The organism is Aeromicrobium sp. Sec7.5, assembly GCF_036867135.1.
Classification (GTDB): Bacteria; Actinomycetota; Actinomycetes; order Propionibacteriales; family Nocardioidaceae; genus Aeromicrobium.
On the sequence record NZ_JBAJIJ010000001.1, the window covers coordinates 55,280 to 954,832 of the forward strand.

Consider the following 899,553-nt stretch of genomic DNA (forward strand, 5'->3'; position numbering starts at 1 on the left):
GTCGAGCGTGCCGTAGGAGGCGCCGCCGGAGTCGCCGGCGTTCTTCACCGATCCGCCGCCGATCTTGTACGGGGTGTTGCCGTTGAGCTTGGTCTTGAGGCTGTAGCCGTCCTCGAGCGCCGCGATCACCGCGAACATCTTGAACGTGGACCCGGGCTGGGTCTTGGCCGTGGCCCAGTTGAACTGGTCGATCAGGAAGTCGGGGCCTCCGTACAGCGCCTTGACCGCACCCGTTCCCGGCTCGACCGAGGCCAGCCCGGCGTGGAGGCCCTCCGGGGTGTCCAGGGGATCGGGCGAGACCTCGTTGACCGCGTCGACGGCCGCCTGCTGCAGCCGCGCGTCGAACGTCGTGACGATCCTCAGGCCGCCGCCCTGCACCTGCGAGTCGTTGAACTCCTGCTTGGCCATGTCGTTCTCGACCATCTTCAGCAGGTACCCGTTGGGGCCGGCGTAGCGGTTGTTGACGGTGAGCGGGGAGAACGCCGGCAGGACGCCCGTGAACTGGTCGGCCTCCTCGGCGGTGATCGCCCCGGACTTCTCCATGCCGTCGATGACGTAGTCGTAGCGGGGCAGGAGGCGCTCGTCGCGCGCTTCGGTCTCGGCCTGGCACTCGGCGCTGGCGCCGTCGGCCAGACAGGCCGGCGTGTACGGGTCGTAGAACGTGGGGCTGTTGATGACCGTGGCCAGGTAGGCCGACTCCGGGACCGTCAGCTCGCTGACGTCCTTGCCGAAGTAGGTCTTCGCGGCGACCTGCACGCCGTACGCGCCGTTGCCGTAGTAGACGGTGTTCAGGTAGCCCTCGAGGATCTCGGACTTGCTGAGCTGGTTGTGGATCTTGAGCGACAGGACCGCTTCCTTGAGCTTGCGCGTGTAGGTGCGCTCCTGCGTCAAGTAGAGGATCTTGACGTACTGCTGGGTGATCGTGGAGGCGCCACCCTCGATGCGACCGCTCGTGGTGTTGTCGCGCAGCGCCCGGATGATGCCCTTGAAGTCGATGCCCCGGTTGCTGTAGAACGACCGGTCCTCGGCGGCGATGACGGCCGCCTGCATTGAGGCGGGGACCTGGTCGAGGTCGACGTTCTCGCGGTCCTGCTCGGCGAACTCCCCGAGCTCGGTCGTGCCGTCCGAGAAGTAGACCTTGGTGGTCTGCGTCTGGAACTCGGCGTTCGGATCGGGGATGTCGATCGAGCGGTAGATGATGAAGAACGCAAGGGCGCCCGTGGCGAATCCCGCCACCGCGAGGAACGCGAACCACCGGAGGGTCTTGACCCACCAGGCGCGACCCTCGCCGCCGATCGAGCGGGAGACCGCGAAGAGTCCGCCACGCTTCTCGGTCCGCTTGGCGGACCGCCGTGCACCGCTGCCCTTGTCGCTACTCGCCACGAGCGGGCACCTCCATCCTTCGTCAGGCCACCGCCCGAAAGCCCGGTTGGTCGCGATGATCCGCTCAAGTGTGCCTGTTGGGACCACGCTCACCAAACCTGTGGGTGACGGCGGGGCGACTGGGGGGCGGCGGTGACATGGACGTCACACGGCGTCGGTGGTGTGACTAATCGTCGTTTCGATGTATCGTTCCGATATATCCATCCCACGTATCGAAGGTTGACATGGCACGGCGCGGCGCGGCACTCGAGCTGGCGGTCCTCGGACTGCTGCACGACTCGCCCATGCACGGGTACGAGCTGCGCAAGCAGCTCATCGCCCTGCTCGGGTGGGGTCGAGTCCTGTCCTACGGCACGCTGTACCCCTGCCTGAAGACGCTGGTGCGCCAGGGCCTCATCATCGCCGACGACGATCCGGAGGCCGCCATCCGTGGCCGCCGCAACCGCATCGCGTACCGGCTGACGGCGGAGGGCAAGGAGTACTTCGCCCACGTCATGGAGGAGTCCGGCCCAGCCACGTGGGACGACGAGAACTTCGGTGTCCGGTTCGCGTTCTTCGCGCGCACCGACGCACCGACGCGGGTCCGCATCCTCGAGGGTCGACGCAGTCGGCTCCAGGAGCGGCTCGAGAACGTCCGTGACGCTTCCCTTCGGGGTCGGCGTAGCTCGGACAACTACACGCGAGAGCTCCAGCGCCACGGCCTGGAGTCGGTCGAACGCGAGGTCGAGTGGTTGAGCGAGCTCATCGATCGCGAGCGTGCAGGCGGATACTCGGCCTCCGGCGACGACACCGGCGACCCCGACCCGACCAGCCAGACAGCATGACCCCGAGCACAGGCAACACGAGAGATACGGCAGAAGGAGAACCCATGGGTTCGGTACGCGTGGCAATTGTGGGCGTGGGCAACTGCGCCACGTCCTTGATCGAGGGCGTCGAGTACTACAAGGACGCTGATCCGGCGGGCACCGTGCCCGGCCTGATGCACGTCCAGTTCGGTGAGTACCACGTCAAGGACGTCGAGTTCGTCGCCGCGTTCGACGTCGACGCGAAGAAGGTCGGCTTCGACCTCGCCGACGCGATCCGCAGCAGCGAGAACAACACGATCAAGATCACCGACGTCCCGCCGACCGGCATCACGGTCCAGCGTGGGCCGACGCTCGACGGTCTCGGCAAGTACTACCGCGAGACGATCGAGGAGTCCGACGCCTCGCCGGTCGACGTCGTCCAGGTCCTCAAGGACACGCAGGCCGACGTCATCGTGTCCTACCTCCCGGTGGGCTCCGAGGACGCCGACAAGTTCTACGCGCAGTGCGCGATCGACGCGGGCGTCGCCTTCGTCAACGCGCTGCCCGTCTTCATCGCCTCCGACCCCGAGTGGGCCAAGAAGTTCGAGGACGCCGGCGTCCCGATCATCGGCGACGACATCAAGAGCCAGGTCGGCGCCACGATCACGCACCGCGTCATGGCGAAGCTGTTCGAGGACCGCGGCGTCGCGCTGGACCGCACGTACCAGCTCAACGTCGGCGGCAACATGGACTTCAAGAACATGCTCGAGCGTGAGCGTCTGGAGTCGAAGAAGGTCTCCAAGACCCAGGCCGTCACGTCGAACCTCACCGGTTCGCTCTCGGGCAAGGTGCACGACAAGAACGTGCACATCGGCCCGTCGGACTACGTGGCCTGGCTCGACGACCGCAAGTGGGCGTACGTCCGCCTCGAGGGTCGCGCCTTCGGCGACGCCCCCATCAACCTGGAGTACAAGCTCGAGGTCTGGGACTCGCCCAACTCGGCCGGCATCATCATCGACGCCATCCGTGCGGCGAAGATCGCCAAGGACCGCGGCATCGGCGGCGCTCTGCTGAGCGCCTCGTCGTACCTGATGAAGAGCCCGCCGGAGCAGCGTCCGGACGACCTCGGTCGTCTGAAGCTGGAGGCGTTCATCGCGGGCACCGAGGAGCGCTGAGCCTGCGCTCACCGCTCTGACCGACGAGGGCCGGATCCCCACCTGGGGGTCCGGCCCTCGCGTCATGCTCCGCTGGTTGAGGTGCGAGTGCCCGCAAGGGCGCGAGCCTCGAAACCACCGCGAGATGACGGCACCCATGCCCAAGCGCGGTTTCGAGGCTCGTCGCCGAGGGCTCCTCGCACCTCAACCACCGGTGGCGTGATTCGCCGGGGCCACCTAGTGCTGGCGCGGCTCCAGGCCGAGCGCGGCGCAGGCACGGTCGTGGAGTGCGACGACCTCGCGCCGGATCTGTGGGCGCTCGGTGATCGGCTCGCTCCAGGGCACGCGCACCTCGGTCGCGACGCCGCCCACCACCGCCGCGAACGTGCCGGCGTCGCCGTCGAGGCCCGTCATGGTGGCCGACTCGGCGTCGGGCTGCCCGAACGCGCGGACGATCACCAGGGCGTCGTCAGTGTGGTCGTCATTCATGTGCGCGAGCACCGCCTCGATCACGGCGGGCTCGAAGGTGTGGGGCACGGCCGGCAGCCTAGTGGTCCGCCGCCGGATCGCCCTGCGCGACGACGGGCCCGAGGGCGAGGAACGTCTCCGCCAGCGTCACCACCAGCACCGGACGCTCGACCTCGAGGTGTCCGTCCAGCCAGGCACTGATGACCTGGGCGACGCCTCCGACGAGCAGCTCCGCCGCGACGTGGACGGGAGCGGACTCCCGCAGCTCCACACGGCCGCTCGTCTCCGCACCGACCAGGCTCACGAACATCCGGGTCGACCTGAGACGACGCTCCGCGATCTCCGGCACGGCGGCGAGCGCCGGCGAGAACAGGAGGCGCCCGCGGGACGGGTCGGCCGCGATGAGGTCGACCAGGGCCGTCATTCCGCGGTGGACCGCAGCCCGGTTGTCGGTGCCGAGGTCGCCGAGCGCAGTGGTGGTGTCGACCGTGATCGCCGCGATGCACTCGTCGTACACCGCGCGTGCCAGGTCGCCGGCGTCGGCGAAGCTCTCGTAGAAGTAGCGCGGCGTGAGACCGGCGGCGCGGCAGACGCCGCGCACCGAGAAGCCCCCCGGGCCCTCGGGCGCGGTCAACAGGTGGCGACCGACGCTCAGCAGGCGTGCCCGGCGCTCGTCGCGGCGGTCGGCCCCCGGCCGTCCGCCGTAGGTACGCAGCTGGTCCACCTTCGCATCCTGACACGGATGTCGCGGTGGCGAGGGCGAGCCGGAATCACCGGCTTTTCACCGACCACCCCCAGGCGTAGCCTCCCTGTTCGTGGAGACCTACCTGACGTTCCTGCTGTTCGCGACCGTGATCGCCGCGGCACCTGGACCCGACACCTTCCTCACCCTGCGTGCGAGCGTCGTGGGCGGTCGACGCCGCGGCCTGGTCACGATGGGCGGGATCACGATCGCCGGCGCCCTGCAGGGCGTCCTCGCGGCCACGGGTCTCGGCGCCGTGCTCGCGGCGTCCGAGCCGGTGTTCCTGACGATCCGGTGGGCCGGCGTCGCCTACCTGACCTGGCTCGGCGTCACGGCGCTGCGCGACGCGCTCCGGCGCGACGGATCGGTCTGGGCCGTGGCCGGTGACGCACCTCGCGTGCGGGCCCGGGCCGCCTTCCGGCAGGGCTTCATCTGCAACATCACGAACCCGAAGGTCCTGGCGTTCAACATCGCGGTGCTGCCGCAGTTCGTCAGCGACGGCCAAGGACTCCCGGCGCTGCTCGCCTACGCCATGACTCTCGTCGTCGTGGGAGCCGTCGTACTCCTGACCGTCGTCCAGCTCGGCTCGATCGCGGCCCGCCACCTCACCCGGCCCCGGGTGCGCCGCAGCGTCGACGGCGCGACGGGCGTCGTCATGCTGGGCTTCGCGACGGCGCTCGCCGTCGAGGCCTGAAACCCCACGGGGAACACCCCGCCCCTTGAGGTGCGAGGAACGAGCCTCGAAAGGGGTACCTCAGCCCAGCACCTGACCGAGGTTTCGAGGCTCGCGCCGCAGGCGGCACTCACACCTCAACCACCGGGAGTGCGGACCCACCGGTGGTTGAGGTGCGAACGCCCTCTGGGGCGTAAGCCTCGAAGCCTCGGTCACCTCGACCCGAACCTGACCGCGGAAGCGGGCAGCACAACGTCAGTCCCGGGCGGCGGACCAGGCCCGGAGGGCCTCAGTGGCGTGCTCCTCGGACATCGGGCCGCGGTCCATCCGCAGGTCCAGCAGGAAGCGGTACGCCTCGCCCACCTCGCGGCCGGGCCCGATCCCGAGGATCGCCATGATCTGCGTGCCGTCGAGGTCGGGCCGGATCGCGTCGAGCTCCTCCTGCCCGCGGAGCACCTCGATCCGCTGCTCGAGCTCGTCGTACGTGCGCTGCAGACGCGCTGCCTTGCGGGCGTTGCGGGTCGTGCAGTCGGCCCGCGTGAGGACGTGCAGGCGGTCGAGCTGGTCCCCGGCGTCGCGGACGTACCGGCGCACCGCCGCGTCGGTCCACTCGCCCGAGCCGTAGCCGTGGAAGCGCAGGTGCAGCTCGACGAGGTCGGCGACCTGGTCGATCACGTCGTTGCTGTACCGCAGCTCCTTGAGGCGCTTGCGCGTCATCTTGGCGCCGACCACGTCGTGGTGGTGGAACGTCACGGTGCCGCCGCTGTGGAACTTGCGGGTGCGGGGCTTGCCGATGTCGTGGAGCAGCGCGGCCAGACGGATCACCAGGTCGGGCTGCGCGTCGAGGCGCTGCTCGAGCGCGATCGCCTGCTCCAGCACCGTCAGGGAGTGCTCGTAGACGTCCTTGTGCCGGTGGTGCTCGTCATCGGTCAGGCGCAGCGCCGGCAGCTCGGGGAGCACGCGATCGGCCAACCCCGTGTCGACCAGGAGCCGCAGGCCCTCGACGGGGTCCGCCGCGCACAGCGTCTTGTCGAGCTCGTCGCGCACGCGCTCCGCGGAGACGATCTCGATCCGGTCGGCCTGTCGGGTCATCGCCGCCACGACGTCGGGATCGGCGTCGAAGCCGAGCTGGGCGACGAAGCGGGCCGCGCGCATCATGCGAAGCGGGTCGTCGTCGAAGGACTGCTCCGCGGTGACGGGCGTCGTGAGTCGGCGCTCGGCCAGCGCGGTGCGCCCGTCGTAGGGGTCGACGAGCTCGGCCGTGGCGAGCACGACCGCCATCGCGTTGACCGTGAAGTCACGGCGTGAGAGGTCGCCGACCAAGGTGTCGCCGAAGGCCACGACCGGCTTGCGCGAGCCGGGCTCGTACGCGTCGCTGCGGTACGTCGTGATCTCGATCTGGTCGTCGCCCTTGCGCAGACCGATCGTGCCGAACTCGCGGCCGACGTCCCAGACCGCGTCGGCCCAGCCCTTGACGACCTGCTCGATCTGCTCGGGGCGGGCCGACGTGGCGAGGTCGAGGTCGTTGACCGGTCGGCCCAGCAGCGCGTCGCGCACGGGGCCGCCGACCAGGGCGATCTCGTGGCCGTGCTCCGCGAACAGCTCACCGAGCCGCGTCAGCACCGGGTGCTGGTGCAGCAGCTCCGTCGAGCGGGCGGAAGGCCCGGCCGGGGTGCCGGGCTCAGGGCGGCCGGAAGGCACTGCAGGGGTGGGCGACACGGTGCCAGAGTCTACGTCGCGGCCTCCCGTCGACCGTCACCCCTAACATGGTCCGGTGAGCCGCCCCCGATCAGCGCGTCCGACGCCGCGCGTGATCGCCGTCGCGGCGGCCTGGCTGGTCGCCCTCCTGCTGGTTCCCGTCGCGCCGGTGAACGCCGCCACGGACCCGGACGTCGCCGTCACGATCGACACCCTCACCCCCGGCGTGCTCGTGCCGGGCGAGCCCCTGACCATCAGCGGCACGGTCCGCAACGACGACGCCGTGACGTGGACCTCCACCCAGGCCTACGCCTCGATCGCGCGCCAGCCGGACCGGACCCGGGCCGACCTGCTCGACACGATCGCGAGAGGCACCGGGTTCTCGGGCTCCCGCATCGTGGATCTCGAGACGATCGCCGATCTGGGTGAGCTGGAGCCCGGCGAGTCCGTCGGGTTCTCCATCACGGTCCCCTGGGCCGACCTCGACATCTCCTCGAACGCCGGGGTGCGCACGCTGGGGGTGCAGGTGCTCGGCACCGCGCCCGACGGCAGCCGGTCGACGACCCCCATCGGCCGTGCCGCCACGGTGGTCACCGTCGGCACAGCGGGAGCGCCGACGGCCGTGCCCGGCGGGCTCGCCGTGACCCTCGCCTCGCCGGTCGGCCGCGACGCCTCAGGTGGCCCGACCGGCCTCGACGACCTCGCCGCCCAGGTGGGTCCGTCAGGATCGCTGCGCCGGTCGCTGGACCTGGCGCGGAGCCTTCCGGCCGGTACTGCGACCCTCGTGCTCGACCCCCAGCTGGCGGAGGTCGTCGCGCGGCTCACCGACGAGGACACCGCGCCCGGCGCCGACGACCTCGCCTCCCTCGGCCTCGAGGAGCTGGACCTCGAGCGGCTCACGTCGTTCGGCGCCGATCTCGACGCGGCCACGGCGGCGCTCCCCACGGTGCTGCTCGGCTACGGGGGGCCCGACGTGACGGCCTTGACCACGGCCGCCGGGGGTGCCCCGCTCGGCGATGTCGTGAGCGCGGTGACGGACCGGGTCGTCGAGGGCCTCGAGCTGCCCGGCTCCCGGGCCACCTGGGTGCCCACGGGCGGACTCGACGCCGAGGTCGTGCGCCGGATCGGTGCCGAGCAGCCGCTGCTCGTCGACGTCACCGACCTCGCGGACTGGGAGGAACAGGACGGTTCGGTCGTGAGCCTGGAGTCGATGGACGTCGACGCCGCCGCACTCGTGCGACGCGACCTGTCGGGTTCCCTGCCGGGCGAGTCCACGGCCGCGACGGTCCGCCAGCAGCTGCTCGCGGAGCGCGACTTCGCGCTGCGCGACCGCGATGGCGACCCCGCGTCGCGCGCCGATGCCGTCGTCGTGACTCCCGCCGGCTGGGACCCGGGGCCGGCCTGGCGGATGGCCGACGTGGCCGGTCTGTGGAACTCGGGGCTCCTGTCGCTCCCGACGTCCGACCTGGCCACCCCACCGGCAGACCTCGCCGAGCTCGGCGTGCCGGCCCAGGCGATGGCCGACACCTCCGTCGTCGACGCGGTCCGGGAGATGCAGGTCGTGTCGGAACGCGTCGCCTCCATCTCGACCGACGAGTCGGGCGCGCGGTCCGACGAGCTCCTGATGGCCGACCTGCTCGGCATCACCTGGCGCTCCGACCCCACCACCGCGATCGCCATCGCGGACGAGCGCCGGGCGGCCCTGGAGTCCGACCTCGCACGGCCGGCGATCGAGGGGCCGCCCAGCTTCCTGCTCGCCGGTCGGGAGGGTCAGGTACCGGTCACGATCGACAACCCCACGAACAACCCGATCCGTGTGGGCATCCGGGTCACCTCGACGAACCCGCAGCTGCAGGTCGACGACGTCGCCCCGGTCGATGTCCCGGCCGCCTCGCGCTCGACTGTCACGATCCCGCTCGACGTCGGACAGCAGAGCACGACGTCGCTCACCGCTCAGCTGGTCACTCCGGACGGCGACCTGATCGGCGCGGTCGCCCGGTTCAACGTTCGGTCGAGCAACACCAGCACGATCATCTGGATCGGCATGGGGGTGGCGAGCGCCCTGCTGGTGCTGGCGGTGGCCCGGCGGCTGTGGAAGCGCTCGCGTGGCAAGGGCGGACCCGGGTTAGCCGCCGCGCCAGCACCCTCGCCCGACGACCCGCCCGACGACCCGCCGGTCGACCTCCCGCCCGCGGACGCACCCCCGGCGGACCCCCCGAACGACGAGGCGCCGATCCCCGAGACCTCGGACGGCTCGGTCGCGCCGACAGCCGAGTCGCGGGTCGAGACGCCCGCCCCAGCCCCAGCCTCCGATCCGGAGGCCCAGCCCGAGCGTGCCCGGGTCGACCAGGCCTCGAGCACCGACGTCACGCGCGCGAGCGCCTGGATGGCCCTGGGCACGCTGGTCTCCCGCATCACCGGGTTCCTCCGAGCCCTGCTGCTCATCTGGGCGATCGGCACCCAGCTCAACGGCGACATCTTCAACAGCGCGAACACCGTCCCGAACGCGCTCTACATCCTGGTGGCCGGCGGCGTCTTCAACGTCGTGCTGGTGCCGCAGCTCGTCCGCACGATGCGCACCGACTCCGACGGGGGCGAGGCGTACGCCAACCGGGTGATCACGCTCGGGCTGCTGGTGCTCGGCGCCGCCACCGTGGTGCTGATGCTCGCGGCACCGCTGCTCGTGCGGCTGGTGTTCGACTCCCTGCTGTTCACCGAGCAGTTCGACGACCAGCGCGCCTCGGCCCTGTGGCTCATGTACCTGTGCCTGCCGCAGGTCTTCTTCTACGGCGCCTTCGTGCTCGTGGGCCAGGTGCTCAACGCCCGTGGCCGGTTCGGCCCCATGATGTGGGCGCCGATCATCAACAACGTCGTCGCGTGCGTGGCCCTGGTCGGGTACATGGTGATGTTCGGCCGCGAGGGCGGCGACGACGGGTTCACGGTCGGCGAGTCCCTCGTGCTCGGCATCGGCTCCACGCTCGGCATCGTCGCGCAGGCCGCGGTGCTGATCCCCTACCTCCGGGCCGCCGGCTTCCACTACCGGCCCCGGTTCGACTTCCGCGGTGTCGGTCTGAGCCACACGTTGAAGCTCGGCGCCTGGACGCTCGCCACGATCGTGGTCAACCAGGTCGCGTTCATCGTGGTCAACCGACTCGGCACGGCCGGCAACCTGCAAGGCGCCTCGAACGACGAGACGAGCTCCGGATCCGCGGTCTACAGCCTCGGCTACATCGTCAGCCAGGTGCCGCACGGCGTCATCACGGTCTCGCTCGCCACCGCGATCATGCCGACCCTCGCCTCACTCGCGCTGGCCCGTGACTACTCCCGCTTCCTCGAGACGCTCGCCGAGACGATGCGCACGGCCCTGGTCCTGCTGGTGCCCGTCGCGGTCGCGATCGCCTGCCTCGGGCACGACCTGGCGCGCAGCATCTCGCTCGGTGCCGCCAGCAACGGGGCGGGAGCGATCGGCAACACGATCGTCGCGCTGGCCCCCGCCGTCGTGGTCTACAGCCTGATGTTCCTGCTGATCAGGGCGTTCTACGCCGACGAGGACACCCGCGTGCCCTTCGTCGTGCAGAGCATCGTGGCGGTCACCAACGTGGCGCTGGCGATCACCTTGACGCGCGCGGTGACGCCCGAGCACGTGGCTCCGGCCCTGGGTGCCGCGTTGAGCTCGGCGTACCTCGTCGGCGCGCTGATCGCTCTCGTGTGGGTGCGCCGCCGCTTCGGCCCCGTCGTCGACGCCTCGTTGCTGGCCTTCCTCCTGCGCCTCACCCTGGCGTGTGCCGGCAGCGCAGCCGCGATGCTGCTGGCTCGCGAGGCCCTGCTCGGGATCGGCATCGACTCCAGGGGTCCGGCGGACAGCGTCGTCCGGCTCCTCGTGTCCGGTGCCCTCGGGGCCGGGGTGTACCTGCTCGCGGCGCGACTCGCCCGAATGGAGGAGCTGCAACGCCTGGGCTCCGTGATCAGGTCGCGCCGCTAGACTCGGGCCCGAAAGGGGTGGCGGGATGGTGGGTCGACGCACACTGGTCTCCGGTGACGTTATCGCCGAGCGCTACCACCTGCAGGACCTCGTGCAGGAACGGCTGGGCGCGACCACCTGGCGGGCGCACGACTCCGTGCTGTCGCGCAATGTCGGCCTCGAGCTGCTGCCCAGCGACGACGCGCGGGCCGACCGCTTCCTCGACGCCGCCCGCGGGTCCACGATCGTCTCCGACCCCCGGTTCCTGCGCGTGCTCGACCTGATCCAGGACGACCACGGCCACCACATGATCGTGCGCGAGTGGGCCCGAGCCTTCCCGCTCGACGCCGTCCTCGCCCAGGCGCCGCTGCCGAGCTGGCGCGCAGCAGCGATCGTGATCGAGGTCGCCGAGGCCTTGATGAACGCCCACGACCACGGGCAGTACCACCGGCGCCTCACCCCCCACCAGATCCTGCTCAAGGAGTCCGGCGCGGTGCGTGTGGTGGGCCTCGGTGTGGCCACGGCCCTCGCCCCCGTCGGCAGCTCCGAGCAGCCCGACACGGCCCAGCTCGAGCGGCTCGACGTCCAGGGTCTTGGCAAGCTCCTCTACGCGTGCCTGGTGTCCCGATGGCCCGGTGGTCACGTCGACGGCCTGCGTGCCGCGCCCACCGAGCACGGTCGCGTCCTGCGACCTCGACAGGTCCGCGCCGGGGTCGACCGCGAGATCGATGCGATCTGTGACCGCATCCTCGGCTCGCCGCCGGTGCAGCACCGCCGACCCATCACGACGGTCGCCGAGGTGGCGCACGAGCTGCGTGGCGTCCTGGCGCGGCTGGACCCGCACGACACCGCCGGTGGTGCCACCACCTCGCCCGACCTCGTGCGATACGACCCCGTGGTCGAGCCGCTCGGTCCGCCGCCGGGCCTCGAGCCGCCTCGGCCACGACCCAAGGCCTGGACGCCGGCCCCGCCCACCACGCTGGAGCGACGCAAGGCGCAGGCGCGCAGCCTCACCAAGGGCGAGCGCGGCATGGTGCTGCTCGGATCGGTCGGGGTGCTGGCCATCCTGCTCGTCATCGCGTTCCTCGTCGGCCGCCAGGGCCCGGTGCCCGAAGCCGGCTCCGAGCCCAGCGCCTCGGCCACCGGCAACGTGGGCGTGCTGCCCCTCGAGCGGGTCATCGACTTCGACCCGCAGGGCGACGGCAGCGAGTCGGCCGATGCCGTGGGTCTGGCGATCGACGGCGATCCCGCCACCAGCTGGACGACTCAGACCTACCGCGGGCGCGCCGACGTCGGTGGTCTCAAGGACGGGGTCGGGCTCGTGCTCGACCTCGGTTCCACCCGGCAGGTCGACTCCGTGCGCCTGAACCTGGTGGGTGCCCCGACCAGCCTCCAGATCTTCACGACGGCCACCGGCGTCGACGAGGCGCCCCGGGCCCTCAGTGACCTGTCGCCCGTGGCCTCGGTGCAGGACGGCGGCACGGACGTCACCGTCAGCCTGCCGCAGGCCACCATCACGCGGTACGTCGTCGTCTGGCTGACCTCCCTGCCCCAGGTGGGCGATGGCGAGTTCCGCGGCGAGGTCGCCGAGGTGCGGGTCGACGGTCGCTCCTGACGCCGGTGCCGGGAATGTCCGGCGACTAGGCTGCGTTGGGACAAGCGTCACCAGCAGAGAGCAGACCATGAGCACTGAGCAGTCCCCCAGCAGCGTGCGAAACCTGATCATCGTCGGGTCCGGCCCGTCGGGCTACACCGCGGCCATCTACGCCGCGCGAGCGAACCTGGAACCGTTGGTCTTCGAGGGGTCGGTCACCGCCGGCGGCGCCCTCATGAACACCACCGATGTCGAGAACTTCCCCGGGTTCCCCGACGGCATCATGGGCCCGGAACTGATGGACCACCTCCGCGCCCAGGCCGAGCGCTTCGGCGCCGAGCTCGTGGCCGACGACGTCACCGAGGTCGACCTCACCGGCGAGATCAAGACCGTCACGCTCGCCGACGGGTCCACGTACTCCGCCCACGCCGTCGTGCTCGCCACCGGCTCGGGCTACCGCAAGCTCGGCATCCCGCGCGAGGACGAGCTGTCCGGCCACGGCGTCAGCTGGTGTGCCACGTGCGACGGCTTCTTCTTCCGCGAGCAGAACATCGTCGTGGTCGGTGGCGGCGACTCCGCGCTCGAGGAGGCCACCTTCCTCACGCGGTTCGCCAGCAAGGTCACGCTGGTGCACCGTCGTGGCGAGCTGCGCGCGTCCAAGATCATGCAGGACCGCGCCCTCGGCAACGACAAGATCGAGTTCGCTTGGAACTCCGAGGTCGCCGAGCTGCACGGTGAGGGCCAGCTCACGTCCATCACCCTGCGCGACACCGAGACCGGTGAGACCCGTGAGCTCGATGCGACCGGCCTGTTCATCGCGATCGGCCACGACCCGCGCTCGGAGCTCCTGCGCGGCCAGGTCAAGCTCGATGACGAGGGTTACGTGCTCGTGCAGCCCGGGTCCACCGCCACCAACCTGCCCGGTGTGTTCGCGGCCGGCGACCTCGTCGACCACACCTACCGGCAGGCCATCACCGCTGCCGGTACCGGCTGTGCCGCCTCGCTCGACGCCGAGCGCTACCTGGCCGCGCTCGAGCAGGACACCGTCCCGTCCGTCGACGCCGCCCTCATCAGCTGACCCACCCCAACTCAGCACCCCGCAACCGAGTCCCGAGCACCCAGTCCCGAGCACAAGGAGAACCATGGCCACCATCAACGCCGTCACCGACGCCGACTTCGACGAGATCGTCCTGAACGCGCCGGGCCCCGTGCTCGTCGACTTCTGGGCCGACTGGTGCGGTCCGTGCCGTCAGCTCGCGCCGATCCTGCAGGAGATCGCCGACGAGAAGGGCGAGGAGCTCACGATCGTCAAGATCGACGCCGACGCCAACCCCGTCACGCCCGCCAAGTACCGCGTCACGGGTCTGCCCACGATCAACCTGTACAACGGCGGTGAGGTCGTGGCCTCGATTGTCGGCGTGCGCCCGAAGTCGGCGCTCCTCAAGGAGCTCGACAAGCACCTCTGATCACCCCTGCTAGATATACAAATCCCCTTGTCGACAAATCGACAAGGGGATTTGTATATCTATTGCTGATCAGTCGGGCCGCTGCGGATCCATCAGTCCCACGATCCGCTCGAGGTCGTCGATCGTGGCGAACTCGACCGTGACACGTCCCTTGGTACGTCCGAGGTTGATCTTGACGCGGGTGTCGAAGCGCTCCGACAGACGGCGTGAGACCTCCTCGAGGCGGGGGGCCGACACGGTCGGGGAGGGGCGCTTGGTCCGCTGGGTCTCGGGATCGTCGCCCGTGAGGGTCACGATCTCCTCCAGCGCTCGGACCGACAGGCCCTCGGCCACCACACGGGTCGCCAGGCGCTCCTGGATCTCGGTGTTGCCCACGGTGACCAGCGCTCGCGCGTGTCCGGCCGAGAGCACACCGGCCGCCACGCGACGCTGCACCGCGGGGCTCAGGCGCAGCAGACGCAGCGTGTTGCTGATCTGCGGACGGGACCGGCCGATCCGGCTGGCCAGCTCTTCGTGCGTGCAGCCGAAGTCGTCGAGCAGCTGCTGGTAGGCGGCCGCCTCCTCGAGCGGGTTGAGCTCGGACCGGTGCAGGTTCTCCAGGAGCGCGTCGCGCAGGAGATCCTCGTCCTGTGTGTCGCGCACGACCGCCGCGATGGTCTCGAGTCCCGCCTCGCGATGGGCCCGCCACCGGCGCTCGCCCATGATGAGCTCGAACTTCTCGGGGCCGACCTCACGCACCACGATCGGCTGCAGCAGGCCGATCTCCCGGATGGAGTGGACCAGCTCGGCCATCGCGTCCTCGTCGAAGACGGTGCGCGGCTGCCGGGGGTTGGGCTCGATCGAGGTGACCGGCAGCTCGGCGAAGCGAGCACCCTCGATCTGCTTGAGGCCCGAGCTCTCCGCCTCGCCCGCGTTCTGCGGGATCAGTGCTTCGAGGCCCCGGCCCAGACCCCGACTACGACGATTGCTCATGCCTCTGCCTTCCGGGTGGCGGCCTCGGCGATCTCGCGTGCGGCCTCGATGTAGGACAGCGCACCCGACGACGTGGGGTCGTAGGACACGACCGACTGCTGATAGCTCGGAGCCTCCGAGATCCGCACGGAGCGGGGAATGGGCGCCTGCAGCACCAGGGGACCGAAGTGCTGACGGACCTCGGCCGCGACACCCGACGACAGGTTGGTGCGGCCGTCGTACATCGTGAGCAGGATCGTGGTGACGTCGAGCTTCGGGTTCAGGTGGGCCTTGACCAGCTCGATGTTGCGCAGCAGCTGACCCAGGCCCTCCAGCGCGTAGTACTCGCACTGGATTGGGATCAGGACCTCACGCCCCGCCACCATGGCGTTGACCGTGAGCAGTCCGAGCGAGGGTGGGCAGTCGATGTAGACGTAGTCGTAACGATCGCCGGCATCCTCGGACTCGGCGAGATAGCTCTGCAGCGCCTTGTCGAGGCGCGTCTCGCGCGCCACCAGCGACACGAGCTCGATCTCCGCGCCGGCCAGGTCGATCGAGGCCGGCAGGACCGAGATCGTCGGATGGGCCACGCAGGGCTGCACCAGGGCGTCGATCGACTCGCCCTCGACCAGCGCCTCGTACACGCCGGGAGTTCCCTCGGTGTGGGCGATGTCGAGCGCCGTGGAGGTGTTGCCCTGGGGGTCGAGATCGATCACCAGCACGCGGAGACCCTTGACGGCCATCGCCGCCGCGAGGTTGACCGTCGTGGTGGTCTTGCCGACGCCACCCTTCTGGTTCGCGACGACGAAGACGCGAGTGCGCTCGGGGCGCGGCAGTGTCACGATCGCGTCGACCCTGCGAGCCAGCGCGACATGCTCCTCGGCTGCCCGGGCGAGGGGCGTCGAGTCATCGGGGTGCACCGTGGTCATCTCCTCCACCTCGTGGTTTCACGTGAAACGAAGCGCTCAACCATCCGCGCGGTCACCGCGTGAGCTCCACGACGGTCGTCGGCACTGCCAGATCACCATAGGACTCGATGCGGACATCCGTGACACCGAGCCGCTTCAGCAACGGACGCGCCGACTCGACCTCCTCGGGTGCGGAGCGACCCTTCATCGCGAGCAGCACGCCGCCGGGGGCCACGAGCGGCCAGCACCAGGTCGTCAGCTTGTCCAGCGCCGCCACGGCGCGCGCCGTCACCACCTCGTAGGTCGCTCGATGTTCCTCGGCCCGGGAACGCACGACCTCGACGTTCGTCAGCCCGAGGTCAGCGACGACCTCCTCCAGGAACGAGACCCGGCGGAGCAACGGCTCGACCAGCGTCATGCGCAGATCGGGTCGGGCGATCGCCCAGACCAGACCGGGCAGGCCCGCGCCCGTGCCGACGTCGGCCACCGAGGCGCCCTGGGGGAGTCGGGGTGCCACGACGACACAGTTGAGCAGGTGACGGTCCCACAGGCGGGGGACCTCCCTCGGGCCGATCATCCCGCGGTCGACACCCCAGGTGCTCAGCAGCTCGGCATAGCGCTGGGCCTGCGCCCATCCCTCGCCGAAAAGCTCCTCGGAACCGGCCGGGGGTTCTGTTTCACGTGAAACAGACATCAGGCTCCGGCGGGGAGAACCACCACGTAGCGACGGGGCTCATCGCCCTCGGACTCGCTTCGCAGACCAGCCTCGGCCACGACATCGTGCACGATCTTGCGCTCGAAGGCGGTCATGGGATCGAGCTCGATGCGCTCGGCACCCGCACCGATCGCGGCGACCGCTCCGGCCGCCTCCTCACGCAGGGCCACCCGGCGACCGTCGCGGTACCCCGCGATGTCGAGCATCAGGCGGCTGCGCTCGCCGGTCTGGCGGTAGACCGCCAGGCGCGTGAGCTCCTGCAGGGCGTCGAGCACCTGGCCCTCGGATCCCACGAGGTGATCGAGACGACCTCCGACGATCGAGACCGCGGCGCGGTCGCCGTCGACATCCATGTCGATGTCGCCGTCGAGGTCGGCGATGTCCAGCAGGCCCTCCAGGAAGTCCGCGGCGATGTCGCCCTCGACCTCCAGCTTGGTCGCGTCGCTGCTCATCGAGAGCCACCCTTCTTGCGTTGGTTGCGTGTCTGCTTCTTCGGCTGCGCGCGCGGCTTCGGCTTGACGATCTCGTCGACCACCGTGGCCGGGTCGTCGGCGACGTCCTTGCCCTTGGCGGCGTCACGCTGCTGCTTGGCCTTGAAGGCCGGGGTGCCCGGGGCCGGGTTGCGCCGGATCACGTAGAACTGCTGGCCCATGGTCCAGAAGTTCGAGGTGACCCAGTAGAACAGCACGCCGAGCGGGAAGAAGATGCCGCCGATCGCGAAGACCGGGGGGAGCACGTAGAGCAGCATCTTCTGCTGCTGCGCGTACGGACCGTTCAGCGCGTCGGCCGGCATGTTCTTGGCCATCAGCTGGCGCTGCGTCAGGAACTGCGTCGCACACATCACGATCACGAGGAAGATCGCCAGCACCTGCGTCGGCAGGTGGGCGGCGTTGATGAAGGTCTCGGCAATGCGTCCGCCCAGGAACTCGGCGTCGCTCAACGACTGCGCATCGTCGCGGGTCAGGAATCCCTTGGCGCCGTCGCCGCCCTTCTTGGCCGCCTGGTCGATCGTGCGGAACAGGGCGAAGAAGATCGGCATCTGGGCCAGCAGCGGCAGGCACGACGCGAACGGGTTGGTGCCCGTGTCCTTCCAGAGCTTCATCTGCTCCTGCGTGAGCCGCTCACGGTCGTGCGCGTACTTCTTCTGCAGCTCCTTGATCTTGGGCTGCAGGAGCTGCATGTTGCGGCTGCTCTTGATCTGCTTCACGAACAGGGGGATCAGCATCGCGCGGATCGTGATCGTCAGGCCGATGATCGACAGCACCCAGACCCAGCCGTCGCTCATGCCGGGGATCTGGTCGAACGCCCAGTGCCACGCCTTCAAGACGGCGGACACCGCGTAGTACAGCGGTGTCATGATCGCCGAACCGATCGCGCTGAAGATCTCCACGTTTTCTCCTCAGTGGGACACCGGGCGGTGTCCATGTTGGGGGGCCGGAGCCGGGGGGACGGGGTCGTACCCGCCGGGACTCCAGGGGTGGCACCGCAGCAGGCGCCGGAGGGCGAGCCACGAACCGCGCAGGGCACCGTGGGTCTCCACGGCTCCGAGCGCATAGGCCGAACACGTCGGATGGTACCGACACACCTGTCCGTACAACGGACTGATCGCGAACCGGTAGGCCTTCAGCAGGCCGATCAGCAGCAGGCGCAGCACGTCGTCACACCCGCTTCGCGGTCGAACGACGCACGGCCCGGCGCAGGCAGTCGACCGCGTCGGCCGCGAGGTCGTGGCGCACCGCGGCCGGGGCCAGAGCGCGGAACACGACGCGTGACCCGTCAGGCAGAGCCGCCAGCTCGGGCGACACCGCATGCCGGATCCGCCGCTTGACCCGATTGCGGACCACGGCGTTGCCGACCTTCTTGCCCACGACCAGGCCGACGCGCACGCCGGACCCGTCGGTCAGGGCGACGTGCGAGACGAGCGCGTCGGTCGACGCCGAGGCGCCACGACGGATCGTGCGGCGGAACTCGTCGCCGTCACGCATGCGGTACGCCTGGGGGAGCACCGCTCAGACCCGTCGCGACCGGGTCAAGATCAGGCGGAGAGCTTCGCGCGGCCCTTGGTGCGACGCGACGCCAGGATGGCGCGGCCGGCACGCGTGCGCATGCGGAGGCGGAAGCCGTGCTTCTTGGAGCGACGACGGTTGTTCGGCTGGAAAGTGCGCTTGCTCACGGGTCAGTCCTTCTTGAGGGGGAAATCGGTGATCGTCGACGATCACCGCTCACCCACGACATCATCGGAGCAGGCTCCGGGTCGCAGGCACGCGGCCGACGGTCGCGCGACTGTGCAACGGTACGGGGGCCGTCAGACCATGGTCAAACTGACCCTTCTACTCCTGTGCGTCGCGTCGCGTCCATGCGACACGCCGTGCAGGACCCGAGGTTTGTGCAGAACTCGCTTGTGTGTGCTCCCGCACCGCTGCTAGCGTCACCGCGGTACCGAGTTGTCCACAGTTCGACGTGGTCCGGACCATCCACATACACACCCTGTGGATAACCGTGTGGACCCAATGGAGGCCACATGTCCGACGGTTCTGCGTCGTCCGCGGAGGCCGATCTGGCGGTCGCGTGGCAGGCGGCTGTCGACCGTCTCTCGCCCGGGGCGCGCGTGTGGGTCTTTCCCGCCGTCCCGCTGAGTCTCCACAACGACATCGTGATCGCCGCGGTGCAGAACGACCTCGCCCGCGCGCAGCTCGAGTCGCGCGTGCGGCCCGTCCTCGAGCAGGCCCTGAGCCGTGAGCTCGGGACCGAGGTCCGGCTGGTCGTCACGATCGACGCCAGCATCACGCCCCCGGACACCCCCCTCATGGAGGACCCCGCTCCGGTCGCCTCGCCGCTCGACGAGCTCGACGAGGACGACGACGAGGACCAGTTCGTCCCGCGCTGGGGACCCGCGGCCACGCCCGTCACCGGCCGGCCTGCCAACATCGCCGAGGCCCGGCTCAATCCGCGCTACCTGTTCGAGAACTTCGTGACGGGCTCGTCCAACCGCTTCGCGCACGCCGCGGCCGTCGCCACGGCGGAAGCCCCCGGCAAGGCCTACAACCCCCTGGTCATCTACGGCGACTCCGGGCTCGGCAAGACGCACCTGCTCCACGCGATCGGCCACTACGTGCTCGGTCTCTACCCGTCCTCCCGTGTGCGCTACGTCAACACCGAGGAGTTCACGAACGACGTCATCAACGCGATCGGCGAGCGGCGCACGGGTGACCTGAAGCGCAAGTACCGCGAGATCGACGTCCTGCTGGTCGACGACATCCAGTTCATCGAGGGCAAGGAGGCGACGCAGGAGGAGTTCTTCCACACGTTCAACGCCCTGCACAACGAGAACAAGCAGATCGTCATGACCTCGGACCGCCCGCCGAAGAACCTCAAGACGCTCGAGGAGCGGCTGCGCAACCGGTTCGAGTGGGGACTCACGACCGACGTCACGCCGCCCGAGCTGGAGACGCGCATCGCGATCCTGCGCAAGAAGGCCGCCAACGACGGCCTCACGGTGCCCGCCGACGTGCTGGAGTTCATCGCCACCAAGGTGCAGACCAACATCCGCGAGCTCGAGGGCGCCCTCATCCGGGTCACGGCGTTCGCCAACCTCAACAAGACTCCGGTCGACATGAACCTGTCGCAGATCGTCCTGAAGGACCTGGTCAGCGCCGGGGGCGACCCCGTCGTCACGAGCGCGCTCATCATCGCCCAGACGGCGGCGTACTCGGAGTTCGCGATCGACGAGATCTGCGGCACCAACCGCCAGCGTGACCTCGTGCTCGCGCGGCAGATCGCGATGTACCTGTGCCGCGAGCTCACCGATCTCTCGCTGCCCAAGATCGGCCAGGAGTTCGGCGGACGCGACCACACCACGGTCATGCACGCGGTCAAGAAGATCGGGCTGCTCATGACCGAGCGCCACGCGGTCTTCAACCAGGTCACCGAGCTGACCAACCGCATCAAGCAGCAGGCACGTCAGTCCTGATTTCTTGTCCTTCCCCAGTTGGGGACGACCCTGTGGGTAAGTCTCCACCTGAGGTGGACATCAGATGACGTCGTGTGAATGGCGTGTGAACGCCCTCGCTCCGTGCACACCCCCACGGGGCGGATGCACCGCTTCGTCCCCACACCGTCCACCGGCAAAATCCCGGGAACCGGAGCAGCATCACCGGTTCTCCACAGAATCCACAGGTGCTACGACTACTACTACCGAGATAGACACAGGAAAACTCGTTGAAGGGGTCCAGCACCGATGTGTGTGGACAAGTCCCCGACGAATCACACGAACGCACCACATGTCCGACGGCTGGCCTAGGATCGAGTCCGGTCCCGTGGCAGGATTCAGCCACCGACACCCGTCGACGCCAGTCTGAGAGGCCCCCTACGTGAAGTTCCGGATCGAACGCGACACCCTCGCCGATGCCGTGGCGTGGACTGCCCGCAGTCTTCCGGTGCGTCCGAGCGTCCCCGTCCTGGCCGGGCTCCTGATCGAGGCCGGCACCGACGGACTCACGCTGTCGGGGTTCGACTACGAGACGTCCACGCGCGCCACGCTCCCGGCCGAGGTCAGTGCCGACGGCCGGGCCCTGGTCAGCGGGCGTCTGCTCAGCGAGATCGTCAAGTCGCTGCCGGGCAAGCCGGTCGACGTCGCCCTCGACGGCACCAAGGTCCGGGTCGAGTGCGGCAGCGCCCGCTTCAGCCTGCAGACCATGCCGGTCGAGGAGTACCCGCGCCTGCCGCAGATGCCCACCGCCACCGGCACGGTCAAGGCCGACACGTTCGTCACCGCGGTGCAGCAGGCGGGCGCCGCCGCGGGCCGAGACGAGATGCTCCCGCTGCTCACCGGGGTGCGCCTCGAGCTCGAGGGATCCACGATCTCGCTCATGGCCACCGACCGGTTCCGCGCCAGCCTGCGCGACCTCGAGTGGTTCCCCGAGGCCAGCGACCTCTCCGCCCGTGCCCTGGTCCCGGCCCGTGTCCTGGGCGAGACGGCGCGCTCGTTCGCCGGGGGCAGCGACATCACGATCGCGGTCTCGTCCGGCGAGAGCGGTGACGGCCTGATCGGTTTCGAGGGCACGGTCGGCAACGGCAGCCGTCGCACCACGACCCGGCTGCTCGAGGGCGACTTCCCCCGCGTGCGCCAGCTCTTCTCGGCCACGCCCGAGACCGTCGCCTACGTCGCCACGCAGGACCTCGTCGACGCTGTCAAGCGCGTGGCGCTCGTGGCCGAGCGCAACACGCCCGTGCGCCTGTCGTTCTCGGAGGGCACGCTGCTGCTCGAGGCCGGCACCGGCGACGAGGCCCAGGCCAGCGAGTCGATCGAGGCCACCGTCAACGGTGGCGACATCTCGATCGGCTTCAACCCCTCGTACCTGCTCGAGGGTCTGGGGGTCATGTCCGACCCCGTCGTGCACCTGGCCTTCACGCAACACACCAAGCCCGCCGCAATCAGCGGTGTCGGCGAGATCGGCGCGGAGCCCGACGGAGCGTTCCGCTACCTGATCATGCCGGTTCGTCTCCAGACCTGATTTCCCCCTTGGAGGGCACGATGCATCTCGGACTCATCGGCTTGGGCAAGATGGGTGGCAACATGCGCGAGCGCCTGCGCGAGCACGATGTCACCGTCACCGGTTACGACCGCGATGCCTCGGTCAGCGACGTCGGCTCGGTCGCCGAGCTGGTCGAGGCCCTGCCCAGCCCCAAGGTCGTGTGGGTCATGGTGCCCGCCGGCGAGCCCACCCGCGCCACGGTCACCGAGCTCGGCGAGCTGCTGGGCGAGGGCGACATCGTCATCGACGGCGGCAACTCGCGCTGGACCGACGACATCGAGCACGGCGAGCTGCTCGCGGCCAAGGGCATCGGCTACCTCGACTGCGGCGTCAGCGGCGGCGTCTGGGGTCGCAAGAACGGCTACGCCCTGATGGTCGGCGGCGACGCTGCCGACGTCGCCACGGTGCAGCCGGTCTTCGACGCGCTGCGTCCGGACGCGGCCGAGGGCACCGACAAGACCGGCGGCTTCGTGCACGCCGGCAAGGTCGGCTCGGGGCACTTCGCCAAGATGGTCCACAACGGTGTCGAGTACGCCATGATGCAGGCCTACGCCGAGGGCTTCGAGCTGCTCGAGAAGACCGAGCTCGTCGACGACGTCCCGGCCGTGCTCGACTCCTGGCGTGAGGGCACGGTCGTGCGTTCCTGGCTGCTCGACCTGCTCGTGCAGGCACTCGAGGACGATCCGGGTCTGTCCAAGATCCGCGGCTACGCCGACGACTCCGGCGAAGGACGCTGGACCGTCGAGGCGGCCATCGAGCACGCGGTGCCGATGCACACCATCGCGGCCTCGTTGTTCGCCCGGTTCCAGTCCCGCCAGGACGAGTCACCGGCGATGCAGGCCGTCGCAGCGATGCGTCAGCAGTTCGGCGGCCACGCCGTGCGTGCCGCGGCCGAGCCCGGCACGGGTGAGCCGCCGTCGGCCGACTGACGTGCACGTCGCTCGACTCGCCCTGCACGACTTCCGTTCCTACACGGAGGTCGACGTCGAGATGGGCGCCGGCCCCATCGCCTTCGTCGGGGCGAACGGTCAGGGCAAGACCAACCTTGTCGAGGCGGTCGACTACCTCGCCCGCCTCGACTCCCACCGGGTCTCGAGCGACACCCCGCTCGTGCGGGCCGGCACCGAGCGCGCGATCGTCCGCGCCGAGGTCGTGCGCCAGGACCGCTCGGCCCTGATCGAGGTCGAGATCAATCCGGGCCGCAGCAACCGAGCCCGGGTCAACCGCTCCGAGCTCCCGCGCGTCCGTGAGCTGCTCGGCACGGTGCGCACGGTCCTGTTCTCGCCCGAGGACCTCGCGCTCGTGAAAGGCGATCCGTCCGATCGTCGGCGCTTTCTCGACGACCACCTCCTGATGCAGTCGGTGCGGCAGGCCGGCGTCAAGGCCGACTACGAGCGCACCCTCCGGCAGCGGAACACCTTGCTGAAGTCAGCCAGAGGTCGACAAGTAGATTTGTCGACATTGGAGATCTGGGACGAGCGACTCGCGACGCTCGGCGGTGAGATCACGGCCCGGCGCCTGGTGGTGCTCGACGAGATCGCCCCGCACCTCGAGAAGCGGCACGCCGGCGTGGCCGCGTCAGCGGCCGAGACCCGGCGACAGGTCACCGCGTCCTACGTCGCCAAGACCGGGGTGCTGCACGCCGACCATCCTCGCGACCTCGAGGGATGCCGCGACCTCCTGCTGCGATCGATCCAGGAGCGGCGCCGCGACGAGCTCGACCGCGGGGTCAGCCTCGTCGGCCCGCACCGCGACGACGTCGAGCTGCGCATCGGCGAGCTCCCGGCCAAGGGATACGCGAGCCACGGCGAGTCGTGGTCGCTCGCCCTGGCGCTGCGGCTCGCGTCCTTCGACCACCTGCGCGCGCCCGACCAGGGAGCCGACGACCCGATCCTGATCCTCGACGACGTCTTCGCCGAGCTCGACACGGGGCGTCGTGATCATCTGGCATCCATGGCCGAGCACGTCGAGCAGGTGCTCGTCACGGCGGCGGTCGCCGGTGACGTGCCCCCGGGTCTGCGCGGGCGGCGCTTCCGCGTCGCCGACGGCGCGGTGCTCGATGACTGACGACGCCGTGCCACCCGAGAGCGAGCCCGAGAGCGAGCCAGATCCGGCGCCGGGCCGGAAGCCGGACGACCCCATGCGCCTGGCTCGTGAGCTGGCCGACGGCTACCGGTCGGCGAACCCCGGCTCCGTCCCCCGGCGCCGACGTCGGGGCCAGCGTCCCGTCGCCCGGCGCGGCGACCGCGACGACGCGATGCCGCTGGCGGCCGCACTCGGTGACCTCGTCGACCAGCAGGGGTGGACCGACCAGCTGGCCGCCTCGAGGGTCTTCACCGACTGGTCCTCGATCGTCGGGCCCGACATCGCCCAGCACTCGCTCGTCGAGGGGTTCGCCGACCAGGTCGTCTCGGTGCGCGCCGACTCCAGCGCCTGGCGCAAGGAGCTCCAGCTACTCGCGCCGCGCATCGTGGCCCGGCTCAACGAGGAGCTCGGGCACGGATCGGTCCTGCGCATCGACGTCCGTGGCCCGGAGGCGCCGTCGTGGAAGCACGGCAAGCGCACGGTCCGCGGCGGCCGCGGCCCCCGCGACACCTACGGATGAACCGCGCCGGCGAAGCCGGCCATCGTGTCCGACCGCGCTGACCGGCTTCGCCGGTGGAGACCATGAGGCTCGGCCGCGGGCGGCCTCGCCTCATTCCTGGGGGGAGACGCGGTCCATGAGCGCGGTGCTCACCGCGGTGAGGAGGGCGACGCTGCCGAGGACCACGCTGGAGGTCAGGAAGCCGTCCCACCCGTCGGTCGGCCGCACGCCGATCACGATCAGGAAGACGAGGGCGGCGGCCGATCCGAGCACCGCGAAGGTCAGTCCGCCGGTGCAGCGCCGAATCCCACCGCCGACCACGAAAGCCGCCGCCGCGGTCCAGACGAGGCACACCAGCACCGCGGCCAGGACGTCGGCGGGCCGGTGCCAGCCCGCCACGACCGTCGAGGCACCCGTGAGCGTCACGGCGAAGGAGCCCGCCGTGAGCACCACCGGACGCAGCCACGCGGGGCTGACGAGGCACAGGGCACCGAGCGTCGCGGCGATCACGGTCGTGTGGCCGCTGGGCAGGCTGTTGTGCGCGACGATGCCGCCGACGAACTCGGTGCGGTCGAGCACCGCATGCTTCAGGATCTGCGTCGTCAGGTTGGCGCCACCGATCACGGCCAGCGCCGCCAGTGCCAGGCGCACCTGGCCCCGCAAAAGTGCCAGGGCGACCGCTCCGGCCGCGGCGATCGCGACAGCGGCGATCGAGACGTAGCCCAGCACGCTGAGCACCGTGAGCTGCGTGTCGCGCCCGGCGGTGACGGTGGTCATGGCGGACTGGTCCAGGTCCTGGCCGCTCGCGGTCCACAGGGCCAGGGCGGTGACGCCGAGCAGGCCCCCGACGCCGAGCAGGATCGCGAGAAACGCCCGCAGGCGCACGCTGCGCACCGGGCTGGCCTGCGGCTCCTGGATCGTGCCGGCGTCCGTCATCGACATGGGTTCTACTGTGCCGCATCGAGGCAATACCGGCCGATCGACCTGGCGGCACCGAGGCGACCCGGTGACCCCCGGGAGCGATCCCGGGTGCGGAGCCGGGTCCGCGAACCCCTCCCAGCCCCCTTCTACGGCCTCTCAGCCCCCAGCCTCGTCGCAGACTCAAGGCCCGACACTGTGGAGGGAACGCTCAGACGCTCTCTACGGCCCCTTATACTGAACAGGTGACCCAAACTCCAGATCCTGCGGCGCACGTGCCCACCGGCTATGACGCCAGCAACATCCAGGTCCTCGAGGGTCTGGAGGCGGTCCGCAAGCGTCCCGGCATGTACATCGGGTCCACCGGTGAGCGCGGACTGCACCACCTCGTCTACGAGGTCGTCGACAACTCGGTCGACGAGGCGCTCGCCGGTCACGCCACGCGCATCGAGGTCACGCTGCTGGCCGACGGTGGCGTCCGGGTGGTCGACGACGGCCGCGGCATCCCGGTCGACGAGCACCCGATCGAGAAGATCCCGGCGGTCACGCTGGTGCTCACGTCGCTCCACGCGGGCGGCAAGTTCGGCGGCGGCGGCTACAAGGTCTCCGGCGGTCTGCACGGCGTCGGCATCTCCGTGGTCAACGCCTTGAGCACCACGATGCACACCACGGTGTACCGCGACGGCTACACGTGGCGCCAGACCTTCCACGACGGCGTGCCCGAGAAGGTGCTCGAGCGCGGCGAGCCCACTGCCGCCACGGGGACGACGCAGGTCTTCTACGCCAACGAGGAGATCTTCGAGAGCACCGAGTTCTCCTACGAGACGCTCAAGACCCGGTTCCGGGAGATGGCGTTCCTCAACAAGGGTCTCGAGATCGGCCTGACCGACGAGCGCGACCACGACGGCGACGATCCCGAGGGCGGAACCGCCGACGGCGACTCGATCGAGCGCAGCGTCGAGTTCCGCTACGACCAGGGCCTGGTCGACTACGTGCAGCACATCAACGTCGGCGCCAAGACCGCGATCCACCGCGACATCATCGGCATCGAGCGCGAGGACGAGGGCGCGGGCCTGTCGCTCGAGGTCGCGATGCAGTGGAACGCGAGCTTCTCGGAGTCGGTGCACACGTTCGCCAACACGATCAACACCCACGAGGGCGGCACGCACGAGGAGGGCTTCCGCGCGGCGCTGACCACCACGGTCAACCGCTTCGCCGAGTCCAACAACCTCATCAAGAAGAAGGAGGACCGGCTCACGGGCGACGACATCCGTGAGGGCCTCACCGCGATCCTCTCGATCAAGCTCGAGGAGCCCCAGTTCGAGGGGCAGACCAAGACCAAGCTCGGCAACACCGAGGCCAAGGGCTTCGTGCAGCAGGTCCTCAACGAGGAGCTCGGCGCGTGGTTCGAGCAGAACCCCGCCGAGGGCAAGACCATCGTGCGCAAGTCGATCGACGCCGCGAGCGCCCGCATGGCCGCCCGCAAGGCGCGCGACCTCGCCCGCAACCGCAAGGGCTTCCTCGGCGGCGGTGGCCTGCCCGGCAAGCTCGCCGACTGCTCCAGCCGCAACCCGGAGGAGTGCGAGGTCTTCATCGTCGAGGGCAACTCGGCCGGTGGTTCGGCCAAGGGCGGGCGCGATCCGCGCACGCAGGCGATCCTCCCGCTGCGCGGCAAGATCCTCAACGTCGAGAAGGCGCGGATCGACAAGATCCTGCAGAACGCCGAGGTCCAGGCCATCATCAGCGCGCTCGGCACGGGCGTGCACGAGGACTTCGACATCGCCAAGCTGCGCTATCACAAGATCGTGCTGATGGCCGACGCCGACGTCGACGGCCAGCACATCACCACGCTGCTTCTCACGCTGCTGTTCCGCTTCATGAAGCAGCTCATCGACGCGGGCCACGTGTACCTCGCGCAGCCGCCGCTGTACAAGATCAAGTGGACCAACGCGCCGCACGAGCTCGCCTACTCCGACCGCGAGCGCGACGTGCTGCTGGTCGCCGGCGAGGAGGCGGGTCGCCGTCTGCCCAAGGAGGCCCCGGTGCAGCGCTACAAGGGTCTCGGCGAGATGAACGACTCCGAGCTCTGGGACACCACGATGGATCCCGACGGCCGCGTCCTGCGTCAGGTCACCCTCGACGACGCCGCGGTGGCCGACGAGATGTTCACGATCCTCATGGGCGAGGACGTCGAGCAGCGCCGCAACTTCATCCAGCGCAACGCCAAGGACGTCAGGTTCCTCGACATCTAACCGAACCCGGTGGTTGAGGTGCGAGTGCCGCCTGCGGCACGAGCCTCGAAGCCACCTCCACACGATGACCAGGTTTCGAGGCTCCTCGTTCCTCGTCGCACCTCAACCAGCGGAATCTCCCAAAGGACTGACCCGTGACTGACACCCCGATCGAGCGCGACCGGATCGAGCCCGTCGAGCTGCAGGAGGAGATGCAGCGCTCGTACATCGACTACGCCATGAGCGTCATCGTGTCGCGCGCGCTGCCCGACGTGCGCGACGGCCTCAAGCCGGTGCACCGCCGTGTGCTCTACGCGATGTACGACGGTGGCTACCGCCCCGACCGCGGCTTCAGCAAGTGCAGCCGCATCGTCGGTGACGTCATGGGTCAGTACCACCCGCACGGCGACACCGCGATCTACGACACCCTCGTCCGTCTGGCGCAGCCGTGGGTCATGCGCGCGCCGATGATCCTCGGCCAGGGCAACTTCGGCTCGCCGGGCGACGACCCGGCCGCCGCGATGCGGTACACCGAGTGCAAGCTCGCGCCGATCGCGATGGAGATGGTCCGCGACATCGACGAGGAGACCGTCGACTTCAAGCCCAACTACGACGGCCGGTCGGCCGAGCCCACGGTGCTGCCGTCGCGCATCCCCAACCTGCTCGTCAACGGCTCGGCCGGCATCGCGGTCGGCATGGCCACCAACATCCCGCCGCACAACCTCCGCGAGGTCGCCGAGGGTGCGCAGTGGGCGCTGGCCCACCCGGGCGCGTCGCGTGAGGAGCTGCTCGAGGCCCTCATGGGTCACATCAAGGGCCCCGACTTCCCCTCGCACGGACTCATCGTCGGCACCAGCGGCATCGAGGACATGTACCGCACGGGTCGTGGCTCGGTCACGATGCGCGCGATCGTGGGCATCGAGGAGGACACCAAGGGCCGCATCCAGCTCGTCGTCACGGAGCTGCCCTACCAGGTCAACCCCGATGCGCTGATGCGCAAGATCGCCGAGCTGGTCAACTCCGGACGCCTCCAGGGCATCTCCGACCTGCGCGACGAGTCGAGCTCGCGCGTCGGTCGCCGCATCGTGGTGGAGGTCCGCCGCGACGCCGTGGCCCGGGTCGTGCTCAACAACCTCTACAAGTTCACCGACCTGCAGAGCAACTTCAGCGCCAACATGCTCGCGATCGTCGACGACGTCCCGCGCACCCTGAGCCTCGACGGCTTCATCTCGAACTGGATCACGCACCAGATCAGCGTGATCCGCCGGCGCACCGAGTTCCGCCTCCGCAAGGCTGAGGAGCGCGCGCACATCTTCCGCGGCCTGGCCAAGGCGCTCGACGCGCTCGACGACGTCATCGCCCTGATCCGCCGCAGCCCCACGGTCGACGAGGCACGCACGGGTCTGATCGGTCTGCTCGACATTGACGAGCTGCAGGCCAACGCGATCCTCGAGATGCAGCTGCGTCGCCTCGCCGCCCTCGAGCGCCAGAAGATCATGGACGACCTGGCCGAGCTCGAGCGCGTCATCGCCGACCTCAAGGACATCCTCGCCTCGGACGAGCGCCAGCGCACCATCGTCTCGACCGAGCTGGCTGAGATCGTCGACAAGTACGGCGACGACCGCCGCACCCGCATCATCCCGGCCGACGGCGACCTGTCCGACGAGGACCTCATCCCCGATGAGGAGGTCGTGGTCACGATCACCGCCGGCGGATACGCCAAGCGCACCAAGACCGAGCTGTACCGGGTGCAGAACCGCGGCGGCAAGGGCGTGCGAGGGGCGCAACTGCGCGACGGCGACTACGTCGAGCACCTGTTCCCGACCACGGCGCACCACTGGATCCTGTTCTTCACCACCGCCGGTCGCGTCTACCGCGCCAAGGCGTACCACCTGCCGGAGGCCGGCCGCGACGCGAAGGGTGGCCACGTCGCCGGGCTGCTGTCGTTCCAGCCCGACGAGCAGATCGCCCAGGTGCTGGCGGTCCGCGACTACGAGCAGTCGCCGTACCTCGTGCTGGCCACCCGCAAGGGCCTGGTCAAGAAGACGCGTCTGGCCGACTACAACAGCCCGCGCCAGGCCGGCGTCATCGCGATCAACTTCCGCGACGAGGACGACGAGCTCATCGGTGCCGAGCTGGTCGGGCCCGAGGACGACCTGCTGCTGATCTCCAAGCGGGCGCAGGCCATCCGGTTCCGCGCCGACGACGAGCAGCTGCGCCCGATGGGCCGCGCCACGTCGGGCGTCACGGGCATGAAGTTCCGCGGCGACGACGAGCTGCTCTCGATGGCCGTGATCCGTCAGGAGCACGCGGCCCTCGAGGAGGCCGAGGTCGACGCCGACGACAAGCTCTACGTCTTCACCGTCACCGACGGCGGCTTCGCCAAGAAGACCTTCGTGGGCGAGTACCGGCTGCAGGGTCGTGGCGGCATCGGCATCAAGGCGATGCAGATCAGCGAGAGTCGCGGTGAGCTGGTCGGCGGCCTCGTGCTGCGTGACACCGATGACGTCATCAGCGTCACCTCGAAGGGCCAGGTCACCCGCAGCCTCGTGTCGGGTGTCAATCCCACCGGGCGTGGCACGATGGGGGTCAGCTTCGTGAAGTTCAAGGGTGACGACCGTGTCGTCACGATCGCGCGCAACACAGAGCTCGTGGTGGCTACCGAGGGGGACGACGATGCCCCTGAGTCGACGGAGGGTGAGGCAGACGCGTGAGCAAGCGCAACGCTGACAGGGGCGCCTCGGGCGCGGATGACGCGACCGATGCGGGGTCGCTGAAGCGCCCCACCGGTGCGGCCTCCGGCGAGAACCCTCCGGCCGACGATCCGCCGCTGTCCGACGATCCGCCGTCGGACGCATCCAGCGAGGGTGCCAAGGCCAGCGGGCCGAAGCGTCCCACCAAGCGTCCGGCGAACAAGTCGGCCGCCCAGCGCGGGGCGGCGAAGAAGTCGACGCCGACCCGCCCCACCCCGAAGAAGTCGGCGGCGAGCTCCACGAGCTCGAGCCGCCCGATGACGGCGGCGGACTACGCTCGCACCACGTCGACCGACCCGTCCTCCACGTCGGTCTTCCCGGCCGTCTCCGACGACGACGAGCCCGCGCACACCCAGCCGCAGGCGGCGGTCGCCGCCGATCCGGCGCCGGAGTCGGCCGTCACCCGGCAGGCGCGGCTGAGCCTGGTGCACGTCGACCCGTGGTCGGTCACGCAGCTCGCGTTCGTCGTGTCCACGGCGCTCATGATCGTGGCGGTCGTGGCGGTCACGGTGTTCTGGGTCGTCCTGAACGTCACGGGCGTCTGGGACAACCTCAACGACACGATCAACTCGGTGCTCAGCAGCGAGGACGGCACGTTCGACGTCGAGAACTACCTCGGTTTCGGTCGGGTCGTCGGTCTGACGCTCGTGCTGTCGGCGATCAACGTCGTGCTGATGACCGCACTCGCGGCCATCGGCGCACGTCTCTACAACGCGGCGACCCACCTCGTGGGCGGCATCCAGGTCACGTTCCGCGATCGGGGCTGACCCGATTCGTGCCGCACCGCAGTGGTGGAGTAGAGTTCATCGCTGTTGCGGGCCCATAGCTCAGCTCGGTTAGAGCGCTTCCCTGATAAGGAAGAGGTCGCTGGTTCAAGTCCAGCTGGGCCCACTGTCACTCTCCAGGTCGGAGGCGTCATGAAGAAGATCGTGGCCGTCGGGATCACCGCCGCCGGCATCGTCTGGGCGCTCGCGCGCGGCCGTCGTCCCGCGGAGAACTCCTGGGCGCAGAACACCGATCGCGTCTGACGCGCTGTAGCGTGGCGAGTCCGACCACCGTTCCACCCACCGGGGGCCTTGGCGCAATTGGTAGCGCACCTGCTTTGCAAGCAGGGGGTTAGGGGTTCGAGTCCCCTAGGCTCCACCACCAGTTTCATCCCGCAGGGGTGCGGCTCGTTACATCGGGCTTCTCAGTGAATCGCGAAGACCCGGGCCGGGAAGCCTGATCCGCCCTTGGGCTTGCCCCATGACGCGACGACGAGCGCGCCAGCCTCCGGCACCTGGTCCAGGTTGGCCATCAGCTCGATCTGCCACTTGTCGTGCTGCAGGAGCAGCAGCTCGAGCCCGTAGTCGCCGGCGGAGGTCGACGAACCGGCGTCGGTGTCGGTGGTCTCGTGACCGATGGCCGTGACCCCGACCCGCTCGACGAGGTCGACGACCACCTCGCGCGACCAGCCCGGGACATGGCTGACGCCGTCGTCGTCGTGGTTCGCCATCGCGTCCGTGTCCGGCCACCGCTGGTGCCAGTCGGTGCGCAACGCGACGAAGCAGCCCGCGGGCATCGGGCCGTTGCGGCCTTCCCACGCGGCCACGTCGTCGAGCGTCGGGACCGCATCCGGGTCGGCACGCACGCGGTCGGAGATGTCGAGGACGACCAGCGGCAGGATCATCTGCTGCACCGGGATGTCGTCGACCGTGCGGGCGCCGTCGACGAAGTGCGACGGCGGGTCGCAGTGCGTGCCCCACTGGCCCACCAGCTCGTAGCGGTGCACCGCGAAGCCGTCGGGATCGACCTGGAAGGTCTGGGTGCGGACCTCGTCGGGAAAGGCCGGGAAGTGCGGCATCCCTGGGAAGAAGGCGTGGGTCAGATCGGTGAAGGTGCGGGACTGTAGCTGCGCGTGGAGCTGCCACAGCGGTCGGTCGCTCGATGCGGTCACGTCGTGCCCCCTCCGGGTCGCGACCAGAATTGCACAGTGTCGGATCGAGAGCACGACCACGCCGGGCTGCTCGCGTCACGTCGATGAACGCCGTTGGGAGTCCTGGACGGTCCCTGCCGACACTCGACCGCTTCCGCGCTCACCCCGATTGGATCGCACGCCAGCCTCCACCGTCGAGCGCCTGCGAGATCGAAGTGCCATCGTCGGGAGGGAAGTCGAGGAAGCGGAAGGTGACCTCGGTGACCAACCACGCGTCGTCGTCGCGCACGAGGTCGATCCGGTGCGTGACCCAGCTTCCGAGGTCGGACTGGTCGAGACTCAGCGTGAAGGCGACCTCCACCGAGACGGAGTCCGGTTGGTTCGCGTCGCCAGCGACCTGCGTCCTGATCCATGACTCCTCGTCGGTGCGCCAGACCTGCTGGATCTCGGAGCCCACCTTGCGGGCCAGGTTCGTCTCGAAGAAGGCGACGGTGTTCGGGTCGGCGTCCTCGGCCACGAGCTCGTCGACCATTTCATCGACATCCGTCTCCTCGCGCGTGTCGACGATCAGGTGGAGGAACTCCACCGCGAAGGCCTCGGCGTCGGGACGACTGCCGCCCGCCGTGGACAGGTCCTTCGTCTGCTCGAGATCGGGGACACCCGTCGGTGTGGCCGGCGCATCGGCGAAGTCGCCCGGCTCGGAGATCGGCTCCCCCTCCAGCAGGTCAGCGAGCTCCCCGCCGTTGACCGGGAACGAGCCCGGGCGGCCGCCGCCGCTGGATCCGGAGCAGCCTGTCACGACCGTCGCGGCCACCAGCCAGGCCACGAGCAGTGCTGCGGCGCGATGCGTTCGAGACCCCCAGAGCATGGTCAAGGGTGACATCTCGACGGATCAGTCGGCATCGACCCTTGGCCCGGATGCCGGAGCACCTCACGCCGGGGGTCGACCGAGAGTTCTCCCCAGCTGTGCACACACCTGTGGAGAACTACATCGATGTCATTCAGTGCCTTGGGCGGCCTGAACGGACATCAGGCCAGGTACTGCTGCAGGGCCTCGTCGGCGTCACGGGGCTCGAAGCCCGTGGCGCGGATCTTCGCGAGATCGAGGGCGCTGTGGGTCGGTCGGGGCGCGATCGGACCCTCGGCCGAGGCGTAGTACGTCGCGGTCGAGACCGGGGTGACCCGGGCGGGGTCGTGGCCGGTCAGCTCGTAGACGCGCTTGGCGATGGCGGCCCACGAGACCACGTCACCACTGTTCGTGACGTTGTACGTGCCGTACGCGGGGCGCTCGGCCAGGAGGTGGGAGACAGCGGCCGCGAGGTCCTCGGTGAACGTGAGCCGGCCGTGCTGGTCGTCGACCACGGTGGGGTCGATGCCCCGCTCGGCCAAGGACGCCATGGTGCGGACGAAGTTGTTGCCCTCGCCGATGACCCAGCTCGTGCGCAGGACGTAGTGCCGCGGCACCGTGGACGCGACGACGTCGCCGGCGGCCTTCGTCTGGCCGTAGACGCCCAGCGGCGAGAGCGGCTCGTCCTCGGTATGCAGCTCCTGGCTGCCGTCGAAGACGTAGTCGGTGGAGACGTGCACGAGCGTGAGGCGGTACCGGGTCGCCACCCGGGCCAGGTTGGCGACGGCCTCGACGTTGACCTTCCACGCCGCGGCACGGCCCTCGGGCGTCTCGGCCCGGTCGACCGCGGTGTAGGCGGCGGCGTTGATGATCGTGTCGTACTGGGTCCACGGCCGTGCGGTCGACAGGTCCTGCGTCAGGTCGAGGGTGTCGGCGTCGGTGAACTCGACCTGGTCCTGTCCGGCGAGCTCGCGCTGCAGCGCCGTGCCGAGCTGGCCGTGTGCGCCGACCACGAGGGTGCGGCGCGGGGCGAACGGCACGACGTCGGCCAGGCGCGGGTGGGTGCGGTCCTTGTCGGACAGCTCGCACTCGGCCAGGGGGATCGGCCAGTCGATCGCGACGGTCTCGTCGGCGAGATTGAGGAACGTGTAGGACGCGTCGGGCGACCAGTGGTCGTTGACCAGGTACGTGTACGACGTGTCGGCCTCGAGCGACTGGTAGGAGTTGCCGATGCCGCGCGAGACGTAGATCGCGACGTCCGGAGTGATCTCGGTCGTGAAGACCGTGCCGAACGTGTCGCCCTCGCGCAGGTCGACCCAGGCGCCGAACACGCGACCCGTGGCGACCGAGATGAACTTGTCCCACGGCTCAGCATGGATACCGCGCGTCGTGCCGATCTCGTCGTTGAACGAGATGTTGTTCTGCACCGGACCGAGGTCGGGCACCCCCAGTGCGGTCAGCTTCTCGCGCTGCCAGTTCTCCTTGAACCAGCCGCGGCTGTCGCCGTGCACGGGCAGGTCGATGACCAGCAGACCGGGGATCGGGGTCGCTCGGACGGACAGCTCACGACCGAAGGTCGTCACTACTGACCCTTGGACGCGTAGAACGCCTCGGTGGCGTCCTTGGCCGGCGCCCACCAGGCCTCGTTCTCGCGGTACCAGTCGATCGTGGCCGAGAGGCCGGCCTCGAAGTCCTGGTACTGCGGCGCCCAGCCGAGCTCGGTGCGCAGACGGGTCGAGTCGATCGCGTAGCGCATGTCGTGGCCCGCGCGGTCGGTGACGTGGTCGTAGGCGTCGGCGGGCTGGCCCATCGTGGACAGGATCTGCTCGACGACGTCCTTGTTGTTCTTCTCGCCGTCGGCGCCGATCAGGTACGTCTCACCGATCTCACCGCGGTCGAGGATCGTCAGCACGGCGGACGAGTGGTCGTCGGCGTGGATCCAGTCGCGCACGTTCTCGCCGGCGCCGTAGAGCTTGGGCCGGATGCCGCGGATGACGTTCGTGATCTGGCGCGGGATGAACTTCTCGACGTGCTGGTAGGGCCCGTAGTTGTTCGAGCAGTTGCTGATCGTGGCCTGCACGCCGAACGAGCGCACCCAGGCGCGCACGAGCAGGTCGCTGCCGGCCTTGGTCGAGGAGTACGGCGACGACGGGTTGTACGGCGTCGACTCGCTGAACCGCTCGGGGTCGTCGAGCTCCAGGTCGCCGTAGACCTCGTCGGTCGAGATGTGGTGGAACCGGGTCTCGTGCTTCCGGGCGGCCTCGAGCAGCGTGTACGTGCCGACGATGTTCGTGTCGAGGAACGGGCGCGGGTTGTCGAGCGAGTTGTCATTGTGGGACTCGGCGGCGTAGTGCACGACCGCGTCGGCCTCGCCCGTGAGCCGGTCGACGAGCTCGGCGTCGGTGATGTCACCGTGCACGAACGCGAAGCGGTCCTCGGGCAGACCCTCCAGCGAGGAGCGGTTGCCGGCATAGGTCAGGGCGTCGAGCACCGTGACGCGGTGGTCGGTGTGCGACAGCACGTGGTGCACGAAGTTGGAGCCGATGAAGCCGGCACCGCCCGTGACGAGAAGGTGGGCCATGAGTCACTTCCCCCGTTCGAGGATGGTCAGCAGGTAGGAGCCGTACCCGGACTTGCGGAGCTTCTCACCGCGCACGCGCAGCTCGTCGTCGGACAGGAAGCCGCGTCGCCACGCGACCTCCTCGGGGACACCGATGCGCAGACCGGTGCGCCGCTCCATCGTGCGGACGTACTCGGCCGCGTCGGTCATCTGGTCGAACGTGCCGGTGTCGAGCCACGCCGTGCCCCGCGGCAGAACCTCGACCTGCAGGCGACCCTGCTCCAGGTAGGCCCGGTTCACGTCGGTGATCTCGTACTCGCCGCGCGCCGAGGGCTCGAGGTTGCGGGCGATCTCGACGACGTGGTTGTCGTAGAAGTACAGGCCCGGCACCGCGTAGTTGCTCTTGGGCTGCACCGGCTTCTCCTCCAGCGAGACCGCCGTGCCGGCGTCGTCGAACTCCACCACGCCGTAGGAGCTGGGCTCGCTGACCCAGTACGCGAACACCGCACCGCCCTCGATGTCGGCGTAGCGCTGCAGCTGGCCGCCGAGGCCGGGGCCGTAGAGCAGGTTGTCGCCCAGGGCCAGGGCCACGGTGTCGTCGCCGATGAAGTCAGCCCCGATCGTGAAGGCCTGCGCGAGCCCGTCGGGCGAGGCCTGCTCGGCGTACGTGATCGAGATGCCGAACTGCGATCCGTCGCCCAGGAGCCGGTGGAATCCGGGGGCGTCGTGGGGGGTCGTGATGACCAGGATCTCGTCGATCCCGGCGAGCATCAGCGTCGACAGTGGGTAGTAGACCATCGGCTTGTCGTAGACCGGCACGAGCTGCTTGGACACGCCCAGGGTGATCGGGTGCAGACGCGTCCCCGAGCCACCAGCGAGAATAATGCCTTTCACGGAACCTCATCCTGCCATGCCGCACTGTGCCGGCCGGACGTCGACGACGGGCCGGGACCGCAAAAGCCCCCGCCGAGGCGGGGGCTTGGCGGGCGATGGTGCGGGAGGACACCGTTGCCCGGCCCGGGCTCGACGCGGGAGGATGTCGATGGCCCGGATTTTCGCTGCAGCGGCACCGCACGGTGCCGAGTCACCATCGTCTCACCGCGGACGCCCCCTCCGCTGCGGCCAGAGGTCGTGACTTCATGTGACCAAGGTCCTTTTCGAGTGACCGCCTCCGGCCCTGCGCAATGACCCAGGTATCCGTCACCATGGGGGGATGGACACGGCACCAGTGCGGGTTTTCCTGCTCGACGACCACGAGGTCGTGCGACACGGGCTGCGCGGCCTGCTCGAGGGCGCCGGTCTCGACGTCGTCGGCGACGTGGGCACCGCAGCCGAGGCCGTCCCCGAGATCCTGCGGCTCAAGCCCGACGTCGCGGTGCTCGACGGGCGCCTGCCCGACGGCTCGGGCATCGACGTCTGCCGCGACGTCCGTTCCGCCGACCCGTCGATCAAGGTCCTGATCCTGACCTCGTACGACGACGACGACGCGCTCTTCGCCGCGATCATTGCCGGTGCCGCGGGCTACGTGCTCAAGCAGGTGCGCGGCAACGACCTCATCGACGCGGTGCGCCGCGTCTCGGCGGGGCAGTCGCTGCTCGACCCGGCCATCACGATGCAGGTGCTCGAGCGAATCCGCAACGGGCACGGCGACGACCCGATCTCCCGGCTCACGGCGCAGGAGCGGCGCATCCTCGACCTGATCGGCGAGGGCATGACGAACCGGCAGATCGCCGAGGCGATGAGCCTCGCGGAGAAGACCGTCAAGAACTACGTGTCCCAGCTCCTGGCCAAGCTCGGTCTCGAGCGACGCACCCAGGCGGCGGTCCTCGCCGCCACGCACAAGCGCCCCTGAGGCTGCTCCCGACACGGGCGCCGACGGCCCGGAGCGGGGCTTGTTGCCGGGCCGATATCCTTCTGTCATGGACCACAACGCCCGTCTCGCCGACGCCGACCCCCAGATCGCCGCACTGCTCGACGCCGAGCTCCGTCGCCAGCAGACGACGCTCGAGATGATCGCCTCGGAGAACTTCGCGCCGGTCGCCGCGATGGAGGCCCAGGGCAGCGTCCTGACCAACAAGTACGCCGAGGGTTACCCCGGCGCTCGCTACTACGGCGGGTGCGAGGTCGTCGACGAGGTCGAGCAGATCGCGATCGACCGCCTGAAGCAGATCTTCGACGCCGAGTACGCGAACGTCCAGCCGCACTCCGGCGCTACCGCCAACGCCGCGGTGCTGCACGCGATCGCCCGTCACGGCGACACGATCCTCGGCCTCGACCTGGCCAATGGCGGGCACCTCACGCACGGCATGAAGATCAACTTCTCCGGCCGCCTCTACGACGTCGCGGCCTACCACGTCGACGAGAACGGCCTGGTCGACATGGAGGAGGTGCGCCGGCTCGCGCACGAGCGTCGTCCGAAGGTCGTCATCGCTGGCTGGTCGGCCTACCCGCGTCAGCTCGACTTCGCGAAGTTCCGCGAGATCGCCGACGAGGTCGACGCCTACCTGTGGGTCGACATGGCGCACTTCGCCGGCCTCGTGGCCGCTGGTCTGCACCCCAGCCCGCTGCCGCACGCGCACGTCGTCTCGACCACGACGCACAAGACCCTCGGCGGTCCGCGCGGCGGCGTGATCATGTCGAACGACCTCGACGTGGCCAAGAAGCTGCAGTCGGCCGTGTTCCCCGGTCAGCAGGGTGGTCCGCTGGAGCACGTCATCGCCGCCAAGGCCGTGGCGTTCAAGATGGCGCTGGAGCCGGGATTCAAGGAGCGTCAGGAGCGCACGATCGAGGGTGCGCAGCTCATCGCCGCCCGCCTGAACGAGTCCGACGTCAGCGACGCCGGCGTGGCGGTGCTGTCCGGCGGCACCGACGTCCACCTCGTGCTGGTCGATCTTCGCCACTCCGAGCTCGACGGCCAGCAGGCCGAGGACCTCCTCCACGAGGTCGGCATCACGGTCAACCGCAACGCGGTGCCCAACGATCCGCGCCCGCCCAAGATCACCTCGGGCCTGCGCATCGGCACGCCGGCGCTCGCCACCCGCGGTTTCGCCGCCGAGGAGTTCACCGAGGTCGGTGACGTCATCGCCGAGGCCCTCAAGCCCGGTGCCGACGTCGACTCGCTGCGCAAGCGCACGGCCGCCCTGGCCGAGCGCTTCCCGCTGTACCCCGACGTCGCGCCCTACGCCTGACCGTGGGTCGCGACGGCACGCTGCGCCTGTGGCTGCGGCCCCCCATGTGGGGGCTGCACGTCCTGGCCGTCGTCGCCGCGACAATCTGCTTCATCGGTGGCACCTGGCAGCTCGGCACGTACGACCAGCGCCAGGAGAACGAGCGCGCCGACCGCCAGGAGGTGCCCACGGTCCCCCTGGCCGAGGTCTGGTCGCCCACCGACCCGTTCCTCGACACCATGAACCACCGTCCCGTCACGGTGGAGGGCACCTTCGGCCCGGCCGAGGAACAGCACTGGGTCTCGGGCCGCACCCAAGGTGGCACCGACGGCTACTGGCTGCTGACGCCCCTGGAGCTGGCCGACGACCCGGGCACCGCGATGCTCGTGGTCCGAGGATTCAGTCCTGACGCCGGCACGTTGCCGGCCCCGCCCGAGGGCGATCAGGAGCTGCGCGTCGTCCTGGAGCCGGGCGAGCCCGTCGACCCGAACGACGCCACCGCCGGCGACGAGTCGGAGGTCATCGCCTCGATCCGCGTGCCCGCGCTCGTCAACGAGCTGTCGTACGCGTTGTTCCCCGGATTCGGCATCAGCACCACGACCGACGTCGGCGCCGGGCTGCAGCTCGCCGAGGTCCCGGAGCCCGAGGTCTCCTGGACGGTCGGGATGCGCAATCTCGCGTACTCGCTGCAGTGGTGGGTCTTCGGGGTGTTCGCGCTGTTCATGTGGTGGCGCATGGGTCTGGACCTGGTCGCCACCGAGCGCGCCCGCCGGGAGGCTCCGGAGCCGGAGCACTCGGAGCGTGTCGCTAGCCTGACGCCGTGAGCGACTCCTCCCCCGATCCGGCGGCGCAGCCCCCGGCGGACCAGACCCCCGGCGTCCTGCGTGCCTACCAGGTCGTCGCGACGGTGGTCGGGCTCAACCTGATCTTCGTCATCACGGCGGCCGTGGCGCAGCGCGCCACCGATCCCACGTCCTGGTGGAACCTCAACGAGGACCTGATCTTCACGATCGACCAGGTCCACGGGCTCCTGTTCATGGGACTGCTCGTCCTCATCGCGATCATGGCCAGCCGCTTCCGCTGGCAGCCGAAGATGACGATCACCACGATGCTGCTCGCCACCATCCCGGTCGTCAGCTTCTGGGCCGAGCGCCGCACGACTCGCGTCGTGCAGGCGCAGGCCACGACTGCCTGAAGCCACCCGCTGGTTGAGGTGCGAACGTCACCACCCGTTGGTTGAGGTGCGAAGGCGCTCTGGCGCCTGAGCCTCGAAACCGCCCGCCACCCGACCGCCCACGGTGGTATCGGACCAGCGGCCACGGACCAAGCGGCGTCGTGGACGGGCGGTGAGTCAGCAACCTTTTGACACGCGGGTGAGGTTGCCACCTCACCGCTACTGACCCGGAGCGGTGACCCAGCATCGTGACGCCGCCGTGAAGGGTTGGCTACTCACCGCCAGCCGTCCCGCCGTGGTCCGTGTGCGCTTGCCAGCAACCACCGACGACGGTCAGGAGGTGGCGGTCAGCGACCGCTCCCTCAGCGACCGTGGAAGGTCGCCTTGCCGGGGCCCTCGGTGAGGAACGAGGCCATGCCGTCCTGCAGGTCCTGGGTGTCGAACAGGTCCGAGGCGATCGCGGTCGTGTGGGCGTTGGCCTCGGCCACCCCGCCGGACTCGAAGTGACGCAGGATCTGCTTCCCGGCGGCGAACGCCTTCGTGGGGCCCACGGCCAGCTGCTCGGCGAACCGCAGCACCTCGGCGTCGAAGTCGGCCTGCGTGCCGCCCTCGGTGTCGATGACGCGGTTGACGACGTTCCACCGCTCCAGCGTCGCCGCCTCGTAGAGGTCGCCGGTGAAGACGAACTCCTTGGCGCGGGCCACTCCCGCGCGCGAGGCGAACCGCTGCGTGCCGCCCATCGTGGGCGTCAGGCCGACGACCCGCTCGACGAGCCCGAACTTCGCCTTCGGCGTGGCCAGCAGGATGTCGCAGGCGAGCGCCACCTCGATGGCCCAGGTGAGTGTCAGGGCGTGGGCGGCGAAGACCGTCGGCACCTCGAGCGCAGCGAAGCGGTCGGGGAGCTCGATCATGCGGTCGTACAGCGCCTTGGTGTCGGCCTTGGTCTTGCGCGCGTAGAACTGGGCGACGTCGACGCCACCGGAGACCAGCTTGCCCTCGGCCCGCACCACGACCGCCCGGGGCAGGTCGGCCTCGATCGCGTCGAGCGCGACGTCGAACTCGTCGTGCAGGTCGAGCGAGTAGAGGTTGACGCCACCGTCGGTGAACGTCAGCACCGCCACGTCACCCTGCCGGGTGACCTCCACGCTCATGACGCAACCGCCGGGTCGTAGACGCCGCCGGAGTCGGCGGTGGCCAGGCGGAGAACAGCAGCGATGAGCGCGGCGCTGAGCAGGAGCACCACGGCTCGGCACGGAAGGGATGACCTCATGGAGTCAACCTATCCGTCATCGGCCCGGCGACACGTCAGTGATTGGAGTGACGTGGGAGAATAGCGGCGTACTTCCCCCCCGAAAGGACTCACGTGCCCGCCCAGCTGATCGCGACCCTCCACACCAACCTTGGCGACGTCCCCGTCGAGCTCTTCGCGAACCACGCCCCGGCCACGGTCGAGAACTTCGTGGGTCTCGCCGAGGGCACCAAGGAGTGGGTCGATCCCAAGTCCGGCTCGGTCAGCACCGAGCCCTTCTACGACGGACTCGCCTTCCACCGCATCATCTCGGGATTCATGATCCAGGGCGGATGCCCGCTCGGCACCGGCACCGGTGGTCCGGGCTACACCTTCGGTGACGAGTTCCACCCGGAGAAGCAGTTCGACCGCCCGTACCTGCTCGCGATGGCGAACGCGGGGCCCGGCACCAACGGCTCGCAGTTCTTCATCACGGTCGGCGCGGCTCCGTGGCTGAACCGCAAGCACACGATCTTCGGCGAGGTCACCGATCCGGAGGCCCGCAAGATCGTCGACCAGATCGCCGCGGTCCGCACCGACGGCTTCGACCGTCCGCTCGAGGCCGTCGTGATCGACAAGGTCAGCATCACCCGCGCGTGATCGAGATCGACCGTGAGCACTGAGTCGGTCTGCTACCGGCACTCCGGCAAGGACGCCTACATCTCGTGCCAGCGTTGCGAGCGGCCGATCTGCCCGGAGTGCATGCGCGATGCCTCCGTCGGCTTCCAGTGCCCGGAGTGCATCACGAAGGGCGCCAAGTCGGTGCGCCAGCCGCGCACCGCCGCCGGCGGGGCCATCCCCCGCAGCGCGGGTGCGGCGACCTGGGTCCTGATCGGCATCAACGCAGCCGTGTTCGTCGTGTCGGTCCTGCTCCAGGAGCTCGGGCGCACGGGTCTGGACGTCTGGGGAGCGATCGTCGGGCACGCCGTGATCTACGACGGACAGCTCGTGGAGGGCGTCGCGGGTGGTGAGTACTGGCGACTCCTGACCTCGGCGTTCCTGCACGCCGGCGCGATGCACCTGCTGTTCAACATGTTCGGGCTCTACATCTTCGGCCAGTTCCTGGAGGAGCGGCTGGGCACGGCACGCTTCGTCGCCTTCTACCTGGCGTCCGCGGTGTTCTCCGGCGCCGTGGTGTTCCTGCTGACCGGGCCCAGCGTCCCCACGGTGGGCGCGTCCGGTGCGGTCTTCGCGATGTTCGGCCTCGCGCTCGTGCTGCTGCTGAAGTCCGGCGAGGACGTCCGCACCCTGGTGGTGCTGCTGGGCATCAACGCGTTGCTCAGCCTGCGTGACGGCATCAGCTGGCAGGGCCACCTGGGCGGCTTCGTGGCCGGTGTGCTGTTCGGCGTGGCCGTCATCGTGGCCCCGCGCGGGCGTGGCGCCCTGGCGCAGACGATCGGCGTCACGGTGCTGGTGGCGCTGACCGTGCTCATCACGGTCCTGCGGTCCCTCGCCCTGAACGGATAGTTGTCCACAGGCTTGTCCCCACCCTGTGCAGAATTACACCCATGTAAGTCCCACACCGCAGGCGGATCGGTTCATGCAGCGCCAACCACCCGCAGCAACCACGGGCCGAGGCGAAGCCGAGGCAGGCGCACGGGCGGAGCCCGTCATCGGCGAGGTACGAGCCGATGGAGCGGCGAAGCCGCGCGCCCTACTCCCACTTGGTCGCGAACCCGAAGGCCGCGACGATGAAGCCCATGCCGATCACGAGGTTCCAGTTGCCGAGGTCGGTGATGACCGGCAGCTCCACCTCGGTGTTGGAGATCGTGTAGAACGTCACGATCCACACCAGGCCGAGCAGCGCGCTGCCGATCATGAGCTGGGGGGCGTAGCGCCAGCCGAGCGATGCTCCGGGCTCCGGCTCGGGAGCGGTGCTCGAGGCGACCAGGGACGCGGCGAGCAGGAGCACGCCGGCGATGGCCCAGTTCCAGTTGCCGAGGTCGGAGACGACCGTGGGGATCTCGGGGCCGGGCAGGTTCGTGTCGAGCTTGTAGAACAACCACGCCACGAACCAGCCGAGGCCGAGAACCCCCAGGACGATCGCGGCAGGATGCCACCAGCCGCCACGGATGCGGGACTTCGACGGGGACTTGCTCACGGGACACCTCGGTCTTGGTGGACGTTCGACGGGTGGCGGCCGGACTCCGGTGCCTCCGCTAGCGTAGTCATGACGGTGCACACCCTGCTGCAGGGGCACGCGAGGAAGGCGACATCATGACCGGAGCGACGCGCTCACGTGCCTGGAGCGTCGGTGCCCTGTGCGTCAGCGTCGTGGCGGGGTACGCCTTCGTGTCGAGCGCGGTGACGTCCCGCGGGTCCGACCTGCGCCCGGCGGGCGGTGACATCGCGACGTTGCTGCAGGACCGTGCGCGTGAGGTCGAGCTCAAGCGGTCCTCCGCGAGCACCCTCGAGGACGAGATCGCCGGACTCTCGGCGGCCGTCGGTGCCCCCGGTCTCGACGAGCTCCTCGATGCCGGCGATGTCGCCGCGGCCGACGCCGGTGTCGTCGAGGTGGCGGGCGCGGGCCTGCGCATCACGCTCACCGACGCCCCGCGCTCGGCCGACGACGCCGCCACCGATCCCAACCAGCTCGTGGTGCACCAGCAGGACATCCAGGGGTTCGTCAACGCGATGTGGACCGGCGGTGCCCGCGCCGTGACGCTGCAGGGCCAGCGGCTCGTCTCGACGTCCGGCATCAAGTGCGTCGGCAGCACCGTCGTGATCGACGGCGTGCCGTACTCGCCGCCCTACGTGATCGAGGCGATCGGTATGTCGTCGCGCCTGCAGAACGCGCTCGACGAGTCGTCGCAGGTCGAGGTCTACCGCGAGTACGTCCGCAAGTTCAGCCTCGGCCTGCAGACCGAGGTCGACAGCACCATCACGGCCCCCGCCTACACCGGTCGGGTCGACCTGAGGCATGCCGAGGTGCCCGCGGAGGGCTGACGGCTCGCGCCGCCAGCCCTCGCGGATCAGGGTGCTTCGGGGTCGGGGCCCGGCACGCCCGGGGCTGCCGCCACGGTCAGGGCGATGTTGGAGTCCGGGGAGACCCGGGTGCCGGCGTCGAGCGACTGCTCGAGCACGGTGCCCGGTGTGGCGGTCGGGTCGGTCCGAGCCTGCTGCGCGATCTTGTTGGGGTCGAACCCGGCCTGGGTCAACGCCGCGATCGCGGCGTTGACGTCCATGTTGGTGACGTCGGGCACCTGGATCTGGCCCTTGGAGACGATCAGGGTGACGCTCTGCCCGGGGTCGACCATGGTGCCGGCCACCGGGTTGGACTGGATCACCGTGCCGGCGTCGCGCGTGTCGTTGCGGTCCTCGCGCGTGACCTGCAGACCGAGTGCCTGGAGGTTCGCCGCGGCTTGGTCGAACGAGAGGTCTCGCACGTCCGGGATCTCGACGGGTTCGGGCCCGGTGCTGACGATCAGGGTGACCTCGGTGCCCTCGTCGACCTCGGTGCCCACGTCGGGGTCGGTGCCGACGACACTGCCCGCGGGGACGTCGGCATCGGCACGTTCCTCCGTGGTGGTGGACACGGTGAGACCCGCCTCGGTGAGACGTCCGGTGGCCGCCTCGACGGTCTGGCCTGCCACGTCCGGGACCTCGACGGTGGGCGTGGGCGGGGGTGCCGGCTCGGTGAGCTTCCAGATGCCGAACCCGGCACCGATCAGCAGCAGCACGACGAGGGCGCCGATGGCCCACCACTTGCCGGTGCCCTCGGAGTCGTCCTCGGCGACGGCGCGTCGGGCGCCCGGCTCACGAGGAGGCACGGCGACCGCGGGCGCGACCTGGGTCGCCGCGGCGGCGGGCACGGTGGTGGTCGGGGCATCGACGCGCTGACCGGCCACGGCACGCTCGATGTCGCGGCGCATGTCGCCGGCGGACTGGTAGCGGTCGTCGACGCGCTTCGCGAGGGACTTGGCCACGATGTGGTCGATCGACATCGAGACGTCCGGGTTGAGCTGCGACGGGGGCTTGGCCTCCTCGCGCACGTGCTGGTAGGCGACCGAGACCGGGCTGTCGCCCACGAACGGCGGACGCCCCGTGAGCAGCTCGTACAGCAGGCAGCCGGTCGAGTAGATGTCGCTGCGCGCGTCGACGGTCTCGCCGCGGGCCTGCTCGGGTGAGAGGTACTGCGCGGTGCCGATGACGGCGGCGGTCTGCGTCATGGCCGAGGACGCGTCGGCGATGGCCCGGGCGATGCCGAAGTCCATGACCTTGACCTGGCCGGCGGGCGTGAGCATGACGTTGGCCGGCTTGATGTCGCGGTGGATGATGCCGGACCGGTGGCTGTAGTCGAGGCCGCTGAGGATGTCGGCGGTGATCGTCAGGGCGCGCTCGGGCAGGATCTTGCGCCCGTCGCGCAGGACCTCGCGGAGCGTCTGGCCCTCCACGAGCTCCATCACGATGTAGGGGATCGAGGTGCCCTGCTCGTTCGGCGCCTCGCCGGTGTCGTAGACCGCGACGATCGACGGGTGGTTGAGCGCGGCGGACGACTGGGCCTCGCGGCGGAACCGCTCCTGGAACGTGGGGTCCGAGGCGAGGTCCGGACGGAGCTGCTTGATGGCGACCGTGCGGCCGAGACGGCGGTCGCTGCCGAGGCGGACGTCCGCCATGCCGCCGCGCCCGAGGATCTCGCCGAGCTCGTAGCGGCCACCGAGGAGGGCGGAGCTGTCGGATTCGGTCATGAGGACACTCTCCCAAAGTCGGGGGCGATCCCGGCTGAACCGGGGCAGGGAAGTCGTGGGTCGGTCATGAGGAGACGAGCGCCTCCATGACGGCCTTGGCGATGGGGCCGGCGAGACGACCGCCGGAGATGTCGTCGGTGGCGGTGGCCGACTCGACCACGACCGCGACCGCGACCTGCTGGTCGCCGGAGCCGGCGAAGGAGGCGAACCACGCGAGGTTGGGCAGGTCGCCACCGCGCTGTGCGGTTCCGGTCTTGCCGCCCACGGTCTGGCCGGGGATGCGGGCGGAGCTGGCCGTGCCGCCCTCGACGGTGCTGATCATCATCTGCTGCATCATCGCGGCATGCTCGGTGGACAGCGCCCTGCTGTACTCCTCGGCATCGGCCTCGTCGAGCACGCGCAGGCTCGGATCGCGCACCGTGTCGACGAGGTACGGCTTCATGACGACGCCGTCGTTGGCGATGCCCGCGGCGACCATGGCCATCTGGAGGGGCGTCGCGGCCACCTCGAACTGACCGATGCCCGACTGGGCCAGCTGCGGCAGCTCCAGCTCGCTGCCGTCGGTCGCGAAGCGGCTGGCGTTGGAGGCGAGGCCCTCGATGAGCTTGTCGCCGAAGCCGAACTTGGCGGCCTGCTCCTCGAGCGCGCCCTGGCCGACCTGGGTCGCCAGGGAGCCGAACGAGACGTTGCAGGAGACGTTGAGGGCCTGCTCGAGCGTGATCTGGTCGCCACCGCAGTTGCCGCCACCGGAGTTCGGCAGCGTGTAGGTGATCCCGGGGAAGCTGAGCTCGGTACCACCCTGGACGACCGAGGCGGGATTGAGGTTGAGCTGGTCCAGCGCCGCGGCGGCGGTCACGAGCTTGAAGGTGGAGCCGGGCGGCAGGATCTCCTGCGTGGAGCGGTTGAGCAGCGGCTTGGCAGGGTCACCGTTGAGCGCGGTCCACGCCTCCGACACGGCCCCGAAGTCGTGCGAGGCGAGCGCGTTCGGGTCGTACGAGGGCTGCGACACCATCGTGAGGATCGCGCCGGTCTGGGGGTCGAGCGCCACGACGGAGCCCTTGGTGCCGGCGGGGAGCGCCGCGAGGGCCGCGGCGGCCGTGGTCTGGGCGTTCGAGTCGATCGTGAGCTCGACGCTGCCGCCCTTGGGCTGCTTGTTCGCCACGAGGTCGACGACCCGGTTGACGAACAAACGGTCGTCACTGCCGGACAGGATCGGGTTCTCGGTGTTCTCGACCGCCGAGCGACCGTAGGTGTAGGAGAAGTAGCCGGTCAGGTGGGCGTACAGCCCGGCCCCGGGGTACGTGCGCAGGAACTCGAACTGGTCGTCGGACGGGACGCTCTCGGCGACGGGCTCGCCGTCGACCAGGATCGCTCCACGCTCGCGTGAGTACTCGTCGTCGATGACGCGCTTGTTGTTCGCCTCGCTGTTGAGGTTGTCGGCGTCGACGTACTGGACGTACGTGGCGTTGCCCATCAGTGCCAGGAACAGCACGAGGCAGGCCACCGACAACCGTCGGATGGGGGTGTTCACAGCTTCACCACCTGGGTCGCCTCGTCCTCGGTGACCGCCTCGACCGGCGGCGCCGGTCGTCGGGTCTGGTCGCTGATGCGCAGCAGGATCGCGATGATCGCCCAGTTCATGACGATCGACGAGCCGCCTTGGGACAGGAAGGGTGTCGTGAGTCCGGTCAGCGGGATCAGGTGCGTGACACCACCCACGACGACGAAGACCTGGATGGCCATCGAGATCGCGAGCCCGGCGGCCAGGAGCTTGCCGAAGGCGTCACGGCAGGTGAGCGCGATGCGCAGGCCGCGTTCGACGATGAGTCCGTAGATGACCAGGATCGCCATGAGGCCCGTGAGGCCCAGCTCCTCGCCGAGCGAGGTGGCGATGAAGTCCGAGTAGCCGATCGGCGTGAGCTCCGGGCTGCCCTGGCCCCAGCCGCGACCCAGCAGTCCGCCGTGGGCCAGGCCGTACAGCGCGTTGATGATCTGACCGTTCTGGTCAGGATCGCCGAAGGGGTCCTGCCACGCCTCGAAGCGTCGCTGGACGTGGCTGAACTGCAGGTACCCGAACCACGTGCCGAGTCCGAAGAGCGCACCGCCGACGACGATCCAGCCGGCGCGCTCGGTGGCGATGAAGAGCAGCACGACGAACAGGCCGAAGAACAGCAGCGACGACCCCAGGTCGCGCTGCAGCACGAGGATGCCGATGCTGACGAGCCAGCCGATCATGATCGGTCCCAGGTCGCGGGCGCGAGGCAGGTCGACGCCCAGCACGCGGCGCCCGGCGAGCGCCAGCGCCTCACGCTTCTCGGCGAGGTAGCCGGCGAAGAAGATCGCCAGGCAGATCTTGGCGGCCTCGCCCGGCTGGAAGCTGAAGGGGCCCAGGTTGATCCAGATGCGTGCGCCGCGGATGTTCTGTCCGATGCCCGGCAGCAGCGGCAGGACCAGCAGGATCACGGCCGCGAGCCCGAACGAGTAGGTCAGGGTCTGCAGGCGCCGGTGGTCGCGGACGACCACCAGGACCACGGCGAACGCCACGACGCCGAGGCCGGTCCAGATCAGCTGGCTCGGAGCGAGCGCCGTCCAGTTGTCGCGACGTTCCGACAGGCCGAGGTCGATGCGGTAGATCATGGCCAGCCCGAGCCCGTTCAGGCACAGGACGAGCGGCAGCAGCACGGGGTCGGCGTACGGGGCGAAGCGTCGGATGAGCACGTTCGCGGCGATCGCGACGACGACCAGCGTGACGGCCAGGCCCACGGCACCCGCAGGGACGCGTCCCTCCGCGCCCAGTCCGACGGCGCAGTAGGCGAAGACTCCGAGGCTCACGGCCATGACGGTCAGGACGAGCTCGGCGCCCCGCCGCTTGCGGGGGACCCAGGTGGTCTCGGTCATGCCGCCACCTCCGAGCCGGGGCAACGGTGGGTCGGCGTGGGCATGGCACGGTTCATGGTGCGCTCGCTGCGCTCACTGAGGGTGCTCACGGGGCCACCGTCGCCGGCGCTGGAATGGTCGGGGCGACGGGCACGGTCGGGCTCGGCGTGGGCGACGGCGCCGGGGCCGCGTCGTCGCGCAGCTCGCGCACGATCTGCTCGGCGTCGGCGAGGTCGGTCGCCTCGATGCCGTTGCGCACCTGGCTCTGCTGGAAGGACGACAGGTCGTCGACCTCGATGTCGGTCTCGGACTCGAGGTGGCGCAGCGTGACGAAGGGCAGGTCGGCGTCGACGCCGCGGTAGATGGCGACGGTGCCGTCGGACTCGCTCACGAAGTACTGGTCCTGCGTCCACTGGTAGGCGTACCAGGCGCCGACGCCGATCAGGGCGAACAGCACGACGATCGCCATGAGCCAGCGGGCGAGCCTCCAGCGGGAGGGCTCGCGCGGTGCGTAGCGCAGCTCCTCGGGGTCGACCGCGAACCGGGCGGTGGAGTCGTGCACGTCGACCGCTGCGCCGCGGCGCGGCTGGGGCGCCTCTGCGGCCGCGCCGACCAGCTGCGGCATGCCGTCGGCGCACGCGAGCTCGGACTCCTCGTCGGCCGTGGAGGCGTCGACCATCTCGCCGATCACGACCGTGACGTTGTCGGCGCCGCCGCCCTCGAGCGCGAGCCGGACGAGGTCGGTGGCGGCGACGTCGATCGACTCCGCACCCAGGGCGCGGGCGATCGCCTCGTCCTCGACCATGTCGGAGAGCCCGTCGCTGCAGAGCAGGTAGCGGTCGCCGAGCTGCGGCTGGAGCCAGGAGTAGTCGGCCTCGAAGTCGTCGCGGCCGAGCATCGCGCGCAGCAGCAACGAGCGGTGCGGGTGGTGGCGGGCCTCCTCGGACGTGATGCGTCCCTCGTCGACGAGGCTCTGCACGAAGGTGTGGTCGGCGCTGAGCTGGGTGAGCTTGTGCCCGCGCAGGCGGTAGGCCCGGGAGTCGCCGAGGTGGGCCACGGCGAACTTCTCGCCGTCCCACAGCATCGCCTCGACCGTGGTGCCCATGCCCTCCACGGCGGGGTCGGCCTCGATCAGGGCGCCGAGCCGCTGGTTGGCCGCGTTGACGACCTGCGTGAGGTGGTCGAGCGCGTCGACGTCGCCTCGGCCGTCGGGGGTGTCGTCGTCGACGGACCGGATGATCGTGACCGCCTCGGACGACGCCAGGTCGCCCGCGGCAGCCCCGCCCATGCCGTCGGCGAGCAGCAGCAGGTGCGGGCTGGCGTAGCCGGAGTCCTGGTTGTTGGACCGCCGCAGGCCGACGTCGGTGAGCGCGGTGTAGCGCAGCGCGAGCGGGGAGCCGGACACGGGCGGCGTCACTTCCGCAGCTCGACGATGGTCTTGCCCAGGCGGACCTGGACCCCGAGGGCGATCGGCACGGGCGTGGTGACGCGTTGGCTGCCGATGAACGTGCCGTTGGTGGAGCCGACGTCCTCGACGAACCACTCGGCGCCGTTGCTGGCGAAGCGGGCGTGTCGGGTCGAGACGTAGTCGTCGTCGAGCCTGATGGCGGCATCGGTGCCGCGGCCCAGCAGGATCGGCTGGTCGCCGAGGGGCACGCTCTGGCCGGCGTTGGGTCCGTCGGTGACGTACAGCATCTTGGGCGTTCCCCGCTGGGGGCGGCGCGGCCTCGTGACCTTGGGCTTGGGCGCCGGCTTGGGCGTGCGCGCTGCCGCGCCCGGTCCGGCCGGTGTCTCGGTGACCTTGGTGCCGAAGATGTCGGTGCGGATGACCGAGACCGCTGACAGGACGAAGATCCAGAGCACGGCCAGGAAGCCGAGCTTGATGAGCGTCAGGGTGAGCTCGGACATCAAGCCTTCCGTTCCGTGAGTCGGACGACGACGGTGGTGTTGCCCAGGCGCATCTCGGACCCGTCGGGCACGGAGGCCGAGGAGACGCGGTGGCCGTTGAGCACGACGCCGTTGGTGGAGCCCAGGTCGGTGACCGTGATCTGGACGGTCTCGCCCGTGTCGTGGATGTTGAGCTCGCAGTGGCGCCGCGAGATGCCCGGGTCGTCGATGCGCAGGTCGGACTCGGAGCCTCGACCGATGACCAGGCCGGGCGGGGTCAGGGGGTGGCGCTGGCTGCCGATCTCCAGGTAGGCCTCGGCGCGTCGGGCGGCCGAGTCGCTCATGCTGGCCCCGGCGGCCGGTCGCACCGACGCGTTGGTGCGGCTGCGGACCCGGAAGCGTCCGGTGCCCAGCTCGGGGGCCTCGACGAACTCGATCGCCAGACCGCCGGCCAGCGTGTACCGCTGCTCGTGGACGTGCTCGCGGACGAGGGTGCTGAGCTCGCCGGTGAGCGTCTCACCGAACGGGACGAGTCGGGCGTGGTCCTCGGGGGATAGCTCGACGGTGAAGTCGTTCGGCACGAGTCGGCGGTCGCGCGAGAGGATCTGCGCCGAGTTGTCGATCTCGCGTTGCAGGGCCGCCGCGATCTCGACCGGCTGCACCGCGCTGCGGAAAGCCCGGGCAAAAGCGCTCGTGACCACGCCCTCGAGCCGTTGCTCGAACCGCTGGAGTACCCCAGCCATGACGCCCCCTTCCCACGCATCGGTCGTGCTCCTTCGTCGATCGTATCGACACCAGGTCTGGAGCGCGCCCCTCCGGTGCTAGACTCGGTGGTCGTTCGGTTCGCGCCGGACGATTGTCGCGCGAGTGGCGGAATGGTAGACGCGCTGGCTTCAGGTGCCAGTGTCCGCAAGGGCGTGGGGGTTCAAATCCCCCCTCGCGCACAATGAGAAAGCCGGGTCCCGTTCTTTGGGGCCCGGCTTTCTCATTGATCAGGCACAGTGATTTGAGGAGGAGCGACGAAGGAGCGACGGGGTCCCCCCCGCGCATGCCGACACGTCCGCCGCGCGGATCCCCCCACCACCTGCCTGCGGTGCAACCGCGGCGTAGCCGCGGAACCCAGCACCCCCACCTCCCTCAACGCGCTCCCCGCACCCCGTCCACCAGCGCCAGCGCGAGCACCAGCGACGCCGCCGCGACGGGCAGTGCCGCCCACCGCACGGAGATCTCGTCGGCACCGACCAGGCCGATCACGACGCAGGCGACGCCGGTGGGGACGGCCACGAGGACGGGTGCGCTGAGCCAGCGCCGGGCGACGCCGAGCAGGACGCTGAGGCCGAGGAGCCCTGCACCCCAGATGAGCATCCCGACGGGGTCCATGGTCCGAGACTAGCCTCGGCGGCCTCCTCGTGGACGGCCCCCGGCGTGCGGATCGCGGGTCACGGCCTACGCTCGACCTCGAATCATGGCGCAGCACGAGAGCCCGAGCCTGGAGCCCACCGGGTCGGCAGATCCTGAGGGCAGCGCACTGGCGTGGAGCGTCGGTGCGGTGGCCCAACGCCTGCACGTCTCCCCGTCGACCCTGCGGACGTGGGAGCGCCGCTACGGTCTGGGTCCCACCGAGCGCACCAAGGGCGGTCACCGCCGCTACTCCGAGGCCGACATCTCGCGGGTCGAGCTGCTCCACGGCCTGATCGGTCGCGGGGTCGCGCCCCGCACCGCGGCCCGGTTGGCCGCCTCCCAGGGAGTGACACCGCTGGCCCACCCGGCCTCCACGGCCGACGTCGCCGATGCCCTCGAGGCACCCGAGCTCTTCGCCGCCGACGTCCTCACGGCCGCGGCCCGGTTCGACGGAGGTCGGCTCAGCCGGCTCCTCGCCGTCGTGGTGGTCGAGCACGGGGTGATCGACGCCTGGGACACCTACCTCCAGCCCGCACTGCGTCACGTGCGCGACTCGGTGGCCGACGGCATCATCGGCGTCGACGCGGGCCACCTGGTGAGCGACACCCTCGCCACCGAGCTGCGGGCCTACGTGCGGGCGTGGCCCGACCTCGACCGGCGGCACGCCGGGGTCCTGCTCGCGACCGTCGAGGACGATCCCCACTCGCTGCCGGTCGTCGCGCTGCAGGCGGCGCTCGCGGGTCGGGGCGTCGCCAGCCACTCCTTCGGTGCCCGCCTGCCCGCCGGAGCCCTCGCGAACGTGATCGCCACGGTGCACCCCGCGGTGGTGTTCCTGTGGTCGACCACCGAGATGTCGCCCGACGACCACGTGTGGCAGGTGTCGTCCGCGGCACGGGCCGACGCGCTCGTGGTGCTGGCCGGCCCCGGTTGGCCGGCCCGGATGCATCACGAGGAGCCCAAGCGGGTCGCGCGGCCCACGAGCCTGGCAGTCACGGTCGACGTCGTGCTGAAGCGCCTGGCCGATCTGTCGGAGGAGCCGGCCCGTACCGACGCGTAGCATCGCGGCATGAGCGAACCACGGGTGATCACCGAGATCGAGGGGCCGTTGGCCCACGTGCGCCTGAATCGGCCCGACAAGCTCAACGCGGTCGACCTCGGCCTGCTCGACGGCCTGCTGGAGAGCGCTGCCCAGATCGCCGCCGACCGCGACGTGCGGGCCGTGCTCCTCTCGGGCGAGGGCAAGTCCTTCTGCGCAGGCCTCGACTTCGCGTCGGTCAACAAGACGCCGCGCAAGGTCCTGGCCAGCTTCATCCCCAACCCGCTGCGGGGCACCAACCGCTTTCAGCAGTCGCTGTGGGCCTGGCGGCGGCTGCCCGTGCCCGTCATCGCCGTCACGCGAGGTCACGTGTTCGGCGCCGGCTTCCAGCTCGCGCTGGCGGCCGACTTCCGCTTCACGACCCCCGACGCCAAGTGGTCGATCCTCGAGGCCAAGTGGGGCCTCGTGCCCGACATGAGCGGCACGATCCCGCTCGTCGAGCAGGTCCCGCTCGACCTGGCCAAGCGACTCACGATGACCGGCGAGATCTTCTCGGGCGAGCAGGCCGCCACGTGGGGCCTGGCGACCGGCAGCGATGTCGATCCCGACAAGCTCGCTCGCGAGCTCGCCGATCAGCTGATCGAGCGGTCGCCCGACTCGGTCAGCGCCAGCAAGTCGCTCCTCAACGAGGCGGCGCGCCGAGGTCTGCGCGCCCAGCTGCGGCTCGAGCGCAAGCTCCAGCTGTCGATGTTCCGTTCACCCAACACGAAGATCGCGCGGTCGGCGGGCACGAAGGGCGAGGCTCCGGTCTTCGGTCCGCGCACGTTCCGCTGAGGCGATCGCGAGATCGGGCTGGTCGGCGAACACCCCGTCGACGCCGGCCGCGATGAGGGCCTCGAGCTCGCCGTGCACGTCGACGTTGCTGGGCAGGAACCGGGGCTCGGCCCGCACGGTGTAGACCACGACCTTGAGGCCGGCCGCGTGCGCGTCGCCGACGAGGCCGCTGGGTGCGCCGATCGCGTTCGACGCGTCCCGCGGGAGCACCTGGCTCTTCTCGGGGCCCAGCCACGTCGCGTACGTGGAGACCTCGCGCAGGCCCGCGGGGGTCAGCATCCGCGCGTACGCCGTCGACGCCGAGGTCAGCTGCACCAGGGGGACGGCGACGAGTCGCCGCAGCTCGCGCAGGTTGCCCGACTCGAACGACTGCACGACGACGGGGGCGTCCGCCCCGGTCCAGCCCACGCGCTCCAGGCTCGCGAGCAGGGGCGGCGTGAGGTCGAGTCCGAGCGAGGCGAAGTAGCTGGGGTGCTTGGTCTCGGGAGCCACCGCGATGACGCGCCCTCGACGGACTGCCTCGATCCGGGCGAGGTCGAGGATCTCGTCGAACGTGGGCACCGGGTAGAGCCCGTCGTAGAGCGTGTTGCCCGGACGCACCGCGGGGAGTCGCTCCCGCGCGTGCAGGGTGCGCAGCTCGGCGAGGGTCAGGTCCTCGGTAAACCAGCCGGTCACGCTGACGCCGTCGACGACCTTCGTGGTGCGGCGGTCGGCCAGCTCAGGATGATCGGCGACGTCGGTCGTGCCGCTGATCTCGTTCTCGTGCCGGGCGACGAGGACGCCGTCGCGGGTGCTGACGAGATCGGGCTCGATGACGTCGGCGCCCATCTCGATCGCGAGGCGGTAGGACTCGATCGTGTGCTCCGGGCGGTACCCGGAGGCTCCTCGGTGGGCGAAGACCGTCACCGTGCGGTTGGCCATGTCTCAACTGCACGCCCCGGACGTGTCCAGCGGGTGAAGTCGTGGTGCTGGGCGGACGAACGTCAGAGCACGTCGAGGCGCCCCAGCACCGCGCGGACGTGCGCCAGGGCGTCCGGGTCGCGCAGCCCGGTGGAGTCGTCGAAGTAGAGGCCGTCGCCGATCAGCTGGATCGTGCGGGCCAGGGCCTCGTCGCCGAGGTGCTCGGCGAGGACCTGGAACCAGGCGTCGCGCACGCGGGCCATGGCCTCGGCGGCCCGGGAGTCGTTCTCCTGCGCGATGCGGGTCGCCGCGATCAGGGCGCGGTCGAAGTCGCTGCCGGAGTCGACCGAGGTCTCGAGGTAGAAGTCGACCGGCCCGGCCGGGGCCTCGCGCATCTTCGCGACGTCGGCGTCGGCCTGCTCGTAGAGGCGTTCGAGCATGCCTTCGACGAGCTCGTCCTTGCTGTGGAAGTGGTACAGCAGCCCGCCCTTGGAGACACCGGCGGCTGCGGCCACGGCGTCGAGCGTCGCGGCGCGGCTGCCGCCCTCGACGAGCTGGTGCTCGAACGCGTCGAGCAGGCGGTCGCGGGTGCTGCGGTCGTCGCTCGAGGCCATGCCGGGAGTGTAGGACGAGTCACGCCGACCTGAGTTGGAACTGTACCGTCTGGACGGTACAGTTCACCGCATGACCCACGACGTTCTCTCCGCGCGCGCCACGCGCCGCGAGTGGGCCGCCCTCGCCGCCCTGATGCTCCCCGTCCTCCTCGTCTCGGTGGACAACACCGTGCTGAGCTTCGCCCTGCCCAGCCTCAGCACGGCGCTGGCGCCGACCGGCAACCAGCTGCTGTGGATCGTCGACATCTACGCGCTGATGCTCGCCGGCCTGCTCATCGCGATGGGCAGCCTCGGCGACCGCCTGGGCCGCCGACGTCTGCTCGTGACCGGCTCGATCGGCTTCGGCGTCGTGTCGCTCGCGGCCGCCTTCAGCCCCAGCCCCGAGGCGCTCATCGTGATGCGCGCGGCGCAGGGCTTCTTCGGCGCGATGCTGATGCCGTCGACGCTCTCGCTGATCCGGAACGTCTTCACCGACGCCCGCGACCGTCGCATCGCGATCGCGACGTGGGCCGCGATGTTCTCCGGTGGTGCGGCCCTCGGTCCGATCCTCGGTGGTTGGCTCCTGCAGCACTACTGGTGGGGCTCGGTCTTCCTGATCAACGCCCCGGTCGTGGCCATCCTGGTGCCGTTGGCGCTCTGGCTGGTGCCGGAGTCACGTGACCCCCGGCCCGGTCCGGTCGACCCGATCTCGATCGGTCTGTCGATGCTGGCCATGCTCCCGGCTGTCTACGCGATCAAGCACGCGGTGCACGCCGGCGTCGACGACGTCACGGTCGCGTGCCTGGCTCTCGCCGTCGCCTCGGGCATCGCGTTCGTGCGCCGTCAGCGGCGCAGCGTCACGCCGATGCTGGACGTCGACCTGTTCCGCAACCGCGTCTTCGCCGGCTCGGTCGTCGCGAACCTGCTGAGCCTCATGGCCCTGACCGGGTTCCTGTTCTTCGCGGCGCAGCTGCTGCAGCTCGTGCTCGGGCTCGAGCCGATGGTCGCGGCCCTCGTGCTGCTGCCCGGCCTGGTCGTGACGGTGGCCGCGGGATTCGTCGCCGTCGCGCTCGTCCGGGTCGTGCCGGCGCGCGTGCTGGTGGCCGGCAGCTTCGTGGCCTCGGCCGGCGGCTACGCGATCGCGGCCTTCACGGGTCACCCCAGCGTCGGAAGCGTCATGCTGGCGTTCACGGTCATGGGGATCGGCATCGGCATGGCCGAGACGCTCACCAACGACATGGTGCTCAGCCATGCCCCGCCGCACCGGGCCGGCGCGGCCTCGGCGATCTCGGAGACGGCCTACGAGGTCGGTGCGGTGCTCGGAACCGCCGTGCTGGGCAGCGTGGTCACGGCGACCTACGCGGCGCACCTCGCGGTGCCGGCGGACGCCGTGGGCGGTGGCTCGCACGAGACGCTCGGTGCGACCCTCGAGCACGCGTCGACCCTGCCGAACGGCATCGGCACGGCCCTGTCGGACTCCGCCGTCGCGGCCTTCGACCTCGGGGTGCAGTACGCCTCCGGCGTCGCGATCGGCGTCGCCCTGCTGGCTGCCCTGATCAGCTGGCGGACGCTGCCGAGGTGATTCCGAGGAGCCTCGAAACCACGGCCATCTGGTGGGTCACCCAGATGTGTGGACTTTCGGCCCGTTTTGAGGCTCGGAATGGGCCCAAAGTCACCAAATCGGGGCGGGACCCACGCCTCTGGTCCGTGGCCGCCTGGCAGGTGGTGACGCCGGGCTTCAACCGGCGGTGCCCCTCAGGCCGCTGCTGCGGTGCGGGTCTGCTCGGCGCGGGCGACGGTCGTGTCGATGACCCGGGTGACCAGCTCGGGGTCGTCGATCATCGGCACGTGGCCGCAGCCGGGCAGGTCGACGTGCTCGGCGTGGGTCAGGCGCGCGCGGGCGGTGCGTGACTGCGAGTAGGGCAGGATCAGGTCCTTCGTGCCCCAGGCGACGGTCGTGGTGACGGGGACCTGGTGGTCGAAGAAGTAGCCCAGCGCCTGGATCGCGGTGCGCTCGAACGCGGTGCAGTACTTCAGGCCACGCGCGTCGCGCAGGGCCGCGTCCTGGGGGATGCGCTCCGGGTGCGCGTAGAGCAGCTGGCCCGACAGGCGCAGGCCGATCTCGGTGCGGGTGAGTCGCTTGACGACGAACTCCGGCGAGAGCACCGCGACGATGCGCAGCACGAACAGTGCGGCGAGGGCCTGGAACTTGCTGATCGGGCCGAAGAACCCGGCGGGGCTCAGCGCGGTGACTGACGAGACGAGTCCGCGCGCGCCGAGCTCGAGCGAGATGGCGCCGCCGAGGGAGTTGCCCACGACGTGCGGCTTGGTGACGCCCCAGCGCTCGAACTGCGACGCGAGGTGGTCGACCGCGTTCGGCATCGAGTAGGGAACGCCGCCGGCGAATGCGGGTGACTCGCCGAAGCCCGAGAGGTCGGGAGCGATGACGTCGTAGCGCGTGGCGAGGTCGTCGATGATCGGGTCCCACGCGCCCTTGTTGTGGCCGATGCCGTGCAGCAGGACCAGCGTGGGCCCGGAGCCCTTGCGGACGTAGGTGAGGTCGGGGAGCAGCATCGGGGACTCTTCTCTCTTCCGGGCCGGCGGCGGACTGCGACATCGATGATGGCACGACCGGAACGGCAGCGTACCGCGAGTATGTTGAAATCGTGACACCACTACTGTCACAATGGTGCTGTGACTGTAGACAATCCCGCCCGAGGCCCGCTGGCCGGAGTCCGTGTCGTCGAGCTGGCCGGCATCGGCCCCGGCCCGTTCGCCGCGATGATGCTGGCCGACCTCGGCGCCGACGTGATCCGCGTCGACCGCCCGGGCGGCGGAGGCCTCACCCTGGGCCCGGCCGAGCGCGACATCCTCGGCCGCGGTCGCCCCAGCGTCGCGATCGACCTGAAGGCCGACGGCGGGATCGACCTCGTCCTCGACCTGGTCGAGAAGGCCGACATCCTCCTCGAGGGGTATCGCCCCGGCGTCACCGAGCGCCTCGGCCTCGGGCCCGCCGAGTGCCACGCCCGCAACCCGCGCCTCGTCTACGGTCGCATGACCGGATGGGGCCAGGACGGCCCGCTCGCGCAGAGCGCGGGCCACGACATCAACTACATCTCGGTCGCCGGTGGACTCGATCCGCTCGGTCGCCGCGGCGGTCCGCCCGCCTTTCCGCAGAACCTGCTCGGCGACTTCGGCGGTGGCTCGCTCTACCTCGTCGCCGGGGTGCTCGCGGCGCTCACGCACGCGCGCGCCACGGGTGAGGGCCAGGTCGTCGACGCCGCCATCACCGACGGCGTCGCCCACCTGATGTCGATGGCCGTGACGATGCAGCAGAACCAGGTCTGGGACGGCAGTCGGGGCACGAGCCTGCTCGGCGGCGGGTCACCCTTCTACGACGTCTACGAGACCTCGGACGGCCGCTGGATGTCGGTCGGCGGACTCGAGCCGCAGTTCTGGGCCGCCACCGAGAAGCTGCTGGCCGAGGCCGGCTTCGCCGATCTCCCGGACCGCAACGACCCGCGGAACTGGCGCGACCTCCGCGCCCGGCTGACGGAGGCCTTCGCCTCGCGCACCCAGGCCGAGTGGGCCGAGGTGTTCGAGGGCACGGACGCCTGCATCGCCCCCGTCGTGCCGCTGACGGAGGCGTACGAGCACCCGCACAACGTCGCCCGCGGCACGTACGTCGAGCGCGACGGACTCGTGCAGCCGGCCCCCGCGCCGCGCTTCTCGGCCACCCCGGCCACCCTCGGCACCCCGCCCTCCCGCACCGGTGCCGACACCCGAACCGCGCTGACGGCGTGGGGCGTCGACGACGTCGACACCCTCATCGCCCGCGGCGTAGCCGTCCAGAACGACTGACCTCCACCCCCAGCTCGATCCAACCCGAGGAGCACCCATGAAGCGCACCATCTTCGACGCCGACCACGACGCGTTCCGCGACACCGTCCGATCCTTCTGCGAGAAGGAGATCTCGCCGCACCACGAGGAGTGGGAGAAGGCCAGCATCGTGCCGCGCGACCTGTGGCTGAAGGCCGGCGAGATGGGCCTGCTCGGCTTCATGATGCCGGAGTCGCACGGCGGCGGCGGAGTCGACGACTTCCGCTACAACGCGATCCTCAACGAGGAGATCACCCGCATCGGCGCCTCCGGCGTCGGCTTCGTGATCCAGACCGACCTGGTCTCGGGCTACCTGCTGTCGCACGCCACCGAGGAGCAGAAGGACCGGTGGTTCCCCGGCTTCTGCTCGGGCGAGATCATCACGGCGATCGCCATGACCGAGCCGGGCACCGGCTCGGACCTGCAGGGCATCAAGACCACCGCGGTCCGCGACGGCGACGAGTACGTCATCAACGGCTCGAAGACCTTCATCACGAACGGCATCAACGCCGACCTCGTGCTCGTGGTCTGCCAGACCGACCCGTCGGCCGGCGCGATGGGCTTCTCGCTGATCGCCGTCGAGCGCGGCGCGAAGGGCTTCGAGCGTGGCCGCAACCTCGACAAGATCGGCCTCAAGGCGCAGGACACCGCCGAGCTGTTCTTCGACGACGTCCGCGTGCCGGTGACCAACCTCATCGGTGAAGAGGGCAAGGGCTTCATCTACCTGATGGAGAAGCTGCCCCAGGAGCGTCTCTCGATCTCGGTCGTCGCCGCCGCGGCCACGCGCCGCATCGTCGACATGACCCTCGAGTACGTCAAGGACCGCAAGGCCTTCGGTCGCGCGATCGGCAACTTCCAGAACACGCGCTTCAAGATGGCGGAGCTCCACACCGAGGCCACGATCGCGCAGGTCTTCGTCGACGAGTCGATCGTGCGCCACAACTCAAAGGAGCTCACCGTCGAGGGCGCCGCGATGGGCAAGTGGTGGACGACCGAGCTGCAGAAGCGTGCGGCCGACGAGTGCCTCCAGCTGCACGGTGGCTACGGCTACATGAGCGAGTACCCGATCTCGAAGGCGTACCTCGACACCCGCATCCAGACGATCTACGGCGGCACGACCGAGATCATGAAGGAGATCGTCGGTCGCGGCATGGGCATCTGAGCCTGCGCACCTGAACCGGGGCGCCGGGGTCGACTACCGTCGCGACCATGACCGGTCGCGATGACCTCGAGGCTCTGCTCGGCCCCGGTGCCCACGGCTACTTCGCCGGGGGCGCCGGGGACGAGCTCACGCTGCGCGACAACCACGAGGCGTGGCGGCGCATCGCGCTCCACCCACGGGTGCTGGTCGACGTCGCGGAGCGCGATCTCGGCACGACGCTGCTCGGCCGGCACCGGCCGCACCCGATCGTGGTGGCGCCGATGGCGTACCAGAAGCACGCGCACGAGGTGGGTGAGCTCGGCACGGCCGCGGCGGCCGCGGCGACCGACTCGCTCTACGTGCTCTCGTCGCAGACCACGACCAGCCCGTCCGACGTGGCCGCCGCGCTGGGACCGTCGGACCGCTGGTTCCAGCTCTACGTCTTCAGAGACCGCGCGGTGTCGCACGACCTCGTGGCCGAGGCGCGCGAGAGCGGGTACGAGGCCCTCGTCATCACGGTCGACTTCCCCGTCGCCGGGTGGCGCGAGCGCGACAAGCGCACCGGGTTCCGGGTCGAGCACCCGATCGCGCTCAACCCGTCCGGGCCGCCGCTGACCACCGAGCAGCTGTTCGCGATGCACGACGCGAGCCTGACGTGGGACGACATCGGTGAGTTCGCCGACGCCGCAGGCATGCCCGTCGTGCTCAAGGGCGTGCTCCGACCTGACGACGCCGAGCGCGCGGTCGACGCCGGGGCGTCCGGGATCATCGTCTCGAACCACGGAGGACGACAGCTCGACACGACCCTCGCCGGGATCGACGCGCTGCCGCCGATCGTCGACGCCGTCGGTGGCACCGTCGACCTGCTCGTCGACGGTGGGGTCACCCGCGGCTGGGACGTCGCCAAGGCACTGGCGCTCGGGGCCGACGCGGTGCTGGTCGGCCGGCACGTCCTGTGGGGCCTGGCCCGGGGAGGCGCAGAAGGAGCCGAGGCCGTGCTCCAACAGCTGGTCGCCGAGCTCGACTCGACCCTCGCCCTCCTCGGCTGCCCCCGGGCTGCCGACCTCGACGGCAGCTACGTCGGCCGGCGGCCCGCTGGTTTCCCACCCGCTGGTTGAGGTGTGAGTGCGCCCTGGCGCGCGAGCCTCGAAGCCACTGGTCGGGTGACGGGCAGCGTGCAGGGTCTTGGCTCAGACCCGGCGGCGGACGGTCTCGCGCTTGAGCTCGTCGACGGCGTCCTCGTAGGCCGAGACCAGGGCCTGCACCGTGAGGGGCTTGAAGCGCTCGACCATCGCGGTGATGGCCTCGGGCGGCTGGCCCGAGGCCTTCAGGTGCGGCCAGACCTCTTGGCGGAACAGCTCGGTCAGCTGCTCGGCGAGCTGGGTGCCGTGCTCGACGACGATGTGCCGGGAGGCGCGGGCGGCTGCGACCGGGAGGCCGGCGTCGAGAAAACCGATGCCGATGGCCAGATGGGCCGGGGCGACGCGGAAGACGTCCTCGGCCGGGGTGGGTTCGGCGATGCCGATCGCGACGAGGACGTCGAGGTCGTCGTCGCTCAGTGAGCGGCCGGACCGCACCTCGAGCGTCGCGCGGTCCATCTGCTCGGGCAGGTCGGGGCTCCAGGGCGCCAACAGCGTGCGGTGGAGCGCGACCTCCTCGGGCGTGGCGTCGGACGGGATCCGCTCGAGGTAGCCCTCGATCGCCGACAGGGTCAGGCCGTGCGCCTGCAGCTCACGCACGAGCTCGAGCCGGGCGAGGTGGTCGGACCCGTAGAAGCCGTTGCGGCCCGCGCGCCGCGGCGGCGGGATGAGCCCTCGGCCGGCGTAGAAGCGGACGGTCCGCACCGTCATGCCGACGCGGGACGCCAGCTGCTCGACGCTCAGCGACTCGGAGTCGGGCGATCCCTCGGTGGCACTCACACGCCGAGGATAGTGGCAGTTCCGGTGTCACGATCCGTACCGAACCCGGAAGGGCGTACAGTCTGCGCTGACTGTTCATCGCCCGGCCCTACCGCCGGACCGGTGACCGGAGTACCCTGACAGTAGTAGTGTCACAATGGTTCGGCTCGGTGGAGACACCGGGCCACCCCTTCGTGCTGGCTCCGCGTCGGCACAGTGCTGGCACCACGTCAGCCGACCTGCCCCACCCGTCTGCGAGGACCCACTCATGACCGAAGCTTTCGTCTACGACGCCATCCGCACCCCGCGTGGTCGCGGCAAGAAGACCGGCTCCCTCCACGAGGTCAAGCCGATCGACCTGGTGACGGGTCTGATCAGCGAGATCCAGAACCGCAACCCCTCCCTCGACCCGAACGCGATCGACGACCTCGTGCTCGGCGTCGTCTCGCCCGTGGGTGACCAGGGCGGCGACATCGCCAAGACCGCGGCCATCGCCGCCGGCCTGCCCGACACCGTCGCCGGTGTCCAGCTCAACCGCTTCTGCGCGTCGGGCCTCGAGGCCGTCAACCAGGCCTCCGGTCGCGTCCGCTCCGGCTGGGAGGACTTCATCCTCGCCGGTGGCGTCGAGTCCATGAGCCGCGTGCCCATGGGCAGCGACGGTGGCGCCTGGGCCATGGACCCGCGCACCAACCTCGACACCTCCTTCGTCCCCCAGGGCATCGGTGCCGACCTCATCGCCACGATCGAGGGCTACAGCCGCGAGGACGTCGACACGTTCGCCGCCGAGTCGCAGGCCCGTGCCGCCAAGGCCATCGCCAACGGCTACTTCAGCAAGTCGGTCATCCCCGTCGTCGACAAGAACGGCCTGACGATCCTCGACCACGACGAGTTCGTGCGCGAGGGCACCACGGTCGAGTCGCTCGGCAGCCTGAAGCCGTCGTTCGCCGACATCGGTGAGCTCGGTGGCTTCGACGCGGTCGCGCTCGAGAAGTACACGCAGCTCGAGAAGATCAACCACGTCCACCACGCCGGCAACAGCTCCGGCATCGTCGACGGCGCGGCCCTCGTGCTCATCGGCAGCGACGAGGCCGGCAAGAAGGCGGGCCTCACGCCCACCGCGCGCATCCTCTCGACCGCCGTCTCCGGCGCCGACCCGACGATCATGCTGACGGGCCCCGGCCCGGCCAGCAAGAAGGCGCTCGCCAAGGCGGGCCTGTCGATCGACGACATCGACCTGATCGAGATCAACGAGGCCTTCGCGGCCGTCGCGATGCGCCTGATGAAGGACCTCGGCGACTTCCCGCACGATCGCACCAACGTCAACGGTGGCGCGATCGCGATGGGTCACCCGCTCGGCGCGACCGGCGCGATGATCCTCGGCACCCTGATCGACGAGCTCCACCGCCGTGAGAAGCGCTACGGCCTCGCCACGCTCTGCGTCGGCGGCGGCATGGGCATCGCCACGGTCATCGAAGCCCTCTGACCCGCACGAGACCTGAGAGAAGAGAGACACATTTCATGACTGCAGCCGTGCGCTACGAGGTCAAGGACGCGATCGCTCACATCGTCCTGGACGACCCGAACCAGAGCGCCAACACGATGAACGAGGCCTACCGCGACGGCATGGCCGCCGCGGTGGACTCCTACGTCGCCGACGTCCAGGCCGGCACCGTCAAGGGTGCCGTCGTCTCCTCGGCGAAGAAGACCTTCTTCGCCGGTGGTGACCTGAAGCTGATGCTGAAGGCCACCCAGGAGGACGCCCCCCGCTTCTTCGAGGAGGTCGAGAGCGTCAAGTCCGCGCTCCGCCGCCTGGAGACCGCGGGCAAGCCCGTCGCCTCCGCGATCAACGGCGCCGCCCTCGGTGGTGGCCTCGAGATCGCTCTCGCGACGCACCACCGCGTCGCGGCGGAGGGTCGCTACGACATCGGTCTGCCGGAGGCGAGCCTCGGCCTGCTGCCCGGTGGCGGTGGCGTCACCCGCACCGTCCGCATGCTCGGCATCGCCGACGCCCTGATGAAGGTGCTTCTCCAGGGCCCGCGCTTCAAGCCGGCCAAGGCCGTCGAGATCGGTCTGGTCCACGAGGTCGTGGCTCCCGAGGACCTGCTGTCGACCGCAGTCGCGTGGGTCGAGGCTCACGCCGACGACGCCGAGGCCGCGACCCAGCCGTGGGACCGCAAGGGCTACCGCATTCCCGGCGGCTCGCCGTCGACCCCGTCGTTCGCCGCGAACCTGCCGGCCTTCCCGTCCAACCTGCGCAAGCAGGTCAAGGGTGCCGACTACCGCGCGCAGAAGAACATCATGAGCGCCGCGGTCGAGGGCGCCCAGGTCGACTTCGACACCGCGTCGCGCATCGAGAGCCGCTACCTCGTCGAGCTCATCGTCGGTCAGCAGTTCAAGAACATGACGCAGGCGTTCTTCTTCGACCTCTCCGCCATCAACGCGGGCAAGTCGCGTCCCGAGGGCGTGGAGAAGAAGCTGCCCGAGAAGGTCGCCGTCATCGGCGCCGGCATGATGGGCGCCGGCATCGCGTACGTCACCGCGCAGGCCGGCATCGAGGTCGTGCTGAAGGACATCTCGCTCGAGGCCGCCGAGAAGGGCAAGTCGTACAGCGAGAAGATCCTCGACAAGGCCGTCTCGCGCGGCAAGATCACCGAGGAGAAGAAGGCCGAGGTGCTGGGCCGGATCACGGCCACCGCCGACTACGCCGACCTCGAGGGCACCGACTTCGTCGTCGAGGCCGTGTTCGAGAACGTCAAGCTTAAGCACGACGTGTTCGCCGAGCTCGAGAAGGTCGTCAAGCCCGACGCGCTGCTCGGCTCCAACACGTCGACGCTGCCGATCACGGGCCTGGCCGAGGGCGTCTCGCGTCCGAAGGACTTCATCGGGATCCACTTCTTCTCGCCCGTCGACAAGATGCCGCTGGTCGAGATCATCGCCGGCGAGGAGACCTCCGACGAGGCCATCGCCCGGGTCTTCGACTACACCCTGGCGATCAAGAAGACCCCGATCGTCGTGGGCGACAGCCGTGGCTTCTTCACCAGCCGGGTCATCGGCACGTTCGTCAACGAGGGCATCGGCATGCTCGCCGAGGGCGTCGCGCCGGCCACGATCGAGAAGGCCACCACGCAGGCCGGCTTCCCGGCCCCCGTGCTCCAGCTGACCGACGAGCTCAACATGGAGCTCATGGTCAAGATCCGCAACGAGTCCAAGGCTGCGGCCGAGGCCGAGGGCGGCACCTGGACCCCGGCGGCCGCCGAGGACGTCATCGACCAGATGATCGACGCGGGCCGCCCGAGCCGCCTCAAGGGCGCGGGCTTCTACGAGTACGTCGACGGCAAGCGCACCGGCCTCTGGTCGGGCCTGGCGGAGAAGTTCCCGACGTCCGCCGAGCAGCCGCCGCTGCAGGACCTGCGTGAGCGTCTGACGTTCATCATGAGCCTCGAGTCGGTCAAGTGCCTCGACGAGGGCGTCCTGCGCTCGGTGCCCGACGCCAACATCGGTTCGATCTTCGGCATCGGCTTCCCGCCCAACCAGGGCGGCGTGCTGCAGTACATCAACGGCTACGAGGCCGCCGACGGCCGCTTGGGCATCCAGGCCTTCGTCGAGCGCGCCAACGAGCTGGCCGAGCAGTACGGCGAGCGCTTCCTGCCGCCGGCCTCGCTCGTCGAGAAGGCGAAGAACGGCGAGAACTACGCCTGACGCCGCCTGACCACGAACGCCCCTGTCCCCACGTGGGACGGGGGCGTTCGTCGTGTCCCGCCCCCGCCCTCCCCTCCGCTGGTTGAGGTGCGAACGCCGCCTGCGGTCCTCCCCTCCGGTGGTTGAGGTGCGAACGCCGCCTGCGGTCCTCCCCTCCGGTGGTTGAGGTGCGAACGCCGCCTGCGGCGTGAGCCTCGAAACCTCGTGCACCCGAATACCGGAGCCCGACGTGACGGACCTCCCGACGCTCTAGCGGCTCTCTCTGAAGTCCCCCGTGAGGCGCGTCGTCTCGCGGTGCTGGGTGAAGGTTTCCGACACCAAGGCGTCCCGGACCAGGGCGACAGCCTCGGGGCTTGGGGTCCGCTCGCGCCGGCTGCCCGAGCTCGGGCCGATGTTCCCGAGCAGGTGCCACACGTCGTTGATGCGCCAGTGGAGGTCGTCAGCCTGGACGGGGAAGCCTCCCTCGCGCGCCCAGCCGAGCTGGCCGAGCGTCGCGGCGATGCCATAGGGGTCGACCCGACGCCCCGGCTCGGCAGCGAAGTGAATGGCAATGAGTACCGCGGCATCGGTGTCGAAGTCATGACCCTCGGGGATCAGGCTGTCGACGATGTGGTCCCACAGCGCGCCCGGATGGTTCAGGGATCGTCCGAGGCGGGTGGTCAGGAGCGCTCCCTTCCGCTTGCGCAGCAGGCCCATCCGCTGCACGCGATCGCGGAACCCCAGGACGGGCTGGGTGTTGACCTCCCGAGTCACGGGGAAGATCCAGTCCGTCATCGTCGGCAGCAGCGCCGCGACCTGCTTCACGTCGGCCGGCTTGAGATAGCCGGCCTGGGTCAACGGCAGACCCTCGCCGTCACCGCGCTCGAGGAACCAACGGAACGGAGCCAGAGTGCGTTCGAGCGCATCGCCGGTCGGTGTCGGAGCCGCCGCGGCCACGAGCTGCGGCAGCTTGTCCATCAGCTGCTGACCTGACTCCGGAAACTTCGAGGTGCTGAGCCGGCCGAGGACCGACGAAAGCCTCGGATCGAGCCGGTACCGGGTGTACTCCACGGCACCATCTTGCCTGCGCCTCGCAGTCCGTGACGGAGGGAGGTTTCGAGGCTCGCGCGCCAGAGCGCGTTCGCACCTCAACCACCGGTGGTGCGGGCGACAGCCTTGCCTTCGGCAACCGCCTCGCTGGTTGAGGTGCGAACGCCGCCTGCGGCGTGAGCCTCGAAACCCCGTGCACCCGACTCCGGTAGCCGTCCGAGGTTTCGAGGCTCGCGCGCCAGGGCGCACTCGCACCTCAACCACCGGTGGCCAGACGGAACCGGCGTCGATCTGGTCACTCGATCTGTCAGGTGAGGCTGGCCTCAGTTAGGCTCGTCTACTGTGACCGCCACCCTGAGCGCGCCGGCCCCCGCCCGGGTCGCCGCCCCGAAGCCCGAGCACCGCTCGAGCGCGGGTCTCGCCGCGGGTCTGCTGGTCCTGCTGGGCGTGCTCGCCGTGGTCGCCTTCGTCAGCGTGGTCCTGGGTTCGCGAGGCGTGGGCCTGTCGACCGTGTGGGACGCGATCGTCGACCACGACCCCACCAACACCGACCAGACCGTGATCCGCGAGCTACGGCTGCCGCGCACGATCCTGGGCCTGCTGGCGGGAGCGGCACTCGGCCTGGCGGGGGCGATCCTGCAGGGCGTCACCCGCAACGCGCTCGCCGACCCGGGGATCATGGGCATCAACTCCGGCGCCGCGGCGGCCGTCGTGCTCTCGATCATGCTGACGGGCCAGAGCGACGTCACGACCTACATCTGGTGGGCGTTCGCCGGGGCCGCAGGCGCCACGATCCTGGTCTACGGCGTCGCCTCGTTCGGGCGGGAGGGTGCGACGCCCATCAAGCTGGCGCTGGCCGGCGCCGCGGTCAGCGCGGGCTGCTACTCCATCACCACGGGCGTCACGATGCTCGACTCCAGCGCCCTGGACCAGCTGCGCTTCTGGCAGGTGGGCTCGCTCGCGGGGCGGTACTGGCCGATCGTCGAGCAGACCGCGCCCTTCCTCGCTGTCGGACTGGTGTTCGCGCTCTTCACGGGCCGCTGGCTCAACGGCCTCGCGCTCGGCGACGACGTCGCCACCGCCCTCGGCCAGCGCGTCGGGCTGACCCGCGCGGGCCTGTTCGTGATCGTCGTCCTGCTCGCCGGCGGGGCCACGGCGGCCTGCGGCCCCATCGTCTTCATCGGTCTGGTCGTCCCGCACATGGCGCGGGCCATCTGCGGCCCCGACTACCGATGGATCACGGCCTACTGCCTGCTGCTCAGCCCGATCGTGCTGCTCTCGGCCGACGTGCTCGGCCGGGTCATGAAGCTCTCCGGCGAGGTGCAGGTCGGTGTGGTCCTGGGACTGCTCGGCGCGCCCGTGTTCGCGTTCCTCGTCCGTCGCCGGAACCTGTCGGAGCTCTGATGGCCGTCATCGAGCGCGAGCCCGCGCCCAGCACCCCGGACTCCACCGACGGCCGTTCGGTCATCACCCGGGTCCGCCTCCTGCGCCGGGGACGCACGATCTCGGTCACGCTGGTGCTGGCGGCGGTGGCGTTCGCGCTGTTCGTCGGCACGATGATGTTCGGCAGCTTCTCGGTGTCGCCGTGGCAGGTCGTGCTGGCCACGTTCGGCTTCGACACCGATCCCGGGGTGGAGTACGTCGTGCGCCAGGTGCGGCTCTCGACCGCCTCGACCGCGCTGGGCACAGGCCTGGCGATGGGGCTGGCCGGCATCATCTTCCAGCGCCTGCTCGCCAACCCCCTGGCCTCGCCCGACTTCGTCGGCGTCTCCGCCGGTGCGAGCTTCTTCGCCGTCAGCTCCATCGTGGTGCTCAACCTGCAGGGCGAGATGGTCTCCCTGGCCGCGCTCGTCGGCGCGCTGCTGGCGGCACTGCTGGTCTACCTCCTGGCGTGGCGCGACGGGATCACGGGGTACCGGTTCATCCTGATCGGCATCGGCGTGAGCCAGTTCTTCCTCGCCGGCTCGGGCTACGTCCTGTCGCGCGCCAACCAGTACAACGCTCGGGAGGCGATGACCTGGCTCGTGGGCGCCGTCGGCCAGGCGGGCGATACCGAGCTGCGGGTGCTGTTCCTCAGCCTGGCCGTCGTGCTGCCCGCGGTGTTCGTCATGACCCGCCAGCTGGCCGCGCTCGAGCTCGGCGACGACACGGCCACGGCGCTCGGCGTCCGCGTCGAGACCATGCGACTCGCGCTGATGCTGACCGCGGTCGTGCTGATCGCGCTCGCCACGGCCGTCGCCGGTCCCATGGCGTTCGTCGCCCTGATCGCCGGCCCGATCGCATCGCGCCTGGTAGGTGCCGGCAGCTCGGCCCTGCTGGCGGCCGCCTTCGTCGGCGCCAGCATCGTGCTCGCCGCCGACCTCGTGGCCCAGCACGCGCTGCCCGCGCAGCTGCCGACCGGCGTCGTGACCGGCGCGATCGGCGCCCCCTATCTCATCTGGTTGCTCGTCTCGGTCAACCGGGAAGGACGTGGAGGATGACCGATCTCGACCCGCAGGCCCCGGCAGGGCCGCTGCCCGATCCGACCTCGCGGCACCACGACCTCCGGGCCCGCGGCCTGACGCTCGGCTACTCCGGCGTCGACATCGTGCACGCGCTCGACCTCGTCGTGCCGGACGGTCTCGTGACGGTCATCGTCGGCGCCAACGGCTGCGGCAAGTCGACCCTGCTGCGCGGCCTGGCCCGGCTCCTCAAGCCGCGCGCGGGCGCCGTGGAGCTCGACGGCCGCCCGCTGAAGGAGTGGGCCAGCGCCGACGTCGCCCGGGTCATGGGCCTGCTCCCGCAGAATCCGGTGGCCCCCGACGGCATCACCGTCGCCGACCTCGTGGGGCGCGGCCGGTACCCGCACCAGGGCTGGTTCCGCCGGTGGAGCGCCGAGGACGACGCCGCGGTCGCGGGGGCCCTGGCGGCCACGCACACGACCGAGCTCGCCGACCGCACGCTCGCCGAGCTGTCCGGGGGCCAGCGCCAGCGCGTGTGGGTCGCGATGGTGCTCGCCCAGGACACCGACCTGGTGCTGCTCGACGAGCCGACGACGTTCCTCGACATCAGCCACCAGGTCGACCTGCTCGACCTGCTGGACGATCTCAACCGTGTGCACGGCAAGACCGTCGTGATGGTCCTGCACGACCTCAACCTGGCGTGCCGCTACGCCCACCACATCGTCGCGATGAAGTCGGGCACCGTCGTCGCGCAGGGAGCGCCGCAGGACGTCATCACGCCCGAGGTCGTCGACGACGTGTTCGGCCTGCCGTGCCGGGTCGTGCCCGATCCGGTCACGGGAACCCCGCTCGTGGTGCCCCTCGGCCGCCAGCGGGCAGTGAAGCACGCCGGCGACTGAGGGGACCGACGTCAGTGCAGGCTGAGCTCGGGGTTGTGGGGGCCCTTGGGCTCGACCCAGAAGTCGAGCGCGAGCTCCTCCTCCTTGCCGCCGTTGAGGTAGATGCTGAAGTCGGTGACCCCCGCCTCCTCGAGCACGTCGTCGTCGATGAAGAAGTTGCCCGTGCACTCGCGGCTCGGGCGCGTGAGGATCTCGTAGGCCGCGTCGGCCATGATCGCCGGCGTGCGCGAGCTGGCGCCGAGACCGGGGCCCACGACGTTGCGCACCGCGGCGGTGTCGATCGCGGTGCGCGGCCAGAGCGAGTTGGCGGCCACGCCGTCCTCGCGCAGCTCACCGGCCAGGCCCATCGTCACGAGGCTCATGCCGAACTTCGCGATCGTGTAGGCCGTGAACGTCGTGTGCCACTTCGGGTCGAGGCTGATCGGCGGGCTGAGCGTCAGGATGTGCGGGTTCGCCGACTGCTTGAGCCACGGGATCGACGTCTTGCTCAGCAGGAACGACCCGCGGCAGTTGATGTCGTTCATGAGGTCGTACTTCTTCATCGCGATGTCCTCGGAGCGGGACAGGTCGATCGCGCTCGCGTTGTTGACCACGGCGTCGATGCCGCCGAACGTCTCGGCGGTCTGCGCGACCGCATCGGCCACGAAGGCGTCGTCGCGGACGTCGCCGACCAGCGGCAGGGCCTTTCCACCCGCCGCCTCGATCGCGGCCGCCGCGGTGTGGATCGTGCCGGGCAGGTTCGGGTGGGGCTCGGTCGTCTTGGCGAGCAGGGCGACGTTGGCGCCGTCGCGAGCGGCGCGCACGGCGATCGCCTCGCCGATGCCGCGGCTCCCGCCGGACATGATGATCGTGACTCCGGACAAAGACATGGGTCCTCCAGGTGGATCGCGTGTGGCAGTCTGGTCATCATGACAGTGGTGGTGGCACGATGACCATGGCGGCCGAGACCGAAAAGGGAACACCGTCGGCGACGCCGTCGAGCACCGTCGAGCAGGTGCTGCGCGACCGGTGGAGCTGCCGCGGCTATCTCCCCGAGCCCGTGCCGCGCGCGACGGTCGAGCAGATCCTCGAGGCCGCGCAGCGCACGCCGTCGTGGTGCAACACGCAGCCGTGGCAGGCCGCGATCTTCTCCGGCGACGCGATCGACGAGCTGCGCGCCTCGTTCGCGACCGACACTCGCCTCACCCCCGACATTCCGTTCCCGCCCGGTTACGACGGCGTCCACGCCGAGCGTCGCCGCGAGGTCGGCCTGCAGCTGTACGACGCGGTCGGTGTCGAGCGCGGCGACCGTCAGGCCTCGGCGATGCAGATGCTGCGCAACTTCGACTTCTTCGACGCCCCGCACGTGGCGATCGTGTCGGCCCCCGCGAGCCTCGGCCCGTACGGGTACGTCGACTGCGGTCTCTACGTGCAGTCGTTCCTCCTGGCCGCGCACGCGCAGGGCGTCGCCACGATTGCCCAGGCGGCGGTCGCGATGAAGTCGGAGCTGCTCCACGAGCGCCTCGGCTGGGGCGAGGACCGGCACATCGTGTGCGGCATCTCGTTCGGCTGGCCCGATCCGGAGCACCCGAGCAACGCGTTCCGTGCGCACCGCGCCCCGGTGAGCGACTCCGTCACGTTCCTCGACTGACCCCCACACGCCCCTTGAGGTGCGACGAGGAACGAGGAGCCTCGAAAGGGGTACCTCAGCCCCTCAGCTGACCGAGGTTTCGAGGCTCGTCGCCAGGGCTCCTCGCACCTCAACCACCGGAAGTAGGCGCGCCAGGGTCGCGGGCGATCGGGCAGGACATGCAGCGGGGACCGCCCCGGCCGGAGCCGAGCTCACTCCCGCTGATCGTGATGACCTCGATGCCCTGCTCCGAGAGCCGTGCGTTGGTGTGCTCGTTGCGCTCGTACGCCACCGCGAGCCGCGGCGCGATCGCGAGGGTGTTGTTGCCGTCGTCCCACTGCTCGCGCTCCGCGGTGACCGGGTCCAGACCGGTCTCGATGCGGCGCAGCTCGTCGATGCCCATGGCGCGCGCCGCCACCGGGAAGAACGGCTCGCGCGGGCCGATCTCGAGGCCGTCGTCGTTGAGCGTGAGGGTCGTGGCCGTGAGGTCGTCGGCCATGGTCGGAAAGATCACGACGGCGTCGACGTCGACCATCGTGACGATCGTGTCGAGGTGCATCGTGGCGCGCTCCTGCGCGATCGGCACCGCGAGCACGGTGTGCGCCAGGCCCTCGCCCAGGACCTGTCGTGCGAAGCGCTCGGCTCCGGCGGGCGTCGTTCGCTCGCCGACCCCGATGGCCATGACGCCCGGTGCCAGCAGGAGGACGTCGCCACCCTCGACGTGCTCCAGGTGTGGACCGTGCACCTGCTCCACGCCGGCGAACCGCGGGTGATGCCCGTAGACGAGTCCGGTCAGCTGGGTCTCCCGCACGCGGGCCGGCATCGCGAGGCTCGTGACGGCGACCCGATCGGGGAGCCAGACCGACGAGTCGCGCGTGAAGAGCAGGTTCGGGAGCGGGTCGATCACGAAGTCGTCGTGGGCGAGCAGGCTCGTGACCAGCGTGCGCACCGGCACCTCGTCGTTGCGCAGTCCTGCCGTCAGGACGGTCGCGAGCTCGGTCGGGTGCAGGTCGCCCAGCCACTCGCGCAGGTACTCGCGCAGGCCGTCGCCGAGGTGCAGCGCCTCGGTCGTCGCGACGACGACGGCGTCGCGCGCGGCGGTCGACTCGAGAGTCTCCCGCAGGAGCGCGGTGAGATAGAGGACCTCGACGTCGTGGTCGCGCAGCGCCTGGGCGAAGGCGTCGTGCTCCTCCTGCGCCCGGCCGAGCCACGGCACGCCGTCGAACAGCAGGGCGTCGTTGTTGCGGGGGGTGAGCCGGGCGATCTCGGCACCGGGGCGGTGCAGCATCACGGTGCGCAGCCGTCCGACCTCGCTGTCGACCCCGAGCCCTCGCTGCGCTGTCATGCGCCGAGCCTAGGGGTCCGGGCGGTCCGGGCGGTCCGGGCGGTCCGGTGCTCCTGTCGACATCCTTCCGTTCGGACCCGCGTGAGCCCCTGATGACCGACGATGGGGGGCATGATGTCGATTCGCCCCTTCCGATCCGCCGGCCGCCTCGCGGTCGCGGCCCTCGCAGTGGCGGGTCTGTCGGCCTCCACCCTCGTCCCGGGTTCCGGCGACACCGGCGACGCCACGACGGTGACCACGGCGTCGGCCGCGCCGGCACCGGTCGCCGCGCCGTCGGTTCCGGTTCCGGTTCCGCAGGAGTCGTCGTCGCCCGCCGGTGATGAGGCCGGACCGGACGAGACGGTGCTGGGACCCGCGGCGGTCGAGGCGATCGGCGACGACCTCGGCGAGGTCGCCGCTCTCAACGAGCTGACCGACGAGGAGCTGACCGAGAGACTGCAGGACCCCACCTACGGCGTCGGACCCGACGGCCGGCTGTTCGTGGCCGAGTTCCTCGACGAGGAGCACACGGCCGACCAGGCCGAGGTCGGTGGCGCCGGTGGCGACGAGCCGGTCGCGCTCGCCGCCGTGGTGCCCCTCGACCAGACCTTCGGACTCAGCAGCCTGCCCGGCTCACGCCGCACGATCTACCTGGACTTCGACGGCCACACGTTGACCAACACGATCTGGAACCAGGTGCAGGGCATCCCGAACGGTCGCACGGTGCCGCCGTTCAGCCTGGACGGCTCCGACGCCTTCTCGGCCGCCGAGCTCGAGTACATCCAGAACGTGTGGCTCGCCGTGTCGGAGGACTACGCGCCGTTCGACGTCAACGTGACGACCCGAGCCCCGTCCACCGACCAGCTCCGGCGTTCCACGTCGGACGACCAGACCTACGGCGCTCGCGCGATCATCACGACTCCGCGGGTGCAGGCCGACTTCCCCTCCAGCTGTCCCATCACCTCGACGTGCGCCGGGCTCGCCTACGTCGACGTGTTCGACACCGCCGGTCCATCGCACGCGCGCTACGAGGGCGCGTTCGTCAACGCGGCCGCGGTCGGCAGCCCGCTGGCGCTCACCACGATCGTGAGTCACGAGGTCGGCCACAACGGTGGGCTGAACCACGCCGGCTTCACCGACGGCGTCGTGACGCGCGACTACTACTCCGGAACCGGCAACTGGGGTCCGATCATGGGCACGCCCTACTCGCGGCCGCTCAGCCAGTGGACGAACCACAGCTACCCGGGACACACCAATGAGGCGGCCGCCGACCTGACGGTGCTGGCCTCCCACGGCATCGCGCCGCGACCCGACGACGCAGGTTCGACGATCGGGTCGTCCACACCGTCCGGCTGGACGACGAGCCGTCGTGGACTCATCTCGACCCCGACCGACCAGGACGTGTGGAACATCGGTCGGTGCGATGGCACGATCACGGTCTCCGCCACTCCCTCGGCCTACTCCACCAACCTCGACCTCGCGCTGACCCTCGTGACGGGGACCAGTGCCGCCCCGGTCGAGGGCGCGCGCGTCGATCCGCCCTCGGGACAGTCGGGCTCGGGATCGTCGATGCGGGCGACGGGCGTCGCGGCCACCGTGCAGCGGTCGGCCGGCGACACGCAGTACTACGTCCGGGTGGCGGGCAGCCCGACCGGACCTGACACGGGGTACGGCAACCTCGGCCCGTACACGCTCTCCGCGACCTGCGCGGGCTTCTCCCAGCAGCCGGCAGGTCTTCCGCGCTTCACCGACGTCCCGCCGGGGCAGAGCTTCTTCGGCCAGATCGAGTGGCTCGCCGGTAGCGGGGTCTCGACCGGCTACGACCAGGGCAACGGGACCACGACCTTCCAGCCGTCGGCCGCAGTGCTGCGCGAGCAGATGGCGGCGTTCCTGTACCGGTTCGCGGGTGCGACGGCGTCGTCGACGTCGTGCGGGCTGCTGGACGTGCCGTCGTCGAGCACGTTCGCCAAGGAGATCTGCTGGCTGAAGGGCACGAGCATCACGACGGGGTACGCGGTGCCGGGGGGCACGCAGTTCCGTGGCGCGCAGCCGGTGCTGCGGGAGCAGATGGCGGCGTTCCTGTACCGGTTCGCGGGCGAGCCCCCGTCGTCGACGTCGTGCGAGCTGCTGGACGTGCCGCCGTCGAGCACGTTCGCCAAGGAGATCTGCTGGCTCAAGAGCACCGGCATCACGACGGGGTACGCGGTGCCGGGTGGCACCCAGTTCCGCGGCTCGCAGCCCGTGCTGCGTGAGCAGATGGCCGCGTTCCTGTCCCGCTACGACGACCAGGGCCTGCCCGTGGCCCCCGCGCCGTGACCTGCTGACGGCGCCGGCGGTCAGGAGCGGAAGAGGCGGTCCCAGTTGTCGCGACTCGTCAGCTCCGGCATGGCGGCCCGCCAGGCCGCCTGCGCGGCCGGGCCCCGGCGCTTGAGCTGGCGGAGCGCACGGCGGATCTCGCGGTAGGACTCCAACGACTTGCGTCGCGAGATGCGACGCACCCGGAACGTCGACTGGGTGCGGTCCGTGGCGACGACGGTGCTGAACGAGCCGGCGTGCCACCAGCTCGTGATCGAGTCGATCGCGGCGGCTCCGGACACCTTCAGCCGGAGCTGCCGGCGGAGGAGCTGGCGCAGGAAGCGGTCCGGGTCGTCGGGCATCGGGAGCTCGAGCGCGAGGCGGACGTCGCCCAGACCGATCTCGGCGAGCTCTTCCGGCGTCAGGCGCTTCGTCTCGGGATGGTCGGCACGGAGGGCGTGCACCGCGGCGAGCGCGGTACGGCCCCCGTCGGCGATCTGATCGGGTCCGTCGAGGAAGGCGTCGATCGCTGCGACCACCGTGGCGATCAGGCCGTAGCGGTACTCGACCAGGAAGTGGCGGAGCTGACGCCCGAGCGACTCCAGGCCGCTGCCGGGGAAGTCGCCGAGGTAGAGCGACGAGACGATCAGCGCGTTGCGCGTGCGGAAGAAGAGGGGCCAGTCGTCCCAGTCCTTCATCGCGAAGTCGGCGTGCCAGACCCCGCTGCCGGGAAGCGTGACGGTGGCGTGTCCCCGGCTTCGTGCCCGGATGCCGAACTCGATGTCGTCCCACTGGAAGAACAGGGGGATGGGCAGGCCGACCTCGTCGATGACCTCGGCGGGCACGAGGCACGCCCACCACGCGGCGTAGTCGGCGTCGACCCGCTTGCCGGGCAGCTCGGCGAGCAGGTCGGCGTTCGAGAAGCGGTCGCTCGGCACCCCGGCGACGAACCGGTCGAGCGCGGTGTTCTCCCCCTGGGCCACGAGCTGCGAGGGGTGGTGGAGGTTGAGCATCTGGCCGCCGACGAGCGTGGGCCGCAGCGTGAGCGACCCGAACGCGCTCATGCGCAGCACGGTCTCGGGGTCGAGGCGGATGTCGTCGTCCATCAGCAGGACGTCGCCCGGGCGGCCCGCGAACCGGTCACGGGTCTCGAGCATGCCGCGGGTGAACCCACCGGCGCCGCCGAGGTTGGGCTGGCGGACGACGAGGAGGCGCTCGCCGAGCCCCTCGGCGACGGCGTCGAAACCGGGCTCGTCGGCGATGAGTCGATCACCTTGGTCGACCACCACGACCGAGTCCACCACCGTGCGCATCGCGGGATCGGCGACCAGCGCGCCGAGGGTCGCGACGCAGTCGGTCGGCCGGTTGTACGTGCAGATCACGAGGCCCGTCAGTCGATCGGCCGCCTCCGTCGGGGTCGTCACGGTGACGTCGCTGACGGTCAGGCTGCCGGTCGTGGTGGAGATCTCGAGCCACAGGTGGCCCTCGTCGAGGTAGTGGTCCAGCGGGGCTCGCAGCGTCAGGGCCTGGGCCGAATCGACCGCGTCGACGTCGGCCCGCTCGACGATGCTGGTCGTCGGGGAGAAGTCGTCCGAGACCAGTAGGACGGTGCCATGGCCGCGCACCGTCATGTGGACCTCGACGTCGCGCACGCGGGTCCAGCGCTGCCAGTGCGAGGCCTCGACCCGGCCGAAGTAGGTGCGGGTGGTGGCCAGGCTCGACGGGTGGACCGTGACGGAGCTGCGCGTGCGGTCGATCGTGCCGGCCTCGGCCCGCACGTACAGGTCGTCGGGCGCGGGAACCGTCGCTGCGAGGTGGATGCGCTGCAGCAGCGTGCCAGGTGTCGTCATGTCGTCGGCATCCTAGTGCGAGCCTCGGCCGCCATGGGCGGAGTCAGGCGTGGATCCGCGCGGCGAGGCGAGCGAGTCCCGCCGCGTGCTCACCGGCCCGTCCGGGAAGGTCCCCCGCGTCGCCCGCGTCCACGGGCGCGTCGCCGATGCCGATGACGGGCCACCCGGAGCCGGCCGCGGTGACGGCCCGGTGCTTGACGTCGTAATAGCCGTCGGACACCGAGATCGCGACCCCGCTCGCGCCGACCGCCGCGGCCAGGAGGTGCGGGTGGTAGCGCGTCGTGATCCAGCGCTGTCCGCGACGGGCCGGCAGGCCGTGCGTCACGACCTCGCCGAAGGAGTGGAACCGATGGTCGCCGAACCGCTCCTCGAGCGCGGCGCGCACGTGCCCGTCGACCGGGGGATTCGCCTCGACCACGGCGAAGTCGTCCGCGCCGACACCCCACGCGTCGAGGAGATCGCCGACGGTGCTCGCGAGCTCGTCCAGGCGGTCGTGACCGTCGCCCTGGGCGATCACCATGACGTCTGCGGTGCCCGCCCGCTGGTCGAGGTGCTGCTCGACGCCGCCGAGCCACACGTCGTCCGCGCCGACCTCGGCCGTGGGCAGGAGCAGCGCGGACTCGGGGTCGCGGACCGTCGCCACCTCGAGGCGGGGTCCGAGGGTGGCGTAGAGCTCGGGCAGCTCGGTGAAGCCGGGGGTCAGGCCCGCGCCACTGATCGCGAGGCGTGCCGGGGTGTGCTCGCCCATCCAGCTCATCGCCGCGAGGACCGAGGCGGGGTGCGGGCGCTGGGCGTTCACGAAGCCGCCGCCGACGAGGTGGACGACGTCGGCGGAGCGGAGAGCCTCGATCCCGGCCAGCCAGCGCGGCGCGCGCCACGGCTCGGTCAGGACCTGGTCGACGTGGGCGACGACCGAGCCGGCACTGGTCGGGTCGGCGTCGAGACCGAGGCGGTGCACCGTGTCGACGACCACCAGGTGCGGGTGCTCGCCGTGCAGCAGCGCGGCGGCGCCGGCGGGGTTGGGCACGTCGAGCCAGACCTCGTCGCGCGGGCGATGCTTCGCGAGCCAGCGCAACCAGCCGCGGGTGATCGCCTCGTCGCCGAAGTTGGGGTGCCCGGCCACGCCGATCAGATAGGTACGGCGACCTCGTCGCCCGCGCGCGCGGAGCATGGACGGAGCGTATCGGTCAGTTTTGCCATGGTCGGGTCATCCCTCAACCTCGGAAGATCTCCGGACGCCGCGCTCCCCCAGTGATTCGATCGGGTCATGTCCGTCCTCCGCGCCGTTCTGGCCCCCGCAGTGCTCGCCATGGTCGCCACGGTCGCGATCCCCACGGCGGCCCGTGCCGACTTCACCGACGTCCCGCCTCAGCACGTGTTCGCGGCGGAGATCGAGTGGTTGGCCGAGCAGGGCATCACCACGGGCTACCCGAACGGCAACGGCACCACGCGGTTCGAGCCCGGCGCACCGGTGCTGCGCGAACAGATGGCGGCCTTCCTCTACCGGTACGCGAATGCGACGGCGACCGAGACCTCCTGCGGCTTGGTGGACGTACCGGCGAACCACGCATTCGCGAAGCAGATCTGCTGGCTCATCGGCACCGGAGTCTCCACGGGATACGCGACCCAGGTCGGGACCGAGTTCCGTGGCTCGCAGCCGGTGCTGCGGGAGCAGATGGCGGCGTTCCTCGACCGGCTGGCCGAGGTCGAGTCGTCATTGTCGACCCCGGGCACGGCCCCCTTCCTGGACGTGCCGACCGGCCACACCTTCGCCAAGCAGATCGCGTGGCTCGCCACGACTGGCGTCACGACGGGATACGCGACCCCGGGAGGCACCGAGTTCCGTGGCTCGCAGCCGGTGCTGCGGGAGCAGATGGCAGCGTTCCTGCACCGGTACGACGGTTTCGTCGGCTGGACGGTCGACGCCGCGCTCGACCTCGTGTCGATCTCGGCCGCCTCGACCTCCGGCGGCAACCAGGCGTCGCTCGGCCCGGCCACGTCGGCCGACGGCCGCTACGTGGTGTTCTCGACGCTTTCGAGCAACCTCGTCGACAGTGACAACAACGGCACCTTGGACGTCTTCTGGCGGGACACGGTGACAGGCCAGATGAAGCTGGTCTCCCGAGCGGCCTCCGAGACGGGCGTCCTGGGCAACGGGGCTTCGACCGTCCCGGACGTCTCCGACGACGGCCGCTACGTGACCTTCGAGTCCTTGGCGAACAACCTGGTGCCGGGTGACACCAACTCCACCGGCGACATCTTCCGACGCGACATGACCACGGGGGCCATCACGATCGAGTCGCGCAGCTCGGCCGCCGTCCTGGCGAACGGCGCGTCGCAGCAGGCGAGCATGTCGGCGGACGGTCGGTACGTCACCTTCATCAGCTACTCCGACAACCTGGCCGCCGGGGACACCACCGCGGCGCCCGACGTCTTCGTGCGTGACATTGCCAACGGTCAGACGATCCGGGTCGGGCTCGGGCCTGGTGGCGCGAACCCGAACAGCTCGGCCCTGTCGCCGACGATCTCGGCCGACGGTCGTCTTGTGGCGTTCCAGTCGAGTGCGACCAATCTCGTGGTCGGAGACGACAACGGCCAGTTCGACGTGTTCCGCTGGAACCGCGACACCGGGATCACGACGCTGATCTCCGACGACCCGTTCGACAACGGCAGACACAGCGTGTCGTCGCGACCGCGCATCTCCGACGACGGCGAGTTCATCGCGTACCACGCGTTCGACCTCGACACGGCGTCCGAAGGTGTGGACCCGCACGGCGATGTGTTCCTCTGGGGCCGTGCCGGCGCGTCGACGACCCTGGTCTCGGCATCTCCGACCGGCGCCCCGGCGAACGGCACCTCCCTCGGCGGTTCCGTCTCGGCCGACGGCAGGTACGTGTCGTTCAGCTCGGATGCGTCGAACCTGGTCGTGGGCGACATCGGTGGCCAGGCGGACGTCTTCCTGTACGACCGGTTGACCCGGGTCACGACCCTCGTGTCGGCTAACGGCTCGAAGGTCGGCGGCAACGCCGAGTCGGTCACCGGGGTCGTGAGCCCGGACGGCGACCGGGTCGTGTTCCAGAGCGCGTCCACCAACTTCGTGCTGCTCGGCACCTTCGCGACCTATCAGATCTACCAGTGGCGTCGCGAGGGCGACGGCTGACCAGGAGCCTGCCTGCCTGCGGGCCGACACCCGAGCCCCCGGTGGGGCACGAATGGCGCAGGACTCGGCCACCGGTTCACGTCCGTGACACACCGGGCGCCTACGCTCGTCGGGTGGACTGGAACGAGTACGACGCTGCCCTCTTCGACCTCGACGGCGTGATCACGCCGACCGCCGAGGTGCACATGCGTGCGTGGTCGAAGATGTTCAACGACTTCCTGGTCGCCCAGCGGGTCGACGAGCGCTACACCGACGCCGACTACCACCGTTACGTCGACGGCAAGCCCCGCTACGACGGCGTGCGCTCGTTCCTGGAGTCGCGCGGCATCACGTTGCCCGAGGGCACGCGCGACGACCCGTCCGACGCCGAGACGGTCAGCGGGCTCGGCAACCGCAAGAACGACGTCTTCATGCAGGTGCTGCACGACGAGGGCGTCCAGGCCTACCCCGGTTCGCTGCGCCTGGTGGAGGCGCTCACCGCCGCGGGGGTCCGCCGCGCGATCGTGTCGAGCTCCCGCAACGCTCCGGCCGTGCTCGAGGCGGCCGGCATCACCGACCGCTTCGAGCTGATCGTCCACGGCGGTGTCGCCGCCGAGGTGGGTCTCGCGGGCAAGCCGGCTCCCGACACCTACGAGTACGCCGCCGACCAGCTCGGCGTGGCGCACGGCAAGGCCGTCGTGCTCGAGGACGCCCTGTCGGGCGTCGAGGCGGGTGCGGCCGGTGATTTCGGTCTCGTCGTGGGCGTGAACCGTGGCGCCGGCGCCGACGCACTGCGCGAGCATGGAGCCGACATCGTCGTCGACGACCTGGAAGAGCTGCTCTGATGAGCCCATCGCACGAGGCACCGCCGGTGCACGAGTACCTCGACCGCACCCGTTTCCCCGTCGACGAGTGGCGGCTCGTCGAGCAGCGCTACGACGCCAGTGACCTGGGCGTCACCGAGACCCTCTTCGCGGTCGGCAACGGCTACCTCGGCCTGCGCGGCAACGTCGAGGAGGGACGCGACTCGCACGCCCACGGCACCTTCCTGAACGGCTTCCACGAGACGTGGCCCATCCGCCACGCGGAGGAGGCTTTCGGCTTCGCCCGGGTCGGGCAGACCATCGTGAACGCCCCCGACGCCAAGGTCATCCGCCTGTACGTCGACGACGAGCCGCTGCTCCTGCCGATCGCCGACATCCTCGAGTACGAGCGGGCCATCGACTTCCGCGAAGGCGTCCTGCGTCGCGAGATCGTGTGGCGCAGCCCGTCGGGCAAGCGGGTGCGCATCCGCTCGACCCGCATGGTCTCGTTCCACCAGCGCCACCTGGCCGTCATGACCTTCGAGGTCACGATGCTCGACGCCGCGGCCCCGGTCGCGATCAGCTCGCAGATCCTCAACCGCCAGGACGGCGAGGACGAGTACCACGTCCGTTCCAAGTCGATGGGCGAAGGCGTCGACCCGCGCAAGGCCGAGGCGCTCGAGCGCCGCGTGCTCGATCCCCAGCACAGCCGCGGCAGCATCGAGGACGGACGCGTCGAGCTCGGCTTCCGCACCCACGACAGCGGCATGACGCTCGGCGTCGCGGCCGACCACCGCCTCGAGACCGCCAACCCGTCCACGACCCAGATCACGGTCGAGGACGACCTCGCCAAGATGACGTTCCGGGTCGACGCGCAGCCCGGCGAGCCCATCACCCTCACCAAGGTCGTGGCGTACCACACCTCGCGCGGGGTCCCCGTGCGCGAGCTGATCGACCGCTGCCGGCGCACGCTCGACCGGGTCCGACAGGACGGTCTGGAGCAGCAGCACCTCGACCAGCGCACGTGGCTCGACGACTTCTGGGCACGGTCCGACGTCGAGGTGCCGGGCCAGCCCGAGGTCCAGCAGGCCGTGCGCTGGAACCTGTTCCAGGTGCTCCAGGCCTCGGCCCGCGCCGAGGGCAACGGCATCCCCGCGAAGGGCGTGACGGGCTCGGGCTACAGCGGTCACTACTTCTGGGACACCGAGATCTACGCGCTCCCGTTCCTCACGTACACGACTCCGCAGATCGCCCGATCCGCGCTCCGCTTCCGCTACACGCTGCTCGACTCCGCCCGCAAGCGGGCCCACGAGCTGGCCCAGCAGGGCGCGCTCTACGCCTGGCGCACGATCAACGGCGAGGAGGCCTCGGCCTACTACGCGGCCGGCACGGCGCAGTACCACATCGACGCCGACATCTCGTTCGCCCTGAACAAGTACGTGCGGGCCACGGGCGACACCGACTTCCTGATCCGCGAGGGCATCGACATCCTCGTCGAGACGGCCCGGATGTTCGTCGACCTCGGTTTCTGGCGCTCCGAGGAGGACGGCTCGTTCCACATCCACGGCGTCACGGGCCCCGACGAGTACACGACCGTCGTCAACGACAACCTGTTCACCAACGTCATGGCGCGCTTCAACCTCGCGAGCGCGGCGGCCTCGGTCCGCGAGCTCGCCGAGCGCGACGGACTCGAGTACGAGCAGGTCGTCCGCCGGCTCGACCTCACCGACGACGAGGTCGCGTCGTGGGAGCAGGCCGCCATCGACATGGCGATCCCGTTCGACGAGCACCTCGGCATCCACCCGCAGGACTTCCACTTCCTCGACCGGGAGGTGTGGGACCTCGACAACACCCCGCTCGACAAGCGGCCCCTGCTGCTGAACTACCACCCGCTCGTGATCTACCGCTTCCAGGTGCTCAAGCAGGCCGATGTCGTGCTCGCGCTGTTCCTGCAGGGCGACCAGTTCACGCCCGAGCAGAAGCGCGCCGACTTCGAGTACTACGACCCGATCACCACCGGCGACTCCACGCTGTCGGCCGTCGTGCAGTCGATCATCGCGGCCGAGGTGGGGTACGCCGACCTCGCGTACCGCTACTTCCTGTCGGCGCTCTACGTCGACCTCGCCGATCGTCACGCCAACACCTCCGACGGCGTACACGTCGCGTCCACGGGTGGCGTGTGGAGCGCCCTGGCCTCCGGGTTCGGTGGCTTCCGCGACCACGGTGGCGAGTTCACGATCGATCCTCGCCTGCCCGAGAGCTGGCACGAGCTCACCTACCGCGTCACCCTGCGGGGCACGCGGGTCCGGGTCACGGTGCGGGACACCGAGGTCGAGCTCACGGTCGAGGACGGCGACTCCGCCGCCCTGTCGGTGCGCGGCGAGGCGGTCACGGTCCAGAAGGGTTCGCCCGTCACGGTCCCCCTCGCCGACCAGGGTCCGCGTCTCGCGGGTCAGCCCCGGCCGGTGCCGGGGCGTCAGCGCGGCGACGGCTCGGTCATCACGGCCACGGTGCCCGGCATCTGACGCTTCCGCGATTCGCCGGAATCTCAGGCGAAACGTCGGACAGGCCGCGCCACGTCGGACACAATCGGGGCATGTTCACGGTGGCCTGGCGCTTGGCCGACGGGACAGCCGGTGACGTCGAGATGCGCGGCCGCGACCGCTTCAGCTTCGGCCGCCACGGCTGCACCGTCGAGCTCGACCGGCCCGGACTCAGCCGGGAGGCGCTGATCGTCCGCGACACCGCCCCGGGACCGGTGGTCTTCCGCGGCCAGCGCGACAACGGCGCGTTCGTCGCTCTCGTGACGCTGCTGGGCCAGCGTCGGTGGCTCGCGGAGGGCACTGCCGCCAACCTCACGGCCGAGGCGAACCGCGTCGAGCTGCACCTCGGCGGCGAGGTCGTGTTCACCGCTGACGTCAGCTTCGGCATCCGGCCGCGCACCTTCGATCGGCTCCTGCCCGACGTCACGCCGAGCGCCTGACATCGCACTGCGGACCTCGGGCGGTGAGTGTTCCACCACCTGAGGGGGTGGGCGGTGGAAGACTCACCGCCCCCACCAGGGAGGGCTGAGACGGCTCAGGAGCCGGAGGACGGCACGACCGGCACCCGCACCAGCACGACGCCGGGACGGACCTCGGCGGTGATCTCGGTGCCCTCGCCGACCGGGTCGCCGTCGAGCTGCATCGGCGTCGACGACCCCGCGATGATGTGCACCGTGCGCCCGGTGAAGCGGGCGAAGCGGTCGGTGTTGCGCTTGCGCCGGGTGACGACCTTCCAGGCGATGCCCAGCCAGCCGAGGAACCGCCGGGGCGCGAGCACGACGACGTCGAGCTCGCCGTCGTCGATCAGCGCCTCCGGCAGCAGCGGGATGCCCGCCTGCAGGAAGCCGACGTTGCCGATCACGACGGTCCGGGCACGCATCTTGACCGGCTCGGCGTCGTCGACCGTGATGGTGACCTTCATGCCCGGGAAGCGCAGCGCCTTGATGCCGGACACGAAGTACGCGAGGTAGCCCACGCGCTTCTTCAGGTCGTCGTCGACACCCGTCATGATCATGGCGTCCATGCCGAGCCCGGCCATGACGAGGAACGACGTGTCGACGCCGGAGTCGGTGCGGTAGCGCGCGAGGTCGATCGCCTTGTCCTGACCGCCGAACGCGACGTCGAGCGCGTCGCGCCAGTTGAGCGGGATGCCGAGGTTGCGCGCGAGCAGGTTGCCGGTGCCGTGCGGGATGACGCCGATCGCGACGCCCGTGCGGGCCGCCTCCTCGCACACCGCGCGAACGGTGCCGTCGCCGCCGGCGGCGATGATGAGGTCGACGCCCGAGGACAGCGCCAGCAAGGTCTGGCCATAGCCAGGGTCCTCCACGGTAGTCTCGAACCAGAGCGGCTCGCTCCACCCGTGCGTCGTGGCCACCGCGCGCACACGCGCCTTGAACGCCTCGATCTCGCCGACCTTGGACGGGTTGAGGATCACGGCCGCCTGGCGCGCTCCGGTGCCGGTGATCATCGCGAGCTCCGACGGCAGGCGGGTCGCGTCGGTCGCGATCAGGAGCCACAGGGCCAACGTGGCGCCGGCGCCGAACGCCAGACCGGCGACGACGTCGGTCGGGTAGTGGACGCCGAGGAAGACGCGGCTGGCGGCCACGGCGACGGCGAGGACCGACCAGGTCGTGATCAGGAGACGGCGCTTCAGTCCGCGGCCGGTGGTGACGATGGTCAGCAGGGTCGCGATGACGAGCAGCAGACCGGCGCCGGCAGCGTGACCCGAGGGGAACGACCACCCGCCGATGTCGTGCAGCATGCCGAGGGAGCGGGGACGCGGACGCTCGACCAGCGCCTTGAGGGCGTGGTTGCCCAGCAGCACCACGAGGCCGCTCGTGGCGATCCAGGTGGTGATGCGCCACTCGCGCCGCCACACGGCCCAGGCGACGAACGCGATGACGAGGCCGATGACCGGGGCCAGGGCGAACGCCTCGGCGAGGGCCTCGCAGACGCGCAGGAGCCAGGTCGTGTCGGCCGTCAGGGCGACCGCGTCGTCGGACACCGAGCGGTCGAAGTCACCGAAGGGATCCCAGCCGGATCCGACCTCGACGGTCAGCAGCACCAGGAGCAGGCCCAGGCATCCGAGCACGATCGAGAGGACCCCTCGCCGGCTCGGCTCGGCTCGACGCAGGTCGACCGACACGTGTCCCCTTCCCGTGGCGCGCCCGGTGCGTGCCCGGGCAAGCGTACGTGGCGTGGCTCCTGCCTCGCCACATCAGCGGTTCGCCCCTCACCGCTGCGGGGCCGCGCCCGGTCGCTCGAGCCTCGCTGGGGCCGGCCCGTGGTGGCGGCCGGTGGTGACCGAAGTCCTTGCCCGTTCGCCCGATACCCTGACGGAGTGATCGATCCCCGCCTCCTCCGTGACGATCCCGAGGCCGTGCGCACGTCGCTGCGCCGCCGCGGCGAGTCGCCCGACAAGGTCGACGCCCTCGTGGCCGCCGACGCCGCTCGCCGCTCCTCGATCGCCGAGTTCGAAGCGCTGCGCGCCGAGCAGAAGCAGATCGGTCGCCAGGTGGCCCAGGCCTCGGGCGAGGAGAAGACGGCCCTGCTCGAACGCACCAAGGCGCTCAGCACGCAGGTCAAGGAGGCCGACGCCCAGCAGGGCCGGGCCGCCGAGGAGTTCGACGGACTCCTGCGGTCGCTGCCCAACCTCGTCGCGCCCGAGGCGCCCGAGGGTGGTGAGGAGGACTTCACGGTCCTCGACGTCGTCGGCACGCCGCGCGACTTCGTGGCCGAGGGATTCGAGCCACGCGACCACCTGGAGATCGGCCAGCTGCTCGGAGCGATCGACATCGAGCGCGGCGCCAAGGTCTCCGGCTCGCGCTTCTACTACCTCACGGGCGTCGGCGCGATGCTCGAGCTGGCACTCGTGCAGCTCGCGATGACGACGGCCCAGACGTGGGGCTTCACGCCGATGATCCCGCCGGCCCTGGTCCGGTCGCGCGCCATGGAGGGCACGGGCTTCCTCGGCCAGGCCGCCGACGACGTCTACCACCTCGAGAAGGACGACCTCTACCTCGTGGGCACCTCGGAGGTGCCGCTCGCGGCGTACCACTCCGACGAGATCCTCGACGGGGCGTCGCTGCCGCGCCGGTACGCGGCCTTCAGTCCCTGCTACCGCCGCGAGGCGGGGTCGCACGGCAAGGACACGCGCGGCATCTTCCGCGTGCACTGGTTCGACAAGGTCGAGATGTTCACGTACACGACGCTCGAGGAGTCGTACGCCGAGCACGAGCGGCTCCTGGGCTGGGAGCGCGAGTGGCTCGACGCCCTGGAGCTGCCGTACCGGGTGATCGACGTCGCCACGGGTGACCTCGGGTCCTCGGCCATCCGCAAGTTCGACTGCGAGGCGTGGATCCCCACGCAGGAGCGCTACCGCGAGGTCAGCTCCACCTCGAACTGCACCGAGTACCAGGCCCGGCGCCTCGACATCCGCGTGCGCGGCGCCGCGGCCGACGGCGGGAGCACCACCGGTCCGGCCGCCACGCTCAACGGCACGCTCTGCGCCATGACCCGCACGATCGTCGCCCTGTTCGAGAACGGTCAGCAGGCCGACGGCTCGGTCGTCCTGCCGAAGGCCCTGCACCCGTTCCTCGGCCCGGTCCTGAAGCCGATCGGGGCGTCAGCGTGAGCGACTGGAGGCCCCGGCTCGTCGCCCTGGACGTCGACGGCACGCTCGTCACCGGCCGCAACGAGATGAGCCCGGCGGTGCGCGAGACCGTGCGCGGGCTCCGCGACCAGGACATCGAGGTCGTCATCGCGACCGGTCGGTCGGTTCCCGGCGTGATGGACGCCGCCGACAAGCTCGGCTTCGAGCGCGGTCACGCGATCGGCAGCAACGGCTCGCTCGTCTTCACCTACCGTCCGACCGAGTTGCTGCGTGCCGTCACGTTCGACGCCTCGGAAGCCGTGCAGTCGATCCTCGACCGCATGCCCGACGTGCTCGTCGCGGTCGAGGAGGTCGGCGTCGGCTACCGCGTCAACCGCGCCTTCCCGTCCGACGAGCTGGGCGGCTCCATCACGGTGCAGAGCGTCGAGGAGCTGATCGGTGAGCCGGTCACGCGCGTCATCATCCGCTCGCCCGAGCACAGCACGGAGGAGTTCCGGGAGGTCGTGGCCGATCTCGGCCTGACCGACACGAACTACTACATCGGCTACACCGCCTGGCTCGACATCGCGCCGGTGGGCACGTCGAAGGCGTCCGGGCTCGACTTCCTGTGCCAGCACCTGGGCATCGCGCAGTCCGACGTGCTCGCGATCGGCGACGGCAACAACGACATCGAGATGTTGTCCTGGGCCGGACGCGGGGTCGCGATGGGCCAGGCGCTCGACGAGGTCATCGCCGCCGCCGACGACGTCACCGGGTCGATCGACGACGACGGCGTCGTCGACGTGCTGCGCCCCTACCTCTGACGCCACCCCATCCGCTCCTTGAGGTGCGAAGGCGCTCTGGCGCCTGAGCCTCGAAAGGTCTGAGGTCCGGCAGGCTCAGCCGACCTGCATCAGGCGGCGACCGGACTCCATGTCGTCGAACGCGTCGAGCACCTCGTCGACACTCGGCGACAGGACGACGAGGTCCGTGACCTCAGGCGTGACCTGCTGCCGCGCGCGGCGCAGGTGACGCTTGATCGTCGACGTGGAGCAGCCCAGGCGCTCGGCCAGCTGCTGACACGTGTCGTCGGGGTGCGACTGCCGGGTCGCGAGCACCGCGGCGTGGTCGACCGGCCCTCCGCCGAGTCGTGCCGCGCCGAAGCTCGCGATCTCCGCGTCCGCGACCGAGACGCCGAGCCTGCGACGCAGGTCCTGGCGGTCGGACTCGGTGGTGCACGCCACGAAACCGGAGACGTTGACCTCCACGACCGCCCGGTACAGGCAGTCGGTGAAGATCGGGCAGGCCGCACATCGACGGTGCGCCTCGGCGCGCTTGCGCGCGACGTCGCGCCGCATCGCTGCGGTCAAGCCGTGTCTCCCGAGTGGCGTCTCCAGCGCGTCGTCGAGAAATGTGGTCGGGTCTTCTGCGCATGCGAGCACGACAGAATTATCGACGATGGTCATGGGCTCCCTCTTCCCTGAACCGATCGAACATCGCCGATGCTACAGGTACATCCCCCCGCTGGGGCCGTTTTCGCCGTTTTGCTCACCCTGAGCACCGGACGGGTCGTTTGACGCCGGAAGCGCGAGCCGCATCGTCTGGAGCTGCGACTGGGCCTGCACCTGCTGGGCGTACAGCGCGGCCTGGATGCCGTGGAACAGCCCCTCGAGCCAGCCGACCAGCTGGGCCTGGGCGATGCGGAGCTCGCCCTCCGACGGCGAGGCGGCCTCGAAGGGCCGGCTCAGCCGCGACAGCTCGTCGACGAGCTCGGGCGCCAGGCCCTCCTTCAGCTCGGCGATCGACTGCTCGTGGATCTCGCGGAGACGGGCGCGGCTGGCGTCGTCGAGAGGAGCGGCCTTGACCTCTTCGAGGAGCTGGCGAATCATGCCGCCGATGCGCATGACCTTGGCCGGCTGCTCGACGAGGTCGGTCAGCGGTGTGGAGGTGGGCTCGTCGCCCTCGGTGACCGCGACGGGGCTGCCGTCGGGCCCGATCGTCATGGGTGTCTCGCTCATGCCTCCACCCTAGGAGGGTCCGCCCGCCGCTTCGCCGCCTGCCCGCCGGTGGTTGAGGTGTGAGGAGCTCCAGCGACGAGCCTCGAAACCTCGGTCACGATGCGGGCTGAGGTGCCCCTTTCGAGGCTCGTCCCTCGCACCTCAAGGGGCGGGGCTTCGCCCGCATCTCGGCGACGAGCCTCGAAACCTTGGTCCGGTCAGGGCAGGAGGACGAGCTTGCCGATGTGGGAGGAGGCCTCCATCACGCGATGGGCGTCAGCGACCTCGTCGAGGCCGAACGTCTGGTGCACCACCGGGCGCAGCGCGCCGCTCGCGACCCACGGCCAGGCATGCTCGACGAGGTCGGCCATGATCGCGGCCTTCTCCTCGCTCGGGCGGGCTCGCAGCGAGGTGGCGCTCACCGAGGCCCGCTTGGTGAGCAGGAGCCCCAGGTTCAGCTCGGCCTTGACGCCGCCCTGCATGCCGATGACCACGAGCCGGCCACCGGTGGCGAGCGCACGGACGTTGCGGTCGAGGTACTTCGCTCCCATGTTGTCGAGGATGACGTCGGGCCGGACGTCCTGCTCCTTCAACGCCTCGACGAAGTCCTGCTCGCGGTAGTTGATCGTGACGTCCGCCCCGAGCTCGCGACAGAACTCGGCCTTCTCCGGCGAGCCCACCGTGACCGCGACCCGTGCGCCGTGGGCGACGGCCATCTGGATCGCGGTGGTACCGATGCCGCTGCCGCCGCCGTGGACCAGCAGCGTCTCGTCGGGTCGGAGCCCGGCGTGCATGAAGACGTTCGACCAGACCGTGGCGGCGGTCTCGACGAGCCCACCGGCGGCGGCGTCGTCGAGACCCGCAGGACGGATGACGACCTGGCCGGCGGGTACCGCGACGTGCTCGGCGTAGCCGCCGCCGGCCAGCAGGGCCACGACGTCCTCGCCGACCCGTGCGGCGTCGACGCCCGGACCCACGGCGACGATCGTGCCGGCGGCCTCGAGGCCGAGCACCTCGGTGGATCCCGGCGGCGGGTTGTAGAAGCCCTGTCGCTGGAGGACGTCGGCGCGATTGACCCCGGCGGCGACGACGCGCACGAGGACCTCGCCCTCGGCGGGGGTCGGCACGGGGTGCTCGCCCACGACCAGGGCGTCGGCCTCACCGGGCTCGGGGACGGTCACGGCACGCATCAGCTCGGGAGTCGCCATGCTGGGGACGATAACGCGAGGCCCGATAACGTGGTCCCCATGGACGTCCGCCTGGTGCAGCTCGCGTCCGGAACCGACCCGGTGGCGAATCGCGAGCTGGTCGACGCGCGACTCGCAGCCATCACGCCGGGGCCGTCGCTCGTCGTGCTCCCCGAGGCCACCATGACCGACTTCGGGCCCGCCGACTTCGACCTCGCGCCGTTCGCCGAGCCGCTCGACGGCCCGTTCGTGGAGCTGCTCGCCGGTCACGCACGTCGGATCGGCAGCACGGTCATCGCCGGCACCTTCGAGCCGAGCACCTCCGAGCTGGGCGCCGGCGCTCCGCCGTTCAACACCCTCGTGGTCGTCTCGCCCGACGGCACGCTGTCGGCGTCGTACCGCAAGATCCACCTCTACGACTCCTTCGGCTACCGCGAGTCCGACCGGCTCTCCCCCGGCGTGCTCGAGCCCGTCGTCGTCGACGTCGGCGACCGGCGTCTCGGGCTCATGACCTGCTACGACCTGCGGTTCCCCGAGCTCGCACGACTCCTCGTCGACGACGGTGCCGACACCCTCGTGGTCCCGGCGGCCTGGGTCGCAGGCGAGGGGAAGCTGCACCACTGGCGCACGTTGCTCGCGGCACGCGCGATCGAGAACACGGTGCACGTCGTCGCCGCAGCCCAGGGCGGTGCCCGCTACACGGGACACTCCCTCGTCGCCGACCCGCAGGGTTCTATCGTGGTCGAGGCCGCCGATGGCGACGAGACGTTGTCGGCGCTGCTCGACCCGGAGGAACCGGGACGCACGCGATCGACCAATCCGTCGTTGGCGAACCGGCGCATCGACCGACCGCGAGGAGACGCATGAGCGAGGCCACCACGGGTCGTCGACGCCTGGACGACTCCGTCGAGGCCGGCTACGACCAGCCCGTGCGCGCGCCGCGGCTGGAGTCGCGCCGGTCGGCCGCCAGGATCGGCGCCGTCGTCGCGCTCGCGGCGCTCGTCGGTCTGGTCGGCAGCGTCCTGTCGGTGCTGGCGATCGACGTGCCGGTGGCCGTCTACCGACCGTCGGCCGCGCTGCTCACGATCGCCCTCACGATCGCCCTGGTCCACCGGGCCGGTGGACACATGCGCATCTGGGTCAGCCTCGTCGCGGTCCTGTGCGTCGCCGCCGCTGTCACCGAGATGGCCGGCGTGATCGCCGCCGCCGCAGCAGCGACCGGCGTCGTGGGTGCCGTCCTCGCGGTCGTGATGACCCGCCCGAGCGAAGGCGTCGTCTCGACGCTGCGGGAGTTCGCCCTGAGCGTCGGCATCGCGCTCAGTGGTGCCGCGGGTGTGGCCGCGTGGAACGCGCAGGTCAACGCCGTGACGTTCAGCGTCGCCGTCATCGGGATCTCGCTCGGCGTCGTCCTCGGCCTCGTGTGGTCGCTCGGCGAGGGCCTGCACGGTCTGGGCCGGAACCACCTCGCGATCCTCGCGGTCGTGGCCGCCGTCCTCCTGCTGCTCGTCGTCTACACCTACGCGGTCCGCAGCTACGGATCGACGTCGGTCATCAACGCGATCGACGATGCGATCTTCCAGGCGCGCACGCGGATCGGCGGCATCCCCCGCCCGGTGCAGGCGTTCGCCGGGTTCCCCGCCCTGGTCGTCGGACTCAGGCTTCGTTCGCAGCGACGTGAGGGGTGGTGGGTCCTGGTCTTCGCGGTGCTCGCCACCAGCTCGGTCACGACCTCGCTGGTCTCGCCCCTGGCGTACCCCTCGTACATCGGCCTCTCGGTGCTCTACTCGGCCGTCATCGGCTTCGCGCTCGGCTGGGTCGTCTCGCACTACGTGCTCGCGCCCAGCACCGTGCGCGCGGCGCGCCGGGTCGAGTCGACCCGCCGGTTCGAGCCGTCCCGCTGGGCGGGCCTGCGCTGACGCTCGCGCTTCCCGACCCGCCGGCTGAGGTGCGAGTGCGCTCTGGCGCACGAGCCTCGAAGGCGAAGCCACCATGCTGGTTCGACGTTGCCGAGGGGCCGGTGGTTGAGGTGCGAGTGCGCTCTGGCGCACGAGCCTCGAAGCCACCCGCACCGCGTCCGTTGGTCCTCTGAGAGACTGGATCCCGTCCGGACGCCTCGGTGACCGGACGAGGAGGGGTGCCGGAGTGGCCGATCGGAACCGCCTTGAAAGCGGTCGCTGGCTTCATAGGTCAGCCGCGGGTTCGAATCCCGCCCCCTCTGCCAGGTTCCGCGGAGCGGTGTGTGCAGAGGGCGCCGGTTCGGGGAGGAGCCTGCGACGGAGTCCCGCCCCCTCTGCCAGGTTCCGTCTGTCAGGTTCCGTCCCCGTCGAAGTGAGTCCTGCATGAGTCTGCCCGAGAGCTCGGTCTACCGGCTGGGGCGTGGCCCCGCGCTGGTGGCCACCGGCGTCCTCACGATCGTGACCGGCGTGCTGGTGTTCGCCGCGTTCCTCGTCGCCGACGACGCCACCGCGCGGGTCGTCGTAGCCGTCGTCCTGGGGGTCCTCGCCGCCGTGGCGGTGTTCCTCGCCGTCCGCTTCGCGCTGCGGCCGCCGGCGGTCGTCCGCCTGGACCCGACCGGGTTCACCGTGGCCCGGCCCCGCGTCCGCGCGACGTGGAAGCAGGTCGACGACGTGGCGCTGAACTCCGGCTACCTCGTGCTGTCGGGCGAGGGCACCGCCAGAGTGGAGCTCAGGCTGCTGGACCCGGATGCGCGGCAGCTGTTCGTGCGCGAGGTCTACGACCGCCTGAACGCGGCGCACGGCTACACGCGCTTCGGCTGAGCGGTCCACCGAGGAGGCCGATTGGCCGTGGCGGCTCGGAGACCGGTATCGTGGCGGAGTTGCCGCCCACGGGTGGCAGCGAGGAGATGTCGCATAGTGGCCTAGTGCGCCCGCCTGCTAAGCGGGTTGAGGTTTAAACCTCTCGCGAGTTCAAATCTCGCCATCTCCGCCACTCCCTCGGGGAGCATGTGAGCACCAGCATCCGTCGCCGGGTGCTGGTGCTCCGTGCTTCAGCCGTGGCGGAGCTTGCTCCGCCACCAGCCTTCCGGGACGCCTCGGCCAACCGCCTGGTCAGGTTCGCCGGGACGTGACCAGGGCTTCGAGGCTCGCGCGCCAGAGCGCACTCGCACCTCAACCGACGGGTCGCGGGTGCCCGCACCTCCGACGGGCCTGGGCCTCAGCCGTCGGCCCGGTGGCTGCGCTCCCGGAACCCCTGAGCGAGGTCGACGACGCCGAAGATCGCGAGCACGGCGCCGAAGGGTCGGCCGGTGAACCAGGCGAACTCGGCGTCCGGGAAGAAGATCGCCAGCACGGCGCCGACGAGGACCAGCACGGACCCGGTGAACAGGTGCATCGAGGCGCTCATGGGCCCAGCCTAGGAGCCGGGCACGACCCACACATCCGCCGAAGGTCGCCTGGGCATCGGCCGGAAGTGGGGGAGGGAGCCCGACCCCCGTCCGGCTCGGCTAGCCTGCCCAGAGGGAGAGAAAGACCGACGAGGACCCGATGACGACGCAGCGCACGTGGCGGTGGCTGGTCCTGTTCCTGCTCGTCGACCTGGTGCTCGTGGTCGTGATGTTCCGCCACGTCTCCGGTGACGCCGACGATGCAACGGCGAACCCGACGGCGCCCGGGCCGGTCGACTCCTCCGAACCGGTGGCGCCCGCGACCCCGACCGCCGCCGGCCTGGTCGAGGCCACCGACGACGTCGTCGTCTGGGGCGAGCGGGGAACCTGTTCGGCTGGGACTCCCGTCGTCCTGGCGCGAGACGTCGACGGCGTCCGCGACGAGCTGGACCCGGGCATGACCGAGCTCCTGCGGATCGACGTCAACGACGCCGGAGACGTCTACGTCATCGGCGCCGACGCGCAGTGCCAGCCCGTGGAGCTGCTCCTGTCCGAGGGGGCGACGGACTGGGTCGACCCGCCCGGCCCGATCCGTCGATGGCACCTCACCTCGGGTGCGGGAGCCACCGTGACGACCCCCGTCGGCGACGTCGACCCCGGGTGCGCGCCGGTCTCCTTCGTCTCGGACGGCACCGAGGGTCTCGTGGCCTGCGGCAACGGCGCGATCCGCACGTCGGACGACGACGGAGCGACGTGGGAGGGCGAGGTGGTCCTCGAAGGTCTGCGCAGCGCCGTCCGGAGCGACGACGGTGCGTGGGCGCTGGCGCCGGCCGACGACTGCGCCGTGGCGTCCTACCGGGTCGACGCGGCCGAGGCCGGCGTGACCGGATGCGTCACCACGGAGGCGGGCGACGGGCTCGTGCTGCTCGCGGCGAGCGGCGACGGATACGTGGCGGTGGTCGCCGACCGGCTGCTCCGTTCCTCCGACGGGAGCAGCTGGGAGCCACTTCCCGCCCCGTGAGGTGCGACGCCCTTCGAGGCTCGCTCGTTCCTCGCTCGCACCTCAGGGCCCGGAACGAGGAGCCTCGAACGGGTGCCTCGAGCGGACGAGGGTTTCGAGGCTCGCGCGCCAGAGCGCGCTCACACCTCAACCAACGGGTGGTGAGGCGAGCAGACCGCCTTCGCACCTCAACCAACGGGTGGTGAGGCGAGCAGACCGCCTTCGCACCTCAACCAACGGGTGGTGAGGCGAGCAGACCGCCTTCGCACCTCAACCGGCGGGTGGTGGCGGGCCAAAGGTCCAGAAACGACGACACCCGCCGGTCGTCAGGAATGATCGGCGGGTGCGCGGTGGTGCTGGGTCAGCTGGCCTGCTCGGCGGCGAGGTCGATGACGGGGGCGTCGGCACGCTGCTCGGTCATCAGGACGGTCTGCGAGCGCACGCGGCTGCGGCGGTTGATCATGGCCTCGACCTCGAGGTAGCTCATGGGCTTCTTCAGGTGGAGCACGATGAACACGGTCGAGAACAGGATCGACAGGTCGAGGCGGAACGAGTAGCCGCGCAGGGCCGCCCGGCAGTACGCCGTCTCGATCGTGAGCCGCTCGTCGTCGGTGAGCGCCTGGCGGCCGACCAGCTGCGCCGGGCCCGTGAGGCCGGACGGGGTCAGGAAGCGATCGTCGGCGTGGGGGTACTCCTCGCGGAGCAGGTTCTGCACGTTGTCGGGGAGCGGACGGTTGCCGATCAGCGACATGCGGCCGCTCATGACGTGGACCAGCTGCGGGATCTCGGTGAGGCCGACGCGCTCCAGGAGGCTGCCGATCCGGGTGTAGAGCGGGGAGTCCGGCGGGATGTTGAGGAAGCGGACCTGGCCCTCGACCGGGACGGTGTCGCGGTTGACGAGCTTGTCGGCGTTGCGCACCATCGTGCGGAACTTGACGACCTTCATGACGCGATCGACCGAGACGCGGCGGTTGGACCGGTAGTAGACGGGACGGCCCTCGCTGATGAGCACCGCCAGGCTGGCGACGAGCAGCACGGGGATCCACACGACCGCCGCCAGGGCGATCAGTGTCAGGTCGAGTAGACGCTTGCGCTTCATGGTCTTGCCTCTTGTCGATCGATGGTCGAGGTGAGGTCTGACGAGTTCGTCAGGGCCGGCGTCCCTGAGGGCCGCACGACATGCACAACGAGCGACATCGCTCGAAGTGCCGACCAAACTTTTGCGTCGAGGCCGACGACGGCCCGCCGAGGCTTCCGCGAGGCCTCGGCCAGAAGCCGGCGGGCGAGCTTCTCGAACGTGGACGACAGCCGGTCTGACAGGCCGGATCGGTCGGCGCGGGCGATGATGCGGCCGGGGTAGACCACCGAGACGCTCACGCGCGCGCCGTGGTGCACAGCGATCCGGTCGAGGTGCTCCTCGGCGAGATTCTTCCACCCGCCGTAGAGGCGTCGGTCGGGCGTGGGCGCCAGCGCGATGACCGAGGAGACGAACACGATCCGGACCGAACCGGTCGTCGCGGCCACCAGGGCCTCGATGGTCGCCAGCTCCGACGCGAACTGCTCCGCGTCGTCCGGGCGGGGGTCCTCGGGGTGGATCGGCCCGAGCGCGCACACGTGCAGCACGAGATCGGCGTCAGGGGCGACGACACCGGCGGCGTCGGCCGCCAGGACCACGCGGGCGCCCGCGAGGTCGGACAGCGCCGTCGCGTCGCGTTCGTGCCGGGCGACGGCCACGACGTCCTGGCCCTCGAGCCGCTTCAGCAGGGCCGAGCCCAGCTGCGTGCGAGGGCCGATGAGGATGTGCGCCGGGGTGCTCATCGAGCACCCTCGATGCCGGTGAGCAGGGTCTCGAAGCGGTCGATGCAGCGTTCGGCGGTGAACTCGTCCTCCGCCAGCGCGCGGCTCGCGACACCCACACGTTCGCGTCGCTCGGTGTCGCCGAGGATCTCGGCGACCCAGGCGCCAGCGGCCGGGATGGAGCCCGACTGCGGGACGAACACCGCGCCGCCGGCGCGCTCGACGAGCGTCGACGCCGCGTTCTCGAGTGGCATGAGGCCCAGTATCGGCCGGCCGGCGCAGAGGTAGGACAGGGTCTTCGACGGCACCGAGAAGGCGCCGGCACGCTGGTCGAGCAGCACGAGCAGGACGTCGCCCGAGCCGAGGACCTCGGGCAGGCGGTCGTAGGGCTGGTACGGCAGCAGCGTGACGGGTACCTCGAGGCGCGCCGCCTCGTCACGGATGACCTCGGCCGCCGGTCCCTCGTTGACGACGACGAGCTCGGCGTCGACGCCGGTGTCGCGCACCTGCTTGGTCAACGCCACCAGCAGGGACGGATCGTGCTTGAGGCCGAGCGTGCCCGAGTACAGGAGCGTGAGGGTGTCGTCGACGCCCTGCTCGACGGCCCAGTCGTTCTTGCGCTCGACCGGCACGATCTCGTCGAGCGGCGCCCAGTTCGGGATGACCGTGACCTTGTCGGCGGTGCCCCACTTCTCGTGCACCGGCACGAAGGCGTCGGAGATCGCCACGACCGCGACGGCGCGGCGCGAGCACCACTTCTCGGCGACCTCGAAGACGGCCGACACGACCGTGAAGCCGCGCGACAGCTTGTCGCCGGCGAAGGACTTCACGGCGATGGCGTAGACGTCCTGGTGCCACAGGACCCAGGGGATGCGGACGAACAGCATCGCGAAGGCGAAGATCACGAGCGTCGGGATCTGCACGTTCGACAGCACCGCGACGTCCGGTCGGTGCGAGCGCACGTGGCGCACGAGCTGGAACCCGAGTCGGATTTCGACCACCAGCCGCTTGGCGAACCGCAGCTTGTCGAAGACGAGGCCGTCACCGATCGTCTCGAACACGATCGTCTCGCCGGGCTCGGCCACGAGGGCGCCCTTGCCGGAGACGTAGGCGTCGCAGCTGGAGTGCACGACGTCGTGACCACGACGGGCGAGCTCCCGGCTCAGCTGCACCTGGAAGGGGTGCCCACTGAAGTCGTGCACGAGCAGTCGCACAGGAGTGCCTCTTTCATCGTGTCCGGACAGATCAACAGTACGAGCAACGACTCGGAACAGCCATCGTTATGAGCGTCACGTGGGGGAACCACCGTGGAGTTCGTCGTCCCGTCGCCCGATGGTGGCCCCGGCGTGGTGGTCGCGGGGCCTGGGTGGGGGCGGCGACGGACCTGATTCGAGGAATCCGCGACCTCTGGGCTAAACTCTCCGAGTCCTCGCGCCTCGTGCGCGGGACGGGCGCCCGTAGCTCAACGGATAGAGCATCTGACTACGGATCAGAAGGTTAGGGGTTCGAATCCCTTCGGGCGCACCACACGTCATCGCAGGCCCCGGAGTCACGACTCCGGGGCCTGCGTCGTCCGCGGACCCAGGTCCGCGCCGAGCGGACGGTCAGTCGTCGTCGCGGCCGGGCTCGGCCTGCGGGGGCAGGCGGTCGCGGAACCACGTCGTCGTGCCGTCGGGGAGGTACTTGAGCTTGGGTCGCTCGGTCAGCGGTGTCACGAGCAGCGCGGCGTCGTCCGGCAGGGACCACTTGATCTCGTGGTAGACCCGCGACAGCGACTCGGTGCCCTCGACCACGACGAGGTCGTCGGCCAGCACCCGCAGCTCGGTCCACGGGCCGACCAGGTCGGCGGGGATGGGCTCGGACGACCAGGCCAGGTAGATCGTCGTCTCCACGTTCGCTCCTCCTCTGTCGGTGTCTGGTGCCATCGTGGTGGCATGGGCGACGACACGCACTGGGAGACGCATCCGGTCACCCCCCGACCGCTTCGACGACCTCGCCGCCGTCATCAACCCGAACCGTCGCGCGACCCACTGCTGGTGCCTGTCGCACCGCATCGGCGCGAAGCAGATCGAGGAGCTCGGCGGCGGCAGTCGCGAGCAGGCCATGCGCAGCCTCTGCGCCCGCGACGTGCCGCCCGGCGTCGTCACGTACCGCGACGGCACGCCGGTCGGGTGGTGCAACATCGGGGCGCGGTCCGACATCCCCCGCCTGGTGCAGAGCAAGCTCATCCGTCCGGTCGACGACGTCCCGGTCTGGAGCATCGTCTGCACCGTCGTGCGCAGCGGCCACCGCAAGCAGGGCGTCACGCAGCAGCTCATCGAGGGCGCGGTGCAGTGGGCGAGGGCGCAGGGGGCGCCCGCGGTCGAGGCGCACCCCGTCGACCCTGATGGCCGCATGGACCTCACGATGGCCTTCGTCGGCGCCCGCGCGATGTACGAACGGGCTGGCTTCGAGGTCATCGGCCAGACCGACGCGGTGGCCTCGAAGATGCCCCGCCTGGTCATGCGCCGCACGCTCTGAGCGCCGGTGGCTCCGCGGCTCAGCCCGGCAGGAGGCCCGCCACCAGGTCCTCCACGACCTGGTCGAGGTCGGCCTCGGGGTCGATCGAGACGGTCAGGCGGTCGAGCACCAGTCCGTCGACCGCGTAGTGGAACAACGCGATCTCGCGTGCGCCGCCGGGGAGGCCGGCCGCCTCGTTGTAGGCGACGTCGCCCCGGAAGCCCGCGAGCAGCACCTCGCGCATCAAGGCGGCGACCTCGGGTCGGCGGGCGGCCTCGAGCCGCATCTCGAACCACGCGAGCGTGACGTCACGGTCGGCCAGCATCCGGCGCACGATGTCGCGCAGGTGTCGGGTGAAGGAGTCGCGGCCGGCGGGGAGCGAGGCCAGCTCCTCGAGGGTCGCTGGGTCCGGCATCAACCGGTTGACGATGCGCTGGACCAGACCCTCCACGAGCTCGCCGCGTGACCGGAAGTAGTTCGACGCAGTGCCGGTCGGCAGGCCGCTCTCGCGATCGACCGCGCGGTGGGTGAGGCCCCGTGAGCCCTCGCGGGCGAGCACGGCGATCCCGGCGTCGGCGAGCCGGTCGCGGCGGGAGTCGTTGCGGGCCATGTCCTCACCCTAGCGTGGACCACGACAGGTGTTGTAGTCTTCCAAGCACAACATCTGTCGTGATTGGAGTTCCCATGCGCGAGCTGACCTACTACGTCGCCGTCTCCCTCGACGGCTTCATCGCCGGACCGGACCGCGACGTCAGCCAGTACCTGTACGAGGGCGACCACATCGAGATGATCGTCCGCGAGTACCGCGACACGCTGCCCAAGGTCGGCCTCGACGCCCTCGGCCTGACGGCCACGGGGGACCGTTTCGACACGTCGCTGATGGGCTGGACCACCTACGCGTCGGGCTTCACGCACACCCGCGACCCGTACCCGCACACCCGGCAGATCGTGTTCTCCCGTTCGCACGGGCAGGACGAGGCGCCGGCGAACCTCACCGTCACGGACGCCAGTCCGGTCGAGGTGGTCCGCGAGCTGAAGGCCGAGGAGGGCGCCGGCATCTGGTTGTGCGGGGGCGGTGACCTCGCCGGACAGCTGGTCGACGAGGTCGACCGGCTCGTGCTCAAGGTGAATCCGGTCGTCCTGGGCGCCGGCACGCCACTCTTCGGCGGCGTCACCGGTGCGCGGCCCTGGAGCCTCGAGGTCAGCACGCCCTACGAGAGTGGTGTCGTCGTCAACGAGTACGTGCCCGGCGGTTGAGGGACCCCTTTCGAGGCTTCTCGTTCCTCGTCGCACCTCAAGGGGCGGGTCTTCGACCGCACTCCCGGTGGTTGAGGTGTGAGTGCCGCCTGCGGCGCGAGCCTCGAAACCTCGGTCGCGTGGTGGGCTGAGGCACCCCTTTCGAGGCTCCTCGTTCCTCGTCGCACCTCAAGGGGCGGGTCAGCCGTCAGGCCGGGGCCTCGACGGCGGCGCGGATGTTGTCGCAGGCGGCCCAGGCGACCGTCACGTCGTCGAAGCCCCAGAAGTGGCACCGCAGCGCGCCGTCGGCGGTGAGCAGCGTGAGCCAGTGCGACTTGAGGATGCCGATGATCGGCACCGTGCTGGTCATGCCGTACGACCAGCCGTGCTCGCCGGGCCGGAAGTCGCCGGGCGGGAACGGCTCGCCACCCGTGGCATCGGTCCACTCGGTCTGCGCGTAGGCCAGCACGCCGGCCTCCGACGTGTCGGCGTCCTCCAGCACGGTCACCTTCGCCCGCAGTCCGACGTCGGGGTCAGGCGGGCTCCACGCGCAGCCGCGGGTCGACCCGATCGAGGCGTCGCTCGGGGGCTGGTTCGGGTCCTGGCCACCGAACGCGTCGAAGACCGGCCCGATGTCGAGGGAGCTGCAGGCCGGCACGGGGTCGAGGGCGGCGGCCGCGGCCGGCGACTCGCTGGAGCCGCCGCCGGAGGACTCCCCCTCGGCGCCGAGGCTGCAGCCGGTGACCACCAGCAGCGCGGCACTGCAGACGAGAGCCAGAACCTGCCGTGAGCGCATCCGTGCTCCCTTTCGCGATCGCCCGGGCGGGTGCCGCGGACACCCGCACAGCGTAGGTCGCGACACCCCCGTGCGCCGCCGAATCGTGGCACGTCACGCGATGTCGTACACTCGTCGCGGTGCTCGGCCCGTCGGGGGCTCCGCACCAGTCACGGCGCTCATCTGGATGATCGCAGCCGGCTCTCGGCCCCGATCGATCCAGTGGCGTATGTCGGCACCGGCCCCACGGTCTGGTGCCCGACCTGGCTCCGTGGCGTCCGATCGAACCCGATGCGGAGCGCGACCCTCGCGCGCCGCATCCTCCGAGGAGGAGTCCGTGGCCAATCGAGGTCAGGGTCGTTCCGGTGGAACCCGTTCCGCCGGTGGACAGCGTCGACGCGAGGTCGACAACCAAGGCATCCTGCCCGTGCTCGCGCGCGGCGTCCGTGAGGTCGAGTCCGCGGTGCAGCGCGGTCGCGGCACGTCGATCCGTTCGCGGTACCAGGCCATCGCGCTGCTCGTGCGCGAGGAGCGCCAGCGGGTCAAGGCCGACACCGAGGTCAGCGAGGGCCAGCGCGGCGAGCTGCTGAAGCGGCTCGACGGCGTGGCCACGATCCTCGCCAAGACCGCGGCCCGTGAGCCGCACCTGTTCGACCTGCTGGCCGAGGACGCCGTGCCGTCCGACGAGGTCCGCATGCTCAAGCGTGAGATGACCCAGGCCGCTGGCCTCGAGGTCGCGCCCGAGCCGGAGCCCGCCACCCCCGAGGTCTCCACCCGCGCCGAGCGTCGCGTCCTGCCGCAGTCGGTCGTCGCCCGCCAGCTCGCCAACCCCTTCATGGCGCCCGACTTCTCGGCAGCGCCGCCGCCCACCCCGCAGACGCAGCGACTCTCCACCTGGGAGCTCATCGGCCCGCTGCTCTCGGCCTTCGAGCGCGCCAGCGCCGGCACCCCGGCGTGCATGGAGCTGCCCGAACCCAAGTCCGCGATGACCCCCGGTGGCGTGCCGCTGATGCACCACCAGGCCGAGGTCGTCCAGGCCGCGATGGAGGGCCATCGCTCGTTCCTGCTCGCCGACGAGCCCGGACTCGGCAAGACCGCCCAGTCGCTGCTGGCGGCGCACGCGGCCGACGCCTACCCCATGCTCGCCGTCGTCCCGAACGTCGTGAAGGCGAACTGGGCCCGCGAGGCCGAGATCTGGACCCCGCGCCGCACGGCCACCGTGATCCACGGCAACGGCGCCGACATCGACGGCTTCGCCGACATCGTCATCGTCAACTACGAGGTGCTCGACCGGCACGTGGGCTGGCTCGGCGACCTCGGTTTCCGCAGCATGGTCCTCGACGAGGCCCACTTCATCAAGAACAAGTCGTCGCAGCGCTCGCAGCACGTGCTGCAGGTCGCCGACCGCATCCGCCAGCGCGTCGCGCGCCCCCTGATGCTCGCGCTGACCGGCACGCCGTTGATCAACGAGATCGAGGACTTCCGGGCCATCTGGGAGTTCCTCGGCTGGATCGACGAGAAGCAGCCGCGCGCCCAGCTCATGGCGGCGCTCGAGGACACCGGTCTGACCCCCCTCGACCCCGGGTTCTACCCGGCGGCCCGCAAGAGCGTGATCGACCTGGGCATCGTGCGTCGACGCAAGATCGACGTCGCCTCCGACATCCCCGACCGTCGCATCGCCGACATCCCCGTCGAGCTCGAGGGCGAGGCGGCGCGGTCGATCCGCGACACCCAGCGCGAGCTCGTGCGGCGTCTCGTGTCGCGGTACGACCATGCGGTCGCCGCCCGCACCGAGAAGCCGGAGGGCATCGACGCGCAGATCGTGGAGCACGTCGCGATGCTGATCCGCGACGAGACGCCGGCCGACGACGCCGAGAACGTCTTCACGATGATGCGTCGCATCGGGCAGGCCAAGTCCGCCCTCGCGGCCGACTACGCCGTTCAGCTCGCGCGTCAGGCCGGCAAGGTCGTGTTCTTCGCCAAGCACATCGATGTCATGGACACGGCCCAGGAGGTCTTCGAGCAGCGCGGCCTGCGGTACTCGACGGTCCGCGGCAACCAGACCTCGGCGGCGCGCCAGGCGAGCATCGACGCCTTCGTCGAGGATCCCGACGTCAAGGTCATCGTGTGCTCGCTGTCGGCGGCCGGCGTCGGCCTGAACCTCCAGGTCGCGTCGAACCTCGTGCTCGCCGAGCTCTCCTGGACCTACGCGGAGCAGACGCAGGCGATCGACCGGGTGCACCGCATCGGCCAGGACGAGCCCGTCACGGCGTGGCGCATCATCGGCGCCCAGACGATCGACACGAGCATCGCCCGCCTGATCGACCGCAAGGCCGGTCTCGCGGCGCGGGCGCTCGACGGCGCCGACGAGGACACCACCTCGGCCGACCTGCAGCTCGAGACCCTCACCGCCCTCCTCGTGCAGGCCCTCGAAGCGCGCGGCTGAGGTATCCCTTTCGAGGCTCCTCGCACCTCAACCACCGGTGGTTGAGGTGCGAGTGCGCTCTGGCGCGCGAGCCTCGAAACCTCGGTCAGACTGGCGGCGGGTCTCAGCTCGGCAGCTTGAAGAACTCCGGGTCGGTGCGGTTCGTCACGAGCTGCTCGGCGAGCGCCCGGAGCTTGACGTTGCGGTGCTGCGAGAGCCGGCTGAGCACGGCGAACGCACGATCGGCGTCGATCTCGAAGCGCTCCATCAGGATGCCCTGCGCCTGTCCGATCACGTTGCGGGTCGCTGCGGCCACCTTGAGGCCGGCCTCGTGGTGCGCCGAGGCGACCGCGACGGAGGCGTGGCGGGCGAAGACCGTGGCGACCTCCACGTCGCCGTCCTCCCAGGCGTTGTGCTCCGGCGAGTACAGGTTGAGGGAGCCGTAGCGGCGGTTCTGGCTCGCGAGCCGCACGCTGATGACGCTGCGCAGACCCAGGGGTGCGACCTCCGCGCCCCAGCGGGGCCAGCGCTCGTCGGCGTCGACGTCGCCGGACACGTAGAAGGGCTCACCCTCGATCGCGTCGAGGCACGGGCCCTCGTCGAGCTTGTGCTGCAGCTCGTGGGACCGCTCGACCGCGTCGTTCGTTGCCAGCATCGTCTCGAGGTGCGTGCGGCTGTGCACCAGCAGGATGCCCGCCTGGTCGCAGGCCAGCGCCTGCTGGGCGAACTCGACGATGCGCGTCAGCGTGTCGGCGAGGGTCTCCTCGGCGTGGAGCTCCAGGGCCATCTCCGCGAAGAAGGACGAATCCGGCACGACATACCTCCCGACGTTGTTCTGCGCAGAGGATACGACCTGCTGGGCGCACGGGAGACCGGACCTCACAAACTCGACTGCGTGATTGGATGACGACGTGACTGAAGACAACCCCGCGTCGGCACCTGACGCACCCCCCGCGCCCGCCTCGGTCGTCGTCGTGGGGGCGGGTGTGGCCGGGTGGCGCGTCGCCCGCGACCTGCGTGGCGCCGGTTTCACGGGCACCGTCACGGTGCTCGGCGACGAGGCCCCGTACGACCGTCCGCCGCTGTCGAAGCAGTACCTGGCGGGGGAGTTCGACGACGCCCGTATCTCGCTGTTCCGCGGCGAGGAGCCCGGCTCCATCGACGTGACCGTGCGCGAGGTGCGGGTCGCGTCGGTCCGACCGGGAGTCGTCACGCTCGACGACGGCGAGCAGGTCGAGGCCGAGGCGATCGTCGTCGCGACCGGCTCGACGGCCCGTCGGCCCGCGCTCCTGGACGGGCACGACGTGCACACCCTGCGCACCCGCGGTGACGCCCAGGCCCTGCGGGCCGCGTTCGCCGACGCGTCCTCGCTGCTGGTCCTGGGCGGCGGGTTCATCGGCGCCGAGGTCGCCGCGACGGCCCGCGCGGCGGGCCTCGACGTCACGATCGTCGAGCTGCAACCGAACCTGCTCGGCGCCGCGCTCGGGCCGGATTGCGGCACGCGGCTCGAGGAGGTCCACACGGCCCACGGGGTCGAGCTCGTCACCGGCACGGGCGTCGAACGGCTCGAGACCACGGACGGCCGCACGGTCGCGGTGCTGGCCGACGGGCGCGAGCTGACCGCGGACGTCGTCGTGGCCGGCTTCGGTGCGTCCTTGAACCTCGACGTGCTGGACGGTGCCGGTCTCGACCTCGCGGACGGCGTCGTCTGTGACGCGACCGGGCGCGTCGCCGGCCTCGACGGCGTGTGGGCCGTGGGCGACATCGCCGCGTGGCACGACCCGCTCCTCGACCGTCCGGTGCGCCGCGAGCACTGGCAGGTCGCGGGCGAGCAGGCCTCGCTCGTGGCGCGGGCGATCGCCGGCACCCTCGAGCCCACGACCAAGCGGAACCCGCCCTACTTCTGGTCCGACCAGTTCGACCTCAAGGTGCAGGTGTTCGGCCGTCCCGAGCTCGCCGACCGCTCCGGCTGGCTCGAGGCCGACGACCTCGAGCCGCGCAGCGTCTGGGCGCACCACCGGGGCGAGCACCTCGTCGGCGTCGTGACGTTCGGCGTGCCGCGTCTGCTCGGTCGCTTCCGGCCACTCGTCACCGAGGGCCTCGCGGCCGTCGCCGCCTCGTAGACTGGGCCCTTCGGCGAAGACGAGGAGCTGACATGTGCCAGAAGGTCACGTGCACGGACTGCGGCAAGGCCACCTGGGTCGGTTGCGGTGAGCACATCGAGGAGGCGCTCGCGGGCGTCCCCACCGAGCAGCGCTGCGCGGGTCACGCGGCCTGAACCTAGCCCCGTCGCTGGTCGATGACCCGGTCAGGTCGGGGATCCTGGTCGGGCGGTCGGTGGCGTGGTGGTCTCGTCGTGCGACCGTGTCTTGGGATGTTCGCTCGCTGATCTCGCGAGCACGACGAAGGGCCGCACCCGGTGGGTGCGGCCCTTCGCCGTAGTCAGCAGTGGTGTCGACGCGTCACTTGACGTCGTCGGCAGCGTCCTTGGCCTGGTTGGCGGCGTCGTGGGTCGCGCCCTGGGCGTCTTCGGCGAGGCTCTTGGTCTTGTCGGCCGCGTCGTCGGCGACGTCCTTGGCCTTGTCGGCAGCCCTGTTGACGAGATCGGCCGGCTTCGACAGGTCGACGCCCGAGCCCTGGCCGGGCGGGGTGTACGTGGGGCCGGAGCTCTGCGCCTTCAGCTTGGAGAACACGAAGCCTCCGGCGGCGGCGATGAGGCCGATGACGGCGACCTTCTTGAGCTTCGACTTCTTCTTCTTGGGCTTGGCGCCCTCGGGAAGGCGGTCGGTGACGTCGTCGGGCAGACGCTCGAACAGCGACGCGTGCAGCTCCGGCAGGCGGGTCTTGAGCTCGTCGCGACCCTCGCCCAGCTTCGTCGCGACCTGGTCGCGGACGATCGGCGCCTTGGTGGTGACCTGGTCGACGACCTGGTCCCGCAGGATGGGGGCCTTCGCGGCGACCTGCGCGCGGAGGTCGTCGTAGGTGTGCTCGATCGTGTCGCGCACGGTGGGCTTCTTCTTGCGCAGGGGCATGTTTCCTCCTCGTGGTCCTGCCTCGACCATAACGGTCAGCCCGGCATCCGCACCCCGACCCCGGGCCGGGCGACGCCGTGACGACGGAGCGCTGCGAGGGCCGGCGAGCCCCGGCGCAGGTAGCCTCGCCGGAGGGGAGGTGTCCGGATGGTGGATCGACCGCAGCACGTCGTGGTGGTGGGCGCGGGCATGGTCGGGCTCGCCACGGCCTGGTTCCTCCAGGAACGTGGGGCGCAGGTCACGGTCGTGGACCGCACGGGGGTCCTCGCCGGCTCCTCGCGCGGCAACGCGGGCTGGTTGGCACCGGCACTGACGCTGCCCCTGCCGGACCCGGCGATCCTGGCGACCGGCGCGCTCGCGGCACTCAAGCCGTCCTCGCCCGTCTACGTGCCGCCGACCGCCAACCCCCGCCTGCTGAAGTGGCTCGTGTCGTTCACCCGGCACTGCACGCCCGGCAGGTGGCGTTCGGCCATGGAGGTGTTCACGGCCGCGAATCGGCAGGCGCTCGCCGCGTTCGACGAGCTCGGCATCGACGAGCCCACCAAGCCGGCCGATCCGTTCCTCGCGGCCTTCCGCACCGAGAAGGACCGGGAGGTGCTCGTCGAGGAGTTCGAGAACGTCGCGTCGCTCGGCGGCGTGACCGACGTCGAGCTGCTCGACGGCGGTGCCGTGCACGGCCTCGAGCCGGCGCTCGGCGAGGAGGTCTCGTGCGGCCTGCAGCTGCGCGGGCAGCGCTTCATCGACCCGGGCCGCTACGTCACGTCGCTGGCCGAGGCGGTGCAGGCGCGCGGCGGCGAGATCGTCCTGGCGTCGGTCGACGGCGTCGCCTCCGAGGGCCGAGGCGTCGTGGTCCGCACGTCGACCGGTCCGGTGACGGCCGACGCGGTGGTTCTCGCAGCGGGGGCCTGGCTGTCGGCACTCGCCCGGCCCCACGGCGTGCGCTCCTTCGTGCAGGCGGGCCGCGGCTACTCGTTCACGGTGCGACCCGAGAGCCAGCCGCGCGGGCCCCTCTACTTCCCGACCCAGCGAGTGGCCTGCACGCCGCTCGGGGCGGCAGGATCGGAGGACGCGTTCCGCGTGGCCGGGATGATGGAGTTCCGCCGGCCCGACGCCCCGCTCGACCCGCGGCGCATCGCGGCGATCATCGACGCTGCCCGGCCGATGCTCCGCGGTGTCGACTGGGAGGCGCGCACCGACGAGTGGGTCGGATCACGACCGTGCACGGCCGACGGCCTGCCGCTCGTGGGCGCCACGCGCACGCCCGGCGTGCACGTCGCGGGTGGTCACGGGATGTGGGGCATCGCCCTGGGTCCGTTGACGGGTCGGCTCGTGGCCGACCAGGTCATGCAGGGCCGGACGGACCCGCTGCTGCGGTCGTTCGATCCGCTGCGCTGACCCCGAGCAGGCCCTGGCGGTCGACGCGACGCTCGAACCAGATCGTGGCGAACGGGGGGATCGCGGAGGCGAGCGCGAGGGCGAGGGTGCCGAGGCGCCAGCTGAACACGCGCCACGCGACGAGGCTCGCGATCACGAACAGCACGAACACCCCGCCGTGGATCGGGCCCATGATCGGCACTCCACCCTCGGCGCCGGCGTGCGGATCCTCGGCCACGACCCACTTGAAGAACATCGCGACCAGGAGGCCGGCCCAGCTGATGGCCTCGGCGACGGCGACGGTGCGGAAGACGGTGCGGGTGGCGGCCTGGAGCTGAGTCACTCCCTCACGCTACCGGCGTCACACACGCGTAACGGCGATGGGTGAGAATGCGCACATGGCATTCCTGCTGCGGGTCGAGCTGCCCGACGTCCCGGGCTCGCTGGGCGCGCTCGCGACGGCACTCGGTTCCGCCGGGGCCGACATCGAGGCGATCGAGATCGTCGAGCACCGGGCCGACGGGGTCGCGGTCGACGACGTGCTCCTCGAGCTGCCCCCCACCGTCATGCCGGACTCGCTCGTCACGGCGTGCCACGAGCTCGAGGGCGTGCGGGTGCACTGGATCTCGCGCTACAACGCCGGGGTCAACCTGAGCATGGACCTCGAGGCCGTCGAGGAGTTCACCGAGAACCCGGCGCACGCCCTGACGAAGCTCGTCGAGGTCACGCCCACGACGTTCCGCGTCGACTGGGCCATCGCGATCCGCGCGGGTTCCGGCGGCGTCGAGGTCTTGGCGGCATCGTCGGCCGCGCCCCGGCTCGACAACGGTGACGTGCCGCAGGCCGCCGAGTGGGTCGAGCTCGACGACTCGACCACGCTGCCCGAGGTCGGCGCCTGGGACTCGACGGTGCTCGCCGCGGCCCCCGGCCGCCCGCGCGACGGCCGCCGGGTCACGATCGTGGTGGGCCGCCACGGCGGCCCCGAGTTCCTCACGTCCGAGCTCGCCCGCCTCGGCCACATGGTCTCCCTCGCCGCCAGCGTCCAAACCCCCTGACGTTCCGCTCGCGAGAGAGTTTGTTGGTGGTCAGGAGAGACTTTGTTGGTGGCGACGAGCGACTTTGTTGCGCTCAGTCGGCGGGCTTGGCCTCGGTGAGCGGCACGTGGGCGTGCTGGAACCGGCCGAGCTTCGCGACGTCGGACTCCAAGGAGGGCACGTGCTTCTTCGCGATGCGCAGCACGACCTTGGCGCCGAGCGGGGAGTTGACGAGCGACTTGGTCCAGTTGGCCACGATGACGCCGCGCGGGACGTAGACGCGGGTCTTGCGCTTGGCGAATCCGCGCATGATGCCGGCGACGCATGCGTCGAGGTCGGTCGTGGAGTTGGCCGGATAGGGCAGCTTCTTGCGGATCTCCTTGAACGTCGGGAGATCGTCCTCGGCACCCCGCACGATGTCGGTGTCGATCCAGCCCGGGTGCACCACGCCGACGCGGACGCCCAGGTGGGCGACCTCCTGGTTGGTGACCAGCGCGAGCGACTCGGCGCCGGCCTTCGACGCGTTGTACGACGCGAGGCCCGCGAGGTTGGCGAACGACGCGAGCGAGGCGACGACCAGGGCGTGCCCCTTCGTCTTGACGAGGTGGGGGATCGCGGGGTGCAGGGTGCGGTAGACGCCGGTGATGTTGATGTCGATGACGCGCTCGAACGAGGCCTCGTCGATCTGGCGCACCGTGCCGTAGGACGCGATGCCGGCGTTGGCCAGCACGTGGTCGATGCGGCCGAAGTGGGCGGCAGCGGCGTCGATCGCGGCGGTCATCGCCGCGCCGTTGCGGGCGTCGGCCTCCCACCAGGCAGCGGCGTCGCCGATCTCTTCGGCGACGGCGGCGAGCAGCTCCGGCTCGAGGCCGAGCAGCGCGACCTTGCCACCCTCGGCGGCGTAGGCCCGGGCGACGCCGGCGCCGATGCCGCGTGCCGCGCCGGTGACGACCAGGACCTTGCCCGCATATCGATTGCTCATCCCGTCAAGATACCGACGGTATGTGAATGTGTCACTGCGGGTGTCACATGTCGCTCGTCACGCCGCTGGGCTCATGGTGCGGGGTCGACCCGCTGCCGGACTCCGGGGTCGAGCGTCTCGGCGAGAGCGAGGTAGTGCTCGCGCTGGGCGGGGTAGTAGTCGTCCCAGTCGACGTCCGTCGCGACGCCGCCGTCCTCGGCGACCACGAGCCGGTCGAGGTAGTAGTCCCAGCCCGGTCCGGTGTTCTCGATCGTCGCCACGTCGTCGATGACCTGGCTCATGGTCAGCGTCGTGACGCCGTCGTCTTCGGTGAGCTCGAGCGTGAGGTACCAGGAGCCGAAGTCGTCGACGGCCTCCACGCGCAGCAGCCGCGGCCGGTCGCACTCCGGCACGTCGAACCGCGCCTCCGGTACGTCCTCGCCCTCGGCGGTCATCGTGAACATCACGAACCCGTCGGCGGGGTCGCCGGTCCAGGTACCGATCCAGCGGGCCAGGCGGTCGGACTCGGTGACTGCGGCCCAGACGTCATCGATCGGGGCACGGAAGGTCCGCTGCCAGGTGACGCAGTCGCGGTCGGCGCGGCGGGTCAGGAATCCGGTGGGGGTGGCGCTCATGCGATCTCCTCGTGCTGGGTGGTCGGGGCGGTTCGACGTCGCTCGCGGGACGTGCGGCGCACCTCGGTCTCGAGGGCGTCGAGGGCGGACTCGGGAATCGGGGGACGTCGCTCGAGCGACGCCACGAAGGTGCGCACCTCGGTGAGGGCCTGCGGCCGGAGGCGGTAGTGGCGCTCGCGACCGAGGTCGTCGGCCTCGACGAGTCCTGCCTCGGTCAGCACCTTGAGGTGGCGACTGATCGCGGGGCGCGAGACGGGGTGCTCGGCGGCGAGGTCGATCACGCGCACGGGACCGGCAGCGAGCCGGGTCAGCAGCTCGCGACGCAGCGGGTCCGCTAGCGCGGCGAAGACGTCCATCACTGAAAGGTAACTCTTTCGTTACCAATCAGGCAAGCACTAGTTTGAGGGGATGAGCGCACTGCCCTTCGTCTCCGACACCTTCGACCCCGACGCCTGGGACGAGGTGCCGGGCTTCGACGGCCTCACCGACCTGACCTACCACCGGGCGAAGGCCCATGGCACCGTCCGCGTGGCGTTCGACCGCCCCGACGTGCTCAACGCCTTCCGCCCGAACACGGTCGACGAGCTGCTGCGGGTCATGGAGCACGCGCGCACGTCCGCCGACGTCGGGTGCGTGCTGCTCACGGGCAACGGGCCGAGCGAGAAGAACGGCAAGCACTCGTTCTGCACCGGCGGCGACCAGCGCATCCGCGGCCGCGCCGGCTACCAGTACGAGGACGTCACCGCCACGAGCGGTGACACCGGCGCCGAGGAGCCGAGCCCCATCGACAAGGCGAAGCTGGCGCGGCTGCACATCCTGGAGGTGCAGCGCCTGATCCGCTTCATGCCGAAGGTCGTCATCTGCGTCGTGCCCGGCTGGGCGGCCGGCGGCGGTCACAGCCTCCACGTCGTCGCCGACCTCACGCTGGCGAGCGCCGAGCACGCCCGCTTCAAGCAGACCGACGCCGACGTCGGCAGCTTCGACGGCGGGTTCGGCTCGGCCTACCTCGCCCGACAGGCGGGCCAGAAGTTCGCCCGCGAGATCTTCTTCCTCGGCCAGGAGTACTCCGCGGCCGACGGAGTCGCGATGGGCGCCGTCAACCGCGCGATCCCGCACGCCGAGCTCGAGGCCACGGCGCTGGAGTGGGGCCGCCTGATCAACGGCAAGAGCCCGACCGCGCAGCGCATGCTCAAGTACTCGTTCAACATGATCGACGACGGCCTCGTGGGCCAGCAGGTGCTGATGGGCGAGACCACTCGCCTGGCCTACATGACCGACGAGGCGCAGGAGGGCCGCGACCAGTTCCTGGAGAAGCGCGACCCGGACTGGTCGCCCTTCCCCTGGTACTACTGAGCCTGGCCGAGGCCCCTGCTGATCACCCAGCGTCCGTTTGGACTCCCGCTGCGGGGGTACGACACCCGATCATGACCCCACGGGTCGTTCGCAGGGGACAGGAGCACGAGATGGCCAAGCACGTCGATCCCACGCCGGATCACGACGAGGTACCCCCGACCGACGGGCGGGACCACGACCGCGACGGCCGGCGCGACATCGCCCATGACCGCGGGCTGGTCGCCGGCGAGGCCCGGGCCCGCGACAAGTTCGGCGGCCTCAACCTCGGCTCGGCGTTCTTCGGCTGGATCGTCGCGATCGGCGTGGCGGTGCTGCTCGCCGGCATCGTCGGCGCGGTGCTCACCGCCCTCGACTCGACCGTCGAGGTGACGCAGAACGAGGCCGAGCGCAACGCCGGCACGATCGGTCTGTCGACCGCTGCGGTGCTGCTCGTCGTCCTGGCGATCGCCTACTACGCGGGCGGATACGTCGCCGGTCGGATGTCGCGCTTCGACGGCATGCGTCAGGGCATCGGCGTGTGGCTCATCGGACTGGTCGTCACGCTGATCGCCGGCGCTCTCGGGGCCGTCTTCGGCACGCGCTACAACGTGCTGGAGCGGGTCGACCTGCCCCGGATCCCGATCTCCAGCGAGGAGCTGACGTGGGGGGCGGTCATCGCCGGCATCGCCGTGGTTCTCGTGACCCTGGTGTTCGCCGCACTGGGCGGCGCCGTGGGTCAGCGCTACCACCACCGCGTCGACAAGGCCGCTCGCCGCTGACCCGAAGCGGCGTCAGCAGACGCCGCTGATCTGCTCGGCCGCGGCGTCGTACTCGTCCTGAGCTGCCTGGAGGACCTGGTCGTCGACGGTGACCCCGTCGGCGGCCGCCTCGGCCTGCGCCCGCAGGTCCTCCAGGGCCGCGCCGGCGCGATCCACGAGGTCGCGCGCCTCGCCGCTGAGGGCCGGCTCCGCGAGGCCCAGCGCCTCCGCGGCCGCGCCGAGCTCGCGCTGCGCGGCGGCGGGATCGGCGTCGATCTTCGCGGTGACGTCGTCGACCAGCGAGCGTCCGGCATCCAGGGCGGGCTGGGCGAGCTCGCACCCGGCGCGGCTGCCGGCGTCTGACGCTGTGTCGCTCACGGCGTCCTCGACCTCGGAGCACGCACCGAGCGCGAGGAGGGGGAGCAGCATCGCCAGGGACAGTCGTCGGTTCATGTCCCGATCGTCTCAGCCAGTCGCCGGTGGTGCCCGCCCGCGGCGAGATGACCCGTGGCGTGGCTAGTGTCGCGCCATGGTCGCAGCTGGCTCCCACGTCGCGGTCTACATCGACTTCGACAACGTCGTCATCTCGCGCGCCAATCAGGCGAAGGCCCGCGGCGAGGACCTGACCGTGGCGATCGATGTCCTGCTTGATTTTGCGACGCGCTACGGACGGCTGACGATCTCGCGCGCCTACGCGGACTGGTCCGTGACGAAGAACGCCGACTATCGCGATCAGCTCGTGTCCCGCGCGGTCGAGCTGGTCCAGCTGTTCCCGGCGACCAAGACGAAGAACGGGGCGGACATCCGACTCGCCGTCGACGCGATCGAGGATCTCTACCTGCACGAGGACCTCACCCACGTCGTCATCGCGGCTGGAGACTCCGACTTCGTACCGCTGGCCCAGCGCGCTCGGCGGCTCGGCCGGATCGTGCTGGGAGTGGGAGTCGCGGGCAGCATCAGCAGGGCGCTCGCCAGCGCCTGCGACGTGTACGTCGACTACGACGAGCTGTTGCGCGATCGACGAGACCTCGACGTGGCGGCAGAGCGGGAGGAACCTCAGCAGGTCCCTGATCCATCGCGTCCGCAAGGTGCTGGGCCTCCTCCGAGGCGTGCGTACTCCTTGCTCAAGGAGGCGCTGAGCGGTCTGCAGGAGCAGCACCCGGAGCGCCAGTGGCACCCACTCAGCGCGCTCAAGACGCAGGTGCTGCGTATCGAGCCCACCTTCACCGAGCGCGTCTATGGCGCCGGGAGCTTCAGCGAGCTGCTCGGGCGGTACTCGAGCCAGATCGAGGTCAGGGAGAACCGCGCCCGAGCCCGCTGAGCCTCGCCGCCATGGAACCCGCGATCCCTCGACATGAGTTCCTCATGACGTTTAGTGTGGCGTGACCGATCGATCGATCGCTTCCACTGAACGCCGAGGGAGAACTCGTCATGACTGCAACAGGCCGCCGGTTCGAGACCGTGGGGTACGACGTCACGGCGGGGATCGCCACGATCACCCTCGACCGGCCGACGCGCCGCAACGCCTTCACGCTCGGCATGGGCATCGACCTGCTGGACGCGCTCGACGAGGTCGACCGCGACGACGACGTGCGCGCCGTGGTGGTGGCCGGATCGGGTCGTGACTTCTGCGTGGGCGCCGACCTCGACGAGGGGTTCGTGGCAGATCCGGCGATCAGCCCGATCCATCGCGAGTTCATCGAGCGCACCGGCACGGTCGAGGGTCTGCCGCGGGACGGCGGCGGCGTCCTGGCCCTGCGGATCGCGGGCTGCACCAAGCCGGTCGTCGCGGCCGTGCGCGGTGCGGCAGTCGGGGTCGGCGCGACCATGACGCTGCCGATGGATGTACGCGTGGCCGGTGAGAGCACGCGGTTCGGCTTCGTGTTCGCCCGTCGCGGCATCGTGCCCGACGCGACGGCCTCCTGGTACCTGCCGCGGATCGTCGGCATCGCCACCGCGCTCGAGTGGTTCGTGACGGGCCGACTCGTCGACTCCGCGGAGGCGCTGGCGGCCCGACTCGTGACGCACCGGGTGCCGGACGACGAGGTCGAGGACCGCGCCCGCAGCATCGCGGAGGAGATCGTCGCGAACACCTCGCCCGTCGCGGTGGCCGCGGGCCGGCGCATGCTCTGGGAGGCGATGAGCATGCCGCACCCGTGGGCCGCGCACGTGCTGGAGACCGTGACGATCGCCGAGCTCGTGGAGGGCCCGGACGTGCAGGAGGGGGTGGCCGCCTTCCGCGAGCGCCGACCCGCCCGGTTCGGCTCGACGTCCGCCGACGTGCCGGCGGTCGTGCCCGCCTGGTCGGAGCGCCCGACCGATGCCTCGCACGGCGCCTCGGACGGGTCGGCGTGACCGAGGGCATCGCCGGCGTCGACCACGCGGTGCTCGAGCAGTGGCTGTCGCGACACGCGTCGGTCACGGTGCCCGTGCGGGCGCGACTGCTCACGGGCGCCCGCTCCAACCTGACCTACCTGCTCGAGGCCGCCGACGGCCAGCGGTACGCCCTACGTCGTCCGCCGACCGGTGCCGTGCTGGCGTCGGCGCACGACATGGCGCGGGAGTGGCGGTTCATCTCGGCGCTGGCCGACACCCCGGTGCCCGTCGCCCGGCCCGTGGCGTGGTGCGACGACCGGGAGGTCAGCGACGCCGACCTCTACGTCATGTCCTTCGTCGAGGGGGTCGTGCTCGACTCCGAGTCGAGTGCCGGTGCGATGGCCGGTCCGGTGCGCCGTCGCGCGAGCGAGGACCTCGTCCGTGTCCTGGCCGAGCTGCACGCCGTGGACGCCGAGGCGCTGGGCCTGGGGGATCGTCAGCGGGCCGAGGGCTACGTCGCCCGACAGCTCAAGCGTTGGTCGGCGCAGATCGAGCTCCTCGATCCGCCGGAACGGGCCACGCTGCTGGAGGGCGCGGCGCTCCTCGGAGATCGCATCCCGCCGCAGCGCACGGGCGTCGTGCACGGTGACTTCCGGCCGGGGAACCTGGCGCTCGGCCCCGACGGCGCGGTGCGGGCGGTGTTCGACTGGGAGCTGGCTACGGTCGGCGACGTCCACGCCGACCTGGGTTGGCTCGTGGCGACCTGGGCCGAGCCGGGGAAGGACCTCCCGCGGCTCATCGTGGGGCCGACCGGCGACGGCGGGTTCCTGACGCGCGCCGAGCTCGTGGCGGCGTACGAGAAAGCCGCTGGTGCCACGGTGCCCGACCTGGACTTCTACGTCGCCTTCGCGCACTGGCGGTTGTGCTGCATCACGGTCGGGGTGCGCCACCGCTACCAGGAGGGGGCGATGGCCGACGACGGCTTCGACGGCGAGAGCCTCACCGAGGGCATCGGGTGGTGGTCGCAGCGCGTCGTCGAGATGATGGCGCGCTGAGCGGCGCACCACGTCGGACCGCCGGCCGACTCATCGACCCGGGTCGACCTGCCGCGGGTCGTCGTCGTCGATCTGCTCGGCGAGGAACCGTGGGTTGCTCGTGCGGAGCCGGTCGGCCGTGGTGGCCCGCAGGAGCGCCAGGAGGTCCGGGTCCGGATCGACCTCGCGGCGGCGCAGCTGCAGCGCGAGCTCACGCTCGTCGGCCACGCCGCGTTCGGTGAGCGCCTGCTCGAATCGCTCCTCGGCGTCGGACGCCTGCGTGAGCTCGCGTTCGAGCATCGACAGCAGGTTCGCCGCGACGCGGGCGCGAAACGCGAGCTCGGCGTCGGGGTTCGTCACGACCTCCTCGCGGAGCCAGTCGCGGACGGCGACGACGATCTCGGGGGCGTTCGGGAAGGTATGCAGCATCAGCTCTCCTCGTCGATCATCCGGAGCAGGTCGTGCTCCTGCTCCACGACGCGGCGGCCCACGGCGGCCAGCTCCACCGATCGTGTCGTGCCGCGGAAGTGACGACTGGCCTGGAAGATCGCGTTGACGCCCCACGACAGCGTGCCGGCGATCTGCCACCAACGGACTCGATCGGGGTCGACGTACCCGCCCCCGGCGGCCTCGTAGGCCTCGAACAGCTCGGCGAACGACCCCACCCCGGCCACCGGGTGCGGTCCACCGAAACGCCAGGCACGGATGCCGAGGTAGCCGAGGTCCTCCAGCGGGTCACCGGAGTGGACCAGCTCCCAGTCGAGCACCGCCGTGAGCCCGGCCGGGCCGACGAGCACGTTGCCCAGCCGGAAGTCGCCGTGCACGAGTCGCGCCGGCACGGGGGAGGGTCGCCGGTCGGCGAGCCAGCGGAAGGCGAGGTCGATGACCGGACGCGGCACGTCGGTCTCGACGTACCGCTGCCACAGGACCTCCATGCCGTCGGGCGCGAGGTCGTCGGCGACCTCACCGGGATCGATCGAGTGGATCGCGGCAGCCGCGCGGCCGAGGTCTCGGGCCAGGACTCCGCGGGCCGCCGCGAAGGTGTCGTCGCGCAGGATCCGTCGCGCGAGCGCCTCCCCCTCGACGTGCTCCATCAGCAGGTACGGGGCGCCGACGACGTCCGAGCCCGAGCCGTGGTCGCGCAGCCGAGGGACGGGGACGCCGTGGCGGGCCGCGGCCTCGAGCGCCGCGGCCTCCTGCCGCATCTCGTCGGGTCGTGGCTCGGACGGCGGGTCGCGCCGCAGGACCAACGCCTCCCGCACGCCGTCGGGCTGCACCGCGGTGAGGCCCCACGTCTCACGACTGGCACCACCGGCCATCGGGTGCAGGTCCTCGACCCGGTGCCCGGCACCGGCGAGGTCGTCGAGGCGTCGCTCGAGCGCGCGAGCGAGCTCGGCCGTCGCGTCCCCGAGCCTCGCCGATCCGCTCATGCCGGTGGCGCGACCTTGCGTGGCCCGGCGAAGCCGAAGAGGTACCCGGCGACCTTGCGCATCTGGATCTCCTCGGACCCCTCGGTGATGCGGTAGCGGCGGTGGTGGCGGTAGATGTGCTCGAAGGGCTGGTTGCGCGAGTACCCCTCACCGCCGAAGACCTGGATCGCGCGGTCGGCGGCCTCGCACACCAGGCGGTTCGCCCGGTAGTTGGCCATCGCGACGATGTCGCTCACCTCGATCGGGTCGTCGACGCGGTCGAGCATCCAGGCGGCCTTGCGCACGAGTCCGCGCACCATCTCGGCCTCGGTCTGCAGCTCCACGAGCGGCCACTGCACCGCCTGGCGGCGCGACAGCGGCTGGCCGAAGGTGATGCGCTCGTTCGCCCGGGCGACGCTGCGGTCGATGCAGTACTGCGCGGCTCCCAGGCTGGAGGCCGCCTGGCGGATGCGGTTCTCGTGCACGAAGGCCTGCGCGATCGTGAGTCCCTGACCCTCGCCCCCCAGGATCGCGGCGTCCGGGACCCGCACGGCGTCGAGGCGCACGTTGGCGTGGTCGGTCGGCATGTTGAAGGTCCAGTCGTAGCTCGTGATCTCGAGCCCGGGCGTGGTCATCGGCACGACGAACGCCGTGATCCCGAGGGCATCACCGTCGGAGCCGCTCGTGCGGGCGAAGACGACGTCGTGCGTGGCGCGGTTGACGCCCGAGTTCCACCGCTTGGCGCCGTCGATGACCCAGTCGTCACCATCGCGGACGGCCCGGGTCTCCATCCACGTCGCGTCACTGCCGTGGTCGGGCTCGGTCAGCGCGAAGCCCACGAACGCCCCTCCGCTGATCATCGGCTCGAGCAGCTCGGCGACCTGGTCCGGGGTGCCGAACCGGTGCACGATGTGCGCGAACGGCAGGTTCGCCACGACCGACGACTCGTTCTGGAGGTCGTTGTGCAGACCAAGGCCCTTGGCGGCCAGGTGCTCGCGGACGATCGCGAGCTCCAGGTTGCCCGCGCCGGATCCGCCGACGTCCTCGGGCAGGGCGTAGCGGTAGAACCCGGCGGCATCGGCGAGGTCGCGCATCTGGTCGAGCAGGTCCTCCCAGGCGGCGGAGGGGATGCCGCCGGCCTCCCAGTCGGTGCGCGCCCACTCGCGGCGGTGGTCGAAGAACTGCTGGTGCTGCGCCTGCAGCGGCTCGATCTTCGCCGCGATGAACTCGTCGACCTCCTCGAGGAAGGTCGTCACGCCGGCGGGGAGGGTGAAGTCCATGGTGTCCCGATCGTTTAGGCAATACCGAATGATCGCTAGGGTAAACACTAAACGCTACAGTTGTCGAGGATCTGGCGAAGGCGAGGTGGAGACATGGCGGCAGGCGACACGGTCGAGGAACCGACGTCAGGTGCGGTGCTGCGCGCCGCGCGCACGGCGCGGGGCCTGAGCCTGCGGGCGGTCGCCGAGCAGACCAAGGTCAGCCCGGCGGCACTGAGCCAGTTCGAGACCGGCAAGTCCTCGCTCGCGGCCGAGCGCCTGGCCCAGGTCGCGGCCTTCCTGGGCGTCGAGATCGCGCTGCCGGCGGCAGCTCCGCACACGGAGGTCCCGGCCTTCCAGCACTGGCGCGCGTTCGATCCGCCGGCGTTCGATCCGGTGCTGCGGGCCGCGCTCGAGGTCTTCGTCGAGAAGGGCTACCACGGCGCCTCGATCCGGGAGATCGCCGAGCAGGCCCACCTCTCGGTGGCGGGGATCTACCACCACCACCCGAGCAAGCAGGCGTTGCTCGTGGCGCTCATGGAGTCCGGCATGCACGAGCTGCTCGACCGCAGCGAGGCGGCCCGCGCCGAGGGACACGATCCGCTCGACCGCGTGTGCCTCCTGGTCGAGGCGATCGTGCTCTGCCAGCTGCACCGCCAGCAGCAGGCCTTCCTGGGCGCCTCGGAGCTGCGGTCGCTCACCCCGCCCAACCTCGCCCGCCAGGTCGCGCTCCGCGATCGCCAGCAGGCCATGGTCGAGGGCGAGCTCGTGGCAGCCGTGGAGGCGGGTCAGGTCGAGGTCGCGCGTCCCGACGCCGCGGCCCGGGCCCTCGTCACGATGTGCACCGCCGTCGCCAGCTGGTACCGCCCCGGTGGCGGGATGGACCCGGACGAGGTCGCCGCGCAGTACGTCGAGTACGCCCTGCGCCTGCTGGGTCCCCCGCTCACCCGCTGACCGCGTCCACCCTTCGTGCCCCGATCACGCATGCCCGACCCCCTGAAGGAGAACCCATGAGCCCGAGCCTGAGACTCGCGAACCTCGACTACGACGTGGTCGACCACGTCGCGACGGTGCGGTTCAACCGGCCCGAGAAGCGCAATACGTTCACCAAGCAGATGGCGCTCGACATCGCCGAGGCGTTCGCCGCCTCGGACGCCGACGACGACGTGCGCGTCGTCGTGGTGACTGGCAGCGGGGGGCACTTCTGCGCCGGTGCCGACCTCGAGGCGGCGCTGAGCGGAACGCTGGGCGACAGCGACGAGTTCGCGACGACCGCGGGCGACATCACGGGGGTCGAGCGCGACTCCGGGGGATTCGCGGCGCTGGCGATCGCGCAGTCGCTCAAGCCCGTCGTCGCGGCCGTGTCCGGCTCGGCCGTCGGCATCGGCGCGACGCTGACCCTGCCGATGGACGTGCGGGTCGTCGGTGAGTCGACGCGGTACGGCTTCGTGTTCAACCGGCGGGCGCTCGTGCCGGAGGCCGCCTCGACGTGGTTCCTGCCGCGCGTGGTGTCGCCCGGCAAGGCGATGGAGTGGGTGCTGACGGGTCGCCTGGTCGGCGCCGACGAGGCGCTCACGTCAGGCCTGGCGAACCACGCGGTCGCCGACGACCAGGTCGAGGCGAAGGCGTTCGAGATCGCCCGGGAGATCGCCGACCACACCTCCGCGGTGTCGGTCTCGATGTCGCGCCAGATGCTGTGGCGCGGACTCGAGGTCGACTCGCCCTGGTACGCCCACGCGGCCGAGTCGCGAGCGCTCGCTGAACGGTTCGCGAGCGCCGACCTCGCCGAGGGCATCGGGTCCTTCTTCGAGAAGCGCACCCCGGCGTTCCCGATGACGGTCCCGTCCCAGCTCCCCGACGCTGTCGAGCGCCCCGCGCAGCGTCCGCAGGACGTCTGACCCCGACGCCAGGGGCTGTTCAACCGCAATTCCTCATGATATTAAGACGTGAGGCCGTCAGCGCGACCGGCGGTTTCGCCTCCGGACCGGACGGTGACGTCTGGCCAAGTGTGACGCGCGTCGCACCAGCAGACTGCGCGGATTACGAAAGGGTAACGTTCACCGAATGAACGATGAGATCGAGTCGCAGGCGACCGCGCCTGCCGCCGTCATCGGGGTGGTCCGGGAGACTGCTCCGGGCGAGACCCGGGTCGCCGGAACTCCTGCCACCGTGGTCCAGCTGATCAAGCTCGGCTACCGCGTGGCCGTCGAGACCGGGGCCGGCGCCAAGTCCAGCTTCACCGACGAGGCGTACGCCGAGGCCGGGGCCGACGTCACCGACACGGCCGCCGCCTGGGGCGCCGACGTCGTGCTCAAGGTCAACGCGCCGAGCACGGGCGAGATCGCGCAGCTCAAGGACGATGCGATCGTCGCGAGCTTCATCGCCCCCGCGCTGAACCCGGACCTCCTCGCAGCCCTGTCGCAGCGCTCCATCACCGCCTTCGCGATGGACGCCGTGCCGCGCATCTCGCGCGCGCAGTCGATGGACGTCCTGAGCTCGATGGCCAACATCGCCGGCTACCGCGCCGTCGTCGAGGCCGCCCACGAGTTCGGCCGCTTCTTCACCGGCCAGGTCACCGCCGCCGGCAAGGTCCCGCCCGCCAAGGTCCTCGTGGCCGGCGCCGGCGTGGCCGGCCTCGCCGCGATCGGTGCGGCGTCGAGCCTCGGCGCCATCGTGCGGGCCACCGACCCGCGCCCGGAGGTCGCCGACCAGGTCAAGTCGATCGGCGGCGAGTACCTCAAGGTCGACGTCGACGTCGAGGAGTCGACCGACGGCTACGCCAAGGCCACCAGCGAGGACTACGACCGCCGCGCGGCCGAGATCTACTCCGAGCAGGCCGCTGACGTCGACATCATCATCACCACGGCGCTGATCCCGGGCCGGGCAGCACCGGTCCTGATCACCGAGGCCGACGTCGCGAGCATGAAGGCCGGCAGCGTGCTGGTCGACATGGCGGCGGCGAATGGCGGCAACATCGCCGGCTCGGTCGCGGGCGAGAAGGTCGTCACCGCCAACGGCGTCACGATCATCGGCTACACCGACCTCGCCGGTCGCCTCCCCACGCAGGCCTCGCAGCTGTACGGCACGAACCTCGTCAACCTGCTGAAGCTGCTCACGCCCGGCAAGGACGGCCAGCTCGTCCTCGACTTCGACGACGTCGTGCAGCGCGGCGTCACGGTCGTGCGCGACGGCCAGACCACGTGGCCCCCGCCCGAGGTCAAGGTCTCGGCGGCCCCGGCCGCCGCTCCCGTCAAGGCTCCTGAGCCGGCTCCCGAGAAGCCCAAGGCCACGCCGTTGGCCAAGGGGCTGCTGATCGGCGCCGGCATCCTCGCGCTGTTCCTCGTGAACGCCTTCGCGCCGCAGCCGCTCCCGCAGCACTTCACCGTGCTCGTGCTCTCGATCGTCATCGGCTACTACGTGATCGGCAAGGTGCACCACGCGCTGCACACCCCACTCATGAGCGTGACCAACGCGATCAGCGGCATCATCGTGGTCGGCGCCCTGGTGCAGATCACCAGCGATGACCTCGCGATCCAGCTGCTCGCCTTCATCGCCGTCCTGCTCGCCAGCATCAACGTCTTCGGCGGCTTCGCCGTGACCCGACGCATGCTCAGCATGTTCTCGAAGGGCTGATCCATGACTGTCGAATCCGCCGCAACAGCGGCCTACATCGTCGCGGCGCTGCTCTTCATCCTGAGCCTCGCCGGACTGAGCAAGCACGAGACCGCCCGGTCGGGCGTCGTCTTCGGCATCGCGGGCATGACGATCGCCCTGGGCGCCACGATCATCGCCGCGATCGACGGCGCCGAGGCCCTCGGCATCGTCCTGCTGCTGGTCGCCGTCGCGATCGGTGGTGCGATCGGCCTGTGGCGGGCCCGCATCGTCGAGATGACCGGCATGCCCGAGCTCATCGCGCTGCTGCACAGCTTCGTCGGCCTCGCCGCGGTGCTGGTCGGCTGGAACGGCTACCTCGAGCACGGCTCGTTCCCCTCGCAGTCGCTCGAGGACATCCACAACGCCGAGGTCTTCATCGGCGTCTTCATCGGTGGCGTCACGTTCACCGGGTCGATCGTGGCCAACCTCAAGCTCAGCGCGAAGATCAGCTCCTCGCCGCTGGTGCTGCCGGGCAAGAACCTGCTCAACGTCGGCGCGCTGGTGCTCTTCCTGGCGCTCACGGTCTGGTTCGTCATCTCGCCGGCACTGTGGCTGCTGATCCTGGTCACGATCGTGGCGCTCGCCCTCGGCTGGCACCTCGTGGCCTCGATCGGCGGCGGCGACATGCCCGTCGTCGTGTCGATGCTCAACAGCTACTCCGGTTGGGCCGCGGCGGCCGCGGGCTTCCTGCTCAACAACGACCTGCTGATCGTCACGGGTGCGCTCGTCGGCTCCTCGGGTGCCTACCTGAGCTACATCATGTGCAAGGCGATGAACCGCTCGTTCATCTCCGTCATCGCCGGCGGCTTCGGCATCGAGGCCAAGGGTGGCGACGACACCGAGTACGGCGAGCACCGGGAGATCACCGCGCAGGAGACCGCCGAGATGCTGACGAACGCCACCAGCGTCGTCATCACGCCGGGCTACGGCATGGCCGTCGCGCAGGCGCAGTACCCCGTCGCCGACCTCACCAAGAAGCTGCGCGAGCGCGGCGTCGAGGTGCGCTTCGGCATCCACCCCGTCGCGGGTCGCCTGCCGGGCCACATGAACGTGCTCCTGGCCGAGGCGAAGGTGCCGTACGACATCGTCCTCGAGATGGACGAGATCAACGACGACCTCGCGTCGACGTCGGTCGTGCTCGTGATCGGTGCCAACGACACCGTCAACCCGGCGGCCGCCGACGACCCGAGCAGCCCCATCGCGGGCATGCCCGTGCTGCACGTCTGGGAGTCCGAGAACGTCATCGTGTTCAAGCGCTCGATGGCCGCGGGCTACGCGGGCGTCCAGAACCCGCTGTTCTTCCGCGAGAACACGCAGATGCTGTTCGGTGACGCGAAGGACCGGGTCGAGGACATCATCCGCGCGCTGTGACGCTGGCAACCGCTGGTTGAGGTGTGAGTGCGCTCTGGCGCGCGAGCCTCGAAACCTCCGAGGTTTCGAGGCTCCTCGCTAGAGCTCGTCGCGCCTCAACCAGCGGGTTGTCCGATGCGGGGTGGGTCAGTCGACCTGCATCTCGCCGAGCTCGGACCAGCCGTCGATGTCGAGCACGCCGTTGATGACCTTCGGCGTCTGCTCCAGATAGGGCGGCAGGTCGGTCTGCGCCTGCGTGAAGTGGTCGGAGTTCACGTGCGCGCCCGCGGCGTCGTCGTCGAACGCCTCCAGGAGCACGTACTTCTGCGGGTCGTCGACGCTGCGCGACCACTCGAACCAGTGGTTGCCGGCCTCGGCGCGCGTGGCCTCGGTGAAGGCGCGGGTGATCTCGGGCCAGTTGTCGGCGTGCTCTGGCTTCACGCGGAACGTGGCGGTGATGACGATCATGGGGCCTCCTGAAGCGGTGGGGACGGGGTCGCGCTCAGCCTGTCAGGGGTGGACCAAGCCTGCCCGTCAAGCTGTGGTCGAGCGGAAATCGAGGCCCTTGAGCCGCAGACCGTGGCATGCTGCGACACGTGACACCAGATCGACCCGCATCCGCGACGACGGAGCGATCCTTCTGGATCGGGGACCGTCCGACCTCGCCGTGGCTGTACGGCGTGTGGCTGGCGTGGTGCGTCTGGCAGATCAACCTGGGTCTGGTCGACCAGAGCACGTTCCGGACTTTGGTCCCGGTGGGTTTTCTCGCGTTCGTCGTTCTGATGTGGTGGCTTGAACGAAGGTGGTGGCGTCGCCACGGGGCCATCGAGAGCGATGAGCCTCAGTCGACGACTCCATAAAGTCGGTCGCCCGCGTCGCCGAGGCCGGGGACGATGTAGCCGTTCTCGTCGAGCCGGTCGTCGACGCCCGCCAGCACGAGGTTGACGGGCACGCCGATGCTCTCCAGCTCGCGCTCGATCCGGGCGATGCCCTCCGGCGCGGCCAGCAGGCACACGGCCGTGATGTGGTCGGCACCGCGCTTGACGAGGAACCCGATCGCTGCGGCCAGCGAGCCGCCCGTCGCGAGCATCGGGTCGAGCACGTAGCACTGGCGACCGGACAGGTCGTCCGGCAGGCGCTCGGCGTACGTGTCGGCCTCGAGGGTCTCCTCGTTGCGGATCATGCCGAGGAAGCCGACCTCGGCCGTGGGCAGCAGACGCTGCATGCCCTCGAGCATGCCGAGCCCGGCGCGCAGGATCGGCACGACGAGCGGTCGCGGCTCCGACAGGCGGACGCCCGTGGCTGCGGCGACGGGGGTGTGCACCTCGACGGTCTCGACGCGGACGTCGCGCGTGGCCTCGTAGGCGAGGAGGGTCACGAGCTCCTCGGTGAGCCGACGGAAGGTCGGTGAGTCGGTGCGCTCGTCGCGCAGCACGGTGAGCTTGTGCGAGATGAGCGGATGGTCGGCGACGTGGACCTGCATGGTGCTGAGCGTAGTGCCGGGCGTGGCCCACGTGGGCGCGCGTCGTCTGGGACGATCGGCACATGGATGCCGCCGGTGCGTGGGAGCCCGCGATGCGGCTCGCCCTCGACGAGGCCCGCGGTGCGCTCACGTCCGGTGACGTGCCGGTCGGCGCCGTCGTGCTCGACCCGGCCGGCGAGGTCATCGGCCGCGGTCGCAACACCCGGGAGCGTGACGCCGACCCCACGGGTCATGCGGAGGTCGTCGCGATCCGCGATGCTGCGGCCGCTCGCGGGGAGTGGCGCCTCGAGCACTGCACCCTGGTCGTGACGCTCGAGCCGTGCACGATGTGTGCTGGAGCCGTGGTCGCGTCCCGGGTCGGCACGCTCGTGTTCGGCGCCTGGGACGACAAGGCCGGAGCGGTCGGTTCGCTCTGGGACGTCGTGCGCGACCGGCGACTGAACCACCGCCCGGAGGTCGTCTCCGGCGTGCTGGCCGAGGAGTCGTCGGCTCTCCTGACCGGATTCTTCGCCCAGCACCGCTGACCCGGATCGTCAGGGAACAGGGTCGCGGCGCGGGCGGTTGACGATGGTGTGAGGCTCTCCCTGCTCGACCGCTCGCGCACCCGCGCCGGCCGACCCGAGGCCGAGGGCCTGACCGGCTCGGTCGACCGGGCCGTGCACGCCGAGCAGGCCGGGTACGAGCGATTCTGGGTCGCCGAGCACCACGCCGTGCCCGGCATCGCGAGCGGCGCCCCCGCGGTGCTCCTCGCCGCGATCGGTGCGGCGACTCAGGCGATCCGGATCGGGTCCGGTGGCGTCATGCTGCCCAATCACCAGCCGCTCGTCGTGGCCGAGCAGTTCGCGATGCTGCAGGCGCTCAACCCCGGTCGAGTCGACCTCGGCATCGGCCGCTCGCTCGGCTTCACCGCCCCGGTGCGCGAGGCGCTGCGGCAGGTCGAGGCCGACACCTACGAGGACGACCTTCACGAGCTGCTCGCACTGCTGACCGGTACAGGGGCAGTCACCGTGCACCCCGTCGTCGACCCGGTCGTGCCGGTCTCGCTCCTCGCGACGGGCCGTGGCACCCAGGTCGCGGCGCAGCTGGGGCTGCCGGTCGTGATCGGTGGCCCCGTGCTGTGGGGCGACGACATCGGGCGGGTGCTCGCCGAGTACCGGCGCGACTTCCGGCCGAGCGACCACGCGCGCGAGCCGCACGTGACGGTGTCGCTCGACGTCACCGTGGCCGCCGACGACGCCGCGGCTCGGGACCTGGCGCTGCCCGAGGTCTGGGCGATGGCGCGATCACGCCAGACCGGTGAGTTCCCGCCGCTGGAGTCGGTCGAGGCCATCCGGGCGCAGCCGTGGAACGACCAGCTGCGGCGCCGGGTCGAGAAGGGTCTCGGCCAGGCCGTGGCTGGATCGCCGGCGACCGTGCGGGCAGCGCTCGCGGAGCTCGAGACCCGCACGGGTGCCGACGAGCTCATGGCGTCGACCTCGACCCACGACCGCGACGCGCTCCTGGAGTCGGATCGATTGCTGCGCGACCTCGTGGCGTGAACCGCGAGGACGGTCAGGACGCGGCTGGCGGTGAGGCGGCCGCCGGTACGCGCGTGGCGAGGTCGTAGAGCCGCGACTCGAGGGTCGTGAAGCGGCTCTCCATGGCCACGAAGCGGGTGTCGATCGACGCAAAACCGGCGCGCATCTCGTCGCGGAGGCTGGCCTCGACTCGGTCGATCTTGCTGTCGAGGCCGTCGATGCGGGCGTCGAGCTTGTCGATGCGGACCTCGAGCCGGTCGATGCGGACCTCGAGCCGGTCGATGCGCTCCCCGAGCGTCGCGAGACCGAGGGTCAGGCTGCGGCTCAGATAGGCCACCACGCCCAAGGACGTGGCGAGAAACGTCACGAGAGTGACGAGCTGCTCGGCGTCCACGGTCACCATTCCTTCAGTCTGCAACAGCAGTGGGGCGTTGACCAGCACGCTACGACGGGCCTCGGACGTGCGCCCGCAGTGTCGGCCAGGCCTGTGGACATACGCCGCGTGTGCACCACCGCGGGGGAATACCGCAGGCGATTGAGTAGTTGAAACATGAACTACTACGTGAGAGGCTTGTGCCATGACCAGCATGCAGTTCGGCATCTTCACCGTCGGTGACATCACGCGTGACCCGGTCGCGGGCACGACGATCTCCGAGCACCAGCGCATCAAGAACACCGTCGAGATCGCGAAGAAGGCCGAGGAGGTGGGCCTGGACGTGTTCGCCACGGGGGAGCACCACAACCCGCCGTTCATGTCCTCGAGCCCCACGACGACGCTCGCGCACATCGGCGCGCAGACCGAGAAGTTGCTGCTGACGACGTCGACGACGCTCATCACGACCAACGACCCGGTGCGCCTCGCCGAGGACTACGCGACCCTGCAGCACCTCGTCGACGGTCGCATGGACCTCATGCTCGGCCGGGGCAACACCGCGCCCGTCTACCCGTGGTTCGGCTACGACGGCAGCAAGGCCGTCGAGCTCACGATCGAGCACTACCAGCTGCTGCGCCGCCTCTGGGACGAGGACGTCGTGAGCTGGGAGGGCAAGTTCCGCACCGCGCTGCAGAGCTTCACGGCCACCCCGCGCCCGCTCGACGGCGTCGCGCCGTTCGTGTGGCACGGCTCGATCCGCACCCCCGAGGTCGCCGAGCTCGCCGCGTACTACGGCGACGGCTACTTCGCGAACAACATCTTCTGGCCGAAGGAGCACTACATCCGGCTGATCAACTTCTACCGCCAGCGCTACGCGCACTACGGCCACGGCCAGCCGCACCAGGCGATCGTGGGCCTCGGCGGTCAGTTCTTCATGCGCAAGAACAGCCAGGACGCGGTCAACGAGTTCCGCCCCTACTTCGACAACGCCCCGGTCTACGGCCACGGCCCGTCGATGGAGGACTTCACGGAGCAGACGCCGCTCACGGTCGGCAGCCCGCAGCAGTTCATCGAGAAGACCCTGACGTTCGCCGACTTCTTCGGCGACTACCAGCGCCAGCTCTTCCTCGTCGACCACGCGGGCCTGCCGCAGAAGATCGTGCTGGAGCAGCTCGACATGCTCGGCGAGGTCCTGCCCACCCTGCGCGCGGAGTTCGACGCGCGCCGTCCGACCGACGTGCCGGACGCGCCCACCCACGCCGCCCGCGTGGCCGCGCGCGACGCGGCCCTCGCGGCGCCGGTCGGGGAGCAGGTCACGGCATGACGACGCGACGGATCGTCGTCGTCTCGGCGGGCGTCAGCGACGCCTCGAGCAGCACGCTGCTCGCCGGGCAGATCGCCTCGGCGATCACCCGGGCCGACGCGGCGGTCTCGATCGAGACCGTCGAGCTGCGCCCCTTGGCGCACGACGTGATCGACGCGTCGATCACCGGGTTCGCGTCGCCGCGGCTGCAGCACGTGCACGACCTGGTCTCGCAGGCCGATGGGCTCGTCGTGGTGTCGCCGGTCTACAAGGCGTCGTACACGGGTCTGTTCAAGGCGTTCTTCGACGCGATCGACCAGGACGTCCTGGTGGGCAAGACCGTGCTGCTCGGCGCCACGGGTGGCACGGCGCGCCACTCGCTCGCGCTCGACTTCGCGATGCGACCGCTGTTCGCCTACCTGCAGGCCGTCGTCGTGCCCACCGGTGTCTTCGCCTCCCCGCACGACTGGGGCAGCGCGGGCGCCGGCGCACTCGAGTCGCGGGTCGAGCGTGCGGTGGGCGAGATGGTGTCGCTGCTCGGCGGGTCCGGCTCGGGCCGGTCCGCGAGCGACGACATCGACCTGTTCAGCGAGACGATGCTGAGCATCTCCGACCCGCGTCGCGACTAGCCCGTTCCGGCCGGAAGCATCTTCGGCTCGGGTGCGTTGAACACCGGCGTACCCGAACCACAGGAGCTTGCATGAACCAGCCGACCGCGTCCGCCGCAGGAACCTTCGCCCTGGGAGGCGACCTCCCCGTCAACCGTCTCGGGTACGGCGCCATGCAGATCACGGGCGACGGGGTGTGGGGATGGCCGAAGGACCGTGACGGCGCGATCGCCGTGCTGCGCCGAGCGGTCGAGCTCGGCGTCACGCTGTTCGACACCGCCGACTCGTACGGCCCCACGGTCTCCGAGGAGCTGATCAAGGAGGCCCTGCACCCGTACGCCGACGACGTCGTGATCGCGACGAAGGCCGGCCTGACGCGCACGGGCCCCGCCGAGTGGATCCCCGTCGGCCGCCCCGCCTACCTCAAGCAGCAGGTCGAGCTGAGCCTGCGCCGGCTCGGGCTGGAGCGGATCGACCTGATCCAGCTGCACCGCATCGACCCGGAGGTGCCTGTCGCCGACCAGGTGGGCGCGTTCAAGGAGCTGCAGGACGAGGGCAAGGTGCGCCACATCGGTCTGAGCGAGGTCGACGTCGCGCAGCTCAAGGAGGCGCAGAAGACGGCCGAGATCGTGTCGGTGCAGAACCTCTACAACTTGGCGCACCGTGACGCGCAGGAGCTGCTGGACCACTGCACGGCCGAGAACATCGCGTTCATCCCGTGGTTCCCGCTCGCGACCGGCGAGCTCGCGGCGACCGACGGTCCGCTCACCGAGCTCGCGAGCGACCACGGCACGAGCCCGTCGCAGCTCGCACTGGCCTGGCTGCTGCACCGCTCGCCCGTCGTGCTGCCGATCCCCGGCACCAAGAGCGTCGACCACCTCGAGGACAACGTGGCCGCCGCGGCGCTGGAGCTGAGCCAGGACGAGGTCGACGCGCTCACCGCCGCCGTCTGATCACCACCGCGAAGCGCCCGCTGACCATGGGTCGGGGGGCGCTTCACGTTCAGCCCCGGTGGTTGAGGTGTGAGGAGCTCTCGGCGACGAGCCTCGAAGCCACCCCCACACCCCCCCACCGGGGCCTCGACTCAGCCCACCGGGCCGGTGCCGAGCGTGACCGTCACGGTCTGCTCGGCACCGTTCGCGTCGACCCACGTCACGGTCACGTCGTCGCCCGGGGCGTGCTCGGCGATGAGGTCGGACAGCTCGTCGGCCGTGGCCACCGGCGTGCCGTCGAAGGCCGTGATGGTGCTCCCGGCCGGGATCCGCGCCTGTGCCGCCGCGGAGTCCTCGAGCGTTCCCGCCACGAGCGGCAGCTGCGACTGCGGGTCGAGCTGCACCCCGAGGAAGGCGCTGTCGCCGATGTGGATCGTGTCGGACGCCTCGCCCGCGACGATCTGGCGGACGATCCGGACGGCGTCGTCGATCGGCACGGCGTAGCCGACGATGTCGGCCTGGCCCTGCGAGGCGGCGGTGGTCATGCCGATGACCTCGCCGTCGGCGTCGAGCAGCACACCGCCGGAGTCCCCCGACACGACGTCGGCGTCGACCTCGATCAGTCCGGTGAGCTCCTCGGACCCGGTGGCGGACCGCGCAGTGATCGTCAGGTCGAGGTCGGTGACGACCCCGGCGGCGGCGCTGGCCGCGCCGCCGTCGCCGTTCGCGTTGCCGACGGCCACGATCTCGTCGCCGACCGCGACCTGTTCGTTCCGGTCCAGGTCGACCGGCGTCAGGTCGGAGGCACCCTGGAGCTGCAGGACCGCGACGTCGGCGGAGTCGTCGTGGCCGACGACGTCGGCCTCGAAGGTCTCGCCCGTGCTGACGACCTCGACCTCGATGCTCGTGGCGCCCTCGATCACGTGGTGGTTGGTGAGGATCGTGCCGTTCGAGGTGAGGATCATGCCGGTGCCCGCACCGCCACCGTCGCCGTAGCCGACGACGGTGTTGATGTACACGAGGCCCTCTTCCTGCGCCGCCGTCGCGTCGGTGGCGAGGGAGCTGGCGTTCTGGGTCTGGCTGTCGTCGCCCGGCTGCAGCTCGACGAGGCCGGGCATCGCGATGGTGCTGCTGTCGTCGCGCGCCTCGGTGATCGCGAGGGCGACACCGGTGACGCCCAGGACCATCGCGGCCCCGAGACCCACGATCGCGGCGGCCAGGCCGGCGTGGGTCGAGGTGCTGGTCGGGCGCCGATCGAACGGCGGGGGCGGCGTCGGTGCGGCCGCGGCAGGGGGCGCCGGCGGCGGGGTGAGGGGGGCGGCGCCTTGGTCGCCGTGCGTCTCGGGCCGGGGTGTCGTCTCGTCGCTCACGGGGCTGCTCCTGTTGATCGGTAGCTCCAGCGAACCGCGCGCGACTGTGCTCACCCTGTGACGATCCGCAAGATTTACGAGGAATTGACGGCGCTTGCTGTTGCCGGATCGGGCCCCGTGGGGTGAGGTGGTGTGATGGACGTCTCTGACATCGAGTCTGGAATTGACCGCGTGTTCGCCCCGGTCGCCGAGGCGGTGTCGTCCGTGGTGTTCGCCGAGGTCAGCATCGGCGGCACGAGCTTCCCGCTGATCGTGGGCTGGCTGGTGCTCGGAGCGCTGATCTTCACGATCACGTTCAAGGGGGTGCAGGGCTGGGGCGTCGGCCACGCGATCGCGCTCGTGCGGGGCAAGTACGGCAGCAAGGACGACCCCGGCGAGGTGTCGCACTTCCAGGCCCTTACCTCGGCGGTCTCCGGCACGGTCGGACTGGGCAACATCGCCGGTGTCGCGGTCGCGGTGTCGCTCGGTGGACCGGGTGCGACGTTCTGGATGATCCTGGCCGGACTGCTCGGCATGTGCACCAAGTTCGTGGAGTGCACGCTCGGCGTGAAGTACCGGGTGGAGCACGAGGACGGCACGGTCAGTGGCGGTCCGTTCCGCTACCTGCCGGTCGCGTTCGCCCGGTTCGGGAAGGCGCCGTCGGCGATCCTGACCGGTGTCTTCGCGATCTCGATCTTCTTCTTCGGTGCCGTCGGCGGCAACATGTTCCAGGCCAACCAGACGTACGCCCAGGCCAAGAACGTGACGGGCGGCGACGACGGCTTCCTCGGCAGCGACACGGCCGCGCTGATCTTCGGCATCGTGCTCGCCGTGCTCGTCGGTCTGGTGATCATCGGCGGCATGAAGTCGATCGGTGCGACGACCGGTCGCCTGGTGCCGGCGATGGCCGCGGTCTACGTCATCGCCTGCCTGACGGTCATCATCGTCAACGTCGACAAGGTGCCCGGCGCGTTCGGTGACATCGTGACCGGTGCGTTCAATCCCGAGGGTGTCACCGGCGGTGTGCTCGGCGTGCTGATCATCGGCTTCCAGCGGGCGGCGTTCTCCAACGAGGCGGGCGTCGGATCGGCCCCGATCGCGCACTCGGCGGCCAAGACGCGCCGGCCCGTGACCGAGGGCCTGGTGTCGATGATGGAGCCGTTCATCGACACGGTGATCATCTGCACCATGACGGCGCTCGCGATCGTGATCGCGCAGCCCCAGTCGTTCCTCGACGCCCGCGCCTCCGCCGCTGTCGGCGAGACGCCCAACCCCGACGGCGTGGTGCTCACCTCCGACGCGTTCGCCACCGTCGTGCCGTGGTTCCCAGAGGTGCTCGCGGTCGCGGTCGCGCTGTTCGCGTTCTCGACGCTGATCACGTGGTCGTACTACACGCAGAAGGCCTGGACCTACCTGTTCGGCCGGTCATTGGCCAAGGAGCGGACTTTCCAGGTCGTCTTCCTGCTCTTCACCGTCGCTGGCAGCGTCGTGACGCTCAGCGACGTCCTCTCGCTGGCCGACTCGATGTTGTTCATCTGCGCCTTCGTCAACATCCTCGGCCTGTACCTGCTGCTGCCGATCGTGCGCCGCGAGCTGAAGGAGTACTGGACGGACCGCTCGGAGGGTCGCCTCGTCCGCGCCGACAGCGTCGACTGACCCCGTTCGCGGCCGGGAGCCTTGCTGACGTAAGATCCTCGGCGGTGGCGTGTCCGAGCGGCCGAAGGTGCATCACTCGAAATGATGTGTGGGGTCAAACCCACCGTGGGTTCAAATCCCACCGCCACCGCGTGACGAAGACCCCCGGAAATGCCTGCAATTGCAGTGTTTCCGGGGGTCTTTTCGTTTGTGGTTGTGGGCTGAAATACCACCGCCATTAGCGGGTTCTGATCAGTAGAATCGCCTGAAATCGCAGGGCACATGAGCCGCCGGGCCCAAACGGGAGACCGATTCTGTGCCCACATTTTGCCCACATTCCTAGCAGCATCGCGTCGAATCCGAGCCAGTCGATGTATGTCGGTTGTCGCTCTGGGGACCGTTCCTCGCGAGGTGATCTCGAGGCATCGATTGTGCCGAAGGCGCTGGCCGAGGTCCGAAGGCAGTCCCGTAGCCGCGGACGCGGCCGGTACGGGGACGGGTGTTGGAGTACGGGTTGGTTTGGCCTTGAAGTGGGCTTGAATGTTTAGGCTCTAGGGGTGACCCAGATGCGGATCTCCCAGGTGGCCGAGCGGTCCGGCGTGGCGGCGACGACGCTGCGGTTCTACGAGAGCGAGGGGTTGCTGGTCTCGGAGCGTTTGCCGAACAACTACCGGGTCTATGACGAGTCGGTGCTGGAGACGTTGTCGTTCATCTCGATGGCCAAGCGACTCAGTTTGTCGCTGGAGGAGATCCGCGCGGTGCTTCGTGTGTGGTCCGACGACAGCTGCGCCAACGTGCGTCGACACCTGCGGCCGGTGCTTTCGGCGAGGATCGCCGACGTCGACCAGGCATTCGCCGATCTCGAGCTGGTCCGCCAGAAGATGCAGACCGCCCTGGTCCGGCTCGACGAGCTCCCCGACCGCCATGAGCGGTGCGACCCGTCGTGCGCGTTCCTCTCGATCGAGCCGGCGCCGGTCGCGGCAGCTCAGCCCGAGGCGGTCCCAGTGGCGTGTTCGCTCGGCTCCGACATGGGTGAACGTCTGGCCGAGTGGCGCGAGGTCCTCGCCGGCGCTACTCCGGTCGTCACCGTTGGTCAGGCTTCGGTCGAGCTGCCGGTGTCGCTCCTGGCGCAGGTCGCTGCCCTCGCCGCGGCCGAGCAGGAGTGCTGCCCGTTCTTCGACTTCACCCTCCGCCTACACGGCACGTCGGTCGAGCTGGACATCAAGGTCCCTGCACACGCCCACGACATGCTTCTGGCGCACCTGCCGAAGACGGCCGCGTGACCTCCACCCCGGCAGCGGTCGGATGGGCCGAACGTCACCAGGTCGCCTTGTACGTTGCGGCGATCACCGGCGCCGTGGTGGTCGGTCTCCTAGCGCCTGCTGCCGAGCATGCGGGGTCGCTCATCAACCCGGCGATCGCGGCCCTGCTGTTCGTGACGTTCCTCGGAGTGCCGTTCGCCGCGATCGGCCGGGCCGCGAAGGACGCTCGCTTCCTCGGTTCGCTACTGGTGCTGAACTTCCTCGTCGTCCCGGTGGTCGTGTTCGGGCTGTCGCGATTCGTCGCCGCCGACGAGGCACTGCTGGTCGGTGTGCTGCTGGTGCTGCTGACGCCGTGCATCGACTACGTCATCGTGTTCACGGACCTCGCCGGTGGCGCACACGAACGACTGCTCGCGGCTGCACCGATCCTGATGCTGCTGCAGATGCTCCTGCTCCCGGCCTACCTCTGGGCCTTTGCCGGCCGCGACGTCGTGGACGTCGTGGATCCGGAACCTTTCGTCGAGGCGCTCGTCGTCCTGATCGTGATTCCCCTTGCTGCAGCGGCTGCTGTTCAGGCTTTGGTCCGCAGGTCGCCACCGGTCGAACGCGCCCAGAATGTCGCGGCGTGGACGATGGTGCCGCTCATGATGATCGTGCTCGCCACGGTCATCGCCTCCCAGGTCGCGACGCTCGAGCACGGAGACCTCTCGACCGTGCTGAAGGTCCTCCCGATCTACGTCGCCTTCCTCGTCGTCATGGCGCCCCTCGGGCGACTGGTCGCCATCCGGAGTGGGCTCGACGTCCCGGCTGCCCGGGCCTTGACCTTCAGCGGCGCCACCCGCAACTCCCTCGTCGTCCTGCCCCTGGCCCTCGCACTTCCGGCCGAGCTTGCGTTGGTTCCGCTCGTGGTCGTCACCCAGACACTCGTCGAGCTCGTCGGCATGGTCGTCTACACCCGTGTGATTCCCCGGATCCTGCCGGATCCTGTCGAGGCTGCCCGTTCTGCGTGACAATCAGACATGGGACTCTCTTCAGCCATACCGGCGCTACCGGTCCAGGACATCGACGCGGCCACGGCCTCGTACTCGGCCAAGTTTGGTTTCAGCGTGGTTCATGCCGACGACGGGTTCGCCAAGCTAGTCCGCGACGACGCGGAGATCCACCTCTGGGCCAGCAGCGACGACAGTTGGCGGGACCGCACGGACTTCGTCAGTAAACCGGTCTGCTCGGGCGCTGAGTCGTTCATCGCCGGCACGGCCAGCTGCCGCATCCAGGTTGACAACGTCGATGCGCTCTATGCCGAGCTGAGCCAGGCCGGAGTGCTGCATCCGACCGATCACGGCTCCGCCGTCGACACCGATTGGGGTACTCGCGAATTCGCCACCCTCGACCTCGAGGGCAACCTGCTGACCTTCTTCGCCCGCCGCACCTCCTGAGGGGAGGCCGGTCGGCTTCAAGACGCACCGCGGGTGGTCAGGATCGGTTGCCCTGTTCACGACCGTCGATGTTGAGCACGATGACACCGAACGCGAGGGCGACGAGCGACACTGCCGCGAGCGCTCCGCTGCCGAAGACCGTGTCATCGCCTCCAGAGGTGACTGCCGACGCGAGACTGGCGCCGCCGATCAGCGACGTGATCATGGCGGCGAGCGGCCGCGGCGCCTGCGGCAAGCCGGTGCTCCACGTGTGGAAGGCGATGCCGGCGACCACGACGGCGGCGAGGAGCAGAACGAGGCGTAGCGGCCAGACCGCGTCACCGGGCCACTCGAGCGTGAGCAGTTGGTCGAGTGCGTAGACCACCGTCAGCACCGCGAGTGCCGAAGAGACGATCCAGCGCCGCGTTCTCAAGTTCTTCATTCGGTTCTTCTCCTTCGATGCGCCTGAGGCACTTGCGGATTCGATGCTGCGGATGGTGCTGGTCAACGGTCGTGCGGCCGGTACGAAGCAAGACCGACGTTCGCGCGGCGCCGCCGAAAACTTCTCGCGGCGCACCACAGGAGCCCGCCGATCGCGAGGCCGCCCAGCAGGAGCGTCAGCCGGGTCTGGAAGCGAACGGCCGGGGTGATGGCATCGACGATCGGCACGTCGGTGATCGCGACGGCCCCGGAACCCTCGGCTGACCGAACGAGCACCCGGCCGCTCGGGTCGATGATGGCGGAGATGCCGTTGGTCGACGCCACTGCGACGCTGCGGCCGAGCTCCACCGCGCGGGCCCGCGTGATCTCGAACTGCTGCTCGGGCTGGTAGGTCTCGTAGAACGTCGCGTTGCTGGTCTGCACGGTGACCAGCTGCGCACCGCGGCGGACCTGGTCGGGTAACACGTCGTCGTACGCGACGTCGAAACAGATGGCATCGGCGACCTTGACGCCAGCGACGTCGAGGGGTCCTTCACCGGAGCCGGGGAGGAAGTCCCGTGGAATCAGCTGGAACCGCGACGACCAGCCGCCGATGACAGAGCGCCACGGAATGTACTCGCCGAAGGGGACGGGGTGGGTCTTCGTGTACGCAGGTCCGGTCTCGCCGTCGGGGAGCCAGACGATGCCACGGTTGTATGCCGTGGCGTCGTCTGGTCCCTCGAAGATGCCGCCGATCAGTGTGGGGATGCCCACCGCGGATACGGCCTCATCGATCACGGCGCGGGTCGCTCGATCCCGCACGGGGTCCACCGCCGTGGAGTTCTCCGGCCACACGATGAGATCGGGTGCCCGTGTTCTGCCTGCCGCGATGCGTTGCGCCAGCTCCTCGGTCTGCTGGACGTGGTTGGCCGTCACCTGTCGGTGACTACCCGCCACGTCGCGGCCATCGCCCGGTACGCCGCCCTGGACCACCGCGATTCGGAACGTGCCTTCGTGTGGCGCCACGAAGGGCGCGACCGTGGCCGCGAACGACGCCACGACGGCTGCGACCACGACAAAATCTGAGCCTCTGTGGCGGGTCGCCAGTCCTCCAAGAGCAAACCCGGCCGAAGCTACCACGAACCCGGTGCCGGGGATTCCCACGTACGGCAGCAGGGTCACCCATGGCATGTCGATCGCGGTGATGCCCAATCGCCCCCAGGGCAGTCCGCCGAGAGGCCAGGCGCTTCTCGTCGACTCGACGAGGACCCACACCGCGCCCGCCCACACCGGTCCCGCAGGAAGGCGACTGACTGCGTGAATACCCGCGGCTGCTGCGACGACCGCCACCGACTGCGTCCCGACGAGCAGCGCCCACGCCCCGGCACCGATCGAGTCCACGAGCCACCACAGGAGTACTCCCATGAAGGTGAAACCGAAGCAGGCGCCATGGAGCAGGGCTGCGCGCCAGTGGGACCTTGTCGCGCCGATCCAGAGCATGGCCATCGCGAGAGGCGCGAGCCAGCCATGGCCGACGGGCTCGAACGCGAGGGCGGCGACCACGCCTCCGGCGAGAGCAATCGGCAGCGTACGTAGCCCACCGGACTTCAGGTTCGTAGGAGCTCGGCGACGTTCAGTCGTCGTGAGCGCTCCCGTCCCCCCTCGGCGGGCCCCATCGGATGACTCGGTCACGGCGTTCGTCCTGCCGGGCTGTCTAGTGCGCTGGCGAGGCGATCGATGAAGCCCGTGAGGTCTTCGGGGAGGCCGTCGCGTGGGACGCGATCAAGCGCGCCGACCTCGACGACGGTGGTCGTGCCGTCCGACGTCGCACGCACCCAGGTGCGCCGCGGTCGGATGAACAGGGACAGCATGAGCCCACCGAGCCCAACGGATACGCCGGCGAGGGGGACCAGCGCGAGTGGTGCGGAGGCGATCTGAAAGCGGGCGAACTGCTTCAGCTCGGAGAACGCGACGGTGGTGCCGTCCGGGAGGGTCGTGGACTGCCCCGGCTGCAGCTCGATGCGGAAGGGCGCGCCGTTCGCGTCGAGGACTTGGGTCATCCTGCTCTTGTCGAGCACGTATACCGATTGCGGTACCCCGTCGTCGAGGCCGAGATCGCCGGTCCACACCTGAAGGGCGATGTAAGGGTTGGCTGCGGCAGGGAAGACCGACACGGAGGGGTCGTCCTCTCCGGTGCGTGCTGCAGTAGGGAGGAAGAAGCCTTGCATGCCGATCTGCTCGGGTTGGGCGTCGGCGACCTTGACCACTCCACCCGAGGTGTAAGTGGGTCCCTCGGGCAGGAACGGGACCGCCTCGTCGAACACGACGACCCCCTGGGGATCGGTCACGGTGATGACGGGCGAGTAGCCCTGCCCGACGAGGAAGACGTTCGTCGACCCGATCGCGAGTGGGTTGTTGACGCGGACGGAGAAGTCCTCGGTCGGCCCGTCGAGCGAAGACCGATACGTCCCGGTGGCTTCGAACAGTCGCGGCGCACCCCGTTGCGGTCCGTCGCTCACATCGAACTCGGCGATCATGTCGTCGAGCTCGAGCGAGAAGGGCGGTAGCTCCTCGGGATCGAACCAGGTGCCTGAATCGAACTCGTCGAACTGGGTGAGCGCATTGGCGTAGGTCTGGCCCTCGGTGACGATCACCGCGCCCCGGTAGCCCAGGAGGGAACCGATCGCGACGCCGACGAGGACTACCACGACACTCACGTGGAACACCAGGTTGCCGAGCTCGCGCAAGTAGCCTCGCTCGGCTCGCAGCTCTCCTGTCGCGCCGCCAGGGGCGACCGAGGTCACGATGTCGATCCGTCCGCGCCGAACGGTCTGGCGGGCCGCGGCGAGGACCGCATCGACGTCGGCGGTCGTGGAGAACGACCCGGAAGCCGGCAGTCGGGAGAACCGCTTCGGTGCCTTCGGTGGACGTGCTCGCAGGGCCCGCAGGTACACCCGAGTACGCGGGATGATGCAGCCGATGAGCGAGACCATCAGCAGCAGGTAGATGGCGCTGAACCACGGTGAGCTGTAGACGTCGAACAGGCCGAGTCGATCGAGCCACGGCGACAGCTCGGGGTTGCGGGACTCGAAGGCCAGTGTCGCTCGGGAGTCCACCCGGCGCTGGGGGATGAATGAGCCGGGGAGCGAGGCCACCGCGAGGAGCAGCAGCAGGAGCAGAGCCGTCCGCATCGAGGTCAGCTGGCCCCAGATCCACCGGAGGAACTCGCGTGGTGAGAGTGCGCGAGCCATGTCTCTGGGTCGATCCGTCATCGACTGCTCTGGAGGTCGTGCAGCTCGTCCGATGTGGTCCCGGAGCCCGCCACCGGCCGTAGTGACTTGGTGAGACGCTTGCGTCGGTCCTGGCGTTCGGCGTGCGCGAACCAGACGAAGCCGGTGAGGGCGAGTGCGCCGAAGAACCACCACTGCAGGCCGTAGGCGAAATGGGTCCCCGGGCCGAGCTCTGGACGTGGCTCCGGGTCGAGCACCCCGGCGCCGGAGCTCTGGGCCTGCAGATTGAGGTACCCGTCGCGGAGCTCGTACGGGACGTGATCGGCGAGCCCGTCGCTGGAGATGGCGCGGACCTGGGTGTCGTTCACGCGAATTGCGTCGCCTGTCGCGCCGCTGTTGGGACGCAACCATCCGGTGATCTCGACAGTCGCCGACGTTGCCACAGGGAGTTCCTTCGGAGCTGTCGAGGATCGGAGCGTCTCGACGAAGCCCCGGTTGACGAGCAGCGCGGTGCCGTCGTCTAGCACGAAGGGCGTGAGCACGTCCACGCCGGGGCGGCGGTCGCGGCTGACGTACTTGACCGTCACCTGTCGGTCCAGGTCGTAGCGTCCGGTCGCGGTCACGACCGTCCATTCCTGATCGGGATCGAGGCGCTGGCCGGCAGGGACCACGGAGTTCAGCTCCACTGGGTCGATCGCGAGGTGCTCGGCGACCAAGGCGTTGCGGTCCTCACGCGCGGCGAGCTTGTCGAACTGCCAGGCCCCGAGCTGTACGCACACGCCGGCCAGGACGATCACGAAGATGCCGAACCCGATCCAGCGACGACTCACGAGGAACCGCAGCTCGCCGAGCCCTCGGCGATAGCGACTCATCCGGCGGCGGCGACGGCTCGCTCGAGTGCGTCCTCGAAGTCGCCCAGCGTGCGGGGCTGGATCACCTCGCCGTCGAGGAACAGGCTCGGGGTGCCGCTCAGGCCGAGGGACTGGGCGTCCTGGAAGTCGGCCTCGACCCGGGCCGCGACGTCCTCGCTGACGACGTCGGCATCGAACTGGGCCAGGTCGAGGCCGATCTCCTCGGCGTAGGTGCGGAACAGAGGGGATTGATCGTCCTGGCTCTCTCCCCACGAGGTCTGGGTCTCGAACAGGAGCCGGTACATCGCCTCGAACTCACCCTGCCGTGCTGCTGCTTCGGCTGCGTGCGCGGCATTGCGCGAGTTGAGGTGGCTGGGCAGCGGGAAGTAGCGGACCACGAACTTCACCTCGTCGTCGAAGTCCTCACGGAGCTGCTCGATCGCCGGGTACAGGGCTCCACAGGCCTCGCACTCGAAGTCGAGGAACTCCACAAGGACGGGCGAGCCCTCGGGGGCCTCCTGAAGGACGTGGCTGTCGGCGCGCACGATGCGCGGGTCCTCGGCTCCGGAGCTCTCGGAGACCTCCGGTGCGCTCCTGACCTCGAGCACCACGAAGAGTCCGAGCACGGCGACGCAGACGGCCACGATGGATGCGGTGATGACGGGCCGGCGAGAGGGGCGATTCACAGGGTCTCCAGAGTGGGTGTGGGGGAGATGTTGGACGGTCACGCGCCGAGCGCGAGGTACAGGGCCGGCAAGCCGATCGTCGCCGGGGGGATGACAGCAGCGACCACTGCCAGGACGACCAGCACTGAGGTGAGACGGCGGTCGTGCTGAGGCGTGAGCAGCATGCGGTGGATCCGCTCGCCCGTTGCGGACGCTCCCATGGCGAGGCTGCCGGAGGGGTGCTGAGGACTAGCCATGGCCAGGAGTGCTCGCGCCAGTGACATCCGCCCGGCGTCGTGCCAGGCATCGTCGTCGGCCTCGAGCTCGACGAGCCGTCGCACCTCGGCGCCGTAGCTCGGAAGGATTCGCAGCGGTCCAGCGGTTCGGGTGAACACTTCCGCAGCGGCGATTGACCGGTGGTGGCGGCGGCGCAGATGGCTGCGCTCGTGCGCGATGACAGCCGCGAGCTCCCCGGTGCTCAAGACCTGAAGCGCAGCAGTCGAGATCACGACTCGCGAACGGCGCCGCGCGTTCCCCGGGATGCAGTAGGCGTAGAGCCGCTCGCTCGGTACGACGTCGCACCCGTCGGCTGCCGTCGTCACGTTCTGCTCGAGCGCCTCGTGAAGGCGGCGGCGACTGCGGCTGGTGGTGACCGTCGCTACGGCCGCGTGGAAGACCAGCACGCCCATCCCGGCCAGGACTATCGCGGCCGTTGCGTTCCAGAGAGGGCTCAGCTCGACGCCGCCGGCGTAGACCCGATGAAGCTCGTCCTCCGAGACGCCAGTGGCTCGGAACATGACGTGCTCGAGGACGTCGTGGGTCAGCAAGGCGCCCGCGGCGATCACGCCGCCGCCCAGGGAGATCGCCGCGAGGTGCCAGACCATCAACGCGCGGCCGGGGGCGGCCTCGACCCACCGAGCTCCACGCAGCGATCTGTCGATGGTCCAGGCACTCGTGACAGCGACCACCAGCAGGACGAGCGCGACGATCAGCGACATCAGCCTTCCTCGGATCCGAGTCGACCGAGAGCCTCGCGGAGCTTGCGAGCCTCATCGGGGTTGAGCCGGTCGGCGAAGCTCAGAAGCGCTCCGGTGCGATCGTCAACCTCGTCGAGGGCCTCGCTCATGAGGGAAGCCGCGTACTGAGACTCGCTGCGGGTGGCGACGTACCGGAAGGCCCGACCCTCCTTCTCCCGGGCCAGCCATCCCTTGGCCCGAAGGCGTTCGATCACAGTGATGGCTGTCGTGTAGGCCACGGGCGTCTCGAGGCGGTCAATGACCTCGTGCACGGTCAGGCCGTCGCGTGACGACCACAGTGTCTGCATGAGGCGCGATTCGAGATCGCCGAAGCTGCGCATGCCGTCCTCCTCGAATTTCTACAGTACGTAGTAACGTAGATTACATCGGGTCGGAGCGACGGGACCCACCTCACCTGCTCGCCGCTCCGGCCCGACCGAAACCACTACCCGCGCGATGTCACGGCAGGGGTCGTAGCCAGCGGGGTACGCGGGCCGTGTAGTGCTCGTACTCGTTTCCGAATCGCTGCTGCAGGTGATGTTCCTCGGCTGGGATTTGGACGCGGTCGATCCAAGCCACGAAGGCGACGACTGGCAGCAGTGCCGGCATGCTGCGTCGTGCGATGGCTCGAGCGGTCAGTAGCCCGGCCATGCCGACGTACATCGGGTTGCGGCTGATGGCGTTGGCGCCGGTCGTGACGAGTGTGTCGCTGGCGGCTTGCTCGCGAGGGTCGACGGTAGTTCCTGCCTGTCGGAAGGCCACGATGGGCCTGACCAGGAGGGCAGCGGCGCCGACGGCGACGGCGGCCGCGGCGATCCTCGACGACCTGGTCGGGCGCCGGGCCGGTCCGATCATGTACTGCGCGACAACGGCGCCGGCCGCCACGGCGAGCGGTGGCGGTCGGCGCGTCATCGAGTCACCTCGTCTCTCGAGGCGGAAGCGATGGTGAGGAGCGGCGTGGGTGTGCCCGTCGTGCAACAGCCGTCGGTGCACACCGAGTTGGCGGTGGCCGGGAGCGGTGAGGCCTCCTCGCGGCGAAGACCGCGCAGACGCGCGGCCCGCAGCCCGTTGCCGATCACGACGACCTCGGCCACCTCATGGACGAGCACGACTCCGGCAAGCCCGAGCACGCCGAACAGTGCGAGCGGGAACAGGACGACGATGATGGCCAGCGCGAGGAGGATGTTGCCGGTCATGATGCGGCGGCCTCGTCGGGCGTGTGCGATTGCCGCGGGAATTTGACGAAGATCGTGTCCGGTGAAGGCGATGTCGGCCGATTCGACGGCAGCGGCGGAACCGGTCGCACCCATGGCGATGCCGACGGTCGCGGCCGCGAGGGCTGGCGCGTCGTTGATGCCGTCGCCCACCATTGCGGTTGGCGTTTGGCGACGCATCGTCTCGACGACGTCGGCCTTGTCCTGGGGGAACTGCTCGGCGTGGACGGTCTCGATGCCGGCGTCGCGTGCGATTGCGCGCGCGGTGCGGGAGTTGTCGCCGGAGATCATCACCGCGGTGATGCCCGCGGACGCGAGGTCGGCGATGGCTTCGGCGGCTTCGGGCTTCAGCTCGTCACGCACGCCGATCACTCCCTGTACCTGTCCGTCACGGTGGACGACGACGACGCTCATGCCGTCATCGGTCAGTGCGTCGGTGGCGAACGAGAGCGCGCCGGGGGAGAGCCAGCGGTGGTGGCCGATGGCGTGGGCGATGCCGTCGATGGTCCCGGTGATGCCGTGTCCCGGGAGTTCCTCGACGTCGGTGGCGGTGAGGGTGCGCCCGCCCGCGTCGACGATCGCACTGGCGAGTGGGTGCGTACTGGTCCGCTCCAGGGCCGCCGCGACGCGGAGAACCTCGGCATCGGTGGTGTCGTCGGTCGTCAGCACGGTCACGACCTGAGGTCGGTTGCGCGTTAGGGTCCCGGTCTTGTCGAAGGCGACCTGCCGGATCGTGCCGAATTGCTCGAAGGCTTCGCCCGACTTGATGATCACGCCCAGCTTGCTCGCAGAGCCGATCGCGGAGATCACCGTGACGGGCACCGCGATGGCCATCGCGCACGGCGAGGCCGCCACGAGGACGACGAGGGCGCGCTCGATCCACACCGAGGACTCTCCGAGCCAGGAGCCGACCACCGCGACGAGTGCGGCGGTGACGAGCACGACTGGGACGAGGGGGCGGGCGATGCGGTCGGCGAGGCGAGCGCGGTCGCCCTTGCGCTGGTGGGCCTCCTGGACGAGCCTGACGATCGTCGTCAGGGAGTTGTCGGTGCCGGCCGCCGTCGCCTGCAGGGTCAGGCTGCCGCTTCCGTTGACGCTCCCGGCCAGCACCTCGGCACCGGGGCCGACCTCCAGGGGGATCGACTCCCCGGTGATGGCAGAGGCGTCGACCGTCGAGCGGCCCGTCGTGACCACCCCGTCGGTCGCGATCCGTTCACCGGCTCCGATGAGCAGGACGTCGCCGATCTGCACTTCTGTGGCTTCGATCGCGACGTCCTGCCCGTCGCGCACGACGCGGGTCGTGCTCGGGATCAGTGACAGCAGAGCGCCGAGGCCGTGCTTGGCCTTGTCCATCGCGCGGTCCTCGAGTGCTTCTGCGATCGAGAACAGGAACGCCAGTGCCGCGGCCTCACCGATGTGGCCCAGGGTCACGGCACCCATCGCGGCAATCGTCATCAGCAGGCCGACGCCGAGGAATCCACGCGCGAGATGACGAAGCGCTCCGGGGACGAAGGTCCAGGCCCCGACCAGCAGTGCCCCCCACAGGAGGGCGGGTGCGGCTTGGTCGGCGCCGTTCCATTGCAGGAGGCTGCCGGCAGCGATCATCGTGCCGGATGCTGCGGGCAGGGCCATTGAGCGGTCGCGCCACCACGGCGTCATCGCCTCGTGGCGGTCGGCGAGGTGACCCGCGGACTCGAGCTCGCCCTCGACGGCTGGCGGCCCGCAGCACTCCTTGCTCACCGGCTCGCCTGCTCGGCCGGACCACAGCACAGCGGCACGCCGCAGGCGTCGTCGACACAGGCCACGCCATCGTCAACAGCCAGGACGGCCGTCATGAGCTGTTGGAGAGCGCGAGCGAGGTGCGGGTCGGCGATCTCGTACCGGGTGCGGCGGCCCTCGGGCACCGCCACCACGATGCCGCAGCCCCGCAGGCAGGCAAGGTGGTTCGAGACGTTGGTGCGAGTCAGTCCCAGGGTCTCGGCCAGGACAGCGGGATATCCGGGCTGCTCGAGCAGGTCGAGCAGGATCCTCGACCGCGTGTGATCGGCCATCGCCCGACCGAGACGATTCATGACGTCGACGCGAGTTGCAATGGTCAGCATGCGGTGACCATACATCAGATGCTGACCAATGGTCATGCCAGGCGCGAGTCCTACGAATTGTAGGAGTGGTCACTGCCGGATGACGCGATGTCGACCTCGTTCGGTATTGTCGCGGTATGTCACGTCCCGGACCCCTCGCGCTGCTGCGTGTGCAGAGGCTTCGGACGGCTACCGTCGTAACCGCACTTTTCCTGGCGTTGGCCTTGGCCGTCGGCTCCGGTTCCTCGCCGCAACAGGAGCCGGTCGCCGCTGACGTCCCGTCCTCCGCGACGTCCACGGTCGCCGACCAGGAGCCTGCCTCGGATCGAGGTGCGGTCGGCGGTCATGACGTCGGTGTGCTGTGCCTGGCCATCACCTGCCTGCTCGTCGTTCTCGCGCTCGTGGTTGCGTCCGCTCGGCGGTCGGACGGGTACCTGGGGCTCGCGGCACGACAGGTCCGAACGATCCTTTCGGTCCCGACCGGACTCCGTCCGCACCTCGGCCCGCTCGAGACTCCGACGCGGTGCTGAGCACAGGGCACAGCCCTGTCCTCAGCCACCTCCGGAGTTCCTATGCGCTTGGCAACAGCCTGTTCTGCTCGTCTGCGTCTCGTCGTCCGGCGCTCCATCGTCGCGACTCTCGTCGTCACTGCCGTCGCCAGCCTGAACGCGTGCTCGAGCGCGACGTCGACCGACGCCACCGAGGGCGGGTACGTCTCGGGTGACGGGTCCATCACCGTCGTCGCGCCATCGGAGCGTGAAGAAGCACCCGTCCTTGAGGGGACCGACCTCGACGGCGCCCCGCTCAGCACCGCGCAGTTCGAGGGCGACGTGTTGGTGGTCAACATCTGGGGGTCGTGGTGTCCGCCGTGCCGCAAGGAGACCCCTGAGCTGATTGCGTTGGCCGACGAGTTCTCCGGGAAGGGCGTGCAGTTCGTGGGCATCGCCATCCGGGAGGGCCGCACTGCCTCGAAGGCGTTCGCGACCAACTTCGGGATGAACTATCCCAGCTTCAGTGACTCTGGCGGCGAGATGCTGATCGGCTTCTCCTCCTCGCTGCCGGCTGTGGCCGTGCCGACGACCTACGTCATCGACGCGCAGGGGCGCGTCGCGGTGAGGTACATGGACCAGGTTGACGCGGGCATGCTGCGCGAGCTGATCCTCGACGTGCAGGAAGGACGCTGATGGACTGGTTCGGCACTCAGGTCTTCAGCGGTGGACTCGTTCTGGCCATTCCCATCGCGGTCCTCGCGGGGCTGGTCTCGTTCTTCTCGCCATGCATCCTGCCTCTGCTTCCCGGCTACCTGTCCTACGTCAGCGGACAGGCGGTCCAGGAGCTCGAAGGAAGTCCTCGACCGCGGGTCGCGCTTGGCGCTGCGCTCTTCGTTGCCGGCTTCACGGTCACCTTCATGTCGTACGGGCTGGCGTTCGGGGCCATCGGGTACCGACTGATTGAGCACCAGCGCATCGTGAACATCGTGCTCGGGCTGGTGATGATCGTCATGGGCCTGGTGTTCGCCGGCCGGTTCACCGTGCTGCAGCGTTCTCTCGGTCCCCGCCTCGTGCCCCGCCTCGGTCTGGCCGGTGCCCCGATCCTCGGCCTGTTCTTCGGGGTGGGGTGGACCCCGTGCCTCGGTCCGACATTGACCGCCGTGCTCTCGCTCTCGCTGACCGAGGGGAGTGCGGCGCGCGGAAGCCTGCTGACCGCGTTCTACTGCGTCGGGCTCGGGGTGCCCTTCATCATCGCGGCCGTCGCATACCGCCGGACGATGCGCGCCGCGCAATGGGCCAAGCGACATCACCGCTCGATCGCCCTGGTGTCGGGTGGGTCGATGGTGCTGGTGGGCGTACTCCTGATCAGCGGGCTCTGGCAGGAGCTCGTGAATCATCTGCAAGGTCTGATCTCCGGCTACGCGGTGGCGGTGTGAATCGATGACCGGTACTTCTCCTGCGCACGCTCCATCCGACACGTCGTCCCCGTCGTCGACAGGACTGTCAGTCGCCGTGCTGGCGACGGCGACCTTCGTTGCCCTGGTGCTGTCGATGATCTGGGCTGGTTCAGCGCCTCGCGAACCGGTACCAGGGCTTCCCGATCCTGGAGTCCTGGTCGGCTGGCTCGTCCCCGTGGCCTCGGCCGCGGCTGACCTGGCCGGCATCGCCACGATCGGGTTCCTGATCCTGGCGGCGGTGCTGCTTCCGTCGAGCGGTCGTGACGTCCAGGGTCTCGCGGTCGACGCCGTCCGTATCGCACGTCGAAGTGCCTGGGCGTGGGTGGTGGCGACCGTCGTGACGTTCGTCGTCACCGCGGCCGATGTCTTCGCCGTGACACTCGGCGGACTGCGCATGGACCTGCTCGTGGCCCTGCTGCGAGACAGTGAGGTGGGTCGAGGTATCGCACTTCAGGCAATGGGTGCGCTGGTGCTGGCGGTGACGCTGCGATGGGTCGTCGGGGTCCGGGCGCTGGCCGGATGGAGCCTCTTCGCCGTGGCCACTCTGCTGCCGTCGGCACTGACGGGACACGCTGCATCGGGCGGATCTCACTCCTTGGCGTCCGTCAGTCTCTACCTGCACCTGGCCGCCGTCGCAGTCTGGGTGGGGGCGCTCGCCGGGCTCGCCTGGATGGCATCGCGTGGAAGCAAACGGCTTGAGCCTGCGGTGCGCCGGTACTCGCGCGTGGCCATGGCCTGCTTCGTGGTGGTGGGCATCAGTGGCGTCATCAGCGCGATGGTGCGGGCCACGGACCTCGACCAGCTCATCTCCTCCGACTACGGCCAACTCGTCCTGCTGAAGGTGATCGCCCTGGTGGTTCTGGGTGCTTTCGGTTGGTGGCAGCGCCGTCGGATCCTGCGGTCCGGGGGTGGCTTCGCCCGGATGGCCGGCGCCGAGGTACTGGTCATGATGGCTACGGTCGGGGTGGCCGTCGCGCTCTCACGTACGCCCCCACCGGCGGGCAACGTGCTCCTGACCCCGTCCGAGGACCTCCTGGGCGGCCCGATGCCTCCGGCGCCGACGTTCGCGAACGTGGCGTTCGGCGTGTACCCGAGCGGGGTCGGACTAGCGGTGGTCGGCTTCGGGTCAGTCCTCTACCTGGTCGGTGTGCTGGCGATGCGACGCCGCGGGGAAGCCTGGCCGCTTCGCCGTAGCGCCGCCTGGACCGCCGGAATGCTAGTGGTCGCCTGGGCGACCGGCGGCGGGCTGGGCACCTACACCCACGTCCTGTTCAGCGCCCACCTGACCAGTCAGGCCCTGCTGGTCATGTTCGCGGCACCTCTACTGGTGCTCGGAGCCCCCGGTGCGCTCGCTGCGAGCGCACTGCCCGGACCGCGACAAGCCGGTGAGATCTCTCCGCGCGACCTGCTGCTGGCGGCTTGCTCGTCTCGAGCAGCGCGGCGCCTCGGACATCCCTTGTGCGGTCTAGTGCTCCTGTCGGCGACCGCTCTGATCCTTTACGGCAGCCCGCTGTTTGCCGCGCTGATGTCCAGCCTCCTGGGGCACCTTGGGATGGAGCTCTGGATCCTGACTGTCGGCCTCGTGCTGCACACGGGCCTATTCGGATCGAGCCTCTTGCCGGAGCTCGACCTGCGGCTCCGATCCCTCACGGCGCGCGTGGCCATGCTGCTGACCGCCGGGTTCGGCCTTGCCCTCCTCGCATCCGACACATCCGTCGGGCAGGACTACTGGGTCGCTTTGGCTCGTCCGTACGCAATGGACCTCGCCGCGGACCAGGAGCGCGGCGCGGTGATCTACCTCGCGATCGTCGTCCCGGTGCTCACCGTCATCTCGATCGCCCTGCTCCGCCGCTTCCGGAAGCGGCACCTTCAGTCAGCCGTCCCCCACATGAAAGAAGACCGATGATGTTCCCAGCCGCCCGGTGGTTCAGCCGCATGGTCGCCTTCCTCCTCCCCGTCGTGCTGCTCCTCCCCGTCCCCGCGAATGCGCATGACGCCCTGATCGAGTCCACTCCGGTAGAGGGTGCCCAGGTCGATTGGCACGAGGAGGCCGCCGTCTCCTTCCGCTTCAACAACGAGATTCTCGAGACCGCCGCATTCATCGCGGTGCTCGACCCGGCAGGAATCGAGGTGAGCACGGCGGATGCGGTCATCGCCGGTGACACGGTCTCGCGGGCGTACATGCCGACCACCGCCGGGACCTACACAGCGTCCTACCGGGTGACGTCTTCTGACGGTCACCCGATCGACGGTTCGATCACGTTCGTCCACGAGGGGCGACCCAACGCCGACTCCTCGACCTCCGAGGCTGATGACCGCGGCGAGGAAGCAGACAGTGCCGCAGGCTCTGGCGGTGCCGCCGGAGTGGAGGACGGCGACGGCGCGAGCAGCTCGGCCGTGATGCTCCGAGTGGTGGCGGCGCTGGTCCTGGCAGTGCTGCTCGCGTGGGCCTTCAGGACCATCAGGCACCGCCGGGGCGCTTCATGACGTCCCCGGCGCCCAAGCGTCGCCTGGACACCGGCCGTCGACGCACCACCGCCAGACGTGGGCGCCGGCGGGACGCCGGGCCCAGCTTCGGTCCGGCCTTGGCGGTGTTCGGGACCCTTGCCCTGCTGATCGCCGCCTGGGGGTCGGCGGCCTCGCCCGACCCGCCCGTGCCGGGCGCGCCGCCCGGCGACCGTCGGGCTTTGTCGGACACCGGCGGCACTGGCCAGGACGTCAGCCGCGACTTCGATCGAGAGCTTCTCGAGGAGCAAACACAGGCGCAGGCTGAGCAGCTCCTCCAGGCCCAGCAGGACCTCCTGGCGTCCTCGCAGGTCAAGGCCGACAAGCTCAAGGCCGATCAGTGGGTTCTGCCGGTCACGGGTTACCGGATCACCGGCCAGTTCGGCACCAGCAACGCCATCTGGGGGAACGGGCACAGCGGCCTGGACCTCGCAGGCCCCAGCGGATCGACCATCGTGTCCGTGGCGTCGGGGACCGTCGTCTCCGCGGGGTACGCCGGCAACTGCGGAAACATGACCCAGATCCAGCTCGACACCGACGACGTGGTGGTCAAGTTCTGCCACCAGAGCCGCATCATCGTGCAGGAAGGCCAACGGGTCCAGGCGGGCGAGACCGTCGGGTACACCGGCTCGACAGGTCGATCCACCGGACCGCACCTCCATATGGAGGTCAAGCCAGGCGATGGGCCGTCGGGTGACCCCGAGGCATACTTCCGCGAGCACAATGTCTTCCCCTGACGAGCCGACCGCAGGCATCACAGCCCGCGTGTCTGATTCGGGGTTGTCGGGAGACACGGACCGTGCAATCATCGTCGTATGGCGATGATAACTCCCGGGATCGATACTGAGCGTGAGACCGCGTTGACGGCGGCAGCGTGCCTGTTCCATGGGTTCAGTGACCGGTCGCGTCTGGTGATCCTCCAGCACCTCCTGCTCGGCGAGCACCGAGTGGTCGAGCTGACCGAGCACCTCGGCCTTGCGCAGTCGACGGTCTCCAAGCACCTGGCGTGCCTCAAGGACTGTGGGCTCGTCACGTCGAGGCCGGATGGACGTGCCTCGGTGTTCAGCGTGACGCACCCCGAGGCGACCACGGACCTGCTGTCTGCTGCGGAGAGGCTGCTCGACGTGACGGGATTTGCCGTCACTCTGTGCCCAACCCACGGGACCAGCGCGCACGACTGAACGGCTCGCCCACGCGGGCGAGCCGTGAAGCACGACACCGAACGAGTGAACGCTCGTCGGACAGCACGAACAAGGAGACCCTGATGGGCGCAGGACACAGCCACCCGCCGGCGCCGGCGGGTCATGCGGGGGGTCGGTACCGCCGCAAGCTCGCGATCGCGTTCGCGTTGATCTTCACCTTCTTCTTCGTCGAGCTCGTCTACGGGTTGCTGTCCGGATCCCTGGCGCTGATCTCCGATGCCGGTCACATGGCGGCCGATGTCGTGGCGCTCGGTGCGGCACTCGCCGCGACGAAGATCGCCACCCGCAAGGACACCACCGGGAGGCGCACGTTCGGCTCGTATCGGGCCGAGGTGTTCGCGTCAGGTCTGACAGTTCTGATCATGTTGGGCGTCTCGGTGTACGTCGTGATCGAGGCGATCAGCCGCATTGGCAACGACCCTGAGGTCTCCTCGACGCCGATGATCGTGGTCGGCGGCCTGGGCCTGCTGGTCAATCTCATCGTGATGCTGATGCTCCGAAGTGGCGCTGCGGAGAGTCTCAACGTCAAGGGCGCCTACTTCGAGGTCGTCGCCGACACGGCCGGATCCGTGGGAGTGATCGCCGCAGGCATCCTCATCGCCAGCACCGGTCAGCTGTGGTGGGACACGGTCGTCGCCCTCGCGATCGGCGTGTTCGTGGCGGTCAGAGCCGTCGTCCTCGGACGGCAGGTTCTAGCAGTGCTCGGACAGCACGTGCCTGAGGGGTTGCCGATCGATGAGGTCGCTGAGCGGCTCGGGGCGATCCCCGGCGTCACCGACGTCCACGACCTGCACGTCTGGGTTTTGACCTCTGGCATGAACGTGGCCACCGCTCATCTCGTCGGCGACAACACTGACGACCTGCCGCGGATCCTCGAATCGGCCAGGGCCATCCTCAAGGACGACTACCAGATCGAGCACGCCACGCTCCAGGTCGAGCAGGCGGCAGCCCGCGAGTGCCACGAGGTCGACTGGTAGCCGCCACGGGGCGCGTTCGGAGAGAGCACTGCGCGTCGCGGCGCAGTGACTGGCAACGTTGCTCCGACCAACCGCCACGGATTGCGTCCGGAATCGGACGCAATCCGTCAATGGGAGGCAGATCGCGGATTGGCGCATTCGATGCTCGAGCGAATCCCCTATCCTCCGCCAGAACTGCAGGGAAAAATCGGGCCTCGCACCTCCTCGGTGCGGGGCCCGATTTCGCGTTTGGTCTCAGTTGCTCGCGACTTTCACGTTTGCTTCACACTTTTACTTCCGCAGCTCCGACCGTGGGTTATCGCGGTCAGGTGGCGTGCAGGTTGAGGCGGCGAGGGTGGTCGCATGCCCTGTTCCTCGCCAGGAGGCTCCCATGCCTGAGACCGTGTTCGGACTCCCGCTCCACCCGCTCATCGTCCACGGCACGGTCGTGATCGTTCCCCTCGCGGCGATCACGGTGCTCCTGGCCGTGTTCTGGCCGAGGTTCAGGGACTGGGCGGGTCCCCTACCTGCGGGACTTGCGGTGGTGGGGCTGATCCTCGTGCCGCTGTCGACGTCCTCGGGGGAGAACCTCGAACGCAGCGTCGAGGAGACGAGGCTGGTCGAGAGGCACGCCGAGCTGGGCGACCAGCTCCTGCCCTTCGTCGCGGTGCTCGCGGTGGCGGCGATCGGACTGTGGCTCGCCCGTCGTCGCGAGCGCGCGGGCTCGTCGTGGCCGAAGGTCGTCGTGGCGGTGCTGGTGGTCCTGGCCGTGCTGGCGGCGGTCGGGACCGCGGTCCAGGTTGTGCGCATCGGCCACAGCGGTGCCGAGGCCGCGTGGAGCGACGTCTCGCAGCCCTGACTTCCGAGGTCGTCGGTCGTGCATGGAAGGCCCGTGGTCGTCCACAGGCAACGCCTGATTCGCAGTCAGGTTGTGTACAGGTCCGTCGACACACGATGGGTGTGGGAGAACGGCCATCGGTCGTTCGGAACACCAGCCCGATCCAGGGCAGAGAGTGCGGACACCATGAACACCTCACCCACGGCGCCACGAGCGGCACTCGCCGCTCGGGCGAGGAAGCACTTCGCGGCGATCGCTGCCTCCAGCCTTCTCCTGACCGGTGGTCTGGCAGCCGTCACGGCCGCGCAAGCGGCGACGGCCGAGCCGAGCTCGAGCACCCCGGGCGGATCTGGTCAGTCGTCAACGGGATCGAACGGATCGTCCTCCGATTCGTCCGGTCTGACCTCGCCGCAGCGCGGGTCGTCGCCCGACGCCGGGACCAACGCCTCATGAGCGCCTCGGCGGTCTGGCAGGACTGGACCTGCACCGTGCGACTGACCGTCACGGACGCGGCGGCCCTCGAACCCGCCCGGCGGTTCCTGGTCGACCTGATGGGAGAGGTCGAGCACGCGGTGAGCCGTTTCCTGCCAACGTCCGACCTCAGCTGCGTCAACGCGAGGACCGGCACCTTCGTGCCCGTCGGAGGTCGCACCCTCGCGCTCGTCGACGTCGCGCTCGACGCCGCCGCGGAGACCGAGGGACTCGTCGACCCGACTGTCGGCCTCCAACTGCTGACGGCCGGGTACGACCGTGACATCACGCTGGTGCGAGGCGGGATGCTCGAGAACAGCAGCTCCGATCGCCTGCCGGCGCGTGCTGACTGGCGCCAGGTCCGCGTCGACCACGAGCTGTCCCGCGTCGGCGTGCCCCGCGGCATGATGCTTGACCTCGGTGCGACCGCGAAGCCGTGGACGGCCGACATCGCCGCGCATACGATCGCCGCAGTCCACGGCACGGGCGTGCTGGTCGAGATCGGCGGTGACGTCGCCGTGGCGGGCCGGAAGAACGTGCCGTGGCAGGTCCACGTCAGCGAGGTCGCCGGCGGCGTCGGGGAGCAGATCGGGCTCGCCCACGGAGGGCTGGCGACCTCGTCGACCGTGGCCCGCACCTGGAACACGCCGGCCGGCACCGCACACCACATCATCGATCCGCGCACCGGCCGCCCCGCCGACGGACCGTGGCGCACCGCCACCGTCTGGGCCCGCAGTGCCGTGGACGCGAACACTGCGAGCACTGCGGCGATCATCCTCGGGAGTGACGCGGAGGCCTACCTGACCGAGCTCGACCTTCCGGCCCGCCTGGTCGACCACGAGGGTCGCGTCCGCACCGTCGGCGCGTGGCCGGCGAACGTCGAGGCGGCGTGATGACCGTCTGGTACCTGGCCCGCGCGCTCGGCATGGTCGCCCTCGTCGCCTTCACCGCCTCCACGGTGCTAGGGCGTGTCTGCTAAATATTCGCGGTGGGGTGGCCGAGGCTGGTCTCATGGTGCGTATGGGCGTGATCAGTGACGACCTCTGGGCTGTGATCGAGGCGGCGATCCCGGCTGATGCTGGGCGGCGTGGACGGCCGTGGAACGATCACCGGCTGACGCTGGAAGGGATCTGCTGGCGGTTCCGGACGGGGTCGCCGTGGCGTGATCTGCCGGAGGTCTTCGGGGCCTGGCAGTCGGTCTGGGAGCGGCATCGCCGCTGGTCAGCGGACGGAACCTATGAGCAGATGTTCGTCGCGGTCAAGGACGCATCCGGTGTCAGCATCGCTGATCTGGATGCGCTGGTGCTGTCGGTCGATTCGACCAGCGCGAAGGTTCATCAGCACGCTGCTGGCGCGCCTCGAGGGGTAAAAAAGGGATGGATCGAACTACAAGAATCTGCCCGCCGAGCCAGCTGACCACGCGATCGGTCGATCCAGGGGTGGTCTGACGACCAAGGTCCACGCCCTGTCCGACACGGCATGCGCGCCGGTCACGGTCCTGCTGACGGCCGGTCAGGCTGGCGACAACCCGATGCTCTGGCCGCTCCTCGAAGCCCACCGAACGACCAGCCGGGCCCCGATCCGGGTCCTGGCCGACAAGGCCTACTCGCACAACTCGACCCGCACGCGGTTGCGGCAGATGCGGATCCGCCACACGATCCCGGAGAAATCCGACCAGATCGCGTGGCGCAAAGCGAAGGGATCAGCTGGCGGCAGGCCGCCAGCGTTCGACGCCGACCTCTACCGCCAGCGCAACACCGTCGAGCGCGGCTTCAACCGGCTCAAGCAGTGGCGCGGCATCGCCACCCGCTACGACAAGTACGCCACGACCTACCTCGGCGGCATCACCCTCGCCAGCCTGATCACCTATCACCACACCCATTTACCAGACACGCCCTAGGCGCCCTCGCCTCGGCACGCTCGCGTCCGACGAGCTGGGCGGCGATCGACCGCCACTTCCTGATGCAGATGGCCCACCGCTCGGCCGCCATCACCGGGCTCCTCGCCCTGACGGCGCACGTCGTCGTCCTGGTGGTCGACAGCCACCTCGACGTCAGCGTGACCGGCGCCCTCGTGCCGTTCGCCGCCGGGTTCGAACCGCTCGCACTGGGCCTCGGCACCCTCGCGACCTACGCGATCGTCCTGGTCGCCGTCACTGGCGCCGCCCGCGGACGCCTCGCCGCCTCGGCCCGCGCCGCTCGCAGGTGGCGGTCGGCGCACGTCGCCGCGTACGCCGGCTGGGCGTTGTCGATGGGGCACGGCCTGCTCGCCGGAACCGACACCGGAACGATCTGGTCGACCGTCATCTACGTCGCCTGCGCAGTGGCTGTGATCGTCGCCATCGGGGTCCGCCTGTTCGGCCTCGATCGGACGGCGAACCAGCCGCTCGCCACCGCCCGCCGTCTCGCGAGGAGCGCCTGATGACCGTGACCGACAGCCCCACGACCGCCCCGTTCCGACCTCTCGGTTCACCCCGGGTCCTCGCGGGGATCTCGGCAGGCCGGGCCCTCACCTGGGCCGAGCACCGCGCCATCCACGGAACGCCGGCACTTCGGGCTCGTGCCTGGCTCACCGACGCGGCACGCGCCGTGAACCTCCTCGGCCGTGGCGGAGCGTCCTTCCCGGTCGTCGTCAAGATCGAGGCCATGCCGCTCGGCGGCCCGATGACCGTGCTCGTCAACGGAAGCGAGGGGGAGCCGGCCAGCTACAAGGACCGCGCCCTCATGACCGTCGCCCCGCACCTGGTGATCGACGGTGCCCTTGTCATGGCTCACGCGCTGTGTGCGAGCGGCGTGACGATCGCGGTCCACGACCACCTCGCTCACGCTGCACTGACCAGGGCGCTCGCTGAGCGACCGGACGCGGGCACCGTCGTGCTGGCCCACACCCGCACCGGGTTCGTCGCGGGAGAGATTCGCGCCGTCGTCACCGGCCTCAACACGGGGCTCGCTCGACCGGGCGGTCGTCGGGAGCTCCCGCACGACCACGGCCTTGCGGGGCGCCCGAGCTTCGCCTCGAACGTCGAGACCTTCGCCCAGATTGCCGTGCTCGCACGGCTCGGCCCGGCCGGGTACGCCAGCACCGGGAGCCGCGACGAGCCGGGCACCAGCCTGGTCACCCTCGTGGGCGACGTGGTCCAGCCGGGCGTCCTCGAGGTCGCCAATGGCACGCCGCTCGCGGACCTGCTGCCCGGTCGACCGGACGCCCCCGTCCTCGTCGGCGGGTTCCACGGCACGTGGGTCCGCTCGACTGCCGGACTGACGATCGACCGAGCCGCACTGCGCGCCTCCGGTTCGCCGCTCGGCGCCGGTGTCATCGCGCGCCCACTCGCTGGTACCTGCGTGCTTGCCGAGGTCGCCGCCGTGAGCCACTGGCTGGCCGACCAGTCGGCCGGCCAATGTGGCCCCTGTTTCTTCGGCCTGCCCGCACTGGCCGACGACGTCCGCGCGTTCGCCGCCGGGCGAGGCTCCGATGCCCAGCTGCTCCGCCGCGCGGGACAGGTTCGAGGACGGGGGGCCTGCGCCCACCCGGACGGCGCGGCGCAGTTCATGACCTCCGCCATCGGTGCGCTGGCCGACGACATCGCCGTCCACCGGGCCCACGGCTCGTGCGGCCGTCCGCCGTCGAGCATCTTTCCGCTCCCGAGGAGGACTTCATGACCGCGATCGCCGTGGACTGGACCCGCTGCGACGGGCACGGGATCTGCGCCCGCCTCCTCCACGAGAAGATCACCCTCGACGAGTGGGGGTTCCCGCTCATCACCGACCCGGAGATCGAGCCGTACCTGGTCGGGGCCGCCCGGCAGGCGGTCGCCGCGTGCCCCGCGCTCGCCCTCCGCGTCGAGTGAGTGAGCCAACCGGCACCGGGAGTACCGTCGCCTCACCGACCGCGAGGACATGCCATGCCTGACGACTCCGAGCTCCGACCCGTACCCCGTTCCGGAGCCCACGAGGGTGAGCCGCACGACGCCGCGATGGGGGCTCGGCTGAACTGGTTGCGGGCCGGGGTTCTCGGGGCCAACGATGGCATCGTGTCCACCGCTGGCCTCGTCGTGGGAGTCGCGGGGGCGTCTGCCGCGCGGGGCACGATCTTCACCGCAGGGCTGGCGGGTCTGGTGGTCGGCGCGGTGTCGATGGCGCTCGGGGAGTACATCTCCGTCAGCAGCCAACGCGACAGCGAGCGATCGCAGCTGGAGCTGGAGACCCGCGAGCTCCAGGAATCCCCGGAGGACGAGATGGCCGAGCTCGCCGGTCTCTATGAACGCAAGGGACTCTCGGCCGACACAGCGCGCCGCGTGGCCGAGGAGCTCACCGCGCACGACGCGCTCGCGGCCCATGCCGACATCGAGCTGGGCATCGATCCGGACGAGCTCACGAGCCCGATCCAGGCAGCGGTGGCCTCGGCGATCTCATTCACCGTCGGTGCCACGCTGCCGCTCGCAGCGATCATGCTCGCGCCCGCGTCGACCAGGGTGGTGTGGACCGTGCTGATCGTCCTGTTCGCCCTTGCCGTCGCTGGCCTTGTGAGCGCGCGGATCGGGCACAGCAGCGTGCGTCTCGCCGTGACTCGGGTCGTCGTGGGCGGCGCAGTCGGACTGGCCGTGACCTATGCGATCGGCAGGCTCTTCGGCACTGCGGTCGCCTAGCGGACCTGGCACGTTCACCACACACGGCCTTCGAAGGAGTGCACGATGGGCGACGTGACCCGTATCGGCATCTGTGAGGACGACGGCGCCGTCCGCCGTGTGCTCACCGACGCTGTCCGGATGCACGGCCACGAGGTGGTCATCGCGCGCAACGGCCAGGAGGCCGTCGCCAACCTCGGCGTCGAGTCCGGGGTCGACGTCCTCGTGATCGACATCGGTCTGCCGGACGCCGACGGCCGCGACGTCTGCCAGGCGCTTCGCGCTTCCGGCCAGCACGCGCCGGTGCTGTTCCTCACGGCGCTCGATGCTGTCCACGACCGGGTCTCGGGCTTCAACGCCGGCGGCGACGACTACGTCGCCAAGCCGTTCGCCGTCGCCGAGGTCCTCGTGCGGCTCGACGCCCTGACCCGCCGATCCCGTGCAGTCCCGGACGTGGCCACGGGACTTCGCCTCGACCCCGGCCGCTTCTCGGTGCGGCACGGCGACCTCGAAGAGCGGTTGACCCCCACCGAGTACCGCTTCCTCGCGGCGCTCGCCGCCCAGCCCGGCACTGTCATCCGCCGCCGCGCCGCGGTCGTCGCGGCCTGGCCCGACGGGACGCTCGTCAGTGAGAACACGATCGACTCCTACGTCCGTCGTCTCCGCGTGAAGCTCGCCGCCGTCGAGTCACCGGTGAACCTGGAGACCGTGCGCGGCGTCGGGTTCGTGCTCCAGTGAACCTACGAAGGACGGGTCTACGCGGTCGGATCGTCCGGTCCACGGCGCTGGTGACCGCCGTCGCGATGGCGGCTGTGATCGGCACGGTCCTGCTGGTCCTGGCGGCGCTGACGCGCAACAGCGTCGACGCGGCCCTCGACGACCGCCTGGAGCTGGTGACCTCGGCGGTCGAGACGGGTGACGACGGCACGATCCGCGAGCTCCAGGCACCCGATGACGCGATCGATGACGCGATCTGGATCTTCGACTCCTCCGGACAGCAGGTCCAGGGGCCCGACGCGGGCCGCAACGTGCAGCAGACGGCCGAGTCGCTGGCCCAGGTGACCGAGCGCACGACGCTCGAACGCCGGGAGCGGCTCTACCTGGCTGCACCGATCACGGCACCGGGCGCCAGCTCGCCGAACGGGGTCGTGGTCGTGGCGGAGTCGCTCGAGCCGTACGAACGCACGCGCAACCAGGTCGTGGTGGGCCTGGGCGTGCTGGGGCTGATCGTCACCGCCGGCTCGAGCGCGATCGCCGCCTGGACGGTCCGTCGCGCCCTGGCCCCGGTCGAGTCCATGGCGACACGCGCGGAGGAGTGGAGCGAGCACGACCTCGACTCCCGGTTCACCTCCACGACCGACGGCGGCGACGAGATCGCGGCACTGGGCGGCACCCTCAACCACCTCCTCGACCGCGTCGCGGGCGCTCTGCGCAGCGAGCAACGGCTGACGGCCGAGCTCGCCCACGAGCTGCGCACCCCGCTGACCGCCATCAGGGGCGAGGCGGAGATCGCGCTCATGTTGTCTCCCGACGATGCGGTCGCGCAGCGGCTCCGGGAGGTCGTGGACCTCGTCGAGCGGATGAGCGGCACGATCACGGCGTTGTTGGACGTCGCCCGCGGCGAGTCCGACCGCGACTCCAGCAGCGACGCCCGGCAGGTCATCGCCGCGGTGCTGGACGGCCACCCTCGGCGGGGCTCCGTCAGCGTCGCCACCGAGATCGCCGACGGCATCGGCGACGCGGCGGCCCCGGCGGCCCTGGTGACCAGGGCGTTGGCGCCTCTGGTCGACAACGCCTTCGCCCATGCCGCCACGAGCGTCACCGTCACCGCGGGGGTGAACGACCGGTTCGTCGAGATCAGCGTCCGCGACGACGGACCCGGGGTCGCGGTCAGCGACGGCACTGATCTCTTCGCCCCCGGCTCCCGGGGACCCGAGAGCACGGGAGCGGGGCTCGGCCTCGCCCTCGCACGACGGGTGGCTCGCTCGCTCGGCGGCGACGTCGTGCTGACGTCCGACCGTGACCCCACCGTGTTCACGCTGACCCTGCCTCGCGGCTGAGCGCAGTCAGGTGGCGTGCAGGTTCGCGCGGCCACGGTGGCTCTATGACCCACAGCTCACCTGATCCATACCGGACCACCGTCGTCACCGGCGACGCAGCTCCCGCCCACCGCACCGACCGTGGTGCCTGGACCACGACCTTGGCCACCAAGGTGCCGGAGGTCGTCCTGCTGTTCTGGGTCGTCAAGATCCTCTCGACGACCGTCGGCGAGACCGCGGCCGACTTCCTCTCCGGCAACCTCGGACTCGGGTTGCCGGCCACGACCGCGATCATGAGCGTCCTGCTCGCCGCCGCTCTCATCGCCCAGTTCTCGGTCCGCCGCTACATCCCGTGGGTCTACTGGCTCACCGTCGTGCTGGTCAGCGTCGTCGGCACGCTGTTCTCCGACAACCTCGTCGACAACCTTGGTGTGAGCCTGTGGACCACCACGGCGATCTTCAGCGCAGGACTCGTGGCGGCCTTCGGTGCCTGGTACCGCAGCGAGCACACCCTCTCGATCCACACGATCGTCACGCGGCGCCGGGAGGCGTACTACTGGGCCGTCATCCTCTTCACGTTCGCCCTCGGCACCTCCGCCGGCGACCTGATCGCCGAGCGTCTCGCCTTCGGCTACGTCCCATCGGCGCTGATGTTCGGCGCAGTCATCGCCCTGATCCTGGTGGCCCACCTCAAGCTCGGCCTCAACGCCGTCGTCGCCTTCTGGGCCGCGTACATCCTGACCCGCCCGTTCGGTGCGTCGATGGGGGACTTCCTCACCGCCGCGCCGAAGGACGGCGGGCTCGGCCTCGGCACCAATGCGACCAGCGCGATCTTCCTGGCCGTGATCGTCGCGGCCGTCGCCTGGTTCACGGTGCAGGAGCGGCGCGAGAACCGTGAGGTCGCCGCATGATCGCCCTCGTGACACCAGCCCTGGTGGTGCTCGGGCCCCTGGCTCTGTTGCTGGTGATGGCGATCGTCTTCGCGGAGACCGGCCTGCTCGTGGGCTTCTTCCTTCCCGGTGACTCCCTCCTGTTCATCACCGGCGCACTCGTCGCCTCGCACGTCATCCACCTCCCGCTCGGGCTCGTGGCCCTGGCCGTCGTCGTCGCGGCGGCAGCAGGAGACCAGGTCGGCTACCTGATCGGTCACCGGTGGGGTCCGAGGGTCTTCGCGCGACCCGACTCGCGACTGTTCCGACAGGAGCACGTGGCCGTGGCCGAGGAGTTCTTCCTCAAGCACGGTCCGGTCGCCGTGATCTCGGCTCGGTTCGTGCCGGTCGTGCGCACCTTCACGCCCGTTGTCGCCGGGGTCGCGATGATGCCGCGCCGGCGCTTCACGACCTACAACATCATCGGCGCTCTGGCGTGGGGGATCGGCATCGTCGTCACCGGCTTCTTCTTCGGCGGCATCCCGTTCGTCGCCCACCACATCGAGCTCATCGCGATCGGGCTCGCTCTGCTCTCGCTCGCGCCCGCGTCCATCGCGTTCCTGCGTCGCCGTCGTCCGGACCCGATGCTCGCAACGAGCGAGGTCGGCCACGTCGTATGAGCTGAACGCGGTTCGTGAAGGAGGATGACGAACTCTCGGTCAGTCACAACAGGTTCTGTCCGGTAGCGGACGCAATCTGTCATGGGAAGGCAGGTCTGGAGTGGCCACCGACGATGCTGCTCGAGCCGCATCCTTCTTCGATCGCCTTCGAACTTCGCGCGGGGGGGGGGGGGGGGGGGGGGGGGGGGGGGGGGGGGGGGCGGCGGGGGGGGGGGCGGGGGGGGGGGGGGCTGCCCCCCCCCCCCCCCCCCCCCCCCCCCCCCCCCCCCCCCCCCCCCCCCCCCCCCCCCCCCCCCCCCCCCGCCCCCCCCCCCCCCCCCCCCCCCCCCCCCCCCCCGCCTTCTTGCGATCCTGAGCGGACTCGGCGCTCGACAGTTAGAAGTCAGCCGACGATCGGCCGCAGGATCTCGTCGACCTCGTTCATCCCGTAGCGGGCGACGAGGATGTCGAGGATCCCTGCAGGGGTGTGTGGGGTCCGGGTGTGGCGGGCGGACAGCTGGTCGAGGGCGCGGACGGCGCTTGCGGGGTTCACGTCAACAGCGTCGGCGGCGAAGTCCCGGGCGCTGATGATCTGGATAGTGGACGGCACCGCCGCGGACGGGAAATCCTTGAGGTTCTCGGTGACAATCGCTCCGGCGCCTCCGATGACGGCTGCGGCGAGGACATGCTCGTCGTCGATGTCGGGCAGACCGAACGTCCCTTCGAGAGCCTCCCAGTCTTGAACGATCGCGTCGCCAAAGGCGTAGCGCATCTGATCGAGCAGGAAGTCGGCTGTAGCTGCTGCGTCCGTCTCGTTCGCGCCGCGATCGATCAACTTCAGCTGCTCGTGACGATGCAGTTCCGCAAGGATCGCTTCGCTCCACAGCGGCCGATAGAGACCTTCGATCGCCAGAGAGAGTAGGAAGTCGCGTTGCAGGCTCGGCCAGAGGACGCAGGTGTCGAGGACGGCCCCGAACATGCGCCCATCCTGACATCGGCAATGCTCAGTCTGCGGTTGTGGTCTGAGCGTTTGCCCGGCGAGTGGCGCCAAGTTCGGAGCGAACCTTCTTCAAGCGTGACGCAATCACTTCGGACGATTCGGTGTCGTCGTAATCCGCTGCGGTGTCCATGAGCGCTTGGTACTGCGCCTCTCGACGAACGGCGCGGTATGCGAGCACATCGTCGAGCTTGACCAGCCGACGACGCTTGCCGGGAGTCTCGTATGGGATCTGTCCGGCATCGAGGAGCTTCACGACCGTGGGCCGGCTGACGCCGAGTAGATCCGCGGCCTGCTGCGTGGTCAGGACCGTGTTTTGCGGGGCGACCGTTACCGCCTTCCCGCGCTGCATCGCCTGAAGGACCTGGTGAAGGACCTGGTAGGCGTGCTCAGGGATCTCAACTTGCTCGTGCTCGCCGGGGCCGATCATCAGGTAGCGGGGCGCCTGCTTACTCCCAGTCTTGGCTTCGAGGCGACTGATGAAGCTCAGGACCTCGGCGACCTCGTTGGCGTCGTCGGGCAGGTAGGTCTGCTGCTCCAGCGGCTGTACCGTCATGTTGGCTCCTTGTAACGAAACTATCGTAACTGGTTTCGTTACTTTCGCAACTCTGCCTCGGAGCGACTGGAGCAATGCTCCCCGTGAGATTCTTTCGAGCATCTCCGCTCGAAAGCCCGTACGGGCGCCGTGGTGAGCTAATTCCCTGGGCGCTTGTAGAAGTAGAACTGAGGCATCTGTGCGTCGCGCTTCATCCACGACTTTCCGAGCAACGGCGGCAGGGGCTGGAAGTCCGGAACGATCTCGAATCCGTGGCGGCGGTAGAACTCTCGAAGGCGGTCAGTTTCCAGATTCACAGTGACGTTGCCGAACCAAGCTCTGACGCCTCGATGTTCAAGTTCGGAATCGAGCCACTGAATCAAGCGTGACCCGTATCCGCGGCCGCGAGCACTCGGCTGAACCGCGACTAGGTCGAGTTCGCTGTGCTTGTCCAGCAGGCCGATTACGCCGAACGGATCTCCGCGTCCAATGCGGCTGGCCATGATCGCCGCTGAGGCGAGTTCTGTCCTGCAGGACATTGCCGCTGCAAGCAGTGAGCCCTCTGCGTCTCGAATCAACGGCAAGAGGGGGGCGTAGAGATCGTCGTGCTCGACTCGGGGCACGGCGTCGTCTGAAATGCCCTCGAAGACGTGACTGAACAGCGCCTGCAGTTCGGCCCGTTCGCTGTTTGTCTCCGCCAGTTCGATAGTCACAGCCCGAGACTATCTACGCGGTAGGACATATCGCGGTGGCAAAAAACAGTGCCGCACCAGCCGCAACCCCGGTGATGCACGCCCTTGCCTTCTGGGGTTGGGCACGTCGCACCTCGGTGGGCGCTCGCGTGCGACGGTCGATCGAGGCCACGGCGAGGGTGGATGTTGAGTGACCGGTGAAACGCGGTCTCCGAACATGTCGGTGGCGGCCTCGATGCTCTGGGGATGGTCAGCCTCGACAGTCTTCTCCAGGGCGCGTTCGCGTCTGTCATTGCATTACTTGGTGCCGTCTTCTCGGCGTACCTACTGATTCGCCATGAGCGGCAGGTGCGACAGCAGGACCGCCAGTTCGAGATCGAGCAGGCTGCTCACAATGAGCGGATCGCGGCTGCCGTCGCCTTAGCTACGGCAGCTCAGCACTTCGTTGCGGAGGTCACTACCCCGAGGCTGTTCGTCGGCGCGGCTCGAGTTGCGCTCATCGCCGACGGCGCTCGATTCAGCGCTGCCGTGGCGACCACAAATCCGAAGGTCGCGACGTGGGCGATGGACCTAGTCGCTGAGACCCTGCGTGCCCACAAGTCCTACGCAAGGTTCGCGCTCTTGCCCGGTAGCAAGCGACGCAGAAAGGCTGCACTGGCGCCAGCTAGCCACTTCATTGGGTGGCTTCGTACGTGGATCGCTGCAGGCGGAACCAGCGATGACCCGCCGCGGTGAGATGGGTCTGTTCTGTTGAGTGCTGATCAGCCTTCGAGTTTGGCGAGACGCTCAGCAATTTTGCTTCCATGGACCCGTTGTGGCGGACAGGCACTGATCCATCTGCGCAGAACGGCCAATTCTGCCTCGCGGTTGCCGAGCTTGCGGTGAATGATGGCGGCTTGTTCGGTGTACCAAGGTGCGGGCTCTCGGCCCTGTCGGTCCTTCTCGGCGCCCCTGATCGCGATCTCGCACAATTCGAGGGCGTCCAGTAGGCGCCCTTCTCGTTTCAACTGCTTGATGGGCTCGATCAACTGCAGGTAGTGGACGCCGTTGACCCGCGCCGCCTTGAATTGTTTCGCCCGTTCGCCATCCCCGGCAAGAGCCTCGTTGACCATGTGGTCGATCGCCGCTCGCTCCGACGAGCGCTTCTCGCCGGTGGTCAATGGTGGTGGAGATGCTTCGGAAAATCGCCACTGGGGATCACCGTCGCTGACCCATGCCCATGCCTCAACGCGAGTGCCCGTGCCAGTGTTTGCGCAGAAGATCTGAAGCGCGCACGGCAGGGCAGCACCTGCGTCGAGACGCAGACTCTTTGCGATGTGTGAGGGCAGGTAGCCAATACGTTCGCCTTCAACGTGCACGGCCACCGCGAGCTTGTCGACCGGGTTACTTGGCTCTCGTTGAAGTTGTCCGTCGATGTGCAGGGGGATGTGATCGGCTAGCTGCTTGCGTGCAACCAGCCGGCCCGCCGCCCCTTTGCCGTGAGTGGTGGTGCCAGTCACCTTGACCAACGGATCGACAACGACTCCGGCCGTCAGGTTGACGACGAATTCCCGAGGGCGCTCGGTGTCTGGCTTTCGCCCAGTGAGCCAGTCTCGAAACCCCATGGCGAGATGCTGCCATCGAACCGTTCACCGTTTCTGTGGATCTGCTGGCTGAACCTCGATGGCGACCACCAGACCATCGCCCGGCGGGAACTCCGATGGTCACGAGATTCTGCACGTGAGGTGAGCCATCACCCGTCGCTCGGCCGCCAGAATCTGCGGCTCGGTGCCGTCCGATCTGGGACCGCTCCCACGTGTGCTGATGGCGACGATGTCCTCACCGGCGTCCATCCGCTTCGCGATCTTGGCGGCGTTCTGCTTATTGACGTAGCCGACCTTTCGCCCGTGGCTGCCATAGACGGCCACTGCGTTGAGGTCGTGCTCGTTCTCAGGCTCCCGAGTGAGAGTCAGAAGAGCACCTGGTCTGAAATCGGCTGCCTTCGCGGCGCCCTCGTAGTAGCTGGAGCCTCGAACCTGGAAGGAGTAGAGACCCACCCGGCCCAGACTCCGCGACTTCGGATTCACCCATCCGGCCTTGGTCGCGATCAGCAACCGGTCGCGAACTTTCTCGAGCGCGGCCGTCGGCAGCCCGGACCTGTCGAGAGTCAGGGTCGCGAGCTCGGCTTCGGACTCGAGGTACTCGCTGCGGTGGACGACTCCGAGACTCTGTGCGCGAGCTCGTCTCTCGGCATCGGTCGGCTTCTTCGCACCGGTCGACGGCGACTCGCGGGGCGGTGTCTTCCAGAACGCGGCTACGAGCAGGCAGACGCCTAGAACAGCGATGAACGCGACGGCAATCTCCATCACTCGAGGCTAGTTGGACGAAGACGACAGGTTCGGTGCTTTCCCCATTCGCGAGTCAGCAAAGCAAGAGAGGGTCACAGCAAAAGCACATGAAGTGACCGGTGCCTGACCTAGGGTGTGCTCCACATGATCGAGCGGAGGACATTGTGAGCGAGGAGACCTGGCACGCGGCTCGCCTGATCCCGACGTCGGGCATCAACGGCGCCACCGAGCAGGAGCGCAGAGCCACGTCCGCGCTGCTCGCAGTCCTTGGTGTAGTCCCCGATTTCGCGAAGGCGCTCTTGAGCAGCCTTGGTGCTCCCGCAGGGAACGTCACCACCTTCATCGAGGTGCCCTTCATGCTCGGCGAGAGCCGCATCTACCCCGACGGACTCATCCGGGTCCGCCGCGGAGCGCGAGAGTGGACCGCCCTGGTCGAGGTCAAGACCGGCAAGAACCAGCTTGAGGCGCAGCAGCTCGAGAACTACCTCGACATCGCTCGCACCGAGGGATTCGATGCGCTGATCACCATCAGCAACGAGATCCCGCCGACCCCCGGACAGCACCCGACGGCCGTCGACCGACGGAAGCTCCGGAAGGTCATGCTTGTCCATTGGTCGTGGTCTGAAGTGCTGGCAACAGCGATCGTCCAGAAGGAGCACCGGGGTGTCTCCGACCCTGAGCAGGCGTGGATCCTTGGCGAGCTCATCCGCTACCTGGAGCACGAGCGATCCGGCGCCCTCGAACTCGACGACATGGGACAGCACTGGGTCGCCGTGCGTGAGGCAGTCGCTGCCGGCACGCTCCGCGCCAACGACCCCCACGCCCCCGAAGTCGTCTCTCGCTTCGACGCGCTCCTCAGATACGCGTCCCTGCGCCTTGGGCAACGCCTTGGTACCGATGTCGTCCAGAACCTGTCGCGCAAGGACGTTGCTGATCCCAAGCTCCGCGGGGCCGAGCTGGTGAAGTCGCTCGCCGAATCGGGCGTGCTCACCGGCTCCATCAAAATCCCAGGCGCCGTGGGTCCGATCACCGTCACCGCTGACCTTCGCGCGTCGCAGGTCTCCTGCCATGTGGACGTCCCGGCACCCCAGACGGGACGGTCAACGACGCGAGTCAACTGGTTGGTGCGGCAGCTGAAGGACGCCCCGGACGACGTGCGGATCGAAGCGTTTGCCGCCCGAGTGCGTGGCGGGGGAGCGGCGGAACTTCTCCGAGCTGTACGAGAAGAGCCAAAGGTGCTGATCGAGGACCCCGCGCGCGAATTGAAGTCGTTCCGCGTCGCGCGCGTGGCAGCGATGGGAAGCAAGCGAGGCCGAGGCCGAGGTGCGTTCATCGACACTGTGCTCGACACCCTGGACGGTTTCTACGGAGACGTGGTTCAGAACGTGAAGCCTTGGGCGCCTGCCCCGCCGAAGCTTCGAGATCCAGTGGCGCCAGATCCCGAAGCGGACAGCCTGAGCTCGACGGACCTGTCGTCCCAGGACGAAGGCGTCTCTCTCGCTCCGAGGTAGTCGCGCCGAACGATGCGAGTCTCCGCGAGTCCGATCGTGGCCCTGCGGGAGGGTCGAGGCGCTCGAGCCTCGGCAGACACTTGTGTAGCGGTAACGCTAGATTAAAGCCATGCTCTCTGTCCCGGAGTTTGCGGCCGAGGTGGGTATCTCCGTCGCCAGGGCCCGCCAGCTTGCCGTAGCCGGCCGAGTGCGAGCCGAGAAAGTCGGGTCGCAGTGGGCGATCGCCGAGGCCGAGGTCAACCGGTGGACCGCCATGCCGTCACGCCCGATGGCCGAGCGAGTCTCGTGGGCGGCTGCGGCGATGGCAGACGGGGATCCCGCCGATTGGCTGGAGTCGAGTGAACGGTCTCGGCTCCGTAGGCGCTTGACCTCCCTGACCGACTCGAGCGACCCGGTCGCTCGCGTCCAGGCGTGGATGCGGTCACGGGCTGTCGTTGGGTGGTGGCACGCGGGCGCCGAGTCACTGCCCGAGCTGGCGAAGCGTGTGCGGCTCTCCGGGGTCTCGAGTCTGGACTCGCGGATTTCCTCGGGAGGGTTGGTGGAGGGATATGTCCGACCGGGAGAGCTGGAAGCTCTCGTCGATGAGTTCTGGTTGGTGCCCGCTGACCCTGGTCAAGGCGAGGTTCTATTGAGGGTGAGCGACTTCGGTCGCGATCGTGTGCCACGGCTCATGGTTGCTGCTGACCTCGCCGACCATCGTCGAGCGCGCGAGGTCGATGCCGCGGAACGAGTGATCCGCGAGGTGCTCAAGGATGGACTCTGGTGACCGGCGTTCATGTCACGTCGACGAGGTCAGCCGGCCGGTCACTTCGAGCCGTTCGCTGGTCCACGCCAACCGATCCGTGCCCACATTTTGCCCACATTTGTCCGTGATCTGGCGTGAAGCCGACCGGTATGACGTGAGGCAGAATGACTGCAATTCCAGACCTTACTGGACATCGCCGCAGGTCAGAGAATTGCCAAGAACGAGTTCAAATCCCACCGCCACCGCGTGACGAAGACCCCCGATCAACACTGGGATTCCAGTGTTGTCGGGGGTCTTCTCTTTGTCTCAGAAGTCGCTTTGGGCACATTTTGGGCACACTTTTCTCAGGACCCGAATGATGCCGAGCAGAAAAGCCGATGCAGGTTCGGGACGTCCACGGACTTGCGGCCCGTGAACCGGCGCGACGGTTCGCTGTGCCTGGCGATTTGGGACTGCCCCCGGTTTGGTTGACACCTGACGTGTGAGGATTCGTTCCTCGCAGGAGAGGATGTCGCCATGCCAGCGCCCTATCCCAAGGAGTTCCGCGACGATGTCGTGGCTGTGGCCCGTCAGGGCCAGGCTCCGTTGTCGCAGATCGCCAAGGACTTCGGGATCTCTGAAGGGACCCTGTCGAACTGGTTGAAGAAGGCCGACATCGAGGACGGTCACCGGCCCGGGCTGACCGAGGCCGACCGTGCCGAGCTGCGTGAGGCCAAGAAGCGGATCCGGCTGCTCGAGCAGGAAAACGAGGTCCTGCGGCGGGCTGCGGCGTATCTGTCGCAGGCTAATCTGCCGGGAAAATAGCCTTCCCGCTCGTCCGCGAGATGGCCGCGGCCGGCGCCCCTGTTCGGGTGCCGGTCGCGGTGGCGAGCAGGGTCCTGGGGCTCTCGACCCAGGGGTACTACAAGTGGCTCAAGGACCCCGTCAGCCAGCGTGACTTCGACGACGCGCACCTCATCGACGTGCTCTACGACCTCCACGAGGACGACGCCACGTTGGGCTACCGGTTCCTGACCGACGAGCTCGCCGATGAGCACGGCATCACTGTCGGTGAGAACCGCGTCCACCGGCTCTGTCAGGTCGCTGGCATCACCGCCTCGCACCACAAGAAGCGGTCCAAGGCCGGCAGCACCGGGCCGCCGCCGCACGACGACCTTCTGGCCGTGGTCGACGAGCACGGTGTCGTCCGGCACGAGTTCGTCGCCGACGCCCCGAACAAGGTCTGGCTCTGGGACATCTCCGAACACCCCACCCGCGAAGGCAAGCTCTACATCTGCGCAATCAAGGACGTCTTCTCCAACAGGATCGTCGGCTACTCCATCGACACCCGGATGAAGGCATCGTTGGCGCAGTCGGCGATGCGCAACGCGATCGCGCTGCGCGCACCAGAGGCCACGGTGTGTCATTCGGACAGGGGCGGTCAATTCAGGGCCAAACGCACCCAGGCCCTCTTGGCCAACCATGGGCTGGTCGGCTCGATGGGCCGCTCCTACGGCGCCGGGGACAACGCGAGCATGGAGAGCTTCTTCGCCCTCCTGCAGAAGAACGTCCTCAACACCCGCCGCTGGGACACCCGCGACGAACTCCGCCTTGCGATGGTCCGCTGGATCGAGACCAAGTACAACCGACGACGCCGACAACGCGCCCTCGGCAAGCTCACCCCGACCGAGTTTGAGATGATCTACACGACCGCAACCGCGGCCTAATCAGCACAAACCCCGAGTGTCAACCAAACTCGGGGCAGTCCCTTCTGTTGTGAGCTCTGCGAGAGCTGAGTCCGGCTGGGATGTGAGCGGATTGGTCGGCAGTGCGGCACTAGTGCGACGGAATCGCTATATTAGTGTCATGTTGAGCGTGTCCGAGTTTGCCGGTGCCGTGGGGCTCTCCGTGGCGCGCGCTCGCCAGCTTGCGGCGGGTGGGCAGGTTCGGGCAGAAAAGGTCGGGTCGCAGTGGGTTATCGCTGACGGTGAGGTCAACCGTTGGAGGGCCCTGCCGTCGCGTCCGATGTCCGAGCGGGTTGCGTGGGCTGCGGTGGCGATGGCTGATGGGCTATCAGTCGACGGCCTGGAGTCGAGCGAACGGTCGCGACTGCGTCGGCGTTTGAGCTCACTCGCCGAGTCAAGCGACCCGGTCGCGCAGGCACAGGCGTGGATGCGGTCGCGGGGTGACGTCTCGTGGTGGCACGCGGATGCGGAGTCGCTGCCGGGCCTAGCCGAGCGGGTTCGTCTCTCCGGAGTGGCCAACCCGAGTGCAGGGTTGTCTTCGGGCGGGTTGGTCGAGGGTTACCTCCTGCCCGGCGAGTTGAAGTCGCTCGTGGACGAGTTCTGGTTGGTACCAGCCGACCCTGGATCCGGGGAAGTGGTGGTGAGGGTGAGCAGCTTCGTGCGGGACCGCGCGCCTCGCCTCATGGTCGTTGCTGACCTCGCGGACCACCGCCGGCCCCGAGAGATTGCCGCTGCGGAGCGAATCATCCGCGAGGTGCTCGAGGAGCGTCTCTGGTGACCGACGTTCCCGTCACCTCGGCAGGTCAGGAAGCGTCGTGGCACGCACTGCTCGACCTGCATGATGCGGTCCCCGAGGCATGGGTCCTGGTCGGCGGGCAGATGGTGCAACTCCACGCGGCCGAGCGCGGCTACCGGTTCGTGCGACCAACCGATGACGCGGATGCCGTCCTGGACGTGAAGTTGAATCCGTCGATCCTTCATGACGTGACCGCGGCGCTGGTGATGATGGGGTTCGAGTCGGCGGGGGTGTCCGCGTCCGGAGTGGAGCACCGGTGGCAGCGTGGCGAGGCGCAGATCGATGTCCTCATCCCGCAAGGACTCGGTGAGCGACTCCGTGCACAAGTCGTGGGCATCTCCGGGTCGCCGACCGTTGAGACGCCGGCGGGACAGATCGCGGTCGACCTCTCCGAAGTCGTCGACGTGCAGGTCGGCGACCGGGTGGGACACGTACGCCGACCAACTCTCCTCGGCGCCTTGATCGCGAAGGCGGCTGCAGACACGACGGTCAGCGTCTCCAGCGCTGCTGCCGGTCGTCACCTCGAGGACTTCGTGACGCTGTCCGCAATGCTCAAGGTCTCCGACCTCGCCGGGACGACCTCGACCAAGAGCCAGCGACGATACGTGGCCAAGGCACTCAAGAAGGTGGCGCCGCGGTTCGACCTGCAGGAGCAGCATCCGGACTCACGGGTCGGCCTAGCCCGGCTGTCGAGATGGGTCGGGCAAGAGGATTCCGAGTAGCTCGCCGTTCGGCGCGCCGGGCGATCCGTGCCCACATTTTGCCCACATTTGTCCGTGATCTGACGTGAAGTCGACATCCTCGACGCGATGCAGAATCACTGCAATTTCAAGTACTTCGGACATCGCTGCAGGTCCGAGAATCGCCAAGAACGAGTCCGAATCCCACCGCCACGGCTGAGTCTTACCTCTATCTCACAGGAGCCGGCGGGGTCACGCCTTGCTCGGTAGGCGGATGACGCCCAGCTGCGAGCCGAAGCCCGCTGGCGCCACCGCGCGACGACGGATCGGAGCTCGCAGCGCGAGAGCACTCCGTGTGAATGATCGAGGTCGCGATGTAAATAGAATGTTTCCACTCTTGATGTTTGATCAAATATCAGCAAGATTGATCTGGCACACAACCCCCGAAGGAGTGCCACTCATGTTCCCCAGCCGCCGCCGCCTTGCTGCCTTCGCAGTGCCGTTGCTGCTCGTCCCCGCCGCCTGCGGGGGCGGGTCCGAGGATGACGCCGATCTCCAGCAGGTCGACTACCTCACCTCGTTCAACACCTTCGGGCGCGACGCCTACGTGTATGTCGCGATCGAGAAGGGCTACTTCGAGGACGAGGGCCTCGAAGTCGACGTCAAGCCCGGAACCGGCAGCGTCGACGTCATGAAGCTGGTCGCGAGCGGTCAGGCCGACTTCGGCGCCGCGGACTTCTCGACGGTCGCCGCGACGGTCGCGAACGAGGACATCCCCGTCAAGGCGGTCGGCATGGTCCACCAGCAGTCGCTCGCCGCGATCGTGACTCTGGCCGACACCGGCATCGAGGACCCCGCCGAGCTCGAGGGGGCCTCGATCGCCGACCAGGCCGGCTCCACCAACCAGGTGCTGTTCCCGGCCTACGCCGAGGCCGCAGGCTTCGACGGGTCGTCGGTCACCTTCGTCCCCTCGGCGCCGCCGTCCCTGCCGCAGCTCCTGGCCTCGGGCCAGGTCGACGCCATCGGCCAGTTCGTCGTGGGCAAGGGACTCATCGAGGCCGCGGCGCAGGGCCGTGAGGCGAAGTTCTTCCCCTACAGCGAGTTCCTCCCCGACCTCTACGGCAACGCTGTCGTCGCCTCGGACACCTTGATCGCCGACGACCCCGAGCTCGTCGAGAAGTTCACCCGCGCGCTCCTGCGTGGCCTGGAGTACTCGATCGAGAACCCGGAGGAGACCGGGGACATCCTCGCCCAGTACCAGCCCACGCAGGACCCGGCCGTCGCTGCCGGCGAGGTGGAGCTCATGGCTGACTACGTGACGGGTGACGACGACGCCCTGCTCGGTTCAATCGACGAGGAGCGGGTGGCATCGATCATTGAAGAGCTCACGCAGGGTGGTGCGGTCACCAAGCCGGTCGAGGCCGGCGATCTCGTCGCCTTGGACCTGACGCCGAAGGACTGATCCATGATCACGATCGAGAACGTCGACCACCGTTTCGCGACGCGCAACGGGCCGGTCCACGCCCTGACCGACATCGACCTGACGGTGGGTGACAACGAGTTCGTCACCCTCGTGGGTCGGTCCGGTTGCGGCAAGTCGACCCTCCTGCGGATCGTCGCGGGCCTCATCCAGCCGACGTCAGGGTCGGTCACGATCCACGGCACACCGGTCACTCGCCCTCGCAAAGAGGTGAGCGTGATGTTCCAGAAGCCGGCGCTCCTGCCCTGGCGCAACGTCCTCAGCAACGTGCTCCTGCCGGCCGAGACCCTCGGGCTCGACAAGACGGCCGCTCGTCGTCGGGCGCACGAGCTACTCGAGCTGACCAACCTCACGCCCTTCGCGAAGGCACTGCCGAAGGAGCTGTCCGGCGGGATGCAGCAGCGCGTCGCCCTGTGCCGCGCGCTGCTGAGCGAGCCGGACGTGCTGCTGATGGACGAGCCCTTCTCCGCGCTCGACGCACTGACTCGCGAGGAGCTCTCGATCGAGCTGCAGCGGATCAGGCTGGAGCAGGACACGAGCTTCGTGTTCGTGACGCACTCGATCGAGGAGGCCGTCCTGCTCGCAGACCGCGTCGTCGTCATGAATCAGAGACCCGGAAGCATCCGTCGCATCGTCGACATCGACGTCCCTCGCCCGCGCAGCCTGGGCCACAACAGCCACACCGAACGCGTGACCGAGCTGAGTGCCGAGCTGCACGAGCTGCTGATTCCGGTGGAGGCCGCATGACCTCCCTCGCCGCCGCGACGCCGAAGGACTCGACCGGCGCCGAAGGGCTCCGATCCCGCAAGGCCCGCAGAAAGATGCCGAGCGTCTCGAGTTGGACGCTTCCGTTGCTCGGTGTCGCCCTGAGCATCGCCGCGTGGTGGCTCGCCGTCATCGTCTTCGACATCCAGTCCTACCTCGTCCCCACGCCCGACGCCGTTCTCACGACGTTGGTCGATCGATGGGACATCCTGCTCGATCAGACCTGGGTCACGGCGTGGGAGACCATTCAGGGCTTCGCGCTGGCGATCGCTCTGGGGATTCCGTTCGCGATCCTGCTCGCGAGCTCCCGGATCTTCGAGCAGATGGTCTACCCGTTGCTCATCACGGTCAACTCGCTGCCGAAGGTCGCGATCGCGCCGATCCTGGTCGTCTGGATGGGCTTTGGCCAGGGTCCGAAGATCGTCATGGTGCTGCTTCTCTGCTTCTTCCCGATCGTGCTCTCGACCGCCTCCGGCCTGAAGTCGACACCCTCGGAGATCGTGGAGCTCGCGAAGTCCCTGAACGCCGGCCGGCTTCGCACGTTCTGGAAGTTCCGACTTCCCCAGGCGCTGCCGCAGATCTTCGTGGGTCTGAAGACGGCGATCTCCCTGGCCGTGATCGGTGCCGTGATCGCCGAGTTCGTCGGGGCGGACGCCGGCCTCGGATTCATCATCGTCCAGTCGGGCGCCAGCGCGAACACGGCGCTCGCGTTCGCGGCGATGGTGCTGCTCAGCCTTCTGAGCATCGTCCTGTTCTACGTGATCGAGTTCGCAGAGAAGATCCTGGTTCCCTGGGCGGAGGAGAGCCGATGAGCGCCGAAGCAGGCAAGCGCCTGGTCCGTCGCGAGCGCCAGACGCTGGGCGAGCTCGCAGCCACCGAGATCCTGAACCTCATCATGCGCGGAGAGATCCCTCCGGGTGCCCCACTGCGGCTGGCCGAGCTGGCCGAGCAGCTCGACATGAGCCACATGCCGGTCCGAGAAGGACTGCAGCGGCTCGGAACGCTGGGCATCGTCGAGATGATCCCGCACCGTGGCGCCCGGGTGCGCGAACTGTCCCTCGAGGACCTCGACGACACCCAGCGCACGCGCCTCAGCCTGGAGTCGATCGCGATCGAGATGGCGGCGAGCCGGTTCACCGCGGAGGACGCCGACATCGCCCGCCGCGCGCTCGACGCGACCCTCGCGTTCGCCCAGGACCACAACGCGCTGGAAGCGCGGAGCGCGCACGCGGACTTCCACTTCGCGCTTTATCGCGCCAGTGGCTCGCGCTGGCTCATCAAGGCCATCGAGCCCGTGTGGGGCAACAGCGAGCGCTACCGGTTCGCCGGGTCCACCAGCACCGAGCGCGTGGTGCAGAGCCACCGCGAGCACGAGGCACTGCTCGAGGCGTGCATCGCGCGCGACAGCACGGCGGCCGTCTCCGCCCTGCACCACCACCTCACGAGCGCGGCAGGTCGCATCCGGGCCACGGTCGAGGCCCGCATCGAGGCGATGGGGCAGCAGTGAGGAGCACGGACGTCCACACGCACCTCGCGCCGCTGCTGTCAGAGGCGGTCGAGGGAGTGCGCCACGGCGACGACGACCGCCTCGTGGTGGACGGCCACGCCGTGGGTGCGCCCGGCCTCTACGACGCCGGTCGGCTCGTTGCGCAGATGCATCGCCATGGCGTGGACCAGGCGTGGGTGTCGGCGCCACCTCCGTTCTTCCGCCCCGGCCTGGAGCCGGAGCAGGCGCACCGCTGGGTGCGGGCGCTGGACGCCGGCCTCCAGGATCGTGTCGCCGGCCACGCGCAGCTTCGTCGGCTGACCTACCTGCCCCTCGACCATCCGGGCGTCGCGCTCGAGATGGTCGAGGACGCCGAGGGCAACGTGGGATGGGCGGGCTCCGCTGGCGGTGGGTCACTGGAGCTGGACGCTCCTGGGCTCGCTCCGGTCTGGGACGCGATCGAACGGCGCGGGCTCCCGCTCCTCCTGCACCCGGGGGAGTCCCCGGACCCGCGGCTGGGTCGTCACTACCTCGCCAACCTGCTCGGCAATCCCGTCGAGACGGGGCTGGCCGTGGCCGAGCTCGTCCTGGGGGGAGTGCTGACCAGGCGCCCCGACCTGCGCGTCGTGCTCGTGCACTGCGGCGGCGTCGTCCCCTCCCTCGTGGGGCGTTGGGCGCGCGGCGTCGCGACCGATCGCCCGGGGATCGCCCCGGGCACCGAGGACCCGGCGGTCGTCGTGCGGCGACTGTGGACCGACTGCCTGGCCCACGCGCCCGAGGTCGTCGACCTCGCCCGGGTCACCTTCGGCGACGACCACCTGCTGCTCGGCAGCGACTACCCCTTCCCGATGGGCGTCGACGACCCGTTCGAGACCGTCGCCCACCTCTCCCCCTCGCTGCGTCAGCGGATCGCTGGCAACGCCGAGGCCCTCCTCCTGACCGCGAAGGACCCCGCATGAGCACGCACGACCTCACGACGCTTCGATCGGCCGCAGCCGAGATCTTCACGGCTGCGGGCGTCGAGCCGACGGCCGCCGTGAACGTCGCGGACGCACTGGTCGAGGCCGACGCCCGGGGGATCGCCTCCCACGGACTGATGCTGGTGCCGATGTACGTCGACCGCCTCCTCGCGGGTTCGGTCAGCACGAGCACTCACCCCGTCGTCCTGGTGGACCGAGGTGCCATGGCGCTGCTCGATGCTGAGCACGCGCTCGGCATCGTCACCTCTGACGTGGCGATGGCGTTGGCCGTCGACAAGGCCCGTCAGTTCGGCATCGGCATCGTCAACGTGCGGCACGCCTTCCACTTCGGCGGTGCCTTCCGCTACGTACAGGCCGCGATGGACGCGGGGATGATCGGCATCGCAGCCTCGAACACCCGCCCCCTCATGCCCGCTCCCGGCGGGGCGACCCCGGTCGTCGGCAACAACCCCATCGCGGTCGGAGTGCCCGGCCCGGATCCGGTCCTGGTCGACATGGCCCTGTCGGAAGCCGCGCTCGGCAAGATCCGCTTGGCTGACTCGGAGGGCCGAGAGATCCCGAACACCTGGGCGACCGACAGCTCCGGCCAGCCCACGACCGACCCCGCGGCGGCCATCGCCGGACTCCTCCTCCCGGCAGGCGGCCCGAAGGGCTACGGGTTGGCACTGGTGGTCGACGTGCTGACCGGAGTGCTCGGTGGTGGGGGCTTCGGGTCGGCAGTTCGTGGCCTCTACGCCGACACCACGGTCCCCAATGACTGCGCCCACCTCTTCATCGCGATCGACCCGGAGTTCTGGGACACCCCGGACGCCTTCGCGGCTCGGGTGGATGCCCTGGGGGCCGAGGTGCACGCCTCCGAGGTCGCCCCCGGCGTCGACGCCGTCCTGCTGCCGGGCCAGCGTGAACGCGAGTCCTCGCGCCGCGCCCATGCGCAGGGCATCACGATTCCAGCCTCGGTCGTCGAGGCCCTCGTCCAGACCGCGCAGCGGGTGGGCGCGAGCCTTCCGGCCGAGCTGATGCCGGCCGGGAGCCGGGCGTGAAGGCCACCTACGACGCGGCGGGTGACGTCGTCGTCGTGACGGGAGGAGCCCGCGGAATCGGAGCAGGGCTCTCCCGAGCCGTCGCAGCGGCCGGCGGCACGGCCGTCGTGCTCGACGTCGTGGAGCCCGAGGCCGCAGGACCGGGGATCGAGCACGTCGCCGTCGACGTCTCGGACCGGTCTGCCGTCCTCGCCGCCGTGGCCGCCGTGGCCGAACGGCACGGCAGGATCGACGGGCTGGTGGCCGGCGCCGCGGTTCAACCTCGAGTCGACCTCGTCGAGACGTCCGAGGAGACCTGGCGCCGAGCCATCGACGTCAACCTCAACGGCGTCGTCTGGTCGTGTCAGGCCGTGCTGCCCGCGATGACCCAGGCGAAGCGGGGGTCGATCGTCCTGTTCTCGTCAGGTCTGGCCAACTTCGGCCGGGCGCAGGCCGCTGCCTATGCCGCGACCAAGGGCGCCATGGTGCCCTTCGCGAAGTCCCTCGCCGCCGAGGTGGCCGACCGGCGGGTCCGGGTCAACGTGATCTTCCCGGGCGTCATCGACACCCCGCAGTTCCAGGCGGCGAACCCGACCGGTCCCGAGCGGGCCCACTGGGCCGCCACCACCGGCATCGGTCAACCCGACGACGTCACGGGATCACTCATGTTCCTGCTGTCCGACGCCTGCACCATGACGGGCTCCATCCTCACGCGAGACCGCGCCTACTCCCAGGAGGACCTGTGAGCACCTCTCCCGATCCCGTCGTCATCGTCGGCGGCGGGCCCATCGGACTGATCACCGCACTGGGACTGGTGTCGTACGGGGTCCCGGTCGTGGTCCTCGAGGCCGACGCGAAGCTGTCGACCGACACCAAGGCCGGCACGGTCCTGACCCGCACCCTCGAGGTGCTCGACCGCTACGACGCCCTGGGTCCTGTGCTCGAGGCGAGCCTGCGGATCGACGAGATCGGCGAGCTCGACCGTGCCACGGGTCAGTCGACCGGCAGCGTCCTGACCTCCGCGCTGGCCGACGAGACGCGCTTCCCGTTCGTGATCAACATCCCCCAGCACGAGCTCGAGCCCGTGCTGGCGGCCGAGCTCGAGCGCCGGGCGCCAGGAACGCTCCGGATGCGGCACCGGGTCGAGCGGTTCGCCGACCACGGTGACCACGTCACGGTCGAGGTCTCGACCCCGGACGGTCCTGCCACGATCCGCGGCAGCCGACTCCTGGCCTGCGACGGTGGACGTTCCACGATCCGCGAACAGCTCGGGATCCCGGTCAGCGGACACACCCTCGAGCAGCGCTACATGCTGGTCGACCTCGTGTGCGACCTCGACGTGGCCAGTCCGCGCGACTACCCCTACCTGGCGTACTTCGGCGACGCCACGGAGTGGATGATCCTCGTGCGCCAGCCGCACTGCTGGCGCTTTCTCTTCCCGCTCGGTGCCGACCAGCCCGAGCCCACGAGCGACGAGCTGCGCGACAAGGCCCACCGCTTCATCGGCGACGTGGACGACCTGGAGGTCATCGGCACGAACGTGTACTCCGTGCACCACCGGGTCGCCTCCACGTGGCACGTGGGACGGACGTTCCTGATGGGCGACGCCGCCCACCTGATCACTCCCATGTGGGCCCTCGGGCTCAACACCGGCGTCCTGGACGCCTCGAACCTCCCTTGGCGCCTCGCCTGGGTGCACCGCGGCTGGGCCGACGAGTCGATCCTCGAGGGATACGAGACCGAGCAGGCGCCGGTCGCGGTCAGCGGCTCGGGCGAGATGGCCGAGTCGGCCCGCGCAGTCATGGACCGTCGGATCGACGCGACCGCGGCGATGGGGGCCGGCGGGTGGGGTGACGCCATGACGCGGACCCTCCTCGGCGTCCGCCTCGACCACGACGGCACGGGGGACTGGTCCATGGTGCGGTCGACCGTCGAGCCGTCCGCGCTGCGCACGGGCGAGCGGGTGCCCGACCTGCGGGTGTTCGGCACGCGTGGCGCCGTCACGCTGCACGAGCTGTGCCGGGACTCCTTCGTGGCCCTGCACCTGACCGACACGCGCCGGCGACCGCACGTGCCGCAGACGGGTCCGCCCGGTCTGCGGCAGGTCGTCGTGAGCCGGTGGGACGCCCCCCACGACTCCGGTCTCCGCGGGCGCTCCTACTTCGACCCCGGCGACACGGTCCGCGCCCGACTGGGTCTGGACGGCGATGTCGTGGTCCTCCTGCGCCCCGACGGCCATGTCGCGCACATCGTCCCGTGGACCGCGACCGTGTCCGCTGACGTCGAGGCGCTCTACCTGGAGATCGTCGGCCTGGGTTCCTCGCGTCGGAGCGAGGTGTTGGCATGAGGGGCGACGTCGTGACCCTGCACACGGGCGAGGACGTGGAGCTGGTCGACATCGGACTCGTGCAGCTCCACGACGACGAGGCGATCCGGGTCTGGGACGTCTCGCTCGACGTCGGCGCGACGCATCCGTGGCACCTGCACCACAATCCGTACGTCGTACTGAGCCTCTCGGGGTCCGATGGCCGGATGGACTGGATCGACGGCCGCGAGCCGCGGTTCATCTCGGAGTATCGAGGTGGGGCGGTCTACCGACCCGTGTCGCCGGTCCACCGGCTCACGAACATCGGGACGTCGTTCTACCGCAACCGCCTCATCGAGCTCAAGGACCTCGGCGAGCACCTCGACTCACCGCTCGACATCGGTCCCGGTGGGCGCAGCGTCCAGGACGCCTCTGCCGGGGCCCCGCTCGCCGACGGGCGCGTGCCGGTCCTGGTGCACGACCACGTGTCGATCTGGACGATCGACATCGCCGCCGGGACCGAAGTCGCCCTCGACCTGGCCCCCTCGCGCCACGTCGTCGCCGACCTCGATCCGGTCGACCTCGCGGTCGACGCGGCGGGTGGGGTCACGACGCACGACGGCGGCCGGCTCGTCCTGACCGCCGCGGAGTCAGGACCCCGCAGCTGCTTCGTGGTCGAGCTCACCTATCTGGACCATCTCGACGCCGTACGAGGAGCGAACCGATGACTGACGTCTACGACGCCGACGCCCCCCTGAACCCCCCGCCGCCGCGGCCCGCGGCGGTCGACGAGACGGAGTGGGACGAGAACCTGTCCGAGGCGGCGCGGTACGGCGGCGAGTCCGCCGACCGCGCCCGCGAGCAGAAGGTGAGCGACGAGCAGGGGGAGTGGGCCCACCGCTTCCGCGAGGTGCTGGTGCAGACGAGCGATCTGGAGTGGGTCGACAAGACCCTCGAGGGGCTCACGCACAAGGCTCTCTGGCGCAACGAGGACACCGGCGCCTCGATCTCCCTGGTGAAGTTCGAGAAGGGGTCCGGCATCCCGTCGCGGCACTCCCACGCCTCCAACCAGTTCATGTTCTGCCTGGCCGGCCGCTACACGTACGTGCCGACCGGCATCACGCTGACCGAGGGCTCCTTCTACTGGAACCCGAAGGGCAGCCTGCACGGCCCCACCCTCGCCGAGGAGACCTCGATCCTGCTCGAGGTCTACGACGGCCCCCACTATCCGACCCAGCCCGACTGGTACAGCTCGCCCGACGACGCGCGCTGACCATCACACCCACCAGGAGAAGACCCATGTCTGTCGAGACCATCGTCGCGCCCGAGCTCGCGACCCCCAACGGGCACTTCGCCCACGCATCGTCCATCGAGGTGCCCGGCACTTCGCGGCTCGTCTTCATCTCCGGAATGACGGCCCGCAACGCCGAGGGCGGTATCACCGGCGTCGGCGACGTCGCCGCGCAGACCCATCAGGTCTGCCAGAACCTGCAGGCTGCCGTCGAGGCCGCCGGCGGCACGCTCGCCGACATCGCCCGGGTCGACGTCTATGTCCGCAACATGGAGGACTTCGACGCCATCCACGAGGTGCGCAGGCAGTACTTCACCGAGCACCCGCCCGCGTCGACGATGGTCGAGGTGTCGAAGTTCGTGAAGAAGGACTACCTGATCGAGATCAACGCGATCGCCGCGATCGGGAGTACCGCGTGAGGCTCGCCGCCATCTCGACACCCGACGGTTGGGCCATCGGCGCCGTCGAACCCGACCTGGCCTCCGTGCGTGTCGCGGCACCGAGCCTGGGCACGGTCGACGACGTCGTCCGCGGACGTGTGACCGTCCAGGAGGTGGTTGACCACCTCCGTGACGTGCCCGCGTCTGCGCTGTCCGGTGTCACGCTGGGTTCGCCGGTGCAGCAGTTCAACCGTGACGTGCTCTGCACCGGTTGGAACTACCTCGACCACTTCTTCGAGTCGGAGGGCAAGCGGGAAGGTCAGGATCCGGAGAAGCTCCCGGAGCATCCGACCTTCTTCACGAAGGGACCCGACACGGTCGTCGGTCCGTCCGATCCGATCGCGTTCGACGAGCGCATCTCGGCGAAATGGGACTACGAGGCCGAGATCGCCCTGGTCATCGGGCGCGACGGGCGGTCGATCCGTGAGGAAGACGCGTGGTCCTACGTGTTCGGCTACATGGTGGCGAACGACGTCTCCCAGCGGGACCTCCAGCGAGCTCACGGCGGCCAGTGGCTCAAGGGAAAGAGCATCGATGACACGATGCCGTTGGGGCCCTGGCTCACCACTGCCGATGAGGTCGAGAACTTCGGCACGCTGCAGATCACGTGCGAGCTCAATGGTGAGCTCCTGCAGAACGCGAGTGCCTCGGACATGGCGTTCTCCGTGCCCCGCATCATTGCTGAGCTGAGTCGCGGCATGACGCTGCGCGCCGGTGACGTGATCCTCACGGGCACGCCAAGCGGCATCGGCAACGCCCGTGAACCCGCAATCTTCCTGGCGCAGGGCGATGTGGTGGTGACCCGTGTCGATGGTCTCGGTGAAATGCGGAACGTGATGACCGCGACTGCACTGGTCGAATCGAGCTGACTGAAGAGGCGATGTGGCCGGAGCGGCCAAGTCCTTGCCTGACGAAACTCGCCGTGCCCAGCGGGATCGGTGGTGGTGCTGATCGCCGAACTGCGGTGCCGGCGTGACGCTGCGAGGATCGTCCCGGAAGGGATCGACATGGGGTCAACGGCTGAGCACGCAGGACACCAGGCACGTCACAGCGAGGCACTGAAGCGAGGCGCGCGGGTCGGTCTGGCCGCGTACGGACTCGTCCACCTGCTGATCGCGTGGATCGCGCTGCAGGTGGCGTGGTCCGGCGGGGGCGACGCCAGCAGCGACGGAGCGCTCAGGAAGCTCGCGGGGCAGCCATTCGGCCAGACCGTGCTGTGGGTCACCGCGGTCAGCCTCGTCGCACTCGTGCTGTGGCAGGTCGCGACCGCGGTGTCGGGCTACCAGTCGGAGGACGGCTTCAAGCGCACGCGGAAGAGACTCGCCGCCGCGGGTCGTGTCGTCGTCTACTCCGTGCTGGCCCTCTCCGCGTTCAAGTTCGCTGCCGGGTCCGGCGGGAGCTCGGGCAGCGACAGCAAGGAGGAGGGGTTGACCGCCGACCTGCTCTCCGCACCAGCCGGGCGCGTGCTCGTCATCATCGTCGCCATCGCGATCCTCGCGGTCGCCGCGCGGCAGGTGCATCGCGGCTGGACCGACTCGTTCGTCCACGACCTCGACGCAGGTGCGTCGACGGGCCAGGCGGGATCGCTCGTGCTGGTGGTCGGCCGGACCGGCTACGTCGCCAAGGGCGTGGCGATCGGAGTCGTCGGGGTGCTCTTCGGCTGGGCTGCCACCTCGTACGACCCCGACAAGGCCGGCGGCCTCGACGATGCGCTCAAGACCGTCCGGGACCAACCGTTCGGGCCCTACCTCCTGACCGGCGTGGCCCTGGGCCTGGCGGCGTTCGGCCTCTACTGCTTCGCGTGGGCGCGCTACGCACGCACGCGCTGAGGCGCCGCGCTCACGGCGGCGACCACGATGGAGTTCAACGTCGCGTCCAGGCTTCACCAGACCGGGACGTGACCGTGTCCGAGGGCTGCCGAGGTTCGATCCGCAGCGTGGTTCGGTGCAGCGCGCTGAGCCCCCGTTCTCGCTGGGATCCCAGCGAGAACGGGGCGCGAGCTCCGATCGACGCGCCCGAGCGACCTGCTAGACGACCCAGCGGCCCGCTCCGTCGCCGGCCCCGGCTCAGCGAGCAAGTGCCACGGACGCGATCGCCTCGGCGTGCAGCCGGGTCGTCGGGAACGCGGGAACGCGCGTCGAGGCGGGATCGACCAGCAGCTCGATCTCGGTGCAGCCGAGCACGACCCCGTCGGCTCCCGCCGCGACGAGCCGGTCGATGACACCGGCGTAGGCCAGGCGCGAGCTCTCCCGCACGATCCCGTGCACGAGCTCGTCGTAGATCACGTCGTGCACGAGTGCACGGTCCTCGGCCGCCGGCACGATGACGCGGAGCCCGCGGGCCGACAGGTGGTCGACCAGGAAGGGCTGCTCCATCGTGAACCGGGTGCCCAGCAGGCCGATGGTGGTGATGCCGCTGGCTTCGACGGCGTCGGCCGCGACGTCCCCGATGTGGACGAACGGGACCGAGATCCGGGCGGTGATCGCGTCAGCGACGAGGTGCATCGTGTTCGTAGCGAGCGCGACGACCTCTGCGCCCGCTTGTTCGAGCCTGGCCGCGTGATCGCCCAGGAGGCGACCGGCGGCCTCCCAGTCGCCTGCCGACTGCAGCGCGGCCACCTCGGCGAAGTCGAGGGAGTCGACGATGACGGGGGCCGAGTGCAGGCCGCCGAGCTGGTCGCGAACGGTCTCGTTGAGGATCCGGTAGTACACGGCCGTGGACTCCCAGCTCATCCCACCGAGGAGTCCGATGGTGCGCATCTGCACATCGTGGCACGTCGGCCCGACCCCTCACGCCCGCTACGTTCCGTCGGTCGGCGACTGCTCCAGCCACGGGTCGGGGCGCTCGATACGGCGACCGTCACCCGAAGGTGACACCGGTCAGCTGCTCGGAGAGGTCCCAGAGCCTCGCCGCGTCCTCGGCGCTGCGAAACGGCTTCCACAGATCCGTCTCGCCGGGCTTGCCGCCGGTGCCGCCGATGCCCTGTGGCCCGTAGAACGCGCCGCCCTTCGCCTTGGGTGCGGTGGTGGCCATCAGGGCGGGCAGCATGGCGCTCTCCACCGTGCCGACCAGGAGTCCGCGCGCCGACAACCAGCGAATCACCTTGACCGCGGTGGTGTCCGAGGACCTGCCCATCTCGGGGCGGGCCGCAAGCAGGCTGGTCGGCGCCACCCCGGGGTGGGAGACCGTGCTGCTGATGCCCCAGCCGGAGGCCTGGCTGCGGCGGGAGAGCTCGAGGCCGAACAGTCCGTTGGCCAGCTTCGACTGCTGGTAGGCCTTGCCGCCGTCGTAGCTCCTCTCCCAGTTGAGGTCGTCCCAGTTGATGCTGGCGTTCCTGGCGGCGACGCTCGACTGCGAGGTGACGCGGGCCGAGCCGGCCCGGAGGAGGGGCAGGAGGTGACCCACGAGGGCGAAGTGGCCGAGGTGGTTGGTGCCGAGCTGGAGCTCGAAGCCGTCCTGGGTGGTCTGGTGGTCGGGCGGCGACATGACCCCGGCGTTGTTGATCATGAGGTGGATCGGAGCGCCCCCGGCGTTCAGCGTCGTGCCGAGCGCCTCGACCGAGGCCAGGGAGGACAGGTCGAGATCTTCCACGACGATGTTCGCGCCGGGGTGCTCGGCGCGGATGAGTGCCGCGGCGGCCTCGCCCTTGTCGCGGTTGCGCACCGGCATGACGACCTCGGCACCGGCGGCGGCCAGCCGGCTGACCATGCCGACCCCCATGCCGTCGCTTCCGCCGGTCACGAGTGCCCGGCGTCCGGTGAGGTCGGGGATGGTGATGTCGATCTTCGTGCGAGCCATGATTCTCCTGGGACGTGGTGGTGCACCCGCGGAGGGCACGGCTCGAGCCTGCAGCAGCGTCCGAGCGTTATCCACGGCCTGACGATCCGTGGATAACGGGCGGGCGGTGGGCGACGATGGACCCATGATCGATCGCGCCGGCCTGGCGGAGTTCCTGCGGAAGCGGCGGGAGGCCATGCAGCCGGAGGACGTCGGCGTGCCCCGTGGGCCACGGCGGCGCACCGATGGCCTGCGCCGCGAGGAGGTGGCGGCGCTGTGCCACATGTCCGTCGACTACTACTCGCGCCTGGAGCGGCAGCGGGGCCCGCAGCCGTCGGAGCAGATGATCGCCTCGATCGCCCAGGGCCTCCACCTGTCGCTCGGCGAGCGCGACCACCTCTTCCGGCTGGCGGGCCACCAGCCCCCACCGCGGGGAGCCAGCGGCGATCACGTGGCTCCCGGGATGTTGAGGATCTTCGATCGCCTCGGGGACACACCCGCGGAGATCGTCACCGAGCTCGGCGAGACCTTGCGCCAGACCCCGCTGAGCCTGGCGCTCGTGGGGGACCGGAGCCACCACACGGGAGCGGCGCGCAGCCTCGGCTACCGATGGTTCACCGATCCCGCGGCCCGCGAGCTGCATCCGCCCGAGGACCACGGCTTCTACTCGCGCCTGTACGCGGCGGGACTCCGCGAGATCGTCTCGCGTCGTGGGCCGGCGTCGAAGGCGGCGCGGCTGGCATCGACCCTGGTGTCGCAGAGCGCCGAGTTCGGGACGCTGTGGGACCAGCACGAGGTGGGGCTCGTGCCGCGCCAGGTCAAGCGGTACGTCCATCGTGAGGTGGGTCTGCTCGAGGTCAGCTGTCAGACCCTGCACGATCCCGAGCAGTCCCACCTGCTGCTCGTCTACACGGCGAGCCCTGGCAGCGAGACGTACGAGAAGCTCCAGCTGCTGTCGGTCATCGGCGCGACGACCTCGCCGTCCTAGGGGGTGCGATCGACGACCTCGAGCGTGCCGGACGGGCAGCGACGGATGACCTGCCGCAGCGTCGCGGACTCGTCGTCAGCGTGACAGGCGAGCGGGCAACGTGGCGTAACCGCGCAGGATGCGGGTCGTCCGTCGCCGCGCCCCTGGTGCGAGCGTGAGGCCCGGGTAACGCTCGAAGATCGTGCGCAGGCCGACCTCGCCCTCCATGCGAGCCAGTGCCGCGCCGAGGCAGTAGTGGCGGCCCGAGGAGAACGACACGTGCTGGTCGGCGTTCTCGCGCGTCACGTCGAAGCGGTCGGGATCCGCGAACACCTCGGGGTCGCGGTTGGCGGCGGCCAGCAGGGTGGTCACCACGGATCCCTGCGGCACGTCGCGTCCGCCGAGGACCGTGTCGGCGACGACCGTGCGGCCGGTGAGCAGGACGGGCGGGTCGTAGCGCAGCACCTCGTCGACCGCTCGTGACCACAGGTCCGGCTGCTCGCGCAGGGCGGCGAGCTGCTCGGGATGTCGCTGCAGGAGGGCGATGCCGTTGCCCAGGAGGTTCACCGTGGTCTCGAAGCCGGCCGCGAGCACGAGGCCCGCGGTCGCCTTCAGCTCGACCTCGTCCAGCTGCACGCCGTCGTCGTCCTGCGCCAGCACGAGCTGACTGAGGAGGTCGTCACCCGGGTTGCGTCGCACCGCGGCGATGTGGTCGTCGAGCCAGCGCTCGAACGAGCGCAGCGACCGTTCCACCGCACGGAACCGTCCCAGCGGGAGGCCGATGTCCAGGCTCGGCGCGGCCCCCTCCCCGAACTCGAGCACCTTCAACCGGTCCTCGTGCGGGACGCCGAGGATCTCGGCGATGACGGTCACCGGCAGCAGCGCGCAGTAGCGATCCACGAGGTCGACCGTGTCGCCCGCGTCCGCTGCAAGGTCGTCGAGGAGCTGGTCGGCGATGTCCTGGGTGCGCTCCTGCAGGCCTCGCACCGCCTTGACGGAGAACACCCGCGTGACGAGCTTGCGGTAGCGGGTGTGCTCCGGCGGCTCGACCGCGAGCAGTGATGGCGGTGTCAAAGGTCCGATGGGGGTGCTGCGATCGGCCCAGCGCTGGACGGGGCCCAGCAGTCCGCCGGCGCCGAAGTCGACCCCGGCGTGCACGCCGGGACTCCCGAGCACCTCCTTCACGGTGGCGTGCGTGGCCGTGACGTAGGAGAACGCGCCCTTGTGCAGTGGGCCCCTCGAGCGGACCTCCTCGAACAGCTCGAGCGGCAGCTCGGCGTCCTCCGGCGCACCGCCGTCACCAGCGGTCGACATGATGAGGCGCGCCTGGAGATCACCGCGACGCGCTCCTGCCTGGATGCCGACACGGGGCAGCGCGTGGGTGAGGCCCCAGCGCGTCAGTGACGCCGCCTCGTCGAGGATCTGCACAACAACCTCCATCGCTCGTTGCGGCCCAGTGTGACCCACGTGACGCCGCACGTCCCACAGGAGATCGGTAACGCACTCAGATTCTGGACGAGCGCGAGGGTGGGTGGCCGTGGCCTCGGCGCTCGGTGGCTCCCGGAGGTGACCCGTGTCCACGTGGTCGCCGCGTGATGGTCACCGGACCTTCCGCCGCGGGTCGCCGCGGCGGCGTCGAGCGGGCGCAGCATCACGGCCATGAACCTCGACAGCAGCCGCCGGCGGCCGGTCCAGCTCGCCACGTTGATCGTCACCACGCTGCTGGTGGTGCTGCTGCAGCCGGTCGCACCCGCTCACGCGGCGACCACCACGGCACGTGACCTGCTCAACGCGGTGCCGACGGCGACCGAGGTCCGCACCGGCTACGACCGCGACCTGTTCAACCACTGGATCGACGCGAACGGCAACGGCTGCAACACCCGGGCCGAGGTGCTGATCGCCGAGTCCCAGGTCGCCGTCACGCGCACCGGCACCTGCACGGTCACCACCGGCCGCTGGTACTCGCCCTACGACCAGGCCACGTGGACGGCAGCGAGCGACGTCGACATCGACCACATGGTGCCCCTCGCGGAGGCGTGGGACTCCGGCGCGCGCAGCTGGACCTCGTCCCGGCGAACCTCGTTCGCCAACGACCTCGGGCTCGCGGACTCGCTGATCGCGGTGACCGACTCGGTCAACCAGTCCAAGGGCGACCAGGACCCCGCCCAGTGGATGCCCTCGAACACCTCCTACGCGTGCGCCTACGTCACGGCCTGGATTCGCGTGAAGTACCGGTGGAACCTGTCGGTCGACACGAGTGAGCGCGCCGCCCTGACGAGTCGGCTCAACAGCGGTGGGTGCGGTGACCGCACGATCGAGACGCCCCCGCGGGCCTGATCGGAGCGCCGAGCAGTGCGGCCGCGGCGTCAAGGCCTTCGCACGTGCGCGCGAAGTACCCCGACGCCACCTCACCTCGGTCGCGTCAGTGCTCGACGACCTCGAGCGCGCCGGACGGGCAACGACCGATGACCTGCCGCAGGGCCTCGGCGGAGCTCTCGGTGTCGGCCTGGCCGGGATCGATCCACGGACGCCGGTCCACGTCGAAGACCGCCGGCATGCCACGGACGCACTCGGCAGCGTGCTGGCACACGTCGCCGTCGAACGAGACCCCGACGACCGGTCCGGAATACGTCTTGCGCGCCATGTCAGTCGGTCACGGTCGACTCGGGCACGCCGTACACGATCGGCACGTACTCACGGTGCCGCCCGATCCATCCCTTGTAGAAGGGGCACAGCGGGAGGACCTTCCGCTTCCCCTCGCTGCGGACCTCGTCGAGCGAGGCCCGGACGAGGGCCGACCCGACGCCGAGGCCCTCGAACTTCCGATCGACCTCGGTGTGGGTGAAGACGATCAGGTCGTCGGTGAGGATGTACTCGGCGAATCCGGCATCGGCACCGTCGACGCTGGCTCGGTAGCGCTTGTGGCTGGGGTCGTTGACGACCTGGATGTCGGTCATGTCTGCTCCTGGGGATCGAGGGGAGTGGTGGGCGAGGGGATCGTCACGGTGCGTCGATGACGACGTAGAGGCTGGCCACCTGGTCGTCGCGGACCAGGAGCACGTCGCGGCCGGTGGCCAGGGCCGGCCCGCCTGCCGGGCCGAGCGACCACGCGTAGGTGACCAGGTCCTGGGCGACCTGGATCGGTCCGCTGCGGCTGATCGCGGTGTCGGGGAGCTGGGACTGGAGGGCGTCGATCGCCTGCGCCACGCCCTCGTGTCCGCGCAGCGCCGCGCCGGGCTCGCCCACGAAGACGTCGCCGGCGTACACGGCCGCCACGGCCTCGGCCCGCTGTGGGCCCGCCGCCATGTTCCAGGCGTCGAGGTGGGCGGTGACGATGCTCTCGATCTGGTCCATCGTTGGTCCCTTCGTGGTGGGTGGCTCGGTGAGACGCGAGGAGCAAGTGTTTGCTCCGTCAAGCAGTGGGCGACTAGCGTGACCGTCCATGGTCGATCCGCACACGCCCTCGGATCCCGAGCCGTTGTCCGCGCAGGAGGAAGCGGCGTGGCGGGCCCTGGCACGGGCCGTGCTCGTCATCCCGCGCGTGCTCGACGCCGACCTGACGCGCTCCCACGGCATCAACCGCACGGAGTACGCGGTCCTGATGAACCTGTCCGAGGCCCCTGGTGGGTCGTTGCGGATGAGCGACCTGGCGAACTACGTCGCCATCTCGGTCAGCGGCCTCACCCGGGTGGTCATGCGGCTGGAGCGCGAGGGCCGTGTGGAGCGGACGCGGTCGACCGACGACGGCCGGGGGCAGGTCGCGACCATCACGCCGGCGGGCCTGGAGTGCTTGCGGGGAGCATGGCCGGCGCACCTCGAGGGCGTCCGCCGACACGTCATGGATCATCTGCAGGTCCTGGATCTCGAGGCCTTCGCCGAGGCGATGTCCGCGATCGCGTGGCCGGAGATCGGCCCGCCGCCGCGGGCCGCGGGCCCCGCGGATGCGTCGTAGCTCTCCCAGATCGGTCACTGGTCGCTCCTGACGCATCGCGGTGATCGGCAGGCCCGGCGCTCTGTCGGGACCTGTTGGCTGGCCGACCCGGCCCATGACCCGGCCCATGCACATGCTTGCGCAAACAAGTATTGCTCGGGCCCGATGGACTGTCAACGGCCGCGCCGCTGGACAGATCCGTGAGGATGCCCGGGCCTTCGCAGTACCGTCGAGGCAACATGAACGTGGAGACGGTCAACGCGAGGGCCAGGATCGATGCGTCCGCCGCCCAGGTCTTCGCCGTCCTGACCGACCCGGGCCACCATGAGGCGATCGACGGGACCGGCTGGGTGTGCGAGGCGATCGACCCCGAACCCATCGTGGCGCCCGGCCAGGTGTTCAGGATGACCATGTTCCACCCGAGGCATCCGGACGGGAACTACGAGATCCACAACCTGGTGTGCGTGTTCGACCAGGACCGCGCCATCGCCTGGCGGCCTGGGTACGTCGAGGACGCGAGCACGGGCGAGCTCGCCTTCGGCGGGTGGACGTGGCGGTACGACCTTCGACCCCTCGGGCCTGATGCGTGCGAGGTCACCCACACCTACGACTGGTCGGCCGTGGGCCCCGGCCCTCGTGAGTACCTGCAGTTCCCGCCGTTCCCCAGCGACCACCTGGCGAACTCGCTCGACCATCTGGCCGAGCTGGCGACGGGGCCTGAGCCGTCCTCCCCGTCGACGTAGGGTGCGGCTGCAGGGCAGCCGCACCCCTCAGGTCAGAAGATGATCTGGCCGCCGGTGGTGGCTGCGGTGAAGCGTTCCTGGGCGTCGGCCCAGTTGACGATGTTCCAGAACGCCTTGACGTAGTCGCCCTTGACGTTGAGGTAGTCGAGGTAGAACGCGTGCTCCCACATGTCGAGCTGGGTGATGGGGATCAGCGTGGCCGGGATGTTGGCCTGCTGGTCGTAGAGCTGCACGACGAGCAGCTTCTGGCCGAGGGAGTCCCACGCGAGGATGGCCCAGCCGGACCCCTGGATCGTGAGCGCGGTCTGCTCGAAGTGCGCGCGGAACTTGTCGAAGGAACCGAAGTTCTCGTCGAGCGCGGCCGCGAGGTCGCCGGTGGGCTTGTCGCCGCCCTCGGGGGACAGGTTCTTCCAGAAGATCGAGTGGTTGATGTGACCACCCAGGTTGAACGCCAGGTTCTTCTCGATGCCGGCGATCGCTCCGAAGTTGTCGGAGTCGCGCGCCTCCTCGAGCTTCTCGAGGGCCGTGTTCAGGCCCTTCACGTAGGTGGCGTGGTGCTTGGAGTGGTGCAGCTCCATGATCTTGCCGGAGATGTGCGGATCCAGGGCACCGTAGTCGTACGACAGATCGGGCAAGCTGTACGAGCTCATCAGGGTGGTTCCTCTCGTCGAGCGGGTGTCATCCGACCGTAGGACCTCAACAGCGGTTGAGGTCAAAGTCGGCCGGACGAGGCGACCGTCGCCCGCCCGGTCGCCGCTCGATCTCCTGCTTCAGGGCCGCGGAGCCCGGGTCGCCTCGCCGGCTCGACCGCCCGGCCGTGCGAGCTCGTGCAACGCCAGCGGCGCGATGTCGGTGATCGTCGCCGGTCCCACCGAGATCCGGCCGTCGTCGAGGGGCTCGCACCGGATGCCGGCGCGTCCGCGCAGCGCCTGGTGCGCGCCGGGGGTGTAGACCTCGTTCATCCAGGCACACGGACTGGCGGGGGTGAGCGACCGGAACCGGATCGGGCCGTGGACAGCGTCCAAAGTGAAGCTGCACCGCACGAGCGCGTCCACGTCGAAGCCCCGCACCACGAGGTTGCGCCGCGCGAGCACGGGATCGAACGAGGTGGGGCCGAACAGCGTGTCGCCCAGGTCGCGCTCGAGGTCCTCGATGTTCTCGGCCGCGATCATCGTGACGGACGCCCGAGCCGAGCGGGTGCCGAAGTACCGGTCGCCGACGATCCCGAGGTGAGCGCGGACCTGCGCGGTGGTGGGGTGCTCGGGGCCGACAGCCGGTGCCAGGCCGTCCCGCGGCCGGCCGGCCATCCGGTGACGGGGCGCCACGACGAGCGCCTCGATCTGCACGTCCACCGTGGCAGGTTATCCGGCACGTCGTCGCCGCTCGAGCGGGTCCTCGAGACCCTCGGACTGGCCCGGTTCAGCCCTTCCGCGGTGGCCGAGGCAGGAAGAACGCGACCCGGCGCTGGTAGTCGCGGTAGCCGGGCCGCTCCTGCATGCGCTTCTCGGTGCGCTTCGCGCCGGTGGCGAAGATCAGGAAGTACGACATCGCGATCGGGGCGGGGAAGGTCCACGCGGCTGGCGGGGAGGCGGCTGCAGCGATGAACGCGCCGTCCCAGACGACGGAGTCGCCGAAGTAGTTGGGATGGCGGGACCAGCCCCACAGGCCCGAGTCGAGGATCTCGAGCTCCTCGGGTACGTCGTCGTCAGGGCCGTCCTGCTTGGCCTGCTTCTTGCGCGCCATGAAGGCCGCCTTCTGCCGGTCGGCGACGGCCTCGACGATCCCGCCCGCCACCATGACGGCCAGGCCGGCGGGGAACAGCCACTTCCGTGCACCCCGTGGGAGCTCGCTGGCGGCGGCGACCTGCAGCGGCGCCGACACCGCGAGCTGGGCGAGCGCCTGGGTGCCGAAGACCTTCGCGAGCACGACCGGGGTCGAGTCACCCTCGAGGAACTCGGTGTACCGCTCGTCCTCCTCGTCGGTGCTCGCCAGGCGGTCGGCCATGAGGCGCTCCAGCCGGACGGCCCACGCGGTGGTGACCCCCGCCAACGCCCAGCGCCGCACCGGGTTTCCCCGCCCGACCACGGCGCTGGTCACCGCGACCGCGGCGAGTCCCGGACCCCAGACGCCGTCGGCGTAGTCGCGGCGCCCCGCCCTCAGCGCGAGCACGGCAGTGCCGGCCTGCAGGGCCGTCACGACCGCGGCGGAGGCGCCGGTGACGCGGGCGAGGTTCTTCGTGTCGAGGCTCATGCCATCCACGGTCGTCCCCACCCGGCGCCTCCGCACGTCGACTGCGCCGGGAGCGGGGACCCCGATCTCGGCCGCGGTGCGGGAGCGGCTTGAGGGCGGGGAGGGGCCGAGCAGCATCGGGATGACCGTTCCTGCCTGTGGCGCCGCTCCAAACCGTGGGGCGAGGTCGCCCGGCGGTCCCCGGGGGCGGATGGAAGAATGTCCGGGCGAGCTCGAGCGCACGGGTCGTGGACATACCGACGTGGCTGGAGCGGTGGGCGTGACGGAGACGGTGGAGAACGGGACCGAGGCGATGGGCCTCGCCCGTGCCGGACTGCGGACCGTGCTGGGCGATGCCCCGCTGGCCGTCCTGGTGGTCGACCTCGGATCTGGCGAGGTCGTGCACGCCAACGACGTCGCGACCCAGCTCGCCCCGGCGGCGCAGCTGCCGGCGCGCCTCGACGACTGGGGGCGCTCCGCCGGCCTGCGCGACCCCTCGGGAGTCGAGCTCGAGGACACCGCCCACCCGCTCAGCCGGCTGCTGCGTGCCGAGGGTGTGCCCGGGCAGCCGGTCACCGCCCACCGGCGCAGCGAGATGGGCGAGTCGCGCGACCCCCTGTGGCTGATCGGCATCCCCATGGCGGGCGCTCCGGTCTTGGAGTCGCACGCGCTGGTGGTCCTGCTCTCGGTCGAGGAGACGGGGCATGTCGAGGGAGGGGTCGTCGCGGACGGGGTCGTCGCGGCCGAGGCGATCGCCCACCAGGAGGCCCAGCTACGCCAGCGGGCCGTGCTGGCGACCGGCCTGTCGTTCACGGTGGCCGACGCCCGCGAGCCCGACTGCCCGCTGGTGTGGGTCAACCCGGCCTTCACCGCGGCGACCGGCTACGAGTTCGACGAGGCCGTGGGCCGCAACTGCCGCTTCCTCCAGGGCGAGGCCACCGACCGCGACGAGATCGCGCGTGTCCGCGCCGCGATCCAGGCCCGCGAGGCCGTCGTGGCGACGGTGCTGAACTACCGCAAGGACGGGCTGGCGTTCTGGAACCAGGTCACGATCACGCCGATCAGCGACGCCGACGGAGTCGTGACGCACTTCGTCGGCGTGCAGACCGACGTGAGTGGGCGGGTATTCGCCGACCTGGAGCGCGACCGCGCCCTGGCGGCCGAGCGCGCGGCCCGGGCCGACGCGGAGGTGGCGCAGGCTCGCCTGGCCCTGCTGGCCGAGGCCACCGAGGCGGTGGCCGACGAGCTCGAGGAGTCCGACGCGCGCGGGCGCCTGCTCGACCTCATCGTGCCCGACCTCGCGGACTCCGCCGCGCTGTTCCACCTCGACCAGCGGGGCAACGTCACCGACCACCTGAGCCGCCACCGCGACGAGGCGATGGCGGAGGCGACCGACCGGCTGGCGGGCGAGATCCGCTCGCTGACGCCGCCCGGCGGGCTCGTGCGCGCGCTGCTCGGCGCCGAGACGATCCGGCTCATCGGCGACGTCGGGTCGCCGGAGGGTCGCGACGTGGCCCGCGGCTTCGTCACCGACCGTCGCTACCTGCAGCGCTTCGAGACGACCCTTGGGGTCGACTCCGCGATCATCGTCGGTCTGACCGGCCGCGACTCGATCCGTGACGTGCTCGTCCTGAACCGCACCGCCGACCGGCCCGCGTTCACCCAGGACGACGCCACCCTCGCCCGCGAGCTCGGGCGCCGGACCGGGCTGATCCTGGAGAACCTGCGGCTCTACGTGACCCAGTCACGCATCGCGCGGACCCTGCAGCGCAGCCTGCTGCCGGTCCTGCCCGAGCTCGACTGGCTCGACGTCGACGCGCGCTACCTGGCGAGCTCCGACGACGCCGAGATCGGCGGCGACTTCTACGACCTGTTCGAGTACCCGGACGGCGGCGTCGGCGTGGCCGTGGGCGACGTCGAGGGGCACGACATCTACGCCGCCGCAGCGATGGGTCAGCTCAAGGGCCTCCTGCGCGCCACGGCCCTGACGCAGCGCGCCATGCCCGCCGCGATCCTCGAGCAGGTCGACCGCCTGGTCTCGCACACGACCACGCTGGCTTCGCGACCCCCCGGCGCCCCGGGGACCGGGCCCGCCCTCGACGACGGCGACGAGCCCGAGGACTTCTCGCGTCTCGCGACCCTCTCGTTCGCCCACCTGGAGCCGCCGCGTGCGTCGGCGATCCGGTTCCCGTCCGCCTCGGCGGGCTCGTCCACGGCCGACTCGTTCCTCGTCGGGGCCGGCGACGGGTTGGACCCGGTCGCGACCGACCATCCGGGGTCGACGGGTCGCCTCTCGCGGATCGGGCTGGGCGACGCCGCGCAGGAGGTCGGCCGGAGCACCGACCGCGGACCCACCTGGACGCTGACGCTCTCATCGGCGGGCCACCCGCCACCGCTGACCCGGCTCCCCACGGGCGAGGTCGTCTTCCTCGACCCGCCGTTCGCCCAGGGGCCCCTGCTGGGTCTCGGGCTCACCCGCCGTCGGCACGACGCCACGTTCCTGCTGCCGGCCGGTTCGGTCGTCCTCTTCTACACCGACGGACTCATCGAGCGCGCCAGCGACCGCGGTGACGAGGCCGAGCAGCGGCTCATCCGAGCGGCCGCAGGCGCCCCAGACGGCCTGGGCGAGTTCGTCGACCACGTCCTGGCCGAGCTCGTCGGCGAGCGATCCACCCCCGGTGGCAACACCGACGACGTCGTCGTGCTCGCCCTCTGCCTGCACGAGGAGCCGGACGACTCCTGAGGGCCGCCGGCGGTCAGCGGGTCAGGCCTTGCGGTCGGCCCGGATCGCCGCGACGTTGAGGGCGGCCCAGGTGAGCGTGGCGGCGAGGACCTTGGCCTTGCCGGCCGTGTGCGTCGCCTCGCGGCTGAGCAGCGCAGCATCGGTGAGGTCGAGCGCGACCCGGGCGACCATGGCCTGCTCGCGCACCCGAGCCGACGGGGCGAACAGTGCCATCGAGCTGATCGCGAGGTCGCGAGGCCCGAACAGGCGGGCGACGACGTCGTAGTCGGGCTGCTTGAGCGGGCTGGTGGTGAGCGCGGCGCCGAGGTGGCGCGGCTTGGCGAGCGCGAACACGGCATAACCGGCGGTCGCTGCGGACATCAGGGCGCTGTAGCTCGGCTTCTTCATGCCCCGACGCTACGGACCCGGGCCTGGGCGCGCACGTCCACTCCGACCGGACCCGCCGGGGTCGAGGCGCCGCTAGTCTCGCGCCATGGGCACGGGCACCGAGGCAGGAGCAGGTCTGCCGCCTGCGGTGGTCGCGTCGATGCGCGCCGTGGCGGCCGATCTCTCCGTGCACGTCACGGTGCACGCCGACGCGATGCTCGCCTTCATCGTCGAGCGGATCCCGGAGGCGGGGGCCGACGACGAGCTGCGCGGACTGACCCTGGGCTCGTGCTCGTCGAACCTCGAGGCGGCGCTGTCGATGATCCGGCACGGGATCGACGTCGGCGCCGCGACCGCACCCGTGACCGCGCTCGAGCACGCCCGCGCCATGGCGACCCGCGGCTACAGCGTCGACGTGATGCTGCGCTTCTACCGCATCGGCCACGCCTACTTCAGCGAACGCGTCCTGCCGCAGATCGTCGGCCTCGTGCCCGACCCGGCCCTGGCGCTGCCGGTGGTTGCCGACCTCCAGCGCTACGCGTTCGCCTACGTCGACCGGGTCTCCAGCGAGGTCGCGGCCGAGTACGTGGCCGAGCTGGAGCGGATCCAGAACCGCGCTCGTGCGGCCCGGACCGATGCCGTGCGCGCGCTGGTCGAGGGGGACGACGTCGACCTCCGTCGCGCGGAGCAGACGCTGTCGCACCGGCTCACGCCATGGCAGACGGCCTTCGTGTGCTGGACCGGGCGTGAGGACGTCGATCTCCTGCGCCTCGGCGGTGCCGTGGGCGCCGTCCTGGGGTCGCGGCACCCGCTGCTCGTGCCCGACGGGGTGCAGGCCCTGTGGGGCTGGGTCGCCACGCCGGTCGCGCCGGACCTCGCCGATCTCCTGGGGGGCCTCGGTGACGTGGTCCCGGGGTCGATCCAGGTCTCGATCGGGACGCCGGCATCGGGCGCCAGCGGTTTCCGGGCCTCGCACCAGCAGGCGCAGCGGGCGCGTCGCGTGGTCGAGCTCTCCGGTCGGGGAGCGGCCGTGACGACCTACGCGGAGATCGCGCTGGCCGACGCGATGAGCGTCGACCTGGACCTCGCGCGCTCCTTCGTCGCCGCGGAGCTCGGCGCGCTGGCGGTCGACGGGAGGCGCGAGGAGCAGGAGCGGCAGGTCCTCCTGGCGGTGCTCGACGCACAGGGTGGTCTCGCCGCGGCCGCCGAGGCGCTGGGGGTGCACCGGAACACGGTCCTGCAGCGGCTCCGGCGCGCCGAGGAGCGCCGATCCCGCCCGGCGACGGAGCGGGTGGCCGAGCTCCACGCGGCCCTGCGGCTGGTGCAGGCGCTGGGGCCGGCGGTCCTCGCGCCGGACCCCGATCACTCCTGACCGGATGTGCGGAGCGCACACCTCGATGGGCGTGACAGCACTGGAGGCGACGGCGCGCGGTTCGTAGGTTGCGGGACATGTCAGCGATCACCGGCCCGACGGTCCCCACCACGGCACGCCAGGCGCTGCCCGACCCGGGAGAGCGGATCCCGACGATCTCCTGGCCGATCGTCGGCATCTTCACCGGGGCGATCGCCCTCTTCTCCGCGTCCACGTGGGCGGCCGCGACCGACCGGCTCCCGGCCCCGGCCACGATCGCGCTGAGCGCCGCCGCGATCTTCGTCCTGTTCACGGTGCTGCACGACGCCGCGCACTACTCGGTGAGCACCCACCGGTGGGTCAACGTCGCATTCGGGCGGGTCGCGATGTTCTTCGTCTCGCCGCTGATCTCCTTCACGTCCTTCGCCTTCATCCACATCGAGCACCACCGCAACACCAACGACGGCGAGAACGACCCGGACCACTTCGTCACGGGAGGACCGCGGTGGCAGCTGCCGGTGCGCTTCGCCCTGATGGACCTGCCGTACATCGGGTTCCTCATCCGCCACGTCCGCAGCCGGCCGCGGGCCGAGGTCCTGGAGACGGTGTCGCTGGTCGCGGTGACCACGAGCGTGGTCGTCGCCGCCGCGCTGACCGGGCACTTCTGGACCCTCGCGGTCCTGTACCTGATCCCGGAGCGGGTGGCGGTGTTCGTCCTGGCCTGGTGGTTCGACTGGCTGCCCCACCACGACCTCGAGGACACCCAGCAGGAGAACCGGTACCGGGCCACGCGCAACCGCGTCGGCGCCGAGTGGGTGCTCACGCCGCTGCTGCTCTCGCAGAACTACCACCTGGTGCACCACCTGCACCCGTCCATCCCGTTCCACCGGTACGTCGCGACGTGGCGCCGCAACGAGGAGGCCTACCTCGAGCGCGACGCCGCGATCGGCACGGTCTTCGGCCAGGAGCTCGACGCCGAGGAGTACCGCGACTGGAAGGCGTTGAACGGCCGGCTCGCCCGGCTGTTGCCCGTGCGGATGCCGCAGCGCTCGTCGGCCCGTGCCGCGGAGCTCCACGAGCTCTCCGTGGCCAGCGTCGACCGCCTGACGCCTGACAGCGTGCTGATCACCTTCGACGTCCCCGAGGAGCTGCGCGAGGAGTTCTCGTTCGAGGCCGGCCAGCACGTCAGCATCCGCACCGACCTCGGTGGGGAGGACGTCCGGCGCAGCTACTCGATCTGCTCCCCGGCCACCTCGGACGTGCTCTCGATCGCCGTCAAGCACCTCCCGGGTGGTGCGTTCTCGACCTTCGCGAGCGAACAGCTCCGGCCGGGCGACCGCCTCGAGGTCATGACGCCCAGCGGTTCCTTCGGCACCCCGGTCGAACCCCTGGCGACCAAGGACTACGTCGCCGTGGTGGCCGGCAGTGGGATCACCCCCGTGCTCTCGATCGTGCAGACGACCCTGGCCGTCGAGACCGAGAGCTGCTTCACGGTGATCTACGGCAACCGCGACGCCGACAGCACGATGTTCCGGGCCGAGCTCGAGGACCTCGAGGCGCGCTACGCCGACCGGCTGCGCATCGTCCACGTCCGTTCCCGCGACCCGCGACACCCGGCCAACCTGCGTGGCCGCATCGACCGTGCCCGGCTCGCCACGTTCCTCCAGGCCAAGCTGGCCGCGGCCGGGGTCGACGAGTGGTTCCTGTGCGGACCGGTCGACATGGTGGCCGAGCTGCGCGACCTCCTCCTGGAGGAGGGCGTCGAGACCGACCGGGTCCACGTCGAGCTGTTCCACGGGTTCTCGAGGACCGGGTCCGCCGACGGCTTCGCCCCGGCGACGGTCGATGTCTCCCTGCGGGGCGAGCAGCACCGGGTCGCGCTGGACGCCGGCGACACGGTCCTGGAGTCCGCGCTGAAGGCGGGGCTCAAGGCTCCGTACGCGTGCCTCGGTGGCGCCTGTGGAACCTGCCGGGCCAAGGTCGAAACGGGGGCCGTCGTGATGGACCAGAACTTCGCGCTCGGCTCGGCCGAGATCGAGGCCGGCTACGTGCTGACGTGCCAGTCGCACCCCACGACGGACGAGGTCGGCGTCGACTACGACGCATGAGCACGGGCGCGGGACCCGCCGCCGGGGTCGGCGTCAGCGGCCGGGCTCGACGAAGGCGCGGATGAGGCCCTGGGCCTCGTCGGTGCCGACCCGTTCGGCGATGGTCCGCCCCTCCTCGTCGCCCGCCTCGCTCCGCGAGATCGACCAGGCGGTCCTGACCAGGCGGCGCGCCTCGCCGAGCGCCTCGGAAGGGCCGGCGGCGATCGTGGCGGCGATCTCCCGGGCGCGCGCGAGCGGGTCGTCGTCGACGAGCTCGGTGACCAGGCCCCAGTCGAGGGCCGTGGGCCCGTCGAGGACACGGCCGGTGAGCAGCAGCTCCAGGGCGCGCACCTGACCGATGGCGCGGGGCAGCAACCAGGACAGGCCGATGTCAGGGGTCAGCCCGATGCCGGCGTACGCGGTGACGAACTTGGTCGACCGGCTCGCCACGATGACGTCGGCGCCCAGCATGACGCCGAGGCCGGCGCCGGCGGCCGCGCCCTGGACGGCAACGACCGTCGCCACCGGCAGCGCCGCGAAGCGCTGCATGGCCCCGTCGAGCACGTCGGCCAGCTCGCGGATGTAGGCCTGGGGGTCGTCGGCGGCGTGGAAGCTCGCGACGTCGCCGCCGGCGCAGAAGCGTCGTCCGGCCCCGCTCAGCACCACGGCGCCGACGTCGGTCGACCGACCGATCTGGTCGACGGCGGCGGCGAACGCGGTGGCCGTCGGCAGGTCGAACGCGTTCGCCGACTCGGGGCGCGTCAAGGTCAGGTGGGCGACGCCGTCGCTGATCGCGAGGTCGACGGTCTCGGTCATGGGATCTCCTGGAGGCGATTTCGGGTGCGGGTGCTCGCGGCGAGCCTAGGCAGGACGAGCGGCGGAGCCGCAGGCGGACCGGGATCGCGACGTGGTCATGACGTTAATAGATCATGAGGAATATTCATGCGGAGGATTGACTTTGGCGCAGCGGACCGATGTAATCGAAGTCACGTTCTTGTGACCGGCGTCTCACGTCCGCCGTTGGCGGTCGGGGCGCCGGTTCGGTGACTCGGTACGAGGAAAGGGATCCCCAGATGAGCGACGCGACGTCCGACCAGGTGGTGCGTGAGGCGGTCCAGGCCCAACGGGCCCGCGAGGTCTTCGGCCGGTACGCCGTGGCCTGCGACGGAGGGGACCAGACCGCGCTGGCGGCGCTGTTCCACCCCGAGGCGACCGCCGTGTACGTCGAGGACTCCGAGCTGACCGGCGGCGCCGAGATCGCGGCCTGGGTCATCGGTGCGATGGCCCACCTCGTCTGGCAGCAGCACGGTCTGACCGTCATGACGGCCGACGTCGACGGCGACCGCGCTACGGCCGTCGCCTACCTGACGGCGACCCAGGTCGCGGCCGACACCCCGGACACCGCGATGGTCATGAACTGCCGCTACGACGCCGAGCTCGAGCTCGTCGCCGACGACTGGCTCATCCGCCGGCTCCACTTCGGGGTGGGCACGATCGAGCAGCGTCCCGTCCAGCTCGGCTCCCTCGCGGCCACGGCCAGGACGGCGGGCCAGCATGTCTGAGACGCCCCTGATCGAGGTCCTCGAGGGCCAGCAGAAGGGCGGCTGCCCGGTCGTCAACTTCGACTTCAACCAGCCGTTGCCGATCCACTCGTACCACGAGGAGCTCGACCGGATCCGTGCTCTCTCGCCCATCGTGTGGAACACCTACGGCGGTGGCTTCTGGATGCTGCTCAACGACGAGACGGTCCGCGACGCCTTCCACGACCACGAGGTCTTCAGCAGCGAGGCGACGATCCCCACGGTCCCGGATCCCGACTGGCACTGGATCCCCACGATGGAGAACCCGCCCAAGCACAAGCTCTACCGCCGCGTGCTCAACGCACCCTTCTCGCCGCGGGCGATCCGCGAGCGTGAGGACCGCATCCGCGAGCACGCGATCGACTTCATCGACTCCTTCGTGAACGACGGCCGCGTCAACTTCGTCAACGCGTTCGCCAAGGAGTACCCCACCAAGGTCTTCCTGGAGATCCTCGGCCTTCCCCACGAGGACTCGGCCAAGTTCGTGCCGTGGGTCGAGACGGTCTTCGGCGGACTCGGTGCCGAGGACGGCGACGCCACCACGGCCATGGCCGACGCACAGGCCGGGATCCGGAACTACTTCGTGGACCTGCTGGCCGACCGCAAGGCCACCCCGCGCGAGGAGGACTTCTTCACCGATCTCTCGCGGGCGAGCATCGGCGACGTCCCGATCAGCGACGAGGAGTTCCTCAACATCTGCGGCGTGCTGGTGCTCGCGGGCCTCGACACCGTCAAGAGCCAGCTCGGCTACATGATGCTGCACCTGGCGGAGAACCCCGACGACCGTCAGCGCATCGTCGACGAGCCCGAGCTGATCCCGGTGGCCGTGGAGGAGATGGTGCGCGTCTACTCGATCGTCATGGACGGTCGCAAGATCGTGCAGGACACCGAGTTCCACGGCTGCCCCATGAAGGCCGGCGACATGGCGATGCTGACGGTGCCGTCGGCGACCCGCGACGAGACGAAGTACGCCGACCCGGGCAAGGTCGACTTCACCCGCACCGACGCCACGGGCCACCTCGCCTTCGCGGCCGGGCCGCACAAGTGCCTCGGCACGCACCTGGCCCGTCGGGAGATGAACATCGCGCTCGAGGAGTGGCACAAGCGCATCCCGCACTACCGCGCCGTCGACGTCGACGACCTGCGCGAGACCGGCCCTCAGCTCGGCCTGGAGGACCTCTGGCTCGAGTGGGACGTCACCGGCTGACGTCGGTCGGGGCCACCGGGCGGGGCGACGTCAGCGCCACTCGATCAGCTCGTCCATGAGCTCGGGCCGGGCCTCGCGGGACCAGCCGATGACCTCGCGGATGTGGGCCTCCGTCAGGCGGCGTGCCTTTGTCGCGTGACCGTCGACGAGGGCCCGGGCGATCTCGTGGTGCGAGTGGGCCATCGTCGTGCCGTGCTCGGTGGGGTCGACCCGCTGGAGCACCTGGTGGACCACGATGTGGTTGACCGACTGCGTGAGGAGAGTCAGGACACGGTTGCCACCCATCGTCGCCACGACCGCGTGGAAGTCGGTGAGATCGGTGATCATCTCGCCGCGGGAGTGCTGCAGCGGGTCGTAGTCGAGGAACGGACTGAGCCGGGTGAGCTTCCAGCGCCGGTCTGGGAGCGAGGCGACCTTTGCCGCCATGAGGGGCTCGATCGATGCCCACGACTCGAACAGCTCGTCGTACGTGGCGCCGGCGAGGTGGAAGTAGAGGGCTGACGTCCGCGCGAGGTAGCCGGCGTTGAGGGCGTTGACGAAGGGTCCGCCGCCCGGACCGCGCCGTATGTCGAGAATGCCCTGCGCCTCGAGGATCTGCAGCGCTCCGCGGAGCGTCTCCCGGCTGCCGCCGACGTCCTGGAGCATGTCCGACTCGGCCGGCAGTCGGTCGCCGACGCGGTAGCCGTTGCTGACGATGTCCACGATGATGCGCTCGGCCAAGGTCTCCGAGGCCTTCGGGGTCCGGCCGTGGGACGAACCAGGTCCGTCGCTCGCCAGCGGGTCGCCGGACCGGTACTCGATCGGGAGCCCGGGGCGGGTCTCATCGGCATCGTCTTTCATGCGACCTCCTGGAGTGCTGTCGGCCCAGTATCGGGCACCCCGGCGCCCCTCACCGCCGGCATGCCGGTTGACGGAGTTCATCATGAGAATTACGGTGCCTGTGTCGCAGGTCACCCCGTCGGGTGCCAGCGCCGGACGCCCGAGGACGGTACCCGGGCAGCACCCCCGCAGAGACAGGAAAGCCCCATGAGGCGACACCCCACGACCGAACCGGCGGACCAGGCATGAGCACGCCCCGGGAAGCTCCGATCCTGCAGCTCGGACTGTCCGCCTACGACCTGTCGATGGCGAACTTCCTGGCGCTCGCCAGGGCCGCTGACGCCGCAGGGGTCGACAGCCTGTGGCTCGGCGAGCACGTGTTCCATCCGCGGGAGTACACGAGCGTGCACCCAGGCTCCGCGAAGAAGCAGCACCACTCCGGGCCGGTCGTGCAGGAGCGGACCCATCTGCTGGACCCGCTGACGGCACTCTCGGCCGCTGCGGTCGTGACGGAGCGGATCAGGCTCGCGACCGGCATCTTGGTGCTGCCGCTGCGTGATCCGCTCCTCGTGAGCCGGGCCTTGGCCACCTTGGACGAGATCTCCGGCGGACGGATCGTCCTCGGCGTCGGTGCGGGGTGGCTCGAGGAAGAGTTCCAGGCGCTCGGCATCGAGTTCGGCGACCGGGGTCGCCGTCTGCGCGAGGCCGTGACGGTGATCCGGAGCTGCCTCGGAGGTGGCTTCGTCGAGCACCACGGCAAGGTCTTCGACTTCGACGCGCTCCAGGTCGTGGAGGAACCGGTCCACGTCCCGCTGATCATGGGGGGCAACAGCGACGTCGCACTCAAGCGTGCGGCGTCCGTGGGTGACGGCTGGTTCTCCTCCGGCTCGCTGTCGCAGGACGAGGCCGTTGCCCTGCGGCGGCGCGTGCTCGACCTGCTGGACGAGCGCGGTCGCGACGAAACCTCCTTCGAGATGGTCGTGCGTCCGGACCGGTCGGACGCCGACGGAGTCGTGTCGTGCGTCGAGGCCGGCTACCGCCACGTCGTGGTGTGGGCCGACCAGGTGTGGTCGGCGAGTGACCCCGCCGAGGTGCAGGTCGAACGGTTGAGGGACGCCCTGGGAACGATGCGGGAGCGGGCCCGCTAGAGACGAGAAAAATACCTATTCCTCCGGAGGTATTTCTTTATTCATCCGGAGAAATAGGTTGCGTGGGGCGGTTGGTTATGACTAGGGTCACACCCATTCACTGTGGCGCCACTCACACCGGTGGGCTTGGCGGTGCTTCCGAGATCGAGGAGTCCGAATGAAGAAGAACCTGCTGACGCGGATCGCTCTGGCGACCACGACGGCCGTGGCCATGGTTGGTCTGGCGGCCTGCGGGTCCGACGAGCCCAGCAGCACGCTGTCCGAGGGCGACTGGGACTCGGTCGTCGCAGCGGCCGAGGACGAGGGCACCGTCACGATCTACTCCAGCCAAGGTGTCGCGCAGCTGGAGGACTTCGCTGCGGGCTTCAAGGAGAAGTACGGGATCACGGTCGAGATCGTCCGTGACCTCGACTCGAACCTGCTCCCGAAGCTCGACGCCGAGGTCCGGACGGGCCAGCCGTCGGTCGACGTCGTCGTGACCTCGACCGAGTCGGTCATGCAGCAGTACTCCGAGGACGGCACCTTCGCCGAGCCCGTCGCGCCCGTCTTCGACGAGGTCGACGTCATGCGCGGCGAGAACTACTTCGACGTCGACGCCACCGTCATCACCTTCGCGTGGAACACCGACCAGTACGGCTCGACGGTCGAGAACTACGAGGACCTGCTCGATCCGGAGCTGAAGGGCAAGATCGGCGTCCCCGAGCCCACCGTCCCGGCCTTCGTGGACTTCTACCTGTACCTCGAGGACCTCTACGGCGAGGACTTCTCCGAGAAGCTCGCGGCCCAGGAGCCGAAGATCTACCCCGGCGCACTGCCGGCCGCGCAGGCCCTGTCCTCCGGTGAGATCGCTGCGGCGGTCTACGTCGAACCGCAGGTCGACGCGAAGGAAGCCGGAGCGCCGGTCGACTGGGGCTTCGAGGACAAGCAGTGGTCGGCCGTGTTCTACGGCGGTGTCGTCGCCGAGGCTCCCCACCCGAACGCGGGACAGCTCCTGGTCGACTACATGCTGAGCGTCGAGGGACAGTCCAAGATCGCCCGCAACGCGGCGGCGATCCGTCCCGACGTCCCCGGAACCGTCGCCACGACCGACACGGTCCACCGTCTGGACCTCACGGAGATCACGCCCGAGGTCATCGCGGAGTACCAGGCCAAGTGGAACGACCTGTTCCGCTGAGCGGCAGCTCACGGACCTCGACCACCTGACTGCAGAAAGCGGAAAAGCGCATGGCTAGCGTCACCATCACCTCGCTCACGAAGCGATTCGGCGGAGCCTCGAGCGACGCCGTGATCGACGACCTCCACCTCGAGATCGGCGAGGGCGAGCTGCTGGTGCTCCTCGGGGCCAGCGGTTGTGGCAAGACCACGACCCTGCGGTGTCTCGCCGGACTCGAGACACCGACGTCGGGCTCGATCGAGCTCGGAGGGCGCACGGTCTTCGACGGTGAGAAGCGGCTCGAGGTCCCGGCGGAGAAGCGCAGCGTCGGGATGGTGTTCCAGTCCTACGCACTGTGGCCCCACATGAAGGTGCGCAAGAACATCGCCTATCCCCTGAAGGTCCGCAAGATCGGCGAGGGCCTCAAAGGTGGCTGGGTCGAGGAGGTGGCCGACATGGTCGACTGCGGCCATCTCCTCGACCGGTACCCGAGCCAGCTGAGCGGCGGCCAACAGCAGCGGGTCGCCCTGGCGCGAGGACTCGTGGCGCGCCCTGACCTCGTGCTGTTCGACGAGCCGCTCAGCAACCTCGACGCGAAGCTGCGCATGCAGGTGCGTGCCGACCTGCACTCGCTCCACGCGCGCCTGGGCTTCACGTCGGTCTTCGTCACCCACGACCAGGACGAGGCACTCGCCCTGGCCGATCGGATCGCGATCATGCGCGCCGGACGCATCGAGCAGTGTGCGACGCCCCAGGAGGTCTACGACCGCCCGGACACCGACTACGTCGCGGAGTTCATGGGGATGTCGAACCGCATCGTCCTGTCTCGGACCGCGGACGGCTGGGCCGCAGCGGGCGGCGAGCCCATCCGGCTCCCGATCGACTCCGACACCGGCGACGTGATCGCCCGCGCCCGGCCCGACCAGGTCACCCTCAACACCCCGGCGTCCGCCGAGCCGACCATCGCGCTCGCGGCCACCGTCACGGGAACGGTCTACGGCGGCGCGCACGTCGACGTGACCCTCGACGCGGACGGGGTGCGACTCCAGGCGCGGGTCGACGTCAGCGCCCCGGGCGGCCGGGTGGCGACCGGCGACCGCGTCACGGTCCGACTGCAGGCCGACCGCGCGCGCTACTTCCACACCGAGACTGAGCGGGCGCTCCCGCAGGCCGAGCTGCACGAGCAGATCGCATGAGTGTCGCGCTCGAGGAGCGGCCCGAGACGACTCCGGATCGGCCGATGCCGGTGGCGCAGTCGATGGCCTGGGCCAGGGCCCGACGACGCTTCGGCGTGTGGGCCCTGCTCCTGGTCGTCGCGTACCTCGTGGGCATGCCCCTGATCCGCCTCCAGGGCCTGGCCTTCGAGGACGGGGGTGCCGGGTACGAACGCGCCCTCGACACCCCGGCGCTCGCCGAACTGCTGTGGCGGACGGTGTACCTCGCCCTGGGCTCGATGGTCGTCGCGATGGTCTTCGGCACCACGCTGGCCTATGCCGCGAGCCGTCTCCCGCAGCGCGCCGGTTTCCTGCGCACGATCCCGATCATCCCGATCGTCCTCCCGGCAATCGCGATGGTGGTCGGCTGGGCGTTCCTGCTGTCCCCGGGACCGGGCTACCTCAACGCCGCCCTGCGCAACCTCCCGTGGTGGGACCACCTCGAGTCCGGCCCCGTGGACGTGTACTCCCTGCCCTGGATCGTCATCATCACGGGCTTCGGCCTCACGTCGTTCATCTACCTGTTCGTCAGCGCCGGCATGGCCAACATCAGTGCCGACCACCTCGAGGCCGCCCACGTCGCCGGCTCGTCGGGGCTCGGCGTGTTCTTCAAGATCGTCCTTCCGCTGCTGCGACCCTCGCTCATCTACGGTGCCGGAGTCGGCCTGCTGCTGGGGCTGGGGCAGTTCACGGCGCCTCTCCTGCTCGGGACGAACCAGGGCATCCGGGTGCTCACGACGCAGATGTACTTCTCGACGTCGCAGATCCCCGTCGACTACGCGGGCGCGGCGGCCCTGGGTTCGCCCCTGCTCCTGTTCGGCGTCCTGATCGTCATCGCCCAGAAGCTCGGCATCGGCGACCAGACCCGCTTCGTGACACACGGGGGCAAGGGCACCGTCCGTCGACAGCGGCCTTCGCGCTGGGCAGCGGGCTTCATCGTCCTCTACGGACTCGTGGCCGTCGTCCTGCCCATGACCGGGCTCCTCATCGTGGCGCTGTCGCCCTTCTGGAACGCCTCGATCGACCCCGGCAGCTTCACCCTGGACAACTTCCGCACAGCCCTGCAGTCGCCGAACATCATCGAGTCGATCGTGACGAGCCTGGTGGCCTCCATCGCCGCCGTCGCGATCGTCCTCCCGCTGGGGTACGCGATCTCGGCGATCCTGCTCTACCGCCGGGGCATGCCGGTGGCACGCTCGCTCCTGGACTTCCTGGTGGCGCTGCCGCTCGGGATCCCGGCCGTGATCTTCGGCGCCGGCTTCCTGCTCACCTACTCCGAGCCGCCCTTCGTGCTGTACGGCACGACGTGGGTCATCATCCTCGTGTACGCGACCTTGATGCTGCCCTTCGCGACGCGCATGATGACGAACGGCATGCTCGCGCTCGGGTCGAGCTACCAGGAGGCCTCCTGGGTCAACGGCGCCGGGCGCTTGAAGACGCACGTCCTGATCATGCTGCCGCTGCTGCGAGGCAGCATCGGCGGTGCCGTCGCCCTCATGTTCGTGCTGCTGACCCACGAGTTCTCGGCGTCGATGCTCGTGCGATCGCCGATGACCCAGGTCATGGGCACGGTCGTGTACGACTTCTGGAGCAACGGGGCCTATCCGACCGTCGCTGCGGTCTCGATCATCATGACGGTCGTCACCGGGGCGGGAGTGGCGGTGGCGATGACCATCGGCGGCCGCGACGTCCTGAGCAAGCTGTGACGAGCACGAGCACGAGCACGAGCACGAGCACGAGCACGAGTGCACCGGCAGCGGCTCGCGAGACGACACGACCGCTGGTGGGTCAGTGGTGCGTCGTGACGGGAGGCAGCAAGGGCATTGGGCTCAGCATCGCCCGCCGCTTCGCCGAGGCCGGTGGCGACGTTCTGGTCGCTGCCCGTGAGGAGCGCGCGCTCGCGGTCGCGGTGGAGCAGCTCGAGGCCGTGCCCGGCCGGACCGGCGAGGTGGCCATGCAGCAGCTCGACGTCGCCGACCGCAGCTCGGTGGAGGCGCTGTTCGCGCGGGTCGGCGATCTGGGACGGCTCGGGGTCTTCGTCGCGAACGCCGGCAGCGGTTCGCTCGCGTCCTTCCTGGACATCACCCCCGAGGTCTGGGACCGCACGATCGGGCTCAACCTGACGGGCACCTTCGCCTGTGTCCAGGGCGCGGCACGCCGGATGGTGGCGCAAGAAGGTGAGGGTGACTGCTCAATCATCGCGGTCTCCTCGATCCGAGGTCTGGGTGCTCGGCCCGGGACGGCCCACTATGCGGCCAGCAAGGCCGGCCTCAACCAGATGGCGCGTGTGGCCGCCTACGAGCTGGCTCCTCACGGGGTCCGAGTCAATGTGCTGTCCCCGGGCATCACCGACACGCCGTTGTCCTCGGCGAACACCGACGTCCGCGACCGGATGCTCGAACACGTGCCGATGGGTCGCGTGGGCCGCACCGACGACATGGCCGAGGCGGCCCTCTACCTCGCCTCGCCCGCATCCCGGTTCGTCACCGGGACCAACCTGGTGGTCGACGGGGGCGAGTCCCTCTGGTGACGACCGGAACGCGTGGTGGTGGGTGGAGAGCCGGAGACTGGTGAGCGAGGAACGGGACGGAAGGGAGCTGGACGCGATGGGTGTGCTCGACGGTGTGGTGGTGGGAGTGCTGGGCGGCACGGGCGCGCAAGGGCGTGGTCTGGCTCTGCGCTGGGCCTCGGCCGGCATCCCGGTGGTGCTGGGCTCGCGTGACGCGGCCCGTGCCGAGGTCGCCGCGAAGGAGGTGGCCCACCTGGTCACGGCTGCGGGGTTCGACGGCGCACGGGTGTCGGGCGCGGACAACGCATCGTGCGCCGCACAGTCCACGGTGGTGCTGGCAGCGGTGCCGTGGGACGGCCACGGCGAGCTCCTCGAGTCGTTGGCGCCCGAGCTCGAGGGCAAGGTGCTGATCGACTGCGTCAATCCGATCGGGTTCGGCAAGACCGGTCCGTTCCCCCTGGAGGTGGCCGAGGGCAGTGCGGCGCAGCAGGCGCAGGCGGTCCTTCCGGGGTCGCGGGTCGTGGGCGCGTTCCACAACGTGTCCGCGGTCGTGCTGGCGGACCTGTCCCAGATGGAGGTCGACACCGACGTGCTGGTAGTGGGTGAGGAGCGCGACGACGTCGAGCTCGTGCAGGCACTGGCCGACGCCATCCCGGGGGTGCGTGGCCTCTTCGGAGGGCGTCTGGTCAATGCTGGACAGGTGGAGAAGCTGACGGCGAACCTGATCGCGATCAACCGCCGTCACCAGACTCATGCGGGGATCCGCATCACCGGCCGCGGGTTGTAGATCCGGGATGCCTACCTCCTCGCTGCCGTTCCCGGACGTCCGTGCCGGGTCGCCTGCCGCGCTCCCTGCCGAGCGTGAGGTGCGCCGCGCGGTGCTGCGGGCGGAGGCCGGCAAGAGCCTCGACGTCGCCGAGGCAACGTCGCTGCTCGGCGCCCGGGACAAGTGGCTCGACCGGCTGATGGCGGTCGCCGCCCGCGTGCGAGATGCCGGGCTGGCGGCGGTGGGTCGGCCGGGGACGGTGACGTACTCGCCGAAGGTGTTCGTGCCGGTGACCCGGCTGTGCCGCGACCGGTGCCACTACTGCACGTTCGTGGCCACGCCGGCGCAGCTCGAGCGCGACGGTCAGAGCCTGTTCCTGACGTTCGACGAGGTACTGGACATCTGCCGCGCTGGTGCCGAGCACGGATGCACCGAGGCGCTGTTCACGTTGGGTGACCGGCCGGAGGACCGGTGGCCCGAGGCCAAGCAGTGGCTCGCCGAGGCCGGCTACGACTCGACCCTGGAGTACGTGCGAGCGCTGGCGATCCGGGTGCTGGAGGAGACCGGGCTGCTGCCGCACCTGAACCCCGGCGTCATGAGCTGGGCCGAGATGAACCGCCTCAAGCCGGTCGCCCCGTCGATGGGGATGATGCTCGAGACCACCAGTACGAGGTTGTTCACCGAGAGGGGCCAGCCCCACTACGGCAGCCCCGACAAGGATCCTGCGGTGCGGTTGCGGGTCCTGGAGGACGCCGGCCGCCTCGGCATCCCGTTCACCACGGGGATCCTCGTGGGGATCGGCGAGACGCTGACCGAGCGGGCCGAGTCGCTGTTCGCGATCCGGGCAGTGCATCGCGAGCACGGGTCGATCCAGGAAGTCATCGTGCAGAACTTCCGCGCCAAGGACGCCACCGCGATGCGGTCGGTCGACGATCTGGGTCTGGACGAGTACCTCGCCGCCGTCGCGACCGCTCGGGTCGTCCTCGGCCCGTCCGTGCGCATCCAGGCGCCGCCGAACCTGGTGGACCTCAGCGAGTGCCGTGCGCTGCTGGCGGCGGGCGTGGACGACTTCGGTGGCGTCAGCCCGGTCACGCCGGACCACGTGAACCCCGAACGGCCCTGGCCCCAGATCGACGCGCTGCGCGACGTCTGCGCCGAGGAGGGTGTCTCGCTGCGTCCCCGTCTGACGACGCACCCGGAGCTGCTGGACGCCCCGTGGGTCGACCCGCGCCTGCGCGGCCACGTCGACGCCCTGCGCGGTGGTGACGGTCTGCTGGCCGCTGACGCCGCACCCGCGGGTCTGCCGTGGCAGGAACCGGACGGCGGACTCGAGACGACCGGTCGCTCCGACCTGCACGCCAGCATCGACACCACCGGCCGCACCGACGACCGCCGTGGTGACTTCGACGAGGTCTACGGCGACTGGGCCGTCCTGCGTGAAAAAGTGCAGGGCGAGAAGGTCCGCACCGCCCCGGGTCTCCTGGGTGCCGCGCTCGGTACCGACGTGACGGCAGCCCTGCGGGTGGCCGAGGCCGTGCCCTCGTCCCTGACCCACGCGCAGACCGAGACGCTCCTGCGCGCCGACGGTGCCTCACTCGAGGTCGTCTGCTCGCTCGCCGACGCGATGCGTCACGACGCGGTCGGCGACGCGGTGACGTACGTCGTGAACCGGAACATCAACTTCACCAACGTCTGTTACACCGGCTGCCGGTTCTGCGCGTTCGCCCAGCGCAAGAGCGACGCCGACGCCTACTCCCTCTCGCTGGGCGAGGTCGCCGTTCGCGCGACGGAAGCCGTCGCCCTCGGGGCGACCGAGGTGTGCGTGCAGGGCGGTATCGACCCCGAGCTCCCCGGCACCTACTACGCCGACCTCGCCCGGACGATCAAGACCGCCGAGCCCGACCTCCACCTGCACGCGTTCTCACCCATGGAGGTCATGAACGGCGTCGCCCGCACCGGCCTCTCGGTCCATGAGCTTCTCGTCAGCCTCAAAGAGGCGGGCGTCGACTCCCTGCCCGGCACGGCGGCGGAGATCCTCGACGACGACGTCCGATGGATCCTGACCAAGGGCAAGCTCCCGACGGCGCAGTGGATCGACGTCGTCACCACGGCGCACTCCGTGGGCCTGCCCACGACCTCGACGATGATGTACGGCCACGTCGACCACCCGGGCCACTGGGCCACCCACCTCGGGGTGATCGCCCGCATCCAGGAGCAGACCGGCGGCTTCACCGAGTTCGTGCCGCTGCCGTTCGTGCATCAGAGCTCCCCGATCTACCTCGCCGGCGTCGCCCGCCCCGGTCCCACCGTCCGCGACAACCGGGCCGTCCACGCGGTTGCCCGCATCCGCCTCCACGGCCTGATCGACAACATCCAGTGCTCCTGGGTCAAGCTCGGACCCGAGACCTGCACCCAGGTCCTGAACGGTGGGGTCAACGATCTCGGCGGGACGCTCATGGAGGAGACCATCAGCCGCATGGCCGGCTCCACCCACGGCTCACGCAAGGAGATCAGCGAGCTCGTCGCCATGGCGCAGCTCGCCGGCCGGCCCGCAGCCCAGCGCACGACCCTCCACGAGCACCTGCCCGAGGTGGTCGCGTCATGACGGGCTGGACGGCCATCGTCCCCGTCAAGCCGTGGCACCTCGCGAAGTCACGCCTGCAGGCCCCCCACCGGGCGTCACTCGCCCGGGCGTTCACGCTCGACGTGCTGGACGCCGCGATGGCGTCGGACCTCGTCGAACGGATCGTGGTGGTCTCCGCCGAACGAGGTCTCGTCGACGAGACCCGGCGGCGGGGGATTGCCCTGGTGGTCGACCGGCCGGCCGTGGCGACCGGCGGACTGAACACCGCGGTGAACCACGGGTGGCAGTGGGCGAGGCGCACGGCCCCGCGTGACCCGCTCGTGGTGCTGCCGGCCGACCTGCCCTGCCTCGACGCCCAGGCGCTCGACGACGCACTGGCCCGGCTGGCCGAGCACGACCTGGCCTTCGTGCCCGACGCCGACGACATCGGCACGACCCTGCTCTCGGGGTCGACCCCGGACCACCTTCGCTCCGCCTACGGGCCGGGCTCGGCCGCGCGGCACGAACGTCTGGGCCTGGCCCGGGTCCCGGGTGCGGGACTGGCCGTCCGTCGCGACGTCGACACCCTGGACGACCTGACCGCGGCCGTCGAGATCGGTGTCGGCCCGCACACTGCGGCTGTGCTGCAGGACCACGACACGCAGGCACGCACGGCCTGACCGCGCGACCGGTGGGTTGTCCCCCTACGACTTCGTCGTGGGAGGTGCCCCAGTTCGAGTGCGCTCTGGCGCGCCAGCCTCGAAACGCTGGTTGACGCTCATGGCGCTCTGACCAGGGTTTCGAGGCTCACGCCCTGGCGGGCGTTCGCACCTCAACCACCGGGGGTCGGCTGACCTTGGCGGGCGTTCGCACCTCAACCACCGGGGGTCGGCTGACCTTGGCGGGCGTTCGCACCTCAACCACGGGGGGTCGGCTGACCTTGGCGGGCGTTCGCACCTCAACCACCGGGGGTCGGCTGACCTTGGCGGGCCTTAGCACCTCAGGCTCCGGTGACGCGGACGTCGACCTTCGTCGCGCGGCCGTGGGCCGTGGCCAGGGCGAGCAGGCGCTGCACGAACATGCCGGCCTCCACGGCCCGGCGGGCCGGCGACTCCACCAGGACGACCTCGCCGATCGTCACGTCGACACCGTCGGGCACCCCGGCCAGGTGCACGAGGGCTGCGGCCTCGACGTCGGTGGCCGGGAAGCCGCGCACCACGGAGCCCGAGTCGGCCAGCGCCTCCACGACCGCGTCGCGGGCGCCGAGGCCGAAGAGGTCGCCGTTCTCCTCGCGGACGATCGCCGCTGCGCCGGGTCCGTCGTCGGCCGTGAGCAGGTGGGAGGCCAGGCCGCGCACGACCACGACCGGGCGGCCGCCGAGCTTGCCCGAGGCGAGCTCGGCGCCCCCGGCGACCTCGTCGGCGACCGCAGGCGCGGTGACGACGAGCGGCTGGCCGTGCGCGTCCTCGCGGCCGGCGAAGGACTCGACCGGCACGAGGCCGGCGCACCCGATCGCGATGTCGGTCTGGCCGTTCCGCCAGGCCCGTCCCGCCGTGTCGCTGACCACGACGCCGACCGTGCGCCCGGTGAGGTCCCGCAGACGTGAGCGGAGGCGACGGGCCTCGCCGTCGGGGTCGGCGGGCAGCGGCAGCAGGGTGCCGGGCGCGGTGTTGGAGCCGTCGATGCCGGCAGCAGCCATCGTGAGGCCGTGGTGCGTGCGGACGATCAGCGTCTGGTCGCGCCGGGCCACGACGCGGTCGGTCTGCTCGGTCAGCAGGTCGTCCTTGGCGCGGGTCGTCGCGAGTCCGAGGCTCTTGCTGACGACCTTGGACGTCACGACGACGACGTCGCCGTCGGCCAGCTCGACGCGGTCGGCGATGACCGCGGCGAGGTCGTCGCCGGGCTGCACCTCGCCGATGCCGTCGACCGGGGTGAACGTCACGGTGTCAGCCACGGACGAGCCCCCGGCCCATCGTCACGGTGTCCTCCGCGAGGCGTCGGGTGGTCGCGTCGTCGGTCATCCACAGCGGGACCGCGCTCGCGCGGATGCCAGCGTCGGCGATCCGCGGCAGCGACGCGGCGTCGGCCTCGTCGACGAGCCACCCGTCGAGCACGCCGTCGCCCGAGCGCGCGCCGTGCAGCTCGGCGACCGCGGCAGCGCTGTTCTCGAGGCCGAGGCCGGCCAGCAGCTGGTCGGCCATGCCGCGCACCGCCCCGCCGTCGATGATGGGCGAGACGCCCACCACAGGCGCGACCCCACCCCGCAGGAGATCGCGCATCCCGGGCACGGCCAGGATCGGCGCGACCGACACGATGGGGTTCGACGGCGGCAGGATCACGAGGTCGGCGAAGGCGATCGCCTCCCGGACGCCTGGCGCCGGACGGGACGTCTCGATGCCGCGCTGCGTCACACCGCGCACCGGCACCTCCGCGCGGTGTCGGATCCAGAACTCCTGGAAGTGGAGGTCGACGTCCTGGCCGTCGACCGTGGTGGAGATCCAGGTCTCGACCTCGTCCTCGGTCATCGGCAGCAGCCTGACGCGATCGAGGTCGGTGCCCGGCGCCCAGCGCCGGCAGAGCCGGTCGGTGACCTCGGTCAGCCCGGCGCCGCTGCGCAGCATCTCGGTCCGGACCAGGTGCGTCGCCAGGTCGCGGTCACCGAGCCCGAACCAGGCCTGGGGCGCGCCGTAGGCGGCCAGCTCCTCCTTGGCGTTCCAGGTCTCCTGGGTGCGGCCCCAGCCCCGCTCGACGTCGATGCCTTCACCGAGGGTGTACATCACGGTGTCGAGGTCGGGGCACACCCGCAGACCGAACAGCCAGAGATCGTCGGCCGTGTTGGCGACCACCGTGATCTCGTCGTCGGGCGAGGTCGCCGCGAGCAGCCCCCGGATGAAGCGGGAGCCACCGACCCCGCCGGACAGGACCACGATGCGCATCTGGACATCCTCCCAGAGGAGGCGCCGGGCGATCGCTCGGCGCTCGTCGTGCCCGGGTGACATGCTGGACGGGACGTGGTGCGTGTCACGCCACGTGACCGGGGAGGAACCACGATGGCGGAGCACGACGGACCCGTGTCGGACGAGCCCGTGTCGGACGAGCACGGGCCGGGAGACGAGCTCTTCGGCGTCGGTGACGAGACCGGGCTGCAGGTGCACGACCCGAAGTCGGCCGCGGCCGGCGTCACGGGCGTGCGGGTCGCGATGCAGCGCGCCGTGGGCCACATGGGCGCCGCGCGCGCGACGACGACCCTGCTCAAGCTGAACCAGGCCGACGGCTTCGACTGCATGAGCTGCGCCTGGCCCGACCCCGACCCGGAGCACCGCCACACGGCCGAGTTCTGCGAGAACGGCGCCAAGGCGGTCGCGGAGGAGGGCACCACGGCGCGGGCGACGCCGGAGTTCTTCGCCGCGCACTCGATCGCCGACCTCGACCGCCACGACGAGCACTGGCTCGGCCAGGCCGGGCGCATCACGCACCCCATGGTCAAGCGCCCCGGCGGCACGCACTACGAGCCGATCGACTGGGACGACGCGTTCGCCCTGGTCGCGCAGCACCTGAACGGGCTGGCGTCGCCCGACGAGGCCACGTTCTACACCTCGGGTCGCGCGTCCAACGAGGCCGCGTTCACGTACCAGCTGTTCGTGCGGGCCTTCGGCACCAACAACCTGCCGGACTGCTCGAACATGTGCCACGAGTCCACCAGCGTCGCGCTCGGCGAGTCGATCGGCATCGGCAAGGGCTCGGTCAGCCTGCGCGACATCTACGACGCCGAGGTCATCGTGATCGCCGGGCAGAACCCGGGCACCAACCACCCCCGCATGCTCTCGGCGCTCGAGACGGCGAAGCGTCGGGGCGCGAAGATCATCTCGATCAACCCGTTGCGGGAGGCGGGTCTGGTCAACTTCCGCAACCCGCAGAAGCCGCGGGGCGTCGTGGGTCGGGGCACGGACCTGACCGACCTGTTCCTGCCGATCCGCATCAACGGTGACCTCGCGCTGTTCCAGGCGATCGGGTCGCTGCTGGTGGAGTGGGACGCGATCGACCACGAGTTCGTCGCCACCCACACCCACGGGTACGAGGAGTGGGCCGCGCACGTCGCGGCGATCGACTGGGCCACGGTCGAGACGGCGACGGGTCTGACCCGCGCCCAGATCACCGAGGCCGCCGAGATGATCCGCGGGTCGAGCGCCACGATCTACTGCTGGGCCATGGGGCTCACGCAGCACCGCAACTCGGTCGCCACGATCAAGGAGGTCACGAACCTCGCGCTGGTGCGTGGCGACATCGGCAAGCGCGGCGCGGGCGTGTGCCCCGTGCGCGGACACTCCAACGTGCAGGGCGACCGCACGATGGGCATCTTCGAGAAGCCGGCGCCCGAGCTCCTCGACGCCCTGGAGCAGGAGTTCGGCTTCGCGCCCCCGCGTGAGCACGGGCTCGACGTCGTGGAGGCCATCCGGGCGATGCGCGACGGCACCGTGCGGGTGTTCATGGGTCTGGGCGGCAACTTCCTGCACGCGGCCCCCGACACCACGGTCACGGCGGCGGCCCTGCGGCGCACCGACCTCACGGTCCAGGTCTCCACCAAGCTCAACCGCTCGCACCTGGTCACCGGCGACACCGCGCTGATCCTGCCCACGCTGGGCCGCACCGAGGTCGACGAGCGGGCGACGGGCGAGCAGGTCGTCACGGTCGAGGACTCGATGTCGGCCGTGCACGCCTCGCGCGGGGTGAATGCCCCCGCGTCGCCCCACCTGCGGGGCGAGACCGCGATCGTCGCGGGCCTGGCGGCCGCCACGTTGCGCGCGCCCGACGGATCGGACCGCCACGGCATCGCCTGGGGGCAGATGGCCGAGGACTACGACGTCGTGCGCGGCCACATCTCCCGCGTGATCCCGGGCTGCGAGGACTACAGCCGTCGGGCCGGGCGCCCGGGCGGCTTCGTCCTGCCGCACCCGCCCCGCGACTCCCGCACGTTCGCCACGGCGAGCGGCCGGGGCGAGCTCGCGGTCTCCCCCATCGAGGTCCTGCACGTGCCGGAGGGGCACCTCCTGCTGCAGACGATGCGCAGCCACGACCAGTACAACACCACGATCTACGGCTTCTCCGACCGTTATCGCGGCATCGAGGACGGCCGTCGTGTCGTCTTCGTGCACCGCGACGACATCGCGGCGTTCGACCTGCAGGACGGGCAGGTCGTCGACCTGCGGTCGGTGTGGTCCGACGGCGACCATCGCGTGGCCCCGGCGTTCCGCATCGTCGCGTACGACACGCCCCGCGGCACGGCCGCGGCCTACTACCCCGAGACGAATCCGCTCGTGCCGCTCGACTCGACCGCGATCGACAGCAACACCCCGACGTCCAAGAGCGTCGTCGTCCGGCTCGAGCCGAGGCCGGCGTGACGGAGGCGGTCGCGAACCCGGCGGTCGTGGTCCGACCGCTGCACCGTCACGGCGCCGACGGGCTCACCGCAGCCGACGACCAGGTCGCGGTCGAGGCGCCGCTGGAGATCCGGGTCAACGGTCGCGGCTACGCCGTCACGATGCGCACGCCGGGCGACGACCTCGACCTCGCGGTCGGCTTCCTGGTGTCGGAGGGCGTCATCGGCGCCGCGAGCGACCTCGTCGGGATCGGTGCGGTCGAGGGGGAGGAGGGTGATGTCGTCGCCGCCTCGGTGGTGGGTCCCGGTGCGGTCGTCGCGATGGACCGGCAGCGCCACGTCTACACGACCAGCTCGTGCGGGGTCTGCGGGCTCGCGTCAATCGAGGCCGTCACCACGGCCTCGCGCTTCGACGTGGCCCTCGACGGGGTCGTCGTCGCGCCCGAGGTGATCGCGGCGCTGCCGACGTCGCTCCGCGAGGCGCAGGCGGGATTCGACTCCACGGGCGGGCTGCACGCCGCCGGCCTCTTCACGGCCGATGGTCGTCCCGTCGTCGTCCGCGAGGACGTCGGCCGCCACAACGCGGTCGACAAGGTCGTCGGCCACGCCACCCGCCGCGGCGCCCTGCCCCTTGGCGGGCACGTCCTGCAGGTCTCGGGCCGCGCGTCGTTCGAGCTCGTCCAGAAGGCCGCCATGGCCGGCATCCCGGTGCTGGCCGCGGTCAGCGCACCGTCGTCCCTGGCGGTCGACCTGGCCGAGTCGGCCGGCATCACGCTCGTGGGGTTCTCCCGCGGCGGCGGGTTCAACGTCTACACGCACCCGGCGCGCCTCGACCCTCGGTCGTGACGCCGCCGGTGCCGTCCTGACCTCGTCAGGACGAGTCGTGGTGATCTTCCGGAAATCTAATTCCTCATGAGGGTTGACGTAATTGAGAGACCTCTTACATACTGAGCGAACCGGGCTCGACGTGAGCCACGTCACGCCCCTCGACCAGGAGGACCCTTGATGAACCGTCCGATGATCTACGCCACGACCACCCTCCTCGTGGCGGGCCTTCTCGCCTCCTGCGGCTCCGGAGACGACGAGCGAGAGCTCACCGCCGACGGACTCGAGCCGCTCAAGGTGGCCTGCGCGCCGGCCGCGGAGCACATCCCGCGCCAGCTGGCGATCACGGAAGGCTTCAACGAGACCAACGGCGTCGAGCCCACGTGTGTCGACGTGCCCTCGGGCCCCGCTCAGGCAGCAGCCCTGTTGTCGGGCGACCTCGACATCGCGTTCCTCACGCAGGCGAACATCGCGCCGCTGCTCGACCAGAAGCAGGACCTGGTCGTGGTCGGCTCGATCCGGAACAACCTCTACTTCGACCTCATCGTGAAGGAGGGCTTCGACCTCCCGAGCGAGGACCAGGGCTGGAAGGGCGTGATGGAGGACCTGGAAGGCGCTCGCATCGGCGTGGTCGCCCGCGGTGCCGCGGCCGAGGTCATCGCGCGGGCCCTCTTCAAGGCGGCGGGCATCGATCCCGAGAAGCAGACCTACATCGCGACCGGCTTGCCGAACACCACCTTGGCGGCACTGACCGCGGACACCATCGATGCCGCCATCACCCTGGAGCCGGGCATCACGCTGGCGCTCGAGCAGGGCATCGCGAAGCAGCCCTTCTCGCTGCAGGAGGGCACGGGCCCGGACGACTTCGTCTACGACGACCAGCTCATGCTGACCAGCCGTGAGTTCGCCGAGACCAACAAGGACGTGCTCTGCAGCTACCGCCAGGCGTGGGACGAAGGCCTCGAGTTCATGCGCGACAGCGACAACTCCCAGGTCGTCGAGGACGTCGCCGCCGAGCTGCTCGGCCTGCCGGCCGAGAGCGTGACGGCCCTGCTGGAGCGCACGTCGTCCTTCTACCCGGAGACGACGGCCCTCGACGCCGACTCGGTGGAGCCCGGGTTCGCCTTCCTCGCCGAGGAGGGTGCGTCGCAGGCGGCCTACGAGCTGGACGACATCTCCGTGGAGGTGTGCTGACATGTCGAGCGTCGACACGCCCGTGTCGACGGGCCGCACGCCCGTCGCGCAGGCGCCGGCCGTCGAGCTGGACGGAGTCAGCGTCACGTTCGACGTCCCGGGCAAGGGGCAGACCTTGGTCGCTCGCGACATCAGCTTCACCGCCCAGCAGGGTGAGTTCATCGCGATCGTCGGTCCCAGCGGTTGTGGCAAGACCACGGTCCTGAACATGCTCGCCGGGCTCCTGACGCCCAGCGGGGGCACGGTGTCGCGCCACGGCAAGCCCGTCACGGGTCCGTCCCGCGACATCGGATACATGCTGGCCCGGTCGGCGCTGACCCCGTGGCGCACCACGCGGGCCAACGTCGAGCTCGGCCTCGAGATCCGCGGCGTGCCCCGGAAGGAGCGGCGCGAGCGGTCGATGCAGCTGCTGAGCCAGCTGCGCATCGACCACTTCGCCGACGCCTACCCCTCGCAGCTGTCGCACGGCATGCAGCAGCGGGTCGCGATCGCGCGCACGCTGGCGGTCGACCCGGACCTCTGGCTCATGGACGAGCCGTTCGGCGCGCTCGACGCGCAGACTCGGGTCAAGGTGCAGACCGAGTTCCTGGGCCTGTGGGAAGGAACGCCCAAGACCGTGATCTTCGTGACCCACGACCTGTCGGAGGCCGTCATGATGGCCGATCGCGTGATCGTCATGACGGCGCGTCCCGGCACGATCAAGGTCGACACGCGCGTGGACGTGCCGCGCCCCAGGCGACCAGCCGACCTGCTGTTCGACCCGCAGCTGGAACACATCGAGCAGGAAATCTGGAAGGAGCTGCGCGATGAGCTCGGCTGAGACGATGGCCCGTCCGTCCACCACGTCACCGGAGGAGGTCCAGCCTCCGAGGCAACGCCGTTCCGTCTGGCGCCGGCTGGCTGCCGCCGACTGGCGCGTCCAGCTCGGTCGACTCGTCGTCCTGGCCGCCGTGATGCTGCTCTGGCAGGTGGCGGTGGTGCAGGAATGGGTGGAGCCGCTGTACGCGGCCGGTCCCGCCGAGACCCTGACCCGTCTCTGGGAGCTCTTGGGTGAGTCGACCTTCTACACCAACCTGCGCGTGACCCTCGGCGAAGCGGTCGGCGGATGGGTGCTCGGCAGCACGCTGGGCCTGGTGCTCGGCCTCGCGCTCGGCCGCTGGACGCGAGTGGCGGCGGTCTTCGACCCCTTCTTCACGTTCGTCAACGCCACGCCGAAGATCGCTCTGGCCCCCTTCTTCATCCTGTGGTTCGGCATCGGTCAGACCTCGAAGGTCGTGCTCGCGGCCACGATCGTGCTCTTCATCGTCCAGGTCCCGACCCAGGCCGCGGTCCGCACCGTGAACCCCGACCTGAACACCGTGGTGACGTCGATGGCGGCCACCGAGATGCAGAAGTTCCGCAAGGTCGTGCTTCCCGGGATCATGGCGCCGGTCTTCGGAGCCCTCCGCCTCGCCATGGTCTACGCGTTGCTGGCCGCCGTGCTGGGCGAGTTCATCGCCGCTCAGCTCGGCCTCGGGCAGCAGCTGATCACCGCCACGAACCAGTTCGACATGCCGACGGCCTTCGCCCTGCTGATCGTGCTGGCTGCCCTGGCCGTCATCATCAACAGCGCCCTGAGTCTCGTCGAGCGCCGACTCCTGCGGTGGCAGAACGTCGACTCCGGCGGCAGAACGGTCACGATCTGATGACGGTCGGGGGGAATGAGTCGGTCACTGTCGAGGACGAGACCCCGCGCCGCAAGGGTCGGCCACGGAACTCCGACAGCGGGCAGCGTCGGGCCGACATCATGACGGCGGCGCTGCACCGATTCGCGAACCACGGGTACGCCGACACGTCCTTGAGCATCGTCGCCCGCGACGTCGGGATCACGCAGCCGGCCGTGTACCACTACTTCCCGGACAAGGAGAGCCTCTACGAGGCGGTCTTCGACGCCGCCCTGGAGCGGGCGTGGTCGGCCGTGCACGCCCGACTGGCGACGGTGCCGGAGCAGGACCGCAGTCTGCTCGACCTGGCCGAGGCCATGAACGAGGGCGGTCTCGACATCGACCAGCAGGACGCTCGCCAGACCAACCTGTTCCTGACCACGGTGCCCGTGGAGGCCACCCGCCACCACGAGCTGCACCACCTGCTCGAGCGCCGGTCGGCAGTCCAGGACCGGGAGATCCGCGCCATCGTGCTGCCCGCGATCCGCGAGGGGCGGATGTCAGGTTTCGACGACACCGACGCCGCCGTCCGCGCGATCCGGCTGCTCATGATGGGCTGGGCGCTCGAGACGTTCACCCAGCGCGAGAACACGCGGGAGAACACCGAGGTGCTCCGCAGCATCCTGGTGCGTCTCGAGTCGGGTCCTGGCGCGGCGGCCGCGACGCCGGACTCCTCGTCATGAGCGAGCTCGCCGCCGCGGCGACGGCCACGAGCCCTGGCCCTGGGCCACGCGCCGTGACCGTCGTGACCGACCTCGCGGAGATCACGGTGCCCTGGATGTCCGGTGCGCTCGGCCCGGCGCACTCCGGGCCGGACCTGATCGGGGTGTCGGTCGTGCAGATCGGACAGGACAGTGGCCACCTGGGGACATCGGCCCGGGTCAGCCTCACCTACACCGCAGGCCGCACGCCGGGTCCCGAGACCGTCGTGGTCAAGATGCCCGCCCAGTCGGCCGAGTCCCTCGAGACCGCTCGGCGGGGACGGCTCTACGAGCGCGAGGTCCGGTTCTTCACCGACCTGGCTCCCCACACCGAGGTCCGTGCCCCCGGTTGCTACGGCGCCGGCTACGACGAGGAGCACGGCACCTTCGTCCTCGTGCTGGAGGACGTCGAGGCGCGGACCGAGTGCGACCAGCTCCTCGGGTGTCCCCCCGAGCGTGCGCGACAGGTGGTGCGTGAGCTGGCCCGCCTGCACGCCTCCTGGTGGGAGCGCCCGAGCCTGCGCGAGCACCCGTGGCTCACGACGTTCCTCGACGAGGCGCGCATCCGCAACATGTCCCGCCTGCTCGAGCAGGGGTGGCCCCTGGCGTGCGCGAGGCTCGGCGACCGGCTGTCACCGCAGGCCGTGGAGATCGGGGAGCTCGTGCTCGAGCACTTCGACCAGGTCATGCGCATGCTGGACGAACCGGCCCAGACGCTGCTGCACGGTGACACCCGACTGGACAACGTGATGTTCGACGCCGGCGTGGCCCGTGCGCCGGTCGTCCTGCTCGACTGGCAGAACGTCAGCCGAGGTCCGGCGGTCGCCGAGCTGGGCTACTTCCTCGCGCAGAACCTGACCGTGCAGGACTTCGCCGAGCACCTCGACGCACTCGTCGGCGTGTACTGCGACGAGCTCGCCGCCCGCGGGGTCGTCGACGTGTCCCCCGAGACCCTCCGGGGCACGCTCTGGCAGGCGCTGCCGGTCACCTTCACCGTGGCCGCGGCGATGTTCGTCATGGCCGACCTCAGCCGCCCTCGGGCGCTGGAGCTCGCGGCCGTCATGACCGAGCGCGCCGTCGGCGCGGCCCAGGAGCTCGGTCTCGTCGCGGCACTCGCCACCCTTCCCACGACACCAGGAGACATCGGATGAGCACGTTGACGGACAAGGTCGCTGTGGTGACCGGAGGATCGGCCGGGATCGGTCGGGGGATCGTCGAGCGCTACCTCGACGAGGGCTGCCGGGTGGTCTTCGGCAGCCGCGGTGCCGAGGCGGGACACGCGATGGTGAGCGAGCTTGCCGCGGGTGACCGCCTCCACTTCGTGCAGACCGACGTGACCCAGCAGCACCAGGTCGAGCGACTGGTCGACGAGACCGTGCGGATCTTCGGACGGGTCGACATCGCCGTCCTCAACGCGGGCGGCACGGGACGGTCCAGGCCGGTCGTCGACATGCCCGACGAGGAGTGGGAGCTCGAGCTGAACCTCAACCTGAACCACACGTTCTGGGCGATGCGCCGCGTCCTGCCCCACCTCGTGGGTCAGGGATCGGGACGCGTCATCTCCATCTCCTCGGTCGAGGGCAAGCACGCCAAGGCGGGGGTGGCGGGCTACGTCGCGAACAAGCACGCGATCAACGGCCTGACCAAGGCCGTGGCCAAGGAGGTGGGCCCGTCGGGGGTCACGGTCAACGCCATCTGTCCGGGCCTGGTCCTGACCGGCCTCGCCGAGCGCGGCGCCGGCCAGGGACTGGGTGTCGGCGGCTTCGAAGCCGTGGTCGAGCTGTACAGCCGCGAGGCGGCGCTCCAGCGCCCGGTCACGGTCGACGAAGTGGTGGCGGCAGCGGTCATGCTGGCCTCCGACGCCGCCTCGGGCATCACGGGCGCGCTGATCTCCGTCGACGGTGGCACGGCGGCGTACTGATGGCGCCGTCGAAGCCGGGGCCCGGCGTGCAGGACGTGCACCGCTGGCCCGGTCGGGTGTACGACTCGGGCCACGAGCCGGACCCACGATTCACCCTCGCCAACGAGCGCACCTTCCTGGCCTGGACCCGGACGGCGCTCGCCCTGATCGCCGCCGGGGTGTCGTTGGCCGCCTTCGTCGAGGACTTCCCGCGCGGCCTGCGCGAGGCGGTCGCGATCGCCCTGATCCTGACCGGGATGGCCACGGCCCTCTCGGCGTTCGTGCGGTGGATGAAGGCCGAGGCGGCCCTGCGACACGACCGCCCGTTGCCCGGGCCGGGCCTGGCCCCCGTGCTCACCGCGGGACTGGCTGTCGTGGCCATGGTCCTCGCCGTCCTGGTCATCCTGCGCGGATGAGCGCGTCGGTGTGGGACCCCGGTCTGCAGAACGAGCGCACGACCCTGGCCTGGGGCCGTTCAGCCCTGGCGCTGCTGGTCTGCGGACTTCTCACGGCGACCCTCGCCGCTTCGCGGCACTGGTTCCCGGCCGTCGTCGTGGCGCTGGTCGCGATGGGCTCCGCCGCGGGCCTGCGTCGCGTGGCTCGGCACCGCTACCTCGACGCGTCGTCCGCGCTCGTCGCCGAGCGGCCGCTGCCCGACGGCCGGCTGGGTGCGGCGCTGGTCCTCGGGGTCGTCGGCCTCGGCGCCCTCGCGGTCACCCTCGTGGTCGTCACGTCGACGGGAGCGATCCGTGCCCGCTGACGACACGCCACCGGCACCGACGTCCGACGGACGCGGTCCCACGGCCGGACAGCCCCGCGGATCCAGCACGAGAACGGAGCACAGCATGCGGTCACCCAGTTCCTCGAGCGCCTACCGGGACTTCGACGGCAGGGTCGGGCGCGTCTTCGCGACCTCCGAGCCGTCGTGGCCCGAGCGCCCCACGGCGCCGGAAGGATCACCGAACGTCGTGGTCATCCTGGCGGACGACCTCGGCTTCTCGGACCTCGGCTGCTACGGCTCCGAGATCCCCACACCGCACATCGACGCGTGCGCGCAGGAGGGCATGCGGTACGGCAACTTCCACGTCGCCCCCATGTGCTCGCCGACCCGCGCCTCGCTCATGACCGGCCGCAACCCGCATGCGAGCGGCATGGGCTTCGTCGGTCACGTGGACCCGGGCTTCCCCGGGTACGCCTCCGAGCTCCCGGAGGACCAGCCGACGCTCGCGGAGGTCATGCGGTCCAACGGGTACACGACCTTGATGCTCGGGAAGTGGCACCTCACGAAGGAGCGCGACATGTCGGAGGCGGGGTCGCGCGCGTCGTGGCCCCTGCAGCGCGGGTTCGACGAGTTCTACGGATTCCTCGAGGCGCTGACCAACTTCCACCACCCGCACCGGATGCTCGAGGGCAACACGGTCGTGCAGACCGATCAGTACCCCGACGACTACTACCTGACCGACGACCTCACCGACCGTGCCGAACGCATGGTCCGGGAGGTCAAGGCTGCCAATCCCGAACGCCCCTTCTTCATGTACTTCTCGCACGGCGCCGTCCACGCGCCGCTGCACGCCAAGCAGGAGGACATCGCGCGTTTTCGCGGTTGGTACGACGAGGGGTGGGACGTCCTGCGCGAGCAGCGGTTCGCTCGCCAGCGAGAGCTCGGCGTCGTCCCCGACGGGACCGAGCTCCCGCCGCGCAACCACGAGGCGGGCGAGGACGTACAGGCCTGGGACTCCCTGAGCGAGACCGAGAAGAGCCTGTACCCGCGATACATGGAGGTGTACGCCGCCATGGTGGCCAGCATCGACGAGAGCGTCGGACGCCTGCGCCAGGTCCTGGACGAGCTCGGCGAGCTCGAGAACACCGTCTTCCTCATCACGAGCGACAACGGCGCCTCCCGCGAGGGCAAGGCCTCCGGCACGACGGCGTACTTCCGGGACGGTGGCAGCCAGACCCGCGACGTCACCGAGGACGTCCTCGCGGAAGCGCTCGAACGCATCGAGGACATCGGTGGACCGACGACCTGGCCCCACTACCCCCGGGGCTGGGCCATGGCGTGCAACACCCCGTTCCGCCTGTACAAGATCAGCGCGTTCGCGGGTGGCCACCAGGTGCCTCTCGTGCTCTCGTGGCCGGCTCGGCTGCCACCCGCCGGGTCGATCGTCAGGCGGCAGTACGCCCACATCAGCGACGTGCTGCCCACCCTCGTCGAGCTGCTCGGGCTCGACATGCCCGACCATCGCCACGGCCGTCCGGCCCAGCCGGTGACCGGCGTGAGCCTGCGCGAGGTCATCGGTGACCCGCATGCCCCGACGCCCCACACCGAGCAGCACTACGAGTGCCTCGGCAACCGCGCGTTCTACCGCGACGGCTGGGAGATCGTGACGGCCCATCGGGCCCTCACGCCCTTCTCCGAGGACCGGTGGCAGCTCTTCCACACCGCCGAGGACCCGGCGCAGGTCCACGACCGCGCGGCCGAGCTGCCCGAGCTCGTCGCGGAGCTCGCGGCGGCGTGGGAGGAGGCGGCCTGGGAGAACCAGGTCTTCCCGATGGACGAGGGCAACCGCCTGAAGCACCTGCTCCAGCCGCCCGGCCTGGAGGGCTTCGAGCGGCCCGTCCGCCTGACGCCCCACCAACCCACCCTGGAGCGATGGCGGTCGAGTCGCCTCACGGGCGGACGGTCCTTCCGGATCACCGTGGACTGGTCGTACCGCGCCGGTGACGCGGGGGTGCTCCTGGCCCACGGCGGACAGGAGGGCGGGTACCTCCTCTACGTCGAGGACGGTGAGCTGCACTTCCTGCAGAACCAGTTCGGCACCGAGCACCGCCTCGCCCCGGTCCCCCTGACCGACGGTTGCGCCGAGGTGGTCGTGACGGTCGACGCTCCAGGAGGGGGTCGGTGGGACGTCGGGCTGACGGTCGACGGCACGGCGTCGGGCCGGTCCGACGGCTTCGTGCAGATGGCGGGATTCCTGCCGTTCAACGGCATCGACGTCGGTGTCGACCGTCGTTCGCCGGTGTCGTGGGAGTTGTACCGACGCCACGGTTGCTTCCCCTTCACGGGTCGGCTCGGTTCGGTGACCATCGCACCGGGGCCGGTCTCGCCGGATGCCCGGGAGCGTCGGATCGCCGAGGCGGTCGCGATCGGGATCGGACTCGAATGACCGCGCCTGACGCGGCAGCGTCGATGCAGCTCATCCCGGCGGGAGCGTTCTGGATGGGTTCGGACGACGCCTACCCCGACGAGGCCCCAGCACACCGGCGTGAGGTCGAGGCGTTCTGGATCGACGTCACCGCGGTGACGAACGAGCAGTTCGCCCAGTTCGTGGAGGCGACGGGTCACGTCACCGGTGGGGAGCGGCCGCACCGCGGAACGGCGCTCCCCGGTCCGCACGGATCGGTCACCCCCGCGGGATCGGCCGTCTTCGGCGTCCCGGACGGTCCTGTCGACCTCGCATCGGGCTCCTGGTGGTCTCACGTGGCCGGCGCCTCGTGGCGCGCACCCGAGGGGCCGGGCAGCGACCTGCGTGGTCGGGCCGCCCACCCCGTCGTCCACGTGACCCACGCGGACGCCACCGCGTACGCCCAGTGGTGCGGCAAGCGCCTCCCGACCGAGGCCGAGTGGGAACGGGCCGCGCGGGGCGGTCTCGACCGTCAGGAGTTCGCCTGGGGTGACGAGCGGGAGCCGGGCGGCGTGCCGCTGGCCACGACGTGGCCGACCGACACGTTCCCCGTGCTCGAGGACGGTGGGCGCGCTGCGGGCACCACCCCGGTCGGGACCCATCCGGCCAACGGGTACGGCCTGCTCGACATGATCGGCAACGTCTGGGAGTGGACGTCGGACCGGTACGAGGCCGGGCACCGACCGGCCGGCCCGTGCTGCGGCCCGGGTCCACGGTCGGACGATCCCCTGGCTGCGGTGCGCCCCAGCCTCGTGCTCAAGGGCGGGTCCTACCTGTGCGCCCCCAACTACTGCCGTCGCTATCGACCGGCAGCACGGATCCCCCTGCTCGCGGACGACTCCGCCAGCAACGTCGGCTTCCGGTGCGTCGTCGACGAGCCTGCCGCGCCCACCCACCGACCCTCCGGGAGACGCTCGTGAACAGCCCGACCGACCCCAGCGCCACGACGGTGCCGACACCACCGCTCCCGCTGGAGCGAGCCGTGCTCCTCGGTGTCGAGGGGGTCATGACCGTGACCCTCGTCCGACATGGGCAGCAGGTTCCGCAGTCGGGCCCGACCTACGACGCGGCCGCCTCGGTGGACCCGCCGCTGTCGCAGCTCGGCCGAGCGCAGGCCGACGCCGTGGCGGCGCTCCTCGCCGACGACCCCGTCGACGCCGTGGCCTGCAGCCCGCTCTTGAGGGCCCACGACACGGCGCGGCGCATCGCTGACCGCCACGGGCTGGAGCCCTCCGTCCACCGTGACCTCCGCGAGGTCGAGACCTTCCGGTACCTGCCGGACGACGTGCCGGCGGACCAGCCGTCGGAGGTCGTGCTGGCGGGGATCCGCGAGCGGTTCCTGACCCGACCCGGATGGGACCTCTACCCGTGGTCGGAGCGCAGTGCGGAGTTCCGACATCGCGTCAGCTCGGCGATCGAAGGACTCATCGCGCTGCACCGTGGTGCCCGACACCTCGTGATCGTGAGTCACGGCGGGGTCATGAACGGCTACCTCGCCGACGTCCTGGGCATCGGTCCGGACCTGTTCTTCCTCCCCGCGCACACCTCGGTGTCCCGGGTGCGAGCTGGTGACGGGCGCCGCGCGCTCGACTCACTCAACGACACCCGGCACCTCCGTCCCGACCACGTCACCCACTGAGAGATGGCCCCCATGCGCTTCCATGATCACGTGCTGTTCGCCACAGGTGGCGGATCCGGCATCGGCGCGGCGGTGGCCCGCCGCTTCACCGACGAGGGCGGCACGGTGGTCGTCGCCGACAAGGACGCGGCTCGGGCCGAGGCCGTGGCGCAGGGGCTGCGAGGAGCAGTGGCCGTCACGGTCGACGTGTCGGACGAGGACTCCGTGCGACGAGCCGCCGAGGTGGTGCGTGAGCGCTTCGGCCGCGTCGACGGGGTGCTCAACGCCGGAGGCCATGCCGACTTCGGTCCGTTCGAGGAGTGGTCGCTCGAGCGATGGAACCTCATGATGGCGGTGCACGCGACCGGACCGTTCCTGGTGTGCAAGCACCTGATCCCGCTGATGCGTGAGCACGGCGGGGGGTCAGTCGTGAACGTCGCCTCGGTCGCCGCGCTCGTCGCGCAGCGGGGCAACGCACCGTACGGAGCCGCCAAGGCCGCGGTGATCGGCTTCACCCGTCAGATCGCCCTCGAGGTGGCGCCCGAGGTGCGGGTCAACGCCGTGGCGGCCGGACGCGTGCACACGGCGATGACCGAGCCGCTGATCGTGGCCCGGGGCGGCGGGAACGCCGCTGACGGTGCCGCTGCCTTCGGGCAGGCCAACATGCAGGGTCGCGTCGCCAGTCCCGACGAGATGGCGGCGTCGATCTGCTTCCTCCTGTCAGAGGACGCCAGCTTCATGACCGGCAGCGTGCTCGTGGTCGACGGCGGGGAGACGGCGCGGTGATGCGGGCCGTCCAGTACCGCACGGTCGGCGCAGGTCCCGCGGTCGTCGACGTCCCCCGGCCCGAGGTGGGGCCGGGGCAGGTCCTCCTGGACGTGCTGGCGGCCGGTCTGTGCCACTTCGACGTGTCGGTCATGGCCTGGCCCGCGGACGCCTTCCCGTACGCACTCCCCATGACGCTCGGCCACGAGTGCGCCGGCCGGGTCGCCGCGACCGGCGCCGGGGTCTCGGCGGTGGCGGTCGGTGATCTCGTGGCGGTCTACGGCCCGTGGGGCTGCGGGACCTGCGAGGCCTGTTCGCAGGGTCGGGAGAACTACTGCACCCGCGCCGTGTCGCTCGGGATCCGGCCGCCCGGTCTGGGTCGCGACGGAGCTCTGGCCGAGCAGATGCTGGTCGACGACGAGCGGCACCTGGTGCCGCTCGAGGGTCTCGACCCCGTGCAGGCGGTCCCTCTCACCGACGCCGGGCTGACGCCGTACCACGCCGTGAAGGCGGCGTTGCCGGTCCTGACGCCGGGGGCGACCGTGGTCGTCATCGGGGTCGGGGGCCTGGGGCACGTCGCCGTCCAGCTGCTCCGTGCGCTGACGTCCGTGCGAGTGGTGGCGATCGACGTCGACGCGAAGCGTCTGGACGGAGCCCGTACGGCTGGTGCCGAGGAGGTCCTGCTCGCGGACGACCGGACGGCCGAGCGGGTGCGTGACCTGAACGACGGCCAGGGGGTCCGGGCGGTCTTCGACTTCGTGGGCAGCCAGTCCACGCTCGATCTCGCCGCCGCCGTGGCGGGTGCGGAGGCGCACGTCTCCATCGTGGGGGTCGGCGGGGGATCGTTGCCGGTCTCGTTCCGCACGATGCCCTTCGGGGCCACCGTGCGGTGCTCCTACTGGGGGACCCGCCACGAGCTCGTCGAGGTGATGGCGCTGGCGCGCTCCGGGGCGATCGTCGTCGAGCACGAGCTGATCTCGCTCGAGGACGTGCCGGAGGCCTATGAGCGCCTGCGGGTCGGACGGGTGCACGGGCGGGCCGTGGCGGTTCCCGGCGCTGGGGACCTGGCTCGCACCGGCGGTCTCAACCGCTGACGTCGCCGGCCGCTCGGGCGGTCGCGGCGGACCAGGCCAAGGACGCCTGCATGACCGTCTGTCGCTGCTGGTCGTGGTTCGCCGCGACGGCCAGCGCCCCGACGAGACCCGTCAACGGGTCGGCCACGGCGTCGCCGTAGAAGCCGGGGAGCCCGTCCCGGTCGACGACCACGAGTCCACCGGCGACGGCGGCGTCGTCGCCGAAGCCGACCCGGTGGGGCTGCTCCGGGCCGTGGCCGGTGATCTGCAGCCACGTCCGCGCACGTCCGTCGGGCATGACCTGCCCCGGGCCGACGCCGAGTCCTTCCAGGGCCCGGGGTCGGCTGGCCTCGACCACGACGTCGGCCGACGAGACGAGCGCGTGCAGCGCGGCGCGTCCGGACGTGGTGGTGACGTCGATCGAGCGCACCTCGGCCCCCACCCGCAGCTCGTCGTAGAACGCGGGGCTTCCCCACCGGGACGCGTCGGGCCGCGTGGTCGACTCGACGTGCACGACCTCTGCCCCGAGCCGGCCGAGCAGGTGGGCGGCCAGGGGCGCGGCCCAGAGCGAGCCCAGGTTCACGACCCGGAGCGAGGTCGAGGAGGTCGAGGCCGGGGCGGAGCTCGTGCGCCAGGGCTCTGCGGGGACGGGCGTCTCGCCCAGCCGCGAGGCCGGCAGGCCGAGCATCGTGGCTCGGTCCACGACCGCCTGCGCGGGGAGCCGCGCCGACCACCCTTCGACGTCGGTCCATGCGGCGTCGACCTGGTCCTCCACGAGGGCCGGCACCAGCTCCACGTCGCTCGGGCGCGCCAGGTTGAGGGACCACCAGCCGTCGGCCGCCCGGAGGAGGCGGGCGTCGGGCCCGTGGGCTCCCTCGGGATCGATCGCGGAGAGCCGGGCCCGGCGGCCCAGCAGCTCGGCACCGTCGAGGGGCAGGGCGGTGTCGAACCGCTCGGCGGCGACCGACGTGAGCGTCGTGGCCAGCGCGCGCGCCAGCGTGGCCGGCCGGCCGTGCGCCGTCCACCCGGTAGTCGACGATCGCGTGGGGTCTCCCGCCAGACCCGTCGCGAGCCAGTCCGCCAGTGCCTGGTCGGGCCCGACGGACGCGGCGTGACGCAGGCCGCGCAGCACCTCGGTGTCCACCGCGGAGACCTCGCCTCGACCCATGTCCTCATCCTGCCCGGTCCACGGGCCTGGTGAGAGGATGAGGTCATGTCGACCGCGCCTGGCTCCTCGGGCGTCGTCGTCCTGCGGCCCGGTGAGGTCGACGAACCCGACGACACACGCATCTCGGTCCTCGTCCTCGGTCCCGAGGGCGACGTCGACGTCGATGCGGACGTCGACGTGGTGGTCGCCCCGCACGGATCGACCGCGGCCGCGCGCCGTGAGGTCGTGGGTGTGCCCGACGTCGACGCGACGGTCGCCACGATCCGGCGGCGGGTCGCCGAACGTCCGCTCGCCGCGGTCGCGCTGGCCCGGTTGCTGCCGCGCGTCGTCGGGGTCGACGTGCCGCACGGGCTCGCGCTCGAGTCGCGCACGTTCTCGGAGCTGCTCGCCGGCCCCGAGTTCGCGGCGTGGCTGGCGGCGCGCGGCGCCCCACGTCCGTCCGGTGACCCGCACCGCATGCGGCTCGATCGCGTCGGTGACGACCTCACGATCACGCTCGACCGCCCCACCCGGCGCAACGCCTACGACGCGGCGATGCGCGACGCGCTCCTCGAGGCGCTGGAGATCGCCCGGCTCGATCCCGACGTGCGCGTCACGCTGCGCGGGGCCGGGCCCGACTTCTGCGCCGGGGGTGACCTCGACGAGTTCGGCACGGCCCAGGACCTGGACGCGGCGCACGAGACCCGCGTCGCGGCCAGCCCGGGCGCCCTGGTCCACGCGCTCCGCGACCGGGTCACGGCCCACGTGCACGGCCACGCCGTCGGCTCCGGCATCGAGATCGCGGCGTTCGCGGGTCACGTCCGCGCTGACGCGGACGCCCGATTCGCCCTTCCGGAGGTCGCGATGGGCCTGGTCCCGGGTGCCGGCGGGACCGTCAGCCTGTCGAGGCGCATCGGCCGGCACCGCCTGCTGTGGTGGGGGCTGACCGGCACGGTCCTGGACGCCGCCACGGCTCACCGATGGGGGCTCGTCGATGAGCTCGTCGACTAGCGGCAGCAACCTGCTCGTCCGCGACGTCGCGCTCGACGGTGCGCGGCTCGACTGCCGGGTCGTCGCCGGGGTCGTCGCCGAGCTCGCGGCCGGCCTGACGCCGCGGCCGGGGGAGCAGGTCGTCGACGGTGCCGGCGGTGCGCTGCTGCCGGGACTGCACGACCACCACGTGCACGCCTTCGCCGCCGCGGCGGCCGCCGGGTCGCTCGACCTGCGGGGCGGTGCCCTGCCGGCTCAGGGACAGGCAGCCGCACCGGAGCGCGCCGGGGTCCGCGACTGGGTCCGCGCGGTCGGCCTGGGCGACGACGACGCGACGGCCGCCGACCTCGATCGCGTCTGGCCGTCCCGTCCCGCCCGGGTGCAGCACCGCTCGGGGGCGCTGTGGGTGCTCAACACCCGGGCGATCGAGCTGCTCGAGGGCGTCCTCGAACCCGAAGAGCGGGCCGATGGTCGGGTGTGGCGAGGCGATGCGCGGCTCGGTGAGGCGCTCGGCCGGCTCGACCCCCGGGGAGTCGAGGACGACCTCCGTCCCTGGGGCGAGCAGCTCGCCGCCAGGGGGGTGACGGGACTGACCGACGCGACCGTCGGCCTGGAGGCCTCGGGCCTGGCCGTGGTCCGGGCGCACCTGCCGCAGCGGGTCGTCTCGCTCGGTGCGGAGGACGACGGGCTGCCGGTCAAGGTCGTCGCCGGCGACCACGGGCCGGTCGACGGCTCCGACCGATGGTCCGAGCTCGTCACCGCGGTGCGCGCGGCGCGCGAGCGTGGCCGTCCGGTGGCGGTGCACGCGGTCTCGGCCGCAGCCCTGGCGATGGTGCTGGCGGTCCTGGACGAGGTCGGCGTGCTGCCGGGCGACCGGGTCGAGCACGCGGCGGTGTGCGACGACGACGCCGCCGACCGGCTGGCCGAGCTCGGCGTGACCGTCGTGACGCAGCCCTCGATCGCCGCGCGCCGGGGGCGCGCCATGGTGGACGCGTCCGAGCCGGAGGACCGCGCGTGGCTGTGGCGCATCGCCGGCCTGCGCGACCGCGGCGTGCGGGTCGTGCTGTCGAGCGACGCCCCCTACGGCGATGTCGACCCGTGGGCCACGATCCGGCTGGCGGCGGCCGGGCTCCCGGACGACCGCTCACCGTGGCTGCGGGACCAGACGATCTCGGCCCGCGAGGCGCTGGCGTCCTACCTGACCCGGCCCGAGGACCCGGCCGGAGCCGTGCGGGCGGTGCGGCCGGGTGCGGCGGCCGACCTGTGCGTGCTCGACGCGCCGCTCGACGTCGTGCTCGACCGCGTCACCGGAGGCGACACCGCCTCACCCGTGCGGCTGACCGTGATCGACGGTCAGGTCGTCAGTACACGTCCTGGCTGAAGCGACGCTGGCGCTTGAGGCCGGCGACGTAGTCCCAGGCGGCGTCCTCGGACATCGCGCCGTGGGTCGCGACGACCTCGACGAGTGCCGACTCGACCGCCTGCGACATCCGGACGCCGTCGCCGCAGATGTAGAAGTGCGCGCCGTCTTGGAGCCAGGCGTAGACGTCGGCCCCCTGCTCGCGCAGCTTGTCCTGGACGTAGACCTTGTGCTCCTGGTCGCGGGAGAAGGCGGTCGACAGCCGCGTGAGCAGACCGTCCTGCTGCCAGCCCGTGACCTCGTCGCGGTAGAGGAAGTCGCACGTCTCGTGCTGGTCGCCGAAGAAGAGCCAGTTCCGGCCCGACGCGCTGCGGGACCGGCGCTCGAGCAGGAACGAGCGGAACGGTGCCACGCCCACGCCGGGGCCGACCATGATGACGGGGGCATCGTCGGCCGGCAGCCGGAAGCTGGGGTTCGGCGCGAGGAAGACGGCGACCTGCGAGCCCGCGGGCAGCGCCGCGGTCATCGTGGCGGACCCGGCGCCGACGCGGTCACGTCCGTCGCGGTGGTACCGCACGCACGAGACCAGGAGGTCGACGGTCTTGGGCGACTCGGTGGGGCTCGAGCTGATCGAGTACGACCGGTGCTGGAGCGAGCCGAGGAGCGCGGCGACGCGGTCGGCGTCGCGCTTGTCCTGCGGGAGCATCTCGACGAGGTCGAGGGCGTCGCGCCCCCACAGCCAGGCCTCGAGGGCCTCGCGGTCGCGGGTGCCGAGCAGGTGGGCCAGCTCCTCGTCGCCGGACTGCTCCGCGACCCAGTCGACCAGGGCGCGCGACGGCAGGCGCAGCTCGAGGCGGTGGGTCAGCAGCTCGCGCCAGCTGGCGTCCTGACCGGCGGGCGTCGCGTCGGCGCTCACGCCGAGGGCGGCGACGAATCCGTCGACGAGCTCGGCCGGGTTGACCGGGACGACGCCGATCGAGTCGCCGGGCAGGTACTCGATGGCACTGTCGGCGAGGTCGACCTCGACGTGGTGGACCGCCTTGTGGGACTCGGAGCCCGACAGCTTCGCCGTGTGGCTGATCGTCGCCAGGAACGGGTCCTGCCGCGTCCAGCGTGCGGCGGAGGTCGTCGACGGCTCGACGTCCACGCTCGCGCTGCCGGACGTGTCCTCGACGTCCGCGCCGCCGAACGTCGAGGTCACGGCCTTGATCCACTGCTGCGACGGTCGCTCGTAGTCGAGGTCGCAGTCGAGCCGGTCCAGCACGCGTCGTCCGCCGAGCTCGGCGAACTTCTCGTCGAACATGCGGCCGGCCGCGCAGAAGAACTCGTAGGACGAGTCGCCCAGCGACAGCACGGCGTACTGCAGGTGGGACAGGTCGGGGGCGTCGCTCTCGAGCTCGTCCCACAGGTCCTGGGCGCTGTCGGGCATGTTGCCGTCGTCGTACGTCGACGAGACGAGGGCGACGTGCGTCATGGAGTCGAGGTCGGCGACGCCGAACTCGTCCATCGACATCAGCGTGGTCGTGTAGCCGTCGGCCTCGAGCGCGTCCGAGGTGTCCATCGCGACGACCTCGGCATTTCCGGTCTGGGAGCCGAAGAGCACATGGATGAGCGGACGGTCGTGGCTGGCTGGCATCGGGACTCCCTGGCGGTTCGCTCGTTCTGTCGGCACCCTGTGACGGGCATCACGTATAAACAGCATGAGGAATACATCACGTCGTTGTCAAGCGCAGTCGCTCTAAACCTCATGAGGAAAATTCATCACGATGATTGACTTTCGGTCGCGACGCCGGTGTAATCGGGGTCACGTTGGTGTGATGCACGTCTCGCGGCCCGCTGCTGCGTTCGAGGTGCGCCCGCCGAGGCACCTGCGACGAGAGGCGACCGAGACATGAACGACCAGATGAGCAACGCGGAGCTGCACGAGGCCGTGCACGCCCAGCGGGTGGCCGGCGTGATGACGCGCTACGGCCTGGCGTGCGACGAGCGCGACCGGGCGACCCTCGAGCAGCTGTTCCACCCCGAGGCGCGGGCCGTGTACGACGTCGACTCCGACCTCAGCGGCAACACCGCGATCGCCGAGTGGATCTCCGGCGCCACCGAGCACCTGCTCTGGCAGCAGCACGCGATGCGCGTCATGCGGGTCGACGTCGACGGCGACCGCGCGACCGCCGTGAGCTACCTGACCTCGCACCAGGTCGCCAAGGACGCGACCGACGTGACGCTCATGATGAACAGCCGCTACGACACCGAGCTCGAGCTGACGGACGGTGCCTGGCGCATCCGCCGGCTCCACCTGGTCGTCGGCACGATCGAGCACCGCCCCATCGTCCTCGGCTCGCTCGTGGCGGCCGCCAGCACCCAGGAGCAGCATGTCTGAGACACCCGTCATCGAGCTCATCGAGGGGCAGCAGAAGGGTGGCTGCCCGGTCGTGCACTTCGACGTGAACCAGCAGCTGCCGATCCACTCGTACCACGAGGAGCTGGACCAGCTCCGGGGCCAGGCGCCGATCGTGTGGAACACCTACGGCGGTGGATTCTGGATGCTGCTCAACGACGAGACGGTGCGTGCGGCGTTCCACGACCACGAGGTCTTCAGCAGCGACTCCACGGTCGTGACCGTCCCCGAGCCCAACTGGCACTGGATCCCCACGATGGAGAACCCGCCGCGGCACAAGCTGTACCGCCGCGTGCTCAACCCGCCGTTCTCGCCGCGCGCCGTCCGGGACCGCGAGGACCGCATCCGTCAGCACGCGACCGACTTCATCGACACCTTCGTGGCCGACGGGCGCGTGAACTTCGTCGAGGCCTTCGCCAAGGAGTACCCGACCAAGGTCTTCCTGGAGATCCTCGGCCTCCCGCACGAGGACTCGCCCCAGATGGTCGAGTGGGTCGAGGCCGTCTTCGGCGGTCTCGGCAGCGAGGATCCCGTCGCGGCCAAGGCCGGCGGCGACGCGCAGGTCGCGATCAACGCCTACTTCGTCGAGCTGCTGGCCGACCGCAAGGCCAACCCCCGTGAGGACGAGTTCTTCACCGACCTGACCCGCTCGAGCATCGGCGACGATCCGATCTCGGACGAGGACTTCCTCAACATCTGCAACGTCCTGATCCTGGCGGGTCTGGACACCGTCAAGAGCCAGCTCGGCTACATCATGCTGCACCTGGCGGAGAACCCCGACGACCGCCAGCGGATCCTGGACGAGCCCGATCTCATCCCGGTGGCCGTCGACGAGATGGTGCGGGTCTACTCGATCGTGATGGACGGCCGCAAGGTCGCCCAGGACACCGAGTTCCACGGCTGTCCCATGAAGGCCGGCGAGATGGTCATGCTCACCGTGCCCTCCGCCACGCGTGACGAGACGAAGTACGCCAACCCTGGGAAGGTCGACTTCGACCGCACGGACTCGACGGGGCACCTGGCCTTCGCGGCCGGCCCGCACAAGTGCCTCGGCAACCACCTCGCTCGCCGCGAGATGATCATCGCGATCGAGGAGTGGCTGCGCCGCATCCCGCACTACCAAGCCGTCGAGGTCGACGCGCTCCGCGAGACGGGGCCGCAGCTCGGCCTCGAAGAGCTGTGGCTCGAGTGGGAGGTCACGGCATGAGCACCGAGCACCCGAGCACCGAGCACCCGAGCACCGAGCACCCGAGCACCGTGCGCAGTCGTGAGGTCCACCTCGTCAACCGCCCGTCCGGTGGCGCCCCGAAGTCCGACGACGTCACGATCGTGGAGGTCGACGTCGCGGCCGGACCCGGGCAGGTCCTCGTCCGCAACACCGTGATGTCGGTCGAGCCCTACATGCGCGGACGCATGTCGGAGACGACGAGCTACGTCGCCCCGTTCGGGCTCGGCGAGCCGATGGACGGGCCCGCGACCGGTGTCGTCGCGTGGTCCGACGTGCCCGAGCTGCCCGTGGGCACGGACGTCGTCCACCAGTTCGGCTGGCGCGAGTACGTGGCGCTCGACCCGGCCGACGTCGAGGCCGTCGACGTCGACGGCCTCAAGCCGACCGATCACCTGGGCGCCCTGGGCCAGACCGGCATGACGGCGTGGATCGGCATGAACATCATCGCCAAGGTCCAGCCGGGTGACACCGTCTTCGTGTCGTCGGCCGCCGGCGGCGTGGGCGCGGTCGCGGGGCAGCTCGCGAAGGCCAAGGGCTGCACCGTGATCGGCAGCTGCGGATCGGCCGACAAGGTGGCCGCCGCCGTGAAGGACTTCGGTTTCGACACGGCCTTCGACTACCACGACGGCCGCATCCGCGACCTGCTGCGCGGCTGCATCGAGGAGGTCGGCAAGCCGGGTCTCGACGTCTACTTCGACAACGTCGGCGCCGAGCACCTCGAGGCGGCGATCCGGGAGATGAACGAGCACGGACGCATCGCGCTGTGCGGCATGATCGCGGTCTACAACGCGACCGAGCCGGTCCCCGGCCCCCGCAACCTGCTGCTGATGATCTGGCGCAGGCTGCGGATGGAGGGGTACCTGCTGGGCGACCACGAGGACGCTCGCGGCGAGTTCCTCGCCGAGATGACCGAGCTCGTGCGCCGCGGTGAGGTGACCAGCCCGGAGACCTACGTGGGTCACGGGATCGAGGAGGCCTTCGCGGGCTTCCAGACACTGCTCGAGGGACGCGCCGTGATCGGCAAGGCCCTCGTGAGCCTGGAGGGCTGAACCATGACCCCCGCTGCCACCGCCACGGCCGTCGAGTCGGTCGAGGACTTCGCGGCCCGCGCCTCGAGCTGGTACGCCGACCACGGCTTCGCCCGACGTGACCCCCAGCGGGAGGCGTCGAGCACCGGCATGGCCGTGTTCCACGACCTCGCGTTCGACGAGGAGCTGGCCCTGATCCGCCAGCTGACCGACTGGCTCCGCGCCCGGTACGACGCCGGCCTCGGGGCGGTGGGCTGGCCGGAGGCGTTCGGTGGCGCCGGCCTCGCGCACGCCCACGAGGCGGCCCTGGCCCGGGTCGAGAGCGGCTTCGACGTGCCCACCCCGCACGAGCTGGTCTCGGTGACCCTGCGCCTGATCGCCCCGACCCTGCGGGTGTACGACCGCACGCCCGAGATGCGCGAGCTGATCACGCCGATGCTGCGGGGCGACCTGCTGGCGTGCCAGCTGTTCTCCGAGCCGGGCGCCGGCAGCGACCTCGCGAGCCTCGCGACCCGCGCGCGCCGCGACGGCGACGACTGGGTCATCACGGGCCAGAAGGTCTGGACCTCGGGCGCGCAGTTCGCGCAGTGGGGCGAGCTCCTGGCCCGCACCGATCCGGACGTGCCGAAGCACCGGGGCATCACGGCCTTCATGGTGCCGCTCGACGCCGAGGGCGTCGAGGTGCGGCCGCTGCGCCAGATGTCCGGCGGATCGAGCTTCAACGAGGTGTTCCTGACCGAGGTGCGGATCCCGGACGCGTACCGCGTCGGTGAGGTCGGCGAGGGCTGGAAGGTCGCGCTGACGACCCTGGGCTTCGAGCGCGACTCCAGCGGCGAGGCCACCGCGGTCGGCGGCACGCTGGACCAGGTCGTGGAGCTCAGCCGCGCGACCGGTGCGGTCGAGGACCCGGTCCTGCGCCAGATGCTGGCCGACGTCGTGATCGCGCACCGCCTCGCCGAGATCGCGACGGCCCGCGACGCCGCCACCCCGGACACCACCGGGGTCGGTGGCTCGATGCGCAAGCTGCAGTGGACCGGGCGCCTCGCCCAGATCTCCGAGTACGTCGGCGAGGTGCTCGAGGCCGACCTGGTCGTCGACGACGGCGAGTCCGGCACCTTCGACTGGACCGAGCACGTCCTCGGTGCCCCGGGCTACCGCATCGCCGGCGGCAGCGACGAGGTGCAGCGCAATCTCATCGCCGAGCGCTGGCTCGGCCTCCCGGCCGAGCCGCGAGGCGACAAGACCACTCCCTGGCGGGACATCCCCCGCTGATCGACAACACGAAGGACATGAGCATGGGAACACTGGACGGCAAGGTGGCCCTGGTCACCGCAGGATCGCGCGGCATCGGCCGGGGGATCGTGGAGGCCTTCCTCGCGGAAGGCGCGACGGTCGTCATGACCGGGCGCTCGGCCGAGAAGGGCGAGAAGGCGCTGTCCGAGATCGGTCTGCCCGACCGGACGGCGTTCCTCGCCGGAGACGCGAAGTCCAAGAACGACGTCGCGGGCTGGGTGTCCACCACGGTGGAGCGCTTCGGCCGGATCGACGTCCTGGTCAACAACGCCGGCGGCAGCGACGGGTTCGCCCTGGTGCACGAGCTGAGCGACGAGGCGTGGGACAAGGCGTTCACGTTCATCGTCGACTCCGCGTTCTGGGCCACCCGTGCGGCGCTCGGCGTCATGGTCGAGCAGGGCAGCGGCCGGATCATCAACATCTCCTCGGTCGCCGGCAAGGTCGGCGACCAGGCGGCGGTCTCGCACTACATCTCTGCGAAGCACGCGATGAACGGCTTCACGAAGGCCGTCGCGTTCGAGTACGGGACCCAGGGGATCACGTCGAACGCGATCTGCCCCGGCGCGATCGAGACCGACCTCATGGTCGAGGTGGGCCCGTCGTTCGCCGCGGAGAACAACCAGACCTACGAGGAGTACAAGGCGGACTACGCCAAGGACGCCGCCATCGGACGGCTCAACACCGTCGAGGAGGTCGGCGCCATGGCAGTGCTGCTGGCCGGCCCGGCCGGCGGCGGCATCACGGGTGCCCTCCTCAACGTCGACGGCGGCACCGCCCCGTACTGATCCCCTGCACGACTCAGCACCTGCACGACTGACCACCTGCACGACGTCGACCCGCTCGGGTCGGGAAGGACCTGACTCATGGGGACTCTGGACGGAAAGGTCGCGCTCGTCACGGCGGCCACCGGCGGGATCGGACGCGGGATCGCGGAGGCCTTCCTCGCGGAGGGTGCGTCGGTCGTGATGACCGGGCGCTCCGCCGACAAGGGTGAGAAGGCGCTGTCCGAGATCGGTCTGCCCGACCGGACGGCGTTCCTGCCGGGCGACGCCCGGTCACAGCAGGACGTGGCCGGTTGGGTCGCGTCGACGGTCGAGCGGTTCGGCCGCGTCGACGTCCTGGTCAACAACGCCGGCGGTAGCGACGGGTTCGCCCTGGTGCACGAGCTGAGCGACGAGGCGTGGGAGAACGCGTTCACGTTCATCGTCGACTCCGCGTTCTGGGCCACCCGTGCGGCGCTGGGCGTCATGCTCGAGCACGGCGGGGGCCGGATCATCAACATCTCGTCGGTCGAGGGCAAGCTCGGCAACAAGGCCGCGGTGTCGCACTACATCTCGGCCAAGCACGCGATGAACGGCTTCACCAAGGCCGTCGCGTTCGAGTACGGCACGCGGGGGATCACGTCCAACGCGATCTGCCCCGGCGCCGTCGAGACCGAGCGCACCAAGGAGATCGGTCCGGCGTTCGCCGCGGAGAACGGGCTCACGTACGAGGAGTACCTCGCCGACTACGCCAAGGACGCCGCCACCGGGAAGCTCAACACCGTCGAGGAGGTCGGCGCGATGGCAGTGCTGCTGGCCGGCCCGGCCGGCGGCGGCATCACGGGCGCCCTCCTCAACGTCGACGGCGGCACGTCGCCCTACTGACGTCCCCCTCCTGGGGCGGTGAGTCTGACACGTAGGGCGGTGGATCTCCCACGTGCGGCACCGGTCCCGCGGCGGGCGGTGAGTGTTCCACCTGGGGCGGTGAGCCTTCCACCGCCTGACACCTCAGGGGGTGGAACACTCACCGCCCGCTCGGTGGGGGTGGAACACTCACCGCCCCCCAGGTCAGGGGGTCGTGGGCTGGCTCGGGCTCGCCTCGGCGGCGTCGCGTTGGAGCTTGCGGCTCCGCTTGGTCTGGCCGACGACGCGGCTGGCGAGCGCCACCGCGATGAGCAGTGCCGCACCTTGGAACAGCGGCTGGATCCAGAACGTGCCCGGTCCGAACGTCAGCTGCAGGCCCTTCACGCCGAACGCCAGGGCGAAGTACGCGATGAGCGTGCCCCAGACGTTGGGACGGCGGGCGAACTGCGAGGCACCGAAGAACACGGCGGCCAGGGCCGGGAACAGCAGCCCCGGCCCGGCGGTCGAGGTGTAGGTGCCGACCTTCGCCGAGAACACGATGCCCGCGAAGCCGCCGATCATGGCCGAGATCATGAGCGAGCCGTACGTCAGCCGCTCCACGTTGAGGCCGGCCAGACGGGCCGCCTCGGGGTTGCCGCCGACCGCGAACAGGCGCCGGCCGACCGGGGTGTGCTCCAGCACGAACCAGATGACGACCGAGAGCACGACGAGGTAGATCGCCACGACCGGGATGCCGAAGACCTGGCCGTTGCCGAGGTCGAGCCAGTTCGAGTCGAACGCGCCGGTCAGCTGGCGGTTGTTCGACATGAACAGCTGGAACGCCAGGAGCACCTGGCTCACGCCGAGCGTCGCGATCAGCGACTCCACCCGGAACTTCACGATGACCACCGCCGAGCAGAAGCCGATCAGAGCGCAGAACACGAGCACGCCGATCGCGACCTGCCAGAGCGGGATGTCGGGGTGGTTGATGCCGAACCAGTTCATGAGCACGAGCGCCGTGCCCATCGTGGCCCCGACGGAGAGGTCGTAGACCCCCGCCACGAGCGGCACGAGGAAGGCCAGCGCGACGATCGCGGTGACGACGCCCTCGCTGATCGTGAGCCGCCACGTCGTGGAGCTCAGGAACGTCTCCGGGCGCAGGATCCCGAACAGGATCGTGAACCCGGCGAACAGGATGATGGCGCTGTAGCGCCCGAGCGTCACGCCCAGGGGGGTCGCGACGGCGCCGGAGCTCGACTTGAGGCTCGGGGTGGACGTGGCCGACGAGTCGGTCTTCGTGGTCTCGGTCTTCATGCGGATGCTCCTGCGACTTGCGCGTGATCGATGGAGGGGGCGTCCAGGTCGACGCCGCGGTGCAGCTCGGCGACGACGTGGCCACGGGACAGGACGAGCACGCGGTCGCAGAGGCGGGCGAGCTCGTCGCTGTCGGTCGACGTGACGAGGACCGACATGGAGGCGTCGGCTCGTTCGGCGATGATGCGGTGCACCTGTTCACGGGCCCCGATGTCGATGCCGGCGGTCGGGTCGTCGAGCACCAGGAACGTCGGGTCGAGCCGCAGGGCCCGGGCCACGAGCACCTTCTGCTGGTTGCCGCCCGAGAGCGTGGTCATCGCGGCACCCGGGCCGGAGGCCACGATGTCGAGGTCGTCGATCCACGTGGCCACCTCCTGCCGTTCCCTGCGGTGGTGCAGGCGTCCGGCCGAGGTGTTCGGGGCGAGATCGCTGATGGTCAGGTTCTCGCCGACGTTCAGCGTGCTGAACACGCCGAAGCGGGCCCGCTCGCCGCAGATCCAGGCCATGCCGGCCGACATCGCGTCGATCGGGTCACCCGACTCGACCGCGGTGCCGGCGACCGACACGGTGCCGCCGCTGCGGTGCTCGCGACCGATCGTGAGGGCGGCGACCTCCTCGCGACCCGAGCCGGTCAGACCGGCGACCCCGACGATCTCGCCGGGCCGGAGGTCGGCGCTGAAGTCCATGAGCGCCGTGCCCTGCAGGCCGGCGATCCGCACGGTCGCGGGGCCGTCGGTCTGCGACGTTGTCGGCCGATCGACGTTCCGGACCAGGTCCGTGCCGATGATCAGGTTCGTGAGGCTGTCGTGGGTCACGTCGCTCGTGGCCACCGTGGCGACCTTGACGCCGTCGCGGAGCACCGTGATGGAGTCCGAGACGCCGAGGATCTCGTCGAGGTGGTGCGAGACGAGGATGACGGAGTTGCCCGCCGCGGTCAGGCTGCGGATCGTGTCGAACAGCGCCGTGACGTCCCGGGCGGGGAGCGCGGCGGTGGGCTCGTCGAGCACGATGAGGGCCGGATCGCTGTTGTCGGGCAGGGCCCGGGCGATCGCGATGCGGGTGCGCTCCGCGATGCCGAACTCGCCGACGGGTCGGTTCACGTCGATCGGAGGACCGGTGCGGGCCAGGCAGTCGCGAGCGACCTCCCGGGCCTTCTTCCAGTTGATCCTGATGCCGCCGGACCGGGGGTACGTGCGTCCGAGCATGATGTTCTCGGTGATGCTGAGGCCGTTCACCAGACCGAGGTCCTGGTGGACGAAGCGCACGTTGAGCTTGTCGGCCGCGGCGGCGTTGCCGAGATCGAGCTCGCGGTCCCGCACCGTCGCCGTCGCCCCGCGGTCGGGGGCGTGGTAACCGGCGAGGATCTTGATCAGCGTCGACTTGCCCGATCCGTTCTGGCCCACCACGGCGTGGACCTCACCCACCTTCACGGTGAGGTCCACGCCGTGGAGCACCACATGACCGGAGAACGTCTTGGAGAGTCCTCTGATGTCAAGGGCGTTCATGATCAGCTGAGACCCCAGAGGGTCTTGAACTGCTCCTTGAAGCCGTCCGGTCCGGGCCAGCCGTCGGGGAGGTCGGCGATCGCCTCGGCCTCTTCCTCGGTGTCCATGATGTACAGCGGCGTCAGGGCGGACTTGCGCTCGTCCTCGCTGCTCCACTCGCCGTTGGCGTAGCGGGCCATCTGGTCGGCGAGGGTCCACATCGTGTTCTCCTGCGGCACGACGAGCCAGGCCGCCGACTCGCCCTTGAGGAACGACTCCACCTGCGGCTGCTGCGGCTGGACGCCGACGACCTTCACGTCCTCGAGACCGGCGGTCTTGAGGGCCTGACCCAGACCCGGCTCGAAGCCGGTGAAGCCCAGGAAGAGGTAGTTGATGTCGGGGTTCGACTGCAGGTACGACACGATCGCGTTGGCGGATCCGCCGGTGGTCAGCTGGTCGAGCGAGATGTCGATCGGCTGGCTCGTGCAGGTGTCGCAGTACTCGTCGAGCGTCTTCTCGACGTTCGGCACGGCGGCAGCCACGGTCGGGAACTCGGGGATGTTGACGACGCCGATCGAGGCGTCGGCGCCGCTGTCCTCGATGACCCAGGCGGTTAGCGCACGGGTCGAGTTCGCCACGGCGGTGACGTCGCTGCAGTTGGTGATGATGTTGTTCTCATCGCCCTTGGGGTCGTCGCCCGAGTAGCAGCTGAAGTAGGGGATGCCCGCTTCCTTGGCGTTGTCGAACGCGTTCTGGAAGGTCGCCACGTCGCTGCCGGTGCCGGCGATGTAGTCGACCTTCAGGTCGACGGCCTGCTGGACCGCGGAACCGAAGTCGGTCGCGGGGGCGTTGATGCCGACGTACTCCCAGCCGAAGCTCTCGACGGCCTCCTTGAGGAAGTCGCCGAGGATCGAGCAGGTCGGGTCCGCACACACGATGAAGGCGACGGACTTCTTCTCGGGCACCTTGCTGAGCGGCTCGGTCTGGATGATCGAGGAGGGCTCCTCCTGGTAGCTCGCGACGACGTCCTTGAGCTCCTGGGTGACCTCGCCTCCACCGGAGCGACCGCTGTCGCTCGACTCGCTGCTGCAGGCAGCGAGCGCGAGCGAGCCGACGATGGCTCCCGCGATGAGCAGGCCGAGCCTGCGGTGCCGCTTGAGATTCATGGTTCCTCCATCGGGGGTGTGCCCGTCGGTCAGGACTTCGAGGTCGGGGGCCTCGCGGTCAATGTGACGTAGGACACGTGTGGATGTGTGGGACCACTCCAGCGCATGGAAGGGCTCTCGTCAAGAGAACATCATGAGAAATTCCAATAATCATGATGAGCAACACCGGACCGTCGGTATAGCGCAGCGGCCGCACGGACGGTCATGGGAACGGCCACATGGCCGGTATCGCAGGCGTTGGGCGCCGGGTCTCGGGCGTGAGGGCGGTGCGGACACTCGGGCCGACGCCCGGGCCGGCGACCGCGGATGGGCCTAGAGGCGCCAGTCGATGCGGCGAGCGCCGGCTTCCGGGTCGCGCTCGAGGTAGGTGTTGCTGACCTCGAGGATGTGCTCGGTCATGAGCTTGCGGGCCTTGCTGGGGCGCCCGTCGAGGATCGCCTGCGCGAGGTCGGCGTGCGAGTGGGTCAGCATCTCGCGATCGGTCACGGGGTCGACCGACTGCAGGACCTGCTCGGCCACGATGTGGGTCACCGACTGGGTCACCAGGGTCAGCACCCGGTTGCCCGAGAGGGCCGCGATGAGCGAGTGGAAGTTGTTGAAGTCGTCGAACAGCTCGACCTCGACGTGCGACTCGGGGTCGTACTGGATGAACGGGGCGAAGACGTCGCGCTTGGCGCTGCTCGACGGGAGCTTGGCCACGCGCTCGGCGAGCATGGGCTCGAGCGCGGCCCACGTGTCGAGCAGCTCGGCGTAGGTCGCGCCGCTCAGGTTGAAGTAGAGCGACGAGGTGCGTGCCAGGTAGCCGGAGTTGAGGGGTGCGACGAACGGACCGCCGCCGGGACCCCGCTTGATGTCGACGATGCCCTGGATCTCGAGCAGGCGCAGTGCCTCGCGCAGCGACTCGCGGCTGACCTCGTACCGCACGAGCATCTCGGGCTCGGTCAGGAGCCGGTCACCCACCCCGACGCTTCCCTCGAGGATGTCGTCGACGATGCGGGCGGCGGTCGCCTCGGCCGCCTTCGGGGCGCGGCGGCGCGCGTTCTGGGTGTCGGCCGCAGCGAAGCCGCGGGGCCGGTAGATGATCGGCAGTCCGTGCGGTGCGCCGTCGTCCGGGCCGTCGGTCGGGGCTCCGGCGACGTCCGGGCGGCGTGCGCTCATGGGAGCACACTCTGACACCTTCGCCGCGACGTTACAACGACCGATCGCCTGTGGTGCCGGGCAATCTTCCCGTCCGAGGGCCGAGTTAGTCATGAGATTTGGGGGTACGTGGCCGTCGCTGCGCCCGGGACGAGCGACCGTCGACGGGGAGCCCTTGACTAAGTTCATCATGAGGAATAATCTGCGAGAGTGACGCAGAACACCTTTTCCGGAAGCCCCGCGAACGAGGCGACCACGCCGGTCGCCGACCCGTCCCGCGGCCCCCGGCCGCGCTCCGGCCCTCTCGCAGGCGTCAAGATCGCCGACTTCTGCTGGATGGGGGTCGGCGCCGTCGCCACCCGCCTGCTGGCCGACTTCGGCGCCGACGTGATCAAGATCGAGAACCGCAAGCGCCTCGACACCCCGCGCCGCCTCCCGATCTACAAGGGCGAGGTGCGGTCCTACGGTGCCGAGGAGGCGAACCCCGACCCCAACAAGGGCGGGCTGTTCAACAACTACTCGCGCAACAAGCTCGGCGTCACGGTCGACATGGGCGATCCCCGCGGCCGTGAGCTCGTGCACGACCTCATCGAGCACTGCGGGATCGTCACCGAGAACTTCGCCCCGGGCGTCATGGAGAAGTGGAACCTCACCTACCCGGAGCTCCGCGAGATCCGCGACGACGTGATCTTCGCCCGCATGAGCGGGTACGGCCACTCCGGTCCGCAGGCGCACTACCGCAGCTACGGCCCCGTCGTGCAGGCCGTCAGCGGCCTGTCGTTCAACAGCGGCCTGCCCGGACGCGAGCCGTCGGGCTGGGGCCTGTCGTACATGGACAACCAGGCGGCCTACTACAACTCGGCCGGCCTGATGCTCGCCATCTACCAGCGCATGCTGACCGGCCAGGGAACCGAGGTCGACGTGTCGGCCGTGGAGGCCGGCATCGGCCTGCTCGGCTCGGACCTGCTCGACACCGTCGTGAACGATCGCCCCAGCCGCCGGCCCGACTACCCGCGCGGCAACCGGCTCGAGCACCCCGATGCGGCCCCGCACGGCGTCTATCCCGCGTCGGGCGAGGACCAGTGGATCGCGATCGCCGTCTTCTCCGACGACGACTGGAAGTCGCTCCAGGTCGCGATGGGCGATCCGGCGTGGGCCGGCGAGCCGCGCTTCGCGACCGCCGCCGACCGGGTCGCGCACCACGACGAGCTCGACGTCCTGCTGGCCGGCTGGACGCGCGACCAGGGCAAACACGACCTGATGGAGAAGCTGCAGCGCGCGGGCATCGCGGCCGGAGCAGTCCAGAACGCCCAGGACCTGGCCGAGCACGACCCCCAGATCGCGGCACGCGGCACGTTCTTCGAGCTGGACCACCCCGTGATCGGCCCGGCCCTCTTCGAGGGATTCCCCGGACAGCTCGGCACCTCCCGTCCTGACCACTGGCGCTCGGCGCCCCTGCTCGGCGAGGACAACGACTTCGTCTTCGGCGAGCTTCTGGGGCGCGACGCCGACACGTTGGCCCAGCTCGCGGCCGAAGGAGTGATCTGATGGCTTCCGCCCAGCTGCTCGGCGGCTCCAGCCCCGTCCAGCACCTCACCGTCGTGGAGCTCGCACAGACCCCGGCCGGCGAGCAGACCGGCAAGTTCGTCGCCGACCTCGGCGCGCGCGTCGTCAAGGTCGAGCCGCCGGGAGGCGTCGCCAGCCGTCACGTCGGGCCGTTCGTGCGCGGCCAGGAGGACGTCGACCACAGCCTGGAGTTCTGGACCTACAACTCCAGCAAGTCCAGCCAGGTCGTCGACGCGACGCAGGTCGAGGACCGTGCGGCCTTCGCGGCCCTGCTGGCCGAGGCGCAGATCCTCGTGGTCGAGGACCGCGCGTGGCTGAGCGAGCTGGGGGTCGACCTCGACGAGCTGCTCGAGCAGCGTCCCGACCTCATCGTCGTCGCCGTGACGCCGTTCGGCCTGACGGGCCCGTGGCAGGACTACCGCACGAGCGACCTGGTGGCCCTGGCCGCCGGTGGGCTGCTCAACAGCTGCGGGTACGACGATCACTCGATCCCGCCGATCCGACCCGGTGGCAACCAGGGGTTCCAGCTCGGCGCGAGCTTCAGCTGGTGCGCCCTCCTGCTGGCGCTCATCGAGCGTCAGCGCACGGGGCTGGGCCAGCTCGTCGACATCTCGCTCCACGAGTCCAACGCGGTCAGCTGTGAGCTCGCGAACCCGTACTGGTTCTACCCGAAGGCCATCGTGCAGCGGCAGACCTGCCGGCACGCCCAGCCCGAGCCGACCCAGTCGGCGCTGTTCGAGTGCGGCGACGGGAACTACGTCTACTTCGCCCTGATCCTCTCCGAGCAGAAGGCCTGGTCGACGCTGCTGGCCTGGATGGTCGACCTCGACATGGCCGCGGACCTCACCGACCCGGCCTACCAGGACATCGCCTACCGGCAGCAGGAGTTCAGCCACGTGCAGGAGCTCATCGAGGTCTTCTGCCTCGTGCAGGACGCCGACACGGTCTACCACGAGGGACAGCGCCGCGGCCTGCCGATCGGACGCCTCAACGCCTTCGAGGACCTGCCGAACGACGTGCACCTGCAGGAGCGGGGATTCTTCGTCGACCTGCCGACGCCCGAGGGCGATGCCGTGACCTACCCCGGTCTGCCGTACCGCTTCTCGTCGTTCGAGACCACGCCGGGCCGACCGCCGAGCCTGGGGGAGGGCGACCATGAGTGACGCGACCTGGAAGCCCGGCGCCTGCTCGATCGTGGGCATCGGCGCGACCGACTTCTCCAAGGCGTCCGGCCGTTCGCCCCTGACCCTCGCGGCCCAGGCGAGCCGCGCGGCCCTGGCCGACGCGGGCATCGACCCGCGCCAGGTCGACGGCATCGTGCGCTGCGACATGGACCTCGTCTCGGCGCCGGCCCTGGCCGACTCGCTCGGCGTCGCCGACCTCACGTACTGGGGCGAGGCCGGGCCCGGTGGCTCCGGTCCTGCCGCGATGGTCGGACAGGCCGTCGCGGCCGTCCAGGCCGGGCTCGCGACGACCGTCGTGGTGTTCCGCTCGCTCAACGGGCGCTCCGGCAACCGCTACGGCCTGGTCGGCGAGCGCGGCGCGACCGGCGGCGACGGCAGCTACGAGGAGTTCTTCCTCCCCTACGGCATGCAGACCGCGGGCCAGTTCTTCGCGGTCGCCGCACGGCGCTACGCGCACGAGCACGGCCTCTCGATCGACGGGCTCGCGCACGGGCTGGGCTCGATCGCGCTCGCCAGCCGCGCCCACGCCAACCGCAACCCGGACGCACAGTTCTTCCAGCGCACCATGACGCGCGACGACTACCTCGCCTCGCGCATGCTGGCCGACCCGTTGCGGCTGTTCGACTTCTGCCTCGAGTCCGACGGCGCGGCCGCCGTCGTCGTCACCACGACGGAGCGGGCCCGCGACCTGGCCGGGTCGGCCGTGCCGATCCTCTCGGTCGCCCAGGGCACGGGCCACGGCGTCCAGCCCGGGCAGATGTTCCCCGCGCTGCTGCGCCCGTCGATCACGTCGTGGCCCTCCGCGGCCGCCGCGCCCACCCTGTTCGGCCGGGCCGGCATCTCCGCGGGCGACGTCGACGTCGCCCAGGTCTACGACTGCTTCACGATCACGGTGCTGATCCAGCTCGAGGACTACGGCTTCGTGGCCCCCGGCCAGGCGGCCCACCTCGCGGAGTCCGACCTGTCGGTCGGCGGTCTCCTGCCGCTCAACACGAGTGGCGGCCATCTCTCCGAGGCGTACATCCATGGCATGAACCACGTCCTGGAGGGGGTCCGCCAGGTCCGCGGCACCTCCACGAACCAGGTCGAGGGCGCCGAGATCAGCTTCGTCACCTCGGCGCCGCCCCCCGGCGCCAGTGCCCTCGTCCTGGGAGCAGACCGATGACCGACCCGCAGGCAGCACCTCTCCTCCCCGTCACCGACGACGTCGACACCGGCGAGTTCTTCGCCGCGGCGGCGCGCGGTGAGCTGGCGATCCGCGTGTGCGGGGAGTGCCGCGTCGACCTGCACCTGCCCCGCGAGAACTGCCCGCGGTGCGGCGCGTTCACCCGCGAGTGGCGCACCGTCGGCCCCACCGGGACGCTCTACAGCTGGACCGTGGTCGAGCACCAGGTCCACCCGGCCTACCCCGTGCCCTACACCGTCGTGCTCGTCGAGCTCGACGACGCGAAGGACGTGCGCCTGCTCGGCCGCATCGACGGGCGGCCCGCCCTCGAGATCGGCCAGCCCATGCAGGCGTGGTTCGAGCAGATCGGTGACGTGACGCTGCCCCAGTGGCGCCCCACCTCGTCCCAGGAGGAGAACGCATGACCGCGACCATCACATGGGTCGATCCATCCCTCGTCATCGACCCGACCGCGAGCGACGTGCAGCTCGCCGGCGCGCGGTGCACCGCGTGCGGCACCACGATGTTCCCGTTCCTGGGCGGCTGCCCGAAGTGCGGCGGCAGCGACATGGAGCGCGTCGCCCTCCCCACCACCGGCACCCTGTGGTCGTACACCGTGCAGTACTTCGAGCCCAAGGCCCCGTACCGCGGTCTCGAGCCGTTCGAGCCCTTCGGCGTCGGCTACGTCGACCTCGGTGACGTCTGCGTCGAGACCCGGCTCACGGTCAACGACCCGGCGGCGCTCTCGCTCAACATGCCCATGCGACTCGTGACCATCACGGCGTTCCTCGACGGCGACCAGCCCGTCCAGACCTTCGCCTTCGCCCCCCAGGAGGACAAGTCATGAGCTCGGACGTCGCGATCGTCGGCATCGGGATCCACCCGTTCGGCCGCACCGAGGGCGTGAGCGGACGCGCCCAGGGCGCCTTCGCCGCCCGTCAGGCCCTGGCCGACGCCGGCGTGCAGTGGTCCGACATCCAGTTCGCCTACGGCGGCAGCGCGGCGGCCGGCGACGCCGACTCCCTCGTCTCGGAGCTCGGGCTCACCGGCATGCCGTTCATCAACGTCAGCAACGGCTGCGGCACGGGCGGCTCCGCGCTGATCTCGGCCCGCAGCGCCCTGCTGTCGGGCCAGTACGACCTCGGCATGGTCGTCGGGTTCGACAAGCACCCGCGGGGTGCGTTCGCCGCGAAGCCCTCCAGCCTCGGCATCGGCGACTGGTACGGCGAGACCGGGATGATGATCACGACGCAGTTCTTCGCCCAGAAGATCGTGCGCTACATGGAGCAGCACGACATCGGCGAGGAGACGCTCGCCGCCGTCGCGGAGAAGTCGTTCTCCCTCGGTGCCGCCAACCCGAACGCCTGGCGTCGCACGCCGATGTCGCGCCAGCAGATCCTGGACGCACCGATGGTCAACCACCCGCTGACGCAGTACATGTTCTGCTCGCCCGGCGAGGGCGGCGTCGCCCTCGTGCTGGCGCGCGGCGAGGTGGCCCACCAGTACAGCGCCAACCCGATCTACCTGCGCTCGGCGGAGTTCCGCTCGCGCCGCTTCGGCTCGTTCGAGGTCTTCAGCCCGTGGACGACGCCCGAGACGCTGTCCGGCCCGACCGCCGACTCCGCCGAGGCCGCGTTCGCGTCGGCCGGCATCGGCCCGGACGAGATCGACGTCGCCCAGATCCAGGACACCGAGTCCGGTGCCGAGATCATGCACATGGCCGAGACCGGCCTGTGCGCGCACGGCGACCAGGAGAAGCTGATCCTCGGCGGCGAGACCCGCCCCGACGGCTCGCTGCCGATCAACACCGACGGCGGCGTGATCGCCAACGGGGAGCCGATCGGGGCCACCGGGCTCCGTCAGGTCTTCGAGTCGGTGCTGCAGCTCCGGGGCGACGCGGGCGACCGCCAGGTGCCCGGCAACCCCAAGACCGGCTTCACGCACGTGTACGGCGCACCCGGCATCAGCGCCTGCACCGTGCTGAGCCGCTGACGACTTCATCGACCACTACACCCAGGAGACGACATGACGTGGGGATTCGAGACCGACGCGGAGTACCAGAAGGACCTGGACTGGGCCGAGGAGCTCGTCCGGACCGAGATCGAGCCGCTCGACCAGATCGTCGAGCACGCGTGGGACGTGAACGACCCCGTGCGCAACGCCCTGATCCGACCCCTGCAGGAGAAGGTCCGCGAGCGCAACCTCTGGGCCTGCCACCTCGGACCGGAGCTCGGCGGCCAGGGCTACGGCCAGCTCAAGCTCGCGCTGCTCAACGAGGTGCTGGGTCACACGCACGCCGGCCCCGTCGTCTTCGGCAACCACGCGCCGGACTCGGGCAACGGTGAGATCCTCGCGCACTACGGCACCCCGGAGCTCAAGGAGCGCTACCTCAAGCCGCTCATCGACAACGAGATCGCCTCCTGCTACTCGATGACCGAGCCGCAGGGCGGGTCCGACCCGACCGCGTTCGTGACCCGCGCGTTCGACGACGGGGACAGCTGGGTCCTGTCGGGCCAGAAGTGGTTCTCCTCGCACGCCCGCTTCTCGAGCTTCTTCATCGTCATGGCGGTCACCGACCCTGAGGCCGACCGCCACCGTCGGGCCTCGATGTTCGTGGTGCCGGCCGACACCCCCGGCATCGAGATCATCCGCAACGTCGGCGTCTACGGCCACGACGAGGTCGAGGGCACGCACGCCTACGTGCAGTACAACGACGTGCGCATCCCGAAGGACCACATCCTCGGCAACCGCGGCGAGGGTTTCGCCGTGGCGCAGACCCGCCTCGGCGGCGGGCGCATCCACCACGCGATGCGCACCGTCGGACTCGTGCGCGAGTCGATCGACATGATGCTCGAGCGCTCCGTGTCGCGCCGCAGCGGCGAGGGCACGCTGGCCGATCGGCAGCTCGTCAAGACGATGATCGCCGACTCGTGGATCCAGTACCAGCAGTTCCGCCTGCTCGTGCTGCAGACCGCGTGGAAGATCGATCAGTACCAGGACTACCGCAAGGTCATCGCCGACATCTCGGCCGTCAAGGCCGCGATGCCCAAGGTGCTCAGCGATGTCGTCGGCCGGGCCATCCAGCTGCATGGCTCGCTCGGCATCTCGACCGAGCTGCCCCTGGGGCAGTGGTCGGCGGAGGCCCACCACATGGCCCTCGCCGACGGTGCGACCGAGCTGCACCAGCTGCAGGTCGCCAAGCAGCTGCTCCGGGGCGCCACGCCGGCCCCGGGCCTGTTCCCGACCCGCCACAAGATCGCCCTGCGTGAGGCCGCCGAGCTCAAGTTCGGTGACCGGCTCGCCTCGCTCGACGACCTGGTCGGTGCTGAATGAGTGAGACCACGACGAGCGCCGAGGCCACGACCGAGACCGCTCCGGTCCGGGCGGGCGAGGAGCTCGACTGGCCGAAGCTCGAGGCGTACCTGCGCGAGCACGTCGACGGCCTCGAGGGTGAGTTCTCGGTGCTGCAGTTCCCGCGCGGCTCGGCCAACCTGACCTACCAGGTCACGATCGGCGACACCCGTCTCGTGGTGCGCCGTCCTCCCTTCGGGCAGGTCGCGCCGGGCGCGCACGACATGGTGCGCGAGTACCGCGTGCTGTCGAAGCTCCACGCGCAGTTCGACCGTGCCCCGAGGGCGCTGGCCCTCTGCGAGGACGTCGACGTCATCGGCGCGCCGTTCCTCGTCTCGGAGTACCGCTCCGGCGTCGTGATCTGGAACGAGATCCCGGAGACGATGGCGCACCACGCGGACGCGGGCCGGGCCGTCGGCCTCGCCGTCGCGGAGGCCCTGGCCGACCTGCACGACGTCGACCCCGAGGCCGTCGGCCTCGCCGACCTCGGGCGCCCGGAGGGCTACCTCGAGCGCCAGGTCGGCGGCTGGCTCAAGCGCTGGGCCGCCGTGGCCGAGGACGGCAAGGAGGTCGTCGCCGAGGTCGGCGAGCGCCTGCGCGAGCTGCTCCCGGACCGTGCCTCGGGCGCGATCATCCACAACGACTTCAAGATCGACAACTGCCAGTTCGCCGTCGACGATCCCGATCGGGTGGCCTCGGTCTTCGACTGGGACATGGCCACGCTCGGCGACCCGCTGGCCGATCTCGGCACGCTGCTCAACTACTGGCCCGAGGAAGGCGCGCAGGGCGCGATCGCGCTCCCGGGGATCGAGAAGCTCGGGCTGCCGTCGAAGGCCGAGCTGGTCGAGCGCTACGCCCAGCGGCGTGGTCTTGACCTGACGCGCGAGGACCTGCTCTGGTACGAGGCCCTCGGCTGCTGGAAGACGGCCATCATCATGCAACAGCTGTACATGCGATGGGTCCGTGGCGAGTCCACCGATCCCCGCATGGGGGAGCGCGGTGGACCCGTCGCCTCCCTGGCTCGACGAGCACTGGACTTGCTGGACGGCGTCCAGCCCCACGGAAGGAACGTGTCATGAAGGTCGGACAGCGACTCAGGAGCGCCGTGTGCGCGACCAACGTGGTCGTCGTGCGGGCCGCCGACGTCACCCTCGCCTGCGGCGGGGCCGAGGTCGTCGAGAAGCTCGAGGGTGATCCCTCGGGCGACGTGGCCCCCGGCCACGACGGCGGAACCCAGCTCGGCAAGCGCTACACCCACGCGGCATCCGGCCTCGAGGTCATGTGCGTCGCCGGTGGCGACGGCTCGCTCTCGGTCGACGGCGAGATCCTCGAGCTCAAGGCGGCCAAGTCGCTGCCGGCATCGGACTGACGTGCCGTGAGCATCCTGATGCTGCTGACGATGGCGGTCGAGCTCGATCACGACCGCGTCGCCGTGACCTCGGGCGACGAGCACCTCACGTACGGCGACCTGCTCGAGCGCTCGCTCGCGGTGGGCGAGCTGCTCCGCGGTGACGGCGCCGAGCACGTGGGCCTGCTCGACCTGAACACGGCGGCGTTCCCCGTGGCCCTGTTCGGTGCCGCGGCCGCGGGTGTCCCGCTCGCGCCGCTCAACTACCGCCTGGCCGACGACCGGCTGACCGAGGCGGTCGGCCGCCTGAGCCCGATCGCCCTCTTCCGCGGCGAGGGCGTCGCGAGCGTCGTCGACGTCGGCGACCGCGACGTGGTCCGCGCGACGCGCGACCTGCTGACCGCCACGCGCGCCCCGGGCGCGGACGTCGAGCCCGAGCTGGTCGACAGCGAGTCCCCGGCGGTGCTGCTGTTCACGAGCGGCACGACGGGCACCCCGAAGATCGCGGTGCTGCGGCACCGCCACCTGTTCTCGTACGTCATGTCGACCGTCGAGTTCGGTCACGCCGGACCCGAGGAGGCCATCATGGTCTCGGTCCCGAACTACCACATCGCCGGCATCAGCTCGGTCCTCGGATCGATCTTCGGCGGCCGCCGCATCGTGCAGCTGCCGAGCTTCACGCCCGAGTCCTGGGTGGCCACGGCGGCGCGCGAGCGCGTGACCCACGCGATGGTCGTGCCCACGATGCTGGGCCGGATCCTCGACGTGCTCGAGGCGACGGGCGAGACCCTCCCGGCCCTGCGCCACCTGTCGTACGGCGGTGGCCGGATGCCGGTCGAGGTCGTCGAGCGCGCCGTGCGGATGCTGCCGCACGTCGACTTCGTCAACGCCTACGGACTGACCGAGACCAGCTCGACCGTCACGATCCTCGGCCCCGACGACCACCGCGACGCGATGGCCAGCGAGGACCCCGCCGTGCGGCGGCGCCTCGGGTCGGTCGGGCGTCCCGTGCCCAGCATCGAGCTGGAGGTCCGGGCCGCCGACGGCACCGTGGTCCCGGCGGGCGAGATCGGTGAGGTGTACGTCCGCGGCGAGCAGGTCTCCGGCGAGTACACGTCGCACTCCGTCGTCGACGCCGACGGCTGGTACGCCACGCGCGACCAGGGTCACCAGGACCACGACGGCTTCCTGTACCTGCGCGGGCGGGCCGACGACGTCATCGTGCGCGGTGGCGAGAACATCTCCCCCGAGGAGGTCGAGGACGTGCTGACGGCCCACCCCCGGGTCCGGGCCGCAGCGGTCGTCGGGGTCCCCGACGTCGAGTGGGGTGAGCGCGTCGAGGCCGTGGTGGTGATCGACGGCGAGCTCGACGACCTCGAGTCCGAGCTCGTTGCGCGGGTGCGCGCCGAGCTGCGCTCGACCCGGGTGCCGGTGGCCTTCCACATCCGTGACGAGCTGCCGTTCAACGAGACGGGCAAGCTGCTGCGCCGTGCCGTGCGCGCCGAGCTGTCCGAGAAGGCTGGTGTCGCATGATCAGTGTCGAGAGCCCCGAGATCGGCGACGTCCGGTCGGTCGCGTCGGACTTCTTCGACCGCCACCGGGTGGTCCTGGACGACGACGACTCCCCCCGGTACGACCGTGCCGCGTGGGTGCGGGCGTGCCAGGACCTCGGGGTGAGCGCGATCCTCGAGCCCGAGGACGACGGCGGCCTCGACGGCGGCGCCGCGATGCTCGCCGCGGTGCTGGTGGAGGCCGGCCGCACGCTCAGCCCACTGCCCGTGCTGAGCTCGGCCGTCCGCGCCCAGACCGCACTCCGCCTGATCGCGACGACGGACGCTCGCGACGAGCTCCTGCCCCAGCTGCTGACGGGATCGGTCGTCGCGACGCTGGCTCCGTGGAGCCGGGCGATCGAGGCCAGCCCCGCCAGTGGCCCCGCCACGGAGGGGGGCGACTGGACGCTGTCGGGCTCGGCGAGCCGGGTCCTCGACGGCGTCGGCGCCGACCTGCTGCTCGTGCTGGCGCCGGTCGACGACGCGATCGGCCTGTTCGCGATCGAGGGCGACGTCGTGCGCGAGGCCCAGGAGGCGATCGACGTCACGCGCCAGTTCGCGAGGATCACGCTCGACGCCGCGCCCGCGCGGCTGCTCGGCACGGCCGACCCGGCGGTGCTGGCCACGCTCGACCACTGGACGACGCTCGCGCTGACGGCCGACCAGGTGGGCGGCGCCGCGGCGTGCCTCGCCATGACGGTCGCGTACCTGAACACCCGCGTGCAGTTCGGCCGCGTGATCGGCTCGTTCCAGTCGCTCAAGCACCAGTGCGCCGACCTGGCGCTGCGCGTCGACGAGGCACGCTCGGCCCTCGCCCACCTGGTGTGGGCGCTCGACGAGTCGCCGGACCACGTCGTCGAGGCGTCCGCCATCGCGGCCGTCGCCGCGTCGACGGCCTACACGACCTGCGCCGAGGAGACCGTGCACCTGCACGGCGGCATCGGCTTCACCTGGGAGCACGACGCGCACCGTCACGTGCGACGCGCCCTCACCGACCGGTCGGCCTTCGGCTCCGTGCGCGCCGCGCGCGAGGCCGTCCTGGCGTCCCGCGGAATCTGACCGCCCACCATCCGACGTTTCCCTCGAGAGGAATCCCCATGACCACCGAGCTGTCCCCCACCCTGTCCCACGTGTCCGCGCCGACCATGAGCTACTTCACGGACAAGTTCTTCGGCCACGTGATCGACGGGGAGGTCGTGGAGTCGATCGAGGGCGGCACGATGCCCGTCATCGATCCCTCGACCGGCATCCAGGTCGCCACGGCCGCCAGCGGCACCGCCGCCGACGTCGACCGCGTGGTCGCGAGCTCGCGCCGCGCCTTCGACGACGGCGTGTGGCGCAACCTCTCGCCGCTGGAAAAGGAGGCCCGCCTCCACAGCTTCTCGCGGACGATCGACCAGCACCGCACGATCTTCGGTGACCTCGACGCGGTCGACGCCGGCCTGCTCCGCACCTACACCTCCTTCATCGAGGACTTCGGCGTCAACGCCACGGCCTACTTCGCCGGGTGGCCGACCAAGCTGCAGGGCTCGATCCCGCCCGTGCCCGCCGGCATGAACGTGCAGCACCGTCGCCTGCCGCGTGGCGTGGTCGCCGCGATCGTGCCGTGGAACGGCCCGAGCGCCGTCGTCGCGATGGCTGCCGCCGCGCTGGCCGCCGGCAACTGCATGATCCTGAAGGCCGCCGAGAACACCCCGATGAGCGCCGTGCTGATGGCGGAGCTCGCGGTCGAGGCGGGCATCCCGCCGGGCGTCTTCAACGTCCTGCAGGGCACGGGCCAGGCCGTCGGGTCGGCGCTGGTCGAGCACCCGGGCACGGACTTCATCTCGTTCACCGGCTCGGCGGCCACGGGCCGCGCGATCCAGATCGCCGCGGCCAAGACCCTGACCCCGGTCGCGCTCGAGCTGGGCGGCAAGAGCCCCTTCATCGTGTTCGACGACGTCGACATCGCCTCGACGGCGGCGGCCGCCACGGCCGCGGTGTGGAGCGGGTCGGGCCAGATCTGCACGGCCGGGTCGCGCGTCCTGGTCCAGCGGTCCATCCACGACGAGTTCGTGGCCGCGATGGTCGACGCCAGCCGCTCGGTCAAGGTCGGCAACGTCTTCGACCCCGAGTCGACGCTCGGCCCGCTCGTCTCGCAGACCCAGCTCGACCGCGTGGCCAGCTACGTCGACCTCGGCCGGTCCGAGGGCGTCGAGGTCGCGCTCAACGGTGGTCTGACCGGTGACGGCGGCTTCTTCCACGAGCCCGTCATCTTCACCGAGGTGCGCAACGACATGCGGATCGCACAGGAGGAGATCTTCGGCCCGGTCATGTCGGTCATCCCGTTCGACGACGAGGCCGACGCGCTGCGCATCGGCAACGACATCGACTACGGCCTCGCCGCCGGCGTCTTCACCAACGACCTCGGCCGCAGCCAGCGGATGATCGAGGGCCTCGACGTCGGCACCGTGTGGGTCAACACCTACCAGGCCGGCTACCCGACCGTCTCGTACGGCGGCGTCAAGCAGTCGGGCTACGGCCGCACGCTCGGCGAGGAGATGGTGCACGAGCTGACGCACATCAAGAGCGTCTGGATCGCGTCCTGAGCCTCGGCCCGACCCCCACCACGACCACAGGAGACTGATCATGTCGAACGTCCTCGAGGGCAAGATCGCCCTCGTCACCGGCGCCACGCGCGGCCTCGGCCGGGCGATCGCCCAGGGCCTGGCCGAGGCCGGCGCGACCGTCGTCGTGTCGAGCCGGAAGGCCGACGCCTGCGAGGCCACGGCCCGCGAGATCACCGAGTCGACCGGCGTCCGCACGCTCGCCCTCCCCCTGCACGTGGGGGACTGGGACGCCATCGCGCCGGCCCTGGCCCGCGTCGAGTCCGAGCTGGGCACCCTCGACGTCCTCGTCAACAACGCGGGCATCGCCCCGCAGTCCCCCTCGCTGCTCGAGCTGGGCGAGGGGCTCTACGAGAAGACGATGGAGGTCAACCTCAAGGGGCCGTTCCGCCTCATGGCGGTCGCCGGTGAGCAGATGGTCCGCGGCGGTGGCGGCTCGATCGTCAACATCTCCAGCATCGGCTCGCAACGACCCGGCCCGAGCGAGGCCGTCTACACCGCGGCCAAGGCCGGACTCAACGCCCTGACGATGTCGTTCGCGCAGGAGTACGCCCCCACCGTGCGGGTCAACTGCATCATGCCCGGCGCCTTCGCGACCGACATGGCTGCGGGTTGGGACGAGGCGTTCATCAGTGCGGTCACCGACCGTCTGCCGGCGGAACGACTCGGGCTGCCGGCGGAGCTCGCCGGCATGGTGGTCCACCTGGCGAGCGATGCCAGCAGCTACACCACCGGGGCCGTGATCCCGATCGACGGAGGCCGCCTCGCGGTGTACTGACCACGATGAGCAGCCGTCCGGCGATCACCTCGCGCGCGGCGTGGACCGTGTGGGGCGTCGCCGTCGCCGCGTACGGGCTGGGGGCCTTCCACCGGTCCTCGCTCGCGGTCGCCGGCATCTACGCCACGGACCGTTTCGACATCTCGGCGACGCAGCTCGCGTCCTTCGTCGTGCTGCAGCTCGCGGTGTACGCGGTCCTGCAGATCCCGGTGGGGCTGCTCGTCGACCGCTTCGGCTCCGGCCGCGTGCTCCTGGCGGGCCTGCTTGCGATGAGCCTGGGCCAGGTCGCGTTCGCGCTGACCGACTCCTTTGCCCTCGCCCTGCTGGCCCGGGTGTCGGTGGGGGTCGGTGACGCGACGACCTTCGTGTGCTGCCTGCGGCTGATCAGCTCGTGGTTCCCCGCCCGCCGGATCCCGCTCGTGACCCAGCTGACCGGCCCGCTCGGCCAGATCGGCACGATCGCGGCGGCGGTGCCCATGACCTGGGCGCTGGGACGGTTCGGGTGGGAGCGGTCCTACCTGACGGTCGCGGCGGTGGGCGTGGTGGTGGCGCTGCTGGTGCTCGTGGTCGTGCGCGACGAGCCCGGACGGCGCACCCTGTCGGGCGCCACCATGAGCCTGGCGACGGTCCGGACCAGCCTGGCGCTGTCCTGGGCCGAGACCGGCACGCGGCTCGGGTTCTGGATCCACTTCTCGCAGCACTTCAGCGCGTCGTTGCTGGGTCTGCTGTGGGGCTTCCCGTTCTTCGTGCGCAGCGAGGGCACCTCGGAGGCCACGGCGGGCGTGCTGCTGACCGTCATGGTCGTGGCCGTGATCAGCATGGCCCCGGTCGTCGGCTGGTTCGTGACGCGGTTCCCGGACCGCCGCTCCGACCTCGTGCTCGGGTCGATCGGCACGGTCGCGGGCCTGTGGGCCGTCGTCCTGCTCTGGCCGGGAGCCGCGCCGGTGTGGCTGCTGACGGTCCTCGTGGTCGTGGTCGGTGCAGCCGGTCCGATGGCGATGATCGGCTTCGACTTCGCCCGCCTGGCCAACCCTCCGGACCGGCTGGCCTCCGCGGTCGGGATGGTCAACCAGGGCGGGTTCCTCGCGAGCCTGACGATCATCCTGGTGGTCGGTGCGCTGCTCGACCTCGGCTCGCGGGACGCCGACGGCACCTACACGCCGGGCGCCTTCACGCTCGCCCTCAGCGCGCAGTTCGTGCTGTGGGCCGTCGCGGCCGTGCAGATCTGGCGCCTACGGGCCCGGTTCCGCGTCACCGAGCCCGCACGCGCTGACCGCTAGAGCGCGTCGCCCGTGACCCGGCGCGGGCGACGGCGCTCGAGGCGGGCGATGGTGCGGCGGTGGACGGCGTCGGGTCCGTCGACGATGCGCAGGACCCGGGCCCAGGCGGAGAAGTACGCGAGCGGGGTGTCGTCGGAGACGCCGGCGGCGCCGAAGACCTCGATCGCGCGCTCGATCACGGCGCAGGCCATGGCGGGTGCGGCGATCTTGATCTCGGAGACCTCGGAGCGGGCGTTCTTGGCGCCGCCCTGGTCGATGAGCCACGCGCAGCGGTAGACCAGCAGGCGGGCCTGCTCGATCTCGATGCGCGACTGGGCGATCGCGTCCTGCACGTTGGACTGCTCGATCAGCGGCTTGCCGAACGCGACCCGGGTCTCGGCACGGTCGACCAGGAGCTCAAGGGCTCGCTCGGCCATGCCGATCGCCCGCATCGCGTGGTGCACGCGGCCGGGGCCGAGGCGGGCCTGGGCGATCGCGAACCCGTCGCCCTCGTTCGCCAGCAGGTTCGTGGCCGGCACGCGGACGTCGGTGAAGGTGATCTCCGAGTGGCCGTGCTGGTCCTGGTAGCCGAACAGGGGCAGGTGGCGCTCGATGACCATGCCCGGGGTGTCGCGCTCGACCAGGATCATCGACTGCTGGCGGTGCGACTCCGCGTCCGGGTTGGTCTTGCCCATCACGATGAAGATCTTGCAGCGCTCGTCGGCGGCACCCGAGATGAACCACTTGCGGCCGTTGATGACGTAGTCGGCCCCGTCGCGCTCGATGCGCATCTCGATGTTGGTGGCGTCGGAGGACGCGACAGCCGGCTCGGTCATCGCGAAGGCGGACCGGATGGTGCCGTCGAGGAGGGGCTCGAGCCACCGCTCGCGCTGCTCCGGGGTCGCGAAGAGCTCGAGGGTCTCCATGTTGCCGGTGTCGGGGGCCTGGCAGTTGATCGCCTCCGGGGCCAGGACGGGTGACCAGCCGCTGATCTCGGCGATCGCGGCGTACTCCACGTTGCTGAGGCCGGAGTACGTGTGGTGGAAGAGGTTCCACAGGCCGCGGCGACGGGCCTCGGCCTTGAGCTCCTCCATGACGGGCGGGTGCGTGTGCGGCCCGTGCTCCGCCAGGTGGGCCGCCCAGACGGGCTCGGCCGGCAGCACGTGCTCGGTCATGAAGTCCCACATCTGCTCGCTCATCTCGGCGGCGCGTGGGGACGGGGTGAAGTCCATCGGATCTCCCGGGGCTCGGTGTCGGTGGGGTGGTGGGGTCGTCTCAGAGGTGGTCGAGGCCGCGGGCCGCGAGGCCCACGATCTCGGTGTCGAGGTCGCCGAAGTCCTGGCCGGCGGCGCTGCCCGCGCGGCCCCGGGCCTGGACCCCTTGGGCGACGGCGGCGAACTTGAAGTGGGCGAACGCCTGGTAGAAGTCGATCTCGGCCAGGTCAATGTCGGTCAGCGCGGCGTACCAGCCGAGCAGGTCGTCGCGGCTGGGCATGCCGGCGAGGTGGCTGACCGGGGGGATCAGCGTCAGGGGGAGGTCGTCGGTGCCGCGCCAGTAGAGCATCAGCAGGCCGAGGTCGGTCAGCGGATCGCCCAGGGTCGACATCTCCCAGTCGAGGACCGCCGCGATGCGACCGGGCTCGGTCGGGTGGAGCACGAGGTTGTCGAGCTTGTAGTCGCCGTGGACGATCGAGGAGCGCTGCTGGGCGGGGATCCGCTCGGCGAGGCGGCGGCCGAGCTCGGTCATCTCGGGGACCTCGTGGGTCAGGGACTTCTCCCACTGGCCCGCCCAGAGCCGCACCTGGCGCTCGACGAACCCCTCGGGCCGCCCGTAGTCGGCCAGGCCGACCGCGGCCGGGTCGGTCGTGTGGATCCGCGCGAGCGTCTCGACGAACCCGTGGCCGAGGGCCTGGCGGGACTCGGCGCTCGCGTAGGTCTCGGGCAGGGTGTCGCGGACGACGTCACCCGCGACGCGCTCCATGACGTAGCAGGGCAGGCCGAGGACGTCGCCGTCGTCGCTCAGCACGATGGCCGGGACGGGCACGTCGGAGCCGGCCAGTGCCGCCTGGACGCGGGCCTCGCGACGCATGTCGTGGGCCTTGGGGAGGAGCTTGCCGCTCGGGGGGCGGCGCAGCACCAGCTCACCGGCCGACGAGCGCAGGAAGAACGTCAGGTTCGACTTGCCGCCGGTGACGAGCTCCCAGGTGAAGGTGCGCCAGCGGTCGTCGCTCGTGGCCGCCGCGAGGGCCGGGCCCAGGGCGTCGGGGCGGACCAGGTCGGCGAGATCTGCGGACACGATGACGACACCTCTCAAACTCCGAACACTGACCACACGATCGTACAGTAGGTGTTCAGTGAACATAAGGGTCTCCGGCTCGCTATTGTGTTCGGCGTGACCGAACACGAGGTCGGGCCGATGATCCGCGCGACGCGCGAGGCCCGCGGGGTCAGCCTCCGCTCCTTGGCGGCGAGCCTCGACCTGAGCCCCGCCACGCTCAGCGCCCTCGAGCGCGGCCTCGCCCCGCTGACGATCGAGCGCACCCGCCTGGTCGCCGCGGCACTCGACACGACGGTCGAGTCCCTCCTGCGCGGCGAGGTGGTCCGGCCCGCGGCGCCTGCCGTGCCCGGCACCGGCAGCTGGCGCGAGTACGGCGACCTCCGGCTCGACCCCGTGCTGGAGGCGGCCTCGCAGGTCTTCGTGCGCCACGGGTACCACGCGGCGACGATGCGTCAGGTCGCCGAGGAGGCGGGCCTGAGCACCGCCGGTGTCTACCACCACCACGGGAGCAAGCAGGAGCTCATCGTCGCGCTGCTGGACGTGACCATGGCGGAGATCCGGTGGCGCCTGCTCGCCGCGCGCGACGACGGCACCGACCCGGTCGACGGGTTCTCGCTCATGGTCGAGTCCCTCGCGCTGTTCCATGCCACGCGCGGGGACCTGGCGTTCCTGGGTGCGACCGAGATGCGGGCCCTCCACGAGCCCGACCACGCCCGGATCGTGGGCCTGCGCGACGAGGTGCAGCACCTGCTCGACGCCCAGGTCGACCGATGCATCGAGATCGGGCGCTTCACGGTCGCGAGGCCCCGCGTCGCGGCGCGGGCGATCGCCACGATGTGCACCTCCCTGCCGTCGTGGTTCCGCAGCGACGGGCCGCTCTCGGCCTCGGAGGTGGCCCGCGACTACGCCGTCCACGCCGTCGCACTGATGGCGTGACGGATCGGCGTCCTACGCTGGCGCCATGGTCACGGTCGTCCGCCCGGCGCGGGAGCAGGAGGTCCAGGCGCTGCACGAGCTCGCGGCGCTCACCTTTCCCCTCGCCTGCCCCGCCCACCTGCCGGCGGAGGCGATCGACGGCTTCGTCGCCGAGCACCTCAGCGTCGCTGCCTTTCGGGTGCACCTCGCGCACCCCGACCACACGGTCCTCGTGGCCGACGTCGACGACCGCCTCCGGGGCTACGCGCTGGCCAAGCTCGGGCCTCCCCAGGACCCCGACGTGCGCGAGGCCGTGCCCGAGGGCCCGTGGTGCGAGCTCAGCAAGCTCTACGTGCACCCCGACGGCCACGGCGCCGGAGTCGCACGAGCCCTGCTGGACGCGGTCGAGGGCGCAGCGCGAGAGGCGTCGGCCGCGACGCTGTGGCTCGGGGTGAACCAGCTCAACCAGCGTGCCAACGCCTTCTACGCCAAGCAGGGCCTCGAGGTCGTCGGCACCCGCCACTTCGTCGTGGGCGGTCAGGTCGAGGCCGACTTCGTCCGCGCGCGTCGAGCCCGAGACGTCCGCGAGGGGTCGCCGTGACCTCCCTGACCTCCGTGACCTCCGTGGGCCCCGGACTACGTTGGGGCATCCTGGGCCCGGGCGGGATCTCGCGGAAGTTCGCGGCCGACCTCCGTGTCGCGGGCCTCGAGCTCGGCGCCGTCGGGTCCCGGTCGCAGGCAACGGCCGACGCCTTCGCGTCCGACTTCGACGTGGCCCGGGCGCACGGCAGCTACGCCGCGCTGGTCGAGGACCCGGGTTGCGACGTGGTCTACGTCGGCACCCCGCACCCGTTCCACGCCGAGCACGCGCTGCTGGCGCTGCGGGCCGGCAAGCACGTGCTCGTCGAGAAGCCCTTCACGCTCAACGCCATTGAGGCCCGCGCGGTCGTGGCCGAGGCCGACGCCCGGGGGCTGGTCGTGCTCGAGGCGATGTGGACCCGGTTCCTGCCCCACATGGTGCGGCTGCGCGAGCTGATCGGGTCGGGCGCGATCGGCGACGTCCGCGCGCTGACCGCTGACCACAGCCAGCGGCTCCCGGCCGATCCGTCCCACCGGCTCCAGGACCCGGCGCTCGGTGGCGGCGCGCTGCTGGACCTCGGCATCTATCCCGTGTCGTTCGCCTGGGACGTGTTCGGGGTGCCCACGACGGTCACGGCCCGATCGACGCCGACGCGCACCGGGGTCGACGCCCAGACGACCGTCGTGCTGACGTACGGCGACGGCCAGCAGGCCGTGACGCACTCGGCGCTGGACGTCGCGGGCCGCAACGACGCGGTCGTGCTCGGCACGGAGGGGCGGGTCGAGATCGACCCCACCTGGTACCGGCCCACGACCATGCGGGTCGTGGCACCGGACGGGCGCGTGGTCGAGGCCTTCGACGGTGCCGTGCCCGGCCGCGGCATGCAGCTGCAGGCGCTCGAGCTCGAGCGACTCGTGCGGGAGGGCCGCGCGTCCGCGGACGTGCTGCCCCCGCACGAGAGCGTCGCGATCATGGAGACGCTCGACGAGGTCCGACGGCAGATCGGCCTGGGCTACCCCGGGGAGTGATCCGGAGCGGCCGGTGCACCGCTCAGCCGAGGGTCGCGAGCACCGCGTCGAGCGCGTCGAGCCCGGCGTCGAGGTCGTGCAGGCTGACCGCGAGCGAGGGGCGGAAGCGCAGGCTCCGCGTGCCGCAGCCGAGCACGAGCACCCCGCGCTCCAGCAGGGCGCTGACGACGCGGTCCCGCACGGCGGCGTCGGGCAGGTCGATCGCGCACATCAGGCCGGCGCCCCGGGGGTTGCTGGCCAGGGGATGCCGGGCCGCGATGTCGCGGAGGCGGGCCACGAGGTGGGCGCCGAGGTCCGCGGCTCGGGCGACCAGACCGTCACGCTCGATGACCTCGAGGATGCGCTGGGAGCGCACCATGTCAGTCAGGTTGCCGCCCCACGTGGAGTTGATCCGCGACCCCACGGCGAAGCAGTTGTCGGGCACCTCGTCGACGCGGCCGCCGGCCATGATCCCGCAGACCTGCGCCTTCTTGCCGAATGCGACGACGTCGGGCACGACACCCAGGTGCTCGAAGGCCCATGTCGTGCCGGTCATGCCGAGGCCGGTCTGCACCTCGTCGAGCACGAACAGGGCGTCGTTCTCGTGGCAGAGGTCGCGCATGGCCTGCAGGAACTGGGGCCGGAAGTGGCGGTCGCCGCCCTCGCCCTGGATCGGCTCCATCAGGAAGCAGGCGATGTCGTGCGGGTGGGCCGCGAAGGCGTCGCGCGCGGCCTGGAGCGTGACGGCCTCGAGCGCGGCCGCGTCGCGGACCGAGCCGTCGGGGTCGAGCCCGGTGTAGGGCGCCGGGATGCGGGGCCAGTCGAACTTCGGGAAGCGGGCGACCTTGTTCGGGTCGGTGTTGGTGAGCGAGAGCGTGTAGCCCGACCGGCCGTGGAACGCGCCCTCGAGGTGCAGCACCCGCGTGCCGAGCTCCGGGTCGATGCCGCGCGACTCGTTGAGACGGCTCTTCCAGTCGAACGCGACCTTCAGGGCGTTCTCGACCGCCAGGGCGCCACCGTCGATGAAGAACAGGTGCGGCAGCTCGGGGTGGCCCACGACCCGCGCGAACGTGTCGACGAAGTCGGCCAGGTGGGTCGTGTAGACGTCGGAGTTGCTCGGCTTGTGCACGGCGACGCGCTGCAGCCGGTCGAGGAACTCGGGGTCCTGCGTGAGGCCCGGGTGATTCGTGCCGATCGGGTTCGAGGCGAAGTACGTGAACAGGTCCAGGTAGTCGCGGCCCGTGCGCGCGTCGTGCAGGTACGAGCCCTGGGAGCGGTCGAGGTCGACGACGAGGTCGTACCCGTCGATGAGCAGGTGCCGGCTCAGCGAGGCGTGGACCTCCGCGGCCGGGATCGAGGTCGTCAGAGGGTGGTCCGTGAGCGCAGTCATGACCTCACGGTAGGTGATTCGCCGGCGAAAGTGAAGATTGGCCGGTGAATCACCTGTCAAAATACGTTTCAATCGTGTTTCTGATGGTCGGGGGCGGCTGGCCGTTCGAAGAACGTCTGCAGCGCCACGGTGGTCCTGGTCCGGACGCCCGCCGTGGAGCGGATGCGGCCGAGGAGCTCCTCGAGCGCCCGGGGCGTGGGCACGCGCACCGTGAGCATGTAGCTCGCGTCGCCCGCGATCGAGTGGCACGCGGTGATCTCGCTGATGTGCTCGAGGCGGCGGGGCGCGTCGTCGGGCTGGGCCGGGTCGAGCGGCGTGATCTCGACGAACGCCGCGATGGGCACGCCGGCGGCCTCGGGATCGATCACGGCGCGGTAGCCCGTGATGACGCCCTCGGCCTCCAGGCGGCGCACCCGGGCCTGCGTCGCGGACGTGGAGAGCCCGGTCTCCTCCGCGAGCTGGGCGAAGGTCGACCGTCCGCTGGCGGACAGGGCGCGCAGGAGCGCGTGGTCGGTGGGGTCGAGGTTCACGCGCTCACTGTACGAGCGTCAACCGGCGGGCGGGGGCGCCTGCTGGCCGACGTGGTGGATCGCGTCGAGGCACGCCCGCACGATGGGTCGCTGGGACGCCGCGTGGCGGGTCACGAGCAGCAGCCGACGTCGCAGGACCGGTGCGACCAGGCGCCGGACCTCGACGGGGGCGACGGAGTCGGCCACGGCACGCCGCGGCAGCAGAGCGATGCCCGCGCCCCGGGACACGGCGGCGACGAGCAGCAGCAGGTCGTCGGTCTCCCAGGTGGCGCGCGGCTCGAAGCCGTCGGCCCGGCAGGCATGGCGGGTGGCCGCGCCGCACGCCGTGGTCGCCGGGGGCAGCACCCAGTCGCGGTGGGCGAGCGCTCGCAGGGTGGGCCGTCGTGGCAGATCGGCCCCTGCGGCGCAGACCAGCACGAGGGGCTCGGTGAGCACCTCCTCGACCAGGAGGTGCGTCGGCAGCGCGAGCGGGACGTGGTCGTAGACGTCGATCAGGGCCAGGTCGGCGACCCCGTCGTCGATCGCGTCGAGGCTCGCCTGGGGCTCGCGCACCGTGACCGTCATGCTCACGGCCGGCGCCGCCTGCTCGAGCACCCCGGCGGCGGGCAGCACCACCGAGGCCGCTCCCGAGGCGATCGTCGAGACCCGCACACGGCCGGCCAGCTCGCCCCCCAGCTGGGCCATCGTCGTCGCCGTCTCGTCGAGGTGGCGCACGAGCTCCTCGGCCCGCTGCAGCAGCACCTCGCCCGCACCGGTGAGCACTGCGCCGCGCGGCTCGCGGTCCAGCAGGCGCACGCCGCACTCCGTCTCCAGGGCGGCCATCTGCTGGGAGACCGCCGACGTCGTGAAGCCCAGCGAGCGCGCCGCCGCCGTGAGGCTGCCGTGCCGGGCGACGCGGGCGAAGGTCACGAGCCGCGTCGCGTCCGGGAGCCGGTCCATGATTTCTCCTTCAGATGTGCTTAACACGATAGTGCTTCTGCGTTCACGACGGCGATGATCGGTACATGAACGCAGCACAGCAGGCCCGGGCCATCCTCCAGCGACTCGGCGCGGACGACCCCTTCGTCGTCGACGGCGGCGACCTGGAGGCACGCTCCCCGATCGACGGAGCCGTGATCGGTCGCCTCCGGTCGCACGGCCCGGCCGACGTGGAGCAGGCCGTGGGCCGGGCCCACGACGCGTTCCTGCAGTGGCGCACCGTGCCGGCCCCCGTGCGCGGCCGGTTGGTGCGCGAGCTCGGCGAGCTGCTCCGCGAGCACAAGGACGACCTCGGGGCCCTGGTGTCGATCGAGGCCGGCAAGATCGTGTCGGAGGGCCTCGGCGAGGTCCAGGAGATGATCGACATCTGCGACCTGGCGGTCGGCCTCTCCCGCCAGCTGCACGGCCTGACGATCGCGACGGAGCGTCCGAGCCACCGGATGATGGAGCAGTGGCACCCGCTCGGCGTCATCGGCGTGATCAGCGCCTTCAACTTCCCGGTCGCCGTGTGGTCGTGGAACGCGGCGCTCGCGTTCGTGTGCGGCGACGCGGTCGTCTGGAAGCCGTCCGAGAAGACCCTGCTCACGGCACTGGCCTGCCAGGCGCTGTTCGCCGAGGCCGCTCGCCGCGCCGGAGCGCCGGCCGACCTCTCGATCGTCGTGCTCGGCGCCCGCGAGGTCGGCGAGGCCCTCGTCGACGACCCGCGCGTGCCGCTCGTCTCGGCCACCGGCTCGACGCGCATGGGCCGCGAGGTCGCTCCCCGCGTGGCCGCCCGGTTCGGCCGCTCGCTGCTCGAGCTTGGGGGCAACAACGCCGCGATCGTCGCCCCGAGCGCCGACGTGGACCTCGCGGTCCGCGGCATCGTGTTCTCGGCCGTCGGCACGGCCGGCCAGCGGTGCACCTCGCTGCGGCGGATCATCGTGCACGAGTCGATCAAGGACGACCTCGTGGCCCGTCTCGCCGCCGCGTACGAGACGCTGCCGGTCGGGTCGCCGCTGGAGGCGTCGACCCTGGTCGGCCCGCTGATCGACGAGACCGCGGCGCAGGCCTTCGGCGCGGCGATCGAGCAGGCGCAGGCCGACGGCGGCACCCTCGTGACCGGCGGCGAGACGGTGGCGGTCGGCGAGGGCGGGCACTACGTGCGGCCCGCGATCGTCGACATGCCGCACCAGAGTGAGGTCGTCCGGGCCGAGACCTTCGCCCCGCTGCTCTACGTGCTCACCTACCGCGAGCTCGACGAGGCGCTGCGCCTGCACAACGAGGTCACCCAGGGCCTCTCCTCCTCGATCTTCACCCTCGACGTCCGCGAGGCCGAGGCCTTCGTGTCGGTGACCGGTTCGGACTGCGGCATCGCCAACGTCAACATCGGGCCTTCGGGGGCCGAGATCGGCGGAGCCTTCGGCGGCGAGAAGGAGACCGGAGGTGGCCGGGAGTCCGGCTCGGACGCGTGGCGGAACTACATGCGTCGCACGACCAACACGATCAACTACGGGACCGAGCTGCCGCTCGCGCAGGGCGTCGAGTTCCTCTGATGGTCACCCCGACCCAGCTGCGGGCCCGGTTCGCGGAGGCGCTGTCCACGCTGTACGGCACCGAGGTGCCGGCGTACACGACGCTCGTCGAGGTGTCCCAGGGCGTCAACGCCGACGTGCTCGCGGCCGGCGGCGCCGACGCCGAGCGACTCGGATCCATCCAGCGGGTCACGGCCGAGCGGCACGGGGCGATCCGGGTGGGCACCCCAGAGGAGCTGGCGCAGGTGGGCCGGGTCTTCGGCGCCTGCGGCATGTATCCCGTGGGCTTCTACGACCTGCGCGAGGCGAACCCGCCGATCCCCGTCGTCTCCACGGCGTTCCGCCCGATTGACCGCGCGGAGCTCGCGGTCAATCCCTTCCGGGTCTTCACGTCGGTGCTCGTCGTGGACGACCGACGCTTCTTCGACGGGCAGCTCGAGGCGGAGCTGCGCGAGTTCCTCGACGCGCGGACCCTCTTCTCCCCTGAGCTGCTCGAGCTCGCCGACCGCATGGAGACAGATGGCAGCCTCTCGCCCGAGGACGCCGACCGGTTCCTGGAGCTCGCCACGCAGGTCTTCGCCCTGTCGCCCGAGCCCGTCGACCGCGCCTGGTACGCCCGGCTCGAGGCGATCTCGAGCGTCGCGGCCGACATCGGCGGGGTCTCGTCGACGCACATCAACCACCTCACGCCGCGGGTCCTCGACATCGACGCGCTCTACGAGCGGATGCAGGCCCGGGGGATCGTGATGATCGACCGGATCCAGGGTCCGCCGCGCACCGCCCCGGGCGCACCCGACGTCCTGCTCCGGCAGACGTCGTTCCGCGCGCTCTCGGAGCCGCGGAGCTTCCGCGAGGTCGACGGCAGGGTCGTGCCGGGTGAGCTGCGCGTGCGCTTCGGCGAGGTCGAGCAGCGCGGCGTGGCCCTGACCCCTGCGGGCCGGGAGGTCTACGACCGCGAGGGTCTCGCGGGGCTGCCGGACACCGACGAGGCGCTCGACGCCGCCGACCTCGCGTACTACGTGCGCGACGAGGCCGGCGCCCTGCTGCCGCTCGTGTACGAGGACTTCCTGCCCAGGTCGGCCGCCGGCATCTTCGCCTCCAACCTGACCGGTGAGGGCCGCTCCGACCTCACCCGGGAGGCCTCGGGGCGCGACGCCGCCTGGATGCGCGACGTGCTGGGGCGCGAGCTCCACGACCCGTACGCGCTGTACGGGGCCGAGCGATCGGCGCACCGCGGGGCGTAGCCCGACGGGGCGCCCTCGCGCTGGCGCCGATCCTTGACGACCCACGCACAGTAGTCAAGGATAAGGTTGTTTCCTTTACTACTGACGAGCCGTAGTCAAGGATCGGCGCCATTCGTCAGGAGGCTCTCGTGGACGCTGCAGCGCTGAATCGCGGGTGGGCGCCGGTGGCCTACGAGTCGCGCCCGTGGACCGTGTCCGAAGGCGGGCACCTGTCCGGCACGGCTCGCCGGGACCACTCCGGTCCGTACCCGGCCGCGGTGCTGCCGCGGATCGCCGGAGCCGAGGTGAACCTGCCGACCAGGTTGCTGACGCAGTGCTCGGAGGCAGCCAGTGAGCTGGCCCGGTTCGACGAGCACCTGTCGGGTGTCCTCGGCGGGGCCGTGGACGGGACCGGCCCCTTGGCGTCGGTGCTGCTGCGGACCGAGTCGGCATCGTCCTCGCAGATCGAGAACATCACGGCCGGGGCACGCAAGATCGCGCTGGAGGCCATCGGGGAGCACTCCTCGGCGAATGCGAAGCTGGTCGCGGCGAACGTGGCCGCTACTCTCGCGGCCCGTGACCTGGGCGACGGCCTGTCGGTGGAGACCATTCTCGCGATGCACGCCGCCCTGCTGGGCCGAGCCGATCCCGACATCGCGGGGCGCTTGCGGGAGACGCAGGTCTGGATCGGTGGGACGGCCCATGGTCCGCACCGGGCGGTCTTCGTGCCACCGCATCACAGTCGGATCGCCGGGGACCTGGACGACCTGATCGAGTTTGCGGGCCGCGATGACCTCCCGCCCCTGGTGCTGGCCTCACTCGTGCACGCCCAGTTCGAGACGATCCACCCCTTCGTTGACGGGAACGGACGCACCGGACGGGCGATCGTGCACGCCCTGCTCGCCGGACGCGGTGTCACGACCCGGGCGGTGGTGCCCATCAGCGCGGGTCTGCTGGTCGACACACGGGCCTACTTCGACGCGCTCGGCGCCTATCGGGATGGGGACGCCGCGCCGATCGTGTCGCGCTTCGCCAAGGCCGCGATCGACGCGGCAGCGTTGGGCCGCGGCCTCGTCGACGACCTGGCACGGGTGCGCGGCGAGCAGGCGGACCAGATCCGGGCCCGTAGGGACGCGGCCGTCTGGCGGCTCAACGACCTGCTGGTGTCCCAGCCAGTCGTCAACACCGGCTACGTCGTGGAGCGGTTGGGCGTGTCCGTCCCGACCGCGTTGGCTGCGATCGGAGCGCTCGAGGAACTTGGGTCGCTGGTCGAGGCGACCCAGAAGGGCCGCAACCGGGTCTGGCACGCCCCCGCAGTCGTTGACGTGCTCGACGGCTTCGCCGCCCGCATCCGCCGGGTCCAGTCCGACGCCTGATGAGCGAGGGCCGCGCCGACTGCACCGCCGGGCCTGGCCCGTCGCCGGTGGTAGCGTCCGAGCGCCCGGGGGGAACGGTCGTGGGGCGAGGCCGGTTCGCCGCCCGCATCCACGCCTGGAGGCCTGATGGACACCTACGACGACGTCGTGAACGGGCGCCGCAGCATCCGCGGATTCACCGCCGAGCCGGTGCCGCGCGAGCTGGTCGAGGAGATCATCGCACTGGCCGTGCGCGCGCCCTCGTCGCTCAACTCGCAGCCGTGGAACTTCACCGTCGTCACTGGTGAGCCGCTCGAGCGGATCCGCGAGGGAAACACCGAGCGCATGCTGGCCGGTGTGCCCGAGTCGCGGGAGTTCCGGATGGGCGAGCCCTACGCCGGGCAGCACCGCGAGCGACAGGTCGAGATCGCCAAGCAGCTGTTCGGTGCCATGGGCATCGCCCGCGAGGACGCCGAGCGCCGACAGGACTGGGTCATGCGCGGCTTCCGCCAGTTCGACGCTCCCGTCTCGGTCGTCGTGACCTACGACCGGGAGCTGCTGGGCAACGACATCGCGGTGTTTGACTGCGGCGCGGTCACCAACGCCCTCGTCAACGCGGCCTGGTCGCGCGGCCTGGGCTGCGTCATCAACAGCCAGGGGATCATGCAGTCCCCGGTGGTGCGCGAGCACGCCGGGATCGCCGACGACCAGGTGATCCAGACGTGCGTCGCGATGGGGTGGCCGGAGGAGTCGTTCCCGGCGAACGGGGTGGTCTCGCGGCGCAGGCCCGTCGCGGAGGCCGCGCGATTCGTGGGATTCGACGACTGACGACCCGATTCCCCGAGCTGGAGCGTGTGGCCGGCGATCAGGCGGGTACCCCCTGTCGGACTCATGCCGACCGAGGAGAACCCCATGCCTGACGAAGACCAGCGCCCCGCCACGACGACCGACGCCGGCGTCCCCGTCGCCAGCGACGAGCACTCGCTGTCGGTCGGCCCCGACGGGCCCCTGCTGCTGCAGGACCACTACCTCATCGAGCAGATGGCGAACTTCAACCGGGAGCGCATCCCGGAGCGTCAGCCGCACGCCAAGGGTGGCGGCGCCTTCGGCACGTTCGAGGTCACCGAGGACGTCACGGCGTTCACCCGCGCGGCCGTGTTCGCGCCCGGCACGAAGACCGACGTGCTGTCCCGGTTCTCGACCGTCGCGGGCGAGCGCGGCAGCCCCGACACGTGGCGCGACCCGCGGGGCTTCTCGCTCAAGTTCTTCACGAGCGAGGGCAACTGGGACATGGTCGGCAACAACACGCCGGTCTTCTTCGTCCGCGACCCCATGAAGTTCCAGCACTTCATCCGCTCGCAGAAACGCCGCCTCGACAACAACCTGCGCGACCACGACATGCAGTGGGACTTCTGGACCCTCGTGCCGGAGTCGGCGCACCAGGTCGCGTGGCTCATGGGCGACCGCGGCATTCCGCGCACGTGGCGGCACATGAACGGCTACTCGAGCCACACGTACTCGTGGATCAACGAGGCCGGTGAGCAGTTCTGGGTCAAGTACCACTTCAAGACCGACCAAGGCATCGAGACGTTCACCCAGGACGAGGCCGACCAGATGGCGTCGGCCGACACCGACTACCACCAGCGCGACCTGTTCGAGCACATCGAGGCCGGGGAGCACCCGAGCTGGACGCTGCACGTGCAGATCATGCCGTTCGACGACGCGAAGACGTACCGGATCAACCCGTTCGACCTCACCAAGGTCTGGCCGCACGCCGACTACCCCCTGCAGGAGGTCGGCAAGCTGACGTTGAACCGCAACGTCAGCGACTACCACGCCGAGATCGAGCAGGCCGCGTTCGAGCCGAACAACATCGTGCCGGGCACGGGTCTCTCGCCCGACAAGATGCTGCTCGCCCGCGGGTTCAGCTACGCCGACGCGCACCGCGCGCGCCTGGGCGTCAACTACAAGCAGATCCCGGTCAACGCGCCCAAGTCGCCGGTGCACAACTACCAGAAGGACGGCGCGATGCGGGTGCAGAACGCCACCTCGCCGGTGTACGCACCGAACTCCTACGGCGGCCCCGCGGCCGACCCGAGCCGCACCGACGACGGCGGCCGGTGGCACGCCGACGGCGACATGGTGCGCTCGGCGTACACGCTGCGCGAGGACGACGACGACTGGACGCAGGCCGGCGCCCTGGTGCGCGAGGTCATGGACGAGGCCGCTCGTGGACGCCTGGTCGACAACGTGGTGGGCCACCTGCTGAACGGGGTCAGCGAGCCGGTGCTGGCGCGCGCGTTCGAGTACTGGCGCAACATCGACGCCGACCTCGGCGCCGCGATCGAGTCGGGCGTGCGCGAGAAGGCCGACGAGACCGATCCGAAGGCCGGGGAGCAGGGCAACCCCGCGCGCTCGGACATGCAGAAGAAGGCCTGACCCCTGCCCCCGGGCGGTGAGCTAGCGCCCGTTCGTCCGCTCGGCGGTGAGACAGCGTCCGTTCCGCTCCCGGAAACGGACGCTGTCTCACCGCTGGCCACGGGGCGGCTCCTCACGCTCGGCGCCACGGTCGTGCTGGCGGTGCCGCTCATGCTTCCGACGCGGACGGGTACTCGGAGGACATCATGACGACACACGACTCAGATCGATCGAACTCGGCGCAGCGCCGACTCCTGCCGATCGCGGTGCTCGTGGCCGCGATCCTCCAGGTCGTCACACCGCTCGTCACGATCAACGGACCCGGGACCTCGCCCGGCGAGGGGTCCGGCCCGGAGCTGCTCATCACCCCGGTCGGGTGGGCGTTCTCGATCTGGGGCGTCATCTACACGCTGGCCATCGTGCAGGCCGCGGCGGCGCTGGTCACCGGCGCGCACGGCTCCGAGCGACGCCAGGTCGCGCAGCTCGTGCTGTACCTCGGCGGCGCGGTGTGGATCGTGCTGGCCGGTCTCGACAGCAGCCTGGCCACGGCGGCAGCGCTCGCGGTCATGTTCGCCGCTGCCGTGGTGGCGGTGCTCGTGGTCGCGCGCGAGCAGATCGAGCCGTCCTGGATGCGCCGGCTGACGCGCGCCGCCGTCGGCCTCTACGCAGGCTGGGTCACCGCAGCGTTCTTCCTCAACGCCTCGACCGCGCTGGTCGACGCCGGCGCCTTCGACGCGGGCGACCTCCCGTGGCAGGTCGTCGTGCTGGGACTGGCCGTCGCGACGCTGCTCGTGCTGACCATCGCTGCTCGCGGTCCGATCGCCTACGCGGTCGCCGGTGTCTGGGCGATGATCGGCATCGCCGTCACGGCGCGCGACAACGGCGACGACACGATCCTCGCCACCACGTTCGTGGGCACCGTGCTCATCGTCGCCGTCACCGCGGTCATCAGCTTGCGACGTCGGAGGGCACCGCTGCCGGTGCTCTGATCGACCGCAGGCCCACGGCCGACACGAGTGCCCCAGCCGCGAGCAGCACCGCGACGACCACGACGATCCGGTGGAAGCCCTCGACGTCGAGCACGCCCCCGGTGATCACGCCGATGAAGGCGACGGCGACCAGGCCGGCCACCCGCGAGATCGCGTTGTTGACCGCCGAGGCGATGCCGGCCTCGTCGGGGTGCACCTCGGCCAGGACGGTCGAGGTCAGCGGCGTGACCGTGACCGTGATGCCGAGGCCGAACAGGACCACCCCGGGCACGACCTGCCAGGCGACGTCGACGGGTTCGCGGACCGTCAGCATCCACAGGAAGCCCGCCGCCACGATGAGCGGGCCCGCCGTCATGAACCACCGCGGCCCGAGGCGCGCCGCGAGCGAGCCGACCCGGCTCGCGAGGAGCAGGGAGATGAGCGTCGGCGGCAGCATCACGAGTCCCGAGACCGTGGCCGACAGGCCACCGACCTCCTGGACCAGCAGAGGGATCGCCAGGGTGCCGAGCCCGATCGCGGCGTAGATGCCGATCGTGGCGAGGTTGCCCACGGCGAAGGCCCGGACCCGGAAGAGGCGCAGCGGCATCATCGGGTGGCGTGCGCGCCGCTCCCAGACCACGAACGCCGTGAGGCAGACGAACCCGCCGACGAGCGCGAGGACCACGAGCGGGTTGCCGAACCCGATGCGCTGGCCCTCGATCAGCGCGAAGACCGGGCCGGCGAGGCCGAGCACCGCGAGGACCGCGCCGAGCCAGTCGACGTAGGCGTGACCGTCGGTGCCGCGGTGCGCGTCCCGCGGGAGGCGGGCGACGAGTGCCAGGGTGGCTGCCGCCGGCACGACGACGATGCCGAAGACCCAGCGCCAACCCACCGTGTCGACCAGGACGCCACCCGCCAGCGGGCCCACGAGGAACGCCGTGCCGGTCCACGCGGTCCACGTGCCGATCGCTCGACCCATGGCCGGGCCGCTGAACGTCGCCGTGATGAGGGCCAGGCTCGACGGCACGAGGAGTGCACCGGCCACACCCTGCAGCGCCCGCGCCGCGATGAGCAGCTCGCCGTTCGGCGCGAGCGCCGCCAGGAGCGAGGTCGCGGCGAAGCCGATCAGGCCGACGGTCAGGATCCGTAGGCGTCCGAACGTGTCCGAAAGGGAGCCCGCGACCAGCATCAACGACCCGAGGGTCAGCAGGTAGCCGTCGACGACCCACGCCTGCAGCGTCACGCCACCGTCGAGCTCGCGGGCGATGTCGGGCAGGGCGACGTTGACGATCGATCCGTCGAGGAACGTCACGAAGGAGGCCAGGACGGCGACCGCCAGCACGGTGCGCTCGTGTGTGCTGCGCTCGTGGACGTCCTTCACGACCCGAGCCTAGGGCCCGCCGCCCCCGGTGGTTGAGGTGCGAGTGCGCTCTGGCGCGCGAGCCTCGAAACCTCGGTCAGGTTCTGGGTTGCGGTACCCCTTTCGAGGCTCGTTCCTCGCACCTCAAGGGGCGGGGCTTCGCCCGCAACCCCAGTGGTTGAGCCGGCGCGCTCGTTCCTCGCGCTCGCTTCCGTGGCTCGCTAGAGCGAGCCACGGGCGGCTCAGCCTCGCTTCGCTCGGCACGTGGTCACCCCCGGTGGTTGAGGTGCGAGTGCGCTCTGGCGCGCGAGCCTCGAAACCGCGGTCACGTTGGGGCTGACGTACCCCTTTCGAGGATCCACGGGCCGAGCCGCAGGCGAGGCAGGCGCCCGGGCGCAGCCCGGCACCGGCGAGGAACGAGCCGGTGGGGCCGCGAGGAACGAGCGGCGCGCCCTTTCGAGGCTCGTTCCTCGCACCTCAAGGGGCGGGGCTTCGCCCGCCACGGGCGGTCAGCGCCGGACCACCTAGGGTCGGACCTCATGAGCCCCGCGGAGATCGTCGCGATCGTCCTCGCGGGGGTCGCGGCGGGCACGATCAACGCGGTCGTCGGCTCCGGCACGTTGGTCACGTTCCCGACCTTGCTGGCCGTCGGCATCCCACCGGTGACCGCGAACGTCTCGAACACGATCGGCCTGGTCCCCGGGTCGATCTCGGGAGCCATCGGCTACCGCCGCGAGCTGAAGGGTCAGGCGCGGCGCGCCCTGCGACTGATCCCGGCGTCGGCCCTCGGAGCCGCCGCCGGTGCGGTGCTGCTCCTGGTGCTTCCCGCTGGCGCGTTCTCCGCCATCGTCCCTGCGCTGATCGTGCTGGGCTGCGTCCTGGTGGTGCTGGGCCCACGGATCTCGGCGGCCGTGGCTCGGCGCAACACCGACCGGGGCGAGCTGCCCGCGCACGGCACCTGGTGGACGCCGCCGGCGGTCGGCCTGACGGGCGTCTACGGCGGCTACTTCGGCGCGGCCCAGGGCATCATCCTGCTGGCGGTCATGGGCATCGGCATCGACGACGACCTGCAGCGGCTCAACGGGCTGAAGAACATCCTCGCCGCCGTGGCCAACGGGGTGTCGGGGCTGATCTTCATCGTCGTCGCGGACGTCGACTGGCTCGTCGTGCTCCTGATCGCGGTCGGCTCGGTCGTCGGTGCGCAGATCGGTGCGGCCTACGGCCGCCGTCTGCCCGACGTGGCGCTCCGCATCTTCATCGTGCTCGTCGGTGTGGTCGCGCTCGCGGCGTTCCTACGCGGCTGACTCGCCGCTGACGACGTCGTTCGCGTCCTAGGATGAGCCGATCCTCGTCGGCCCCGGCGAGGCGAGGAGGACCATGAGCGAGACCAGCCGACGCCTGCTCGAGGCAGCCACCGCGGCGTTCGCCGCGAAGGGCTTCCACGGCACCACGACCCGTGACATCGCCACGGGAGCGGGCGTCACGCCGGGTGCGGTCTACGTCCACCACCGGTCCAAGGAAGAGCTGCTCTTCCAGATCTCCCGCCACGGCCACGAGGCGACGCTCGCGCTGCTCACCTCGACGCTCGAGCAGGCGCCCGACGACCCGGCGGAGCAGCTGCGCGCGCTGATGTTCGAGTTCGCGCGGTGGGAGGCGGTGCACCACACCACGGCGCGCATCGTGAACTACGAGCTGCCAGCCCTGAGTCCGGAGCACCTCGCCGAGGTCATGGCCCTGCGGCAGGACCTGCGCCGCTTGGTGCGCGACCTCGTGGAGCGAGGCCAGGCGGCCGGCGTGTTCACCGTGACCGATGCGGGACTGGCGGTCGTCACCCTGATCTCGTTGTGCATCGACATCGCCCGCTGGTTCAGCGACGAGGGCGAGTGGAGTGCTGAGCAGGTGGCCGCCGGGGTCAGCGAGGCGGGCCTGCGACTCGTCGGTGCCGAGCCGCCCGCGCGTTGACGCCCCGATGCTTGACCGAAGGGGTGCTCGACCGAAGGGGTGCTTGACGGAGGGGGTGCCCGTCGTCGATGCTCAACTAACTAAGCGCTTAGTTACCACTGGGAGATCGCCATGGACAGCAGGCTCGACGACGCCCCGCGTCGCATGTTCGACGCCCTTCGCGCGTTCCTCGATCGCGCGGTGCGCCCGGCCGAGGCGACCTATCGCGAGCAGCTGGCGCTCCAGGACGACCCGTGGCACTGGACGGCTCCGCCGGTCCTGGCCGAGCTGCAGGACGAGGCGAAGGAGCTGGGACTGTGGAACCTGTTCCTGCCCGGCGACGCGGGGGCCGGACTGACGCGTGAGGAGCATCAGCCGCTGGCGAGACTGGCGGCGACCAGCCCGATCGGTCCGGTCGCGATCAACGGCGCGGAACCGGACACCGGGGTCATGACGTTGCTCTCGGCCCGCGGCACACCGGCGCAGAGGCGACGCTGGCTCGAGCCGCTGCTGGACGCCCGCGTGCGGTCGTCGCTCGCGTCGGCGTCGCGCGGCACGAGCATCGTCCGCGACGGCGACGAGTACGTGGTCACCGGACTTCAGCCCGCGGTGCCCGGTGCCCTGAATCCCGACGTGCGGATCCTCGTCGTCACGGGTCAGTCGGACCCCGACGCGGCCCCGGGTCGCGGGACGAGCCAGGTCCTCGTGCCGCGCAGCGCCGACGGCGTGACGGTCCACCGCTCGACCCACGTCGTGGGCGGGCGCCAGGAGGTCCAGCCGGGCGGTCTCGCGGTGCTCGTCCTCGACGAGGTGCGCGTCCCGGTGGTCAACCTCCTCGGGGACGGGGGCCACGGCAGCGTCGACGCGCCCGTGGGTCTGGACCGGAGCTCTCGCCGGACCGGCTGAGGTCAGGCTGCGGTGTCCGCGAGGTCGGTCGCGACACCGCCGACGACCCGGGAGTGGTGCCGCGCGGAGGTCGTGACGGCGGCGTCGTCGGCCCACGCCGGCACGGCGCCACCGGCCAGGAGGCGCTCGACCAGGTCGGCGTCCTCGTGCACCGGCAGGTCGTGGAATCCCCCAGCCGCGACGTAGGCCGCGGCGTGCACACCGAGGTTGGCCCCGTGGACGTGACCGTGGCCGGTCCCCTTCCCGGGCGCACGGTGGCGGCGGTAGGTGCGCAGCCATCGCCGATGGCGCGCGGCGTCCGCACGAGGCAGGGCCACCGTCCCGAGGAAGAGCTCGGCCCCGGACGTCGCGGCGTCGAGCTGGCACAGCAACCAGCGCGGTGGCACGACGCTGTCGGCGTCGGTGCAGGCCAGCCAGGTCACGCGCTCGTCGTCCGCACGGTCCAGGGCCCAGGCGCACCCGAGGGCGCGGGCGGCTCCCACGTTCCCCTCGGTCGCGACCAGCACGTGCGCGCCGGCCGCGAGCGCGACCTCGGCCGTGCGGTCGACGCAGGCGTCGGCCACGACGACGACGTCGACCGTGAGGCCGGGCGGGAGGTTGAGGGCGGCGGTCTGGACGGCGTGGACGGCCGCCGCGACGGTGCGCTCCTCGTCGCGGGCCGGGATCACGACCGCGACGTGCTCGACGGGTGACTCATGCACGACCGAACACCTCCAGCCGGTAGTCGTCCTCGACGTGCTCCACGACGCGCGCGAGACCCGGGCTGGCGCCGAACTCGGCGTGGGCCGCGTCGCCCGTGCAGGCGGCCTCGTCGAAGGGGTGTCGCCAGTCGACCAGCACGACGTGGCCGTCGACGCCGAGGCTCCTGACCACGTGGGCCAGCACCTGGGCCCGGACGTCGGCGGAGAGGAAGTAGAGGACCTCCGAGAGCACCACGAGGTCGAGCTCGCCGTCCGGCCAGTCCGGCAGCGACGACTGCGCGAAGGTCACGTGGCTCGCGGGCACCGTCGCCCGGGCCGTGACGAGAGGTTCCGCGACGGTGTCGGTGGCGATCAGCTCGTCGCACCGCGGCGCCAGCAGGGCGGTGAGCAGGCCGATCGAGCAACCCGGTTCGAACGCGCGCCGGTACCGCTCCCGCGGCAGGCTGGCGACGGTGACGTCGTACTTGCGCTTTTCGTACGGGTTCGTGGCCAGGTGCCAGGGATCGTCGGAGGTGGTGTACATCCGCTCGAAGTAGGCGGGGTCGGTCATACGACCACGACCTCGGGCGCCTCGGTGGCGTGACGCAGGAGCGCGTCGTCGACCACGGCGGCGTCGCCCGCATCCACGCCCACGGCCCGGACCTGGGTCACGAAGGCGTCGAGCGCCCGGCGCTTCAGGTCGCGGGCAGCCGGGGCCGCCACCAGTCGTCGGGCCGACGGGAGCCACGGCTCGTCCGTGGGGGTCGTCCAGACCCACGTCCAGATCGGGAATCGCCAGAGCGCGGGTCCGTCGGCGCACAGCTCGCGGGCGACCTCGCCGAGGACGTCGTGGTCGGGGTGGCCGTCGGACTCGAACGGTGCCAGCACGAGGTCGGCGGCGCGGACCAGCGGCTCGAGCGAGTCCCGCAGGTCGTCGCGCGCCGTCGTCAGCCCTCCGTCGGGCAGTCCGAGGCGGTGGACCTCGGGATCGGTGAAGCCCAGGCGACTGAGGGCGTCGATCAGCTCGCGCGGTCGCCGCTCGCGCAGCTCCTCGGAGGTCACGGACGTGCTCTCGGGGTGCGAGGCCTCCCCGTCGGTGGCGGTGACGAACGCGATCGGGCGGGCGGTCTGGCAGGCGAGCCAGGCGCCGACGGCGAGGACCTCGTCGTCGGGGTGCGCCGAGAGCACGAGGACACGCCCGCCCGGGTCGTGGGGGCGCTCGAGCGGCAGGACCGCCAGGGCGTCCCGCCAGGTGTCAGTCATGACGGCCCCCCAGGGCCCCGAGTCGCTCGAGATCGCGCTCGGCGTGGTGCTGCCGCACGAAGACCTGCAGGTCGTGGACGTGCTCGGCATGGGCTCCGTCGAACGCCAGGGGGCCGGGTCCGAGGGCCCGACCGACGTGGCTCACGACGCTCTCCGCGACCTCGGCGGCCTGGGCGCGGAGCGCGTGCGCGAGCCGCTCGGCGCGATCGACCGACAGCGGCTCCCCGTCGGCGATCGCCGCGGCGGCGTCCATCGCGAGCGTCGAGGTGTCGAGCGCCGCGCGCACGGCGCCCAGGTGAGCAAGGGCGTGCGGGCCCAGCGTTCCGGCGGCATCCTCCAGGGTCGCGGCGACGCCGCGCGCGCCGCCGAGCCAGCAGGCCGCGATGCCGATCGCGCCGAGCCAGAAGCCGGTCCGGTCGACGTAGGCGCCCGCGCTGCCGACGGGGCGAGTGGGGACGTCGTCGAACGCGAGCGACGCGGTGTCGGCGCGGCTCATGCCGGGTCCTGACCAGGCCGGGCCGTCACTGGTGGGCGTGATGCCGCTCGAGGCGAGGTCGACCGCGAACATCCGGCTCCCGTCGTCGGTCCGGGCCGTGACGAGGGCGTGCGTCACGAGCGAGGCTCCCGAGCAGAACGCCTTCGTGCCGGTCAGGGTCCAGCTGTCGTCGCGATCCGAGGCCTGCAGCACGGCGAACGGGGGTTCGGCGGCCCACACGGCCCAGATCTCGTCGGCCCCGGGCGTCGGCCCACCGAGCTCGGCGATGATCGCGACCGCGTCGTGGTGCGGCTCCACGACCTTGACCAGGGGGAGGTCGTCGGCGGCGATGTCCGCGAGGGCGGTCCACCGGCGCGCCGTGCCTCCGCCGCCGGGCAGCGGCAGCGGATCGGCGACGTGCTGGCGGACGTCGCTGGACGTCAGCGGCGGACGCGACGGCGAGATCGACATGATTCCTCACGGACGACGGAGCGCCCGGCTGCCGGCTGAACCAGGGACCTCCACCGTCCCACGGTCCGGCGGGCCCGCAACTGCAACGACGGCGACGACCCAGACGCGGCGTGAGGCCGGATCTCGTGCGATTGGCGGGCCTCCTGGTGCAGGAGTCCGGATCAGGTCGCGTCATCGTTCATCCGGGGACCCGCCCCGGAGGTGGGCACGCTGTCGACCCACGGCTACGGTGCAGGCGAGCCCTCGAGCGAGGAGCCGCCCCACCAGCAGGAGGTCCGTCATGAGTGAGCAGGTCGAGGTCGTGGCGACGTTCGTCGCCAAGCCCGGGCAGGGCGAGCAGCTTGAGGAGATCCTCGCCGGTGCCCTCACCTCGGTCCGCGCCGAGGAGGGCTGCCTGCGCTACGACTTCTACCGGGTGCGGCGCGACGACACCGCGTTCGTGATGGTCGAGGAGTGGGCGTCGAAGGACGCGCTGCGCGCGCACGGCTCGAGCGACGCCTTCCAGGCCCTGTCGCTGCGCCTGGCCGAGGTCGTGGCCGAGGCGCCCGTGATCCGGCTGCTCGATCCGGTCGCCCCCGCCTGATCCTCAGACGGGCTCGGTGAACGCGGCCCGCGCGGCCGCGAGCAGGGCACGGCGGAAGCGACGCGTCGTCTCGGCGCCGTCGCCGAACCCGGAGTCGGCGCCGTGGAACATCCCCGGCTCGACGTGCAGCGTGCAGCGCACCCCGGCCGCGGTGAGCCGGCGTGCGTACTCCACGTCCTCGTCGTGGAACAGGTCGATGTCGCCGACCCCGATCCAGGCGGGCGGGAGGCCGGAGAGGTCGGCCCGTCGTGCGGCCGCCGCGTACTCCGGTGCCGCGTCCCGCCCGGCCGGATGCCCGAGGTAGCCGGTCCAGCCGAAGCGGTTCGACCGCGGGTTCCAGACGAGGTGGGGCCGGCGGCTGACGGGTCGCCGGACGGTGCGGTCGTCGAGCATCGGGTAGACCAGCAGCTGGAACGCGATCGGTGTGCGCCCCTCGTCCAGGGCGCGTTGCGCCAGGGCGGCGGCGAGCCCACCGCCGGCACTGGCCCCGCCCACCGCGACCCGGGCGGGGTCGACGCCCAGCTGCTCGGCATGGTCGTGCAACCAGTCCAGGGCGGCCACGGCGTCGTCGAGCGCCGCCGGGAACGGGTCCTCCGGTGCGAGCCGGTACTCGGCCGCGACGACCACGACGCCCAGCCTCGAGGCGAGCCAGCTGCACGTGTGCTGGTCGTTCTCCGGCCGCCCGGCGACGTAGCCCCCGCCGTGGAACCACAGCAGCGCGCCCGCGGCGGGCGCGCCACCGGCCGGCCGATGCACGAGGACCCGGCCGTGGTCGAGGTGGATCTCGGTCACCTCGACGCCGGGCTCGACGGTCGAGCCGGGCGTCATGGCCCGGCGCAGCACCGCCAGGTGCAGGCTGCTCCGGACCGACAGCGGGAGCGCGAGCGACGGGACCCTGAGGTCGGGCGCGACGTGGGGCAGCACCCGGCGATGGGGGCCGATGCGCAGGAGCAGTCGCGTGGCGAGGGCGGCCGTGCGTCCGAGGAACCTTCGGGCGGTGCGCACGGGTCCATCGTGGCGCACGTGGCCCGACTCCGTGGCGCTTCCCGCACCGCCGTCTCCGTCCGGGTGAGGGGCGGTCGATCTAACACTCTGGTCACAATCGTCGCCAGCGTGTAATACTGCGACGAGGGCGGAACCGGTCCGCCGGCAGGAGGCATCGTGCGCGCGACCCACACCGTGACGAACCAGGTCCCACCCCTCGTCGACTTCGACGCGGCCGACCACGCGCCGATCCTCGAGGCGCTGCACCGTGAGGGCGCGGCCCACGCGGTCGAGGGCCTCCACGAGGTGGGCCGTCTCGCCGGCAGCGCCGAGGCGCTCGGCTGGGGCGACCTCGCCGAGGCCCATCCGCCGGTGCTCCACACGCACGACCGCTACGGCCACCGCATCGACGAGGTCGTGTACGACCCCAGCTACCACCAGCTCATGGACACGGCGGTGTCCCTCGGTCTGGCCGGCTCGGTCTGGCGCGACCCGCAGCCCATGCCCCACCTGGTGCGGGCGGCGCGGTCCTCGGTCTGGGGCATCACGGACGCCGGGCACGGCTGCCCGATCTCCATGACCTACGCCGTGATCCCCGCGCTCCGGGCGAACGCCGAGATCGCGGCACAGTACGAGCCCCTGCTCTGCTCGCTCGAGTACGACCCCTCGCTGGAGGCCCCGCTCGGCAAGCGCGGGCTCATCGCCGGCATGTCGATGACCGAGAAGCAGGGCGGATCGGACGTGCGGGCCAACCGCACCGAGGCCGTGCCGCAGGCCGACGGCTCCTACCGGCTGACGGGCCACAAGTGGTTCACGTCGGCGCCGATGTCGGACGTGCTGCTGGTGCTCGCGCAGGCACCCGGTGGCCTCTCGTGCTTCTTCCTGCCGCGCATCCTGCCCGACGGCACCCGCAACTCCATGGCGATCCAGCGGCTCAAGGACAAGCTCGGCAACCACTCCAACGCCAGCGGTGAGGTCGAGTACGACGAGGCCACCGCCTGGCTCGTGGGCGACGAGGGGCGCGGCGTGCCGACCATCATCGAGATGGTCAACATGACCCGCCTCGACTGCACCCTCGGCTCGGCCACCGGCATGCGGGTGGGCGTGCAGCAGGCCGTGCACCACGCGACGCACCGCTCGGCGTTCGGCGCCGCGCTCGTCGACCAGCCGCTCATGCGCAACGTCCTGGCCGATCTCGCGGTCGAGTCCGAGGCGTCCACCACGGTCGCCCTCTGGCTCGCGGCCCTGACCGACCGCGCGGCCGCCGGGGTCGAGGGCGCCGACGCACTGCGCCGGATCAGCCTCGCGGTCAGCAAGTACTACGTCTGCAAGCGCGGCCCGCTGCACGCCGCCGAGGCCCTGGAGTGCCTGGGAGGCAATGGCTACGTCGAGGAGTCGCGCATGCCGCGGCTCTACCGCGAGGCTCCGCTGATGTCGGTGTGGGAGGGCTCGGGCAACGTGGCCGCGCTCGACACGTTGCGAGCCATGACCCGTCAGCCCGAGACGCTGCAGGCGTTCTTCGACGAGCTCGACGCCGCGGCCGGTGCCGACGCGCTCCTCGACGCCGCGGTCGTGCGACTCAAGGACACCTTCACCGACGTGGAGACGATCCAGCACCGCGCCCGCACCGTCGTGGGCGACATGGCGCTGGCGCTGCAGGGCGCGCTGCTCGTCCGCCACGGCCACCCGGCCGTGGCCGACGCCTTCACGCGCAGTCGCCTCGGTGGCCAGTGGGGCACCGTCTTCGGCACGCTGCCGACCGGGGTCGACACCGCCGCCATCATCGAGCGCGCCGCACCCAAGGTCGGCTCGTGAGCGCCGGCGAGACGCCGGCCGCCTGGCGCGACGGCCACGGGGGTGGTGACCCGCTCTACGCGGGCCGTCCGACCCCGGTCGACCGGGCCGACTACCCGACGCTGACCTACGAGGTCACGGGTCGCGTCGCTCGGCTGACCTTCAACCGCCCGGCCCAGGGCAATGCGATCACGAACGACACGCCCCACGACCTCGCCCACGCGGTGGAGCGGGCCGACCTGGATCCGCGGGTCCACGTGATCCTCGTCAGCGGGCGCGGCAAGGGGTTCTGCGGGGGCTACGACCTGTCGATCTTCGCCGAGAGCGCCGCGACCCCGCCCGGTGCGGAGGGTGCGGAGGGGACGGTGCTGGACCCCGAGGTCCAGGCCCGCAACCACGATCCCGAGGGCACGTGGGACCCCATGGTCGACTACGCCATGATGAGCCGCTTCAACCGCGGGTTCTCGGCGCTGCTGCACGCCGACAAGCCCACCGTCGTGAAGATCCACGGGTTCGCGGTGGCGGGGGGCAGCGACATCGCGCTGTTCGCCGACCAGATCATCTGCGCCGACGACGCCCGCATCGGCTACCCGCCCACCCGGGTCTGGGGCGTGCCCGCCGCTGGCATGTGGGCGCACCGCATCGGCGACGCCCGCGCCAAGCGGCTGCTGCTCACCGGCGACAGCCTCACCGGCCGGCAGGCGGCCGAGTGGGGGCTGGCGGTCGAGTCGGTGCCGCCCGACGAGCTCGACGCGGCCACCGAGGACCTCGTGGGTCGCATCGCCCAGATGCCGGTCAACCAGCTGGTCATGGTCAAGCTCGCCCTCAACAGCGCACTCCTGGCGCAGGGCGTCGCGAACTCCGGCATGGTCAGCACCGTGTTCGACGGCGTCTCCCGGCACACCCGCGAGGGCTACGCGTTCCAGCAGCGTGCCGCGACGGTGGGCTTCCGCGAGGCGGTGCGCGAGCGTGACGAGCCGTTCGGCGACGCGAAGCCCAGACCGTCCAGCACGCCGTCCAGCACGCCGTCCAGCGCGCCGTCCAGCGCGCCGCAGGGCACGCCCGAGCCGTGACGACGACACCGCAGGCGGTGCGGCCGCTGACCGCCCGTTCGGCGATCCTGAGCCTCCTGCTCGGCGCCCACCCGCCGGAGGCGCCCGGCAGCAGCATCGTCGGCTGGGGCCGCGCGCTCGGCGTGACCGAGCCGGCCGTCCGCGTCGCCCTGACCCGCATGGCCGCGGCGGGCGACCTCGACCGCACCGACTCCGTCTACCGCCTGAGCCCGCGGCTGCTGCGACGGCAGGAGCGCCAGGACGCGGCGATCGAGCAGCGCACGCTGCCGTGGAGCGGTGAGTGGCGCGCCGCCGCGATCACCGTCGTCGGGGCGAGCGCCGGCGCCCGTGCCGACCTGCGTCAGCGCCTGGGTGCCGCGCGGTTCGGCGAGCTGCGTGAGGGCTTCTGGATGCGACCGGACAATCTCGACGGTGCACCCGACCCCGCGGTGGCCGCGAGCGTGGAGGTCATGGCCGTGCGCCCCGAGCGCCCCGCAGCCGAGCTCGTACCGATGCTGTTCGACCTCGAGGGCTGGGCCGGGAGTGCGCACGAGCTCACGGCCTCGCTGGCCGCGGCCGAGCACCTGGCCGACCGCATCGCGATCGCGGCGGCCGTCGTGCGCCACCTGGTCGCCGACCCGCTGCTCCCGGAGGAGCTGCTGCCGTCGGACTGGCCCGGGCCCGGGCTGCGGAGCACGTACGCGACCTTCCGCGAGGAGCTCGTCAGCCGCTGAACGGCGTCGAGGGTCGCTTCCGGTGCCTGGCGCAGTGGGGTGGGCGCGGGGCAGACTCGGCACACCCACGGAGAGGCAGGACATGGCAGAGCAGGTGGACGTCGTGGTCGTCGGCGCGGGCGCGAGCGGGCTGGCAGCGGCAGCCGACCTGACGGCGCGCGGCCGGTCCGTCGCGGTGCTCGAGGCGCGCGACCGCATCGGCGGCAAGATCTGGACCGTGCCGCTGGCCGGCCATCCCGTCGACCTCGGTGCCCACTGGATCGGCCCCGGCCAGGACCGGATGTACGCCCTCGCCGGGCGGCTGGGCCTGACGGTCGAGCCCCAACGTCTGAAGGGACGGGCGGTCGCGCTGACGTCACGGGGCCGGCGCACGACCCGCAGCTCGCAGATCCCGCCCGTGCCGCTGCGCGCGAACCTCGAGATGCTCCGCCTCGGTATTCGCCTCGAACGGGCGGCCCGCCGCCTCGACCGGGACCAGCCGTGGGTCGGTGACGACCTGGCCGAGTCCGACGTGAACACCCTCGCCAGCCGGCCGCTGCGCCACCGGGACACGCGCGGGCTGCTGAGCATCATGACCCGCACGGTCGCGGGCGCAGAACCGGCCGAGATGTCCGAGCTCGGGGTCATGGCGCTCCGGCGCGGGTCCACGAGCCTGGCCCGACTCGTGAGCTTCAAGGGCGGGGCCCAGCAGGACCACCTGGTGGAGGGGATGGGCGCCGTCGTCGACGGTCTGGCCGAACCGGTCCGCCACCTCGTCCGCACCGGTCATCCGGTGGAGTCGGTCGACCAGCGGGGCGAGCAGGTCGTCGTCACGGCCGGCGGCGAGGAGGTCACGTGCCGGGCGGTCGTGGTGGCCACGGCTCCTCGGCAGCGCCGCGACATTCGCTGGTTCCCCGAGCTCCCGCTCGACCACCGCCACCTCACGGGGACCGGGCTCGGCGCCTACAGCAAGTTCGTGATCGCCTTCGATCGACCGTTCTGGCGCGACCGTGGGCTCTCCGGCCTCGTGCTCGGCCTCGACCACACCGTGCAGATGGTCGTCGACCTCGGCGCCGACGACGTCGGGCTGCTGGCGGCCTTCGTGACCGGTCAGCCGGCGCGCGACCTCGCCCGGCTCGACGAGCCGGCCCGCCACGCCGCCGTGGCCGCCGACCTCGTCGCGGCACTCGGCCCGGCCGCAGCCGAGGAGCACTGGCGCGGCGTCGTGAGCCACCAGTGGCGCGAGGACCCGTGGAGCCGGGGCGCCCCCGTCACGGTGTTCGGGCCGGGCGCCTACCTCGCGGGTGCGCCGGCACTCGCACGCCCCCATGGCCGGGTGCACTGGGCCGGCACCGACTCGGCCAACCGGTGGTCGGGCTACGTCGAAGGCGCGCTGCAGGCCGGCGAGCGGGCCGCCGCCGAGGTCGACGCCCTGCTGGGCTGACGACCGGGTCGCCTACCGCAGGGAGTACGTCACGACCGACACGGCCACGTACTGCGCGACGAAGGCCAGGACCGTGCAGAGGTGGAAGATCTCGTGGAACCCGAACGTCTCGGGCAGCGGGTTCGGGCGCTTCGACGCGTAGACCACGCCGCCGATCGTGTAGATCACGCCGCCGGAGGCCACCAGGGCCAGGGCCGCGACGTTGACCCACGTGGGGAACTGGTCGGCGCCGTCGATGAACGCCGGGATGAACGGCAGGGCGAGCCAGCCGAGCGCGATGTACAGGACCGTGAACACCCACCGTGGCGCCTCGATCCACAGCACGCGCAGCACCGAGCTGACCACCGCGGTCACCCACACCGTGCCCAGCAGCCACCAGCGCGCACCCCCGTCGAGGTACAGGATCGCGAACGGCGTATAGGTGCCGGCGATCAGGACGTAGATGTTGGCGTGGTCGAACCGCCGCCAGAACGCCCACAGACGGATCTCCCACGTGCCGCGGTGGTACGTGGCCGAGACCGTGAACAGCAGGATCGCGCTCACGACGTAGATCGAGGATCCCCACCGGGTCGCGGCGGTGGGGGACAACACGACGAGCACCACGGCCGCGGCGAGCAGGAACGGCAGGAAGCCGGCGTGCACCCAGCCGCGCAGACGCGGCTTCAGCTCGGCGATCTTGTCGGCCATGCCGCGGGTCCGACGGTCGACGGGTGCCGCCTCGTCGGGTTCGGCGCCACCTGCTGCGATCTCGCCCATGGCCTCGTCCTGTCGTCGTGTGCGACTGGTGCGTCGCGACGTCACGCCCAGCGTCCCACGGGTGGGAGCCAGCGGTCAGGCGTCTGGGGCCGTCGTCGTGCCGCGCCGACGCAGCCGGACGAGCGTCGTCGTGCCGACCAGGAGCTCGAAGGCCGTGACGGTGTAGACGGCCAGCCGCTCCCAGACGCCGTCGGGGAGAACGTCGACGGCGGTCGATCCGCTGTCGAGCACCAGGGCGATCGTGCCGAGGAGACCGACGACGCCCAGGGCCATGAAGGCGGCCCCCAGCCGCCGCAGGTCGGCGGAGCGGCGGGCCGCGAGCCCCGCCACGATCACGGTGAGATTGCCCCCGACGATCGCCATCGCGGCGCCGATGCCGTGCAGCGCCCCGATGCCGTTGTCGACGTTGGCCTGGCCGCTGTTGACGACGCCCACGAGGACGATGCCGATCCCGTGGGTCACGGCGAGGGCCAGGAAGGTCCGGCGGTGGGCGCTGCCGAGGACCGGGACCGCCAGCAGGGCCGCCGCGACGAAGAACACACCGCTCAGCACGAAGCCCGTGTTCATGACCAGGTGCAGGGGGGAGTCGATCGCGCGTCCGCCGGACGTCTCGACCTGGGGGATCCCGAGGTCGCTGATGTAGTTGGTGGCGTACGAATAGCCCGGGAACGCGGCGGCTGCGACGGCCTCGGACACGACGTAGACCACGCCCGCCGCGATCCAGCAGGCCGCAGCGGCGCGACCCGCGCGGGGTGGTCTCACGACGTCGGTGTCCATGTCCCGACGACGGTATCGACTCCGTGCGGTGCCGGCAGGTCAGCGGATCCTGACCTGAAGGGCGGACCCACTTTCGGTAACATCGTTGACGGTCATGCAGTCGGCCGAGATCCCTTCCGAGACGGAGGAACCATGGATCGTGCTGCCCACGAAGCAGCGCAGCGCGTCACCGACGCCATCCGCGACGTTCGCACCGACCAGGGCCTCGAGGCCACGATCGACGACATCGTCCGCCGCACGCTCGAGGTGCTGCCGGGCTGTGACGCCGTGAGCCTCGCCGTGGTGGCGAACCACACCCGCGCGATCGACGCGTACTCCGCCAGCCGGCCGGAGCTCGAGTCGCTCGACCGCCTGCAGTTCCGGCTCGGCGAGGGCCCCGCGATCGACGCCACGGCGCAGATGCAGGTCGTGGAGTCCTCCGACCTTGCCCGCGAGTCCCGGTGGGACCGGTGGCGCTCCGCCGCGGTGGCCGACGAGGGGTTCCAGGCGGTGCGCGCCCTGCCGATCCACGTCGCGGGGCGCCCGTACGGCACCCTCCTCTCGTACGGCACCGCCCACCCTCTTCCGGGCGGCGACCAGATCGTCACGCACCTCTGGGCCGCGCACGTCGCGTCGGCGGTCGCCGCGGCGCACGCCCGGGCGGGGCTCGAGGTCGCCGTCGACTCCCGCACCACGATCGGCGTCGCGATCGGGATGCTGATGGTCCAGTACGGCATCGACCGCGATCGCGCGTTCGACGTCCTGAAGCGCACCTCGCAGTCCGCCAACCGCAAGCTGACGGCCGTCGTCGAGGCGTACATCGAGACCCGCCGCCTCCCCGGCATCGAGCGCGAGCCGCTCCCGCGACTGTGACCGACGACGTGGACGTTCAGGGAGCGCGAGGTCTCGGCTCCGCCTACCCTCGAGGCATGAGTTCAGCGGGCGGGTCGGGTCGCGGCCCGGACGACCCCTGGACCGTGCTGCGCCTGCCCTTCGACACGGCGGCTCCGCGGGCGGCGCGCCGTCACCTGCTGGACGAGCTCACGCGGTCTGGTCTGCGCGACGCCGTGATCGTCGACGCGCAGGTCGTCCTGGCCGAGCTCGTCAACAACGGCGTCGAGCACGGTGAGCCGGGCCCCGGCGGCACGATCGAGATCTCCTGGCGCATCCTCGACGACCACCTGCGCCTGAGCGTCTGCGACGGCGGCAGTGCGAGCGAGCTGCGCCCGATGGAGTTCACCGACCACAGCCTCCGCGGCCGGGGCCTGGCGATCATCGACCAGCTGGCCGACCGCTGGACGTTCGATGCCACTCAAGGCACGCGCATCACGGTCGAGCTCGACTACAGCAACGAGGACACGGTCACCTCGGACTGACGGCCGCGGGCGAGGGTCAGCGTAGAGTCGGGAGATCATGTCGAGGAGGTAGGCCGTGGACGTCGCCAGGACGCTCGCCGCGATGGCGGTGGAGCTCGAGCAGGAGCGCGATCCCGAGACCGTGCTCGACCGGGTGAGCCACTACGCGCGACTCGTCCTGGACGCCGACGACGCCGGGGTGCTGCGCATCCACACGCGCTCGCGCGTCGCCACCCCGGCCGCCACGTCCGACCTGGTCAACCGTGCGCACCAGCTGCAGATCGACTTCGACGAGGGGCCGTGCCTCGACGCGATCGAGGGTCGCGCCACCTATGTGACCAACGACGTCCGCCGCGATCCCCGCTGGCCCCAGTGGGGTCCTGCGGCGGCCGAGATCGGCGTGCTCAGCGCTGTGGGCGTGCGCCTCGCGACCCGCGACCGCGGGTACGGGTCGCTCAACATCTACGCCCAGCGCGTCGACGCCTTCACCGACCGTGACGCCGAGGTCGCCGAGATGCTCGCAGCCCACGCCACGGCCGCCTTCGCCGCGGCTCACGAGCTGGAGGGGCTCCGGACGGCGTTGGAGTCGCGGTCGATCATCGGGCAGGCCCAGGGCATCCTCATGCAGAAGTTCGACATCGACTCCGATGCGGCCTTCGAGTTCCTCAAGCGCATCTCGCAGCACGAGAATCGCAAGCTCGTGACGCTCGCCGAGGCCATCGTCGTGCAGCGTGACTCGAACGCACGCCCCGCTCCGGCCGGCGACGCCGGTCAGACGACATAGCCCTCGCGGTAGGTGGGGTACGCCGGGCGCCAGCCGCTCGCACGCAACCGGGCGTTCGACAGCCGCTTGCCGTGGCCGCGCGCGGGGGCAGCGGCCTCGGGGGCGGGCAGGCCCAGCTGGTTCGCGACGTGGGCGGCGACGTCGCCGAGCAGCGACGGCTCGTCGTCCGTGCCCACGTAGAGCGCCTCGGGCGCCTCATCGCGGGTGAGCAGGTGCACGACCGCCGCCGCGGCGTCATCGCGGTGGATGCGGTTGGTCCACCGGTGGGGGTCGTCGAACGTGCCCTCGCGCACCTGGGTCACCAGGCGCCCGGTCTCACCGCGGTACAGGCCGGACAGGCGCAGCACGGTGCCGTGGGGCAGGCGTTCGGCGAAGGCCTGCTCGGCCTCGAGCAGCACGCGGGCGGGGGCGTCGGCGGGCTCGGCGGGCGACGCCTCGTCGAGCACGGGATCCGGGGCGGCGTCGCCGTAGACGCCGGTCGAGGAGACCAGCACCGCGCGTCGTGGCGTCTGACCGGCGGCCGTGAGGGCGTCGAGTGCCCGGATCAACCCGTCGACGTACGTCGCGCGGTACGACTCCTCGGTGCGCGGCCGGGCCGTGAGCGCGACCACCAGCAGGTCGACGTCGAGCCCGGTCAGGTCAGGGCCCGTCACGGTGAGATCGGCGGAGATGCCGTGCATCGGTGACGCCACGAGGTCACCGCGGCGGCGCACGGCGGTGACCTCGTGCCCGAGCGCGGCGAGCCGGATCCCGACGTCGGACCCGAGGTCACCGGCACCGATCAGCAGGGCGTGGGAGGTCATGCGCCGAGGCTAGCCGCCACCGGCACGTGGCGCCTCGGGCCGGGGCGGTGAGCCTTCCACCGTGGGAAGCTGCCTGCCTGGGCGGGCGGTGAGTGTTCCACCGCCCCAGCGTTCGGGCGGTGGAACACTCACCGCCCCCGCCGGGGGCCGCCGTCATGCGGTGGAACACTCACCGCCCCACCGGGGTCAGACGGCGCGGCGCTTGCCGGCCGCGGGGTCGACGTCGTCGGGCACGAGCCACAGCACGCCGGACGGCGGGAGCTGCACCAGGGCCGAGGCCGGCTGACCGTGCCACGGGGTGCCCTCGGCCTCCACCAGACCCATGTTGCCCACCCCGGAGCCGCCGTAGAGCCCGGCGTCGGTGTTGAGCACCTCGCGCCACGGACCCGCGAGCGGCAGACCGACGCGGTAGTCATGGTGCGGGCTGCCCGAGAAGTTGGCCAGGCACGCCAGGCGCGAGCCGTCGCGGCCGATGCGCAGGAAGGCGACGACGTTGCCCTGGGTGTCGGAGGCGTCGATCCAGGCGAAGCCCTCCGGCACGACGTCGGCCGAGTAGAGGGCGGGCGCCTCGCGGTAGATCGCGTTGAGGTCCGACACGAGCGCCTGCACCCCGCCGTGCAACGGCTCCTCGGCCTGGGCCCAGTCGAGCGAGCGGGACTCGGCCCACTCGCCCTCCTGCGCGAACTCGCCGCCCATGAAGAGCATCTTCTTGCCCGGGTGCGCCCACATGAACGCGAGCAGGGCGCGCACGCCCGCGGCCTTGTTCCAGTCGTCGCCGGGCATGCGTCCCCACAGCGATCCCTTGCCGTGCACGACCTCGTCGTGCGAGAGCGGCAGCACGAAGTTCTCCGTGAACGCGTAGTCGATCGCGAAGGTCATCTCGCCGTGGTGGAACGAGCGGTGCACGGGATCGTTGCCGAGGTAGGTCAGCGTGTCGTGCATCCACCCCATGTTCCACTTGAAGCCGAAGCCCAGGCCGCCGCCGTCGGTGGGCCGGCTGACGCCCGGCCAAGCCGTCGACTCCTCGGCCACCATGACCACCCCGGGGTGGTGCTTGCCGACCGTCGCGTTGAGCTCCTGCAGCAGCTGCACCGCCTCGAGGTTCTCGCGTCCGCCGTGCCGGTTCGGCTCCCACTCGCCGTCGTTTCGCGAGTAGTCGAGGTAGAGCATCGAGGCGACCGCGTCGACGCGCAGGCCGTCGAGGTGGAACTCCTCGAGCCAGTACAGGGCGTTGGCCACCAAGAAGTTGCGCACCTGCGGGTGGCCGAAGTCGAACACGTACGTGCCCCAGTCGGGCTGCTCGCCGCGGCGGGGGTCCGGGTGCTCGTAGAGCGCGGACCCGTCGAAGCGGGCCAGGGCCCACTCGTCCTTCGGGAAGTGGGCCGGCACCCAGTCGACGATGACGCCGAACCCGCGCTGGTGGAGGCGGTCGACGAACCAGCGGAAGTCGTCGGGGCTGCCGAAGCGCGAGGTCGGGGCGTAGTACGACGTGACCTGGTAGCCCCAGGAACCACCGAAGGGGTGCTCGGCGACGGGCATCAGCTCGACGTGCGTGAAGCCCGTGGCCTCGAGGTGGTCAGCCAGGGCGTCGGCGAGCTCGCGGTAGCCGAGCCCCTGACGCCACGAGCCGAGGTGCACCTCGTAGATGCTCATCGGCGCATCGACCCAGGCGGTCGCGTCACGGCGCTTGACCCAGGCCTCGTCGCCCCAGGAGTGGGCCGGGTCGACCACGATCGAGGCGGTCGCCGGCGGCAGCTCGGTGCCGAAGGCCAGGGGATCGGCCTTCTCGTGCCACGAGCCGTCGGCGCCCTGGATGCGGAACTTGTACGCCTCTCCGGCGCCGATGCCGGGCACGAACGTGCCCCAGACGCCGGGTCCGCCGAGCGGCTGGAGCGAGTGGCCGCCACCGTCCCAGCCGTTGAAGTTGCCGACGACCTGCACGGCCTGGGCGCGCGGCGCCCACACCGTGAACGCGGTGCCGGTAGTGCCGTCGAGATCGCGGACGTGCGCGCCGAGCACCTCCCACAGTCGCTCGTGGCGACCTTCGGCAAACAGGTGCAGGTCGAGCTCGCCGATCAGTGCCTCATCGATCGGTCCGGGTGTCGCCTCGGCCACGGTGATCAGCTCCCCTCGGTCGTGAGTCGTCGGATGGAGGCCATCGGCACGAGCAGCCAGTCGGGCCGGTTCGCGTGCTCGTAGGCGACCTCGTAGACCGCCTTGTCGAGCTCGAACGCCCGGAGCAGGACGTCCTGGTCGCGGGGGTCGTGCCCGGACTCCTTGGCGTAGCCGTCACAGAAGGCCGCGCGGTTGTGCTCGGCCCAGGCCGCGGCGCGGTCGGCCTGGCCCTCCTCGTCGGGCTGGCCGACCAGCAGCTGCTGCGCGGCGTAGTCGAACGAGCGCAGCATCCCGGCGACGTCGCGCAGGGGCGACCGGAGCGAGGCGCGCTCCACGACGCTCGCGGCCGGCTCGCCCTCGAAGTCGAGGAGCAGCCAGCCCTGCAGCGTGCGGAGGACCTGGCCCAGGTGGAGGTCGCCGTGCACCGACTGCACCGTGACGGGCGGGGGGACGTCGGCGACGGCGCGGAACGCCTCGACCAAAGGGTCGGCATGGTCGGCGAGCTCCGGCACCTCGCCCACGACCCGCTCGAGGCGCTCGAGCATCGCGTCGACGGTGTCGGCGAGCTCGGCGGTGTCGGCGTCGCGGGTGCCGAGCGCCTGGGCCAGGTCGGCGTGGACGTCCGCCACGGCCTTGCCGAGGCGGTAGGCCTCGCCGGAGAAGTCGCCGCCGAGCTCACCGGGCGGCAGCCCGGAGGTGTCGGCCATGAAGTCGCGCACGCTCGTGGTGGCCATGACCCAGCCGTCGGCGGCGTCGGGCATGAAGCGCTGCAGCATGCCGAACGTGACTGCTTCGCCGGCCAGCTCGCCCGAGATCGAGCCGAGCGGGTCGGCGATGTGGTCCGACGCGACCTCGCGCAGGGCCCGGTGCAGCACCAAGTCCTTGTTGGTGCCGGGGGTCAGCTTGCGGAACAGCTTCAGGATGTACTGGCCGCCGTACACGATCGACGTGTTGCTCTGCTCGGTGCTGATGGGGTGGCCCCGCAAGCCGGACTCCAGCTCGGCGCCGGGCTCCGGCGCGAACTCCACGCCGTCGACCGTGGCGTGGGCGGCGATCAGGTCGAGCAGGTGGCACGTCAGGTCGGCGTCGCCCGAGGCCTCGTAGACGGCTGGTCCATCGGCGAGCGGGATCGACGCGGACGCCGGGACGTCGGGGACCTGGTCGTCGCGATGGCCGATCAGCAGCTGGTAGGGCTCGGAGCGGTCGCCCTGCTCGACCTCGACCACGAGGTGCAGCAGCAGGGCGTCGTCACCGGCAGGGATCTCGGTCGCCGCGAGGGGGCGGACCGCGGTGATCTCACGGTCCTTGCCGCCGAACCAGCGCTGGGTCGGCAGCCACGCGGGCAGGGCCGCAGCGATCTGGGTGACGAGGTCGGTGGGGTCCTCGGCCGGCTCCGCCCGGTGTGATCCGACCATGGGGGATCCGGGGGTGGAATGCTCGCTCATGACATGCTCCTCCGCTCGCCGTCGTCCTCGGTGTCGGTCAGCTCGAACCAGTAGAAGCCGTGGCCCGGCAGCGTCAGCAGGTACGGCAGCTCACCGACGCGGGGGAAGCGCACGCGACCGGTCAGCTCGACCGGGGTGCGACCCTCGTGGTCGGCCAGGTTCAGCTCGACCGGTTGCGGGAAGCGCGACAGGTTGTTGACGCACAGCACGACGTCGACCTCGCCGTCCTCACCCACCATGCGGCGCTCGTACGCCAGGACGCTCGGGTTGGAGCCGCCCAGGTCGATGAACTCGCCCTCGGCGAACGCCGGGTGCTCCTTGCGCACCGCGATCATCCGGCGGGTCCAGTTCAGCAGCGACGCGGCGCTGCCCTGCTGGGACTCGACGTTGATGGCCTCGTAGCCGTACGTGGCGTCCATGATCGGCGGAAGGTACACGCGGCCCGGGTCGGAGCGCGAGAAGCCCGCGTTGCGGTCGGGCGACCACTGCATCGGCGTGCGCACCGCGTCGCGGTCGCCCAGCCAGATGTTGTCGCCCATGCCGATCTCGTCGCCGTAGTAGAGCACCGGCGAGCCGGGCAGGCTGAGCAGCATCGCGGTGAAGAGCTCGAGCTGGTTCCGGTCGTTCTCGAGCAGCGGCGCGAGGCGGCGGCGGATGCCGATGTTGGCCTTCATCCGCGGGTCCTTGGCGTACTCGCGGTACATGTAGTCGCGCTCGTCGTCGGTGACCATCTCGAGGGTCAGCTCGTCGTGGTTGCGCAGGAAGATGCCCCACTGCGTGCCGTCGGGGATCGGCGGGGTCTGCGCCAGGATCTCCGAGATCGGGAAGCGCGACTCGCGCCGCACGGCCATGAAGATGCGCGGCATGAGCGGGAAGTGGAACGCCATGTGGCACTCGTCGCCGCCGACGTCGGGATTGCCGAAGTACTCCACGACGTCGGCCGGCCACTGGTTCGCCTCGGCCAGCAGCACGCGGCCGGGGAACTCGCGGTCGATCGTGGCGCGCACCTCGCGCAGGTACTCGTGGGTGCGGGGGAGGTTCTCGCAGTTCGTGCCCTCCTCCTCGAACAGGTACGGCACGGCGTCGAGCCGGAAGCCGTCGATGCCGATGTCGAGCCAGAAGCGCAGGATGTCGAGCATCGCCTCGCGCACGGCGGGGTTCTCGAAGTTCAGGTCGGGCTGGTGGCTGAAGAACCGGTGCCAGAAGAACTGCCCGCGCACGGGGTCGTACGTCCAGTTCGACGACTCGGTGTCGACGAAGATGATGCGCGCGTCGCTGTAGGCGGAGTCGTCGTCGGACCACACGTAGAAGTCGCCGTACGGGCCGTCAGGATCCTGGCGTGAGGCCTGGAACCACGGGTGCGCGTCGGACGTGTGGTTGAGCACGAGGTCGGTGATGACGCGGATGCCCCGGCTGTGCGCCTGCTCGAGCAGGTGCACGAAGTCGTCGACCGTGCCGAACTCGGGCAGCACGGCGCGGAAGTCGCTGATGTCGTAGCCGCCGTCGCGCAGGGGGCTCGCGTAGAACGGCGGGAGCCAGAGGCAGTCGACGCCGAGCCACTCGAGGTAGTCGAGCTTGTCGGCCAGGCCGCGCAGGTCGCCCGTGCCGTCGCCGTCGGAGTCGGCGAACGCCCGCACGAGGACCTCGTAGAACACTGCGCGCTTGAACCACTCGGGGTCGCTCGGTGCCTGCTCGGCGTGGGCGAAGTCGTCGGCCTGCGGCTCGACGAACGTGCCGTCGGCCTCGACCGCCTCACCCGTGTGCGGGATGTCCTCGAGCCCCTCGAGCGCGGCGTCAGGAGCGGTGTCCAGGTCGTGCTGGTCGGACTGGTCCAGGCTCATGCAGGGGGCTCCTCGATGTCAGGGGTGGGTCGTCGGCTCAGGCTGACGACGTGCGCACAGGCGCGCGTCGGATCGAGCCGGACATAGTTCTGGGGTCCCCACGTGTAGGTCTCGCCGGTGACCTCGTCGTGGGCGGTGAGCGGCTCGTCGGGTGCGAACCCGAGGGCGGCCAGATCGAGCGACAGGGTGCCCTCGCGGGTCTCGTGCGGGTCGAGCGAGACGACCGTGACGACGGTGTTTCCCGTGGCGGGGTCCTGCTTCGAGTAGGCGATCAGTGCGTCGTGGTCGACGTCGTGGAACTGGAGCGTCCGCATCTGCTGCAGCGCCGGGTGCGCCCGGCGGATCTCGTTGAGTCGCGTGAGCCACGGCTCGAGCGAGCGGCCCTCGGCCAGCGCACCCGCGAAGTCCCGGGGACGCAGCTCGTACTTCTCGGAGTCGAGGTACTCCTCGCTGCCGGGCCGGACGGCCTCGTGCTCGAAGAGCTCGTAGCCCGCGTAGACGCCCCACGTCGGGGCGAGGGTCGCGGCGAGCGCGGCGCGCAGCGCGAACATGCCCGGGCCGCCGACCTGCAGGTGCTCGGGAAGGATGTCGGGGGTGTTCACGAAGAGGTTGCCGCGGCCCTCGTGCCAATGCTCGCGCAGGTCCTCGCCGAACTCCGTCAGCTCCTCCTTGGTGGTGCGCCAGGTGAAGTACGTGTAGCTCTGGGTGAAGCCGAGCCGGGCGAGGCCCCACAGCCGCGCGGGGCGCGTGAACGCCTCGGCGAGGAACAGCACGTCGGGATGGTCGGCCTTGACGTCGGCGATGAGGCGCGCCCAGAAGCTCGGCGGCTTGGTGTGCGGGTTGTCGACGCGGAAGATGCGGATGCCGCGCTCGACCCAGTGGAGCGTGATGCGCAGCATCTCGGCCTGGGCCGAGTCCGGGTCGTTGTCGAAGTTGATCGGGTAGATGTCCTGGTACTTCTTCGGCGGGTTCTCCGCGTACGCGATCGTGCCGTCGGGCAGCGTCGTGAACAGCTCGGGGTGGTCGGTGACCCACGGATGGTCGGGAGCCGCCTGCAGTGCGAGGTCGAGCGCGACCTCGAGGCCGAGCTCCTCGGCGTTCGCGACGAAGGCCCGGAAGTCCTCGTCGGTGCCGAGCTCGGGGTGGATCCCGTCGTGGCCACCCGCGGCGGAGCCGATCGCCCACGGGGATCCCGGGTCGGTCGGGCCCGGCGTGAGCGTGTTGTTGGGCCCCTTGCGGTTGACCTCGCCGATCGGGTGGATCGGCGGCAGGTACACGACGTCGAACTGCATCGCCGCGGCGCGCTCCAGCTCGGAGACCGCGGTGGCGAACGTGCCGTGCACCGGGGTTCCCGCGGCGTCGACGCCGCCGGTGGACCGGGGGAAGAACTCGTACCAGGAGCCGTAGGCGGCCCGCTGACGGTCGACCCAGACCTGCCGGGTCGGGCCCGTCGTGACGAGCTCGCGCACGGGGTGCTCGTGCATCAGGGCGCGGACCTCGGCGCCGAGCGCGGGGCCCACGCGGGCGCCCAGCGGCAGGTCGGCGTCGCGCAAGGCGTCGGCGGCTCCCTGCAGCGCCGGCTGGTCGGGCCGACCCTCGCGGTGCTCGGCGACGGCCTCGAGGAGGCGGGCCGCCAGCTCGAGGTCGTTGGCCAGCTCGGCGGGCCCCTGGCCGGCGCCGAGCTTGACCTCGATCGCGTGGGTCGTGGTGGCCCACGGGTCGCTCCACGCGTCGACCCGGAACGTCCACAGGCCCTCGGTGTCGGGGACGATCGTGGCGCCGAAGCGGTCGAGGCCCGAGCCGATCTCGCTCATGCGCGTGGACCGGTCGTGCGTCTCGTCGGGACCGCGCCACGCGATCGTGGCGGCGACGGCGTCGTGGCCCTCGCGCCAGACGGTGGCGACCACCGGGACGTGCTCACCGGTCACCGCCTTGGACGGATGGGTGCCGTCGCCCGCCAGTGGCCTGACGTCGTCGATCCCGATGCGTGCGGTCATGGTCGAGCCTCCCCGTTCGTCGGTGTCGTCGTTCGGTGGTGTGCGTCGTGCCGTCCCTCTCCCTCGAACGTACCGAGATACCGGGGAGGGCGCGATCCCGCAGGGCCCGTCCCCCGGGCACTGCCTCAGATCTGCAGCGGTTCCTGGGTGCTCAGGACCTGACGGACGAGCTCGGACGGCGCGAGGTCGTCGAGCAGCGCCGCGGCGGTGAAGTCGGCCGCGAGACGCTCGAACGTCCGCCCGCGGCGCAGCATCGCGTGCTTGCCGCCGTCGACGCGCACGTACGACAGCTCGGCGGTGCGCGCGACGTTGCGGGCGGCCGCCTCGGACTTCGCCGGGATCGCGATGCGGTCGTCGGTGCCGTGGGCGATCAGCACGCGTCGTCCGGAGAGGCCGAGGTCACCGTCGGTCGGGTAGACCCACGGGTTGAGCGCCACGACGCTGCGCACGTCCGCGCGGTCCCCGGCCAGCAGGGCCGCGCGTCCCCCGAGGGAGTGGCCGACCAGCCCGAGCGGCACACCACCGGTCGCCCGCTCGTGCAGCTGCGTGATCGCCCAGTCGACGTCGTCGACCGGCGTGTGGCTGGCGTCCCAGCCGCGGGTGGAGTTGAGCAGGCGGTAGACCGCGATCCGCCGTCGTCCGGCGCGCGCGACGCGCTTCGCGATCGGGATCATGCGCAGCACCGACAGCTGGGTCGGGCTCACCGCAGGGCTTCCTTCGCGGTTGGCACCCCCGTGCAGCACGAGGACGGCGGCCTCCGGGTTGCGGGGCTCGGCGACGGTGATCAGGCGAGGACTGGTGGTCACCCCTCCAGTGTTCCCGGTGGCGCGCAGTCCCACACGGTGACGTGGATCGCGTGGGTGGGCAGGCCCGGCGGACCCGGAGGACAAGCGGCACGGACCAACACGGTGGCCAGGGCTCCCCGCCACCCACCGGGCTCCGTTCCGACGGCCCGCACCAGATTTGCGCCCAAATGTGCGGTCCGCGACGGGCAGAACGGCACATTTGGGAGCAAATCTCGACGTTGCGGTCGGAAGCCGGCCCGATCGGGCTCGGCGCACCAGCCAACTGTTCACTGGCTTGGTCCATGCCGCGTGTCGGTCACCGCCGTCGGCCTGCACCCAGATGTGCGCCGAGATGTGTGATTCCACTCGCTCGGAATGCATATCTTGGCGCACATCTGGGCGTCTCAGTCCTCGCGGGGGGCCTTGAGGAGCAGGAGGGAGCGGGGTCCGAGGGTCAGCGTGCTGCCGGCCGGCAGGGGGGCCTCCCAGACGGGCTCGCCGTCGGGCGAGGAGGTGTCGAGGGTCGGGCGGAACGTGGCGCCGAACTCCGGACCGGGCAGGGCGACGTCGACGGGCTCGGCGCCGGCGTGCAGCAGCAGGAGCCACGAGTGGTCGGCGAGCAGCTCGCCCTCGCGGGTGCGGGACTGGCTGTTCGAGCCGTCGATCCACATGCCCAGCGTGCGGCGGTCCTGGTCGAGCCAGTCGGGCTCGGTCATCTCCTGGCCGTCGGGTCGGAGCCAGATCAGGTCGGGGCGACCGGTCGGCGTGGTGCGTCCGTCGAAGAACTGCGCCTGGCGCAGGGCTGGGCTCTTGGCCCGCAGGTGGATGACGCGCCGCGCGAACGCGAGCATCGACTCCGACTCCTCGGTGTCGGTCCAGTCGAGCCACGTGGTCGGGTCGTCGAGGCAGTAGGCGTTGTTGTTGCCGCCCTGCGTGCGCCACCGTTCGTCACCCGCGACGAACATCGGCGTACCGGTCGACAGCAGCAGCGTGGCGAGCATGTTGCGGGCCTGGCGCTCCCGGACGTCGCGGATCTCGGTGTCGTCGGTCTCGCCCTCGACGCCGTGGTTCCACGAGCGGTTGTCGTCGGTGCCGTCGCGGTTCTCCTCGCCGTTGGCCTCGTTGTGCTTGTGGTCGTACGACACGAGGTCGCGCAGCGTGAACCCGTCGTGCGCGTTGACGAAGTTGATCGACTGCCAGGGACGGCGCAGCGTGTGGTCGTAGAGGTCGGACGAGCCCGAGAGGCGGTACGCGAGGTCGTCGACCCCACCGGCGTGTCCGCGCCAGAAGTCGCGCACGGTGTCGCGGTAGATGCCGTTCCACTCGGCCCACTGCGAGGCGAAGTCGCCGACCTTGTAGCCCTCGCCCGTCGCGTCCCACGGTTCCGCGATGAGCTTGCAGCGCGCCAGGACCGGGTCGTTCGTGATGGCCGTGAGCAGGGCCGAGTCGCGGTCGAACGCGCCGCCGTTCGGGCGTCCCATCGTGCTGGCGAGGTCGAAGCGGAAGCCGTCGACGCCGAGCTCGGTGGCCCAGTAGCGCAGCGAGTCGGTGACGAGGCGGATCACGGTCGGTGAGGAGGCCTCGAGCGTGTTGCCGCAGCCCGTGATGTCGGCCATGTGGCCGTCCTCGTCGTGCAGGTAGTACGCCGGCGCCTCGTAACCACGGAAGCTGAGGGTCGGGCCGTCGGGGCCGCCCTCGCACGTGTGGTTGTAGACGACGTCGATCAGCACCTCGATGCCCGCGGCGTGCATCGCGGCCACCATGGTGCGGAACTCCTCGACCTCACGGCCGGGCTCGCTGGCGTACCCGGCGTGCGGCGCGAAGTAGCCGAGCGGCGAGTAGCCCCAGTAGTTCTGTCGGCCGGCGCGCACCAGCGACGGCTCGTCGCTGAAGGCGTGCACGGGGAGCAGCTCCACGGCGGTGACGCCGAGCCGCAGCAGGTGCTCGACGACGGCGGGGTGCGCGAGGCCGAGGTAGGTGCCGCGCAGCTGCTCGGGGACGTCGGGGTGCTGGGCCGTGAAGCCCTTCACGTGCAGCTCGTAGACGACGGTCTCCTCGAACGGCACCTCCGGCTTGGTGCCCGTGTCGGGGCCGCCGGGGCTCGTGACGACGCTGAGCGGGACCGACCCGAGCGAGTCGACCGTGGACATCTCGGGGCCGTCCGGTCCCTCGGGACCGTCGGCGTAGCCGAGCGCTGCGTCGAGATCGGTCAGCGAACCGCTGATGCGGCGCGCGTACGGGTCGACGAGCAGCTTGTGCGGGTTGCAGCGCAGCCCGGTCTTGGGCTCGTACGGGCCGTGCACGCGGAAGCCGTACTTCTGGCCCGGCAGCACGCCGGGCACCAGGCCGTGCCACACGCCGAAGGTGCGCTCGGTCAGCTCGATGCGCCGCTCGGAGCCGTCGTCGTCGACCAGGCAGAGCTCGACGCGCTCCGCGACGGTGCTCGCCACGGCAAACCGCACGCCGCCGGCCTCGGGGTGGGCGCCGAGCGGGAACGGCCGACCGGCGAGGACCTGGGTCTCGTGCGGTGGGGTGACCATCGCTCCAGTCTGTCAGGCGCGGGGTCCCGGTCGCGGTGCCGTCAGGTCGAGGGGGCCGTCAGGTCATGGCACCGTCAGGTCAGGCGTACGGTCCCGAGAAGGGGGCCGGGGCGTCCGGGTCGTCGACGTCGGCGTCGTGGTCCGGGTCGGTCGTCTTGTGCTTGGGGTCGTCGTCGGGGTCCTCGGAGATCCGCGGGTCCTCGCTCGGCATGTCGGTCATGCTCGTCAGTCTGACCCGCGGGGCGAGGAGCCGCTCGCCGAGAACGACCACACGACCTCGTCGCCCCGTCGCACCACGACCGACTCCGCGTCACGGTCGACCTCGACCGTGAACCGGCCGCGGTGCAACCTGACACGGGGCCCCTCGACCTCGACCCGGACGTCGGCCAGCGAGGCGTCCCGCAGCTCGGGGTGCTGGCGTCGCAGGGCGACGAGCGCGCGGTAGGCCTCGAGCACCGCCCGGTGGTCCGGGTCGTCGACCTCGTCCCAGCGCAGCGTCGAGCGCTCCAGCGTCGCGACGTCCATGGGGTCCGGCACCTCCGACTCGCCCCAGCCGTGTCGGCCGAACTCGCGGCGCCGGCCGGTGCGCACCGCGTCGGCGAGCTCGGGATCGGGGAACGAGGCGAAGAACTGCCACGGCGTGCCGGCGGCCCACTCCTCGCCCATGAAGAGCATCGGGGTGAACGGGCCGAGCAGGACGAGCGCGGCACCGCACACCTGGCGGCCGGGGGAGGCGGTGGCGGACAGTCGGTCCCCGGTGGCCCGGTTGCCGACCTGGTCGTGGTCCTGGACGTACGTCACGAACGCCGTGCCGGGCACGGCGTCGGTGTCGACGGGGCGACCGTGGGTCCGCTCCCGGAACGACGACCAGGTGCCGTCGTGGAAGAACGCGCCCCGCAGGGTCTTCTCGACCGCCTCGGGCGCGGCGAAGTCGGCGTAGTAGCCGGACGTCTCGCCCGTCAGCCACACGTGCAGGGCGTGGTGCACGTCGTCGGCCCACTGCGCGTCCATCCCGAGGCCGTGCTCGCGGCGGGGCGTCACGGTGCGCGGGTCGTTGAGGTCCGACTCCGCCACGAGCGACAGGGGCCGGCCGAGACGCTCGGAGAGCTCGGCGGTCTGCGTCGCGAGCTCCTCCAGCAGCGTGAGGGCCCGGGTGTCCCGCAGGGCGTGCACGGCGTCGAGGCGGAGCGCATCGACGTGGAAGTGCTCGAACCAGTCGCGGGCGTTGTCGAGGACGTACTGCCGCACCTGGTCCGACCGGGGCCCGTCGAGGTTGAGTCCGGCGCCCCAGTCGGTCGTGCCGGCGAAGTACGGCCCGAAGCGGTCGAGGTAGGCACCCGAGGGGCCGAGGTGGTTGTAGACGACGTCGAGCACGACACCCAGCCCGCGGGCGTGGCACGCGTCGACGAACCGCTTGAACCCGTCGGGTCCGCCGTACGGCTCGTGCACCGCCCCCCAGAGCACGCCGTCGTAGCCCCAGCCGTACGGACCGTCGAAGGCGTTGACGGGGAGCACTTCGACGAGCTCGACGCCGAGGTCGACGAGGTGGTCGAGCCGCTCGATCGCGCTGTCGAACGTGCGGCCCGACGTGAACGTGCCGACGTGCAGCTCGTAGACGACGGATCCCCGGAGCGGGCGGCCCGCCCACGCGTCGTCGGTCCAGGCGAACCGGTCGTGGTCGAACGCGCGCGAGGCTGCGTGGACCCCGTGCGGCTGCCACCGCGAGCGCGGGTCGGGCAGCGGCGTCTCGTCGGCGTCGAGCACGAAGGCGTAGTCGGTGCCGTGGTCGACGTGGAGGTCGCCGGACCACCATCCGTCGCCGTCGCGCGCGAGCTCGTGATCCACCGCTCGGACCCGGGCGCGCACGCGTTCCAGGTGCGGACCCCACACGCGAATCTCCATGGTTCGAGGCTAGGTCCGGGGGTGTTTCAGCGCGATCCGAGGGGGTACTGCGGGACGTGACGGAGGTCACGTCGATCCGATGATGCGATCCAGGTCGGGTCGGGGGATCCTGACGCAGTCGGCGGTCGGTGACCGCCGGATTTCGGGGACGAGGGGAACGATGCAGGAGACGAAGAGGATCGGCCTTGAGCTGTGGGTCGGTCTGTGGGCCATCGCCGGTCTGACGGCGCTGTGCCTGGCCATGGTGGGCGCCGGATGGCACCACCTGCTGATCGGTCTGGTGGCCTTCGCGCTGGCGTACGCGCCGGTGCGGATCGGTGCTGAGGTCGAGCGTCGCCGACCGGCGACCGCCGAGGCGCGCGCCGCCGCCGCGACCCCGCTCGCGATCGTCGCGGACGACAGCGACGGGGACAGCGACGGGGACAGCGACGAGGAGTCCTCGTCGTCGCAGCCACGCCGCGACGTCGACCAGGTGGCCTGAGTCCCACCCCGCGGGGCTAGACCACGCGCGCCTCGGGCGAGCGGGTCTTCCCGGGATCGGTCTCCGGGATGTCGCCCAGCGCCTCGTCGACGGCTCGCAGCACGTCGGCCTCGAGCCTGAGGCCCGCGGCCCGGGCGTTGGACTCGACCTGGTCGGGGCGCGAGGCGCCCACGATCGCTCCGGCGACGTTGTCGTTGGCCAGCACCCACGCGATGGCGAGCTGGGCCTGCGTGACGCCCAGGTCGTCGGCGATCGGTGCCAGGCGCTGCACCGCGGTGAGGGTCTCGTCGGTCAGGAAGCGCTTGATCATGTCGGCGCCGCCCTTCTCGTCGGTCGCGCGGCTGCCGGCGGGGGCCTCGGCGCCGGGCTGGTACTTGCCCGACAGCACGCCCTGGGCGATCGGCGACCAGACGATCTGGGAGACCCCGAGCTCGCGCGACGTGGGCACGACCTGGTCCTCGATGACCCGCCACAGCATCGAGTACTGCGGCTGGCTCGAGATGAGCTGGATGCCGAGCTCCTGCGCGAGCGCGTGGCCGGCGCGGAGCTGATCGGCGGTCCACTCGCTGACGCCGATGTAGAGCGCCTTGCCCTGGCGCACGACGTCGGCGAACGCCTGCATCGTCTCCTCGAGCGGCGTCTCCACGTCGTAGCGGTGGGCCTGGTAGAGGTCGACGTAGTCGGTGCCGAGCCGCTGCAGCGACCCGTCGATCGACTCCACGGCGAGCGGTGAGTTGGCGCCCATTCCCCCGACTGAGCGGTGACCTGGCGACCTTTCTGCGGCTCTGAAAGGTCGCTAGGCCACCGCCCGGGTGCGGGAAGGGTCGCTCACTCACCGCCCGAGCGCGGGGGGTCAGGTGCGGACGAGGAGGGCGACGGGGTAGGTCGCGAGCAGGTCGGCGACGAGCTGGATCCCGCCGGCGTGCTGCCGACCGGTCAGGACGTCGGTCCACGCGCCCGGGTCGAGGCTGAGCCCCGCCTCGTCACCGAGGTCGAGCACGGTCCCGTCCCACCCGTCCGGCCGCTGCTCGAGGCCGACGGGCAGCCGCGTCGCGACGGCGACGAGGTCGCGGTGCCGGGCGAACGCCACGGCGTGGTCGGCGGCGGAGCCGTCGGCCCGGAGCGGCCGGTAGCCCTCGAACAGCTCGGGTCGCTCCCGACGCAGTCCGAGCACCCGCTGGGTGACGAGCAGTTTGGCGGCACCGGAGGCGTCCAGGGGCGGCACCCAGCCGCCGGCGACGCGCGACAACAGCTCGCGCCGGGCCGCGTAGTCGACCTCGCGACGGTTGTCGGGGTCGACGAGCGAGAGGTCCCACAGCTCGGTGCCCTGGTAGACGTCGGGCACCCCCGGGCCGGCGAGCTGCAGCAGCTTCTGCGACAGCGCGGTGGTCCAGCCGGCGGGCTCGACGCGGCGGGCGAAGGCCTCGACCTCGTCGCCCACCGTCGCGCGGACGCGGGCGGGCCAGGCGCGCACGGCGTCCTCGAAGGCCTCGTCGGTCTCGGTCCACGTCGTGCGCAGCTTTGACTCGCGGGCGGCCTTCAGCAGGTAGTCGACGAGGCGCTCGTCGGAGACGGGCCACGCGGCGACGAGCGTCTGCCAGGCGAGCAGGTCGAGCGAGGGCTCGTCGATGCCGCACCGGGCCGACCAGCGTTCGACGGACTCGGCGAGCTCGTCGGCGACCTCGGCCAGCACGAGCGACCGGGCCCGGGTGTCCTCGGACCGCTTCGTGTCGTGGGTGGTGAGCGTCGTCATGGTGGCCGGACGGTCGCGGTCGCGGACCGTGGAGAGCTCGTGGAAGGCCTCGACGTCGACGCCCCACACGTCGGGCGACCCACCGACCTCGGTCAGCGCCGCGAACCGCGTGTACCGGTAGAACGTCGTGTCCTCGGTGCCCTTGGCGACGACCATGCCCGAGGTCTGCTGGATCCGGGTCGCGAGCTCGCCGCGCGGATCGGCACGGACCTGGTCGTCCAGGGCGCGCAGCGCGGGAGCCACGTCGGGTCGGCGGGTGAGCGCACGATCGATCGCCCGGGCCCAGTCGTCGGCACCCTCGGGCAGGTAGGAGCGGTACACGCCGAACGCGATCATGGTCTCGGCGACGGCCGTGCGGGCCGGTTCCACCGCGACGTCGGTGAGCAGCGCCGCGATGCGGTGCACCTCCGCGACGAGGATGCGGTCGGTGACCATGCGGCGCGCGTCCTCCTCGACCGCGGCGTAGTCGGTCGGCACGCCGCGGCGTTGCGCCAGTGCGGTGATCGGTGCCTCGCCGGCGGGGTCGAGCAGCACGCCGGCGACCTCGCGCAGCGCGTCGTAGCCCGTGGTGCCCTCGACGGGCCAGCTGGCCGGCAGGTCCTCGCCGGGGTGCAGGATCTTCTCGACCACGATCCAGGCGTCGGGTGCGGCCTCGCGCAGTCGGCGGGCGTAGCCGCCCGGGTCGGCCAGGCCGTCGGGGTGGTCGACGCGCAGGCCCGTGACCTCGCCAGCCTCGACCCATCGCAGCACCTCGCGGTGCGCGTCGTCGAACACGGCGGGCTCCTCGACGCGGATCGCCGCGAGCGAGGTGATGTCGAAGAAGCGGCGGTAGCCGAGCTCGGCGTTGCCGCGGCGCCAGCCCACGAGCTCGTAGTGCTGCCGGTCGTGCACCTCCTGCGGGGAGCCCCCACCGGTGCCGGGTGCGATCGGGAAGCGGTGGTCGTAGAACGCGAGCTCGTCGCCCGTGGATCCGGGCTCGACCCGCAGCTCCGCCACGTCGGCGTCGTCGCCGAGCACGGGCAGCAGCAGACGGCCACGCGACCAGTCGATGTCGAAGTGCCGGGCGTGGGGGGACGCCTCGCCCTCGCTCAGCACGGACCACCACCACGGATTGGCGGCGGGGACCTCGACCGACATGTGGTTCGGCACGATGTCGACCACGACGCCCATCCCGAGCTCACGCGCCTCCCGCGCCAGCGCGGCCCGCTGCTCCTCGCCGCCCAGCTCGGGCCGCGCGAGGGACGGGTCGGTCACGTCGTAGCCGTGGGTCGAGCCGGGGGTCGCGTCGAGCACGGGGGACAGGTAGATCGCGCCGACGCCCAGGTCGCGCAGGTACGGCAGCAGCGCCCGCGCCTCGGCGAAGCCGAAGCCGGGCCGCAGCTGCAGCCGGTAGGTCGACGACGGGACGCCGGCCGGAGTCACGAGCCCACCCGCTGCAGCACGACGAGGGAGCGACCCGGCACGTCGAAGCTGTCGCCCGCCGGACGGGGCTCGGCGCCCGCCGGCTCGACGACGCCCTCGGCCGTGTCGACCACGACCCGCCAGCGGTCGGCGTACTCGCCGTCGGGCAGCGTGAACTGGATCGTCTCGTGGTACGCGTTGAACGCGAGCAGGAACGAGTCGTCGGTGATCCGCTCGCCCCGCTCGTCGCGCTCCGCGATCGCGTCACCGTTGAGGAACACCGCGACCGAGCGACCGAAGTCGTCGCCCCAGCTCTGGTCGGTCATCTCCTCGGCCGTCGGGGTGAACCAGGCGATGTCGGGGAGCCCGCCGTCGCGCCGCACGGGCCGTCCCGAGAAGAACCGGCGCCGGCGGAACACGGGGTGCTGGCGCCGCAGCCGGGTCAGCGCGGACGTGAAGCGCAGCAGGTCCGCCTCGTCCTCGGCCAGGCTCCAGTCGAGCCACGCGACCTCGTTGTCCTGGCAGTAGACGTTGTTGTTGCCGCCCTGGGTCCGGCCGAGCTCGTCGCCGTGCAGCAGCATCGGCACGCCCTGCGACAGCAGCATCGTCGCCAGGAAGTTGCGGCGCTGCCGCTCGCGCATGGCCAGGATCTCCGGGTCGTCGGTCGGGCCCTCGACGCCGTGGTTCCACGACCGGTTGTCGTCGGCGCCGTCGCGGCCCTCCTCGCCGTTGGCCTCGTTGTGCTTCTCGTCGTACGACACCAGGTCGTTCAGCGTGAAGCCGTCGTGCGCCGTGACGAAGTTGATCGACGCGTATGGGCGGCGGCCGTCGTCCTGGTAGAGGTCGGACGAGCCGGTGATGCGGGAGGCGAACTCGCCCAGGGTCGCCGGCTCGCCGCGCCAGAACTCCCGGACGGTGTCGCGGTAGAGCCCGTTCCACTCGGTCCACAGGGGCGGAAAGTTGCCGACCTGGTAGCCGCCGGGACCGACGTCCCAGGGCTCCGCGATGAGCTTGACCTGGCTGACCACCGGGTCCTGCTGCACGAGCTCGAAGAACGTCGCGAGCTTGTCGACGTCGTAGAACTCGCGGGCCAGGGTGGCCGCGAGGTCGAAGCGGAACCCGTCGACGTGCATCTCGGTGACCCAGTACCGCAGCGAGTCCATGATGAGCTGCAGCGTGTGCGGGTGGCGCACGTTGAGCGAGTTCCCGGTGCCCGTGTAGTCCATGTAGTACTGCGGGTCGTCCTCGACCATGCGGTAGTACGCGCAGTTGTCGATCCCGCGCATCGAGAGCGTGGGGCCGAGGTGGTTGCCCTCGGCGGTGTGGTTGTAGACGACGTCGAGGATGACCTCGATGCCCGCGGTGTGCAGGGCCCGGACCATCCCCTTGAACTCCTGGACCTGCCGGCCCGGCCGTGACGCGTAGGCGTCGTGCGGCGCGAAGAAGCCAATCGTGTTGTAGCCCCAGTAGTTCGTCAGGTCCTTCTCGACGAGGTAGTGGTCGGTCAGGAACTGGTGCACCGGCAGCAGCTCGATCGCCGTGACCCCGAGCTCACGCAGGTGCTCGACGATCGACGGGTGCGCGATGCCGGCGTACGTGCCGCGCAGCTGCTCGGGCACGTCGGGGTGGGTCATCGTGAGGCCCTTGACGTGCGCCTCGTAGATCACGGTCTCGTGGTACGGCCGGCGCGGCAGCCGGTCGTTGCCCCAGTCGAAGTACGGGTTGGTCACGAGCGAGAACGGCACGTGCCCGGCCGAGTCGTCGTCGTTGCGCTCGTCGGGCGCGTCCATGTCGTACGCGAACAGGGACGGGTCCCAGTCGACCTGGCCGCTGAACGCCTTGGCGTACGGGTCGATCAGGAGCTTCTCGGGGTTGCAGCGCAGGCCCTGCTCCGGGTCCCACGGACCGTGGACGCGGTAGCCGTAGCGCTGGCCGGGCGCGATGCCGTCGAGGAAGCCGTGGTGGACGAACCCGTCGACCTCCTCCAGGCGCACGCGGGTCTCGGCGCCGTGCTCGTCGAACAGGCACAGCTCGACCTTCTCGGCGACCTCGGAGAACAGGGCGAAGTTGGTGCCGGTGCCGTCGTACGTGGCGCCGAGCGGGTAGGGCGATCCGGGCCACGCGTGAAGGCGGGGAGGGTGCACGGTCGGGGGTCTCCTCAGGGAGGTCGTTGATCAGGACGGGGCGGGGGAAGTGGGGCCCTGCGGGGCGGGTCTGGCCGCCCGCAGGGGCGCGACGGCGGCCGCGACCCGGGGGTCGGTGAAGAAGTCCTCGAGCCGCACGGGCAGCGGGACGCGCCAGTTCGGGTACTCGTCGACCGTGCCGGGCAGGTTGGGCTGGTCGAGCTGTCCGACCGCGTCGGCGGGCGAGCTGAGCACCAGGCGGGAGGCGGCCGGGGCGATCACGGCGTGGAGCGCCACGACCAGGTCGTCGTCCGGCACGCCCTCCTCGCGCAGGAGGTCGAGCAGTGCCGCCCGATCGGTGGCGGCGGAGGCGAGCGCGTCGTCGAGGGACGCGTCGAGCAGTCCCAGCCGGTGCTGCACGTGCACCCGCTCGTCGGCGATCCAACCGGCGACGGTGGGCAGGTCGTGCGTGCTGATGCTCGCCATCGTCTCCGGCTCCCACCGCGCGGGCGGCACGTGCGGCTGCCCGGGGGCGTCCCAGTCGCGCTCGAACCAGAGGACGGCCGAGCTCAGGATGCCGCGCTCGTGCATCGTCCGCGTCACGACGTCCTCGACCGTGCCGAGGTCCTCGCCCACGACGATCGCGCCCTCGCGGGTGGCCTCGAGCAGCAGAGCCGCGAGCATGACGTCGGCGTCGTAGTGGACGTAGGTGCCGCGGTGGGCGGGCTCTCCCGGCGGGATCCACCAGAGCCGCCAGAGTCCGGCGACGTGGTCGACCCGGATGCCGTCGCCGTGGCGCAGCACGCTGCGGACGACGTCGCGGAACGGCGCGTAGCCGGTCTCGGCGAGGCGGTCGGGCCGCCACGGCGGGAGGCCCCAGTCCTGGCCGAGCGGGTTGAAGGCGTCGGCGGGGCAGCCCACGCGGACGTCCGACGCGAAGACGTCCTGCTGGGCCCACGCATCGGCGCCGCCCGGGTCGACCCCGACGGGCAGGTCGTGCACCAGTCCCACCGCCATGCCGGCCTCGTGGGCGGCGGCGCGTGCGCCGTCGAGCTGCTCGCGGGCGAGGGCCTGCAGCCAGAGGTGGAAGGCCACCCGGTCGGCGATCTCCTCGCCCGCCGCAGCGACGGCCGGGGAGGCGGGGTCGCGCAGCGGATCGGGCCAGCGGCGCCAGTCGGCCCCGTGCACCTCGGCGAGGGCGGACCAGACGGCGAAGGCTCGCAGGTCGTCGTCGGCGTCCTCGGGCACCGGCCGGTCGGTCGTGTGCTCCCACAGCAGCTCGAGCGCGGTGCGCTTCGCGAGCCAGACGTCGTCGTGGTCGATCAGCTCGGTGTCGTTCGGCGGTGCGAGCCGGGCCACCGCGGCGCGGACCTCGTCGGAGGCCGACCCGAAGGCCGCCGTGTCGGTGACGCGGAGGTAGAGCGGGCTGGCGAAGCGCCGGCTCGCGGGCGAGTAGGGGGAGCGCTGGAGCGGGGTCGAGGGCACGAAGGCCTGGACGGGGTTCACCAGCAGCACGCCGGCGCCCTGCTCGCCGCCCGCACGCCGCGCGATCGCGGCGAGGTCGCCGTAGTCGCCCATGCCCCACGAGTCGTCGGACCGCAGGGAGTAGAGCTGAAGCATCCAGCCCCACGTGCGTGGCACCTCCGGCAGGCGCGCGGGTCCCACGACGACCGTGATGTCGCGGTCGCCGGTCGTGAGCCGGTGCCAGCCGAGGGGCAGGTCGGCCGGAAGCGCGCCCTGGACGTCGAGCGTGCCGCCGTCCTCGAGGTGGAGCGTCCCCGCGACGCCGTCGCCGAGGTCGCGACCGGCGCCCTGGGTCGCCGCGATCGTGCCGGGGAATCGGCTGCTCGTGCGCTCCGCGCTCGCGAGCTCGCGGGCGATCGCGTCGTCGCTCGTCGCGTCGACCCCGAGCTGGCCCAGCACGGCCGCGACGATCTCGTCGTCCACGGTCACCGGCGTCCGGTCCGAGCCCTCGTAGCTCGTGGCCACCCCGTGGGCCGCCGCGAGGCGTGCGAGTGCGTCACGGTCCGGGGAAGGGGGCATGCCTCAAGCATCGGGGCCGCGCCGATCCGGCGCACCCCCGCATGCCGTGACGCGCGTCGCCCCGGCGACCAGCTGCCCCGTCCCCGTCCTGCTCGGTGGTGCGTTCGTGGGACAGCGGTAGCGTCGAGGGGGTTCTCGCGGCCGGCCCGGCGATCGCCGGTGGCCGGCCCCGCGTCTCACGGAAGTCGGTCCCCATGTCCCTGCCCCAGCGCTCCATCGGTGACGTCCAGGTCTCGGCGATCGGGCTCGGCGGCATGCCGATGTCGGTCGACGGTCGCCCGGACGAGGACCGGTCGATCCGCACGATCCACGCCGCGCTCGACGCGGGCGTGACCCTGATCGACACCGCCGACGCCTATCACCGAGCCGCCGCGGACGTCGGGCACGACGAGTCCGGTCACAACGAGGTCCTGATCGCGAAGGCGTTGAGGAGCTGGGGCGGTGACGCGAGCTCGGTCCTGGTCGCCACCAAGGGTGGGCACACGCGCACCGAGGCCGGCGGCTGGCCGCTCGACGGCAGCCCGGAGTACCTCAAGCGCGCCGCGAAGGCGTCCGCCCAGCGACTCGGCGTCGACGCGATCGGTCTCTACCAGCACCACCGCCCCGACCCGGCCGTCCCGTACGAGGAGACGATCGGTGCGCTCCGCGACCTGCTCGACGAGGGCGTGATCCGTCAGGCCGGCATCTCGAACGCCGACCTTGACCAGATCCGTCTCGCGCAGACGCTGCTCGACGGGCGCCTCGCGTCGGTGCAGAACCAGTTCTCGCCCGCCTTCCGCTCGAGCCGCACCGAGCTCGAGCTGTGCGCCGAGCTCGGCGTCGCCTTCCTCCCGTGGAGCCCGCTCGGCGGCATCGGCAGCGCGGCGGAGCTGGGCGACCGCTACGCCGAGAACGCGGCGATCGCGCACGAGCGCGGGGTGAGTCCGCAGCAGGTCGCGCTGGCCTGGGAGCTCGCGCTCTCGCCGACCGTCATCCCGATCCCCGGTTCTTCGCGCCCCGAGAGCATCCTCGACTCGATCGGCGCGCTGGACCTCACGCTCACGCCCGAGGAGATCGCCCGCCTCGACGCCGTGGCCTGACCCCTCGCGGGCCGTCCACCAGCGCCGTCACGCCGACGGGTCCGCCGGCGCGGCAGGTGCGTGGACGAGTGCCGCCACGGCCGCGAGCGCCTCGCGGCACGCGACGACGGCCGGGTGGGCGGCCGACGCGGTGCGGGCCGCCGTGAAGATCGTGCGCCGCGGGCGACCCGGCACGTCGTGCAGCGCGACGGTGGGGACCCTGCCCAGCCACAGCAGGTCGGGCAGCAGCGCCACGGCGTTGCCCGACTCGACGAGTCGGATCTGCGCCTGCAGGTCAGCGGTCTCGAAGCGCACGTCGGGCTCGAACCCGGCGACCCGGCAGGCCTGCTCGGCGTGGTGCCGGGACGCGACTCCGGGGGGCTCCATGACCCACGAGACGTGCCGCGCCTGCGCGATCGACGTCGTGCCGGAGGCGGGGCCGTCGCCGAGCGGGGTGGCGAGCCGGATCGTGTCCGACATCAGCTCGACCCGGTCCAGGCCGGGGAGGTGAGGAGCGGCGTGACCGGGGTACTGCTCGGCGACGACCAGGTCGAAGTCGCGCGCCCAGGTCTCGGTGAGAGCGGACTCCGGCTCGCGCTGCGTGACGGTCACGCGCAGGGCGGGGTGGTCGCGTGCGACGAGACCGAGCATGTCGGGCACGAGTGCCAGCGCGGCGGACTGGAACACGGCCACGCGCACGGTGCCGGTGGCCCGCTCGAGCGAGGCGGCCAGCTCGGTCTCGGCCTGCTCGAGGTGACGCAGCAGGCCATCGGCGTGGGCCACGAGGATCTCGGCCTGCGGTGTGAGCTGGACGCCGCGCCCGACCTTGCGCAACAGCTCGACCCCAGCCTCCTTCTCGAGCAGCGCGAGCTGCTGCGACACCGCCGAGGGGCTCAGGTGCAGGGCCGCGGCGACCGCGGCCAGGGTGCCGCGGACGTGCAGCTCGCGCAGCAGGCGAAGGCGGCGGACGTCGAGCACGGGGCGGCCCCTATTCATCAGAGAAACTGATGTGTATCAGTCGGAAAACATCGCTTTACCTTAACCGAGTCGACTCCCAGACTGACGCCATGACCTCGCACCTGACCGAGCGCACCGGCTCGCCGGACGGCTCCGCCGAGCCCCTGACCCGCCCGGCCGACCTGGCCGACGAGACCATCGCGCTGGTACGCCGCTGGCTCGCGGCCGCCGCGCAGGTCGAGCCGGACAAGGCCGGGGCCCAGCTCGCGGGCGTCCTCAAGGACCCGCGCGGCCTGCCGTTCACGGTGGGCTTCATCGACGGCGTCATCCGCCCCGAGGACACCGCGGTCGCCGCCCGCAACTTCGCCGAGCTGGCCCGCGAGGTCCCGGCGTTCCTGCCCTGGCACCTGCGTGCTGCCGTGAAGGTCGGCGCCCGGGTCGGTCTCGTGGCCCCCGGCCTGGTCATCCCGGTCGTGCGCCGCGCGCTCCGGGCCATGGTCGGTCACCTCATCGTCGACGCCCGCGAGCGACGCCTCGGGCGCGCCATCGCTCGTCTTCGCCACCGCGGGGTGCGGCTCAACATCAACCTGCTCGGGGAGGCCGTGCTGGGCGAGCGCGAGGCAGCGCGCCGCCTGCAGGGCACGCGCGACCTCCTGGCCCGCGCGGACGTCGACTACGTCTCGATCAAGGTCTCCTCCACGGTCGCCCCGCACTCGGTGTGGGCCTTCGACGAGGCCGTCGCGCACGTCGTGGAGAGCCTCCAGCCGCTGTTCGAGCAGGCGGCGGCGTCGCCGACCCCGAAGTTCATCAACCTCGACATGGAGGAGTACCGCGACCTCGACCTGACCGTCGCGGTGTTCACGGCGATCCTCGACCAGCCGCACCTGCGCGGACTCGAGGCGGGGATCGTGCTGCAGGCCTACCTGCCGGACTCCCTCGCGGCGATGATCCGGTTGCAGGAGTGGTCGGCGGGCCGCCGCGCCGCGGGAGGCGCGGGCGTCAAGGTGCGCGTCGTGAAGGGTGCGAACCTGCCGATGGAGCGCGTCGAGGCCTCGCTGCACGACTGGCCGCTGGCCACGTGGGGAACCAAGCAGGACTCCGACACCCACTACAAGCGCGTCCTCGACTACGCCCTGCGCCCGGGGCGCATCGAGAACGTGCGCATCGGGGTCGCGGGACACAACCTCTTCGACCTCGCCCACACCTGGCTGCTCGCCGGCGCCCGCGGGGTCCGGCACGGCGTCGAGCTCGAGATGCTCCTCGGCATGGCCCAGGAGCAGGCCGAGGTGATCCGTCGTGAGGTCGGTGGGCTGCTGCTCTACACGCCGGTCGTGCATCCCGGCGAGTTCGACGTCGCGATCGCGTACCTGGTGCGGCGGCTCGAGGAAGGCGCGAGCCACGACAACTTCATGTCGGCCGTGTTCGACCTGTCGACCGACGAGCAGCTCTTCGCCCGCGAGCGCGACCGCTTCCTGGCGTCGCTGGCCGAGGTCGACGAGGTCGTGCCCGGCCCGAACCGCACGCAGGACCGCACCGCACCGGTCGAGCCCGTCGCAGCCGGCGACTTCCGCAACGCCCCGGACACCGACCCGGCGCTGCCGGCCAACCGGACGTGGGGCCGAGCGATCCTCGAGCGCATTCCGGGCTCGGCTCTCGGCGTCGACCTGGTGGCCGACCACACCGTGACCGAGGCCGGTGCGCTCGACGACCTCGTGGGCGTGACGGCAGCCCACGGTGCGGAGTGGGGGGAGCGGACGGGTGCCGAGCGCGCCGCCGTGCTGGACGCCGTGGCGCACCGCCTCGAGGAGCGTCGCGCCGTGCTGGCGGAGGTCATGGGCGCCGAGACGGGCAAGACCCTGGACCAGGCCGATCCCGAGATCTCCGAGGCGATCGACTTCGCGCGCTACTACGCGCAGCTGGCGCGACAGCTCGACGACGTCGACGGGGCCCGCTTCGTGCCGGCGCGACTGACCGTCGTGACGCCGCCGTGGAACTTCCCGGTCGCGATCCCGGCGGGCTCGACCCTGGCCGCGCTGGCCGCCGGATCAGCCGTCGTCATCAAGCCCGCGCCCCAGGCCGCCCGGTGTGGCTCGGTCATGGTCGAGACCCTCTGGCAGGCCGGCGTGCCCCGCGAGGTGCTGCAGCTCGTGCACGTCGGCGAGAACGACCTGGGGGCGCAGCTCGTGGGTGATCCTCGCGTCGACCGCCTGATCCTGACCGGTGGCTTCGAGACGGCCGAGCTGTTCCGTTCCTTCCGCGCGGACCTGCCGCTGCTGGCCGAGACGAGCGGCAAGAACGCTCTCGTGGTCACGCCCAGTGCCGACCTCGACCTGGCCGCCAAGGACGTGGCCGCCTCGGCCTTCGGGCACGCGGGCCAGAAGTGCTCGGCGGCCTCGCTCGTGATCCTGGTCGGCAGTGTCGCGACCTCCGACCGCTTCCGCCAGCAGCTCGTCGACGCCGTCACCTCCCTGAAGGTCGGGTACCCCGATGACCCGACGAGCCAGGTCGGTCCGCTCGTCGAGCCCGCGCAGGGCAAGCTGCTCGACGCCCTGACCCGTCTCGACGAGGGCGAGTCCTGGCTCGTCGAGCCGGAGCGCCGGGACGAGGCGGGCCGCCTGTGGTCGCCGGGTGTCCGCCAGGGCGTGCGTCCTGGTTCGGCGTTCCACCTCACGGAGTACTTCGGCCCCGTGCTGGGCCTCATGACCGCGTCGACGCTCGACGAGGCCATCGCGCTGCAGAACCAGGTCGCCTACGGCCTCACGGCGGGTCTGCACTCGCTCGATCCGGGCGAGATCGAGACCTGGCTCGCCACGGTGCAGGCCGGCAACCTCTACGTGAACCGCGGCATCACGGGCGCCATCGTGCAGCGACAGCCGTTCGGCGGCTGGAAGCGGTCGGCGATCGGCGCCGGCTTCAAGGCCGGCGGACCCAACTACCTGCTGGGGCTCGGTTCGTGGGAGTCGGCGATGTCGGCCGATCGCGACGGCGTCGCGCTGAGCCGACCGGTCGCGCAGGTCCTGGCCGCGGCGCACGAGATGCGGCTGCCGCGGACGGAGCTCGACCGGCTCGAGCGCTGCTTCCGGGCCGACGCCACGCAGTGGGCCGCCGATCTCGGTGAGGCGCGCGACGTGAGCGGGCTGATGGCCGAGCGCAACCTGTTCCGCTACCGGCCCGCGACGGTCGACGTGCGTCTGGCCGCTGACGGCACGCCGGCCGATCTCCTGCGGGTCGTCGGCGCCGGGGTGCGGGCCGGTGCCCGCTTCGACGTCTCGGTCGGGACGGCACGGCCCGCGACGCTCGGCACGGCGCTGGAAGCCCTGGGTCTCACGGTGCGGTACGAGGACGACGAGGCGTGGGCGGCCCGTGCCGCGAACGGTGGGGTGGAGCGCGTTCGTCTGATCGGCGGGACCGCCGCTGCCCTGGCTCGCGTGACGGGTGGCCGGGTCGACCTCGCGGTCTTCGACCACCCGGCGACCGAGTCGGGGCGTCTGGAGCTGCTGCCGTTCCTGCGCGAGCAGTCCGTCAACATCACGGCGCACCGCTTCGGCACCCCGAACCACCTGACCGACGGCCTGATCTGATCACGGCCCCTGCCCCGGACACGCGTCCTCGACCCGTCGATCTGCCGAACTGCGTCCCTCGCCGTCCCGTGCGACGGTGGAGGCGTCGTCCTGACGCCGGTGCGCCAGGACGTGCCTGACCACCAGACCGAACAGGGGAGCCAGCATGACCGTCAAGGTCGCGATCGTCTACTACTCCTCCTACGGCGCCACGCACGCGATGGCCGAGCGCCTGGCCGAGACCGCCGAGAAGCAGGGCGCCGAGGTCCGCCTCCGCCACGTGCGCGAGACGGCTCCGGCCGAGGCCTACGAGTCGCAGGACGCCTGGAAGGCGCACGTCGACGAGATCGCCGATCGACCGGTCGCCGCGCCCGAGGACCTCGAGTGGGCTGACGTCGTGGTGATGGGATCGCCCACGAGGTACGGCCACGTCACGAGCCAGCTGCAGGGCTTCATCGACACGCTCGGACCGCTGTGGTCGGAGGGCAAGCTCGCCGACAAGGTCTACACCGCCTTCACGTCGTCGCAGACGGCGCACGGGGGCCAGGAGACGACGTTGCTCGCGCTGCACACGACCTTCATGCACCTCGGCGGCATCATCGCCGCGCCGGGCTACACCGACCCGCTGAAGTTCGCCGACGGCAACCCGTACGGCGCGAGCAAGGTCACGGGTGCGTCGTCGGATCTCGACGACACCGACCGCGACGCGCTCGACCACCTCGTGACCCGCGCGATCGGCGTCGCGGAGAAGTTGACGGCCTGAGCCCCCTGATCGGGCCCAGGTCTGATCGAGCCCAGGTCTGATCGGGCTCGGGGCTAGTGCGACGCCCCGAGCTCGATCAGCAGGACCCCACCGATGATCAGGGCGATGCCGGCTCCCATGAGTCGGGTGAGCGGCTCGCGGAAGATCAGCCTCGAGAGGATCGCGGTGGCGGCAACTCCGGCTGCGGCCCAGATGCCGTAGGCCACGCCGAGCGCCAGCCCCTCCCGGAGTCCGAGCGAGAGCATCGCGAACGCCGCGACGTAGCCGAGCACCACGCCGGCCGCCCAGCTGCGCTGACCCTCGGCCACGACCTTGAGCGACATCGTCGCCGTCACCTCGGCCGTGATGGCGAGGGCGAGGTAGACCCACGCCATCACCGGACCTCCGTCGTCCGCCGCGCGAGCTGCGAGCCGATCTCGACCAGCAGCACGCCGGCGACGACCAAGCCCATGCCCACGACCATGAGGCCCGTGAGCGGCTCGCCGAACAGCAGTGATGACGAGACCGCGGTGCCGGCCACGCCGAGCGCGCCCCAGATGCCGTAGGCCACGCCGAGGGGCATGCCGGCCCGCAGCACGAGCCCGAGCAGGGCGAACGACGAGCCGTAGCCAGCGACCACGACGGCGTAGAGCCCGCGGTGGTCGAGGGCGCCCTTGAGGGAGAGTGACGCCGTGACCTCGACCGCGATCGCGGCGAGCAGCAGGAGCCACGTCCTCACGGCGCCCGCCGGCGGGCGACGTGAGGGCGACGATCGGACATGGACCCACTCCAGCACGGGTGCTCCGGTGGTGGCCCGGCGGCTCCTCGAGCGGTGGGGGAGACTGGCGGGCGACCATTCAGTCGCGAGCCGGGAGGCGCCATGCAGGAGATCGTCGAGATCGGGACCGGCACCAACCTCGCCGTGGAGACGGCGGGCGCGGGCGAGACCGTGCTGCTGATCCAGGGCATGTCCGGCCACGGCGGGATGTGGGGCTCTGCGCTCGTCGACGACCTCGCCCGGGACTTCGAGGTCGTGACGTACGACCACCGCGGCATCGGGGAGAGCGCGCGGGCCGACGACCCGTTCTCGATCGTCGACCTCGCCGACGACGCCGCCGGGCTCCTGTCGGCGCTGGGACGGGAGTCGGCGCACGTCATGGGCATCTCGATGGGCGGCATGGTCGCGCAGGAGCTGGCGCTCCGTGCTCCCGATCGCGTCCGCAGCGTGACGCTCGGCTGCACGACCCCCGGCGGTCCCGGCGCCTTCGACGCGCCCGGACCGGTGCGCATGGTCGAGGCGATCGGGACCCGCGATCCCGAGCACGCGACGCGCGTCGGCTTCGAGGTCAACGTCTCGGCCGAGTTCGCCGCGCGCCCCGGTGAGCTCGACCGGTTCCGCGCGACCTCCCTCGCGCGGCGCGTGCCGTTCCCGGTGGTGCGCCAGCAGTCGATCGCGTGCCTCGAGCACGACGCGTCGGGCCGGCTGGGCGGCCTGCACCTGCCGGTCGCCGTCGTGCACGGCGAGGAGGACCAGATGATCCTGTCCGCCGAGGGCGAGCGACTCGCCGAGCTGGTGCCGGGCGCCGAGCTCCACCTGTGGCCGGGTGTCGGTCACCTGTTCTGGTGGGAGCGCCCGGCCGAGGCCGCAGAGGTCGTCCGCGGCCTGGCTGCCCGAGCCACGAGCTAGGCCACCCGATCCCCGGTGGTTGAGGTGTGAAGGAGCGCTGGCGACGAGCCTCGAAACCTGGGTCACGTCGTGGGCTGAGGTACCCCTTTCGAGGCTCGTTCGTTCCTCACTCGCACCTCAAGGGGCGGACGGATCTACCGGTGGTTGAGGTGTGAGGAGCGCTAGCGACGAGCCTCGAAACCTCGGTCACGTCGAGGACTGCGGTACTCCTTTCGAGGCTGGTTCCTCGCACCTCAAGGGGCGGACGGATCTACCGGTGGTTGAGGTGTGAGGAGCGCTAGCGACGAGCCTCGAAACCTGGGTCACGTCCTGGGTTGTGGTACTCCTTTCGAGGCTCGTTCGTTCCTCACTCGCACCTCAAGGGGCGGGGCTGCGCCCGCACCGCGTGGATCCCTGGGCCGAGCCGCAGGCGCCTCACGGGGCGGTGGCCCGCGCGACCGAGGCGTCGATGAGGTCGGCGAGCAGGCGGTACGCCGCGGCGTCGTCCAGCGAGGTCGAGGCCTCCATCTCGCCGGACTGGATGGTCGACATGACGGCCGCGGCGACGGCACCGACGAACGTGGCGTCGACCGCGCCGGTCGGGCCCTTCGCGTCGGTCACGAGCTCCTGCACCCGCCGTGCGGCGATCGCGGTGTTGCGCCGGTAGACCTCGCGGGCCGGGACGAAGTCGTTGACGTCGGCGTAGAAGGCGGGGGACGCGGGGGCGAGGGCCTCGGCGATCGCGTCGAGGTAGGCCCGGATCCGGTGCCGGGGCTCCGGCTCTGCGGCGAGACGCTGCTCGACCTGCTCGGTGGAGCGGCGGAAGAACTCCCGCGTGACGGTGGTGATGAGCTGTTCCTTGCTCGGCGCCACGGCGTAGAGGGTCGACTTCGAGCAGCGGAGGCGGGCGGCGATCTCGTCGAGACCCAGGTCCAGGAAGCCGTCGGCGAGGAACATGGCCACGAGGCCGTCGAGCACCTCGACGCGGCGGGAGCGGTCGGTGGGGGCCATGGGCCAACTGTACTCACCGTGGGCCTGCAGTACAGTCAGCAGTACACCACCGTCGTGCCGAGAGGATCGCCCGATGCCCGCTGAGCGCCTGATGCCCACCGAGGAGTCCGCCGACCTGATCGACCTGACCCGGTCGATCGTCGACAAGGAGCTGCGCCCCGTCGTTGACGAGCACGACCGAGAGGCGCGGTTCCCCCGTGAGGTCTTCCGCACGCTGGGTCGTGCCGGCCTGCTCGGCCTCCCGTACCCGGAGGAGCTCGGCGGCGGTGGCCAGCCGTACGAGGTCTACCTGCAGGTCGTCGAGGAGATCGCCTCGGCGTGGGCGGCCGTCGGGGTGGGCGTCAGCGTGCACGCGCTGAGCTGCTTCGGCCTGTTCGAACGGGGCACGTCGGAGCAGAAGGAGCGGTGGCTCCCGGACATGCTCGCCGGCGACCAGCTCGGGGCGTACTGCCTGTCGGAGGCGCACGCGGGATCCGACCCCGCGGCGATGCGCACCAAGGCGGTGCGCGACGGGGACGACTACGTCATCACCGGCGCCAAGGCCTGGACGACCCACGGCGGCCAGGCCGACTTCTACAAGGTCATGGCCCGCACGTCCGACGACGGCGGGAAGGGAATCTCCTGCTTCCTCGTCCCGGCCGACGCCGAGGGCCTCACGGCCGACGTGCCCGAGCAGAAGATGGGCCTGATGAGCTCCACGACGGCGACGATGCTGTTCGACGGCGTCCGAGTCCCCGCCGAGCGTCGTCTCGGTGAGGAAGGTCAGGGCCTGCCGATCGCGCTCGCCGGGCTCGACGCCGGACGACTCGGCATCGCCGCCGTGGCCACGGGTGTCGCGCAGGGTGCGCTCGACGCCGCGATCGCCTACGCCAAGGAGCGCGAGGCGTTCGGCAAGGCGATCATCGACCACCAAGGGCTCGGCTTCCTGCTGGCCGACATGGCCGCGGCCGTCGAGTCCGCCCGGGCCACGTACCTGCACGCGGCGCGCCTCAAGGACGCGGGCCGGCCCTACGGCCGGCAGGCGTCGGTCGCCAAGCTCGTCGCGACCGACAACGCCATGAAGGTCACGACCGACGCGGTGCAGGTGCTCGGCGGCGCCGGCTACACCAAGGACTTCCCCGTCGAGCGCTACATGCGCGAGACCAAGGTCATGCAGATCTTCGAGGGCACGAACCAGATCCAGCGCATGGTCATCGCCCGGCACCTCGCTCGCTGATCTGGGCCCGCTGAGTCAGCACCCGCTGAGTCAGCGGGCGCGGGATCAGGCGGGCTCGAGCCCGACGCGGAGGATCCGGTCGTCCCCGCCCCTGGCGTCACCGCGCCCGTCGGTGTTGTTGGTGAGGAACCACAGGTCGCCGTCGGGGGCGACCACGACGTCGCGCAGCCGGCCGTGCTCGCCGGTGAAGTAGTCGGTCGACGTGGTGGGGTCGGCGACCGGCACCGACCGCAGGACGGCTCCGCGCAGGTTGGCGATGAACACGGTGCCGTCGGCGACCGCGATGCCGCTCGGGCTCGCGATGTCGGGCTCCCACTGCTGCACGGGGTCCACGAAGCGGTCGTCGCCGGCGATGCCCTCCGCCGCGGGCCAGCCGTAGTTCGACCCGGCCGTGACGATGTTGAGCTCGTCCCACCGGTCCTGCCCGAACTCCGCGGCGAACATCGTGCCGTCAGAGGCCCAGGCGATGCCCTGCGGGTTGCGGTGGCCGAGGCTGTAGACGAGCGACCCGGGGAACGGGTTGTCGTCCGGGGCGGCGCCGTCGGGCGTCAGGCGGAGGATCTTGCCGGCGAGGCTCTCGAGGTCCTGCGCGGCCGGACGGTCGTTCGCGTCACCGGTCGCGACGTAGAGCATGCCGTCCGGACCGAAGGCGATCCGGCCGCCGTCGTGGTTGCTCGCCGCGGGGACGCCCTCGAGGATCGTCTCGACCGGCCCGAGCCCGTACGAGCCGGGATCCCCGGTCAGCTCGAACCGTTGCACCCGGTTGCCGTCGTCGGCGGTGGAGTAGGCGTACAGGCGGTCCTGGTCGTCGACCGCCAGGCCCAGGAGGCCGGACTCGCCCTGGTGCACGACGCCGTCGACCGTGCCGACGAGCCGCGTCGATCCGTCGTCGGTCAGCTCCCAGACGTCCCCGTCGTCGCGGTTGCTGATGAGCGCGGTCTCGCCGACGAACGCGATCGACCACGGCGCGGCGAGGTCGGTGGTGACGTCCGCGGGTGAGCCGGCCGGAACCACGGCCGTGCCCCCGTCGGCCGGCGACTCCGGAGCGCTCGAGGTGGGCCCGGGGTCGGACTCGCCGGACGCGCACCCTGCCGCGACGAGCGCGAGCGCCGGGAGCAGCGTCAGGAGCCGGGATCCGCGGACGGTGGAGCTGGTGACCATGCCCCGACGCTACGTCGCCCCCGGTCGTGCCGCTGGCCAGCGACGTCCGGAACGGTCAGGCGTCGGGGCGACGCTCCACCAGGAGGTTCTGCGTGACCCGACCCAGCGGACCGTCCGGTCCGTGCAGCACGGCGTCGGCCATGCCCACGCCGTCCGCCCCGATCGAGGTCTCGGCCGCCATGCCGAACCAGGGACCGACGGGCTCGTCGTGCACCTGCAGGGTCAGGTCGGTGTTGAGGAACGAGAAGCGCGCGGCGTCGAGCCGCGCGCCGAGACCGTTCGCGGCGTCCGCGATCGCGATCAGCTGGCAGAGGCCCGAGGTCTCCTCGCCCGCGACGAGCGCCACGGCCAGGTTGACCCACGCGGTCGAGGCCTCGCCCGGCTCGGTCCCGAGGTGGATCGCGTCCCACGTGGCGGCCGCGACGAAGCCGCCGGGGTACCAGGTGTCCGGGATCGGGAACGCCGACAGTCCGCCGACGTCGTCGGCCCGCGGGGGCAGGGGCGCGCTCGCGTGGCGCACGACGTCGCCCGTCGGCTGGGTCGCGAGCCGCCAGGCCGTGGCGCGGGCGGCGGGGCGCCACGATCCATCGGCCGCCTTCGCCTCGAGCGTCGCGGCGAGCTGCTCGACGCGTCGGCCGGGTCGCAGGATGCGCGCGCCCACCCGCACGTCGGTGACGGGCAGCGGTCCGAGGATGTCGACGCAGACCCGCGTGATCCGGGTCCGCTCGCGCGGCTCCAGCCGCTCCATCGCCCTGACCAACAACCCCGCGATCGGACCGCCGTGCTGCAGGTCGGCACCCCACGGGCTCGCGGTGTGGTGGCTCGAGGCGAAGGTCTCGAGCACCTCCCCGTCGGCCGTGGTGGTCACGTCGGTCCGTCGGTAGAACGCGTCCGTCATGGGCCCGATCCTCCCAGCGGGCCGACGGGCGGACGGACGGGGGCTGACAGGATGCAGGGATGGACACCGCCGACGGATCGACCGCCAGCACGACCACGACGACCGGGGTCGAGGCGACCCTCGACGGATCGGTCGGACGGATCGCCCTCGACCGACCGCGGTCGCTCAACGCGCTGACGCTGCCGATGGTCGAGCAGCTGGAGCAGGTGCTGCTGGCCTGGGCCGACGAGCCGTTGCGCGCGATCACGATCGCCAGCACGAGCGAGCGCGCGTTCTGCGCGGGCGGGGACATCCGCCAGGTCCGGCAGAACACCCTCGACGGCCAGAGTGCGGCGAGCCGGCAGTTCTTCGCGACGGAGTACCGCGTCAACCACCTGCTGGCCGCCTCGGCCGCGCCGGTCGTCGCGTTCGTCGACGGGGTCTGCATGGGCGGGGGGCTCGGCCTGTCGGTGCACGGCGCCTTCCGCGTCGTCGGGGACGCCGCGGTCCTGGCGATGCCGGAGACCTCGATCGGCTTCTTCCCCGACGTCGGTGCCACGCACTTCCTGCCGCGCTTGCCCGGCGAGATCGGGACCTTCCTGGGGCTCACCGGTGCTCGCGCGTCCGCGGCCGACGCCCTGGGCGTCGGCCTGGCGACGCACCACGTCGCGTCCGCCGATCTCGGCGCGCTCGCCGAGCGCCTGGTCGCCGACGACAGTCCGGTCGAGCAGGTGCTGGCCGAGGCGGCGACTCCGGCGGGCGAGTCGACCCTCGTGGCCCGTCGCGCGGAGATCGACCGGACCTTCGACGCCGACTCGGTCGACGCGATCCTCGCGGCGCTTCAGGCCGAGGGAACCGCGTGGGCCGACGAGACGATCGGTGCGCTGGAGTCGGCCTCGCGGCAGAGTCTTGACCTGACCCTCGACCTGCTGCGCCGTGGGGCCGACCTGTCGCTGCGCGCCTGCCTCGACCTGGAGCTGCGCGCCGCCGCCGGGGTGACGCAGACGCCGGACTTTGTCGAGGGCGTGCGCGCCGTGCTGGTCGACAAGGACCGCACGCCGCACTGGGGTGCCTCGCGCTTCCGCGGGATCACGGCCGAGGGCGACGTCGAGTGGACCGCGGGAAACGGGCGGAGCCCCGCCCCTTGAGGTGCGGCGCGCCGCTCGTTCCTCGCGGCTTCACCGGTTCGTTCCTCACCGGTGCCGGGCTTCGCCCGGGCGCCTGCCTCGCCTTCGGCTCGGCCCGTGGAGCCTCGAAAGGGGTGCCTCAGCCCGGATCGTTGCTGAGGTTTCGAGGCTCGCGCCGCAGGCGGCACTCGCACCTCAACCACCGGTGGTTCCGTCCGCCCGTCGAGGTGTGAGTGAGGAACGAACGAGCCGGTGCCGGGCTGCGCCCGGGCGCCTGCCTCGCCTTCGGCTCGGCCCGTGGAACCTCGAAAGGGGTGCCTCAGCCCGGATCGTGACCGAGGTTTCGAGGCTCGCGCCGCAGGCAGCACTCGCACCTCAACCACCGGTGGTGTAGGCGAAGCCCCCGGTCTGACGGGCTCAGTCCCAGCCGCCTCCACGACCGCGCTTGAGGTCGCCCCGACGCTTCTTGGCGTCGAGGCGACGCACCTGCGATCCGCGCGAGGGCTTGGTGGCGCGCCGCGGACGGGGCGGCACGATCGCCCGCGCGACGAGCTGCTCCAGCCGGACCCGCGCCGCGTCACGGTTGCGCAGCTGCGACCGGTACTGCGACGAGACCACCGTGAGGCGCCCGTCGACGAGACGGCCCCGCAGGGCGGTCAGGGCGCGCTCGCGCTGCTCCGGGGTCAGGGCCTGCGTCGACGCGAGCGACCAGATCAGCTCGACCCGCGTGTCGCTCGTGTTGACGTGCTGGCCGCCCGGCCCTCCTGAGCGGCTGAAGCGCCACGAGATCTCCGCCTCGGGGATCGTCACCCGGGGCTCGCGGGGCGCGTGACTCACGACGGGACCTTCCGGGCAGACCTGCATACCGCGTGACGGGGGGCGTCACGGTGGGAGGTCAGCCTTGCACGTACGAGCTCAGCTGGTCACGTTCGAACTCGAGGGCGTCCATGCGCTGCTTGACCGCGTCACCGACGCTGAGCAGCCCCACGAGCTCGCCACCCTCGACGACCGGCACGTGGCGGACGCGGCGCCGCGTCATGAGCGTCATCAGGGCGTCGGCCGAGTCGTCGAGCCCGCACGTGACGACCTCGGTGACCATGATCGCGTCGACCGTGGCGCTCCCGGGGTCGTCGACACCGCGCAGCTTGCGCACGACGTCCCGCTCCGACACGATCCCGACGACGTGGGTCCCGTCGGTGCTCACGACCAACGCCCCGACGTCGTGCTCCGCGAGCCGGTCGAGGAGCACGGCGACCGTGGCACCGGGCTCGATGGTGTGGACCGCCCGAGATCCCTTGCTGGTCAGGACGTCCTTGACGCGCATCAGACATCGGCCTCCTGGGTCGTGTCCCTCGAGTGTGAGCCACATCACAGCAGAGGGCAAGGGTGCGTCGTGGACGTCGGGGCGGACCGCACGGCTGGACCGTGGCTACGATCGGCGGGTGGACGACGCTCGGCCTGACCCGCTCGCGCTGGAGGAACAGGTGTGCTTCGGGCTCGCCGTCGCCTCCCGCAGCGTCGTGGCCGCGTACGGCGCCGTCCTCGCGCCCCTCGGTCTGACCCATCCGCAGTACCTCGTGATGCTCGCGCTGTGGCAGCACGAGCGGGCGAGCGTCACCGAGCTGGCCCGTCTCCTGCACCTCGAGCCCGGCACCGTCTCGCCCTTGGTGCGCCGCCTCGAGCAGGCCGGTCTCGTCGAGCGCGCGCGCTCCGCCCACGACCAGCGGGCGCTGGAGGTGTCGCTGACGCCGCGCGGCGTGGCGCTGCGGCACGAGGCGCTGGCGGTGCCCGAGCAGATGCTCGCCCGGCTCGGGATGTCGGTCGACGAGCTCACTCGGGCCAACGACCTGCTGAGCGCGATCATCGTGGCTGCCGAGGCCGCCGCCGAGAGCTGAGCAGCACGCAGCACGCGGTGCTCCGGCGACCGGCTGGGGCCTAGCCCCAGATCCACCAGGCGGCGATGAGCGGCACCGCCACCGGGACGAGCGCCCAGAGCGGCGTCATGGGCCGGCGGCCCAGGATGAGCCGGGTCACGGCGATGGCGACCGTGGTGACGAACACCGTCACGATCAGCAGGATCACGGCGTCGCTGGTGCGGCCCTGGCCCTCGACGTGGTGCGCGACGAGCGGGAGGGCCACGACGCCGTGACCGACCACGGTCAGGAACCCCAGCGCGGCCACGCGACGACGGACCCGGTTGAGGGCCGCCAGCTCGCGCGCGTACTCGGGGGCGGACAGCGACTCGGAGGACACATGCTGAGTGTACTCAGGATTGGAAGGCTCAGCACCGAGATGCTCGTCACCAGGGTCCGGCCGGCCGCCGCACCACGCATGGACCCGATTCGGTGGGGTACGCCTGGGGTGAAGCCCACCGTCGATCCTCGAGGAGTCACCGTGACGACCACGCCCGATCCTGTCGGCAACCCCGCCCCCACCGATCCCGACGACGTGCCCGAGGTCCCCACGCCGGGCGTGCCCGCCGGTCCGCAGACCACCGATCCGGAGGCGCCCCATGAGTGACGGGTTCCCGGCCCAGCAGCAGGACCCGCCCGGCCTGACCGGACCCATGCGTCCGCAGCCCGACCACGGCGAGGAGTCCTACGTCGGCGCCGGTCGCCTCGAGGGCCGCAAGGCGCTGGTCACCGGCGGCGACTCCGGCATCGGTCGCGCGGTCGTGCTGGCGTTCGCCCGGGAGGGCGCTGACGTGGCCTTCACCTACCAGGACGGCGAGCGCGAGGACGCCGACGCGACGGTCGAGGTCGCCGCTGCCGCCGGGCGCACGGTCATCGCGCTCGAGACGGACCTGCGCCACCGCGACCAGTGCGACACCGTCGTGCGCGAGGCCGTGGACGGTCTCGGCGGGCTCGACGTCCTCGTCAACAACGCCGGCTTCCAGATGGCACGCGAGGAAGGGATCGAGGAGATCACCGACGAGTCGCTCGACTCGACCTTCAAGACCAACCTGTACGCCGCGATCTGGCTCACCCGTGCGGCGGTGCCGTCGCTGCGGGAGCGGGGCGGCACGATCATCAACAACACGTCGATCCAGGCCTACGAGCCCTCGACGTCGCTCATCGACTACGCCGCCACGAAGGCCGCGATCAACAACATGACGGTCAACCTCGCCGCCGAGCTCGGTCCGCAGGGCATCCGCGTCAACGCGGTGGCCCCGGGTCCGATCTGGACGCCGTTGCAGCCCGCGACCCAGCCGCCCGAGAAGCTCGAGCAGTTCGGCTCCGAGACCCCCATGGGCCGGGCCGGGCAGCCGGCCGAGGTCGCCCCGGCCTTCGTGTTCCTGGCCTCCGAGCAGACCGCGAGCTACGTCTCCGGCACGGTGCTCGGTGTCACGGGCGGCAAGCCCGTCTTCTGACCGTTCCGACCTCCGAGGAGGAGACATGAAGGCTGTCCTGGTCAACTGCACGCTCAAGGCGTCGCCCGAGCCGTCGAACACGGGTGACCTGGCCGGAGTCGTGCTCGACGAGCTCCGCGACCGTGGCATCTCGGTCCAGGAGTTCCGGCTCGCCGACCTCACGATCGACCACGGGGTCGTCACGCAGGGAGGCGACGGCGACGAGTGGCCCCGCGTGCACGACGCGATCGCCGACGCCGAGATCCTGGTGGTGGCCACGCCGACGTGGGTGGGCCGGCCCTCGTCGTACGCCCAGCAGATGCTCGAGCGCCTCGACGCGATGATCTCCGAGACGCGGTCCGACGGCCAGCCGCTGGCCTACGGCAAGGTGGCCGGCGTGGTCGTGACGGGCAACGAGGACGGCGCCCACCACGTCATCAGCGAGATCAGCGGAGGCCTCGTGGACATCGGGTTCACGATCCCGGGCCAGGCGTGGACCTACTGGAACCGGGGGCCCGGCCCGGGCCCGGAGTTCTCCGACACGTCGGAGGGCCACGAGTGGTCCGAGGACACCGGACGCACGATGGCCCGACACCTGTCAGAGGTAGCGGGCGCGCTGAGCGGCCTGCGAGGCTGAGCGCTCGAGGATCGACGAAGGAGGAGAGGACCGTGGCGAGCACGAATCCTGGAGCGCACGACCCGAGCGAGGTCGAGGAGATCAAGCGCCACCCCCCGGAGGGGATCCGTCCCGATGGCACGCGGGAGGACCCCCCGCCCGTCCCGCCGGCCAGGCGTCGACGGCTGGTGCGTCGCGTCACCCGGCGCTACCTCGTCGCGCTCGCCGTGGGCGCCCTCATGGTCGTCACGGCGGTCACGGGTCTGGCCATCGGCGGCGACGAGGAGGCCGGCCGCACGGTGATCTTCACCGGCATCGGCCTGATCGGCGCGGTCCTCGCCCTCGGGGCGACGGTCTGGCGCGGCAAGGTGGGCGACGACCTGGACGAGACCAAGCTCTGAGCCGGGCTGCGGCGCGGTCGCACGGTGTGCGACGGCGTGCACGGGGTACTCCCCGGACATGCAGAACGTGACGCAAGGCTCGGCGTGCTGACGCCGAAGGCCCGGGGGCCGCTGTCCGCGGCGCTGCTCGACGCGCTCCACGGGACCGCGCGTCCGTCGTGGGACGAGCTCCTGCCCGGCGACGAGGACGATGTCCAGCTGAGTCTCTGGACCCTCTACGAGCTGAGCTTCCGCGGCTTCGACGACGTCGATGCCGCCCTGGAGTGGGACCCGCACCTGCTCGACCTGCGGGGGCGCCTGGAGCGCCCCCTGGAGGCGCGGTGGCGCGAGCGCGCCGCCGACGTCGAGGTCGGCGAGCCGTTCGCCGACGGCCTGATGCGGCTGATCGAGGCCGACGACGGGGCCTCGCTGGCAGCCGTCGTGCAGCGGGGAGCGACCCGCGAGCAGGTGCTCGAGCTGCTGCGCTGGCGCAGCGTCTACCACCTGAAGGAGGCCGACCCGACCTCCTTCACCCTGCCTCGCCTGCCGGTGCGGGCTCAGGCGGCCCTGGCCGCGCTTCAGTACGACGAGTACGGCGGCGGTGATCCGGCGCGGCTCCACCGACACCTGTTCGCCCGTGGCATGTCCGACGCGGGTCTGCGTCCTGACGAGGGCGCCTACGTCGACGATGCGCCAGCCATCGTGCTCGAGCAGAACAACGCCCTGTCGATGTTCGGCCTCCACCGGCGCCTCCGCGGCGCCTCCCTCGGTCACCTCGCCGCGTTCGAGGCCACCAGCTCGCTCCCGTCACGCAAGATGGCCGCCGGGATCCGACGGGTGGGCCTGCCCGAGACCGTGGCCGACTACTACGACGAGCACGTCGAGGCCGATGCCGTCCACGAGCAGCTCGCCGTCCGGATGATCTGCGGGACGCTCGTCGAGGACGAGCCGCAGACGCGGCCCGACGTGGTCCTCGGCGCCTTCACGTGTCTGGACCTCGAGAACCGGTTCGCCGAGTGGGCCCTGGACCGGTGGGCCGCATGAGCGACGACCAGCCCGACGAGGGCCCGCAGGCGCGGCCGGACGTCGTCCTCTGCGCCGGCGGGCCGATGCTGGTGTTCGGCGACCTGGTGGTCGAGGACGCCGAGGGCGAGCGGCACCGGACGCACCGTCCCGTCAGCGCCGTGTGCCGGTGCGGGAAGTCGGCCTCCGCGCCCTGGTGCGACGGCACCCACAAGGCCCTCCCGGCCAGGCTCCGCCCATAGGCTCGCTTCGCTCCACACGGGTCACCACCGGCGGTTGAGGTGTGAGTGCCGCCTGCGGCGCGAGCCTCGAAACCTCGGTCACGATGTGGGTTGCGGTACCCCTATCGAGGCTCGCTCGTTCCTCACTCGCACCTCAAGGGGCGGACAGAGCTGCCGGCGGTTGAGGTGTGAGTGCCGCCTGCGGCGCGAGCCTCGAAACCTCGGTCAGGTGCTGGGTTGCGGTACCCCTATCGAGGCTCGCTCGTTCCTCACTCGCACCTCAAGGGGCGAGCTCAGGGGGTGAAGACGACCTTGATGGCGTCGTCGTCCTTGGCCTGGAAGGTGGCGTAGGCCTCGGGCGCCTGGGCCAGCGGCAGGCGGTGCGTCGCGAACGTCTCCAGGCCCAGCGGGTCGCCGTCCGCCAACGCCAGCGGCAGCGCGTCGTCGAGCCAGCGGCGCACGTTGGCCTGCCCGGTGCGGATCGTGAGCTGCTTGTCGAAGATCGTCTGCATCGGCAGGGTGTCGGCCGCGCCCGCGTACACGCCCGCCAGCGAGATCGTGGCGCCACGGCGAGCGGCGTCGATGGCCAGGCGCAGTGCCGACAGTCGGTCGACACTGGCGTTCTTCATGAGCGGTTGGGCGAGCGCGTCCGGCAGCATGCCGGCCACGCGCTGCGCAGCCTCGGCGAACGGTGACCCGTGCGCCTCCATCCCGACCGCGTCGATCACGGCATCGGCCCCGCGACCGGCGGTGAGGTCGCGCACCTGGTCGGAGGAGTGGGGGCCCAGCTCGATCGTCTCGACGCCGAGCAGCGCCGAGCGGCGCAACCGTGCGCCGACGAGGTCGATGCCGAGCACGCGGATGCCGCGGTGCAGGGCGATGCGGGCGGCCATCTCGCCGATCGGCCCCAGCCCGACGACGAGCAGGGTCTCGCCCAGCTGGACCCCGGTGTACTCGACCGACTGCCACGCCGTCGGGACGACGTCCGACAGGTACACGAACCGCTCGTCGGGGAGGTCGGACTCGATCTTGAGCGGGCCGAAGTCCGCGTGCGGCACGCGCAGGAACTGGGCCTGACCGCCCGGGACGGAGCCGTACAGGTCGGTGTAGCCGAAGAGCTGGGCGCCCATGCCGTGCTCGGTCACCTGCGTCGTCTCGCACTGCGTGTGCAGGCCCCGGTCGCACATGAAGCACGACCCGCAGCTGATCTGGAACGGCACGACGACGCGGTCACCGACCGCGAGATCGGGCACCGCCGGCCCCTTCTCGACGACGACCCCCATGGCCTCGTGCCCGAGGACGTCCCCGGGGTGCAGGAAGGGGCCGAGCGTCTCGTAGAGGTGCAGATCGGATCCGCAGAGGCCCGTGGTCGTGACCTCGATGATGACGTCGTTGTCCTGCTCGATCGCGGGGTCGGGGACGTCCTCCACGCGGACGTCGCGGCGTCCCTGCCAGGTGAGTGCCTTCATCGGGGTCCTCCGTGATCGGGCGACGGTGATCAGTGCGGGTGGGGTACCCGCCTCCCGGCCGGTCAAACCACGCCTCGGGGGGGGGGGGGGGGGGGGTCTCGAGGTGCGGGGTCGACCTCGCGGTCGTTCACTGGAGCCATGAACCAGGCATCGCCGGACCGACCGCCCCGCACCGACAAACCGACCGACGGGCGGGGGAAGTTCGGACTGATCGGGGTCGTCGTCGGCGTGATCGCCTTCCTGGCCGTGGTCCTCGCCGTCGTCGTCGGTCTCGCACGCTGACACCGATCCGTAACCGCGCTCGGGATGCGCTTCTCCTGAGCACCGATAACGTCGAAAGTCCGCAATCAAAGGAGTCATCACATGGATCTCATCCTGTGGATCATCGCTGTTGTCCTCGTCGTCTCGGGCGTCTTCGCGCTGCTGCGCAAGGAGATGGTCTGGGGCATCGTCCTGATCGTCGTGGGTCTGCTCGTCGGACCGGGCGGCGTCAGCCTCTTCAGTTGACAGCCGCGCGCTGACAGCTGAGGGAGGGAGCACCACACCCCGGCACCGATTTACTCGGCGCCGGGGTGTGGTGCGTCCGCGACCGGGTACGTCCCTCGAGAGAAGGAGGCAATGCCATGCCGGAGAAGGACACACCGAACAGCCTGAAGAACCCCGAGATGTACGAGTCGCTGCGCGACGACGGGGCCTCGAAGGAGAAGGCGGCGCGCATCTCGAACGCCGCCGCGCAGAAGGGCCGGTCCGAGTCGAGCGTCGGCGCCAAGGGTGGCCGGTCCGGCTCGTACGAGGACTGGACCGTCGACGAGCTGCGGGACCGGGCCAAGGAGCTCGGACTGAGCGGCTACTCCGACCTGCGCAAGGACGAGCTCGTCGAGGCCCTCCGCGACCACTGAGCGTGCCGTCCCTGGTCGAGTGGCGCGTCGACGAGCGCCCGCCACGCCTGTGGACCCGACTGTACGTCGCCGTCATGTGGGTACTGCGCGACAAGCGTGCGTTCACGGGTCAGGAGCAGACCGTCTGGATCGTTCGCCCACGGCGGAGACGTCCGGCCGCACGGGTGCTGTACCTCCACGGGGGCGGGTACGTGCACCCGCTGACCCCGGACTACTGGCGGCTCGTGCGAGCCCTGACGGCTGCCCCGGCCGAGGTCGTCGTCCCGGCCTACCCGCTCGCCCCGGTGGCGCACGTGGACGATGTCGTGCCGCGGCTCGTGGCCCTCGCCCGCTCGCTCGACGACCTGCCGCTCGTCGTCATGGGCGACTCGGCTGGCGGCGCCCTGTCCCTCGTCCTGGCCGGACACCTGCGCGGGGCGGCCCGGCGCCCGGACGCCGTCGTGCTCCTCAGCCCATGGCTCGACGCGACCCTGGACGAGGACCAGGTCTCTGACCTCGAGGCCACGGATCCCATGCTGGAGGAGACCGGCCTGCGGGCCGCCGGACGCTGGTGGTCGGGAGGTCGGACCACCACGGATCCGGACGTCAGCCCCGTGTTCGGGAACCTGGACGGACTGCCGCCGGTCGACGTGCACGTGGGCGCCCACGACATCCTTCGGCCCGCGGTCGAGCTGCTCGCGCAGCGTGCCGATCGGGCCGACGACGTCGTGCTGACCGTGCACGAACGCACCGCGATGTTCCACGTGTGGATGACCCGCTTCGTCCCCGAGGGGGCGCAGACCCGGCGCATCCTACGGGACCGGGTCCGCGCGGTGGCGCGACCCACGGAGCCGCGCCACCCCTGAAGGCGGCCGGGGTTCAGGCGGCGGTCGGCGCCGCGGTGCCCTCCGCCGCGGACCGCAGTCGAGCCAGGAGCGCCGCGATACGTCGCGACACCTGCATCTGGCTGATGCCGAGCTGGTCGGCGATCTCCTGCTGGGTCAGGTCGTCGACGAACCGCCACTGCAACAGCTGGCGGTCTGGGCGCGAGAGGTCGCGGCAGATCCGCGCGAACGTCACCCAGTCGTCGACGAGCTCGAGGCGGGTGTCGATGCCACCCATCTCGTGTCCGGCGTCGAGTGCCGCGTCGATCGAGTCGGGCGAGTAGCAGCCGCGAGCCGCGGCGGCCTCGGTCAGGTCGCCGGCCGAGACGCCGAGGCGCTGCGACAGGTCGGTGATCTGGGCCGTCGTGATGTCGGTGCCGTCGTGCTCGGCGCCGAGACGTGCCTGGAGCTCCTGCACCCGCCTCGGCGGACGCACGCCCCAGGCCCGGTCGCGGAAGTGGCGCTTGAGCTCGCCGCGAATCGTGGCGGTCGCGAATGCGGCGAAGGCGCCGCGTTCCTCGTCGAACCCCGCCGCCGCCTTCACGAGCGCGAGGCGGGCGACCTGCTCGAGGTCGTCCGCGTCGACGCCCCGACCGCGGTAGCCGCGCGCAAGTCGTGCGGCGAGCGGGAGATGGTCCAAAATGAGCAGGTGTTGATCGTGCGTGGTGGCAGCCATGGGTCGGTCCCCCTGGGTAGCTGGTGCATCGACGGCTGCTGCTCAACCATTCGCCACGTTGCCACCGGGTCAGGACACCCGCAACCGGAGACCACGGCAGCCGGCGTCCCGATCAGCACCCGTTGAACCGCAGCACAGCAGAGAGGCGCCCATGAGCCCCGACACCGTCAGCCCCGACACCATCAGCCCCGGCACGTCGTCCCCATCCCACGGGCCCGGTCTGGCCGAGATCCTCCTCGCCCTCCACGAGTCGACCGACAGCGAGCAGACCGTGCAGCGGGTCGCCGAGTTCGCGAGGTCGGCCATCCAGTGCGACGACGCCGGGGTGCTGCTGACGCACGCGCGCCACCGCGTCGAGACCGCTGCCGCCACCAGCCTCGCCGTCGGGCAGGCGCACCAGCTGCAGGTCGAGCTCGACGAGGGCCCCTGCCTCGAGGCGCTCGAGCACCGCGACACGATCTACCGCGTGGCCGACGCCGCCCGCGAGCTGCGCTGGCCGCAGTGGAGCCGCGCCGTGGTCGAGCTGGGCTACCGCAGCGTCGTCAGCGTCCCGATCGCCACGAAGGAGCGGTGCTACGGGTCGCTCAACGTCTACGCGGCGCGACCCGACGCCTTCGACGACGACGACGTCGCCGTCACCACGATCCTGGCGCGGCACGCTTCCGTGGCCCTCACCTCGAGCCGGGACGTCGAGGGCCTGCGGCGCGCGGTGGACTCCCGCAAGCTGATCGGCATGGCGATGGGCCTGGTCATGGAGCGCTACGGTGTCGAGCCCGACCAGGCGTTCGAGGTCCTGCGACGGTACTCGCAGGACCGCAACGTCAAACTGCGCGACGTCGCGCGCGGGATCGTCGAGGACCGGACGCTGCCGTCGCTGTGAGTCGGCGTTGGTCATTGTCCAGCCGATGAGCGCATGGTGCGTGCGGCACCCGGGTACTGCCGGACCAAGCGGTCCTGTTGAGCACACAGCAGGGCCGCGCCACTTCTTCCGGTGGCGTCGTCCTAGGATGTCGTCGAACCGCTGACGCAGCCGGCGGCGAGGATCTTCCGTCGAAGGATGACCCGCCGCGTGAGCGAGCTGATCAGAATCTGTCCCGAGTGTCTCGAGGACACCGCCGTCCACCTCGGCGACGTGCCGGGGTACTCCCTCTACGCGTGCGTGCGGTGCGACGCGGAGTTCCAGGTGGAGGTGGACGGGACCGACTAGTTGGCGGCCCAGGCGCGACGCGCGGCTGCCCGGTGGTGCTCCTGGAGGTCCTGGATCTGTCGCCGTCCCTGGTCGCGGAGCCGCTCCAGGTCACCGCGGTCGACACGGGGATCCTCGAGCTCGAGCAACGCCTCCCATCCGGCGACCTTGCCGGACACGGCGTCGTGCATCGACTCCAGGTCGATGACGTCGGTCAGCGCGGTGCGTCGCAGGAGGTTGCCGTTGGGCTTGAGCCGGCCGACGCGCTCGCCGACCTTCGCGACGACCTGCGTCAGCGTCGGCTCCGTCGAGCCGAGGCGCTCGACCAGGCCGCGCAGCCACGCCCGCTCCTCGAACAGCTCCTCGCGGATCCGCGCCGTCGTGGCGCGCGCTTGCGGGTCGTGGAGATCGGTGCCGCGGCCGAACAGCTCGATGCCGGCAGCCGCTCCGGTCAGGTGGATCCGGACGTAGTGCGCGAGGAGGTCCATGGATCTGTTGTACCCGGGACCGCCGTGAGCATGTGCCGTCGGGCGCATGGACCTGACGGGCGCATGGACCTGACGGGACGGGGAACTCCTGCCCCGACCTGAGGAGGCCCCGGATGACCGAGCTCGAGAAGGACGCCGCAGTCCCCGCGCGCGATCGCCTGGCCTTCGGGCCCCTGGACATCGTCTTCGACGACAGCGTCCTCGTGCCGCGGCCGTGGACGATCGCGCAGTCCACGTGGGCCCGTGAGCTGCTCGAATCCGCCCCGGCAGGTGGCGTGCTCGAGCTGTGCAGCGGCGCCGGGCACATCGGTCTGGCGTCCGTGCACGCCACGGACCGGCGCCTGGTCCAGGTCGACCGTGACCCGCACGCGTGCGATCTGGCCCGCGAGAACGCGGCCGCGGCCGGCGTGGCTGCCGAGATCCGGTGCGGGTCCCTGTCCGAGGTCCTTCGCGACGACGACCGTTTCGCCCTCGTGATCGCCGACCCGCCCTGGGTCCCGTCGGCCGGGGTCGAGGTGTTCCCCGACGATCCGGTGTGGGCGATCGATGGTGGCGACGACGGCCTCGACGTCGCGCGGGAGTGCGTCCGGGTGGCCGCCCGTCACCTCGCGCCGGACGGCGTCGTGCTCCTCCAGGTCGGGTCGCCTGAGCAGTTCGCGCAGCTCGACGACACCCTGCGAGAGTGCGGTCTCGCCGCGATCGAGGTGCGCAGCCTCGCCGGCGGCGCCCTCGCAGCGCTGCGCCCTCAGTGACGTCGGGAGCCAGGTCTCGGCCGCCCGGATGACGGGTCGTTTCACCTAAGTCATCCGACCCCTCGCCAGAAGTCCGGGACTTTGGTACTTTCGATCGCAGGAGGAGAGTCCTGACTCGCGAGCTTGGGAGGGCGACCGGGTCGGTGCGGCGAACAGCCGCATCGGTGGCTCTCCATGGAGAGGGAGATCCAATGTTCGCCACCACTCGGTGGCGTGGTTCGGCGACCGCACTTCGTGCCGTCGTCGTGGCCATCGCCGCAGCTACCTTCACCAGTCTGACCATCTCGGGCGCGTCCACCGCTGTCGCGGCCGACGTGCCGCAGACCTTCACGGCGACGGAGTCCTACACGCAGTCCCAGACCGTGACCGTCCAGGAATGGGCGACGATCGGTCAGTTCGTCGGGTACGGCACCGCGACGGCCACGGCCACCGCGACGGCGACCCGCACCCACACGGCCGGTGCCGCGTGGGAGGCGAGCTACTGGGCCACCTGGAACGCCTGGATCGCCGCCTCCGAGGAGGCGACCGCCCTGGCCGATGCCGAGGCGCGTCCGATCGCCCAGGCCGCCGCGCAGGCTGATGCCCAGGCGCAGGCCGACCAGGCCGCCCTCGGCTACGACGCCACGGCGTCGTGGACCACGACGGAGACCGTCATGGCCGAGGAGTGGGCGACCGTGGGCCAGTTCGTGGGGTACGGCGCCGCGAGCGCCACCGCCACCGCGACCGCCTCGGGCACGGCGCACGCCGCGACCCAGGGCGAGGCCGACTGGTGGGCCAGCTGGAACGCGTACGTGGCCGCCGCCACCGCGGCGCGGGCGGATGCCGACGCGCAGGCGCGTCCGATCGCCCTGGTCGCGGCGCAGGCTGATGCTCAGGCGCAGGCCGACCGCCACGCCCTCGGGTACGACGCCACCGCGTCGTGGACCACGACCGAGACCGTCACGGTCGACGAGTCGCACTGGATCGGCGACGTCGTCGGCTACGGCTCCGCGACGGAGACCGCCACCGCCACCGCCTCCGGCACGGCGCACGCCGCGACCCAGGGTGAGGCCGACTGGTGGGCGTTGTGGAACGCGTACGTGGCTGCGGCCACGCAGGCACGCGCCGACGCGGACGCGCTGGCGCGTCCGGTCGCCAAGGCCGCGGCGCAGGCCGATGCCGAGGCGAAGGTCGCCGCGGGCATCGAGGCCACCGAGTCCTGGACCGCGACGGAGACCGTCACGGCCAACGAGACCGCCGTCGTCGGCGACTTCGTGGGTCAAGGCACCGCCACCGCGACCAAGACGGTCACCTCGACCAAGACCGTCGTGTCGACCTCGCACTGGGAGGCCTACTACTGGGCCGTCGTCACGGCGCAGCTCGATGCGATCGAGCAGGCCAAGGCTCAGGCCGACGCCGAGGCCCGGGCCATCGCACTCGCGGCGGCGCAGGCTGATGCTCAGGCGCAGTACGACGCGGCGCAGGTGCCGGTCGATCCCGAGGGTCCGGGCGACGGCGGTACGACGCCGACCGGTCCGGTCTGCGGGACCACGATCCTCAAGAGCGACGGCACCCCGTGGGACTGCACGTTCGCCGACGAGTTCCGTGGCGACGCCCTCGACGAGTCCAAGTGGAGCCCGCTCGACACCTTCGAGTCGGCCTTCTCCTACGGCGACTGCTTCCTCGGGGATCGCAACATCGCGGTCAGCGGGGGCGTGCTGCAGCTGTCCACGGTGCGCGAGGACGAGCCCGTCACCTGCGAGCACCCGGACGGCCCGATCACGGCGGACTACACGTCCGCCGGGGTGTCGAGCCTCAACAAGTTCTCGCAGTCCTACGGACGCTACGAGATCCGGGCCGCGATGCCGCAGACCAACGGTCCGGGCATCCAGTCCGCGCTGTGGATGCTGCCCGACGACCCGCAGTACGGCACGTGGCCCGGGTCGGGCGAGATCGACATCGCCGAGTTCTACTCGCAGTTCCCCGACCGCCTGGTCCCGGCGCTGCACTACAACTCGCTGCTGCCGTGGGGCACGCGGACGAACAACGACTGCCTGGTCTACCGGCCGACCGACTTCCACACCTACGTGCTGGAGTGGACGACGCAGAAGCTCACGGTCTCGATCGACGGAACGACGTGCGTCGACCACACGATCAGCCCGTTGGCCCCGCTCGTGGGATCGGCGCCGTTCGACGCGCCGTTCCACCTGAACCTGACGCAGCTGCTCGGCTCGGGCGACAACGCGTTCCCGGAGGGCGAGGGCGTCGACCAGGCGACCCTCCAGGTCGACTACGTCAGGGTCTGGCAGTGACGTCCGCACGGTGATGCGGTGATCGACCGCCCGCCCTGGAGCCGTCCCCCGACGGCTCCGGGGCGGGCCCCTGTCGTGGGCATCCGCTCGCCTTGCGCGACGGCGTTGCCGTGACAGGCTCGAGGACGACCACGTTTCGACCCAGCAGGAGGCACGATGAGCAACGACGCGCAGATGCAGCCCGAGGACTCGCTGGTGGACCGAGGTGTCGACGACGTGCTCGACGAAGGATTCTCGCCGCCGGAGAAGCCGCGCGGCGTCTTCGCGAAGGGCGTCACGGCCGACGAGCAGCTCGAAGGTGAGTCGCTGGAGGACCGCCTGGCCCAGGAGGAGCCCGACGACACCGGGATCACGCCTTCGGACGCCAGCGACGACCGCGATCTCGACGACCGTGAGCTGAACGACCCGACGGAGGCCTACGCGGGTGACGAGCGGTCGGGCCGGCTGGTGGCGCCCGACGAGGGCTCCGGCCTCGACGAGGACCAGCAGCAGCTCGCGAGCGACGTCGGCATCGACGGTGCCGGCGCAAGTGCCGAGGAGGCTGCGGTGCACACCTGGAGCGAGGACCAGCTCGACGCGATCGAGCCCGACACGGACGACCTCCGTCCCGACACCCCCTGACTCCCCTCCCCGCTCCCTGAGGTGCGACGAGCCCTGGCGAGGAGCCTCGAAGGGCCGGTCAGGTGTCCTTCGGCGGTCACCACCCACGCCGCCCCTTGAGGTGCGACGAGCCCTGGCGAGGAGCCTCGAAAGGTCGGTCAGGTGACGGCGAGCGGCTCCCACCCACGCCGCTCCTTGAGGTGTGAACGCCCTCTGGGGCGTGAGCCTCGAAGGGTCCGGTCAGGTGCCCCTTGACGGTCACCGCCCACGCCGCTCCTTGAGGTGTGAATGCCCTCTGGGGCGTGAGCCTCGAAAGGTCGGTCAGGTGCCCCCTGACGGTCACCGCCCACGCCGCTCCTTGAGGTGCGACGAGCCCTGGCGAGGAGCCTCGAAAGGTGACGTCCCGCTGTGTGGTGGAGTTTCTCGACACCGTGCGGGTCAGTGGTTGCGAGTCTAGGCCGCGTCGATCGCGGCGATGCCCACCTCCTCGAGCTCGATGGATGCGGCGGTCAGGAGCTTCATGGAGTTCTCGCTGAAGTAGCGGCGGTCGGCGCTGTCCCATTCGTCGTGTTGCTCGATCAGGACGTGTCCAGCGAGCCGCAGCAGGGCCGCGGGGTTGGGGAAGACGCCGACGACGTTCGTGCGGCGCTTGATCTCCTTGTTCAACCGTTCCAGCGGGTTGGTCGACCAGATCTGCTGCCAGTGCCCTGGTGGGAACTCCGCGAACGCGAGGAGGTCTTCGCGGGCGTCGTCGAGCATGTCCGCGACCGCCGGATGGGAGCGGGTGAGCATGGTGACGACCTCGTCGAACTGGGCCCGGACCAGCTCTCGCTTGCCGCGTGGGACGAAGATCGTGCGGATGATCGCGGCGACCATCGGGCCGGCGACCTTGGGCACTCGCGCGAGGACGTTGCGCATGAAGTGGACCCGGCAACGTTGCCAGGCAGCGCCGGCGAAGCAGGTGCTGATCGCGGCCATCAGGCCGGTGTGGGCGTCGGAGACGACCAGCTGGACCCCGGACAGGCCGCGGGCCTTCAGGGAGCGGAAGAAGTCGGTCCAGAACGGTTCGGACTCGGTGTCTCCGACGTCGAATCCCAGGACCTCACGGCGGCCGTCAGCGGCGACGCCGACCGCGACCACGATCGCCTGGGACACGACCCGCCGGCCGACTCTGGCTTTGCAGTAGGTCGCATCGACGAACACATACGGATAGGCCATCTGATCGAGCGGGCGCTCTCGGAACGCGGCGACGTCCTCGTCGAGATTGACGCAGATCCGTGAGACCTCGGACTTCGAGATACCCGTGTCAGCACCGAGCGCCCGGACGAGGTCGTCGACCTTGCGGGTGCTGACGCCGTGAACGTAGGCCTCCATCACCACCGCGAAGAGCGCTTGGTCGACCCGACGGCGTCGTTCGAGCAGCGAGGGAAAGAACGAACCGGCACGCAGCTTCGGGATCCGCAGATCCAACTGACCGGCCGTCGTCGTGACCGTCTTCGGCCGGCTGCCATTACGTTGCGTCACCCGCTCGGGAGTCCGCTCAAACGGGGCCGCGCCGATCGCCGCCGCGGCCTCGGCATCAATCAATTCCTGGTAGAGCTTCTGCGTCGCGATCCGGATCCGATCGGTGACATCGGTGTCCTTGAGTTCCCCGAGCAGCTCGAGGAGGGCAGACTGGTCAAGAGCCATCGTGCGTTGTGTCTTTCTGTGAGTTCCTTGGTCGGTACTCACTGACCATCGCACGATGGCTCACCTCATCGAGGCCAACACCGGGAACTACACCACCAGCCGGGACGTCACCCCTCGAAAGGTCGGTCAGGTGCCCTGACTGTCGCCACCCACGCCGCTCCTTGAGGTGTGACGAGCCCTGGCGAGGAGCCTCGAAAGGCCGGTCAGGTGTCGGCATGCCGTTGTGACGGACAAGCGGCCACGGACCAAAAGCAGCGGGCCGGAGCCGGCCTCGATGTGACAGGCGGTTCAGTCAGAAAAGCCTGCGGTTCCAGCAGATTTCTGGCCCGGGGGTCTTGCTCTCGAACATCTGTTCGAGTACACTCGAGACATGGTCTCGGGTCCCACGGTGCAGGCGCTGCGGTCAGCTGCGCATGCCGTCACCTCGGCCGACCACCGTGCTGCTCTGGTCGCGATCCAGACCGCGCAGGACGCGCTCGACGCCGCGAAGGCCCACCACCTGGCCGAGCTCGAGAAGTCCGCGGAGTTCGAGCTCGACGGCGCTTCCACCGTCACTACCTGGGCGCGCCAGCACCTGCGCCTCGACGCCCGCCAGACCCGCAGCCTGATCGACGCCGACCACACCATGCGTGAGCTCCCCGCTGTGGGTGACGCCGCTGCTGAGGGTGCGGTGCGGCTCGATCACGTCAGGCTCTTCACGTTCGGCCTCAAGCACATCGGCCAGAAGGTCGTTTCTGATGCCGAACCGTGGCTGCTGGCCGTCGCCACCACTCACGAGCCCGTGCAGCTGCGCCGCGTGATCCGGGCCCTGCGCGACGCCGTCTACCCCGAAGAGCTCGACAAGGCGTGGATCAAGGGCATGGCGAAGGAAGACATCCAGCTCTCACCAGTTCCCGAGGGTTGGCACCTCAGCGGTTTCCTGAAGACCGAGACCGGAGCCAAGCTCAAGGCCGTCCTCGAGTCGTTGTCGATCCCCACGCAGGCCAACGACGACCGCACCAGCGCTGAGCGCCGGGTCGCCGGGTTCGACCGGCTGTTGTCGTCGGTGCTCGAATCAGGCTTGCCGTCCAGCAAGGGCATCCGCCCGCAGCTGTCGGTCATCGTCGGAGTCGAGACCCTCCACGAGGCCATGACCGCCGAACCCGGTCAGGCGAAGCCGGTCGGTGAGCCGGCCGAGCTGGCCGGCTTCGGACCCATCGGCCCCCAGCTGCTGTCCTACCTCGCCTGCACCGGCGACACCACCCCCATCCTCACGTCCGACGACGATGTCGAGCAGGCGCAGATCCTCAACGTCGGCGACACCATCCGCCTCGCCACCCCCGCCCAGCGCAAAGCCGTCATCGCCCGCCAGCACGGTGTCTGCGCCGCACCCGGCTGCACCCACACCCACCTCGAGATCCACCACACCACCTGGTGGTCCAACGGCGGCAAGACCGACCTCGACGGACTCATCGGCATCTGCACCAGCTGTCACACGCTGGTCCACCGCGGGCTCCTCGTCATCGAAGCCCTCGGACAAGGCAAGTTCGACCTCGCCACCCGCGACGGCCGACCGGTCGACCTCACCCAACGCCGCACCACCCGCGACCAGCTGCGCCGCATCCGCCACGCCGCACGACAAACACACGAAGCCCAACCAGCCGACTACCCACTCCGAGCCTGAGCCCTGCGCCGACTATCCCGCGACGTCGTCCCAGATGGCTCGCACGGTCGGGTGATCGGCGTCCAGGCCCTCGGCCTGGGCGACGAGCAGCAGACCTGTCGTCGTGAGGTGCTCGCGCATGGCCGCCTCCGCAGCGTCGGCGTGCCGCCTCACCACGGCCTCGACGATGGGGGCGTGCTCCTCGGCAATCTGCACGAGGTCGCGTGGCCCGGCCGACGTGGGTGGTCCGAGCAGCGCCGTCGTCGACCGCAGGGAGGCGACGATCTCCGCCGCGCGAGGGTTCCCGCCGCCCACCAGCAGGAGTCGGTGCAGCTCGCGGTCGTGCCGCCAGAACTCCCGCTCCACGCCCGCGGACGCCGCAGAGCGGAGCGCCACCATCGCTGACTCGATCGCAGCGATCGTGGCGTCGTCCCCGCGGGTCGCCACCCGCGCGGCTGCGTGCGGCTCCAGTGCGAGCCTGACGCCGAAGATCTCGGCGATGTCGCGCGATCGGGGCAGCACGACATGGAAGCCGCGGTTGCGCGAGAACCGCACCAGGCCGGCCTCCTCGAGCTTCAGCAGCCCCTCCCGCACGGGGCTGCGCGAGATGCCGAGCAGGTCGGCCACCTGCTGCACCGAGTACGTCTGGTCGGGCACGAAGGTGCGGTCGCGGATGCCGTCGCGCATGGCCTCCACCACACCCTCGGCGAGGGTCCGGCGCTCCAGCAGGGGTTGACTCACATGTAACATGTTACTCATGGAGCAGCACGGATGACGACCCTCGACCTCGCCGCGCCCGGCGTCCGGCTGGACGTCGTGTCCGCGCTGACCTCACGAGGGCTGGACGTGAAGTCCGACGAGGGCACGCGGGCGATGTACTCCACCGATGCCTCGCTGTACCGCATCCCCCCCACGGCGGTGGTGCGGCCGCGGTCGCGCGACGAGGTCGCCGAGGTCCTGGACGTGTGCCGGTCGCTCGAGGTGCCCGTCACGTCGCGGGGTGCCGGTACGTCGGTCGCCGGCAACGCGATCGGACGCGGTGTGGTGCTCGACTTCAGCCGTCACATGAACCGGGTGATCTCGGTCGACGGCGAGGCCGGTCTGGCGGTCGTCGAACCGGGCACGGTGCACGCGGTGCTGCAGAAGCAGGCGATGGCGCAGGGTCGCAGGTTCGGCCCCGATCCGTCGACGCACCCCCGCTGCACGATCGGCGGCATGATCGGCAACAACGCGTGCGGCTCACGCACGCTGGGCTACGGCCGCACGAACGACAATGTGGCCGCGCTGGAGGTCATGACGGCCTCGGGCGAGCTGTTCCGCACCGGCTACGGCAGTGACGGCCGACCGTTCGTCGACGGCGCGGAGACGATCCTGGCCGACCTGCGCGACGTGATGGGCCGGCACCTGGGCGTCGCCCGCACGGAGTTCGACCGGTTCGGCCGGCAGGTCTCCGGCTACGCCGTGCACCACCTGCTCCCCGAGCGCTTCGACCTGACGCAGGCGCTCGTCGGTTCGGAGGGCACGCTCGGCGTCATCACCGAGGCCACGGTCAAGCTCGTCACCGACCCGGCCCACCGCGTCGTCGTCGCGATCGGGTTCGAGGACATCGTCAAGGCCGGCGAGGCCTCGCCCGCCGTCGTGCAGCACGGGCCCACGGCGTGCGAGGGACTCGACTCGCGACTGATCGACGTGCTGGTCAGCCGTCGGGGCGCGGGCGCCGTGCCCGACCTCCCGAAGGGTCAGGCGTGGCTGTTCGTCGAGCTCGCGGGGGAGGACGCGGCCGAGGTCATGGAGCGCGCGCAGCGTCTCGCGGCCGAGGGGCTGGGTCTGGAGAGCCTCGTGGTGCCCGACCCGAAGGTGCAGGCCCGCCTGTGGCGCATCCGCGAGGACGGTGCGGGTCTCGCGGGTCGCGCCCCGTCCGGCAAGCCCGCCTGGCCGGGATGGGAGGACGCCGCCGTCCCGCCGGATCGTCTGGGGGAGTACCTCGCCCAGTTCGACGCCCTCGTGGCCGAGCACGGACTCACCTCGGCGCCGTTCGGCCACTTCGGCGACGGCTGCATGCACGTGCGCCTCGACTTCCCGTTCGACCGTCCCGACGGGCTCGCGGTGTTCCGCACGTTCCTGCAGTCGGCGGCCGAGCTCGTCGCGTCGTTCGGCGGCACGCTCTCCGGTGAGCACGGCGACGGCCGTGCCCGCAGCGACCTGCTGCCCACGATGTACTCGCCGGAGGCCCTCACGCTGTTCGGTCAGGTCAAGGCCGTCTTCGATCCGACCGACCTGCTCAACCCGGGCGTCCTCGTGGCGCCCGACGCCGCCGACGAGGAGGTGCGCGTTGCCGGCACGTTCCCGAACCGTGGGCCGCTCGCGTTCTCCTACGAAGAGGACCACGGCAGCCTCGCCGGAGCGGTGCACCGCTGCACCGGCGTGGGCAAGTGCCGGGCCGACAACACGGCGTCGGGTGGCGTGATGTGTCCCTCCTACCTCGCGACGCGCGAGGAGAAGGACTCCACCCGCGGTCGCGCCCGCGTGCTGCAGGAGCTCGTGCGGGGTGACCGCCTCGACTGGCGCTCACCCGAGGTGCACGACTCCCTCGACCTCTGCCTGGCGTGCAAGGGCTGTGCCTCCGACTGCCCGACCGGCATCGACATGGCCACCTACAAGTCCGAGGTGCTGCACCAGAGCTACCGCAAGCGCTTGCGGCCGCGCTCGCACTACACGCTGGGCTGGCTCCCGCGCTGGAGCCGCCTCGCCGGCCGGATCCCGCGCCTGGCGAACTGGGGCATGCGGTTGCCCCTCGTCGGACGACTCGCGTTGTGGGGCGCGGGCGTCGACCAGCGCCGCAGCATCCCGGCCTTCGCCACCACGCCGTTCCGCCGCTGGTGGAAGCGCCACGTGAAGGAGGGCCGAGGCGGCGCGACGCCGACCGGCCAGCCGGTCATGCTCTTCGTCGACTCCTTCAGCAACAGCTTCTCCCCGTCGGTCGCCGAGGCCATGGTGCGGGTGCTGCAGGACGCCGGCTACGAGCCGCAGCTGCCGTCGGCCGGCACGTGCTGCGGCCTGACGTGGATCACGACGGGGCAGCTCGACGCCGCGAAGCGCATCCTCGGCAGCACCGTGGCCGAGCTCGCCAAGGCCGCCCGAGCCGGCATCCCGATCGTCGGGGTCGAGCCGTCCTGCACCGCGGTGCTCCGCAGCGACGCGGTCGAGCTCCTCGGCAACGACCCGGAGCTTGGTGACGACGCCCGCCTCGTCGCAGCGTCCACCCGCACGCTCTCGGAGCTGCTGGGCGAGACCGACGGATGGGAGGCGCCCGACCTCGCCGGCACGACGGTCGTGGCGCAGCCCCACTGCCACCAGCACGCCGTGCTCGGGTGGGCCGCCGACGAGAAGCTGCTCGGCCGCACCGGCGCCCAGGTCACGACGCTGGGCGGTTGCTGCGGTCTGGCCGGCAACTTCGGTGTCGAGATCGGTCACTACGAGGTCTCGGTCGCGGTCGCGGAGCAGAACCTGCTCCCGGCGCTCGACGCGGCCCCCGACGCGATCGTCCTGGCCGACGGCTTCAGCTGCCGCACCCAGGTCACCGACCTGCGCGACCGTCCGTCGATGCACCTCGCGGAGCTCCTGGCCTCGAAGCTGGAGTGAGGCGGGTGCGACGGTCGTCGCACCCGGTGGGGCGCGGCCCTCGGCAGGAGTACGTTCGATGCATGACCAGCACCGACGGGACGAGCTCGATGCGTGAGCTGAGCGAGGCCGAGTGCTACCAGCTGCTCGGCGGCACCACGACCGTCGGGCGGGTGGCGTTCGTGGCCGACGGAGGCCAGCAGCTGTTGCCGGTCAACTTCGTGGTCGTCGACCGCGTCGTCTACCTGCGCACGGCGCCGGACTCGGTGATGGCCAGTCTGGCGAACGGCCATGACGATGTCGCGTTCGGCGTCGACTTCCACGACGACCTGCTGGGTCGCGGCTGGAGCGTGACGGCGAACGGGTCGTCCCGAGGGGTCGACGCGGTGCCGGACGCGCCACACGGCGAGGCGGCCCGGACGCCGACCCCTTGGGCCCCGGGCGAGCGTGACGTCGTGATCGCGGTGACTCCGCGGTCCGTCTCGGGTCGCCGCGTGCGTCGGGGGTAGCCGTTCAGGGACGGCTCATGCGTCCCAGTGGCGGCATCGACCGCCGGGCTGGTCCTCGCCGGCGTGCTGGCCGCCCTGCGTCTCGTGGTGATGCTGCGGGGTCGCCATCCGGTGGGGCCAGCGGGCTCCAGGGTCGCCAGCTGATTCTCCGGCGCGGCCTATGCGCTGTGACACACTGGAACACGTGAACGACGAGCAGCCGAAGAAGGTCGTGCGCCGCGTCGTGAAGCGCACCGTCGTGCGGCCCGTGAGTGACGTGGGTCGCGACGAGCGCCCCACGGTCGCCGCGCCCGGTCGGGCCGCCGCGCCCCGAACTCGCACCGTCACCAACCCGAGCACGGGTCGCACCGTCACCCTGGGCGGGCGCCCCGCTGCCCGCGAGGGCGCCGCGGCGAGCACGGCGACGCCCACCAAGAAGACCTCACCCGTCGCCAAGGCCTCGGGACGCAGCGCGCCGGCCCCGGCCCCGGCGAAGCCGAAGGTGCCGCGCCGGAGCCCGCGCGACGTCCTCGACGACTGGCGTCTGTCGGTGTCCGACCGGTCGGCCGGCGCGGGACGCGCGGTCCGCAGCGGCACCGGCGCGGTCGGCAGCGGAGTCCGCTCCGTCGGTCGACGTGTCGTGGGCGTGCGTCTGCCGCACTGGCCCGACGTCCGGGGCGTCCTGGCCACGGCCATCGTCACGGGGCTCGTGGTCGTGGGCCTCGGATCCGCGACGCTCGAGCTGTTCGACCGCGTCTTCGGGGTGAAGTCCGGGGGCGCCTGGGGCGTGCTGGCCTTCGCCCTCATCGCCGTCGCCGCCTTCGTCACGAGCCGCGTGGTGCTGGGCTGGTTCGGTCACCCGAGCGCGGTCGTCACCGCGGCCCTCGCCCAGCTCTTCGGCATCGTTCTGCTGCTGATCCTGCTGCCGACCAACGCCCAGAGCCTCTGGTCGCTGCTGATCGTGCCGGCCGTGTCCGTCGCGTCGCACCTCGCGGCCCACGGCGGGGTCCTGCTCGCCGAGGCCGAGGACGGACGCGACCCGAGCGCCGAGGCCGAGGCCCGCGACGGCGTCACCGTGCGCTGAGCCCGAGCGGTCCCCGTACCCTGTGTGCGGAGATACCACCCGGGGCTCGTCGGCGATCGGCGCCCCGATCAGCGACGAGGACGCCTGTGCGACGACTGCTCACCGTGACCGTGACCGCCTTCCTGGCTCTCGTGCTGACGGCCTGTCAGGGCGAGAGCGAGGTGCCCGAGCCGCGGCCGACGCCCACCGGCGTCGCGAGCGGACTCGTGCCCGGCGCCTGCGTCTCGGCATCGGGCCTGGCCACGGTGCTGGGCGACACGACCGTGTCGGAGGACGCGATCGTCGACTGCGACGAGGAGCACGTGTACGAGGTGCTGGCGGCGCAGGACATCCCCTCGCGCTACATCAGTGGCACCGAGGCGACCGAGGAGGACCTCACGCGCCTGCAGGCCGCGCTCGAGGGGTCCCGTGCGGACACGATCCAGGTCACCTTCGCCTCCTTCGCGCACGCGTACTGCGACATCTCGCTGCAGCGCCAGCTCGGGCTCGACGGCAGCGCCGAGCTCGCCGGCACCGACATCGCCTCCCTGCAGGTCATCCCGGTCTCCCGCACCTCGGCGACCTACGCCGTGCTGCCGACCGAGGGCTGGACCGAGCAGCCCACCCTGCTGTGCGTCAACCGGTTCGTCGCGGACTCGCCGACCCCGTCCGAGGCACCCGTGGTGCCGGTCACGGGAGCCGTCACGGCGGGCCTGCTCTCGAACGAGCGACCGCTGGCCCAGCGACTGTGCTTCTCGTTCGACGCGGCCGGCCTGCCGGCGGACGCCTCGTGCGAGGCGAAGCACGACGCCGAGTACACCGTCTCCTTCGACGCCACGCGGATGCTCGACGTCGACCAGCTCGCGGCTGCGTCGGCGGATCCTGCCGGATCCTTCCCGGACGACGTGCAGGAGCTGCTCGACCAGGCGTGTGACGAGGCGCTCGACCTCGTGATCGGTGAGGGCCACGACGAGGCCGTCGTCGGCGGTGCGCTGCGCGGCCCGGAGGGCTGGGGCACCGGTGGACTCGTCAACGCGGTCACGTGCTTCGCGACGCCGGACGAGCCGGAGCTCATGCTGCCGCCGGGCTCGGTCTTCGGCCTCGGCGACGCGTCGATCGAGCTCGTCGAACGCGACTGAGCGGTCGCGGCCGGACCGGCGTCGTCAGGAGCCGATCAGGAGCTCGGCGATCTGCACCGTGTTGAGCGCCGCACCCTTGCGGAGGTTGTCGCCGCTCACGAACAGCACCAGGCCGCGGTTGTCGGCCACGCTCTGGTCCTGGCGGATGCGGCCGACGAGACTCGGGTCGGCGCCGGCCGCCTGCAGGGGCGTGGGCACGTCGACGAGCCTCACGCCCGGGGCGCCGCCGAGGATCTCGGTGGCCTCGGCGGGCGTGATGGCCCGGTCGAACTCGGCGTGGATCGACAACGAGTGGCCCGTGAACACCGGCACTCGGACGCACGTGCCGGCCACGAGCAGGTCCGGCAGGCCCAGGATCTTGCGGCTCTCGTGCCGGAGCTTCTGCTCCTCGTCGGTCTCGAGCGTGCCGTCGTCGACGACGGAGCCGGCCATCGGGATGACGTTGAACGCGATCGGCGCGACGTACTTGACCGGGGCCGGGAAGGTCAGGGCGCTGCCGTCGTAGGCCAGCGCGTCGGCCTTCTCGACCACCGCGAGCGCCTGGCCGTGCAGCTCCTGCACGCCGGCGACGCCCGATCCCGAGACCGCCTGGTACGAGCTGACGACGAGTCGCTTCAGGCCGGCCGCGTCGTGCAGGGGCTTGAGCACCGGCATCGCGGCCATCGTGGTGCAGTTCGGGTTGGCGATGATGCCGCGCCCACCGGGCACGTCGCTCGCGGGGATGTCGTGCGGGTTGACCTCGCTCACGACGAGCGGGATCGACGGGTCCTTGCGGAACGCCGAGGAGTTGTCGACGACCGTGACGCCGGCGTCGGCGAACTTCTGGGCCAAGGCGCGCGAGGTGGTGGCGCCGGCCGAGAACAGGGCGATGTCCAGACCCGCCGGATCGGCGGTCGTGGCGTCCTCGACCGTGATGTCGCGGCCCGCGTAGGGCAGGACCGTGCCGGCGGATCGGCTGGACGCGAAGAAGCGGATCTCGTCGGCGGGGAAGTTCCGCTCCTCGAGGATCTGTCGCATGGCGACGCCGACCTGACCGGTCGCGCCGACGATGCCGATGCTGGTCATCGTCCGGTACCTCCGTAGACCACGGCCTCGACCTCGCCCGAGCCCAGCCCGAAGGCGGCGTGGGCGGCGCGAACGGCCTCGTCGACCTGGCTCTCGGCCGTGATGACCGAGATGCGGATCTCCGAGGTCGAGATCATCTCGATGTTGACGCCCGCGTCGGCGAGCGCGGTGAAGAACGTGGCGCTGATGCCCGGGGCGTTGCGCATGCCGGCACCGATGACCGAGACCTTGCCGACGCTGTCGTCGTACTGCAGGCGCTCGAAGCCGATCGCGTCCTTGGCCTTGGTCAGCGCCTCGACGGCCTTGGCGCCGTCGGAGCGGGGCAGGGTGAACGAGATGTCGGTCAGGCCCGTGGCGGCCGCCGAGATGTTCTGCACGATCATGTCGATGTTGATCGAGGCCTCGGCGAGCGTGCCGAAGAGCGACGCGGCGTAGCCCACCTTGTCGGCCACGCCGACGACGGTGATCTTGGCCTCGCTGCGGTCGTGCGCGATGCCGGTGATGATGGCGGCTTCCATGGCGGCGTCCTTCTCGACGGATTCGGCGGGGAGCACCCAGGTGCCCTCTTTCTGGGAGAAGGAGGAGCGCACGTGGATGGGAAGATTGGTGCGGCGGGCGTACTCGACGCAGCGCAGGTGCAGGATCTTGGCGCCGTTGGCCGCCATCTCGAGGCAGTCCTCGTAGGAGATCTGCGGGATGCGGCGGGCGCTCGGCACGATGCGCGGGTCGGCGGTGAACACGCCGTCGACGTCGGAGTAGATCTCGCAGACGTCGGCGTGCAGCGCGGCGGCGAGGGCAGCCGCCGTGGTGTCGGAGCCACCGCGGCCCAGGGTCGTGATGTCCTTCGTGGTCTGCGAGACGCCCTGGAACCCGGCCACGATCGCGACCGCGCCCTCGGCGAGGGCCTGCTCGATGCGGCCGGGCGTGACGTCGATGATCTTGGCGCGACCGTGGTCGGCGTCGGTGATGACGCCGGCCTGCGACCCGGTGAAGGAGCGGGCCTCCTGGCCGAGGTTGCCGATCGCCATCGCGAGCACGGCCATGCTGATCCGCTCGCCGGCGGTCAGCAGCATGTCGAGCTCGCGGGCGGGGGGAAGCGGCGAGACCTCGTTGGCGAGGTCGATGAGCTCGTCGGTCGTGTCGCCCATCGCGGAGACGACCACGACGACGTCGTGCCCCGCCTTCTTGGTCGCGACGATGCGCTGTGCGACTCGCTTGATGCTGGCGGCGTCCGCCACCGACGAGCCGCCGTACTTCTGCACGACGATGCCCATGGAGCCTTCCCTGGTCGGACCGAGCGGAACCCGTTCGGCTCCGGGGCGCCGGGAGGTCGGCGCCGCCGCCATCCTACCGGCCGGGAAGGGTGGCCTTCGGCCCCGATCTGGTCAGAGGGCGTCGAGTTGCTGCCATCGGTGCCGCGAGGCTCAGGCGCGGCGCTCCAGGCGGTAGTGGAGGGCCACCGCGCGGGCCGGTCCGAGGCGCATCTCGTGGTCGGTGCGCAGCACGCCCTCGGTGTCGACGTGGACGTGGAACACCTCGTGCAGGGGTACGCGTGCGGCCCACGTGCGGCGACCGTGGCGCACCACGACGTAGGCGCCGTCGTCACCGAACCCACCGGACCTCGATCGCAGCACGAGCCCGCCGTCCGCGGTGACCTCGGGTCGCAGGAACACCTGGACGTTGCCGTGCTCCAGCGGGAACGAGACGTGGACGCTCGGGTGATCGGCGCCGGGTCGGCGCCGGACCCCGTAGAAGCCGCTGAAGACGACGTCGCCGGTCGTGCGGAGCGTGCGGTGCCAGCCGGCGCCGCGGCGGGTGCCGGACGCGTCGGTGACGACCGTGACCCGACTGTCCATGCCGCGCGCCACGGCCAGCGGGTCGGTCGGGATGGCGAGCTGCCCGATCCGGCGGCCGAACCACCGCTCGACCAGTCCGCCGGGCAGGCGGGCCCACCACGCCCAGCCGCTCCAGACCTCGATCCGCCAGTCGCTCGTGTGCTCGTAGAAGTCGGCGATCGCGGGCACCAGGTCACCGGGCAGGAACCTCGGGGCGGCCAGGTCGGAGATCGACCCGAGCAGGCCCGCGCCCTCGTGGGTCGTCGCGCCGACCGACCGGGCGTAGTCCTCGAGCCAGTCGTCGGCGATCGAGGGGGTGTCGCTCATGGGGGCGTCGAGCCAAGCGTGCTCGCCTGCCAGGTCGACCTCGCGGCCGACCGCCCGCCACCACCAGCGGGTGGCGAGGTCGAGGAGGGAGGCCAGCGTCGTCATGGGCCCATCCTCTCCCGGACGACGACGACCCCGGACGAGTCGTCCGGGGTCGTCGTGCCAGGTCCTGGTGCGGGTCAGCCGCCGAAGGCCTGGGTGGTGCAGGTGCCGCTGGCGGTCGCCACGAGCGGCTGGTCCTCGGGATCGGTGACGACCTTGCCGTCGGCCAGCTCCTGCGCCGACTCGTCGGAGATGTCGTCGTAGATCTCGTCGACCAGGCAGGTGACGATGGTGCTGACGAGGTCCGCCGGGATCTGTCCGCCCGACTGCGTCGTGAAGGCCTCGCTGAAGCCGGCGACGACCTCCTCCTTGCTGGGCTTGTCGCCGCCCGCGTCGGCCGAGTCGTCGGAGCCCGCGTCGCTCTCGCCGGTGTCCGAGCTGGAGTCGTTGGTGGAGTCGCTGTCGCCGGAGTCGTCGGAGCTGCACGCGGCCAGGCCGAAGATCGCGAGCGTGCCGACCAGCGCGGCGCCGGTCAGTCGGTTGCGCAGCTTCATGGTGTTCCCCCTGGGTCGATGGACCGGTCGTCTCTCGGCCGGCCGTCTCGGGCACGACAGTAGCGGCGCCCCTCCCGCCCCACCATCTGGCGCGACGGGGAGGGGTCCCCCCGTGACGGAGCGGCCCGCGCCCGAGCGCGCGGGCCGCTCCGTCCTCGAGATCAGGACGTCAGGAGCGTCAGCCCGTAGACCGAGAGGATCTCGTTGACCGGCTGGAAGTACGTCGTGCCACCGGACGAGCAGTTGCCCGATCCGCCCGACGTGACGCCCTGGGCCTGGTTGCCGGAGATGGCCGATCCGCCGGAGTCTCCGGGCTCGGCGCACACCGTGGTGCGGATGAGTCCGGTGACCGAGCCCTCGGCGTAGTTCACGGTGGAGTTGCGGGCCTGGATCGTGCCGCAGTACCAGCCGGTGGTGGAGCCCGAGCGGCAGATCGTGGAGCCGATCGGCGCCTGCGTGGAACCCTTCACGGCGACCCGACCGCCGGCGTAGTCGTCGACCACGCCGACCGGTGTGTCGTTCGGGGTGCTGACCCACGCGTAGTCGTTGCCGGGGAAGCTCGAGCCCTGGAACGTGCCGGTCGGGCCGGTCGTCGAGGCGCCGCGGGTGCCGCAGTGGCCGGCGGTCACGAAGCCGCCGCGGACGGCGAAGCCGACGGAGCAGCGGGACCTGTTGTTGATGAGGTACGCCTCGCCGCCGACCACGTCGGCCAGCGGCTGCGGGTTCTCGGGGGCGTACTGCACCGTGACGAGCTCCGGAGCCGCGCCGGACCCGGCGACGAACGTCTCGGCGGCCGCGACGTCACGGGTCGTGACGACGACCTGGTTGGCGGCGGGATCGACGTGCCACCCGGCGACCGTGTCGGGGGCCGAGGCTCCCGCGGCGTCGAGCGACTCCTTCGCGCCGTCGAGCTCGCTGGCGCTGTTCGGCACGGCGACGGTCTCGGCGTCCGCGATGGCCGCCTTGGTCGTGGGTCCGGCGACCGCGACCACGAGCACGCCGCGCCCGGCGTCGTACCAGGACCCGGCGTAGGCGTCGCCCAGCTGGGCGACCGCGGCCTGCTCGGCCTGGGCGGCGGCCGCCTCCGAGGCCTCGCGGGCCTGGGCCTGGGCCGGCGTGAGTCCGAGGTCGCGCTGCAGGGCCTGCGTGCGGGAGGTGGTGTCCGTGGCGGTGCCGCCCGGAGCGGGGCCCGGGTCCTGGGCGCTCGCGGGTGCGGTGGTGGTCAGGACGGTTGCGACCGCGAGCGAGCCGAGGACGGCGGCGATGCGGGCTGGACGTGATGCCACTGGTGTCTCCTTCGTCGTGGCGGCACGACCGGGATCGCCGGTCGGGCCACCTCCTCACGCGGCAGGTGCCACGTGTTCCGAGCGACGAAGACGGCGTTGGTGCCGACTTCCCCGAAGCCCCCCGAGGGCTTGCGTCGACGCTAGTCACGCGGGGCGTCGCTGGGGAGATACCGGTCAGGTCATACCGTCGGTGTGATGGGGTGCAGGGCGGCTGCCCCGATCGGCCCGGCTGGGTCCTGGGCCGGGCCGAAGGCGGGGTGCTCGGCGAGCCACGAGGAGTAGACCTCGCTGCGACCCACGAGGTCGGCGTGGGCCCGGTCCACGCTGCGGTGGAACGTGTCGGCGAGCGCGGCGACCGACGACTCGGGTCGCCAGCCGATCATGTGGATCCATCGCAGGGGCACGTCCTTCAAGGGCACCGTGACGAGCCCCGGGAGCACCCGGGTGGCCTGGCACAGTGCGACGGCCGTGCCCGAGGCGACCATCTCGATGCAGCTCGCCGCGTCGGCGACGTAGAGGCTGCGCGGCGTGAAGCCGGCCCGCACGCAGGCCTGGGTGAAGCAGGTCTCGAAGCAGCCGTCGCCCGGGGTGGCGGCCCACTGGGCATCGGCCAGGTCGGCCAGCGTGACCTCGGTCTGCCCGGCCAGCGCGTGGTCGGCGGGCAGGAGCACGAACACGGGGTCGACCGAGAACGTGCGCCACTCCAGGCCGGGGTCGCCGGGTGGCCCGGAGCCGCCGCAGACCCCGATGACGCAGAAGTCGAGACGTCCGGCGCCGAGCTCCAGGGCGAGCTCGTCGGCCGACCACGACGCGGTGGTGCCGACCGTGAGCTCGGGCAGCGACTCGGTGAGCCGGCGGATCAGGGGCGCGAGGATCGACGACGTCGAGGACCCGATGCTGACCTGGTCGGGCACGGCGGTCCGGCCCGCGCCACGAAGGCGAGCCGCGTCGTCGAGCAGGCCCGCGACGGCCGGCATGATCAGCTGCGCCCGGGTGACGACGAGGTCGCCGAGCGGTGTGGTCCGCACGCCGCGGTGGTCGCGGTCGAAGAGCGGGCCCCCGAGGATCCGCTCGATCCGCCGCAGCTGCGCGGTGAGCGCCGGCTGCGCGATACCGAGCTCCCCGGCCGCCTTGGTGATGCTGCCGGACGCCGCGATCGTGCACACGATCCTCAGGTGCCGCAGCTCCAGATCCATCCGCCGAGTCTAGGAAATCCCGCCCCGGACCGCCGACGAGCGCGGTGTGATCGGCGACTCAGGGGGTGGTCGTGGCCTGGAGGACGGAGGTGCGGCCCTCGAAGGCCCGGCCGAGCGTGAGCTCGTCGGCGTACTCGAGGTCGCCGCCCATCGGGAGGCCGCTGGCGAGCTTGCTGACCTTGATGCCGAACGTCGTGAGCGACCGGATCAGGTACGTGGCCGTGGCCTCGCCCTCGAGGTTCGGGTCGGTGGCGATGATGACCTCGGTGATGGAGGGGTCGTTGAGCCGGGCGTAGAGCTCCTTGATGTGGAGGTTCTCCGGCCCGATGCCCTCGATGGGGCTGATCGCTCCGCCGAGCACGTGGTAGCGCCCACGGAACTCGCGGGTGCGCTCGATCGCGACGACGTCCTTGCTCTCCTCGACGACGCACAGCACCGTGCCGTCGCGGCGGGTGTCGCTGCAGATGCGGCACTCGGGATCGGTCGTGACGACGCAGCAGATCGTGCAGAAATGGACCTTGGCCTTGACGTCGACCAGGACCGCGGCGAGCCGGCGGACGTCGTCGGTGTCGGCGTCGAGGATGTGGAACGCGATGCGCTGGGCGCTCTTCGGACCGATGCCCGGCAGCCTGCCGAGCTCGTCGATGAGGTCCTGGATCACGCCGTCGTACACCCCGCCAGCCTACGGGGCGGGGCCCACCGGAATCGCCGCGCCGCGCGTCGGGAGCCGCGGGATTCAGCCGAACGCGTTGATGCCCGTCTCGGCGCGGCCGATCAGGAGCTTCTGCACCTGGCTGGTGCCCTCGTACAGCGTCATGACGCGGGCGTCGCGCAGGTACTTCTGCACGGGGTACTCGTCGATGAACCCGTACCCGCCGAAGGCCTGCACCGCGAGGTTGGCCGCACGCACGGCGGCCTCGGACGCGAAGAGCTTCGCCTTCGAGGCCGCGGTGCCGAACGGCTCGCCACGGTTCATGAGGTCAGCGGCGCGCCAGGTGAGCAGTCGTGCCGCGTCGGCGTCGACCGAGATGTCGGCGATCATGTCCTGCACGAGCTGGTAGGACGCGATGGGCTTGCCGAACTGCTCGCGCTGCGTCGTGTAGGCCACGACCTCCTCGAGGCAGCCCTGCACGATGCCGACACAGCTGGCGGCGATCGTGACCCGGCCCTTGTCGAGGGTCTTCATCGCGATCTTGAAGCCCTCGCCCCGCTCGCCGAGCAGCGCGTCGGCGGGGACGCGCACGCCCTCGAACGAGAGCGCGGCCGTGGCCTGGCCGCGCAGGCCGAGCTTGCCCTTCACCTCGGTGCGACCGAAGCCCGGCGTGTCGGTGGGCACCAGGAACGCCGAGATGCCGCGCGCGCCGGGGCCGTCGGTGCGGGCGAACACGAGCGCGACGTCGGCCCACGTGCCGTTGGTGATGAAGATCTTCTCGCCGTCGATGACCCACGCGTCGCCGTCGAGCACGGCCTTGGTCGTGAGGTTGCCGGCATCGGAGCCGTGGCCCGGCTCGGTCAGGCCGAAGCACCCGAGCAGGCGACCCGTCGCGATGCCGGGCAGCCAGCGCTGCTTCTGCTCCTCGGTGCCGTGCCGCAGCACCGACGAGCCGAACAGGCCGGCCGAGACCGAGACGATGCCGCGGATCGAGGAGTCGGCGCGTCCGAGCTCCTCCGCCGCCAGGACGTAGGTCGTGTAGTCGCCGCCGACCCCCTCGTACTCCTCGGGGATCGTCAGGCCGAAGAAGCCGAGGTCGCCCAGCTTGGGCACGATCGCGAGGTCGACCGACTCGCGCCGGTCCCACTCCGCGCGATACGGCACGACCTCGCGGTCGAGGAAGGCGCGGGCGGTGCGCTGGAAGTCGCGCTGCTCGTCGGTCAGGGTCAGGTCCATCGGGTCCTCCGGAGAGCAGGGTCGCCGGCGAGGAAGGTCGCCAGCATGTCGTGGCCGCGGTGGGTCAGGATCGACTCGGGGTGCATCTGCACGCCCTCGACGGGATGCACGCGGTGCCGCACCCCCATGATGACCCCCGACGCCGTGCGGGCGGTGACCTCGAGGGCGTCGGGCAGCGAGCCGGGGTCGATCACGAGCGAGTGGTAGCGCGCGCAGGTGAGGGGGCTGGGCAGGTCGGCGAAGACGCCCGTGCCGTCGTGGTGGACGAGCGAGGGCTTGCCGTGCACGACCTCCGGGGCGCGCACGACGCGCGCGCCGTACACCTCGCCGATCACCTGGTGGCCGAGGCACACGCCGAGCGTGGGGGTGCTCGGTCCGAGCCGGCGGACGAGCTCGGCACTGATGCCGGCCTCCGCCGGGCTGCCGGGACCGGGCGACACGACCAGGTGCGTGAACTCGCCGGCGAGGCGGCGAGCCACGAGGTCCGCGACGTCGGCCCCGTCCCGGACCGCGTCGTTGCGCACGACCTCGGCCTCGGCGCCGAGCTCCCCGACGTACTGCACGAGGTTGTAGACGAACGAGTCGTAGTTGTCGACGAACAGCACGCGGGCCGCGTCGGCACGCCGTGGCCGGGGCGGTTCGACCGCGTCGGCGCCGGACGCCAGGAGGGCCGCGACGGGTCCGGCGGCCCAGCGACCGACCCCCGGCACCTCGACGACGGGGACGGTGCCGCGCAGGGCGTTGGTGACGAAGACCTCCGACGCCGCGGCGACGTCCGACGTCGTGAGCCGGTGCTGGTGCACGGGGATGCCGGCCGACCGGAGCCGCTCGACGACCCGCGCGCGCTCGGTGCCGGGCAGGATCCGGCCGTCGAGCGGGGGCGTGTGCACGCCGTCGTCGTGCACGAGGAAGAGCGAGGCGCGGCCGGTCTCGAGCACCGAGCCGTCGGCGTCGACGAGAAGTCGGTCTCGGCCGGGGACGTGCGGACCGAGGGCGTCGCGGTCGGCCCACTTGTGCCCGCCCCAGCCGCCGGGGACGACCTGGACGTCGAGGGTCCACGGCGCCGGCTCCTCGTGGAGGGCGGAGACCGCCAGGCCCACGCGGACGTCGCCGTGGGTCGCCGGGACCGCGTCGATCCGGAGCCGGTGGCGACCCACGAGGCCGTGGGTCTTGCGCCGCACGGCGCCCTCGAGCCCGGCGCGGATCGTGCGGCCGTGGAGGGCGCGCACGCTGGCGTCGAGCCGGGCCAGGTGGGCATCGAGGTCAACCGGGTCGCCGTCGACGACCAGGACGGTGTCGAACACGGCGGCGCCGCGGGGGACGGACGTCTCTCGCGGGGGACGCACCTCCCGGTCGCGCGGGGTGCCGGACGCTCGCGCGAGGGGGACGAGGGTCGCGTCGACGGCGCGGAGCAGCGGGGCGGCCTTGGTGAAGCACTCCCGCAGCTCGGCCTCGGGGGTGGAGTCGGCCACCACCCCGCCGCCGACCCCCAACCAGGTCGCCCATCGCCCGGGGGAGGCGGCCGCGAACTCGAACGTGCGGATCGCGACGTTCATCTCGAGACCGGCGTGCGCGCTGACGTGGCCGATGGCGCCGGTGTAGGCCTCGCGCGCCGTGGCCTCGAGCTCCTCGATGATCTGCAGCGCCCGGACCTTGGGCGCGCCCGTGACCGACCCGGGCGGGAAGGTGGCGCGCAGGAGGTCGGCATCGGTGAGCCCGGTGCGCAGGTGGCCCACGACGTCGGACACGAGGTGCCAGACGCTGTGCCGCTCGGCGCGCGCGATCGCGGGCACGCGCACCGACCCCGGTTCGCAGACACGACCGAGGTCGTTGCGCATGAGGTCGACGATCATGACGTTCTCGGCGCGGTCCTTGGTCGAGGCGACCAGCTCCGCCGGGTCGGCGTCGAGCGGTGCCGTGCCCTTGATGGGGGACGTGAGCACCTCGCGCCCCGTGCGCCGCAGGAACAGCTCGGGCGACAGGCTCGCGACGGCGCCACCGGGCCAGCCGACGTACGCGGCGTACGCCGGCGCGAGTGCCTCGACCCCGGCGCAGAACACGTCGACCGGGTCGCCGTTGAGCTCGGCCTCGAGGCGCTGGCAGAGATTGGCCTGGAAGATGTCGCCGGCGGCGACGTGGTCGAGGACCCGCGCGACGGCGGCGAGGTGCGCGTCGGCGCCCGGCACCGGCGCGAACGCCGTGAAGGCGTGGCGCTGCGGCGCTGCAGCGCCGCGGAGGTCGGCGGAGAGCCCGTCGAGCCACGCGGCGAGGACGTCGGGTCCGTCGAGCGACTCGGCCCACCACACCCCGCGCGTGTGACGAAGCACGTGCCGGTAGTGGCCCAGGACGTGATCAGGCTGCGGGATCGGGCGGTGCTCGCTCGCCGCCCACGGCCCGGCACCTCCGCCGGTCCCTCCGCCGGTCTCCTCCAGGCGCCGACCGAGGCGGAAGCCCCACACGCCGATCCAGCCGCCACCGAACGTGCCGTCGGCCGGCGCCGGCGGGCCACCGAGGTCGAACGGATCGTCGTCGGGGCCCAGGACGCGGTCGGGGTCGACCGCGATCAGCGCGTCACCGTGGTGCCACGCCCCGATGAGGGCGACGGGGCGGTCGTGGTGCCGCAGCCGGCGCAGGACCTCGGTGGGGGAGGCGGTCAGGTCGAGCCGCAGGCGGCTGGCCGGGCCCGGCTCAGCGGGGTCCCGGGGCTCCGTCATCGATGATCTCCGCGCCGAGCTCGCGGCTCAGCATCTGCTCGACGTCCTCGACCGACTCCTCGACCACGGGGTCGCCGAGGTCGGCGTGGGCGTCGGGATTGGGCCGCTCGGTGGCGGCGACGGGATTGGCGAGCGCCGCGCGCACGGACTCGGGCACCGGTGCCGCGGCGGGCCGGCCTGACTCCGGGCGAGGTGACCCGGTGGCAGCGGGAGCGGCCGCCGACGGCTCGCGGGGCTGCTCCTTCGGGGCGTGATCTCGCTGGGCCACCCCGGCATCGATGATCGACTCGATGCGCCACGTCACACCGATGACCTGGTGCACGGCCTGCTGCAGGACCTCGTCGGACTTGCTGGAGTGGAACGAGTCGCGAGCGCCCTGGTTGATGAACGCGACCGTGAGGATCTCCCCCTCGAGGCCCGCGACGTGCGCGTTCTGGCCGAGCAGGATCCAGGCGAACCGGCGCAGGCCCTGCACGGCCTCGAGGACCTCGGGCCACAGGCGACGGACGTCGGCGACCCCGAGCTGACCGGGGGTGGGCGTGGCCGCCACGGGCTCGGGCTCCGGTGCGGGAGCAGGCGCGGGCTCGGGGGTCGGCTCGGGCTCCGGGTCGGGGGCCGGCTCCGGCGTGGGCGCCGGCTCGGGCTCCGGGGTGGCCGCGGGTGCGGGTGTCGGCGCGGGATCAGGTGCGGGTGTGGGCGTGGCGGTCACGGCCGGCGTGGGCGCGGAGGCCTCGACCGCGGGGCGGGCCGGGGTGGCGACGGCCGGGGTGGCGATCGCGGGCCCGCCCGACTCCAGGCGCCGCTCGATGCGGTCCAGGCGCGCGGCGTAGCCCTCGGTGGCGTGGTCGGCGCCGGGCACGAGGATGCGCGCGCACAGCAGCTCGAGCAGCAGGCGCGGGGCGGTGGCGCCGCGGAAGTCGGTGAGCGCGGCGTCGGTGAGGTCGGCGATGCGCACGAGCTCGGCCGGGCCGAAGGCCTGCGACTGCTGCGTGAGCTGGTCGGCGCGGTCGGCCGGCGCCTCCAGGAGTGCGACCTCGATCGCGTTGGGCACGGCCCGCAGGACCACCAGGTCGCGCAGGCGCTGCAGGAGGTCCTCGGCGAACCGGCGGGGGTCCTGGCCGGACTCGATGACCTTGTCGACGACCCCGAACGCGGTGGCGCCGTCGCGCGCTGCGAACGCGTCGACGGCCTCGTCGAGCAGGGAGTCGGGGGTGTAGCCGAGCAGCTGCACCGCGAGGCGGTAGGTGACGCCCTCGTCGCCGGCCCCGGCGATGAGCTGGTCGAGCACGCTGAGGGTGTCGCGCACCGATCCGCCGCCGGCCCGCACGACGAGCGGCAGGGCCGCGGCGTCGAGCGTGACGCCCTCGCTGGCGCAGAGCTGGTTGAGGTAGTCGCCCAGAGTCTTGGGCGGCACGAGCCGGAAGGGGTAGTGGTGCGTGCGCGACCGGATCGTGCCGATGACCTTCTCGGGCTCGGTCGTGGCGAAGATGAACTTCAGGTGCGGCGGCGGCTCCTCGACGAGCTTGAGCAGCGCGTTGAAGCCCTGCGGGCTCACCATGTGCGCCTCGTCGATGATGTAGACCTTGTACCGGCTGCTGACGGGCGCGAAGAAGGCCCGCTCGCGCAGGTCGCGGGCGTCGTCGACGCCGCCGTGGCTGGCCGCGTCGATCTCGATGACGTCGACGCTGCCCGGCCCGCCGCGGGCGAGGTCGCGGCAGCTCTGGCACTCGCCGCACGGATCGGAGATCGGGGCCTGCTCGCAGTTCAGGGCCCGGGCCAGGATGCGTGCGCTGGTGGTCTTGCCGCAGCCGCGCGGGCCGCTGAACAGGTAGGCGTGGTTGACGCGGTTGCCCGCCAGCGCGTGCCGCAGGGGATCGGTGACGTGCTCCTGGCCGATGACCTCGGCGAAGGTCTCGGGCCGGTAGCGGCGGTACAGGGCGAGGGGCGCGTCCACCCCGCGAGCCTAGCCCCGGCCTGGGACAGCGTCACCATCGCGGCGTGGGCCCCTCCCGTAGCCTCGACACGTGACCTGGGTCACGGTCGAGCGTTGGTCCGGGTGGGTCCTGCTGCTGGGCGGGACGATGAGAGGGGAACCGATGCGCGTCCGCGTCGTCACCGTCCTGGCCGCGCTCGCCCTGCTCGCGGGAGCCGCGTCCGGCGCGGCCGCTGCGGGTCCTCGCGAGGCGACGGCACCCGTGCCGATCGAGGTCGGCGCCGCGATCGACTACGTCGCGCTCGGCGACTCCTACACCGCCGGTCCGCTCGTGCCGGTCCCGACGCCGGGACCGCTCGGATGTGTCCGGTCCAGCTCGAACTACCCCGCCTTCCTGGCCGCCTACCTGCAGGTGCGGACCTTCGCCGACGTCAGCTGCTCGGCCGCCCGCACCGAGCACCTGTTCGCCTCGCAGCCCGGGATCCTGCCGCAGGGTCTGCCCGAGAACCAGAACGCCCCGCAGCTGCTGGCCGTGACCGCGGAGACCGACCTCGTGACGCTCGGCATCGGGGGCAACGACTTCGGCCTGTTCGGGGAGCTGATCGACTCGTGCGCCGATCTCGCGGCCGAGCACCCGGAGGCCGACGCGCCGTGCCGCGACAGCTTCACGACCGACGGCGTCGACACCAAGCTGCGCGACGCCGCCGCGATCCAGGGCCATGTCGAGCAGGCGCTCGCCGCGATCGTGGAACGGGCGCCCGACGCCACGGTCGTCGTGGTGGGCTACCTGCACATCCTCCCCGAGGAGGGCACCTGCGCCGCCGTGCCGTTCGCTCCCGGTGACTACGCCTGGGGAACGCAGGTCCACCAGGCGCTGAACGCCTCGCTCAGCCGTGCCGCCGAGGCCTACGGCGCCAGCTACGTCGACATGTACGCGGCCTCGGTCGGACGCGACGCCTGCGCCGCCGAGCCGTGGGTCAACGGCGAGCAGATCCGGGCCGACGCGTTCAGCTACCACCCGTTCCGCTCGGGCATGAAGGGCATCGCCGACGCCGTGTTCCGGCAGCTCACCGACGACGTGCCGAATCCGTTCGCCCTGCCGCTGCTGCAGCTCGTGAAGCGTCTGCCGGCCCTGGTCGACGTCGACGGGCTCCTGGGCTACGTGGCCGCCGGGGGCTCGGTGCCGCCGCAGGTGCTCGAGGACGCCGAGGCGCCGGCGGCTCCGGCCGCAGCTTCGCCGGCCTTGCTGACGAACATCGCTGCCCTGCTCGCGGGTCTCGAGTCGGCACCGCCGACGTCCCCCGCCGGCTGAGGGCCGGCGGCGACCAGGGACGGCGGGCCTAGCGCGGGACGATCCCGGTGCGGCCCTGCCAGCTGCCGTGCTCGGCGACGGGCCGGAACCGCAGGGTCGTGAACTCGTGGTGGAAGTCGCGACGCTCCCGCTCGACCATGGCGTCGGCGTGGCGGCGCGGGGCGTCGCCGGCGCTGCGGCCGAACACCATGTCGGTCATCGCCCGGGTCGTGCGCCAGATCGTGAACGTCGCGACGGTGCGCGGGGGGCGTGCCGCGGCGAGCGCCAGGGTCACGCCGGGGTGGTCGCGCACGAAACGCTCGACGGGACGACCCCAGTGCAGGAAGCGGGGCACCTCGGGGATCTTCATGCGTGCGAGCGTGAAGGCGACCGCGGGTTCCTCGGGATCGCTGCGCCCGGCCACCTCCGGCAGGTCGGCCAGCTCGGCGACACGGCCCCAGCGCCGCAGGAACTCCAGGCGCACGTGCCAGCCGTCGGCGAGACGTCGACCGAGCGGGTCGCTCGCGAGGAACGCGTCGAGCGCCGACTCGTCGTCCCACGCGCAGAACATCGCGAGCCGGCGCAGCTGCATCCGGTCGGTCGAGACGACCGGCGCCCCGAGACGCATGCTTCCCATCGGCTCGGCGAGCCGCAGCCCCGGGACCGGCCGACGAGCCCCGGGGCGGCGCGCCATGGCGCGGGCCGTCGCGCCGGCGGGGACCTCGGCGAGGTGGAAGGAGTGCAGCACGACTCGGCTCGGCTCAGTCCAGGTCGTGGAAGGCCGACCAGCGGTCGATCGCGGCGTAGGCGGCCGCTCGTGCCGCCGCCTGCGACAGGAAGACGTCGTGGCGGGCGCCGGGGATCGGCAGCGAGGTGACCGAGCCGCCGAGGCAGCCGGCCCACCGCGCGATCTGCTTGACGTCCAGCACCGCGTCGCTGGCGTCGGTGCGGGGTCCGTGCCTGCGGGCGAACCACGTCCTGTCGGACCGCAGCACGAGGGAGGGGATGCCCAGGTCGAGGCCCCGGTGCAGGGTGGCGTGGCCGCGGCGCACCGCGTTGAGCCAGCCGAAGGTCACGGGGAAGCCGGTCAGGGGCTTCCACTCGGTGTCGTAGTCCCACTCGCCGGCGCCGCTCGTGTGCAGGCTCGCGCCGTACGCGTCGCCATCGGGGAGGGGGAGCCGCTCGAATGGTCGTAGCCGCGACACGGTGCGGATGACCTGCGTGCCGACCGATCGTATCCAGGGCGAGCCCTGCAGGTCGAACCAGGGACTGTCGAGCACCAGCGCGGTCACCCCGATCTCGCGGGCGCCGCGGCGGGCCAGCCACAGCGGGAGGATCAGTCCGCCCGTGGAGTGGGCGCCGAGCACGACCTCGAAGCCACCGGTCTCCTCGCGGATGATCGCGATCGCGGCGTCGAGCTCGGCGTCGTAGAGCGTCAGGTCGGAGACGTAGTGCGGCGTGTGGCCCGGTCGGCGCGAGCGGCCGCACTTGCGCAGGTCGAGCGCGTAGAAGGCGTAGCCGCGCTCGGCGAAGAACTCGGCCAGCTCGGTCTGGAAGAAGTAGTCGCTGAACCCGTGCACCCACAGGAACGCCCGACGGGGTTCCCGCCCCAGGGGGCCCGTGGCCGGTCGGGCCCGGACGAGGGTCGCGACGACCTCGCCCTCGCCATCGGGATCGGTCCCGAGATCGATCGTCCGCTGTTCGTAGCCGGCACCCAGCACGTCCTCGACCCACGCTGACATGGGGCGAGCATAGCCACGCACAATGGGGACGACATGACTGAAGTCCACGATCGCCAACGCACCCTCGACCTCTCGCTGAGGATCGGGGAGCTGCTGCTGTCCAACGGCGCCGGCGCGGCCGACGTGACGGCCACGATGTCGTCGGTCGCGCACCACCTCGGGCTGCGCCAGACCCTGGTCGACGTCACGTTCACGACGCTGACCCTCAGCCACCAGTCGGGGGTCGACGAGCCCGTCGTGTCGCTGACGCGCCACGTGACCCACCGGGAGACCGACTTCGCCGACCTGACGGCAGTCGACTACGTCGTGGCCAGGCTCCTGGCCGACGAGATCACCCGGGACGAGGCCGCGAGCGAGGTGGCGCGGATCGCGTCGTCGGGCCACCCGCGCAAGCGGTGGGCGATCACGGCGGGGTCCGGACTCACGGGCGCCGGGGTCGCGCTGCTGCTGGGCGGTGACTGGGCCGTGCTGATCATCGCGGCCGTGGCCGGCTCGTGCATCGAGATCCTGCAGCGCCACATGGCGCGCATGCGGCTGCCGTTCTTCTACGCGCAGGTCGCCGGCGGGATGCTCGCGACGACGTTCGCCGTCGTCCTGCGGGCGCTCGAGGTGCCGGTCGACCCGTCGATCGTGGTGACGGCGAGCATCATCATGCTGCTCGCCGGCCAGGGCTTCATCGGCGCCATCCAGGACGCGCTGACGGGTTTCTACATCACGGCGAACGCGCGCCTCCTCGAGGTCATGATCGCGACGGCCGGCATCATCGTGGGCGTCGCGGCGGGCCTCAGCATCGGCGGCGGGCTCGGCGTCGACGTGCGGCTCGTGCCGGGTGCGTCAGGCCTGTCCGACCTGCCGACGGTCACGATCGGAGCGGCCGTCACGGCGGGCAGCTTCGCCTTCACGGCGTACTCGCCGAAGCGCGTCGTGGCGCCGATCGCCCTGCTCGCGGCCCTCGCGGCGGGGGCGTACTTCGCCCTGACCCAGCACAGCGTCGACCGGGCCGCAGCCGCTGGCGTCGCAGCCGTGATCATCGGCCTGGTCAGCTACTGGGTGGCCGGGTGGTTCAAGGTTCCGCCGCTCGTGGTCATCACCGCGTGCATCATCCCGCTCCTGCCCGGCCTGTCGATCTACCGTGCGCTGTCATTGCTGGCCGACGACGACGTCACCGGGGTCATCGCGCTCATCACCGCGGCTGCCGTCGCCCTGGCACTGTCGGCCGGCGCGATCCTCGGCGAGTACGTCGCGCAGCCGCTGCGCCGCGAGTCGCGCAAGCTCGAGCAGCGCCTCGCGGGCCCCCGCCTCGTCGGCCCCCTCCGCGCGCGGGCGAAGAAGAAGTAGGCGCCACCGCCGGCACCCGAACGCCGCTGGTGGTGACCGACAAGCAGCATGGACCAGAAGCGAAAGGTCCCGCCCCGATTTGCTGACTTTGGGCCCGTTCTGAGCCCCAAAACGGGCCCAAACTCCACACATCTCGGTGGTCCACATCTTGCAGGCGCCCGGCTGCAGGGCTCCCGGGATACCTCGCGCGGTCCTTGCCGCTTGTCCCGCACCATTCGCCGAGCGGCGACCGCGGGAAGCCCGCGACTCAGCTCGCCGCGTCGCCCAGCGCCGTCTCGACGGCGCGCCAGAAGGTCGGGTAGGCGTAGATGCTGTTGCGCAGCACCTCGACCGGCACCTCGGCGCGCACGGCGACGCCGAGGCCGGAGACGGACTCGCCGCCGGCCGGACCGACGAAGGTGGCCCCGATCAGCAGGCCGCGGGCCGCATCGACCACGACCTTGACGACGCCCTCGTTGCCCGGACCGTGCACGAAGCCCCGGCTGCTCTCGTTCAGCGGAGCGACACCGACCCGGACGTCGATGCCCTTCTCGCGGGCCTGCTGCTCGGTGAGGCCGACCCCGCCGACCTCGGGATCGGTGAAGGTGGAGCGGGGGAACGTCTCGTCGTAGGCCGGGAGGTCCTCGCCCAGGACGTCCGAACCGGCGCGCTGCGCCTGGTACATCGAGACGTGCGTGAAGGCGCCGCGTCCCACCACGTCGCCGATGGCCCAGAGGCCGTCGTGGCCGACGACCCGCATCGCGTCGTCGACGTCGAGGGAACGACCCGGCTCCAGGCCGATCGTGTCGAGCCCGAGGTCGTCGATGTTCGGCTTGCGTCCGGCGGCGACCAGCACCTGGGCGACCTCGAGGGTCGTGCCGTCGTGGGTCACGCGGAACGTCGTGCCGTCGTGCTCGACCCGCTCCACCGTGGCGTCGGTCAGCACCGTGACGCCCTCGTCGCGCAGGACGCCCGTGACGACCTCGGAGGCCTCCGGCTCCTCGGGGGCGAGGATGCGCGGGCCCGACTGCAGGATCGTGACCGCGCTGCCGAACCGGGCGAACGCCTGCGCCAGCTCCAGTCCGATGGGCCCGCCGCCGACGACGGCGAGCGAGGCGGGCAGGGTCTCGGTCTCGAGCGCCTCGCGGTTGGTCCAGAACGGGGTGTCGGCGAGGCCGTCGATCGGGGGCGCCGACGGGCGGGTGCCGGGGTTCAGGACGACGCCGCGACGTGCGGTGAACGTGGGCCGGGTGCCGTCTGCGGCCTCGACCTCGACGGTGCGAGCGGCCGTGAGCCGGCCGTGGCCGCGCACGAGGGTGACGCCGGCGTCGGCGAGCCGGTCGGCGGCGACGGTGTCGTCCCAGTCGTCGGTGGCCTCGTCACGGATGCGCTTCGCGACGAGGGAGAAGTCCGGCTCGACGGTGGAGGTGCCGGCGAGGCCGGGGACGCGTCGCGTCTCGGCGACGGCGTTCGCCGCGCGGATGAACATCTTCGACGGGATGCAGCCCCAGTACGGGCACTCGCCGCCGACGAGGCGCGACTCGACCGCGACGACCTCGAGACCGGCCTTCGCCAGGCGCGTCGCGAGCGACTCGCCCCCCGGGCCGGTACCGATCACGATGACGTCGCACTGCCGGGTCTCGTCGCTCATGTCACCATCATGACGCTGCCTCGGTGAGGCGCCCGCCGGGCGTCGCCGCCGCGGTCCGCGGCCCCGCCCCGACGGCATCTCCGCGCCGGGTCTGGTCACGGAACCACGCGGAGGCTACTGTCGAGTAAGCAAGCGCTTAGCCCCGGCCTGGAGGTCACATGAAGCTTCGCCTGTCCGACGAGGACGCCCGCTTCCGCGACGAGATGCGGGAGTACTTCACCACCCGGTTCCCCGAACACATTCGTGCCAAGGTCCTGGCTCGCCAGGAGCTCAGCAAGGACGACATCGTGGAGTCCCAGCAGGCGTTGAACGCCGAAGGGCTCGCGGTGCCCAACTGGCCCGTCGAGTGGGGCGGCCGCGACTGGTCGCAGCTCCAGCGCCACCTGTGGCACGAGGAGATGCAGCTCGCCGGCGTGCCGATCCCGCTCGCGTTCAACGCCAGCATGATCGGCCCGGTCATCGCGGCCTTCGGCTCCGAGGAGATGAAGGAGCGGTTCCTGCCCAAGACGGCCAACCTCGACATCTGGTGGTCGCAGGGCTTCTCCGAGCCCGACGCCGGATCCGACCTCGCGTCGCTGCGCACCACGGCGGTGCGGGACGGCGACGAGTACGTCGTCAACGGCCAGAAGACGTGGACCACGCTCGGACAGTACGGCGACTGGATCTTCACGCTCGTGCGCACCGATCCTGACGTCAAGAAGCAGGCCGGCATCTCGATGCTCCTGATCGACATGACGACGCCGGGGCTCACCGTCCGCCCGATCGAGCTGATCGACGGGGGCCACGAGGTCAACGAGGTCTTCTTCGAGGACGTGCGCGTCCCGGCCGAGAACCTCGTCGGCGAGGAGAACAAGGGCTGGAACTACGCCAAGTTCCTGCTCGGCAACGAGCGGGTCGGCGTCGCGCCGGTCGGCACCACGAAGCGCTGGCTCGCCGACGCCAAGGAGGCCGCGGGCGACCGCCTCTCCTCCGACCCGGTCCTCGCGAGCCGTGTGGCCGACCTCGAGAACGAGCTGATGGCGCTCGAGCTCACGGCGCTGCGCGTCGTGGCGCACTCGGCCGAGGGCAAGCCGCACCCGGCCTCCTCGGTGCTCAAGCTGCGCGGCACCGAGCTGCAGCAGGCCGTGACCGAGCTCTACGTCGACCTCGCGGGTCCCTGGGCCCTCGCCTCGGGCGCCGGCGACGGCTCCTCGGCCCCCGACTGGGCGCGCGTCTCGACGACGCAGTACCTGAACTACCGGAAGGCGTCGATCTACGGCGGCTCGAACGAGGTTCAGCGACAGATCATCTCCGGCACGATCCTGGGACTGTGAGGACGGAACATGGACTTCACCTATGACAGCGAGACCGTCGCCCTGCGCGACGCGGTCCGCGGACTGCTCGGCAAGGCCTACCCGTCCTCGGAGGACCGTCGCGGCGCGACCAACACCGAGCCGGGCTTCGACGAGAAGGTCTGGGGCCGGCTCGCCGAGCTCGGCGCCCTCGGGCTGCCGTTCTCGGAGGACGACGGCGGCGCCGGCGCCGGTCCGGTCGAGGTCTCGATCGTGGCCGAGGAGATCGGGCGCGTGCTCGCTCCCGAGCCGTTCGTCGAGTCGGTCGTGCTGGCCGGCGGCCTCGTGGCTGCCGCGGGCACGGCGGAGCAGCGGGCCGACGTGCTCGGCCGCCTCTCGGCCGGCGAGAACGTGCTCCTTCCCGCGCTGCTCGACTCGGGTCAGCCCGTGTCGGCGTCCGGCGAGGGCGAGTCGGTCACGCTGACCGGCGCCAAGGAGCCCGTGCTGCACGGCGCCCGTGCCGACCAGCTCGTGGTCAGCGCCGTCACCGACCGCGGCGTGGAGCTCTTCCTCGTCGCCGGTGACGCCGAGGGCCTCACCCGCACCGGCTACCGCACGTTCGACGGCGGCCGTGCGGCGCGCATCGAGCTCGACGGCACCCCCGCGGTGCGGCTCGGCGAGCAGGGTGACCGCTCGGCCGCGATCGACGAGGTGCTCGCCGCGGCGCGCATCGCGTACTCGCACGAGGCGCTCGGGGCCATGGAGGTCGCGCTCAGCCAGACGGTCGAGTACCTGAAGACGCGCAAGCAGTTCGGCGTCCCGCTCAACACGTTCCAGGCGCTCACGTTCCGCGCGGCCGACCTGTACGTGTCGATGGAGCTGGCCCGCAGCACCGTCATGTGGGCCACGCTCGTGCTCGCCGACGCGCCCGAGCGTGCCGCGGAGGCCGCCTCGCGTGCCAAGGCGATCGTGAGCCGCACGAGCCGGCACATCGGCCAGGAGGCGATCCAGCTCCACGGCGGCATCGGCATGACGGCGGAGTACTCGGTGGGTCACTACATGAGCCGTCTCACGGCGCTCGACCACTGGCTCGGCGACGGTGCCGAGCACCGGGCCGTCCTGGCCGCATCGGTCCGCGACCACGGCGTGCTGGAGCCCCTCGCCTGACCTTGCGGCACCGCACCCCTGTGGGCGGTGAGTCTGCCGTCACCGCACACGCGCGCGTGACGGCACACTCACCGCCCACAGCTGCGTCTGACGGCTCACCCACCGCTCGGCGGGGTGTCCGGGAATGCAAGGACCCCTCGCGTACCCGACAGAGCACACTGACCCTTGCTGCCTTCCGGCCCTGGGGGAGTTGGGTGAGATGTCGCCACGCGAGGGGCTGGGAACACCCTACCGGCCGCGGCCACGTGACGATCAAGCCCCCGGCGCGTCCGTCAGCCGATCAGTGGATACAGCGCTGCAGCCACGGCGAAGGCCGAGAGGCCGAGCGTGGTCTCCATGACGGTCCAGGTCTTCAGGGTCGTCTTCTCGTCCATGCCGAAGAAGCGGCTCACGAGCCAGAATCCGGAGTCGTTGACGTGCGACAGCACCGTCGATCCGGCTGCGATGGCCGTGACCAGGAGGGCGATCTGGATGTTGCTCAACGCGTCAGCCTGACTCGCGATGAGTCCGGCGGTCGTCGTGATGGCGACCGTGGCCGATCCCTGGGCGACGCGCAGGGCCGTGGCGATGACGAACGCCTGCAGCAGCAGGGGGATGCCGATGTCGCTCAGCGACGAGGTGAGTGCCTCCCCGATACCGCTGATGCGCAGCACTCCGCCGAACATGCCGCCGGCGCCGGTGACGAGGATGATCGAGCAGATCGGCCCGAGCGACTGGTCGAGCAGGCCCCTGGTCTCGTCCAGGGTGCGCCCGCGCCGGCCGAGCGTGGCGATCGCGACCAGCAGCGTGATGAGCAGGGCGATCGGCGTGTTGCCCAGCAGGATCAGAAAGTCCACGAGCTCGTTGCCCTCGGCGATGGTGCCGCCTTCGATCAGCGTCGTCAGGACGGTGTTGAAGGCGATGAGCACGAGCGGGATCGCCAGCAGGCCCAGCACCAGGCCGAAGGTCGGCGGCGCGATCGTGGTGGTCGTGCCGGAGGAGCCGGGTCCCGGTGCGGGGGAGTCGGCCGACTCGGCGCCGTCGTTCACGGGACCGAACAGCGCCTCGCTCACGGGCACGTCGATCCGCGCGCCGAGGTAGCGCGAGACCAGGTACGAGCCGACGTACCAGGCGACCAGCACGATCGGCAGGTTCACGAGCAGGATCACGCCGATGTCGCCGCCGAAGGCCGTGCCGGCCGCGACCGGACCGGGGTGAGGGGGAACCAGGGCGTGCATCGCCGCGAAGGCTCCGGCGGCCGGCAGTGCGTAGTAGAGCAGCGAGCCGCCGAACCGGCGAGCCACGGTGAGGATGATCGGCAGGAAGACGACCAGGCCCGCGTCGAAGAAGATCGGCAGGCCGAAGATGAGTGCCGCGACGCCGAGCGCCAACGGCGCCCGCTTCTCCCCGAAGCGATTGACGAGGGTGTCGGCCAGCACCTGCGCGCCCCCGGTCACCTCGAGCAGGCGACCGAGCATGACTCCGAATCCGACCAGGAGGGCGACCGAGGCCAGCGTCGAGGCGAATCCCGACGTCATGGCCGTGGACACGTCAGCCAGCGGGATCCCGGCGGCCACGGCGGTCACGGCGCTGACCAGGACGAGCGCGATGAACGCGTGCAGACGGACCTTGATGATCAGCAGGAGCAGCGCAGCGACCGCGACGAGCGCGATGATCAGCAGGACTCCGGCGCTGTGCACCGGTTCGATCGGGTCCATGGCCAGCTCCCTCGTGCGGTGGATCGGATACTGCTTCTCGAGTTTCACTCACCCGCCGTCCCGGGGCAATGCGGCAGCCCAGTTCGCCGCAGCTGCGTTCGCACCGGTAGCCTCGTCCGCGGAGGATTCGCATAGTGGCCTAGTGCGCTCGCTTGGAAAGCGGGTTGAGTGCAAGCTCTCAGGGGTTCGAATCCCCTATCCTCCGCTGCAATTGCAGGAAAAATCGGGCCTCGTACCTACTCGGTGCGGGGCCCGATTTCGCGTTTGGTCTCAGTTTTGGTCTCAGTTGGTCTCAGTTGGAGAGCGTCGATCTGAGTTTGTAATCGTCTGTCGCTCTGGCTCGACGCCTGTTCATTGCGAGAGTAGGACCAGTTCGACGACTCGCCGGTGAGCCAACCGCTTGGGAGAACGGCCTGTGGATAACCTCGAGACTTGCTCGTCTTGCGTTCCTCGGTCTGGTGGGGGGCGGCCGATAAGGTCAGAGACCGCACTCGCAGGGAGGTGACCGCATGGCCACGTGGCTGTCTTCTGCCCACGCGTGGCCGACTCATCCGGAGACGCAATGGCGAGATGTCATGAGGGAAGCTCACGCCCGCGGATGGTTCTTTCGGCCATTCTCCGATCACGCATTCGGCAAGATCTCCTGCGCTGAGAAGCCAGACTCGCTCGACTCGGCATGTGCGACGAAGATCTACTCGTCCGCGACCGGTTCGGAGACGTATGCAAAGCGGGCGCTCACACTCATCCGAACCTGTCCGCACAGCAGCGAGCAGGGTCCTGAGCCGGACGATCACGAGGCAGCTCGACTGTTGAAGGACGCGGAGCGGCTTCTCGAAGGGGCGACGTCGCTGCTATCGCGAGCGACGGCGAGCTTGGGGTCGGATGAACTCCTCGAGCAGGCGAGCCGTTGTGCCGACGATGCCGACACCCTTCTCGCGGAGGCGGAAGTGCTGGAGCTGGAGGCGAACCGGATGGCAGATCGCGCCAGCGCCGCGCTCGCGGGCACAGGGCTAGAGGAGTCGACTCCATCGCAGCTCGTTATCGCGGCGGAGGAAACCCTGAGCCGGGCGGATCAAGTAGTTGCAGCCGAGGGCTTGGCTCAGCGGATCGAGCGAGCGCAAGATCGGTGTGCTGCCCTGAAACTGAGATTGCGCTCGTGATCATGTTGGCATATGCCTACACTTCAGAGTAAAGTTGTTCGACCGGCCGTAGGGAGGGTCATGGCGATCGAAATTGCCCTCGTGATTGAGGGCGTCAACCTTCTAAGCGACGAATTCGATGAGCAGGTGCTTCCGAAGTTCCCCGATGTGCAGTGGGAATCTCGAGCGGGCGCGACACTTGCGATCCTGCACGTTGATTCGTCTCCCGTGGAGGCGGCCTGCACGTTCTCCCGAATTTTGGAGCACTCGGGGCTGGGTGCCGTTACGGCCGTGTTTGACGACTTCGTGAACACGACGGAAATCGCCCAGCGGGTTGATGTGAGTCGAGAACTGGTCAGGAACTGGGTTCTCGGGTCCCGAGGTCCAGGTGGGTTCCCCCCGCCGCATCACGAGCACGGCATCGGCGGATCGAAGGGCCCGATGAAGGTCTGGAATTGGGCGGCGGTGAATTCTTGGTTGGCCCAGATCGGTTTGGACGATGGCCTGGTGCATCTGACGCCTCCTGAGATCGCGGAGATCGACGCCCACCTGCACCGTCTGGTGCTGTCCCCCGCGCTGTCCTGGTCCGAATTCGGTGATTCGAGCGCCGGCCAGTGGATCCGCGCCGGTGTTGCGGCCGCCTCTGAACTTTGGATCGTAGGAGACTGCGAATATTCGGAGCCTCGGCAGGAGACCTACGGGTTCATCCGGGCCGTCGGTATCGAGGGAACCCCTGCTACTTCGAAAACGTCTAGGTACAGCCGGGTCTTTACGACGGGCCCGGTCCAGCAGATCGACGCAGGATGAGCTCGCGTTCCGTGCGCGAACTGCGTGACGATGCCGCCGACGTGTTGAGGGACGTAGATCTGACAGGCGTTTTCCTCATGGACGAGGAGTTCGAGTCTCGGTATCGGACCGGCGAGTTCGAGTTGGTGACCAAGTCGTCGCTTGAGACGAGAGCTGAAGTTGAAGAAGGCAATCTTCTCTGTTGGGTTCGGTACGAGGTCTGGGCTCTCATCGGCGATGCCCAGGGGCTGCCTAGCGAGCCATCAGAGATTGATCCAGAGGTCATGGGGGAACGACTTGCGTGGCGGATTGCTTGCGACTGGGCAGCCCAGTACAGCGTGCGCGACGATCGGATCTTCACAGAAGCTGACCTGCCGAAGCTTGCTGCGTTCACTCTTGTGATGGCGCCGCCCACGATCCACCCGTACGCCCGAGAACATATTCAGTCGGCCGTGGGGAAGAGCCTCTACCCGGCGTTCACACTTCCTCACATCCGACCTATCACCGAGTTGCCTGACGACGTCACATTGGACGTCGAGGATTAGTCACGGTCGGTAGGTGCTTGGTCTAAGACGCCCTGGTGCCGCTGTCCTGGGCGCGACGGAAACAGCAGCCCGCCCACTCGGTCTGCCACCTCGCGCCTGATCGGGTCGGTGACGTGCTGGTAGCGCGCGGCCATTGAGGTGCTGGACCAGCCCATGATCGACATGACGGTCCGTTCCGGAACGCCGAGGACGAGCAGAACGGTGGCGGCGGTGTGGCGGGCGTCGTGTAGTCGGACGTGGCGGACGCCTGCTGACTTCAGCAGGTCGCGCCAGGCGACGTAGTCGGAGTTGAGGTTGATCGGCCCGCCGGTGTGGGTGGCGAAGACCCAGTTCTCCTCGGTCCAGAGCGATGCGGCATGTCGCCGCTCGGCGGCCTGTGTTTCGCGGTGTTGCTCGAGGAGGTCGACGAGCGCTGTGGGTAGTCCGATGACACGTTGGCCGGCCGAGGATTTCGTTGGGCCGAGCACCCCGTTGCTGCGTCGTGCCTGTGGGCAGCGGCCGGGGGTTTTGCCGCACGTGCCGCCGCAGCCGTGTTCGTAGACGGGGCGAAGTCTCGTCGCGCGGACGCGGAGCGAGCGCGTCTCGAGGTCGATGTCGGACCACCTGAGCGCGAGCGCTTCGCCCTGTCGGAGTCCGAGAGCGAGTGCGACCGCCCACCGTGTGCCGTTGCGTACCTCTTTCGCCGCGGCGAGGATCAGTTGTACTTCCTCGAGCGTCAGCGGCTCGACCTGCTCGACGTGGACCCTCGGCGCGCGGGCGAGAGTCGCGACGTTTCGAACGACGTGGTTGCGCCGTTCTGCTTCGCCCAGTGCAGTGCGGACCGTGCGATGTGCTTGGTGTGCGGTGGCCGGTCGGGCGCCGCGTTGGATCATCCGACTGTACGCCGACTCGAGGTGTTCCGGTGTCAGGCGATCGAGTCGTTGGGCGCCGATGACGGGGATCAGGTGCTTCACCACCGCGGTGCGATACGCCTGGTAGCTGGAGTGGCGAAGGCTCGGCCGGACGATGGACTCGAGCCAGTAGAGCAACCAGGTCTCTACGGTCCATTTCGATCCGACGGCGGGCGTGCGTGCCGCGTCGCGGAGCTTCTCTAGCTTGCGGACCTTCGTTACCACGGCGGACTTGGACTTACCCGTGACGTGCCGTCGGTCCGGTGATCCGTCGCCTTTCACGCCCACGCTGACTCGTCCGTGCCAGCGGCCGTCGTTGCCGAGGTAGACCGTCGACGCTGCGTTCGGATTGCGCCCCGTCACGTCAGGTCTCCCGCTGACCGGACCCGCGGAGGCGCTCGACGAACTCCTCCAAGCAGGCCATGGGTATGCGTCGAAGCCGCCCGACCTGGACTGACTCGACCTCTCCTGTGCCGATGAGTTTAAACATCGATGTGCGTGCGATGCCCAGCATCTCTGCGGCTTGCTCGACGCTCAGGAGCAGCGGGACCAATGGCTTGCCGACGGGTGGTTCGTTCATCGTTCGCCTCGCTTCGTGACTGACCTCGGGTTCGTACTACAAGGCCCAAATGGGGCCGTCGGTGATCACGTTGGTTCACATTGGTTCGCATCGCGGCAGGTGAGTGTCGATCGGTGGATAACTTCGGAGCCGCGCAGTCTGTGGATGACGGCCTGCCAGCGCCGTGGGTCCGTCAGCGCGATGGACCCGGAGGGTGCGTGCGGTCCGGGCGATATTCAGGTCTGTCCATGGGGCGAGGCAACGGCGTGGAGGTACGGCCTGTCTGGGGCGGTGCGGCGAGCCGCGTGATCCGTGAGTGGAGTGCGGCGGTGGCGTGATCGTCGGGGAGATCACCCTCGGCGGCCGCAGTCGTGAGAAGACCACGGCTGTTGCGACCGGAGTCCGCGAGCACCGCGAGCACCGCGAGCTCGTTGGCGAGAGCGACGGTATGCCCGTCGTATCGCCCGACGATGTCGACGATCGGACCGATCCAGGCCTTGGCATCGCGGCCGGCCTCGTTCACGACAAGCCGGTCGAGGGTGCTCTGCTGGGTTCGTTCGACGAAGTCCACTCGTGGTGGGCCGGTGATTTGAGCGGGATCAGTGATGCCGTAGGCGGCACGCCAGACGTTGACATCGGCGACGGTGTGACGGTCCAGTGGTGCTCCGGTGGGAGCCCACGCTGCGGGTTCGGTCTCGTCGATCGAGGTCTGCCGGATGACGTGTCGCAGGTCCGCGACTTGTTCCCTGCGTTCGCGGAGGTACGGCCCCCAGGTCGGGTCTTGGGCGAGCTGTGAGGGGATGCGCGGGAGCCAGCGAAGAGGCCCACCGCGGATGGGCTCAATCTCGTGGAGCACTCGTCCCATGGCGTCGGCTGGGCTGTCCGCTCCGGAGACGATCGAGGGCCGGGCGAGCATCTCGAGCAGGTCTTTGCCGTTGCTGCCATCGGCTTCGCGAAGTTGGATCTCGGCGAGCAGTGACGCCCACGGCTTCTCTTCGGTGATGCCCGGGACGCAGTTCTCGGCGTGCTGAGCCAGCTCCAGAGCGCGTCCGGGTGGGGCAGCTTGCACTGATCCGGCGTGGACTGCGTCGGCGTAGCGGACGACCGCGGTGTGCAGACGGGCCTCGTCGCTGGACGCGAGCCGCGCGGTCTCGCTCGCGGTGAGGACGGAGTCGTCGCGGCGGATCATGGCCTCGAGGACCTCGGTCGCTGTGGTCGTGTCGAGGGTGTCGGCGCGCATCACCTGGTGCGGGTCGCCGTCGGGGGCGATGGCCAGATGGAGGTGGTTGGCGTGCCGGCCTCGACTCAGCATTGTGTAGAGGAGCTGACGCGATTCATCGCCGGTCGCGATGCCGTGCATGGTGTCGGCGGTGACCCCCTGGGCGGTGTGGACGGTGGTCGCGTACCCGAGGTCAACATGCTCAACGACGTACGACTTCGGTAGGTCGACGTGCAGTCCGGTGTCGGTGTGGCGCGCTCGGATGCCGGCATCGCTGATGCCGGTGATGGTCCAGCGGTCGCCGTTCTTGACCCAGTCCGACTCGCTCGTCGCGAGCCGTCGGTCGTTGCGGCGGGTCAGGATCGTGTCGCCTAGCGAGGCAGATGTCCCGTCCGCCAGCGCGACTTCGACAGGGGGCTGGTGGTCGCCGAGTCGAGCGGATCGCGCGCGTTCGTTGAGGGTGGTGACGAGGTCGCGGGTGGGGGCGATCATGATCGAATCCAGGCCCGCGGCCCGGTCTGTCGACCATGCGTGGAGTGCGTCGTCGGCGCAGGTCGTGGCGTCGCCGAGGTGGATGCGGTTGGTGTCGAGGTAGAACCCGAGCGCGGCGGGGTTGCCTTCGCGGAGCTGGATGGTGGCGGCTGCTTCGGCGGGGTCGGAGAACCGCATCACCTCGTCCAGGCGCACGGCCCCGTGGGTGGCGGCGATGTCGCGCAGGACTCCGCCAGCGCCGACGGCGGAGAGTTGTCGGTCGTCGCCGATCAGCCGGACCGATGCACCGCGGTGGAGGGCGTGGGTGATCGCGGCATCGAGACTCAGAGTGTCGGCCATGCCGGCTTCGTCGATCACCACCAACGTCCCGGGTCCGATCGAAGCCCTGAGTTCCTCGCCGGATGCATGGGTGAGCTTGGCGAGGGTGTCGGACCGCATGCCGGTCTCGGCCTGCAGGTTCGCGGCCGCCGATGCCGACGGGGCGAACCCGATGACGTCACCACCATCGGCAGCCCAGGTGTGTGCGAGGACGCGCATCGCGGTTGTCTTGCCGGTGCCGGCGGCGGCGATCCCGACCTGGAGGCGTGCGCCGCTGGTGGCCATCTGCGAGACCAGCTCGACCTGGCCGGGGTTGAGTGTGGTGCCGTTCGCGGCCGCCTCGACCACCGCCATCCGCACCGTCTCGGGTGACACTGTGCGGCCGCCGCTCATGGCGGCCGCGTCGCCGATGCGGGCTTCGGCGGCCAGGATCCCCGGGCTGGTGTAGAGGTCGTGCCCCGTGTGCCGGTAGACGCGAGTGCCGTCCGAACGTCGCAGGATTTCGGGGTCATCGATCGGGTCAAGGTCCGGCGTCAGCGCGACCGACATGTGCGCGACCACGGCCTTGACGAGGTCGTCGACGACGCGCTCGATGTGCTGGACTGGGCAGTCAGCGGCCCGAACCTGCCGCTGGGCTTCGGCCCTGACGTGGGTCGGCTTCCATGTCGCTCGACGTGATTGCAGCTCGGCGATCGTGCGGTGCGCGGCGTCGGTGAACCAGGCCTGCGTGACCCGCTCGCCGGGTGAGACCGGCGACGTCAACGCCGCGTCGACCATGGTGTCGATGGCGAGTTCGGATCCCAGAACCGTGATCGCGTCGCCTCTCCAGGTGGCTCGCTGCTCGGCGAACGAGCGAGGTTCGTGCTTGGCGGTGCGGGTCTCGAGGTTCGCCTGCTGCGCCAGCGCGATCGCCTCAGTCTGCGTCGGCGGTCGGCCGTGGCCGCGCTGGAAGGTCGCCGACAACTCGCCCTGGCGCGACACGATGTCGCGTCTGCGCTTCGACCATGCCGCGTTCAACGTCGGATCAACGCCCGCGACCTCACGAATCGGACGACCACGGCTGGTGTCGGGACGCTCTTCGAACCGCAGTCCGAGGTCTGCGACCAAATGGCGTTCGAGCGCGGTGTTGTAGGTCTCCGAGACCGCGACGACCGACTCGTAGAGCACCCGACCGTAGATCGACAACCACTTGCCGTCCTTGGTCTGGACCTTGTTCGCGACCGCCACGTGCGTGTGCAGATCAGGATCGCCAGCGCGCGAATCACGGTGGGTGAATGCCGTCGCGATGAGCCCGCGCGTCTCGACCTGGCGGGCACCTTGCTTGCCCTCGCGAGTGAACAACGCCTCCCGCTCCAACAACCTGAGCGCATCGGCGACAGCCTTGTCGTGGGCCTGCTCGATCACCTCAGCGACCTCGCGAGGCGCGATCGCCCACAAGGTCGAGACCGACTTCACCGGCGAGAACGTCAGATCGAACCCCGACACTGCCGCCCGTGACGGACGACTGAACCGCTTCAGCGCAGCATCGAGCTCGCGCTGATTCGCCGGCTTCCGACCGTGCTGCGCGACGAACAAGTCCCGCGCGACCTCGGTCATCGCCCGCGACCGAAGCGCCCTCCGATCGGCACCGTCGAGCCTCGGATCAGCGCGTAGGTGCTGCAGCTTCTCCTTGACCCGGCGGTCGAACTCGGCCCCGGTCTCGTCTGTCAGGACGGCGAAGCGACGGCCCAATGGCGCCTCGGTGATCGGGTCGCAACCGTGCCCGAAAAGCCGCAGCATCTGCTCGGAGGTGACGACGTCCCCCGCCTCGATCCCGTCGATCCCGACCATCCCCGAGCCGATCCATCGACCGGGCGCTTCGCCCTTTGCCGTGTAGTAGTCCGCGAGCTGCGAGCGCCCCAGCTCGGTCGAGTCCTGCACAGCAACCTGCCGGGTCAGGTAGTCGTACCCCGACCCGGCCGAGAGCTTGTGCAGAGAAACCGTCACACCCCCCAAGGCCCGAAAGTGGGTCTCGGTGATCACCCGAACGCTGAGTGAAAGAGGTGTGTGGATGTCTATGGCGGTCGGTGACGGTGGGGAGGGAGACTGCGAAACAATGGCACGGGCTGAGGAGTTCTCGACTACTTCGCGTTCCTGGATGCAGCCTTCGCGTCGCGTCGTGCCTGTGCAGCGACTCCGTCGAGGTCTAGTTCTATCCAGTCCTGAAGTCCTCGGAGAATCGATGCCGCATACATCAGGGCGATGATCGGCTCTTCGGGCCGTTCATCGAGGCCAGTCAGGCCGTGGGCAACCACATGGCGCGACAGGTTCTGCGGCCTCGTTCCGAATCCGGGTTTCCAGCTCTCGTAGAGCGTCGTCATCGGCAGCAGAGCGACGAATCCCCGCAGGTACAGAAACGGAGCATGCTCCAAGGGGAAGTCGACGAGTTTCCAGGCGTCGTGGGATCTGGACGGCATGACTTGGTTGATCGCCGACTCGACCACGTTGACCGCTAGAGCCATTGCGGCCGTGTCGAAGCCGCCGCGATGGGCCTCGACGGCACTGAGGGCTAGATGTGATGTCCAGGGACGTTGTTGCCGGTTGAGGTGACGGTGAAGGCCTCCTGTGGTGAGAGTGGAGCTGTCTAGGAACCGCTCACACCTGCAGGAGGCCTTCATGTCCCACGCTAACGCTGCTCTGACCCCACGCGCCCGGTTGAGGCTCGCCAAGCTCATCGTCGAAGACCAGTGGTCGCCGACTGTGGCGGCGAAGATGTTCATGGTCTCGGTCCCGACGGCCCGCAAATGGGCCGCCAGGTTCCGAGCCGAAGGGAATGCGGGGATGGTCGATCGTTCGAGTCGGCCGAAGACCTGCCCCGACCGCACGCCCGAGCAGGTCAAGCGGCAGATCGTGCGGCTGCGCTGGCGCCGGCGCATCGGTCCGGTCCAGATCGGAGGCGAGCTCGCGGGCGCGGTCGGCGAGGTTGGTGCGGGTCACCTGGCGGCCGACGAGCAGGTCGGCGGCGAGGTCGCCGACCGCACGGTCGCGGTCGACGCTGACGCGGTCCGCCGCCGCCCGGTAGCCCTCGTAGATCGCCTCGGACAGCGCGTCCATCGACGCCATCCAGAGGCGGGCCAGCGCCATCGTGTCGGCCACGGTCAGCAGGTCGGGGTCGACCCGCTCGACCGTCGCCGTGAGCTCGGCCCCGGCCAGGCGGTAGGCGCGCAGCACCGCGGGAAGCGGGCGGCCGTCGAGCGCACGGGCCGCGCCGATGCCCCTGAACCGGCGCAGGTCGTCGGCGGTGAGCCCGACGTCCTCGACCCACAGGTCGAGGATGCGCAGCGTCCCCCAGGAGGCGATGTCGGTGACCTCCGCGACCTGGTCGCGCGACAGCGTCGCATATGCCGGGATCTCCGTCTGGATCGCGGCGACGACCCGCTCAGTCACTTGGTCGAGATGCTCGAGGACGTGTGCGCGGATGCGGGAGCGCACCTCTTGCTCAGCCACGGTATCCACCTCGCTCACGTGTCTCGACATTCAGGCGTCCGGCGTAGTTCGGACGCCCAGCTACTCAAGGTCTGCCCCAGCATGGTCGAGCTGGCGTGTTGCCGCCGCGCGGCACGCTGGCCCGCGATCCGTGGACGTTCGGCCAGCCTGGCATCATCCGGAGGTCGCAGCGGGCGACGCAAGCGTCGTGTTGGCCAGCGCGCCAAGCGCACGGTGGTCATCGGTGCCAGTCGAATCGAGCTGCGGCGCTCAGTTGTCAGAGGAGCCAACTGAGCACCCGAAAGTTGTGCCGTGCACCGAGATCGCGGGCTGTGACGGCTGTCACTGTGAAGTTCGAGGCGCGACGTCGAGGTCGCACGAAACTTCAGGAGGCGCGAATGACCACGTTCAGTGATCCCCGAACGAGCTCAGAGAGCCCCGCCCCTTTGTGGCGTGACAAGAAGCGGTACCTCTGGGTCCTCGGGCTCGTGGTGCCCATGTTGCCGCTCACCGGACTGGCGTTGGAGAACGCGACGGGACTCGAGCTCTGGCTCTGGATGACGCCCGTCGTCTTCCTCGGGCTGATCCCGTTGATCGATCTCGCGGCGGGTTACGACGACACCAATCCGCCTGATGACATCATCGAGGCGCTGGAGAACGATCGGTACTACCGGTGGGTCACCTACGTGTACCTCCCGGTCCAGTACGTCGGATTCATCCTGTCCATGTGGTATCTCGCCACCGCTGACCTGTCGGTCGGCGGCAAGATCGGTCTCGCCGTGTCCATCGGCGTGGTGGGCGGAGTCGCCATCAACACCGCGCACGAGCTCGGCCACAAGCGGGAGGCCAATGAGCGTTGGCTCTCCAAGATCGCCTTGGCCCAGACCTTCTACGGACACTTCTACATCGAGCACAACCGGGGACACCACGTGCGTGTGGCCACCCCCGAGGATCCCGCCAGCGCACGTCTCGGCGAGAGCCTGTACCGCTTCTGGCCCCGCACGGTCTTCGGTTCGCTCAAGAGCGCTTGGGGGGTCGAGTCCAAGCGCTACCGCCGCAAGGACACGCACCCCTTCCACCTGCGCAACGACGTCCTCAACGCGTGGTTGATGTCGGTGGTGCTGTGGGGTGGCCTGCTGGCGGTGCTGTACGTCGCAGCCGACGTGTCGCCGCTGTCGGTTCTGCCGTACCTGCTGATCCAGGCCGTCGTCGGGTTCTCCCTGCTGGAGATCGTGAACTACATGGAGCACTACGGGATGCTGCGGCAGAAGGTCGGCAAGGGAGACAAGCACCGCTTCGAGCGCGTCACCCCGGCGCACTCGTGGAACTCCAACAACATCGCCACGAACGTCCTGCTCTACCACCTGCAGCGTCACAGCGACCACCATGCGAATCCCACGCGGCGGTACCAGGCCCTGCGTGACTTCAAGGACGCTCCCGTCCTCCCCACGGGGTACACGGGCATGATCGTCGTGGCGCTCTTCCCGCCCCTGTTCCGCAGGCTCATGGACAAGCGCGTGATCGACCACTACGACGGCGACATTCGCCTCGCGAACGTGCAGCCGGGCAAGGAAAAGAAGCTGCGTCGCAAGTTCCCGATCCCGGAGGATCTCCTCGCACGCGACGCCGCGATCCTCGAGGATGCCACGGCGCAGGACTTCGCCGATGAAGTTCTGGCCGCGAAGTGCCCGGGCTGCGGTCACACGTACCGCGTCGTCGAGGGCAACGAGCTCGAGGGCTTCGCTGCAGGCACAGCGTGGTCCGACATCCCCGACGACTGGTGCTGCCCGGACTGCGGGGTCCGCGAGAAGGTCGACTTCGTCCCGATCGATCCGCGTCAGGCGGTCGGGGGCTGATGCCGACCATCCACGTCGATCGCGACAAGTGCGAAGGCCTCGGCATGTGCGAAGCGATGGCGAACGACTACTTCGAGGTCGGCGACGACGACATTCTCGAAGTGCTCAACGACGTCGTGCCGGAGTCGGATCGCGCCCACGTCCAGTCCGCCACGCAGGCGTGCCCCGTTCTCGCTCTGCGGCTCGAGGACTGACTGTGACCGAGTTCGATGACGAACGGAACCTCGTGGTGGTCGGCGGCGGACTGGCAGGCCTCCGGGCCATCGAGGCCGTCCGCGGTACTGGATGGCGAGGATCGCTCACGCTTGTCGGTGCCGAGGACCACCCACCGTACGACCGACCGCCACTCTCGAAGTCGTTCCTAGCCGAGGGGCCGCTCGACCAGGTCACCCCGTTCCGTTCGACGGTCCAGCTGCGCGAGGAGCTCGGCACGGACGTGATTCTCGGGACGCGCGTCGAGGGCGTCGACACGGACCGTCGCTCCCTCCAGCTGAGTGACGGCCGGCGACTGGCCTACGACAGCCTGCTGGTGGCCACAGGCTCCAACGCCCGCAAGCTGGACGGGCAGGACTCCGTGTCCGGCGTCGTGGGTCTGCGGACAGATCGAGATGCCGCAGAGGTGCGACGCCACCTCGACCAAGGAGCACGAGTCGTGATCGTCGGCGCCGGCTTCGTCGGTTCGGAGGTGGCATCCGCCGCGCTCCAGCGAGGCCTTCACGTCACCATCATCGACAGTGAGCCCGTCCCACTGACCCGTTCTGTCGGGAGGCAGGTTGGCGAGATGTGTGTCGACCTTCACCGCGCGGCGGGTGTCGAGCTCCGCACGGAGGTCGGCGTCGCGAGCTTCGCTTCACGTGGTGGCCGGCTCACGGGCGTGGTCCTGACCGACGGGTCCGAGCTGCCTGCGGACCTGGCGGTCGTCGGTATCGGAGCAACTCCGGCGACGCACTGGCTCACGAACTCGGATGTGGCCCTGGAGGCAGACGGAGGGATCGTCTGCGGGGACGATCTCGCGACGAGCGTGCCGGGAATCTGGGCCGCCGGCGACGTTGCGCATGTCCCCTACGAGGTGTTCGGGGGCGATCTTCTGCGAGTCGAGCACTGGACGAACGCGGCCGAGCAGGGCGCGATCGCCGGGCGCAACGCCATCCGAGGCGAGGGCGATCCCGAGAAGATCAGTGGCATTCCCTACTTCTGGTCGAACTGGTACGGGCATCGCCTGCAGTTCGTCGGCACGTCGCTGCGGACCGAGGAAGTGGTGATCGGCCCCGGGGGGCCAGGCAGCGTGGTCCTCTACCGCCGTGGCGACCGCATCGTCGGAGCTCTGACGATCGACCGTGGCGGGGACATCATGAAGCTTCGTCGCCGGATCGTCGCCCGTGGGTCGTGGGACGAGGCCGTGGAGTTCGCGACGGCGCGCGTCGAAGACGGCTCGGGAACCAAGCAGACGCTGCCGGCATGACCGGCCCGGCTTCAAGGCCCGGGATGCGTGACGAGCTCCGGTGACCCGCCCGCATGGAAGGCGTCCAGGTGCTGGAGCGCCACCGTCATGGATGGACTCAGGCGGCTGATGTTCAGATCGAGCGCCTTCTCCGCCTGCGCGATGCGGTATCGAACCGTGTTGCGGTGCACCTGGAGGACGACCGCGGCATCGTCGACGTTTCCGCCGGCCTCCAGGTAGGCCGAGATCGTCTCCCGCCGGCGAGCGGTCGCCTCGTCGTTGGCAGCGAGCCCGCCGAGGGTACGGCTGACGAATCGATCGACCTGGGGGGTGCAACCAAGGAGCACGAGGAGCTCGACCTCGCCGTACTGGCAGATCGCCGGCACCGATCCGGACCCGGCAAGCCGCAGGGCACCCTCGGCCTCCTTGAAGCTGGCGATGAACCCTGCGGTGCCAGGCCACCCGGAGCCGATTCCCGCCCGCGTGCCGGAGCCGGCCTTGCGGTCAAACTCGGCGACCAGCGTGTCGAGCCCAGGCTCGGTGCGCGTCCCGATCCATACCCACAGGCGTCGACCACCCGGTCGGACCAGCAACGGCTGCGTCACGCCGATGCTGCGTGCGAGATCGTGGGCGAGCTGTTCGAGCCTGCTGACTCCGTCATGCTCGTCGCACGTCAGAACCAGTGCGCTGTGCACGACCGACATCGGATAGCCGCCCAGTGCCGTGGAGATGCGACGCGGGTCATCATGCTGGCCGTTGAGCACGTCGAGCACGGTCTCGTACCGTTGCGCGGCCGCACCGGCCTGTACCCGGCCGCGCTCCTCGTGGAACGTCGCGATCGAGGCCGTGATCGACTGATCGATCCACTGGCTCGCTCGATCCCAGAAATAGATCAGGACGTCGCCGTGATCGAACTCGTCGTCGGGGAGCTTCTCGACCTCGCGCGAGATGTAGGCCCAGGTCGTCTGTTGAGCCACCCGGTAGAAGCGGATGAGTGTCTCGACGGTCAACCTCGAGTTCGCGACCTCGACGGCAAGCAGCTTGGCACGGTCGACGAGGTGGAACGTGAAGCTCGGCTCCGAGAGCTGTCGGAGGAACGACGCCCAGTGCTCGGCCACCGTGTCGCGGATGCCGATCCCGATACCGTCGGCGTTCGCGATCTCCGGCACCTCTTCGAGGATGGAGTTCGTCGTGTCGTCGACCCAGCGGCTGCGTGCGTCCGGCTCCGACTCTCGGGCGATGAACACGCTCAACCATCGCGCCAGGCCGTCGGCTTTCTGATCCGTCATCGAACCGCTCCCCTCTCCCTCAAGCGTCCCGCCGAGTTTCGTCGCGCTCCGTCATCGCAGCTCCCGCTTGAGGATCTTGCCAGTGGCGGTCATCGGGAGAGTCTCGACGACCTCGACCACCCGCGGGTACTTGTAGGCGGCGAGCTGCGCCTTGCTCCACTCGACGAGCTCGTCAGGCGTGACGGTCCCTCCGGGCTCAGGGATCACGTACGCCTTGATCTCCTCACCGTGCGACTCGTGCGGCACTCCGATGACAGCCGCGAGTGACACGGAGGGGTGGGTGATCAGCAGCTCCTCGATCTCCCGGGGGTACACGTTGAATCCGCCGCGGATGATCATGTCCTTGGAACGGTCGACGATGAAGTACCACCCGTCGGCGTCCCTGTGCGCAAGATCTCCCGTTCGGAACCAACCATCGGGACTGATGGACTCACGGGTTGCCTCGGGTCGGTTGTAGTACCCCTTCATGACGTTGTGGCCGCGGATCGCGATCTCCCCGATGACGTCCTCACCTGGCTTCAGCTCCTCCCAGCTGCCCGGGTCGATGAGTGTCATCTCCACGCCGGTGATCGGTGTACCGATCGACCCGACCCGTACCTGAGATCCGAGACGCGAGAAGCTCGCGACCGGCGACGTCTCGGACAAGCCGTAGCCCTCGAGCACCGTGACCCCGAAGCGCTCCTGGAACTGGCGATGGACCTCGACCGGGAGCGCGGCCCCGCCGGCCACCGCGACGCGGAGGTTCTCGGCGAGTCGAGCGATGTCGATCGACTCGTCCAGGACGCTGAGCAGGCTCCAGTACATCGTGGGCACTCCGCCGAAGAAGGTGACGGACTCGCGAAGCATCAGACCGAGCGCAGCCGCTGGCTCGAAGCGCGGCAGCATCACGACGGTGCCGCCGAAGGCGAAGGCGCCGTTCTGCATGACCGTCTGGCCGAAGGAGTGGAACAGCGGCAAGACGCATAGGTACGTGTCGGGGTTCTCGGCGTCGGCACCGAACAGGTCCGCGCCGGCCAGGGCGTTGTCGCGCATGTTGCGGTGCCGCAGCTCGGCCCCCTTGGGCTGGCCCGTGGTGCCGGACGTGTAGAGGATGACGGCAGTGTCGTCGTCGTCCACCGCGATGGAATCGAAGGTGGGCGGCTGCCCGTTGACGCCCTGGCCCAAGGTCTGGGTACCCGCGATCGGCGGTTCCGCGCCCGGATCGGCGGTGATGACGAAGAAGTCGGTGCAGCCGGGCGTCGCCTCAAACCCCGCGAAGGCCTCGATGCCGATGGGGAGGTCGGCCGTTCCCTCGAAGGCGAAGAAGGCCTTCGCCTCGGAGTCGGCGAGGTGATAGGCGACCTCGCGGCCCTTGAGCAGCACGTTTAAGGGCACGACGACCGCACCTGCTTTGAGGATTCCGAAGTAGACGATGGAGAAGTACGGGAGGTTCGGACAGCTCAGGGCGACCTTGTCGCCGGGCTGGACGCCTCGAGAGGTCAGCAGATGAGCGACCTGGTTCGATGCCGCGTTCACCTGGCCGTAGGTCAGTCGTGTGTCCCCCAGGATGATCGCTTCGCGATCGGGGAAGGACCAGGCGCTGTCCTCGAGCAGACCAGCGAGGTTCGTCATGGGTCACCCTTCGATGTTGTCTGAATATCCAAGATCGTCACGCGGGGGAGGCGGGCGGAGGAGCACGCCAATACGTGTGACTGGCATCACTTTGACGGCTCCACGTTGATCATTCTCGTGGTGGTTGACCAGATTCGCGCCGAGTCTTAGTAGAAAATGACTAACTGCGAGCCTGTGCCGGTACTTCTGCGCACTCCGGGGCAGCCCGCTTGTCTGGAGCGACAACCACGGTCGTGGAACTTGTCCGAATCACCCAAGACGCACTCGGCCCCTGCGGGTTCAACTGATCTCTCATGCACGTGACGTCCGACACATGGCTTGGACGTCCAGAAGCTCGAGGAGTTCCGTTGACCGTCGCGACAGAGCCAGGAACCGCGCTGGACTTCGACGTGATCGTCGTCGGCTCGGGATTCGGCGGCTCGGTCGCCGCCCTCCGCCTGACCGAGAAGGGCTACCGGGTCGGCGTGATCGAGGCCGGTCGTCGCTTCGAGGACGACGAGTTCGCGAAGACTTCGTGGGACGCCCGCAGGTTTCTCTACGCTCCCCGGCTCGGGTGCTTCGGCATTCAGCGCATCCGGCTTCTGAAGGACGTCGTGGTTCTTGCCGGCGCTGGGGTCGGCGGAGGTTCTCTGGTCTACGCCAACACGCTCTACGAGCCGAAGTCCAGTGCCTTCTTCCGAGATCCCCAGTGGGCTCACATCACCGATTGGAAGGATGAGCTCACGCCTTTCTACGACCAGGCGAAGCGCATGCTCGGAGTCGTCGACAACCCCACGGTGACGCCGTCGGACGTGGTGCTCAAGCAGGTGGCCGACGAGATGGGCGTCGGCGAGACCTACCAGCAGACCCCGATCGGAGTCTGCTTCGGAGCCGACGGCAAGCGGCAGCCCGGCGAGGCCATCCCCGACCCCTACTTCGGTGGTGCGGGCCCCGAGCGTCGTGGCTGCATCGAGTGCGGCGAGTGCATGACCGGATGTCGGCACAACGCGAAGAACACCTTGGTCAAGAACTATCTGCACCTCGCCGAGCGCGCCGGCACCCAGGTCCTCGAGCGGACGACGGTGTCGGCTCTGCGTCCGCGGGCAGGAGGCGGGTACGAGGTCGTGACCCACCGCTCGGGACGGTCGACGCGCAGGTCGACGACGCTGACGGCCGAGCACGTCGTGCTGGCTGCAGGCACGTGGGGAACCCAGGAGCTCCTTCACGGCATGCGCCGCTCGGGCGACCTTCCGCGGATCTCAGACCGCCTGGGCTTCCTGACTCGCACCAACTCCGAGGCTCTGTGCGCCGCGAGCACCAAGGTCAGCAACCGCAAGAAGTACGACTTCCACCACGGCGTCGCCATCACCTCATCCATCCACCCAGATGAGAACACCCACGTCGAACCGGTCAGGTACGGCATCGGCTCCGGGATGATGGGCACCCTTCTGACGTTGATGACCGATGGTGGAGGCCGAACACCCCGATGGCTCCGGTGGATCGGCCAGGTCATTCGTCATCCCGGTCGATTCGCCTCGTCGATCTTTGGGCTCGGCAGCTGGCCCCAGCGCACCATCATCGCGTTGGTGATGCAGACTCACGACAACTCGATCACCGTGTTCCCGAAGAAGCGCGGCCGGAAGGTCCGTCTGACCTCGAAGCAGGGTCACGGGCTGCCCAACCCGACATGGATCCCTGCGGGCAACGACATCGTGCGCTCCATGGCCGACAAGATCGACGGTGGCTCGTACAGCACCATCGGCGAGGTCTTCAACATTCCGATGACGGCCCACTTCCTGGGCGGATGCCCGATCGGCGACTCACCGCAGAGCGGTGTGATCGACCCGTATCACCGTCTCTACGGCCACCCCGGGATCCATGTCGTCGATGGAGCTGCCATCTCGGCGAACCTCGGCGTCAACCCCAGCCTGACGATCACGGCGCAGGCCGAGCGGGCCATGTCGCTCTGGCCCAACAAGGGCCAGGACGATGAACGGCCGGCGCTCGGGACGTCGTACGAGCGTCTCGCCGCCGTGCGACCTGAGCACGAGGTCGTGCCCCCGTCGGCTCCTGCTGCCCTGCGGCTTCCCTTGTTCGTCGTGCAGACCCCGAAGACCGAGCCCGCAGCTGCGCCTCAGGCCACCGGATTCGGCGGGTGACGGCCGTTCAGGACTCGCCCCGACCTGAGGGCGAGACCCCGAAGGACCCAGCACCTCCCACCAGGGCCGAGATCGAGCGCGAGGCTTTGACCTTCAACCCTTTCGCCAAGGTCCTCAACGGATTCGGCCTGGTGGGCGATTTCTACAGGTTCTGCGGACGAACCTTCCGGACCATGTTCACGCGGCGGCCCGTCGTCGACGAGATCGTGCAGCAGGCCTGGTTCATCTCGTCGGTCTCGATCATGCCCGCCATCATGGTCTCGATCCCGCTGTGCATGATCATCGTCTTCCAGGTCAACCAGCTGCTGATCCAGATCGGGGCCGTCGACCTCGCCGGCGCCGGTGCCGCCGTTGCGGTGATCCGAGAGATCGGTCCGATCGTCAGCGTCCTGGTGGTCGCCGGCGCCGGTGCCACAGCGGTGTGCGCCGACCTCGGCGCACGCAAGATCCGTGAAGAGATCGACGCCATGGAGACGCTCGGCATCGATCCGATCCACCGTCTGGTGGTGCCGCGAGTCATCGCTTCCACGGTCATCGCGGTCGCACTGAACGGCATGGTGTCGATCGTCGGCCTGGCCGGCGCCTACTACTTCTCCGTGGTGCTCCAGGGGGCCACTCCGGGGCTGTTCATTGACGGTCTCACGCTGCTGGTGGGCACACCCGACTTCTGGGCCTCGAGCCTGAAGGCTGCGGTCTTCGGCCTCCTGGCCGGACTTGCAGGCTGCTACCTCGGCCTGAACGCCAAGGGTGGGCCGAAGGGAGTCGGTGAGGCCGTCAACCAGACCGTCGTCCTTGCCTTCCTGATGCTGTTCGCTGCGAACACCATCATCACGTCGATCTTCCTGCAGCTGAAGGGGGCCTGACATGTCGTCAGAGAGTGGCGCCGCGCTTCGTCGCCGAGTCGGTTCGGTCGCCACAGCGCCCGTGAGGTCGATCTCGGACCTCGGTGGTCAACTGATGTTCTATGCACGGGCGATCGCCTGGATTCCGATGGTGGTGCGCAAGTACCCCAAGGAGATCCGCCGGCTCCTCGCTGAGGTCAGCATGGGGTCGGGCGCCATGGCGGCGGTCGGAGGCACGGTGTTCGTCGTGTTCTTCCTGTCGCTCGCCATCGGCATCCAGGTCGGTCTCGAGGCCTTCACCACCTTCGGCAACATCGGTGTGGGAGCGCTCTCCGGCTTTTTCTCCGCCTACTTCAACACCCGCGAAGCCGCGCCGATCATGGCGTGCATCGCGTTGACGGCCACGGTCGGAGCGGGCTTCACGGCGCAGCTCGGCGCCATGCGCGTCAGCGAGGAGATCGATGCACTCGACGTCATGGCGGTCCCTTCGGTGCCGTACCTCGTGACGACCCGGATCGTCGCCGGCATGATCGCGGTCGTCCCGCTGTTCGCGATCGGCCTGATCACGATGTTCCTCGCGACGCAGGTCATGGTCACGGTGGCGTTCGGACAGGCCACGGGAACGTACCAGCACTACTTCGACACGTTCCTCGTGCCGGGAGACGTCGCTCTGGCCGGCCTCAAGGTGCTGCTGACGGCCGTCATCATCATGTGCGTCTGCTGCTACTACGGCTACACCGCCAGCGGGGGACCGGCTGGTGTGGGCCGATCCGTTGGCCGTGCCGTCCGGACGTCACTGATCACGGTGATGGCCATCGACCTGGTCTTCGGTATCGCCTTCTGGGGCGCGCCGACGGTCTACATCGCGGGCTGAGGGCACATGAACGAGACCAAGAGACTCCTGTCGGGCGTGGCCTTCATCGCCATGATCGTGTTGATCGCGGTTGCCACCGTGATGTCCTACCAAGGCAAGTTCACCTCGGCGCAGTCCTTCACCGTCACCAGCGACCGTGCGGGCCTGACTTTGACGGCCGGGGCGACCGTGAAGCTGCGCGGCGTGCAGGTCGGGGAAGTCTCCTCGGTCGAGCCGTCGGGTGACGGCGCCATCATCACGGTCGACGTCTACAGCGACAAGGTCGACATGATGACGTCCGACCTGACCGTCCAGATCGTTCCGCCGACGGCGTTCGGTGCCAAGTACGTCCAGCTCAGCGGAGACGTTGGCAACCCCGGTGAGCAGCTCGCCGAGGGCGACCAGCTCCAGGCCGACGCGGTCACCGTCGAGGTCAACGACGTCTTCACCGACCTGGCGGGCGTCCTGTCGGCAGCGGGTGCGGATCGAGTCAACCAAGCCGTCACCGCCACGGCCGACCTGCTCGAAGGCCAGGGCGACACGTTGAACACCCTGGTCGGCGATGTCGACACCTACCTCGGTGAGCTCAACACGACTCTCGGTGATCTGGACAGCGACCTCGAGCGAGCCCAGTCGGTCGTCGACATCTACGACCAGGCGGCTCCGGACCTGCTGACGACCCTGACCCAGCTCACCACGACGGCGGACACGTTGTCCGATCGCGAGGGGCAGATCGATCAAGTGCTGACCGACGTCTCGACGTTCACGGCAACAGCCCAACCGTTCGTGGCCGACAACAGTCCGCGCGTCGCCAGCGTGCTCGATCTCCTGAGGTCCCCCACCGACATGCTCCGCAGCTACTCGTCCAACCTCCAGTGCATCTTCGAGGGAACGGCCAGCAACGCCGAGCTCGCGACCCAGGCCGTGGGCGGGGCCAAGCCCGGCATCAGCGTCTACACGCGTCTGCAGCCGACCGACCGCGGATTCTCCGTCGAGGACAACCTCTACCGCATCGGTCCGGACCTGGGCCCGAACTGCTTCGGGCTGCCGTCCATCTCCCAGACCGACTCCGAAGCGGCCGGTTACGACTTTGGTACAGGTGACCCGCACGACGCGGGTGACGTCAAGGGTCCGGGCGGCGAGCTCGCGACGACGTTCTTCGGGACCTTCTCCGGACTGCTGGGCCTGCGATGAAGAAGCTCTTGGACATTCTGCGGATCAAGCGCAGCACCCGCGGCGACCTCGTCAAGCTCACGATCTTCCTCGTGGTCGCGAGCTTCCTGACGGCCTACCTGTACGTGGTCACGGCCAACGACCGCTCGGGCGACGCTCGCCCCTTCGCGGCCCGCTTCGAGAACATCTCGGGCCTCGAGGTAGGCAGCGACGTGCGAGTCGCCAGCGTCGTGGTCGGCAAGGTGTCGGACATCGATGTCGCCAGCGACGGGATCGTCACGGTTTCGTTCGACCTCAATCGCAAGGTCGAGCTGACGGACCGGAGCACGGCCACCGTCCGATACAAGAACCTCATCGGTGACCGGTTCCTACAGCTCGGGCAAGGCGAACCGGGCGGCACGGCCCTGAAGCAAGGGGAGGTCATCGCTGTGGAGCGGACGTCAGCCGCTCTCGATCTCGATACCCTCCTCAACGGCTTCAAGCCGCTCTTCGTGGGGTTGAACCCCCAACAGGTCAACCAACTCTCCGAGGACCTGATCCTCGTGCTGCAGGGACAGGCCTCCGAGATCACGAGCCTGCTGGCGACCGTGGGGTCCCTCACCTCCACGCTGGGCGAACGTGACGAGCTCGTGGGACAGGTCATCCAGAACCTCGACACCGCTCTCGCCTCGGTCAACGGAGGCGACGACGCTCTCGAGGGCGTCATCGTCCAGCTGAGCCAGTTCACCGACGGGCTCGACGAGGACGCCACGGCCGTGCTCGATGCCGCTGCCCAGATCAACACGCTGTCGACCGACGCTGCCGCGCTGCTGGCCGACGCACGCCCGGACTTCACCGGCGTCCTCGCGCACCTCCAGGGCGTGGCGACCACGCTGAACGAGAATCGAGAGTTTCTCGACACGACCCTCGAGACGCTTCCCAGTCACTACCAGCAGGTCAACCGAACGGGGGCGTACGGCGACTTCTTCAACTTCTTCCTCTGCGGGATCCGCGTCCGGTTGACGCCGGAGAACGACCCCAACGCCGCAATCGTGACTCCGTTCATCAACTCCGGAGTCGAGAGGTGCCAGTCATGAGCTCGAGCAGGAAGGAGCGCCGGCTGTCCTCGGCGACCGTAGGTCTCATCGGCACGGTGACCCTCGCCGTCCTGATGGTGGTCGCCTACCGGTTCGATCAGCTCCCGTTCGTCGCGAGCGACCGGGTGCTGAGCGCCGACTTCGCCGAGATCGGCACCCTGCGACCAGGTGATGACGTGCTCGTCTCCGGAGCGACCGTCGGGGAGGTCCGGGAGGTCGAGCTGGTCGACCAGCACGTCAAGGTCACGTTCCGCGTCGACGAGCTGGATGTGACGATCGGATCGGCGAGCGAGGCCCGCGTCGTCACGACGACGCTCCTCGGGCAGGCTGCCCTGGAGATCCGTCCCGCTGGCGGCGGCAACCTCATGCGAGGTGACGCCATCGCGATCGAACGCACGAGCTCGCCCTACGACATCACCCAGGCTCTGTCCCAACTCACGACGGAGATCGACGACATCGACGTCGGCCAGCTCAGCGACGCCGTGAGCACGGCGGCTGAAGTGTTCCAGGACTCACCCGAGGAATTGCGGGCCACCGTCGACGGTGTGACCCAGCTGGCCGACGTCCTCGCTGCGAATGACACCGAGCTCACCAGTCTCGTCGGCCGCGCAGAGGAGGTCTCCGGTGTCCTCGCAGACCGGGACGCCGAGATCTCCACACTGTTGCAGTCGGGCGACCAGCTCCTGGGTCAGCTCAGCGCGCGACGTGACCTCGTGGTCCAGCTGGTCGAGAACGTGGAAGCACTCGCCGCCCAGCTGTCCGGCCTCGTGGCTGACAACTCCGCCGTGCTGCAACCGACCCTCGAGCAGGTGAACGGGGTTCTGGACCTCCTGAACGAGAACCGCGAAAACCTGGAGGGCGTCCTGTCGGGTGTCGCGAGCTACGCGATGGTCTTCGGCGAGGCGCTCGCCTCGGGGCCGTTCTTCGACGCCTACGTCGCCAACCTGACCGAACCGGGGACGCTGGTCCCGGTTCTCTCCGACGTCCTGGAAGGACTTCCGCAGTGAGCATTCGTCAGTGGATCGCCTTCGGCGTCGTCGCGACCGTGGCGATCGCCATGCTCGTCGGCGTGCGTGGCAGCGACAAGGAGGTCACCGCCTACTTCTCGTCCGCGGTAGGCCTCTACCCGAAGGACGAGGTGCGTGTCCTGGGCGTCAAGGTCGGCACGGTCACGAAGGTCGAGCCCCAAGGCGAGGTCGTGAAGGTGACCCTCAAGATCGACGACGACCAGCCGATCCCCGCCGATGCGCAGGCGGCCATCATCGCGCCGAATCTCGTGAACGGTCGATTCGTCCAGCTCGCGCCGATCTACGACGGCGGCAAGAAGCTCACGGACGGTGACGAGATACCGGTGGAGCGCACTGCCGTGCCGATCTCGTTCGACGAGGTCAAGCAAGAGCTGACCGACCTATCCACGGCACTGACAGCCAACGAAGCCGGACAGGCTCCGCTCTCGGACGTCATCACGGCGCTCGACGGAAACCTGGCCGGCGGCACGGCCCAGAGCCTGGCGACCTCGCTCGCCTCACTGCGCGAAGCAGCCACCGACCTCTCCTCCGACAGTGGTGACATCTTCACCACGATCGACCAGCTGAACACCTTCACCGAGAACCTCGTGGTCAATGACGTCGCTCTGCGGAGCGCGACGCAGGATCTGGAGACCTTCGCCGGCACCTTGGACGGAAGCTCGGAACAGATCGGCGCCGCGATCAGCACGCTCCAGGTGGCTCTGGCCGACGTCGGCGCCTTCGTCCAACAGAATCGAGCGACCGTCGCGACCACCTTCGACCAGCTGGTTCCGGTGGCCGAGACGGTGGCCAACCAGTCCAATGACCTGGCACAGCTCCTCCACCTCGCACCTGCCGCTGTCGAGAACTTCTACGGCACGGTCGAGAACTCCGCCATCACCGGTCGGCTGGCCCTGGCCAACCTGAACAGCACAGGAGAGCTCCTCTGCGGACTGGTGCTTTCGATCGGTCCCAACGCCGAAGCGTGTCGACAGGCTCTCTCCCCCCTCTTCGACCTCCTCGGCCTCGAACCCTTGCCGCTCTCACCGGGGACTGCGGAACTGTCACAGCCCGAGACTGAGTCGACGCCGCAGGCCCCGGCCGCGACGAGCCCGGCGCCGACCAATCCACTCGTCCAGCTGCTCGCACCGTTCGGTCTGCTGACGACAGGAGGAGCACCGTGATGACCCGCCGCACGTCCCTGGCGATCGTCGCCGCTCTCTTCGCGAGCGGATGCATGGCTCACCCCAACGAGGTGGCCCTGCCGGGGCAGGCGGCCCTCGGCGACGACGGCTACACGGTCAAGGCGACCTTCGACTCGGTCGACAACCTCGTGCCGAACTCCGCCGTCCAGCGGGATGACGTCGTCATCGGGACCGTCACTGGCGTCGAGGTCGAGGACTGGAAGGCCGTCGTCACGATGCGACTGCTCGACGATGTCAAGCTCCCCGGGAACGCCAGCTTCACCGTCGGTCAGAAGACCCTCCTGGGCGCCCAGTTCGTGGACGTCGTCGACCCCGCAGAGCCTTCAGGCACCCTCGCCGAGGGGGCGAGCGTCGACCAGACCGTGACCGGCGTCTACCCCGCGACCGAGGACATCCTCGCCGCCGTGTCATTGCTGCTCAACAACGGCGGACTCTCGCAGCTCTCCACCATCACCACGGAGCTGAACACCACGCTTGCCGACCGGGTCCCCCAGACACGTGACGCGATCACCCAGCTCAACGACCTCACGACCACCCTCGACAATCGGCGCGGTGAGATCGTCGCGACCTTGGAGTCCCTCAACTCCCTCGCCGGCCAGGTGGCCGCGCAGAAGGAGACGGTCACGACCGCCATCAGCTCGATCTCACCGGGACTCGAGGCCCTCGAGAACCAGCGGGCCGACCTCGTCTCGACGACCACGGCCCTCGGGCAGTTCAGCGCGGTGACCAACCAGCTGATCAACACGAGCCAGGAAGCACTGCTCGCCAACCTCGGTGCACTGGAGCCGCTGCTCGCCGACCTCGAGGCCTCCGGAGACGCGCTCCCGCGCTCCCTCGACCTGCTGCTCACGGTGCCGTTCCCGGTCTCGACCACTCAGAACGCGCTGAAGGGGGACTACGCGAATCTCTTCATCACCCTGGATGCGTCCGTGCCGTCGCTCGCCTCGGCATTCCTCGGACCGACGCTGAACCCGCCGTCGAACATCGATCCGAGTGCGGCGGCGCCCGACTCCGGACTCTCACAGACCTTGGACGAAATGCTTCAACAACTCACGACGCCCGGGGCCGCGGCACCGGGGCCCACGGCGACTACGCCGGCTCCGAACACCGGAGAGGCGACCCCGCCGACACCCGCACCGTGCAACTTGCTCTCGCAACTCCTGGGGATGTGCTGATGCTGACCCGGCGCGCGCGTGCGCAGCTGATCATCTTCGCCATCCTGGGCGGCTCTGCACTGGTCTTCGCGACCTTGGTCTATGGGGACGCTCCGCGATCGACAGGCGTCACCCACACGTCGGTCACCATCGAGTTCGACGACGTGAGCGGTCTCTATCCCCGCGCCCTCGTCTCCTACCGCGGTGTCAAGGTCGGTCAGGTGGATTCGCTCGACTTCCGTGACGACGGCGTCTCGGTGAAGGTCTACCTCGAGAAGGGCGCCGACGTGCCCACGGACGTGCAGGCGCAGATCAAGAGCACCTCGGCGATCGGTGAACAGTTCATCGATCTTCTCCCGCAGAGCGCCGAGGGGCCTTACCTCGCCGGAGGAGACACCATCCCGGCTTCACAGACCTCCGGTCTGCTGCAGATCACCCCGGTCCTGGAGAGCGCCGACGCATTGGTGGAGTCGGTCCCGCTCGAGCAGACCGCGAACCTTCTCGACCAGCTCGAGGTCGCGATCGGCGGGTCCGGTCAGGACTTCTCGCAGATCGTGGACGACTCGAACGAGATCCTCGACGCGGCACAGCAACGCGTGCTGGCCACGACCGGACTCATTGAGAACCTGGACCCGGTCATCGACTCGCAGCTCGCGTTGGCGGAGTCGACCGCGGCAGCGCTGAGGTCGTTGGCGGGCCTCACCACCCAGCTGAGCCTCAGTGACCAGGACCTCGAGTCGCTCCTCGACAACGCACCGTTGGCCCTCGACGAGACAGGAGCCCTGGTGAAGGATCTGGAGTCCTCGGTCCCGGCGACGCTCCAAAGTGCCGAGTCCGTCGCCGAGGTGGTCAACGTGTACGAGGACTACCTGCGCCAGACGATCATCACCTATCCGGCGTTGCAGTCCCGGCTGCAGAGCGTTCTGCTTCCTCACGCCAATGCCGGGGAGGCCAAGCTCGACCTCAGGACGAATCTGGGCGACCCACCCCCGTGTCTCGAGGGCTACCTCCCGGTGTCGCAGCGCCGCGACCCGGCGGACCTGTCCGACGTGGAAGCCGCCCCGCTGCACTGCCAGGCTCCCGCCACCAGCGAGTCCGCAGTCCGCGGCGCCCGGAACACGCCCTGTCCCAACGACCCGACTCGTCGATCGGCCACGCCGATCGGATGTGGCTTGGTGTTCGACGGGTCGCTGCCGGCCACTGCGGCTTCGGTGCCGCTTCCCACGGGTGACGCGACACCGGGGATGCTGGAGCTGCTCGGTGCCGCGTCGACCGGTGGCGGATCGGCGTCGTGGACGACCCTGTTGACCGGGCCGGTGGCCCGGTGATCGCGGCGCTTCGGGAAGGACTCCAGAAATGGTGGGTCGCCGTCGTCGTCCTGGCCATCCTGGCGGCTGCTGCCTGGGGCTGGACGCAGTGGCGCGATCTCTCGGAGATCCGCGGTGTCGAGGACGCCGATGCCGCTGCAGTGGACGCGGCCTCGAGGACCGTGACCGCTCTGATCGACGTCGACGCGGCCAGCGCCGACGAGGCCCTGGCCGACGTCCTGGATCTGAGCACTGAGGACTTCAGGGAACAGTTCGAGTCCCAGGCGGAGACGTTCCGAAACGCGTTGACCACCTCGAGCGTGGAGGCATCGGGTGAGGTTGTCGCTGCAGGTCTCGTCTCTCGAGACGACGGCAACGCAACGGTGGCCGTGGCCGCGACGGGCACCGTCAGCCAGGGCCAACCTGGCACCTCGACGCCGCGCTACTACCGCATGACGGTCGATCTGGTGCAGACGGACGGCAGATGGCTCGTGTCCGGGATGGCGTTCGTATGAGGGGCGTCAGCGCGGCCACCGAAGCTGGGCGACGACTCATTGCCCTGGCAGCGGCATCACTCGGACGCAAGTCCGGTCAAGCCGTCGTCGTGGGCCTGCTCGTCGCCGTGCTCGCGGGAAATGTGGCGCTGCGAGTCGCCATCGATGACGCGAGGGACGGCCAGGGATCGGGGACGGCGGCTCTGGAGTCGGCCTCGACCCGGATCCCCGTCATGCTGTCGTACGACTTCCGGACCTTCGACGCCCACGTCGACCTCGCTGTCGGCAACACCACGGGCGAATTCGCAGACGAGATGCGGGCAACGCTCACCCAGCAGATCAAGCCGGACGTCGAGGCGCGCCGAGTCGTCAATCAGGTACAGGTTGCCTCCGCAGGAGTCGTGAAATCGAGCGATGACTCGGTGACGGTGCTGATGCTGATGACTCAGGTGACCCAGGCCGGTGCCGAGGCGCCCGTCACTGGCGGCGTGCGGGTGCTGGCCACGATGAAGAACACCGACGACGGCTGGTTGGTGTCTGGCCTCGAGCCCATCTGATCGGCCGAGCGGCCGCCGCTCCCGTGGTGTCCGCGCTTGAGTATCGTCCAGCAGCTAGCTGAAGGAGTTTTCCGTGGGTGTTGAGGTCAGGGTCGAGGGTCTGACGAAGAAGTTCGGGTCGCAGGTGATCTGGAACGACGTGTCGTTGACGCTTCCCGCGGGTGAGATCTCGGTCATGCTGGGCCCCTCGGGTACCGGCAAGTCGGTGTTCCTCAAGACCGTGATCGGTCTGCTGAAGCCTGACAAGGGTCATGTGTGGATCGAGGGCACTGACATTGCGAACTGTTCGGAGAAGGACCTCTACGAGATCCGCAAGCTGTTCGGGGTGCTGTTCCAGGACGGGGCGATGTTCGGCTCGATGGACCTCTACGACAACGTGGCGTTCCCGCTGCGTGAGCACACCAAGAAGTCGGAGTCGGAGATCCGTCAGGTCGTGATGGACAAGATGGAGCTGGTGGGTCTGACGGGGGCCGAGAACAAGCTCCCCGGTGAGATCTCCGGCGGCATGCGCAAGCGTGCGGGCTTGGCGCGTGCGTTGGTGCTTGATCCGGAGATCCTGTTGATCGACGAGCCGGACTCGGGGTTGGACCCGGTCCGCACGGCCTACATCAATCAGCTGTTCATCGACCTGAACGCGCAGATCGATGCGACGTTCCTGATCGTGACCCACGACATCAACACCGCCCGCACCGTCCCGGACAACATCGGTCTGCTCTACCACAAGCACCTGGCGATGTTCGGTCCCCGCGAGATGCTGCTGTCCAGCACCGAGCCGGTCGTGGCGCAGTTCCTTAACGCCCAACGGGTCGGTCCGATCGGGATGTCGGAGGAGAAGGACGCCGACGAGCTCGCCGCGGAGTCCGGCATCGACATGCCGCCCCTGCCCCCGATCCCGGTCCAGCTCGAGCCCTCCGACGGCCGTCCCCGCCGCGGCCAGCGTGAGCCCGGCAAGTGGTGCCGCGACAACGGCATCACCCCGCCCCCCGGCTCGTTCGGCGCGCACGAGTCTCTCGTCTGAGGGTCGACCTGACGAGCCCGGGTGAGGGGGTCGTCAGGGCTGATCCCCGGGATTTGAGCTATCGGGTCGTGACTGCCCAGGTCTTCTGGGCTTGACGGTGCCGGCCCACCACGAATCCTCGTGGCGGGGCGGGGTCAGCCTGCGGTGACGGGTGCCGCTGTCAGCAGGGAGAGCAGCACGGTGTCAGGATCGGCCAAGAGATCTCGGTTCGGCGACAGCCCTTGGGTGAGGGCGCGCTTGGCGAAGGCGAACTCCTGCGGCCGGTTGACACAGTCGGCGGCAATCAGTTGCCCGCCGTTGAAGTAGAAGCACGCGAAGCCACGCCCGGCCGCCGGGTCGCCCCGCAGCACGATCTCGTCGAAGCCAGTGTTGAGGCCCGCGATCTGCAGCTTCAGGTCGAACTGATCCGACCAGAACCACGGCAGTGCCGCGATCTCCTTGTCCTTCCCGCAGATCGTCGCGGCGACGGTCTTGGCGTGCTCGACCGCATTGGGGACCGACTCCAGACGTATCTGACGTCCGTAGCGACGATCGAGGAAGGTGGCGCAGTCGCCGGCCGCGAAGATGTGCGGATCATTGGTCCGCCCGTGCCCGTCGATGACGATGCCGTCGTCCACGGCCACACCAGCTTCGTCGGCGAGCTCGACGTTGGGCACGACGCCGATGCCGACAATCACCATGTCGGCAGCGATGAGGTCACCGTCGGCGAGTCGGACACCCTCCACGTGATCGTCGCCCTCGATCGCGGCTACCCCGACGCCCAGCCGCAGGTCGACGCCCGCTTCACGGTGCACGCGATCGTAGAACGCGGAGACTTCGGGAGCCGTGACCCGCTGCAGGACTCGGTCGGCCGCCTCAAGCACCGACACCGTGGCCCCCAGGTCTCGAAGGCACGCCGCCGTCTCCAGGCCGATGTATCCAGCCCCGATGATCACCACGTGGCTCGAGGGGGTGAGCCCATCGCGAATGCCGCCAATGTCGGCGGCATCACGCAGATAATGCACTCCGGCCAGGTCTGACCCCGGCAGGCTCAGACGGCGTGGCCGTGCACCCAGGCACAGCACGAGGTGGTCGTAGGTGAGGGCCCCACCGTCTGCCAGCTCCACCGTTCGCGCGGAGCGGGTGATGGCCGTGACTCGAGCCTGGCGGAAGGTGACCTCCTGCTTGCCGTAGAACTCCGGCTTCCGGATCAGCAGCTCGTCCAGGGTCGACGTGCCGGCTAGAAAAGTCTTCGACAGCGGCGGGCGCTGATAGGGCAACGAGGGCTCGTCACCGACCAGGAGGATCTCCCCGGACCAGCCCTCCTGGCGCAGGCTCGCACACAACTGGGCGCTCGCGTGGCTCGCTCCGACGATAAGTACTCGGCCGTCATCCATGGTCTGGCACTCCGCTCGCCACGATCATTGCGGCTCAGTCAGTCGCGGGGTGAGCTTGACGATCATCTTCTCGTAGCCCTTCACGAAGTTGGACTGGACGTACTCTGGCTCGCCGATGACCTCGATGTCGTCGAATCGGGCCAACAGCTCCTCCCACAGGATGCGCAGCTGCATTTCGGCGAGACGGTTGCCCATACAGCGGTGCACACCGAAGCCGAAGGACATGTGGTTGCGCGCGTTCGAGCGGTCGATGATGAACTCGTCCGGGCTGTCGAACTGGCGCTCGTCCCGGTTGCCGGACGCGTACCACATCACGACCTTGTCGCCCTTGCGGATGAACTGACCACCGAAGTGGACGTCCTTCGTGGCGATGCGCCGCATGTAGGCCAGCGGGGTCTGCCACCGGATGATCTCTGAGACCAAGTTGGGGATCAGGGACGGGTTGGCCTTGAGCTTCTCGAACTGGTCCGGGAACTGATTCAGGGCCAGCACACCGCCCGACATCGAGTTGCGCGTCGTGTCGTTGCCGCCGACGATCAGCAGGGTCAGGTTGCCCAGGAACTCCAGCGGCTTCTTGATCAGGTCCTTGGTGTCCTCCGACGTCTGCATCAACGTGACGAGATCGAAGCCGGGCTCTTCACCCTGCTCTCGCCTCGCCGCCTTGTCGTGCCACAGAGCCATGAAGCCGCGGGCCAGATCTCCGATTGCCTCGTAGAAGTCGTCCTGATGCGTCGAGCCGCCGGTGGCTTCGGCGATGCCACTGATCGTGTCGGACCAGTAGGTCAGCTTGCGCCGCTCCTCGTAGGGGAAGTCGAGCAGCGTCGCCAGCATGCGGCCCGTGATCTCTATCGAGACGCGATCGACCCAGTCGAACGGCTGGTCGGTCGGCAGGTTGTCGAGCACCTCCTGGACCCGCTCCCGGATGAGGGACTCCATCTCCTTCAAGTTCTTGGGAGCGACCACCGCTTGGACGGCCTTGCGCTGCTGGTCGTGCTTGGGCGGATCCATCGCGATGAACATGTCGATGTCGAGCGGCACGTTGCCGATGATGATGTCGGGCTCTGCCGAGAACTCGTCGGGGTTGGTGTCGACGGCCTGGATGTCCGCATAGCGGGTGATCGACCAGAACGGGCCGAACGGGCTGTCGGCGAGGAAGTGGACGGGTGCCTCGTCGCGGAGCCGCTTGAAGTAGGAGTGCCACTTGCCCTGGCGGAACAGGAAGGGGTTGCTGACGTCGATCTCGGTCAACGGGACGTCCGCGACATCAGGAATCGGGCGCTCGACGAAGACCAGCGGCCGACCCATCCCGACGAACCGCTTGGCCTTCTCGACCAAGTGGGCAGCCTTGACCTGACGGTCCACGGGAACGGTCGCCTGGAAGGTGTTCTTGACCCTGACCTTGGTCTTCGCGATGACGCTGTCGGTGGTGTTGAGGGTGTTCATGAGTTTGATCGACCGCCTGTCGTAGGAGTTGGAGGAAGAAGTGGTGGACTACATCTGGAACTCGGGAAGGCGCACCGTCAGTCCGGCCAAGGCCTCGCATGCCGTGACCTGACACGCCAACCGCGAGCTCGACTCGCATTCGGGGGACATCTCGAGCATCTGGCCCTCCTGTTCGCTGCGAGTGCCGACGGTCGAGATCCACTTGCTGTCGACGATGATGTGGCAGGTGCCGCACGCGGCCTCGCCGCCGCAGTCGCCGTCGATACCCGGAACGGCGCTCCCCAGAGCCATCTCCATGAGCGACTCTCCTTCCAGGATCGCCACTTCGTGGGCGGTGCCGTCGTGCTCGATGAAGGTGACAGGTCGCATGGTGATTTCCTCGTGGGTGAGCGGATTCATCGGTGGCCCCAGCTGGAGAGGCGGCCGCTCACGAAGGGATCGATGCGGGCCGACTGGTCCCACGACATCTGCGGTGCATTTGTGCCGCGCTGCCTGACCGTCATGGCCATGGGATCGTCCCTTCGTGAGTGGGTCTCGCGTGACTGGTGGCGTCCAAGGTCGTGCGCCTGGGACGCACTGTGTGGTGCGCCACACGTCTTAAGTCAGTGAACGGGAATCGGCGGCTGATTCTCCCGGGAAGTCTGAACAGAACTTCGCCCTCGATTTGTGCAGGACTCTCAAAATAGGTGTCCGCCGCCGAGTGGCGCCGGGGTCCCGGCGTCCCCTGCATGCCGCGCGAGCAGGGCAACGAGGTCCTGCGACGTTCTCCTGCCGCTCATCGAACGCTGAGAGGGGGCGCCCTGCGGAATCTCAAGCTGCTCCAGCACGCCAAAGTTCCGGAGCTGTGGAGCGGCGTCGCGTTTCGGTGCTTCGGTGCTTCGGTGCTTCGGTGCTTCGGTAGACCGTAGGGCAGGCCAAGATGTCACCTGTGGTGCAGCAGTCCCTATGGAGGTTTAGGGATGGCCGGGCTGGACTCGGGAGAGTGGTGTGGCTCTAACGTGCTGACGGGGTGCGGCGAGGGGGCGTGAGCCGTCGGTGTCTAATTCGCGGTCGAGGTGGGAACTGCTGGCGCGGGCGAACGCCACAGGGGACAGAAGCGAGGCTCTGTTGCTGCGTTGACAAAAATGAAGAAATGTCACAGCATGGCGAGGGCGTGGTGCTGCCCGGTCGGTTGGGTGTCGTCACCGTCAGAACTCAAGTCATGTCGGCGCTGCTCGTCCTCTCGAAGGTACGACCTTCGGGGAGCAAACGACGTCGATTGGGATTGCGGCGAAAGGACATCCGGTGACGAGCCTCTCGTCGGAGTTGAAGGTCGGCGTCGTGCCTGTTCGTCGACACGACGTAGGTGGCGACGACCTGGATCGGGTTGGGCGCTCGATGGTCCGTGCTGCCGTGTCGCAGAGCAAAGTGGAACTCGGATGATTCAGTCGCCGGAAGCTTTCCTTGGAGCCACGGAGTTTCTCGACATCGAGCACGAGGCTGTCCGCGAGTTCACGGCAGTGGCAGTTGGTAGTGCGAGCACCGATCGAGAGAGGTCGGCTCGTTTGTTCACGGCGGTCCGCGATCAGATTTGGTACGACCCCTACTCGGCGTCGGAAGACCCTGCTCACTACCGAGCGAGCTTCGTCCTAGAAGCGGGGCGTGCCTACTGCGTTCCCAAGGCGGTGCTGCTGACTGCGGTGTGCCGGGCCGCCGGGATCCCGGCTCGGCTCGGCTTCGCCGACGTCCGTAATCATCTGCAGACTGAGTCACTGCGCAGCCTCATGAGCGGGTCGGACTTGTTCGTTTACCACGGCTACAGCTCGCTCTTCATCGACGGTAAATGGGTGAAGGCGACGCCCGCGTTCAACTCCGAGCTGTGCGCTCGATTCGGCGTTCCCCCGGTCGAGTTCGATGGCGAGCGCGACGCGCTGATGCATGCCTTCACCGCCGACGGAACTCAGCATATGGAGTACGTCCGGGACCGTGGTGTCTTCGACGACTTGCCGCTGACCGAGATCCTGACGGAGCTTCGGCGTTCCTATGGGTCGCTATTGGTCACCTCCGCGGCGCCAGTCGCGGATGAGTTCACTGAAGCTCCTGCCACCAACGCATCCTCCGGTGGCAGCTCTCGTCCGCTCGACTCGCCGGCGGATCGCCGATGACCACGACCGCACCCCGAACCTGCCCCCAGCCCTTACAGGTTCCCGCTGGTCCGACAAGGCCTTGGAGGCCCCATGAGCACGACCACCGCCCACGCACTGCAGGTTCTCAACCCCATCGACGGTCAGTTGATTGCATCGCTCCCCGGGGATGATCGCGAGTCCGTGGACAAGGTTGCGGCGGGTCTTCGCGATGCTCAGGTTGCTTGGTGCGACACCGACCCGCGAGACCGGGCGAGGTGGATGCGCCTTTGGCGGGACTGGATTCTGGCGCACACCGAAGAGCTCACGGACCTGCTACAGGCGGAGACGGGCAAGGTGCGCCCCGATGCACTTGTCGAAACCACGGTGTCTTGCGAGTTCATCACCTACTACGCCGACCACGCGGAAGAGTTTCTCGCAGACGAGAAGATCAAGTCGGCAGGGCTGCTGAGCCTGCCGAAGCGCTTGTCCACGTCCTATCACCCCTACCCCGTTGTCGGACTCATCACGCCGTGGAACTTTCCGATCACTCTTTTCCTCATGGATGCAGCACCAGCTCTGGCTGCCGGGTGTGCCGTCCTCGCGAAGTCCTCGGAGGAAACCCCGTTGACGTGTGCGCGTGTCGTCGAGGGGTGGACCGAAATCGGCGCTCCTCCGGTCCTGGCTCACGTAGTTGGGAGTGGCGCCACCGGAGCTGCGGTGGTGGACGCCGTTGATTACGTGCAGTTTACCGGTTCGACAGCCACAGGTCGGGCGGTCGCCGTCCGCTGTGCTGAGCTCCTGAAGCCGGTGAGCCTCGAGCTGGGCGGCAAGGACCCGGCGATCGTGCTGGAGGACGCTGATCTTGCGCGCGCCGTGGAAGGCATCGCTTGGGGAGGACTGTTCAATGCTGGCCAGGTCTGCATCTCTGTCGAGCGCGTCTACGTAGTCGCGGACATCTACGACGAGTTCGTCGAACGGCTGATCAAGCGAGTGCAGTCTCTGACTCAGGGCGCTGCAGCCGGTGACGATGTCGGGGCGATGGTCACGACGAGGCAGGTTGACATCGCTGATCGCCACGTGACGGAGGCCGTGGCCGCTGGCGCTCGGGTTGCCGCCGGAGGTACTCGGGGTGCCTCAGGGAACTACTACGCGCCGACCGTGCTGGTCGATGTCACCCATGAGATGGCCTGCATGACCGAAGAGACGTTCGGCCCAACCATCCCTGTCATGCGTGTGGCCGACGAGGACGAGGCCGTGCGCTTGGCCAATGACTCGGTCTACGGTCTGTCCGCAACCGTCTGGACCCGTGACCATGCTCGTGCGCAGCGCATCGCGCGCCGGCTTGAGGCGGGTGCCGTCAACATCAACGATGTCTTCAGCAACCTGTTCGCCAGCGCGCTGCCGCATAGTGGCTGGAAGGTCTCAGGCATAGGAGCGCGTCTCGGCGGTGCCTACGGGATGCGAAAGTACTGCCGGGTCCAAGCGCTGACCCAGCCAAGGATCCCGGTTCTGGCACGAGAGCTCACGTGGTACCCGTACACCTCCCGACGTACGGCCATCGCCGGAACAGTGTTGCGCGCGGTCGCCGGTCGCGGACTGCGGCAACGTCTCGGCCTCAGCAAGGAGAAGTGCAAGTGACGACGAAGAGTGCAGGTGCCTCGGCGAAGACCGTGGCTATCACCGGCGGTGCCCGGGGCATCGGTTATGAAACCGCCAAGGAACTGATCCGGCGGGGCCACCGGGTCGCCATCGGCGACATCGATGAAGTCCGCGCCAAGGACACCGCCGCTGAGCTCGGTGTGGACGTCGTGACGCGGCTCGATGTGACGGACCCCGAGTCGTTCCTTGCGTTCCTCGATCTGGTTGAAGCCGAGCTCGGTCCCCTCGACGTGTTGATCAACAATGCCGGAATTATGCCCACCGGCGCCGCGCACCAGGAAGAGGACGCGGTGACCCGACGCCAGGTGGAGATCAACATCCTCGGGGTCATCTTCGGGAGCAAGCTTGCCCTTCAACGGATGCTGCCGAGGCGTGCCGGGCACATCATCAACACGGCATCGCTGGCTGGCGAGCTTGCCGTTCCCGGTCTGGCGACGTACTGCGCCACAAAGTTCGCGGTCATCGGTTTCACCGAGGCAGCCCGACAGGAGTACCGCAAGTCCGGCATCCAGCTGTCCACCGTCCGGCCGACGTTCACCAACACGGAGCTCGTCGCCGGAACTACTGGGGCAAAAGGGCTGCGAAACGCCGAGCCGGAAGAGATCGCTCGGGCCACAGCCGACTTGATCGAGAATCCCCGTCCCTTTGTGAGGGTCACCCGTTTGGCCGGCGGCGTCATCGCGGCTATGAAGTTCGTTCCGACGCGGCTCTCTACCGGTCTTGGCTCCGCTCTAGGCGCGGACTCGGTGTTCCTCGAAGATGTCGACACGGCAGCTCGGCAGGCCTATCTGAATCGCATCCGCGACAACTGACCAGCTACTCCTAAGTATTCCGACCCAGCTACCTGTAAAGGACTTCACATGCCGAACGCGAGCCTCATCCGGGAGTATCCCCATCAGATGGGCGGGCATTGCGGCTCCGGCGCCTTGCGCGACCTGCTGCACTGGAGTGGTCTTGGATGGGATGGCCCGCCTCGTGAGGGCCTTGTCTTCGCCCTCGGTGGTGCACTAGGCCTCTCGTACGTCCAATCGGATGGCTTGGCGCCCCCGATCTACCTCGTCGGTCGAGGCTCGGACTTCGAAGTCGATCTCCCGGTGCGTTTGGGGGGAGATGTGCAGGTACTCACCACTGACGATCCTGCCGAAGGGTGGTCATGGGTCCGAGACGAGGTGGACGCGGGACGTCCCAGTTTGGTGTGGGGGGACATCGCCGAACTGCCGTACCTGCGGGTCAAGTTGCAGATGAGCCGCCACGACATTGTGGTGGTCGGATACGACGAGAGCGAGGGTGTGGCCTACGTCGTGGACAACGATCGAGCCGATGTCCAAGAGGTCCCGCTCGACGCCCTGGCGCGAGCCCGGTCGTCGACATCTTTCCCGGAGCCGACACGCCATTGCACCTATCGGATCTCCTGGCCCGAATCGTTGCCGAACATCTCGGGCGTCGCGGCAGAAGCCTTCAAACAGTCCGCGACCAGGATGCGCAATCCAACAGGACCGGGGATCGTCGATCTCACGTCGGCGACCAGCGGGGCTGAAGGTCTGGAGGGCGTGAGGCTGCTTGCCTCGGACACTGAGACGTGGTCCGACCTTGCTGCGCACGAGTCTGAGGTTCTCCTCTTCAGCCTGAGCGCCTTCATCGAAAAGGCGGGCACCGGCGGTGGGTTGTTCCGTCGGCTACTCGCCGACGGTTGCGAGGACGTCGCTCGCTTGACCGGAGACGCGGCAACCGCCGATCTGGCCGAGGTCGCCCTCCGGTGCGCGCAGGCGTGGACGCAGACCGCTCGCGCCGGTGTCCAGCGCGATGTCGACGTACAGGCGCGGGCGGAGGCGGTCGCCCTGGCGGCCAGCGTCCTGCCTCAGCTGGAGTCGGACGTGGTCGACGCCCTTGAGTCCGCCGCGACCTCCCTGACGGTCGAGGGTCGCTGACCTCCCCACGTAGCGCGGGGCATGTTAATCCCAGCATTGCCGTCCACTGACCTTGAAGTACACCGAGGAGATCTGATGAAAAGCACGATGATGAATGTCCCGTTGACCACCGCGGCGATCATGAGACACGGCTCGACGGTGCACGGCTCGGCGACTGTGCGGACCTTGCAGCCCGATGGAAGCGTGAAGACCGGCACCTTCGCAGAGATCGGACGCCGGGCAGCGCAGTTGGCCAACGCCCTGAGGGGTTCGGGCGTCACGGGTGACGAGCGTGTCGCGACTTTCATGTGGAATAACCAGGAGCATGTGGAGGCCTACTGCGCGGTGCCCTCCATGGGTGCAGTCCTGCACACCTTGAATCTCCGGCTCACGCCGGAGCAGATCGTCTACATCGGCAACCACGCGGAGGACCGGGTCGTGATCGTTGACGGGAGTGTCGTCCCGTTGCTGGCACCGGTGCTGCCGCAGTTGAGCAGCGTTCACACCGTGATTGTGACCGGCGATGTCGATCTTGCGCCGCTACGTCGCGACGGTCTCGCTGTCGTCGGCTACGAGGAATTCATCGCAGATCAACCGGAGACATTCGACTGGCCGGACCTCGATGAGCAGTCTGCGGCCGCAATGTGCTACACGTCTGGGACAACGGGTAACCCCAAGGGTGTCGCCTACAGTCACCGTTCGACCTACTTGCACTCCATGGCCGCCTGCGCAGCCGACGGGCTTCGGGTCAGCAGCGACGATCGGGTCCTGGCGATCGTTCCGATGTTCCACGCCAATGCCTGGGGTCTGGTCTATGCCGCCTTCCTGGCGGGCGCAGACCTGCTGATGCCTGAGCGATTCCTCCAAGCCGAACCGTTGGTCCGGCTTATCGACGGCGAGAAGCCCACCATCGCCGGGGCAGTCCCGACCATCTGGAACGACGTCCTCCACTTCTTGGAAACACACGCGAGCTACGACGTCACCTCACTGAACCTGGTTGCCTGCGGCGGGTCCGCGGTTCCGCTCCATCTGATGAAGGCTTTCCAAGAGAAGTACGGCATCCACGTCGTCCAGGCGTGGGGTATGACCGAGACCTCGCCGCTGGCCTCCATCGCTCGCCCTTCGGCATCGCTCGACGTTGACGAGCAATGGCGCCTTCGAGCCACGCAAGGTCGACCGGTCGCCGGGGTGGAACTCAGGATCGTCGACGATGGTGGCAATGTGCTGCCGCACGACGGGGCAAGCGTCGGCGAGCTGCAGGTGCGAGGCCCATGGATCACCGGATCCTACTTCGGTGAGGATGAGGACACGGACAAGTTCGAGGACGGGTGGCTGCGCACCGGCGACGTGGGCAGGGTGGACGAACGGAGCTTCGTAACCCTGACGGACCGCACAAAGGATGTCATCAAGTCCGGTGGCGAGTGGATCTCATCTGTCGAGCTCGAGCTGTTGCTCGCGGGCCACCCGGACGTGCTCGAGGTGACGGTGATCGGGGTGCCAGACGAGAAGTGGCAGGAACGCCCTCTCGCAGTGGTCGTGGTCCGAGAGGGACGCGACCCGTCGCCTGCTGACCTGCGTGACTTCCTCGACGGCAAGGTCGCCAAGTGGTGGCTGCCCGAGCGCTGGTCGTTCGTCTCCGAGGTGCCGAAGACATCAGTCGGTAAGTTTGACAAGAAGCGTTTGCGATCCTCGCATTCGGACGGCGAGCTGACGGTCGTTGAAATCTGAGCTGATCGTCAGGTCTGCCAACTTCAGGCAGGAAGGAAATGGGAATGACGAGGATGTCGGGAGCCTGTGACGACGATGACGGCAAAGCTCACGTCGGCACGGACGAGGCGAGCGGCGATGGCGGAGTGATATCTCGATGGTCGGCGCACCTCGCTGGCCAGGATGAGGTGAGTATCGGCGACCTGTTGCCGCCTCACTCTTCAAACTGCGCAGGTTGCGGCCCGGAGAACCCAGCTGGCTTGGGCCTTCGCGTGACGCGCACGGCCACTGGGGTCGAGTCGGTCCATCAGTTCTCCCATGCGCAGGAAGGTGCTCCGGGCATCGTCCACGGCGGCGCCGTTGCGTTGGCGTTCGACGACCTGTTCGGCTTCACCCTCTATGCGGTCGGATCGCTTGCCGTGACGCGAAGCATCACGGTCGAGTACGAGGCGCCGTTCCGGCTGAACCAGCCTTATACCTTTCGTGCGCAGGTCGCTCAGCGTGAGGGCCGGCGCCTGCTGCTTCGTGCTGAGGCGTGGGATGCCTATGGTCGGCGTGCGGGCTCAGCCGATGCGACGTTCGTCGTGGTCGATCCGCGGCACTTCCGCCTTGAGCATGTACCCGCGTCCCGGTAGCGACCCGTGAGCTGGGTAGACATGGAGAAGCGGCAATGAAAACGTTGCAGGGGTCGCGTGACGATGAAGCTGCTCCAGACGGGCGCTCGCGGTGGGGCGTCGCATGGTGGCTGGCGTTCGTGGTGTGCAAGCCGGCTCTGATCGCCGTGCGTCGCCGCGACTGGCGAGGTCTCGACGGCATCCCGCGGCGTGGAGGCGCGCTGCTCGCCGTCAATCACGTCTCGGAAGTTGATCCGCTGCTCGTCGCCGAAGCCGTGCTTGCCACGGGTCGGACGCCGGCCTTCCTGGCCAAGAGCAGCTTGTTCGGCAGCGGAATTGTGGGCTGGTGGTTCCGGGCTGCCGGCCACGTCGAGGTGGACCGCGACCGTGGTCGTGGGGGATTCGATGCGGCCCTGCAAGCACTCCGCAGCGGAGCTCTTGTCGTCGTGTACCCGGAAGGATCCATCACCAAGAACAGTGACGGCCGTCTGATGGAGCTGAAGTCGGGAGCCGTGCGACTTGCGCTGGAGTCAGGTTTTCCACTCATCCCGGTGGCGCAGATCGGAGCCCAGGAAATCCTCCCGGCGTACAGCCGTCGTCCGCGGCTTCTCAAGCGTCCCGTGGTCACGATCGACGTCGGTCGACCTCTAGGGCTGGACGACCTCCGCGGGCGCGGAGCGGATCCGGATGCCGTCCAAGTCGGGACGCGTCGCTTGGCAGACATCCTGGCCACCATGATCGAGGATCTGGCAGGAGACCGGAGCCTCGTGTGAGGCCGTTCGACTGACGTCAGGACGCCGAGTCGTCCGCCCACCACTTCAGCCGACGGACTGGCCGACGAGTTCCTCCCGCAGTACGGGTGTCCGCTGGGTGATGACTCGCTTGCTGAACATGAAGTCGCGCGGCCGGTTGACGCAGTCGGCAGCAATGAGTTCGCCGTCGCGCAGATAGAAGCAGGTGAAATCTCGGTCGCGAGCTGGGTCGCCGCTCAGGATGACCTCGTCGTACCCGGTGTTGAGGCCGGCGATCTGGAGCTTGAGGTCGTACTGGTCCGACCAGAACCATGGCAGTGCGGCGATCTCCTTGGGTTTGTCGCACATCGCTGCTGCGGCGACCTTGGCCTGCTCGCCGGCGCTCGACACCGACTCGAGCCGAATTCGTCGGCCGTAGCGGGCGATGTCGTGGCTGGCGCAGTCGCCGGCAGCCACGATATTGGGGTCGCTGGTGCGTGCGTGCGAGTCGATCAGGATGCCGTTGTCCACGACGAGGCCCGCTGCTGCAGCCAGCTCGACGTTCGGTTCGACGCCGATGCCGACGATCACGATGTCGGCGGAGATGTTCTCCCCGGATGCGAGGACCACCTCGCGAACCTGGGCGTCGCCGGTGAGCGCTTGGACGAGGGCACCGGTCCGGACGACGACCCCCTCCTCCCGGTGGATCCGATCGAAGAACGCCGAGACCTCAGGTGCAGTGACGCGTTCAAGGACCCGTTCGGTCGCCTCCAGGACGGTCACGTCCAGGCCTAGCGCCCGAAGCGAGGCGGCCGTCTCGAGTCCGATGTAGCCGCCACCGACGATCACGGCGCGACGCGCGGTGGCGGCGGCTTCGCGGATGAGTTCGACGTCGGCCGCCGTGCGCAGGTAGAACACTCCGGCCAGGTCGGCTCCTGGTGCCGGAAGTCGACGGGCGCGAGCGCCCAGGCACAGCGCGAGCTTGTCGTAGCGCAGGCACTCTCCGTTGCTCAACGCGAGCTGCCCCGCCGGGCGGTCGATCGCGTCGACCGTGGCGTCCTGGAGCTGGATGTCCTGCTTGGCGTAGAACTCGGCGCTGCGGATTGCCAAGTCCTCGAGTGTGTTCTTGCCCGCGAGGTAGGCCTTCGAAAGAGGAGGCCGCTGGTAGGGCAGCGCTGACTCGTTGCCGATGAGGATGATCTCCCCGTCCCACTTCTCCTGACGCAGGCTGGCCGCGAGCTGTGCTCCAGCGTGGCTCGCTCCGACGATCACAGCTCGCGACTTGGTCATGCGTTGGTCTTCGGCGTGAGCTGCACCATCAGCTTGCTGATGCCCCGCACGAAGTTCGACTGGACGTACTCCGGTTCGCCGACGACCTCGATGTTCTCGAATCGCGGCAGCAGCTCCTCCCAGAGGATCTTCAGCTGCAGCTCGGCCAGCCGGTTACCCATGCACCGGTGGACGCCGAAACCGAACGAGATGTGGTTGCGCGCATTTGCCCGGTCGATGATCAGGTCATCGGCGCGGTCGAACAGCGCCTCGTCGCGGTTGCCGGAGGCGTACCACATGACGACCTTGTCGCCCTTGCGGATGAACTGGCCGTTGAGCACGACATCCTTCTTGGCGACACGGCGCATGTAGGCGAGCGGGGTCTGCCAGCGAATGATCTCCGAGACCATGTTGGGAATCAGGTCGGGATTGGCCTTCAGCTTCTCGAACTGGTCGGGGAAGCGGTTCAGGGCCAGCACGCCGCCGCTCATCGAATTCCGGGTCGTGTCGTTTCCGCCGACGATCAGCAGCGTCAAATTGCCGATGAACTCCATGGGCCGATCGATCAGGTCCTTGGTGTCCTCGTTGCTCTGCAGCATGGTGATCAGGTCGAAGCCGGGCGCCTCGCCGGCGGCAGTCCTTGCGGCTTTGTCGCGCCAGAGGGCGCTCAGACCGAGCGCCGCATCGCGCATGCCGCGGAACACCTTGTCATTGTCGGAGGGGCCACCGTTGGCCTGCTCCATCGAGGACGCCAGGTCCGACCACTCGACCAGCTTGTGGCGTTGCTCGTACGGAAAGTCCAGCAGCGTGGCGAGCATCCGCGCGGTGAGCTCCACCGAGACGTTGCTGACCCAGTCGAACGGCTTGTCCACGGGTAGGTCGTCGAGGACCTCTTGGACGCGTGAACGGATGAGTCCTTCCATCTCACGCAGATTCTTGGGAGCGACGACGCCTTGGACAGCGGCTCGCTGGAGGTCGTGTCGCGGCGGGTCCATCGCGATGAACATCTCGACGTCGAGGAATCGCGGCGGAGTGCCGATGATGATGAACGGCTCGGCGGAGAAGGCCTCGTGGTTCTTGTCGACGGCCACGATGTCGGCGTGGCGCGTGACGGACCAGAACGGTCCGAATGGGCTGTTCGCCTGGTAGTGGACCGGGGCTTCCCTCCGCAGACGCTCGAAGTAGGAGAGCCAGCGACCCTGGCGGTACATGAACGGGTTGCTGACGTCGATGTCGGTCAGCTCCACGTCCTCTACGGGGGGGATCGGCTCCTCGACGAACATCTTCTGACCGTTGGTTCCCGTTACCCAGCGGCGGGTCTTGTCGTAGAGGTGCGCACCCTGGATCTGCCGGTCGACCGGGATGGTCGACTGGACCTTGGTGGTGATGGCTTCTGAGATCTTCATGGCGTGGCTTCCGTCTCTCTCGTCGTCACAGCTGGAATTCGGGAAGTTCGACGGTCAAGCCGTCCCACGAGGCGCAGACCGCCATCTGGCACGCGAGCCGCGAGGTCGGCTGCCGCTCGGGGTTCATCGCGAGCATCTCTTCCTCTTCCGCTCCGGACAGGCCGACCTGCTCGGACCACTGCGGGTCGACGACCACGTGGCAAGTCCCGCAGGCAGCCTCGCCACCGCAGTCTCCGTCGATACCGGGGATCGCCTCGTTGACCGCGACCTGCATCAACGACCGTCCCTCCTCAAGGGGGGCTTCGTACTTCTCGCCGTCGTGCGACACGAAGGTGACAACTGCCATGTGGGTCTCCTGAAGAACTGTCCCGCGCGTGATGAACTTCATACGAGTGTTGCCGGGTTGGGTAGCGGTGGCTATGGTCGCCGGAGTCAATTACTTGTGATTTCGGCTCACGGAGAGGCGGTTTGGTGATCATGGTCGAGCCTTGCGTTCCGCCGCTCGCCTTTGTGCAGCTGCTCGCGAGCCAGGCGCTCGAGCCGGACGCCGTCGCGCGGTTCCGTCGTGTCATGATTCGCGAGGGAGTCAGCGAGTCGACCATGGTCGAGCGTGACGTCCAGGCACCTCTGCGCTGGTTCAGGGAGGTGTATCCGGCGTTGGACTCCGCTCAGGCGACTCATCTCGGGCGGGCGTGCGCAGCGCAGGCGCAGCTGACCACCTTCGGGCCACTGAGCCTGCCGCTGGTCAGTGCCGGCTCGGTCGCGGAGATCGTGGAGCTGCTGACTTACTTGCCGTTGATCTCGACCGCGCTCAGTCCTCAGCTGCATCACTCCGATCAGGGTCTGACGGTCGGTTTCACCGGCCACACGGGTGATCCGGACCTGGATCGGTTGGTGATCACCTACTGCGGATCGGCACTCGTGCGTCTGCTGAAGCTGCTCGTAGGTGACATGTCGACCGTCACCCTGCATCTGGCATGGTCGGCGCCCCCCGGCCTGGCCGATGATTCGGATGTGGTGAGCGGTCAGCTGGCCTTCGATGCCCCGATCTCATTCCTCCGGGTACCTGCTGAGACCCTCAGCGAGGTGTGTCGGTTCTCGGATCCGATCGCCTATCGGCACGCGATCGCCGAGCTGGAGAAGGCTCTCGAGCGCCGCAATGGGCCGCTGTCGTTCTCGCGAACCGTGAGGCTTCTGGTGGATGAAGGTGACGTCCTGAGAAGCAGCCAATCGGTCGCCGATGAGCTGTCGATGTCGGCCAGCACCCTCAAGCGACGACTCGCTGATGAGGGCACCACATTCCGTGAGCTGCGCGAGACTTCGTTGCGAGAGCGCGCGGTGCTGCGTCTGCTCGAACGAACGGCGACGGTGAGCGAGATTGCCAGCGACCTTGGATACGGCGATCTCACGAACTTCTCGCACGCGTTCAAGCGATGGACCGGACAGTCTCCGAGCCAGTTCCAACGCGAGCGGGGAGTGCGGTGACGCGAGCGCTCTCCCAGGTGCGCCGAATCAGCGGACGGTGACGGCGGGGTCGACTCCCCGGGCCCCGTCGGCGGTCTCGGATCGACGCAGTCCGAGGTACCGAAGTGCCACCTCGGAGATCTGCTGGCCGGTGGCCTCGGCATCTGCCCCCGGAAGGGCCAGGTGGCTGACGGCGAGTCGGACAAGGGCGTCCGTCGCGTTCTGGACGTCGGTGACGTCCAGTTGGGGGAACTGCTGGTGCATCCACGCCGCCAGGGCCTCGCTCGCGACGTCGAGCAGACGTCCGGAGGTCGTGATGAGAGGAAGCATGCCCTTGCGGGCGTCGAGGACGTCGGTCTTCAGCGCCGGATCGCGGTGCGAGACGAGGACTGCACGCAACAAGGGACTTCTCTCCGCCTCGGCCAAGGTGTAATGCACCGCCGCCTGAATCCCGCCCGCGGCGTCGGTTGAGTAATGGGCCAGTACGTCCTTGATGCCGGCTAAGAAGCGGTCGGCCTCGTGGAGGACCAGGGCTTCGCCAAGGGCCTGCTTGTCACCGAACTCCTTGTAGAGCATGGCGCGCGGGGCGCCGATCAGGATCGCGATGTGACCCACCCGGACCTTGTCCCAGCCCTTCTCGACCGTCTCGGCGTAAGCCGCCTCCAACACACGCCTCCGCAGGTGAGCTCTGTAGGACTCCCGGAGCGGCGTGGCCATGGACAAATTCTAGGTGATTGTCGCGACGGTGACAGTGACTTGGGCGGAGCCAGCCGTCCCTGGGCGCCGACGTCGCCCGGGCGACAGTCGCGCCCGGCCACCCCAGTGAGGCGATCGTCCAACCTTGCGAGCTCCAGGATCGCACGCTCGGTTTGGATCAGCCGTCCTGCTCGGCGTCTTCGACCATCTCCTGGAGCACCTCGAACGGCGACTCGACGTCCCCGCTCCAGGCTTCGATGCCTTCTCGGATGGCCAGGCCGGCGACGACCAGGGCGGCGACCGAGTCGGCCCAGGCCCAGCCGAAGAGGCTGTTGAGCAACAGGCCGATGAGGACGGTGCCGGAGAGGTAGATGCACAGGAGCAGCTGCTTGGCGTCGGCGATGACGCTCTTGGAGCCGAGCTCGCGACCGGTGCGGATTTCGACCCAGGCCAGCAGCGGCATGACGAGCAGGCTGACAGTGGCGATCCCGATACCCAGCGGGCTGTGGTCAACTTCCTGCGCGCCGGTCAGCGAGAGCGCAGAGTCGATGATGACGTAGGCGGCCAGCGCGAAGAACGCGATACCGATCGCCCGGACGGTCGCCTTCTCCCACCGCTCCGGATCGGATCGGGTGAACTGCCAGGCCACGGCCAGCGCGGAAAGAACTTCCACGATCGAGTCCAAGCCGAACCCGATCAGAGCGGTTGATGAAGCCAGGGTGCCGGCCCAGATGGCGACGACGGCCTCGATGACGTTGTAGGTGATCGTGAAGCCCACGATGAGGCGCACCCGACGGTGCAGCACCGAACGACGTTCGGCGGTGACAGTGTTGCTCATCGCGACACCTCCGGCGCCGGGATCGAACACGTCTCGTCGACGCACTCTGCGCCCTCATCAACTGCGAGCGTCACGTCGAGGAGTGCGACCAACGCTCGACCGAGGCGAAGGTCAGCGATCTCGTACCGCGTCTGCCGGCCCTCGGGCTCTGCGACGACAATGCCGCAGTCACGAAGGCAGGCCAAATGGTTGGAGACGTTCGAGCGGCTCAGCTCGAGCTTGCGCGACAGCACCGCGGGGTAGTTCGGTCCGTCGAGGAGGGCGAGGAGGATGCGGGACCTGGTCGGGTCCGCCATCGCGCGGCCGAGACGGTTCATCACGTCAAGACGACTCGGAATGGTCAGCATGCGATGACTATACATTGGAGACTGACCGAAGTGAAAGGTGCTGCGGTGTGCCGAATTCGGTCCTTCTCGGTGCTCGTTCGCCGCAGACGCCAGAACCTAGAGCTGGAATCGGTTCGGGTTTCGCCGCCGAGATTTTCGGCGCTGGGTCGTGATGAATCGCGGCAGGTTGTAACGCTCGTGGGTGGCATCCGCGGCACGCGCTACGCGGCGATCTGTTACGGCTGCGGGAGCGGGACCAGTCAGACCGCCAGCGGCGCTCATCGTTTCTCCGGTACCCTCGCCGAGGTTGATTGTTCACGGACCAAAGGATGAGCGTGGGATCTGCAGCGCCGAAGCGCCGTCTCGTAGCCGAGCGACGCCGGTCTGTCACGATGCGCCCGCCGATCGCGGCGGTCGGTGCGTTCGCCATGATCGTCGCAGGCTGGGGCTCGGTCGCCCTTGCTGGTCCTACGGATTCAGGCGTCCCGGCCAGCGATCAACGAGCGCTGTCTGATTCCTACGAGACTGGTCCGGACGTCAGCCGGGACTTCGACCGTGTTCTGCTCGAACAGCAGACCCAGGCGCAGGCCGAGCAGCTCATTCAAGCTCAGGCCGAAGTCCGTTCGGATTCGCAGGCGAAAGCGGACGAGCTGCAGACTGAGGCGGACGCACTCAGGGCGAACCAGTGGGTTCTTCCGGTCACCGGCTACCGCATCTCGGGTCGATTCGGCGACGTCAACTCCTTGTACGGCAAGGGGCACAGCGGTCTGGATCTCGCTGGCCCGTCCGGATCGACGGTCGTGTCGGTTGCGGCGGGCACGGTCATCGCCGCCAAGTACTCCGGGAACTGCGGGAACATGACGCAGATCAAGCTCGACGCTCAAGATCTCGTGATCATGTACTGCCACCAGAGCCGCATCACCGTCGAGGTCGGCCAGCACGTCCAGGCCGGTGAGACCGTCGGGTACACGGGCTCGACCGGTCGATCGACCGGTCCCCATCTGCACGTGGAAGCCAAGCCGGGCGGCGGCAAGTCCGTCGACGTCGAGCCGTACTTCCGCGAGCACAACGTCACCGTCTAGACACTCTCCGAAGCGTCCGGAAACCTTTCCGGTACGAGGACGCTCTTCCGGCTCAGGTTCACCGCTCCACCCTGAGGGGCGCGGGAGCCGGCATACGCGACCTCGCATCGTGAGTTCTCCGATAGCGAGGGCTGCGCTCTGCTCGCGTTTGTCTGGCGATCTCGTGACCCCGGGGCGCGCCTCGCCCACCGCAGTCGAGCCAAGGTGGCACGAGTCAGAGATGCCCGTCGCTACGGCGTTACGAGGCGGTTGCACCCGGCGTTTACATATACCCCAGGGGGGTATATGGTGGTGCTGAGATACCCACCCGGGGTATGCGTAGAGGAGTACCGATGATCACCAAGTCCTACGACGTGGCCGGCATGACGTGCGGCGGCTGCGCGGCGTCAGTCAAGAAGGAACTCACCTCGCTCGACGAGGTCACCGAAGCCAACGTCGACCACCAGGGCGGACGCCTGACCGTCACGTCAGCGTCCGAGCTCGCCGACGCCGTTGTCCTGGCCGCCCTCGAGAAGGCCGGATATCAAGCCACTGCGGTCTGAGGACCGCCCGCGATCGGCCTGAGCAGTTCATGCCGATCGCCTACCAGCACAAAGGAGGCCGTCATGAGTGATCACCACTCCGCGACGGAAACGCACCCCGCTCACCACGAGCACCCGCACGATCACACCAACCACGATCACACCGACCCCGACCAACAGGAGCACGGTGACCACGAGGGCCACGGTGCCCACGGGGGCCATGGTCACGCCGGCCATGGTGACCACGTCGGACAGTTCCGTCGACTGTTCTGGTGGATGCTCCTGTTGGCCGTTCCGGTCGTCGGACTCTCGGAGATGTTCGCGATGCTGGTGGGCTACGACCTGCCGCGAGGAGAGTGGATCACCTGGGTCTCCCCCGTCCTCGGCACGATCATGTTCGTGATCGGTGGCCGGCCGTTCCTGGCCGGTGGTGTGGCGGAGGTCCGAGGCCGGGCGCCCGGGATGATGTTGCTGATCGCGCTGGCGATCAGCGTGGCGTTCGTGTCTTCCTGGGGCGCGTCCACTGGCGTCCTGCACCACGAGCTGGACTTCTGGTGGGAGCTGGCACTGCTGATCGTGATCATGCTGCTGGGGCACTGGATCGAGATGCGATCACTGGCCCAGACGATGTCCGCTCTGGACTCGCTCGCGGCGCTCCTGCCCGACCAGGCCGAACGGGTGGCCGGTGATCGGATCGAGGTCGTCGCTCCGAGCGAGCTGCGCGTCGGAGACATCGTCGTGGTCCGACCCGGAGGGAGCATTCCCGCCGATGGCACCATCACTGACGGTCGGGCCGAGGTTGATGAGTCCATGGTCACCGGCGAGACGCGTCCGGTCTCCCGCGGCGAGGGCGATGCGGTGACCGCCGGCACCGTGGCGACCGACTCCGGCTTCCGGATCGAGGTCACCGCCACCGGCGACGAGACCGCTCTTGCGGGAATTCAACGGCTCGTCGCGCAGGCCCAGGCGTCCACGTCTCGGGCTCAGCGCATCGCCGACCAGGCGGCCGGGTACCTGTTCTGGTTCGCGCTGATCTCCGCGGTCATCACTGCCGTCGTGTGGTCGCTTGTCGGTCTGCCTGACGACGCAGTCGTGCGCACCATCACGGTGCTGGTCATCGCCTGCCCTCACGCCCTGGGCCTGGCGATCCCGCTGGTCGTCTCGATCGCGACCGAGCGCGCAGCCCGTGGCGGACTGCTGATCAAGGACCGGTTGGCGCTCGAAAGCATGCGCACCGTCGATGCGGTGCTGTTCGACAAGACCGGCACCCTGACGCGTGGCCAACCGGTCGTGGCATCGATCGAGACCATCGCCGGCTTCGAACCCGACGAGGTCCTGGCGCTGGCTGCCGCGGCCGAGCTCGACAGTGAGCACCCCTTGGCCAAGGCCATCGTCCGCGCCGCGGAGGAGCGGAACCTCACACTGGCCACAGCGACGGACTTCTCGTCGTCGCCCGCGACCGGTGTCCAGGCTCGGGTCGGCGGCACGCAGGTGCAGGTCGGAGGTCCCCACCTGCTCACGCTCGCCGAGCAGTCTGAGCTCGAGGTTGCCGACCGTTGGCGGACCAACGGGTCGATCATCCTGCACGTCCTGGTCGACGGAACCGTGGTCGGTGGGCTCGAGCTGTCCGACGAGATCCGCCCGGAGTCGCGCGAAGCTGTCGAAGCGCTGCACCGGATCGGTGTCGAGGTCGTCATGATCACCGGTGATGCTGAGGCTGTGGCGGCTTCGGTCGCCGGGGAACTGGGGATCGATCGGTACTTCGCGGGAGTGCGCCCCGAGGACAAGGCGAGCAAGGTCCAGCAGATCCAGGCCGGTCGGCGCAAGGTCGCCATGGTCGGTGACGGTGTCAACGACGCACCAGCGCTCGCGCAAGCTGACGTCGGTATCGCCATCGGCGCTGGCACTGACGTCGCGATCGCCTCGGCCGGGGTGATCCTGGCCAGCGACGACCCGAGGTCGGTGCTGTCGATCATCGAGCTCTCGCGTCGCACGTACGCGAAGATGAAGCAGAACCTGTGGTGGGCGGCCGGCTACAACCTGATCTCGGTTCCGCTGGCGGCGGGGATCCTCGCTCCGGTCGGGTTTGTGCTGCCGATGTCGGTCGGTGCGGTTCTAATGTCGCTGTCGACGATCGTGGTGGCACTTAACGCCCAGCTGCTGCGCCGCCTCGACTTGGCCCCGTCAGCCTCAGTGGCCGCGATCAGGCGATGACTTCGGGTTGGGCGTGGTGATCACCTTGACCAGTGTCGCTGCGTCAGATTCCGTACACTCGTGATGATGTCCAGCAAGGTTTCCCGCCGACTGCGAGCACGACTTCTTCAGGCCGTGCTCGTCGTCGGCGCGCCCTTGGTCGTGCTGGGTCTGATCGCGATGCACTCGCTGATGACCCTGGACGAAGGCCACGCCGCCTCCCACACCACCTCGGTCGCCCAGGCCGCAGCACCGGCGACGGGCGATGATCACGAAGGTGCGGGGGCCGGCCATGGGAGCGCCATCCACGCCATGGCCGCTGATGCGGGGGGCGATCATGGAGCACCCGCACATGACCTGGGATGCGGTCCCCTGATGGCGATGTGCATCGCGATGCTGGTTGCGGTCGCGATCGCCGTTTTCTTGATCGGTGCCCGCGGGTTGCGGCGCATCATCGGGCAGATCCCCGCGCCAACGATGTTCACGCTGGGATGGGAACGCCCCGCTTGGCAAAGTTTGACACCGCTACAACGCACCACCGTTCTCCGCTGCTGATCGGTCGTGACACCGGCGCTTCGACGCCGGTCTTCGACGAACCCAAAAGCATCAGCACTCAAGGAGAACAACCATGCGTAAACGACTCATCGCGGCCGCCATTGCTGCCACCGCTGCCCTGGCCCTGACGGCCTGCTCCGACGACGACAGCTCTGCCTCGCTGCCGGACAACGTGACCGAGTTCGACGTCACGTTCGCTCAAGAGATGATCCCTCACCATGAGCAGGCCACCGAGATGGCTGCCCTGGCGCAAGACCGCACCACCAACCCGGAGATCCTCGACATCGCCAGCCGCATCGAAGCAGCACAGGATCCCGAGATCGAGACCATGACCACCTGGCTGCAGGAGTGGGGCGTTCCCGAGGACAGCACCAACGAGCACTCCGAGATGAACCACGGACAGGGCTCGGAGTCCTCCATGCCCGGCATGATGTCCGAGGACGACATGACCGCGCTCGAGGACGCCACCGGCGTCGAGTTCGACCAGATGTTCCTGACCATGATGATCGAGCACCACGAAGGCGCCATCGTCATGGCCAAGACCGAGATCGACAGCGGCACCAACCCCGACGCGATCGCTCTGGCCGAGCAGATCGAAGCGGCTCAGACCGCCGAGATCGCCGAGATGGAAGCGCTCCTCGCGCCGTGAGCACCCTCGTGCGTCCGGCCGGCCTTGCGCCGGCCGGACGTGCCCGGCGACGCATGCCCGTCAGGCCCCGAGTTCTTGTGATGCTGGTTGCGAGCGTCCTGATCGTCGTGGGCGCCTGTTCGGCGCCCGAAGACGAGGCGGCACCACCGACCCCGCCGAGCCATGTCCACGGGCTCGGCACCAACCCGGCAGACGGTCAGCTCTACGTAGCCACCCACAACGGGCTCTTCACCCTGGTTGATGGCCAGTTCGACAAGGTCGGCGAAGCCTCGCACGACCTGATGGGTTTCGCCGTCGTCGGTGACGATCACTTCCTGGCCAGCGGCCACCCTGGAGATCTCGACGCCCCCAACCCCATGGGGCTCCTCGAGTCTCGCGACGCGGGACGAACGTGGCAGACGATCAGCCGAGAAGGCGTCTCGGACTTCCACGCCATCAAGACCCTCGGCACCACCGCATACGCCTACGACTCCACCTCCGCGCGGCTCGAGGTCTCCACTGACGGCGGACGAAGCTTCTCCACGTTCGACGACTCGACGCTGATCGACTTCAGCGTCGACGACGCCGGAAACATCCTCACCACCACCCCCGATGGCGTGGTGCGCTTGCGGGACCCTGCGGGCACCGATCTGCTCGGACCCGAGAACCCGTTCATGACATACGTCGACGCAACCAGCGCCGGGTGGGCCGGCTTGGACGATCACTCCCACATCAGGATCTACGAGGGCGGCACGTGGACCCGAGTCGGGCGCCTGCCGGGGGTCCCGGCAGCCTTTACCGCAGAAGCCGAGCGGTGGTGGGCCGCGACGTCCGAGGGCGTGTTCGTGAGTGATGACGAAGGCAAGTCATGGTCTCCCGTCCGGTGAGGCCGCCGCGGCACCGGCACAAGCGGCGGCGCCTGCGCACCCCGACGATCCTGTCCGCCGCCACGATCACCATCACGCTGGGTGTGACGGCCTGGGCCGGTGCCACGAGCCAGTCGCCAGCGCTGGCGCCGGCCGACAACAACGCCGAGTCCACGGCGATCGCCCAGAACTTCGTCGCTGAGCCGTCGCCCACGCCGGCGACGGTCCCGCCTGTCACGTCAGCGCCGGTTCCCGGCACGTACACCGTCGCGCCCGGTACCAGTGCCCCGGCGGGAACGGGCGGTGAGCTCGTGCAGTACCGCGTCGAGGTCGAGGACGTGGTCGGGACCTCGCCCGTCGAGTTCGCCGCAGCCGTCGACGCCGTCACAGCGGACCCGCGAGGTTGGACCCAGGCTGGTGCCCGTCGACTGCAGCGCACGGACACGGCGCCACTGCGGATCGTGCTCGCCAGCCCGTCGACCGCCGACCAGCTGTGCGCGCCGTTGAACACCGCGGGCAAGTACTCCTGCCGCAACGGCAACGACGTCGTCATCAACGCCGACCGGTGGACGGTCGGCGTGCCCCACTTTCAGCCGCTGGACCAGTACCGCATCTACGTGATCAACCACGAGCTCGGACACGCGCTCGGCAATCCGCACGAACCGTGCCCCGGTAACGGGCAGGTCGCACCGGTCATGCTCCAGCAGACCATCGGCCTCGACGGCTGCACTCCCAACCCCTGGCCCTAACCCCCGACGAGCGCCCAAGGACCCACCATGACCAACTACCCCTCCGGACCCAGTCCACGACAAGCTTCCACGCGGCGCAGACCTCGTCGGCGGCGGGTTCTCACGTCCCTGGGTCTGGCGCTGGTGCTGACCGGCCTGGGCTTCATCGCCTACGTCGGGTGGGAGCTCTACGGCACCAACATCATCGCCGCCCAGAAGCACGAGGAGATCAAGGAGCAGATCGCCGAAGACTGGTCCAACAACATCGATTCCAACGCGGCCGGTCTCCTACGAGTCGAGCGCTGGGGCAGCGACTACGAGATCCCCATCATCCCCGGCAGCGACCTGCTCGACTCCAAGGGCCGGTCAGCCCTCGCGAGCGGTGTCGGCTGGTACGAGAAGGGCGTCGGCCCCGGCGAAGTCGGCAACTTCATCCTCGGCGGACACCGCAGCGGGCGTGGCGCCGTCTTCAAACGAATCCTCGACCTGCGCGCCGGCGACGTCGTCGAGATCGAAACACGCACCCACCTCTACACCTATCGACTCCGCCAGAACGGAGACGAGATCAAGGTCGAATACACCACCGGCTGGCCACTGTTCCCGGTCCCCGACCCGAACTCGCGCGGCGCAACCCCCACCGAGCCACTACTGACCATGATCACCTGCGCCGAGATGTTCAGCACCGACCTGCGGCGAATCGTGGTCGGCGAGCTCGTCGATGTTCAGGAGAAGCCGCCAGCCACCCAACCAGCCTGAGCCCAAATGAGTACGTGGGTAAAACGAAGCAAGCATCGAGGAGACTGGGGAAATGAAGGTTCAGGTCCTGCACATCGACGAGTGCCCCAACACAGCCGTGGCTAGCGGTCGAGTTCGCGCAGCGTTGGACGCGCTGGGAAAGACCGATGTCCCAGTGGAACTGGTGCTCGTGAAGACGCAGACTGTGGCAGCGTCAACCGATTTTGGGGGATCGCCGACGATCCTCGTCGATGGTCAGGACCTGTTCCCCGAAGCAACGCGTGTGGACACGCTCGCCTGCCGTGTGTACTGGACGACAAGCGGGCTCGCGGGTGCCCCGACATCGGTTCAGATCGAGTCTGCGTTGCGTTCGCGGGACGTGCGAAATGTGCCGTCCGGAGGTCAGAAGTCCGAGCCTTCCGACTGAAAACTTCACGAGCAGCGAGGCCGTGGAGTCGTTTGCCTCGCAACTTCCGACCAGACGAGGTCAGTTGCACAATCTCGGCCACCAACCTCAAGGCGTAACGGAACGCCATTCGAGTACCACGGTGTCGCGCCACAAGCCGTTGAGTTGCGCTATCCGTTCGCGACGGCCAACGACCCGGAAGCCGGCCGCCTCGTGGATCCGGAGGCTGGCGCGGTTCTCGGGGTAGATCGAGGTCTGCAGGGTCCAGAATCCGGCTGTTTCGGCTGCGGTGATCTGGTGCTCGACGAGACGTTTTCCGATGCCCTGTGCTCGGGCCGCGCCGTCGACGTAGACGGACGTCTCGCCGACGCCGCGGTAGCAGTGGCGCGCGGAAGCGGGGGAGACCGACGACCAGCCCACGACGCGTCCGTCCGTCTCGGCGACGAACACCTGTCCGGCCACCCACCGCTGCTCGAGATCCTCGCGCAGAGCGACCTCGGTCTCGAAGGTCGCGTTGGCGGTGGCGATGCCGTCAGCGTAGATGCGGCGCACGTCGTCCCAGTCGTGGTCCTCGATGTGCCGAATCGCCGCCGGCGTAGCCAACACGGTCAGACGGCGACCGGCGTGCGGAGCAGGTCGGCAAGGTCGTCGAGCGCTCCGGGGACGAGTGCGTAGAACGACCAGGTGCCGCGCTTGCTGCGGGTCAGGAGCCCGGCCTCGACCAGGATCTTGAGATGGTGCGAGACGGTCGGTTGCGACAGGGCGACCGGTTCGGTCAGGTCGCAGACGCAGGCCTCGGCCCCCTCGTGCGAAGCCACGAGCGAGAGCAGACGCAACCGTGTGGGGTCACCGATGGCCTTGAACCTTGTCGCGAGGGCGGGGGCGTCCTCGGCGCTCATCGCTTCGCCGACGATCGGTGCGCAGCACGGCGCAGCATCGAGAACGGGAAGGTCGGTGGCCATGCCGTTCAGTATGCCGGACGTATTGAGATGCGTCGATGCATTGGAGAGGTCTCGGAGCTCAGGGTGCGGTCAGTCGGGCGAGCAGTGTCAGGACGCGACGCTCGATCTCGTCGCGGATCGGACGGATCTCCTCGACCGTGAGCCCCTCGGGATCGGTCAGGTCCCATTCCTCGTAGGTCTTGCCCGAGATGATCGGGCACGCGTCACCACAGCCCATGGTGACGACCGCATCGGCAGCGCGGAGCACCTCGTCGGTCCACGGCTTGGGGTACTCGGCCGAGATGTCAACGGCACGTTCGGCCATCGCCGCCACGACGGCGGGATTGATGGTCTCGGCCGGGTGCGAACCGCCGGACCACCCGACAGCCTGCGTCGACGCGTGGCGGGCGAGGAAGCCCATGGCCATCTGCGAGCGACCGCTGTTGTGGGCGCAGAGGAAGAGCACGATCGGCATGCTGTGCTCGCCCTCGATCCGTGCGAGCGCCGTGAGGCGCTGGCGGGCGAAGCGTTCGGCGAGCAGTGGAAGGTGGTGGCCGAACCGCGCGGGGGTCGAGAGCTCGTCATAGGAGTGCTGCAGGAACCGGGAGATCGTGTCCGGTTCGAGGCGGTCGGCGAACTCCGCCAGGAGGCGGTCGGTCGAGGCCGCCAGCGCGGCCCCTTGGTCGATGGCGATGGATGTGCTCATGACGGTCCTCTTTCTGAGGTGGCCTCAAGGTGAGGCAACAGGGTGGACAGGCGGTCGGTGATGCGGGCGAAGGCCTCGTCGAAGGCAGCGTCCGTGCCCTCGGGAACGGGGTCGGGTAGCGACCAATGCAAGGCGACGTCACCGTCGAGCTCCTCGTAGGCCTGGTCGCAGACGGCGATCACGAAGTCGTCGGTGCGCCGGATCGCGTCGATCGACTGGGGAACGTCCTCCAGGCTGAGCCCGTGACGACGGGCGGTCGACTGGGCGCCCGCAGCCACCGCGGAGGCCGGGACGGTGCCGGCAGAGGCGACCTCGATGAGGGTCGACCGTCGCGCCTGCGCCGCAGCCAGCTGGGAGCGGGCGGAGTTGGCCGAACACACGAAGATCACCCGCGGCGCACGGAACGGCTCCCGGACGCCCTCGGCAGCAGCGCGATCGGTCAGGGTCAGGTAGGTCCTACGGCGGTCGCCGTCGGACCGCCGACGGTCGACGATGCCGGCGTCCTGCAGCACCTTGAGGTGATGGGCCATCAGATTCGACGGCAGACCCATCGCCTTCTGCAGCTCACTCGGCGACAGGTCGGTGAACCTCAGCCGGTCGACGATGTCGATCCGCGCCACATCGGCCAGAGCCGCATGCCAAGCTGCCCGACCCTCCGGAGTCATTCGCTCAATGTTCATTGAGTCGAGTTTGACTGAGTGAATAGTTCTCGTCAAGATGTTCCCGTGACCAACTCCGAGACACCGCCCACGGCGGTGCACCCCCTCCCTCGTCGACTTCTCGCCGAAGCCCTGGGCTCCGCGCTCCTCGTGGCCATCGTCGTGGGCTCGGGCATCGCCGCCCAGCGGCTGTCGCCCGACGACGTCGGGTTGCAGTTGCTGCAGAACAGCACCGCCACCGTGCTGGGCCTCGCAGTCCTGATCCTGGTGCTCGGGCCCGTCTCGGGAGCGCATTTCAACCCCGTCGTGACGATCGCCGACTGGTGGCTCGGCCGAGGCGATGCGGATGGATTCAGTGCTCGACACATCGCGCCGTACGTCGCGGCGCAGGTCGCCGGCGCCATCGGGGGTGCCCTGCTCGCCAACGCGATGTTCGAGGCCCCGCAGGGGTTCTCCGGCAACGAGCGCGCGAGCGGGTCGCACCTGCTGGCCGAGGTCGTCGCGACCGCCGGCCTGGTGCTCGTGATTTTCGCGCTGGTCCGCACGGGCCGTGTCGCGCTCGCCGCTCCGGCGGTCGGCGCCTACATCGGGGCCGCCTACTGGTTCACCAGCTCCACGTCGTTCGCGAACCCGGCTGTCAGCGTCGGTCGCGTCTTCTCCGACACCTTCGCCGGGATCGCGCCGTCCTCGGTCGGCGCGTTCACCCTCGCGCAGCTGGCGGGGGGCATCGTCGGCATCGCCCTCTACCCGGCCCGACCCATCCCGCAGCCCCATCAAGGAGATCTCCATGTCTGAGCCCAGCACCTCCAGCACCGCCCGCCCGAGCGTCCTGTTCGTCTGCGTCCACAACGCGGGCCGCTCGCAGATGGCGGCCGGGTTCCTCACCGAGCTCGCCGGCGACAGGATCGACGTCCGCTCGGCCGGTTCGATGCCCGGTAACCAGATCAACCCCGTCGCCGTCGAGGCCATGGCCGAGGTCGGGATCGACATCACCGGCGAGCAGCCGAAGAAGCTCACCGACGAGGCCGTGATCGCGTCCGACGTCGTCATCACGATGGGCTGCGGCGACGAGTGCCCCTACTTCCCGGGCAAGCGCTACGAGGACTGGGTCCTGACCGATCCCGCCGGCCAGGGCATCGACGTCGTCCGCGAGGTGCGTGACGAGATCAAGGCGCGCATCGAGGGTCTGATCGAGTCGCTCGTCCCCGCCGGCAGCGAGGCCTGACGAGATGAGTACTCAGTCCACGAGCAGCGTGCGCAATCTCATCATCATTGGTTCGGGGCCGTCGGGCTACACCGCGGCGATCTATGCCGCGCGGGCCAACCTGGAGCCGTTGGTGTTCGAGGGTTCGGTCACCGCCGGCGGTGCGTTGATGACCACGACTGACGTCGAGAACTTCCCCGGCTTCCCGACCGGGATCATGGGGCCGGAGCTCATGGACAACCTTCGCGCCCAGGCCGACCGCTTCGGCGCTGAGCTCGTCTCCGACGACGTGGTCGAGGTCGACCTCACCGGCGAGGTCAAGACCGTCACGCTCGCCGACGGGGCCACCTACTCCGCCCACGCGGTCGTGCTCGCCACCGGTTCCGGCTACCGCAAGCTCGGCATCGACCGCGAGGACGAGCTGTCCGGCCACGGCGTCAGCTGGTGCGCCACGTGTGACGGCTTCTTCTTCCGCGAGCAGAACATCGTGGTCGTCGGCGGCGGCGACTCCGCCCTCGAGGAAGCCACCTTCCTCACGCGATTCGCCAGCAAGGTCACCCTGGTCCACCGACGCGACGAGCTGCGCGCCTCCAAGATCATGCAGGACCGCGCCCTGGCCAACCCGAAGATCGAGTTCGCCTGGAACTCCGAGGTCGCCGAGCTCCACGGCGAGCACAGCCTCGAGTCGGTCACGCTGCGCGACACCAACACGGGCGAGACCCGCGGTCTCGACGCCACGGGCCTGTTCATCGCGATCGGCCACGACCCCCGCTCGGAGCTGCTGCGCGGCCAGGTCGACCTCGACGACGAGGGCTACGTGCTGGTCAAGCCCGGATCGACTGCCACCAACATCCCGGGCGTCTTCGCGGCCGGTGACCTCGTCGACCACACCTACCGCCAGGCCATCACCGCTGCCGGCACCGGCTGCGCCGCCTCGCTCGACGCCGAGCGGTACCTCGCCGACCTCGAACACGCCGGCACCCCGGCCCGTGACGCCGCACTGATCGGCGAGGCCCACTGATGCCCGACCAGACACCCCGACTCCTGTTCATCTGCACCCAGAACGCCGGCCGCTCCGTCCTCGGGGCGGCACTGGCTCGCACCCGAGGCGGCGACGCGATCCACGTCGAGTCCGGGGGCGTCCGCCCGGCGGCCGCGGCCAACCCGGTCACGATCGCGAGCTTGGCCGAGATCGGCATCGACGACTCCGCCCACGTCCCGTCTGCCGTCACCCCTGAGAGGGTGGCGGACTCGGACGTGGTCATCGCGATGAAGCCCGGACTCGATCTCCCACAGGTCGACTCCGTGCGTTACGAGACTTGGACGCTGCCCGACCCGGACGGCTGGGACGTTGAATCCATCCGCGAGCTGCGAGATGACGTCGACAAGCGAGTGCAGGAGCTCTTGAAGTCTCTCTGACAGGTCCATTGACGTTCTTCGATGTGTGGGTAAACTCGACTTGCATCGAAGAACGTCTATGGACCAGCCGGCTGTATCCGAGGAGACCTGATGAGCACCGTGCCCACCGCTGAACTGCCCGCCGTTGTGATCGGGGCTGGCCCGTCCGGCCTGGCGGCTGCCGCTCACTTGCGCTCGCGGGACATTCCCGTGGTGGTGCTCGAGGCCGGTCCCGCGGTGGGTGCTGCAGTGCGCGAGTGGGGCCATGTGCGCTTGTTCTCGGCGTGGTCCGAGCTCGTCGACCCCGCCGCCGAGGAGCTTCTGGCCGCCAGCGGATGGGGAGCACCTCATCCGAAGCGTTATCCGACCGGCAACGACTGGGTCGGTTCTTACCTGCAGCCACTGGCCGACGTCCTGGGCGACAGCGTGCGCCTGTCCACGAAGGTGCTAGCGGTGACGCGCGCAGGTCGTGACCGCCTCGTCTCCTCGGGTCGTGAGACCTCCGCGTTCGTGGTCCACGTCGAGACCCCGGACGGTCGCGAGACCGTCAGGGCGCGGGCCGTCGTCGACGCCTCCGGCACCTGGACCCGCCCGAACCCGCTCGGGAGCGACGGGTTCCCGGCGATCGGCGAGACCGAGAACGCGAGCCGCATCAGCTACCGCATGCCCGACCTCGCCGACGAGGCGGTCGCCGCGCGGTATGCCGGCAAGCACGTCGTCGTCGCCGGCTCCGGCGCCTCGGCCAAGGGCGTTCTCATCGGTCTAGTCGCGCTTGCTAAGCAGCACCCCGAAACCCGCATCTCGTGGCTCGTCCGTCGCCCGTCGGTCAACGCCACGTTCGCCGGCAGCGGTCAGGACGAGCTGCCCGCTCGCGGCGAGCTCGGCCAGCTCGCCAAGGACGCCGTCGAGAACGGTCCTGTCACGACCGTGAACAGCTTCCGCACCGCTCGCATCGACACCGACGCGCACGGTCGCCTCACGCTGAACTCCGACAAGGGCGCTCAGGTCACCGACGTCGACGATGTCGTCGTCCTGACCGGCTTCCGGCCCGACCTCTCGTTCCTCTCCGAGCTTCGCCTCGACCTCGACCCGGTGCTGGAGTCACCGCGGACTTTGGCGCCGCTGATCGACCCGAACGAGCACTCCTGTGGCACGGTCTACCCTCACGGCGCCGCCGAGCTCGCCCAGCCCGAGCCCGGCTTCTATCCCGTGGGCATGAAGTCCTACGGTCGCGCCACGTCGTTCCTCGCCCTGACCGGGTTCGAGCAGACCCGCTCCGTGGCCGCCGCGATCGCCGGCGACCATGAAGCCGCAGCTCGCGTGGAGCTGACGCTGCCCGACACTGGGGTGTGCGGAGGAGCCGGGACGTTCGAGGACGAGGCGGGTACCGACGGCGGAGGTTGCTGCGGCGCGCCGGCAGGCCCGGCAACTGTGGACCTCGTCGGGCTCACCTCTCGGTGACGACCTGGACGCAGCCCGGCGCGCTTGACGCGACCGGGCTGCGTTGCGCTGTCTGGGTTCTCGATCACCGAGATCACCAGCTGAGGATTCCTCTACTACGCCTTCGCCGTGCTTTCGCCGGACTTCGTCGCGACACCGGTAGGACCAGAACGGTTGGTGTGTGGCTGCCTTCCTAGGGTAGGGGCATGGTTGAACTTGGGACGCTGATGGTCTTGATCGGTTCAGCACTGGCCGTGTTGCAGGCGATATGGGTGATCGCGTCGACGGGACGCCGTCGCGAAACGTTGCGTCGAGAGGGGGCGCGGTCGGATAACCGAGAGGCCGAGATCGTCAGGGTCACGAACGACCTGAGGCTGCGGTGGGGTGATGATGCAGCGGACATCGACAACTACTCCGAGCAGCCGTCGTATCGGCCCGACCCGGATTTGGATCGTCTTCTGAAGGCGAAAGCGACGCTGAAGGCTGCCCGCGGCGCAGACGACTGGGTGTTGACCTACGCGTCTGTGGCGCGGGAAAAGGCGAAGAGCGCGCGCGAGCTTGATGAGGTCGAGGCGGAGTGGCGTCGACTCTGGACGCAAGGGGTGCCAGGCTTGGTTGGCGGACTGATCGCGCTCATCGGTGGGGTCATGACCGCCGTGGGTGGGTCCTAGCGTCGGCATACGCCGTCCGGCGCGGTCTCATCGAAGGTCCCTCGTCCGTCCGTGGGCTCGGATAGATTGAATTGAATCGAAGCTGATGGGCGAAGGAGGTGGGCCGTGGACATCTACTCGACGCCCTTGCTCACGGCTCGCGACGCCGCGACGCACCTACAGATGCCAGAATCCACGCTCGACTCGTGGCTCGCGAACCCCCGGGGTGGCGAACCGTTGGTGCACTCGGTCCGACCCGAGCGGCGTGGTTGGCCGCGAGTGACCTTCGCCGGGGTGGTCGAAGCACATGTCCTGCGTTCCCTGCGCGACCTTGGGTTCCGCATGAGCGAGATTCGCAACGTAGCTGAGATCGTTCGGGAGGAGTTCAAGGATCCGTTCGCGCTCGCCACACAGCGCATCGCATCGGACGGAGCGAGTCTGTTCGTGGAGCTCATCGACCGATCGTTGGTGAACCAGCACCGCCAGGCCCCGATCCGCGAGGTCATCGACGCGCATCTGCGCTTCATCCAGTGGGACGACGAGGGCAAACCTGCCCAGCTGCGCCTGGGCCAGTACCCCGACCGCGCAGAGGTGGTCATCGACCCGCGCTTCGCCTGGGGTCGACCAGTGATGGCCGAGTCCAAGGTTCCGGTCGCAGCGGTGGTGGACCTCTGGATCGCTGGAGAGTCCATGAACACGGTGGCTGAGGAGTTCGATCTGAGCAGGGATGTCGTCGAAGACATCTGCAGGGTTGCGGCCTGACTACTTCGTCGACCGGAGCCTCGGGCGTCTGACCGCCGAGCAACTTCGGGCCGACGGATGGAGGCTTCACCTGATCGCCGATCACTACCCCGACGACGCGGAGAACATCTCTGATCCGGAGTGGATCGCCGAGGGCTGCAGGCAGGGCTGGCCGTTGCTCACCAAGGACAAGGCGATTCGGTATCGAGCCGATGAGTTGGCGGCGATCGCGCCCGGTGCCTCCCTCTTCTGCCTGTCTCGTGCCGATCTGTTGGTGGCCGACATGGTGGCAGCTCTGCAGGCCGCGCGATCTCGGATGGACCGAGCGGTCACTCACGGTGGCGGTGGCTTCTGGCACGTCTACAAGGACGGACAGATCAAGAAGATGTGGCCATGACGTGTGCCTAAACCGCCGGATCTGCGACGGTCGGTTTTGGTCTCAGTTTTGGTCTCAGTTGGACCATGATGTGCCCTGATTGGACGTGATGGGCAGTGATGGAAATCGCTGCAATTCCAGCGAAACAGACTCTGGCGAACTGGCCGAAATTGGCGCTGGCGCGGTTGGAATGCGGGTTGAGTGCAAGCTCTCAGGGGTTCGAATCCCCTATCCTCCGCCGCAATCGGGGCTCGCAGCGTTCGTCGCTGCGGGCCCCGGTGCCGTTTGAGCGCAATGATTCGGGGAGGGACGAGCGACGGAGTCCTCTACCTCCGCCATGAGGCGCTTGTTCCAACCACGTGAGGTTTCACCTCCGGGGATCGGGAGTAAGCGGCTCAAGGTCAGCGCAGCGCCTCGGGACACGGTCACATCGTGATCGCCCACCGTGGCGCTGTTTGCATGTGCGGCACGTGACATCGCGCGCCGATGCGCTTGGTCGGCTCCGAGGACCGCGTCGAACGGCGGGCGAACCTCGGCGTCGTGGATGCCGTCCTCATCGAGGAAGAGCCGTTTGAAGTTGGCGTCATTGAGGCTGCTACGCGCTGCGTCGTTCGCCTGTCGGTAGATCGCGCCGACATCTGCGAGTAGCGCCAGGCATTCCTCGAGTAGCTCAGCACCGGTAGCGAGTGCCTTGCCTGCGTGGTTGCGCTCGGCTTCGACTCGCTCCCGATCTTCACGTAGCTGGTTGATCCGCTGCCGGATCTTGTGCTGCGGGAGACCTTGCTCGGCGAGATCCAGAAGTCGTTCCTCGCGCTTGTCGAGATCGATGACTCGCTTCGTCAGCACGGTTTCGAGCTCGCGGATACTCGACTGCCTCACCGAGCTGTAGGCCGTGCATGGCCGCGATGCCACCGACGACCACGGCAATCAACGCAGCGCGAACCCAGGTGGGTGGCCCCACCCTCGTGGCCGCATCACGAGAGGACATTGCCGCAACGGTAGCCCCACGGCGCGACGACAGCTGGGCGTGGACCGGGTGCGACAGGGTCGGTGGCGGACACGAATCGAGGCCGTCTTCACGCTCTCAAACGGGCGATCTTCTGGGATCGTTCGAGAGCCACACGCAGTCGATTGAAGGCTTCTGCGCGTGCGTGGGCGTTGCGTGGTGACGGGTGCGGGACAGCCAGCACGGGAACAACCCGGGCTGTCTCATCGATCGTCATCAGCCGCATCACACCTTGAAGTGCCGGCATGCCGACGGCGACGACGACGTGGAGGTCGGGCAGAGCCGCCCACAGCTCCTTCAATGCCGGACGCGCCTCCTCAAGGTCTCGCACCAGTGGCGGCCTTCGATGGCCGGTAGCGTCGTAGGTGGGCCACGGCACCACGTTCCATCTCACGTACCCGTCACGGGCCACGCCCGCAGAAGCTCGTGCTGCACGGAGCGCGGCCGCGGTCGGGTCGTCGTTGTCCTCGGTGCTGAACCCGAGGTCACCTGCGGCAACCGTGCGAGGGCCGGGCGACTCCATCAGCACCAGGATCCTCGCGTTCACGCCAGGACCGTCCGGGTCGAACCACGGGACGAACCGCTGCTCGTCGACCGCCGCACGCCAAGCACGGACCAGCGCGTTGAGCGCGAAGACGTGCGGCTCGTCCACTCGGGACCGGCGATCGGTGCTCATCTCGTGCGGGCTTTCGTGGCGATCGCCAGCAGGTGGCGGACCGGACCGGCCGGCGGGCGGCCGCTGCCGACCCACAGCGCGGTGAGGTCGCGCGAAAGGTCCAGCCCGATGATCGGCACCTCGACGAGCCGGCCCGCCTCCACATCGCTGCGCACCGAGCGCCGGCTCATGAACGCCGGTGGGCTGCCTGCGCTGACCGCCGATCGGATGCCGGACGTGGTGGTCAGCTCGACGGCGGGCGCCGTGGCGGTCAAGCCGAGTCGTGCGAGCGCGTCGTCGACGACGCGCCGGGAGCCTGACCCTTGCTCGCGCCACGTCAGAGGCCGGGTGACGATCTCATCTGGCGCCAGCGGCGAGTCCTGTTTGGCCCACGGGTCGTGCGGTGCCGAGTACAGGCCCAGCTCGTCGCGAGCGACGACCAGTGATGCCAGGTCGCCGGGGTCGGCACCGTCCTCGACGAAACCGATGTCGGCCGACCCGTCCGCTACGGCCGTCCGCACGTTCTCGCTGTTGGTGGCGGTCAGGCTGACGACGGTGTCGTGCTGCTGGCGAAGCCGAACCAGCCACAGGGGAAGCAGGTGCTCGGCGACGGTCATGCTCGCCGCGATGCTCAGCTGGTGCGTGCGGTCGTCGCGCAAGGTCGCGATCGACTCGTCGATCTCCTGAGCGAGATCGATCAGACGTGAGGCCCAGCCGACCATCAGGACACCGGACTCAGTGAGCGTCGATCCTCCGGCAGCACGACGCAGGAGGGTCAGTCCCGTCTGGGCCTCGACGGCTCTGAGCCGTTCGGATGCCGATTGCTGGGTGATGCCGTTCGCTCGACCCGCAGCGCCGATGCTGCCATGAGTGGCCACGTCGACCAGCAGCTGAAGAGCAGCCAGGTCGGGGATGTTGCGCATCTGCCTAGACTACGTGTCCTCCACAGGTCTGCCCTGTGGAGCCACAGGGTGACGGGTTCTACCGCGATCCGCGCATCGAGACCACGGTGGAGTCATGACCACCGCACACCTGACGACGACCAGCGAGCCCGCCGCCTGCAGCACCCGCGACCGATCGGGCTGGCTCCGCGAGCTCGAGGGCGCTCCGGCTCTCGGCTTCATCGGACCCAACTGGTTTGCCTCGGTCATGGGCACCGGCATCGTCGCAGTCGCCGCTGCCTCCCTGCCCTTCTCCGTCCCGGGGATCACGGTCTTCGCCACCACCGTCTGGGTCCTCGCCCTCCTGCTTCTCGTCGTGGTGGTCGTGGCGACTGCCGGCCACTGGACGTTGCATGGCGAGGTGGCCCGCGGTCACCTGGACGATCCGGTGATGTCGCACTTCTACGGCGCGCCCGCGATGGGACTCATGACCGTTGGTGCCGGCGCAGTGCTGGTGGGACATCACCTGATCGGCATGACTGCGGCGCTGGCGCTGGACTGGGTGCTGTGGACCGTCGGGACCCTGCTCGGTCTGACCACGGCCGTGCTGGTGCCGATCCGTGCCTTCACCTCGCACGAGGTCCACGAGGACTCCGCCTTCGGCGGCTGGCTCATGCCCGTGGTCCCGCCCATGGTCAGTGCCGCCACCGGCGCTGCCCTCATCCCGCACCTACCGGCCGGCCAGGCCCAGCAGACGATGCTGCTGGCCTGCTACACGTTCTTCGGCCTCACTCTCATGTGCAGCATCGTCATGATCGCGTTCATCTGGAACCGGCTTCTGCGCCACGGCATCGGAGCCGCCGGCGCCGTGCCCACGCTCTGGATCGTCCTCGGTCCCGTCGGTCAGTCGATCACTGCGGCCCACCACCTCGGCAACGTGACCCCCGACGTGCTGGACAGCCCCTACGGCACTGCGTTCCACGCCTTCGCCCTCGTTTACGGCATTCCCATGTGGGGATTCGCGATGCTGTGGTTGGCGATCGCCGCCACCCTCACCGCCCGCACCGCCAAGGAAGGACTTCCGTTCAGCCTGACGTGGTGGTCCTTCACCTTCCCGGTCGGCACCGTGGTCACCGGCACGTCGGGGCTGGCCCAGCTGACCGGCAACCACGTGCTCCAGGTCGCGGCCGGCGCACTGTTCATCCTCCTTCTCAGCGCCTGGGCCGTCGTTGCCGTCCGCACCCTTCGCGGCGTGCACTCTGGGAAGTTGCTCAAGAAGCCCTGAACTCCGACAGACCCATACCTCCGATGAAGGGGAAGCCCTGATGAAGACGCCCCGTCAGAGCACGATCGAATGGTCCGTCGCCACCATGTTCATCTGCGGACTCATGCTCCTAGTCCTGGCGCAGAACGACACGCTCCAAGCCCTCCCGTGGACCAATTTCGGGCTCGCCCTGGCCGGCTTGAGCGCCGTCATGGGAATGGCTCTGGCCATCGCCGAAGCCGACATCTGGCCCGAGCTGGACATCACTGACTATGCCGAGCGCACCGAGCAGACCATCACCGCGTGGTCGGGCATGAACGGCCAGCAGGGCGGCGACCCGGCCAAGCTCGCCGTAGCACTCGTGACCCTGTCGGACTCCGGCGACCTGCCGCTGCGCTTCCTCGCCGGAAGCGACGTCATGGCCGGAGTCGAGCAGAACCTCGCCACCATTCAGGAGCAGATCAACGCCCACCGGGAGCTGTCGGCCTCGCTCGCCTACGACGCCTGAGCCACAGTCTTGGTGTTGCTGACCATGGCCTGGCGATGCGATCGGGTGCGCGGAGGCTCGTCGGTTTTGGTCTCAGTTTTGGTCTCAGTTGGACCATGATGTGCCCTGATTGGGCGTGATGGGCAGTGATGGAAAACCCTGCAATTCCAGCGAAACAGACTCCGACGAACTGGCCGAAATTGGCGCTGGCGCGGTTGGAAAGCGGGTTGAGTGAAAGCTCTCAGGGGTTCGAATCCCCTATCCTCCGCCGGTGCCAGGGCTCGTAGCGTTCTTTGCTGCGGGCCCTGGTGCCGTTTGGACAGGGACCTGGCGCTCCTGGTCTCGCCCGACCATCCCCACCTCTCGACGCAGGCATTTCTCGCCAGGGTTGACGCGAACCTCTCCGAGCGCCTGGAACAGGGTTCCGGGCGCAGCGGTGGTGGGCCTCTGGATCGCCGTTGAGGCCGTGTGACTCGAGCAGGAGCTCGTTCAGAACGGGGTGCGCCCGGCCGACCTGATGGGGCCGGTCGGACGCACCGCGGACCTCACGGGGCGAGGAGCGCTTCCATCTCGGCGATCTCGGTGGTCTGAGCTGCTTCGATCTGCTCGGCCAGGGCGATCGCGTCCGGGTTGGTGCCGCTGTCGATCTCGGCCTTGGCCATGATGATGGCGCCCTCGTGGTGCTCGATCATCATGGTCAGGAACATCTGGTCGAACTCAGTGCCGGTGGCGTCCTCCAGATCGGACATGTCCTCGTCGGACATCATGCCGGGCATGGCGGACTCCGAGCCCTGACCGTGGTTCATCTCGGAGTGCTCGTCGGTGCTCTCTTCTGAAACACCCCACTCCTGCAACCAGGTGGTCATGGTCTCGATCTCGGGGTCCTGCGCTGCTTCGATACGGCTGGCGATGTCGAGGATCTCGGGACTGGTGGTCCGGTCCTGCGCCAAGGCGGCCATCTCGGTGGCCTGCTCGTGGTGGGGGATCATCTCCTGGGCGAAGGTGACGTCGAACTCGGTCACGTCGTCCGGTAGCGAGGCAGAGCTGTCGTCGCCGGAGCAGGCCGTCAGGGCCAGAGTGGTGGTGGCGGCGATGACGGCCGCGATGAGTCGTGTGCGCATGGGTGTTCTCCTTGAGTGCTGATGCTTTCGGGGTCGTCGAGGACCGGCGTCGAGGCGCCGGTGTCACGACCGATCAGCAGCGGAGGACGGAAGTGCGTTGTCGCGGTGTCAGGCTCTGCCAGGCGGGCCGTTCCCACCCGAGCGTGATCATCGTCGGCACAGGGAGCTGCTCGATGACGCGCCGCAGCCCGCGTGCGCGGACGAGGACGACGCCGATCGCGATCGACACGAGCATGGCGATGCACATCGCCATCAGAGGGCCGCATCCCCGGTCGTCCGCGGGTGCTCCGTGATCGCCACCGGCATCTGCGGTCGTGGCGTGAGCGGCGCTGCCGTGTCCGTGGCCGTCGCCGGTCATCGGATCCCCGACTTGGGCGACCTGGCTGCTGTGGGAGGCGGCGTGGCCCTCGTCCAGGGTCATCAGCGAGTGCATCGCCACCAGACCCAGCACGACCAAGGGCGCGCCCACGGCGAGCGCGACTCGGAGAAGTCGTGCCCGCAGTCGTCGGTAAACCGTGCTGGACATCGTCACGATCGTACGGACCCTGCGTATGGGCACCGGCCAAGGCGGTCAGCCGCGGTCTCTCGGACCGACCCGCCACGGCCGGGACCGACGCGGCGAGGTCCCTACAGGGTGACGTTGTGCTCGCGGAAGTACGGCTCGATGTCGACCGCCTTGCCGCCGCCGGGCTTGGCCTCGACGTGCAGGTGCGGACCGGTCGATCGACCGGTCGACCCCGTGTACCCGACGGTCTCGCCGGCCTCCACGTGCTGGCCCACCTCGACGACGATGCGGCTCTGGTGGCAGAACATGATCACCAGATCCTCGGCGTCGAGCTGGATCTGCGTCATGTTCCCGCAGTTGCCGGAGTACGAGGCGGCGATGACGGTGCCCGCCGCGACCGACACGATGGTCGACCCGGAGGGTCCGGCGAGATCCAGACCGCTGTGCCCCTTGCCGTACAAGGAGTTGACGTCACCGAAGTGGCCCGAGATGCGGTACCCCGTGACCGGCAGGACCCACTGGTTCGCGCGGAGCGCCTCCGCCTCGGTCTGGAGCTCGTCCGCTCTCGCCTGCGAACCCGCGAGGACCTCGCTCTGCGCCTGGATGACCTGCTCGGCCTGCGCCTGGGTCTGCTGCTCGAGCACGACGCGGTCGAAGTCCCGGCTGACGTCCGGGCCGGTGTCGTAAGAACCTGACAGGGCTCGCTGGTCGCTGAACGGCACCCCTTGGTCCGGAGGACCGGCAAGAGCGACCGAGCCCCAACCGGCCACGATCATGGCGACGGCACCGACAGCCGCAATCGGGGGACGGAGCGTGAGGGACCGACGGCGCTCGGTGACGAGACGGCGCTTCGGCGCTGCAGATCCCACGCTCATCCTTTGGTCCGTGAACAGTCAACCTGGGCGAGGCTACCGGAGGTGCGATGGTCGCCGCTGGTCGTCGCAGCGGTCTGGCTCCACGACGTGACAACGTGATCGGGGCCGGTAGTCGTTGTCGTGTTGACATGCAAACATGCGCATATCAAGATCTCTGGATGGCGGACGATGACCTCGCGCACAGGTACCGACGGGTCTCCGATCTCTTCGGGGCCCTGTCGTCGCCGGTGCGCTCGGCTGTCGTCCACCGGTTGTCCGAGGGCGAGCAGACCGTCGGGCAGCTGGTCGAGTGGTCGGGTCTGTCCCAGCCGCTCGTCTCCCAGCACCTTCGGGTGCTGCGGGGCGCACGCCTGGTGACCTCCGAGCGTCGGGGGCGCGAGGTCGTCTATGCCTTGACCGACGAGCACGTGACGCACGTGTTCCTCGATGCCTTCCACCACACCCAGGAGCACTCTCATGACCGTGACTGACCACCCCACCGCCGAGCGCCACGCCCACACCCACGGGCCCGGCTGCGGCCACGACGCGGTCGTCCACGAGGACCACGTCGACTACCTGCACGACGGCCACGCCCACCACGAGCACGACGGTCACTACGACGAGTGCACGACCTGCTCGTGCGCCGACTGCACCGACACGTGCGCGACGTGCACCTGCACCTCGTGCACGTGCGAGACGTGCAACCACAACGTCTGCGCCTGTGACAACTGCAGCGACGACCACCAGTGCGCCAACTGCATCTGCGCCGACTGCACCTGCGCCACCTGCAAGCACGCCGCCTGAGCGACGCCTGGCCACGAGCCCGCTGACCCGCCTCGGGTCAGCGGGCTCGCGCTGTCACGCCCCGGAAGTCCAGGTCGACCACGGTCGGCCGTCCGCCGGCGCGAGCTCGTCCCCGCCCTGCCGTTACGGTCATGGGGTGACTCCTGCGAAGACCCCCGGCTCGTGACGCCCTCGGCGGCGCCGACCTCGAACCATCCGGCCGCCGTCCTGGCGCAGGCCGGCCGCCGGCGCACGTTCGCGGTCATCTCCCACCCGGATGCCGGCAAGTCCACGCTCACCGAGGCGCTGGCGCTCCACGCCCACGCGATCACCGAGGCGGGTGCCACGCACGGCAAGGCGGGACGCAAGGCCACCGTCTCGGACTGGATGGAGATGGAGCAGGCGCGCGGCATCTCGATCTCCTCGACCGCGCTGCAGTTCGAGTACGAGGGCACGGTCTTCAACCTGGTCGACACCCCGGGGCACGCCGACTTCTCCGAGGACACCTACCGCGTGCTCTCCGCCGTGGACTTCGCCGTGATGCTCCTCGACGGCGGCAAGGGCCTGGAGCCGCAGACCCTGAAGCTCTTCGACGTGTGCCGCCGCAGCGGTATCCCGGTCATCACGGTCGTCAACAAGTGGGACCGGCCGGGCCTTGACCCCCTCGAGCTCATGGACCAGATCCAGACCGAGATCACGCTGCACCCGACGCCCCTGACCTGGCCGGTCGGCATCGCCGGTGACTTCCACGGCGTGATCGACCGCCGCGACGGCACCTGCATCGAGTACCTCCGCACGGCCGGGGGCGCCACGATCGCGCCGCAGGCGACCCACTCCCCGGAGGAAGCCGCCGAGCTCTTCGGCGAGGTCTGGGAGGCCGCCCGCGAGGAGGCCGACCTGCTCGACGCGTCGGGCAGCACGTACGACCGCGAGACGTTCCTCGCCGGCCAGTCGACCCCGGTGCTGTTCGCCGCAGCCGCCCTCAACTTCGGCGTCGGCCAGCTCCTCGAGACGATGCTGACGGTGGCGCCCGCTCCGGGCCCCCGGCCGGGTGTCGACGGGGAGCCGCGCCCGGTCGATGCCGACTTCAGCGCGTTCGTGTTCAAGATCCAGGCCGGCATGAACACCGCCCACCGCGACCACGTGGCCTATGCGCGCATCTGCTCGGGCGTCTTCCGTCGCGGCGACGTGCTGACCCACGCGCAGAGCGGACGCCCCTTCGCGACCAAGTACGCCCAGAGCCTGTTCGGTCGGGATCGCGAGACCGCCGAGATCGCCTTCCCCGGTGACGTGATCGGCCTGGTCAACGCCTCCCAGCTCGCCATCGGCGACACCCTCTACGCCGAGTCGCCGGTGCAGTTCCCGCCGATCCCGAGCTTCGCGCCGGAGCACTTCGCGGTCATCAGGGCGCGCGACACCGGCCGGTACAAGCAGTTCCGTCGCGGGATCGAGCAGCTCGACCGCGAGGGCGTCGTGCAGGTCCTGCGCTCGAACCTGCGGGGCGACCAGGCGCCGGTGCTCGCCGCGGTCGGTCCCATGCAGTTCGAGGTGGTGGTCGACCGTCTCAAGCGCGAGTTCTCGACCGAGGTCGGCCTCGACCACCTCGACTACCAGCTGGCGCTCCAGGTCGATCGCGCCGGCGCCGACACCGTCAACTCGTCGGCCGGTGCCGAGGTGCTGGAACGGACCGACGGCACCCTGCTGGCGGTCTTCACCGATCGGTGGCGCATGCAGCGCATCGCCCGCGCCCATCCCGAGCTCGCGCTGACGTCGTTGGCCGCCGGCGTCGTCTGAGCTCTGCGGTGTGGGGGCGGGCACTCCGTCGTCCCGGCAAGCGCTTCGCCGGTCGTCCTGCCGGCATCGGGTCTGTCCTGAGGCGCCGGCCAGCAGGAGCACACCGCGCGCACAGTCAGGTTGCGTACAGGTGGAAGCACCCACGATGAGTCCGAGTGGTCGACCAGCGATCGCTCGGCGATCCATCAGCCCGACCTCGGGCGGAGAGTGTGGACACCATGAACACCTCACCCACAGCGCCGCGGGCGGCTCTCGCCGCCCGGGCGAGGAAGCACTTCGCGGCGATCGCCGCCTCCAGCGTGCTGCTGACCGGTGGTCTGGCCGCCGTCACGGCGGCCCAGACCGTCTCGGCCGAGCCGAGCACGACCGTCCCGGACGGGTCCGGGACGTCGGGGACCACCGGGTCGAACGGACCCACCTCCGACACCTCTGGTTCCACCGGGCTGACGTCGCCCCAGCCGGGATCGGCGCCGGATGCGGGGAGCAACGCGTCATGAGCGCCTCGGCGGTCTGGCAGGACTGGACCTGCACCGTGCGACTGACCGTGACCGATCCGGCGGCGCTCGGTCCGGCCCGGCGGTTCCTCGTCGACCTCATGGGCGAGGTCGAACAGGCAGCGAGCCGGTTCCTGGCGACGTCCGACGTCAGTCGGGTCAACGCGAGGTCGGGCACCTTCGTGCCGGTCGGCGGCCGCACCCTGGCGCTGGTCGACGTCGCCCTCGACGCCGCCGCGGAGACCGAGGGACTGGTCGACCCGACGGTCGGGCGGCAGCTCCTGCACGCCGGGTACGACCGCGACATCGAGCTGATCCGCGGACGGTTGATCGAGACGGACGCCGACCGACTGCCGTCGCCCGCCGACTGGCGGCAGGTGCGGGTCGACCACGAGCTGTCCCGCGTCGGCGTGCCCCGCGGGGTGGTGCTCGACCTCGGCGCGACCGCGAAGCCGTGGACGGCCGACGTCGCCGCCCACACGATCGCCGCGGTCCACGGCACGGGAGTCCTGGTCGAGATCGGCGGTGACCTCGCGGTGGCCGGACGGAAGGACGTCCCGTGGCAGGTGCACGTCAGCGAGGTCAGCGGCGGCCGCGGGGAGCAGATCGGACTCACACATGGCGGTGTGGCGACGTCGTCCTCGGCAGCTCGTGCCTGGTGCACGCCCTCCGGCGCGGCGCACCACATCATCGATCCGCGTACCGGCCGGCCTGCCGACGGGCCCTGGCGCACCGCCACGGTCTGGGCCCGCAGCGCGGTGGACGCCAACACTGCCAGCACCGCGGCGATCATCCTCGGCGTGGAGGCGGAGGCGTACCTGGCCGAGCTGGAGCTGCCGGCCCGACTGGTCGACCATGCGGGTCGCGTCCGCACCGTCGGTGCGTGGCCGGCGAACGCCGAGGCGGCGTGATGACGCTCTGGTACCTGGCGCGGGCCGCAGGCCTGGTCGCCCTGATCGCCTTCACGGCCTCGACCGTGCTCGGCGCTCTGGCGTCGTCGCGGTCGCGTCCGAGGAGCTGGGCCGCGATCGACCGGCGGTTCCTGACACAGATGGCGCACCGGTCGGCTGCGATCACGGGGCTCCTCGCCCTGCTGGCCCATGTCGGGATCCTCGTGATCGACAGCTACGTCGACGTCAGCGTGACCGGCGCAGTGGTGCCGTTCACCGCCGGTTTCGCGCCGTTCGCACTGGGCCTCGGCACCCTCGCGACCTACGCGATCGTCCTGGCCGCCGTCGCCGGGGCCGCCCGCGGACGCCTCGCTGCCTCGGCCCGCGCTGCTCGCACCTGGCGCACGGTGCACGTGGCCGCCTACCTGGGGTGGACCCTCTCGATGGGCCACGGCCTGCTCGCGGGGACCGACACCGGAGCGATGTGGTCGACCGCCGTCTACGCCACCTGTGGCATCGCCGTCGCCGTCGCCGTCGTCATCCGCCTGATCGGACTCGATCGGGCGGCGAACCAGCCGCTCGCCACCGCCCGCCGCCTCACGAGGAGTGCGTCATGACCGTCATCGACACCCCCACGACTGTGCCCTCCCGTCCCTTCGGTGCCCCGCGGGTGCTGGCGGGCATCTCGCCCGACCGTGCCCTCACCTGGACGGAGCACCGGGCCGTCCACGGGGTCCCGGCCCTGCGCCCGCGCGCCTGGCTCACCGATGCGATGCGAGCCGTGAACCTCCTGGGGCGCGGCGGCGCGGCCTTTCCCGTGGCGGTCAAGCTCGAGGCCATGCCGTTCGGCGGCCCGATGACCGTGCTGGTCAACGGCAGCGAGGGAGAACCGGCGAGCTACAAGGACCGCGCCCTCATGACGGTCGCCCCCCACCTCGTGATCGACGGGGCCCTCGTCGTGGCCCGCGCGCTCGGCGCGACCGCCGTGACGGTCGCCGTCCACGACAGCCGCGCCCACGCGTCGCTCGCCGCCGCGCTGGACGAGCGGCCGGACGCGGACGCCATCACGGTGGTGCACACCCGGTCGGGGTTCGTCGCGGGGGAGATCCGCGCTGTGGTCAACGGTCTCAACACCGGACAGGCGCGCCCCGGAGGTCGTCGCGATCTGCCGCACGACCACGGCCTGGCCGGACGCCCGACCTTCGCCTCGAACGTCGAGACCTTCGCCCAGGTCGCGGTGCTCGCGCGGCTCGGGGCCGCCGGATACGCTGCTGCCGGGACTCGCGACGAACCGGGCACCAGCCTCGTCACGCTCGTCGGCGACGTGATCCAGGCAGGCGTGCTCGAGGTCGCGAACGGCACGCGACTCGACGCCCTGCTGCCCGGCCGTCCCGGCGCTCTGGTCCTCGTCGGCGGGTTCCACGGCACCTGGGTCCGATCGACGGCTGGCCTGACGGTCGACCGCGCCGCACTGCGCGCCTCCGGGTCCCCGCTCGGTGCCGGCGTCATCGCCCGTCCACATGCCGACACGTGCGTGCTCGCCGAGGTCGCGGTCGTCAGCCAGTGGCTGGCCGACCAGTCCGCCGGGCAGTGCGGCCCGTGCTTCTTCGGGCTTCCAGCGCTGGCCGACGACGTGCGGGCGTTCGCTGCCGGGCGAGGTTCCGAGGCCCAGGTGGTTCGCCGCGCGGGACAGGTGCGAGGACGCGGCGCGTGTGCCCATCCGGATGGTGCCGTGCAGTTCATGTCCTCGGCGATCGTCGCCCTGGCCGACGACATCGCGGTCCACCGGGCGCACGGCACGTGTGGTCGCCCGCCGTCGACCATCTTCCCGCTCCCGAGGAGTGAGTCATGACCACGGTCCACGTCGACTGGACCCGCTGCGACGGGCACGGTGTCTGTGCACGCCTCCTCCACGAGAAGATCACCCTCGACGAGTGGGGCTTCCCGCTGGTCGCCGACCCGGAGATCGAGCCGTACCTGGTCGGGGCCGCCCGACAGGCGGCGGTCGCCTGCCCGGCTCTCGCCCTGCGCCTGCAGTGAGCCGAGCCGGGGCCACGCCGGCCTGCCGTGGTGCACGATGGGCGACGTGACCCGCATCGGCATCTGTGAGGACGACGCATCAGTGCGTCGCGTGCTCACGGACGCCTTCACGCTGCACGGCCACGAGGTCGTGATCGCCCGCAATGGCCAGGAGGCCGTGGCCAACCTCGGTTCCTCCTCGGGCGTCGACGTCCTCGTGATCGACATCGGACTGCCCGACGCCGACGGTCGCGACGTGTGCCAGGCGCTGCGTGCGTCCGGCCAGCACGCCCCGGTGCTGTTCCTGACCGCGCTCGACGCCGTCCACGACCGGGTGTCAGGGTTCAACGCCGGCGGGGACGACTACGTCGCGAAGCCGTTCGCCGTCGCCGAGGTGCTCGTGCGACTCGATGCCCTGACTCGCCGTGCGCGCGCAGCGCCCGAGACGACCACGGGTCTCCGACTCGACCCGGCACGGTTCTCGGTGCGTCACGGCGACCTCGAGGAGCGGTTGACCCCCACCGAGTACCGCTTCCTGGCGACGTTGGCCGCTCAGCCGGGCACCGTCGTCCGCCGCCGAGCTGCGGTCGTCGCGGCCTGGCCCGACGGGACGCTCGTCAGCGAGAACACGATCGACTCCTACGTGCGGCGCCTCCGCGTGAAGCTCGCCGCCGTCGAGTCGCCCGTCAACCTGGAGACCGTGCGCGGCGTCGGGTTCGTGCTCCAGTGAGACGTCACGGCACCGGCCTGCGCGGCCGCATCGTCCGGTCCACGGCCCTCGTGACCGCGGTGGCGATGGCGGCGGTGATCGGCACGGTTCTTCTGGTCCTGGCGGCCCTGACGCGTGACAGCGTCACCACGGCGCTCGAGGACCGACTCGAGCTCGTGCTCGCGACGTCCGGGGCGGGTGACGGTGACGGCGACACCGGTCCGGGACTCGCCGCCCCCGACGACGCGATCGACGAGGCCGTCTGGATCTTCGACGACTCGGGCCAGCAGGTGCGGGGCCCCGACGCCGGCCAGAACGTGCAGGACGCGGCCGAGTCGTTGGCGGACGTCGCCGAGCGGACCAGCCTCGAGCAGCGGGAGCGGCTCTACCTGGCCGCGCCGTTGCCGGCGACGAGATCCGGTGGCCCGGCCGGAGTGGTCGTCGTGTCGGAGTCGCTCGAGCCGTACGAACGCACCCGCAACCTGGTCGCGATCGGTCTGGGGGTTCTCGGCGTGATCGTCACGGTCGGGACCAGCGCGATCGCCGCCTGGACGGTGCGCCGCGCGCTCGCCCCGGTCGGGTCGATGGCGATCAGCGCCGAGGAGTGGAGCGAGCACGACCTCGACTCACGGTTCGCCACCTCCCCCGGTGGCGGTGACGAGATCGCCGCGCTGGGTGACACGCTCAACCTGCTGCTCGACCGTGTCGCCGGCGCCCTGCGCGGCGAGCAACGTCTGACGGCCGAGCTCGCCCACGAGCTCCGTACCCCGCTCACCGCGATTCGTGGCGAGGCCGAGATCGCGCTCATGATGGCTCCGGAGGACCGCGTCGCCGGACGTCTTCGGGAGGTCGTCGCCCTCGTCGAGCGGATGAGCACCACGATCACGACGCTGCTCGACGTGGCCCGCGGCGAGGGTGATCGCGGCGCGACCTGTGGTCCGCTCGAGATCGTCCGGGCCGTCCTTGCGGACCAGCACGAGCGACCGGGCGTGAACACTCACGTCGTCATCGCCGTCGGCCTCCCGGACGCGGCCGCACCTCTGGCGCTGGCGACCCGCGCTCTGGCACCCGTGGTCGACAACGCCATGACCCACGCATCCACGTCCGTCACGATCACCGCGACCACCCACGATCGGCGCGTCGAGATCAGCGTCACCGACGACGGACCGGGGGTGGGCGCAGCTGGCGTCGCGGATGTGTTCGCCCCGGGTGCGCGCGGCGGCGACAGCGCCGGCGCGGGACTCGGCCTGGCGCTCGCGCGACGCGTCGCGCGCTCCCTCGGCGGCGACGTCGTCCTGACCCGCGATCACGATCCGACGGTCTTCACCCTGTCCCTGCCGCGCCCCTGATCGCAGTCAGGTGGCTGGCAGGTTGCCGAGGCCACGTTGACTGCATGACCCACACCACACCCGACCGGACCGCCGTCGCCGCGGGCGACGGGGCCGACGTACCCCGCTCCCACCGCACTGACCGCGGTGCCTGGACCGAGACCCTGGCCACCAAGGTGCCCGAGGTCATCCTGCTGTTCTGGGTCGTCAAGATCCTCTCGACGACCGTCGGTGAGACCGCGGCCGACTTCCTCTCCGAGAACCTCGGTCTCGGACTGCCGGCCACGACCGCGATCATGAGCGTGCTGCTCGCTGCCGCCCTCGTCACGCAGCTCGCGGCGCGACGCTACGTGCCGTGGGTGTACTGGCTGACCGTCGTGCTGGTCAGCGTCGTCGGGACGTTGTTCTCCGACAACCTCGTCGACAACCTCGGCGTGAGTCTCTGGACCACGACGGCGATCTTCGGCGCAGGCCTCGTGGTCGCCTTCGTCGCCTGGTACCGCAGCGAACGCACCCTCTCGATCCACACGATCGTCACGCGCCGACGTGAGGCGTTCTACTGGACCGTCATCCTCCTCGCGTTCGCCCTCGGCACCTCGGCCGGCGACCTCGTCGCCGAGAAGCTCGCCTTCGGGTACGTGCCGTCGGCCCTGGTGTTCGGCGCCGTCATCGCCCTGATCCTGGTGGCTCACCTCAAGCTCGGCCTCAACGCCGTCGTCGCGTTCTGGGCGGCCTACATCCTGACGCGCCCGTTCGGCGCCTCGATGGGTGACTTCCTGACCGCGGCGCCGGCGGACGGCGGGCTCGGGCTCGGGACGAACGCGACCAGCGCTCTCTTCCTGGCCGTGATCATCGCGGTCGTGGCCTGGTTCACCGTGCAGAACCGCCGTCAGACCCGCGGGGTCACCGCGTGATCGCCGTCGTCACGCCGGCCCTGGTGGCGCTCGGGCCCCTGGCCCTGCTGCTCGTGATGGCGATCGTCTTCGCCGAGACCGGGCTGCTCGTGGGGTTCTTCCTGCCGGGCGACTCGCTCCTGTTCATCATCGGAGCGCTCGTCGCCTCCCACGTCGTGCACCTGCCGCTGTGGACCGTCGCCGCTGGCGTCGTCCTCGCCGCCGCGGCCGGCGACCAGGTCGGGTACCTCATCGGCCACCGATGGGGACCGCGGATCTTCGCCCGGCCCGACTCCCGACTCTTTCGCCAGGAGCACGTCGCGGTGGCCGAGGAGTTCTTCCTCAGGCACGGTCCGGTCGCCGTGATCGCGGCACGGTTCGTTCCCGTGGTGCGCACCTTCACGCCCGTCGTCGCCGGTGTCGCCATGATGCCGCGCCGGCGCTTCACGATCTACAACGTCGTCGGAGCCCTGGCCTGGGGGATCGGCATCGTCGTCGCGGGCTTCTTCTTCGGCGGGCTCGCGTTCGTCGCCCACCACATCGAGCTCATCGCGATCGCTCTCGCGCTGCTCTCCCTCGTGCCGGCCGCCACCACCGTCGTGCGAGCCCGTCGGCATCGGACGCCGGCGGCGTCGTGCGACGGGGCGCAGTCAGGTGGCGTGCAGGTTCGTGACGTCAGCGTGTCGCCATGAGAAACCTCCGTCCAACCGTCCCGCACGGGGCTACCGTGCAGCAGACGTGCCTGCGTCCCGTGCCAGGAGGCACCCATGCCTGAAACCGTCTTCGGACTCCCGCTCCACCCGCTCATCGTCCACGGCACGGTCGTGATCGTTCCCCTGGCGGCGATCACCGTGCTCCTGGCCGTGCTGTGGCCGAGGTTCCGGAACTGGGCGGGGCCCCTTCCTGCTGGGCTCGCCGTGGTGGGTCTGGTCCTCGTGCCGCTGTCGACGTCCTCGGGTGAGAACCTCGAGCGCAGTGTCGAGGAGACCCGATTGGTCGAGCGGCACGCCGAGCTCGGCGACCAGCTCCTGCCGTTCATCGCCGTCCTGGCGGTGGCGGCGGTCGGACTGTGGCTCGTCGGTCGCCGCGAGCGCTCGGGCTCGTCGTCGCCCAAGGGCCTGCTGATCGTGCTCGTCGCCCTGGCCGTGGTCGCCGCGGTCGGCACCACCGTGCAGGTCGTGCGTATCGGGCACAGTGGTGCCGAGGCGGCCTGGAGCGACGTCGCGAGATCCTGACACCGATGCCCCGTCAGAACCACCACGAGGAGACCCCATGACCGCCGCTGGAGGCCACGACGGAGAACCGCACGACCCGGCGATGGGAGCGCGCCTGAACTGGCTCCGAGCCGGCGTGCTGGGCGCCAACGACGGCATCGTCTCGACCGCGGGACTCGTGGTGGGCGTCGCCGGTGCCGACGCCTCGCGGGGAGCGATCTTCACCGCGGGACTCGCCGGTCTCGTGGCGGGTGCGGTGTCGATGGCGTTGGGCGAGTACATCTCCGTCAGCAGCCAGCGCGACAGCGAGCGCTCTCAGCTGGACCTGGAGGCCCGGGAGCTGGAGGAGTCGCCGGAGGCCGAGCTGACCGAGCTCGCGGGTCTCTACGAGCGCAAGGGCCTGACGCCCGAGACGGCGCGCCGAGTCGCCGAGGAGCTGACGGCACACGACCCGCTGGCGGCCCACGCCGACATCGAGCTGGGCATCGATCCCGACGACCTGACCAGCCCCTGGCAGGCCGCAGTCGCCTCGGCCATCGCCTTCACCCTCGGTGCGCTGCTGCCGCTGGCGGCGATCATGCTCGCGCCCGAGCCGACGCGGGTCCTGTGGACCGTGGTCGTCGTGCTGGTCGCCCTCGCGATCGCCGGCGTCGTCAGTGCCCGGCTCGGGCACAGCAGCGCGCGCCTGGCGGTGACGCGGATCGTCGTGGGCGGTGGCGCCGGGCTCGCGGTGACCTACGCGATCGGCCGGCTCTTCGGCACGGCGGTGGGGTAGCCGCGACCGGCTACCTGTCCCCTCCGCCGGAGAGAAGGCGAGGAGGCCCGCTCGACTGTGTGACACTGTGCGGGACGCCCCTCCTGTGAACCTCATGGCTCGCGCGCCAGGAGCATCATGGATGTCCGTCGCCTGCTGTCCGACATGGCGCTCGAGGTGCAGCACCTCACGCCTGCCGAGACGTTCGAGCGGATCGCCCACTACGCGCGGACGGCCGTCGACGCGCGCGACTCGGGCATCATGATGGTCCGGGCCCGGGCGAAGGTCGCACCGGTGTCCAGCACCTCCGACGACGTCGACCGAGCCCACCGGCTGCAGGTCGAGTGCGGCGAGGGTCCCTGCCTGGAAGCCATCTTCGGCACCGAGTCCAGCTACGTCACCGGCGACGCGGAGAATGACCCGCGCTGGCCGAGGTGGGGCTCGCGGGTGGCTGACCTGGGGTACCGGAGCGTCGTCAGCGTCCGGCTCGCGACCGTCGATCGGACCTACGGGTCGTTGAACGCCTACTCCCGGGACGTGGACGACTTCTCCGACCAGGACCTCGAGGTCATGAAGTACCTCGCCGTCCACGCCACCGTGGCGATCGCGGGCTCCCTGGCCGTCGTCGGCCTGCAGGCGGCGCTGGAGTCACGCAACCTGATCGGGCAGGCCCAGGGCATCTTGATGACCACGTACGACCTCGACGCCGACGGCGCCTTCCAGTACTTGCGGCGCCTCTCCATGGACGGCAACCAGCGCCTCTTCGACGTGGCCACCCAGGTCGTCGAGCAGCGCCACCAGCTGCGCTCGGACCGCGTCCGGCCGCAGCCGCAGGACGACGACTAGCGCAGGACGATGGCCGCGGTGAGCACCGCCATCACCAGGGCGGCCGCCACTCCGGTCGCCAGGGTCGCGACCGCCAGTCGACGCATGCCCGGGGTGTGGTCGACCTGGCCGGAGGTGTGGGCGATCATCCTGATCGCACCGGTCGGCAGGAACCAGGCCGTGGCGATGAAGCTCAGGGCCCACGCGATCTCTAGACCGTCCATGTCGGTGAGGTCCCCGCGCGCCGCTAGATGACCTGGATGCGACGCGCCTCGGGCGCCTCGGTGGACACGTCGACGTCGTAGACGACCCGCACACCGGGGCTGAACGCCTCGGGGACCACCGGGCTGAGGTCGGCGGCCCGGGCGAAGACCTCCGGTCCGCCGCCGTCGGGCTCGATGAACCCATGGGCGCGCTCGGCGGAGAACCACCGGATGGTGCCGGTGGGCACGTCAGCCGGCCTTCGGGACGCGCTGGAGCTGCTCGCGCTCCTCGACGGTGAGACCTCCCCAGACGCCGTACGGCTCGCGCACGGAGAGCGCGTGCTCGCGGCACTCGTGGACCACGGGGCAGCGGGCGCACACGGCCTTGGCGCCCTGCTCGCGCAGGTGCTTGGCCGCACCGCGCTCGGCGGACGGTGAGAAGAACACCGAGGAGTCCAGGCCCGTGCAGGCAGCGCTGTGCTGCCATTCGTAGACCTCGATCAACGGCATGGGAAGACGCTTCAAGTTCGGCATGTGAGGCTCCAGCTCTCAAACGATGCGCTGGCCGGTGCGGCCAAGTTCCGTGCTCTCGAAACTGAGGCTGATCGTACGCAGAACTTGTTCACATCGACAAGCCCCCTGAACAAGTTTTCTCGACGGATGTCAGGAGCCCGGCTGAAGAGACACCCCGGCGAGCACGTGTGCGCGGCTCGCAATGGGGAACGCTGCGGGCATGAGCACGACGCAGCGCGACATCGCCGCCACCCTCGTCCGGGAGCACGGCCGCACGCTCGCCGAGGATGCGGGCATCAGGCTGCGGGACAAGCCGTCGCCCCTCTGGCGTCTCCTCGTGCTGGCGCTGCTGCTCTCGGCGCGGATCGACGCGCGGCTCGCGGAGCTCCTCCAGGGGGTCACGGGCATCGGTCCGGCCGGAGCATCGATCTTCCTGCGTGAGGTCCAGGCCGTGTGGGCCGACCTCGCTCCGTACCTCGACGACCTGACGCTGGAGGGGGCGCGAACCGCTGGGCTGCCGGACGATCCGATCCGGTTGGCCGGGCTCGTCCCGGAGGCGGACCTCGTGCGCCTCGTCTCCGCCTGCGTCCGGGTCGCGCGGGACCCCGAGCTGCTGGAGGCCTGATCGTGGTGCTCGACGTGGCGGCCCGGAGCCGGGACGCCCTGGCGCGACACCCACGCGTCCCTCGCGCGGCGAAGGCGGCCGTCGCCGCGGTCCTGGCGTGGTTGGCGGTGCAACCTCTGGGTGGCGCGGCGGACGAGTACCCGTACTACGCGCCCCTGGGTGCTGTCATCGCCGTCTCGGCGACGGTCGCCGACTCGGTGCGCGCGTCAGTGCAAGGGGTCGCAGCGATCCTGCTCGGTGCCGCACTCGCGGTGGGTGCGGGCGCGGTGGTCCCGACGGTGCCCGGGCTGGCGGTCGTCGTGTTCCTCGGGACGCTCGTCGCGGGATGGTGGCGCCTGGGCGAGATGGGCAGCTGGGCGCCGGTCTCGGCGTTGTTCGTCCTCATCATCGGCAGCAGCGGGCTCGCGGAGTACGTGACCGGATACGTCCTGCTGACCGGACTCGGAGCCGCGGTCGGCGTGCTGGTCAACACGGTCTTCCCGCCGATGCCCCTCGCGCCGGGCGACCGGGAGCTGACGGAGGTCCGGGAGGCGCTCGCCGCGCAGCTCGACGACCTGGCCGGCGGCCTGCGTCACGAGCAGCTCCCGAATCGCTCCGCCTGGCTCGAGCGGCACCACGACATCCGGCCCCAGGCCCGCGCGATGGGCCTGCTCGTGGCACGGTCGGCGCAGGTGCGTCGCGTGAACTGGCGGGCCCGTCGGTGGCAGGACCATGCTGATCGACAGGCCGAGCACGCTCGCGCGCTGGAGCGGCTCTCGCTGGTCGTCGACGACCTCGCCGGGCTCCTGGTGCGGCGCGAGAACGCCGATCTCGCGACGGTCGCCCTCGGGCCCCGTCTGCGCGGGCCGGCCGCGACGGCGATGGAGGCGGTCGCCGGCATGTTGCGCGACCACGACGCCGGGGACGACCCGCCGTCGTCGAAGGCCGTCGACGAGGCGGAGCGTGCCGTGGAGAGGCTCATGGATGCGGTCACCGAGCGGATGCGCGCGGGGAGCACGGACGTGTTGGAGGCGGGCGCGATCGTGACGGCCCTGCGTCAGCTCGTCGCGACGGCGTGACGTCGGACGTGGTCGCCGCCGTGCTGGGTGGCTCGCCCACGCAGGGCCCGACTCAGGCGGATGGCACCGCGTCGCGCGTGCGCGTTCGGTCCTGGAGCGCGAGCCATCCCCATCCGGCGGCCAGCAGGACCATCGCGAGGACGCCCCACGGCCGGTAGACGTGCTCCTGCCAGAACATGACCGCACCGACCGCCACGAGCACCGCACCCGGTGCCGCCCGCACGACCCCGATCTCGCGGGCGGCGACCGCGACGGCGATCGCTGATGCGCCGAAGTACGCGTAGCTCCCGACGTCGCCGAGGTCCCCGGCGACCCGGAAGAGCGTGCCGAGTCCGACACCGCCGTCGTGCTTGACGGCGCCCGCGGCGATGCCGGCGATGACGTCGAGGCTCGTGTAGAAGCACGCGTAGACGAAGGCCAAGACCCCGACGACGACACCCGCTGCGCGGTTCGAGCGCCGTGCGACGAGCCACGGACCCAGGGCCAGCAGCGGGAACACGGGGAGCAGGACGGTGTGCATCATCTGCCAGTGGTGCGCCGACTCGAACGTGAGCCTGGGGGGATGGGTGAGCCCCACGGCCGCGATGAGGAGTGGCGGCAGCGTCGCAGCGAGGATCAGGCGAGCGCGATGGTCCATGCGTCAGCCCGCGGTGAGCTCGAGGGCGATGTTGTCGGGGTCCCGGAACTCCAGGATCGACATGCCGCCGATGTCCTTGATGTCCTCGTGCGCGACGCCGAGGCCGTCCAGCACCTCCACCGCCTGCTCGAGCGCGGCGCGATCCGGCACGGTGAAGCTGATGTGGTCGAGGCCGGCGCGGTCCTCGTCGAACATGTCCTGGCCCGGGGCGACGGGTCGCAGCCCGAGCAGGCCGCCGGCGAACGAGTAGATGACGCCCCCGAACAGGAAGGCGAGCTGCTCACGGGTCTCGGCGTCAGGATTCTCGGGAAGCTCGAAGGCCACGTCGAACCCGAAGACCGAGTCGTAGAACGCGCGCGACGCCGCGATGTCGCTCACGGTCAGGCGCACGTGGCTGTAGTCGGTCACGGTGACGGGCATGGAGTGTCCTTCGTGGCTCGGCGGGAGGTTCTCCCACCGTGACACGCCACCCCGGACCTTTCTCGGGAACCGGCTGCGCGGCCGACCCCGTGCCTCGGCGGCCGTGGCGGCGCACCGTCAGGGCATGTGCCGGAACCTCCGGGTCCTTCACCACATCGCCCCGCCCACAGGCGTCCTGCCTCACGGGGCCGGGACGAATCCTTGCGACCCCAGCAGCGGCACCGTGCGGGAGCCATCGACGTCGGCGGCTCGATGTACCCGGTCGCGCTCACCGGTCGCCAGGCAGAGCTGTCCGCCGGCGCAGGCCACGAGGTGCGACTCCTCCCGGCCGATGACGAGGCGGTAGGAGTCGGCCGCCCAGGCCGCCTCGGGGGAGAGCCCGCGCCAGTCGTGGTCCTCGAGGGCCGCGAGGATCGCGCCGGCACCCCAGAGGTCCTCGACGGCCGGGCGCAGCGATCCGTCGGGCCACGCCGCACCGGCCGCGATGACCGCAACGGTCTGGTCGTCCTCGTCGTGCTCGCGCGCCAGCCAGTCGGCGACCGCCCGCGCGTTGTGGAGCGAGCCGGCGACGACCGTGGTGACCCGGGCCGCGAGGTCGAGCGCCAACCGGCCGGCCGGGTCCGCCGGGTCGACCGGCCAGACCGGTGCGCCGGCGTCCAGCCCGTGGGTCACGTCGGTCGTCGCGTGCAGCACGTCCACGACGACGGCCACGTCGACGCCGTCCGCCACGGCGGCCGCGCCTGCTGCTCCCCACTCGAAGCGCACGGTGTGCGCGAGCTGCGCCAGGGCCGGATCCATGGGCTCCAGTCTGCCCCGGGCAGGGTCAGATACATTCCTGTACTGAAGTGCGTGACCGCGGCCACACCGGCGGCTAGGCTCGCGCTCGAACCGGAGGTCGCCCATGCGCGCTGTCGTCTGTCATCAGGAAGAGCTCACCGTCGAGGAGGTGCCGGACCTCACGCCCGGCCGCGGTCAGGTGCTGGTCAAGGTGCTGCGCGCCGGCATCTGCGGGTCGGACCTGCACGCCCGTCACCACTCGCGGCTGACCCATGACACCGTCAAGGAGGTCGGCTACGACGACTTCATGACGCCCGAGGACCGGGTCGTGATGGGGCACGAGTTCGTGGGCGAGGTCGTCGCCTACGGCCCGAAGACGCACGGACGCTGGCCGGTCGGCACGCGGGTCGTCTCCCTGCCCCTCGTGCGGACCGAGCACGGCCTGCAGATGACCGGCCTGACCCCGAAGGCCGGCGGCGGCTACGCCGAGCACGTCCTCGTGTCCGAGGCCGTCACGATGGAGGTCCCCAGCTCCGTGCCGGTCGACCACGCGGCGATGACCGAGCCGCTGGCCGTCGCATGGCACGCCGTCCGGAAGGGCCGCGTGGGACGCAAGGACACCGCCGTCGTGATCGGCTGCGGGCCGATCGGCCTCGCCGTGATCCTCATGCTCAAGGCCTCCGGCGTGAAGAACGTCGTGGCCAGCGACTTTTCCGCCGGCCGACGCGAGCTGGCCCGCCAGTGCGGTGCGGACGTCGTGGTCGACCCGTCGACCGAGTCGCCGTGGGACCGCTTCGCCGGCGACAAGCGGTACCTCACCGATGCCCCGAGCTTCATGGAGCTGGGCATGTCGACGATGGAGAAGCTGCGCCGGCTCCCCAAGGTCCCGTGGTGGCGCGCGTTCCAGGTCGCTGAGAAGCTCGGCGCCCTGCCGACCGGACCGGTCGTGTTCGAGTGCGTCGGTGTGCCGGGCATCATCGAGCAGATCAGCACCGCGGCCCCGCTGCAGAGCCGGATCGTCGTGGTCGGCGTCTGCATGGAGCCCGACACGTTCCGCCCCGTCATGGCGATCAACAAGGAGCACGAGCTGCGGTTCGCGTTCTGCTACGACCCGGCGGAGTTTCGTCAGGTGCTGGTGTGGCTGGCCGACGGCACGGTCGACCCCTCGCCGCTGCACACCGGCACGGTGGGGCTCGACGGCGTCGCGACGGCGTTCGACCAGCTCGGCGATCCGGAGCTGCACGCCAAGATCCTGGTCGACCCGACCAGCTCGGCCACGCGCGCGTGAGGCGGAGCTAGTCCGACTCGCCGGCGTCGGCGGCCGCCGAGTCGTCCGGAGGGGCCGGCATGGAGGCCGCAGCGCCGGCGCGGAGCGCCGGGGGACCGATGACGGCCTGCTTGACGAGGTCGTAGGCGTGGGCCACGCCGGACAGGGCCCGGTCGGACGCCTCGACCCAGGACAGACCCTCGCCGAGGTTGCGGTGGAGGAGTGTCAGGTAGAGCGACGGCCGGGGCATGGGGTCAACCTTACGTTCAAGCCCTGTGCATCAGACGCACCCCGGTCGACGGGCGGCCACGTGTCTCCGGTCGAGCCGGGAGTCGAGGGTCGCCCGAGACCGTGTGGTGCGTCGCCCGGTGCACGGACTCGTGGCGCTGCGGTGCTGCCGATCGGATTCGCGAGGTGAGTTCTCCTAGACTGTCGCCGTGATCTTCCGGGAGGTGTCTGAGGGGCGTCCGTACCCCGAGCACGAGCTGTCCGCCTCCCGCTGGGCCGAGATCTCGCCGAGCCAGGTGCGCCTCGACGACCTCACGACCACGAAGAGCCAGCTGGACCTGGCCCACCTGCTCGACGACGACTCGACCTACTACGGCGACCTCTTCGCCCACGTCGTGAGCTGGCAGGGTCGGCTCTACCTCGAGGACGGACTGCATCGCGCAGTCCGCGCGGCGCTGCAGCAGCGGCACATGCTGCATGCCCGGGTCTACACGATGGGAGCGCGTCGATGAAGCGCACGACGAACCTGCTGGCCACGGTCGCGACCGTGGGACTGTTCGCCGGCGGCGGACTCCTCGGCTGGAACCTGCTGACGGCCGAGTCCGACACCGTCGCCGAGCCGACCTGCACCGAGCGTCGCGTCGAGACGGGGGAGGCGCTCACGCCCAACCTCGTCCAGGTCAACGTGCTCAACGCCTCCGGGCGGAGTGGTCTGGCCAACCGGGTCAGCATCAACCTGCAGCGGTACGGCTTCCTCGAGGGCGGCATCGAGAACAGCGAGAGCCAGATCCCGGTCGACCACGTGGCGATCTTCACCGACGACCCCGAGGACCCCATGGTGCAGCTGGTGGCTCAGCAGTTCCAGGTCGTCCCGCAGGTCGTGGCGCCCGACGTCCCGATCGACCCCGAGGGCGTCACGGTCGTGGTGGGCCCGAACTACACCGACCTGAACCCGGAACCGCCCACCGAGATCGCCGCGACGCGTCCGCTCGACGTGTGCGTCCCGCTGGCCGCGCTGTAGCCCTCGGCCGTCGTCGCGGTCCTCACTCGCCCCAGCCGGCGAGCCGGCCGTGGCGTGCGACCTGGCTGAGACGGCGGTCGACCTGGTCGCGCACCTGGCGTGAGCTGACGATCAGCATCTCGTCGCCGGCCATGATGCGAGTGCTCGTGGTGGGAACGATGGTGCGCTCCGTGCGGACGATCAGCGAGACCATGGCGCCCGACGGAAGCCGCAGCTCACCGACCTCGATGCCGGACAGCCGTGAGGTCGGGCCCACGCGCACCTGCAGCAGGTCGGCCGAGACCCGCTCGAGGGGCGCCGACTCGACCTCGAGCTCGCGGACCTCGCCCAGCACGCCGCACCACCGGGCGAGCACCCCCAGCGGTCCGGCCTGGGCCAGCGTGTAGACGACGACCGCCACGAACACGATGTTGAACAGGTCGCGGGAGCCCGGGACGTCGTTCGCGAGCGGGATCGTGGCCAGGATGATCGGCACCGCTCCCCGCAGGCCGGCCCAGCCGATGAACGCCTGCTCCCGCCAGCCGATGCCGAACCACACGGCGCACGAGGCGATCGACAGGGGCCGGGCCACGAACGTGAGGATCGCGCCGACCGCCAGCCCCATCCAGACGTGCCACCACGAGAACTCGCCGGGGTTCGCCAGCAGCCCGAGCATGACGAACAGGGCGATCTGGGCGAGCCACCCCACCCCCTCGACGAACGAGCGGGTGGCCGTGCGGTGCGGCAGCTCGGTGTTGCCGAGCACCACGGCGGCGACGTAGATCGCGGCGAACCCGGACGCGTGGATGCCGGCGGCAGAGGCGTAGGCGAGGATCGCGAACGCCAGCACCACGAGCGGGTAGAGGCCCGAGGCCGGCAGGGCCACGCGGCGCAGCAGCCATCCCCCGAGCGCGCCGATCCCGACGCCGATCCCGACGCCCACCACGACCTCGTACACGATGAGTGCCGCGAAGGCCGCGATCCCGCCCTCGGCCAGCTCGCCGGTGCTGATCGCGACGACGAGCACCACGATGGGCGCGTCGTTGAGCCCGGACTCGGCCTCCAGCGTGCCGCTGACACGGTGCTTGAGCGGGACGGTGCGCAGGACGGAGAAGACCGCGGCGGCGTCCGTGGGGGTGAGCACCGCCGCGAGCAGGACGGCCAAGGTCCAGTCCAGACCGAGGAACGTGTGGACGCTGACCGCCACCACGGTCACGCTGACCACGGAGCCCAGCGTCGCGAGCAGCAGCCCGAAACCGATCGACGGGCGCACGTGCGCCCAGTTCGTGGTGATGCCGCCCTCGGCGAGGATGAGCATCAGCGCCGCGAACCCGAGTGACAGTGCGAGGTCGGCGTCGTCGAACTCGATGCCGAGCCCGCTGGTGCCGAGCAGGAGTCCGAGCCCGAGGTACATCAGCAGCGATGGCAGCCCGGCGCTGACCGACAGGCGCACGGCGAGCACGGCGACGATCAGGACGCCGGATCCGACGAGGAGGAAGCGGTCGAGGTCGTGGATGTCCACCCGCGGCCTCCCCGGTTCGGTGCTGTGAGGTCGGAGTCTATCGGTCCGCTGAGTCGCGACGGCCCGGTCCGGGTTCCAAGCGGATGCCCACCCCGAGCCGTCTAGACTCGGCTCCGGTCGTGGCGGCCACGGAGGCGAGGTGCGATGAACCAGGCAGCGTCCGACGGCGTGGCGTTCACGCCGGGCCCCCTGGACCGCGGGGCGCGGTTCTACGTCGCCGGGCACCGAGGCATGGTCGGGTCGGCGCTCGTCCGCAAGCTCGCCGCCGAGGGCTTCACCGACGTCGTCGGGCAGACCTCGGCCGAGCTCGACCTCACGGACCGCGACGCGGTCTTCGCCTACTTCGCCGAGACCACGCCGACGTACGTGGCACTCGCGGCGGCGAAGGTCGGCGGGATCCTGGCCAACAGCACGTTCCCGGTGGACTTCCTGTCGGAGAACATGCAGATCCAGGTCAACGTGCTGGACGCCGCCCTCGAGCACCGTGTCGAACGGCTGATCTTCCTGGGCTCGTCGTGCATCTACCCCAAGCTCGCTGCGCAGCCGATCACCGAGGACTCCTTGCTCACGGGTGACCTGGAGCCCACGAACGACGCGTACGCGATCGCCAAGATCGCCGGGATCCTCCACGTCCAGGCCGTCCGCCGTCAGTACGGACTGCCCTGGATCAGTGCGATGCCGACGAACCTCTACGGCCCGCACGACAACTTCAGTCCGCAGGGCTCCCACGTCCTGCCCGCGCTGCTGCGCCGGTACCACGAGGCGGCCGCGTCGGGGGCGGACAGCGTGACCAACTGGGGCACCGGCACGCCCCGCCGCGAGTTCCTCCACGTCGACGACCTCGCCGCAGCCGTGCTGCACCTGCTGGAGCACTATGACGGGCCCCAGCAGCTCAACGTCGGCACCGGCCGTGACCTGACGATCGCCGAGATCGCTGCGGCCATCGCCACCGTCACCGGCTTCGAGGGCACCACCGAGTGGGACACCGACAAGCCGGACGGCACCCCGCAGAAGCGTCTCGACGTGTCCCGACTCGCCGAGGCGGGCTGGACCGCCCAGATCGATCTGCACGACGGGATGCGCTCGACCTACGCGTGGTTCCTGGAGAACGTCGACCGGCTCCGGGACTGACCCAGCCACACGACACAAGGGCCCCCCGACTTCGTCGGTGAGCCCTTGCTGTGTGTCGGGGTGACAGTGTGCTGGTTCAGGACATCGGCAAGGCATGTCTCAAGACATAGGCAACACTCCCGGCCACGCTGCTGGGGGTGTCGAAAGCCAAGCTCGTCATCACCGCGATCACCGTCCAGGGACTGACTCAGGCCGAGGCCGCCCGCACCTACGGACTGTCGCAGGCCTGGGTCTCGCGCCTGATGGCCCGCTACCGCGACGAGGGTGAGGCCGCGTTCGAACCACGCTCCCGACGGCCCAAGACGTCCCCGAACGCGACCCCGGCCGCGACGGTCGCATTGGTGCTCCAGCTCCGCCGCGAGTTGACGACGGCCGGCCTGGACGCCGGCGCCGACACCATCGGCTGGCACCTGGAACACCATCACCAGACCCCGCTGCCCCGCGCGACGATCCACCGACTCCTGGCCCGACACGGCTTGGTCACACCCGAACCGAAGAAGAAGCCGAAAACGGCGCTGCACCGTTTCGAAGCATCCATGCCGAACGAGACCTGGCAGTCCGACTTTCCCCCAAGCACTTCGTGCAGGGAGGTGCCCCCACCCACTACCGCCTCAGGACGGGCGTCGACGTCGAAATCCTGACCTGGCTCGACGACTGCACCCGTTACGCCATCCGTGTCACCGCCCACCGAGCCGTCACCGCGATCATCGTCCGAGACTCTTTTCGTGAGGCCGTCAGAACCGCTGGAATCCCGGCCTCGACGCTCACTGACAACGGCATGGTCTTTCCCCCAAGCACTTCGTGCAGGGAGGTGCCCCCACCACCCGCTTCGCGAGTCGTCCCGGTCGCAACGCCCTCGAGAACGACCTCCGCCGCTTCCACGTCATCCAGAAGAACGGCCGTCCGGACCACCCGACCACCCAGGGCAAGGTCGAACGGTTCCAGCAGGCGATGAAGAAGTGGCTCCAAGCCCAGCCGGCTCAGCCGGGCACCTTGGCGGAGCTGCAAACGCTGCTGGACGAGTTCGCTGAGCACTACAACCACCAGCGGCCGCACCGCTCGCTGCCGCACCAAGCCACCCCCGCCAGCCGCTATGACGCGCTGCCCAAGGCCCTGCCGTCAGGCAGCCGCGACGACGAGACCCACGACCGGATCCGACACGACCGCATCGACACCAGCGGCGTCGTCACCCTGCGCATCGCCGGCCGTCTTCACCACATCGGCATCGGCCGAACCCACGCCCGAACCCACGTCATCCTGCTCATCCACGACCTCCACGTCCGAGTCGTCGACGCCGCCACCGGCGAACTCCTCCGCGAACTGGAAATCAACACAGAACGCGACTACCAGCCCCAGAAATGACGACAGCCGAACCCGCCAATGCAGGTCCGGCTGTCTCCGATCTCTTGAGAGATCACAGTGTCGGGGTGACAGGATTTGAACCTGCGGCCTCGTCGTCCCGAACGACGCGCGCTACCAAGCTGCGCCACACCCCGGCCGCCGCTCGTGAGCGACCCGGAAGAGTCTACCCAGTCAAGGTGAGCAGTGTCGCCTCGGGTCGGCACGCGAACCGGACCGGCACGGTCCGGTTCGTCCCGAGGCCCGCTGAGACGTGCAGCCACGAGGGCTCGTGACCGGTGACGCGGTGGGTGTGCAGGCCCTTGGCCCGCTTGGTGTCGAGATCGCAGTTCGTCGACAGCGCGCCGTAGAACGGGACGCAGAGCTGGCCTCCATGCGTGTGCCCGGCGAGGATCAGCGGATAGCCGAGGCTGTTCCAGCGGTCGAGCACCCGCAGGTACGGCGCGTGGGCGACCCCGATCGCGAGGTCGCTCGACCGGTCGGCCGGCACCTCGTCGAGCTCGTCGTACTCCAGGTGCGGGTCGTCGACGCCGACGAACGACAACCGGCGGCCGTCGATCGTGACCTCGTCGTGACGATTCGACAGGTCGACCCAGCCACGGCTCGTGAAGGCCGCCCGCATCTGTTCGAACGGCAGGTCGCGCTCGCGGTTCCAGTCGCCGCCGGCGGCGACCCCGGACCCCCCGTACAGGTACCGCAGCGGATTCTTCCGGACCGGGGAGAAGTAGTCGTTCGAGCCGAACACGAACACCCCGGGCACGTCGAGCAGGGGCTCGTACGCGTTCAGCACCGCAGGCAGGGCGTCGGCGTGCGAGAGGTTGTCACCGGTGTTGACGACGAGGTCCGGCTCGAGGGCCGTGAGGCTCCTCAGCCACGCCTGCTTGCGACCGTGGGACGGCAGCATGTGCGCGTCGGAGAGGTGAAGCACGCGCAGCGGCCGGGATCCCGGCGCGAGCACCGGGACGGTGAACTGGCGCAGCGCGAAGGCATGGACCTCGACGACGGCGCCCCAGGCGACGGCCCCGAGGCCGAGAGCGGTCGAGGCCAGCAGGGCGTCACGGGCTCGCATGCCTCCAGCCTCGCACACGCGGCGCGGACCGACCGGCGTGCCGAGGGTGCGCGACAATGGCGGCATGTCCGCTCTCAAGGAACGTCTGCGTGCCGATCTCACGACCGCCCTCAAGGCTCGTGAGGCCCTCACCGTCTCGACCATCCGCCTCGCCCTCGGGGCGATCAGCACCGCCGAGGTCGCCGGCACCGAGGCCCGCGAGCTGAGCGACGAGGAGGTCCTCGAGATCCTCACCAAGGAGGCCAAGAAGCGGCGCGAGTCTGCCGCGGCCTTCGAGGAGGGCGGGCGGCCCGAGATGGCCCAGAAGGAGCGCGAGGAGGCGGCGATCCTCGCCGTCTACCTGCCGGAGGCGCTGGGCCAGGAGGAGATCACGGCGATCGTCACGGCCGCGATCGAGCAGACCGGAGCCGCGGGCCAGGGCCTCAAGGCCATGGGCCGGGTCATGGGCTTGGTGCAGCCGCAGGTCAAGGGACGCGCCGACGGAGGCGTCGTCGCCGCCGAGGTCAAGCGCCAGCTCGGCGCCTGACCTCGACCAGGTCGGTCAGGGAGCCGGCGGCGCGGCGGGGTCCGCGGCAGCCGGTTCGTCAGCGGCGGGCGCTGGGGTCGACGACCTCGACGGGCGCGGGGGCGTCGACGGACGCCGCTGCGGCGGCGGGGCGAACTCGACCGGGGTCAGGTAGTCCTGGATGACCTTCATCGCGTCGGCCCACATCGGGCCCGCCACCGAGCTGCCGGCCGCGTTGCCGCCGCGCAGCGGGATCGGGATGCCGTCGGCGTCGGCGCCGGCGACCATCGCGGCCGTGGCCAGCTCCGGGGTGTAGCCGACGTACCAGACGGCCTTGGCGTCCTGCGTGGTGCCGGTCTTGGCGGCCGACGGGATCCGGAGGCCGGTGCCCTTGGAGAAGCCGAACCCACCGGGCTCCTGCAGGCCGCGGGTGATGTCGTTGATCTGCGCCGAGACCTCCTCGGAGAGGATCCGCGTGCACTCGGGCTCGTAGGCCTTGATGACCTCGCCGTCCAGACCCACGATCTCCGAGACCGGCTGCGGGGTGCAGTAGAGGCCGCCGGAGGCGGCGGTCGCGTAGGCGGAGGCCATCTGCAGGACGTTGGTGTCGGTGACGCCGAGCGTGAAGGACGGCACCTCCTGGTTCTCAGGGACCTGGATGCCCATCGACCGGGCCATCGTGACGGTCTCGCAGAGCCCCACCTTGGCCTCCAGCTGGGCGAAGTAGGTGTTCACCGAGAGCCGCAGGCCGGTGTACATGTTCATGAAGCCCGAGGAGGTGGAGTTCTTGACCGGGTACGGGTCGGTGCCACGGCCCTGGCAGTCGAAGTAGGTGCCACGCGGGATCGTGATCTGGGCGGGCGAGTTGAAGCCCGTGCTGACCGGGAGGCCCTCGTTCAGCGCGGCCGCCACCGTGAAGAACTTGAACGTCGAGCCGCCCTGGAAGCCGTTGGAGTTGCCGTACTCCTTGGGCACCGCGTAGTTGACGTAGGACTGGCCGGCGGCCTTGTCGCGCCCCATCGGTCGTGACTGCGCGATGCTCCGCACCTTGCCGCTGCCGGGCTCGACCATGGCGAGGGCGCCGATCTCGCTGTCGGTGGGATCGATGCGGTTGGCGACCGCCGCGTTGGCCGCGGCCTGCATGTTGAGGTCGATGTTGGACTTGATCGTCAGGCCGCCGCGCTCCAACCGCTCACGGCGCTCCTCCTCGGTGTCGCCGAGCAACGGCTCGTCGAGGAGGTAGTTCTGGATGTAGGCGCACGAGAACGAGGCCGCCGACGACACGCAGCCGTTGGGGAACTCGGTGACGTTCAGCCCGAGGTCGGTGGCCTGCAGCTCTTCCGCCTCGCCCGAGGCGAGCTTGCCCTGCTCGCCCATGACGGCCAGCACCGTGTTGCGACGCTGGAGCGCCTTCTCGGGGTAGATGTTCGGGTCGAAGTCGACCGGGTTCTTGACCAGCCCGGCGAGCATGGAGGCCTGCTGGGCCGTGAGCTGGTCGGGCGTGACAGAGAAGAAGTGCGTGGAGGCGGCGTAGATGCCGTAGGCGCCGTCGCCGAAGTACGCGATGTTCAGGTACTGCTCGAGGATCTCGTCCTTGGAGTACTCCTGCTCCATGTCGACCGCGAGCCGGAGCTCGCGGACCTTGCGGGAGACGGTCTGCTCGGTCGCGGCCTTCTTCTGCTCATCGGTGCGCGCCTGCTGCAGGAGCGTCATCTTGACGAGCTGCTGGGTGATCGTGGAACCGCCCTGGGTCGTGCCGGTGGCGGAGTTGGTGACGAAGGCGCGGAGCGTGCCCTCGACGTCGAGGGCGCCGTGCTCGTAGAAGCGCTTGTCCTCGATCGCCAGGATCGCGTCGCGCATGACGGGCGCGATCTGGTCGAGCGGGACGTCCTGGCGGTTCTCGTCGAAGAAGTACGCGATCAGCTGGCCGTCGGAGGCCAGGAGACGGCTCGTCTGCGGGTTGGTGGACTCCGGCAGCGTGAGCGGCAGGTCCATGATGTCGTCGGCGGCCCGCGTGAGCGTGTAGGTGCCGAGTGCGGCAGCGGGGGCCACGATGGCGGCCACGAGCAGACCACCGATCGCCGCCAGGCGGAGCACGGCGAGCACAGCCGCGCGGGGCGAGGGGGGGCGCGGCTCGTCGCGCACGCGGCGGCGCAGACGGGTCGCGGCAGTGCCGAGGTCCATGTTCCGAGGATACGGGACCTCGCCCCACGGAACCGGTCGACCGAGCGGCCGCGGCCGCCTCGGATGACCCTTTCCGGGGCTCGATGTGGGGGTTTTGACCAGATCTGGTTCGAAAGGACTACGGGAAACGCCTCATCCGGCCCTGCCGGAGGTCCTCAGGTTTTTCATACGGTCGTCTCAGACACCTTGGTCCCGTTCGGGTCGGGACCATCTCGGGAGGTTCGACATGATGTTTGAGAACAGCTGGGCCGGCCAGGCGGCCTGCCGCGGGCGCACGGACGAGCTCTTCGTCAAGGGCGCCGAGCAGAATCGCGCCAAGACGATGTGCGGCGGATGCCCCGTCACTGCCGAGTGCCTCGCCGAGGCCCTCGACAACCGCATCGAGTGGGGTGTGTGGGGCGGCATGACCGAGCGCGAGCGTCGGGCACTGCTGCGTCGGCGCCCCAACGTGACGCAGTGGCGTCGCGTGCTCCAGCCCACGGGCTGAGCCACGCACACGGGTCACCGGCCGAGCAGCTCGCCGATCCGTCGCAGGCCTTCGAGGTCGTGCACGTCGGTGGAGAGGGCCGTGACCGGGATCTGGGGCACGCCCGGGTGTGAGCGCGCGAAGCCGTCACGCTCACGCTGCTCGCGTGCCGCCGTGGCAAGGCGTTCGGCGTGGACGTCGAGCAGCTCGGCGGTCTGGGCGTCGACACCGCTGCCTCCCCGGAGGCGGCGTGCCAGCGCTCGGGCATCGTCGAGGCCGATCGCGGTCGAGACGTCGTCGTGGACCCGGTTGACCACCAGGCCGGCCAGTGGCATGGCGTCGCCGGCGAGCCGTTCGACGAAGTACGAGGCCTCGCGCATCGCCGCGGGCTCCGGCGCGGCCACCACCAGGAACGCGGTGCCGGGCGCCTGGAGCAGGGCGTAGGTCGATTCGGCCCGCTGCCGGAAGCCACCGAACAGGGTGTCGAAGGCGGCCACGAAGGTCTGCACGTCGCTCAGGACCTGGGCGCCCAGCACCTTGTTGATCGCCCCGGTCACGAGCCCGAAGCCGGCGCTCAGTAGGCGTGCGGGGCCCTTCGCGGGGGCCAGCAGGAGCTTGATGAAGCGGCCGTCGAGCATCGACGACAGGCGCTCCGGGGCGTCGAGGAAGTCCAGGGCCGACCGGGACGGCGGGGTGTCGACGATGATCAGGTCCCAGTCACCCTGGGCGTGGAGCTGACCGAGCTTCTCCATCGCCATGTACTCCTGCGTGCCGGCGAAGGAGCTGGAGAGCGCCTGGTAGAAGGGGTTCGTCAGGATCTGGTCGGCCTTCTCGGGGCTCGCGTGCGCCTCCACGACCTCGTCGAAGGTGCGCTTCATGTCGAGCATCATGGCGTCGAGCGAGCCGCCGTTCGCGCCGGCACCGTCGACCGTGCGGGGGGTGTTGTCGAGCTCGCTGAGCCCCATGGACTGGGCGAGGCGGCGCGCCGGGTCGATCGTCAGCACGCAGACCTTGCGGCCGGCGTCGGCAGCGCGCATCGCGAGCGCCGCCGAGGTCGTGGTCTTGCCGACGCCGCCCGAGCCGCAGCAGACGATGATGTGGATCGACCGGTCGGCGATGAGGGCGTCGACGTCGAGCTGACCGGCCGCGTCACGGGAGGCCACGACCCGGGGCTGCGACCGCGGCCGTCGGGCGTCGGGCGCGGTCCTCGAGGTGCGGGGGCTCATGCCGCAACCGCCTGGACGAGCGTGAACACAGCCGGTCGCGGCATGAGGCGGTCCTGTCGGTTCGCTCGGTCGCGCTCGCTCATGCGACCCCTCCGTCACGCAGGAGCTCGGCGAGCTCCATCAGGCCACCGATGCCGACGTCGTCGAGGAGCGGGAGCTCGGTGGTGGTGGCGGGCGAGTCCTCCAGCAGGGCGCGCTGGCTCTGCTGCAGCGCCTGGCGCTCGAGGTGGCCGCGACCCTCGTCGAGGAGCGCGGTGGCCGCGGACCCGTCGAGACCGGCGCCGGTGAGGACCTTGGCCACGGCCTTGGTGCGGAGGGTGTCGCCGGTGACGGCGGCCGAGGTGGTGTCGGAGAGCAGGGCGCCCCGCACGAGATTGACGACCACGTGGCCCACGGGCAGGTCGGCCGCGGCGAGGTCGGCGATGCCGTCGAGCGTCTCCTGCACGGGCATCTCCTCGAGCACGGTGACCAGGTGCACCCGGGTCGCATCGGACCGCATCATCGCCGTGATCGAGTCGGCCTGACGTCGGATGGGCCCGACCTTGGCGAGCCCGGCGACCTCGGTGCTGACGTTGAGGAACTGGCGGATGCGACCCGTCGGCGGCGCGTCGATCACGATCGCGTCGTACTGCGGTCCGGTGTCGCGCTTCTCACCGCGGCGACGGGCGATCTCGTAGACCTTGCCGGTGAGCAGGACGTCGCGGACGCCCGGAGCGATCGTCGTGGCGAAGTCGATGACGCCGAACTTGTCGAGCGCCTTGCCGGCCCGACCCAGCCGGTAGAACATCTCGAGGTACTCCAGCAGGGCGGACTCGGCGTCGATCGCGAGGGCGAAGACCTCGCCGCCACCGAGGCCGGAGGCGACCCTGCGCTCCTCGTACGGCAGCGGCGCCACGTCGAGCAGCTGGGCGATGCCCTGACGGCCCTCGACCTCGCACACCAGCACGCGCTGGCCGCGGCCGGCGAGCGCGAGCGCGAGGGCCACGGCGACGGTGGTCTTGCCCGTGCCGCCCTTGCCGGTGACGACGTGGAGCGCGGTGGACGACACGGTCGAAGCCTAGCGAGCGCCGGCAGATCCGCGCGGCGAATCGACGTGCTCCCGCTCTCGTTCTGAGGGAAAACCCCCGTCGTGCGACGCGTCCGGCTTGCCTAGGTTGGCCGAACCACTCGTCCTCACCCCGGGAGCTCCCGTGCGTCGTCTTCGTGTCGTCTCCGCCCTGCTCGTCCCCTTCGCCCTGCTCGCCGCGTGCGGTGACGACGACTCCGGCGAGACGGGAGGGTCCGACACGAGCACCTCCTCCGACTCCGGTGACGACGGCGCGGACGCGCCTGAAGAGGCGCCGAACATCTGTGAGCTGCTGCCGGCCGACGCCGCGAGCGACGTCGCCGGGTTCGCCGTCACGGCGGAGGAGGGGCCGTTCGACCTCTGTGAGTACGGCCAGGAGGACCCGCGGGCCACGTCGTTCACCCTGGGCGCCCAGCTCGAGTCCGAGCTCGGCGGCGGTGCCGAGGTGTACTTCGACGGTCTGGCCGCCGCCATCACGCTCGAGGACGAGTCCTCACCGGACGTGGGCGAGCAGGCTCGCATCGTGACCGGCGAGGTCTCGGGGTTCAGCCAGACCGCGGGTGCCGCCCTGTCCGACGGCGTGCTCTACACCGTGAACCTGTCCCCGGGCGAGGACCTCGACGCCGCGGGTGAGCTCGCGCTCGCCGAGGCGCTGCTTCAGGCCGTGGTCGACGCCGGCTGAGCCGAATAACAAGAGCGCCACGGGCCAGAAGCGGCAGGCTGCGGCCCGAAGCCAGCTGACCGCTGGTCGTGGTGGGTGGGCGGTGGATGCACCACCGAAAGCGCCTCTGCACCGGACGGGGCGGTGGATCTACCACCGTACGAGCGCTCATACGGTGGTAGATCCACCGTCCACCCCGTGGCCCCCGGTACTCGGTGGTGGACCCACCGCCCCCGGGCGAGGCAGGCGTCTGGGCGGAGCCCGGCGCCGGTGAGGGACGAACCGGTGATGCCCTGAGGAACGAGCGGCACGCCCCGTTACAGTCGGGCCATGACTCAGTGGGAGTACCTCACCGCCCCCGTGCTCGTGCACAACACCAAGGCGATCCTCGACAACTTCGGCCGCGACGGCTGGGAGCTCGTGCAGATCGTGCCGGGCCTCAACCCCGAGAACCTCGTCGCGTACTTCAAGCGGCCGGCGGCCTGACGTGTCGGCGGTCGCCGATCGTCTCGCCGCGCTGGGACTGAGCGTTCCGCCGGTGGCCAAGCCTGTCGCCTCCTACGTGCCGGCCCTGGCCCACGGAGGATTCGTCTTCACGTCCGGTCAGCTGCCGTTCGTCGACGGCGCGCTCGTCGCGACCGGCAAGGTCGGCGCCGAGATCGAGCCGGGGCAGGCCCACGAGCTCGCTCGCACCGCCGCGCTGAACGCGATCGCCGCCGTCGCGAGCGTCGTCGACCTCGACGACGTCGTGCAGGTCGTGAAGGTCGGGGTCTTCGTCGCGAGCGCGCCGGGCTTCACCGCGCAGCCCGCCGTGGCGAACGGGGCGAGCGATCTCTTCGCTGCCGCGTTCGGCTCCGCCGGACGGCACGCCCGCAGTGCGGTCGGTGTCGCCGAGCTGCCCCTCGGCTCGCCGGTCGAGGTCGAGCTCCAGGTCGCCGTGCGGCCATGAGGACGCTCCGATGAGGACGGCCCGATGAGGACGGCACTGCCCGCCGGCTGGGAGCCGGACGAGAGCCGGCCCGCCACGGTTCCGCGCGACGCCTCCACCGTCGCGCTGCTGCGCGACACCGGGCACGGCACCGAGACCTACCTCCTGCGGCGCCAGCCCACGATGGCCTTCGCCGCGGGCATGTCGGTATTCCCGGGCGGCTCGCTGCAGGCCGGCGACGACGAGCCCATCGGCTGGACCGGCCCGTCCCCCGACGCCTGGGCGGACCGCCTCCGCTGCACGCCCGAGATCGCCCGCGGACTGGTCGTCGCGGCCGTGCGCGAGACGTTCGAGGAGTCGGGCATCCTGCTCGCCGGCCCCGACGAGCACTCGACCGCGACCGATCTCGACGGTGACGAGATCACCCAGGTGCGTCTCGACCTCGACGCGGCCCGGCGCAGCCTGGCCGACGTGCTGGGCGAGCACGGGTGGGTCCTGCGCAGCGACCTGCTGGGTGCCTGGGCGCACTGGATCACCCCGTCCTTCGAGCCGCGCCGGTTCGACACGCGATTCTTCGTCGCGGCCGTGCCGGAGGGGCAGCGGGTCGGGTCGCTCCCCGGCGAGGCCGACCGGGCCGCGTGGCTCACGCCGCAGGCTGCGCTGGACGCGGCCGCGGCGAGCGGTGGTGTCGCGATGATGCCACCCACCATCGCGGTGTGCCGCGACCTCGTGGGCCTGCGGGCCACCGACGTCGTCGCCGCCTCGGCGGAGCGGGTCATCGAGACGATCGAGCCGCGCCTCGTGCGGATCGACGACGCCTGGTTCATCGAGAACTCGGTCGAAGACCCGGCATGAGCGAGCGCGAGCAAGTGACCATTCAGCGACAGGACGTGCCGGTGCCGCCGATCTTCGCTTGTCCTGAGGCGGTGCCGGCATGACGCAGGACATCACGCAGGGTCCGGTCGAGGTCGCCGTGGCGGTCAGCGACGTCGCGACCGTGGTGCGCGCCGACAACGCCGGCATGATGACGCTCGACGGCACCAACACGTGGGTCCTGCGTGCACCGGGCGCTTCGCGCAGCGTCGTCGTGGACCCGGGTCCGGACGACGCCGCCCACCTCGACGCCGTGCTGGAGGCTGCCGGCGAGGTCGCGGTCGTGCTCTACACGCACTGGCACGGCGACCACACCGACGCGATCGACACGATGCTCGCCCGCACCGGCGCACCGGCCCGCGCCCGCGACGCGGCGTGGTGCCGCGATGCCGGGACGCTGGCCGACGGTGAGGTCGTCGAGGTCGACGGCCTGCGCGTCGAGGTCGTGCACACGCCGGGTCACACCGGCGACTCGATCTGCCTGCTCGTGGAGGCCGATGGCGCGCTGCTCACCGGCGACACGATCCTGGGGCGTGGCACCACGATCATCGCCCATCCGGACGGCGCGCTCGGGCCGTACCTGACCTCGCTCGACCGCATCGGCGAGGTGGTCTCGTCCGGTCGGGCCACGCAGTTCTACCCCGCCCACGGACCGGTCCTGCCGGACGCGAACGGCGTCGTCGACTTCTACCGCACCCACCGGCTCGAGCGCCTCGACCAGGTGCGGGCCGCGGTCGCCGACGGCGCCGTCACGGCCCGGGAGGTCGTGGAGCGCGTCTACGCCGAGGTCGACGAGTCCCTCTGGCCCGCCGCCGAGCGTTCCGTCGAGGCCCAGCTCGAGTACCTGCGCGGCGAGGCCTAGCCGCACCACGCCGTCGACGAGGACGCCGCGCCCGCCGAGGCGGGGGTGAAGACGTTCGGCACGGATCCACCGCCCCCGCACGCACGAGCGGCCTCCGCCCCGAGGGGTGGAGGCCGTCTCAGGCGACTGGATCAGCGCGCGCGGCGCTGCAGGCGGTCGAGGTCGAGGATGATGACCGAGCGCGGCTCGAGCCGCAGCCACCCGCGCGAGGCGAAGTCGGCCAGCGCCTTGTTGACCGTCTCGCGGGAGGCGCCCACGAGCTGCGCAAGCTCCTCCTGGGTGAGGTCGTGGTTGACGTGGACGCCGTCGTCGGCGCCGCGACCGAAGCGGCTCGCGAGGTCGAGCAGCGCCTTGGCGACACGGCCCGGCACGTCGGAGAACACCAGGTCACCGACGACCTCGTTGGTGCGGCGCAGGCGGCCGGCCAGCTGGTGCAGCAGCGCGTTGGCGACACCCGGGTGCGACTCGAGCACGGGGCTCAGGGCCTCGTGGCCGAGGCTGCGCATGTCGACGTCGGTCACGGCCGTGGCCGTGGCGGAGCGGGGCCCGGGATCGAAGAACGACAGCTCGCCGAACATCTGACCGGGACCCAGGATCGCGAGCAGGTTCTCGCGACCGTCGGGCGACGTGCGCCCGAGCTTGATCTTGCCGTCGGTGACGATGTAGAGCTGGTCGCCGTCGTCACCCTCGTTGAAGAGGACCTCACCGCGCCGCAGGCTCACCGCCGTCATCGACGCCTCGAGCGTCGCCGCCGCTTCTTCGCCGAGACCGGCGAAGAGGGGGGCCTGGCGGAGCACTTCCTCGGACACGTGGGCCTTCTCTCAATGTCTGTTGTGTCACACGTACCTTCAAAGTCTGGCACAGTTCGGCTCCCGAACGGGAGATTGACCGGCCAACTACGCTGGCAGGGTGGCGCGACCGGAGACGACTCGAGGCTCCGGAGCACCCGTCCGGCCTCCCGCGGCGGCGCGCGACATCTCCCGCACGGCCCTGGTGCGCCGCGCCCGGCGCACGCACCGCGTGCTCGCCGAGGCGTATCCGGATGCGCGGTGCGAGCTCGACTTCCGCAGTCCGTTCGAGCTGCTCGTCGCCACGGTGCTGTCGGCGCAGACCACCGACCGCCGGGTCAACGCGGTCACGCCACTGCTCTTCGAGCGCTGGCCGGACGCCACCGCGATGGCGGGCGCCGATCGGGCCGAGGTCGAACAGATCGTCCGGCCCACGGGGTTCTTCCGGGCCAAGTCGGGCCACGTGCTGAGTCTCTCGGCGGCGATCGTGGAGCGGTTCGACGGTGAGGTCCCGGCCCGCATGGCCGACCTCGTCACGCTCCCCGGGGTGGGCCGCAAGACCGCCAACGTGGTGCTCGGCAACGCCTTCGAGGTGCCGGGTCTTCCGGTCGACACCCACGTGCTGCGACTCGTCGAACGACTCGGATGGGCCGACGCGCACACCGTCGGCGACCCGGTCCGCACCGAGCACGCCGTGGGAGCGCTGTTCCCGCGCCGTGACTGGACCATGCTGAGCCACCGCCTGATCTGGCACGGTCGCCGCCGCTGCCACGCCCGCACACCGGCCTGTGGTGCCTGCCCGGTGGCCCGCTGGTGCCCGTCCTACGGACTCGGTCCCACCGATCCCGCGCTCGCCGAGGCGCTCGTCACGACGCAGGGGCGCGCATGAGGCGCCTCACGGCCTGGGCGGTGCTCGCCGTGCTCGTGCTCGCCGCGTGCGCGCCCGACCGGGCCGCGGACCAAGCCACGGACGGCGCGCCCATCGGGGCCGACGTCGTCACGGCCGCGCAGGACGCCGGCATCGACCCGTGCCCCGGGCGGTCCTCGGGCGCCGCGACCGACTCGCCGTTCTCCGACGTCGAGCTCGTCTGCGTCTCGACGGGGAAGCCCGTCGATCTCGCGGCCTTCGACGGTCCGGTCGTCGTCAACGTCTGGGCCCACTGGTGCGAGCCGTGCCGCGAGGAGCTCCCGCTGCTGGTGCGGGCCGCGGAGGAGTACGCCGGCCGCGTCACGTTCGTCGGCATCGTGTTCGCCGACGAGGACCCGGCGTCGGCGATCGACCTGGCGCGGTCCACCGGGGTCACCTATCCCCAGGTCGCCGATCCGTCGAGCTCGCTGCGCGTGCCCCTGTCGCTGCGGGGGCTCCCCACCACGACGTTCCTGGTCGACGGGCAGGTCGTCGGCTCCCAGCTGACGCCGTACGACGACTACGGTGTGCTCGTCGCCGACATCGCGGAGCACCTGGAGGTGGAGCAGTGAACCAGCGCGCACCCCTGCCCCCGGTGCCTCCCTCGGTGCCGGAGTGGCTGCGTCCGCTGGCCGACATCGCCGGGTCGGTCCAGCCCGAGCGCCTGTCGCCCCGATTTCCCCACCCGCCGGCCGACGCGCGGCCGGCCGCGGTCCTGCTGCTGTTCTCCGACGGCGAGCGTGGGCCGGAGATCCTGCTGACCGAGCGGGCCACGACCCTGCGGCAGCACGCGGGTCAGGTCTCGTTCCCCGGTGGTCGGGTCGACCCCGGCGACGGGGTCGGCAACGAGGGCTTCATCGCCGCGGCGCTGCGTGAGGCGCAGGAGGAGGTCGGGCTCGACCCGGCGGGGGTCGACGTGTTCGGGACCCTGCCGACGCTGTGGCTCCCGCCGAGCAACTTCGCGGTGGCCCCGGTGCTGGCCTACTGGCGGGAGCCGCAGATGCTGCAGCCGGTGTCGGTCGCCGAGGTCCGCACGGTGCTCCACCAGCCCATCGACGAGCTGCTGGACCCCGACCGCCGGTTCACCGTGATCCACCCGATGGGCTGGCGCGGTCCGGCGTTCGACGTCGGCACGCCGGTGCCGCTCTGGGGCTTCACGGCCGGGATCGTGTCGCGCCTGTTCGAGGTCGTCGGGTGGGAGCGTCCGTGGGACGCCTCCGTCGAGCGCGAGCTCCCCACCCCGTCATGAAGGCCCAGCCATGAGGACCCCGCCATGAACTCCCTCGACCTCGGCATCCTGATCATCGCCCTGGCCTTCGCGATCTCCGGTGTCGTGCAGGGGTTCCTGGCCAACCTCGCCGCCACGGTCGGGCTCCTGGTCGGCGGGCTCCTGGCGGTGCTGCTGGTGCCCCTCGTCATCTCGCCGGCCGAGCCGAACCTCGCCGCGTCGCTGACAGCGCTCGGCATCGTCGTCGCCGCCGCGGCCGGGGGCCAGATCCTCGGCACCGTCGTGGGTGCCGACCTGCGACGCACCGTGCGCTCGCCGCGGGGGCGGTGGGTCGACGCGGCCGGTGGGGGCGTCCTCAGCGTCGTCTCGGTGCTCGTCGTGTCCTGGGCGCTCGGCTACGCCGTCAGCGGCACGACGGTGCCGTACCTGTCGACCGCCGCCCGGGAGTCCGCGATCCTCGGCACGGTCGACCGTGCGATGCCCTCGCAGGCCAGCGGGGTCCTGCGGGCCTTCAGCGACGTCATCGACGCCAATCTGTTCCCGCGCTACCTCGACCCGTTCGACAGCGAGGACATCGTCCGGGTCGGACCGCCCGACCCGGCCACGCTCCAGCTGCCCGGTGTCGATCAGGCGGCCGTCTCGGTCGTGAAGATCCTGGGTGAGGCCTCCTGCGACCGCGGCATCGAGGGCACGGGTTTCGTGTTCGCCGAGGACCGGGTCATGACCAACGCCCACGTCGTCGCCGGGGTCTCGCGGCCCGACGTGGTCACGACCGAGGGCTCGTTCGAGGCGACGGTCGTCGTGTTCGATCCCGAGCTCGACGTCGCGGTGCTCGCGGTCGACCTCGACCTGCCCGCGCTGGCGTTCGACACCGACGGCGAGGCCGGTCAGGACGCCGCGGTGCTCGGCTATCCTGGCAACGGTCCGTTCGACGCGCAGGCGGCACGCATCCGCGAACGCATCCGGCTCAACAGCCCCGACATCTACGACGGGGGACAGCACGTGCGCGAGTCGTTCTCGATCCGCAGCCTCGTGCGCTCGGGCAACTCGGGCGGTCCGCTCGTGTCGACCGAGGGGCAGGTGCTCGGCGTGATCTTCGCGGCGTCGATCACCGACTCGAACACCGGCTACGCGCTCACGGCCGAGCAGGTCGCCGACGCCGCTGAGACCGGCAGCTCGGCCACCGCCTCGGTCGACACCGGCGGTTGTGCGTGAGGGGTTTCGGGTCGCTTCTCGCCGGCCTCGTCGCGGTCGTCGCGTTCGCGGTCGCGCTGCCGCTCGCGTGGCTGGCCGTCGAGATCGCCGACGAGGACGGCTACGTCGAGCTCAGTCGCGGCATCCTCGACGACACCGCGACACGCACGGCCTTGGTCGAGGCAGTCGTCGACGAGCTCGACGGGCGCACCCGCGACCGCCTCGAGGAACTCAGGATCCCCGCCGACGTCATCGACCGCACGCTGGAGGAGCTGGCCGGGTTCGTGGGGGAGGGCCTCGCCAGTGACGTGGTCGTCGACGGGTGGGGTGACTCCCAGCGCCAGGCGCACCGGGAGATGTTCCGCGGCGAGGACCAGGACTACAGATTCGTCGTCGACCTCGCCCCGCTCGTCGCCGCCGTGGCGACCGAGGCCGGGGTCGAGCTCGACGTGACGAGCGTGCCGATCGAGATGCAGGACCAGCAGGCGCGGCGAGCCGTCGCCACCGCCGCGGCGAGTCCGCAGCTGGCCGTCGGTGCGGGTGTGGTGACCCTCGCCGGTGCCGTGCTGGCACAGGTCCTGGCGCGCCGTCGAGGCGTCGCCCTGGTGTGGCTCGGCGCCGGTGCGCTGGCCGTCACGGGCCTGCTCCACCTCGGGGCCCGTGTCGCGGCGTCGACCGATCCTTCAGCGGGCACGGATGCGGGCACCCGGGTGGGACTCGTCCTCGTCGACGTCGCCCGGGCGTCGTTCGACGACCTGCTCGCCAAGGCCGCGATCGGTGGCGGCGTCGTGCTCGTGGTCGGCGTGGTGCTGGCCGTCGCGGAGTCGGTCAGGCAGGGTCGAGGTCGGACCGCTGGCCCTTGAGCGCCGCCGGGATCTGCTTCGCGGTCTCGATCGTGGCCTCGGGCGCGCGGATCTTCTTGATCCGGTTGATGCCGAACACCACCAGCAGCGCCGCGAGCAGCGTGTAGGTGCCGGCCACGATCAGGAACGCCCACGCGGGGTGCAGGCCGGTCATCGTCAGGAAGTACGCGAACGCGAACGACAGCATGATGACGATCAGCACGCCGAAGAATCCGGCGACGATGAAGAGCAGCGATCCGAGCACGCCGGCCTTCACGCTGAAGCGCAGCTCGGCCTTGGCGAGGGCCACCTCGTGCTGCACCAGGGACGACAGGTCCCGGCTGGCGTCGGCGACGAGCCGGCCGATCGTGGGCTCCTCGACCTTGTCGGTCGCGGCGTCGGACGATGACTTCACGCTGATGGCCATGGGCGTGAGCCTACAAGCGACGGGCCCCGCCGCACCACGGGCCGGCGAGGGGCGGTGAGTGTTCCACCTGCAGGCGAGGGGCGGTGAGTGTTCCACCGCACCAGCGCTCGTGCGCTGGAACACTCGCCGCCGGCCCGCGCACGGGTGGAAGACTCACCGCCCGACGCCGGAGGATCAGTCGTCGCTGCTGGACGTCTTCAGGCCCTGGGTGATGAGGTCCATGACCGAGGAGTCGGCCAGGGTGCTGGAGTCGCCGACCTCGCGGTTCTCGGCGACGTCGCGGAGCAGGCGGCGCATGATCTTGCCCGAGCGGGTCTTGGGCAGCTCGGGCACGACCATGATCTGGCGCGGCTTGGCGATGGGCCCGATCTCCTTGGCCACGTGGTTGCGTAGCGCGGTGATGGCGTCGTCGGTGTCGCCGCCCTCGCCGGCCGACTCGCGCAGGATCACGAACGCCACGACGGCCTGGCCGGTGGTGTCGTCGGTGGCGCCGACGACGGCGGCCTCGGCGACCGAGGGGTGCGACACGAGGGCCGACTCGATCTCGGTCGTCGAGAGGCGGTGGCCCGAGACGTTCATGACGTCGTCGACGCGGCCCAGCAACCAGATCGCGCCGTCGTCGTCCTTCTTGGCGCCATCGCCGGCGAAGTAGTAGCCCTGCTTCGCGAAGCGCGACCAGTACGTCTCCTTGTACCGTTCCTCATCGCCCCAGATCGTGCGGAGCATCGCGGGCCACGGCTCGGTGACCACGAGGTAGCCGCCGCCGCCGTTCGGGACGGGCTCGCCGGCGTCGTCGACGACGTCGATGCTGATGCCGGGGAAGCCGATCATGGCCGATCCGGGCTTGGCGTTCGTGACGCCCGGCAGCGGGGTGATCATGTGGGCGCCGGTCTCGGTCTGCCACCACGTGTCGACGATCGGGGTGCGCCCGCCGCCGACGTTGTCGCGGTACCAGACGTAGGCCTCGGGGTTGATCGACTCACCCACCGAGCCGAGGATGCGCAGCGAGCTGAGGTCGTGCTCGGCGGGGATCTGGCGGCCCCACTTCATGAACGTGCGGACCGCAGTGGGGGCCGTGTAGAAGAGCGTGACGCCGTACTCGGCGATGATCTCCCACCACCGGCCCTTGTGCGGGGTGTCGGGCGTGCCCTCGTAGAGCACCTGCGTGGCGCCCTCAGCCGTCGGCCCGTAGACGATGTAGGAGTGGCCGGTGACCCAGCCGACGTCGGCGGTGCACCAGTAGACGTCGGTCTCGGGCTTGTGGTCGAACGTGCCGTGGAACGTCGTCGCCGCCTGGGTCAGGTAGCCACCCGAGGTGTGCAGGATGCCCTTGGGCTTGCCCGTGGTGCCGGAGGTGTACATGACGTAGAGCGGGTGCTCGGCGTCGAAGGACTGGAACCGGTGGTCGGTGGAGGCCTCGCCGACGACGTCGTCCCACCAGACGTCGAGGTCGTCGTTCCAGTCGACCTCCTGCCCCGTGCGCTTGACGACGAGCACGTTCTCGACCGGGCTCGCGTCGCCGAGCTTCGCCAGCGCCTCGTCGACGGCGGGCTTGAGGGCCGACGGGTTGCCCCGGCGGTAGCCACCGTCGGAGGTGATGACGAGCTTGGCGCCGCAGTCGTCGACCCGGGACGCGAGGGCGTCGGAGCTGAACCCGCCGAACACCACGGTGTGCGGGGCGCCGACGCGGGCGCAGGCCAGCATCGCGATGACGGCCTCGGGGATCATGGGCAGGTAGATCGCGACGCGGTCGCCGGCCTCGATGCCGAGCTCCTCGATCGCGTTCGCCGCCTGGCTGACCTCGTCCTTGAGATCGGCGTACGTGATGGTGCGCGTGTCGCCGGGCTCGCCGACGAAGTGGAACGCGACCTTCTCGCCGTGACCGTTCTCGACGTGCCGGTCGACGCAGTTGTAGGCGACGTTGAGCTTGCCGCCGACGAACCACTTCGCGAACGGCGGGTCCGACCAGTCGAGCACCTCGGTGAAGGGGGTGTCCCAGGTCAGGCGTGCGGCCTGCTCGCCCCAGAAGCCGAGCCGGTCGTTCTCGGCGGCCTCGTAGGTGGCGGCGGTGAAGTTGGCGTTCGCGGCCAGGTCGGCCGGCGGCTCGAAGATGCGGTCCTCGTGGGCGAGGTTGCTGATGGTCTCGTCGGTCACAGGTGTCTCCTGGTCGAGGGTGCGGTCGTGATTCATCGTGTCCCACGCCACAGCATGCCGCGAGGCGTGTTGCAGGTCGGTTGCGGGGCGAGCGCGGCTCGCCGCGACGACCGGGCAGCGGTGACGAGGGCACGTCCGTCGCCGAGCGGAGGCACCAGCGCGAGCACGTGCGCGAGGTACCACCACCGCAGGGTGGAGCCGGGCAGCAGGACCCCCAGCCCGAGCCCGACCAGGACGCACGCTCCCGGACCGGCGACGGCCACTGCGGCGATCTGTCGCGGACTCATCAGCCCGCACGGGTGCAACGAGATCCGCCAGCCGGTGCGCTCCAGCCAGACCTGGTCGACCGAGGCGATGCGGCGCAGCGCCAGGAGGTGGGCGAGCTCGTGCACCACGAACGAGCCCAGGAGACCGAGGATCACGACCGCCGTGAGGCGACCGAACATCTGCGCGGGCACGGGGTCGCCGGACGCGCTCCACCAGCCACCTGCGGCGGCGGTGAGCGCCCCGAGGAGGGCCAGCAGTGGCCACACCTGGATGACGACCGTGGCCGCCACCCGGGCGGCCGTGGCCGGCACGGCACGACGTGCCGGGGGCACGGCTCAGGCTCCGCCCTGCTGCTCGAGCAGCTGCTGACGGTACTGCTTGAGCGCGCGGTAGGTGAGCTGGATGACCGTGAGCATGATGGCCAGGACGACGAACAGCAGCACGAGCGGCAGGGGGTTCTCGACGCCCATCGTGACCGAGGTCGAGCCGTCGGCGGCATCGCGCGACTCGAACATCAGCGCGCCGAAGAACGTCTCGCGGCGCACGTCGCCGTCATCGCTCGAGAACATGAGGTACAGCAGGGTCAGGGTGGCGATCACGAGGGTCAGCAGCGCGGCTCCGGCCAGGCTGTTGACGAGGACGAGGACCTTCTTCATGGCGACTCCTTGAGGTGGACGCGGCGATGCCGATGACGCTGTAGACGACGAACAGGGCGACCGTGGCGACCGCGAACGAGGCAGCCGCAGCGGGAGGGAGCTGGAGGATGCCGACGCCGAGTCCGAGCAGCGCGACGAGCGCGGCGGTGAGCGAGACGCCGACGAAGACTGAGAACGGGTTGTCGTCCTCGGCGGGGAAGATGATGCCGACGCCCAGTGCCACGAGGACGCCGGCGAGGCTCGCCACGAGAGGCACGGCCAGGCCGCCGGCCGTCTCGGGGCGCACCGCGATCACCGCCACGGTGGCGGGTGCCGCGGCCGTGAGCCAGAGCAGTGCCTGAGCGCGCACGAGGTACCCGTAGACGGCCCAGGCCGAGGGCGTGCCGCCGCGCAGTCGGCGCAGCGGGTCGGTGGCGGCGAACTGGTAGAGCGCGCCCATCGAGAGGACCGAGAGTGCCCAGAGGGGATGCGCGACCGGCCGGACGCAGAGTGCCACGAGCAGCGCCACTGCGAGTACGGCGGGCAGCCAGGTCTGGAAGCTCCGGAAGGCGCACCAATCGTAGGGGCCGAACAGGCGCCCGGTCACGGGCCCGGCCCGCCACGGCAGGAAGCGCGCCTGTCGGAGGTGCCGGTCGGGGGTGAGCAGGACCGTGGCGACCGCGAGGGCGACGACGAGCGCCAGGCCGCCCGCGAGGGCGGCGGGGTGGCCGATCCGGTCGGCCAGGACGCCGACGGCAGACGTCCAGGGTCGCTCGCCCGAGCCGCTCAGGTAGGCCGAGCTCGCTTCGGCTGCCAGGCGCGGCACCGTGGACACGTGGGCCACGAGCAGGACGAACAGGAGCACGACGAGGACGACCGGTTGGGCGCGCCGCAGTCCGACCGCGGTGAGCAACCGTGACAGGACCTGGTGCGCGAGGCTCACCGTGAGGTACGTGAGCAGGGCCGGCAGCGCGACCGCCTCGACGAGCGGCACGAGTCCACCGGGACCGCGCACCACGAGGGACGCGATCGAGAGCGAGCACACGCCGGCCGTGACGACGGCGGCCGACATCGCTCCCTCGTACAGCACGAACGCGGCGGCGCGTTCGCGATTGGTGACCGGAAGGGCGAAGGTCAGCGCGAGCATGCCCTCGGCGTTGAGGAACAGGGTCTTGACCAGCACCGCGGCGGCGAGGCACCACATGACGGTCGAGACGGTCGTGACGTCGAGCAGGAGCTCCCACGCCTCGGGCTCCTCCCGGAGCGGTGCGAGGAACGTGACGGCGCCCGCCACCGCCGCGGCGAGGAGGGCGAGCAGCGCCACCCCCACCGCCAGACGGATCGGCCGCGAGGCGAGCACCCCGGCCCGCAGCACACGGCGACCGGCGTAGCGCAGCAGCAGGTGCGCGAGCACGAGGGAGCGGGAGGGGCGCACGGTCACCGGTCCTCGGCGTCGAGATGGGCGAAGACCATCGAGGCGAGCGACCCGTGGCGCTCGAGCAGGGCCGACGTGGTGTCGTCGGCCACGACGCGGCCGAGGTCGAGGAACACCACGCGGTCGGCGAGTCGTTCCAGCAGGGCGAAGTCGTGCGTGCACAGCAGCACCGCCCCGCCGTCGGCGCGCAGGCGGGACAGCTCCTTCTCGCAGAGGCGCAACGACTCGACGTCGATCCCGTTGAGGGTCTCGTCGACGACGGTGAGCGGCCGGCGCATCGTGAGCGCACTGACGAACTGGGTCTTCTTGCGCATTCCGTGCGAGTAGTCCTCGATCAGGTCGTCGAGGCGACCCCGCATCCCGAACCGGGCGAAGAGGCCCTCGGCGTCGCCCGTTCCCCGCCGGTAGAGCGCGCCGATCATGTCGAGGTACTCGCGCCCGGTGAGGAACTGGGGGAGGTGGTCGTCGCTCGGCAGGTACAGCGACCGCTCCTTCGCCGTCGCCGTCGTGTGGGCGACGCCGTCGATCGTGATCTGACCGTCCTGGGCGGCGAGGAGGTCGAAGACCGCGCGGATCAGCGTGGACTTGCCGGACCCGTTGGGCCCGACGAGTCCCACGACCTGACCGGCGTCGACGCGCAGGCTCACGTCGTGGAGCACGCGCACCCCGGCGTCGTACGCGAAGCCCAACGACCGGACGTCGAGGGCGGTCATGGCCGCACCGCCCCGCCGTCCAGGTGCGGTGGCGGGGCCGACCCGGGTCGTGCCCGGGGGGTTCGGGTCGGCCCCGCCGGTCCTGGGTCACCTAGACGCACTGGATGTTCACCTTGAGGCCGAAGTTCTTGAAGGACCACTCCCCGGTGAAGCGCTTGCCCTTCTTGACGACGCACCACACGGCCATGCCGGCCAGGAGCGTGGCACCCATCCCGAGGATGACGGCGGTGAACACGAGGAACCAGCCGTCGTAGCGGACGAGCCCCCGCTCGAGTCTGAGCTGGGCGCGGTGGACGGTGTTGGTCGTCCATGCGTGGGCGTGGGCCGACGCGGTGTTCGGCAGATCGATCACGGACATCTCATGGGTTCCTTCCCCGAAGGAGCACGGGGCCGACCACCCGATGTGACCGCGTTCCCCGATACTGATCCGTAGCATCTCCGACGGCGCGGACCGTCGTCAACGACCCGTTCCGAGGCTGTGGACAGCGCGATTCGTCCCCACCACCGCCGGGCCCCGGGCGATGCGACAGGAGCCGCGCGGGTGTCGGACCGTTCCCCTCGCCCGCTCGAGGTCCGGGGCGGGCTCGACACCGCCGACGCCGGGTGCCACGGTGGGCAGGAGTCTCGATGAGATATCTTGACGTCAAACTATTCTTGCGTGCGAAACGGAGACCCCGTGGCCGAGCCGACGATCATCTACACCCACACCGACGAGGCGCCCGCCCTGGCGACGCACTCGTTCCTTCCCTTCATCGAGGCGTACGCGTCCACCGCGGGCGTGCAGGTCGAGACCCGCGACATCTCGCTCGCCGGGCGTATCATCAGCCAGTTCCCCGACCACCTCGAGGAGGGGCAGCGCATCGACGACGCCCTCGCCGAGCTCGGTGAGCTGGCCCTGCGCCCCGAGGCCAACATCATCAAGCTCCCGAACATCTCGGCCTCCGTGCCGCAGCTCAAGGCGGCCATCGCCGAGCTGCAGAGCCAGGGCTACGCGCTGCCCGCGTACCCCGAGGACCCGCAGACCGACGAGGACAAGGAGATCCGCGCCCGCTACGGCAAGGTCATGGGCTCCGCGGTCAACCCGGTCCTGCGCGAGGGCAACTCCGACCGCCGCGCGCCCGCCTCGGTCAAGAGCTACGCCCAGAAGCACCCGCACCGCATGGGCGCCTGGTCGGCCGACTCCAAGACCACGGTCGCCACAATGGGCGTCCGCGACTTCCGCGACAACGAGAAGTCGGTCGTCATCGACGCCGACGACACCCTGAAGATCGAGCTCGTCGGCGACGACGGCTCGGTCACGGTGCTCAAGGACTCGCTGCCCGTCATCGCCGGTGAGGTCATCGACGCCACGTACCTCGACGTCGCCGCGCTGCGCGAGTTCCTGACCGCGCAGATCGCCCAGGCCAAGGCCGACGGCGTGCTGTTCTCGGTGCACCTCAAGGCCACCATGATGAAGGTCTCCGACCCGATCATCTTCGGCCACGTCGTGCGCGCGTTCTTCCCGAAGACGTTCGCCGCGTTCGCGGGTGACCTCGCGTCGGCGGGCCTCAGCCCCAACGACGGCCTCGGCGGCATCCTCGCGGGTCTCGACAAGCTGCCGAACGGCGCGGAGATCAAGGCCTCCTTCGAGGCCGAGCTGGCCGAGGGCCCCGAGCTCGCGATGGTCAACTCCGACAAGGGCATCACGAACCTGCACGTGCCGAGCGACGTCATCGTCGACGCGTCGATGCCGGCCATGATCCGCACGTCCGGCCACATGTGGGGCCCGGACGGCGACGAGGCCGACACCCTCGCGGTCATCCCCGACTCGAGCTACGCCGGCATCTACCAGGTCGTCGTCGAGGACTGCAAGGCCAACGGCGCCTACGACCCGTCGACGATGGGCACCGTCCCGAACGTCGGGCTCATGGCGCAGAAGGCCGAGGAGTACGGCAGCCACGACAAGACGTTCGAGATCCCGACCACCGGCACCGTCCGTGTCGTGAACTCGGCCGGTGACGCGATCCTCGAGCACGTCGTCGCCCAGGGTGACATCTGGCGCGCCTGCCAGACCAAGGACGTGCCGATCCGCGACTGGGTCAAGCTCGCCGTCACGCGTGCCCGCGCCTCCGGCGACCCGGCCGTGTTCTGGCTCGACGAGACGCGCGCCCATGACGCCAACCTGATCGCCAAGGTCAACGCGTACCTGCCGGAGCACGACACCGAGGGCCTCGACATCCGGATCCTCTCGCCGGAGGACGCCACGAAGCTGTCGGTCGACCGGATCCGCAAGGGCGAGAACACCATCTCGGTCACGGGCAACGTGCTGCGCGACTACAACACCGACCTGTTCCCGATCCTCGAGCTCGGCACCAGCGCCAAGATGCTGTCGGTCGTGCCGCTCATCAACGGTGGCGGCCTGTTCGAGACCGGCGCCGGTGGTTCCGCTCCCAAGCACGTGCAGCAGCTCGTGGAGGAGAACTACCTCCGCTGGGACTCGCTCGGTGAGTTCCTCGCGCTGGCGGTGAGCCTGGAGCACCTCGCCCAGACCACCGACAACCCGCGCGCCCAGGTGCTGGCCGACACGCTCGACCGCGCGACCGGCACGTTCCTCGACGAGGACCGCTCGCCCGGCCGCAAGCTCGGCACGATCGACAACCGCGGCAGCCACTTCTACCTGGGCCTGTACTGGGCGCAGGAGCTCGCGAAGCAGACCGAGGACACCGAGCTGGCCGAGGCCTTCGGCGCGCTCGCCGGCTCGTTGGCCGAGCAGGAGCAGACGATCGTCGACGAGCTCCTCGCGGTTCAGGGCTCGCCGGCCGAGATCGGCGGCTACTTCCGCCCCGACGCCGAGCTGGCCGCGCAGGTCATGCGTCCGTCCGCCACGCTGAACGAGGCCCTCGCCACGTTGGGCTGACCTCGCCAAGAATTGCGCTCAGTTGTGCGGTTTCCCTCCGGGGGTTCTGCGCAACTGGGCGCATTTCTCGTTGGCGGGGCTCAGTCGTCGAGGCCGCGGGCGGCCAGGGCGTCGCCCGTCGCGTAGGCGTGCGCCACGACCCGGATCGCGAACGGCACCAGCAAGGCCCGCGGACTCCTCTCGAGTCCGCGGGCCTTGGCCGCTGCGCGGGTCTCGTTCGCGACCTCCAGCACAGCCGGGAGCGCACGCAGCACCAGGGCGAACGCCAGGGCGATCCGTTCCGGGCGTGCGCCGACGAGCCGTACGGGCGACGCGATCCGCTCGATCGTGCCGAGCAGGTCGTCGACCGCGGTCGTGGCCGTGAAGGCCAGGCCGACGAGGAACAGTGCGAGCAGGCTGCCGACGACCGCGGCCGCGACCTCAGGTCCGCGTTGCCACGTCTGGAACGCCGCCACCAGCGCCATCAGCACCAGGAACCCGCGCATCGTGCGGAGGGTGCGGCGCAGGGCCAGGCCCGACCAGACCGCCACCGCGATCGCGACGACGGCGTACGTGGGGGAGGTGACCGGTCCGCGGGTGGCGACGACGAGGATCGACCACGCAGCGACCACGGCGAGCTTCGGCCCCACCGGCATTCGGTGCAGCGCCGTGGTGCCGGGGCGGTAGACGCCCAGCAGCTCAGACATCGCTCGGCTCAGGCATCGGTCAGCGCCACGTAGTGGTCGACGGCGTCGGTCGCCGGTCCGTCGAACACGACCCGGGCGGCGTCCACGACGAGGACCCGGTCGCACCGGCGGGCGAGGTCGAGGTCGTGGGTCACGAGCACGAGCTGCTGGCGCAGGGCGAAGAGACGGTCGGCGACGGCCCGGGTGTTGCGCAGGTCGAGCAGCGTCGTCGGCTCGTCGGCCACGACGACCTCAGGATCGGTGGCGAGCACTCCGGCCAGGGCCAGCAGCTGCTTCTGTCCGCCGGACAGCGAGTGAACCGGCACGTCGGCACGGTCCCCGAGGCCGATCTCGTCGAGCACCTCGCGCGCCCGCCTGCGGCGCGCGGCCTTGTCGGGCACGCTGCGCCGGAGCGACAGGGTGACGTCCTCGAGCGGGGTCGGCATGACGAGCTGCGCGTCCGGATGGGTGAACACGAAGCCGACCCGGCGACGTACCTCGCGCCCGTCCCGAGCGACGTCCAGGCCGTCGACGAGCACGTGCCCGGCGGCCGGGAGCGCCAGGCCGTTGAAGAGCCGGGCGAGGGTCGACTTCCCGGAGCCGTTGGCGCCGATGATCCCGATCCGGCGCTCGCCGAGCGACAGGGTCGTCGGGTGCAGCAGGGTGACCGGCCCCTCGGGGGCGTCGACGACGACCGTCGCGTCCCGCAGCTCGATCACGGTGCTCCTCGGTCTCGGTCAGGGGCTCCTCGGTCTCGGAGCGTCTCCGTCAGGGGAGAACCTACCCGCGCGTGAGGCGCGGGAAGGCGCGATGCACCGCCGCCGCCACGATCGCGGCGATCACGCCCTTGGCGACGTCGGCGAGGAAGAAGGGGGTGGCGTAGCCCCACGCGACGGCGAGCGAGACGTCGAGCGCGCGGGCCATGCCCAGGGTGCCGAGCGTGCCGACGACCGCGACCGTCACGATCGCGGCGGCGACCGCCACGGCGACCGTGAACACCGTCGCACCCCGACGGACGGCGTAGGTGGCGACCAGGCCCACCAGGAACGCGGCGATCGGGAAGGCGAGCAGGTAGCCCCCCGTCGCCCCGCCCCAGACGCCCGGGCCGGCCTGGCCCTGCGTGAAGATCGGCACGCCGGCCGTGGCCACCGCGAGGTAGAGCGCGACGGCGATGAACCCCCGCTTGGCGCCGAGCACGGCACCGGCGAGGAACACGCCGAACATCTGCAGCGTGAACGGGACGTTGGCGACGCCGTTGATCGCCGGCAGCACGGCGCACACGCCGATCACGGCGGCGAAGGTCGTGACCAGGGCGAGATCGGTCGCGGGGGAGCTGCGGCGCGCGAGGGGTGCGGCGGTGCTGGTCGTGGCGGGGGTCGTGGCAGTCATGTCATGCTCCTGAACGGTGTTCACCTGAACGGTGTTCGGTAGTGTGGCACAGCGGCGCGCTCCGGCGCCAACCTGGGCACGGTGTCGGGAGGGGACCCATGGCGAACACGCTCGACGACGTCGTCGACCGGGCGCTGAGCGTGCTCGACGAGTTCGGTCTGGAGTTCTGCTCGATGCGTCGCGTGGCGGGGGCCCTCGGCGTGCAGCCGAGCGCGCTCTACCACCATGTCGCGAACAAGCAGACCCTCCTGTCGCTCATGGCGGCGAGGATCGTCGCCGACGTCGAGGTCACGGGCGACGTCGCCGGCTCGATGACCCGGCTCCGCGCCGCGATGCTCGCGATCCGCGACGGCGCGGAGGTCGTGGCGACGGCGGCGGCCTTCCGCCTCGAGGTGTCGGCGACCGAGGAGGCCTTGGCCCAGCAGGTCGGTCTCGACGTCGCCCGCACCTTGTTGATCTATGTCGTCGGCCACACCCAGTCGACCCAGCTGCACCGGCAGGCCGCCGAGGTCGGCGCCATCGCTCTCGACCCGGACCTCGACGACTCGTTCGAGCGCGGCCTCGCGATCATCCTGGGAAGCCGGGACTGACGTCAGGCCGTGCGACGGCGGCCGATCAGGCCGAACTCGCTCGGGAGGTCCATCCGGCCGAGGGCCTTCTGGAAGAAGGGGCTCTGCGTCGACCAGTACGTGAACAGCTCCACGTCCTCGAAGTGCTGCCGCAGCTCGGTCTCGAGCGACTGCTCGTCGACCCCGTCGCGGACGACGTGGTACTCGACCAGGTCGGAGGTCTCGGTCTCGGTCCACTCGCCCTTGAGGCGTCGGATCCGTGTGGCGAGTCCCCGCCGGTAGTTGCCCTGGGCCAGGCGCCAGAGGAAGTAGGTGCCGCGCTGGGCGACGTGTGTACGCCGCTTGCGCCGCGGGTAGTAGGTCGGGTCCTGGGCCGAGTAGAAGAATCCGCCGGGCTCGACCAGCGGGACCAGGTCACCGACGAACGTCACGTAGTCGGGGATGTGGTGCAGGAGGGCGGCGCACACGATCCCGTCGAACTGCTCGTCGTGCTCGAAGATGTCGCCGCCGGTGCTGTCGAAGAAGACCTCGACGTCGTCGCGTCCGGCGAACTTCTCGGTGAGCATCGCCGCGCTGGCCCGGCTCGCCTCCGTGACCGTGACGCGGGCGCCGGCGGCCAGCAGGAAGTCGGAGAACGTGCCGTGGCCCGCACCGATCTCGGCGACGTGGCACGAGCCCTTGCGGGCGATCGTCTCGCGCACGAGGTCGGACAGGTGGTCGGCGATCATGCGGCGCAGCTCGGGGTGCCGCAGGTGCGGGGAGCCCTTGACGTAGTCGTGGCCCTCACCGTGAGCGGAGTTCTGCGTGGCGACGACATTCTGCGGTTCGTGGGTCACAGCTGCTCCTCCGGTCGGGGCGACGGTCTCGTCATGAGGCGGGCCACGTCGATCAACGATACGCAGGTCCAGAGGTTCCGTGGGCCGAGCGACCAAACCCTCGACGCAGGTCGCGCGCCCTTCACCAAGAGGCGTGGAGCGGACGGCCTTCGTCGTAGCCGGCGGAGCTCTGCAGGCCGACGACGGCGCGCTCCGCGAACTCGGCGATCGTGCGGGCCCCGGCGTAGGTGAAGCTCGAGCGCACGCCCGCCGTGATCTGGTCGACGAGGTCCTCGACGCCCGGGTTCTCGGGGTCGAGGAACATGCGCGAGGTCGAGATGCCCTCCTCGAACAGCGCCATGCGCGCCTTCTCGAAGCCGGCGGCGTCCCGGGTGCGGTTGGCGACGGCCCGCGAGGAGGCCATGCCGAACGACTCCTTGTAGGGGCGCCCGTCCGGGCCGAACTTGAGGTCGCCGGGGCTCTCGTGCGTGCCGGCGAACCACGAGCCGATCATGACGCTCGCCGCGCCGCCGGCCAGCGCCAGCGCGACATCGCGGGGGTAGCGGACGCCGCCGTCGGCCCACACGTGCGCGCCGAGCTCCCGGGCCGCGGCCGCGCACTCCAGCACCGCCGAGAACTGGGGGCGCCCGACGCCGGTCATCATGCGGGTCGTGCACATCGCGCCCGGACCGACGCCGACCTTGACGATGTCGGCGCCCGAGGCAACCAGCTCACGGGTGCCGTCGGCCGAGACCACGTTGCCCGCCGCGATCGGGACGCGACGACCGGTGCGGGACTCGAACGCGTCGCGCTCCTCCCGGACGATCGGTAGCGCGTCGGCCATCTTGATCTGGTGTCCGTGGGCGGTGTCGACCACGATGACGTCGATGCCGGTCTCGAGCAGCTCGCGGGCCTTCGCGCGGACGTCGCCGTTGATGCCGACGGCGGCGCCGATCACGAGACGACCCTCGGGGTCCGTGGCCGGTGTGTAGATGCTGGAGCGGAGCGCGCCCTTGCGGGTGACGACCCCCACGAGCGTGTCGCCGTCGAGGACCGGGGCGACCGGGCGGTGCTGGCTCGTGAGGGCGTCGAAGTAGGCGCGCGGCTCGAGGCCGGCGTCGACCGTGAAGAGGTCGGGGTCCATGACCTCGTGCACCTGGGCGAACCGGTCGACCTCGGCGCCGTCGCGCTCGGTGACGATGCCGAGCGGCTTGCCGTCGTCGACCACCACCGCGGCGCCGTGCGCCCGCTTCGGGATGAGGCTCAGCGCCTCACCGACCGTCATCGACGAGGCGACCGTGACGGGCGTCTCGTAGACCGGGTGGGCGGCCTTGACCCGGCGCACGGTCGAGCCCACGACGTCGATCGGGATGTCCTGCGGGATGATCGCGATGCCCCCGCGGCGGGCGATCGTCTCGGCCATCCGGCGGCCGGAGATCGCCGTCATGTTCGCGACGACGAGCGGCAGCGTGGTGCCCGTGCCGTCGGCGGTGGCGAGGTCGACGTCGAACCGGCTCGTGACGTCGGAGCGCCGCGGCACCATGAAGACGTCGTTGTACGTCAGGTCGTGCGAGGGCTGCAGGCCGTTGAGGAACTCCACGGCTGAAGTCTAGGTCGCGGCACCGACGTGCGGTCGCGGCCGATGGATGGTGCCGCGATCTGGGCGATCCGGGCAGGTCCCACTAGAGTTTGGGTGACCAGATCTGCCCGACTGCACCGACGGGGGACCCGATGGCCCTGAGAACCTTCGTGCTCAAGGCACGGCTCAAGCTCACGATCTTCGCGTTGGAGTCCTATCTGCGGCCCGAGCGGCCGGCCGGCATGCTCCGGTTCGGCACGTTCTACGGGGGCTGGTGGATCCCCGAGATCGACCCGTCGCGGGGCCCGGCCTTCTGCGTGGGTGCCGGCACCGACGTGACGTTCGACCTCGAGCTGAAGCGGCTCGGCTACACCGTGCACACCGCCGACCCCACCCCGGCAGCGGTCGAGTACGTCACGCGCGAGCACCCCGGTCTCAGCTTCTTCCCCGTCGGGGTCTGGTCCGACGACGGTGAGCTCGAGTTCGCCCAGGACGAGACCTGGACCGAGTCGTGGGCGATCGGCTCGAACGTGTCCGTCAGCACCGGCACGGTCTCGATGCAGTCGTTCCCGGTCGTGACGGTCAAGTCTCTCATCGCGCTCGCCGGCGAGAGCGAGGCCGGCTTGCTGAAGCTCGACATCGAGGGTGCCGAGCACGCCGTGCTGGAGCAGATGATCGCCGACGGTGTCCGCCCCGTGGTGCTCTGCATCGAGTTCGACGACCACCGCGTGCGTCGCGTGCTGGCGTCGACGCGGATGCTGCAGAAGGCCGGCTACCGGCTGCTGCAGATCGAGGGACTCAACTACATCTACGTGCGCGACTGACCGCTTAGGATCGGCGCGTGCCCACCCGCCGCCTCGTGCGCGTCTTCGGCCCGCTGCCCCCGCCGGTGCACGGCGCCTCGCGCGTCACACGCATGGTCGCCGATCTCGTCGCTGCGGAGCCCGGCGTGCTGGTCCGCGCGTACGACTCCAACGACGGGGTCGGTGTGGCGACCCGCCTCGCGCGCCTGCTGAGGGGTCTGGCGAGCCTCGCCCTGGGGCGTCGTGGATCGGTCTACGTCGGCGGCGCGGGGGGCGAGCTGCTCTGGTACCAAGCCGTCGTGGTGCTGCTGGCCCGGCTGCGGCGCCAGCCGGTCGCCTTCCACCACCACAACTTCAGCTACCTCCACGACCGGGACCGCGCGATGGCGGCGCTGTGTCGCGCCGGGGGCAGCCGGGTGCGGCACGTCGTTCTCGGACCGTCGATGGAGAGCGCGCTGCGCGACGTGTACCCGAGGGCGACCGACGTCCGGGTCTGCTCGAACGCTGGACTGCTCGGCGATGTCACGCCGGCCGAGCCCGGGGAACCGGGCCCCCTGGTGCTCGGCCACCTGAGCAACCTGTCCCGGGAGAAGGGCGTCGACCTCGTGATCGAGTCGGCACGGCAGCTGCTCGACGCCGGGGTCGAGGTGACTCTCGTGCTGGCCGGTCCGTGCGCGGACGCCGAGGCCGAGGCGGTCGTCCAGGCGGGGCGACGCGACCTCGGCCCAGCGCTGGAGGTCCTGGGCCGGGTCGCCCCCGAGCGCGTCGATGAGGTCTACAGCCGTCTCGACCTGTTCGTCTTCCCCAGTCGCTACCGCAACGAGGCCGAGCCGCTCGTCGTGCTCGACGCGATGCGGCACGGAGTCGAGAGCGTCGCTTTCGACACGGGATGCTTGCGCGAGCTGGTCACGTCCGACCACCTCGTGCCGCTCGAAGGCGACCTCCCCGCACTCGTGGCGCGGATCGGCCACGTCCGCCGTGGTCACTCGGATGCGACACGGCGCTACACGGCGCGTCGCGACCAGGCGCGGGTCGCGCTACGCGAGCTGGTCGACTACCTCGTGGGCTGAGCCCGGAGCTCCTCGAGCCGCCAGCCGATCTGCTCATGGAGGTTTCGGGCCCATCCGGCCGAGCTCGTGCGGCTGCCGAGGGCGCGGCTCAGGTCCGACATCTCCCCGAGTCGGGCGACGCCCTCGGTGGTGTCGGCCAGGGCTGCCATGTGCGTCATCGACGCCGCGAGCGCGCCCGCGTCACCGCTGGCGACGGTCCACCCGTTCTGGCCGTCCTGGACGAAGAACGGGGCCGCGCCGACCTGGTAGGTGGTGATCAGCGGCAGACCGCTGACGGCGGCCTCGTGCAGCGCCACGCCGTAGGGGTCGATGCGGGAGGGGAGCACGAAGGCCGAGACCGACCGCATCAGCTCGGCCAGCTCGGCCGGCTGCTGGAAGCCCAGCATGTGCACGCCCTCGAGGCCCGCGAAGTCGGAGGCCAGGGGGCCGAGGCCCGCGACTGCGAGGTCCCACGGGTCGGCACTGGCGGCGCGGTACCGGCGGTAGGCCTCGGCGAGCACGTCGGCACCCTTGTGGTGGACGAGGCGTTGGCACGCGAGGAACGTGCGGTGCCCCGCGATCTCCTCGCCCGTGCGCGGACCCGACCCGAACATGCTGGTGTCGGCCGTCAGGGAGCCGCGGATGACCTGGTCCTCGCCGAAGCCGAGACGACGCGCGAAGAACTCCGTGCGGTCACTCGGCACCATGACGCAGTCGAAGATCGACTGCACCCACCACGGGGCGACGACGCGGCCGGCCCACTGCTTGGCGACGTTGCGCCAGACGTTGTCCATCCAGCAGACCCGCAGCGTTCCGGCCGGGAGCGCCTTGACGGCCGCGCGGTAGGGACGGAAGTGCCACGAGTGCATCAGGACCGCATCGGGGGCGAACGCGCGGACGACCTCCGTGATCTCGCCGTCGGCGGGCGCGCCGTGCCACAGGTGCACCTGGGCGTACTCGCCGAAGCCGAGGTCGGCGTAGTTGGTGTCAGGTGCGGTGGTCGGGGTCACGACCAGCAGCTCGACGCCGCGTGCGGCGAGCTCGCGGCACGCGGCGTCGTTGAACCCGGCCCAGCCGGACGCCAGGACGGCGACACGCAGGGATCGGGCCGGTGCAGGTGTCATCGGGGCCTCGGCCTGCGGGTCAGCGGGTCGCCTCGACGACCAGCTGCACCCCGCCCTCGTCCGCGCGCATGTCGATGCCTGCCAGCTCGGGGCGGTCGCTCTCGCCGTGCTCGTAGCGCTTGATGTCGCTGAAGCCGGCCCGCGTGAGCTCGGCGGCCATCGTCTCGAAGTCCCACAGGTAGCCGTGGTGGTGGCCGAACTCGGCGATCGGGATGCGGACCCAGTCGATGGGGTGCTCGACCGTGAGACCGATCTGCTCGTAGACCTTGGCGCTCGGGTCACCCTTGGGCGCCACGCCGGCCAGGTACTTGTCGACGTGGGCCCGCAGATCGGGCGTGACCATGCGGATCGCGCCGCCGGGCTGCAGGCAGCGGAACGCCTCGGCAAACAGGACCTGCGCACCCTGGAGCGTGATGTGCTCGACGACGTTGTCGGAGTAGACGTGCGACAGCGAGGCGTCCTCGAGGGGCCACGGCGCAGTGGCGTCGAGGAAGTGGCGCGTCACCGCGCTGACGTTGGTGACGACCCAGCCCTCGCGGGGCACCAGGCCACCGATCTCCAGCTTGAACGGACGCGGGGCGCTCGCGAAGGCCGTCTTGGCGCGACGACGGGCGATCGGCGTGTTGACGGCGAGGACGGGCGGGCGCACGACGGCGCGGATGGCGGGATGCACGGGAGGAAGACTAGTCCGTGACCATGTCCGGCAGGGAGCAATCGCCATGACATCTGTGCGGGGCCCGCGTGAGCATCTTCACCCGTGACCCGACCCACGTCTGGGCGTGGCCGGGCGCGCCGAACCACCCTGGCAGGCGGGCTGCCGTTGGTAGGGTGTGCCGACCGTGGGCGAGCCGCCACGGCGACCTTCCGAGGAGACTGATGTCGAACGACCGGACGGCGACCGTGATCGTCGAGCCCGACCCCGGAGGTCACCACTTCCAGGCCGTGGGCACCGTGACCGACCTGGCCCAGCGCTTCGGGCCCGTCGTGATGCTCACGAGCCGTGCCGGCGCCGAGAGTCCCGCGCTCGGCGTCTATCTGGGCGGGCACCTCGAACGGGGTGACCTGAAGGTCGTGGAGGCCTTCGAGCTCAAGGTTCCGGCGACCCGCGACATGGCGGCGGAGGCCGCGCGGTGGTGCCGCGACGGCGTCGACGGAGCGGCGGTCTCGCGGGTCGTGCTGATGGACGGCGACCAGGCCCTCAAGCGCTGGTGGGCCGTCGCTCCGAAGCAGCTGCGCGGCCTCGCGACCCGACCGCGGGTCATCTTCATGCTGACCCGCTACCCCGCCCGCCTCGCGCTGACCGACCTGACGGGCTGGCGCCTGCGAGGTCCGAAGGCGATCCTGGCCCTCATGGCGATGGCCACCCGCACCCTGCACCGCGCCGTCGGCTTCAGCGGCCGTGAGGACACCTCGACCGGTTGGGTCGTCAAGCGCGTGCGTGATCCGCACTACAGCTCGGCGCACTCGAGGGACCGGGCCGCGCACCGCGCGGAGCTCGGGCTCCCCGCTGACCGGGTGCTGGTCGGCATCTTCGGCGCGGTCGACGCCCGCAAGAACCCGCCGCTGATCCTTGAGGCGATCGACGTCGCCGGGCTCGACGCGATGCTCGTCGTCGCGGGCGGCTTCGACGACGAGGTGCGCGCGTGGGCCGACGGCCTCGACGAGACCGACCGGGCGCGCGTCTTCCTGCGTGACGAGTTCCTCGACAACGACGTGCTCGATAGCTTCGTCGCCTCGGTCGACGTCGTCCCGCTGGCCCTGACGAACAACGGCCCCAGCGGCATCATGGGCAAGGCCCAGGCCGCCGGGGTCCCCGTCGTCACCGCCGGCTCGATGGTCCGCGCCCGCGAGGTCGAGGCCACCGGTACCGGCATCGCCTGCGACTTCAGCGCCGTGTCGATCGGTGACGCGATGCGGCGGGCCACCTCCGGTGAGCTGGTCCGCACCGATGCCCACCTGTCCGAGGTCACCGCTGAGGAGTTCGCCATGACGTTGCTCGGGATCGACGCCGACGGGCGGCCGTTCGACCGTCGCCGCGCCATGACCGCGGGAGCGGGCCGATGAGCTGGCGCAACCGGGCGGTCCACACCGTGCTCGGTGCCGTCGCGAACCGCGGCTTCGAGGTGCACCGGCACCCGGCCACCCGCCGCCAGTCGATGCTCGACCGGCACCGGATCGACCTGGTGCTCGACGTCGGTGCCGCCGACGGCGGGTACGGCACGGGTCTTCGAGCGTTCGGTTACACGGGCGAGATCGTGTCGTTCGAGCCGATCGCGGCCACGTTCGCGCAGCTCGGCGAGGTCACCGCGAGCGACCCGCGATGGTCGGCCCGGAACCTCGGGCTGGGCGCGGAGGCCGGCTCCGCCACGATCAACATCGCCTCCAACGGCTTCAGCAGCTCGCTCCTGCCGATGCTCGATGCGCACATCGACGCTGCCCCGCAGGTCCGGTACGTCGGCGAGGAGACCATCACGGTCTCGACGCTCGACATCGAGACCGCTGCTCTACTCACGGACAGGCGGCCGTTCCTCAAGATCGACACCCAGGGCTTCGAGCGCGAGGTGCTGGCCGGTGGCGCTGCCACGGTCGAGGCCGTGCTCGGCCTGCAGCTGGAGCTGTCGCTCGTGCCGTTGTACGACGGAGGCATGCTGATTGACGAGGCGGTGTCGTGGGCCTACGACCACGGCTTCCGGCTGGTCGGGATCGAGCAAGGCTACGCAGCTCCGACGGGTGAGATCCTGCAGATCGACGGGGTCTTCGTCCGGACCGATACCGAGGCCTGAGCAGGTGTCGCGGATCCGGCCTCCGGGCGGCCGGCCTGTAGTAGCGTTCGCCGCGTGACGATCGCCCCCGACCAGCCGGGATTCCGAGAGCTCGTCTTCTCCGACTTCGTGCGGTACCGACCCGGTTCCTCGCCGAGCTGGCTGAAGGTCGTGCTGCGGGTCCCGAGCGTCCCCGGCCTCCTGGCCTCCCTGATCCTGCGGGCCCAGCAGCGACTCTTCGAGAAGGGGCACGGTCGCCTCGCCGACCAGCTCCGCACTCTCGGCAACGTCGTCGTGGGTGCTGACTTCGGCGCGGGCATGAAGGTCGGCACCGGGTTCATGCTGGCCCACCCCGTCGGCGTCACGATCGGCTTCGGCCTGGTGATCGGCGACGACGTCACCTTCGCGGGCGGCGTCACCTGCGCCGCGCGCTACTACGACGACAAGCCCGGCCGCGTCCAGGAGTTCGCGACGATCGGCGACGGTGTGCTGATCGGCGCGAACGCCGTGCTCGTGGGCGGGATCACCATCGGCCGCAACGCCATGATCGGTGCGAACTCCGTCGTGCTCTCCGACGTTCCCGAGGGCGCGGTCGTGATGGGCTCGCCGGCGCGCCGCGTGGGAACCCGGGAGGACGCATGACGACCGACGCCTACGACCCGCAGTCGCACTACGACCGAGTCACCGCCGCCTGGCAGCTCCTGCTCGGTGACGAGCTGCACTACGGCGTCTTCGAGACCGGCGACGAGCCGCTCGCGGTCGCCACGGCGGCCCTGACCCGGCGCATGATCGACGGCGCCGACCTGACGGCTCCCGGGGTCGACGGGCATCCGCTGCGCGTCCTCGACGTCGGCTGCGGCTCGGGCACGCCGGCTCGGGCGATCGCCACGGAGTTCGGCGTGGAGGTCGTGGGCATCACCACGAGCGGCGTCGGCGTCGAGACGGCTCGCGCGCGCACCGCCGAGGCGGGCGTCGCCGGAGTGACCTTCGAGCAGCGCGACGGCACTGCCAACGGCTTCGCCGACGGCGAGTTCGACCGCTCGTGGGCGTTGGAGTCGGCCCACCTCATGCGCGACAAGGCGGCGCTGGTCGCCGAGTGCGCCCGGGTCCTGCGTCCGGGCGGGCGGTTCGTGCTGTGCGACCTCGTCCGATGGCGCGAGATCCCCTTCGCCGAGGTACGCGAGCGCCGCGACGACTTCGCGGTGCTGCGTGCTGCCTTTGGAGACGCGCACTTCGCGACGCTCGACGACTACGAGCAGCTCGCTGCGTCGAACGGGTTGGTGGTCGACCGGCGCGAGGACCTCACGGCCGCGACGCTGCCGACCTTCGACCGGTGGCGGGCCAACGCCGACCGGAACCACGACGCCGTGGTCGACCTGATCGGCGTCGACGGGCATTCGGCGTTCGTCCGCTCGTGCGACATCCTCGAGGCGTTCTGGCGCGACGGCACGTTCGGCTACGGCCTGGTCTCGGCGACCCGCCCCCACTGATCCGAGGAAGCACCGCCCCGTGTGACCCACGTCCGCCCCCGCGCGGGCCAAACCCTCCTGCCGGTCCCGTCCGGCATGGCAGGATGAACCGACTCGTCGCCCCCGTGGGTCCGCCGCGGACCACGACATCGCTAGGAGAACCCCCGGACCATGAGCACTGCGCCCGCTGACGTCCAGAAGACCGTCACCGAGTTCCTGACGTCGATCGACAAGCTGCCGGAGGGATTCGGCGCCGACACGCCGTTGTACGCCGACGGCGCGGAGCTCGACTCGCTCGAGACCGCGGAGCTCTCGGCCACGCTCGAGGACGTCCACGGCAGCGACCCGTACTCGATCGGTGAGATGCCGCAGACGCTCGGCGAGATCCTCGCCTTCTACGCCGGCGCCTGATCGACCCTTGGACGAGCTGCTCCGCCGGGTCGCCGCGGTCGACCCCGACCGGGTCGCCGTGGTCACCCACGACGACCGGCGCACCTACGCGCAGGTGGCCGACGATGCCCTTCGTGTCGCCGCGGCGCTGACCGAGCGCGGCATCCGTCGGTTCGCGATCGCGGAGGTCGAGGCCGCCGCCGTGCTGCCGCTGCTGGCCGGCGCGTCGCTCGTGGGGGCCGAGGCCTGCCAGTACCCGCCCGACTCGCCCGACGACCTGCGGTCCCTCGTCGAGCGCTTCGAGCACGAGGTGCTCGTGACCGATCGCGACGACCTGCAGGGCCTCGCGGCGCAGGTGCTTCCCACCCGGGCACTCCTCGACGGCGCGACGCCCGGGGCGGACGTGCAGGTCGACGCCACGCCGCCCGGCGGCGTGCGCCCCCACCTGGTCCTCACGACCGGCACCACGGGGGCCCCGCGCGGCGTCCGCCACGACTGGAACCGCCTCGTGCGGGGCACGGCCCGCGTGCGCCCGGCGCCCGACGAGCGCTGGCTGCTCGCGTTCGGCCTGCACCAGTTCGCCGGCCTGCAGGTGCTGCTCCACGTCGCCGCCGCGGGCTCGGTGCTCGTCGCCCCCGCGCCGCGCCGACCGATCGAGGGTCTCGAGGCCATGCGGGCGCTTGACGTCACCCACGCGAGCGCGACCCCCACCTACTGGCGCTTCCTCGTCGCGCAGCTGCGCTCCGACGGCGGACCGGTGCCCGGCCTGCGCCAGGTCACGCTCGGCGGCGAGGCGATCCCTGGCCCGCTGCTCGGCGAGCTGCGGGCGGCGTTTCCCGACGCCTCCGTGTCGCAGGTCTATGCGGCCTCGGAGTTCGGCTCGACCGGATCCATGCGCGACGGCCGGGCGGGCCTGTCGGTCGACGTGCTCGACCGGGGCGACGACGCCGACGTCGACATGCGCATCGTCGAAGGCGAGCTCTGGATCCGATCCCGCACCGGCATGCTCGGCTACCACGGCGAGCCCGCCGTCGAGGCCGACGGGTGGCGCGCCACCGGCGACCGCGTCGAGATCGTGGGCGACCGCGTCCACTTCCGCGGACGCACGTCCGAGATCATCAACGTCGGGGGCGTCAAGGTGCACCCGCTGCCGATCGAGGACCGGGTCGCCGCGGTCGACGGCGTCGTCATGGCACGGGTCTACGGACGTCCCAACGCCATGACGGGCGCGATCGTCGCGCTCGAGGTCGTCGCGGCCCCCGGCACCGACCAGGCCGAGCTCAAGGCGGCCCTCAAGGCCGCCTGCGCCGACCTCGCACCTGCGGCGCGACCGCGCAGCATCACCTTCGTCGACGACATCGCCACCAAGGGCAGCAAGATCCTCAGGAGAGAACCGTGACCACGCACACCGAGAACGTCCAGACCCAGGCCCGCGAGCCGCGGGTCGTCATCGTGACCGGCGGCAGCCGCGGGCTCGGTGCCGGCATCGTCGAGTCCTATCTCGCCTCCGGCGACCGCGTCGCTGCGTGCGCACGCTCGGTCACGCCCGAGGTCGAGCGGTGGCGCACCGAGCACCCCGACCACTTCTTCTTCGCGACGGCCGACCTGTCGCGCTCCGAGGACGCGAAGTCGTTCGTCGACGCCGTGATCGAGACGTGGGACCACGTCGACGTCCTGATCAACAACGCCGGCGTCGCGCGTGACGGCATCCTCGGCCTGGCCTCGGACGAGGACATCGACATCGTCGTCGACCTCAACATCAAGGGCACGCTCTACATGTCGCGCCTCGTGAGCCGTCGCATGCTGGCCCGCCGGTCCGGCTCGATCGTCAACATCTCCTCGATCGTCGGCCGGTCCGGCTACCGCGGGCTCGGCGTCTACAGCGCCACCAAGGCCGCGCTCGACGGCCTGACCCGCTCGATGGCGCGTGAGCTGGGCTCCCGCGGCATCACGGTCAACGGCATCGCCCCGGGCTACCTGCGCACCGAGATGAGCCACGGCCTCGACGAGGGCCAGATGGGCCAGATCGAGCGCCGCACACCGGCCGGTCGTCTCGGCGAGCCGGTCGACGTCGCGCGGGTGTGCCAGTTCCTGACCGACCCCGCCGGCAGCTACCTGACCGGCCAGGTCATCGTCGTCGACGGCGGCCTGACGAGCTAGTTGTACTCGGCTGACACGTTCATGACAGTCGGCTGATCGGGGGTCGTCCTCCGAGGGCTGAGTGGCGTCGTTGATTGTTGTAGTGCTCGAGCCAGGGTGCAAGGGCTTCGGTGCGGGCGGTGTTGCTGGTGAAGACCTGCCGGTAGGCCCACTCGACCTGCAGGGTGCGGTTGAAGCGCTCCACTTTCCCGTTCTGCCAGGGGCAGTGCGGTCGGATGGTGATGTGCTTGGCGCCGAGCTCCTCGATGGCGGCGGCGAAGTCGTTCGAGCGGGTGTAGTTCAGGGCGTTGTCGCTCATGACCTGACGAATCGTGATGCCGTGCGCGGCGAAGAACTCGCCGGCTCTGCGCAGGAAGTCTGCGCAGGTGGGTCCTTGTTCGTTGGGCAGGATCTCGGCATAGGCCAACCGGGAGTGGTCGTCGACGGCGGCGTGGACGTAGTCGAATCCGATGCGGGCCTTCTTGGCCGCGGAGGTCGATCCCATCTGGCGACCGTGCGCTCTCCAGCCGCCGCCGTCGGGGATCCGGCCGATCTTCTTGACGTCGATGTGGATCAGATCGCCCGGGAACTCGCGCTCATAACGCCGGGACGTGGTCTTCGAGGCGCGGATGACGTCTCCGGTCAGTGGGTCGCACTCGCGCAGCAGCGGGACCCGGTGACGGGCCAGGATCGCCCCGACCGTCCGGGCGGGGACACCCAGCTCGGGACCGAGAACGTCGGGGCCCTCACGATGAGTCCGGCGACGGGTCAACACCGCGGCCTCGATCACCGCTGGTGTTCGCCGCGGCTGGCGACGCGGACGCGACGACCGATCGCGAAGCCCGGCCTCGCCCTCGGTGCGGAACCGATTGACCCACCGGCTCGCGCACTGCCGTGAGACCCCCAGCTCTTTCGCGACATGGGCGACCGGCCGGCCGTCATCGATCACCCGCCTGGCGAGCAGACGACGACCATGAATGTTCAAACGGGCATTAGCGTGGGACACGAGGACCTCCTGGGCCTGTGGGCGACTTCGACATCTCCACTAAGCCCGGAGGTCCTCACCTTTCACAAGACCCCACCGTCACCAACGTCTCTGCTGAGTACAGCTAGTCGCTCGCCCGCGGTGCCTTGCGGATGGCGCACGGAAGACTGCTCGGCCGAGGGCCAGGCAGCTCAGCAGCCCCACGGCCGCGAGGCTCATGCCGACCCCGTCGAGACTTTCACGCAGAGCCGAGAGTGCGATGCCGACGACCAGCACCGGTAGCAGGGCCAGCTCGACCCAGGAGGCGACGCCACCGCGTCCCTGGCCCTGGAGTGCGGCGATCAGCACGCGCCGCAGAGCCAGGAGGCCGTCGGCCACGATCAGCCAACGCGCGACGCTGACGGCACCGACGAACTCCTCGCCGAACGCCAGCCGGATGACCGGCTCCACGAGGAGCTCGAGCACGGCGACGATCCCGCCCACCAGCACCAGCGAGATCGTGAACCAGCGGCGGACCACGGCGCGCTGCTGGGCGGGGTCGCCCTGGTGAGCGGCAACCCGCGGCAGGACGACGACGCTCACCGCGTTGCTGACGAGGCGGCAGAGGTTCGAGACGGCCAGGCCGGTGGCGAACAGACCGAGCGCCGTGGTCCCGAGCAGTCCACCGACAAGGATCCGCTCCAGGCCCAGACCGTCGAGGGGGCGCACGCCGCTGACGTAGTTGCCTCGGGCCTCGGACCAGAGCGATGCCTCGGGGACCCGTCGTTCGGCTCCGACGTCGTCACCACGTTCGGCAGGGAGCAGCGAGGCCATGGCCACGAGCACGCTGAGCACACCGGTCGCGATGTAGGCCAGGAGGACGTCCGTCGCGCTCCAGCCCCAGTCGAGCGCCGCGACGACCGCCAGCGCGATCGTGAACAGCCCCTGCGGGGTCAGTGCGACCCAGGCCATGCGCACGAGGCGTCCCTCGCCCTGCATCGCCCCGCCGATGATCGAGAAGAACAGTGTCTGCAGGGTCACGACGACCGCGATGACGGCAATCTCGAACCGTTGACCTGCTGCTCCGTCGTCGAGCAGCACCAGCATCAGGCCGCCGGCGACCAGGCACGGGAGGAGCAGCAGCCAGCCACGCCGGCGGAAGACGTGGCCGAGACCGTCGCGGGCGTTGGCCCCGCGTTCGGCGAGCAGCTTGGTGATGGCCGGGGGGAGGCAGCCGCCGAAGCTGAGCTGCGCGGCGAAGACGCTGACGGCCAGGACCAGGGCGATGACGCCTCGGCCCTCGACGCCCAGGAGCCGCGCCATGATGATGCCGGTCACGAGCGTGAGGAGCTGCAGGCCGAACGTGGCACTCACGATCAGCAGGAAGGTGAGGGCGTCACGGAGGGGCCGGACGGGGGAGGTCGTGTCGTTCGTCGCCTCCGTCACGCGTAGAGCATACTGGCGCCTGCCGGTCGTGACCGGTGATCGTCGTTGCCGCTCGTCGATACGGAGAGACCCGATGCCGCAGTCCCTTCCCCTGCCGATCCGGGTCCTCGTCAAGGGCGCGTCGACCGTGGGCTGGACGTCCTGGATGAACGGTCCGCGCCAGGACTTCATCGTGCCGCGCGTCATCGAGTCCGAGCTGCTGGCCGGGGGGCGACCGGTCGACCTCCGCACGTCCACGATGGCCTCGGAGAAGACCGACACGATCCTGGCCACCTGGCAGCAGGAGGTCGTCGGCTTCTCGCCCGACGCGATCGTGCTGGTCTACGGCCACTACGAGACGATCCACCTGATCCTGCCGCGGTGGCTCGAGATCCACGCCAACAGCCTGCGCGGGAAGCCGCGCCGGGCGGCGCTGCTCTACCGGCGCGCGGTGCTGCGCCCGGCCTGGAAGTTCCTCGCCCGGCTCCAGGCGGCCATCGACGCCCGCCTCGAGCCCACGCGGCTGCGTCCGAGGCGCCCCCGCAGGGTCGTCGCCGACCTGGAGACGTACATCGGCCACGTGCAGAAGGTCGCGAGCCCCATGGTGCTGCTGGTCGAGCTCCTGCCGCCGAGTCCCCGGGTGCGCTCCTGGTTCCCGGGGATGCCCCGTCGCATCGAGGTCATGAACGAGGCCGTGGCGGGCCTCGTCGACCGGCTCGACCTCCCGCACGTGCGGCACGTCGCGGTCCAGGACCTGGTCGACGAGCACTTCGACGGTGACCTCGACCGCGCCACGCCCGACGGATTCCACTACTCCCCGCAGCTGCACCGTCTCGTCGGCGAGCGCCTCGCCGGTCACATCTCGGCGTGGGCCGCGACCCAGTCCCACCTCGTGTCCGAAGACACCTCGCGGGAACGTCCGTGAGCGGCGCCGGACTTCCGTACGATGCAGCCATGTCGAGCCCCGTCCCCGTCGCCACGCCCGCCCGTCCGTCGGCGAAGCAGCGTGCCGCCCGTGTTCTTCCCTCCCCGGTCGTCGAGCGTCTGGACCGTGTCGTGTTCGGGGTCCGCAAGGGCCGCGTCCGCCTGACCCGGAAGGCTTTCGGGGCCCTGGGCTTCAACATCGTCAAGCGAGCCGACTACTACTCCACGCTCCCGGTGCTGGAGGAGATTGAGCAGACGCGCGAGCGCTGGGACAAGCCGAGCGAGCTCGTCGGCATCGACATCGACGTGCCCGCGCTGGTCGCGCGGCTCACGCAGCTCGCCGACGCCTGGGACGCCGAGTACCGCGAGACCACGGGTGACTTCCTCACGAACACGCGCCTCGGGTTCGGGCCCGGGTACCCGCACCTCGACTCGCGCACGCTCTACTTCATGCTCCGTGAGCACAAGCCGCGCCGCTACCTCGAGGTCGGCTCCGGACTGTCGACGTACTACGCCTCCCTCGCGGCGGCGCGCAACGCCGAGGAGGGGTCGCCGCTGGCCATCACGTGCATCGAGCCGTACCCCTTCGACGCGCTGCGCACGCTGCCGGACTTCTCCCTGGTCGAGGGATTCGTGCAGGACGTGCCTTTCGCGACCTTCGAGGAGCTCGAGGCCGGCGACGTGCTGTTCATCGACTCCTCGCACGCCCTCAAGATCGACAGCGATGTCGCGTACCTGTTCCTCGAGGTGCTGCCGCGGCTCAAGCCCGGCGTGCTGGTGCACATCCACGACGTGCACTTCCCGTTCAACGGCCCCTACCCGGCCGACACCTGGCTGTTCGGCGAGCGCTGGCCCGTGTACTGGAACGAGGCGATGGTCGTGCAGACCTTCCTGACGTTCAACTCGGCCTACGAGGTCCTGCTCTCGGCGCCGATGATCCGGCACACCGACGAGTCGGTCCTGACCGGCCTGTTCGACGACTACACGCCGCTGAGCGAGGACGCGAACCCGCCGTCATCGCTCTGGCTGCGCCGGGTCGACTGACTTCCGAGCCATGACAGCCTCCGAGCCGGTGGCCCGGGTCGCCCTCGTCACCGGGGTCGCCGGCCAGGACGGCATGTACGTGTCGCGCCTGCTGATCGACCGCGGGTGGCACGTCGTCGGCACGACCCGACCAGGGTCGAGGAGCGTCGACCGGATGCGGCCGTACCTGGGCGGTGTCGAGGTCGTGGAGCACGATCAGCGCGACGTCGAGGGTTTCGCCGCGCTCCTGCGCCGGTACCGGCCCGAGGCGATCTACAACCTCGCCGGCTTCAGCGCGGTCCAGGCCAGCTGGAAGGCCGCCACCGAGGTCATGCTGACCAACAGCGTCGCCGTCGTCGAGATGCTTGAGGCGGTCGTGCGCTTCCGCGACGATGCGGGGTTCGCGCCCCGCTTCATCCAGGCGTCCAGTGCCGAGATGTTCGGGCCGGAGACATCCGGGATGCTGACCGAGGTCGTCGCCCACGACCCGCGCACGCCGTATGCGGTCTCCAAGAGCGCGGCCCACTACGCCGTCAACGCGTACCGCGACCGCCACGAGGTCTTCGGGTGCGGCTTCATCCTGTTCAACCACGAGAGCCCGTTCCGCGGCCGGCAGTTCATCGCCGGGCGGATCGCGCGGCTTGCGGCCGAGGTCTCGCTGGGGCGGCCCACACGTCTGACCCTCGGGGCCCTGGACGTCGAGCGCGACTGGGGCTCGGCCAGTGACGTCGCCGCGGCCCTCGTCGCCGCGGTCGACCACGACTCCCCGGCCGACTACGTCGTGGCGACGGGGGAGAGCCACACCCTGCGCGACATGCTGCGGGTCGCCTTCGCGGCCGTCGGCCGCGACGACGCCCTCGACCACGTCGACCTCCAGCCCGCGATGTGGAGCACGATCCAGGCCTCGAGCCTGCTCGGCGACTCCTCGCGGGCCCGCGAGCGCCTCGGGTGGCAGCCGCTCGTTGACTTCGAGACGCTGGTCGAAGGCATGGTGGAGACTGATCTTCGCCGTCTAGCGACGGGTGTGGAGGAGGCGGCCGACTACCTCGGAGCCCACCCGTGACGATGGCCACGCGTTCCGCGAGTTGCGTCCGCTGGGCGTCCGGATCGATATACTCCTCGACGGCGACCGGGCCCGGTGGACGCCGACCGTGCGGCCTTGCGCCGCCCTACCTGTGAGGTGTCGAGATGGCGAGAAGCACGCAGCTGGTCGCACGACGAGTGCGGCAGACCGTGGGGGGCTTCTCCAACGGCGTCGGGGTCCTCGGCGCGATCGCCCGCCATGCCGTAACCGGCAGCCCGGCCGAGATCGAGTACCACACCAGGGACGGCGTCAAGCTCGTCATCCCGAACGAGGCCGGTGCCCGCGTGCCGGTCTACGAGATCCTCGTCGAGGACGAGTACCGCTTGGACTGGCTGACGGCCGGCATCCGTGCTGACGCCAACGTCCTGGACATCGGCGCCCACGTGGGATGCTTCTCCGTCGCCGCGGCCGCCCGTCTGCCCCGAGCGCGGGTCGACTCGTACGAGGCTTCCCCCACGACCTCGGGGTACCTGACGCGCAACATCCAGCTCAACGGCCAAGACGGTCGCGTGCACGGCAACAACCTCGCGGTGCGCGCCGAGGCCGGCACGCTCGAGATCGCCGACTACGGCGCGGCCAGCGGCCACAACGGCGTGCTCCACCTCGACGAGGTCGACGTCCCGCGCGTCACCGTGCCGGCGGTGTCGATGCGCGAGGCGCTGATGGTCAGCGGCCGGTCAGCCGACATCGTGAAGATCGATACCGAGGGGGGCGAGTACGACATGGTGCTCGGCTCCGACCCGGCCGACTGGGCCGGCGTCAGCCGCGTCGTCATGGAGTACCACAACCTGCCCGGCCACTCGTGGGATGAGCTCGAGGAATTCTTCACGCGCGCGGGCCTGAAGGTCGTCGACCGCCGTCCGTACTCCGACGGTCTCGGCCTGGCCTGGCTGTCTCGCGACGACGAGTCCGGCCCGGCGCCCCGGTCGTAGGTCGCCGTGAGCAAGCTGCCGTCGCGGCTGCAGCCGCTCTGGCCGTACGCCAAGCGAGTTCATCGTCTGTTGACGTTCGCCGTCGGTCTCGTCGCGCGCCGGCTCGGTCCGTTCCTGGGTGAGCGTGCGGCGCCGCGCGGCGCCGTGACCTCGGTCGAGGGGTGGGTGTCGCACCCCGGCGCCGGCGTCGTGGTGCACGGCTTCCGTCCCGAGACGCCGCTGGTCCGTGAGGCGCCCGCCGGTGAGCCGGCCGGACACTGGGTGTTCGCACGGTCCGACCGCGCCGTCGTGCCGCCGTCGTTCTGCCTCGAGGTGCCGGGCGGCACGGTCGTGGGCGGCACCGGTGCGGTCATCAGCCGCACGGGCCTGCTCGACGCGGAGTCGAGTCCGTACTTCGGCACCCCTACGTGGCGCGAGCACCCGCTCTTCCTGAAGGGCCGCCTGCCCGCAGTGCAGCACGTCGAGGGCGACCTCCTCGTGCTCGCCACCCGGGGCAGTGCGAACTACTACCACTTCCTGACCGACGTGCTGCCCCGCCTGGGCGTGTACGCCGACGCCGTGCCCGACCCGGCCCCGGACCCGACGGTCCTGGTGCCGCAGGCGCGCGGCTGGCAGCGCACCCTCCTGGAGATCGCGGGTTACGGCCACCTGCCCGTCGTCGAGGACGCGCCCGACCTCGCCGTCCGGGCCGACCGTCTGTTCGTGCCCTCGATCCCCAATGTGCTCGAGATCGCTCCCGCGTCCACGGTCGCCTGGGTCCGCGAGCACCTGCGGCCGCAGGCCGGATCCGATCCGCGCCCCCGTCGGCTCTACGTCACCCGGGGGACGCAGCCGAACAGTCGGCGCGTGGTGCGCGAGGACGAGCTCTGGGCGCTGCTCGAGGAGCGCGGCTTCGAGAAGGTCGAGCCGGGCGGGCTGTCACCGCAGGAGCAGATCGACGTCTTCTCGGCCGCCGAGATGGTCGTCGGCCCGCACGGCGCCGCGCTCACGAACCTGCTGTTCGCCCCCGCGGGCGTCACGGTCCTGGAGCTCTTCACGGCCGCCTACGTCAACCAGTGCTACTGGTCGATCAGTCGGTCGATCCCGGACGCGCACTACGAGTACCTCGTCGACGGCGACGTCACCCGGTACGGACCGGGTTCACCGATGAACGCGATCCTCGCCGACATCGAGATCGACCCGGCCCGCGTCGCCGCGACGGTCGACCGGCTGATCGCCGAGCGCCACGGCGCCTGACCCGGTGCCGGGGCGGTGAGTCAGCAACCATTCCCGGAGGCGTAGGGGTGCTCAGTCACCTGCGCCATGAAGGAGCGGTGAGCGGGCAACCTCATGGTCGGGTCAGAGAGTTGCTGGCCCACCGCCGGTCCAGCAGCGAGTCGTCGCTCAGCGCAGGTCGAACAGCAGGGTCTCGGCCGGCGGCGTCGTGTCGGTGGGCTCGTCGACCTTGACGACCGTGGCGCGCAGGCACCGGGTCATGTGCCGCAGTCGCAGGTGACCGGTGTGCGCCGTGACCTCGCTGAAGGCCTCGCGCACGCGGGCCAGCGCGTTCTCGCCGACCGGCTGCGTGCCGATCTCGGAGGCGAACCTCAGCAGACCGGCCAGGTCGAGCGTCTGCCACTGCGCCAGGTCGGTGGACTCGAGATCCTCGAACAGTCCCGTCGCGCCGAGGGCGTCGACGACGGGCCGGTCCGACCGGCTGCGCTGGCCCACGATGTCGCGCAGGCGTCGGACCCACGGCAGGGACTCGTCGTGCGTGCGCTCGACAGTCGAGACGACGCCGCCGGGTCGCAGGACGCGGGCGATGTCGGCCAGCGCCGTGGGCGACTCGTGCAGGTGCGGGGCCACGACGGCGTCGAAGGAGCTGGCCGCGAAGGGGAGCCGGTCGCCCGAGGCGCGGACGTACTGGACCTCGCGGTGGCGACTGCCCCGGACGTCGTCACCGGCGACGACGACCTCGTGGCCCTGGTCGGCCAGGTGGTACGCGATGGTGCTGTCGCCCAGGTGCAGGACGCACGCCAGACGGTCGCCCGCCAGCCACTTGGCCATGCGGGCCGACGCGTCGTCGTGGCCGACGGCGCTGTGACGGTTGACCGGTGCCTCACCCACCCTCCGGACGGTACAGGCCGAGCCGACGTGCAGAGGTACGCTGCGGGGCGTGTCAGGACCTGAGTCTTCGAGCGCCGACCCGTTCGGGTCCGCCGCCGCCCTCGAGGGACTGCCCTCGCTGTACGCCAGCACCCGTGACGGGATCGACACGGTCCTGCGGGACCGCGGCCTGCGACGCACCACGCCGGAGGACACCGCCGGCTCGCTCCTGCTCGGCGCCGCGGCCAGCTCGACCCTCGAGGGTGCGCCGGTCACGGCCGACGCCCTGGCGGAGGGCGAGGGCGACGCCACGGCCCGCGGTGCGCTGCGGCTGTCGGGTGAGCTGCTCTCGCTGGTCCCCACCTGGTCCCGGTCGCCCGTGCAGGCCGTGGCGCGGATGCACTCGCTGGCCACGCTGGGCGCCGGCGACGCCGGTCGACCGGTCAACCCCGCGGGCGTCGCCCGGCTCGGCAACCTCGCGCAGGTCCTGGGACGCCCCACGACGGCTCCCGGCCTGGTGATCGCGGCCCTGGTGCACGCCGAGATCGTCACGGCCGGGGCGTTCGGCACGCACAACGGCGTCGTCGCCCGGGCGGCTGAGCGACTCGTGATGGTCGTCACCGGCGTCGACCCGGCGTCGGTCACCGTGCCCGAGGCCGGCCACGCCGCCGAGCCCGACGGCTACCGCAGCGCGCTCGAGGCCTACGGCTCCGCGACCGCGGCGGGCACCCAGCAGTGGCTGCAGTACGCGGCCCAGTCGTTCACCCGGGCCGTCGAGGCCTCGCCGGTGGCCCGCGGGCGGCGCTGAGGGCGCTCGGTCGACCTCGGGACCGGCGCTGCGGCGAGTGGTCGCGTGTCGTTCACCACGGTCGGGCGGCCGGTCCGGGTCGAGGTGAGGACCGTGGAGACGGCCCGGCGCCCGCCCGGAGGTCCGGACGGGCGCCGTGGATGGTGCGGGTGCGTCAGACGCGTTCGGCGAGGATGTCGTGGATCCAGCCGTAGGTCTTCTCGAGGCCGTCGCGCAGCGTGATCGAGGGCTCCCAGCCGTAGATGCTGTGGAACATCGTGTTGTCGCTGTTGCGGCCCCGCACGCCCTGGGGCGCGTCGAGCTTGTAGGTGCGCTCGAGCTTGATGCCCGCGATGTCCTCGAGGATGTCGACCATCTGGTTGATCGTCACGAGCTCGGACGACCCCAGGTTGACCGGCTCGACGTTCTCGCCGGCGAGGATCTCCTGCGAGCCACGGACGCAGTCGTCGATGTACATGAAGCTGCGGCTCTGCTCGCCGTCGCCCCAGATGTCGATCGAGTGCTCGCCGGTGAGCTTGGCCCACGCCATCTTGCGCGACAGGGCGGCCGGCGCCTTCTCACGACCACCCTCGAACGTGCCCTCGGGGCCGTAGACGTTGTGGTAGCGCGCGACACGCGTCTCGAGCCCGAAGTCCTCGCGGAAGTGACGAGCCATGCGCTCGCTGAACAGCTTCTCCCAGCCGTAGCCGTCCTCGGGATCGCCCGGGTAGGCGTCCTCCTCCTTCAGGGCGGTGACGTTGGGGTCGGTCTGCTTGTCCCCGGCGTAGACGCAGGCGGAGCTGCTGTAGAAGAAGCGCTTGGTGCCGGCGGCGCGGGCGGCCACCAGCATGTTGGTGCTCGTGAGGACCGAGAGCATGCACTCGGCCTTGTTGTTCTCGATGAAGCCCATGCCGCCCATGTCGGCAGCGAGGTTGTAGATCTCCTCGCTCCCTTCGGCGAACGTGTGGGCCTGACGGGCGTCGGAGCAGTCGCCCACGATGCTCTCGGCGGCCTCGTGGACCTGGTACCACTCGTCCTGGGGCTTGACGTCGACGGCGCGGACGCTCTTTCCCTGGGCGAGCAGGTCGGCGACGAGGTGGCCGCCGATGAATCCACCGGCTCCGGTGACGACGATGGTCATGGGTGAAAAGGCCTTCCGGTGGGCTGCGGGGAACAGCGCGAGTGTAGTCGGGGTGTCGCCGATCGTGGAGTGGTTCGACCGAGTCGTTGGTCCGGTGCTGACACGCCGTTCGCATAGACTCGTCCGTGCCCGACCGACTCGGCGGCACGACGAAGGGTGTTCTGGTGGATCTGCGGCAGTTTCTCACCGCACTGCGGACGCGGTGGCGCTTCAGCCTGGTGACCTTCGTCGCCGGCACGATCGCCACGTTCGCGATCGTCCTGACGATGACGCCGCAGTACGGGTCCAACGTCAAGCTCTTCGTCTCGACCCCCACGGGCGGCCAGGCCGAGTACGCCGCCTCGTTCCTCGTGACCCAGCGGGTCGCCTCGTACGCCGACCTCGCCAAGGACCCCACGATCCTGCAGGACGTCATCGACGAGCTGGACCTCGACATGACCTTCGAGGAGCTCAGCGGCATGATCTCCGCCGAGGTCGTGACGTCGACCCAGACGATCGACATCAGCGTCCGGGCCGACACCCCCGAGCTCGCCCAGCAGATCGCCGAGGAGGAGGCGGCGCAGCTCGTCGACCTCGTCGAGCGCCTCGAGCAGCCCGCCTCGGGAATCGAGGCGGCCGCCATCACGGCGCGGGTCGCGACCGATCCGAGCTTCAGCGACGAGCCGGTCGCCCCCAACGTCACCCTGAGCATCGCGCTCGGCGTGCTCGTCAGCCTGTTCCTCGCGATCGCGGGGGCCCTGCTGCGCCACCTGCTGGACCGCACCGTGAAGTCGCGCGACGACATCGAGCGGATCACCGGCACCCCGGCGCTCGCCACGCTGCCGTTCGAGCCGAACGTCAAGAAGAACCCCATGGCGAGCGACTCCGACGTGTCGCTCGCGGAGGCGTTCCGCGTGCTGCGGACCAACCTGCAGTTCGCCAGCCTCGACGAGTCCGTCCGATCGATCCTGGTCTCGAGCGCCGTCCCGAACGAGGGCAAGACGCTGGTCGCCACGAACCTCGCGCTGTCCATGGTGCAGGTCGGCAAGTCGGTTCTGCTGATCGACGCCGACATGCGCAATCCCAATGTCGCCACGCGGCTCGGCTTGGAGAACTCGGTCGGTGTCGTGTCGGTCCTGCTCGGTCGCACGTCGCTCGCGGGCGCCATCCAACCGCACGCCAATGGCATCAGCTTCCTCGGCACGGGTCCGCGACCTCCGAACCCCGCCGAGCTCCTCGGCACGCACGCGATGCGTCAGCTGATCCGTGACGCCACGGCGATGTTCGACCTCGTCATCATCGACGCCCCGCCCATGCTCCCCGTCGCGGACGCGTCGATCCTCGTCACCGAGGTCGACGGAGCGCTGCTGCTCACGCGCTACGGCAGCACCTCACGCGAGCAGCTCCGGCTGGCGATCACCCGCCTGCAGGGCGTCGGCGGCCGCTTGATCGGCACTGTCCTGAACCGCACGCCGCGCCGGTCGGGCGACACGTACGGGTACGGATACGGGTACGGGTACGGGTACGGAGCGACCGAGGATGCCAAGAACGACCGGAAGGCGGCGCGAGCCATGGCGAAGGAGAACAAGCGCGAGGGCACGGGGCGCCGTGCCTCACGCTGAGGTCCTTCCATGATCGGTGCCGTCGGTGAGAGCAGGCGCGAGTCCCTGCTGCGGTGGGGCACCTGGCTCCTGCCGGTCGGGGTCATGGCCGCCTGCCTCCTGGCGCTGGTGCCCCTGGCGACCAGCTCGACCATCGGAGGCATCGCCGCTATCGGCCTGATCATCGGTGTCACCTCGATCGGCGTCGTGGGTTTCGAGGGTACGGCGATCGGTGCGCTCGTCCTCGGCATCGCGCTCTCGCCGATGGACAACTTGCGCCCCGTCGCGGCCCTGTCGTTCGTCTCCCTGTCCGACGTCTTCCTGCTCGTGGGCATCGGGTGCCTGCTTCCGGTCGTGCTCGGGCGACGCTGGAGCCTCGACCCTTGGTTCCTCGGTGCCGTGGGTGGTCTCACCGGCACGGCCCTGCTCTCCTCGGTGCTGTCCGACGACACGGGGGGCAGTCTGAACAGCGTGCTGCGGCTCGTCGTCGGAGCGATGCTCCTCCCGATTGCTTTCATGGTCTGGCGACCGGGCGAGAAGATGGCGATCATCTTCGCCTGGGCCTTCGTGCTCGGCAACGCCGCGAATTTCTTCGCCTCGTTCACTCAGGGTGTCGGGGACTTCGGCCGGCGGATCGGATTCTCGACCCACCCCAACATCATGGGGCTGTGCGCGATGCTGGCGATCGGCGTGGCCATCGTCCTGTGGGAGGTGCTGCCTCGCTTCTGGGGTGTCATGGCCCTCTTGGCGGCACTGCCGTGCCTGGGCGCAGTGTGGGTGAGTGGCAGCCGCGCGGCGCTGCTCGCCACGGCCGCGGTGATCGCCCTCTATCCCGTCATCAGCCGGTCGATCGTGTCCGCCGTGCTGCTGTTCGGGGCTTCTCTGCCGGTGATCTATGTCGCGGCGCAGGCGATCCTGGCGGGTGAGAGCTCGTCCGACAACGCATTCGGACGGCTCCTCGGTGGCGGCTCGGCACAATACTCGGACCTGGACCGGGAGATGCTGGCCGACGTGGCCACGTCCCAGTTCCAGTCTCACCCTGTCGTGGGCTCCGGATTGGCTGACATCTACGCGGCGCACAACATCTATCTTCAGATCGCCGCAGCCGTCGGAGTGGTGGGCCTGGCCTTCTTCATGGCGATGCTCGGCGCTGTCCTGCTGCGGTGCTTCACGATCGACCGCCGGTTCCTCCTGCTCGTCCTGCCGTGCTCCGGGTACGTCATGATCGGCGTGATCACGACGATCATCTGGGACCGCTACGTCTGGTGCGTGCTCGCACTCCCGTTCCTGCTGCCGCTGCGGCACGAGCTCTCGCAGGACGAGGATGAGGGCGAGGAAAGGGTTCTCGTGGAGGCCGGGGCGCGGGCAGAGAAGGACGGCGCCACCGCTCGGAAGCAGTGACGCCGTCGGGGTCCAGCTTGACTGGTTACCAAGCGTGCTGTCGCGTCAAGGTCGTCCCGGTCCACGACCGTGAGGTCCGCAGATCATCCGGGAGCGACTGCCCTGTGAGACGGGTGATCGCCGCGTGGGTACCGAGTTTTGCTGGGCCGGCTGTGAAGTTCTCGTGCCTCCACCATGCCTCATGTGACCTGAATCACACAACCCCCTCGGCGCGGTTCTTTTCGCCCGCCACCCGCTACGACGAGGTGCGCGAGCGCCGACCCGAGACGAACACAGCGGCGACCACCGCGCCGGCGACGGCACCCACGCCTGCCGCCGTGACGAGGATCTTGCCGACCGGGGTGTCGAGGCGCAGCGGGGAGGTGAGCGCCACAGGTCGACGGAACTCCAGCACGGGCCAGCCGTTCTCACCGGCGGCTCGGCGCAGGGCCTTGTCGGGGTTGACGGCGAAGGCGTGCCCGACCGCCTCCAGCATCGGCACGTCGGTGACCGAGTCGGAGTAGGCGTAGCTCGATCCCAGGTCGTAGCCACGCTCGACGGCAAGCTCACGCATCGCCACGGCCTTGTGCGGACCGTACGCGTACCGGTCGATCTCGCCGGTGTAGCGACCGTCCTCCACGACGAGCGTGGTGGCCACCACGACGTCGGCGCCGAGGAGGGCCCCGATCGGCTCGACGACCTCCGAGCCCGAGGCGGAGACGATGACGATGTCGCGACCGGCAGCACGGTGCTCGGCGATGAGCGCGACGGCCTCGTCGTACACGAGTGGCTCGATGATCGAGTGCAACGTCTCGGCCACAGCCTGACGCACCGTGGCGACCTCCCAGCCGGTCACCATCTGGGTGAGGTAGGCCCGCATCTTCTCGAGCTGGTCGTGGTCGGCGCCACTGACCGCGAACATGAACTGCGCGTAGGCGCTGCGTAGGACCACCCGGCGGCTGAGCAGACCCTCCGCGAGGAACGGACGGCTGAACGCCAGCGTGCTCGACTTCGCGATGATCGTCTTGTCGAGGTCGAAGAACGCGGCCCCTCGCCCGTCGGGCGGCTGTTCCATGACCTCAGCATAGGGGCCCGACGGACGCTCGTCCCCAGGTCGCGCGGCGATGCTGGCCGTCCACAGGCCACGAGCGGCCCGTCGCACGGGCCAGGCGGGCCGGTCAGGGTCGGAGCATGGATGCAGTCGTCGTCGTCGCGGCCACCGACGCCGCCACCCGTGAGGCCGCCGCCCGGTGGGCGGCCGCTCTGGGGGCCGTCGCCGAGCCGGCCGTGAGTGTCGCCGAGGCCCGACGTCACTGGGCCGAGGCCGCGGCCGTCGTCGTCGACGCGCCGATGGCGCGAGCGCTCGTCGAGGCCGAGGTCGCCCGCCGGCCCCATGTCGTGCTCGTCGACCCGGCGGTCGGCGACCACGACGAGGTCTGGCGCACGGCGGTCCGCCTCGGGGCGGCGCTCGTCTGCCGTCCGGATGCGGACGCCCAGCGGGAGGTGCTCGAGCTGCTCGGGGCGGCACTCGAGGGCCGTGCCGAGGCCTGCGTGCTCGCGGTCGTCGGAGCCGTCGGGGGAGCCGGTGCCTCCACGGTCGCCGCCGGTGTCGCGCTGGCGTCCGCGCAGCGCTCCTGGCGCACCGTGCTGTGCGACCTCGACCCGTGCGGCGGCCTCGACCTCGTGCTGGGCGCCGAGGCCGAGGACGGCGCCCGGTGGGACACGCTCGACCTGGGCGGCGGCCGCCTGCCGGCGGGCGCGCTCGTCGACGTCCTGCCCCACCACCGCGACGTGGCGTTCCTGACCCGCTCGCGCGACGGCGCTGCGGCGGAGCCGGAGGCGCGCACCGTCGTGTCGGCCGCACGCAGGGCGGCCGACCTCGTCGTACTCGACGTCCCCCGCCACCCGACCGCGCTCTCGGTCCTCGGGGCCGCAGAGCTGACCCTCGTCGTGGTGCCCGAGTCCGTCCACGGCATCGCAGCGGCGCGCCACCTGCTCACGGCCGTGCGCGCGAGTGCGGGCACGGTCGTCGCGGTGGGTCGTGGCCTGCCCGGCGGGTTGGGGCGCGGAGCGCTCAGCGACCACCTCCCGGTCCCGGTCGTCGCACGCACGGCTCACCGGCGCGCCGTGTCCCGGTCGATCGCGTCGGGCCGTGGCCCCGCCCGGTCGCGGTCGCTCGACGCCCTCGCCGTGACCGTGCTGGGCCTGCTCGGGATGGGGCCCCGGTGACCGCCGTGACGGAGGCCCTCGTCGAGCGGGTCCGGCGCCGGCTGGCGGCTGACGCGGTGGCGCCGTCGCCCGAGAACGTCGCGCGGGCGCTCCGGGCCGAGCCGGGGGTGCTCGGCCCCGACACCGTCCTGGCCATCGTCGACCGGGTGCGTCGCGACACCGGGGGTGCCGGGGCCCTGGAGCCGTTGCTGGCACTTCCGGGTGTCACCGATGTCCTCGTCAACGGGCCGGATGCCGTGCACGTCGACCGCGGCCACGGCCTCGAGCCCGCCGACGTGCGCTTTCTGGACGAGGCCGAGGTGCGGCGGCTCGCCCAGAGGCTCGCGGCCCTGGCGGGTCGGCGGCTCGACGACGCCAGCCCGTGGGTCGACGCGCGGCTGCCCGACGGCACCCGCCTGCACGCGGTCCTGGCCCCCATCGCGCAGCCCGGCACGGTCCTGAGCCTGCGGGTCCCGTCCCGCCTGAGCCTCGGCCTCGACGACCTCGTGGCCGCCGGCTCGCTCACGGCCGCCGGGGCCGACGTGCTCCGGGGGGTCGTGGCCTCGCGGGCGGCCTTCATGGTCTCGGGCGGCACGGGCTCGGGCAAGACGACGCTGCTGGCCGCGCTGCTCGCCGAGGTGCCGGCGCAGGAGCGACTGGTCGTGGTGGAGGACGCCGCCGAGCTCCGGCCCCGCCACCCGCACGTCGTCGCGCTGGAGGCGCGGCCGCCCAACGTCGAGGGACGTGGGGCCGTCGACCTGCGCGACCTCGTCCGACAGGCCCTGCGCATGCGTCCGGACCGGCTCGTCGTCGGCGAGGTGCGCGGCGCCGAGGTCGTCGACCTCCTGGCAGCGCTCAACACCGGGCACGAAGGCGGGTGCGGCACGATCCACGCCAACTCCGCGTCCGACGTCCCGGCACGGTTCGAGGCTCTGGCGCTCACGGCCGGTCTGCCGCGCGAGGCCCTCCACGCCCAGCTTGCCGCCGGGCTGGACCTCGTGGTCCACGTGCGGCGCGACCACGAGGGGCGTCGGTCGGTCGACCACGTCGGGGTCGTGCGGTCCGGGCCCGATCGCCTCGTCGACTGCGTCCCGGCGCTCCTGCTCGGTCCGGGCGGGCTCCGGGAGGGGCCGGGGCACGACGAGCTCAGGGCCGTGCTCGGACGAGGCGGCGTGCGGTGAGCGCCGTCCCGTTTGCCGCGTGGGCAGCGGTCGCCGCGGGGTGCGCGCTTCTCCTCGCGCGTCCTGACCCGCGCTGGGTCGCCTCGCACCGGCTGCCGGACTCGGCCCTCGCGCGATGGCCTCCACGACTCTTCCTCGTCGTGCTGGTCCCCGGGGTCGCCGGCCTCCTGCCGCTGCTCGACGGCGTCGCGGTGCTCCTCGTGCTCGTCACGGCGCTGGGCGTGGCCGTGTTCGCGAGTCGTGAGCTGCGCCGTGGCCGACACCGCCAGGAGGTGCGCGTTGCCGTGCAGGAGGTCACCGAGCTCGTCGACGCGCTGGCGGCCGAGATGCGCGCCGGAGTGCTGCCCCACCGCGCGCTCGCGACCGTCGCGGTCGACCACCCGCTCCTGGCGCCGGCGGCCCAGGTCGCCGAGCTCGGTGGCGACACCGCCGACGCGCTGCGCGTCGCGGCCGACGTCCCCGGGCGGTCCGGGCTCGACGCCCTGGCCGGTGCGTGGCACGTGAGCGAGGCCTGCGGTGCGCCCCTGGCCGAGGTCCTGGACCGGGTGGCGCGGGGGCTCCGGTTCGAGACCGAGCTGGCCGACGACGTCCGGTCCACGGTCGAGCCGGCCCGGGCGACGGGACGCCTGCTCGCGGCACTGCCGCTCCTCGGCCTCTTCCTCGGCGCGGGGCTGGGGGCCGACCCCGTGGAGGTGATCACCTCGACGCTCCCCGGAGCCGCCAGCGTGGCCGCGGGCACGGCACTGGCCTGCGCGGGCGTCCGCTGGATCGACGCCACGGCCGACCGCGCCGAGCGCGGATGAGGCGCGGCGCATGACGCTGCTCGCCGCAGTGCTCACGGGCGCGTCCGTGCTGCTGCTGGGCGGGCCCTCGCCGCACCGCCGGGCGCGGCGGGTCCTGGGCGTCGCGGCGCCTCCCCGGGAGGTCGATCGCGGGATCCTGGTGGCCGCGGCGGTCGTGCTGGCAGGCACCCTGGTCGTCGGATGGCCCTGGGGAACCCTGGCCGGCGGCGTGGCCGCCCCGTTCGTGCGCGAGCGGGTGGCTCGGGCCCGTCGTCCATCCCCGATCGTCCCCGCTGCGGTGCCGCTGACGCTCGACCTCGTGGCTGCCGCGCTCGACGCGGGCCGACCACCGGGGGCCGCGGTGGCCGCGGCCGCCCGGGCGATGCGGGGCGAGGTCGGTGCGGAGCTCGCGGACCTGGCCTCCCGACTCGTCACGGTGGCCGACCCGGCGCGGGTCTGGCGCGATGCGACCCGCCACCCGAACCTGGCCCCGCTGGCCCGTGCCCTGGTGCGCGCGGAACGGTCGGGCGCGGCGCCCGCGCTGGTGGTCACGCACGCGGCGGACGACCTGCGGCGCCGGCGCCAGGCCGAGATGACGCGGCGCACCCGGGCAGGCGGCGTCGCCACCGCGCTGCCGCTCGGGCTGTGCTTCCTGCCGGCGTTCTTCCTGGTCGGCATCGTGCCGACGATCCTGGGTCTCGTCGGCTCGGTCCTCGGATGACCGTCCCCAGGCGCCGCGGGTCCACAGGCGGTCGATCGGTCCGCAGCCGGGCCTCGCCGCCGCCCATCTTCTCGGTGTCCAACCATCGATGAAAGGACTCCTCATGAGTCGACTCCCCATCCGTGACCACGCTCGCCGGGACGAGCGCGGCATGACCACCTCGGAGTACGCGGTCGGCACCGTCGGTGCCTGCACGGTCGGCGGCGTGCTCGTGCAGATCGCCCAGAGCGACTGGTTCAACGGCATGCTCAAGGGCCTCTTCGACAAGATCCCGTCGCTCGGGCTGTTCTGACCCCCGGAGGCCGGGGCGCCGCGAGCGCCCCGGCCTTGCCCGTTCGATCGAGGAGCACCATCGATGACCCTTCACCCCTTCTCGCGGCCGACCTCACCCTGCTGCGACGACTCGGGCCGCGACGACTCGGGCGTCACCACCGCCGAGTACGCCGTCGGCACGGTGGGCGCGTCCGCCATGGCCGCCGTGCTCGTGCGCCTGGCCGGCGACGGCACGCTGCTCGAGCTCGTGCGGCCCTGGCTCGAGCTCGGCCTCCGTGATCTTCCCTGGGCCGACGGGTGGCCGTTCCTGCGTCCGTTCCGCGGGATCCTGCGGTGACCCGGCGATCGTCCGCCGACGGGGAGCGGGGCATGGCCACGGCCGAGCTCGCCGTCATCACGCCCCTGGCCGTGGTCGTGGGCGTGCTGCTGCTCTGGACGGGCTCGCTCGGCTACACGCAGGTGCGGCTCACCGACGCCGCCCGTGAGGCGGCCCGCATGGTGGCACGGGGCGATGCCGTCGCGGAGGCCGAGCAGGTCGCCCGTGACCAGGCGCCCGAGGGCTCGGAGGTCGTCATCACCGAGCGCGACGGCGTCGTCGAGGTCGTCGTCTCGGTGCGGTCGACGTTGCCCGGCACGTGGTTCGACGACCCGGTCGGCCGAGACCTCTCCTCGACGGCGGTCGCGGCCCTGGAGTCCTCGTGACGCGAGCACGGCGGCCGCGCGGGCGCGAGGTCGGCGCCGTGTCGGCCGCCGCGGTCGGCGTCGCCGTTCTCCTGCTGGTCGTCGCCGGGAGCGTGCTCGAGCTCGGGTCGGCCGTCCGCGCGAAGCACGCCGCGGCGGCAGCGGCCGACCTGTCGGCGCTCGCGGCCTCCCGCGCGGTCGAGGCCGGGCGCGACGGCTGCGCGGCGGCCCGCGACGTCGCACGCCAGAACGGTGCCGAGATCGTGACGTGCCGGCTCGACGCCGCGGTCGCCACGATCACCACCGAAGTACGGACACCTCGGTGGTGGGGGCGGGGCTGGTCGTCGCGACAGACCTCGCGCGCCGCGCCGGCCAGCTATCTCGACGGGTCGTGAGCGTCACGCAGCACGGCGTCCAGCAGGCGCACCGCCCCGGCCTTGTCCAGCGGGTCGTTGCCGTTGCCGCACTTCGGCGACTGCACGCAGGCCGGGCACCCGGTGGGGCAGGGGCAGGCGGCGATCGTGTCGCGGGTGAACCGCAGCCACGTGGCTGCGGTGTCGTAGCCACGCTCCGCGAACCCCGCGCCCCCGGGATGGCCGTCGTGCACGAACACCGTCAGCCGACCCGTGTCGGGGTGCAGGGCCGTCGAGAGTCCGCCGAGGTCCCACCGGTCGCACGTCGCGAGCAGGGGCAGCAGCCCGATCGAGGCGTGCTCGGCCGCATGTGCCGCCCCCGGCACGTCGATCGCCTCGAGGCAGGCCGCGACCTGCTCCGGCTCGAGGGTCCACCACACGGCGGAGGTGCGCAGGCTCCGTTCGGGCAGGTCCAGCAGCTCCTCGCCGAGCGTGCCACCGCCGCTCGAGGACCGACGCAGGTACGAGGTCACCTGCGTCGTCACGTCCACGGTGCCGGTCGCGATCGTGGCGTGGCCCCAGTCGGTCGTGTGCGCGGTGTCGACGACGTCGACACGGGTCGACGACCGCGCCTGCGTCGTCCAGCCGGGGTCGTCGCGCCGCACGACCGCCGCGCCGTCCTCGGGGGAGTACTCCTCCACGACGTACGTGTCGCCCTGGTGCACGTACACGGCTCCCTCGTGCACGGTCCCGTCGGCGGTGCCGGCATCGACCGTGCCCACGAGGCGCCCGGTCGCGGCGTCCACGATCTGCACGGGCCGTCCGCTCCCGCCGCGCAGGTCGGCCAGGTCGCTCGCGCGCTCGCGCCGCGTCCAGAACCACCCGGCGCTCCGGTGACGCAACCAGCCGGCGTCCGTCAGGGCGTCGACGCCTTCGCGAGCGCGCGGCCCGAAGCGGTCGAGCTCCCGCTCGCTCAGCGGCAGCTCGTGGGCCGCCGCGGCCAGGTGGGGGCCGAGCACGTGCGGGTTGTCGATGTCGAACACCGTGGCCTCGAGCGGGGCCGCGAAGATCGTCTCGGGGTGGTGGACGAGGTAGGTGTCGATCGGGTCGGGCCGCGCGATCAGCACGCCCAGCGACTCCTGGCCACCGCGACCCGCCCGCCCCCACTGCTGGAACAGCGAGGCCCGGGTGCCTGGAAAGCCGACCGTGACCACGGCGTCGAGGCCCGAGACGTCGATGCCGAGCTCGAGCGCCGACGTCGAGGTGAGGCCGAGCAGATCGCCCGACCTCAGACGCTCCTCGAGCAGCCGACGCTCCTCCGGGAGGTAGCCGCCGCGGTAGGTGGCCACGCGTTCCGGGAGTGACGGGTCGACATCGGCCAGCAGGTCGCGGGCGCGCGAGGTCACGTGCTCCGCGCCCCGGCGGGACCGCACGAAGCACACGCTCTGCACCTCGGCCGACGTGAGGTCGGCCAGGAGGTCGGCGGCCTCGTGCGACGCCGGCCGCCGGGCTCCCGAGGCGACGTCGTCGGCGTCGAGCAGCGGCGGCTCCCAGAGCGCGATGGTGCGTGCGCCGTGCGGCGACGCGTCCTCGGTCACCGCGGTCGCGTCGAGACCGGTCAGCCGCCTCGCGAACGCCTCGGGATAGGCCACGGTCGCCGACGAGCACACCACGACGGGGGTCGCCCCCGCGTGCTCGCACAGCCGCAGCAACCGGCGGAGCACGAGGGCCACGTGGGCACCGAAGACACCCCGGTAGTGGTGGCACTCGTCGACGACGATGACCCGCAGCCCGCGCAGCAACCTGGTCCAGCGCTGGTGGCCCGGCAGGATCACGTGGTGCAGCGTGTCGGGATTGGTCAGCACCCATGCCGCGTGGTCCCGGGCCCACTGGCGCTCCTCACGGCTGTTGTCGCCGTCCACCGTCGCGGCACGCACCTGCGGGTCGAGCTCGCGCAGGCGCCGCAGCTGGTCGGCGGCCAAGGCCTTGGTGGGGGCGAGGTAGAGCACGGAGGGCAAGCGTGAGCCGTGGAGCGCCTCGCCCTCCCGGCCGCCCGTGAGCGCGGTGAGCGCCGGGACCTGGAAGGTCAGTGACTTGCCCGACGCGGTGCCGGTCGTCACGACGACGTTCCGACCCGCGCGGACGTGGTCGATCGCCTCGCGCTGGTGCGCCCAGAGATGGGTCACGCCTTGGCGGGCGTAGGCCGCGCGCACCGATCCCGGCACCCACTCGGGCCAGGGCTCCACGACCGCCTCGCGCGCCGGCTGCAGCTCGACGTGCGTGACGCGCTCTCCGTGGCGCGCGACGAGATCGGCCGGTCGCACGACCCGAGTCTCCCAGACGCCCGGTCGCCCCCGACCGGCCGAGCGAGCGCCTTCGACGGTCGCTTCCGGGCGAGGCGTGCCAGAATGACGCGAACCTGGAGGGGAGATCAGATGGAGCTCACGGTGGAGACGCGTGCGGTACCGCCGTTCGAGGTGCTCGAGATCGGTGGAGAGATCGACGTGTACACGGCACCGCGGCTGCGCGAGGCCGTGGTGGAGGCGATCGAGAGCGGCAAGCTGCGGTTGATCGTCGACGTCCAGCGGGTCGACTTCCTGGACTCGACCGGACTCGGCGTCCTGGTGGGAGCCCTCAAGCGGGTCCGTGCCGACGACGGCACGCTCGACATCGTCTGCACGCACGAGCGGCTGCTCAAGATCTTCCAGATCACGGGTCTGGACAAGGTGTTCGGCCTGCACGACAGCGTCGAGGCCGCCGTCGCCGCCCACGCGTGAGCCGGCTCTCGCTCCCGCACGACGTCACCGACCGGCTCGCGGACGCGCTCCGCGGCGCCACGTTCACGGCCGACGGCGTGCACGCCCTCCTGGGCACCAGCGCCCACGCGGCACTCGGACGCAACGAGTCGACCCCGGCCGTCCGCGCGGCGTCGGACGGCTCGCCGCTCGCGGTGCTCGTGCGCCTGTTCACCCTGCAGCGCCCCGTCGAGCGTGGGGCGGCCGACCGGGCGCTCCCGGGCCTCGTCGAGCCGCTGGCCGCCGCGGGGCTCCTCGCAGTCTCCGGCGACGAGGTGCGGGCCCGGGTCGACGTGCGGCCCTACGGCGACGAGGACCACGACTGGTGGGTCGTCTGCGACCTCACGCCTGGGATCGACGCCTCACCGGTCGAGGTGGGCCCCGAGCACGTGCTGGGCATCAGTGAGGCGTCCTCCTCCCTGGCCCGACTCGTGGCGCGTCGTCCCGTCGACCGCGCGCTCGACCTCGGCACCGGCTGCGGCGTGCAGGCCCTGCACCTCGCGCAGCATGCCCGGCACGTCGTCGCCACCGACGTCAACCCGCGGGCGCTCGACATGGCGCGCCTCACCGCCCAGATCAATGCGGCACAGCTCAACGGGGTCGATCTCGACGTCCGCGACGGCAGCCTGTACGAGCCCGTCGCGGGGGAGCGCTTCGACCTGATCGCCTCGAACCCACCGTTCGTCGTGTCGCCGCCCGACGGCGACCGCCTGGTCTACCGCGAGACCGGCTTCGAGGGCGACGACGTCGTGCGTCGGCTGGTCGCCGGCGCCGCCGACCACCTCACGGACGACGGCATGTGCCACCTGCTGGCGTCCTGGGTGCATCCCGCCGACGGCTCGTGGCAGGACCGCCTCGCAGGCTGGATCGAGCACACCGGTCTCGACGCCTGGGTGCTCGAGCGCGAGGAGGTGGACCTCGAGGCCTACACCGAGATGTGGCTCGCCGACTCCGGACACCGTGGCCGCCCCGGGTACACCGCCGCCTACGACCGCTGGCTCGGCTGGTTCGCCGAGCAGGGGATCGGCGCCATGGGATTCGGCTGGATCACGCTGCGCCGCGCGGGGCGCACCACGCCCTCGGTGCGTATCGAGTCGTGGGACGGACAGGTCGCCGGCCCGGTCGGCCCCACCGTCCTGCAGTGGGCCGAGGCCCACGACGTGACGGGCGAGGTGCTCGACCACACGTGGACGACCGCCCCCGACCTCGTCCAGCACACGTGGGGCGAGCCGGGCGCGGAGGACCCCGCCGTCATCACGGTGCGCCTCCAGGAAGGCCTGCGCCGCGAGCGCCGTGTCGACACCGTGACCGCCGGACTGCTGTCCGCCAGTGACGGCGACCTCACCTCGGGGCAGGTCCTGGGGGCCATCGCGACGCTGCTCGACCTCGACCCGGAGACGCTGAAGGACGAGCGTCGCGCGGAGGTCGCTGACCTCGTGGCCGAGGGGTTCCTGGTCGCGTCTCGGGCCTAGTCACGCCACGCCCGCTCCGGGCGAGGGATGCAGACTTGTTGCGGGAGCACGCTACGGTGTGCCCGCCGGTTGCCGTCGTTCCCGGCCCTAGAGAGGATTCCCCCGTGACCAGCCTCGTGATCGTCGAGTCGCCGAACAAGGTCCGCAGCATTGCGGGCTACCTCGGCGACGGCTACGTCGTGGACGCCTCGGTGGGTCACATCCGTGACCTGCCCCAGGGCGCCGACGAGGTCCCGGCCAAGTACAAGGGGCTGCCCTGGGCACGCCTCGGGGTCGACATCGACAACGACTTCGAGCCGGTCTACGTCGTCTCGGCCGGCAAGAAGTCGCAGATCACCAAGCTCAAGAAGCTCCTCAAGGACGCCGACGAGCTCGTGCTGGCGACGGATGAGGACCGCGAGGGCGAGGCCATCGCGTGGCACCTGCTCGACGAGCTCAAGCCCAACGTCCCGGTCAAGCGCATCGTCTTCAACGAGATCACCAAGGAGGCGATCCAGCGCGCGATCGCCAACCCCCGTGACGTCGACATGGACCTGGTCGACGCGCAGGAGACCCGCCGCATCCTCGATCGTCTCTACGGCTACGAGGTCAGCCCGGTCCTGTGGAAGAAGGTCATGAGCGGCCTGTCGGCCGGTCGCGTGCAGTCCGTCGCGACCCGCCTGGTGGTCGAGCGCGAGCGCGAGCGCATCGCGTTCCGGTCCGCGTCCTACTGGGACCTCGACGCCACGTTCGACGCGAACGAGAAGCACGATCCGCAGTTCTTCCCCGCCCGACTCATGACGGTCGAGGGCAAGCGCATCGCCACCGGGTCGGCGTTCGGTGCCGACGGCCAGCTCAAGAACCCCGAGGTCGTGCAGCTCGACGAGGCCTCGGTCACGACGTTGGCCGAGGGCCTGCGCGGTCGCCCCCTCACGGTGGCCTCGGTCGAGGCCAAGCCGTACTCGCGCAAGCCGTACGCCCCGTTCCGCACCACGACGATGCAGCAGGAGGCCTCCCGCAAGTTCGGCTGGGGCGCCGCTCGCACGATGCAGGTCGCGCAGCGCCTCTACGAGGGCGGCTACATCACCTACATGCGGACCGACTCCTCGACGCTGAGCCAGACCGCCCTCAACGCGGCCCGCGCCCAGGTCGGCGAGCTGTACGGCGCGGCCTACCTGCCCGACAAGCCGCGCGTCTACGCCGGTACCTCGAAGAACGCGCAGGAGGCCCACGAGGCCATCCGCCCCGCCGGCGAGCGGTTCCGCACGCCGCAGAAGGCCGGCCTCTCCGGCGACGAGGCGAAGCTCTACGAGCTGATCTGGAAGCGCACGATCGCCTCGCAGATGAAGGACGCCCAGGGCGAGCAGCTCTCGATCAAGCTCGCCGGCGACGCCACCGACGGCCGCGCGGTCGAGTTCACCGCGTCGGGCCGGACGATCACGTTCCACGGCTTCCTCAAGGCGTACGTCGAGACGCACGAGGACCCGACGGCCCAGGGCGACGACCAGCAGACCAAGCTGCCCAACCTCGCCCAGGGCGACACGGTCCTGGCGCACGAGCTGGTGCCCAGCGGCCACGAGACGAAGCCGCCGGCGCGCTACACCGAGGCCAGCCTGATCAAGGAGCTCGAGGAGCGCGAGATCGGTCGCCCCTCCACCTACGCCTCGATCATCAACACGATCCAGAACCGCGGCTACGTCTACAAGAAGGGCACCGCGCTGGTCCCGGCGTGGATCGCCTTCAGTGTCGTGCGGCTGATGGAGCAGCACTTCAGCCGGCTGGTCGACTACTCCTTCACGGCGCAGCTCGAGGGCGTGCTCGACGAGGTCGCGCACGGTCGCGAGGACCGCCTTCGCGTGCTGCAGGGCTTCTGGTCCGGCGACAACGAGGGCGACACCGGCCTCAAGAAGCTCGTCGAGAACCTCCCCGACATCGACGCCCGTGGCCTGGCCACGTTCGACCTCGGCGAGGGCGTCGCGGTGCGCGTCGGCCGCTACGGCCCGTACGTCGAGGGCCCGCCGATGGTGCCCGGCGACGGTGGCACCGAGGTGCCCACCCGCGCCAACGTGCCCGAGGACCTCCCGCCCGACGAGCTCACGCTCGACGCGGCCCGTGAGCTGCTGCAGAACCCGGCCGGCCAGGAGAAGCACCTCGGCACCCACCCGGAGTCGGGTCTGGACGTCGTGGCCCGCAACGGCCGCTACGGTCCCTACGTCGTGGAGTCGCTGCCCGACGGCTCGCCCAAGTCGGCCAAGCCGCGCACGTCCAGCCTGTTCAAGACGATGGACCTCGACTCGCTCTCGCTCGACGACGCGGTCAAGCTGCTCACGCTGCCTCGCGTCGTCGGCACGGGCGAGGACGGCGAGGAGATCACGGCGCTGAACGGCCGCTACGGTCCGTACCTCAAGAAGGGCACCGACTCGCGGTCGATCGAGACCGAGGAGCAGCTGCTCACCCTGACCGAGGCCGAGGCCCGCGTCATCTACTCGCAGCCGAAGACGTATGGCCGGCGTGCCGCCGCGGCCCCGTTGAAGGAGCTCGGCGTCGACCCGGTCAGCGAGAAGCCGATCGTCGTCAAGGACGGCCGCTTCGGGCCCTACGTCACCGACGGCGACCACAACGCGAGCCTGCGCAAGGACGACGACGTCGACACGATCACGCCGGAGCGCGCGCACGAGCTGCTTGCGGAGCGCCGGGCCAAGGCCCCCGCGAAGAAGGGCGCCAAGAAGGCGGCCAAGAAGTCGCCGGCCAAGAAGACGGCGGCGAAGAAGACGGCCGCGAAGAAGACCGCCGCGAAGAAGACGCCGGCCAAGAAGACCGCCGCCAAGAAGACGGGCACCTCGGCGAAGAAGGCGGAGTAGGGCCTGTGCTTGGTGCCAGCGGGCGGTGAGTGTTCCACCGCCCGAGCGCCCAGGTGGTGGAACACTCACCGCCCACCCCGGGCTCCGGGCATACTCGCGGCATGACTGCCCCTCTCGCGCGCATCTCGAGCTACACGAATGACGGGCTGACGTTCGACGTCGTCGACTCCGGACCGATCGACGGCGACGTCGTGCTGCTGCTGCACGGGTTCCCGGAGCGGGCATCGTCGTGGGACGAGGTCTCGGCGCGTCTTCACGCGGAGGGCTACCGCACGCTCGCGCCTGACCAGCGCGGCTACTCGCCCGGCGCGCGCCCCCGCGGTCGTCGCAGCTACCGGGTCGACCTCCTCGTCGGTGACGTCGCGGCCCTCGTCGAGCGCGCCGGCGGCCGGGCCCACGTCGTCGGTCACGACTGGGGCGCGATGGTCGCCTGGTCGCTGGCGATCGCCCGTCCCGACCTGGTGCGCAGCCTCACGGCGCTGTCGGTGCCGCACCCGGCGGCCTTCGTGCACGCGCTCACGCGGTCGGTCCAAGGCCTGAAGTCCTGGTACATGCTCGCGTTCCAGATCCCGTTCCTGCCCGAGCTCGTGCTGAGCCGGCGCTGGCGGATCCACCGACGGATCATGCGCGGCACCGGCATGAGCGACGCCGACGTCGACCGCTTCCGGTCCGGGATCCTCGACCACGGCGCGCTGCGCGGCGGGCTCGGCTGGTACCGCGCACTACCGTTTCTGGACCGCCGGGCACCGACCCGGGTGTCCGTCCCCACGACGATGGTCTGGAGCGACCGCGACCTGTTCATCGGGCGGGCGTCGGCCGAGGCCAGTGAGCAGCACGTCGACGCGCCGTACGAGCTCGTCGTGCTCCTCGGCGTGAGCCACTGGATCCCCACGGAGGTCCCGGACGCCGCGGCCGACGCGATCCTCGCCCGCACGTCGTCGGTCGACTGACCGCTCCCGGACGCCCCTCGACGCCCGCCGGCGGCATTGCTAGCGTGACCATCGCGGTCGACGAGAGGCGCTGCGACGGGCTGGGCCCGCCACGCTCGTCAGGCCCGCAGGACGGAAGGGCGCCTCCCACCCAGGAGGTCGCCATGGCGCCCACTGACCCCGCCCTCACCGACCCCGCCCTCACCGAGCTGATCGCCGCCCTGCCGAAGGCCGAGCTGCACGTGCACCACGTCGGCTCCGCGAGCCCGGCCACGGTGGCTCGCCTGGCGGCCCGCCACGAGGGCTCGAGCCCCGTCCCGACCGATCCCGAGCTCTTGGCCGAGTACTTCACGTTCACCGACTTCGCCCACTTCATCGAGGTCTACCTGTCGGTCGTCGACCTGATCCGCACGCCAGACGACGTCGCGACCCTGACGTACGACGTCGGCGCCGACCTCGCCCGGCAGAACGTCCGGTACGCCGAGCTCACCGTGACGCCCTACACGTCCGTCGTCCGAGGCATCGCTCCCGACGCGTTCTGCGAGGCCATCGAGGACGCCCGGCAGCGGGTGGCTCGCGATCACGGGACGCAGCTGCGGTGGATCTTCGACATCCCGGGGGAGTCGGGTCTCCCGGCGGCCGACGCCACGTTGGCGATCGCCCTCGGGCAGCAGCCGGACGGCTTGGTCGGGTTCGGGCTCGGCGGGCCCGAGGTCGGCGTGCCTCGACCGCAGTTCGCCCCCCACTTCGCGGCCGCCCGTGCCGCGGGGCTGCGGAGCGTGCCGCACGCGGGTGAGACCACGGGTCCGCAGACCGTCTGGGACGCGCTGGAGCACCTCGGCGCCGAGCGCATCGGCCACGGCATCGCGGCTGCGCAGGACGAGGCGCTGATGGCGCACCTCGCCGAGCACCAGATCGCCCTGGAGGTCTGCCCGACGTCCAACGTCTGCACGGGGGCGGTCGCGAGCCTGGCCGAGCACCCGCTGCCGCAGCTCGTCGCCGCCGGCGTGCCGGTCACGATCGCGTCGGACGACCCGCCGATGTTCTCGACCACGCTCCTGCGCGAGTACGAGGTGGCGGCCGAGCTCCTGCAGCTCGACGCTGCGGGCGTCACCGAGCTGGTGCGGCAGTCGGTGCGGTTCTCGTTCCAGAGCGACGCCGAGAAGGCGGCCCTGCTCGCCGAGATCGACGCGATGGGGAGTCGTCCCCGGGGATGAGCCGCCCGACCTCGCCTAGGGTCGGGTGCATGCGGCGGACGGCGACGGGACTCATGGTGGTGCTGGTCGTCACCGTGCTCGCGGGCTGCGGCGACGTCAACAAGGGCTCGGCGTTCGCGGCCGAGTTCCAGGTGTTCCTCGACGGACGCGACGACCTCGAGGTCGCCGAGGCCGGTGGCACGAACCCGCTGCCGTGGTCCGGGACGGGCGACGTGTCGGTGGAGGTCGTGGCCGGCCTGAGTGACGACGAGGTCGTCGACGCGGTCTGGGAGATCACCGCGCACGAGGTCGAGAACCAGGTCTCTTACGACCTCGAGGTGAGGTTCCCGACGCAGACCGACACGGGCGACCCGGCACTCGCTGCGTTCCACCTGGGCGTGCCGGGGCCGGCTCCCGAGGGGGACGAGGCCGAGCTCCGCCGCGAGATCGAGCGTCGCCTCGGCATCGCCCGCACCCTGGTCGGGTTCGGCATCGGGGAGACCGAGGCCTCCGCCGGGCCCGACGACTTCCGGATGCGGTCGACGGGCGACGCCCTGGCCGTCGCCACGGCCCTGTGCGACGACACCGGTCTCGAGCGGGTCGTCGACTACTTCTTCGTCGAAGGGCCCGCGCCCGACGGCACCCTCCCCGGGGGCACGGTCGAGGACGACCTCTCGACCGGCACGCCCGGGAGCCGCGTCACGCTCGTCGACGCGGGCGACTGCTCGTGGCTCTCCGGCATGACCGAGATCCTGGCGCTCATGGCCGTTCCGGGAGCGGTCACGTCCTACTCCGCCGAGCACTCGGAGTTCGACGACCGGCCGTCGCTGCGGGTCACGCTGGCCCCCACCGTCCCGGTCGACGTGGCCCCCGCCCAGGCGCGAGCCGCCGAGCTCGGCGTGGACGTCTACTTTGCGTAGGCCTGGGGTCCACGACATGCGACGCGCGGCGATGGCGTCCGGAGTGGCGCTGGTCGTCATCGGACTTGCGGGCTGCGGCGCGGTCGACCGGGGAGCGGCCTTCGCGGACCAGTTCCGGCCGTTCCTCGACGGTCGCGACGCCGTCGAGGAGTCGTCGATCTCCGTGGGAGGTGGCGCGCTGCCGTTCACGGGGTCGGCCGACGTGACGGTGACGCTCGTGGACGACCTGAGCGACGTCGAGATCGTGCGGGAGGCGTGGGAGATCACGGCCCACGAGGTCGACGACCAGGTCGGCTACGGGCTGGAGGTCCGGTTCGCGGCGGAGAACCGTGAGGGAGAGTGCACCATCACGGCGTTCTCGCTCCAGGTGCTCGAGGCCGCTCCGGACGACGACGAGCTGCGCGACGACATCGCCGACCGCGTCGACCACGCCCGCGCATTCGCGGCCCTCGGCACCGGACCGAGCGAGGTCGAGGCCGATGGGTCGGCGAACACGCTGACGACGCGTGCCGATGCGCTCGCGGTGGCCGCCGCGGCCTGCGAGGACGAGGACCTCGTGGAGTCGCTGGAGTCACTGACCGTGGCGGGCACGCTCCCGACCGGCGCGGGCAGCGGCAGCGACACGACGAGCGAGGCGACCATCCGTGGCTTCGGCGACTGCTCCTGGGTGCCCGACGCGACGGCCGTCCTGCAGGCGATCGGCGACCTCGGCCCGGTCGGGACGTACTCGGTCGCGTTCAACGGGTACCTGGAGCGGCCGCAGCTCTCGGTGTCGCTCGTCCCCGGAACCGTCATCGACCCCGCGGCACCGCTGGCGATCGCGGCCGACCTCGGGGTGGAGCTCCTCTTCTCGTAGGCGCGAGCCACTAGGCTCCCGGCATGGCATCTGACTCCGGCGCCGGGTTCTTCCTCGTGCTCGAGGGCGGCGAGGGCGGTGGCAAGTCCACCCAGGCCGATCTCGTGGTGCAGTGGCTGCGTCAGCAGGGACGCACGGTCCTGCAGACGCGCCAGCCGGGAGGCACCCCCGTCGGGTCCCGCCTGCGCGAGATCCTGCTCGATCCCGCCACCGGCGCCCTCGACCCCCGCACGGAGTCGCTCGTGTACGCCGCCGACAAGGCCGAGCACGTCGCCACGGTCATCGCGCCCGCGCTCGCCCGCGGCGAGGTCGTGGTGTGCGACCGCTATGTCGACTCCACGCTGGCCTACCAGGGCGCGGGCCGCGCGATCGACGCCACCGAGCTCGCCCGGGTCGCGGCCTGGGCCACGGGCGACCTCCGTCCGCACCTCACGGTCGTCCTCGACGTCGACCCGGAGGTCGGCCTGGTGCGCGCCGGACGTGCCGGCGACGGCCACGACCGCATCGAGGCCGAGCCCCTGGAGTTCCACCGGCGAGTCCGACGGCACTTCCTCGACCTCGCGGCCAAGCGTCCGGACGAGTACCTCGTGGTCGACGCCGACCGCGAGCCGGGCAGCGTGCACGCCGACATCCGCGCGGCTCTCGAGTCGCGGCTGTTGACCGAGGTGCGGCCATGACGGTGTGGACCGAGCTCGTCGGGCAGGAGCCCGTCGTCGACACGCTGCAGGGCGTCGTCGCCGATCCGCGGGGGGCCACCCACGCCTGGCTCTTCACCGGACCACCCGGGTCAGGCCGCTCCACCGCCGCGCTCGCGTTCGCCGCGGCGATGCAGTGCGACACGGGCGGCTGCGGATCCTGCGAGTCCTGCCGCATGGCGGCGGCCGGCTCCCACCCCGACATCCGCACGATCCGCACCGATGGCCTCTCGATCGGCGTCGACCTCGCGCGCGACGCGGTGCGCCGCGCGGCCCTGCACCCCGCGGTCGGCCGCTGGCAGGTGCTCGTGGTCGAGGACGCCGACCGGCTCACCGACCAGGCCGCCAACGCCCTGCTGAAGTCGCTCGAGGAGCCTTCGCCGCAGACGGTGTGGATGTTGTGCGCCCCGGCGGCCGAGGACGTCATCGTCACGATCCGCTCGCGCTGCCGATCGGTCGTGCTGCGCACCCCGCCGGCCACCGCGATCGCCGAGCTCCTCGTCCGGCGCGACGGCATCGAGCCCGCTCTCGCGGCAGCCGTCGCAGCCGCCTCGCAGGGTCACATCGGTCGCGCCCGTGGCCTGGCCCGCGATCCCGAGGCGCGCGAGCGCCGCCGCCAGATCCTGTCGATCCCGCAGCGCGTCGCCCACCTCGGCGACGCACTCGTCGCGGCGCAGCAGGTCGACACCGAGGCCACGGCCCGGGCCGCCGCGTTCAGCGACGTCGCCGACGCTCGCGAGCAGGGCGACATCAAGGCCAGCTGGGGCGTCGAGGACCGCGGCAAGCGGCCGGCGGGCTACGCCGGTGCACTCTCGAGCCTCACGAAGGAGCAGGAGCGTCGGCGCAAGCGGCTCGCCCGCGATGCGATCGACGGGGTGCTGCTCGACCTGCTCGCATTCTGCCGCGACGTCGCCGCCCTGCAGCTCGGGGCGGCGTCCGCCACCCACGGCCTGGTCAACGCCGACGTCGCCGACGCCGCCGTGGGGCAGGCCGAGGTGTGGACGGTCGAGGAGACGATGGCGGCGATCGATGCCATCGTGGAGTGCCGGCTGGCGCTGGAGGCCAACGCCGCACCGCTGCTGGCGCTCGAACGCCTCATGTCGACGTTCGTGCCCAGCCGGGCCTGACCCACCGCACGACCCGCCAGAACCTGCCTCACGCCAGACCGCACGCCGCCAACCAGTCACGGGGGACCACGATGTCGAAGAAGCTCTGGATCATCGGAGGGCTGGTGCTCGCGCTGATCGTGGCGGGCTCGGTCACGGCCGTGCTGCTGCTCGCCGGCGGCGACGACGACGTGCGCACGGATCCTGATCCGAGCAAGAACGTCAGCTACCCCGAGGGGCTCGAGGAGTACTACACGCAGGACCTCGACTGGGAGGACTGCGGCACCGACCGGTGCGCCGACATCACGGTCCCGATCGACTACGCCGAGCCCGACGGCGACACCACCGAGCTGCGCATGCGGGTGGTCGGCGACGAGGACGCCGAGCAGCACCTGTTCGTCAATCCCGGCGGTCCGGGCGGTTCCGCCGTCGACTACGCCACCACGATGGCGTTCCAGCTCGGCGACGACGTGACCGACGCCTACGCGATCGTGGGGGTCGACCCGCGCGGGGTGGGGGTCAGCTCCCCGCTGGAGTGCTACGACGACGAGCAGTTCGACGCGTACGTCGACACCGACCCGACCCCCGACGACCCGGCCGAGGTGCAGGCCTCGATCGACCAGCTGACTGGCATGGCCGAGGCGTGCGAGGAGAACTCCGGCGACCTGGCCGGCCACGTCTCCACCGTCGAGGTCGCGCGCGACATGGACATCGCCCGCGCGCTCGTGGGCGACGCCAAGCTCAACTGGTTCGGCGCCTCGTACGGCACGTACCTGGGCGCCACGTACGCCTCGCTGTTCCCCGACAAGGTCGGCCGCATGGTGCTCGACGGTGCGATCAACCCCGAGCTCGGCCCGGTCGACTCCGCACTGGGCCAGGCCACGGGCTTCCAGCGCGCCCTCGAGGCCTACATCGCCGACTGCGTCACCGAGGCCGACTGCCCGCTCGGCACCGACGAGGCGGCGGCGGAGCAGCAGCTCGCGGCCCTGCTGGCCCAGCTCGACGCGCAGCCGATGCCCACCGACGACCCGGACCGCCCGCTCACCGAGGGCCAGGCGTTCTTCGGCATCGCCCTGCCGCTGTACAGCGAGACGCTGTGGGGCGAGCTCACGAAGGCCCTGACCCTGGCGATCGGCGAGGGTGACGGCGCCGGCCTGCAGTTCCTGTCGGACGCCTACTTCGAGCGCAGCGAGGACGGCTCGTACGGCTCCAACATCGGTCAGGTCATCACGGCGGTCAACTGCCTCGACGCGACCGAGCGTCCCACCTTCGGGGAGCTCGAGGCCGACGTCGCCGAGTTCGAGGCCGTCTCACCGGTCTTCGGGCGAGCGCTGGGCCTGGGCGCCGGCGGTTGCTCGGCCTGGCCGTTCGAGTCCGAGGCCGACCCGGTCGACTTCTCGGCCACGGGTGCGCCGCCGATCCTGGTGCTCGGCACGACCCGCGACCCCGCCACGCCCTACGAGCAGGCCGTCGAGCTGGCCGACATCCTCGACTCCGGCGTGCTGATCTCGCGTGACGGCGACGGCCACACCGCCTACCAGTCCGGCAACCGCTGCGTCACCGACGCGGTCGACGCCTACCTGGTCGACGGCACGGTCCCCGACGACGACCCGGAGTGCTAGTCGACCACTGACGCGCGGCCTCGTGGTGCCGGGACGCGCTCCTTCGTCGCGCTCACTCCCGACACTCGCTAGCGCGGGTCCTGAGGTGCGAGGAGCCCTGGCGACGAGCCTCGAAGGGCGCGTCGGGTCCGTCAGCCTCGCTCCGCTCGGCCCTGCCCCTGACCTAGGTCGCGCGCTGGTGCCCGTTGTTACTGGCGGGCGGCCTCGTGGTGCCTGATGACCTCGTCGATGACGAACGTCAGGAACTTCTCGGCGAAGGTCGGATCGAGATCGGCCTCGATCGCCAGACCACGGAGTCGCTCGATCTGGCGAGCCTCACGAGCCGGGTCGGACGGCGGCATGTCATGGGTCGCCTTGAGGCGTCCGACGCGCTGGGTGTGCTTGAACCGCTCGGCGAGCAGGTGCACCAACGCCGCATCGATGTTGTCGATGCTCGCGCGGATCCGGGTCAGCTCGTCGGTCACGTCGTCGTTGCTCACGTCGCGATCCTAGGCGTCGGCCGACCCGGATTCGCCTCCCCGTCCCGGGGTGGGTAAAGTCGGGCTTCGGTCCGACGGGCGATCCTCGGCGGACTCCGCCGCCTTAGCTCAGTCGGCAGAGCGTCTCACTCGTAATGAGAAGGTCGTCGGTTCGATTCCGACAGGCGGCTCCACGCCAGAACCCCAGCCACGTGCTGGGGTTCTGTCGTTGGTGGGTGCGGGAGGGCCTCAGCTCGACCCGGCAGGGCGTCTCACTCGTCATGAGAAGGTCGTCGGTTCGATTCCGACAGGCGGCTCCACGCCAGAACCCCAGCCACGTGCTGGGGTTCTGTCGTTGGTGGGTGCGGGAGGGCCTCAGCTCGACCCGGCAGGGCGTCTCACTCGTCATGAGAAGGTCGTCGGTTCGATTCCGACAGGCGGCTCCACGCCAGAACCCCAGCCACGTGCTGGGGTTCTGTCGTTGGTGGGTGCGGGAGGGCCTCAGCTCGACCCGGCAGGGCGTCTCACTCGTCATGAGAAGGTCGTCGGTTCGATTCCGACAGGCGGCTCCACGCCAGAACCCCAGCCACGTGCTGGGGTTCTGTCGTTGGTGGGTGCGGGAGGGCCTCAGCTCGACCCGGCAGGGCGTCTCACTCGTCATGAGAAGGTCGTCGGTTCGATTCCGACAGGCGGCTCCACGCCAGAACCCCAGCCACGTGCTGGGGTTCTGTCGTTGGTGGGTGCGGGAGGGCCTCAGCTCGACCCGGCAGGGCGTCTCACTCGTCATGAGAAGGTCGTCGGTTCGATTCCGACAGGCGGCTCCACGCCAGAACCCCAGCCACGTGCTGGGGTTCTGTCGTTGGTGGGTGCGGGAGGGCCTCAGCTCGACCCGGCAGGGCGTCTCACTCGTCATGAGAAGGTCGTCGGTTCGATTCCGACAGGCGGCTCCACGCCAGAACCCCAGCCACGTGCTGGGGTTCTGTCGTTGGTGGGTGCGGGAGGGCCTCAGCTCGACCCGGCAGGGCTGGGGCGCCCCGAACGCAGCAGGACCCCGGCCACCGGCCAGGGTCCTGATCGTTCGCGCGAGGTGGTTCAGCCGTGCTGGCCGGATCCGCGCTCGAACAGCACGGGGTAGATCACCACGGCGAGCAAGTAAGCCTCCAGGAGCACAAGAGTTGCCACGATGAGTCCGAGCCACTCGTCCACGATGCCTCCGGTCGTCTGGGGTCCTGCCATATTCAACGACCGTCGGCCCGTGGCGTTACTCAACGTGACGAGAGTCGCCCCAGTCGGATGATCGCCTCATCGATGACCTCCGGCTTCTTGCAGAAGGCCCACCGCACGAACGGCCGGCCGGGCTCGGGGTCGAGGTGGAGCACCTGGTGGGGCACCGCCACGACACCGGCGAGCTCGGGCAGGCGCCGGCAGAAGTCGAGACCGTCGTCGAAGCCGAGCGGCCGGATGTCGGTCGTGGCGAAGTACGTGGCAGCGGGGCGGATCACGTCGAATCCGACGGCCTCGAGTCCGTCGCACAGCAGGTCGCGCTGCGTCTGCAGGTCGCGGGCGAGCCCGGCCACGAAGTCGTCGGCGTGGTCGAGAGCCCAGGCCACGGCGCCCTGGAACGGTGTGCCGGAGGTGTAGGTCAGCCACTGCTTCGCGGCCATGACCGCATCCACGAGCCCGGCCGGACCCGTGGCCCACCCCACCTTCCAGCCCGTGACCGAGAACGACTTGCCGGCGCTCGAGATCGTCACGGTCCGATCGGCCAGGCCGGGCACGGTCGCGAGCGGGCGGTGGCGGACGCCGTCGAAGGTCAGGTGCTCATAGACCTCGTCGCTGATGACGACGAGGTCGTGCTCCTGCGCGATGGCAGCGAGCGCGACCAGCTCGTCGCCACCCAGCACGGCACCCGTCGGGTTGTGCGGGGTGTTGACGATGATGGCGCGGGTGCGGGGGCCGGCCGCCGCGCGGATCTCGTCGACCGGCAGGCGGAACTCCGGCGCGCGGAGCGTGACGGGCACGGGCACCCCGCCGGCCATCTGCACCATCGCCACGTAGGAGTCGTAGAAGGGTTCCAGCACCAGGACCTCGTCGCCGGGATCGATCAGCCCGAGGACCGCTGCGGCGATGGCCTCGGTGGCGCCCGTCGTGACGATGACCTCACGATCGGGGTCGAGGACGAGGCCGTGGTGGCGCTCCTGGTGTCGGGCGATGGCGGCGCGCAGCTCGGGGGTGCCACGGCCAGGTGCGTACTGGTTGTCACCGGCCGCGATGGCGTCTCGGGCACGGTCGAGCAGCCCGGCGGGTCCGCTCGTGTCGGGGAATCCCTGCCCGAGGTTGACGGCACCGGTGCGGGCGGCGAGGGCACTCATCTCGGCGAAGATCGTGGTGCCGAGGCTGGCGACGCGGGAGCTGGGACCGACCATGTCGGCGAGCCTAGACGCCGGTCGGGCCGCGTGGGCCACGACGGCCGTCCGGGCATGAAAGGGCCCCGCCGTTCTCGGGGGGTGAAACGGCGGGGCTGATCCCAGTGTACGCACACCGGTGGTGCAGTCGTCAATGAACGGACGCCTTCCCGACACCGGACGGTGAATGTTTCGATACCCGTGTTCGGACTGGTGTGGGAGGATTTGGACATCATGGCCGTCATCGAGGCTCCTCAGCAGCCGTCCTCACCCCCGCCGCGCCGGCGCAAGCCGCGTCGCCGCAGCCGACTCCTGACGATCCTCGGCCTGGCCCTCGTGCTGACCGGCGTCGGCTTCATCGGGTACGTCGGGTGGGAGCTCTACGGCACCAACATCGTCTCGGCGCAGAAGCAGGAAGCGGTCAAGGAGCAGATCTCCGAGGACTGGGCCAACAACATCGACTCCAACGCGATCGGCCTCCTGCGGGTCGAGCGCTGGGGCAGCGACTACGAGATGCCGATCATCCCCGGCAGCGACCTGCTCGACTCCAAGGGCCGCTCGGCCCTGGCGAGCGGCGTGGGCTGGTACGAGAAGGGTGTCGGGCCGGGAGAGGTCGGCAACTTCGTGATCGCGGGCCACCGCAGCGGCCGCGGCGCCGTCTTCAAGCGGCTGCCCGACCTCCGGGCCGGAGACATCGTCGAGATCGAGACCCGCACGCAGCTCTACACGTACCAGCTGCGCATGAACGGTGACGAGATCAAGGTCGACTACACGACCGCCTGGCCCCTCTTCCCGGTGCCCGACCCCAACGCGCGCGGCGCCACGCCGACCGACGAGCTCCTCACGATGATCACGTGCGCCGAGATGTTCAGCACCGACAACCGCCGCGTCGTGATCGGTGACCTCGTCGAGGTCGTCGACAAGCCCGCGGTGCAGGCCGCTCCCGCTGCCCAGTGAGTCGGGCACAGTGAGTCGGGCCGCGTGACCGAGATCCGCGACTACCAGCGTGAGTTCGTCGAGTTCGCGCTCGACCTGGGCGTTCTCTCCTTCGGTGAGTTCACCCTCAAGTCGGGACGCACCTCGCCCTACTTCTTCAACGCCGGGGGCTTTCGCACGGGCGCCGCGCTGGCGGGCCTGGGCCGTTTCTACGCCGACGCCATCGTGGCGGCGGGCCGCGAGTTCGACGTGCTGATGGGTCCGGCCTACAAGGGCATCCCGATCGCCGCGGCTACGGCGGTCCAGCTGTCCGAGCGGCACGGCCGTGACGTCCCCTGGTGCTTCAACCGCAAGGAGGCCAAGGACCACGGTGAGGGCGGCACGATCGTCGGCACACCGCTCGAGGGTCGGGTCCTGGTCATCGACGACGTCATCACGGCCGGCACCGCCATCCGCGAGGTCGCCGGCATCGTCGCGTCGGCAGGGGCCGAGCTCGTCGGGGTCGCCGTCGCGGTCGACCGGCAGGAGCGGGGACAGGGTGATCTCTCGGCCATCGGCGAGGTCGAGCGCGACCTCGACATCGGGGTCGACGCCATCGTCAACCTCGACCAGCTGATCGCCTACCTCGCCGAGACCGGTCGCCACGGCGAGCACCTCGACGCCGTGCGGGAGTACCGCAGCACCTACGGGGCATGACCCCGGAACCGTCACCTCCCGAGGCCGAGCCTGAGCCCGAGCCTGACCGGAGCGAGGTCGGCGTCGGGCCCTGGGACGGGCCGCTGCCGACCGGCGACCACTGGGATCCGGAGCTGCTGGCCGAGGGTGATCGCCGCAACGTCGTCGACCACTACCGCTACTGGCGCCTCGACGCGATCGTGGCCGACCTCGACACGCGGCGGCACGGGTTCCACGTCGCGATCGAGAACTGGCAGCACGACTTCAACATCGGCTCGATCGTCCGCACGGCCAACGCGTTCCTCGCGGCGGAGGTGCACGTCGTGGGGCGACGTCGGTGGAACCGGCGCGGCGCGATGGTCACCGACCGGTACCAGCACGTCCGCCACCACGAGACCGTCGCCGACCTGGTCGCGTGGGCGACCGAGCACGACCTGCCGCTGCTCGGCATCGACAACGTGGCGGGCTCGGAGGCGATCGAGTCGGCCGCGCTCCCGGTGCGGTGTGTCCTGGTCTTCGGCCAGGAGGGCCCAGGGCTGAGCGAGGAGGCGCGAGCGGCCTGCTCGGGCCTGTTGTCGATCGCGCAGTTCGGCTCGACCCGGTCGATCAACGCCGGCGCGGCTGCCGCCGTGGCGATGCACACCTGGATCCGCCAGCACGCCGGCCCGCCTGACTAGCATCGGCGCCATGGCGGACGTGGTGGTCGGGGTCGTGGAGCCGGGGTCCCCGGGAGCCCGCGCGGCGGTCACCGCGTACCTGCGCGAGCTGGACGAGATCTTCGCGACCGGGTTCGACCCTGAGCAGGCCGCGCGCGACGAGGTCGAGTTCACGGGTGATCGCGGACGGTTCCTCGTGGCCTCGGTCGACGGCGAGGTCGTCGGTTGTGGGGCACTGCGCTGGCTCGATGAGGGAACTGCCGAGGTCAAGCGGATGTGGGTGCACCCCCAGCGGCGTGGGCTCGGGGTGGCTCGGCTCCTTCTCGGGCACCTGGAGTCGACGGCGGTCGAGCACGGGCGGCCCGTCGTGCGCCTCGACACCCACGCCGACCTGACCGCGGCGATCGCGATGTACCGGCGATCCGGCTACGACGAGGTGCCGCGCTACAACGACAACCCGTACGCCCAGCACTGGTTCGAGAAGCGGATCGGCTGACCGTCGCCGCTCAGCGAGCCGCGGGGTGTGCACCTAGGCTCGGCGGCATGGCCAACGTCCTCGTGATCGGTGGTGACGCCGCCGGCATGAGTGCCGCGGCGGCGCTGCGCCGTCGTCTTCCCGATGCGTACGAGGTCGTGGTGCTCGAGCGCGACGAGTGGACCTCGTACTCCGCGTGCGGGATCCCGTACTGGATCGCCGGCGACGTCGACTCGGCCGACGACCTGGTCGCGCGCTCGCCGCAGGAGCACCGGGCCAACGGCATCGACCTGCGCACGGGAACCGAGGCCGTCGAGATCGACGTCGAGGCGCGCGAGGTCGAGGCGCGGCACCTCGAGTCGGGCTCCGTCGAGCGGATCCCCTTCGAGGTGCTGATCATCGCCACCGGAGCCGAGCCAGTGCGGCCCGACCTCCCGGGCATCGACGGTGACGGCATCCTCGGCGTGCAGTCGCTGGGCGACGGCCAAGCGGTCATCGGTGCCCTCGAGCGCGATCCCGAGCACGTCGTGGTCGTCGGCAGCGGCTACATCGGTCTGGAGATGGCGGAGGCGTTCGTCGTCCGCGGCATCCGCACGACGGTCGTCGAGCGGGCGCCCACGCCGCTGTCGATGATCGAGCCGAGCCTGGGTCAGAAGGTCGCCGCGGCGATGCGCGGTCGTGGCATCGAGCTCCGCACCGGGGCAGCGGTGGAGGGCTTCGTGCTCGACGACGACGGTCGTGTGACCGGTGTCGAGATCGACGGCGAGATGCTGCCGGCCGACCTCGTCGTGCTCGGGCTGGGTGTCACCGCCCGGTCGGGGCTGGCCGCCGACGCGGGGCTCCCCACGGGCGTCAAGGGCGGCATCGTCACCGACGCCCGCCAGCGGGTTGCCGGAGCCGATCGCATCTGGGCGGCCGGCGACTGCGTCGAGACCCGCGACCGCACGACCGACCTGCCGATCCACCTTCCGCTCGGCACGCACGCGAACAAGCAGGGCATGGTCGTGGCCGACGACGTCGCTGCGACGCTCCTCGAGGAGCCGAACCGGTTGACGTTCCCCGGCGTCGTCCAGACCGCCATCACCAAGTTCTGTGCGCTGGAGATCTCGCGGACGGGGCTCGGTGAGCAGCAGGCCAGGGATGCGGCGTTCGACCCGGTCGTGGTCTCGATCGAGACGAGCGCTCGCGCGGGCTACATGCCCGAGGCGGGGGAGATGACCGTGCTGCTCGTGGCCGACCGCGGATCGCGCAGGTTGTTGGGGGTCCAGGTCATCGGCACCGAGAACGCGGGCCTTCGGGTCGACGCCGCCGCCACCGCGCTCACGGCCGGCATGACGGTCGATGACGTCGTGATGCTCGACCTCGCCTACGCGCCGCCGTTCGCGTCGGTGTGGAGCCCCGTCCAGGTCGCGGCCCGCGCGGCGGTCAAGGCCCTGGACGCCTGAGACCGCCGAGGCTGGAATACTGGCCGTGGACGTCCTCGCGACTCCTCCCCATGAACCCGCCGTGACCCAGGAGCCTCCATGCCCGTCGCCACTCCCGAGATCTACGCCGAGATGCTCGACAAGGCCAAGCGCGAGTCGTTCGCGTACCCCGCCATCAACGTCTCGAGCTCGCAGACCCTGAACGCGGCCCTCGCCGGGTTCGCCGAGGCCGAGAGCGACGGCATCATCCAGATCTCGACCGGCGGCGCCGAGTACCTCTCCGGCCCGACCGTCAAGAACATGGTGTCGGGCTCGCTGGCCTTCGCCGCGTTCGCGCACGAGGTGGCCAAGAAGTACCCGGTCAACGTCGCGCTGCACACCGACCACTGCCCCAAGGACAAGCTCGACGGCTTCGTCCGCCCGCTGATCGCGGCCTCGCAGGAGCGCGTCGACGGTGGTGGACTGCCGTACTTCCAGTCGCACATGTGGGACGGCTCGGCCGTGCCGCTGGAGGAGAACCTCGAGATCGCGAAGGACCTCCTCGCGCGCGCGTCGGCCGCCAAGATCATCCTCGAGGTCGAGATCGGCATCGTCGGTGGCGAGGAGGACGGCGTCGAGGGTGGCATGGGCGAGCACCTCTACACGACCCCCGAGGACGCGCTCGCCACGGCGGCCGCGCTCGGGCTCGGTGAGCAGGGGCGCTACCTGACCGCGCTGACGTTCGGCAACGTGCACGGCGTCTACAAGCCGGGCAACGTCACGCTGCGTCCGGAGATCCTCAAGGCCGCGCAGGAGGCCGTCGCCGCGCAGCACGGCCCGGATGCCGATGCGCGTCCCTTCGACCTGGTCTTCCACGGCGGCTCGGGCTCGCTGCCCGAGGAGATCTCGGCCGCGGTCGACTACGGCGTCGTCAAGATGAACGTCGACACCGACACCCAGTACGCGTTCACCCGTCCGGTCGCCGGTCACATGCTGGCGAACTACGACGGCGTCCTGAAGGTCGACGGCGAGGTCGGCAACAAGAAGCAGTACGACCCGCGCGCCTGGGGCAAGGCCGCCGAGGCCGGCATGGCCGCCCGCATCGTGCAGGCCTGCACCGAGCTGCGGAGCACCGGCACCAAGCTCTGAGCGACGCCGATCGCGCGAAGCCCCTCCCGGACCTCGGTCCGGGAGGGGCTTCGTCGGTCCGGGAGGGTGCGGTGACGGTGGATGGTGGATCGGCTCGACGACAGCTGAGCGACAAGCGGCCACGGACCACCAGCCCGGCGGGCGGTGAGTGAGCGCCCATGCTCCCGCGGCAGCGGTGAGACAGCGTCCGATTCGCAGTGCGGATCGGACGCTGAGTCACCCCCAAGCGAACGGTTCGGACGCCAACTCACCGCCCGCTCGTGGTCCGTGGCTGCGTGTCCGGCATGACGGTGATCCGTCAGGTGTCGGCAGGGGTCAGGCCAGGTAGGCCCGCGCGAGCCGCTTCCAGACCTCGAGGTTGGGGTCGAGGCGGTGGTCGCGCGGCTCGAACGTGTAGGTCAGGGCCACGCCCCGCATGCTCGTGAGGAGGAGCGACGTGAGGTCGGCGAACCGCTCGTGGGCGGCGAGGTCCGGTCCGAACATGTCGGCGATCGCGGCGCGGATGACCCGGCCGAGGTCGTGCTCGGGAGGTGCGAGGGCCGCGGCGAGGGCCGGGCTGTTCTTGGCGGCCACCCACAGCTCGAGCGTCGCGGCGAACAACGGACCGTGGAGCGTCTCCCACAGCGCTTCGATCGAGGCGTCGACGTCACCCACGGTGCGCTCGGGCTGGCCGTCGAGGTCAGCGGTGCGCGCGGTGGCGAGGTGCTGCACGGCGGCGATCAGCAGGTCGTCGCGCGACGGGAACTGGTGCAGGATGCTGCCCCGCGAGACGCCGGAGCGACCCTGTACCCGGGAGATGGTGGCCGCGGCGTATCCCTCCTCCGCGAGGCACGCGACGGCCGCCTCGAGGATGAGCAGACGGGTGTCCCAGGCGCGTTGCTGCACCGGAAGGGTGGCCGTGGGCGGCTGGGTCACCTCGGCAGGATATCGCAGTCTGAGCATTCGCGACTAGTACGGCTTGACTAATTGACGGGTGGAGTGCCACGGTGTGGTCCTCACCACATCGAGGAGTCCGCCATGAGCTCGTCCGTCGTCGTTGCCGGGGTCGGCATGGTTCCGTTCACCAAGCCGAGTGCGGGCTCGCGCTACGAGCAGATGGGCGCGAGTGCCGCCCGGGCCGCGCTCGACGACGCGGGCGTCCCGTACGCCACGGTCCAGCAGGCCTACGTGGGCTGGGTCTACGGCGACTCCACCTCGGGCCAGGCCGCGCTGTACGACGTGGGCCTCTCGGGGATCCCCATCGTCAACGTCAACAACAACTGCTCGACCGGCTCCTCGGCGCTCTTCCTGGCGCGCCAGGCGGTCGAGTCCGGCGCCGTCGAGTGCGCGCTCGCGCTCGGCTTCGAGCAGATGGCCAACGGGGCGCTGACGATGGGGTTCACCGATCGGACCTCGCCCTTCGCGCGGTTCGACGACGCGATGGAGCCCCTGATCGACCGCACCGAGGCGCCGTTCGCGGCGCAGATGTTCGGTGGTGCGGGCCGGGCCCACATGGACCTGTACGGCACGAGCGCCGAGACGTTCGCGCGGATCTCGGTCAAGGCCCGCCAGCACGCCGCGAACAACCCGTACGCGGTGTTCCGCGACCAGGTCACGGTCGAGCAGGTCATGGCCGCGCCGGCGATCTCGGACCCCTTGACCCGACTGATGTGCTGCCCGCCGACCTGCGGGGCCGCGGCCGTCGTCGTCTGCACGCCGGAGTTCGCGCGCAAGCACGGCCTCGACGCCTCGGTCGTGATCCGGGCGCAGGCCATGACGACCGACGGCCCGAGCACCTTCGACTCCCGCGACATGCGCCGGATCGTCGGCTACGACATGTCGGCCGCTGCCGCGGGCCAGGTCTACGAGGACGCGGGCGTCGGCCCCGAGGACCTCGCGGTCGTCGAGCTGCACGACTGCTTCAGCACCAACGAGCTGCTGTCGTACGAGGCGCTCGGCCTGACGCCCGAGGGCACGGGTGAGAAGTTCGTGATGGACGCCGACAACACGTATGGCGGCCGGGTCGTGACGAACCCCTCGGGCGGGCTGCTCTCGAAGGGACACCCCCTCGGTGCGACGGGTCTCGCCCAAGCCACCGAGCTCGTGTGGCAGCTGCGCGGCACCGCCGGCCCGCGCCAGGTCGAGGGCGCACGGCTGGCGCTGGCCCACAACATCGGGCTCGGCGGCGCTGCCGTCGTCACCCTGTTCGAGAAGGCGGCCTGACGTGGTGCTCGACCACCGCGCGGCGCTCGACGTCGTGATCCCCGACCTCGACGTCACGCTGGAGCGCGGTCGGCTGCGCAGCTTCGCCGCTGCCGTGGGCGACGCCGACCCGATCCACCTCGACGTCGAGGCGGCCCGGGCCGCCGGCCATCCGGACGTGCTCGCGATGCCGACCTTCCTGTTCTCGCTCGAGCTCGAGCACCCGGAGCCGTTCGGGTACCTCGACGCCCTCGGCGTCGACCTGCGCGGGGTCCTGCACGGGGAGCAGTCGTTCACGTTCCACGCCGCCCTCCATGCGGGTGACACCGTGACGGTGCGCTCCCGTATCACCGAGGCGTACGCCAAGAACCCCCAGATGGACTTCGTGGTGAAGCACACCGACGTCCTCCGCGGCGACGAGCTCGTCGGCGAGTCGGACTCGCTGATCGTGGTCCGGCAGGTCGCCGCGTGAGCGCCCTGCAGGCGTCCGGCCTCGACCTGGCTCCCGGCGCCGAGCTGCCGCCGCTCGAGGTCGGGTCCATCAGCCGCACCACGCTGGCGCTGTTCGCCGGCGCCTCGGGCGACCACAACCCGATCCACGTCGACCTCGACGTCGCCCGGTCGGCCGGGCTCGACGACGTGTTCGCGCACGGGATGCTCTCGATGGCCTACCTCGGCCGTCTCCTGACCGGCTGGGTCCCGCAGCACCGCATCCGTACCTTCGGCGTGCGATTCGTCGCCATCACCCCCGTCCTGGCGCGCCCCGTCTGCCACGGCACGGTCCGCGACGTCACCGACGGCCTCGCGACGATCGACCTGGCCGTCCGGCTCGCGGACGGCACCACCACGTTGACCGGCTCCGCCGTCGTCGACCTCACCGAAGGAGCCGCATGACCACGCTGCACGGCAGGACCGCGATCGTCTCGGGATCGGGCCGCGGCATCGGACGCGAGATCGCGCTGACGCTCGCGTCGCGCGGGGCCGCCGTCGTGGTCAACGACCTCGACGCCGAGCCCGCCCGGGAGACCGTCGCCGCGATCGAGGCCGCCGGCGGGCGTGCGGTGGCGCACGTCGGCAGCGTCGTCGAGGAGGGCTTCGCCGAGGGTTTCGTCGCCGCGGCGACCGACACCTTCGGTGGGCTCGACATCGTCGTCAACAATGCCGGCTACACGTGGGACAGCGTGATCCAGAAGATGGGCGACGAGCAGTTCGACGCGATCCTCGACGTCCACCTCAAGGCGCCGTTCCGGATCCTGCGGGCGGCACAGCCGGTCATCTCTGCGGCCGTGAAGGCCGAGCGCGCCGCGGGCTCGTCGCGGGTGACCCGCAAGGTCGTCAACATCTCCTCGATCGCCGGCACCGCCGGCAACACCGGCCAGGTCAACTACTCGGCCGCGAAGGCCGGCATCATCGGCGTCACGAAGACGCTCGCCAAGGAGTGGGGGCGCTACGACGTCACGGTTAACTGCGTCGCGTTCGGGCTGATCCGCACCCGCCTGACGGAGGCGCCGGCCGGGGGTGGCTCGACGATCGACGTCGACGGGCGCGAGCTCGCGGTCGGCGTGAATCCCGAGCTGCTCGCCCAGCTGGAGCGGGGCATCCCGCTCGGGCGCGCCGGCACCCCGGCCGAGGCGGCGGGCGCCGTGGCGATGTTCTGCTCACCCGACTCCGACTACGTGAGCGGGCAGACGCTGGTCTGCGGAGGCGGGTTCGAGTGACCGTGCGTGTGGCGGCGTCGGGGCCCGTCACCACGGTGACCCTGGACCGTCCCGGCACGCTGAACGCGGTCACGCACACCCTCGTGGCCGACCTGCGCGACGCGCTCACCACGATCGGCGACGACCCCGGCTGCCGGGCCGTCGTGCTCACCGGCGCGGGTCGCGGCTTCTGCTCCGGCATGGACCTGCGGCTGGGACTCGGCGCCGACCGTGACGAGGCCACGCTGATGATGCGCACCGCCGTCGCCGCGATCGCACTGATGCGGAGCATCCCGCAGCCCGTCGTCGCGGCGGTCGGCGGACCGGCCGTCGGCGCCGGCTTCGCCCTGGCCTCGGCCTCCGACCTGCGGATCGCCGGGCCGGAGGCGGCGTTCAGCGCACCATTCGTCCGGCTCGGGATGAGCGCGGGCGACCTCAGCCTGTCGTGGTTCCTGCCCCGCCAGATCGGTGCGGCCCGGGCGAGCCAGCTGTTCCTGACCGCAGGCTCCCTCGACGCGACGGAGGCGCTCGAGCTCGGCTACGTGAGCGAGGTGACGCCCGATCCGGTCGCGCGGGCCGTGGAGCTCGCTCAGCAGATCGCCGAGCAGCCCGTCGCCGGCGTGCGCGAGACCAAGCGGCTCCTGAACCGCAGCATCACGGGTGACGGATTCGAGGAGCACCTCGAGCGCGAGCTCCAGACCCAGGTCGACCTCGCCTTCGCCGGCGACCTCGACCAGGCCCGGGCGGACTTCGTCCACGCCCGCCGTACTGCCACCACACCCCACTGACCGACCGGGAGGCCGACCACCATGCGACTCACGACTGCCCTGCACCGGGCCCTGCAGCAGGACCCCGACCGCCAGCTGACGATCTACGGCGAGCGCGTGCGCACCGTGGCCGAGAGCGCCGACCAGGTGGCCCGGCTCGCCGCGACCCTGGGTGGTCTCGGTGTCACCCCGGGCGAGCGGTTCGCGATCCTGTCGCTCAACTCCGACCGGTACCACGAGGCGCTGCTGGCGGCGGCCTGGAGCGGCACGGTCGTGGTGCCGCTCAACATCCGCTGGGCGCTGCTCGAGAACTCGTTCGCGCTGCGGGACGCGGGAGCGCGCGTCCTGCTGGTCGACGACGCCTTCGCCTCGATGGCACCGCGGCTGCGCGACGAGTGCGAGGCGTTGACCGCCGTCGTCCACATCGGCGACGGCCCCACGCCCGAGGGCTGCCTCGCGCTGGAGGATCTCCTGGCGGATCAGGAGCCGGCCCCTGATGCGGGTGCCGGTGACCAGGACCTGTTCGGCATCTTCTACACCGGTGGCACGACCGGGGCGCCGAAGGGCGTCATGCTCAGCCACGACAACGTGATGGTCAACGGCCTGGCCACGCTCACGACCCACCGGGTGATCGGGCGCGGACGCCTGCTGCACGCCGCACCGATGTTCCACCTCGCCGACGTCGCGGCGTGGAACTTCGGTCAGCTCGTGGGCGCGACCCACGTCATCGTGCCGATGTTCGAGCCCGTCTCGGTGTGCCGGGCGATCGAGCAGCACGACGTCACCGACGCCCTCCTCGTGCCCACCATGATCCAGATGCTCGCCGATCATCCCGAGACCGCCGACCACGACCTGAGCGGGGTCCGTCGCGTCATGTACGGCGCCTCGCCGATGTCGGAGGCCGTGCTCGAGCGCGCGATGAAGGTGTTCACGGGTGCCGACTTCACCCAGGCCTACGGCATGACCGAGCTGTCGCCCGTCGCCACGCTCCTGCTGCCCGAGGACCACCACGACCCCGTGCTCCGCCGCTCCGCCGGGCGCGCGATCGCCGAGCTGGAGGTCCGCATCGTCGACGCGTTCGACGTCGAGGTCCCGCGGGGCCAGGTCGGTGAGGTCGCGGTACGCGGCGACAGCGTCATGCTCGGGTACTGGAACCGCGACGACGAGACCGCGGCGGCACTGCGCGGTGGATGGATGCACACCGGCGACGGCGCCTACATGGACGAGCGTGGCTACGTGTTCATCGTCGACCGGGTCAAGGACATGATCGTGACCGGCGGGGAGAACGTGTACTCGGTCGAGGTCGAGAACGTCGTCGCGCAGCACCCGTCGGTCGCGGCCTGTGCGGTGATCGGTGTGCCCGACGACGCCTTCGGCGAGCGCGTCCACGCCGTCGTCGTGCTCCAGCCCGGTGCGTCGCTCACGGGCGAGGAGCTCACCGACTTCTGTCGCCCGCACATCGCCAATTACAAGCTGCCCCGCACGACCGAGGTCGTCGACGCGCTCCCGATGTCCGGCGCGGGCAAGATCCTCAAGCGCGAGCTGCGCAGCCAGCACTGGTCGGGGGAGCGCGGCGTGCACTGACGCCGAGCCGCAGTCGACGCCGTGTCGACACGAAACGTCACTGACACGCGAACTCACACGGTCTTGTTCCGAGTGGAACCAGTCGGCAACATCTGAGCCGTGGACTTGGTCCATGACCACGCGCCACCTGGATTCCCACCGCCATATCGGGCGGCTGCCGGAGTTCGCGTTCTACGGCGGCCCGCCGGTCCAGGCCGACGTGACCGCGAAGGCGACCGTGGCCGAGTTCCTTGCGACCCTCGACGACGAGCGTACCGAGCGGGCGCTCGTGCTGCCGAACTACGGCGTGCCGATCCCCGACGCCGCGTTCGACCTCAACCCGCTCGCGATCGAGGCCGCGCAGAAGGACGACCGCGTCGCCTGCGGCCTCTGGGTCTCGCCGAAGGCGTCCGACGCGGAGCGCAACGACGGCGCCCTCGCGCTGGCGACCGAGCACGGGGTCAAGGCGCTCAAGACCAGCTTCCTCCTGGGCGGCTCGCCCACCGATCCCGACTGCGCCGAGCAGATCGACCGCATCTTCACCACCGCCGCCGAGCACGACCTCGTGGTGCACGTGCACACCTCGCCGGGCGCCGCGAGCGACATCGACCAGGTCGGCCACCTCGTCGAGCGGTACGGCGACGACACCAAGATCCACCTCGTCCACCTGGGCGGCGGGATGAGCGGGCACATGAAGCTCATCGGCGGCCGGCTCTTCGACTGGATCGAGGCCGGCAAGCAGGTCTACACCGACACGAGCTGGACGATCGGGTTCGCCCCGCTGTGGCTCGTGAGCGAGATTGAGAAGCGCGGCATCGGCCACGACCGGATCCTGTTCGCGACCGACGCGCCCTGGGGCGACTTCGCGGGCGAGCACGCGCGCCTGGCGGCCGCCGCCGGCGACGGCGAGCTCGCCGACCACTTCTTCCACCGCAACTTCGAGGCGCTGTACGGCACCTGACCTCGACCACCAGCCCTGGCCCGCAACGGCGCGACGCCAGTACCGCACGACACCTCACCCCACCGCAGCACACAGGAGAACCCATGACCGACGTCGACGCCCAGCTCGCCGCCAACATCGAGGCCTCGCTCGCCGAGATCGCCCACCCGTCGCTGCCCAAGGGCACGAACCTCTACGGCTCCACCAAGCTGTTCCCGGACTACCAGGCCGAGGAGGGGCAGTCGTACTTCACGCTCATCCACGGCATCCCGCACGAGTCCTCGGTCAGCTTCGTCGCGATCCTGCAGGCCACCCGCGCGCTGCGGAAGGGCTTCGAGACGGCGATCTACTTCTACGGCCCCGGCACCCTGGCGTGCTCGGCCAACCGCGGGTTCCCGACGACCGGTGACGCCGGCTTCCCGGGCGAGCTCAACATGAACGCGTCGCTCGAGACCTACATCGCCGAGGGCGGCACGGTCTACTGCTGCCGCTTCGGCCTGGCGCTGCACGGCATCCGCGAGGAGGACCTGATCGAGGGCGTCATCCCGGCGCACCCGCTCGACGTGCAGGACGCGATCATCCACTACGCCCGCAAGGGCGCGATCATCAACTCCGTCTACAACCTGTGATCCCAGCGGCCCACACCACCAGGGACTGAGGAGACCACATGAACGCGCCCAGCAGCGGAGCCACGGCCACCCGCACCAGCACTCGAGTCGACGTCGCCATCCAGGGCATCCGACTGCTCGATGCGCCGGTCAGCCGGCAGTCGGGCGCGGGACCGAGCGACGACGGTCACGTGCTGCTCGGGGGGATCGGGACCGCGATCCCGATCAACCCCGACAGCCCGTTCACGATCAACCGGGGGCGCCTGCTCCTCGACGGGGCCGACACCGGTCTCGGCGTGGAGCCGGTGCGCCGCCCGCAGTTCTACGACCTCGAGACCGCCGACGGCATCTCGTACGAGAAGATCGCGCGCCTGCACTCGGCCAACGTCCTCGCGACGACCGTGGTGCAGACGTGCGTCAGGTACGACGAGGCCGAGCGGTGCCGCTTCTGCGCGATCGAGAAGTCGCTCGAGGCGGGCTCGACGATCGCGGTCAAGACCCCCGCGCAGATCGCGGAGGTCGCCAAGGCGGCCCAGGACCTCGACGGCATCACGCAGATGGTCATGACGACCGGCACGTCGAACGGTCGTGACCGCGGCGCCACCCACCTGGCACGGTGCGTGCGCGCTGTCCGCGAGGTGCTGCCCGATCTCGCGATCCAGGTGCAGTGCGAGCCGCCGGCCGACCTGCGGACCATCACCGACCTGTACGAGGCCGGCGCCCGCTCGATCGGCATCCACGTCGAGTCGATGGACGACGACGTCCGCCGGAGGTGGATGCCGGGCAAGTCCTCGGTGCCGCTCGACGAGTACCGGGCCGCGTGGCGCGAGGCCGTGCGGGTCTTCGGCCACAACCAGGTCTCGACCTACCTGCTGGTGGGGCTCGGCGAGGACCCCGATGAGATGGTCGAGGCCGCGCAGGAGCTCGTCGACATGGGCGTCTACCCGTTCGTCGTCCCGTTCCGGCCGCTGGCCGGCACGCTCGCGACCGACGTCGACCAGGTGCCGCCGCCCCCGGCGGAGATCCTGCAGGACGTCACCCGGCGCGTCGCGCACGCGCTGATGGAGGCCGGCATGCACGGCTCCGACCAGGCCGCGGGATGCGCGGCCTGTGGTGCCTGCAGCGTCCTGCAGTCCGAGGGGGCCTGAGCGCCATGACCACGACCCCGGCCCACGGACGCGTCGACCTCGACCGCGGCATCCTCACCGGTGTCCGGCCGCTGCCCGGACCGACCTTCCTGGTCGAGCAGGCACAGACCCAGGGACAGCTCGACGCCTACCGGGCCCTGCGGCGCGAGGTCTTCGTGGCGGAGCAGGAACTCTTCGCCTCCGACGACGCCGACCGCGTCGACGACGACCCGCGCGCGATCGTCCTGCTGGCGCGGACCGCCGACGGCACGCTGCTCGGCGGGGTCCGGATCGCGCCGGCGGTCGAGGGTCGTGACATCGGCTGGTGGTCGGGCAGCCGCCTGGCGGTCAGCGCGGTGGCCCGCGCCCACGCCGGGATCGGTGGGGCCCTCGTGCGCGCCGCGTGCGCCCGGGCCGAGGCCGAGGGGGCCCTGCGCTTCGACGCGACGGTGCAGGCCCAGAACGAGCCGCTCTTCGTGCGGCTCGGCTGGACCACGATCGGGTCCCTCGACGTCCACGGTCGTGCGCACGTGCACATGCTCTGGCCGATCGACCGCGTCGAGCGACTCGCCCGCGCCACCAAGGCGGCGCTCGGCACGCTGCTCGACGGACTCGGGCTGGACGGACTCGGGGCTCCGGCGGGTTTCGTCGGCGACGACGCCGCCCCGGTGCCCGGCTCCGACCTGCTCGCCGCCTGCGACGCGATCCTGCCGTCGATGGTCGAGCGTGACCCGGAGTGGGCGGGCTGGTGCGCCGTCCTGGTCAACCTCAACGACATCTCCGCGATGGGCGCCTCTCCCGTCGGCCTGCTCGACGCCGTGGGCGCTCGCGACGCCTCGTTCGCCCGACGGATCCTCCGGGGCCTGCGCGCCGCCTCCGAGGCGTGGGGCGTGCCGGTGCTCGGCGGGCACACCCAGCTCGGCGTGCCGGCCTCGCTCAGCGTCACGGCCCTCGGCCGCGCCGACCGTCCGGTCCCCGGTGGCGGGGGCCACCCGGGTGAGTCCCTGCGGCTCACGGCCGATCTCGGTGGGGAGTGGCGCCCTGGCTACACCGGCTCGCAGTGGGACTCCTCGTCGCACCGCCGGTCCGACGAGCTCCGCGCCCTCGCGGGCGTCGTCCCGGCGTTGCGGCCCACGGCCGCCAAGGACGTCAGCATGACCGGCGTGATCGGCACGACCGGGATGCTCGCCGAGGCCAGCGGCTGCAAGGCCGTGCTCGACGTCGCCGACATCCCGACGCCGGCCCGGGCGACGGCGGGCGACTGGCTCACGTGCTTCCCGGGATTCGCGATGGTCTCGGCCGAGCGCACCCCGTCACGGGAGGTGCTGTCCGGCCACGGGCTCCCTCCGCACGTCGACACCGCCGTCTGCGGACGGCTGACCGTGGGCCACGGCGTCGACCTGCGCTGGCCCGACGGGCTCGTGACCTCGGCGATCGCCGACACCGTCACAGGACTCGGAACTTCCGACTCGAGGAGAATCGCATGACGATCACCACCCTGGCCGCCGCGTCGGCCAACTTCGGACGCGACCTCGACGAGGCCTACGCCCTGATCGGCCGGCTGGTCGCCGAGGCGCGCAGCCGCGACGTCGGACTCCTGGCGCTGCCGGAGGCGGCGCTGGGCGGATACCTCTCGACGCTGCACACCGACGGTGACGGGCCCGACTCGTTGCCGCCGATCATCGACCTCGACGGCCCCGAGCTGCGCCGGGTCGCCGAGATCGCGGGCGACATGACGCTCGTCCTCGGCTTCTGCGAGGCCGACGGCGCGACGCGCTACAACTCCGCCGCGGCCCTGACGGGTGACGGCGTGATCGGCGTGCACCGCAAGGTGCACCAGCCCCTCGGTGAGAACCTCTACTACGAGGCGGGCGACGTCTACGAGACCTTCGCGACGCCGGTCGGTCGCGTCGGGATGCTGATCTGCTACGACAAGGCTTTCCCCGAGGCGGCTCGTGCGCTGGCCCTCGACGGGGCCGAGGTCGTGGCCTGCATCTCGGCCTGGCCGTCGTCACGCACGGCCGGCGCGGGCGACATCGCGGACGACCGCTGGACCAAGCGGTTCAACCTGTTCGACCAGGCGCGGGCGCTCGAGAACCAGATCGTGTGGGTCGCCGCCAACCAGGTCGGGACGTTCGGCTCGATGCGGTTCGTCGCGAACGCCAAGATCGTCGGTCCGGGCGGCGACGTGCTCGCCACCACCGGCAGCGAGGCGGGCCTGGCGATCGCCGGGGTCGACCTCGACGAGGCCCTCGGGACGGCACGCCGGTCGATGTTCCACCTGCGCGACCGCCGGCCCGACACCTACGTGACGGAGGCGCCGGTCCATGCCTGAGATGACCGTGACGGTGCGCTGGCCCGACGGCCACGTCGCCGACTGCTACTCGCCGTCGCTCGTGATGCACGACCACCTGGCGCCCGGCTCGACCTACCGGGTCGACGAGTTCGCCCGGCGTTCCGCCACCGCGCTGGCGGAGGCGAGCGAGCGGGTGCGCGCGAGGTACGGCTTCGCCTGCACCGCGTCCGCCGCCTCGCTGGAGCGGATCCAGGCCACCGCTGCGGGATTCGCTCCCGCCGACCTCGTCGAGGTCCTCGACATGCAGCCGCCCCTCCCCGAGACGTCACCGTCCACCGCCCAGGAGTCGTCATGACCATCCCCGTCGCGATCGTGGGCGCCGGCCAGGCCGGCCTCTCGATCAGCTGGTTCCTGACCCGCGAGGGGGTCGACCACGTGCTGCTCGAGGCGTCGACGCCGGCCCACGAGTGGACCGACCGCCGCTGGGACAACTTCACCCTCGTGACGCCGAACTGGCACTGCCGCCTCCCCGGCTACGCCTACGAGGGCGACGATCCCGACGGCTTCATGAACCGCGAGGAGGTGGCCGCGTGGCTCGCGGGCTACGCCGCGTCGTTCGACCCGCCGGTGCGCGAGCACACTGCGGTCACCCTGCTGACCCAGCGCGAGGGGGGCGGCTTCGTGCTCACCCTGCGCGGGCCGGACGGTGAGGAGTTGCTGGAGGCCGAGCACGTCGTGCTGGCGACCGGCGGCTACCACCTGCCGATCGTGCCGCCCTTCGCCGCGGGCATCGATCCGTCGATCACGCAGGTGCACTCGGCCGACTACCGCAACGCGGCGCAGCTGCCCGAGGGCGACGTGCTGGTCGTCGGCTCGGGCCAGTCCGGCGCGCAGATCGCGGAGGACCTCCACCTCGAGGGCCGGAAGGTCCACCTCGCCCTCGGTGACGCGCCTCGCGTCGCCCGGTTCTACCGCGGCCGCGACTGCATGACCTGGTTGTCCGACATGGGCCTCTACGACACCCCGGTGCAGCAGTACCCCGGTGGTCGCGCCGCCCGCGAGAAGACCAATCACTACGTGACCGGCCGTGAGGGCGGGCGCGACATCGACCTGCGCCAGTTCGCCGCCGAGGGCATGCGTCTCTACGGCCTGATGTCCGGCGCCGAGGGCACGAGGCTCTCGTTCGAGCCGACCATGACGGCCGCACTGGACGCGGCCGATGCCGTCTACAACTCGATCTGCCGCGACATCGACGCCCACATCGAACGGGAGGGCATCGACGCGCCTCCGGGCGGACAGTACGAGCCCGTGTGGGCGCCTGACCACGAGCCGAGGATGCTCGACCTCGCCGAGGCCGGCATCACCTCGATCGTGTGGGGCATCGGCTACCGACCCGACTACCGCTGGGTCAAGGTCGGGGTCTTCGACGGCGCCGCGGCGCCGACCCAGACCCGCGGCGTCACCTCGGTCCCGGGCCTGTACTTCCTCGGGCTGCCGTGGATGCACACGTGGGGATCGGGCCGGTTCGCCGGGATCGCGCGCGACGCCGAGCACGTCTTCCACGCCATCGTGGGGGCCCGACGTCCCGCCGTGGCCGAGCACTAGACCGTGCGCCTCGCCGCCGTCGCCGCGCACTTCGGCCGGGACGTCCCGCGCGCCCTCGACAAGATGGCCGGCATCGTGGCCGACGCCCGGGAGGCGGGGGTGGACCTCCTGGTCTTCCCCGACGCGACCCTGGGCGGCTACCTGGCCGACCTGCGCAGCCCGGACCCGAACGCGCTGCCCCCGGCGTTCGCCGAGGACTCCACCGAGGTCGGGCGGGTCGTCGCGATGGCCGGCGCCATGGTGGTCTGCTTCGGCTACACCGAGGAGACGCTGGTCGACGGCGAGCTCCGGCACCACAACGCGGCGCTGTGCGTGACCGGCGACGGGATCCTGGGGCGCCACCGCAAGGTGCACCAGCCGGCGGGGGAGTCGCTCGTGTACGCGGCCGGCGACGCGTTCGAGGCCTTCGACACCCCGGTCGGCCGGATGGGGATGCTGATCGACTACGACAAGACCTTCCCGGAGTCCGCCCGCACGCTCGCGCTCGACGGCGCCCAGGTGCTGGCGTGCCTCTCGGCGTGGCCGGCCAGCGTGACCGATCGCGCCTCGCGGCTGCCGCAGGACCGCCAGTCGCGCCTGTTCGACCTCTACGACAGCGCCCGGGCCGCCGAGAACCAGGTCGTCTGGGTCTCGTCGAACCAGACCGGTGTCATGGGTGGCCTGCGGTTCCTCGGACAGGCCAAGGTCGTCGGTCCCGGTGGGGACGTGCTCGCGCGGACGTGGTCGAAGGGGGCCCTGGCGGTCGCGGAGGTCGACGTCGCGCTCGAGATCGCGCGGTCGCGTCGGATCCTGCACCACCTCCAGGAGCTCACGCCCGGCAGCTACCGGAGCGGCGGGACGCCATGACGGCCCTGCGACTCGCGCTGCTGACGTACTCGTCGAAGCCTCGCGGCGGTGTCGTCCACACGCTCGCACTGGCCGAGGCGCTCGCGGCACTGGGCCACGACGTCCACGTGTGGACCCTGGCGCGGGGCGGTGACGCGAGCTTCTTCCGCCCGGTCGATCGTGCCGTGACGGTCCACGTCGTGCCCTTCCCGTCGGTCGACGGGGAGGAGGTCGGCGAGCGGATCCAGCGGTCCATCGCCACGCTCGGTGAGGCGTTCGCCCGGGATCGATCGGGCTACGACGTCGTGCACGCCCAGGACTGCATCACGGCCAACGCGGCCATGTCCGCGGGCGTGCCGTGCGTCAGGACGATCCACCACCTCGACACCTTCACGACCCCCGAGCTCGCGGCCTGCCACGAACGGGCGGTGGTCGACCCGGCAGCTCGCATCTGCGTGTCCGAGGCCGTGGCAGCCGAGGTGCGTCAGGGGTGGGGCCTGGCACCGACCGTGATCCCGAACGGGGTCGACGCGGCGTGGTTCGAGGCGGGCGCCGAGGACCAGGTCGGCCGCGCGCGGTGGGCCGACAAGCTCGGCCCGTACGTCCTGGCGCTGGGCGGCATCGAGCCGCGCAAGGGCAGCATCGACCTGCTGGAGGCCTACGCGATGCTGCGGCGCCGGGTGCCGGAGCTGCGCCTGGTGTTCGCCGGTGGGGAGACCCTGTTCGACTACCGCGACTACCGGCGGGAGTTCGAGCGGCGGGCCGGCCAGCTGGCGGTCGACCACGAGGTGCTCGGCGTCGTCGACCACGCCGACCTGCCGTCGCTCGTGGCGCAGGCGCAGGCGCTGGCGTTCGTGTCGACCAAGGAGGGCTTCGGGCTCGCCGCGATGGAGGCGCTGGCGGCAGGCGTGCCGGTCGTGGCGCGCGACCTGCCGGTGCTGCGCGAGGTGTTCGGCTCCGCCGTCGCCTACGCCGGCTCGCCGCTGGGGATCGCGGCGGCCCTCGCGACCGCCGTGACGTCGCCGGCCGCGCCGGAGGCCGGTCGTGAGCTCGCGCGCAGCTACACGTGGGAGCGAGCCGCGCGGTCGCACGCCGCGTTCTACGAGGCCCACCTCGCCGGACGCCTCCCGCCGCGATGACGAGCGTGCCGATCGGGCGGGCGTTCACGGTCCTGGCCGAGCGGGAGCCGGACCGTCCGGCGGTCACGGTCGGCGACCGGGTGGTCACGCGGGCCGAGCTGGAGTCGCTCGCCAACCGTCTCGCCCGCACCTGGGCCGGCGACGGGGTGGGGGTCGACGACCTGGTGACGGTGAGCCTGCCGAACGGTCTGGACTTCGTCCTCGCCTGCGTCGCGGCATGGAAGCTCGGCGCGACGCCGCAGCCGCTGTCGCCCCGGCTGCCGGAGCCCGAGCGGTCCCGGGTGCTCGAGCTCGTGGCGCCCCGGCTCGTCGTCGACGGGCCGGTGCGGCTCGGCACGACCGATGACGCGGCGCTGCCCGACGCGGTGGCCGCGTCGTGGAAGGCGCCGACCTCCAGCGGCAGCACGGGCGTGCCGAAGCTGCTGCGCGACCCGAACCCGTCGACCGTCGACCCGGACGGCGTGGTCGCGCCGTTCGTGCCTCGGGAGGTCGTGCAGCTCGTGTCGGGACCGCTGTTCCACGCAGCGCCGTTCGTCTACGCGATGCGTGGGCTCATGACGGGCCACGAGCTCGTGGTGCTGCCGCGGTTCGACGCCGGAGCGGTGCTCGCGGCGATCCAGCGGCACCGCGTGGGGTGGGCGATGCTCGTGCCGACCACGATGGCCCGTATCTGGGAGCACCCCTCCCGACCGTCGACCGACGTGTCGTCGCTGCACTCCGTGATGCACATGGCGGCGCGGTGCCCCGAACCCCTCAAGCGCGCGTTCCTCGCCTGGCTCGGCGCGGAGCGGGTCGTCGAGGTCTACGCCGGCACCGAGGCGCAGGGGCTCACGATGATCCGCGGCGACGAGTGGCTCGAGCACCCGGGCTCGGTCGGGCGGCCGATGCCCGGCTCCCGCTTCCGCGCCGTGCGGCCGGACGGTTCCCCGTGCGCTCCCGACGAGATGGGCGAGCTGCTCATGCAGCGCGACGGCGGCCTGCCCGGGTGGCACGGACTCCGGGACGCGGGGTGGATCGACGACGACGGATACGTGTTCGTGGCCGACCGGCTCGACGACGCGATCACCACGGGCGGGGTCACGGTGCACCCGGCCGACGTGGAGGCCGTCGTCGACGCCCACCCGGCGGTGCGGTCGTCGGTCGCGGTCGGGCGACCCGACCCGGCCCGGGGGGAGGCGGTCCACGTCGTCGCGGAGTCCGAGGTGGACGCGGACGTGCTGCTCGCCTGGGTGCGCGACCGTCTGGACCCCGAGAGGCGACCCCGCACCCTCGAGGTCACCTCCGAATCTCTCCGTGACGACACCGGCAAGGTCCGTCGCTCCCGCCACCGCTGACCCGGGTCGTCGAAGTCTGCCGTGCGGTTCCGGCCGTCCCGCGGGAGGGTGGAACCCCCCACGTCGAACCCTGCAGGAGGAATGACCCATGCCGACCCTCGCGATCATCGGTGCCGGATCCAATCTCGGAGCCGCCGTGGCCCGACGGTTTGCGCAGGAGGGCTTCTCGGTCGGGCTGGTCTCGCGCAACGTGTCCCGCACCCGCCAGCTGGCGGAGGCGCTGCAGGCCGAGGGCATCGAGGCCCGGGCGTACAGCGCCGACGTGCGCCGCCCCGCCTCCCTCCGCGACGCGCTCGACGCCGTCTCGGCCGACCTCGGGCCGGTCGACGTGCTGCAGTACAGCCCGCTGCCGGCCAAGGAGTACTTGCGCCCGGTGCTCGAGACCACGGTGGAGGACCTCCAGCCCGCGCTCGAGTTCTCGATCCTCGGCCCGCTCGCCGCGATCCACCACGTGACCCAGCACATGCGATTCCTCGGCCGCGGCACGGTGCTGCTGGTCAACGGCGGAAGTGCCGTGCGGCCGGTCGCCAAGTTCGCCGGCACCTCGGTCGCGTTCGCCGGTGAGTCGGCCCTCGGTCAGATGCTGCACGAGGCGCTGGCCCCGGACGACATCCACGTCGGGCAGCTCATCATCCCGGGGTCGATCGAGCCCGGCCACCCGCGCAAGGACCCCGAGGTCCTGGCCGAGCTCCTCTGGACGATGCACCGCGACCACGGCGACTTCCGCGTCTTCGCGCAGGACCTCGACGCCGAGTGACCGGGGCGGGCGGTGGCCCCCGACCCCCGGCTAGGGTCGGGGGCATGAACAACCTGCTGGGCGAACCGCCGGAGACCCTGCTGCCCGAGGACCCCGGTGCCGCTCGGATCGCGGCCGGCGAGCCCGCGCGCGACGTCGCCGCGACGGTGCCCGAGTCGACCCTGGCGTGGGCCCTGCTCGCCGCCGAGGCGCTGGCCGGAGGAGGCGACGTCGAGGGCTACGCCTTCGCCCGCACGTCGTACCACCGCTCGCTCGACCTGCTGCGTCGCAACGGCTGGAAGGGCTTCGGCCCGGTGCCGTGGGCGCACGAGCCCAACCGCGGCTTCCTGCGGGCGCTGGCGGTCCTGGCCGACGGCTCGGAGCGACTCGGCGACGCCGACGAGGCCCATCGCTGCCGCGAGTTCCTGCGGGAGTCGAGCCCGGAGGCGTACGCGATCCTGGTGGGCTGAGGCCTTACCTCAGGACCCGGCGGCGCCCAGCACCATCCATCGCTCGCTGCGGCGACGCAGCTCGAGCGTGATCCAGCGCGCGCCGATGAAGCCGGCGTACGCGATCCACACCCAGGTCAACCCGGCGCCGGCCGCGCCCACCAGCAGCACCAGCGGCGCGTACGCGATCAGCACGACCACTCCGGCGGCCGCGAGGTAGCGACCGTCGCCCGCGCCGATCAGCACGCCGTCGAGCACGAAGACCGCCCCGGACAGGGGCTGGACGAGTGCGGCGGCGACGAGTGCCGGCACGAGTGCGGCGGCGACGTCCGGGTCCGAGGTGAACGCGCCCGGGATCCAGGGCGCTGCGATCGCGAGGACCACGGCGATCGCGGCGCCGACGCCCCATCCCCAGCGCACCATCTGGTCGGTGAGGTCGCGGGTCAGCTCGGCGTCCCCGGAGCCGAGGGCCCGGCCGGTCAAGGTCTGCCCGGCGATCGCGAGCGCGTCGAGGGCGAACGCGCACAGCGTCACGACCGTCGCCGTCACCTGATGGGCGGCCAGCGAGGCGTCCCCGAACGTGGCGGCAACGGCCGTGGCCAGCAGGATCGCGATGCGCAGCGTGCCGGTCCGCACGAGCAGGGGGATGCCGGCGCGGGCCGCGTCGAGCACCGGGCCCAGACGCGGCCCACCCGCCATTCCATCGGTGCGCAGGCGACGGGTGACCGCGGCGGTGAGCCACGCGGCCGCGCCCCACTGCACGACGACCGTGCCGAGGGCCGCGCCGGCCACGCCCCAGCCCAGGCCGTAGATCAACACGGCGTTCAGCGCGACGTTGGCGCCGCCGGCCGACACCGTGACGACGAGGGGTGTCCTGAGGTCGAGCACGCCGCGGAGCGCGCCCGTGGCGGCCAGCATCAGCAGCACGGCGGGCACCCCGGCTGCGCTGATGCGCAGGTACGTCGCCGCGTGTCCCGCGACCTCCGGTGAGCTGGCGAGCGCGGTCGTGACCGGGCCTGCCGTCGTGGCCGTCAGCAGTGCGAGCACGACACCGAGCGACGCCGCGAGCCAGAGGCCACCGAAGGCCTGGGCGCCCGCCTCGGCCTCGCGGCCGGCCCCGTGGCTGCGCGCGACGGCCGAGGTCGTGCCGTAGGCGAGGAACACGCACAGCCCCACCACGGTCGTCAGGACGACTGAGGCCACCGCGAGTCCGGCGAGCTCAGGTGTGCCGAGGTGGCCGATCATCGCGGTGTCAGCCAGGAGCATGACCGGCTCGGCCACGAGCGCGGCAAACGCCGGGAGGGCGACCGCGAGGATCTGGCGCGACGTCCCGGATCGGGCCCCGGCCCGGCTCACGTGGCGGTGGGCACCAGCAGACGCCAGGCGCCGGGCTCGAGGGTCCACGAGTGGGTCGTCGTCGGGTCGGTCAGCTCGCCGTCGCTGTTGCCCGGGATCCCCTCGCGCAGGGCGGACCCCCTGACGAGGACCGACAGGCTCGTGCCCCGCAGCGGCTCGGTGTCGTCACCCTCGACGTGCCGTCCGCTGCGCAGCTTCCAGGCGTACTTCAGACGGCGCATCGGCTTGTCGGCCCAGGACACGACGACGTCGAGCTGGCCGTCGAACGGGTCGGCGTTGGGCAGCAGCGGTGTGCCGCCGCCGATGAATCCCCCGTTGCCGACCGCGACCTGCAGGAGCCGGCCGCGGACCGGCACGGCCTTGCCGTCGACGTGCACCTCGCCGCGGAAGCCCTCGGCCGAGAAGCCCGAGGAGATCGCCCCGACCGCGTAGCCGACGATGCCGAAGCGCTCCTTCCACGGCTTGGCCGCGACGGCGGCGTCGGCGCCCACGCCGACGTGCGCGGCGTTGACGACGATCGAGCCGTCCTCGGCGCGGACCAGGTCGGTGTCGCGCTCCGGCGCCCCGAGGAGGTCGCGTGCCGTCGCGACCGGATCGGTGGGGTCGAGGCCGATCGTGCGGGCGAAGTCGTTCCCGGTGCCGAGGGGCACGAGGCCCACCACCACGTCGCGCAGCCGGTCGACCCGGTCGAGCGCCGCGACCACCGCGTGGACGCTGCCGTCACCGCCGAGCACGACGACGGTCGCGCCCGAGGGCACCTGCTCGAGCGCGGCGGTGAGGTCGTCGAGGCCCGAGGTGTGGGCGACCTCGACCTCGACCTCCTCGCGGAGTGCGCCCACGACGCGGTCGACCACGTCGCCCTCGCTGCTGCCGGCCGCGGCGTTGACGACCACGGTCCAGGGGGACGACGACCGCTGGTCTGGGCTGCTCATGATGGAGACAGTAGGGGTCCAGCGGCTAGACTGCCGTCGCAAGAGCCCCTCGTGAGGGGCTTGTCTCATGTCGTGAGGGGTGGGCCCGCATGCCCGCAGTCGTGATCGTCGGCGCCCAGTGGGGCGACGAGGGCAAGGGCAAGGCGACCGATCTGCTCGGGAGTCGTGTCGACTACGTGGTCAAGTTCAACGGCGGCAACAACGCCGGCCACACGGTCGTCATCCCGCAGCCCGACGGCACCTCGGAGAAGTACGCGCTCCACCTGCTGCCCAGCGGCATCCTGACGCCCGGGTGCGTCCCGGTCATCGGCAACGGCGTCGTGGTCGACCTCGACGTCCTGTTCGAGGAGATCGACGGCCTCAACGCCCGCGGCATCGACACCAGCCGGTTGCTCGTCAGCGCCAACGCGCACGTCATCGCCGACTACAACCGCACGCTCGACAAGGTCACCGAGCGGTTCCTCGGCAGCCGCAAGATCGGCACGACGGGCCGTGGCATCGGCCCCACCTACGCCGACAAGATGAACCGGCTCGGCGTGCGCGTGCAGGACCTGTTCGACGAGAAGATCCTGCGGGCCAAGGTCGAGGGCGCCCTCGAGCTCAAGAACCAGATGCTCACGAAGGTCTACAACCGCCGGGCCGTCAGCGTCGACGAGATCGTCGAGCAGCTGCTCGTCCACGCCGATCGCCTCGCGCCCATGGTCGCCGACACCCCGCTGCTGCTGCACGACGCGCTGCGCCGCGACGAGACCGTGCTGCTCGAGGCCGGCCAGGCCACGCTGCTCGACGTCGACCACGGCACCTACCCGTTCGTCACGTCGTCGTCGGCCACCACCGGGGGCGCCTGCACCGGTTCGGGCATCGCCCCGACCGAGATCTCGCGGGTCATCGGCATCGTCAAGGCCTACGCCACCCGCGTCGGCGAGGGACCTTTCCCGACCGAGCTCACCGACGACGTCGACCCCGCGGGTGACGGCGAGAAGCTGCGCACGGCCGGAGGCGAGTTCGGCACCACGACGGGCCGGCCCCGCCGCACCGGCTGGTACGACGCGCCGATCGCCCGCTACGCGGCCCGCATCAACGGCGTCACCGACTTCGTCCTCACCAAGCTCGACGTCCTGACGGGCTGGGAGCAGATCCCCGTGTGCGTCGCGTACGACGTCGACGGCGAGCGGGTCGACGAGATGCCCATGACGCAGACCGGCTTCCACCACGCCAAGCCGATCTACGAGTTCTTCCCGGGCTGGACCGAGGACCTCTCCGCGGCCCGCGAGTTCTCCGACCTCCCGGCCAACGCGCAGTCGTACGTGCGCGAGCTCGAGGCCATCAGCGGTGCGCGCATCTCCGCCGTCGGCGTCGGCCCGGGCCGCGAGGAGACCGTCGTCCTGCACGACCTCCTCTGACCGGGTCAACTCCGTCATGTGTCGCGGGGTGGGGCGTCGCTAGGGTGTGGCGGGTGAAGACGCTCGTGATCGGGACCGGTGGCCGTGAGCACGCACTCGCCCTCGCGCTGTCGCGCGACCCCGGGGTGGCGGAGGTCCACGCGGCCCCCGGCAACCCCGGCATCGCCGACGTCGCGACGCTGCACGAGGTCGACCCGCTCGACGGCGAGGCGGTCGCCCGACTCGCCACCGAGATCGGGGCCGAGCTCGTCGTGATCGGTCCGGAGGCCCCCCTCGTCGCGGGAGTGGCCGACGCGGTCCGCGCGGCCGGCATCGACTGCTTCGGGCCCAGCGCCGCCGCGGCTCAGCTCGAGGGGTCGAAGGCGTTCGCCAAGGAGGTCATGGCGGCGGCCGAGGTGCCCACCGCGATGGCGCACGTCTGCACGACCCAGGAGGAGATCGAGGCCGCGCTCGACGCGTTCGGTGCGCCGCACGTCGTCAAGGACGACGCGCTCGCCGCCGGCAAGGGCGTCGTGGTCACCGACGACCGCCAGGAAGCCCTCGACCACGCGATGTCGTGCGACCGGGTCGTGATCGAGGAGTTCCTCGACGGTCCCGAGGTCTCGCTGTTCGCGATCACCGACGGCTCGACCGTGCTCCCGCTCCAGCCGGCCCAGGACTTCAAGCGCGCGCTCGACGGCGACGAAGGCCCCAACACCGGCGGCATGGGCGCGTACACGCCGTTGCCGTGGGCGCCCGACGACCTCGTGGCCGAGGTGACGCGCCGGGTGCTCGTGCCCACCGTCGAGGAGATGGCCCGCCGCGGCACCCCGTTCAGCGGCCTGCTCTACGCGGGCCTCGCCCTGACCGGCCGCGGTGTGCGGGTCATCGAGTTCAACGCCCGCTTCGGCGACCCCGAGACGCAGGCGTTGCTGGCGATGCTCCGCACGCCGATCTCGGCACTGCTGCGCGGAGCCGCCAACGGCACCCTCGCCCAGGTCGGCCTGCCGCAGTGGGCCGGCGGCTCGGCCGTCGCGGTCGTGATGGCCTCGGCCGGCTACCCGGCCACGAGCAGCTCCGGTGACCGCATCCTGGGGGTCGACGCGGCGAACGCGATCGAGGGCGTCGACGTGATCCACGCCGGCACGGCGCTGGACCCCGACGGGCACCTGGTGACCGCCGGCGGCCGCGTGCTGGCCGTGACGGGCGTCGGCGAGAACCTCGAGCAGGCGCGCATCCGGGCGTACTCCGGCGTCGACGCGATCATCATCGAGGGCGGCCAGCACCGCACCGACATCGCGCTCAAGGCCCAGCTCGGCGAGATCGCCCTCTGACCCACCCCGGACGGGCGGAGGTCACCAGGTCACCGCCCGGGGTGGGGCCGGAGGCCGGCCCTGCCAGAATGGCGCCGTGACCGCACCGAACGTCCTCGCCTCGCGCTATGCCTCCGCCGAGCTCGCCCGACTCTGGTCGCCCGAGCACAAGATCGTGCTGGAGCGCCAGCTCTGGATCGCGGTCCTGAAGGCGCAGCGCGACCTCGGCATCGAGACCCCCGACGGCGTCGTCGAGGCCTACGAGGCCGTCGTCGACCAGGTCGACCTCGCCTCGATCGCCGCCCGCGAGCGCATCACGCGCCACGACGTGAAGGCGCGCATCGAGGAGTTCGCCGCGCTGGCCGGCACCGAGCACATCCACAAGGGCATGACCTCGCGCGACCTCACCGAGAACGTCGAGCAGCTGCAGGTCAAGGCCTCGCTCGAGCTCGTGCGCCGGCGCATCGTCGCCACGCTCGCTCGCCTGGCCCGCCTGGCGAGCGAGAACGCCGAGCTCGTCATGGCCGGTCGCAGCCACAACGTCGCGGCACAGGCCACCACGATGGGCAAGCGCTTCGCCACGGTCGCCGACGAGCTGATGGTCTCGCTCGGCCGCATCGACTCGCTCCTGGAGCGGTACCCGCTGCGCGGCATCAAGGGCCCCGTCGGCACGGGCCAGGACATGCTCGACCTCCTGGGTGGGCCCGGCGGGGGTTCCGGGCCCGGGGCGGAGAACGGCTATGCGTTGCTCGCCGAGCTCGAGGACCGCGTCGCCGCGCACCTCGGCTTCGCGAACGTGCTCACGAGCGTCGGCCAGGTGTACCCGCGCTCGCTCGACTACGACGTCGTCACCGCGCTGGCCCAGACCGTCGCCGCGCCGAGCAACCTGGCCACGACGATCCGCCTGATGGCCGGCAACGAGCTCGTGACCGAGGGGTTCAAGCCGGGCCAGGTCGGCTCCAGCGCGATGCCGCACAAGATGAACACCCGCTCGTGCGAGCGCGTCAACGGGCTCTCGGTCGTCGTCCGCGGCTACGTCTCGATGATCGGCGAGCTCGCCGGCGACCAGTGGAACGAGGGCGACGTGTCGTGCTCGGTCGTGCGGCGCGTGGCCCTGCCGGACGCGTTCTACGCGACCGACGGCCTGTTCGAGACGTTCCTGACGGTGCTCGACGAGTTCGGTGTGTTCCCGGCCGTGGTGCACCGCGAGCTCGACCGCTACCTGCCGTTCCTCGCCACCACCAAGGTGCTGATGGCCGCCGTCCGCGCCGGCGTGGGTCGCGAGGTCGCCCACGAGGCCATCAAGGAGCACGCCGTCACGGTCGCGCTGGAGATGCGCGAGCAGGGAACGGCGGAGAACGACCTCTTCGCGCGCCTGGCCGGCGACCCCCGCCTGGGCCTGACCGAGGCCGATCTGGCGTCGCTCGTCGCCGAGCCCATCGCCTTCACGGGTGCGGCCACGCACCAGGTCGCCGGGGTCGTCGCCCGGATCGAGCAGGTCCTGCAGGACGATCCGGAGGCCGCGGCCTACGCGCCGGGCGCGATCCTCTAGCCGCGATCAGTCCTCGGCGAGCAGCGCGAGTGTGACGGGGGTGGGTTGGCCCGGCCACGTCGCGGTGAGCGTCCCCGAGGCCGCGGGCACGGGCTCGTCCGGCGCGATGGCGAGCGCGACGCGGAGCTGGCCGCTCCCGGCGCCGGAGCCGCGCACGCTGGCCGTGGACCTGCGACGGGGGACCTCGCTGCCGTCGGGGCCGACCATCGCGACCTCGCCGCGCCCGTCGCGGATCACGGCAGTCGTCTCGGCGACGTAGACCGGATCGCTCGTGGCGAGGTAGACCCAGCGGTGCCCGAGCGCCGAGTGCTCGAGCTCGCCGATCAGCTCGCCACCGTCCCACGGCGCGCTGCGGTACGTCAGCGGGACGTGCACGATGCCACCGCCGACCCGCAGCAGGAACGTCTCGATCCCCACCTCGCCCGCGGGGTCGTCGAACCTGAAGCTCGCCTCGACCTTCGGCACCTCCGCCCCGGTCGGCCACCACGGCTGCGTCGGCAGCCAGGCGGCGAGGAGCTCCTGCTTGGTGGGGGTCAGCTCGGACCCGGGATGCACGATGCCCATGACGCCATCGTGCCTGCTCGGGGAAGCGCCCACTAGCCTGAGCCCGTGACGCCTGAGATCCCCGGAGCCACCCACCTGCACTCGGGCAAGGTCCGCGACCTGTACACGCTCCCCGACGGGAACCTGCTGATGGTCGCGTCCGACCGCATCAGCGCGTTCGACCACGTCCTCGAACCGGGCATCCCCGACAAGGGCGAGATCCTCACGCGCATGTCGCTGTGGTGGTTCGACCAGCTCGCCGACCTCGTGCCCCACCACGTGATCTCGACCGACGTCCCGCCGGACGTGGCGGGCCGCGCGGTCGTCTGCGAGAACCTGGCGATGTTCCCCGTGGAGTGCGTGGCCCGCGGCTACCTCACGGGGTCGGGCCTCATCGACTACACGCAGACCGGAGCGGTGTGCGGCGTCCCGCTGCCGGACGGCCTGGTCGACGGCTCCCGGCTCCCCGAGCCGATCTTCACGCCCGCCACGAAGGCCGACATCGGCGAGCACGACGAGAACGTCGACTTCGACCACGTCGCCCGCACGGTGGGTCCCGAGGTCGCCGAGCGGCTGCGGGAGCTGACCCTCGCGGTCTACGCGCGGGCGGAGGGCATCGCCCGCGAGCGCGGCATCATCCTGGCCGACACCAAGCTGGAGTTCGGCGCCCGCGAGGACGGCACGATCGTCCTGGCCGACGAGGTGCTGACCCCGGACTCCTCGCGCTTCTGGCCGGCCGACGACCTGCGCCCGGGAGGCCCGCAACCGTCGTACGACAAGCAGATCGTGCGCAACTGGTTGCTGTCGGCCGAGTCCGGCTGGGACAAGGCCGCCGACGCGCCACCGCCGACCCTCCCGCCCGAGGTCGTCGAGCGCACCCGCGCCCGGTACATCGAGGCCTACGAGCGACTGACCGGACTGACCTTCTAGCCCGGCTCGCCCGCCCGGCGGCTCACGCGGGCGTACCAGCGACGTCCCGGTGAGCTGGAGACCCCGTGCACGACGGTGCTGGCCGCCACGACCGCGGTACCGGCCGCGAGGACGGGGGTGGTGTCGGCGGCCGGGAGCCGCTCGGCGAGCAGGGCCAGGTAGAAGACCGCGGACACGCCGATCGGTCCGAACCAGCCGAGGAACACCGCGTCGCGCCACGTGAGCCGGAGCGGGCGGCGCAGCAGGAGCACCCAGGGCAGACGGCGCAGGAGCAACGTGCCGACGACGACCACGAGCAGGGCCGGGCCGAGGTCGCGCCAGGCCTCCCACGGCAGGACGCTCCCCAGAACCACGAAGCCCGGGAGCAGTACGAACCGGTTGATGGCCTCGTCGAGCACCACGGCGTCCATCCGGTCGCTCCCCGGATCGGTCGCGTTCAGGGTCAGGCCGGCCACGAACACCGCGAGCACACCGCCGACGTCGAGCAGCACGGCGGCCCCCAGCACCCCGAGGGCCAGGACCAGGGTGAAGACCAGGACCGGCGCGGTGTCGGTCGCGCCGTGTCGCTCGCCGGAGCGGATCGCGCGCCCGGCGCCCCACCCGGCGAGGACGCCCAGCACGAGCGCGCCGACCACCTCACGCACGATCTCGACGCCGATCTCGCCGCCGGTGGCGACGCCGAACGGCACGAGCGCGACGAGGACCAGCGGGAGCGCGAGCCCGTCGTTCGCGCCGGACTCCAGCGACAGCACCTGCCGGGTGCGGGCCGGCAGGTCCCGCTCCGCCGGGGCGCCCGTGACGACGCTCGAGGCGAGTACCGGATCGGTCGGGCACAGCGCACACCCGAGGACGGTGGCAGCCGCCAGTCCGAGCCCGAGCGGCCAGGCGACCACGGCCGTCGCGAGCGCCATGAGCGGCATGACGACGAGGAGCAGCAGGGTCACCGGGCCCCGGACCCGCCAGGCGTCGCGCACGGGGTAGCGCAGCGCCACGGCCATGACCGAGATCGCCAGCAGGACCCGGGCGATCTCGTGGATCTCCTCGGAACGCTCGGTCACGGCCGGCAGGTCGACGACCCCCGTGGCCGCCGGGCCGAGGACGACGCCGACGGCCAGGGCGAGCAGGGGCTCCGAGAGCGGCAGCTCGCGCAGGCGCGCGGAGAGCGTGGCCACGAGCAGGCCCAGCAGCCCGACCGCGACCAGCACGGTGGCGGTGGTCGTCACGACAGGCTCCGTCCCTCACGAGTGCACATGCAGTTCATGCTCACGGCCACCGGACGCGCTGTCGAGCCGTGGGTAGGCTGTGACGCGCACCGCATTCCCACCCTCAAGGAGCCGTCGTGGCCAATCTCGCCGCCCTGCTGGAGAATTCCGCCCAGAGCTACGTCGATCGCACGGCGATCGTGTTCGGCGACACCAAGCTGAACTACGCCCAGGTCAACGGCGCCGCCAACCAGGTCGCGAACCTGCTGGTCGAGCGTGGCGTCAAGCCCGGCGACAAGGTGGCGCTGTCGTGCCCGAACCTGCCGTACTTCTCGATCATCTACTACGGGATCCTCAAGGCCGGCGCCACCGTCGTGCCGCTCAACGTGCTGCTGAAGGCCCGCGAGGTCGCCTACCACCTCGACGACTCCGACGCGGTCGCGTACTTCGCGTTCGAGGGCACCGCCGACCTGCCGATCGGCGAGGCGGCGTGGGACGGCTTCCAGGCCACCGACTCCTGCCAGGATTTCTTCCTGATCAAGCTCGACTCGGCCGCCCCGGCGCCGCTGGAGGGCCCCGAGTACTACGCGCCCCTCGTGGCCGTGCAGCCGCCCACGTTCGAGACCGTCGAGCGGGACGACGACGAGACCGCCGTGATCCTCTACACGTCCGGCACCACCGGTCAGCCCAAGGGTGCGGAGCTGCGTCACCGCAACATGCGTGACAACGCCCTGTCCGGCAAGGACCTCTTCGGGGCGAACGCCGACACCCCTGACACGTACCTGTGCGTCCTGCCGCTGTTCCACTCCTTCGGCCAGACCGTCATCCAGAACGGTGGTTTCGCCTTCGGCGGCACCGTCGTGATGCTGCCCCGGTTCGAGGCGGAGCCCGCGATCGGCCTGATGGTGCGCGAGAAGGTCACGTTCTTCGCGGGCGTGCCCACGATGTACTGGGGCCTGCTCGGCGCCCTGACCCCGGAGCACCCGGTGGCCGAGATCGCCGCGAACCTGCGGGTCGCGGCTGCGGGCGGCTCGGCCCTGCCGGTCGAGGTGCACAAGAACTTCCAGGAGCGCTTCGGCGTCACGATCCTCGAGGGCTACGGCCTGTCGGAGACCTCGCCGGTGGCCTCGTTCAGCGTGTTCGGCGAGCAGCCCAAGGTCGGCTCGATCGGCAAGCCGATCCCCGGCGTCGAGATGAAGCTCATCAACGACGACTGGACCGACGTGCCGGGCGGTGACCCTGACGCGATCGGCGAGATCGCGATCAAGGGCCACAACATCATGAAGGGCTACTACGACCGCCCCGAGGCCACGGCCGAGGCGATCCAGGACGGCTGGTTCCGCTCCGGTGACCTCGGGAAGAAGGACGCCGACGGCTACTACTTCATCGTCGACCGCTCCAAGGACATGATCATCCGCGGCGGCTACAACGTGTACCCGCGCGAGATCGAGGAGGTGCTGATGCAGCACCCGGCGGTCTCGCTGGTCGCGGTCATCGGCGTCCCGCACGAGTCGCACGGCGAGGAGATCAAGGCCGTCGTCGTCAAGAACAAGGACCACGACGACGTCACCGAGGAGACGCTCGTCGCCTGGGGCAAGGAGCAGTTCGCCGCGTACAAGTACCCGCGCGTGGTCGAGTTCCGTGACGAGCTCCCCATGACGTCGACCGGCAAGATCCTCAAGAGAGAGCTGAGCTGAAGACCGTGTCTGAGCGCCAGCGAGTAGTTCAGCGGAGTGTCATCGGGGCATCTCCGTACCGTTTCTTCTTCACGGAGGTGGCCCGATGAGCGCTGCAGGATGGCACCCGGACCCCGAGGGCCGGCACGAGTACCGCTACTGGGACGGCTCGGTCTGGACCGAGCACGTCAGCAACCAGGGCAACCAGTCCGTCTCCCCGCTCGGCGCGGCACCCGCTGACACGGGTGCGGCGGCCGGTGCTGCGGGCGGCTTCGCCCAGCAGCAGGGCGGTGGCGGTCTGACGCCTCAGCCTGCCGTGGGCGGCGACCCGTGGTCCGGCCTGTCCGGCGACCTGGTCGACGGCACGTTCAGCGAGGTCGAGGGCATCGGCCCGCAGAAGCAGAACAGCAGGCTGCTGCGGGTGCGCATCGCCGAGCCGTTCATGGCCAAGCAGGGCGCGATGGTGGCCTACCAGGGCAACGTCGACTTCCAGTACTCCGGTGGCGGCGCGGCCAAGTTCCTCAAGAAGGCCCTCACGGGCGAGGGTCTGTCGCTCATGGGCGTCAGTGGACAGGGCGACGTGTTCCTCGCCGACACCGGCAAGCACGTCCACATCCTCAAGATCGAGAATGGTGGCCTGTCGGTCAACGGCAACGCCGTGCTGGCGTTCAGCTCTTCGCTGGACTGGAACGTCGAGCGGGTCAAGGGCGGCAGCATGGTCGCGGGTGGCCTGTTCAACACGACCCTGCGCGGCACGGGCTGGGTCGCCATCACCACCGACGGCGAGCCGGTCGTGCTCAACCCGGCGGAGGCGGCCACGTACGCCGACGCCAACGCGCTCATCGCGTGGTCGCTGGGACTGCAGACGTCGATCAAGTCCAGCTTCACGGCCGGATCGCTCATCGGTCGCGGCTCCGGCGAGGCCTTCCAGGTCGCGTTCCAGGGCCCCGGGTTCGTCATCGTGCAGCCCTCCGAGGGCCCGCAGGTGCCCACCGCCGGCTGATCGCCTCGCCGACGCCCCCGGTCCCCGCGCGACGCGGGACCGGGGGCGTCGTCGTCGGCCTGGGGGCGCGGATAGACTTCGCCTCATGCCTCGCGTGATCGTCGACGTCATGCCCAAGCCCGAGATTCTCGACCCGCAGGGGAAGGCCGTCCACGGCGCCCTCCCGCGGCTCGGCTTCGAGGGCATCACCGATGTCCGCCAGGGCAAGCGCTTCGAGCTCGAGGTCGCCGCGACCGACGAGGCGACGCTCGCCGAGGTCGCGAAGGTCGCCGAGACGCTGCTCTCGAACCCCGTCATCGAGGACTACACCGTGCGGGTCGACGGCTGATGGCGCCGAAGGTCGGCGTCGTCACGTTCCCGGGCTCGCTCGACGACGTCGACGCGCGTCGTGCGGTGCGCCTCGCGGGCGCCGAGCCCGTCGCCCTGTGGCACGGCGACCACGACCTGCAGGGTGTCGACGCGATCGTGCTGCCGGGCGGCTTCTCGTACGGCGACTACCTGCGCTGCGGCGCGATCGCCCGGTTCGCGCCGATCATGACCGAGGTCGTGGAGGCCGCCAACGCCGGCGTGCCGGTGCTCGGCATCTGCAACGGCTTCCAGATCCTGTGCGAGTCGCACCTGCTGCCGGGTGCGCTGATCCGCAACGACCACCGCACCTTCGTGTGCCGTGACCAGCAGCTCGTGATCGAGAACGCCGCCACCGCGTGGACCTCCGACTACACGGCGAGCCAGACCATCACGGTGCCGCTCAAGAACGGCGAGGGCGGCTTCGTCGCTGACGCGGCCACGCTCGACGCGCTCGAGGGCGAGGGTCGGGTCGTCGCGCGCTACGTGGGCGGCAACCCCAACGGCTCGCTGCGCGACATCGCCGGCATCACCAACGAGCGCGGCAACGTCGTGGGCCTCATGCCACACCCCGAGCACGCGGTCGAGGAGCTCACGGGCCCCGGCACCGACGGCCTGGGCTTCTTCACGTCGGCCCTCACCGCCCTGGTGTCGCGATGACCGAGCGCAGCGAGGGAACGATGATCCGGTCGTCGCGGTGTCGCCCTACGCTCGTGATCTTCCAGGGGGCACCGCGATGACTCTGTCGACGAGCGCCGCGATCCTGCTGGTGGTCGCGGGCGCCTGGAACCTCTTCATCTGGCCGCAGTTCGCCAAGCGGATCATCGCCGATCCCCGCTCGCGCGACGAGCACGGCGGCCGGACGACGTTCTTCACGGTCCACGCCGTGCTCATCTCGGTGTCGCTCGCCCTCGGCCTCTCGGTCGGGTTCATCGGCGTCATCGCCCTGTTCTGAGAGAGCAAGGTCCCAGTCCACACCAAGCCCGAGGGGGAGCCATGGCCACCGAGGTCCGACGCAACGACGACGCGGGACGCTACGAGATCCTCGTGGACGGAGCCGTGGCCGGATTCACCGAGATCAAGCCGCGCGACGGCGTGCTGATCATGCCGCACACGCTGATCGACGACGCGTACTCGGGCCAGGGTCTCGCCAAGATCCTGGTGACGGGCGCGCTCGACGACATCCGTGCCCGAGGCGAGCGCATCAAGCCGCTCTGCTCGTACGTCCGGTCGTTCCTCGAGAAGAACCCGTCGTACGGCGACCTCGTCGCCTGATCGCGAGGTCTGATCCTGGGGCGACGTGTGCCATCGCACGTCGCTCGATGAAGGTCGGCGGTCCCATCCGCGGTACGCTGGCCGTGGTGGCCCACTGTTCAGTCCAATGCTGAACCCTGTGTTGAAGCAATTGTTGACACCGTTTCTCGGGCCCCGAAGCACCATTCGCAGCGCGACGTCTCGTCGCGCGCCGGTGCCCGAACTCGTCTGAGAGATACGTGAACTCCACACCTGTCGACACTGCGTCGACCCCGTCCACCCTGCCCACCACCACCGGCTTCTCCGCCTACGGGCTGCCCAAGCCGCTCGTGAAGGCGCTCGCCCGTCAGGGCATCGTCGAGCCCACCCCGATCCAGCAGGTCGTCGTCCCGGCGGCTCTGTCCGGCGTGAACGTGCTCGGCCGTGCCCGCACCGGCTCCGGCAAGACCCTGTCGTTCGGCATCCCCGTGCTCGACACCCTCGCGGGCGGCCAGCGCCGCTCGAAGGCGCCCCGCGGCCTGATCCTCGTGCCCACCCGCGAGCTCGCCACCCAGATCGAGCGCGACCTCGCCGGCATGGCCGAGGCCCTGCACCTGCGCACCATGACGGTGCTCGGCGGCATGCCGATCGGCCGCCAGGCCGCCCGGCTGCGTGACGGCGTCGACCTCGTCGTCGCCACGCCCGGCCGGCTCACCGACCTGATCGACCGCCGGGCCGTGACGCTCGACGACCTCGAGATCATCGTGCTCGACGAGGCCGACCACCTGTGCGACCTCGGCTTCTACAAGCCGATCGACGCCCTCCTGACGGCCACGCCGCGCAAGGCCCAGCGTCTCCTGCTCTCGGCCACGCTCGACGGCGACGTCGACAAGCTCGTCAAGCGCCACCTGCCCGAGCACGTCCTGCACGACGTGGCCGAGCCGCTCGTGGAGCAGGGCGAGATGACGCACCACGTCGTGGTCGCGGACCGCACCGAGAAGCTGCAGGTCGTGCGCGACCTGCTGGCCAACACGCCCCGCACGATCGTGTTCGCGCGCACCCGTCGCGGCGCCGCGCGCGTCGCGAAGCAGCTCACGCTCGCGGGCATCGAGGCCGTCGACCTCCACGGTGACCTCGACCAGCGCAAGCGCGAGCGCAACCTCGCTCGGTTCTCCTCGGGCGACGCCCAGGTCATCGTCGCGACCGACATCGCCGCCCGCGGCATCCACGTCGACGACGTCCCGCTCGTGCTGCACTTCGACGCCCCGGCCGAGCACAAGGCCTACACGCACCGCTCCGGCCGCACGGCGCGCGCGGGCGAGTCCGGCACGGTCGTCACGATGACGACGCCGGAGGACCTGCGCGACCTGCTCCAGCTGCAGCGCAAGGCCGGCGTCGTCGCGCGCCAGCACCGTCGCAACGAGCTCGCCTCGCCGTTCACGGTCGCCTCGATGGCCACGACCGGTCGTCCCGGCGAGTCGGCCCCGGCGGCCGGCGGTCGCGGCGGCGACCACACCCCGGGTGGTCGCAGCGGTGGGGGTCGTGGCGGCAACGGCGGAGGCAACGGTGGCTCGCGCCGCCGTCGTCCCTCGGGCGGCGGCCAGGGCGGCCGACCGCAGTCGTCGGGCCGTCCGCAGTCGTCCGGTCGCAGCCAGGGGCAGGGTGGCCAGCAGCACCGCTCCGGCGGTCGCACCGGCGGCTCCTCGCGCTGATCCAGCAGTTCCCCGGCAGGCGGTCCCGTTCACGGGGCCGCCTGTCGTGCTGCGCGGTTGTGGTGCGGCTCGGCCTGTGGTCACCAGTTCTGGGCCGTGGCCGTGTGTCGGTCACCGTCGGGCGAGGTGCAGGTGCCGCACGAGTTGACCGCACGCCATAGTGGACCCGTGCTGGTCAGGACGGGGTGGCGACGGATCGCGTTGATCGGTCCTGCCTTCATCGCGGCGGTCGCGTACGTCGACCCGGGCAACGTGGCCACCAACGTCACGGCCGGTGCCACGTTCGGCTACACGCTGGTCTGGGTCGTGGTGCTCGCCAACGTCATGGCGGTGCTCGTGCAGTACCTCTCGGCGAAGCTCGGGCTCGTGACGCGCCGCTCGCTCGCGACCCACCTGGGGGAGCGGCTGCCCCGCGGCCCGCGGCTCGCGTACTGGGTGCAGGCCGAGGCGATCGCCATCGCGACCGATCTCGCGGAGGTCGTCGGCGGGGCGATCGCCCTGTACCTGCTGTTCGACCTCCCGCTCGTGGTCGGCGCGGGGGTCACGGTCGTGGTGTCGGTGCTGATCCTGCTGATCGGCGACCGCCACGGCCAGAGCGCGCTCGAGCGCACCATCATGGGCTTCCTGGCGCTCATCGCCGTCGGCTTCGTCGCCGGCCTGTTCGTCGCGCCGCCCGAGGCGATCGACCTGATGGGCGGACTCGTGCCGCGCTTCGACGGGGCCGAGAGCGTGCTCCTGGCCTCCGGCATCATCGGCGCGACCGTGATGCCACACGTCATCTACCTGCACTCCAGCCTCACGGTGGATCGCCTTGGTCCTCGGGCGGAGGGACTCAGCGTTCCCACGCTCCTGCGGGTCACCCGGGTCGACGTCGCGGCCGCGTTGGTGCTGGCCGGGCTCCTCAACCTCTCGCTCCTCGTGCTCGCGGCCTCGGCCCTCTACGGCATCGACGGCACCGACACCCTCACCGGCGTCCACGAGGTCGTCACGTCCGAGCTGGGGGCGGGGGTCGCGCTGCTGTTCGCGGTCGCGCTCCTGGGCTCGGGACTCGCCTCGACGTCGGTCGGCAGTGCCGCCGGCGCGGAGGTCATGCAGGGCCTGCTGGGCATCCGGCTGCCCCGCCTCGTGCGCCGCGTCGTGACGGCGATCCCCGCGGTCGTCGTGCTGGCGGTCGGTATCGAGCCCAGCCGGGCGCTCGTCGTCTCCCAGGTGGTCCTGTCGCTCGGCATCCCGTTCGCCCTCGTGCCGCTGGTGCTGCTGACGTCGAGTCGGTCGGTCATGGGCGAGCACGTGAACCGGCGGGCCGTGTCACTCGCAGCGTGGGCGGTCGCCGCCGTCGTGATCACGCTCAACCTCGCCCTGCTCTGGCTCACGTTCGGCGGTTGACCGGCGCCGGGTGTGCCATGATCCCGGGGTGGCGATGTCTCCCTTGCGGATCCCGCGCGACCTCGGTGCCGCCCGCGTCAACCTGGTCGACAAGGTGCGCCGGCGTCCCCTCGCCGACCTCCGGCCCATGCCGCGCGAGGTCGTCCGCGAGAACGAGCGGTTCACGCTGTATCGCTACGACCGCGCCGACGGCGCCCGTCCGCGCGGCAAGCCGCTGTTCCTGACCCCGCCGCTCGCGGCTCCTGCCCTGGCCTTCGACCTGCGACGTGGCTGCAGCGTGGCGGAGTACTTCGTCAACCAGGGCCGCGACGTCTACCTCGTCGACTACGGCCCCGTGAACTTCGGGCACCGCGCGCTCGGGATCGAGCACTGGGTGAACCGGCTCCTGCCCGAGGCGCTCGCCGAGGCGTCGGTCGACGCCGGCGGCGAGGACCTGCACATGGCCGGATGGAGCCTCGGTGGCATCTTCACGATGTTCACGGCGGCGGCGCGCCAGGACCTGCCGATCGCGTCGGTCACCGCGGTCGCGAGCCCCTTCGACCTGCGCCAGGTGCCCCTGCTGGCGCTCGCGCGACCGGTCGACCGGGTGCTCGGAGGCCTGGTCGGCCCGACCTACCGCGCTCTCGGCGGCGTCCCGGCGCCGCTGACCAAGTGGGGTTTCCAGCTGTCGGCCGCCGACAAGTACCTGACCAAGCCGATCTCGGTGCTGACGCACGCCGACGATCGTGACTTCCTCGCCCAGCTGGAGGCCGTCGACCGGTTCATGAGCAGCATGTACGCCTATCCGGGTCGGACCTTCGGGCAGCTGTACCACGTCGTGATGCGCACCAACGAGTTCGCGACGGGCACGATGCAGCTCGGCGGTCGTCCCGTGCGGCTGGCCGACATCGACGTGCCGGTCCTCGTGGTGGCGGGCCTCAACGACACGCTGGCGCCCCTGCCGGCCGTCGAGCACCTGCTCGACCTCGTCACGGGTGCGCCGCGCAGCCAGCTCCTGCAGGCGCCGGGCGGCCACCTCGGCGTGCTCACCGGTCGCGCTGCCGTGCGCACCACCTGGCCCGGCATGCAGGGCTTCTTCACGACCGTCGACTGAGGTCCGCCCGGCGCGCGCGGTGAGTCTTCCCCCCTGGGGCGGTGAGTCTTCCACCCATCGGGGTCGGCAGGCCGGGGCGGTGAGTCTTCCACCGCACGAGGGCCCAGGAGGTGGAACACTCACCGCCCGCGCCCGGAACGGTGGAACACTCACCGCCCCGCCGTCGCGTGCCTCCGCCGCGCCCGAGGCTGGGCAGAGGTCGGTGCCGCGCGCCATGATGGGGCCATGCCGGAGATGCCCGAGGTCGACGCGCTCGTGGCCGACCTGCGCGCCCGCATGGTGGGGGCGGTCGTGGCTGGGGTCGAGCCGGCCTCCTTCGCGGTGCTGAAGACCTTCGACCCTCCGCCGGACGCCCTGCTGGGCCTCACCGTCACCGGCCTGCACCGGCACGGCAAGTTCATCGACATCGACGTCGACGGCCTGCACCTCGTGGTCCACCTCGCCAAGGCCGGATGGATCCGGTGGTCCGACGACCTCGCACCGAAGCGGGTCAAGATGGGCCCCGGTCCCATCGCCCTGCGCGTGCGCCTCGACCACGGTGACGGTCCCACGATCGGCTTCGACCTCACCGAGGCGGGCACGCGCAAGGGTTTGGCGGTCTACGTCGTGCGCGACCCGGCCGACGTGCCGGGAATCGCCGCGCTTGGCCCCGACCCGCTCGCGGACGGCTTCGAGCTGCGTCCCCTGCTGGAGCGACGCATGCAGGTCAAGCGACTGCTGCGCGACCAGAAGATCCTGGCCGGCATCGGCAACGCCTACAGCGACGAGATCCTGCACGCCGCGAAGCTGTCGCCGTTCGCGATCGCCGAGTCGCTCGACGACGGCGAGGTGACCCGGCTGGAGGCCGCGATCCACGACGTCCTGACGCAGGCCCTCGAGGAGGCGCACGGCAAGCCACCGACCGAGCTCAAGGACGACAAGCGCACCCGCATGCGCGTGCACGGTCGGGCCGGCGAGGCGTGCCCGGTGTGCGGCGACACGGTCGCGGAGGTCGTCTTCGCCGACTCCTCGCTGCAGTACTGCCCGACCTGCCAGACCGGCGGCACGCCGCTCAAGGACCGCTCCACGAGCAAGTTCGTGAAGTAGGTCAGTCCTCGAGGTCGTTGCGCGAGAGCCGGTCGGAGTCGAGCAGGCCGATGCGGTGCGAGGCGCGCCCCACCATGTGCGAGGCCACGGGTGCGGTGAGCAGCTGGAAGGCGACGATCAGCACGATCGTGGTGGTGGCGGCCACCGACTGCAGGCGCAGGCCAAGACCCACCAGGATGCAGATCAGTCCGAGGGTCTGGGGCTTGGTGGCCGCGTGCATGCGGGAGAACACGTCCGGGAACCGCACGAGGGCGATCGCTGCGGCGAGGGCGAGCAGGGCACCCAGCACGAGGAAGAAGCCGGCGACGACGTCGATCATGTCCGTCCCTCCCGATCGCGGTCCGTGCGCTCCGACGGTCCGTCGTCACGTGCGGCGAACCGGGCGATGCTGACCGACCCGAGGAAGCCGACGAGGGCCAGGGTGACGATGATCGGCAGCGTCGTGGTGTGGCGCCCGATCGCGGCCTCGATGCCGATGGCCCCCGCCGTGGCGGCCACGAAGACGTCGGTGGCCACGGTGCGATCCAGCGTGGTGGGACCGCGGATGATGCGGATGAGGCAGAGGGTGCCCGTCACGGCGAGCAGGCCGATGCAGACGAAGCCGACCGTGATCACGAGGTCACCTCCGGAGTGCTCGCGCCGGAGCCCGTGCAGTAGGCGTCGCGCTCGGCGCGTGAGCCGAGCGCGGCGATGACGCGACGCTCCTGGGCGAGCACCTCGGCCTCGACCCGGTCGAGGTCCTGCTCGCCGTCGAGGACGTGGAGCGTCAGGATGCCCTCGTCGTCATCGAGCTCGATCAGGAGCGTGCCCGGCACGAGCGAGACGAGCTCACCGGTCAGCACGAGCAGGAGGTCCGACCGGGTGTGCAGCTGGACCTGGATCACCGCGCTGCGCCCGAGGGCCTTCGGGCGCACGGCGAGCCACGCGACCTGGAGGCTGGCGACCACGAGGTCGAACGCGAAGCGCGACACCAGCACGGCGAACGGCCAGGGGCGGAACGATCCACCCCAGTCGGCCTTGGGGAACGGGAAGACCACGAGCACCACGAGCGAGACGAGGACGCCGCCCACCACCAGGATGGGCGTGATCTCGCCCCACATCAGGAGCCACAGCAGGGTCAGGCCGAGCACGGCGGTCCAGCGGATCACGGCACATCACCCAGCACCGCGTCGATGTACGGAGTGCGCTCGACGAGCTCGTCGGCGGCACGCTGGCTGACGCCGATGAGCGGTCCGGCGGCCACCGTGAGCGCGACCGAGAAGGTCACGAGGGCGAGCGTCGGCAGCGCCATGCCGCGCGGGAGTCGCAGGACCTTGTCCTCGACGGTGGTGGTGGTGTCCGGGTGGAGACCGCCGGTGGCCGGGACGTCGTCGTCGACGTGCTCGTCACGCGGCTGCCAGAAGGCGCGGTTCCACGCCTTCGCGACGGCGTAGAGAGTCAGCAGGCTCACGGCCAGGCCGGCGCCGACGCCGGTGTAGGCGAGCCAGTCGCCCGACGCGGTCCCGGCCTGGATCAGGGCCAGCTTGCCGAGGAATCCCGAGAACGGCGGGATCCCGGCCAGGTTCATGGCAGGGACGAAGAACAGGATCGCCAGGACGGGGGCCGCCCGGGCCAGCCCGCCGAGCCGGTCCAGCTGGGTGGTGCCGGTGCGGTACTCGATCAACCCCGCCACCAGGAACAGGGCCGTCTGCACCGTGATGTGGTGGACGACGTAGAAGATGGCGCCGGCGTAGCCCGCCTCGGTCGCGAGCGCGATGCCGAACAGCATGTAGCCGATGTGGCTGACGAGCGTGAACGACAGCAGACGTTTGATGTCGGACTGCGCGACCGCGCCGAGGATGCCGACGACCATCGTGAGGATCGCGGCGCACAGCAGCAGCGTGCGCAGCGGCTGGTCGGGGAACACCGTGGTCTGCACCCGGATGATGGCGTAGACGCCGACCTTCGTGAGCAGCCCGGCGAACACGGCGGTGACCGGGGCGGGGGCGGTGGGGTAGGAGTCCGGCAACCAGGCCGAGAGCGGGAAGATCGCGGCCTTGATCGAGAACGTCAGCAGCAGCATGAGCTGCAGCACGAGCTGCACCGGCTCGGGCAGCGCGGCGATGCGATCGGGCAGTGCTGCGAGGTTGACCGTGCCCGTGGCGGCGTAGACCGCGGCGATCGAGATCAGGAAGAGCACCGACGAGATCAGGCTGACGATGACGTAGATCGTGCCCGCCCGCACCCGGGCCTCCGTGCCGCCCAGGGTGATCAGCACGTAGCTCGCGGCGAGCAGGATCTCGAAGCCGACGAACAGGTTGAACAGGTCGGCCGACAGGAAGGCGGCGGAGACGCCGGCGCTCAACACGAGGAACGTGGGGTGGAACACCGACAGCGGGGTGTCGCGACCGAACTCGACGATGCCCTGACCGAACGAGTACAGCAGCACCGAGAGCGTCACGATCGTGGAGACGACGAGCAGCAGGGCGGAGAGCCGGTCGGCGACCAGGCTGATGCCGAGGTCGGCGGGCCAGCCGCCGACGTTGACGGCCTGTGGACCGAGCTGGTCGGCGCGCCACAGCAGGGCGCCCGCGGCGACGACCACGATCGACAGCGCGACGATGCTGATGATGCGCTGCGCCCGGGCCGAGCGACCGAACGCCAGGCAGAGTCCGGCGCCGAGCAGCGGCACGATGACCGGCACCAGCACGATCTGGCTCGCGAGGTGGTTCATCGGGGGTCTCCGTCGTCGGGGCTCTCGTCGTCCTCGTCGTTCTCGCGGGTGAGCTCGTCGTTGATCGAGGGGAGGTCGGCACCCTCCTCCTCGGGGAGCGACTCGTCGACCTCGTCGAAGCTGCCCGACATGTCGTCGCGCTCGGCTCGCCGCATCACGAGGGAGTCCTCGACGTCGTCCTGCACGTCGTCGTGTCCCTCGAGCTGCCACGTGCGGTAGGCCAGCGCCAGCCCGAAGGCGGTGACGCCCAGCGTGATGACGACGGCCGTGAGCGCCATGGCCTGGGGAAGGGGATCGGCCATGCGCTCGTCGGACGCGCCCACGATGGGGGCCGCGCCGGGAGGCCCGGAGGCCACGATGAAGAACAGGTTGACGCCGTTGCCGAGCAGCACGAAGCCCACGAGGACACGGGTGAGGCTGCGCTCGAGCACGAGTGTCGTGCCGCATGCCACGAGCACGCCGATCGCGAAGATCAGGGCCAGGTCCACACTCATCGCGGCACCTCCATCGGCTCGTGTGCGTCGTGAGGGGCGGTGGCTTCGAGGCTCGTCGCCAGGGCTCCTCGCACCTCAGCCGACGGGTTCAGGTGCGCGTTCACACGCCCACCGCCTGGTCCTCGTCGGCGACGTGCTGGTCGATGCCGCCGCCGAGGCTGCGGAGCACGTCGAGGGCCAGGCCGATCACGACGAGGTACACGCCGATGTCGAAGAAGACCGAGGTGACCAGGTGCAGCTCGCCGAGCGGCCCGAGTGGGATGTCGACGATGGCGCTCTGCAGCACCCCGCCCCCCAGCAACGTCGGGAGCAGGCCGGCCAGGGCGGCCACGGCGAGGCCGAGCCCGAGCACGAGACCGGCGTCGACGGGGGCGGCGGCGTCGAGCTCCTTGCGGCCGCCGACGAGGTACCGCACCATCAGCGCGAGTCCGGCGATCAGGCCACCCGCGAAGCCGCCACCCGGCTCGTAGTGACCCACGAGCATGATGTAGATCGAGTAGATGATCACGGCGTGGAAGACCAGCCGGGTCACGACCTCGAAGACCACCGACCGGCGCGCCGAGCGCACCGTCTCGACGCGCTGCAGCCACCGTTGCGATCCTGAGCCCGCCGGCACGCGCGTGATGCGCTCGGCCCGGTCGGTCAGCAGGTGGATCAGGCTCGCGACGCCGGTGGCGGCGACGACGAGGACCGACAGCTCACCGAGGGTGTCCCAGGAGCGGATGTCGACCAGCGTGATGTTGACGACGTTGTAGCCGCCGCCGAAGCTCTCGGCGGGTCCGGCGAACCGGGGCCCGATCGGCTCGGCGGTGCGGGCCGTGGCGGTCAGCAGGGCGAGCCCGGCCACGACGCCGCCCGTGACGAGACCGGCGATGACGCGGACCCAGCGGTCGGAGGTGAACGGGCGCTCGGAGAAGAACGGGGGGAGGCGCCGCAGGACCAGCACGAACGTGACGAGCAGGAAGGTCTCGACGAGGAACTGGGTCAGGGCCAGGTCGGGCGCGCCGTGCAGCACGAACAGCAGGGCGGTGCCGTAGCCGGTGACCCCCACGAGCAGGACGGCACGGAGGCGGCGTCGTGACCGCACCGCGGCGATCGCCGCGACGACCACGAGGGCCACGACGACGACCTGGGCGGGGCGGTCGGCCAGGTCGAGGCGCATCTCGCCGTCGTGGAGGACGAACGCCCGGACGAGCATTGATCCCGGCACGAGGGCCAGCACCACGATGATCGTGCCGAGGTAGAAGGGCAGCGATCCTCGCTGGACCCGGCCCGTGAGCTCGATCGACACGCGCTCGACCCCGCGGACGGCGGCGTAGTACGACTGCTCGGCGTCGGGCATCGGCAGCCGGTCGGTGAGCGCGTGCTGGACGGCGGCGACCGGGCGGCGGGCCACGAACAGCCCGACACCGAGCACGATCGTGACGAGCGAGAGCAGCAGCGGCAGGGTGACGCCGTGCCACAGGGTGAGCTCGAGCTCGTGGGCTCCTGCCGGGTACGCCTCACCGGCACGGCCGAGGATCTCGGTGAACCACGGACCCGCGAAGCCGGCGACGATCGATGCGGCCGCCAGGATGACGGGCGGGACGACGAACCACGGTGAGCGGCGCATGATGTCGCACGGCGGCACGTCGGCCTTGGTGGCGAACGCGCCCCACACGAACCGAGCGGTGTACGCGACCGTCAGGATCGTGCCGACGACGATGCCGCCGAGGGCCACGGCGCCCCAGGCCGCGCCGGTGTCCGAGCCGAGGTCCTCGACCGACGCGAGCACGGCCTCCTTGGCGACGAAGCCGAAGGTCGGGGGGATGCCGGCCATCGAGGCGCCGGCCACGACGGCAGCTGCGAACGGCCAGGGGAGCAGGCGCCACAAGCCGGAGAGGTCGCGCAGGTCGCGCGTTCCCGCGCTGCGGTCGATGATGCCGACCACGAGGAACAGGGTGGACTTGAAGAGCGCGTGGGCGACGACCATCGCCAGGCCGGCGACCGCGGCCGAGCGCGTGCCGATCGACGCTATCAGGGTCAGGAAGCCGAGCTGGCTGACCGTGCCGTAGGCCAGCAGCAGCTTGACGTCGTACTGCCGCAGCGCGCGGAGTCCGCCGATGACCATCGTGACCATGCCGAGCGTCACGAGGACCGGACGCCACCACGGGAGGTCGGCATAGGCGGGCGCCAGCACGGCCACCAGGAAGATGCCCGCCTTCACCATGGCCGCGGCGTGCAGGTAGGCGCTGACGGGCGTGGGTGCGGCCATCGCGCCCGGCAGCCAGAAGTGGAACGGGACGAGGGCGGACTTGGAGACCGCGCCGACGAGGGCCAGCGCCACGGCGACCTGGACCGTCGTGGTGGCCTCGGGAGGATTCGCGACGATCTCGCTGAGGAGGGGGGATCCCGACGTGAGGTGGAGGATCACCAGGCCGGCGAGCATCGCGAGGCCGCCGAGCGTCGTGACCAGGAGAGCGTTCATGGCCGCGCGGCGGTTGGCGCGGCGCTCGGGGTTGTGGCCCACGAGCAGGTACGACAGGACCGTCGTGAGCTCCCAGAACACGTAGAGGAGGTAGACGTTGTCGGCGAGGACCAGGCCGAGCATCGAACCCGCGAACGCCGTGAAGACCGCGCTGAAGCGCCAGATCTCGGTGTCGCCCGGCTTGAAGTACCACCCGCAGTAGAACAGCACGAGCGCGCCGACGCCCGTGACCAGCAGCGAGAACGGGCCGCTGACCTCGCCGAGGCGCAGAGAGATGTTGAGACCGAGGCCCGGGACCCACTCGACGTCCTGCGTCACGGTGCCGCCCGCGACGACCTGCGGGAGCAGCCACGCGAAGCACGCGGCCGGCACGAGGGCGAGCACCAGGAACGCTCGGCGGTCGAGGAGCCGGACCAGGGCAGGGGACGCCGCTGCGGCCACGAGGTGCGCAGTCAGCAGGGTGATCATCCGACGATCAGTGTACGGGGGCGGCCGCGCGGCCGCCCCTCGCAGCGGACCACCTCGCCATGCCTCTCACGGCCTCGTGCGGGACGATGGCGGCATGCGACCGCTGCGTGAGCTGTCCCTGCCCGAGCTTCGAGCCAGGACGAGCCTGAAGTGGTCGGCGTACGGCCCGGACGTCCTGCCGCTGTGGGTCGCGGAGATGGACGCTCCGCTCGCGCCGGCCGTCACCCGGGTGCTGGCGGACGTGGCCGCATCGGGCGACCTCGGGTACCCCACGGACGACGGCGACCTGGCCGCGGCGTTCCGCGCCTTCGCCCGGGGGCGCTGGGCCTGGGAGCCCGGCGTCGCCCTGCCGGTCGCCGACGTCATGACCGGCGTCGTCGAGGCGCTGCGCCTGACCCGCCGCGACGTCGTGATCGTGACCCCGCCGGTCTATCCACCGTTCTTCGACGCCGTAGATCTCGTCGGTGCGCGACGGGTCGACGCGCCGCTCGGCGGCGACTGGCTCCTGGATCTCGAGCGGCTCGAGGCCGCCTTCGCGGCCCACGCCGGCCGGGCGACGTTCCTGCTGTGCAACCCGCACAACCCCACCTCGATCGCCCCCGGGCGGCCCGAGCTCCTGCACGTCGCCGAGCTGGCGCGTCGGCACGAGGTCCGGGTCGTGGTCGACGAGATCCATGCCCCGCTGGCCGACCCGGTGCGTTTCGTCCCGTACCTGTCGTTGCCCGGGGCCGAGGACGCCTTCGTCGTGACCTCGGCCTCCAAGGCCTGGAACCTGGCGGGCGTGAAGGCGGCCCTGCTGCTGGCGGGCGCCGAGGCCGCCCCGCAGGTGCAGGACCTGCCGCCGTTGGTCGCCCACGGGGTGAGCCACCTGGGGTCGCAGGTCCAGGTGGCGGCGCTGACCGACGGGCTCGAGTGGCTGGAGGCCGTCCGGGCCGATCTCGCCGAGAACCGGCGCATCGTCGCGGACCTGCTCGACCAGCACCTGCCCCGGGCCAGCGTCGTCATGGGCCACGACTCCTACCTCGCCTGGCTCGACCTGTCCGCGTACGGGCTCGGAGGCGAGGCGGCCGAGGTGCTGCGCGAGCGTGCCGGCGTCGCGCTGGGTCTGGGCTCGCCGTTCCGCGGTGGTGACGGGCGAGGGGGACCCGACTTCGCGCGCCTCAACTACGCCACGACGCCGGAGGTCCTGGCCGCGGCCTTCGACCGGCTCGGTGCTGTCCTCTCCTAGCAGCCCGATCTCGGGCCTCGGGGTACTTCCGTCGCTGCGGGACCTCTGCCACGCTCCTGGAGTGCCCTCCACCACGATCGACGTCCGCAAACGATGGACCGATGCCGAAGAGATCGCCATCATCGACGCCGTGCACGCTGCACTGGTTGCGGCATTCAGGATTCCCGAGGTCGACAAGCACATTCGGCTCGTCGAGCATGCCCCGCACCGGCTCGCCCATCCGCCGAACCTCGAGCAGCCCGAGCTCATGACGCTCGTCACCGTCGACGCCTTCTCCGGCCGGTCGGTCGAGGCGAAGCGGGCGCTGTATCGCGCCATCGTCGAGAACCTGGAGACGCTCGGCATCCCTGCGGACCACGTCTCCATCACCGTCCGCGACGTCCCTCAGGAGAACTGGGGCATCCGCGGCGGGCAAGCTGCGTGCGACGTCGACCTGGGTTTCTCCGTCAAGGTGTGAGTGATGGACCGTCGCCGGTCGCCGCGCGGCGTCGCACGCGTTCTGGTGGGCGTCGCGACGGGTCAGGTCGTCGGTGCACCGCTACCGTGAACTCGTGCCCTCGCTGCTGCTGCTCAACGGTCCGAACCTGAACCTCCTCGGCACGCGCGAGCCCGAGGTGTACGGGTCCGAGACGTTGGCCGACGTCGTGGCCCTCGTCGAGGCCACCGCGGCGGAGCTGGGCTACTCCGTCGAATCACTGCAGAGCAACCACGAGGGTGTCCTGATCGACGCGATCCACGCGGCGCGATCGACCGCTGCCGGCATCGTCATCAACCCCGGGGGACTGACCCACACGTCGGTCGCGCTGCGCGACGCCCTGACCGGCGTGGCCCTGCCGTTCGCCGAGGTGCACGTGTCGGACGTCCACGCGCGCGAGAGCTTCCGCCACCACTCCTACCTGACCGACGTCGCCTCGGTCGTGGTGGTGGGCGAGGGCGTCGCGGGATACGGGCGGGCCGTGCGCGAGCTCGTCGCCGTGCTCCCGACGGGCTGAGGCGGTCTCAGGCGGCGTCGACGCCCTCGACCGGAGCGAGGTCGGTGCGCGGCTCGCTCTCGACCCGCAGCAGCATCTTGCGGACCGCGCGGTTCATGGCGTGCATGAAGACCGAGTAACCGATCGGGAAGTACCGCTGCGCGTACCAGCCGAAGCGGATGTCGGACGACGTGAACGCCGTGTGCCGGCCCTTCTCGACCCCGCGGATCATGGCCTCGGCGGCCTTCTCCGGACTCACCGCGTGCTTCTCGAAGCCGCTGACGGCCTTGACGACACGGGGGTCGGTGCGGTCGACGCCGACGATGTCGACCGTGCCGACGAGCGGGGTGGCGACGGCGCCCGGGCACACCAGCGTCACCCCGATGTCGTGCGCGGCGAGGTCGAAGCGCAGGACCTCGCTGACGCCCCGCAAACCGAACTTCGCGGCGCTGTAGGGGGCGTGCAGTGGCAGGCCGAACAGGCCGGCAGCCGAGCTCACGTTGACGACGTGGCCACCTCGACCGGCCTCGATCATGGCCGGGACGAATGCATGCATCACGTGGATGGGACCCATGAGGTCGACCTCGACGGTGCGGCGCCAGTGGGCGAGGTCGAGGTCCTGGATGCGACCCCACGTCGAGATGCCCGCGACGTTCATGACGATGTCGACCGCGCCGACCGCGGCGTGGGTGCGGCCCGCGAAGGCGACGACGGCGTCGGCGTCGGTCAGGTCGAGCGCCTCGTGGTGCGCCACGAGGTCACCGTGACCGGCGTCCGTGAGGAGGGCGATCGTGCCGGCGAGACCGTCGGCCTGGATGTCGGTGAGCACCAGGCGGCCACCGCGCTGGGCGACGAGCAGGGCCGTGGCGCGGCCGATGCCGCTGCCGGCACCCGTGACGAGCGTGAGCGCTCCGGTGAACCTGGTCCTGCGCACGTCGCCTCCCGGGCGGGTGATGGGGCTGACAATTAGTTGGACAACCGTATCAGTTTTGACGCGACCGCGGGGTGCGTGTCGCCAGGATCGTGTCGGTCCCGCGCACTAGCGTGACGCCCAGACGTGGGAGGCACGATGGAAAACGCAGGATTCACCAAGAGCGGTGACTCGACGGGCGACAGCCCGGGCCAGCTCCCGTTCTTCACCCGGGCGTTCGCCTCGGTGGCCGAGCGCCGCTGGCACGACGGTCCGCTCGCCGCGCTCGACTTCGAGACCACGGGTGTCGATCCCCTCCACGACCGCGTCGTCAGCTTCGCGCTGCTCACCGACGAGGAGGCGCACGACGGCCTCGTCGACCCGGGCGTCCCCGTGCCGCCGGCCGCCTCCTCGATCCACGGACTCGACGCCGCGGCCCTGCAGGGTGCGCCGTCGTCGGTCGTCGCGATCGCGGTCGTCGCCCGGTGGGTCGATCGCCTGGTCGACCGCGGGGTGCCGCTCGTGGTGTTCAACGCGTCCTACGACCTCACGATGCTCGCGGCCGAGTGCCGGCGCCACGGCATCGTCGAGCCCGACTGGTGGCGGCTCGTGGTCGTCGACCCGTACCTCGTCGACTGGGGCCTGGCGCCCCGCCGCCGCGGGCAGCGTCGTCTCGTCGACGTCGCCGAGCGGCTCGGGGTGCGGCTCGACGCGGCCCACGAGGCCAACGCCGACGCCCGCGCGGCGCTCGAGGTCGCCCGGGTGCAGGCGGCGCGCAACCCGCAGATCGCCGATCTCACGGGTCGTCAGCTCATGACCCAGCAGCAGCGGTGGTTCTCCGCCAAGGCTGAGAGCTGGAACCGGTGGGCCATCGACCACGGCCGGTCGTTGGACGACCCGGCCGGTTGGCCGCTCGCGTCGGCCGTCAGCGACCTGCGCACCGCCTGAGGCCCATTCGACACCGCCCGAGGCGCATTCGACACCGCCTGAGGCGCATTCGGTACCGCCCGAGGCTCACTCGAGGCTGTCGCCGATGCGGGCGACTGCCGCGATGTCGAGCGCGTGGGCCGTCTCGGGATCCGGGGCCGTCCCGCCGCGATCGTGCGGGAGCCACCACCGGTCGTCGTCGCCACGCGGGCTGTCCGGGTAGGCGTCCATCGCCGCGTCGAGCAGCGCCGCCAGGGCGTCCTGCAAGCGGGCCGTCAGCTCCTCGGCCGTTTCTCCCGCGGCCGCTGTCAGTGGCTCCCCGACGCGGATCGTCACGGGGATCCGCCGGCGCAGGCTGCGGTGGCCGTCGACCGTGAGGATCCGGTGCCCGCCCCACGTCACGACGGGCACGATCGGTACGCCGGCCTCGATCGCGAGCGCGGCCACCCCCCGCCGCAGTGGCTTCACGAGCCACGAGCGGCTGATCGTCGCCTCGGGGAAGACGCCCACGACGTCGCCGCGCTCCAGCCACCGGCGGGCGCGCCGGTAGGCCACGGCTCCCGACGTCCGGTCGACCGGGATGTGGCCCATACGTCGCATGCCCCAGCCCACGGGTCCCCGGCCGAACAGGGACCGCTTGGCCATGAACCGCACCAGGCGGGGGGGCGGCCCGGGCGGGGCGCCGGCCGCGGGGGGGGGGGGGGGGGGGGGCGCCCCCCCCCCCCCCCCCCCCCCCCCCTCAGTCTTCGCCGGGACCTTGCGGTCCCAGACCGGCCGAGCCGGTCGCCCCGCCTGCGTAGGGAGACGCCGGCGGTTCCACTTCAGATCTGAGGGAGCAGAGATGAAGAAGCAAGTCATCGCGATTCTCGTCGCGGCTGTGCTGGCCATGCTGGCCGTCGTGGCGCTCGTCGTCTACGCCAACAACGCTGATGATCGTGCCCTCGAGGGCACCGAGACCGTCGAGGTCCTGCAGGCCACGGAGGACATCGCCGTCAAGACACCGGTCTCGGAGATCGCCGACAAGGTCGAGCTCGTCAAGGTGCCCAAGTCGGTCCAGATCCCAGGCGCCCTGACGTCCCTTGACGATCTCGAGAGCCAGGTGACGACGGTCGCGCTCGTGGCCGGTGACCAGCTGTCGGAGGCCAAGTTCGACGCACCGGAGTCAGTCAAGGGGCCGGCTGCGCTGCCCGATGGCATGCAGCAGCTGACCATCCAGGTCGACGGTGCCCGTCTTGTCGGCGGCGCCGTCAAGGCCGGGGATCGCGTCGGCGTGTTCACGTCGTACCAGGCTGGACCGGTCACTTCGAATCCCCTCAATCAGATGCTTGTGCTCAAGGTCGACACCGGGGTGGCTGGATCCGAGACAGCCACAGGAGTGCTCGTGACCCTCGCCGTCACGACCGTCCAGGCCCAGCAGATCGTGCACGCATCTGAGTTCGGCACGGTCTGGTTGACCCTGCAGAACGACACGACCACCAGCGACAGCCCGGGGACGATTGACCTGACGGACGTGGCCCCATGATCGGCATCGTGCTCGTGGTCGGCAGCGACGACGAGGTCGCCGACCGCATCGGGACCGCCATCGGGTATCGGGTCGTCGCGCTGAGTGCGGCGACCGTCGCCTCCCCGAGCGTGAGCCTGCTGCGCGGCATGGACGCGTCCCAGCTGCCGGGGGTCATGGTCTTCACCGATGAGATCCCGGTCGAGCGATCGATCTCGATGGCCGCCGAGGTCCATGCGGTCCGATCGGACGTCGTCATGATCCTGGTGTCGCGCGGTGAGGCGTCGATCTTGATCGAGGCGATGCGCGCCGGCATCCGGGACATCGCGCCGTCACTCGATGACGCCACGTTCCTGGCGAACCTGCGGGCGACGCTCAGCGCGCAAGCCGGCACCGACGCCTCCGGGGTCGTGGCGACCCGTGTCGCGCAGCCCGTCGACTTCACCTCGCGGACCATCACGGTCCTCTCGCCCAAGGGCGGTGTGGGCAAGACCAATATCTCGGTCAACCTCGCGGTCGCCTTGGCCGAGCAGTCGCCCATGGACGTCGTGCTGGTGGATCTCGACCTGATGTTCGGCGATGTCTCGACCGTGCTCGATCTGCGACCGACCCACACCCTCGAGGACGCCTTCAAGGCCGGTGGGCGCGACAGTCTGTTGCTCAAGACCTTCTTGACGGTCCACGACCAGGGTTTCTACGTGCTGTGCGGCGCGGAGTCGCCCGCTGCGAACGACAATGTCTCGGGCCCGGACGTGGCCGAGCTGATTCGTCAGCTGCAGTCGCAGTTCCGGTACGTGGTCGTCGACACTGCGGCAGGACTGGACGACGCAACCTTGGCCGCTCTTGAGGTGAGCCATGACGCGATCGTCGTGACGACGATGGACATGGCCTGTCTGCGCAGCGTGCGCAAGGCCGTGGAGCTGCTCGGTGAGCTGGCGCTGCTGCCGGCCTCGAAGTACGTGGCTGTCAATTTCGCTGACAAGCAATCTGGGCTGCGCATCAAGGACGTCGAGGCGGTCATCGGCCTGCCGGCCGACATCGTGCTGCCGCGTATGCCGGAGGTGCAGGCCGCAGCCAATCGTGGAGTGCCCGCGTTGACGGTCATGAAGAATGGTCCGTTCGTGAAGTCGATCCGCCACCTCGCGAAGCGGATCTTCGACCGCGCTCGTGAGATGGAGTCCAAGCCCGGACACAAGCGGCTGGAGGTGGCCTGATGGCCCTCAGTGATCGCCTGGCCAATGCCCGCGAGATCAGCGCGGCACGTCTCGAGGCCGTGGACGTCGAGGACGCGCCGGACGTCGACGGATCGATCGCCGCGATGTCGGCTGCCAACGAGGCCTTCGCCGAGATCAAGGTGCGGACCTCGGGCATCTTGTTCGAGCGGCTGGGATCGCGAGTCAATGATTCCTCGTTGACCGAGGAACAGCTGCACGAGATCGTGCGCGACGAGCTGACCGAGATCATCGAGGAGGACCAGCAGCTGCTCTCGCCGGACGAGCGCCGCCGGCTGGTGCGCGACGTCGAGAACGACGCTCTCGGCCTCGGTCCGCTCGAGCGGTTGCTCAACGACGACAGCATCACCGAGATCATGGCCAACCGCTTCGACCAGGTCTACGTCGAGCGCAATGGCAAGCTCACGCTCTCGTCGTCGCGGTTCACCTCAGAGGACCATCTTCGTCGGGTCATCGAGCGGATCGTTTCGCGCATCGGTCGGCGTGTCGACGAGTCGTCCCCCTTGGTCGACGCGCGCCTGGCCGATGGATCACGCGTCAACGCGGTGATCCCGCCGTTGTCGGTCGACGGGTCTTCCCTGACGATCCGTAAGTTCTCGAAGACGCCCCTGCAGGTCAGCGACCTGGTGCGCTTCGGCAGCATGACCGAGCAGATGGCCAGCCTGCTCGAAGCGTGCGTGCTGGCGAAGCTCAACATCCTGGTGAGCGGCGGTACGGGCACCGGCAAGACGACGCTGCTCAACGTGTTGTCATGCTTCATCCCGCCGGGCGAGCGCATCGTGACGATCGAGGACGCGGTGGAGCTCAACCTCCAGCAGCCGCACGTGGTGCGGCTCGAGAGTCGCCCCCCGAACATCGAGGGTGCGGGTGAGGTCAAGATCCGCGATCTCGTGCGCAATTCGCTGCGGATGCGACCCGATCGCATCGTGGTGGGCGAGGTGCGCGGCGGTGAGGCCCTCGACATGCTGCAGGCCATGAACACGGGCCACGACGGCTCGCTCTCGACGCTGCACGCCAACAGCCCTCGCGACGCGATGGCGAGGCTGGAGACGCTCGTGCTGATGGCTGGGATGGACCTGCCGCTGCGGGCGATTCGCGAGCAGGGCGCCTCGGCAGTCGACCTGATCGTGCAGATCGGCCGGCTTCGCGACGGCAGCCGCCGCATCACCCACGTCACCGAGGTTCTGGGGATGGAGGGCGACACGGTGGTGCTGCAGGACATCTTCACCTTCAACTTTGCCGCCGGTGTCGACGAGCACGGAAAGTTCCTGGGGCAGGCGAAGCCCACCGGCGTCCGCCCTCGGTTCAGTGAGCGGTTCGTCGACGAGGGCATTCATTTCGATCTGGCGAATCTCGCGGACAACGGGGGGTGGTGAGCATGCTGATCTTCATGGCCTGTCTGCTGATCGTCGGGGCACTGACGTCGTTCTGGGTCGCTGTGGCCGGTGCGCCGGTCCGGCGGGTCGATCGTCAACGCGTCGCGGCCTACGCCGTGGTCGAGCAGCCCACGATGCTGAACCGGATGGCGACAGCGGTCGAGACCAAGGTCGACACCGCAGTCAAGAGAAGCAACGGACGGCTGTTCACCGCTGAGGAGCTGGCCCTGGCCGGGATCGCGATGCCGGTCTCGAACCTCGTGATCCTCATGGGCTGCGGCGCGCTGGTGACGATCGCAGCCGGCTTGGTCCTGTTGAAGAGCCTTGTGGTGGGGCTGCTGCTTGCCGTCGCCGTCCCGATTGCGACCAAGCTCGCCGTGCGGTGGCGCACGGGGCGGCTTCGGCGCCGGTTCTCCGATCAGCTGCCGGGGACGCTCCAGATGATCGCGGCCTCGCTGCGCGCCGGTCACAGCTTCCCGCGTGCACTCGACGCGGTCGCGAAGGAGGCAGACGCCCCCATGCGCCCTGAGCTGGCCCGGGTCGTCAACGAGACGCGAGTGGGGCGTGACCTGCTCGTGTCACTCGACGAGGTGGCGATGCGCATGGAGAGCGAGGACTTCCGCTGGGTCGGGGCAGCGATCGGCGCTCAGCGGGAGACCGGAGGCAACCTCAACGAGATCCTCGACCAGGTGGCGGCGACGATCCGCGACCGACAGCACATCCGGATGCAAGTCACGTCCCTGTCGGCCGAGGGACGGCTCTCCGCCATCATCCTCATGGTGCTGCCCGTCCTGATCGGCGGCTACTACGCACTGGTGGCGGGGGAGCAGATGGCGGTGTTCATCGACTCCGGTATCGGCAAGGGTCTGCTCGCAGGAAGTCTCGTGGCCTACGTCCTGGGCGGTTTCTGGATGAGGTCCATCGTCCGGATCGAATTCTGAGGAGGGAATGTCGTGATTCTGATCGCTGCAGTCCTGTTGCTCGGCTCGCTCTCGGCGCTTGCCGTGGGGCTGGGAGTCGTCGCGACCGCCGACGGCGCTGTGCAGCGCCGTGCTCGTGAGCTCGCCGTCCGCGACGAACCGAGTCCCGGCGGCAAGCGGGTCATGGCGGTCAACCGCCTGCCGCGCGGCTGGCTCGCCAGCCTGACGCCCCCAACGCTGCTCGACAAGGTCGAGCGCAACCTCGTGCTCGCGGGCCGGCCCGATTCGTGGTCCCTCGACAAGGTCGTGTTGTACAAGCCGATCGGTCTCGCGTTCGGGGTGTTCTTCCTCTTGACCATGCTGTCGAACGGAGGTCTGGCCCTTGTGCTCGTCGGTGTCGTCATGGTGCCGCTGGGGTACTTCGTGCCCGATCTGTTGGTACACAACATGGCCACCAAGCGACAGCTGCTGATTCAGAAGGAGCTTCCGGACCTCCTCGACCAGATCGTGATCTCGATCGAGGCCGGTGTGGGCTTCGAGCAGGCCCTGGCTCGGGCCGCCGAGCGGAACACGGGGCCCCTTGCTGACGAGATCCTGCGACTCACGCAGGACATGACGGTCGGGTTGGCTCGCCGAGAGGCCTACAACGCCTTGGCCGACCGCACGACGGTCGACGATCTTCGCAACTTCTGCCGGGCCGTGGTGCAGGCGGAGGAGTACGGAATCTCGATCGCGTCGGTCGTCCGGAGCCAGGCGGTCGAGCTGCGGCACGCCCGCAAGATGCGGGCCGAGGCCGCGGCCCAGAAGGTGCCCGTCAAGATCCTCATCCCACTGATGCTCTGCGTCCTGCCGGTGCTGTTCATCATCGTGCTGGGCCCAGCTATCGTCTCCGCCTACGCGCGGAGCTGAAGACCCGCTCCCTCGGGGGCACAGCCCGGGCCCATCCCGTGAGGGAGGTGGGTCCGGGTCTGTGTCGTTCAGGCGCGTTGCGGAGGGGTGGTGGCTTCGAGGCTCAGGCGCCAGAGCGCCTTCGCACCTCAACCACCGGGTGGGACGTGGTTGACAGATCACACACACTTGTCAAGTTGCTTGACATGTCATACCTTGGTGTCAAGCGAGCCGAGGAGTTCAACATGACGGTGTCAGCCGTGGTCGACGGTCAGAAGATCGAGTGGACCGACAAGAAGCGTTACCTCTGGATCATGGGGGCGGTCATCCCGCTCATCCCGATGATGATCTGGGGGCTCGTCGCCGCCACCGAGTGGCACGTCTGGTGGTACTTCGGCCCGTTCTTCGTGTTCGTGCTGATCCCGCTGTTCGACCTCGTGGCTGGCCTCGACCCGAACAACCCGCCGGACGAGCTCATCGAGGCGCTCGAGGAGGATCGCTACTACCGCTGGGTGACGTTCGCGTTCATCCCGCTGCAGATCGCCGGCTTCCTGTGGGGCTGCTTCCTGCTCGGCAACGGCACGCTCTTCGGGTGGGACCCGTTCGCGGCCTCCGTGCTGCCGGGCATCGCCGAGAACCTCACCTGGTACGACAAGGTGGGCCTGGCCACGGGCATGGGCATGGTGGCCGGCATCGGCATCAACACGGCCCACGAGCTCGGCCACAAGAAGGAGGAGCTCGAGCGCTGGTTCGCCCGCGTCGCCCTCGCGCAGACCGCCTACGGCCACTTCTACATCGAGCACAACCGCGGACACCACGTCCGCGTCGCCACCCCCGAGGACCCGGCGTCGAGCCGCATGGGCGAGACGGTCTGGGAGTTCATGCCCCGCACCGTGCTCGGCAGCCTGCGCAGCGCGTGGGGGCTCGAGAAGAAGCGGTTCGCGCGCCTGAAGAAGTCCCCCTACAGCCTCAAGAACGACCTCATCAACGCCTGGATGTTCACCGTCCTGCTCTGGGGCTTCGCGATGGCCGCGTTCGGCTGGCAGATCTTCCCCTTTCTGCTGATCCAGGCGGTGCTCGGCATCTGGCTGCTCGAGAGCGTCAACTACCTCGAGCACTACGGCATGAAGCGCGCTAAGCTCGAGTCCGGCCGCTACGAGCGGGTCAACCCGTCGCACTCGTGGAACAGCAACAACATCGGCACCAACGTGCTGCTCTACCACCTGCAGCGTCACAGCGACCACCACGCCAACCCCACACGCCGCTACCAGGCCCTGCGCGACTTCAAGGCGGCCCCGGTGCTGCCCACGGGCTACGCCGGCATGATCGTCGCCACCTGGGTCCCGCAGATCTGGCGCAAGGTCATGGACGAGCGCGTGCTCGGGCACTACGACGGCGACATCACGCAGGCCAACGTGCACCCGCGGATGAAGCAGAAGTACTACGCCCGGTTCGGCGCCACTCCGCCGCAGGAGGCTCCCGAGGAGGTGACGGTCTGACATGGCGAAGTTCATCTGCCCCAACTGCGAGTTCGTCTACGACGAGTCCATGGGCATCCCCCGCGAGGGCTGGCCCGCCGGCACCCCGTTCGTCGAGGTCGACGAGGATTGGACCTGCCCGGACTGCGGGGTGCGCGAGCAGGTCGACTTCTTGCCGATCGAGGAGTTCGTGCGCAACGACCAGGACGGCAACGTCATCAGCCAGGAGACCCGCGAGCAGGCGCTCGCCCGTCAGCGGGCCGAGCTGGAGCGGCAGAAGGAAGAGGAGCAGGCGTGAAGATCTGGGAGTGCCAGCAGTGCGGATTCGTCTACGACGAGGCCCAGGGCTGGGAGGAGGAAGGTTTCCCGCCCGGGACGAAGTGGGAGGACATCCCCGACGACTGGACGTGCCCCGACTGTGGCGCCGCGAAGGTCGACTTCGCGATGTCCCAGGTCGGCTGATGCGCGACCGGGCGCCGGGTACGGTCACGGCATGACCGTCGCGACGTTCCGGGCCTCCGTGCAGGGTCAGCTGCGGGAACGGCTGCTCGACTCCGCGCAGGCGCAGATCGACAAGCGCGGTTGGTCGTCGGTCACGATGTCGCGCATCGCCGACGAGGTGGGCGTCAGCCGGCAGACGGTCCACAACGAGCTCGGCACCAAGCGCCAGCTCGCCGAGCACCTGGCGATGCGTGAGCTCGCCCGGTTCCTCGACGTCGTGCAGGCCCGCATGGCCGGTCAGGCCGATGTCGTCGACGCCGTCGTGGCCGCGTGCCAGGGCGTGTTGGAGCTGGGGGAGCGCAGTCTCCTGGTCCGCACCATCGTCGGGTCGGTGCCGGGTGAGCACGATGCCGATCTGCTCGCGATCCTCACGGTCGAGTCCGGCGAGATCATCGAGACCGCCGGAGCTGCGGTCAAGCAGTGCATCATCGACGGTGCCTTCGACCTCCCGCTCACCGACGCGGAGGTCGACGTCGCGGTCGAGACCGTCGTCCGCCTCGTGCTCTCGGCGATCACCCGGCCCTCGAAGCCCCCGGCCGAGGCGGCCGCTGACATCGGGTGGATCCTCGGGCTCGCCCTCAAGGGTGCTCGGGGCTGAATCAGTCGGGTCTGCTCAGTGGGCGAGCTTGAGGCCCACGACGCAGGCCACGATGCCGAGCAGCAGCAGGATCTTCACGATCGACACGGTCTCGTCGCCGCTGGCCATCGCGTAGCCGGCGGTCAGGGCCGCGCCGATGCCGACCCAGACGGCGTAGGCCGTGCCGACCGGCAGCGTGCGCATGGCCCACGCCAGGCCGGCCATGCTGGCGACGAGCGCCGTGGCGAACACGACGCTGGGCGCGAGGCGGGTGAACCCCTCCGAGCGGCCGAGGGCGGTGGCCCACACGGCTTCGAGCACTCCGGAGACGATCAGGACGATCCAGGGCATGGCGACGCTCCTTCGAGCATCGTCTTGTCGCTGGCCGGGTACGACGCGCCTCGTCCGGGTGCCCGTGCGGGCTCCTGCGACGCTAGCAAACGGGGCCGGCGGCGCTCAGATCCACGAGCGGAACCACATGCGGGCCTCCCACGCGGACCGGGGCATGGTCTCGCCGGTCAGGATCGGGTGGAACCACCAGAACAGGCCCACCGTCACGACGACGTAGGCCAGCACCCCGCCCACGAGCACACGGCGGGCGAGCGGACCGGCGGTGTCCCACACGTCACGCAGCACGAGGCAGATCGCCGCGATGATGAAGGGCAGCATCGTGACGGCGTAGAACGAGAAGATCGGGCGGTCGTCGAAACGGAACCACGGCAACCACAACGCCGCGATCATCGCCAGGAGCAGGCCGTGCTTCCAGGAGCGTTCCCAGACCCACATCGCGGCACTCGCCACGACGGCCGCTGATCCGAGCCACCAGACGAGCGGGTTGCCGAGCAGCGTGATGACGCGGATGCACGAGTCGCCGCGGCCCGCGCCGCACATGGCGGCCGGCAGGTCGTTCTGCGCGTCGACCGCGACGGGGCGGCTGAGGATCGTCCATCCCCAGGCGTCCGACTGGTACGGGTGGGTCTGCTCGGACAGGTACTCGCCGGTGTGGAACTGGTAGTCGAGCAGGTGGAACTGCCACAGCTGGCTGAACCGGTTGCCGTCGCCGAGGTCGAAGCGTGCGGCGTAGACCTCGTGGTGGACCAGCCAACCGGTCCACGTGGCCACGTAGACGACGAGGGCCACGAGGACGAGCGAGACGAACGCGGGGCCGGCCACGAACAGCAGGGCCCGCCCCCACCAGGCGGCTCGGGGGGCCTCGGGGTCGCGCAGGGGCGAGCGCCACCGGAGCAGGAGCTCCCAGCCGACCACGAGGAGACCGGCCACCGCGAGCGGGAACAGGCCGCTCCACTTCGTGGCGATCGCCATCCCGCAGCACACGCCCGCCAGCAGCTGCCACGGCCGCAGGGGTCGCCAGCGCAGGCTCGTCTCGAGGTGGTGGGCGATCCGGTCGCGGTCGGCGACGAGGCAGGCGACGGCCGACACGATCCAGAAGGTCAGGAACCCGTCGAGCAGGGCCAGCCGCGACATCACGAAGTGCAGGCCGTCGACGCAGAGCAGCAGACCGGCGAGGCAACCGAGCCACGTCGAGCCGGTCAGGCGGCGGACGAGTCGGGCCAGCACGAGCACCGTGAGAGCGCCGACGACGACCGCGCTGATGCGCCAGCCGAACCCGTCGAGGCCGAAGATGTGCTCGCCGAGGGCGATCATCCACTTGCCGCCCTCGGGGTGGGCCACCTGCGTCGGGAGATCGGTGAAGAGTCGGGTCGTCTCGCCGTCCGCGATCCTGGCGTTGGCGCCGTCGGTGGCGTCGCGCGCGTACCCGACCTCGAGCATCGACCACGCGTGCTTGGCGTAGTACGTCTCGTCGAACAGCAGGCGGTTGGGCGAGCCCACGTGCCAGACGCGCGTGACGAAGGCGAGCAGCGCCACCCCGAGCGGCCCGATCCACCCCCACACGCGTTCGTCGACCCGTCGCACCCGATCACCCTAGCGACGCCCCCCGCCCAGGGGCGGTGAGTGTTCCACGCTCGGACAGGGGGGCGGTGAGTGTTCCCCCGCCCCAGGTTTGAGGTGGGGGAACACTCACCGCCCGGGCCGCGTGGGTGGAACACTCACCGCCCGAAGGCGCCATCCACAGGTTCGCGCCTTCCACCGGCTGTGGTGCAGCTCTTCGATTCCGCGGTCGACGTCACCAGCGTGTGACTCATGCATCGACCCACGCGCGTCCCCGACCACTTGACTCACCGGGCCTTCCACCGCCGGGAGGCTCGCGCAGCAGGATTGACCGACCGGATGCTCGACCACCCGAGGTTCGTCCGCGTCCACCCGTGCGTCTTCCGCCTGGCGTCGACCGAGCTCGACCGCGCGGGTCTGATCGCCGCGGCCCGGCTCGCCGTCCCCGAGGACGCGGTGCTCAGTCACACGACCCGGCTCGAGGTCGCGGGGGTCGACGTCGGGGACCCCGTGATCCACTTCACGATCGGTCGAGAGCTCCATCTCGCGTACGTCGGCGTGATGCTGCACCGCACCGTGAAGCTGCCCCCGTGCGACAAGACCGGCGTCACGCTTTCGGCGGCTTGGGTCCAGTCGGCTTCGGTGCTGCCTCCGATCTGGGCCATCGCTGCCGCCGACCAGCTGCTCGCCACGAAGCTCGTCACGGCGGCGGCCCTCACCGAGTCGGCCGCCCTCGATCCGTGGAGACCGGGGGCTGAGATGGTCGAGCACGTGCTGCCGTGGGTGGACGCCCGATCGGCCTCGTTCCCGGAAAGTCGCACGCGCGTGTTCCTCCGGGCGGCCGGTCTCGAGGCGCCAGAGGTGAACGCACCGATCACCGACGGGCCCGACCTCCTGGCCATCGGGGACCTCGTGTTTCGCCACTGGCGCCTGGTCGTGGAGTACGAGGGTCGTCAGCACGCGTTCGACGCACGGCAGTTCGAGTGGGACATCGAGCGGTACCGGCGACTCCGTGAGGCCGGATGGAGCTACCTGCGGCTCACGGCCCGTGACCTGGCCAACCCGCGGCGCTTGGCGCGCCTGGTCCACCGCGCCTTGGTGGCGCAGGGTTACGACGGCCCGGCGCCCGACTTCGGGACGGTCTGGGCGTGGACGACGAGCAGCCCGCGGCTCCGTGTGCCGGATCGGATCCGCTGAGCGACCGGCTGGTGTTTTCCTCCCCCGGGGCGGTGAGTGCTCCACCACCTGAGCGCTGGGGTGGGGGAACACTCACCGTCCCTCACGTATGGGTGGAAGACTCACCGCCCCTCCGGGCGGGAGGGACGGTGGATGGCACGATGCAGGCATGTTGATCCTCGCGGGTACCTCGATCGGTCAGGTCTCGGACGTGTCACGACGCCTCGGGCCGGCGCTGTCGAGCGCTGACGTCATCGCGGCCGAGGACACCCGCCGCCTCGCGCGGCTCACGAGCGAGCTCGGGGTCGAGACCCGCGGCCGGGTCGTGTCGTTCTTCGAGGGCAACGAGCAGTCGCGCACGTCGGAGCTCGTCGACCTGCTCCGCGTCGGCTACTCCGTGGTCCTCGTGACCGACGCGGGCATGCCGAGCATCTCCGACCCCGGCTACCGGCTCGTCTCCGAGGCGGTCGAGGCCGGCATCGAGGTCAGCGTGATCCCCGGTCCTTCCGCCGTGCTCACCGCGCTGGCGATCTCCGGCCTGCCGGTCGACCGGTTCACCTTCGAGGGGTTCCTGCCCCGCAAGCCGAGCGCCCGCGACCGCTTCCTGAAGGACGTCGCCGAGGAGCAGCGCACGCTCGTGTTCTTCGAGTCGCCGCACCGCACGGAGGCCACGCTTCGCGCGATGCGCACCGTGTTCGGCCCTGAGCGCCGAGCCGTGGTGTGTCGTGAGCTGACCAAGACGTACGAGGAGGTCGTCCGCGGCACGACCCACGACCTCGTGGTCTGGGTCGAGGGTCTCGAGCAGGGGGTGCGCGGCGAAGTCACCCTGGTCGTGGAGGGCGCCGCGCCGACCGAGGTCGAGCTGAACCCGGAGGTCCTGGCCGACCTCGTCGACCGGGCGGAGGCCACCGGCCTGAGTCGCAAGGACGCGATCGCAGCCGTGGCGCAGAGCACCGGGGCTCCCAAGAACCTCGTGTACGACGCGGCCCACGCCTGACCGGGAGCCGCTCACTAGGATTGCGGCATGGCTGATCGGACGTTCTACGTCACCACGCCCATCTTCTACGTCAACGACGCGCCCCACATCGGGCACGGCTACACGCAGACGATGGGCGACGTCCTGTCCCGGTGGCACCGGCAGCGCGGCGAGCGCGTCTGGTACCTCACGGGTGTCGACGAGCACGGGCAGAAGGTGCTCCGCAAGGCCGACGAGAACGGCGTGGCCCCGCAGGACTGGGTCGACGGCCTGGTCGAGCGCGAGTGGAAGCCCATGCTCGAGACGATCGACCTCGCCAACGACGACTTCATCCGCACCTCGGAGGAGCGCCACGAGGTCGGCGTCCAGGCGTTCTGGAACAAGCTCAACGACAACGGCGCCGTCTACCAGGGTGAGTTCTCCGGCTGGTACTCCGTGGGCTCGGAGGAGTTCGTCGGCGACGACGACGTCACCGACGGCGAGGGCGACGACGCGGGCCACAAGATCTCGAAGCTGGACGGCTCGCGGGTCGAGCACGTCACCGAGTCCAACTACTTCTTCCGGTTGAGCGACTACCAGCAGAAGCTGCTCGACTTCTTCGACGCGAATCCCGACTTCATCCAGCCGGCCTCGGCGCGCAACGAGGTCGTCTCGTTCGTAACGCGCGGTCTGACGGACCTGTCGATCTCGCGCTCGACGTTCGACTGGGGCATCCCGGTGCCGTGGGACGCCGACCACATCTTCTACGTGTGGATCGAGGCCCTCCTCAACTACGTCACGGCGGCCGGGTACGGCAGCGACGACGCGGCCGACGAGCAACGCTTCGAGGACCTCTGGCCGGCGGACGTGCACATCGTCGGCAAGGACATCGTTCGGTTCCACGCCATCATCTGGCCCGCGATGCTGATGGCCGCCGGCCTGCCCACGCCGAAGCGGGTCTTCGCGCACGGCTGGATCCTGGTCGGTGGGCAGAAGATGTCCAAGAGCAAGGCCAACGGCATCCACCCGACCCAGATCGTCGACACGTTCGGCTCGGACGCGTACCGCTACTACTTCTCGCGCGCGCTCACGTTCGGCAACGACGGCTCGATCTCGTGGGAGGACATCGGCGCGCGCTACCACGCCGAGCTGGCCAACGGCCTCGGCAACCTCGCGTCGCGCGCGGCCGCCATGGTCGGCAAGTACTTCGACGGCGAGCTGCCGGACGCCGGTGAGCACACCGACGCCGAGCGCGCGATCGTCGACCTCGTCGCCACCGCCACTGCCGAGGCCGACGCCGCGATCGAGGCGATCGCTCCCCACGACGCCGTCGCGGCGATCTGGCGGATCGTCGACGGCCTCAACGGCTACGTGACCGACCAGCAGCCTTGGCAGGTCGCGAAGGACGAGGCGCAGCGCGAGCGGCTCGGCACGATCCTCAACACGACGGTGGAGGGCCTGCGCGCGCTGGCGGTCCTGCTGCACCCCGTCATGCCGAAGGCCACCGCCGTCCTCTGGGACTCCGTCGGCGGTGCCGTCATCGGCGACCTCGCCGAGCAGCGGATCGCCGACGTGCCCCGCTGGGGCCAGGTTCCCGCGGGCACCCCGATCGTCAAGACGGCGGCCCTGTTCCCGCGCATCGACCTCACGGAGGAGTGAGCACGTGACCGTGGCCGAGCACTGGCCCGACGCGCCGGAGCCCTTGCCGGCCCCGGTCGTCGACAACCACTGCCATCTCGACGTCGGCATCCGAGGAGGTCACCGGATCGAGGTGGCCGAGGCGCTCGACCGGGCCGCTGCGGTGGGCGTCCCTCGCATCGTGCAGGTCGGGTGCGACCTCGAGGGTTCCCGGTGGGCCGTGGAGGTCGCCCGGGAGTTCGACGCCATCGTCGCCGCCGTCGCCCTGCACCCCAACGAGGCGCCTCGCCTGGCCGAGGCCGGTGAGCTGGACGCCGCGCTGGTCGAGATCGACGCCCTTGCGTCCGATCCGGTCGTCCGCGCCGTGGGGGAGACGGGGCTCGACTACTTCCGCACCGGACCGGAGGGGCGCGAGGCCCAGCACCACTCGTTCCGCGCGCACGTCCGGATCGCCAAGAAGCACGGCCGGGCGCTCGTGATCCACGACCGCGACGCGCACGACGACGTGCTCGCGATCCTCGACGACGAGGGCCTGCCGGAGCGCACGATCTTCCACTGCTTCTCGGGTGACGCGGCGTTCGCGGCGGCATGCGTCGAGCGGGGCGCGTTCCTGTCGTTCGCCGGCACCGTGACCTTCAAGAACGCCCCGGAGCTGCGCGATGCGCTCAAGGTCACACCGGCCGACCGCATCCTGGTCGAGACGGACGCGCCGTTCCTGACGCCCGAGCCGAATCGCGGCCGTCCGAACGCCTCGTTCCTGGTGCCGTTCACCCTGCGAAACATGGCAGAAACGCGGGGTGACGACCTGACGACGCTGTGCCGCCAGGTGGAGGCCAACACCGACCGCGCCTTCGGGGGTGCGTGGCCTCGCCACACGCCCATCAACCGGTGAATACCCTGAGAATCCAGGCTTCCGGGTTTGACCTGACCTGATTGGTCGTTACGGTGGCACGGCTGACCGAGCGCGTGAAGCGTTGTGCCAACAGACGAGGAAAGCAGCTTGAATTTCCCCCAGCTCCATCTCCCCCGACCTGACCTTGCGGCGAAGTTCCGCCGCACGGAGGACGGAGGAGCGAAGGCCCCCTGGGTCATCGCCCTCAACGTCTTCCTGCTCCTGGTCCTCTCCGGAGGCGCCGCCGCGTACGCCGTGATGAGCACGACCGTGGAGCTCACGGTCGACGGCAAGACCGAGACCATCCGCACCTTCGACGACACCGTCGAGGACGTCCTGGACGCCCAGGGCATCGACCTGAAGGCCTCCGACAAGGTCAACGTCGACCTCGCCTCGGCGCCGTCTTCGGACCAGCCGGTCGTGATCGAGTACGCCAAGCCCGTGACCGTCACGGTCGACGGCGCCAGCAGCGAGCAGGTCACGTACGCCCCGACCGTCGGCGACCTGCTCGACGAGACCGGTGTCGAGACCACCGACGACGCCTACCTGTCCGACGACCACGACACGCAGATCCCCCGCAAGGGCCTGGACGTCGTGGTCAGCTCGCCCAAGAACATCACGGTCGTCGCCGACGGCCAGACGCAAGCGCTCCAGACGTCGGCCCCCACGGTCGACGAGGTCCTGGACGAGGCCGACGTGACGCTCGGCGCCGACGACGAGGTCACCCTCGGCAAGGACGCCTTCGTCACGCCCGACGCCGTCCTGCAGGTCGTCCGCATCGTCAAGGAGCAGCGCACCGAGGAGGTCGCGGTTCCGTTCGAGACCCAGGTCCAGGAGGACCCGGACGCCTTCGAGGGCGAGACCACGGTCGTCACGCCGGGCACGCCCGGCGTGGCCAGCGAGAAGGTCGACCTCGTGATTGCCGACGGCCAGGTCCGCGAGCGGATCGTGCTCGAGAGCACCGTGGTCCAGGCGCCCGTCGCCCAGGTCGAGAAGCACGGCACGAAGGCCAAGCCGGTCGCCACCGGTGTCGCGCCCGACGGCGTGTGGGGCGCGCTCGCGCAGTGCGAGTCGGGTGGCAACCCGGCGACCAACACCGGCAACGGCTACTACGGCCTGTACCAGTTCTCCGCGAGCACGTGGAAGAGCGTCGGCGGCTCAGGCCTGCCGTCCGAGGCCTCGGCCGAGGAGCAGACGATGCGCGCCCAGACCCTGCAGCAGCGTTCGGGCTGGGGCCAGTGGCCGCACTGCTCGTCGAAGCTGGGGCTCCGCTGAGCGACCAACCGCCTCACACCGTGCGCCTCCTCGGCGCGTCCGACGTCCGTCGGCTCGCCGAGGGGGCGCAGGTGCGTCCCACGAAGCAGAAGGGACAGAACTTCGTCGTCGACGGCAACACCGTTCGCCGCATCGTGCGGATCGCGGGTGTCGTGCCCGACGACGTCGTGCTCGAGGTCGGGCCCGGGCTCGGGTCCCTGACCCTGGCCCTCGCCGAGGTCGCCCGCCGCGTCGTCGCGGTCGAGATCGACGAGGTCCTGGCCGCTCTCCTGCCGTCGACCCTCGCGGAGCACGCTCCCGGGCTCGACGTGGAGGTCGTGCTGGCCGACGCGCTGCACGTCCACGAGCTCCCGGGCCCCGCGCCGACCGCACTCGTGGCGAACTTGCCCTACAACGTGTCGGTGCCCGTGCTGCTGAACGTCCTGCAGCGGTTCCCGACCATCGAGCGGGCGCTCGTCATGGTGCAGGCCGAGGTCGCGCACCGGCTCGCCGCGGGCCCCGGCTCGCGCACGTACGGCGTGCCGAGCGTCAAGGCCGCCTGGTACGGCGAGACGACCGCGGCGGGGAACGTCGGCCGCAGCGTCTTCTGGCCGATGCCCAACGTCGAGTCCGAGCTCGTCGGCTGGCGGCGCCACCCCGCGCCGCTGGGCGACGAGGAGGCACGCCTGCGCACCTTCGCCGTCGTCGATGCGGCCTTCGCCCAGCGACGCAAGACGCTCCGCTCGGCCCTGTCCGGGCTCGCCGGTTCCGGCGCCATCGCCGAGGCCGCCCTGGTGGGTGCGGGCATCGATCCGCGCACCCGGGGCGAGCAGCTCGACGTCCACGGCTTCCGCGCGATCGCCGACGGGCTCGCGCTTCGGCCCTCCGCCGACCCCGCTGGTTCCGCTGGCTGAGGTGCGAGGGCGCTCTGGCGCCCGAGCCTCGAAGCCTCTGGTCAGGTGACTTCACCCGGTCGCACCGGACAAGCGGCGACGGACCAGGCGGCGGGGCGGACGAGAGAAGATGCATCTGGGCCGCTCTGGCTACCGGAAGGCCTCATCTCGGGTCCGCGGCCGACGAGCACTGATGCATCCGGGTAGCCCCAGCGACCCGAGTGCATCGTCCTCGGTCCACCCGGCAGCGTGAGGTCACCGCGGGCCCCTTCCGCCGTGGTCAGTGGCCGATTGTCGGCAACCACGGCATGCGTGCACCTGACCGGACCCTTCGAGGCTCGTCGCCAGGGCTCCTCGCACCTCAGGGAGCGGGGAGGGGCCGGGCTCCTCGCACCTCAGGGAGCGGGGAGGGGCCGGGGCTCCTCGCACCTCAGGGAGCGGGGAGGGGCCAGGGCTCCTCGCACCTCAGGGGCAGCCGCCGGCGGCCGCGCCGGGGCGTGGCGGCTAGGTTGGTGCGGTGACTTCGACCGTCGTGCGGGCCCCCGCCAAGATCAACCTCGGTCTCTCGGTCGGCCCCCTGCGTGACGACGGGTTCCACGAGCTCGCGACCGTCTACATGGCCCTCGACCTGCACGACACCGTGCGCGTCTCGTCGCGCGACGACGACCAGGTCACGGTCACGGTCCAGGCCGACGTGCAGGAGGGCGACGAGGCCGTCGCCGTGCCCCTGGGGCCCGACAACCTCGCGGTGCGTGCCGTCGAGCTGCTGCGCACCGCGGCCGGCATCACGGACGGTGTCGACCTCGCGATCCGCAAGGTCATTCCGGTCGCCGGGGGCATGGCCGGTGGCTCGTCCGACGCCGCCGCCGCGCTCGTCGGAGCGAACCACGTGTGGGGCCTGGGCTGGGACCGCGAGGCCCTGGCCGACCTCGCCGCCGAGCTGGGCAGCGACGTCCCGTTCCTGCTGCACGGCGGTGTCGGCATCGGCACGGGTCGGGGCGAGAAGATCTCGCCCGTGCTGTCGCGCGGCCGCTACGGCTTCATCGTCGCGGTGGCCAGCGAGGGCCTCTCGACGCCGTCGGTCTACGCCGAGTTCGACCGGCTGGAGCCCGAGCCGGAGCCGCCGCGGATCGCGCCGGAGCTCATGGCCGCCCTGCGCGGGCACGACACGGAGCGTCTCGGCGAGCACCTCGCCAACGACCTCGAGGCGGCAGCGTTGTCGCTGCGTCCCGAGCTCGACCGCGTGCTCCAGATCGGCGTCGACGCCGGCGCCCTGGCCGGCATCGTGTCGGGGTCCGGTCCGACGTGCGTGTTCCTGCTCGAGGACGACGGCGACGCGGCGCTGCTGACCACGGCGCTCTGGGCGGCGCCCGGCTGCGCCGACGTCATCCACACGCACGGTCCCGCCGCCGGCGCCCGGATCGTCTCGTGAACCCGCTCATCGTCGGTGAGGGCGTCGTCATCGACGTCCCCGCGAAGCGTGTCCTCGACGGCGTGACGGTCGGCATCGGCGAGGGCGACAAGATCGGCGTGGTCGGACGCAACGGCGACGGGAAGTCGACGCTGATGGGCGCTCTCGCCCGCAAGCGCGAGCTCGACGCGGGACGCATCACGTGGCGCCGCGACCTGCGGGTCGGGTTCCTCGACCAGGCCGACTCCCTGGCCGACGAGGCCACGGTCGGTGCCGTCGTCGTCGGTGACCGTCCCGACCACGAGTGGGCCGGCGACCCGCGCATCCGCGACATCGTCGAGGGACTGCTCGGCGACGTCGCCTGGGACGCCCCGATCGGCTCGCTCAGCGGCGGCCAGCGCCGGCGCACCGCGCTCGCGGCCCTGCTCGCGGGGGAGTGGGACGTGCTGTTCCTCGACGAGCCCACCAACCACCTCGACGTCGAGGGCATCGACTGGCTCGCGCGGCACCTCAACGGCTGGGCCGTGCGCGACCGGGCGCTCGTCGTGGTGACCCACGACCGGTGGTTCCTGGACGCGGTCTGCACCACCACCTGGGAGGTTTTCGACGGTGCCGTCGAGGCCTTCGAGGGCGGGTACGCCGCCTATGTGCTGCAGCGCGTGGAGCGCGACCGGCAGGCTGCGGTCATCGAGGGTCGTCGTCAGAACCTCATGCGCAAGGAGCTGGCCTGGCTGCGCCGCGGCGCGCCGGCCCGGACCTCGAAGCCGAAGTTCCGCATCGACGCCGCGACCGAGCTGATCTCGAACGAGCCGCCGCCCCGCGACACCGTCGAGCTCAAGAAGATGGCGACGTCACGCCTGGGCCGGGACGTCGTCGACATCCTCGACGTCTCGGTCTCCTACGGCGACAAGCAGGTGCTCGACCACGTCGAGTGGCGGATCGGCCCGGGTGAGCGCGCCGGCATCCTGGGGCGCAACGGTGCCGGCAAGTCGACCCTGCTCGGGCTCGTGACGGGCGAGGTGACCCCGACCGGGGGTCGGGTCAAGCGGGGCAAGACCGTCAAGATCGCCACGCTGACGCAGTCGCTGCAGGAGCTCGATGCGGTGGCGAACGACCGGGTCACCGACGTCATCTCGCGCCAGCGAACCTCGGTGCTCGCCGGCGGCAAGGAGCAGACCCCGACGCAGCTGCTCGAGCAGCTCGGCTTCCGCACGGGCCAGCTCTCGACCCCGGTCAAGGACCTCTCCGGAGGCCAGCGCCGTCGCCTGCAGCTGCTGCTCGTGCTCCTGGAGGAGCCGAACGTGTTGATCCTGGACGAGCCCACCAACGACCTCGACACCGACATGCTCGCCGCGGTCGAGGACCTGCTCGACACGTGGCCCGGCACGCTGCTGGTGGTCTCGCACGACCGGTACTTGCTCGAACGCGTCACCGATCACCAGTTCGCGGTCGTCGGTGGCCACCTGCGGCACCTGCCGGGCGGCGTCGACCAGTACCTCCAGCTGGCCGGCGGTTCCGGCGCGGGCAAGACCGAGTCGTCGACCCGGCCCGACACCGCCGGCGCCACGGCGGGGGGCGCCGCCCCAGCCCGGGACGCGCAGCAGGACCGAGAGCTGCGCAAGGAGCTGACGCGGGTCGAGCGGTGGATCCAGCAGTCCGACAAGCGCACCAAGGAGCTCGAGGGGCTGATGGCCGAGCATGCCTCGGACGGCCTGCGGCTCACCGAGCTGGCGACCGAGCACGCCGAGAACGCAGCTCGACTGACCGAGCTCGAGGACCGCTGGCTCGAGATCACCGACACCCTCGGCTGAGCGTCCTCACAGCCCGGACACAGGCTGCGTGATCGGGGGACCCGCGACCCCCGCGTATGTCAGGATGAGCCGCCCCGGCGGTCTGTCGGCGGCGTGGTTCGCACCCTCCGAAGGATCCTCACCCATGAAGCTCTCTCGCTCCCGCGCCCTGCGCGGCGTCAGCGCAGCCCTCGCGGTCGCGGCCGTCTCGGCCACCTCCGCGGCCTGGGCCGCGCCCACGCCCGAGCTCCGCACGCCCACCACGACCTGGTACGACATCGACGACGAGCGGCCTTACATCGAGGACGCGCAGGCGAGCTACCTCGACCTGGCTGGCGCCGGCGTGGACCTGACCGCCGGCTGGACGGCGGACGCCTTCGACGGGGCGCTCTACGACTGGGAGGTGGAGACCCCCACCGTGGTCGAGGACGTCACGTGGAGCGCCGGCACCCAGAGCACCGCGGGCGGGCGCTCCACCTGGACCTACACCGGCACCACGGCCACCGCCGGCGTCGAGCTGGCGGCCACGCTGGACATCGAGGGAAGCACGGCGCGCTGGACGATCACCCCCACGGTCCCGGCGCCGGCTGACACCACGATCTCGGCGTTCGCGAACTTCGGGTCCGACGGCTCCGAGACGGTCGTCGAGGTGACGCCGACCACGGCCATCGTCAGCTCCGACGACAACGACGTCGACCCGGTCATCGGGCTCGCGATCTCGGGTACGGACGCCCTCATCGACTCGGTCGACGGCGACGGCGGGGCTTTCGTCGAGTTCTCGGCGGACGGCGCCGCGACGGTCGTGGTCGCCCTGCAGGACTATGCGCCGTGCGCGGAGGCCACCGCCATCAGTGAGATGACCGCGCTCGTGCCCACGCTGATCGCGAACTTCGGTGTGACGATCGAGGGTGCGCTGGAGTGCGCCACGGTTGTCGCTCCCGCCGCTCTGACGCAAGGCACGGCGACGAGCCAGACCCTGGCGGTCGCGATCGATCCTGCCGTCGACGTGGCGACCACGGACAACGACGGCAACATCGTCCTGCTCAGCGGGGACGGCGACTACCTCGCGTTCCCCTCGGCGGTCGGCTCGGCCTTCGCTGGACTCCCCGCCGGCGTGACCGCCACGTTCGACCCGACGACCGCGACGTTGTCATTGTCGGGCACGCCGACCCAGTCGGGCACCTTTGAGGCGACGCTAGTGCTCTACCGCACGGACCTGGAGGACTACCAGGGTGACGAGCCGGTCGACGGTGCGCCGCTGACCGCTGGGTTCACGCTCACCGTCGCAGCGGCACCTGCCGGCCCCGGTACGGGCGGTCCCGGCACCGGTGACACCGGAACCGGCACCGGCGGTGCGGGTGCGGGGCTGGGCAGTGGGACCGGCACGGGCGCGAGTCGCTCGCTGCCCGACACCGGAGCGGGTGGCCTCACGGCCGGTCTGATCGGTCTCGCGATGCTCGCGGCAGGCGGGACCGCGGTGATCGCAGGACGTCGGACCCGCCGGGCCTGACCTTGAACAGTCCGGGTGTCCCGGGCGGCCTCGCGCCGCTCAGGACACCCGGAAGGATCGCACCAAGGTGCGCAAGGTCGCGGCGAGTGCGTCGGCTTCGGCCTGGTCCAGGTCGGCCAGGATGCCCGCCTCGCTGCGCATGAGCTCGGCCAGGGCTCCGTCGACCTGCTCGCGCCCGGCGGTCGTCAGTCGCACGAGCACACCGCGGCGGTCACTGGGGTCGGGCTGGCGCTCCACGAGACCGCGGGTGGCCAACCGGTCGACGCGGTTGGTCATGGTGCCGCTCGTCACGAGCGTCTCGGCCACGAGTCGACCCGGGGAGAGCACGTAGGGCTCGCCCGAGCGGCGCAGGGCCGCCAGCACGTCGAACTCCCAGGACTCCAGGCCGTGGGCCGAGAACGACTCCTTGCGGACGCGGTCGACGTGGCGGGCCAGGCGGGAGACGCGACTGAGCACCTGCATCGGTGCGACGTCGACGTCGGGGCGTTCGCGGTGCCAGGCCCCGACGATCGCGTCGACCTCGTCGGCGTCGCCGGGGGGTGTGGCCATCTGGCGACGGTACCGCTCAAGATTCTTGATGTCGAGATACTTCTTCTCGAATGTGAGGCAGCGCTCACGGTCTGGGCATACGGTGCTGCCATGTCTCTCGATGCCGTCGTCGCCGCCGGTGCGGCCCACCAGTCCGCGCTCCTCGCGTCCGGCGAGGTGAGCTCGCGCGAGCTCACCGAGGCCACGCTCGCCGCGATCGACCGAGAGAACCCCCGGATCAACGCCGTCGTCGAGGTGCTGCGCGACGAGGCGCTCACCGCCGCGGACGAGGCCGACCGCCGCCGGGCTGCGGGCGACGCGGGGCCGCTCACGGGCGTCCCGATCGCCCTCAAGAACGATCTCGACGTCGCGGGGCACGTCACGACGCTCGGGAGCCGGGCCGTCACGCGGGCGGCCACCTCCGACGGTGAGCTCGTGACGGTCCTTCGTCGTGTCGGTGCGGTCCCGGTGGCGACCACGACCTTGCCGGAGCTCATGATCGTCGGGTTCACCCAGCCCGCGATCACGGGTGTGACCCGCAATCCGATCGATCCCGGGCGTACGAGCGGCGGGTCCTCGGGCGGCTCCGCGGCACTCGTCGCCGCCGGCGCCGTCGGCATCGCGACGGCGTCCGACGGGGCCGGCTCCATCCGCATCCCGGCCGCCTCGTGCGGGCTCGTCGGGTTCAAGCCCACCAACGGCACGGTGCCGGGCTCAGGCGGGTGGTGCGGACTCTCGACGCAGGGCTGCGTCACCCCGACGGTCGCCGACACCGCGCTCTACCTCGATCAGATCGGCACGTTCGGCGGTTCGCTCGTGGAGGCTGCTGCGCTTGCCGCTCCCGGGTTCCTGCGGATCGGACTGACCCGCAGCGCCGCAGCCGCGACGCGGCCCGAGCAGCTCGACCCGGAGGTCGACGCCGCGCTGGAGCGGACGGCCGGCCTGCTGCGCGCCGCTGGCCACACCGTGGTCGAGGTCGACGTGTCGTACGGGTTGGCCGCGAAATCCGCCACCCTGCGCTACCTCGGCGGTGTCGCGGGGTCGGTCGACAGGCTCGACGACCCCTCGCTGCTGGAGCCGCGCACGCGGGGGATCGTCCGACTGGGATCGCCCGTGGGGAGACGGGCCATCGACTGGGCCGGACGCGCGGGTGAGCGCTTCGCGACCGAGGTGCACCGCGACCTCGGCGTCGACGTCATCCTGTCGCCGGTGATGTCGTCGACGGCGCTGCCCGTGGGTCGGTGGGACGAGCTCGGCGCCCTGCGCCTGATCCTGGCGATGAACGCGTTCTACCCCTACACGGTGCAGTGGAACCACGCCGGCGTCCCCGCCGTCTCCGTCCCGGCCGGGCTGGCCGCGGACGGGCTCCCGCTCGCGGTCCAGCTCATCGGGCAGCGTCACGACGACGTCCGTCTGATGGCTCTCACCGCCCAGCTCGAGGGCCTGTCCCGAGGTGGCCTCGCGTGACCCGGTGGGACCCGCAGACCTACCTGAAGCACGCCGACGAGCGAGGTCGACCCTTCGTGGAGCTGCTCGCCCGGGTGCCCGTGACCGCGCCGGCGCGGGTGCTGGACCTCGGCTGCGGCGCCGGCAACCTCTCGGCGGTCATCCGCGACCGTTGGCCCGGCGCCGAGGTGCTGGGCGTCGACTCGTCGGCCGAGATGATCGCCCACGCCCGTGAGGTCGACCCCGACGGGCAGTACGAGGTGGCGGACGTGGCCACGTGGACGCCGGACGGGCCGTACGACGTGATCGTCTCGAACGCGATGTTCCAGTGGGTCCCGGACGCCTTCGCCGTGATCGCGCGCCTCCTCGCGTCGGTGCAGGACGGCGGCGCGCTCGCGGTACAGGTGCCCGACAACCAGGACGCGCCGAGCCACGCGTTGATGCGCGAGGTCGCGGCGCGCCCTGAGTTCGCCGAGCACACGAGCGACGTCCGACGCTACTCCCGCACCGACGCGGCCTCCTACCTGGACCTCTTCGCCGGCCTCGGCTGGAGCGCCGACGTGTGGACGACCGAGTACCTGCACGTCCTGCCGGGCGACGACGCCGTCTGGGGCTGGGTCTCCGGCACGGGAGCCCGTCCGTACGTCCAGTCGCTTCCGGAGGAGCTGCGCCAGAAGTTCGTCGAGCAGTACCAGGCCGAGCTCCGCGCGGCGTACCCCCAGCGCCCCTGGGGCACGGTGCTCCCGTTCGCCCGCACGTTCGCGGTGGCGACGCGACCGGCGCGATAACCTAGGCCGCACGATCCCCGATTGGTCTGCCGGCAGGGCCCGCCTGACTTTGAATCAGGACTAGCGACGATGGTTCGACTCCATCTCGGGGAGCCAGTCAGTTCTCGTCGAGCGTGCCCACCGGGTCGAAGGTGAACGATCCGAGGTGCTCCTGCACGCCGCGGAACGTCGCCGCGATCTCCGGGTCCTCGAGGGCCTTCGCGAGTGATCGCGCGGCATCCTCCATCGCGGCGTCGTGGGTCTCTTCGATCGGGTCGTTCACGCACCCATCGTCCCCGACCAACCAGATGTGGACACTTCGACACGAGATTCGGGCCGGATCTGGTGTCAATGTGTCCACATCTGGCTGGGGGCCGGCGGTGCTGGGTCGGGCCGGAGCGGGGGCCGACGCCGTGCGTCCCTGCGCGGACGGCCGTAGATTCGAGGACGACGATGGAACCGAGGAGGGGAGTGGCGATGAGCTGGGTCCGCAGGTCGGTGTGGGACGTCGTGCCCCGGGACCAGCAGGACACTCCCGAGGGTCTTCGCCGGCGACAGGTCGTCGTCGTCGCCACGATCCTCATCGGTGGCGTGCTGCTCGGTGTCTCGCTCCGGCTCGAGCCGGGCAGCGTCGCGTTCTACGTCGCGACCCTCGCGCTGGCGGGGGTCTGGGCCACCGGAGCCTTCGTGTCGGGGCGGCTGCACGCCGGCCGGATCGCCTCCCGCCCGGTGCCGGACACGACGGTGCGACCGATCGTCGACCCGATCCTGCTCGGCCTCGCGCTCGCGCTGCTGTTCGTCGTCGGCGGCCTCGTGGTCCGGGAGATCCCCTGGCTGTTCGACCAGGTGCGCTCCGTCACCGACTTCGCCGACCAGGGTGCGCTCTGGCTGGTCGTGATCGTGACGGCCGTCAACGGCATCGCCGAGGAGCTCTTCTGGCGAGGCGCCGCGTACGCCGCGATCCCGCGCAACCCGGTCGTGTGGACGACGATCGCCTACGTGGTGGCGACCCTGGGCACCGGCAACGTGATGCTGGCCTTCGCCGCCATCCTGCTCGGAGTCGTCGTGGGCCTGCAGCGTCGCGCCTCGGGGGGCGTCCTCGCGCCGATCCTCACGCACTGCACGTGGTCGATCTCGATGTTGTTCGTGCTGCCTCTGCTGTTCGCCTGAGGTCCGGGTCAGGCGTCGTCGGACTGCTCGGCGAGCGCGACCTTGCGCTCGGCCAGCGCGCGGCGGACGGCCTCCTCGTACGTCAGCGGCTCACCCGGGACGACGTCGAGGATGCGCTGCTCGGTCACCACGACCTCGACGCCCATCGAGTCGATGAGGTTGCGACCCGTGGTGGCGTCGACGTCGGTCACCAGGGCGAGCCAGCGCGACGACAGGCCGGGGGACAACACCGGAACGGTCATCATCGGCGTGCGGCGACCCTGGATCTGCTCGCCGGCGATCTGGAGCATGTCCTTGTAGGTCATGGCCTCAGGGCCACCGATCTCGAAAGTCTCTCCCAGGGCGGCGTCGTTCCCGATCACACCAGCGAGGTAGCGGATCACGTCGTCGACCGCGATGGGCTGGGTCTTGGTGGCCGTCCACTTGGGCACGACCATGGCCGGCAGGTTCTTGACCAGCTGGCGCGTGAGCTCCCACGAGATGCCGCCGTGACCCACGACGATCGCCGCGCGCAGCACCGTGACGGGGACTCCGCCGGTGCCCAGCAGACCCTCGACCTCGCGGCGCGAGCGCAGGTGTGAGGAGAGGTCGTCGCCGTCGGCACCGAGACCACCGAGGTAGACGATCTGCTGCACGCCGGCCTCGGCGGCGACGGTGCCGAACGACGAGGCGGCTTCGGCGTCGACCCGCTCGAAGTCCTCGCGGTCCAGGGAGTGGACGAGGTAGATCGCGACGTCGACCCCCTCGAGCGCCTCGGCGAGCGAGGCGGGATCGCCGACGTCGGCGCCGACGGCCGTGCCCTCGCCGTCGTACTGCTCGGGCCGACGCGTCATGGCGCGGACGTCGTGACCACGCTCCACGAGCTCGGACACCAGGCGGCGGCCGACGAAGCCGGTGGCCCCGGTGACCAGGACGGTGAGGGGCTGGGTCATGTCGCGAGCGTAGGTCCGCGAAGGCCCGATGGCATCCCGACATCCCTAGACTGACGGGCGTGTCTTCCCATGAATCCTCCTCAGGGCCCGCGGTGACAGCGATCGTGCTGGCCGCCGGTGCCGGGACCCGGATGCGGTCCGAGCTGCCCAAGGTGCTCCACGAGATCGCCGGCCGCCCCCTCGTGGGTCACGCGCTCGCCGCGGTTGCGGGCCTCGGCGCCGCGCGCACGGTCGCCGTGATCGGTCACGGCCGCGAGGAGGTCTCCGCGGCGATCACCGCGATCGACCCGGGCGTCGTCCAGGTCGTCCAGACCGAGCAACGGGGCACGGGCCACGCGGTCAAGGTGGCGCTCGAGGCGCTCGACGCCCCTCCGGCCGGCACCGTGGTGGTCACCTACGGCGACGTCCCTCTGCTCACGGGCGCCACGCTCCACGACCTCGTCGAGACCCACCGCGGGGCGGGACGGGCCGTCACGATCCTGAGTGCCGAGCTCCGCGACCCCACGGGCTACGGGCGCATCGTCCGTGACGCCGAGGGCCGGGTGCAGGCGATCCGTGAGCACCGCGACGCCTCGGACGACGAGCTCCGGATCCGCGAGATCAACAGCGGCGTGCTCGCCGTCGACGCCGGCTTCCTGCTGCGGGCCGTCGCGTCACTGCGCGACGACAACACGCAGGGCGAGCTGTACCTCACCGACATCGTCGCCCACGCGGTCCGCGAGCAGCTGCCCGTCGGCGCCCACGTGCTGGAGGACGTGTGGCAGACCGAGGGCGTCAACGACCGGGTCCAGCTGGCCCAGCTCGGCCGCGTCCTGAACGACCGTCTCGTCGAGCACTGGATGCGCCAGGGCGTCACCGTGGTCGATCCGGCGACGACCTGGATCGACTCGGCCGTCGAGCTCGCGCCCGACGTGACGCTGCTGCCCGGCACGCAGCTGCTGGGTGCCACCGACGTCGCGACCGGCGCCACGATCGGCCCCGACACGACGCTGCGCAACGTGGAGGTGGGGACCACCGCCTCGGTCGTGCGCACCCACGGGTCCGACTCCGTCATCGGCGCCGGCGCGACGGTCGGCCCCTTCGCCTATCTGCGGCCCGGCACGTTGCTCGACGCCGGCGGCAAGATCGGCACGTTCGTCGAGACCAAGAACGCGCACATCGGGCCCGGCGCCAAGGTCCCGCACCTCAGCTACGTCGGTGACGCCGAGATCGGCGAGGGTGCCAACATCGGCGCCGGCACGATCACGGCGAACTACGACGGGGTCGCGAAGCACCGCACGACCGTCGGCAAGCACGCGCGCACGGGGTCCGACAACGTGTTCGTCGCGCCCGTCACGATCGGTGACGGCGCGTACACCGCGGCCGGTACCACGGTCCGCGACGACGTCCCGGCGGGGGCGCTCGCGATCGGTGAAGGGCGACAGAGGATGATCGACGGGTGGGTCGAGGCGAAGCGACCCGGCACCTCGTCCGCCGAGGCATCACGTCGATCACGGGAGACCCGCGAGTGAGCATCGAGCCCCCCATCACGTCCGCGCAGCCCAGCTCCTCGAGCCAGCGGACGCCGACCAAGAACCTCATGCTGTTCTCGGGGCGCACGCACCCGACGTTGGCACGCGAGGTCGCCGAGCTGCTCGGGGTCGACCTCGTGCCGACCACGGCCTACGACTTCGCCAACGGCGAGATCTACATCCGCTTCGACGAGTCGGTCCGAGGGTGTGACGCCTTCGTGATCCAGAGCCACGCGGCGCCGATCAACCAGGCGATCATGGAGCAGCTCATCATGATCGACGCGCTGAAGCGCGCGTCCGCCAAGCGCATCACGGTCGTGCTGCCGTTCTACGGGTACGCCCGACAGGACAAGAAGCACCTCGGTCGCGAGCCGATCTCGGCGCGCCTGATGGCCGATCTGTTCCTCGCCGCCGGCGCCGACCGCCTGATGACGGTCGACCTGCACACGGCCCAGATCCAGGGCTTCTTCGACGGCCCCGTCGACCACCTGCTGGCGATGCCGATCCTGACGCGCTACGTGCGCGAGAAGTACGCCGACCGCGACTTCGCCGTGGTCTCGCCCGACGCCGGTCGCATCAAGGTGGCCGAGGCGTGGGCGAACTCCCTCGGAGGCGCTCCGCTGGCCTTCATCCACAAGACCCGTGACATCACCCGGCCCAACGAGTCCAAGGCCAACCGCGTCGTCGGCGAGGTGGCCGGCCGCACCTGCATCCTGGTCGACGACCTGATCGACACCGGCGGCACGATCGTGCAGGCGGCCGATGCGCTGCTCGCCGACGGAGCGGCGGAGGTCGTGATCCTCGCGACGCACCCGGTGTTCTCCGGTCCTGCGGTCGAGCGGCTGCGTGACTCCGCCGCCACCGAGGTCATCGTCACCAACACGCTCCCGCTGCTGCCGGAGCAGATGTTCGACAAGCTCACGGTCCTGTCGATCGCGCCGCTGCTGGCCCAGGCGATCGCCGCGGTCTTCGAGGACGGCTCGGTCACGAGCCTGTTCAAGGACTGACCCACCGGTGCTGCGCGTCGGCCGCAGGTCACTCGTGGCGGGCTGCGTCGTCACGCTCGTGCTGGTGGTCGCGGTGGTGACGCTCACGCGCGGATCCCCGCAGGACGACAACCCCTTCGTGGGACGTGATCTGTTCGTCTGGACCGGTTCGGCCGCCGCCGAGGCGGCGGCCGAGGCGACGGGGGAGGACGCCGAGGCATTGCGTGGCCTGGCCGACACACCCACGGCCGTCTGGCTCACGCCGGAGGCGCACGGTCCGGGCGACGTCGGCGCCTTCGTCGAGCAGCTGGTGTCGGCGGCCGACGACCGCGCCGTCGTGCTGGTCGTCTACGGCATCACCGACCGCGACTGCGTGGGCGAGGAGTCCGCCGGTGGTCTCGAGCCAGCTCTCTACGGGGCCTGGATCCGTGCGATCGCTGGTGCGCTCTCGGGCACGGTGGCGATCGTCCTCGAGCCCGACGCCCTCGCCACCGTCGAGGAGTGCGCCGACCCGGACGAGCGCTACCTGTTGCTGCGTGACGCCGCGGCCGAGCTCCGTGACGACGCGACGGTCTACGTCGACGCCGGGCACGCGAACTGGATCGACCCGGAGGTCATGGCCGAGCGGCTCCGACGCGCCGGGGTGGAGCAGACGCGCGGCTTCAGCGTCAACGTGGCGAACTTCCAGGCCGACGCCGACGAGCTGGCGTACGCCGAGCGGATCCGCGAGGACCTGTCCGACGCGCACTACGTCGTCGACTCGGGGCGGAACGGCGCCGGGTCGACCGACGACTGGTGCAACCCACCCGGTCGGGCGCTCGGCGTGCCGCCCGCCGTGGTCGATGACGAGTCGGCGCTCGATGCCCGGCTCTGGATCAAGCCGCCGGGGGAGAGCGACGGCCGGTGCAACGGCGGACCGGAGGCCGGGGAGTTCTGGGTCGAGCGGGCCCTCGAGCTGGCGGGACGGTAAACGTGAGTGACGTCATAGATTTCGTCGAGGAACTCATCGATGAGCCCGGTGTTCGATAGCGTGAGGCCATGGAGCCCACGACCGAGCAGCGCATCGCTGTCGTGATCGAGGACGACGCCGACATCCGCAACCTCCTGCGGACGATCCTGGTGCAGAGCGGGTTCTCCCCGATCCTGACCAGCAACGGCGAGGACGGCATCGAGGCGGTCCGCGTGCACGAGCCGCTGCTGACGACGCTCGACGTGCAGATGCCGGGCATGGACGGCTTCGCGGTCGCCAAGCGCCTGCGCGAGTTCAGCAGCACCTACATCATCATGCTGACCGGGCAGATCGACGAGATCGACGTGATCCAGGGCCTGGACTCCGGCGCCGACGACTACCTGGTCAAGCCCTTCCGGCCGCGTGAGCTCCGGGCGCGCGTCGACTCACTGCTCCGGCGTCCGCGCGGCATGGGTGCCGCGTCATCGGTCCAGAGCGCTGCAACCGGACCTGCCACCGACGCGGTGGCCCCAGGGCCGGCGCCGGTCGCCCAGCCCGAGCCAGTCGCCCCGGCTGCGCAGCAGCCCGTGCAGCCGCCGCTGCAGCAGCCCGTGCAGTCCCTGCCGGTCCAGCAGCCCGCGGCAGCGCCCGAGGTCCTGGCGCAGTCATCTCCGGTCCAGCAGCCGACCCCCCAGCAGCCGTTCCCGGAGCAGCCGTCCCCGATGAGTGGTGGCGGATCTGCCGGCATCAGCCCGGCCGGCGAGGGATCGGGCCCCGAGGTGCTGGCCTGGAAGGGTCTGCGCGTCGACCGAGCGACCCGCGTGGTCACGGTCGACGGCTCGATGATCGACCTGACCCGCAGCGAGTTCGACCTGCTGGCCGCTCTGCTGGTGTCCGGGCGCCGCGTCCGGTCCAAGGCCGATCTGGTGCTCACGCTGCGCGGCGAGGGCTACGTCACGACGTACTACGTCAACGACGCCGACAAGCGCGCCGTCGAGGTGCACATGGCCAACCTGCGACGCAAGATCGGCGACTCCAGCACGACCCCGCGCTGGATCGAGACGGTCCGCGGCGTCGGCTACCGCCTCGCCGCCGACTGAACGGTCGCCTCGCCCGCGCCTCAGTCGGCGTCGGGATTCTCGACCGTCGTGGTGTCCTTGGTCGACGCGAAGATGACGATCGGGATCTCGGTCGAGATGTCCTGGCGGTTGAGCTGGGCGGACCCGGCGGAGTTCTGCGCCCACACCGTGGCGCGAAACGACAGCGTGACCTCGCGGACCTTGGCGCCGAGGGTGCCGATGACCTGGTCGCGCAGCTCGAAGGCGCCCTTCGGTGAGGTGATGACCATGCCGTAGCCGGGATCGGCCAGCGGCTCCGGGTCGAACGTGACCCGCGCGGCCTGCTCGTCGAGGCGGTAGGGCTCGGTGCCGACGGTGTTTCCCGACTCGTCGGTCGCCACCGAGCTGACCGAGACCCGGTCGAGGAAGACCACGCGCTTGCTGGCGAACGGGTCCCGCTCGGCGCGATCGGTGTCGTACGCCGTCATGGACATCGTGAACAGCTTGTCGCCCCCGGGGTACCACTGGTGCGTGAACGGGGTCACCGCCGTCGGGTAGAGCGTGAGGACGTACTCGATGCCGTCGATCGTCGTCGAGGACGTGAACGTCCCGTTGTCGGTGAACATCGACCCGGTCGGCTCGTCGGCGCCGGTGTCGGTCACGGCCTTCGTGGGCACGGGTGTGGGCTCGCCCGACGGGGATCCGCTGCTGCAGGCGGATGCCGTGAGGGCGAGCCCGACGACGAGGGCGGCGCACGCCCACCGGGATCGGGTGGGGTGGGAGCGTGGGTGGCGGAACTGGGACGACGTCATCGGCGAGCTCTTCTCGGTCGGCGAGGTACGGGAGGAATGCATCGATCGGGCGCTCATGCGCGGAACCCGCGGTGGCGGCGCAGGGCCCGGAGCAGGAGCCAGGCGGTCTGGGAGATCGTGACGATGCCGAGGGCGGTCCAGCCCACGACGAGCGCTTCGGACTTCAGGTCGACGGGGAGCTGCCACCACGCGGCGATCGTGGCGCCGATCAGCACCGCGACGATCGCGAACGGCATGAGGTAGGTCGCCCCGGCACCACCGCTCTCGGCCTTGGCCTGCAGCGCCCAGTTGTCGGTCTGGGAGCGGCTCGCGAACTTGACCCAGGAGCGTGAGAAGTGGCCCAGGCGGATCCACATGTACAGCTCCGACGGCACCAGGGCCATCGCGAAGACGTAGTCCTTGCGGTTCGCGTCGTGCATGGCCAGGGCGACGCGGGTGTTCAGCAGCGTGGCGATGACCGGGGGGATGAGCCAGATCGGGCTGAACTCGAAGGCGTCGAACGACAGGGCGCACACCAGCAGCACGATGAAGCCCAGACGGGTGAATCCGTTGACGACCATCGAGATGTTCTCGAACCAACGCAGTCGCAGGTTCGGGTGGAAGGGCTGGCCCTTCGTGTCGCCGCGCTGCCCGGGCCACATGAGGTCGATCGCACCGGTGTTCCACTTGACCTGCTGGGCGTCCAGCGAGCGCAGGTTGGGCATGCCGCCGACGTTCGCGCGGGCTCCGGCGCTGATCTTCGTGAGGTAGCCCGCGCTCTTGATCTGCAAGGAGAGCAGGGAGTCCTCGATCTCGCTGTCGCGCACCCAGGGGAAGCGCTGATGCGTCTGCTCCACGACCTTGTGCAGCGCCTCGACGGCGAAGATCGAGTACTGGCCGCCGAGCACGGCCATGTTGCGGCCGCGCAGCAGGTTCTGCAGGTTGAACGCCGCGAACTGGGCTCGCTGCCCGGCGATGAGGAACTTCGGGAACCAGCCCTCGACGTCGGTGTCGTCGATGCTGTAGATCGCCGAGATCCCACCGATCCGGTCATCGTCCTCGATCTCGCCCACGAGGAGCTCGACCGCGCGGGGGTCGGCCGTCGTGTCGCCGTCGACGCCCAGGAGGTAGTCCAACCCCTCGACCAGGGTGAAGCCGTAGTTCAGCGCGCCGACCTTCTTGTCGGGGTTCTCGCCGATGTCGTGCACGAAGATCTCGGTGCGCTGCATCGCCGCGTCCTGGCCGCGGACGTGCATCCCTGCGTAGTGGCCGGCGATCTCGGCCGTGGCGTCGGTCGTGTTGTTGACGACGACGTGCACGACGTCCGGGAGCCGGGTCTGCGAGAGCAGGGAGTCCAGGACGCCGGCGATCGCGTCCTCCTCGTTGTAGGCCGGGATGATGCAACCGATCGTCGAGCGACGCGTCGGTGTGCCGCCCATGCCCTGCAGCAGGTCGACGGCCCAGCCGGCGTCGCCGGTCGGGACGGTCATCGGGGCAGCCGCCCGGTCGCGGTTCGTGGTCGCATGGGGCGATTCCACCAGCGTGACCTCAGGCTGTGACCCCGCCGAGCGTCAGTTTCTGCTCAGGATTGCCTCAGGACGGGTCGGGTGCCGCCTGGGCCGAGGTGGTGTCGCGACGCGCTCGCCACTGGGCCTCCTCGATCATCCGATCGAGGCTCTCCGTGCTGGCCCCCTGGACGCTCGTGCCGATCGAGCACCCGGGCGTGACGGGGAGCCCGTCGGGGCGGTGCTCCAGCCCGGTCCGGACGGCGTTGGCGACCCGCTCGACCGGGCGGCGTGCGCGCGCGGTCGTGAGCACGGCGAACCTGCCGCCCCCGAAGTGGCCGATCAGGGCAAAGGGAGGCACGTGCGTCCGGATGACGCGGCCCACGTGGACGACGACACGGTCGCGGACCGCGGGTCCGAAGGCATCGGCCATGTCCTCGAGGTTCTCGATCTCGATCCAGACGAGTCCCACCGCTGCGCCGGCCGCGAACGATCTCTCGATGCGGTCCTCGGCGTCACGTCGGAACGCCGCCGACCCGGGGAGCTCGAACTCCGCGGTCGCGCCGCGGGCGTCATCGCCCCACCACGTGGTGCGGGCGTCCTCGGCACGAAGGGCGGTGACGCACATCGCGGCGAGACTGAACGCCGTCGTGGTGCCGATCGCGACCGTGACGTCGATCGCGCCGTTCCAGCTGGTCGTCCCGGCCACGATCAGGCCTGCGACCACGACGATCGACGTCGCCACGAGCAGCATGACCGCCTGGAGCACCCTGGCCGACGGCTGCTCGGAGCTGGGTCCGCGAACGGAGTCGATCACGGCTGCCGCGGCGAAGGCGGCGGAGAACACGACCGAGAGCGCGAGGGGAACGGCCCGGTCCTCGGTGACGGGGAACACGACGACGGAGGCCGCGGTGACGACCGAGGCGCCGACGGCCAGGGGGAGCTGGGATGAGCCGCCGAGCTGTTGGAGCCGCAGTCCCGATCGCAGCAGTCCGAACGAGAGGGTGATCCCGGCGGCCGCCAGGGCGCCGAGGCCCTGCTGGGTGCCGTCGCCGGGAAGCGAGGCGGTCAGGATCCCCGTACCGGTGACGGAGACGTACGCGACCGAGATGATGCGACCTGCCCTCGTGTCGTACTGCAGGACGGTCGTCAGCATGAGGTAGGTCGTGATCGCAGCGAGCAGGATCGAGCTCGTGAGCTGCGCCGTCGCGGCGTCGAAGGTCATGGGGCCTTCCCGGCGTCGCGGGGCAGGACCAGGATTGCGGTCGTGCCGCCGGCCTCGGCGCTCTCGAGTCGGATCGTGCCGCCGTGGCGCTCGACGATCTCGCGGGAGATGGCCAGACCGAGGCCCGACCCCTGGACGCTCGAGACCACGGCATCCGTCGTGCGGTGGTAGGGCTGGAAGACCTCGACGTGGTCCTGCTCGGTCATCCCGTGCCCGGTGTCGGTGATCGCGAGCGAGACCTCCGCGTCGTCGCCGGCGAGCTCGACCGTGACCGATCCGCCGTCGACGTTGTACTTGATCGCGTTGGTCACGAGGTTGTCGACGACCTGACGGAGCCGGAACGCGTCGCCCGTCACGGTCTGCGGGTCGCCGGCGTCCAGGGTCATGGCGATGACCCGGTCGGCCGCGAGGGGTCGCAGCGCCGTGACCGACTCCGTGACGACCTCGGCGAGGTCCACGAGTGCCAAGGACATGGGCACCGCGGCACGGGGCGTCCGGCCGCGCGTGGCGAGCAGGTCGTTGACCAGGGTGAGGAGCCGGGTGGTGTTCCGTTCGGCGACGGCCAGGTGGTTGACGGCCTCGTCGGGCAGGCCCGGAGTGTCGGCGGCGAGCTCGATGTACCCCAGGATCGAGCTCAGTGGGGTCCGGAACTCATGGGAGACCGAGCTCACGGCCTGGTCGCGCGCAGCCTCGGCCTCGATGGAGTCGCCCACGTCACGGAACACCGCCACCAGGCGGTCGACGGTCCCGTCGGAGTCCATCACGAGCCGCCCGCTCACCTCCACCGCGACGCGGTTGCCGTCGGGGTGGCCGATCCAGTAGGTCTCGCCGTCGATCGGAGCGCCGGTCAGGCCGCGCACGTGGGGGAGGTCGTTCGCGGCGACGGGTGTCACCCCGTCCAGGTGGTACAGCGGCAACCCGTGCGGTGTGGTGGAGAGCGGCAGGCCGATGTGGCGCATCATGGCGCGCGCGGCGCGGTTGCTGCCCCGGTACGTGCCTCGCGGGTCGAGCGACACCACGCCGAAGGGGACGGCGTCCATCACGGCGTTCAGGACGCCCTCTTCCCGGCGTGCCTGACGGTGGGCCTCGGCCGATCGACGGGCCTGCGTCGCGAGGAGGCGACGCTGGGCCGTCTCGCGCGCGCTCGACATGGCGATGACCCCGGCCACGATCAGCACCGAGACGTTCAGGCTCGCGGTGGCGGCGACGGAGGGTGTGCCCACGCTGCCGGGGTTGAAGCCCATCTCGCGCAGCAGGAGGGGGGACCACGCCACGAGCGTCGCGCTGACGACACCGATGATCGCGCCTGCCCTCCCGGCGTTGAGGGCCAGCCACGCGACGGGCAGCACGAGCAGGAACCCGAACCCGCTGGTCGGCGTCGCGGCGCGGAGCTGGTTCAACGCCACGAGGTCGACCATGGGGATCGCGACGACGACGGCCCGGGCCCAGGGGCGCTCCCACGTCGCAACACCCACGACCACGGTGACGAGCACGAGGATCGTCAGTCCCAGGGCCAGGCGCGACTGCTCCGTCGGGAGGCCGGCGCCGAACGTGAGTCCGGTGACGATGGCCGCAGCGATCAGCAGAGCGGTCTGGGTCGCGAAGAGCCGGCCCGGCGAAACCGGCACCCGGATGGCATCCGCTCCCAACGGCATGCGCACATGCTAGGCGTCGGGGGGATCACCCTCGACCGTTTTTGGCCTGACGTCCCGCTGCGCTAGGATCGTCAGGTTGCCTCGGCGAGGGTCGGCGTGTCCGACCGTGATCGACAGGGCGCTCGATCCGAGTGCTGCGTCGCGCGCCGCTGGCCCACCCGAACCCCGCATTCGTTCCAATCGAGGAGTACTTCCCGTGGCTGAGATCACGATCGCCGCCGAGGCCCGCACCGAGTTCGGCAAGGGCGCCGCCCGCCGCATCCGTCGCGACGACAAGGTCCCCGCCGTGCTGTACGGCCACGGCACCGACGCCGTCCACGTGACCCTGCCGGGCCACACGCTGATGCTGGCGCTCAAGAACTCCAACGCGCTGCTCAACATCGAGCTCGGCAAGGACAAGCACCTCGCCATCCCCAAGCAGGTCCAGCGTGATCCGCTGAAGGGCTTCCTCGAGCACGTCGACCTCCTGATCGTCAAGCGTGGCGAGAAGGTCACCGTCGACGTCCCCCTCAACATCACGGGCGAGGCCGCGCCCGACGCGCTCGTCGGCATCGACACCACCACGATCTCCGTCGAGGTCGACGCCACCGCGATCCCGACCGAGATCGAGGTCAGCGTCGAGGGCCTCGAGGTCGGTTCGCACCTGCTCGCCAAGGACCTCCAGCTCCCGCAGGGTTCGACCCTCGCGGTCGACGAGGACCTCCTGATCATCAACGTCACCGCAGCGCCCACGGCCGCCGAGGTCGACGCGGAGCTCGCCGAGGCCGAGGCCGAGGTCGGCATCGAGCACGACGAGCCCGAGTCCGAGAACGGCGACGACGCCGAGGCTGACGCCGAGGCCGGGGACGCCGAGTCGGAGTGACCTGGCTGATCGCCGGGCTCGGCAACCCGGGCCCGGCGTACGCCACCACCCGGCACAACGTCGGGTACCTCGTCACCGACGCGCTCGCCGCGCGCATGGGCGGGACGTGGTCCTCGCACCGCAAGAGCCGCACCGACGTCGTCGAGGGGCGCCTCGCCGGCGAGCGCGTCGTGCTCGGCCGGACCCGTTCGTACATGAACGAGTCCGGCGGGCCGCTCAAGGCCCTGGGCGGGTTCTTCGACATCGCTCCGGAGCAGTACGTCGTGGTCCATGACGAGCTCGACATCGACTTCGGTCGGCTGCGCGTCAAGCTCGGTGGCGGCGACAACGGCCACAACGGGCTCAAGTCCCTGCGCGGCTCGCTCGGCACGGGCGAGTTCCACCGCGTGCGGGTCGGCATCGGCCGCCCGCCGGGGCAGCAGACCGTGCACGACTTCGTGCTCAAGCCCTGGTCGAGCACCGAGCGCAAGGAGCTCGACATCAACGTCGAGGAGGCGGCCGACGCCGTCGAGTCACTGATCACCCGCGGACTCGTGGAGACGCAAAGTGCCTTCAACCGCTGAGGCGGACGGCGTCCGCTCCGGGGCGCTGCTGGGTCGCCTGGCCGACCGGGTCGCCGGGCTGCCGGGTCTCACCAACGCACTGCGCGAGAGCGCCGACGGGGTGCGCGCCCAGTCGGTGCGCGGGCCGGCTGCCCTCCGCCCGTTCGTGGCGCACGCCCTCGCCGGGCGTGCGGGGCCTGTCCTCGTGGTCACCGCCACGGCGCGGGAGGCCGACGACGCCGCCGCCGTGCTCGCCGAGACCCTCGGTCCCGACGCCGTGGCCACCTTCCCGGCCTGGGAGACGTTGCCGCACGAGCGGCTCTCCCCCCGCTCCGACACCGTCGGACGCCGCCTCGCCACCCTCCGCCGCCTCGTCCACCCCGAGTCCAGCGAGGGGGGCGCGCCGCTGCGCGCGGTCGTGGCGCCGGTGCGCTCGATCCTGCAGCCGCACGTGCGCGGTCTGGCCGACTTGAAGCCGGTCGAGCTGTCGGTCGGCGACGACTACGAGCTCGACGACCTGGTGCGCGACCTGGCCGGCGCCGCCTACGCGCGGGTCGACCTGGTGGAGCGCCGCGGCGAGTTCGCCGTCCGCGGCGGCATCGTCGACGTCTTCCCGCCCACGGCCGACCACCCCGTGCGCATCGAGTTCTGGGGCGACACCGTCGAGGAGATCCGGCAGTTCTCGGTGGCCGACCAGCGCTCGCTCGAGCCGGTCACCCGGGTCTGGGCCCCGCCGTGCCGCGAGCTCCTCCTGACCGACGACGTCCGTGCCCGCGCCAAGGCGCTGGCCGACAGCCACCCGTCGCTCGTCGAGATGCTGACCAAGATCTCCGAGGGCCACGCGGTCGAGGGCATGGAGTCGTTCACGCCCGTGCTGGTCGAGGAGATGGAGCTGCTGGTCGACCTGCTGCCGGAGCACGCCTCGGTCCTGCTGTGCGACCCCGAGCGGATCCGGGCCCGCGCCCACGATCTCGTGGCGACGAGCGAGGAGTTCCTGCAGGCCTCGTGGGCCGCCGCGGCGACGGGGGCCGAGTCGCCGATCGACCTCACGTCGGCCGCCTTCCACACGCTCGACCAGGTCAGCGAGCACACCCTGTCACTCGGTCACCTGTGGTGGGGCGTCACGCCGTTCGGGCTCGACGCCGACACGACCGGGGGAGGCGACTGGGACCTCGAGGTCGAGGAGTCGCCCGAGCTGCGCGGCGACCTCGACGGCGCCGCCACCGTGATCCGCAACTGGCGCACCGAGGGTCTGGAGGTCGTGCTCGTCGTGCCCGGCCACGGCCAGGTGCAGCGCACCCTCGAGTGGCTCGCCGAGGTCGACCTCGCGGGCGCCGAGATCAGTGCACGTCCGGGGGCCGACGACCCGGCGCCGGCCGAGGGCGTCGTGCGGGTGCTGTGCGCGGAGCTGCCGCACGGGTTCGTGGCGCGTCCGCTCGGCCTGGCGGTGCTGACCCACGACGACCTCGTCGGGCAGCGTGCCGCCGAGAAGGCCACCCGGTCGATGCCCGCGCGGCGTCGCAAGCAGGTCGACCCCTTGGAGCTCGCGGCCGGCGACCCCGTCGTGCACGAGCAGCACGGCGTCGGCCGATACGTCGAGCTCGTCAACCGCGTCGTGCAGGGCGCGGCCCGCGAGTACCTCGTGATCGAGTACGCGCCGGGCAAGCGCGGCCAACCCGGCGACCGGCTGTTCGTGCCGATGGACCAGCTCGACCAGGTCAGCCGGTACGTCGGCGGCGAGAACCCCACGCTCGACAAGATGGGCGGGGCCGACTGGACCCAGCGCAAGGCCAAGGCGCGCAAGGCGGTCCGCCAGATCGCCGGCGAGCTCATCAAGCTCTACGCCGCGCGACAGTCGACCCAGGGCTACGCCTTCGGTCCTGACACGCCTTGGCAGCGCGAGCTCGAGGACTCCTTCGCCCACGTCGAGACGCCCGACCAGCTCGTCACGATCGAGGACGTCAAGCGCGACATGGAGCGCACCGTCCCGATGGACCGGCTGGTGTGCGGCGACGTCGGCTACGGCAAGACCGAGATCGCGGTGCGGGCTGCGTTCAAGGCGGTCCAGGACGGCAAGCAGGTCATCCTGCTCGTGCCCACGACCCTGCTCGTCCAGCAGCACCACGCCACGTTCGCGGAGCGCTTCGGCCAGTTCCCCGTCACGATCCGTCCGCTCTCGCGCTTCCAGTCCGAGAAGGAGTCGAAGGAGACGATGGCGGGGCTCGCCGACGGCACGATCGACATGGTCATCGGCACCCACCGCCTGCTGCAGCCGGGCGTGCACATCAAGGACCTCGGTCTCGTGATCGTCGACGAGGAGCAGCGGTTCGGCGTCGAGCACAAGGAGGCGCTCAAGCACCTCCGCGCCGCCGTCGACGTGCTCTCCATGTCGGCGACGCCCATCCCGCGCACGCTCGAGATGGCGATCACCGGCATCCGCGAGATGTCCACGATCGCGACCCCGCCCGAGGAACGGCACCCCGTGCTCAGTTTCGTCGGCGCCTACGAGGACCGCCAGGTCGTCGCCGCGATCCGTCGCGAGCTACTGCGTGAGGGCCAGGCGTTCTACATCCACAACCGGGTGCAGAGCATCGACAAGGCCGTCGCCCGGCTCCAGGAGCTCGTGCCCGAGGTCCGCGTCGCCGGCGCCCACGGCCAGATGAGCGAGTCCGAGCTCGAGCGGGTCATGGTCGACTTCTGGGAGAAGCGCTACGACGTGCTGGTGTGCACCACGATCGTGGAGTCGGGCCTGGACGTCTCGAACGCCAACACCATGATCATCGAGCGCGCCGACGTGCTGGGCCTCTCGCAGCTGCACCAGCTGCGCGGCCGCGTCGGTCGGGGCAGCGAGCGTGCGTACGCGTACTTCCTGTACCCGCCCGACAAGCCGCTCACCGAGACCGCGCACGACCGCCTCGCCACGATCGCCCAGCACTCCGAGCTCGGCGGTGGCATGGCCGTGGCCATGAAGGATCTCGAGATCCGCGGCGCGGGCAACCTGCTCGGCGGGGAGCAGTCCGGCCACATCGCCGACGTCGGCTTCGACCTCTACGTGCGGCTGGTCGGCGAGGCCGTCGCGGAGTTCCGCGGCGAGACCGAGCCGCAGCGGCGCGACGTCAAGATCGAGCTCCCCATCGAGGCGCACCTGCCGACCGACTACGTGCCGAGCGAGCGGCTCCGGCTCGAGGTCTACAAGCGGCTCTCCGCCGTCGCGAACCTCGAGGAGATCGACGAGCTGCGCGCCGAGCTGGTCGACCGCTACGGCGAGCCCCCGGTGGAGACCGAGACGCTGCTCGAGGTCGCCCGCCTGCGCGTCGCGGTCGCCGGCGCCGGCGTCGAGGAGATCACGAGCGCCGGGCCCAACGTCCGGTTCGCGGGCCTCAAGCTGGCCGACTCCGCCCAGATGCGGATGCGCCGGATCTACCCCAAGAGCCTCTACAAGCCCACGACCGACACCCTGCTGGTGCCGCGTCCGCGCGAGGCCCAGGTCGGGGGCAAGCCCCTGGCCGGCCGCGAGCTGCTGGAGTGGACGCGCACCGTGATCGGCACCCTCGCCGCCTGAGCCCCCGCCCACCTCGGCGAGCGGTGAGATAGCGACCTCTCGTGCCCGGGGCGGTGCGGCAGCGACCTTTCGACCGAGCTGAAGCGTCGCTGACTCACCGCCCACGCGGCGGACGGGTCGCCACGTCACCGCCCGCTCGGCGGTGGAGAATGAGCGCATGACCCACGAGCCTCCCGTCGCCGGTGCAGCGCTCCTGGAGCTGGTCGAGGTCATGGACCGGCTGCGCCGGGAGTGCGCCTGGACGGCCGAGCAGACCCACGAGTCCCTCGCCCGGTACGTGCTCGAGGAGGCGCACGAGGTGCTGGAGGCCCTCGACGCCGGCGATCCCGACCAGCTGCGCGACGAGCTCGGCGACCTGCTCATGCAGGTCGTCTTCCACGCCCGAATCGGATCAGAGGCCAGCGGCGAGGCGCGATTCGACGTCGACGACGTGGCTCGCGGCATCACCGACAAGCTCCGCCGCCGCAATCCGCACGTGTTCGGTGACGGCACGGCCCGGACGCCCGCGGAGATCGATGCAGCCTGGCAGGCGGTCAAGGCGCAGGAGAAGCGCGAACGGGGAGGTCGGGCCTCCGTCCACGACGGCATCCCGGCCTCGTTGCCGGCCCTGGCGTACGCCGACAAGGTCCTCAAGCGGCTCGGCGATCCGGCGCCGGCCCGCGGGGACGACATCGGCTTGCGCCTCCTCGCCCTCGTGGCCGAGGCCCGCGCTGCCGGGGTCGACGCCGAGGAGGCGCTGCGCCGGACGGTGCGCACCCTCCCCGACGCGCCGGCGGGATGATCGTTCCGCCGAGCCTCTCCGGGCTGACGGGCCGGTGGCCCTAGGCTGGGTCCCGCACGTGACACCCCTTCTCTGAGGAGACCCATGGCCAGCATCGAAGCCGTCGGAGCACGCGAGATCCTCGACTCGCGCGGCAACCCCACCGTCGAGGTCGAGGTCGCCCTCGACGACGGCAGCATCGGCCGCGCCGCGGTGCCGTCCGGGGCGTCGACGGGTCAGTTCGAGGCCGTCGAGCTGCGCGACGGCGGCGACCGCTACGGCGGCAAGGGCGTCCTCAAGGCCGTCGAGGCCGTCAACGGTGAGCTCGGCGGCGCGATCGTCGGGTTCGACGCCGACGACCAGCGTGCGATCGACAACGCGATGAGCGACATCGACGGCACGCCGAACAAGGCCACCTACGGCGCCAACGCGATCCTCGGCATCTCCCTGGCCACGGCGCACGCCGCGGCCGAGTCGGCCGGGCTGCCGCTGTTCCGCTACGTCGGCGGCCCCAACGCCCACGTCCTGCCCGTCCCGATGATGAACATCCTCAACGGTGGCGCCCACGCCGACTCGAACGTCGACGTCCAGGAGTTCATGATCGCCCCGATCGGCGCCCCGACCTTCGCCGAGGCCTTGCGCCAAGGCACCGAGGTCTACCACGCGCTGAAGAGCGTCCTGAAGGCCGACGGCCTCTCGACGGGCCTGGGCGACGAGGGCGGTTTCGCCCCGAACCTGTCCTCCAACCGTGCCGCGCTCGACCTGATCGCCAAGGCGGTCGAGACCACGGGCCTCAACCTCGGCACCGACATCGCGCTCGCGCTCGACGTCGCCGCGTCAGAGTTCCACTCCGGCGAGGGCTACACGTTCGAGGGTGCCACCAAGACGGCCCAGGAGATGACCGACTACTACGCCGAGCTCGTCGCGGCGTATCCGATCGTCTCGATCGAGGACCCGCTCGACGAGGAGGACTGGGAGGGCTGGGTCACGATCACGTCCGAGCTCGGCCACCTGGTGCAGCTCGTGGGCGACGACCTGTTCGTCACCAACGTCGAGCGCCTGTCGCGCGGCATCGCCGAGGGTGCGGCCAACTCGATGCTCGTCAAGGTCAACCAGATCGGGTCGCTCAGCGAGACGCTCGACGCCGTGGACCTGGCGCACCGTGCCGGATTCACGAACATGATGAGCCACCGTTCCGGCGAGACCGAGGACACGACGATCGCCGACCTGGCGGTGGCCACGAACTGCGGCCAGATCAAGACCGGCGCCCCGGCCCGCTCGGACCGCGTAGCCAAGTACAACCAGCTCCTGCGCATCGAGGAGCTCCTGGGCTCGGCGGCGGTCTACGCCGGCGCCTCGGCGTTCCCGCGCCTGTCGGTCTGAGTCCGGTGGCGGGACCAGGCGGATCCACGGGGCCGGGCCGGGGCAGGACCCCCGGCCCGGCCTCGCGGGCGCGCGGTGCCGCTGGTCGCCCCACCAGGCCGTCCCGCTCGACGACCTCGTCGTCGGCGACGCGGCGACCGGGGCAGCGTGCGCCTCGGATCCCGAGCGGCGCGGGCGGCTCCCGGTTCACGACTCGCGCCGTGGTGCTGCTCGCCGTCATGGTGCTGCTGATCGCGTCGTACACGGCGTCGTTGCACACCTGGTGGCAGCAGCAGCAGGAGATCCGGGCCACCGAGGCCAAGATCGAGACGCAGAAGACCGCGATCGCCGAGCTCGAGGACGATGCGGAGCGGTGGGAGGACCCCGCCTACATCGAGCAGCAGGCCCGGGCCCGATTCGGGTGGGTCCTGCCCGGCGAGGTCGGCTACCGCGTCGTCGACGCCGACGGCGAGGTCGAGGGTGACGTGCCGCAGCTGGCCGAGCCGCCCAGTGCCAAGGCGCCGCAGTGGTACGAGAAGCTGTGGGACAGCACGAAGGTGGCCGGCCAGGAGCCGGTCGAGCCCACGGCCCCCGCGGAGGGTCCGAGCGAGCCCCTGCTGCCGGAGAGCCCGTGACCAGCCACTTCACCCGTCCGGCCGGCGCGGTGCCGCCGAGCGAGGCCGACCTGGCAGCGATCCGCGACCAGCTCGGACGCCCCGCGCGGGGCGTCGTGACGATCGCGTCGCGATGCCCGTCCGGTCACCCGAACGTCGTGATGACCGAGCCGCGGCTGCCGGACGGGACGCCCTTCCCCACGCTCTACTACCTGACGTGTCCTCGCCTGGCCGGGGCGATCGGCACGCTCGAGGCGGCCGGGGTGATGGCCGACATGAGCCAGCGGCTGCTCGAGGACGATGAGCTGGCGGCGGCGTACCGCGAGGCGCACGGCTCCTACCTGGCCGAGCGCGAGGCCATCGGCCACGTGCCGGAGATCGACGGCATCTCGGCCGGCGGCATGCCCACCCGGGTCAAGTGCCTGCACGTCCTGATCGGCCACGCGCTGGCGAAGGGGCCCGGGGTCAACCCGCTCGGCGACGAGGCGGTCGCGATGCTCGGCGACTACTGGGGCAGCTCGAGCTGCGCCCCGCAGTCACCCGCCACGTCCGCTGGGTGAGGTGCGCCCTTCGAGGCTCCCTTGTACCTCGTCGCACCTCACGCGGCGGGTGGCGCCCGCCATCCGATGGTTGAGGTGCGAGTGCGCCCTGGCGCGCGAGCCTCGAAACCATCCGTCACGTGAACGCTGCGGCCGGACCGGGCGCCCGGCCCCGACCGCCCGTCACTACTGTGGACGTCATGAGACGCGTCGCGGCGATCGATTGCGGGACCAACTCGATCAGGCTCCTGGTCACCGATCTGGGCCCGGACGGGAAGGCCCACGACCTCGTCCGCGACATGCGGATCGTGCGCCTGGGGGAGGGAGTCGACCGCACCGGACGACTCGACCCGACCGCGATCGAGCGCACTGTCACGGCGACCCGCGAGTACGCGCTGACGATCGGCGAGATGGGGGTCGACGCGGTCCGCTTCTGCGCCACCTCCGCCGCACGCGACGCCGAGAACGCCGATGACTTCCGATCCGCGATCCGGTCGGTCCTCGGCCAGGAGCCCGAGATCCTCAGCGGCGACGCCGAGGCGCGGGCCTCGTTCCTCGGTGCGACCTCCGAGCTGGGCCCGGATCCCGCTCTCGTGGTCGACATCGGAGGGGGCTCGACCGAACTCGTGCGCGGTGCCGACGGCGAGGTCCACTCGGCCGTCTCGCTCGACATCGGCTCGGTGCGCCTGACCGAACGCTTCCTCGCGAGCGACCCGCCGTCGATCACCGAGATCACTGACCTCGTCGACCACCTCGACGCGCTGCTCGCCCCGGCCGTCGCCGGGTGGGAGCCGGTCGACCGGTTCATCGGGGTCGCCGGCACCGTCACGACCGTCGCGGCGCACGCGATGCAGCTGTCGACCTACGACAGCGACCGGATCCACGGAGCTCGTCTGCCGGTCGACCAGGTGCGCGAGGCGTGCATCTCGCTGGTGCGGCTGCCCGTCGTGGATCGCCGTCACCTGCCGTTCATGCATCCGGGCCGCGCCGACGTCATCGGCGCGGGTGCGCTGATCCTCGACCGCCTGCTCGAGCTCGCCCCGCTCGCCACCGACGAGGTCGTCGTCAGTGAGCGCGACATCCTCGACGGCATCGCGCGAGGCGCAGCCGACGCGGCCGGCACGAATTGACTTTCCAACTCGGAATGTTATTGTCTTTCTGTAACGGAAAGTCAATCCGAGGAGGGTCTCCATGAGCGAGTCCACGCATGACACCGATGCCCTGGACCCCAGCGACGAGGCGTCACTGGAGGCCGTCGCGGCCGCGCGCCGTGCAGCAGCCGATCGCCTGGTCACCCCGTGGTGGTACCACCCCATGCTCGGCGCCCTGCTGACCGGCTACGCCGTCGCGATCGCCCTGGGGAACACGTGGGTCCTGCTCGCCGGGGTCGCCGCGTCCTTCGCCGGGCTCGTCCTGCTGGCCGGTTCGTACCGTCGCAAGACCGGCATCTGGCTCTGGGGCAACCAGAACGGCCCGGCCTCCCGCTGGGCCTACGTGATGGGCGCGGTCGGCGGCCTCGGCGTCCTCGCCGCGATCCTGCTCAGCTACACCGACGTGTCCGACGTCTGGGTCTGGGCTGTCGCCGTCGTGATGGGCGTCGTGATCGTGCCGATCGGCCGCAGGTACGACCAGGTTCTCCGGGCCGATCTGCGGGGCGAGCTGTGACCCAGGCCGGTCCGGCGCCGGCGTTCGACGAGGTCATCCACGCGCCACTGCGTCTGAGGGTCTGCGCCTTCCTCGACGCCGTCTCGTCGGCGGAGTTCAGCGCGCTGCGCGACGTGCTCGAGGTGGCGGACTCCGTGGTGAGCAAGCACCTCAAGGTCCTGACCGAGGCCGGGTACGTGAAGCTCGAGAAGCCCACCGGACGCGGCAGGGTCCGGACGTGGGTCCGGCTGACCGAGGAGGGACGCCGTGCCTACCGCGGACACGTCGCGGCGCTGCGGAGCATCACCGCCCCCACGTCGCCTGACTAGGCTGACGCCGCTCCCGTAGCCCAATCGGCAGAGGCAGACGGCTTAAACCCGTCCCAGTGTGGGTTCGAGCCCCACCGGGAGCACCACCGGCGCTTCGCATGGTCTTCCCTGTGGTCGCCCGGTCTGCTCCCGCACTCAGCGCGGATGTGGCAGGCTCTCACGCTGTGACCGAAGGCCCGACGCTGCGACCCCAGGGCCCGACCTCGTGGTGGTTCTTCGTGCTGATGTCGGGTACGCCCGCCTGGATGCTCGCCGCGGGCCTGGCGGAAAACTCCGACTGGCGCGTCATGTTCGGGCTGGCCTACTTCTCGTTCCTGCCGGCTCTCATCGCGCTGGACCGCCAGCAGGCTCAGCGACGCCTCGACCGATGACCTCGGTACGCTGACCGGCCGGCGTCGCGCACCGGACGTGAAGGCGTCTCACCCGAGGCGCACGGCGGTGAGGTCGTGGATCTCCCGCCCGGCGTCGATGCCCTTGGCCTCGAACCGTGTGAGGGGACGGCCGTCCCAGCGGTCGCTCCGGCCGCCCGCGAAGTCGGGGGAGCCGGCCACGACCTCGGCCATCTGCGTGGCGTACTCGGCCCAGTCGGTGGCCATGCGCCAGACCCCGCCGGGCCGCAGGACGCGGGCCGCGAGCGCGGCAAACTCCGGCGTGACGAGGCGTCGCTTGTGGTGCTTCTTCTTGTGCCAAGGGTCGGGGAAGTGCACCCACAGCTCGTCGACGGAGGCCTCCGGGATCATGGTCGTGAGCGCCTCGGCGGCATTCACGACCGCCATGCGGAGGTTGGTGAGCTCGCCGTGCCGCACCCCGATCAGCGTCTGCGCGACGCCCGGGACGTAGACCTCGAGGCCGAGGAAGTCGGTCCCGGGCGACTGCGACGCCGCGTGCACGATGACCTCGCCGCGGCCGCTGCCGATCTCGACGACGAGGGGCGCCGTGCGGCCGAACTCGGTCGCGACGTCGAACCGGTGCGCCGGGTGCACCGACGTCGAGGGCCCGTCCTGGGGGACCTCGAGCACGATCCGCTTCGCGAGCAGGTCCCACGCCTTCTGCTGACGCGGGTTCAACCGGCCGCCGCGGCGGGTGAAGGAGACGGGCTCGGTCCGGAAGGCCCGGTCGGCAGAATCTGGACGGGTGTCGGCCGAATCGGACATGGTGCGCACCTTATCCAGCGCGCCACGATGGCTCCATGAAGGCCATGGCATGACGAGCGACGTGATCGAGCCCGACGACAAGGACTGGACCTGGGTCCTGCGCGAAGCGTGCCCCGAGTGCGGATTCAACGCCGCCGACGTGGACCCGACCGGCGTCGGACCGGTCATCGGCACGCACGTCGAGCGGTGGCAGAGGATCGTCGCGCGCCCCGACGCGGGAGTGCGTCCGCAGGCCGACCGCTGGTCCGACCTCGAGTACGCCTGCCACGTCCGCGACGTGTTCACGATCTTCGCCGGGCGCCTCGACCAGATGCTGGCCGAGGACCCCGCGCACTTCGCCAACTGGGACCAGGACGCCGCAGCGCTGGAGCGCGACTACGCGCACGCGGACCCGGCGCAGGTCGGGCGGGAGCTGGCCGTCGAGGGCGCCGCGCTCGCGGCCACGCTGGCCCGCGTGGGGGAGGGGGACTGGGCACATCGGGGCCTGCGGTCCAACGGGTCCGAGTTCACGACCGCGACCCTCGTGCAGTACCTGCTGCACGACCTCGAGCACCACCTCGTCGACGTCGACCGCTGAGCCATCCGCGGGGCGCTCGACTCCCCGATCCCGTTGCGCACAGAAACCGCGCAGTCGGGAGCAAAACCCCAGTAGCGTGCGTTGTATAGGGTGAACCCATCAGGCTCGATGATGCGAGCCGACCTCCCGGAGGGAATCATGCACAGCTCGAACCCCGTCTTCTCCCGCAACGAGAGCTACAACGGTCGCTCCTCGTCGGTCCAGACCGACCCGTCGCAGTGGACCATCGACACCAACGCTCAGCCGGGTTACGCACCGCCGTCGGCCGCCACGAGCGACCGCATGACGATCGACTCGGTCGTCGAGAAGACCGCCATCACGCTCGGCACCGTCATCGCCGCGGCTGCGGTCGCCTGGGTCGTCATCGGCCAGATCCTGGTCGAGGGTCGCTTCGGGCAGGCGGTCGTCGATCAGGACGCGGTCAACACGGCCTACATGTTCGCGATCGGTGGTGCGCTCCTCGGTTTCGTGCTGGCGATGGTGAACTCCTTCAAGAAGATCATCAGCCCGGCGCTCGTCATCGGGTACGCCGTCGCCGAGGGCGTCTTCGTCGGCGCCTTCTCGAAGATCGTCGCGACCTACGTCGGCGACGTCAGCATCGTCTTCCAGGCGATCGTCGGCACCTTCGTGGCCTTCGGCGCGACGCTCGCGGCCTACAAGTTCTTCAACATCCAGGTCACCGACAAGTTCCGCAAGGTCGTCACGATCGCGATCTTCGCCTTCGCCGGCGCCACGGTCGTCAACCTGCTGCTGTCGCTCACGGGCGTCGTCGACAACGGCGGCATCCGCGGCTTCAACACGCTCGGACTGGTGGTCTCGGCCTTCGCCGTCGTGCTCGCGGTCCTGATGCTCGTGCTCGACTTCGACTACATCGAGAAGGGCGTCCAGGCCGGTCTGCCGAAGCGCGAGTCCTGGCGTGCGGCCTTCGGCCTCACGGTCACGCTCGTCTGGCTGTACATCGAGATCCTGCGCATCCTCGCCATCCTGCGGGGCAGCGACTGATCCTCGGACCCGTCCGAGACGAACGCCCCCGACCGGTTCCCCGGTCGGGGGCGTTCTCCGTCGTGGGCGAGGGCTCAGCGCAGGCGCCGCAGGACGCCCGCCCAGCGGCCGGCGCGACGCACCTCGGTCCCGGAACGCTGCGAGGCCTCCTCGGCGGCCTCCTCGACCGGCATCATCTCCTCGGTCTCGCCGGGGTGCTCCTCCAGCGGCTCGCTGCGCCGCTCGTGGATCGCGTCGGCGAGCGAGGGCAGCAGCGCCCGCGCCATCGCGGCGTAGCCCGAGGCGGAGGGATGGAACCGGTCGTCGCCGAACATCAGGTCGTGGTGCTCGCGGATCAGCGACGCCAGCAGCGAACCGAGGGAGACCGTGCGGGCCCCGGCCTCGATGGCGCCCACGGTCTGCAGGCGAGCCATCCGCCGGCTCTGCAGCCGGGCGATGCTCCGCAGGGGCTGCATGAGCGGCTTGACCGTGCCCAGGTCGGGGCACGTTCCCACGACGACCTCGGTGCCGGCGGCGACGAGCCGGCTGATCGCGACCTGCAGGTCGTCGACCGCCCCGGTCATGGACTTCAGGTGGGTGACGTCATTGGCGCCGATCACGATCACGGCGACGTCGGCCCCGAACTCGAGGCCACGGTCGACCTGGTCGGCCAGGTCACTGCTCTCGGCGCCCACGACGGCGACGCTGTGCACCTGGACGGGACCCTGCACCAGCTGAGCCAGTCCCCAGCCCATGAGCGCCGGGGGCGTCGTCATCTGGGTCTGCATGCCGTAGCCCACGGCGGCCGAGTCGCCCAGCACGAGCAGGCGCACCGTGTCGCCCGACAGGTTGTCGCCGTACAGGCCGTCGGGTGACGGCGGCCGGGCGTCCGTGACGCCGATGAGACGACGGGCCAGCACGGTCTCGCCGAACAGGAAGCCCACCGACGCACCGACGGCGCCGGCGGTCCCGAGGGCGGTGGTGGCGGCCACACGTCGACTGACACGCATGGGGCCACCCTAGTGACCGGGTCCGTCGGGGGCGCGTCGGAGCCATGGCCGATGATGGGTGACATGCCCGACACCGTCCCGAACCTGCGTGACCTCCACGGGATCGCGATCGACGGCGGGGTGGTGGCTCCCGGGCGTCTGCTCCGGAGCGCGGCGCCCGCCGTCGGCGACGCCGTCCCGGCCGGGGTGCCGTGGCCCCCCACCGCCGTCGTCGACCTGCGCTCGGCCAGCGAGATCGAGCCCGAGCACCCGCTCGCCGAGCACGCGGCGATCCATCGTGTCCCGCTCCTGGGTGCGCTCCGCCCGGGAGCGGCACGGGCCAGCGACCTGACCGGCCTCTATCGCGTGGTCGTCGACTCGGCCGGCCCCCTCCTCGTGGACGTCGTGCGGGCCGTCTCCGCCTCGCCGGGGCCCGCCCTGGTGCACTGCGCAGCCGGCAAGGACCGCACGGGCATCTCGGTCGCCCTGTCGCTGCTGCTCGCGGGCGCTGCCGTCGACGATGTCGTGGCCGACTACCTCGAGACGGCGCGGCACCGCGACGCGATCGACGCGCGACTCACCGCGTCCGCGGGCCACGACCACCGCCAGACGCTGCCCGCCTCGTTCTTCGAGACCAAGGCGGAGGCCGTGCTCTCGGTCGTGGACGTCTGGGCCGCCCACGACGGCGGGGTCCAGGGCTGGTTCGAGGCCGCCGGCGGCACGTCGGACGACGTCGCCCGCCTCCACGGTCACCTGCGCGGTGACACCATGGAGCCATGAGCGAGTTCTTCCCGGTCCCGTCATGAGCGGGCGCCTCCAGCTGGACGACTCCGGTGCCGAGACCCTCGAGGCCCGCGAGGTGCCGCTCGGCGGCATCCGGGGCATCACGGTGCACCGCACGCTCCCGCACCGTTCCCGACCCACGATCGGCGCCTGGTGCTTCGCCGACCACTTCGGACCCACCGACGCGCGCATGAACGTGCTGCCGCACCCGCACACGGGCCTGCAGACCGTCACGTGGCCCATGGCGGGGCGGATCCGGCACCGCGACAACCTCGGCTCCGACGTCATGCTGCAGCCCGGTGAGCTCAACCTCATGACCTCGGGCGACGCGGTCTCGCACTCCGAGATCAGCGACGCCGACGACCCCACGCCGATGTCCGGGGTGCAGCTGTGGGTCGCGCTGCCCGACTCGCGGCGCCTCGGACCGGCCGACTTCGAGCATGTCCCCGACCTGCCGCGGGTCCAGGGGCGCGGCTGGGACGGTGTGCTGGTGGTGGGCGACTTCGCCGGTGAGTCCTCGCGCGCCACGGTGTACACGCCGCTCGTGGGCGTGCAGATCTCCCTGCACGACCCCGACGTGGTGCTCGACCTCGACCCCTCGTTCGAGTACGGCGTCCTGGCCCTCGACGGCCCGGTCGAGGTCGACGGCACCACGGTCGGCCACCGCGCTCTTCGCTACCTCGACGGCGGCAGTCGCGTGCACCTCGACGGCCCGGGCCGCACGGTGCTGCTGCTCGGCGGTGAACCGTTCGCGGAGAAGCTCGTGATGTGGTGGAACTTCATCGCGCGCGACCACGACGAGATCGTGCAGGCCCGCGACGACTGGATGGAGCGCCCCGTGGGTGGCCGCTTCGGTCGGGTCGAGGGCCACGGCGAGGAGCTCGTCCCGGCCCCCGAGCTCCCCAACGTCCGCCTCCGCCCCCGGGTGCGCCTCAAGTACTAGCCAGATCTCCGGTGGTTGAGGTGTGAGTGCCGCCTGCGGCGCGAGCCTCGAAACCTCGGATGGTTGCGGTACCCCTTTCGAGGCTCGTTCGTTCCTCACTCGCACCTCAAGGGGCGGGGCTGTGTCCACAACTGGCTCTCGACATACGTTGCCGTATTGAGATACCGTCGGTATCGGAAGATGTGACGTGGAGCACCGAGGAGCACGCATGAGCTGGATCAACGGCAAGGTCGCGGTCGTGACGGGCGCGGGATCGGGCATCGGCCGAGCCCTGGCGCTGGAGCTGACCCGGCGCGGCGCGACCGTGGCGATCAGCGACGTCGACGTCGCCGGTCTGGAGGCCACGGCCGAGCAGGTCCGCCAGATGGGCGGAACGGTCCGGTCGGACGTGATCGACGTGTCGCAGCGCGAGATCGTCGAGCGCTACGCCGACGAGGTCGCCGCCGATCTCGGCCGCGTCAACCTGGTGATCAACAACGCGGGCATCGCCTACTTCGGCAACGTCACAGAGATGCCCTACAAGCACCTCGAGCGCGTCATGGACGTCGACTTCTGGGGCGTCGTGAACGGCACCAAGGCGTTCCTGCCGCACCTGGAGGCCTCGGGCGACGGCCACGTCGTCAACATCTCGAGCGTCTTCGGCCTCTTCGGGGTGCCGTCCCAGAGTGCCTACAACGCAGCGAAGTTCGCGGTCCGCGGCTTCACCGAGTCCCTGGCCATGGAGATGAAGATGGCCAACAAGCCCGTCTCCGTCACCTGCGTGCACCCGGGCGGCATCAAGACCAACATCGTCCGCAACGCCACATCGGTCGACGAGCGCGCCGACGAGAAGAGCGCGATGAGCGCCCAGTTCGACAAGGTCCTCGCCCGCACCACACCGGCCAAGGCGGCCAACGTCATCCTCGACGGGGTCGAGAAGAAGAAGGTGCGCGTGCTGATCGGCGCCGACGCCAAGGTCATCGACGCCTTCGTCCGCATCGCCGGCCCCCGCTACCAAGGGGTCGTGCGCTGGGCGTCGGGCAAGTCCGGACTCTGACGTGCAGAACGACTGGGGCGGGCAGTCCTTCGCACATCCTCCGGGTCGTCTCCCGATCGTGGGCGACGGCCGCTCGGTCGATCCCTCCCGCCCCCTGAAGAGCATGGTCGGTCACGCTGAGAAGCTCGGTGAGCCGATCTTCGAGATCCAGGTGTTCGACCAGAAGTTCGTGTTCGTCGCCAGCGCCGAGCTCGCGGCCGAGATGTGCGACGAGCAGCGCTTCGTCAAGGTCCTCCCGCCTGCGGTCGAGGCCCTGCGTGAGTTCGCGGGTGACGGCCTCTTCACGGCGCACTCCCACGAGCACAACTGGCGCCTGGCGCACGACCTGCTGCGTCCGGCCTTCACCCGCACCGCGATGCAGTCCTACCACCCGGTCATGGTCGAGACGCTCGACGAGCTCTTCGACTACTGGGAGCGGCTCGACGGCCCGGTCGACGTCTCGCGCGACATGACCAAGCTGACGCTCGAGACCTTGGCGCGGGCCGCGCTGAGCCGCGACTTCGCCTCGTTCGACGGGGTCGACCCGCACCCGTTCGTGGCCGCCATGATCACGGCCCTCAAGAGCGGACAGCGCATCGCTACGCTGCGCACGGCCCCCGGCGGGCGCCTGGCCGTCCGGCGCATCCGCAGGAAGGCCAAGTCGTCCCAGGACTACGTCGACGAGCTCCTCGACGACATCATCGCGACCCGCCGGGCCCAGCCGCCGTCGGAGCACGACCTGCTCGGCATCATGCTCAGTGCGCGCCATCCCGAGACGGGCGAGCAGCTCGACGACACGAACATCCGCCACCAGATCCTGACGTTCCTCGTGGCGGGCCACGAGACGACCTCGGGAGCCCTGTCGTTCGCGCTGTACTACCTCTCGCGCGACCCGGAGGTCCTCGCGAAGGCCCACGCCGAGGTCGACGCGGTGCTCGGGTCGGACCGGGACACGGTGCCCACGTTCGAGCAGGTGCCGCAGTTCCGCTACCTGCGTCGCGTGCTCGACGAGGCGTTGCGACTGTGGCCCACGGCGCCCGCCTTCGGGCGTGGTCCCCGCGAGACCACGACGCTCTCGACGGGGCACGTCATGCGGCCCGAGGACTGGGCCATCGTCCTGCTCCCCGCGGTGCACCGCGACCCGTCCGTCTGGGGCGACGACCCCGAGCGGTTCGATCCCGACCGCTTCCTGCCCCAGAACTCCCGGGGCCGACTGCCGCACAGCTACAAGCCGTGGGGCACGGGGGAGCGCTCGTGCATCGGGCGGCAGTTCGCCCAGCAGGAGGCGATCCTCGTGCTGGCCCGGCTCCTGCACCGGTACGAGATCACGGGCGATCCCGACTACGAGCTCGACATCGCCGAGCGGCTCACGATCGTGCCGAAGGGGTTCGAGCTGCGACTGACCCCGCGGACGCCGAACGCCGACTCCGAGGATCAGCCCGCTGACGACTCCGGTTCCGACGATGGATCCGACTCCGGGGATGCGCCGAGCGACGTGTGCCCGGTCTCGTCGACGGACCAGAACGGGTTGAACGCCACCTCCCAGAGGTGCCCGCCGGGATCGGTGAAGTAGCCGGAGAACCCGCCCCACTCGGTCTCGGTCGCGGCCTTCGTGACCGTCCCACTCGCCTGCTGGGCGAGGTGGAGGACCTCCTCGACCTCGTCGTGGGTGCGGGTGTTGTACGCGAGCGCGAACCCGCTGAATCCGGCGGGACCGTCGGGCAGGCCGGCGTCCGTGGCGAGCTCGGCGCGGTCCCAGATCGCCAGGACGATGCCGGGCAGCTGGTAGTGAGCCGACGCGCTCGTTCCTCGCGCTCGCTTCTGCAACTCGCCAGAGCGAGTCGCAGGCGGCTCAGCCTCGCTTCGCTCGGCCTGTGGTCACCGCACGAGACTGAGTCGTTGCTCCATGCGTCCACGTTAGGCCCCGAGGTGGCTTCGAGGCTCGGGCGCCAGAGCGCCCTCGCACTGGGGGCACCTCCCACGACGGAGTCGTAGGGGGACAGCCACCGGTGGTTGAGGTGCGAGGAGCTCTCGGCGACGAGCCTCGAAACCTTGGCCGAGTCAGGCCTGCTCGACCTCGGCGACGGCCGGGCCGTCGCTGATCGTGATCCGCGTGGGCTCGGTGCCCGCGTACACCCCGGCGACGCGGACGTGCAGGACGCCCTTGTCGTAGTGGGCGCTGACCGCGTCGGCGCCCACGTGGCCCGGGAGACCGAACGAACGGCGGAAGCTGCCGTACCGGACCTCGCGGACCGAGCGCCGCGTGGAGTCCTCGGCGCGGTCGTCCTTGCGCTCGCCGGCAATGACGAGGCGCTGGTTCGCGACCTCGACCGAGACGTCCTCGGCGACGTCGACGCCGGGCAGGTCCAGGCGGACCACGACGTCGTCACCCTCGCGGACGGTCTCGGCGGTCGGGGTGAACGCCAGCGGCTCGCCGGTCGGGACGGTCGGGCCGCCGAACGTGGAACGCACGAGGGAGTCGAACTCGGCGAAGAACGGGTCGCGGCCGCGGAAGCGGGTGATGGTGCTCATGGGGAACCTCCGGTGAGTAGTGGCCGACCACCGTGGTCGGTACCAGTCATAACTTGAGTCTGATCGACTCAATTCCCTTGAGCAAGGCGCGTTCACTACTGGCGAACGCGCGGGTCCGAGACGCACGACGCCCCGCCCTCCGGACGGAGGACGGGGCGATCTGCGGGCGGCCGGTCAGGCGTAGCTGACGCCCGTGGCGTGCAGCGGGCAGTAGCCGTGCGGGTTCCGCACGAGGTACTGCTGGTGGTAGGCCTCGGCGTAGTAGTACTCGTCGAGCGGCTTGATCTCGGTCGTGATCGTGCCGTAGCCGCTGGCGGTCATCTTCTGCTGGTAGTGGTCGCGCGACGCCTCGGCCTTGGCCTGCTGCTCCGGGGTCGTGGTGAGCAGGATCGAGCGGTACTGCGAGCCGCGGTCGTTGCCCTGGCGCATGCCCTGGGTCGGGTCGTGGTTCTCCCAGAACGTCGCGAGCAGGTCGTCGTAGGACAGGACGCTCGGGTCGAACACGATGCGCACGACCTCGGCGTGGCCGGTACGCCCGGTGCACGTCTCCTCGTACGTCGGGTTCGGCGTGTAGCCGCCGGCGTAGCCGACCGTGGTCGACCACACGCCCGGCAGCTGCCAGAACGTCTGCTCCTCGCCCCAGAAGCAGCCGAGCCCGACCACGGTGACCTCGAAGCCGTCGGGGCCGTCGGTCTCGAGGGGGTTGCCGGTGACGAGGTGGCGGTCGCCGACCAGGTGCGTGCGCGACGGGCGGCCGGGCAGGGCGTTCTCGCGGGCGGGCATCTCGCTCTTGCGGGTTCCGAAGATCATGGGGTCCATCCTTCCGTCTCGGCGCGGGGGCCACGACTCGGCCGTCGCGGCGCACACGCCTCGACACTCACAACGCGTCCAGGGGGCTGACTGTTCCGCCGGTAGTCTCGGGCGCATGAGTGCCCGCTACCAGGTCCCGATCGGGATGGAGATCGCCACGGCGTGGGCCTGGCGGCTCGTCGTCATCGCCGGCGCGGGCTTCGGACTCCTCTGGCTCCTGCAGTACTTCTCCGAGATCACGGTGCCGATCACGATCGGCCTGCTCGGCACGGCACTCACGATCGGCGTGGTCGACACGCTCGAGCGGCGTGGAGTGCCGCGCCTGCTCGCGACCCTGGTGGTCGCGATCCTGATGCTGGTGACCCTGGCCGGCCTGGTGATCCTGGTGGGCCAGCAGCTCTCGACCCAGGTCGACGAGCTGCGCTCGAGCATCGTGGCCGGGATCGGCGAGATGCGTGACTGGGCCCGCAATGGGCCGCTGGGCCTGAGCGACGACGACCTCAACCGCTACGTCACCGAGGTGCAGGACACGATCGCCGGCACCGGGCGGGAGGCCGTGATCGACCAGGCCACGGCCGTGGGCATCTCGCTGGCCCACTTCGTGACCGGCTTCTTCATCGCGCTCTTCGCCGCGGTGTTCTTCCTCTACGAGGGCGACCGCATCTGGGCCTGGGTCGTCACCCTGTTCCCGCGCGACGCCCGGGCCCGCGTCAACTCCTCGGGTCATCGAGCGTGGGAGTCGCTGACGAGCTTCGTGCGGGCCACGGTGCTCGTGGCGCTCGTCGACGCCCTCGGCATCGCGCTGGGCGCCTGGCTGCTCGGCGTGCCGCTCACCTTCGCGATCGGGGTCATCGTGTTCCTGGGCGCCTTCGTGCCCATCATCGGCGCGTTCGCCTCCGGCATGGTGGCCGTGCTCGTCGCACTCGTGGCCCAGGGCCCGTGGACGGCGCTGTTCATGTTGCTCGTCGTGATCGGCGTCCAGCAGCTCGAGTCGCACGTGCTGCAGCCGTTCCTGATGGGCCGTCTCGTCGCGGTGCACCCGCTCGCCATCATCGCCGCGATCGCGGCCGGCATCACGGTCTCGGGCGTCGTCGGTGCCCTCGTGGCGGTGCCGCTCGTCGCGTGTCTCAACGGGGTCGTGAAGCACCTAGCCGAGGAGGCGGGCAATCCGCTGCAGCCGGACGGGCTGCCCGAGGACCTGCCACCGGACGCTCAACCGTCCGATGCCGGGTCGTCCGATGCCGGGTCACCGACGGAGCAGGCGTGAGCGAGAGCGCACCGCCTCCGACCTGGGCCGGTGTCGAGGCGGCCGCCGAGCTGCTGGCGGGCGTCGCCGAGGAGACCCCGCTCGCGCACTCGCGGTGGTTGAGCGAGCTCACGGGCACCGAGGTCCTCCTGAAGTGCGAGAACCTCCAGCGCACCGGGTCCTTCAAGCTCCGCGGCGCCTACACGCGCATCTCCCGGCTCTCCGAGGCCGAACGCGCGGCGGGCGTCGTGGCGGCGTCCGCCGGGAACCACGCCCAGGGCGTCGCGCTCGCGGCGCAGATGCTCGGCATCCCGGCCCGGATCTTCATGCCCGAGGGCGCGGCACTGCCCAAGGTGCAGGCCACCCAGGGCTACGGGGCCGAGATCGAGCTGGTCGGCGTCGACGTCGGAGCCAGCATCGCCGCCGCGCAGGAGTTCTCGGCCTCCACGGGTGCCGTCATGATCCACCCGTTCAACCACAGCGACATCGTGGTCGGGCAGGGCACGGTCGGGCTGGAGATCCTGCGCCAGCTGCCCGACGTCGGCACGGTCCTCGTGCCCGTCGGCGGTGGCGGTCTCGTGGCGGGCATCGCCCTGCTGCGCGAGGTCCGACCGGACGTCCGCATCGTCGGCGTCCAGACCTCGGCCGTGAGCCCCTACGTGCCGTCGCTCAGCGCCGGCAGGCCGCTGCTCGTGCCGGGCCTGCCGACGATGGCCGACGGCATCGCCGTGGCCGAGCCCGGCGCCGTGCCCTTCGCCGTCGTGGCCGACCTCGTCGACGACGTCGTCACGGTCAGCGAGGAGTCGCTCAGCCGCGCCCTGATCGGGCTGCTCGAGCGCGCCAAGCTCCTGGTGGAGCCCGCCGGGGCGGCGGGCGTCGCGGCCCTGCTGGACCACCCCAAGGACTTCCCGGGCCCGGTCGTGCCGGTGCTGTCCGGAGGCAACATCGACGCCCTGCTGCTGCTCGAGGTGATCCGCCACGGACTCAAGGCCGCCGGACGGTTCCTGAGCTTCCGCGTGCACCTCACCGACCGGCCGGGCGAGCTCATGCGGCTGCTCACCGACCTGGCGTCGATGCAGGTCAACATCCTCAACGTGGTGCACGACCGGGCGTCGGAGTCGCTCGGCGTGGGCGAGGTGGAGGTGCGCCTGCAGGTCGCGACGCGCGGCGCGCGCCACGCCGACCGGGTTCTCGACCAGCTGGCCAGCCGGGGCTACCGCTCGGTCTGAGTGCCCGTTCGGACGGCGCCGGGTCGGCCGATCAGAACGGGATCGCCTCGACGATCTCGACCGTGATGGTCGAGCCGTTCGGGGCCTCGTAGCTGGCGGACTCGCCGGCCTTCTTGCCCAGCAGTGCGGCGCCGAGCGGGGACGTGGGGGAGTAGACGTCGAGGTCGACCGCGCTGTCGAGGCTGAGGACCTCGCGCGAGCCCAGCAGGAACGACTCGGTGTCGTCGTCGCCCTCGAAGCGGATCGTGACCTTCATGCCGGCCTCGACGACGCCGTCGTCCGCCGGCTTCTCGCCCACCTCGGCGCGGCCGAGCATGTCCTCGAGCTGTCGGATGCGGGCCTCGGTCTTGCCCTGCTCCTCGCGCGCGGCGTGGTAGCCGCCGTTCTCCTTGAGGTCTCCCTCGTCACGGGCGGCGGCGATCTTCGACGTGATGTCGGCGCGCACCTCACCCTTGAGGTGATCGAGCTCCTCGCGGAGACGGTCGAGGGACTCCTGCGTGACCCAGAGGGTCTCGGTGCCAGTCGGCTGCGTCATGGCGAACTCCTTCAGAACAAACGGAACCCCGAGCTCCCGGCTCGGGGTGAAGTTCCCAGCCTACCAGTCAGTCAGCGACTTCGCACGAGCGAACGACGGCCGTGACAGCCCTGTCCGTGGTCGTCAGGGTCAGCCCCTCGCGCACGATCTCGCGGTCCGACGGCGGGATCGTGACGGTCTTCTCGCCGACGATCGAGTGGTCGAGCGCCTGGGCGTAGACGCTGCACGTGACGGCCGTGGGCTCCGGGCGGATGACCTCGAGCTGGACGTCGATCTGGGTGTCGGAGACCGCCTCGAAGGAGTACACCTCGGTGGAGATGGGCCGGGGCTGCAGCGCGATCCAGGCGGCCCACGCGATGCCGACCGCGATCCCGGCGCCGGCCACGACCCACCACAGCCAGCGCGGTGAGGTGCGGGTGCCGTAGCGGTCGGCGAGATCGGTCATGCCTCCAGTGTCTCAGGCGCGTGCCGTCCTCGCCGCCCACGGCCCGGCACCCCTGCTCTGTCCTCGCCGCCCACGGCCCGGCACCCCTGCTCTGTCCTCGCCGCCCACGGCCCGGCACCCCTGCCCGGGGTAGTTGCCCAGGATGGGGATACTGGACTCCGTGGACGAACAGCTGCGCCTCATGCACGTGCACGCGCACCCCGACGACGAGTCGAGCAAGGGGGCCGCGTCGACGGCCCGATACGTCGCGGAGGGAGTCGACGTCCACGTCGCCACCTGCACCGGCGGCGAGCGCGGCTCGATCCTGAACCCGAGCTTCCAGCACCCCGGCATCGAGGACGACCCCGAGCTGATCACCGAGATCCGGCGCGAGGAGATGGAGCGGGCACGCGACATTCTCGGCGTCACGCAGGACTGGCTCGGCTGGGTCGATTCCGGCTGGCCGGAGGGCGACCCGAAGCCGCCGCTGCCCGAGGGCTGCTTCGCCCTGGTGCCGCTCGAGGAGGCCGCGGCACCCCTCGTGCGCCTCATCCGTTCCTTCCGGCCGCACGTGCTCACCACGTACGACGAGAAGGGTGGCTACCCGCACCCCGACCACATCAAGTGCCACGAGATCAGCGTCTTCGCCTACGAGGCGGCCGCCGATCCCGAGCTCTACCCCGAGCTGGGCGAGCCGTGGCAGGTCAGCAAGCTGTACTACCAGGGCGGCTTCACCCGCGCTCGCCTCGAGGCGATCGGCGCGGCCATGGAGGAGCGCGGGCTCGAGAACCCCTACGCGGAGTGGTTCAAGGACCGCGATCCGGACCGTCTGCGCGACGAGCGCATCACGACCCGGGTCGAGTGCGCGGAGTACTTCCACGTCCGAGACGCCGCGCTGATCGCGCACGCGACGCAGATCGACCCGGACGGGTTCTTCTTCTCCGTGCCGCGGGAGGTGCAGGCCGAGGCGTGGCCCACCGAGGACTTCGAGCTCGTCGCCAGCTTGGTGCCCACGACCCTGCCCGAGGACGACTTGTTCGCCGGCCTACGCTGATCGCATGTACGACATCGCGAGCAGCGTGCTCGAGGCCGCTGGTGCCTTCGTCACCGCCACGGGTGGCGAGCGCCGGGAGCTCGACCCCGACATCGTCAAGCCCGGATGGATCGCGCTCGCCATCTTCCTGGCCATGGCGGTCGCGCTCGCCCTGCTGATGTGGTCGTTCGCGCGGGTGTCGCGCCGCGCCCGTCAGCCCTGGGAGGGCGACGAGCCCGAGTCCGGCGACGTCCCCGCAGGCAGCAGCCAAGCCGACCGCGACATCTGAGCCGGCCCAGGCCCGGCGTCGTCAGGCACCGCACGGCATCCGGTGCCTAGGCTCGGGTCATGGAGCCGACGCCGAACGCCCGCACGGTGGAGTCGTACGAGGACATCGCCGTCGACTACGCCCGCGAGACGTCGGGCCAGGGGGTCCTGGCCGGTGCCGTGACTCACCTGGCCGAGGCGGTCCCCGCGGGCCAGGTGCTGGAGATCGGATCCGGTCCGGGCTGGGACGCCGACCGACTCGAGGACGCGGGACTCAGGGTTCGTCGCACGGACCTCACGCAGGCGTTCATCGACCTGCAGCGGGCGCGCGGCAAGGAAGTCGACCGTCTCGACGTCATCTATGACGAGCTCGGAGGTCCCTACGATGCCGTGCTCATGCTGCACGTCCTCCAGCACGTCGAGCCGAAGGATCTGGCCCCGGTGCTCGGCAAGGTCGCCGACGCTCTGCGCCCGGGCGGCCAGTACCTGGTCTCGGTACCCCGCGGCGAGGGCAGCGGTTGGGAGGTCGGGGAGTCGGGCAGGTCGTACTACCGGGCACTGCGAACCGAGGACGAGCTCCTCGACGCGCTGCGCGATGCCGGACTCGCGCCGGTGTGGACCGATCGGTCGCCCGAGGACGGCGGGTGGCTCGTGGTGATGGCTCGACGGGGCGTGGCGGGTCGCTGAGCCCTGCCGGAACCTGCAGCGCACCGGGCGCGTGCCTCGCCCTTGGACGTCGGGGGACCATGGGTGGGTGAACCGGCTCGCCGACGCGCAGTCCCCGTACCTCCAGCAGCACGCCGGCAACCCCGTCGACTGGTGGGAGTGGAGCGACGAAGCCTTCGCCGTCGCGCGCGAGCTCGATCGCCCCGTGCTGCTGAGCGTCGGCTACGCCGCGTGCCACTGGTGCCACGTCATGGCGCACGAGTCCTTCGAGGACGCTGCCACGGCGGACTTCATGAACGCCCACTTCGTCAACATCAAGGTCGACCGCGAGGAGCGGCCCGACGTGGACGCGGTGTACATGCGCGCCACGCAGGCAATGACGGGCCATGGCGGCTGGCCCATGACGTGCGTGCTGACCCCCGAGGGCGAGCCCTTCTTCGCCGGCACCTACTTCCCGCCGGAGGCCACGGCCAACGCTCCGGCGTTCACCCAGGTCCTGCAGGCCCTCGCCGAGGCGTGGAGAGAACGTCGCGACGAGGTCACCACGGTGGGGCGCGACGTCGTCGCCCACCTCCAGGACGCGCGCGACCCGGGCGGTGACCTCCTGTCGACCGACGACCTCGACGAAGCCGTCGCGACCCTGGCGCGCACGTACGACGCGGAGGCGGCCGGCTTCGGCTCGGCGCCGAAGTTCCCGCCGTCGATGGTGCTGGAGTTCCTGCTGCGCCACCACGACCGCACCGGCGCGCAGGCATCGCTCGACATGGTCGACGCGACGTGCACCGCGATGGCCCGCGGCGGCCTCTACGACCAGCTCTCCGGCGGTTTCGCGCGCTACAGCGTCGACCGGTACTGGCGCGTCCCCCACTTCGAGAAGATGCTCTACGACAACGCCCTGCTGCTGCGCGTCTACCTGCACTGGTGGCGGGCCACCGGGTCGGCGCTGGCGGAACGGGTCGCCCGGGAAACGGCAGCCTTCCTGCTGCGCGAGCTCCGCACGGACGAGGGTGGCTTCGCCGCGGCGCTCGACGCCGACAGCGCCGACGCGAGGGGCGACGTCCACGAGGGCACGTTCTACGTCTGGAACCCGAACGACCTGATGCGGCTGCTCGGCGCGAAGGACGGGGCCTGGGCGGTCAGCCTGCTGGGCGTCACGGGCGTCGGCACGTTCGAGCGCGGCTACTCCACGCTGCAGCTCCACGAGGATCCCGATGACCAGGAACGGTGGGAGCGGGTCCGTGCGGCGCTGCTCGGGGCCCGTGCCCGACGCACCCGCCCCGCGCGCGACGACAAGGTCGTGGCGTCGTGGAACGGCTGGACCATCACCGCGCTGGTCGAGGCTGGGGTCCTGCTGCAGGACCCCTCGCTCACGACGGCGGCGATCGAGGCGGCCCAGCTCCTGGTGCGGGTGCATCTGGTCGACGGGCGGCTCGTGCGCACCTCCCGCGACGGCGCGGCCAGCCGGAACGCCGGTGTCCTGGAGGACCACGCTGCGGTGGCCGAAGCCTTTCTGGCGGTGCTCGGCGTCACGGGCGACGCGGTCTGGCTCGAGCGCGCGCTGGCGCTGCTCGAGCGGGTGGTCACGGACTTCGCCGATCCCGAGGGCGGCTTCGTCGACGCGCCCGGCGACGGGCTCGTGCTGGCGCCGCGCGACGTCGCTGACAACGCCTATCCGTCGGGTGTCAGTGCGGCGGCGACCGCCTTGCTCGCTGCCGCGGCGGTCACGGGCGACGGGCGCTGGCGCGACGCCGCCGAGCGAGCGGTCGAGTCGGCCTCGCCCACAGCGCACGCAGCACCTCGCTTCGGCGGGCAGACGCTCGCCGTGGCCGAGGCGATGCACGCCGGCCCGGTTGAGGTGGCCGTGGTGGGCGCGCCCGGCGAGCGCGACGCGATGTTGCGGGCGGCCTGGTCGCTCACCTCGCCCGGCGCCGTCGTGGTCGGCGGCGAGCCCGGGCTCGACGTCCCCCTGTTCGCCTCGCGCACGACCCGCGACGACCTCCCTACCGCCTACCTCTGTCGCGGCTTCGTCTGCCAGACCCCCGTCACCGATCCCGACGCCCTCCCCACCCTCACCTGAGTGCCGCTCGCGAGAGACTTTGTTGGTGGCGAGGAGAGACTTTGTTGCCGCGCGTCAGCAACAAACTCGCTCCTGACCACCAACAAACTCTCTCGTGACCACCAACAATCTCTCTCGCGAGCGGTACGGGTTGAGGGGTCAGCGCTGGTCGTAGGCGAGCAGGCTGATGCCGATGTAGTGCACGACGAACGCGGCGATCGTGAGGGTGTGGAACACCTCGTGGAAGCCGAACCAGCGGGGCCACGGGTTGGGCCACTTGAAGCCATAGACCACCGCGCCGAGCGTGTAGAGGGCGCCGCCGACGACCATCAGCACGATCACCGCCGTGCTGGCCTCGTCGACGAACTCGCCCCAGTAGAGGACCGCGGCCCAGCCGAGCGCCACGTAGAGCGGCACGTAGATCCACCGCGGTGCGCCGACCCAGAACACCCGGAACAGCATGCCGATCACGGCGCCACCCCACACGATGCTGAGCATGACGATCGCGTGCTCGGTGCTGAGCAGCAGCAGCGAGAACGGGGTGTAGGAGCCAGCGATGAGCAGGAAGATGTTGGCGTGGTCGATGCGCTTCCAGACCATGCGGCCCTGCTCCGACCAGGTGCGCGTGTGATAGATCGCGCTGCAGCTGAAGAGCAGCAGCGCCGACACCATGAACACCGCGGCACCGGCGCGGACGACGACGTCGTCGGCGAGGACCATCATGACCAGGAACGAGATGAACGACAGTGGCGCGACGGCGGCGTGCAGCCAGCCGCGCAGCCGAGGCTTGATCTCGTCCAAGGTTTGGGGAAAACGACCAAGGACAGGCTCTTCGGTGATCGAGCTGGTCTCCGGCATGGCGTTAGATTAGCCCCCATGGGTCTGAGCTCCCTCGCGTACGGGACGTACGAGCGCCGCCTCGCGCGGCGGCTCGATCCGCAGCGGACCCCTCACCACATCGGCGCGATCGTCGACGGAAATCGCCGGTGGGCCAAGGATTCCGGGCGCGACCTCGAGAGCGGCTACCACGCGGGCGCCGCGAAGATCGACGAGTTCCTCGGGTGGTGCCACGAGCTCGGCGTGCGCATCGTCACGTTCTGGGTGCTCTCGACCGACAATCTGCAGCGGTCCGAGGCCGAGGTGCGCAGCATCCTGGGGGCCGTCGAGGAGCTCGTCGAGCGGCTCGCCGACGACGGCCGCTGGAACCTGCGCCTCATCGGCAGCCTCGACCTCCTGCCGGCCGAGTCGGCCGCTCGCCTGAAGCGCGCGATCGAGGCCAGCACCGGCACCGAGCTCCAGGTCAACATCTGCGTCGGCTACGGCGGACGCCAGGAGCTCACCGACGCGATGCGCTCCCTGCTTCTGGAGGAGTCCTCGAAGGGACGCTCGCTCGAGGACGTCGCCAGCACCCTCGTGGTCGACGACATCGCCGAGCACCTCTACACCAAGGGCCAGCCCGATCCCGACCTCGTGATCCGCACCTCGGGGGAGCAGCGACTCTCGGGCTTCCTGCTGTGGCAGAGCGTCCACTCGGAGTTCTACTTCACCGACGTGCTCTGGCCGGCGCTGCGCCGGGTCGACCTGCTGCGCGCGGTGCGCTCCTACGCCAACCGCGAGCGCCGTTTCGGGGCGTGACGCGACTCGTCCCTCGTCGCTCCGCCGGCTCGTTCCTCGCCGGCGCCGGGCTGCGCCCGGGTCACTGCCTCGCCTACGGCTCGGCCCGTGGTGCGGCCATCGCCTCGGCTCCGGTCCAGGCGTGCGCTCAGAGTTCACGCGGGTGAAATGTGCCACTCAGCGTGTCGCCGCTCCCGGGCGCGGGTGCGGGCGTAACTTGCGAGTGTGTTGATGCTCGCCCCTGAGCCAGACCGCCCCACTCGCACCGACGACTAGGGCCGGCGCAGGGCGCGCGCGGGCTCGGTAGGGAGAACAGCCATGGCTGTCCACGAGAACCTGCGACGCACGTACGTCATCGACACGAGCGTGCTCCTGGCGGATCCGGGGGCCCTGACCCGGTTCCACGAGCACGAGGTCGTCGTGCCCGTGGTCGTGATCACCGAGCTCGAGGCGAAGCGACACCACCCCGAGCTGGGGTACTTCGCCCGGTCGGCGCTGCGCTACCTCGACGACCTCCGGGTGCAGCACGGCACGCTGGATGCGGCCCTGCCGATCGGTGATGAGGGCGGCACGCTCCGGGTCGAGCTGAACCACATCGACTCGTCCTCCCTCCCGGCGGGATTCCGCCTCGGTGACAACGACACCCGCATCCTCAGCGTGGCCAAGAACCTCGCCGACGAGGGGCGGAGCGTCACGCTCGTGTCCAAGGACCTGCCGATGCGCGTCAAGGCCTCGGCGGTCGGCCTCGCGGCCGAGGAGTACCGCGCCGAGCTGGCGCTCGAGTCGGGCTGGACCGGCATGCGCGAGCTCGAGGTCGACGTCGCCGACCTCGACACGCTCTACGAGACCGGCTCGCTCGAGCTGGAGGAGGCCGCCGAGCTGCCCTGCCACACGGGCCTGGTGCTGCTCAGCGACAAGGGCAGCGGACTCGGGCGCGTCCGGGCCGACAAGAGCGTGCAGCTCGTCCGCGGTGACCGCGAGGCCTTCGGCGTCCATGGCCGGTCGGCCGAGCAGCGGGTCGCGCTCGACCTCCTGCTCGACCCGGAGATCGGCATCGTGTCCCTCGGGGGCCGGGCCGGCACCGGCAAGTCGGCGATGGCCCTGTGCGCGGGGCTCGAGGCGACGCTGGAGCGCGGCCTGCACAAGAAGGTCGTGATCTTCCGGCCGCTCTACGCCGTCGGCGGCCAGGAGCTCGGCTACCTCCCGGGCAGCGAGTCCGAGAAGATGGGCCCGTGGGGCCAGGCGGTCTACGACACGCTCGGCGCGGTGACGTCACCGGCCGTGATCGAGGAGATCCTGGATCGCGGGATGCTCGAGGTGCTGCCGCTGACCCACATCCGGGGTCGCTCGCTCCACGACTCGTTCGTCATCGTCGACGAGGCGCAGTCACTGGAGCGCAACGTGCTCCTGACCGTGCTGTCGCGCATCGGCGCCAACTCCAAGGTCGTCCTGACGCACGACGTCGCCCAGCGTGACAACCTGCGCGTCGGACGCCACGACGGTGTCGTGGCGGTCGTGGAGAAGCTCAAGGGGCACCCGCTGTTCGCCCACGTCACCCTGACGCGCTCGGAGCGGTCGCCCGTGGCCGCGCTGGTGACGGAGATGCTCGAGGACGTCACGCTCTGACGCGTCGGCACCCTCACGACACGGTCCGTCCGGTCGGTCTCGGCGGACCGTGTCGTGTGCCACAGTGGTCCACGTGACCAGCCGAGGGAGGGGGCACGTCGCCGTCGTGACGGCGGGCGCGCTCGTCATGGGGAGCCTGACGGCGTGCGCCTCCGGGGCGCGCGACGTCGACCCGGGCGAGCCCACGACCGTGCGCTGGTACGTCGACGACGCCCCCCGCTACGCGGCACTCGCCCGGACGTGCAGCGACGGCTCCGCCGGCGAGTTCCGTCTGGAGCTCGTCGAGGCGCCCTCCCACCCGACCGAGCGACGGATCGACCTGCTGCAGCGTCTCAGGACCGGCGACGAGCTCGACGTCATCGGCCTCGACACCGCCCTGGTCGCCGAGCTCGCCGCGTCCGGGTTGCTCGCCGACCTCGCCGACTCCGACGCCGACGACCTCACGGAGGGACGCACCGAGGCGTCCGTCGAGGCCGTCACCGTCGACGGCACGGTCGTCGCGGCCCCCTGGACCTACGAGCCCCAGGTGCTGTTCCACCGAGGGTCGACCGCCGAGCGAGCCGGCCTGGACATGACCGCGCCGGTCACCTGGAACCAGCTGAGCGGCGGTGCCGACCGAATCGGCGGATCCCTGCAGGTCGCGGGCACGACCACCGACTGGGTGCGGGCGCTCGTCGCCGGCGCGGCCGACGAGGAGACCGCGGATCTCGACGACCTGCTCACGGGGCTGGCGGGGGCACCGGGCGAGACCGCCGGAGGCGTCGTCCGCACCTACGCCGCGTCCGACGTCGGGCCCGGTCCCTCGCCCGACGCCGCCTCGGCGTTCGTGGCGCCGGGCGGTGCGTTCCTCGTCGGACCTGCCTCGCTCCTGCGCTTACCGGGCCTCGCGCCGGTCGTCGGGGAGCTGCAGGTCGCGCCGTACCCGCTGGCGTCGGCCTCCGCCCAGACGTCGCGCTCGCCCCTCGGCGGGACCGCGCTGGCGGTCGCCGGCACCGCCGTCGACGAGGACGTCGCCGTCGAGGCGATCACCTGCCTCACGGCGGCCCGGGCCCAGACGTCCCTGGCCACGACGACGGGGCACCTGCCCACCCTCACCGAGGCGCTCGGGTCGACCGAGGTCGCCTCGGCCTTCGGCGACGACCTCGCGGTCGTGCGGGAGGCCCTCGACGGGGGCGTCCCGGAGCCGGTCGCCGCGCAGGCCCACCTCGTGGCCGCGGCGATCGAGGCGGGATGGGCGCCCGTCACGGACGTGCGGACCACCACTCCGGCGAGCTCGGCCGGCGAGGCCCGCCGCCTGCTGGACGGTGGTCTGGCGTGAGCACGCTCGAGGTCGTCGACGCGAGCCGTCGCGCGACGCGCGGCCAGCTCGGTCGAGGGGCCCCGGGGCTCGTGCTCCTCGGCCTCGTGGTGCTGGTGCCGCTCGGCTGGCTCGCGTGGCTGTCGCTGCACGACGCCGGCCCCGGCTCGACGGGACCGTGGGTCGGTATCGACCACTACGTCGCGGTGCTCGGATCGTCGTCGTGGTGGACCGCCATCGCCACCACTGCGGTGATCACCGCAGGGCTCGTGGTCAGCCAGCTCGTGCTCGCCCTGGCGTTCGCGGTCGCTCTCTGGCACCTCTCGGTGCTGTGGTGGCCCCTGCGCTTCCTCGCCCTCGTCCCGGCCGGGATCGGGCTGGTCGTGGGCGCCGAGGCCGGTCGGGCCGCGGTCGACGGCGGATTCCTCGCGACGTGGTTCGACCTGGACGGCAGCGGCGCCTCCGCGGCCCTGGTCGGGGTCGTGCTCGGGGAGCTCTGGCGTACCACCGGGCTGGTCGTGGTGCTGGTCCACGCCGGACTGGTGCGCGTCCCGGCGCCGCTGCTCGACGCGGCCGTGGCCGACGGTGCGACCCCGTGGCAGCGGTGGCGGCGGGTGGTCTGGCCCGCGCTCACCCCCGCGCTGGTCGGCATCGTCATCTTCCGACTGCTCGACTCGTGGCGCCTGCTCGACGGTCCGTGGCTCGTGCGCGAGGAGGGCTCGTTCCGCACCACGGCCTCGGCCGTCGTCGCCGACAACGCCTTCGGCACGTTCGCGACCGGCCCGGCCGCTGCGGCCGGAGTCGTGCTGGTTGTCCTCGCCCTGCTGCTCGCCACCCTGGCGCTGGGCGTCGCGAGGCTGGTGAGGGCGCGATGACCCCCACCATCCCGTCGGTCCGCTCGAGGCTGTCGGCCGCCCTCGTCGCGTTCGTGGTCGGCTTCGGCCTGGCTAATCTTGCGATCTTCACGATCCCACCGCCGGACCAGGTCCTCTGGGTCGTGGTCGCGGGGGTCCTGATGCTCACGAGTGCCTGGGGCGTGCTGGTCGCCGACTCGCCGCGGCGGGTGTCGGTCTGGGCCGTGCTGGGCGCCGAGGCGTTCGCCGTTTTCACGCTCGTGCCGCTCCTGTGGTTGGTCGCCCTCACGACCGGTGGCGGATCGACCCCCACGTCGCTGTGGCCCGAGGTGTGGAGCGGGAGCGGGTTCCGTGAGCTGGCCGACGACGCCGTCCTGCGCGAGGCCGCGGTCCTGTCGGTCGCGGCTGCAGGTCTGGCCACGCTCCTGGCGGCGCTGCCTGCACTCGGACTCGCGCTGCTGCTGGTCCGCTCGCGCTGGCGGTTCCGCCGCTTCGTCCGCGTCGCCGCGGGCACGGCCGCACTGCTCCCCGCCGTCGCGCTCGCGGTGGGGGCGGGTGACCTCGTGCTGCGCGCCGACCTCGTCTCGTCGCCCCTGCTCCGGGTCACGATCGTCCAGCTGGCGATCGCCGTGCCGCTGGCGACCTGGGTCTTCGTGACGGCACTCCACGCGGCGCCGTGGAGCCTCGTCGAGGCCGCGCGCGTCGACGGGGCCCGGGGGCGCACCGTGCTCGTGCGCGTGCTGCTGCCCACCGTCGGCCCGGCCCTGCTCGTGGGTCTGGCGCTGACCGTCGTCGTGACCGCCCAGGACCTCGCACTCGCCACCTCCGTCACCGGGTCCCAGGCCACGACCTTGCCCGCGGCGCTGTTCGACCGGGCCCGAGATCCTGGATCCGTGGCCGTCGTCGCGGCCACGGGTCTGTGCTGGGGCGTTCCCGTCGCGGTGCTCGCCCTCGTGGCACCCCGCACCATCACCCGTCTTCTGGGAGGGTCGTACCGATGAGTTCCCTGCAGCTGCGCGGCGTCACCGTCGCCGGACCCACCGGTCCACCGCTCCTCGACGCCGTCGACCTCGACGTGGCCGACGGCGAGTCGGTCGCGGTCATCGGCCCCTCGGCGGCCGCCCGCACGGCGCTCCTGCGCACGATCGTCGGCCTGCAGGCACCCGACGAGGGCGAGATCCTGATCGACGACGTCGACGTCGCGGGTCGTGCTCCCCGCCGACGCGACGTCGCGATGGTGTTCGCCGACCATGCACTGCACCCGCGCCGCGACGTCCTGGACAACCTGACCTTCGCCGCCACGCTGCGTCGCAAGCACGACCGGGCCGAGCTGGCCGACCGCGTGGAGCAGGTCGTGGACGACCTCGCGCTGCGGGACGTGCTCGACCTGCGTCCGGACCGCCTCGGCACCGACCAGCAGCAGCGGGTGGCGATCGGGCGCAGCCTCGTGCGCGACGCCAGCGTGTGGCTCTTCGACGATCCGTTCGCGGCGCAGTCCGAGCGGGTCCGTCCGCACCTGCGGTCGGTCGTGCTGCGCTGGCAGACCGATCGCGACCGGACGTCGTTGATCACGACGTCGTCGGTCGACGAGGCGCTGAGTCTCGTCGGTCGCGTGGCGGTGCTGCACCAGGGGCGGATCCGCCAGGTCGGCTCCCCGCAGGAGCTCTACGACGACCCGGCCGACATGTTCGTCGCGGGCTACCTCGGATCGCCGCCGATGAACCTGCTGCCCGCGTTCCGCGACGGCGACCAGCTCGTCACCCCGCTCGCGACGATCCTGGTCGACGACCGGCTCGAACGCGCCATCGGCGACCGGCCGGTCGTGATCGCCGGCATCCGACCCGAGCACTGCCTCGACGCGACCCGCGGACCGGTCGACGTGGTCGGCGGGGTCGAGTTCACGACCAGGGTCGACGACGTCGAGTGGCGGGCCCGGTCGCAGTACGCGTTCCTGGGCTTCGACCTGGACCCGGCGCTCTCGGAGGTCCTCGACGAGGTCGAGGAGATGTTCGAGTTCGACCTCTTCCAGAACTTCCTCGTGGCCCAGGTGCCGACCGAGACGCCCGTGCGAGCCGGGCAGTCGTTGCACGTGGTCGTGCCGCACGCGGCCATCGCGCTGTTCGACCCGGACACGGGCGAGAACCTCACGCGGTGAGGCCGCGGCTCATCGGCGGAGCCGTGGCGGGCCTGTCGGCGCTGGCCTACGGGATGCTCGCGCTGCGCCACCACGCCCGCTTCGAGGTGCGGTCGTGGGACCTCGCGATCTTCGAACAGGCCATCGCCGGCTACGCACGGCTCGATGCGCCGATCGTCGACGTCAAGGGGCCCGGCTTCCACGTGCTGGGCGACCACTTCTCCCCGATCACGGCGCTCACCGCGCCGGTGTACCGGTTGCTCCCCGGGCCGCAGACGCTGCTGCTGGTCCAGGTGCTCCTCGTGGCCTGGGCGCTGTACGTCGTCACGGCGCTCGCGGTGCGCCGCCTCGGTGCCGTCACGGGGACGGTCCTGGGGGTGCTGTGCGCGACGTCGTTCGGGGTGCAGTCCGCGATCGACGCCGAGTTCCACGAGGTGGCCTTCGCCGCGCCGCTGCTGGCGCTGGCCGGTGCGGCCTGGGTCGAGCACCGGTACACGGCCGTCGCGGTGTGGTCCGTGCCGCTCGTGCTGGTCAAGGAGGACCTCGGCATCACGGTCATGGTCGTCGGCGCTCTCCTGTGGTGGGCCGGAGAGCGAAGGCTCGGTGGCCTGACGGCCGCCGCGGGTCTCGTGGGATTCGTCGTCGCGGTCGTCGTGGTGCTTCCGGCCTTCAACGACGCCGGGTCGTATGCCTACACCGGCAACCTCGGCGGCAACGCCGGGCTGGTCGACACAGTGCTCGCCGAGCCGGGCACCAAGCTCGGCGCGCTGCTCCTGACGCTCGCGGTCACGGGCTTCGCGGCGCTGTGGTCACGGTGGGTGCTCGTCGTCGTCCCGACGTTCCTCTGGCGGTTCGCCGGCGACGTGCCGACCTACTGGGGGATCGAGTGGCACTACTCCCTGGTGCTGATGCCGGTCGTGTTCTGCGCAGCCGTGGAGGCGGTCGAGCGGCTCCCGCGACTTCGGTGGCTCGTCCCGATCGGCGTCGGGGTCTCGGCCGTGCTCCTCGTCGGATCTCCACTGCGCGAGCTCGCCGATCCCGAGACGTATCGCGACACCCCTCGCGCCGCCGCCGCGCGGGAGGCGATCGACCTGCTCCCGGAGGGCGCCTCGGTCGAGACCGACATCGCCCTGCTCAGCCACGTCGTGACCGATCACCGGGCCTACTGGACGGGCACGATCGGCGATGTCACCCCGGAGTACGTCCTGTTCGACACGCGCGTGGGGATCGGCTCGCCCCTCGAGCCGACGACGTGGGCGCAGACCGTGCACGGCGGGCAGTGGGTCACGGTCTACGCCGACGAGGGGATCGTCCTGGCGAAGCGGGAACGCTGACCGACGTCCGTGGTGACGGACCAGCGGCCACGGACCGGGGGCCCGAGGTGCCGGTTCGGGTCAGCTGACGGTTCCCGGCCTGATGTGCGCGCAAAGTCAGCCAGAAGGGGTGTCCCGAGAGGTGTTTGCGCGCACATCTGGGGGAGGCGGTGGGCCGAGGGCCGCCTCGGCCCACCGCGTCTGGTCCATGCCGCTGGTCCGGGCACGACGGCGAGCGGTCACGTGATGGTTGGTGCGAGGTCGGCTCAGGGGTGGGTCATGCTCATGACGTCGAGAGCCGTGTCGAGCTGCTCCTCGGTGAGCTCGCCGCGCTCGACGTACCCCTCCTGGAGCACGACCTCGCGGATCGTCTTGCGCTCCTTCACGGCGATCTTGGCGACCTTGGCCGCGTTCTCGTACCCGATGTGACGGTTGAGCGGGGTGACGACCGACGGGCTCGACTCCGCGAGCTCGAGGCACCGCTCCTCGTTGGCGGTGATGCCGTCGATGCAGCGGTCGGCCAGCACGCGCGAGGCGTTGCCGATCAGGCGGATCGACTCCAGGATGTTGCGACCGATGACGGGCAGCATGACGTTGAGCTCGAACGAGCCCGACGCCCCGGCCGTGGCGATCGTGGCGTCGTTGCCGATGACCTGGGCCGCCACCATGAGCGTGGCCTCGGGCAGGACGGGATTGACCTTGCCGGGCATGATGCTCGAGCCGGGCTGCAGGTCGGGCAGGTTGATCTCGCCCAGGCCCGTGCGCGGGCCCGAGCCCATCCAGCGCAGGTCGTTGCAGATCTTGGTGAGGCTGACGGCGATGGTCCTGAGCTGGCCCGAGAGCTCGACGAGACCGTCGCGGGCGCTCTGCGCCTCGAAGTGGTCGGAGGCCTCGGTGATCGGCAGGCCGGTGCGCTCGGCGAGCAGCTCGATGACGCGCTGGGGGAAGCCGATCGGGGTGTTGATGCCCGTGCCGACCGCGGTACCGCCGAGCGGCACCTCGGCCGCGGCGGGCAGCGCGGACTCGACGCGGCCGATGCCCTTGCGGATCTGCGCCGCGTAGCCGCCGAACTCCTGGCCGAGCGTGACGGGCGTGGCGTCCATCAGGTGCGTGCGGCCGGACTTCACGACGGTCGCGAACTCGTCGGCCTTGCGCTCCAGGCTCTGCGCCAGGTGGTCGAGGGCCGGCACGAGCTCGTTCGTGGCCGAGGCGGTGGCGGCGACGTGGATCGAGGTCGGGAACACGTCGTTGCTCGACTGGGAGGCGTTGACGTGGTCGTTCGGGTGCACCTCGCGGCCCAGGGAGCGGGTGGCGAGCGTGGCCAGGACCTCGTTGGTGTTCATGTTGCTCGACGTCCCGGACCCCGTCTGGAAGACGTCGATCGGGAACTGGTCGTCGTGCGCGCCCGAGGCGACCTCGTCGGCCGCGGCGACGATGGCCTGCGCCACGTCGGTCTCGAGGATCCCGAGCTCGGCGTTCGCCGAGGCGCAGGCGGCCTTGATCTGGGCCAGGGCCTTGATCTGGGCGGACTCGATGGGCGTGCCGGAGATCGGGAAGTTCTCGACGGCGCGCTGCGTCTGGGCTCGCCAGAGGGCGTCGGCCGGGACCCGGACCTCGCCCATGGTGTCGTGCTCGATGCGGTACTCAGTCATGAGCCGCACCCTACTCACCTGTGGGGGAGTCGCCCGGAGAGGATCCAGTACGTCTCGTCGCGGCCCTGCAGGGTCACGGGCACCGCGGTGCCCGTGACGTCGTGGAGGTGCTCGGCGAACGTCCCGCGGAGCGTGCGGGAGTCGGCCATCGACCACACCGCCAGGACGCCGCCGGGGCGGAGCGCCGCGACACATCCAGCGATGAACTCGGGGCCGTAGATCGCCGCGTTGCCGGGGTGGACCAGGAAGTCCGGCCCGTTGTCGACGTCCAGGCAGATCGCGTCGAGACCGTCCGCCGGGAGCGTCCGCACGACCTCGGCGACGTCGTCCACCACGACCTCGAGCCGCGGGTCGTCGATCGGCCCGGCTCCCGCACCGTCGGCGACCGCCTGGACGACCTCGGGATGCAGCTCGGCCACGAGGACGCGGGTCGCGCCGCCGTCGATCAGGGCGCGTGCGGTGTAGCCCAGGCCCAGGCCGCCCACGAGGACCTCCCGCGCGCCCGACCGGAGCACGTGGTCGGCGAGGAGCCGCTCGGAGCTGGTCTCGACGTCGTCCATCACGAACACGCCGTTGACCCGCAGCTCGGTGGCTCCGTCGGCCCGACGGCGCACCACGACCTCGTCCATGCAGGTCACGGTAGCGAGACGGTGGCGCCTGATTGCAGGCGCGGGAGGGACACGGCCGCCAGATAGGTGCATCAGGCAACGGGTGTTTTCAGAAAGTTCGACCGAATGCGGCGATTCGCTTGCGAGTGGACTGTGGCGTGGGACACACTCTGGCACGACGTGTGACGCCGGTCACGTGCCGAGGGAGAGGTGGGATTCCGGACGTGTTGAGCGTGAAGAATCTCGAGGTCGTCTACGACGACGTCGTGCTGGCCGCCAGGGGAGTGTCCCTGGAGGTGCCCGACGGCAAGATCGTCGCCCTGCTCGGGGCCAACGGCTCCGGCAAGACCACGGTCCTGCGGGCCCTGTCCGGGATGCTCGACATCCACGAGGGCTCGATCCGCAAGGGCGGGGTCTACCTGGGCGAGGAGGACATCAGCCACCTGAGGCCCACGGCGCTCGCCAAGCGCGGCGTGCGCCACGTGCTCGAGGGCCGGCGGGTCTTCAAGGAGCTGAGCGTCGAGGAGAACCTCCGCGTCGGCGCCCACGTCGCCCGCAAGGACCTCAAGACCAACCTGGCCCGCGTCTACGACCTCTTCCCCCGCCTGCAGGAGCGTCGCTCCGGCCAGGCCGGCTACCTCTCCGGCGGCGAGCAGCAGATGCTCGCGATCGGACGCTCGATGATGTCGGACCCGCGCTTCCTGCTGCTCGACGAGCCGAGCCTGGGGCTCGCCCCGCTCGTGGTGGCGCAGATCCGCGACATCATCGTCGAGATCAACGCGCAGGGCACCGGGGTGCTGCTGGTCGAGCAGAACGCCACGATGGCCCTTCAGATCGCGCACCACGGCTACGTCGCCGAGACCGGGCGCATCGTGATGGACCGTCCTGCGGCGCAGCTGCTCGCCGACGACGACATCCGCGAGTTCTACCTCGGCCTCGGCTCCGAGGGTGACCGCACGAGCTACCGCGACCTCAAGCACTACCGACGTCGGAAGAGGTGGGCGTCATGAGCGAGCGCTCCCCCAAGCACTCCGCTGCGCTGCGTGCAGGGCGGTGCCCCCAGCGAGCGAGCAATCGGTATCCGGTCATGACGCCGACGCTTATCGTGGCGCACTTTCCCGAGGCGTGGGCGTCATGACGACCACGACGACGGCTCCCGCGGGCGGGGCGCACGCGGCGCCGCGCGAGCCGGTCCTGAAGGTCGAGGACGTCCAGCTGTCGTTCGGTCAGGTCACCGCGATCGACGGGGTGAGCTTCGAGGTCCTCCCCGACGAGCTCTTCGCGGTCATCGGCCCGAACGGTGCCGGCAAGACCTCGATCTTCAACGTCATCTCGGGCGTCTACCGACCGCAGAAGGGCCGGCTGACGCTCGACGGCAAGCGCCTGGACGGTGCCCGGCCGGCGGCGATCGCCCGTCGTGGCGTGGCCCGCACGTTCCAGAACATCGAGCTCTTCGCGAACCTCACCGTGATCGACAACCTGATGCTGGGACGGCACCAGCACATCGGCTACGGCACGCTCTCGGCACTGGCCTGGCTCGGCAAGGCCCGCCGGCAGGAGCTGATCCACCGGCGTGCGGTCGAGGAGCTCGTCGACTTCCTCGGTCTCGCCGCCTGGCGCGCGATGCCGGTCGGCCTGCTGCCCTACGGCGTGCAGAAGCGAGTCGAGCTGGGCCGGGCCCTGGCGATGGAACCGCGCCTGCTGCTGCTCGACGAGCCGGTGGCCGGCATGAACCTGGAGGAGACCGAGGACATGGCACGGTTCATCTCCGACATCCGCGGCGAGCTGGGGGTCTCGATGATCATGGTCGAGCACGACATGCCCCTGGTCATGGACCTGGCCGACCGCGTCATGGTGCTCGACTTCGGGGTTCCGGTCACCACCGGCACTCCGGCCGAGGTGCAGCGCGACCCCCGGGTCGTCGCGGCCTACCTCGGCGGCGACCTCGACCCGATCGCGGAGGCCCCGCCGGCCGGGGGCGACACCGTGACCGGCGAGGCCGAGCAGGTGCGCCCGTGACCGCCGTGCAGACGGCGCCCGACGCCGTGCACGTCGCCGACACCATCGTGACCCGGGTCCGTGACCGGGCCGTGCGCCACCCGCACGGCATCGCGATGCGCCGCAAGGAGTACGGCGTCTGGCAGGAAGTCACCTGGGCCGAGTACTGGGACCTCGTGGTCACGGTCGGGCACGGCCTGCTCGCGCTCGGCGTCGAGCCGGGCGACCGGGTCTCGATCCAGTCCGAGAACCGGCCCGAGTGGCTGATCCTCGACCTCGCCACGGTGGCCGTCCGCGGCACCACGGTTGGTCTGTACCCGACCAACCCGGCCGCCGAGGTCGGCTACCTGCTGGGCCACAGCGGCGCCAAGGTGCACCTCGCCGAGGACCAGGAGCAGCTCGACAAGGCCCTCGACATCGCGGACCAGACCCCGGACGTCCAACACCTGATCCACCTCGAGACCCGCGGGATCGTGGGCCGGTACGACGAGCCGCGGCTGCAGTCGTGGACGAGTCTCCTGGCGCTGGGGCAGCAGCACCGGGCCGCGAACCCGGGCGCCGTGGAGACGCTCATCGCCGCCGCCCAGTCCGACGACGTCATGACGCTCGTCTACACCTCGGGCACCACCGGACCGCCGAAGGGCGCCATGCTGACGCTCGCGAACTGCGCGTTCGCGATGCACTCGGTCTTCGACCAGAACAGCTTCGTCGACCCGGCGCCGGGCGAGAAGGACCTCACGCTCTCGTACCTGCCGCTGTGCCACGTCGCCGAGCGGTTCTTCAGCACGTGGTTCAACGCCGGTGCCGGCGTGCAGACGAACTTCGCCGAGTCGATCGACACGGTCCCGGCGAACCTGCGCGAGATCCAGCCGACGCTGTTCTTCGCGGTGCCGCGCATCTGGGAGAAGCTGCTCGCCACCGCGCGCATCAAGCTCGACTCGGCCACCCGGGTCAAGCGGGCCTACGCGAAGTTCTGGATGGGACAGGCCGACCGCATCGGCGCCGTGCTGGTGGAGAATGGCGGCTCCCACACGATGAGCACCCGCATCCGGTTCGCGATCGGGTGGCCGTTGTTCTTCCGGGCGCTGCAGAGCCGCCTCGGCCTGCGTCGCGTCCGCTACGCCTCGAGCGGTGCGGCGCCCATCGCGCCGGACGTGCTCCGCTTCTTCATGGGCATCGGCGTCAAGGTGCACGAGGTCTACGGCATGACCGAGAACTCGGCCGTCGCCACGGCCAACCGGCCCGGTCGGGTCAAGCTCGGCACGGTGGGCGAGCCGCTCGAGGGCGCCGAGGTGCGGCTCGACGAGGAGACCGGCGAGGTCCTGACCCGCCACCCCGCGGTGTTCGCCGGCTACTGGCGCAACCCGGAGGCCACGGCCCAGGCGGTCGACGCCGACGGCTGGCTGCACACCGGCGACGTCGGGACGTGGGTCGACGGCACGCACCTGGCCATCACCGACCGGATGAAGGACATCATCATCACCTCGGGCGGCAAGAACGTGTCGCCCTCGGAGATCGAGAACGCCCTGAAGGCCTCACCCTTCGTCAAGGAGGCCGTGGTCATCGGTGACGGCCGCAAGTTCCTGGTGGCGTTGATCGGCATCGAGCTCGACACGGTCGGCGAGTGGGCGCAGCGGCGCGGACTCGGGTTCACGACCTACGGCGACCTCACGGCCAAGCCCGAGGTGCACGCCCTCGTGAAGGGCATCGTGACCGAGGTCAACGAGCAGTTCTCGAACGTCGAGAAGATCAAGGACTTCCGGTTCCTGCCGAAGGAGCTCGATCACGAGGACGGCGAGCTCACCGCGACGCAGAAGGTCAAGCGCTCGGCGATCAACGAGCTCTTCGGCGATCTCGTCGCCGAGATGTACGGCACCAGCTCAGATGCGGGAGGACAGTCGTGACCGGGTTCCTGACAGCAGTCTCCGGGGGGCTCGGACAGGGATCGATCTACGTCCTGCTGGCCCTCGGGTTCGTCATCATCTACAAGTCGATGAAGGTCGTGAGCTTCGCCCAGCCGGCGTTCATGATGTCCGGCGCGATCCTGGTCAGCTACCTGACGCCGCGCTTCGGCTTCGCCGGGGCCGTCATCGTGGGCACGATCGCGATCGCGGTGGTCGCGCTCGCCGTCGAGCGCGTCGCGATCCGTCCGATGGTCGGCAAGGCCGTCTTCGTCATCGCGATCATCACGATCGGCGTCGACATCGTGGTGCGCGTCGTGGCCGGCGCCTTCGTCGGCACCGATCCGCTCCTGGTGGGTGACCCGTGGGGTCTGGACACCGTCTCGATCGGCGACGTGCAGGTCCAGCAGCGCCACATCGCGGCCTTCGTGGTCATGGCCGTCGTGGTGATCGCCCTGATGCTCTTCTTCCGCCTGAGCTCCACGGGCCTCGCGATGCGGGCCGCCGCGCTCGACCAGGAGGCCGCCATGGCCCAGGGCGTCAGCGTCGGCGCGGTGTTCGCCCTGTCGTGGGCGCTCGCGGGAGGCCTGGCCGCGCTGGCCGGGGTCTTCGCGGCAGCCGGGAACGCCATCGACACCAACTTCTACGTCGTGGCGCTGGCGGCGCTACCGGTGATCATCGTGGGTGGTCTGGACTCCCTGGGCGGCGCGGTCGTGGCGGGCCTGCTGGTCGGTGTCTTCGAGTCACTGGTGCGTCTGTACCACAACGACATCTTCCCGAACCTCGCCACGAACACGGGCGTCCTCGCCCCGTACGTCCTGATGGTGCTGGTCCTCCTCGTGAGGCCGCACGGACTCTTCGGCACGAAGGAGGTGGAGAGGGTATGAGCACCGTCTCCCCCGAGAAGGCCGGTGGCGCGGCCTCGCCCCGCAAGGACGACCAGGCGGCACGGCGCTCGCGCCGCGTGTGGGGTCGGCCCGACCTCTACACCTCGTACCGCCAGGACATGGCGATGCTCAACACGCGGCCGAAGCAGCTCGGCGTGCTGGCCATCGTGGTGGTGGCGGCCCTGCTCCCGTTCCTGACCTCCGACGACCTGCTCAAGATCCTCGGCACCGGCCTGGTGCTCGCGATCGGGGCGATCGGCCTGAACCTCCTGGTCGGCTACGCCGGGCAGGTCTCGCTCGGCCACGCGTTCTTCGTCGGCATCGGCGCCTACACGGCCTCGGCCATGGCCGGCGACCCGGACGGCCGGTACATCGGGTTCGGCATCGACATCGTCCCCGTGTGGATCCTCGGGGCCGGCATCGTCGCGGCCCTGGCCGGGGCCCTCATCGCCCCGATCGCCACACGGCTGCGGGGTCTGTACCTCGCGATCGTGACCCTCGGTCTCGTCGTGATCGGCGGCTACATCTTCACGGAGTGGCGTGACCTCTCCGGTGGCGCGCAGGTCGGGCGCGAGGCGCCGCAGCCGGTCATCCTCGGTTCCGACCTGACCGTCGACGGCGCCTTCACGCAGGAGCAGAAGCTCTACTGGCTGTTCCTCGTCGTCCTGGTCATCTCGGCGGTCCTGGCTCGCAACGTCGCGCGCTCGCGCGTCGGCCGGGCCCTGGCCGCGGTCCGCGACCGTGACGTCGCGGCCGGCGTGATGGGCGTCGAGCTGGGGCGCTACAAGCTCATCGCGTTCGTGCTCTCGTCGTTCTTCGCGGGTGTCTGCGGCTCGTTGCTCTTCGTCGCCAACGGTGTCTTCGGCCCGGAACGCTTCACGCTGCTGCTGTCGGTGCAGTTCATCGCGATGGTGCTGATCGGTGGGGTCGCCACCGTGTCGGGCTCGATCATGGGCGCGATGCTCATCGCGCTCCTGCCGCGCATCTCCGCCGAGCTGCCCTCGTTCCTGCCGTTCATCACGTCGGCCGCCAACGAGCACCCGAACATCTTCGAGGTCGAGATCGCGCTCTACGGGGCGCTGATCGTGATCTTCCTGCTGTTCGAGCCCCGAGGTCTCTTCGGGATCTGGGTCCGCATCCGGACCTACTGGAAAAGCTTCCCCTTCTCCTACTGAGTCGGGGCGAGTCAAAGATGGAGGAATCTGCATGAACCGAACAATCCGACGGCTCTCCGTGGCTGCCGTGGTCTCGGCCCTCGTCCTGACCGCCTGCGGGCGCGGGGACGACGACAGCGCCGGTGGTGACGGCTCGGTCGGCCCCGGCGTGACCGAGGAGCCGTGTCCCGACGCGGTCGACGAGAGCAAGGGCTGCATCTACCTGGGCACGATCAGCGACCTGACCGGTGCCTTCAAGGGCGTCGGCGTGCCGCTGACCGCAGGCGGTGCGGCGTTCTGGGACTACGTCAACGAGAACGGCGGCGTCGGCGGCTACGAGGTCAACGTGGGCGAGTTCGTCCGCGACAACGCCTACAACCCCGAGACGCACCAGCAGGTGTACTCCGAGATCAAGGACGAGGTCCTGGCCATGGCCCAGTCCCTCGGCACCGTGGCCACGGAGTCGATGCTGATGGACTCCGACGCCGAGGAGCTCGTCGTGGTCCCCGCGACGCTCGGTTCGAACTGGTACTTCGAGGACCGGGTCCTCGAGATCGGCACGAGCTACTGCGCCGAGGCCATGAACGCCGTCGACTACGGCGTCGACGAGCTCGCGGCCGACAGCATCGCCGCGGTGCACTTCCCCGGTGACTACGGCGACGACGCGATGGTCGGTGCCCGGATCGCGGCCGAGGAGCGCGGTGTGGAGTTCACCGACATCCAGACCGGTCCCGGCGCCGATCAGCAGGCGGCAGCCGTCAAGGCGGTCGTCGACTCCGGTGCCGACCTCGTCGTCATCTCGACGGGTCCGCTCGAGGTCGCCGCTGTCGTGGGTGGCGCGGTGCAGGCCGGCTTCAAGGGCAAGTTCGTGGGTTCGATCCCGACGTGGAACGCGGCGCTGCTGCAGTCCCCGGCCGGCCCGGCCCTCGAGGCGTCCTTCCTGTGGGCCACGTCGTTCCCGCTCTGGGACACCGACAGCGCCGGCTTCGAGGCCATGCGCGCCGCGAACGGCGACCAGACGCCGAACGACTACTTCGCGCTCGGCTGGACCGGTGGCTACATCATGAAGGCGGCGCTGGAGCAGGCCATCGAGAACGACGACCTGACGCGTGCAGGTCTGCTCGAGGCCGCGAAGTCGCTCGACGGGGTCGACAGTGAGGGGATGCTGCCGGAGGGCAGTGCCAACTACTCCGGCGACGCCAACGACGCCGCGGTCCGCGCCACGCAGTTCGGCGTGCCGCAGGCCGGCGCCAGCACGGGCATCGCGCCGTCGGTCGACTTCTTCACGGGTCCGACCGCCGAGGACTACGACTTCCAGGAGGCCTGCTACCTCCAGAAGTAGCTCCACCCAGTGAGCGGCGAGCCAGCCACCTTTCAGGTCTCCTGATCGGTGGCTGGCTCGCCGTCGTCCGGGGGCGATTTCGTCGGTGGGTGGCTCTAGCGTGCCGGACATGAGCACCCACCACGCGCTCGACTACGTCGAGATCCCATTCCCCGACCTCGCGGCGGCCCAGGCCTTCTACGGGTCGGCCTTCGGCTGGAGCTTCACCGAGTACGGCGGCGCCTACGTCGGCTTCTCCTCGACCGGCGGCGACGAGGACGGAGGCTTCGACCCCACCGGCACGCCGCACGCGGGTGGCCCGCTGGTCCAGGTCTACTCCGACGACCTCGAGGCCACGGCCGCCGCGGTCCGCGACGCCGGAGGCACCATCACGGCCCCGCCGTTCTCCTTCCCCGGCGGCCGCCGGTTCCACTTCCGCGATCCCGCCGGGAACGAGCTCGGCGCCTGGTCGAGGAGCTGAAGCCGGCCGACGCATCGCTGTCCTGAGCGACAAGCGACACGGACCAGGAGCCGAGCGCCGCGGTCCGCCCACAGATTGAGAGTCCACGGTTGGCCAGGGGACCGGGAACGATGCATCGGGGTAGCCCCAACTGCCGCCATGCATCGGTCGTCGTCCACCCGGGCACTCGGCTAGGAGGACGGAGCGGGGACCCAGTACTTCCGGTCCATGCCGCTTGTCAATGATGGCCCTTCGAGGCTCGGCCGCGGGCGGCCTCACACCTCAGGGAGCGGGGGTGCCCTCGTCCCGGGCCCGCTCCATGTCGGCGGCCAGCGCCGGATCCGAGTAGGGCCCCGGGGCCCGCAGGTGGTCGATCACGTTCTGCACCGAGGTCGGGTCCTTGTCCTGGCTGAGCTTCGCCTTGACGTCCAGACGCGTCACCGGGATTTGCAGCCCTACGGTGCCACGCGCCACGGGGGTGGCCCAGTCGCGGTCCAGCCACATCGGCTCGTCGACGTGCTGCTCGAAGTGGGCCACGAGGGCCACGAGCGAGTCGAGGTTCTCCTCGGGGGTCAGCACCTGCGGCACGCCCCACAAGTGCGCCACCGTGAAGTTCCAGGTGGGCGCCCTCGAGGATCCGGGGGAGTACCAGCTCGGTGAGACGTACCCGTGGGGACCCTGCACGATCACGAGCACCTCGCGCCCCGCGGCGGCGGCTGCGTCGATCTCGTGGATGCGCTCGTCAGGGCGACCCAGGTGCGTCAGCACGACGAGCCCGTCGCCGGAGTCCTCGAGCACGATCGGGTAGTGCGACGCGACGGGGCCAGCCGTCGTGGTGCTGACGATCGTGGCGAAGCCCTCACGGGCCACGAGGTCGCGTACGAAGGTCACGTCGGTGACCTGGTGCGTCGGGTTGGGTCTCACCGTCCGTGCCTCGTCGACGACGACAGGGTCATCGAGTGCGGGCGACCGTGTCGGTGATCGCCGCGATCAGCGTGTCCCAGAGCTGCGGCGGAAGGTCGTGCGCCATGCCCTCCACCATCCGCAGCTCGGCCCCGGGAATGGCGTCGGCCGTGGCCCGGCCGCCGGACGGGTTCACGAGCCGGTCGGCCGTGCCGTGCACCACGGTCGTCGGGACCGTGAGGGTGCGGAGCGCCGCTGTGCGGTCGGGCTGGGTGAGGATCGCCATCATCTGGCGCACGACCCCGCTCGCGCTGTAGCCGCGGTCGTAGGTGATCTCGGCCCTCAGCCGGGTGGCCTCCGGGTCGGTCGGGTAGGTCGGGGACCCGATCAGGGTCGACGACTCGAGAGACCGCTGGACGTAGGCGTCGCGGGTCGGCCTGGTCCGCTTCAGCAGGTGCGGGATGAGTCGGGGGTCCTGCCACCCGACCGTGCGCCGGCCGGTCGTCGACATGATCGAGGTCAGGCTGAGCACCCGGCTCGGCTGCTCGATCGCCAGCGTCTGCGCGATCATGCCGCCCATCGAGACGCCCACCACGTGCGCGGCGTCGATGCCGAGCGCGTCGAGGAGCCCGGCGGCGTCACCGGTGAGGTCGCTGATCGAGTACGGCGCGCGGACCGCCAGGTCGACCGGACCGAGCTTCAGCGGCGGCACGCCCAGGAACGCCCGCACGAGGTCGGTGCGTCCCATCGTGCGCTGGCGCACCTTGGTGGAGCGCCCGGTGTCGCGGTTGTCGTAGCGGATCACGAAGAAGCCGCGCTGGGCGAGACGCGTGCAGAGCTCGTCGTCCCACCAGCCCATCGGACCGCTGAGGCCCATGATCAGCAGGATGGCCGGGTCGCCCTCGTCGCCGAACGTCTGGTGGCAGAGGTCGATGCCGGAGGGCAGGCTGGCGAACAGCTCGTCGGAGGTCGCGACGGACGAGGCGGTCATGCGATTCGGCCCTTCGGGGTGCGGATGAGCTCTAGTGCTCGTAGTCGACGGTGGAGTACGCCTTGAGCTTCGAGAGCTTGTGCTCGCTGTGGATCTTGCGGATCGTGCCGCTGCGCGAACGCATCACGAGCGACTCGGTGATCGCGGCGCCCTTGGTGTAGCGGACCCCGGCGAGCAGGTCGCCGTCGGTGATGCCGGTCGCGACGAAGAAGCAGTCGTCGGCCGTGACGAGGTCGTCGGTGTGCAGGATGCGGTCGAGGTCGTGGCCTGCGTCGACCGCCCGCTGGCGCTCGTCGTCGTCCTTGGGCCACAGGCGTGTCTGGAGCACGCCGCCCAGCGCCTTCATGGCGCACGCCGTGATGATGCCCTCGGGGGTGCCGCCGACGCCGACCATGAGGTCGACGCCCGTGTCGGGGCGCGCGGCGCTGATGGCGCTGGCGACGTCACCGTCGGTGATGAACTTGATGCGGGCGCCCGCGGCGCGCACCTCCTCGACGAGCTGCTCGTGGCGCGGGCGCTCGAGGATGCAGACCGTGACGTCGCTGTGCGAGACGCCCTTGGTGCGGGCGATGATGTCGATGTTCTCGGCGACCGGGAGGCGGATGTCGATCAGGTCGGCGAAATCCGGACCGGCGGCGATCTTCTGCATGTAGAACACCGCGGAGGGGTCGTACATCGAGCCGCGCGGGGCGACGGCCATGACGCTGATCGCGTTGGGCATGCCCTTGGCGGTGAGCGTGGTGCCGTCGATCGGGTCGACGGCGACGTCGCACTCGGGGCCGTTGCCGTCGCCGACCTGCTCGCCGTTGAACAACATGGGCGCCTCGTCCTTCTCGCCCTCGCCGATCACCACGACACCGTTCATCTCCACGGTGTTGATGAGGGTGCGCATCGCATTGACCGCGACCCCGTCGGCGCCGTTCTTGTCGCCGCGCCCCACCCAGCGACCGGCGGCCATGGCCCCGGCCTCGGTGACGCGGACGAGATCGAGGGCGAGATTGCGGTCGGGCGCCTGATCGGCGGGCTGAAGGCTCTCCACCCCGGCATCCTAGTGGCACCACCGATCGCGGTCTGTCGTTCGCCCCAGTCGTGCGCACCATCGTGGGCCCGGTCGTGCGTGCCGTCGGGGGCGCGCGCGGGGGTCGGCGGGTCCACCGGGGCTGGGCATGTTCTGCCTAGACTCAGCGGGTGATCCGCTTCGACCACGTCACCAAGACGTACTCCGGACAGAAGCGACCTGCCCTCGACGGTCTCGACCTCGAGATCGCCAAGGGCGAGTTCGTGTTCCTCGTCGGTGCCTCAGGCTCCGGCAAGTCGACGTTCCTGCGTCTCGTGCTGCGCGAGGAGCGCCCGAGCGAGGGCCGCGTCTTCGTCGCGGGCAAGGAGATCGACAAGCTGTCGAGCTGGAAGGTGCCGAAGCTGCGCCGCCAGGTCGGCACGGTCTTCCAGGACTTTCGCCTCCTGCCGAACCGCTCCGTCAACGAGAACGTCGCCTTCGCGCTGCAGGTCATCGGCAAGCCGCGCGCGGAGATCGACAAGGTCGTCCCCGAGACGCTCGAGCTCGTCGGCCTGGAGGGCAAGGGTCACCGGCTGCCCAACGAGCTGTCCGGCGGTGAGCAGCAGCGCGTGGCGATCGCGCGGGCCTTCGTCAACCGCCCCAAGATCCTCATCGCGGACGAGCCCACCGGAAACCTCGACCCGGCCACGAGCGTCGGCATCATGAAGCTGCTCGACCGGATCAACCGCACCGAGACCACCGTCGTGATGGCCACCCACGACTCCTCCATCGTCGACCAGATGCGCAAGCGCGTCATCGAGCTCGACGACGGACGCGTCGTGCGCGACGAGGCCCGCGGCATCTACGGCTACCAGAGCTAGAGGCGCGCATGAACTTCACCCTGCGGGAGCTGGGCACCAGCCTGTCCCGGAACAAGTCGATGACGATCTCCCTGGTCGTCACGATGACGGTCTCCCTCCTCCTGGCGGGTCTCGGCCTGCTGATCCAGGCCCAGGCCGACCGCACCGAGGAGTACTTCGGCAACCAGCTGCAGCTGCAGGTCAGCCTGTGCACCGGCACCTCCAAGGCGCCCACGTGCATCGGCGGTGCCGCCACCGACGCGCAGAAGGAGGCCGTCGAGGAGGCGTTGCAGGACAATCCCGAGGTCGAGAGCTTCGAGGTGCGCACCGCCGAGCAGAACTTCGAGCGCGCCAAGGAGCGCATCGGCGACTCCGACACCGGACGCAAGCAGCTCGAGGTCGTCGGCGCGGAGGACTTCGCCGACTCCTACTTCGTCACCCTCGTGAACCCGCAGGAGTTCGACGGCGTGCTGAGCCAGGTCAGCGGCATGGACGGTGTCAACAGCGTCCTGTCGCTGGAGGACTTGCTGAAGCCGCTCTTCGTGGCGCTCGAGAAGCTGCAGTGGGCCTCGATCGGCACGGCGCTGCTCCTGATCCTCGCCGCGATCCTGCAGGTCTCCAACACGATCCGCATGACGGCCCATGCGCGCCGCCGCGAGATCAGCATCATGCGGTACGTGGGCGCGTCCAGCTGGCACATCCAGCTGCCCTTCATCCTGGAGTCGCTCGTGGCCGCGGTCATCTCGGCCGTGCTCGCCTCGGCCGGCATCGCGGCGTTCATGGGATTCGTGGTCTACGGCTTCCTGCGCGAGAACCTGCAGATCACCACGTGGGTGCGATGGCAGGAGGCGCTCGGGGTCATGGGGCTGACCTCGCTGCTCGCGGTGGCGTTGGCGCTGCTGCCGACCCTGCTGCTGACGCGCAAGTACCTCAAGGTCTGACCCGACCCGCCCGGGATGCATCGGGGGTAGCCGTGACCCTCAAGGTGAACTAGAGTCTCACCCGTCACACGAGTTCACTCACGTTGCACTCGCCTGCCCATCAGGGCACTTCCCCAGGTCGAGGTTTTTGCTATGAGATCCACCCCGCGGTCCGCTCTGCTGGCGTTCACGCTGACCTTCGCGCTGATCGCCACGCTCGCAGGTCCGTCGCTGGCCGAGTCCAAGGACGAGCTCGAGCGCAAGAAGAACGCGACGAACTCCGAGTTGTCCGGCGCCCAGCAGTCCTACGACGAGTCCAGCAAGGCCGCCGCCGATGCTGCCGCCGTACTGCAGGCCTCGCAGGCCCAGCTGGCAGAGGCGCAGTCGGCGCTCGGCTCGGTCCGGGGCCAGCTCGTGGCCGCCCAGGCGCTCGACGCCCAGATGCAGGTCAAGCTCGAGCAGAGCGAGGCCGACCTGGCCCAGGCGGAGTCCGACCTCGCGGCCGGCGAGCAGGACGTCGAGGCCTCCACGGCGGAGGTCGTCGAGTTCACCGTCGAGTCGCTGCAGGACGCCGGCGCCGGCCTGCGTGCCTTCAACGAGCTCGTGAGCGGTGCCGATCCGACGGAGTTCACCGAGCAGGTCGCGATCAACAACACGATCGCCGACTCCCAGCTCAGCAAGCTCGACACCTTGGACGCCACGCGCGTCCTGCTCGACATCAACGAGCAGAAGGTCCAGGCGCTGCGCGACCAGGTCCAGGTCGAGCGCGACGCCGCCGCCGCCAACCTCGCGAACATCACGGTGCTCGAGCAGCAGGCTGCCGCTCAGGAGGCCTCGGTCGCCCAGCTCGTGCAGGCGAACTCGACCAACAAGTCCGCGGCCGACGCGGCCGTGGCCGCCGATGCCTCTGACATCGCGGCGCTCGAGGCCGACCGCAACGCCCTGGAGGCCGAGCTGCAGCGTCTGGCCGCCGAGGAGCTCGCGCGGGCGAACGCGAACGCGAACTCCGGTGGCGGTGGCGGTGGCGGTGGAGGCGGTAGCTCCACCGGGAAGCTGTCCTATCCGCTCAGCTCGGTCCGGATCACGTCGCCGTACGGCTTCCGGATCCACCCCATCACGGGCAAGCGGCGCCTGCACGACGGCATGGACTTCGGCGCCGGCTGCGGCACGCCGATCAAGGCCGCGGCCAACGGCACGATCGTCAGCCAGTACTACAACAGCGGCTACGGCAACCGGGTCATCCTCAACAACGGCGTGATCAACGGTGCCAACATCGTCACGACGTACAACCACCTGTCACGGTTCGCCGTGAGCCCCGGCCAGCGCGTCTCGCGCGGCCAGACGATCGGCTACGTCGGGACGACCGGGTCGTCCACGGGCTGCCACCTGCACTTCATGGTGCTGGTGAACGGCTCGCACACCAACCCGGCCAACTGGATCGGCTGACGCCCGGCGCCCTCGTTCGTGGGCAGGTGAGAGAATGGTCAGATGCCCAAGGAGACCGGCCGCAAGGTCATCGCCCAGAACAAGAAGGCGCGCCACGACTACCACGTCGAGGACACCTTCGAGGCCGGGCTGGTCCTCGTCGGCACCGAGGTCAAGAGCCTGCGGATGGGTCGGGCCTCCCTCGTCGACGGCTTCGCCGAGGTCGACCGCGGTGAGGTCTGGCTGCTGCAGGTGCACATCCCGCAGTACGCCCAGGGCACGTGGACGAACCACGAGGCGCGGCGCAAGCGCAAGCTCCTGCTGAACCGGGTCGAGATCGACCGCATCGAGCGCAAGCTCATGGACAAGGGCGTCACCTTGGTGCCGTTGAGCCTGTACTTCAAGGACGGCCGCGCCAAGGTCGAGATCGCCGTGGCGAAGGGCAAGAAGGCCTACGACAAGCGGCACACGATCCGGGAGCGCGACGCCATGAACGAGGCGCGCAACGAGGTCGGGCGCAAGCTCAAGGGGTTGTGAGGGTGGCGGCGACCTCGACGACCGGTCCCGCCACGGATGACGAGCTCCCGCCGTACCTCGAGAGCCTGGGTCTGCCCGGGTTGTTCGACGTGCACGTGCACTTCATGCACCCCAAGGTCCTCGCCAAGGTCTGGGCCTACTTCGACTCGGCCGGACCCAAGCTCGGCCGGCCGTGGCCGATCGCCTACCGCACGAGCGACGAGGAGCGGGTCGCCACGCTCCGGGCCATGGGCGTGCGCCACTACTCGGCGCTGTCGTACGCCCACAAGCCGGGCGTCGCGACCTTCATGAACGCCTGGAGCACCGAGTTCGCCGCCCGGTACCCGGAGTCGCTGCACTCGGCGACGTTCTTCCCCGAGCCCGGGGCCGACGCCTACGTGGCGGAGGCCCTCGAGCGGGGCGTCGAGGTCTTCAAGGCCCACGTGCAGGTGGGCGAGTTCGCGCCGGACGACCCGCTGCTCGACCCGGTGTGGGCCCGGCTGGAACGCCACCAGGTGCCGATCGTGCTGCACGCGGGCTCGGGTCCCGCGCCAGGGCGGCACACGGGCGTCGAGCCGGTGCGTCGCGTGCTCGAGCGCTTCGGCGACCTGCGCCTCGTGATCGCCCACCTCGGCATGCCGGAGTGCGAGGGATTCGTGCAGCTGGCGGCCGAGCACCCGCACGTCATGCTCGACACCACGATGGCGTTCGTCGACTTCTGGGGCGACGACCACACGTTCGACGGAGTGGTCGACCGCCTCGTCCCGCTGCAGTCGCGGGTGCTGTTCGGCAGCGACTTCCCGAACATCCCGTACGCGTACGCCCACCAGGTGGAGGTGCTGGCCCGCCTGGGCCTCGGCGACGACTGGATGCGCGACGTGCTGTGGCACAACGGGGCGCGCCTCTTCGGGCGACCCTGATCGGGTCCACCTGACGCGCGTCAGCCATGATGGCCCCGCACGCCGTCGCCTGTGAGGAGCAGCATGAGCAAGACGAACCCGGGTCACTTCTTCGAGGACTTCGCGATCGGTCAGGTCTTCGAGCACGCGACGCCCCGCACGATCACTGACGGTGACCGCGCGGTCTACGGCGCGATCTACCCGACCCGGTTCGCCGTCCCGTCGTCCGCGCAGTTCGCGGCGTCGGTGGGTCTGGCGGCGTCGGACGGATCGGGGCATCCGGTGGAGGAGCTCATCGGCTTCCACGTCGCCTTCGGCAAGACCGTGCCGGACGTCTCCCTCAACGCGGTCGCCAACCTCGGCTACGCCGAGCTGCGCTTCCGCCAGCCCGTCGTCCCCGGCGACACGCTGCGCACGAGCTCGGAGGTCATCGGGCTCAAGCAGAACTCCAACGGCAAGAGCGGCGTCGTCTACGTGCGCTCGACGGCGGTCAACCAGCGGGGCGAGATCGCGCTCGACTGGGCGCGGTGGGTCATGGTGCACAAGCGTGACCAGACGCTCGAGGCGCCCGAGACGGTCGTGCCCGAGCTCGCGTCGGTCGTGGCTCCCGCCGACCTCGTGATTCCCTCCCGGCTCGACTTCTCCGACTACGATTTCGCCGCCGCCGGTGAGTCGCACCGCTTCGACGACTACGCGGTCGGCGAGAAGATCGACCACGTCGACGGTGTGACGCTCAGCGAGTCCGAGCACATGATGGCGACCCGCCTGTGGCAGAACACCGCCAAGGTGCACTTCAACACCGAGGCCCGACCCGATGGACGCCGTCTCGTCTACGGCGGCCACGTGATCTCGATGGCACGGGCGCTGTCGTTCAACGGTCTGGCCAACGCCCAGCTCGTGGCGGCGATCAACGGCGGCTCCCACACGGCCCCCGCGTTCGCCGACGACACGGTCTACGCCTGGTCCGAGGTGCTCGACAAGGCCGAGGTCGATGCCCCCGGCGTCGGTGCCCTGCGCCTGCGCCTGGTCGCGACCAAGGGGCGCGACGAGTCCATGACGCTCAAGGGCGACGACGGGAAGTACGCCTCCGGCGTGCTGCTCGACCTCGACCTCTGGGCCCTCGTCCCGCGCTGAGCGGGTCCAACCATGACCGCACGCCTGATCCTCGTCCGCCACGGCGAGACGGAGTGGAGCCGCGCCGGCCGCCACACGTCGACGACCGACCTGCCGCTGACCGCGGCCGGTGAGGACGAGGCGCGGGCGCTCGCGCCGGTGCTCGCCGAGCTGACCGTCGACCGGGTCCTGTGCAGCCCGCGGCTGAGGGCCCGGCGGACCGCTGAGCTCGCGGGCCTCGCGGCACCCGAGATCTGCGAGGACCTCGCGGAGTGGGACTACGGCGACTACGAGGGCGTCTCTACCCCCGACATCCGCAAGACCGTCCCTGGCTGGACCGTGTGGTCGCACCCGGTGCCGGGTGGCGAGACGGCCGAGCAGGTGGCCGAGCGCCTCGACCGCGTCGTGGAGCGCGTGCGCTCGAGCGACGGCACGACGCTCGCCGTGGCCCACGGACACTCCCTGCGGGCGCTCGTGGCCCGCTGGCTGGACCTGCCGGTGGCCGAGGGCCGTCACTTCGTCCTCGACACCGCCACCTGGAGCGAGCTCGGCGACGATCGCGGCACGCCGGCCGTCCTGACCTGGAACGTTGGCCGCCGGCGCTAGGTCCGTGGTTCAGGCGAAGAGGGTCTGCCCGCGCTGGGTGTCGAAGTACTCACGCACCTCGGCCACCTTGCTGCCGCGGACGATGAAGTTCGCGATGTAGCGATTCTCATAGGTACCTCCCTCGACCGTCTCGACTGTCGTCTCCCACTCGACGACCGCGTTGTCGTCGCCGTAGGTCAAGCTCAGGACGGTGGTCGACAGTGTCTCGAGACGCATCCGTGCAGAGGCGATGGGGAAGAATTGCTCGACGATTTCTCGGGAGCCGGCCCAGGTACCCGAGTTCGGGAGCAAGCCGGGCGCCACCCAGATCGCATCGTCGGTGAAGCAATCGCGCAGGACACTGTCGTCGTGGGTCGCGAGTGCGGCGAAGTAGGCCTGCATCGCGGCCTCGGGCTGGTTCTGTGAGGGCATGGGCACAACATAACAGTCCTTCGAACAGGTGTTCTAGTGTTCTTGACAGGTCAGGATTCGCGGCGTTCGGTGCGCGGCGTGCCGTCGCCGTAGGTGCGCAAGGTCCGCGGCCGGGCCACGAACGACGAGAACACGCTCACTGCCAGTCCGACGACGAAGCCGATCGCGACGATCGTGGTCGTCAGCTCCCCGCCGACCAGCGCCACGCCGAAGGTGAACGCGACACTGCCCACGATCGCGATCGGCAGGCACCACAGCAGCCGCAGGGACAGTGGCCGGGCGACTGACAGGGCCATGCGTCGCAGCGCCTCGTCGGACGGGCCGCGACGGTCGCGCGGGTCGGCGGGTTCGGGCTCGGTCGCGCTCATGTGGACTGACGCTAGCCTGACCGCATGCGGATCGACCTGCACACCCACTCGAACCGGTCCGACGGCACCGACACCCCGGCCGAGGTCGTGCGCAACGCGGCCCGGGTCGCGCACCTCGACGTCGTGGCGCTGACCGACCACGATGCCACGACGGGGTGGGACGAGGCGCAGGACGAGGCCGACCGGGTCGGCATCCGGATGGTGCGTGGCATCGAGATCTCGACCCGCTTCCGGGGCGAGAGCGTGCACCTGCTCGGCTACGAGTTCGACCCCGAGCACCCGGCGCTGGTCGCCGAGCTGCGGCGGGTGCTCGACGGACGCGACAACCGTCTGCCGGACGTGCTCCGCAAGCTGGCCGAGCACGGGATCGACATCACGCTCGAGGACGTCGCCGCGCAGTCGGGCGACGCCGCCGCCTCGGGGCGACCCCACATCGCCGACGCGATGGTGGCGAAGGGGTACATCGCCCATCGCGACGAGGCGTTCGACGGCTGGCTCAACACGAAGGGGCGCGCGTACGTCGACCGCTACTCGGCGCCCCTGCTGACGGCCGTCGAGCTGCTCAAGGACGCGGGGGGTCGGGCCGTCGTGGCGCACCCGTGGTCGCGGGGGAGCGATCGTGTGCTGACGGCCGAGACCTTCGAGCAGCTGAAGGCTGCGGGCCTCGACGGCATCGAGGTCGACCACAACGACCACGGTGAGGCGGCTCGCACGGCGCTCCGCGCGATCGCGACCGACCTCGACCTCGTCGTGACCGGTTCCAGCGACTACCACGGCACGGGCAAGAGCGAGGCCTTCCACCTCGGCGCCAACCTCACCGCCCCCGACCAGCTCGACCGCCTCCTGGGCTGAACGCTGCCGAGAGACTTTGTTGGTGGCGAGGAGAGACTTTGTTGGCGTGAGCGAGCAACAAAGTCTCTCCTGACCACCAACAAAGTCTCTCGTGACCACCAACAAACTCTCTCGCGAGCGGTACTCAGGTGGTGGAGGTGAGGAAGGGGAGCCAGGCGGCGGCCAGGGCCTCGGGGTCCTCGACGGCAGGGGAGTGGCCGAGTCCGGGCAGGACGACGACCTCGGTGCCGAGCCGGTGCGCCAGGTCGGCCTGCGCCCCGAGCGGCCACGCGTCGTCGAGCTCGCCGTGGCCGACCCAGACGGGCAGGCCGGTCGCGGCGACCTCCGCCACGCGGTCGGCCGCCTCGATCAGGTGGAGCGTCATGGCACGCAGTGAGTCGGGGGAGTTCGCGACGAACCGCCGCTCGAGGAACGCCGCGACGTCGGCCGGCGGCGGTACGGCGGTGGCGCGCTCACGCAGGCGGTGCAGGTCGAGGAGCGGGACGGTGCCGATCGCCTCGGCGAGGCGGCGCAGCGGCCGCGTGGGCGAGTCGCCGAGGGCGCCGGGACCCGTGCAGAGCAGGCTCAGGCTGCGCCACCGGGTCGGGTGCTCCACGGCTGCGGTCTGCGCGACGAGTCCGCCGAAGGAATGACCGATCACGTGCACGGGCCGGTCGGCGACCGCGCCGGCCACCGCGGCGGCGTCGGCGGCGAGGGCCGGCAGGGTGTAGTCGTCCTGGGGCGTGCCGGGCGTCTCGAACTGGCCGCGCTGGTCGTAGGCCGTCGCGTCGAACCCGGCCTGCGCGAGCAGAGGCAGGAGCGGCGTGAAGTCCTCCTTGCTGCCGGTCCAGCCGGGGACCAGCAGGACGTGGCCGGCGGGAGCGTCGATCCGCGCGACGTGCGCGGCGAACGAGCCGCGCGGAGTCTCGACGCGCGTCGCCTCGACCCCGTCCGGCACGGTCACGCTCTGGGGCGTGCTCATCGGATCGGCCGCCCGGGCTCGCTCATCGACCCCGCTTCGCCGCACGGGCCACGAGGGACGTCGGCGCGTGCTTGGCGAAGAACGTCAGCACCTTGTAGCGCTTCGACGGCACCGAGAGCGACTTGCCGCGCTCGAGGTCGCGCAGACCGTCCGCGACGACACGATCGGACTTCAGCCACATCCACTTCGGGACGCCGGAGATGTCCATCTCGCCGCGCTGGTGGAACTCGGTGCGCGTGAAGCCGGGAGCGAGCGCCATGACCGTGACGCCCGAGGCCCCGTGGTGCCAGCCCGCCCACAGCGAGAGGTTGGTCAGCCACGCCTTGTGCGCGGAGTAGGCGCCGCGGGGGGTGAACGCCGCGACGCTCGTGACGTTGACGATCCCGCCGTGCCCGCGCGGCGTCATGGCCTTGATCGCCGCGTCCATCAGGTGCATCGGAGCGCGCACGAGGAGGTCGAGCTGGCGGTCCTCCTCGGCGATCTCCGTCGTGCCGAACCACCCGGCCAGCGACGCGCCGGCGTTGTTCACGAGCAGGTCGACCGGCCGGTCGGGGTCCGCGAGGGCCGCGGCGACCCGGTCGACGTCGCCGGGGACGGTGAGATCGGCCGCCAGGACGTCGACCTCGACCCCGTGCGCCGCGCGCAGCTCGGCTGCGACCTCCTCCAACCGCTGCGTGTCGCGGGCGACCAGGATCAGGTCGTCGCCGCGAGCGGCGAGGGCACGGACGAACGAGTGGCCGATGCCGGCGGTGGCGCCGGTGACGAGTGCGCGAGAAGACATGTGCCCCAGCATGCCGCACGCGCGCCGACCGGGGCGTCGCCAGTGGCACAATGGCCGACGTGACGACGACGATCAGCGTGGTGAACCAGAAGGGCGGGGTCGGCAAGACGACGACCGTCGCCTCCCTCGGCGCGGCGCTGGTCGAGCTCGAGCAGCGGGTGCTGCTCGTCGACCTCGACCCGCAGGGCGGCCTGACCTTCTCGCTGGGCGTCGACCCGGAGGACCTCGACGTCACGGTCGGCGACGTGCTGCTCGGCACGCACCGCGCCGACGACGCGATCGTGGTGACCGACGACGGCGTGCACCTGCTGCCGTCGAACATCACCGTCACGCAGGCCGAGGAGGGCCTCGTGACCCGCACGGGACGCGAGCAGCGGCTGCGGGTGGCGCTCGACAAGGTCGCCGGCGACTACGACGTGATCATCATCGACTGCCCGCCGACCCTCGGAGTCCTCACGGTCGGGGCGCTCTCCGCGTCCGACAAGGTGCTGATCCCGCTGCAGGCCGAGACGCTCGCGCACCGCGGTGTCGGCCAGCTGCTCGAGACGATCAACGACGTGCAGCAGTTCATCAACTCCGGGCTCACGGTCTGGGGGGTCCTGCCCACGATGTACGACGGGCGCACCAAGCACGCCCAGGCCGTCGTCGAGGCGATCGGCACGACCTACGAGCTGCCGATCATCTCGCCCGCGATCCCGAAGTCGATCCGCTTCGCCGAGGCGCCGGCGATCGGCCGCACGATCCTCGGCACGCACCGCACGCACAAGGGCGCCGAGGCGTACCGCGCGGTGGCCGCCCAGCTGCTGGACTGACCCACACCACTCCGAGCACGACCGAGGGGCCCGACGCGATGCGTCGGGCCCCTCGGTCGTGCTCGGTCGCCTCGGTCAGGACCCGGTGGCCTCGCCGGCCGACTGACCGCTCGAGGACGCGCCGCTGCGGGTGCGGCGCCGGCGCCGGTTGCGGCTCGCGCCACCTTCGCCCTGCGAGGCGTCGGAGGACGAGGACTGGTTGCCACCCTCGCGCTGGCCGCCGGATCGCTGGCCGCCACCGTTGCCACGGCCGGAGCCGGAGCCGGAGCCCTGGTTGCCGCCACGACCGCCACGACCACCGGAGGGCTTGTCCTCCTTGGGGCGCGGCGTGGCCGGCTTGAGCCGGCCCTTGACGTCGCGCGGGATGCCGAGGTCGTGGAACAGGTGCTCGGAGTTCGAGTACGTCTCCAGCGGGTCCTCGAACGGCAGGCCCAGCGTCTTGTTGATGAGCTTCCAGCGCTGGATGTCGGCCCAGTCGACGAACGTGACCGCGCTGCCGGTGAGACCGGCGCGGCCGGTGCGGCCGATGCGGTGGACGTACGTCTTGTCGTCCTCGGGGCACGTGTAGTTGATGACGTGGCTGACGCCCGCGACGTCGATGCCGCGCGCGGCGACGTCGGTGGCGACGAGCGTCTGGACGCCACCCTCACGGAAGCGCTGCAGCGCCTTCTCGCGAGCGTTCTGCGCCATGTCGCCGTGCAGCGGCGCGGCCGGGAAGCCGCGGTCGATCAGGTCGTCGGCGAGCCGCTGGGCCTGGCGCTTGGTGCGCGTGAACACGATGACCTGCGTCGCGTCGTCGGCCTGCAGGATGCGGGCGACGATCTCGGGCTTGTCGAGGTCGTGGGCCTGGAAGACGAACTGGGCCGTGGTCGGCACCATCTGGTTGTCCTCGCCGCTCTCGGCGCGGATGTTCATCGGGTGCCGCATGTGCTTGCGGGCCAGCGTGACGATCGCTCCGGGCATCGTGGCGCTGAACAGCATCGTCTGGCGCTCGGGGGACGTCTTGGACAGGATCGACTCGACGTCGGGCAGGAAGCCCAGGTCGAGCATCTCGTCGGCCTCGTCGAGCACGACGCACTTGACGTGCGAGAGGTCGAGGGCGCGGCGGTTGGCCAGGTCGAGGATGCGGCCGGGGGTACCGACGACGATGTCGACGCCGGACTCGAGCGCCTCCAGCTGGCCCTCGTACGGCACGCCGCCGTAGATCGTGAGGTTGCGCGTGCCGCGGTTCTTCGAGGCGAGCTTGACGTCGTTGGCCACCTGGAGCGCGAGCTCACGGGTGGGGGCGACGATCAGGGCCTGGGGCTTGCCGGGTGCGGCGAGCTGGTCGTGGCCCTCGTCGGCCGGTGCGACGACGCGCTGGATGACGGGGATGGAGAACGCCAGCGTCTTGCCGGTGCCGGTGCGCGCCTGACCGATGAGGTCGGTGCCCATGAGGGCCACCTGGAGCGTCATCTCCTGGATGGGAAAGGGGGACGTGATGCCGACGTCAGTGAGGGCGTCGGCGATCTCGGGCAGGACGCCCAGATCGGTGAAGGTGGTCAGTGTCTTCTCGAATCGTGAGAGTGGTGAACGGGATGAATCGGTGCGTGTCGTGATGGGCAGACGACGTCGTCCGATGTGCTCACGACCCAGATACGGCCCGAAGGGGCAGTCCCAGCGTACCGGCCAGCCGGGCCCAGGGCCGCATCCGCAGGGCCGCGGCGAGCGCGGGCGCTACGCTGCGGACATCATGAGCGACGCTGATCCGACGTCGGCCGCGAGCCCGACGACCTCGAACCCCGCCTTCGACGACCCCGACTACCGCAACGGCATCGTCGAGCTGCTCGGACTGCTCTCCTCGGGCGAGATCATCGCCTGCGAGCGGCTCGCCGAGGACGCCAAGATGGCCCCTGACCTGCGCACCAAGGTCGAGATCGCGGCCATGGCGACCTCGGAGTTCGGCCACTTCCTGCAGCTGCGCGACCGCCTCGTCGAGCTCGGCGAGGACGCCTACGCGCGGATGACCCCGTTCGCCGCCACGTTTGAGGCGTTCCACGCCAAGACGCGCCCGGCCGACTGGCTCGAGGGCCTCGTGAAGGCCTTCGTGTTCGACGGCCTGGCGGCCGACTTCTACCGCGAGATCGCGGCGTTCCTGGACGCCGACACACGTGAGCTCGTGCTCGAGACCATGAGCGGCACGGGCTCGAGCGAGTTCGTCATCGACGCCGTGCGTGGCGCGATCGAAGTCGATCCCAAGGTCGGCGGACGCCTGGCCCTGTGGGGTCGCCGGCTGATGGGCGAGGCCCTGAGCCAGGCCCAGATGGTCGTCGCCGAGCGCGACGAGCTCAGCGCGCTGCTGGTCGGGGGCGTCGACTCCCCGGGCATGGACCTCGCGGCGATCGGCCGCATGTTCACCCGCCTGACCGAGGCGCACGCGGCCCGCATGGACCGCCTCGGCCTCGCCAGCTGACGCCACCGTGTCGCGGTGGCGCCAGCGGCGTCACATCGCGGTGACCTGGCCGAAGCCGACGGCGCGGCCGGCGTCGGCCGTGAAGTTCAGGTAGGCGATCTTGTCGGCGGGGACCGCGACCGTCGTGCCCTTCTCGTCGGTCAGCGTGAAGAGCGACTCGTCCTTGATGGACTTGGCGAGCTCCTCGAGCAGGTGCTCGGGGCTGCTCGTCGTCTCGACCGACAGCTCGCGGGCGGCGTTCTGAACACCGATCTTGACCTCCATGGAGGGGTCCTTCCGTTCGGGGTGTGCGTGGGTGGAAACCGGGGCGCCGAGGTGGATGTTCCCCGGCCGGGGTCAGACGGTGGGTGGCTCGTCCTTGGGGAAGCCGCCGATGCCGCGCCAGGCGAGGGTCGCGAGCATGCGCACGGCGTCCTCGCGCGACACGGTGGAGGCCGAGTCGAGCCAGTGCCGTGCGCTGACCTGGCCCATGCTCACGAGGGCGACGGCCAGCAGGTGCGACGCCTCGTCGGACATGCCGGCGTCCTCGCGGATGACCTCGGCGATCGCGGTGGCCGACTCGGTCGTGACCCGGTCGAGCTGGTCGCGGACCTCCGGGTCGCTCGTGAGGTCGGACTCGAACACGAGCCGCACGGGGGCGTCGTCGCGGGCGACGTAGTCGAACCACAGCTCCATCGTGGCGCGCACGCGGCGGCGGTTGTCCTGCGTCGAGGCGAGCGCCGTGCGCACGCCCTCGATGACGGTGTCGCACGCCGTGTTGATGAGCGCGAGGTACAGGTCGAGCTTGCCCGGGAAGTGCTGGTAGAGCACGGGCTTGGAGACGCCGGCACGCTCGGCGATCTCGTCCATCGAGGCCGCGTGGTAGCCCTGTTCGACGAAGACGGTGAGGGCGACCTCCAGCAGCTGGGCCTTGCGGGCGGAGCGAGGAAGTCGGCCGGAGCGGGGTCGGCCCAGCTGGCTCGGCACGGTCGGGGCGTCGGTCACTCGGCGAGCCTACCGGGCGGTCATCTCAGGACACGGACCTCGGTCAGCGTCGTTCCCGCGGGGCCGGGACAATGGAGTCAATCCGGTGGCGACGTCGTGCCCGGTCGCGGAACACATCCGCGACAGGCGATGTTGACGCCAGTGACATCGAGACCGAACGAGGAGTAGCCGTGGTCGCGCCCCTGGTGGAACCCGCCGACGAGCTGACGATCGACGAAGTGCGTCGTTACAGCCGTCACCTGATCATCCCCGACGTCGGGATGATCGGTCAGAAGCGTCTGAAGAACGCCAAGGTGCTGGTCATCGGCGCCGGTGGCCTCGGCAGCCCCGCGCTGCTGTACCTGGCCGCGGCCGGCGTCGGCACGCTCGGCATCATCGACGACGACGTCGTCGACGAGTCGAACCTGCAGCGCCAGATCATCCACGGCCAGTCCGACATCGACCGTCCGAAGGCCGTCAGCGCCGCGGAGTCGGTCGCCGAGACCAACCCGTACGTCACGACGATCGTCCACAACGAGCGCCTCGACAACGACAACGTGCTGGAGATCTTCGCCCAGTACGACCTGATCGTCGACGGCACCGACAACTTCGCGACGCGCTACCTCGTCAACGACGCGGCCGTGATCCTCGGCAAGCCCTACGTGTGGGGCTCGATCTACCGCTTCGAGGGCCAGGTCAGCGTCTTCTGGGCCCAGGAGGGTCCGCAGTACCGCGACCTCTACCCCGAGCCGCCGCCGCCGGGCATGGTGCCGTCGTGCGCCGAGGGCGGCGTGCTGGGCGTCCTGTGCGCCTCGATCGGGTCGATCATGGTCACCGAGGCGATCAAGCTCATCACCGGCATCGGCGACCCGCTGATCGGCCGGCTGATGACGTACGACGCGCTCGAGATGCGGTACGCCACGCTCAAGATCCGTCGTGACCCGAACGGCGTGCTGCCGACCGCGCTCCTCGACGACTACGAGGCGTTCTGCGGGGCGATCAGCGACGAGGCCGCCGAGGCGGCCGCTGACTCCACGATCAGCGTCGCCACGCTCGACGGCTGGCTCAAGGAGCGCCATGACGGCGGGCGCGACTTCGTGCTGGTCGACGTGCGCGAGCCGGTCGAGCGCGACATCAACCACATCCCGGGCTCGGTCCTGATCCCCAAGGGCGAGTTCCTCAACGGCAACGCGTTCTCCGAGCTGCCGCAGGACAAGCAGGTCGTCCTGCACTGCAAGTCGGGCGTGCGGTCGGCCGAGGCGCTCGCGGTGCTCAAGGGCGCCGGCTACTCCGACTCCGTGCACGTCGGGGGCGGCGTGGTGGCCTGGGTCAACCAGATCGACCCCAGCCAGCCGACGTACTGAGCCGGACTTGCTGGTCGGGGCCGGAATCACTGATTCCGGCCCCGACGTGTCGCTGGTGGAGGAGATGATGACGGCGTGGGCGGATCCGAGGCGGCCGAGGACTTCACCGAGGCGGTGCTGCGCGTCGTCGAGGCGATCCCGCCCGGCCGCGTCCTGACGTACGGGCTCATCGCCGAGCAGATCGGTCGGGGCGGTCCGCGCCAGGTCGGCGGGGTCATGGCCCGCGACGGCCACGGTGTCCCGTGGTGGCGCGTCGTGCGCGCGGACGGCTCGCTCCCGGCGCACCTCGTGCTCGACGCCCAACGCGAGTGGCAGCGCGAGGGAACGCCGGTCACGCGGGGCCGCGTCGACGTCCCGCAGGCCGTGGTGCCACCGGATGTCGGCGCCCTCTGATTGCATGATCGCGTGACCCTCCAGTACGAGCTCCGCCGACCACGTCAGGTCGAGGTCGTGCCGCCGTCGCTCGACGCGTCCCAGCAGGCCGTCGTCGACCACGGGCTGGACCAGACGGTCCCCGCGCCGCTCCTGGTCCTGGCGGGTCCGGGCACGGGCAAGACCACCACGCTCGTCGAGCTCGTGGCCCACCGCATCGCCTCGGGCGAGGTCACGCCCGACCAGGTCCTCATGCTCACGTTCAGCCGCAAGGCGGCCGAGGAGCTGCGCCACCGCGTCGCGGCCCGCCTCGGTGGCGGAGCCACCGTCGTCGCCTCCACCTTCCACGCCTGGTGCTACGCCGTGCTGCGCGCCCATGCCGATCCCGAGGTCTTCGCCTCGCCTCCCACGCTCATGACCGCGGCCGAGTCCGACGCGGTGCTGGCCGAGCTGCTCGCGGGGCACGAGGCCCTCACGTGGCCCGCCGAGCTGCGCCCCGCCCTGCGCACCCGAGGCTTCGCCACCGAGCTGGGGGCGTTCCTCGGGGCGCTCGCCGCCGGCACCCTCACGACCCACGACCTCCGCGACCTGGCCGTCAGCGCCGACCGACCGCTCTGGGCCCGCGTCGCCGACGTGCTCGACGAGTACGGCGAGGTCACCGACGCCGCCAACCTCACCGACTACGCCGAGCTGGTCGTGCGCACCTCGGCACTGCTCGACGACCCCGACCGTCTCGACGCGGTGCGCGGCCGGCTGCGCCTGGTGGTGGTCGACGAGTACCAGGACACCGACCCGGCCCAGGTCGAGGTGCTGCGCAAGCTCGTGGGTCCGGCCCAGCAGCTGGTCGCGGTCGGCGATCACGACCAGTCGATCTATGCCTTCCGGGGTGCCGATGCGGAGGGGGTCGGCCTGTTCCCCCGTCACTTCCCGGGTGCCGAGGTCATGGTGCTCGGCACCACCCGTCGTTTCGGGCAGCACATCCGCGACGCCGCGGTCACGGTGCTGCCACCGCTGCAGGCACGGGGTCTGCCGCTCGAGGTCGTGCAGCGGCACCGGCAGCTCGACTGCGTCGCAGAGTCCGGCGACGGCACGGTCGAGGTCCTCACCTTCACGAGCGAGACCGCCGAGGTCGAGCACGTCGCCGAGACGCTCCGGCGGCAGCACCTCGAGCAGGGCCGGCCGTGGTCCGACATGGCGGTCCTGGTTCGCACGTCGGCCCAGCTCTCGCGCCTGCAGCGGGCGCTCGTCGAGGCCGACGTGCCGTGCGAGGTCTCGGGCGACGAGGTGCCGCTCGTGGCCGAGCCCGCGGTCCGGGTGCTGCTCGGCGCGCTGGCCGCCGCCGACACCCTCGCAGCGGGCGACGAGCTCGATCCCGAGGTCGCCCACACGTTGCTGACGGGTCCGCTCGCCGGGGTCGACGCCCCCGATCTGCGAGCGCTGGGTCGTCGGCTCCGCGCCGACGACCGCGAGACGCCGTCCCGGGTGCTCCTGTCGCGCGCCCTGTCCGGCCTCGCGTCCGCCGACGAGACCGGTGCCACCGATCCCGTCGTGCGACGCCTGGCCCGCCTCCTCGCCGCGGCAGCCGACATGATCGCCGCGGGTGAGCCGTCCGAGCAGGTGCTCTGGGTGCTGTGGGACGGCACCGACTGGCCCAGCCGCCTGGAGCAGGCCTGGGAGTCCGGCGGCAGCGAGCGTGTCGCGGCCGACCGCGACCTCGACGCCCTGGTCGCGCTCTTCCAGCACGCCGCGCGGTCGGAGGAGCGGGTCCGCCGGCGCTCCGTCGCCGGGTTCCTGGCCGACCTGCGGGCGCAGCGGCTCCCCGCCGACCGGCTCGCCGACAGCACGGCGCGCCCGGCGGCGGTGCGACTCATGACGGCGCACCGGGCCAAGGGCCTGGAGTGGCCCGTCGTCGTGGTGGCCGGGGTCCAGGAGGACGTCTGGCCCGACCTCACGCCGCGGCCCACGCTGCTCCGTCCGGATCTGCTCGCCGGTCCAGCGCCCACCGCCCGCGATCGTCTCCACGAGGAACGTCGAGTCATGTACGTCGCGCTGACGCGGGCCCGCGAGCACCTCGTGGTCACGGCGGTCGACTCCGGGTCCGACGAGGCCGGCGGGCCGTCGCGATTCCACGCCGAGCTGCTGGCGGCCGGGTTCGGCACGGGCGAGCGGCGCGGTCGTCCGGCCCGACCGCTGTCGTTGCGCGGGCTCGTCACCGAGCTCCGGCGAGCGGCCGACGACCCTGACCCGGCAGTGCGGGCCTCTGCGGCCGGGCTGCTCGCCCGCATCGCCCGCAGCCACGCGGGTCGTGCCCGCGCGGCGCACCCCGACACGTGGTGGGGGCTGGCCGAGCCCACCGCCTCCGACGTGCCGCTGCGCGATCCCGACCAGCCGCTCGGCCTGTCCGGGTCGAGCCTCACGAGCATCACCGGCTGCTCGCTCAAGTGGTTCCTCGCCAGCGAGGCCCAGGGCTCCCGTGGATCCACCACGGCCCAAGGGTTCGGGCTGGTCGTGCACGCCGTGGCGGCCGACGTCGTGCGCCGCGGGCTGGAGCGTCCCACGGTCGCCGAGCTGCACGCCCACCTCGACGGCGTGTGGCACCGGTTGGGGCACGAGACCTCCTGGATCAGCGAGCGTGAGAAGGCCGACGCCCACCAGGCGCTGGTGCGGTTCGCCTCCTGGCACGTCGCCAACACGCGTACCCCGCTCGCGGCCGAGCACGAGTTCGTCGCCGAGCTCACGGTCGACGGCGAGCAGGTCGTCCTGCGGGGCTCGATGGACCGGGTCGAGCTCGACGCCGAGGGCCGGGTGCACGTCGTCGACCTCAAGAACAGCAAGACCGCACCACCCGCCGCCGACGTCGCCGAGCACCCGCAGCTCGGCGTCTACACGCTCGCGGTGCGCGAGGGGGCCGTCGAGGGGCACCGGGAGGTCGGGGGCAGCGAGCTCGTCCAGCTGCGGGTCGCGGAGGGCGCCAAGGCGCCGGACTCGCCCAAGGTGCAGCGCCAGCCCGCCCCCGACGACGAGGGCGAGTTCTTCGTCCACGACCTCGTGCGCCGCGCGGTCCGCACGATGCGCTCCGAGGAGCTCGCGGCCACGCCGGCCACCTGCTCGTTCTGCGAGTTCGACGCCGTCTGCCCCGCCAAGACCACCTTCACGATCGGCTCGGCCCGATGAGCGACGAGCGGCGCGCCGTGCGCGATGTCGACCACCTGTGCCAGGTGCTCGACATCCCCTTCAGCCCCGAGCAGCGCGCCGCCATCACGGCCCCGCGCGAGGGCACCTACTCGATCATCGCCGGGGCCGGGTCGGGCAAGACCGCCGTCATGGCCGCGCGGGTCGTGTGGCAGGTCGGTCACGTGGGCGTGGACCCGGAGCGGGTCCTGGGCCTCACCTTCACGGCCAAGGCGGCGGGCGAGCTGGCCGGCCGCGTGCGGGCGTCGTTGAACGCCGCGATGGTCCTCGCCGACACCGGCGAGCCCACGATCTCCACGTACCACGCGTTCGCCGGCCGCCTCATCGCCGAGCACGGCCTACGGCTCGGCCTGGAGCCCGACCTCACGGTGCTCACTGACGCGCGTCGCCACCAGCTGGTCGTCCGGGTGCTGCGGTCGGTCGACGAGCCGCTTCACCACGTCTCCACCAGTCTGCCCAACCTGGTCCGCGACGTCCTCGCGCTCGACGGCCAGCTCTCGGAGCACCTGGTGGAGCCGGACGACCTGCGCACGTTCGACCGTGACGTCGTCCTCGAGATGCAGAGCCAGCCCAAGCAGCTCAAGCTGCACGACGAGATCGCCACGGCGGCCCTGCGCCGCACGGAGCTGAGCCGGCTCGTCGAGCGGTACCGGGCCGCCAAGTCCGAGGCCGGGGTCATGGACTTCTCCGACCAGATGGCCTGGGGCACGCGGCTGGCGCAGCTGCCCGAGGTCGCGGCCGAGATCGGCGACCGCTTCGACCTCGTGCTCCTCGACGAGTACCAGGACACCTCGGTGGCCCAGCGCGACCTGCTCGCCTCGCTCTTCCAGGGGCGTGTCACGGCCGTCGGCGATCCCGCCCAGGGCATCTACGGCTGGCGCGGCGCCGCCACAGGCAACCTCGAAGGCTTCATCGAGCAGTTCACACCGCCGGGGGCCGACCCCAGCACGCCCTTCAGCCTCGCGGTCAGCCGACGCTGCGGGCATCGCATCATCGACCTCGCGGGCCACGTCGCGCGCGAGTTCTACGCCGAGTCCGACGTCGTGCGACCGCTCGAGGCGGCCCCCAGCAACCCCGAGGGCGAGGTCACGGTCGCGCTGCACCGCACGGTGGCCGATGAGGTCGAGGCCGTGGCCGACGCCGTCGTGGTCGCCGGGCTGCGCCACGACCCGCCGGTGTGGAACGAGATCGGGGTGCTGGTGCGCACCAAGAACGAGAACGCCGAGATCGTCCAGGCCCTGCGCGCCCGTGACGTCCCGGTCGAGATCGTGGGCCTGACGGGCCTCCTGGCGCAGCCCGAGGTGCTCGACGTCCTGTCGGTGCTCGAGGTGCTCGACGACATGACGGCCAATCCCTCCATGCTGCGCCTGCTCGCCGGACCGCGCTGGCGCCTCGGCGACCGCGACCTCGCGCTGCTGGGCCGTCGCGCTCGCCGGCTGAGCGAGTCGTACCGGTCGGGGGACGACCCCGACGCCGGCGACCTCGAGGCCACGCTCGCGGCCGAGCTGGACCGTGCCACCGCCGGGGTCGACCCCACGGAGGTCGTGTCGTTGGCGGAGGCCGTCGCGGACCCCGGGCCCGCGGGCTACTCGCCCGAGGCGCTCCGCCGGTTCGGGGAGATCGCCACACTGCTGGCGCGTCTGCGCCGATCGGCGCACGAGCCCCTGACCGACCTCGTCCACCGGGTCGTCCGTGAGCTGCAGCTCGACGTCGAGCTCGACGTCGCCGGCCTCGGTACCGACAACCTCGCGCTGCTGCACGAGGCCGTGGCCGGGTACGCGTCCGCCGATCCGCACGCCTCGCTGGGCGGTCTGATGGCCTACCTCTCGGCCGAGCGCGACCATGCCGACGGACTCGACGTCAGTGCGCCGTCGGAGGCCAACTCGGTCAAGGTGCTCACGGTGCACAAGGCCAAGGGCCTGGAGTACGACGAGGTGTTCGTGCCGTTCCTGGCCGACGGCGTGTTTCCCTCCCGCAAGGCCCGGAGCCGGTGGACCACGACCGCCTCGGCCCTGCCCACCGCGCTGCGGGGCGATGGCGACACCCTGTCCGACCTCGAGGACTTCACCACCGCCGGCGTGGCGGAGTACAAGAAGGCCACGGCGCGCGAGACGTACCTCGAGGAGGTCCGCCTCGCCTACGTCGCACTGACCCGGGCCAAGTCGCGCCTGCACCTCAGCGGTCACCGCTGGGGCCGCACGCAGAAGCAGCCGCGCCTCGTCTCCCCGTTCCTGGCCGACGCGGCGCTGTGGCTGGAGGGGCACGGCGGCGTGCCGGTCGTCTGGGCCCCGGAGGTCGCGACCGACGAGAGCAACCCGCTGGTCGACGACGTGGCGTACGCATGGCCCCACCCGGTCGTCGGCATGGAGTCCCGCCGGGCGTTCGCCGAGGAGGTCCGTGCCGCCCTGGACGCCGAGGCGCCGGCACCGGTCCACGCCTCGCACACCGAGCTCACCGAGGAGCTCGAGCTCGTGCTGGCCCAGGCCGAGCGGGCCGAGAGCTCGCTGGTCGAGGTCACGCTGCCCTCGACCTTGTCGGCCACGCAGACGATGGCGCTGGTGTCCGACGAGGAGGGATTCGTGCGCGACCTCGCCCGCCCGATGCCCCGTCGGCCCTCGAGCGCCGCGCGGTTCGGCACGGCCTTCCACGCCTGGGTGGAGTCGCACTACGAGGAGCAGCGGCAGGAGGCCTTCTTCGACCCCGACGACCTGCCGGGTCGCGCCGACGTCGACATCGACGACGACACCGAGCTCGCCGATCTGCGTGAGGCCTTCGCGTCCGGTGACTTCGCCCGCCGCGTGCCGTTCTCGATCGAGGAGGGGTTCTCGGTCCAGCTGGGCGCGCAGCGCCTGATCGGGCGCATCGACGCCGTCTTCCCGGTCACGCTGCCGGGTGGCACCGAGGGCTTCGAGATCGTCGACTGGAAGACCAACCGGCGGGCGAGTGCCGACCCGCTCCAGCTCGCGGTCTACCGGCTCGCCTGGGCCGAGCAGCACGGCGTCGATCCCGCTCGGGTGCTCGGCTCGTTCCATTACGTCCGGCTCGGTCAGACCGTCACCTACGACGACCTGCCCGGACGTGACGACCTCGAGCGCCTCCTCGCCGGCGGCGCCTGATGGCTGCGGGGCTAGCCTGACGGCGTGAGCAGATTCGCCTTCGACGGTGCCCGTCATGACCGCGCCGCGCTTCACCGGGCTGCCAGCCGCGATCTCGACGACGTCCGGGTCATGGTGCTCGGCGGCGAGCACGTGGCCACGGTCGACGGACCCGCGCTGGCCTGGATGCCTGCCGGCGAGGCGCCCGAGGGGGAGTGGATCTGGCTCGGGGAGCAGGGCGGACGACGCCATGCGGCGGTCGTCGTCGATGGCCGCGTGCCCGCCGAGCTGAACCCGACGAGCATCCGCGTCCTCGCACCGCAGCTGGACCCCGACGAGCTCTCCCTCGCGGTCCACGCCGTGGCGATCGCGCGCTGGCTCGCCTCGACGCCGTTCTGCCCGCGCTGCGGGTCGCGCACCGAGGTGCAGCAGGCGGGGCACCTGCGCACGTGCCCCGAGTGCGGAGCGAGCCACTTCCCCCGCACCGACCCGGCCGCCATCATGCTCATCACCGACGACCAGGACCGTGCCCTCCTGGCCCGGAACCCCGCCTGGCCCGAGGGCCGCTTCTCGACGCTCGCCGGGTTCGTCGAGCCGGGGGAGTCGCTCGAGGACGCCGTGCGGCGCGAGGTCTTCGAGGAGGTCGGCGTCACCGTCGGCGAGGTCACATACGGCGCCAGCCAGCCGTGGCCGTTCCCGGCCAGCCTCATGCTCGGCTTCTTCGGCACCGCCACCTCCACCGACATCACGGTCGACGCGAACGAGATCGCCGAGGCGGCCTGGATCACGCGCGACGAGCTCGTCGCCTACGGCGAGGCCGGCACGCTCCTGCTCCCGCCCAGCGGGATCTCGATCTCGAGCTGGCTCATCGAGACCTGGCTCGGCAAGGACCTCACAGCTGCCTGGTGAGGCGCGCGACTCGTACCTCGTCGCTTCACCGGTTCGTTCCTCACCGGTGCCGGGCTTCGCCCGGGCGCCTGCCTCGCTTCGCTCGGCCCGTGGTCACCACCGGGCCTCTCTCCGCTCGGCCCGTGGTCACCACCGGTGCTCGCGTCGCTCGGCCCGGGTTGGCGTCGTCGGTCAGCTGCCGGGCCACTCGCCGGTCCACCGCTCGAACAGGCGAGCACCGCCACGATCGATCAGTGCCTTGACGACCGAGTAGATCGCACCCTGGGCGAGGGCCGCGAGCACGATCTTGGGCAGGCGATACTCCGACTGCAGGGCCGTGGGTGGGTCGTCCGTGGCCTGCGGGTCGACCCGCTTCCAGATCTGGTGGAACACCTTGCTCGCGACGAGACCACCCAGGATGCTCGCCACGAGACCCCAGGGCCGGTACAGGATCTTGGCCGTCTTGCTCGGCGTCTTGGTCTCCCGCGGTGTGCTCATGAGCTGCCTTCCTCGTGGTCGTGGTCGACCGGGTCGGTGGTGCGGCCTGCCGTGAGTCGCAGGCGGCGGCCCCGGTCGATGTCATCCTGCTGCTTCTCGGCGGCCTTCGCGATCTGACGGGTGTCGCGCAGCGGCAGCTGGATCGCGACTTCCGCGACCATCCCGGCCTGCAGCTGCCGACCGCGCACCAGCTCGGAGTCGAGCTCGGCGCCGAACAGCAGGGCCAGGTTGGTGATCCACAGCCAGAGCAGGAACACGATGACGCCGGCCAGTGAGCCGTAGGTGGCGTCGTAGCGGGAGAAGTTCGCGACGTAGAAGCCGAACACCGCCGACGCCGCCGCCCAGACGAGGATCGCGAGGATCGCCCCCGGGCTGATCCAGCGGAACTTCGGCTGCTGCACGTTGGGCGTGGCGTAGTACAGCAACGCCACGACGAGGGCGACGGCCACGAGCATGAAGGGCCACTTGGCGATGTTCCAGACCAGCACGGCCGTCGAGCCCAGTCCCACTGCCTCCCCGACCGCCCGTGCGGCGGGGCCGGTCAGCACCAACCCGATGGCCACGACCGCGGCGAGCACGACCGTCACGAGGGTGACGACGAGCATCGCGGGTCGACGCGTCCAGATGGGCCGCCCCTCCTCGATCTCATAGATGCGGTTCAGGCCGCGGCCGAAGGCTCCGACGTAGCCGGACGCCGTCCACATCGCGGTGAGCAGACCGAGCACGACACCCACGCCGAGACCGGGGGTCTGGCTCATCTCGGCCAGGATCGGCTCGAGGGTGTCGGCCACCCCCGTCGCACCGAGGTCGCGCAGGATGTCCGTCACGGTCCGCACGGTCTCCTGCCCCTGCCCGACGACGCCCACCAGCGACAGCAGCGCGATGGCGGCCGGGAACAGGGCCAGGACGGCGTAGTAGGTCAGGGCCGCGGCGACGTCGGTGCACTGGTCGCGGGTGAACTCGCGTGCGGTCTTGCGCAGGACGAAGATCCAGGACGCGCGAGTCAGGTCGTCGGGCGAGTCCGGCTTCTCGGGCGCATCGGGGTCAGGGTCGCGACCATCGGGATCCGCGGCAGCCGGCGCCGCCTCGTCGGGCCCGCCCAGGCCGGGCCCGCGCCGGCGCCGGGCCACTGCGGCCGCGACGACTCCCACGAGGGTCAACCCCCCGATCGTCTTGATCGTGCTGGTCATGCGTCCTCCCGACGCGTTCGTTGTCCGTCAGGTACCCGCCGACGACCCCGAACATGCAGAACGGTCCTGGCGAACACGCCAGGACCGTTCACATGGGGTGGACGACGGGACTTGAACCCGCGACCACCGGCACCACAAGCCGGGGCTCTACCAACTGAGCTACGCCCACCACGCGCCCCGGGCTGGACCCGGAACGGCGAGGTAGAGCATAGCGCAGGCTCAGAGGGTGTCGGTCACCGAGCCGCCGACCTCGGCCGCGATGGCGCGAGCCGAGTCGGAGTCGATGCCGGGGTCGGGCGTGAAGACGGCACGACGGTAGTACCGCAGCTCCTCGATGCTCTCGGCGATGTCGGCGAGGGCGCGATGATGGCCGGCCTTCGACGGGGCCGCGAAGTACGCCCGCGGGAACCAGCGCCGTGCGAGCTCCTTGATGCTGGAGACGTCGATGATGCGGTAGTGCAGGTGCTGCTCGAGCTCGACCATGTCGCGGGCGAGGAACGCGCGGTCGGTGCCGACCGAGTTGCCCGCGAGCGGTGCCTTGCGGGGCTCGGGCACGAAGCCGCGGACGTAGTCGAGCACCTGCGCGTGGGCGTCGGCCAGGGACAGCCCCGCGTCGAGCTCGGTGATCAGGCCCGACGAGGTGTGCATCGTGGTGACGACCTCGTTCATCTGGTCGAGCGCCTCCTGGGGAGGCTTGATGACCAGGTCGATGCCCTCGCCCTTGACCTCGAGGTCGAAGTCGGTCACCAGGACCGCGACCTCGACCAGCGCGTCGTTCTCCAGCGACAGTCCGGTCATCTCGCAGTCGATCCACACCAAGGAGTCGTTCACGGTCGATCACCCTACGCTCAACCCGCGATCCGTACCCGGCCGAACCCGTGTCATCGGGTCCTCGGGCCGTGGGGGAACTCGTGGTGGGTGCTCGGTCGTTACGATCGACGAGAGCTGCGGATTCTCCCGCCCCAAGACTGAGCCCCAGAACTGATGCCGTGTGGCACGGAACCCGAAGAGGAAACCTCGTGAGCAAAGACCGCCAGGAGCGCGCCGCCCGCGCCGAGCAGATGCGCAAGGAGCGGGAGAAGGCCGCCAAGCGCCAGCGCAGCGTCATCACCGGTGCCATCGTCGCCGTCGTGATCGTGCTCGTCGCCGTCGCCGGCTACGGCATCAGCACGATCAACAGCGACAACGCTCCTGAGGCCTTCAGCATCGAGTACACCGCGGCGGACGCCGCCGGCAGCGACGCCGGTGCCGACACCCCGGCCGACTACGAGCCCGTCGTCGTCGAGATCTACGAGGACTTCCAGTGCCCCGCGTGCCAGGCGCTCGAGCAGGTCTACGGCCAGCAGCTGGAGACGCTCGTCGCCTCGGGCGACATCACGATGGAGTACCACCCGTTCTCGTTCCTCGACGAGCGCGGCGGCAGCCCGAACGAGTACTCGAAGCGCGCGACCAACGCCGCCATCTGCGTGTTCGAGGAGTACGACGCGGCGGCGTACAAGACGTTCCACGACTACCTCTACGCGAACCAGCCCTCGGAGGGCTCGCCCGGTCCGGAGGACGAGGAGCTCGTCGCCGCGGCGGAGACGCTCGGGTTCACCGGTATCGAGTCGTGCGTCACCGACCACACGTACTTCGATCGCATCCAGAAGGCCAAGGAGGCCGGCGGTGAGCGCGGCGTCACCGGTACCCCGACCATCTACATCGGTGACGAGAAGGTCGAGGACAACGGCACGCTGATCGAGCAGATCAACGCCGCGGTCGCCGAGAAGAAGGGGCTCCCGGCCCCGACGGCCGACCCGTCGACGGATCCCACGTCGGCGCCGACCGCCACGACGCCCGCGGGCTGACCGTCTCGCGCTGAGACGCGGCCGCCGTGGAGCTGACGACGCTCGCGGTGCTGGTGGGGTTGGCCCTGGTCGACTCCACCAGCATCGGCACCCTCGTCATCCCGCTGGTCTGGCTGCTGCGGCCCGGGCCGGTCGCCTGGCGGCCCCTGCTGGTCTTCCTCGCGACCGTCGCGGCGATGTACGCGGCCATCGGCGCCGTGCTGCTCCTGGTCGGGCAGTCGGTCGCGCCGGTGCTCAACGGCCTGGGCGACGTCGATGCCGTGCGATGGGTCCAGCTCGTGCTCGGCGCGGGGCTGTTCGCCGTGGCGTTCAGCGACACCGTGATGGGCCGCCTCGCGGGCGGCGCGCTGCGCTGGCGTGACCGGCTCCGTGGCGACGACGGCAGTGACGAGACCGGTGTCGGACGCTCGGTGGTCGCCACGGCCGCCGTGGCCGTTGCCGTCGAGGTGCCGACGATGCTGCCGTACCTCGCCGCGATCGGGATCCTCGCCGCCACCGACGTCGCCGTTGGCGTCCAGCTGGGCCTGCTCGGCGGCTACGCAGTCGTGATGGTCGGGCCCGCGCTGGCGCTCGCCGTCGTGCGTGGTGCGGCGGGCCGTCGGGTCGAGGCACCGCTGCGCCGTCTGGACGGCTGGCTGACCCGCCAGGCCGACGAGATGACCGGCTGGGTCTTCGGCATCGTCGGCTTCCTGCTGGCGGGCGACGCGGCGCAGGCGCTGGAGCTGTTCGCCACCTGAGCGCGGAATACGGTCAGCGGTGTCGTCCACTTGGCGCGCCCGGCAGGGATCGAACCTGCGACCGGGGGATGAGAAGGTCTCGTGCGCTGTTCGGTGAGGTGGTGGCGGCGGTGGGGTCTGGCGCGCCCGGCAGGGATCGAACCTGCGACCGGGGGATGAGAAGGTCTCGTGCGCTGTTCGGTGAGGTGGTGGCGGCGGTGGGGTCTGGCGCGCCCGGCAGGGATCGAACCTGCGACCGGGAGATTAGAAGGCTCCTGCTCTGTCCTCTGAGCTACGGGCGCTCCGGACCAGCGTAGTGGGAGCCTCGCCTACGATGCGTGACGTGACCCCGGACGCCGCGCTGCCACCCGTGACGGACCCGTGGCGCCAGCGTGGGCGTCTGCCGCTCATGATCGGGACGGTCCTGCTCGGTGTGGCCGCCGTCGGCCTGGTCGTCTTCTTCGGGTTCCGGGCCGAGTCGGCCCGCGCCGTCGGCGTCGGTCTGGCGCTCGGTCTCGTGCCGCTGCCCCTGCTCGGCCTCTTCTACTGGTGGATCGACCGCTACGAGCCGGAGCCGCGACGCTACGTGCTGGCGGCCTTCCTCTGGGGCACGGCAGGGGCCGTGGGGATCGCCCTGGTGGGCAACACGTTCCTGTCCGAGTCGCTCGACCTGACCGACGCTCAGACCGCCACGTTCGTCGCGCCGCTCGTGGAGGAGACCGCGAAGGGCCTGTTCCTGGTGGCCACCTTCCTGCGTGCGCGCAGGGTCATCGGTGGCGTCCTCGACGGGCTGTTCTACGCCGGTCTGGTCGGCCTCGGCTTCGCCTTCATCGAGAACATCATCTACTACTCCGCCAGCTACCTCGGGGGCCCCGAGCTCGGCGTCAGCGGCGCGCAGGGCGCCACCGCGACCTTCGTGATCCGCGGGGTCGTGAGCCCGTTCGCCCACCCGCTGTTCACGGCCAGCCTCGGCCTCGCGCTGGGTGCCGCCGTGCTGACCCGGTCCTGGTGGGCCCGGGTGCCGCTGGTCCTCGGCGGATGGGCGGGGAGCATGGTGCTCCACGGGCTCTGGAACGGATCGATCAGCTACGCCGGCATCGCCGGGTTCGCGCTCCTCTACCTCGTGCTCGTGCTCGTGTTCTTCGGCTTCGTGGCGCTGGTGATCGTCCTGCGGCAGCGTCAGTTCGTCGTCCTGCGGCGCTCCCTCTCGTACGTCGCGGACCGAGGCTGGATCCACCCCGCCGAGCTGCCGTGGCTCACGTGGTTCGGGTACCGCGCGCAGGCACGTCGCCACGCCAAGGTCCAGGGCGGGTCCGAGGCCGCGGCGGCGGTGCGCCGGTACCAGAGCCTGGCCACCCAGCTCGCCTTCGTCCACGACGCCGTCATGCTCGGTCGTCCGGGGCGTCGAGGGGTCGAGCGAACCCTGGCGATCCGGGCCCAGATGGACGAGCTGCGACCGCAGCTCCGGCTGCCTCCGGCCCTCGCCCCGCTGCCGCGGCCGGTGACGCCGGCGCCTCCCCGGTACGCCGTTCCACCGGTTCCATGGTCCTGAGGTGGTGGTCCGCAGTCCCTGGGCCCGTCGTCCACTAGGCTTTCCACGAACCGTGTGACAGGCGAGACGTGTGAGGAGTGGTTGTGGTCGGCGTAGACGCCCCGGGCGAGCTCCTCGGCGCGCTCAGCACGCTTCTCGACCGCGTCCGGCACGCTGAGCTCCCGCTCGCGACGGAGGACGTCGAGGGAGCCCGCCGCCTGCAGGCCGGGGTCGCCGACCAGCTCTCCGACTACGTCCTGCCCCGTCTCGTGCAGCTCGACGCGCCCGTCCTCGTGGTGGTCGGTGGCTCGACCGGCGCCGGCAAGTCCACCCTGGTCAACTCGATCGTGGGTGAGGTCGTCAGCGAGTCGGGCGTCCTGCGACCCACCACCCGCTCGCCGGTCCTCACGCACCACCCTGACGACGGTGCGTGGTTCCAGGCCGACCGCGTCCTCCCGGACCTCCCGCGCACCGACGTCCCGGGCAACTCGACCTACGGGCTGCGGCTCCGTGCCAGCAGCAAGGTGCCGAAGGGCCTCGCGATCCTCGACGCGCCCGACGTCGACTCGATCGACGAGGGCAACCGTGTGCTCGCGGCCCAGCTCCTCGCGGCCGCGGACCTCTGGCTGTTCGTCACCTCCGCCGCCCGCTACGCCGACCAGGTGCCGTGGGACTACCTGCGCCAGGCGTCCGAGCGCAGCACCTCGGTCGCCGTGGTGCTCGACCGCACGGCTCGCGACGGCATCGTCGAGGTCCGGAGCCACCTGGCACGCATGATGACGTCGCGCGGCCTGTCCGACTCCCCGCTGTTCACGGTTCCCGAGACATCGGTCGACACCGATGGACTCCTCCCCGCCGACGCGGTGAAGCCGATCGTCGACTGGCTGCACGACCTCGCCAGCAACGACGAGACCCGCGCCCTGATCGTCCGCTCGACCCTCGACGGCGCGGTCCGCCACAACGTCCTGCGCAGCCACGACCTGGCTGATGCATACGACTCCCAGGTGCGGGCGGCCGACAAGCTCCGGACCGCCGTCGACGACACCTTCGCCGAGTCCGAGCGCGCGGTGCGCGCCGCCCTGACCGACGGCGGCCTCGTGAGCGGCGACGTGGCGGCCCGCTGGCAGAGCTTCGTCGGCACGGGCGAGATGCTCCGATCGGTCGAGGGCAAGGTCGGACGCATCCGCGAGCGACTCGTCGACGGCGTCACCGGCAAGCGGTCCAAGGCCGACGACGTCGCCGCCGCCATCGAGCACGACCTCGCGGTGATGCTCGTCGAGCGTGCCGAGTCCTCCGCGACCGTGGTCGTCGCGCAGTGGGCCTCGGTCCCCGCGGGCGAGGCCCTCGTCGCGGCACGGCCGGGCCTGGACCGCGCGCCGCGCGACCTCCGTGCGCGAGCTGAACGGGTCGCGCGCGACTGGCAGCAGCAGGTCACGGAGCAGGTGCGCCTGGCCGTGGCCGACCGCCGACTGTCCACCGACGTTCTCGCGATCGGCGTCCCGGGGCTCGCGGTCTCGGTCATGATCACGGCGCTCGGCGCCGGCGGCACCGACGCGGGCCGCATCAGCCGCCGCGTCCTCGACGCCGTCCTGTCGAGCGACGTCGTCGACCGCCTCGCGGCGGAGGCCCTCAGCGCGCTGGAGATCCAGGTCGTGCGGCTCGCGCGCGAGGAGCGGGCGCGGTTCGCCGCGCTGTCGCCCGACCCCGACCTCGTGCGAGAGTCGCAGAAGACGTTGCGCGACGCGGCCCGCCGGGCCGAGTACGCGCGCCACCTCGACGACCTCGAGACGCGCGTCGTCCGTGGCACGCACTCGACCGGGCAAGGGGGAACTGGTTCATGAGCGAGCGCGAGCGAGCGAACGATCAAGCTTCGGTCATGCCGGTGCCGCCTACTATTGCTCTTCTCACGGCGGAGGCGGCATGACCCAGCTGAGCGACGGACCCGCGCCGGTGTACCGCGACGACGTCGGGGAGATCGGCCGCAAGGTCGACGGACTCGTGGCCGCGGCCGACGCGGCTCACGGTCGGCTGCCGCAGTCCGTGCTCGCCGCGGCCGACCAGCTCTCCGGCCGTGCGGTCGAGCGCCTGCGCCTGTCGGGCGAGCACACGATCGTGGCCCTCGCCGGCGCCACCGGCTCCGGCAAGTCGTCGCTGTTCAACGCCTTGACCGACCTCGACCTCGCCGGTGTCGGCCTGCGGCGACCCACCACCTCGTGGGCGCTGGCCTGCGCGTGGGGTCCCGACGGCGCCCAGGGCCTGCTGGAGTGGATGGGCATCCCGCCGCGTCACCAGGTCTCCCGCATGAGCATGCTCGATCGCTCGTCGGAGGACACCAAGCTCGACGGCCTCGTGCTGCTCGACCTCCCCGACCACGACTCCACCGAGGTCTCGCACCACGTCGAGATGGATCGCCTGGTCCAGTACGCCGACCTCATCGTGTGGGTGCTCGATCCGCAGAAGTACGCCGACGCCGCGATCCACGACCGGTACCTGCGGCCCATGGCGTCGTACAACGACGTCTCGCTCGTCGTGCTGAACCAGATCGACCGGATCCCCTACGAGCAGCGCGGTCGTGCCGTCGAGGACGTCCGCCGCATCGTGGCTGCCGGCGGCATGACCGACGTCCCGGTCATCGGCGTCTCGGCGACCCGCGGCGACGGGGTCGACGACCTGCGCCGTGAGCTCGCCACCCGCATCCGGGCGCGTGCCTCGGCCAAGGACCGCCTGGGTGCCGATATCCGGGCTGCCGCCGAGCAGATCGCGGCCGTGGGCGGGCGGAGCAACGTCCCGGGCGTCACGGAGGCCGATCGCGACGAGCTCGACCGCGCCCTGTTCGACGCGGTCGGCGGTGGGCAGCTGGCGTCCGCGGTGGGTGCCTCGAGCCGCCGCCGGGCCGTTCGCCTCACGGGTTGGCCCCTGACCCGGTGGATCGGCGGGCTGCGCAAGGACCCGCTCAGCGAGCTCGGCCTCGAGGTCGACGAGCGTGAGCTCGAGCGGTCGAGCCTGCCCGACTCGATCCGGCCCCAGCGGTCGGCGGTCGAGACCTCCGTCCGCGTCTTCGTCGAGAAGGCGTCCGTGGGTCTCGAGCGTCCCTGGCGCGACGCGGTGCGTGTCGCCTCCGACGCCGCGGCCGAGGGATCGCAGGTGGCCGACGCGGTCGAGGGGGCCGTGGCCTCCACCCGCATCGACCTGCGCGGAGCCGCGTGGCTGCACCTGCTCAACGCGCTGCAGTGGCTCCTGCTCGCCACGACCGCCGGCGGGCTCGGGCTGTGGCTGCTCGGGCTGCTCGGCATGGGCATCCCCGACGGGCCCGACGTGTCCGGCTTCGGTCCGGCTGACGGCCACCCGCTGTCGCTCGTGCTGGGGGTCGCGGCGCTCGTCGCCAGCGGGGTGATCGCCCTCGGCACGCGTCTGGCGTCCCGCTTCGTGGCGCGGAGCCAGGCGGCCCGCGTGGAGCGTGAGCTGCGCACCGCGATCGGCCAGGTCAGTGCGGAGCTCGTCGTCTCACCCGTCGAGGCCGAGCTCCAGGCGTACGAGCGCTACCGCGCCGGCGTCGTCGCGGCTCTGGGCTGACCGGCCTCGGGCTGACCGGCCTCGGGCTGACCCTCCGGCCGACCGGCGCGACCAGGTCCCTCGCTAGGCTGGAGGCACCATGGCTGACTACGTAATCTCGCTCCGCAACGTCCGCAAGGCCCACGGCGACAAGGTCGTCCTCGACAACGTGTCGCTCTCGTTCCTGCACGGGGCGAAGATCGGCGTCGTGGGCCCCAACGGCATGGGCAAGTCGTCGCTGCTGAAGCTGATGGCGGGCCTCGACCACCCGAACAACGGCGACCTCGTGCGCGATCCCGACGCGACCGTCGGCATGCTGCAGCAGGAGCCGCCGCTGACCGAGGGCACCACGGTGCTCGAGAACGTCGAGGAGGCCGTGGCCGAGATCAAGGCCAAGATGGCGCGCCTCGAGGCCGCGTACGCCGAGATGGCCGAGCCCGACGCCGACTACGACGCGCTCGGCACCGAGACCGGTGAGCTGCAGAACTACCTCGACGCCGTCGGTGCGTGGGACATCGACTCCAAGCTCGACCAGGCGATGGACGCCCTGCGCTGCCCGCCGCCGGAGGCGCTCGTCGACAACCTCTCCGGTGGTGAGCGCCGCCGCGTCGCGCTGTGCAAGCTCCTGCTCCAGCAGCCCGACCTCCTGCTGCTCGACGAGCCCACCAACCACCTGGACGCCGAGTCGGTGCAGTGGCTCGAGGGCCACCTCAAGAACTACCCGGGCGCCGTCCTGGCCGTGACCCACGACCGGTACTTCCTCGACAACGTCGCCGAGTGGATCGCCGAGGTCGACCGCGGCCACATCCACGGCTACGAGGGCAACTACTCGACCTATCTCGAGACCAAGAAGGACCGGCTCAAGATCGAGGGCCAGAAGGACGCCAAGCGCTCCAAGATGCTCGAGAAGGAGCTGGAGTGGGTCCGCTCCAACGCGAAGGGTCGTCAGGCCAAGAGCAAGGCGCGCCTGGCCCGCTACGAGGAGCTCGCGGCCGAGGCCGAGAAGGACCGCAAGATCGACACCTCGGACATCAACATCCCGGCCGGCCCGCGCCTGGGCGACGTCGTGCTCGACGCCCAGGACCTCACGAAGTCCTTCGACGGCCGCGTGCTGTGGGACGACATCAGCTTCACGCTGCCGCGGGCCGGCATCGTGGGCGTGGTGGGCCCCAACGGCGTCGGCAAGACCACGCTGTTCCGCATGATCACCGGCAGCGAGGAGCCCGACTCAGGGACGCTCAACGTCGGACAGACGGTCAAGATCAGCTACGCCGACCAGAACCGCGACAACATCGATCCGACCAAGAACGTGTGGGAGGTCGTGTCTGAGGGCCTGGACTTCATCAAGGTCGCCAACTTCGAGATGAACAGCCGCGCCTACGTCGCGTCGTTCGGCTTCAAGGGCCCGGACCAGCAGAAGAAGGCCGGCGTGCTCTCCGGCGGTGAGCGCAACCGCCTCAACCTGGCGCTGACGCTCAAGCAGGGCGGCAACATGCTGATGCTCGACGAGCCCACCAACGACCTGGACGTCGAGACCCTGTCGGCCCTCGAGGACGCGCTGCTCGACTTCCCCGGCTGCGCCGTGGTCACCTCGCACGATCGCTGGTTCCTCGACCGCATCGCCACGCACATCCTGGCGTGGGAGGGCACCGACGAGAACCCGGCCAACTGGTTCTGGTTCGAGGGCAACTTCGCCTCCTACGAGGAGAACAAGATCGAGCGCCTCGGCGCCGAGGCCGCCCGCCCGCACCGCGTCACCCACCGCCGCCTGACCCGCGACTGACCCCCGCCCCAGATTTGCGCCGAGTTGTGCAGTTCTGCGATCGCGGAATCTCACAACTCGGCGCATTTCTTGGTCAGTCCGAGGAGTTGAGCGCCTGACGGATCCGGGTGATCACCCGGCGAGGGTTGGCCATGTCAATGCTGGTGACGACGATGAGTCGCCATCCCGCGGCCTCGAGCTGCTCGCGCCTGATGTGGTCCCACTGCCGCTGCGCGGCGTCTCGTTCGTGCTGCCAGCCGTCGTACTCCACGAGTATCTTCTGGCGCCGGTAGACGAGATCGCCCCGGGCGAGCCACCGACCGTGATCATCGAGGATGTCGACGTTCACCTCCGGCTCGGGGAGGCCGCCCCGGTGGATCCACCAGCGCAGGTCGGACTCCCGCACCGATGCCACCCGCTCCCGCACCAGCTTCACCACGCGCCGGGCACGACGGACGCCATCGAGGTGTGAGTCGAGGCAGAACCAGTGGAGCTCGTCGAGGTCGACCAAACCCGTCCCGACCATCCAGTCGCCCACTCGCAGCAGGCGCCGGTCGTCGAGCTGGGTGCCGAGGTCGACGAAGGTCCTCGCTGGCGAAGTGACGAGGAACCCGCGCAGCACGTCAACGGCGAAGTCGCGGCGGTAACGATGCAGGACGACGTCTGGGTCTCGGTGCTGATGGGGGTGACAGGTCGCGAAGTGCAGGGGGAGTAGCGGCCCGACGGCGAGGCCACGAAGCCGAAGACTGGTGACGTGGCTGACGGCCGCATCGCCCGGAAGCGTGAGTCCGGCGGCCTGTAGCCGCAGCTCGACTGTCGGCTCGGTCTGGGCCGTGCGGTAGACGCCCTCATGAAGTCGGACGAATCGCCGGCCCCGCAGTGAGCCGTCGGTCAGGCCGAGCGACAGCGCCTCACGGCGGGTGAATGGCCGGCCGTGGAGTGTCGGGGGCACGGGATGCATCTTGCGACAATGCCGCCACGGGTGGTCTTCGTGGAGCGCCCGTCAGGCTGCTGGGGATGAAGCCGGCCTGTGGACCACGGCGTGCGCCGAGTTGTGCGTTCCGCGCCGGGAAGAATTGCGCAACTCGGCGCAAATCTGGGGCGGGGTCAGGGGGCGGGGCAGGAGTTGTTGTCGTCGAGCTGGTCGACGACGCGCTGCATGACACGGCCGAGGACGTCGAGCTCCTCCGGGGAGGCGTGCTCGACGAGGTGGGCGTGGACGCCCCGCACGTGCGTGTGCGCCGCCTGCTCGAGCACCGAGAACCCGTGGTCGGTCAGCACCGCGGACACGCCGCGTCCGTCGCCGACGGCCTGGGTGCGCTGCACGATGCCCTTGCGCTCGAGGCGGGAGATCGTGTGGGTCACACGGCTGCGGGAGTGCGAGACCTGCGCCGCGAGCGTGGCCATGCGGATGGACCGGTCGGGTGACTCCGACAGGCGGACGAGGATCTCGTACTCGGGCATCGAGAGGTCGTGCGCGGTACGCAGGTCACGGTCGAGACGGTCCATGAGCAGCGTCGTGGCGCCCAGGTACGACCGCCACACGTGCTGCTGGGGCTCGGTGAGCCACGGCGTCTCGGTGGTCGTGTCCATGTCGGGCATCCTAACGCGGGGCGGTGTTTGTTGAAGCATCAATTACATGGTACCGTCTCTCTTGTTGAACACTCAACCACAGACCAACGCAGGAGCAGTCATGACCGTCGTCACCCCGGGTACCTGGAACCTCGACCCCACCCACACCGAGATCGGCTTCTCGGTCCGTCACCTCATGAGCAAGGTCCGCGGCAAGTTCGAGGCCTTCGAGGGCTCGCTCGTCACCGCCGAGGACGTCACCGACTCCAAGGTCACCGTCGAGGTCGACCTCAGCTCGATCAGCACGGGCACCGCCGACCGCGACAACCACCTGCGCAGCAGCGACTTCTTCGACGTCGAGACGCACCCCAAGATGGTCTTCGCGACCAACGGCGTCACGCAGAAGAGCGACTCCGAGTTCGTCGTGAACGGCGACCTCACGATCAAGGGCGTCACCAAGCCGCTCGAGCTCAAGGTCGAGTTCCTCGGCGAGGGCGGCGACCCGTGGGGCGGCACCCGTGTCGGCGTCGAGGCCACCGGTGAGATCAGCCGCAAGGAGTTCGGCATCGACTTCAACATCCCCGTCGCCGGCGCCGACAAGGCCATGATCGGCGACAAGATCTCGCTGACGATCAACGCCGAGGCCGTGCTGCAGGCCTGACTCCGTCAGGGGCTGCAGACCTGACTCCGTCAGGGGCTGCAGCCCCGAAGCGCTAGGCCCCGCTGGGGCGCAGCATGCGGACCGCAAGGTCGGCGTGCAGGCGTCCCAGCTCGGCCGCGGTGTGAGCGCCTCCGGCCTCGAACCACCGCACCAGATCGACGCTCAGCGAGAGCACGGCCCGCGCCGTTCCGCGCACGTCGGTCACCTCCAGGACGCCCTCGTCGACCCCCGCGACGAGGGCGTCCCGCATGTGGTGCTCCATACGCCTGCGCAGGTCCGCGATGACCGCCCGATGATCGGGTGAGAGCGCACCGAACTCGTACTGCACGACCCGGCCGATGCGGCTGTTGCGCGCGTGCCACTCGCTGAACGCCCGCACCATCGAGGCGACCTGCTCCACGGGGGAGGCGCTGTCGGACGTGGCGTTCGCCAGGACGTCGAGCGCCTCCTGGTGGCCGCGCAGGGAGATCGCGAACAGCAGCTCCTCCTTGGTCGCGTGGTGCACGTAGACCGCGGCCGGGCTCATGTGGGCGCGGGCCGCGATGTCGCGCGTCGTCGTGCCACCGAATCCGTGCTCGGCGAACGCCTCGACGGCGGCGTCGAGCAGCCGGTCACGGGCGGTGGTGGTCACGGCAGGGTCTCCAGACGAGGGGCGGGGCGTGGTGGACAGCATGGACCAGCGGTGGCATGCTAAGCAAGCGCTTAGTGACCCAGCGGTAACCAGTGCCGACCGGGAGAGCGCCTCGCCCTGAACCCCTCCGCCCCCGAGAGGCCACCATGGACCGCACCATCTACACCGACGACCACGAGGCGTTCCGCGAGAGCTGCGCCGGCTTCCTCGCGAAGAAGGTCGCCCCGCACATCGAGCAGTACATCGAGGACAAGGCGCTCCCGCGCGACTTCTGGCTCCAGGCCGGCGAGCTGGGTCTGCTCGGCCTGGAGGTCCCCGAGGAGTTCGGCGGCGCCGGCGCCGAGGACTTCCGCTTCAACGCGGTGTTCGCCGAGGAGCTCAGCAAGGTCAGCGCGGCGCTCGCGTCGTGCGTCGGCATCCACACCGACATCACGGCGCCCTACATCGTCGCGCTCGGCACGCAGGAGCAGAAGGAGCGCTGGCTCCCGGGCATCGTGTCCGGCGAGATCCTGCTCGCGATCGGCATGACCGAGCCCGGCGGCGGCTCCGACCTCGCCGCGCTCAAGACCACGGCGGTGCGCGACGGCGACGGCTGGGTCATCAACGGCTCCAAGACCTTCATCACGAACGGCTACAGCGCCGATCTCGTGGTCACCGCGGTGCGCACCTCGCCCGAGAAGGGCGCCAAGGGCATCTCGCTGTTCGCGATCGAGGCCGGTGACGAGGGCTTCAGCCGCGGCCGCAAGCTCGACAAGGTCGGCCAGACGGAGTCCGACACCGCCGAGCTGTTCTTCGAGAACGTCCGCGTCGGCGACGACCGCATCATCGGCGAGGTCGACCGCGGCTTCATCCACATGATGCAGAAGCTGCCGCAGGAGCGTCTGAGCTGCGCGATCTCCAACGTCGCGCACGCCAAGCAGATCCTGGCCGAGACGATCCAGTACGCCCACGACCGCAAGGCGTTCGGCGAGTCGATCGGCAGCTTCCAGTGGAACAAGTTCCTGATCGCCGAGCTCGTGACGCAGGTCGAGGTGGCCGAGGCCTACATCGACCAGGCCGTGCTCGCCCACGCCGAGGGTCGCTTCACGGCGATCGACGCCGCCAAGGCCAAGTGGTACACCTCCGACCTGCAGAACAAGGTCCTCGACCACTGCGTCCAGATCCACGGCGGCTACGGCTTCATGAACGAGTACCGGGTGGCCCGCGCGTGGCGCGACGCCCGCGTGACCCGGATCTGGGCCGGCTCGAACGAGATCATGAAGGAGCTCATCGGCCGCGATCTCGGCTTCTGAGCCCTTCGAACCACGACACCCATCCCGCTGGACCTGAGGAGAACACCATGCCCGAAGCCGTCATCGTCTCGACCGCCCGCTCGCCGATCGGTCGCGCCGTCAAGGGGTCGCTCAAGGACATGCGTCCCGACGACCTGACCGTGCAGATGGTCAAGGCCGCGCTGGCCAAGGTCGAGGCGCTCGACCCCCGCGACATCACTGACCTGCACCTGGGCATCGGTCAGCCCGCGGGCGAGGGCGGTCACAACATCGCTCGCGCCGTCGCGGTGCTGTCGGGCCTGGACCACCTGCCGGGCGTCACCGTGAACCGGTACTGCTCGTCGTCGCTGCAGACCACGCGCATGGCGTTCCACGCGATCAAGTCCGGCGAGGGCGACGCGTTCATCTCCGGTGGGGTCGAGACCGTGAGCCGCTTCCAGAACGGCTTCTCGGACCTGCCCGGCTCGGAGAACCCGCTGTTCGCCGACGCGATCGCGCGCACCGCGAAGCGTGCCGAGGGTGGCGCCGACACGTGGACCGATCCGCGGGACTCCGGTGAGCTGCCCGACCTCTACATCGCGATGGGTCAGACCGCCGAGAACGTCGCCCAGCACCTCGGCATGAGCCGCGAGGAGCAGGACGAGTTCGCGGTCCGCAGCCAGAACCTCGCCGAGGCGGCCATCGCCAACGGCTTCTGGGCCAAGGACATCACCCCCGTCACGCTGCCCGACGGCACGCAGGCCACGAAGGACGACGGCCCCCGTGCCGGCACGACCCTCGAGGCCATCAGCGGCCTGAAGCCGGTCTTCCGTCCCGACGGCACCGTCACGGCCGGCAACGCCTGCCCGCTCAACGACGGCGCCGCGGCGGTCGTCATCATGAGCGACACCAAGGCCAAGGAGCTGGGCCTGACCCCGCTGGCGCGCATCGTCTCGACGGCGGTCACGGGCCTGTCGCCGGAGGTCATGGGCCTCGGTCCGGTCGAGGCCATCCCGGCCGCGCTCAAGAACGCCGGCCTCGGCATCGACGACATCGACCTCTACGAGATCAACGAGGCCTTCGCGGTCCAGGCGTGGGGCTCGGCCAAGGTCCTGGGCATCCCGCTGGACAAGCTCAACGTCAACGGCGGCGCGATCGCGGTCGGCCACCCGTTCGGCATGACGGGTGCCCGCATCACGAGCACCCTGATCAACTCGCTGCAGCACCACGACAAGCAGTTCGGCGTCGAGTCGATGTGCGTCGGCGGTGGCATGGGCATGGCCATGGTCCTGGAGCGCCTGTCGTGACGGCCGCCTCGTCAGGGACCCGTCACGCGGGAAAGGTCGCGATCGTCACCGGCGCCAGCCGGGGCATCGGGTTCGCGGTCGCCGAGCGCATCGTCGCCGAGGGTGGTCGGGTCGTCATCACGGCCCGCAAGCCGGAGGCCCTCGAGGAGGCTGCTACGTCGCTGGGTGGCCCGGAGAAGGCCCGCTGGGTCGCGGGCAATGCCGGCGACGACGACCACCAGACCGAGGTCGTCGCCATGGCGATGGAGGCGTTCGGCGGCCTGGACCACCTGGTCAACAACACCGGCATCAATCCGGCGTACGGTCGCATGATCGACGTCGACCTGGGTGCGGCCAACAAGATCTTCGCGACCAACGTCGTCGCGGCGATCGGCTGGGCGCAGAAGGCCTACCGGGCGTCGTTCGAGGCGAACGGCGGTTCGATCGTCAACATCGCGTCGGTCGCCGGGCGTCGTCCGGCGCCGAACATCGGTACGTACGGTGCCTCGAAGGCCGCGCTGATCCACGTGACCGAGGAGCTGGCCGTCGAGCTGGGTCCGAACATCCGGGTCAACGCCGTCGCGCCCGCGGTCGTCAAGACCAAGTTCGCGGAGGCCCTCTACGAGGACCGCGAGGCCGAGGTCTCGGCGCCGTACCCGCTCAAGCGCCTGGGGGAGCCGGAGGACATCGGGTCGCTGGTGTCGTTCCTGCTGTCCGACGAGGCGAGCTGGATCACGGGCCAGACCGTCTCGATCGATGGTGGTCTGCTGCTCACCGGGGGCGTCTGAGCGACGTCGTCGACACAACACGAGGGGCGCCGGCCGGATGGCTGGCGCCCCTCGTGTCGTGTCGGGTGGACCAGTGGACAGTCCACGTGACGAAAAACATGAGGAATCCCTCATGAAAAACTTGAGGAAACCCTCACGTTTTGCGAGGATGGGAGGACACCGCACCTGAGGGGTTTTTCCGTGACGACGTTCGACACGCCTGTTCTTCCCGCCCACGACCGCACGCCCGTCCACGGCACGCCCGGTTCCGTCCGCGCCCTGGTCGACGACCTGCGCGACGGGACCGACCGCTTCGGCGTCGTGTTCGGGGGCCAGGGCACGGCCTGGCTCCCGACCCTCGCGACCCTGGTGCGCGACCACGCGACCGGGGCGGAGCTCGCCGAGCTGGTGGAGCGGGTCGAGGGGCGGCTCGCGCCCGTCGCCACCGAGATCGCCCGCGTCGACGCACGGTTCACACCGCTCGCCTGGGCGGACGCCCTGGCGTCGGGAGAGTCGGTCGACACCGGCGACGACGTCGAGGCCGCACCCGCGCACCCGTCCGAGGCTGAGCTCGCCGTCCCCTCGCTCTCGGTGCCGGGCATCCTCCTGACGCAGATCGCCGCGATCCGGGCCCTGCGCGGCTGGGGCCTCGACCCCGACCAGGGCGCGACGTCCGCCGCCGGTCACTCGCAGGGCGTCCTGGCCGTCGAGGTCCTGCGCGGCCGTGACGAGGCCGACGTCCTGGTCGTCGCCCGCCTCGCGGGTGTCGCGACGCAGCTCGTGGCCCGCCGCCGCGGGCTGACCGGATCGGCCGACGCGCCGGTCATGGTCTCGGTGCGGGAGGTCGACCCGGGCGCCGTCGACGCGGTGCTCGAGTCGCTGCCGGGGACGCGCGCGGTGCGCGGCCTTCGCAACGGCCGCCGCTCGGTCGTGCTGACGGGCCCGTCGACCGACGTCGCCGCGGTGCTCGCGGCGTTCGACCGCCGCACGGCCACCGAGAAGGACGCCCGCGACCAGAAGCTGACCGGCGGTGCGGTGTTCGCGCCGGTCGTCGAGCCGCTCGGCTCGGCGATCTCCTTCCACCATCCCGACCTCGGCGAGGCCGCCGACCTGGTGGCCGGCTGGGCCGCCACCCTGGGGCTCGACCCGACGTGGGCGCGGGACCTCACGCGGACCGCCTTCATCGACCCGGTCGACTGGGTCGTCCAGCTCGACGACGTCCTCGCGACCGGTGCCGCCTGGCTGCTCGACCTCGGCCCAGCGGCCCTGGCGGCGACCGTCACGGCCGACGAGGCCGCTCCCCGGGGGGTCGGCGTCGTCACGACCACGACCCGCCGTGGTCGCCGTGAGCTCACCGTGCCCGGAGCGGCGCCCACGCGGCCGACCCCGTGGTCGAGCCACCTCCCGACCGTCGTGCACCTGCCGGACGGCACCGTGCGCCTCGAGACGGCGTTCAGCCGCCTCACGGGCAAGTCCCCGGTGCTGCTGGCGGGCATGACGCCGACGACGGTCGACGCCAAGATCGTCGCCGCCGCCGCGAACGCCGGCTTCTGGGCCGAGCTCGCCGGGGGTGGCCAGGTCACCGCGGAGATCTTCGGCGACCGCATGGCCGAGCTCGACGAGCTGCTCGAGCCCGGTCGCAGCTTCCAGTTCAACTCCCTCCTGCTCGACCCCTACCTGTGGAAGCTCCAGCTGGGCCAACAGCGGCTGGTCCAGCGCGCGCGGGCCGCGGGCTCCCCGATCGACTCCGTGATCGTCACGGCCGGCGTCCCCGAGCTCGACGAGGCGGTGGCGCTGGTCGAGGACCTGCACGCCGTCGGCATCGAGCACGTCGTGTTCAAGCCCGGCACGGTCCGCCAGATCCGTCAGGTCCTCGCGATCGCGACGGCGCTGGGCGAGACCGAGCGGGACGGCACCAGCCTGATCGTCCAGATCGAGGGCGGCCAGGCCGGAGGTCACCACTCCTGGGAGGACCTCGACGACCTGCTCGTCGCGACCTACGCCGACCTGCGGGCCACCCCCGGCGTCGTCGTGTGCGTCGGCGGCGGCATCGGCACGCCCGAGGCCGCGTCGTCCTACCTCACGGGGGAGTGGGCGCGTCGTCACGACCTGCCGCTCATGCCCGTCGACGGCGTGCTGATCGGCACCGCCGCGATGGCTGCAGCCGAGGCGACGACGTCGCCGCAGGTCAAGCAGCTCCTGGTCGACACCCCCGGCACCGCCGCCTGGATCGGGGCCGGCAAGGCCGTCCGCGGTATGTCGTCGGGGCGCAGCCAGCTCGGTGCCGACATCCACGAGATCGACAACACCGCCTCGCGGACGGGCCGCCTCCTCGACGAGGTCGCGGGTGACGCCGACGCCGTCGCCGCGCGCCGCGACGAGATCATCGTGGCCCTCGACGCCACCGCGAAGCCGTACTTCGGCGACGTGGCCCACATGTCGTACGGCGCACTCCTGCAGCGCTACGTCGACCTGACGACGGTGACCGACCACGAGGGCTCCGGCACGTGGATCGACGTCTCGTTCCGCGACCGGTTCCACGAGCTGGCGCAGCGCGCCGAGGCGCGTCTCGTGGCGGCCGACCACGGCGACGTCCCGACCCTGTTCGCGACGCCCTCCGACGTCGAGTCGGCCGTGACGGCCCTGGCCGAGCTCCGTGCCGAGCACGGCGCGCTCGACGAGGTCGTGCTGCACCCCGCCGACGTCAGCTTCTTCCTCGACGTCTGCCGGCGCCCCGGCAAGCCCGTCACGTTCGTGCCGGTCGTCGACGCCGACGTGCGTCGCTGGTGGCGCTCCGACTCCCTCTGGCAGGCCCACGACCCGCGCTACGGCGCCGACGCCGTGTGCGTCATCCCCGGCCCGACCTCGGTCCGCGGCATCACCCGGGTCGACGAGCCGGTCGCCGAGCTGCTGCAGCGCTTCGAGGACGAGACGATCGACGGCCTGCTGGCGGCCGGACGCTCGACCTGCCGCGTGTCCGGCCGCCGCCGCGACGACCGTGCGGCTGGCGCGCTCGGCCTCGTGCTGGCCGCCCACGACGTCCTGTGGGCCGGCCGCACCGTGATCAATCCCGTGCACCGACTGGGTCACGGGCTGGGTCACGATCTGGGCGACGGGTGGACCGTCACCTCGGACACCCGCGCCGACCATGCCCCCACCGGCGCCACGCTGCTGGCGTCCGACACCAGGGTGACCCTGGCGGTCCCGGTGGGCGACGGACGGGTCGTGGAGCTGCCGATCGACGTCCCGGACGGTGCCCCCCTCGGCGCCGCGCCGGTGATCGCGATCGAGACGGCTGCCGCGGCCATGACCGACCTGCTGCGCGGTGCGGCAGGCGGTTCCCTCCCACGGCCGGGCGGGGACTCCCTCCTCCACGCCTGGTCGTGGGACCTCGTCGCCGACCATGCGGGCGTCACGACCCCCGCCGTGGCCGGTACTGACGCGCTGGCCGAGGGCTTCGTGCCCGACGTCCTGGTCGGGCTCGCCTGGCCGGCGGTCTTCGCCGAGCTCACCGACGCCACGACCGCGTCGGGCCTGCCCGTCGTGGAGGGTGCGCTCGACCTGGTGCACCTCGACCACGAGATCGCCGTCAGCGAGGTGCCCGCCGAGGGTGCGGAGCTGTCGATCTCCGCCTCGCTGTCGGGCGTCGAGGACACCGAGGTGGGTCGCGTGGTCACGGTCGACGTCGTCGTCACCTCCGGCGGCGCCCCGGTGGCCACCCTGCGCGAACGACTCGCGATCCGCGGGCGTGCCGGAGCGGGAGCCTTGACCGACCCCCCGCGTGGTGGAGGCCTGCTGGTCGACCCGCGTGACACCCCGCGCCGGGCGCGGGCCAAGGTCCGCGTCTCGGCCCCGCTCGACATGCGCGCCTTCGCCGCGGTCTCGGGCGACCACAACCCCATCCACACGAGCGCCGCGGCCGCCCGCCTGGCCGGCCTCGGCGGCCCGATCGTCCACGGCATGTGGATCTCCGCGCTGGCCCAGCGTGCCGTCGGCCGCCGGGTCGAGGGCTGGACGGCCCGCTTCCTCAGCCCGGTTCACCCGGGTGCGGAGCTCGACGTCCGCGTCGAGCGGGTCGGGCTCGACCAGGGTGCGGAGGTCGTCGAGGTGACGGTCCGCGCCGGCGGCGAGCTCGCGATGGCAGCCACCGCCCGCGTCGTCGCGCCGCGCACCGCCTACGTGTTCCCCGGCCAGGGCATCCAGCACGCCGGCATGGGGATGGACGGGTACCAGCGCTCCGCCGCCGCGCGTGAGGTCTGGGACCGCGCGGACAGCCACACCCGTGAGGTGCTCGGCTTCTCGATCCTCACGGTCGTGCGCGACAACCCGACCGTCCTCGTGGCGAACGGCGTGACGCACCGCCACCCGGACGGCGTCCTCTTCCTGACGCAGTTCACGCAGGTCGCGATGGCCGTGCTGGGCTCGGCGCAGACGGCCGAGCTGCGGGAGTCCGGTGCCTTCGTCGAGGGTGCGATCCTCGCCGGGCACTCGGTCGGCGAGTACAACGCGCTCGCCGCGGTCTCGGGGGTCATCCCGCTCGAGGCCGTCGTCGAGGTCGTGTTCCAGCGCGGGTCCGTCATGCACACCCTGGTCGAGCGCGACGCGCAGGGACGCAGCGACTACCGCCTCGCCGCGATCCGCCCGTCGCAGATCGGCCTGGACGACGGAACGGTCGGCGCGTACGTCGACGAGCTCGCCGAGCGCACGGGCGAGTTCCTGCAGATCGTCAACCTGAACCTGCGCGACTCGCAGTACGCGCTCGCCGGCAGCGTCCGCGGGCTGAAGGCCCTTGAGGCCGATGTCGCCGAGCGCCGTGAGCGGTTCGGGGGCAAGGGTGCCTTCATCCTGGTGCCGGGCATCGACGTGCCGTTCCACTCGCGCGTCCTGCACGGCGGCGTCGACGACTTCCGGTCGCGCCTCGACGAGCTGCTCCCCGCGGAGATCGACCCGGACGTGCTGATCGGTCGCTACGTGCCGAACCTGGTGCCGCGCCCGTTCACCCTCGACCGGGCCTACGTGACCGAGGTCGCCGAGCTGGTCGATCCCGAGAACCGCTCGATCGGCGTCCTCCGCGGTGTCCTGGCCGACTTCGACGCCTGGAGTGCCCGCCCGGGCGCGCTGTGCCGCACGCTCCTGATCGAGCTGCTCGCGTGGCAGTTCGCGAGCCCGGTGCGCTGGATCGAGACGCAGGACCTGATGTTCGCCCCGCTCAGCGAGGGCGGACTCGGGGTCGAGCGCCTCGTGGAGATCGGGGTCGGCCAGTCGCCGACGATCGCGAACCTCGCCTCCTCGACGCTGAAGCTGCCCGTCGGCTCCCACACGCGTCGACGTGACGCGGTGCAGGTGCTCAACGTCGAGCGTGACGCCGCCGTGGTCTTCTCCACCGACGAGGAGGTGGTCGTCGACGACGACGATGCAGACCTCGACTCGGGCTCGGAGACCTCGAGCGACGCGGCACCGACCTCGGCGGCTCCGGCCCCCGCTGCTGCCGCTGGTGGCGGCCCGGCCGAGCAGACCGCCGCCGACCTGCCGTTCACCGCCTCCGCGGCCACCTCGGTGCTGATCGCCTGGTGGACCAAGCTCCGGCCCGAGCAGATCGGCGTGGCCGACACGATCGAGTCGCTGTGCGACGGCGCGTCGTCGCGCCGCAACCAGCTGCTGCTCGACCTCGGCGGCGAGCTCTCGCTCGGCGCCATCGATGGCGCGGCCGAGGCCGACGTCGTGACGCTCGGCGCCCAGGTCGACGGGCTCGCCCGTGGCTACAAGCCGCTCGGGCCCGTGCTCTCGGCCGCGATCGGCGACCACCTCAAGAAGGTGCTCGGCCCGACCGGCAAGCGTCCCGCCGCGATCACCGACCGGGTGACGCAGACCTGGGGCCTCGGCGCCGGATGGGCCCAGCACGTGCTGGTGCGCGTCGCGCTCGACACCCGCGAGGGGGCCAGCGTCCGCGGTGGGCAGCTCGGTGAGCTGACGATCGGCTCGGCCGGCGACCTCGACGCCGCGGTCGACACGGCCGTCGCCGCGGTCGCCGCCTCGAACGGCACCTCCGTGCAGATGCCGAGCACCGGCGGCGGTGGCGGCGGCACGGTCGACGTCGAGGCCCTGGGCGAGCTGACCGCGCACATCGCCGGTCCGAACGGCGCACTCGCGTCGGCCGCCCGCATCGTGCTCGATCGCCTCGGCCTGGCCGACACGGCCGACACCGTGGCCCTCGGCGAGTCCGATGCCGACGACGCCGCCGTCCTGGAGCTGGTCTCGACCGAGCTCGGTCCCGACTGGGCGCAGCGCGTGGCGCCGGCGTTCGACGCCCGTCGTGCGCTGCTGCTCGACGACCGCTGGGCCTCGGCGCGCGAGGACCTCGCGCGGATCGCCCTCGGTGACGACGTACGGGCCACCTTCACGGGTACCGGTGAGATCGTCGCCCGTCAGGCCCGCTTCTGGGCTGGTTCGGTCAGCGATCCCGAGCTGACGGCCCGACTGGAGCAGATCGCCGCGGATGCGGTCGACACCTCCACCGGACCCTGGGCCGACGAGGTCGCGGTCGTGACGGGTGCCAGCCCGGGCTCGATCGCGGCTGCGGTAGCGGGTGAGCTCCTGGCCGGTGGTGCCACGGTCGTCGCGACGACGTCGTCGCTCGGCGCCTCACGCCTCGCCGCGTTCCGCGACCTCTACCGGTCGCACGCCCGCGGTGGCGCCACCCTGTGGGTCGTCCCCGCGAACATGGCGTCCTTCACCGACGTCGACGCCTTGGCGTCGTGGGTCGTCACCGAGCAGGTCGACACGTCGGGCCCGGTCTCGACGGTCGTCAAGCCGGCCATGACGCCCACGCTCCTCCTGCCCTTCGCGGCGGGTCCGGTGCGTGGCGACCTCGCCGAGGCCGGACCCTCGAACGAGATCGACATGCGCATCCTCGTGTGGTCGGTCGAGCGGCTGATCGGGGCGTTCGCGCTCCAGGGGCGCGGGCACGACATCGCCTCCCGCCTGCACGTCGTGCTGCCGGGTTCGCCCAACCGCGGCACGTTCGGCGGCGACGGCGCGTACGGCGAGGCCAAGGCTGCGCTCGACGCGATCGTGGCGAAGTGGCGCGTCGAGAAGCGCTGGTCCCAGCGCGTCACCCTCGTGCACGCCCTGATCGGCTGGGTGCGCGGCACGGGCCTGATGGGCGGCAACGACCCGCTGGTCGAGGCCATCGAGGCCCGTGGGATCCGTACCTGGGCGCCGCAGGAGATGGCCGCCGCACTGCTCGACACGTGCACCGTCAGAGCGCGCGACGAGGCGCTCTCGGGTCCGCTCGTGCGTGACTTCACCGGAGGACTCGCCGGCGCCGACGTCGACCTGCCGGGGCTCGCTGCCTCGCTGGGCCGTCCGGTGGCCGCCGAGTCGGCGGAGGTCGCGACGATCAAGGCACTCGCCCCGGCACCGACCGCACCGCGTGAGGTCGCGGAGGCTCCCACGTGGCCCGAGATCCCGGCATCCCCCGAGGACCTCGTGGTCATCGTCGGAGCCGGCGAGCTCGGCCCGTACGGCTCGTCGCGCACGCGCTTCGAGGCCGAGGTGGAGGACCGCCTGTCCGCCGCCGGCGTGGCCGAGATCGCCTGGAGCACCGGCCTCATCCGCTGGGAGAACGGCAGCTGGGTCGACACCGAGTCCGACGAGGACGTGGACGAGGCCGACCTGGTCGAGCGCTACCACGACGCCGTCCGGGAGCGGGTCGGCGTGCGCACCTACGGCGACGACCAGACGATCAAGGACCACACGGTCCCGCTGCTCGCGAGCGTCTTCCTCGACCAGGACCTGACGTTCACGGTCGGCACGCGCGCCGAGGCGGAGGCCATGAAGGCCGCCGACGCGGAGCACACGCGCATCGTCGAAGGTGCCGACGGCGAGTGGACCGTGACCCGGCTCGCCGGCACCGAGATCCGGGTCCCGCGCCGCATGAAGCTGACCCGCACGGTGGGCGGCCAGATCCCGACGGGCTTCGACCCGACGGTGTGGGGCGTCCCGGCCGAGATGGTCGAGTCGGTCGACCGCGTGGCGCTGTGGAACCTCGTCTGCACGGTGGACGCGTTCCTCTCGAGCGGGTTCGACCCGTCCGAGCTGATGCGCTGGGTCCACCCGGCGTTCGTGGCGAACACGCAGGGCACCGGCATGGGTGGCATGTCGTCGATGCAGTCGCTCTACATCGACACGCTGCTCGGTGAGGCCAAGGCCAACGACATCCTCCAGGAGGCGCTGCCGAACGTCATCGCGGCTCACGTCGTGCAGTCGTACGTCGGCTCGTACGGGGCGATGGTGCACCCGGTCGCGGCCTGCGCCACCACGGCGATCTCGGTCGAGGAGGGCGTCGACAAGATCCGTCTCGGCAAGGCGGAGTTCGTCGTGGCCGGCGGCTTCGACGACCTGAGCGCGGAGGGCATCATCGGCTTCGCCGACATGTCCGCCACGGCCGACACCGAGGTCATGCGCGCCAAGGGCCTGCAGGACCGGTACTTCAGCCGGGCCAACGACCGCCGTCGCGGCGGGTTCGTGGAGTCGCAGGGCGGTGGCACGATCCTGCTGGCCCGCGGCGACGTGGCCCTCGCGGCCGGTCTGCCGGTCCTGGGTGTCGTGGCCTACGCCGGCTCCTTCGCCGACGGTGTCCACACCTCGATCCCGGCACCCGGCATCGGCGCCCTGGCGGCGAGCCTGGGTGGCGCACGGTCGCCGCTCGGTCGTGGTCTCGCGGCGCTCGGCCTGACGCACGACGACGTCGCCCTGGTGTCGAAGCACGACACCTCGACGAACGCGAACGACCCGAACGAGTCGGACCTGCACGAGCGGATCTCCGCCGCGCTGGGTCGCGACGAGGGGCGTCCGCTGTACGTCGTGTCGCAGAAGTCGTTGACGGGTCACGCGAAGGGCGGCGCCGCGGCGTTCCAGCTCATCGGCCTCTGCCAGGTGCTGGAGACGGGCACGATCCCGCCGAACCGGAGCCTGGACTGCGTCGACGACGTGCTGTCCGAGCACGAGCACCTGGTGTGGCTTCGGAGCCCGCTCGCGACCTCGGGCCTGCGGGCGGGGCTCGTCACGAGCCTCGGCTTCGGGCACGTCGCCGGACTCATCGCGCTGGCGCACCCGGCCGCCTTCCTGGCCACCGTGCCGGCGGAGCAGCGGACCGAGTACCTCGGGCGGGCGGAGGCCCGTCGGATGGCGGGTCGCCGTCGGCTCGCCGAGGTCATGCACGGGGGGCAGGCGGCGTACACGCGTCCGGTCGACCGCCGTCTGGGCGACTCCGGCGTCAAGGCCCGCGAGGCCGCACTCCTGCAGGACCCGGAGGCCCGCCTCGTCGGTGACGTCTACGCGGGTCCGGGCTGCTCGTGACGGTGTCGCCGTGACCGCGCCTAGGCCGATGGTGCTGGGGGTGGGGGTCGACCTCGTCCACGTGCCCTCGTTCGCCGCCCAGCTGGCGGTGCCGGGGACGCGGTTCGCGGAGGCCTTCACGCCGGGGGAGCGGGCGGACGCGGCCGATCGGGCCGATCCGTCGGCCTCCCTCGCGGCCCGCTGGGCGGCGAAGGAGGCAGTCGTCAAGGCGTGGTCGGCCGCCCTGTTCGGTTCACCCCCGGTGCTGCCCGAGGCGGTGCACCGCCGGATCGAGGTCGTGACCGACGCGTGGAACCGGCCGGCCGTGCGCCTCCTCGGCGAGGTCGCGACCGCCGCCGCCTCCTCCCTCGGCCCCGATCTGACCTGGCACCTCAGCCTCTCCCACGACGCCGACCTCGCGACCGCCTACGTCACCCTCACCCGCCCCTGACCCCCGGTCGAATTACGGAGTGGACCAGGCAACTGGTCGCCGGACACGGGAAATTTGCCGTGCTCGGCGACCAACTGCCGTGTTGGGTCAGGCGCCGAGGTCAATGATCCGTCGCCAGATCCTCCGCGACCGGCCGAGGTCGGCCTTGATGCGCGCGGCCGTCGTGGCGGATCGACGTGGCTCCAGGTCTGACCACGTCCACCGACTGACGCCGTGGTCCAGTCCGCGGATCGCGTCCTCCCGCCGCTTCTCGTCGACGAGCACGCGGCCGACGTCGGTGTCGTACGGATTGAGACGGCCGTACTTCACGAGCCCGTCGAACTCGCCGACGTGGTGGAAGAGCTCCCACCAGAAGTCTGACCGCCCGACGAGGCGACCGGTGCTGTCGCGGATCTCGTGCTGAGGTTCGGGCAGGGGGATCGCGTGGGTCGAGAAGAAGCACATCGACCGCACCTCACCGACCGACTCCATGCGAGCATCTGCGAGGCCTGCAGCCCGATGCGCGGTGACCGCCCCGGCCCAGGTCCGGACACTCTTGAGCATGTCCTCGAGCTGACCAGCGCTGACACCGAGGTCGCGCATCGCCGACGTGATGGCCACGGCGCCGGCCTCGAGTGATGCGCCGAGTGCTGTCTCGACGGCTGCTCGGACCGGCGGGACCACGAGGACCCCGCCGATCTCGACGAGCGATGCCGAGTCGATGGCGCCGCAGTGGTAGCGCACGCCGGCGTCGACCCGATCCGTGCGGCCGTCGAGGCGCCCCACCTGCACCTCGCTCAGGTCGACGTCCCAGACCTCGATGCCGAGCAGGGCCGCCGCGGAGTAGTGGGACGCGTAGACGTGGCGACCGAGCTTGCCCAGCACGGCCCGGGTCAGCACCCGATGGCGCTCCACGGGGGTGGAGTGCTGCCAGGTGGGCCCGTGCGCATAGGTGCCGAACCGGATGCGGACGATGTCCCCGTCGCGGAGCGCACGACGGATCGCGCCGTCGGTCCACCCGAGGTCGAGGAGCTCATGGCGCTCCAGCGCACCGCCGTGGGCGTGGAACAGTGGTCCGAGCTCGTTCATGACTCCAGACTGCGGCCGATCTGGCGGTCCCCGGTTGCTGAGCCTGGTTCCTGTGGATTCATCCGGTCGGTGGATGAGCCGCAGCACCACACGGGAGTTCGTCGCCGAACACGGCAAATTTCCCGTGTTCGGGAACCATCTGCCTGGTTCACTCCGTAATTCGACCTGGGGGGGGTTAGGCCTCGGCGGCGAGGAGGTAGGCGGCGAGGAGGCGCTTGAGCTCGATGACGGCCTCGGCGTGGGCCTGGCCGTCGCGGATGGAGAAGTTGAGCATCGAGTACGTGACGTGCACGAGGACCTCGGCGACGATGCGGCGGCGCTCGCGGGGGGTGCCGGGGGTCAGCGGCGCGAGCGCGTGGGCGACGGAGGCGGCGAGGTCACGCTCGGTGACGGCCGCGGTCGCCCGGGTGGCCGGCGTGGCCTGCACCGCGTGCCAGACCGCCCGGCGGGACGGGTCGGCGACCCACAGTGCCGCGATGTGATCGATCAGGCGGTCGAGGAAGCGCAGCCAGTCGAGCGACGGGATCTGGCCCGCGAACGCCTCGAGCTCGGACTTGACCGCCACGGCGTCCTGGCGATCGAGCTCGCACACGATGACGTACTTGTTCGCGAAGAACTGGTAGAGCGTGCCGATGGGCAGCTCGGCGCGCTGCGCGACCTCCTCGCAGGTGAACGACTCGAAGCCGACCTCCAGCAGGAGCTCGCGCGAGACCGCCAGGAGAAGATCGAACTTCTTCTGGCTGCGCTCCTGCGTCGGGCGCTTGCGTGGCTCGAGGATCTCGACGGTCACGCGTCACACCCTAGTGGCCTCCAGCCCGGCGGCCACGAGGACGACGACGGCGTCGCCGAGTCCGTCGAAACCACCGCCGCGGGTCTGGCCCTGGCTGTGCCGGAAGTGGATGCCCTCGAGGATCACGGCGAGCTTGAAGAACGCGAGCCCGACGTGGAACCCCATCGCACCGAGGTCGCGCCCGGAACCGGCGGCGTACCGCTGCAGGATGTCGTCCGGCGACGGGTAGCCCGGTGCCAGCGGTGCGTCGGTCACGGCCGCGCCGCCGCCCGCCATCGCCATCTGCTGGTACGCCAGCATCAGGGCGACGTCGGTGAGCGGGTCACCGAGCGTGCTCATCTCCCAGTCGAGGACGGCCGTGATGCGGTCGCCGCCCGACGGGGTGGAGTCGACGAGCGCGTTGTCGAGCCGGTAGTCACCGTGGACGATCGTGCCCTCGGAGTGGGAGGGCAGCTGGCGGTCGAGCTGCGTGGCGAGCTCGTCGATCCCCGGGATGTCGCGGCTGCGCGAGGCGTCGAGCTGCTTGCGCCAGCGGCGCAGCTGCCGCTCCAGGTACCCGTCGGGCCGGCCGAACTCCGCCAGACCCACGGACGCCGGGTCGACCGCGTGCAGGTCGACGAGGGTGTCGGTGAGTCGTTCGGCGATGGCGCGGGTGCGCTCGGCACCGAGCTCCTCGAGCTGGCTGGCGCGGGAGTAGGGCGTGCCCGGCACCGACGCCATGACGTAGAACGGGGCGCCGGTCACGTCGACGTCGTCGCAGTGCGCGTGCACGACCGGTACAGGCACGGCGGTGTCGGCGAGGGCCTTCATGACGCGGTACTCGCGACCCATGTCGTGGGCCGTGGCCAGCACGTGCCCCATGGGCGGGCGCCGGACGACGACCTCGGTGGCGCCGTCGGTGACCCGGTACGTCAGGTTCGACTTGCCACCCGTGATCAGCGAGGCCGTGAGCGGCTCGCCGAGCAGTCCGGGGACCTCCCCGGCGAGCCAGGCACCGACGGCGTCGAGGTCGAGGCCGTCGCCCCGCTCACTGTCAACCACGGGTCCGTCAGTCCTTCGGTCCGCCGGCGACGTAGATGACCTGGCCCGACACGAAGCCGGCACCCTCGCTGACCAGGAACGAGACGGTGTGGGCGATGTCCTCGGGCTGGCCGACACGCGCCACCGGGATCTGATCGGCGCTGAACTTGATGAAGTCGTCGAAGGGCACGCCGATGCGCTCGGCCGTGGCGGCCGTCATGTCGGTCTGGATGAAGCCGGGAGCCACGGCATTGGCCGTGACGCCGTACTTGCCGAGCTCGATCGCGAGGGTCTTGGTGTAGCCCTGCAGGCCGGCCTTGGCGGCGGAGTAGTTGGCCTGGCCGCGGTTGCCCTGCGCCGAGGTCGACGACAGGTTCACGACGCGGCCGAACTTGGCCTCGGTCATGTACTTCTGGGTGGCCTTGACGGTGTTGAAGGCGCCGCGCAGGTGGACCGCCATGACGGAGTCCCAGTCCTCGACGGTCATCTTGAACAGCAGGTTGTCGCGGATGATGCCCGCGTTGTTGACGACGACCGTCGGCGCGCCGAGCTCCTCGGCGACCTTCGCCACGGCCGCGTCGACGCTGGCCGGATCGGACACGTCGGCACCGACCGCGAGGGCCGTGCCGCCGGCGGCGGTGATGGCGTCGACGACGGGCTGGGCCCGGTCGGCGTCCAGGTCGAGGACGGCCACCTGCAGGCCGTCGGCGGCGAGGCGCTGGGCCGTGGCGGCCCCGATGCCCTGGGCGGCTCCGGTCACGATCGCGGTACGGGTCTCGGTCACGAGTTCTCCTGGGAGTTGCGGGAAGTCAGGGTCAGGCTGCCCGGTAAGCGCTCGCTTAGTCAGGCCCTTGCACCGTAGCGCATCGCGACGGCGCGGGGGAGGGGTGGCGTGACGCTGGACACGGCCGGGGCAGGACACCTCCAGAAACATGAGGAATGCCTCATGTTGTGCTTTACTTGAGGAAACCCTCATGTTTTGGAGGCATGGTGTCCCAGCTCGATCTCGCCGCACTCGATGCGACCACCCACCGTTCGGCACTCACGCAGCGCCGTCGCGACCGGATGGCCCGCGTCGAGCCACGCGGAGCCCGCCAGCACACCGCCCGTGAGCGGGTCGAGCTGCTCGTCGACGCCGGCTCCTTCGTCGAGATCGGTCCGTTGCGCACGGCCGGCGGCTCGGGCACCGGGGTCCTGACCGGATGGGGGCTCGTCGACGGCCGCCACGTCGTGGTGATCGCGCACGACGCCGCCGTCGCCTCGGGCGCGATCGGCGCGGTGTTCGCCGATGCCGTGGTCAAGGCCCAGCGGCTGGCGATCGACCGGGGCTTCCCGATCGTCTACCTGAACGACTCCGGCGGCGCCCGCGTGCCCGACGGCGTCTTCGCGCTCCACGGGTGCGGCGAGGTCTTCACGCACAACGTCCTGGCGCAGCGTCGCGTGCCGCAGATCTCCGTGATCCTCGGCCCGTGCGCAGGTGCCGCCGCTTACTCGCCGGCCCTGACGGACTGGACGATCATGGTCAAGGGCCACGGCCACATGTTCCTGACCGGCCCCGACATCGTGAAGGCGGCCACGGGCGAGGACGCCACGGCCGACGAGATCGGCGGGTCCCAGCTGCACACCGTCACGTCGGGCGTCGCCCACCTCGAGGTCCCCGACGAGCTCGCGGCCCTCGCCGAGACCCGCCGGTTGCTGTCGTTCCTGCCGTCGCACGCCGGCGGGCCGATGCCCTTCGCTGCGCCGGCCGAGCCCGACCAGGCCGCGGTCGACGCGCTGCCGTTCGTCGTCCCCGAGAAGGCCAGCATCGTCTTCGACATGAACCGCGTGCTCGACGGCGTCCTCGACGCCGGCGAGCGCTTCGAGCTCATGCCCGAGCACGCCCCCAGCATCCTCACGGTGCTGGCTCGCCTCGAGGGTCGTCCGGTCGGCATCATCGCCAACCAGCCCGGTGCCCGCGGCGGGATCCTCGACTCCAAGGCCTCCGTGAAGGCCGCCCGCTTCGTCGACTTCTGCGGGCGCTTCGGCCTCCCGGTGCTGACTTTCGTCGACGTCCCCGGATTCCTCCCCGGCACGGTCGAGGAGGGTCGCGGAGTCATCACCCACGGTGCGAAGCTCCTGAAGGCCTACATCGAGTCGTCCGCGCCCGTGCTGACCGTCGTGGTCCGCAAGGCGTACGGCGGCGCGTACATCGCGATGGGGGCGAAGTCGCTCGGTGCGGACTTCCAGTGGGCCTGGTCGAACGCCGAGATCGCGGTCATGGGCCCCGGCGGCGCGGTGACGCTGCTGCACCGGCGTGCGCTTGCGGCGGCCGACGACCCGGTGGCGCTGCGTGACGAGCTGGCGGCGCAGTACCGCGAGGAGGTCGCCCGCCCGTACGTCGCGGCCGAGTCGGGCATCGTCGACGACGTCATCGTTCCCGAGGAGACGCGTGGTCGCCTGTCGGACGCCCTGCGCATGCTCAGTGCGGACCCCGCGTGACGACGGCGGCGCGCGCCGACATCGTCGCGAACGTCTGGAAGATCGTCGTCCGCGAGGGCGACCCCGTCGCCGCCGGTGACGAGCTCGCGGTCCTCGAGACCATGAAGATGGAGATCCCGGTCGTGGCGCCGTCGGGCGGGCACGTCGTGCGGGTGTGCGTCCAGGAGGGGCAGATCGTCCAGGAGGGTGACGTCGTGATCGAGATCGACGGCACACCCGGAGCCTGAGGCGGCTCCCCGCCGCTGACATGATCGCCCGGTGATGCCCTACCGCCTGCCGATGCGCTGGTCCGACCTCGACCAGCTCAACCACGTCAACAACGTCGTCTACCTGTCCTACGCGGCCGAGGCGCGAGCGGCGCTCGTCGAGGACGGCGTCCTGGACGGGGACCTCGAGCCGGTCTCGATCTCGATCGACTTCGCACGACCCATGCTCCTGTCGAGTCGCACCGTCGTGGTCGAGCAGGAGCTCGACGGCGACGTGCTGACCCAGCTGATCACCCAGGAGAGCGATCCGTCAGCAGGTCCGGGACCGCGCGGCGAGCGGGTCGTCTACGCCTCGATCGCGACGCGGCTCGGTGCCCGGAGCGACCTCGGGGCGCCTCAGGTCGACGGCTCGATGGCGCCGTTCCGCGGTCGCCGCGGTGACGTCGGCCCGTCGGGCCGGGTCGATCCCGTGCGGGTGTTCGAGTACTTCCAGGAGTCGCGCATCATCTGGATGTCGCAGGGCGGGCGCACCCGGCAGCTCGGGCACGTGGTCGTGGCCAATCTCGAGGTCGAGTACGGGCTGCCGGTTCCGTGGCGTCGCGAGCCGTGGGAGATGGTGGTCGCCGTCGCGAAGTTCGGCACCAAGTCGGTCACGCTCGCCTGCGAGTGGCGCGACGGACCGACCGTGCTGGCCCGCAACTCCGCGGTGCTCGTGGCCTTCGACATCGAGACCCAGAAGGCGCGGTCACTGACCGACGCCGAGCGCATCTACCTCGAGGGACTCGGCCCCGCCTGACGGCCCTGCCTGACGGCCCTGCCTGACGGCCCTGCCTGACGCCCGCGGGGTCAGCCGGGGGTGTTCACCATGAACTGCGCGGCGTGCTGGGCGTAGGTCCAGAATCGCTCGTCCTGCTCCGCGGTCAGGTCCGCCGCGTCGAGCCCGGCCCGGAAGTGGCCGAGCCAGCGGTCGCGGGCCTCGGGGGTGACCTCGAACGGTGCGTGACGCATCCGGAGCCGCGGGTGGCCGCGCTGCTCGCTGTACGTGGTGGGCCCGCCCCAGTACTGCTCGAGGAACTGCGTGAAACGTTCCTCCGCGGGGCCGAGGTCGGCCTCGGGGTACATCGGGCGCAGCACCGGGTCAGCGGCCACTCCCGCGTAGAAGACGTGCACGATCGCGGCGATCGTGGCCCGACCGCCGATCTCGTCGTAGTAGCTGGCCTCGGGGCCTGGGGTGGTCACTCTGCCTCCGGGGCCGAGGCGAGGACGGAGGACGGGATGCGGATGCCGGCCTCGTCGAAGCTGGCCTTGATGCGCTCGCGCATCGTGCGGGCCACGGTCCACTGCTCGAGCGGAGCCGTCTTCAGCACGACGCGCACGACGGCTCCGTCCTTGTCGAAGCGCTCGACGCCCCAGACCTCGGGCTCCTCGATGATGATGCCGCGCAGGGCCGGCTCCTCGTACAACGTGTGGGCGACGTCGGCGAGCACGCGCTGCACCTGGGCCAGGTCGGCGTCATAGGTGACCGTGACGTCGAGGACCGTGCGGGCCCAGTTCTGCGACTTGTTGCCCACGCGGGCCACCTCGCCGTTGCGGGCGTACCAGACGGTTCCGTTGATGTCGCGCAGTCGCGTGACGCGCAGGCCGACCGCCTCGACCGTGCCGGTGGCCTCGCCCATGTCGATGACGTCACCGACGCCGTACTGGTCCTCCATGATCATGAAGATGCCGGCGAGGAAGTCCTTCACGAGCGTCTGGGCACCGAAGCCGAGCGCGACGCCGAGGATGCCGGCGCCGGTCAGGAGCGGCGCGATGTTGACGCCGACCTGGTCGAGGATCATGACGAAGGCGATGCCGACGATGACGATCGTGGCAATCGAGCCCAGCAGGTCGCCCATGGCCTCGGCGCGCTGGCGGCGCCGCTCGGAGGCGCCGGGCCTGAGGTCGGCGAGCATCTCGCCAGCCTTGGACTTGGCGAGCACCCCGGGCACGGCGCCGCCGCTGGCGCGTCGCACCACGCGGCCGATGAATCGCTTGACGAGCCAGCGGATGATCAGGGCGACGGTGATGATGACGAGGACGCCCGCGGGGCGTTCGACGAGGTACTCGTAGAGCTTTCCGTCGGGCAACGACAGGTCGAGGTCCGGCATGTCCTCCAGCCTACGGGCCGGTACGATGGCGTCATGTCGACCCCCGCGCGTCTGCTCGCCCTCGCCACGACCGTGGTCACGATGATCGTGATCGCCCCGGCCGCCGCCCTGGCCGATGCCCCCGCTGCCTGGGAGACCGAGGAAGGCCTGGGCTGGCTCGGCTACCTGGTCCTGCTGGCCGGCATCCCGGTCGGGCTGATCGCCGTGATCTGGGTCCTCACGGCGCTGCTGTCGCGCAAGAACTACGTGCCGCCGGCGCCGGGCAACGAGATCCACGTCTCGTCGGGCGCCGTCGACCACCACTAGACCACGGGGGCCGAGGCGTTCTCATCTCCCGGTCCCTCACGGCCTGACGCCGCCCGGAGCCTGCTCCGGGCGGCGTCGTGTCGCCCGCGACCCGGAGGCGAGCCGGGCCGCGGGCGTCGGAGCCGTCAGGCGCTGACGCCCCCGCGGGCCCGCAGCGCACGCGCGAGGTCGTCGCGGCCCTCCCTGACGTAGCGGACGGCAGCGGCGGGGGCCGACGTCGTCTGCAGCCAGCTGTCGACGCGGTCCAACGTGGCCAGCTCCGGGTTGGCGTTGGGGAACAGGTTGACCAGCGCGGTCTGCCCGATCCAGACGCCCATCTCGTCGATGACCGTCTCGGCCATCTCGAGGTACTTCTCGACGTAGGGACGGAGCACCTCGGCCTGGCCCGCGACCTGGACGCCGCCGGCGATGCTGCGCCGGGTCTCGTTGGGCGTGCTCTTGTCCTCGACGGCGCGACGCCAGGCCTCGGCCTTGGCCTCGGCCAGTGGTCGAAGCGCGAGGGCGCCGGCAGCATGCTCCCGGCCCGAGCTCGTGGCGTCGCGCTCGAGCTCGGCGGCGATCTCGTCGGCGTCGGCATGACCGATCCGGGCGAGCGCGGAGACGAGGGTCCAGCGGAGGTCGGCGTCGACCGTCAGGCCGTCGAGCTCACCGGCGAGCAGCGAGCGCAGGTACTCCGGCGAACGCGCAGCGCCGGAGTAGCCGCGCACGAGGGCGAGCTGGTGGTCGCTGCCGGGCTCGGCACGCTCGACGAGGGCGCGGACACCGGACTCCCAGCGCTCGGCGAGGGCGTCGAGATCGGCCTCCGGCGTGTAGAGGTTGACCGCCCCCAGGCCCTGACGCAGCAGGGCACCCACCGCGACAAGGTCGGTCTCGGTGCCGATGCCGGCGAGCACGAGGTCGATGAAGTCGCTCGAGGCGAGCTCGGCGTCGCGGGTCATGTCCCACGCGGCGCCCCAGCAGAGGGCGCGCGGCAGGGAGTCGGTGAACGTCGAGATGCCCCGCTTCAGGGTCGCGAACGACCGCTCGTCGAGGCGGATCTTGGCGTACGTGAGGTCGTCGTCGTTGAGCAGCACCAGATCGGGCTGGCGGACGCCGACCAGCTCGGCGACGGGGGTGCGCTCGCCCCGCACGTCGGTCTCGATCCGCTCGCGGCGCACGAGCGCCCCGTCGACGAGGTCGTAGAGGCCGATCGCGATGCGGTGGCGGCGCAGGGTGGGGTGGTCCGGGTGCGCCGTCTGCGCGACGTCGAAGGAGGTGAAGGCGCCCTCGGAGTCGGTCTCCAGCTCGGCGCGCAGCGTGTTGACGCCCGTGGTCTGCAACCACTCGGCCGACCACGACTGCAGCTCGCGGCCGGACGCCTCCTCGAGCTCGTGCAGCAGGTCGCCGAGCTCGGTGTTGCCGTAGGCGTGCTTCGCGAAGTAGGCGCGCAGGCCGGCGAGGAAGTCGTCCAGCCCGACCCAGCTCACGAGCTGCTTGAGGCTCGAGGCGCCCTTGGCGTACGTGATGCCGTCGAAGTTGGCCTCGACCGCGTGCAGGTCGTAGTTGTCGGCCGCGATCGGGTGGGTCGAGGGGAGCTGGTCCTGGCGGTAGGCCCAGTTCTTGCGGCTGTTGGTGAAGCCGGTCCACGCGTCGGTGAAGCGGGTGGCCTCGACGCTCGAGTGGTGCGCGGCCCACTCGGCGAACGACTCGTTGAGCCACAGGTCGTCCCACCACTTCATCGTCACGAGGTCGCCGAACCACATGTGGGCCATCTCGTGCAGGATCGTGTTGGCGCGGCTCTCGTAGGCGGCCTGGGTCTGACGGCTGCGGAAGATCATCTCGTCGCGGAAGGTCACGCAGCCCGCGTTCTCCATCGCGCCCATGTTGTACTCCGGCACGAAGAGCTGGTCGTACTTGCCGAACGGGTAGCCCATCTGGAAGGCGTCCTCGAAGAACCCGAAGCCCTGCTTCGTGATCAGCAGGATGTCGTCGGCGTCCAGGTGCTCCACGAGCGACTGGCGGCAGAACACGCCGAGCGGGATCTCGCCGTGCTCGCCGGTGTAGCTGTCGCGGACGACGTGGTAGTCGCCGGCCACGAGCGCCGTGATGTAGGTCGACATCGTCTTGGTCGGCGCGAAGTGCCACGTGCTGGCGCCGTCGGATCCGGCGACCGGGTCCGGCGTGGGGGAGTTGGAGACGACCTGCCAGTGCGACGGCGCGGTGACGTGGAACGTGAACTCGGCCTTCAGGTCGGGCTGCTCGAACGTCGCGAACACCCGACGGGCGTCGGGCACCTCGAACTGGGTGTAGAGGTAGACCTTGTCGTCGCTGGGGTCGACGAAGCGGTGCAGGCCCTCGCCCGAGTGCGAGTACAGGTTGCGGGACGTGACGACGAGCTCGTTGCGCTCCTGCAGTCCCTCGAGCGGGATGCGGCTGTCGGCGTAGACGGCAGGATCGATCGCGTCGCCGTTGAGCGTGATCGCGTCGACCTCGGCGTCGACGAGGTCGACGAACGTGGAGGCTCCCGCGGTGGCGGAGAACGTCAGGGTCGTGACGGAGCCGAAGCGCTCGTCGCCGACCGTCAGGTCGAGCGCGACGTCGTAGGTCGGGTCGGACACGACGGACGCGCGCGCTTGGGCTTCTTCACGGGTGAGGTTGGTGCCGGGCATGGAGACCACTCTGTCACCGGTGACCGACCGGCTCATCCCGGGGACGCGTCAGGCGCGGGTCGCGGTGACGTAGGTGAGCCCGCCGGCGGCGCGCAGGTCGAGGTCGACAAGTCCTGCCTCGGTGGCCCAGGCGCGCAGCTCTGCGCGGGAGCACCCCGGGCCCAGGACGCCGGCGGCGCGTCCGACCGGCCAGACGCCGCGATACGGCCAGGCGGCGTCGGTCACGATCGTGCTGAGCGCCAGGCGCCCGCCCGGCGCGAGGACCCGGGCGATCTCGCGGACGGCAGCCCGCGGGTCCGGGAAGCAGTGCAGGCTCGTGAAGGCGAGCACGAGCTGGACGGCTCCGTCGTCCAGGGGCAGGTGGCCGACGTCCATCTCCACGGTCTCGATGCCGGCGAGGCCGAGGCGCCGGGCCTCGGCCCGGGTGCGCTCGAGCATCGTGGGGGAGATGTCGGCCGCGAGGTACCGCAGGCCGTGTCCGTCCGTGAGGTCGCGGAGCGCGACCCCGCCGCCGCAGGGGATGTCCAGCACCGTGTCGCCCGGGTCGAGCCGTGCGAGCTCGTGCCCTGCGGCCCGGTGCAGCACGTCGATGCCGGATCCCACGCCGATCCGCCACAGGAGCGCACCGAGTCGCGGGTCGCCCGAGATGCGGTCGTACACGAACGCCCACGGGTGGTCGCGCTGCCAGCTTCGGCTCGAGCCCTCTGCCATGGGCTCACCGTAGGGCTCGCCGCTGCTGGCGACCACCTTTCCCGCGGGGCGCGTCACGCGGAGCACGCCGGGGCGGCGCCGTGCCGGTCGCTCGGGCAGGATGGTGCCCATGGCCGTTCCCTTCGCCGTCTCCGAGCGTTCCACGGTCGGCATCGAGTGGGAGCTGGCCCTCGTCGACGCCGACTCCGGCGACCTGCGTCAGGTCGCCGAGTACGTGCTCGACGCCGTCGCCCCCGTGGGGGGTGGGCAGCACCCGCACATCCGCCAGGAGCTGCTGGTCAACACCGTCGAGATCGTCTCCGGCGTGTCGCGGACCGTGGCCGAGGCGGGCCGTGACCTGGAGCAGAGCATCGAGCTCATCCGCACCGTCACCGATCGGCTCAGGGTCGAGCTCCTGTGCGCCGGCACCCACCCGTTCTCGCGCTGGGACATGCAGAAGGTCACCGACAAGGAGCGTTACGCGACGCTGATCGACCGCACCCAGTGGTGGGGCCGACAGATGTTGATCTACGGCGTGCACGTGCACGTGGGCATCGAGGACCGCGACAAGGTCCTGCCGATCAGCCGGGCCCTGCTCGGTCACTACGGCCACCTGCTCGCGCTCAGCGCCTCCTCGCCCTACTGGGGTGGCAAGGACACGGGGTACGCGTCGAACCGGGCCCTCATGTTCCAGCAGCTCCCCACCGCGGGCCTCGGCTTCCAGTTCGACACCTGGCCCGAGCTCGAGGGCTACGTCGACGACATGCTGCACACCGGCGTGATCGACTCGTTCGACGAGATCCGGTGGGACATCCGGCCGTCGCCGAAGTTCGGCACGGTCGAGGTCCGCGTCTGCGACGGCATCCCCACGCTGACCGAGGTTCTCAGCATCTCGGCGCTGATCCACTGCCTGGTCGAGCACTTCTCGCGTGAGCTCGACGCCGGCCGCGAGCTGCCCACGATGCCGCCGTGGTTCGTGCAGGAGAACAAGTGGCGCGCGGCCCGGTACGGGATGGACGCCATCTTGATCCTCGACCGCGCCGCCGACGAGCAGCTCGTCACCGACGACCTCGCCCGTTGGCTCACGATCCTGGAGCCCGTGGCGCACGACCTGGGCTGCACCCAGGAGCTGGCCGGCGTCGCCGACATCATCGCCGGGGGTGCCTCCTACCAGCGGCAGCGAGCCGTCGCTGCCGCGCACAGTGGAGAGCTCGACGCCGTGGCGGCCGCGCTGGTCGAGGAAATGCGCACGGGCCGGCCGGTGTTCTCCTAGACAGACCTGACTTCCCCCAACCTGAGGAGCTCCCGTGGCCACCGAGAACGTCGACTTCTGGTTCGACCCGCTGTGCCCGTTCGCCTGGATCACGTCGCGCTGGATGCTCCAGGTCGAGAAGGTCCGCGACGTGAAGACCACCTTCCACGTCATGAGCCTGTCGGTCCTCAACGAGGACAAGGACGTGCCCCAGGACTACAAGGACATGATCCAGCGCGGCTGGGGTCCGGTGCGCCTGGCCATCGCGATCGAGCAGCAGCACGGCACGGAGAAGCTCGCCGAGTACTACACCTCCATCGGCACCAAGCGGCACAACGAGGGTCGTGAGTTCGAGCCGGAGCTCTTCGCCGAGGTGCTCGCCGAGGTCGGCCTGCCCGCCGAGCTCGCGTCGGCCGCCGACGACGCGTCGCTCGACGACGCGGTCCGCGCCTCCCACCAGGTCGGCATCGACAAGGTCGGCGAGGAGGTCGGCACCCCGGTCATCGAGATCGCGGGCACCGCGTTCTTCGGGCCCGTGCTCCAGTCGATCCCGCGCGGCGAGACGGCCGGCACGGTCTTCGACGGCGCCCGCGCCCTGGCCGGGTTCCCCGACTTCTTCGAGCTCAAGCGCACCCGCCACGGCGAGCTCGACTTCAGCTGAGCGTGCTCCATCCCGAGGCCCGCGCCTACCTGGCGGCGATGGGGGAGCCCGAGGTCGTGACGGCCGAGGCGATCACGGCCGCTCGCGCCCAGATGCGCGAGGCAGTGCCCCCGCCCGACGAGCGGGTCGCCGTCGAGCACGTGAGCGACGTCGACGCGCACGGTGTTCCGTGCCGGCTCTACCGACCACGTCCCGGCGCCCCGGTGGCGCTGTACGTGCACGGGGGCGGCTGGGCGCTGCACGACCTGGAGACCCACGACGCGTTCTGCCGCTACCTGGCTGACGCATCGGGCTTCGCCCTGCTCGCTGTCGACTACCGGCGCACTCCGGAGCACCCGTACCCGGCGCCGCTCGACGACGTCGAGACCGCCGCCGGGTGGCTCCGCGGGGCCGCGTCCGCCATGGACGTCGACGCCACGCGGCTCCCGGCGATCGGCGACTCAGCAGGCGGCAACCTCGTGGCCGGGCTCGCGGTGCGCGCCCCGCGGGCCATCGACCTTCAGGTGCTGCTCTATCCGGCGACCGACCGTCGCGCCGTGCTGCCTGCCGAGGACAACGCGGCCCTGGACGCCAGGGCGATGGAGTGGTTCTGGGAGGCCTACGCCCCCGGAGAGGTGGGTGACCTCCCGGAGGTCTCCCCGCTGCGGGCCGAGCTGGCCGGACTCCCCCCGGCGGTGGTCGTCACCGCTGAGCACGACTCCCTGCGGGACCAGGGCGAGGCGTACGCGGCCGCGCTGGCCGAGGCCGGGGTCGCGGTCGTCGCCCACCGCGTGCTCGGCCAGGTGCACGGTTTCTGGCGCCAGCCCGACCTCTTCGGCGCGTCCCGGTCCACCGTGGCCACCGTCGCCGCACTCCTCCACCACCGGTACTGACACACTGGCCCGCATGCGCGTCCACGTCGCGGCGGACCACGCCGGATACGAGCTCAAGACCCATCTCCTGGCCTGGTTGGCCGACAGCGGCTACGAGCCCGTCGACCACGGCGCGTTCGCCTACGACGCGCTCGACGACTACCCGCCGTTCTGCGTCGCCGCCGCTGAGGCCGTCGCCGCCGAGCCGGGTTCGCTCGGCATCGTGATCGGGGGCTCGGGCAACGGCGAGCAGATCGCGGCCAACAAGGTCACCGGCATCCGTGCCGCCCTGGCCTGGAGCACCGAGATCGCCTCGCTCGCCCGCCAGCACAACAACGCGCAGGTCGTCTCGATCGGCGCGCGGATGCACTCCGTGGAGGAGGCCACGGCGATCGTCGAGACGTTCCTGACCACTCCGTGGAGCGACGAGGCGCGGCACCAGCGCCGCATCGACCTGCTGCTCGGCTACGAGACCACCGGCGCGTTTCCCGGCGGATCTGGCCCCGACGCAGGTGCCTGAGGGCCACACCCTCCACCGGCTCGCCGCCGACCTCACGGACGCGTTCGCGGGCCGTCGGGTCCGGTCGACGAGCCCGCAGGGGCGCTTCGCGGCCGGTCGGGTGGACGGTCACACCCTCGTGGGGGCGCAGGCCTGGGGCAAGCACCTGTTCGTGGCGGTGCGGGACGTCCCGTGGCAGGTGCACGTGCACCTGGGCCTCTACGGCTCCTTCCGGCTCCAGCCCGGCTCCCGACACGCCGTGGTGGGGCAGGTCCGCTGGCGCCTCACGGCCTCGGCGCGGTCCGGGTCCCCGGTGACGGCGGACCTGCGAGGACCGACGACCTGCGAGCTGCTCCTGCCGGGCGAGGTGGAGTCGGTGATCGCTCGTCTCGGACCGGACCCGCTCCGGGCCGACGCGGACCCAGACCGGGCGTGGGCGCGCCTGCACCGGTCGCGCAGGTCGGTGGCGGCGCTGCTCCTGGACCAGACCGTCCTGTCCGGGGTCGGCAACGTCTACCGGGCCGAGGTGCTGTTCCGCCACGGCATCGACCCGATGACGCCGGGATCGGCGATCGACCGCACGACCTGGCAGGGGATCTGGGACGACCTCGCGGCCCTGATGCGCACCGGTGTCGAGCGCAACCGCATCGACACGGTCCGCCCCGAGCACGAGCCCGAGGCGATGGGTCGTCCCGCTCGTGACGACGACCACGGCGGCGAGGTCTACGTGTACCGGCGCGACGGGATGCCGTGCTGGGTCTGCGGCGCACCGGTGGCGACGACCGACCTCGACCAACGTCGGCTGTTCTGGTGCCCCACGTGCCAGCCCGCGGCTAGGGTCGGGGCGTGACCAGCCCGGCTCGTCGAGCGTTCCGCGCGATGCGCGAGTACGTCAACGACACCGTCGTGCGGTGGCGCAGCGGCACGCGTGAGGGGCAGCTCAAGGTCTTGGCGGCGATCGCCGGTCTCGACGTGGCCTTCCTGGCGATCTCGCTCTACGACTACAGCCGGATGCCGATCAGCGGCTTCTACCTGCCGCTCCTGCTCGGCATGCTGCTGCTGCGTTTCTGGCCCTTGGTCTCGCTGGTCTCCCTGACCGTCGTGTTCGGCGTGATCACGGTCGTCGACCAAGGTGCCCTCACCCCGGCCCGCACCACCTCGATCCTGCTGATGGCGTGCTCCATCAGCCTGATCCTCTACCAGGCCAGCCGCCAGCGCTCCGGGCTCCCCGGTCCACTCGGCCAGGCGATGCTGGTCGACCTGCGCGACCGGTTGCAGTCGCAGAGCACGATCCCGGACCTCCCGGCGGGCTGGCGCAGCCAGTCGGCGATGAAGACCGCGAGCGGCATCAACTTCGCCGGTGACTTCCTGGTGGCCAACCTCTCCAAGGACGAGCGTCGTCTGGAGATGGTTCTGGTCGACGTGTGCGGCAAGGGTGTCGGCGCGGGGTCGCAGTCCCTGCAGTTTGCCGGTGCGCTCGGCGGTCTGATCGGGGCGCTGCCCCCCATCGGGCTGTTCGGCGCGGCCAACGACTTCCTGCTCCGGCAGCGCTGGGACGACGGCTTCGCCACCGCGGTCCACGTCCTGGTCGACCTGCGGACGGGGGAGTACTCGATCCTCAACGCCGGCCATCCGCCGGCGATGCGCTGGGACGCCGTGAACGGCGAGTGGGGCGTCGACGGTGCCCGTGGCCTGGCCCTCGGGATCGACGAGCGGCCCGAGTTCCACCAGACGACCGGTCGGCTCGACCTCGGGGACGCGCTGATGTTCTACACCGACGGCGTCGTCGAGTCGCGCACGCGCGACATCGGTGCCGGGATCGAGTGGTTGCGCGACGTGGCCCGGCCGATCGCCGCGGCCGGCCTGGACAACGCGCCCCGGCGGATCCTCGCGCTCGTGACCGAGGGTGGCGACGACCGCGCGGTCCTGGTCGTCGAACGCCGCGCCTGACAGCGCTCAGGTGACCCCGTCGCCGCCTATACCTGCTTGAGGGCGAGGGGAGGCACACTCATGGGACGCAGGTGGATCGAGGACGACCCGTTGGACGCGGGCGTCACGCTCGCGCAGCCCGCGGACGAGCTGCGTGCCCCGGGCATCGCGTCCGTGCTGGGTCTCGGCCCGGTGGTCTCGGTGCTGGTCCTGGTCGTCACCGTGATCGCGCTGGTCGACTAGGTCGAACGGACCGTGGCCGTGCGGGTGTTCTGTGGCATCATGGGGGCGCCGCGCGAGCGGCATCGCGGACGTAGCTCAATGGCTAGAGTCTCTGCCTTCCAAGCAGAATGTTGCGGGTTCGAGTCCCGTCGTCCGCTCCACGGCCCCGTCGTCTCGGTGCGCCACAGAAAAGACCGCGGGTACGCCCGTTCGGTGTGACACTGAGGGCGCAGGACTGCTGCTGCTCCGGGAGATCTTCATCTGAGCGTCGCTGCGGTCCGCGCCACCGCTGGGCTTCGGGAGGAAGCGCAGGCACGCTCGACGCGACCTTGGCCGATATCACATCCTGGCCGTCGCGGAGTGGTCCGCCAACCGCGATGCCTTTCGCTGGCGTGGACGATCAGAAGCCGCGACCCTTCTCCAGCTGGTCGTGAGAATCGAACCGCACCATGTTCTTCCCCTCGTCGTCCTCATTCGTGCCGTCCCGCCGCATGCGCCGGTCCCCACGACTCGTCCTCGGTGTGGCCCTGGCCGCCGGGGCAGCGTTGGCCGCCGCGCCCCACGCGTACGCCGCGGATCCCGCGATCGACCTGCAGTCGGCCGGTGGGTTCTCCGTGCTGGCCGGATCGGGTATCAGCAACACGGGCCTCACCCGTGTGGCGCAGAGCATCGGCTCCTTCGAGACCCCGACCATCTCGACCGACACGCCCTTCGACTACACGGCCCCGGGCGCCACGAACCATGCCGGCAACGCCGTCACGCAGCTGGCCAAGGCTCATCTCCTGGACGCGTACAACGCCGCCGTCGGTGCGGGTCCGCCCAGTTCCATCCCGCAGGAGCTGGTGCGCATCGCCCCGTACCTGCCTGGGGTCTACGCCGTCGAGAGCAGCATGCTGCTGAGCGGTCCCATCACCTTGGACGGCGGCGGCCGGTCCGACGGGGTGTTCGTGTTCCAGGCGCCCACCTCGTTGACCACAGCCTCGAACTCCGCCGTGCAGTTCGTCAACGGGGCACAGCCGTGCAACGTCTACTGGCAGGTCGGCAGCTCGGCGACCTTCGGCACCGGGACGACGTTCGTCGGCAACGTGCTGGCCTCCACGAGCATCACCGCGAACACCAACGCGACCTTCCAGGGTCGGCTCCTCGCGAGCAACGGTGCGGTGACCCTCGACACCAACACCATCACCGCGCCGGCCTGCGCCACCGACGGCGACGGCGACGGCGATGGTGACGGCGATGGAGACGGTGACGGTGACGGCGATGGTGACGGTGACGGCGACGGCGATGGTGATGGTGACGGCGGGACGACCGTCCCCGGGGGTGGCACGGGCGCCGGGCCCGGCACACCGGCTGGCCTCCCGGGTGTCGGCGGGCCGGGCTCCGGCCTCGACGGCGGGACCGGCCTGTCGACGGGCCCGCGGCCCCCATCGGGCGAACCGCGGCTGCCGGACACCGGCGGACCCGCCGGGCTGCTCCTGGCGACAGGTCTGCTCGCGGTGTCCGGCGGTGGTCTGCTCCTGCACCGACGCCGGGCTGAGCGGGGCTAGCTGTCCCCGGTCGCACTAGACTCGCGGCGACCACGGGATGTAGCGCAGCTTGGTAGCGCATCCGCTTTGGGAGCGGAGGGTCGCAGGTTCAAATCCTGTCATCCCGACCAGCCGATCCACGGGGTGGATTTGAGGAGGAGGCGCGCCAGCGCCGACGGGGTCCTGTCATCCCGACCAGCCGATCCACGGGGTGGATTTGAGGAGGAGGCGCGCCAGCGCCGACGGGGTCCTGTCATCCCGACCGTGTGATCCACCACCACATGTGTGCAGGAGCTCGGCCGCCCGGCCGGGTTTGCGCACACATCCGGTGGGCTCCGGCTGGTCGGTCGGCCGCGCCGACCTCGACTCTTGAGAGTCCGGTCGGGTGACGTTCACCTGCACGGCACCGCCGCGTCCGCCGCGGCTGGGGCAATGGGGTCGTGCAGCGGTTCGAGGCGCCGACACGTCGCCAGGTCCTGATCGGTGGCATGAGTCTCGCGGCGGTCGCGGGGGTCGTGGGTCCGGCCGCCTTCCCCTCACCCGCCACGGGGTACCGCCACCACCGGTTCCAGCACGGGGTCGCCTCGGGAGACCCGTTGTCCGACGCCGTGGTGCTGTGGACGCGGGTGACCCCGTCGATCGAAGCCGTGCCCGGCTCCGGGCTGGGCGAGCCCACCGACGTGGTCTGGGAGGTCGCGACCGACGCGGGGTTCACCGAGCTGGTCGCCTCCGGCAGCGTCACGACCGATCCGCGGAGCGACCACACCGTGAAGGTCGACGCGACGGGCCTGCTCCCGGGCCTCACGTACTACTACCGGTTCCGCAGCGGCCCGGATTCCTCGCCCGTCGGTCGTACCCGCACGACCCCCGCGAACCACGCGGTGGCCGGCACGCTCCGGTTCGGCGTCGTGTCCTGCGCCAACTGGCAGGCCGGATGGTTCAGCTCCTACCGGCACCTCGCCGAGCGCGGCGACCTCGACGCCGTGATCCATCTCGGCGACTACGTCTACGAGTACGAGCAGGGCAAGTACTCCTTCGGCTACGACTGGGTCGACGTCCGCAGCCACCAGCCACCGCACGAGACCGTCACGCTGGCCGACTACCGCACCCGGCACGCCCAGTACAAGACCGATCCCGACCTCCAGGCGCTGCACGCGCTCGTGCCCTTCGTCGTGACGTGGGACGACCACGAGGTCGCCGATGGCTGGTTCCCCGGAGGCGCCTTCGAGCACCAGCCCGACGAGGGCAGCTTCGCCGAGCGGCTGTGGGCCGCGCAGCGCGCGTACGACGAGTGGATGCCGGTGCGGCTGGGAGGCACCGCGGTCGTCGGGGACGGCAACCGGATCTACCGCCGAGTCCGGTTCGGCCACCTGGTCGACCTCCTGATGCTGGACCTGCGCGGGTACCGCGACGAGAGGAGCGACTCCGGCGACCCGGCCTTGGCCGCGCCCGGTCGCCAGCTCACGGGGGCCGAGCAGTACGACTGGCTGGTCGGCGAGCTCGAGTCCTCGCCCGCGCGCTGGAAGCTCATCGGCAACCCGGTCATGGTCGCGCCGATGCTGATGCCGCAGCGTCCTCGCGGGCAGCAGCTCGCGCTCGTCACCACGACCGACCCGATGTCGTGGGGACCCGCCGAGCCGAACACCGACACGTGGGACGGGTACCCGGCGCAGCGGCGGGCGCTCCTGCAGCGCATCGAGGACCGAGAGATCTCCGACGTGGTGTTCCTCAGCGGCGACGTGCACACCGCGTGGGCCAACGAGATCCGCGGTTCCCGGGGCGCTCCGGTCGCGGCCGAGTTCGTCTGCGCGTCGATCACGAGCAACAACGTCGACGACTACATGGGCACGGCGCCCCGATCGGTGTCCGTGGCGATGGAGGAGGCGATCGTCGACCTCAATCCGCACGTCCGCTTCGTCAATCTCGACGACCACGGGTACTGCGTCCTGGAGGTCGACGACGCGGGGGCGCGGATGGAGTGGTGGGCGATCAGCGACCGCACCGACCCGGACGCGTCCGCCCGGCGACTGGCGACGCGGACCCTGACCGCGGGATCCTCGCGGATCCAGACGGTCTGACGCGGACCCGGGGCGCCGTCGCGCCCGCGCGACCTGCGTGCGGGCCCCTGCCCCCGGACCCGTAGACTCGGTACCGGCCCGCGTGAGGTTTTGCCGCGGGCCCGGCTGTTCATGCAGCCCCGTGTCACCCACCGCACAGTCGTCCACCGCAGGAGTCATCCACGTGAAGAGCACCACCGAGAACCTGAGCCCCACCCGGGTCAAGCTCACCATCGAGGTGCCGTTCGACGAGTTCAAGCCCGCTCTCGACAAGGCCTACAAGTCCATCGGCTCGCAGATCCAGGTGCCCGGCTTCCGTCGCGGCAAGGTGCCGTCGGCCGTCGTCGACCAGCGTGTCGGTCGCGGCGTCGTCCTCGACGAGGCCATCAACGCCGCGCTGCCCGACTGGTACCGCGAGGCCCTGCAGGAGACCGACCTGCAGCCGCTCGGCCAGCCCGAGATCGACCTCACCAAGTTCTCCGACGGCGAGGACATCGAGATCACGGCCGAGCTCGACGTCCGTCCCGAGGTCGAGCTCCCCGACCTGACCTCGGTCGAGGTCGAGGTCGCCGCGATCGAGGTCGCCGACTCCGACGTCGACGAGCAGCTCGAGGCGCTCCGCGAGCGCTTCGCCACCTACACCGCGGTCGAGCGCGCTGCGGCCAAGGGCGACCAGGTCACGCTCGGCCTGGCGGCCGCGCACAAGGACGGCACCGTCATCGAGGACGCCACCGCCGAGGACCTGCCCTACCGCGTCGGCGGCGCCGAGATGCTCGACGGGCTCGACGACGCCGTCACGGGCCTCGAGCCCGGCGGCACCGCGACTTTCGCCACGACCCTCGTCGGCGGCGAGCTCAAGGACTCCGAGGTCGACGTCACGGTCACCGTGACCGAGGTCAAGCAGACCGAGCTCCCCGAGCTCGACGAGGAGTTCGTCCAGATGGCCTCGGAGTTCGACACGCTCGAGGAGCTCCGCGCCGACCTGCTCGAGCGCATCACGCGCGGCAAGCGCATGGAGCAGGCCGCCGAGGCCCGCGACCTCGTCCTCGACGAGCTGCTGAGCAAGGTCGAGGTCCCGCTGCCCGAGGCGCTCGTCGCCGAGGAGCTCGCGGCCCGTCGTCAGCAGATCGAGCAGCAGCTCGCCTACTCCGGCGTCGCGTTCGAGCAGTACCTCGACGACCAGGAGCAGACGGCCGACGAGTTCGAGGCGGAGCTCGAGAAGTCCGTCCACGACTCGATCGTGTCGCAGTTCATCCTCGACCAGATCGTCAAGACCGACGAGATCGGCCTGGACGACAACGAGCTGACGCAGCACATCATGCGGCGCGCGCAGCAGTCGGGCGAGGACCCGAACTCCTACATCCAGCACATCATGGAGCACAACCACGTGCCCGAGATGGTCAGCGAGGTGCTGCGCGGCAAGGCACTCGCGTCGCTGGTCGAGGGTGCGAAGGTCAAGGACTCCGCCGGCGCCGACGTCGACCTCGCGTCGCTCCAGGCCGACGGCTCGCTCAAGAGCGAGTCCGACGCGGCCGAGGACGAGGCGTCCGACCAGGACTGACCGGCACCTGCTTCACGCCGACGGGCGCTCGACCTCCGGGTCGGGCGCCCGTTCTGCTGGGTGGGGGGCGATGTCGGCGAGGCCCGGAGGATCGGGCAGGACAAGCGGCTGCGGACCACGAGGGTGGTGGCGGCCCGGCGTGATCGAGCGGCGAATTGCGGAGTGGACACGGCAGATGGTCGCTGAACACGGGAAATTTGCCGTGCCCAGGGACCAGTTGCCTTGCTTGGCGGTCGGATGGCCACCCCCGAGGCCTGCCGCCCTGGTCCGCGGCCGCTTGTCAGTTGCATCGCCCACCCCCGTGACCAACGACGCTCCCCGGTGGTCTTGGCAGCACGTGGTGCGACTTGTCACACTGAGTGACATGCCCACTGACCCTGCCCGGACGACCGACGTCGCAGCCCTGGCGCTCGAGTACGGCGACCGGATCGTGGTGGGCACGGTGCGCGACGTGCACCGCGCCGTGGCCGAGCGTGCCTTCCGCGCCACGCGGATCGTCGGCGGCCGGGTTCCGGAGTCCCTGCACGACGCCGTGGCCACCTCGATCTACGGCGCCATCAGTGGCGTCCTGCGCGTCTCCAGCGGCTCGGTGCGGGCCCTGTCCGCCCGAGGGGTGGGTCGCCCGGTCGAGTCCACGCGTCTCGGTCGCGGTGTCGTCGCGGCCGTGAACGGGCTGGTCGGCGACGAGCTGCGCCGACTCGACGACCCCCAGGCCATCACGATGGCCGTGCGGGTCGAGGGCGCCGACGTCCCGGCCACCGGCTGGCCGCTCGCGGAGGCCTTCCGTGACGCCTCCAGCCACGTCGTGGTCTTCCTGCACGGCCTCTGCGAGGACGACGAGTCCTGGGAGCAGGGCCGCCGGGCTCACGGCACGTCCTACGCCGATCGCGTCGCCGACGAGACCGACGGCACGCCGGTCTTCGTGCGGTACAACACCGGCCTGCACATCTCGGAGAACGGCAAGCACCTCGACGCCCTCCTGCGCCAGCTCGTGGAGTCGTGGCCCGTGCGGATCACCCGGCTGACCCTCGTCGGTCACTCGATGGGCGGGCTCGTCGCCCGCGCCGCCACCAACCACGCCACGGCCACCGGTGGCACGTGGACCGGGCTGGTCCGCGACGTCGTCTGCCTCGGCACGCCGCACGCCGGCGCCGTCCTGGAGAAGGCCGTGCACGCCGGTTCGCGCGTGCTCCGGTTCCTGCCCGAGTCGCGTCCCTTCGGGCACCTGCTCGACAGCCGGTCCGCCGGCATCGTCGACCTGAGGCACGGGTACATCAGCGCCGACGAGTGGGAGGGCCAGGACCTCACGGCACGGTGGGGCCTGGACCGCATCGCGGCGGCGCCGCTCGCCCACGCCGAGTACCACTTCGTGGTGGCCACGATGGGCGCCACGCAGCGCCACCCGCTCAGCGCGGTGCTGGGCGACCTGCTGGTCCACTTCTCCTCGGCTGCCGGCGTCGGGCGCAGCGGCCCGATCGTCGACGGTGCGAGGTTCGAGTACATCCCGAGCGCCCACCACTTCGCGCTGCTGAACCACCCCCAGGTGGGCGACTGGCTCGTCGAGTGGATCAAGGCGGCCGGCCGCGAACGCCGGGCCATCCTCGCCAGCGAGGCCTGAGCTTCGGATACCGCTGGTACGTGAGACGGGATTCGAGTAGGTTCCCCGCATGGCCAACCGTGACATCATCACTGACAGCATCGACATCGCCGCGCCCCCGTCGGCGGTGTGGGCGATCGTCTCCGACCTGAAGCGCATGGGGGAGTGGAGCCCGCAGTGCCGCCGCATGATCGTCCGTGGCGGCGAGGTCAAGCAGGGTGCCCGCACGATCAACGTGAACCGCCAGGGCTGGAAGGTGTGGCCCACGCGCTCGTACGTCAAGGTCTTCGAGCCCGAGCGCACCTTGGCCCTGAAGATCGCCGAGAACGGCACGGTCTGGACCTACGAGCTGGAGCCCACTGCTGACGGCACGCGCCTCATCGAGTCGCGCACCGCGCCGGACGGTGTGTCGAACCTGTCGAACTTCCTGAGCAAGCACGTCCTCGGCGGCACCGAGAACTTCGAGGCCGAGCTCGAGCGGGGCATCCAGGACACCCTCGCCCGCATCAAGCACGAGGCCGAGAAGTCGACCGCGGGCCGGGCCGCCTGATGGCCCGCCCGTACGTGGCGCCGCTGGTCGCCTCGATCGACGTCGACGCGAGCCCCGATCGGGTCTGGCGCCTGCTGGAGGACCAGCGTCGCATGAGCGAGTGGAGCGACGAGACCTGGAAGCAGGCCTTCATCGGGACCCCGCTGCGCGTCGGCACCGTCAGCCTGAACCTCAATAAGCGCAAGGCCGCGGTCTGGCCCACGCTGAGCCGGTACCGCGAGGTCGTGCCGGGCCGCCGGCTGGCCTTCCAGGTCATCGGTCCGGGGGCCACCTGGAGCTACGACCTCCAGCCGAACGACGACGGCGGCACGGTCGTCACCGAGACCCGGGTGCTCAAGAACAACCGCGCCACGTTCGCGTCGATCGCCACGGCGAATGCCATGCTCGGCGGGCTCGACGGCCACGAGGCCGAGATCCTCGCCGGCATGCACGCGACGCTGGAGCGCATCAAGGCCGAGGTCGAGCGCGGCTGATCGCGGCCGCCCTCGGGCCGGCCGCGCGGTACGCCCATGGCGAACAGGGCGTGTTTACGCGTGTGTCGGCCCGATCGGCCAACTAGGGTCGGAGACGTGAACCCACTCGAAGCCCCCCAGCACTTCGCGCACAGCATGTCCGCGCAGGCCGGGCCGTCCGACCTCGACGGCCACATCTACCAGCGCCTGCTCAAGGAGCGCATCGTCTTCCTCGGTTCGGAGGTGCGCAACGACAACGCCAACGCGATCTGCGCGCAGATGCTGCTGCTCAACGCCGAGAACCCCGACGCCGACATCTCGCTGTACATCAACAGCCCCGGTGGATCGGTCGACGCGGGCATGGCGCTCTACGACACGATGCAGTTCATCTCCAACGACGTCGCCACGTTCGGCATGGGCCTGGCGGCCTCGATGGGGCAGTTCCTGCTCGCCGCCGGCACCCCCGGCAAGCGCTACGCCACGCCGCACGCCCGCATCATGATGCACCAGCCCTCGGGCGGCATCGGTGGTTCGGCGTCGGACATCAAGATCCAGGCCGAGCAGTCGATCCTGCTCAAGAAGCAGCTCAACCAGCTCCAGTCGGTCCACACCGGTCAGAGCATCGAGCAGATCGAGCTCGACTCCGACCGTGATCGTTGGTTCACGGCCGAGCAGGCCAAGGAGTACGGCTTCATCGACCACGTGGTCGCCAGCGCGAGGGAGATCACCAAATGAGCTACTACATTCCCCAGTGGGAAGAGCGCACGTCGTACGGCTTCCGCCGCATCGACCCGTTCGCCAAGCTGTTCGAGGACCGCATCATCTTCCTCGGCACGCCGATCAGCGACGACGTCGCCAACGCGGTCATCGCGCAGCTCCTGAGCCTGCAGGTCATGGAGCCCGACCGTGACATCAGCATCTACATCAACAGCCCCGGTGGTTCGTTCACCGCCATGACGGCGATCTACGACACGATCCGGTACCTCAAGCCCGACGTGCAGACGTTCTGCCTGGGCCAGGCGGCCTCGGCCGCCGCGGTGCTGCTGGCGGCCGGCGCCCCGGGCAAGCGCTTCGCGCTGCCGAACGCGCGCATCCTGATCCACCAGCCCTACACCGAGGGCACCGGCGGCCAGATCTCCGACCTCGAGATCCAGGCCAACGAGATCCTGCGCATGCGCGAGCTGATGGAGCAGATGATCGCCGACGCCACCGGCAAGGACCGGGCCGACGTCAGTCGCGACGTCGACCGCGACAAGATCCTGACGGCCCAGCAGGCCCTCGAGTACGGCCTGATCGACCAGGTCCTCGACACGCTCAAGGTCCCCGCAGTCTGAGCGACACGCGGTCCGTGGCGACGTGACACACGTCGCGTTCGCCCCGGACCGCGGCTAGGCTGGACGACAGCTTGAGGAAAGGAACTCTCCGTGGCGCGCATCGGTGAAACGGCCGATCTGTTGAAGTGCTCGTTCTGTGGAAAGAGCCAGAAGCAGGTCAAGAAGCTCATCGCGGGTCCGGGTGTCTACATCTGCGACGAGTGCATCGACCTCTGCAACGAGATCATCGAGGAGGAGCTCGCCGAGAATTCCGAGCTCACGCTGGGCGAGCTGCCCAAGCCGCACGAGATCTACGAGTTCCTCAACGGTTACGTGATCGGCCAGGAGGGCGCCAAGAAGTCGCTCGCGACGGCGGTCTACAACCACTACAAGCGTGTCCAGGCGCAGCAGGCGGGCGGCCGGAGCAAGGACGAGCAGGTCGAGCTCGCCAAGTCGAACATCCTCATGGTGGGCCCCACGGGCTGTGGCAAGACCTACTTGGCCCAGACGCTGGCCCGCATGCTGAACGTGCCGTTCGCGATCGCCGACGCCACGGCCCTGACCGAGGCCGGCTACGTCGGCGAGGACGTCGAGAACATCCTCCTGAAGCTCATCCAGGCCGCTGACTACGACGTCAAGAAGGCCGAGACGGGCATCATCTACATCGACGAGATCGACAAGATCTCGCGCAAGAGCGAGAACCCCTCGATCACCCGCGACGTCTCCGGCGAGGGCGTGCAGCAGGCGCTGCTGAAGATCCTCGAGGGCACCACCGCGTCGGTGCCGCCCCAGGGTGGGCGCAAGCACCCGCACCAGGAGTTCATCCAGATCGACACCACCAACGTGCTGTTCATCGTGGGCGGAGCATTCGCCGGTCTCGAGGAGATCATCGAGTCCCGTTCGGGCAAGGTCAGCGTCGGCTTCAACTCCGAGACGGTCGAGGTCAAGGCCCAGGACCCGACCAAGGTGTACTCGCGCGTCGAGCCGACCGACCTGCTGAAGTTCGGGCTGATCCCGGAGTTCATCGGACGTCTGCCCGTCATCGCGAGCGTCGAGAAGCTCGACAAGGAGGCGCTGGTGCGCATCCTCACCGAGCCGCGCAACGCGCTCTCCAGGCAGTACGAGCGGCTGTTCGAGATCGACGGCATCGAGCTGGAGTTCACCGAAGCGGCCATCGGTGAGATGGCCGAGCTGGCGCTGCGCCGTGACACCGGTGCCCGCGGCCTGCGCTCGATCATCGAGGAGGTCCTCCAGCAGACGATGTTCGAGGTCCCCAGCAACGAGCACGCGGCACGCGTCATCGTCGACGACCGGGTCGTCCGCGGCGAAGCCAACCCCACCATCCTGACGCGCGACGAGGTGGAGAAGAAGGCCTCGTAGTCCCACCCGGGTCCCCACAAAGGCGGTTCTGCCATGGTCAGCGACATCACCCTGCTCGGAGCGACGGGCTACACCGGTGGCCTCACGGCCGACTACCTCGGCGCGCACCTGCCGGCCGGCGCCTCGTGGGCGATCGCGGGACGCACCCGAGGCAAGCTCGAGCAGGTGGCCGACCGCATCGAGACGGCCGGCGGTGCGCGTCCGGAGCTCGTCGTGGCCGACGTCACCGATGCGAGCTCGCTGGCTGCCGTCGCCGAGGCCACCCGCGTCCTGGTCACCACGGTCGGGCCGTACCTCAAGCACGGCGAGGCAGCCGTCAAGGCGGCCGCCGAGGCCGGCATCGCCTACCTCGACCTCACGGGCGAGCCGCAGTTCGTCGACGACATGTGGCTCAAGTACCACGCGACCGCGGCCGACTCCGGTGCCCGCCTGGTGCACGCGGCAGGGTTCGACTCGGTGCCGTACGACCTCGGTGTCCTCTACACCGTGCAGCAGCTCCCCGACGACGTGCCGATCTCGGTCAACGCCTACCTGCGCGCCGGCATCACGCCCTCGGGCGGCACGTTCCACTCGGCGGTCGGACAGTTCTCGAGCTTCCGGGAGTCGGCGAAGCTGGCCAAGAAGCGTCGTGCGTCCGAGGAGCGCCCCGCTGACCGGAAGGTCCGCGGTGCCGGCAAGCTCGGTCGCGCCCCCCACGACACCGGGTGGGCGGTGCCGCTGCCCACGATCGATCCTCAGGTCGTGCTGCGATCGGCGCGCGCCCTGCCCACGTACGGGCCCGAGTTCACCTACGGCCACTTCGCGCACGTGCGCACGACCCGCATGCTCGCGGCGGGCGCCGTCGGCGTCGGCGCCCTGGCCGTCACGGCGCAGGTGCCTCCGCTGCGCAAGCTGCTGCTCTCCCGCATGGATGCCGGCGACGGCCCCGAGCAGGCCAAGCGCGAGAAGGCGTGGTTCAAGCTCGACCTGCTGGCCGAGGCCGGCGGCGACACCCTGCACACGCGCGTCACGGGCAAGGACCCCGGATACGGCGGCACGGCCAAGTACCTCGGCGAAGCCGCGATGAGCCTGGCGTTCGACGACCTGCCCCAGGTCAGCGGCCAGACCACCACGGCCGTCGCGATGGGGCAGGCATTGATCGACCGGCTCAACCCGGCGGCGATGAAGTTCCAGACCTGCGAAGAGCACCACGCAGACCCCCACTAGGCCAACCGCTGGTTGAGGTGCGACGAGCTCTCGCGAGGAGCCTCGAAACCTCGGTCACCTTTCGGGTGAAGCCAAGCAGGATTTCGAGGCTCGTGCCCCAGAGGGCACTCGCACCTCAACCAGCGGTGGGTTGGTCGGCCAGGGTGGCGTCGACCGTGATCTCGGTGGCGCCGGCCGTCGGAGCGAGCGCGAGCTCACCCACCACGCGACCGGCGGCCTTGACGTCGTCGAGCGCCAGCGCGGCCTGCTCCAGCACGGTGGCCGGGCCGGTGGCGGTGGCCGCCGTGACCTCGGTGCGCTGGCTGACCTTCGCGGTCGACTTCGCGCCACGGATGCCGGCGAGCACCTGGCCCGCCGCTGCGAGCACGCCCGCCTCGGCGCCCTGCGGGAGCTCATCCACCGTCGGCCAGCCGGAGCGGTGGATCGAGCCCTCCTGCCACCACGACCAGACCTCCTCGGTCACGTAGGGCAGATACGGGGCGAGCAGGCGGAGCTGCACGGTCAGGGCCAGCACGAACGCTGCCTTGGCGGAGGCGCCCCCGGCATCGTCGCGGCGGGCGCGCTCCTTCACGAGCTCGAGGTAGTCGTCGCAGAAGTCCCAGAAGAACTTCTCGGCGACCTCGAGGGCCGAGGCGTAGTCGTAGTCCTCGAGGAACGTGGTGGCCTCGACGACGACGGCGCGCAGTCCCGCGAGCATGGCGAGGTCGAGCGGCTCGGTGACCTGGGCGGCGTCGAGGAACGAGGCGTCGGCGCCGAGGCCGTACGACTCCTCCGAGGCCAGCACGAACTTGCTGGCGTTGAGCACCTTCATCGCCAGGCGGCGGCCGACCTTCATCTGAGCCTCGTCGAAGGGGGAGTCGGCTCCCGGTCGGGCGCCGGCGGCCCGCCAGCGCACCGCGTCGGCGCCGTACTTGTCCAGGATCTCGTCCGGCACGACGACGTTGCCCTTGGACTTGCTCATCTTCTTGCGGTCAGGGTCGACCACGAAGCCCGAGAGAGCTGCATGGCTCCACGGCACCCCACCGAACTCCTGGTGGGCCCGCACGACCGAGCTGAACAGCCAGGTGCGGATGATGTCGTGGCCCTGAGGACGAAGGTCCATGGGGTACGTCGCCGCGAAGAGCTCGGGATCGCGTTCCCAGCCGGTCACGAGCTGCGGCGTCAGCGACGAGGTGGCCCACGTGTCGAGCACGTCGGGGTCGGCCATGAAGCCGCCGGCCACGCCACGCTGGGACTCGTCGAAGCCCGGGGGCGTCTGTGACGCGGGATCGACCGGGAGGCTGTCCTCCGCGGCGAAGATCGGGTCGTCGTAGTCGGGCAGGAGATCGGCGTCGAGGCGGTACCAGACCGGGAACGGGATGCCGAAAAAGCGCTGGCGGCTCACGAGCCAGTCGCCGTTGAGGCCCTCGATCCAGTTGGTGAGGCGGCTCTGCATGTAGCCGGGCTTCCAGCTGATCTCGTCGCCGCGCTTGACGAGCGAGGCGCGAAGGTCGGCGTCGCGACCGCCGTTGGCGATGTACCACTGGCGGGTCGACACGATCTCGAGCGGCTTGTCGCCCTTCTCGTAGAAGTTGGCCATGCGCTGCGTCGGCACGGGGTCGCCGTCGAGGTCACCGCTGGCCTGCAGGGCACCCACGATGACCTCGCGGGCCGAGAACGTGGTCTTGCCGGTAAGCTCGGCGAACAGCGTGCGTCCGGCCTCGCTCGCGATCCACTCCGGCACCTCGCGCAGGAACCGGCCGTCGCGGCCGATCACCGTGCGGTTGGGCAGCTGGTGCTCACGCCACCACTGCACGTCCGTGAGGTCACCGAACGTGCAGCAGTGCACGATGCCCGAGCCCTTCTCCGGATCGGCGAGGGTGCTGGCGATGACCGGCACCTCCACCCCGAAGATCGGCGACGTCGCGGTGGTGCCGAACAGGTGCGCGTAGCGCTCGTCGTCGGGGTGCGCGATGAGCGCCACGGCGGCGGGCGTGAGCTCGGGGCGCGTCGTCTCGACGTGCACGGTGGTGCCACTAGAACCGTCCGGCCCGGCCAGGTGGTAGGCGACCCGGTGGTACGCGCCGGGGTAGTCGCGCGCCTCGAGCTCGGCCTGGGCCACGGCGGTCTGGAACGTGACGTCCCACAGGGTGGGTGCGTCCTGCGTGTACGCCTCGCCGCGGGCCACGTTGCGCAGGAACGCGCGCTGGCTGGTGATCTGGGCGGAGTCGCCGATCGTCGTGTAGGTCTGGGTCCAGTCGACGCTGAGGCCGAGCGTGCGCCACAGCTTCTCGAAGACCTTCTCGTCCTCGGCCACGAGCTCGTTGCAGAGCTCGATGAAGTTGCGCCGACTGATCGGGACCTGCTTCTTCGGATCGGGCTTCGCCGGGCGCTCGAAGTCGGCGTCGTACGGGATCGTGGGATCGCACCGGACGCCGTAGAAGTTCTGGACGCGTCGCTCGGTGGGCAGGCCGTTGTCGTCCCAGCCCATCGGGTAGAACACCTCGAAGCCGCGCATGCGCTTGTAGCGCGCGATGACGTCGGTGTGGGTGTAGCTGAACACGTGGCCGACGTGCAGCGAGCCCGACACGGTGGGCGGGGGCGTGTCGATCGAGTACACCGCTGACCGCTCGGCGGGGCGCTCGAACCGGAAGGTTCCCTGGTCCTCCCATACACCGCTCCACCGCTCCTCGAGGCCTTCGAGGACGGGCTTCTCCGGGACGCGGTTCGCGGGGGTGTTCACGAGAGATGAGTCTAGGTGAGCCCGCCCCCGGGCCCTGTGATCAGGCCCTGTGATCAGGCCCAGTGATCAGGCCCTGTGATCAGGCCCGGTGCTCGGGCGCGGCCTCCGCGTGCTCGGAGTCGACCGGGTCGGCCGGGTGGCCGGGACCGGCGACGTGGTGCGAGCCGTCGGTGCGCCACAGGTGGCTCGGCCACCACATCCAGCGACCGACGTCGAGCGTGAGCGCCGTGACGAGCACCGACCGCACGATGATCGTGTCGAGGAGGACGCCGAGGGCCACGACGAACCCGAGCTGGGCGAGGAACACGATCGGCAGGGTGGCCAGGGCGGAGAACGTGCCGGCGAGCACGAGTCCGGCCGAGGTGATGACCCCACCGGTGGCCGCGAGCCCGATCAGAGCGCCGCGACGCGTGCCGATCTTGATTGACTCCTCGCGAACCCGGGTCATCAGGAAGATGTTGTAGTCGATGCCGAGCGCCACCAGGAAGACGAAGGCGAAGAGGGGGAACGACGTGTCGGTGCCGGCGAAGTCGAAGACCTGTCTGAACACCACGGCGCTGATGCCGAGCGCGGCGCCGAAAGACAGCACGACCGTGCCGAGCAGGATCAGGGGCGCCATGATCGACCGCAGGAGCACTCCCAGCACGAGCAGGACGACCAGCAGGATCAGCGGGATGATGAGCTGGTTGTCGGCCGAGGAGGCCTCGCGGATGTCGAGGCTGATCGCCGAGAAGCCGCCCACCTGCGCGTCGGCCCCGTCGATCGCGTGCACGGCGTCGCGGGCGCGCTCGACGGTCTCGTAGGCGTCCTCGGTGTCCGAGGCCGAGGCCAGGGTGCGCTCGAAGTACACGATGTCGCCGCTCACGAGTCCGCCCTGGCTCTCCGGGGAGCCCGGTGCGGTCGCGTCCGGCACGGGCCGCAGCCCGTCGGTGCCGTCGAGGGCCGCCGCGACGGCGCCGGCGTCGTCCGCGTTCGCCACGACCTGCAGGGGTGAACCCTCGCCGGCCGGGAAGTGCTCGGCGATGACCTCGTCGGCGACGATGGAGGGCTGCTCGGTCGTGAAGGTGTCGGCGTTCGCCAGGACGCCCGAGTTGAGCTGCGTCATGCCGACACAGGCGAGCCCGAGCAGCGCGGTCGTGGTGACCCACACGGTGCGGGGGCGCTTGGCGACGGTGGTTCCGACACGGCCCCAGAGCCCGCTGCCCTCGGCCTTCGTGTCACCGAAGCGCGGGACGAAGGGCCAGAAGACCCAGCGGCCGAAGAGCACGAGCAGCAGCGGCAGGACGATCAGCATCACGAGCAGGGCGACGACGATGCCGGCCGCCGTGACGGGTCCGAGCCCGGCCGTGGAGTTCATCTGGGCGAAGCTGAGGCACAGCAGACCGATGACCACGGTGAGGCCGCTCGCGACGATGGCGGGTGCTGCGCGACGCAGGGCGTGGCTCATCGCGTCGATGCGGTGCTCGAAGTTGCGCAGCTCCTCGCGGTAGCGAGCCACGAGCAGCAGGGCGTAGTCGATGCCGGCACCGAGCACGAGCACGGCCAGGATGCCGGCGCTCTGGCCGTTGACCGTGAGGTCGGCGTACCTGGCCAGCAGGTACACGACGCCCTCGGCCGCCCCGACGCTGAGCACTCCGCAGAACAGGGGGATCAGCCAGAGGAAGGGGCTGCGGTAGGTCAGCAGGAGCATCACCACGACGACGCCGAGGGCTGCGAGCAGGAGGATGCCGTCGATGCCGGCGAAGGCGGTGGCCTGGTCGGCGCCGAACGCCAACGGGCCGCCCACGTAGCCCTCGAGACCGTCGCCGGCGGACGACTCGACGATCTCGCGCATCTCGTCGATCGCGTCCGGGAGCTCCTCGAAGCCCGCGGTGTCGTCGATCGCGTAGGTGACGATCAGCTGGAGGGCCGCGCCGTCCTCGGACGTGAGCTTCCCGATCAGGTCGTCGGTGATCTGGCTCTCCGCCGCGGTGGCCAGCGTCTGCTGCTCGGCCGGGTCGAGACCCAGGGCGGCGGGGGAGATGACACTGACGACGTTCGGGTCGAACTCCTGCAGCTCGAGCAGCGCGTCACGAGCTGCGACGACGTCGGCGGCGGTGATGCCGCTGTCGCGCACGAAGGCGATGATCGCGGGCGACTCGTCGTCGCTGGCGAGCTCGGAGGCGCGCTCGATGACCTCGGTGGACTCGGCGTCGCCCGGGAGCCAGCTGGCGATGTCGTTGTCCTGCACGCCGCCGAGCTTGCTGGCCATCGAGGCGAAGGTGCCGAGCACCATGACGGCCAGGACCAGGGCGGCGACGATCGCGACCCAGGTGCCTCGGCGCGACTGCTGGGGAGCGAGCGGGGCGTGGGGCGAGCTGCTCATGACGGATCCTTCGGGGGGCGCTTCACACTCACGGTGGTGCAGGTCGCGTCCATCATGTCGTCCCGCACCGACAGTTGGCGATGGGGGAAAACCCTCATTTCTCCCTGAGGGACGCGACCCAGGTCACGGTCTGGGGACGAGGAACGGAGCCATGCCCTCCGCGGCGAGCGTCGTGGCCAGATCGGCCAGGCGGTCGACACGCTCCGGTCCAGCGCCGCGGGCGAGCGTCGCGGCGTTCCAGCCGAGCGACACCACGAGCGAGGCCACGTCCGACGCGGTCTCGTCCGGGAGCCCAGGTGTGCCCTGGCGCAGGCTGATGACGATCTCGGCGGTCAGGTCGAGCTGGAGCGCCTCGGCGAGGGCGTGCCGCCCCGGCCAGTCGGTGTTGGTCAGCACGACGAAGTCGTCGGGGTGCTCCCGCGCGAACGAGGCCAACGCGTGCATCCCTGAGTGCAGCTGGTGCCGCAGGGATCGTCCGCGCGCAGCGCGGTACGAGGCGACCAAGTGGTCCCGGATGCGTACGCGGGCCCGCTCACCCACGGCGGTGACGAGCCGCACCTTGTCGCCGTGGCGGGCGTACAGCGTCTGCTTCGTGGTGCCGCACCTCAGGGCGACCGCGTCCATCGTGAGGCGCTCGAACCCCCGGGCGACGAGCTCGGTCGACGCTGCGTCGAGCAGCGTGTCGTCGTCGTACACGCGGGGGCGGCCTCGGGTCATGCGTCGATTGTGCCCGTAACGGGTCCACCTGACGCTCGTTTAGTAGACGTGAAGTCAAGTAATCCAGGTCACAGGCTCACTCGCGGGTGTGTCGCCGTCGCACTTGCCGCCACGGTGCTGACCGCCCCGCTGCACGGCAGAGCCGCGGCCGAGGAGGTCGAGCGTGAGTGCGAGGTCCCGGCCGCGGGCGAGCCGTTCGAGACGGCGTCCCCCGAGGAGGTGGGCCTGGACGGTGCCGCCGTCCGCGACGCCGTCTCCTTCGCGGATGGACGGTTGCGCACGTCGGTGCGCGTCTTCCGCCACAACTGCCTCGTCGCCACCGGGGCCCTGAACTTCCTCTTCGACGCGGTCCCGGCCAACATCTGGAGCTCCACCAAGAGCGTCGTCAGCCTCGCTGCGGGCATTGCGGTCGACCGGGGTCTCCTCGACCTCGACGCACCGATCGGCACCTACCTGCCCGACGGGTGGGCGGACGCCGAGCACTCGGCCATCACGACCCGTCAGCTGATGCAGGAGAACAGCGGCCTGCAGGCGGGGATCGCGGGGGAGGTGGCGTCGATCCTGCTCGACACCGACGTCGTCCGCGCGGGACTGGCACTGCCGATCGTGCACGAACCCGGCACCTACTTCGAGTACGGCCAGCGCAATCCGGACATCGTGGGCTTCATCGTGGAGCGCGCGGTGGGGGAGGATCTCCAGGCTTTCGTGCAGCGCGAGGTGTTCGACCCGATCGGGATCGAGCCGGGAACCTACATCTGGCTGCGCGACCGGTCCGGTCACAGCTACGGGTACGCCAACCTGTTCATGAGGCCGCCGGACTTCGCGCGGATCGGCTTGCTGCTCCTGGGCGACGGCCGCTGGAACGGGGACCGGGTCGTCTCGTCGGCCTATCTCACGGACGCCACGAAGCCGTCGGTCACGAACCCCTGCTACGCCATGCTGTTCTGGACCAACGACACCCCGTGCATCAGCCCCGACGTGCCCGCCAGGCGCACCGTTGACGCTCCGGCCATGCCCGGATTCGGCGAGGACGCCTTCGCGACGGTCGGCTTCCTGCAGCAGAACAACTTCGTGTCCCCGAGCCGGGACGCGCTCGTCAGCTGGACCGGCTTCGGCGGTGACGTCTCGCTCGATCCTCAGACGCTGCTCACCGCGAACCCGAACTCGGAGCTGTACCACGAGTTCTTCCGTCGTCTCGCGCCCGCGTACGGAGACGGGACCGTCGTGCCGCCCTACGAGCACGGGGTGAGCCTGGAGGTGACCCCCGAGACCGTCCTCGACATCCGCATGACTCTCGGAGCGCTGGGTGTCGGACCGTTCGCGCCGCAGGACTGCCTGGTGCTCACGTGCGACGGTGAGCTGCCGGTGACGGGCCTGGTCCAGAACGGCACGGCGCTGATCGACCTGCTCGCGAACCTCGCCGGAACCACGGCCGGAGGCTGACGTTCGTCGCGTCTGGTGGCGACTGCGATACTGGGAGCGATGAGACCCACCTTCTCCGAGGTCGAGCACGCGCTGCAGGGCCGCTGGCCCGAGACGCGCCTCGAGCCCTCGCTCGACCGCATCGCGGCGCTGACCCGACTGATCGGCGACCCGCAGGCGTCGTTCCGTGTCATCCACCTGACCGGCACGAACGGCAAGACGTCCACCGCGCGCATGATCGACGCGCTGCTGCAGACCCTCGAGCTGCGGACGGGACGATTCACCAGCCCGCACCTGCAGTCGGTCACCGAACGCATCAGCCTCGACGGTGAGCAGCTGTCCGAGGAGGCGTTCGTCGACGCGTTCGCCGACGTGGCCGCCTACGCGCAGATCGTCGACGAGTCCCAGCCGCACCCCCTGTCGTTCTTCGAGATGACGGTCGCGATGGCGTATGCGGCGTTCGCCGACGCCCCGATCGACGTCGCCGTGGTCGAGGTCGGCATGGGGGGCACCTGGGACGCCACCAACGTGGCCGACGCCGACGTCGCCGTCGTCCTGCCGGTCGCGATGGACCACGCCCGCTACCTCGGCGACTCGCTGGAGGACATCGCGCACGAGAAGGTCGGCATCATCAAGCCGGGCTCGCGTGTCGTGGTGGCCGAGCAGGAGGACGAGGTCATGGACATCATCGGTCTGCGGGCGACCGACGTGGGCGCGACGCTGGTCCGCGAGGGCGTCGACTTCGGGGTCGCGGCGCGGCTCGTGGCCGTGGGTGGTCAGCAGCTCGACCTGCAGGGCATCGGTCGGGTCTACGAGGACGTCTTCCTGCCGCTGCACGGCGCGCACCAGGCGCGCAACGCCGCGCTCGCGCTCGCAGCGGTCGAGTCCTTCCTCGGCGGTCGCGAGCTCGATCCCGACCTCGTCCGCTCGGCCTTCGCGTCGGTGCACTCGCCGGGTCGTCTGGAGGTGGTCCGTCGCAGCCCCACGGTGCTGCTCGACGCCGCGCACAATCCGCACGGCATCGAGGCGTCGCTGACCGCGATCAGCGAGGAGTTCTCGTTCAGCCCGTTGATCGGCGTCGCCGCCGTCATGGCCGACAAGGACGTCGACGAGATCCTGCGGGCGCTCGACGGCGTCGTGGCCCACCTGGTCTGCACCGAGAACTCGTCCGACCGGTGCATGCCGGCCGGCGAGCTCGGCGACATCGCTCGCGACGTCTTCGGCGACGAGCGCGTCACGGTCATCCCCTCCCTCGACGACGCGATCGTGCGGGGCATCGCCCTCGCGGAGGCGCTCGAGGGCTACGAGGACGCGATCGGCAGCGGTGGCGTCCTCGTCACGGGATCGGTCGTCACGGTCGGCGAGGCCCGCACGTTGCTGGGCACCTCGGAGGATGGCGACTGATGCGGGCCCGGCTGTGTGCGGCGATGCTGTTCTTCGAGGCGATCCTGCTCGGGCTCTCCACGCCGGTCATGATCACGGTCGAGGACGTCGACCGCGGCCTCGCCCTGTGGCTCGGGCTCGGCCTCGCGGTGGCCTGCATCGTCGTGGCCGGCATGCTGCGTCGACCCGGCGGCTTCGTGCTGGGCCACGCACTGCAGGTTGCTGCCATCGGCCTCGGCTTCCTCGCCCCGGCGATGTTCTTCGTGGGGGCCCTGTTCGCCCTGCTGTGGTGGGGCGCCTACCGGCTGGGCGGCACGATCGAGGCCGACCGGGCCCGCTGGACGGCCGAGGCCGAGCAGGCTGCGGAGCGCCGCGAGAACGGTGGCGCCGCAGAGGTGTGAGGCGGTCCCGGCGGGTCTAGTCTCGACGTATGGTCCGGATCCTGGCCGTCGCCGACGAGGTCGCGCCCCGCGTGGACGACGTCGGCGTGCGCTCGATGCGACCTGACCTGGTCCTCGCGGCAGGCGACCTGCCCTGGGACTACCTGGAGTTCCTGGCCTCGTGCCTGGACGTGCCGGTCGTGTTCGTGCCCGGCAACCACGACCCCGAGATCGAGGCGCGGTCGCTGTGGGGTGGGCCCTCGCTGGAGGGCGCCCGACCGCACGGGGCGACCAACGCCGACGGACGGGTCGTGGAGGCCGCGGGACTGCGGATCGGGGGCCTCGGTGGCAGCGTGCGCTACAACCGCGGTCCGCACCAGTACACCCAGCGCGAGTACGGACGTCGGGCCCGACGACTGTCCCGTCGGGCGCGTCGTGCGGGCGGCATCGACGTCCTGCTGAGCCACGCGCCGCCGCGCGGCCTGGGCGACGAGGACGACGGCCCGCACGTCGGCGTCCAGGCGATGCACGACCTGATCTCCGACCTGGCGCCCCGGTGGCACGTGCACGGCCACATCCACCCGCACGGCTTCCCGCGCGCCGACCGGCAGGTCGGCGCGACCACCATCACCAACGTGGTGCCGTTCCGACTGCTGGAGGTCTGACGTGCCGCGCGAGAGTGGTTCACCTCGGGTCGACGCCGAGAGCGACTTCCTGCGCGCCCGCCGTCAGCAGGTCCTGTCCGGGCTGGCGGCGCGCGTCCGCGGAGCGACCGACGACGTCGTCCAGTCGATGTCGTTCGACGAGGTCGTCGCGGCGCTCGGACGGCGGGGGGAGCACTACGCCGGCACCCGGGTCATCCCGCTCGACGCCATCGTCGGATCGGTCGACAAGGTCAAGGACTTCGACCGTCGCTTCCGGCCCACCTCCACCCGGAGCCGCGAGCGCTGGGAGCGCCTCGCCCGGGCCAGCCGCAAGGGCGAGGAGATCCCACCGATCGAGGTCTACCAGGTCGGCGACTACTACTTCGTGCGCGACGGCCACCATCGTGTGTCCGTCGCGCACAGTCTCGACGTGAAGCTCATCGAGGCCAAGGTCACGGTCGTCGAGACGCTTCTGACCCCGGTCGGCGTGGGTGCCCGCGCCGAGCTGGAGCTCAAGCACTGGCGCCGCCTGATGCTGGAACGGGTGCCGTTCACGGGGGAGGCGCGCGCCGCCGTCGCGGTCGACCACCCCGTCCAGTACGGCGAGATCGCCGAGAACGTCGAGGCCTGGGCGGCGCGCCGCATGCACGCCGAGGGCGAGTACATGGACAAGGGGACCATGGCTCGGCGGTGGTACGAGGAGGAGTACTGCCCGGTCGTGGAGCTCATCGAGGAGGCCGGTGTTCGTGGCTCCACCGAGCGGCCGACCGAGGCGTACCTCCGCGTGGCGTGCGAGCGCTACACCCTGATCCGCGACCACGATTGGAGCGCCGAGATCATGGAACAGGTCGGCAAGGGCAAGGGGCGGCGACGGCCCTGACCCAGATCTGCGCCGAGTTGTGCGGAAGCCAGGCCTCGAGAGTGCACAACTGGGCGCACATCTGGGTGCGAGGTCAGAGCCCGACGGTCAGGTTCTCGCCGCTGGACGGATCGAACAGGTGCATGCGGTCGGTGTCGATGAACAGCCGCGTGTGCTCGCCGTCCTCGCCCGTGCTGGCCGCGTCGAGCGACACGACGAGCTGGGTGCGCAGCGAGTCGCCGTCGGCCTCGCGGGCCAGCTCCCGGAGCTGGTCCTGCACCTGCGGCTCGGCCTCGTACGGCACGTAGGCGTACTGCTGGTCGCCGAGCCACTCGCGGACGTCGATCGTGGCCTCGAAGGTGCGGGCCGAGTCGACGGCCTCGTCGCCGATGACCGACACGTCCTCGAAGTGCTCGGGACGGATGCCGGCCATCAGCAGGCCCTTGCCCTCGGTGGCCGAGGCCTTCTCGGCGGGCAGCGGGAACGTGCCGAACGGCAGGGTGACCTGCCCGTTCTCGACCGTGGCGGGCAGGAAGTTCATCGGGGGAGACCCGATGAAGCCCGCGACGAAGAGGTTGACGGGCTGCTCGTAGAGCTCGCGCGGTGTGGCGAGCTGCTGGAGGATGCCGCGCTTCATGACCGCGACCCGGTCGCCGAGCGTCATGGCCTCGGTCTGGTCGTGCGTGACGTACACCGTCGTGATGCCGAGCTTCTTCTGGAGCCGGGCGATCTCGGTGCGCATCTGGCCGCGCAGCTTGGCGTCGAGGTTGGACAGCGGCTCGTCGAACAGGAAGGCGTCGGCCTGGCGCACGATGGCCCGGCCCATCGCCACGCGCTGACGCTGGCCGCCCGAGAGGTTGGCCGGCTTGCGGTCGAGGTGCTCGTCGAGGTCGAGCGTCTTGCTGGCCTCACGGACCTTCTCATCGATCTCCTTCTCGGGCCGCTTCTGCAGGCGCAGGGGGAAGGCGATGTTCTCGTACACCGACAGGTGCGGGTACAGCGCGTAGTTCTGGAACACCATCGACAGGTTGCGGTCGCGCGGGGCGAGGTCGTTGACCCGCTTGCCCGCGATCACCATGTCGCCGTCGGTGATGTCCTCGAGCCCGACGATCATGCGCAGCAGGGTCGACTTCCCGCAGCCCGACGGGCCCACGAGGATCAGGAACTCCCCGTCGGCGACGTCGATGCTGACGTCGTTGACGGCCGGGAAGCCGTCGCCGTACTTCTTGACGATGTTCTTCATCTCGATGGTGGCCATGGATCAACCCTTCACTGCGCCGGCGGTCAGGCCGGCGACGATCTTGCGCTGGAAGAACAGGACGAGCACCACGATGGGCACCGTGGCGACGACGGCACCGGCCGCCAGGAGCGACGCGGGCCGGTTGAACGGATCGGCGCCGACGAAGAACGACAGGGCGGCCGGAATGGGTCTGGCGTTCTCGGTCGAGGTGAGCGAGATCCCGAAGACGAAGTCGTTCCAGGCGAAGAAGAACGTCAGGATCGCGGCTGTGAACACCCCGGGTGCCGCGAGCGGCACGATGACCTTGCGGAACGCCTGCCACGCGGTGGCGCCGTCGACCTGCGCGGCCTGCTCCATCTCCCACGGGATCTCGCGGAAGAAGGCCGACAGGGTCCAGATCGCCAGCGGCAGGGTGAAGGAGATGTACGGGATGATCAGGCCGTACCAGGTGTCGTAGAGACCCACCGTGCGCCACATGTCGAACAGCGGGCCCACGAGCGAGACCACCGGGAACATGGCGATGACCAGCGCGGTGGTGAGCACGAACTTCTTGCCCTTGAACTCCAGCCGCGCGATCGCGTAGGCGGCGAGGGTCGCGATGGCCACCGAGAGGATCGTCGCGCTCAGCGAGACGACCGCGGAGTTGCGGATCGCGAGCAGGAAGTCGCCGTCCTGCAGCACCTGGCGGTAGTTGTCGAAGCCCGCACCGCCGCCGTCGGCCGGCAGGAAGCCGGGGCTGCCGTTCGTGACCGCGGCCTGCGACTTGAACGAGAGCGACACGATCCAGACGACCGGCAGCAGGCACCACCCGAGGACGAGGGCGACGCCCAGGCCCATGCCGGCGCGCTGGGCGCGTTCCTTGTTCTTGCCCGTCAGTGCCATGTCAGCTCTCCTGCCTGGCGTCGGCGAGGTTGACCCGGAACACCTTGACGATGACGAACGCCACCACCAGCACCGAGAGGAACAGCAGCACCGACAGGGCTGAGCCGATGCCGAGCTGGAACTGCTCGACGACCTGGCGGTAGGTCAGGAACGAGATCGACTCGGTGCCGTTGGCGCCGGCGGTCATGACGAAGATGTTGTCGAAGATCCGGTAGGCGTCGAGCGCCCGGAACAGGACGGCGACCATGATCGCGCCGCGCATGTTGGGCAGGATCACCTTGAACAGCCGCTGGAACCACGTGGCGCCGTCGACCTTGGCGGCCTCGATCATGTCCTCGGAGATCTGCGCCAGGCCGGCCAGCAGCAGCAGGGACATGAAGGGCGTGGTCTTCCAGATCTCCGACGCCATGATCGCGATCATCGAGGAGTCGTACTGGGCGAACCAGTTGAAGTCGTCGCCGATGAACGGCAGCCACCCGTTGACGAAGCCGTTGTTGTTGGAGAACGCGAACTGCCACGCGAAGCCCGACACCACGGTGATGACGCCGTACGGGATCAGGATCGAGGTCCGCACGACGCCGCGGGCGAAGATCAGCCGGTGCATCACGAGCGCGAACGCGAACCCGATCACGAGCTCGAAGAAGACGGTGACGAGCATGATCAGGACGGTGTTGCCGGTGTCCTGCCAGAACAGCTTGTCGCTGAGCGCCGTGACGTAGTTCGACAGACCCACGAACTCCCGGTCGTCCGGAGCCGTCAGTGAGTAGCTGAAGAGTGAGAGGTACAGCGCCCGCAGCATCGGGAACGCCGTGACGAGCAGCATCAGGACGATGGCCGGGGCCACGAGCTTGCGGGCCAGGTTGGTCTCGGCCCTCGACCGCTGGGACTCCACGGCCTTCGGTGGCCGGGCCTTCTTGGCCGGCTTCGGGGCGGTGGGTGGCTTCGTGGCAGTACTCACAGGAGTGCCTCCCCGCTCAGGATGGCCTTGAGGAACTCGGCGGACTCCTGCGGAGTGCTGGCCGGGTCGACCGAGGTCGGCGAGTGCCAGCGTGACTGGATCGCGCTGGAGATCTGGCTGTAGTACGCGCTCTTCGGGCGCGGGCCGCCGGTGTCGACGCTGTCGCTGTACAGCTCGAGCAGGTCGGCGGGGTACGCCTCGGCGAGCTCGGGGGAGTCGTACACGGACTGACGCGACGGCATGAGTCCCTCGTTGACGGCGAGCTGGGTCTGCGCCTCGGGACTCGTGACGCAGGTGGCGGCCTCCTGGGCGAACTCGACGTTCTCGGAGAAGGCGCCGACGCCGATCGTGATGCCGCCGATCGGGGGCCTGGACTCCTCGCCCGCCACGGTCTGCGGATAGCGGACCCAGCCGAGGTCCTCCAGCGCGGCCTCGTCGGGCGGGCCGCCCGGCTCGCCCACGGCGCCCGCGTAGTTCTGGTAGACGAAGGTCCAGTTGGTCATGAACTCGCCGGGGCCGTCCTCGGGGTACATCTGCCCGAGGCTCGTGCCCTCGTTCGAGGTGGTGAAGTCGGCCTGGGCGGCACCGGAGTCGGCGAGCATCTGGATGACGGCAGCAGCGGCCTCGCCGGCGTCGGAGTCGATCGTGACCTCCGCGTCACGTCCGTCCTCGACGGTCTCGGGGTCCAGGATGTCGCCACCCGCGCCCTGGATGAGGGCGTTGATCCACACGACGTAGGCCTCGTACTTGTTGGCCTGGACGCCGACCGTGGCGTTCTGCGAGGCGGCGGCGTCGATGACCTGCTCCCACGTGACGGGCGTGGTCATGTCGAGCCCGGCGGCCTCGGCGAGCGACTTGCGGTACCAGAGCACCTGGGTGTTCGACCACTGCGGCGCCGCGACGATCTCGTCCTGCCACTGCACGGTCTGGGCCGCGCCCTCGAGCACGTCGTCGTCGAGCACCTGGTCGGCGAGCTCGCCGGTGAACGGTTCGAGCCAGCCGGCGCTCGCGAACTCCGGGACGAACACGGGGTCGAGGCTCATGAGGTCGGTGGAGCTGTCGCCCGCGGCGAGGCGGCGGGCGAGCTGCGTGCGCTGATCGGTCGCGCTGGAGGGCAGGAGCTGGATCTCGATGTCGTACTCGTCGGTGCTGCAGTCCTCGGCGAGCTGGTTCAGCGTGTCCTGGCCGTCGGGGTTGATGTACCAGTTCAACGTCGGCTTGCCACCGTCACCACCGCAGGCCGTGAGCAGGGTTCCGGCGAGCACCAGGCTCGTCGTCACCGCGAGCTGTCGGCGTCTCGTCGTCGGCCGCACCCTCATCGGACCTCCCCCAGAGTCGACGGGAACGTGCTCCCCGTCACATACCTCGCACGTTATGCCTGACGACGGATGGCCGCAAGAGCGCCGCCCGCCACCCGGTGGTTGAGGTGTGAGGAGCGCTGGCGACGAGCCTCGAAACCTTGGTCACGATGTGGCTGGCGGTACCCCATTCGAGCCTCGCTCGTTCCTCACTCGCACCTCAAGGGGCGGGGCTCGGCCCGCGTCAGGCCGGCACGAACCAGACGGTCGTGTCGGTCGGGAGGGTCGAGCTGGGCAGTGGGCCGGACGCGGCGAGCACCCGGGCACCGGGCGGGATCGGGACCGGCTCCGCGCCGAGATTCGTCAGGACCGCCGTGGCGCCGGCCTCGCTCGAGACCTCGAAGGCGAGGACGTCGGCGGGGGCCACGTCGGCCCAGGTCAGCTCACCTCGACCCAGCCCGCGCTCACGGCGCACCCGCAGGAGGGTGCGGTAGAGCTCGAGGGTCGAGCCCTCGACACCGGTCTGCCGGTCGACCGCGAGGAGTCCGTACACGTCGGGCTGCGGCAGCCACGACGCGTCGGTGGGTCCGAAGCCGAACGAGGGCCGGTCCGCCTCCCACGGCACCGGCACCCGGCAGCCGTCGCGCCCGGGCGTGGTGTGGTTCGAGCGCTCCCACGTGGGGTCCTGGCGCACGTCGTCGGGCAGGGTCGTCGCCTCGGGCAGGCCCAGCTCCTCGCCCTGGTAGAGGTAGGCCGAGCCCGGCAGGGCCAGCATCAGCGCAGTGGCGGCGCGGGCCCGGCGCAGCCCGAGCGCGGCGTCCGGCTGGGCGTCCGCCGGACCGATGCCCTCGGTGCGGTTGCGTCCGGGCTGCGGCGGGTAGCCCAGGCGGCTGGCGTGCCGGACGACGTCGTGGTTCGACAGCACCCAGGTCTGCGGAGCACCGACGGCGGCCACGCTCGTCAGGCCCTCGTCGATCGAGGCGCGCAGCTCGCCCGCGATCCAGGGCGTCATGAGGAACGAGAAGTTGAACGACTGATGCAGCTCGTCCGGCCGCACGTACTTCGCGAGCGACTCGAGCGGCAGCACCCACGCCTCGGCGCACAGGATCCGGTCGCGGTCCGCTCCCGGCACGGCGTACTCGTCGACGAGTCGTCGCCAGCTCCGGTAGATCTCGTGGACACCGGCCTGGTCGAACATCGGCTGGAGCGCGGTGGCCTGGGTGGCGCTGTCGAAGTCCTCGGGACCGTCGGGCAGGCCGTCGGCCTTGACCAGGCCGTGGGCGACGTCGATGCGGAACCCGTCGACGTCGCGGTCGAGCCAGAACCGCAGCACCGACTCCAGCTCCTCCCTGACCTCGGGATTCGTCCAGTCGAGGTCGGGCTGGGTCGAGTCGAACAGGTGCAGGTACCACTGGCCCGGGGTGCCGTCGGGGTCGGTGGTGCGCGACCACGCCGGGCCGCCGAACATGCTCTGCCAGTTGTTGGGCGGCAGCTCGCCGCCGTCGCCGCGGCCCTCGCGGAACAGGTAGCGCGCCCGGGCGGCACTGCCGGGCGAGGCCTCCAGGGCCTCGCGGAACCAGGCGTGCTCGTCCGAGGTGTGGTTCGGCACGACGTCGACGACGACCCGCAGGCCGAGCTCGTGGGCCCGGGCGACGAGGGCGTCCGCGTCCTCGAGGTCGCCGAAGATCGGGTCGACGTCACGGAAGTCTGCGACGTCGTAGCCCGCGTCGTGCTGGGGCGAGGTGTAGAACGGCGAGAGCCAGACCGCATCGACCCCGAGCGCCGCGAGGTGCTCCAGCCGGGACGTGATGCCCGGCAGGTCGCCGATGCCGTCGCCGTCTGCGTCGGCCCACGATCGCGGGTACACCTGGTAGATCACCGCATCGCGCCACCAGGCCTGGTCGTCGCGAGTCGTGCCGGACTGGTCCCTCGCCTGCGTCCCGAGCATGGGCGATACGTTACGGACATGCCTCAGCGAACGCTCGTCCTCATCAAGCCCGACGCCGTCCGCCGCGGACTCGTGGGCGAGATCCTCGGTCGGTACGAGACCAAGGGACTCACGATCGTCGCGATGGAGCACCGCGCGATCGATGCCGAGATGGCCGACGCCCACTACGCCGAGCACGTCGAGCAGCCGTGGTACCCGCCGCTGCGCGAGTTCGCGGTCTCAGGTCCGCTCGTCTCGCTCGTGCTCGAGGGCGAGGAGGCCATCGCGGTGGTCCGTCTGCTCAACGGCAAGACCGACGGCCGCGTCGCCGACCCGGGCACGATCCGGGGCGACCTGTCGCTCTCGAACCGCGAGAACCTCGTGCACGCGTCCGACTCCGAGGAGTCGGCCGCGCGCGAGATCGCGCTCTGGTTCCCCCAGCTCTGACCCTGACGTCGGGTCACGTCGACCCGCATGCCGGGTAGATGTGGACACCTCAGCACGTCACACAGCCGGAGACGGGTGCGAAGGTGACCACATCTGGTCGAGGCAGCCCTCGACCCGGCGGGCCGGTCAGTCCAGCGGTGGGGCAGCGATGGAACCGAGCACCGCGTGGTACTTGCCGCGCACGTCGTCGGGCAGCCACACGACGTCGTGGTCCTTGGCGCCCAGGACCACGTCGCCCTCCAGGCTGACCCAGTCGAGCGCCTGTCGCGGGGAGTCGCGGAGGGCCTTCTCGGTGTGCTCGGGCTCGAGCTCGACGAGCGTGACGCGCACGCGCATCTCGGCGTCGTTGGCGTTGGCGACGCCGATGCCCCAGAAGTCCTCGGCGTTCGCGGTCGCCTTCTTGTTGAGGTCGACCATCACGGTCGTGGGCTCGGTGTCGAGGCCGGCGACCTCGATCTCGGCGAGGTCGACGACCTCGGTGTCGACGAAGCGTACGGAGCGGCAGCCGGGCCCCTCGAAGCGCAGCACGTCCTTGGTGACGGAGTTCGACGGCACGACGACCTGCCCGCGCGTGAGGCCCTGCAACGAGGTCACGGTGACGAGCGGGAGCTCGCGTCCGTAGAAGTCGAGGGGGCGAAAACGCAGGACCGGGACGAGGTCGGAGTCGGTGCTGTTGGTCATCGTCAGCACCTGGTCGAGGCCCCCGTCGGCCGACTTCGCCTCGTACCGCACGGTCAGGGGTCGAGGCTTCTTCGTGAACAGGCCCATGGCACGACTCTAGACACCTGCAGCGGGCTGGTCGGACGGCGTTAGGCTGGAACCCATGTCCGTCGAGTCGTTGTTCCCGCGCCTGGAACCGGTGCTGCCGCAGGTCAGCAAGCCCATCCAGTACGTCGGCGGTGAGCTCAACGCCACCCTGAAGGACTGGGACTCCGTCACGGTCCGGTGGGCGTTGATGTATCCCGACGCCTACGAGGTCGGTCTGCCCAACCAGGGCGTCCAGATCCTCTACGAGATCCTCAACGAGCAGGACTGGGTGCTGGCCGAGCGCACCTACGCGGTCTTCCCCGACATGGAGCAGGTCATGCGGGACCACGACATCCCGCAGTTCACGGTCGACGGCCACCGTCCCGTCAAGGCCTTCGACCTGCTCGGCGTCTCGTTCTCGACCGAGCTCGGCTACACCAACCTGCTCACGGCGCTCGACCTCGCCGGCATCCCGCTGCATGCGGTCGACCGCACCGATGACGACCCGATCGTGCTGGTCGGCGGGCACGCCTCCTTCAACCCCGAGCCGGTCGCCGACTTCATCGACGCCGCGGTGCTCGGCGACGGCGAGGAGATCGTCCTCAAGATCAGCGACATCGTGCGCGAGTTCCGCGAGGAGGGCTCGCCCGGCGGACGGCACGAGCTGCTGCGCCGCCTGGCTGCCACCGGCGGCATTTACGTCCCGCAGTTCTACGAGGTCGACTACGACGCCGAGGGCTTCATCGAGGCCATCGTCGTGAACGAGCCCTCCGCTCCCGAGCGCGTCGCCAAGCACACGCTGATGGACCTCGACTCGTGGCCGTACCCCAAGACGCCCCTGGTGCCCCTCGCCGAGACGGTGCACGAGCGCTACAGCGTCGAGATCTTCCGCGGCTGCACCCGCGGCTGCCGCTTCTGCCAGGCCGGCATGATCACGCGTCCCGTGCGTGAGCGTTCGCTGCAGAGCATCGGCGAGATGGTCGACAACGGCCTCGAGAAGTCGGGCCTCGACGAGGTCGGCCTGCTGAGCCTCTCCAGCGCCGACCACTCCGAGATCGGCGAGCTCGCCACGCAGCTCGCCGACCGCTACGAGGGCACCAACACGTCGCTGTCGCTGCCGTCGACCCGGGTCGACGCGTTCAACATCTCGCTCGCCAACGAGTTCAGCCGCAACGGCCGTCGCTCCGGCCTGACGTTCGCGCCCGAGGGCGGCAGCGAGCGCCTGCGCCGCGTGATCAACAAGATGGTGTCCGAGGAGGACCTCATCCGTACGGTCTCCGCGGCGTACTCGCACGGATGGCGGCAGGTGAAGCTCTACTTCATGTGCGGATTGCCCACCGAGACCGACGAGGACGTCCTGCAGATCGGTGAGCTCGCCAAGCGGGTCATCGACACCGGCCGCGAGGCCTCGGGCCGCAAGGACATCCGCTGCACCGTCTCGATCGGCGGCTTCGTGCCCAAGCCGCACACGCCGTTCCAGTGGGCGGCGCAGCTCGACCACGAGACGACCGACGAGCGACTGCGCAAGCTCCGGGCCTCGGTCCAGTCCGACAAGAAGTACGGCAAGGCCATCGGGTTCCGCTACCACGACGGCAAGCCCGGCATCGTCGAGGGACTCCTGTCGCGCGGCGACCGGCGCGTCGGCAAGGTCATCGAGGCCGTGTGGCGCGACGGCGGCCGGTTCGACGGCTGGAGCGAGCACTTCTCCTACGACCGCTGGGCCACGATGGCCGAGCAGGCGCTGGCCGACGAGCCGGTCGACCTCGCCTGGTACACGACCCGCGAGCGGGGCGCCGACGAGATCCTGCCGTGGGACCACCTCGACTCCGGCCTCGACAAGGACTGGCTCTGGGAGGACTGGCAGGACGCCCTCGCCGACGACCCGGTCGAGGTCGAGGACTGCCGCTGGACCCCGTGCTTCGACTGCGGCGTGTGCCCCGAGCTGGATCTCTCGATCCAGATGGGACCCACGGGCCAGACCCTCCTGCCGTTGAGCGTGGTCTGACGTGAGCACCACCGGACCCGTGGCGATCGACCGCCCGGAGCCCCGGAGTCTGGGCGCCGCCGTGGCCTTCAGCGTGCTGGCCGGGCTGGCCTCCTCGGTCCCGATCGGCCGTGCCTCCCGCCGGACGAACCGTCGCGTCGCGGCCGTCTCGGCCGTGGCGGTGGGCGCCGCCGCAGCGGGGCTCACCGCCGGCGCGGCATCGGCCGAGCGTGACGCCGCGGCCGACGGGTCCGCCGCGCCGCCCACGGTCCGCCAGGCCGTCGGCCCGGCGCTGGCCGGGGTCCTGGCCGGAGGGGGCATGTTCGGCGTCGTCGTGGCTTCCGTCGCGATCGATCGACGTCTCGAGGCCGTGCTCGTGAAGCGGGGCGTCCAGCGGCCCCGTCTCGCGCTCGGGATCGCCTCGGGCGTCGTGTCGTTCGCGGCCGACCGGCTCGACAGCCGGGTCACCGCCTCGGCCCGCGAGCGCTAGGAGCGCTCGAGCTCGTCCTCGAGGAGACGGTCGCGCGCCACGAGCATGCCCACCGGTCCGAGCAGGAGTGCTGCGACCATCAGCACCGTGACGGGGACGTCCCACGATCCGGTGAGGTCGTGCAGCAAGCCGGTGCCGAACGGTCCGAGGCCGGCGACGAGGTAGCCGACCGACTGGGCGAACGCCGACAGTCCGGCGGTCCCTGCAGCCGACTCGGTGCGACGGCCCAGCATCGTGAGGACCCAGGTGAAGGCACAGCCGCCGAGCCCCAGCAGCGCGGCCCACAGGAACGGGGCGGCGGCGGGTGCCAGCAGGACGCCGAGCCAGCCGGACGCCGTGACGAGCGCGAAGACCCAGGGCAGCACGGGGCGATCGCCCGTGCGCCGGATCAGGGTCGGCAGCAGGAGCGTGATCGGGATCCCCACGGCGGGGATGAGCCCCTGGGCGAGCCCGGCCGTCCCGGAGTCCAGGCCCGCGTCGACCAGGATCGCCGGGAACCAGCCGAACTGCGCGTAGGCCTGGCCCGACTGCAGGCCGAAGAACAAGGCGCAGGACCACGCCAGGGGGCTCCGTGCCAGGCGCAGCAGGGTCGGGCCACGCGGGCGGTCGATCCGTCCGGCCCGGCCCTCGCGCAGGGCGAGGGGAAGCCAGGGCAGGAGGGCCGCCAGGGCGAGGACGGCCCAGGCGCCCAGTCCGGTGCGCCAGTCACCGAACGTGTCGGCGATCGGCACCGTGAGCACCGAGCCGAGGGTCGCGCCCCCCATGAGCGCGGCGCCGTAGAGCGAGCTGATCTGCGGCACGCGGTCGGGGAAGTGCTCCTTGGCCAGGGCCGGGAGCAGCACGTTGCCGAGGGCGCAGCCCGCCAGCGACACCACCGTGAGTGCCAGGAACGGGACGGGAGCGTCGACGAGAGGGCGGAGCGCCAGTCCGGCCCCGGTGACGACGAGCAGGGCGGCCGCCGTCCGGTCGAGACCGAGCCTGCCCACGACCCGCCCCGTCGTCGCGCCGAACACCGCGAAGCACAGCACGGGCAGCGTGGTCAGGACCCCGGCGACCGTGGCGCTCATCCCGAGATCGGCCCGCAGCGGAACGAGCACGACCCCGACGCTGCCGACGGCGACGCGCAGGTTGAGGGCGAGCAGCACGATGGCCACACCGACGAGCCACGCGGACCCCGGTCGCGTCGCCGGGGGGAGGGGCGCGCGGGTCACCGCGCCAGTCTGGGCCCGGGCCCCGCCTCGGCTAGCCTCGGGTGGGTGAGCACCACCCTGGAGGGCACGCCGAACCCCGAGGCGCCGAACCCGCAGCTGCCGATCGTGCAGAAGCTGCGGGTCCGCTACGCCAAGCGCGGCCGGCTGCGGTTCACGAGCCACCGCGACTTCGGGCGGGCTTTCGAGCGGGCGGTGCGCCGGGCCAAGGTGCCGATCGGCTACTCGTCGGGATTCAGCCCGCACCCGAAGATCTCCTATGCCAATGCCGCGCCCACCGGGGCTGCCAGCGAGGCCGAGTTCCTCGAGATCGGCCTGACGCGGGAGTGCGACCCCGAGGCGGTCCGCGCGGGTCTCGACTCCGCGCTTCCCCCCGGACTCGACATCGTGGCCGTCGTGCCGGCGACCCCCGGCACCTTCGCCGATCGGCTCGAGGCGTCGCTGTGGAGCATCGACCTGCCGGGATCCACCGGGCTCGAGGAGGCCGCAGCCGCCTTCCTGGCTGCTGCCGAGGTGGCCGTGGAGCGCATGACCAAGCGAGGCCTGCGTGACATCGACGTGCGCGGTGCCGTCGGGTCGCTGGTCGTGGACGGTGCGCGGGTCGAGGTCGTCGTGCGGAGCATGATCCCGACGGTGCGGCCGGACGACGTCGTCGGAGCCCTGCGGAAGTTCGGAGCCGAGGTGCCGGGTGCCGCGATCTCGACGCGGGTCGAGCAGGGCCCGCTCGTCGACGGGGTCGTGGTCGACCCCCTCGTCTGACCCGCTCGACCACCGATGTGTGGGTGACGTCCGGGTGACCGTGAGGTGTCTGTGCGATACTGACCACAGTCGTTCCTGCGTCACTGACGCTGTTCGACCGGACAGAACGCAGGACCACCATCGTGGTGGGACCCGCCTCGACCGCGACGCACCCACCAGGTGTCGACCGCGGCGGCGCACCCCAGCACCCTGAGGGCCCTGGCCGCCGTCCCCGACCACCCGGTCGGAACCGCCCCAGACTTCGAGCCCGCGTGTCGGGCCGTGACACTCCTCGAAACCGCCCGCGGGTGGCCGAGGTGAAGGAGAGCAGATGCTCGACGAGGACTCGACCCCCACCAGCACCCCCGAGCAGGGTGGGTCCACCACCTCGAGCTCGCGGCCGCGTCGGCGCGCCGCCGCTCGCCCCGCCGGGCCGCCGGCCCCCGTGGCAGGCGATCTCTTCGCCACACCGGGAACGACGACGCCCGAGGCTTCGGCGCCCGCCGCGGACTCCACGCCGGAGGCCGTCGAGGTCCCCAAGGCCGGCGGCACGCGCACCTCGAGCCGCGCCAAGCAGTCGGGCGGGCGACGGACCCGGAAGGTTCCGCCGCCGCCGCCCGAGGCCGCCGCGGAACCGACGCCCGACGAGGTCGACGACGAGGTCGAGCTCGATGACGACCTCACCGACGAGCTGACCGAGGCCGCCGCCACGATCGCCGACGCCGCCGACGACGAGGACGACGACGGCGAGACCAGCGACGGCAGCGATGCCGGCGAGGTCGTGGTGCCCGGTATCGGAGGTCTGCTGTTCCAGGCGCCGCAGCCGGTCAAGGCCCCGGCCCGTCGGCAGGCCCAGGCGAAGGTCCACGCCGACGACGACGAGGGCGACGACGCCGAGCCGGACACCGGTGGCAACCGTGGCCGCAGCGGACGTGACGGGCAGTCCGGCCGCGCCGAGGACACCTCGGACTCCGACGACGACACCGACTCCGACGACGACTCCGACGACGAGGACGGCGGCGCCGCCAAGCGCCGTCGCCGCAGCCGCGGCGGACGTCGCCGTCGCAAGTCGGGCGGGGGCCAGCAGAGTTCCGACGACGAGTCCTCGGACGACAACGACGCGGACAACGAGGCCGACCAGGCCGACGAGGGCGACTCCGACGACAACGGAGGCTCGGGCACGACCCGTCGCCGCCGCAGCCGTCGCCGCGCGAGCGACGGCTCGGGCGGGGGCACCTCGACCGACGATCCCGAGAACACCGTCGTCCGGGTCCGCGAGGGCCGCACCGCCGAGGACGAGATCACCGGCGTCACCGGATCGACCCGTCTGGAGGCCAAGAAGCAGCGTCGCCGCGAGGGCCGCGAGGCCGGTCGTCGTCGCGCTCCCATCGTCAGCGAGTCCGAGTTCCTCGCCCGTCGTGAGGCCGTCGACCGCCAGATGATCGTGCGCCAGCACACCGGGTCCGGTGCCGGCTCGGCCGCTTCCACCGACACCTACACGCAGATCGCGGTGCTCGAGGACAAGGTCCTCGTGGAGCACTACGTGGCCCGTGAGTCGCAGACGTCGCTGATCGGCAACGTCTACCTCGGCAAGGTGCAGAACGTCCTGCCGAGCATGGAGGCCGCCTTCGTCGACATCGGTGCCGGCCGCAACGCCGTGATCTACGCCGGTGAGGTCGACTGGTCGACCCTCGGCAACGGCAAGGCCCGCAAGATCGAGGATGCGCTGACGCCCGGCCAGACCGTGCTCGTGCAGGTCTCGAAGGACCCCGTCGGCCAGAAGGGCGCCCGGCTCACGAGCCAGATCAGCCTCCCGGGCCGGTTCCTGGTGTTCGTGCCGGGCGGTCAGAACAACGGCATCTCGCGCAAGCTGCCGGACACCGAGCGCGCCCGCCTCAAGACCCTCCTCAAGGAGGTCCTGCCGGAGGACGCGGGCGTCATCGTCCGCACCGCCGCCGAGGGCGCCACCGAGGACCAGCTGACCCGCGACGTGACCTCGCTGAAGGCCCGCTGGGACGACATCGAGCGCAAGGTCGCGGCCGGCCGGGCCCCCGAGCTGCTCTACGCCGAGCCCGACCTGGTCATCAAGGTCGTCCGCGACCTCTTCAACGAGGACTTCTCGTCGCTCGTGGTCGAGGGCCGTGAGGCCTGGGACAACATCTCGAGCTACGTCGGCCACGTCGCCCACGACCTCGCGGACCGCCTCACGCTGTGGGAGCCGTCCGACGAGACCGCGGCGGACGTCTTCGCCGAGTACCGGGTCGACGAGCAGATCCTCAAGGCGCTCGACCGCAAGGTCTGGCTGCCGTCGGGCGGATCGCTGGTCATCGACCGCACGGAGGCCATGACGGTCGTCGACGTCAACACGGGCAAGTTCACGGGCTCCGGGGGCAACCTCGAGGAGACCGTCACCAAGAACAACCTCGAGGCGGCCGAGGAGATCGTCCGCCAGCTCCGCCTCCGCGACATCGGCGGCATCATCGTGATCGACTTCATCGACATGGTGCTGGAGTCCAACCGCGACCTCGTCCTGCGCCGCCTGGTCGAGTGCCTCGGCCGCGACCGCACGCGCCACCAGGTGGCCGAGGTCACCTCACTGGGTCTGGTGCAGATGACGCGCAAGCGCATCGGCACCGGTCTCCTGGAGTCCTTCAGCACCGACTGCGATCACTGCAAGGGCCGGGGCGTGCAGCTGCACGCCGAGCCGGTGGAGCCGCGCAAGGACGACGGACGTCGTCGCGGCGGACGCGGTGGCCGTGGCGGGGCCGGCCAGAACGGTGGCGGCCAGAACAGCGGCAGCCAGAACGGTGGCGGCCAGAACGGTGGCGGCCAGCCGAAGAACGGCGGCAACGGCTCCGGCGGTCAGTCCGGTGGCGACAGCGCCACGGCTGACGACGCGAAGGACACGGCCACGCCCGACGACGCGAGCGCGGGGGGCAGCACCCGCAAGAGCGGCGGCCGAGGCGGCCGAGGTCGCCAGCAGCCCGCCCAGGACGCCGATCCGGTCGCCGACGAGGCGTCCGCCGACGCGCTCGCAGCGGTCGACGCACCGACGTCCGACGTCGCGGCCCCCGAGGCACTCGCCCCGGAGAGCGACGAGACGCCCGCCCCGCCGGCTCCTGAGCCCGCGTCGGACCCGGGTGTGACCGAGCCGGCGGCGTCCGACGACGCCCCCGTTTTGACCGAGGAGGGTCAGGCTCCGTAGACTTGACCGTCGGTGTGCACACGGATCGTTCGTGACGCGCCCCTCTGATTCGGATGCGCCGTCCGCGCGCATCAGTCCCGCAAGGCTTTCGACGAAGGAATTCCCCGTGGTGTACGCAATCGTGCGCAGTGGCGCCGGCCAGCAGAAGGTGGCCGTCGGCGACGTCATCGAGATCGACCAGGTGGCCTCGGCCGCCGGCGAGTCCCTCTCGCTCCCCGCCGTCCTCCTGGTCGACGGCGACGCCGTCACGACCGACGCTGCCAAGCTGGCCAAGGTCAGCGTGACGGCCGAGGTGCTCGGCGGCACCAAGGGCAAGAAGATCATCATCCAGAAGTACAAGAACAAGACCGGCTACAAGAAGCGCCAGGGGCACCGTCAGAAGTACACCCAGGTCAAGATCACCGGAATCAAGTAGAGGACCTGACACATGGCTCACAAGAAGGGCGCGGCGTCCACCAAGAACGGCCGCGACTCCAATGCCCAGCGACTCGGCGTCAAGCGCTTCGGTGGTCAGGAGGTGAACGCCGGCGAGATCATCGTCCGCCAGCGTGGCACCCACTTCCACCCCGGCACGAACGTCGGCCGCGGTGGCGACGACACCCTGTTCGCACTCTCGGCCGGTGCCGTGGAGTTCGGGACCAAGCGCGGCCGCAAGGTCGTCAACATCGTCCCGTCGCCGGTCTGATCCGGCGCTGACACAGAGCTTCCCGCAGACTGTGCTCCCAGCAGGGGGGCGGGCCGCCACGCGCGGACCGTCCTCCTGCTGTTCTTTTTTCCCACGTATGACACCGAGGAGGTGACATGGCGATCCCCAGCTTCATCGACCGCGTGACGCTGCAGGTCTCAGGCGGATCAGGTGGCCATGGTGTCGCCTCGGTCCACCGTGAGAAGTTCAAGCCCCTCGGGGGCCCCGACGGCGGCAACGGCGGCCACGGCGGTGACGTGATCCTCCGGGTCGCGGCCGATGTCACGACCTTGATCGACTACCACCACGAGCCCAAGCGGGCCGGTGGCAAGGGCATGCCGGGTGCGGGCTCCAACCGCAGCGGCCCCAACGGCGACGACCTGGTCCTCGCCGTGCCGGACGGCACCGTCGTGCGTGACGCCGCCACGGGCGAGCAGCTCGCCGACCTGATCGGGGTCGGCACCGAGGTCGTCATCGCGGCCGGCGGCCGCGGCGGCCTGGGCAACGCCGCCCTCGCCTCCTCCAAGCGCAAGGCCCCCGGCTTCGCGCTCAAGGGCGAGCCCGGCGACGAGCTCGTCGTCACCCTCGAGCTCAAGGTGGTGGCCGACATCGGCCTCGTGGGCTTCCCGAGTGCCGGCAAGTCCAGCCTCATCGCCGCCCTGTCGCGCGCGCGCCCGAAGATCGCCGACTACCCGTTCACGACGCTCGTGCCGAACCTGGGCGTGGTCACGGCGGGTCAGACGACCTTCACCGTGGCCGACGTGCCCGGCCTGATCGAGGGTGCCAGCGAGGGCAAGGGCCTCGGCCACGACTTCCTGCGTCACATCGAGCGCTGCGCCGCCCTGGTGCACGTCATCGACTGCGCCACGGTCGAGCCCGGCCGCGACCCGCTGACCGACCTCGACATCATCGAGAACGAGCTGGCGCGCTACGCCGAGGCCACCGAGACCGACCTCCTGGACCGTCCGCGGCTCGTCGCACTCAACAAGACCGACGTCCCGGACGCCGCGGACATCGCCGAGTTCGTCCGCGCCGACCTGGTCGCCCGCGGTCTGCGGGTCTTCGACGTCTCCGCCGCCAGCCACGCAGGCCTGCGCGAGCTGAGCTTCGCGATGGCCGACATCGTCACGTCGCGCCGCGACGCCGCGCCGGACGCGCCGCCCACCCGCATCGTGCTGCGTCCGCGGGCCGAGGCCGGCGTCGACGCCGAGTTCACGGTCGTTCGCAAGGGTCCCGAGGACGCCCCCCAGTGGGTCGTCCGCGGCGACAAGCCCAAGCGGTGGGTGCGGCAGACCGACTTCACCAACGACGAGGCCGTCGGATTCCTCGCCGACCGGCTCAACCGGCTCGGCATCGAGGACCGCCTCCTCAAGCTCGGCGCGCAGGCCGGCGACGACGTCATCATCGGCGGCACCGGCCCCGAGGACGACGGAGCGGTGGTCTTCGACTTCGATCCGCAGACCCCCGTCGGCGCCGAGGTTCTCGGGCCGCGCGGCGGAGACCTGCGGTTCGACGAGAACGACCGACGCACCAACCGGCAGCGGCGCGACGACCTGGCGGCCAAGCGGGCCGCCGAGGCCGCGGCGCGTGAGGTGCGCACCGCCCAGCCCGATCAGGACTACTTCGAGTTCTACGACCTCGACGGCGACGCCGACGCGGCCCGCCCCGAGGCGGCTGCCGACCCTGCGTCGTCCGACGAGGACGTCGTCACCGACCGGGCCGGCGAGACCGAGGAGACCGACGCTCGATGAGCCGCGTGGTCGTCAAGATCGGCTCGTCGTCCCTGACGACGCCGGGCGGTCACATCGACCCTGATCGGCTCGAGAGCCTGGTCGACGCGATCGCGGCGTCCCGGCACCGCGGCGACGACGTCGTCCTGGTCAGCTCCGGTGCGATCGCCGCCGGCCTCGGACCGCTCGGTCTGCCCGAACGGCCGCAGGACCTCGCCACCCAGCAGGCCGCGGCCAGCGTGGGGCAGGGTGCGCTGATGGCCGAGTACTCCAGCCGTTTCGCCGTGCGTGGCCTCACGGTCGGCCAGGTCCTGCTCACGGTCGACGACGTCACGCGCCGCAGCCACTACCGCAACGCGCACCAGACGTTCGCCAAGCTGCTGGAGCTCGGCATCGTGCCGGTGGTCAACGAGAACGACACCGTCGCCACCAGCGAGATCCGCTTCGGCGACAACGACCGGCTGGCGGCGCTCGTGGCCCACCTGGTGCACGCCGACCTCCTCGTGCTGCTGTCGGACGTCGACGGGCTGCACACGGCGCATCCGTCCGAGCCCGACTCCCGCCTGATCCCGGCGGTGGCGGGTGAGTCTGACCTCGCCGGGGTCGACATCGCCCGGGTCGGGTCGGCCGTCGGCACCGGCGGCATGGTCACGAAGGTCGAGGCGGCGCGCATCGCCACGGCCGCGGGCATCCCGGTCGTGCTGACGCGGGCGGATCGCGCCCGTGAGGCGCTCGAGGGCGTCGCGGTGGGCACCCGGTTCGCCTCGACCGGCAAGCGCCGGTCCTCGCGGCTGCTCTGGCTGGCCCACGCGAGCCAGACCAAGGGGTCGGTCGTGCTCGATGCCGGCGCCGTCCGTGCGCTGACCGAGCGCGGCGCCTCGCTGCTCGCCGCCGGCGTCACGGGGGTCACCGGCGAGTTCGCTGCGGGTGACCCGGTGGACCTGGTCGATGCGGGTGGCACCGTCGTGGCCCGGGGACTCGTGAACTTCGACAGTGCTGAGCTTCCGAGCCTCCTCGGCCGGTCGACCGCCGAGCTCGTGGCCGACCTCGGGACCGACTACGACCGCGAGGTCGTGCACCGTGACGACCTCATGATCCTCGGACCGTCCCGCTGACCGCGGACTACCGCGTCATTTCGCTCCCGCGGACCCGGGGGCTGTCCTAGGCTCGCGCCCATGACCCGCACCGCGGCGCGAGCGCTGCTCACGGGAGTGACCGATCCGTCCGGGGTTGCCGGCCCCGAGCGGCCCTACGTCCTGTTTCTCGCGCGTCGTTACCGCGAGGCTGTCGCACTCGTGGAGGCCTCGACGTCGACGGGCCATCCGGTCGAGAGTGCGGTGCGCGACCTCGTCGCTGCCGCGTGCCTGGCTCGTGCGCCCCAGCACCTTGACGGGCCGCTGCCGGCGAACCCTGTCGACGCTGCGTTCGTGCGGTACCTCAGGGCCGAGACCGCCATGACGGCCGGACGCGTGGCCGAGTCGGAGCGGCTGGCCGCCCTGGCCGCCGACGCGACGCCGGGCGACAGTCTCTGGCACCTCGCGTCACGGCTCGTCCGGGCGCGTTCCCTCGCGTTCCTCGGGCGGCTGGCGGAGGCGCAGCTCGAGGCGGGGGAGGTGCGCCGAGCGATGCTGCGACACGGCTGGGCGGCGCCCGCGCTCGTGGCCGAGGCGGTCGAGACGTTCGTCGCCGCGCACGCGGGTGACGTCGCTCGGGTGGAGCTGTGGACCGAGGGCCTGCGGCTCCGGGTGCCCTCGGCGCAGACGTTCGCGGAGCAGATGGCCTACGTCCTGGGCGCGCTCGCCCTGAGTGCCGCAGGTCGCCCCACGGCGGCCGCCGAGCTCCTCTTCACCTCGTGCGGGGGCCAGGGGGTGCCCGAGCTCCCCCTGTTCGCCCGCGCCTACGCGGTCGACGTCATGGTGGAGGGCGCGCTCGCGAACGCCCAGGTAGCGGTGGCCGCCGAGTACGTCGGTCTCTCCGAGACGTTCGAGGTCGCGGACCACCCGATGGCCAATGCGGCCCTGCACCGGGCGCGCGCCCGACTCGCGGTCGTGGCCGGTGACCTGGACGCCGCGCGCTCCCAGGCCGAGGTCTCGGGCGAGCGGGCCGGCGACGTGGGCGGGGCGTTGTACGTGCTCCGTGCGAGCCTGCTCCGCGCGGTGGCCGAGCAGGCGAGCGGCGATGCCGCGGCGGCGACCGAGGCGGCGCGACTCGCCAGCGAGGCGGGTCCGGACGAGGTGACGGCCTGGTTCGAGCGTGAGCTGGCGACCTGGGGCGCCTCGCCCCGGCCGGTGCCGGGGATCGGCTGGGACCAGCTCGACGGCCGTCGACAGCTCGTGGCGCGCCTGGCGGCACTGGGCCGTCGCAATCGGGAGATCGCCGAGCTCCTGCGCGTGTCGGTCAAGACGGTCGAGCGTGACGTCTCGGAGATCCTGCGACTGCTGGCGGCGCCCCGACGGGTCGACCTGGCGCGTCTGGTGCCCGTCGGGGGTGGCCCGGTCGCAGCTCCCAGGACCGCCCTGACCGCGCGCCAGACGGAGGTGGCCGCGCTGGTGGCCGCGGGCCTGACCAACGCTGAGGTCGCCGACTCCCTCGGCCTGTCGGTCAAGGCCGTCGAGAAGCACGTCTCGGCGATCTTCGACCGACTCGGCGTCGACTCGCGCACGGCCGTGGCAGCCGTTGTGCTCACCGGTCCCGCCTCGGTCCCGGAGGCCTGACCGGGTGCCGAGGGCCCACGCGAGCTCGTAGTCGGTCATGGTGACGACGAAGTCCGCCACGGCCAGGGCGGCGATTCTGGGACGTTCATCCAACGCCGGACGACGGCGGATCACGGGTTTCTCGTCGGCCGCCCGTTCGGTGGACGATCTCCGCGAGTCGACCGTGCGGGAGACCTGACAACGCCGACGGGGGGCGATCTGACGGTGGTCGAGAAGGTGGCCGGACCCACGGACGCGCTCGGGGGCGTTCCGCGGGGGTGGTCGGGGTGACGGCTGCCGGCCAGCGACAGGGTCCCAGCCTGCGCCTGTCGAGTCGCGACGCGCGGGCGGCTGAGGCATCGGCACGCCTCGACCGCGCGAGCTGCGTCGGACGTGAGGCCGAGTGGGCCGAGGTCGAGCATCGGTGGGCCGAGGCACGGTCCGTCGACGAGGCCGTGGAAGCGGCAGCCCCGCTCATCGAGATCTGTCAGGGGTGCCCGGTCCTCGCTGCGTGCGCGCAGTGGGCCGAGATCGACCGGTACACCGGTGTCGCGGGAGGTCGACCCCTCGTCCGGGGCGTCCACCGCCCGTACGCGTGGGTGCACCGACGTGTGCCGGACCGCGAGGAGCAGGACGCCCCCGCCGAACGACAGGCCCGGTAGGCGATCGAGGTCGGGATGCGTCGACATAGGATCCGCCCATGAGCCTGCGGTCCGACGACATGTCCACGACGGTTCGTGACACCGTGCACGCGACCGCCCGCCGGGCCGGCGAGGCGTCGATCGCGCTCGCCACCGCCACCCGCGCCACCAAGGACGCCGCACTCCTGGGGGCGGCCGACGCCCTGGTCGCTGCGACCGACCGGATCATCGACGCGAACGACCTCGACGTCGAGGCTGCGCGGGCGGCCGGCACGGGCGAGAACGTCGTCGATCGGCTCCGGCTGGATCCGACCCGGGTCGCCGCCTTCGCCCAGGGTGTGCGGGACGTCGCCGCACTGCCCGACCCGATCGGCGAGGTCGTGCGGGGCTCGGTCCTGCCTAACGGTCTGCGACTCACGCAGGTGCGGGTGCCGATGGGGGTGATCGGCATGATCTACGAGGGCCGGCCGAACGTCACGGCGGACGCGGCGGCGATCTGCCTGAAGGCCGGCAGCGCGGTCGTCCTGCGAGGTTCGGCATCGGCTGCCCGCTCCAACGCGGTCATCGTCGACGTCATGCGTGGGGCGATCGAGCAGGCAGGCCTGCCCGCCGACCTGATCTCGCTGCTCCCGAGCGACGACCGCGCCTCGGCCACCGAGCTCATGCGGGCCCGTGGTCTGGTCGACCTGGTGATCCCCCGGGGCGGCGCCGGTCTGATCCGGACGGTCGTGGAGGAGTCCACGGTCCCCGTGATCGAGACCGGAACCGGCAACTGCCACGTCTACGTCGACGCTGAGGCCGATCTCGCCATGGCCCTCGACATCGTGGTCAACTCCAAGACCCATCGCACGAGCGTGTGCAACGCGGCGGAGTCGTTGCTCGTGCACCGCGAGGTCGCCGACGAGTTCCTGCCGAAGGTCGTCGCGGCCCTGCGAGCGCACGACGTCGTGATCCACGGCGACGCGTCCTTCCGGGCGATCGACCCGGCGGTCGTGGCGGCCACGGACGACGACTACGCCACCGAGTACCTCGACCTCGACATCTCGGCCCGCGTGGTCGACTCGGTCGACGAGGCGGTCGCCCACGTGCGGCAGTTCTCGTCGGGGCACACCGAGGCGATCGTGACGCGGTCCGCGGCCACGGCCCGGCGGTTCACGCTCGGCGTCGACTCCGCTGCGGTCATGGTCAACGCGTCCACGCGGTTCACCGACGGCGGCGAGTTCGGCTTCGGCGCCGAGATCGGCATCTCCACCCAGAAGCTGCACGCACGCGGGCCGATGGGCCTGCCCGAGATGACCACCACGACCTATGTCGTGGAGGGTGACGGCCACGTGCGCTGACCGTGACGTGCCGGGGCGGCGGCGCTGGTAGATTGACGCCCATGCTTACCACCATCCTGGTCGCAGCGGCCGAAGAGGCCGAGCACGCCGAAGAGGCCCACCTCAACCCCTACATCTTCGGGGCGGTGGCGCTCGCCATCCTCTTCACGCTCCTGTTCGTCCTGCTGGCCTTCGGCAAGGGCCGCGAGCACACCTGAGCGCGAACCACGCCCCGCACCGACCCTCTGCCCCGCGGCGGAGGGTCGGTGTCATGGGTGGCACGTTCGACCCCATCCACCACGGTCACCTCGTGGCCGCCAGCGAGGTGCAGGCCACGTTCGGCCTGGACGAGGTCGTCTTCGTGCCCACGGGCCAGCCGTGGCAGAAGGCCGAGCGTGCGGTGTCGCCGGCTGAGCACCGCTACTTGATGACCGTCATCGCGACGGCCGCCAACCCGCGGTTCGAGGTCAGCCGGGTCGACATCGACCGTAGCGGCCCGACCTACACGGTCGACACGCTTACCGACATCGCCCGCCAGCGACCCGACGCCGACCTGTTCTTCATCACCGGCGCCGACGCCATGGCGCAGATCCTGACGTGGCGCGACCACGACGAGATCTTCGAGCTCGCCCAGTTCGTGGCCTGCACCAGGCCCGGGCACGACCTCGACGAGTCGATGCTCGCCGATCTGCCGCAGGGCCGGGTCACGGTGCTCGAGATCCCGGCCCTGGCCATCTCCTCCACCGACTGCCGCGACCGCGTCCGCAGCGGTCAACCCGTGTGGTACCTCGTGCCCGACGGCGTCGTCCAGTACGTCGCCAAGCACGGGCTCTACGCCTCCACCGACGAAGGAATCCTCACCCCATGACCGCCACCGAGCTCGCCCTCGACCTGACCCGCATCGCCGCGGCGGCCGCGACCGAGAAGTCGGCCACGAACGTGCGCGCCTTCGACGTGTCCGACCAGCTCTACATCACCGACGTCTTCCTGATCTGCTCCGTCACGAGCTCCACCCAGGCCCGCGCGGTGCAGGACGAGGTCGAGGACCAGCTCCGCGAGCGCGGCGCCAAGGCCGTGCGCCGCGAGGGCTCCCGTGAGGGCCGGTGGATCCTGCTCGACTTCGCCGACATCGTCGTGCACGTCCAGCACGTCGAGGAGCGCGAGTTCTACGCCCTCGAGCGCCTGTGGCGCGACTGCCCCGAGGTCTCGGTCACGTGACGCGGCCCGTCGAATGAGCCGGCAGGTCATCGTCTGGCGCCACGGGCGTACCGAGTGGAACGTCGCCGGTCGCGTGCAGGGGCAGACGGACACCCCGCTCGACGAGGTCGGCGTGCAGCAGGCCGAGGCCGCGGCTCTGCGTCTGGCGGCCCTGCAGCCGCACCGCATCGTGTGCAGCGACCTCCAGCGGGCCCGGCACACCGCCGAGGCGCTGGGACGGGTCGCCGGGGTCGAGGTCGAGCCCGACGAGCGGTTCCGGGAGATGAACTTCGGCGCCCGCGAGGGCCTGACCTGGCACGAGTCGTTCGAGAAGTTCCCCGTCGCGATGCGGGCCTGGATCGACGGCGACGAGACGCAGATCCCCGACACCGAGACGCACCTCGAGGCGGGGGAGCGGTTCGCCGCGGCGCTGCACGAGGAGCTCGAGAGCCTGCCGGCCGACGGCACCTTGGTCGTGGTCGCTCACGGTGCGGTCATCCGCACGGGCGTGTGCTCCTTCCTGGGCTTCCCGCAGTCGACGTGGCGCACGTTCGGCGCACTCAGCAACTGCTCGTGGTCGGTCCTCACCGAGTCCGGGCCACCGCAGCACCGCTACTGGCGCCTGACCGAGTGGAACGCCGGCACCCTTCCCGAACCGGTCATGACCGACGACGACTGACCCGGTTTGGTGCACGCGGGGGGCATCTACTAAGGTTGGTGATCGGCCTTCGGGTCAACCTCAGCGGGGCATTGGCGCAGTTGGTAGCGCGCTTCCATGGCATGGAAGAGGTCAGGAGTTCGAATCTCCTATGCTCCACCATCGCTGCGAGGCCCGCCCTGTTCTTTGGGGCGGGCCTCGCAGCGTTTCTAGGGTCTAGCGATTCGAGGAGGAGCTTGCGACGGACTCTCCTATGCTCCACTCGCAGCCCAGGGCCCCACGACACTCTCGTGGGGCCCTGGCTTTTGCGTCGGCATGGTCGTGGGGCCCTGGGCTGCGAATCAAGGCTGGCGATTCGGGGAGGAGCGAGCCCTGGCGAGCGACGGAGTCTCCTATGCTCCACAGGTCCCGTTCACTGCTGCGGGTGACCATCGCCGCCAGGCGCCCCCGAATCCCAGGAGCTCCCCATGATCGCCACCGGACTTGCTCTCACGGGCGTCGCCGCGCTCCTGCACGTCGTCATCTTCTACCTCGAGTCCGTCGTCTGGACCACCAAGGCGCGCGCCGTGTTCGGCACGACGGCTGCGGAGGCCGAGGCGACGAAGGAGATGGCCTTCAACCAGGGCTTCTACAACCTGTTCCTCGCGATCGTCACGGCCGTGGGCATCGTCCTCGTCGCGGTCGACCAGAGGGAGGCTGGAGCAGCTCTCGTGCTGGCAGGAGCCGGATCGATGGCCGCCGCCGCAGCAGTGCTGCTGCTCACCTCGCCCGACAAGCGCGGTGCTGCGCTCAAGCAGGGCGTCCTGCCGCTCGCCGGCGTGGCCGTGCTGGTCGTCGGTCTGCTCACCTGACGGCGCCAGGCCCGCGCTGGGCGTGGGCCACGGTCGCGGCCACGATTCCGGCGAGCACCAGGATCCCGAGGGCGGCCTGGAGGCTCACCAGGTCCGAGAGGCCGCCGATCGCGGGTGAGGTGACGAGGAAGCCGATCCGCATGAGCCAGCCCAGGAGGGCGATGCCGGTGCCTTCGGCCAGCCCGGGGACACGCCCGGCCGCCGCGAAGGCCGCCGGCACGAGCGTCGCGCTGCCGAACCCGGCCAGCGCGAAGCCGACGAACACGAGCAGATAGCCGGGCGCGGCGACCACGAGCACGCCACCGAGCGCGATCAGCAGGCCGCCGGCACGCGCCACGGGGGAGCGGCCCCACCGGTCGGTCATCGGGTCGCCGAGGAGGCGCCCGACGAACTGGGCACCGATGGCGACCGTGAGTCCGAGACCGGCCGCCGCGGCTGGGGCACCGGCATCGCGGCCGAGATACAGCACCGACCAGCTGTTGGCGACCTCCTCGACGCTCGTGCCGGCGACGGCCAGCGCCACCAGGGGCAGGAGCAGGCGCCAGGGTCGGTGACGCGGGGTGCCGGGCCCGGACGACGCGCGGTCCTCCTCGGCCCGGAGGTCCTGGCTCACGTCGGACGGCACCGGCGAGTCGGCAGGCGATCACCGCGGCGACGGCCCAGACGACGCTGTTCACGATCATCTGCGTCGACACCGCGACGTCGGCGGCCACGGCACCGGCACCGATGAGGCCGCCGGTGGCGGCACCGATCGACCACAGCGCGTGGAACGAGTTCACGGCGGACCGTCCTCGCCACTGCTCGACCAGCACGCCCTGAACGTTCTGGGCCGCGTCGACGACGGCATCGGTGGCTCCGGCCACGAGCATCGCCATCACGAACAGGGCCACACCGAGCCCGGCGTCGGCGCTCACGCCCGCGACCGCCATGCCCGCGGCCAGCGCGACCGACCCCACCGCGTTGGTGCGCAAGGTGCCGAACCGGCGGATGACGCGGCCGGCGAGCGCCGCCGCCAGCAGCGCCCCGGTCGGGAAGGCGACCACGACGAGCCCGAACTCGCTGTTGCTCAGCGCGAAGGCGGCCTTGATCTCGGGGTAGCGCGGCAGGAGCGCGGCGAACAGGACGCCGTTGGTGAAGAACATCAATGACACGCCCAGCCGGGCGCGGCGGGGCGTGGGGACGCGGGAGGTGCCCATCCGTGCCCTACAGGACCAGCGCGAGCACGATGACCGGCGGCAGTGACACCAGCGACGCGATGCTCGTGACCACCGTCATGGTCTTCAGGGCGCCCTGCGTCGTCAGGTTCAGCAGCGACTTGAACATCCAGAAGAAGTTGCTGTTGACCTGCAGCGCGAACATCGCGCCCGACGCGATCGCGAGACCGATCGCGATCGGGGCCACGCCGGTCGAGCCGACGACGGGGCCGATGATGCCAGCGGCCGCGATGGCGGCCACGGACACCGAGCCGATCGCGAGGTGCAGCAGCGCCGCGATGAACCAGGCCAGCAGGATCGTGATCACGACGGGCGCACCAGCATCGGCGGAGAACAGGCTCGCGAGGGTCTGGTCCATGCCCGTCGCCGTGATGACCTCACCGAGGGACCCGCCGATACCGGTGATGAGCAGGATCTCGCCGGTCGTCTTGAACCCGCCCGAGAGCGCCTCGTCGGTCGTCTCGCGGCCCGACTTCCAGCGCGAGAGCGTGTAGGCGCCCAGCAGGCCGATGAAGAGGGCGACCGCAGCGTTGCCGAGGAAGGCGATGAAGGGCGTCGAGAAGCCGGCGACGTCGGCGACCGCGCCGAAGGCGATGAGCACGAGTGGCACGAGGATCGGCAGGAGCAGGACCCCGAGCGGCAGGCCGGAATCGGCCTCCGCGGGAGCCGCCTCCTCCTCGACCTGTGCCTCCTCGCTTGCTTCTGGTTCCTCGTCGGTCGCAGGGTTCCAGTACCGGGTGCGCAGGAGGACCGCGAAGATCGCGGTCGTGAGGATCGCGGTGAGGGGCCCGAACAGCGTGCCGTAGAGGAGGTACTCACCGAGCTTGATGTCGAGCAGGCTCGCGATCGACACGGCAGCCAGGCCCGGGACGACGAAGACGTACCCGGCGAAGATCCCGGTGCCGATCGCACCGGACAGCAGCGCCAGTCCGTTTCGACCGACGTGCGGGGCCGAGGTGCGGGCGAGGGGCGCAGCGAGCACGACCTGCACGTCGACGTAGATCGAGGGGAAGATCGTCGACAGCGCCGCGGTGAGCGCGTACGGCAGACGGCGCGGACCCACGGCGCGCAGCAGCAGGTGCACGAGCTTGCGGAAGGCGCCGAGCGAGTGCAGGAGTGCCCCGATCGCCACGCCGAACCCGATCAGGAGTCCGACGTCGGCCATGATCGATCCGAACCCGGTCGTGATGGCCTCGACGGTGTCGGCGAAGCCGACGCCGGACGCGAGACCGAGGTACAGCGAGGCGATGACCAGCGAGATCACCGGATCGACCTTGACGACGATGATCAGGCCGATCGCGAGCACGATCGCGATCGCGGTGTGCAGGACCTCCATGCTGTCTTCCCCCCGGTGCAGACGTGGGCCGAGCGCCGTTGCTGCGACCCGGATCACACCCTGCCAGAGAGTCGCCGTGCGCGAGAGTCGGGCTCGAAGACGTCGCGGCCCTGTCGCCGGGAGCGGTTCCGTGAAAAAGTTCCGGTGCACGTGTCGATCCGGCGCCGGCCCGTTCGACGTCGGGGTGAAGGGCGAACCGATCGCCCACGTCGAAGGGGAACACCATGAGCAAGTACATGCTGATCATGCGGAGCTCGGCCGAGGCGCTCGAGGCCTCGAAGGACCTGGACTTCGAGGAGGTCATCAACGCGATGGGCGCGTACAACGAGTCGATGATGAACGCCGGGGTCCTGGCGGGCGGCGAGGGCCTCACGGACGCGTCCGAAGGCTTCGTGGTCGACTTCGCGGGCGAGCAGCCCGTCGTGACCGACGGCCCGTACGGCGAGGTCCACGAGCTGTTCAACGGCTTCTGGATCCTGTCGGTCGCCACGAAGGGGGAGGCCGTGGAGTGGGCCAAGCGGTGCCCCCTCGGCCCGGGATCGAAGCTCGAGGTGCGTCGCATCACCGACGAGTCGGACTTCGAGGACTTCGCCGACAACGAGTACGTCCAGAAGGAAGCCGGCTGGCGCGAGCAGCTCGGCACCGACTGAGCACGTGACGGGTCACGAGGCGGGGCCAGACGGGACGGGGCCAGACGGGACGGGGCCAGACGGGACGGGGCCAGACGGGACGGGGGCGACACCGGGGATCGCCCGGACCGTCGACGCCGTCTGGCGCATCGAGGGCGCGAAGGTCGTGGCGACGGTGGCCCGCATGACGGGCGATCTCGCCCTGGCCGAGGACCTGGCCCAGGAGGCCGTCGCCGAGGCGCTCGAGCAGTGGTCGGCGCAGGGGGTTCCACGGAACCCGGCCGCCTGGCTCACGGCCGTCGCCAAGCGACGCGCGATCGACGGCTTCCGTCGACGTGAACGGCTCGACGCCCGGCACGAGGCGATCGCCCGGGACCTGGGCGAGTCCGCCGAGGACGTCTGGGAGCCGATCGCCGACGACGGCCTCCGGCTGGTCTTCACCGCGTGTCACCCGGTCCTGTCCCGTGAGGCGCAGGTGGCGCTGACGCTGCGCGTCGTGGGCGGTCTCGGTAGCGACGAGATCGCGCGGCTCTTCCTGGTGCCGACCGCCACGATGCAGCAGCGGATCGTGCGGGCCAAGCGCACCTTGACGGAGGCGCGGGTGCCGTTCGAGGTGCCCGACCACACCGAGTGGGCCGGGCGGCTGGGTGCCGTGCTGAACGTCGTCTACCTGATCTTCACGGAGGGGTACGCCGCGACGTCGGGGGACCGGTGGGTGCGCCGCGAGCTCGCCGACGAGGCCCTGCGCCTGGGGCGTCTGGTCGGCGCGTTGGTGCCGGGGGAGCCGGAGCCCTGGGGCCTGGTCGCGTTGATGGAGATCCAGTCGTCGCGCTTCGCGTCGCGGTCGGACGCCTCCGGGGCGCCGATGCTCCTGGCCGACCAGGACCGCCGACGCTGGGACCGCAACGCCATCACCCGTGGCCGGGCCGCCCTCGCCCGGTCCGATGTCGCCGCGCGGGGCCGGGGTCCGTACGCCCTGCAGGCCGCGATCGCCGAGTGCCATGCCGTGGCTCCATCGGTCGACGACACCGACTGGGACCGCATCGTGGTGCTCTACGAGGCACTCGGTCGGGTGGCGCCCAACCCGGTCGTCGACCTCAACCGTGCCGTCGCCGTGTCGATGGCCCAGGACGCGGCGGCGGCCCTGGTCATCGTCGACGAGCTGGTGGAGGCCGGGGCGCTGACGGGATCGCACCTGCTCCCGAGCGTGCGCGGCGAGCTCCTGGCGCGGATGGAGCGCCGCGAGGAGGCGAGGGTCGAGCTGCTCACTGCCGCGTCGCTGGCGCGCAACGACCGAGAGCGCGCCGTGCTCGAGGCCAAGGCCGCCGGCCTGCGCTGAGCGGCATCACTCGTGCCGAGCCGTGGCACGCGCCACGTCGGGCCGCCGGGTCAGGCGAGGGCGGGGTAGTCCGTGTAGCCCTCGGCGCCGCCGCCGTAGAAGGTCGACGGGTTCGGCTCGTTGAGGTCGGCGCCCTGCTCCAGGCGCTCGGCGAGGTCGGGGTTGGCGATGTACGGACGTCCGAACGCGACGGCGTCGATGTGTCCGGCCGCGAGCAGGCGGTCGGCCTTCTCGGTCGTGTAGGCGCCGGCGCCCACGATCGGGCCCGGGAACGCCTCGCGCAGCGCGACGCGGAACGCGTCGTCGAGCTCGGGGCCCCCGACCCAGTCGGGCTCGGAGAGGTGCAGGAAGGCCAGCTGGCGCCGGGAGAGCTCGCGGGCCAGGTGCAGACCGGTGTCACCGCCCTCGAGGTCGTCGAGACCGTTGAAGGACCCGATCGGCGAGACCCGGACGCCGACCCGGTCGGCACTCCACGCGTCGACCACCGCGTCGACCACCTCGAGAGCCAGCCGGACCCGGTTCTCGACCGGTCCGCCGTACTCGTCGTCGCGGTGGTTGCTGACCTCGCTGATGAACTGGTGCAGGAGGTAGCCGTGGGCGGCGTGGACCTCGACCGCGTCGAATCCCGCCTCGCGGGCGTTCTCGGTCGCGCGCCGGTAGTCCTCGATCGTCTGGGCGATGCCCTCGGTCGTCAGGGCCTGCGGGGTCGGGCAGTTGACGCGGGTCGGACGGCCGTCCTCGCCGCGGACCGTGGTGCGGTTGCGGTACGGCTCGGCCGACGCCGAGACGGGCGGCTGGCCCCCGTGGAACGACTCGTGCGACACGCGGCCGACGTGCCAGAGCTGAGCGGCGATGCGCCCGCCGGCCTCGTGCACGGCGTCGGTGATGCGCCGCCAGCCGGCGACCTGCTCGGAGGAGTAGATGCCGGGGGTGTCCATGTACCCCTTGCCCCACGTCGAGACCTGCGTCGCCTCCGAGAAGATCAGGCCGGCACCCGCCCGCTGCGCGTAGTAGTCGCGCATGAGGTCGTTCGGCACGTCGCCCGGCGGGGTGGCCCGCATACGGGTCAAGGGCGCCATCAGTACGCGGTTGGGGAGCTCGACGGCTCCGAGGGTCACGGGGGAGAAGAGGCTCGGGGTCACGTCGTCATACAACCCCCCGGTCCGCCGCGGGTATTCCCGCGACCCCGGGGCCGGCCACCTCGGCCAGACCGTCCTCGGTGAGCTCGAGCCACCGATCGATGCCGAGCCTGGTCAGGAACGCGTCGTCGTGACTCACCACGACGAGTCCGGAGCGACTCGACGACAGCGCCGACACCAGGGCGTCGACGGAGTCGAGATCGAGGTTGTTGGTGGGCTCGTCGAGCACCAGCAGCTCGTGCGCCGGCTCGGCGAGCAGGAGCCGGGCCAGCGCGACCCGGAACCGTTCGCCACCCGACAGCGTGCCGACCGGGCGAGCGACCTCGGGGTCGCGCAGGAGGAATCGGGCGAGCTGCCCCCGCACCCGCCCCGGCGGCGCCTCGGGGCAGGCGACCCGCACCGTCTCGAGCACGCTGACGTCGTCGTCGAGGTCGTCGAGCCGCTGGTCGAGGTGACCGATGCGCTCGGTGAGCGCCACGGCCCGCACCGCGCCCGCGGGCTCCGCGCCGTCGACGAGCTGACGGAGCAACCGGGTCTTGCCGATCCCGTTGCGGCCGAGGAGGGCGACCCGCTCGGTGCCGCGCAGCTCGATGACGGTCTCACCGCTCGTCAGCTCGACGAGGCGTCGACGCGGCGACAGTGCGGGATCGGGCAGGTCGATCCGGATCGACCGGTCCTCCCGCACCGCACCCGCCGCCGCGTCCACGGCCCCGTGGGCCTCCTCGATCCGGGCCTGCTGCGTGCCGCGCACCTTGGCCATGGAGTTCTCGGACGTGGACTTGCGGGTGTTCAGCAGGATCTTCGGTACCCGCTTCTCGCGCGCGGCCTTGGCACCTGCCTTGCTGCGGTGCGCGAGCCGCGTCTCGACCTCCTGGCTCTGCCGCTTCTCGGCCCGCAGCTTCTGCTCCGCGGTCCGCAGGGTCTGCTCGGCCGCCTCCTGCTCCGCGGCGAGGTGCTCCCGCCACGCCGTGAACCCGCCCCCGAACGTCGTCAGCCCCCGCCCGTGGAGCTCGGTCGTGGCGTCCATGCGGTCCAGCAGGGCGACGTCGTGGCTCACGACGACCAGCGCGCCCGGCCAGTCGGACACGAGGTCGTGCACCCGGGCCCGCGTGCTGCGGTCCAGGTTGTTGGTGGGCTCGTCGAGCACGGTCACGTCGGCGGCGGCCTTCCGCAGCCCCGTGAGGGCCGCCAGGACGATCTCGCCGCCGCTCAACGTCGTGAGGGGTCGCTCGAGCGTGAGGGCGGAGAGCCCGATGCCGGCGAGATCGGCAGCGCTGCGCTCGTGGACGTCCCAGGCGTCGCCGACGGCGTCGAAGTGCGACGGGTCGGTGCTGCCGGTCTCGATCGCCGCGAGGGCCTCGACGACCGTCCGGACCCCGAGCAGGTCGGCGACGGTCGCACCGGGCCGGCGGTGGACGAACTGGTCGAGGTGCGCCACCGTGCCCTCGACCGCGATGGTCCCCCGGGCCGGCGCGAGGTCGCCCAGCACGAGTCGGAGCAGGGTGGACTTGCCGACGCCGTTGGCGCCGACGAGGCCCGTCCGGCCCCGACCGAACGTGCCGGAGACACCCTCCAGCACGGTCGTGCCGTCAGGCCAGGTGAAGGTGACGCCGTCGAGCACGACGGCAGGATGGATCGAGGACATGGGGCTCCCGGTGGGTCAGTCGAGCGCTGACCGTGGAACCCGTCCCGCGAGAGGGGTGGATCGACGACGTCAGCGCGTGGAACGCGGCAGATGACGGTCGGCGAACTTCACCTGAGACCTCTTCGATCGGGAGTGGGACGGGTCCACGATACGCGCGCGACGCGACCGTGGCCAGACCGTTCTCCGAGGGTGGCGGACGAGAACCCTCACGCGTGACCGTGACCTACGTCACGTCCGGACGTTGAGAGGACGTGGACATCTCCCGTCGTTCCGTGATCCAGAGGGGCGCCCTCGGTGCCGTCGTCGTGGTGGGCAGCCAGGTGCTGGGACCGCTCGCCGCCCGTGCCGTGTCGCCAGCGCGTGTCGCCCTGGGCCAGTCCGGCACCGTCGCGCGCAGCACGCTGCAGTCGACCTTCGTTCCCGGTGCGCCGAACGCGCGGGGCTACCGCAGCGTCGTGATCGCCGCCCCCGACCCGCACGTCGTGCGCACCGACCTCGGCGTCGCGGCCGGGGCCGGACGCGCCGCTGGTCGCGTGCACCAGGCCACGTTCGTGCAGCTCAGCGACGTGCACGTCGTGGACCACCAGTCACCGGCGCGCCTGGAGTGGTTCGACCGCTTCGACGACCCCGGCACGTCGGGTGCTCCCACGATCGGCCTGTTCAGCTCGGCCTACCGTCCGCAGGAGATCCTCTCGGCCCAGGTCGCCGACGCCATGGTGCGGGCGATCAACGCCCTGGGGTCCGGGCCGGTCCTCGGCAACTCGCTGCAGTTCGCGATCCAGACGGGCGACAACTCCGACAACAGCCAGCTCAACGAGATCCGCTGGAACATCGACGTCCTCGACGGGAGCCCGATCACGCCCGACAGCGGTGACCCCAACCGGTACGAGGGCGTCGCCGACCAGGAGGCCCTGACCTACGACACGCACTACTGGCACCCCGACGGCTCCCCGGCGGGTCGTGCGGACGACGACTACCGCGAGGACTTCGGCTACCCGACCGTCCCCGGCCTGCTCGACGCGGCGCGCGCCCCGTTCGACGCCGAGGGACTCGGGGTCCCGTGGTACTCGGTGTACGGCAACCACGACGGACTGGTCCAGGGGCTCTTCCCGGCCGGCGCCGTGCCGTTCGGCCTGATCTCGACGGGCAACCTCAAGGTCGTCTCGCCGCCGCTCGGGGTCTCGCAGGCAAACCTGCTGGATGCCGTCACACGGCTCGACCTCGGCGTCCTCCTGCAGGGTCTGAACCTCGGGGTCGGCGCTCGACTCGTGACGGCCGACCAGAGGCGCCGGCTGCTGACCCGCAAGGAGGTCGTGGCGGAGCACTTCACCACCACCGGCACGCCCGTGGGCCACGGCTTCACCGCCCAGAACCGCACGGCCGGCACGGCGTACTACACGTTCGACCGGGGGGACGTCCGCATGGTCGTGCTCGACACGGTCAACCCCAACGGCTACTCCGACGGGTCGCTCGACGACACTCAGTTCGCCTGGCTGAAGCAGGTCGTCGACGCCACGACCGACAAGGCCGTCGTGCTGTTCAGCCACCACACCTCGGACTCGATGGGCAACCCGCTCCAGGGGCTCGGTGGCGACGTCAGGACCCGGGTGCTCGGTCCGGCCGTCGTGAGCTATCTGCTCGGCAAGCCCCAGGTCATCGCCTGGGTCAACGGGCACACGCACAAGAACCGCGTGATCCAGCACCCGAGGGCCGACGGCTCGGGTGGCTTCTGGGAGATCAACACGGCCGCACACATTGACTTCCCGCAGCAGGCGCGGGTCATCGAGATCGCCGACAACGGCGACGGGACCTGGTCGATCTTCGCCACGCTCCTCGACCACGCGGCCCCCGCAGCCTTCGACGGTGACCTCGGCAACCCGGTCTCGCTCGCAGCGCTCTCGCGTGAGCTGTCGGCGAACGACCCCCAGTCCGACCTGGTGACGGCGCGGGGCGACGCGGCCTCGCGCAACGTCGAGCTCCTCGTCCAGCGTCCGCCGGGTCTCGGCGGGGCCCCGGTCGTCGTCCCGGGCACCGTCACGACCCCGACCCCGACCCCGACAACTCCAGCTCCGGCCCCGACCGGGGCGGCACCGCTCGCCGGGCTCCAGGGCGTGCTGGCGTCACTGCTCAACACCCTCACCGGCGGGCTGTTCGGCCTGCGGCGCTAGGGCTCGGCCGCCGGCCGATCTGGTGGGCCCGGAGGACAAGCGGCCACGGACGAACCACCGGGGCGGGGGCGGTGAGTCAGCAACCTTTCGGGGCAGCTGGCGGTGACGAGGCAACCTCACCGATGGCTCAGAAGGTTGCTCACTCACCGCCGTGCGGGACGAAAGGTTGCTGACTCACCGTCGGTGCTACGACTCCTCGGTCAGCAACGCCCCTCGCTCGGAACGCCGCCGACGCTGCTCGACCGGGTCGGGCACCGGGACGGCGGCGATGAGGCGGCGCGTGTAGTCCTGAGCCGGCGAGCCCAGGACGCTCTCGCGCGGACCGACCTCGACGAGCCGGCCGTGCTGGAGCACGGCGACCCGGTTGGCCAGGGAGTCGACGACCGCGAGGTCGTGGCTGATGAACAGGCAGGCGAACTGCAGGCGCTCCTGGAGCTCGCGGAACACGTCGAGCACCCGGGCCTGCACCGAGACGTCCAGCGCGGACGTCGGCTCGTCGGCGATCAGCAGATCGGGGTCGAGCGAGATGGCCCGTGCGAGGGAGACACGCTGGCGCTGGCCGCCCGACAGCTCGTGCGGGAAGCGTCCGGCGTGGTCGCCCGTCAGCTGCACGTCCTCCAGGAGGCGGCGCACGCGGGCCTCGACCTCGCCCGGCGACAGGTCGGTCTGGGTGCGCAGCGGCTCGGCGATGCAGTCACCCACCGAGAGTCGCGGGTTGAGCGAGGCTGCGGGGTCCTGGAAGACGAACCCGAACCGTCGCCGCAGAGGGCGCAGGCGCGCGTCACTGACACCCGAGACCTGGTGACCCGCGACCCTGATGCTGCCGCTGCTGGGCTGCTGCAGGCCCACGGCGGCGCGGCCGATCGTGGACTTGCCGGAGCCGGACTCGCCCACGAGAGCGAGCACCTCGCCCTTGCGGACCTGCAGGGAGACGTCGTCGACGGCGCGGAACGTCGGGCGCCCGAAGCCCCCGGGGAAGTCGACCACGAGTCGGTCGACGTCGAGCACGACGTCGCTGGGCGGGGCGTCGCCGGGTCCGGACCCGCGTCCGAGGTGCGGCACCGCGTCCAGGAGCGCCCTCGTGTACGGGTGTCCGGGCGCCGAGAAGAGCCGGTCGACCGGGGCCTGCTCGACGATCGAGCCGCGGTACATCACGACGACCCGGTCAGCGACGTCGGCGACGACGCCCATGTTGTGCGTGATGAGCACGATCGCGGTGCCAAGTCGGTCGCGCAGCGAGAGCAGCAGCTCCAGGATCGCGGCCTGCACCGTGACGTCGAGGGCGGTCGTGGGCTCGTCGGCGATGATGACATCGGGCTCGCACGCGATGGCCATCGCGATGACGACCCGTTGCTTCTGTCCGCCGGAGAGCTGGTGCGGGTAGTGGCCCACGCGCTCGGACGGATCGGGCAGTCCCACGAGCTCGAGCAGCTCGACGGCGCGTTCCTTGGCCTCGGCGACGGACACGTCTCGGTGGGCGCGGAGACACTCCACGAGCTGCCACCCGATCGTGCGGACCGGAGTCAGGGCGGTGGACGGTTCCTGGAAGACCATCGACACCTCGTCGCCGCGGATCGACCGCATCGCGTCGCCGCGCCGGCCGATGAGCTCGCGGGGCTCGTCACCCGGCGTGCGGAGCACGGCGGACCCGTCGACCGTGGCGGTGTCGGGCAGGAGCCCCAGGACCGCCCGGGAGCTCACGGACTTGCCGGAACCGGACTCGCCGACCACGGCGACGACCTCGCCCGGGTGCACGTCGAAGCCGATGCCACGCACGGCATTGACGGGTGCGCCGTCGGTGCGGAACGAGACCGAGAGATCGCGCAGCGAGAGCACGGCCAGTCGCTCTCCCGGCGGGTCGGCCCCACCAAGGTCCGCGATCGTGCCAGCGGTCGTGCCAGCGGCCGGGTCGACCGGCACGAGGTCGGCGACCTCCTCGGCGTCGTGGCCGTCGGTGCCGCCACGCGTGCGCAGGAGCGGGTTCCAGATGTCGTTGAGGCTCTCGCCCACGAGGGTCACGCCGAGCACGATCAGCACGATCGCGATGCCGGGGAACGTGCCTGTCCACCAGATGCCGGAGGCGGCGTCGGGCAGGGCCTTGTTCAGGTCGTAGCCCCACTCCGCCGCGGCGGAGGGCTCGATGCCGAAGCCGAGGAAGCCCAGGCCGGCCAGGGTCAGGATCGCCTCGGACGCGTTCAGCGTGGCGATGATCGGCAGCGACTGCGACACGTTCGAGAACACGTGGCGCCGCAGGATGCGTGGTGTGCGCACGCCGACCACGCGGGCGGCGTCGACGTAGGGCTCGGACTTCACCGCGAGCGTCGCGTTGCGCACGACGCGGAAGTACTGCGGGACGAACACCACCGTGATCGACACGGCGGCCGCCATGATGCCGCCGAACGCGCTGCTCTGTCCGCCGGTCAGCACGATGGCGACGACGATCGCGAGCAGCAGCGACGGGAAGGAGTAGAGCGCGTCCATGACGAGCACGAGGCCCCGGTCGAGCCATCCGCCGAGGTAGCCCGAGACGAGACCCAGGGGCACGCCGACCAGGCTCGACAGGACGACCGCGAGCACGATGACCTCGACCGCGGTGCGCGCACCGAAGACGACCCGGGAGAGGACGTCCTGCCCGCCCACCGTCGTGCCGAACCAGTGCGCGGCCGACGGGGCCTGCTGGGTGCCGAACCTGACGCCGTCGGCGTCGCGGACCGCGTCGAAGTCGTACGGGGCGATCCACGGTGCGAGCACTGCGACCACCAGGAAGAACGCCATGAGGCCGAAACCGAGCAGCAGCATGAACCGCTGGAGGCCGTGCGACTGGCGCACGACGTCCGGGACCGGGACCCGCAGCCGGCGCGCCATCAGAAACGCACCCGCGGGTCGACGAGCGCGACGATGACGTCGATCAGGAAGCTCGCGATGCCGACGATCAGGGCGATCAGCGTCACGATGCCCTGGACCGCGAGGAAGTCCCGGGCGATCAGGTACTCCGAGAGCTCGTAGCCGATGCCCTTCCACTCGAAGGTCGTCTCGGTGAGGATCGCGCCGGCCAGGAGCATCGCGATCTGCATGCCCATCACGGTCACGACCGGCACCAGCGCGGTGCGGAACGCGTGCTGGCGCACGACCCGCCGCTCCGAGACGCCGCGTGCCCGTGCCGCCGTGACGAAGTCCGCGCGGAGCGTCTGGAGCAGGTTGACCCGGACGAGTCGCAGGAAGACGCCGCCGGTCAGGAGTCCGAGCGCGACGGCCGGAAGCACCGCGTGCTGCAGGACGTCGAGCACCATGTCCGGGCTGCCCCACAGGATCGCGTCGAGCAGCATGATGTGGGTCTCGTGCTCGCCGCGCGAGAGCGCGAGCTCGGTCGAGGTGCTCGCGCGACCCGACGACGGCCAGCCGAACGGTGTGAACGCGAGCTTGAGCAGCAGGCCGACGAAGAAGACGGGTGCGGCGTAGACGAGGATCGCGCCCAGTCGCAGCACGACGTCGGGGAACCGGTCGCGGTGCCGTGCCGCGAGGCGCCCGAGCGGCACGCCGACGGCGAAGGCCACGACCAGGGCGTAGACCGACAGCTCGAGGGTCGCAGCACCGTTCTGGACGAGGATGTCGGAGACCTCGCGGTTGTCGGTCAGGGTCGTGCCGAAGTCGCCGCGCAGGATGCCGCCGAGGTACTCGAGGTACTGCGTGAACAGCGGCCGGTCGAGGCCGGCCTCGGCCTGGCGCTCCGCGATCTGCTCCGGACTGAGCCGGCCGCCCTGGGCCGCCTGGATGGGGTCACCGATGACGCGCATGAGCACGAACACGAGCGTGACGAGGAACCACATCATGGGCACGATCAGCGCCAGTCGCACGAGCAGGTAGCGGGCGAGCGGGCTGAGGCGGGGGCGACGGGGTGCCTCGGCGGGCGGGCGGGACGACGGCAGCTCGGCGGGACCGAGGACTTCGGCGGAGGACATGCGCGGGCGCCCCTTCGGACAGGTGTCGGACGTGCTCGGAGCAGCCGGGGGGCGGGCCCGGTGGACCCGCCCCCTCACCGCCGGCCTACTGGGACAGCGACGTGAACCGGAACTTGAAGGACGCGTCGAGGGTGTCCTCGACGCCCTTCACGCCGTCGACCGCGATCGCGACGGACGTGCCGGTCAGCAGCGGCAGGTACGGGACCTGCTCGGCGAGCCGCGTCTGGATCTGGCCCAGCGTCGCGGCCCGAGTGGTCGGGTCGCCGTCGGTGCGCTCGGACTCCAGCAGCGTCGTCATCTCCGGATCGGCGTACGGCGTGCCGTCCTCGTTGTAGTGCGAGTTGGTGAAGTTGCCTGCCTTGTCCTCGGAGTACGGGCTGAGGAACGGCGACAGGTAGTTGTCGGCATCGGGGAAGTCCGGGAACCAGCCGAGCTGGAACACGGGGTAGGCGTCCGCGGGGAACTCCTCGGAGTACGTGGTCCACTCGGTCGACTGCAGGTTGACCGTGAACAGGCCCGTGTCCTCCAGCTGACGCTTGACCGCGTTGTACTCCTGGTCGGAGCTCGAGCCGTAGTGGTCCGGGTTGTACTGCAGCTGGACCTCGACGGGTGTCGTGACGCCGGCATCGGTCAGGTACTTCGTGGCTGCGTCGAGGTCGGGCTCGGCGCCGTAGAGCTCCTTGAACGCCTCGGTGGCCCCGGTCTGTCCCTCGGGGACCATCGACCAGGCGGGCGTGTAGGTGTCCTGGTACACGCCGGTCGACAGCTCGTCCCGGTCGACCGACGACGCGACGGCCTGGCGGACCGCGAGCTTCTGCGCCGGCGTGCCGCCGGGCATCGTGTCGAGGTTGAAGACCATGTACCGCAGCTCGCCGCCGACGCCCTGGTGGACCGTGATGCCGTCCTTCGTCTCGAGGTCGGCGATGTCGGTCGGCGTGAGCGAGCGGTACGCGACGTCGATGGCCTCGTTCTCGATGTCGAGCTTGAGGTTCTCGGACTTCGCGTAGTACTTCAGCGTCACGACGTCCTCGGACGGCGTGCCGTACGTGCCGTCGTAGTCGGGGTTGGCGGTGAACTCCGCGAGCTCGTTCTTGTCGTACGACGTGATCGTGTAGGGGCCCGAGAAGCCGTCGGCCTCCACCGCCTCGTCATCGGGCAGCACCTCGTCGGCGGGGTACGTGTCCTCGTCGACGATCGGACCCGCCGAGGTCACGAGGATCTGCGGGAACGTCTGGTCGTTGGGCGAGTTCAGCGTGAACTTCACCGTGGCGTCGTCAACCGCCTCGACGCTCGCCATGTTGCCGAGCAGCGACGCGGGCCCGTTGGGGTCGTTGATGTCGACGATGCGCTGGAACGAGAAGGCCACGTCGGACGCCGTGAGGTCGTTGCCGTTGGCGAAGGTCAGCCCGGGCTTGAGCGTGCAGGTGTAGACGGTCGGCTCGGTGAAGTCGCACGACTCGGCGGCGTCGGGCGTGAGCTCGGTGGAGCCGGCCGGGAAGTTCAGCAGGTACTGGTACACCTGCGTCTGCACGGTCATCGACCCGTTGTCGTAGGAACCCGCAGGGTCGATCGACACGACCGTGTCGGTGGTGCCGACGATCAACCCCGTCGTCTCGTCGCCGGAACCACAGGCGACGAGGGTGGCGGCCGAGACGGCAGTGGTCAGCGCGATGGCGGCGCCGCGGCGCAACGACATACGAACTCCTCGTGAGAACGAGTCCGCCCGTCGGACCCGAGTCCTCGGAACCGTAGCCAGCCGGACGGGTGCCTGGGGAGTCCTCTGAGGTTGCAAATGGGTGACGTCCGCGCTGCTTCGCGTGACACCGAGTCGAGCCGAGGGCGACGCCGGCGTCAGGACGAGGCCGCGGCACGCGTGCGGGACCGGGGTCGTGGGGCGAGGACGACGGGGCCGCTCGCCCGTACAGTGGCCCGGTGTCGAAGGAGCCCGGGACCCGCAGCGTGTCGATGGTGCGTCGCGTCGTGGTGCTCGCGGTCGCCCTCGTCGCGGGCGTCCAGCTGTTCGGCGTCACGTTCATCTCCATCCCGCCGCAGTCGGCCCCGCCCGGTACCCGTGCGGCTGCCGAGGTCCTGCTCCACTCGTACTTCGAGGAGGAGTGGAAGCTCTTCGCGCCCAGCCCGGTCAACGCCGACCGCGACCTGATGGTGCAGGCGGCGTGGCGCGACGGCGACTCCGTCGAGACGGGGGAGTGGATCAACCTCACCGCGATCGACGACGGGCTGGTGGCGCACTCGCTGGGTGCTCCCCGCTCGGCCTACCTGACCTCGCGCCTGGCCGGCGGTCTCGACGCGGTGTGGTCCAACGTCACGAGCACGACCCGCGCGGCCGTGGCCGACGGGTCGTCGCAGGCCGAACCGCTCGACACTGACGACGTGAGGCAGCGCCTCGGGGCCGAGGACGTCACGGGCCTCGCCCGCGACCTGATCGTCGAGCGCGACGCAGGCGCCACGACCTATCTGACGGACGTGTTCCGGTCGCTGGAGCCCGACCGCGACCTGGTGGCGGTCCGCTACGGCACGCGCCTGTCGACGGCTCCGTCGTGGGAACGACGTCGGGAGGCCGAGAAGACGGTCGGACCGACCACCGAGGGTCCGTGGCGCGTGCCGGCGGACGACGATCCCGAGCGGCGCGCCAGCGTCGCCTCGTACCTGGAACGGAACTCGTGAGCGCGGTGGCCGAACGGGTCGGCCCCCAGGTCGACCGGTTCGTCGAGTCGCTCACGTCGTCGCGGTGGTCGACGTACGGCCTGGCCGCCACGCGGATGACCCTGGCCGTGACGATCCTGCTCCAGCTCGCCGTGGGCTTTGCCGATCGCCAGTACATCTGGGGTGTCGGGCACCGCTGGGCCGAGCCCTTCCACGAGCGTCAGGCCGTCCTGACGTGGGTGCCCTGGTTGCCTGCGGGGCCGGCCTGGGTGACGGACCTGGCGCTGCTGGCCTCGGTCATGGCCGGCGTGGCCCTCCTGCTGGGGTGGCACACGCGCACCGCGTGCATCGCCACCTTCCTGCTGTGGGCGGTCATGATCGACGCGTCGCCGATCCTGCGGTCCGGCGCGGAGGACGTGGTGCGGCTGGTGCTCTTCTACCTGTGCTTCAGCGACAGCGGGGCCGCCGCGTCGCTGGACGCGCGTCGCCGACGCCGCCGCGACTCCAGGGTGCGCGCCGAGTGGTTCACGATCCTGCTCAACAACGTGGCCGTGGTGCTCATCGCGCACCAGATCGTGATGATCTACGTGGGGTCGGCCCTCTGGAAGTTCGACGGACCGGCGTGGATCGACGGCACCGCGGTGTACTTCCCCCTCCAGGTCAACCAGTACTCGCCCTGGCTCGACGAGCTGGGCTGGCTGTACGAGTGGTCGCCCTTCGTGCACGCGGCGACCTGGAGCGCCATGGCCATCCAGCTGGCCTTCCCGCTCCTGCTGCTCGACCGGCGGACGCGCGTCCTGGGATTCGTGCTGGTGACCGGTACCCACATCGGGATCGGTGTCCTGATGGGGCTCATGTATTTCTCCTTGGCGATGATCGCTGCGGACGCCGTCCTCATCAGCGACACGACCTGGCGACGGGCCACTGAGGTCGTCCGTAGGCGGGGAACGCGTCCAGATCGGGTCGAGGTGTCCGGAGAACCCCGGAATTTCGGGCCCTGAACGTGTGACTCACGGCACGTGCTCACCTAGCGGTCGAGTGGACCGTGATCCTGAGAATGTGGTTAAACTGTCGCTCGGACACGGCCGTCCCGACGGATGGCCCTGCCTGTCGCCCGGGCGGGGAACACCCCTGCGCCCCACCCGAACGTATGGACTACGAGGAGCACTCCCGAATGAAGAACATCGGCAAGAAGGTGATCGGAGCCGGCGTCGCGACGCTGCTCGTCACCTCCGTGGCCAGCCTGAACGCAGGCGCCGCCATCGTCACTGACTACAAGTCCTACGCCGAGGCGCAGTACGTCGTCGGCACGGGTGCCCTCGGTACCCCGCTGGTCGATCCGCTGGTCGACGTGCTCGCGGAGAACGAGCAGCAGGCCGGCGACGGCGCCACGGGCGTCATCTCCCGGGTCGACACGGCCGCCGGCACCGCCGAGACGGCTCCGGAGCCCTACTACGCCGAGGGTGCGCTCAACGCGCTCGTCGCCCTCACCGGCCCGCTGGGCGACCTGCTCGGTTCGCTGGGTGTCGGCGTCATCGGCAGCTACGCCAAGGCCGACAAGAACTTCTCGCAGGCGGCCTCGGGCCTCATCACGAACGAGGGTGCCGTCAACGTCGACACCGCCGCTCCCGGTGGCCCCTCGAACGCGACGCTCAACCTGACGGGCCCGGGCCAGCCGCTCGAGGCGCTCAACCCGGTCGCCGACATCGTGCTCGACCTCGGCGCCGCCGCCTCGTCGGCCACGCTGACCGGTGCGGGACTGGCCAAGCCGGACCCGGCTGACCAGGCCGTCCTGGACTACGGCATCACCGGTGGTGGACTCGACATCGAGCTCGTCGCCCTGCAGACGCTCGACCCGCTCGGCATCATCGCGACGCTCGACGGCCTCAGCGTCGGCGTTCCCGGTGTCCTCGAGGTCGAGGTCGTCGGCATCGACGCCGTCACCGCCGCGATCGCCAACACCACGCAGAACGGCGTGTCGATCAACCTGACCGGTCCTGACGCCGGCCTGATCTCGGTCGACGTGCCCACGCTCCTGGCGTCGGCCGGCATCGACATCAACAACCTGCCGCGCGACACGCAGCTCCTGCCGCTCGTCGTCACCGAGCTGACCGAGCAGATCGACGCCTTCGTCGGTGCGCTCGTGCAGAACGTCACGGATGCCGTCCAGGAGCTCTCGGTGCAGATCAGCACCCTGGGCATCCCGGCGCCCGCCATCCCGCTCGGCGAGCTGCTCGGTGAGCTGCTCGTCCCGCTGAACGACGCCGTCCAGGCCATCATCGACCAGGCCCTGGACCCGCTCCTGTCCCAGCTCGGTGCGGCCCTGGCCGACGTGCTCGTGCAGCTCGAGGACGTCGTCAACATCCGGGTCAACCTGCAGCACGTCGGCACGTCCGCCGACGCCGACCCGGACAACTACGTCGAGCTCGCCTCGAGCGAGCGCACCGGCACGGAGGGCGTCTTCGCCATCACGGCCCTGCGCGTCGAGGTCCTGGGTGTCGCCGGCAACGGTGGTCTGCTCAGCCTGAACCTGGCCAACTCGCTGGTCGGACCGAACTCGATCAACACGTTCGACGACAACACCAACGTGAACGCGAACGCCCCGGCGAACGCGAACGCCCCGGCCAACGCGAACGCTCCGGCCAACGCGAACGCTCCGGCGAACGCCAACGCCAACCTGAACGGCAACGGCGGCCTGGCCGACAAGTCGGTCGACACCCTGCCGAGCACCGGTGCGTCGAACCTGTGGCCCTTCTGGCTGCTGGGTCTGCTCCTGGTGGCCCTCGGTGCCGCTGCGATGATCAACGAGAAGCGCCGCGAGTCGGCCCTGCTCGCCTGATCGAGAGCCCGCACGTGCTCTGACGTCACGCAGTGACTGACCGATGCCGGTGACCTTCGGGTCACCGGCATCGGTCATGTCCGGACACTTCGCGATCTCGACCTAGGATGGAGCCCATGTCCGTTCACGCCCCAGAGGTTCACGTGACCCGGTGGCAGAGCGGCATGATGCTCGCCGTCGCCGCGATCGTCATCGTGCACTCGGCCGTCGTCGGGCTGTGGCTCAGCCCGTCCAGCCCCATCCGGGAGTCGGTCGGCAGCACCACGCTCGCGTCCTACGTCAACCCGTACTTCCGGCAGTCGCCGTCCACGGTCGACCCGGGGCTGCAGCGGGCCGACGAGGCGCTGCTCGTGCGTGCCCGTGTCCTGATGCCGGACGGCGAGACCGTCGAGGGCCCGTGGGTCGACGTGACGGCCGATCTCGAGTCCGGCGGGTTCCTGCGGCCACGCATGGACCGCGCGGCGCGGTCGCTGGCCACCAACCTCAACGTCGCCATCAGCTCGTTCCCCGACTCGGCCCGCCCCCTCGTGGAGCAGGACCTCGTCGAGGAGGACCGCGCGGTCCGACAGGTTGAGATCGAGGCGGAGGGCGCCACGCCCTTCGAGGCCCAGGTGTTCTTCGCGAACTGGGCGATGGCCACGCAGTTCGGGACCCTCTACAGCACGGCCTTGGCCGACGGCACGGTGGAACAGATTCAGATCCGGGTCGGACTGAGGCGCGTGCCCGCCTACGATGACCGGGGCGACGACTCGGTGCGCGAGGAGCCGTTCACGTTCGTCACCCTCGGATGGCGTGACGCGATCGCCGGCAACGAGGAGGCCCAACGGGCCTTCGACGACTACGTGGGGGGTGATGACGGTGCGTGACACCTGGTGGGTGCTCGTCGATACCGTGATCCGAGCTCGCGAGGCCGCGGAGCGGTGGCTGTTCGGCGGACGCCACGCACTGGTGGCCCTGGGGCTGTGCCGCATCCTGCTCGGCCTCAGCGTCGTGCTGACGCTCGTGGTCAACTTCTCCGACCGCACCCTGTGGGTCGGCAACGCGTCGGTGTGGGCCGAGCCGGCCCGTGACGCGGTCGACTTCCCGGAGCTCTGGCTCGTCCGCAACGCGACCGACGCCGTCGTCACGGTCGTCTACCTGGTCACGACGCTGGCCGCCCTCGCCCTGACGGCCGGGTGGTACACCCGCGCCGCGAACGTCGTCACCCTGGTCGGGTTCATCGCCGTGGTCGGGCAGAACCCCATGGTCGGCAGCGCGAGCGACAACGCCGTGCGGCTGGCGCTCCTGTGGCTGGTGCTGACGAGCTCGGGGGACCGTTGCTCGGTGGACGCCCGCCAGCGGGCGGCGCGCCAGGAGGGAGCCGAGGTCGACCACCGCGGCTTCGACTCCGACGAGGTGCTGCCCCCGTGGCTCGGCATCAGCCTGCACAACATCGGGCTCCTGGGTCTGGGGGTGCAGACCGTGCTGCTGTACGTCACGGCGGGCCTCGACAAGATCGCCCGTGAGGCCTGGCGCTCGGGGGAGGCGCTGTACTACACGACCCAGCTGCCAGAGTTCCGACCGTTCGGCGGCCTGTCCGACCTCGTGTCGGCCAGCCCGGTCTTCCTGGCCTTCCTGACATACGTGGTGCTGCTGACCCAGCTGTTCTTCGCACCGCTGATGCTGACCCGGGTCTCGCGGATCGTCGCCGTCACCGTGGCGATCGGGGCGAACGTCTTCTTCGCCGTCGTCTTCGGTGCGGTCCCTGCTGCGCTGGCGATCATCGCGGTCACGCTGGTCGTGTTCCCCGACGACCTGCTGGAGGAGCGCGTCGACTGGCTCTCGGAGGTCACCGAGCCGCTGCGTGGACGGATCGAGGCGGTGTGGTTCCGCCTCAGCGACCCCTTCATGGACGCGGCCGACACGTTCCGCTCGCGGCGCTCGGAGCGCCGGGAGCGGCGGGCCGAGGCCAGCGCGCAGAAGGCCGAGCGCAAGGCCGCCGCGAAGACCGCGGGCCGAGGCGCTCGACGCGCAGGCGCCGACCGCGAGTCCGAGACCGTCGACGCCGACTGAGTCAGTCGCGCGTCACGTCGATCGCGGCGCGGCCCCCGGCCACGACCAGGCCGATCACGGGGATCGTCAGCAGCGCGGCGGCGGCGTTCAGCGTGCCGAAGTCGCGCCACGCCATGATGACCCCGGCCAGCAGGCCGCCGGTCGCCCCCGCGACGTTCATGGCGAGGTCGGCGACGCCCTGCACGGCAGGCCGGACCTCGGCGCTGAGGGCCGTCGTGAGCATCGCCGCGGCGGCGATGACCGACATCGACCAACCGAGACCCAGGAGCACCAGCCCGATCATGATGCGTGGCTCCGAGTGCCCGGCGGTGCCGGACACGACGGTCGAGACCACGAGCACGACCTGACCGGCCACCACCAGCACCGGTGGCCCGATCACGTCGGCCAGCCAGCCGAAGACCGGCGACAGGGCGAACATGCCGGCGATGTGAAGACTGATCGTGAGCCCGATGAGCTCCAGGTCGGACCCGTGGTCCTCCATGTGCACGGGGGTCAGTGCCATGACCGACACCATCACCGCGTGCGAGGCCGCGATGGCCACAACGGCCGTCAAGGCCCGACCGCGCACGTGCGGCCAGGGCGAGACGCGGGCGGGCCGCGGCACGGTGGCGTCGGGCGCCAACGGGTCCGGGCGCACCAGGACGAACGTCATGAGCCCGGCCACGGCGAACGCCACGGCCGAGAACACCAGGGGGCCGGCGAGGTCGGGGATGTCCAGCGACGCGGCCACGCGTGCACCCGGACCGGTCAGGTTCGGGCCGGCCACGGCGCCGATGGTGGTGGCCCAGACGACGACCGAGAGCGAACGGGCGACCTTGCGGGGCTCGGCCCGGTCGGTGGCGGCGAACCGCGACTGCAGGTTGGACGCCGTGCTGGCGCCGAACAGCACGAGGCCGAGGAGCACGAGCAGGAGCGAGTCGAGATCGGCGCCCACGATCGACACGACCGCCCCGGCCGCGCCGACCAGCCATCCCGTGGTGAGGGCCGGCCTTCGTCCGGAGCGGACGGCCCAGCGTGCCAGCGGGATCGTCGCGGCGGCGGCCCCGACCGTCAGCATCACCGTGGCGGTGCCGGCCCAGCCGGAGGAGCCGCTGACGTCCTTGACGAGAAGTGCTCCGATCGCCAGCCCGGCGCCGTTGCCGACCCCGCCCACCACCTGGACCGCCGCGAGGGACCCGACGAGGCGCCCCTGCGGAAAGGTCACGACGACCAGACGGTCACACGGTCGGCAGGATCGAGCCACAGCTGGTCGTCGGACGTCACGTCGAACGCCGTGTAGAACGCGTCGATGTTGCGCACGACCTGGTTGCACCGGAACTCCGGCGGCGAGTGGGGATCGACCGTGAGCCGGCGGACGGTCTCGGCCGGCCGCACCTTGGACTGCCACGCCTGCGCCCACGAGACGAAGAAGCGTTGGTCGGGCGTGAGCCCGTCGACGGGCTCGTCGCCCGGACCGGTCAACCGGAATGCGCGGTAGGCGATGCTGAGCCCGCCCAGGTCACCGATGTTCTCGCCGATCGTCAGCGCACCGTTGACCTTCTGACCGTCCGCGCCCTCGGGTGCGAGGTCGTCGTACTGGGCGACGAGGGCCGCCGTGAGCTTCTCGAAGGCCATGCGGTCGTCGTCGGTCCACCAGTTGCTCAGGGCTCCGGTGCCGTCGTACTGCGAGCCCTGGTCGTCGAAGCCGTGGCCGATCTCGTGACCGATCACGGCACCGATGGCGCCGTAGTTCACGGCGTCGTCGGCGTCGGCGTGGAAGAAGGGCGGCTGCAGGATCGCCGCCGGGAAGACGATCTCGTTCATCGTGGGGTTGTAGTAGGCGTTGAGGGTCTGCGGCGTCATGTACCACTCGTCGCGATCGATCGTCGCGCCGATCTTCGCCAGCTCGCGGGCGGTCTCGACCGCCATCGACCGGCGCGCGTTGCCGAGCAGGTCGGCCGGGTCGGTCTCGAGGTCGGTGTAGTCCTTGAACTGCTCGGGATGGCCGATCTTCGGGGTGAACGCCGCGAGCTTGTCGTGGGCGCGGGCCTTGGTCTCGTCGCTCATCCACGGCAGCTCGGTGATCGACTGGCGGTAGGCCTCGATCAGGTTGGCGATCAGCTCGTCCATCCGCTCACGGGCCGTGTCGGGGTACTCGGTGCGGACGTAGATGCGACCGACGGCCTCACCCATGGCGCCCTCGACGAAGGAGACGCCACGCTTCCAGCGCGGGCGCAGCTCGTCGGTGCCGGACAGCGTGCGGCCGTAGAAGTCGAAGTTCTCGTCGATCAGGTCCGACGACAGGTAGGCGGCGGCCGCGTGCACGACGTTCCACCGCAGCCAGTCGAGCCAGGCGGGCAGCAGGTCGGGCGTCAGCAGGGTCTCGAGGCCCTCGAGGAACGACGGCTGGGCCATGACGACCTCGGCCAGGACCGCCTCGGGGATCTGCCCCGCGGCCGACCAGGCAGCGAGGTCGAACGACGGCACGAGCGCCTGCAGCTGCTCGAAGGGCAGGAGGTTGTACGTCTTCTGGGCGTCGCGGCAGGCGACGCGGTCCCAGTGGTGCGCGGCGAGCCGGGTCTCGAGGTCGAGCACGCGCTCGGCCCGGGCGGCGGCCCCGTCGGAACCGGCCCCGTCGAGCCCGGCGAGGGTGAGCATGCGCTCGATGTGGCCGACGTAGGCGGCGCGGATGTCGGCCGACTCGTCCTCGCGGTAGTACGACTCGTCGGGCAGACCCGTGCCGCCCTGGAAGGCGTGCGTGACGTAGCGGTCGGGCTGACCGCGGTCAGGGCCGATGTAGATGCCGATCAGACCGTGCGTGCCCGTGCGCTCGAGGTCGCCGAGCAGCCGCGCGAACCCGGCGTAGTCGGTGAGGGCGTCGATGCGGGCGAGATCGGGCCGGAGCGGCTCGACTCCCAACGCCTCGATGCGGTCGGTGTCCATGAAGGAGGCGAACAGGTCGCCGATCTTGCGCTCGTCCGACCCCGCGGGGGCGTCGGAGGACGCGGCGTCCTCGATGATCTGGCGGACCTTGCCCTCCGCCTCGTCGACGAGCGTCACGAACGAGCCCGCCGTGGCGCGGTCGGGCGCGATGGGCGCCTCGCGCAGCCAGCGGCCGTTCACGTGGCGGAAGAGGTCGTCCTGCACGCGGATCTCGTGGTCCAGCTGCGCGATGTCGATGCCCTGAGTCACCTCGTTAGGCTACAGGCGTGTCGAGCACCTACCTGACCCGTCTGTCCGTCCTGCGGACCGAGGATCTCGGCCCGGCGATGCGCCGCCTCGTGCTCGGCGGGCCGGAGCTCGGCGACGTCGTCGCGGGATGGAAGGGTCACACCGACGCCTACGTCAAGATCGCCTTCCTGGCTCCGGGTGTCGAGTACCCGGAGCGACTCGATTTGGACGATCTCCGCGCGACCGTGCCGGCCGAGCACTGGCCGGTGCTGCGCACCTACACGGTGCGCCGGCTCGACGCCGCGGCCGGCGAGATGTGGGTCGACGTCGTCGTGCACGGTGACGAGGGACTTGCGGGGCCGTGGGCGGCTCGCGCCCAGGTGGGCGAGACGGTCCACTTCCGGGGCCCGGGAGGCGCCTACCGTCCCGATCCCGAGGCCGACCACCAGCTGCTGGTGGGTGACGAGGCCGCGCTCCCGGCGATCCTGGCGAGTCTCGAGGCCCTCGATCCAGGTCAGAAGGCCACGGCCTTCGTCGAGGTCGACGGACCGGACCACGAGCAGGAGGTCGTCACCGCGGGTGACGTCGAGGTCGTCTGGCTGCATCGCTCACCGCAGGAGGCCGGCACCACGAACCTCCTGGACGACGCCGTCCGGGCCTGGCCCTGGCCCGGCGGACGAGTCCAGGTGTTCGTGCACGGCGAGTCCGGCCTGCTCAAGACGGTGCGCCCGTACCTCGTGAAGGAGCAGGCGGTCGAGCGTCGCGACGTGTCGATCTCGGCGTACTGGCGCCGTGGAGAGACCGAGGAGGGCTTTCGCGCCTGGAAGGCGGGGGAACGGGCCCGCGGCGAGGAGCCGATGATCCGACCCGGTTCCACGTCGTCGTGACGGTCCACGCGCTGGTGCTCGCTGGAGGAACCGGCACCCGTTTCGGGGCGTCGACCCCCAAGCAGCTGCTCGACCTCGACGGCAGCACCGTCCTGGCCCACGCGGTCCGCCGACTCGCCCAGCACCGCGAGGTCGACTGGATCGTGCTCGTGACGCACGCCGAGTCGGCGCGGGAGGCGCACCGGGTGGCGGTGGCCGAGCCGAAGGTCGTCACGGTGGTCTCGGGCGGCGCCACGCGGGCCGAGAGCACGCGGCTCGGGCTGGCCGCGATCCCGGACCTCGCCGACGACGACCTCGTGCTCGTGCACGACGCGGCCCGGCCGCTCGTCACCGCCGCGGTGGTCGACGCCTGCCTCGCCGGGCTCGTCGACCACGACGCCGTGACGCCGGCGGTCGAGTCGGTCGACACCCTCGTCGAGGTCGATGCGGGTGGCACGGTCCTGCGTGGCGTTGACCGCGCCACGGTCCGGCGCGTGCAGACGCCGCAGGGGTTCCGCGCCGGGGTGCTGCGGCGCGCGCACGCCGCTGCCGCACTCGAGCCGGGAGAGCCCACCGACGACTGTGGCGTCGTCCTGGCCCACGTCCCCGGCGCGCGGGTCGCGGTGGTCCCCGGCGACGAGCGCAACCTCAAGATCACCCGGCCGGCCGACCTCGACCTCGCCCGCCGCTGGCTGCACGAGGACTGAGGTCGAGCGCGGCGGCTACTCCGCGGTGGGCAGGGCGGGCGGGACCTCGGCGGGATCCATGGGGCGCCAGGTGTCGTCGCGCCAGAGGCGCCGGCTCTCGCGGAACCCGCGGACGAGGTCGCCGACGCCGCGCAGCGTGCGCTGCACCACGACGAGTCGGAAGACCTCCTTGGCGAAGGTGAGGGCCGTGCCGAGGCCGAAGCCGACCCGGTTGAGCTTGCCGTGGAGCGCGAAGTACTGGCCGACGTAGGCCCGGTTGCGCATGACGTGGAAGCGGAAGAGCGGGCTGCCGTCATTGAGGTGGCGCAGCCCGAGATTGACCTGCCGCTGCTCGCGCTTGCGTCGCAGGACGTACGCGTCGACGTAGACGACGTCGGTGTGCTGGGCGGCCAGCCAGGCGTACGCGGCGTCGTCCCACGTGATGAAGAATCGGGGGTCCGGCAGGCCGATCGTGCGCACGACGTCGGCGTGGATCAGCATGCCCTCGAACGTGCCCGAGTTGGTGAGCGCGTAGCCCTCGTCGTTGAACGTGCGCTTGACGCCGTAGGGGAGCGGCACACCGAGGAACTCGTTGAACTTGGCCTGCCAGTAGAAGGGTGACCCGTCGAAGTCGTACCGGCGCCCGTGGATGACGCGAAAGCGCTCCATCCAGGGTGAGAAGAGGTCGAGCGCCTCGGGCAGGATCTCGACGTCGTCGTCCATGAGCCACACCCAGTCGGCCCCGAGCTCGAGCGCCAGCCGGGTGCCCTCGCAGAACCCCCCGGCGCCGCCGGTGTTCGTGGCGAGGCGCCGGGTCACCAGCACGCCCGGATCGAACCAGTCGGCGGCCTCGTCGAGGACCCGGGTCGTCGCCTCGTCGCTCGCGTTGTCGATCACGACGACGCGCCAGGCGGGCGTCGACAGCCGGGTGGCGCTCCGCAGCAGCTCGGCCAGGAACTCCGGTCGGTTGTACGTCACGACGGCGATCGCGACGCGGGAGGTCTGCTCGGGCACGGACGCCACCCTAACGACTCCCCGCCGCCGACCGGTCCGACGGCGTCGTGGCGGAAGTTCCACCGCGGCCCCGGGTGCGGTGTAACGTCGCCGTGTGCCCCGTCCGAGGATCCCGGCCGCCATCGCGCACCCTGTGCGACTGCTGCCGCTGTCGTTCCTCACGTTGATCCTGTTCGGCACGGCGCTGCTGATGCTCCCCTTCGCCAGGACCGGTGCGTACTCGCCCGAGTTCATGCCGGCGTTCTTCACGTCGACCTCCGCGGTCACGGTCACCGGCCTCGCCACGGTCGACACCTCGAGCTACTGGTCGCCCGTGGGCCAGACGATCATCCTCGTCCTGGTCGAGATCGGGGGCCTCGGGATCGTGGCCCTGGCCACGGTGCTGGGCCTGTTCATCGGCGGTCGTCTCGGTCTGCGCACCCGCCTCGTGGCGCAGACCGACATGCACGTCGTGAGCCTCGGCGAGGTCAAGCCGCTGTTCCGACGGGTCGCCGTGGTGATGCTGAGCTTCCAGCTCGTCATCGCGATCGTGCTCGCGATCCGCTACCGGGGCTCGTACTACGACACCTGGAGCACCTCGGTGTGGCACGGGGTGTTCGACGCGGTCATGGCCTTCAACAACGCGGGCTTCTCGCTCAACTCCGACAGCATCACCCGGTACGCGGGCGACTGGCTGGTCATCGTGCCCATCTGCATCGGGGTGTTCTTCGGTGCCGTGGGCTTCCCGGTGCTGGCCGAGCTCTTCAGCGGCTGGCGCAACCCGAGCAAGTGGACCATCCACACCCGGCTGACGGTGTGGGGGTCGGTCTTCCTCCTGGTGCTCGGCTCCGTCGTGTTCCTGTCCCTGGAGTGGGGCAACCCCGCGACCCTGGGCGCGCTGCCCTGGGACCACCGGCTCGTGTCCGGGCTCGAGGGCGGCATCATGCCGAGGTCCGGAGGCCTGAACAGCTTCGACTGGGGCGCGGTCCGGCCCGAGACGTTGAGCTTCGGCACCGTCCTGATGTTCATCGGCGGTGGCAGCGCCAGCACCGCCGGTGGCATCAAGGTGACGACCTTCCTGCTCCTGGCCTACGTGATCCTCGCCGAGCTGCGAGGCGACCCGCAGGTCACGATCGGCGCCCGGGCGATCAGCTCGGCGGTCGCGCGCACCGCGCTCACGATCGCACTCATCTCCGTCATGCTGGTCGCCGGTTCCACCTGGCTGCTGATGCTCGTCTCGGACTCGAGCTTCGAGAACGCGCTCTTCGAGGCCACATCGGCCTTCGCGACGGCCGGACTGAGCACGGGCCTGACGCCGAGTCTCAACACGGCGTCGCAGGTCGTCATCATCGTCTTGATGTTCATCGGCCGAGTCGGCACCATTACGGCTGCCTCGGCCTTCGTCCTGCGTCGTCGGGCACCGCGGTACACCGTGCCCGAGGAACAGCCCATCATCGGATAGGAGCCAGCATGGCCAGGAGCAAGGACACCTCGCCGACCGCGCCGGTCATCGTGCTGGGACTCGGCCGGTTCGGACTCGCTGTCGCGCGCTCGCTCGTGCAGCTGGGCCACGACGTGCTCGCGGTCGACGAGCGCGCCGAGATCGTGCAGAAGCACGCGAGCGACTTCACGCACGTCGTCGCGGCCGACACCACCGACACCGAGGCGCTGCGCCAGATCGGTGCCGAGCAGTTCGAGATCGCGGTCGTCGGCATCGGCACCGACATCGAGGCGAGCGTGCTGACGGTCCTCGGACTGCTGGACCTGGGCGTCAACGAGGTCTGGGCCAAGGCCATCAGCGGCAAGCACGCGGCGATCCTCGAGCGGGTCGGGGCGACCCACGTGATCCGTCCCGAGTCGCAGATGGGCAAGCGGGTCGCCCACCTCGTGACCGGCACGATGACCGACTTCATCGAGTTCGACGACGGCTTCGCGATCGCCCGCACACGGGCACCGCAGTGCTCCGAGGCGAAGACGCTCTCGGAGGCCAACCTCCGTCAGCGCTACGGCGTCACGATCGTCGGGGTCAAGACCCGCGGCGAGGACTTCACGTACGCCCGACCCGAGACCTACGTGACCAACGGCGACGAGCTCATCGTCTCGGGGCCGACCCCGAAGGTCGAGGCGTTCTGCGCGCTGACCTGAGCGCGGGTGCGGTCGCCGGGTGATGCGGTCCGGCGATCGGCGCGGGACAGGCGGCATGGACCGACGAGCGGGGTCGAGGCTGCCTGGACTCGAACTGGGCCCGGCAATTCGTCACCGGGCACGGCACATTCGCCGTGCCCCGCGACCACGTGCCGTGCCGACTCCGTCATTCGACTGCGTCGAGCGAGGTGCGTGGTTCGATCGAGGTGTCCGCAAGCCCGCGCCTCGTGGCCCATGCCGCTTGTCCCGCTGACACGCTGAGCCTCAGCCAACGGTGCCCGGCACCGGATAGGCTGGTCACATGTTCCTCGACCCGGGCCTGCTGGAGATCCTCGTCTGCCCCCAGTGCCGGGACCGCCTCTTCGTCGACGAGGAGGCCTCGGAGCTCGTCTGCCAGGCGTGCCAGCTGGCCTACCCCGTGTCCGACGGGATCCCCACGATGCTGGTGCACGAGGCCCGCGCCGTCTGAGCCGGCAACGTCACGCCGCCGTTACCCAAGTCCGTCACCGGGACTGGTCACGGGCAGTTACGATGGGTTCCATGGATTTCAACGTCGCTGACCTGTCGCTGGCCGAGTACGGCCGCAAGGAGATTGAACTCGCCGAGCACGAGATGCCGGGCCTCATGGCCATGCGCGAGCAGTACGGCAAGGACAAGCCCCTCGCCGGAGCCCGCATCGCCGGCTCGCTGCACATGACCATCCAGACCGCGGTGCTGATCGAGACCCTCGTGGATCTCGGCGCCGACGTCCGCTGGGCGACGTGCAACATCTTCTCGACCCAGGACCACGCCGCCGCTGCGGTCGTCGTCGGTCGTGACGGCACCGCGGAGGACCCCAAGGGCACCCCCGTCTTCGCCTGGAAGGGCGAGACGCTCGGCGAGTACTGGGACGAGGCCGAGAAGGTCTTCGACTTCGCCGAGGGCGGCCCGAACGTGCTCCTCGACGACGGTGGCGACATCACGATGCTGCTCCACCTGGGCGTCGAGTACGAGAAGACCGGTGTCGTGCCGTCGCAGGACAGCACCGACAACGAGGAGTTCAAGGAGGTCCTGCGCGTCCTGGCTCGCTCGGTCGCCGAGAAGCCCGACCACTGGACCAAGATCTCGAAGGACATCCAGGGTGTCTCCGAGGAGACGACCACCGGCGTCCTGCGTCTGTACGACCGCTTCCGCGAGGGCACGCTGCTCTTCCCGGCGATCAACGTCAACGACTCGGTCACCAAGAGCAAGTTCGACAACAAGTACGGCTGCCGCCACTCGCTGATCGACGGCCTGAACCGCGCCACCGACGTCATGATCGGCGGCAAGGTCGCCGTCGTCTGTGGCTACGGCGACGTCGGCAAGGGCTCGGCCGAGTCCCTGCGCGGCCAGGGTGCGCGCGTCATCGTCACCGAGATCGACCCGATCTGCGCCCTGCAGGCCGCGATGGACGGCTACGAGGTCAAGCGCCTCGAGTCGGTCGTCGAGACCGCCGACATCTTCATCACCACCACCGGAAACTTCGACATCATCACGGTCGAGCACTTCCAGAAGATGAAGCACCAGGCCATCGTGGGCAACATCGGTCACTTCGACAACGAGATCAACATGGCCGGTCTGGCCAAGATCCCGAACATCGTCAAGGACGAGATCAAGCCCCAGGTCCACCAGTGGATCTTCGAGGACGGCAAGAAGATCATCGTCCTGTCCGAGGGTCGTCTGCTCAACCTGGGCAACGCCACGGGTCACCCGTCGTTCGTCATGTCGAACTCGTTCACGAACCAGGTCCTGGCGCAGATCGAGCTCTACACGAAGGCCGACGACTACGAGCTGGGCGTCCACGTGCTGCCCAAGCACCTCGACGAGGAGGTCGCCCGCCTGCACCTCGACGCCCTCGGTGTCGAGCTGACCGAGCTCACCAAGGAGCAGGCCTCCTACCTCGGCGTGCCGATCGAGGGTCCGTACAAGTCCGACCTCTACCGGTACTGAGCCTGAAGCCCTGAACCGGAAGAACTGACACACCGCCGTCGGCGGTCCCACCCCCATGAGCCAGCGCCGCACTCACCACGACCGTGTCCTCATCGTCGATGACGACGCGTCGCTGGCCGAGATGCTGTCGATCGTGCTCGAGGGGGAGGGGCTGACGACGGCGGTGTGTCGTTCCGGCGACAAGGTGCTGGCGGCCCTGGGCTCGTTCCGGCCGGACGTCGTCCTGCTCGACCTGATGCTGCCGGGGGTCGACGGCATGGAGGTGTGCCGGCGGATCCGCGACAGCTCCAACGTGCCGATCGTGATGCTGACGGCGCGCTCCGACACCGACGACGTCGTGGCCGGGCTCGCGGCCGGAGCCGACGACTACATCGTCAAGCCGTTCAAGAACTCCGAGCTGGTCGCCCGCATCCGCGCCCGGCTGCGACGCACCGACCAGATCCTCGAGCCCCTGGTCTTCGGCGACATCGTGCTCGACCCGTCGGGCCACACCGTCGAGCGCGCGGGCCAGCCCCTCGATCTCACACCGCTGGAGTTCGACCTCCTGGCGTGCCTGCTGGGCACGCCGGAGCAGGTCTTCACCCGGGAGGTGCTCCTGCAGAAGGTCTGGGGCTACCACCACCCCGGTGACACCAAGCTCGTCAACGTCCACATGACACGACTGCGGTCGAAGATCGAGGACGACGCCGAGAACCCGAGCATCATCCGCACCGTGCGAGGCGTGGGGTACCAGGCGATCGCACCCGGATGAGGTGGATCCGTCGTGGGCTGCGGGCGGCGACGGGTCGAGCCCTGCGGCAGTGGCGCCGCTCGATCCGTCTTCGCGTCGTCGGGAGCACCGTCGCTCTGACGACGCTGGCGATCGGGCTCACGGGCTGGGCGCTGCTGGCCCAGGTCGCCGACGGGCTCGCGGAGGCTCGCAGCGAGAGTGCCGTCGCCGAGGCGCGTGCCGGGCTCGACCGCGTGCGGGCCCAGCTCGAGACCACCACGGCCACCGATGCCTCCGCCGCCAGCGAGGCGGTGGCGCAGATCGTCGACTCCTTGACGCAGAGCGGCCAGGGCCAGGGCCGCTACGACGTCCTCGTCGAGGGCCCGCTGGGCGGTGGGGGCGAGACGGCGCCCGTGCGCTCCTCCGGCGGGGTGTCGGTCGAGATCGTCCCGGACGACCTCGTTCGGACCGTCGCCTCGTCCGACGGGCTCTACTTCCGGTTCGCCGAGGTGTCGATCCCGGACGAGGGGGCCGTTCCGGTCGTCGTGGTCGGGAGCCGGCTCGACGTGCCCTCGACCGGCGACGACTACGGCCTGTACTACGTCTTCAGCATGGCCGACCAGCAGGAGACGCTCGATCTGGTGCGCAACGCGACGGCCCTCGCCGGGCTCGCCATGATCGTCATGGTCGGTGGCGTCGCCTACGTCATGTCGCGCCAGGTGCTCGAGCCGGTTCGCCGGGCCCGTCGCACGGCGGAGCGGTTCGCCGCGGGGCACCTCGAGCAGCGGATGCACGTGCGCGGTGAGGACGACATCGCCCGGCTGTCGGAGTCCTTCAACCAGATGGCGGCCAGCCTGCAGTCGCAGATCGCCCGGCTGGAGAACCTCTCGAAGCTCCAGCAGCGGTTCGTGTCGGACGTGTCGCACGAGCTGCGCACGCCGCTCACGACGATCTCGATGGCCGGCGACGTGCTCCACGAGGCACGATCTGGCTGGGAGCCGTCGACGGCGCGCGCGGCGGAGCTGCTGCGCCGCGAGCTCACCCGGTTCGAGGAGCTCCTGGCCGACCTCATGGACCTCTCGCGGTTCGACGCCGAGGCCGCCCAGCTGGAGCTCGAGACGATCGACCTGTCGGAGGTGGCGCGCGACCTGGCCCACGACCCGGTGCTGGCCCGCAAGGGCATCGAGGTCCGTGTCGTGGGCGCGGACGCGCCGGTGGTCACCGAGGCCGACCGGCGACGCGTCGACCGGGTGCTGCGCAATCTCGTGGCGAACGCCGCGGCCTACAGCCGCTCCGCCGACGTCGTCGTCTCGGTGGCCGAGAACGACCGGTCCGTCTCGCTGTCAGTGCGCGACCACGGCATCGGACTCACGGCCGAGGAGTCGCTGCGGGTGTTCGACCGCTTCTGGCGAGCCGACCCGGCACGCGCAGCCGGCGGCACCGGACTCGGTCTCGCGATCGCCAGGGGCGACGCCCGTCTGCACGGGGGCGAGCTGCACCTGGGCAGCATCCCCGGGCGTGGCACCGACTTCGTCCTGACCCTCCCGAAGCCGGACGGTGACGTGAGCCGTCCGGCGTTGGAGCCCATGCGAGAGGCCGGGGACGCATGAAGCGGCTGCTGGCGGCCCTGGTGCTGGTGCTGGTGCTGCCGGCGTGTGCCGGGCTGCCCACCTCGACCGATGTCGAGCGCGCCAGCGACGACGCCGCCGAGGGCGACCTGATCACGTACCAGCCGGCCCCCCCGGCGCCCGGGGCGGAGCCCGCCGAGGTCGTGGCCGGCTTCCTCGACGCGATGCTGGCCTACCCCGTCTCGAGCGGGACCGCGAGCGCCTACCTGTCGAGCGAGGCGGCGGCCGACTGGGCCGCCGGCGACGGGGTGCGCATCTACCGTGCCCCCACGATCCGCGTGCAGGAGGTGACCGAGGCATCGGCCAGGGTCGACCTCGAGGTCCAGGAGACCGGTCGCCTCGACCGGACCGGGCACTTCGTGGCGTCGAACGGCCCGTCCGACGTCACGCTCGAGCTGGTCAAGGACGCGGGGGAGTGGCGCATCTCCAACCCGCCCCCTGGCCTGGCCATCACCCGCGGGTACTTCGAGACCTACTACCGCGCGCTCGACGTCTTCCTGTTCGACGTCGCCGGTGACGCGCTCGTGGCCGATCCCGTCCACCTGCAGGTTGGTGACCGGCTCGCGACGTCGTTGACGGCCGCCCTGGTGGCCGGGTCCCCGCCGAAGGTCGCGGGCGAGACCCGCACCTACGTCCCGGAGGCGAGCGAGTGGAAGCCGGCCGTCACGGTCGCGCAGGGTCGCGCCACGGTCGAGTTCGACGCGTCCCTCACGACCCTCGACGTCGAGGTCCGCCGCCGGCTCTCGGCGCAGGTCGTCCGCACTCTCGGCCAGGTGCCGGAGGTCGACGTCGTGCGGATTGTGGGCAGTGACGGTCCGCTCGTGGCCGGCGGCACCGCGGACCAGCCGGTCACCGCCTGGGGCGGCTTCGACCCGGCCCCGGCCACGGGCCGACCCGGAGCAGTCGTCGACGACGTCGTCTCCACGTTGTCCGGGGGCGTCGCGACCCCGGTCGAGGGACTGCCCGAGGAGGTGGCCGCCTCGGCGGTCCTCGTGGCCACCCGCCCGGGTGCGTGGGCCGCGGTCGGCGGGGACGGCGTGGTCCGGGTCGTCGACGCCGACGGTCAACAGGTCGAGCAGACCGCTGGGGTCCTGTCGATCTCCTGGGACGTGCAGGGGCGCCTCTGGGTCGCCGACCGCCCGCAGGGCCAGCTGAGGGTGCGGCTGCTGACGGGTGCCGGGGTCGAGACGGTGTCGATCGCCGCCGGTCTGGACCGGGTGACGGCCTTCGCCCTCGAGCCCGGAGGCACGCGGTACGCGGTGACGCGGGGGTCCGGAGACGTTCTGGCAGGAGCCGTGACCGTCGCCACCGACGGGGCGGTGCCCCAGCTGGCCGCTCCCGTGCGGATCGCGCCGGACGTCGTGAACCCCGCCGGTGTCGTCTGGCTCGGCGCGACCCGTGTCGCGGTGGTGGGTGACGGCGAGACCGGGCGCCAGGTGTACCGGGCCTCGATCGACGGCTCACCCTCGGACGCGTCGGCCGGCACGGCTCCTCGCCTGCCCAACGTGGCCATCACGGCGCTCGCGGCCGGGACCGGCGACGATCCGGACCTGTACGTCACCGACGACCGGTCCCGGCTCTGGTACCTGCCGGCCGGTGGTGCGTGGCGCCTGCTCGGCGTGACGGCGCGAGGGCTGACGAGCGGGCGGTGAGCGTCCACAGGCCGTCGCGGTCCACGTGAGCGTCGCCACCACCTCCGAACGGCCCGTTCGAGGGGCAGGGTCGACGTGTGCACCTCGGGAACTCGTGGCGGTCGGCGGCCGCCGACCTCGCCGTCGGCGCTGACTGCGCCGGGTGCGGCACCCCGGGCCTGGGGTGGTGCCGCGCGTGCGCGGTCGCCTGTCGGCCCGTCCCGCGGCTCGTGGCCGGCGTCGCCGACGTCCCGGTCCTGGCGGTGCTGGACAACGTCGGACCGGCCGCCCGCGTCGTGGTCGCCTGGAAGGACCGGGGCCGCCTGGGACTCACGGATCCGCTGGGGCGGTTGCTCGCGGTGGGGTGCTCACTGGTGCCGCCTGCGGCACGGCCGGCACTCGTCCCCGTGCCGACCTCTCGCGCCCAGGTGCGGCGGCGCGGCGCGGACCCGATGCGACTGCTCGCGGCCCGGGCGGCCACCGAGCTGCGATCCGTCGGGATCGATGCGGTGCCGATGCCCGTGCTGCGTCGCGTGCGCGCCACGCGCGACCAGGCGGGTCTGGGAGCGCGGGCGCGCGGGGTCAACGTGGAGGGTGCCTTCGCCGCGGACCGATCGGTCGTGGCCCGCTGCGTCCGGGCAGGGATCGACGAGGTGCTCGTGGTCGACGACGTGCTCACGACCGGGGCATCCGTGCGGGAGGCGGTGCGCGCTCTCGCCGCGGCGGGGGTGCGGACCTCGGCCGTCGTGGTGGTCGCCCACACGCCCCGGCCGGGAGCCGCACCCACCTGAGAAGTACGAGAACTTCGCGCGGCACCCTTTCGCCGGAGGGCCGCGCGGTCTACGGTCATGAACATGGCATGAACGTTCGTCCACCGATACGGAGGCACTCATGGAAATCGTCGTCACGGGCCGCAACAGCGAGATCTCGGAAAGATTCCGTGAGCGGGTCCACGAGAAGCTGCAGCGCATCGACAAGTTCGACAGTCGCCAGCGGATCAGCCGGATCGACGTCGAAGTGACCCATGAGAAGAACCCCCGCCAGCACGACCGGGCGGCACGGGTCGAGCTCACCCTCCGCTCGCGGGGCCCGGTCGTCCGCGCCGAGGCGTGCTCGACCGACCAGGCCTCCGCACTCGACGCCGCGGTCGACAAGCTCCACTCGCGCCTGCGTCGGTCCGCTGACCGGCAGCGGATCCATCACGGTCAGCACGCACCCGTCTCGCTCGCCGAGGCCACGTCGACCGTGCCGGAAGGCCTCCTCGTCGACGCCGCGCCGGTCGTCGACGAGCCAGCGCCGCCCGTCCAGATCGAGGGCGACGGTCCGATGGTCGTCCGTGAGAAGACGCACCGAGCCCCGGCGATCACGCTGGACCAGGCCCTGTACGAGATGGAGCTCGTCGGGCACGACTTCTACCTCTTCGTCGAGAAGGACTCGATGCAGCCGAGCGTCGTGTACCGGCGCCGCGGCTACGACTACGGCGTGATCCACCTGGACCCGTCGCAGGACTGACGAGCCGGGTTCGAACGGGGCGTGGATCGGCTGTCGATCCGCGCCCCGTCCGTGCGGAGGGGGCGCCAGGCGCCTCGGTCGTGCTCGAAACTTGGGCGTCCGTGCCGGTCCCCGTGCGAACTCAGCGCTGCGTGGCATAGTTCACTGCGTGGCCGACGACAGACAGCGCATCCGCGTCCTCCTCGTCGACGATCAAGAGCTGTTCCGGCGTGGCGTCAGCATGGTGCTCAGCGCTGATCCCGACCTGGACCTCGTCGAGGTCAACGGGGGCGACGAGGCCCTCGCCCAGGTGGCCGAGAACCCGCCCGACGTCGTTCTGCTCGACGTCCGGATGCCCGGTCGTAGCGGCGTCGAGATCTGCGGCGCGATCAAGGCCACGTCGCCGACCACGGGCATCATCATGCTGACCGCCAGCGACGACGAGTCCGACCTCTACGAGTCGATCAGGAGCGGTGCGTCCGGCTACCTTCTCAAGGACGGCTCGACGTACGACCAGGTCGCCGAGGCGGTTCGTCTGGTCGCGTCCGGACAGTCACTCATCAGCCCCACGATGGCCACGAAGCTGCTGGAGGAGTTCGTCCAGATCTCCAAGGGCCCGGCCCCCTCGGCGAGCCTGACCGCCCGCGAGCTCCAGGTGCTGCGGCTCGTCGCCCGTGGCCTCTCCAACCGCGAGATCGCCGGCGAGCTGTTCATCAGCGAGAACACGGTCAAGAACCACATCCGCAACATCCTGGAGAAGCTGCAGATGAAGTCGCGCATGGAAGCCGCGATGTACGCGGTGCGCAGCAAGCTCGTCGACGACCTCTGAGCCGGGCCCGGTCATGACCACCGCACCGGAACGCTTCACCGTCCTGCAGGCGCGCCGTCTCGCGCTCGGCGCGCTGGGCTTCGCGCGGGGTCGGCCCACCGGAACGGTCGGGACACGTCACCTCCGCGCCACGATCGACCGCCTGGGGCTGTTCCAGATCGACTCGGTCAACGTGCTGCAACGCGCGCACTACCTGCCGCTGTACTCCCGGCTGGGGCCGTACGACGTCGAGATGCTGCACCGGGCGTCCTCGCGCGCGCCGCGCCGCCTGGTCGAGTACTGGGCCCATGAGGCCGCGTTGCTCGACGTACGCCTCTGGCCGGCCCTCGGCTTCCGCCGGAGCGACGACGCGCGGATGTGGGGCGGGCCGCGGGCCGTGGCCCGGGACAAGCCCGAGTTCGTGTCGTGGGCGCTGGAGGAGGTTCGTCGACGCGGCCCGCTCACCGCGCGGCAGATCGAGGAGGACCTGCCTCGCGACCGGTCGCACTGGGGGTGGAACTGGTCGGAGGGCAAGCAGGCCCTCGAGTACCTGTTCTACGTCGGTGCGGTCATGGCGGCCGGGCGCACCACGCAGTTCGAGCGCTCCTACGACCTGCCCGAGCGGGTGCTCCCACCTGAGGTCGCCGACCTCCCCGACCTGTCCGAGGACGCCGCGCACCGGGTCCTGGTCGAGCACGCCGCCCGGGCCCTCGGCATCGGCACCGCCGCGTGCCTGCGTGACTACTTCCGCCTCGCGCCCGCGCCCACCGTCCGGGCGATCGACGAGCTGGCGGACGCCGGGGTGCTCGTGCCCGCCACGATCGACGGCTGGGCCCGCCCTGCCTGGCGCCACCGGGACGCCACCGTGCCGCGCCGAGTTCGCGCCCGTGCCCTGGTCAGCCCGTTCGACCCGCTGGTGTTCGAGCGCGCCCGCCTGAAGCAGCTCTTCGACTTCGACTACCGCATCGAGATCTACGTGCCGGCCGAGAAGCGTGTGCACGGCTACTACGTGCTGCCCTTCCTCCTCGGCGACCGCCTGGTGGCTCGTGTCGACCTGAAGCACGACCGTGCCACCGGCCGGGTGCTGGTGCTCGGGGCGCACGCGGAACCGCATGCTCCCGGGCACACGGCCCACGAGCTGGCCGACGAGCTCGAGCTCCTGGCCGGGTGGCTGGGAGCCCGTGAGGTCACGGTCGGGGAGCGCGGTGATCTCGCCCCGGCGCTGTCCGATGCCGTCCGTGCCCGTGCCCGGGCCCGGGAGTCTGGCGATACCGCCTAGACTCGACCTGTTCAGGCCATCCTGCTCCGGCCCATCTGCGAGGAAGTGCATCCGCGTGCCCAAGATCATCGACAAGATCCTTCGCGCCGGCGAGGGGAAGATCCTTCGCCAGCTCGAGGCCATCGCCGACCAGGTCAACGACCTCGCCGACGACTACAGCGGTCTGAGCGACGACGAGCTGCGCGGCATGACCGAGGAGTTCCGCGAGCGGCTCGCCGAGGGCGAGACCCTCGACGGCCTGCTGCCGGAGGCGTTCGCCGTCGTCCGCGAGGCCGCCGACCGCGTCCTGGGTCAGCGGCACTTCGACGTGCAGATCCTCGGTGGAGCGGCGCTGCACCTCGGCAACATCGCCGAGATGAAGACCGGTGAGGGCAAGACCCTCGTCTCGACCCTGCCGGCCTACCTCAACGCGCTGGCCGGCCAGGGCGTCCACGTCGTCACGGTCAACGACTACCTCGCCCGCTACCACGCGGAGTGGATGGGTCGCGTGCACCGCTTCCTGGGCCTCACGGTCGGGGCGATCCTGCCGGGCATGCCCGCCGCCGAGCGTCGGGCGGCGTACGCGTGCGACATCACCTACGGCACCAACAACGAGATGGGCTTCGACTACCTGCGCGACAACATGGCGACCGAGCTGGCCGCCTGCGTGCAGCGGGGCCACTTCTTCGCCGTCGTCGACGAGGTCGACTCGATCCTGATCGACGAGGCGCGCACGCCGTTGATCATCTCGGGCCCCACCACCGAGCAGGTGCAGTGGTACGCCGAGTTCGCCAAGATCATCGAGAAGATGTCGCCCGACGTGCACTACGAGGTCGACGAGAAGAAGCGCACGATCAGTGTCACCGAGGAGGGCATCGACGTCGTCGAGAACTCGCTCGGCATCGACAACCTGTACGACTCGGTCAACACCCCGCTCATCAGCTTCCTGAACAACGCCGTCAAGGCGCGCGAGCTGTTCAAGCGCGACAAGGAGTACGTCGTCGTCGACGGCAACGTCATGATCGTCGACGAGCACACGGGCCGCATCCTCGACGGACGCCGCTACAACGAGGGCCTGCACCAGGCGATCGAGGCCAAGGAGGGCGTGCGCATCCGCGAGGAGTACCAGACCCTCGCCACGATCACGCTGCAGAACTACTTCCGTCTGTACGACAAGCTCTCCGGCATGACCGGCACGGCCATGACCGAGGCCAGCGAGTTCGACAAGATCTACGGCCTCGGCGTCGTCCCGATCCGCACCAACCGCCCGGTCGACCGCCAGGACATGCCCGATCTGGTGTATCGCACGGAGGACGCCAAGTTCGAGGCCGTCGCGCAGGAGATCGTCGATCGCCACGCCGCGGGCCAGCCGATCCTCGTCGGCACCACCAGCGTCGAGAAGAGCGAGCGGCTCTCGAAGATGCTGCGCAAGCGCGGGGTCGTGCACGAGGTCCTCAACGCCAAGCAGCACGAGCGGGAGGCCGCCATCGTCGCCCTCGCCGGTCACCGGGGAGCCGTCACGGTCGCGACCAACATGGCCGGCCGCGGCACCGACATCATGCTCGGCGGCAACGTCGAGTTCCTCGCGGACCAGGCGCTGCGCAAGCGTGGCCTGGACCCGGCCGACCCCGAGAGCGGCTACGAGGAGGCCTGGGCCGACGCCGTCTCCGCCGCGGAGGCGCAGGTCAAGGCCGAGCACGACGAGGTCGTCGAGCTGGGCGGACTCGCGGTGATCGGTACCGAGCGTCACGAGTCGCGACGCATCGACAACCAGCTCCGTGGTCGTTCCGGCCGTCAGGGCGACCCGGGCCTGTCGCAGTTCTACCTGTCGCTCGAGGACGACCTGATGCGCCTGTTCAAGGCCGACTGGGTCGACTGGGTCCTGACGCGCATGAACATCCCCGACGACGTGCCGATCGAGAACAAGCGCGTCACGGGCGCCATCGCCTCGGCCCAGGCCCAGGTCGAGACGCAGAACTTCGAGACCCGCAAGAACATCCTCAAGTACGACGACGTCATGAGCCGCCAGCGTGAGGTCGTCTACTCCGAGCGCCGCAAGGTGCTGGAGGGCGAGGACCTCCGTGACTGGGTGCGCGACATGATCGAGCAGGTCGTCACGGCGTACGTCGTCGGCGCCACCGACGGATTCGCGGAGGAGTGGGACCTCGACGCGCTGTGGACCGCCGTCAGCACCCTCTATCCCGTCACGCTCTCGACCGACGACGTCGCCGCCGAGGCGGGGGGGCGCGACAGGCTGACCCGTGAGTCGCTCACGGAGGTGCTCGTGGCGGACGCGCTGGCCGCCTACGACCGCCGCGAGAAGGACCTGACCGAGCCCGTGGCCCGCGAGGCCGAGCGCCTCGTCGTGCTCAGCGTGCTCGACCGGAAGTGGCGCGAGCACCTCTACGAGATGGACTACCTCCGTGAGGGCATCGGCCTGCGGGCGTACAGCCAGCGTGACCCGCTGATCGAGTACCAGCGCGAGGGCTTCGACCTGTTCTCCGCGATGATGGAGGCCACGCAGGAGGAGGCCGTCGGCTACCTGTTCAACGTGGAGGTCAACGTCCAGGTCCAGCCGGGGGAGGCCGAGTCGCCCCAGGTCTCGGCCAAGGGAGTCGAGACGCCTGCGGAGCAGAAGCTCGCCTACTCGGCGCCGAGCGAGGACGGCGAGGCCGAGGTGCACACCGAGGACGCGTCGCCCGAGGAGACCGCCGCTCGCAAGGCGCAGAACGCCAAGGGCAAGGCGCGCCAGAAGACCAAGCAGCAGCGCAAGAGCCGCAAGAACAACCGCTGAGCCCGGCTCGTGGTGGCCTCGGCCACCACGAGCCGGCCGGCTACCCCCACTCGAGCGCGGTGCACCGCCAGGCCGGCTGGTCGCGGTGGTCGGGCAGCAGCTCGAGCCGGACCGCCACGGCACGGGACCGCCGGTGGTGCACGAACCGGCCGGCGACCTCCGCCACGGTCGGGGAGATCATCGAGACGTGCACCGAGACGACGCGGGCGTTGCCACGGCGCCCAGCCGCTCGACGCGCGCCGAGGGTGACCCGCCGCTCCAGCGCCCGGTAGACGTCGGGCGCGAGCCATCCGGCGAGCTGTCGGGCCGGGCGATCCCCGACGAGGACCTCGACCACGGCCTGGAGGAAGCGGGAGGTGCGTTCGCGCAGGGGCGCCTCGGGCCGGGGTCCCCGCTCCACCGGCACCGGCAGCACGGGCTTCACGCCGGGGATCGGCAACGGGATCTGCAGATCGGACTCCGGATCGATCCCGAACGGCACCACGACGGCCAGTGCCGTCGCGGACCTCACGGTGCCACCTGACCGTCGACCGGGATCGTGAGGACCTGGCCCGGACGGAGCACGTCGGGGTCGGCCCCGATCACGGCACGGTTCGCTTCGTGCCAGACGCGCGTCAGTCGAGCGACCTCTCGATCGGAGGCGGCCGCTGGGGCGTGTCGGGTGGCCAGGTCCCACAGGCAGTCCCCGGCCCGCACCGTCACGGTGGCGGCCGGTGCCCCGGGAGGGGCAGGGCGTGAGATCTCCTCGACGGTCGGGCCGGAGGCCGCCACGGCGGGTGCTCGATCCGGCAGCGGCAGGCCGTCGAGATCGGCCGGCGTCGCGTGTGCCGCGGGCGCGAGGAGCAGGGCGCCGGTGGAGAGGGTGGTCGCGAGCCACGCCGGGGCGATGCGTCGGGCGAGCCCGAGGCCGGTCCCGGTGCGGAGCGCGAGACCGATCAGGGCAGTGGCGACCAGCAACCACAGGGACAGGCCGGCCAGGGCGAGGACCGCGACGCCGCCGAGCGCGTCGGCGAGGTCGGCACCCGCCACGGCGCGGCCGCTGCTCGCGAGATCGGGGACCGACAGGGTGAGCCCGAGGCCGGCACCGGCCGCGGTGGCGAGCAGGCGTCGTGTCCTGGAAGCAAGCATGTTTCCCCCGTTTGATGACGTTTGATGACGTTCAAGATCAGACAAGACCGTTGGGCTACTTCTGTCAACGACCCGGTGCACAGGGGAGGCCTAGCGTGTCCGTCCATGAGGTGGGACCGTCTGCTGGCCGAGATCGAGGCGTCGCAGATCGACGACGCGGCCCTGGAACGCGACGCGCTGGCGTCCGAGCTCGTCGACGAGGAGTGGGCGGAGGCTCGTGCGCGCGACCTGATCTGGGGCGAGGTGGCGCTCGAGGTGAGTGGCGTGGGCTGGATCGAGGGACGGGTGATCCGCTCGGCCGAGGACTTCGTGGTCCTCAGCGATCAGGCGCGGGAGATGGTCGTCGCCCGGAGCGCCGTCCTCGGGTGGCGCGGCGGCGGCGGCCGGGCCCCCGAGCTCCGCGGGGTCGCCGCGAGGTTGGGGTGGTCACAGGTCCTGCGGGCGCTCCGCGACGACGCCGAGGACGTGCGCCTGGTGCGGGTCGACGGCAGTCACGTGACCGGACGCGTCGAGGCCGTGGCCCGGGACGCGGTGCGACTCGGGCAGCCCGGGACAGGACCATCGGGGTTCGGACCGTCGGGGCCGTGGGTCGTGCTGCCGACGGTCGCGACGCTGCAGGTGCTCTGAGGGCGGCTCAGTCGGAACGGCGGGTCGTCTCGAGGTCCTGGTCGTCGAGGTCGGGCTCGAAGTCGGGGTCGAGCAGGCTCGACTCGACGCGCGCGTACTGGCGCTGGATGTAGTCCTCGAGCTCGACGTGCTCGACCCGCCACTGACCGCGCCCGCCGATCTGGATGCCACGCAGGTCACCCGACCGCACCAGCGCGTACACCTGTCGGACGGTGACGTTCAGGACCTCGGCGACATCGACGAGCGTGAGGAATCGCGGCGTCTCCGAACCCATGCGTCCAGTGTGGCACGCCCGAGTGTCAGCCCTGGGGGCGTCCGCGGCCTCCTGTGGACGGGCCGGGGACGGGTGGTGGACGAGTCGCGGGACGGTGCAGTAGACATCCGGGTCAGGTGCGCGACCGCGTGCCGTGACAGTCCGGGGGGACGACATGGGACGACGCGATGCAACGACGCGGCCGGCACGACGGGTCGTCGTGCGTCGATGGCGCGATCCGCGCCTGCTGACGGGTGTCGTGCTGGTCCTCGGAGCCACGGCCCTCGGCGCACGGGTGGTCGTGGAGGCCGACGACACCGTCGAGTACTGGGCGGTCTCCGACGACGTCCCCGCGGGCGACGCCGTCGGACGCGACGACCTCGTCGCGACCCAGGCCAGGCTCGACGGGGCCAGCGGCGAGGCCTACGTGCGGGTCGAGGAGCAGCTGCCGGACGACCTCGGGGGACTGCGCTGGACCGACGACCTGGGCGCGGGCTCGCTCGTGGCGCATGACGCCTGGGGCTCGGGCGCGGAGTCCCGCGGACATCTGCCCGTCAGCGTCCAGACCGGCTTCCTGCCCGCGGACCTGGGGGCCGGTGACCTGGTCGACGTCTGGGTCGGCCCGGGTCCCGGGGAGCCGGCCGACCTCGCGGCCGAGCGGTTCGCCTCGGGTCTTCGGGTCCTGGACGCCGGACAGTCGGAGACCCTGGGGGCGAGCGTGACCCGCACGATCGTGCTCGACCTCGGGTCCGAGACGCTCCGCGGCGAGCAGGTCGCCGCGATCGCGGCCGGCCACGTGACCCTGGTGCGGGTGCCGTGACGGACGTCGCGATCGCCGCCGCCGGCGCCCCGTGGGAGCCGGAGGCGCTCGCGGCGATCGATCGCGCTCCGGACCTGCGGCTGGTGCGACGCTGCGTCGACGTCAGTGAGCTGCTCGCCGTGGTCCGCACCGGAGCCGCGACGGTGGCGGTCGTCGACCCGTCGCTTCCTGGCCTCGACGTCGACGTGGTGCGCGAGCTCTCGGGCGCCGGGGCGACCGTGGCCGCGTGCGGCGACGACGGGGCCGCGGCGGCGCTCGGCGTGCTGCGCCGGCCCGCCCCGGGTGAGCTCGGTCAGGTCGACTGGAAGGCGCCGGTGCCGGTGCCCGGTCCTCCGCCGCCCGAGGGCGGAGCGGAGGCCACCGAGGCCGGCCGGGTGCTCGTGGTGTGGGGGCCGGCGGGGGCGCCAGGGCGCTCGACCCTCGCCCTCGCCCTCGCGTCCGCCCTGGCGGCCCTCGGGCGCCGCACGGTGCTCGTCGACGCCGACGTCGCCGGCGGCACGCTGGCCCAGCAGCTGGGGGTGCTCGACGACCTCAGCGGGGTCCTGGCGGCCTGTCGGGCCGCCGGCAACGGGCGCGCCCACGAGGTCGACCAGCACCTCGTGGAGGTCGAGCCCGGCCTCGATCTCCTCACCGGCATCCCGCGGGCCGACCTCTGGCCGCACCTGCGCGTCGGTGCCTTCGGCACGGTCCTCGACCGGCTTGCGCTGGACCACGCGCACGTCGTCCTCGACGTCGGGTCCGGCCTGGACCTCGATGGCGCCGTCGGTCGGTCCCGCCACGCCCTCACGCGGTACCTGCTCGACCGGGCCGACGACGTGGTGGTCATCGGGCGTGCCGACCCGATGGGTCTCTCGCGCCTGGTCCGCGGACTGGCCGAGCTCCACGACGTCGTCGCCACACCGCCCAGATCCCTCGTCGTCAGCCTGGCCGGTCTCGGCCCCGGCTGGAGCGAGCGCGAGGTCGGTGAGGCGCTGCGCCGGCTCGCCGGTCGCGCCCCCGACCTGTTCCTGCCCGCTGACCCGGCTGCCGTGCAGGCGGCGCTGATGCAGGGTCGGTCCCCGCGCGTCACCGCCCCGGCCTCGCCGTTCGTGCGGCGTGTCGACGACCTCGTCTCGTCGCTCGGCCTCGACGTCCGGTGATAACCTCGCCCCGACCGGATTGAGGAGTGCCATGCAGCGCCTGAGCCCGTTGGACGCGCTGTTCCTGCAGAGCGACAGCCCCACGGTTCCCCGCCAGATCGCGACCTTGACGATCCTCGAGGCCGGGGAGACCTCGCTCGACCACGACCGTCTCCTGCGGATCATCGACGAGCGCATCGACCTGGTGCCGCGGTACCGACAGGTGCCACGTCACGTGCCGGGCCGGATCGGACCCCCCGTGTGGGTCGATGACGAGAACTTCGACATCACGCTCCACGTCCGGCGGTCGGCCCTGCCGTCGCCAGGATCGCGGGACGCCTTGCACGAGCTCGTCGGCCGGCTCGTGGCCCGCCGGCTCGACCTCGACCGGCCCCTGTGGGAGCTGTACCTCGTGGAGGGTCTCGAGGACGGTGCCGTCGCGCTGCTGTTCAAGGCCCACCAGGCCCTGGTCGACGGCTCCGAGACGGTCGACCTCGCCCAGGTCCTGCTCGAGGAGGTTGCGCACGCCCGCGACATCCCGCACGAGGACTGGACCCCCCGTCCCGATCCCGGTCCGCTCGCCCTGACCGCCTCGACGGTCAACCGCACCGTGACCCACCCGGTCGAGGCCCTGCACACCGTCGAGCGCGTCGCGGGACGGTTCGTCCGCCACCTCCCGGGCTTCGGCTCCCCGGCCACCCCGTCCAGCGGGGTGTTGCACACGACGCTCTCGCGGCACCGCCGCTTCGCCACCGTCGCCGTCTCGTTCGGCGACCTGCGGCGGGTCCGCGAGTTCCACGGCGGCACGGTCAACGACGCGATCCTCGCCTCGATCGCCGGCGGCCTGCGGGGCTGGATGCTGACCCGGGCCGAGACGGTCACCCCGAAGACCAGCTTCCGGGCGCTCGTGCCGATGTCGGTCGTGTCCGAGGGCCTGCCGACCTCGCTGGGCTCGCGGGTCAAGGGGCACCTGCTCTCCCTGCCGGTCGGCGAGACGAATCCCGTGGTCCGCCTGCACCAGGTGTCCTACGCGCTGAAGGATCACCGCGAGACCGGTCTGGCGGTGGCGGCCAACGAGCTGGCGAACCTGCCAGGATTCGCGACGTCCACGTTCCACGCCGTGGGCGCGCGGGTCGCGATGGCCGAGGCGCGACGCGACCACCACATCACGATCACCAACGTCCCGGGCTCGTTCGACCCCGTGTACCTGGCCGGGCAGAAGGTCCAGGAGGTGTACTCGGCGATCCCGCTGCGTGGCCACCGCGCGGTCTCGATCGCCGTGACGTCGTACAACGGGCAGGTGTTCTTCGGCCTGGTCGGCGATCGTGAGGCGGTCCCCGACCTGGACGTCCTGGCCCAGTGCATCCGTGAGTCGGTCGACGAGCTCGTCGAGACGGCCGCGTCCTCGACGCGCCGTGCCCCGCGTGGCCGTCAGCGCCCCCAGCGGGACAAGTCGTGAGGGTCTACCTCGCCGCCGACGCCGACGACCTGCGCCGCCTGGCCGCGGGTGAGGCGCTCGACCAGGAGCAGCTGCTGCCCGCCTCGGACGACGAGGAGGACGAGCTCGCCGCGCTGGAGGAGGCAGTCGAGTCCGGACCCGTGGCCGTGGCCGCCGAGGTCGACGTCGAGGACGAGCCGGTCGCCCTCGCGCACGTGCAGGCGTTCCACGTCGCCCTCGACGACAGCGGCCACCTCCAGTGGTTCGGCGTCGACGAGCTGGACGCGGTGCTCGCGCTGCTCGGCTGAGACACGGCGTCAGCCGCACGCAGGAGGGCCCCGCATCCTGGTCGGATGCGGGGCCCTCGTGGTGGTCGTGATCAGATCTTGGTCTTGCCCAGCCGCACCTCGGCGTTGAGCGAGCGCACGATCTGCTTGTGGATCTCGGGCTCGATCTTGCGGCCGAGCAGCGGGATCGAGACCTTGACGTCACCCTTGACCGTAAAGACGGTGCCACCCTTGCCGTCGTCCTCGAGCGCCGCGGTGCCCAGCATCTCGGCCGGCTGGCCGACGATCGAGACCTTGACGTCGGCCACCCGGGAGCCGTCGCTCTTCTGGCTCCACTTCTCGGTCTGCTTGACCTTGACCGTGGGCCCGGTGAGCTTCTTGACGAAGTCGGGCAGGTCGGCCGGCATCGAGCGCACGATCGTGACGACGCCGTCCTCGACGTTCACGTCGTAGTCGATCGACCCCTGATCCTCAGCGGTCTCGGTGCGGAACGCCTCGGACGTGATGAGGCCGTACACCTCGTCGACGCCGGCGTCGTAAGTGAATGTCTCGGAGAGCTTCATGCGCACATCCTGTCAGGCGATCGCGGGGTTGTCAGCGAGTCCGACCGCGAGGTCAGCGGACGCTGCCCTCGCCCTCGACGGCCTGCTGGGTGCCGGTCTGCAGCGCCTTGAGCTCGGCCAGGCGCGCCTCGACCTCGAGCTGGTCGGAGTCGATCTCGAGCTCGGCGAACTGCGAGTCGAGGCTCGACGAGGCCAGCTCGGCCTTGCCCGCCACGAGCGCCTCGTCGCGACGGACCTTCTCCTCGAAGCGCGACAGCTCGCTGGTGGGGTCGAGCACGTCGATCGACTTGACCGCGTCGGCCACCTTGGCCTGGGCCTCGGCGGTCTTGGCGCGAGCCACGAGCTGGTCGCGCTTGACCTTGAGCTCGTCGAGCTTGACGCGCATCTGCACCAGGCCGACCTTGAGCTTCTCGACCGTCTCGCCCTGCGAGGCGATCATGGGCGCGGCCTGCTTGGCCTCGTTCTCGAACGAGATCTGCTTGGTCAGCGCGAGCTTGGCCAGCTGGTCGAAGCGGTCGGCCTCGCCGGCCTGGCCGCTCGTGCGCAGGGTGTCGGCCCGCTGCGACGCGGCCAGGGCCTTGCCACCCCACTCCTTGGCCGCCGCGACGTCCTCGGCGTGGTCGGACTCCGCGAGCCGCAGGTTGCCGATCGTCTGGGCGACGGCGTCCTCCGCCTCGGCGATCGAGCTCGTGTAGTCGCGCACGAGCTGGTCGAGCATCTTCTGCGGGTCCTCGGCCTTGTCGAGCAGCGAGTTGATGTTCGCGCGCGTGAGCTGGCTGATCCGACCGAGGATGGACTGCTTCTGGGCCATGGTGGGTCCTCTTCGTCCGAGCGAGTGGGGGTGTGTGCCCCGAGTCAAGCGCACAGAGGGCCTGCGCTCAACCGGGAGTGGTGGGCAGGTGCACCGTGAAGGCGGTGTCGCCGGGCCTGCTCCGCACCGTCACGCGTCCGTCGTGGGCCTCGACGATCGCCTTCACGATGGAGGTGCCGAGCCCGGCGCCGCCGGACGCACGGGTGCGCGAGGAGTCGCCGCGCGCGAACCGGTCGAAGACGTGCGGCAGGAGCGACGGGTCGATCCCGGGTCCGTCGTCGCGCACCGTGAGCGCGACGCCGAGCGGGCTGCGGCGCAGCGAGGTCGTGACGGCGCTGCCCTCCGGGGTGTGCCGGGTCGCGTTGGTCAGGAGGTTGGTCACGGCCTGGTGGAGGCGACCCGCGTCACCGGTGACCTCGACGGCGTCGTCGGGGAGCTCCAGGGTCCACCGGCGCCCCGGGTCGACGACCTGCCGGTCGGAGACCGCCTCGAGCACGATCTGGGTCAGGTCCACGCTGGCCCGGTCGAGCGGGCGTCCCGACTCGAGCCGCGCGAGCAGCAGGAGGTCGTTCACGAGCGAGGACATCCGCGTCGACTCCGTCTCGACCTTCGCCAGGGCCTGGCGCACGACCTCGGGGTCCCCGCCCGAGCGGTGCACGAGCTCGGTGTACCCCGCGATCGTGGCCAGCGGGGTCCGCAGCTCGTGAGACGCGTCCGCCACGAAGCGGCGGACCTGCTGCTCGCTCTGGTGGCGGGCCTCGAGCGACTCCTCGACGTGCTCGAGGAGCAGGTTCAGCGCGTCCCCGACCCGCCCGACCTCGGTCGCGGGGTCGGTCAGGTTCCCCGGCACCCGGGGCGTGCCCACCACCGCGCCGCTCGACAGGGGGAGTCGTGAGACCTCGTGCGCGGTGGCTGCGACGTCACGGAGCGGACGGAGCTGTCGGCGCACCAGCACCCGGGCGGCCGCAGCCGCTGCCACGGTGCCGGTCAGGGTGAGCAGACCTGCCCACAGCAGCATGATCGTCAACGTCTCGTCGACGTCGGTGGTGGGCAGGCCGACGACGACGACCGCGCCGTCGTCGCCCCGGACCGCCAGCAGGCGGTACGCGCCCAGCCGGCCGAGGTCGACGGTGCGGGCCACGTCGTCGGTCGGCTGCTCGGCGAGCACCTCGAGCACCGCGTCGGACAGCGTCTCCTGCTGGCCGTCGCCCACGAGGTCGCCGCGTCCGGCGGAGCCACGGAACACGGCCGTCAGCGTGCCTTCGCCCTGACCGACCGCGACGGGGAGGGGTCCGGTCTCCGGGGGACGAGGCCCGCCCGGCAGGCGGTCGAGCTCGCGCGTGGAGCGGTCGAGGCTGTCGTGGAGCTGGGAGTCGAGGCGGTCGGTCAGGTACGACCTCATCGTCAGCGCCGCGAACGCGGACACGCCGATCCCCACGACGGCCACGAGGGCCACCGCGGTGACGATGAGGCGTCCCGTGAGGGTCGCCGGCAGGAGGCGGGGCACGGGCGTCAGGAGGCCGGCTTGAGGACGTACCCGGCACCGCGCTTGGTGTGGATCATGGGCTCGCGGCCGACGTCGACCTTCTTGCGCAGGTACGAGATGTACAGCTCGACCACGTTGGCCTGGCCGCCGAAGTCGTAGTTCCAGACCCGGTCGAGGATCTGGGCCTTGCTGAGCACCCGCTTCGGGTTACGCATCAAGTAGCGCAGGAGCTCGAACTCGGTCGCGGTGAGGGCGATCTCGTCGGCGCCGCGGAACACGTCGTGGCTGTCCTCGTCGAGCGTCAGGTCACCGACCATGAGCACGTGGCTCTCGCGGTGCTCGAGCGCTCCGGAGCGGCGCAGCAGCCCGCGGAGGCGTGCCACGACCTCCTCGAGGCTGAACGGCTTGGTCACGTAGTCGTCACCACCGGCCGTGAGGCCTTGGACGCGGTCCTCGACGGCGTCGCGCGCCGTCAGGAACACGACCGGCACCTCCGGGGCGAACGCGCGGATGCGTCTGAGGACCTCGAGGCCGTCGAAGTCCGGCAGCATCATGTCGAGCACGATCGCGTCGGGCCGGGAGTCGCGAACGGCCTGCACGGCGCTCCGCCCGGTCGCCGCGGTCGAGACGTCCCACCCCTCGAACCGCAGGGCCATCTGGAGCAGCTCGGCGATGTTCGCCTCGTCGTCGACCACGAGGACCCGGACCGGCGAGCCGTCCGGGCGGGTGAGGGCGGGGGGCATGGCCCCAGTGTGGGGCCATGCGCCGGCGGATCGGCTGGCAATGACCTGTGGCGAACCTGTGAGTTCGCCGCCGACCGGCAATGGCGGTGGTTCCCCAGGAGATGGCTGGGCGCAGCACAGGTGGGCGACAGGACCGACGCGCACCGTGGAGCCATGACTGACACCACCACGATCGAGTCCTCCGTCCCGCCGCCTGACCCGGCGTCCGACCCCGCACCGACCGTCGACCCCGCCCCGGCGAGGGAGCGGCGCAGCACCTCGGTGCGGATCGCCGCGGTCGTCGCCGGGATCGCGCTGCTGGCCGGAGTCGGGGCCGGGACCGGGGTGGGTCTCGCGCTCGGCTCGGACGGCACACGGGGCCCCGGCCAGGGCCAGTTCCCGGCACGCGGACCCGAGCAGGGACCCGGACAGGGACCCGGACAGCCGGGTCAGGCGCCCGGTGGCGGCCCGGGTGCGGGTCAGCGCCCGGAGGGCGGGCCACCGGCTGCACCCGACCCGGCCGACGCCCCGGACTCCGACGACCTCGGCTCGGCGGATCCCACGTCCTGACCCCCACCCTTCGACCCCCGCCTCCTGACCCCCGCCTGTCGCTCAAGCGGGCGGTGGCCCGGCGGGCAGCCGTGCGGCTCAGACGGCGCCGGGGAAGCCCTGCTGGCGCCACGCCTCGTACACCGCGATCGAGGCACAGTTCGCGAGGTTCATCGAACGGCGGGACTCGAGCATGGGGATGCGGAGCCGGTCGGTGACGCGGGCGTCGTGCTGGACGTCTTCGGGCAGGCCGGTCGGCTCCGACCCGAACATCAGCACGTCGCCCGGCTCGTAGGCGACGTCGGTGTGGCTGCGGGTGGCCGACGTCGTGAACGCGAAGACCCGTGCCTCGCCCCAGGCGGTGTACGCGGCGTCGAGGGAGTCGTGCACCGTGACGACGGCGAGGTCGTGGTAGTCCAGGCCCGCGCGCCGCAGCTTGCTGTCCTCGAGGTCGAAGAGCGGGGCGACCAGATGCAGGTGGGCGCCGGTCGCTGCGGCCAGGCGGATCGCGCTCCCGGTGTTGCCGGCGATCCGCGGCTCGACGAAGCAGATCTGGAACACGGCTCGCAGACTACTCGGCGCCCCCTACACTCAACGCTCATGGCCGCCCCCACGCGTGTACGCATCTCCCACGTCTTCACCTCGAGCCCGGAGGTCGTGTTCGACGCCCTCGCCGAGCACGAGAACCTCGGACCCGTCTTCGCCGCGAAGATCACGCGCGTCAAGGACGGCGACACCGAGCGCAACGGGGTCGGGTCGACCCGGTCCCTCAAGATCGGGCCGCTCCCGGCGTTCCACGAGACCACCACGGTGGCCGACCGTCCGGCGCTGATCGAGTACAAGATCACGAAGGGCTCGCCGCTCAAGGGGCACTGGGGTCGTCAGGCGCTCACGCCGACCGCTGACGGTGGCACCCGCCTGGACTACACGATCGGCTTCGACGCCGCCGTGCCCGGACTCGCCCCGCTCGTCGGCAAGATCCTGACGGTCGCCGTCGGCAAGGGCCTCGGCAAGCTCGTCCCGTGATCTGACTCTGGTGCCGAAGGCGGGATTCGAACCCGCACACCCTGAGGTACGGCGTCCTAAGCGCCGCGTGTCTGCCTTTCCACCACTTCGGCCGTCACGAGATTCTATGGCTCACGGGCTGCCGCGCGATCGGCGAGGATGTGCACTCCGCGGCTGCGACCCGCAAAGATGGCGGTGAGCCGGTGGCAGTTCGGGCAGAGGAACCGGAGATTCTCGGCGGTGTTGTTGTGGATGTCGCCGTCGATGTGGTCCACCTCGAGCGTGAGATCCTCGCCCATCCACTGCCCAGGGTTCCCGCAGCGATCGCAGCAGTAGGGTCGCCCGGACTCGCGCAGCGCACGACGGAGCATGTGCGCATGAGCACGTCGTTGCGAAGGACCGCGCCGGACCAGGATCTGTTCCGGCGTCAAGCGCGTGTACCTCTGGCCCTTCCCGGGTCGACGGAAGTGCGAGGTGTCGAACCCATGCCTCTTGATGACGCGGCTGAGATGGGTGTGCGCGCCACCGTTGGGCCCCAGGCCGAGCTTGCGAACGACCTCGGCCACGGACGTCGACTCGATCACGAGCGGCTCCAGGAGCTCGCGGGTGTACGTGTACGGACCTCTCATGCCAGGGACGCTAGGAGCGCCTACCGACACCCGTGATGCTTGGCGGCATGGGCTGTGGACAACCTGCCGTGGTCCGGACCGACCCTCAGTCGAGGCCGAGGCCGAGGTCGCGGCGGAGCTTGGCGACGTGGCCCGTGGCCTTGACGTTGTAGGCCGCGTGGCTGATCGTCCCCTCGGGGTCGACCACGAACGTCGAGCGGATCACGCCGTTCACGACCTTGCCGTAGAGCTTCTTCTCGCCGAACGCGCCCCACGCCGTCAGGACCTCCTTCTCGGGGTCCGAGAGAAGCGTGATCGTGAGGCCGTCGTTCTCGCGGAACTTCGCGAGCTTCGCCGGCTTGTCGGGGGAGATGCCGAGGACCTCGTACCCCTCGGACTTCAGCCGATCGATCGAGTCGCTGAAGTCGCAGGCCTGCTTCGTGCAGCCCGGCGTCATCGCCGCGGGGTAGAAGTACACGATGACCGAGGAGCCCCGCAGGTCCGACAGCGTGACGTCCTCGCCGGTGTCGGAAGGCAGGGTGAAGTCGGGGGCGGGGTCGCCGGGCTGCAGTCGCGTCGTCATGACCCCTATCCTTGCCCAGACGGGCAGCCCGCCCCGACCGAGGTGGACAGGAGCGAGACGTGGCGCGTGAGACCGACCAGCTGGTGGCCGAGATCGACGAGGTGCGGGAGCACCTCGCCACCACGATCGACACGTTGATCGATCGAACGAGCCCCAAGTCCATCGCCCGCCGCACGGCCGCGTCCGTGAAGGCGAAGTTCGTCGACGAGAGCGGGTCGCCCCGCTTCGAGACGATCGTGCCGATCGTCGCCGGTGTGGCCGGCATCGTCGCCGCGGCGATCGTGGTGCGCCGCCTGAGCCGGTGACGACCCGGTCGTGATGGCGGCATGAGGCCGCACCCGCTCCTGGCCCTGCGCCGGGTGCCCCGGCCACGGGAGTCCTTCGCCGATCGCTGGGCCACGCTGCGCCGTCGCTGGCGGCTCATGCTGCGCCTCAGCATCTCCACGGCAGCGGCGTACGGCATCGCGACGCACCTGCTGGGTCACCAGCAGGCGTTCTTCGCGCCCATCGCCGCCGTCATCGTCATCATCGCCGGAGCCGGCCAGCGCGGACGCACCACGATCGAGCTGGTCGTCGGCGTCGCGATCGGCGTCTTCGTCGGCGAGCTCCTGATCCTCTCGATCGGCCGCGGCGCGTGGCAGATCGCGCTGGTGGTCGCCCTCACGGTCGCGGTCGCGACGCTCGTCGGCATCAAGGGTCTCGCCCTGACCCAGGCGGCAAACTCCGCCGTGCTGCTGGCGGCCGTCCTCCCGGCCACGGGTGCGGGCAACCCTGCCGTGACCCGCTTCCTCGACTCCCTGGTGGGCGGGGCCTGCGGTCTCGCGATGGTCCTCCTGCTTCCGCGCAACCCCGTCCGCGACATGAACGTCCAGGTGCAGCGCCTCCTCGAGGACGTCGCCGAGGTGCTCGACCGGATCGCCCAGTCGATGCGCACGGGCGACGCGGCGCTGGCCGACATCGCGCTCGGCCAGGCGAGGTCGGCCCAGACCTTGATGGACTCGGTGTCGTCCACCGGGGTCAACGTCGCCGAGATCGCCCGCATGTCGCCCGTCCGTTGGCGCCAGCGCGACGAGCTGCAGCGCTTCGTCGGCTCGGTGCGCGACCTCGACAACGCCCTGCGCGACCTGCGCGTGCTCGCCCGCCGGGTGGCGGCCATGCTCCGCCACGGCGAGGTGGCCCCGGACGACATGCAGCGGGCGATCGAGCGGATGGGCAGTGCCGTGCGGATCTACGCCGACGACCTCGCGACGCACGACAGCTTCGCGGAGGCGCGCGACGAGCTCGTGGGGTCCGCGCGCCTGGCGATCACGTGCCTCCAGGACGAGATGACGATCAACGCCGCGGCGATCGGGGCGCAGGTGCGCTCGCTCGCCGCCGACCTGCTCTCGGCCAGCGGTGTCCCGCGCGACGAGCTCGGCGACCTGCTCGCGTTCGACTGATCGACCGGTCACCCGCGCGTCGGTCTCGACAGGTGGATCCTGGCCGCGCTAGCCTGCTCCCACCAGCACGACGAAGGAGGTGAGCCCCTTGACGAACCACATCACGACGACCGACGCGCACCGCGCCTCGACGAACGACGCCTCTTGCCGCGCGTTCGACGCCGTCCGGTTCCTCGTCGGCTCGCCCTCCGGAGTCGTGCACCTGCCGTAGCCCCATCACGGCACGTCCACTCACCGCTCCGGATCGACGATCCGGAGCGGTTTTCTTTGTCCACTCATCACGAAAGGAGGCGCGCCATGACCATCAACCCCCCATCACGCACCGACGAGACCATGCCCGCACACACCCATCCGACCACCCCTCTCTCCGGCCCAGCTGCCGGCCGATCCACCCGGAAGGAGGTGTCGGACATGGCTCGATTCGGTCGCCAGGCCCGCGTCAAGCGCGCCTGGGACGAGCTCTCGGAGGCGGATCGTCAGGTCCTGCTCAACCAGGCGCGTGAGCGTCGCGCCCAGCAGGCCCAGCGTGACGCGCGGATCAGCGACGCGTACGCCGCGCGCATCAACCGCTAGGCGACGCACGGGCGGCGCCGAGACCCCTGCGGTCTCGGCGCCGTCCGCACGCCGCCTCGTGCGGTCAGGAGACGCGCGAGAGGAAGTCGCGGGTGCGCGGACTGCTGGGAGAGGCGATGACCTGACGGGCGGGACCGCTCTCGACGACCTGGCCGTCGTCCATGACGACGAGCGTGTCGGCGACCTCCCGCGCGAACGCGATCTCGTGGGTCACGACGATCATCGTCATGCCCTCGGCGGCGAGCGTCTGCATCACGGTCAGCACCTCGCCGACGAGCTCGGGGTCCAAGGCGCTGGTCGGCTCGTCGAACAACATGACCCGCGGACGCATCGCGAGCGCCCGGGCGATGGCGACCCGCTGCTGCTGGCCTCCGGAGAGGTGCCGCGGGTAGGCGTCCGCCTTGGCGCCCAGCCCGACCCGGTCCAGGAGCCACCGGGCATGCTCCTCGACCTCGGAGCGGCGTCGCCGCGAGACCCCGACCGGGGCTTCCATCAGGTTCTCCAGCGCGGTCAGGTGCGGGAACAGGTTGAACCGTTGGAAGACCATGCCGATCTGGGCACGTCGCCGCTGCACCTCCCGGTCGGGCAGCTCCTGCAGATGGTCGCCGTGATCGGCGTAGCCGACCATCTGCCCGTCGACCCAGATGCGGCCGGCATCGATCTTCTCGAGGTGGTTGATGCATCGCAGCAGCGTCGACTTGCCGGAGCCTGACGGGCCGATGATGCAGCACACCTCGCCGCCGTCGACGGAGAGATCGACCCCCCGCAGCACCTCGGTGCGGCCGAAGCTCTTGTGGATGCCCTCGGCCAGGACGACGGGCTGGTCGGCGGTCATGGTGCGCTCCTCGGGGTCGGGGCGTGGAATCGGGTCAGGGCGGTGCGGAGGCGGAAGCCGGTCGGGGTGGGCCCGCTCGTGTGCGACCCCCGCGAGAACCGCTTCTCCAGCCGCGCCTGGCCGATCGACAGGATCGTGGTCAGCGCGATGTACCAGAGGCTGGCCGCGATCAGGAGCGGAATGGTCTGGAACGTCTGGGAGTAGATCGTCTGCGTGACGTACAGCAGGTCGGCCACCGCGACGACCGAGACGAGAGACGTCGTCTTCAGCATTCCGATCGTCTCGTTCCCGGTCGGCGGGATGATGACCCGCATCGCCTGGGGCAGGACGATGCGCCGCATGATGCGCGTCCGTGACATGCCCAGCGACTGGGCGGCCTCGTGCTGTCCGTCGTCGACCGACAGCAGCCCGGCCCGGACGATCTCCGACATGTAGGCGCCCTCGTTCAGGCCGAGGGCGAGGAGGGCGGCGGCCGTCGGGGTGATGAGCTCATTGGCGTCCAGGCTCACGAACGGGTCGAGGCCGGGGATGCCGAGGTCGATCGACGGGTACAGCGCCGCCAGGTTGAACCAGAAGATGATCTGGACCAGCACCGGCGTGCCCCGGAAGAACCAGACGTAGAGGTCACCCGCCCGACGCACCAGCCACAGGTCCGACTGGCGCATGACCGCCACCACGATCCCGAGGGTGACACCGATGACCATGCACAGCACGGTCAGGCGCAGGGTCATCAGTGCACCCTCGGCGAGCTGCCGCGAGAAGACGTAGTCCCACGCGACCGACCACTCGAACCGGGGGTTGGTCGCCAGCGACCGGACCAGGAGGGCGGCGAGCACCAGGACGATGACCGCCGCCCCCCAGCGCCACGGCCGTCGCAGAGGACGGACGGGCACCGGGGTCAGCGCACTCACGGGGCGGGGCTCCATGGCTCAGGAGGTCCCGGCGTCGATCGTGGCCTCGTCCAGGGAGTTCTCGGTGACGCCGTACGACTCCAGGATCGTCGCGTAGGTCCCGTCGTCCATGAGCTTCTGGAGCGCGGCCTGGAAGGCCGAGGCGAGCTGGTCGTCATCGCGCGGGAAGGCGATGCCCAGAAGACCGACGTCGAGGTTGAAGGGGATCTCGAACTCGTCGTCCGTGGTCTCGACGAGGTAGCCCGCCGAGGGGGACGGGATCACGGCCACCTCGACCCGGGCGCTGCGCAGGGCGGTCACCAGGTCGTCCTGACCCGTGAACTGCGACAGGTCCATCGGCGCCGATGCCGGGCACTCCGGCGCGACCTGGGTCTCGAGGAACGTCACGATCGACGTGCCCGACTGGGCGCCGACCGTGAGTCCGCACAGGTCCGCGAGCTCCGCCGGCTGTGCGGACGAGCCATTCGTGACCATGAAGGAGCCGCCGGTCGTGAGGTAGTCGACGAACGTCACCTCCGCCTGGCGCTCGGGGGTGTCCGACATCCCCGTGAGGGCGAGGTCGTACTTGCCGGCCTTGAGCGAGGGGATCATCGTGTCGAACGTGACCGCGTTGAAGTTCAGCTGCAGCCCCAGCAGGTCGCCGATGGCCTTGCCCAGGTCCGCGTCCAGGCCGATCACGGTCTTGCCATCGGTGTCGTAGAACTCGAACGGCGGGTAGGGCACGTCCGAGGCGACCTCGAGAACACCCTTCTCCCGCACGTCGGCTGGGAGCATCGCGCGCAGCTCCTCGTCGATCTTGCTCGAGTCGATCGTCGGTGCCTCGTCGCTGGCGCCGCCGCAGGCGCTGAGCAGGCAGGCCGTGAGGCCTGCGGTGAGCCCGAGGGCGAGCCGGTGGGTGGTCTTCATGAGGATTCCTTCTTTCGGGGGGCGGAACTGCTGGGTCAGCTGTGGGGGGTGAGGTGTTGTCCGCGTCGACGACCGAGCCACTGCCCGTCGGCGACGCTGGTGCGGCCGTTCTGCATGACCCACGCGATCCCGGTCGGGGGGAGCGTCGGTCGGTCGTAGGTCGCGCGGTCGGCGATCGTGTCCGGGTCGAACGCGACGAGGTCGGCGACGGCGCCACGACGGATCGTCCCGCGGTCGCGCAGACGGTAGCTGTGCGCGGGCAGACCGGTGATCCGGTGGATCGCCGTCTCCAGATCCAGCACGCCGCGCTCGCGGACGTAGCGACCCAGGAGGCGTGGGAACGTGCCGTGGAGACGGGGATGGGGCCGCGCACCAGCCGTCACGGGGAGCCCGTCGGACGCCACGACGGTGTGCGGGTGGCGGAGCACGTGCTCGACGTCGTCCTCGCTCATCGAGTGCTCCACCATGCTCGCGCGCCCGGACTCGCGGCGGACGATCATGACGAGCACGTCGAAGGGGTCCATGCCCTCGCGGTCGGCGATCGCGGCGAGGCTCTCGCCCTCGTCGACGCCCGAGGCCGTGCCCGCGAGCACGACGCCGTCCCAGCCGGCGCTCGCGACCGGGTTCTCCCACAGGTGCGGTGGCGCGGACTCCACGTCGGTGCGCAGGCGCGCGACCATCCCGGCATCGCCGAGGCGGGCCAGCAGGGCCATGGTTCCGCCGGCGAGCGCCCACGGGGGCAGGCAGGCCGTGAGGGCCGTGGAGGCCGCCGTGTACGGGTAGACGTCCTGTCCGATCAGGCGACCGTCCGCACGGGCCCGGTCGAGCCGGCGCAACGCCGTCGCGGTGCTTCCGTGGTTGCGTCGTCCTGTGGCCTTGAGGTGCGAGATCTGCACGTGGGCGTCGGTCGTCGCCGTCGTGCGCAGCGTCTCCTCGATCGACTCCATGAGCTGGTCGGACTCGTTGCGCAGGTGGGTCGCGTACACGTGCTCGGCGCCCAGCACCTCCACGAGTGCCTGCAGCTCGCTCTCCGGCGCGAAGACCCCGGGGGCGTACACCAGCCCGGAGGAGAGTCCGAAGGCTCCCGACTCGAGGCCGGCCGCGAGGGCCAGGCACATGGCCGTCCGCTGGTGGTCGTCGATCGCCTGGGTGGCGTGGCCCCCGACCAGCTCACGCAAGGTGCCGTGACCCACCAGCATCCCGACGTGCGTGACGTGGCGGTCCCGCCCGGCCTCGACGAGCTCCGTGACGCTCTGCCACGAGGGTCGTGTCCCGTCGGCGACCAGACGGTCGGCGGTCGGGTGCGACGTCGCTGCACCGAGCGGTGCCAACGAAGCTCCGCAGTTGCCGACGATTTCGCTCGTCACGCCCTGCAGGATCTTCGACACGTCGCCGGCCAGGAGGAAGGAGCCGTCCGCGTGGGAGTGGATGTCGATGAATCCTGGAGCGACCACGAGCCCGGACGCGTCCACGTGGCGGGCCTCCACGCCGGCGAGCCCGCCCGGGTCGACGACGGCGTCGATCCGGTCGTCGACGAGCAGGAGATCGGCCCGGCGGCGCGCCGCGCCGGTGCCGTCGACCACGACGCCACCGCTCACGACCGTCCGCCGCGTCATGCGGGCGCCCCGACCAGCTCCACGACGGACGTGGACAGATCGGCCAGGACGGTCTCGTCGACCTCGAGCCCGGTGCCGGCGCCCGTCGGTACCGCGATCTGGCCGTCGCGCAGCACGAGCTCCTCGGTCAGGTCCTGGCGGTAGTAGCGACGGCTTGCCGACACGTCACCCACAAGGGTGAATCCTGGCAGTGCGGCGAGTGCGAGGTTGGCCGAACGGCCGATCCCGGTCTCCAGCATGCCGCCGCACCACACCGGTACTCCGTGCGCGACCGCGAGGTCGTGGATGCGCACGGCCTCCAGGTACCCGCCGACGCGGGACGGCTTGACGTTGACGACCTGGCACGCACCGAGCGCCAGCGCGGTCTGCAGGTCGTGAGTCGATCCGATGCTCTCGTCGAGGCACACCGGGGTCGACCAGAGGTCGGCGGCTCGGGCATGGGTGACCAGATCGTCCTCGCCGAAGGGTTGCTCGACCAGCAGCAGGGCGAAGTCGTCGAGGCGCGCGAGGTGCGCGAGATCTCCTGCGGTGTAGGCCGCGTTGGCGTCGACCTGGAGCGGGACGTCACCGAAGGCCCGGCAGACGGCCGCGACGGGCGCGAGGTCCCAGCCCGGCTCGATCTTGAGCTTGATCCGCTGGTAGCCGGCGGCCAGGTACCCCTCGACCTCGGTCAACAGGGCCGGGAGGTCGTCGGCGATCCCGACGGAGACCCCCGCGGGCACGTGGGTGCGGGTGGCGCCGAGCCGTTCGCCGAAGGACTGCCCCTGGGCCCGGCACTCCGCGTCGAGGACGGCGGTCTCGAGCACGTGCTTGGCCATGGGGTGTCCGGTCACGGCCGCGAGAGCCGTGCCGACGTGCGCCGCGTCCAGGTCGGGCCACGCGAGCAGCCGAGGCAGCAGGTGGTCGCGCAGCACGAGCGAGGCGCCGGTCAGGAACTCGGCGCTGTACAGCGGCTCGGGATCCGCGGCGCACTCGGCCCAGCCGACGCCAGTCTCGGTCTCGAGCCTCAGCACGAGCAGCTGTCGCGTGGTCGACGTCCCGAAGGACGTCCGGAACGGCCGCACGAGGGGGAGCTCGACCAGGTGGAGCCGCACCGACAGGATCGTCATCAGGCGGTCCGGCCCTCGAGCACGAACCAGCCGTCGGCGCTCAGGCCCGCGACGGCCTGACGGCGTGCGGCAGGCGCCAGGTGGGTGCGTGCCGTCTGCGTCCACCGGGCGGCCTCGGTCCGGGAGGACCCGCGCAGCGCCACGATGTCGTCCGGGACGCGGATCCAGGTGTGCTCGTGATCGGTCACGACCGCGGGCTCGTCGTCGGGGCCTGTCTCGACGACCTCGACGCGCGGGCCCGGTCCGACCGGGAGGCCGAGGACGCCCGTCGTGATCGGCCAGTCGACGACCAGACGATCGGTCGGTGCTCCGGCGTTGAAGGCATCCGTCAGCGGTCCGAAGAAGTCGGGCTCGTATCCCACGACCCGCGCGCCGAGCGTCCGGAGGTTGAACCGGGCGTTGTGGCGCACCAAGGGGTCGAAGGTCCAGCGGATGTGGTCATAGCCCAGGCGGGCCGCGCTCGAGCGTTGGTGGAGCTTGATCCGACGACCGATGCCCTGACCGGCGTGCTCCGCCGCGACGCCCGTGAGGATCGAGTACAGGACGCCCGGTTCGCCGGCGGGGACCGCGACGGACGCCGCCACGGCCACGTCCTCGACGACGGCGGCGCAGACGTGCCCGCCCAGGTGCTGGAACGCGCGGAGCAGGTCGAGCGTCACGGGCGGGTGGCCACCCGGGGCGTCCCACACCGAGTGCAGCACCCGTTCGACGTCGCGGAGGTCGTCGAGCGAGTCGACATCGATGATCTGCACCCCGCCATCGTGGGTCGGCGGACGTGCGCCTGTCTTGGTCGAGAACTCCAAAGATCAGTCAAAGATCCAGTGGAGATGCACCATCCGCAGGTACGGTCGGCGCATGCTGACCCGCGAGGACCTGACCGCCGGCGAGCTCGCAGAGCGCCTCACCCCTGCCGGAATCAGGCTCCTCGCAGGGCCGGCCGGCACCGTCGTGCGCTCGGCGACGTGCACCGTCCACGACCCGCTCGACGCCCTCCCGCCGGGAGCCGCCGGGGTTCTGCTGGGTGTCGGTGTGCCGGAGGCGCAGGCCGAGGAGCTCCTGCGAGACGCGGGTGCCTGCGGGTTCGACGCGGTCGTGCTGCGACGGGAGCAGCTCACCGAGCCGGAGACCCGCGTCGCGGCTGAGGCCGGCATCGCGGTGCTGGGTGCCCACCCGGAGATGGCGTGGCTCCAGGTGGAGCGCGTCGTGTCCTCGGTGCTCACGGGATCGGCGCGATCCGGCGACGGAGGCCCCGCGACCGATCTCTTCGACTTCGCCAACTCCGTGGCGGCGATCGTCGGTGGAGCCGTCAGCATCGAGGACCTCGGACAGCGCGTCCTCGCGTACTCCACGGTCGAGGGCCAGGTGATCGACGAGGACCGCCGGGTCTCGATCCTGGGCCGGCAGGTCCCGGTGCTGCCGGAGAACGACGCTCAGTACGCCGCCGTCCTGGCGGGCGACGGGCCCGTGCACATCGAGGGAGTGGGCGTCGCCCTGGACCGCCTCGCCGTCGCGATCCGGCTGGGGCAGGAGGTCCTGGGCACGATCTGGATCGTCGACGCGGACGGCAGTCTCGACCGGGAGGCCGGGTCCATGCTCCAGCGAGCTGCGGAGCTGGCCGCCGTGCAGCTGCTGCAGGTCCGTACCGCGGCAGCCTTCGAGTCCGAGCGGAGGTCCTCGCTCGTGCGGACCGTGATTCGCGGCGGTGCCGAGGCGCGAGTCGCGACGCAGCGCCTCGGCCTGTCCGTGGCGGGGCCGTTCGTCGTCCTGACGTTCGTGGGCGAGATCGCCCCGGGTGTCGACGACGAGGCACGTCCCGACGTCCCACGCCTCAGGTGGCAGCGGTTCCTGACCATGGTCCAGGGCTACGCCACGGGGTGGATCCCCGCGGCGGGGGTCGACGTGGACGGGGGAGCGGTGTACGTCCTGCTGCACGGGCAGGATGCGCGCGACGCCGGTCGCACGGTGGAGGTGGCCGAGGTGCTCGTCGCTCGCGCCGCTGCCTGGGAGCTCGGGGTCCGGGCCGGGATCGGCTCGGTCGTCGAGAGCCCGGAGCAGGTCCGCGAGTCGCGCCTGGAGGCCGACGCGCTCGGACAGGTCGCCGACGAGGAGCGGGGCACGGCGGTGCTCAGCGCCGACCGCGACCACGGCGTCCTGGCGCTGTGGTGGCTGCGGCGCGCCGTGACGGACCGGCCGGGGGTGCTGTCGCCGAGCGTCGTGCGGCTGTGGGAGCACGACGCCCGGCACGCGACGGACTTCGTCGGCACGTGGGCCGTCTGGTTCGCCCACGGCATGGACACGGCACGATCGGCGGCAGCCCTCTCGATCCACCCCAACACCCTGCGGTACCGCCTGCGGCGCGCAGCAGAGATCAGCGGTCTGACGGGGCGACCCGACGACCTGCTCGTCGCCTGGCTGACGGTGCGTCTCGCGGGCCAGGGTGGCAGTGAGGGCTCGCTGGCCCTCGGGGCCCGCGCGCGGGGCTGACTCAGGGACGCTTGACGATCTTGACGATCTGGCCCGTGGCGATGACCTGGCCGTCGCACTCGACCTGGCCCGACAGGAAGGCGTGGCCTCCGCCGAGCCGGTCGATGCGGGCGGAGGTCGTCACGGTGCTCCCCACGCGGGCGGCCGCCACGAGGGACACCGACGAGCTGATGGTGGCGGCGAAGGCCCCCGAGGGAAGCTCCGACGCCAGCAGGAGGTAGGCCGAGACGTCGATCAGCAGGCCGTGGAGGCCGCCGTGCAGCACGCCGGACGAGGCGGCGTTGTCGGGGCCGACCTCGACCTCGAGCCCGGCCGTCGGGTCCTCCGGGTCCCGCAGCCGGATCCCCAGCGTCTGGTGCAACGGGGTGGAGAGCACGGTGTCGAGGACCTCGTCGAGGAGGCGGGTCGAAGTCATGGCCCACATCGTCGCAGTCCCGTCGTCGATTTCGGTCACCGGTCGGTGGCAACGTGACCCCCATGGGACGCACCGTGCAGATCACGTTCGACGCCGCCGATCCCGCGCGGCTCGCCAGCTTCTGGGCCGCGGCCCTCGGGTACGAGCTCCAGGCGCCGCCGCCGGGGTTCGACACCTGGGTCGAGGCGCTCACGGCCTTCGGGGTGCCGCCCGAGCTGCACAACTCACGGTCCGCCCTCCTCGACCCGGAGGGTGCCGGGCCGCGTGTCTTCTTCCAGCAGGTGCTCGATGCGAAGGCCGGCAAGAACCGGTTGCACCTCGACATCCGGGTCGCGCCCGGTCTCGCCGGTGACGAGCGCATGGCGGCGCTGGAGGCCGAGTGCGAGCGGCTCACCGCTCTGGGTGCCACGCGTCTGTACCGCGTCGAGCCCGACGGTCGCCTGGAGACCGGGTTCGTCACGATGGCCGATCCCGAGGGCAACGAGTTCTGCCTCGACTGAACGCGGGTCCGCGTCAGGGCAGCAGCAGGAGCTTGCCGGTCGTGCGGCGACCCTCGAGGTCGACGTGCGCCGTCGCGGCGTCCGCCAGGGGGTAGGTGCCGCCGATGCGCACGTCGAGCTCACCCGAGGCCACGGCCGCGAACACGTCGGCGGCCCTCCACTCGAGCTCGTCGCGCTCCGCGATGAAGTCGGCCAGCGAGGGCCGCGTCAGCACGAGCGATCCCTTCGTGTTGAGGGCACGGGGGTCGACCGGGGGCACCGGTCCGCTCGCGGCGCCGAAGAGCACGAACGTCCCTCGCCGCTGCAGGGCGTCGAGTCCCTCGTCGAAGGTCGAGGCGCCGACACCGTCGAGCACCGCGCGGACACCGCGGCCGTCGGTCAGGTCGCGCGCCGCGGCGCCGAACCCCTCGTAGTCGAGCACCTCGGCCGCGCCAGCGCCGCGCGAGAGCTCCTTCTTCTCCGACGAGCCGGCCGTGGTCAGCACCCGCACCCCCTCGCGCACCAGGAGCTGGGTGAGCAGCAGGCCCACACCGCCTGCGCCGGCGTGCAGCAGCACCGTGTCGCCCTCGACGAACGGGACGATGGAGTGCACGAGGTAGTGCGCCGTCATTCCCTGGAGCATGAGCGCGGCCGCGGTGGTCGGATCGACCCCGTCCGGGACGACCACGGCCTGCGACGCGGGGACGATCGCGTGCTCGGCGTAGGAGCCGGAGCCGTGGCCCCAGGCGATGACGTCGCCCTCGCGCACCCCGTCGACGTCGGCGCCGGCCTTCATGACCCGGCCGGCACCCTCCTTGCCGAGGGTGAACGGAAGTGGCGTCGCGTAGGCGCCCGAGCGCTGGTAGGTGTCGATGAAGTTGACCCCTGCGGCGAGCACCTCCACGAGCAGCTCGCCGGGACCCGGATCCGGCACGGCGATCTCCTCGAGGCGCAGCTCCTCGGGTCCGCCATGGGATCGGATGACGATGGCACGGGTCATGCCCGCAACCCTACGCACGCATGGTGGGCCCGGAGCGGGGTGTCGAGACGGCCCGATGCCCGCCAGCGCGGCAGAATGGTGGACAGACCCGGCAGGGATGCCGGGCCCTGGGCGGCGAAATCGAAACGGGATGCCGGGCCCTGGGCGGCGAGATGAGCACGGGCGAGATGAGCACGGGCGAGATCAACACGGAGGTGTGGCATGACGCTGTACCGCGACTCCGCCGTCGTGCTCCGCACCCACAAGCTCGGCGAGGCCGATCGCATCGTCACGATGCTCAGCCGGCAGCACGGCCAGGTGCGCGCGGTCGCCAAGGGCGTCCGCAAGACCACGAGCCGTCTGGGCGGCCGTCTGGAGCCGTTCATGCACGTCGACCTGCAGTTCGCGGTCGGCCGCACGCTCGACATCGTCACCCAGGTGCAGACGCTCGACCCGTTCTCGCTGTCGCTCGGGGGCGACTACGGCGCGTACACCGCGGGCACCGTGATGCTCGAGACCGCCGAGCGGGTCGTGCCCGAGGACTCCGAGGCGTCGCTGCCGCAGTACCAGCTGCTCGTCGGTGCGCTCCGGGCCCTCAGCGAGCGCCGGCAGCCGGCCGGGCAGCTCCTCGACTCCTACCAGCTCCGCGCGCTCGCGATCGCGGGGTACGCGCCCAGCTTCGGGCTGTGTGCGCGGTGCGGCACGCCAGGACCGCACCGCAACTTCCACGCCGCGTCGGGCGGGATCCTGTGCGACCGCTGCCGCGTGCCCGGGTCGTCGGCGCCGAGCGCGCCCACCGTGGCCCTGCTCGGTGCGTTGCTCACGGGCGACTGGGAGTCGGTCGCCACCGCCGACGACCGCTCGTTGCGCGAGGCCACGGGCATCGTCAACGCCTACGTCGCCTGGCACCTCGAGCGTTCCCTGCGCTCGCTCGCGCACGTCGATCGGTAGGTTCGACGCGATGTCCACGCGCCCGGTCCGCCCGCCACGTCCGCACCCGTCCGGGGTGCGGGCTCCCGACCTGCCCCTGGACCAGGTGCCGAGGCACGTCGGCATCGTCATGGATGGCAACGGCCGCTGGGCCAAGGAGCGGGGCCTGCCGCGGACCGCAGGGCACGAGATGGGGGAGGCGGCCCTGTTCGACGTCGTCGAGGGTGCCGTCGAGCTGGGCATCGAGGCCGTGTCGGCCTATGCGTTCTCGACCGAGAACTGGAAGCGCTCACCCGACGAGGTGCGATTCCTGATGGGCTTCAACCGTGACGTCATCCGGCGTCGTCGCGACGAGATGCACGAGATGGGCGTGCGCGTCCGCTGGGCCGGGCGGCGGCCCCGCCTGTGGCGCTCGGTCATCAAGGAGCTCGAGGCGGCCGAGGAGCTCACCCGGCGCAACACCGTGTGCACGCTCACGATGTGCGTCAACTATGGCGGACGGGCCGAGATCGTCGACGCGGCGGCGGCGCTCGCGCGCGACGCCGTCGCCGGCAAGGTCAACCCCGACCGCATCGACGAGCGCACGTTCGCGCGCTACCTCGACGAGCCGTGGATGCCCGACGTCGACCTGTTCTGGCGCACCTCGGGCGAGCAGCGCACGAGCAACTTCCTGCTCTGGCAGTCGGCCTACGCCGAGATGGTCTTCAGCGACATCGCGTGGCCCGACGTCGACCGGCGCGCACTCTTCGCCGCGGTCGAGGAGTACGCGCGCCGCAACCGCCGGTACGGGTCGGCCTGATCGTCCGTCCCCGCCCCGCCGGCTGGTGGGAGGGCGTCAGGCCTCGAACAGCCCCTGCGCGATGTGCTCGCCCTTGCGGACGCCCGGCGGAACGGCGTAGAGCGCCGAGCCGACGTGCCGGATGTACTCGTTGAGCGCGTCGGTCTTCAACGAGGTCTGCACCTGCACGAACTGGGCCGGATCACGCTGGAAGGACAGGAAGAACAGCCCGGCGGTGATCTGGCCCAGGTCGTTGTTGCCGTCGACGTAGTTGTACCCGCGCCGCAGCAGGCGCACCCCGTCGTTCATGTCGGGGTGGGCGAGGCGCACGTGCGAGGCCGACGGCATGGCGAAGTCGCCGGTCGAGGACGGCATCGCGAAGTCGGGTTCGGTCATCTCGGTGCCACCGGAGAGCGGAGCGCCCTCACCCTTGGTGCGCCCCACCACCAGCTCCTGCTCCTGGAGGCGTGTGCGGTCCCAGCTCTCGATCGTCATCTGGATCGTGCGGGCCACGAGGTAGCTGCCGCCGGCCATCCAGCCGTCGTCGGCCCACACCCAGCGGTCGAGCGCCTCGGCGTCGTCGGACAGGACGTTGGCCGTGCCGTCCTTGAAGCCGAAGAGGTTCCGCGGTGTCTGCTGACCCGCGCTGGTGCGTGAGGTGCGGCCGTACCCGAGGCGGGTCCAGCGCACCTGGGCGCGCCCGAACGCGATGCGGCTCAGGTTGCGGATCGCGTGCACCACGACCTGGGGGTCGTCGGCGCACGCCTGGATGCAGAGGTCGCCGTCGCTGATGGAGTCCTCGAGGAGGTCGAACGCGAACGAGGGGAGTGGCGTGAGCGCCTCGGGTCGCTTCGCCGCGATGCCGAACGGATCGCCGTCCCGGTCGAACAGCGACGCTCCGAGGCCGAAGGTGAGGGTGAGGTTGTGCGGACCGAGCCCGAGCGCCTCCCCGGTGTCGTCCGGGGGAGCGAGCGGCGAGCCGTCGGTGGCACCCGTCTCGCCGACCTCCTGGCCCGCGGTGAGCTGCGCTGCTGCTGCGGTCCAGTCATGCAGCAGCGAGACGAGCTCCTCGCGACCGGCACCGGCGGTCATGTCGAGGCTCGCGAAGTAGAGGTGCTGCTGCACCTCGGTCGTGATGCCGGCCTGGTGCTCGCCGTGGAAGTCGTGCGTCCCGCGGCTGGGGTCGGCGGCGTCGGCCGACGTCGCGCGGGCCGTGCCGAAGCCCACCGCCGTGCCCGCCGCTGCGACCGCGGCCAGGCCGAGGACGCCCCGGCGCGAGACGCCGCGGGGCGGGGGCCCCTGCGGCGGCGTGGACTCGTTCATCGGGTCACGCGCCGGGATCGACGCCGAGGACCGTGAACGTGAGCTTCGACAGGGGCTCGCTCAGGGCGTTGAGCTGCGCGCCCAGGGCGTTTCGAGCGGCCTGGTCGACCGTCTCGTACGAGACGAAGCCGGCGTCGTAGCTGCCGTAGGTCGCGAGCAGCGCCACCATGTCGGCGAACTTCTCGTCGAGCTCGGTCACGAGCTCCTCGCCGTCGGCGCCGTTCGCGGCGGCGATGTCCCGCACGCTCTCGTACGCGACCTGGGCGCCCTCGACGTTCGCCAGGAAGTCGTACAGGTCGGTGTGCGCGAACTCGTTCTCCTCGCCGGGCAGCTTGCCGTCCGGCGCGGCGATCTCGTCGAGCAGGCCGATCGCCCCGTTCGTGATGTCGTCGACGCTCAGCTCGAAGTCGTCGGCGTGGACCTCGTCGTACAGGGACTGGATGTCGGCGTCGAGCTGGTCGGCCACGGCCGCGCGGCCGGCCGCGTCGAGCGGCTGGATGTCCTCGTCGGGGTAGTTGCCGCGGGCCTCGTCGATCCAGAGGTCCATCTCGATGCGGTGGAAGCCGGTGAACGGCAGGCCCTCGGCCTCGGCGCCGGGCTTGCGGTAGTCGATCTTGGGATCGAGGTCGCCGAAGTTGCTGGCGGTGGGCTCGACGCGCTCGTAGTTGATGCGGGCCAGGGGGAACTGGCGGCGCGCCTCGTCGTCGTTGCCGGCCCGGTAGGCGTCGGTGAATGCCTGGGTACCCGTGACGAGCTCGGCGACCTGGGACTTCGTGTAGGCCGTGTAGCTCGCGACGGCGTCGTCGATCGCGGCCTGGTCGTCGGCGGAGACCTCGACGTCGTCGCCGGTCACGCTGAACGCGGACTGGCCGACGCCCTCGCCGACCATGCCGGGCTTGCAGACCGTGAAGTAGTCGCCCGGCTGGAGCTGGACCGTCAGGTCGCGGCTGGCACCGGCGGCGATGTTCTCGACCTCACCCACGATGCGCAGACCGTCGTCGGCGAGCACGTAGAACTCGGTGACGTCGTCGCCGGTGTTCTCGACCTCGAACCGCACGGGTCCGCTCGTGGCGGTGGCCGACTCGACCGCGCAGTCGTCGGCGGTGCTGGTGACGGCGATCGCCGACGCGGCGGACGCGTTGTTCTCGACGCAGCCGCTGAGGACGAGGGCGCCGGCCAGGGCCAGCGGTGCGGCCCAGCGCAGGGAGTGGTGGTTCATCAGGCGGAGGCTCCTTCGGGAACGGGGGAGGGTGCCGGCGAGCGGCGACGGGTGGTGCGCAGGAAGAGGGTCATGACGACGACGAGGTAGACGGCCCAGACCAGGACCTCGAGGACCGTCATCTCGGGGCTGAAGCCGATCGTGCCCTTGAGGATGGCCGCGGGCAGACCGGACGGGTCGATCACGTCGGGGATGCGGAAGAGCCAGGCGGAGTCGCCGTAGAGGCTCGAGAGGAGGCCGCCCGCGCCCTCCGGCGCCGGCTCGAACGGTCCGGGCAGGAACCGGGCCTCCTGGAGGTCGTGCACCGCGTAGGCCAGCACGCCCGCAGCGACGACGACCAGCAGCCCGCCGGTCCACTGGAAGAAGCGGGCCAGGTCGATGCGCACGATGCCGCGGTGGATCAGGGCGCCCAGGGCGACCGCGGTGGCGAGGCCGAGCATCGCGCCGAGCCACGGCGACTCGCCGTCGCCGGAGGAACGGACGGCACTCCAGAGGAACAGGGCGGTCTCGATGCCCTCACGAGCGACGGCCAGGAACCCCACGAGCACGAGGCTCCATGCGGCGCCGGTGAGGGCGCGGTCGACCTCGCCCTCCAGATGGCCCTTGAGGTGACGCGCCGTCCTGGCCATCCAGAACACCATCCAGGTCACGAAGCCGACGGCGATGATCGACATCGTGCCGCCGATCAGCTCCTGCGCCTGGAAGGAGAGCCCGTAGGTGCCGAAGGTGAGGATCGCGCCGACGGCGAGCGACAGCAGGACCGCGGCGGCGACGCCGAGCCAGATCCGGGGACGGACATCGGATCGACCGACCTTGCGCACGTAGGCGAGCAGGATGCCGACGACGAGTGCGGCCTCCAGGCCCTCGCGCAGTCCGATGATGAACGTGCCGACCACGATGCTCCGTCCGTTGCCTTCTCACGGTGATTGCTCAGGGTAGGCTCACCTGAGCACCGGAGCACGGTAACACCGCTGCTGCTCGCGTGAAACTCCTGCGGCCCGGGAGCGGGGCCGAATCGGTCACACCGCCGTCCTCGTCGGCTCTCGGCCGCCGATCCGCCCTGCTGCCCCCGCCGCTAGGCTCGAACTCGTGCGTATCGCCAGATTTGCCGCAGACGATGATCCCCGGTTCGGCGTCGTGGGAGAGGAGGACGGCACTCCCACGCTCGCGGTGCTCAAGGGCGACCCGCTCTACGCCGGCATCGAGCTGACGGGCGAGAAGGTCCCGCTCGACGACGTCCGCCTGCTGGCGCCGGTCATCCCGCGCAGCAAGGTCCTCGGGATCGGACGCAACTACGCCGCGCACGCGGCCGAGCTCGGCCACGACGTCCCGTCGGAGCCGCTGGTCTTCCTCAAGCCCAACACCAGCGTCGTGGGCCCGGGCGACCCGATCGTCTACCCGCGCGCGACCAAGGATCTCCACTTCGAGGGCGAGCTCGCCGTCGTCATCGGGCGCATCTGCCGCGACGTTCCCGCCGCCGATGCCGCCAAGGTCGTCTTCGGCTACACCGTCGCCAACGACGTGACGGCCCGCGACCTGCAGAAGTCCGACGGCCAGTGGGCCCGCGCGAAGGGCTACGACACGTTCTGCCCGCTCGGCCCCTGGATCGAGACCAACCTCGACACCAGCAACCTGCGGGTCCGCACGACCCTGAACGGCGAGACCCAGCAGGACGGCACGACGGCCGACATGGTCTTCGACGTCCCCGCGATCATCGCCCACGTCTCGAGCTTCATGACGCTGCTGCCCGGCGACGTCATCCTCACGGGCACGCCGGAGGGCGTCGGGCCGATGCAGGTCGGCGACTCCGTCAGCATCACCGTCGCCGGCATCGGCACCCTCGTCAACCAGGTGGTCTCGCATGACTGACACCGTCCCCGCCACCGCCCCGAGCAAGCCGGTGGTTGCGCGCTTCTGCCCCTCGCCCACGGGCAACCCGCACGTCGGCATGGCCCGCACCGCGCTGTTCAGCTGGGCGTTCGCGCGCCACCACGGCGGCACGTTCGTCTTCCGCATCGAGGACACCGACGCGAGTCGCGACAACCAGGAGTCGTACGACCTCCTGGTCGACGTCATGCGCTGGCTCGGTCTCGACTGGGACGAGGGCGTCGAGGTCGGTGGCGACAACGGCCCGTACCGCCAGAGCGAGCGCATGGACGTCTACGCCGACGTCGCGCAGCGCCTGCTCGACGCCGGCCTGGCCTACAGGGCCTACGACACCGCCGAGGAGCTCGAGGAGCGCCGCGACGCCGCGCGCGCCGAGGGGCGCCCCAGCGGCTACGACGGCCTGCACCGCGACCTGACGCCTGAGCAGCAGGCGGCGTACGAGGCCGAGGGCCGCAAGCCGGTCATCCGCTTCAAGATGCCCGCCAAGGACTGGACCTTCGACGACCTCGTGCGCGGTCCGATCACGTTCGGCGCCGACAACGTGCAGGACTTCGTCATCGTGCGTGCCAACGGCCAGCCCCTGTACACGCTGACCAACCCCACCGACGACGCGATGATGGGCATCACCCACGTGCTGCGCGGTGAGGACATCCTGTCGTCGACCCCGCGTCAGATCGCGCTCTACGAGGCCTTCGCGGAGATCGGCGTCGGCGACGGCTCCACCCCGCGCTTCGGCCACCTGCCGTACGTCATGGGCCAGGGCAATCGCAAGCTGTCCAAGCGTGATCCGGAGTCGAACCTGCTCGGCTACCGCGAGCAGGGCTTCCTGCCCGAGGGCCTGCTGAACTACCTCGCGCTGCTCGGCTGGTCGCTGCCGGCGGTCGACGGCGTCGAGCGCGACGTCTTCAGCCTGGCCGATCTCGTCGAGGCCTTCGACGTCTCGCGGGTCAACCCCAACCCGGCACGCTTCGACCTGGCCAAGTGCGAGGCGATCAACGGCGACCACATCCGTCTGCTGCCGGTCGAGGAGGTCGCGGAGCGCCTGCTGCCGTACCTGCAGACCGCGGGTCTGATCGGCACGCCGGCCGACGACGCTCAGGTCGCCCTGCTCGCCGCGGCCACGCCCCTCGTGCACGAGCGGATCGCCAAGCTCACCGAGGCCGTCGACATGCTCCGGTTCCTGTTCGTCGACGACGACGACTTCGTGGTCGACGAGGCCGACGCCGCCAAGAACCTCGACGAGAAGGGCCAGGCCACGGCGCGCGCCGCCCGCGACGCGCTGGCCGAGCTGCAGACCTGGGACACCGAGTCGATCGAGGCGGCGCTGCGCGCGTCGCTCGTCGACGGCCTGGGCCTCAAGCCGCGCCTGGCCTTCGGCCCGGTCCGGGTCGCCGTGACCGGCAGCCGCATCTCGCCGCCGCTCTTCGAGTCGCTCGAGCTCCTCGGGCGGTCCCGCACGCTGGCCCGTCTCTCCGCAGCCCTGTGAGGGGCGCGCGGTGAGCGCCTTCGTGCACCGCCTGCGGGTCCGCTACCAGGAGTGCGACCCGCAGGGCATCGTCTTCAACGCGAACTACGTGGCCTACGTCGACGTCGCCCTCACCGAGCTCTGGCGAGGAGCCTTCGGCAGCTACGACCAAGTCGTCGCCGAGCACGGGATCGACCTCGTCGTCGGCTCACTCACGATCGACTTCCGGTCGTCGGCGCGTCCGGACGACCTGATCGACATCGGCCTGAGCCTGACCGCGATCGGCACGACCTCGATGACGTGGGCGATCGAGATCCGACGCGACGACGAGCTCCTCGTCGAGGGATCGATCCGCCACGTGTGCGTCGGGGCCACCTCGATGGGCAAGGTGCCGGTCCCGGATCGGGTTCGCGCCGTGTTGACCGGGGCGTACGGCGATCGGGCGTGACCGGTTTGGGTGCCAGGAGTGACGTCGGGTAGAGTGTCACCTCGGTTCGGAAGCCTCGGATTTTCGAGGGATCCGATACCCCCATGGGGTATGGTGTAATTGGCAACACGGCTGATTCTGGTTCAGTTGTTCTAGGTTCGAGTCCTAGTACCCCAGCTGTGGTCGGGCTTGCCCGACCCCGCGCCCCGTTGGTCTAGCGGTTATGACGCCGCCCTCTCAAGGCGGAGATCGCCGGTTCGAATCCGGTACGGGGTACGAGCGCACCACGGTGCGTCGCACGGCCTTCGGGCTGTGGCCCCGTTGTGTAGCGGCCTAGCACGTCGCCCTCTCAAGGCGGTAGCGCGGGTTCGAATCCCGTCGGGGCTACGAGACCCCCACCGGCTCCACCTGGTGGGGGTCTTCTTGTTGCCCGCCCCCAGAGACCTCCTGCCACCAGATGTGTGCGCCAACTCGGCTGGGTGAGTTCTGCGGGGCCGAGTTTGCGCACCAATGTGGTGGTCAAGGGTGGGTGGCGGCGCGCGCGGCGCGGGGACGCGGCTGCTCACCTGTAGCGTCGTGGGCATGGAAGAGTCTCGGATCGCCGTCCTGATCGACGCCGACAACGCACCCGCGAAGAAGATCGACGCGATCCTGAGCGAGGTCGCCACGGTGGGCGTGGCCCACGTGCGCCGGGCCTACGGCGACTGGACCAACCCGACGATCGGCCCGTGGTCGAAGGTCCTGCAGGACTACGCGATCGCGCCGATCCAGCAGTTCGCCTACACCAAGGGCAAGAACGCCTCCGACATCGCGATGGTCATCGACGCGATGGACATCCTCTCCACCGGCACGGCCCAGGGCTTCGCGATCGTCTCGAGCGACGCCGACTTCACCCCCCTCGTGATGCGCCTTCGCCAGTCCGGCGCGATCGTGCTCGGCTTCGGCCAGGAGAAGACCCCCAACGCCTTCGTCAACGCCTGCACGCGCTTCGTGTACCTCGAGCGCATCGGCGGCGAGGAGGCCGACCAGGAGCGCCCCGAGAAGCGGGCCGGCGGCACCCGCATGAGCGGCAACGAGATGCGCGGCAACTCCCGTCTCGTGCAGATGCTGCGCGCGGCGGTCGACGCCGATGCCGACGACCACGGCTGGGCCACGTTGTCGGCGGTCGGCAAGCAGGTCCGCAACCAGTCGTCCTTCGAGCCGCGCAACTACGGCTACGCCAAGCTCATCAGCCTGCTGGAGGAGATCGATCTGTTCGAGATCGACAAGTCCACCGCGAACGTCCAGCTGCGGCGCAAGGAAGCGCCCAACCAGCGCTGACGCCCGCGTCCGAAACCCGCCAGACGCGGTGGGTGTCGCGACGCATGATGGAGTCATGACCGACGCGCGCGACCCGCAGCACGAGCGCCAGTACCGCGCCGTGCAGTCGCGCGACGCGCGGTTCGACGGCGTGTTCTTCACCGCCGTCCGCACGACGGGCATCTATTGCCGTCCGTCGTGCCCGGCCGTCACACCCCGGGCCCACAACGTCCTGTTCTACCGGTCGGCGGCTGCCGCGCATGGCGCCGGCTTCCGCGCCTGCCGCCGGTGCCGGCCCGACACCGTGCCGGGGTCGCCGGAGTGGAATCACCGGGCCGACGCCGTGGGTCGCGCGATGCGCCTGATCCGCGACGGCCTCGTCGAGCGCGAGGGCGTCGAGGGGCTCGCGCAGCGCCTGGGCTACAGCTCGCGCCAGGTGCACCGCCTGCTTGCCTCGGAGGTCGGCGCGGGTCCGCTCGCGCTGGCCCGCGGCGCCCGCGCCCACACGGCTCGCCTGCTCGTGGAGACCACGTCGCTCTCCATGGCGGACGTCGCCCATGCGGCGGGATTCGCCTCGGTGCGCCAGTTCAACGACACGATGCGCGAGGTCTACGGGTGTACGCCGACCGAGCTGCGCCGACGCCGCGTGCCGGGATCCGCCGCCGGGCACCTCACCCTGCGCCTGGCCGTCCGGCAGCCCTTCGACGGCGCCGGACTGATCCAGTTCCTGGAGGACCACGCCGTGCCGGGCGTCGAGATGGTGCGCGACGGCACCTACGCCCGCGTCGTGCAGCTGCCACACGGCCCGGGGGTCGTCGAGCTGACGCCGTCCGGCGACCACGTGCTGGCCCGGCTCGAGCTCACCGACCTGCGTGACACCGCGGTGGCGGTCGAGCGCTCGCGGAGCCTGCTCGACCTCGACGCCGACCCGCAGGCGATCGACGCCGTGCTCGGTGCCGATCCCCAGCTGGCCGTATTGGTGGCCGAGGTCCCGGGCCTGCGGCTTCCGGGCGGCTTCGATCCGGTCGAGACGGCCGTGCGCACCGTCGTGGGCCAGCAGGTCTCGGTCACGGGTGCTCGCACGGTCCTGGGCCGCCTGGCCGACCAGCTCGGGCAGCCGGTCGACCTGTCCCTCGCCGCCGAGCACGGGCTGCTCCGCAGCTTCCCGACCACCGAGGTCCTGGCCGACCTCGATCCCGAGACGCTGCCGATGCCGCGCTCCCGGGGCCGTGCGGTCGCCACGATCGCCGGCGCCGTCGCGGCGGGCGAGCTCGACCTCTCACCGGGTGCCGACCGCGTCGCCACGCGAGCTGCCCTCGTGGCCCTGCGCGGCATCGGACCCTGGACCGCCGACTACGTCCTGATGCGCGGTCTGGGCGATCCCGACGTCCTGCTCACGACCGACCTCGTCCTGCGCCGCGAGCTCGACGCCCGCGGCCTCACCCCCGAGCAGACCGACCGGTGGGCGCCCTGGCGCTCCTACGCCGGCCTGCACCTCTGGCGCTCCGCCACCTCACCCGACAGGATTCCCAGATGACGACACGATGGATGGACTCACCCATCGGCGGCCTCCGCCTCCACAGCTCCGCGGGGCTGCTCACCGCCATCGAGTTCGGCGCGGAGGTCCGCGGCGAGCGGGTTCCCGACCCGGTGCTCGACGCCACCGAGACCCAGCTGTCCGAGTACTTCGCGGGCGACCGCCAGGAGTTCGACCTGCCCTTGGCCAACGACGGCACCGAGTTCCAGCAGAAGGTGTGGGGCGAGCTGCGCCGCATCCCCTTCGGCGAGACCGCGAGCTACAGCGAGATCGCTGCCCGGCTCGGGTACGAGCCCGTCGTCTCGCGCGCCGTCGGCGCGGCCAACGGCGCCAACCCGATCCCGGTCGTGGTGCCCTGCCACCGGGTCATCGGCTCCGACGGCACGCTCACGGGCTACGCCGGCGGCGTCGAGCGCAAGCGGATCCTGCTCGACCTGGAGCGCCCCGGCCTGTTCTGACGCGCTTCGCCCGCGCCTCGGACGTGCACCGAGAGTTCACTCGCATACGGCACGATGGGACCCGAACCGATCCACACGAGGAGCGTCATGGCGAAGAAGAAGTCCACGGCCGACAGCGTCGTCGCTGAGCTGAAGGCCCAGGTCAAGAAGTACGAGAAGACGATCGACAAGCTCGAGGCCCGCCTCGAGAAGCGCAAGATCGACGTCAAGAAGTACCAGGCCCTCGCCGACTCCTACAAGTCCGAGGCGGGCAAGTACAAGGACAAGGCGAAGAAGGCCGCCCGCAAGGCCGCCGAGGACGCCAAGCGCTTCGCCGCCAAGGTCGAGAACACCGCCGACGACATCGAGGACGCCGTCGAGGACGCGGCCGAGAAGGCCGGCGCACGCGTGGCGTCCGCCGCCCGCGATGCTCGCGGCGCCGTGACCCGGGCCACGGGCGGCTCGGCGAAGTCGGCCCCCGCAGCCGCGAAGGCTCCGGCGAAGAAGACGGCGAAGAAGTCGACGGCGAAGAAGGCCCCGGCCAAGAAGCCGGCGAAGAAGGCCACGGCCAAGAAGGCGGCCCCGGCTACCAGCGGTGCGACCGCCCCGACGTCGTCGACGCCGAGCGCCAGCTGGACCGTCACGCAGCTGCGCGCCGAGGCCCGCACGCGCGGCATCGCCGGCTACTCGCGCAAGTCGAAGGCGCAGCTGCTCACCGAGCTGGCCTGAGCCCCGCGGGGCCTGCGCCGGCCGGACTCAGAGTCCGCGGCGCAGGCTCTGCGACAGTCGCTCGCCGGCGGCTACGACGGCCGGGGCGTGCATGCGGCCGGGCTGGCGGGTGAGGCGCTCCAGCGGTCCCGAGACCGAGACCGCCGCGACCACCTTGCCCGAGGGGGAGCGGACGGGGGCCGAGACCGATCCCACGCCGCTCTCGCGCTCGCCGATGCTCTGCGCCCAGCCGCGCCGGCGGACGGCGGCCAGCTCGGCGGCCGAGAACGTGGCCTTGAGCAGGCCCTTGTTCATGCGCTCGGGGTCCTCCCACGACAGCAGGACCTGGGCGGCCGAGCCGCCGGTCATCGTGAGCTGGCTGCCGACCGGGATCGAGTCGCGCAGACCCGTGGGGCGGTCGGCGGCCGACACGCAGACCCGGTGGTCGCCCTGGCGGCGGAACAGCTGGGCCGACTCGCCCGTGATGTCGCGCAGCCGGGCCAGGACGGGGCCGGCGGCTGCGAGCAGGCGGTCCTCGCCGGCGGCCGAGGCCAGCTCGCCCAGGCGCGGGCCGAGGATGAAGCGACCCTGCATGTCGCGAGCCACGAGACGGTGGTGCTCCAGGGCCACGGCGAGCCGGTGGGCCGTCGGCCGGGCGAGACCGGTGGCGGCGACCAGACCCGCGAGCGTGGCAGGTCCGGGCTCGAGCGCCGCCAGCACCAGAGCGGCTTTGTCGAGAACCCCGACTCCGCTAGAGTTGTCCATGTCTTGATACTGCCGTATCGAATCGTGAGACGCAACCATGGGTTAGCGAACCCTGCGTGGCCTCTCCGGCGGGCGGTGGGACGAGGATGCGACAACAACCGAGACGCGAGACCAGCAACCTACGAGGGAGTGGCAGCAATGGGCAGGACCCTGGCCGAGAAGATCTGGGACGACCACGTCGTCCGCAGTGCCGCGGGAGAACCGGACCTCCTCTTCATCGATCTCCACCTGATCCACGAGGTCACCAGCCCGCAGGCCTTCGACGGGCTCCGGCTCTCGGGCCGCCCGGTGCGTCGTCCTGACCTGACGCTGGCCACCGAGGACCACAACATCCCCACGACCGACCTCGACAAGCCGATCGCCGACCTGGTCTCGCGCACGCAGGTCGAGACGCTGCGTCGCAACGCCGAGGAGTTCGGCGTCCGGCTGTACCCGATGGGCAACATCGACCAGGGCATCGTGCACGTCGTCGGCCCGCAGCTCGGCCTCACGCAGCCCGGCATGACGATCGTGTGCGGCGACTCGCACACCTCCACGCACGGTGCGTTCGGCTCGATCGCGTTCGGCATCGGCACGAGCGAGGTCGAGCACGTCCTGGCCACGCAGTCGCTGTCGCAGGCCAAGCCGAAGATGATGGCCGTCGAGGTCACCGGCGAGCTGCAGCCCGGCACCACGGCCAAGGACCTGATCCTCGCGCTGATCGCGCAGGAGACCACGGGCGGCGGTCAGGGCTACATCGTCGAGTACCGCGGCGAGGCCATCCGCCAGCTGTCGATGGAAGCCCGCATGACGATCTGCAACATGAGCATCGAGTGGGGCGCCAAGGCCGGCCTGATCGCGCCCGACGCCACGACGTACGAGTACCTGAAGGGCCGCACGCACGCGCCGCAGGGCGAGGCGTGGGACCAGGCCGTTGCCTACTGGGACTCCCTCGTCAGCGACGACGACGCGTACTTCGACAAGACCATCACGATCGACGCCTCCGAGGTCACCCCGTTCGTCACCTGGGGTACCAACCCGGGCCAGGGCGTGCCGCTGTCGGCCTCGGTGCCCGTCCCCGACGAGATCGAGGACGCCAACGAGAAGGTCGCCGCCGAGCGGGCCCTGGAGTACATGGGCCTGACCGCTGGCACGCCGATGCGCGACATCGCGATCGACACGGTCTTCATCGGCTCGTGCACCAACGGTCGCATGGAGGACCTGCGGGTCGTCGCCGACATCATCAAGGGCCGCACGGTCGCCGAGTCCACGCGCGTGCTCGTCGTGCCCGGTTCGGTCCGGGTGCGCCTGCAGGCCGAGGAGGAGGGGCTCGACCTGGTCTTCAAGGAGGCCGGCGCCGAGTGGCGCGGCGCAGGCTGCTCGATGTGCCTGGGCATGAACCCCGACACGCTCACCCCCGGCGAGCGCAGCGCCTCGACCTCGAACCGCAACTTCGAGGGCCGCCAGGGCAAGGGTGGTCGCACCCACCTGGTCTCGCCCGAGGTCGCCGCCGCCACCGCGGTGCTCGGCCACCTGGCCTCGCCCGCCGACCTGCCCGACACCGTCCCGGCTGGAGTCTGAATCATGGAGAAGTTCACCTCGCACACCGGCGTCGCCGCCCCCCTGCGTCGCAGCAACGTCGACACCGACCAGATCATCCCCGCCGTCTACCTCAAGCGGGTCACGCGCTCGGGCTTCGAGGACGGCCTGTTCGCCGCCTGGCGAGGCGACCCCGACTTCGTGCTCAACCAGCCCGCGTACGAGCACGCCACCGTGCTGATCGCCGGTCCTGACTTCGGCACCGGGTCGTCGCGCGAGCACGCCGTGTGGGCGCTGCAGAACTACGGCTTCAAGGCCGTCATCAGCCCGCGCTTCGGCGACATCTTCCGCGGCAACTCCGGCAAGGCCGGCCTGCTGGCCGCCGAGGTCGACGAGAAGGTCGTGCAGGCGCTCTGGGACTTCGTGGCCGCCAACCCGGGTGCCTCCGTCACGGTCGACCTGGAGTCGCGCACGGTCAGCGCCGGCGAGGGCCCCGATCGCATCGAGGACTCCTTCACGATCGACGACTACACCCGCTGGCGCCTGCTCGAGGGCCTCGACGACGTGGCCATCACGCTGTCGCACGAGGACCACATCGAGGCGTACGAGGCCAAGCGGCTGTCGTTCAAGCCCGCCACGTCGTGAGCCGGGGCGCGGCGCCCGTCGTCGTCCGGCGGGAGTCGCTCCTGCCGGTGCCGGCCGACGTCGTCTGGGCGCGTGTCACGACCGCCGACGGCATCAACCACGAGCTCGGCCCGTGGATGTCGATGTCACTGCCCGCCGGTGCTGACACCCTCGACATCGCCAGTGTGACGCCGACGGTGCACCTGGGTCGGTCCTGGATCCGCCTGTTCGGCGTGCTCCCGGTCGACTTCGACGACATCTCGATCACCGAGCTCGAGCCCGGACGACGATTCCTGGAGCAGTCGCGGATGCTCAGTGCGCCGGTCTGGCAGCACGAGCGGGTCGTCGATCCCGTGGGCGACGACTCCTGCCACGTGCGGGACGTCGTCACCTTTACTCCGCGGGCAGCGCTTCGCCCTGTGGCTCCTCGTGTCGTCGGTGCGCTCTTCAGCCACCGCCACCGACGTCTGCAGCAGTACTGGGTCTGAGGGTTCAGCCGCCTGCGTCAGCCCTTCGTGACGGCGGCGTGGATCGCGGCGACCTGCTCCGCGATCTGGGGCACCTGCTTGAGCAGGGCCATCTCGTCCTCGAGGTCGGTGAGCAGCGCCTGCACCTGGCCGAGCGCGTCCCGGGTCTCGGCCAGGGTGGTCTGCGTCTGAGCCAGCACCTCGTGGGTCTCGGTCAAGGTGCTGCCGACGGTCGTGAGGGTGTCGTCGACCGATGACAGCGTGCCGTCGACGCGCCCGAGGACGCCGTCGACGTTGACCAGGACCTTGTCGGCGCGGCTCAGCAGCGCGGCGGGATTGGCGGGAAGCAGAGCCATGGTTTCCTCCGTGTGAGTGACCTGCGTCATGTCTGAGCGACAAGGTACTAGGGTTCGGACATGCCCAGGAGGACAAATTTGCCGCGCATGACGCGGTGGGTGGTCCGGATCCTGCGCCCCCTCCTGATGCTGATCACCCGGCGTGACTGGCAGGGCGCCGAGAAGCTGCCGCAGGGCGGCTACGTGCTCGCCCCGAACCACATCTCCCACGTCGACCCGATCCTGCTCGCCCACTTCATGGTCGACCACGGCGTCACGCCGCGGTACCTCGCGAAGGACACGCTGTTCGACGTCAGGCTGATCGGTGCGATCGTGCGTGGGGCCGAGCAGATCCCCGTCCACCGGAGCACGGCGGGGGCCGCGGAGTCGCTCCGCACGGCCGTGGAGTCGGTGCAGGCCGGCCAGGTCGTCACGATCTACCCCGAGGGCACGATCACGCGCGACCCCGACCTCTGGCCCATGTCGTCGCGCACGGGTGCCGTGCGGGTCGCGCTGGCCAGCGGCAGGCCGTTGGTCCCCCTCGCGCAGTGGGGCGCCCAGGACATGCTGTGGCCCTACTCGAAGCGACTGCGTCTGCTGCCGCGCAAGACCATCCACGTGCACGTCGGCGATCCCGTCGACCTGACCGACTTCGAGGGCCTCGAGCTCACCGAGGACCTCCTCCACCGAGCCACCGACCGCCTGGTCGACGCCTTGACGGCGATGCTCGGCGAGATCCGGGGCGAGCTGCCGCGGGGCGCACGGTTCGACGTGCGGACGCTCGAGCGCCCCCGGTCCACCCTTCCCGACCCCACGACGAACACCGAGGAGCACTGATGGCCACCATCGCAGTCATGGGAGCAGGCTCCTGGGGAACGGCGTTCGCGCTCGTGCTGGCCGACGCCGGCAACCAGGTCCGTATCTGGGGTCGTCGCACCGAGCTGTGCGAGGCCATCTCGACGACCCACGAGAACCCCGACTACCTGCCCGGCATCGCCCTGCCGGAGTCGATCACGGCCTCCGCCGACGCCGGCGAGGTGCTCGACGGCGCCGAGGTCGTGGTGCTCGCGGTCCCGTCCCAGCAGCTGCGCGGCAACCTCGACGCCTGGGGCAAGCACGTCCCCGACGACGCCGTGTTCGTCAGCCTCATGAAGGGGGTCGAGCTCGGCACCCACCTGCGCATGAGCGAGGTCATCGCCGAGATCACCGGCGCCGGCCCCGAGCGCATCGCGGTGGTGAGCGGTCCGAACCTGGCGAAGGAGATCGCGGCACGGGAGCCGGCGGCCAGCGTCGTGGCCTGCGCCGACGAGGCCACGGCGATGCGGCTGCAGACGATCTGCCACTCGCCGGCCTTCCGGCCCTACACGAACAACGACGTGGTCGGCTGCGAGCTGGGCGGCACCACCAAGAACATCATCGGTCTCGCGGTCGGGGTCGCGGTCGGGCTGGGCTTCGGCGACAACGCCAAGGCGTCGATCATCACCCGCGGCCTGGCCGAGACGGGTCGTCTCGGTGCCGCGCTGGGGGCCGACCCCATGACGTTCGCTGGCCTGGCGGGCCTGGGCGACCTCGTGGCCACCTGCTCCTCACCGCTGTCGCGCAACCGCACGTTCGGCGAGAAGCTCGGCCAGGGCCTCACGGTCGACGAGGCTGCCGCTCAGATGCGTCAGGTGGCCGAAGGGGTGAAGTCGTGCACCTCGGTCAAGGAGCTCGCCGCGATCCACGGCGTCGAGATGCCGATCGTCGACGCGGTCGACGCCCTGGTGCAGGGCACGATCACGCCGACCGAGCTGGTCAAGGCGATGATCGCGCGTCAGACCCAGCCCGAGGTGCGCTGAGGCTCACGGCGGGCTCCGCCGGCCGGCGTCGCTCCACCCACCACGGCGTCGAGGCACCGCGCGATGTCGTCCCAGACGTCCTCGACGTTCTCGATGCCGACCGACAGGCGCACCAGGGCCTCCGGGACGTTCTCCGGCTCGCCGGGGTGCCGACGACGGCGCTCCCAGGAGGTCTCGACGCCGCCCAGGCTCGTGGCGTGCACCACGACCTCGCTCGACTCCGTGGCCTGCTGGGCGGCCTCGGAGCCGGCGATGACCTCGAAGGCGATCATCGTGCCGAAGCCGGGGTAGCGCACGCCCGCCACGTCGGTGCGATCGAGCAGCCGGGCCGCGATCTCGGTGGCGTTCTGCTCGGCGCGGTCGAGGCGGACGTGGAGCGTGCGCAGGCCGCGAAGGGCGAGGTAGGACTCCAGCGACCCGGGGACCGAGCCCAACGACGTGCGGCGCGTGCGCAGGGCGCGCGCGGCGCGCTCGTCGTGGGTGACGACGACGCCCATCAGGACGTCGCTGTGGCCCGCCAGCAGCTTCGAGGCGGAGTGCACGACGAAGTCGGCGCCGAGGTCGAGGGGGCGCTGGCGCAGCGGGGTGGCCAGGGTGTTGTCGACGACCACCGCGGTGCCGAACGCCGTGACGGCCGCACTGATCGCGCGGATGTCGGCGACGTCGAGCTCGGGGTTGGTGGGGGACTCGAGCCACACCATCGCGGCATCGGCCGAGGCGGCGATGACGGCCTCGGTGTCGGTGACGTCGACGAGCTCCAGCTCGAGCAGGCCACGGCGGGCCCGACGGTCGAGCTCGACCGTCGTGCCGTAGTAGCTGCCGTCGGCCGCCACGACCTTGGCCCCGACGGGGAGCAGCTCCAGCACCGAGACCGTGGCCGCCATGCCGGACCCGAACGAGACCGCGTGGCCGCCCTCGAGCGCACCGACCGCCTCCTCGAACGCCTCCCACCCGGGATTGCCGTGCCGGGCGTACTCCGAATCACCCCCCGGCACGAGCGCCGTGGCGAGGGTGATGGGGGTGTTCAAGGGGCCGCCGGGAGTGCGGGGCGGGCGGCCAGCAGCCACGGCGAGCGTCTCGAGCGAAGTCGGTCGGACAGACATGCGCCTATTGTGCAAGGTCGTCAGTGAGCGGCGATAGGGTCCTGAGGATGAGTTCTTCAACCGGCGGCTCCCGCACCCGTGTCTGCCTCGTCTACGGCGGGCGTTCCAGTGAACACGGGGTCTCGTGCCTCACCGCACGGGAGGTCCTGTCGGTCATCGACGTCTCACGGTACGACGTGCACGCGGTCGGGATCACGCGGTCGGGGCGCTGGGTCTCCGCCGATCCGCGCTGGCCCGACCTGGCTCCGGGCGAGCTCCCGGAGGTCGACGAAACGGCACCGGCGGTGCCGTGGGAGTCGGTCACCGATGCCGACGTCGTCTTTCCGCTCCTGCACGGCCCCTGGGGCGAGGACGGCACCCTGCAGGGCCTGCTCGACCTGGCCGACGTCCGCTACGTCGGTGCCGGCGTGCTCGCCAGCGCGGTCGGCATGGACAAGGCCTTCGCCAAGGTCGTCTTCGCCGCCGCCGGCCTCCCGCAGCTGCCCTACGTCCCGATCGAGTCGGGAGCGTGGCCCTCGGACCGTCCGCGGATCGAGGCACGGGTCAGGGCCCTCGGGCTGCCGGTCTTCGTCAAGCCCTCGCGCGCAGGGTCGAGCTCGGGCGTCGTCCGGGTCGACACCTGGGACCAGCTCGCCCCGGCGATCGAGCAGGCTCGCGACTTCGACCCCAAGGTCGTCGTCGAAGCGGGCAAGGTCGGGGCCCGCGAGGTCGAGTGCGGGATCGTCCAGGGCGTCGACGGCACGCCGCGGGCCAGCGTCGTCGGCGAGGTCCGGGTCGAGCACGGGGCGCACACGTTCTACGACTTCGAGGCGAAGTACGTCGACGGCACGAGCGCCAACGTGGTGCCGGCCGAGCTGTCGCCCACCGTCTCGGAGCGCATCCGCGCCTACGCGCTCCAGGCGTTCCAGGCCATCGGTGGCGAAGGCCTCGCGCGCGTCGACTTCTTCCTCGACGGCGACGAGCTCGTGATCAACGAGATCAACACGATGCCGGGCTTCACGACGTCGTCGATGTTCCCGTTGCTCTGGGAGGCCTCCGGCGTGCCGTACGCCGAGCTCGTCGACCAGCTGCTGCAGCAGGCGCTGTCGCGGCCCACCGGCCTGCGCTGAGACCCAGGAACGTCGGGCCCAGAGAAGTCAGGCCCAGCGTCAGGGGTTCACGACCGAGCAGGTCAGGGTGCGCGTGATGTCGGGCGACTTCTGGACCTGGCCGATGACGAACGTGCCGAGCTCGTCCATCGAGGGACCCTCGACCAGCGCGATGACGTCGTACGGGCCCGTGACGTTCTGGGAGGAGATGACTCCGTCGATCTGGGCGATGGCCGTGGCGACGTCGGCGGCCGTGCCGACCTCGGTCTGGATCAGCACGTAGGCCTGAACCGTCATCGTGACTCCTTCGTTGCGTGGACCGGCACAACCTACCGGATGCGGTTCCCCGGTCTGGCCCCCGCCTGCGCGACAATGGACGCATGAACGCCACCGGAGGAGCAACCCGCGACCTCACCGTCGAGACGGTGTCCGAGCTGGGCGAGTTCGCGCTCGTCGACCGGATCAGCCGGGCGCTGAGCTCGACCGAGGTCGTCGTCGTCGGCCCTGGCGACGACGCCGCCGAGATCACTGTCGACGGCAACCTGATCGTCTCGACCGACGTGCTCGTCGACCAGCGGCACTTTCGTCGCGACTGGTCGACGGCCCACGAGGTGGGGCGCAAGGCGGCCGCGTCGAACCTGTCCGACCTGAACGCGATGGGCGGGTGGGCCACGGCCCTCACGATCGGCCTGGCCCTGCCGGGCGACCTGCCCGTCGCCTGGGTCGACGAGCTCGTGCGGGGCATCGTCGACGAGTGCGACTCGGTCGGTGCTGCTGTCGTGGGCGGCGACGTCACGGCGTCCGACGTGCTCACGATCGCCGTCACGGCCCTGGGTGAGGCGCCGCGCACGGTGCGCCGCGGCGACGCCGAGGCCGGCGACCAGGTCGCCGTCGCCGGCGTGCTCGGCCTGGCCGGCGCCGGATTCGCGGCACTCAGTCGAGGCTTCCGGTCGCCGCGGGCCGCGGTCGAGGCCCATCGCGTGCCCAGCCCGCCGTACGGCGCGGGCGAGGAGGCGGCCGACGCGGGAGCCACGGCCATGATCGATGTCAGCGACGGCCTCCTGGGCGACCTCGGGCACGTCGCCCGGGCCAGCGGTGTGCAGATCGACCTCAGCTCCGAGCTCGTGCCGATCGAACCGGCCGTGATCACGGTGGCCGAGGCACTGGGTCGCCATCCGGTCTCGTTCGTGCTGACCGGAGGCGACGACTACGCGCTCGCCGCCACGTTCCCCGCCGACGCCACCCTGCCCGAGGGCTGGGACCTCATCGGCACGGTCCTGGCCGTCCCCGAGGGCGACCACCCCCGGGTCACGGTCGACGGTGAGCCCTGGGACGGCTCCACCGGCCACGAGCACTTCCGGTAGACAGCAGAGCCGGTAGTACCGCTCGCGAGAGACTTTGTTGGTGGTCAGGAGAGACTTTGTTGGCCAACAAAGTCTCTCCTGTGTACACACAAACTCTCTCGCGAGCGGTACATCAGGTGGTGGCGGTGATGCGGGCGAATCCCATCGACTGCTCGAGCTCGAAGGCCAGCTCCAGGAGGGTGCGCTCGTCGCCGTGCGTCGCGGAGAAGTGGATGCCGATCGGCCGGCCGTCCGAGGTCTGGGCCAGGGGAAGGCTGATCGCGGGGCCCCCGGCCGCGTTGTTGGCCGGGGTGTACGCCGCGTAGTCGAGCAGGCGCGGCAGCATGACCTCGTAGCCGGCTGCGGGGGAGAGGTGGCCCAACAGGGGCGTCGTGGAACCGACGACCGGGGAGAGCACGACGTCGACGGCGTTGTCGCGGAACGACTGCTGGTAGATCGACTCCGAGCGCTTGAGGGCTCGGATCGCACCGGGGGTGCGCCACGGGCGACGTAGGAAGTCCCGGGCCAGGCCCTTCGTCAGGTCGTCGTTGAGGCTGCGGTCGTACTTCGCGTGCAGCAGGCGCCCGCCGAAGCGGTGCATCGAGAAACCGAGCATCGCCCAGTAGTGGAGGAAGTGGTCGACGAAGGCCTCGTCGACCGGGAGCGGCACCTCGACGACCTCGTGGCCGTCCTTCTCGAGCCGTTCCGCGATGGCGAGGACGGCGGACCGGGTCTCGTCGTCGGGCGCGGAACGCAGCGAGCTCAGGATCAGTCCGACCCGGAGGCGTCGGTCCGACGGGCCCTCGACGAGACCGACCCGGTTCAGGGCGCGGTTGGGCGTGTGGCGGTCGACCGCCGCGAGGAACGCGGCGGAGTCGCGCACGCTCCGGCTGACGATGCCGTTCGACACGATGTTGACCGGCATGGCGCCCGCCTGGGCGTCGGGGACCTCACGGCCGCGGGTGAACTTCAGGCCCACGAGCCCGCACGCGGCGGCGGGGATCCGGATGGAGCCGCCTCCGTCGTTGGCGTGGGCGAACGGCACCACGCCGGCGGCCACGAGCGCGGCCGATCCTCCCGAGGAGGCGCCGCACGAGTAGTCGGTGTGCCACGGGTTCCGTGTCGGCTCGGCCACCTGGAACTCGGTCGTCGCGTTGAAGCCGAACTCGGGCAGCGAGGACTTGCCGAGGTTGATCGCCCCGGTCGACAGCAGCTGTGTCGTGAAGGGATCGTCGGCGAGGGCGCGCGGCGGGTCGAGCAGCGCGGCGGAACCGTGCCCGGTGGGCAGGCCGGCGACCCCGGTGTTGTCCTTGATGAACGTGGGGACGCCGCCGAAGACGCCGGTCGCCGACGACCGGGCCGTGTCGCGCGCCCGGTCGAAGTCGGGCGTCACGATCGCGTTGAGCCGCGGCTCGACGGTCTCGGCACGCGCGATCGCGGCGTCGACCGCCTCGGCGGCGCTGAGGCGTCCTGCGGAAATGGCTTCGGCGACCCCGACTGCGTCGAGGTCGCCGAGAGCGTCGTCAGCGAAGGAGTGGGCTCGGTCCGTGGTGCTGGTCACACGGCGACAGTAGCGTCACGTGCAGGTGCAGCAGTTCAGAACGACCGAGGCCGTCCAGGTTCAGCGAGAGACCTTGCCGGCCTTCAAGCAGGAGGTGCACACGTTGACCCGCTGGGGCGTGCCGTTGATGACGGCGCGCACGCGCTGGATGTTCGGGTCGAAGCGACGCTTGGTGCGTCGGTGCGAGTGGGAGACGTTGTGACCGAAGCCGGGTCCCTTGCTGCACACGTCACAGACGGCTGCCACGGTGATCACTCCTGAAGAAGCTCGAGATGATGAGATGGGGATGCCGCCGACGAACGTCGAGCAGGCAACCGCTCAAGAATAGCCGAACGACACGACGCATTGCGAATCGGCCTCGTGCGCGGACGTCGCGGGTGCCGATAGCCTCGGCGCCATGAGTCTGCGTCTCGGGTCGGTGCCGTTCGTGCGGTGGACCCGGTTGTGCACCGATGCCCTGGCGGGCGCGCGTGCCGAGATCGACGCACTCAATGTGTTTCCCGTGCCGGACTCCGACACGGGAACGAACGCGTTCGTCACGTTCGCGGCCGGTGCCGAGGCCGTGGCGGAGCTCGGCTCCGAGGCCGATCTCGTGACCCTCGTGAAGGCGTATCGCGACGGTCTGCTGACGGGCGCCCGCGGCAACTCCGGCGTGATCATGTCCCAGCTGGTGCGCGGGAGCCTGTCGGGGCTCCCGTTCACCGAGGAGGTCACGGCCGAGAACGTCGCGGTGGCCTTCGAGCGCGCCACGGCCGCCGCCTACGAGGCTGTCGGCGACCCGCAGGAGGGCACGATCCTCTCCGTCGCGGCAGCGGCGAGCCAAGGCGCCCGCGAGGCCGCCGACGCCGGGCGTTCGGCCCGCGAGGCCTTCAGTGCGGCCGCAGCGGCCGCGCGTGAGGGCCTGGCCCGCACCCCCTCGCAGATGGAGCTGCTCGCCCGGGCCGGAGTGGTCGACGCGGGCGGCCGGGTGCTCGTGGTCGTGCTGGACGCGACGGAGCAGGCGCTCACCGGCCGCGCGGCACCCACCACCCGCGCCGTGGTCCCGGTGCCGGTCGAGGCGGGCGTCGACCTCGTCGAGGGCGGTCCGGCCTACGAGGTCATGTACCTGCTCGATGCGGCCGACGACGAGATCCCGGCGCTGCGCAAGGCGCTCGCGGCGCTCGGCGACTCCCTGGTCGTGGTGGGCGGCGAGCGCCTCTGGAACGTGCACGTGCACGTCGACGACGTCGGTGCGGCGATCGAGGCGGGCCTGCAGGCCGGCACCCCGCGCCGCATCGCCGTCACGCACTTCGCCGACCAGGTGGCGGCTCAGCCCAAGCAGCGACGCCGACGTCGGGTCGTCATCATGGCCACGACGGGCGACGGCATCACCGAGCTGTGCACCGAGCACGGAGCCGTCACGATGCCGTTCTCGCGCACCTCGCCGCTGTCGCACGACGTCGTGGCCTCGGCGCTGGAGTCGGCCGACGCCGACGAGATCGTGGTGCTGCCCAACAACTCCCGCTACGTCGGCCTGTTCGAGGCGGCCGCGAAGGCGGCGCGAAGCGGCGGCCGCCGGGTCGCCGTGATCCCGACGTCGGCCCAGGTGCAGGGTCTGGCGGCCCTCGCCGTCCACGACCCCGGCATCGACTTCGACGACGACGTCGTGGCGATGTCGAGCGCGGCCGGTGGCACGGCGCACGGCGCCGTCACGGTCGCGTCCGAGCCGGGCATCACGATGGCCGGTCCGTGCGAGGCCGGCGACGTCCTCGGCGTCGTCTCGGGGGACTTCGCCCTGGTGGGGGAGTCGGCGCTGGAGGTCGCGGCCCAGGTCGTGGAGCGTCTGCTGACCCCGTCGTCCGAGCTCGTGACCGTCGTGTTCGGGCAGGGCGCCGACGACGACCTCGCCACCCGCCTCCGGGCCCACGTGGAGGGCGAGCGCCCCGACGTCGACGTCGAGGTGCACGCCGGAGGCCAGGAGAACTACCTGTTGTTCATCGCGGTGGAGTGACGGTGCCGGTCACGCTCGACAGCAAGCTCGCGCCCGTCGTCGGCGACAAGTCCGCCAAGCCGCTCACGAAGGCCTTCGGCATCGAGACGGTGGGCGACCTGCTGCGTCACTACCCGCGTCGCTACCTCGAGATCGGCCAGCTGACACCGCTCGGCGACCTCGAGCTCGACCAGCACGTCACGATCATGGCCGAGGTGCGGTCGATCAAGAAGTTCTCGTTCGGGCCGAACGGACGTCGCACCCGCACCGAGGTCCTCGTGACCGACCAGTCCGGCGAGATCACGCTGACGTTCTTCGCCAAGATCTATGCGCTCAAGCCCGGTGACGTGGGCCTGTTCTCGGGCGTGGTCGGCAGCTTCCGCGGTCAGCTGCAGCTGACGCACCCCCAGCACGACCCCGTGGGCGACCGACTGGCCCGCGGCGTCGTCCCGATCTATCCCGCGAGCGCCGCGGCGACCTCGATCACGATCGAGAAGTGCGTCGGACTGTGCCTCGACGCGGTCGAGAACCTCCCGGAGCTCCTGCCCGAGGAGGTCCGGGTCGCCCGGGGCTACGCCGACGTGGCTGCCTCCTTCGAGAGCGTCCACCGCCCGCACTCCGTGGCCGAGGCGATGGCGGCCCGCGCACGGTTCCGGTTCGAGGAAGCGTTCGTGATCCAGACCGTGCTGGCCCAGCGCAGGTACGCCGCAGCCGCCGCGACCGCCACGGCCCGGCCGGCGCGTCCCGGGGGTCTGCACGACCGATTCGTGGACCAGCTCCCGTTCGCCCTGACCGAGGGACAGCGGGAGATCGCCGAGGTCGTGGGCGCCGAGCTGGCCGCGTCGCACCCGATGCACCGCCTGCTCCAGGGGGAGGTCGGCTCGGGCAAGACCGTCGTGGCGCTGCTGGCGATGCTGCAGGTCGTCGACGCGGGTGGCCAGGCGGCGATGCTGGCGCCGACCGAGGTCCTGGCCGCCCAGCACCACCGCACCATCACTCGCATGCTGGGCGACCTCGCGCGCTCGGGGATGCTGGGCGGCGCCGAGGACGCGACCCGCGTGCGACTGCTCACCGGATCGATGACGGCCCGCGCCCGCCAGGAGTCGCTGCTCGACCTCGTGACGGGTGAGGCGGGCATCGTTGTCGGCACGCACGCCCTGATCCAGGACGGTGTCGAGTTCGCCGACCTGGGCCTGGTCGTGGTCGACGAGCAGCACCGGTTCGGGGTCGAGCAGCGCGCCGCCCTCGTCGACCGCGCGCAGACCCGCCCGCACACGCTCGTCATGACCGCCACCCCGATCCCGCGCACCGTCGCGATGACGGTGTTCGGTGACCTCGACGTCTCCGTCCTGGCACAGCTGCCCGCGGGTCGCCAGCCGATCCAGACGAACGTCGTGCCGATCGCTGACCGACCGGCGTGGCTCGAGCGGGCGTGGGAGCGGGTGCGCGAGGAGGTGGCACGGGGCCGTCAGGCCTATGTCGTCGTCTCCCGCATCGGCAGCGCAGATGAGGGAGGGGGCGACGGCGCCGCCGAGGAGTCGCCCACCCGATCCCTCGTGGAGCTGCACGAGGAGCTCGCCGGCGGGGCGTTGCACGGTCTGCGACTCGGGGCGCTGCACGGGCGCATGGCGGCCGACGAGAAGGACGTCGTGATGTCGCGGTTCGCCGGCGGCGAGATCGACGTGCTCGTGGCGACCACGGTCGTGGAGGTCGGCGTCGACGTGCCCAATGCCACCGTGATGGTCGTGATGGACGCCGAGCGGTTCGGCATCTCCCAGCTGCACCAGCTGCGGGGGCGCGTCGGCCGGGGGAGCGAACCGGGCCTGTGCCTGCTCGTGACGTCGGCCGACGCCGAGTCGCCCTCGGCCGAGCGGCTCAAGGCCGTCGCGTCCACGACCGACGGGTTCGAGCTGTCGCGGCTCGACGTCTCGATGCGCAGCGAGGGCGACGTGCTCGGCACACGCCAGTCGGGCTTCCGGTCGAGCCTGCGCCTGCTGTCGGTCGTGCGCGACGAGGATGTCATCCTCGCGGCCCGCGAGGTCGCCACCCGGGTCGTCGAGGACGACCCGACCCTGGCGGGCGAGCCCCGGCTCGCTGCGGCCGTGGCCGCGATCGAGGCGTCCGACGGTGCCGAGTACCTGGAGCGCACGTGACTCGGGTCGTGGCCGGAACGTTCAAGGGGCGTCGTCTGCGCACGCCTCCGGGTGACGGCACCCGGCCAACCTCCGACCGGGTCCGGGAGTCGCTCTTCGCGTCGCTCACCTCGTCCTTCGGCGGCCTCGACGACCTGCGCGTGCTCGACCTGTTCGCCGGGTCGGGGGCGATCGGGATCGAGGCGGTCTCGCGCGGTGCCGCCCACGCCGACCTCGTGGACGCCGACCGCCATGCGGTGCGCACGATCCGCGCGAACCTGACCGAGCTCGGCATCGAGAAGGCGCGGGTGCACGCCATGAAGGCCGATCGGTTCCTGCGCACGGCACCGCTGCGGCCGTATGACCTGGTGGTGCTCGACCCGCCCTACGCGATGCCCACGGCCGAGGTCGCTGCCCTGGTGGCGGTGCTGGCCGACCCCGCCTGGTGCGAGCCCGACGGACTCATCGTGGTCGAGCGTTCCAGTCGCGATCGGTTCACCTGGCCGGAGGGGATCGACGCGCGCGACGAGCGCGCCTACGGCGAGACCACGCTTTGGTACGGTCGCTGACATGGCGGTTCTCGAATGACTCGCGTGGTGTGTCCCGGCTCCTTCGATCCCGTGACGAACGGTCACCTCGACATCATCACGCGGGCCTCGTTCCTGTTCGACGAGGTTGTCGTGGTCGTGCTGGTCAACGAGTCCAAGAAGGGCCTCTTCGACACCGAGGAGCGCATCGACCTGATCCGCCGCTCGATGCGACAGCGACCCAACGTCACGGTCGACTCCTACGCCGGTCTGCTCGTCGACTACTGCGCCCAGAACGACGTCTCGGCGATCGTCAAGGGGCTCCGCGCCGTCTCCGACTTCGACTACGAGCTGCAGATGGCGCAGATGAACGGCAACCTCACGGGTGTCGACACGGTCTTCATCCCGACGGCGCCCGACTACATGTTCATCGCCTCGAGCCTGGTCAAGGAGGTGGCGCGCCACGGCGGTGACGTCGCCGACCTCGTGCCGACCCCGGTGCTGGCCGCGCTCGACGCCAAGTTCGGCCACTAGCCTCCCCGTTCCCTGAGGTGCGACGAGCGCGAGCGAGGAGCCTCGAAGGGTCGAGTCCTTCAGTCCGGCAGGATCGGCTGGGGCGCCCGCTCGGCGCCGTGGCCGAGCTGGGCGGCGCGGCGGAGTGAGGCCGTGCCGAACTTGCCCCTGACCTCGTCGATCGCGGTGTCGAGCTCGGTGCCGGACGCGGCGTCGAGCGGTAGTGAGAGCTGCAGGGGCGTGTCGTCGACCTGGCCGACCGAGACCCCGATCAGGGTGAGCCCGCGCCGGTCGGCCTCCGACCACCGCTGACGCAAGAGGGTCCGGGCGACGTCGAGCACGGTCTCGGTGTGGGACGTGGGCCGCGCGAGCGTGTGCGAGGCGGTGGACCGGCCGAAGTCGCCGAAGCGAAGCGAGATCGTGACGACGCTGCCCGTGCGGTCGACCCGGCGCATGCGGCTGGTGACGCGGTCGACGAGCCCGAGCAGGATGACCTCGATCTCCTCGACCGTTCGCGGCGTGCTGCCCAGCGCATGCTGCGCGCCCATCGACCCGCGTCGTTTGCCCGTCTCGACCCGACGGGGGTCGTGCCCCTGCGCCAACGCCCAGAGGTGGCGCCCCGTGGCGCCACCCAGCAGGGACGTGGCCTCACCGAGCTCCATCGCGGCGATCTGGCCGACCGTGCGCACGTGGTGCTCGTGGAGCTTGGCCGCCGTGACCTCGCCGACGCCCCACAGCCGTTCGACGGGGAGCGCGTGCAGGAACTCGCGCTCCTGCTCGAGGTGCACGACCAGGAGGCCGTCGGGCTTGGCGGAGGCGCTCGCGATCTTGGCGAGGTACTTGGTGCGAGCGACGCCGACCGAGATGGGCAGGCCCACGCGGTCGGCGACGTCGGCGCGCAGCTGACGGGCGATCGCCGAGGGCGCCCCCCGGATGCGCCACAGCCCGCCGACCTCGAGGAAGGCCTCGTCGATCGAGAGCGCCTCGACGATCGGTGTGGTGTCGCGGAACACCTCGAACACCCGACGGCTGGCCTCGGTGTAGGCCTCGAAGCGAGGCGGCACCACGACGGCCTCGGGGCAGATGCGTCGCGCCTGCCGGATGTTCGACGGCGTGCGGACCCCGCGCCGCTTGGCCTCGTAGGACGCCGCGACGACCACGCCGCCTCCCACGACGACGGGGCGACCCCGCAGCGAGGGGTCGTCGCGCTGCTCGACCGAGGCGAAGAACGCGTCGAGGTCGGCGTGCAGCACCGTGCCCTCGGTGAGGTCGCCGTCGGTCATGGCACGATCATGGGGCCGCCCACCGACAGGGTGAGAGGCGCGGGCCTCGATTTCCGCGCAGTGCCCCCGCAGGCTATGCTCGTCGCTGGCCTGCTCGCAGGTCATGTGTTGTGCACTATCGACGAATGGATGAGCGTGCAGACGGGACCTCTGGTCATCGACACCCACGAGCTGGGACGACGGCCGGGCAACGAACGCACGTACCACCTGTCCGTCGAGGTGCCGGCGCAGTGGGGCTATGACGTCTACGGCGTCCCCGAGGGTTCACTGATCGACCTGGAGCTGCGGCTCGAGACGATCATGGACGGGATCCTGGCCACAGGAACCACCGCGGTGACGGCGACCGGCGAATGTGTGCGGTGCCTGACCGATGTCGAGGACGAGATCGACCTCGAGGTCCAGGAGCTGTACCTGTTCGACCGGCCCTCCGACCCGGAGGAGGCCGAGGAGTCCCAGTGGCTCGAGGGCGACCTGCTCGACCTCGAACCCACGTTGCGAGACGCGGTGGTGTTCGCACTGCCGCAGCATCCGTTGTGTGATCCGGAGTGTCCGGGACTGTGCCCTGAGTGCGGGGCCCGGCTCGCGGATGATCCCGACCACACGCACGGAGCGCAGATCGACCCCCGGTGGTCGGCTCTGACCCAGATGATCGAACCCCCCAAGGAGTAATCGTGGCCGTCCCGAAGCGGAAGATGTCGCGCAGCAACACCCGTCACCGTCGTTCGGCCTGGAAGGCCGCGAAGGTTCAGGTCGTCGACTGCGCCAACCCCGCGTGCGACAGCAAGGTCATCCCGCACCGCGCGTGCCGCGAGTGCGGCCAGTACGGCGCCCGCGGCGAGCGTCGCCAGGTTCTCTGACCACTGAGTCACTGACACCCCGTCGTGGACGAGCACGGTGCTGCTGAGCTCGGCACGCACGAGCTCAGCACCGTCCTGGGAGTTCCGGATCTCGATCCGGAACTCCTCACGCATGCCCTGACGCACCGGTCGTTCGCGTACGAGAACGGCCAGGTGCCCAACAACGAGCGCCTGGAGTTCCTCGGCGACTCGGTGCTGGGGCTCGTCGTCACGGATGCGCTCTTCACGACCCACCCCGACCTGCCGGAGGGCCAGCTCGCGAAGCTGCGGTCGGCCGTCGTCAGCGCCAAGGCGCTCGCGGTCGTGGCCCGCACCCTCGGCATCGGCGAGCACGTACGCCTCGGTCGTGGCGAGGAGGCGACGGGTGGCCGCGACAAGGCGTCGATCCTGTCCGACACCGTCGAGGCACTGATCGGCGCCATCTACGTGCAGTTCGGCATCGAGCGGGCCTCGGAGGTCCTGCACCGCGTCTTCGATCCCGTCATCGCCGACGCGTCCCGCCTCGGGGCGGCCCTCGACTGGAAGACCTCGCTGCAGGAGGTCGCGGCCAACCAGGGACTCGGCGTGCCGCGCTACGTCGTCGAGAGCGAGGGCCCCGACCACGCCCGGCAGTTCGCCGCCGCGGTGCACGTGGGCGACCAGGTCTTCGACGGTGGTGCCGGCACCTCCAAGAAGGAAGCCGAGCAGCAGGTCGCCCAGATCGCGTGGGAGTCCCTCACCGGGGCCCCGCCGGCTGCCGCGAGTGCCTGAGCTCCCCGAGGTCGAGGTCGTCCGCCGGGGCCTGACCGACCACGTCGTCGGTCGTCGCATCACGGCGGTCCGCGTGCTCGACGTCCGCTCCTTGCGACGCCACGCACCGGGCCCGGAGGACTTCGCCCTGCGGCTCACGGGCCGGGTGGTGGTCGAGGCGTGCCGCCGCGGCAAGTACCTGTGGCTGCCCCTCGACGGTCCCGGTGGTGAAGGGGGCGACGCGCTGCTCGCGCACCTGGGCATGAGCGGGCAGATGCTCGTCAGCGAGCCCGATGCCCCGCAGCAGAAGCATCTCAAGGTCACGCTCGACCTGGAGGACGGCACCCAGCTGCGGTTCGTCGACCAGCGGATCTTCGGTGGCCTCGCCCTCAGCGACGCCCTCCAGGTCGACGAGCACGGCGCGGCGGTGCCGGCCGAGGTCGCGCACGTGGCCCGCGACCCGCTCGACCCCCGGTTCGACGCCGCCGAGTTCGCCTCCCGGCTCAAGCGGCGCGAGACCGGTATCAAGCGGGCGCTGCTCGACCAGACCCTGATCTCCGGTGTCGGCAACATCTACGCCGACGAGGCGCTCTGGCGGGTGCCGTTGCACTACGCCCGCAACACCCGCACGCTGCGCCGCACCGAGGTCGACACCCTGCTGCACCACGTCACCGAGGTCATGTCCGAGGCGCTCGAGCAGGGTGGCACGTCGTTCGATGCCCTCTACGTCAACGTCAACGGCGCCAGCGGCTACTTCGACCGCTCGCTGCACGCCTACGGACGCGAGGGCGAGCCGTGCGACCGCTGCGGCACCCCGATGCGCCGCAGCGCCTTCATGAACCGCTCGTCCTACTGGTGCCCCCGTTGCCAGCCCCGCCCCCGCAACGGCCGCTTCTGACGTTCCGCTCGCGAGAGACTTTGTTGGTGGTCACGAGAGACTTTGTTGGTGGACAGGAGCAGACAAACTCTCTTCGGTGCACCCACCAATTCTCTCGCGAGCGGTCCGCTACCGTGCACGCGTGACGAGCTACGGCGCGGAGGCACGGGCGCGCTTCGTGGGTGAGCCGCCCAAGCGCGCCGGCCGCACGCCGTTCGAGCGCGACCGCGGGCGCATCGTCCACTCCGCGGCGCTGCGCCGGCTCTCGGCCAAGACCCAGGTCATGGGTGCGGGGTCCGACGACTTCGTGCGCAACCGGCTGACCCACTCCCTCGAGGTGGCGCAGGTCGCCCGGGAGCTCGGTGCGTCGCTGGGCTGTGATCCCGACATCGTCGACTCCGCGGCGCTCGCCCACGACCTGGGCCACCCGCCGTTCGGCCACAACGGGGAGGCCGCGCTGGATGCCGTGGCCTCGGCCTGCGGCGGCTTCGAGGGCAACGCCCAGACCCTCCGGCTCCTGACGCGACTCGAGGCGAAGACCTTCGGGGCCGACGGCGCGAGCGTGGGGCTCAACCTCACGCGCGGCACCCTCGCGGCCTGCATCAAGTACCCCTGGCGTCGCGGCGAGGCGCCGGGCGGCGGGCTCAAGTTCGGCGTCTACGAGGACGACCTGCCGGTGTACACGTGGGTGCGAGCCGACGCTGCGCCCCACGTGCGCCCGGTCGAGGCCCAGGTCATGGACCTGTCCGACGACATCGCGTACTCGGTGCACGACGTCGAGGACGGGGTGGTCGGCGGCTGGTTCGACCTCACCGACGACCTCCAGCTCGACCGCGTCTGCGCCGTCGCCCGCGACTGGTACCTCCCTGATGCCGACGACGCACGGCTGGGCGCCGCGATGGAGCGTCTGCAGCAGCTGCCGGAGTGGCCTTCGACGCGCTTCGACGGCAGCCGCGCCTCGCTCGGCAGGATCAAGAGCCTCACGAGCGCGCTGATCGGCCGGTTCGCGGTCGCCGCGCAGGCCGCGACGACGGCCCGCTGGGGCGAGGGGCCGCTCGTGCGGTTCGACGCCCACCTGGAGGTCCCGCGCGACACGCTCGACGAGATCACGGTCCTCAAGTCGCTCGCCGCGCACCACGTGATGTTGGCGGACGACCGCACCGCGAACCAGGAAGCGCAGCGCGATCTGCTGACGGCGTTGGTCGCCGCCCTGGTCGAGCGCGAGGGCCGCGACCTCGATCGCGACCTCGCCGCGGAGTTCGCTGCCGCTCCCGACGACGCGTCCCGGCTCCGCGTGGTCGTGGACCAGGTAGCGTGCATGACCGATGTCTCCGCCCCGATGTGGGCCGAGCGCCTGGCTCTGTGAGGTCCGGATCCGGTCCCGGCCGTCCGTGGACGGACCCGCGCGGGCCGGTGGGCGCGCGGTCATAGAATGCGCGCATGCCGCGGATCAAGGACGAGGACATCCAGCTCGTCCGTGAACGCGCGCGCATCGACGAGGTCGTCGAGTCCTACGTCACCCTGCGCAACGCCGGGGGAGGCGCGCGGAAGGGCCTGTGCCCCTTCCACGACGAGAAGTCGCCGTCGTTCAACGTCCGTCCGGCCCAGGGTTTCTACCACTGCTTCGGCTGCGGCGTCGGCGGTGACTCGATCAAGTTCCTGATGGAGATCGAGGGCCTGCCCTTCGCCGAGGCCGTCGAGCGGCTGGCCACCAAGTACGGCATCCAGCTGCGCTACGACGAGGACGCCCGCCCGACCGGCCCCAAGCGTGACCCGCGCCAGCGGCAGCGTCTGCTCGAGGCGCACCGGTACGCGGGGGAGTTCTACGCCCAGCAGCTCGGGTCCTCCGCCGAGGCCCAGATCGCGCGCCAGTTCATCAAGGACCGCGGGTTCGACCAGGTCGCGGCCGAGCACTTCACCCTCGGGTACGCGCCGAAGGATCGCCAGAGCCTGACGGGGCACCTCAAGGGCAGGGGCTTCACCGACGAGGAGCTCGTCGTCGGCGGCCTGGCGCGACACACGAACAGTGGCACCTTCGACGTCTTCCAGGGCCGGCTGCTGTGGCCCATCAAGGAGATGACGGGCGAGATCATCGGCTTCGGTGCGCGCAAGCTTTACGACGACGACTTCATGGCCGGCAAGTACGTCAACACCTCCGAGACCCCGATCTACAAGAAGACGCAGGTGCTCTACGGCATCGACCTGGCCCGCCGGCAGATCTCCGGCGCGAGCCAGGCCGTCGTCGTGGAGGGATACACCGACGTCATGGCCTGCCACCAGGCCGGCGTCACCACGGCGGTGGCCACGTGCGGCACCGCGTTCGGCGAGGGCCACGCCCGCATCCTGCGCCGCCTCATGATCGACCACGACGCCTTCCGTGGTGAGGTCGTGTTCACGTTCGACGGTGACGAGGCCGGACAACGTGCAGCGGTGAAGTCGTTCGAGGGTGACGAGGAGTTCGTCGGCCAGACGTACGTCGCCGTGGAGCCTCGGGGCATGGACCCGTGCGACCTGCGCATGGCCGACGGCGACGCCGCGGTGCGCGAGCTCATCGCCTCGCGCGTGCCGCTCTACCGGTTCGTGCTCGACAACACGCTCAAGCAGTACGACCTCGACCGCGCCGACCAGCGCGTCGACGCCGTGCGCGAGGCGGTGCAGCTGGCCAGCGCCATCCGTGACTCCTCCAAGGTCGACGCGTTCCTGCGTGAGGTCGCGGGTCGCATCGGGGTCGAGGTCGAGCAGGTGCAGGCCGAGCACAAGCGGGCCAAGGCACGCCCGGCGCCCGCGAAGGCGCCCGAACGGTCCCGGGTGCCCGTCGAGACCACCGACGCCGCCCCGCAGCCCGTGTCGGCCTTCACCGCTGGCCCGTCCTTCGGCGCCCCGCAGTTCTCCGACGAGCGTGAGGCCCTGAAGGCCCTGGCGCAGCACCCGCACACTGCCGCGCAGTTCGCCGCCGATCTCGACGAGGACGACTTCACCCACCCGATCTCCCGGCACATCTGGTCGGTCATGGCGACGCAGGGCTGGCCGGCGAAGGAGGACCCGAGCTGGGTCCCGCGGGTCTCGGAGGCCTTGCCCGAGGAGCTCCGCCCGATCCTGTCGCGCGCGGCCGTCGAGCCCCTGCTCGCCCAGGAGCACACGACGGTGCAGGTGGTGTCGTCGAGCATCTTCCGCCTGCAGGTGCTCACGGTGGGCCGGCACGTCACGGACCTCAAGTCGCGGTTGCAGCGCACCAACCCGCTGGAGGAGCCCGAGCAGTACAACCGCATGTTCGGCGAGCTCATCGCCCTGGAGCAGCAGCACCGCGAGCTGCGCGAGAAGGCCGTCGGCGGCGTCGTCCCCAGCTGAGGGTCGTCCACAGCCGGTGCGGACACGCACCCATCGAGCTCCGGCGCCCACCACGGTGGAGCCCATGGCGACGTCATGGGTCCGACAGGTGTGGGACGAGCCGGAGCTCGACCGGGGCACGGAGCGCACTCTGGCCCGGCGTGCTCGCACCGGCGACGCGGAGGCACGGGCGGCGTTGATCCGCTCGGGCCTGCGCCACGTCGTGCAGCGGGCCCGCATGCTCGGGTTCCGCGGCGAGGCGTTCGACGACGCCGTGCAGTCGGGATGCCTCGGACTGATCCGGGCGGTCGACCGCTTCGACCCGGATCGTGGCGTCCGCCTGCGCACCTACGCCTGGTGGTGGATCGGTGAGGCGATGCGTGCCGCCGTCACGGTGCGCGCCGAGGAGCTCCCTGCCGAGCTCGCGGAGGCGGCGGGCCGAGGTGTCGAGCCGGGCGACGAACGCCTCGACGACGTGCCGCTGGTGCTTCGACTGCGCTACCGACTGGGGGAGGAGCCGGCACCTCCACGGCCCCGCCACGAGGTCGCCCGCCTGCTCAGACTGACCGTGGCCCAGGTCCGCGACGAGGAGGACCGGGCGATGCGACAGATGCGGCGACGGCTTGCTAGGGTGGTGCACCGTGCTCCCGCTGAGGGAGCCGATCCCCCATAGCTCAATTGGCAGAGCATTCGACTGTTAATCGAAGGGTTTCTGGTTCGAGTCCAGATGGGGGAGCAATGTGCCCAGTCGCTCGCGCGGCTGGGCCTTTGTCGTCCCGGGTCGTGCGGGGTGGGGGCGGCGGGGGGATCTGGGATGGCCGGCCTCTGGTAGACAGGCGGGATGCAGCGACTCGGCGGGGCCGACGAGATCGTGCACACCCGCAACGCCACGTTCCAGCAGTGGCACGCGCTGCTCGGCAACCGGACGAAGCGTCACCGCCAGCAGTCGTTCCTGGTTCAGGGGGTGCGCCCGCTGACGATCGCGCTCGATCGCGAGTGGCCGATACGGATGCTGCTGGGGCCTCTCGACCGTGACGTCAGCGACTGGGCGGCCGATGCCTGGCGCACCAGCACCGCGCCGAAGGCGTTGATGCCGGCGGAGCTGCTCGACGAGCTGGGCGAGAAGGCCGACGTCACCGAGCTGGTGGGCGTCGCCGAGATGCCGGCCGACGACCCTGAGCGTGTCCCGGTCGACGCCGGGCCGATCGTGCTGATCGACCGGGCGACCCAGCCGCGCAACCTCGGCATGCTGGCCCGCTCGATCGACGCCTTCGGGGGAGCGGGCCTGGTCGTCACCGGGCACGCGGCCGATCCCTACGACCCGCAGGCGGTGCGCGCCTCGACCGGTTCGCTCCTGGCCGTGCCGGTGCTGCGCGCCGAGGGGCCCGAGCAGGTGCAGGCGTGGTTCGCGCCGGGCGAGTGGCAGTACGTCGGCACCGACGAGACCGGTGAGCGCGAGCTGCGCGAGCTCGACCTCGTGCGGCCGACCGTGATCGTCCTGGGCAACGAGACCCGCGGGATGTCCTCGGCCTGGTGGGAGGCGTGCGACACGACCGTCGCACTGCCGATCGTCGGCACCGCGAGCTCGCTCAACGTGGCTGTGACCGGATCGATCGTCCTCCATGAGGCGCTGCGCCAGCGGATCGACGCCGGCGTCTGACGCGTTTTCCACAGTTTTCCCCAGGCCAGTGCGCGGCTCCCGGAGGGTGTCGGTGGGGGTCGTTTGACTGGTCTCATGTTCGAGGATCTGGCACCTGAGGAGGTGCTCGCCGCGGTGGCGGGTGCTGACTTCGGCGTGCATGAACCGATCGACATCATGGGCGGCAAGCACGTCGACGCGATTGCGGCGTTGGAGCGGGTGGTGCGTGTGACGCAGGCCCGGATCGTGGAGCAGGTGGATGCTCTTCATGCCCTGCGTTGGTCCACCGGGCCTTCGCTCGAGGGCGACCCGTCGCTCACGGTCGCCGCGGAGTCGGCGCTGGCGCGTGGCATGTCGCCCACGGCGGGCCGCTCGATGCTCGCGACGGCCGTGCACCTGCGATCCATGCCGGTCCTGCGTGAGGCGTTCGGGCAGGGCCGTGTGTCGGAGGCCACGGTGCGGGCGGTCGTGCGGGTCGTGCGCGACCTGGACGTCGACACGGTGGCGGCGGTCGACGGTGCGCTCGAGGGCCGCCTCGACGGTGTCAGTGCCCCGCGGGCTGGCGAGCTGGCCCGCACCGCCGTGGTGGAGCACGATGTCGAGGCTGCGGCCACGCGCGAGAGGGTCGCGCGGGCCGAGCAGTACGTGTCGTACTGGGACGAGCCCGACGGTGTCGGCACGCTGATCGTGCACGGCCCGGCCGAGCAGCTCGTGGGCATCCGGCAGGCGCTGCAGGTCCACGCCGACCGGCTGCGAGCCCGCGGCGACGAGCGCGACCGCGGGCAGATCATGGTCAACACGCTGTTCGAGCGCGCCACCGGTATCGAGACCGTGGCCGGTCCTGAGATCGAGCTGTCGGTGCTGATGCCGATCGAGGCACTCCACGGGCAACCGGTCGCCGCCGAGCTCGCGGGTCACGGCCCCATCTCACCGCAGCTGGCCGCCGAGCTCGTCGACGGAGCCCACCAGACCTGGTTCCGCCGACTCTTCACCGATCCCACGGGCTCACTGGCCGGGCTCGACCGCACCCGCCGCTGCTTCACCGGCACCCTGGCGTCCTGGATCCGCACCCGCGACCATCACCGGTGCCGACAACCGTCGTGCGGGTGCCGGATCCGCGAGATCGACCACATCCAACCCCACCGCAACGGCGGACCCACCACCCAGGACAACGGTCAGGGCCTGTGCCGCCTCTCCCACCTCGTCAAGGAACTGCCCGGCTGGCAGGTCCAGTCCTTTCCTGACGGCAGTGTCACCTGGACCACCCCGACCAGACACACCTACACCTCACCACCGCCCAGGCCCCACCGACGCACGTGACGGTCCGAGGTCGAGGCCACAGATCAGGCGCCGTCGATCTCCTGCTGCTCGTCGACCCGCTTCATGATGCGTCCCATGCCCGGCAGCTTCGAGAGCATCAGGTTCAGCTCTCGCGTGACGTCGAGCATGTCGTGGATGTCGGGTGCGACGGTCCTCAGGTTCGCGAGCATCGGCAGGATGTCGGTCTCCAGACGATCCACGAGCTGCGGCAGGTGGTCGACCAGGCCGACCAGCGCGTCGACCTCCTTCGGGTCGGTCGTCTCGGCGAGCCGGTCGATGACCGGGTGAATCTTCTCGAGCGTCGGCACGAACGTGTCGAGCAGGCCCTCGGTCCGCTCCAGGGTCGGCTCGACGCTGGCCACCGTGCCGGCGGTACGGATGATCACGGCGTTCGCGGAGTCGACGGTCTCGTTCGTGCGAGCGACGACGACGTCGGCGGCCCGCCGGGTCGCGTCGATCTCGTCGACCAGCACGGCGGCACGCGCCACGAGGTTCTCCGCCGCCGACAGCAGCGCCAGGGCGCGCGGGAGCGCGGACGTGAGTCCCTCGGCGAGCGCCACACCGCGCAGACCGAGGATCGCGACGTCACGAGGGTCGGGGATCGGGAGGCGCATCTCGTCAACGTAACGTCAGAGCGGCTGCTGCACCCGTCGGCACCGCCGGACTAGGGTGGGCGGACCCGGGGAGGTAGCTCAGCCGGTCAGAGCAGGGGACTCATAATCCCTGGGTCGCGGGTTCGAGCCCCGCCCTCCCTACCAAGCAACACGTCCATGAGGCCGTCAGGCCGTGAGGTCCCGGATGACCGACTCGAGGTTCGCCAGGTCGGCGACCTCGCCGTCGACGATCACGGTGGGCGTGCCGTTCACGTCGGCGTCCTGGGCCGCATCAGCCGCGTCCTCGACGTAGTCGTCGTACGCACCACCGGTCACGCAGTCGTCGATGCCCGTCACGCCGACGGTGGCGGCGAGATCGACCAGCTCGTCGTCCTCCGGTCCCGCGGTGCCCTCGGCGGGCTGGTTCTCGAACAGCGCCTCGTAGTAGTCGAGGTAGGCCGTGCTGCCACCCTCGACGTAGACGCAGGTCGCAGCGTTGGCGGACCGGCTGGAGTACTCGTTGCGGCTGACGCGGTCCAGGAACGAGAACTGGTGCAGCACGAGGTTGATCTTCCCTGCGTCAGCCGCGTCGCGGAGCGATCCCAGGTAGGTGTCGGCGAACACCTGGCAGATCGGGCACTGGAAGTCGCTGTAGATCTCGACGACAGGCGCGTCGGACGCCGGGGTCTCCGGGTAGCTGACCCCCTCGGTGGGATCCAGTTCCACGCGCTCGACCGCCGCGTCCGGGCCTGAGGGCGAGGTGTCCGAGCTCGGCGAGTCGGAGCCATCCGTGTCGCCGCCGCACGCGGCGAGGCCGAGGGCGAGCACCACCACCACGGCGCTGATCACGAGCGGACGGGTCGGGCGAAGGGTCCGGTTCATGCCGCTCATCCTGCCTCCCCGCCGCGCACCTGGGGCAGACTGGCACCCATGACTCGCGACGCCGTGATCATCGACCTCGACGGAACGCTGGTCGACACGTCCGGCGTCGAGCACCTGCTCGAGGGTGAGGACCGCGACTTCCGGGCCTTCCAGGAGGCGGCCGTCGGCTGCCCGCCGAACCCCGGGATGGTCGCCGTCGCGCGTGAGCAGCACGAGGCCGGGCGGGCCGTCCTGGTGGTCTCCTCACGCGAGTTCATCTGGCTCGACCCGACGCTCGACTGGCTCGTGCAGCACGACGTGCCCCACGACGGCGTGTACCTGCGGATCGTCGGCGACTACCGCCAGGACGTCCTCGTGAAGCGGGAGCTCCTGGACGACGTCGTCGCCAACGGCTACCGGGTGGTGGAGGCGTGGGACGACAAGGACCGCGTCACCCAGATGTGGATCGAGCAGGGGATCGAGGGCCACGAGACCCTCCGCTGAACCGGGACAGTTGGCAGGTTTCCCCGGGTCGGGCAGAATGGTCCCTGTTGGCAGTGCATGACATCACCGCTCGAGGACGCTGGGGAAGGCGACCACTCGAGATCCGGAGGTGCGACATGAGCATGGCCGACAGCACTGCTGTGCGCTCAGCGCGAGGCGTGGTGTTCATCCACTCCGCGCCGTCAGCGCTGTGCCCGCACGTCGAGTGGGCCGTCACCGGCGTGCTCGACGGCAAGGTCGAGCTGGCCTGGCAGGGGCAGCCCGCTGAGCCCGGCACGTATCGCGCGGAGCTCTCGTGGACCGGCCCGGTGGGTTCCGCGGCCGCGATCGCGAGTGCGCTGCGCGGGTGGGACCTCCTGCGGTTCGAGGTCACCGAGGACGCCACGGCGTCGTCGGAGGGTGCTCGCTACTCCTACGTCCCCGAGCTCGGCATCTTTCACGCCGTGGTCGGTGTGCACGGCGACATCGTGATCCCGGAGGACCGGATCAAGGCCATGCGGGAGCGTGCCTCCCGCGGCGACGTCGCCCTCGACGAAGCGCTCGACGCCCTCCTGGGCGTGCAGTGGGACGCCGAGCTCGAGCCCTTCCGGCACGCCGGCGACGGAGCACCGGTGCGCTGGCTGCACCAGGTGGTGTGAGCCTCAGCCGATCGTGACCGCGACCGACGGGGTGGCCTGACCCGAGTCGGTGTTGACGAGGCGCCACTCGCGGGTGCCCGTGCGCGTGGTGTAGACCTCGGCCGAGAACCCTCCCTCGGCGCCCGTCGTGAGGGTCACGGGGAAGTCGTCCCACTCGCTGCCCGCGTCCTTGACCTGCACCTGCAGCTGGGCTCCCGGGCCGAGCGCCGGGATCGCGCCCGTCAGCGTGAACCGCGTGCCGGGGGAGACCGTGGTCGATGATGCCGCGAGGCTGGGCTCCGGCGCCGCCGGGGCGGACGGCTCGGTCGGGGTGGGGGTCGGGCTCGGGGTGGCCTCGGTCTCCTCCTCCTCGTCAGCCGTGGGTGAGGGCGAGATCGGCGGCAGCGCCGTGTCGCCGAGTCCGGTCGACGCGAGGAGGGTTGAGGCACCGAAACCGAAGGCGACGCCGATCAGGCCGCCGATCACGATCATCGTCAGCGCCGTCGTGATCGCCCCGGCGGTGAAGCGACGGCGGTCCAGCGGCACGTCGTGCTCGGTCAGCTCGTCGGACGATCCGCTGGTCGATCCTTCGGTCGCGACCGTGTCGAGGAGGACCGGGCCGGCATCGGGGCTCTGCGCCCAGGAGGGCGCCGTCGCGCCGTCGTGGTGGACCACCGCGCGCACGGCGTCCTCGACGGTGCGCATCGAGTCGACCGCCTGGTCGGACAGGTACAACCCGTGCTGGCGTCCGAGCTCGTCGGCGAGCTCGACCGCCAGGAGGGAGTCGATGCCGAGGTCCTTGAGCCGGCTCGTGGGCTGGATCTGCGACGAGTCGGTGCCGGTGAGCCGGACGACGAGGTCGGTGACGCTCGCTCTGACCTCCCCGTCGGACTGCATGGGCCCAGTCTAACGTCGCCTGCGCCAACCCCACGCGTAACGTCGGTGCAACGCGCGACCTCTACAGTGGCGCGGGTGACCAGCCCGGAGCTCCAGTACGTCGTCGTCCACGGGTACCGGCGGGCGTTCCGGAAGGTCGGCTCCGGCCCGGCCCTGCTGCTGATCCACGGAATGGCGTGCGACTCCTCCACCTGGGACGACGTCATCGCCCCGCTGGCCGAGCACTTCACCGTCATCGCGCCGGACCTGTTGGGCCACGGCGACTCCGACAAGCCCAACGG

General features: G+C 70.8%; 884 protein-coding genes, 23 tRNA genes, 1 other RNA gene, 8 pseudogenes and 1 riboswitch (2 of these 917 only partly in view). Of the genes and pseudogenes, 591 read left to right on the plus strand and 325 right to left on the minus strand.

The window, feature by feature from the left end; all coding sequences use genetic code 11:
- Nucleotides 1-1,383, minus strand: the 5' portion of a protein-coding gene (locus V6S66_RS00290; protein ID WP_334204784.1) for a transglycosylase domain-containing protein. It extends 1,029 nt beyond the left edge of the window; the window shows 1,383 of its 2,412 coding nt (coding positions 1-1,383); it begins with the start codon at nt 1,381-1,383; the stop codon falls past the left edge of the window.
- Between the two features lie 224 nt (nt 1,384-1,607).
- On the opposite strand from V6S66_RS00290, the gene V6S66_RS00295 reads away from it, so the two are divergent.
- Both V6S66_RS00295 and V6S66_RS00300 read left to right on the plus strand, forming a co-directional pair.
- On the plus strand, nt 1,608-2,207 hold the full coding sequence (locus tag V6S66_RS00295; protein ID WP_334204785.1) for a PadR family transcriptional regulator: 600 nt from the start codon (nt 1,608-1,610) through the stop codon (nt 2,205-2,207).
- Nucleotides 2,208-2,251: 44 nt separating this feature from the next.
- A complete protein-coding gene (locus V6S66_RS00300; protein WP_334204786.1) occupies nt 2,252-3,343 on the plus strand; it encodes an inositol-3-phosphate synthase in 1,092 nt (363 codons plus the stop codon).
- Between the two features lie 216 nt (nt 3,344-3,559).
- Here the strand turns inward: V6S66_RS00300 and V6S66_RS00305 are convergent, their stop codons facing one another.
- Together V6S66_RS00305 and V6S66_RS00310 are read right to left on the minus strand one after the other, a co-directional pair.
- Nucleotides 3,560-3,859, minus strand: coding sequence for a DUF2470 domain-containing protein (locus tag V6S66_RS00305; RefSeq protein ID WP_334204787.1), 300 nt, complete (start codon nt 3,857-3,859; stop codon nt 3,560-3,562).
- Between the two features lie 10 nt (nt 3,860-3,869).
- Nucleotides 3,870-4,514, minus strand: coding sequence for a TetR/AcrR family transcriptional regulator (locus tag V6S66_RS00310; RefSeq protein WP_334204788.1), 645 nt, complete (start codon nt 4,512-4,514; stop codon nt 3,870-3,872).
- A 91-nt stretch (nt 4,515-4,605) separates the two neighbouring features.
- Between V6S66_RS00310 and V6S66_RS00315 the strand changes: the two genes are divergently transcribed.
- On the plus strand, nt 4,606-5,226 hold the full coding sequence (locus V6S66_RS00315) for a LysE family translocator (protein WP_334204789.1): 621 nt from the start codon (nt 4,606-4,608) through the stop codon (nt 5,224-5,226).
- Nucleotides 5,227-5,460: 234 nt separating this feature from the next.
- Here V6S66_RS00315 and V6S66_RS00320 read toward each other — a convergent pair whose 3' ends face one another.
- On the minus strand, nt 5,461-6,906 hold the full coding sequence (locus tag V6S66_RS00320) for a CCA tRNA nucleotidyltransferase (RefSeq protein ID WP_442885908.1): 1,446 nt from the start codon (nt 6,904-6,906) through the stop codon (nt 5,461-5,463).
- Between the two features lie 73 nt (nt 6,907-6,979).
- Between V6S66_RS00320 and murJ the strand changes: the two genes are divergently transcribed.
- From murJ to trxA, 4 genes are all read left to right on the plus strand, one after another.
- A complete protein-coding gene (murJ, locus tag V6S66_RS00325; protein WP_334204791.1) occupies nt 6,980-10,885 on the plus strand; it encodes a murein biosynthesis integral membrane protein MurJ in 3,906 nt (1,301 codons plus the stop codon).
- A gap of 25 nt (nt 10,886-10,910) precedes the next feature.
- Nucleotides 10,911-12,479, plus strand: a complete 1,569-nt coding sequence (locus V6S66_RS00330) for a protein kinase family protein (RefSeq protein ID WP_334204792.1) — start codon at nt 10,911-10,913, stop codon at nt 12,477-12,479.
- Nucleotides 12,480-12,546: 67 nt separating this feature from the next.
- A complete protein-coding gene (gene trxB, locus V6S66_RS00335) occupies nt 12,547-13,536 on the plus strand; it encodes a thioredoxin-disulfide reductase (RefSeq protein WP_334204793.1) in 990 nt (329 codons plus the stop codon).
- 64 nt (nt 13,537-13,600) lie between these two features.
- Nucleotides 13,601-13,924, plus strand: a complete 324-nt coding sequence (trxA, locus tag V6S66_RS00340) for a thioredoxin (protein ID WP_334204794.1) — start codon at nt 13,601-13,603, stop codon at nt 13,922-13,924.
- 69 nt (nt 13,925-13,993) lie between these two features.
- Here trxA and V6S66_RS00345 read toward each other — a convergent pair whose 3' ends face one another.
- The 8 genes from V6S66_RS00345 to rpmH are packed head-to-tail and all read right to left on the minus strand — an operon-like array spanning nt 13,994 to nt 18,671.
- Nucleotides 13,994-14,896 (minus strand): ParB/RepB/Spo0J family partition protein, encoded by a 903-nt coding sequence (locus V6S66_RS00345; protein ID WP_334204795.1) that lies wholly within the window; start codon nt 14,894-14,896, stop codon nt 13,994-13,996.
- A complete protein-coding gene (locus V6S66_RS00350) occupies nt 14,893-15,804 on the minus strand; it encodes a ParA family protein (RefSeq protein ID WP_334204796.1) in 912 nt (303 codons plus the stop codon). The genes V6S66_RS00345 and V6S66_RS00350 overlap by 4 nt, the downstream gene beginning before the upstream one ends.
- Before the next feature lie 52 nt (nt 15,805-15,856).
- Nucleotides 15,857-16,477, minus strand: a complete 621-nt coding sequence (rsmG, locus tag V6S66_RS00355) for a 16S rRNA (guanine(527)-N(7))-methyltransferase RsmG (protein WP_334204797.1) — start codon at nt 16,475-16,477, stop codon at nt 15,857-15,859.
- On the minus strand, nt 16,477-16,950 hold the full coding sequence (locus tag V6S66_RS00360; protein ID WP_334204798.1) for a Jag family protein: 474 nt from the start codon (nt 16,948-16,950) through the stop codon (nt 16,477-16,479). Before V6S66_RS00360 ends, rsmG begins: the two co-directional genes overlap by 1 nt.
- The gene (yidC, locus tag V6S66_RS00365; RefSeq protein ID WP_334207199.1) at nt 16,947-17,855 is read right to left on the minus strand and encodes a membrane protein insertase YidC; all 909 of its coding nucleotides are present in this window, start codon (nt 17,853-17,855) and stop codon (nt 16,947-16,949) included. Before yidC ends, V6S66_RS00360 begins: the two co-directional genes overlap by 4 nt.
- Before the next feature lie 42 nt (nt 17,856-17,897).
- Nucleotides 17,898-18,152 carry a membrane protein insertion efficiency factor YidD gene (gene yidD / locus V6S66_RS00370; RefSeq protein ID WP_442885875.1) on the minus strand — a complete coding sequence of 85 codons (255 nt, stop codon included), beginning with the start codon at nt 18,150-18,152 and terminating at the stop codon, nt 17,898-17,900.
- 4 nt (nt 18,153-18,156) lie between these two features.
- Entirely contained in the window at nt 18,157-18,504 is a 348-nt protein-coding gene (gene rnpA / locus V6S66_RS00375; RefSeq protein WP_334204799.1) for a ribonuclease P protein component, read from the minus strand.
- A gap of 29 nt (nt 18,505-18,533) precedes the next feature.
- A complete protein-coding gene (gene rpmH, locus V6S66_RS00380; RefSeq protein ID WP_334204800.1) occupies nt 18,534-18,671 on the minus strand; it encodes a 50S ribosomal protein L34 in 138 nt (45 codons plus the stop codon).
- A gap of 348 nt (nt 18,672-19,019) precedes the next feature.
- On the opposite strand from rpmH, the gene dnaA reads away from it, so the two are divergent.
- The 5 genes from dnaA to V6S66_RS00405 all read left to right on the plus strand — a co-directional run bounded on the left by dnaA (nt 19,020) and on the right by V6S66_RS00405 (nt 24,637).
- The gene (gene dnaA, locus V6S66_RS00385; RefSeq protein WP_334204801.1) at nt 19,020-20,468 is read left to right on the plus strand and encodes a chromosomal replication initiator protein DnaA; all 1,449 of its coding nucleotides are present in this window, start codon (nt 19,020-19,022) and stop codon (nt 20,466-20,468) included.
- 400 nt (nt 20,469-20,868) lie between these two features.
- Complete coding sequence (gene dnaN / locus V6S66_RS00390) at nt 20,869-22,011, plus strand: DNA polymerase III subunit beta (RefSeq protein WP_334204802.1); 1,143 nt, start codon at nt 20,869-20,871, stop codon at nt 22,009-22,011.
- A 20-nt stretch (nt 22,012-22,031) separates the two neighbouring features.
- Nucleotides 22,032-22,961, plus strand: coding sequence for a phosphogluconate dehydrogenase (NAD(+)-dependent, decarboxylating) (gene gnd, locus V6S66_RS00395; protein ID WP_334204803.1), 930 nt, complete (start codon nt 22,032-22,034; stop codon nt 22,959-22,961).
- A 1-nt stretch (nt 22,962) separates the two neighbouring features.
- Nucleotides 22,963-24,099, plus strand: a complete 1,137-nt coding sequence (gene recF / locus V6S66_RS00400; protein ID WP_334204804.1) for a DNA replication/repair protein RecF — start codon at nt 22,963-22,965, stop codon at nt 24,097-24,099.
- A complete protein-coding gene (locus tag V6S66_RS00405) occupies nt 24,092-24,637 on the plus strand; it encodes a DUF721 domain-containing protein (RefSeq protein WP_334204805.1) in 546 nt (181 codons plus the stop codon). Before recF ends, V6S66_RS00405 begins: the two co-directional genes overlap by 8 nt.
- A gap of 90 nt (nt 24,638-24,727) precedes the next feature.
- Here V6S66_RS00405 and V6S66_RS00410 read toward each other — a convergent pair whose 3' ends face one another.
- Nucleotides 24,728-25,558, minus strand: coding sequence for a phosphatase PAP2 family protein (locus V6S66_RS00410; protein WP_334204806.1), 831 nt, complete (start codon nt 25,556-25,558; stop codon nt 24,728-24,730).
- 221 nt (nt 25,559-25,779) lie between these two features.
- Between V6S66_RS00410 and gyrB the strand changes: the two genes are divergently transcribed.
- The 5 genes from gyrB to V6S66_RS00435 all read left to right on the plus strand — a co-directional run bounded on the left by gyrB (nt 25,780) and on the right by V6S66_RS00435 (nt 31,664).
- A complete protein-coding gene (gene gyrB, locus V6S66_RS00415; RefSeq protein WP_334204807.1) occupies nt 25,780-27,786 on the plus strand; it encodes a DNA topoisomerase (ATP-hydrolyzing) subunit B in 2,007 nt (668 codons plus the stop codon).
- 191 nt (nt 27,787-27,977) lie between these two features.
- On the plus strand, nt 27,978-30,479 hold the full coding sequence (gene gyrA, locus V6S66_RS00420) for a DNA gyrase subunit A (RefSeq protein ID WP_442885909.1): 2,502 nt from the start codon (nt 27,978-27,980) through the stop codon (nt 30,477-30,479).
- Nucleotides 30,476-31,285, plus strand: coding sequence for a DUF3566 domain-containing protein (locus V6S66_RS00425; RefSeq protein WP_334204809.1), 810 nt, complete (start codon nt 30,476-30,478; stop codon nt 31,283-31,285). Before gyrA ends, V6S66_RS00425 begins: the two co-directional genes overlap by 4 nt.
- 49 nt (nt 31,286-31,334) lie before the next feature.
- Nucleotides 31,335-31,409, plus strand: a tRNA-Ile gene (locus V6S66_RS00430).
- A gap of 179 nt (nt 31,410-31,588) precedes the next feature.
- Nucleotides 31,589-31,664: transfer RNA gene (locus V6S66_RS00435), tRNA-Ala, on the plus strand.
- Between the two features lie 43 nt (nt 31,665-31,707).
- Here the strand turns inward: V6S66_RS00435 and V6S66_RS00440 are convergent.
- The 5 genes from V6S66_RS00440 to rfbA form a co-directional block, all read right to left on the minus strand.
- Nucleotides 31,708-32,454, minus strand: coding sequence for a cyclase family protein (locus V6S66_RS00440; protein WP_334204810.1), 747 nt, complete (start codon nt 32,452-32,454; stop codon nt 31,708-31,710).
- Nucleotides 32,455-32,593: 139 nt separating this feature from the next.
- A complete protein-coding gene (locus V6S66_RS00445) occupies nt 32,594-33,301 on the minus strand; it encodes a hypothetical protein (protein ID WP_334204811.1) in 708 nt (235 codons plus the stop codon).
- Between the two features lie 161 nt (nt 33,302-33,462).
- Nucleotides 33,463-34,863 carry a bifunctional dTDP-4-dehydrorhamnose 3,5-epimerase family protein/NAD(P)-dependent oxidoreductase gene (locus V6S66_RS00450; RefSeq protein ID WP_334204812.1) on the minus strand — a complete coding sequence of 467 codons (1,401 nt, stop codon included), beginning with the start codon at nt 34,861-34,863 and terminating at the stop codon, nt 33,463-33,465.
- Nucleotides 34,863-35,861 (minus strand): dTDP-glucose 4,6-dehydratase, encoded by a 999-nt coding sequence (gene rfbB, locus V6S66_RS00455; RefSeq protein WP_334204813.1) that lies wholly within the window; start codon nt 35,859-35,861, stop codon nt 34,863-34,865. Before rfbB ends, V6S66_RS00450 begins: the two co-directional genes overlap by 1 nt.
- A gap of 3 nt (nt 35,862-35,864) precedes the next feature.
- Nucleotides 35,865-36,734, minus strand: coding sequence for a glucose-1-phosphate thymidylyltransferase RfbA (gene rfbA / locus V6S66_RS00460; protein ID WP_334204814.1), 870 nt, complete (start codon nt 36,732-36,734; stop codon nt 35,865-35,867).
- Nucleotides 36,735-37,053: 319 nt separating this feature from the next.
- Between rfbA and V6S66_RS00465 the strand changes: the two genes are divergently transcribed.
- From V6S66_RS00465 to V6S66_RS00480, 4 genes are all read left to right on the plus strand, one after another.
- A complete protein-coding gene (locus V6S66_RS00465) occupies nt 37,054-37,692 on the plus strand; it encodes a response regulator transcription factor (RefSeq protein ID WP_334204815.1) in 639 nt (212 codons plus the stop codon).
- Nucleotides 37,693-37,759: 67 nt separating this feature from the next.
- Complete coding sequence (glyA, locus tag V6S66_RS00470) at nt 37,760-39,028, plus strand: serine hydroxymethyltransferase (RefSeq protein WP_334204816.1); 1,269 nt, start codon at nt 37,760-37,762, stop codon at nt 39,026-39,028.
- A 2-nt stretch (nt 39,029-39,030) separates the two neighbouring features.
- Complete coding sequence (locus V6S66_RS00475) at nt 39,031-39,831, plus strand: SURF1 family protein (protein ID WP_334204817.1); 801 nt, start codon at nt 39,031-39,033, stop codon at nt 39,829-39,831.
- Nucleotides 39,828-40,202: a DUF3817 domain-containing protein gene (locus V6S66_RS00480; protein ID WP_334204818.1), complete on the plus strand. Its 375-nt coding sequence runs from the start codon at nt 39,828-39,830 to the stop codon at nt 40,200-40,202. The genes V6S66_RS00475 and V6S66_RS00480 overlap by 4 nt, the downstream gene beginning before the upstream one ends.
- A 341-nt stretch (nt 40,203-40,543) precedes the next feature.
- Here V6S66_RS00480 and V6S66_RS00485 read toward each other — a convergent pair whose 3' ends face one another.
- Both V6S66_RS00485 and V6S66_RS00490 read right to left on the minus strand, forming a co-directional pair.
- Complete coding sequence (locus tag V6S66_RS00485) at nt 40,544-41,332, minus strand: enoyl-CoA hydratase/isomerase family protein (RefSeq protein ID WP_334204819.1); 789 nt, start codon at nt 41,330-41,332, stop codon at nt 40,544-40,546.
- Nucleotides 41,329-41,451 (minus strand): hypothetical protein, encoded by a 123-nt coding sequence (locus V6S66_RS00490; protein ID WP_334204820.1) that lies wholly within the window; start codon nt 41,449-41,451, stop codon nt 41,329-41,331. Before V6S66_RS00490 ends, V6S66_RS00485 begins: the two co-directional genes overlap by 4 nt.
- A 93-nt stretch (nt 41,452-41,544) precedes the next feature.
- Between V6S66_RS00490 and V6S66_RS00495 the strand changes: the two genes are divergently transcribed.
- Both V6S66_RS00495 and V6S66_RS00500 read left to right on the plus strand, forming a co-directional pair.
- Nucleotides 41,545-42,069, plus strand: coding sequence for a peptidylprolyl isomerase (locus V6S66_RS00495; protein WP_334204821.1), 525 nt, complete (start codon nt 41,545-41,547; stop codon nt 42,067-42,069).
- Nucleotides 42,070-42,081: 12 nt separating this feature from the next.
- Nucleotides 42,082-42,936 carry a rhomboid family intramembrane serine protease gene (locus V6S66_RS00500; protein WP_334204822.1) on the plus strand — a complete coding sequence of 285 codons (855 nt, stop codon included), beginning with the start codon at nt 42,082-42,084 and terminating at the stop codon, nt 42,934-42,936.
- A 187-nt stretch (nt 42,937-43,123) separates the two neighbouring features.
- Here V6S66_RS00500 and V6S66_RS00505 read toward each other — a convergent pair whose 3' ends face one another.
- Nucleotides 43,124-43,570, minus strand: a complete 447-nt coding sequence (locus V6S66_RS00505) for a cell division protein CrgA (RefSeq protein ID WP_334204823.1) — start codon at nt 43,568-43,570, stop codon at nt 43,124-43,126.
- 116 nt (nt 43,571-43,686) lie between these two features.
- Here V6S66_RS00505 and V6S66_RS00510 point away from each other — a divergent pair, with 116 nt between their 5' ends.
- The gene (locus V6S66_RS00510; protein WP_334204824.1) at nt 43,687-44,415 is read left to right on the plus strand and encodes a DUF881 domain-containing protein; all 729 of its coding nucleotides are present in this window, start codon (nt 43,687-43,689) and stop codon (nt 44,413-44,415) included.
- Between the two features lie 26 nt (nt 44,416-44,441).
- On the opposite strand, the gene pknB is transcribed toward V6S66_RS00510, so the two are convergent.
- The 6 genes from pknB to V6S66_RS00540 form a co-directional block, all read right to left on the minus strand.
- Nucleotides 44,442-46,157 (minus strand): Stk1 family PASTA domain-containing Ser/Thr kinase, encoded by a 1,716-nt coding sequence (gene pknB, locus V6S66_RS00515; RefSeq protein WP_334204825.1) that lies wholly within the window; start codon nt 46,155-46,157, stop codon nt 44,442-44,444.
- Nucleotides 46,158-46,221: 64 nt separating this feature from the next.
- Nucleotides 46,222-47,688, minus strand: a complete 1,467-nt coding sequence (locus tag V6S66_RS00520) for a peptidoglycan D,D-transpeptidase FtsI family protein (RefSeq protein ID WP_334204826.1) — start codon at nt 47,686-47,688, stop codon at nt 46,222-46,224.
- Nucleotides 47,685-49,055 (minus strand): FtsW/RodA/SpoVE family cell cycle protein, encoded by a 1,371-nt coding sequence (locus tag V6S66_RS00525; RefSeq protein WP_334204827.1) that lies wholly within the window; start codon nt 49,053-49,055, stop codon nt 47,685-47,687. Before V6S66_RS00525 ends, V6S66_RS00520 begins: the two co-directional genes overlap by 4 nt.
- Nucleotides 49,056-49,140: 85 nt before the next feature.
- A complete protein-coding gene (locus V6S66_RS00530; protein WP_334204828.1) occupies nt 49,141-50,451 on the minus strand; it encodes a BofC C-terminal domain-containing protein in 1,311 nt (436 codons plus the stop codon).
- The gene (locus V6S66_RS00535; RefSeq protein ID WP_334204829.1) at nt 50,448-50,942 is read right to left on the minus strand and encodes an FHA domain-containing protein FhaB/FipA; all 495 of its coding nucleotides are present in this window, start codon (nt 50,940-50,942) and stop codon (nt 50,448-50,450) included. Before V6S66_RS00535 ends, V6S66_RS00530 begins: the two co-directional genes overlap by 4 nt.
- Nucleotides 50,942-51,664, minus strand: coding sequence for a DUF3662 and FHA domain-containing protein (locus V6S66_RS00540; RefSeq protein WP_334204830.1), 723 nt, complete (start codon nt 51,662-51,664; stop codon nt 50,942-50,944). Before V6S66_RS00540 ends, V6S66_RS00535 begins: the two co-directional genes overlap by 1 nt.
- 118 nt (nt 51,665-51,782) lie before the next feature.
- Between V6S66_RS00540 and V6S66_RS00545 the strand changes: the two genes are divergently transcribed.
- A tRNA-Leu gene (locus tag V6S66_RS00545) sits at nt 51,783-51,865 on the plus strand.
- 193 nt (nt 51,866-52,058) lie between these two features.
- Here V6S66_RS00545 and V6S66_RS00550 read toward each other — a convergent pair.
- Entirely contained in the window at nt 52,059-52,301 is a 243-nt protein-coding gene (locus V6S66_RS00550; protein ID WP_334204831.1) for a hypothetical protein, read from the minus strand.
- Nucleotides 52,302-52,386: 85 nt separating this feature from the next.
- Here V6S66_RS00550 and V6S66_RS00555 point away from each other — a divergent pair, with 85 nt between their 5' ends.
- Both V6S66_RS00555 and V6S66_RS00560 read left to right on the plus strand, forming a co-directional pair.
- Nucleotides 52,387-53,379, plus strand: coding sequence for a MerR family transcriptional regulator (locus V6S66_RS00555; RefSeq protein WP_334204832.1), 993 nt, complete (start codon nt 52,387-52,389; stop codon nt 53,377-53,379).
- Between the two features lie 9 nt (nt 53,380-53,388).
- Nucleotides 53,389-54,192, plus strand: coding sequence for a crotonase/enoyl-CoA hydratase family protein (locus tag V6S66_RS00560; RefSeq protein ID WP_334204833.1), 804 nt, complete (start codon nt 53,389-53,391; stop codon nt 54,190-54,192).
- Here V6S66_RS00560 and V6S66_RS00565 read toward each other — a convergent pair.
- Both V6S66_RS00565 and V6S66_RS00570 read right to left on the minus strand, forming a co-directional pair.
- The gene (locus V6S66_RS00565) at nt 54,115-55,113 is read right to left on the minus strand and encodes a glycerophosphodiester phosphodiesterase (protein WP_334204834.1); all 999 of its coding nucleotides are present in this window, start codon (nt 55,111-55,113) and stop codon (nt 54,115-54,117) included. The two genes, V6S66_RS00560 and V6S66_RS00565, sit on opposite strands and share 78 nt — an antisense overlap.
- A gap of 62 nt (nt 55,114-55,175) precedes the next feature.
- Nucleotides 55,176-55,706: a TetR/AcrR family transcriptional regulator gene (locus tag V6S66_RS00570; RefSeq protein ID WP_334204835.1), complete on the minus strand. Its 531-nt coding sequence runs from the start codon at nt 55,704-55,706 to the stop codon at nt 55,176-55,178.
- A 70-nt stretch (nt 55,707-55,776) separates the two neighbouring features.
- Here V6S66_RS00570 and V6S66_RS00575 point away from each other — a divergent pair, with 70 nt between their 5' ends.
- Nucleotides 55,777-57,267, plus strand: a complete 1,491-nt coding sequence (locus tag V6S66_RS00575; protein WP_334204836.1) for an MFS transporter — start codon at nt 55,777-55,779, stop codon at nt 57,265-57,267.
- Between the two features lie 173 nt (nt 57,268-57,440).
- Here V6S66_RS00575 and V6S66_RS00580 read toward each other — a convergent pair whose 3' ends face one another.
- Nucleotides 57,441-58,259: an alpha/beta fold hydrolase gene (locus V6S66_RS00580; RefSeq protein WP_334204837.1), complete on the minus strand. Its 819-nt coding sequence runs from the start codon at nt 58,257-58,259 to the stop codon at nt 57,441-57,443.
- Between the two features lie 120 nt (nt 58,260-58,379).
- Between V6S66_RS00580 and V6S66_RS00585 the strand changes: the two genes are divergently transcribed.
- Genes V6S66_RS00585 through V6S66_RS00595 form a run of 3 tightly spaced genes read left to right on the plus strand, consistent with a single transcriptional unit; the run spans nt 58,380 to nt 61,823 of the window.
- The gene (locus V6S66_RS00585) at nt 58,380-59,546 is read left to right on the plus strand and encodes a CaiB/BaiF CoA transferase family protein (protein ID WP_334204838.1); all 1,167 of its coding nucleotides are present in this window, start codon (nt 58,380-58,382) and stop codon (nt 59,544-59,546) included.
- 37 nt (nt 59,547-59,583) lie between these two features.
- Nucleotides 59,584-60,726 (plus strand): acyl-CoA dehydrogenase family protein, encoded by a 1,143-nt coding sequence (locus V6S66_RS00590; protein ID WP_334204839.1) that lies wholly within the window; start codon nt 59,584-59,586, stop codon nt 60,724-60,726.
- Between the two features lie 47 nt (nt 60,727-60,773).
- Complete coding sequence (locus V6S66_RS00595) at nt 60,774-61,823, plus strand: alpha-hydroxy acid oxidase (protein WP_334204840.1); 1,050 nt, start codon at nt 60,774-60,776, stop codon at nt 61,821-61,823.
- Between the two features lie 72 nt (nt 61,824-61,895).
- Here the strand turns inward: V6S66_RS00595 and V6S66_RS00600 are convergent, their stop codons facing one another.
- Nucleotides 61,896-62,624 carry a MerR family transcriptional regulator gene (locus V6S66_RS00600; RefSeq protein WP_334204841.1) on the minus strand — a complete coding sequence of 243 codons (729 nt, stop codon included), beginning with the start codon at nt 62,622-62,624 and terminating at the stop codon, nt 61,896-61,898.
- A 247-nt stretch (nt 62,625-62,871) separates the two neighbouring features.
- Between V6S66_RS00600 and V6S66_RS00605 the strand changes: the two genes are divergently transcribed.
- Together V6S66_RS00605 and V6S66_RS00610 are read left to right on the plus strand one after the other, a co-directional pair.
- Complete coding sequence (locus V6S66_RS00605) at nt 62,872-64,086, plus strand: acetyl-CoA C-acetyltransferase (protein WP_334204842.1); 1,215 nt, start codon at nt 62,872-62,874, stop codon at nt 64,084-64,086.
- Nucleotides 64,087-64,121: 35 nt separating this feature from the next.
- Entirely contained in the window at nt 64,122-66,302 is a 2,181-nt protein-coding gene (locus V6S66_RS00610; protein WP_334204843.1) for a 3-hydroxyacyl-CoA dehydrogenase NAD-binding domain-containing protein, read from the plus strand.
- Between the two features lie 249 nt (nt 66,303-66,551).
- Here the strand turns inward: V6S66_RS00610 and V6S66_RS00615 are convergent, their stop codons facing one another.
- On the minus strand, nt 66,552-67,352 hold the full coding sequence (locus V6S66_RS00615; protein WP_334204844.1) for a hypothetical protein: 801 nt from the start codon (nt 67,350-67,352) through the stop codon (nt 66,552-66,554).
- Between the two features lie 321 nt (nt 67,353-67,673).
- Here V6S66_RS00615 and V6S66_RS00620 point away from each other — a divergent pair, with 321 nt between their 5' ends.
- The 3 genes from V6S66_RS00620 to V6S66_RS00630 are packed head-to-tail and all read left to right on the plus strand — an operon-like array spanning nt 67,674 to nt 70,671.
- A complete protein-coding gene (locus V6S66_RS00620) occupies nt 67,674-68,735 on the plus strand; it encodes a FecCD family ABC transporter permease (RefSeq protein WP_334204845.1) in 1,062 nt (353 codons plus the stop codon).
- Nucleotides 68,735-69,811: a FecCD family ABC transporter permease gene (locus V6S66_RS00625; protein WP_334204846.1), complete on the plus strand. Its 1,077-nt coding sequence runs from the start codon at nt 68,735-68,737 to the stop codon at nt 69,809-69,811. Before V6S66_RS00620 ends, V6S66_RS00625 begins: the two co-directional genes overlap by 1 nt.
- Nucleotides 69,808-70,671, plus strand: coding sequence for an ABC transporter ATP-binding protein (locus tag V6S66_RS00630; RefSeq protein ID WP_334204847.1), 864 nt, complete (start codon nt 69,808-69,810; stop codon nt 70,669-70,671). Before V6S66_RS00625 ends, V6S66_RS00630 begins: the two co-directional genes overlap by 4 nt.
- 11 nt (nt 70,672-70,682) lie before the next feature.
- Here V6S66_RS00630 and V6S66_RS00635 read toward each other — a convergent pair whose 3' ends face one another.
- Complete coding sequence (locus V6S66_RS00635; protein ID WP_334204848.1) at nt 70,683-71,540, minus strand: SDR family oxidoreductase; 858 nt, start codon at nt 71,538-71,540, stop codon at nt 70,683-70,685.
- 59 nt (nt 71,541-71,599) lie between these two features.
- On the opposite strand from V6S66_RS00635, the gene V6S66_RS00640 reads away from it, so the two are divergent.
- Entirely contained in the window at nt 71,600-72,301 is a 702-nt protein-coding gene (locus tag V6S66_RS00640) for a nitroreductase (protein WP_334204849.1), read from the plus strand.
- 109 nt (nt 72,302-72,410) lie between these two features.
- Here V6S66_RS00640 and V6S66_RS00645 read toward each other — a convergent pair whose 3' ends face one another.
- Entirely contained in the window at nt 72,411-73,625 is a 1,215-nt protein-coding gene (locus tag V6S66_RS00645; protein WP_334204850.1) for an arginine deiminase, read from the minus strand.
- Nucleotides 73,626-73,736: 111 nt separating this feature from the next.
- Here V6S66_RS00645 and V6S66_RS00650 point away from each other — a divergent pair, with 111 nt between their 5' ends.
- Complete coding sequence (locus V6S66_RS00650; RefSeq protein WP_334204851.1) at nt 73,737-75,920, plus strand: S-layer homology domain-containing protein; 2,184 nt, start codon at nt 73,737-73,739, stop codon at nt 75,918-75,920.
- Between the two features lie 20 nt (nt 75,921-75,940).
- Here V6S66_RS00650 and V6S66_RS00655 read toward each other — a convergent pair whose 3' ends face one another.
- A complete protein-coding gene (locus V6S66_RS00655) occupies nt 75,941-77,749 on the minus strand; it encodes a glycosyltransferase (RefSeq protein WP_334204852.1) in 1,809 nt (602 codons plus the stop codon).
- Nucleotides 77,750-77,792: 43 nt separating this feature from the next.
- Nucleotides 77,793-78,920 (minus strand): polysaccharide pyruvyl transferase family protein, encoded by a 1,128-nt coding sequence (locus V6S66_RS00660; RefSeq protein WP_334204853.1) that lies wholly within the window; start codon nt 78,918-78,920, stop codon nt 77,793-77,795.
- A 96-nt stretch (nt 78,921-79,016) separates the two neighbouring features.
- Here V6S66_RS00660 and V6S66_RS00665 point away from each other — a divergent pair, with 96 nt between their 5' ends.
- The 4 genes from V6S66_RS00665 to V6S66_RS00680 all read left to right on the plus strand — a co-directional run bounded on the left by V6S66_RS00665 (nt 79,017) and on the right by V6S66_RS00680 (nt 84,674).
- A complete protein-coding gene (locus tag V6S66_RS00665) occupies nt 79,017-80,909 on the plus strand; it encodes an S-layer homology domain-containing protein (protein ID WP_334204854.1) in 1,893 nt (630 codons plus the stop codon).
- 113 nt (nt 80,910-81,022) lie between these two features.
- Nucleotides 81,023-81,733 (plus strand): HAD family hydrolase, encoded by a 711-nt coding sequence (locus V6S66_RS00670; RefSeq protein ID WP_334204855.1) that lies wholly within the window; start codon nt 81,023-81,025, stop codon nt 81,731-81,733.
- Entirely contained in the window at nt 81,733-84,216 is a 2,484-nt protein-coding gene (locus V6S66_RS00675; RefSeq protein WP_334204856.1) for a glycoside hydrolase family 65 protein, read from the plus strand. Before V6S66_RS00670 ends, V6S66_RS00675 begins: the two co-directional genes overlap by 1 nt.
- A gap of 71 nt (nt 84,217-84,287) precedes the next feature.
- Nucleotides 84,288-84,674, plus strand: coding sequence for a hypothetical protein (locus tag V6S66_RS00680; RefSeq protein ID WP_334204857.1), 387 nt, complete (start codon nt 84,288-84,290; stop codon nt 84,672-84,674).
- 95 nt (nt 84,675-84,769) lie between these two features.
- On the opposite strand, the gene V6S66_RS00685 is transcribed toward V6S66_RS00680, so the two are convergent.
- Nucleotides 84,770-86,380: a phosphatase PAP2 family protein gene (locus tag V6S66_RS00685; RefSeq protein ID WP_334204858.1), complete on the minus strand. Its 1,611-nt coding sequence runs from the start codon at nt 86,378-86,380 to the stop codon at nt 84,770-84,772.
- 195 nt (nt 86,381-86,575) lie between these two features.
- On the opposite strand from V6S66_RS00685, the gene serS reads away from it, so the two are divergent.
- Nucleotides 86,576-87,868: a serine--tRNA ligase gene (gene serS / locus V6S66_RS00690; protein WP_334204859.1), complete on the plus strand. Its 1,293-nt coding sequence runs from the start codon at nt 86,576-86,578 to the stop codon at nt 87,866-87,868.
- Nucleotides 87,865-88,650 (plus strand): HAD family hydrolase, encoded by a 786-nt coding sequence (locus V6S66_RS00695; RefSeq protein WP_334204860.1) that lies wholly within the window; start codon nt 87,865-87,867, stop codon nt 88,648-88,650. Before serS ends, V6S66_RS00695 begins: the two co-directional genes overlap by 4 nt.
- Before the next feature lie 75 nt (nt 88,651-88,725).
- On the opposite strand, the gene V6S66_RS00700 is transcribed toward V6S66_RS00695, so the two are convergent.
- The 3 genes from V6S66_RS00700 to V6S66_RS00710 form a co-directional block, all read right to left on the minus strand.
- The gene (locus tag V6S66_RS00700; protein WP_334204861.1) at nt 88,726-89,292 is read right to left on the minus strand and encodes a WhiB family transcriptional regulator; all 567 of its coding nucleotides are present in this window, start codon (nt 89,290-89,292) and stop codon (nt 88,726-88,728) included.
- A 39-nt stretch (nt 89,293-89,331) separates the two neighbouring features.
- The gene (locus V6S66_RS00705) at nt 89,332-89,844 is read right to left on the minus strand and encodes a bacterial proteasome activator family protein (RefSeq protein ID WP_334204862.1); all 513 of its coding nucleotides are present in this window, start codon (nt 89,842-89,844) and stop codon (nt 89,332-89,334) included.
- Between the two features lie 197 nt (nt 89,845-90,041).
- Entirely contained in the window at nt 90,042-91,031 is a 990-nt protein-coding gene (locus V6S66_RS00710) for an NAD(P)H-quinone oxidoreductase (protein WP_334204863.1), read from the minus strand.
- Between the two features lie 39 nt (nt 91,032-91,070).
- Here V6S66_RS00710 and V6S66_RS00715 point away from each other — a divergent pair, with 39 nt between their 5' ends.
- The 5 genes from V6S66_RS00715 to V6S66_RS00735 all read left to right on the plus strand — a co-directional run bounded on the left by V6S66_RS00715 (nt 91,071) and on the right by V6S66_RS00735 (nt 93,959).
- Nucleotides 91,071-91,877, plus strand: coding sequence for a carbon-nitrogen hydrolase family protein (locus tag V6S66_RS00715; RefSeq protein ID WP_334204864.1), 807 nt, complete (start codon nt 91,071-91,073; stop codon nt 91,875-91,877).
- A complete protein-coding gene (locus V6S66_RS00720; RefSeq protein WP_334204865.1) occupies nt 91,874-92,926 on the plus strand; it encodes a hypothetical protein in 1,053 nt (350 codons plus the stop codon). Before V6S66_RS00715 ends, V6S66_RS00720 begins: the two co-directional genes overlap by 4 nt.
- A 212-nt stretch (nt 92,927-93,138) precedes the next feature.
- A tRNA-Ser gene (locus V6S66_RS00725) sits at nt 93,139-93,231 on the plus strand.
- A 118-nt stretch (nt 93,232-93,349) separates the two neighbouring features.
- Nucleotides 93,350-93,787, plus strand: a complete 438-nt coding sequence (locus V6S66_RS00730) for a hypothetical protein (RefSeq protein ID WP_334204866.1) — start codon at nt 93,350-93,352, stop codon at nt 93,785-93,787.
- An 82-nt stretch (nt 93,788-93,869) separates the two neighbouring features.
- Nucleotides 93,870-93,959, plus strand: a tRNA-Ser gene (locus tag V6S66_RS00735).
- A 225-nt stretch (nt 93,960-94,184) separates the two neighbouring features.
- Here V6S66_RS00735 and V6S66_RS00740 read toward each other — a convergent pair.
- Nucleotides 94,185-94,373, minus strand: coding sequence for a DUF308 domain-containing protein (locus V6S66_RS00740; RefSeq protein ID WP_334204867.1), 189 nt, complete (start codon nt 94,371-94,373; stop codon nt 94,185-94,187).
- 140 nt (nt 94,374-94,513) lie between these two features.
- Here V6S66_RS00740 and V6S66_RS00745 point away from each other — a divergent pair, with 140 nt between their 5' ends.
- Nucleotides 94,514-95,374: a hypothetical protein gene (locus V6S66_RS00745; protein ID WP_334204868.1), complete on the plus strand. Its 861-nt coding sequence runs from the start codon at nt 94,514-94,516 to the stop codon at nt 95,372-95,374.
- Nucleotides 95,375-95,714: 340 nt separating this feature from the next.
- Here V6S66_RS00745 and V6S66_RS00750 read toward each other — a convergent pair whose 3' ends face one another.
- From V6S66_RS00750 to V6S66_RS00760, 3 genes are read right to left on the minus strand one after another with little or no spacing between them, the layout of a single operon-like run.
- On the minus strand, nt 95,715-96,452 hold the full coding sequence (locus V6S66_RS00750) for a sugar transferase (RefSeq protein ID WP_334204869.1): 738 nt from the start codon (nt 96,450-96,452) through the stop codon (nt 95,715-95,717).
- Entirely contained in the window at nt 96,449-97,171 is a 723-nt protein-coding gene (locus V6S66_RS00755; RefSeq protein WP_334204870.1) for a hypothetical protein, read from the minus strand. The genes V6S66_RS00750 and V6S66_RS00755 overlap by 4 nt, the downstream gene beginning before the upstream one ends.
- Nucleotides 97,168-98,364, minus strand: coding sequence for a glycosyltransferase family 4 protein (locus V6S66_RS00760; RefSeq protein WP_334204871.1), 1,197 nt, complete (start codon nt 98,362-98,364; stop codon nt 97,168-97,170). The genes V6S66_RS00755 and V6S66_RS00760 overlap by 4 nt, the downstream gene beginning before the upstream one ends.
- A gap of 237 nt (nt 98,365-98,601) precedes the next feature.
- On the opposite strand from V6S66_RS00760, the gene V6S66_RS00765 reads away from it, so the two are divergent.
- Nucleotides 98,602-98,677, plus strand: a tRNA-Arg gene (locus V6S66_RS00765).
- A gap of 77 nt (nt 98,678-98,754) precedes the next feature.
- Here V6S66_RS00765 and V6S66_RS00770 read toward each other — a convergent pair.
- Nucleotides 98,755-99,042 (minus strand): hypothetical protein, encoded by a 288-nt coding sequence (locus V6S66_RS00770; protein ID WP_334204872.1) that lies wholly within the window; start codon nt 99,040-99,042, stop codon nt 98,755-98,757.
- Between the two features lie 34 nt (nt 99,043-99,076).
- Between V6S66_RS00770 and V6S66_RS00775 the strand changes: the two genes are divergently transcribed.
- The gene (locus tag V6S66_RS00775; RefSeq protein ID WP_334204873.1) at nt 99,077-99,670 is read left to right on the plus strand and encodes a GNAT family N-acetyltransferase; all 594 of its coding nucleotides are present in this window, start codon (nt 99,077-99,079) and stop codon (nt 99,668-99,670) included.
- Nucleotides 99,671-99,689: 19 nt separating this feature from the next.
- Here V6S66_RS00775 and V6S66_RS00780 read toward each other — a convergent pair whose 3' ends face one another.
- A complete protein-coding gene (locus tag V6S66_RS00780) occupies nt 99,690-100,259 on the minus strand; it encodes a TetR/AcrR family transcriptional regulator (RefSeq protein WP_334204874.1) in 570 nt (189 codons plus the stop codon).
- A 74-nt stretch (nt 100,260-100,333) separates the two neighbouring features.
- Here V6S66_RS00780 and V6S66_RS00785 point away from each other — a divergent pair, with 74 nt between their 5' ends.
- Nucleotides 100,334-100,906, plus strand: a complete 573-nt coding sequence (locus V6S66_RS00785) for a dihydrofolate reductase family protein (RefSeq protein WP_334204875.1) — start codon at nt 100,334-100,336, stop codon at nt 100,904-100,906.
- A gap of 187 nt (nt 100,907-101,093) precedes the next feature.
- On the opposite strand, the gene V6S66_RS00790 is transcribed toward V6S66_RS00785, so the two are convergent.
- Nucleotides 101,094-101,681: a hypothetical protein gene (locus V6S66_RS00790; protein ID WP_334204876.1), complete on the minus strand. Its 588-nt coding sequence runs from the start codon at nt 101,679-101,681 to the stop codon at nt 101,094-101,096.
- A gap of 316 nt (nt 101,682-101,997) precedes the next feature.
- On the opposite strand from V6S66_RS00790, the gene V6S66_RS00795 reads away from it, so the two are divergent.
- Nucleotides 101,998-104,106: a DEAD/DEAH box helicase gene (locus tag V6S66_RS00795; RefSeq protein ID WP_334204877.1), complete on the plus strand. Its 2,109-nt coding sequence runs from the start codon at nt 101,998-102,000 to the stop codon at nt 104,104-104,106.
- Between the two features lie 103 nt (nt 104,107-104,209).
- Here V6S66_RS00795 and V6S66_RS00800 read toward each other — a convergent pair whose 3' ends face one another.
- Nucleotides 104,210-104,899, minus strand: a complete 690-nt coding sequence (locus V6S66_RS00800) for a GAF and ANTAR domain-containing protein (RefSeq protein ID WP_334204878.1) — start codon at nt 104,897-104,899, stop codon at nt 104,210-104,212.
- Between the two features lie 97 nt (nt 104,900-104,996).
- Here V6S66_RS00800 and V6S66_RS00805 point away from each other — a divergent pair, with 97 nt between their 5' ends.
- Together V6S66_RS00805 and V6S66_RS00810 are read left to right on the plus strand one after the other, a co-directional pair.
- Nucleotides 104,997-106,208 carry an NAD(P)/FAD-dependent oxidoreductase gene (locus tag V6S66_RS00805; RefSeq protein ID WP_334204879.1) on the plus strand — a complete coding sequence of 404 codons (1,212 nt, stop codon included), beginning with the start codon at nt 104,997-104,999 and terminating at the stop codon, nt 106,206-106,208.
- A gap of 32 nt (nt 106,209-106,240) precedes the next feature.
- A complete protein-coding gene (locus V6S66_RS00810) occupies nt 106,241-106,363 on the plus strand; it encodes a hypothetical protein (protein WP_334204880.1) in 123 nt (40 codons plus the stop codon).
- Nucleotides 106,364-106,547: 184 nt separating this feature from the next.
- Here the strand turns inward: V6S66_RS00810 and V6S66_RS00815 are convergent, their stop codons facing one another.
- On the minus strand, nt 106,548-107,117 hold the full coding sequence (locus V6S66_RS00815; RefSeq protein ID WP_334204881.1) for a hypothetical protein: 570 nt from the start codon (nt 107,115-107,117) through the stop codon (nt 106,548-106,550).
- Nucleotides 107,118-107,264: 147 nt separating this feature from the next.
- On the opposite strand from V6S66_RS00815, the gene V6S66_RS00820 reads away from it, so the two are divergent.
- The gene (locus V6S66_RS00820) at nt 107,265-108,512 is read left to right on the plus strand and encodes an NAD(P)/FAD-dependent oxidoreductase (RefSeq protein ID WP_334204882.1); all 1,248 of its coding nucleotides are present in this window, start codon (nt 107,265-107,267) and stop codon (nt 108,510-108,512) included.
- Here V6S66_RS00820 and V6S66_RS00825 read toward each other — a convergent pair.
- Nucleotides 108,460-108,834, minus strand: coding sequence for a DUF3817 domain-containing protein (locus V6S66_RS00825; protein ID WP_334204883.1), 375 nt, complete (start codon nt 108,832-108,834; stop codon nt 108,460-108,462). The genes V6S66_RS00820 and V6S66_RS00825 overlap by 53 nt on opposite strands.
- Before the next feature lie 64 nt (nt 108,835-108,898).
- On the opposite strand from V6S66_RS00825, the gene V6S66_RS00830 reads away from it, so the two are divergent.
- A complete protein-coding gene (locus V6S66_RS00830) occupies nt 108,899-109,546 on the plus strand; it encodes an ACT domain-containing protein (protein ID WP_442885910.1) in 648 nt (215 codons plus the stop codon).
- A gap of 73 nt (nt 109,547-109,619) precedes the next feature.
- Here the strand turns inward: V6S66_RS00830 and V6S66_RS00835 are convergent, their stop codons facing one another.
- The 3 genes from V6S66_RS00835 to V6S66_RS00845 form a co-directional block, all read right to left on the minus strand.
- On the minus strand, nt 109,620-110,507 hold the full coding sequence (locus V6S66_RS00835; RefSeq protein ID WP_334204885.1) for an SDR family oxidoreductase: 888 nt from the start codon (nt 110,505-110,507) through the stop codon (nt 109,620-109,622).
- Between the two features lie 71 nt (nt 110,508-110,578).
- The gene (locus tag V6S66_RS00840; protein WP_334204886.1) at nt 110,579-111,121 is read right to left on the minus strand and encodes an SRPBCC family protein; all 543 of its coding nucleotides are present in this window, start codon (nt 111,119-111,121) and stop codon (nt 110,579-110,581) included.
- On the minus strand, nt 111,118-111,477 hold the full coding sequence (locus V6S66_RS00845; RefSeq protein WP_334204887.1) for an ArsR/SmtB family transcription factor: 360 nt from the start codon (nt 111,475-111,477) through the stop codon (nt 111,118-111,120). Before V6S66_RS00845 ends, V6S66_RS00840 begins: the two co-directional genes overlap by 4 nt.
- Nucleotides 111,478-111,529: 52 nt before the next feature.
- On the opposite strand from V6S66_RS00845, the gene V6S66_RS00850 reads away from it, so the two are divergent.
- Both V6S66_RS00850 and V6S66_RS00855 read left to right on the plus strand, forming a co-directional pair.
- Nucleotides 111,530-112,474, plus strand: a complete 945-nt coding sequence (locus V6S66_RS00850) for a 1,4-dihydroxy-2-naphthoyl-CoA synthase (RefSeq protein ID WP_334204888.1) — start codon at nt 111,530-111,532, stop codon at nt 112,472-112,474.
- Between the two features lie 110 nt (nt 112,475-112,584).
- Nucleotides 112,585-113,232 carry a hypothetical protein gene (locus tag V6S66_RS00855; protein ID WP_334204889.1) on the plus strand — a complete coding sequence of 216 codons (648 nt, stop codon included), beginning with the start codon at nt 112,585-112,587 and terminating at the stop codon, nt 113,230-113,232.
- A 12-nt stretch (nt 113,233-113,244) separates the two neighbouring features.
- Here V6S66_RS00855 and V6S66_RS00860 read toward each other — a convergent pair whose 3' ends face one another.
- Complete coding sequence (locus V6S66_RS00860; RefSeq protein ID WP_334204890.1) at nt 113,245-113,664, minus strand: hypothetical protein; 420 nt, start codon at nt 113,662-113,664, stop codon at nt 113,245-113,247.
- Between the two features lie 76 nt (nt 113,665-113,740).
- Here V6S66_RS00860 and V6S66_RS00865 point away from each other — a divergent pair, with 76 nt between their 5' ends.
- From V6S66_RS00865 to V6S66_RS00875, 3 genes are all read left to right on the plus strand, one after another.
- The gene (locus tag V6S66_RS00865) at nt 113,741-114,532 is read left to right on the plus strand and encodes an NYN domain-containing protein (protein WP_334204891.1); all 792 of its coding nucleotides are present in this window, start codon (nt 113,741-113,743) and stop codon (nt 114,530-114,532) included.
- A 110-nt stretch (nt 114,533-114,642) separates the two neighbouring features.
- Nucleotides 114,643-115,566, plus strand: coding sequence for an enoyl-CoA hydratase-related protein (locus V6S66_RS00870; protein ID WP_334204892.1), 924 nt, complete (start codon nt 114,643-114,645; stop codon nt 115,564-115,566).
- The gene (locus tag V6S66_RS00875) at nt 115,563-116,582 is read left to right on the plus strand and encodes a phosphotransferase family protein (RefSeq protein WP_334204893.1); all 1,020 of its coding nucleotides are present in this window, start codon (nt 115,563-115,565) and stop codon (nt 116,580-116,582) included. The genes V6S66_RS00870 and V6S66_RS00875 overlap by 4 nt, the downstream gene beginning before the upstream one ends.
- Nucleotides 116,583-116,612: 30 nt before the next feature.
- On the opposite strand, the gene V6S66_RS00880 is transcribed toward V6S66_RS00875, so the two are convergent.
- Genes V6S66_RS00880 through V6S66_RS00890 form a run of 3 tightly spaced genes read right to left on the minus strand, consistent with a single transcriptional unit; the run spans nt 116,613 to nt 119,250 of the window.
- The gene (locus tag V6S66_RS00880; RefSeq protein WP_334204894.1) at nt 116,613-116,990 is read right to left on the minus strand and encodes a DUF6285 domain-containing protein; all 378 of its coding nucleotides are present in this window, start codon (nt 116,988-116,990) and stop codon (nt 116,613-116,615) included.
- Complete coding sequence (locus V6S66_RS00885) at nt 116,990-117,991, minus strand: phosphotransferase family protein (RefSeq protein WP_334204895.1); 1,002 nt, start codon at nt 117,989-117,991, stop codon at nt 116,990-116,992. The genes V6S66_RS00880 and V6S66_RS00885 overlap by 1 nt, the downstream gene beginning before the upstream one ends.
- Entirely contained in the window at nt 117,988-119,250 is a 1,263-nt protein-coding gene (locus V6S66_RS00890) for an acyl-CoA dehydrogenase family protein (protein WP_334204896.1), read from the minus strand. Before V6S66_RS00890 ends, V6S66_RS00885 begins: the two co-directional genes overlap by 4 nt.
- Before the next feature lie 93 nt (nt 119,251-119,343).
- On the opposite strand from V6S66_RS00890, the gene V6S66_RS00895 reads away from it, so the two are divergent.
- The 4 genes from V6S66_RS00895 to pntB all read left to right on the plus strand — a co-directional run bounded on the left by V6S66_RS00895 (nt 119,344) and on the right by pntB (nt 124,254).
- Nucleotides 119,344-120,183 (plus strand): TetR family transcriptional regulator, encoded by an 840-nt coding sequence (locus V6S66_RS00895; protein ID WP_334204897.1) that lies wholly within the window; start codon nt 119,344-119,346, stop codon nt 120,181-120,183.
- 56 nt (nt 120,184-120,239) lie between these two features.
- Nucleotides 120,240-121,127 (plus strand): enoyl-CoA hydratase-related protein, encoded by an 888-nt coding sequence (locus tag V6S66_RS00900; protein WP_334204898.1) that lies wholly within the window; start codon nt 120,240-120,242, stop codon nt 121,125-121,127.
- A gap of 166 nt (nt 121,128-121,293) precedes the next feature.
- On the plus strand, nt 121,294-122,862 hold the full coding sequence (locus V6S66_RS00905) for a Re/Si-specific NAD(P)(+) transhydrogenase subunit alpha (protein WP_334204899.1): 1,569 nt from the start codon (nt 121,294-121,296) through the stop codon (nt 122,860-122,862).
- A 3-nt stretch (nt 122,863-122,865) separates the two neighbouring features.
- Nucleotides 122,866-124,254, plus strand: coding sequence for a Re/Si-specific NAD(P)(+) transhydrogenase subunit beta (pntB, locus tag V6S66_RS00910; protein WP_334204900.1), 1,389 nt, complete (start codon nt 122,866-122,868; stop codon nt 124,252-124,254).
- A 126-nt stretch (nt 124,255-124,380) separates the two neighbouring features.
- On the opposite strand, the gene V6S66_RS00915 is transcribed toward pntB, so the two are convergent.
- Nucleotides 124,381-124,701, minus strand: a complete 321-nt coding sequence (locus V6S66_RS00915) for a putative quinol monooxygenase (protein ID WP_334204901.1) — start codon at nt 124,699-124,701, stop codon at nt 124,381-124,383.
- Nucleotides 124,702-125,074: 373 nt separating this feature from the next.
- Nucleotides 125,075-125,716, minus strand: a complete 642-nt coding sequence (upp, locus tag V6S66_RS00920) for a uracil phosphoribosyltransferase (protein WP_334204902.1) — start codon at nt 125,714-125,716, stop codon at nt 125,075-125,077.
- Between the two features lie 62 nt (nt 125,717-125,778).
- Between upp and V6S66_RS00925 the strand changes: the two genes are divergently transcribed.
- Both V6S66_RS00925 and V6S66_RS00930 read left to right on the plus strand, forming a co-directional pair.
- Nucleotides 125,779-126,240 carry a nucleoside deaminase gene (locus V6S66_RS00925; RefSeq protein ID WP_442885876.1) on the plus strand — a complete coding sequence of 154 codons (462 nt, stop codon included), beginning with the start codon at nt 125,779-125,781 and terminating at the stop codon, nt 126,238-126,240.
- Between the two features lie 48 nt (nt 126,241-126,288).
- Nucleotides 126,289-127,254 carry an MsnO8 family LLM class oxidoreductase gene (locus V6S66_RS00930; RefSeq protein ID WP_334204903.1) on the plus strand — a complete coding sequence of 322 codons (966 nt, stop codon included), beginning with the start codon at nt 126,289-126,291 and terminating at the stop codon, nt 127,252-127,254.
- Nucleotides 127,255-127,267: 13 nt separating this feature from the next.
- On the opposite strand, the gene V6S66_RS00935 is transcribed toward V6S66_RS00930, so the two are convergent.
- Nucleotides 127,268-127,636, minus strand: coding sequence for a hypothetical protein (locus V6S66_RS00935; RefSeq protein ID WP_334204904.1), 369 nt, complete (start codon nt 127,634-127,636; stop codon nt 127,268-127,270).
- A gap of 184 nt (nt 127,637-127,820) precedes the next feature.
- On the opposite strand from V6S66_RS00935, the gene V6S66_RS00940 reads away from it, so the two are divergent.
- From V6S66_RS00940 to V6S66_RS00950, 3 genes are all read left to right on the plus strand, one after another.
- On the plus strand, nt 127,821-128,930 hold the full coding sequence (locus tag V6S66_RS00940; RefSeq protein ID WP_334207202.1) for a CE1758 family FMN-dependent luciferase-like monooxygenase: 1,110 nt from the start codon (nt 127,821-127,823) through the stop codon (nt 128,928-128,930).
- A complete protein-coding gene (locus tag V6S66_RS00945; protein ID WP_334204905.1) occupies nt 128,927-129,538 on the plus strand; it encodes a CE1759 family FMN reductase in 612 nt (203 codons plus the stop codon). The genes V6S66_RS00940 and V6S66_RS00945 overlap by 4 nt, the downstream gene beginning before the upstream one ends.
- A 71-nt stretch (nt 129,539-129,609) precedes the next feature.
- On the plus strand, nt 129,610-130,470 hold the full coding sequence (locus V6S66_RS00950) for an aldo/keto reductase (RefSeq protein ID WP_334204906.1): 861 nt from the start codon (nt 129,610-129,612) through the stop codon (nt 130,468-130,470).
- Nucleotides 130,471-130,601: 131 nt separating this feature from the next.
- On the opposite strand, the gene V6S66_RS00955 is transcribed toward V6S66_RS00950, so the two are convergent.
- On the minus strand, nt 130,602-131,819 hold the full coding sequence (locus V6S66_RS00955; protein ID WP_334204907.1) for a S1C family serine protease: 1,218 nt from the start codon (nt 131,817-131,819) through the stop codon (nt 130,602-130,604).
- A gap of 135 nt (nt 131,820-131,954) precedes the next feature.
- Here V6S66_RS00955 and V6S66_RS00960 point away from each other — a divergent pair, with 135 nt between their 5' ends.
- The 5 genes from V6S66_RS00960 (at nt 131,955) to V6S66_RS00980 (ending at nt 136,131) form a co-directional block, all read left to right on the plus strand.
- Nucleotides 131,955-133,454: an alanine/glycine:cation symporter family protein gene (locus tag V6S66_RS00960; protein ID WP_334204908.1), complete on the plus strand. Its 1,500-nt coding sequence runs from the start codon at nt 131,955-131,957 to the stop codon at nt 133,452-133,454.
- Between the two features lie 43 nt (nt 133,455-133,497).
- A tRNA-Ser gene (locus V6S66_RS00965) sits at nt 133,498-133,584 on the plus strand.
- A 415-nt stretch (nt 133,585-133,999) separates the two neighbouring features.
- A complete protein-coding gene (locus V6S66_RS00970) occupies nt 134,000-134,716 on the plus strand; it encodes a MerR family transcriptional regulator (protein ID WP_334207203.1) in 717 nt (238 codons plus the stop codon).
- Entirely contained in the window at nt 134,713-135,705 is a 993-nt protein-coding gene (locus V6S66_RS00975; RefSeq protein ID WP_334204909.1) for an arsenic resistance protein, read from the plus strand. The genes V6S66_RS00970 and V6S66_RS00975 overlap by 4 nt, the downstream gene beginning before the upstream one ends.
- Nucleotides 135,706-135,714: 9 nt before the next feature.
- Nucleotides 135,715-136,131 carry a bleomycin resistance protein gene (locus V6S66_RS00980; protein ID WP_334204910.1) on the plus strand — a complete coding sequence of 139 codons (417 nt, stop codon included), beginning with the start codon at nt 135,715-135,717 and terminating at the stop codon, nt 136,129-136,131.
- Nucleotides 136,132-136,168: 37 nt separating this feature from the next.
- Here V6S66_RS00980 and V6S66_RS00985 read toward each other — a convergent pair whose 3' ends face one another.
- The 10 genes from V6S66_RS00985 to cmtR (V6S66_RS01030) form a co-directional block, all read right to left on the minus strand.
- Complete coding sequence (locus tag V6S66_RS00985) at nt 136,169-136,618, minus strand: hypothetical protein (RefSeq protein ID WP_334204911.1); 450 nt, start codon at nt 136,616-136,618, stop codon at nt 136,169-136,171.
- Nucleotides 136,615-138,093, minus strand: coding sequence for an apolipoprotein N-acyltransferase (lnt, locus tag V6S66_RS00990; protein ID WP_334204912.1), 1,479 nt, complete (start codon nt 138,091-138,093; stop codon nt 136,615-136,617). The genes V6S66_RS00985 and lnt overlap by 4 nt, the downstream gene beginning before the upstream one ends.
- A gap of 125 nt (nt 138,094-138,218) precedes the next feature.
- A complete protein-coding gene (gene resB / locus V6S66_RS00995; protein WP_334204913.1) occupies nt 138,219-139,781 on the minus strand; it encodes a cytochrome c biogenesis protein ResB in 1,563 nt (520 codons plus the stop codon).
- Nucleotides 139,782-139,798: 17 nt separating this feature from the next.
- Nucleotides 139,799-140,632: an SURF1 family cytochrome oxidase biogenesis protein gene (locus tag V6S66_RS01000; RefSeq protein ID WP_334204914.1), complete on the minus strand. Its 834-nt coding sequence runs from the start codon at nt 140,630-140,632 to the stop codon at nt 139,799-139,801.
- The gene (locus V6S66_RS01005; protein WP_334204915.1) at nt 140,629-141,297 is read right to left on the minus strand and encodes a DsbA family protein; all 669 of its coding nucleotides are present in this window, start codon (nt 141,295-141,297) and stop codon (nt 140,629-140,631) included. The genes V6S66_RS01000 and V6S66_RS01005 overlap by 4 nt, the downstream gene beginning before the upstream one ends.
- A gap of 38 nt (nt 141,298-141,335) precedes the next feature.
- The gene (locus V6S66_RS01010; protein ID WP_334204916.1) at nt 141,336-142,274 is read right to left on the minus strand and encodes a M48 family metalloprotease; all 939 of its coding nucleotides are present in this window, start codon (nt 142,272-142,274) and stop codon (nt 141,336-141,338) included.
- On the minus strand, nt 142,274-142,633 hold the full coding sequence (locus V6S66_RS01015; protein ID WP_334204917.1) for a BlaI/MecI/CopY family transcriptional regulator: 360 nt from the start codon (nt 142,631-142,633) through the stop codon (nt 142,274-142,276). The genes V6S66_RS01010 and V6S66_RS01015 overlap by 1 nt, the downstream gene beginning before the upstream one ends.
- A gap of 118 nt (nt 142,634-142,751) precedes the next feature.
- Nucleotides 142,752-143,204 carry a methyltransferase family protein gene (locus V6S66_RS01020; RefSeq protein ID WP_334204918.1) on the minus strand — a complete coding sequence of 151 codons (453 nt, stop codon included), beginning with the start codon at nt 143,202-143,204 and terminating at the stop codon, nt 142,752-142,754.
- The gene (locus V6S66_RS01025; protein WP_334207204.1) at nt 143,201-145,165 is read right to left on the minus strand and encodes a heavy metal translocating P-type ATPase; all 1,965 of its coding nucleotides are present in this window, start codon (nt 145,163-145,165) and stop codon (nt 143,201-143,203) included. The genes V6S66_RS01020 and V6S66_RS01025 overlap by 4 nt, the downstream gene beginning before the upstream one ends.
- Before the next feature lie 77 nt (nt 145,166-145,242).
- Nucleotides 145,243-145,608, minus strand: coding sequence for a Cd(II)/Pb(II)-sensing metalloregulatory transcriptional regulator CmtR (cmtR, locus tag V6S66_RS01030; protein ID WP_334204919.1), 366 nt, complete (start codon nt 145,606-145,608; stop codon nt 145,243-145,245).
- A gap of 551 nt (nt 145,609-146,159) precedes the next feature.
- On the opposite strand from cmtR (V6S66_RS01030), the gene V6S66_RS01035 reads away from it, so the two are divergent.
- From V6S66_RS01035 to V6S66_RS01120, 18 genes and pseudogenes are all read left to right on the plus strand, one after another.
- A complete protein-coding gene (locus V6S66_RS01035) occupies nt 146,160-146,771 on the plus strand; it encodes a TlpA family protein disulfide reductase (RefSeq protein ID WP_334204920.1) in 612 nt (203 codons plus the stop codon).
- On the plus strand, nt 146,771-147,514 hold the full coding sequence (locus V6S66_RS01040) for a cytochrome c biogenesis CcdA family protein (protein ID WP_334204921.1): 744 nt from the start codon (nt 146,771-146,773) through the stop codon (nt 147,512-147,514). The genes V6S66_RS01035 and V6S66_RS01040 overlap by 1 nt, the downstream gene beginning before the upstream one ends.
- 196 nt (nt 147,515-147,710) lie before the next feature.
- Entirely contained in the window at nt 147,711-149,441 is a 1,731-nt protein-coding gene (locus V6S66_RS01045) for a cytochrome c oxidase assembly protein (RefSeq protein WP_334204922.1), read from the plus strand.
- Nucleotides 149,438-150,022 (plus strand): copper resistance CopC family protein, encoded by a 585-nt coding sequence (locus tag V6S66_RS01050; protein WP_334204923.1) that lies wholly within the window; start codon nt 149,438-149,440, stop codon nt 150,020-150,022. Before V6S66_RS01045 ends, V6S66_RS01050 begins: the two co-directional genes overlap by 4 nt.
- Nucleotides 150,019-150,777 carry a M23 family metallopeptidase gene (locus V6S66_RS01055; RefSeq protein ID WP_334204924.1) on the plus strand — a complete coding sequence of 253 codons (759 nt, stop codon included), beginning with the start codon at nt 150,019-150,021 and terminating at the stop codon, nt 150,775-150,777. Before V6S66_RS01050 ends, V6S66_RS01055 begins: the two co-directional genes overlap by 4 nt.
- Before the next feature lie 84 nt (nt 150,778-150,861).
- On the plus strand, nt 150,862-151,221 hold the full coding sequence (locus V6S66_RS01060; protein WP_334207205.1) for an ArsR/SmtB family transcription factor: 360 nt from the start codon (nt 150,862-150,864) through the stop codon (nt 151,219-151,221).
- An 83-nt stretch (nt 151,222-151,304) separates the two neighbouring features.
- Nucleotides 151,305-152,219 carry a cation diffusion facilitator family transporter gene (locus V6S66_RS01065; protein WP_334204925.1) on the plus strand — a complete coding sequence of 305 codons (915 nt, stop codon included), beginning with the start codon at nt 151,305-151,307 and terminating at the stop codon, nt 152,217-152,219.
- A 370-nt stretch (nt 152,220-152,589) separates the two neighbouring features.
- Entirely contained in the window at nt 152,590-153,057 is a 468-nt protein-coding gene (locus V6S66_RS01070) for a DUF2231 domain-containing protein (protein WP_334204926.1), read from the plus strand.
- Between the two features lie 428 nt (nt 153,058-153,485).
- A complete protein-coding gene (locus tag V6S66_RS01075) occupies nt 153,486-154,400 on the plus strand; it encodes an FAD:protein FMN transferase (RefSeq protein ID WP_334204927.1) in 915 nt (304 codons plus the stop codon).
- A 118-nt stretch (nt 154,401-154,518) separates the two neighbouring features.
- A pseudogene (locus V6S66_RS01080) lies at nt 154,519-155,407 on the plus strand (IS5 family transposase).
- Nucleotides 155,408-155,469: 62 nt separating this feature from the next.
- The gene (locus tag V6S66_RS01085; protein ID WP_334204928.1) at nt 155,470-155,928 is read left to right on the plus strand and encodes a hypothetical protein; all 459 of its coding nucleotides are present in this window, start codon (nt 155,470-155,472) and stop codon (nt 155,926-155,928) included.
- Nucleotides 155,928-157,166: an NADH-ubiquinone oxidoreductase-F iron-sulfur binding region domain-containing protein gene (locus tag V6S66_RS01090; RefSeq protein ID WP_334204929.1), complete on the plus strand. Its 1,239-nt coding sequence runs from the start codon at nt 155,928-155,930 to the stop codon at nt 157,164-157,166. Before V6S66_RS01085 ends, V6S66_RS01090 begins: the two co-directional genes overlap by 1 nt.
- Nucleotides 157,163-157,354, plus strand: a complete 192-nt coding sequence (locus tag V6S66_RS01095) for a ferredoxin (protein ID WP_334204930.1) — start codon at nt 157,163-157,165, stop codon at nt 157,352-157,354. Before V6S66_RS01090 ends, V6S66_RS01095 begins: the two co-directional genes overlap by 4 nt.
- A 54-nt stretch (nt 157,355-157,408) precedes the next feature.
- On the plus strand, nt 157,409-158,152 hold the full coding sequence (locus V6S66_RS01100) for a VIT1/CCC1 transporter family protein (protein ID WP_334204931.1): 744 nt from the start codon (nt 157,409-157,411) through the stop codon (nt 158,150-158,152).
- A gap of 45 nt (nt 158,153-158,197) precedes the next feature.
- Nucleotides 158,198-158,869 (plus strand): response regulator transcription factor, encoded by a 672-nt coding sequence (locus V6S66_RS01105; protein ID WP_334204932.1) that lies wholly within the window; start codon nt 158,198-158,200, stop codon nt 158,867-158,869.
- Between the two features lie 50 nt (nt 158,870-158,919).
- A complete protein-coding gene (locus V6S66_RS01110; protein ID WP_334204933.1) occupies nt 158,920-160,191 on the plus strand; it encodes a sensor histidine kinase in 1,272 nt (423 codons plus the stop codon).
- A gap of 44 nt (nt 160,192-160,235) precedes the next feature.
- Nucleotides 160,236-161,081, plus strand: a complete 846-nt coding sequence (locus tag V6S66_RS01115) for a COG4705 family protein (protein ID WP_334204934.1) — start codon at nt 160,236-160,238, stop codon at nt 161,079-161,081.
- Entirely contained in the window at nt 161,078-161,719 is a 642-nt protein-coding gene (locus V6S66_RS01120) for a VTT domain-containing protein (protein ID WP_334204935.1), read from the plus strand. The genes V6S66_RS01115 and V6S66_RS01120 overlap by 4 nt, the downstream gene beginning before the upstream one ends.
- Before the next feature lie 382 nt (nt 161,720-162,101).
- Here the strand turns inward: V6S66_RS01120 and V6S66_RS01125 are convergent, their stop codons facing one another.
- The 3 genes from V6S66_RS01125 to V6S66_RS01135 form a co-directional block, all read right to left on the minus strand.
- Complete coding sequence (locus V6S66_RS01125) at nt 162,102-162,677, minus strand: PIN domain-containing protein (protein WP_334204936.1); 576 nt, start codon at nt 162,675-162,677, stop codon at nt 162,102-162,104.
- A gap of 25 nt (nt 162,678-162,702) precedes the next feature.
- On the minus strand, nt 162,703-163,251 hold the full coding sequence (locus V6S66_RS01130; protein ID WP_334204937.1) for a helix-turn-helix domain-containing protein: 549 nt from the start codon (nt 163,249-163,251) through the stop codon (nt 162,703-162,705).
- A 137-nt stretch (nt 163,252-163,388) separates the two neighbouring features.
- Nucleotides 163,389-163,943, minus strand: a complete 555-nt coding sequence (locus tag V6S66_RS01135) for a GNAT family N-acetyltransferase (RefSeq protein WP_334204938.1) — start codon at nt 163,941-163,943, stop codon at nt 163,389-163,391.
- 225 nt (nt 163,944-164,168) lie between these two features.
- On the opposite strand from V6S66_RS01135, the gene V6S66_RS01140 reads away from it, so the two are divergent.
- On the plus strand, nt 164,169-164,657 hold the full coding sequence (locus V6S66_RS01140; protein ID WP_334204939.1) for a hypothetical protein: 489 nt from the start codon (nt 164,169-164,171) through the stop codon (nt 164,655-164,657).
- A 26-nt stretch (nt 164,658-164,683) separates the two neighbouring features.
- On the opposite strand, the gene V6S66_RS01145 is transcribed toward V6S66_RS01140, so the two are convergent.
- The gene (locus V6S66_RS01145; RefSeq protein WP_334204940.1) at nt 164,684-165,526 is read right to left on the minus strand and encodes a hypothetical protein; all 843 of its coding nucleotides are present in this window, start codon (nt 165,524-165,526) and stop codon (nt 164,684-164,686) included.
- A gap of 99 nt (nt 165,527-165,625) precedes the next feature.
- Entirely contained in the window at nt 165,626-166,267 is a 642-nt protein-coding gene (locus V6S66_RS01150) for an HIRAN domain-containing protein (protein ID WP_334204941.1), read from the minus strand.
- Between the two features lie 146 nt (nt 166,268-166,413).
- Here V6S66_RS01150 and V6S66_RS01155 point away from each other — a divergent pair, with 146 nt between their 5' ends.
- From V6S66_RS01155 to V6S66_RS01240, 18 genes are all read left to right on the plus strand, one after another.
- A complete protein-coding gene (locus V6S66_RS01155) occupies nt 166,414-167,760 on the plus strand; it encodes a hypothetical protein (protein WP_334204942.1) in 1,347 nt (448 codons plus the stop codon).
- Nucleotides 167,761-167,869: 109 nt separating this feature from the next.
- Nucleotides 167,870-168,526: a helix-turn-helix domain-containing protein gene (locus V6S66_RS01160; protein ID WP_334204943.1), complete on the plus strand. Its 657-nt coding sequence runs from the start codon at nt 167,870-167,872 to the stop codon at nt 168,524-168,526.
- A 495-nt stretch (nt 168,527-169,021) separates the two neighbouring features.
- Nucleotides 169,022-170,211, plus strand: a protein-coding gene (locus tag V6S66_RS01165) for an IS3 family transposase (RefSeq protein WP_334204730.1) whose coding sequence is annotated in 2 segments (ribosomal slippage) — nt 169,022-169,300 and nt 169,303-170,211 — 1,188 coding nt in all. Because the reading frame shifts where the segments join, the coding sequence is not laid out codon by codon here.
- Nucleotides 170,212-170,350: 139 nt separating this feature from the next.
- Nucleotides 170,351-171,007 (plus strand): hypothetical protein, encoded by a 657-nt coding sequence (locus V6S66_RS01170; protein ID WP_334204944.1) that lies wholly within the window; start codon nt 170,351-170,353, stop codon nt 171,005-171,007.
- Entirely contained in the window at nt 171,004-171,747 is a 744-nt protein-coding gene (locus V6S66_RS01175) for a hypothetical protein (protein ID WP_334204945.1), read from the plus strand. Before V6S66_RS01170 ends, V6S66_RS01175 begins: the two co-directional genes overlap by 4 nt.
- A gap of 418 nt (nt 171,748-172,165) precedes the next feature.
- Nucleotides 172,166-173,167, plus strand: a complete 1,002-nt coding sequence (locus V6S66_RS01180; RefSeq protein ID WP_334204946.1) for an ABC transporter substrate-binding protein — start codon at nt 172,166-172,168, stop codon at nt 173,165-173,167.
- Between the two features lie 3 nt (nt 173,168-173,170).
- Complete coding sequence (locus V6S66_RS01185) at nt 173,171-173,932, plus strand: ABC transporter ATP-binding protein (protein WP_334204947.1); 762 nt, start codon at nt 173,171-173,173, stop codon at nt 173,930-173,932.
- Nucleotides 173,929-174,762: an ABC transporter permease gene (locus tag V6S66_RS01190; protein ID WP_334204948.1), complete on the plus strand. Its 834-nt coding sequence runs from the start codon at nt 173,929-173,931 to the stop codon at nt 174,760-174,762. The genes V6S66_RS01185 and V6S66_RS01190 overlap by 4 nt, the downstream gene beginning before the upstream one ends.
- Nucleotides 174,759-175,457 (plus strand): GntR family transcriptional regulator, encoded by a 699-nt coding sequence (locus V6S66_RS01195; protein WP_334204949.1) that lies wholly within the window; start codon nt 174,759-174,761, stop codon nt 175,455-175,457. Before V6S66_RS01190 ends, V6S66_RS01195 begins: the two co-directional genes overlap by 4 nt.
- Nucleotides 175,454-176,395: an amidohydrolase family protein gene (locus V6S66_RS01200; RefSeq protein WP_334204950.1), complete on the plus strand. Its 942-nt coding sequence runs from the start codon at nt 175,454-175,456 to the stop codon at nt 176,393-176,395. The genes V6S66_RS01195 and V6S66_RS01200 overlap by 4 nt, the downstream gene beginning before the upstream one ends.
- The gene (locus tag V6S66_RS01205; protein WP_334204951.1) at nt 176,392-177,456 is read left to right on the plus strand and encodes an Ldh family oxidoreductase; all 1,065 of its coding nucleotides are present in this window, start codon (nt 176,392-176,394) and stop codon (nt 177,454-177,456) included. The genes V6S66_RS01200 and V6S66_RS01205 overlap by 4 nt, the downstream gene beginning before the upstream one ends.
- On the plus strand, nt 177,453-178,181 hold the full coding sequence (locus V6S66_RS01210) for an SDR family NAD(P)-dependent oxidoreductase (protein ID WP_334204952.1): 729 nt from the start codon (nt 177,453-177,455) through the stop codon (nt 178,179-178,181). Before V6S66_RS01205 ends, V6S66_RS01210 begins: the two co-directional genes overlap by 4 nt.
- Nucleotides 178,178-179,782 (plus strand): FAD-dependent monooxygenase, encoded by a 1,605-nt coding sequence (locus tag V6S66_RS01215; protein WP_334204953.1) that lies wholly within the window; start codon nt 178,178-178,180, stop codon nt 179,780-179,782. The genes V6S66_RS01210 and V6S66_RS01215 overlap by 4 nt, the downstream gene beginning before the upstream one ends.
- Entirely contained in the window at nt 179,779-180,468 is a 690-nt protein-coding gene (locus tag V6S66_RS01220; protein WP_334204954.1) for a hypothetical protein, read from the plus strand. The genes V6S66_RS01215 and V6S66_RS01220 overlap by 4 nt, the downstream gene beginning before the upstream one ends.
- Nucleotides 180,465-181,013, plus strand: a complete 549-nt coding sequence (locus tag V6S66_RS01225) for a cupin domain-containing protein (protein ID WP_334204955.1) — start codon at nt 180,465-180,467, stop codon at nt 181,011-181,013. The genes V6S66_RS01220 and V6S66_RS01225 overlap by 4 nt, the downstream gene beginning before the upstream one ends.
- A gap of 26 nt (nt 181,014-181,039) precedes the next feature.
- Nucleotides 181,040-181,450, plus strand: coding sequence for a RidA family protein (locus V6S66_RS01230; protein ID WP_334204956.1), 411 nt, complete (start codon nt 181,040-181,042; stop codon nt 181,448-181,450).
- The gene (locus tag V6S66_RS01235; RefSeq protein ID WP_334204957.1) at nt 181,447-182,340 is read left to right on the plus strand and encodes a fumarylacetoacetate hydrolase family protein; all 894 of its coding nucleotides are present in this window, start codon (nt 181,447-181,449) and stop codon (nt 182,338-182,340) included. The genes V6S66_RS01230 and V6S66_RS01235 overlap by 4 nt, the downstream gene beginning before the upstream one ends.
- A 138-nt stretch (nt 182,341-182,478) precedes the next feature.
- Nucleotides 182,479-183,300 carry a DUF1206 domain-containing protein gene (locus V6S66_RS01240; protein ID WP_334204958.1) on the plus strand — a complete coding sequence of 274 codons (822 nt, stop codon included), beginning with the start codon at nt 182,479-182,481 and terminating at the stop codon, nt 183,298-183,300.
- A 237-nt stretch (nt 183,301-183,537) separates the two neighbouring features.
- On the opposite strand, the gene V6S66_RS01245 is transcribed toward V6S66_RS01240, so the two are convergent.
- Together V6S66_RS01245 and V6S66_RS01250 are read right to left on the minus strand one after the other, a co-directional pair.
- Entirely contained in the window at nt 183,538-184,230 is a 693-nt protein-coding gene (locus tag V6S66_RS01245; protein ID WP_334204959.1) for an aspartate/glutamate racemase family protein, read from the minus strand.
- A gap of 100 nt (nt 184,231-184,330) precedes the next feature.
- On the minus strand, nt 184,331-185,269 hold the full coding sequence (locus V6S66_RS01250; protein ID WP_334204960.1) for an SDR family oxidoreductase: 939 nt from the start codon (nt 185,267-185,269) through the stop codon (nt 184,331-184,333).
- Between the two features lie 124 nt (nt 185,270-185,393).
- Between V6S66_RS01250 and V6S66_RS01255 the strand changes: the two genes are divergently transcribed.
- Entirely contained in the window at nt 185,394-186,236 is an 843-nt protein-coding gene (locus V6S66_RS01255; protein WP_334204961.1) for a helix-turn-helix transcriptional regulator, read from the plus strand.
- 75 nt (nt 186,237-186,311) lie between these two features.
- Here the strand turns inward: V6S66_RS01255 and V6S66_RS01260 are convergent, their stop codons facing one another.
- Nucleotides 186,312-187,643 (minus strand): cytochrome P450, encoded by a 1,332-nt coding sequence (locus V6S66_RS01260; protein ID WP_334204962.1) that lies wholly within the window; start codon nt 187,641-187,643, stop codon nt 186,312-186,314.
- Between the two features lie 231 nt (nt 187,644-187,874).
- Between V6S66_RS01260 and V6S66_RS01265 the strand changes: the two genes are divergently transcribed.
- Nucleotides 187,875-188,552 (plus strand): HNH endonuclease family protein, encoded by a 678-nt coding sequence (locus V6S66_RS01265; protein ID WP_334204963.1) that lies wholly within the window; start codon nt 187,875-187,877, stop codon nt 188,550-188,552.
- Between the two features lie 85 nt (nt 188,553-188,637).
- Here V6S66_RS01265 and V6S66_RS01270 read toward each other — a convergent pair whose 3' ends face one another.
- From V6S66_RS01270 to V6S66_RS01280, 3 genes are read right to left on the minus strand one after another with little or no spacing between them, the layout of a single operon-like run.
- A complete protein-coding gene (locus V6S66_RS01270; protein WP_334204964.1) occupies nt 188,638-188,859 on the minus strand; it encodes a (4Fe-4S)-binding protein in 222 nt (73 codons plus the stop codon).
- A gap of 1 nt (nt 188,860) precedes the next feature.
- Complete coding sequence (locus tag V6S66_RS01275; RefSeq protein WP_334204965.1) at nt 188,861-189,172, minus strand: GNAT family N-acetyltransferase; 312 nt, start codon at nt 189,170-189,172, stop codon at nt 188,861-188,863.
- A gap of 43 nt (nt 189,173-189,215) precedes the next feature.
- On the minus strand, nt 189,216-189,569 hold the full coding sequence (locus V6S66_RS01280) for a nuclear transport factor 2 family protein (protein WP_334204966.1): 354 nt from the start codon (nt 189,567-189,569) through the stop codon (nt 189,216-189,218).
- 88 nt (nt 189,570-189,657) lie between these two features.
- Here V6S66_RS01280 and V6S66_RS01285 point away from each other — a divergent pair, with 88 nt between their 5' ends.
- Together V6S66_RS01285 and V6S66_RS01290 are read left to right on the plus strand one after the other, a co-directional pair.
- Entirely contained in the window at nt 189,658-190,167 is a 510-nt protein-coding gene (locus V6S66_RS01285; protein WP_334204967.1) for a MarR family winged helix-turn-helix transcriptional regulator, read from the plus strand.
- Between the two features lie 218 nt (nt 190,168-190,385).
- On the plus strand, nt 190,386-190,889 hold the full coding sequence (locus V6S66_RS01290) for a hypothetical protein (protein ID WP_334204968.1): 504 nt from the start codon (nt 190,386-190,388) through the stop codon (nt 190,887-190,889).
- A gap of 32 nt (nt 190,890-190,921) precedes the next feature.
- Here the strand turns inward: V6S66_RS01290 and V6S66_RS01295 are convergent, their stop codons facing one another.
- From V6S66_RS01295 to V6S66_RS01305, 3 genes are all read right to left on the minus strand, one after another.
- The gene (locus V6S66_RS01295; RefSeq protein ID WP_334204969.1) at nt 190,922-191,539 is read right to left on the minus strand and encodes a superoxide dismutase; all 618 of its coding nucleotides are present in this window, start codon (nt 191,537-191,539) and stop codon (nt 190,922-190,924) included.
- Nucleotides 191,540-191,659: 120 nt separating this feature from the next.
- Nucleotides 191,660-192,241 carry an MOSC domain-containing protein gene (locus tag V6S66_RS01300; RefSeq protein ID WP_334204970.1) on the minus strand — a complete coding sequence of 194 codons (582 nt, stop codon included), beginning with the start codon at nt 192,239-192,241 and terminating at the stop codon, nt 191,660-191,662.
- 67 nt (nt 192,242-192,308) lie between these two features.
- Entirely contained in the window at nt 192,309-193,139 is an 831-nt protein-coding gene (locus tag V6S66_RS01305; RefSeq protein ID WP_334204971.1) for a DUF1295 domain-containing protein, read from the minus strand.
- A gap of 259 nt (nt 193,140-193,398) precedes the next feature.
- On the opposite strand from V6S66_RS01305, the gene V6S66_RS01310 reads away from it, so the two are divergent.
- Nucleotides 193,399-195,861, plus strand: coding sequence for a SpoIIE family protein phosphatase (locus V6S66_RS01310; protein WP_334204972.1), 2,463 nt, complete (start codon nt 193,399-193,401; stop codon nt 195,859-195,861).
- Between the two features lie 21 nt (nt 195,862-195,882).
- Here the strand turns inward: V6S66_RS01310 and V6S66_RS01315 are convergent, their stop codons facing one another.
- The gene (locus tag V6S66_RS01315; RefSeq protein WP_334204973.1) at nt 195,883-196,248 is read right to left on the minus strand and encodes a hypothetical protein; all 366 of its coding nucleotides are present in this window, start codon (nt 196,246-196,248) and stop codon (nt 195,883-195,885) included.
- Between the two features lie 85 nt (nt 196,249-196,333).
- On the opposite strand from V6S66_RS01315, the gene V6S66_RS01320 reads away from it, so the two are divergent.
- Together V6S66_RS01320 and V6S66_RS01325 are read left to right on the plus strand one after the other, a co-directional pair.
- Nucleotides 196,334-197,599 (plus strand): helix-turn-helix domain-containing protein, encoded by a 1,266-nt coding sequence (locus V6S66_RS01320; protein WP_334204974.1) that lies wholly within the window; start codon nt 196,334-196,336, stop codon nt 197,597-197,599.
- A 77-nt stretch (nt 197,600-197,676) separates the two neighbouring features.
- Nucleotides 197,677-199,686: a fatty acid desaturase gene (locus tag V6S66_RS01325; protein WP_334204975.1), complete on the plus strand. Its 2,010-nt coding sequence runs from the start codon at nt 197,677-197,679 to the stop codon at nt 199,684-199,686.
- Nucleotides 199,687-199,719: 33 nt separating this feature from the next.
- Here V6S66_RS01325 and V6S66_RS01330 read toward each other — a convergent pair whose 3' ends face one another.
- Nucleotides 199,720-200,481, minus strand: a complete 762-nt coding sequence (locus V6S66_RS01330; RefSeq protein ID WP_334204976.1) for an enoyl-CoA hydratase/isomerase family protein — start codon at nt 200,479-200,481, stop codon at nt 199,720-199,722.
- 257 nt (nt 200,482-200,738) lie between these two features.
- Here V6S66_RS01330 and V6S66_RS01335 point away from each other — a divergent pair, with 257 nt between their 5' ends.
- Nucleotides 200,739-201,227 carry a nuclear transport factor 2 family protein gene (locus tag V6S66_RS01335; RefSeq protein ID WP_334204977.1) on the plus strand — a complete coding sequence of 163 codons (489 nt, stop codon included), beginning with the start codon at nt 200,739-200,741 and terminating at the stop codon, nt 201,225-201,227.
- On the plus strand, nt 201,220-202,452 hold the full coding sequence (locus V6S66_RS01340) for a cytochrome P450 (protein ID WP_334204978.1): 1,233 nt from the start codon (nt 201,220-201,222) through the stop codon (nt 202,450-202,452). Before V6S66_RS01335 ends, V6S66_RS01340 begins: the two co-directional genes overlap by 8 nt.
- A gap of 30 nt (nt 202,453-202,482) precedes the next feature.
- Here V6S66_RS01340 and V6S66_RS01345 read toward each other — a convergent pair whose 3' ends face one another.
- Complete coding sequence (locus V6S66_RS01345; RefSeq protein WP_334204979.1) at nt 202,483-203,292, minus strand: FadR/GntR family transcriptional regulator; 810 nt, start codon at nt 203,290-203,292, stop codon at nt 202,483-202,485.
- Between the two features lie 224 nt (nt 203,293-203,516).
- Between V6S66_RS01345 and V6S66_RS01350 the strand changes: the two genes are divergently transcribed.
- From V6S66_RS01350 to cofC, 8 genes are all read left to right on the plus strand, one after another.
- Nucleotides 203,517-204,419, plus strand: coding sequence for a TIGR03619 family F420-dependent LLM class oxidoreductase (locus V6S66_RS01350; RefSeq protein ID WP_334204980.1), 903 nt, complete (start codon nt 203,517-203,519; stop codon nt 204,417-204,419).
- Nucleotides 204,420-204,576: 157 nt separating this feature from the next.
- A complete protein-coding gene (locus V6S66_RS01355) occupies nt 204,577-205,593 on the plus strand; it encodes an extracellular solute-binding protein (protein WP_334204981.1) in 1,017 nt (338 codons plus the stop codon).
- 50 nt (nt 205,594-205,643) lie between these two features.
- On the plus strand, nt 205,644-206,768 hold the full coding sequence (locus V6S66_RS01360) for an ABC transporter ATP-binding protein (RefSeq protein WP_334204982.1): 1,125 nt from the start codon (nt 205,644-205,646) through the stop codon (nt 206,766-206,768).
- Nucleotides 206,765-208,492, plus strand: a complete 1,728-nt coding sequence (locus V6S66_RS01365; RefSeq protein ID WP_334204983.1) for an ABC transporter permease — start codon at nt 206,765-206,767, stop codon at nt 208,490-208,492. Before V6S66_RS01360 ends, V6S66_RS01365 begins: the two co-directional genes overlap by 4 nt.
- Before the next feature lie 95 nt (nt 208,493-208,587).
- Complete coding sequence (locus tag V6S66_RS01370) at nt 208,588-209,316, plus strand: SDR family NAD(P)-dependent oxidoreductase (protein WP_334204984.1); 729 nt, start codon at nt 208,588-208,590, stop codon at nt 209,314-209,316.
- 40 nt (nt 209,317-209,356) lie between these two features.
- Nucleotides 209,357-210,082, plus strand: coding sequence for an NADPH-dependent F420 reductase (npdG, locus tag V6S66_RS01375; RefSeq protein WP_334204985.1), 726 nt, complete (start codon nt 209,357-209,359; stop codon nt 210,080-210,082).
- Between the two features lie 7 nt (nt 210,083-210,089).
- Entirely contained in the window at nt 210,090-212,666 is a 2,577-nt protein-coding gene (locus V6S66_RS01380) for a bifunctional FO biosynthesis protein CofGH (RefSeq protein WP_334204986.1), read from the plus strand.
- Nucleotides 212,663-213,304, plus strand: a complete 642-nt coding sequence (gene cofC, locus V6S66_RS01385) for a 2-phospho-L-lactate guanylyltransferase (protein WP_334204987.1) — start codon at nt 212,663-212,665, stop codon at nt 213,302-213,304. Before V6S66_RS01380 ends, cofC begins: the two co-directional genes overlap by 4 nt.
- 320 nt (nt 213,305-213,624) lie before the next feature.
- On the opposite strand, the gene cofE is transcribed toward cofC, so the two are convergent.
- Together cofE and cofD are read right to left on the minus strand one after the other, a co-directional pair.
- Nucleotides 213,625-214,578 carry a coenzyme F420-0:L-glutamate ligase gene (gene cofE, locus V6S66_RS01390; protein WP_334204988.1) on the minus strand — a complete coding sequence of 318 codons (954 nt, stop codon included), beginning with the start codon at nt 214,576-214,578 and terminating at the stop codon, nt 213,625-213,627.
- Entirely contained in the window at nt 214,571-215,560 is a 990-nt protein-coding gene (gene cofD / locus V6S66_RS01395; RefSeq protein WP_334204989.1) for a 2-phospho-L-lactate transferase, read from the minus strand. The genes cofE and cofD overlap by 8 nt, the downstream gene beginning before the upstream one ends.
- Nucleotides 215,561-215,674: 114 nt before the next feature.
- On the opposite strand from cofD, the gene V6S66_RS01400 reads away from it, so the two are divergent.
- The 15 genes from V6S66_RS01400 (at nt 215,675) to V6S66_RS01470 (ending at nt 230,986) form a co-directional block, all read left to right on the plus strand.
- Nucleotides 215,675-218,023 (plus strand): FdhF/YdeP family oxidoreductase, encoded by a 2,349-nt coding sequence (locus tag V6S66_RS01400; RefSeq protein WP_334204990.1) that lies wholly within the window; start codon nt 215,675-215,677, stop codon nt 218,021-218,023.
- Nucleotides 218,020-218,847 carry a formate dehydrogenase accessory sulfurtransferase FdhD gene (gene fdhD, locus V6S66_RS01405; RefSeq protein ID WP_334204991.1) on the plus strand — a complete coding sequence of 276 codons (828 nt, stop codon included), beginning with the start codon at nt 218,020-218,022 and terminating at the stop codon, nt 218,845-218,847. Before V6S66_RS01400 ends, fdhD begins: the two co-directional genes overlap by 4 nt.
- Nucleotides 218,848-219,006: 159 nt before the next feature.
- Entirely contained in the window at nt 219,007-220,020 is a 1,014-nt protein-coding gene (locus V6S66_RS01410) for an ABC transporter substrate-binding protein (protein WP_334204992.1), read from the plus strand.
- A 1-nt stretch (nt 220,021) separates the two neighbouring features.
- Nucleotides 220,022-220,840 (plus strand): ABC transporter ATP-binding protein, encoded by an 819-nt coding sequence (locus V6S66_RS01415; RefSeq protein WP_334204993.1) that lies wholly within the window; start codon nt 220,022-220,024, stop codon nt 220,838-220,840.
- Nucleotides 220,827-221,705, plus strand: a complete 879-nt coding sequence (locus V6S66_RS01420) for an ABC transporter permease (RefSeq protein WP_334204994.1) — start codon at nt 220,827-220,829, stop codon at nt 221,703-221,705. Before V6S66_RS01415 ends, V6S66_RS01420 begins: the two co-directional genes overlap by 14 nt.
- Nucleotides 221,705-222,406: a TetR/AcrR family transcriptional regulator gene (locus V6S66_RS01425; RefSeq protein WP_334204995.1), complete on the plus strand. Its 702-nt coding sequence runs from the start codon at nt 221,705-221,707 to the stop codon at nt 222,404-222,406. The genes V6S66_RS01420 and V6S66_RS01425 overlap by 1 nt, the downstream gene beginning before the upstream one ends.
- Complete coding sequence (locus V6S66_RS01430; RefSeq protein WP_334204996.1) at nt 222,403-223,575, plus strand: phosphotransferase family protein; 1,173 nt, start codon at nt 222,403-222,405, stop codon at nt 223,573-223,575. Before V6S66_RS01425 ends, V6S66_RS01430 begins: the two co-directional genes overlap by 4 nt.
- Nucleotides 223,572-224,345 carry an SDR family NAD(P)-dependent oxidoreductase gene (locus V6S66_RS01435; protein ID WP_334204997.1) on the plus strand — a complete coding sequence of 258 codons (774 nt, stop codon included), beginning with the start codon at nt 223,572-223,574 and terminating at the stop codon, nt 224,343-224,345. Before V6S66_RS01430 ends, V6S66_RS01435 begins: the two co-directional genes overlap by 4 nt.
- Complete coding sequence (locus V6S66_RS01440) at nt 224,345-224,740, plus strand: YidH family protein (protein WP_334204998.1); 396 nt, start codon at nt 224,345-224,347, stop codon at nt 224,738-224,740. Before V6S66_RS01435 ends, V6S66_RS01440 begins: the two co-directional genes overlap by 1 nt.
- A complete protein-coding gene (locus V6S66_RS01445; protein ID WP_334204999.1) occupies nt 224,737-225,084 on the plus strand; it encodes a DUF202 domain-containing protein in 348 nt (115 codons plus the stop codon). The genes V6S66_RS01440 and V6S66_RS01445 overlap by 4 nt, the downstream gene beginning before the upstream one ends.
- 85 nt (nt 225,085-225,169) lie before the next feature.
- Nucleotides 225,170-227,491 carry an arylsulfatase gene (locus V6S66_RS01450; RefSeq protein WP_334205000.1) on the plus strand — a complete coding sequence of 774 codons (2,322 nt, stop codon included), beginning with the start codon at nt 225,170-225,172 and terminating at the stop codon, nt 227,489-227,491.
- Nucleotides 227,488-228,429, plus strand: a complete 942-nt coding sequence (locus V6S66_RS01455) for a formylglycine-generating enzyme family protein (RefSeq protein ID WP_334205001.1) — start codon at nt 227,488-227,490, stop codon at nt 228,427-228,429. The genes V6S66_RS01450 and V6S66_RS01455 overlap by 4 nt, the downstream gene beginning before the upstream one ends.
- Nucleotides 228,426-229,148, plus strand: a complete 723-nt coding sequence (locus tag V6S66_RS01460) for a histidine phosphatase family protein (RefSeq protein WP_334205002.1) — start codon at nt 228,426-228,428, stop codon at nt 229,146-229,148. The genes V6S66_RS01455 and V6S66_RS01460 overlap by 4 nt, the downstream gene beginning before the upstream one ends.
- Nucleotides 229,149-229,160: 12 nt before the next feature.
- Nucleotides 229,161-229,913, plus strand: coding sequence for an SDR family NAD(P)-dependent oxidoreductase (locus tag V6S66_RS01465; protein ID WP_334205003.1), 753 nt, complete (start codon nt 229,161-229,163; stop codon nt 229,911-229,913).
- Nucleotides 229,913-230,986, plus strand: coding sequence for an NAD(P)-dependent alcohol dehydrogenase (locus V6S66_RS01470; protein WP_334207206.1), 1,074 nt, complete (start codon nt 229,913-229,915; stop codon nt 230,984-230,986). Before V6S66_RS01465 ends, V6S66_RS01470 begins: the two co-directional genes overlap by 1 nt.
- On the opposite strand, the gene V6S66_RS01475 is transcribed toward V6S66_RS01470, so the two are convergent.
- On the minus strand, nt 230,976-232,133 hold the full coding sequence (locus V6S66_RS01475; protein ID WP_334205004.1) for a CoA transferase: 1,158 nt from the start codon (nt 232,131-232,133) through the stop codon (nt 230,976-230,978). The two genes, V6S66_RS01470 and V6S66_RS01475, sit on opposite strands and share 11 nt — an antisense overlap.
- A gap of 45 nt (nt 232,134-232,178) precedes the next feature.
- Here V6S66_RS01475 and V6S66_RS01480 point away from each other — a divergent pair, with 45 nt between their 5' ends.
- Nucleotides 232,179-233,123 carry an enoyl-CoA hydratase/isomerase family protein gene (locus tag V6S66_RS01480; protein ID WP_334205005.1) on the plus strand — a complete coding sequence of 315 codons (945 nt, stop codon included), beginning with the start codon at nt 232,179-232,181 and terminating at the stop codon, nt 233,121-233,123.
- Nucleotides 233,107-234,483 carry an amidohydrolase family protein gene (locus V6S66_RS01485; RefSeq protein ID WP_334205006.1) on the plus strand — a complete coding sequence of 459 codons (1,377 nt, stop codon included), beginning with the start codon at nt 233,107-233,109 and terminating at the stop codon, nt 234,481-234,483. The genes V6S66_RS01480 and V6S66_RS01485 overlap by 17 nt, the downstream gene beginning before the upstream one ends.
- Here the strand turns inward: V6S66_RS01485 and V6S66_RS01490 are convergent.
- Nucleotides 234,464-236,098 (minus strand): diflavin oxidoreductase, encoded by a 1,635-nt coding sequence (locus V6S66_RS01490; protein WP_334205007.1) that lies wholly within the window; start codon nt 236,096-236,098, stop codon nt 234,464-234,466. The genes V6S66_RS01485 and V6S66_RS01490 overlap by 20 nt on opposite strands.
- 255 nt (nt 236,099-236,353) lie before the next feature.
- Between V6S66_RS01490 and V6S66_RS01495 the strand changes: the two genes are divergently transcribed.
- From V6S66_RS01495 to V6S66_RS01520, 6 genes are all read left to right on the plus strand, one after another.
- Nucleotides 236,354-236,842 (plus strand): nuclear transport factor 2 family protein, encoded by a 489-nt coding sequence (locus V6S66_RS01495; protein ID WP_334205008.1) that lies wholly within the window; start codon nt 236,354-236,356, stop codon nt 236,840-236,842.
- Entirely contained in the window at nt 236,835-238,067 is a 1,233-nt protein-coding gene (locus V6S66_RS01500; RefSeq protein WP_334205009.1) for a cytochrome P450, read from the plus strand. Before V6S66_RS01495 ends, V6S66_RS01500 begins: the two co-directional genes overlap by 8 nt.
- Nucleotides 238,064-239,137: an NADP-dependent oxidoreductase gene (locus tag V6S66_RS01505; RefSeq protein WP_334205010.1), complete on the plus strand. Its 1,074-nt coding sequence runs from the start codon at nt 238,064-238,066 to the stop codon at nt 239,135-239,137. Before V6S66_RS01500 ends, V6S66_RS01505 begins: the two co-directional genes overlap by 4 nt.
- Nucleotides 239,138-239,140: 3 nt before the next feature.
- Nucleotides 239,141-240,388 (plus strand): acyl-CoA dehydrogenase family protein, encoded by a 1,248-nt coding sequence (locus V6S66_RS01510; protein WP_334205011.1) that lies wholly within the window; start codon nt 239,141-239,143, stop codon nt 240,386-240,388.
- Between the two features lie 23 nt (nt 240,389-240,411).
- A complete protein-coding gene (locus V6S66_RS01515; RefSeq protein WP_334205012.1) occupies nt 240,412-241,194 on the plus strand; it encodes an SDR family NAD(P)-dependent oxidoreductase in 783 nt (260 codons plus the stop codon).
- A gap of 78 nt (nt 241,195-241,272) precedes the next feature.
- Nucleotides 241,273-242,055 (plus strand): SDR family NAD(P)-dependent oxidoreductase, encoded by a 783-nt coding sequence (locus V6S66_RS01520; RefSeq protein WP_334205013.1) that lies wholly within the window; start codon nt 241,273-241,275, stop codon nt 242,053-242,055.
- A gap of 183 nt (nt 242,056-242,238) precedes the next feature.
- Here the strand turns inward: V6S66_RS01520 and V6S66_RS01525 are convergent, their stop codons facing one another.
- The 4 genes from V6S66_RS01525 to V6S66_RS01540 all read right to left on the minus strand — a co-directional run bounded on the left by V6S66_RS01525 (nt 242,239) and on the right by V6S66_RS01540 (nt 247,135).
- Nucleotides 242,239-243,327: an ABC transporter permease gene (locus V6S66_RS01525; protein WP_334205014.1), complete on the minus strand. Its 1,089-nt coding sequence runs from the start codon at nt 243,325-243,327 to the stop codon at nt 242,239-242,241.
- Complete coding sequence (locus V6S66_RS01530; RefSeq protein ID WP_334205015.1) at nt 243,324-244,832, minus strand: sugar ABC transporter ATP-binding protein; 1,509 nt, start codon at nt 244,830-244,832, stop codon at nt 243,324-243,326. The genes V6S66_RS01525 and V6S66_RS01530 overlap by 4 nt, the downstream gene beginning before the upstream one ends.
- A gap of 2 nt (nt 244,833-244,834) precedes the next feature.
- Nucleotides 244,835-245,977, minus strand: coding sequence for a sugar ABC transporter substrate-binding protein (locus V6S66_RS01535; RefSeq protein WP_334205016.1), 1,143 nt, complete (start codon nt 245,975-245,977; stop codon nt 244,835-244,837).
- A gap of 312 nt (nt 245,978-246,289) precedes the next feature.
- Complete coding sequence (locus tag V6S66_RS01540) at nt 246,290-247,135, minus strand: FadR/GntR family transcriptional regulator (protein WP_334205017.1); 846 nt, start codon at nt 247,133-247,135, stop codon at nt 246,290-246,292.
- Between the two features lie 189 nt (nt 247,136-247,324).
- Here V6S66_RS01540 and V6S66_RS01545 point away from each other — a divergent pair, with 189 nt between their 5' ends.
- From V6S66_RS01545 to V6S66_RS01610, 14 genes are read left to right on the plus strand one after another with little or no spacing between them, the layout of a single operon-like run.
- Nucleotides 247,325-248,662: a CaiB/BaiF CoA transferase family protein gene (locus tag V6S66_RS01545; protein WP_334205018.1), complete on the plus strand. Its 1,338-nt coding sequence runs from the start codon at nt 247,325-247,327 to the stop codon at nt 248,660-248,662.
- Nucleotides 248,662-249,843: a CoA transferase gene (locus tag V6S66_RS01550; RefSeq protein ID WP_334205019.1), complete on the plus strand. Its 1,182-nt coding sequence runs from the start codon at nt 248,662-248,664 to the stop codon at nt 249,841-249,843. The genes V6S66_RS01545 and V6S66_RS01550 overlap by 1 nt, the downstream gene beginning before the upstream one ends.
- A complete protein-coding gene (locus tag V6S66_RS01555; RefSeq protein ID WP_334205020.1) occupies nt 249,836-251,029 on the plus strand; it encodes a thiolase C-terminal domain-containing protein in 1,194 nt (397 codons plus the stop codon). The genes V6S66_RS01550 and V6S66_RS01555 overlap by 8 nt, the downstream gene beginning before the upstream one ends.
- Nucleotides 251,026-251,454, plus strand: a complete 429-nt coding sequence (locus V6S66_RS01560; protein ID WP_334205021.1) for a Zn-ribbon domain-containing OB-fold protein — start codon at nt 251,026-251,028, stop codon at nt 251,452-251,454. The genes V6S66_RS01555 and V6S66_RS01560 overlap by 4 nt, the downstream gene beginning before the upstream one ends.
- On the plus strand, nt 251,451-251,876 hold the full coding sequence (locus V6S66_RS01565) for a Zn-ribbon domain-containing OB-fold protein (RefSeq protein WP_334205022.1): 426 nt from the start codon (nt 251,451-251,453) through the stop codon (nt 251,874-251,876). The genes V6S66_RS01560 and V6S66_RS01565 overlap by 4 nt, the downstream gene beginning before the upstream one ends.
- Nucleotides 251,873-253,021, plus strand: coding sequence for a thiolase family protein (locus V6S66_RS01570; RefSeq protein ID WP_334205023.1), 1,149 nt, complete (start codon nt 251,873-251,875; stop codon nt 253,019-253,021). Before V6S66_RS01565 ends, V6S66_RS01570 begins: the two co-directional genes overlap by 4 nt.
- Before the next feature lie 33 nt (nt 253,022-253,054).
- Nucleotides 253,055-254,362 carry an acyl-CoA dehydrogenase family protein gene (locus tag V6S66_RS01575; protein ID WP_334205024.1) on the plus strand — a complete coding sequence of 436 codons (1,308 nt, stop codon included), beginning with the start codon at nt 253,055-253,057 and terminating at the stop codon, nt 254,360-254,362.
- Entirely contained in the window at nt 254,359-255,459 is a 1,101-nt protein-coding gene (locus tag V6S66_RS01580; protein WP_334205025.1) for a phosphotransferase family protein, read from the plus strand. The genes V6S66_RS01575 and V6S66_RS01580 overlap by 4 nt, the downstream gene beginning before the upstream one ends.
- Nucleotides 255,456-255,749: a hypothetical protein gene (locus V6S66_RS01585; RefSeq protein WP_334205026.1), complete on the plus strand. Its 294-nt coding sequence runs from the start codon at nt 255,456-255,458 to the stop codon at nt 255,747-255,749. Before V6S66_RS01580 ends, V6S66_RS01585 begins: the two co-directional genes overlap by 4 nt.
- A 6-nt stretch (nt 255,750-255,755) precedes the next feature.
- Nucleotides 255,756-257,261: a class I adenylate-forming enzyme family protein gene (locus V6S66_RS01590; RefSeq protein WP_334205027.1), complete on the plus strand. Its 1,506-nt coding sequence runs from the start codon at nt 255,756-255,758 to the stop codon at nt 257,259-257,261.
- A complete protein-coding gene (locus V6S66_RS01595) occupies nt 257,258-258,337 on the plus strand; it encodes an acyl-CoA dehydrogenase family protein (RefSeq protein WP_334205028.1) in 1,080 nt (359 codons plus the stop codon). The genes V6S66_RS01590 and V6S66_RS01595 overlap by 4 nt, the downstream gene beginning before the upstream one ends.
- 38 nt (nt 258,338-258,375) lie before the next feature.
- Nucleotides 258,376-259,866, plus strand: a complete 1,491-nt coding sequence (locus V6S66_RS01600) for an aldehyde dehydrogenase family protein (RefSeq protein ID WP_334205029.1) — start codon at nt 258,376-258,378, stop codon at nt 259,864-259,866.
- A 40-nt stretch (nt 259,867-259,906) separates the two neighbouring features.
- Nucleotides 259,907-260,662 carry an SDR family NAD(P)-dependent oxidoreductase gene (locus V6S66_RS01605; protein ID WP_334205030.1) on the plus strand — a complete coding sequence of 252 codons (756 nt, stop codon included), beginning with the start codon at nt 259,907-259,909 and terminating at the stop codon, nt 260,660-260,662.
- 5 nt (nt 260,663-260,667) lie between these two features.
- Nucleotides 260,668-261,942, plus strand: a complete 1,275-nt coding sequence (locus V6S66_RS01610) for an MFS transporter (protein WP_334205031.1) — start codon at nt 260,668-260,670, stop codon at nt 261,940-261,942.
- Here V6S66_RS01610 and V6S66_RS01615 read toward each other — a convergent pair.
- Both V6S66_RS01615 and V6S66_RS01620 read right to left on the minus strand, forming a co-directional pair.
- Nucleotides 261,939-263,153, minus strand: coding sequence for an acyl-CoA dehydrogenase family protein (locus tag V6S66_RS01615; protein WP_334205032.1), 1,215 nt, complete (start codon nt 263,151-263,153; stop codon nt 261,939-261,941). The genes V6S66_RS01610 and V6S66_RS01615 overlap by 4 nt on opposite strands.
- A gap of 43 nt (nt 263,154-263,196) precedes the next feature.
- Nucleotides 263,197-264,216, minus strand: coding sequence for a phosphotransferase family protein (locus V6S66_RS01620; RefSeq protein ID WP_334205033.1), 1,020 nt, complete (start codon nt 264,214-264,216; stop codon nt 263,197-263,199).
- Between the two features lie 96 nt (nt 264,217-264,312).
- Here V6S66_RS01620 and V6S66_RS01625 point away from each other — a divergent pair, with 96 nt between their 5' ends.
- From V6S66_RS01625 to V6S66_RS01635, 3 genes are read left to right on the plus strand one after another with little or no spacing between them, the layout of a single operon-like run.
- Nucleotides 264,313-265,134, plus strand: a complete 822-nt coding sequence (locus V6S66_RS01625) for a TetR family transcriptional regulator (RefSeq protein ID WP_334205034.1) — start codon at nt 264,313-264,315, stop codon at nt 265,132-265,134.
- A gap of 25 nt (nt 265,135-265,159) precedes the next feature.
- Nucleotides 265,160-265,714, plus strand: a complete 555-nt coding sequence (locus tag V6S66_RS01630) for a GNAT family N-acetyltransferase (protein ID WP_334205035.1) — start codon at nt 265,160-265,162, stop codon at nt 265,712-265,714.
- Nucleotides 265,711-266,721 carry a Gfo/Idh/MocA family protein gene (locus tag V6S66_RS01635; protein ID WP_334205036.1) on the plus strand — a complete coding sequence of 337 codons (1,011 nt, stop codon included), beginning with the start codon at nt 265,711-265,713 and terminating at the stop codon, nt 266,719-266,721. The genes V6S66_RS01630 and V6S66_RS01635 overlap by 4 nt, the downstream gene beginning before the upstream one ends.
- A 22-nt stretch (nt 266,722-266,743) precedes the next feature.
- On the opposite strand, the gene lat is transcribed toward V6S66_RS01635, so the two are convergent.
- The 3 genes from lat to V6S66_RS01650 all read right to left on the minus strand — a co-directional run bounded on the left by lat (nt 266,744) and on the right by V6S66_RS01650 (nt 269,559).
- Nucleotides 266,744-268,090, minus strand: coding sequence for an L-lysine 6-transaminase (lat, locus tag V6S66_RS01640; RefSeq protein WP_334205037.1), 1,347 nt, complete (start codon nt 268,088-268,090; stop codon nt 266,744-266,746).
- Between the two features lie 68 nt (nt 268,091-268,158).
- On the minus strand, nt 268,159-268,620 hold the full coding sequence (locus V6S66_RS01645; RefSeq protein ID WP_334205038.1) for an Lrp/AsnC family transcriptional regulator: 462 nt from the start codon (nt 268,618-268,620) through the stop codon (nt 268,159-268,161).
- A gap of 18 nt (nt 268,621-268,638) precedes the next feature.
- Entirely contained in the window at nt 268,639-269,559 is a 921-nt protein-coding gene (locus V6S66_RS01650; protein WP_334205039.1) for a LysR family transcriptional regulator, read from the minus strand.
- Between the two features lie 65 nt (nt 269,560-269,624).
- Between V6S66_RS01650 and amaB the strand changes: the two genes are divergently transcribed.
- The 6 genes from amaB to V6S66_RS01680 all read left to right on the plus strand — a co-directional run bounded on the left by amaB (nt 269,625) and on the right by V6S66_RS01680 (nt 277,094).
- Nucleotides 269,625-271,130, plus strand: coding sequence for an L-piperidine-6-carboxylate dehydrogenase (gene amaB, locus V6S66_RS01655; protein WP_334205040.1), 1,506 nt, complete (start codon nt 269,625-269,627; stop codon nt 271,128-271,130).
- Nucleotides 271,130-272,353 (plus strand): 2-oxoadipate dioxygenase/decarboxylase, encoded by a 1,224-nt coding sequence (hglS, locus tag V6S66_RS01660; protein ID WP_334205041.1) that lies wholly within the window; start codon nt 271,130-271,132, stop codon nt 272,351-272,353. The genes amaB and hglS overlap by 1 nt, the downstream gene beginning before the upstream one ends.
- A gap of 128 nt (nt 272,354-272,481) precedes the next feature.
- A complete protein-coding gene (locus tag V6S66_RS01665; protein WP_334205042.1) occupies nt 272,482-273,708 on the plus strand; it encodes a Fic family protein in 1,227 nt (408 codons plus the stop codon).
- Between the two features lie 126 nt (nt 273,709-273,834).
- On the plus strand, nt 273,835-274,515 hold the full coding sequence (locus tag V6S66_RS01670; protein WP_334205043.1) for a nitroreductase family protein: 681 nt from the start codon (nt 273,835-273,837) through the stop codon (nt 274,513-274,515).
- Between the two features lie 84 nt (nt 274,516-274,599).
- A complete protein-coding gene (locus V6S66_RS01675; RefSeq protein WP_334205044.1) occupies nt 274,600-276,126 on the plus strand; it encodes a catalase in 1,527 nt (508 codons plus the stop codon).
- A gap of 185 nt (nt 276,127-276,311) precedes the next feature.
- Entirely contained in the window at nt 276,312-277,094 is a 783-nt protein-coding gene (locus tag V6S66_RS01680) for a hypothetical protein (protein WP_334205045.1), read from the plus strand.
- Here V6S66_RS01680 and V6S66_RS01685 read toward each other — a convergent pair.
- Nucleotides 277,054-278,454: an MFS transporter gene (locus V6S66_RS01685; RefSeq protein ID WP_334205046.1), complete on the minus strand. Its 1,401-nt coding sequence runs from the start codon at nt 278,452-278,454 to the stop codon at nt 277,054-277,056. The two genes, V6S66_RS01680 and V6S66_RS01685, sit on opposite strands and share 41 nt — an antisense overlap.
- Before the next feature lie 518 nt (nt 278,455-278,972).
- Between V6S66_RS01685 and V6S66_RS01690 the strand changes: the two genes are divergently transcribed.
- From V6S66_RS01690 to V6S66_RS01700, 3 genes are all read left to right on the plus strand, one after another.
- Nucleotides 278,973-279,737, plus strand: a complete 765-nt coding sequence (locus tag V6S66_RS01690; RefSeq protein WP_334205047.1) for a sulfite exporter TauE/SafE family protein — start codon at nt 278,973-278,975, stop codon at nt 279,735-279,737.
- 73 nt (nt 279,738-279,810) lie between these two features.
- Nucleotides 279,811-280,395, plus strand: coding sequence for a TetR family transcriptional regulator (locus tag V6S66_RS01695; protein WP_334205048.1), 585 nt, complete (start codon nt 279,811-279,813; stop codon nt 280,393-280,395).
- A gap of 111 nt (nt 280,396-280,506) precedes the next feature.
- Nucleotides 280,507-281,280, plus strand: a complete 774-nt coding sequence (locus V6S66_RS01700; RefSeq protein WP_334205049.1) for an acyl-CoA dehydrogenase family protein — start codon at nt 280,507-280,509, stop codon at nt 281,278-281,280.
- Nucleotides 281,281-281,282: 2 nt separating this feature from the next.
- Here V6S66_RS01700 and V6S66_RS01705 read toward each other — a convergent pair whose 3' ends face one another.
- Genes V6S66_RS01705 through V6S66_RS01720 form a run of 4 tightly spaced genes read right to left on the minus strand, consistent with a single transcriptional unit; the run spans nt 281,283 to nt 284,169 of the window.
- Nucleotides 281,283-281,981, minus strand: a complete 699-nt coding sequence (locus V6S66_RS01705) for a glycosyltransferase (RefSeq protein ID WP_334205050.1) — start codon at nt 281,979-281,981, stop codon at nt 281,283-281,285.
- Complete coding sequence (locus V6S66_RS01710) at nt 281,974-282,531, minus strand: SAM-dependent methyltransferase (RefSeq protein ID WP_334205051.1); 558 nt, start codon at nt 282,529-282,531, stop codon at nt 281,974-281,976. The genes V6S66_RS01705 and V6S66_RS01710 overlap by 8 nt, the downstream gene beginning before the upstream one ends.
- Nucleotides 282,528-283,223 carry a PIG-L deacetylase family protein gene (locus V6S66_RS01715; RefSeq protein WP_334205052.1) on the minus strand — a complete coding sequence of 232 codons (696 nt, stop codon included), beginning with the start codon at nt 283,221-283,223 and terminating at the stop codon, nt 282,528-282,530. The genes V6S66_RS01710 and V6S66_RS01715 overlap by 4 nt, the downstream gene beginning before the upstream one ends.
- Entirely contained in the window at nt 283,216-284,169 is a 954-nt protein-coding gene (locus tag V6S66_RS01720; protein WP_334205053.1) for an acyl-CoA dehydrogenase family protein, read from the minus strand. Before V6S66_RS01720 ends, V6S66_RS01715 begins: the two co-directional genes overlap by 8 nt.
- Nucleotides 284,170-284,449: 280 nt before the next feature.
- Between V6S66_RS01720 and V6S66_RS01725 the strand changes: the two genes are divergently transcribed.
- Nucleotides 284,450-284,752, plus strand: coding sequence for a putative quinol monooxygenase (locus V6S66_RS01725; RefSeq protein ID WP_334205054.1), 303 nt, complete (start codon nt 284,450-284,452; stop codon nt 284,750-284,752).
- Between the two features lie 3 nt (nt 284,753-284,755).
- On the opposite strand, the gene V6S66_RS01730 is transcribed toward V6S66_RS01725, so the two are convergent.
- Nucleotides 284,756-285,757, minus strand: coding sequence for an alpha/beta hydrolase fold domain-containing protein (locus V6S66_RS01730; protein ID WP_334205055.1), 1,002 nt, complete (start codon nt 285,755-285,757; stop codon nt 284,756-284,758).
- Nucleotides 285,758-285,913: 156 nt separating this feature from the next.
- Between V6S66_RS01730 and V6S66_RS01735 the strand changes: the two genes are divergently transcribed.
- The 4 genes from V6S66_RS01735 (at nt 285,914) to V6S66_RS01750 (ending at nt 290,739) form a co-directional block, all read left to right on the plus strand.
- Nucleotides 285,914-287,551 (plus strand): acyl-CoA dehydrogenase family protein, encoded by a 1,638-nt coding sequence (locus V6S66_RS01735; RefSeq protein WP_334205056.1) that lies wholly within the window; start codon nt 285,914-285,916, stop codon nt 287,549-287,551.
- A complete protein-coding gene (locus V6S66_RS01740) occupies nt 287,548-288,603 on the plus strand; it encodes a crotonase/enoyl-CoA hydratase family protein (protein WP_334205057.1) in 1,056 nt (351 codons plus the stop codon). The genes V6S66_RS01735 and V6S66_RS01740 overlap by 4 nt, the downstream gene beginning before the upstream one ends.
- Nucleotides 288,600-289,316 (plus strand): PaaX family transcriptional regulator C-terminal domain-containing protein, encoded by a 717-nt coding sequence (locus tag V6S66_RS01745; protein WP_334205058.1) that lies wholly within the window; start codon nt 288,600-288,602, stop codon nt 289,314-289,316. The genes V6S66_RS01740 and V6S66_RS01745 overlap by 4 nt, the downstream gene beginning before the upstream one ends.
- An 82-nt stretch (nt 289,317-289,398) precedes the next feature.
- Complete coding sequence (locus V6S66_RS01750; RefSeq protein ID WP_334205059.1) at nt 289,399-290,739, plus strand: flavin monoamine oxidase family protein; 1,341 nt, start codon at nt 289,399-289,401, stop codon at nt 290,737-290,739.
- Nucleotides 290,740-290,751: 12 nt separating this feature from the next.
- On the opposite strand, the gene trhA (V6S66_RS01755) is transcribed toward V6S66_RS01750, so the two are convergent.
- Nucleotides 290,752-291,495, minus strand: coding sequence for a PAQR family membrane homeostasis protein TrhA (gene trhA, locus V6S66_RS01755; RefSeq protein WP_334205060.1), 744 nt, complete (start codon nt 291,493-291,495; stop codon nt 290,752-290,754).
- 75 nt (nt 291,496-291,570) lie between these two features.
- On the minus strand, nt 291,571-292,272 hold the full coding sequence (locus V6S66_RS01760; protein ID WP_334205061.1) for a DUF998 domain-containing protein: 702 nt from the start codon (nt 292,270-292,272) through the stop codon (nt 291,571-291,573).
- Between the two features lie 132 nt (nt 292,273-292,404).
- On the opposite strand from V6S66_RS01760, the gene V6S66_RS01765 reads away from it, so the two are divergent.
- From V6S66_RS01765 to V6S66_RS01775, 3 genes are read left to right on the plus strand one after another with little or no spacing between them, the layout of a single operon-like run.
- Nucleotides 292,405-293,124 (plus strand): GAF and ANTAR domain-containing protein, encoded by a 720-nt coding sequence (locus V6S66_RS01765; RefSeq protein ID WP_334205062.1) that lies wholly within the window; start codon nt 292,405-292,407, stop codon nt 293,122-293,124.
- Nucleotides 293,125-293,180: 56 nt separating this feature from the next.
- Nucleotides 293,181-293,627, plus strand: coding sequence for an ATP-binding protein (locus V6S66_RS01770; RefSeq protein ID WP_334205063.1), 447 nt, complete (start codon nt 293,181-293,183; stop codon nt 293,625-293,627).
- Nucleotides 293,628-293,682: 55 nt separating this feature from the next.
- Nucleotides 293,683-294,390: a GAF and ANTAR domain-containing protein gene (locus V6S66_RS01775; RefSeq protein WP_334205064.1), complete on the plus strand. Its 708-nt coding sequence runs from the start codon at nt 293,683-293,685 to the stop codon at nt 294,388-294,390.
- Here V6S66_RS01775 and V6S66_RS01780 read toward each other — a convergent pair.
- From V6S66_RS01780 to treZ, 9 genes and pseudogenes are all read right to left on the minus strand, one after another.
- A complete protein-coding gene (locus tag V6S66_RS01780; RefSeq protein ID WP_334205065.1) occupies nt 294,378-295,193 on the minus strand; it encodes an NAD-dependent epimerase/dehydratase family protein in 816 nt (271 codons plus the stop codon). The genes V6S66_RS01775 and V6S66_RS01780 overlap by 13 nt on opposite strands.
- 128 nt (nt 295,194-295,321) lie before the next feature.
- Nucleotides 295,322-297,284: pseudogene (gene glgB, locus V6S66_RS01785) on the minus strand (1,4-alpha-glucan branching protein GlgB).
- 29 nt (nt 297,285-297,313) lie between these two features.
- Nucleotides 297,314-298,753 carry a maltokinase N-terminal cap-like domain-containing protein gene (locus tag V6S66_RS01790; RefSeq protein ID WP_334205067.1) on the minus strand — a complete coding sequence of 480 codons (1,440 nt, stop codon included), beginning with the start codon at nt 298,751-298,753 and terminating at the stop codon, nt 297,314-297,316.
- Nucleotides 298,750-300,594, minus strand: coding sequence for a maltose alpha-D-glucosyltransferase (gene treS / locus V6S66_RS01795; protein ID WP_334205068.1), 1,845 nt, complete (start codon nt 300,592-300,594; stop codon nt 298,750-298,752). The genes V6S66_RS01790 and treS overlap by 4 nt, the downstream gene beginning before the upstream one ends.
- Nucleotides 300,591-302,591 (minus strand): maltotransferase domain-containing protein, encoded by a 2,001-nt coding sequence (locus tag V6S66_RS01800; RefSeq protein WP_334205069.1) that lies wholly within the window; start codon nt 302,589-302,591, stop codon nt 300,591-300,593. Before V6S66_RS01800 ends, treS begins: the two co-directional genes overlap by 4 nt.
- Before the next feature lie 125 nt (nt 302,592-302,716).
- Complete coding sequence (locus tag V6S66_RS01805) at nt 302,717-303,397, minus strand: alpha/beta hydrolase (RefSeq protein WP_334205070.1); 681 nt, start codon at nt 303,395-303,397, stop codon at nt 302,717-302,719.
- 383 nt (nt 303,398-303,780) lie between these two features.
- Nucleotides 303,781-305,916 (minus strand): glycogen debranching protein GlgX, encoded by a 2,136-nt coding sequence (glgX, locus tag V6S66_RS01810; RefSeq protein WP_334205071.1) that lies wholly within the window; start codon nt 305,914-305,916, stop codon nt 303,781-303,783.
- Nucleotides 305,917-305,995: 79 nt separating this feature from the next.
- Nucleotides 305,996-306,136, minus strand: a complete 141-nt coding sequence (locus tag V6S66_RS01815; protein WP_334205072.1) for a hypothetical protein — start codon at nt 306,134-306,136, stop codon at nt 305,996-305,998.
- Nucleotides 306,137-306,141: 5 nt separating this feature from the next.
- Nucleotides 306,142-307,818, minus strand: a complete 1,677-nt coding sequence (treZ, locus tag V6S66_RS01820) for a malto-oligosyltrehalose trehalohydrolase (RefSeq protein ID WP_334205073.1) — start codon at nt 307,816-307,818, stop codon at nt 306,142-306,144.
- A 160-nt stretch (nt 307,819-307,978) separates the two neighbouring features.
- Here treZ and V6S66_RS01825 point away from each other — a divergent pair, with 160 nt between their 5' ends.
- On the plus strand, nt 307,979-308,299 hold the full coding sequence (locus V6S66_RS01825; protein ID WP_334205074.1) for a hypothetical protein: 321 nt from the start codon (nt 307,979-307,981) through the stop codon (nt 308,297-308,299).
- 16 nt (nt 308,300-308,315) lie between these two features.
- On the opposite strand, the gene V6S66_RS01830 is transcribed toward V6S66_RS01825, so the two are convergent.
- From V6S66_RS01830 to malQ, 4 genes are all read right to left on the minus strand, one after another.
- Complete coding sequence (locus V6S66_RS01830) at nt 308,316-309,044, minus strand: aldo/keto reductase (protein ID WP_334205075.1); 729 nt, start codon at nt 309,042-309,044, stop codon at nt 308,316-308,318.
- A gap of 108 nt (nt 309,045-309,152) precedes the next feature.
- Nucleotides 309,153-311,474, minus strand: coding sequence for a malto-oligosyltrehalose synthase (treY, locus tag V6S66_RS01835; protein WP_334205076.1), 2,322 nt, complete (start codon nt 311,472-311,474; stop codon nt 309,153-309,155).
- The gene (glgX, locus tag V6S66_RS01840; protein WP_334205077.1) at nt 311,471-313,597 is read right to left on the minus strand and encodes a glycogen debranching protein GlgX; all 2,127 of its coding nucleotides are present in this window, start codon (nt 313,595-313,597) and stop codon (nt 311,471-311,473) included. Before glgX (V6S66_RS01840) ends, treY begins: the two co-directional genes overlap by 4 nt.
- A gap of 30 nt (nt 313,598-313,627) precedes the next feature.
- Nucleotides 313,628-315,619 (minus strand): 4-alpha-glucanotransferase, encoded by a 1,992-nt coding sequence (gene malQ, locus V6S66_RS01845; RefSeq protein ID WP_334205078.1) that lies wholly within the window; start codon nt 315,617-315,619, stop codon nt 313,628-313,630.
- 200 nt (nt 315,620-315,819) lie between these two features.
- Between malQ and V6S66_RS01850 the strand changes: the two genes are divergently transcribed.
- Nucleotides 315,820-316,698: an aldo/keto reductase gene (locus V6S66_RS01850; protein WP_334207207.1), complete on the plus strand. Its 879-nt coding sequence runs from the start codon at nt 315,820-315,822 to the stop codon at nt 316,696-316,698.
- 27 nt (nt 316,699-316,725) lie between these two features.
- Here the strand turns inward: V6S66_RS01850 and V6S66_RS01855 are convergent, their stop codons facing one another.
- Nucleotides 316,726-317,673 (minus strand): LysR substrate-binding domain-containing protein, encoded by a 948-nt coding sequence (locus tag V6S66_RS01855; RefSeq protein ID WP_334205079.1) that lies wholly within the window; start codon nt 317,671-317,673, stop codon nt 316,726-316,728.
- 71 nt (nt 317,674-317,744) lie between these two features.
- On the opposite strand from V6S66_RS01855, the gene V6S66_RS01860 reads away from it, so the two are divergent.
- Both V6S66_RS01860 and wrbA read left to right on the plus strand, forming a co-directional pair.
- Nucleotides 317,745-321,215 carry a bifunctional proline dehydrogenase/L-glutamate gamma-semialdehyde dehydrogenase gene (locus V6S66_RS01860; RefSeq protein ID WP_334205080.1) on the plus strand — a complete coding sequence of 1,157 codons (3,471 nt, stop codon included), beginning with the start codon at nt 317,745-317,747 and terminating at the stop codon, nt 321,213-321,215.
- A 145-nt stretch (nt 321,216-321,360) separates the two neighbouring features.
- Nucleotides 321,361-321,957 (plus strand): NAD(P)H:quinone oxidoreductase, encoded by a 597-nt coding sequence (wrbA, locus tag V6S66_RS01865; RefSeq protein ID WP_334205081.1) that lies wholly within the window; start codon nt 321,361-321,363, stop codon nt 321,955-321,957.
- Nucleotides 321,958-322,010: 53 nt separating this feature from the next.
- Here wrbA and V6S66_RS01870 read toward each other — a convergent pair whose 3' ends face one another.
- Both V6S66_RS01870 and V6S66_RS01875 read right to left on the minus strand, forming a co-directional pair.
- Entirely contained in the window at nt 322,011-322,331 is a 321-nt protein-coding gene (locus V6S66_RS01870; protein ID WP_334205082.1) for a DMT family transporter, read from the minus strand.
- Entirely contained in the window at nt 322,331-322,675 is a 345-nt protein-coding gene (locus V6S66_RS01875) for a DMT family transporter (protein WP_334205083.1), read from the minus strand. Before V6S66_RS01875 ends, V6S66_RS01870 begins: the two co-directional genes overlap by 1 nt.
- A gap of 141 nt (nt 322,676-322,816) precedes the next feature.
- Here V6S66_RS01875 and V6S66_RS01880 point away from each other — a divergent pair, with 141 nt between their 5' ends.
- The gene (locus V6S66_RS01880) at nt 322,817-323,623 is read left to right on the plus strand and encodes an alpha/beta fold hydrolase (RefSeq protein ID WP_334205084.1); all 807 of its coding nucleotides are present in this window, start codon (nt 322,817-322,819) and stop codon (nt 323,621-323,623) included.
- A gap of 414 nt (nt 323,624-324,037) precedes the next feature.
- Here V6S66_RS01880 and V6S66_RS01885 read toward each other — a convergent pair whose 3' ends face one another.
- Nucleotides 324,038-324,613 carry a TetR/AcrR family transcriptional regulator gene (locus V6S66_RS01885; protein WP_334205085.1) on the minus strand — a complete coding sequence of 192 codons (576 nt, stop codon included), beginning with the start codon at nt 324,611-324,613 and terminating at the stop codon, nt 324,038-324,040.
- Between the two features lie 73 nt (nt 324,614-324,686).
- On the opposite strand from V6S66_RS01885, the gene V6S66_RS01890 reads away from it, so the two are divergent.
- Complete coding sequence (locus V6S66_RS01890; protein ID WP_334205086.1) at nt 324,687-325,829, plus strand: acyl-CoA dehydrogenase family protein; 1,143 nt, start codon at nt 324,687-324,689, stop codon at nt 325,827-325,829.
- A gap of 45 nt (nt 325,830-325,874) precedes the next feature.
- On the opposite strand, the gene V6S66_RS01895 is transcribed toward V6S66_RS01890, so the two are convergent.
- Together V6S66_RS01895 and V6S66_RS01900 are read right to left on the minus strand one after the other, a co-directional pair.
- Entirely contained in the window at nt 325,875-326,990 is a 1,116-nt protein-coding gene (locus V6S66_RS01895) for a PQQ-dependent sugar dehydrogenase (protein ID WP_334205087.1), read from the minus strand.
- A gap of 55 nt (nt 326,991-327,045) precedes the next feature.
- Nucleotides 327,046-327,888: a thioesterase family protein gene (locus V6S66_RS01900; RefSeq protein ID WP_334205088.1), complete on the minus strand. Its 843-nt coding sequence runs from the start codon at nt 327,886-327,888 to the stop codon at nt 327,046-327,048.
- 59 nt (nt 327,889-327,947) lie between these two features.
- On the opposite strand from V6S66_RS01900, the gene V6S66_RS01905 reads away from it, so the two are divergent.
- Nucleotides 327,948-329,015, plus strand: coding sequence for an enoyl-CoA hydratase/isomerase family protein (locus V6S66_RS01905; protein WP_334205089.1), 1,068 nt, complete (start codon nt 327,948-327,950; stop codon nt 329,013-329,015).
- Between the two features lie 396 nt (nt 329,016-329,411).
- Here V6S66_RS01905 and arfB read toward each other — a convergent pair whose 3' ends face one another.
- On the minus strand, nt 329,412-329,858 hold the full coding sequence (gene arfB, locus V6S66_RS01910) for an alternative ribosome rescue aminoacyl-tRNA hydrolase ArfB (protein WP_442885880.1): 447 nt from the start codon (nt 329,856-329,858) through the stop codon (nt 329,412-329,414).
- A 31-nt stretch (nt 329,859-329,889) separates the two neighbouring features.
- Nucleotides 329,890-330,318: a CBS domain-containing protein gene (locus V6S66_RS01915; protein ID WP_334205091.1), complete on the minus strand. Its 429-nt coding sequence runs from the start codon at nt 330,316-330,318 to the stop codon at nt 329,890-329,892.
- Between the two features lie 118 nt (nt 330,319-330,436).
- On the opposite strand from V6S66_RS01915, the gene V6S66_RS01920 reads away from it, so the two are divergent.
- Nucleotides 330,437-330,889, plus strand: coding sequence for a MarR family winged helix-turn-helix transcriptional regulator (locus V6S66_RS01920; RefSeq protein ID WP_334205092.1), 453 nt, complete (start codon nt 330,437-330,439; stop codon nt 330,887-330,889).
- Nucleotides 330,890-330,929: 40 nt separating this feature from the next.
- Here the strand turns inward: V6S66_RS01920 and V6S66_RS01925 are convergent, their stop codons facing one another.
- A complete protein-coding gene (locus V6S66_RS01925) occupies nt 330,930-331,247 on the minus strand; it encodes a hypothetical protein (RefSeq protein ID WP_334205093.1) in 318 nt (105 codons plus the stop codon).
- A 141-nt stretch (nt 331,248-331,388) separates the two neighbouring features.
- Between V6S66_RS01925 and V6S66_RS01930 the strand changes: the two genes are divergently transcribed.
- The 6 genes from V6S66_RS01930 to V6S66_RS01955 all read left to right on the plus strand — a co-directional run bounded on the left by V6S66_RS01930 (nt 331,389) and on the right by V6S66_RS01955 (nt 334,604).
- A complete protein-coding gene (locus V6S66_RS01930) occupies nt 331,389-331,514 on the plus strand; it encodes a hypothetical protein (protein WP_334205094.1) in 126 nt (41 codons plus the stop codon).
- Nucleotides 331,507-332,364 (plus strand): SDR family oxidoreductase, encoded by an 858-nt coding sequence (locus V6S66_RS01935; RefSeq protein WP_334205095.1) that lies wholly within the window; start codon nt 331,507-331,509, stop codon nt 332,362-332,364. The genes V6S66_RS01930 and V6S66_RS01935 overlap by 8 nt, the downstream gene beginning before the upstream one ends.
- Nucleotides 332,365-332,389: 25 nt before the next feature.
- Nucleotides 332,390-332,980, plus strand: a complete 591-nt coding sequence (locus tag V6S66_RS01940) for a flavodoxin family protein (RefSeq protein WP_334205096.1) — start codon at nt 332,390-332,392, stop codon at nt 332,978-332,980.
- Nucleotides 332,981-333,012: 32 nt separating this feature from the next.
- Nucleotides 333,013-333,360 (plus strand): hypothetical protein, encoded by a 348-nt coding sequence (locus tag V6S66_RS01945; RefSeq protein ID WP_334205097.1) that lies wholly within the window; start codon nt 333,013-333,015, stop codon nt 333,358-333,360.
- A gap of 84 nt (nt 333,361-333,444) precedes the next feature.
- Nucleotides 333,445-334,383: an iron-containing redox enzyme family protein gene (locus V6S66_RS01950; RefSeq protein ID WP_334205098.1), complete on the plus strand. Its 939-nt coding sequence runs from the start codon at nt 333,445-333,447 to the stop codon at nt 334,381-334,383.
- Nucleotides 334,380-334,604 carry a CDGSH iron-sulfur domain-containing protein gene (locus tag V6S66_RS01955; RefSeq protein WP_334205099.1) on the plus strand — a complete coding sequence of 75 codons (225 nt, stop codon included), beginning with the start codon at nt 334,380-334,382 and terminating at the stop codon, nt 334,602-334,604. The genes V6S66_RS01950 and V6S66_RS01955 overlap by 4 nt, the downstream gene beginning before the upstream one ends.
- 272 nt (nt 334,605-334,876) lie before the next feature.
- Here V6S66_RS01955 and V6S66_RS01960 read toward each other — a convergent pair whose 3' ends face one another.
- A complete protein-coding gene (locus tag V6S66_RS01960) occupies nt 334,877-336,052 on the minus strand; it encodes an alcohol dehydrogenase catalytic domain-containing protein (RefSeq protein WP_334205100.1) in 1,176 nt (391 codons plus the stop codon).
- Nucleotides 336,053-336,190: 138 nt separating this feature from the next.
- On the opposite strand from V6S66_RS01960, the gene V6S66_RS01965 reads away from it, so the two are divergent.
- From V6S66_RS01965 to V6S66_RS01980, 4 genes are all read left to right on the plus strand, one after another.
- Complete coding sequence (locus V6S66_RS01965; RefSeq protein ID WP_334205101.1) at nt 336,191-336,334, plus strand: hypothetical protein; 144 nt, start codon at nt 336,191-336,193, stop codon at nt 336,332-336,334.
- 81 nt (nt 336,335-336,415) lie between these two features.
- Nucleotides 336,416-336,559 (plus strand): GPGG-motif small membrane protein, encoded by a 144-nt coding sequence (locus V6S66_RS01970; RefSeq protein WP_334205102.1) that lies wholly within the window; start codon nt 336,416-336,418, stop codon nt 336,557-336,559.
- 116 nt (nt 336,560-336,675) lie between these two features.
- Complete coding sequence (locus V6S66_RS01975; protein WP_334205103.1) at nt 336,676-336,951, plus strand: DUF7218 family protein; 276 nt, start codon at nt 336,676-336,678, stop codon at nt 336,949-336,951.
- A 2-nt stretch (nt 336,952-336,953) separates the two neighbouring features.
- A complete protein-coding gene (locus V6S66_RS01980) occupies nt 336,954-337,796 on the plus strand; it encodes an alpha/beta hydrolase fold domain-containing protein (protein WP_334205104.1) in 843 nt (280 codons plus the stop codon).
- Between the two features lie 13 nt (nt 337,797-337,809).
- Here the strand turns inward: V6S66_RS01980 and V6S66_RS01985 are convergent, their stop codons facing one another.
- Complete coding sequence (locus V6S66_RS01985) at nt 337,810-338,490, minus strand: sigma-70 family RNA polymerase sigma factor (protein ID WP_334205105.1); 681 nt, start codon at nt 338,488-338,490, stop codon at nt 337,810-337,812.
- 151 nt (nt 338,491-338,641) lie between these two features.
- On the opposite strand from V6S66_RS01985, the gene V6S66_RS01990 reads away from it, so the two are divergent.
- Nucleotides 338,642-339,370 (plus strand): GAF and ANTAR domain-containing protein, encoded by a 729-nt coding sequence (locus V6S66_RS01990; RefSeq protein ID WP_334205106.1) that lies wholly within the window; start codon nt 338,642-338,644, stop codon nt 339,368-339,370.
- A gap of 189 nt (nt 339,371-339,559) precedes the next feature.
- Nucleotides 339,560-339,697: a hypothetical protein gene (locus V6S66_RS01995; protein ID WP_334205107.1), complete on the plus strand. Its 138-nt coding sequence runs from the start codon at nt 339,560-339,562 to the stop codon at nt 339,695-339,697.
- Here the strand turns inward: V6S66_RS01995 and V6S66_RS02000 are convergent.
- Nucleotides 339,694-340,164, minus strand: coding sequence for a hypothetical protein (locus V6S66_RS02000; protein ID WP_334205108.1), 471 nt, complete (start codon nt 340,162-340,164; stop codon nt 339,694-339,696). The genes V6S66_RS01995 and V6S66_RS02000 overlap by 4 nt on opposite strands.
- A gap of 113 nt (nt 340,165-340,277) precedes the next feature.
- Here V6S66_RS02000 and V6S66_RS02005 point away from each other — a divergent pair, with 113 nt between their 5' ends.
- The 3 genes from V6S66_RS02005 to V6S66_RS02015 all read left to right on the plus strand — a co-directional run bounded on the left by V6S66_RS02005 (nt 340,278) and on the right by V6S66_RS02015 (nt 343,828).
- Complete coding sequence (locus tag V6S66_RS02005) at nt 340,278-340,916, plus strand: class I SAM-dependent methyltransferase (RefSeq protein WP_334205109.1); 639 nt, start codon at nt 340,278-340,280, stop codon at nt 340,914-340,916.
- A 191-nt stretch (nt 340,917-341,107) separates the two neighbouring features.
- Complete coding sequence (locus V6S66_RS02010; protein ID WP_334205110.1) at nt 341,108-343,207, plus strand: glycoside hydrolase family 16 protein; 2,100 nt, start codon at nt 341,108-341,110, stop codon at nt 343,205-343,207.
- A 156-nt stretch (nt 343,208-343,363) separates the two neighbouring features.
- Nucleotides 343,364-343,828: a DUF5709 domain-containing protein gene (locus V6S66_RS02015; RefSeq protein WP_334205111.1), complete on the plus strand. Its 465-nt coding sequence runs from the start codon at nt 343,364-343,366 to the stop codon at nt 343,826-343,828.
- A 432-nt stretch (nt 343,829-344,260) separates the two neighbouring features.
- On the opposite strand, the gene V6S66_RS02020 is transcribed toward V6S66_RS02015, so the two are convergent.
- Nucleotides 344,261-345,496: an IS256 family transposase gene (locus V6S66_RS02020; RefSeq protein WP_334205112.1), complete on the minus strand. Its 1,236-nt coding sequence runs from the start codon at nt 345,494-345,496 to the stop codon at nt 344,261-344,263.
- Between the two features lie 370 nt (nt 345,497-345,866).
- On the opposite strand from V6S66_RS02020, the gene V6S66_RS02025 reads away from it, so the two are divergent.
- Entirely contained in the window at nt 345,867-347,159 is a 1,293-nt protein-coding gene (locus tag V6S66_RS02025) for an HNH endonuclease (RefSeq protein ID WP_334205113.1), read from the plus strand.
- A gap of 12 nt (nt 347,160-347,171) precedes the next feature.
- On the opposite strand, the gene V6S66_RS02030 is transcribed toward V6S66_RS02025, so the two are convergent.
- Nucleotides 347,172-347,879, minus strand: coding sequence for a GntR family transcriptional regulator (locus V6S66_RS02030; protein ID WP_334205114.1), 708 nt, complete (start codon nt 347,877-347,879; stop codon nt 347,172-347,174).
- 30 nt (nt 347,880-347,909) lie between these two features.
- Here V6S66_RS02030 and V6S66_RS02035 point away from each other — a divergent pair, with 30 nt between their 5' ends.
- The 4 genes from V6S66_RS02035 to V6S66_RS02050 all read left to right on the plus strand — a co-directional run bounded on the left by V6S66_RS02035 (nt 347,910) and on the right by V6S66_RS02050 (nt 353,449).
- Nucleotides 347,910-350,780 (plus strand): FAD-binding and (Fe-S)-binding domain-containing protein, encoded by a 2,871-nt coding sequence (locus V6S66_RS02035; RefSeq protein WP_334205115.1) that lies wholly within the window; start codon nt 347,910-347,912, stop codon nt 350,778-350,780.
- Between the two features lie 62 nt (nt 350,781-350,842).
- The gene (locus V6S66_RS02040) at nt 350,843-351,268 is read left to right on the plus strand and encodes a pyridoxamine 5'-phosphate oxidase family protein (protein WP_334205116.1); all 426 of its coding nucleotides are present in this window, start codon (nt 350,843-350,845) and stop codon (nt 351,266-351,268) included.
- A 184-nt stretch (nt 351,269-351,452) separates the two neighbouring features.
- The gene (locus V6S66_RS02045; RefSeq protein WP_334205117.1) at nt 351,453-352,331 is read left to right on the plus strand and encodes a hypothetical protein; all 879 of its coding nucleotides are present in this window, start codon (nt 351,453-351,455) and stop codon (nt 352,329-352,331) included.
- An 86-nt stretch (nt 352,332-352,417) separates the two neighbouring features.
- On the plus strand, nt 352,418-353,449 hold the full coding sequence (locus V6S66_RS02050; RefSeq protein WP_334205118.1) for a hypothetical protein: 1,032 nt from the start codon (nt 352,418-352,420) through the stop codon (nt 353,447-353,449).
- A 24-nt stretch (nt 353,450-353,473) separates the two neighbouring features.
- Here the strand turns inward: V6S66_RS02050 and V6S66_RS02055 are convergent, their stop codons facing one another.
- The 10 genes and pseudogenes from V6S66_RS02055 to V6S66_RS02100 form a co-directional block, all read right to left on the minus strand.
- Nucleotides 353,474-354,514 (minus strand): aspartate-semialdehyde dehydrogenase, encoded by a 1,041-nt coding sequence (locus V6S66_RS02055; protein WP_334205119.1) that lies wholly within the window; start codon nt 354,512-354,514, stop codon nt 353,474-353,476.
- Nucleotides 354,511-355,788, minus strand: a complete 1,278-nt coding sequence (locus V6S66_RS02060; RefSeq protein WP_334205120.1) for an aspartate kinase — start codon at nt 355,786-355,788, stop codon at nt 354,511-354,513. Before V6S66_RS02060 ends, V6S66_RS02055 begins: the two co-directional genes overlap by 4 nt.
- Nucleotides 355,789-355,938: 150 nt before the next feature.
- Nucleotides 355,939-356,781: a hypothetical protein gene (locus V6S66_RS02065; RefSeq protein ID WP_334205121.1), complete on the minus strand. Its 843-nt coding sequence runs from the start codon at nt 356,779-356,781 to the stop codon at nt 355,939-355,941.
- Between the two features lie 74 nt (nt 356,782-356,855).
- On the minus strand, nt 356,856-357,272 hold the full coding sequence (locus V6S66_RS02070; RefSeq protein ID WP_334205122.1) for a hypothetical protein: 417 nt from the start codon (nt 357,270-357,272) through the stop codon (nt 356,856-356,858).
- Nucleotides 357,273-357,433: 161 nt separating this feature from the next.
- Entirely contained in the window at nt 357,434-358,558 is a 1,125-nt protein-coding gene (locus V6S66_RS02075) for a S1 family peptidase (RefSeq protein ID WP_334205123.1), read from the minus strand.
- A 179-nt stretch (nt 358,559-358,737) separates the two neighbouring features.
- Nucleotides 358,738-359,754, minus strand: a complete 1,017-nt coding sequence (locus V6S66_RS02080) for a LysR family transcriptional regulator (protein WP_334205124.1) — start codon at nt 359,752-359,754, stop codon at nt 358,738-358,740.
- A gap of 58 nt (nt 359,755-359,812) precedes the next feature.
- Nucleotides 359,813-360,427, minus strand: coding sequence for a recombination mediator RecR (gene recR / locus V6S66_RS02085; protein ID WP_334205125.1), 615 nt, complete (start codon nt 360,425-360,427; stop codon nt 359,813-359,815).
- A gap of 63 nt (nt 360,428-360,490) precedes the next feature.
- Nucleotides 360,491-361,642 carry an acyl-CoA dehydrogenase family protein gene (locus V6S66_RS02090; RefSeq protein ID WP_334205126.1) on the minus strand — a complete coding sequence of 384 codons (1,152 nt, stop codon included), beginning with the start codon at nt 361,640-361,642 and terminating at the stop codon, nt 360,491-360,493.
- On the minus strand, nt 361,633-364,356 hold the full coding sequence (locus V6S66_RS02095) for a chorismate-binding protein (protein WP_334205127.1): 2,724 nt from the start codon (nt 364,354-364,356) through the stop codon (nt 361,633-361,635). The genes V6S66_RS02090 and V6S66_RS02095 overlap by 10 nt, the downstream gene beginning before the upstream one ends.
- A gap of 373 nt (nt 364,357-364,729) precedes the next feature.
- Nucleotides 364,730-366,310 (minus strand): annotated as a pseudogene (locus V6S66_RS02100) (DNA polymerase III subunit gamma and tau); the annotation flags it as partial.
- A gap of 70 nt (nt 366,311-366,380) precedes the next feature.
- Between V6S66_RS02100 and V6S66_RS02105 the strand changes: the two are divergent.
- Nucleotides 366,381-367,601 carry an SGNH/GDSL hydrolase family protein gene (locus V6S66_RS02105; RefSeq protein ID WP_334205129.1) on the plus strand — a complete coding sequence of 407 codons (1,221 nt, stop codon included), beginning with the start codon at nt 366,381-366,383 and terminating at the stop codon, nt 367,599-367,601.
- A 28-nt stretch (nt 367,602-367,629) separates the two neighbouring features.
- Here the strand turns inward: V6S66_RS02105 and V6S66_RS02110 are convergent, their stop codons facing one another.
- The gene (locus V6S66_RS02110) at nt 367,630-368,328 is read right to left on the minus strand and encodes a hypothetical protein (RefSeq protein ID WP_334205130.1); all 699 of its coding nucleotides are present in this window, start codon (nt 368,326-368,328) and stop codon (nt 367,630-367,632) included.
- A 13-nt stretch (nt 368,329-368,341) separates the two neighbouring features.
- A complete protein-coding gene (locus tag V6S66_RS02115) occupies nt 368,342-369,322 on the minus strand; it encodes an alpha/beta hydrolase (protein WP_334205131.1) in 981 nt (326 codons plus the stop codon).
- A gap of 33 nt (nt 369,323-369,355) precedes the next feature.
- Between V6S66_RS02115 and V6S66_RS02120 the strand changes: the two genes are divergently transcribed.
- The gene (locus V6S66_RS02120) at nt 369,356-370,660 is read left to right on the plus strand and encodes a threonine/serine ThrE exporter family protein (RefSeq protein WP_334205132.1); all 1,305 of its coding nucleotides are present in this window, start codon (nt 369,356-369,358) and stop codon (nt 370,658-370,660) included.
- A gap of 247 nt (nt 370,661-370,907) precedes the next feature.
- Here the strand turns inward: V6S66_RS02120 and V6S66_RS02125 are convergent, their stop codons facing one another.
- Nucleotides 370,908-372,290 carry a dihydrolipoyl dehydrogenase family protein gene (locus V6S66_RS02125; RefSeq protein WP_334205133.1) on the minus strand — a complete coding sequence of 461 codons (1,383 nt, stop codon included), beginning with the start codon at nt 372,288-372,290 and terminating at the stop codon, nt 370,908-370,910.
- Between the two features lie 158 nt (nt 372,291-372,448).
- Here V6S66_RS02125 and V6S66_RS02130 point away from each other — a divergent pair, with 158 nt between their 5' ends.
- Entirely contained in the window at nt 372,449-373,603 is a 1,155-nt protein-coding gene (locus V6S66_RS02130) for an acyl-CoA dehydrogenase family protein (protein WP_334205134.1), read from the plus strand.
- A gap of 9 nt (nt 373,604-373,612) precedes the next feature.
- Nucleotides 373,613-374,728 carry an acyl-CoA dehydrogenase family protein gene (locus V6S66_RS02135; RefSeq protein WP_334205135.1) on the plus strand — a complete coding sequence of 372 codons (1,116 nt, stop codon included), beginning with the start codon at nt 373,613-373,615 and terminating at the stop codon, nt 374,726-374,728.
- 125 nt (nt 374,729-374,853) lie between these two features.
- Here the strand turns inward: V6S66_RS02135 and ffs are convergent.
- Together ffs and V6S66_RS02145 are read right to left on the minus strand one after the other, a co-directional pair.
- Nucleotides 374,854-374,950: signal recognition particle sRNA small type (ffs, locus tag V6S66_RS02140), an RNA gene on the minus strand.
- Between the two features lie 50 nt (nt 374,951-375,000).
- Nucleotides 375,001-376,425: a GntP family permease gene (locus V6S66_RS02145; RefSeq protein WP_334205136.1), complete on the minus strand. Its 1,425-nt coding sequence runs from the start codon at nt 376,423-376,425 to the stop codon at nt 375,001-375,003.
- Between the two features lie 120 nt (nt 376,426-376,545).
- Here V6S66_RS02145 and V6S66_RS02150 point away from each other — a divergent pair.
- The 4 genes from V6S66_RS02150 (at nt 376,546) to V6S66_RS02165 (ending at nt 378,895) form a co-directional block, all read left to right on the plus strand.
- Nucleotides 376,546-376,630, plus strand: a tRNA-Ser gene (locus tag V6S66_RS02150).
- A 304-nt stretch (nt 376,631-376,934) separates the two neighbouring features.
- Nucleotides 376,935-377,585, plus strand: a complete 651-nt coding sequence (locus tag V6S66_RS02155) for a hypothetical protein (protein WP_334205137.1) — start codon at nt 376,935-376,937, stop codon at nt 377,583-377,585.
- Between the two features lie 60 nt (nt 377,586-377,645).
- Nucleotides 377,646-378,371, plus strand: a complete 726-nt coding sequence (locus V6S66_RS02160; RefSeq protein ID WP_334205138.1) for a helix-turn-helix transcriptional regulator — start codon at nt 377,646-377,648, stop codon at nt 378,369-378,371.
- Between the two features lie 11 nt (nt 378,372-378,382).
- The gene (locus V6S66_RS02165; RefSeq protein ID WP_334205139.1) at nt 378,383-378,895 is read left to right on the plus strand and encodes a hypothetical protein; all 513 of its coding nucleotides are present in this window, start codon (nt 378,383-378,385) and stop codon (nt 378,893-378,895) included.
- Here V6S66_RS02165 and V6S66_RS02170 read toward each other — a convergent pair.
- From V6S66_RS02170 to V6S66_RS02185, 4 genes are all read right to left on the minus strand, one after another.
- Entirely contained in the window at nt 378,892-380,148 is a 1,257-nt protein-coding gene (locus V6S66_RS02170) for a tyrosine-type recombinase/integrase (protein WP_334205140.1), read from the minus strand. The genes V6S66_RS02165 and V6S66_RS02170 overlap by 4 nt on opposite strands.
- A gap of 1 nt (nt 380,149) precedes the next feature.
- Entirely contained in the window at nt 380,150-380,365 is a 216-nt protein-coding gene (locus V6S66_RS02175) for a helix-turn-helix domain-containing protein (RefSeq protein WP_334205141.1), read from the minus strand.
- A 172-nt stretch (nt 380,366-380,537) separates the two neighbouring features.
- Nucleotides 380,538-384,359: a MobF family relaxase gene (gene mobF, locus V6S66_RS02180; protein ID WP_334205142.1), complete on the minus strand. Its 3,822-nt coding sequence runs from the start codon at nt 384,357-384,359 to the stop codon at nt 380,538-380,540.
- A 134-nt stretch (nt 384,360-384,493) separates the two neighbouring features.
- Nucleotides 384,494-385,030, minus strand: a complete 537-nt coding sequence (locus V6S66_RS02185) for a hypothetical protein (protein WP_290582486.1) — start codon at nt 385,028-385,030, stop codon at nt 384,494-384,496.
- Between V6S66_RS02185 and V6S66_RS02190 the strand changes: the two are divergent.
- The 4 genes and pseudogenes from V6S66_RS02190 to V6S66_RS02210 all read left to right on the plus strand — a co-directional run.
- Nucleotides 385,029-385,343, plus strand: a pseudogene (locus V6S66_RS02190) (leucine zipper domain-containing protein); the annotation flags it as partial. The gene V6S66_RS02185 and the pseudogene V6S66_RS02190 overlap by 2 nt on opposite strands.
- An 893-nt stretch (nt 385,344-386,236) precedes the next feature.
- Nucleotides 386,237-387,694, plus strand: a complete 1,458-nt coding sequence (locus V6S66_RS17005) for a fatty acid desaturase (protein ID WP_442885881.1) — start codon at nt 386,237-386,239, stop codon at nt 387,692-387,694.
- Nucleotides 387,694-387,888, plus strand: a complete 195-nt coding sequence (locus tag V6S66_RS02205; protein WP_290582482.1) for a ferredoxin — start codon at nt 387,694-387,696, stop codon at nt 387,886-387,888. Before V6S66_RS17005 ends, V6S66_RS02205 begins: the two co-directional genes overlap by 1 nt.
- 35 nt (nt 387,889-387,923) lie before the next feature.
- Nucleotides 387,924-389,156, plus strand: coding sequence for an NAD(P)/FAD-dependent oxidoreductase (locus V6S66_RS02210; RefSeq protein ID WP_334207209.1), 1,233 nt, complete (start codon nt 387,924-387,926; stop codon nt 389,154-389,156).
- 11 nt (nt 389,157-389,167) lie between these two features.
- Here V6S66_RS02210 and V6S66_RS02215 read toward each other — a convergent pair whose 3' ends face one another.
- Both V6S66_RS02215 and V6S66_RS02220 read right to left on the minus strand, forming a co-directional pair.
- On the minus strand, nt 389,168-390,424 hold the full coding sequence (locus tag V6S66_RS02215) for a PucR family transcriptional regulator (RefSeq protein WP_290582478.1): 1,257 nt from the start codon (nt 390,422-390,424) through the stop codon (nt 389,168-389,170).
- Nucleotides 390,425-390,475: 51 nt separating this feature from the next.
- Entirely contained in the window at nt 390,476-392,035 is a 1,560-nt protein-coding gene (locus V6S66_RS02220; RefSeq protein ID WP_334205143.1) for a long-chain-fatty-acid--CoA ligase, read from the minus strand.
- 293 nt (nt 392,036-392,328) lie between these two features.
- Between V6S66_RS02220 and V6S66_RS02225 the strand changes: the two genes are divergently transcribed.
- The 12 genes from V6S66_RS02225 (at nt 392,329) to V6S66_RS02280 (ending at nt 404,859) form a co-directional block, all read left to right on the plus strand.
- The gene (locus tag V6S66_RS02225; protein ID WP_290582474.1) at nt 392,329-394,173 is read left to right on the plus strand and encodes an FAD-dependent oxidoreductase; all 1,845 of its coding nucleotides are present in this window, start codon (nt 392,329-392,331) and stop codon (nt 394,171-394,173) included.
- A gap of 173 nt (nt 394,174-394,346) precedes the next feature.
- Entirely contained in the window at nt 394,347-395,036 is a 690-nt protein-coding gene (locus V6S66_RS02230) for an ABC transporter permease (protein WP_290582472.1), read from the plus strand.
- A 1-nt stretch (nt 395,037) separates the two neighbouring features.
- The gene (locus tag V6S66_RS02235; protein WP_290582470.1) at nt 395,038-395,889 is read left to right on the plus strand and encodes an MlaE family ABC transporter permease; all 852 of its coding nucleotides are present in this window, start codon (nt 395,038-395,040) and stop codon (nt 395,887-395,889) included.
- Nucleotides 395,890-395,895: 6 nt separating this feature from the next.
- Nucleotides 395,896-397,062, plus strand: coding sequence for an MCE family protein (locus V6S66_RS02240; RefSeq protein WP_334205144.1), 1,167 nt, complete (start codon nt 395,896-395,898; stop codon nt 397,060-397,062).
- Complete coding sequence (locus V6S66_RS02245) at nt 397,059-398,117, plus strand: MCE family protein (RefSeq protein ID WP_290582466.1); 1,059 nt, start codon at nt 397,059-397,061, stop codon at nt 398,115-398,117. The genes V6S66_RS02240 and V6S66_RS02245 overlap by 4 nt, the downstream gene beginning before the upstream one ends.
- The gene (locus tag V6S66_RS02250) at nt 398,114-399,124 is read left to right on the plus strand and encodes an MCE family protein (protein ID WP_334205145.1); all 1,011 of its coding nucleotides are present in this window, start codon (nt 398,114-398,116) and stop codon (nt 399,122-399,124) included. Before V6S66_RS02245 ends, V6S66_RS02250 begins: the two co-directional genes overlap by 4 nt.
- Nucleotides 399,121-400,308, plus strand: coding sequence for an MCE family protein (locus V6S66_RS02255; protein WP_334205146.1), 1,188 nt, complete (start codon nt 399,121-399,123; stop codon nt 400,306-400,308). Before V6S66_RS02250 ends, V6S66_RS02255 begins: the two co-directional genes overlap by 4 nt.
- Nucleotides 400,308-401,504, plus strand: coding sequence for an MCE family protein (locus V6S66_RS02260; RefSeq protein WP_334205147.1), 1,197 nt, complete (start codon nt 400,308-400,310; stop codon nt 401,502-401,504). The genes V6S66_RS02255 and V6S66_RS02260 overlap by 1 nt, the downstream gene beginning before the upstream one ends.
- The gene (locus V6S66_RS02265; RefSeq protein ID WP_290582461.1) at nt 401,504-402,811 is read left to right on the plus strand and encodes an MCE family protein; all 1,308 of its coding nucleotides are present in this window, start codon (nt 401,504-401,506) and stop codon (nt 402,809-402,811) included. Before V6S66_RS02260 ends, V6S66_RS02265 begins: the two co-directional genes overlap by 1 nt.
- Nucleotides 402,775-403,305, plus strand: coding sequence for a hypothetical protein (locus V6S66_RS02270; RefSeq protein WP_290582459.1), 531 nt, complete (start codon nt 402,775-402,777; stop codon nt 403,303-403,305). The genes V6S66_RS02265 and V6S66_RS02270 overlap by 37 nt, the downstream gene beginning before the upstream one ends.
- 89 nt (nt 403,306-403,394) lie before the next feature.
- Nucleotides 403,395-403,841 (plus strand): hypothetical protein, encoded by a 447-nt coding sequence (locus tag V6S66_RS02275; RefSeq protein WP_290582457.1) that lies wholly within the window; start codon nt 403,395-403,397, stop codon nt 403,839-403,841.
- A gap of 73 nt (nt 403,842-403,914) precedes the next feature.
- Entirely contained in the window at nt 403,915-404,859 is a 945-nt protein-coding gene (locus V6S66_RS02280) for an ABC transporter ATP-binding protein (protein WP_290582455.1), read from the plus strand.
- Nucleotides 404,860-404,993: 134 nt separating this feature from the next.
- On the opposite strand, the gene V6S66_RS02285 is transcribed toward V6S66_RS02280, so the two are convergent.
- From V6S66_RS02285 to V6S66_RS02295, 3 genes and pseudogenes are all read right to left on the minus strand, one after another.
- The gene (locus tag V6S66_RS02285) at nt 404,994-406,235 is read right to left on the minus strand and encodes an NAD(P)/FAD-dependent oxidoreductase (RefSeq protein WP_290582452.1); all 1,242 of its coding nucleotides are present in this window, start codon (nt 406,233-406,235) and stop codon (nt 404,994-404,996) included.
- Nucleotides 406,236-406,280: 45 nt separating this feature from the next.
- Nucleotides 406,281-407,678 (minus strand): annotated as a pseudogene (locus tag V6S66_RS02290) (cytochrome P450); the annotation flags it as partial.
- Nucleotides 407,679-407,726: 48 nt separating this feature from the next.
- Nucleotides 407,727-408,077: a 2Fe-2S iron-sulfur cluster-binding protein gene (locus tag V6S66_RS02295; RefSeq protein ID WP_334205149.1), complete on the minus strand. Its 351-nt coding sequence runs from the start codon at nt 408,075-408,077 to the stop codon at nt 407,727-407,729.
- A 1,019-nt stretch (nt 408,078-409,096) separates the two neighbouring features.
- On the opposite strand from V6S66_RS02295, the gene V6S66_RS02300 reads away from it, so the two are divergent.
- From V6S66_RS02300 to V6S66_RS02330, 7 genes are all read left to right on the plus strand, one after another.
- Nucleotides 409,097-409,822 (plus strand): transglutaminase-like domain-containing protein, encoded by a 726-nt coding sequence (locus V6S66_RS02300; protein ID WP_334205150.1) that lies wholly within the window; start codon nt 409,097-409,099, stop codon nt 409,820-409,822.
- A 72-nt stretch (nt 409,823-409,894) separates the two neighbouring features.
- Nucleotides 409,895-411,421 carry an aldehyde dehydrogenase family protein gene (locus tag V6S66_RS02305; protein ID WP_290582444.1) on the plus strand — a complete coding sequence of 509 codons (1,527 nt, stop codon included), beginning with the start codon at nt 409,895-409,897 and terminating at the stop codon, nt 411,419-411,421.
- Nucleotides 411,418-412,254 (plus strand): SDR family oxidoreductase, encoded by an 837-nt coding sequence (locus tag V6S66_RS02310; RefSeq protein ID WP_334205151.1) that lies wholly within the window; start codon nt 411,418-411,420, stop codon nt 412,252-412,254. The genes V6S66_RS02305 and V6S66_RS02310 overlap by 4 nt, the downstream gene beginning before the upstream one ends.
- A 48-nt stretch (nt 412,255-412,302) precedes the next feature.
- Nucleotides 412,303-413,370 carry a BtrH N-terminal domain-containing protein gene (locus V6S66_RS02315; RefSeq protein ID WP_334205152.1) on the plus strand — a complete coding sequence of 356 codons (1,068 nt, stop codon included), beginning with the start codon at nt 412,303-412,305 and terminating at the stop codon, nt 413,368-413,370.
- Between the two features lie 75 nt (nt 413,371-413,445).
- Nucleotides 413,446-415,077: a fatty acid--CoA ligase gene (locus tag V6S66_RS02320; RefSeq protein WP_290582439.1), complete on the plus strand. Its 1,632-nt coding sequence runs from the start codon at nt 413,446-413,448 to the stop codon at nt 415,075-415,077.
- Nucleotides 415,078-415,328: 251 nt separating this feature from the next.
- Nucleotides 415,329-415,691: a PaaI family thioesterase gene (locus tag V6S66_RS02325; protein ID WP_334205153.1), complete on the plus strand. Its 363-nt coding sequence runs from the start codon at nt 415,329-415,331 to the stop codon at nt 415,689-415,691.
- Between the two features lie 35 nt (nt 415,692-415,726).
- Entirely contained in the window at nt 415,727-416,443 is a 717-nt protein-coding gene (locus V6S66_RS02330) for a lysophospholipid acyltransferase family protein (protein ID WP_334205154.1), read from the plus strand.
- Between the two features lie 45 nt (nt 416,444-416,488).
- On the opposite strand, the gene V6S66_RS02335 is transcribed toward V6S66_RS02330, so the two are convergent.
- From V6S66_RS02335 to V6S66_RS02345, 3 genes and pseudogenes are all read right to left on the minus strand, one after another.
- Nucleotides 416,489-417,691 carry an NAD(P)/FAD-dependent oxidoreductase gene (locus V6S66_RS02335; RefSeq protein ID WP_334205155.1) on the minus strand — a complete coding sequence of 401 codons (1,203 nt, stop codon included), beginning with the start codon at nt 417,689-417,691 and terminating at the stop codon, nt 416,489-416,491.
- 11 nt (nt 417,692-417,702) lie between these two features.
- Nucleotides 417,703-419,076: pseudogene (locus tag V6S66_RS02340) on the minus strand (cytochrome P450); the annotation flags it as partial.
- Between the two features lie 25 nt (nt 419,077-419,101).
- Complete coding sequence (locus tag V6S66_RS02345) at nt 419,102-419,464, minus strand: 2Fe-2S iron-sulfur cluster-binding protein (protein ID WP_334205156.1); 363 nt, start codon at nt 419,462-419,464, stop codon at nt 419,102-419,104.
- A gap of 89 nt (nt 419,465-419,553) precedes the next feature.
- Between V6S66_RS02345 and V6S66_RS02350 the strand changes: the two genes are divergently transcribed.
- On the plus strand, nt 419,554-420,561 hold the full coding sequence (locus V6S66_RS02350) for an AraC family transcriptional regulator (protein WP_334207210.1): 1,008 nt from the start codon (nt 419,554-419,556) through the stop codon (nt 420,559-420,561).
- 27 nt (nt 420,562-420,588) lie between these two features.
- Here V6S66_RS02350 and V6S66_RS02355 read toward each other — a convergent pair whose 3' ends face one another.
- The 3 genes from V6S66_RS02355 to cmtR (V6S66_RS02365) all read right to left on the minus strand — a co-directional run bounded on the left by V6S66_RS02355 (nt 420,589) and on the right by cmtR (V6S66_RS02365) (nt 422,421).
- A complete protein-coding gene (locus tag V6S66_RS02355) occupies nt 420,589-421,257 on the minus strand; it encodes a TetR/AcrR family transcriptional regulator (protein ID WP_229054645.1) in 669 nt (222 codons plus the stop codon).
- 157 nt (nt 421,258-421,414) lie between these two features.
- Nucleotides 421,415-422,074 carry a cation diffusion facilitator family transporter gene (locus tag V6S66_RS02360; RefSeq protein ID WP_334205157.1) on the minus strand — a complete coding sequence of 220 codons (660 nt, stop codon included), beginning with the start codon at nt 422,072-422,074 and terminating at the stop codon, nt 421,415-421,417.
- The gene (gene cmtR / locus V6S66_RS02365) at nt 422,071-422,421 is read right to left on the minus strand and encodes a Cd(II)/Pb(II)-sensing metalloregulatory transcriptional regulator CmtR (RefSeq protein WP_334205158.1); all 351 of its coding nucleotides are present in this window, start codon (nt 422,419-422,421) and stop codon (nt 422,071-422,073) included. The genes V6S66_RS02360 and cmtR (V6S66_RS02365) overlap by 4 nt, the downstream gene beginning before the upstream one ends.
- Nucleotides 422,422-422,792: 371 nt before the next feature.
- Between cmtR (V6S66_RS02365) and V6S66_RS02370 the strand changes: the two genes are divergently transcribed.
- The 9 genes from V6S66_RS02370 to V6S66_RS02410 all read left to right on the plus strand — a co-directional run bounded on the left by V6S66_RS02370 (nt 422,793) and on the right by V6S66_RS02410 (nt 430,135).
- Nucleotides 422,793-423,482: a M23 family metallopeptidase gene (locus V6S66_RS02370; RefSeq protein ID WP_334205159.1), complete on the plus strand. Its 690-nt coding sequence runs from the start codon at nt 422,793-422,795 to the stop codon at nt 423,480-423,482.
- Between the two features lie 332 nt (nt 423,483-423,814).
- Nucleotides 423,815-424,024, plus strand: coding sequence for a heavy-metal-associated domain-containing protein (locus tag V6S66_RS02375; RefSeq protein ID WP_334205160.1), 210 nt, complete (start codon nt 423,815-423,817; stop codon nt 424,022-424,024).
- Nucleotides 424,025-424,087: 63 nt separating this feature from the next.
- The gene (locus tag V6S66_RS02380; protein ID WP_334205161.1) at nt 424,088-426,217 is read left to right on the plus strand and encodes a heavy metal translocating P-type ATPase; all 2,130 of its coding nucleotides are present in this window, start codon (nt 424,088-424,090) and stop codon (nt 426,215-426,217) included.
- A 66-nt stretch (nt 426,218-426,283) separates the two neighbouring features.
- Nucleotides 426,284-426,751, plus strand: a complete 468-nt coding sequence (locus V6S66_RS02385; RefSeq protein WP_334205162.1) for a hypothetical protein — start codon at nt 426,284-426,286, stop codon at nt 426,749-426,751.
- Nucleotides 426,752-426,824: 73 nt separating this feature from the next.
- Nucleotides 426,825-427,400 carry a DUF305 domain-containing protein gene (locus V6S66_RS02390; protein ID WP_334205163.1) on the plus strand — a complete coding sequence of 192 codons (576 nt, stop codon included), beginning with the start codon at nt 426,825-426,827 and terminating at the stop codon, nt 427,398-427,400.
- Nucleotides 427,397-428,266, plus strand: a complete 870-nt coding sequence (locus tag V6S66_RS02395; protein ID WP_334205164.1) for a F510_1955 family glycosylhydrolase — start codon at nt 427,397-427,399, stop codon at nt 428,264-428,266. The genes V6S66_RS02390 and V6S66_RS02395 overlap by 4 nt, the downstream gene beginning before the upstream one ends.
- Nucleotides 428,248-428,994, plus strand: coding sequence for a DUF3152 domain-containing protein (locus V6S66_RS02400; RefSeq protein ID WP_334205165.1), 747 nt, complete (start codon nt 428,248-428,250; stop codon nt 428,992-428,994). Before V6S66_RS02395 ends, V6S66_RS02400 begins: the two co-directional genes overlap by 19 nt.
- 27 nt (nt 428,995-429,021) lie before the next feature.
- Nucleotides 429,022-429,729, plus strand: a complete 708-nt coding sequence (locus V6S66_RS02405) for a sortase domain-containing protein (protein WP_334205166.1) — start codon at nt 429,022-429,024, stop codon at nt 429,727-429,729.
- A gap of 52 nt (nt 429,730-429,781) precedes the next feature.
- Nucleotides 429,782-430,135, plus strand: coding sequence for a hypothetical protein (locus V6S66_RS02410; protein ID WP_334205167.1), 354 nt, complete (start codon nt 429,782-429,784; stop codon nt 430,133-430,135).
- A gap of 87 nt (nt 430,136-430,222) precedes the next feature.
- Here the strand turns inward: V6S66_RS02410 and V6S66_RS02415 are convergent, their stop codons facing one another.
- From V6S66_RS02415 to V6S66_RS02430, 4 genes are read right to left on the minus strand one after another with little or no spacing between them, the layout of a single operon-like run.
- Entirely contained in the window at nt 430,223-430,720 is a 498-nt protein-coding gene (locus V6S66_RS02415; RefSeq protein WP_334205168.1) for a GNAT family N-acetyltransferase, read from the minus strand.
- 2 nt (nt 430,721-430,722) lie between these two features.
- Nucleotides 430,723-431,076 carry an ArsR/SmtB family transcription factor gene (locus V6S66_RS02420; RefSeq protein ID WP_334205169.1) on the minus strand — a complete coding sequence of 118 codons (354 nt, stop codon included), beginning with the start codon at nt 431,074-431,076 and terminating at the stop codon, nt 430,723-430,725.
- A 58-nt stretch (nt 431,077-431,134) separates the two neighbouring features.
- On the minus strand, nt 431,135-431,761 hold the full coding sequence (locus V6S66_RS02425; RefSeq protein WP_334205170.1) for an arsenate reductase ArsC: 627 nt from the start codon (nt 431,759-431,761) through the stop codon (nt 431,135-431,137).
- Nucleotides 431,758-432,381, minus strand: coding sequence for an arsenate reductase/protein-tyrosine-phosphatase family protein (locus V6S66_RS02430; RefSeq protein WP_334205171.1), 624 nt, complete (start codon nt 432,379-432,381; stop codon nt 431,758-431,760). The genes V6S66_RS02425 and V6S66_RS02430 overlap by 4 nt, the downstream gene beginning before the upstream one ends.
- 105 nt (nt 432,382-432,486) lie before the next feature.
- Here V6S66_RS02430 and V6S66_RS02435 point away from each other — a divergent pair, with 105 nt between their 5' ends.
- The 8 genes from V6S66_RS02435 (at nt 432,487) to V6S66_RS02470 (ending at nt 438,250) form a co-directional block, all read left to right on the plus strand.
- Nucleotides 432,487-433,215, plus strand: coding sequence for an MIP/aquaporin family protein (locus V6S66_RS02435; RefSeq protein ID WP_334205172.1), 729 nt, complete (start codon nt 432,487-432,489; stop codon nt 433,213-433,215).
- A complete protein-coding gene (locus V6S66_RS02440; RefSeq protein WP_334205173.1) occupies nt 433,208-433,645 on the plus strand; it encodes an arsenate reductase ArsC in 438 nt (145 codons plus the stop codon). Before V6S66_RS02435 ends, V6S66_RS02440 begins: the two co-directional genes overlap by 8 nt.
- Before the next feature lie 4 nt (nt 433,646-433,649).
- The gene (gene trxB / locus V6S66_RS02445) at nt 433,650-434,645 is read left to right on the plus strand and encodes a thioredoxin-disulfide reductase (RefSeq protein WP_334205174.1); all 996 of its coding nucleotides are present in this window, start codon (nt 433,650-433,652) and stop codon (nt 434,643-434,645) included.
- Entirely contained in the window at nt 434,645-435,043 is a 399-nt protein-coding gene (locus V6S66_RS02450) for an arsenate-mycothiol transferase ArsC (RefSeq protein WP_334205175.1), read from the plus strand. The genes trxB (V6S66_RS02445) and V6S66_RS02450 overlap by 1 nt, the downstream gene beginning before the upstream one ends.
- Before the next feature lie 90 nt (nt 435,044-435,133).
- Nucleotides 435,134-436,483 (plus strand): NAD(P)-binding domain-containing protein, encoded by a 1,350-nt coding sequence (locus tag V6S66_RS02455; RefSeq protein WP_334205176.1) that lies wholly within the window; start codon nt 435,134-435,136, stop codon nt 436,481-436,483.
- 185 nt (nt 436,484-436,668) lie between these two features.
- Nucleotides 436,669-437,133, plus strand: coding sequence for a hypothetical protein (locus tag V6S66_RS02460; protein WP_334205177.1), 465 nt, complete (start codon nt 436,669-436,671; stop codon nt 437,131-437,133).
- Between the two features lie 105 nt (nt 437,134-437,238).
- Entirely contained in the window at nt 437,239-437,874 is a 636-nt protein-coding gene (locus V6S66_RS02465; RefSeq protein ID WP_334205178.1) for a DUF433 domain-containing protein, read from the plus strand.
- The gene (locus V6S66_RS02470; RefSeq protein ID WP_334205179.1) at nt 437,840-438,250 is read left to right on the plus strand and encodes a hypothetical protein; all 411 of its coding nucleotides are present in this window, start codon (nt 437,840-437,842) and stop codon (nt 438,248-438,250) included. The genes V6S66_RS02465 and V6S66_RS02470 overlap by 35 nt, the downstream gene beginning before the upstream one ends.
- 207 nt (nt 438,251-438,457) lie before the next feature.
- On the opposite strand, the gene V6S66_RS02475 is transcribed toward V6S66_RS02470, so the two are convergent.
- The 3 genes from V6S66_RS02475 to V6S66_RS02485 form a co-directional block, all read right to left on the minus strand.
- Nucleotides 438,458-439,075 carry a hypothetical protein gene (locus V6S66_RS02475; RefSeq protein WP_334205180.1) on the minus strand — a complete coding sequence of 206 codons (618 nt, stop codon included), beginning with the start codon at nt 439,073-439,075 and terminating at the stop codon, nt 438,458-438,460.
- Nucleotides 439,076-439,305: 230 nt separating this feature from the next.
- Entirely contained in the window at nt 439,306-439,887 is a 582-nt protein-coding gene (locus tag V6S66_RS02480) for a uracil-DNA glycosylase (RefSeq protein ID WP_334205181.1), read from the minus strand.
- A 20-nt stretch (nt 439,888-439,907) separates the two neighbouring features.
- Nucleotides 439,908-440,813 (minus strand): LysR family transcriptional regulator, encoded by a 906-nt coding sequence (locus tag V6S66_RS02485; protein WP_334205182.1) that lies wholly within the window; start codon nt 440,811-440,813, stop codon nt 439,908-439,910.
- 94 nt (nt 440,814-440,907) lie between these two features.
- Here V6S66_RS02485 and V6S66_RS02490 point away from each other — a divergent pair, with 94 nt between their 5' ends.
- Together V6S66_RS02490 and V6S66_RS02495 are read left to right on the plus strand one after the other, a co-directional pair.
- Complete coding sequence (locus tag V6S66_RS02490) at nt 440,908-442,056, plus strand: TDT family transporter (protein WP_334205183.1); 1,149 nt, start codon at nt 440,908-440,910, stop codon at nt 442,054-442,056.
- 40 nt (nt 442,057-442,096) lie between these two features.
- Nucleotides 442,097-442,543, plus strand: coding sequence for a hypothetical protein (locus tag V6S66_RS02495; protein WP_334205184.1), 447 nt, complete (start codon nt 442,097-442,099; stop codon nt 442,541-442,543).
- A gap of 524 nt (nt 442,544-443,067) precedes the next feature.
- On the opposite strand, the gene V6S66_RS02500 is transcribed toward V6S66_RS02495, so the two are convergent.
- From V6S66_RS02500 to V6S66_RS02510, 3 genes are all read right to left on the minus strand, one after another.
- Nucleotides 443,068-443,643 carry a DUF305 domain-containing protein gene (locus tag V6S66_RS02500; protein ID WP_334205185.1) on the minus strand — a complete coding sequence of 192 codons (576 nt, stop codon included), beginning with the start codon at nt 443,641-443,643 and terminating at the stop codon, nt 443,068-443,070.
- A 73-nt stretch (nt 443,644-443,716) separates the two neighbouring features.
- Nucleotides 443,717-444,169, minus strand: coding sequence for a hypothetical protein (locus V6S66_RS02505; protein ID WP_334205186.1), 453 nt, complete (start codon nt 444,167-444,169; stop codon nt 443,717-443,719).
- Nucleotides 444,170-444,270: 101 nt separating this feature from the next.
- Nucleotides 444,271-445,023, minus strand: a complete 753-nt coding sequence (locus V6S66_RS02510; protein WP_334205187.1) for a M23 family metallopeptidase — start codon at nt 445,021-445,023, stop codon at nt 444,271-444,273.
- A 158-nt stretch (nt 445,024-445,181) separates the two neighbouring features.
- Here V6S66_RS02510 and V6S66_RS02515 point away from each other — a divergent pair, with 158 nt between their 5' ends.
- From V6S66_RS02515 to V6S66_RS02585, 15 genes are all read left to right on the plus strand, one after another.
- On the plus strand, nt 445,182-445,493 hold the full coding sequence (locus V6S66_RS02515) for an ArsR/SmtB family transcription factor (RefSeq protein WP_334205188.1): 312 nt from the start codon (nt 445,182-445,184) through the stop codon (nt 445,491-445,493).
- The gene (locus V6S66_RS02520; RefSeq protein WP_334205189.1) at nt 445,480-445,806 is read left to right on the plus strand and encodes a hypothetical protein; all 327 of its coding nucleotides are present in this window, start codon (nt 445,480-445,482) and stop codon (nt 445,804-445,806) included. The genes V6S66_RS02515 and V6S66_RS02520 overlap by 14 nt, the downstream gene beginning before the upstream one ends.
- Before the next feature lie 162 nt (nt 445,807-445,968).
- Nucleotides 445,969-447,579 (plus strand): peptide chain release factor 3, encoded by a 1,611-nt coding sequence (locus tag V6S66_RS02525; RefSeq protein ID WP_334205190.1) that lies wholly within the window; start codon nt 445,969-445,971, stop codon nt 447,577-447,579.
- A 218-nt stretch (nt 447,580-447,797) separates the two neighbouring features.
- On the plus strand, nt 447,798-448,076 hold the full coding sequence (locus tag V6S66_RS02530; RefSeq protein ID WP_334205191.1) for a hypothetical protein: 279 nt from the start codon (nt 447,798-447,800) through the stop codon (nt 448,074-448,076).
- Nucleotides 448,073-448,984, plus strand: coding sequence for an FAD:protein FMN transferase (locus V6S66_RS02535; RefSeq protein ID WP_334205192.1), 912 nt, complete (start codon nt 448,073-448,075; stop codon nt 448,982-448,984). The genes V6S66_RS02530 and V6S66_RS02535 overlap by 4 nt, the downstream gene beginning before the upstream one ends.
- Entirely contained in the window at nt 448,957-449,580 is a 624-nt protein-coding gene (locus tag V6S66_RS02540; RefSeq protein ID WP_334205193.1) for a ferric reductase, read from the plus strand. Before V6S66_RS02535 ends, V6S66_RS02540 begins: the two co-directional genes overlap by 28 nt.
- Nucleotides 449,577-450,815 carry an NADH-ubiquinone oxidoreductase-F iron-sulfur binding region domain-containing protein gene (locus V6S66_RS02545; protein WP_334205194.1) on the plus strand — a complete coding sequence of 413 codons (1,239 nt, stop codon included), beginning with the start codon at nt 449,577-449,579 and terminating at the stop codon, nt 450,813-450,815. The genes V6S66_RS02540 and V6S66_RS02545 overlap by 4 nt, the downstream gene beginning before the upstream one ends.
- Nucleotides 450,812-451,003, plus strand: a complete 192-nt coding sequence (locus V6S66_RS02550; RefSeq protein ID WP_334205195.1) for a ferredoxin — start codon at nt 450,812-450,814, stop codon at nt 451,001-451,003. The genes V6S66_RS02545 and V6S66_RS02550 overlap by 4 nt, the downstream gene beginning before the upstream one ends.
- Nucleotides 451,004-451,040: 37 nt before the next feature.
- A complete protein-coding gene (locus V6S66_RS02555) occupies nt 451,041-451,712 on the plus strand; it encodes a response regulator transcription factor (RefSeq protein WP_334205196.1) in 672 nt (223 codons plus the stop codon).
- Nucleotides 451,709-453,040 carry a sensor histidine kinase gene (locus V6S66_RS02560; RefSeq protein ID WP_334205197.1) on the plus strand — a complete coding sequence of 444 codons (1,332 nt, stop codon included), beginning with the start codon at nt 451,709-451,711 and terminating at the stop codon, nt 453,038-453,040. The genes V6S66_RS02555 and V6S66_RS02560 overlap by 4 nt, the downstream gene beginning before the upstream one ends.
- A gap of 44 nt (nt 453,041-453,084) precedes the next feature.
- On the plus strand, nt 453,085-453,933 hold the full coding sequence (locus tag V6S66_RS02565) for a COG4705 family protein (RefSeq protein ID WP_334205198.1): 849 nt from the start codon (nt 453,085-453,087) through the stop codon (nt 453,931-453,933).
- On the plus strand, nt 453,930-454,604 hold the full coding sequence (locus tag V6S66_RS02570) for a VTT domain-containing protein (RefSeq protein ID WP_334205199.1): 675 nt from the start codon (nt 453,930-453,932) through the stop codon (nt 454,602-454,604). The genes V6S66_RS02565 and V6S66_RS02570 overlap by 4 nt, the downstream gene beginning before the upstream one ends.
- 75 nt (nt 454,605-454,679) lie before the next feature.
- The gene (locus V6S66_RS02575) at nt 454,680-455,147 is read left to right on the plus strand and encodes a DUF2231 domain-containing protein (protein ID WP_334205200.1); all 468 of its coding nucleotides are present in this window, start codon (nt 454,680-454,682) and stop codon (nt 455,145-455,147) included.
- A 37-nt stretch (nt 455,148-455,184) separates the two neighbouring features.
- Nucleotides 455,185-455,901, plus strand: a complete 717-nt coding sequence (locus V6S66_RS02580; protein ID WP_334205201.1) for a VIT1/CCC1 transporter family protein — start codon at nt 455,185-455,187, stop codon at nt 455,899-455,901.
- 117 nt (nt 455,902-456,018) lie between these two features.
- Nucleotides 456,019-456,726, plus strand: a complete 708-nt coding sequence (locus V6S66_RS02585) for a GAF and ANTAR domain-containing protein (protein ID WP_334205202.1) — start codon at nt 456,019-456,021, stop codon at nt 456,724-456,726.
- Here V6S66_RS02585 and V6S66_RS02590 read toward each other — a convergent pair.
- Genes V6S66_RS02590 through V6S66_RS02600 form a run of 3 tightly spaced genes read right to left on the minus strand, consistent with a single transcriptional unit; the run spans nt 456,723 to nt 457,418 of the window.
- Nucleotides 456,723-456,929: a hypothetical protein gene (locus tag V6S66_RS02590; RefSeq protein ID WP_334205203.1), complete on the minus strand. Its 207-nt coding sequence runs from the start codon at nt 456,927-456,929 to the stop codon at nt 456,723-456,725. The two genes, V6S66_RS02585 and V6S66_RS02590, sit on opposite strands and share 4 nt — an antisense overlap.
- A 23-nt stretch (nt 456,930-456,952) precedes the next feature.
- Nucleotides 456,953-457,156: a cold-shock protein gene (locus tag V6S66_RS02595; protein ID WP_334205204.1), complete on the minus strand. Its 204-nt coding sequence runs from the start codon at nt 457,154-457,156 to the stop codon at nt 456,953-456,955.
- 1 nt (nt 457,157) lies between these two features.
- The gene (locus V6S66_RS02600) at nt 457,158-457,418 is read right to left on the minus strand and encodes a WhiB family transcriptional regulator (protein ID WP_442885882.1); all 261 of its coding nucleotides are present in this window, start codon (nt 457,416-457,418) and stop codon (nt 457,158-457,160) included.
- A gap of 223 nt (nt 457,419-457,641) precedes the next feature.
- Between V6S66_RS02600 and V6S66_RS02605 the strand changes: the two genes are divergently transcribed.
- On the plus strand, nt 457,642-458,046 hold the full coding sequence (locus V6S66_RS02605; protein WP_334205206.1) for a hypothetical protein: 405 nt from the start codon (nt 457,642-457,644) through the stop codon (nt 458,044-458,046).
- Nucleotides 458,047-458,060: 14 nt separating this feature from the next.
- Complete coding sequence (locus V6S66_RS02610) at nt 458,061-459,104, plus strand: FUSC family protein (RefSeq protein WP_334205207.1); 1,044 nt, start codon at nt 458,061-458,063, stop codon at nt 459,102-459,104.
- Nucleotides 459,105-459,156: 52 nt separating this feature from the next.
- On the opposite strand, the gene V6S66_RS02615 is transcribed toward V6S66_RS02610, so the two are convergent.
- From V6S66_RS02615 to V6S66_RS02625, 3 genes are all read right to left on the minus strand, one after another.
- On the minus strand, nt 459,157-459,741 hold the full coding sequence (locus V6S66_RS02615) for a hypothetical protein (protein ID WP_334205208.1): 585 nt from the start codon (nt 459,739-459,741) through the stop codon (nt 459,157-459,159).
- A 3-nt stretch (nt 459,742-459,744) separates the two neighbouring features.
- Nucleotides 459,745-460,161, minus strand: coding sequence for a VOC family protein (locus V6S66_RS02620; RefSeq protein WP_334205209.1), 417 nt, complete (start codon nt 460,159-460,161; stop codon nt 459,745-459,747).
- Nucleotides 460,162-460,341: 180 nt separating this feature from the next.
- Nucleotides 460,342-460,959 carry a 2-phosphosulfolactate phosphatase gene (locus tag V6S66_RS02625; protein ID WP_334205210.1) on the minus strand — a complete coding sequence of 206 codons (618 nt, stop codon included), beginning with the start codon at nt 460,957-460,959 and terminating at the stop codon, nt 460,342-460,344.
- A gap of 103 nt (nt 460,960-461,062) precedes the next feature.
- On the opposite strand from V6S66_RS02625, the gene V6S66_RS02630 reads away from it, so the two are divergent.
- Nucleotides 461,063-462,226, plus strand: a complete 1,164-nt coding sequence (locus tag V6S66_RS02630) for a zinc-binding dehydrogenase (RefSeq protein ID WP_334205211.1) — start codon at nt 461,063-461,065, stop codon at nt 462,224-462,226.
- Nucleotides 462,227-462,233: 7 nt separating this feature from the next.
- Here the strand turns inward: V6S66_RS02630 and V6S66_RS02635 are convergent, their stop codons facing one another.
- Complete coding sequence (locus V6S66_RS02635; RefSeq protein WP_334205212.1) at nt 462,234-462,455, minus strand: hypothetical protein; 222 nt, start codon at nt 462,453-462,455, stop codon at nt 462,234-462,236.
- Between the two features lie 187 nt (nt 462,456-462,642).
- Here V6S66_RS02635 and V6S66_RS02640 point away from each other — a divergent pair, with 187 nt between their 5' ends.
- Together V6S66_RS02640 and V6S66_RS02645 are read left to right on the plus strand one after the other, a co-directional pair.
- Nucleotides 462,643-462,945: a type II toxin-antitoxin system VapB family antitoxin gene (locus V6S66_RS02640; RefSeq protein ID WP_334205213.1), complete on the plus strand. Its 303-nt coding sequence runs from the start codon at nt 462,643-462,645 to the stop codon at nt 462,943-462,945.
- Nucleotides 462,942-463,454, plus strand: a complete 513-nt coding sequence (locus V6S66_RS02645; protein WP_334205214.1) for a LytR C-terminal domain-containing protein — start codon at nt 462,942-462,944, stop codon at nt 463,452-463,454. The genes V6S66_RS02640 and V6S66_RS02645 overlap by 4 nt, the downstream gene beginning before the upstream one ends.
- Before the next feature lie 22 nt (nt 463,455-463,476).
- Here the strand turns inward: V6S66_RS02645 and V6S66_RS02650 are convergent, their stop codons facing one another.
- A complete protein-coding gene (locus V6S66_RS02650) occupies nt 463,477-464,955 on the minus strand; it encodes a potassium/proton antiporter (RefSeq protein WP_334205215.1) in 1,479 nt (492 codons plus the stop codon).
- 144 nt (nt 464,956-465,099) lie between these two features.
- On the opposite strand from V6S66_RS02650, the gene V6S66_RS02655 reads away from it, so the two are divergent.
- The 3 genes from V6S66_RS02655 (at nt 465,100) to V6S66_RS02665 (ending at nt 467,448) form a co-directional block, all read left to right on the plus strand.
- Complete coding sequence (locus V6S66_RS02655) at nt 465,100-466,086, plus strand: GDP-L-fucose synthase family protein (protein WP_334205216.1); 987 nt, start codon at nt 465,100-465,102, stop codon at nt 466,084-466,086.
- A 137-nt stretch (nt 466,087-466,223) separates the two neighbouring features.
- Nucleotides 466,224-466,727 carry a helix-turn-helix domain-containing protein gene (locus V6S66_RS02660; RefSeq protein ID WP_334205217.1) on the plus strand — a complete coding sequence of 168 codons (504 nt, stop codon included), beginning with the start codon at nt 466,224-466,226 and terminating at the stop codon, nt 466,725-466,727.
- Between the two features lie 160 nt (nt 466,728-466,887).
- On the plus strand, nt 466,888-467,448 hold the full coding sequence (locus tag V6S66_RS02665; RefSeq protein WP_334205218.1) for an integrase core domain-containing protein: 561 nt from the start codon (nt 466,888-466,890) through the stop codon (nt 467,446-467,448).
- Nucleotides 467,449-467,508: 60 nt separating this feature from the next.
- Here the strand turns inward: V6S66_RS02665 and V6S66_RS02670 are convergent.
- Both V6S66_RS02670 and V6S66_RS02675 read right to left on the minus strand, forming a co-directional pair.
- Nucleotides 467,509-467,582, minus strand: a tRNA-Pro gene (locus tag V6S66_RS02670).
- Between the two features lie 29 nt (nt 467,583-467,611).
- Nucleotides 467,612-468,514 carry a metallophosphoesterase gene (locus V6S66_RS02675; RefSeq protein WP_334205219.1) on the minus strand — a complete coding sequence of 301 codons (903 nt, stop codon included), beginning with the start codon at nt 468,512-468,514 and terminating at the stop codon, nt 467,612-467,614.
- 64 nt (nt 468,515-468,578) lie between these two features.
- Between V6S66_RS02675 and V6S66_RS02680 the strand changes: the two genes are divergently transcribed.
- Nucleotides 468,579-469,040 carry a GatB/YqeY domain-containing protein gene (locus tag V6S66_RS02680; protein WP_334205220.1) on the plus strand — a complete coding sequence of 154 codons (462 nt, stop codon included), beginning with the start codon at nt 468,579-468,581 and terminating at the stop codon, nt 469,038-469,040.
- 15 nt (nt 469,041-469,055) lie between these two features.
- On the opposite strand, the gene V6S66_RS02685 is transcribed toward V6S66_RS02680, so the two are convergent.
- Nucleotides 469,056-471,203 (minus strand): transglycosylase domain-containing protein, encoded by a 2,148-nt coding sequence (locus V6S66_RS02685; RefSeq protein ID WP_334205221.1) that lies wholly within the window; start codon nt 471,201-471,203, stop codon nt 469,056-469,058.
- Between the two features lie 229 nt (nt 471,204-471,432).
- On the opposite strand from V6S66_RS02685, the gene V6S66_RS02690 reads away from it, so the two are divergent.
- Nucleotides 471,433-471,690, plus strand: coding sequence for a WhiB family transcriptional regulator (locus V6S66_RS02690; protein WP_334207211.1), 258 nt, complete (start codon nt 471,433-471,435; stop codon nt 471,688-471,690).
- A 14-nt stretch (nt 471,691-471,704) separates the two neighbouring features.
- On the opposite strand, the gene V6S66_RS02695 is transcribed toward V6S66_RS02690, so the two are convergent.
- The gene (locus V6S66_RS02695; protein ID WP_334205222.1) at nt 471,705-472,895 is read right to left on the minus strand and encodes an ArsA family ATPase; all 1,191 of its coding nucleotides are present in this window, start codon (nt 472,893-472,895) and stop codon (nt 471,705-471,707) included.
- A gap of 79 nt (nt 472,896-472,974) precedes the next feature.
- A complete protein-coding gene (locus V6S66_RS02700) occupies nt 472,975-473,943 on the minus strand; it encodes an ArsA-related P-loop ATPase (protein WP_334205223.1) in 969 nt (322 codons plus the stop codon).
- 142 nt (nt 473,944-474,085) lie between these two features.
- Between V6S66_RS02700 and V6S66_RS02705 the strand changes: the two genes are divergently transcribed.
- The 5 genes from V6S66_RS02705 (at nt 474,086) to V6S66_RS02725 (ending at nt 477,285) form a co-directional block, all read left to right on the plus strand.
- Nucleotides 474,086-474,643, plus strand: coding sequence for a hypothetical protein (locus tag V6S66_RS02705; RefSeq protein ID WP_334205224.1), 558 nt, complete (start codon nt 474,086-474,088; stop codon nt 474,641-474,643).
- A gap of 309 nt (nt 474,644-474,952) precedes the next feature.
- Complete coding sequence (locus V6S66_RS02710) at nt 474,953-475,108, plus strand: DUF4177 domain-containing protein (protein ID WP_290582353.1); 156 nt, start codon at nt 474,953-474,955, stop codon at nt 475,106-475,108.
- Between the two features lies 1 nt (nt 475,109).
- A complete protein-coding gene (locus V6S66_RS02715; protein ID WP_334205225.1) occupies nt 475,110-475,571 on the plus strand; it encodes a RidA family protein in 462 nt (153 codons plus the stop codon).
- A gap of 24 nt (nt 475,572-475,595) precedes the next feature.
- A complete protein-coding gene (locus V6S66_RS02720) occupies nt 475,596-476,405 on the plus strand; it encodes an NUDIX hydrolase (protein WP_334205226.1) in 810 nt (269 codons plus the stop codon).
- Between the two features lie 79 nt (nt 476,406-476,484).
- Nucleotides 476,485-477,285, plus strand: a complete 801-nt coding sequence (locus V6S66_RS02725; RefSeq protein ID WP_334205227.1) for an MBL fold metallo-hydrolase — start codon at nt 476,485-476,487, stop codon at nt 477,283-477,285.
- Between the two features lie 131 nt (nt 477,286-477,416).
- On the opposite strand, the gene V6S66_RS02730 is transcribed toward V6S66_RS02725, so the two are convergent.
- Nucleotides 477,417-478,094, minus strand: coding sequence for a Crp/Fnr family transcriptional regulator (locus tag V6S66_RS02730; RefSeq protein WP_334205228.1), 678 nt, complete (start codon nt 478,092-478,094; stop codon nt 477,417-477,419).
- A 166-nt stretch (nt 478,095-478,260) separates the two neighbouring features.
- Between V6S66_RS02730 and nth the strand changes: the two genes are divergently transcribed.
- From nth to V6S66_RS02755, 5 genes are read left to right on the plus strand one after another with little or no spacing between them, the layout of a single operon-like run.
- A complete protein-coding gene (nth, locus tag V6S66_RS02735) occupies nt 478,261-478,962 on the plus strand; it encodes an endonuclease III (RefSeq protein ID WP_334207212.1) in 702 nt (233 codons plus the stop codon).
- Nucleotides 478,959-479,552, plus strand: coding sequence for a TlpA family protein disulfide reductase (locus V6S66_RS02740; protein WP_334205229.1), 594 nt, complete (start codon nt 478,959-478,961; stop codon nt 479,550-479,552). Before nth ends, V6S66_RS02740 begins: the two co-directional genes overlap by 4 nt.
- Nucleotides 479,549-480,229 carry an NUDIX hydrolase gene (locus V6S66_RS02745; RefSeq protein ID WP_334205230.1) on the plus strand — a complete coding sequence of 227 codons (681 nt, stop codon included), beginning with the start codon at nt 479,549-479,551 and terminating at the stop codon, nt 480,227-480,229. Before V6S66_RS02740 ends, V6S66_RS02745 begins: the two co-directional genes overlap by 4 nt.
- Nucleotides 480,230-480,253: 24 nt before the next feature.
- Nucleotides 480,254-481,423, plus strand: coding sequence for a MarP family serine protease (locus V6S66_RS02750; RefSeq protein WP_334205231.1), 1,170 nt, complete (start codon nt 480,254-480,256; stop codon nt 481,421-481,423).
- Nucleotides 481,420-482,265, plus strand: a complete 846-nt coding sequence (locus V6S66_RS02755; protein ID WP_334205232.1) for a hypothetical protein — start codon at nt 481,420-481,422, stop codon at nt 482,263-482,265. Before V6S66_RS02750 ends, V6S66_RS02755 begins: the two co-directional genes overlap by 4 nt.
- On the opposite strand, the gene V6S66_RS02760 is transcribed toward V6S66_RS02755, so the two are convergent.
- The 7 genes from V6S66_RS02760 to V6S66_RS02790 all read right to left on the minus strand — a co-directional run bounded on the left by V6S66_RS02760 (nt 482,231) and on the right by V6S66_RS02790 (nt 488,233).
- Nucleotides 482,231-482,671 carry a phage holin family protein gene (locus V6S66_RS02760; protein ID WP_334205233.1) on the minus strand — a complete coding sequence of 147 codons (441 nt, stop codon included), beginning with the start codon at nt 482,669-482,671 and terminating at the stop codon, nt 482,231-482,233. The genes V6S66_RS02755 and V6S66_RS02760 overlap by 35 nt on opposite strands.
- A 174-nt stretch (nt 482,672-482,845) precedes the next feature.
- Nucleotides 482,846-484,825, minus strand: coding sequence for an acetate--CoA ligase (gene acs / locus V6S66_RS02765; protein ID WP_334205234.1), 1,980 nt, complete (start codon nt 484,823-484,825; stop codon nt 482,846-482,848).
- A 32-nt stretch (nt 484,826-484,857) separates the two neighbouring features.
- Nucleotides 484,858-485,424 (minus strand): hypothetical protein, encoded by a 567-nt coding sequence (locus tag V6S66_RS02770; protein WP_334205235.1) that lies wholly within the window; start codon nt 485,422-485,424, stop codon nt 484,858-484,860.
- Nucleotides 485,425-485,427: 3 nt separating this feature from the next.
- A complete protein-coding gene (locus V6S66_RS02775; RefSeq protein ID WP_334205236.1) occupies nt 485,428-485,748 on the minus strand; it encodes a hypothetical protein in 321 nt (106 codons plus the stop codon).
- The gene (locus V6S66_RS02780) at nt 485,645-487,168 is read right to left on the minus strand and encodes a hypothetical protein (RefSeq protein ID WP_334205237.1); all 1,524 of its coding nucleotides are present in this window, start codon (nt 487,166-487,168) and stop codon (nt 485,645-485,647) included. Before V6S66_RS02780 ends, V6S66_RS02775 begins: the two co-directional genes overlap by 104 nt.
- Nucleotides 487,165-487,875 carry an ABC transporter ATP-binding protein gene (locus V6S66_RS02785; protein WP_334205238.1) on the minus strand — a complete coding sequence of 237 codons (711 nt, stop codon included), beginning with the start codon at nt 487,873-487,875 and terminating at the stop codon, nt 487,165-487,167. The genes V6S66_RS02780 and V6S66_RS02785 overlap by 4 nt, the downstream gene beginning before the upstream one ends.
- Nucleotides 487,876-487,966: 91 nt before the next feature.
- Nucleotides 487,967-488,233 (minus strand): hypothetical protein, encoded by a 267-nt coding sequence (locus tag V6S66_RS02790; protein ID WP_334205239.1) that lies wholly within the window; start codon nt 488,231-488,233, stop codon nt 487,967-487,969.
- 318 nt (nt 488,234-488,551) lie between these two features.
- On the opposite strand from V6S66_RS02790, the gene V6S66_RS02795 reads away from it, so the two are divergent.
- Nucleotides 488,552-490,771, plus strand: coding sequence for an NADP-dependent isocitrate dehydrogenase (locus tag V6S66_RS02795; protein ID WP_334205240.1), 2,220 nt, complete (start codon nt 488,552-488,554; stop codon nt 490,769-490,771).
- An 80-nt stretch (nt 490,772-490,851) separates the two neighbouring features.
- On the opposite strand, the gene V6S66_RS02800 is transcribed toward V6S66_RS02795, so the two are convergent.
- From V6S66_RS02800 to V6S66_RS02810, 3 genes are all read right to left on the minus strand, one after another.
- Nucleotides 490,852-491,457 (minus strand): energy-coupling factor transporter transmembrane component T family protein, encoded by a 606-nt coding sequence (locus tag V6S66_RS02800; RefSeq protein ID WP_334205241.1) that lies wholly within the window; start codon nt 491,455-491,457, stop codon nt 490,852-490,854.
- Between the two features lie 8 nt (nt 491,458-491,465).
- Nucleotides 491,466-492,155, minus strand: coding sequence for an energy-coupling factor ABC transporter ATP-binding protein (locus V6S66_RS02805; RefSeq protein ID WP_334205242.1), 690 nt, complete (start codon nt 492,153-492,155; stop codon nt 491,466-491,468).
- Between the two features lie 61 nt (nt 492,156-492,216).
- Nucleotides 492,217-492,825, minus strand: coding sequence for a biotin transporter BioY (locus V6S66_RS02810; RefSeq protein ID WP_334205243.1), 609 nt, complete (start codon nt 492,823-492,825; stop codon nt 492,217-492,219).
- A gap of 98 nt (nt 492,826-492,923) precedes the next feature.
- Here V6S66_RS02810 and V6S66_RS02815 point away from each other — a divergent pair, with 98 nt between their 5' ends.
- The gene (locus V6S66_RS02815; protein ID WP_334205244.1) at nt 492,924-493,415 is read left to right on the plus strand and encodes a TetR family transcriptional regulator; all 492 of its coding nucleotides are present in this window, start codon (nt 492,924-492,926) and stop codon (nt 493,413-493,415) included.
- Between the two features lie 2 nt (nt 493,416-493,417).
- On the opposite strand, the gene V6S66_RS02820 is transcribed toward V6S66_RS02815, so the two are convergent.
- A complete protein-coding gene (locus tag V6S66_RS02820; protein WP_334205245.1) occupies nt 493,418-494,230 on the minus strand; it encodes a class I SAM-dependent methyltransferase in 813 nt (270 codons plus the stop codon).
- A gap of 121 nt (nt 494,231-494,351) precedes the next feature.
- The gene (locus V6S66_RS02825) at nt 494,352-495,809 is read right to left on the minus strand and encodes a GuaB1 family IMP dehydrogenase-related protein (RefSeq protein ID WP_334205246.1); all 1,458 of its coding nucleotides are present in this window, start codon (nt 495,807-495,809) and stop codon (nt 494,352-494,354) included.
- A gap of 131 nt (nt 495,810-495,940) precedes the next feature.
- Here V6S66_RS02825 and V6S66_RS02830 point away from each other — a divergent pair, with 131 nt between their 5' ends.
- Together V6S66_RS02830 and V6S66_RS02835 are read left to right on the plus strand one after the other, a co-directional pair.
- Nucleotides 495,941-496,612 carry an FkbM family methyltransferase gene (locus tag V6S66_RS02830; protein ID WP_334205247.1) on the plus strand — a complete coding sequence of 224 codons (672 nt, stop codon included), beginning with the start codon at nt 495,941-495,943 and terminating at the stop codon, nt 496,610-496,612.
- Between the two features lie 17 nt (nt 496,613-496,629).
- On the plus strand, nt 496,630-497,661 hold the full coding sequence (locus V6S66_RS02835) for a glycosyltransferase family 4 protein (RefSeq protein ID WP_334205248.1): 1,032 nt from the start codon (nt 496,630-496,632) through the stop codon (nt 497,659-497,661).
- Here V6S66_RS02835 and V6S66_RS02840 read toward each other — a convergent pair.
- Together V6S66_RS02840 and V6S66_RS02845 are read right to left on the minus strand one after the other, a co-directional pair.
- Nucleotides 497,646-498,764: a glycosyltransferase family 4 protein gene (locus tag V6S66_RS02840; protein WP_334205249.1), complete on the minus strand. Its 1,119-nt coding sequence runs from the start codon at nt 498,762-498,764 to the stop codon at nt 497,646-497,648. The two genes, V6S66_RS02835 and V6S66_RS02840, sit on opposite strands and share 16 nt — an antisense overlap.
- Nucleotides 498,765-498,783: 19 nt before the next feature.
- On the minus strand, nt 498,784-499,437 hold the full coding sequence (locus V6S66_RS02845) for a class I SAM-dependent methyltransferase (protein ID WP_334205250.1): 654 nt from the start codon (nt 499,435-499,437) through the stop codon (nt 498,784-498,786).
- 203 nt (nt 499,438-499,640) lie between these two features.
- On the opposite strand from V6S66_RS02845, the gene V6S66_RS02850 reads away from it, so the two are divergent.
- From V6S66_RS02850 to V6S66_RS02880, 7 genes are all read left to right on the plus strand, one after another.
- Complete coding sequence (locus tag V6S66_RS02850) at nt 499,641-500,828, plus strand: hypothetical protein (RefSeq protein WP_334205251.1); 1,188 nt, start codon at nt 499,641-499,643, stop codon at nt 500,826-500,828.
- Entirely contained in the window at nt 500,825-501,547 is a 723-nt protein-coding gene (locus tag V6S66_RS02855) for an FkbM family methyltransferase (RefSeq protein ID WP_334205252.1), read from the plus strand. Before V6S66_RS02850 ends, V6S66_RS02855 begins: the two co-directional genes overlap by 4 nt.
- A 54-nt stretch (nt 501,548-501,601) precedes the next feature.
- On the plus strand, nt 501,602-502,168 hold the full coding sequence (locus tag V6S66_RS02860; RefSeq protein WP_334205253.1) for a serine O-acetyltransferase: 567 nt from the start codon (nt 501,602-501,604) through the stop codon (nt 502,166-502,168).
- On the plus strand, nt 502,165-503,016 hold the full coding sequence (locus tag V6S66_RS02865; protein WP_334205254.1) for a methyltransferase domain-containing protein: 852 nt from the start codon (nt 502,165-502,167) through the stop codon (nt 503,014-503,016). The genes V6S66_RS02860 and V6S66_RS02865 overlap by 4 nt, the downstream gene beginning before the upstream one ends.
- A gap of 150 nt (nt 503,017-503,166) precedes the next feature.
- Complete coding sequence (locus V6S66_RS02870; RefSeq protein WP_334205255.1) at nt 503,167-503,406, plus strand: hypothetical protein; 240 nt, start codon at nt 503,167-503,169, stop codon at nt 503,404-503,406.
- Between the two features lie 7 nt (nt 503,407-503,413).
- Complete coding sequence (locus tag V6S66_RS02875; protein ID WP_334205256.1) at nt 503,414-504,784, plus strand: class I adenylate-forming enzyme family protein; 1,371 nt, start codon at nt 503,414-503,416, stop codon at nt 504,782-504,784.
- Nucleotides 504,781-505,545 (plus strand): SDR family NAD(P)-dependent oxidoreductase, encoded by a 765-nt coding sequence (locus V6S66_RS02880; RefSeq protein WP_334205257.1) that lies wholly within the window; start codon nt 504,781-504,783, stop codon nt 505,543-505,545. The genes V6S66_RS02875 and V6S66_RS02880 overlap by 4 nt, the downstream gene beginning before the upstream one ends.
- Before the next feature lie 19 nt (nt 505,546-505,564).
- Here the strand turns inward: V6S66_RS02880 and V6S66_RS02885 are convergent, their stop codons facing one another.
- Together V6S66_RS02885 and V6S66_RS02890 are read right to left on the minus strand one after the other, a co-directional pair.
- On the minus strand, nt 505,565-506,530 hold the full coding sequence (locus V6S66_RS02885) for an IS481 family transposase (RefSeq protein WP_334205258.1): 966 nt from the start codon (nt 506,528-506,530) through the stop codon (nt 505,565-505,567).
- A gap of 78 nt (nt 506,531-506,608) precedes the next feature.
- Nucleotides 506,609-507,934 carry a lipopolysaccharide biosynthesis protein gene (locus V6S66_RS02890; protein WP_334205259.1) on the minus strand — a complete coding sequence of 442 codons (1,326 nt, stop codon included), beginning with the start codon at nt 507,932-507,934 and terminating at the stop codon, nt 506,609-506,611.
- Between the two features lie 73 nt (nt 507,935-508,007).
- Here V6S66_RS02890 and V6S66_RS02895 point away from each other — a divergent pair, with 73 nt between their 5' ends.
- The 5 genes from V6S66_RS02895 to V6S66_RS02915 all read left to right on the plus strand — a co-directional run bounded on the left by V6S66_RS02895 (nt 508,008) and on the right by V6S66_RS02915 (nt 513,112).
- The gene (locus V6S66_RS02895; protein WP_334205260.1) at nt 508,008-508,838 is read left to right on the plus strand and encodes an SGNH/GDSL hydrolase family protein; all 831 of its coding nucleotides are present in this window, start codon (nt 508,008-508,010) and stop codon (nt 508,836-508,838) included.
- Between the two features lie 29 nt (nt 508,839-508,867).
- Nucleotides 508,868-509,881, plus strand: coding sequence for a class I SAM-dependent methyltransferase (locus tag V6S66_RS02900; protein ID WP_334205261.1), 1,014 nt, complete (start codon nt 508,868-508,870; stop codon nt 509,879-509,881).
- A 10-nt stretch (nt 509,882-509,891) separates the two neighbouring features.
- Entirely contained in the window at nt 509,892-510,923 is a 1,032-nt protein-coding gene (locus tag V6S66_RS02905) for a GDP-mannose 4,6-dehydratase (RefSeq protein WP_334205262.1), read from the plus strand.
- 125 nt (nt 510,924-511,048) lie between these two features.
- Nucleotides 511,049-511,876 (plus strand): FkbM family methyltransferase, encoded by an 828-nt coding sequence (locus V6S66_RS02910; RefSeq protein ID WP_334205263.1) that lies wholly within the window; start codon nt 511,049-511,051, stop codon nt 511,874-511,876.
- 6 nt (nt 511,877-511,882) lie between these two features.
- Nucleotides 511,883-513,112: a glycosyltransferase family 61 protein gene (locus tag V6S66_RS02915; RefSeq protein ID WP_334205264.1), complete on the plus strand. Its 1,230-nt coding sequence runs from the start codon at nt 511,883-511,885 to the stop codon at nt 513,110-513,112.
- A 147-nt stretch (nt 513,113-513,259) separates the two neighbouring features.
- On the opposite strand, the gene V6S66_RS02920 is transcribed toward V6S66_RS02915, so the two are convergent.
- Complete coding sequence (locus tag V6S66_RS02920) at nt 513,260-513,982, minus strand: class I SAM-dependent methyltransferase (RefSeq protein ID WP_334205265.1); 723 nt, start codon at nt 513,980-513,982, stop codon at nt 513,260-513,262.
- 49 nt (nt 513,983-514,031) lie between these two features.
- Between V6S66_RS02920 and V6S66_RS02925 the strand changes: the two genes are divergently transcribed.
- On the plus strand, nt 514,032-514,769 hold the full coding sequence (locus tag V6S66_RS02925) for an oxidoreductase (RefSeq protein WP_334205266.1): 738 nt from the start codon (nt 514,032-514,034) through the stop codon (nt 514,767-514,769).
- 154 nt (nt 514,770-514,923) lie between these two features.
- Here the strand turns inward: V6S66_RS02925 and V6S66_RS02930 are convergent, their stop codons facing one another.
- Entirely contained in the window at nt 514,924-515,889 is a 966-nt protein-coding gene (locus tag V6S66_RS02930) for an NAD-dependent epimerase/dehydratase family protein (protein WP_334205267.1), read from the minus strand.
- A 164-nt stretch (nt 515,890-516,053) separates the two neighbouring features.
- Here V6S66_RS02930 and V6S66_RS02935 point away from each other — a divergent pair, with 164 nt between their 5' ends.
- Together V6S66_RS02935 and V6S66_RS02940 are read left to right on the plus strand one after the other, a co-directional pair.
- Complete coding sequence (locus V6S66_RS02935; RefSeq protein WP_334205268.1) at nt 516,054-517,490, plus strand: polysaccharide biosynthesis tyrosine autokinase; 1,437 nt, start codon at nt 516,054-516,056, stop codon at nt 517,488-517,490.
- 9 nt (nt 517,491-517,499) lie between these two features.
- On the plus strand, nt 517,500-518,870 hold the full coding sequence (locus tag V6S66_RS02940) for an O-antigen ligase family protein (protein ID WP_334205269.1): 1,371 nt from the start codon (nt 517,500-517,502) through the stop codon (nt 518,868-518,870).
- A 235-nt stretch (nt 518,871-519,105) separates the two neighbouring features.
- Here the strand turns inward: V6S66_RS02940 and V6S66_RS02945 are convergent, their stop codons facing one another.
- Nucleotides 519,106-519,924, minus strand: coding sequence for an HAD family hydrolase (locus V6S66_RS02945; protein ID WP_334205270.1), 819 nt, complete (start codon nt 519,922-519,924; stop codon nt 519,106-519,108).
- Nucleotides 519,925-520,040: 116 nt separating this feature from the next.
- On the opposite strand from V6S66_RS02945, the gene ssd reads away from it, so the two are divergent.
- The 8 genes from ssd to V6S66_RS02985 all read left to right on the plus strand — a co-directional run bounded on the left by ssd (nt 520,041) and on the right by V6S66_RS02985 (nt 525,090).
- Nucleotides 520,041-521,078, plus strand: a complete 1,038-nt coding sequence (gene ssd, locus V6S66_RS02950; protein ID WP_334205271.1) for a septum site-determining protein Ssd — start codon at nt 520,041-520,043, stop codon at nt 521,076-521,078.
- The gene (locus tag V6S66_RS02955; protein ID WP_334205272.1) at nt 521,075-522,238 is read left to right on the plus strand and encodes a TadA family conjugal transfer-associated ATPase; all 1,164 of its coding nucleotides are present in this window, start codon (nt 521,075-521,077) and stop codon (nt 522,236-522,238) included. The genes ssd and V6S66_RS02955 overlap by 4 nt, the downstream gene beginning before the upstream one ends.
- A complete protein-coding gene (locus V6S66_RS02960) occupies nt 522,235-523,041 on the plus strand; it encodes a type II secretion system F family protein (protein WP_334205273.1) in 807 nt (268 codons plus the stop codon). The genes V6S66_RS02955 and V6S66_RS02960 overlap by 4 nt, the downstream gene beginning before the upstream one ends.
- A gap of 10 nt (nt 523,042-523,051) precedes the next feature.
- Nucleotides 523,052-523,741 (plus strand): type II secretion system F family protein, encoded by a 690-nt coding sequence (locus V6S66_RS02965; protein ID WP_334205274.1) that lies wholly within the window; start codon nt 523,052-523,054, stop codon nt 523,739-523,741.
- Nucleotides 523,742-523,844: 103 nt separating this feature from the next.
- Nucleotides 523,845-524,033: a DUF4244 domain-containing protein gene (locus tag V6S66_RS02970; RefSeq protein WP_334205275.1), complete on the plus strand. Its 189-nt coding sequence runs from the start codon at nt 523,845-523,847 to the stop codon at nt 524,031-524,033.
- A 63-nt stretch (nt 524,034-524,096) separates the two neighbouring features.
- Nucleotides 524,097-524,351: a DUF4244 domain-containing protein gene (locus V6S66_RS02975; protein WP_334205276.1), complete on the plus strand. Its 255-nt coding sequence runs from the start codon at nt 524,097-524,099 to the stop codon at nt 524,349-524,351.
- Nucleotides 524,348-524,716 (plus strand): TadE family type IV pilus minor pilin, encoded by a 369-nt coding sequence (locus V6S66_RS02980; RefSeq protein WP_334205277.1) that lies wholly within the window; start codon nt 524,348-524,350, stop codon nt 524,714-524,716. The genes V6S66_RS02975 and V6S66_RS02980 overlap by 4 nt, the downstream gene beginning before the upstream one ends.
- Nucleotides 524,713-525,090, plus strand: a complete 378-nt coding sequence (locus tag V6S66_RS02985) for an Rv3654c family TadE-like protein (RefSeq protein ID WP_334205278.1) — start codon at nt 524,713-524,715, stop codon at nt 525,088-525,090. Before V6S66_RS02980 ends, V6S66_RS02985 begins: the two co-directional genes overlap by 4 nt.
- Here V6S66_RS02985 and V6S66_RS02990 read toward each other — a convergent pair.
- Nucleotides 525,072-527,372: a DEAD/DEAH box helicase gene (locus V6S66_RS02990; RefSeq protein WP_334205279.1), complete on the minus strand. Its 2,301-nt coding sequence runs from the start codon at nt 527,370-527,372 to the stop codon at nt 525,072-525,074. The genes V6S66_RS02985 and V6S66_RS02990 overlap by 19 nt on opposite strands.
- A gap of 111 nt (nt 527,373-527,483) precedes the next feature.
- On the opposite strand from V6S66_RS02990, the gene V6S66_RS02995 reads away from it, so the two are divergent.
- The 10 genes from V6S66_RS02995 to V6S66_RS03040 all read left to right on the plus strand — a co-directional run bounded on the left by V6S66_RS02995 (nt 527,484) and on the right by V6S66_RS03040 (nt 539,479).
- Entirely contained in the window at nt 527,484-527,825 is a 342-nt protein-coding gene (locus V6S66_RS02995) for an anti-sigma factor antagonist (protein WP_334205280.1), read from the plus strand.
- Nucleotides 527,822-529,315 carry a DUF7059 domain-containing protein gene (locus V6S66_RS03000; RefSeq protein ID WP_334205281.1) on the plus strand — a complete coding sequence of 498 codons (1,494 nt, stop codon included), beginning with the start codon at nt 527,822-527,824 and terminating at the stop codon, nt 529,313-529,315. The genes V6S66_RS02995 and V6S66_RS03000 overlap by 4 nt, the downstream gene beginning before the upstream one ends.
- Before the next feature lie 104 nt (nt 529,316-529,419).
- Entirely contained in the window at nt 529,420-532,155 is a 2,736-nt protein-coding gene (topA, locus tag V6S66_RS03005; RefSeq protein WP_334205282.1) for a type I DNA topoisomerase, read from the plus strand.
- A 101-nt stretch (nt 532,156-532,256) separates the two neighbouring features.
- On the plus strand, nt 532,257-533,105 hold the full coding sequence (locus V6S66_RS03010; RefSeq protein ID WP_334205283.1) for an alpha/beta fold hydrolase: 849 nt from the start codon (nt 532,257-532,259) through the stop codon (nt 533,103-533,105).
- A gap of 143 nt (nt 533,106-533,248) precedes the next feature.
- A complete protein-coding gene (locus V6S66_RS03015) occupies nt 533,249-534,301 on the plus strand; it encodes an adenosine deaminase (RefSeq protein WP_334205284.1) in 1,053 nt (350 codons plus the stop codon).
- A gap of 29 nt (nt 534,302-534,330) precedes the next feature.
- On the plus strand, nt 534,331-535,200 hold the full coding sequence (locus V6S66_RS03020; protein ID WP_334205285.1) for a hypothetical protein: 870 nt from the start codon (nt 534,331-534,333) through the stop codon (nt 535,198-535,200).
- A gap of 16 nt (nt 535,201-535,216) precedes the next feature.
- Entirely contained in the window at nt 535,217-536,056 is an 840-nt protein-coding gene (locus V6S66_RS03025; RefSeq protein WP_334205286.1) for a hypothetical protein, read from the plus strand.
- A 23-nt stretch (nt 536,057-536,079) separates the two neighbouring features.
- A complete protein-coding gene (gene tmk, locus V6S66_RS03030) occupies nt 536,080-536,733 on the plus strand; it encodes a dTMP kinase (RefSeq protein ID WP_334205287.1) in 654 nt (217 codons plus the stop codon).
- Nucleotides 536,730-537,878: a DNA polymerase III subunit delta' gene (locus V6S66_RS03035; protein WP_334205288.1), complete on the plus strand. Its 1,149-nt coding sequence runs from the start codon at nt 536,730-536,732 to the stop codon at nt 537,876-537,878. The genes tmk and V6S66_RS03035 overlap by 4 nt, the downstream gene beginning before the upstream one ends.
- A 71-nt stretch (nt 537,879-537,949) precedes the next feature.
- Nucleotides 537,950-539,479 carry an alpha/beta hydrolase gene (locus tag V6S66_RS03040; protein WP_334205289.1) on the plus strand — a complete coding sequence of 510 codons (1,530 nt, stop codon included), beginning with the start codon at nt 537,950-537,952 and terminating at the stop codon, nt 539,477-539,479.
- Between the two features lie 188 nt (nt 539,480-539,667).
- On the opposite strand, the gene V6S66_RS03045 is transcribed toward V6S66_RS03040, so the two are convergent.
- Nucleotides 539,668-539,958: a chorismate mutase gene (locus tag V6S66_RS03045; RefSeq protein ID WP_334205290.1), complete on the minus strand. Its 291-nt coding sequence runs from the start codon at nt 539,956-539,958 to the stop codon at nt 539,668-539,670.
- A gap of 97 nt (nt 539,959-540,055) precedes the next feature.
- On the opposite strand from V6S66_RS03045, the gene V6S66_RS03050 reads away from it, so the two are divergent.
- A tRNA-Thr gene (locus tag V6S66_RS03050) sits at nt 540,056-540,131 on the plus strand.
- Between the two features lie 898 nt (nt 540,132-541,029).
- Here the strand turns inward: V6S66_RS03050 and V6S66_RS03055 are convergent.
- Nucleotides 541,030-541,173, minus strand: coding sequence for a hypothetical protein (locus V6S66_RS03055; RefSeq protein ID WP_334205291.1), 144 nt, complete (start codon nt 541,171-541,173; stop codon nt 541,030-541,032).
- 29 nt (nt 541,174-541,202) lie between these two features.
- A complete protein-coding gene (locus V6S66_RS03060) occupies nt 541,203-542,363 on the minus strand; it encodes a pyridoxal phosphate-dependent aminotransferase (RefSeq protein ID WP_334205292.1) in 1,161 nt (386 codons plus the stop codon).
- A gap of 213 nt (nt 542,364-542,576) precedes the next feature.
- Here V6S66_RS03060 and V6S66_RS03065 point away from each other — a divergent pair, with 213 nt between their 5' ends.
- The 6 genes from V6S66_RS03065 (at nt 542,577) to fbaA (ending at nt 547,636) form a co-directional block, all read left to right on the plus strand.
- Nucleotides 542,577-543,299, plus strand: coding sequence for a sortase domain-containing protein (locus V6S66_RS03065; protein WP_334205293.1), 723 nt, complete (start codon nt 542,577-542,579; stop codon nt 543,297-543,299).
- Nucleotides 543,300-543,323: 24 nt separating this feature from the next.
- Nucleotides 543,324-543,974, plus strand: a complete 651-nt coding sequence (gene pyrE, locus V6S66_RS03070) for an orotate phosphoribosyltransferase (RefSeq protein WP_442885885.1) — start codon at nt 543,324-543,326, stop codon at nt 543,972-543,974.
- Entirely contained in the window at nt 543,971-544,630 is a 660-nt protein-coding gene (locus tag V6S66_RS03075) for a TrmH family RNA methyltransferase (protein WP_334205294.1), read from the plus strand. The genes pyrE and V6S66_RS03075 overlap by 4 nt, the downstream gene beginning before the upstream one ends.
- 10 nt (nt 544,631-544,640) lie before the next feature.
- Nucleotides 544,641-545,105 carry a GNAT family N-acetyltransferase gene (locus V6S66_RS03080; RefSeq protein ID WP_334205295.1) on the plus strand — a complete coding sequence of 155 codons (465 nt, stop codon included), beginning with the start codon at nt 544,641-544,643 and terminating at the stop codon, nt 545,103-545,105.
- Between the two features lie 47 nt (nt 545,106-545,152).
- The gene (locus V6S66_RS03085) at nt 545,153-546,529 is read left to right on the plus strand and encodes an FAD-dependent oxidoreductase (protein ID WP_334205296.1); all 1,377 of its coding nucleotides are present in this window, start codon (nt 545,153-545,155) and stop codon (nt 546,527-546,529) included.
- Between the two features lie 78 nt (nt 546,530-546,607).
- Nucleotides 546,608-547,636 carry a class II fructose-bisphosphate aldolase gene (gene fbaA / locus V6S66_RS03090; protein WP_334205297.1) on the plus strand — a complete coding sequence of 343 codons (1,029 nt, stop codon included), beginning with the start codon at nt 546,608-546,610 and terminating at the stop codon, nt 547,634-547,636.
- Nucleotides 547,637-547,951: 315 nt separating this feature from the next.
- On the opposite strand, the gene V6S66_RS03095 is transcribed toward fbaA, so the two are convergent.
- Nucleotides 547,952-548,551, minus strand: a complete 600-nt coding sequence (locus V6S66_RS03095) for a TetR/AcrR family transcriptional regulator (protein ID WP_334205298.1) — start codon at nt 548,549-548,551, stop codon at nt 547,952-547,954.
- A gap of 102 nt (nt 548,552-548,653) precedes the next feature.
- Here V6S66_RS03095 and V6S66_RS03100 point away from each other — a divergent pair, with 102 nt between their 5' ends.
- The 18 genes from V6S66_RS03100 (at nt 548,654) to V6S66_RS03185 (ending at nt 564,924) form a co-directional block, all read left to right on the plus strand.
- On the plus strand, nt 548,654-549,838 hold the full coding sequence (locus V6S66_RS03100) for a lipid-transfer protein (RefSeq protein WP_334205299.1): 1,185 nt from the start codon (nt 548,654-548,656) through the stop codon (nt 549,836-549,838).
- A 1-nt stretch (nt 549,839) separates the two neighbouring features.
- On the plus strand, nt 549,840-550,289 hold the full coding sequence (locus V6S66_RS03105; RefSeq protein ID WP_334205300.1) for an FAS1-like dehydratase domain-containing protein: 450 nt from the start codon (nt 549,840-549,842) through the stop codon (nt 550,287-550,289).
- On the plus strand, nt 550,286-550,711 hold the full coding sequence (locus V6S66_RS03110) for a MaoC/PaaZ C-terminal domain-containing protein (protein ID WP_334205301.1): 426 nt from the start codon (nt 550,286-550,288) through the stop codon (nt 550,709-550,711). Before V6S66_RS03105 ends, V6S66_RS03110 begins: the two co-directional genes overlap by 4 nt.
- Complete coding sequence (locus V6S66_RS03115; protein WP_334205302.1) at nt 550,708-551,535, plus strand: SDR family NAD(P)-dependent oxidoreductase; 828 nt, start codon at nt 550,708-550,710, stop codon at nt 551,533-551,535. The genes V6S66_RS03110 and V6S66_RS03115 overlap by 4 nt, the downstream gene beginning before the upstream one ends.
- Nucleotides 551,532-552,302 (plus strand): enoyl-CoA hydratase/isomerase family protein, encoded by a 771-nt coding sequence (locus V6S66_RS03120; RefSeq protein WP_334205303.1) that lies wholly within the window; start codon nt 551,532-551,534, stop codon nt 552,300-552,302. Before V6S66_RS03115 ends, V6S66_RS03120 begins: the two co-directional genes overlap by 4 nt.
- A 21-nt stretch (nt 552,303-552,323) precedes the next feature.
- A complete protein-coding gene (locus V6S66_RS03125; protein ID WP_334205304.1) occupies nt 552,324-553,865 on the plus strand; it encodes a long-chain-fatty-acid--CoA ligase in 1,542 nt (513 codons plus the stop codon).
- Nucleotides 553,866-553,977: 112 nt separating this feature from the next.
- Nucleotides 553,978-554,805 (plus strand): amidohydrolase family protein, encoded by an 828-nt coding sequence (locus V6S66_RS03130; RefSeq protein ID WP_334205305.1) that lies wholly within the window; start codon nt 553,978-553,980, stop codon nt 554,803-554,805.
- Between the two features lie 83 nt (nt 554,806-554,888).
- Nucleotides 554,889-555,413 carry an MSMEG_0572/Sll0783 family nitrogen starvation response protein gene (locus tag V6S66_RS03135; RefSeq protein WP_334205306.1) on the plus strand — a complete coding sequence of 175 codons (525 nt, stop codon included), beginning with the start codon at nt 554,889-554,891 and terminating at the stop codon, nt 555,411-555,413.
- A gap of 38 nt (nt 555,414-555,451) precedes the next feature.
- A complete protein-coding gene (locus V6S66_RS03140; RefSeq protein WP_334205307.1) occupies nt 555,452-556,540 on the plus strand; it encodes an MSMEG_0568 family radical SAM protein in 1,089 nt (362 codons plus the stop codon).
- A gap of 5 nt (nt 556,541-556,545) precedes the next feature.
- Nucleotides 556,546-558,006 (plus strand): MSMEG_0567/sll0787 family protein, encoded by a 1,461-nt coding sequence (locus V6S66_RS03145; RefSeq protein ID WP_334205308.1) that lies wholly within the window; start codon nt 556,546-556,548, stop codon nt 558,004-558,006.
- Nucleotides 558,003-558,854, plus strand: a complete 852-nt coding sequence (locus V6S66_RS03150) for a carbon-nitrogen hydrolase family protein (RefSeq protein WP_334205309.1) — start codon at nt 558,003-558,005, stop codon at nt 558,852-558,854. The genes V6S66_RS03145 and V6S66_RS03150 overlap by 4 nt, the downstream gene beginning before the upstream one ends.
- Nucleotides 558,847-559,170: an MSMEG_0570 family nitrogen starvation response protein gene (locus tag V6S66_RS03155; RefSeq protein ID WP_334205310.1), complete on the plus strand. Its 324-nt coding sequence runs from the start codon at nt 558,847-558,849 to the stop codon at nt 559,168-559,170. The genes V6S66_RS03150 and V6S66_RS03155 overlap by 8 nt, the downstream gene beginning before the upstream one ends.
- A complete protein-coding gene (locus V6S66_RS03160) occupies nt 559,167-560,420 on the plus strand; it encodes an MSMEG_0569 family flavin-dependent oxidoreductase (protein ID WP_334205311.1) in 1,254 nt (417 codons plus the stop codon). The genes V6S66_RS03155 and V6S66_RS03160 overlap by 4 nt, the downstream gene beginning before the upstream one ends.
- A gap of 3 nt (nt 560,421-560,423) precedes the next feature.
- Nucleotides 560,424-561,266, plus strand: a complete 843-nt coding sequence (locus V6S66_RS03165; RefSeq protein WP_334205312.1) for a carbon-nitrogen hydrolase family protein — start codon at nt 560,424-560,426, stop codon at nt 561,264-561,266.
- Nucleotides 561,263-562,384: an MSMEG_0565 family glycosyltransferase gene (locus V6S66_RS03170; RefSeq protein ID WP_334205313.1), complete on the plus strand. Its 1,122-nt coding sequence runs from the start codon at nt 561,263-561,265 to the stop codon at nt 562,382-562,384. The genes V6S66_RS03165 and V6S66_RS03170 overlap by 4 nt, the downstream gene beginning before the upstream one ends.
- A 5-nt stretch (nt 562,385-562,389) precedes the next feature.
- The gene (locus V6S66_RS03175) at nt 562,390-563,718 is read left to right on the plus strand and encodes an AMP-binding protein (protein WP_334205314.1); all 1,329 of its coding nucleotides are present in this window, start codon (nt 562,390-562,392) and stop codon (nt 563,716-563,718) included.
- 88 nt (nt 563,719-563,806) lie between these two features.
- Nucleotides 563,807-564,475, plus strand: a complete 669-nt coding sequence (locus V6S66_RS03180) for an SDR family NAD(P)-dependent oxidoreductase (RefSeq protein WP_334205315.1) — start codon at nt 563,807-563,809, stop codon at nt 564,473-564,475.
- 44 nt (nt 564,476-564,519) lie between these two features.
- Nucleotides 564,520-564,924 (plus strand): DUF3151 domain-containing protein, encoded by a 405-nt coding sequence (locus tag V6S66_RS03185; RefSeq protein ID WP_334205316.1) that lies wholly within the window; start codon nt 564,520-564,522, stop codon nt 564,922-564,924.
- 9 nt (nt 564,925-564,933) lie between these two features.
- Here V6S66_RS03185 and V6S66_RS03190 read toward each other — a convergent pair whose 3' ends face one another.
- Together V6S66_RS03190 and V6S66_RS03195 are read right to left on the minus strand one after the other, a co-directional pair.
- Nucleotides 564,934-566,259: an MATE family efflux transporter gene (locus tag V6S66_RS03190; RefSeq protein ID WP_334205317.1), complete on the minus strand. Its 1,326-nt coding sequence runs from the start codon at nt 566,257-566,259 to the stop codon at nt 564,934-564,936.
- On the minus strand, nt 566,256-567,191 hold the full coding sequence (locus tag V6S66_RS03195) for a diacylglycerol/lipid kinase family protein (protein WP_334205318.1): 936 nt from the start codon (nt 567,189-567,191) through the stop codon (nt 566,256-566,258). Before V6S66_RS03195 ends, V6S66_RS03190 begins: the two co-directional genes overlap by 4 nt.
- Nucleotides 567,192-567,280: 89 nt before the next feature.
- Here V6S66_RS03195 and V6S66_RS03200 point away from each other — a divergent pair, with 89 nt between their 5' ends.
- From V6S66_RS03200 to purB, 3 genes are all read left to right on the plus strand, one after another.
- The gene (locus tag V6S66_RS03200) at nt 567,281-568,594 is read left to right on the plus strand and encodes an adenylosuccinate synthase (RefSeq protein ID WP_334205319.1); all 1,314 of its coding nucleotides are present in this window, start codon (nt 567,281-567,283) and stop codon (nt 568,592-568,594) included.
- Nucleotides 568,595-568,647: 53 nt separating this feature from the next.
- Complete coding sequence (purD, locus tag V6S66_RS03205; RefSeq protein WP_334205320.1) at nt 568,648-569,907, plus strand: phosphoribosylamine--glycine ligase; 1,260 nt, start codon at nt 568,648-568,650, stop codon at nt 569,905-569,907.
- Nucleotides 569,908-569,983: 76 nt separating this feature from the next.
- Nucleotides 569,984-571,438: an adenylosuccinate lyase gene (purB, locus tag V6S66_RS03210; protein WP_334205321.1), complete on the plus strand. Its 1,455-nt coding sequence runs from the start codon at nt 569,984-569,986 to the stop codon at nt 571,436-571,438.
- Nucleotides 571,439-571,444: 6 nt separating this feature from the next.
- Here purB and V6S66_RS03215 read toward each other — a convergent pair whose 3' ends face one another.
- Nucleotides 571,445-572,002: a maltokinase N-terminal cap-like domain-containing protein gene (locus V6S66_RS03215; RefSeq protein ID WP_334205322.1), complete on the minus strand. Its 558-nt coding sequence runs from the start codon at nt 572,000-572,002 to the stop codon at nt 571,445-571,447.
- A 45-nt stretch (nt 572,003-572,047) separates the two neighbouring features.
- Here V6S66_RS03215 and V6S66_RS03220 point away from each other — a divergent pair, with 45 nt between their 5' ends.
- Nucleotides 572,048-572,911 (plus strand): phosphoribosylaminoimidazolesuccinocarboxamide synthase, encoded by an 864-nt coding sequence (locus V6S66_RS03220; RefSeq protein WP_334205323.1) that lies wholly within the window; start codon nt 572,048-572,050, stop codon nt 572,909-572,911.
- Here V6S66_RS03220 and V6S66_RS03225 read toward each other — a convergent pair.
- Nucleotides 572,908-574,134: a cation:proton antiporter domain-containing protein gene (locus V6S66_RS03225; protein WP_334205324.1), complete on the minus strand. Its 1,227-nt coding sequence runs from the start codon at nt 574,132-574,134 to the stop codon at nt 572,908-572,910. The genes V6S66_RS03220 and V6S66_RS03225 overlap by 4 nt on opposite strands.
- A gap of 116 nt (nt 574,135-574,250) precedes the next feature.
- Here V6S66_RS03225 and V6S66_RS03230 point away from each other — a divergent pair, with 116 nt between their 5' ends.
- The 10 genes from V6S66_RS03230 (at nt 574,251) to V6S66_RS03275 (ending at nt 583,647) form a co-directional block, all read left to right on the plus strand.
- Nucleotides 574,251-575,810, plus strand: a complete 1,560-nt coding sequence (locus tag V6S66_RS03230) for a long-chain-fatty-acid--CoA ligase (protein ID WP_334205325.1) — start codon at nt 574,251-574,253, stop codon at nt 575,808-575,810.
- 85 nt (nt 575,811-575,895) lie between these two features.
- A complete protein-coding gene (locus tag V6S66_RS03235) occupies nt 575,896-576,792 on the plus strand; it encodes an AIM24 family protein (protein ID WP_334205326.1) in 897 nt (298 codons plus the stop codon).
- A gap of 85 nt (nt 576,793-576,877) precedes the next feature.
- Complete coding sequence (purS, locus tag V6S66_RS03240) at nt 576,878-577,120, plus strand: phosphoribosylformylglycinamidine synthase subunit PurS (RefSeq protein ID WP_334205327.1); 243 nt, start codon at nt 576,878-576,880, stop codon at nt 577,118-577,120.
- Nucleotides 577,120-577,797 carry a phosphoribosylformylglycinamidine synthase subunit PurQ gene (gene purQ / locus V6S66_RS03245; protein ID WP_334205328.1) on the plus strand — a complete coding sequence of 226 codons (678 nt, stop codon included), beginning with the start codon at nt 577,120-577,122 and terminating at the stop codon, nt 577,795-577,797. Before purS ends, purQ begins: the two co-directional genes overlap by 1 nt.
- A gap of 76 nt (nt 577,798-577,873) precedes the next feature.
- Entirely contained in the window at nt 577,874-578,092 is a 219-nt protein-coding gene (locus tag V6S66_RS03250; protein WP_334205329.1) for an SCO4848 family membrane protein, read from the plus strand.
- Nucleotides 578,093-578,133: 41 nt separating this feature from the next.
- Nucleotides 578,134-578,412, plus strand: coding sequence for a GNAT family N-acetyltransferase (locus V6S66_RS03255; RefSeq protein WP_334205330.1), 279 nt, complete (start codon nt 578,134-578,136; stop codon nt 578,410-578,412).
- A gap of 218 nt (nt 578,413-578,630) precedes the next feature.
- The gene (locus V6S66_RS03260) at nt 578,631-580,082 is read left to right on the plus strand and encodes a DEAD/DEAH box helicase (RefSeq protein WP_334205331.1); all 1,452 of its coding nucleotides are present in this window, start codon (nt 578,631-578,633) and stop codon (nt 580,080-580,082) included.
- A gap of 168 nt (nt 580,083-580,250) precedes the next feature.
- The gene (locus V6S66_RS03265; protein WP_442885886.1) at nt 580,251-581,468 is read left to right on the plus strand and encodes an Nramp family divalent metal transporter; all 1,218 of its coding nucleotides are present in this window, start codon (nt 580,251-580,253) and stop codon (nt 581,466-581,468) included.
- 34 nt (nt 581,469-581,502) lie between these two features.
- On the plus strand, nt 581,503-582,561 hold the full coding sequence (locus V6S66_RS03270) for an alpha/beta hydrolase (protein ID WP_334207215.1): 1,059 nt from the start codon (nt 581,503-581,505) through the stop codon (nt 582,559-582,561).
- A 225-nt stretch (nt 582,562-582,786) separates the two neighbouring features.
- Nucleotides 582,787-583,647: an Fpg/Nei family DNA glycosylase gene (locus tag V6S66_RS03275; RefSeq protein ID WP_334205332.1), complete on the plus strand. Its 861-nt coding sequence runs from the start codon at nt 582,787-582,789 to the stop codon at nt 583,645-583,647.
- A gap of 1 nt (nt 583,648) precedes the next feature.
- Here the strand turns inward: V6S66_RS03275 and mnhG are convergent, their stop codons facing one another.
- The 6 genes from mnhG to V6S66_RS03305 form a co-directional block, all read right to left on the minus strand.
- On the minus strand, nt 583,649-583,966 hold the full coding sequence (mnhG, locus tag V6S66_RS03280; RefSeq protein WP_334205333.1) for a monovalent cation/H(+) antiporter subunit G: 318 nt from the start codon (nt 583,964-583,966) through the stop codon (nt 583,649-583,651).
- Nucleotides 583,963-584,262, minus strand: a complete 300-nt coding sequence (locus V6S66_RS03285; RefSeq protein WP_334205334.1) for a monovalent cation/H+ antiporter complex subunit F — start codon at nt 584,260-584,262, stop codon at nt 583,963-583,965. The genes mnhG and V6S66_RS03285 overlap by 4 nt, the downstream gene beginning before the upstream one ends.
- Complete coding sequence (locus V6S66_RS03290; protein ID WP_334205335.1) at nt 584,259-584,795, minus strand: Na+/H+ antiporter subunit E; 537 nt, start codon at nt 584,793-584,795, stop codon at nt 584,259-584,261. Before V6S66_RS03290 ends, V6S66_RS03285 begins: the two co-directional genes overlap by 4 nt.
- On the minus strand, nt 584,792-586,360 hold the full coding sequence (locus V6S66_RS03295; protein ID WP_334205336.1) for a Na+/H+ antiporter subunit D: 1,569 nt from the start codon (nt 586,358-586,360) through the stop codon (nt 584,792-584,794). Before V6S66_RS03295 ends, V6S66_RS03290 begins: the two co-directional genes overlap by 4 nt.
- On the minus strand, nt 586,357-586,854 hold the full coding sequence (locus V6S66_RS03300; RefSeq protein ID WP_334205337.1) for a Na(+)/H(+) antiporter subunit C: 498 nt from the start codon (nt 586,852-586,854) through the stop codon (nt 586,357-586,359). The genes V6S66_RS03295 and V6S66_RS03300 overlap by 4 nt, the downstream gene beginning before the upstream one ends.
- 100 nt (nt 586,855-586,954) lie before the next feature.
- The gene (locus tag V6S66_RS03305; protein ID WP_334205338.1) at nt 586,955-589,789 is read right to left on the minus strand and encodes a Na+/H+ antiporter subunit A; all 2,835 of its coding nucleotides are present in this window, start codon (nt 589,787-589,789) and stop codon (nt 586,955-586,957) included.
- Nucleotides 589,790-589,883: 94 nt separating this feature from the next.
- Between V6S66_RS03305 and V6S66_RS03310 the strand changes: the two genes are divergently transcribed.
- From V6S66_RS03310 to aroQ, 3 genes are all read left to right on the plus strand, one after another.
- A complete protein-coding gene (locus V6S66_RS03310) occupies nt 589,884-591,017 on the plus strand; it encodes an aminotransferase class I/II-fold pyridoxal phosphate-dependent enzyme (RefSeq protein WP_334205339.1) in 1,134 nt (377 codons plus the stop codon).
- A 61-nt stretch (nt 591,018-591,078) separates the two neighbouring features.
- A complete protein-coding gene (locus V6S66_RS03315) occupies nt 591,079-591,474 on the plus strand; it encodes a tautomerase family protein (RefSeq protein WP_334205340.1) in 396 nt (131 codons plus the stop codon).
- Nucleotides 591,475-591,568: 94 nt separating this feature from the next.
- Nucleotides 591,569-592,009: a type II 3-dehydroquinate dehydratase gene (gene aroQ, locus V6S66_RS03320; RefSeq protein ID WP_334205341.1), complete on the plus strand. Its 441-nt coding sequence runs from the start codon at nt 591,569-591,571 to the stop codon at nt 592,007-592,009.
- A gap of 7 nt (nt 592,010-592,016) precedes the next feature.
- Here aroQ and V6S66_RS03325 read toward each other — a convergent pair whose 3' ends face one another.
- Nucleotides 592,017-592,922 carry an SDR family oxidoreductase gene (locus V6S66_RS03325; protein ID WP_334205342.1) on the minus strand — a complete coding sequence of 302 codons (906 nt, stop codon included), beginning with the start codon at nt 592,920-592,922 and terminating at the stop codon, nt 592,017-592,019.
- Nucleotides 592,923-593,057: 135 nt separating this feature from the next.
- Between V6S66_RS03325 and V6S66_RS03330 the strand changes: the two genes are divergently transcribed.
- Nucleotides 593,058-593,846: an exonuclease domain-containing protein gene (locus V6S66_RS03330; RefSeq protein WP_334205343.1), complete on the plus strand. Its 789-nt coding sequence runs from the start codon at nt 593,058-593,060 to the stop codon at nt 593,844-593,846.
- Between the two features lie 66 nt (nt 593,847-593,912).
- On the opposite strand, the gene V6S66_RS03335 is transcribed toward V6S66_RS03330, so the two are convergent.
- Complete coding sequence (locus V6S66_RS03335; RefSeq protein WP_334205344.1) at nt 593,913-594,713, minus strand: lysophospholipid acyltransferase family protein; 801 nt, start codon at nt 594,711-594,713, stop codon at nt 593,913-593,915.
- On the opposite strand from V6S66_RS03335, the gene cpaB reads away from it, so the two are divergent.
- The 9 genes from cpaB to V6S66_RS03380 all read left to right on the plus strand — a co-directional run bounded on the left by cpaB (nt 594,667) and on the right by V6S66_RS03380 (nt 602,319).
- Nucleotides 594,667-595,347 carry a Flp pilus assembly protein CpaB gene (gene cpaB / locus V6S66_RS03340; protein WP_334205345.1) on the plus strand — a complete coding sequence of 227 codons (681 nt, stop codon included), beginning with the start codon at nt 594,667-594,669 and terminating at the stop codon, nt 595,345-595,347. The genes V6S66_RS03335 and cpaB overlap by 47 nt on opposite strands.
- Entirely contained in the window at nt 595,344-596,540 is a 1,197-nt protein-coding gene (locus V6S66_RS03345) for an AAA family ATPase (protein WP_334205346.1), read from the plus strand. The genes cpaB and V6S66_RS03345 overlap by 4 nt, the downstream gene beginning before the upstream one ends.
- On the plus strand, nt 596,540-597,934 hold the full coding sequence (locus V6S66_RS03350; RefSeq protein ID WP_334205347.1) for a CpaF family protein: 1,395 nt from the start codon (nt 596,540-596,542) through the stop codon (nt 597,932-597,934). The genes V6S66_RS03345 and V6S66_RS03350 overlap by 1 nt, the downstream gene beginning before the upstream one ends.
- A gap of 2 nt (nt 597,935-597,936) precedes the next feature.
- Complete coding sequence (locus V6S66_RS03355; protein WP_334205348.1) at nt 597,937-598,875, plus strand: type II secretion system F family protein; 939 nt, start codon at nt 597,937-597,939, stop codon at nt 598,873-598,875.
- A gap of 12 nt (nt 598,876-598,887) precedes the next feature.
- Entirely contained in the window at nt 598,888-599,763 is an 876-nt protein-coding gene (locus tag V6S66_RS03360; RefSeq protein ID WP_334205349.1) for a type II secretion system F family protein, read from the plus strand.
- A gap of 185 nt (nt 599,764-599,948) precedes the next feature.
- Nucleotides 599,949-601,241, plus strand: a complete 1,293-nt coding sequence (locus V6S66_RS03365; protein ID WP_334205350.1) for an alkane 1-monooxygenase — start codon at nt 599,949-599,951, stop codon at nt 601,239-601,241.
- A 1-nt stretch (nt 601,242) separates the two neighbouring features.
- Nucleotides 601,243-601,518, plus strand: a complete 276-nt coding sequence (locus V6S66_RS03370) for a rubredoxin (RefSeq protein ID WP_334205351.1) — start codon at nt 601,243-601,245, stop codon at nt 601,516-601,518.
- On the plus strand, nt 601,515-601,682 hold the full coding sequence (locus V6S66_RS03375; protein ID WP_334205352.1) for a rubredoxin: 168 nt from the start codon (nt 601,515-601,517) through the stop codon (nt 601,680-601,682). Before V6S66_RS03370 ends, V6S66_RS03375 begins: the two co-directional genes overlap by 4 nt.
- Nucleotides 601,683-601,713: 31 nt before the next feature.
- Nucleotides 601,714-602,319 (plus strand): TetR family transcriptional regulator, encoded by a 606-nt coding sequence (locus V6S66_RS03380; RefSeq protein WP_334205353.1) that lies wholly within the window; start codon nt 601,714-601,716, stop codon nt 602,317-602,319.
- Between the two features lie 15 nt (nt 602,320-602,334).
- Here the strand turns inward: V6S66_RS03380 and V6S66_RS03385 are convergent, their stop codons facing one another.
- Together V6S66_RS03385 and V6S66_RS03390 are read right to left on the minus strand one after the other, a co-directional pair.
- Nucleotides 602,335-602,649, minus strand: a complete 315-nt coding sequence (locus tag V6S66_RS03385; protein WP_334205354.1) for a DMT family transporter — start codon at nt 602,647-602,649, stop codon at nt 602,335-602,337.
- A 13-nt stretch (nt 602,650-602,662) separates the two neighbouring features.
- A riboswitch (guanidine-III (ykkC-III) riboswitch) is annotated at nt 602,663-602,726 on the minus strand.
- 28 nt (nt 602,727-602,754) lie between these two features.
- On the minus strand, nt 602,755-604,233 hold the full coding sequence (locus V6S66_RS03390) for a dolichyl-phosphate-mannose--protein mannosyltransferase (protein ID WP_334205355.1): 1,479 nt from the start codon (nt 604,231-604,233) through the stop codon (nt 602,755-602,757).
- A 228-nt stretch (nt 604,234-604,461) separates the two neighbouring features.
- Between V6S66_RS03390 and V6S66_RS03395 the strand changes: the two genes are divergently transcribed.
- The 9 genes from V6S66_RS03395 (at nt 604,462) to V6S66_RS03435 (ending at nt 615,728) form a co-directional block, all read left to right on the plus strand.
- On the plus strand, nt 604,462-605,406 hold the full coding sequence (locus V6S66_RS03395) for a hypothetical protein (RefSeq protein ID WP_334205356.1): 945 nt from the start codon (nt 604,462-604,464) through the stop codon (nt 605,404-605,406).
- 148 nt (nt 605,407-605,554) lie between these two features.
- Nucleotides 605,555-606,382: a 16S rRNA (cytidine(1402)-2'-O)-methyltransferase gene (gene rsmI / locus V6S66_RS03400; protein WP_334205357.1), complete on the plus strand. Its 828-nt coding sequence runs from the start codon at nt 605,555-605,557 to the stop codon at nt 606,380-606,382.
- 27 nt (nt 606,383-606,409) lie between these two features.
- The gene (metG, locus tag V6S66_RS03405; RefSeq protein ID WP_334205358.1) at nt 606,410-607,999 is read left to right on the plus strand and encodes a methionine--tRNA ligase; all 1,590 of its coding nucleotides are present in this window, start codon (nt 606,410-606,412) and stop codon (nt 607,997-607,999) included.
- Nucleotides 608,000-608,009: 10 nt separating this feature from the next.
- Nucleotides 608,010-608,870 (plus strand): TatD family hydrolase, encoded by an 861-nt coding sequence (locus tag V6S66_RS03410; RefSeq protein WP_442885911.1) that lies wholly within the window; start codon nt 608,010-608,012, stop codon nt 608,868-608,870.
- A gap of 108 nt (nt 608,871-608,978) precedes the next feature.
- Nucleotides 608,979-610,145, plus strand: coding sequence for a ubiquitin-like domain-containing protein (locus tag V6S66_RS03415; protein WP_334205360.1), 1,167 nt, complete (start codon nt 608,979-608,981; stop codon nt 610,143-610,145).
- Nucleotides 610,146-610,165: 20 nt separating this feature from the next.
- Nucleotides 610,166-611,038, plus strand: coding sequence for a 16S rRNA (adenine(1518)-N(6)/adenine(1519)-N(6))-dimethyltransferase RsmA (gene rsmA / locus V6S66_RS03420; RefSeq protein ID WP_334205361.1), 873 nt, complete (start codon nt 610,166-610,168; stop codon nt 611,036-611,038).
- A 496-nt stretch (nt 611,039-611,534) separates the two neighbouring features.
- On the plus strand, nt 611,535-612,449 hold the full coding sequence (locus V6S66_RS03425) for a 4-(cytidine 5'-diphospho)-2-C-methyl-D-erythritol kinase (RefSeq protein ID WP_334205362.1): 915 nt from the start codon (nt 611,535-611,537) through the stop codon (nt 612,447-612,449).
- Entirely contained in the window at nt 612,446-614,239 is a 1,794-nt protein-coding gene (locus V6S66_RS03430; RefSeq protein ID WP_334205363.1) for an ABC-F family ATP-binding cassette domain-containing protein, read from the plus strand. Before V6S66_RS03425 ends, V6S66_RS03430 begins: the two co-directional genes overlap by 4 nt.
- A 124-nt stretch (nt 614,240-614,363) precedes the next feature.
- Nucleotides 614,364-615,728 (plus strand): LPXTG cell wall anchor domain-containing protein, encoded by a 1,365-nt coding sequence (locus V6S66_RS03435; protein ID WP_334205364.1) that lies wholly within the window; start codon nt 614,364-614,366, stop codon nt 615,726-615,728.
- A gap of 39 nt (nt 615,729-615,767) precedes the next feature.
- On the opposite strand, the gene V6S66_RS03440 is transcribed toward V6S66_RS03435, so the two are convergent.
- Nucleotides 615,768-616,277: a MarR family winged helix-turn-helix transcriptional regulator gene (locus V6S66_RS03440; RefSeq protein WP_334205365.1), complete on the minus strand. Its 510-nt coding sequence runs from the start codon at nt 616,275-616,277 to the stop codon at nt 615,768-615,770.
- A gap of 90 nt (nt 616,278-616,367) precedes the next feature.
- Between V6S66_RS03440 and V6S66_RS03445 the strand changes: the two genes are divergently transcribed.
- The 3 genes from V6S66_RS03445 to V6S66_RS03455 all read left to right on the plus strand — a co-directional run bounded on the left by V6S66_RS03445 (nt 616,368) and on the right by V6S66_RS03455 (nt 618,586).
- Nucleotides 616,368-617,723: an amidase family protein gene (locus V6S66_RS03445; RefSeq protein WP_334205366.1), complete on the plus strand. Its 1,356-nt coding sequence runs from the start codon at nt 616,368-616,370 to the stop codon at nt 617,721-617,723.
- Nucleotides 617,720-618,490, plus strand: coding sequence for a methyltransferase domain-containing protein (locus V6S66_RS03450; protein WP_334205367.1), 771 nt, complete (start codon nt 617,720-617,722; stop codon nt 618,488-618,490). The genes V6S66_RS03445 and V6S66_RS03450 overlap by 4 nt, the downstream gene beginning before the upstream one ends.
- Nucleotides 618,491-618,504: 14 nt before the next feature.
- Nucleotides 618,505-618,586: transfer RNA gene (locus V6S66_RS03455), tRNA-Gln, on the plus strand.
- 1 nt (nt 618,587) lies between these two features.
- Here V6S66_RS03455 and V6S66_RS03460 read toward each other — a convergent pair.
- Nucleotides 618,588-618,752 carry a hypothetical protein gene (locus V6S66_RS03460; protein WP_334205368.1) on the minus strand — a complete coding sequence of 55 codons (165 nt, stop codon included), beginning with the start codon at nt 618,750-618,752 and terminating at the stop codon, nt 618,588-618,590.
- Nucleotides 618,753-618,946: 194 nt separating this feature from the next.
- On the opposite strand from V6S66_RS03460, the gene V6S66_RS03465 reads away from it, so the two are divergent.
- Nucleotides 618,947-619,639: a CPBP family intramembrane glutamic endopeptidase gene (locus tag V6S66_RS03465; RefSeq protein WP_334205369.1), complete on the plus strand. Its 693-nt coding sequence runs from the start codon at nt 618,947-618,949 to the stop codon at nt 619,637-619,639.
- Nucleotides 619,640-619,647: 8 nt separating this feature from the next.
- Here V6S66_RS03465 and V6S66_RS03470 read toward each other — a convergent pair whose 3' ends face one another.
- Nucleotides 619,648-620,571: an NAD(P)H-binding protein gene (locus V6S66_RS03470; protein ID WP_334205370.1), complete on the minus strand. Its 924-nt coding sequence runs from the start codon at nt 620,569-620,571 to the stop codon at nt 619,648-619,650.
- Nucleotides 620,572-620,630: 59 nt separating this feature from the next.
- Here V6S66_RS03470 and glmU point away from each other — a divergent pair, with 59 nt between their 5' ends.
- From glmU to V6S66_RS03490, 4 genes are all read left to right on the plus strand, one after another.
- Nucleotides 620,631-622,082: a bifunctional UDP-N-acetylglucosamine diphosphorylase/glucosamine-1-phosphate N-acetyltransferase GlmU gene (glmU, locus tag V6S66_RS03475; protein WP_334205371.1), complete on the plus strand. Its 1,452-nt coding sequence runs from the start codon at nt 620,631-620,633 to the stop codon at nt 622,080-622,082.
- A 2-nt stretch (nt 622,083-622,084) separates the two neighbouring features.
- Nucleotides 622,085-623,089, plus strand: coding sequence for a ribose-phosphate diphosphokinase (locus tag V6S66_RS03480; RefSeq protein ID WP_442885912.1), 1,005 nt, complete (start codon nt 622,085-622,087; stop codon nt 623,087-623,089).
- Between the two features lie 7 nt (nt 623,090-623,096).
- Nucleotides 623,097-624,038, plus strand: a complete 942-nt coding sequence (locus tag V6S66_RS03485; RefSeq protein ID WP_334205372.1) for a glycoside hydrolase family 6 protein — start codon at nt 623,097-623,099, stop codon at nt 624,036-624,038.
- A 68-nt stretch (nt 624,039-624,106) separates the two neighbouring features.
- Nucleotides 624,107-625,117 carry a response regulator transcription factor gene (locus tag V6S66_RS03490; RefSeq protein WP_334205373.1) on the plus strand — a complete coding sequence of 337 codons (1,011 nt, stop codon included), beginning with the start codon at nt 624,107-624,109 and terminating at the stop codon, nt 625,115-625,117.
- A 20-nt stretch (nt 625,118-625,137) separates the two neighbouring features.
- On the opposite strand, the gene V6S66_RS03495 is transcribed toward V6S66_RS03490, so the two are convergent.
- The 4 genes from V6S66_RS03495 to V6S66_RS03510 form a co-directional block, all read right to left on the minus strand.
- A complete protein-coding gene (locus V6S66_RS03495; RefSeq protein ID WP_334205374.1) occupies nt 625,138-625,887 on the minus strand; it encodes a hypothetical protein in 750 nt (249 codons plus the stop codon).
- Nucleotides 625,888-625,940: 53 nt separating this feature from the next.
- Nucleotides 625,941-627,356, minus strand: a complete 1,416-nt coding sequence (locus V6S66_RS03500) for a glycosyltransferase family 2 protein (RefSeq protein WP_334205375.1) — start codon at nt 627,354-627,356, stop codon at nt 625,941-625,943.
- A gap of 103 nt (nt 627,357-627,459) precedes the next feature.
- The gene (locus V6S66_RS03505; protein ID WP_334205376.1) at nt 627,460-628,596 is read right to left on the minus strand and encodes a sensor domain-containing diguanylate cyclase; all 1,137 of its coding nucleotides are present in this window, start codon (nt 628,594-628,596) and stop codon (nt 627,460-627,462) included.
- Entirely contained in the window at nt 628,593-630,251 is a 1,659-nt protein-coding gene (locus V6S66_RS03510) for a sensor histidine kinase (protein WP_334205377.1), read from the minus strand. The genes V6S66_RS03505 and V6S66_RS03510 overlap by 4 nt, the downstream gene beginning before the upstream one ends.
- A 196-nt stretch (nt 630,252-630,447) precedes the next feature.
- Here V6S66_RS03510 and V6S66_RS03515 point away from each other — a divergent pair, with 196 nt between their 5' ends.
- The 12 genes from V6S66_RS03515 (at nt 630,448) to V6S66_RS03570 (ending at nt 640,836) form a co-directional block, all read left to right on the plus strand.
- On the plus strand, nt 630,448-631,113 hold the full coding sequence (locus tag V6S66_RS03515; RefSeq protein ID WP_334205378.1) for a 50S ribosomal protein L25/general stress protein Ctc: 666 nt from the start codon (nt 630,448-630,450) through the stop codon (nt 631,111-631,113).
- Nucleotides 631,110-631,676: an aminoacyl-tRNA hydrolase gene (gene pth, locus V6S66_RS03520; RefSeq protein WP_334205379.1), complete on the plus strand. Its 567-nt coding sequence runs from the start codon at nt 631,110-631,112 to the stop codon at nt 631,674-631,676. Before V6S66_RS03515 ends, pth begins: the two co-directional genes overlap by 4 nt.
- A complete protein-coding gene (mfd, locus tag V6S66_RS03525) occupies nt 631,660-635,217 on the plus strand; it encodes a transcription-repair coupling factor (protein ID WP_334205380.1) in 3,558 nt (1,185 codons plus the stop codon). Before pth ends, mfd begins: the two co-directional genes overlap by 17 nt.
- A 157-nt stretch (nt 635,218-635,374) precedes the next feature.
- Nucleotides 635,375-635,998: a MazG family protein gene (locus V6S66_RS03530; protein WP_334205381.1), complete on the plus strand. Its 624-nt coding sequence runs from the start codon at nt 635,375-635,377 to the stop codon at nt 635,996-635,998.
- An 84-nt stretch (nt 635,999-636,082) separates the two neighbouring features.
- Nucleotides 636,083-637,360, plus strand: a complete 1,278-nt coding sequence (eno, locus tag V6S66_RS03535; protein ID WP_334205382.1) for a phosphopyruvate hydratase — start codon at nt 636,083-636,085, stop codon at nt 637,358-637,360.
- Between the two features lie 200 nt (nt 637,361-637,560).
- On the plus strand, nt 637,561-637,974 hold the full coding sequence (locus V6S66_RS03540; RefSeq protein ID WP_334205383.1) for an FtsB family cell division protein: 414 nt from the start codon (nt 637,561-637,563) through the stop codon (nt 637,972-637,974).
- Nucleotides 637,971-638,513 (plus strand): DUF501 domain-containing protein, encoded by a 543-nt coding sequence (locus V6S66_RS03545; protein ID WP_442885887.1) that lies wholly within the window; start codon nt 637,971-637,973, stop codon nt 638,511-638,513. Before V6S66_RS03540 ends, V6S66_RS03545 begins: the two co-directional genes overlap by 4 nt.
- A gap of 179 nt (nt 638,514-638,692) precedes the next feature.
- Entirely contained in the window at nt 638,693-639,622 is a 930-nt protein-coding gene (locus tag V6S66_RS03550; RefSeq protein WP_334205384.1) for a Ppx/GppA phosphatase family protein, read from the plus strand.
- 61 nt (nt 639,623-639,683) lie between these two features.
- The gene (locus V6S66_RS03555) at nt 639,684-640,157 is read left to right on the plus strand and encodes a hypothetical protein (protein WP_334205385.1); all 474 of its coding nucleotides are present in this window, start codon (nt 639,684-639,686) and stop codon (nt 640,155-640,157) included.
- Nucleotides 640,154-640,465: a transcriptional regulator gene (locus V6S66_RS03560; RefSeq protein WP_334205386.1), complete on the plus strand. Its 312-nt coding sequence runs from the start codon at nt 640,154-640,156 to the stop codon at nt 640,463-640,465. The genes V6S66_RS03555 and V6S66_RS03560 overlap by 4 nt, the downstream gene beginning before the upstream one ends.
- 9 nt (nt 640,466-640,474) lie before the next feature.
- Nucleotides 640,475-640,551: transfer RNA gene (locus V6S66_RS03565), tRNA-Leu, on the plus strand.
- 78 nt (nt 640,552-640,629) lie between these two features.
- Entirely contained in the window at nt 640,630-640,836 is a 207-nt protein-coding gene (locus tag V6S66_RS03570; protein ID WP_334205387.1) for a hypothetical protein, read from the plus strand.
- A 48-nt stretch (nt 640,837-640,884) separates the two neighbouring features.
- Here V6S66_RS03570 and trmB read toward each other — a convergent pair whose 3' ends face one another.
- Nucleotides 640,885-641,619, minus strand: coding sequence for a tRNA (guanosine(46)-N7)-methyltransferase TrmB (trmB, locus tag V6S66_RS03575; RefSeq protein ID WP_334205388.1), 735 nt, complete (start codon nt 641,617-641,619; stop codon nt 640,885-640,887).
- Between the two features lie 49 nt (nt 641,620-641,668).
- Between trmB and V6S66_RS03580 the strand changes: the two genes are divergently transcribed.
- Entirely contained in the window at nt 641,669-642,196 is a 528-nt protein-coding gene (locus V6S66_RS03580) for a DinB family protein (RefSeq protein WP_334205389.1), read from the plus strand.
- A 138-nt stretch (nt 642,197-642,334) separates the two neighbouring features.
- Nucleotides 642,335-643,198: a Bax inhibitor-1/YccA family protein gene (locus V6S66_RS03585; RefSeq protein WP_334205390.1), complete on the plus strand. Its 864-nt coding sequence runs from the start codon at nt 642,335-642,337 to the stop codon at nt 643,196-643,198.
- 74 nt (nt 643,199-643,272) lie between these two features.
- Here V6S66_RS03585 and V6S66_RS03590 read toward each other — a convergent pair whose 3' ends face one another.
- Entirely contained in the window at nt 643,273-644,187 is a 915-nt protein-coding gene (locus tag V6S66_RS03590) for an SGNH/GDSL hydrolase family protein (RefSeq protein WP_334205391.1), read from the minus strand.
- A gap of 63 nt (nt 644,188-644,250) precedes the next feature.
- On the opposite strand from V6S66_RS03590, the gene V6S66_RS03595 reads away from it, so the two are divergent.
- The 4 genes from V6S66_RS03595 (at nt 644,251) to V6S66_RS03610 (ending at nt 648,480) form a co-directional block, all read left to right on the plus strand.
- Nucleotides 644,251-644,946, plus strand: coding sequence for a tyrosine-protein phosphatase (locus tag V6S66_RS03595; protein WP_334205392.1), 696 nt, complete (start codon nt 644,251-644,253; stop codon nt 644,944-644,946).
- A 22-nt stretch (nt 644,947-644,968) separates the two neighbouring features.
- The gene (locus V6S66_RS03600; RefSeq protein ID WP_334205393.1) at nt 644,969-645,892 is read left to right on the plus strand and encodes a pirin family protein; all 924 of its coding nucleotides are present in this window, start codon (nt 644,969-644,971) and stop codon (nt 645,890-645,892) included.
- 208 nt (nt 645,893-646,100) lie between these two features.
- Nucleotides 646,101-646,928: an SDR family NAD(P)-dependent oxidoreductase gene (locus tag V6S66_RS03605; protein ID WP_334205394.1), complete on the plus strand. Its 828-nt coding sequence runs from the start codon at nt 646,101-646,103 to the stop codon at nt 646,926-646,928.
- 1 nt (nt 646,929) lies between these two features.
- Nucleotides 646,930-648,480 carry a cytochrome P450 gene (locus tag V6S66_RS03610; protein ID WP_334205395.1) on the plus strand — a complete coding sequence of 517 codons (1,551 nt, stop codon included), beginning with the start codon at nt 646,930-646,932 and terminating at the stop codon, nt 648,478-648,480.
- A gap of 23 nt (nt 648,481-648,503) precedes the next feature.
- Here V6S66_RS03610 and V6S66_RS03615 read toward each other — a convergent pair.
- From V6S66_RS03615 to msrA, 3 genes and pseudogenes are all read right to left on the minus strand, one after another.
- Nucleotides 648,504-648,734, minus strand: a pseudogene (locus V6S66_RS03615) (hypothetical protein); the annotation flags it as partial.
- Between the two features lie 234 nt (nt 648,735-648,968).
- Complete coding sequence (locus V6S66_RS03620; RefSeq protein WP_334205396.1) at nt 648,969-649,439, minus strand: Hsp20/alpha crystallin family protein; 471 nt, start codon at nt 649,437-649,439, stop codon at nt 648,969-648,971.
- A gap of 174 nt (nt 649,440-649,613) precedes the next feature.
- Entirely contained in the window at nt 649,614-650,249 is a 636-nt protein-coding gene (gene msrA, locus V6S66_RS03625; RefSeq protein ID WP_334205397.1) for a peptide-methionine (S)-S-oxide reductase MsrA, read from the minus strand.
- Nucleotides 650,250-650,364: 115 nt separating this feature from the next.
- On the opposite strand from msrA, the gene V6S66_RS03630 reads away from it, so the two are divergent.
- Nucleotides 650,365-651,516, plus strand: coding sequence for an AI-2E family transporter (locus V6S66_RS03630; RefSeq protein ID WP_334205398.1), 1,152 nt, complete (start codon nt 650,365-650,367; stop codon nt 651,514-651,516).
- Entirely contained in the window at nt 651,513-652,724 is a 1,212-nt protein-coding gene (gene ilvA, locus V6S66_RS03635; RefSeq protein ID WP_334205399.1) for a threonine ammonia-lyase, read from the plus strand. The genes V6S66_RS03630 and ilvA overlap by 4 nt, the downstream gene beginning before the upstream one ends.
- 31 nt (nt 652,725-652,755) lie before the next feature.
- Here the strand turns inward: ilvA and greA are convergent, their stop codons facing one another.
- On the minus strand, nt 652,756-653,259 hold the full coding sequence (greA, locus tag V6S66_RS03640; protein WP_334205400.1) for a transcription elongation factor GreA: 504 nt from the start codon (nt 653,257-653,259) through the stop codon (nt 652,756-652,758).
- Between the two features lie 67 nt (nt 653,260-653,326).
- Nucleotides 653,327-653,704 (minus strand): DUF4307 domain-containing protein, encoded by a 378-nt coding sequence (locus V6S66_RS03645; RefSeq protein WP_334205401.1) that lies wholly within the window; start codon nt 653,702-653,704, stop codon nt 653,327-653,329.
- Between the two features lie 142 nt (nt 653,705-653,846).
- Here V6S66_RS03645 and mca point away from each other — a divergent pair, with 142 nt between their 5' ends.
- The 4 genes from mca (at nt 653,847) to V6S66_RS03665 (ending at nt 657,726) form a co-directional block, all read left to right on the plus strand.
- Nucleotides 653,847-654,737, plus strand: a complete 891-nt coding sequence (mca, locus tag V6S66_RS03650) for a mycothiol conjugate amidase Mca (protein WP_334205402.1) — start codon at nt 653,847-653,849, stop codon at nt 654,735-654,737.
- A 4-nt stretch (nt 654,738-654,741) separates the two neighbouring features.
- The gene (locus tag V6S66_RS03655; RefSeq protein WP_334205403.1) at nt 654,742-655,005 is read left to right on the plus strand and encodes a hypothetical protein; all 264 of its coding nucleotides are present in this window, start codon (nt 654,742-654,744) and stop codon (nt 655,003-655,005) included.
- Between the two features lie 59 nt (nt 655,006-655,064).
- Nucleotides 655,065-655,670, plus strand: coding sequence for a class I SAM-dependent methyltransferase (locus V6S66_RS03660; protein ID WP_334205404.1), 606 nt, complete (start codon nt 655,065-655,067; stop codon nt 655,668-655,670).
- Nucleotides 655,671-655,737: 67 nt separating this feature from the next.
- Nucleotides 655,738-657,726 carry a thioredoxin domain-containing protein gene (locus V6S66_RS03665; protein ID WP_334205405.1) on the plus strand — a complete coding sequence of 663 codons (1,989 nt, stop codon included), beginning with the start codon at nt 655,738-655,740 and terminating at the stop codon, nt 657,724-657,726.
- Nucleotides 657,727-657,864: 138 nt separating this feature from the next.
- Here V6S66_RS03665 and trhA (V6S66_RS03670) read toward each other — a convergent pair whose 3' ends face one another.
- Nucleotides 657,865-658,506 carry a PAQR family membrane homeostasis protein TrhA gene (gene trhA / locus V6S66_RS03670; protein WP_334205406.1) on the minus strand — a complete coding sequence of 214 codons (642 nt, stop codon included), beginning with the start codon at nt 658,504-658,506 and terminating at the stop codon, nt 657,865-657,867.
- 75 nt (nt 658,507-658,581) lie between these two features.
- Between trhA (V6S66_RS03670) and V6S66_RS03675 the strand changes: the two genes are divergently transcribed.
- From V6S66_RS03675 to V6S66_RS03705, 7 genes are all read left to right on the plus strand, one after another.
- Nucleotides 658,582-659,340 carry an isoprenyl transferase gene (locus V6S66_RS03675; protein WP_334205407.1) on the plus strand — a complete coding sequence of 253 codons (759 nt, stop codon included), beginning with the start codon at nt 658,582-658,584 and terminating at the stop codon, nt 659,338-659,340.
- A 297-nt stretch (nt 659,341-659,637) separates the two neighbouring features.
- Entirely contained in the window at nt 659,638-660,945 is a 1,308-nt protein-coding gene (locus tag V6S66_RS03680) for a PhoH family protein (RefSeq protein ID WP_334205408.1), read from the plus strand.
- A 73-nt stretch (nt 660,946-661,018) separates the two neighbouring features.
- Nucleotides 661,019-662,263 (plus strand): extracellular solute-binding protein, encoded by a 1,245-nt coding sequence (locus V6S66_RS03685; RefSeq protein WP_334205409.1) that lies wholly within the window; start codon nt 661,019-661,021, stop codon nt 662,261-662,263.
- Complete coding sequence (locus tag V6S66_RS03690) at nt 662,260-663,117, plus strand: carbohydrate ABC transporter permease (protein WP_334205410.1); 858 nt, start codon at nt 662,260-662,262, stop codon at nt 663,115-663,117. Before V6S66_RS03685 ends, V6S66_RS03690 begins: the two co-directional genes overlap by 4 nt.
- Nucleotides 663,114-664,097, plus strand: coding sequence for an ABC transporter permease subunit (locus V6S66_RS03695; protein WP_334205411.1), 984 nt, complete (start codon nt 663,114-663,116; stop codon nt 664,095-664,097). Before V6S66_RS03690 ends, V6S66_RS03695 begins: the two co-directional genes overlap by 4 nt.
- Entirely contained in the window at nt 664,094-665,251 is a 1,158-nt protein-coding gene (locus tag V6S66_RS03700) for an ABC transporter ATP-binding protein (protein WP_334205412.1), read from the plus strand. Before V6S66_RS03695 ends, V6S66_RS03700 begins: the two co-directional genes overlap by 4 nt.
- The gene (locus V6S66_RS03705) at nt 665,248-666,564 is read left to right on the plus strand and encodes a DUF2079 domain-containing protein (RefSeq protein WP_334205413.1); all 1,317 of its coding nucleotides are present in this window, start codon (nt 665,248-665,250) and stop codon (nt 666,562-666,564) included. The genes V6S66_RS03700 and V6S66_RS03705 overlap by 4 nt, the downstream gene beginning before the upstream one ends.
- 245 nt (nt 666,565-666,809) lie before the next feature.
- Here V6S66_RS03705 and V6S66_RS03710 read toward each other — a convergent pair whose 3' ends face one another.
- Together V6S66_RS03710 and V6S66_RS03715 are read right to left on the minus strand one after the other, a co-directional pair.
- The gene (locus V6S66_RS03710) at nt 666,810-668,195 is read right to left on the minus strand and encodes a class II fumarate hydratase (protein ID WP_334205414.1); all 1,386 of its coding nucleotides are present in this window, start codon (nt 668,193-668,195) and stop codon (nt 666,810-666,812) included.
- A gap of 14 nt (nt 668,196-668,209) precedes the next feature.
- Nucleotides 668,210-668,824, minus strand: a complete 615-nt coding sequence (locus V6S66_RS03715) for a hypothetical protein (RefSeq protein WP_334205415.1) — start codon at nt 668,822-668,824, stop codon at nt 668,210-668,212.
- A gap of 212 nt (nt 668,825-669,036) precedes the next feature.
- Here V6S66_RS03715 and V6S66_RS03720 point away from each other — a divergent pair, with 212 nt between their 5' ends.
- The 7 genes from V6S66_RS03720 (at nt 669,037) to V6S66_RS03750 (ending at nt 676,545) form a co-directional block, all read left to right on the plus strand.
- Nucleotides 669,037-669,813, plus strand: coding sequence for an ABC transporter ATP-binding protein (locus V6S66_RS03720; protein ID WP_442885888.1), 777 nt, complete (start codon nt 669,037-669,039; stop codon nt 669,811-669,813).
- A 124-nt stretch (nt 669,814-669,937) separates the two neighbouring features.
- Nucleotides 669,938-670,822: an ABC transporter ATP-binding protein gene (locus tag V6S66_RS03725; RefSeq protein WP_334205417.1), complete on the plus strand. Its 885-nt coding sequence runs from the start codon at nt 669,938-669,940 to the stop codon at nt 670,820-670,822.
- Entirely contained in the window at nt 670,819-672,705 is a 1,887-nt protein-coding gene (locus V6S66_RS03730) for an AMP-dependent synthetase/ligase (RefSeq protein WP_334205418.1), read from the plus strand. The genes V6S66_RS03725 and V6S66_RS03730 overlap by 4 nt, the downstream gene beginning before the upstream one ends.
- Nucleotides 672,702-673,589 carry a branched-chain amino acid ABC transporter permease gene (locus V6S66_RS03735; RefSeq protein WP_334205419.1) on the plus strand — a complete coding sequence of 296 codons (888 nt, stop codon included), beginning with the start codon at nt 672,702-672,704 and terminating at the stop codon, nt 673,587-673,589. Before V6S66_RS03730 ends, V6S66_RS03735 begins: the two co-directional genes overlap by 4 nt.
- Nucleotides 673,586-674,764 (plus strand): branched-chain amino acid ABC transporter permease, encoded by a 1,179-nt coding sequence (locus tag V6S66_RS03740; protein WP_334205420.1) that lies wholly within the window; start codon nt 673,586-673,588, stop codon nt 674,762-674,764. Before V6S66_RS03735 ends, V6S66_RS03740 begins: the two co-directional genes overlap by 4 nt.
- 31 nt (nt 674,765-674,795) lie before the next feature.
- A complete protein-coding gene (locus V6S66_RS03745; RefSeq protein WP_334205421.1) occupies nt 674,796-676,085 on the plus strand; it encodes an ABC transporter substrate-binding protein in 1,290 nt (429 codons plus the stop codon).
- Nucleotides 676,086-676,194: 109 nt separating this feature from the next.
- A complete protein-coding gene (locus tag V6S66_RS03750) occupies nt 676,195-676,545 on the plus strand; it encodes a VOC family protein (RefSeq protein ID WP_334205422.1) in 351 nt (116 codons plus the stop codon).
- A gap of 261 nt (nt 676,546-676,806) precedes the next feature.
- Here the strand turns inward: V6S66_RS03750 and V6S66_RS03755 are convergent, their stop codons facing one another.
- The 3 genes from V6S66_RS03755 to glpX are packed head-to-tail and all read right to left on the minus strand — an operon-like array spanning nt 676,807 to nt 679,457.
- Nucleotides 676,807-677,448: an FMN-binding negative transcriptional regulator gene (locus V6S66_RS03755; RefSeq protein ID WP_334205423.1), complete on the minus strand. Its 642-nt coding sequence runs from the start codon at nt 677,446-677,448 to the stop codon at nt 676,807-676,809.
- Nucleotides 677,449-677,476: 28 nt separating this feature from the next.
- Complete coding sequence (locus V6S66_RS03760; RefSeq protein WP_334205424.1) at nt 677,477-678,418, minus strand: alpha/beta fold hydrolase; 942 nt, start codon at nt 678,416-678,418, stop codon at nt 677,477-677,479.
- Between the two features lie 31 nt (nt 678,419-678,449).
- On the minus strand, nt 678,450-679,457 hold the full coding sequence (glpX, locus tag V6S66_RS03765; protein WP_334205425.1) for a class II fructose-bisphosphatase: 1,008 nt from the start codon (nt 679,455-679,457) through the stop codon (nt 678,450-678,452).
- A gap of 149 nt (nt 679,458-679,606) precedes the next feature.
- On the opposite strand from glpX, the gene ftsE reads away from it, so the two are divergent.
- The 7 genes from ftsE to V6S66_RS03800 all read left to right on the plus strand — a co-directional run bounded on the left by ftsE (nt 679,607) and on the right by V6S66_RS03800 (nt 685,754).
- The gene (ftsE, locus tag V6S66_RS03770) at nt 679,607-680,296 is read left to right on the plus strand and encodes a cell division ATP-binding protein FtsE (RefSeq protein ID WP_334205426.1); all 690 of its coding nucleotides are present in this window, start codon (nt 679,607-679,609) and stop codon (nt 680,294-680,296) included.
- 8 nt (nt 680,297-680,304) lie between these two features.
- On the plus strand, nt 680,305-681,216 hold the full coding sequence (gene ftsX, locus V6S66_RS03775) for a permease-like cell division protein FtsX (RefSeq protein ID WP_334205427.1): 912 nt from the start codon (nt 680,305-680,307) through the stop codon (nt 681,214-681,216).
- A 132-nt stretch (nt 681,217-681,348) separates the two neighbouring features.
- Complete coding sequence (locus V6S66_RS03780; protein WP_334205428.1) at nt 681,349-682,641, plus strand: peptidoglycan DD-metalloendopeptidase family protein; 1,293 nt, start codon at nt 681,349-681,351, stop codon at nt 682,639-682,641.
- 42 nt (nt 682,642-682,683) lie between these two features.
- Entirely contained in the window at nt 682,684-683,157 is a 474-nt protein-coding gene (gene smpB, locus V6S66_RS03785) for an SsrA-binding protein SmpB (protein ID WP_334205429.1), read from the plus strand.
- A 2-nt stretch (nt 683,158-683,159) separates the two neighbouring features.
- Nucleotides 683,160-684,056, plus strand: a complete 897-nt coding sequence (locus tag V6S66_RS03790) for an amidohydrolase family protein (RefSeq protein WP_334205430.1) — start codon at nt 683,160-683,162, stop codon at nt 684,054-684,056.
- Nucleotides 684,057-684,119: 63 nt separating this feature from the next.
- Nucleotides 684,120-685,169 carry a MaoC family dehydratase gene (locus V6S66_RS03795; protein ID WP_334205431.1) on the plus strand — a complete coding sequence of 350 codons (1,050 nt, stop codon included), beginning with the start codon at nt 684,120-684,122 and terminating at the stop codon, nt 685,167-685,169.
- A gap of 12 nt (nt 685,170-685,181) precedes the next feature.
- Complete coding sequence (locus V6S66_RS03800; RefSeq protein WP_334205432.1) at nt 685,182-685,754, plus strand: histidine phosphatase family protein; 573 nt, start codon at nt 685,182-685,184, stop codon at nt 685,752-685,754.
- A 9-nt stretch (nt 685,755-685,763) separates the two neighbouring features.
- Here the strand turns inward: V6S66_RS03800 and V6S66_RS03805 are convergent, their stop codons facing one another.
- Together V6S66_RS03805 and V6S66_RS03810 are read right to left on the minus strand one after the other, a co-directional pair.
- Nucleotides 685,764-686,165 carry a nuclear transport factor 2 family protein gene (locus tag V6S66_RS03805; RefSeq protein WP_334205433.1) on the minus strand — a complete coding sequence of 134 codons (402 nt, stop codon included), beginning with the start codon at nt 686,163-686,165 and terminating at the stop codon, nt 685,764-685,766.
- A gap of 50 nt (nt 686,166-686,215) precedes the next feature.
- Entirely contained in the window at nt 686,216-686,533 is a 318-nt protein-coding gene (locus V6S66_RS03810) for a hypothetical protein (protein ID WP_334205434.1), read from the minus strand.
- A gap of 24 nt (nt 686,534-686,557) precedes the next feature.
- Between V6S66_RS03810 and V6S66_RS03815 the strand changes: the two genes are divergently transcribed.
- The gene (locus tag V6S66_RS03815) at nt 686,558-687,385 is read left to right on the plus strand and encodes a PHP domain-containing protein (protein WP_334205435.1); all 828 of its coding nucleotides are present in this window, start codon (nt 686,558-686,560) and stop codon (nt 687,383-687,385) included.
- Nucleotides 687,386-687,509: 124 nt separating this feature from the next.
- Here V6S66_RS03815 and V6S66_RS03820 read toward each other — a convergent pair whose 3' ends face one another.
- Nucleotides 687,510-688,346, minus strand: coding sequence for an alpha/beta fold hydrolase (locus tag V6S66_RS03820; RefSeq protein WP_334205436.1), 837 nt, complete (start codon nt 688,344-688,346; stop codon nt 687,510-687,512).
- A gap of 22 nt (nt 688,347-688,368) precedes the next feature.
- Complete coding sequence (locus V6S66_RS03825; RefSeq protein ID WP_334205437.1) at nt 688,369-689,127, minus strand: SDR family NAD(P)-dependent oxidoreductase; 759 nt, start codon at nt 689,125-689,127, stop codon at nt 688,369-688,371.
- A gap of 50 nt (nt 689,128-689,177) precedes the next feature.
- Here V6S66_RS03825 and V6S66_RS03830 point away from each other — a divergent pair, with 50 nt between their 5' ends.
- Complete coding sequence (locus V6S66_RS03830; protein ID WP_334205438.1) at nt 689,178-689,939, plus strand: ParA family protein; 762 nt, start codon at nt 689,178-689,180, stop codon at nt 689,937-689,939.
- Between the two features lie 75 nt (nt 689,940-690,014).
- Here the strand turns inward: V6S66_RS03830 and V6S66_RS03835 are convergent, their stop codons facing one another.
- Entirely contained in the window at nt 690,015-691,394 is a 1,380-nt protein-coding gene (locus tag V6S66_RS03835; protein ID WP_442885889.1) for a DEAD/DEAH box helicase, read from the minus strand.
- Between the two features lie 277 nt (nt 691,395-691,671).
- On the opposite strand from V6S66_RS03835, the gene V6S66_RS03840 reads away from it, so the two are divergent.
- On the plus strand, nt 691,672-692,391 hold the full coding sequence (locus tag V6S66_RS03840; RefSeq protein WP_334205439.1) for a ferritin-like fold-containing protein: 720 nt from the start codon (nt 691,672-691,674) through the stop codon (nt 692,389-692,391).
- A 30-nt stretch (nt 692,392-692,421) separates the two neighbouring features.
- On the opposite strand, the gene V6S66_RS03845 is transcribed toward V6S66_RS03840, so the two are convergent.
- Together V6S66_RS03845 and V6S66_RS03850 are read right to left on the minus strand one after the other, a co-directional pair.
- A complete protein-coding gene (locus V6S66_RS03845; RefSeq protein WP_334205440.1) occupies nt 692,422-692,655 on the minus strand; it encodes a DUF3107 domain-containing protein in 234 nt (77 codons plus the stop codon).
- A 72-nt stretch (nt 692,656-692,727) separates the two neighbouring features.
- A complete protein-coding gene (locus tag V6S66_RS03850) occupies nt 692,728-693,375 on the minus strand; it encodes a TetR/AcrR family transcriptional regulator (protein WP_334205441.1) in 648 nt (215 codons plus the stop codon).
- Nucleotides 693,376-693,545: 170 nt separating this feature from the next.
- Between V6S66_RS03850 and moeZ the strand changes: the two genes are divergently transcribed.
- From moeZ to nudC, 5 genes are all read left to right on the plus strand, one after another.
- A complete protein-coding gene (gene moeZ, locus V6S66_RS03855; RefSeq protein WP_334205442.1) occupies nt 693,546-694,718 on the plus strand; it encodes an adenylyltransferase/sulfurtransferase MoeZ in 1,173 nt (390 codons plus the stop codon).
- A gap of 75 nt (nt 694,719-694,793) precedes the next feature.
- On the plus strand, nt 694,794-695,111 hold the full coding sequence (locus V6S66_RS03860) for an MGMT family protein (RefSeq protein ID WP_334205443.1): 318 nt from the start codon (nt 694,794-694,796) through the stop codon (nt 695,109-695,111).
- 12 nt (nt 695,112-695,123) lie between these two features.
- Entirely contained in the window at nt 695,124-698,264 is a 3,141-nt protein-coding gene (locus V6S66_RS03865; RefSeq protein ID WP_334205444.1) for an ATP-dependent helicase, read from the plus strand.
- Complete coding sequence (locus tag V6S66_RS03870) at nt 698,261-701,398, plus strand: ATP-dependent DNA helicase (RefSeq protein ID WP_334205445.1); 3,138 nt, start codon at nt 698,261-698,263, stop codon at nt 701,396-701,398. The genes V6S66_RS03865 and V6S66_RS03870 overlap by 4 nt, the downstream gene beginning before the upstream one ends.
- A gap of 24 nt (nt 701,399-701,422) precedes the next feature.
- Entirely contained in the window at nt 701,423-702,286 is an 864-nt protein-coding gene (nudC, locus tag V6S66_RS03875; protein WP_334205446.1) for an NAD(+) diphosphatase, read from the plus strand.
- 171 nt (nt 702,287-702,457) lie between these two features.
- On the opposite strand, the gene V6S66_RS03880 is transcribed toward nudC, so the two are convergent.
- The 4 genes from V6S66_RS03880 to orn all read right to left on the minus strand — a co-directional run bounded on the left by V6S66_RS03880 (nt 702,458) and on the right by orn (nt 704,784).
- Nucleotides 702,458-702,763 carry a DUF4235 domain-containing protein gene (locus V6S66_RS03880; RefSeq protein ID WP_334205447.1) on the minus strand — a complete coding sequence of 102 codons (306 nt, stop codon included), beginning with the start codon at nt 702,761-702,763 and terminating at the stop codon, nt 702,458-702,460.
- The gene (locus V6S66_RS03885) at nt 702,760-703,953 is read right to left on the minus strand and encodes a YihY/virulence factor BrkB family protein (protein ID WP_334205448.1); all 1,194 of its coding nucleotides are present in this window, start codon (nt 703,951-703,953) and stop codon (nt 702,760-702,762) included. The genes V6S66_RS03880 and V6S66_RS03885 overlap by 4 nt, the downstream gene beginning before the upstream one ends.
- Before the next feature lie 93 nt (nt 703,954-704,046).
- Nucleotides 704,047-704,122: transfer RNA gene (locus V6S66_RS03890), tRNA-His, on the minus strand.
- Between the two features lie 50 nt (nt 704,123-704,172).
- Nucleotides 704,173-704,784 carry an oligoribonuclease gene (orn, locus tag V6S66_RS03895; RefSeq protein WP_334205449.1) on the minus strand — a complete coding sequence of 204 codons (612 nt, stop codon included), beginning with the start codon at nt 704,782-704,784 and terminating at the stop codon, nt 704,173-704,175.
- Between the two features lie 188 nt (nt 704,785-704,972).
- Here orn and V6S66_RS03900 point away from each other — a divergent pair, with 188 nt between their 5' ends.
- Both V6S66_RS03900 and V6S66_RS03905 read left to right on the plus strand, forming a co-directional pair.
- Nucleotides 704,973-705,800, plus strand: a complete 828-nt coding sequence (locus tag V6S66_RS03900) for a DsbA family protein (protein ID WP_334205450.1) — start codon at nt 704,973-704,975, stop codon at nt 705,798-705,800.
- A 26-nt stretch (nt 705,801-705,826) separates the two neighbouring features.
- Nucleotides 705,827-706,537 (plus strand): GAP family protein, encoded by a 711-nt coding sequence (locus V6S66_RS03905; RefSeq protein ID WP_334205451.1) that lies wholly within the window; start codon nt 705,827-705,829, stop codon nt 706,535-706,537.
- Nucleotides 706,538-706,742: 205 nt separating this feature from the next.
- On the opposite strand, the gene V6S66_RS03910 is transcribed toward V6S66_RS03905, so the two are convergent.
- A tRNA-Arg gene (locus tag V6S66_RS03910) sits at nt 706,743-706,818 on the minus strand.
- 41 nt (nt 706,819-706,859) lie between these two features.
- Between V6S66_RS03910 and V6S66_RS03915 the strand changes: the two genes are divergently transcribed.
- The 4 genes from V6S66_RS03915 to ettA all read left to right on the plus strand — a co-directional run bounded on the left by V6S66_RS03915 (nt 706,860) and on the right by ettA (nt 713,382).
- Nucleotides 706,860-708,068, plus strand: a complete 1,209-nt coding sequence (locus V6S66_RS03915; RefSeq protein WP_334205452.1) for a PrsW family intramembrane metalloprotease — start codon at nt 706,860-706,862, stop codon at nt 708,066-708,068.
- 83 nt (nt 708,069-708,151) lie between these two features.
- On the plus strand, nt 708,152-709,888 hold the full coding sequence (locus V6S66_RS03920; protein ID WP_334205453.1) for a GTPase domain-containing protein: 1,737 nt from the start codon (nt 708,152-708,154) through the stop codon (nt 709,886-709,888).
- Between the two features lie 79 nt (nt 709,889-709,967).
- Nucleotides 709,968-711,620 (plus strand): GTPase, encoded by a 1,653-nt coding sequence (locus V6S66_RS03925; RefSeq protein WP_334205454.1) that lies wholly within the window; start codon nt 709,968-709,970, stop codon nt 711,618-711,620.
- A 79-nt stretch (nt 711,621-711,699) separates the two neighbouring features.
- Nucleotides 711,700-713,382, plus strand: a complete 1,683-nt coding sequence (ettA, locus tag V6S66_RS03930; protein ID WP_334205455.1) for an energy-dependent translational throttle protein EttA — start codon at nt 711,700-711,702, stop codon at nt 713,380-713,382.
- A gap of 73 nt (nt 713,383-713,455) precedes the next feature.
- On the opposite strand, the gene V6S66_RS03935 is transcribed toward ettA, so the two are convergent.
- Entirely contained in the window at nt 713,456-714,313 is an 858-nt protein-coding gene (locus tag V6S66_RS03935; RefSeq protein ID WP_334205456.1) for a DUF559 domain-containing protein, read from the minus strand.
- Nucleotides 714,314-714,468: 155 nt separating this feature from the next.
- On the minus strand, nt 714,469-714,954 hold the full coding sequence (locus V6S66_RS03940; RefSeq protein WP_334205457.1) for a MarR family winged helix-turn-helix transcriptional regulator: 486 nt from the start codon (nt 714,952-714,954) through the stop codon (nt 714,469-714,471).
- Between the two features lie 100 nt (nt 714,955-715,054).
- Between V6S66_RS03940 and V6S66_RS03945 the strand changes: the two genes are divergently transcribed.
- Nucleotides 715,055-715,594 carry a YceI family protein gene (locus V6S66_RS03945; RefSeq protein ID WP_334205458.1) on the plus strand — a complete coding sequence of 180 codons (540 nt, stop codon included), beginning with the start codon at nt 715,055-715,057 and terminating at the stop codon, nt 715,592-715,594.
- A 52-nt stretch (nt 715,595-715,646) separates the two neighbouring features.
- On the opposite strand, the gene V6S66_RS03950 is transcribed toward V6S66_RS03945, so the two are convergent.
- Entirely contained in the window at nt 715,647-716,225 is a 579-nt protein-coding gene (locus tag V6S66_RS03950) for a TetR/AcrR family transcriptional regulator (protein WP_334205459.1), read from the minus strand.
- 146 nt (nt 716,226-716,371) lie between these two features.
- Between V6S66_RS03950 and V6S66_RS03955 the strand changes: the two genes are divergently transcribed.
- The 5 genes from V6S66_RS03955 to acpS all read left to right on the plus strand — a co-directional run bounded on the left by V6S66_RS03955 (nt 716,372) and on the right by acpS (nt 729,318).
- Nucleotides 716,372-717,517, plus strand: a complete 1,146-nt coding sequence (locus V6S66_RS03955; RefSeq protein ID WP_334205460.1) for an acyl-CoA dehydrogenase family protein — start codon at nt 716,372-716,374, stop codon at nt 717,515-717,517.
- 47 nt (nt 717,518-717,564) lie between these two features.
- Complete coding sequence (locus V6S66_RS03960; RefSeq protein WP_334205461.1) at nt 717,565-718,782, plus strand: acetyl-CoA C-acetyltransferase; 1,218 nt, start codon at nt 717,565-717,567, stop codon at nt 718,780-718,782.
- Nucleotides 718,779-719,549, plus strand: a complete 771-nt coding sequence (locus V6S66_RS03965; RefSeq protein WP_334205462.1) for an SDR family oxidoreductase — start codon at nt 718,779-718,781, stop codon at nt 719,547-719,549. Before V6S66_RS03960 ends, V6S66_RS03965 begins: the two co-directional genes overlap by 4 nt.
- 180 nt (nt 719,550-719,729) lie before the next feature.
- Nucleotides 719,730-728,888 (plus strand): fatty acid synthase subunit beta domain-containing protein, encoded by a 9,159-nt coding sequence (locus tag V6S66_RS03970; protein ID WP_334205463.1) that lies wholly within the window; start codon nt 719,730-719,732, stop codon nt 728,886-728,888.
- 10 nt (nt 728,889-728,898) lie between these two features.
- A complete protein-coding gene (gene acpS, locus V6S66_RS03975) occupies nt 728,899-729,318 on the plus strand; it encodes a holo-ACP synthase AcpS (protein ID WP_334205464.1) in 420 nt (139 codons plus the stop codon).
- A gap of 87 nt (nt 729,319-729,405) precedes the next feature.
- On the opposite strand, the gene V6S66_RS03980 is transcribed toward acpS, so the two are convergent.
- From V6S66_RS03980 to V6S66_RS03995, 4 genes are all read right to left on the minus strand, one after another.
- On the minus strand, nt 729,406-730,386 hold the full coding sequence (locus tag V6S66_RS03980) for a type IV toxin-antitoxin system AbiEi family antitoxin domain-containing protein (protein ID WP_334205465.1): 981 nt from the start codon (nt 730,384-730,386) through the stop codon (nt 729,406-729,408).
- Nucleotides 730,387-730,561: 175 nt separating this feature from the next.
- The gene (locus tag V6S66_RS03985) at nt 730,562-731,176 is read right to left on the minus strand and encodes a TetR/AcrR family transcriptional regulator (RefSeq protein WP_334205466.1); all 615 of its coding nucleotides are present in this window, start codon (nt 731,174-731,176) and stop codon (nt 730,562-730,564) included.
- 3 nt (nt 731,177-731,179) lie between these two features.
- Entirely contained in the window at nt 731,180-732,217 is a 1,038-nt protein-coding gene (locus V6S66_RS03990) for a phosphotransferase family protein (protein ID WP_334205467.1), read from the minus strand.
- A 7-nt stretch (nt 732,218-732,224) separates the two neighbouring features.
- Nucleotides 732,225-732,980: an SDR family oxidoreductase gene (locus tag V6S66_RS03995; RefSeq protein WP_334205468.1), complete on the minus strand. Its 756-nt coding sequence runs from the start codon at nt 732,978-732,980 to the stop codon at nt 732,225-732,227.
- Nucleotides 732,981-733,183: 203 nt separating this feature from the next.
- On the opposite strand from V6S66_RS03995, the gene V6S66_RS04000 reads away from it, so the two are divergent.
- Genes V6S66_RS04000 through V6S66_RS04010 form a run of 3 tightly spaced genes read left to right on the plus strand, consistent with a single transcriptional unit; the run spans nt 733,184 to nt 735,679 of the window.
- Nucleotides 733,184-734,677 carry an acyl-CoA carboxylase subunit beta gene (locus V6S66_RS04000; protein WP_334205469.1) on the plus strand — a complete coding sequence of 498 codons (1,494 nt, stop codon included), beginning with the start codon at nt 733,184-733,186 and terminating at the stop codon, nt 734,675-734,677.
- Entirely contained in the window at nt 734,674-734,904 is a 231-nt protein-coding gene (locus V6S66_RS04005) for a biotin/lipoyl-binding carrier protein (RefSeq protein WP_334205470.1), read from the plus strand. The genes V6S66_RS04000 and V6S66_RS04005 overlap by 4 nt, the downstream gene beginning before the upstream one ends.
- A gap of 34 nt (nt 734,905-734,938) precedes the next feature.
- The gene (locus tag V6S66_RS04010) at nt 734,939-735,679 is read left to right on the plus strand and encodes a hypothetical protein (protein ID WP_334207219.1); all 741 of its coding nucleotides are present in this window, start codon (nt 734,939-734,941) and stop codon (nt 735,677-735,679) included.
- A 50-nt stretch (nt 735,680-735,729) separates the two neighbouring features.
- Here V6S66_RS04010 and V6S66_RS04015 read toward each other — a convergent pair whose 3' ends face one another.
- Nucleotides 735,730-736,122: a globin gene (locus tag V6S66_RS04015; protein WP_334205471.1), complete on the minus strand. Its 393-nt coding sequence runs from the start codon at nt 736,120-736,122 to the stop codon at nt 735,730-735,732.
- Nucleotides 736,119-737,030, minus strand: coding sequence for a mechanosensitive ion channel family protein (locus V6S66_RS04020; RefSeq protein ID WP_334205472.1), 912 nt, complete (start codon nt 737,028-737,030; stop codon nt 736,119-736,121). Before V6S66_RS04020 ends, V6S66_RS04015 begins: the two co-directional genes overlap by 4 nt.
- 33 nt (nt 737,031-737,063) lie before the next feature.
- Here V6S66_RS04020 and V6S66_RS04025 point away from each other — a divergent pair, with 33 nt between their 5' ends.
- Nucleotides 737,064-737,336 carry a hypothetical protein gene (locus V6S66_RS04025; RefSeq protein ID WP_334205473.1) on the plus strand — a complete coding sequence of 91 codons (273 nt, stop codon included), beginning with the start codon at nt 737,064-737,066 and terminating at the stop codon, nt 737,334-737,336.
- Between the two features lie 125 nt (nt 737,337-737,461).
- On the opposite strand, the gene pepN is transcribed toward V6S66_RS04025, so the two are convergent.
- Both pepN and V6S66_RS04035 read right to left on the minus strand, forming a co-directional pair.
- Nucleotides 737,462-739,984 carry an aminopeptidase N gene (gene pepN / locus V6S66_RS04030; RefSeq protein WP_334205474.1) on the minus strand — a complete coding sequence of 841 codons (2,523 nt, stop codon included), beginning with the start codon at nt 739,982-739,984 and terminating at the stop codon, nt 737,462-737,464.
- Between the two features lie 48 nt (nt 739,985-740,032).
- The gene (locus V6S66_RS04035; RefSeq protein ID WP_334205475.1) at nt 740,033-740,806 is read right to left on the minus strand and encodes a class I SAM-dependent methyltransferase; all 774 of its coding nucleotides are present in this window, start codon (nt 740,804-740,806) and stop codon (nt 740,033-740,035) included.
- Here V6S66_RS04035 and V6S66_RS04040 point away from each other — a divergent pair.
- The 19 genes from V6S66_RS04040 to V6S66_RS04130 all read left to right on the plus strand — a co-directional run bounded on the left by V6S66_RS04040 (nt 740,805) and on the right by V6S66_RS04130 (nt 757,730).
- Complete coding sequence (locus V6S66_RS04040) at nt 740,805-741,947, plus strand: glutamate--cysteine ligase (protein WP_334205476.1); 1,143 nt, start codon at nt 740,805-740,807, stop codon at nt 741,945-741,947. The two genes, V6S66_RS04035 and V6S66_RS04040, sit on opposite strands and share 2 nt — an antisense overlap.
- 34 nt (nt 741,948-741,981) lie before the next feature.
- On the plus strand, nt 741,982-742,587 hold the full coding sequence (locus V6S66_RS04045) for a DsbA family protein (RefSeq protein ID WP_334205477.1): 606 nt from the start codon (nt 741,982-741,984) through the stop codon (nt 742,585-742,587).
- A gap of 2 nt (nt 742,588-742,589) precedes the next feature.
- Entirely contained in the window at nt 742,590-743,459 is an 870-nt protein-coding gene (locus tag V6S66_RS04050) for an alpha/beta hydrolase (protein ID WP_334205478.1), read from the plus strand.
- A 13-nt stretch (nt 743,460-743,472) separates the two neighbouring features.
- Entirely contained in the window at nt 743,473-743,958 is a 486-nt protein-coding gene (locus V6S66_RS04055; protein ID WP_334205479.1) for a ribose-5-phosphate isomerase, read from the plus strand.
- On the plus strand, nt 743,951-744,787 hold the full coding sequence (locus V6S66_RS04060) for an Fpg/Nei family DNA glycosylase (RefSeq protein ID WP_334205480.1): 837 nt from the start codon (nt 743,951-743,953) through the stop codon (nt 744,785-744,787). The genes V6S66_RS04055 and V6S66_RS04060 overlap by 8 nt, the downstream gene beginning before the upstream one ends.
- Nucleotides 744,784-745,887, plus strand: coding sequence for a PP2C family protein-serine/threonine phosphatase (locus V6S66_RS04065; RefSeq protein WP_334205481.1), 1,104 nt, complete (start codon nt 744,784-744,786; stop codon nt 745,885-745,887). Before V6S66_RS04060 ends, V6S66_RS04065 begins: the two co-directional genes overlap by 4 nt.
- A gap of 60 nt (nt 745,888-745,947) precedes the next feature.
- On the plus strand, nt 745,948-746,109 hold the full coding sequence (locus V6S66_RS04070) for a hypothetical protein (protein WP_334205482.1): 162 nt from the start codon (nt 745,948-745,950) through the stop codon (nt 746,107-746,109).
- A gap of 64 nt (nt 746,110-746,173) precedes the next feature.
- Nucleotides 746,174-746,249: transfer RNA gene (locus V6S66_RS04075), tRNA-Gly, on the plus strand.
- A gap of 288 nt (nt 746,250-746,537) precedes the next feature.
- Nucleotides 746,538-747,635 (plus strand): ice-binding family protein, encoded by a 1,098-nt coding sequence (locus tag V6S66_RS04080; protein WP_334205483.1) that lies wholly within the window; start codon nt 746,538-746,540, stop codon nt 747,633-747,635.
- A gap of 33 nt (nt 747,636-747,668) precedes the next feature.
- Nucleotides 747,669-747,745: transfer RNA gene (locus V6S66_RS04085), tRNA-Pro, on the plus strand.
- Nucleotides 747,746-748,054: 309 nt separating this feature from the next.
- A complete protein-coding gene (locus tag V6S66_RS04090; protein ID WP_334205484.1) occupies nt 748,055-749,692 on the plus strand; it encodes an alkaline phosphatase D family protein in 1,638 nt (545 codons plus the stop codon).
- Nucleotides 749,693-749,855: 163 nt separating this feature from the next.
- Complete coding sequence (gene tig, locus V6S66_RS04095) at nt 749,856-751,232, plus strand: trigger factor (RefSeq protein ID WP_334205485.1); 1,377 nt, start codon at nt 749,856-749,858, stop codon at nt 751,230-751,232.
- Nucleotides 751,233-751,596: 364 nt separating this feature from the next.
- Entirely contained in the window at nt 751,597-752,850 is a 1,254-nt protein-coding gene (locus tag V6S66_RS04100) for an esterase/lipase family protein (RefSeq protein WP_334205486.1), read from the plus strand.
- A 49-nt stretch (nt 752,851-752,899) separates the two neighbouring features.
- The gene (locus V6S66_RS04105) at nt 752,900-753,379 is read left to right on the plus strand and encodes an SRPBCC family protein (protein ID WP_334205487.1); all 480 of its coding nucleotides are present in this window, start codon (nt 752,900-752,902) and stop codon (nt 753,377-753,379) included.
- Complete coding sequence (locus tag V6S66_RS04110) at nt 753,379-753,852, plus strand: SRPBCC family protein (protein ID WP_334205488.1); 474 nt, start codon at nt 753,379-753,381, stop codon at nt 753,850-753,852. Before V6S66_RS04105 ends, V6S66_RS04110 begins: the two co-directional genes overlap by 1 nt.
- A 135-nt stretch (nt 753,853-753,987) precedes the next feature.
- Nucleotides 753,988-754,566 carry an ATP-dependent Clp protease proteolytic subunit gene (locus tag V6S66_RS04115; protein WP_334207220.1) on the plus strand — a complete coding sequence of 193 codons (579 nt, stop codon included), beginning with the start codon at nt 753,988-753,990 and terminating at the stop codon, nt 754,564-754,566.
- Nucleotides 754,563-755,165 (plus strand): ATP-dependent Clp protease proteolytic subunit, encoded by a 603-nt coding sequence (locus tag V6S66_RS04120; RefSeq protein WP_334205489.1) that lies wholly within the window; start codon nt 754,563-754,565, stop codon nt 755,163-755,165. The genes V6S66_RS04115 and V6S66_RS04120 overlap by 4 nt, the downstream gene beginning before the upstream one ends.
- Before the next feature lie 90 nt (nt 755,166-755,255).
- On the plus strand, nt 755,256-756,524 hold the full coding sequence (gene clpX, locus V6S66_RS04125; RefSeq protein WP_334205490.1) for an ATP-dependent Clp protease ATP-binding subunit ClpX: 1,269 nt from the start codon (nt 755,256-755,258) through the stop codon (nt 756,522-756,524).
- A gap of 33 nt (nt 756,525-756,557) precedes the next feature.
- Nucleotides 756,558-757,730: a saccharopine dehydrogenase family protein gene (locus tag V6S66_RS04130; RefSeq protein ID WP_334205491.1), complete on the plus strand. Its 1,173-nt coding sequence runs from the start codon at nt 756,558-756,560 to the stop codon at nt 757,728-757,730.
- A gap of 115 nt (nt 757,731-757,845) precedes the next feature.
- Here the strand turns inward: V6S66_RS04130 and valS are convergent, their stop codons facing one another.
- From valS to V6S66_RS04145, 3 genes are all read right to left on the minus strand, one after another.
- Nucleotides 757,846-760,452, minus strand: coding sequence for a valine--tRNA ligase (gene valS, locus V6S66_RS04135; RefSeq protein WP_334205492.1), 2,607 nt, complete (start codon nt 760,450-760,452; stop codon nt 757,846-757,848).
- 79 nt (nt 760,453-760,531) lie between these two features.
- Nucleotides 760,532-762,817, minus strand: a complete 2,286-nt coding sequence (locus V6S66_RS04140; RefSeq protein WP_334205493.1) for an MMPL family transporter — start codon at nt 762,815-762,817, stop codon at nt 760,532-760,534.
- Between the two features lie 123 nt (nt 762,818-762,940).
- Nucleotides 762,941-763,534, minus strand: a complete 594-nt coding sequence (locus tag V6S66_RS04145; protein ID WP_334205494.1) for a TetR/AcrR family transcriptional regulator — start codon at nt 763,532-763,534, stop codon at nt 762,941-762,943.
- 114 nt (nt 763,535-763,648) lie between these two features.
- Between V6S66_RS04145 and V6S66_RS04150 the strand changes: the two genes are divergently transcribed.
- The 5 genes from V6S66_RS04150 to V6S66_RS04170 are packed head-to-tail and all read left to right on the plus strand — an operon-like array spanning nt 763,649 to nt 768,243.
- A complete protein-coding gene (locus tag V6S66_RS04150) occupies nt 763,649-764,977 on the plus strand; it encodes a serine hydrolase domain-containing protein (protein ID WP_334205495.1) in 1,329 nt (442 codons plus the stop codon).
- A gap of 39 nt (nt 764,978-765,016) precedes the next feature.
- Nucleotides 765,017-766,360 (plus strand): bifunctional folylpolyglutamate synthase/dihydrofolate synthase, encoded by a 1,344-nt coding sequence (locus V6S66_RS04155; protein ID WP_334205496.1) that lies wholly within the window; start codon nt 765,017-765,019, stop codon nt 766,358-766,360.
- Nucleotides 766,360-766,740, plus strand: coding sequence for a DUF4233 domain-containing protein (locus V6S66_RS04160; RefSeq protein ID WP_334205497.1), 381 nt, complete (start codon nt 766,360-766,362; stop codon nt 766,738-766,740). Before V6S66_RS04155 ends, V6S66_RS04160 begins: the two co-directional genes overlap by 1 nt.
- A 29-nt stretch (nt 766,741-766,769) precedes the next feature.
- The gene (locus V6S66_RS04165) at nt 766,770-767,384 is read left to right on the plus strand and encodes a metallophosphoesterase family protein (protein ID WP_334205498.1); all 615 of its coding nucleotides are present in this window, start codon (nt 766,770-766,772) and stop codon (nt 767,382-767,384) included.
- A gap of 1 nt (nt 767,385) precedes the next feature.
- Complete coding sequence (locus tag V6S66_RS04170; protein WP_334205499.1) at nt 767,386-768,243, plus strand: chromosome partitioning protein ParB; 858 nt, start codon at nt 767,386-767,388, stop codon at nt 768,241-768,243.
- Nucleotides 768,244-768,316: 73 nt separating this feature from the next.
- Here V6S66_RS04170 and V6S66_RS04175 read toward each other — a convergent pair whose 3' ends face one another.
- The 5 genes from V6S66_RS04175 to V6S66_RS04195 all read right to left on the minus strand — a co-directional run bounded on the left by V6S66_RS04175 (nt 768,317) and on the right by V6S66_RS04195 (nt 774,548).
- Nucleotides 768,317-769,480, minus strand: a complete 1,164-nt coding sequence (locus V6S66_RS04175; protein ID WP_334205500.1) for an ABC transporter ATP-binding protein — start codon at nt 769,478-769,480, stop codon at nt 768,317-768,319.
- 3 nt (nt 769,481-769,483) lie between these two features.
- Nucleotides 769,484-770,344: a carbohydrate ABC transporter permease gene (locus tag V6S66_RS04180; RefSeq protein ID WP_334205501.1), complete on the minus strand. Its 861-nt coding sequence runs from the start codon at nt 770,342-770,344 to the stop codon at nt 769,484-769,486.
- A 1-nt stretch (nt 770,345) separates the two neighbouring features.
- A complete protein-coding gene (locus tag V6S66_RS04185) occupies nt 770,346-771,302 on the minus strand; it encodes a carbohydrate ABC transporter permease (protein ID WP_334205502.1) in 957 nt (318 codons plus the stop codon).
- Nucleotides 771,299-772,621: an extracellular solute-binding protein gene (locus V6S66_RS04190; RefSeq protein WP_334205503.1), complete on the minus strand. Its 1,323-nt coding sequence runs from the start codon at nt 772,619-772,621 to the stop codon at nt 771,299-771,301. Before V6S66_RS04190 ends, V6S66_RS04185 begins: the two co-directional genes overlap by 4 nt.
- A gap of 223 nt (nt 772,622-772,844) precedes the next feature.
- Nucleotides 772,845-774,548 carry a glycoside hydrolase family 13 protein gene (locus V6S66_RS04195; protein ID WP_334205504.1) on the minus strand — a complete coding sequence of 568 codons (1,704 nt, stop codon included), beginning with the start codon at nt 774,546-774,548 and terminating at the stop codon, nt 772,845-772,847.
- Nucleotides 774,549-774,566: 18 nt separating this feature from the next.
- Here V6S66_RS04195 and ndk point away from each other — a divergent pair, with 18 nt between their 5' ends.
- The gene (gene ndk / locus V6S66_RS04200; RefSeq protein ID WP_334205505.1) at nt 774,567-774,974 is read left to right on the plus strand and encodes a nucleoside-diphosphate kinase; all 408 of its coding nucleotides are present in this window, start codon (nt 774,567-774,569) and stop codon (nt 774,972-774,974) included.
- A gap of 126 nt (nt 774,975-775,100) precedes the next feature.
- Here the strand turns inward: ndk and V6S66_RS04205 are convergent, their stop codons facing one another.
- Nucleotides 775,101-775,742, minus strand: a complete 642-nt coding sequence (locus V6S66_RS04205; protein ID WP_334205506.1) for a hypothetical protein — start codon at nt 775,740-775,742, stop codon at nt 775,101-775,103.
- Nucleotides 775,743-775,797: 55 nt separating this feature from the next.
- Here V6S66_RS04205 and V6S66_RS04210 point away from each other — a divergent pair, with 55 nt between their 5' ends.
- Nucleotides 775,798-777,726: a TIGR03960 family B12-binding radical SAM protein gene (locus V6S66_RS04210; protein WP_334205507.1), complete on the plus strand. Its 1,929-nt coding sequence runs from the start codon at nt 775,798-775,800 to the stop codon at nt 777,724-777,726.
- 1 nt (nt 777,727) lies between these two features.
- Nucleotides 777,728-778,195 carry a hypothetical protein gene (locus V6S66_RS04215; RefSeq protein ID WP_334205508.1) on the plus strand — a complete coding sequence of 156 codons (468 nt, stop codon included), beginning with the start codon at nt 777,728-777,730 and terminating at the stop codon, nt 778,193-778,195.
- Here V6S66_RS04215 and V6S66_RS04220 read toward each other — a convergent pair.
- The gene (locus V6S66_RS04220) at nt 778,192-779,406 is read right to left on the minus strand and encodes an MFS transporter (protein ID WP_334205509.1); all 1,215 of its coding nucleotides are present in this window, start codon (nt 779,404-779,406) and stop codon (nt 778,192-778,194) included. The genes V6S66_RS04215 and V6S66_RS04220 overlap by 4 nt on opposite strands.
- 45 nt (nt 779,407-779,451) lie before the next feature.
- On the opposite strand from V6S66_RS04220, the gene V6S66_RS04225 reads away from it, so the two are divergent.
- The 15 genes from V6S66_RS04225 (at nt 779,452) to V6S66_RS04295 (ending at nt 793,120) form a co-directional block, all read left to right on the plus strand.
- The gene (locus tag V6S66_RS04225) at nt 779,452-780,162 is read left to right on the plus strand and encodes a TIGR03936 family radical SAM-associated protein (RefSeq protein WP_334205510.1); all 711 of its coding nucleotides are present in this window, start codon (nt 779,452-779,454) and stop codon (nt 780,160-780,162) included.
- 310 nt (nt 780,163-780,472) lie between these two features.
- Nucleotides 780,473-783,346: an Rne/Rng family ribonuclease gene (locus tag V6S66_RS04230; protein WP_334205511.1), complete on the plus strand. Its 2,874-nt coding sequence runs from the start codon at nt 780,473-780,475 to the stop codon at nt 783,344-783,346.
- 109 nt (nt 783,347-783,455) lie between these two features.
- Complete coding sequence (rplU, locus tag V6S66_RS04235) at nt 783,456-783,761, plus strand: 50S ribosomal protein L21 (protein WP_334207221.1); 306 nt, start codon at nt 783,456-783,458, stop codon at nt 783,759-783,761.
- Nucleotides 783,762-783,773: 12 nt separating this feature from the next.
- Nucleotides 783,774-784,031, plus strand: coding sequence for a 50S ribosomal protein L27 (gene rpmA / locus V6S66_RS04240; protein WP_334205512.1), 258 nt, complete (start codon nt 783,774-783,776; stop codon nt 784,029-784,031).
- A 116-nt stretch (nt 784,032-784,147) separates the two neighbouring features.
- Nucleotides 784,148-785,782, plus strand: a complete 1,635-nt coding sequence (obgE, locus tag V6S66_RS04245) for a GTPase ObgE (RefSeq protein ID WP_334205513.1) — start codon at nt 784,148-784,150, stop codon at nt 785,780-785,782.
- A complete protein-coding gene (gene proB / locus V6S66_RS04250; RefSeq protein WP_334205514.1) occupies nt 785,779-786,876 on the plus strand; it encodes a glutamate 5-kinase in 1,098 nt (365 codons plus the stop codon). The genes obgE and proB overlap by 4 nt, the downstream gene beginning before the upstream one ends.
- Before the next feature lie 60 nt (nt 786,877-786,936).
- Nucleotides 786,937-788,475 carry a LuxR C-terminal-related transcriptional regulator gene (locus tag V6S66_RS04255; protein ID WP_334205515.1) on the plus strand — a complete coding sequence of 513 codons (1,539 nt, stop codon included), beginning with the start codon at nt 786,937-786,939 and terminating at the stop codon, nt 788,473-788,475.
- A 266-nt stretch (nt 788,476-788,741) separates the two neighbouring features.
- Nucleotides 788,742-789,116 carry a hypothetical protein gene (locus V6S66_RS04260; protein ID WP_334205516.1) on the plus strand — a complete coding sequence of 125 codons (375 nt, stop codon included), beginning with the start codon at nt 788,742-788,744 and terminating at the stop codon, nt 789,114-789,116.
- 38 nt (nt 789,117-789,154) lie between these two features.
- Nucleotides 789,155-790,435 (plus strand): glutamate-5-semialdehyde dehydrogenase, encoded by a 1,281-nt coding sequence (locus V6S66_RS04265; RefSeq protein ID WP_334205517.1) that lies wholly within the window; start codon nt 789,155-789,157, stop codon nt 790,433-790,435.
- Between the two features lie 41 nt (nt 790,436-790,476).
- Entirely contained in the window at nt 790,477-790,632 is a 156-nt protein-coding gene (locus tag V6S66_RS04270) for a hypothetical protein (protein ID WP_334205518.1), read from the plus strand.
- Between the two features lie 53 nt (nt 790,633-790,685).
- Nucleotides 790,686-791,282, plus strand: a complete 597-nt coding sequence (gene nadD / locus V6S66_RS04275; protein WP_442885890.1) for a nicotinate-nucleotide adenylyltransferase — start codon at nt 790,686-790,688, stop codon at nt 791,280-791,282.
- On the plus strand, nt 791,279-791,632 hold the full coding sequence (gene rsfS / locus V6S66_RS04280) for a ribosome silencing factor (RefSeq protein WP_334205519.1): 354 nt from the start codon (nt 791,279-791,281) through the stop codon (nt 791,630-791,632). Before nadD ends, rsfS begins: the two co-directional genes overlap by 4 nt.
- 13 nt (nt 791,633-791,645) lie before the next feature.
- A complete protein-coding gene (locus V6S66_RS04285) occupies nt 791,646-792,290 on the plus strand; it encodes a histidine phosphatase family protein (RefSeq protein WP_334205520.1) in 645 nt (214 codons plus the stop codon).
- A gap of 65 nt (nt 792,291-792,355) precedes the next feature.
- A tRNA-Ala gene (locus tag V6S66_RS04290) sits at nt 792,356-792,431 on the plus strand.
- A 305-nt stretch (nt 792,432-792,736) separates the two neighbouring features.
- Nucleotides 792,737-793,120, plus strand: a complete 384-nt coding sequence (locus tag V6S66_RS04295) for a DUF1304 domain-containing protein (RefSeq protein ID WP_334205521.1) — start codon at nt 792,737-792,739, stop codon at nt 793,118-793,120.
- Here V6S66_RS04295 and V6S66_RS04300 read toward each other — a convergent pair.
- From V6S66_RS04300 to V6S66_RS04310, 3 genes and pseudogenes are all read right to left on the minus strand, one after another.
- Nucleotides 793,113-793,733, minus strand: coding sequence for an MFS transporter (locus tag V6S66_RS04300; protein WP_334205522.1), 621 nt, complete (start codon nt 793,731-793,733; stop codon nt 793,113-793,115). The genes V6S66_RS04295 and V6S66_RS04300 overlap by 8 nt on opposite strands.
- A gap of 40 nt (nt 793,734-793,773) precedes the next feature.
- Nucleotides 793,774-794,316: pseudogene (locus tag V6S66_RS17010) on the minus strand (hypothetical protein); the annotation flags it as partial.
- Between the two features lie 7 nt (nt 794,317-794,323).
- Nucleotides 794,324-795,670 (minus strand): GntP family permease, encoded by a 1,347-nt coding sequence (locus V6S66_RS04310; RefSeq protein ID WP_334205524.1) that lies wholly within the window; start codon nt 795,668-795,670, stop codon nt 794,324-794,326.
- 224 nt (nt 795,671-795,894) lie between these two features.
- Between V6S66_RS04310 and V6S66_RS04315 the strand changes: the two genes are divergently transcribed.
- Together V6S66_RS04315 and V6S66_RS04320 are read left to right on the plus strand one after the other, a co-directional pair.
- Nucleotides 795,895-796,320 carry a YciI family protein gene (locus tag V6S66_RS04315; protein ID WP_334205525.1) on the plus strand — a complete coding sequence of 142 codons (426 nt, stop codon included), beginning with the start codon at nt 795,895-795,897 and terminating at the stop codon, nt 796,318-796,320.
- A gap of 145 nt (nt 796,321-796,465) precedes the next feature.
- Nucleotides 796,466-797,638 (plus strand): RNA polymerase sigma factor, encoded by a 1,173-nt coding sequence (locus V6S66_RS04320; RefSeq protein ID WP_334205526.1) that lies wholly within the window; start codon nt 796,466-796,468, stop codon nt 797,636-797,638.
- A 50-nt stretch (nt 797,639-797,688) separates the two neighbouring features.
- Here V6S66_RS04320 and nemA read toward each other — a convergent pair whose 3' ends face one another.
- Both nemA and V6S66_RS04330 read right to left on the minus strand, forming a co-directional pair.
- On the minus strand, nt 797,689-798,780 hold the full coding sequence (gene nemA / locus V6S66_RS04325) for an N-ethylmaleimide reductase (RefSeq protein ID WP_334205527.1): 1,092 nt from the start codon (nt 798,778-798,780) through the stop codon (nt 797,689-797,691).
- 4 nt (nt 798,781-798,784) lie between these two features.
- Nucleotides 798,785-800,422, minus strand: a complete 1,638-nt coding sequence (locus V6S66_RS04330; RefSeq protein WP_334205528.1) for an ATP-binding cassette domain-containing protein — start codon at nt 800,420-800,422, stop codon at nt 798,785-798,787.
- 272 nt (nt 800,423-800,694) lie between these two features.
- Here V6S66_RS04330 and V6S66_RS04335 point away from each other — a divergent pair, with 272 nt between their 5' ends.
- Nucleotides 800,695-802,590: a TIGR03767 family metallophosphoesterase gene (locus V6S66_RS04335; protein WP_334205529.1), complete on the plus strand. Its 1,896-nt coding sequence runs from the start codon at nt 800,695-800,697 to the stop codon at nt 802,588-802,590.
- 186 nt (nt 802,591-802,776) lie between these two features.
- Here the strand turns inward: V6S66_RS04335 and V6S66_RS04340 are convergent, their stop codons facing one another.
- The 3 genes from V6S66_RS04340 to V6S66_RS04350 all read right to left on the minus strand — a co-directional run bounded on the left by V6S66_RS04340 (nt 802,777) and on the right by V6S66_RS04350 (nt 808,245).
- The gene (locus V6S66_RS04340) at nt 802,777-805,455 is read right to left on the minus strand and encodes a dipeptide ABC transporter ATP-binding protein (protein ID WP_334205530.1); all 2,679 of its coding nucleotides are present in this window, start codon (nt 805,453-805,455) and stop codon (nt 802,777-802,779) included.
- A complete protein-coding gene (locus V6S66_RS04345; RefSeq protein ID WP_334205531.1) occupies nt 805,455-806,549 on the minus strand; it encodes an ABC transporter permease in 1,095 nt (364 codons plus the stop codon). Before V6S66_RS04345 ends, V6S66_RS04340 begins: the two co-directional genes overlap by 1 nt.
- Nucleotides 806,550-806,634: 85 nt before the next feature.
- Nucleotides 806,635-808,245: an ABC transporter substrate-binding protein gene (locus V6S66_RS04350; RefSeq protein WP_334205532.1), complete on the minus strand. Its 1,611-nt coding sequence runs from the start codon at nt 808,243-808,245 to the stop codon at nt 806,635-806,637.
- Between the two features lie 236 nt (nt 808,246-808,481).
- Between V6S66_RS04350 and V6S66_RS04355 the strand changes: the two genes are divergently transcribed.
- From V6S66_RS04355 to V6S66_RS04375, 5 genes are all read left to right on the plus strand, one after another.
- Nucleotides 808,482-809,234: a DUF5819 family protein gene (locus tag V6S66_RS04355; RefSeq protein ID WP_334205533.1), complete on the plus strand. Its 753-nt coding sequence runs from the start codon at nt 808,482-808,484 to the stop codon at nt 809,232-809,234.
- Nucleotides 809,231-810,214, plus strand: coding sequence for an HTTM domain-containing protein (locus V6S66_RS04360; protein ID WP_334205534.1), 984 nt, complete (start codon nt 809,231-809,233; stop codon nt 810,212-810,214). The genes V6S66_RS04355 and V6S66_RS04360 overlap by 4 nt, the downstream gene beginning before the upstream one ends.
- A 173-nt stretch (nt 810,215-810,387) precedes the next feature.
- Nucleotides 810,388-812,052, plus strand: a complete 1,665-nt coding sequence (locus V6S66_RS04365) for a choice-of-anchor G family protein (protein WP_334205535.1) — start codon at nt 810,388-810,390, stop codon at nt 812,050-812,052.
- Between the two features lie 116 nt (nt 812,053-812,168).
- The gene (locus V6S66_RS04370; protein WP_334205536.1) at nt 812,169-812,918 is read left to right on the plus strand and encodes a DUF5819 family protein; all 750 of its coding nucleotides are present in this window, start codon (nt 812,169-812,171) and stop codon (nt 812,916-812,918) included.
- Entirely contained in the window at nt 812,911-814,104 is a 1,194-nt protein-coding gene (locus V6S66_RS04375; RefSeq protein WP_334205537.1) for an HTTM domain-containing protein, read from the plus strand. The genes V6S66_RS04370 and V6S66_RS04375 overlap by 8 nt, the downstream gene beginning before the upstream one ends.
- 1 nt (nt 814,105) lies before the next feature.
- Here the strand turns inward: V6S66_RS04375 and V6S66_RS04380 are convergent, their stop codons facing one another.
- Together V6S66_RS04380 and V6S66_RS04385 are read right to left on the minus strand one after the other, a co-directional pair.
- Nucleotides 814,106-815,308, minus strand: a complete 1,203-nt coding sequence (locus V6S66_RS04380; protein WP_334205538.1) for an MFS transporter — start codon at nt 815,306-815,308, stop codon at nt 814,106-814,108.
- On the minus strand, nt 815,305-817,275 hold the full coding sequence (locus V6S66_RS04385) for a M13 family metallopeptidase (RefSeq protein WP_334205539.1): 1,971 nt from the start codon (nt 817,273-817,275) through the stop codon (nt 815,305-815,307). The genes V6S66_RS04380 and V6S66_RS04385 overlap by 4 nt, the downstream gene beginning before the upstream one ends.
- A gap of 17 nt (nt 817,276-817,292) precedes the next feature.
- Here V6S66_RS04385 and V6S66_RS04390 point away from each other — a divergent pair, with 17 nt between their 5' ends.
- Together V6S66_RS04390 and ispD are read left to right on the plus strand one after the other, a co-directional pair.
- A complete protein-coding gene (locus V6S66_RS04390) occupies nt 817,293-818,141 on the plus strand; it encodes a siderophore-interacting protein (RefSeq protein WP_334205540.1) in 849 nt (282 codons plus the stop codon).
- Entirely contained in the window at nt 818,138-818,827 is a 690-nt protein-coding gene (gene ispD, locus V6S66_RS04395) for a 2-C-methyl-D-erythritol 4-phosphate cytidylyltransferase (RefSeq protein ID WP_334205541.1), read from the plus strand. The genes V6S66_RS04390 and ispD overlap by 4 nt, the downstream gene beginning before the upstream one ends.
- A 15-nt stretch (nt 818,828-818,842) precedes the next feature.
- Here the strand turns inward: ispD and V6S66_RS04400 are convergent, their stop codons facing one another.
- Nucleotides 818,843-819,820 carry a glycosyltransferase gene (locus V6S66_RS04400; RefSeq protein ID WP_334205542.1) on the minus strand — a complete coding sequence of 326 codons (978 nt, stop codon included), beginning with the start codon at nt 819,818-819,820 and terminating at the stop codon, nt 818,843-818,845.
- Between the two features lie 94 nt (nt 819,821-819,914).
- Here V6S66_RS04400 and V6S66_RS04405 point away from each other — a divergent pair, with 94 nt between their 5' ends.
- The 12 genes from V6S66_RS04405 to secA all read left to right on the plus strand — a co-directional run bounded on the left by V6S66_RS04405 (nt 819,915) and on the right by secA (nt 834,231).
- Nucleotides 819,915-821,261 (plus strand): TrkH family potassium uptake protein, encoded by a 1,347-nt coding sequence (locus tag V6S66_RS04405; protein WP_334205543.1) that lies wholly within the window; start codon nt 819,915-819,917, stop codon nt 821,259-821,261.
- 8 nt (nt 821,262-821,269) lie between these two features.
- On the plus strand, nt 821,270-821,944 hold the full coding sequence (locus tag V6S66_RS04410) for a potassium channel family protein (protein ID WP_334205544.1): 675 nt from the start codon (nt 821,270-821,272) through the stop codon (nt 821,942-821,944).
- 301 nt (nt 821,945-822,245) lie between these two features.
- Nucleotides 822,246-822,413 carry a Trm112 family protein gene (locus tag V6S66_RS04415; RefSeq protein ID WP_334205545.1) on the plus strand — a complete coding sequence of 56 codons (168 nt, stop codon included), beginning with the start codon at nt 822,246-822,248 and terminating at the stop codon, nt 822,411-822,413.
- A 71-nt stretch (nt 822,414-822,484) separates the two neighbouring features.
- Complete coding sequence (ahcY, locus tag V6S66_RS04420) at nt 822,485-823,912, plus strand: adenosylhomocysteinase (protein WP_334205546.1); 1,428 nt, start codon at nt 822,485-822,487, stop codon at nt 823,910-823,912.
- A gap of 55 nt (nt 823,913-823,967) precedes the next feature.
- Nucleotides 823,968-824,663 carry an MtrAB system response regulator MtrA gene (mtrA, locus tag V6S66_RS04425; protein ID WP_334205547.1) on the plus strand — a complete coding sequence of 232 codons (696 nt, stop codon included), beginning with the start codon at nt 823,968-823,970 and terminating at the stop codon, nt 824,661-824,663.
- Nucleotides 824,660-826,231: an MtrAB system histidine kinase MtrB gene (mtrB, locus tag V6S66_RS04430; protein WP_334205548.1), complete on the plus strand. Its 1,572-nt coding sequence runs from the start codon at nt 824,660-824,662 to the stop codon at nt 826,229-826,231. The genes mtrA and mtrB overlap by 4 nt, the downstream gene beginning before the upstream one ends.
- Nucleotides 826,228-827,901, plus strand: coding sequence for a GerMN domain-containing protein (locus tag V6S66_RS04435; RefSeq protein WP_334205549.1), 1,674 nt, complete (start codon nt 826,228-826,230; stop codon nt 827,899-827,901). The genes mtrB and V6S66_RS04435 overlap by 4 nt, the downstream gene beginning before the upstream one ends.
- Nucleotides 827,902-827,978: 77 nt before the next feature.
- Entirely contained in the window at nt 827,979-828,671 is a 693-nt protein-coding gene (locus V6S66_RS04440) for a ComF family protein (protein WP_334205550.1), read from the plus strand.
- Between the two features lie 100 nt (nt 828,672-828,771).
- Nucleotides 828,772-829,392, plus strand: coding sequence for a ribosome hibernation-promoting factor, HPF/YfiA family (gene hpf / locus V6S66_RS04445; protein ID WP_334205551.1), 621 nt, complete (start codon nt 828,772-828,774; stop codon nt 829,390-829,392).
- A gap of 148 nt (nt 829,393-829,540) precedes the next feature.
- Entirely contained in the window at nt 829,541-830,200 is a 660-nt protein-coding gene (locus tag V6S66_RS04450; protein ID WP_334205552.1) for a response regulator transcription factor, read from the plus strand.
- A 13-nt stretch (nt 830,201-830,213) separates the two neighbouring features.
- Nucleotides 830,214-831,458 carry a winged helix-turn-helix domain-containing protein gene (locus V6S66_RS04455; RefSeq protein WP_334205553.1) on the plus strand — a complete coding sequence of 415 codons (1,245 nt, stop codon included), beginning with the start codon at nt 830,214-830,216 and terminating at the stop codon, nt 831,456-831,458.
- A gap of 55 nt (nt 831,459-831,513) precedes the next feature.
- Entirely contained in the window at nt 831,514-834,231 is a 2,718-nt protein-coding gene (gene secA, locus V6S66_RS04460) for a preprotein translocase subunit SecA (RefSeq protein WP_442885891.1), read from the plus strand.
- Nucleotides 834,232-834,271: 40 nt separating this feature from the next.
- Here the strand turns inward: secA and V6S66_RS04465 are convergent, their stop codons facing one another.
- Nucleotides 834,272-834,742 (minus strand): Rv3235 family protein, encoded by a 471-nt coding sequence (locus V6S66_RS04465; RefSeq protein WP_334205554.1) that lies wholly within the window; start codon nt 834,740-834,742, stop codon nt 834,272-834,274.
- Entirely contained in the window at nt 834,739-835,359 is a 621-nt protein-coding gene (locus V6S66_RS04470) for a LysM peptidoglycan-binding domain-containing protein (RefSeq protein WP_334205555.1), read from the minus strand. Before V6S66_RS04470 ends, V6S66_RS04465 begins: the two co-directional genes overlap by 4 nt.
- A gap of 105 nt (nt 835,360-835,464) precedes the next feature.
- Here V6S66_RS04470 and V6S66_RS04475 point away from each other — a divergent pair, with 105 nt between their 5' ends.
- Nucleotides 835,465-835,986, plus strand: a complete 522-nt coding sequence (locus V6S66_RS04475; RefSeq protein ID WP_334205556.1) for a hypothetical protein — start codon at nt 835,465-835,467, stop codon at nt 835,984-835,986.
- A 7-nt stretch (nt 835,987-835,993) separates the two neighbouring features.
- On the opposite strand, the gene V6S66_RS04480 is transcribed toward V6S66_RS04475, so the two are convergent.
- On the minus strand, nt 835,994-836,260 hold the full coding sequence (locus tag V6S66_RS04480; protein ID WP_334205557.1) for a helix-turn-helix domain-containing protein: 267 nt from the start codon (nt 836,258-836,260) through the stop codon (nt 835,994-835,996).
- Between the two features lie 154 nt (nt 836,261-836,414).
- Here V6S66_RS04480 and V6S66_RS04485 point away from each other — a divergent pair, with 154 nt between their 5' ends.
- Genes V6S66_RS04485 through V6S66_RS04500 form a run of 4 tightly spaced genes read left to right on the plus strand, consistent with a single transcriptional unit; the run spans nt 836,415 to nt 839,923 of the window.
- On the plus strand, nt 836,415-837,059 hold the full coding sequence (locus tag V6S66_RS04485; protein ID WP_334205558.1) for a hypothetical protein: 645 nt from the start codon (nt 836,415-836,417) through the stop codon (nt 837,057-837,059).
- Nucleotides 837,056-838,198 carry an AAA family ATPase gene (locus V6S66_RS04490; RefSeq protein ID WP_334205559.1) on the plus strand — a complete coding sequence of 381 codons (1,143 nt, stop codon included), beginning with the start codon at nt 837,056-837,058 and terminating at the stop codon, nt 838,196-838,198. The genes V6S66_RS04485 and V6S66_RS04490 overlap by 4 nt, the downstream gene beginning before the upstream one ends.
- Before the next feature lie 31 nt (nt 838,199-838,229).
- Nucleotides 838,230-839,636: a wax ester/triacylglycerol synthase family O-acyltransferase gene (locus V6S66_RS04495; RefSeq protein WP_334205560.1), complete on the plus strand. Its 1,407-nt coding sequence runs from the start codon at nt 838,230-838,232 to the stop codon at nt 839,634-839,636.
- Nucleotides 839,633-839,923, plus strand: coding sequence for a hypothetical protein (locus V6S66_RS04500; protein WP_334205561.1), 291 nt, complete (start codon nt 839,633-839,635; stop codon nt 839,921-839,923). The genes V6S66_RS04495 and V6S66_RS04500 overlap by 4 nt, the downstream gene beginning before the upstream one ends.
- A 71-nt stretch (nt 839,924-839,994) precedes the next feature.
- On the opposite strand, the gene V6S66_RS04505 is transcribed toward V6S66_RS04500, so the two are convergent.
- The 4 genes from V6S66_RS04505 to V6S66_RS04520 form a co-directional block, all read right to left on the minus strand.
- The gene (locus tag V6S66_RS04505; protein WP_334205562.1) at nt 839,995-840,465 is read right to left on the minus strand and encodes a DUF2505 domain-containing protein; all 471 of its coding nucleotides are present in this window, start codon (nt 840,463-840,465) and stop codon (nt 839,995-839,997) included.
- 52 nt (nt 840,466-840,517) lie between these two features.
- Complete coding sequence (locus tag V6S66_RS04510) at nt 840,518-841,276, minus strand: PspA/IM30 family protein (RefSeq protein WP_334205563.1); 759 nt, start codon at nt 841,274-841,276, stop codon at nt 840,518-840,520.
- 67 nt (nt 841,277-841,343) lie between these two features.
- A complete protein-coding gene (locus tag V6S66_RS04515) occupies nt 841,344-842,783 on the minus strand; it encodes a sensor histidine kinase (RefSeq protein WP_334205564.1) in 1,440 nt (479 codons plus the stop codon).
- A gap of 5 nt (nt 842,784-842,788) precedes the next feature.
- Nucleotides 842,789-843,505, minus strand: a complete 717-nt coding sequence (locus V6S66_RS04520) for a response regulator transcription factor (RefSeq protein ID WP_334205565.1) — start codon at nt 843,503-843,505, stop codon at nt 842,789-842,791.
- Nucleotides 843,506-843,658: 153 nt separating this feature from the next.
- Here V6S66_RS04520 and V6S66_RS04525 point away from each other — a divergent pair, with 153 nt between their 5' ends.
- On the plus strand, nt 843,659-844,054 hold the full coding sequence (locus V6S66_RS04525; RefSeq protein ID WP_334205566.1) for a hypothetical protein: 396 nt from the start codon (nt 843,659-843,661) through the stop codon (nt 844,052-844,054).
- 78 nt (nt 844,055-844,132) lie between these two features.
- On the opposite strand, the gene V6S66_RS04530 is transcribed toward V6S66_RS04525, so the two are convergent.
- Nucleotides 844,133-844,594 carry a tRNA (cytidine(34)-2'-O)-methyltransferase gene (locus tag V6S66_RS04530; protein WP_334205567.1) on the minus strand — a complete coding sequence of 154 codons (462 nt, stop codon included), beginning with the start codon at nt 844,592-844,594 and terminating at the stop codon, nt 844,133-844,135.
- Between the two features lie 39 nt (nt 844,595-844,633).
- Here V6S66_RS04530 and V6S66_RS04535 point away from each other — a divergent pair, with 39 nt between their 5' ends.
- The gene (locus V6S66_RS04535) at nt 844,634-845,059 is read left to right on the plus strand and encodes an SRPBCC family protein (RefSeq protein ID WP_334205568.1); all 426 of its coding nucleotides are present in this window, start codon (nt 844,634-844,636) and stop codon (nt 845,057-845,059) included.
- Between the two features lie 8 nt (nt 845,060-845,067).
- Here V6S66_RS04535 and V6S66_RS04540 read toward each other — a convergent pair.
- From V6S66_RS04540 to bcp, 3 genes are all read right to left on the minus strand, one after another.
- Nucleotides 845,068-845,151, minus strand: a tRNA-Leu gene (locus V6S66_RS04540).
- A 12-nt stretch (nt 845,152-845,163) separates the two neighbouring features.
- Nucleotides 845,164-845,667: an HNH endonuclease signature motif containing protein gene (locus V6S66_RS04545; protein WP_334205569.1), complete on the minus strand. Its 504-nt coding sequence runs from the start codon at nt 845,665-845,667 to the stop codon at nt 845,164-845,166.
- Nucleotides 845,668-845,752: 85 nt separating this feature from the next.
- On the minus strand, nt 845,753-846,229 hold the full coding sequence (bcp, locus tag V6S66_RS04550; protein ID WP_334205570.1) for a thioredoxin-dependent thiol peroxidase: 477 nt from the start codon (nt 846,227-846,229) through the stop codon (nt 845,753-845,755).
- 59 nt (nt 846,230-846,288) lie between these two features.
- Between bcp and V6S66_RS04555 the strand changes: the two genes are divergently transcribed.
- The 4 genes from V6S66_RS04555 to V6S66_RS04570 all read left to right on the plus strand — a co-directional run bounded on the left by V6S66_RS04555 (nt 846,289) and on the right by V6S66_RS04570 (nt 848,241).
- Nucleotides 846,289-846,534: a DUF3618 domain-containing protein gene (locus V6S66_RS04555; RefSeq protein WP_334205571.1), complete on the plus strand. Its 246-nt coding sequence runs from the start codon at nt 846,289-846,291 to the stop codon at nt 846,532-846,534.
- A 21-nt stretch (nt 846,535-846,555) separates the two neighbouring features.
- Entirely contained in the window at nt 846,556-847,668 is a 1,113-nt protein-coding gene (locus V6S66_RS04560) for an FUSC family protein (RefSeq protein WP_334205572.1), read from the plus strand.
- A gap of 88 nt (nt 847,669-847,756) precedes the next feature.
- A complete protein-coding gene (locus V6S66_RS04565; protein WP_334205573.1) occupies nt 847,757-847,879 on the plus strand; it encodes a hypothetical protein in 123 nt (40 codons plus the stop codon).
- Between the two features lie 200 nt (nt 847,880-848,079).
- Nucleotides 848,080-848,241, plus strand: a complete 162-nt coding sequence (locus tag V6S66_RS04570; RefSeq protein WP_334205574.1) for a hypothetical protein — start codon at nt 848,080-848,082, stop codon at nt 848,239-848,241.
- Between the two features lie 64 nt (nt 848,242-848,305).
- Here the strand turns inward: V6S66_RS04570 and V6S66_RS04575 are convergent, their stop codons facing one another.
- From V6S66_RS04575 to V6S66_RS04600, 6 genes are read right to left on the minus strand one after another with little or no spacing between them, the layout of a single operon-like run.
- Nucleotides 848,306-849,076 (minus strand): amino acid ABC transporter ATP-binding protein, encoded by a 771-nt coding sequence (locus V6S66_RS04575; RefSeq protein ID WP_334205575.1) that lies wholly within the window; start codon nt 849,074-849,076, stop codon nt 848,306-848,308.
- Entirely contained in the window at nt 849,073-849,969 is an 897-nt protein-coding gene (locus V6S66_RS04580; protein WP_334205576.1) for an amino acid ABC transporter permease, read from the minus strand. The genes V6S66_RS04575 and V6S66_RS04580 overlap by 4 nt, the downstream gene beginning before the upstream one ends.
- Nucleotides 849,970-850,005: 36 nt before the next feature.
- Entirely contained in the window at nt 850,006-850,893 is an 888-nt protein-coding gene (locus tag V6S66_RS04585; protein WP_334205577.1) for an ABC transporter substrate-binding protein, read from the minus strand.
- A 35-nt stretch (nt 850,894-850,928) separates the two neighbouring features.
- Nucleotides 850,929-852,509 (minus strand): N-acyl-D-amino-acid deacylase family protein, encoded by a 1,581-nt coding sequence (locus tag V6S66_RS04590; RefSeq protein WP_334205578.1) that lies wholly within the window; start codon nt 852,507-852,509, stop codon nt 850,929-850,931.
- A complete protein-coding gene (gene menC, locus V6S66_RS04595; protein ID WP_334205579.1) occupies nt 852,506-853,618 on the minus strand; it encodes an o-succinylbenzoate synthase in 1,113 nt (370 codons plus the stop codon). The genes V6S66_RS04590 and menC overlap by 4 nt, the downstream gene beginning before the upstream one ends.
- Nucleotides 853,618-854,370 carry a hypothetical protein gene (locus V6S66_RS04600; RefSeq protein ID WP_334205580.1) on the minus strand — a complete coding sequence of 251 codons (753 nt, stop codon included), beginning with the start codon at nt 854,368-854,370 and terminating at the stop codon, nt 853,618-853,620. Before V6S66_RS04600 ends, menC begins: the two co-directional genes overlap by 1 nt.
- A gap of 103 nt (nt 854,371-854,473) precedes the next feature.
- Between V6S66_RS04600 and V6S66_RS04605 the strand changes: the two genes are divergently transcribed.
- Nucleotides 854,474-856,102 carry a PucR family transcriptional regulator gene (locus V6S66_RS04605; RefSeq protein ID WP_334205581.1) on the plus strand — a complete coding sequence of 543 codons (1,629 nt, stop codon included), beginning with the start codon at nt 854,474-854,476 and terminating at the stop codon, nt 856,100-856,102.
- 1 nt (nt 856,103) lies between these two features.
- Here the strand turns inward: V6S66_RS04605 and V6S66_RS04610 are convergent, their stop codons facing one another.
- Nucleotides 856,104-856,517 (minus strand): PaaI family thioesterase, encoded by a 414-nt coding sequence (locus V6S66_RS04610; RefSeq protein WP_334205582.1) that lies wholly within the window; start codon nt 856,515-856,517, stop codon nt 856,104-856,106.
- 62 nt (nt 856,518-856,579) lie between these two features.
- Between V6S66_RS04610 and V6S66_RS04615 the strand changes: the two genes are divergently transcribed.
- Nucleotides 856,580-857,017 carry a VOC family protein gene (locus tag V6S66_RS04615; protein WP_334205583.1) on the plus strand — a complete coding sequence of 146 codons (438 nt, stop codon included), beginning with the start codon at nt 856,580-856,582 and terminating at the stop codon, nt 857,015-857,017.
- Nucleotides 857,018-857,030: 13 nt separating this feature from the next.
- On the opposite strand, the gene V6S66_RS04620 is transcribed toward V6S66_RS04615, so the two are convergent.
- Nucleotides 857,031-857,996, minus strand: coding sequence for a quinone oxidoreductase family protein (locus V6S66_RS04620; RefSeq protein WP_334205584.1), 966 nt, complete (start codon nt 857,994-857,996; stop codon nt 857,031-857,033).
- Nucleotides 857,997-858,197: 201 nt separating this feature from the next.
- Between V6S66_RS04620 and recO the strand changes: the two genes are divergently transcribed.
- A complete protein-coding gene (gene recO / locus V6S66_RS04625; RefSeq protein WP_334205585.1) occupies nt 858,198-858,926 on the plus strand; it encodes a DNA repair protein RecO in 729 nt (242 codons plus the stop codon).
- 10 nt (nt 858,927-858,936) lie between these two features.
- On the plus strand, nt 858,937-859,704 hold the full coding sequence (locus V6S66_RS04630; RefSeq protein WP_334205586.1) for an isoprenyl transferase: 768 nt from the start codon (nt 858,937-858,939) through the stop codon (nt 859,702-859,704).
- A gap of 36 nt (nt 859,705-859,740) precedes the next feature.
- Here the strand turns inward: V6S66_RS04630 and efeB are convergent, their stop codons facing one another.
- From efeB to efeU, 3 genes are read right to left on the minus strand one after another with little or no spacing between them, the layout of a single operon-like run.
- Entirely contained in the window at nt 859,741-861,006 is a 1,266-nt protein-coding gene (gene efeB / locus V6S66_RS04635) for an iron uptake transporter deferrochelatase/peroxidase subunit (protein WP_334205587.1), read from the minus strand.
- A gap of 4 nt (nt 861,007-861,010) precedes the next feature.
- On the minus strand, nt 861,011-862,225 hold the full coding sequence (gene efeO, locus V6S66_RS04640; RefSeq protein WP_334205588.1) for an iron uptake system protein EfeO: 1,215 nt from the start codon (nt 862,223-862,225) through the stop codon (nt 861,011-861,013).
- The gene (gene efeU, locus V6S66_RS04645; RefSeq protein ID WP_334205589.1) at nt 862,225-863,121 is read right to left on the minus strand and encodes an iron uptake transporter permease EfeU; all 897 of its coding nucleotides are present in this window, start codon (nt 863,119-863,121) and stop codon (nt 862,225-862,227) included. The genes efeO and efeU overlap by 1 nt, the downstream gene beginning before the upstream one ends.
- Before the next feature lie 193 nt (nt 863,122-863,314).
- On the opposite strand from efeU, the gene V6S66_RS04650 reads away from it, so the two are divergent.
- The 10 genes from V6S66_RS04650 (at nt 863,315) to V6S66_RS04695 (ending at nt 870,006) form a co-directional block, all read left to right on the plus strand.
- A complete protein-coding gene (locus V6S66_RS04650) occupies nt 863,315-864,094 on the plus strand; it encodes a fumarylacetoacetate hydrolase family protein (protein WP_334205590.1) in 780 nt (259 codons plus the stop codon).
- Complete coding sequence (gene gltX / locus V6S66_RS04655; protein ID WP_334205591.1) at nt 864,087-865,598, plus strand: glutamate--tRNA ligase; 1,512 nt, start codon at nt 864,087-864,089, stop codon at nt 865,596-865,598. The genes V6S66_RS04650 and gltX overlap by 8 nt, the downstream gene beginning before the upstream one ends.
- A 10-nt stretch (nt 865,599-865,608) precedes the next feature.
- A complete protein-coding gene (locus V6S66_RS04660) occupies nt 865,609-866,025 on the plus strand; it encodes an acyl-CoA thioesterase (protein WP_334205592.1) in 417 nt (138 codons plus the stop codon).
- An 84-nt stretch (nt 866,026-866,109) separates the two neighbouring features.
- A tRNA-Gln gene (locus tag V6S66_RS04665) sits at nt 866,110-866,181 on the plus strand.
- Between the two features lie 26 nt (nt 866,182-866,207).
- Nucleotides 866,208-866,280 (plus strand) — tRNA-Glu (locus tag V6S66_RS04670).
- Nucleotides 866,281-866,318: 38 nt separating this feature from the next.
- Nucleotides 866,319-866,391, plus strand: a tRNA-Glu gene (locus V6S66_RS04675).
- A gap of 195 nt (nt 866,392-866,586) precedes the next feature.
- A complete protein-coding gene (locus V6S66_RS04680) occupies nt 866,587-867,324 on the plus strand; it encodes an NYN domain-containing protein (protein ID WP_334205593.1) in 738 nt (245 codons plus the stop codon).
- A gap of 55 nt (nt 867,325-867,379) precedes the next feature.
- Entirely contained in the window at nt 867,380-868,840 is a 1,461-nt protein-coding gene (locus tag V6S66_RS04685) for a DNA-3-methyladenine glycosylase 2 family protein (protein ID WP_334205594.1), read from the plus strand.
- Entirely contained in the window at nt 868,837-869,298 is a 462-nt protein-coding gene (locus tag V6S66_RS04690) for a methylated-DNA--[protein]-cysteine S-methyltransferase (protein WP_334205595.1), read from the plus strand. The genes V6S66_RS04685 and V6S66_RS04690 overlap by 4 nt, the downstream gene beginning before the upstream one ends.
- An 87-nt stretch (nt 869,299-869,385) precedes the next feature.
- Nucleotides 869,386-870,006 (plus strand): hypothetical protein, encoded by a 621-nt coding sequence (locus V6S66_RS04695; RefSeq protein ID WP_334205596.1) that lies wholly within the window; start codon nt 869,386-869,388, stop codon nt 870,004-870,006.
- 27 nt (nt 870,007-870,033) lie between these two features.
- Here the strand turns inward: V6S66_RS04695 and V6S66_RS04700 are convergent, their stop codons facing one another.
- Nucleotides 870,034-870,750 (minus strand): IclR family transcriptional regulator, encoded by a 717-nt coding sequence (locus V6S66_RS04700; RefSeq protein ID WP_334205597.1) that lies wholly within the window; start codon nt 870,748-870,750, stop codon nt 870,034-870,036.
- Nucleotides 870,751-870,888: 138 nt separating this feature from the next.
- On the opposite strand from V6S66_RS04700, the gene leuC reads away from it, so the two are divergent.
- Genes leuC through V6S66_RS04715 form a run of 3 tightly spaced genes read left to right on the plus strand, consistent with a single transcriptional unit; the run spans nt 870,889 to nt 873,380 of the window.
- Nucleotides 870,889-872,310 (plus strand): 3-isopropylmalate dehydratase large subunit, encoded by a 1,422-nt coding sequence (gene leuC, locus V6S66_RS04705; RefSeq protein WP_334205598.1) that lies wholly within the window; start codon nt 870,889-870,891, stop codon nt 872,308-872,310.
- 3 nt (nt 872,311-872,313) lie between these two features.
- The gene (gene leuD, locus V6S66_RS04710) at nt 872,314-872,913 is read left to right on the plus strand and encodes a 3-isopropylmalate dehydratase small subunit (protein WP_334205599.1); all 600 of its coding nucleotides are present in this window, start codon (nt 872,314-872,316) and stop codon (nt 872,911-872,913) included.
- Complete coding sequence (locus tag V6S66_RS04715; protein ID WP_334205600.1) at nt 872,910-873,380, plus strand: hypothetical protein; 471 nt, start codon at nt 872,910-872,912, stop codon at nt 873,378-873,380. Before leuD ends, V6S66_RS04715 begins: the two co-directional genes overlap by 4 nt.
- Nucleotides 873,381-873,397: 17 nt before the next feature.
- Here the strand turns inward: V6S66_RS04715 and V6S66_RS04720 are convergent, their stop codons facing one another.
- Complete coding sequence (locus V6S66_RS04720; RefSeq protein ID WP_334205601.1) at nt 873,398-873,715, minus strand: hypothetical protein; 318 nt, start codon at nt 873,713-873,715, stop codon at nt 873,398-873,400.
- Nucleotides 873,716-873,802: 87 nt separating this feature from the next.
- Between V6S66_RS04720 and V6S66_RS04725 the strand changes: the two genes are divergently transcribed.
- Nucleotides 873,803-874,531 carry a lysophospholipid acyltransferase family protein gene (locus V6S66_RS04725; RefSeq protein WP_334205602.1) on the plus strand — a complete coding sequence of 243 codons (729 nt, stop codon included), beginning with the start codon at nt 873,803-873,805 and terminating at the stop codon, nt 874,529-874,531.
- Entirely contained in the window at nt 874,531-875,532 is a 1,002-nt protein-coding gene (locus V6S66_RS04730) for an NAD(P)H-dependent glycerol-3-phosphate dehydrogenase (RefSeq protein WP_334205603.1), read from the plus strand. Before V6S66_RS04725 ends, V6S66_RS04730 begins: the two co-directional genes overlap by 1 nt.
- Here V6S66_RS04730 and V6S66_RS04735 read toward each other — a convergent pair.
- Nucleotides 875,508-876,635 (minus strand): trans-sulfuration enzyme family protein, encoded by a 1,128-nt coding sequence (locus V6S66_RS04735; protein ID WP_334205604.1) that lies wholly within the window; start codon nt 876,633-876,635, stop codon nt 875,508-875,510. The genes V6S66_RS04730 and V6S66_RS04735 overlap by 25 nt on opposite strands.
- Before the next feature lie 47 nt (nt 876,636-876,682).
- On the opposite strand from V6S66_RS04735, the gene V6S66_RS04740 reads away from it, so the two are divergent.
- Entirely contained in the window at nt 876,683-877,744 is a 1,062-nt protein-coding gene (locus V6S66_RS04740) for a D-alanine--D-alanine ligase family protein (RefSeq protein WP_334205605.1), read from the plus strand.
- Nucleotides 877,745-877,783: 39 nt separating this feature from the next.
- Here V6S66_RS04740 and V6S66_RS04745 read toward each other — a convergent pair whose 3' ends face one another.
- Nucleotides 877,784-878,020, minus strand: coding sequence for an Lrp/AsnC family transcriptional regulator (locus tag V6S66_RS04745; RefSeq protein WP_334205606.1), 237 nt, complete (start codon nt 878,018-878,020; stop codon nt 877,784-877,786).
- 83 nt (nt 878,021-878,103) lie between these two features.
- On the opposite strand from V6S66_RS04745, the gene V6S66_RS04750 reads away from it, so the two are divergent.
- Nucleotides 878,104-879,087 (plus strand): thiamine-phosphate kinase, encoded by a 984-nt coding sequence (locus tag V6S66_RS04750; protein WP_334205607.1) that lies wholly within the window; start codon nt 878,104-878,106, stop codon nt 879,085-879,087.
- 112 nt (nt 879,088-879,199) lie between these two features.
- On the opposite strand, the gene V6S66_RS04755 is transcribed toward V6S66_RS04750, so the two are convergent.
- A complete protein-coding gene (locus V6S66_RS04755; protein ID WP_334205608.1) occupies nt 879,200-880,627 on the minus strand; it encodes an amidase in 1,428 nt (475 codons plus the stop codon).
- 60 nt (nt 880,628-880,687) lie between these two features.
- Nucleotides 880,688-880,873 (minus strand): 50S ribosomal protein L28, encoded by a 186-nt coding sequence (gene rpmB, locus V6S66_RS04760; RefSeq protein ID WP_334205609.1) that lies wholly within the window; start codon nt 880,871-880,873, stop codon nt 880,688-880,690.
- Nucleotides 880,874-881,024: 151 nt separating this feature from the next.
- On the opposite strand from rpmB, the gene V6S66_RS04765 reads away from it, so the two are divergent.
- The 4 genes from V6S66_RS04765 to coaD are packed head-to-tail and all read left to right on the plus strand — an operon-like array spanning nt 881,025 to nt 885,789.
- Nucleotides 881,025-882,617 (plus strand): DAK2 domain-containing protein, encoded by a 1,593-nt coding sequence (locus V6S66_RS04765; protein ID WP_334205610.1) that lies wholly within the window; start codon nt 881,025-881,027, stop codon nt 882,615-882,617.
- Between the two features lie 2 nt (nt 882,618-882,619).
- A complete protein-coding gene (locus V6S66_RS04770; RefSeq protein ID WP_334205611.1) occupies nt 882,620-884,749 on the plus strand; it encodes an ATP-dependent DNA helicase RecG in 2,130 nt (709 codons plus the stop codon).
- Nucleotides 884,746-885,297 carry a 16S rRNA (guanine(966)-N(2))-methyltransferase RsmD gene (gene rsmD / locus V6S66_RS04775; protein WP_334205612.1) on the plus strand — a complete coding sequence of 184 codons (552 nt, stop codon included), beginning with the start codon at nt 884,746-884,748 and terminating at the stop codon, nt 885,295-885,297. Before V6S66_RS04770 ends, rsmD begins: the two co-directional genes overlap by 4 nt.
- A gap of 15 nt (nt 885,298-885,312) precedes the next feature.
- The gene (coaD, locus tag V6S66_RS04780) at nt 885,313-885,789 is read left to right on the plus strand and encodes a pantetheine-phosphate adenylyltransferase (protein ID WP_334205613.1); all 477 of its coding nucleotides are present in this window, start codon (nt 885,313-885,315) and stop codon (nt 885,787-885,789) included.
- Between the two features lie 59 nt (nt 885,790-885,848).
- On the opposite strand, the gene dinB is transcribed toward coaD, so the two are convergent.
- Nucleotides 885,849-887,051 carry a DNA polymerase IV gene (dinB, locus tag V6S66_RS04785; RefSeq protein ID WP_334205614.1) on the minus strand — a complete coding sequence of 401 codons (1,203 nt, stop codon included), beginning with the start codon at nt 887,049-887,051 and terminating at the stop codon, nt 885,849-885,851.
- 129 nt (nt 887,052-887,180) lie between these two features.
- Between dinB and V6S66_RS04790 the strand changes: the two genes are divergently transcribed.
- The 10 genes from V6S66_RS04790 (at nt 887,181) to V6S66_RS04835 (ending at nt 895,800) form a co-directional block, all read left to right on the plus strand.
- Nucleotides 887,181-887,720, plus strand: a complete 540-nt coding sequence (locus tag V6S66_RS04790) for a YceD family protein (protein ID WP_334205615.1) — start codon at nt 887,181-887,183, stop codon at nt 887,718-887,720.
- A gap of 2 nt (nt 887,721-887,722) precedes the next feature.
- Nucleotides 887,723-887,908, plus strand: coding sequence for a 50S ribosomal protein L32 (gene rpmF / locus V6S66_RS04795; protein ID WP_290584388.1), 186 nt, complete (start codon nt 887,723-887,725; stop codon nt 887,906-887,908).
- A gap of 24 nt (nt 887,909-887,932) precedes the next feature.
- Entirely contained in the window at nt 887,933-888,658 is a 726-nt protein-coding gene (gene rnc, locus V6S66_RS04800) for a ribonuclease III (protein ID WP_334205616.1), read from the plus strand.
- Nucleotides 888,651-889,535 (plus strand): bifunctional DNA-formamidopyrimidine glycosylase/DNA-(apurinic or apyrimidinic site) lyase, encoded by an 885-nt coding sequence (gene mutM, locus V6S66_RS04805; protein ID WP_334205617.1) that lies wholly within the window; start codon nt 888,651-888,653, stop codon nt 889,533-889,535. Before rnc ends, mutM begins: the two co-directional genes overlap by 8 nt.
- Before the next feature lie 121 nt (nt 889,536-889,656).
- On the plus strand, nt 889,657-890,880 hold the full coding sequence (locus tag V6S66_RS04810; RefSeq protein WP_334205618.1) for a deoxyguanosinetriphosphate triphosphohydrolase: 1,224 nt from the start codon (nt 889,657-889,659) through the stop codon (nt 890,878-890,880).
- Between the two features lie 74 nt (nt 890,881-890,954).
- Nucleotides 890,955-892,862 (plus strand): DNA primase, encoded by a 1,908-nt coding sequence (gene dnaG, locus V6S66_RS04815; protein ID WP_334205619.1) that lies wholly within the window; start codon nt 890,955-890,957, stop codon nt 892,860-892,862.
- 64 nt (nt 892,863-892,926) lie between these two features.
- The gene (locus V6S66_RS04820) at nt 892,927-893,514 is read left to right on the plus strand and encodes a sigma-70 family RNA polymerase sigma factor (protein WP_334205620.1); all 588 of its coding nucleotides are present in this window, start codon (nt 892,927-892,929) and stop codon (nt 893,512-893,514) included.
- Nucleotides 893,505-893,577, plus strand: a tRNA-Asn gene (locus V6S66_RS04825). Before V6S66_RS04820 ends, V6S66_RS04825 begins: the two co-directional genes overlap by 10 nt.
- A gap of 105 nt (nt 893,578-893,682) precedes the next feature.
- Nucleotides 893,683-894,501 carry a TrmH family RNA methyltransferase gene (locus V6S66_RS04830; protein WP_334205621.1) on the plus strand — a complete coding sequence of 273 codons (819 nt, stop codon included), beginning with the start codon at nt 893,683-893,685 and terminating at the stop codon, nt 894,499-894,501.
- Nucleotides 894,502-894,576: 75 nt separating this feature from the next.
- On the plus strand, nt 894,577-895,800 hold the full coding sequence (locus V6S66_RS04835; RefSeq protein ID WP_334205622.1) for an HNH endonuclease: 1,224 nt from the start codon (nt 894,577-894,579) through the stop codon (nt 895,798-895,800).
- Between the two features lie 23 nt (nt 895,801-895,823).
- Here V6S66_RS04835 and V6S66_RS04840 read toward each other — a convergent pair whose 3' ends face one another.
- The gene (locus V6S66_RS04840; protein WP_334205623.1) at nt 895,824-896,414 is read right to left on the minus strand and encodes a hypothetical protein; all 591 of its coding nucleotides are present in this window, start codon (nt 896,412-896,414) and stop codon (nt 895,824-895,826) included.
- 67 nt (nt 896,415-896,481) lie between these two features.
- Here V6S66_RS04840 and V6S66_RS04845 point away from each other — a divergent pair.
- Nucleotides 896,482-896,558, plus strand: a tRNA-Met gene (locus V6S66_RS04845).
- 21 nt (nt 896,559-896,579) lie between these two features.
- On the opposite strand, the gene V6S66_RS04850 is transcribed toward V6S66_RS04845, so the two are convergent.
- Nucleotides 896,580-897,275 (minus strand): DsbA family protein, encoded by a 696-nt coding sequence (locus V6S66_RS04850; RefSeq protein ID WP_334205624.1) that lies wholly within the window; start codon nt 897,273-897,275, stop codon nt 896,580-896,582.
- Nucleotides 897,276-897,323: 48 nt separating this feature from the next.
- Between V6S66_RS04850 and V6S66_RS04855 the strand changes: the two genes are divergently transcribed.
- Together V6S66_RS04855 and V6S66_RS04860 are read left to right on the plus strand one after the other, a co-directional pair.
- Nucleotides 897,324-897,758 carry a phosphatase domain-containing protein gene (locus V6S66_RS04855; RefSeq protein WP_334205625.1) on the plus strand — a complete coding sequence of 145 codons (435 nt, stop codon included), beginning with the start codon at nt 897,324-897,326 and terminating at the stop codon, nt 897,756-897,758.
- A 122-nt stretch (nt 897,759-897,880) separates the two neighbouring features.
- Nucleotides 897,881-898,396 carry a DUF3145 domain-containing protein gene (locus V6S66_RS04860; RefSeq protein WP_334207224.1) on the plus strand — a complete coding sequence of 172 codons (516 nt, stop codon included), beginning with the start codon at nt 897,881-897,883 and terminating at the stop codon, nt 898,394-898,396.
- A gap of 3 nt (nt 898,397-898,399) precedes the next feature.
- Here V6S66_RS04860 and V6S66_RS04865 read toward each other — a convergent pair whose 3' ends face one another.
- A complete protein-coding gene (locus V6S66_RS04865; protein WP_334205626.1) occupies nt 898,400-899,272 on the minus strand; it encodes an acyl carrier protein in 873 nt (290 codons plus the stop codon).
- Nucleotides 899,273-899,347: 75 nt separating this feature from the next.
- On the opposite strand from V6S66_RS04865, the gene V6S66_RS04870 reads away from it, so the two are divergent.
- A protein-coding gene (locus V6S66_RS04870) for an alpha/beta fold hydrolase (protein WP_334205627.1) crosses the window boundary here: on the plus strand, nt 899,348-899,553 show its start. 736 nt of this gene lie beyond the right edge of the window; the window shows 206 of its 942 coding nt (coding positions 1-206); it begins with the start codon at nt 899,348-899,350; the stop codon falls past the right edge of the window.

Excerpts from the sequence above, each read along its gene's own strand:
- V6S66_RS00295 (WP_334204785.1), top strand. The coding sequence starts at position 1,608 with ATGGCACGGCGCGGCGCGGCACTCGAGCTGGCGGTCCTCGGACTGCTG.
- V6S66_RS00300 (WP_334204786.1), top strand. The coding sequence starts at position 2,252 with ATGGGTTCGGTACGCGTGGCAATTGTGGGCGTGGGCAACTGCGCCACG.
- V6S66_RS00330 (WP_334204792.1), top strand. The coding sequence starts at position 10,911 with ATGGTGGGTCGACGCACACTGGTCTCCGGTGACGTTATCGCCGAGCGC.
- trxB (WP_334204793.1), top strand. The coding sequence starts at position 12,547 with ATGAGCACTGAGCAGTCCCCCAGCAGCGTGCGAAACCTGATCATCGTC.
- trxA (WP_334204794.1), top strand. The coding sequence starts at position 13,601 with ATGGCCACCATCAACGCCGTCACCGACGCCGACTTCGACGAGATCGTC.
- V6S66_RS00345 (WP_334204795.1), bottom strand. The coding sequence starts at position 14,896 with ATGAGCAATCGTCGTAGTCGGGGTCTGGGCCGGGGCCTCGAAGCACTG.
- V6S66_RS00350 (WP_334204796.1), bottom strand. The coding sequence starts at position 15,804 with ATGACCACGGTGCACCCCGATGACTCGACGCCCCTCGCCCGGGCAGCC.
- rsmG (WP_334204797.1), bottom strand. The coding sequence starts at position 16,477 with ATGTCTGTTTCACGTGAAACAGAACCCCCGGCCGGTTCCGAGGAGCTT.
- V6S66_RS00360 (WP_334204798.1), bottom strand. The coding sequence starts at position 16,950 with ATGAGCAGCGACGCGACCAAGCTGGAGGTCGAGGGCGACATCGCCGCG.
- yidC (WP_334207199.1), bottom strand. The coding sequence starts at position 17,855 with ATGACACCGCTGTACTACGCGGTGTCCGCCGTCTTGAAGGCGTGGCAC.
- dnaA (WP_334204801.1), top strand. The coding sequence starts at position 19,020 with ATGTCCGACGGTTCTGCGTCGTCCGCGGAGGCCGATCTGGCGGTCGCG.
- gnd (WP_334204803.1), top strand. The coding sequence starts at position 22,032 with ATGCATCTCGGACTCATCGGCTTGGGCAAGATGGGTGGCAACATGCGC.
- V6S66_RS00405 (WP_334204805.1), top strand. The coding sequence starts at position 24,092 with ATGACTGACGACGCCGTGCCACCCGAGAGCGAGCCCGAGAGCGAGCCA.
- V6S66_RS00410 (WP_334204806.1), bottom strand. The coding sequence starts at position 25,558 with ATGTCGATGACGGACGCCGGCACGATCCAGGAGCCGCAGGCCAGCCCG.
- gyrA (WP_442885909.1), top strand. The coding sequence starts at position 27,978 with ATGCAGCGCTCGTACATCGACTACGCCATGAGCGTCATCGTGTCGCGC.
- V6S66_RS00445 (WP_334204811.1), bottom strand. The coding sequence starts at position 33,301 with ATGCTCTGGGGGTCTCGAACGCATCGCGCCGCAGCACTGCTCGTGGCC.
- rfbB (WP_334204813.1), bottom strand. The coding sequence starts at position 35,861 with ATGGCCCACCTTCTCGTCACGGGCGGTGCCGGCTTCATCGGCTCCAAC.
- V6S66_RS00465 (WP_334204815.1), top strand. The coding sequence starts at position 37,054 with ATGGACACGGCACCAGTGCGGGTTTTCCTGCTCGACGACCACGAGGTC.
- glyA (WP_334204816.1), top strand. The coding sequence starts at position 37,760 with ATGGACCACAACGCCCGTCTCGCCGACGCCGACCCCCAGATCGCCGCA.
- V6S66_RS00485 (WP_334204819.1), bottom strand. The coding sequence starts at position 41,332 with ATGAGCGTGGAGGTCACCCGGCAGGGTGACGTGGCGGTGCTGACGTTC.
- V6S66_RS00490 (WP_334204820.1), bottom strand. The coding sequence starts at position 41,451 with ATGAGGTCATCCCTTCCGTGCCGAGCCGTGGTGCTCCTGCTCAGCGCC.
- V6S66_RS00510 (WP_334204824.1), top strand. The coding sequence starts at position 43,687 with ATGACCGGAGCGACGCGCTCACGTGCCTGGAGCGTCGGTGCCCTGTGC.
- pknB (WP_334204825.1), bottom strand. The coding sequence starts at position 46,157 with ATGACCGAATCCGACAGCTCCGCCCTCCTCGGTGGCCGCTACGAGCTC.
- V6S66_RS00525 (WP_334204827.1), bottom strand. The coding sequence starts at position 49,055 with ATGACCGAGACCACCTGGGTCCCCCGCAAGCGGCGGGGCGCCGAGCTC.
- V6S66_RS00535 (WP_334204829.1), bottom strand. The coding sequence starts at position 50,942 with ATGTCCGAGCTCACCCTGACGCTCATCAAGCTCGGCTTCCTGGCCGTG.
- V6S66_RS00540 (WP_334204830.1), bottom strand. The coding sequence starts at position 51,664 with ATGGCTGGGGTACTCCAGCGGTTCGAGCAACGGCTCGAGGGCGTGGTC.
- V6S66_RS00550 (WP_334204831.1), bottom strand. The coding sequence starts at position 52,301 with ATGGACCCCGTCGGGATGCTCATCTGGGGTGCAGGGCTCCTCGGCCTC.
- V6S66_RS00555 (WP_334204832.1), top strand. The coding sequence starts at position 52,387 with ATGGCGCAGCACGAGAGCCCGAGCCTGGAGCCCACCGGGTCGGCAGAT.
- V6S66_RS00560 (WP_334204833.1), top strand. The coding sequence starts at position 53,389 with ATGAGCGAACCACGGGTGATCACCGAGATCGAGGGGCCGTTGGCCCAC.
- V6S66_RS00565 (WP_334204834.1), bottom strand. The coding sequence starts at position 55,113 with ATGGCCAACCGCACGGTGACGGTCTTCGCCCACCGAGGAGCCTCCGGG.
- V6S66_RS00570 (WP_334204835.1), bottom strand. The coding sequence starts at position 55,706 with ATGGCCTCGAGCGACGACCGCAGCACCCGCGACCGCCTGCTCGACGCG.
- V6S66_RS00575 (WP_334204836.1), top strand. The coding sequence starts at position 55,777 with ATGACCCACGACGTTCTCTCCGCGCGCGCCACGCGCCGCGAGTGGGCC.
- V6S66_RS00580 (WP_334204837.1), bottom strand. The coding sequence starts at position 58,259 with ATGCTGCTCCCCGACCTCACCTACGTCCGCAAGGGCTCCGGGCCCACG.
- V6S66_RS00590 (WP_334204839.1), top strand. The coding sequence starts at position 59,584 with ATGAAGCGCACCATCTTCGACGCCGACCACGACGCGTTCCGCGACACC.
- V6S66_RS00595 (WP_334204840.1), top strand. The coding sequence starts at position 60,774 with ATGACCGGTCGCGATGACCTCGAGGCTCTGCTCGGCCCCGGTGCCCAC.
- V6S66_RS00605 (WP_334204842.1), top strand. The coding sequence starts at position 62,872 with ATGACCGAAGCTTTCGTCTACGACGCCATCCGCACCCCGCGTGGTCGC.
- V6S66_RS00610 (WP_334204843.1), top strand. The coding sequence starts at position 64,122 with ATGACTGCAGCCGTGCGCTACGAGGTCAAGGACGCGATCGCTCACATC.
- V6S66_RS00625 (WP_334204846.1), top strand. The coding sequence starts at position 68,735 with ATGGCCGTCATCGAGCGCGAGCCCGCGCCCAGCACCCCGGACTCCACC.
- V6S66_RS00630 (WP_334204847.1), top strand. The coding sequence starts at position 69,808 with ATGACCGATCTCGACCCGCAGGCCCCGGCAGGGCCGCTGCCCGATCCG.
- V6S66_RS00635 (WP_334204848.1), bottom strand. The coding sequence starts at position 71,540 with ATGTCTTTGTCCGGAGTCACGATCATCATGTCCGGCGGGAGCCGCGGC.
- V6S66_RS00640 (WP_334204849.1), top strand. The coding sequence starts at position 71,600 with ATGACCATGGCGGCCGAGACCGAAAAGGGAACACCGTCGGCGACGCCG.
- V6S66_RS00645 (WP_334204850.1), bottom strand. The coding sequence starts at position 73,625 with ATGACAGCGCAGCGAGGGCTCGGGGTCGACAGCGAGGTCGGACGGCTG.
- V6S66_RS00650 (WP_334204851.1), top strand. The coding sequence starts at position 73,737 with ATGATGTCGATTCGCCCCTTCCGATCCGCCGGCCGCCTCGCGGTCGCG.
- V6S66_RS00655 (WP_334204852.1), bottom strand. The coding sequence starts at position 77,749 with ATGACGACACCTGGCACGCTGCTGCAGCGCATCCACCTCGCAGCGACG.
- V6S66_RS00660 (WP_334204853.1), bottom strand. The coding sequence starts at position 78,920 with ATGCTCCGCGCGCGCGGGCGACGAGGTCGCCGTACCTATCTGATCGGC.
- V6S66_RS00665 (WP_334204854.1), top strand. The coding sequence starts at position 79,017 with ATGTCCGTCCTCCGCGCCGTTCTGGCCCCCGCAGTGCTCGCCATGGTC.
- V6S66_RS00675 (WP_334204856.1), top strand. The coding sequence starts at position 81,733 with ATGAGCCCATCGCACGAGGCACCGCCGGTGCACGAGTACCTCGACCGC.
- V6S66_RS00680 (WP_334204857.1), top strand. The coding sequence starts at position 84,288 with ATGTTCACGGTGGCCTGGCGCTTGGCCGACGGGACAGCCGGTGACGTC.
- V6S66_RS00700 (WP_334204861.1), bottom strand. The coding sequence starts at position 89,292 with ATGACCATCGTCGATAATTCTGTCGTGCTCGCATGCGCAGAAGACCCG.
- V6S66_RS00705 (WP_334204862.1), bottom strand. The coding sequence starts at position 89,844 with ATGAGCGAGACACCCATGACGATCGGGCCCGACGGCAGCCCCGTCGCG.
- V6S66_RS00710 (WP_334204863.1), bottom strand. The coding sequence starts at position 91,031 with ATGGCGACTCCCGAGCTGATGCGTGCCGTGACCGTCCCCGAGCCCGGT.
- V6S66_RS00715 (WP_334204864.1), top strand. The coding sequence starts at position 91,071 with ATGGACGTCCGCCTGGTGCAGCTCGCGTCCGGAACCGACCCGGTGGCG.
- V6S66_RS00720 (WP_334204865.1), top strand. The coding sequence starts at position 91,874 with ATGAGCGAGGCCACCACGGGTCGTCGACGCCTGGACGACTCCGTCGAG.
- V6S66_RS00730 (WP_334204866.1), top strand. The coding sequence starts at position 93,350 with ATGAGTCTGCCCGAGAGCTCGGTCTACCGGCTGGGGCGTGGCCCCGCG.
- V6S66_RS00740 (WP_334204867.1), bottom strand. The coding sequence starts at position 94,373 with ATGAGCGCCTCGATGCACCTGTTCACCGGGTCCGTGCTGGTCCTCGTC.
- V6S66_RS00745 (WP_334204868.1), top strand. The coding sequence starts at position 94,514 with ATGACGACGCAGCGCACGTGGCGGTGGCTGGTCCTGTTCCTGCTCGTC.
- V6S66_RS00750 (WP_334204869.1), bottom strand. The coding sequence starts at position 96,452 with ATGAAGCGCAAGCGTCTACTCGACCTGACACTGATCGCCCTGGCGGCG.
- V6S66_RS00755 (WP_334204870.1), bottom strand. The coding sequence starts at position 97,171 with ATGAGCACCCCGGCGCACATCCTCATCGGCCCTCGCACGCAGCTGGGC.
- V6S66_RS00780 (WP_334204874.1), bottom strand. The coding sequence starts at position 100,259 with ATGGCCCGCAACGACTCCCGCCGCGACCGGCTCGCCGACGCCGGGATC.
- V6S66_RS00785 (WP_334204875.1), top strand. The coding sequence starts at position 100,334 with ATGCGCGAGCTGACCTACTACGTCGCCGTCTCCCTCGACGGCTTCATC.
- V6S66_RS00790 (WP_334204876.1), bottom strand. The coding sequence starts at position 101,681 with ATGCGCTCACGGCAGGTTCTGGCTCTCGTCTGCAGTGCCGCGCTGCTG.
- V6S66_RS00810 (WP_334204880.1), top strand. The coding sequence starts at position 106,241 with ATGTGCCAGAAGGTCACGTGCACGGACTGCGGCAAGGCCACCTGGGTC.
- V6S66_RS00815 (WP_334204881.1), bottom strand. The coding sequence starts at position 107,117 with ATGCCCCTGCGCAAGAAGAAGCCCACCGTGCGCGACACGATCGAGCAC.
- V6S66_RS00820 (WP_334204882.1), top strand. The coding sequence starts at position 107,265 with ATGGTGGATCGACCGCAGCACGTCGTGGTGGTGGGCGCGGGCATGGTC.
- V6S66_RS00835 (WP_334204885.1), bottom strand. The coding sequence starts at position 110,507 with ATGAGCAATCGATATGCGGGCAAGGTCCTGGTCGTCACCGGCGCGGCA.
- V6S66_RS00840 (WP_334204886.1), bottom strand. The coding sequence starts at position 111,121 with ATGAGCGCCACCCCCACCGGATTCCTGACCCGCCGCGCCGACCGCGAC.
- V6S66_RS00845 (WP_334204887.1), bottom strand. The coding sequence starts at position 111,477 with ATGGACGTCTTCGCCGCGCTAGCGGACCCGCTGCGTCGCGAGCTGCTG.
- V6S66_RS00850 (WP_334204888.1), top strand. The coding sequence starts at position 111,530 with ATGAGCGCACTGCCCTTCGTCTCCGACACCTTCGACCCCGACGCCTGG.
- V6S66_RS00855 (WP_334204889.1), top strand. The coding sequence starts at position 112,585 with ATGGCCAAGCACGTCGATCCCACGCCGGATCACGACGAGGTACCCCCG.
- V6S66_RS00860 (WP_334204890.1), bottom strand. The coding sequence starts at position 113,664 with ATGAACCGACGACTGTCCCTGGCGATGCTGCTCCCCCTCCTCGCGCTC.
- V6S66_RS00865 (WP_334204891.1), top strand. The coding sequence starts at position 113,741 with ATGGTCGCAGCTGGCTCCCACGTCGCGGTCTACATCGACTTCGACAAC.
- V6S66_RS00870 (WP_334204892.1), top strand. The coding sequence starts at position 114,643 with ATGACTGCAACAGGCCGCCGGTTCGAGACCGTGGGGTACGACGTCACG.
- V6S66_RS00880 (WP_334204894.1), bottom strand. The coding sequence starts at position 116,990 with ATGCTGCATACCTTCCCGAACGCCCCCGAGATCGTCGTCGCCGTCCGC.
- V6S66_RS00885 (WP_334204895.1), bottom strand. The coding sequence starts at position 117,991 with ATGAGCGGATCGGCGAGGCTCGGGGACGCGACGGCCGAGCTCGCTCGC.
- V6S66_RS00890 (WP_334204896.1), bottom strand. The coding sequence starts at position 119,250 with ATGGACTTCACCCTCCCCGCCGGCGTGACGACCTTCCTCGAGGAGGTC.
- V6S66_RS00895 (WP_334204897.1), top strand. The coding sequence starts at position 119,344 with ATGGCGGCAGGCGACACGGTCGAGGAACCGACGTCAGGTGCGGTGCTG.
- V6S66_RS00900 (WP_334204898.1), top strand. The coding sequence starts at position 120,240 with ATGAGCCCGAGCCTGAGACTCGCGAACCTCGACTACGACGTGGTCGAC.
- V6S66_RS00905 (WP_334204899.1), top strand. The coding sequence starts at position 121,294 with ATGAACGATGAGATCGAGTCGCAGGCGACCGCGCCTGCCGCCGTCATC.
- pntB (WP_334204900.1), top strand. The coding sequence starts at position 122,866 with ATGACTGTCGAATCCGCCGCAACAGCGGCCTACATCGTCGCGGCGCTG.
- V6S66_RS00915 (WP_334204901.1), bottom strand. The coding sequence starts at position 124,701 with ATGATCGTCATCACCGCCACGTTCCGCGTGAAGCCAGAGCACGCCGAC.
- upp (WP_334204902.1), bottom strand. The coding sequence starts at position 125,716 with ATGCAGGTCCACGTCGCCGACCATCCGCTCATCTCGCACAAGCTCACC.
- V6S66_RS00925 (WP_442885876.1), top strand. The coding sequence starts at position 125,779 with ATGGATGCCGCCGGTGCGTGGGAGCCCGCGATGCGGCTCGCCCTCGAC.
- V6S66_RS00935 (WP_334204904.1), bottom strand. The coding sequence starts at position 127,636 with ATGGTGACCGTGGACGCCGAGCAGCTCGTCACTCTCGTGACGTTTCTC.
- V6S66_RS00940 (WP_334207202.1), top strand. The coding sequence starts at position 127,821 with ATGCAGTTCGGCATCTTCACCGTCGGTGACATCACGCGTGACCCGGTC.
- V6S66_RS00945 (WP_334204905.1), top strand. The coding sequence starts at position 128,927 with ATGACGACGCGACGGATCGTCGTCGTCTCGGCGGGCGTCAGCGACGCC.
- V6S66_RS00950 (WP_334204906.1), top strand. The coding sequence starts at position 129,610 with ATGAACCAGCCGACCGCGTCCGCCGCAGGAACCTTCGCCCTGGGAGGC.
- V6S66_RS00960 (WP_334204908.1), top strand. The coding sequence starts at position 131,955 with ATGGACGTCTCTGACATCGAGTCTGGAATTGACCGCGTGTTCGCCCCG.
- V6S66_RS00970 (WP_334207203.1), top strand. The coding sequence starts at position 134,000 with ATGCGGATCTCCCAGGTGGCCGAGCGGTCCGGCGTGGCGGCGACGACG.
- V6S66_RS00980 (WP_334204910.1), top strand. The coding sequence starts at position 135,715 with ATGGGACTCTCTTCAGCCATACCGGCGCTACCGGTCCAGGACATCGAC.
- resB (WP_334204913.1), bottom strand. The coding sequence starts at position 139,781 with ATGGCTCGCGCACTCTCACCACGCGAGTTCCTCCGGTGGATCTGGGGC.
- V6S66_RS01000 (WP_334204914.1), bottom strand. The coding sequence starts at position 140,632 with ATGAGTCGCTATCGCCGAGGGCTCGGCGAGCTGCGGTTCCTCGTGAGT.
- V6S66_RS01010 (WP_334204916.1), bottom strand. The coding sequence starts at position 142,274 with ATGTCGCTGATCGTCGCGCTCGTCCTGCTGGTGGTCGCTGTCACGAGT.
- V6S66_RS01015 (WP_334204917.1), bottom strand. The coding sequence starts at position 142,633 with ATGCGCAGCTTCGGCGATCTCGAATCGCGCCTCATGCAGACACTGTGG.
- V6S66_RS01020 (WP_334204918.1), bottom strand. The coding sequence starts at position 143,204 with ATGACGCGCCGACCGCCACCGCTCGCCGTGGCGGCCGGCGCCGTTGTC.
- V6S66_RS01025 (WP_334207204.1), bottom strand. The coding sequence starts at position 145,165 with ATGACGCCGTGGTGGCGCGACCGCTCAATGGCCCTGCCCGCAGCATCC.
- cmtR (WP_334204919.1), bottom strand. The coding sequence starts at position 145,608 with ATGCTGACCATTGCAACTCGCGTCGACGTCATGAATCGTCTCGGTCGG.
- V6S66_RS01035 (WP_334204920.1), top strand. The coding sequence starts at position 146,160 with ATGCGCTTGGCAACAGCCTGTTCTGCTCGTCTGCGTCTCGTCGTCCGG.
- V6S66_RS01040 (WP_334204921.1), top strand. The coding sequence starts at position 146,771 with ATGGACTGGTTCGGCACTCAGGTCTTCAGCGGTGGACTCGTTCTGGCC.
- V6S66_RS01050 (WP_334204923.1), top strand. The coding sequence starts at position 149,438 with ATGATGTTCCCAGCCGCCCGGTGGTTCAGCCGCATGGTCGCCTTCCTC.
- V6S66_RS01055 (WP_334204924.1), top strand. The coding sequence starts at position 150,019 with ATGACGTCCCCGGCGCCCAAGCGTCGCCTGGACACCGGCCGTCGACGC.
- V6S66_RS01060 (WP_334207205.1), top strand. The coding sequence starts at position 150,862 with ATGATAACTCCCGGGATCGATACTGAGCGTGAGACCGCGTTGACGGCG.
- V6S66_RS01065 (WP_334204925.1), top strand. The coding sequence starts at position 151,305 with ATGGGCGCAGGACACAGCCACCCGCCGGCGCCGGCGGGTCATGCGGGG.
- V6S66_RS01070 (WP_334204926.1), top strand. The coding sequence starts at position 152,590 with ATGCCTGAGACCGTGTTCGGACTCCCGCTCCACCCGCTCATCGTCCAC.
- V6S66_RS01075 (WP_334204927.1), top strand. The coding sequence starts at position 153,486 with ATGAGCGCCTCGGCGGTCTGGCAGGACTGGACCTGCACCGTGCGACTG.
- V6S66_RS01085 (WP_334204928.1), top strand. The coding sequence starts at position 155,470 with ATGCAGATGGCCCACCGCTCGGCCGCCATCACCGGGCTCCTCGCCCTG.
- V6S66_RS01090 (WP_334204929.1), top strand. The coding sequence starts at position 155,928 with ATGACCGTGACCGACAGCCCCACGACCGCCCCGTTCCGACCTCTCGGT.
- V6S66_RS01095 (WP_334204930.1), top strand. The coding sequence starts at position 157,163 with ATGACCGCGATCGCCGTGGACTGGACCCGCTGCGACGGGCACGGGATC.
- V6S66_RS01100 (WP_334204931.1), top strand. The coding sequence starts at position 157,409 with ATGCCTGACGACTCCGAGCTCCGACCCGTACCCCGTTCCGGAGCCCAC.
- V6S66_RS01105 (WP_334204932.1), top strand. The coding sequence starts at position 158,198 with ATGGGCGACGTGACCCGTATCGGCATCTGTGAGGACGACGGCGCCGTC.
- V6S66_RS01115 (WP_334204934.1), top strand. The coding sequence starts at position 160,236 with ATGACCCACAGCTCACCTGATCCATACCGGACCACCGTCGTCACCGGC.
- V6S66_RS01120 (WP_334204935.1), top strand. The coding sequence starts at position 161,078 with ATGATCGCCCTCGTGACACCAGCCCTGGTGGTGCTCGGGCCCCTGGCT.
- V6S66_RS01125 (WP_334204936.1), bottom strand. The coding sequence starts at position 162,677 with ATGTTCGGGGCCGTCCTCGACACCTGCGTCCTCTGGCCGAGCCTGCAA.
- V6S66_RS01130 (WP_334204937.1), bottom strand. The coding sequence starts at position 163,251 with ATGACGGTACAGCCGCTGGAGCAGCAGACCTACCTGCCCGACGACGCC.
- V6S66_RS01140 (WP_334204939.1), top strand. The coding sequence starts at position 164,169 with ATGGTCAGCCTCGACAGTCTTCTCCAGGGCGCGTTCGCGTCTGTCATT.
- V6S66_RS01145 (WP_334204940.1), bottom strand. The coding sequence starts at position 165,526 with ATGGGGTTTCGAGACTGGCTCACTGGGCGAAAGCCAGACACCGAGCGC.
- V6S66_RS01150 (WP_334204941.1), bottom strand. The coding sequence starts at position 166,267 with ATGGAGATTGCCGTCGCGTTCATCGCTGTTCTAGGCGTCTGCCTGCTC.
- V6S66_RS01160 (WP_334204943.1), top strand. The coding sequence starts at position 167,870 with ATGCTCTCTGTCCCGGAGTTTGCGGCCGAGGTGGGTATCTCCGTCGCC.
- V6S66_RS01170 (WP_334204944.1), top strand. The coding sequence starts at position 170,351 with ATGTTGAGCGTGTCCGAGTTTGCCGGTGCCGTGGGGCTCTCCGTGGCG.
- V6S66_RS01180 (WP_334204946.1), top strand. The coding sequence starts at position 172,166 with ATGTTCCCCAGCCGCCGCCGCCTTGCTGCCTTCGCAGTGCCGTTGCTG.
- V6S66_RS01185 (WP_334204947.1), top strand. The coding sequence starts at position 173,171 with ATGATCACGATCGAGAACGTCGACCACCGTTTCGCGACGCGCAACGGG.
- V6S66_RS01190 (WP_334204948.1), top strand. The coding sequence starts at position 173,929 with ATGACCTCCCTCGCCGCCGCGACGCCGAAGGACTCGACCGGCGCCGAA.
- V6S66_RS01195 (WP_334204949.1), top strand. The coding sequence starts at position 174,759 with ATGAGCGCCGAAGCAGGCAAGCGCCTGGTCCGTCGCGAGCGCCAGACG.
- V6S66_RS01205 (WP_334204951.1), top strand. The coding sequence starts at position 176,392 with ATGAGCACGCACGACCTCACGACGCTTCGATCGGCCGCAGCCGAGATC.
- V6S66_RS01220 (WP_334204954.1), top strand. The coding sequence starts at position 179,779 with ATGAGGGGCGACGTCGTGACCCTGCACACGGGCGAGGACGTGGAGCTG.
- V6S66_RS01225 (WP_334204955.1), top strand. The coding sequence starts at position 180,465 with ATGACTGACGTCTACGACGCCGACGCCCCCCTGAACCCCCCGCCGCCG.
- V6S66_RS01230 (WP_334204956.1), top strand. The coding sequence starts at position 181,040 with ATGTCTGTCGAGACCATCGTCGCGCCCGAGCTCGCGACCCCCAACGGG.
- V6S66_RS01240 (WP_334204958.1), top strand. The coding sequence starts at position 182,479 with ATGGGGTCAACGGCTGAGCACGCAGGACACCAGGCACGTCACAGCGAG.
- V6S66_RS01245 (WP_334204959.1), bottom strand. The coding sequence starts at position 184,230 with ATGCGCACCATCGGACTCCTCGGTGGGATGAGCTGGGAGTCCACGGCC.
- V6S66_RS01250 (WP_334204960.1), bottom strand. The coding sequence starts at position 185,269 with ATGGCTCGCACGAAGATCGACATCACCATCCCCGACCTCACCGGACGC.
- V6S66_RS01255 (WP_334204961.1), top strand. The coding sequence starts at position 185,394 with ATGATCGATCGCGCCGGCCTGGCGGAGTTCCTGCGGAAGCGGCGGGAG.
- V6S66_RS01265 (WP_334204963.1), top strand. The coding sequence starts at position 187,875 with ATGAACCTCGACAGCAGCCGCCGGCGGCCGGTCCAGCTCGCCACGTTG.
- V6S66_RS01270 (WP_334204964.1), bottom strand. The coding sequence starts at position 188,859 with ATGGCGCGCAAGACGTATTCCGGACCGGTCGTCGGGGTCTCGTTCGAC.
- V6S66_RS01275 (WP_334204965.1), bottom strand. The coding sequence starts at position 189,172 with ATGACCGACATCCAGGTCGTCAACGACCCCAGCCACAAGCGCTACCGA.
- V6S66_RS01280 (WP_334204966.1), bottom strand. The coding sequence starts at position 189,569 with ATGGACCAGATCGAGAGCATCGTCACCGCCCACCTCGACGCCTGGAAC.
- V6S66_RS01285 (WP_334204967.1), top strand. The coding sequence starts at position 189,658 with ATGGTCGATCCGCACACGCCCTCGGATCCCGAGCCGTTGTCCGCGCAG.
- V6S66_RS01290 (WP_334204968.1), top strand. The coding sequence starts at position 190,386 with ATGAACGTGGAGACGGTCAACGCGAGGGCCAGGATCGATGCGTCCGCC.
- V6S66_RS01295 (WP_334204969.1), bottom strand. The coding sequence starts at position 191,539 with ATGAGCTCGTACAGCTTGCCCGATCTGTCGTACGACTACGGTGCCCTG.
- V6S66_RS01305 (WP_334204971.1), bottom strand. The coding sequence starts at position 193,139 with ATGAGCCTCGACACGAAGAACCTCGCCCGCGTCACCGGCGCCTCCGCC.
- V6S66_RS01315 (WP_334204973.1), bottom strand. The coding sequence starts at position 196,248 with ATGAAGAAGCCGAGCTACAGCGCCCTGATGTCCGCAGCGACCGCCGGT.
- V6S66_RS01320 (WP_334204974.1), top strand. The coding sequence starts at position 196,334 with ATGGGCACGGGCACCGAGGCAGGAGCAGGTCTGCCGCCTGCGGTGGTC.
- V6S66_RS01325 (WP_334204975.1), top strand. The coding sequence starts at position 197,677 with ATGTCAGCGATCACCGGCCCGACGGTCCCCACCACGGCACGCCAGGCG.
- V6S66_RS01330 (WP_334204976.1), bottom strand. The coding sequence starts at position 200,481 with ATGACCGAGACCGTCGACCTCGCGATCAGCGACGGCGTCGCCCACCTG.
- V6S66_RS01335 (WP_334204977.1), top strand. The coding sequence starts at position 200,739 with ATGAGCGACGCGACGTCCGACCAGGTGGTGCGTGAGGCGGTCCAGGCC.
- V6S66_RS01340 (WP_334204978.1), top strand. The coding sequence starts at position 201,220 with ATGTCTGAGACGCCCCTGATCGAGGTCCTCGAGGGCCAGCAGAAGGGC.
- V6S66_RS01345 (WP_334204979.1), bottom strand. The coding sequence starts at position 203,292 with ATGAAAGACGATGCCGATGAGACCCGCCCCGGGCTCCCGATCGAGTAC.
- V6S66_RS01350 (WP_334204980.1), top strand. The coding sequence starts at position 203,517 with ATGAGCACGCCCCGGGAAGCTCCGATCCTGCAGCTCGGACTGTCCGCC.
- V6S66_RS01355 (WP_334204981.1), top strand. The coding sequence starts at position 204,577 with ATGAAGAAGAACCTGCTGACGCGGATCGCTCTGGCGACCACGACGGCC.
- V6S66_RS01360 (WP_334204982.1), top strand. The coding sequence starts at position 205,644 with ATGGCTAGCGTCACCATCACCTCGCTCACGAAGCGATTCGGCGGAGCC.
- V6S66_RS01365 (WP_334204983.1), top strand. The coding sequence starts at position 206,765 with ATGAGTGTCGCGCTCGAGGAGCGGCCCGAGACGACTCCGGATCGGCCG.
- V6S66_RS01380 (WP_334204986.1), top strand. The coding sequence starts at position 210,090 with ATGCCTACCTCCTCGCTGCCGTTCCCGGACGTCCGTGCCGGGTCGCCT.
- cofC (WP_334204987.1), top strand. The coding sequence starts at position 212,663 with ATGACGGGCTGGACGGCCATCGTCCCCGTCAAGCCGTGGCACCTCGCG.
- cofD (WP_334204989.1), bottom strand. The coding sequence starts at position 215,560 with ATGCGCATCGTGGTCCTGTCCGGCGGGGTCGGTGGCTCCCGCTTCATC.
- V6S66_RS01400 (WP_334204990.1), top strand. The coding sequence starts at position 215,675 with ATGGCGGAGCACGACGGACCCGTGTCGGACGAGCCCGTGTCGGACGAG.
- V6S66_RS01410 (WP_334204992.1), top strand. The coding sequence starts at position 219,007 with ATGAACCGTCCGATGATCTACGCCACGACCACCCTCCTCGTGGCGGGC.
- V6S66_RS01415 (WP_334204993.1), top strand. The coding sequence starts at position 220,022 with ATGTCGAGCGTCGACACGCCCGTGTCGACGGGCCGCACGCCCGTCGCG.
- V6S66_RS01420 (WP_334204994.1), top strand. The coding sequence starts at position 220,827 with ATGAGCTCGGCTGAGACGATGGCCCGTCCGTCCACCACGTCACCGGAG.
- V6S66_RS01425 (WP_334204995.1), top strand. The coding sequence starts at position 221,705 with ATGACGGTCGGGGGGAATGAGTCGGTCACTGTCGAGGACGAGACCCCG.
- V6S66_RS01430 (WP_334204996.1), top strand. The coding sequence starts at position 222,403 with ATGAGCGAGCTCGCCGCCGCGGCGACGGCCACGAGCCCTGGCCCTGGG.
- V6S66_RS01435 (WP_334204997.1), top strand. The coding sequence starts at position 223,572 with ATGAGCACGTTGACGGACAAGGTCGCTGTGGTGACCGGAGGATCGGCC.
- V6S66_RS01440 (WP_334204998.1), top strand. The coding sequence starts at position 224,345 with ATGGCGCCGTCGAAGCCGGGGCCCGGCGTGCAGGACGTGCACCGCTGG.
- V6S66_RS01445 (WP_334204999.1), top strand. The coding sequence starts at position 224,737 with ATGAGCGCGTCGGTGTGGGACCCCGGTCTGCAGAACGAGCGCACGACC.
- V6S66_RS01450 (WP_334205000.1), top strand. The coding sequence starts at position 225,170 with ATGCGGTCACCCAGTTCCTCGAGCGCCTACCGGGACTTCGACGGCAGG.
- V6S66_RS01455 (WP_334205001.1), top strand. The coding sequence starts at position 227,488 with ATGACCGCGCCTGACGCGGCAGCGTCGATGCAGCTCATCCCGGCGGGA.
- V6S66_RS01465 (WP_334205003.1), top strand. The coding sequence starts at position 229,161 with ATGCGCTTCCATGATCACGTGCTGTTCGCCACAGGTGGCGGATCCGGC.
- V6S66_RS01470 (WP_334207206.1), top strand. The coding sequence starts at position 229,913 with ATGCGGGCCGTCCAGTACCGCACGGTCGGCGCAGGTCCCGCGGTCGTC.
- V6S66_RS01475 (WP_334205004.1), bottom strand. The coding sequence starts at position 232,133 with ATGGGTCGAGGCGAGGTCTCCGCGGTGGACACCGAGGTGCTGCGCGGC.
- V6S66_RS01480 (WP_334205005.1), top strand. The coding sequence starts at position 232,179 with ATGTCGACCGCGCCTGGCTCCTCGGGCGTCGTCGTCCTGCGGCCCGGT.
- V6S66_RS01485 (WP_334205006.1), top strand. The coding sequence starts at position 233,107 with ATGAGCTCGTCGACTAGCGGCAGCAACCTGCTCGTCCGCGACGTCGCG.
- V6S66_RS01490 (WP_334205007.1), bottom strand. The coding sequence starts at position 236,098 with ATGCCAGCCAGCCACGACCGTCCGCTCATCCATGTGCTCTTCGGCTCC.
- V6S66_RS01495 (WP_334205008.1), top strand. The coding sequence starts at position 236,354 with ATGAACGACCAGATGAGCAACGCGGAGCTGCACGAGGCCGTGCACGCC.
- V6S66_RS01500 (WP_334205009.1), top strand. The coding sequence starts at position 236,835 with ATGTCTGAGACACCCGTCATCGAGCTCATCGAGGGGCAGCAGAAGGGT.
- V6S66_RS01505 (WP_334205010.1), top strand. The coding sequence starts at position 238,064 with ATGAGCACCGAGCACCCGAGCACCGAGCACCCGAGCACCGAGCACCCG.
- V6S66_RS01510 (WP_334205011.1), top strand. The coding sequence starts at position 239,141 with ATGACCCCCGCTGCCACCGCCACGGCCGTCGAGTCGGTCGAGGACTTC.
- V6S66_RS01515 (WP_334205012.1), top strand. The coding sequence starts at position 240,412 with ATGGGAACACTGGACGGCAAGGTGGCCCTGGTCACCGCAGGATCGCGC.
- V6S66_RS01520 (WP_334205013.1), top strand. The coding sequence starts at position 241,273 with ATGGGGACTCTGGACGGAAAGGTCGCGCTCGTCACGGCGGCCACCGGC.
- V6S66_RS01525 (WP_334205014.1), bottom strand. The coding sequence starts at position 243,327 with ATGAAGACCGAGACCACGAAGACCGACTCGTCGGCCACGTCCACCCCG.
- V6S66_RS01530 (WP_334205015.1), bottom strand. The coding sequence starts at position 244,832 with ATGAACGCCCTTGACATCAGAGGACTCTCCAAGACGTTCTCCGGTCAT.
- V6S66_RS01535 (WP_334205016.1), bottom strand. The coding sequence starts at position 245,977 with ATGAATCTCAAGCGGCACCGCAGGCTCGGCCTGCTCATCGCGGGAGCC.
- V6S66_RS01540 (WP_334205017.1), bottom strand. The coding sequence starts at position 247,135 with ATGAGCGCACGCCGCCCGGACGTCGCCGGAGCCCCGACCGACGGCCCG.
- V6S66_RS01550 (WP_334205019.1), top strand. The coding sequence starts at position 248,662 with ATGGCTTCCGCCCAGCTGCTCGGCGGCTCCAGCCCCGTCCAGCACCTC.
- V6S66_RS01555 (WP_334205020.1), top strand. The coding sequence starts at position 249,836 with ATGAGTGACGCGACCTGGAAGCCCGGCGCCTGCTCGATCGTGGGCATC.
- V6S66_RS01560 (WP_334205021.1), top strand. The coding sequence starts at position 251,026 with ATGACCGACCCGCAGGCAGCACCTCTCCTCCCCGTCACCGACGACGTC.
- V6S66_RS01565 (WP_334205022.1), top strand. The coding sequence starts at position 251,451 with ATGACCGCGACCATCACATGGGTCGATCCATCCCTCGTCATCGACCCG.
- V6S66_RS01570 (WP_334205023.1), top strand. The coding sequence starts at position 251,873 with ATGAGCTCGGACGTCGCGATCGTCGGCATCGGGATCCACCCGTTCGGC.
- V6S66_RS01575 (WP_334205024.1), top strand. The coding sequence starts at position 253,055 with ATGACGTGGGGATTCGAGACCGACGCGGAGTACCAGAAGGACCTGGAC.
- V6S66_RS01580 (WP_334205025.1), top strand. The coding sequence starts at position 254,359 with ATGAGTGAGACCACGACGAGCGCCGAGGCCACGACCGAGACCGCTCCG.
- V6S66_RS01585 (WP_334205026.1), top strand. The coding sequence starts at position 255,456 with ATGAAGGTCGGACAGCGACTCAGGAGCGCCGTGTGCGCGACCAACGTG.
- V6S66_RS01595 (WP_334205028.1), top strand. The coding sequence starts at position 257,258 with ATGATCAGTGTCGAGAGCCCCGAGATCGGCGACGTCCGGTCGGTCGCG.
- V6S66_RS01600 (WP_334205029.1), top strand. The coding sequence starts at position 258,376 with ATGACCACCGAGCTGTCCCCCACCCTGTCCCACGTGTCCGCGCCGACC.
- V6S66_RS01605 (WP_334205030.1), top strand. The coding sequence starts at position 259,907 with ATGTCGAACGTCCTCGAGGGCAAGATCGCCCTCGTCACCGGCGCCACG.
- V6S66_RS01610 (WP_334205031.1), top strand. The coding sequence starts at position 260,668 with ATGAGCAGCCGTCCGGCGATCACCTCGCGCGCGGCGTGGACCGTGTGG.
- V6S66_RS01615 (WP_334205032.1), bottom strand. The coding sequence starts at position 263,153 with ATGGACTTCACCCCGTCCCCACGCGCCGCCGAGATGAGCGAGCAGATG.
- V6S66_RS01630 (WP_334205035.1), top strand. The coding sequence starts at position 265,160 with ATGGTCACGGTCGTCCGCCCGGCGCGGGAGCAGGAGGTCCAGGCGCTG.
- lat (WP_334205037.1), bottom strand. The coding sequence starts at position 268,090 with ATGACTGCGCTCACGGACCACCCTCTGACGACCTCGATCCCGGCCGCG.
- V6S66_RS01650 (WP_334205039.1), bottom strand. The coding sequence starts at position 269,559 with ATGGACCGGCTCCCGGACGCGACGCGGCTCGTGACCTTCGCCCGCGTC.
- amaB (WP_334205040.1), top strand. The coding sequence starts at position 269,625 with ATGAACGCAGCACAGCAGGCCCGGGCCATCCTCCAGCGACTCGGCGCG.
- hglS (WP_334205041.1), top strand. The coding sequence starts at position 271,130 with ATGGTCACCCCGACCCAGCTGCGGGCCCGGTTCGCGGAGGCGCTGTCC.
- V6S66_RS01670 (WP_334205043.1), top strand. The coding sequence starts at position 273,835 with ATGGACACCTACGACGACGTCGTGAACGGGCGCCGCAGCATCCGCGGA.
- V6S66_RS01675 (WP_334205044.1), top strand. The coding sequence starts at position 274,600 with ATGCCTGACGAAGACCAGCGCCCCGCCACGACGACCGACGCCGGCGTC.
- V6S66_RS01680 (WP_334205045.1), top strand. The coding sequence starts at position 276,312 with ATGACGACACACGACTCAGATCGATCGAACTCGGCGCAGCGCCGACTC.
- V6S66_RS01690 (WP_334205047.1), top strand. The coding sequence starts at position 278,973 with ATGAGCCCCGCGGAGATCGTCGCGATCGTCCTCGCGGGGGTCGCGGCG.
- V6S66_RS01695 (WP_334205048.1), top strand. The coding sequence starts at position 279,811 with ATGAGCGAGACCAGCCGACGCCTGCTCGAGGCAGCCACCGCGGCGTTC.
- V6S66_RS01700 (WP_334205049.1), top strand. The coding sequence starts at position 280,507 with ATGGACAGCAGGCTCGACGACGCCCCGCGTCGCATGTTCGACGCCCTT.
- V6S66_RS01710 (WP_334205051.1), bottom strand. The coding sequence starts at position 282,531 with ATGACCGACCCCGCCTACTTCGAGCGGATGTACACCACCTCCGACGAT.
- V6S66_RS01715 (WP_334205052.1), bottom strand. The coding sequence starts at position 283,223 with ATGACTGACACCTGGCGGGACGCCCTGGCGGTCCTGCCGCTCGAGCGC.
- V6S66_RS01720 (WP_334205053.1), bottom strand. The coding sequence starts at position 284,169 with ATGTCGATCTCGCCGTCGCGTCCGCCGCTGACGTCCAGCGACGTCCGC.
- V6S66_RS01725 (WP_334205054.1), top strand. The coding sequence starts at position 284,450 with ATGAGTGAGCAGGTCGAGGTCGTGGCGACGTTCGTCGCCAAGCCCGGG.
- V6S66_RS01750 (WP_334205059.1), top strand. The coding sequence starts at position 289,399 with ATGGCAGAGCAGGTGGACGTCGTGGTCGTCGGCGCGGGCGCGAGCGGG.
- trhA (WP_334205060.1), bottom strand. The coding sequence starts at position 291,495 with ATGGGCGAGATCGCAGCAGGTGGCGCCGAACCCGACGAGGCGGCACCC.
- V6S66_RS01760 (WP_334205061.1), bottom strand. The coding sequence starts at position 292,272 with ATGGACACCGACGTCGTGAGACCACCCCGCGCGGGTCGCGCCGCTGCG.
- V6S66_RS01765 (WP_334205062.1), top strand. The coding sequence starts at position 292,405 with ATGGATCGTGCTGCCCACGAAGCAGCGCAGCGCGTCACCGACGCCATC.
- V6S66_RS01770 (WP_334205063.1), top strand. The coding sequence starts at position 293,181 with ATGAGTTCAGCGGGCGGGTCGGGTCGCGGCCCGGACGACCCCTGGACC.
- V6S66_RS01780 (WP_334205065.1), bottom strand. The coding sequence starts at position 295,193 with ATGACCTCCCACGCCCTGCTGATCGGTGCCGGTGACCTCGGGTCCGAC.
- V6S66_RS01790 (WP_334205067.1), bottom strand. The coding sequence starts at position 298,753 with ATGAGCGAGCATTCCACCCCCGGATCCCCCATGGTCGGATCACACCGG.
- treS (WP_334205068.1), bottom strand. The coding sequence starts at position 300,594 with ATGAGCCTGGACCAGTCCGACCAGCACGACCTGGACACCGCTCCTGAC.
- V6S66_RS01800 (WP_334205069.1), bottom strand. The coding sequence starts at position 302,591 with ATGACCGCACGCATCGGGATCGACGACGTCAGGCCACTGGCGGGCGAC.
- glgX (WP_334205071.1), bottom strand. The coding sequence starts at position 305,916 with ATGGTCACCCCACCGCACGAGACCCAGGTCCTCGCCGGTCGGCCGTTC.
- V6S66_RS01815 (WP_334205072.1), bottom strand. The coding sequence starts at position 306,136 with ATGACCGACATGCCGAGCGAGGACCCGCGGATCTCCGAGGACCCCGAC.
- treZ (WP_334205073.1), bottom strand. The coding sequence starts at position 307,818 with ATGGAGATTCGCGTGTGGGGTCCGCACCTGGAACGCGTGCGCGCCCGG.
- V6S66_RS01825 (WP_334205074.1), top strand. The coding sequence starts at position 307,979 with ATGCAGGAGACGAAGAGGATCGGCCTTGAGCTGTGGGTCGGTCTGTGG.
- V6S66_RS01830 (WP_334205075.1), bottom strand. The coding sequence starts at position 309,044 with ATGGGCGCCAACTCACCGCTCGCCGTGGAGTCGATCGACGGGTCGCTG.
- malQ (WP_334205078.1), bottom strand. The coding sequence starts at position 315,619 with ATGCCCCCTTCCCCGGACCGTGACGCACTCGCACGCCTCGCGGCGGCC.
- V6S66_RS01855 (WP_334205079.1), bottom strand. The coding sequence starts at position 317,673 with ATGAATAGGGGCCGCCCCGTGCTCGACGTCCGCCGCCTTCGCCTGCTG.
- V6S66_RS01860 (WP_334205080.1), top strand. The coding sequence starts at position 317,745 with ATGACCTCGCACCTGACCGAGCGCACCGGCTCGCCGGACGGCTCCGCC.
- wrbA (WP_334205081.1), top strand. The coding sequence starts at position 321,361 with ATGACCGTCAAGGTCGCGATCGTCTACTACTCCTCCTACGGCGCCACG.
- V6S66_RS01870 (WP_334205082.1), bottom strand. The coding sequence starts at position 322,331 with ATGGCGTGGGTCTACCTCGCCCTCGCCATCACGGCCGAGGTGACGGCG.
- V6S66_RS01880 (WP_334205084.1), top strand. The coding sequence starts at position 322,817 with ATGCAGGAGATCGTCGAGATCGGGACCGGCACCAACCTCGCCGTGGAG.
- V6S66_RS01885 (WP_334205085.1), bottom strand. The coding sequence starts at position 324,613 with ATGGCCCCCACCGACCGCTCCCGCCGCGTCGAGGTGCTCGACGGCCTC.
- V6S66_RS01890 (WP_334205086.1), top strand. The coding sequence starts at position 324,687 with ATGCCCGCTGAGCGCCTGATGCCCACCGAGGAGTCCGCCGACCTGATC.
- V6S66_RS01895 (WP_334205087.1), bottom strand. The coding sequence starts at position 326,990 with ATGGTCACCAGCTCCACCGTCCGCGGATCCCGGCTCCTGACGCTGCTC.
- V6S66_RS01900 (WP_334205088.1), bottom strand. The coding sequence starts at position 327,888 with ATGACGGACGCGTTCTACCGACGGACCGACGTGACCACCACGGCCGAC.
- V6S66_RS01905 (WP_334205089.1), top strand. The coding sequence starts at position 327,948 with ATGGACACCGCCGACGGATCGACCGCCAGCACGACCACGACGACCGGG.
- arfB (WP_442885880.1), bottom strand. The coding sequence starts at position 329,858 with ATGCAGGTCTGCCCGGAAGGTCCCGTCGTGAGTCACGCGCCCCGCGAG.
- V6S66_RS01915 (WP_334205091.1), bottom strand. The coding sequence starts at position 330,318 with ATGCGCGTCAAGGACGTCCTGACCAGCAAGGGATCTCGGGCGGTCCAC.
- V6S66_RS01935 (WP_334205095.1), top strand. The coding sequence starts at position 331,507 with ATGAGTGACGGGTTCCCGGCCCAGCAGCAGGACCCGCCCGGCCTGACC.
- V6S66_RS01940 (WP_334205096.1), top strand. The coding sequence starts at position 332,390 with ATGAAGGCTGTCCTGGTCAACTGCACGCTCAAGGCGTCGCCCGAGCCG.
- V6S66_RS01955 (WP_334205099.1), top strand. The coding sequence starts at position 334,380 with ATGAGCGACGACCAGCCCGACGAGGGCCCGCAGGCGCGGCCGGACGTC.
- V6S66_RS01960 (WP_334205100.1), bottom strand. The coding sequence starts at position 336,052 with ATGAAGGCACTCACCTGGCAGGGACGCCGCGACGTCCGCGTGGAGGAC.
- V6S66_RS01965 (WP_334205101.1), top strand. The coding sequence starts at position 336,191 with ATGAACCAGGCATCGCCGGACCGACCGCCCCGCACCGACAAACCGACC.
- V6S66_RS01970 (WP_334205102.1), top strand. The coding sequence starts at position 336,416 with ATGGATCTCATCCTGTGGATCATCGCTGTTGTCCTCGTCGTCTCGGGC.
- V6S66_RS01975 (WP_334205103.1), top strand. The coding sequence starts at position 336,676 with ATGCCGGAGAAGGACACACCGAACAGCCTGAAGAACCCCGAGATGTAC.
- V6S66_RS01985 (WP_334205105.1), bottom strand. The coding sequence starts at position 338,490 with ATGGCTGCCACCACGCACGATCAACACCTGCTCATTTTGGACCATCTC.
- V6S66_RS01990 (WP_334205106.1), top strand. The coding sequence starts at position 338,642 with ATGAGCCCCGACACCGTCAGCCCCGACACCATCAGCCCCGGCACGTCG.
- V6S66_RS02000 (WP_334205108.1), bottom strand. The coding sequence starts at position 340,164 with ATGGACCTCCTCGCGCACTACGTCCGGATCCACCTGACCGGAGCGGCT.
- V6S66_RS02005 (WP_334205109.1), top strand. The coding sequence starts at position 340,278 with ATGACCGAGCTCGAGAAGGACGCCGCAGTCCCCGCGCGCGATCGCCTG.
- V6S66_RS02010 (WP_334205110.1), top strand. The coding sequence starts at position 341,108 with ATGTTCGCCACCACTCGGTGGCGTGGTTCGGCGACCGCACTTCGTGCC.
- V6S66_RS02015 (WP_334205111.1), top strand. The coding sequence starts at position 343,364 with ATGAGCAACGACGCGCAGATGCAGCCCGAGGACTCGCTGGTGGACCGA.
- V6S66_RS02020 (WP_334205112.1), bottom strand. The coding sequence starts at position 345,496 with ATGGCTCTTGACCAGTCTGCCCTCCTCGAGCTGCTCGGGGAACTCAAG.
- V6S66_RS02025 (WP_334205113.1), top strand. The coding sequence starts at position 345,867 with ATGGTCTCGGGTCCCACGGTGCAGGCGCTGCGGTCAGCTGCGCATGCC.
- V6S66_RS02035 (WP_334205115.1), top strand. The coding sequence starts at position 347,910 with ATGACGACCCTCGACCTCGCCGCGCCCGGCGTCCGGCTGGACGTCGTG.
- V6S66_RS02040 (WP_334205116.1), top strand. The coding sequence starts at position 350,843 with ATGACCAGCACCGACGGGACGAGCTCGATGCGTGAGCTGAGCGAGGCC.
- V6S66_RS02055 (WP_334205119.1), bottom strand. The coding sequence starts at position 354,514 with ATGACCAGCATCGGCATCGTCGGCGCGACCGGTCAGGTCGGCGTCGCC.
- V6S66_RS02060 (WP_334205120.1), bottom strand. The coding sequence starts at position 355,788 with ATGGGCATCGTCGTGCAGAAGTACGGCGGCTCGTCGGTGGCGGACGCC.
- V6S66_RS02065 (WP_334205121.1), bottom strand. The coding sequence starts at position 356,781 with ATGACGACGCTGGCCTCCCTCCTCGACCTCGCCACCCGCTGGTGGTGG.
- V6S66_RS02070 (WP_334205122.1), bottom strand. The coding sequence starts at position 357,272 with ATGAAGCTGCGCAACCGACTGACCGGCGCCGCGCTGGTCGGCACGCTC.
- V6S66_RS02080 (WP_334205124.1), bottom strand. The coding sequence starts at position 359,754 with ATGGATCTGGAGCTGCGGCACCTGAGGATCGTGTGCACGATCGCGGCG.
- V6S66_RS02090 (WP_334205126.1), bottom strand. The coding sequence starts at position 361,642 with ATGGACCTGACCCTGACCGACGAGCAGCGCGACTTCCAGCGCACCGCC.
- V6S66_RS02095 (WP_334205127.1), bottom strand. The coding sequence starts at position 364,356 with ATGACGGAGCCCCGGGACCCCGCTGAGCCGGGCCCGGCCAGCCGCCTG.
- V6S66_RS02115 (WP_334205131.1), bottom strand. The coding sequence starts at position 369,322 with ATGTCAGCGTGGGTCGAGGACGTGCTGGGTGCCGGCTACGAACAGCGG.
- V6S66_RS02120 (WP_334205132.1), top strand. The coding sequence starts at position 369,356 with ATGACTGAAGTCCACGATCGCCAACGCACCCTCGACCTCTCGCTGAGG.
- V6S66_RS02125 (WP_334205133.1), bottom strand. The coding sequence starts at position 372,290 with ATGAGCGACGAGACCCGGCAGTGCGACGTCATCGTGATCGGTACCGGC.
- V6S66_RS02130 (WP_334205134.1), top strand. The coding sequence starts at position 372,449 with ATGAAGCTTCGCCTGTCCGACGAGGACGCCCGCTTCCGCGACGAGATG.
- V6S66_RS02135 (WP_334205135.1), top strand. The coding sequence starts at position 373,613 with ATGGACTTCACCTATGACAGCGAGACCGTCGCCCTGCGCGACGCGGTC.
- V6S66_RS02145 (WP_334205136.1), bottom strand. The coding sequence starts at position 376,425 with ATGGACCCGATCGAACCGGTGCACAGCGCCGGAGTCCTGCTGATCATC.
- V6S66_RS02155 (WP_334205137.1), top strand. The coding sequence starts at position 376,935 with ATGGCCACGTGGCTGTCTTCTGCCCACGCGTGGCCGACTCATCCGGAG.
- V6S66_RS02160 (WP_334205138.1), top strand. The coding sequence starts at position 377,646 with ATGGCGATCGAAATTGCCCTCGTGATTGAGGGCGTCAACCTTCTAAGC.
- V6S66_RS02175 (WP_334205141.1), bottom strand. The coding sequence starts at position 380,365 with ATGAACGAACCACCCGTCGGCAAGCCATTGGTCCCGCTGCTCCTGAGC.
- V6S66_RS02185 (WP_290582486.1), bottom strand. The coding sequence starts at position 385,030 with ATGAAGGCCTCCTGCAGGTGTGAGCGGTTCCTAGACAGCTCCACTCTC.
- V6S66_RS17005 (WP_442885881.1), top strand. The coding sequence starts at position 386,237 with ATGACCACGTTCAGTGATCCCCGAACGAGCTCAGAGAGCCCCGCCCCT.
- V6S66_RS02205 (WP_290582482.1), top strand. The coding sequence starts at position 387,694 with ATGCCGACCATCCACGTCGATCGCGACAAGTGCGAAGGCCTCGGCATG.
- V6S66_RS02215 (WP_290582478.1), bottom strand. The coding sequence starts at position 390,424 with ATGACGGATCAGAAAGCCGACGGCCTGGCGCGATGGTTGAGCGTGTTC.
- V6S66_RS02220 (WP_334205143.1), bottom strand. The coding sequence starts at position 392,035 with ATGACGAACCTCGCTGGTCTGCTCGAGGACAGCGCCTGGTCCTTCCCC.
- V6S66_RS02225 (WP_290582474.1), top strand. The coding sequence starts at position 392,329 with ATGCACGTGACGTCCGACACATGGCTTGGACGTCCAGAAGCTCGAGGA.
- V6S66_RS02230 (WP_290582472.1), top strand. The coding sequence starts at position 394,347 with ATGTTCACGCGGCGGCCCGTCGTCGACGAGATCGTGCAGCAGGCCTGG.
- V6S66_RS02235 (WP_290582470.1), top strand. The coding sequence starts at position 395,038 with ATGTCGTCAGAGAGTGGCGCCGCGCTTCGTCGCCGAGTCGGTTCGGTC.
- V6S66_RS02240 (WP_334205144.1), top strand. The coding sequence starts at position 395,896 with ATGAACGAGACCAAGAGACTCCTGTCGGGCGTGGCCTTCATCGCCATG.
- V6S66_RS02245 (WP_290582466.1), top strand. The coding sequence starts at position 397,059 with ATGAAGAAGCTCTTGGACATTCTGCGGATCAAGCGCAGCACCCGCGGC.
- V6S66_RS02250 (WP_334205145.1), top strand. The coding sequence starts at position 398,114 with ATGAGCTCGAGCAGGAAGGAGCGCCGGCTGTCCTCGGCGACCGTAGGT.
- V6S66_RS02260 (WP_334205147.1), top strand. The coding sequence starts at position 400,308 with ATGACCCGCCGCACGTCCCTGGCGATCGTCGCCGCTCTCTTCGCGAGC.
- V6S66_RS02265 (WP_290582461.1), top strand. The coding sequence starts at position 401,504 with ATGCTGACCCGGCGCGCGCGTGCGCAGCTGATCATCTTCGCCATCCTG.
- V6S66_RS02285 (WP_290582452.1), bottom strand. The coding sequence starts at position 406,235 with ATGGATGACGGCCGAGTACTTATCGTCGGAGCGAGCCACGCGAGCGCC.
- V6S66_RS02295 (WP_334205149.1), bottom strand. The coding sequence starts at position 408,077 with ATGAATCCGCTCACCCACGAGGAAATCACCATGCGACCTGTCACCTTC.
- V6S66_RS02300 (WP_334205150.1), top strand. The coding sequence starts at position 409,097 with ATGATTCAGTCGCCGGAAGCTTTCCTTGGAGCCACGGAGTTTCTCGAC.
- V6S66_RS02305 (WP_290582444.1), top strand. The coding sequence starts at position 409,895 with ATGAGCACGACCACCGCCCACGCACTGCAGGTTCTCAACCCCATCGAC.
- V6S66_RS02315 (WP_334205152.1), top strand. The coding sequence starts at position 412,303 with ATGCCGAACGCGAGCCTCATCCGGGAGTATCCCCATCAGATGGGCGGG.
- V6S66_RS02320 (WP_290582439.1), top strand. The coding sequence starts at position 413,446 with ATGAAAAGCACGATGATGAATGTCCCGTTGACCACCGCGGCGATCATG.
- V6S66_RS02330 (WP_334205154.1), top strand. The coding sequence starts at position 415,727 with ATGAAAACGTTGCAGGGGTCGCGTGACGATGAAGCTGCTCCAGACGGG.
- V6S66_RS02335 (WP_334205155.1), bottom strand. The coding sequence starts at position 417,691 with ATGACCAAGTCGCGAGCTGTGATCGTCGGAGCGAGCCACGCTGGAGCA.
- V6S66_RS02345 (WP_334205156.1), bottom strand. The coding sequence starts at position 419,464 with ATGAAGTTCATCACGCGCGGGACAGTTCTTCAGGAGACCCACATGGCA.
- V6S66_RS02350 (WP_334207210.1), top strand. The coding sequence starts at position 419,554 with ATGGTCGAGCCTTGCGTTCCGCCGCTCGCCTTTGTGCAGCTGCTCGCG.
- V6S66_RS02355 (WP_229054645.1), bottom strand. The coding sequence starts at position 421,257 with ATGGCCACGCCGCTCCGGGAGTCCTACAGAGCTCACCTGCGGAGGCGT.
- V6S66_RS02360 (WP_334205157.1), bottom strand. The coding sequence starts at position 422,074 with ATGAGCAACACTGTCACCGCCGAACGTCGTTCGGTGCTGCACCGTCGG.
- cmtR (WP_334205158.1), bottom strand. The coding sequence starts at position 422,421 with ATGCTGACCATTCCGAGTCGTCTTGACGTGATGAACCGTCTCGGCCGC.
- V6S66_RS02370 (WP_334205159.1), top strand. The coding sequence starts at position 422,793 with ATGCGCCCGCCGATCGCGGCGGTCGGTGCGTTCGCCATGATCGTCGCA.
- V6S66_RS02375 (WP_334205160.1), top strand. The coding sequence starts at position 423,815 with ATGATCACCAAGTCCTACGACGTGGCCGGCATGACGTGCGGCGGCTGC.
- V6S66_RS02380 (WP_334205161.1), top strand. The coding sequence starts at position 424,088 with ATGAGTGATCACCACTCCGCGACGGAAACGCACCCCGCTCACCACGAG.
- V6S66_RS02385 (WP_334205162.1), top strand. The coding sequence starts at position 426,284 with ATGTCCAGCAAGGTTTCCCGCCGACTGCGAGCACGACTTCTTCAGGCC.
- V6S66_RS02390 (WP_334205163.1), top strand. The coding sequence starts at position 426,825 with ATGCGTAAACGACTCATCGCGGCCGCCATTGCTGCCACCGCTGCCCTG.
- V6S66_RS02400 (WP_334205165.1), top strand. The coding sequence starts at position 428,248 with ATGGTCTCCCGTCCGGTGAGGCCGCCGCGGCACCGGCACAAGCGGCGG.
- V6S66_RS02405 (WP_334205166.1), top strand. The coding sequence starts at position 429,022 with ATGACCAACTACCCCTCCGGACCCAGTCCACGACAAGCTTCCACGCGG.
- V6S66_RS02410 (WP_334205167.1), top strand. The coding sequence starts at position 429,782 with ATGAAGGTTCAGGTCCTGCACATCGACGAGTGCCCCAACACAGCCGTG.
- V6S66_RS02420 (WP_334205169.1), bottom strand. The coding sequence starts at position 431,076 with ATGGCCACCGACCTTCCCGTTCTCGATGCTGCGCCGTGCTGCGCACCG.
- V6S66_RS02425 (WP_334205170.1), bottom strand. The coding sequence starts at position 431,761 with ATGAGCACATCCATCGCCATCGACCAAGGGGCCGCGCTGGCGGCCTCG.
- V6S66_RS02440 (WP_334205173.1), top strand. The coding sequence starts at position 433,208 with ATGTCTGAGCCCAGCACCTCCAGCACCGCCCGCCCGAGCGTCCTGTTC.
- trxB (WP_334205174.1), top strand. The coding sequence starts at position 433,650 with ATGAGTACTCAGTCCACGAGCAGCGTGCGCAATCTCATCATCATTGGT.
- V6S66_RS02450 (WP_334205175.1), top strand. The coding sequence starts at position 434,645 with ATGCCCGACCAGACACCCCGACTCCTGTTCATCTGCACCCAGAACGCC.
- V6S66_RS02455 (WP_334205176.1), top strand. The coding sequence starts at position 435,134 with ATGAGCACCGTGCCCACCGCTGAACTGCCCGCCGTTGTGATCGGGGCT.
- V6S66_RS02460 (WP_334205177.1), top strand. The coding sequence starts at position 436,669 with ATGGTTGAACTTGGGACGCTGATGGTCTTGATCGGTTCAGCACTGGCC.
- V6S66_RS02470 (WP_334205179.1), top strand. The coding sequence starts at position 437,840 with ATGTCGTCGAAGACATCTGCAGGGTTGCGGCCTGACTACTTCGTCGAC.
- V6S66_RS02485 (WP_334205182.1), bottom strand. The coding sequence starts at position 440,813 with ATGCGCAACATCCCCGACCTGGCTGCTCTTCAGCTGCTGGTCGACGTG.
- V6S66_RS02490 (WP_334205183.1), top strand. The coding sequence starts at position 440,908 with ATGACCACCGCACACCTGACGACGACCAGCGAGCCCGCCGCCTGCAGC.
- V6S66_RS02495 (WP_334205184.1), top strand. The coding sequence starts at position 442,097 with ATGAAGACGCCCCGTCAGAGCACGATCGAATGGTCCGTCGCCACCATG.
- V6S66_RS02500 (WP_334205185.1), bottom strand. The coding sequence starts at position 443,643 with ATGCGCACACGACTCATCGCGGCCGTCATCGCCGCCACCACCACTCTG.
- V6S66_RS02505 (WP_334205186.1), bottom strand. The coding sequence starts at position 444,169 with ATGTCCAGCACGGTTTACCGACGACTGCGGGCACGACTTCTCCGAGTC.
- V6S66_RS02510 (WP_334205187.1), bottom strand. The coding sequence starts at position 445,023 with ATGAGCGTGGGATCTGCAGCGCCGAAGCGCCGTCTCGTCACCGAGCGC.
- V6S66_RS02515 (WP_334205188.1), top strand. The coding sequence starts at position 445,182 with ATGGCGGACGATGACCTCGCGCACAGGTACCGACGGGTCTCCGATCTC.
- V6S66_RS02520 (WP_334205189.1), top strand. The coding sequence starts at position 445,480 with ATGACCGTGACTGACCACCCCACCGCCGAGCGCCACGCCCACACCCAC.
- V6S66_RS02530 (WP_334205191.1), top strand. The coding sequence starts at position 447,798 with ATGAACACCTCACCCACAGCGCCGCGGGCGGCTCTCGCCGCCCGGGCG.
- V6S66_RS02535 (WP_334205192.1), top strand. The coding sequence starts at position 448,073 with ATGAGCGCCTCGGCGGTCTGGCAGGACTGGACCTGCACCGTGCGACTG.
- V6S66_RS02545 (WP_334205194.1), top strand. The coding sequence starts at position 449,577 with ATGACCGTCATCGACACCCCCACGACTGTGCCCTCCCGTCCCTTCGGT.
- V6S66_RS02550 (WP_334205195.1), top strand. The coding sequence starts at position 450,812 with ATGACCACGGTCCACGTCGACTGGACCCGCTGCGACGGGCACGGTGTC.
- V6S66_RS02555 (WP_334205196.1), top strand. The coding sequence starts at position 451,041 with ATGGGCGACGTGACCCGCATCGGCATCTGTGAGGACGACGCATCAGTG.
- V6S66_RS02565 (WP_334205198.1), top strand. The coding sequence starts at position 453,085 with ATGACCCACACCACACCCGACCGGACCGCCGTCGCCGCGGGCGACGGG.
- V6S66_RS02575 (WP_334205200.1), top strand. The coding sequence starts at position 454,680 with ATGCCTGAAACCGTCTTCGGACTCCCGCTCCACCCGCTCATCGTCCAC.
- V6S66_RS02580 (WP_334205201.1), top strand. The coding sequence starts at position 455,185 with ATGACCGCCGCTGGAGGCCACGACGGAGAACCGCACGACCCGGCGATG.
- V6S66_RS02585 (WP_334205202.1), top strand. The coding sequence starts at position 456,019 with ATGGATGTCCGTCGCCTGCTGTCCGACATGGCGCTCGAGGTGCAGCAC.
- V6S66_RS02590 (WP_334205203.1), bottom strand. The coding sequence starts at position 456,929 with ATGGACGGTCTAGAGATCGCGTGGGCCCTGAGCTTCATCGCCACGGCC.
- V6S66_RS02600 (WP_442885882.1), bottom strand. The coding sequence starts at position 457,418 with ATGCCGTTGATCGAGGTCTACGAATGGCAGCACAGCGCTGCCTGCACG.
- V6S66_RS02605 (WP_334205206.1), top strand. The coding sequence starts at position 457,642 with ATGAGCACGACGCAGCGCGACATCGCCGCCACCCTCGTCCGGGAGCAC.
- V6S66_RS02615 (WP_334205208.1), bottom strand. The coding sequence starts at position 459,741 with ATGGACCATCGCGCTCGCCTGATCCTCGCTGCGACGCTGCCGCCACTC.
- V6S66_RS02620 (WP_334205209.1), bottom strand. The coding sequence starts at position 460,161 with ATGCCCGTCACCGTGACCGACTACAGCCACGTGCGCCTGACCGTGAGC.
- V6S66_RS02625 (WP_334205210.1), bottom strand. The coding sequence starts at position 460,959 with ATGGATCCGGCCCTGGCGCAGCTCGCGCACACCGTGCGCTTCGAGTGG.
- V6S66_RS02630 (WP_334205211.1), top strand. The coding sequence starts at position 461,063 with ATGCGCGCTGTCGTCTGTCATCAGGAAGAGCTCACCGTCGAGGAGGTG.
- V6S66_RS02635 (WP_334205212.1), bottom strand. The coding sequence starts at position 462,455 with ATGCCCCGGCCGTCGCTCTACCTGACACTCCTCCACCGCAACCTCGGC.
- V6S66_RS02645 (WP_334205214.1), top strand. The coding sequence starts at position 462,942 with ATGAAGCGCACGACGAACCTGCTGGCCACGGTCGCGACCGTGGGACTG.
- V6S66_RS02655 (WP_334205216.1), top strand. The coding sequence starts at position 465,100 with ATGAACCAGGCAGCGTCCGACGGCGTGGCGTTCACGCCGGGCCCCCTG.
- V6S66_RS02675 (WP_334205219.1), bottom strand. The coding sequence starts at position 468,514 with ATGCGAGCCCGTGACGCCCTGCTGGCCTCGACCGCTCTCGGCCTCGGG.
- V6S66_RS02680 (WP_334205220.1), top strand. The coding sequence starts at position 468,579 with ATGTCCGCTCTCAAGGAACGTCTGCGTGCCGATCTCACGACCGCCCTC.
- V6S66_RS02685 (WP_334205221.1), bottom strand. The coding sequence starts at position 471,203 with ATGGACCTCGGCACTGCCGCGACCCGTCTGCGCCGCCGCGTGCGCGAC.
- V6S66_RS02690 (WP_334207211.1), top strand. The coding sequence starts at position 471,433 with ATGTTTGAGAACAGCTGGGCCGGCCAGGCGGCCTGCCGCGGGCGCACG.
- V6S66_RS02695 (WP_334205222.1), bottom strand. The coding sequence starts at position 472,895 with ATGAGCCCCCGCACCTCGAGGACCGCGCCCGACGCCCGACGGCCGCGG.
- V6S66_RS02710 (WP_290582353.1), top strand. The coding sequence starts at position 474,953 with ATGACTCAGTGGGAGTACCTCACCGCCCCCGTGCTCGTGCACAACACC.
- V6S66_RS02720 (WP_334205226.1), top strand. The coding sequence starts at position 475,596 with ATGAGGACGGCACTGCCCGCCGGCTGGGAGCCGGACGAGAGCCGGCCC.
- V6S66_RS02725 (WP_334205227.1), top strand. The coding sequence starts at position 476,485 with ATGACGCAGGACATCACGCAGGGTCCGGTCGAGGTCGCCGTGGCGGTC.
- V6S66_RS02740 (WP_334205229.1), top strand. The coding sequence starts at position 478,959 with ATGAGGCGCCTCACGGCCTGGGCGGTGCTCGCCGTGCTCGTGCTCGCC.
- V6S66_RS02750 (WP_334205231.1), top strand. The coding sequence starts at position 480,254 with ATGAACTCCCTCGACCTCGGCATCCTGATCATCGCCCTGGCCTTCGCG.
- V6S66_RS02760 (WP_334205233.1), bottom strand. The coding sequence starts at position 482,671 with ATGGCCATCAGCGTGAAGTCATCGTCCGACGCCGCGACCGACAAGGTC.
- V6S66_RS02775 (WP_334205236.1), bottom strand. The coding sequence starts at position 485,748 with ATGAAGAAGGTCCTCGTCCTCGTCAACAGCCTGGCCGGAGCCGCGCTG.
- V6S66_RS02785 (WP_334205238.1), bottom strand. The coding sequence starts at position 487,875 with ATGACCGCCCTCGACGTCCGGTCGTTGGGCTTCGCGTACGACGCCGGG.
- V6S66_RS02790 (WP_334205239.1), bottom strand. The coding sequence starts at position 488,233 with ATGTCCGTGATCGATCTGCCGAACACCGCGTCGGCCCACGCCCACGCA.
- V6S66_RS02800 (WP_334205241.1), bottom strand. The coding sequence starts at position 491,457 with ATGTCTGAGCTGCTGGGCGTCTACCGCCCCGGCACCACGGCGCTGCAC.
- V6S66_RS02810 (WP_334205243.1), bottom strand. The coding sequence starts at position 492,825 with ATGACTGCCACGACCCCCGCCACGACCAGCACCGCCGCACCCCTCGCG.
- V6S66_RS02815 (WP_334205244.1), top strand. The coding sequence starts at position 492,924 with ATGGCGAACACGCTCGACGACGTCGTCGACCGGGCGCTGAGCGTGCTC.
- V6S66_RS02830 (WP_334205247.1), top strand. The coding sequence starts at position 495,941 with ATGGCCCTGAGAACCTTCGTGCTCAAGGCACGGCTCAAGCTCACGATC.
- V6S66_RS02840 (WP_334205249.1), bottom strand. The coding sequence starts at position 498,764 with ATGACACCTGCACCGGCCCGATCCCTGCGTGTCGCCGTCCTGGCGTCC.
- V6S66_RS02850 (WP_334205251.1), top strand. The coding sequence starts at position 499,641 with ATGTCGAACGACCGGACGGCGACCGTGATCGTCGAGCCCGACCCCGGA.
- V6S66_RS02855 (WP_334205252.1), top strand. The coding sequence starts at position 500,825 with ATGAGCTGGCGCAACCGGGCGGTCCACACCGTGCTCGGTGCCGTCGCG.
- V6S66_RS02865 (WP_334205254.1), top strand. The coding sequence starts at position 502,165 with ATGACGACCGACGCCTACGACCCGCAGTCGCACTACGACCGAGTCACC.
- V6S66_RS02870 (WP_334205255.1), top strand. The coding sequence starts at position 503,167 with ATGAGCACTGCGCCCGCTGACGTCCAGAAGACCGTCACCGAGTTCCTG.
- V6S66_RS02895 (WP_334205260.1), top strand. The coding sequence starts at position 508,008 with ATGCCGCAGTCCCTTCCCCTGCCGATCCGGGTCCTCGTCAAGGGCGCG.
- V6S66_RS02900 (WP_334205261.1), top strand. The coding sequence starts at position 508,868 with ATGTCGAGCCCCGTCCCCGTCGCCACGCCCGCCCGTCCGTCGGCGAAG.
- V6S66_RS02905 (WP_334205262.1), top strand. The coding sequence starts at position 509,892 with ATGACAGCCTCCGAGCCGGTGGCCCGGGTCGCCCTCGTCACCGGGGTC.
- V6S66_RS02910 (WP_334205263.1), top strand. The coding sequence starts at position 511,049 with ATGGCGAGAAGCACGCAGCTGGTCGCACGACGAGTGCGGCAGACCGTG.
- V6S66_RS02930 (WP_334205267.1), bottom strand. The coding sequence starts at position 515,889 with ATGACCATCGTCGTCACCGGAGCCGGTGGATTCATCGGCGGCCACCTC.
- V6S66_RS02940 (WP_334205269.1), top strand. The coding sequence starts at position 517,500 with ATGATCGGTGCCGTCGGTGAGAGCAGGCGCGAGTCCCTGCTGCGGTGG.
- V6S66_RS02945 (WP_334205270.1), bottom strand. The coding sequence starts at position 519,924 with ATGGAACAGCCGCCCGACGGGCGAGGGGCCGCGTTCTTCGACCTCGAC.
- ssd (WP_334205271.1), top strand. The coding sequence starts at position 520,041 with ATGGATGCAGTCGTCGTCGTCGCGGCCACCGACGCCGCCACCCGTGAG.
- V6S66_RS02965 (WP_334205274.1), top strand. The coding sequence starts at position 523,052 with ATGACGCTGCTCGCCGCAGTGCTCACGGGCGCGTCCGTGCTGCTGCTG.
- V6S66_RS02970 (WP_334205275.1), top strand. The coding sequence starts at position 523,845 with ATGAGTCGACTCCCCATCCGTGACCACGCTCGCCGGGACGAGCGCGGC.
- V6S66_RS02975 (WP_334205276.1), top strand. The coding sequence starts at position 524,097 with ATGACCCTTCACCCCTTCTCGCGGCCGACCTCACCCTGCTGCGACGAC.
- V6S66_RS02995 (WP_334205280.1), top strand. The coding sequence starts at position 527,484 with ATGGAGCTCACGGTGGAGACGCGTGCGGTACCGCCGTTCGAGGTGCTC.
- V6S66_RS03010 (WP_334205283.1), top strand. The coding sequence starts at position 532,257 with ATGACTGCCCCTCTCGCGCGCATCTCGAGCTACACGAATGACGGGCTG.
- V6S66_RS03015 (WP_334205284.1), top strand. The coding sequence starts at position 533,249 with ATGGCGCCCACTGACCCCGCCCTCACCGACCCCGCCCTCACCGAGCTG.
- V6S66_RS03020 (WP_334205285.1), top strand. The coding sequence starts at position 534,331 with ATGCGGCGGACGGCGACGGGACTCATGGTGGTGCTGGTCGTCACCGTG.
- V6S66_RS03025 (WP_334205286.1), top strand. The coding sequence starts at position 535,217 with ATGCGACGCGCGGCGATGGCGTCCGGAGTGGCGCTGGTCGTCATCGGA.
- tmk (WP_334205287.1), top strand. The coding sequence starts at position 536,080 with ATGGCATCTGACTCCGGCGCCGGGTTCTTCCTCGTGCTCGAGGGCGGC.
- V6S66_RS03035 (WP_334205288.1), top strand. The coding sequence starts at position 536,730 with ATGACGGTGTGGACCGAGCTCGTCGGGCAGGAGCCCGTCGTCGACACG.
- V6S66_RS03040 (WP_334205289.1), top strand. The coding sequence starts at position 537,950 with ATGTCGAAGAAGCTCTGGATCATCGGAGGGCTGGTGCTCGCGCTGATC.
- V6S66_RS03055 (WP_334205291.1), bottom strand. The coding sequence starts at position 541,173 with ATGGCAGGACCCCAGACGACCGGAGGCATCGTGGACGAGTGGCTCGGA.
- V6S66_RS03060 (WP_334205292.1), bottom strand. The coding sequence starts at position 542,363 with ATGGTCGGTCCCAGCTCCCGCGTCGCCAGCCTCGGCACCACGATCTTC.
- V6S66_RS03065 (WP_334205293.1), top strand. The coding sequence starts at position 542,577 with ATGGCCGTCATCGAGGCTCCTCAGCAGCCGTCCTCACCCCCGCCGCGC.
- V6S66_RS03075 (WP_334205294.1), top strand. The coding sequence starts at position 543,971 with ATGACCCCGGAACCGTCACCTCCCGAGGCCGAGCCTGAGCCCGAGCCT.
- V6S66_RS03080 (WP_334205295.1), top strand. The coding sequence starts at position 544,641 with ATGGCGGACGTGGTGGTCGGGGTCGTGGAGCCGGGGTCCCCGGGAGCC.
- V6S66_RS03085 (WP_334205296.1), top strand. The coding sequence starts at position 545,153 with ATGGCCAACGTCCTCGTGATCGGTGGTGACGCCGCCGGCATGAGTGCC.
- fbaA (WP_334205297.1), top strand. The coding sequence starts at position 546,608 with ATGCCCGTCGCCACTCCCGAGATCTACGCCGAGATGCTCGACAAGGCC.
- V6S66_RS03100 (WP_334205299.1), top strand. The coding sequence starts at position 548,654 with ATGAGCTCGTCCGTCGTCGTTGCCGGGGTCGGCATGGTTCCGTTCACC.
- V6S66_RS03115 (WP_334205302.1), top strand. The coding sequence starts at position 550,708 with ATGACCACGCTGCACGGCAGGACCGCGATCGTCTCGGGATCGGGCCGC.
- V6S66_RS03125 (WP_334205304.1), top strand. The coding sequence starts at position 552,324 with ATGCGACTCACGACTGCCCTGCACCGGGCCCTGCAGCAGGACCCCGAC.
- V6S66_RS03130 (WP_334205305.1), top strand. The coding sequence starts at position 553,978 with ATGACCACGCGCCACCTGGATTCCCACCGCCATATCGGGCGGCTGCCG.
- V6S66_RS03135 (WP_334205306.1), top strand. The coding sequence starts at position 554,889 with ATGACCGACGTCGACGCCCAGCTCGCCGCCAACATCGAGGCCTCGCTC.
- V6S66_RS03140 (WP_334205307.1), top strand. The coding sequence starts at position 555,452 with ATGAACGCGCCCAGCAGCGGAGCCACGGCCACCCGCACCAGCACTCGA.
- V6S66_RS03145 (WP_334205308.1), top strand. The coding sequence starts at position 556,546 with ATGACCACGACCCCGGCCCACGGACGCGTCGACCTCGACCGCGGCATC.
- V6S66_RS03150 (WP_334205309.1), top strand. The coding sequence starts at position 558,003 with ATGACGATCACCACCCTGGCCGCCGCGTCGGCCAACTTCGGACGCGAC.
- V6S66_RS03155 (WP_334205310.1), top strand. The coding sequence starts at position 558,847 with ATGCCTGAGATGACCGTGACGGTGCGCTGGCCCGACGGCCACGTCGCC.
- V6S66_RS03160 (WP_334205311.1), top strand. The coding sequence starts at position 559,167 with ATGACCATCCCCGTCGCGATCGTGGGCGCCGGCCAGGCCGGCCTCTCG.
- V6S66_RS03170 (WP_334205313.1), top strand. The coding sequence starts at position 561,263 with ATGACGGCCCTGCGACTCGCGCTGCTGACGTACTCGTCGAAGCCTCGC.
- V6S66_RS03180 (WP_334205315.1), top strand. The coding sequence starts at position 563,807 with ATGCCGACCCTCGCGATCATCGGTGCCGGATCCAATCTCGGAGCCGCC.
- V6S66_RS03185 (WP_334205316.1), top strand. The coding sequence starts at position 564,520 with ATGAACAACCTGCTGGGCGAACCGCCGGAGACCCTGCTGCCCGAGGAC.
- V6S66_RS03195 (WP_334205318.1), bottom strand. The coding sequence starts at position 567,191 with ATGAGCAGCCCAGACCAGCGGTCGTCGTCCCCCTGGACCGTGGTCGTC.
- V6S66_RS03200 (WP_334205319.1), top strand. The coding sequence starts at position 567,281 with ATGCCCGCAGTCGTGATCGTCGGCGCCCAGTGGGGCGACGAGGGCAAG.
- V6S66_RS03215 (WP_334205322.1), bottom strand. The coding sequence starts at position 572,002 with ATGGGCATCGTGCATCCCGGGTCCGAGCTGACCCCCACCAAGCAGGAG.
- V6S66_RS03235 (WP_334205326.1), top strand. The coding sequence starts at position 575,896 with ATGAGCGCTGCAGGATGGCACCCGGACCCCGAGGGCCGGCACGAGTAC.
- purS (WP_334205327.1), top strand. The coding sequence starts at position 576,878 with ATGCCTCGCGTGATCGTCGACGTCATGCCCAAGCCCGAGATTCTCGAC.
- purQ (WP_334205328.1), top strand. The coding sequence starts at position 577,120 with ATGGCGCCGAAGGTCGGCGTCGTCACGTTCCCGGGCTCGCTCGACGAC.
- V6S66_RS03250 (WP_334205329.1), top strand. The coding sequence starts at position 577,874 with ATGACTCTGTCGACGAGCGCCGCGATCCTGCTGGTGGTCGCGGGCGCC.
- V6S66_RS03255 (WP_334205330.1), top strand. The coding sequence starts at position 578,134 with ATGGCCACCGAGGTCCGACGCAACGACGACGCGGGACGCTACGAGATC.
- V6S66_RS03270 (WP_334207215.1), top strand. The coding sequence starts at position 581,503 with ATGTCTCCCTTGCGGATCCCGCGCGACCTCGGTGCCGCCCGCGTCAAC.
- V6S66_RS03275 (WP_334205332.1), top strand. The coding sequence starts at position 582,787 with ATGCCGGAGATGCCCGAGGTCGACGCGCTCGTGGCCGACCTGCGCGCC.
- mnhG (WP_334205333.1), bottom strand. The coding sequence starts at position 583,966 with ATGATCGACGTCGTCGCCGGCTTCTTCCTCGTGCTGGGTGCCCTGCTC.
- V6S66_RS03295 (WP_334205336.1), bottom strand. The coding sequence starts at position 586,360 with ATGAACCACCTCGCGAGCCAGATCGTGCTGGTGCCGGTCATCGTGCCG.
- V6S66_RS03300 (WP_334205337.1), bottom strand. The coding sequence starts at position 586,854 with ATGAGTGTGGACCTGGCCCTGATCTTCGCGATCGGCGTGCTCGTGGCA.
- V6S66_RS03305 (WP_334205338.1), bottom strand. The coding sequence starts at position 589,789 with ATGATCACCCTGCTGACTGCGCACCTCGTGGCCGCAGCGGCGTCCCCT.
- V6S66_RS03310 (WP_334205339.1), top strand. The coding sequence starts at position 589,884 with ATGCGACCGCTGCGTGAGCTGTCCCTGCCCGAGCTTCGAGCCAGGACG.
- V6S66_RS03330 (WP_334205343.1), top strand. The coding sequence starts at position 593,058 with ATGGAAAACGCAGGATTCACCAAGAGCGGTGACTCGACGGGCGACAGC.
- cpaB (WP_334205345.1), top strand. The coding sequence starts at position 594,667 with ATGAAGAAGCAAGTCATCGCGATTCTCGTCGCGGCTGTGCTGGCCATG.
- V6S66_RS03335 (WP_334205344.1), bottom strand. The coding sequence starts at position 594,713 with ATGGCCAGCACAGCCGCGACGAGAATCGCGATGACTTGCTTCTTCATC.
- V6S66_RS03345 (WP_334205346.1), top strand. The coding sequence starts at position 595,344 with ATGATCGGCATCGTGCTCGTGGTCGGCAGCGACGACGAGGTCGCCGAC.
- V6S66_RS03350 (WP_334205347.1), top strand. The coding sequence starts at position 596,540 with ATGGCCCTCAGTGATCGCCTGGCCAATGCCCGCGAGATCAGCGCGGCA.
- V6S66_RS03355 (WP_334205348.1), top strand. The coding sequence starts at position 597,937 with ATGCTGATCTTCATGGCCTGTCTGCTGATCGTCGGGGCACTGACGTCG.
- V6S66_RS03365 (WP_334205350.1), top strand. The coding sequence starts at position 599,949 with ATGTCATACCTTGGTGTCAAGCGAGCCGAGGAGTTCAACATGACGGTG.
- V6S66_RS03370 (WP_334205351.1), top strand. The coding sequence starts at position 601,243 with ATGGCGAAGTTCATCTGCCCCAACTGCGAGTTCGTCTACGACGAGTCC.
- V6S66_RS03380 (WP_334205353.1), top strand. The coding sequence starts at position 601,714 with ATGACCGTCGCGACGTTCCGGGCCTCCGTGCAGGGTCAGCTGCGGGAA.
- V6S66_RS03385 (WP_334205354.1), bottom strand. The coding sequence starts at position 602,649 with ATGCCCTGGATCGTCCTGATCGTCTCCGGAGTGCTCGAAGCCGTGTGG.
- V6S66_RS03395 (WP_334205356.1), top strand. The coding sequence starts at position 604,462 with ATGCATCGACCCACGCGCGTCCCCGACCACTTGACTCACCGGGCCTTC.
- rsmI (WP_334205357.1), top strand. The coding sequence starts at position 605,555 with ATGTTGATCCTCGCGGGTACCTCGATCGGTCAGGTCTCGGACGTGTCA.
- metG (WP_334205358.1), top strand. The coding sequence starts at position 606,410 with ATGGCTGATCGGACGTTCTACGTCACCACGCCCATCTTCTACGTCAAC.
- V6S66_RS03435 (WP_334205364.1), top strand. The coding sequence starts at position 614,364 with ATGAAGCTCTCTCGCTCCCGCGCCCTGCGCGGCGTCAGCGCAGCCCTC.
- V6S66_RS03440 (WP_334205365.1), bottom strand. The coding sequence starts at position 616,277 with ATGGCCACACCCCCCGGCGACGCCGACGAGGTCGACGCGATCGTCGGG.
- V6S66_RS03445 (WP_334205366.1), top strand. The coding sequence starts at position 616,368 with ATGTCTCTCGATGCCGTCGTCGCCGCCGGTGCGGCCCACCAGTCCGCG.
- V6S66_RS03465 (WP_334205369.1), top strand. The coding sequence starts at position 618,947 with ATGAGCTGGGTCCGCAGGTCGGTGTGGGACGTCGTGCCCCGGGACCAG.
- V6S66_RS03470 (WP_334205370.1), bottom strand. The coding sequence starts at position 620,571 with ATGACCCAGCCCCTCACCGTCCTGGTCACCGGGGCCACCGGCTTCGTC.
- V6S66_RS03490 (WP_334205373.1), top strand. The coding sequence starts at position 624,107 with ATGGAGCCCACGACCGAGCAGCGCATCGCTGTCGTGATCGAGGACGAC.
- V6S66_RS03495 (WP_334205374.1), bottom strand. The coding sequence starts at position 625,887 with ATGACGTCGTCCCAGTTCCGCCACCCACGCTCCCACCCCACCCGATCC.
- V6S66_RS03500 (WP_334205375.1), bottom strand. The coding sequence starts at position 627,356 with ATGACCGTCCCGACCGGCGACGCCGGCTGGGCCGTCGACCTGCTGCAG.
- V6S66_RS03505 (WP_334205376.1), bottom strand. The coding sequence starts at position 628,596 with ATGACCTTCGACGCCGCGACGGCGCAGCTCACGAGCTCGATCCTGCTC.
- V6S66_RS03510 (WP_334205377.1), bottom strand. The coding sequence starts at position 630,251 with ATGCCGTTGGGAGCGGATGCCATCCGGGTGCCGGTTTCGCCGGGCCGG.
- V6S66_RS03530 (WP_334205381.1), top strand. The coding sequence starts at position 635,375 with ATGACCCACGAGCCTCCCGTCGCCGGTGCAGCGCTCCTGGAGCTGGTC.
- eno (WP_334205382.1), top strand. The coding sequence starts at position 636,083 with ATGGCCAGCATCGAAGCCGTCGGAGCACGCGAGATCCTCGACTCGCGC.
- V6S66_RS03550 (WP_334205384.1), top strand. The coding sequence starts at position 638,693 with ATGAGACGCGTCGCGGCGATCGATTGCGGGACCAACTCGATCAGGCTC.
- V6S66_RS03555 (WP_334205385.1), top strand. The coding sequence starts at position 639,684 with ATGAGCGAGTCCACGCATGACACCGATGCCCTGGACCCCAGCGACGAG.
- trmB (WP_334205388.1), bottom strand. The coding sequence starts at position 641,619 with ATGTCCGATTCGGCCGACACCCGTCCAGATTCTGCCGACCGGGCCTTC.
- V6S66_RS03580 (WP_334205389.1), top strand. The coding sequence starts at position 641,669 with ATGACGAGCGACGTGATCGAGCCCGACGACAAGGACTGGACCTGGGTC.
- V6S66_RS03585 (WP_334205390.1), top strand. The coding sequence starts at position 642,335 with ATGCACAGCTCGAACCCCGTCTTCTCCCGCAACGAGAGCTACAACGGT.
- V6S66_RS03590 (WP_334205391.1), bottom strand. The coding sequence starts at position 644,187 with ATGCGTGTCAGTCGACGTGTGGCCGCCACCACCGCCCTCGGGACCGCC.
- V6S66_RS03595 (WP_334205392.1), top strand. The coding sequence starts at position 644,251 with ATGCCCGACACCGTCCCGAACCTGCGTGACCTCCACGGGATCGCGATC.
- V6S66_RS03600 (WP_334205393.1), top strand. The coding sequence starts at position 644,969 with ATGAGCGGGCGCCTCCAGCTGGACGACTCCGGTGCCGAGACCCTCGAG.
- V6S66_RS03605 (WP_334205394.1), top strand. The coding sequence starts at position 646,101 with ATGAGCTGGATCAACGGCAAGGTCGCGGTCGTGACGGGCGCGGGATCG.
- V6S66_RS03620 (WP_334205396.1), bottom strand. The coding sequence starts at position 649,439 with ATGAGCACCATCACCCGCTTCCGCGGCCGCGACCCGTTCTTCGCCGAG.
- msrA (WP_334205397.1), bottom strand. The coding sequence starts at position 650,249 with ATGATCTTCGGAACCCGCAAGAGCGAGATGCCCGCCCGCGAGAACGCC.
- V6S66_RS03630 (WP_334205398.1), top strand. The coding sequence starts at position 650,365 with ATGAGTGCCCGCTACCAGGTCCCGATCGGGATGGAGATCGCCACGGCG.
- greA (WP_334205400.1), bottom strand. The coding sequence starts at position 653,259 with ATGACGCAGCCGACTGGCACCGAGACCCTCTGGGTCACGCAGGAGTCC.
- V6S66_RS03645 (WP_334205401.1), bottom strand. The coding sequence starts at position 653,704 with ATGACCGATCTCGCCGACCGCTACGGCACCCGCACCTCACCGCGCTGG.
- mca (WP_334205402.1), top strand. The coding sequence starts at position 653,847 with ATGGGGATACTGGACTCCGTGGACGAACAGCTGCGCCTCATGCACGTG.
- V6S66_RS03655 (WP_334205403.1), top strand. The coding sequence starts at position 654,742 with ATGTACGACATCGCGAGCAGCGTGCTCGAGGCCGCTGGTGCCTTCGTC.
- V6S66_RS03660 (WP_334205404.1), top strand. The coding sequence starts at position 655,065 with ATGGAGCCGACGCCGAACGCCCGCACGGTGGAGTCGTACGAGGACATC.
- V6S66_RS03675 (WP_334205407.1), top strand. The coding sequence starts at position 658,582 with ATGGGTCTGAGCTCCCTCGCGTACGGGACGTACGAGCGCCGCCTCGCG.
- V6S66_RS03680 (WP_334205408.1), top strand. The coding sequence starts at position 659,638 with ATGGCTGTCCACGAGAACCTGCGACGCACGTACGTCATCGACACGAGC.
- V6S66_RS03695 (WP_334205411.1), top strand. The coding sequence starts at position 663,114 with ATGACCCCCACCATCCCGTCGGTCCGCTCGAGGCTGTCGGCCGCCCTC.
- V6S66_RS03700 (WP_334205412.1), top strand. The coding sequence starts at position 664,094 with ATGAGTTCCCTGCAGCTGCGCGGCGTCACCGTCGCCGGACCCACCGGT.
- V6S66_RS03710 (WP_334205414.1), bottom strand. The coding sequence starts at position 668,195 with ATGACTGAGTACCGCATCGAGCACGACACCATGGGCGAGGTCCGGGTC.
- V6S66_RS03715 (WP_334205415.1), bottom strand. The coding sequence starts at position 668,824 with ATGGACGAGGTCGTGGTGCGCCGTCGGGCCGACGGAGCCACCGAGCTG.
- V6S66_RS03725 (WP_334205417.1), top strand. The coding sequence starts at position 669,938 with ATGACGACCACGACGACGGCTCCCGCGGGCGGGGCGCACGCGGCGCCG.
- V6S66_RS03740 (WP_334205420.1), top strand. The coding sequence starts at position 673,586 with ATGAGCACCGTCTCCCCCGAGAAGGCCGGTGGCGCGGCCTCGCCCCGC.
- V6S66_RS03745 (WP_334205421.1), top strand. The coding sequence starts at position 674,796 with ATGAACCGAACAATCCGACGGCTCTCCGTGGCTGCCGTGGTCTCGGCC.
- V6S66_RS03750 (WP_334205422.1), top strand. The coding sequence starts at position 676,195 with ATGAGCACCCACCACGCGCTCGACTACGTCGAGATCCCATTCCCCGAC.
- V6S66_RS03760 (WP_334205424.1), bottom strand. The coding sequence starts at position 678,418 with ATGACCGCCTCGTCCGTCGCGACCTCCGACGAGCTGTTCGCCAGCCTG.
- ftsX (WP_334205427.1), top strand. The coding sequence starts at position 680,305 with ATGAACTTCACCCTGCGGGAGCTGGGCACCAGCCTGTCCCGGAACAAG.
- V6S66_RS03780 (WP_334205428.1), top strand. The coding sequence starts at position 681,349 with ATGAGATCCACCCCGCGGTCCGCTCTGCTGGCGTTCACGCTGACCTTC.
- smpB (WP_334205429.1), top strand. The coding sequence starts at position 682,684 with ATGCCCAAGGAGACCGGCCGCAAGGTCATCGCCCAGAACAAGAAGGCG.
- V6S66_RS03795 (WP_334205431.1), top strand. The coding sequence starts at position 684,120 with ATGAGCAAGACGAACCCGGGTCACTTCTTCGAGGACTTCGCGATCGGT.
- V6S66_RS03800 (WP_334205432.1), top strand. The coding sequence starts at position 685,182 with ATGACCGCACGCCTGATCCTCGTCCGCCACGGCGAGACGGAGTGGAGC.
- V6S66_RS03805 (WP_334205433.1), bottom strand. The coding sequence starts at position 686,165 with ATGCCCTCACAGAACCAGCCCGAGGCCGCGATGCAGGCCTACTTCGCC.
- V6S66_RS03810 (WP_334205434.1), bottom strand. The coding sequence starts at position 686,533 with ATGAGCGCGACCGAGCCCGAACCCGCCGACCCGCGCGACCGTCGCGGC.
- V6S66_RS03815 (WP_334205435.1), top strand. The coding sequence starts at position 686,558 with ATGCGGATCGACCTGCACACCCACTCGAACCGGTCCGACGGCACCGAC.
- V6S66_RS03820 (WP_334205436.1), bottom strand. The coding sequence starts at position 688,346 with ATGAGCACGCCCCAGAGCGTGACCGTGCCGGACGGGGTCGAGGCGACG.
- V6S66_RS03825 (WP_334205437.1), bottom strand. The coding sequence starts at position 689,127 with ATGTCTTCTCGCGCACTCGTCACCGGCGCCACCGCCGGCATCGGCCAC.
- V6S66_RS03830 (WP_334205438.1), top strand. The coding sequence starts at position 689,178 with ATGGCCGACGTGACGACGACGATCAGCGTGGTGAACCAGAAGGGCGGG.
- V6S66_RS03835 (WP_442885889.1), bottom strand. The coding sequence starts at position 691,394 with ATGACGCTCCAGGTGGCCCTCATGGGCACCGACCTCATCGGTCAGGCG.
- V6S66_RS03840 (WP_334205439.1), top strand. The coding sequence starts at position 691,672 with ATGAGCGACGCTGATCCGACGTCGGCCGCGAGCCCGACGACCTCGAAC.
- V6S66_RS03845 (WP_334205440.1), bottom strand. The coding sequence starts at position 692,655 with ATGGAGGTCAAGATCGGTGTTCAGAACGCCGCCCGCGAGCTGTCGGTC.
- V6S66_RS03870 (WP_334205445.1), top strand. The coding sequence starts at position 698,261 with ATGAGCGACGAGCGGCGCGCCGTGCGCGATGTCGACCACCTGTGCCAG.
- V6S66_RS03880 (WP_334205447.1), bottom strand. The coding sequence starts at position 702,763 with ATGAGCACACCGCGGGAGACCAAGACGCCGAGCAAGACGGCCAAGATC.
- V6S66_RS03885 (WP_334205448.1), bottom strand. The coding sequence starts at position 703,953 with ATGACCAGCACGATCAAGACGATCGGGGGGTTGACCCTCGTGGGAGTC.
- V6S66_RS03925 (WP_334205454.1), top strand. The coding sequence starts at position 709,968 with ATGACCCAGCTGAGCGACGGACCCGCGCCGGTGTACCGCGACGACGTC.
- ettA (WP_334205455.1), top strand. The coding sequence starts at position 711,700 with ATGGCTGACTACGTAATCTCGCTCCGCAACGTCCGCAAGGCCCACGGC.
- V6S66_RS03940 (WP_334205457.1), bottom strand. The coding sequence starts at position 714,954 with ATGGACACGACCACCGAGACGCCGTGGCTCACCGAGCCCCAGCAGCAC.
- V6S66_RS03945 (WP_334205458.1), top strand. The coding sequence starts at position 715,055 with ATGACCGTCGTCACCCCGGGTACCTGGAACCTCGACCCCACCCACACC.
- V6S66_RS03955 (WP_334205460.1), top strand. The coding sequence starts at position 716,372 with ATGGACCGCACCATCTACACCGACGACCACGAGGCGTTCCGCGAGAGC.
- V6S66_RS03960 (WP_334205461.1), top strand. The coding sequence starts at position 717,565 with ATGCCCGAAGCCGTCATCGTCTCGACCGCCCGCTCGCCGATCGGTCGC.
- V6S66_RS03980 (WP_334205465.1), bottom strand. The coding sequence starts at position 730,386 with ATGAACGAGCTCGGACCACTGTTCCACGCCCACGGCGGTGCGCTGGAG.
- V6S66_RS04000 (WP_334205469.1), top strand. The coding sequence starts at position 733,184 with ATGGTGTCCCAGCTCGATCTCGCCGCACTCGATGCGACCACCCACCGT.
- V6S66_RS04010 (WP_334207219.1), top strand. The coding sequence starts at position 734,939 with ATGCCCTACCGCCTGCCGATGCGCTGGTCCGACCTCGACCAGCTCAAC.
- V6S66_RS04020 (WP_334205472.1), bottom strand. The coding sequence starts at position 737,030 with ATGCCGGACCTCGACCTGTCGTTGCCCGACGGAAAGCTCTACGAGTAC.
- V6S66_RS04025 (WP_334205473.1), top strand. The coding sequence starts at position 737,064 with ATGTCGACCCCCGCGCGTCTGCTCGCCCTCGCCACGACCGTGGTCACG.
- pepN (WP_334205474.1), bottom strand. The coding sequence starts at position 739,984 with ATGCCCGGCACCAACCTCACCCGTGAAGAAGCCCAAGCGCGCGCGTCC.
- V6S66_RS04040 (WP_334205476.1), top strand. The coding sequence starts at position 740,805 with ATGGCCGTTCCCTTCGCCGTCTCCGAGCGTTCCACGGTCGGCATCGAG.
- V6S66_RS04035 (WP_334205475.1), bottom strand. The coding sequence starts at position 740,806 with ATGGGCACCATCCTGCCCGAGCGACCGGCACGGCGCCGCCCCGGCGTG.
- V6S66_RS04055 (WP_334205479.1), top strand. The coding sequence starts at position 743,473 with ATGCGCGTCCACGTCGCGGCGGACCACGCCGGATACGAGCTCAAGACC.
- V6S66_RS04070 (WP_334205482.1), top strand. The coding sequence starts at position 745,948 with ATGGGACGCAGGTGGATCGAGGACGACCCGTTGGACGCGGGCGTCACG.
- V6S66_RS04080 (WP_334205483.1), top strand. The coding sequence starts at position 746,538 with ATGTTCTTCCCCTCGTCGTCCTCATTCGTGCCGTCCCGCCGCATGCGC.
- V6S66_RS04100 (WP_334205486.1), top strand. The coding sequence starts at position 751,597 with ATGCCCACTGACCCTGCCCGGACGACCGACGTCGCAGCCCTGGCGCTC.
- V6S66_RS04105 (WP_334205487.1), top strand. The coding sequence starts at position 752,900 with ATGGCCAACCGTGACATCATCACTGACAGCATCGACATCGCCGCGCCC.
- V6S66_RS04110 (WP_334205488.1), top strand. The coding sequence starts at position 753,379 with ATGGCCCGCCCGTACGTGGCGCCGCTGGTCGCCTCGATCGACGTCGAC.
- V6S66_RS04115 (WP_334207220.1), top strand. The coding sequence starts at position 753,988 with ATGTCCGCGCAGGCCGGGCCGTCCGACCTCGACGGCCACATCTACCAG.
- V6S66_RS04120 (WP_334205489.1), top strand. The coding sequence starts at position 754,563 with ATGAGCTACTACATTCCCCAGTGGGAAGAGCGCACGTCGTACGGCTTC.
- V6S66_RS04130 (WP_334205491.1), top strand. The coding sequence starts at position 756,558 with ATGGTCAGCGACATCACCCTGCTCGGAGCGACGGGCTACACCGGTGGC.
- V6S66_RS04140 (WP_334205493.1), bottom strand. The coding sequence starts at position 762,817 with ATGAGCAGCTCGCCCCACGCCCCGCTCGCTCCCCAGCAGTCGCGCCGA.
- V6S66_RS04145 (WP_334205494.1), bottom strand. The coding sequence starts at position 763,534 with ATGACCCGAGGCCGCCCCCGCGTGTACGACGACGACACGCTGCTCGAC.
- V6S66_RS04155 (WP_334205496.1), top strand. The coding sequence starts at position 765,017 with ATGAGACCCACCTTCTCCGAGGTCGAGCACGCGCTGCAGGGCCGCTGG.
- V6S66_RS04160 (WP_334205497.1), top strand. The coding sequence starts at position 766,360 with ATGCGGGCCCGGCTGTGTGCGGCGATGCTGTTCTTCGAGGCGATCCTG.
- V6S66_RS04165 (WP_334205498.1), top strand. The coding sequence starts at position 766,770 with ATGGTCCGGATCCTGGCCGTCGCCGACGAGGTCGCGCCCCGCGTGGAC.
- V6S66_RS04175 (WP_334205500.1), bottom strand. The coding sequence starts at position 769,480 with ATGGCCACCATCGAGATGAAGAACATCGTCAAGAAGTACGGCGACGGC.
- V6S66_RS04180 (WP_334205501.1), bottom strand. The coding sequence starts at position 770,344 with ATGGCACTGACGGGCAAGAACAAGGAACGCGCCCAGCGCGCCGGCATG.
- V6S66_RS04190 (WP_334205503.1), bottom strand. The coding sequence starts at position 772,621 with ATGAGGGTGCGGCCGACGACGAGACGCCGACAGCTCGCGGTGACGACG.
- V6S66_RS04195 (WP_334205504.1), bottom strand. The coding sequence starts at position 774,548 with ATGCTCGGGACGCAGGCGAGGGACCAGTCCGGCACGACTCGCGACGAC.
- ndk (WP_334205505.1), top strand. The coding sequence starts at position 774,567 with ATGCCTCAGCGAACGCTCGTCCTCATCAAGCCCGACGCCGTCCGCCGC.
- V6S66_RS04205 (WP_334205506.1), bottom strand. The coding sequence starts at position 775,742 with ATGGGCCTGTTCACGAAGAAGCCTCGACCCCTGACCGTGCGGTACGAG.
- V6S66_RS04210 (WP_334205507.1), top strand. The coding sequence starts at position 775,798 with ATGTCCGTCGAGTCGTTGTTCCCGCGCCTGGAACCGGTGCTGCCGCAG.
- V6S66_RS04230 (WP_334205511.1), top strand. The coding sequence starts at position 780,473 with ATGCTCGACGAGGACTCGACCCCCACCAGCACCCCCGAGCAGGGTGGG.
- rpmA (WP_334205512.1), top strand. The coding sequence starts at position 783,774 with ATGGCTCACAAGAAGGGCGCGGCGTCCACCAAGAACGGCCGCGACTCC.
- obgE (WP_334205513.1), top strand. The coding sequence starts at position 784,148 with ATGGCGATCCCCAGCTTCATCGACCGCGTGACGCTGCAGGTCTCAGGC.
- proB (WP_334205514.1), top strand. The coding sequence starts at position 785,779 with ATGAGCCGCGTGGTCGTCAAGATCGGCTCGTCGTCCCTGACGACGCCG.
- V6S66_RS04255 (WP_334205515.1), top strand. The coding sequence starts at position 786,937 with ATGACCCGCACCGCGGCGCGAGCGCTGCTCACGGGAGTGACCGATCCG.
- V6S66_RS04265 (WP_334205517.1), top strand. The coding sequence starts at position 789,155 with ATGAGCCTGCGGTCCGACGACATGTCCACGACGGTTCGTGACACCGTG.
- V6S66_RS04270 (WP_334205518.1), top strand. The coding sequence starts at position 790,477 with ATGCTTACCACCATCCTGGTCGCAGCGGCCGAAGAGGCCGAGCACGCC.
- nadD (WP_442885890.1), top strand. The coding sequence starts at position 790,686 with ATGGGTGGCACGTTCGACCCCATCCACCACGGTCACCTCGTGGCCGCC.
- rsfS (WP_334205519.1), top strand. The coding sequence starts at position 791,279 with ATGACCGCCACCGAGCTCGCCCTCGACCTGACCCGCATCGCCGCGGCG.
- V6S66_RS04285 (WP_334205520.1), top strand. The coding sequence starts at position 791,646 with ATGAGCCGGCAGGTCATCGTCTGGCGCCACGGGCGTACCGAGTGGAAC.
- V6S66_RS04295 (WP_334205521.1), top strand. The coding sequence starts at position 792,737 with ATGATCGCCACCGGACTTGCTCTCACGGGCGTCGCCGCGCTCCTGCAC.
- V6S66_RS04310 (WP_334205524.1), bottom strand. The coding sequence starts at position 795,670 with ATGGAGGTCCTGCACACCGCGATCGCGATCGTGCTCGCGATCGGCCTG.
- V6S66_RS04315 (WP_334205525.1), top strand. The coding sequence starts at position 795,895 with ATGAGCAAGTACATGCTGATCATGCGGAGCTCGGCCGAGGCGCTCGAG.
- V6S66_RS04330 (WP_334205528.1), bottom strand. The coding sequence starts at position 800,422 with ATGTCCTCGATCCATCCTGCCGTCGTGCTCGACGGCGTCACCTTCACC.
- V6S66_RS04340 (WP_334205530.1), bottom strand. The coding sequence starts at position 805,455 with ATGGCGCGCCGGCTGCGGGTCCCGGTCCCGGACGTCGTGCGCCAGTCG.
- V6S66_RS04345 (WP_334205531.1), bottom strand. The coding sequence starts at position 806,549 with ATGTCCTCCGCCGAAGTCCTCGGTCCCGCCGAGCTGCCGTCGTCCCGC.
- V6S66_RS04350 (WP_334205532.1), bottom strand. The coding sequence starts at position 808,245 with ATGTCGTTGCGCCGCGGCGCCGCCATCGCGCTGACCACTGCCGTCTCG.
- V6S66_RS04365 (WP_334205535.1), top strand. The coding sequence starts at position 810,388 with ATGAAGAACATCGGCAAGAAGGTGATCGGAGCCGGCGTCGCGACGCTG.
- V6S66_RS04370 (WP_334205536.1), top strand. The coding sequence starts at position 812,169 with ATGTCCGTTCACGCCCCAGAGGTTCACGTGACCCGGTGGCAGAGCGGC.
- V6S66_RS04410 (WP_334205544.1), top strand. The coding sequence starts at position 821,270 with ATGGCCAGGAGCAAGGACACCTCGCCGACCGCGCCGGTCATCGTGCTG.
- V6S66_RS04415 (WP_334205545.1), top strand. The coding sequence starts at position 822,246 with ATGTTCCTCGACCCGGGCCTGCTGGAGATCCTCGTCTGCCCCCAGTGC.
- ahcY (WP_334205546.1), top strand. The coding sequence starts at position 822,485 with ATGGATTTCAACGTCGCTGACCTGTCGCTGGCCGAGTACGGCCGCAAG.
- mtrA (WP_334205547.1), top strand. The coding sequence starts at position 823,968 with ATGAGCCAGCGCCGCACTCACCACGACCGTGTCCTCATCGTCGATGAC.
- mtrB (WP_334205548.1), top strand. The coding sequence starts at position 824,660 with ATGAGGTGGATCCGTCGTGGGCTGCGGGCGGCGACGGGTCGAGCCCTG.
- V6S66_RS04435 (WP_334205549.1), top strand. The coding sequence starts at position 826,228 with ATGAAGCGGCTGCTGGCGGCCCTGGTGCTGGTGCTGGTGCTGCCGGCG.
- hpf (WP_334205551.1), top strand. The coding sequence starts at position 828,772 with ATGGAAATCGTCGTCACGGGCCGCAACAGCGAGATCTCGGAAAGATTC.
- V6S66_RS04455 (WP_334205553.1), top strand. The coding sequence starts at position 830,214 with ATGACCACCGCACCGGAACGCTTCACCGTCCTGCAGGCGCGCCGTCTC.
- V6S66_RS04470 (WP_334205555.1), bottom strand. The coding sequence starts at position 835,359 with ATGCTTGCTTCCAGGACACGACGCCTGCTCGCCACCGCGGCCGGTGCC.
- V6S66_RS04475 (WP_334205556.1), top strand. The coding sequence starts at position 835,465 with ATGAGGTGGGACCGTCTGCTGGCCGAGATCGAGGCGTCGCAGATCGAC.
- V6S66_RS04480 (WP_334205557.1), bottom strand. The coding sequence starts at position 836,260 with ATGGGTTCGGAGACGCCGCGATTCCTCACGCTCGTCGATGTCGCCGAG.
- V6S66_RS04485 (WP_334205558.1), top strand. The coding sequence starts at position 836,415 with ATGGGACGACGCGATGCAACGACGCGGCCGGCACGACGGGTCGTCGTG.
- V6S66_RS04495 (WP_334205560.1), top strand. The coding sequence starts at position 838,230 with ATGCAGCGCCTGAGCCCGTTGGACGCGCTGTTCCTGCAGAGCGACAGC.
- V6S66_RS04505 (WP_334205562.1), bottom strand. The coding sequence starts at position 840,465 with ATGAAGCTCTCCGAGACATTCACTTACGACGCCGGCGTCGACGAGGTG.
- V6S66_RS04510 (WP_334205563.1), bottom strand. The coding sequence starts at position 841,276 with ATGGCCCAGAAGCAGTCCATCCTCGGTCGGATCAGCCAGCTCACGCGC.
- V6S66_RS04520 (WP_334205565.1), bottom strand. The coding sequence starts at position 843,505 with ATGCCCCCCGCCCTCACCCGCCCGGACGGCTCGCCGGTCCGGGTCCTC.
- V6S66_RS04525 (WP_334205566.1), top strand. The coding sequence starts at position 843,659 with ATGACTGACACCACCACGATCGAGTCCTCCGTCCCGCCGCCTGACCCG.
- V6S66_RS04535 (WP_334205568.1), top strand. The coding sequence starts at position 844,634 with ATGGCCGCCCCCACGCGTGTACGCATCTCCCACGTCTTCACCTCGAGC.
- V6S66_RS04545 (WP_334205569.1), bottom strand. The coding sequence starts at position 845,667 with ATGAGAGGTCCGTACACGTACACCCGCGAGCTCCTGGAGCCGCTCGTG.
- bcp (WP_334205570.1), bottom strand. The coding sequence starts at position 846,229 with ATGACGACGCGACTGCAGCCCGGCGACCCCGCCCCCGACTTCACCCTG.
- V6S66_RS04560 (WP_334205572.1), top strand. The coding sequence starts at position 846,556 with ATGAGGCCGCACCCGCTCCTGGCCCTGCGCCGGGTGCCCCGGCCACGG.
- V6S66_RS04570 (WP_334205574.1), top strand. The coding sequence starts at position 848,080 with ATGGCTCGATTCGGTCGCCAGGCCCGCGTCAAGCGCGCCTGGGACGAG.
- V6S66_RS04575 (WP_334205575.1), bottom strand. The coding sequence starts at position 849,076 with ATGACCGCCGACCAGCCCGTCGTCCTGGCCGAGGGCATCCACAAGAGC.
- V6S66_RS04585 (WP_334205577.1), bottom strand. The coding sequence starts at position 850,893 with ATGAAGACCACCCACCGGCTCGCCCTCGGGCTCACCGCAGGCCTCACG.
- V6S66_RS04590 (WP_334205578.1), bottom strand. The coding sequence starts at position 852,509 with ATGACGCGGCGGACGGTCGTGAGCGGTGGCGTCGTGGTCGACGGCACC.
- menC (WP_334205579.1), bottom strand. The coding sequence starts at position 853,618 with ATGACGATCCTGTCGGTGCGGCTCCACCTGGTCGAGCTCCCCCTCGTG.
- V6S66_RS04605 (WP_334205581.1), top strand. The coding sequence starts at position 854,474 with ATGCTGACCCGCGAGGACCTGACCGCCGGCGAGCTCGCAGAGCGCCTC.
- V6S66_RS04610 (WP_334205582.1), bottom strand. The coding sequence starts at position 856,517 with ATGACTTCGACCCGCCTCCTCGACGAGGTCCTCGACACCGTGCTCTCC.
- V6S66_RS04615 (WP_334205583.1), top strand. The coding sequence starts at position 856,580 with ATGGGACGCACCGTGCAGATCACGTTCGACGCCGCCGATCCCGCGCGG.
- V6S66_RS04620 (WP_334205584.1), bottom strand. The coding sequence starts at position 857,996 with ATGACCCGTGCCATCGTCATCCGATCCCATGGCGGACCCGAGGAGCTG.
- recO (WP_334205585.1), top strand. The coding sequence starts at position 858,198 with ATGACGCTGTACCGCGACTCCGCCGTCGTGCTCCGCACCCACAAGCTC.
- V6S66_RS04630 (WP_334205586.1), top strand. The coding sequence starts at position 858,937 with ATGTCCACGCGCCCGGTCCGCCCGCCACGTCCGCACCCGTCCGGGGTG.
- efeB (WP_334205587.1), bottom strand. The coding sequence starts at position 861,006 with ATGAACGAGTCCACGCCGCCGCAGGGGCCCCCGCCCCGCGGCGTCTCG.
- efeO (WP_334205588.1), bottom strand. The coding sequence starts at position 862,225 with ATGAACCACCACTCCCTGCGCTGGGCCGCACCGCTGGCCCTGGCCGGC.
- gltX (WP_334205591.1), top strand. The coding sequence starts at position 864,087 with ATGACTGACACCGTCCCCGCCACCGCCCCGAGCAAGCCGGTGGTTGCG.
- V6S66_RS04680 (WP_334205593.1), top strand. The coding sequence starts at position 866,587 with ATGGAAGAGTCTCGGATCGCCGTCCTGATCGACGCCGACAACGCACCC.
- V6S66_RS04685 (WP_334205594.1), top strand. The coding sequence starts at position 867,380 with ATGACCGACGCGCGCGACCCGCAGCACGAGCGCCAGTACCGCGCCGTG.
- V6S66_RS04690 (WP_334205595.1), top strand. The coding sequence starts at position 868,837 with ATGACGACACGATGGATGGACTCACCCATCGGCGGCCTCCGCCTCCAC.
- V6S66_RS04695 (WP_334205596.1), top strand. The coding sequence starts at position 869,386 with ATGGCGAAGAAGAAGTCCACGGCCGACAGCGTCGTCGCTGAGCTGAAG.
- V6S66_RS04700 (WP_334205597.1), bottom strand. The coding sequence starts at position 870,750 with ATGGACAACTCTAGCGGAGTCGGGGTTCTCGACAAAGCCGCTCTGGTG.
- leuC (WP_334205598.1), top strand. The coding sequence starts at position 870,889 with ATGGGCAGGACCCTGGCCGAGAAGATCTGGGACGACCACGTCGTCCGC.
- leuD (WP_334205599.1), top strand. The coding sequence starts at position 872,314 with ATGGAGAAGTTCACCTCGCACACCGGCGTCGCCGCCCCCCTGCGTCGC.
- V6S66_RS04720 (WP_334205601.1), bottom strand. The coding sequence starts at position 873,715 with ATGGCTCTGCTTCCCGCCAATCCCGCCGCGCTGCTGAGCCGCGCCGAC.
- V6S66_RS04725 (WP_334205602.1), top strand. The coding sequence starts at position 873,803 with ATGACGCGGTGGGTGGTCCGGATCCTGCGCCCCCTCCTGATGCTGATC.
- V6S66_RS04730 (WP_334205603.1), top strand. The coding sequence starts at position 874,531 with ATGGCCACCATCGCAGTCATGGGAGCAGGCTCCTGGGGAACGGCGTTC.
- V6S66_RS04735 (WP_334205604.1), bottom strand. The coding sequence starts at position 876,635 with ATGTCTGTCCGACCGACTTCGCTCGAGACGCTCGCCGTGGCTGCTGGC.
- V6S66_RS04740 (WP_334205605.1), top strand. The coding sequence starts at position 876,683 with ATGAGTTCTTCAACCGGCGGCTCCCGCACCCGTGTCTGCCTCGTCTAC.
- V6S66_RS04745 (WP_334205606.1), bottom strand. The coding sequence starts at position 878,020 with ATGACGGTTCAGGCCTACGTGCTGATCCAGACCGAGGTCGGCACGGCC.
- V6S66_RS04750 (WP_334205607.1), top strand. The coding sequence starts at position 878,104 with ATGAACGCCACCGGAGGAGCAACCCGCGACCTCACCGTCGAGACGGTG.
- V6S66_RS04765 (WP_334205610.1), top strand. The coding sequence starts at position 881,025 with ATGAGTCTGCGTCTCGGGTCGGTGCCGTTCGTGCGGTGGACCCGGTTG.
- coaD (WP_334205613.1), top strand. The coding sequence starts at position 885,313 with ATGACTCGCGTGGTGTGTCCCGGCTCCTTCGATCCCGTGACGAACGGT.
- dinB (WP_334205614.1), bottom strand. The coding sequence starts at position 887,051 with ATGACCGACGGCGACCTCACCGAGGGCACGGTGCTGCACGCCGACCTC.
- V6S66_RS04790 (WP_334205615.1), top strand. The coding sequence starts at position 887,181 with ATGAGCGTGCAGACGGGACCTCTGGTCATCGACACCCACGAGCTGGGA.
- dnaG (WP_334205619.1), top strand. The coding sequence starts at position 890,955 with ATGCCGCGGATCAAGGACGAGGACATCCAGCTCGTCCGTGAACGCGCG.
- V6S66_RS04820 (WP_334205620.1), top strand. The coding sequence starts at position 892,927 with ATGGCGACGTCATGGGTCCGACAGGTGTGGGACGAGCCGGAGCTCGAC.
- V6S66_RS04830 (WP_334205621.1), top strand. The coding sequence starts at position 893,683 with ATGCAGCGACTCGGCGGGGCCGACGAGATCGTGCACACCCGCAACGCC.
- V6S66_RS04835 (WP_334205622.1), top strand. The coding sequence starts at position 894,577 with ATGTTCGAGGATCTGGCACCTGAGGAGGTGCTCGCCGCGGTGGCGGGT.
- V6S66_RS04840 (WP_334205623.1), bottom strand. The coding sequence starts at position 896,414 with ATGCGCCTCCCGATCCCCGACCCTCGTGACGTCGCGATCCTCGGTCTG.
- V6S66_RS04850 (WP_334205624.1), bottom strand. The coding sequence starts at position 897,275 with ATGAACCGGACCCTTCGCCCGACCCGTCCGCTCGTGATCAGCGCCGTG.
- V6S66_RS04855 (WP_334205625.1), top strand. The coding sequence starts at position 897,324 with ATGACTCGCGACGCCGTGATCATCGACCTCGACGGAACGCTGGTCGAC.
- V6S66_RS04860 (WP_334207224.1), top strand. The coding sequence starts at position 897,881 with ATGGCCGACAGCACTGCTGTGCGCTCAGCGCGAGGCGTGGTGTTCATC.
- V6S66_RS04865 (WP_334205626.1), bottom strand. The coding sequence starts at position 899,272 with ATGCAGTCCGACGGGGAGGTCAGAGCGAGCGTCACCGACCTCGTCGTC.